Origin of the sequence: Exiguobacterium sp. s78 (genome assembly GCF_018618985.1) — a bacterium.
In the GTDB taxonomy this organism is placed as follows: Bacteria; Bacillota; Bacilli; order Exiguobacteriales; family Exiguobacteriaceae; genus Exiguobacterium_A; species Exiguobacterium_A abrahamii.
The window spans coordinates 1-922746 of the sequence record NZ_JACSNB010000001.1; the positions used below are offsets into that span (position 1 = coordinate 1).

General features: G+C 47.6%; 900 protein-coding genes, 5 tRNA genes, 1 rRNA gene, 2 other RNA genes, 3 pseudogenes, 9 riboswitches and 9 other annotated features (1 of these 929 only partly in view). Of the genes and pseudogenes, 708 read left to right on the forward strand and 203 right to left on the reverse strand.

Features of this window, described 5'->3' with window-relative positions; translation table 11 throughout:
• A 5S ribosomal RNA gene (gene rrf / locus KNQ18_RS00005) occupies positions 1–98 on the forward strand; the annotation flags it as partial.
• A 121-nt stretch (positions 99–219) separates the two neighbouring features.
• Here the strand turns inward: rrf and KNQ18_RS00010 are convergent.
• Entirely contained in the window at positions 220–690 is a 471-nt protein-coding gene (locus tag KNQ18_RS00010; RefSeq protein ID WP_214724246.1) for an NUDIX hydrolase, read from the reverse strand.
• 129 nt (positions 691–819) lie between these two features.
• Here KNQ18_RS00010 and KNQ18_RS00015 point away from each other — a divergent pair.
• The 7 genes from KNQ18_RS00015 to KNQ18_RS00045 all read left to right on the forward strand — a co-directional run bounded on the left by KNQ18_RS00015 (position 820) and on the right by KNQ18_RS00045 (position 4276).
• Positions 820–896: transfer RNA gene (locus tag KNQ18_RS00015), tRNA-Met, on the forward strand.
• Between the two features lie 34 nt (positions 897–930).
• Positions 931–1007: transfer RNA gene (locus KNQ18_RS00020), tRNA-Met, on the forward strand.
• A 119-nt stretch (positions 1008–1126) separates the two neighbouring features.
• Complete coding sequence (gene tsaE / locus KNQ18_RS00025) at positions 1127–1576, forward strand: tRNA (adenosine(37)-N6)-threonylcarbamoyltransferase complex ATPase subunit type 1 TsaE (RefSeq protein WP_023469616.1); 450 nt, start codon at positions 1127–1129, stop codon at positions 1574–1576.
• The gene (gene tsaB, locus KNQ18_RS00030; protein WP_214724244.1) at positions 1573–2226 is read left to right on the forward strand and encodes a tRNA (adenosine(37)-N6)-threonylcarbamoyltransferase complex dimerization subunit type 1 TsaB; all 654 of its coding nucleotides are present in this window, start codon (positions 1573–1575) and stop codon (positions 2224–2226) included. The genes tsaE and tsaB overlap by 4 nt, the downstream gene beginning before the upstream one ends.
• On the forward strand, positions 2219–2674 hold the full coding sequence (gene rimI / locus KNQ18_RS00035; RefSeq protein WP_214724242.1) for a ribosomal protein S18-alanine N-acetyltransferase: 456 nt from the start codon (positions 2219–2221) through the stop codon (positions 2672–2674). Before tsaB ends, rimI begins: the two co-directional genes overlap by 8 nt.
• Positions 2671–3678: a tRNA (adenosine(37)-N6)-threonylcarbamoyltransferase complex transferase subunit TsaD gene (tsaD, locus tag KNQ18_RS00040; protein WP_214724240.1), complete on the forward strand. Its 1008-nt coding sequence runs from the start codon at positions 2671–2673 to the stop codon at positions 3676–3678. Before rimI ends, tsaD begins: the two co-directional genes overlap by 4 nt.
• A 28-nt stretch (positions 3679–3706) precedes the next feature.
• The gene (locus tag KNQ18_RS00045; protein ID WP_058704191.1) at positions 3707–4276 is read left to right on the forward strand and encodes a hypothetical protein; all 570 of its coding nucleotides are present in this window, start codon (positions 3707–3709) and stop codon (positions 4274–4276) included.
• A gap of 47 nt (positions 4277–4323) precedes the next feature.
• Here KNQ18_RS00045 and KNQ18_RS00050 read toward each other — a convergent pair whose 3' ends face one another.
• From KNQ18_RS00050 to KNQ18_RS00060, 3 genes are all read right to left on the reverse strand, one after another.
• Positions 4324–4983 (reverse strand): haloacid dehalogenase type II, encoded by a 660-nt coding sequence (locus KNQ18_RS00050; protein WP_149427970.1) that lies wholly within the window; start codon positions 4981–4983, stop codon positions 4324–4326.
• 68 nt (positions 4984–5051) lie between these two features.
• On the reverse strand, positions 5052–5507 hold the full coding sequence (locus KNQ18_RS00055) for a flavodoxin (RefSeq protein WP_214771801.1): 456 nt from the start codon (positions 5505–5507) through the stop codon (positions 5052–5054).
• Between the two features lie 105 nt (positions 5508–5612).
• A complete protein-coding gene (locus KNQ18_RS00060) occupies positions 5613–5933 on the reverse strand; it encodes a winged helix-turn-helix transcriptional regulator (RefSeq protein ID WP_023469609.1) in 321 nt (106 codons plus the stop codon).
• A gap of 183 nt (positions 5934–6116) precedes the next feature.
• Here KNQ18_RS00060 and KNQ18_RS00065 point away from each other — a divergent pair, with 183 nt between their 5' ends.
• Together KNQ18_RS00065 and KNQ18_RS00070 are read left to right on the forward strand one after the other, a co-directional pair.
• On the forward strand, positions 6117–6515 hold the full coding sequence (locus KNQ18_RS00065; protein WP_149427968.1) for a DoxX family protein: 399 nt from the start codon (positions 6117–6119) through the stop codon (positions 6513–6515).
• Positions 6516–6534: 19 nt separating this feature from the next.
• Positions 6535–7128: a flavin reductase family protein gene (locus tag KNQ18_RS00070; protein WP_149427967.1), complete on the forward strand. Its 594-nt coding sequence runs from the start codon at positions 6535–6537 to the stop codon at positions 7126–7128.
• Positions 7129–7259: 131 nt separating this feature from the next.
• Here the strand turns inward: KNQ18_RS00070 and KNQ18_RS00075 are convergent, their stop codons facing one another.
• Positions 7260–7682 carry a hypothetical protein gene (locus KNQ18_RS00075; protein ID WP_064299193.1) on the reverse strand — a complete coding sequence of 141 codons (423 nt, stop codon included), beginning with the start codon at positions 7680–7682 and terminating at the stop codon, positions 7260–7262.
• Positions 7682–9583 carry an ATP-binding cassette domain-containing protein gene (locus KNQ18_RS00080; protein WP_029342826.1) on the reverse strand — a complete coding sequence of 634 codons (1902 nt, stop codon included), beginning with the start codon at positions 9581–9583 and terminating at the stop codon, positions 7682–7684. The genes KNQ18_RS00075 and KNQ18_RS00080 overlap by 1 nt, the downstream gene beginning before the upstream one ends.
• Before the next feature lie 167 nt (positions 9584–9750).
• On the opposite strand from KNQ18_RS00080, the gene KNQ18_RS00085 reads away from it, so the two are divergent.
• The 9 genes from KNQ18_RS00085 (at position 9751) to KNQ18_RS00125 (ending at position 17360) form a co-directional block, all read left to right on the forward strand.
• A complete protein-coding gene (locus KNQ18_RS00085) occupies positions 9751–10410 on the forward strand; it encodes a redox-sensing transcriptional repressor Rex (protein ID WP_023469604.1) in 660 nt (219 codons plus the stop codon).
• Positions 10410–10607: a twin-arginine translocase TatA/TatE family subunit gene (locus KNQ18_RS00090; RefSeq protein WP_029342825.1), complete on the forward strand. Its 198-nt coding sequence runs from the start codon at positions 10410–10412 to the stop codon at positions 10605–10607. Before KNQ18_RS00085 ends, KNQ18_RS00090 begins: the two co-directional genes overlap by 1 nt.
• A 7-nt stretch (positions 10608–10614) precedes the next feature.
• A complete protein-coding gene (gene tatC, locus KNQ18_RS00095) occupies positions 10615–11394 on the forward strand; it encodes a twin-arginine translocase subunit TatC (protein ID WP_149427966.1) in 780 nt (259 codons plus the stop codon).
• Between the two features lie 104 nt (positions 11395–11498).
• Positions 11499–11574, forward strand: a tRNA-Ala gene (locus KNQ18_RS00100).
• Positions 11575–11798: 224 nt separating this feature from the next.
• Complete coding sequence (locus KNQ18_RS00105) at positions 11799–15545, forward strand: S8 family serine peptidase (protein ID WP_149427965.1); 3747 nt, start codon at positions 11799–11801, stop codon at positions 15543–15545.
• Positions 15546–15672: 127 nt separating this feature from the next.
• The gene (locus tag KNQ18_RS00110) at positions 15673–15831 is read left to right on the forward strand and encodes a hypothetical protein (protein WP_014971497.1); all 159 of its coding nucleotides are present in this window, start codon (positions 15673–15675) and stop codon (positions 15829–15831) included.
• 119 nt (positions 15832–15950) lie between these two features.
• On the forward strand, positions 15951–16403 hold the full coding sequence (locus KNQ18_RS00115) for a hypothetical protein (protein WP_149427964.1): 453 nt from the start codon (positions 15951–15953) through the stop codon (positions 16401–16403).
• Positions 16404–16416: 13 nt separating this feature from the next.
• A complete protein-coding gene (locus KNQ18_RS00120; protein WP_214724232.1) occupies positions 16417–16926 on the forward strand; it encodes a hypothetical protein in 510 nt (169 codons plus the stop codon).
• A complete protein-coding gene (locus KNQ18_RS00125) occupies positions 16893–17360 on the forward strand; it encodes a hypothetical protein (RefSeq protein WP_149427962.1) in 468 nt (155 codons plus the stop codon). Before KNQ18_RS00120 ends, KNQ18_RS00125 begins: the two co-directional genes overlap by 34 nt.
• Positions 17361–17414: 54 nt before the next feature.
• On the opposite strand, the gene KNQ18_RS00130 is transcribed toward KNQ18_RS00125, so the two are convergent.
• The 4 genes from KNQ18_RS00130 to KNQ18_RS00145 form a co-directional block, all read right to left on the reverse strand.
• Positions 17415–18422 (reverse strand): FecCD family ABC transporter permease, encoded by a 1008-nt coding sequence (locus KNQ18_RS00130; RefSeq protein ID WP_215083564.1) that lies wholly within the window; start codon positions 18420–18422, stop codon positions 17415–17417.
• On the reverse strand, positions 18419–19420 hold the full coding sequence (locus tag KNQ18_RS00135; RefSeq protein WP_055969403.1) for a FecCD family ABC transporter permease: 1002 nt from the start codon (positions 19418–19420) through the stop codon (positions 18419–18421). Before KNQ18_RS00135 ends, KNQ18_RS00130 begins: the two co-directional genes overlap by 4 nt.
• Positions 19421–19498: 78 nt before the next feature.
• Entirely contained in the window at positions 19499–20410 is a 912-nt protein-coding gene (locus KNQ18_RS00140) for an iron-hydroxamate ABC transporter substrate-binding protein (protein ID WP_215083566.1), read from the reverse strand.
• A gap of 3 nt (positions 20411–20413) precedes the next feature.
• Entirely contained in the window at positions 20414–21205 is a 792-nt protein-coding gene (locus KNQ18_RS00145; RefSeq protein ID WP_023469594.1) for an ABC transporter ATP-binding protein, read from the reverse strand.
• A 184-nt stretch (positions 21206–21389) separates the two neighbouring features.
• Here KNQ18_RS00145 and KNQ18_RS00150 point away from each other — a divergent pair, with 184 nt between their 5' ends.
• The 4 genes from KNQ18_RS00150 to KNQ18_RS00165 all read left to right on the forward strand — a co-directional run bounded on the left by KNQ18_RS00150 (position 21390) and on the right by KNQ18_RS00165 (position 24707).
• Positions 21390–22448: an NAD(P)/FAD-dependent oxidoreductase gene (locus KNQ18_RS00150; protein ID WP_029342814.1), complete on the forward strand. Its 1059-nt coding sequence runs from the start codon at positions 21390–21392 to the stop codon at positions 22446–22448.
• 179 nt (positions 22449–22627) lie between these two features.
• Complete coding sequence (locus KNQ18_RS00155) at positions 22628–23923, forward strand: cation:dicarboxylate symporter family transporter (RefSeq protein WP_214724225.1); 1296 nt, start codon at positions 22628–22630, stop codon at positions 23921–23923.
• 181 nt (positions 23924–24104) lie between these two features.
• On the forward strand, positions 24105–24392 hold the full coding sequence (locus tag KNQ18_RS00160; RefSeq protein WP_214724223.1) for a hypothetical protein: 288 nt from the start codon (positions 24105–24107) through the stop codon (positions 24390–24392).
• 18 nt (positions 24393–24410) lie between these two features.
• Positions 24411–24707 carry a DUF2089 family protein gene (locus KNQ18_RS00165; protein WP_023469590.1) on the forward strand — a complete coding sequence of 99 codons (297 nt, stop codon included), beginning with the start codon at positions 24411–24413 and terminating at the stop codon, positions 24705–24707.
• 42 nt (positions 24708–24749) lie between these two features.
• On the opposite strand, the gene KNQ18_RS00170 is transcribed toward KNQ18_RS00165, so the two are convergent.
• Both KNQ18_RS00170 and KNQ18_RS00175 read right to left on the reverse strand, forming a co-directional pair.
• The gene (locus KNQ18_RS00170; protein ID WP_023469589.1) at positions 24750–24983 is read right to left on the reverse strand and encodes a DUF4305 domain-containing protein; all 234 of its coding nucleotides are present in this window, start codon (positions 24981–24983) and stop codon (positions 24750–24752) included.
• A gap of 21 nt (positions 24984–25004) precedes the next feature.
• The gene (locus tag KNQ18_RS00175) at positions 25005–25697 is read right to left on the reverse strand and encodes a CPBP family intramembrane glutamic endopeptidase (protein WP_214771798.1); all 693 of its coding nucleotides are present in this window, start codon (positions 25695–25697) and stop codon (positions 25005–25007) included.
• 220 nt (positions 25698–25917) lie between these two features.
• Between KNQ18_RS00175 and groES the strand changes: the two genes are divergently transcribed.
• The 4 genes from groES to KNQ18_RS00195 all read left to right on the forward strand — a co-directional run bounded on the left by groES (position 25918) and on the right by KNQ18_RS00195 (position 29693).
• A complete protein-coding gene (groES, locus tag KNQ18_RS00180) occupies positions 25918–26202 on the forward strand; it encodes a co-chaperone GroES (RefSeq protein WP_023469587.1) in 285 nt (94 codons plus the stop codon).
• Positions 26203–26235: 33 nt separating this feature from the next.
• Positions 26236–27876, forward strand: coding sequence for a chaperonin GroEL (gene groL / locus KNQ18_RS00185; protein WP_023469586.1), 1641 nt, complete (start codon positions 26236–26238; stop codon positions 27874–27876).
• A 221-nt stretch (positions 27877–28097) separates the two neighbouring features.
• Positions 28098–28718, forward strand: coding sequence for a LysE/ArgO family amino acid transporter (locus KNQ18_RS00190; protein ID WP_149427959.1), 621 nt, complete (start codon positions 28098–28100; stop codon positions 28716–28718).
• A 36-nt stretch (positions 28719–28754) separates the two neighbouring features.
• Complete coding sequence (locus tag KNQ18_RS00195) at positions 28755–29693, forward strand: HEAT repeat domain-containing protein (RefSeq protein WP_149427958.1); 939 nt, start codon at positions 28755–28757, stop codon at positions 29691–29693.
• A 107-nt stretch (positions 29694–29800) separates the two neighbouring features.
• On the opposite strand, the gene KNQ18_RS00200 is transcribed toward KNQ18_RS00195, so the two are convergent.
• A complete protein-coding gene (locus KNQ18_RS00200; RefSeq protein ID WP_149427957.1) occupies positions 29801–31591 on the reverse strand; it encodes an LTA synthase family protein in 1791 nt (596 codons plus the stop codon).
• A gap of 155 nt (positions 31592–31746) precedes the next feature.
• On the opposite strand from KNQ18_RS00200, the gene KNQ18_RS00205 reads away from it, so the two are divergent.
• Together KNQ18_RS00205 and wrbA are read left to right on the forward strand one after the other, a co-directional pair.
• Positions 31747–33894: a hypothetical protein gene (locus KNQ18_RS00205; RefSeq protein ID WP_149427956.1), complete on the forward strand. Its 2148-nt coding sequence runs from the start codon at positions 31747–31749 to the stop codon at positions 33892–33894.
• A gap of 209 nt (positions 33895–34103) precedes the next feature.
• Positions 34104–34706, forward strand: a complete 603-nt coding sequence (wrbA, locus tag KNQ18_RS00210; RefSeq protein WP_035410786.1) for an NAD(P)H:quinone oxidoreductase — start codon at positions 34104–34106, stop codon at positions 34704–34706.
• Positions 34707–34767: 61 nt separating this feature from the next.
• Here wrbA and KNQ18_RS00215 read toward each other — a convergent pair whose 3' ends face one another.
• Complete coding sequence (locus KNQ18_RS00215; protein ID WP_149427955.1) at positions 34768–37200, reverse strand: HAMP domain-containing sensor histidine kinase; 2433 nt, start codon at positions 37198–37200, stop codon at positions 34768–34770.
• Positions 37201–37415: 215 nt separating this feature from the next.
• On the reverse strand, positions 37416–38429 hold the full coding sequence (locus tag KNQ18_RS00220) for a zinc-binding alcohol dehydrogenase family protein (protein WP_285800511.1): 1014 nt from the start codon (positions 38427–38429) through the stop codon (positions 37416–37418).
• Positions 38430–38617: 188 nt separating this feature from the next.
• On the opposite strand from KNQ18_RS00220, the gene KNQ18_RS00225 reads away from it, so the two are divergent.
• On the forward strand, positions 38618–39058 hold the full coding sequence (locus tag KNQ18_RS00225) for a hypothetical protein (RefSeq protein WP_214771789.1): 441 nt from the start codon (positions 38618–38620) through the stop codon (positions 39056–39058).
• Between the two features lie 71 nt (positions 39059–39129).
• On the opposite strand, the gene KNQ18_RS00230 is transcribed toward KNQ18_RS00225, so the two are convergent.
• The 4 genes from KNQ18_RS00230 to KNQ18_RS00245 all read right to left on the reverse strand — a co-directional run bounded on the left by KNQ18_RS00230 (position 39130) and on the right by KNQ18_RS00245 (position 42212).
• On the reverse strand, positions 39130–39642 hold the full coding sequence (locus tag KNQ18_RS00230; RefSeq protein WP_035395745.1) for a PCYCGC motif-containing (lipo)protein: 513 nt from the start codon (positions 39640–39642) through the stop codon (positions 39130–39132).
• A 76-nt stretch (positions 39643–39718) separates the two neighbouring features.
• On the reverse strand, positions 39719–40636 hold the full coding sequence (locus KNQ18_RS00235) for a metal ABC transporter substrate-binding protein (protein WP_214771786.1): 918 nt from the start codon (positions 40634–40636) through the stop codon (positions 39719–39721).
• The gene (locus KNQ18_RS00240) at positions 40633–41478 is read right to left on the reverse strand and encodes a metal ABC transporter permease (RefSeq protein ID WP_214771783.1); all 846 of its coding nucleotides are present in this window, start codon (positions 41476–41478) and stop codon (positions 40633–40635) included. The genes KNQ18_RS00235 and KNQ18_RS00240 overlap by 4 nt, the downstream gene beginning before the upstream one ends.
• A complete protein-coding gene (locus tag KNQ18_RS00245) occupies positions 41475–42212 on the reverse strand; it encodes a metal ABC transporter ATP-binding protein (protein ID WP_214771780.1) in 738 nt (245 codons plus the stop codon). The genes KNQ18_RS00240 and KNQ18_RS00245 overlap by 4 nt, the downstream gene beginning before the upstream one ends.
• Before the next feature lie 227 nt (positions 42213–42439).
• Between KNQ18_RS00245 and mgtE the strand changes: the two genes are divergently transcribed.
• Complete coding sequence (gene mgtE / locus KNQ18_RS00250) at positions 42440–43792, forward strand: magnesium transporter (protein WP_023469574.1); 1353 nt, start codon at positions 42440–42442, stop codon at positions 43790–43792.
• A 53-nt stretch (positions 43793–43845) separates the two neighbouring features.
• Here the strand turns inward: mgtE and KNQ18_RS00255 are convergent, their stop codons facing one another.
• The 4 genes from KNQ18_RS00255 to KNQ18_RS00270 form a co-directional block, all read right to left on the reverse strand.
• Positions 43846–44496 (reverse strand): hypothetical protein, encoded by a 651-nt coding sequence (locus tag KNQ18_RS00255; protein ID WP_214771777.1) that lies wholly within the window; start codon positions 44494–44496, stop codon positions 43846–43848.
• Positions 44497–44509: 13 nt separating this feature from the next.
• Entirely contained in the window at positions 44510–44839 is a 330-nt protein-coding gene (locus KNQ18_RS00260; RefSeq protein ID WP_214771774.1) for a potassium channel family protein, read from the reverse strand.
• A gap of 12 nt (positions 44840–44851) precedes the next feature.
• Positions 44852–46417, reverse strand: a complete 1566-nt coding sequence (locus tag KNQ18_RS00265) for a sensor domain-containing diguanylate cyclase (RefSeq protein ID WP_215083568.1) — start codon at positions 46415–46417, stop codon at positions 44852–44854.
• 94 nt (positions 46418–46511) lie between these two features.
• Positions 46512–47345 (reverse strand): SDR family oxidoreductase, encoded by an 834-nt coding sequence (locus KNQ18_RS00270; RefSeq protein WP_214771758.1) that lies wholly within the window; start codon positions 47343–47345, stop codon positions 46512–46514.
• Positions 47346–47471: 126 nt separating this feature from the next.
• On the opposite strand from KNQ18_RS00270, the gene KNQ18_RS00275 reads away from it, so the two are divergent.
• Genes KNQ18_RS00275 through KNQ18_RS00285 form a run of 3 tightly spaced genes read left to right on the forward strand, consistent with a single transcriptional unit; the run spans position 47472 to position 49731 of the window.
• Positions 47472–48227: a DeoR/GlpR family DNA-binding transcription regulator gene (locus KNQ18_RS00275; protein WP_069940057.1), complete on the forward strand. Its 756-nt coding sequence runs from the start codon at positions 47472–47474 to the stop codon at positions 48225–48227.
• Positions 48224–49273, forward strand: coding sequence for a Gfo/Idh/MocA family oxidoreductase (locus KNQ18_RS00280; protein ID WP_214771755.1), 1050 nt, complete (start codon positions 48224–48226; stop codon positions 49271–49273). Before KNQ18_RS00275 ends, KNQ18_RS00280 begins: the two co-directional genes overlap by 4 nt.
• A complete protein-coding gene (locus tag KNQ18_RS00285; protein ID WP_023469567.1) occupies positions 49261–49731 on the forward strand; it encodes a heme-degrading domain-containing protein in 471 nt (156 codons plus the stop codon). Before KNQ18_RS00280 ends, KNQ18_RS00285 begins: the two co-directional genes overlap by 13 nt.
• A gap of 394 nt (positions 49732–50125) precedes the next feature.
• Here KNQ18_RS00285 and KNQ18_RS00290 read toward each other — a convergent pair whose 3' ends face one another.
• The 4 genes from KNQ18_RS00290 to KNQ18_RS00305 form a co-directional block, all read right to left on the reverse strand.
• On the reverse strand, positions 50126–50605 hold the full coding sequence (locus tag KNQ18_RS00290) for a DMT family transporter (RefSeq protein WP_035395771.1): 480 nt from the start codon (positions 50603–50605) through the stop codon (positions 50126–50128).
• Between the two features lie 12 nt (positions 50606–50617).
• Positions 50618–51046, reverse strand: coding sequence for a DMT family transporter (locus KNQ18_RS00295; protein WP_023469565.1), 429 nt, complete (start codon positions 51044–51046; stop codon positions 50618–50620).
• Between the two features lie 65 nt (positions 51047–51111).
• Complete coding sequence (locus KNQ18_RS00300) at positions 51112–51429, reverse strand: ArsR/SmtB family transcription factor (protein ID WP_023469564.1); 318 nt, start codon at positions 51427–51429, stop codon at positions 51112–51114.
• A 45-nt stretch (positions 51430–51474) separates the two neighbouring features.
• Entirely contained in the window at positions 51475–51918 is a 444-nt protein-coding gene (locus tag KNQ18_RS00305; RefSeq protein ID WP_047394413.1) for a GNAT family N-acetyltransferase, read from the reverse strand.
• Between the two features lie 170 nt (positions 51919–52088).
• On the opposite strand from KNQ18_RS00305, the gene rpoE reads away from it, so the two are divergent.
• The 7 genes from rpoE (at position 52089) to KNQ18_RS00340 (ending at position 58878) form a co-directional block, all read left to right on the forward strand.
• Entirely contained in the window at positions 52089–52613 is a 525-nt protein-coding gene (gene rpoE / locus KNQ18_RS00310; protein WP_023469562.1) for a DNA-directed RNA polymerase subunit delta, read from the forward strand.
• Between the two features lie 270 nt (positions 52614–52883).
• Entirely contained in the window at positions 52884–54479 is a 1596-nt protein-coding gene (locus KNQ18_RS00315; protein ID WP_047394418.1) for a CTP synthase, read from the forward strand.
• 133 nt (positions 54480–54612) lie between these two features.
• Complete coding sequence (locus KNQ18_RS00320; RefSeq protein WP_023469560.1) at positions 54613–55320, forward strand: GntR family transcriptional regulator; 708 nt, start codon at positions 54613–54615, stop codon at positions 55318–55320.
• Positions 55321–55471: 151 nt separating this feature from the next.
• Positions 55472–55816, forward strand: a complete 345-nt coding sequence (locus KNQ18_RS00325; protein ID WP_149427944.1) for a PTS lactose/cellobiose transporter subunit IIA — start codon at positions 55472–55474, stop codon at positions 55814–55816.
• The gene (locus KNQ18_RS00330; protein ID WP_055969344.1) at positions 55816–56124 is read left to right on the forward strand and encodes a PTS sugar transporter subunit IIB; all 309 of its coding nucleotides are present in this window, start codon (positions 55816–55818) and stop codon (positions 56122–56124) included. The genes KNQ18_RS00325 and KNQ18_RS00330 overlap by 1 nt, the downstream gene beginning before the upstream one ends.
• Positions 56125–56136: 12 nt before the next feature.
• On the forward strand, positions 56137–57543 hold the full coding sequence (locus KNQ18_RS00335) for a GH1 family beta-glucosidase (protein WP_149428165.1): 1407 nt from the start codon (positions 56137–56139) through the stop codon (positions 57541–57543).
• Between the two features lie 12 nt (positions 57544–57555).
• Positions 57556–58878, forward strand: a complete 1323-nt coding sequence (locus KNQ18_RS00340; protein ID WP_023469556.1) for a PTS sugar transporter subunit IIC — start codon at positions 57556–57558, stop codon at positions 58876–58878.
• Positions 58879–59411: 533 nt separating this feature from the next.
• On the opposite strand, the gene KNQ18_RS00345 is transcribed toward KNQ18_RS00340, so the two are convergent.
• Positions 59412–59921 (reverse strand): DUF2529 family protein, encoded by a 510-nt coding sequence (locus tag KNQ18_RS00345; protein ID WP_035395788.1) that lies wholly within the window; start codon positions 59919–59921, stop codon positions 59412–59414.
• Positions 59922–60015: 94 nt separating this feature from the next.
• On the opposite strand from KNQ18_RS00345, the gene KNQ18_RS00350 reads away from it, so the two are divergent.
• The 5 genes from KNQ18_RS00350 (at position 60016) to glpX (KNQ18_RS00370) (ending at position 64453) form a co-directional block, all read left to right on the forward strand.
• A complete protein-coding gene (locus tag KNQ18_RS00350) occupies positions 60016–60390 on the forward strand; it encodes a response regulator (protein ID WP_029342784.1) in 375 nt (124 codons plus the stop codon).
• A gap of 132 nt (positions 60391–60522) precedes the next feature.
• On the forward strand, positions 60523–61377 hold the full coding sequence (gene fba, locus KNQ18_RS00355) for a class II fructose-1,6-bisphosphate aldolase (RefSeq protein WP_023469553.1): 855 nt from the start codon (positions 60523–60525) through the stop codon (positions 61375–61377).
• A 154-nt stretch (positions 61378–61531) separates the two neighbouring features.
• On the forward strand, positions 61532–62179 hold the full coding sequence (gene fsa, locus KNQ18_RS00360) for a fructose-6-phosphate aldolase (RefSeq protein WP_023469552.1): 648 nt from the start codon (positions 61532–61534) through the stop codon (positions 62177–62179).
• Positions 62180–62207: 28 nt separating this feature from the next.
• Positions 62208–63455 carry a UDP-N-acetylglucosamine 1-carboxyvinyltransferase gene (gene murA / locus KNQ18_RS00365; protein ID WP_047394432.1) on the forward strand — a complete coding sequence of 416 codons (1248 nt, stop codon included), beginning with the start codon at positions 62208–62210 and terminating at the stop codon, positions 63453–63455.
• 32 nt (positions 63456–63487) lie between these two features.
• Entirely contained in the window at positions 63488–64453 is a 966-nt protein-coding gene (gene glpX / locus KNQ18_RS00370) for a class II fructose-bisphosphatase (protein WP_035410722.1), read from the forward strand.
• A 273-nt stretch (positions 64454–64726) separates the two neighbouring features.
• Here the strand turns inward: glpX (KNQ18_RS00370) and KNQ18_RS00375 are convergent, their stop codons facing one another.
• Together KNQ18_RS00375 and KNQ18_RS00380 are read right to left on the reverse strand one after the other, a co-directional pair.
• On the reverse strand, positions 64727–65494 hold the full coding sequence (locus KNQ18_RS00375) for an SDR family NAD(P)-dependent oxidoreductase (protein WP_133207851.1): 768 nt from the start codon (positions 65492–65494) through the stop codon (positions 64727–64729).
• Between the two features lie 71 nt (positions 65495–65565).
• Positions 65566–66243 carry a C40 family peptidase gene (locus tag KNQ18_RS00380; RefSeq protein ID WP_029342780.1) on the reverse strand — a complete coding sequence of 226 codons (678 nt, stop codon included), beginning with the start codon at positions 66241–66243 and terminating at the stop codon, positions 65566–65568.
• 355 nt (positions 66244–66598) lie between these two features.
• Here KNQ18_RS00380 and rho point away from each other — a divergent pair, with 355 nt between their 5' ends.
• Together rho and KNQ18_RS00390 are read left to right on the forward strand one after the other, a co-directional pair.
• On the forward strand, positions 66599–67972 hold the full coding sequence (gene rho, locus KNQ18_RS00385; RefSeq protein WP_214771749.1) for a transcription termination factor Rho: 1374 nt from the start codon (positions 66599–66601) through the stop codon (positions 67970–67972).
• Between the two features lie 91 nt (positions 67973–68063).
• Complete coding sequence (locus KNQ18_RS00390) at positions 68064–68309, forward strand: type B 50S ribosomal protein L31 (protein WP_023469546.1); 246 nt, start codon at positions 68064–68066, stop codon at positions 68307–68309.
• Between the two features lie 36 nt (positions 68310–68345).
• On the opposite strand, the gene KNQ18_RS00395 is transcribed toward KNQ18_RS00390, so the two are convergent.
• On the reverse strand, positions 68346–68996 hold the full coding sequence (locus KNQ18_RS00395) for a DedA family protein (RefSeq protein ID WP_050676976.1): 651 nt from the start codon (positions 68994–68996) through the stop codon (positions 68346–68348).
• Positions 68997–69179: 183 nt separating this feature from the next.
• On the opposite strand from KNQ18_RS00395, the gene KNQ18_RS00400 reads away from it, so the two are divergent.
• Positions 69180–69794 carry a thymidine kinase gene (locus KNQ18_RS00400; RefSeq protein WP_029342777.1) on the forward strand — a complete coding sequence of 205 codons (615 nt, stop codon included), beginning with the start codon at positions 69180–69182 and terminating at the stop codon, positions 69792–69794.
• Between the two features lie 72 nt (positions 69795–69866).
• On the opposite strand, the gene KNQ18_RS00405 is transcribed toward KNQ18_RS00400, so the two are convergent.
• Positions 69867–70625 carry an alpha/beta hydrolase gene (locus KNQ18_RS00405; RefSeq protein WP_244290067.1) on the reverse strand — a complete coding sequence of 253 codons (759 nt, stop codon included), beginning with the start codon at positions 70623–70625 and terminating at the stop codon, positions 69867–69869.
• Positions 70626–70692: 67 nt separating this feature from the next.
• Positions 70693–70794: riboswitch (SAM riboswitch) on the reverse strand.
• 249 nt (positions 70795–71043) lie between these two features.
• A riboswitch (SAM riboswitch) is annotated at positions 71044–71147 on the forward strand.
• A gap of 86 nt (positions 71148–71233) precedes the next feature.
• Between KNQ18_RS00405 and KNQ18_RS00410 the strand changes: the two genes are divergently transcribed.
• The 9 genes from KNQ18_RS00410 to KNQ18_RS00450 all read left to right on the forward strand — a co-directional run bounded on the left by KNQ18_RS00410 (position 71234) and on the right by KNQ18_RS00450 (position 80003).
• Complete coding sequence (locus tag KNQ18_RS00410) at positions 71234–72262, forward strand: methionine ABC transporter ATP-binding protein (RefSeq protein WP_214771747.1); 1029 nt, start codon at positions 71234–71236, stop codon at positions 72260–72262.
• On the forward strand, positions 72252–72902 hold the full coding sequence (locus KNQ18_RS00415) for a methionine ABC transporter permease (protein WP_023469541.1): 651 nt from the start codon (positions 72252–72254) through the stop codon (positions 72900–72902). Before KNQ18_RS00410 ends, KNQ18_RS00415 begins: the two co-directional genes overlap by 11 nt.
• 19 nt (positions 72903–72921) lie before the next feature.
• A complete protein-coding gene (locus KNQ18_RS00420) occupies positions 72922–73740 on the forward strand; it encodes a MetQ/NlpA family ABC transporter substrate-binding protein (RefSeq protein WP_214771744.1) in 819 nt (272 codons plus the stop codon).
• A 22-nt stretch (positions 73741–73762) separates the two neighbouring features.
• Positions 73763–74968, forward strand: coding sequence for a M20 family metallopeptidase (locus KNQ18_RS00425; protein WP_214771742.1), 1206 nt, complete (start codon positions 73763–73765; stop codon positions 74966–74968).
• A 183-nt stretch (positions 74969–75151) separates the two neighbouring features.
• Positions 75152–75296, forward strand: a riboswitch (FMN riboswitch).
• Between the two features lie 159 nt (positions 75297–75455).
• On the forward strand, positions 75456–76496 hold the full coding sequence (ribD, locus tag KNQ18_RS00430; protein ID WP_214771739.1) for a bifunctional diaminohydroxyphosphoribosylaminopyrimidine deaminase/5-amino-6-(5-phosphoribosylamino)uracil reductase RibD: 1041 nt from the start codon (positions 75456–75458) through the stop codon (positions 76494–76496).
• Complete coding sequence (gene ribE / locus KNQ18_RS00435) at positions 76481–77107, forward strand: riboflavin synthase (RefSeq protein WP_214771736.1); 627 nt, start codon at positions 76481–76483, stop codon at positions 77105–77107. The genes ribD and ribE overlap by 16 nt, the downstream gene beginning before the upstream one ends.
• On the forward strand, positions 77107–78297 hold the full coding sequence (gene ribA / locus KNQ18_RS00440; RefSeq protein WP_214724185.1) for a GTP cyclohydrolase II: 1191 nt from the start codon (positions 77107–77109) through the stop codon (positions 78295–78297). Before ribE ends, ribA begins: the two co-directional genes overlap by 1 nt.
• Positions 78294–78752, forward strand: coding sequence for a 6,7-dimethyl-8-ribityllumazine synthase (gene ribH / locus KNQ18_RS00445; protein WP_035395821.1), 459 nt, complete (start codon positions 78294–78296; stop codon positions 78750–78752). Before ribA ends, ribH begins: the two co-directional genes overlap by 4 nt.
• A 429-nt stretch (positions 78753–79181) precedes the next feature.
• On the forward strand, positions 79182–80003 hold the full coding sequence (locus tag KNQ18_RS00450) for a DUF6612 family protein (protein ID WP_064299228.1): 822 nt from the start codon (positions 79182–79184) through the stop codon (positions 80001–80003).
• Positions 80004–80055: 52 nt separating this feature from the next.
• Here the strand turns inward: KNQ18_RS00450 and KNQ18_RS00455 are convergent, their stop codons facing one another.
• On the reverse strand, positions 80056–81759 hold the full coding sequence (locus KNQ18_RS00455; protein ID WP_214771734.1) for a methyl-accepting chemotaxis protein: 1704 nt from the start codon (positions 81757–81759) through the stop codon (positions 80056–80058).
• 189 nt (positions 81760–81948) lie between these two features.
• Between KNQ18_RS00455 and KNQ18_RS00460 the strand changes: the two genes are divergently transcribed.
• Complete coding sequence (locus tag KNQ18_RS00460; RefSeq protein ID WP_215083570.1) at positions 81949–83307, forward strand: alanine/glycine:cation symporter family protein; 1359 nt, start codon at positions 81949–81951, stop codon at positions 83305–83307.
• A gap of 297 nt (positions 83308–83604) precedes the next feature.
• Here KNQ18_RS00460 and treC read toward each other — a convergent pair whose 3' ends face one another.
• The 8 genes from treC to KNQ18_RS00500 form a co-directional block, all read right to left on the reverse strand.
• A complete protein-coding gene (treC, locus tag KNQ18_RS00465; protein WP_215083572.1) occupies positions 83605–85245 on the reverse strand; it encodes an alpha,alpha-phosphotrehalase in 1641 nt (546 codons plus the stop codon).
• 21 nt (positions 85246–85266) lie between these two features.
• A complete protein-coding gene (treP, locus tag KNQ18_RS00470; RefSeq protein ID WP_047394480.1) occupies positions 85267–86706 on the reverse strand; it encodes a PTS system trehalose-specific EIIBC component in 1440 nt (479 codons plus the stop codon).
• A 199-nt stretch (positions 86707–86905) separates the two neighbouring features.
• A complete protein-coding gene (gene treR / locus KNQ18_RS00475) occupies positions 86906–87613 on the reverse strand; it encodes a trehalose operon repressor (RefSeq protein WP_214771729.1) in 708 nt (235 codons plus the stop codon).
• Positions 87614–87741: 128 nt separating this feature from the next.
• A complete protein-coding gene (locus KNQ18_RS00480) occupies positions 87742–88389 on the reverse strand; it encodes a DUF4352 domain-containing protein (protein WP_214771727.1) in 648 nt (215 codons plus the stop codon).
• An 11-nt stretch (positions 88390–88400) separates the two neighbouring features.
• Complete coding sequence (locus KNQ18_RS00485; protein ID WP_058704141.1) at positions 88401–89759, reverse strand: alkaline phosphatase; 1359 nt, start codon at positions 89757–89759, stop codon at positions 88401–88403.
• A 171-nt stretch (positions 89760–89930) separates the two neighbouring features.
• Entirely contained in the window at positions 89931–90905 is a 975-nt protein-coding gene (locus KNQ18_RS00490; RefSeq protein WP_214771721.1) for a hypothetical protein, read from the reverse strand.
• Positions 90898–91764 (reverse strand): ATP-binding cassette domain-containing protein, encoded by an 867-nt coding sequence (locus tag KNQ18_RS00495; RefSeq protein WP_214771718.1) that lies wholly within the window; start codon positions 91762–91764, stop codon positions 90898–90900. Before KNQ18_RS00495 ends, KNQ18_RS00490 begins: the two co-directional genes overlap by 8 nt.
• Positions 91758–92126: a GntR family transcriptional regulator gene (locus KNQ18_RS00500; protein WP_029342757.1), complete on the reverse strand. Its 369-nt coding sequence runs from the start codon at positions 92124–92126 to the stop codon at positions 91758–91760. The genes KNQ18_RS00495 and KNQ18_RS00500 overlap by 7 nt, the downstream gene beginning before the upstream one ends.
• Positions 92127–92282: 156 nt before the next feature.
• Here KNQ18_RS00500 and prfA point away from each other — a divergent pair, with 156 nt between their 5' ends.
• The 27 genes from prfA (at position 92283) to mreB (ending at position 116250) form a co-directional block, all read left to right on the forward strand.
• Positions 92283–93341, forward strand: a complete 1059-nt coding sequence (gene prfA, locus KNQ18_RS00505) for a peptide chain release factor 1 (RefSeq protein WP_047394495.1) — start codon at positions 92283–92285, stop codon at positions 93339–93341.
• Positions 93341–94189: a peptide chain release factor N(5)-glutamine methyltransferase gene (gene prmC, locus KNQ18_RS00510; RefSeq protein ID WP_214771716.1), complete on the forward strand. Its 849-nt coding sequence runs from the start codon at positions 93341–93343 to the stop codon at positions 94187–94189. The genes prfA and prmC overlap by 1 nt, the downstream gene beginning before the upstream one ends.
• On the forward strand, positions 94186–95184 hold the full coding sequence (locus KNQ18_RS00515) for an L-threonylcarbamoyladenylate synthase (protein WP_064299235.1): 999 nt from the start codon (positions 94186–94188) through the stop codon (positions 95182–95184). The genes prmC and KNQ18_RS00515 overlap by 4 nt, the downstream gene beginning before the upstream one ends.
• A gap of 17 nt (positions 95185–95201) precedes the next feature.
• Positions 95202–95717, forward strand: coding sequence for a low molecular weight protein arginine phosphatase (locus KNQ18_RS00520; RefSeq protein ID WP_214771713.1), 516 nt, complete (start codon positions 95202–95204; stop codon positions 95715–95717).
• A 5-nt stretch (positions 95718–95722) separates the two neighbouring features.
• Positions 95723–96163 carry a ribose 5-phosphate isomerase B gene (rpiB, locus tag KNQ18_RS00525; protein ID WP_023469512.1) on the forward strand — a complete coding sequence of 147 codons (441 nt, stop codon included), beginning with the start codon at positions 95723–95725 and terminating at the stop codon, positions 96161–96163.
• Positions 96163–96702, forward strand: a complete 540-nt coding sequence (locus tag KNQ18_RS00530) for a TIGR01440 family protein (RefSeq protein ID WP_023469511.1) — start codon at positions 96163–96165, stop codon at positions 96700–96702. The genes rpiB and KNQ18_RS00530 overlap by 1 nt, the downstream gene beginning before the upstream one ends.
• Positions 96703–96813: 111 nt before the next feature.
• A complete protein-coding gene (gene glyA, locus KNQ18_RS00535; protein ID WP_029342751.1) occupies positions 96814–98073 on the forward strand; it encodes a serine hydroxymethyltransferase in 1260 nt (419 codons plus the stop codon).
• Positions 98074–98148: 75 nt separating this feature from the next.
• Positions 98149–98817 carry a response regulator transcription factor gene (locus KNQ18_RS00540; protein ID WP_214771710.1) on the forward strand — a complete coding sequence of 223 codons (669 nt, stop codon included), beginning with the start codon at positions 98149–98151 and terminating at the stop codon, positions 98815–98817.
• A complete protein-coding gene (locus KNQ18_RS00545; RefSeq protein ID WP_214771707.1) occupies positions 98814–100169 on the forward strand; it encodes a HAMP domain-containing sensor histidine kinase in 1356 nt (451 codons plus the stop codon). Before KNQ18_RS00540 ends, KNQ18_RS00545 begins: the two co-directional genes overlap by 4 nt.
• Before the next feature lie 75 nt (positions 100170–100244).
• Entirely contained in the window at positions 100245–101273 is a 1029-nt protein-coding gene (locus tag KNQ18_RS00550; RefSeq protein WP_214771706.1) for an ABC transporter permease, read from the forward strand.
• Complete coding sequence (locus KNQ18_RS00555) at positions 101270–101938, forward strand: ABC transporter ATP-binding protein (RefSeq protein WP_214771703.1); 669 nt, start codon at positions 101270–101272, stop codon at positions 101936–101938. Before KNQ18_RS00550 ends, KNQ18_RS00555 begins: the two co-directional genes overlap by 4 nt.
• Before the next feature lie 153 nt (positions 101939–102091).
• Entirely contained in the window at positions 102092–103048 is a 957-nt protein-coding gene (locus KNQ18_RS00560) for a hypothetical protein (protein ID WP_214771700.1), read from the forward strand.
• A gap of 72 nt (positions 103049–103120) precedes the next feature.
• Entirely contained in the window at positions 103121–103750 is a 630-nt protein-coding gene (upp, locus tag KNQ18_RS00565) for a uracil phosphoribosyltransferase (RefSeq protein ID WP_029342745.1), read from the forward strand.
• Positions 103751–103875: 125 nt separating this feature from the next.
• A complete protein-coding gene (gene wecB / locus KNQ18_RS00570) occupies positions 103876–105009 on the forward strand; it encodes a non-hydrolyzing UDP-N-acetylglucosamine 2-epimerase (RefSeq protein ID WP_214724159.1) in 1134 nt (377 codons plus the stop codon).
• 779 nt (positions 105010–105788) lie between these two features.
• A complete protein-coding gene (locus tag KNQ18_RS00575; protein ID WP_023469502.1) occupies positions 105789–106007 on the forward strand; it encodes an AtpZ/AtpI family protein in 219 nt (72 codons plus the stop codon).
• On the forward strand, positions 106004–106390 hold the full coding sequence (locus KNQ18_RS00580) for an ATP synthase subunit I (protein ID WP_023469501.1): 387 nt from the start codon (positions 106004–106006) through the stop codon (positions 106388–106390). Before KNQ18_RS00575 ends, KNQ18_RS00580 begins: the two co-directional genes overlap by 4 nt.
• 8 nt (positions 106391–106398) lie before the next feature.
• On the forward strand, positions 106399–107142 hold the full coding sequence (atpB, locus tag KNQ18_RS00585; RefSeq protein WP_029342742.1) for a F0F1 ATP synthase subunit A: 744 nt from the start codon (positions 106399–106401) through the stop codon (positions 107140–107142).
• A gap of 75 nt (positions 107143–107217) precedes the next feature.
• Entirely contained in the window at positions 107218–107430 is a 213-nt protein-coding gene (gene atpE, locus KNQ18_RS00590) for a F0F1 ATP synthase subunit C (protein WP_023469499.1), read from the forward strand.
• A 127-nt stretch (positions 107431–107557) separates the two neighbouring features.
• A complete protein-coding gene (gene atpF, locus KNQ18_RS00595; protein ID WP_023469498.1) occupies positions 107558–108091 on the forward strand; it encodes a F0F1 ATP synthase subunit B in 534 nt (177 codons plus the stop codon).
• Positions 108091–108624, forward strand: a complete 534-nt coding sequence (locus KNQ18_RS00600; protein ID WP_035410623.1) for a F0F1 ATP synthase subunit delta — start codon at positions 108091–108093, stop codon at positions 108622–108624. The genes atpF and KNQ18_RS00600 overlap by 1 nt, the downstream gene beginning before the upstream one ends.
• A gap of 19 nt (positions 108625–108643) precedes the next feature.
• Positions 108644–110152, forward strand: coding sequence for a F0F1 ATP synthase subunit alpha (atpA, locus tag KNQ18_RS00605; RefSeq protein WP_023469496.1), 1509 nt, complete (start codon positions 108644–108646; stop codon positions 110150–110152).
• A 42-nt stretch (positions 110153–110194) separates the two neighbouring features.
• Entirely contained in the window at positions 110195–111046 is an 852-nt protein-coding gene (gene atpG, locus KNQ18_RS00610) for an ATP synthase F1 subunit gamma (RefSeq protein ID WP_029342739.1), read from the forward strand.
• 36 nt (positions 111047–111082) lie between these two features.
• A complete protein-coding gene (gene atpD, locus KNQ18_RS00615) occupies positions 111083–112501 on the forward strand; it encodes a F0F1 ATP synthase subunit beta (protein ID WP_029342738.1) in 1419 nt (472 codons plus the stop codon).
• A 26-nt stretch (positions 112502–112527) separates the two neighbouring features.
• Entirely contained in the window at positions 112528–112941 is a 414-nt protein-coding gene (locus KNQ18_RS00620) for a F0F1 ATP synthase subunit epsilon (protein WP_023469493.1), read from the forward strand.
• A 319-nt stretch (positions 112942–113260) separates the two neighbouring features.
• Complete coding sequence (locus tag KNQ18_RS00625) at positions 113261–113494, forward strand: DUF1146 domain-containing protein (RefSeq protein WP_029342736.1); 234 nt, start codon at positions 113261–113263, stop codon at positions 113492–113494.
• A 251-nt stretch (positions 113495–113745) separates the two neighbouring features.
• Positions 113746–115050, forward strand: a complete 1305-nt coding sequence (gene murA, locus KNQ18_RS00630) for a UDP-N-acetylglucosamine 1-carboxyvinyltransferase (protein WP_214771697.1) — start codon at positions 113746–113748, stop codon at positions 115048–115050.
• Between the two features lie 219 nt (positions 115051–115269).
• Positions 115270–116250, forward strand: coding sequence for a rod shape-determining protein MreB (gene mreB, locus KNQ18_RS00635; protein WP_149427919.1), 981 nt, complete (start codon positions 115270–115272; stop codon positions 116248–116250).
• A 470-nt stretch (positions 116251–116720) separates the two neighbouring features.
• On the opposite strand, the gene KNQ18_RS00640 is transcribed toward mreB, so the two are convergent.
• Positions 116721–117590, reverse strand: coding sequence for a hypothetical protein (locus KNQ18_RS00640; RefSeq protein WP_214771681.1), 870 nt, complete (start codon positions 117588–117590; stop codon positions 116721–116723).
• Positions 117591–117770: 180 nt separating this feature from the next.
• Here KNQ18_RS00640 and KNQ18_RS00645 point away from each other — a divergent pair, with 180 nt between their 5' ends.
• The gene (locus KNQ18_RS00645) at positions 117771–118970 is read left to right on the forward strand and encodes a multidrug efflux MFS transporter (protein WP_215083575.1); all 1200 of its coding nucleotides are present in this window, start codon (positions 117771–117773) and stop codon (positions 118968–118970) included.
• 44 nt (positions 118971–119014) lie between these two features.
• Here the strand turns inward: KNQ18_RS00645 and KNQ18_RS00650 are convergent, their stop codons facing one another.
• Positions 119015–121873 carry a sensor domain-containing protein gene (locus KNQ18_RS00650; protein WP_215083577.1) on the reverse strand — a complete coding sequence of 953 codons (2859 nt, stop codon included), beginning with the start codon at positions 121871–121873 and terminating at the stop codon, positions 119015–119017.
• A gap of 226 nt (positions 121874–122099) precedes the next feature.
• On the opposite strand from KNQ18_RS00650, the gene KNQ18_RS00655 reads away from it, so the two are divergent.
• A complete protein-coding gene (locus KNQ18_RS00655) occupies positions 122100–122888 on the forward strand; it encodes a flagellar hook-basal body protein (protein WP_214771672.1) in 789 nt (262 codons plus the stop codon).
• Positions 122889–122900: 12 nt separating this feature from the next.
• A complete protein-coding gene (locus tag KNQ18_RS00660) occupies positions 122901–123683 on the forward strand; it encodes a flagellar hook-basal body protein (protein WP_214771670.1) in 783 nt (260 codons plus the stop codon).
• A 52-nt stretch (positions 123684–123735) separates the two neighbouring features.
• On the opposite strand, the gene KNQ18_RS00665 is transcribed toward KNQ18_RS00660, so the two are convergent.
• On the reverse strand, positions 123736–124584 hold the full coding sequence (locus tag KNQ18_RS00665; protein ID WP_214771667.1) for an NAD(P)-dependent oxidoreductase: 849 nt from the start codon (positions 124582–124584) through the stop codon (positions 123736–123738).
• A gap of 100 nt (positions 124585–124684) precedes the next feature.
• Positions 124685–127225, reverse strand: coding sequence for a HAMP domain-containing sensor histidine kinase (locus KNQ18_RS00670; protein WP_214771665.1), 2541 nt, complete (start codon positions 127223–127225; stop codon positions 124685–124687).
• Between the two features lie 250 nt (positions 127226–127475).
• On the opposite strand from KNQ18_RS00670, the gene KNQ18_RS00675 reads away from it, so the two are divergent.
• The 7 genes from KNQ18_RS00675 (at position 127476) to KNQ18_RS00705 (ending at position 136306) form a co-directional block, all read left to right on the forward strand.
• Positions 127476–128633, forward strand: a complete 1158-nt coding sequence (locus KNQ18_RS00675) for an AI-2E family transporter (protein ID WP_149427914.1) — start codon at positions 127476–127478, stop codon at positions 128631–128633.
• Positions 128634–128700: 67 nt separating this feature from the next.
• Positions 128701–129024, forward strand: a complete 324-nt coding sequence (locus tag KNQ18_RS00680) for a winged helix-turn-helix transcriptional regulator (RefSeq protein WP_023469481.1) — start codon at positions 128701–128703, stop codon at positions 129022–129024.
• Between the two features lie 318 nt (positions 129025–129342).
• Positions 129343–132321 (forward strand): adhesive domain-containing protein, encoded by a 2979-nt coding sequence (locus KNQ18_RS00685; protein WP_215083579.1) that lies wholly within the window; start codon positions 129343–129345, stop codon positions 132319–132321.
• 79 nt (positions 132322–132400) lie between these two features.
• A complete protein-coding gene (locus tag KNQ18_RS00690; protein ID WP_214771642.1) occupies positions 132401–134029 on the forward strand; it encodes a hypothetical protein in 1629 nt (542 codons plus the stop codon).
• Positions 134026–134643 (forward strand): class D sortase, encoded by a 618-nt coding sequence (locus tag KNQ18_RS00695; protein ID WP_214771639.1) that lies wholly within the window; start codon positions 134026–134028, stop codon positions 134641–134643. The genes KNQ18_RS00690 and KNQ18_RS00695 overlap by 4 nt, the downstream gene beginning before the upstream one ends.
• Positions 134640–135701, forward strand: coding sequence for a YheC/YheD family protein (locus tag KNQ18_RS00700; protein ID WP_214771636.1), 1062 nt, complete (start codon positions 134640–134642; stop codon positions 135699–135701). Before KNQ18_RS00695 ends, KNQ18_RS00700 begins: the two co-directional genes overlap by 4 nt.
• A gap of 14 nt (positions 135702–135715) precedes the next feature.
• Positions 135716–136306 (forward strand): hypothetical protein, encoded by a 591-nt coding sequence (locus KNQ18_RS00705; protein WP_214771633.1) that lies wholly within the window; start codon positions 135716–135718, stop codon positions 136304–136306.
• A gap of 38 nt (positions 136307–136344) precedes the next feature.
• Here the strand turns inward: KNQ18_RS00705 and KNQ18_RS00710 are convergent, their stop codons facing one another.
• Both KNQ18_RS00710 and KNQ18_RS00715 read right to left on the reverse strand, forming a co-directional pair.
• Complete coding sequence (locus tag KNQ18_RS00710) at positions 136345–137280, reverse strand: class F sortase (RefSeq protein WP_214771630.1); 936 nt, start codon at positions 137278–137280, stop codon at positions 136345–136347.
• Between the two features lie 96 nt (positions 137281–137376).
• Positions 137377–138744: a copper amine oxidase gene (locus KNQ18_RS00715; protein ID WP_050678221.1), complete on the reverse strand. Its 1368-nt coding sequence runs from the start codon at positions 138742–138744 to the stop codon at positions 137377–137379.
• 404 nt (positions 138745–139148) lie between these two features.
• Between KNQ18_RS00715 and KNQ18_RS00720 the strand changes: the two genes are divergently transcribed.
• From KNQ18_RS00720 to KNQ18_RS00745, 6 genes are all read left to right on the forward strand, one after another.
• Positions 139149–139445 carry a DNA-directed RNA polymerase subunit beta gene (locus KNQ18_RS00720; protein ID WP_029342717.1) on the forward strand — a complete coding sequence of 99 codons (297 nt, stop codon included), beginning with the start codon at positions 139149–139151 and terminating at the stop codon, positions 139443–139445.
• 27 nt (positions 139446–139472) lie between these two features.
• The gene (fabZ, locus tag KNQ18_RS00725) at positions 139473–139895 is read left to right on the forward strand and encodes a 3-hydroxyacyl-ACP dehydratase FabZ (RefSeq protein WP_029342716.1); all 423 of its coding nucleotides are present in this window, start codon (positions 139473–139475) and stop codon (positions 139893–139895) included.
• Between the two features lie 7 nt (positions 139896–139902).
• A complete protein-coding gene (locus tag KNQ18_RS00730; RefSeq protein ID WP_029342715.1) occupies positions 139903–140325 on the forward strand; it encodes a hypothetical protein in 423 nt (140 codons plus the stop codon).
• A 96-nt stretch (positions 140326–140421) separates the two neighbouring features.
• Positions 140422–140736, forward strand: a complete 315-nt coding sequence (locus KNQ18_RS00735) for a four-helix bundle copper-binding protein (RefSeq protein ID WP_214771627.1) — start codon at positions 140422–140424, stop codon at positions 140734–140736.
• A 135-nt stretch (positions 140737–140871) separates the two neighbouring features.
• Entirely contained in the window at positions 140872–142440 is a 1569-nt protein-coding gene (locus tag KNQ18_RS00740) for an SdrD B-like domain-containing protein (protein ID WP_214771625.1), read from the forward strand.
• Positions 142441–142551: 111 nt separating this feature from the next.
• Entirely contained in the window at positions 142552–142977 is a 426-nt protein-coding gene (locus KNQ18_RS00745) for a helix-turn-helix domain-containing protein (protein WP_029342712.1), read from the forward strand.
• Between the two features lie 69 nt (positions 142978–143046).
• Here the strand turns inward: KNQ18_RS00745 and KNQ18_RS00750 are convergent, their stop codons facing one another.
• On the reverse strand, positions 143047–143298 hold the full coding sequence (locus tag KNQ18_RS00750) for a hypothetical protein (protein ID WP_230088487.1): 252 nt from the start codon (positions 143296–143298) through the stop codon (positions 143047–143049).
• Positions 143299–143409: 111 nt separating this feature from the next.
• On the opposite strand from KNQ18_RS00750, the gene KNQ18_RS00755 reads away from it, so the two are divergent.
• From KNQ18_RS00755 to KNQ18_RS00815, 13 genes are all read left to right on the forward strand, one after another.
• Positions 143410–144651, forward strand: coding sequence for a UDP-glucose dehydrogenase family protein (locus tag KNQ18_RS00755; RefSeq protein WP_214771622.1), 1242 nt, complete (start codon positions 143410–143412; stop codon positions 144649–144651).
• Between the two features lie 61 nt (positions 144652–144712).
• A complete protein-coding gene (locus KNQ18_RS00760) occupies positions 144713–145123 on the forward strand; it encodes a hypothetical protein (protein WP_214771619.1) in 411 nt (136 codons plus the stop codon).
• A gap of 500 nt (positions 145124–145623) precedes the next feature.
• Positions 145624–148968 (forward strand): hypothetical protein, encoded by a 3345-nt coding sequence (locus tag KNQ18_RS00765; RefSeq protein ID WP_214771617.1) that lies wholly within the window; start codon positions 145624–145626, stop codon positions 148966–148968.
• 202 nt (positions 148969–149170) lie between these two features.
• Entirely contained in the window at positions 149171–151849 is a 2679-nt protein-coding gene (locus tag KNQ18_RS00770; protein ID WP_214771614.1) for a glycoside hydrolase family 70 protein, read from the forward strand.
• 123 nt (positions 151850–151972) lie between these two features.
• Positions 151973–153547 (forward strand): S8 family peptidase, encoded by a 1575-nt coding sequence (locus KNQ18_RS00775; RefSeq protein WP_214771612.1) that lies wholly within the window; start codon positions 151973–151975, stop codon positions 153545–153547.
• 136 nt (positions 153548–153683) lie between these two features.
• Entirely contained in the window at positions 153684–155243 is a 1560-nt protein-coding gene (locus KNQ18_RS00780; protein ID WP_214724112.1) for a S8 family peptidase, read from the forward strand.
• 17 nt (positions 155244–155260) lie between these two features.
• Positions 155261–155962, forward strand: coding sequence for a hypothetical protein (locus KNQ18_RS00785; protein ID WP_214724110.1), 702 nt, complete (start codon positions 155261–155263; stop codon positions 155960–155962).
• A gap of 57 nt (positions 155963–156019) precedes the next feature.
• Positions 156020–156709 carry a hypothetical protein gene (locus KNQ18_RS00790; protein ID WP_215083581.1) on the forward strand — a complete coding sequence of 230 codons (690 nt, stop codon included), beginning with the start codon at positions 156020–156022 and terminating at the stop codon, positions 156707–156709.
• 44 nt (positions 156710–156753) lie between these two features.
• On the forward strand, positions 156754–157452 hold the full coding sequence (locus KNQ18_RS00795; RefSeq protein ID WP_214771607.1) for a hypothetical protein: 699 nt from the start codon (positions 156754–156756) through the stop codon (positions 157450–157452).
• Positions 157453–157482: 30 nt separating this feature from the next.
• The gene (locus tag KNQ18_RS00800; protein WP_214724104.1) at positions 157483–158175 is read left to right on the forward strand and encodes a hypothetical protein; all 693 of its coding nucleotides are present in this window, start codon (positions 157483–157485) and stop codon (positions 158173–158175) included.
• A gap of 15 nt (positions 158176–158190) precedes the next feature.
• Positions 158191–158880, forward strand: coding sequence for a hypothetical protein (locus tag KNQ18_RS00805; RefSeq protein ID WP_214724102.1), 690 nt, complete (start codon positions 158191–158193; stop codon positions 158878–158880).
• A 15-nt stretch (positions 158881–158895) separates the two neighbouring features.
• The gene (locus KNQ18_RS00810) at positions 158896–159582 is read left to right on the forward strand and encodes a hypothetical protein (RefSeq protein ID WP_058704102.1); all 687 of its coding nucleotides are present in this window, start codon (positions 158896–158898) and stop codon (positions 159580–159582) included.
• Positions 159583–159736: 154 nt separating this feature from the next.
• Entirely contained in the window at positions 159737–160663 is a 927-nt protein-coding gene (locus KNQ18_RS00815) for an LCP family glycopolymer transferase (protein WP_029342698.1), read from the forward strand.
• Positions 160664–160701: 38 nt separating this feature from the next.
• Here KNQ18_RS00815 and KNQ18_RS00820 read toward each other — a convergent pair whose 3' ends face one another.
• The gene (locus tag KNQ18_RS00820) at positions 160702–161853 is read right to left on the reverse strand and encodes a hypothetical protein (RefSeq protein WP_214724100.1); all 1152 of its coding nucleotides are present in this window, start codon (positions 161851–161853) and stop codon (positions 160702–160704) included.
• Between the two features lie 199 nt (positions 161854–162052).
• On the opposite strand from KNQ18_RS00820, the gene KNQ18_RS00825 reads away from it, so the two are divergent.
• The 17 genes from KNQ18_RS00825 (at position 162053) to KNQ18_RS00905 (ending at position 179881) form a co-directional block, all read left to right on the forward strand.
• Positions 162053–162784: a YveK family protein gene (locus KNQ18_RS00825; RefSeq protein WP_214724098.1), complete on the forward strand. Its 732-nt coding sequence runs from the start codon at positions 162053–162055 to the stop codon at positions 162782–162784.
• Entirely contained in the window at positions 162777–163472 is a 696-nt protein-coding gene (locus tag KNQ18_RS00830) for a CpsD/CapB family tyrosine-protein kinase (protein WP_050678204.1), read from the forward strand. Before KNQ18_RS00825 ends, KNQ18_RS00830 begins: the two co-directional genes overlap by 8 nt.
• Before the next feature lie 11 nt (positions 163473–163483).
• Entirely contained in the window at positions 163484–164248 is a 765-nt protein-coding gene (locus KNQ18_RS00835; RefSeq protein ID WP_133207892.1) for a tyrosine-protein phosphatase, read from the forward strand.
• A 191-nt stretch (positions 164249–164439) separates the two neighbouring features.
• Complete coding sequence (galU, locus tag KNQ18_RS00840) at positions 164440–165327, forward strand: UTP--glucose-1-phosphate uridylyltransferase GalU (protein WP_214724322.1); 888 nt, start codon at positions 164440–164442, stop codon at positions 165325–165327.
• A gap of 35 nt (positions 165328–165362) precedes the next feature.
• Positions 165363–167219 (forward strand): polysaccharide biosynthesis protein, encoded by a 1857-nt coding sequence (locus KNQ18_RS00845; RefSeq protein WP_251133273.1) that lies wholly within the window; start codon positions 165363–165365, stop codon positions 167217–167219.
• 19 nt (positions 167220–167238) lie between these two features.
• Positions 167239–167865, forward strand: a complete 627-nt coding sequence (locus tag KNQ18_RS00850) for a sugar transferase (RefSeq protein ID WP_214724094.1) — start codon at positions 167239–167241, stop codon at positions 167863–167865.
• Positions 167866–167869: 4 nt separating this feature from the next.
• Entirely contained in the window at positions 167870–168754 is an 885-nt protein-coding gene (locus KNQ18_RS00855; RefSeq protein WP_214724092.1) for an NAD-dependent epimerase/dehydratase family protein, read from the forward strand.
• Positions 168741–169961 carry a glycosyltransferase family 4 protein gene (locus KNQ18_RS00860; RefSeq protein WP_214724091.1) on the forward strand — a complete coding sequence of 407 codons (1221 nt, stop codon included), beginning with the start codon at positions 168741–168743 and terminating at the stop codon, positions 169959–169961. The genes KNQ18_RS00855 and KNQ18_RS00860 overlap by 14 nt, the downstream gene beginning before the upstream one ends.
• A gap of 15 nt (positions 169962–169976) precedes the next feature.
• The gene (locus KNQ18_RS00865) at positions 169977–171032 is read left to right on the forward strand and encodes a polysaccharide biosynthesis protein (RefSeq protein ID WP_214724089.1); all 1056 of its coding nucleotides are present in this window, start codon (positions 169977–169979) and stop codon (positions 171030–171032) included.
• An 11-nt stretch (positions 171033–171043) separates the two neighbouring features.
• Positions 171044–172168: a polysaccharide biosynthesis C-terminal domain-containing protein gene (locus tag KNQ18_RS00870; RefSeq protein ID WP_214724087.1), complete on the forward strand. Its 1125-nt coding sequence runs from the start codon at positions 171044–171046 to the stop codon at positions 172166–172168.
• Positions 172165–173292, forward strand: coding sequence for a non-hydrolyzing UDP-N-acetylglucosamine 2-epimerase (wecB, locus tag KNQ18_RS00875; RefSeq protein WP_214724085.1), 1128 nt, complete (start codon positions 172165–172167; stop codon positions 173290–173292). The genes KNQ18_RS00870 and wecB (KNQ18_RS00875) overlap by 4 nt, the downstream gene beginning before the upstream one ends.
• A complete protein-coding gene (locus KNQ18_RS00880; protein ID WP_214724083.1) occupies positions 173292–174413 on the forward strand; it encodes a glycosyltransferase in 1122 nt (373 codons plus the stop codon). The genes wecB (KNQ18_RS00875) and KNQ18_RS00880 overlap by 1 nt, the downstream gene beginning before the upstream one ends.
• A 27-nt stretch (positions 174414–174440) precedes the next feature.
• Positions 174441–175865 (forward strand): oligosaccharide flippase family protein, encoded by a 1425-nt coding sequence (locus KNQ18_RS00885; protein ID WP_215083583.1) that lies wholly within the window; start codon positions 174441–174443, stop codon positions 175863–175865.
• On the forward strand, positions 175862–176464 hold the full coding sequence (locus tag KNQ18_RS17390) for an acyltransferase (protein ID WP_285800524.1): 603 nt from the start codon (positions 175862–175864) through the stop codon (positions 176462–176464). The genes KNQ18_RS00885 and KNQ18_RS17390 overlap by 4 nt, the downstream gene beginning before the upstream one ends.
• Positions 176461–177819: an O-antigen polymerase gene (locus KNQ18_RS00895; protein ID WP_215083584.1), complete on the forward strand. Its 1359-nt coding sequence runs from the start codon at positions 176461–176463 to the stop codon at positions 177817–177819. Before KNQ18_RS17390 ends, KNQ18_RS00895 begins: the two co-directional genes overlap by 4 nt.
• Before the next feature lie 3 nt (positions 177820–177822).
• Entirely contained in the window at positions 177823–178989 is a 1167-nt protein-coding gene (locus KNQ18_RS00900; RefSeq protein ID WP_149427878.1) for a nucleotide sugar dehydrogenase, read from the forward strand.
• Positions 178990–179341: 352 nt separating this feature from the next.
• Complete coding sequence (locus tag KNQ18_RS00905) at positions 179342–179881, forward strand: hypothetical protein (protein ID WP_214724076.1); 540 nt, start codon at positions 179342–179344, stop codon at positions 179879–179881.
• 112 nt (positions 179882–179993) lie between these two features.
• Here the strand turns inward: KNQ18_RS00905 and KNQ18_RS00910 are convergent, their stop codons facing one another.
• Together KNQ18_RS00910 and KNQ18_RS00915 are read right to left on the reverse strand one after the other, a co-directional pair.
• On the reverse strand, positions 179994–182324 hold the full coding sequence (locus tag KNQ18_RS00910) for a bifunctional diguanylate cyclase/phosphodiesterase (RefSeq protein ID WP_251133274.1): 2331 nt from the start codon (positions 182322–182324) through the stop codon (positions 179994–179996).
• Positions 182325–182460: 136 nt separating this feature from the next.
• On the reverse strand, positions 182461–182904 hold the full coding sequence (locus KNQ18_RS00915; RefSeq protein ID WP_214771595.1) for a hypothetical protein: 444 nt from the start codon (positions 182902–182904) through the stop codon (positions 182461–182463).
• Positions 182905–183142: 238 nt separating this feature from the next.
• On the opposite strand from KNQ18_RS00915, the gene KNQ18_RS00920 reads away from it, so the two are divergent.
• The gene (locus KNQ18_RS00920; protein WP_214724072.1) at positions 183143–183961 is read left to right on the forward strand and encodes a tyrosine-type recombinase/integrase; all 819 of its coding nucleotides are present in this window, start codon (positions 183143–183145) and stop codon (positions 183959–183961) included.
• Here KNQ18_RS00920 and KNQ18_RS00925 read toward each other — a convergent pair.
• Both KNQ18_RS00925 and KNQ18_RS00930 read right to left on the reverse strand, forming a co-directional pair.
• Positions 183942–184772, reverse strand: a complete 831-nt coding sequence (locus KNQ18_RS00925; RefSeq protein ID WP_251133275.1) for a tyrosine-type recombinase/integrase — start codon at positions 184770–184772, stop codon at positions 183942–183944. The two genes, KNQ18_RS00920 and KNQ18_RS00925, sit on opposite strands and share 20 nt — an antisense overlap.
• Positions 184772–185206 (reverse strand): sigma factor, encoded by a 435-nt coding sequence (locus KNQ18_RS00930; RefSeq protein WP_029342674.1) that lies wholly within the window; start codon positions 185204–185206, stop codon positions 184772–184774. The genes KNQ18_RS00925 and KNQ18_RS00930 overlap by 1 nt, the downstream gene beginning before the upstream one ends.
• Before the next feature lie 505 nt (positions 185207–185711).
• Here KNQ18_RS00930 and KNQ18_RS00935 point away from each other — a divergent pair.
• From KNQ18_RS00935 to uhpT, 11 genes are all read left to right on the forward strand, one after another.
• On the forward strand, positions 185712–187667 hold the full coding sequence (locus tag KNQ18_RS00935; protein WP_214771592.1) for a DUF1430 domain-containing protein: 1956 nt from the start codon (positions 185712–185714) through the stop codon (positions 187665–187667).
• On the forward strand, positions 187664–188275 hold the full coding sequence (locus tag KNQ18_RS00940) for an ABC transporter ATP-binding protein (protein ID WP_214724064.1): 612 nt from the start codon (positions 187664–187666) through the stop codon (positions 188273–188275). Before KNQ18_RS00935 ends, KNQ18_RS00940 begins: the two co-directional genes overlap by 4 nt.
• A gap of 744 nt (positions 188276–189019) precedes the next feature.
• Complete coding sequence (locus KNQ18_RS00945) at positions 189020–189445, forward strand: hypothetical protein (RefSeq protein ID WP_035410480.1); 426 nt, start codon at positions 189020–189022, stop codon at positions 189443–189445.
• Between the two features lie 71 nt (positions 189446–189516).
• Positions 189517–190974, forward strand: coding sequence for a hypothetical protein (locus tag KNQ18_RS00950; RefSeq protein WP_214724062.1), 1458 nt, complete (start codon positions 189517–189519; stop codon positions 190972–190974).
• A gap of 4 nt (positions 190975–190978) precedes the next feature.
• Positions 190979–191629, forward strand: a complete 651-nt coding sequence (locus tag KNQ18_RS00955; protein ID WP_035410473.1) for an ATP-binding cassette domain-containing protein — start codon at positions 190979–190981, stop codon at positions 191627–191629.
• A gap of 35 nt (positions 191630–191664) precedes the next feature.
• Positions 191665–192741 carry a hypothetical protein gene (locus KNQ18_RS00960; protein ID WP_251133276.1) on the forward strand — a complete coding sequence of 359 codons (1077 nt, stop codon included), beginning with the start codon at positions 191665–191667 and terminating at the stop codon, positions 192739–192741.
• Between the two features lie 334 nt (positions 192742–193075).
• A complete protein-coding gene (locus KNQ18_RS00965; RefSeq protein ID WP_214724058.1) occupies positions 193076–193747 on the forward strand; it encodes a response regulator transcription factor in 672 nt (223 codons plus the stop codon).
• Positions 193744–195129 (forward strand): sensor histidine kinase, encoded by a 1386-nt coding sequence (locus KNQ18_RS00970; RefSeq protein WP_214771576.1) that lies wholly within the window; start codon positions 193744–193746, stop codon positions 195127–195129. Before KNQ18_RS00965 ends, KNQ18_RS00970 begins: the two co-directional genes overlap by 4 nt.
• A gap of 95 nt (positions 195130–195224) precedes the next feature.
• Positions 195225–196001 (forward strand): DUF3919 family protein, encoded by a 777-nt coding sequence (locus KNQ18_RS00975; protein WP_214724054.1) that lies wholly within the window; start codon positions 195225–195227, stop codon positions 195999–196001.
• A complete protein-coding gene (locus KNQ18_RS00980) occupies positions 195998–196987 on the forward strand; it encodes an ABC transporter substrate-binding protein (protein WP_214771574.1) in 990 nt (329 codons plus the stop codon). The genes KNQ18_RS00975 and KNQ18_RS00980 overlap by 4 nt, the downstream gene beginning before the upstream one ends.
• Before the next feature lie 35 nt (positions 196988–197022).
• On the forward strand, positions 197023–198432 hold the full coding sequence (gene uhpT, locus KNQ18_RS00985; RefSeq protein ID WP_214771571.1) for a hexose-6-phosphate:phosphate antiporter: 1410 nt from the start codon (positions 197023–197025) through the stop codon (positions 198430–198432).
• 46 nt (positions 198433–198478) lie between these two features.
• Here uhpT and KNQ18_RS00990 read toward each other — a convergent pair whose 3' ends face one another.
• The gene (locus KNQ18_RS00990) at positions 198479–198925 is read right to left on the reverse strand and encodes a hypothetical protein (protein ID WP_214724048.1); all 447 of its coding nucleotides are present in this window, start codon (positions 198923–198925) and stop codon (positions 198479–198481) included.
• A gap of 208 nt (positions 198926–199133) precedes the next feature.
• Between KNQ18_RS00990 and KNQ18_RS00995 the strand changes: the two genes are divergently transcribed.
• The 3 genes from KNQ18_RS00995 (at position 199134) to KNQ18_RS01005 (ending at position 202582) form a co-directional block, all read left to right on the forward strand.
• Positions 199134–200660: an FAD-dependent oxidoreductase gene (locus KNQ18_RS00995; protein ID WP_215083586.1), complete on the forward strand. Its 1527-nt coding sequence runs from the start codon at positions 199134–199136 to the stop codon at positions 200658–200660.
• 233 nt (positions 200661–200893) lie between these two features.
• Entirely contained in the window at positions 200894–201913 is a 1020-nt protein-coding gene (gene desA, locus KNQ18_RS01000; RefSeq protein ID WP_214724044.1) for a Delta(5) desaturase DesA, read from the forward strand.
• A 156-nt stretch (positions 201914–202069) separates the two neighbouring features.
• Positions 202070–202582: a VanZ family protein gene (locus KNQ18_RS01005; protein ID WP_214771554.1), complete on the forward strand. Its 513-nt coding sequence runs from the start codon at positions 202070–202072 to the stop codon at positions 202580–202582.
• Positions 202583–202635: 53 nt separating this feature from the next.
• Here KNQ18_RS01005 and KNQ18_RS01010 read toward each other — a convergent pair whose 3' ends face one another.
• Complete coding sequence (locus KNQ18_RS01010; protein WP_214724040.1) at positions 202636–202830, reverse strand: hypothetical protein; 195 nt, start codon at positions 202828–202830, stop codon at positions 202636–202638.
• Positions 202831–203216: 386 nt separating this feature from the next.
• Between KNQ18_RS01010 and KNQ18_RS01015 the strand changes: the two genes are divergently transcribed.
• Positions 203217–204656 carry an ankyrin repeat domain-containing protein gene (locus tag KNQ18_RS01015; RefSeq protein WP_251133277.1) on the forward strand — a complete coding sequence of 480 codons (1440 nt, stop codon included), beginning with the start codon at positions 203217–203219 and terminating at the stop codon, positions 204654–204656.
• A gap of 61 nt (positions 204657–204717) precedes the next feature.
• On the opposite strand, the gene KNQ18_RS01020 is transcribed toward KNQ18_RS01015, so the two are convergent.
• Entirely contained in the window at positions 204718–206814 is a 2097-nt protein-coding gene (locus KNQ18_RS01020) for a 5'-nucleotidase C-terminal domain-containing protein (RefSeq protein ID WP_215083589.1), read from the reverse strand.
• Between the two features lie 371 nt (positions 206815–207185).
• Between KNQ18_RS01020 and KNQ18_RS17395 the strand changes: the two genes are divergently transcribed.
• The 3 genes from KNQ18_RS17395 (at position 207186) to KNQ18_RS01030 (ending at position 209412) form a co-directional block, all read left to right on the forward strand.
• Positions 207186–207308 (forward strand): hypothetical protein, encoded by a 123-nt coding sequence (locus KNQ18_RS17395; protein ID WP_255359374.1) that lies wholly within the window; start codon positions 207186–207188, stop codon positions 207306–207308.
• Positions 207309–207633: 325 nt separating this feature from the next.
• On the forward strand, positions 207634–208443 hold the full coding sequence (locus tag KNQ18_RS01025; RefSeq protein WP_050678164.1) for an ABC transporter permease: 810 nt from the start codon (positions 207634–207636) through the stop codon (positions 208441–208443).
• A gap of 15 nt (positions 208444–208458) precedes the next feature.
• Entirely contained in the window at positions 208459–209412 is a 954-nt protein-coding gene (locus tag KNQ18_RS01030; RefSeq protein ID WP_058705433.1) for an ABC transporter ATP-binding protein, read from the forward strand.
• A gap of 151 nt (positions 209413–209563) precedes the next feature.
• Here KNQ18_RS01030 and KNQ18_RS01035 read toward each other — a convergent pair whose 3' ends face one another.
• Positions 209564–210145, reverse strand: coding sequence for an LOG family protein (locus tag KNQ18_RS01035; RefSeq protein ID WP_215083591.1), 582 nt, complete (start codon positions 210143–210145; stop codon positions 209564–209566).
• A 79-nt stretch (positions 210146–210224) separates the two neighbouring features.
• On the opposite strand from KNQ18_RS01035, the gene KNQ18_RS01040 reads away from it, so the two are divergent.
• The gene (locus KNQ18_RS01040) at positions 210225–210398 is read left to right on the forward strand and encodes a hypothetical protein (RefSeq protein WP_023469413.1); all 174 of its coding nucleotides are present in this window, start codon (positions 210225–210227) and stop codon (positions 210396–210398) included.
• Positions 210399–210690: 292 nt separating this feature from the next.
• Positions 210691–211092 (forward strand): hypothetical protein, encoded by a 402-nt coding sequence (locus tag KNQ18_RS01045; protein ID WP_215083593.1) that lies wholly within the window; start codon positions 210691–210693, stop codon positions 211090–211092.
• Positions 211093–211111: 19 nt separating this feature from the next.
• Here the strand turns inward: KNQ18_RS01045 and KNQ18_RS01050 are convergent, their stop codons facing one another.
• Positions 211112–211993 (reverse strand): helix-turn-helix domain-containing protein, encoded by an 882-nt coding sequence (locus tag KNQ18_RS01050; protein WP_215083595.1) that lies wholly within the window; start codon positions 211991–211993, stop codon positions 211112–211114.
• 370 nt (positions 211994–212363) lie between these two features.
• Here KNQ18_RS01050 and KNQ18_RS01055 point away from each other — a divergent pair, with 370 nt between their 5' ends.
• The 3 genes from KNQ18_RS01055 to KNQ18_RS01065 all read left to right on the forward strand — a co-directional run bounded on the left by KNQ18_RS01055 (position 212364) and on the right by KNQ18_RS01065 (position 214752).
• Complete coding sequence (locus KNQ18_RS01055) at positions 212364–213569, forward strand: hypothetical protein (RefSeq protein WP_215083597.1); 1206 nt, start codon at positions 212364–212366, stop codon at positions 213567–213569.
• Positions 213562–214299 (forward strand): class I SAM-dependent methyltransferase, encoded by a 738-nt coding sequence (locus KNQ18_RS01060; protein ID WP_251133278.1) that lies wholly within the window; start codon positions 213562–213564, stop codon positions 214297–214299. The genes KNQ18_RS01055 and KNQ18_RS01060 overlap by 8 nt, the downstream gene beginning before the upstream one ends.
• Before the next feature lie 141 nt (positions 214300–214440).
• Positions 214441–214752, forward strand: coding sequence for a hypothetical protein (locus tag KNQ18_RS01065; protein ID WP_133207766.1), 312 nt, complete (start codon positions 214441–214443; stop codon positions 214750–214752).
• 39 nt (positions 214753–214791) lie between these two features.
• Here KNQ18_RS01065 and KNQ18_RS01070 read toward each other — a convergent pair whose 3' ends face one another.
• Positions 214792–215211 (reverse strand): helix-turn-helix domain-containing protein, encoded by a 420-nt coding sequence (locus tag KNQ18_RS01070; protein ID WP_064299317.1) that lies wholly within the window; start codon positions 215209–215211, stop codon positions 214792–214794.
• Positions 215212–215419: 208 nt separating this feature from the next.
• On the opposite strand from KNQ18_RS01070, the gene KNQ18_RS01075 reads away from it, so the two are divergent.
• Both KNQ18_RS01075 and KNQ18_RS01080 read left to right on the forward strand, forming a co-directional pair.
• Positions 215420–215944, forward strand: coding sequence for a VanZ family protein (locus KNQ18_RS01075; protein WP_050678156.1), 525 nt, complete (start codon positions 215420–215422; stop codon positions 215942–215944).
• A gap of 16 nt (positions 215945–215960) precedes the next feature.
• Entirely contained in the window at positions 215961–216956 is a 996-nt protein-coding gene (locus tag KNQ18_RS01080; RefSeq protein ID WP_215083599.1) for an ATP-grasp domain-containing protein, read from the forward strand.
• A gap of 64 nt (positions 216957–217020) precedes the next feature.
• On the opposite strand, the gene KNQ18_RS01085 is transcribed toward KNQ18_RS01080, so the two are convergent.
• Together KNQ18_RS01085 and KNQ18_RS01090 are read right to left on the reverse strand one after the other, a co-directional pair.
• Positions 217021–217779, reverse strand: coding sequence for a homing endonuclease associated repeat-containing protein (locus KNQ18_RS01085; protein WP_029342637.1), 759 nt, complete (start codon positions 217777–217779; stop codon positions 217021–217023).
• Between the two features lie 28 nt (positions 217780–217807).
• The gene (locus tag KNQ18_RS01090) at positions 217808–219076 is read right to left on the reverse strand and encodes an O-antigen ligase family protein (protein WP_215083601.1); all 1269 of its coding nucleotides are present in this window, start codon (positions 219074–219076) and stop codon (positions 217808–217810) included.
• Between the two features lie 338 nt (positions 219077–219414).
• Between KNQ18_RS01090 and KNQ18_RS01095 the strand changes: the two genes are divergently transcribed.
• Genes KNQ18_RS01095 through KNQ18_RS01155 form a run of 13 tightly spaced genes read left to right on the forward strand, consistent with a single transcriptional unit; the run spans position 219415 to position 233858 of the window.
• Complete coding sequence (locus KNQ18_RS01095) at positions 219415–220050, forward strand: YveK family protein (RefSeq protein WP_231884634.1); 636 nt, start codon at positions 219415–219417, stop codon at positions 220048–220050.
• Between the two features lie 21 nt (positions 220051–220071).
• Entirely contained in the window at positions 220072–221937 is a 1866-nt protein-coding gene (locus tag KNQ18_RS01100; protein WP_214771518.1) for a polysaccharide biosynthesis protein, read from the forward strand.
• A gap of 15 nt (positions 221938–221952) precedes the next feature.
• Positions 221953–223212 (forward strand): oligosaccharide flippase family protein, encoded by a 1260-nt coding sequence (locus tag KNQ18_RS01105; protein ID WP_215083603.1) that lies wholly within the window; start codon positions 221953–221955, stop codon positions 223210–223212.
• Positions 223213–223224: 12 nt separating this feature from the next.
• Positions 223225–224511, forward strand: a complete 1287-nt coding sequence (locus tag KNQ18_RS01110; protein WP_215083605.1) for a glycosyltransferase family 39 protein — start codon at positions 223225–223227, stop codon at positions 224509–224511.
• On the forward strand, positions 224501–225535 hold the full coding sequence (locus KNQ18_RS01115) for an NAD-dependent epimerase (RefSeq protein WP_215083607.1): 1035 nt from the start codon (positions 224501–224503) through the stop codon (positions 225533–225535). The genes KNQ18_RS01110 and KNQ18_RS01115 overlap by 11 nt, the downstream gene beginning before the upstream one ends.
• Complete coding sequence (locus KNQ18_RS01120; protein ID WP_215083609.1) at positions 225525–226874, forward strand: phenylacetate--CoA ligase family protein; 1350 nt, start codon at positions 225525–225527, stop codon at positions 226872–226874. Before KNQ18_RS01115 ends, KNQ18_RS01120 begins: the two co-directional genes overlap by 11 nt.
• 12 nt (positions 226875–226886) lie before the next feature.
• Positions 226887–228230, forward strand: coding sequence for a nucleotide sugar dehydrogenase (locus KNQ18_RS01125; RefSeq protein ID WP_050678148.1), 1344 nt, complete (start codon positions 226887–226889; stop codon positions 228228–228230).
• The gene (locus KNQ18_RS01130; protein ID WP_215083611.1) at positions 228218–229327 is read left to right on the forward strand and encodes a glycosyltransferase family 4 protein; all 1110 of its coding nucleotides are present in this window, start codon (positions 228218–228220) and stop codon (positions 229325–229327) included. Before KNQ18_RS01125 ends, KNQ18_RS01130 begins: the two co-directional genes overlap by 13 nt.
• A 15-nt stretch (positions 229328–229342) precedes the next feature.
• Positions 229343–229963, forward strand: coding sequence for a sugar transferase (locus tag KNQ18_RS01135; protein ID WP_215083613.1), 621 nt, complete (start codon positions 229343–229345; stop codon positions 229961–229963).
• Positions 229944–231017, forward strand: coding sequence for a lipid II:glycine glycyltransferase FemX (locus KNQ18_RS01140; protein WP_149427844.1), 1074 nt, complete (start codon positions 229944–229946; stop codon positions 231015–231017). Before KNQ18_RS01135 ends, KNQ18_RS01140 begins: the two co-directional genes overlap by 20 nt.
• Positions 231014–232165, forward strand: coding sequence for an aminotransferase class I/II-fold pyridoxal phosphate-dependent enzyme (locus KNQ18_RS01145; protein ID WP_251133279.1), 1152 nt, complete (start codon positions 231014–231016; stop codon positions 232163–232165). The genes KNQ18_RS01140 and KNQ18_RS01145 overlap by 4 nt, the downstream gene beginning before the upstream one ends.
• Before the next feature lie 23 nt (positions 232166–232188).
• A complete protein-coding gene (locus KNQ18_RS01150) occupies positions 232189–232932 on the forward strand; it encodes a hypothetical protein (RefSeq protein WP_050678143.1) in 744 nt (247 codons plus the stop codon).
• Positions 232933–232961: 29 nt separating this feature from the next.
• Positions 232962–233858, forward strand: a complete 897-nt coding sequence (locus tag KNQ18_RS01155; protein ID WP_149427843.1) for an LCP family glycopolymer transferase — start codon at positions 232962–232964, stop codon at positions 233856–233858.
• A 286-nt stretch (positions 233859–234144) separates the two neighbouring features.
• Here KNQ18_RS01155 and KNQ18_RS01160 read toward each other — a convergent pair whose 3' ends face one another.
• Entirely contained in the window at positions 234145–234750 is a 606-nt protein-coding gene (locus KNQ18_RS01160; protein WP_215083615.1) for an AmiS/UreI family transporter, read from the reverse strand.
• A 146-nt stretch (positions 234751–234896) separates the two neighbouring features.
• The gene (locus tag KNQ18_RS01165; protein ID WP_214805495.1) at positions 234897–236150 is read right to left on the reverse strand and encodes an SH3 domain-containing protein; all 1254 of its coding nucleotides are present in this window, start codon (positions 236148–236150) and stop codon (positions 234897–234899) included.
• Positions 236151–236322: 172 nt separating this feature from the next.
• On the opposite strand from KNQ18_RS01165, the gene KNQ18_RS01170 reads away from it, so the two are divergent.
• A complete protein-coding gene (locus KNQ18_RS01170; RefSeq protein WP_214805493.1) occupies positions 236323–237234 on the forward strand; it encodes a Gfo/Idh/MocA family protein in 912 nt (303 codons plus the stop codon).
• A gap of 64 nt (positions 237235–237298) precedes the next feature.
• On the opposite strand, the gene KNQ18_RS01175 is transcribed toward KNQ18_RS01170, so the two are convergent.
• The gene (locus KNQ18_RS01175) at positions 237299–237919 is read right to left on the reverse strand and encodes a hypothetical protein (RefSeq protein ID WP_214805491.1); all 621 of its coding nucleotides are present in this window, start codon (positions 237917–237919) and stop codon (positions 237299–237301) included.
• Entirely contained in the window at positions 237916–238605 is a 690-nt protein-coding gene (locus tag KNQ18_RS01180) for a hypothetical protein (RefSeq protein ID WP_214805489.1), read from the reverse strand. Before KNQ18_RS01180 ends, KNQ18_RS01175 begins: the two co-directional genes overlap by 4 nt.
• A 131-nt stretch (positions 238606–238736) precedes the next feature.
• Between KNQ18_RS01180 and KNQ18_RS01185 the strand changes: the two genes are divergently transcribed.
• Positions 238737–239810, forward strand: a complete 1074-nt coding sequence (locus KNQ18_RS01185; protein WP_214805487.1) for a glycerate kinase — start codon at positions 238737–238739, stop codon at positions 239808–239810.
• A gap of 63 nt (positions 239811–239873) precedes the next feature.
• The gene (locus tag KNQ18_RS01190; protein ID WP_215083617.1) at positions 239874–240443 is read left to right on the forward strand and encodes a hypothetical protein; all 570 of its coding nucleotides are present in this window, start codon (positions 239874–239876) and stop codon (positions 240441–240443) included.
• Between the two features lie 47 nt (positions 240444–240490).
• On the opposite strand, the gene KNQ18_RS01195 is transcribed toward KNQ18_RS01190, so the two are convergent.
• The gene (locus KNQ18_RS01195; RefSeq protein WP_214858312.1) at positions 240491–240970 is read right to left on the reverse strand and encodes a glutathione peroxidase; all 480 of its coding nucleotides are present in this window, start codon (positions 240968–240970) and stop codon (positions 240491–240493) included.
• Positions 240971–241140: 170 nt separating this feature from the next.
• Here KNQ18_RS01195 and KNQ18_RS01200 point away from each other — a divergent pair, with 170 nt between their 5' ends.
• The 6 genes from KNQ18_RS01200 to KNQ18_RS01225 all read left to right on the forward strand — a co-directional run bounded on the left by KNQ18_RS01200 (position 241141) and on the right by KNQ18_RS01225 (position 247404).
• Positions 241141–241335, forward strand: a complete 195-nt coding sequence (locus KNQ18_RS01200) for a hypothetical protein (RefSeq protein ID WP_029342614.1) — start codon at positions 241141–241143, stop codon at positions 241333–241335.
• A 241-nt stretch (positions 241336–241576) separates the two neighbouring features.
• Positions 241577–241730, forward strand: a riboswitch (cyclic di-AMP (ydaO/yuaA leader).
• Positions 241731–241951: 221 nt separating this feature from the next.
• Positions 241952–242032: a potassium-transporting ATPase subunit F gene (locus KNQ18_RS17460; RefSeq protein WP_071908832.1), complete on the forward strand. Its 81-nt coding sequence runs from the start codon at positions 241952–241954 to the stop codon at positions 242030–242032.
• Between the two features lie 23 nt (positions 242033–242055).
• Positions 242056–243696, forward strand: coding sequence for a potassium-transporting ATPase subunit KdpA (gene kdpA / locus KNQ18_RS01210; protein WP_064299336.1), 1641 nt, complete (start codon positions 242056–242058; stop codon positions 243694–243696).
• Between the two features lie 17 nt (positions 243697–243713).
• The gene (gene kdpB / locus KNQ18_RS01215; protein WP_149427836.1) at positions 243714–245783 is read left to right on the forward strand and encodes a potassium-transporting ATPase subunit KdpB; all 2070 of its coding nucleotides are present in this window, start codon (positions 243714–243716) and stop codon (positions 245781–245783) included.
• Between the two features lie 14 nt (positions 245784–245797).
• Positions 245798–246319 carry a K(+)-transporting ATPase subunit C gene (kdpC, locus tag KNQ18_RS01220; protein WP_023469375.1) on the forward strand — a complete coding sequence of 174 codons (522 nt, stop codon included), beginning with the start codon at positions 245798–245800 and terminating at the stop codon, positions 246317–246319.
• On the forward strand, positions 246316–247404 hold the full coding sequence (locus KNQ18_RS01225) for a universal stress protein (RefSeq protein ID WP_215083619.1): 1089 nt from the start codon (positions 246316–246318) through the stop codon (positions 247402–247404). Before kdpC ends, KNQ18_RS01225 begins: the two co-directional genes overlap by 4 nt.
• 662 nt (positions 247405–248066) lie before the next feature.
• Here KNQ18_RS01225 and KNQ18_RS01230 read toward each other — a convergent pair.
• Together KNQ18_RS01230 and KNQ18_RS01235 are read right to left on the reverse strand one after the other, a co-directional pair.
• Positions 248067–251651 carry an SH3 domain-containing protein gene (locus tag KNQ18_RS01230; RefSeq protein ID WP_215083621.1) on the reverse strand — a complete coding sequence of 1195 codons (3585 nt, stop codon included), beginning with the start codon at positions 251649–251651 and terminating at the stop codon, positions 248067–248069.
• 201 nt (positions 251652–251852) lie between these two features.
• Complete coding sequence (locus KNQ18_RS01235; RefSeq protein WP_251133280.1) at positions 251853–253883, reverse strand: thioredoxin domain-containing protein; 2031 nt, start codon at positions 253881–253883, stop codon at positions 251853–251855.
• A 599-nt stretch (positions 253884–254482) separates the two neighbouring features.
• On the opposite strand from KNQ18_RS01235, the gene KNQ18_RS01240 reads away from it, so the two are divergent.
• Positions 254483–254662, forward strand: a complete 180-nt coding sequence (locus tag KNQ18_RS01240) for a DUF2188 domain-containing protein (RefSeq protein WP_035396111.1) — start codon at positions 254483–254485, stop codon at positions 254660–254662.
• A 129-nt stretch (positions 254663–254791) separates the two neighbouring features.
• Positions 254792–257539, forward strand: coding sequence for a chitobiase/beta-hexosaminidase C-terminal domain-containing protein (locus KNQ18_RS01245; protein ID WP_214805481.1), 2748 nt, complete (start codon positions 254792–254794; stop codon positions 257537–257539).
• A 14-nt stretch (positions 257540–257553) separates the two neighbouring features.
• On the opposite strand, the gene KNQ18_RS01250 is transcribed toward KNQ18_RS01245, so the two are convergent.
• Complete coding sequence (locus KNQ18_RS01250; protein ID WP_214805479.1) at positions 257554–257910, reverse strand: hypothetical protein; 357 nt, start codon at positions 257908–257910, stop codon at positions 257554–257556.
• Between the two features lie 348 nt (positions 257911–258258).
• On the opposite strand from KNQ18_RS01250, the gene KNQ18_RS01255 reads away from it, so the two are divergent.
• Positions 258259–259137, forward strand: coding sequence for a CAP domain-containing protein (locus KNQ18_RS01255; protein WP_149427830.1), 879 nt, complete (start codon positions 258259–258261; stop codon positions 259135–259137).
• 87 nt (positions 259138–259224) lie between these two features.
• The gene (locus tag KNQ18_RS01260; RefSeq protein ID WP_149427829.1) at positions 259225–259722 is read left to right on the forward strand and encodes a GNAT family N-acetyltransferase; all 498 of its coding nucleotides are present in this window, start codon (positions 259225–259227) and stop codon (positions 259720–259722) included.
• A 59-nt stretch (positions 259723–259781) separates the two neighbouring features.
• Here the strand turns inward: KNQ18_RS01260 and KNQ18_RS01265 are convergent, their stop codons facing one another.
• The 4 genes from KNQ18_RS01265 to KNQ18_RS01280 form a co-directional block, all read right to left on the reverse strand.
• Positions 259782–260597, reverse strand: a complete 816-nt coding sequence (locus KNQ18_RS01265; RefSeq protein WP_215083623.1) for a MetQ/NlpA family ABC transporter substrate-binding protein — start codon at positions 260595–260597, stop codon at positions 259782–259784.
• A gap of 27 nt (positions 260598–260624) precedes the next feature.
• Positions 260625–261290, reverse strand: a complete 666-nt coding sequence (locus KNQ18_RS01270; protein WP_023469366.1) for a methionine ABC transporter permease — start codon at positions 261288–261290, stop codon at positions 260625–260627.
• A complete protein-coding gene (locus tag KNQ18_RS01275) occupies positions 261280–262293 on the reverse strand; it encodes a methionine ABC transporter ATP-binding protein (protein WP_058712982.1) in 1014 nt (337 codons plus the stop codon). Before KNQ18_RS01275 ends, KNQ18_RS01270 begins: the two co-directional genes overlap by 11 nt.
• A gap of 84 nt (positions 262294–262377) precedes the next feature.
• Positions 262378–262483, reverse strand: a riboswitch (SAM riboswitch).
• A gap of 62 nt (positions 262484–262545) precedes the next feature.
• On the reverse strand, positions 262546–263733 hold the full coding sequence (locus KNQ18_RS01280) for an aminotransferase class I/II-fold pyridoxal phosphate-dependent enzyme (RefSeq protein WP_149427828.1): 1188 nt from the start codon (positions 263731–263733) through the stop codon (positions 262546–262548).
• A gap of 148 nt (positions 263734–263881) precedes the next feature.
• On the opposite strand from KNQ18_RS01280, the gene KNQ18_RS01285 reads away from it, so the two are divergent.
• Entirely contained in the window at positions 263882–265492 is a 1611-nt protein-coding gene (locus tag KNQ18_RS01285) for a glycoside hydrolase family 13 protein (protein ID WP_215083625.1), read from the forward strand.
• Between the two features lie 264 nt (positions 265493–265756).
• Here KNQ18_RS01285 and KNQ18_RS01290 read toward each other — a convergent pair whose 3' ends face one another.
• From KNQ18_RS01290 to KNQ18_RS01300, 3 genes are all read right to left on the reverse strand, one after another.
• Complete coding sequence (locus KNQ18_RS01290) at positions 265757–266494, reverse strand: MBL fold metallo-hydrolase (protein ID WP_149427826.1); 738 nt, start codon at positions 266492–266494, stop codon at positions 265757–265759.
• Between the two features lie 126 nt (positions 266495–266620).
• The gene (locus tag KNQ18_RS01295; protein ID WP_214805477.1) at positions 266621–267427 is read right to left on the reverse strand and encodes an SMP-30/gluconolactonase/LRE family protein; all 807 of its coding nucleotides are present in this window, start codon (positions 267425–267427) and stop codon (positions 266621–266623) included.
• A gap of 167 nt (positions 267428–267594) precedes the next feature.
• A complete protein-coding gene (locus KNQ18_RS01300) occupies positions 267595–267858 on the reverse strand; it encodes a metal-sensitive transcriptional regulator (protein WP_023469359.1) in 264 nt (87 codons plus the stop codon).
• Positions 267859–268084: 226 nt separating this feature from the next.
• Between KNQ18_RS01300 and KNQ18_RS01305 the strand changes: the two genes are divergently transcribed.
• The 3 genes from KNQ18_RS01305 to KNQ18_RS01315 all read left to right on the forward strand — a co-directional run bounded on the left by KNQ18_RS01305 (position 268085) and on the right by KNQ18_RS01315 (position 271593).
• Positions 268085–268648, forward strand: coding sequence for an RNA polymerase sigma factor (locus KNQ18_RS01305; RefSeq protein WP_214724000.1), 564 nt, complete (start codon positions 268085–268087; stop codon positions 268646–268648).
• A complete protein-coding gene (locus tag KNQ18_RS01310) occupies positions 268629–269366 on the forward strand; it encodes an anti-sigma factor (protein ID WP_149427824.1) in 738 nt (245 codons plus the stop codon). Before KNQ18_RS01305 ends, KNQ18_RS01310 begins: the two co-directional genes overlap by 20 nt.
• 184 nt (positions 269367–269550) lie before the next feature.
• Positions 269551–271593 carry a bifunctional diguanylate cyclase/phosphodiesterase gene (locus KNQ18_RS01315; protein ID WP_215083627.1) on the forward strand — a complete coding sequence of 681 codons (2043 nt, stop codon included), beginning with the start codon at positions 269551–269553 and terminating at the stop codon, positions 271591–271593.
• A 232-nt stretch (positions 271594–271825) separates the two neighbouring features.
• Here KNQ18_RS01315 and KNQ18_RS01320 read toward each other — a convergent pair whose 3' ends face one another.
• From KNQ18_RS01320 to KNQ18_RS01330, 3 genes are read right to left on the reverse strand one after another with little or no spacing between them, the layout of a single operon-like run.
• The gene (locus KNQ18_RS01320) at positions 271826–272173 is read right to left on the reverse strand and encodes an iron-sulfur cluster biosynthesis family protein (protein WP_050678117.1); all 348 of its coding nucleotides are present in this window, start codon (positions 272171–272173) and stop codon (positions 271826–271828) included.
• A 51-nt stretch (positions 272174–272224) separates the two neighbouring features.
• Positions 272225–272956, reverse strand: a complete 732-nt coding sequence (locus KNQ18_RS01325) for a tryptophan-rich sensory protein (protein WP_215083629.1) — start codon at positions 272954–272956, stop codon at positions 272225–272227.
• A 59-nt stretch (positions 272957–273015) separates the two neighbouring features.
• Complete coding sequence (locus KNQ18_RS01330) at positions 273016–273861, reverse strand: DegV family protein (RefSeq protein ID WP_023469353.1); 846 nt, start codon at positions 273859–273861, stop codon at positions 273016–273018.
• Positions 273862–274048: 187 nt separating this feature from the next.
• Between KNQ18_RS01330 and KNQ18_RS01335 the strand changes: the two genes are divergently transcribed.
• The 6 genes from KNQ18_RS01335 (at position 274049) to KNQ18_RS01360 (ending at position 279057) form a co-directional block, all read left to right on the forward strand.
• Complete coding sequence (locus KNQ18_RS01335) at positions 274049–274594, forward strand: helix-turn-helix domain-containing protein (RefSeq protein WP_214805473.1); 546 nt, start codon at positions 274049–274051, stop codon at positions 274592–274594.
• 13 nt (positions 274595–274607) lie between these two features.
• Positions 274608–275702: an ABC transporter ATP-binding protein gene (locus KNQ18_RS01340; protein WP_023469351.1), complete on the forward strand. Its 1095-nt coding sequence runs from the start codon at positions 274608–274610 to the stop codon at positions 275700–275702.
• Complete coding sequence (locus KNQ18_RS01345; protein ID WP_029342588.1) at positions 275699–276508, forward strand: ABC transporter permease; 810 nt, start codon at positions 275699–275701, stop codon at positions 276506–276508. The genes KNQ18_RS01340 and KNQ18_RS01345 overlap by 4 nt, the downstream gene beginning before the upstream one ends.
• Positions 276508–277308, forward strand: coding sequence for an ABC transporter permease (locus KNQ18_RS01350; protein WP_029342587.1), 801 nt, complete (start codon positions 276508–276510; stop codon positions 277306–277308). The genes KNQ18_RS01345 and KNQ18_RS01350 overlap by 1 nt, the downstream gene beginning before the upstream one ends.
• 3 nt (positions 277309–277311) lie before the next feature.
• Positions 277312–278385, forward strand: coding sequence for an ABC transporter substrate-binding protein (locus KNQ18_RS01355; protein WP_214805471.1), 1074 nt, complete (start codon positions 277312–277314; stop codon positions 278383–278385).
• A 162-nt stretch (positions 278386–278547) separates the two neighbouring features.
• Complete coding sequence (locus KNQ18_RS01360) at positions 278548–279057, forward strand: hypothetical protein (protein WP_058703798.1); 510 nt, start codon at positions 278548–278550, stop codon at positions 279055–279057.
• 31 nt (positions 279058–279088) lie between these two features.
• Here KNQ18_RS01360 and KNQ18_RS01365 read toward each other — a convergent pair whose 3' ends face one another.
• Positions 279089–279697: a YktB family protein gene (locus tag KNQ18_RS01365; RefSeq protein ID WP_064299359.1), complete on the reverse strand. Its 609-nt coding sequence runs from the start codon at positions 279695–279697 to the stop codon at positions 279089–279091.
• Between the two features lie 133 nt (positions 279698–279830).
• Here KNQ18_RS01365 and KNQ18_RS01370 point away from each other — a divergent pair, with 133 nt between their 5' ends.
• Positions 279831–281528 (forward strand): GGDEF domain-containing protein, encoded by a 1698-nt coding sequence (locus KNQ18_RS01370; RefSeq protein ID WP_058703796.1) that lies wholly within the window; start codon positions 279831–279833, stop codon positions 281526–281528.
• 96 nt (positions 281529–281624) lie between these two features.
• Here the strand turns inward: KNQ18_RS01370 and KNQ18_RS01375 are convergent, their stop codons facing one another.
• The 4 genes from KNQ18_RS01375 to KNQ18_RS01390 all read right to left on the reverse strand — a co-directional run bounded on the left by KNQ18_RS01375 (position 281625) and on the right by KNQ18_RS01390 (position 285827).
• Positions 281625–282275 carry a homing endonuclease associated repeat-containing protein gene (locus tag KNQ18_RS01375; protein ID WP_047393045.1) on the reverse strand — a complete coding sequence of 217 codons (651 nt, stop codon included), beginning with the start codon at positions 282273–282275 and terminating at the stop codon, positions 281625–281627.
• Positions 282276–282544: 269 nt separating this feature from the next.
• Positions 282545–284194, reverse strand: coding sequence for a peptide ABC transporter substrate-binding protein (locus KNQ18_RS01380; RefSeq protein WP_149427821.1), 1650 nt, complete (start codon positions 284192–284194; stop codon positions 282545–282547).
• Between the two features lie 330 nt (positions 284195–284524).
• A complete protein-coding gene (gene bcp, locus KNQ18_RS01385; protein WP_214805469.1) occupies positions 284525–284974 on the reverse strand; it encodes a thioredoxin-dependent thiol peroxidase in 450 nt (149 codons plus the stop codon).
• Positions 284975–284987: 13 nt separating this feature from the next.
• On the reverse strand, positions 284988–285827 hold the full coding sequence (locus tag KNQ18_RS01390) for a hypothetical protein (protein WP_087681395.1): 840 nt from the start codon (positions 285825–285827) through the stop codon (positions 284988–284990).
• A gap of 122 nt (positions 285828–285949) precedes the next feature.
• Between KNQ18_RS01390 and KNQ18_RS01395 the strand changes: the two genes are divergently transcribed.
• The 10 genes from KNQ18_RS01395 (at position 285950) to KNQ18_RS01440 (ending at position 298014) form a co-directional block, all read left to right on the forward strand.
• Positions 285950–286237, forward strand: coding sequence for a HesB/YadR/YfhF family protein (locus KNQ18_RS01395; RefSeq protein WP_023469340.1), 288 nt, complete (start codon positions 285950–285952; stop codon positions 286235–286237).
• Positions 286238–286367: 130 nt separating this feature from the next.
• A complete protein-coding gene (gene pruA, locus KNQ18_RS01400) occupies positions 286368–287912 on the forward strand; it encodes an L-glutamate gamma-semialdehyde dehydrogenase (RefSeq protein WP_029342578.1) in 1545 nt (514 codons plus the stop codon).
• Between the two features lie 79 nt (positions 287913–287991).
• Positions 287992–289503 (forward strand): sodium/proline symporter PutP, encoded by a 1512-nt coding sequence (gene putP / locus KNQ18_RS01405; protein ID WP_149427818.1) that lies wholly within the window; start codon positions 287992–287994, stop codon positions 289501–289503.
• Positions 289504–289640: 137 nt separating this feature from the next.
• The gene (locus tag KNQ18_RS01410) at positions 289641–290858 is read left to right on the forward strand and encodes an Nramp family divalent metal transporter (RefSeq protein ID WP_215083631.1); all 1218 of its coding nucleotides are present in this window, start codon (positions 289641–289643) and stop codon (positions 290856–290858) included.
• Between the two features lie 200 nt (positions 290859–291058).
• Positions 291059–291349 carry an Asp-tRNA(Asn)/Glu-tRNA(Gln) amidotransferase subunit GatC gene (gene gatC / locus KNQ18_RS01415; protein ID WP_023469336.1) on the forward strand — a complete coding sequence of 97 codons (291 nt, stop codon included), beginning with the start codon at positions 291059–291061 and terminating at the stop codon, positions 291347–291349.
• 15 nt (positions 291350–291364) lie between these two features.
• Positions 291365–292807 carry an Asp-tRNA(Asn)/Glu-tRNA(Gln) amidotransferase subunit GatA gene (gene gatA, locus KNQ18_RS01420; protein ID WP_215083633.1) on the forward strand — a complete coding sequence of 481 codons (1443 nt, stop codon included), beginning with the start codon at positions 291365–291367 and terminating at the stop codon, positions 292805–292807.
• A 14-nt stretch (positions 292808–292821) separates the two neighbouring features.
• Positions 292822–294255, forward strand: coding sequence for an Asp-tRNA(Asn)/Glu-tRNA(Gln) amidotransferase subunit GatB (gene gatB, locus KNQ18_RS01425; RefSeq protein WP_215083635.1), 1434 nt, complete (start codon positions 292822–292824; stop codon positions 294253–294255).
• Positions 294256–294402: 147 nt separating this feature from the next.
• Entirely contained in the window at positions 294403–295365 is a 963-nt protein-coding gene (locus KNQ18_RS01430) for a diacylglycerol kinase (RefSeq protein WP_029342573.1), read from the forward strand.
• Between the two features lie 25 nt (positions 295366–295390).
• Positions 295391–296749, forward strand: coding sequence for a 23S rRNA (uracil(1939)-C(5))-methyltransferase RlmD (gene rlmD / locus KNQ18_RS01435; RefSeq protein WP_035396153.1), 1359 nt, complete (start codon positions 295391–295393; stop codon positions 296747–296749).
• 341 nt (positions 296750–297090) lie between these two features.
• The gene (locus KNQ18_RS01440; RefSeq protein ID WP_215083637.1) at positions 297091–298014 is read left to right on the forward strand and encodes a hypothetical protein; all 924 of its coding nucleotides are present in this window, start codon (positions 297091–297093) and stop codon (positions 298012–298014) included.
• Positions 298015–298071: 57 nt separating this feature from the next.
• Here the strand turns inward: KNQ18_RS01440 and KNQ18_RS01445 are convergent, their stop codons facing one another.
• Both KNQ18_RS01445 and KNQ18_RS01450 read right to left on the reverse strand, forming a co-directional pair.
• Positions 298072–300201 (reverse strand): bifunctional glycosyltransferase/CDP-glycerol:glycerophosphate glycerophosphotransferase, encoded by a 2130-nt coding sequence (locus KNQ18_RS01445; RefSeq protein ID WP_215083639.1) that lies wholly within the window; start codon positions 300199–300201, stop codon positions 298072–298074.
• 101 nt (positions 300202–300302) lie between these two features.
• Positions 300303–301460: a helix-turn-helix domain-containing protein gene (locus KNQ18_RS01450; RefSeq protein ID WP_214805459.1), complete on the reverse strand. Its 1158-nt coding sequence runs from the start codon at positions 301458–301460 to the stop codon at positions 300303–300305.
• Positions 301461–301926: 466 nt separating this feature from the next.
• Here KNQ18_RS01450 and KNQ18_RS01455 point away from each other — a divergent pair, with 466 nt between their 5' ends.
• Both KNQ18_RS01455 and KNQ18_RS01460 read left to right on the forward strand, forming a co-directional pair.
• Positions 301927–302349 carry a CBS domain-containing protein gene (locus tag KNQ18_RS01455; RefSeq protein ID WP_029342568.1) on the forward strand — a complete coding sequence of 141 codons (423 nt, stop codon included), beginning with the start codon at positions 301927–301929 and terminating at the stop codon, positions 302347–302349.
• 138 nt (positions 302350–302487) lie between these two features.
• On the forward strand, positions 302488–305274 hold the full coding sequence (locus KNQ18_RS01460; RefSeq protein WP_214805457.1) for a putative bifunctional diguanylate cyclase/phosphodiesterase: 2787 nt from the start codon (positions 302488–302490) through the stop codon (positions 305272–305274).
• Positions 305275–305569: 295 nt separating this feature from the next.
• Here the strand turns inward: KNQ18_RS01460 and KNQ18_RS01465 are convergent, their stop codons facing one another.
• On the reverse strand, positions 305570–307276 hold the full coding sequence (locus KNQ18_RS01465) for a M3 family oligoendopeptidase (protein WP_214746842.1): 1707 nt from the start codon (positions 307274–307276) through the stop codon (positions 305570–305572).
• Between the two features lie 175 nt (positions 307277–307451).
• Here KNQ18_RS01465 and KNQ18_RS01470 point away from each other — a divergent pair, with 175 nt between their 5' ends.
• The 8 genes from KNQ18_RS01470 (at position 307452) to KNQ18_RS01505 (ending at position 315864) form a co-directional block, all read left to right on the forward strand.
• Positions 307452–307955, forward strand: coding sequence for a PTS sugar transporter subunit IIA (locus KNQ18_RS01470; protein WP_035396161.1), 504 nt, complete (start codon positions 307452–307454; stop codon positions 307953–307955).
• 157 nt (positions 307956–308112) lie between these two features.
• Positions 308113–308874, forward strand: a complete 762-nt coding sequence (locus KNQ18_RS01475; protein ID WP_214805455.1) for an ABC transporter ATP-binding protein — start codon at positions 308113–308115, stop codon at positions 308872–308874.
• A complete protein-coding gene (locus KNQ18_RS01480) occupies positions 308861–310777 on the forward strand; it encodes an ABC transporter permease (protein WP_214805452.1) in 1917 nt (638 codons plus the stop codon). Before KNQ18_RS01475 ends, KNQ18_RS01480 begins: the two co-directional genes overlap by 14 nt.
• 97 nt (positions 310778–310874) lie before the next feature.
• Positions 310875–311561, forward strand: a complete 687-nt coding sequence (locus tag KNQ18_RS01485; protein WP_047393119.1) for a response regulator transcription factor — start codon at positions 310875–310877, stop codon at positions 311559–311561.
• Positions 311558–312550: a sensor histidine kinase gene (locus KNQ18_RS01490; protein ID WP_214805450.1), complete on the forward strand. Its 993-nt coding sequence runs from the start codon at positions 311558–311560 to the stop codon at positions 312548–312550. The genes KNQ18_RS01485 and KNQ18_RS01490 overlap by 4 nt, the downstream gene beginning before the upstream one ends.
• Positions 312543–313307, forward strand: a complete 765-nt coding sequence (locus KNQ18_RS01495; protein ID WP_064299373.1) for an ABC transporter ATP-binding protein — start codon at positions 312543–312545, stop codon at positions 313305–313307. The genes KNQ18_RS01490 and KNQ18_RS01495 overlap by 8 nt, the downstream gene beginning before the upstream one ends.
• Complete coding sequence (locus KNQ18_RS01500; RefSeq protein WP_149427808.1) at positions 313273–315204, forward strand: ABC transporter permease; 1932 nt, start codon at positions 313273–313275, stop codon at positions 315202–315204. Before KNQ18_RS01495 ends, KNQ18_RS01500 begins: the two co-directional genes overlap by 35 nt.
• A 30-nt stretch (positions 315205–315234) precedes the next feature.
• Entirely contained in the window at positions 315235–315864 is a 630-nt protein-coding gene (locus KNQ18_RS01505; protein ID WP_035410187.1) for a helix-turn-helix domain-containing protein, read from the forward strand.
• A gap of 48 nt (positions 315865–315912) precedes the next feature.
• Here KNQ18_RS01505 and KNQ18_RS01510 read toward each other — a convergent pair whose 3' ends face one another.
• The 3 genes from KNQ18_RS01510 to KNQ18_RS01520 form a co-directional block, all read right to left on the reverse strand.
• Positions 315913–316341, reverse strand: coding sequence for a hypothetical protein (locus KNQ18_RS01510; RefSeq protein ID WP_149427807.1), 429 nt, complete (start codon positions 316339–316341; stop codon positions 315913–315915).
• A gap of 66 nt (positions 316342–316407) precedes the next feature.
• On the reverse strand, positions 316408–317607 hold the full coding sequence (locus KNQ18_RS01515) for an ABC transporter permease (protein WP_023469317.1): 1200 nt from the start codon (positions 317605–317607) through the stop codon (positions 316408–316410).
• Complete coding sequence (locus tag KNQ18_RS01520) at positions 317597–318490, reverse strand: ABC transporter ATP-binding protein (RefSeq protein ID WP_133207728.1); 894 nt, start codon at positions 318488–318490, stop codon at positions 317597–317599. Before KNQ18_RS01520 ends, KNQ18_RS01515 begins: the two co-directional genes overlap by 11 nt.
• Positions 318491–318669: 179 nt before the next feature.
• Between KNQ18_RS01520 and KNQ18_RS01525 the strand changes: the two genes are divergently transcribed.
• Positions 318670–319605: a VOC family protein gene (locus KNQ18_RS01525; protein ID WP_215083641.1), complete on the forward strand. Its 936-nt coding sequence runs from the start codon at positions 318670–318672 to the stop codon at positions 319603–319605.
• Positions 319602–320198 carry an alpha/beta hydrolase gene (locus KNQ18_RS01530; RefSeq protein WP_149427804.1) on the forward strand — a complete coding sequence of 199 codons (597 nt, stop codon included), beginning with the start codon at positions 319602–319604 and terminating at the stop codon, positions 320196–320198. Before KNQ18_RS01525 ends, KNQ18_RS01530 begins: the two co-directional genes overlap by 4 nt.
• Before the next feature lie 60 nt (positions 320199–320258).
• Here KNQ18_RS01530 and KNQ18_RS01535 read toward each other — a convergent pair whose 3' ends face one another.
• The gene (locus KNQ18_RS01535) at positions 320259–320726 is read right to left on the reverse strand and encodes a hypothetical protein (RefSeq protein WP_215083643.1); all 468 of its coding nucleotides are present in this window, start codon (positions 320724–320726) and stop codon (positions 320259–320261) included.
• Positions 320727–321058: 332 nt separating this feature from the next.
• A complete protein-coding gene (locus tag KNQ18_RS01540; protein WP_050678748.1) occupies positions 321059–321799 on the reverse strand; it encodes an SGNH/GDSL hydrolase family protein in 741 nt (246 codons plus the stop codon).
• A gap of 42 nt (positions 321800–321841) precedes the next feature.
• On the opposite strand from KNQ18_RS01540, the gene KNQ18_RS01545 reads away from it, so the two are divergent.
• Positions 321842–322903 (forward strand): acyltransferase family protein, encoded by a 1062-nt coding sequence (locus KNQ18_RS01545; RefSeq protein WP_064299377.1) that lies wholly within the window; start codon positions 321842–321844, stop codon positions 322901–322903.
• 57 nt (positions 322904–322960) lie between these two features.
• Positions 322961–323293 (forward strand): Asp23/Gls24 family envelope stress response protein, encoded by a 333-nt coding sequence (locus KNQ18_RS01550; RefSeq protein WP_029342549.1) that lies wholly within the window; start codon positions 322961–322963, stop codon positions 323291–323293.
• A gap of 38 nt (positions 323294–323331) precedes the next feature.
• Here KNQ18_RS01550 and KNQ18_RS01555 read toward each other — a convergent pair whose 3' ends face one another.
• Both KNQ18_RS01555 and secA2 read right to left on the reverse strand, forming a co-directional pair.
• Entirely contained in the window at positions 323332–324093 is a 762-nt protein-coding gene (locus KNQ18_RS01555; RefSeq protein ID WP_215083651.1) for an SLAP domain-containing protein, read from the reverse strand.
• Positions 324077–326440, reverse strand: coding sequence for an accessory Sec system translocase SecA2 (gene secA2 / locus KNQ18_RS01560; RefSeq protein WP_215083653.1), 2364 nt, complete (start codon positions 326438–326440; stop codon positions 324077–324079). The genes KNQ18_RS01555 and secA2 overlap by 17 nt, the downstream gene beginning before the upstream one ends.
• A 279-nt stretch (positions 326441–326719) precedes the next feature.
• Between secA2 and pgmB the strand changes: the two genes are divergently transcribed.
• Entirely contained in the window at positions 326720–327391 is a 672-nt protein-coding gene (pgmB, locus tag KNQ18_RS01565) for a beta-phosphoglucomutase (RefSeq protein WP_029342546.1), read from the forward strand.
• Between the two features lie 94 nt (positions 327392–327485).
• Here the strand turns inward: pgmB and KNQ18_RS01570 are convergent, their stop codons facing one another.
• Entirely contained in the window at positions 327486–328970 is a 1485-nt protein-coding gene (locus KNQ18_RS01570) for an N-acetylmuramoyl-L-alanine amidase family protein (RefSeq protein ID WP_215083655.1), read from the reverse strand.
• Between the two features lie 293 nt (positions 328971–329263).
• Here KNQ18_RS01570 and KNQ18_RS01575 point away from each other — a divergent pair, with 293 nt between their 5' ends.
• From KNQ18_RS01575 to chrA, 4 genes are all read left to right on the forward strand, one after another.
• Complete coding sequence (locus KNQ18_RS01575; RefSeq protein ID WP_029342544.1) at positions 329264–329665, forward strand: Rok-like winged helix domain-containing protein; 402 nt, start codon at positions 329264–329266, stop codon at positions 329663–329665.
• 59 nt (positions 329666–329724) lie between these two features.
• On the forward strand, positions 329725–330768 hold the full coding sequence (locus KNQ18_RS01580) for a glycosyltransferase family 4 protein (protein WP_029342543.1): 1044 nt from the start codon (positions 329725–329727) through the stop codon (positions 330766–330768).
• A 62-nt stretch (positions 330769–330830) separates the two neighbouring features.
• Positions 330831–331934 (forward strand): DUF418 domain-containing protein, encoded by a 1104-nt coding sequence (locus KNQ18_RS01585; RefSeq protein WP_215083657.1) that lies wholly within the window; start codon positions 330831–330833, stop codon positions 331932–331934.
• 52 nt (positions 331935–331986) lie between these two features.
• Positions 331987–333138, forward strand: coding sequence for a chromate efflux transporter (gene chrA / locus KNQ18_RS01590; protein WP_215083659.1), 1152 nt, complete (start codon positions 331987–331989; stop codon positions 333136–333138).
• A gap of 54 nt (positions 333139–333192) precedes the next feature.
• Here chrA and KNQ18_RS01595 read toward each other — a convergent pair whose 3' ends face one another.
• The 3 genes from KNQ18_RS01595 to KNQ18_RS01605 form a co-directional block, all read right to left on the reverse strand.
• A complete protein-coding gene (locus KNQ18_RS01595) occupies positions 333193–333609 on the reverse strand; it encodes a GNAT family N-acetyltransferase (RefSeq protein WP_214723950.1) in 417 nt (138 codons plus the stop codon).
• The gene (locus KNQ18_RS01600) at positions 333584–334615 is read right to left on the reverse strand and encodes an LCP family protein (RefSeq protein WP_214723948.1); all 1032 of its coding nucleotides are present in this window, start codon (positions 334613–334615) and stop codon (positions 333584–333586) included. The genes KNQ18_RS01595 and KNQ18_RS01600 overlap by 26 nt, the downstream gene beginning before the upstream one ends.
• Before the next feature lie 69 nt (positions 334616–334684).
• Positions 334685–335326: a YigZ family protein gene (locus KNQ18_RS01605; RefSeq protein ID WP_050678738.1), complete on the reverse strand. Its 642-nt coding sequence runs from the start codon at positions 335324–335326 to the stop codon at positions 334685–334687.
• Between the two features lie 98 nt (positions 335327–335424).
• Between KNQ18_RS01605 and KNQ18_RS01610 the strand changes: the two genes are divergently transcribed.
• From KNQ18_RS01610 to KNQ18_RS01675, 14 genes are all read left to right on the forward strand, one after another.
• Complete coding sequence (locus KNQ18_RS01610; protein WP_029342538.1) at positions 335425–336597, forward strand: sensor histidine kinase; 1173 nt, start codon at positions 335425–335427, stop codon at positions 336595–336597.
• The gene (locus KNQ18_RS01615; RefSeq protein ID WP_029342537.1) at positions 336594–337286 is read left to right on the forward strand and encodes a response regulator; all 693 of its coding nucleotides are present in this window, start codon (positions 336594–336596) and stop codon (positions 337284–337286) included. Before KNQ18_RS01610 ends, KNQ18_RS01615 begins: the two co-directional genes overlap by 4 nt.
• Before the next feature lie 134 nt (positions 337287–337420).
• Positions 337421–338269: a DegV family protein gene (locus KNQ18_RS01620; protein ID WP_215083661.1), complete on the forward strand. Its 849-nt coding sequence runs from the start codon at positions 337421–337423 to the stop codon at positions 338267–338269.
• A 229-nt stretch (positions 338270–338498) separates the two neighbouring features.
• Positions 338499–339707 carry a helicase-related protein gene (locus tag KNQ18_RS01625; RefSeq protein ID WP_215083663.1) on the forward strand — a complete coding sequence of 403 codons (1209 nt, stop codon included), beginning with the start codon at positions 338499–338501 and terminating at the stop codon, positions 339705–339707.
• A 233-nt stretch (positions 339708–339940) separates the two neighbouring features.
• The gene (locus tag KNQ18_RS17220) at positions 339941–340345 is read left to right on the forward strand and encodes a ComF family protein (RefSeq protein WP_251133283.1); all 405 of its coding nucleotides are present in this window, start codon (positions 339941–339943) and stop codon (positions 340343–340345) included.
• Between the two features lie 42 nt (positions 340346–340387).
• Complete coding sequence (locus KNQ18_RS01635) at positions 340388–340768, forward strand: hypothetical protein (RefSeq protein ID WP_029342533.1); 381 nt, start codon at positions 340388–340390, stop codon at positions 340766–340768.
• A 36-nt stretch (positions 340769–340804) separates the two neighbouring features.
• Positions 340805–341053 (forward strand): flagellar biosynthesis anti-sigma factor FlgM, encoded by a 249-nt coding sequence (flgM, locus tag KNQ18_RS01640; RefSeq protein ID WP_047393186.1) that lies wholly within the window; start codon positions 340805–340807, stop codon positions 341051–341053.
• Between the two features lie 96 nt (positions 341054–341149).
• Positions 341150–341557, forward strand: a complete 408-nt coding sequence (locus tag KNQ18_RS01645; RefSeq protein ID WP_058705005.1) for a flagellar protein FlgN — start codon at positions 341150–341152, stop codon at positions 341555–341557.
• Positions 341558–341569: 12 nt separating this feature from the next.
• Entirely contained in the window at positions 341570–343096 is a 1527-nt protein-coding gene (gene flgK / locus KNQ18_RS01650; protein ID WP_215083665.1) for a flagellar hook-associated protein FlgK, read from the forward strand.
• A gap of 7 nt (positions 343097–343103) precedes the next feature.
• Positions 343104–344042 carry a flagellar hook-associated protein FlgL gene (flgL, locus tag KNQ18_RS01655; protein ID WP_029342530.1) on the forward strand — a complete coding sequence of 313 codons (939 nt, stop codon included), beginning with the start codon at positions 343104–343106 and terminating at the stop codon, positions 344040–344042.
• A 13-nt stretch (positions 344043–344055) separates the two neighbouring features.
• Positions 344056–344634, forward strand: coding sequence for a DUF6470 family protein (locus KNQ18_RS01660; protein ID WP_047393197.1), 579 nt, complete (start codon positions 344056–344058; stop codon positions 344632–344634).
• A gap of 4 nt (positions 344635–344638) precedes the next feature.
• Complete coding sequence (gene fliW / locus KNQ18_RS01665; protein WP_244290058.1) at positions 344639–345079, forward strand: flagellar assembly protein FliW; 441 nt, start codon at positions 344639–344641, stop codon at positions 345077–345079.
• Positions 345079–345303 (forward strand): carbon storage regulator CsrA, encoded by a 225-nt coding sequence (gene csrA / locus KNQ18_RS01670; RefSeq protein ID WP_029342527.1) that lies wholly within the window; start codon positions 345079–345081, stop codon positions 345301–345303. The genes fliW and csrA overlap by 1 nt, the downstream gene beginning before the upstream one ends.
• A 194-nt stretch (positions 345304–345497) precedes the next feature.
• Positions 345498–346322, forward strand: a complete 825-nt coding sequence (locus KNQ18_RS01675) for a squalene/phytoene synthase family protein (RefSeq protein WP_029342526.1) — start codon at positions 345498–345500, stop codon at positions 346320–346322.
• 50 nt (positions 346323–346372) lie between these two features.
• Here the strand turns inward: KNQ18_RS01675 and KNQ18_RS01680 are convergent, their stop codons facing one another.
• The 5 genes from KNQ18_RS01680 to KNQ18_RS01700 all read right to left on the reverse strand — a co-directional run bounded on the left by KNQ18_RS01680 (position 346373) and on the right by KNQ18_RS01700 (position 352622).
• Positions 346373–346540: a hypothetical protein gene (locus tag KNQ18_RS01680; protein ID WP_167507589.1), complete on the reverse strand. Its 168-nt coding sequence runs from the start codon at positions 346538–346540 to the stop codon at positions 346373–346375.
• Positions 346541–346555: 15 nt separating this feature from the next.
• Positions 346556–347452 (reverse strand): alpha/beta hydrolase, encoded by an 897-nt coding sequence (locus KNQ18_RS01685; RefSeq protein ID WP_149427790.1) that lies wholly within the window; start codon positions 347450–347452, stop codon positions 346556–346558.
• A gap of 23 nt (positions 347453–347475) precedes the next feature.
• On the reverse strand, positions 347476–348357 hold the full coding sequence (locus KNQ18_RS01690) for a YitT family protein (RefSeq protein ID WP_035410093.1): 882 nt from the start codon (positions 348355–348357) through the stop codon (positions 347476–347478).
• Positions 348358–348443: 86 nt separating this feature from the next.
• Complete coding sequence (locus KNQ18_RS01695; RefSeq protein ID WP_215083666.1) at positions 348444–351269, reverse strand: sensor domain-containing protein; 2826 nt, start codon at positions 351267–351269, stop codon at positions 348444–348446.
• A gap of 198 nt (positions 351270–351467) precedes the next feature.
• Positions 351468–352622: a hypothetical protein gene (locus tag KNQ18_RS01700; protein ID WP_215083667.1), complete on the reverse strand. Its 1155-nt coding sequence runs from the start codon at positions 352620–352622 to the stop codon at positions 351468–351470.
• 130 nt (positions 352623–352752) lie between these two features.
• Here KNQ18_RS01700 and KNQ18_RS01705 point away from each other — a divergent pair, with 130 nt between their 5' ends.
• Positions 352753–353409: a response regulator transcription factor gene (locus tag KNQ18_RS01705; RefSeq protein WP_215083668.1), complete on the forward strand. Its 657-nt coding sequence runs from the start codon at positions 352753–352755 to the stop codon at positions 353407–353409.
• On the forward strand, positions 353406–354671 hold the full coding sequence (locus tag KNQ18_RS01710; protein WP_215083669.1) for a HAMP domain-containing sensor histidine kinase: 1266 nt from the start codon (positions 353406–353408) through the stop codon (positions 354669–354671). Before KNQ18_RS01705 ends, KNQ18_RS01710 begins: the two co-directional genes overlap by 4 nt.
• 257 nt (positions 354672–354928) lie before the next feature.
• Here the strand turns inward: KNQ18_RS01710 and KNQ18_RS01715 are convergent, their stop codons facing one another.
• Entirely contained in the window at positions 354929–355432 is a 504-nt protein-coding gene (locus KNQ18_RS01715; protein WP_035410079.1) for a hypothetical protein, read from the reverse strand.
• Positions 355433–355569: 137 nt separating this feature from the next.
• Between KNQ18_RS01715 and KNQ18_RS01720 the strand changes: the two genes are divergently transcribed.
• From KNQ18_RS01720 to KNQ18_RS01745, 6 genes are all read left to right on the forward strand, one after another.
• On the forward strand, positions 355570–356052 hold the full coding sequence (locus KNQ18_RS01720) for a hypothetical protein (protein WP_035410076.1): 483 nt from the start codon (positions 355570–355572) through the stop codon (positions 356050–356052).
• Positions 356053–356115: 63 nt separating this feature from the next.
• Positions 356116–356946, forward strand: coding sequence for a GNAT family N-acetyltransferase (locus KNQ18_RS01725; RefSeq protein ID WP_149427786.1), 831 nt, complete (start codon positions 356116–356118; stop codon positions 356944–356946).
• Positions 356947–357226: 280 nt separating this feature from the next.
• Positions 357227–357619 (forward strand): hypothetical protein, encoded by a 393-nt coding sequence (locus tag KNQ18_RS01730; protein WP_035396226.1) that lies wholly within the window; start codon positions 357227–357229, stop codon positions 357617–357619.
• Between the two features lie 62 nt (positions 357620–357681).
• Positions 357682–357919 (forward strand) — a binding site (T-box leader).
• Positions 357920–358017: 98 nt separating this feature from the next.
• Positions 358018–359526 (forward strand): peptide ABC transporter substrate-binding protein, encoded by a 1509-nt coding sequence (locus KNQ18_RS01735; RefSeq protein WP_149427785.1) that lies wholly within the window; start codon positions 358018–358020, stop codon positions 359524–359526.
• 162 nt (positions 359527–359688) lie between these two features.
• The gene (locus KNQ18_RS01740; protein ID WP_050678723.1) at positions 359689–360972 is read left to right on the forward strand and encodes a methyl-accepting chemotaxis protein; all 1284 of its coding nucleotides are present in this window, start codon (positions 359689–359691) and stop codon (positions 360970–360972) included.
• A 214-nt stretch (positions 360973–361186) separates the two neighbouring features.
• Positions 361187–362029, forward strand: coding sequence for a flagellin N-terminal helical domain-containing protein (locus tag KNQ18_RS01745; protein WP_149427784.1), 843 nt, complete (start codon positions 361187–361189; stop codon positions 362027–362029).
• A gap of 776 nt (positions 362030–362805) precedes the next feature.
• Here the strand turns inward: KNQ18_RS01745 and KNQ18_RS17225 are convergent.
• Positions 362806–363261, reverse strand: coding sequence for a hypothetical protein (locus KNQ18_RS17225; RefSeq protein ID WP_251133284.1), 456 nt, complete (start codon positions 363259–363261; stop codon positions 362806–362808).
• Between the two features lie 128 nt (positions 363262–363389).
• Here KNQ18_RS17225 and KNQ18_RS01755 point away from each other — a divergent pair, with 128 nt between their 5' ends.
• Genes KNQ18_RS01755 through KNQ18_RS01775 form a run of 5 tightly spaced genes read left to right on the forward strand, consistent with a single transcriptional unit; the run spans position 363390 to position 366273 of the window.
• Positions 363390–363746, forward strand: coding sequence for a flagellar protein FlaG (locus KNQ18_RS01755; RefSeq protein ID WP_149427783.1), 357 nt, complete (start codon positions 363390–363392; stop codon positions 363744–363746).
• Between the two features lie 17 nt (positions 363747–363763).
• Positions 363764–365335, forward strand: coding sequence for a flagellar filament capping protein FliD (gene fliD / locus KNQ18_RS01760; RefSeq protein ID WP_149427782.1), 1572 nt, complete (start codon positions 363764–363766; stop codon positions 365333–365335).
• Positions 365336–365350: 15 nt separating this feature from the next.
• A complete protein-coding gene (fliS, locus tag KNQ18_RS01765; protein WP_056063022.1) occupies positions 365351–365719 on the forward strand; it encodes a flagellar export chaperone FliS in 369 nt (122 codons plus the stop codon).
• The gene (locus tag KNQ18_RS01770; protein WP_231496899.1) at positions 365683–366069 is read left to right on the forward strand and encodes a hypothetical protein; all 387 of its coding nucleotides are present in this window, start codon (positions 365683–365685) and stop codon (positions 366067–366069) included. Before fliS ends, KNQ18_RS01770 begins: the two co-directional genes overlap by 37 nt.
• Positions 366070–366096: 27 nt before the next feature.
• On the forward strand, positions 366097–366273 hold the full coding sequence (locus KNQ18_RS01775; RefSeq protein WP_167507588.1) for a hypothetical protein: 177 nt from the start codon (positions 366097–366099) through the stop codon (positions 366271–366273).
• A gap of 49 nt (positions 366274–366322) precedes the next feature.
• On the opposite strand, the gene KNQ18_RS01780 is transcribed toward KNQ18_RS01775, so the two are convergent.
• From KNQ18_RS01780 to KNQ18_RS01815, 8 genes are all read right to left on the reverse strand, one after another.
• Complete coding sequence (locus tag KNQ18_RS01780; protein WP_214723917.1) at positions 366323–368062, reverse strand: sensor domain-containing diguanylate cyclase; 1740 nt, start codon at positions 368060–368062, stop codon at positions 366323–366325.
• A gap of 87 nt (positions 368063–368149) precedes the next feature.
• Positions 368150–368812 carry a DUF2225 domain-containing protein gene (locus KNQ18_RS01785; protein WP_215083671.1) on the reverse strand — a complete coding sequence of 221 codons (663 nt, stop codon included), beginning with the start codon at positions 368810–368812 and terminating at the stop codon, positions 368150–368152.
• Between the two features lie 24 nt (positions 368813–368836).
• Positions 368837–369277, reverse strand: coding sequence for a YaaR family protein (locus tag KNQ18_RS01790; RefSeq protein ID WP_149427780.1), 441 nt, complete (start codon positions 369275–369277; stop codon positions 368837–368839).
• Positions 369278–369290: 13 nt separating this feature from the next.
• Complete coding sequence (locus KNQ18_RS01795; protein WP_149427779.1) at positions 369291–370181, reverse strand: flagellin N-terminal helical domain-containing protein; 891 nt, start codon at positions 370179–370181, stop codon at positions 369291–369293.
• Entirely contained in the window at positions 370178–370570 is a 393-nt protein-coding gene (locus KNQ18_RS01800) for a flagellar export chaperone FliS (protein WP_149427778.1), read from the reverse strand. Before KNQ18_RS01800 ends, KNQ18_RS01795 begins: the two co-directional genes overlap by 4 nt.
• Positions 370567–370857 (reverse strand): EscU/YscU/HrcU family type III secretion system export apparatus switch protein, encoded by a 291-nt coding sequence (locus tag KNQ18_RS01805; protein WP_029342503.1) that lies wholly within the window; start codon positions 370855–370857, stop codon positions 370567–370569. Before KNQ18_RS01805 ends, KNQ18_RS01800 begins: the two co-directional genes overlap by 4 nt.
• Positions 370858–370872: 15 nt before the next feature.
• Complete coding sequence (locus KNQ18_RS01810; RefSeq protein WP_215083673.1) at positions 370873–372723, reverse strand: hypothetical protein; 1851 nt, start codon at positions 372721–372723, stop codon at positions 370873–370875.
• Between the two features lie 108 nt (positions 372724–372831).
• A complete protein-coding gene (locus tag KNQ18_RS01815; RefSeq protein ID WP_029342501.1) occupies positions 372832–373338 on the reverse strand; it encodes a competence protein ComK in 507 nt (168 codons plus the stop codon).
• A 251-nt stretch (positions 373339–373589) separates the two neighbouring features.
• On the opposite strand from KNQ18_RS01815, the gene KNQ18_RS01820 reads away from it, so the two are divergent.
• The 16 genes from KNQ18_RS01820 (at position 373590) to KNQ18_RS01895 (ending at position 393475) form a co-directional block, all read left to right on the forward strand.
• The gene (locus tag KNQ18_RS01820; protein WP_023469248.1) at positions 373590–373790 is read left to right on the forward strand and encodes a cold shock domain-containing protein; all 201 of its coding nucleotides are present in this window, start codon (positions 373590–373592) and stop codon (positions 373788–373790) included.
• A 279-nt stretch (positions 373791–374069) separates the two neighbouring features.
• Entirely contained in the window at positions 374070–374633 is a 564-nt protein-coding gene (gene hpf / locus KNQ18_RS01825) for a ribosome hibernation-promoting factor, HPF/YfiA family (RefSeq protein WP_023469247.1), read from the forward strand.
• A gap of 216 nt (positions 374634–374849) precedes the next feature.
• The gene (secA, locus tag KNQ18_RS01830) at positions 374850–377369 is read left to right on the forward strand and encodes a preprotein translocase subunit SecA (protein WP_214723912.1); all 2520 of its coding nucleotides are present in this window, start codon (positions 374850–374852) and stop codon (positions 377367–377369) included.
• 68 nt (positions 377370–377437) lie between these two features.
• On the forward strand, positions 377438–378538 hold the full coding sequence (gene prfB, locus KNQ18_RS01835; protein ID WP_023469245.1) for a peptide chain release factor 2: 1101 nt from the start codon (positions 377438–377440) through the stop codon (positions 378536–378538).
• Between the two features lie 60 nt (positions 378539–378598).
• Positions 378599–379360: a class I SAM-dependent methyltransferase gene (locus tag KNQ18_RS01840; protein ID WP_215083676.1), complete on the forward strand. Its 762-nt coding sequence runs from the start codon at positions 378599–378601 to the stop codon at positions 379358–379360.
• The gene (locus KNQ18_RS01845; protein WP_215083678.1) at positions 379360–379863 is read left to right on the forward strand and encodes a GNAT family N-acetyltransferase; all 504 of its coding nucleotides are present in this window, start codon (positions 379360–379362) and stop codon (positions 379861–379863) included. Before KNQ18_RS01840 ends, KNQ18_RS01845 begins: the two co-directional genes overlap by 1 nt.
• 97 nt (positions 379864–379960) lie before the next feature.
• Positions 379961–380830 (forward strand): YitT family protein, encoded by an 870-nt coding sequence (locus KNQ18_RS01850; RefSeq protein WP_215083680.1) that lies wholly within the window; start codon positions 379961–379963, stop codon positions 380828–380830.
• Positions 380831–380944: 114 nt separating this feature from the next.
• Complete coding sequence (cccB, locus tag KNQ18_RS01855; RefSeq protein WP_023469241.1) at positions 380945–381316, forward strand: cytochrome c551; 372 nt, start codon at positions 380945–380947, stop codon at positions 381314–381316.
• Positions 381317–381510: 194 nt separating this feature from the next.
• Positions 381511–382197 (forward strand): cell division ATP-binding protein FtsE, encoded by a 687-nt coding sequence (gene ftsE / locus KNQ18_RS01860; protein ID WP_029342495.1) that lies wholly within the window; start codon positions 381511–381513, stop codon positions 382195–382197.
• Entirely contained in the window at positions 382187–383086 is a 900-nt protein-coding gene (gene ftsX, locus KNQ18_RS01865; protein WP_050678708.1) for a permease-like cell division protein FtsX, read from the forward strand. Before ftsE ends, ftsX begins: the two co-directional genes overlap by 11 nt.
• Positions 383087–383126: 40 nt before the next feature.
• Positions 383127–384530: a M23 family metallopeptidase gene (locus KNQ18_RS01870; RefSeq protein WP_215083682.1), complete on the forward strand. Its 1404-nt coding sequence runs from the start codon at positions 383127–383129 to the stop codon at positions 384528–384530.
• 94 nt (positions 384531–384624) lie between these two features.
• Positions 384625–386049 (forward strand): S41 family peptidase, encoded by a 1425-nt coding sequence (locus tag KNQ18_RS01875; protein WP_195864526.1) that lies wholly within the window; start codon positions 384625–384627, stop codon positions 386047–386049.
• A gap of 22 nt (positions 386050–386071) precedes the next feature.
• Positions 386072–387235, forward strand: coding sequence for a PDZ domain-containing protein (locus KNQ18_RS01880; protein WP_215083684.1), 1164 nt, complete (start codon positions 386072–386074; stop codon positions 387233–387235).
• Positions 387236–387440: 205 nt separating this feature from the next.
• Positions 387441–389408 (forward strand): excinuclease ABC subunit UvrB, encoded by a 1968-nt coding sequence (gene uvrB, locus KNQ18_RS01885; protein WP_023469235.1) that lies wholly within the window; start codon positions 387441–387443, stop codon positions 389406–389408.
• A gap of 1 nt (position 389409) precedes the next feature.
• A complete protein-coding gene (uvrA, locus tag KNQ18_RS01890; RefSeq protein ID WP_215083686.1) occupies positions 389410–392265 on the forward strand; it encodes an excinuclease ABC subunit UvrA in 2856 nt (951 codons plus the stop codon).
• 100 nt (positions 392266–392365) lie between these two features.
• Positions 392366–393475 carry a DUF4097 family beta strand repeat-containing protein gene (locus KNQ18_RS01895; RefSeq protein ID WP_035396288.1) on the forward strand — a complete coding sequence of 370 codons (1110 nt, stop codon included), beginning with the start codon at positions 392366–392368 and terminating at the stop codon, positions 393473–393475.
• A 260-nt stretch (positions 393476–393735) separates the two neighbouring features.
• On the opposite strand, the gene KNQ18_RS01900 is transcribed toward KNQ18_RS01895, so the two are convergent.
• Complete coding sequence (locus KNQ18_RS01900) at positions 393736–394119, reverse strand: hypothetical protein (RefSeq protein WP_215084793.1); 384 nt, start codon at positions 394117–394119, stop codon at positions 393736–393738.
• A gap of 126 nt (positions 394120–394245) precedes the next feature.
• On the opposite strand from KNQ18_RS01900, the gene hprK reads away from it, so the two are divergent.
• The 11 genes from hprK to KNQ18_RS01955 all read left to right on the forward strand — a co-directional run bounded on the left by hprK (position 394246) and on the right by KNQ18_RS01955 (position 403407).
• Entirely contained in the window at positions 394246–395181 is a 936-nt protein-coding gene (gene hprK, locus KNQ18_RS01905; RefSeq protein WP_035396292.1) for an HPr(Ser) kinase/phosphatase, read from the forward strand.
• Complete coding sequence (gene lgt, locus KNQ18_RS01910) at positions 395181–396014, forward strand: prolipoprotein diacylglyceryl transferase (protein ID WP_215083688.1); 834 nt, start codon at positions 395181–395183, stop codon at positions 396012–396014. Before hprK ends, lgt begins: the two co-directional genes overlap by 1 nt.
• Positions 396015–396017: 3 nt before the next feature.
• Entirely contained in the window at positions 396018–396674 is a 657-nt protein-coding gene (gene ppaX, locus KNQ18_RS01915; RefSeq protein ID WP_050678700.1) for a pyrophosphatase PpaX, read from the forward strand.
• On the forward strand, positions 396658–397140 hold the full coding sequence (locus KNQ18_RS01920; RefSeq protein ID WP_215083690.1) for an acyltransferase: 483 nt from the start codon (positions 396658–396660) through the stop codon (positions 397138–397140). The genes ppaX and KNQ18_RS01920 overlap by 17 nt, the downstream gene beginning before the upstream one ends.
• Positions 397141–397170: 30 nt before the next feature.
• On the forward strand, positions 397171–397551 hold the full coding sequence (gene kapB, locus KNQ18_RS01925; RefSeq protein WP_023469227.1) for a sporulation phosphorelay system protein KapB: 381 nt from the start codon (positions 397171–397173) through the stop codon (positions 397549–397551).
• 96 nt (positions 397552–397647) lie between these two features.
• Positions 397648–399132, forward strand: a complete 1485-nt coding sequence (locus KNQ18_RS01930; RefSeq protein ID WP_035396300.1) for a tetratricopeptide repeat protein — start codon at positions 397648–397650, stop codon at positions 399130–399132.
• Between the two features lie 61 nt (positions 399133–399193).
• Positions 399194–400156, forward strand: coding sequence for a thioredoxin-disulfide reductase (trxB, locus tag KNQ18_RS01935; RefSeq protein ID WP_023469225.1), 963 nt, complete (start codon positions 399194–399196; stop codon positions 400154–400156).
• Between the two features lie 111 nt (positions 400157–400267).
• The gene (gene rapZ / locus KNQ18_RS01940; RefSeq protein WP_050678698.1) at positions 400268–401137 is read left to right on the forward strand and encodes an RNase adapter RapZ; all 870 of its coding nucleotides are present in this window, start codon (positions 400268–400270) and stop codon (positions 401135–401137) included.
• Positions 401137–402135 carry a gluconeogenesis factor YvcK family protein gene (locus KNQ18_RS01945; RefSeq protein ID WP_035409984.1) on the forward strand — a complete coding sequence of 333 codons (999 nt, stop codon included), beginning with the start codon at positions 401137–401139 and terminating at the stop codon, positions 402133–402135. The genes rapZ and KNQ18_RS01945 overlap by 1 nt, the downstream gene beginning before the upstream one ends.
• A complete protein-coding gene (gene whiA, locus KNQ18_RS01950; protein WP_023469222.1) occupies positions 402132–403088 on the forward strand; it encodes a DNA-binding protein WhiA in 957 nt (318 codons plus the stop codon). Before KNQ18_RS01945 ends, whiA begins: the two co-directional genes overlap by 4 nt.
• Positions 403089–403170: 82 nt before the next feature.
• Complete coding sequence (locus KNQ18_RS01955; protein ID WP_023469221.1) at positions 403171–403407, forward strand: hypothetical protein; 237 nt, start codon at positions 403171–403173, stop codon at positions 403405–403407.
• 119 nt (positions 403408–403526) lie between these two features.
• Here KNQ18_RS01955 and clpP read toward each other — a convergent pair.
• Both clpP and KNQ18_RS01965 read right to left on the reverse strand, forming a co-directional pair.
• Positions 403527–404111, reverse strand: a pseudogene (clpP, locus tag KNQ18_RS01960) (ATP-dependent Clp endopeptidase proteolytic subunit ClpP); the annotation flags it as partial.
• 182 nt (positions 404112–404293) lie between these two features.
• Positions 404294–404369, reverse strand: a tRNA-Arg gene (locus tag KNQ18_RS01965).
• 154 nt (positions 404370–404523) lie between these two features.
• On the opposite strand from KNQ18_RS01965, the gene KNQ18_RS01970 reads away from it, so the two are divergent.
• From KNQ18_RS01970 to KNQ18_RS02015, 10 genes are all read left to right on the forward strand, one after another.
• On the forward strand, positions 404524–405666 hold the full coding sequence (locus KNQ18_RS01970; protein WP_215083692.1) for an RNA polymerase factor sigma-54: 1143 nt from the start codon (positions 404524–404526) through the stop codon (positions 405664–405666).
• Complete coding sequence (locus KNQ18_RS01975) at positions 405657–405917, forward strand: glutaredoxin family protein (protein ID WP_050678696.1); 261 nt, start codon at positions 405657–405659, stop codon at positions 405915–405917. The genes KNQ18_RS01970 and KNQ18_RS01975 overlap by 10 nt, the downstream gene beginning before the upstream one ends.
• Positions 405918–406032: 115 nt before the next feature.
• Complete coding sequence (locus KNQ18_RS01980; RefSeq protein WP_023469218.1) at positions 406033–407061, forward strand: sugar-binding transcriptional regulator; 1029 nt, start codon at positions 406033–406035, stop codon at positions 407059–407061.
• A 53-nt stretch (positions 407062–407114) separates the two neighbouring features.
• Positions 407115–408122, forward strand: a complete 1008-nt coding sequence (gene gap, locus KNQ18_RS01985) for a type I glyceraldehyde-3-phosphate dehydrogenase (RefSeq protein ID WP_035409970.1) — start codon at positions 407115–407117, stop codon at positions 408120–408122.
• A 121-nt stretch (positions 408123–408243) separates the two neighbouring features.
• Positions 408244–409428, forward strand: a complete 1185-nt coding sequence (locus tag KNQ18_RS01990; protein ID WP_050678694.1) for a phosphoglycerate kinase — start codon at positions 408244–408246, stop codon at positions 409426–409428.
• 27 nt (positions 409429–409455) lie between these two features.
• Positions 409456–410208 carry a triose-phosphate isomerase gene (gene tpiA / locus KNQ18_RS01995; RefSeq protein WP_023469215.1) on the forward strand — a complete coding sequence of 251 codons (753 nt, stop codon included), beginning with the start codon at positions 409456–409458 and terminating at the stop codon, positions 410206–410208.
• Positions 410209–411756, forward strand: coding sequence for a 2,3-bisphosphoglycerate-independent phosphoglycerate mutase (gpmI, locus tag KNQ18_RS02000; protein ID WP_029342477.1), 1548 nt, complete (start codon positions 410209–410211; stop codon positions 411754–411756).
• Between the two features lie 59 nt (positions 411757–411815).
• Complete coding sequence (gene eno / locus KNQ18_RS02005; RefSeq protein WP_023469213.1) at positions 411816–413108, forward strand: phosphopyruvate hydratase; 1293 nt, start codon at positions 411816–411818, stop codon at positions 413106–413108.
• 269 nt (positions 413109–413377) lie between these two features.
• Entirely contained in the window at positions 413378–414289 is a 912-nt protein-coding gene (locus KNQ18_RS02010; RefSeq protein WP_215083695.1) for an acyl-ACP desaturase, read from the forward strand.
• A 12-nt stretch (positions 414290–414301) separates the two neighbouring features.
• Entirely contained in the window at positions 414302–414550 is a 249-nt protein-coding gene (locus KNQ18_RS02015) for a hypothetical protein (protein WP_230088506.1), read from the forward strand.
• 138 nt (positions 414551–414688) lie between these two features.
• Here the strand turns inward: KNQ18_RS02015 and KNQ18_RS02020 are convergent, their stop codons facing one another.
• Positions 414689–415009 (reverse strand): hypothetical protein, encoded by a 321-nt coding sequence (locus KNQ18_RS02020; RefSeq protein WP_023469210.1) that lies wholly within the window; start codon positions 415007–415009, stop codon positions 414689–414691.
• Between the two features lie 135 nt (positions 415010–415144).
• Between KNQ18_RS02020 and KNQ18_RS02025 the strand changes: the two genes are divergently transcribed.
• The 17 genes from KNQ18_RS02025 to KNQ18_RS02105 all read left to right on the forward strand — a co-directional run bounded on the left by KNQ18_RS02025 (position 415145) and on the right by KNQ18_RS02105 (position 431553).
• Positions 415145–415489: a hypothetical protein gene (locus KNQ18_RS02025; RefSeq protein ID WP_215083697.1), complete on the forward strand. Its 345-nt coding sequence runs from the start codon at positions 415145–415147 to the stop codon at positions 415487–415489.
• 358 nt (positions 415490–415847) lie between these two features.
• Positions 415848–416087, forward strand: a complete 240-nt coding sequence (locus KNQ18_RS02030) for a hypothetical protein (RefSeq protein WP_215083699.1) — start codon at positions 415848–415850, stop codon at positions 416085–416087.
• Positions 416088–416285: 198 nt separating this feature from the next.
• Positions 416286–417266, forward strand: a complete 981-nt coding sequence (locus KNQ18_RS02035; protein ID WP_064299430.1) for a LacI family DNA-binding transcriptional regulator — start codon at positions 416286–416288, stop codon at positions 417264–417266.
• On the forward strand, positions 417263–418141 hold the full coding sequence (rbsK, locus tag KNQ18_RS02040; protein WP_215083701.1) for a ribokinase: 879 nt from the start codon (positions 417263–417265) through the stop codon (positions 418139–418141). Before KNQ18_RS02035 ends, rbsK begins: the two co-directional genes overlap by 4 nt.
• Positions 418138–418527 carry a D-ribose pyranase gene (gene rbsD / locus KNQ18_RS02045; protein WP_215083703.1) on the forward strand — a complete coding sequence of 130 codons (390 nt, stop codon included), beginning with the start codon at positions 418138–418140 and terminating at the stop codon, positions 418525–418527. The genes rbsK and rbsD overlap by 4 nt, the downstream gene beginning before the upstream one ends.
• A gap of 12 nt (positions 418528–418539) precedes the next feature.
• On the forward strand, positions 418540–420018 hold the full coding sequence (locus KNQ18_RS02050; RefSeq protein ID WP_215083705.1) for a sugar ABC transporter ATP-binding protein: 1479 nt from the start codon (positions 418540–418542) through the stop codon (positions 420016–420018).
• A 1-nt stretch (position 420019) separates the two neighbouring features.
• Positions 420020–420988 (forward strand): ribose ABC transporter permease, encoded by a 969-nt coding sequence (rbsC, locus tag KNQ18_RS02055; RefSeq protein ID WP_285800525.1) that lies wholly within the window; start codon positions 420020–420022, stop codon positions 420986–420988.
• Between the two features lie 27 nt (positions 420989–421015).
• On the forward strand, positions 421016–421933 hold the full coding sequence (gene rbsB, locus KNQ18_RS02060; protein WP_035396322.1) for a ribose ABC transporter substrate-binding protein RbsB: 918 nt from the start codon (positions 421016–421018) through the stop codon (positions 421931–421933).
• Positions 421934–422080: 147 nt separating this feature from the next.
• The gene (secG, locus tag KNQ18_RS02065; protein WP_023469201.1) at positions 422081–422314 is read left to right on the forward strand and encodes a preprotein translocase subunit SecG; all 234 of its coding nucleotides are present in this window, start codon (positions 422081–422083) and stop codon (positions 422312–422314) included.
• 101 nt (positions 422315–422415) lie between these two features.
• The gene (locus KNQ18_RS02070; RefSeq protein ID WP_035409936.1) at positions 422416–423156 is read left to right on the forward strand and encodes an alpha/beta hydrolase; all 741 of its coding nucleotides are present in this window, start codon (positions 422416–422418) and stop codon (positions 423154–423156) included.
• A 14-nt stretch (positions 423157–423170) separates the two neighbouring features.
• On the forward strand, positions 423171–425525 hold the full coding sequence (gene rnr / locus KNQ18_RS02075; protein ID WP_023469199.1) for a ribonuclease R: 2355 nt from the start codon (positions 423171–423173) through the stop codon (positions 425523–425525).
• Between the two features lie 32 nt (positions 425526–425557).
• Entirely contained in the window at positions 425558–426028 is a 471-nt protein-coding gene (gene smpB / locus KNQ18_RS02080; protein ID WP_023469198.1) for an SsrA-binding protein SmpB, read from the forward strand.
• A gap of 58 nt (positions 426029–426086) precedes the next feature.
• Positions 426087–426445, forward strand: a transfer-messenger RNA (tmRNA) gene (ssrA, locus tag KNQ18_RS02085).
• A gap of 178 nt (positions 426446–426623) precedes the next feature.
• Complete coding sequence (locus KNQ18_RS02090) at positions 426624–428300, forward strand: AI-2E family transporter (RefSeq protein ID WP_215083707.1); 1677 nt, start codon at positions 426624–426626, stop codon at positions 428298–428300.
• 40 nt (positions 428301–428340) lie between these two features.
• Positions 428341–429759, forward strand: coding sequence for a synaptonemal complex protein 1 (locus KNQ18_RS02095; protein WP_215083709.1), 1419 nt, complete (start codon positions 428341–428343; stop codon positions 429757–429759).
• Entirely contained in the window at positions 429756–430868 is a 1113-nt protein-coding gene (locus KNQ18_RS02100; protein ID WP_215083711.1) for an AAA family ATPase, read from the forward strand. Before KNQ18_RS02095 ends, KNQ18_RS02100 begins: the two co-directional genes overlap by 4 nt.
• A 175-nt stretch (positions 430869–431043) precedes the next feature.
• Positions 431044–431553, forward strand: a complete 510-nt coding sequence (locus tag KNQ18_RS02105) for a GNAT family N-acetyltransferase (RefSeq protein WP_215083713.1) — start codon at positions 431044–431046, stop codon at positions 431551–431553.
• 55 nt (positions 431554–431608) lie between these two features.
• Here the strand turns inward: KNQ18_RS02105 and hxlR are convergent, their stop codons facing one another.
• A complete protein-coding gene (hxlR, locus tag KNQ18_RS02110; RefSeq protein WP_215083715.1) occupies positions 431609–431974 on the reverse strand; it encodes a transcriptional activator HxlR in 366 nt (121 codons plus the stop codon).
• A 204-nt stretch (positions 431975–432178) separates the two neighbouring features.
• Here hxlR and hxlA point away from each other — a divergent pair, with 204 nt between their 5' ends.
• From hxlA to KNQ18_RS02125, 3 genes are all read left to right on the forward strand, one after another.
• Positions 432179–432814, forward strand: a complete 636-nt coding sequence (hxlA, locus tag KNQ18_RS02115) for a 3-hexulose-6-phosphate synthase (protein WP_215083717.1) — start codon at positions 432179–432181, stop codon at positions 432812–432814.
• Positions 432815–433363, forward strand: coding sequence for a 6-phospho-3-hexuloisomerase (gene hxlB / locus KNQ18_RS02120; protein ID WP_215083719.1), 549 nt, complete (start codon positions 432815–432817; stop codon positions 433361–433363). It abuts the gene before it with no gap.
• Between the two features lie 186 nt (positions 433364–433549).
• Entirely contained in the window at positions 433550–434317 is a 768-nt protein-coding gene (locus KNQ18_RS02125) for a DUF4367 domain-containing protein (RefSeq protein WP_215083721.1), read from the forward strand.
• Positions 434318–434355: 38 nt separating this feature from the next.
• On the opposite strand, the gene hisJ is transcribed toward KNQ18_RS02125, so the two are convergent.
• Positions 434356–435150, reverse strand: coding sequence for a histidinol-phosphatase HisJ (hisJ, locus tag KNQ18_RS02130; protein ID WP_023469191.1), 795 nt, complete (start codon positions 435148–435150; stop codon positions 434356–434358).
• Positions 435151–435272: 122 nt separating this feature from the next.
• On the opposite strand from hisJ, the gene KNQ18_RS02135 reads away from it, so the two are divergent.
• From KNQ18_RS02135 to KNQ18_RS02205, 14 genes and pseudogenes are all read left to right on the forward strand, one after another.
• Positions 435273–436094 carry an ATP phosphoribosyltransferase regulatory subunit gene (locus KNQ18_RS02135; RefSeq protein ID WP_035396343.1) on the forward strand — a complete coding sequence of 274 codons (822 nt, stop codon included), beginning with the start codon at positions 435273–435275 and terminating at the stop codon, positions 436092–436094.
• Positions 436095–436706, forward strand: coding sequence for an ATP phosphoribosyltransferase (gene hisG / locus KNQ18_RS02140; protein WP_023469189.1), 612 nt, complete (start codon positions 436095–436097; stop codon positions 436704–436706).
• Complete coding sequence (hisD, locus tag KNQ18_RS02145; RefSeq protein WP_215083723.1) at positions 436703–437920, forward strand: histidinol dehydrogenase; 1218 nt, start codon at positions 436703–436705, stop codon at positions 437918–437920. The genes hisG and hisD overlap by 4 nt, the downstream gene beginning before the upstream one ends.
• Positions 437920–438891: a pyridoxal phosphate-dependent aminotransferase gene (locus KNQ18_RS02150; RefSeq protein WP_215083724.1), complete on the forward strand. Its 972-nt coding sequence runs from the start codon at positions 437920–437922 to the stop codon at positions 438889–438891. The genes hisD and KNQ18_RS02150 overlap by 1 nt, the downstream gene beginning before the upstream one ends.
• On the forward strand, positions 438864–439445 hold the full coding sequence (gene hisB / locus KNQ18_RS02155; protein WP_035396348.1) for an imidazoleglycerol-phosphate dehydratase HisB: 582 nt from the start codon (positions 438864–438866) through the stop codon (positions 439443–439445). Before KNQ18_RS02150 ends, hisB begins: the two co-directional genes overlap by 28 nt.
• Entirely contained in the window at positions 439442–440029 is a 588-nt protein-coding gene (gene hisH / locus KNQ18_RS02160) for an imidazole glycerol phosphate synthase subunit HisH (RefSeq protein WP_215083726.1), read from the forward strand. Before hisB ends, hisH begins: the two co-directional genes overlap by 4 nt.
• A complete protein-coding gene (gene hisA, locus KNQ18_RS02165) occupies positions 440002–440706 on the forward strand; it encodes a 1-(5-phosphoribosyl)-5-[(5-phosphoribosylamino)methylideneamino]imidazole-4-carboxamide isomerase (RefSeq protein ID WP_215083728.1) in 705 nt (234 codons plus the stop codon). The genes hisH and hisA overlap by 28 nt, the downstream gene beginning before the upstream one ends.
• On the forward strand, positions 440700–441449 hold the full coding sequence (hisF, locus tag KNQ18_RS02170) for an imidazole glycerol phosphate synthase subunit HisF (protein ID WP_023469183.1): 750 nt from the start codon (positions 440700–440702) through the stop codon (positions 441447–441449). The genes hisA and hisF overlap by 7 nt, the downstream gene beginning before the upstream one ends.
• Positions 441446–442061: pseudogene (hisIE, locus tag KNQ18_RS17230) on the forward strand (bifunctional phosphoribosyl-AMP cyclohydrolase/phosphoribosyl-ATP diphosphatase HisIE). Before hisF ends, hisIE begins: the two are co-directional and overlap by 4 nt.
• Before the next feature lie 218 nt (positions 442062–442279).
• Positions 442280–442939, forward strand: coding sequence for a PAQR family membrane homeostasis protein TrhA (gene trhA, locus KNQ18_RS02185; RefSeq protein ID WP_035396436.1), 660 nt, complete (start codon positions 442280–442282; stop codon positions 442937–442939).
• A complete protein-coding gene (locus KNQ18_RS02190; RefSeq protein ID WP_215083730.1) occupies positions 442936–443610 on the forward strand; it encodes a TVP38/TMEM64 family protein in 675 nt (224 codons plus the stop codon). The genes trhA and KNQ18_RS02190 overlap by 4 nt, the downstream gene beginning before the upstream one ends.
• 84 nt (positions 443611–443694) lie before the next feature.
• Positions 443695–444612: a proline dehydrogenase family protein gene (locus tag KNQ18_RS02195; RefSeq protein ID WP_064299442.1), complete on the forward strand. Its 918-nt coding sequence runs from the start codon at positions 443695–443697 to the stop codon at positions 444610–444612.
• Between the two features lie 59 nt (positions 444613–444671).
• Positions 444672–445490 (forward strand): DUF2785 domain-containing protein, encoded by an 819-nt coding sequence (locus tag KNQ18_RS02200; protein ID WP_215083732.1) that lies wholly within the window; start codon positions 444672–444674, stop codon positions 445488–445490.
• Between the two features lie 84 nt (positions 445491–445574).
• Positions 445575–446255: a hypothetical protein gene (locus KNQ18_RS02205; protein ID WP_215083734.1), complete on the forward strand. Its 681-nt coding sequence runs from the start codon at positions 445575–445577 to the stop codon at positions 446253–446255.
• A gap of 621 nt (positions 446256–446876) precedes the next feature.
• Here the strand turns inward: KNQ18_RS02205 and KNQ18_RS02210 are convergent.
• The gene (locus KNQ18_RS02210) at positions 446877–447524 is read right to left on the reverse strand and encodes a class I SAM-dependent methyltransferase (RefSeq protein ID WP_215083736.1); all 648 of its coding nucleotides are present in this window, start codon (positions 447522–447524) and stop codon (positions 446877–446879) included.
• 183 nt (positions 447525–447707) lie between these two features.
• Here KNQ18_RS02210 and KNQ18_RS02215 point away from each other — a divergent pair, with 183 nt between their 5' ends.
• The 27 genes from KNQ18_RS02215 to KNQ18_RS02345 all read left to right on the forward strand — a co-directional run bounded on the left by KNQ18_RS02215 (position 447708) and on the right by KNQ18_RS02345 (position 474430).
• Positions 447708–450125, forward strand: a complete 2418-nt coding sequence (locus tag KNQ18_RS02215; RefSeq protein ID WP_215083738.1) for a 3-hydroxyacyl-CoA dehydrogenase/enoyl-CoA hydratase family protein — start codon at positions 447708–447710, stop codon at positions 450123–450125.
• A gap of 17 nt (positions 450126–450142) precedes the next feature.
• On the forward strand, positions 450143–451333 hold the full coding sequence (locus KNQ18_RS02220) for an acetyl-CoA C-acetyltransferase (protein WP_055968856.1): 1191 nt from the start codon (positions 450143–450145) through the stop codon (positions 451331–451333).
• On the forward strand, positions 451330–453114 hold the full coding sequence (locus tag KNQ18_RS02225; protein ID WP_023469171.1) for an acyl-CoA dehydrogenase family protein: 1785 nt from the start codon (positions 451330–451332) through the stop codon (positions 453112–453114). Before KNQ18_RS02220 ends, KNQ18_RS02225 begins: the two co-directional genes overlap by 4 nt.
• A 75-nt stretch (positions 453115–453189) precedes the next feature.
• Positions 453190–453642, forward strand: a complete 453-nt coding sequence (locus tag KNQ18_RS02230; protein ID WP_023469170.1) for a DinB family protein — start codon at positions 453190–453192, stop codon at positions 453640–453642.
• A gap of 34 nt (positions 453643–453676) precedes the next feature.
• The gene (locus KNQ18_RS02235) at positions 453677–454039 is read left to right on the forward strand and encodes an arsenate reductase family protein (RefSeq protein WP_215083740.1); all 363 of its coding nucleotides are present in this window, start codon (positions 453677–453679) and stop codon (positions 454037–454039) included.
• A 64-nt stretch (positions 454040–454103) separates the two neighbouring features.
• Positions 454104–454487: a glycine cleavage system protein GcvH gene (gene gcvH, locus KNQ18_RS02240; RefSeq protein ID WP_029342437.1), complete on the forward strand. Its 384-nt coding sequence runs from the start codon at positions 454104–454106 to the stop codon at positions 454485–454487.
• Between the two features lie 98 nt (positions 454488–454585).
• A complete protein-coding gene (locus tag KNQ18_RS02245) occupies positions 454586–454867 on the forward strand; it encodes a thioredoxin family protein (protein WP_215083742.1) in 282 nt (93 codons plus the stop codon).
• A 538-nt stretch (positions 454868–455405) separates the two neighbouring features.
• Positions 455406–456044, forward strand: a complete 639-nt coding sequence (locus tag KNQ18_RS02250) for a class I SAM-dependent methyltransferase (protein ID WP_023469166.1) — start codon at positions 455406–455408, stop codon at positions 456042–456044.
• A 3-nt stretch (positions 456045–456047) separates the two neighbouring features.
• The gene (locus tag KNQ18_RS02255) at positions 456048–456512 is read left to right on the forward strand and encodes an S-ribosylhomocysteine lyase (protein WP_023469165.1); all 465 of its coding nucleotides are present in this window, start codon (positions 456048–456050) and stop codon (positions 456510–456512) included.
• Positions 456509–457432 (forward strand): PLP-dependent cysteine synthase family protein, encoded by a 924-nt coding sequence (locus KNQ18_RS02260; RefSeq protein ID WP_149428156.1) that lies wholly within the window; start codon positions 456509–456511, stop codon positions 457430–457432. The genes KNQ18_RS02255 and KNQ18_RS02260 overlap by 4 nt, the downstream gene beginning before the upstream one ends.
• The gene (locus KNQ18_RS02265; RefSeq protein ID WP_023469163.1) at positions 457425–458591 is read left to right on the forward strand and encodes a bifunctional cystathionine gamma-lyase/homocysteine desulfhydrase; all 1167 of its coding nucleotides are present in this window, start codon (positions 457425–457427) and stop codon (positions 458589–458591) included. Before KNQ18_RS02260 ends, KNQ18_RS02265 begins: the two co-directional genes overlap by 8 nt.
• A gap of 57 nt (positions 458592–458648) precedes the next feature.
• Positions 458649–458753, forward strand: a riboswitch (SAM riboswitch).
• Positions 458754–458831: 78 nt separating this feature from the next.
• Positions 458832–459854, forward strand: a complete 1023-nt coding sequence (locus KNQ18_RS02270) for a methionine ABC transporter ATP-binding protein (RefSeq protein WP_023469162.1) — start codon at positions 458832–458834, stop codon at positions 459852–459854.
• Positions 459851–460516, forward strand: a complete 666-nt coding sequence (locus tag KNQ18_RS02275) for a methionine ABC transporter permease (protein ID WP_023469161.1) — start codon at positions 459851–459853, stop codon at positions 460514–460516. The genes KNQ18_RS02270 and KNQ18_RS02275 overlap by 4 nt, the downstream gene beginning before the upstream one ends.
• A 32-nt stretch (positions 460517–460548) precedes the next feature.
• Positions 460549–461385 (forward strand): MetQ/NlpA family ABC transporter substrate-binding protein, encoded by an 837-nt coding sequence (locus KNQ18_RS02280; protein WP_133207659.1) that lies wholly within the window; start codon positions 460549–460551, stop codon positions 461383–461385.
• A 79-nt stretch (positions 461386–461464) separates the two neighbouring features.
• Positions 461465–462715: an MDR family MFS transporter gene (locus KNQ18_RS02285; protein ID WP_133207658.1), complete on the forward strand. Its 1251-nt coding sequence runs from the start codon at positions 461465–461467 to the stop codon at positions 462713–462715.
• 133 nt (positions 462716–462848) lie between these two features.
• Positions 462849–463634: a Fe-S cluster assembly ATPase SufC gene (gene sufC, locus KNQ18_RS02290; RefSeq protein WP_023469158.1), complete on the forward strand. Its 786-nt coding sequence runs from the start codon at positions 462849–462851 to the stop codon at positions 463632–463634.
• An 18-nt stretch (positions 463635–463652) separates the two neighbouring features.
• Positions 463653–464930 (forward strand): Fe-S cluster assembly protein SufD, encoded by a 1278-nt coding sequence (gene sufD / locus KNQ18_RS02295; protein ID WP_047393415.1) that lies wholly within the window; start codon positions 463653–463655, stop codon positions 464928–464930.
• Position 464931: 1 nt separating this feature from the next.
• On the forward strand, positions 464932–466155 hold the full coding sequence (locus KNQ18_RS02300) for a cysteine desulfurase (protein WP_035396382.1): 1224 nt from the start codon (positions 464932–464934) through the stop codon (positions 466153–466155).
• Positions 466145–466579 carry a Fe-S cluster assembly sulfur transfer protein SufU gene (gene sufU, locus KNQ18_RS02305; protein ID WP_023469155.1) on the forward strand — a complete coding sequence of 145 codons (435 nt, stop codon included), beginning with the start codon at positions 466145–466147 and terminating at the stop codon, positions 466577–466579. The genes KNQ18_RS02300 and sufU overlap by 11 nt, the downstream gene beginning before the upstream one ends.
• Before the next feature lie 36 nt (positions 466580–466615).
• Positions 466616–468013 carry a Fe-S cluster assembly protein SufB gene (gene sufB, locus KNQ18_RS02310; protein WP_023469154.1) on the forward strand — a complete coding sequence of 466 codons (1398 nt, stop codon included), beginning with the start codon at positions 466616–466618 and terminating at the stop codon, positions 468011–468013.
• Positions 468014–468098: 85 nt separating this feature from the next.
• Positions 468099–468650 carry a dihydrofolate reductase family protein gene (locus tag KNQ18_RS02315; protein WP_133207656.1) on the forward strand — a complete coding sequence of 184 codons (552 nt, stop codon included), beginning with the start codon at positions 468099–468101 and terminating at the stop codon, positions 468648–468650.
• Between the two features lie 406 nt (positions 468651–469056).
• Positions 469057–470130, forward strand: coding sequence for an acyltransferase (locus tag KNQ18_RS02320; protein ID WP_133207654.1), 1074 nt, complete (start codon positions 469057–469059; stop codon positions 470128–470130).
• 168 nt (positions 470131–470298) lie between these two features.
• On the forward strand, positions 470299–471141 hold the full coding sequence (locus tag KNQ18_RS02325) for a DUF72 domain-containing protein (protein WP_050678654.1): 843 nt from the start codon (positions 470299–470301) through the stop codon (positions 471139–471141).
• Positions 471142–471162: 21 nt separating this feature from the next.
• Positions 471163–472464, forward strand: a complete 1302-nt coding sequence (locus KNQ18_RS02330) for a bifunctional metallophosphatase/5'-nucleotidase (protein ID WP_215083744.1) — start codon at positions 471163–471165, stop codon at positions 472462–472464.
• 62 nt (positions 472465–472526) lie between these two features.
• Complete coding sequence (gene lipA / locus KNQ18_RS02335; RefSeq protein ID WP_023469150.1) at positions 472527–473426, forward strand: lipoyl synthase; 900 nt, start codon at positions 472527–472529, stop codon at positions 473424–473426.
• Between the two features lie 94 nt (positions 473427–473520).
• Positions 473521–473898, forward strand: a complete 378-nt coding sequence (locus KNQ18_RS02340; protein ID WP_023469149.1) for a YutD family protein — start codon at positions 473521–473523, stop codon at positions 473896–473898.
• 85 nt (positions 473899–473983) lie between these two features.
• Positions 473984–474430: a general stress protein gene (locus KNQ18_RS02345; RefSeq protein ID WP_050678652.1), complete on the forward strand. Its 447-nt coding sequence runs from the start codon at positions 473984–473986 to the stop codon at positions 474428–474430.
• Between the two features lie 33 nt (positions 474431–474463).
• Here the strand turns inward: KNQ18_RS02345 and KNQ18_RS02350 are convergent, their stop codons facing one another.
• Entirely contained in the window at positions 474464–474739 is a 276-nt protein-coding gene (locus KNQ18_RS02350) for a DUF3055 domain-containing protein (protein ID WP_023469147.1), read from the reverse strand.
• A 35-nt stretch (positions 474740–474774) separates the two neighbouring features.
• Positions 474775–475755 (reverse strand): class II fructose-bisphosphatase, encoded by a 981-nt coding sequence (gene glpX, locus KNQ18_RS02355; RefSeq protein ID WP_029342420.1) that lies wholly within the window; start codon positions 475753–475755, stop codon positions 474775–474777.
• A gap of 151 nt (positions 475756–475906) precedes the next feature.
• Here glpX (KNQ18_RS02355) and KNQ18_RS02360 point away from each other — a divergent pair, with 151 nt between their 5' ends.
• Positions 475907–476350: a DUF86 domain-containing protein gene (locus KNQ18_RS02360; RefSeq protein ID WP_023469145.1), complete on the forward strand. Its 444-nt coding sequence runs from the start codon at positions 475907–475909 to the stop codon at positions 476348–476350.
• Between the two features lie 6 nt (positions 476351–476356).
• Complete coding sequence (locus KNQ18_RS02365; RefSeq protein ID WP_023469144.1) at positions 476357–477121, forward strand: TIGR01457 family HAD-type hydrolase; 765 nt, start codon at positions 476357–476359, stop codon at positions 477119–477121.
• Between the two features lie 42 nt (positions 477122–477163).
• Here KNQ18_RS02365 and KNQ18_RS02370 read toward each other — a convergent pair whose 3' ends face one another.
• Positions 477164–477391, reverse strand: coding sequence for a NifU family protein (locus tag KNQ18_RS02370; RefSeq protein ID WP_012371190.1), 228 nt, complete (start codon positions 477389–477391; stop codon positions 477164–477166).
• 109 nt (positions 477392–477500) lie between these two features.
• Between KNQ18_RS02370 and KNQ18_RS02375 the strand changes: the two genes are divergently transcribed.
• Positions 477501–477797 carry a DUF1462 family protein gene (locus tag KNQ18_RS02375; protein WP_215083746.1) on the forward strand — a complete coding sequence of 99 codons (297 nt, stop codon included), beginning with the start codon at positions 477501–477503 and terminating at the stop codon, positions 477795–477797.
• Between the two features lie 40 nt (positions 477798–477837).
• Here the strand turns inward: KNQ18_RS02375 and KNQ18_RS02380 are convergent, their stop codons facing one another.
• Entirely contained in the window at positions 477838–478890 is a 1053-nt protein-coding gene (locus KNQ18_RS02380; RefSeq protein ID WP_055968842.1) for an NAD(P)/FAD-dependent oxidoreductase, read from the reverse strand.
• Between the two features lie 92 nt (positions 478891–478982).
• On the opposite strand from KNQ18_RS02380, the gene KNQ18_RS02385 reads away from it, so the two are divergent.
• The gene (locus tag KNQ18_RS02385; protein WP_023469141.1) at positions 478983–479216 is read left to right on the forward strand and encodes a YuzB family protein; all 234 of its coding nucleotides are present in this window, start codon (positions 478983–478985) and stop codon (positions 479214–479216) included.
• Positions 479217–479292: 76 nt separating this feature from the next.
• Here KNQ18_RS02385 and KNQ18_RS02390 read toward each other — a convergent pair whose 3' ends face one another.
• On the reverse strand, positions 479293–479859 hold the full coding sequence (locus KNQ18_RS02390) for an ECF transporter S component (RefSeq protein WP_029342415.1): 567 nt from the start codon (positions 479857–479859) through the stop codon (positions 479293–479295).
• Positions 479860–480014: 155 nt separating this feature from the next.
• Positions 480015–480157, reverse strand: a riboswitch (FMN riboswitch).
• A 111-nt stretch (positions 480158–480268) separates the two neighbouring features.
• Between KNQ18_RS02390 and KNQ18_RS02395 the strand changes: the two genes are divergently transcribed.
• From KNQ18_RS02395 to KNQ18_RS02410, 4 genes are all read left to right on the forward strand, one after another.
• Complete coding sequence (locus tag KNQ18_RS02395) at positions 480269–480619, forward strand: HesB/IscA family protein (protein WP_029342414.1); 351 nt, start codon at positions 480269–480271, stop codon at positions 480617–480619.
• Between the two features lie 118 nt (positions 480620–480737).
• Complete coding sequence (locus KNQ18_RS02400; protein WP_050678649.1) at positions 480738–481604, forward strand: NAD-dependent epimerase/dehydratase family protein; 867 nt, start codon at positions 480738–480740, stop codon at positions 481602–481604.
• Positions 481601–482104 carry a GNAT family N-acetyltransferase gene (locus KNQ18_RS02405; RefSeq protein ID WP_215083749.1) on the forward strand — a complete coding sequence of 168 codons (504 nt, stop codon included), beginning with the start codon at positions 481601–481603 and terminating at the stop codon, positions 482102–482104. Before KNQ18_RS02400 ends, KNQ18_RS02405 begins: the two co-directional genes overlap by 4 nt.
• Positions 482101–482592: a GNAT family N-acetyltransferase gene (locus tag KNQ18_RS02410; protein WP_215083752.1), complete on the forward strand. Its 492-nt coding sequence runs from the start codon at positions 482101–482103 to the stop codon at positions 482590–482592. Before KNQ18_RS02405 ends, KNQ18_RS02410 begins: the two co-directional genes overlap by 4 nt.
• Before the next feature lie 260 nt (positions 482593–482852).
• Here KNQ18_RS02410 and KNQ18_RS02415 read toward each other — a convergent pair whose 3' ends face one another.
• Complete coding sequence (locus tag KNQ18_RS02415; protein WP_023469135.1) at positions 482853–483851, reverse strand: NAD(P)/FAD-dependent oxidoreductase; 999 nt, start codon at positions 483849–483851, stop codon at positions 482853–482855.
• Positions 483852–484093: 242 nt separating this feature from the next.
• Between KNQ18_RS02415 and KNQ18_RS02420 the strand changes: the two genes are divergently transcribed.
• The 6 genes from KNQ18_RS02420 to KNQ18_RS02445 all read left to right on the forward strand — a co-directional run bounded on the left by KNQ18_RS02420 (position 484094) and on the right by KNQ18_RS02445 (position 492315).
• Positions 484094–485305 (forward strand): NAD(P)/FAD-dependent oxidoreductase, encoded by a 1212-nt coding sequence (locus KNQ18_RS02420; RefSeq protein ID WP_050678646.1) that lies wholly within the window; start codon positions 484094–484096, stop codon positions 485303–485305.
• Between the two features lie 81 nt (positions 485306–485386).
• Positions 485387–485704: a YuiB family protein gene (locus tag KNQ18_RS02425; RefSeq protein ID WP_023469133.1), complete on the forward strand. Its 318-nt coding sequence runs from the start codon at positions 485387–485389 to the stop codon at positions 485702–485704.
• A 101-nt stretch (positions 485705–485805) separates the two neighbouring features.
• Complete coding sequence (gene glcT, locus KNQ18_RS02430) at positions 485806–486663, forward strand: glucose PTS transporter transcription antiterminator GlcT (RefSeq protein ID WP_023469132.1); 858 nt, start codon at positions 485806–485808, stop codon at positions 486661–486663.
• Positions 486664–486880: 217 nt separating this feature from the next.
• Complete coding sequence (ptsG, locus tag KNQ18_RS02435; RefSeq protein ID WP_029342409.1) at positions 486881–488404, forward strand: glucose-specific PTS transporter subunit IIBC; 1524 nt, start codon at positions 486881–486883, stop codon at positions 488402–488404.
• 129 nt (positions 488405–488533) lie between these two features.
• Positions 488534–490645, forward strand: a complete 2112-nt coding sequence (gene ptsG / locus KNQ18_RS02440) for a glucose-specific PTS transporter subunit IIBC (protein WP_215083754.1) — start codon at positions 488534–488536, stop codon at positions 490643–490645.
• A 152-nt stretch (positions 490646–490797) separates the two neighbouring features.
• Positions 490798–492315, forward strand: coding sequence for an MDR family MFS transporter (locus tag KNQ18_RS02445; protein WP_215083756.1), 1518 nt, complete (start codon positions 490798–490800; stop codon positions 492313–492315).
• A 108-nt stretch (positions 492316–492423) separates the two neighbouring features.
• On the opposite strand, the gene ptsP is transcribed toward KNQ18_RS02445, so the two are convergent.
• Positions 492424–494148 (reverse strand): phosphoenolpyruvate--protein phosphotransferase, encoded by a 1725-nt coding sequence (gene ptsP, locus KNQ18_RS02450; RefSeq protein WP_023469128.1) that lies wholly within the window; start codon positions 494146–494148, stop codon positions 492424–492426.
• Between the two features lie 353 nt (positions 494149–494501).
• Between ptsP and KNQ18_RS02455 the strand changes: the two genes are divergently transcribed.
• The 3 genes from KNQ18_RS02455 to KNQ18_RS02465 are packed head-to-tail and all read left to right on the forward strand — an operon-like array spanning position 494502 to position 496730.
• Complete coding sequence (locus KNQ18_RS02455; RefSeq protein ID WP_215083758.1) at positions 494502–495914, forward strand: leucyl aminopeptidase; 1413 nt, start codon at positions 494502–494504, stop codon at positions 495912–495914.
• A complete protein-coding gene (locus tag KNQ18_RS02460) occupies positions 495911–496081 on the forward strand; it encodes a hypothetical protein (protein WP_156323189.1) in 171 nt (56 codons plus the stop codon). The genes KNQ18_RS02455 and KNQ18_RS02460 overlap by 4 nt, the downstream gene beginning before the upstream one ends.
• Positions 496062–496730 carry a DUF429 domain-containing protein gene (locus KNQ18_RS02465; RefSeq protein ID WP_215083760.1) on the forward strand — a complete coding sequence of 223 codons (669 nt, stop codon included), beginning with the start codon at positions 496062–496064 and terminating at the stop codon, positions 496728–496730. The genes KNQ18_RS02460 and KNQ18_RS02465 overlap by 20 nt, the downstream gene beginning before the upstream one ends.
• Here KNQ18_RS02465 and ytvI read toward each other — a convergent pair.
• Positions 496710–497834 carry a sporulation integral membrane protein YtvI gene (gene ytvI / locus KNQ18_RS02470; protein WP_215083762.1) on the reverse strand — a complete coding sequence of 375 codons (1125 nt, stop codon included), beginning with the start codon at positions 497832–497834 and terminating at the stop codon, positions 496710–496712. The two genes, KNQ18_RS02465 and ytvI, sit on opposite strands and share 21 nt — an antisense overlap.
• Before the next feature lie 93 nt (positions 497835–497927).
• Between ytvI and KNQ18_RS02475 the strand changes: the two genes are divergently transcribed.
• Both KNQ18_RS02475 and KNQ18_RS02480 read left to right on the forward strand, forming a co-directional pair.
• Positions 497928–498113 carry a hypothetical protein gene (locus tag KNQ18_RS02475; RefSeq protein ID WP_215083764.1) on the forward strand — a complete coding sequence of 62 codons (186 nt, stop codon included), beginning with the start codon at positions 497928–497930 and terminating at the stop codon, positions 498111–498113.
• Complete coding sequence (locus KNQ18_RS02480; RefSeq protein ID WP_251133285.1) at positions 498079–498966, forward strand: MazG nucleotide pyrophosphohydrolase domain-containing protein; 888 nt, start codon at positions 498079–498081, stop codon at positions 498964–498966. The genes KNQ18_RS02475 and KNQ18_RS02480 overlap by 35 nt, the downstream gene beginning before the upstream one ends.
• Before the next feature lie 41 nt (positions 498967–499007).
• Here KNQ18_RS02480 and KNQ18_RS02485 read toward each other — a convergent pair whose 3' ends face one another.
• From KNQ18_RS02485 to KNQ18_RS02500, 4 genes are read right to left on the reverse strand one after another with little or no spacing between them, the layout of a single operon-like run.
• On the reverse strand, positions 499008–500198 hold the full coding sequence (locus KNQ18_RS02485; protein ID WP_058713852.1) for an aminotransferase: 1191 nt from the start codon (positions 500196–500198) through the stop codon (positions 499008–499010).
• Positions 500195–500692, reverse strand: coding sequence for an Lrp/AsnC family transcriptional regulator (locus tag KNQ18_RS02490; RefSeq protein WP_050678638.1), 498 nt, complete (start codon positions 500690–500692; stop codon positions 500195–500197). Before KNQ18_RS02490 ends, KNQ18_RS02485 begins: the two co-directional genes overlap by 4 nt.
• Positions 500693–500696: 4 nt before the next feature.
• Complete coding sequence (locus KNQ18_RS02495; RefSeq protein ID WP_050678637.1) at positions 500697–501491, reverse strand: glycosyltransferase family 2 protein; 795 nt, start codon at positions 501489–501491, stop codon at positions 500697–500699.
• Between the two features lie 56 nt (positions 501492–501547).
• Positions 501548–501787 carry a NifU N-terminal domain-containing protein gene (locus tag KNQ18_RS02500; protein WP_023469118.1) on the reverse strand — a complete coding sequence of 80 codons (240 nt, stop codon included), beginning with the start codon at positions 501785–501787 and terminating at the stop codon, positions 501548–501550.
• 456 nt (positions 501788–502243) lie between these two features.
• On the opposite strand from KNQ18_RS02500, the gene KNQ18_RS02505 reads away from it, so the two are divergent.
• The 9 genes from KNQ18_RS02505 (at position 502244) to KNQ18_RS02545 (ending at position 512429) form a co-directional block, all read left to right on the forward strand.
• Positions 502244–504511, forward strand: coding sequence for a ribonucleoside-diphosphate reductase subunit alpha (locus tag KNQ18_RS02505; protein ID WP_023469117.1), 2268 nt, complete (start codon positions 502244–502246; stop codon positions 504509–504511).
• An 18-nt stretch (positions 504512–504529) separates the two neighbouring features.
• Complete coding sequence (locus KNQ18_RS02510) at positions 504530–505018, forward strand: flavodoxin domain-containing protein (protein WP_023469116.1); 489 nt, start codon at positions 504530–504532, stop codon at positions 505016–505018.
• The gene (locus KNQ18_RS02515) at positions 504987–506030 is read left to right on the forward strand and encodes a ribonucleotide-diphosphate reductase subunit beta (protein WP_035406099.1); all 1044 of its coding nucleotides are present in this window, start codon (positions 504987–504989) and stop codon (positions 506028–506030) included. The genes KNQ18_RS02510 and KNQ18_RS02515 overlap by 32 nt, the downstream gene beginning before the upstream one ends.
• A 435-nt stretch (positions 506031–506465) precedes the next feature.
• Positions 506466–506858, forward strand: coding sequence for a S1 domain-containing post-transcriptional regulator GSP13 (gene yugI, locus KNQ18_RS02520; protein ID WP_214766120.1), 393 nt, complete (start codon positions 506466–506468; stop codon positions 506856–506858).
• A 137-nt stretch (positions 506859–506995) separates the two neighbouring features.
• The gene (locus KNQ18_RS02525; RefSeq protein WP_050678634.1) at positions 506996–508162 is read left to right on the forward strand and encodes an iron-containing alcohol dehydrogenase; all 1167 of its coding nucleotides are present in this window, start codon (positions 506996–506998) and stop codon (positions 508160–508162) included.
• Between the two features lie 113 nt (positions 508163–508275).
• Complete coding sequence (locus KNQ18_RS02530) at positions 508276–509625, forward strand: glucose-6-phosphate isomerase (protein ID WP_050678632.1); 1350 nt, start codon at positions 508276–508278, stop codon at positions 509623–509625.
• 172 nt (positions 509626–509797) lie between these two features.
• Positions 509798–510271: an RNA deprotection pyrophosphohydrolase gene (ytkD, locus tag KNQ18_RS02535; protein WP_047393467.1), complete on the forward strand. Its 474-nt coding sequence runs from the start codon at positions 509798–509800 to the stop codon at positions 510269–510271.
• A complete protein-coding gene (locus KNQ18_RS02540) occupies positions 510243–510998 on the forward strand; it encodes an alpha/beta hydrolase family protein (protein ID WP_215083766.1) in 756 nt (251 codons plus the stop codon). The genes ytkD and KNQ18_RS02540 overlap by 29 nt, the downstream gene beginning before the upstream one ends.
• Before the next feature lie 174 nt (positions 510999–511172).
• Positions 511173–512429, forward strand: a complete 1257-nt coding sequence (locus tag KNQ18_RS02545) for an EAL and HDOD domain-containing protein (RefSeq protein WP_215083768.1) — start codon at positions 511173–511175, stop codon at positions 512427–512429.
• 251 nt (positions 512430–512680) lie between these two features.
• On the opposite strand, the gene pckA is transcribed toward KNQ18_RS02545, so the two are convergent.
• The gene (pckA, locus tag KNQ18_RS02550) at positions 512681–514249 is read right to left on the reverse strand and encodes a phosphoenolpyruvate carboxykinase (ATP) (RefSeq protein WP_195864591.1); all 1569 of its coding nucleotides are present in this window, start codon (positions 514247–514249) and stop codon (positions 512681–512683) included.
• A gap of 234 nt (positions 514250–514483) precedes the next feature.
• Positions 514484–514610, forward strand: a riboswitch (SAM riboswitch).
• Positions 514611–514738: 128 nt separating this feature from the next.
• Here pckA and metK point away from each other — a divergent pair.
• The 3 genes from metK (at position 514739) to KNQ18_RS02565 (ending at position 517356) form a co-directional block, all read left to right on the forward strand.
• The gene (gene metK / locus KNQ18_RS02555) at positions 514739–515947 is read left to right on the forward strand and encodes a methionine adenosyltransferase (RefSeq protein WP_050678624.1); all 1209 of its coding nucleotides are present in this window, start codon (positions 514739–514741) and stop codon (positions 515945–515947) included.
• Positions 515948–516084: 137 nt separating this feature from the next.
• On the forward strand, positions 516085–516573 hold the full coding sequence (locus KNQ18_RS02560) for a GNAT family N-acetyltransferase (RefSeq protein ID WP_050678623.1): 489 nt from the start codon (positions 516085–516087) through the stop codon (positions 516571–516573).
• 78 nt (positions 516574–516651) lie between these two features.
• Complete coding sequence (locus KNQ18_RS02565; RefSeq protein WP_050678620.1) at positions 516652–517356, forward strand: alpha/beta fold hydrolase; 705 nt, start codon at positions 516652–516654, stop codon at positions 517354–517356.
• A 53-nt stretch (positions 517357–517409) separates the two neighbouring features.
• On the opposite strand, the gene mnmM is transcribed toward KNQ18_RS02565, so the two are convergent.
• The gene (gene mnmM, locus KNQ18_RS02570) at positions 517410–518006 is read right to left on the reverse strand and encodes a tRNA 5-(aminomethyl)-2-thiouridylate-methyltransferase MnmM (protein WP_255359378.1); all 597 of its coding nucleotides are present in this window, start codon (positions 518004–518006) and stop codon (positions 517410–517412) included.
• Between the two features lie 153 nt (positions 518007–518159).
• Between mnmM and KNQ18_RS02575 the strand changes: the two genes are divergently transcribed.
• From KNQ18_RS02575 to KNQ18_RS02595, 5 genes are all read left to right on the forward strand, one after another.
• Positions 518160–519338 (forward strand): MDR family MFS transporter, encoded by a 1179-nt coding sequence (locus KNQ18_RS02575; protein WP_215083770.1) that lies wholly within the window; start codon positions 518160–518162, stop codon positions 519336–519338.
• Between the two features lie 182 nt (positions 519339–519520).
• Positions 519521–520555 carry a peptidoglycan bridge formation glycyltransferase FemA/FemB family protein gene (locus KNQ18_RS02580; RefSeq protein ID WP_215083772.1) on the forward strand — a complete coding sequence of 345 codons (1035 nt, stop codon included), beginning with the start codon at positions 519521–519523 and terminating at the stop codon, positions 520553–520555.
• Between the two features lie 94 nt (positions 520556–520649).
• Positions 520650–521294, forward strand: coding sequence for an HAD family hydrolase (locus tag KNQ18_RS02585; RefSeq protein WP_149427739.1), 645 nt, complete (start codon positions 520650–520652; stop codon positions 521292–521294).
• Positions 521295–521332: 38 nt separating this feature from the next.
• Positions 521333–521555: a binding site (T-box leader), on the forward strand.
• A gap of 46 nt (positions 521556–521601) precedes the next feature.
• Entirely contained in the window at positions 521602–524007 is a 2406-nt protein-coding gene (gene leuS / locus KNQ18_RS02590; protein WP_133207632.1) for a leucine--tRNA ligase, read from the forward strand.
• A gap of 131 nt (positions 524008–524138) precedes the next feature.
• Positions 524139–525116 carry a hypothetical protein gene (locus KNQ18_RS02595; RefSeq protein WP_050678608.1) on the forward strand — a complete coding sequence of 326 codons (978 nt, stop codon included), beginning with the start codon at positions 524139–524141 and terminating at the stop codon, positions 525114–525116.
• Between the two features lie 59 nt (positions 525117–525175).
• Here the strand turns inward: KNQ18_RS02595 and KNQ18_RS02600 are convergent, their stop codons facing one another.
• Positions 525176–526447 carry a BaiN/RdsA family NAD(P)/FAD-dependent oxidoreductase gene (locus KNQ18_RS02600; protein WP_050678607.1) on the reverse strand — a complete coding sequence of 424 codons (1272 nt, stop codon included), beginning with the start codon at positions 526445–526447 and terminating at the stop codon, positions 525176–525178.
• A gap of 192 nt (positions 526448–526639) precedes the next feature.
• Between KNQ18_RS02600 and KNQ18_RS02605 the strand changes: the two genes are divergently transcribed.
• On the forward strand, positions 526640–528304 hold the full coding sequence (locus KNQ18_RS02605; protein WP_149427736.1) for a putative polysaccharide biosynthesis protein: 1665 nt from the start codon (positions 526640–526642) through the stop codon (positions 528302–528304).
• A complete protein-coding gene (locus tag KNQ18_RS02610; RefSeq protein ID WP_215083774.1) occupies positions 528291–529010 on the forward strand; it encodes a pseudouridine synthase in 720 nt (239 codons plus the stop codon). Before KNQ18_RS02605 ends, KNQ18_RS02610 begins: the two co-directional genes overlap by 14 nt.
• A gap of 60 nt (positions 529011–529070) precedes the next feature.
• Here the strand turns inward: KNQ18_RS02610 and KNQ18_RS02615 are convergent, their stop codons facing one another.
• Both KNQ18_RS02615 and KNQ18_RS02620 read right to left on the reverse strand, forming a co-directional pair.
• Complete coding sequence (locus tag KNQ18_RS02615; protein WP_215083776.1) at positions 529071–529703, reverse strand: SDR family oxidoreductase; 633 nt, start codon at positions 529701–529703, stop codon at positions 529071–529073.
• 108 nt (positions 529704–529811) lie between these two features.
• Positions 529812–530030, reverse strand: coding sequence for a DeoR family transcriptional regulator (locus KNQ18_RS02620; protein ID WP_023469095.1), 219 nt, complete (start codon positions 530028–530030; stop codon positions 529812–529814).
• A 321-nt stretch (positions 530031–530351) separates the two neighbouring features.
• Between KNQ18_RS02620 and pepV the strand changes: the two genes are divergently transcribed.
• From pepV to KNQ18_RS02650, 6 genes are read left to right on the forward strand one after another with little or no spacing between them, the layout of a single operon-like run.
• Positions 530352–531749 carry a dipeptidase PepV gene (gene pepV / locus KNQ18_RS02625; RefSeq protein WP_215083778.1) on the forward strand — a complete coding sequence of 466 codons (1398 nt, stop codon included), beginning with the start codon at positions 530352–530354 and terminating at the stop codon, positions 531747–531749.
• 59 nt (positions 531750–531808) lie between these two features.
• Positions 531809–532957, forward strand: coding sequence for an MFS transporter (locus KNQ18_RS02630; RefSeq protein ID WP_023469093.1), 1149 nt, complete (start codon positions 531809–531811; stop codon positions 532955–532957).
• An 8-nt stretch (positions 532958–532965) separates the two neighbouring features.
• On the forward strand, positions 532966–533484 hold the full coding sequence (gene thpR / locus KNQ18_RS02635) for an RNA 2',3'-cyclic phosphodiesterase (protein WP_149427733.1): 519 nt from the start codon (positions 532966–532968) through the stop codon (positions 533482–533484).
• Between the two features lies 1 nt (position 533485).
• The gene (locus tag KNQ18_RS02640; RefSeq protein ID WP_244290055.1) at positions 533486–534361 is read left to right on the forward strand and encodes a hypothetical protein; all 876 of its coding nucleotides are present in this window, start codon (positions 533486–533488) and stop codon (positions 534359–534361) included.
• On the forward strand, positions 534333–536537 hold the full coding sequence (gene pulA / locus KNQ18_RS02645) for a type I pullulanase (protein WP_353049766.1): 2205 nt from the start codon (positions 534333–534335) through the stop codon (positions 536535–536537). The genes KNQ18_RS02640 and pulA overlap by 29 nt, the downstream gene beginning before the upstream one ends.
• Positions 536538–536588: 51 nt before the next feature.
• Positions 536589–537389, forward strand: coding sequence for a phosphotransferase family protein (locus KNQ18_RS02650; RefSeq protein WP_087681261.1), 801 nt, complete (start codon positions 536589–536591; stop codon positions 537387–537389).
• Positions 537390–537429: 40 nt separating this feature from the next.
• Here the strand turns inward: KNQ18_RS02650 and budA are convergent, their stop codons facing one another.
• From budA to cydS, 3 genes are all read right to left on the reverse strand, one after another.
• Positions 537430–538143: an acetolactate decarboxylase gene (gene budA / locus KNQ18_RS02655; RefSeq protein ID WP_214805288.1), complete on the reverse strand. Its 714-nt coding sequence runs from the start codon at positions 538141–538143 to the stop codon at positions 537430–537432.
• Positions 538144–538154: 11 nt separating this feature from the next.
• Positions 538155–539846 (reverse strand): acetolactate synthase AlsS, encoded by a 1692-nt coding sequence (alsS, locus tag KNQ18_RS02660; protein WP_050678597.1) that lies wholly within the window; start codon positions 539844–539846, stop codon positions 538155–538157.
• Between the two features lie 162 nt (positions 539847–540008).
• Positions 540009–540110 carry a cytochrome bd oxidase small subunit CydS family protein gene (gene cydS / locus KNQ18_RS17480; protein WP_023469087.1) on the reverse strand — a complete coding sequence of 34 codons (102 nt, stop codon included), beginning with the start codon at positions 540108–540110 and terminating at the stop codon, positions 540009–540011.
• 176 nt (positions 540111–540286) lie between these two features.
• Between cydS and trmB the strand changes: the two genes are divergently transcribed.
• Positions 540287–540928, forward strand: a complete 642-nt coding sequence (gene trmB / locus KNQ18_RS02665; protein ID WP_023469086.1) for a tRNA (guanosine(46)-N7)-methyltransferase TrmB — start codon at positions 540287–540289, stop codon at positions 540926–540928.
• 116 nt (positions 540929–541044) lie between these two features.
• Positions 541045–541560 carry a hypothetical protein gene (locus tag KNQ18_RS02670; protein WP_058703918.1) on the forward strand — a complete coding sequence of 172 codons (516 nt, stop codon included), beginning with the start codon at positions 541045–541047 and terminating at the stop codon, positions 541558–541560.
• A 41-nt stretch (positions 541561–541601) separates the two neighbouring features.
• On the opposite strand, the gene KNQ18_RS02675 is transcribed toward KNQ18_RS02670, so the two are convergent.
• On the reverse strand, positions 541602–541958 hold the full coding sequence (locus tag KNQ18_RS02675) for a DUF1304 domain-containing protein (protein ID WP_058264707.1): 357 nt from the start codon (positions 541956–541958) through the stop codon (positions 541602–541604).
• A 69-nt stretch (positions 541959–542027) separates the two neighbouring features.
• Positions 542028–542330: a PepSY domain-containing protein gene (locus tag KNQ18_RS02680; RefSeq protein WP_012371126.1), complete on the reverse strand. Its 303-nt coding sequence runs from the start codon at positions 542328–542330 to the stop codon at positions 542028–542030.
• Positions 542331–542449: 119 nt separating this feature from the next.
• Here KNQ18_RS02680 and KNQ18_RS02685 point away from each other — a divergent pair, with 119 nt between their 5' ends.
• Both KNQ18_RS02685 and KNQ18_RS02690 read left to right on the forward strand, forming a co-directional pair.
• Positions 542450–543520 (forward strand): M42 family metallopeptidase, encoded by a 1071-nt coding sequence (locus KNQ18_RS02685; RefSeq protein ID WP_035396484.1) that lies wholly within the window; start codon positions 542450–542452, stop codon positions 543518–543520.
• Positions 543521–543677: 157 nt separating this feature from the next.
• Positions 543678–544691, forward strand: coding sequence for a PTS sugar transporter subunit IIC (locus KNQ18_RS02690; RefSeq protein WP_149427730.1), 1014 nt, complete (start codon positions 543678–543680; stop codon positions 544689–544691).
• Between the two features lie 83 nt (positions 544692–544774).
• Here the strand turns inward: KNQ18_RS02690 and KNQ18_RS02695 are convergent, their stop codons facing one another.
• Entirely contained in the window at positions 544775–545065 is a 291-nt protein-coding gene (locus KNQ18_RS02695; RefSeq protein ID WP_023469080.1) for a hypothetical protein, read from the reverse strand.
• A 126-nt stretch (positions 545066–545191) separates the two neighbouring features.
• Between KNQ18_RS02695 and KNQ18_RS02700 the strand changes: the two genes are divergently transcribed.
• From KNQ18_RS02700 to KNQ18_RS02730, 7 genes are all read left to right on the forward strand, one after another.
• On the forward strand, positions 545192–545500 hold the full coding sequence (locus KNQ18_RS02700) for a thioredoxin family protein (RefSeq protein WP_023469079.1): 309 nt from the start codon (positions 545192–545194) through the stop codon (positions 545498–545500).
• Between the two features lie 53 nt (positions 545501–545553).
• Positions 545554–546351 (forward strand): DUF1444 domain-containing protein, encoded by a 798-nt coding sequence (locus KNQ18_RS02705; protein WP_214771134.1) that lies wholly within the window; start codon positions 545554–545556, stop codon positions 546349–546351.
• 53 nt (positions 546352–546404) lie between these two features.
• Entirely contained in the window at positions 546405–547013 is a 609-nt protein-coding gene (ytpR, locus tag KNQ18_RS02710) for a YtpR family tRNA-binding protein (RefSeq protein ID WP_058264712.1), read from the forward strand.
• Positions 547014–547050: 37 nt separating this feature from the next.
• The gene (locus KNQ18_RS02715; protein ID WP_214771131.1) at positions 547051–547977 is read left to right on the forward strand and encodes a hypothetical protein; all 927 of its coding nucleotides are present in this window, start codon (positions 547051–547053) and stop codon (positions 547975–547977) included.
• A gap of 78 nt (positions 547978–548055) precedes the next feature.
• Entirely contained in the window at positions 548056–549351 is a 1296-nt protein-coding gene (murC, locus tag KNQ18_RS02720; RefSeq protein ID WP_023469075.1) for a UDP-N-acetylmuramate--L-alanine ligase, read from the forward strand.
• A gap of 172 nt (positions 549352–549523) precedes the next feature.
• Complete coding sequence (locus tag KNQ18_RS02725) at positions 549524–550039, forward strand: DUF2179 domain-containing protein (protein ID WP_023469074.1); 516 nt, start codon at positions 549524–549526, stop codon at positions 550037–550039.
• Positions 550040–550131: 92 nt separating this feature from the next.
• On the forward strand, positions 550132–550572 hold the full coding sequence (locus KNQ18_RS02730) for a Dps family protein (RefSeq protein ID WP_023469073.1): 441 nt from the start codon (positions 550132–550134) through the stop codon (positions 550570–550572).
• A gap of 53 nt (positions 550573–550625) precedes the next feature.
• Here KNQ18_RS02730 and KNQ18_RS02735 read toward each other — a convergent pair whose 3' ends face one another.
• Positions 550626–551738, reverse strand: a complete 1113-nt coding sequence (locus KNQ18_RS02735; RefSeq protein WP_029342360.1) for an aminopeptidase — start codon at positions 551736–551738, stop codon at positions 550626–550628.
• 139 nt (positions 551739–551877) lie between these two features.
• Here KNQ18_RS02735 and KNQ18_RS02740 point away from each other — a divergent pair, with 139 nt between their 5' ends.
• The 4 genes from KNQ18_RS02740 (at position 551878) to ccpA (ending at position 555433) form a co-directional block, all read left to right on the forward strand.
• The gene (locus KNQ18_RS02740; protein ID WP_029342359.1) at positions 551878–552447 is read left to right on the forward strand and encodes a DUF948 domain-containing protein; all 570 of its coding nucleotides are present in this window, start codon (positions 551878–551880) and stop codon (positions 552445–552447) included.
• The gene (locus KNQ18_RS02745; protein ID WP_064299494.1) at positions 552444–552980 is read left to right on the forward strand and encodes a YtxH domain-containing protein; all 537 of its coding nucleotides are present in this window, start codon (positions 552444–552446) and stop codon (positions 552978–552980) included. Before KNQ18_RS02740 ends, KNQ18_RS02745 begins: the two co-directional genes overlap by 4 nt.
• A gap of 198 nt (positions 552981–553178) precedes the next feature.
• Positions 553179–554264 carry a bifunctional 3-deoxy-7-phosphoheptulonate synthase/chorismate mutase gene (locus tag KNQ18_RS02750; RefSeq protein WP_215083780.1) on the forward strand — a complete coding sequence of 362 codons (1086 nt, stop codon included), beginning with the start codon at positions 553179–553181 and terminating at the stop codon, positions 554262–554264.
• Positions 554265–554422: 158 nt separating this feature from the next.
• Positions 554423–555433, forward strand: coding sequence for a catabolite control protein A (gene ccpA, locus KNQ18_RS02755; RefSeq protein WP_023469068.1), 1011 nt, complete (start codon positions 554423–554425; stop codon positions 555431–555433).
• Positions 555434–555486: 53 nt separating this feature from the next.
• Here the strand turns inward: ccpA and KNQ18_RS02760 are convergent, their stop codons facing one another.
• The 4 genes from KNQ18_RS02760 to KNQ18_RS02775 all read right to left on the reverse strand — a co-directional run bounded on the left by KNQ18_RS02760 (position 555487) and on the right by KNQ18_RS02775 (position 558821).
• Positions 555487–556242 (reverse strand): maltotransferase domain-containing protein, encoded by a 756-nt coding sequence (locus tag KNQ18_RS02760; protein ID WP_215083782.1) that lies wholly within the window; start codon positions 556240–556242, stop codon positions 555487–555489.
• A gap of 105 nt (positions 556243–556347) precedes the next feature.
• Positions 556348–557541, reverse strand: a complete 1194-nt coding sequence (locus tag KNQ18_RS02765) for an acetoin utilization protein AcuC (RefSeq protein WP_215083784.1) — start codon at positions 557539–557541, stop codon at positions 556348–556350.
• Positions 557538–558170, reverse strand: coding sequence for an acetoin utilization AcuB family protein (locus KNQ18_RS02770; RefSeq protein WP_023469065.1), 633 nt, complete (start codon positions 558168–558170; stop codon positions 557538–557540). Before KNQ18_RS02770 ends, KNQ18_RS02765 begins: the two co-directional genes overlap by 4 nt.
• 18 nt (positions 558171–558188) lie before the next feature.
• Positions 558189–558821, reverse strand: coding sequence for a GNAT family N-acetyltransferase (locus tag KNQ18_RS02775; protein WP_149427723.1), 633 nt, complete (start codon positions 558819–558821; stop codon positions 558189–558191).
• 146 nt (positions 558822–558967) lie between these two features.
• Here KNQ18_RS02775 and acsA point away from each other — a divergent pair, with 146 nt between their 5' ends.
• On the forward strand, positions 558968–560671 hold the full coding sequence (gene acsA, locus KNQ18_RS02780; RefSeq protein WP_215083786.1) for an acetate--CoA ligase: 1704 nt from the start codon (positions 558968–558970) through the stop codon (positions 560669–560671).
• A gap of 46 nt (positions 560672–560717) precedes the next feature.
• Here the strand turns inward: acsA and KNQ18_RS02785 are convergent, their stop codons facing one another.
• Positions 560718–563258, reverse strand: a complete 2541-nt coding sequence (locus KNQ18_RS02785; RefSeq protein ID WP_214858155.1) for a transglycosylase domain-containing protein — start codon at positions 563256–563258, stop codon at positions 560718–560720.
• A 148-nt stretch (positions 563259–563406) separates the two neighbouring features.
• Positions 563407–563613: a binding site (T-box leader), on the forward strand.
• Between the two features lie 56 nt (positions 563614–563669).
• On the opposite strand from KNQ18_RS02785, the gene tyrS reads away from it, so the two are divergent.
• Complete coding sequence (gene tyrS / locus KNQ18_RS02790) at positions 563670–564917, forward strand: tyrosine--tRNA ligase (RefSeq protein ID WP_029342350.1); 1248 nt, start codon at positions 563670–563672, stop codon at positions 564915–564917.
• A gap of 45 nt (positions 564918–564962) precedes the next feature.
• Here tyrS and KNQ18_RS02795 read toward each other — a convergent pair whose 3' ends face one another.
• The 3 genes from KNQ18_RS02795 to KNQ18_RS02805 all read right to left on the reverse strand — a co-directional run bounded on the left by KNQ18_RS02795 (position 564963) and on the right by KNQ18_RS02805 (position 566962).
• Complete coding sequence (locus tag KNQ18_RS02795) at positions 564963–565490, reverse strand: biotin transporter BioY (protein ID WP_023469060.1); 528 nt, start codon at positions 565488–565490, stop codon at positions 564963–564965.
• A gap of 153 nt (positions 565491–565643) precedes the next feature.
• Entirely contained in the window at positions 565644–566243 is a 600-nt protein-coding gene (rpsD, locus tag KNQ18_RS02800) for a 30S ribosomal protein S4 (RefSeq protein ID WP_023469059.1), read from the reverse strand.
• 233 nt (positions 566244–566476) lie between these two features.
• The gene (locus KNQ18_RS02805) at positions 566477–566962 is read right to left on the reverse strand and encodes a GAF domain-containing protein (protein ID WP_023469058.1); all 486 of its coding nucleotides are present in this window, start codon (positions 566960–566962) and stop codon (positions 566477–566479) included.
• 223 nt (positions 566963–567185) lie between these two features.
• Here KNQ18_RS02805 and ezrA point away from each other — a divergent pair, with 223 nt between their 5' ends.
• Positions 567186–568892 carry a septation ring formation regulator EzrA gene (ezrA, locus tag KNQ18_RS02810; RefSeq protein ID WP_064299501.1) on the forward strand — a complete coding sequence of 569 codons (1707 nt, stop codon included), beginning with the start codon at positions 567186–567188 and terminating at the stop codon, positions 568890–568892.
• Between the two features lie 67 nt (positions 568893–568959).
• On the forward strand, positions 568960–570519 hold the full coding sequence (locus KNQ18_RS02815; RefSeq protein WP_149427720.1) for an amidohydrolase: 1560 nt from the start codon (positions 568960–568962) through the stop codon (positions 570517–570519).
• Here the strand turns inward: KNQ18_RS02815 and KNQ18_RS02820 are convergent.
• Together KNQ18_RS02820 and KNQ18_RS02825 are read right to left on the reverse strand one after the other, a co-directional pair.
• Positions 570511–571278 carry a MerR family transcriptional regulator gene (locus tag KNQ18_RS02820; RefSeq protein WP_214771114.1) on the reverse strand — a complete coding sequence of 256 codons (768 nt, stop codon included), beginning with the start codon at positions 571276–571278 and terminating at the stop codon, positions 570511–570513. The two genes, KNQ18_RS02815 and KNQ18_RS02820, sit on opposite strands and share 9 nt — an antisense overlap.
• Before the next feature lie 90 nt (positions 571279–571368).
• Positions 571369–572184: an NAD kinase gene (locus KNQ18_RS02825; RefSeq protein ID WP_023469054.1), complete on the reverse strand. Its 816-nt coding sequence runs from the start codon at positions 572182–572184 to the stop codon at positions 571369–571371.
• A 172-nt stretch (positions 572185–572356) separates the two neighbouring features.
• Between KNQ18_RS02825 and tpx the strand changes: the two genes are divergently transcribed.
• The 4 genes from tpx to KNQ18_RS02845 all read left to right on the forward strand — a co-directional run bounded on the left by tpx (position 572357) and on the right by KNQ18_RS02845 (position 576099).
• Entirely contained in the window at positions 572357–572848 is a 492-nt protein-coding gene (gene tpx, locus KNQ18_RS02830) for a thiol peroxidase (protein ID WP_215083788.1), read from the forward strand.
• 100 nt (positions 572849–572948) lie between these two features.
• Complete coding sequence (locus KNQ18_RS02835; protein ID WP_215083790.1) at positions 572949–573857, forward strand: class I SAM-dependent methyltransferase; 909 nt, start codon at positions 572949–572951, stop codon at positions 573855–573857.
• A 120-nt stretch (positions 573858–573977) separates the two neighbouring features.
• Positions 573978–575189: an acetate kinase gene (locus KNQ18_RS02840; protein WP_023469051.1), complete on the forward strand. Its 1212-nt coding sequence runs from the start codon at positions 573978–573980 to the stop codon at positions 575187–575189.
• A gap of 304 nt (positions 575190–575493) precedes the next feature.
• Positions 575494–576099, forward strand: a complete 606-nt coding sequence (locus KNQ18_RS02845) for a 3D domain-containing protein (RefSeq protein ID WP_050678579.1) — start codon at positions 575494–575496, stop codon at positions 576097–576099.
• 108 nt (positions 576100–576207) lie between these two features.
• Here the strand turns inward: KNQ18_RS02845 and KNQ18_RS02850 are convergent, their stop codons facing one another.
• Entirely contained in the window at positions 576208–576645 is a 438-nt protein-coding gene (locus tag KNQ18_RS02850; protein WP_029342342.1) for a universal stress protein, read from the reverse strand.
• Positions 576646–576799: 154 nt separating this feature from the next.
• Here KNQ18_RS02850 and KNQ18_RS02855 point away from each other — a divergent pair, with 154 nt between their 5' ends.
• On the forward strand, positions 576800–577525 hold the full coding sequence (locus KNQ18_RS02855) for an SDR family oxidoreductase (protein ID WP_149427716.1): 726 nt from the start codon (positions 576800–576802) through the stop codon (positions 577523–577525).
• A 428-nt stretch (positions 577526–577953) separates the two neighbouring features.
• Here KNQ18_RS02855 and KNQ18_RS02860 read toward each other — a convergent pair whose 3' ends face one another.
• Positions 577954–579057: a M24 family metallopeptidase gene (locus KNQ18_RS02860; RefSeq protein ID WP_215083792.1), complete on the reverse strand. Its 1104-nt coding sequence runs from the start codon at positions 579055–579057 to the stop codon at positions 577954–577956.
• A 155-nt stretch (positions 579058–579212) separates the two neighbouring features.
• Between KNQ18_RS02860 and KNQ18_RS02865 the strand changes: the two genes are divergently transcribed.
• Positions 579213–580523: a DRTGG domain-containing protein gene (locus KNQ18_RS02865; RefSeq protein ID WP_023469046.1), complete on the forward strand. Its 1311-nt coding sequence runs from the start codon at positions 579213–579215 to the stop codon at positions 580521–580523.
• A gap of 51 nt (positions 580524–580574) precedes the next feature.
• On the opposite strand, the gene KNQ18_RS02870 is transcribed toward KNQ18_RS02865, so the two are convergent.
• Positions 580575–580883: a YtpI family protein gene (locus KNQ18_RS02870; protein ID WP_023469045.1), complete on the reverse strand. Its 309-nt coding sequence runs from the start codon at positions 580881–580883 to the stop codon at positions 580575–580577.
• Between the two features lie 63 nt (positions 580884–580946).
• Between KNQ18_RS02870 and KNQ18_RS02875 the strand changes: the two genes are divergently transcribed.
• Positions 580947–581882, forward strand: coding sequence for a DHH family phosphoesterase (locus tag KNQ18_RS02875; RefSeq protein WP_149427714.1), 936 nt, complete (start codon positions 580947–580949; stop codon positions 581880–581882).
• 65 nt (positions 581883–581947) lie between these two features.
• On the opposite strand, the gene KNQ18_RS02880 is transcribed toward KNQ18_RS02875, so the two are convergent.
• The gene (locus tag KNQ18_RS02880) at positions 581948–582142 is read right to left on the reverse strand and encodes a YtzJ family protein (protein WP_023469043.1); all 195 of its coding nucleotides are present in this window, start codon (positions 582140–582142) and stop codon (positions 581948–581950) included.
• Between the two features lie 146 nt (positions 582143–582288).
• Here KNQ18_RS02880 and dnaE point away from each other — a divergent pair, with 146 nt between their 5' ends.
• The 11 genes from dnaE (at position 582289) to KNQ18_RS02935 (ending at position 596569) form a co-directional block, all read left to right on the forward strand.
• Complete coding sequence (gene dnaE, locus KNQ18_RS02885) at positions 582289–585450, forward strand: DNA polymerase III subunit alpha (RefSeq protein ID WP_215083794.1); 3162 nt, start codon at positions 582289–582291, stop codon at positions 585448–585450.
• Positions 585451–585552: 102 nt separating this feature from the next.
• A complete protein-coding gene (locus tag KNQ18_RS02890) occupies positions 585553–586071 on the forward strand; it encodes a FadR/GntR family transcriptional regulator (protein ID WP_050677654.1) in 519 nt (172 codons plus the stop codon).
• Positions 586072–586092: 21 nt separating this feature from the next.
• Entirely contained in the window at positions 586093–586953 is an 861-nt protein-coding gene (gene accD / locus KNQ18_RS02895; protein WP_023469040.1) for an acetyl-CoA carboxylase, carboxyltransferase subunit beta, read from the forward strand.
• The gene (accA, locus tag KNQ18_RS02900) at positions 586940–587875 is read left to right on the forward strand and encodes an acetyl-CoA carboxylase carboxyl transferase subunit alpha (RefSeq protein ID WP_215083796.1); all 936 of its coding nucleotides are present in this window, start codon (positions 586940–586942) and stop codon (positions 587873–587875) included. The genes accD and accA overlap by 14 nt, the downstream gene beginning before the upstream one ends.
• 147 nt (positions 587876–588022) lie before the next feature.
• Positions 588023–588991: a 6-phosphofructokinase gene (gene pfkA, locus KNQ18_RS02905; protein WP_029342336.1), complete on the forward strand. Its 969-nt coding sequence runs from the start codon at positions 588023–588025 to the stop codon at positions 588989–588991.
• Positions 588992–589056: 65 nt separating this feature from the next.
• On the forward strand, positions 589057–590805 hold the full coding sequence (pyk, locus tag KNQ18_RS02910; protein WP_050677653.1) for a pyruvate kinase: 1749 nt from the start codon (positions 589057–589059) through the stop codon (positions 590803–590805).
• 59 nt (positions 590806–590864) lie between these two features.
• A complete protein-coding gene (locus tag KNQ18_RS02915; protein WP_023469036.1) occupies positions 590865–591335 on the forward strand; it encodes a DUF441 domain-containing protein in 471 nt (156 codons plus the stop codon).
• Between the two features lie 218 nt (positions 591336–591553).
• A complete protein-coding gene (gene citZ, locus KNQ18_RS02920; RefSeq protein ID WP_053454034.1) occupies positions 591554–592666 on the forward strand; it encodes a citrate synthase in 1113 nt (370 codons plus the stop codon).
• Positions 592667–592737: 71 nt separating this feature from the next.
• Positions 592738–594012, forward strand: a complete 1275-nt coding sequence (gene icd, locus KNQ18_RS02925) for an NADP-dependent isocitrate dehydrogenase (RefSeq protein ID WP_149427711.1) — start codon at positions 592738–592740, stop codon at positions 594010–594012.
• A 22-nt stretch (positions 594013–594034) separates the two neighbouring features.
• Positions 594035–594973 carry a malate dehydrogenase gene (gene mdh, locus KNQ18_RS02930; protein WP_050677650.1) on the forward strand — a complete coding sequence of 313 codons (939 nt, stop codon included), beginning with the start codon at positions 594035–594037 and terminating at the stop codon, positions 594971–594973.
• 456 nt (positions 594974–595429) lie between these two features.
• Complete coding sequence (locus KNQ18_RS02935; protein ID WP_035396552.1) at positions 595430–596569, forward strand: zinc-dependent alcohol dehydrogenase; 1140 nt, start codon at positions 595430–595432, stop codon at positions 596567–596569.
• A 59-nt stretch (positions 596570–596628) separates the two neighbouring features.
• Here the strand turns inward: KNQ18_RS02935 and KNQ18_RS02940 are convergent, their stop codons facing one another.
• A complete protein-coding gene (locus tag KNQ18_RS02940) occupies positions 596629–597054 on the reverse strand; it encodes a divergent PAP2 family protein (RefSeq protein WP_133207611.1) in 426 nt (141 codons plus the stop codon).
• A 211-nt stretch (positions 597055–597265) separates the two neighbouring features.
• Between KNQ18_RS02940 and KNQ18_RS02945 the strand changes: the two genes are divergently transcribed.
• From KNQ18_RS02945 to KNQ18_RS03005, 13 genes are all read left to right on the forward strand, one after another.
• Complete coding sequence (locus KNQ18_RS02945) at positions 597266–597985, forward strand: response regulator (RefSeq protein ID WP_369815309.1); 720 nt, start codon at positions 597266–597268, stop codon at positions 597983–597985.
• Complete coding sequence (gene pnpS, locus KNQ18_RS02950; protein WP_214723788.1) at positions 597982–599715, forward strand: two-component system histidine kinase PnpS; 1734 nt, start codon at positions 597982–597984, stop codon at positions 599713–599715. Before KNQ18_RS02945 ends, pnpS begins: the two co-directional genes overlap by 4 nt.
• A 212-nt stretch (positions 599716–599927) precedes the next feature.
• On the forward strand, positions 599928–602525 hold the full coding sequence (gene polA / locus KNQ18_RS02955; protein WP_215083798.1) for a DNA polymerase I: 2598 nt from the start codon (positions 599928–599930) through the stop codon (positions 602523–602525).
• Between the two features lie 16 nt (positions 602526–602541).
• Complete coding sequence (gene mutM / locus KNQ18_RS02960; RefSeq protein WP_215083800.1) at positions 602542–603372, forward strand: DNA-formamidopyrimidine glycosylase; 831 nt, start codon at positions 602542–602544, stop codon at positions 603370–603372.
• Positions 603369–603974, forward strand: a complete 606-nt coding sequence (gene coaE / locus KNQ18_RS02965; RefSeq protein ID WP_149427708.1) for a dephospho-CoA kinase — start codon at positions 603369–603371, stop codon at positions 603972–603974. The genes mutM and coaE overlap by 4 nt, the downstream gene beginning before the upstream one ends.
• Positions 603975–604106: 132 nt before the next feature.
• The gene (locus KNQ18_RS02970; protein ID WP_023469025.1) at positions 604107–605150 is read left to right on the forward strand and encodes a glyceraldehyde-3-phosphate dehydrogenase; all 1044 of its coding nucleotides are present in this window, start codon (positions 604107–604109) and stop codon (positions 605148–605150) included.
• 258 nt (positions 605151–605408) lie between these two features.
• On the forward strand, positions 605409–605795 hold the full coding sequence (speD, locus tag KNQ18_RS02975; protein WP_023469024.1) for an adenosylmethionine decarboxylase: 387 nt from the start codon (positions 605409–605411) through the stop codon (positions 605793–605795).
• Between the two features lie 107 nt (positions 605796–605902).
• Positions 605903–606271, forward strand: a complete 369-nt coding sequence (locus KNQ18_RS02980) for a hypothetical protein (protein WP_023469023.1) — start codon at positions 605903–605905, stop codon at positions 606269–606271.
• Between the two features lie 13 nt (positions 606272–606284).
• On the forward strand, positions 606285–606761 hold the full coding sequence (nrdR, locus tag KNQ18_RS02985; RefSeq protein WP_023469022.1) for a transcriptional regulator NrdR: 477 nt from the start codon (positions 606285–606287) through the stop codon (positions 606759–606761).
• A gap of 72 nt (positions 606762–606833) precedes the next feature.
• Complete coding sequence (locus tag KNQ18_RS02990) at positions 606834–608195, forward strand: replication initiation and membrane attachment family protein (RefSeq protein WP_023469021.1); 1362 nt, start codon at positions 606834–606836, stop codon at positions 608193–608195.
• 12 nt (positions 608196–608207) lie between these two features.
• Positions 608208–609125, forward strand: coding sequence for a primosomal protein DnaI (gene dnaI / locus KNQ18_RS02995; RefSeq protein WP_023469020.1), 918 nt, complete (start codon positions 608208–608210; stop codon positions 609123–609125).
• A gap of 310 nt (positions 609126–609435) precedes the next feature.
• On the forward strand, positions 609436–611376 hold the full coding sequence (gene thrS / locus KNQ18_RS03000) for a threonine--tRNA ligase (RefSeq protein WP_029342321.1): 1941 nt from the start codon (positions 609436–609438) through the stop codon (positions 611374–611376).
• Between the two features lie 219 nt (positions 611377–611595).
• The gene (locus KNQ18_RS03005; protein ID WP_214723784.1) at positions 611596–612801 is read left to right on the forward strand and encodes a glycoside hydrolase family protein; all 1206 of its coding nucleotides are present in this window, start codon (positions 611596–611598) and stop codon (positions 612799–612801) included.
• Between the two features lie 47 nt (positions 612802–612848).
• Here the strand turns inward: KNQ18_RS03005 and KNQ18_RS03010 are convergent, their stop codons facing one another.
• A complete protein-coding gene (locus KNQ18_RS03010) occupies positions 612849–614318 on the reverse strand; it encodes a catalase (protein ID WP_215083802.1) in 1470 nt (489 codons plus the stop codon).
• Between the two features lie 434 nt (positions 614319–614752).
• On the opposite strand from KNQ18_RS03010, the gene infC reads away from it, so the two are divergent.
• The 8 genes from infC (at position 614753) to pheT (ending at position 622098) form a co-directional block, all read left to right on the forward strand.
• On the forward strand, positions 614753–615283 hold the full coding sequence (infC, locus tag KNQ18_RS03015) for a translation initiation factor IF-3 (RefSeq protein ID WP_029342318.1): 531 nt from the start codon (positions 614753–614755) through the stop codon (positions 615281–615283).
• A gap of 27 nt (positions 615284–615310) precedes the next feature.
• Positions 615311–615505: a 50S ribosomal protein L35 gene (gene rpmI / locus KNQ18_RS03020; RefSeq protein WP_023469015.1), complete on the forward strand. Its 195-nt coding sequence runs from the start codon at positions 615311–615313 to the stop codon at positions 615503–615505.
• A 37-nt stretch (positions 615506–615542) separates the two neighbouring features.
• A complete protein-coding gene (gene rplT, locus KNQ18_RS03025; RefSeq protein ID WP_012371057.1) occupies positions 615543–615902 on the forward strand; it encodes a 50S ribosomal protein L20 in 360 nt (119 codons plus the stop codon).
• Positions 615903–616020: 118 nt separating this feature from the next.
• Positions 616021–616503: a dUTP diphosphatase gene (locus KNQ18_RS03030; protein WP_023469014.1), complete on the forward strand. Its 483-nt coding sequence runs from the start codon at positions 616021–616023 to the stop codon at positions 616501–616503.
• A 12-nt stretch (positions 616504–616515) separates the two neighbouring features.
• On the forward strand, positions 616516–617598 hold the full coding sequence (locus KNQ18_RS03035; protein WP_064299521.1) for a M42 family metallopeptidase: 1083 nt from the start codon (positions 616516–616518) through the stop codon (positions 617596–617598).
• On the forward strand, positions 617573–618358 hold the full coding sequence (locus tag KNQ18_RS03040; RefSeq protein ID WP_369792088.1) for a TrmH family RNA methyltransferase: 786 nt from the start codon (positions 617573–617575) through the stop codon (positions 618356–618358). Before KNQ18_RS03035 ends, KNQ18_RS03040 begins: the two co-directional genes overlap by 26 nt.
• Before the next feature lie 308 nt (positions 618359–618666).
• Entirely contained in the window at positions 618667–619689 is a 1023-nt protein-coding gene (gene pheS / locus KNQ18_RS03045; protein WP_035396564.1) for a phenylalanine--tRNA ligase subunit alpha, read from the forward strand.
• Positions 619690–619701: 12 nt separating this feature from the next.
• On the forward strand, positions 619702–622098 hold the full coding sequence (gene pheT / locus KNQ18_RS03050) for a phenylalanine--tRNA ligase subunit beta (RefSeq protein ID WP_215083804.1): 2397 nt from the start codon (positions 619702–619704) through the stop codon (positions 622096–622098).
• Between the two features lie 64 nt (positions 622099–622162).
• Here pheT and KNQ18_RS03055 read toward each other — a convergent pair whose 3' ends face one another.
• Positions 622163–623350 carry an MFS transporter gene (locus KNQ18_RS03055; RefSeq protein WP_215083806.1) on the reverse strand — a complete coding sequence of 396 codons (1188 nt, stop codon included), beginning with the start codon at positions 623348–623350 and terminating at the stop codon, positions 622163–622165.
• A complete protein-coding gene (locus KNQ18_RS03060; protein WP_023469008.1) occupies positions 623347–623775 on the reverse strand; it encodes a MarR family winged helix-turn-helix transcriptional regulator in 429 nt (142 codons plus the stop codon). The genes KNQ18_RS03055 and KNQ18_RS03060 overlap by 4 nt, the downstream gene beginning before the upstream one ends.
• Before the next feature lie 257 nt (positions 623776–624032).
• On the opposite strand from KNQ18_RS03060, the gene KNQ18_RS03065 reads away from it, so the two are divergent.
• Positions 624033–625499 (forward strand): UDP-N-acetylmuramoyl-L-alanyl-D-glutamate--2,6-diaminopimelate ligase, encoded by a 1467-nt coding sequence (locus tag KNQ18_RS03065; RefSeq protein WP_215083808.1) that lies wholly within the window; start codon positions 624033–624035, stop codon positions 625497–625499.
• Between the two features lie 23 nt (positions 625500–625522).
• Here KNQ18_RS03065 and rnhC read toward each other — a convergent pair whose 3' ends face one another.
• On the reverse strand, positions 625523–626443 hold the full coding sequence (gene rnhC / locus KNQ18_RS03070; RefSeq protein WP_215083810.1) for a ribonuclease HIII: 921 nt from the start codon (positions 626441–626443) through the stop codon (positions 625523–625525).
• Between the two features lie 120 nt (positions 626444–626563).
• On the opposite strand from rnhC, the gene zapA reads away from it, so the two are divergent.
• The 11 genes from zapA (at position 626564) to trxA (ending at position 637803) form a co-directional block, all read left to right on the forward strand.
• The gene (zapA, locus tag KNQ18_RS03075) at positions 626564–626800 is read left to right on the forward strand and encodes a cell division protein ZapA (RefSeq protein ID WP_029342308.1); all 237 of its coding nucleotides are present in this window, start codon (positions 626564–626566) and stop codon (positions 626798–626800) included.
• Positions 626801–626803: 3 nt separating this feature from the next.
• Positions 626804–627352: a CvpA family protein gene (locus KNQ18_RS03080; RefSeq protein ID WP_050677637.1), complete on the forward strand. Its 549-nt coding sequence runs from the start codon at positions 626804–626806 to the stop codon at positions 627350–627352.
• Between the two features lie 46 nt (positions 627353–627398).
• On the forward strand, positions 627399–629114 hold the full coding sequence (gene polX, locus KNQ18_RS03085) for a DNA polymerase/3'-5' exonuclease PolX (RefSeq protein ID WP_215083812.1): 1716 nt from the start codon (positions 627399–627401) through the stop codon (positions 629112–629114).
• A complete protein-coding gene (locus KNQ18_RS03090; protein WP_214771082.1) occupies positions 629115–631481 on the forward strand; it encodes an endonuclease MutS2 in 2367 nt (788 codons plus the stop codon).
• Between the two features lie 10 nt (positions 631482–631491).
• The gene (locus KNQ18_RS03095; protein WP_023469001.1) at positions 631492–631899 is read left to right on the forward strand and encodes a DUF350 domain-containing protein; all 408 of its coding nucleotides are present in this window, start codon (positions 631492–631494) and stop codon (positions 631897–631899) included.
• A 185-nt stretch (positions 631900–632084) separates the two neighbouring features.
• Entirely contained in the window at positions 632085–632981 is an 897-nt protein-coding gene (locus KNQ18_RS03100; protein WP_050677634.1) for a YitT family protein, read from the forward strand.
• Positions 632982–633179: 198 nt separating this feature from the next.
• A complete protein-coding gene (locus tag KNQ18_RS03105) occupies positions 633180–634853 on the forward strand; it encodes an AMP-binding protein (protein WP_215083814.1) in 1674 nt (557 codons plus the stop codon).
• Between the two features lie 71 nt (positions 634854–634924).
• On the forward strand, positions 634925–635503 hold the full coding sequence (locus tag KNQ18_RS03110) for a fatty acid metabolism transcriptional regulator FadR (RefSeq protein ID WP_050677632.1): 579 nt from the start codon (positions 634925–634927) through the stop codon (positions 635501–635503).
• 74 nt (positions 635504–635577) lie between these two features.
• Positions 635578–636351: an electron transfer flavoprotein subunit beta/FixA family protein gene (locus tag KNQ18_RS03115; RefSeq protein WP_050677631.1), complete on the forward strand. Its 774-nt coding sequence runs from the start codon at positions 635578–635580 to the stop codon at positions 636349–636351.
• Between the two features lie 13 nt (positions 636352–636364).
• Complete coding sequence (locus KNQ18_RS03120) at positions 636365–637330, forward strand: electron transfer flavoprotein subunit alpha/FixB family protein (protein WP_149427696.1); 966 nt, start codon at positions 636365–636367, stop codon at positions 637328–637330.
• A 161-nt stretch (positions 637331–637491) separates the two neighbouring features.
• On the forward strand, positions 637492–637803 hold the full coding sequence (gene trxA, locus KNQ18_RS03125) for a thioredoxin (protein WP_023468994.1): 312 nt from the start codon (positions 637492–637494) through the stop codon (positions 637801–637803).
• A 60-nt stretch (positions 637804–637863) separates the two neighbouring features.
• Here the strand turns inward: trxA and KNQ18_RS03130 are convergent, their stop codons facing one another.
• Together KNQ18_RS03130 and KNQ18_RS03135 are read right to left on the reverse strand one after the other, a co-directional pair.
• Positions 637864–638241: a VOC family protein gene (locus KNQ18_RS03130; RefSeq protein ID WP_055968739.1), complete on the reverse strand. Its 378-nt coding sequence runs from the start codon at positions 638239–638241 to the stop codon at positions 637864–637866.
• Positions 638242–638255: 14 nt separating this feature from the next.
• The gene (locus tag KNQ18_RS03135; RefSeq protein ID WP_215083816.1) at positions 638256–639578 is read right to left on the reverse strand and encodes a dihydrolipoyl dehydrogenase family protein; all 1323 of its coding nucleotides are present in this window, start codon (positions 639576–639578) and stop codon (positions 638256–638258) included.
• An 82-nt stretch (positions 639579–639660) separates the two neighbouring features.
• Between KNQ18_RS03135 and uvrC the strand changes: the two genes are divergently transcribed.
• Complete coding sequence (uvrC, locus tag KNQ18_RS03140; RefSeq protein WP_047393598.1) at positions 639661–641445, forward strand: excinuclease ABC subunit UvrC; 1785 nt, start codon at positions 639661–639663, stop codon at positions 641443–641445.
• 41 nt (positions 641446–641486) lie between these two features.
• On the opposite strand, the gene KNQ18_RS03145 is transcribed toward uvrC, so the two are convergent.
• Entirely contained in the window at positions 641487–642101 is a 615-nt protein-coding gene (locus KNQ18_RS03145; protein ID WP_023468990.1) for a PH domain-containing protein, read from the reverse strand.
• Positions 642102–642218: 117 nt separating this feature from the next.
• Positions 642219–642638: a YslB family protein gene (locus KNQ18_RS03150; protein WP_050677628.1), complete on the reverse strand. Its 420-nt coding sequence runs from the start codon at positions 642636–642638 to the stop codon at positions 642219–642221.
• Between the two features lie 213 nt (positions 642639–642851).
• On the opposite strand from KNQ18_RS03150, the gene KNQ18_RS03155 reads away from it, so the two are divergent.
• From KNQ18_RS03155 to KNQ18_RS03300, 30 genes are all read left to right on the forward strand, one after another.
• The gene (locus tag KNQ18_RS03155) at positions 642852–643469 is read left to right on the forward strand and encodes a succinate dehydrogenase cytochrome b558 subunit (RefSeq protein ID WP_029342294.1); all 618 of its coding nucleotides are present in this window, start codon (positions 642852–642854) and stop codon (positions 643467–643469) included.
• Between the two features lie 19 nt (positions 643470–643488).
• Positions 643489–645252 (forward strand): succinate dehydrogenase flavoprotein subunit, encoded by a 1764-nt coding sequence (gene sdhA, locus KNQ18_RS03160; protein ID WP_023468987.1) that lies wholly within the window; start codon positions 643489–643491, stop codon positions 645250–645252.
• Positions 645252–646058, forward strand: coding sequence for a succinate dehydrogenase iron-sulfur subunit (gene sdhB, locus KNQ18_RS03165; RefSeq protein WP_023468986.1), 807 nt, complete (start codon positions 645252–645254; stop codon positions 646056–646058). The genes sdhA and sdhB overlap by 1 nt, the downstream gene beginning before the upstream one ends.
• A gap of 56 nt (positions 646059–646114) precedes the next feature.
• On the forward strand, positions 646115–646570 hold the full coding sequence (locus KNQ18_RS03170) for an acyl-CoA thioesterase (RefSeq protein WP_214771075.1): 456 nt from the start codon (positions 646115–646117) through the stop codon (positions 646568–646570).
• Positions 646571–646635: 65 nt separating this feature from the next.
• Positions 646636–646899 (forward strand): phosphocarrier protein HPr, encoded by a 264-nt coding sequence (locus KNQ18_RS03175; RefSeq protein WP_012371023.1) that lies wholly within the window; start codon positions 646636–646638, stop codon positions 646897–646899.
• 86 nt (positions 646900–646985) lie between these two features.
• Entirely contained in the window at positions 646986–647792 is an 807-nt protein-coding gene (gene racE / locus KNQ18_RS03180; RefSeq protein WP_023468984.1) for a glutamate racemase, read from the forward strand.
• Positions 647793–648548, forward strand: a complete 756-nt coding sequence (gene rph, locus KNQ18_RS03185; RefSeq protein WP_087681203.1) for a ribonuclease PH — start codon at positions 647793–647795, stop codon at positions 648546–648548. It abuts the gene before it with no gap.
• On the forward strand, positions 648545–649138 hold the full coding sequence (locus KNQ18_RS03190) for an XTP/dITP diphosphatase (protein WP_214771072.1): 594 nt from the start codon (positions 648545–648547) through the stop codon (positions 649136–649138). The genes rph and KNQ18_RS03190 overlap by 4 nt, the downstream gene beginning before the upstream one ends.
• A gap of 5 nt (positions 649139–649143) precedes the next feature.
• Entirely contained in the window at positions 649144–649653 is a 510-nt protein-coding gene (locus KNQ18_RS03195) for a metallophosphoesterase family protein (RefSeq protein ID WP_149427691.1), read from the forward strand.
• 73 nt (positions 649654–649726) lie between these two features.
• Positions 649727–649800: transfer RNA gene (locus KNQ18_RS03200), tRNA-Arg, on the forward strand.
• Positions 649801–649902: 102 nt separating this feature from the next.
• Entirely contained in the window at positions 649903–650427 is a 525-nt protein-coding gene (locus tag KNQ18_RS03205) for a hypothetical protein (RefSeq protein WP_231681742.1), read from the forward strand.
• Between the two features lie 27 nt (positions 650428–650454).
• Positions 650455–651438 (forward strand): hypothetical protein, encoded by a 984-nt coding sequence (locus KNQ18_RS03210; RefSeq protein ID WP_215083818.1) that lies wholly within the window; start codon positions 650455–650457, stop codon positions 651436–651438.
• A gap of 110 nt (positions 651439–651548) precedes the next feature.
• The gene (gene tig, locus KNQ18_RS03215; RefSeq protein ID WP_029342286.1) at positions 651549–652841 is read left to right on the forward strand and encodes a trigger factor; all 1293 of its coding nucleotides are present in this window, start codon (positions 651549–651551) and stop codon (positions 652839–652841) included.
• Positions 652842–653075: 234 nt separating this feature from the next.
• Positions 653076–654341 carry an ATP-dependent protease ATP-binding subunit ClpX gene (gene clpX, locus KNQ18_RS03220; protein ID WP_023468977.1) on the forward strand — a complete coding sequence of 422 codons (1266 nt, stop codon included), beginning with the start codon at positions 653076–653078 and terminating at the stop codon, positions 654339–654341.
• Positions 654342–654410: 69 nt separating this feature from the next.
• Positions 654411–656720: an endopeptidase La gene (lon, locus tag KNQ18_RS03225; RefSeq protein WP_023468976.1), complete on the forward strand. Its 2310-nt coding sequence runs from the start codon at positions 654411–654413 to the stop codon at positions 656718–656720.
• 1 nt (position 656721) lies between these two features.
• Positions 656722–657303: a ribosome biogenesis GTP-binding protein YihA/YsxC gene (gene yihA / locus KNQ18_RS03230; protein WP_215083820.1), complete on the forward strand. Its 582-nt coding sequence runs from the start codon at positions 656722–656724 to the stop codon at positions 657301–657303.
• A gap of 183 nt (positions 657304–657486) precedes the next feature.
• Positions 657487–660534 (forward strand): hypothetical protein, encoded by a 3048-nt coding sequence (locus tag KNQ18_RS03235; protein WP_251133287.1) that lies wholly within the window; start codon positions 657487–657489, stop codon positions 660532–660534.
• Complete coding sequence (locus KNQ18_RS03240; RefSeq protein ID WP_214723761.1) at positions 660535–661281, forward strand: response regulator; 747 nt, start codon at positions 660535–660537, stop codon at positions 661279–661281.
• Positions 661281–662300 (forward strand): HEAT repeat domain-containing protein, encoded by a 1020-nt coding sequence (locus tag KNQ18_RS03245; protein ID WP_050677620.1) that lies wholly within the window; start codon positions 661281–661283, stop codon positions 662298–662300. The genes KNQ18_RS03240 and KNQ18_RS03245 overlap by 1 nt, the downstream gene beginning before the upstream one ends.
• Complete coding sequence (locus KNQ18_RS03250; protein WP_215083822.1) at positions 662290–663723, forward strand: glycosyltransferase family 2 protein; 1434 nt, start codon at positions 662290–662292, stop codon at positions 663721–663723. The genes KNQ18_RS03245 and KNQ18_RS03250 overlap by 11 nt, the downstream gene beginning before the upstream one ends.
• Positions 663724–663750: 27 nt before the next feature.
• Complete coding sequence (locus KNQ18_RS03255) at positions 663751–664893, forward strand: AI-2E family transporter (protein WP_215083824.1); 1143 nt, start codon at positions 663751–663753, stop codon at positions 664891–664893.
• A gap of 214 nt (positions 664894–665107) precedes the next feature.
• Positions 665108–666448 carry a glutamyl-tRNA reductase gene (gene hemA / locus KNQ18_RS03260; RefSeq protein WP_029342279.1) on the forward strand — a complete coding sequence of 447 codons (1341 nt, stop codon included), beginning with the start codon at positions 665108–665110 and terminating at the stop codon, positions 666446–666448.
• Positions 666449–666531: 83 nt separating this feature from the next.
• Positions 666532–667458, forward strand: coding sequence for a hydroxymethylbilane synthase (hemC, locus tag KNQ18_RS03265; protein WP_215083826.1), 927 nt, complete (start codon positions 666532–666534; stop codon positions 667456–667458).
• Complete coding sequence (locus tag KNQ18_RS03270; RefSeq protein ID WP_215083828.1) at positions 667448–668128, forward strand: uroporphyrinogen-III synthase; 681 nt, start codon at positions 667448–667450, stop codon at positions 668126–668128. The genes hemC and KNQ18_RS03270 overlap by 11 nt, the downstream gene beginning before the upstream one ends.
• Positions 668125–669114 (forward strand): porphobilinogen synthase, encoded by a 990-nt coding sequence (hemB, locus tag KNQ18_RS03275; protein WP_023468970.1) that lies wholly within the window; start codon positions 668125–668127, stop codon positions 669112–669114. Before KNQ18_RS03270 ends, hemB begins: the two co-directional genes overlap by 4 nt.
• Positions 669111–670421, forward strand: a complete 1311-nt coding sequence (gene hemL, locus KNQ18_RS03280) for a glutamate-1-semialdehyde 2,1-aminomutase (protein WP_214771063.1) — start codon at positions 669111–669113, stop codon at positions 670419–670421. Before hemB ends, hemL begins: the two co-directional genes overlap by 4 nt.
• Positions 670422–670475: 54 nt before the next feature.
• Positions 670476–670705 (forward strand) — a binding site (T-box leader).
• Between the two features lie 50 nt (positions 670706–670755).
• The gene (locus KNQ18_RS03285) at positions 670756–673392 is read left to right on the forward strand and encodes a valine--tRNA ligase (RefSeq protein WP_035396608.1); all 2637 of its coding nucleotides are present in this window, start codon (positions 670756–670758) and stop codon (positions 673390–673392) included.
• Between the two features lie 54 nt (positions 673393–673446).
• Positions 673447–674679 (forward strand): bifunctional folylpolyglutamate synthase/dihydrofolate synthase, encoded by a 1233-nt coding sequence (locus KNQ18_RS03290; protein ID WP_214771060.1) that lies wholly within the window; start codon positions 673447–673449, stop codon positions 674677–674679.
• Between the two features lie 82 nt (positions 674680–674761).
• A complete protein-coding gene (locus KNQ18_RS03295) occupies positions 674762–678358 on the forward strand; it encodes a GEVED domain-containing protein (protein ID WP_215083830.1) in 3597 nt (1198 codons plus the stop codon).
• An 18-nt stretch (positions 678359–678376) separates the two neighbouring features.
• Positions 678377–679063: an ankyrin repeat domain-containing protein gene (locus tag KNQ18_RS03300; protein WP_214805249.1), complete on the forward strand. Its 687-nt coding sequence runs from the start codon at positions 678377–678379 to the stop codon at positions 679061–679063.
• A gap of 48 nt (positions 679064–679111) precedes the next feature.
• On the opposite strand, the gene KNQ18_RS03305 is transcribed toward KNQ18_RS03300, so the two are convergent.
• Genes KNQ18_RS03305 through KNQ18_RS03315 form a run of 3 tightly spaced genes read right to left on the reverse strand, consistent with a single transcriptional unit; the run spans position 679112 to position 681812 of the window.
• Positions 679112–680683 carry a type IV pilus modification PilV family protein gene (locus KNQ18_RS03305; RefSeq protein WP_214805248.1) on the reverse strand — a complete coding sequence of 524 codons (1572 nt, stop codon included), beginning with the start codon at positions 680681–680683 and terminating at the stop codon, positions 679112–679114.
• Between the two features lie 18 nt (positions 680684–680701).
• Positions 680702–681322 carry a prepilin-type N-terminal cleavage/methylation domain-containing protein gene (locus KNQ18_RS03310; RefSeq protein ID WP_215083832.1) on the reverse strand — a complete coding sequence of 207 codons (621 nt, stop codon included), beginning with the start codon at positions 681320–681322 and terminating at the stop codon, positions 680702–680704.
• Positions 681285–681812, reverse strand: a complete 528-nt coding sequence (locus KNQ18_RS03315) for a prepilin-type N-terminal cleavage/methylation domain-containing protein (protein WP_029342270.1) — start codon at positions 681810–681812, stop codon at positions 681285–681287. Before KNQ18_RS03315 ends, KNQ18_RS03310 begins: the two co-directional genes overlap by 38 nt.
• Before the next feature lie 190 nt (positions 681813–682002).
• Here KNQ18_RS03315 and KNQ18_RS03320 point away from each other — a divergent pair, with 190 nt between their 5' ends.
• From KNQ18_RS03320 to KNQ18_RS03430, 23 genes are all read left to right on the forward strand, one after another.
• Positions 682003–683370, forward strand: a complete 1368-nt coding sequence (locus tag KNQ18_RS03320; RefSeq protein ID WP_251133289.1) for a G5 domain-containing protein — start codon at positions 682003–682005, stop codon at positions 683368–683370.
• Between the two features lie 15 nt (positions 683371–683385).
• Positions 683386–683700: a hypothetical protein gene (locus KNQ18_RS03325; protein WP_215083833.1), complete on the forward strand. Its 315-nt coding sequence runs from the start codon at positions 683386–683388 to the stop codon at positions 683698–683700.
• An 8-nt stretch (positions 683701–683708) separates the two neighbouring features.
• Positions 683709–685373, forward strand: coding sequence for a GspE/PulE family protein (locus tag KNQ18_RS03330; protein ID WP_215083836.1), 1665 nt, complete (start codon positions 683709–683711; stop codon positions 685371–685373).
• Complete coding sequence (locus KNQ18_RS03335) at positions 685370–686416, forward strand: type IV pilus twitching motility protein PilT (RefSeq protein ID WP_214771042.1); 1047 nt, start codon at positions 685370–685372, stop codon at positions 686414–686416. The genes KNQ18_RS03330 and KNQ18_RS03335 overlap by 4 nt, the downstream gene beginning before the upstream one ends.
• 4 nt (positions 686417–686420) lie before the next feature.
• Complete coding sequence (locus KNQ18_RS03340; protein WP_215083837.1) at positions 686421–687638, forward strand: type II secretion system F family protein; 1218 nt, start codon at positions 686421–686423, stop codon at positions 687636–687638.
• Positions 687639–687775: 137 nt separating this feature from the next.
• Positions 687776–688294: a type II secretion system protein gene (locus tag KNQ18_RS03345; protein ID WP_215083839.1), complete on the forward strand. Its 519-nt coding sequence runs from the start codon at positions 687776–687778 to the stop codon at positions 688292–688294.
• A gap of 57 nt (positions 688295–688351) precedes the next feature.
• Complete coding sequence (locus KNQ18_RS03350; protein ID WP_215083841.1) at positions 688352–689107, forward strand: prepilin peptidase; 756 nt, start codon at positions 688352–688354, stop codon at positions 689105–689107.
• An 18-nt stretch (positions 689108–689125) separates the two neighbouring features.
• Positions 689126–690862 carry a type IV pilus biogenesis protein PilM gene (locus KNQ18_RS03355; protein WP_215083843.1) on the forward strand — a complete coding sequence of 579 codons (1737 nt, stop codon included), beginning with the start codon at positions 689126–689128 and terminating at the stop codon, positions 690860–690862.
• Positions 690859–691581 (forward strand): YfgM family protein, encoded by a 723-nt coding sequence (locus KNQ18_RS03360; protein WP_215083845.1) that lies wholly within the window; start codon positions 690859–690861, stop codon positions 691579–691581. Before KNQ18_RS03355 ends, KNQ18_RS03360 begins: the two co-directional genes overlap by 4 nt.
• A 107-nt stretch (positions 691582–691688) precedes the next feature.
• On the forward strand, positions 691689–692264 hold the full coding sequence (locus KNQ18_RS03365) for a Maf family protein (protein WP_215083846.1): 576 nt from the start codon (positions 691689–691691) through the stop codon (positions 692262–692264).
• A gap of 46 nt (positions 692265–692310) precedes the next feature.
• Positions 692311–692943 carry a RadC family protein gene (gene radC / locus KNQ18_RS03370; RefSeq protein ID WP_050677672.1) on the forward strand — a complete coding sequence of 211 codons (633 nt, stop codon included), beginning with the start codon at positions 692311–692313 and terminating at the stop codon, positions 692941–692943.
• Between the two features lie 162 nt (positions 692944–693105).
• The gene (locus KNQ18_RS03375) at positions 693106–694140 is read left to right on the forward strand and encodes a rod shape-determining protein (protein ID WP_029342258.1); all 1035 of its coding nucleotides are present in this window, start codon (positions 693106–693108) and stop codon (positions 694138–694140) included.
• Between the two features lie 14 nt (positions 694141–694154).
• Positions 694155–695039, forward strand: a complete 885-nt coding sequence (gene mreC, locus KNQ18_RS03380; RefSeq protein ID WP_029342257.1) for a rod shape-determining protein MreC — start codon at positions 694155–694157, stop codon at positions 695037–695039.
• Positions 695032–695535, forward strand: coding sequence for a rod shape-determining protein MreD (mreD, locus tag KNQ18_RS03385; protein WP_023468949.1), 504 nt, complete (start codon positions 695032–695034; stop codon positions 695533–695535). The genes mreC and mreD overlap by 8 nt, the downstream gene beginning before the upstream one ends.
• A gap of 3 nt (positions 695536–695538) precedes the next feature.
• Positions 695539–696213, forward strand: a complete 675-nt coding sequence (locus tag KNQ18_RS03390; protein WP_035406484.1) for a septum site-determining protein MinC — start codon at positions 695539–695541, stop codon at positions 696211–696213.
• 50 nt (positions 696214–696263) lie between these two features.
• Positions 696264–697067, forward strand: a complete 804-nt coding sequence (gene minD / locus KNQ18_RS03395; RefSeq protein WP_029342255.1) for a septum site-determining protein MinD — start codon at positions 696264–696266, stop codon at positions 697065–697067.
• 63 nt (positions 697068–697130) lie between these two features.
• Positions 697131–698471 carry a ribonuclease E/G gene (locus KNQ18_RS03400; RefSeq protein WP_064299552.1) on the forward strand — a complete coding sequence of 447 codons (1341 nt, stop codon included), beginning with the start codon at positions 697131–697133 and terminating at the stop codon, positions 698469–698471.
• 74 nt (positions 698472–698545) lie between these two features.
• Positions 698546–698615: a sequence feature (ribosomal protein L21 leader region), on the forward strand.
• Between the two features lie 15 nt (positions 698616–698630).
• Positions 698631–698939: a 50S ribosomal protein L21 gene (gene rplU / locus KNQ18_RS03405; RefSeq protein WP_012370978.1), complete on the forward strand. Its 309-nt coding sequence runs from the start codon at positions 698631–698633 to the stop codon at positions 698937–698939.
• A gap of 3 nt (positions 698940–698942) precedes the next feature.
• Positions 698943–699281, forward strand: a complete 339-nt coding sequence (locus KNQ18_RS03410) for a ribosomal-processing cysteine protease Prp (protein WP_023468945.1) — start codon at positions 698943–698945, stop codon at positions 699279–699281.
• 14 nt (positions 699282–699295) lie between these two features.
• Complete coding sequence (rpmA, locus tag KNQ18_RS03415) at positions 699296–699574, forward strand: 50S ribosomal protein L27 (protein WP_012370976.1); 279 nt, start codon at positions 699296–699298, stop codon at positions 699572–699574.
• A 69-nt stretch (positions 699575–699643) separates the two neighbouring features.
• Positions 699644–700126 carry a Spo0B domain-containing protein gene (locus tag KNQ18_RS03420; protein ID WP_047393635.1) on the forward strand — a complete coding sequence of 161 codons (483 nt, stop codon included), beginning with the start codon at positions 699644–699646 and terminating at the stop codon, positions 700124–700126.
• 15 nt (positions 700127–700141) lie between these two features.
• Positions 700142–701437, forward strand: a complete 1296-nt coding sequence (gene obgE, locus KNQ18_RS03425) for a GTPase ObgE (RefSeq protein ID WP_050677601.1) — start codon at positions 700142–700144, stop codon at positions 701435–701437.
• 53 nt (positions 701438–701490) lie between these two features.
• Complete coding sequence (locus tag KNQ18_RS03430; RefSeq protein ID WP_251133290.1) at positions 701491–702765, forward strand: hemolysin family protein; 1275 nt, start codon at positions 701491–701493, stop codon at positions 702763–702765.
• A 41-nt stretch (positions 702766–702806) separates the two neighbouring features.
• On the opposite strand, the gene KNQ18_RS03435 is transcribed toward KNQ18_RS03430, so the two are convergent.
• A complete protein-coding gene (locus KNQ18_RS03435; RefSeq protein WP_058703836.1) occupies positions 702807–703349 on the reverse strand; it encodes a transcription repressor NadR in 543 nt (180 codons plus the stop codon).
• 24 nt (positions 703350–703373) lie between these two features.
• Positions 703374–704456 carry a cysteine desulfurase family protein gene (locus KNQ18_RS03440; RefSeq protein WP_215083848.1) on the reverse strand — a complete coding sequence of 361 codons (1083 nt, stop codon included), beginning with the start codon at positions 704454–704456 and terminating at the stop codon, positions 703374–703376.
• Between the two features lie 98 nt (positions 704457–704554).
• Between KNQ18_RS03440 and KNQ18_RS03445 the strand changes: the two genes are divergently transcribed.
• The 19 genes and pseudogenes from KNQ18_RS03445 (at position 704555) to KNQ18_RS03540 (ending at position 726832) form a co-directional block, all read left to right on the forward strand.
• Positions 704555–706024: an L-aspartate oxidase gene (locus tag KNQ18_RS03445; protein WP_215083849.1), complete on the forward strand. Its 1470-nt coding sequence runs from the start codon at positions 704555–704557 to the stop codon at positions 706022–706024.
• Positions 705948–706790, forward strand: coding sequence for a carboxylating nicotinate-nucleotide diphosphorylase (nadC, locus tag KNQ18_RS03450; protein WP_215084803.1), 843 nt, complete (start codon positions 705948–705950; stop codon positions 706788–706790). Before KNQ18_RS03445 ends, nadC begins: the two co-directional genes overlap by 77 nt.
• Entirely contained in the window at positions 706780–707877 is a 1098-nt protein-coding gene (gene nadA / locus KNQ18_RS03455; RefSeq protein ID WP_215083850.1) for a quinolinate synthase NadA, read from the forward strand. The genes nadC and nadA overlap by 11 nt, the downstream gene beginning before the upstream one ends.
• 163 nt (positions 707878–708040) lie before the next feature.
• Entirely contained in the window at positions 708041–708634 is a 594-nt protein-coding gene (gene ruvA / locus KNQ18_RS03460) for a Holliday junction branch migration protein RuvA (protein WP_023468936.1), read from the forward strand.
• Positions 708635–708638: 4 nt separating this feature from the next.
• Entirely contained in the window at positions 708639–709634 is a 996-nt protein-coding gene (ruvB, locus tag KNQ18_RS03465; protein ID WP_023468935.1) for a Holliday junction branch migration DNA helicase RuvB, read from the forward strand.
• Between the two features lie 4 nt (positions 709635–709638).
• Complete coding sequence (gene queA, locus KNQ18_RS03470) at positions 709639–710679, forward strand: tRNA preQ1(34) S-adenosylmethionine ribosyltransferase-isomerase QueA (RefSeq protein WP_215083851.1); 1041 nt, start codon at positions 709639–709641, stop codon at positions 710677–710679.
• Positions 710679–711824: a tRNA guanosine(34) transglycosylase Tgt gene (tgt, locus tag KNQ18_RS03475; protein ID WP_029342245.1), complete on the forward strand. Its 1146-nt coding sequence runs from the start codon at positions 710679–710681 to the stop codon at positions 711822–711824. The genes queA and tgt overlap by 1 nt, the downstream gene beginning before the upstream one ends.
• A gap of 72 nt (positions 711825–711896) precedes the next feature.
• Positions 711897–712187 (forward strand): preprotein translocase subunit YajC, encoded by a 291-nt coding sequence (yajC, locus tag KNQ18_RS03480; protein ID WP_029342244.1) that lies wholly within the window; start codon positions 711897–711899, stop codon positions 712185–712187.
• Positions 712188–712340: 153 nt separating this feature from the next.
• Positions 712341–714552 (forward strand): annotated as a pseudogene (gene secD, locus KNQ18_RS17235) (protein translocase subunit SecD).
• Positions 714553–714624: 72 nt separating this feature from the next.
• Positions 714625–716934, forward strand: a complete 2310-nt coding sequence (recJ, locus tag KNQ18_RS03495; RefSeq protein WP_214805229.1) for a single-stranded-DNA-specific exonuclease RecJ — start codon at positions 714625–714627, stop codon at positions 716932–716934.
• Entirely contained in the window at positions 716913–717431 is a 519-nt protein-coding gene (locus KNQ18_RS03500; RefSeq protein WP_214771006.1) for an adenine phosphoribosyltransferase, read from the forward strand. Before recJ ends, KNQ18_RS03500 begins: the two co-directional genes overlap by 22 nt.
• A gap of 141 nt (positions 717432–717572) precedes the next feature.
• A complete protein-coding gene (locus KNQ18_RS03505; RefSeq protein WP_023468927.1) occupies positions 717573–719771 on the forward strand; it encodes a RelA/SpoT family protein in 2199 nt (732 codons plus the stop codon).
• A 14-nt stretch (positions 719772–719785) separates the two neighbouring features.
• Positions 719786–720235 (forward strand): D-aminoacyl-tRNA deacylase, encoded by a 450-nt coding sequence (dtd, locus tag KNQ18_RS03510; protein WP_058713802.1) that lies wholly within the window; start codon positions 719786–719788, stop codon positions 720233–720235.
• Between the two features lie 45 nt (positions 720236–720280).
• Positions 720281–720502: a binding site (T-box leader), on the forward strand.
• Positions 720503–720544: 42 nt separating this feature from the next.
• Positions 720545–721825, forward strand: coding sequence for a histidine--tRNA ligase (gene hisS, locus KNQ18_RS03515; RefSeq protein WP_064299563.1), 1281 nt, complete (start codon positions 720545–720547; stop codon positions 721823–721825).
• Entirely contained in the window at positions 721822–723588 is a 1767-nt protein-coding gene (gene aspS / locus KNQ18_RS03520; RefSeq protein ID WP_215083852.1) for an aspartate--tRNA ligase, read from the forward strand. Before hisS ends, aspS begins: the two co-directional genes overlap by 4 nt.
• A 62-nt stretch (positions 723589–723650) precedes the next feature.
• Positions 723651–724235 carry a DNA-3-methyladenine glycosylase gene (locus KNQ18_RS03525; protein ID WP_215083853.1) on the forward strand — a complete coding sequence of 195 codons (585 nt, stop codon included), beginning with the start codon at positions 723651–723653 and terminating at the stop codon, positions 724233–724235.
• A gap of 290 nt (positions 724236–724525) precedes the next feature.
• The gene (locus KNQ18_RS03530) at positions 724526–725710 is read left to right on the forward strand and encodes a DASH family cryptochrome (protein ID WP_215083854.1); all 1185 of its coding nucleotides are present in this window, start codon (positions 724526–724528) and stop codon (positions 725708–725710) included.
• Positions 725711–725784: 74 nt separating this feature from the next.
• Positions 725785–725974: non-coding RNA, 6S RNA (gene ssrS / locus KNQ18_RS03535), on the forward strand.
• Between the two features lie 93 nt (positions 725975–726067).
• Positions 726068–726832, forward strand: a complete 765-nt coding sequence (locus tag KNQ18_RS03540; RefSeq protein WP_023468920.1) for a tRNA threonylcarbamoyladenosine dehydratase — start codon at positions 726068–726070, stop codon at positions 726830–726832.
• Positions 726833–726843: 11 nt separating this feature from the next.
• Here the strand turns inward: KNQ18_RS03540 and KNQ18_RS03545 are convergent, their stop codons facing one another.
• Positions 726844–728181, reverse strand: coding sequence for a replication-associated recombination protein A (locus tag KNQ18_RS03545; RefSeq protein WP_215083855.1), 1338 nt, complete (start codon positions 728179–728181; stop codon positions 726844–726846).
• A 60-nt stretch (positions 728182–728241) separates the two neighbouring features.
• On the opposite strand from KNQ18_RS03545, the gene cymR reads away from it, so the two are divergent.
• From cymR to KNQ18_RS03565, 4 genes are read left to right on the forward strand one after another with little or no spacing between them, the layout of a single operon-like run.
• Complete coding sequence (gene cymR / locus KNQ18_RS03550; RefSeq protein ID WP_029342236.1) at positions 728242–728649, forward strand: cysteine metabolism transcriptional regulator CymR; 408 nt, start codon at positions 728242–728244, stop codon at positions 728647–728649.
• 13 nt (positions 728650–728662) lie between these two features.
• Positions 728663–729790: a cysteine desulfurase family protein gene (locus KNQ18_RS03555; RefSeq protein WP_215083856.1), complete on the forward strand. Its 1128-nt coding sequence runs from the start codon at positions 728663–728665 to the stop codon at positions 729788–729790.
• Positions 729791–729806: 16 nt separating this feature from the next.
• Positions 729807–730928 carry a tRNA 2-thiouridine(34) synthase MnmA gene (gene mnmA / locus KNQ18_RS03560; protein WP_064299568.1) on the forward strand — a complete coding sequence of 374 codons (1122 nt, stop codon included), beginning with the start codon at positions 729807–729809 and terminating at the stop codon, positions 730926–730928.
• 13 nt (positions 730929–730941) lie between these two features.
• On the forward strand, positions 730942–731607 hold the full coding sequence (locus KNQ18_RS03565) for a tetratricopeptide repeat protein (RefSeq protein WP_023468915.1): 666 nt from the start codon (positions 730942–730944) through the stop codon (positions 731605–731607).
• A gap of 44 nt (positions 731608–731651) precedes the next feature.
• Here the strand turns inward: KNQ18_RS03565 and KNQ18_RS03570 are convergent, their stop codons facing one another.
• Entirely contained in the window at positions 731652–732200 is a 549-nt protein-coding gene (locus KNQ18_RS03570; protein ID WP_023468914.1) for a VOC family protein, read from the reverse strand.
• A 116-nt stretch (positions 732201–732316) separates the two neighbouring features.
• On the opposite strand from KNQ18_RS03570, the gene recD2 reads away from it, so the two are divergent.
• From recD2 to KNQ18_RS03645, 15 genes are all read left to right on the forward strand, one after another.
• Complete coding sequence (gene recD2, locus KNQ18_RS03575; RefSeq protein WP_023468913.1) at positions 732317–734542, forward strand: SF1B family DNA helicase RecD2; 2226 nt, start codon at positions 732317–732319, stop codon at positions 734540–734542.
• A gap of 42 nt (positions 734543–734584) precedes the next feature.
• Positions 734585–734795, forward strand: a binding site (T-box leader).
• Positions 734796–734852: 57 nt separating this feature from the next.
• Complete coding sequence (alaS, locus tag KNQ18_RS03580) at positions 734853–737495, forward strand: alanine--tRNA ligase (RefSeq protein ID WP_215083857.1); 2643 nt, start codon at positions 734853–734855, stop codon at positions 737493–737495.
• Positions 737496–737529: 34 nt separating this feature from the next.
• On the forward strand, positions 737530–737799 hold the full coding sequence (locus tag KNQ18_RS03585) for an IreB family regulatory phosphoprotein (RefSeq protein ID WP_029342229.1): 270 nt from the start codon (positions 737530–737532) through the stop codon (positions 737797–737799).
• Complete coding sequence (ruvX, locus tag KNQ18_RS03590) at positions 737796–738218, forward strand: Holliday junction resolvase RuvX (RefSeq protein ID WP_023468910.1); 423 nt, start codon at positions 737796–737798, stop codon at positions 738216–738218. The genes KNQ18_RS03585 and ruvX overlap by 4 nt, the downstream gene beginning before the upstream one ends.
• A 14-nt stretch (positions 738219–738232) precedes the next feature.
• Positions 738233–738520 carry a DUF1292 domain-containing protein gene (locus KNQ18_RS03595; protein WP_023468909.1) on the forward strand — a complete coding sequence of 96 codons (288 nt, stop codon included), beginning with the start codon at positions 738233–738235 and terminating at the stop codon, positions 738518–738520.
• Positions 738507–738800: a DUF1292 domain-containing protein gene (locus KNQ18_RS03600; protein ID WP_023468908.1), complete on the forward strand. Its 294-nt coding sequence runs from the start codon at positions 738507–738509 to the stop codon at positions 738798–738800. The genes KNQ18_RS03595 and KNQ18_RS03600 overlap by 14 nt, the downstream gene beginning before the upstream one ends.
• A gap of 78 nt (positions 738801–738878) precedes the next feature.
• The gene (gene mltG, locus KNQ18_RS03605) at positions 738879–740027 is read left to right on the forward strand and encodes an endolytic transglycosylase MltG (protein WP_215083858.1); all 1149 of its coding nucleotides are present in this window, start codon (positions 738879–738881) and stop codon (positions 740025–740027) included.
• A 71-nt stretch (positions 740028–740098) separates the two neighbouring features.
• Positions 740099–740737, forward strand: coding sequence for an O-methyltransferase (locus KNQ18_RS03610; RefSeq protein WP_081834729.1), 639 nt, complete (start codon positions 740099–740101; stop codon positions 740735–740737).
• A gap of 16 nt (positions 740738–740753) precedes the next feature.
• On the forward strand, positions 740754–741401 hold the full coding sequence (gene udk / locus KNQ18_RS03615; RefSeq protein WP_215083859.1) for a uridine kinase: 648 nt from the start codon (positions 740754–740756) through the stop codon (positions 741399–741401).
• A gap of 56 nt (positions 741402–741457) precedes the next feature.
• On the forward strand, positions 741458–741931 hold the full coding sequence (greA, locus tag KNQ18_RS03620; RefSeq protein ID WP_023468904.1) for a transcription elongation factor GreA: 474 nt from the start codon (positions 741458–741460) through the stop codon (positions 741929–741931).
• Positions 741932–741983: 52 nt separating this feature from the next.
• Positions 741984–742682, forward strand: a complete 699-nt coding sequence (mtnN, locus tag KNQ18_RS03625; protein WP_023468903.1) for a 5'-methylthioadenosine/S-adenosylhomocysteine nucleosidase — start codon at positions 741984–741986, stop codon at positions 742680–742682.
• A gap of 106 nt (positions 742683–742788) precedes the next feature.
• Positions 742789–743733, forward strand: coding sequence for a beta-ketoacyl-ACP synthase III (locus tag KNQ18_RS03630; protein ID WP_050677578.1), 945 nt, complete (start codon positions 742789–742791; stop codon positions 743731–743733).
• Position 743734: 1 nt separating this feature from the next.
• Entirely contained in the window at positions 743735–744973 is a 1239-nt protein-coding gene (fabF, locus tag KNQ18_RS03635; protein WP_050677577.1) for a beta-ketoacyl-ACP synthase II, read from the forward strand.
• A gap of 226 nt (positions 744974–745199) precedes the next feature.
• The gene (locus KNQ18_RS03640; protein ID WP_215083860.1) at positions 745200–746627 is read left to right on the forward strand and encodes a peptide ABC transporter substrate-binding protein; all 1428 of its coding nucleotides are present in this window, start codon (positions 745200–745202) and stop codon (positions 746625–746627) included.
• Between the two features lie 203 nt (positions 746628–746830).
• A complete protein-coding gene (locus KNQ18_RS03645) occupies positions 746831–748474 on the forward strand; it encodes a peptide ABC transporter substrate-binding protein (protein ID WP_215083862.1) in 1644 nt (547 codons plus the stop codon).
• 97 nt (positions 748475–748571) lie between these two features.
• Here the strand turns inward: KNQ18_RS03645 and trpS are convergent, their stop codons facing one another.
• Positions 748572–749573, reverse strand: a complete 1002-nt coding sequence (gene trpS / locus KNQ18_RS03650; protein ID WP_149427655.1) for a tryptophan--tRNA ligase — start codon at positions 749571–749573, stop codon at positions 748572–748574.
• A gap of 51 nt (positions 749574–749624) precedes the next feature.
• Positions 749625–749830: a binding site (T-box leader), on the reverse strand.
• A 56-nt stretch (positions 749831–749886) separates the two neighbouring features.
• On the reverse strand, positions 749887–750267 hold the full coding sequence (locus KNQ18_RS03655) for a DUF3899 domain-containing protein (RefSeq protein WP_029342197.1): 381 nt from the start codon (positions 750265–750267) through the stop codon (positions 749887–749889).
• Positions 750268–750538: 271 nt separating this feature from the next.
• On the opposite strand from KNQ18_RS03655, the gene KNQ18_RS03660 reads away from it, so the two are divergent.
• The 5 genes from KNQ18_RS03660 (at position 750539) to KNQ18_RS03680 (ending at position 756499) form a co-directional block, all read left to right on the forward strand.
• Positions 750539–752152, forward strand: a complete 1614-nt coding sequence (locus tag KNQ18_RS03660) for a peptide ABC transporter substrate-binding protein (protein ID WP_215083864.1) — start codon at positions 750539–750541, stop codon at positions 752150–752152.
• 335 nt (positions 752153–752487) lie between these two features.
• The gene (gene opp3b / locus KNQ18_RS03665; protein WP_215083866.1) at positions 752488–753414 is read left to right on the forward strand and encodes an oligopeptide ABC transporter permease; all 927 of its coding nucleotides are present in this window, start codon (positions 752488–752490) and stop codon (positions 753412–753414) included.
• Entirely contained in the window at positions 753414–754445 is a 1032-nt protein-coding gene (gene opp3C / locus KNQ18_RS03670; RefSeq protein ID WP_215083867.1) for an oligopeptide ABC transporter permease, read from the forward strand. Before opp3b ends, opp3C begins: the two co-directional genes overlap by 1 nt.
• Before the next feature lie 27 nt (positions 754446–754472).
• Entirely contained in the window at positions 754473–755546 is a 1074-nt protein-coding gene (locus KNQ18_RS03675; protein WP_029342201.1) for an ABC transporter ATP-binding protein, read from the forward strand.
• Positions 755546–756499 carry an ABC transporter ATP-binding protein gene (locus tag KNQ18_RS03680; protein WP_029342202.1) on the forward strand — a complete coding sequence of 318 codons (954 nt, stop codon included), beginning with the start codon at positions 755546–755548 and terminating at the stop codon, positions 756497–756499. Before KNQ18_RS03675 ends, KNQ18_RS03680 begins: the two co-directional genes overlap by 1 nt.
• Before the next feature lie 46 nt (positions 756500–756545).
• Here the strand turns inward: KNQ18_RS03680 and KNQ18_RS03685 are convergent, their stop codons facing one another.
• Positions 756546–757079 (reverse strand): HD domain-containing protein, encoded by a 534-nt coding sequence (locus KNQ18_RS03685; RefSeq protein WP_029342203.1) that lies wholly within the window; start codon positions 757077–757079, stop codon positions 756546–756548.
• Positions 757080–757303: 224 nt separating this feature from the next.
• Between KNQ18_RS03685 and KNQ18_RS03690 the strand changes: the two genes are divergently transcribed.
• The 3 genes from KNQ18_RS03690 (at position 757304) to mecA (ending at position 758810) form a co-directional block, all read left to right on the forward strand.
• On the forward strand, positions 757304–757441 hold the full coding sequence (locus tag KNQ18_RS03690) for a hypothetical protein (RefSeq protein ID WP_023468890.1): 138 nt from the start codon (positions 757304–757306) through the stop codon (positions 757439–757441).
• Positions 757442–757613: 172 nt separating this feature from the next.
• Positions 757614–758012, forward strand: coding sequence for a transcriptional regulator SpxA (gene spxA, locus KNQ18_RS03695; protein WP_012370920.1), 399 nt, complete (start codon positions 757614–757616; stop codon positions 758010–758012).
• Positions 758013–758174: 162 nt separating this feature from the next.
• The gene (gene mecA, locus KNQ18_RS03700; protein ID WP_406747522.1) at positions 758175–758810 is read left to right on the forward strand and encodes an adaptor protein MecA; all 636 of its coding nucleotides are present in this window, start codon (positions 758175–758177) and stop codon (positions 758808–758810) included.
• 62 nt (positions 758811–758872) lie between these two features.
• Here the strand turns inward: mecA and KNQ18_RS03705 are convergent, their stop codons facing one another.
• Entirely contained in the window at positions 758873–759595 is a 723-nt protein-coding gene (locus KNQ18_RS03705) for an SDR family NAD(P)-dependent oxidoreductase (RefSeq protein ID WP_215083869.1), read from the reverse strand.
• Positions 759596–759663: 68 nt separating this feature from the next.
• Between KNQ18_RS03705 and cls the strand changes: the two genes are divergently transcribed.
• The 3 genes from cls (at position 759664) to pepF (ending at position 764011) form a co-directional block, all read left to right on the forward strand.
• Entirely contained in the window at positions 759664–761175 is a 1512-nt protein-coding gene (cls, locus tag KNQ18_RS03710; protein WP_149427652.1) for a cardiolipin synthase, read from the forward strand.
• Positions 761176–761193: 18 nt separating this feature from the next.
• Positions 761194–762144: a competence protein CoiA family protein gene (locus KNQ18_RS03715; protein WP_149427651.1), complete on the forward strand. Its 951-nt coding sequence runs from the start codon at positions 761194–761196 to the stop codon at positions 762142–762144.
• Positions 762145–762208: 64 nt separating this feature from the next.
• Positions 762209–764011 (forward strand): oligoendopeptidase F, encoded by a 1803-nt coding sequence (pepF, locus tag KNQ18_RS03720; RefSeq protein WP_023468886.1) that lies wholly within the window; start codon positions 762209–762211, stop codon positions 764009–764011.
• Positions 764012–764230: 219 nt separating this feature from the next.
• On the opposite strand, the gene KNQ18_RS03725 is transcribed toward pepF, so the two are convergent.
• The gene (locus KNQ18_RS03725) at positions 764231–765022 is read right to left on the reverse strand and encodes a DsbA family protein (RefSeq protein WP_023468885.1); all 792 of its coding nucleotides are present in this window, start codon (positions 765020–765022) and stop codon (positions 764231–764233) included.
• 94 nt (positions 765023–765116) lie between these two features.
• Positions 765117–765698: a CYTH domain-containing protein gene (locus KNQ18_RS03730; RefSeq protein WP_235515916.1), complete on the reverse strand. Its 582-nt coding sequence runs from the start codon at positions 765696–765698 to the stop codon at positions 765117–765119.
• 96 nt (positions 765699–765794) lie between these two features.
• Between KNQ18_RS03730 and yjbM the strand changes: the two genes are divergently transcribed.
• Genes yjbM through KNQ18_RS03745 form a run of 3 tightly spaced genes read left to right on the forward strand, consistent with a single transcriptional unit; the run spans position 765795 to position 768159 of the window.
• The gene (gene yjbM / locus KNQ18_RS03735) at positions 765795–766439 is read left to right on the forward strand and encodes a GTP diphosphokinase (RefSeq protein ID WP_035396676.1); all 645 of its coding nucleotides are present in this window, start codon (positions 765795–765797) and stop codon (positions 766437–766439) included.
• 10 nt (positions 766440–766449) lie between these two features.
• Complete coding sequence (locus KNQ18_RS03740) at positions 766450–767253, forward strand: NAD kinase (RefSeq protein ID WP_023468882.1); 804 nt, start codon at positions 766450–766452, stop codon at positions 767251–767253.
• Between the two features lie 18 nt (positions 767254–767271).
• A complete protein-coding gene (locus tag KNQ18_RS03745; RefSeq protein ID WP_215083871.1) occupies positions 767272–768159 on the forward strand; it encodes an RluA family pseudouridine synthase in 888 nt (295 codons plus the stop codon).
• A 50-nt stretch (positions 768160–768209) separates the two neighbouring features.
• Here KNQ18_RS03745 and KNQ18_RS03750 read toward each other — a convergent pair whose 3' ends face one another.
• Entirely contained in the window at positions 768210–769379 is a 1170-nt protein-coding gene (locus KNQ18_RS03750; RefSeq protein WP_035396680.1) for an FtsW/RodA/SpoVE family cell cycle protein, read from the reverse strand.
• Between the two features lie 144 nt (positions 769380–769523).
• On the opposite strand from KNQ18_RS03750, the gene fabI reads away from it, so the two are divergent.
• The gene (gene fabI, locus KNQ18_RS03755) at positions 769524–770297 is read left to right on the forward strand and encodes an enoyl-ACP reductase FabI (protein WP_029342212.1); all 774 of its coding nucleotides are present in this window, start codon (positions 769524–769526) and stop codon (positions 770295–770297) included.
• Between the two features lie 112 nt (positions 770298–770409).
• The gene (locus tag KNQ18_RS03760) at positions 770410–770628 is read left to right on the forward strand and encodes a hypothetical protein (RefSeq protein ID WP_023468878.1); all 219 of its coding nucleotides are present in this window, start codon (positions 770410–770412) and stop codon (positions 770626–770628) included.
• Positions 770629–770632: 4 nt separating this feature from the next.
• Here KNQ18_RS03760 and KNQ18_RS03765 read toward each other — a convergent pair whose 3' ends face one another.
• Complete coding sequence (locus tag KNQ18_RS03765; RefSeq protein WP_023468877.1) at positions 770633–771145, reverse strand: YjcG family protein; 513 nt, start codon at positions 771143–771145, stop codon at positions 770633–770635.
• Positions 771146–771290: 145 nt separating this feature from the next.
• Between KNQ18_RS03765 and KNQ18_RS03770 the strand changes: the two genes are divergently transcribed.
• Genes KNQ18_RS03770 through KNQ18_RS03780 form a run of 3 tightly spaced genes read left to right on the forward strand, consistent with a single transcriptional unit; the run spans position 771291 to position 772950 of the window.
• Positions 771291–771833, forward strand: coding sequence for a phosphatidylglycerophosphatase A family protein (locus KNQ18_RS03770; protein ID WP_034786059.1), 543 nt, complete (start codon positions 771291–771293; stop codon positions 771831–771833).
• On the forward strand, positions 771833–772453 hold the full coding sequence (locus KNQ18_RS03775; protein WP_023468875.1) for a phosphatase PAP2 family protein: 621 nt from the start codon (positions 771833–771835) through the stop codon (positions 772451–772453). The genes KNQ18_RS03770 and KNQ18_RS03775 overlap by 1 nt, the downstream gene beginning before the upstream one ends.
• Entirely contained in the window at positions 772453–772950 is a 498-nt protein-coding gene (locus tag KNQ18_RS03780; protein ID WP_055968682.1) for a hypothetical protein, read from the forward strand. The genes KNQ18_RS03775 and KNQ18_RS03780 overlap by 1 nt, the downstream gene beginning before the upstream one ends.
• 55 nt (positions 772951–773005) lie before the next feature.
• On the opposite strand, the gene KNQ18_RS03785 is transcribed toward KNQ18_RS03780, so the two are convergent.
• The 4 genes from KNQ18_RS03785 to KNQ18_RS03800 all read right to left on the reverse strand — a co-directional run bounded on the left by KNQ18_RS03785 (position 773006) and on the right by KNQ18_RS03800 (position 776891).
• Positions 773006–773881 carry a DegV family protein gene (locus tag KNQ18_RS03785; protein WP_055968680.1) on the reverse strand — a complete coding sequence of 292 codons (876 nt, stop codon included), beginning with the start codon at positions 773879–773881 and terminating at the stop codon, positions 773006–773008.
• Positions 773882–773946: 65 nt separating this feature from the next.
• The gene (brnQ, locus tag KNQ18_RS03790; RefSeq protein WP_215083872.1) at positions 773947–775272 is read right to left on the reverse strand and encodes a branched-chain amino acid transport system II carrier protein; all 1326 of its coding nucleotides are present in this window, start codon (positions 775270–775272) and stop codon (positions 773947–773949) included.
• 346 nt (positions 775273–775618) lie between these two features.
• Positions 775619–775912, reverse strand: coding sequence for a hypothetical protein (locus KNQ18_RS03795; protein WP_023468871.1), 294 nt, complete (start codon positions 775910–775912; stop codon positions 775619–775621).
• Positions 775913–776159: 247 nt separating this feature from the next.
• Positions 776160–776891 (reverse strand): hypothetical protein, encoded by a 732-nt coding sequence (locus tag KNQ18_RS03800; RefSeq protein ID WP_215083874.1) that lies wholly within the window; start codon positions 776889–776891, stop codon positions 776160–776162.
• 132 nt (positions 776892–777023) lie between these two features.
• Between KNQ18_RS03800 and KNQ18_RS03805 the strand changes: the two genes are divergently transcribed.
• The 7 genes from KNQ18_RS03805 to KNQ18_RS03835 all read left to right on the forward strand — a co-directional run bounded on the left by KNQ18_RS03805 (position 777024) and on the right by KNQ18_RS03835 (position 782821).
• Entirely contained in the window at positions 777024–777581 is a 558-nt protein-coding gene (locus KNQ18_RS03805) for a GNAT family N-acetyltransferase (RefSeq protein WP_023468869.1), read from the forward strand.
• 8 nt (positions 777582–777589) lie between these two features.
• Positions 777590–778303, forward strand: coding sequence for an alpha/beta fold hydrolase (locus tag KNQ18_RS03810; protein ID WP_149427642.1), 714 nt, complete (start codon positions 777590–777592; stop codon positions 778301–778303).
• A gap of 86 nt (positions 778304–778389) precedes the next feature.
• On the forward strand, positions 778390–779481 hold the full coding sequence (locus KNQ18_RS03815; RefSeq protein WP_215083889.1) for a conserved virulence factor C family protein: 1092 nt from the start codon (positions 778390–778392) through the stop codon (positions 779479–779481).
• Between the two features lie 360 nt (positions 779482–779841).
• On the forward strand, positions 779842–780054 hold the full coding sequence (locus tag KNQ18_RS03820) for a hypothetical protein (RefSeq protein WP_023468866.1): 213 nt from the start codon (positions 779842–779844) through the stop codon (positions 780052–780054).
• Positions 780055–780135: 81 nt separating this feature from the next.
• A complete protein-coding gene (locus tag KNQ18_RS03825; protein WP_149427640.1) occupies positions 780136–780582 on the forward strand; it encodes a BsuPI-related putative proteinase inhibitor in 447 nt (148 codons plus the stop codon).
• A gap of 33 nt (positions 780583–780615) precedes the next feature.
• Positions 780616–781434, forward strand: a complete 819-nt coding sequence (nadE, locus tag KNQ18_RS03830) for an ammonia-dependent NAD(+) synthetase (RefSeq protein ID WP_215083893.1) — start codon at positions 780616–780618, stop codon at positions 781432–781434.
• Positions 781435–781549: 115 nt separating this feature from the next.
• Positions 781550–782821: an FAD-dependent oxidoreductase gene (locus KNQ18_RS03835; protein WP_215083896.1), complete on the forward strand. Its 1272-nt coding sequence runs from the start codon at positions 781550–781552 to the stop codon at positions 782819–782821.
• Positions 782822–783076: 255 nt separating this feature from the next.
• Here KNQ18_RS03835 and KNQ18_RS03840 read toward each other — a convergent pair whose 3' ends face one another.
• Entirely contained in the window at positions 783077–783472 is a 396-nt protein-coding gene (locus tag KNQ18_RS03840) for a disulfide bond formation protein B (protein ID WP_023468862.1), read from the reverse strand.
• A gap of 65 nt (positions 783473–783537) precedes the next feature.
• Between KNQ18_RS03840 and KNQ18_RS03845 the strand changes: the two genes are divergently transcribed.
• The 5 genes from KNQ18_RS03845 to KNQ18_RS03865 all read left to right on the forward strand — a co-directional run bounded on the left by KNQ18_RS03845 (position 783538) and on the right by KNQ18_RS03865 (position 788964).
• Entirely contained in the window at positions 783538–784428 is an 891-nt protein-coding gene (locus KNQ18_RS03845; RefSeq protein WP_029342184.1) for a transcriptional regulator CcpC, read from the forward strand.
• Positions 784412–785524 carry an N-acetyldiaminopimelate deacetylase gene (locus KNQ18_RS03850; RefSeq protein WP_023468860.1) on the forward strand — a complete coding sequence of 371 codons (1113 nt, stop codon included), beginning with the start codon at positions 784412–784414 and terminating at the stop codon, positions 785522–785524. Before KNQ18_RS03845 ends, KNQ18_RS03850 begins: the two co-directional genes overlap by 17 nt.
• A gap of 234 nt (positions 785525–785758) precedes the next feature.
• Positions 785759–787156: a cytochrome ubiquinol oxidase subunit I gene (locus KNQ18_RS03855; protein WP_215083899.1), complete on the forward strand. Its 1398-nt coding sequence runs from the start codon at positions 785759–785761 to the stop codon at positions 787154–787156.
• A gap of 12 nt (positions 787157–787168) precedes the next feature.
• The gene (locus KNQ18_RS03860; RefSeq protein WP_023468858.1) at positions 787169–788191 is read left to right on the forward strand and encodes a cytochrome d ubiquinol oxidase subunit II; all 1023 of its coding nucleotides are present in this window, start codon (positions 787169–787171) and stop codon (positions 788189–788191) included.
• A gap of 104 nt (positions 788192–788295) precedes the next feature.
• Positions 788296–788964 carry a potassium channel family protein gene (locus KNQ18_RS03865; protein WP_023468857.1) on the forward strand — a complete coding sequence of 223 codons (669 nt, stop codon included), beginning with the start codon at positions 788296–788298 and terminating at the stop codon, positions 788962–788964.
• 39 nt (positions 788965–789003) lie between these two features.
• Here the strand turns inward: KNQ18_RS03865 and KNQ18_RS03870 are convergent, their stop codons facing one another.
• Positions 789004–789780 (reverse strand): Cof-type HAD-IIB family hydrolase, encoded by a 777-nt coding sequence (locus tag KNQ18_RS03870; RefSeq protein ID WP_064299596.1) that lies wholly within the window; start codon positions 789778–789780, stop codon positions 789004–789006.
• Between the two features lie 173 nt (positions 789781–789953).
• Between KNQ18_RS03870 and KNQ18_RS03875 the strand changes: the two genes are divergently transcribed.
• Both KNQ18_RS03875 and rnjA read left to right on the forward strand, forming a co-directional pair.
• A complete protein-coding gene (locus tag KNQ18_RS03875; RefSeq protein ID WP_023468855.1) occupies positions 789954–790169 on the forward strand; it encodes a DNA-dependent RNA polymerase subunit epsilon in 216 nt (71 codons plus the stop codon).
• The gene (rnjA, locus tag KNQ18_RS03880) at positions 790166–791833 is read left to right on the forward strand and encodes a ribonuclease J1 (protein WP_035396693.1); all 1668 of its coding nucleotides are present in this window, start codon (positions 790166–790168) and stop codon (positions 791831–791833) included. Before KNQ18_RS03875 ends, rnjA begins: the two co-directional genes overlap by 4 nt.
• A 45-nt stretch (positions 791834–791878) precedes the next feature.
• Here the strand turns inward: rnjA and def are convergent, their stop codons facing one another.
• Positions 791879–792418 carry a peptide deformylase gene (gene def, locus KNQ18_RS03885; RefSeq protein ID WP_029342180.1) on the reverse strand — a complete coding sequence of 180 codons (540 nt, stop codon included), beginning with the start codon at positions 792416–792418 and terminating at the stop codon, positions 791879–791881.
• A gap of 377 nt (positions 792419–792795) precedes the next feature.
• On the opposite strand from def, the gene pdhA reads away from it, so the two are divergent.
• The 5 genes from pdhA (at position 792796) to KNQ18_RS03910 (ending at position 798085) form a co-directional block, all read left to right on the forward strand.
• Positions 792796–793878, forward strand: a complete 1083-nt coding sequence (gene pdhA / locus KNQ18_RS03890; RefSeq protein WP_023468852.1) for a pyruvate dehydrogenase (acetyl-transferring) E1 component subunit alpha — start codon at positions 792796–792798, stop codon at positions 793876–793878.
• A 3-nt stretch (positions 793879–793881) separates the two neighbouring features.
• Positions 793882–794859 (forward strand): alpha-ketoacid dehydrogenase subunit beta, encoded by a 978-nt coding sequence (locus KNQ18_RS03895; protein WP_023468851.1) that lies wholly within the window; start codon positions 793882–793884, stop codon positions 794857–794859.
• A gap of 101 nt (positions 794860–794960) precedes the next feature.
• Positions 794961–796253 (forward strand): dihydrolipoamide acetyltransferase family protein, encoded by a 1293-nt coding sequence (locus KNQ18_RS03900; protein WP_023468850.1) that lies wholly within the window; start codon positions 794961–794963, stop codon positions 796251–796253.
• Positions 796254–796256: 3 nt separating this feature from the next.
• Positions 796257–797669, forward strand: coding sequence for a dihydrolipoyl dehydrogenase (gene lpdA, locus KNQ18_RS03905; RefSeq protein ID WP_064299598.1), 1413 nt, complete (start codon positions 796257–796259; stop codon positions 797667–797669).
• Positions 797670–797779: 110 nt separating this feature from the next.
• Positions 797780–798085: an SAV0927 family protein gene (locus KNQ18_RS03910; RefSeq protein WP_023468848.1), complete on the forward strand. Its 306-nt coding sequence runs from the start codon at positions 797780–797782 to the stop codon at positions 798083–798085.
• 56 nt (positions 798086–798141) lie between these two features.
• On the opposite strand, the gene KNQ18_RS03915 is transcribed toward KNQ18_RS03910, so the two are convergent.
• On the reverse strand, positions 798142–799629 hold the full coding sequence (locus KNQ18_RS03915; protein WP_035406702.1) for an aminotransferase class I/II-fold pyridoxal phosphate-dependent enzyme: 1488 nt from the start codon (positions 799627–799629) through the stop codon (positions 798142–798144).
• A gap of 132 nt (positions 799630–799761) precedes the next feature.
• Between KNQ18_RS03915 and KNQ18_RS03920 the strand changes: the two genes are divergently transcribed.
• The 3 genes from KNQ18_RS03920 (at position 799762) to KNQ18_RS03930 (ending at position 801415) form a co-directional block, all read left to right on the forward strand.
• Positions 799762–800034 (forward strand): UPF0223 family protein, encoded by a 273-nt coding sequence (locus KNQ18_RS03920; protein WP_023468846.1) that lies wholly within the window; start codon positions 799762–799764, stop codon positions 800032–800034.
• 282 nt (positions 800035–800316) lie between these two features.
• Complete coding sequence (locus KNQ18_RS03925) at positions 800317–800505, forward strand: hypothetical protein (protein ID WP_023468845.1); 189 nt, start codon at positions 800317–800319, stop codon at positions 800503–800505.
• Positions 800506–800629: 124 nt separating this feature from the next.
• Positions 800630–801415, forward strand: coding sequence for an inositol monophosphatase family protein (locus KNQ18_RS03930; RefSeq protein ID WP_215083902.1), 786 nt, complete (start codon positions 800630–800632; stop codon positions 801413–801415).
• A 41-nt stretch (positions 801416–801456) separates the two neighbouring features.
• On the opposite strand, the gene KNQ18_RS03935 is transcribed toward KNQ18_RS03930, so the two are convergent.
• On the reverse strand, positions 801457–801627 hold the full coding sequence (locus KNQ18_RS03935) for a DUF5325 family protein (RefSeq protein WP_023468843.1): 171 nt from the start codon (positions 801625–801627) through the stop codon (positions 801457–801459).
• A gap of 185 nt (positions 801628–801812) precedes the next feature.
• Between KNQ18_RS03935 and typA the strand changes: the two genes are divergently transcribed.
• The 3 genes from typA (at position 801813) to KNQ18_RS03950 (ending at position 805257) form a co-directional block, all read left to right on the forward strand.
• Entirely contained in the window at positions 801813–803660 is a 1848-nt protein-coding gene (gene typA, locus KNQ18_RS03940; protein ID WP_023468842.1) for a translational GTPase TypA, read from the forward strand.
• 26 nt (positions 803661–803686) lie between these two features.
• Positions 803687–804040, forward strand: a complete 354-nt coding sequence (locus tag KNQ18_RS03945) for a YlaH-like family protein (protein ID WP_023468841.1) — start codon at positions 803687–803689, stop codon at positions 804038–804040.
• A gap of 122 nt (positions 804041–804162) precedes the next feature.
• A complete protein-coding gene (locus tag KNQ18_RS03950; RefSeq protein ID WP_215083905.1) occupies positions 804163–805257 on the forward strand; it encodes a PQQ-dependent sugar dehydrogenase in 1095 nt (364 codons plus the stop codon).
• Between the two features lie 43 nt (positions 805258–805300).
• Here KNQ18_RS03950 and KNQ18_RS03955 read toward each other — a convergent pair whose 3' ends face one another.
• Positions 805301–805504, reverse strand: a complete 204-nt coding sequence (locus tag KNQ18_RS03955; RefSeq protein ID WP_029342171.1) for a YlaI family protein — start codon at positions 805502–805504, stop codon at positions 805301–805303.
• A 117-nt stretch (positions 805505–805621) separates the two neighbouring features.
• Between KNQ18_RS03955 and KNQ18_RS03960 the strand changes: the two genes are divergently transcribed.
• The gene (locus KNQ18_RS03960) at positions 805622–806074 is read left to right on the forward strand and encodes a PNPOx family protein (protein WP_149427636.1); all 453 of its coding nucleotides are present in this window, start codon (positions 805622–805624) and stop codon (positions 806072–806074) included.
• A gap of 40 nt (positions 806075–806114) precedes the next feature.
• Positions 806115–807431 (forward strand): PhoH family protein, encoded by a 1317-nt coding sequence (locus KNQ18_RS03965; protein WP_023468837.1) that lies wholly within the window; start codon positions 806115–806117, stop codon positions 807429–807431.
• A gap of 39 nt (positions 807432–807470) precedes the next feature.
• Here KNQ18_RS03965 and KNQ18_RS03970 read toward each other — a convergent pair whose 3' ends face one another.
• Positions 807471–807932 carry a hypothetical protein gene (locus tag KNQ18_RS03970; protein ID WP_215083907.1) on the reverse strand — a complete coding sequence of 154 codons (462 nt, stop codon included), beginning with the start codon at positions 807930–807932 and terminating at the stop codon, positions 807471–807473.
• A 123-nt stretch (positions 807933–808055) separates the two neighbouring features.
• On the opposite strand from KNQ18_RS03970, the gene KNQ18_RS03975 reads away from it, so the two are divergent.
• The 4 genes from KNQ18_RS03975 to KNQ18_RS03990 all read left to right on the forward strand — a co-directional run bounded on the left by KNQ18_RS03975 (position 808056) and on the right by KNQ18_RS03990 (position 814534).
• Positions 808056–808334, forward strand: coding sequence for an Fpa/YlaN family protein (locus KNQ18_RS03975; protein WP_023468835.1), 279 nt, complete (start codon positions 808056–808058; stop codon positions 808332–808334).
• Positions 808335–808404: 70 nt separating this feature from the next.
• Positions 808405–809676 (forward strand): FtsW/RodA/SpoVE family cell cycle protein, encoded by a 1272-nt coding sequence (locus tag KNQ18_RS03980; RefSeq protein ID WP_149427635.1) that lies wholly within the window; start codon positions 808405–808407, stop codon positions 809674–809676.
• Positions 809669–813103, forward strand: a complete 3435-nt coding sequence (locus KNQ18_RS03985) for a pyruvate carboxylase (RefSeq protein ID WP_149427634.1) — start codon at positions 809669–809671, stop codon at positions 813101–813103. Before KNQ18_RS03980 ends, KNQ18_RS03985 begins: the two co-directional genes overlap by 8 nt.
• Positions 813104–813178: 75 nt before the next feature.
• Positions 813179–814534 carry a cryptochrome/photolyase family protein gene (locus tag KNQ18_RS03990; RefSeq protein ID WP_149427633.1) on the forward strand — a complete coding sequence of 452 codons (1356 nt, stop codon included), beginning with the start codon at positions 813179–813181 and terminating at the stop codon, positions 814532–814534.
• Positions 814535–814581: 47 nt separating this feature from the next.
• On the opposite strand, the gene KNQ18_RS03995 is transcribed toward KNQ18_RS03990, so the two are convergent.
• Positions 814582–815475, reverse strand: a complete 894-nt coding sequence (locus KNQ18_RS03995; protein WP_023468831.1) for a COX15/CtaA family protein — start codon at positions 815473–815475, stop codon at positions 814582–814584.
• 325 nt (positions 815476–815800) lie between these two features.
• On the opposite strand from KNQ18_RS03995, the gene cyoE reads away from it, so the two are divergent.
• The 9 genes from cyoE to KNQ18_RS04040 all read left to right on the forward strand — a co-directional run bounded on the left by cyoE (position 815801) and on the right by KNQ18_RS04040 (position 823094).
• Positions 815801–816733 carry a heme o synthase gene (gene cyoE, locus KNQ18_RS04000; protein WP_050677541.1) on the forward strand — a complete coding sequence of 311 codons (933 nt, stop codon included), beginning with the start codon at positions 815801–815803 and terminating at the stop codon, positions 816731–816733.
• 64 nt (positions 816734–816797) lie between these two features.
• Complete coding sequence (gene coxB / locus KNQ18_RS04005) at positions 816798–817829, forward strand: cytochrome c oxidase subunit II (RefSeq protein ID WP_081637364.1); 1032 nt, start codon at positions 816798–816800, stop codon at positions 817827–817829.
• A 35-nt stretch (positions 817830–817864) separates the two neighbouring features.
• Positions 817865–819733 carry a cytochrome c oxidase subunit I gene (gene ctaD / locus KNQ18_RS04010; RefSeq protein ID WP_029342162.1) on the forward strand — a complete coding sequence of 623 codons (1869 nt, stop codon included), beginning with the start codon at positions 817865–817867 and terminating at the stop codon, positions 819731–819733.
• Between the two features lies 1 nt (position 819734).
• Positions 819735–820364, forward strand: coding sequence for a cytochrome (ubi)quinol oxidase subunit III (locus KNQ18_RS04015; protein ID WP_029342161.1), 630 nt, complete (start codon positions 819735–819737; stop codon positions 820362–820364).
• A gap of 1 nt (position 820365) precedes the next feature.
• Positions 820366–820695, forward strand: coding sequence for a cytochrome C oxidase subunit IV family protein (locus KNQ18_RS04020; protein ID WP_029342160.1), 330 nt, complete (start codon positions 820366–820368; stop codon positions 820693–820695).
• A 131-nt stretch (positions 820696–820826) separates the two neighbouring features.
• Positions 820827–821732: a cytochrome c oxidase assembly factor CtaG gene (gene ctaG, locus KNQ18_RS04025; protein WP_023468825.1), complete on the forward strand. Its 906-nt coding sequence runs from the start codon at positions 820827–820829 to the stop codon at positions 821730–821732.
• Positions 821733–821750: 18 nt separating this feature from the next.
• The gene (locus KNQ18_RS04030; protein WP_023468824.1) at positions 821751–822212 is read left to right on the forward strand and encodes a DUF420 domain-containing protein; all 462 of its coding nucleotides are present in this window, start codon (positions 821751–821753) and stop codon (positions 822210–822212) included.
• Positions 822213–822224: 12 nt separating this feature from the next.
• Entirely contained in the window at positions 822225–822830 is a 606-nt protein-coding gene (locus KNQ18_RS04035) for an SCO family protein (protein ID WP_050677540.1), read from the forward strand.
• 6 nt (positions 822831–822836) lie between these two features.
• Positions 822837–823094 carry a hypothetical protein gene (locus KNQ18_RS04040; RefSeq protein WP_023468822.1) on the forward strand — a complete coding sequence of 86 codons (258 nt, stop codon included), beginning with the start codon at positions 822837–822839 and terminating at the stop codon, positions 823092–823094.
• A 145-nt stretch (positions 823095–823239) separates the two neighbouring features.
• Here the strand turns inward: KNQ18_RS04040 and KNQ18_RS04045 are convergent, their stop codons facing one another.
• Both KNQ18_RS04045 and KNQ18_RS04050 read right to left on the reverse strand, forming a co-directional pair.
• Entirely contained in the window at positions 823240–823590 is a 351-nt protein-coding gene (locus KNQ18_RS04045) for a YugN family protein (protein ID WP_023468821.1), read from the reverse strand.
• Between the two features lie 110 nt (positions 823591–823700).
• Complete coding sequence (locus tag KNQ18_RS04050; RefSeq protein WP_251133291.1) at positions 823701–824468, reverse strand: ATP-grasp domain-containing protein; 768 nt, start codon at positions 824466–824468, stop codon at positions 823701–823703.
• Between the two features lie 101 nt (positions 824469–824569).
• On the opposite strand from KNQ18_RS04050, the gene KNQ18_RS04055 reads away from it, so the two are divergent.
• The 5 genes from KNQ18_RS04055 to KNQ18_RS04075 are packed head-to-tail and all read left to right on the forward strand — an operon-like array spanning position 824570 to position 827406.
• Entirely contained in the window at positions 824570–825010 is a 441-nt protein-coding gene (locus tag KNQ18_RS04055; protein ID WP_029342155.1) for a YlbF/YmcA family competence regulator, read from the forward strand.
• A 24-nt stretch (positions 825011–825034) separates the two neighbouring features.
• Positions 825035–825292 (forward strand): YlbG family protein, encoded by a 258-nt coding sequence (locus KNQ18_RS04060; RefSeq protein ID WP_023468818.1) that lies wholly within the window; start codon positions 825035–825037, stop codon positions 825290–825292.
• A gap of 46 nt (positions 825293–825338) precedes the next feature.
• On the forward strand, positions 825339–825920 hold the full coding sequence (gene rsmD / locus KNQ18_RS04065; RefSeq protein ID WP_082202518.1) for a 16S rRNA (guanine(966)-N(2))-methyltransferase RsmD: 582 nt from the start codon (positions 825339–825341) through the stop codon (positions 825918–825920).
• The gene (gene coaD / locus KNQ18_RS04070; protein ID WP_023468816.1) at positions 825917–826408 is read left to right on the forward strand and encodes a pantetheine-phosphate adenylyltransferase; all 492 of its coding nucleotides are present in this window, start codon (positions 825917–825919) and stop codon (positions 826406–826408) included. The genes rsmD and coaD overlap by 4 nt, the downstream gene beginning before the upstream one ends.
• Complete coding sequence (locus KNQ18_RS04075; protein ID WP_215083911.1) at positions 826408–827406, forward strand: SepM family pheromone-processing serine protease; 999 nt, start codon at positions 826408–826410, stop codon at positions 827404–827406. Before coaD ends, KNQ18_RS04075 begins: the two co-directional genes overlap by 1 nt.
• Here KNQ18_RS04075 and KNQ18_RS04080 read toward each other — a convergent pair.
• Positions 827379–828530: a tRNA(Met) cytidine acetate ligase gene (locus tag KNQ18_RS04080; protein WP_064299610.1), complete on the reverse strand. Its 1152-nt coding sequence runs from the start codon at positions 828528–828530 to the stop codon at positions 827379–827381. The genes KNQ18_RS04075 and KNQ18_RS04080 overlap by 28 nt on opposite strands.
• Positions 828531–828686: 156 nt before the next feature.
• On the opposite strand from KNQ18_RS04080, the gene KNQ18_RS04085 reads away from it, so the two are divergent.
• From KNQ18_RS04085 to KNQ18_RS04255, 35 genes are all read left to right on the forward strand, one after another.
• Complete coding sequence (locus tag KNQ18_RS04085) at positions 828687–829211, forward strand: YceD family protein (protein WP_023468813.1); 525 nt, start codon at positions 828687–828689, stop codon at positions 829209–829211.
• A 46-nt stretch (positions 829212–829257) separates the two neighbouring features.
• Positions 829258–829431: a 50S ribosomal protein L32 gene (gene rpmF, locus KNQ18_RS04090; RefSeq protein ID WP_012370841.1), complete on the forward strand. Its 174-nt coding sequence runs from the start codon at positions 829258–829260 to the stop codon at positions 829429–829431.
• Between the two features lie 83 nt (positions 829432–829514).
• Entirely contained in the window at positions 829515–830324 is an 810-nt protein-coding gene (locus KNQ18_RS04095; protein WP_215083913.1) for a ketopantoate reductase family protein, read from the forward strand.
• Positions 830321–830677, forward strand: coding sequence for a DUF3397 domain-containing protein (locus tag KNQ18_RS04100; RefSeq protein ID WP_023468811.1), 357 nt, complete (start codon positions 830321–830323; stop codon positions 830675–830677). Before KNQ18_RS04095 ends, KNQ18_RS04100 begins: the two co-directional genes overlap by 4 nt.
• 29 nt (positions 830678–830706) lie before the next feature.
• Positions 830707–832269 (forward strand): bacillithiol biosynthesis cysteine-adding enzyme BshC, encoded by a 1563-nt coding sequence (gene bshC / locus KNQ18_RS04105; RefSeq protein WP_215083915.1) that lies wholly within the window; start codon positions 830707–830709, stop codon positions 832267–832269.
• 161 nt (positions 832270–832430) lie between these two features.
• Complete coding sequence (gene rsmH / locus KNQ18_RS04110) at positions 832431–833369, forward strand: 16S rRNA (cytosine(1402)-N(4))-methyltransferase RsmH (RefSeq protein WP_064299613.1); 939 nt, start codon at positions 832431–832433, stop codon at positions 833367–833369.
• 13 nt (positions 833370–833382) lie between these two features.
• Positions 833383–833769: a cell division protein FtsL gene (gene ftsL, locus KNQ18_RS04115; protein WP_029342145.1), complete on the forward strand. Its 387-nt coding sequence runs from the start codon at positions 833383–833385 to the stop codon at positions 833767–833769.
• Positions 833766–835904 carry a penicillin-binding protein gene (locus tag KNQ18_RS04120; RefSeq protein WP_133207538.1) on the forward strand — a complete coding sequence of 713 codons (2139 nt, stop codon included), beginning with the start codon at positions 833766–833768 and terminating at the stop codon, positions 835902–835904. Before ftsL ends, KNQ18_RS04120 begins: the two co-directional genes overlap by 4 nt.
• Before the next feature lie 108 nt (positions 835905–836012).
• Positions 836013–837332, forward strand: coding sequence for a UDP-N-acetylmuramoyl-tripeptide--D-alanyl-D-alanine ligase (locus KNQ18_RS04125; protein ID WP_251133293.1), 1320 nt, complete (start codon positions 836013–836015; stop codon positions 837330–837332).
• A 23-nt stretch (positions 837333–837355) separates the two neighbouring features.
• Positions 837356–838318, forward strand: a complete 963-nt coding sequence (gene mraY / locus KNQ18_RS04130; RefSeq protein ID WP_133207537.1) for a phospho-N-acetylmuramoyl-pentapeptide-transferase — start codon at positions 837356–837358, stop codon at positions 838316–838318.
• A gap of 33 nt (positions 838319–838351) precedes the next feature.
• Positions 838352–839698, forward strand: coding sequence for a UDP-N-acetylmuramoyl-L-alanine--D-glutamate ligase (murD, locus tag KNQ18_RS04135; RefSeq protein ID WP_215083917.1), 1347 nt, complete (start codon positions 838352–838354; stop codon positions 839696–839698).
• Positions 839695–840789, forward strand: coding sequence for an undecaprenyldiphospho-muramoylpentapeptide beta-N-acetylglucosaminyltransferase (murG, locus tag KNQ18_RS04140; protein ID WP_215083919.1), 1095 nt, complete (start codon positions 839695–839697; stop codon positions 840787–840789). The genes murD and murG overlap by 4 nt, the downstream gene beginning before the upstream one ends.
• Before the next feature lie 60 nt (positions 840790–840849).
• Positions 840850–841629, forward strand: a complete 780-nt coding sequence (locus tag KNQ18_RS04145; RefSeq protein WP_149427626.1) for a cell division protein FtsQ/DivIB — start codon at positions 840850–840852, stop codon at positions 841627–841629.
• Positions 841630–841858: 229 nt separating this feature from the next.
• Entirely contained in the window at positions 841859–843163 is a 1305-nt protein-coding gene (gene ftsA / locus KNQ18_RS04150; protein WP_029342138.1) for a cell division protein FtsA, read from the forward strand.
• 47 nt (positions 843164–843210) lie between these two features.
• On the forward strand, positions 843211–844365 hold the full coding sequence (gene ftsZ, locus KNQ18_RS04155; RefSeq protein WP_029342137.1) for a cell division protein FtsZ: 1155 nt from the start codon (positions 843211–843213) through the stop codon (positions 844363–844365).
• A gap of 84 nt (positions 844366–844449) precedes the next feature.
• Positions 844450–845226, forward strand: a complete 777-nt coding sequence (gene pgeF, locus KNQ18_RS04160) for a peptidoglycan editing factor PgeF (protein WP_215083921.1) — start codon at positions 844450–844452, stop codon at positions 845224–845226.
• Positions 845213–845884 (forward strand): YggS family pyridoxal phosphate-dependent enzyme, encoded by a 672-nt coding sequence (locus KNQ18_RS04165; protein WP_050677528.1) that lies wholly within the window; start codon positions 845213–845215, stop codon positions 845882–845884. Before pgeF ends, KNQ18_RS04165 begins: the two co-directional genes overlap by 14 nt.
• Before the next feature lie 193 nt (positions 845885–846077).
• Entirely contained in the window at positions 846078–846404 is a 327-nt protein-coding gene (locus KNQ18_RS04170; protein ID WP_231496839.1) for a cell division protein SepF, read from the forward strand.
• Between the two features lie 2 nt (positions 846405–846406).
• Complete coding sequence (locus KNQ18_RS04175; RefSeq protein ID WP_023468796.1) at positions 846407–846682, forward strand: YggT family protein; 276 nt, start codon at positions 846407–846409, stop codon at positions 846680–846682.
• Positions 846679–847449 (forward strand): YlmH family RNA-binding protein, encoded by a 771-nt coding sequence (locus tag KNQ18_RS04180; protein WP_029342133.1) that lies wholly within the window; start codon positions 846679–846681, stop codon positions 847447–847449. Before KNQ18_RS04175 ends, KNQ18_RS04180 begins: the two co-directional genes overlap by 4 nt.
• A 25-nt stretch (positions 847450–847474) precedes the next feature.
• A complete protein-coding gene (locus tag KNQ18_RS04185; protein ID WP_023468794.1) occupies positions 847475–847996 on the forward strand; it encodes a DivIVA domain-containing protein in 522 nt (173 codons plus the stop codon).
• Positions 847997–848238 (forward strand) — a binding site (T-box leader). It begins immediately after the preceding gene.
• A 57-nt stretch (positions 848239–848295) separates the two neighbouring features.
• Entirely contained in the window at positions 848296–851031 is a 2736-nt protein-coding gene (gene ileS / locus KNQ18_RS04190) for an isoleucine--tRNA ligase (protein ID WP_215083923.1), read from the forward strand.
• A 72-nt stretch (positions 851032–851103) separates the two neighbouring features.
• Positions 851104–851580: a signal peptidase II gene (gene lspA, locus KNQ18_RS04195; protein WP_023468792.1), complete on the forward strand. Its 477-nt coding sequence runs from the start codon at positions 851104–851106 to the stop codon at positions 851578–851580.
• Positions 851577–852500 (forward strand): RluA family pseudouridine synthase, encoded by a 924-nt coding sequence (locus tag KNQ18_RS04200; protein WP_035396726.1) that lies wholly within the window; start codon positions 851577–851579, stop codon positions 852498–852500. Before lspA ends, KNQ18_RS04200 begins: the two co-directional genes overlap by 4 nt.
• 248 nt (positions 852501–852748) lie before the next feature.
• The gene (gene pyrR, locus KNQ18_RS04205) at positions 852749–853279 is read left to right on the forward strand and encodes a bifunctional pyr operon transcriptional regulator/uracil phosphoribosyltransferase PyrR (RefSeq protein ID WP_035396895.1); all 531 of its coding nucleotides are present in this window, start codon (positions 852749–852751) and stop codon (positions 853277–853279) included.
• A gap of 51 nt (positions 853280–853330) precedes the next feature.
• Positions 853331–854644: a uracil-xanthine permease family protein gene (locus KNQ18_RS04210; RefSeq protein WP_050677526.1), complete on the forward strand. Its 1314-nt coding sequence runs from the start codon at positions 853331–853333 to the stop codon at positions 854642–854644.
• A 123-nt stretch (positions 854645–854767) separates the two neighbouring features.
• Complete coding sequence (locus KNQ18_RS04215; protein ID WP_215083925.1) at positions 854768–855703, forward strand: aspartate carbamoyltransferase catalytic subunit; 936 nt, start codon at positions 854768–854770, stop codon at positions 855701–855703.
• Positions 855687–856958 carry a dihydroorotase gene (locus tag KNQ18_RS04220; RefSeq protein WP_214723649.1) on the forward strand — a complete coding sequence of 424 codons (1272 nt, stop codon included), beginning with the start codon at positions 855687–855689 and terminating at the stop codon, positions 856956–856958. Before KNQ18_RS04215 ends, KNQ18_RS04220 begins: the two co-directional genes overlap by 17 nt.
• Positions 856951–858039 carry a carbamoyl phosphate synthase small subunit gene (locus tag KNQ18_RS04225; RefSeq protein WP_023468786.1) on the forward strand — a complete coding sequence of 363 codons (1089 nt, stop codon included), beginning with the start codon at positions 856951–856953 and terminating at the stop codon, positions 858037–858039. The genes KNQ18_RS04220 and KNQ18_RS04225 overlap by 8 nt, the downstream gene beginning before the upstream one ends.
• Positions 858032–861241 carry a carbamoyl-phosphate synthase large subunit gene (gene carB / locus KNQ18_RS04230; RefSeq protein ID WP_215083927.1) on the forward strand — a complete coding sequence of 1070 codons (3210 nt, stop codon included), beginning with the start codon at positions 858032–858034 and terminating at the stop codon, positions 861239–861241. Before KNQ18_RS04225 ends, carB begins: the two co-directional genes overlap by 8 nt.
• On the forward strand, positions 861238–861969 hold the full coding sequence (locus KNQ18_RS04235) for a dihydroorotate dehydrogenase electron transfer subunit (RefSeq protein ID WP_215083929.1): 732 nt from the start codon (positions 861238–861240) through the stop codon (positions 861967–861969). The genes carB and KNQ18_RS04235 overlap by 4 nt, the downstream gene beginning before the upstream one ends.
• Complete coding sequence (locus KNQ18_RS04240) at positions 861966–862898, forward strand: dihydroorotate dehydrogenase (RefSeq protein WP_215083931.1); 933 nt, start codon at positions 861966–861968, stop codon at positions 862896–862898. The genes KNQ18_RS04235 and KNQ18_RS04240 overlap by 4 nt, the downstream gene beginning before the upstream one ends.
• The gene (pyrF, locus tag KNQ18_RS04245; RefSeq protein ID WP_215083933.1) at positions 862873–863574 is read left to right on the forward strand and encodes an orotidine-5'-phosphate decarboxylase; all 702 of its coding nucleotides are present in this window, start codon (positions 862873–862875) and stop codon (positions 863572–863574) included. The genes KNQ18_RS04240 and pyrF overlap by 26 nt, the downstream gene beginning before the upstream one ends.
• A complete protein-coding gene (gene pyrE, locus KNQ18_RS04250; RefSeq protein WP_432277382.1) occupies positions 863562–864203 on the forward strand; it encodes an orotate phosphoribosyltransferase in 642 nt (213 codons plus the stop codon). The genes pyrF and pyrE overlap by 13 nt, the downstream gene beginning before the upstream one ends.
• 80 nt (positions 864204–864283) lie before the next feature.
• A complete protein-coding gene (locus KNQ18_RS04255; protein ID WP_215083935.1) occupies positions 864284–865093 on the forward strand; it encodes a GNAT family N-acetyltransferase in 810 nt (269 codons plus the stop codon).
• 103 nt (positions 865094–865196) lie between these two features.
• Here KNQ18_RS04255 and KNQ18_RS04260 read toward each other — a convergent pair whose 3' ends face one another.
• Together KNQ18_RS04260 and KNQ18_RS04265 are read right to left on the reverse strand one after the other, a co-directional pair.
• Positions 865197–866168 (reverse strand): zinc-binding dehydrogenase, encoded by a 972-nt coding sequence (locus KNQ18_RS04260; RefSeq protein WP_149427615.1) that lies wholly within the window; start codon positions 866166–866168, stop codon positions 865197–865199.
• 2 nt (positions 866169–866170) lie between these two features.
• Positions 866171–866662, reverse strand: coding sequence for a lactoylglutathione lyase family protein (locus tag KNQ18_RS04265; protein ID WP_023468778.1), 492 nt, complete (start codon positions 866660–866662; stop codon positions 866171–866173).
• 104 nt (positions 866663–866766) lie between these two features.
• Between KNQ18_RS04265 and KNQ18_RS04270 the strand changes: the two genes are divergently transcribed.
• The 4 genes from KNQ18_RS04270 to KNQ18_RS04285 all read left to right on the forward strand — a co-directional run bounded on the left by KNQ18_RS04270 (position 866767) and on the right by KNQ18_RS04285 (position 869806).
• Entirely contained in the window at positions 866767–867081 is a 315-nt protein-coding gene (locus KNQ18_RS04270; RefSeq protein ID WP_023468777.1) for a winged helix-turn-helix transcriptional regulator, read from the forward strand.
• A gap of 19 nt (positions 867082–867100) precedes the next feature.
• Positions 867101–867790: a metal-dependent hydrolase gene (locus KNQ18_RS04275; RefSeq protein WP_023468776.1), complete on the forward strand. Its 690-nt coding sequence runs from the start codon at positions 867101–867103 to the stop codon at positions 867788–867790.
• Positions 867791–867995: 205 nt separating this feature from the next.
• A complete protein-coding gene (locus KNQ18_RS04280; protein ID WP_050677515.1) occupies positions 867996–868898 on the forward strand; it encodes a DUF4097 family beta strand repeat-containing protein in 903 nt (300 codons plus the stop codon).
• Positions 868895–869806 carry an FUSC family protein gene (locus KNQ18_RS04285; RefSeq protein ID WP_058704466.1) on the forward strand — a complete coding sequence of 304 codons (912 nt, stop codon included), beginning with the start codon at positions 868895–868897 and terminating at the stop codon, positions 869804–869806. Before KNQ18_RS04280 ends, KNQ18_RS04285 begins: the two co-directional genes overlap by 4 nt.
• A 63-nt stretch (positions 869807–869869) precedes the next feature.
• Here KNQ18_RS04285 and KNQ18_RS04290 read toward each other — a convergent pair whose 3' ends face one another.
• The gene (locus KNQ18_RS04290) at positions 869870–871561 is read right to left on the reverse strand and encodes an Rqc2 family fibronectin-binding protein (protein ID WP_149427613.1); all 1692 of its coding nucleotides are present in this window, start codon (positions 871559–871561) and stop codon (positions 869870–869872) included.
• 169 nt (positions 871562–871730) lie between these two features.
• Here KNQ18_RS04290 and gmk point away from each other — a divergent pair, with 169 nt between their 5' ends.
• From gmk to KNQ18_RS04350, 12 genes are all read left to right on the forward strand, one after another.
• Complete coding sequence (gene gmk, locus KNQ18_RS04295) at positions 871731–872348, forward strand: guanylate kinase (RefSeq protein WP_174316772.1); 618 nt, start codon at positions 871731–871733, stop codon at positions 872346–872348.
• A 1-nt stretch (position 872349) separates the two neighbouring features.
• Positions 872350–872553 (forward strand): DNA-directed RNA polymerase subunit omega, encoded by a 204-nt coding sequence (gene rpoZ / locus KNQ18_RS04300; RefSeq protein WP_149427612.1) that lies wholly within the window; start codon positions 872350–872352, stop codon positions 872551–872553.
• A 56-nt stretch (positions 872554–872609) separates the two neighbouring features.
• Entirely contained in the window at positions 872610–873800 is a 1191-nt protein-coding gene (gene coaBC / locus KNQ18_RS04305) for a bifunctional phosphopantothenoylcysteine decarboxylase/phosphopantothenate--cysteine ligase CoaBC (RefSeq protein ID WP_133207524.1), read from the forward strand.
• On the forward strand, positions 873797–876121 hold the full coding sequence (priA, locus tag KNQ18_RS04310) for a primosomal protein N' (protein WP_064299632.1): 2325 nt from the start codon (positions 873797–873799) through the stop codon (positions 876119–876121). The genes coaBC and priA overlap by 4 nt, the downstream gene beginning before the upstream one ends.
• A gap of 9 nt (positions 876122–876130) precedes the next feature.
• Positions 876131–877513 (forward strand): methionyl-tRNA formyltransferase, encoded by a 1383-nt coding sequence (fmt, locus tag KNQ18_RS04315; RefSeq protein ID WP_050677507.1) that lies wholly within the window; start codon positions 876131–876133, stop codon positions 877511–877513.
• Positions 877510–878841, forward strand: a complete 1332-nt coding sequence (rsmB, locus tag KNQ18_RS04320) for a 16S rRNA (cytosine(967)-C(5))-methyltransferase RsmB (RefSeq protein ID WP_215083937.1) — start codon at positions 877510–877512, stop codon at positions 878839–878841. The genes fmt and rsmB overlap by 4 nt, the downstream gene beginning before the upstream one ends.
• A gap of 18 nt (positions 878842–878859) precedes the next feature.
• Positions 878860–879594, forward strand: coding sequence for a Stp1/IreP family PP2C-type Ser/Thr phosphatase (locus KNQ18_RS04325; RefSeq protein WP_029342109.1), 735 nt, complete (start codon positions 878860–878862; stop codon positions 879592–879594).
• A gap of 2 nt (positions 879595–879596) precedes the next feature.
• Complete coding sequence (gene pknB / locus KNQ18_RS04330; RefSeq protein WP_214770801.1) at positions 879597–881531, forward strand: Stk1 family PASTA domain-containing Ser/Thr kinase; 1935 nt, start codon at positions 879597–879599, stop codon at positions 881529–881531.
• 25 nt (positions 881532–881556) lie between these two features.
• Complete coding sequence (gene rsgA / locus KNQ18_RS04335) at positions 881557–882462, forward strand: ribosome small subunit-dependent GTPase A (RefSeq protein WP_149427607.1); 906 nt, start codon at positions 881557–881559, stop codon at positions 882460–882462.
• Between the two features lie 2 nt (positions 882463–882464).
• Complete coding sequence (rpe, locus tag KNQ18_RS04340) at positions 882465–883121, forward strand: ribulose-phosphate 3-epimerase (RefSeq protein ID WP_215083939.1); 657 nt, start codon at positions 882465–882467, stop codon at positions 883119–883121.
• A gap of 22 nt (positions 883122–883143) precedes the next feature.
• A riboswitch (TPP riboswitch) is annotated at positions 883144–883253 on the forward strand.
• A 61-nt stretch (positions 883254–883314) separates the two neighbouring features.
• Complete coding sequence (thiT, locus tag KNQ18_RS04345) at positions 883315–883875, forward strand: energy-coupled thiamine transporter ThiT (protein ID WP_029342105.1); 561 nt, start codon at positions 883315–883317, stop codon at positions 883873–883875.
• 1 nt (position 883876) lies between these two features.
• On the forward strand, positions 883877–884479 hold the full coding sequence (locus KNQ18_RS04350; protein ID WP_214723627.1) for a thiamine diphosphokinase: 603 nt from the start codon (positions 883877–883879) through the stop codon (positions 884477–884479).
• Positions 884480–884533: 54 nt separating this feature from the next.
• On the opposite strand, the gene KNQ18_RS04355 is transcribed toward KNQ18_RS04350, so the two are convergent.
• Positions 884534–885937 (reverse strand): amino acid permease, encoded by a 1404-nt coding sequence (locus KNQ18_RS04355; RefSeq protein WP_064299638.1) that lies wholly within the window; start codon positions 885935–885937, stop codon positions 884534–884536.
• A gap of 140 nt (positions 885938–886077) precedes the next feature.
• Positions 886078–886266 (reverse strand): 50S ribosomal protein L28, encoded by a 189-nt coding sequence (gene rpmB / locus KNQ18_RS04360; protein WP_023468758.1) that lies wholly within the window; start codon positions 886264–886266, stop codon positions 886078–886080.
• Between the two features lie 283 nt (positions 886267–886549).
• Here rpmB and KNQ18_RS04365 point away from each other — a divergent pair, with 283 nt between their 5' ends.
• From KNQ18_RS04365 to rnc, 11 genes are all read left to right on the forward strand, one after another.
• Positions 886550–886912 (forward strand): Asp23/Gls24 family envelope stress response protein, encoded by a 363-nt coding sequence (locus KNQ18_RS04365; protein WP_023468757.1) that lies wholly within the window; start codon positions 886550–886552, stop codon positions 886910–886912.
• A gap of 25 nt (positions 886913–886937) precedes the next feature.
• Entirely contained in the window at positions 886938–888611 is a 1674-nt protein-coding gene (locus KNQ18_RS04370) for a DAK2 domain-containing protein (RefSeq protein ID WP_369815311.1), read from the forward strand.
• Positions 888612–888711: 100 nt separating this feature from the next.
• Positions 888712–889374 carry an L-serine ammonia-lyase, iron-sulfur-dependent subunit beta gene (gene sdaAB / locus KNQ18_RS04375; protein ID WP_023468755.1) on the forward strand — a complete coding sequence of 221 codons (663 nt, stop codon included), beginning with the start codon at positions 888712–888714 and terminating at the stop codon, positions 889372–889374.
• A 4-nt stretch (positions 889375–889378) separates the two neighbouring features.
• Entirely contained in the window at positions 889379–890275 is an 897-nt protein-coding gene (gene sdaAA / locus KNQ18_RS04380) for an L-serine ammonia-lyase, iron-sulfur-dependent, subunit alpha (RefSeq protein ID WP_023468754.1), read from the forward strand.
• The gene (gene recG / locus KNQ18_RS04385; protein WP_214805168.1) at positions 890259–892289 is read left to right on the forward strand and encodes an ATP-dependent DNA helicase RecG; all 2031 of its coding nucleotides are present in this window, start codon (positions 890259–890261) and stop codon (positions 892287–892289) included. Before sdaAA ends, recG begins: the two co-directional genes overlap by 17 nt.
• An 85-nt stretch (positions 892290–892374) precedes the next feature.
• Complete coding sequence (fapR, locus tag KNQ18_RS04390) at positions 892375–892944, forward strand: transcription factor FapR (RefSeq protein ID WP_023468752.1); 570 nt, start codon at positions 892375–892377, stop codon at positions 892942–892944.
• Positions 892941–893936 carry a phosphate acyltransferase PlsX gene (gene plsX / locus KNQ18_RS04395; RefSeq protein ID WP_050677493.1) on the forward strand — a complete coding sequence of 332 codons (996 nt, stop codon included), beginning with the start codon at positions 892941–892943 and terminating at the stop codon, positions 893934–893936. Before fapR ends, plsX begins: the two co-directional genes overlap by 4 nt.
• Before the next feature lie 16 nt (positions 893937–893952).
• Positions 893953–894873, forward strand: a complete 921-nt coding sequence (fabD, locus tag KNQ18_RS04400; protein WP_035396761.1) for an ACP S-malonyltransferase — start codon at positions 893953–893955, stop codon at positions 894871–894873.
• Positions 894870–895601, forward strand: a complete 732-nt coding sequence (fabG, locus tag KNQ18_RS04405) for a 3-oxoacyl-[acyl-carrier-protein] reductase (protein WP_035396763.1) — start codon at positions 894870–894872, stop codon at positions 895599–895601. The genes fabD and fabG overlap by 4 nt, the downstream gene beginning before the upstream one ends.
• A gap of 70 nt (positions 895602–895671) precedes the next feature.
• The gene (acpP, locus tag KNQ18_RS04410) at positions 895672–895911 is read left to right on the forward strand and encodes an acyl carrier protein (protein ID WP_029342095.1); all 240 of its coding nucleotides are present in this window, start codon (positions 895672–895674) and stop codon (positions 895909–895911) included.
• Positions 895912–895967: 56 nt separating this feature from the next.
• Positions 895968–896738: a ribonuclease III gene (rnc, locus tag KNQ18_RS04415; protein ID WP_023468747.1), complete on the forward strand. Its 771-nt coding sequence runs from the start codon at positions 895968–895970 to the stop codon at positions 896736–896738.
• A 70-nt stretch (positions 896739–896808) separates the two neighbouring features.
• On the opposite strand, the gene KNQ18_RS04420 is transcribed toward rnc, so the two are convergent.
• Positions 896809–897009, reverse strand: coding sequence for a DUF1128 family protein (locus KNQ18_RS04420; protein ID WP_023468746.1), 201 nt, complete (start codon positions 897007–897009; stop codon positions 896809–896811).
• Between the two features lie 126 nt (positions 897010–897135).
• On the opposite strand from KNQ18_RS04420, the gene smc reads away from it, so the two are divergent.
• The 27 genes from smc to fliG form a co-directional block, all read left to right on the forward strand.
• The gene (gene smc / locus KNQ18_RS04425) at positions 897136–900699 is read left to right on the forward strand and encodes a chromosome segregation protein SMC (RefSeq protein WP_215083941.1); all 3564 of its coding nucleotides are present in this window, start codon (positions 897136–897138) and stop codon (positions 900697–900699) included.
• A complete protein-coding gene (gene ftsY / locus KNQ18_RS04430) occupies positions 900696–901700 on the forward strand; it encodes a signal recognition particle-docking protein FtsY (RefSeq protein WP_023468744.1) in 1005 nt (334 codons plus the stop codon). The genes smc and ftsY overlap by 4 nt, the downstream gene beginning before the upstream one ends.
• A 99-nt stretch (positions 901701–901799) precedes the next feature.
• On the forward strand, positions 901800–902120 hold the full coding sequence (locus KNQ18_RS04435) for a putative DNA-binding protein (RefSeq protein WP_023468743.1): 321 nt from the start codon (positions 901800–901802) through the stop codon (positions 902118–902120).
• A 12-nt stretch (positions 902121–902132) separates the two neighbouring features.
• A complete protein-coding gene (ffh, locus tag KNQ18_RS04440; protein WP_023468742.1) occupies positions 902133–903482 on the forward strand; it encodes a signal recognition particle protein in 1350 nt (449 codons plus the stop codon).
• Positions 903483–903575: 93 nt separating this feature from the next.
• Positions 903576–903851: a 30S ribosomal protein S16 gene (gene rpsP / locus KNQ18_RS04445; protein WP_023468741.1), complete on the forward strand. Its 276-nt coding sequence runs from the start codon at positions 903576–903578 to the stop codon at positions 903849–903851.
• A gap of 62 nt (positions 903852–903913) precedes the next feature.
• Complete coding sequence (gene rimM, locus KNQ18_RS04450; RefSeq protein ID WP_023468740.1) at positions 903914–904423, forward strand: ribosome maturation factor RimM; 510 nt, start codon at positions 903914–903916, stop codon at positions 904421–904423.
• The gene (trmD, locus tag KNQ18_RS04455) at positions 904420–905148 is read left to right on the forward strand and encodes a tRNA (guanosine(37)-N1)-methyltransferase TrmD (protein WP_023468739.1); all 729 of its coding nucleotides are present in this window, start codon (positions 904420–904422) and stop codon (positions 905146–905148) included. The genes rimM and trmD overlap by 4 nt, the downstream gene beginning before the upstream one ends.
• Before the next feature lie 112 nt (positions 905149–905260).
• Positions 905261–905614, forward strand: a complete 354-nt coding sequence (rplS, locus tag KNQ18_RS04460; protein WP_023468738.1) for a 50S ribosomal protein L19 — start codon at positions 905261–905263, stop codon at positions 905612–905614.
• A gap of 104 nt (positions 905615–905718) precedes the next feature.
• On the forward strand, positions 905719–906258 hold the full coding sequence (gene lepB / locus KNQ18_RS04465; protein WP_034786034.1) for a signal peptidase I: 540 nt from the start codon (positions 905719–905721) through the stop codon (positions 906256–906258).
• A 147-nt stretch (positions 906259–906405) separates the two neighbouring features.
• The gene (gene ylqF, locus KNQ18_RS04470) at positions 906406–907269 is read left to right on the forward strand and encodes a ribosome biogenesis GTPase YlqF (RefSeq protein ID WP_214723623.1); all 864 of its coding nucleotides are present in this window, start codon (positions 906406–906408) and stop codon (positions 907267–907269) included.
• Between the two features lie 51 nt (positions 907270–907320).
• The gene (locus KNQ18_RS04475) at positions 907321–908073 is read left to right on the forward strand and encodes a ribonuclease HII (RefSeq protein ID WP_214805166.1); all 753 of its coding nucleotides are present in this window, start codon (positions 907321–907323) and stop codon (positions 908071–908073) included.
• Between the two features lie 12 nt (positions 908074–908085).
• Positions 908086–908952 (forward strand): flagellar hook-length control protein FliK, encoded by an 867-nt coding sequence (locus KNQ18_RS04480; RefSeq protein WP_214805165.1) that lies wholly within the window; start codon positions 908086–908088, stop codon positions 908950–908952.
• Positions 908949–909209 carry an EscU/YscU/HrcU family type III secretion system export apparatus switch protein gene (locus KNQ18_RS04485; RefSeq protein WP_214723618.1) on the forward strand — a complete coding sequence of 87 codons (261 nt, stop codon included), beginning with the start codon at positions 908949–908951 and terminating at the stop codon, positions 909207–909209. The genes KNQ18_RS04480 and KNQ18_RS04485 overlap by 4 nt, the downstream gene beginning before the upstream one ends.
• A gap of 87 nt (positions 909210–909296) precedes the next feature.
• Positions 909297–910457 carry an ADP-forming succinate--CoA ligase subunit beta gene (sucC, locus tag KNQ18_RS04490; RefSeq protein ID WP_023468732.1) on the forward strand — a complete coding sequence of 387 codons (1161 nt, stop codon included), beginning with the start codon at positions 909297–909299 and terminating at the stop codon, positions 910455–910457.
• 13 nt (positions 910458–910470) lie between these two features.
• Positions 910471–911388 (forward strand): succinate--CoA ligase subunit alpha, encoded by a 918-nt coding sequence (sucD, locus tag KNQ18_RS04495; protein WP_023468731.1) that lies wholly within the window; start codon positions 910471–910473, stop codon positions 911386–911388.
• A gap of 83 nt (positions 911389–911471) precedes the next feature.
• Positions 911472–912299 carry a DNA-processing protein DprA gene (dprA, locus tag KNQ18_RS04500; RefSeq protein ID WP_214805163.1) on the forward strand — a complete coding sequence of 276 codons (828 nt, stop codon included), beginning with the start codon at positions 911472–911474 and terminating at the stop codon, positions 912297–912299.
• Positions 912300–912346: 47 nt separating this feature from the next.
• The gene (topA, locus tag KNQ18_RS04505; RefSeq protein WP_029342082.1) at positions 912347–914443 is read left to right on the forward strand and encodes a type I DNA topoisomerase; all 2097 of its coding nucleotides are present in this window, start codon (positions 912347–912349) and stop codon (positions 914441–914443) included.
• 3 nt (positions 914444–914446) lie between these two features.
• Entirely contained in the window at positions 914447–915751 is a 1305-nt protein-coding gene (gene trmFO / locus KNQ18_RS04510) for an FADH(2)-oxidizing methylenetetrahydrofolate--tRNA-(uracil(54)-C(5))-methyltransferase TrmFO (RefSeq protein ID WP_215083944.1), read from the forward strand.
• Positions 915752–915923: 172 nt separating this feature from the next.
• Positions 915924–916802 carry a tyrosine recombinase XerC gene (locus KNQ18_RS04515; protein ID WP_023468728.1) on the forward strand — a complete coding sequence of 293 codons (879 nt, stop codon included), beginning with the start codon at positions 915924–915926 and terminating at the stop codon, positions 916800–916802.
• 14 nt (positions 916803–916816) lie between these two features.
• Positions 916817–917368 carry an ATP-dependent protease subunit HslV gene (gene hslV / locus KNQ18_RS04520; RefSeq protein WP_023468727.1) on the forward strand — a complete coding sequence of 184 codons (552 nt, stop codon included), beginning with the start codon at positions 916817–916819 and terminating at the stop codon, positions 917366–917368.
• Positions 917361–918734, forward strand: a complete 1374-nt coding sequence (hslU, locus tag KNQ18_RS04525; protein ID WP_214770722.1) for an ATP-dependent protease ATPase subunit HslU — start codon at positions 917361–917363, stop codon at positions 918732–918734. Before hslV ends, hslU begins: the two co-directional genes overlap by 8 nt.
• A gap of 16 nt (positions 918735–918750) precedes the next feature.
• Entirely contained in the window at positions 918751–919530 is a 780-nt protein-coding gene (gene codY / locus KNQ18_RS04530) for a GTP-sensing pleiotropic transcriptional regulator CodY (RefSeq protein ID WP_023468725.1), read from the forward strand.
• Positions 919531–919780: 250 nt separating this feature from the next.
• Entirely contained in the window at positions 919781–920143 is a 363-nt protein-coding gene (flgB, locus tag KNQ18_RS04535; protein ID WP_058704849.1) for a flagellar basal body rod protein FlgB, read from the forward strand.
• Positions 920144–920146: 3 nt separating this feature from the next.
• A complete protein-coding gene (flgC, locus tag KNQ18_RS04540; RefSeq protein WP_029342078.1) occupies positions 920147–920545 on the forward strand; it encodes a flagellar basal body rod protein FlgC in 399 nt (132 codons plus the stop codon).
• 17 nt (positions 920546–920562) lie between these two features.
• Positions 920563–920850: a flagellar hook-basal body complex protein FliE gene (fliE, locus tag KNQ18_RS04545; RefSeq protein ID WP_029342077.1), complete on the forward strand. Its 288-nt coding sequence runs from the start codon at positions 920563–920565 to the stop codon at positions 920848–920850.
• 28 nt (positions 920851–920878) lie between these two features.
• On the forward strand, positions 920879–922447 hold the full coding sequence (gene fliF, locus KNQ18_RS04550) for a flagellar basal-body MS-ring/collar protein FliF (RefSeq protein ID WP_029342076.1): 1569 nt from the start codon (positions 920879–920881) through the stop codon (positions 922445–922447).
• Between the two features lie 4 nt (positions 922448–922451).
• A protein-coding gene (fliG, locus tag KNQ18_RS04555) for a flagellar motor switch protein FliG (protein ID WP_214770716.1) crosses the window boundary here: on the forward strand, positions 922452–922746 show its 5' end (the start). Its footprint extends 713 nt past the window's final position; the window shows 295 of its 1008 coding nt (coding positions 1–295); the start codon lies at positions 922452–922454; its stop codon lies off the right edge, out of view.

The following is a 922746-nucleotide window of genomic DNA, read 5'->3' on the forward strand; positions in this document are numbered from 1 at the left end:
GTGGTCACACCCGTTCCCATGCCGAACACGGAAGTTAAGCACTTGAACGCCGAAAGTAGTTGGGGGCTTCCCCCTGTGAGGATAGGACGTTGCCAGGCACTTGACCGATCTGCAGATTGCAGGTCGGTCTTTTTGTGTAGTCCTTTTAGATAAGAAAGAAAAAAAACTGACGAATGGACGTCAATCCGCCATCACGTCAGTTTAAGCGAAGCATCTAGATTAAAAAGAAGGGGTTGTGCTAAGAAGACGAGGCGTGACTTGGCGTAAGAGCGCTGCAGCACGTGCTTCAAGAGGTGTTGGTAATTGATTCAGGGAGAAATACTGTAAGTCGAGACTCTCTCCGTCCGTCATTTGTAAGGTACCCGATACGTCTTTTGCTTGAAAGAGATGGATCACACTGTAGGTTTGATCGCCATTTGGATAACGGAAGAAGTAATCAGGACCCGAGAAGACGTCTAGCAGCTGAACGCTGCGTGCTTGAAGTCCGGTTTCTTCCTGCAACTCGCGCATCGCAACTTCTTCAAGTGTCTCACCTGGTTCCATCGAACCACCGGGGAGTCCCCAACTGTGTGTATCCGAACGATATTGAAATAGCAGTTCATGTTGTGAATTCATGACGAGTACGGTCGCACCCACGCTGATCAACGGTCGGTTGCCTACGATCTTTCGTAAATCTAATAAGTATCCCATCTGCTCACTCCTTTCGTATCAGTATAGAAGAATATTCATTATGACAGTTAGTAAAAAGAAATAAGGCAAAAAGACTTGCCAATTTAAAAGACGCATGTTATATTAATATCTGTCGAAACGTTATATCATCGCGGGGTGGAGCAGTCTGGTAGCTCGTTGGGCTCATAACCCAAAGGTCGTCGGTTCAAATCCGGCCCCCGCAACCAATTTTTAAATAATCAAATCCGAAACGTTTATCGTCGCGGGGTGGAGCAGTCTGGTAGCTCGTTGGGCTCATAACCCAAAGGTCGTCGGTTCAAATCCGGCCCCCGCAACCAATTTTAAACTTAACTTCAACTTTACTACGAAACGTTCAGCGTTTCGTATTTTTTTTTGCCTTTTTCGTTCGGTACAATAGAGAAGGACGAACAGTACGTATTAAAGGAGGAGACATCGTATGATAGAACTGGAAATGAACAGCTTGGAAGAAACGACTGCCTTGGCCCTTGAACTCGGACGACGTGCTGAAGCGGGAATGGTCATTACGCTCGATGGGGATTTAGGTGCTGGGAAAACGACCTTTACGCAAAGCTTTGCGAAAGGGTTAGGTGTGACGCGTCACGTCAACAGCCCTACCTTTACGATCATGAAAGTCTATACGGGACGTCTTCCTCTTTATCACATGGATGTCTATCGCTTGGAAGGTTCCGGTGATGATATCGGACTTGAAGAATATTTGAACGGTGAAGGCGTCGCCGTCGTCGAGTGGTCTGAATTGATCGCGGACAGCCTCCCACCTGAACGTTTGGCAATCACGATCACGCGAACGGGTGATGATAGTCGACGTTTTGAGCTGACGCCGATCGGAGAACGATACATTACATTATGTGAGGGATTGAAATCATGAAAATCGTAGCTATTGATACATCGACGAAACAATTATCGGTTGCTCTTTCAGACGGGAAACAGATCGTAGCAGAAGCTTCTTATGTCACGTTCTTGAATCATGCGACGAAACTCATGCCGTTGCTTGAGCGCTTGATGGTGGAAGCAAAATGGACACCGGCTCAACTGACACGTGTCGTCGTTGCTGACGGTCCTGGTTCTTATACCGGATTACGGATTGGAGCGACGACAGCGAAGACGCTCGCCTATACACTGGGCATCGAGCTCGTTGCCATCTCGACACTTGAACTGATGGCGGCTTCGACAGGTCATACGGGACGTGTCGCAGCAATTCAAGATGCGCGGCGTGGAGCAGGGTTTGTCGGAGTGTACGACGCCGGGAAACGAATCGGTGAAGAACAGCATGTCGAGATCGCTTCTTTTGTGAAGACGTTACCGCCAGATACGCTCGTCACAGGAGACGTCGATGCGTTCGAAGAGATTCTTCAGCCATTTGAAAAGGCGGCTCCTGCTTTCCGGACTCCACGTGCCGGTGTACTCGCTTTACTCGGTGCAACACGCCAGACGGTCGAAGCGCATGCGTTCGAACCACGATACCTGCGTCTAGCTGAAGCAGAGGCGAAATGGATTGAGGCACAGCGTCATGAGTAAGGGCATTCGTCGGATGACCGTACAGGACGCTGCAGGTGTTCATGCGGTTGAACTCGAATCGTTTGCGACACCGTGGACGCTAGATGCCTTCGAAGCGGAAATGACACAAAATCCGAATGCCTATTATGTCGTTGCCGATCAAGATGGTATCGTTGGGTTTGCTGGTCTGTGGCATATCGCGGATGAAGGACATATTACGAATATTGCCGTCAAGCAGTCGCATCGCGGACAAGGGTTCGGGGAAGATCTGCTAACGGCATTGATCGCCGTCGGTCGTGCGCTTAGTTTGCGGGCGATGACACTCGAAGTACGTGTCTCGAACACACCAGCGCGGACTTTATATGAAAAACTCGGATTTCAGTATGTCGGTGTCCGAAAACGATATTATCAAGATAACAATGAAGATGCTGCCATCTACTGGCTGGAGCTGGAGGGAGAAGACCTATGACACAACCATTGATTCTAGCAATTGAATCGAGTTGCGACGAAACGGCAGCTGCCGTCGTCCGTGGAGGAATCGACGTCTTATCGAACGTCGTCTCGTCTCAAATCGAAAGTCATAAACGATTCGGTGGCGTCGTGCCTGAAGTGGCTTCACGCCATCACGTTGAACGGATCACATACGTCATCGATGATGCTTTGACGGAAGCAAACGTCACGATCGACGATATCGATGCGATCGCCGTCACGGAAGGACCTGGACTCGTTGGAGCACTGCTCGTTGGTGTCAGCGCAGCGAAGGCACTCGCCTTTGCTCACAATAAACCATTGATCGGTGTTCATCATATCGCAGGTCATATCTATGCGAATCGTCTCGTGCAAGAGCTTGAGTTTCCGCTCGTCTGTTTGATTGCATCAGGTGGGCACACGGAACTGATCTACATGCCGGAAGACGGTGTATATGAAGTCATTGGTGAAACACGGGATGACGCCGCCGGGGAAGCATATGATAAAGTTGCTCGGACGTTGAAGTTACCGTATCCAGGTGGTCCACGAATCGACCAGTTGGCACAGACTGGTCAGGATACGTTCCATTTTCCACGTGTCTGGCTCGAAAAGGATTCGTATGACTTTAGCTTCAGCGGTTTGAAGTCAGCAGTCATCAATGCTGTGCATAACGCCGAACAACGGGGAGAAACGATCATCCCGGAAGATTTAGCTGCGAGTTTCCAAGCGAGCGTCGTCGAGGTACTCGTGACGAAGGCGGTCCGTGCCGTGAAGGATAAAGGGGGACGTCAATTACTGCTTGCTGGTGGCGTCGCTGCCAACAAAGGATTACGCCAAGGTCTCGAAGCAGCGTGTGCGAAGGAAGGAATCGATCTCGTCATTCCGCCGATGCACCTGTGTGGAGACAATGCAGCGATGATCGGAGCGGCTGCGATTCATCCGTATCGCGCGTTACGCTATTCGACACTTGCCATGAACGCAGAACCTGGGCTAGATTTAAAGTAAGGAATCCGAACAACTTGGGGGAAATGGAATGAAAAAAGTCATCATCGCATTGTTAGCGGTACTGGTCATCGTCGCGATCGGACTTCAGATCCGAGAAATCGTCAACGCATACCAAGTCGCCTATAAGGAAGAACTCGTACCCGATAAAAAAGCGGTCGAGACGAATACGAAACAACGTCCACTTTACGAAATCGGACGAGCAGAAGGGGAAAAGACCCGGATTCAAAAGTTATATGCTTTTGATCAGACAGTCAATGGTAAGCTCAGTAACGTCGTCATCGTCGATCGGAAGTATGGTTTAACGAACAAGGCGAGTGATGATTATTTCATGATTGCTTCCGGAACACCAGTGACGGATCAAGAAAAGAAGTCATTCGAACCAATGATTCAAAAGATGGATGCAGAACAAGTCCAAGCCGAGGTCATCTCAAAGCATGAGGTGACGGCTGTCGAGAACAATAAAAAACGGACGTTGACGTTATTTAAGGTCTTCTATAAGGATACGGATCAAAACGAATACCTCTTCTTCATCGAAAAAGAAGGCGGTCTGAAACTCGATCTATTCAAGAAGGGTTACTCACGTTTGTCTAATTACTAAATCCATGAAAACAGCGGATTCCTAAATAGGAGTCCGCTGTTGTTCGTTCATTGCCATTCAGTGATACCCGTCAAGTCATCATAGATACGATCGGGATCGAGATTCAATTCCTCGACCGGAAGTCCATTTCGATTGATCCATGCCGTTTTGAAGCCGAAACTCTTCGCCCCGGTGATGTCCCAACCGTTCGAGGACATGAAGAGGATTTCCTCGCGTTTTAGACCGAGCGTGTTTAAGGCATGCATATAGGATGCAGGTGCTGGCTTATACTGTTTGATATCATCGACACTGACGAGATGTTCGAACCGATCGGCTAAGCCTGACTGCTCAATCAGCGGATCGAGCATATCATGGGAACCATTCGAGAAGACGACTAGGCGCTTGTCCGCCATCGTCTCGAGAACGGAGCTAACTTCGGGATATACATTAAGCGTCAGGTACGTCTCCATTAAGGTCGTGATTTGTTCCTCGGTCACATGGAGCTTCAGTTCGAGTAACGTATAGCGGAGAGCATCTTGTGTCACTTGGCTGAACGGCACATACTGTCCGTTCAATTGTCGGAGGAAAGAGTACTCCAGTTGTTTCTCCCGCCAGCGTTTGCTGATCGCTTCTCCGTGACCCGGGTAAAGTTCTTCGGCTTTTTCTTTGACGGAATGGACATCGAATAATGTACCGTAGACGTCAAAGACAAGTGCTTGAATCGTCATAAAACATTCATCTCACTTTCATAGAGTCTGTTTTAACGATTCCCTTACAGTACGGATTCAAACGACACTCAAGAATGAACCTGTCGTAAAAAGCGATGAAACGTCTGTGCGAATGCGCGGCAAGCGGCCTGTTTCTCCGGGGTATTCGGATCAAACTCAATCTTCAAGCCATCCGTGACGAGGGTCGCCCCAGCTTCTTTTAACGCGTCTTCAATCAAATCAACCGCTGCGCAGTACTTCGGATAATCAAGATCCCCCGAACCAAAAGCAGCAGCCGGTATCCCGTCTAAGGATTGTTCCCGTAGCTCCTCGACGAAGTCTTCTGCTTCATACGGTAAATCACCGTCTCCCCATGTATATGAGCCGAGTAATAGACCATCAAAACGTGATAAGTCCTCCCCGACGAATTGATCTAGTTCCGTGATCGTCACGTCGACATCGTGTTGCTCGAGTTCATGTTGAATGAGCGAGACGATATCTTCCGTATTACCGGACATGCTGACGAATCCAATCGCGATATGCATGCATCTTCCTCCTTTCACTGTACTTCTCTACTTTAATTGATAATGATTATCAATGTCAAAGGGCATATAAAAAAGCACCTTCCAAAGAAGATGCTTTTCTATACATTAGTCTTGTAGTTCGGCCCATTCCTCAATGGAACGAATGACCGGTTCGAGTTGGCGCCCTTTGTCGGTCAAACTGTATTGAATCTTAATCGGACGATCGGGAATGACAGTCCGGATGACGATGCCTTCCGCTTCGAGCTCCTTCATACGTTCCGTGAGCATACGACCTGATAATTCGGGAATGGCATCTTGAATCTCATTGAAACGACATGTCTTCGTCAACAAGTGACGTAAGATCAGACCCGTCCATTTCTTACCTAAGATTTCAAAGGCATGTTCGACTTTGGGACAAAGAGCCGGTTGGATTGCGACTTCTTCCATCAGCACTCATCCTTTCTATAGTTGTAGTATACCCGCTTCTGCTAAAAAAATCGAATCATTTTACTTAATGTAACGTCTTGAACTAAAACAAATCTATTTACTTTTAGTAAGTGATAAGATATAGTCTGTTTATTGAGTTACTTAAAGTAACTAAAATACATTAGGTAAAAGGAGAAGAGAGCAATGATGGATACAGGACTTTTAATTATTCGTTTAATCATCGGCTTAACGTTCGCTGCACACGGGACACAAAAATTATTTGGTTGGTTCGGCGGACACGGAATCGCTGGAACAGGCGGTTGGTTCGAATCAATCGGCATGAAGCCAGGGAAGACACTCGCGATTACAGCAGGTCTTGCTGAATTGATCGGCGGCTTGTTGTTTGCAGGAGGCGTATTCCTCTGGATCGCAGCACTCCTCATCATTGGATCGATGCTTGTCGCGATCGTTAAAGTACACGGTGCGAATGGTTACTGGGTGACGCAGAACGGGTACGAATACAACATGGCATTGATCGTCATCGCGCTTGGTGTAGCTATGATCGGTGCTGGAGACTATTCACTCGCTGCACTCATCGGGTGAAGAAAAAGGTGGGTCATTCATGAAGTTCGAGGCATCAACGCTTAGCGCAAAAGACAATTATAAATTACTGATCGGAAGCATCATTCCGCGTCCGATTGCTTTCGTGACAACGCAAGGAGAAGACGGGACGGTCAACGCCGCACCGTTTTCCTTCTTTACGGTCGCTTCAAGCAGTCCACCACAACTGGTGATTGCCGTACAACGGACGGATCAGGGTCAGAAGGATACGGCACGTAACATCTTGGCGAAACAAAGTTATGTCATCCATATCGTCAGCGAAGAGATCGTCGACGCAGTCAATGAGACAGCAGCGCCACTTGCTTACGGTGAAAGTGAGCTTGAGCGGACGGATTTGACGCTCGTCGATAGTGACGCGATCGAAGTACCCGGAATCGCCGAAGCGAAAATCCGCTTCGAGATGCGCTTGACGCAATACGTCGAGCTAGAAGGTGCCGATCTTCTGATTGGGGAAGTACTGCGTTATCACGTCGCGGATGAACTCGTCGATTCGTTCCGGATTGACGCAGCAGGCTTGAAGGCTGTCGCTCGTTTAGCAGGGAATGATTATGCGACGATCGGGAAGACGTTTACGATTGCCCGACCGACAAAATGATAGAAGCGTGAATGCTTGATTCATCGTACGATTCGTTTTGATTCAAACGAAAAGGAGTGGAGAGACCGGTCTAGCTACCGGAATCTCCACTCCTTTTTCTCATGTCGTTCATCTGATTCATCGATCGGACTTCAAGGTTGCGGATCGATTTCGTTTGAAGAGGCTTCAAGACCATGACGTTTACTGTACTGATAGCCATCGAGCAAATAAAAGACGATTGCGAGTGCCCAAATGCCGACACAGCTTATCAAGAAAGCGGTGAGCGGTGAGACACTACCGTAATACGATAGGATCAACGGGTCATTGAGTTCGACGAATAGCTGTGTCGTCAGGAGCGTACAGCATAATCCCGAGAGTAAACTGACGAAAAGACCGCTCCATGTCTGGATGACGAGACCGATCATACAAGAAATCAGGAGGAACAAAGGAAGCGCGGCATTAAAAGCATCCGGCCGGATGAAGGTGGACACGTAGTCTGCATACATCGGTACGAAATAAAGGATGCCGGATAGCAGTCCTTGAATCAAGTTAATGAAAAAGCTTTTCGTCCGCATCAGTGTTGGTTCTCCCATCGTTCCATCAATTCGAGTAGATCGACATCAATTTGGTCACGTTCTGCTGAAAGAGCTGTCGCTTTCGGAATATCGTTGAAGACTTCCGGTTCACAGAGCAATTGTTCAATTTCTGCCGAACGCTGTTCGAGCCGCTCGATGTCTTGTTCGAGTTGCTCGATCTGCTGACGGCGCTTGCGTTCTTCTTTCTGTGCTTCCTTGTCGATCGTCTTCGACGCCGTGACCTTTGCGGCTTTTGCTTCCTCGGCTTCAAGACGCGCAATCTCTTCTTGCTCCGCCTTCTTCTCCGTGTAGTACGAATAATCACCGAGGTATTCCGTCACGCCGGCTTCACTCATCTCGATGACGCGGGTCGCGATCCGGTCAATGAAGTAACGGTCGTGGGAGACGAATAGCAGCGTACCTTCGTAGTCGACGAGCGCGTTTTCAAGGACCATCTTCGAATCCAGATCCAAGTGGTTCGTCGGCTCATCGAGGACGAGGACGTTCGTCTTCCGGAGTTTCAGTTTCGCGAGCGCGAGACGTCCGCGTTCGCCACCGGATAACTCATGAACAATCTTGAAGACATCGTCACCGCTAAATAGGAATTGCCCGAGTACGGACCGGACTTCTTGTTCACGCATCAGTGGCCATTCGTTCCAAATCTCATCGATGACACGGTTCCGATCATTGAGTTCCGCCTGCTCTTGATCGTAATATCCGATCGAGACGCCGGTTCCGAAACGGAAATCACCGAAGAGGGGGCGTAAGCGGCCGACGAGGACTTTCAGGAGCGTCGACTTTCCGATTCCATTCGGTCCGACGAGTGCCAGCGATTCACCGCGTTGCAAGCGGAACGTGATGTCTTTTGAGACAGCTTCTTCGTAACCGATCGCCAGTTGATTGACTTGAAGAACGTCGTTCCCGCTCTGTTTTTCAATCGGGAAGGACAGGACCGTGCTACGCTCATCCCCATCTGGTCGGTCGAGCCGGTCGACCTTCTCGAGCCGCTTCCGGACACTTTGGGCACGTTTTGTCGTCGTCGCCCGGGCGATGTTCCGTTGAATGAAGTCCTGCATCTTCGCGATCTCTTCTTGCTGCTGTTCAAACTGCTTCATTTCCTGATCGTATAAGGCCGCTTTTTGCTCCAAGTACTTCGTATAGTTCCCCGTGAACTTACGACAGACATTGCGCGACAGTTCGTAGACGACATTGACGACTTGGTCGAGGAAGTACCGGTCGTGCGAGACGATCAGGACGGCACCACGATAACCACCGAGGTAGCTTTCAAGCCAAGCAAGCGTATCGATATCGAGGTGGTTGGTCGGCTCATCGAGAATGAGGAGCTCTGGTGCTTGCAGGAGCATCTTTGCTAAGGCAAGCCGTGTCCGTTGACCACCGGATAATGTCTGAATCCGGCGCGAGTAATCATCCGGATAAAAGCGCATGCCGTGCAAAACGGAGCGGATATTCGCTTCGAACTGATAACCACCGGCTTCTGAGAAGTCGTGTTGCGCTTGATCGTACGTCTTCAAGAGACGATCGTAAGCGACCGGGTCGTTCAAGATATGCTCCATGCCCATTTCGATTTCCATCCGGCGCAGTGTTCGTTCTTGTTCCTGGAGATGTTCGAAGACGGTCAGCATCTCGTTCCAGATCGTCTCATTCGATTCGAGACCACTGTCTTGCGCGAGATAACCGATTTTGACATCCTTGCCTTTCATGATGTCGCCCGAGTCATGACTGAGTTCACCAGCGATGATTTTGAGCAAGGTCGATTTACCGGCACCGTTTCGTCCGACGAGCGCAATCCGATCTCGCTCTTGTACTTCCAGTTTGATATTTTCTAAAATCGGCTCGACGCCGAATGATTTCGAGAGTTGATTGACTTGTAAGAGTATCATTTCCATCCATCCTTCCACCCTTTAGTCTATCACGAACAAAAGCGCAAGGTCCTGCGGAATATATTATTTGTGACTCTATGTGAAGTGGTTTACAATCAAGGAGAGTAGAAAGCTTTTTGCAAAGATTTGGGTGCCACGATGGATGTGGCCGAAGGGGGAACTGCAGGATGAATGGACCAGACACAAAAATTCCACAAGCGACAGCAAAACGGTTGCCGCTATATTATCGCTTCATCCAAAGTTTATACAATTCAGGCAAGCTCCGCGTCTCTTCTGCTGAGTTAAGCGAGGCGGTGAAGGTTGATTCAGCAACGATTCGTCGCGATTTTTCCTACTTTGGGGCATTAGGGAAGAAGGGGTATGGGTATAACGTTCAACATCTCTTAACGTTTTTCCGCAAAACCTTGAATCAAGATGAGGTGACGAATGTTGCCTTAATCGGGGTCGGTCATCTCGGAACAGCGTTTGCAAATTATAACTTTTTAAAGAATAATAGTACTCGGATAGTCGTTGCGTTTGATGCGGACGAAGAGAAGGTCGGAACAACGACGCATGACGTTCCAATCTATCATGTTTCGGACATGAAAGAACAAATCGAAGCGAATCAGGTCGATGTTGCCATCTTGACGGTTCCATCGCAGTTCGCACAGTCAGTAGCGGATGAGTTAGTCGAGTATGGTGTGACAGGCATCCTGAACTTTACGCCAGCGCGGTTGAACGTGCCAGCGAGCGTCCGGGTCCATCACATCGATTTATCGATCGAGTTGCAGTCGTTAGTTTATTTCATGAAGCATTATTCGCAATCAGCTGAAGGAGTGAAATCATAATGGAAAACCTTATCCCGCTCACACTAGGTATCGGACCAGCGAGCATCGGATTAATCGCGGTCGTCGCGTTGATCATCTTCGGACCGAAGAAGTTACCAGAATTCGGACGCGCTGCGGGTCAGACATTGAAAGAGTTCAAGAATGCCACGAACGGCATCATGGACGACGATAAAAAGGACGAACCGAAAGAGAAGTGATTGAATCATGACGGTTGATCAAGAGCAAAGCATGACGTCGCACCTTGACGAACTGCGCAAGCGGATCGTCTGGTCGCTTATCATCGTCGTCGTCCTGTTCGCTGTCGCATTTCCGCTCGTCCGACCGCTCGTTCGCTTCTTGCAAGCGGACTTAAAAGAGCTCGGCATCGGTTTGAATGCCTTCAACGTCGCCGATCCTTTAATGTTGTATTTGAATCTTGCGTTCATCATTGCGCTGATTTTAGCGTCACCGTTCTGGATGTATCAACTCTGGGCATTCGTCCGACCAGGACTTTATGACAAGGAGCAAAAAGCGACATTGACGTATATTCCGGTCATCTTCTTTCTATTTTTGGCTGGCGTAGCCTTCTCGTATTTCTGGTTGCTTCCCTTCTTGCTTGAAGTCTCAACAGATCTCGGGAAAGAGCTCGGAATCGAACAAGTCATTGGAGTCGAGAACTACTTCAGTTTCTTAATCCGATTGACGATGCCGTTCGGTCTTCTGTTCCAATTGCCGGTCGTGACGATGTTCCTGACGCGTCTTGGTCTCGTGACGCCATATTTCATGCGAAAGAATCGGAAATATGCGTACTTTGTGCTGTTCGTCGTTGCGGCATTGATCGCACCGCCGGATGTGACGTCACACTTGATGATCTCGGTGCCATTGTTCGTTCTCTATGAGATCAGCATCTTGATTTCTGCGCGGACGTACAAAAAGGTCTTGATCCTCGAGCAACAGGCAGAGCTTGAACGACAGGCGGACTTGATGCGTGAATTGAATAAATGAATCGTGAATTCCTTCCGACGATTTTGGAAGGGATTCTTTTTTATGAAAGCGTTCTTTTTATATTGATAAAGCAGTTAGTGATGCGTATACTAAAGATAATTCATGGGGGCTTAGCTCAGCTGGGAGAGCGTTTGGCTGGCAGCCAAAAGGTCGTCGGTTCGATCCCGATAGTCTCCACCAATACCAAATATCTAACTCCTCGAAGCGTCGAGGAGTTTTTATTTTACTCCCAGTTAAATTCCTTACAAATATAAAATGTCATGTAAAACAAATAAATTAAAAAAATAGACAAATATAAATTGTTTATTTCCATTAAATTCATTAAACTAAATATACAGAATTTTCGTTTAACTGTTTTATCAGTAGTACTACTATGGTTTTACAGAAAAGGGGAAAACGAACGCATGAAGAAGAAGATTGCACTTATGGCAGCCGTCTTAATGACGTCTTCCAATCTAGTCAGTGCGCAAGGTGCACTGTCGTCGCAAGACAAAGCAACGGGTCAAAAACCGCAAGCGCTCTCGCTGAAGAAATCGGGGCAAGAGAAGAACTACAAACAATCGGATAAAGTCCGTGTCGTCATCGAGATGGAAGAGAAGCCGGCGATTCAAATCGCCCAGGCTCAAAACAAGCGGTATAGCACATTGAGCAATGCCGAAAAAGAGTCGATCAAAGATCGCCTCGTCAGCGTCCAAAAATCGGTCAAGTCAGCCATCGCTAAAAAATCAATTCCCGTTACATATAAGGAGAGCTTCACGACCGTCATCAACGGATTCAGTGGTGAAGTTAAGTTCGGCGATATCGAAGACATTAAAAAACTCAACGGAGTCAAGAGCGTACATATCGCCCATGAATACGCGCGTCCGGAAGTTGCTAAAGGTGCAAAGCCAGACATGCTGTACAGCAAGGACATGGTCAATGCGAAGGAAACATGGCAGGACTATGGTTTTAAAGGGGAAGGAACAATCGTTGCCGTCATCGATACGGGAATCGATCCATCGCATAAGGACATGGTCTTGAGCCCTGAGACGAAGATCGATTTGACTTCTTCGAAAGTCGATAGTGCGAAAGAAACAAAAGGTTTAAAAGGAAAATACTTCACGGAAAAAGTACCGTACGGCTATAACTATGCCGATCACGATAGCGAAATCCGTGATTTAGGTGCGGGCGCATCGATGCACGGGATGCACGTCGCGGGTACGGTCGGAGCAAACGGCGATGAAGCAAACGGCGGCATCAAAGGGGTCGCTCCGGAAACACAACTCCTCGCGATGAAAGTCTTCGGAAACGATCCAGGAATGCCATCGACATTCAGCGATATCTACATTAAAGCGATCGATGATGCGATTGCACTCGGAGCCGATGTCATCAACATGAGTCTCGGATCGACGGCATCGTTCGTCAATGCAGATGATCCAGAACAACGCGCAATCGTCAACGCGATGAACAACGGTATCTTGTGTGCGATTTCTGCTGGTAACTCGGCATTCGCAGGTCATGGTGCAGGTAACCCGTACACAGCGAACCCGGATATCGGTGTCGTCGGTGCCCCAGGTTTAACGAGCCAAGCACTCCAAGTCGCATCACTCGAAAATACGAAATTGACACTCGAAGGCATGGCGCTGACGATTGACGGTCAGGATGCTGGTTATTTGGCATACCAAAAACAAGATTCACCGAATCCGATTGCTGTCTTCGATAAAGAGAAGAAGGATGTCGTCTATGTCGGTGACGGTCAAGCTTCGAACTACGAAGGCAAAGACGTCAAAGGGAAAGTCGTCTTCGTCGTGCGTAACGGTGGTTTCAACTACGGTATGATCCAAGCAGAAGCTGAGAAGCAAGGGGCAGCAGGTGTCATCGTCCGCGGTCGAGTCGATCATGGGGATTACGTCAGCATGGCGCTCAACAATCCGACGATTCCACTCGTCACGCTTAGCATCGCAGACGGAAACGATCTTGAAGCAAAAGCAAAAGAGGGCAAGGCAATCGCTGTCACGTTCGACGGAAAAGCAGTCTCAGCCGATAACCCGGTCGCAGGACAAATGTCTGACTTCACGTCTTGGGGTGTCACACCAAGCCTTGACTTCAAGCCAGAAATCACGGCACCAGGTGGAAAAATCTACTCAACGCTCAACGATAATGAGTATGGTGTCATGAGTGGAACATCGATGGCGGCACCACACGTTGCTGGTGGAACGGCACTCGTCATGCAACGGATCGCGAAGGACTTTAAAGTCGATGGTGCGACACGCGTTAAGCTCGCGAAGAACATCTTGATGAACACGTCGCGTCCGCAACTCGATCAAGGAAAATACAATGCGCAGCTAAAAACAGGCAACTTCTACTCCCCACGTCGTGAGGGAGCTGGATTGATGGATCTTCGTGCTGCCATGAAGACACCAGTCGTCGTCACAGAGACGAAGTCGGGTGAAGGTAAGGCATCCTTGAAGGAAGTCGGCGAGAAGTTCACGTTCACGCTTGATTTGAAAAACTACAGCAGTGAAAAAGTGACATATAAGTTAGCCGGAACGGTTCAATCGGATCTCGGTGCAGAAGGATCGAACTTCCTCGAAGCAAACGGCATCTTTAAAAAGGGAACGATCGGTACAGTGGATGCAAACAAAGGCACATATCCGATCTCATTCGCAGTTGGCTCGAAGAAAGCAAGTTCGGTCTCGATTAATCCGAAGAGCTCAACGAAAGTCAGTGTATCGGTCGATCTGAAGGATACAACGGACTGGGCAAACGAACTTCCGCTCGAACAAGTCTTTGAGAACGGCTACTTCGTCGAAGGATTCGTCCGTCTGATCGATACGAAGAGTAAGAATCCAGAATTGACGGTTCCTTACGTTGGCTTTAAAGGAAAATGGGATCAAGCTCCGATTCTAGACGCACCATTGTACGATGAAGACAACACGTTCTATGGTTTGACAGGTCTAGCGACAGAAGTGAAGGATAACTTCGAATTCCTTGGCGCAAACGCTGCTGGAGATGTCGTCGCGAACAAAGTTTCGTTCTCACCAAACAACGATGGTAGCGCAGATGAAGCCTTCCCGATCATCTCGTTCCTCCGTAATGCGAAAAAAGTCGAGTACTCGATTCTTGACCGGAATAAAGCAACGCTTCAGAAGCTCGATACGCAAACGGACGTCGTCAAGAACTACTACGATAGCGGTTCAGAGGACGGATACACACCAGTCACAAGCGCTGCTTGGGACGGAACGATCAACGGGAAACCGGTCAAGGATGGTCTTTACTACTACAAAGTCAAATCCGTGATCGATTATCCGAATGCAAAATGGCAGTCGAATCTCTTCCCAGTCTATATCGATACGAAAAAACCAGCTGCAACTGTGAAGTGGGATGCGTCGAAATCAACGCTCTCGTGGACAGCAGGTGACCAAGGAACAGGTGTCGCGTCATACGATATTCTCGTCAATGGTAAGAGTGTCTTGAAACAACCGCTTGCTGCAACAGAAAAAGCGTACACGTTGACGGATCTTCCAGAGCGCGCGAAGATTGCCTTCGTCGTGAAGGATTATGCAGGAAACAGTGTGAAAAAAGACGTCAACACGACAGGTGTCGATAAAGCGGTACCGAACGTTCAAATCGATACACCAGTCGCACTTGGTCTTGCGACATCAAAAGTCATCAACATCGCAGGTCACGTCTCTGATGAATCAGGCATCAAATCGTTCAAAATCAATGGTAAATCTGTCAAACTTCGCTTCGATGCGGCCCAACAAAACTATGCGTTCAGCCACGACGTGACGTATACGACGGATGGCGTCAAGTCATTCAAGGTCGAAGCGTACGATGGTAAAGGAAACCGTGTGGCGTTCAGTCGTCAAGTCATCATCGACACAGAATTACCGACGATTCGCGTCACAGCACCAAAAACCGTTTCAAGCAAAACAAAAACAGCTGAGATGAAGATCGTTCTTCGCGATAACTACAGCGAATTACGCTTTGACTTCAACGGTAGCGCGGAATACCGCCGGACGTTCAAAGAGCCGTACGAGATGAAAGCCTTCAAAAAGACAATCACGAAAAAAGTGACGCTCAAGAAGGGAAAAAACACGTACAACTTGAAACTGAAGGACCTCGGTGGACACGTTGTTACGAAAACAGTCGTCATCACGAAAAAATAAGAAACAAAAGATGAAGCCAGGCGGAAATCCGTCTGGCTTTTCTTGCGTGCCGAAGCGCCTTGAAGGGTTTATGAGACGAGAAGAGGGGGAATTTTAAGAACAGAAACAAGTCAGAGGGGGAACAACCATGAATCCGTTCACGACCTTAATCGCCTTCATTGTAGGGTGTCTCGTCTTATATCTCGGTATCCGCGACAAAAACGGCTGGCTGATCGGTGTCGCGATGATACCGCTCGCGATCGTTGCCTATAGCGTCATCTATCTGATCATCCAGGTCAGTGCGTAGTCTTCATGGAAGATGTCTTACCCTAAGCGGTAGGACATCTTTTTTTTTGAAATTCGTACTACAGATGAAACCGATCCAGTAAAATGTAAGTATATAACAGTATAGAGAGGTGGATGATCATGGAACACGTACATACACAAACGGATGCCTTAGCGGCGCTATACAAAGAGATGCACCAAAAGACACAGACCGGCATGTGGGTCATGCTTGCGGCATTCTTAGCGCTCAGTAACACACTCGAGAAACCGATCTACGCGATGATCGTCCCGTTATTGTATTTTGGCTACGATATGTTCGTACAACGCAAGCGGTTCGCGCTTGTTGCGGAATATACATCAGAGACTTCTGCAAGACGGCTTTATCACGTGCATGTGTTGATCGGTATCTTACAATACGGAGCGCTTGCCGGTCTAATTGTCTGGGCAGCCGATCGACCGAACACGTCTTTTTTGCTCGGTCTGATCATCATCGTCATTCCGTTCTACTGGATCTGTCGAAAAACGTTAGAGTTCATCTCACGAAAGATTGATCCAACGTATATCACGGAAAAAGAAATTCACAAAGCGCGCTAAAGGAGAAGGTACTATGCAAACGGCTCGTGAAGAACGTCTACAAAAACTTGCGCTCGCGTACCGGGATGTCGAGTGGCTCGGCACACGCTGGTACTGGAACGTGCTCTTATTCATAACAGTTGGTATCCTGATCGAGTGGACCGATATCCCCTTGTTGATTTTGACGATTCCAGCCCTTTTTCTCGGCTCTGATTTTCGCTACCAACTAAAAAAACGAAAAATTTTAGACGGATATATCTCAAAAGCGCAGGTCCGTCGCCAATTTTTACTACGCATTGGTAGTCACGTCCTGCTGTATGCGATCTTAACGATCGTCATCACCCAGACGATCGAGGGACCGTTCTGGCAGATGCTTGTGGCAATTTTTACGATTTTAACACCGCTCTATTTCATCAGCGAATGGATCATCCGACGCGACGGAGCGCGTGATCCCGATTATATCAGTGACGGAGAAGTAGCCCGCTTCGTCAGACAGAAAGGAACATCGAAATGGAACACCTATTCGAGCGACAAGCACGTCTGAATGTAATGAAACGTCCGGTGCGTGTCGTCGCCTATTTCTTTTTGATTCCTGGATTAATTTGTGCAGTATTTGCTTGGTTTATGACGTCAATTGCATCTGTCTTTCTCCCAATCATGCTCTCTTGTTTTTGCGCGACGGCAGTCGCTCGAGAAATTGTTCGGCTACGGCTCATGAAGTCGTATTTAACACCGACTATCTATCAACAAACGGTTCAAAAGGTCGCTCGTCTGACAATCATTGGTTATGTCGTAGCGGGGCTGATTTACTTTGTTATGCAGTCGACTCCAAGTGCCTCTGGTTATTTATTTGGCATCTTCCTCTTTTGGGTTGGTGGAGTCAGTCTAGGTGTCACTCGACTAAACCGGTTAGCCAAACAAATCGATCCCGCGTACGTCTCGATGGGAGAAATCGAACGTGCGTGGTGGAAACGGTAAAGCAAAAAATCCGCATCCATTCAGCAAAAGACGCTGATTGATGCGGATTTTTGATTATTTCTTCAACAGGAGATAGATGAAGTATGGTGCTCCAATCAAGGCGACGACGATCCCAGCCGGTACACCGTCTGGTCCCGCGATGTTGCGCCCGATCGTATCAGCGAACGCAAGCAACCAGCCGCCGAGCAAGAGGGCAATTGGCAGGAAGAATTGATGCCGTGGTCCAACGAGCGCGCGGGCGATATGCGGCGCCATCAGACCGATGAAGGAAATCCCACCGGTGACAGAGACGGCAGCAGCGGCAAGCGCGACGGCTGTCAACAAGAGTTGGATCCGTTCTTTTTCAATCGCGACACCGACACCGATCGCGACCGGTTCATTCAAGGCAAGCAGATTGAGCTTATTCGTTTTATAGAACGTGAGCGGAATCAAGACGAGTAACCACGGTAACAGCGAGTAGACGAAGATCCAGTCTGTTCCCCAAATGTTACCGGCGAGCCATTTGGCGATGAAGTCGACCTTTTCACGACGCGTCGATGAAATCAGGATGACCATGATTCCAGACAGTGCCATCGAGAAGCCGACACCGGTCAAAATCAAGCGGATCGGCTGGAGTCCTTGGACGCGGTCGTACGAGAACAGGTAGATCGCTGTCGCGGTGACGAGTGCACCGAAGAAGGCAGCAATCGGTAACAGATAGATGAACGACCCGACATCGGTCGGGAAGTACAGGAAGAAAAAGGCGACGGCGACGCCAGCTCCCGTATTGATGCCGATGATACCAGGATCAGCGAGTTCATTGCGGGTGATCCCTTGAAGGATTGCACCCGATAAGGCGAGCGCCATTCCTGCCATGACGGTGATGAGCAGTCGGGGTAAGCGGAGCGAATAGAGGACGAACTCCTCTTTGAACGATCCGTTTCCAAGTAACGTCGGCAGTAAACGATCGTACGAGAGAGAAGCAGGTCCAAGACCGATGCTGACGACGAGTGTTGCGATCAATAGTGCCAGTAACGTCCAAAACGTCAGTTGCTGGCGACGGCGTAAACGAGATTCCATCATGAGAAAGCACGCCCTCCTTTCCGAACGATTAAGAGGAAGAATGGTAGCCCGAGCATCGAGACGATTGCGATGACTGGCGTTTCATAGGGCGCGTACAGTGTCCGTCCGATCGTATCGGCAAGCAACATGAACGTCGCACCAAAGATCGCAGTCATCGGCAGGATGAATCGATAGTCCGTCCCGACGATCGCACGGACGATATGCGGAATCATCAGCCCGATGAATGCCATATTACCGACGAGGGCTACGGCAGCGCCAGCAAGCAGGATGACGACGACGTAGAGGACCGCTTTGATCCGCTGGATGTTCTGTCCGAGACCGAGTGCGACTTCTTCCGATAGACTGAGAATCGTCAATTGTCGTGAGAAAATGAACGCAATCACGATTCCAATGGCGATGACTGGCGCGATGACTTGCAGTTGTCCCCATGTCGACCCGACGAGTCCCCCGGACGTCCATTGTGAAACATCTTGAGCAATCTTGAAGTAAATCCCGATGCCTTCCGCAATCGCATACAGAAACGCTGAGATCGCGGAACCGGCAAGGACGATCCGGAGCGGGGAAAAGCCGCCTTTTTTCGAAGCGCCGATTCCAAAGACAAGTGCTGCCCCGAGTGCTGCTCCGACGAAACACGCGATCATGATGCCGAAGTAGTCAATTTTCGGGAACAGGACGATGACGAGCGCGAGTGCCGCATTTGCACCCGCTGTCAGACCGAGTAGACCAGGATCGGCGAGGGGATTGCGTGTCATCGCTTGCATGATGGCACCTGAGACACCGAGTGCCGCTCCAACAAGGATTGCTGCCAGTTCCCGTGGCAAGCGGATTTCCTGGACGATTTTTGCTTTTTCATTCAACGGTCCGAACGTCAAAGCGTTCCAGACTTCGCGCGTTGTCGTATCGGCGGCACCGAACGTCATCGCGATCCAGAACATCCCGAAAAAGAGGACGAGACCGAGTGTGATTTTAATGCCGAACGGAATTCGACCAGCTGACATGAATGTCGCCTCCATTTCTGATTTAGTGAGTGAGCCACAAAAAAAGGGAGGGATCCCGCAGGTTCCCTCCCTTATTCATTATGCGCCAAGGAAACTTTTCTTGAAGAACTCGAGTTGACGTTCGAGTGTGAGCGGATCGTTGAAGTAGAACTCCTTCGAATCGACTTCGAAGACACGATCGTTTTTGACGGCTGGAATGTTCTTGAACGTATCCGTTTTCGTGAATGAGTTGTCCGCTTCCGCACTCTTACTGAAGACGAGGTAGTCGCCTGCGTATTCAGGAAGGACTTCTGGTGACAACGCGTAGTATCCATCTTTTAATGCCATCTTCGTGACTTTATTCGGCATTTTCAATTTCATTTCCTGATAGAGAATCTCTGTTCCACGACCCCAGTTATCGCCGAAGACGTAGAGTTGTTTATCGAAGCTTTCGATGACAGACACAGTAGCATCTTCACCGATTTTTGCTTTGATGTCTTTACCTGCAGCAGCAGCGCGTGTTTTGAAGTCTTTGACCCAGTCGCGTGCTTCTTGCTCTTTGTTGAGCAATTTACCGATTTCGATGTGTTGCGTCAAGTAGTCGACTTTTCCGTATGTGTACGTAACTGTCGGAGCAATCTTTTTAATTTTATCGAGGTTTTTCGTTGTTGAGTAGCCGATGATCAAATCGGGTTCGAGTTCGATGATTTTTTCAACGTTCTCTTCCGATACTTCCGTGACATCTTTGAGTTTGTCGAACTTCGGATTCGCTTTTGACCACGAATCGACACCAACGACAGGTACGTCGAGTGCCATGACATTGCCGGCAAAACCAGCGAGGACAACGACACGTTTTGGATTAGCCGGAACTTTAATGTCACCGTTCTCCGATTTGTACGTAATCGTCTCGTTTTTCGACCCAGACGCTGCGTCGTCTTTTTTCTCCGTATTGCCACACGCTGCGATGACGAGCGTGAGAATGAGTAGAACCGGTAAAAGTAGTTTCTTCATGATTCAATCTCCCTTGATTAAGTTGTAGGTGATACACATCGGCTTGTTCGTCCGCGGATCGCGTCCGATTTCAGCATCGATATGGAATACTTCTTGTAAGACGTCTTTTGCGATGACTTCCTCACACGTCCCGGCTTTGACGACTTCGCCGTTTTTCATGGCGATGATATAGTCGGCGAACCGTGCCGCTTGATTCAAATCATGCAGGACCATGACGATCGTCCGTCCTTCGGTCCGGTTGAGATGCTCAAGCAGTTCGAGCACCTCGAGTTGGTGGGCGAGATCAAGATAAGTCGTCGGTTCATCGAGGAAGATGATGTCCGTCTCTTGGGCGAGTGCCATCGCAATCCAGACCCGTTGACGTTGACCACCCGACAGCGCATCGACGGGACGATGTTTGAATGCCATCGTATCCGTTGCTTCGAGTGCCCAATCGATGATCTCGTAATCGTGTTTCGTCAAGCGTCCGAATCCTTTTTGGTACGGGAAACGACCGTATGAGACGAGCTCTGCGACCGTCAGACCACTTGCGCTCTCTGGAGTTTGTGGCAGAATAGCCATTTTCCGGGCAAGTAGCTTCGTGCTTTCCTTGGCGATATCGAGACCATCGAGCAATGCACGTCCTGATTGATGAGGAATGATTCGTGTCATCGCTTTCAATAAAGTCGATTTGCCACATCCGTTCGCCCCAATGATTGTCGTGATTTGTCGATCGGGAATTTGGACGGACAAGTCTTTGACGATGGGACGATCACCGTAGCCGATATTGATTTCTTCTGTTGCTAGACGTACCATACGCGACGACTCCTTCGTTGTTCTCTCCGTTTTCAATGATAATGATTATCACTATCGTCTCATTAACCATACCAGTCCTATAAAAACGCTGTCAACATTTTTTCTTGTGTTCAAGAGATGTTCACGTTATCATGAGGGAGTGAGAATGATAATCAATCGTAATCAAAGACGAGGAGTGAGTGAGATGAGGGAACAGGAGTTGTTCGACGTAACGATCATCGGCGGAGGACCTGCAGGGTTATATTCGACGTTCTATAGTGGTCTTCGGGGCATGAAGACGAAATTGATCGAGTATCAAGCAGAACTCGGAGGAAAATTGCACGTTTATCCGGAAAAGATGATCTGGGACGTCGGCGGACAGCCACCGATCACTGGTGAAAAACTCATGGCTCAACTCGTCGAACAAGGACTGACGTTCCAACCGACTGTTCAATTGAATGAAAAGATCATCTCGATCGCAAAAGACGTCTTCGGCAACTTCGTCTTAGAAGCAGAATCGGGTCGGATCCATTATTCGAAGACGGTCATCGTCGCGGTAGGCGGCGGCATCCTCAATCCACAAAAATTAAAAGTCGAAGGTGCGGAACGCTTTGAAGTGTCGAACTTGAACTATACGGTCAAATCGATTGAACGCTTTAAAGGAAAGACCGTCATCGTCTCAGGTGGTGGGAACTCTGCGATCGACTGGGCGAACGAGCTCGAACCGGTCGCAAAAAAAGTCTACGTCACGTATCGCCGGGATTGTTTCTCGGGGCACGAGGCGCAAGTCGACCAGCTCGTCAAAAGTTCGGCTGTCTGTCTCCTCAACACGACGATTCACAAGCTGATCGCAAGTCCTGATCATCAACGGATCGCATCAGTCGAATTGATCGACTGTCAAACAGACGAAATCGTCGAGATTCCAATTGATGAAGTCATCATCAATCATGGGTATGAACAGGATGCAGCACTGCTTGACGCGTGTGATCTCGATATCGCACGGGTCGATGACTTCTATATCGCAGGGAACGCGGCGAGCGAGTCGAGTGTACCGGGTCTATATGCTGCCGGAGATATTCTTTCGCACGACGGGAAGGTCCACTTGATCTCAGGTGCCTTCCAAGATGCGGCGAACGCCGTCAACCGGGCGAAACGCTTCATCGAGCCGGAAGCGCCAAAAGTGGCGATGGTCTCGTCACACAACGAAGTTTTCAAAAAACGCAATCGGGCGTTGATTGAGGAACGCGTTAATCAACAATCTTGAATAATGTTTAAACGTCCAAAATGCTTGGAAACAAGCGGATTTTGGACGTTTTTTTGTATGAATTTCATTTTTGTACTATAACAGAACGATTTGACAACGTACTGTATTTAGGACAAAATTCTACTTATGTTCCACTACATGTAGGATACAAGTAAGACGGATGTATAAGGAGGAAGGGTATGACAACTACGAAACGTAAGCCAATTGGCCTTGCCTGGCAAATTTTAATCGGCTTGATTCTCGGGATCACAGTCGGTGGTGTATTTTATGGGAATCCCCATGTCGCGGAGTGGCTTAAGCCAATCGGTGACATCTTTATCCGGATGATGAAAATGATCGTCGTTCCGATCGTCTTCACGACGATCGTCCTCGGTGTCTCATCAGTCGGTAGTCCGAAAAGTCTCGGACGTCTTGGTGTCAAAACGCTCGGTTACTTCACGATCGTGACGATGATCGCCATCTTCACGGGGCTGTTCGCAGCCAATCTCATTGAACCGGGTGCTGGTATTAACATGTCGACACTCGATAAAACGGACATTTCGACATATGTCGAAACGGAAGAGACGACACAAGACGCAGGACTCGTCGACAAGATCGTCAACATCGTCCCGACGAATATCTTGGACGCGATGGTCCGCGGTGACATGCTTGCAATCATTTTCTTCTCGGTCTTATTCGGACTCGGTGTCGGTTTTGCAGGAGAGAAGGGCCAACCGGTCGTTCGTTTCTTTGAAGGCGTCGCAGCAGCGATGTTCAATCTCGTCAATATCGTCATGAAATTCGCGCCGATTGGTGTCTTCGCTTTAATCGGTGTCACGGTCTCGACGTTCGGGATTGAATCGCTCGGTTCATTGTTTAAACTGATTGCGACATTATACGTCACAGCGCTTCTTTTCATGGTCATCGTCTTCGGTGCCATCATGAAATGGGTCGGGATTCGCGTTTCTGATTTCACGCGCATCTTCAAGGACGAGTTATTGCTGACGTATTCGACGGCGTCGTCTGAGACGGTACTGCCACGGATCATGGAAAAACTCGAGAAGATGGGTGTTCCGAAATCAATCGTTAGCTTCGTCGTACCGACGGGTTATTCGTTTAACCTTGATGGATCTGCGCTTTATCAAGCGCTCGCAGCCTTGTTCATCGCACAGATGTACGGGATTGATCTCTCGATCGGAACACAGCTGACGCTTGTCTTCGTCTTAATGCTGACATCAAAAGGGATGGCTGCCGTTCCTGGCGTCTCATTCGTCGTTTTACTCGCAACACTCGGTACGGTTGGTATCCCGGCAGAAGGACTTGCCTTCATCGCGGGGATTGACCGAATCATGGATATGATGCGCTCGGTCGTCAACGTCACAGGAAACACGCTCGCTTCACTCGTCATCGCGAAGTGGGAAGGTGTCCTTGACGAAGACCAACTCGAGACGTTCATGTCGACAGAAGGTAAAAAAGACGACGTCCGCAGTGCGTGATTGTCGTAAATATAAGGAAGGACTGAATCGTCAGTCCTTCTTTTTTTCGTCCTTGAAAATAGATTAAAGTCGATTGTTATTAAAGAAAATCCCTTATTTTTGATTATAATTAAAATTTTATTGAATATTATTGATTATAAAGTTAATATTGTTGATATAATCATAAGGAAGAGGCGATAGGATGGAAACGGTAGGAATCGTCATTGGTATTGTCACAGTCTGTATCGTACAATTTTACTTAGCAAGGCGCGGGAGAGTCTGGAGTCTCATCATTCCAGCCATCATCATTGGGCTCGGAATTTACTGGTATTTCGGAACAGGACCACACTCAGCGGATCGAAAATCGGTGATTCGGATGGGAACGTTTGCCGGTATATGTTTGATGATCTCAATGGCTGAGATGGGTGTCGATACGCGCCGTAAGCAACTGAAGCGTGAAAAAGAACGAATGGAGATTCAAGATTTGTAAGAGAAGTGAGGGAACACGATGGAACGACAAGACGTGCCCGCTTGGGTACTGGCACTCGAACAGGAACATCTCGAGTTCATCCGGAAGTTCGTCTTGAGCTCCGGTTCATTGAAGGATATGGCAACGGCTTATCAAGTATCCTACCCGACCGTCCGGGCGAAGTTGAACCAGTTGATCGAGCGGATTGATTCGGTGCAGCAGGAAGATGTCGAATTCGTCAACATGATCAAGAACTTAGTCTTAGATGAACGGTTGAGTCTCGATGTGGCGAAGACGATCATCGATTCCTACCGCAAGGGTCAAGCGAAAGAATAAACCAAAAAACGAGATTCCCGTATGACGGAAATCTCGTTTTTTTTATTGCTTATCGTTCTTTTTGTCCTGTTCCTTCTTGATCATCTTCTTTGCTGCTGCGCGGAAGCGGAAGATCAAGTAGAGACGGTAGAAGTCGATCGCGGCGAACAACGTCAACAGGATCGTCCAGAAGTTGAAGACCGTTCCTGCTTCGACCGAGTTGTTGTAAGCAAGGAACATGAAGAGAATACCGAAGATGGCATAGAACACTGCCATGAAGTTCGAGCTTTGACGCATGAAAACACGACCTTTCGTAAATTAAGACATCGCGTAGATGGCGAGTACGACGATTCCGTTGTTAAAGACATGGATGGCGATCGGAGCAATGATCCGGCGCGTCTTGACGAAGACGAGCGAGAAGACGAAACTCATCGCGACATAGATTAAAAATTTGTTGTCCTGGTGAATCAGTCCGAACAAGGCACCCGTCAAGATGAAGCTGAAGAAGAAACCGAGCTTCGAGGAGAGATTCCCGAACATGATATGCCGGAACAAGAACTCTTCCATGATCGGTCCAAGCAGGACGACCATGACTTGCAGGAGTGGGATGACTTGGATCGCTTGGATGATCTGATCCGTATTTTGCGATTTCGCGACATTCTCGATCCCGCCTGCCATCCAGGCATCGATCAAGTTGACGCTGATCAAGAGCGCATACAGGAGCACGATCCCGATTCCGATCCATTTCAACGTATCCATCGGATCGGTTTGACGTCCCTCTGCCTTCCACTTCTGCCAATCGGGGCGCAAGCAGTAGTAGGAGACGATGACGGCGACCGTGAAGCCGATCGCAAGCCACCAACCGGCGACGTCAGCAATGACGTTTTTCGGAAAGAAATATTGGAACGAACCCGGAACCAATTGGACGATCAGATAGATGATGATTGGGATGACGTGACGCTTTTGCCACTTCTCCGCCATCAGAAAAGGCAGACTGATTGGATTTTTCATCGTACAGGACACAACTCCTTTGTAATGAAGGTACTGTCCCGATTGTAACAAACAAACGGTCTTGGCGCACGATTGACGATGATTCAAAGGTGTCGATTTCGGGAAAACGGATAAAGGTTCAGGCTTGAATTCAGAAGAGAAAGCGTATAAGATAAAAATATGTTAGCACTCAACTAAAGTGAGTGCTAAAAAACAGTCATTTTCAAGGAGGATGTTTCGCATGTTAAAACCACTTGGTGATCGCATCGTGATCGAAGTCGTTAAAAAAGAAGAAACAACACTCGGAGGAATCGTTCTTCCTGGGTCAGCGAAAGAAAAACCACAAGAGGGTAAAGTCGTCGCTGTCGGTACAGGCCGTGTGACAGAGCAAGGCGTACGTGTACCACTTGAAGTGAGTGTCGGAGATCACGTCATCTATGCACAATATGCCGGTTCGGAAGTCAAAGTCGACGGCAATGAATACTTAATTTTACGCGAAAGCGATATTTTGGCAGTAGCCGAGTAATCTGTTCAATCATTTATAAGGGGGATTTCAGTCATGGCAAAAGACATTTTATTCAGTGAAGAAGCACGTCGAGCAATGCTCCGCGGGGTCGATGCATTAGCGGATGCAGTCAAAGTCACGATCGGACCAAAAGGACGCAACGTCGTTCTCGAGCGGAAGTTCGGTTCACCACTCATCACGAATGATGGTGTAACGATCGCAAAAGAAATCGAACTCGAAGATCACTTCGAGAACATGGGTGCAAAACTCGTCGCAGAAGTTGCCTCAAAAACGAATGAGATCGCAGGGGATGGTACGACAACAGCGACAGTCCTCGCACAAGCGATGATTCGCGAAGGTCTCAAAAACGTCACAGCGGGCGCAAACCCGATGGTCATCCGTAAAGGAATCGAAAAAGCGGTCCGTCGTGCCGTCGAAGAATTGCACACGATCGCTAAACCAATCGAAGGTAAAGAAGCAATCGCCCAAGTCGCAGCGATCTCAGCAGCAGACGAAGAAGTCGGTCAATTGATCGCGGAAGCGATGGAACGTGTTGGTCAAGATGGTGTCATCACGATCGAAGAATCACGTGGCTTCACGACAGAACTCGACGTCGTCGAAGGGATGCAGTTCGACCGTGGTTACGCGTCACCATACATGATCACGGATTCAGACAAGATGGAAGCGGTTCTTGAGAACCCGTATATCCTCGTCACGGACAAAAAGATCTCGAACATCCAAGAGATTCTTCCAGTCCTCGAGCAAGTCGTCCAACAAAACAAACCACTTCTCATCATCGCAGAAGACGTCGAAGGCGAAGCACTTGCGACACTCGTCGTCAACAAACTCCGTGGTACATTCAACGCGGTAGCGGTCAAAGCACCAGGCTTCGGTGACCGCCGGAAAGCGATGCTTGAGGATATCTCGATCGTTACAGGTGCAGAATTGATCACAGAAGACCTCGGTCTTGATCTGAAGGAAACACAAATCACGCAACTCGGTCGCGCGTCGAAAGTCGTCGTCTCAAAAGACAACACGACAATCGTCGAAGGCCACGGACACGGGGATTCGATCGAAGCACGTGTCGGTACGATCCGTGCGCAAATCGAAGAAACGACAAGCGACTTCGATCGTGAAAAATTACAAGAGCGTCTGGCGAAACTCGCAGGTGGCGTAGCAGTCGTCAAAGTCGGGGCAGCAACTGAGACAGAACTGAAAGAACGCAAGCTCCGGATTGAAGATGCACTCAACGCGACACGCGCAGCGGTCGAAGAAGGAATCGTAGCAGGAGGGGGAACAGCCCTCATTCACGTCACGAAAGCCGTCGAATCGATTTTGTCGGTCTCAACAGGCGACGAAGCAACAGGTGTCAACATCGTTCTTCGCGCACTCGAAGCACCACTTCGTCAAATCGCGGAAAACGCGGGTCAAGAAGGTTCAGTCATCGTCGAACGTCTCAAGCATGAAGCGCCAGGAATGGGCTACAATGCGGCAACAGATGAGTATGTCGACATGATCGAGACAGGAATCGTCGATCCAGCGAAAGTAACGCGTTCAGCACTTCAAAACGCAGCGTCGGTTTCAGCGATGTTCTTAACAACAGAAGCCGTCATCGCCGATAAACCAGAACCAGCCGGATCTGCTCCTGCAATGCCTGATATGGGCGGCATGGGTGGAATGGGCGGAATGATGTAAGACATTTCATCTAAAAGTACTGAATCCTAGTAAATAGGGTTCGGTACTTTTTTATACTTCAAATTTCGGAATAAGTTGCATAATTATTCTTTTATTTGTAATATTATACTTAATGTTTAAACGGTATACATATATAGAATTAACTTGGAATGAAAGGAGATTTAATATTTAATCGTCGACTTACGTTCAGAGATCAAAGAGAGATAGGGGTCATTAATTAAATGAATGAAATTTTAAAAGGCATAGTAACCTCGGGTACACTCATCGTCGCAATCGGCGCTCAAAATGCGTTCGTCCTTAAACAAGGTTTAATGAAAAACAATATTTTCTGGGTGGCGCTAGTATGTTTCTTGTGCGATGTGTTGTTGATGTGTACGGGCGTAATGGGAGTTGGTACCGTCATCAAGAATAATACGTTTGCAAATGTTGGTCTTGCGATTGTTGGAGGACTATTCCTTCTCTTGTATGGATTTAAATCTTTTCGTAGTGCATTTTCTTCATCACATACAATGGATGTTTCAACAGATTCTAAAATCATGCCCATTCACAAAACGATCTTACTTACATTAGCAATTACACTTTTAAATCCACATGTATACCTAGATACGGTCGTCGTCATCGGTGGTATTGCTGGAACTTTGACATTTGATCAAAAAATCAATTTTTTAATCGGAGCTTTGATTGCCTCATTTGTCTGGTTTTTTGGATTAGGATATGGATCGAGATGGCTCATTCCTGTATTTAAACAACCAAAAGCGTGGAAAGTATTAGATTTTGGAATCGGATGCTTAATGTTCTGGCTATCGTATCAATTGATTCAGTTTGCTTTAGAACAAAGTTAAATAGATATTTAAAGGGTTAAGGAGCAACTACCAAATATGAAGGACGATGAGATTTTATATTTAGTTGAACAGATGTCTGATGAAGAATACCTCTATCATGAAGAAATGAAGTGCTATACGAACGAAGGATCACCATCCGACTTAGCTTATGTAAAAGTCCGTCAATTTAGGGACGTGAATATGCTTCTGATATTAAACACTTTACTCGATAAAGTGAAACAAGCAGAACAAAAACAACATCTTTATTTTATGATTGGAACGATTGGTGTGAATTCAGGAGATGTTCGTGCAGGAATGTTATTGCTTGAAAAACTGGAGCAAGAGACAAAGCCGAGTCTTCTTGAAAGTATTCTGGAAGAACTAGCAAAACAACAATGCATTCCTGATACAGAACGAATTGTAAAATACATAGACGATTCTCGGTCGTCTGTTCGAGAAGCTGCGATTCAAACATTGCGAGCCTGTCGAGATGAGGCAGCAGAAGATGCATTAATTCGTTTGATTACGACATCAAATAACTCTTTTGATATCATGAGTGCTAATTTTGTTTTAGCCAAGATTGGAACAGAGCGAGCCGTTCCTTATTTGACTCCTTTGTTGGATCATTCTCGAGGAGACGTGAGGCATTCGGCTTTAGCTGCACTGAGTGAACTTGGAAATGGATTAGATCTTTCAATATTTTTGCACGGATTAAAAGATCGATCTAGCAATGTGAGAGAGTGTGCGTTAGTCGAAATTGAGCGACATGGTGATGAAGTAGCGATTGAGCCGGTGATTAAACGTTTACAAACATTAGTGAAGCGAACGCGACAAATACAAACAGATGAAGTCCTAATCGCTTTTCGATTTTTACATCGATACCAGCATTCCTATCAAGCGATTCCTAAACTATTTCATTGGATCATTCAAACAAAAAGAAAAGTCTTGTTTGACGAAGAATGGCAATGGATCGAAGACCATTTTACTTGCTATTGATGGGCTCGAGGATAGGTGGAGATAACAATCAATAAACAAGCCTGACCTTCTTCACGTCTAGTGAGAAGTCAGGCTTGTTTATTTCAATAAAATTAGCTGCTTTTTGATTACTCCAGTTCATTCTCCTCAATAATCTTATCCGACAGCTTTAACTGCTCACTCACATCCTTCACCTGATCGCGACAGAACTTCATCTCAACTTTTTTCTCGGTCGATACGTCATAACAGGTGCCTTCGCCTGATACTTTCGTCAAATCCGCTTCATAATAATAGTCCTTGTAGCGGAACGAACCATCGCGGAAGCCCGTCAGATTTGGTTTGTCGTCGACGAGGGATTGTCCCATCATATAGGACGTTTTGAGATTCAATAGATCAATGATCGTTGGTGCGATATCAATCTGTCCGCCATTCTCTTTCATGACCCGACCGGTTTGCTGGTCGGGTTTTTTGATGAAGAGCGGGATGCGGCGCTCGAGCTCGAACGCAGCAACCGGAGACGAGACATCCGCCTTTTTACGCATCTCGCTTCCTTCATTGACGAGTCCACTATCGTGATCGCCATAAAAGATGACGAGGGACTGATCCCAAAGATCCCGTTGTTTCAACTCGTCGATCATCTTTCCGACACCGGTATCGACGTAATGCACGGTCTCGTAATACCGTTTCAACATCGGATCCTTATATCCAGACAGATCAAGCGTCTGATCTTCCTTGTCGATCTCATACGGCGTATGACTCGTCAGCGCGACTAAAAACGAGAAGAACGGTTCTTGCAGTGTCTCCATGTGATCAATCGATTCGAGGAAGAACTGTTGATCGTTCAGTGCCATGCCGATTTTCTTCTCTTTTGAATAATCCTTTTGGCTGAAGAAGTGCTTAAAACCGATGTTCTGGTAGACATCGTCACGGTTCCAGAAGCCTTTTTCGTAAGCATGCATCGCTGCCGTATCGTATCCGTTCTTCTCAAGTAATGCAGGGAGCGGCTCGAATTCATTCGTCGGGTATTGTGTATAAACAGAGCCTGATTTTAATGGATAAAGTGACGTGTTCGTGATGAACTCGGCGTCCGAAGTTCGTCCTTCATGCGTCTGGTGGTAGAGCGACGAGAAGTAGAGCGATTCCTTCTTCAATTGATTCAGGTTCGGTGTCACTTCCTCACCATTAATGGTTTGGTCGATGACTGAAGCCTGGAACGATTCGAGCTGTACCAAAATGATATTCGGCGTCTGCTTCGGACCGGTCGGATTCGTCTGTTCCTTTTGATTGATGCGCTGTTGTTCCTGTGCCGTTAGTCCGTCGCTCGGTCGTCCGGTCACGCCTTTGAACACATCCCACCCGTGATAGCCCCAAAAGCCGAACAGGTAGTAGTCACGCATATCGGAGATCGTTGCCGTCGGTTGACGATCTTCCGTTAGCGTCCGGTACGTCAGCAGTGAGGCAGACAAGACGATGCCACTGATTGCGAGTAGTCCGGCTGTCCGGCGTCGTGTTTGCGCCGTCGTCACTTCCGGTCGTTTGCGGAAAACGAAGAGCAGCAGTACGAAAATCAAACTATCGGCGAACAAGAGGAAGTCTTGCGGTACGATCAAGGCGGTGAAGCCGCTACTGACGTCACTCATCTGCGTCATCTGTGAGAGGAGCGAGATGGAGAGGAAGTCCTCGAAGTAACGATAGTACCACATGTCGGAAGCAAGTAGAAAACTGTGTGCCAGCAATAGACCGAGCCAGACCCAGCGGCGTTTATTCCACGGAATCAGTAACGTCCAGCTCGACAGGATCAGCATACCGGCCAGGTTCATCAGTGTTAAATAGAGCGAAAGGTCGGTCTTTGTAAAGTAACTAAACAGCATGAACTTCAGCATGCCGAGTAATAGATAAAGAGTGTAGCGAATCGCCATGGTCAGTACTCCTTACGTGTGTCGTCACACAGTCTTTACCCTGAATCGAAACGTGTCGAACGCTTGAGTGTTTTCTGCAAAAAACATTAGAAGAATTACTGAATATGGAATAAAATAGAAGTAATCACTTATTTTTGAAAGGATGTTCTACATAGATGAACTGGAAACATTGGATGGGAAGTGCCGCGCTGATTTACGGTACATGGATGACGCTCACTGTAAGTGCAGATGCTGCACCGTATGATGTTAAAACGAAAGATCAAGCAATCGTTGGATTTTACGATTTAGAGACAAAAGAGACGACACCTTATCCGAAAGACGTCTCACCGTATATGGTGATGCGGGCGACGTCAGCCGATAAAACGTTATTCTTGTATGAAGATTATTATGGAGACGAAACCGAGCATCCTTATTATTTGATTGATGCGAAGACGGGAACTTCGGAACTGCTGACGCTTCCAGAAGGCAAGGAGTACCTGCGTGTCTTGAATCACGATATGGTGATAGGGTATACCTCATTTGATAAGTTATCAGTCTTTATTCGCGAAGGGGATCAATTCGTTACGCGTGATACGTTAGAAGTGACTTCTCAAAACCGGGTGCAGTGGATTAGTGCGAATCGCTTCTCGATCCAACGAGAAGATAGTGCTGATTGGTATGATGTGAATCCGGACGGTACATTCTCAAAAGTCCGTTCCGTTGACGTGAAGCGGTTCTCGCCTTTAACGAATGACTGGATCTTAGATGGTGAGCAAGATACGTTGCGTCACGTCGTCACCAATCAACAAATCACCTTACCGAAAGTCTCACGAGGATATTACGTTGAGGGAGCATACGAAACGAAAGACGGATTGTACGTTCAACTGGTCGATGCTAGTTCGTCAAACGAGTCATCGTTATTCTACTTAGATACGGCGAGTGGGCAACTGACGACACTCGTTGACCACTCAGAGCAATTAGCGAATGAACTGTTAGCGGATGGAAAAGCCATCTACCGGAGCAAGGATCAAGCGACGATGTTATCGTTTGCGTCTTATTTGCGCCAACCGATCGCAATCAATGACTTGACGAAGGATGATACGACGTTGCTCGAAGGAACGGTTCTAGCTCCTAGCGTTGAGCTGACGCGTATAGATGGAACGACAGGTATCGTTGAGCCCAGTAAATTATCGTTCACTGGGAATGTCGAACTGAAAAACGAGCTGTTCACGATCACGACGATTCCGAAACGTTTACCGTATAGTGAGTATCGGACGATATACACGACTGAAACCGGTAAGGTCTTGGAGGACCTGACACGTTATCAATACCAGCGTTATTTAACAGCTCAGGGTTCAGCGATTCCAACCATTAAGGAAGGTACAACATCCTATAGCTTTAACATCAATCAAAGCGATGTTCCGGTGACGGTCTATGGAAAAGATGGCGTCCTCATCGGAAGAGCTGCCTCCGATGAGACAGGACGTGTCCAAATCAACGTGTCGACGAAAAATCTTGTCGGTCAGGTGACGCGTTGGACGTTCGGAAATACACGAGACTTCAATCAAGAAGCATCCGTGAACCGGACCGTCGCAGGTTATGAAGTGCCACGCATTACCCAGTCGAAAAACGATAATTTTAAATTCATTACATACCGCTTAGAAAGTGCCAAAGAAGGCGGTATCTATAAAATCTATGCAGGAAAACGACAAATTCAATCTGTTCCAGCAACGAAAAAGACAGAGATTACGATTCCGTATACGAATGACTTTGCGTCATATCGTATTACACGAAGTGGTGAGTATCCTACGAAATCACTCTCTTTGAAAGATAGCGTGATGATTTACAGTAATCTATCCGCACCCCTAACGGATGAACACACGACGATCGAAGGGATTCTTGATGGAGATGCCGATTACGGAAAGCTGTATATTGATGGGAAATATACGGCATATATCGATCGTAAGAAAACGCAGAGTTTTGCGATTAAGACAAAACCATTGAAGGTTGGACAAGTCGTGACGTTCGTTGCCCGTAAAGGAACACAACTTCAAGTCTCCGGGCAGAAAGTCGTGGCAGCAGCCAATCCAACACTCAAGTCGTATACGACGTCACTCAGTCCGACGAGTACATCATGGAAAGTCAAAGCGACGAAAGGAAAGACAATCGTCGTCACAATCAATAAGAAGCGGTACACGAAACTCGCAACCGGTAAGACACAAACGATGACGTTCCCGAAACAAAAACGAGGCACTCGGGTCACGGTACACGCGGAGTCGATCAAGCTGCGTAAGAGTAAGACCTTTAGTTTAACGGTTAAATAAGTGAGCGGACAGGAATCCTTCGAGGCAGACGATGTCTTATAGAATTCCTGTTTTGTTTTAAAATGGTCTTTGGCTCAAACGTTTGGTTGAAGAATTGGTCTATATTTCCTCTTGAATTCAAACAATTGACGTTAATTTGCGCAGAAAGCGGGAATAGAAAGCGTGTACGTCCATCGTCCGTCACTGTCTTTTAAAAAAGGAGCGAAGTCATGTCAAACGTGAAACTAGCGGTCATCTATTACAGCGCAACCGGAACGAACCATCAACTTGCCTCATGGGCAAAAGAAGCGGGAGAAGCAGCGGGGGCGGAAGTCCGCCTTGCGAAAATCAAGGAGACAGCCCCAGCAGAAGCGATTGCTTCGAACCCATTGTGGCAAAAGCATGCGGAAGCCACACGTGATATCGAAGAAGCGACACCGGATCTACTCGACTGGGCAGATGCGATTATCTTTAGCGTCCCGACACGTTACGGTCATGTCCCAGGACAATTCCAACAGTTCCTCGACACGACAGGCGGACTGTGGGCACAAGGCAAACTCGTCAATAAAGTCGTCAGTGCGATGTCGTCGGCACAGAATCCGCATGGCGGTCAGGAAGCGACTGTTCTCGCGGTCTATACGACGATGTTCCACTGGGGTGCGATCGTTGCGGCACCGGGTTATTCGGATCCGGTCTTGTTCGCAGCGGGTGGAAATCCATATGGTACATCGGTCACTGTCGACCAAGACGGCAACATGGTCGAATCCGTCGAACCAGCCGTGCGCCATCAAGCGAAACGGACGGTTGAAGTGGCAAGCCGTCTCAACTCATAACATTACCTAATTCAAAAAGCGCCGGAATGCTGATTCGCATTCTGGCGCTTTTTCATATGCATCATGTGTTTTGTGTCAACGGAAGTTCGACTGTGAACGTCGAACCTTGTCCTTCGATCGACTCGACATGGATTTCTCCATCATGCCCACGCGCAATTTCGCGACAGATTGAGAGCCCAAGACCAGTACCGCCGATTTGACGGGTGTCCGAATTGTCGACACGATAGAATTTTTGGAACAAGTTACTCATCGCAGAAGCAGGAATCCCGATACCCTCATCTTGAATCGCGACGGTGACACGTGACGCGTGTCGCGTTAGTTGGATATCGATCGTTCCACCCGCTGGTGAGTATTTGATCGCATTGTTGATCAGGTTACTGAACAATTGGCGAATCTTCTTCGCATCCCCCTCGACGATCAGCGGTTCGACGTTTCGGAATATTTCAATCGCGTGGGAAGACGACGACAGGCTATGCAACTGTTTCAAATCACGAATCATCGCGACGATATCAAACGGTGCCATTTCGTATTCCTGACGGTTTGCTTCCATCCGTTGCAGGTCAAGGAAGTCATTGATCAACAGCGAGAGGCGTTCTGTTTCCGAATGGACCGCTTCGAGATACTTCTTCTGTCGCTTCGGTGGCAGGTCGCGCTGAATCATCAGCTCAGTGAAGCCATAGATCGACGAGAGTGGTGTCCGCAGTTCGTGCGAGATTGTCGAGACGAGTTCGTTTTTGATCCGGTCAATCTCGACTTCATTCGTCACGTCACGTAAGACGAGTAGAATCCCGCGGAACTGTCCACCATAATGAATGCTCTCGGAGTACGTCTTGATGAAGCGTCGCTCGTGATCAATCGAGAAGGTGATTCCTTCACCGATTTCACGCTGAACGAACGTCTTTTTCAAGTAACGTTCGAATTCCGGTAGTTGGTCGACGCGATGCTTGAGTTGAACGACAGACGGAGTGATGTTCATCAGTCCGTTCTCATCGAGACTGTCATCAACCGGATGGTCAAACAGATCGAGCAACGGTCGGTTGATCAATTGAATATCGCCTTCGGGTTCGATATAGACGATCGATTCACGAATAGAGTTCAATAGTCGCGCCGTTTTTTCCCGCTCACGTTCAATCTCGTCGAACGTCCGCATCCGCAAGAGTGACAATGCCAGCTGGCGCGCGAAGGCGGCTAGTTCTTCCTGTTCGTAACGATCAAACCGATCCTGATCGCGGGACAAGAAGATATAGGCGATGATCTCATTTTGACTCGGATCAAGAACCGGTGTGACAGCGCGTGCGACTTCGTCCTCGAACTGTGTATGCGGTCGTCGATCTTGTCGCGACTCACGCAATAACGGCTCAATCGTTGGCATCCAATCCTCGACTGTGAGCGGTGTCTGTGGATAAAAGACGATATCGATGACTTTTGTTCCTTCTTTAAAGATCAGTGCGCCTTGATCAGACTGCGTGATCTCAACCATCTTTTGGATGACAGAAGGATAAGCACTGATGCTATCGCGCGATGCCAGTGTCTCCGTCAATTGGTTTCGCAGGCGCAAGTGGGACTCGTTCCGTTGCGTCAGTTTTAAGGCATCTTCGAGATTGACGTTCGTTGACATCAATTGATGTTTGTTTTCAATCAAAGCTGTCGCCATCTGATGGAACGATTTACTCAATTCACCAATCTCGTCAGCACGGTTGAGTGGAATGAGTGGTAACGTATGCTCACCGCTTGCAAGAAGTTTACTCTCCTTGCTAAGAAGATGGATTTGTCGCGTCGTCCGTTCGATGAACGGGCGGACGATGAGCAAGATGACGAGGAATAGGACGAGCAGATTGACGAGCCAGATCCACTCGGCATACTTCGTCTGAGTGACAAGTTGTTCTTTTGCACCGAGTTCTTTCGCACGAAGACTACTCCGATAGTTCGTGAACGTACTCTCCATCGTGTTGACACTTTTACGCATCGTCTCACTGTTCGAGGCATTCATCTTGAATTTCCGATTCGGGTCCCGTGGTACTTGTGGCATCATCGCTTTTAGACTCGGCATCTGCAGGAAACGCTCGTCAATCGTGCCCGATTGCTTTGCTTGGACGTATTTAATCAAGCTGGGCATGACGAAATTGGTATAAGAATTATAGAGCGACCGGATATCAGACGCATAGATTTGATCCGCTTTATATAAGCGATTCTTTTCAAACCAAGCCGTCTGTTGTTCGAGTGATGCCTTCTTTTCATCAATCACGTCGAGCACGGCATCGTCACCGAAGACGATATAGCCGCGCATCTCGTATTGAAGGGACTGCCAATCGTCCCAGAGTTTTGTCGCTCGATCTTCGCGCAAGCTGATCGCATCGAGCTCTTGTTTCGCATCCGTGACTTGGTGGTTCGTATAAAAATAAGCAGCCAGGGAAGAGATCGATAGTGTAATAAGAATGAGATAAAACGACGACATGATCTGTCGGCTGATCTTTTGATTGAACCATTTTCGCATATGGATTATGGATGCTCCTTTGTCTATGTGAGTCAAGCGTCGATTAGATGTATTACGTTGGAATATTTGTTACCGTAATCGTACATTTTTTAGACGAATAAATATAGTCATAATGCTTAAAATATCTTCAAAGTAAGAGATACAGGTTCACAAAGAAAACTTAGAACGACAAAAAAGCAGGACGGGATTTTACTCCCAACCTGCTCCGATGCCCATTAATGATGTTCGACGACAATCTTCCCAATCGTTTTTCCGCTCTCGACGAGACGGTGTGCTTCTTTCAGATTGTCAGCGTTCATGCCGATTAACGTCTGTGTCACCGTCGTCTCAAGTGTATGTTCTTCGATCCATGCTGCGACTTGCGTCAGAATCTCATGTTGGCGGATCATGTCCTCTGTCTCGAACAGCGGACGCGTGAACATGAACTCCCAGACGAACGTCGCACTCTTTTGTTGGAGCGCACTTAAATCGAGTTTTTGATACGTCTCGACGATGCTACAGATTTTCCCTTGTGGTGCAATTACATCGACCATCGTCTCAAAATGTTGGTCCGTCGCATTGAGACAGAAGATATAGTCGACGTATTTGTAGCCGAGGGCTTCCAGCTGAGGACGGAATGCCTCGTGGTGATTGATCGTATGATGTGCACCGTGTTCCTTCGCCCACTCAATCGTCTCGTCGCGTGACGCCGTTCCGATGACGGTCAGTCCAGCGTGATTCGCGAGTTGTGTTGCAATTGAACCGACACCACCAGCAGCTCCGATGATGAGGATCGTCTTCTCGAGATTCGACTTAGCGTCAAACGTCAATCCGAGACGATCGGTCAATGCTTCGTAAGCTGTCAGCGTCGTCAACGGGAGAGCAGCGGCTTCGCTAAAGGTCAACCGTTCCGGCTTTTTGGCGACGATCCGTTCATCGACGAGTTGGAAGTCACTGTTTGACCCTGGGCGCTGAATCGCACCGGCGTAATAGACTTCATCACCGACTTGGAAGAGGGAGGCATCATCGCCGACTTCAACGACGACTCCGGCTGCATCGTAACCGATGACCTTCGGCGCGTCTTCATCTTTCCCGTGAGCACGGACTTTCGTATCGACCGGGTTGACGGAGACGGCTTTAATCTCAACTAAGAGATCGTGTCCCGTTGCTTCCGGGCGTGGTAGTTCCAGGTCAATCAGACTTTCGTGTTCCGTCAGTGGTAAGTGTCGGTGGAAACCGACGGCGGACATATTCGACATCGACAATCATCCTTTCCAGATAGGAATCGTTTCTCTCCATCTGTTCCACGCCTATTCAGTCTTAAAACCAGTTGCGAAACTTTGAAAACGGATTCCCCTTCTGTCGTCAACGAAAGAATGCTGGATAGATATGGTAGCATATGAGAGTAGCTATCAATTTCGAGAAGGAGCGATTTTGTATGTATGACGTCATCTCTCTACCGGCAGGACCGACTCAAGTCACGATTGAACGTTACCTCGTCCATGCCCACCCGCACCCCCGTTCGTATCGACCCGCGCGTTTGATTGCCTTACGTCAAAGTGGTGGCGTCATGCATCGACTGTATCGCACGGAGCGGGAAATCGTGCTCTCTCCGCACGAGGCACTCGCCCCACAAGTCCAGCGGCTCTCGTTCTCGCAACAGGAGCGTGTCCTTGCGTATATCGAAGAACGTCGTGCGAGCTTCGGTTTTGATGAAGGGGAGGAATACAAATTTTACTTACTCGAAGTGGCATACGAGCTCCGTCATCTGCCACGAACGGATCGACCGATTCGGGCGCATACGTACTATCAACTGGATGAGCTGTTGTTGGGTCGACCGCTTGTCTTGCGAGCTAGAAGTCAAGAGCGCTCCACATGAGACAGAAAAACGGAACATGAAAAAGCAGTCCGCCTTTCCTTACGTTCATCGCGAGGAGGGCGGACTGTTTATTAAAGTGCTGGCGTTGGCGTCGGTGTGACACCGGTCTTTTTATAAGCTTGATCGATGGCAGTCCGGATTTCCTTGACGGAGCTACCTTTTTGATAAGCAACGATCGACTGTGCTGCGATATCGAGACACGTGCCGCACGTGATGCCGTGCGTCGTCCAGGTCGTGGAACTAGCAGTCTGCTCTTCGATGAAGCAGTCATAGTTGCTTGTATGACCAGCAGACTCACCGCAACCGCAATAACAAGGCATCTTCTTCAAGAGATCAGGATGTTTAGCGACGGAGCGGTAAATCGTCTGGATCGACTCATCCTGTTCGTTCAGAAAAGCGGGTAACGTGTCTGGTCCCGCGGTCTTCTCGAGTTGATCACCAGCACCGTGGCTGGCATGATCAGCATGATCTCCGTGATTCGTCTGTTCTGTTTTTGGAGCACCCGTTTGATCAGCTGTTCCGCATGCAGCGAGCAACAGGCTGATACTGAGGGGAAAGGCGTAACGATATAGTCGTGTTTGCATAATGTGCCTCTCTTTCATCGTCTTGCCTTCATTATAAGGAAAGACGTATCGAGAAGGCGTGACGATTTGTTGACGCTTACTTGGCGAGTGCTTCCGTGATCGTCTCGATGTTTGCTTGCATCATGCTGTAGTAAGTGTCGCCATCTTTACCCGGTGCACCGAGTGAGTCGGTGAAGAGAGTACCACCGATCGGAACACTAGTCTCCCTTGAGACGGTTTCCATGCTCCGCCGATCGACGCTCGTTTCGACGAACAGGACAGGGATATCTTGCTCCTTGATCGTATCGACGATCCGGCGGACTTGAGCCGGAGTTCCTTGATTATCTGAGTTGATCTCCCAAATATAATCCGCTTTGACGTCATAGGCAGTTCCGAAGTATTTGAAGGCTCCTTCGCTCGTGACGAGATGACGTTCTGCTTTCGGAATAGCGGCAAACTGCTTTTTCGCTTCCTGATCAAGCGTCTGCAATTTTTTGATATAGGCATCGGCATTTTTTTCGTAGTCGGCTTTGTGCTTCGGATCTTCCTTGATTAATGCCTGCTTGACGTTTTCGACGTAGCGGATGCCATTGCTTACGTCGAGCCACGCATGTGGATCAGTCTCCGATTCTTTGCCCTTCGTCGTCAGGTATTTCGGTTCGACGCCTTTGCTTAAACGATAGACTGGTGCGTCAGACGCGTCTTTGCCAGTCGTTGCCCGGAGTTTATCGAACCACGCACCGCCGGCTTCCAGGTTCAACCCGTTGTAGAAGACGACGTCAGCATCTGCCATCGCCTGTACGTCTGCCGGAAGTGGATCATACTCGTGCGGGTTTGCCCCGATCTTGACCATGCTGTGGACATCGACATGTTCACCACCGACCTCACGTGCGAGGTCAGCGAGAATCGAATATGTCGCGACGACCTTCAGCTTCCCGTTATCTTCTGCTGGTGTCGAACAAGCAGCAAGTAAGACCATGCTGAGGAGGACGAACAGAATGAGTTTTAATTTCATACAGTAGACTCCTTTCGTTTCCGGTGACGCATCAGACCGTGACGTGGTGAGAAGACGAAGACGAGGGCGAACAGCGTCGTCGCGACGAGGACGATCGATGCACCGGAAGATAGATTATAGGTGAAGCTGAAATACAGTCCGACGATGGCGGACAACGTACCGAAGCCTCCCGCTAGGAACAGCATCCGTGAGAGGCGGTTCGTCAGTAAATACGCGGTCGCTGCCGGTGTGATCAACATCGCGACGACGAGAATGATGCCGACGGTCTGGAGTGAAGCGACCGTGACGAGTGTCAGTAACGTCATCAGTCCGTAATGAATCCAGCGCGTCGATAGTCCATAGGCTTGCGCCATCGTTGGGTCAAACGAGCTGATCAGCAACTCTTTGTAGAACAAGAAAATCCCGCCGAGGACAATCAATCCGATGATGACGGTCATCCACATGTCGCTCGGACGGACCGCGAGGACGTTGCCGAACAGAATGTGATAGAGATCGCTACTGCTACGTAAGAACGAAATCAGGATGATCCCAAGGGCGAAGGCGGATGTGAACATGATTCCGATTGCCGTATCGTTCTTGATGCGACTGTTCTGGCTAACGAAACCGATTCCGAGCGCTGTCACGAGACCCGTCGCGACAGCACCGATCAGGAAGTTGATCCCGAGTAGGTAGGAAATCGCAACACCGGGTAAAACGGCGTGCGAGATTGCATCCCCCATCAACGACATCCCGCGAAGGATGATGAAACAGCCGATCACACCACAGATGATGCCGACCATGATGGCGGTGATCATCGCTTTTTGTAAGAACTCATATTGAAGTAATGCCTCGATGAACGTCATCCTTGTCCCTCCTTGCGTCGTTCGAATAGGGGTAAGCCATACGCTGGTTCGAGCCATTCCGGCGTCAAGATATCAGACGGTGGACCGACAGCGATCAATTGTTTGTTCAACAGCATCAATGTGTCGAAGTAGTCCTCTGCTTTATGCAAATCATGGTGGACGACGACGATCGTCCGTCCTTCGGCTCGGAGGGTCCGTAAAAGTTCGATGATCATCTGCTCACTCGCAACATCGATGCCGACGAACGGTTCGTCCAGCAATAGTAGCTCTGCTTCTTGGGCAAGGGCACGCGCCAGAAAGACCCGTTGTTGCTGTCCACCTGACAGCTCACCGATTTGGCGTTCGGCGTGATCAGACATACCGACCCGTTCGAGACATTCCATGGCGAACGCTTTTTGTGCTTTCGATGGTCGTTTGAATAAGCCGAGCTTCGGATAACAGCCCATCAACACGACGTCCTGCACACGAACCGGAAAGTCCCAATCAATTGCACTTCGTTGCGGGACGTATGCGACGCGTGACCGGACGTCTTCGAGTGATTGGTCGAGCACGCGTAACTGCTCGATGCGAGCCGGGATCAAACCGAGGACGGCTTTTAAGAATGTGGATTTACCAGCGCCGTTCGGTCCGATGATGCCAATCAACGAAGCGACCGGGAGACGAACGGACACTCCGTCGAGTGCATGGGTATCAAAATAAGAGACAGTGAGACGATCAACGTCAAGGGCGTACATGAATGATCACTCCTTTGGTTTTGTGGTATATAGAAGGAAAGTTTCCTTAGGGCAAAAAATAGGATAAAAATTTTAACTCCAATCACTGGAAAAAGATTCGGTCTACAAATAATGTTTCCTTAAGGCAAACTTTAAAGCCATAGGAAACAGATGTCAACTGTTTTTCGATATCGATCGCGAATCAACTCGTGCTAAGATGAAAAGGCAGAATACAGGGGGTGAGGAGATTGCGTCAGACAGCAGAACAACAATGGAAGTGGCTATTGCTCGATGCGCTCGCGAAAGAAAAACGAGAGCAAGCACAGCAAGTCATCGAAGAGGTCTATCCGTATGATATCGCGCAAGTGTATGAAGAGTTGGGCGAAGACGATCAGGCACGACTCCTCGACTATCTCGATCACGAGCGATTGGCAGATGTCCTCGAGGAGCTCGAAGGGGAGCAACGTCTCGCCGTCTTACGTCGTTTAGACGTCGAGCGTGCCGGGCACGTCCTCGATTTAATGGAGAACGATGATGTCGCGGATTTACTTGAGGAACTGGGACCGGAAGAGACTGACCGTTTGCTTGGTAGCATGCGGACGGACGAGGCACTGATCGTCCGCAATCTCTTGACGTATCCACCGGAAACGGCTGGGCGCTTGATGACAAACCGGTTCATCTGGGTCGGCGAGGATTTCACGGTCGGTGAGACGGTCGAGAAGATGCGCGACTACATCGAATACTCGGAGACGATCAACTATGTCTACGTCGTCAATCAACTCAGTGAACTCGTTGGGGTCATCTCATACCGGGATGTCATCTTAGCTGAAAATACGGAACGGATCAGTGACGTCATGGAGACGAAGGTGATCCGGGTCGCGGCAGAGACCGATCAGGAAGAAGTCGCGCAACTGTTCGAACGCTATGATCTCGTCTCGTTACCCGTCGTCGAGGGCGACATTCTTGTCGGACTGATCACGGTCGATGATGCGCTTGACGTCTTACGGGAAGAAGCGAACGAAGACATCGAGAAACTCTCGGCGTCCGGTAAATCAATTGATTTTGAGACGAAGCCGTGGATTGCTGCGACCCGTCGTTTACCGTGGCTCGTCTTGCTACTGTTCATCGGGCTCGTCTCTGGATCAATCATCAGTCAGTTCGAAGAGACGCTCTCAAAAGTCGTCGCGCTCGCCTTCTTCATGCCGATGATTGCTGGTATGACCGGAAATACCGGTACCCAATCGCTCGCGGTCGTCGTCCGCGGATTGATCACGCGTGAAGTCGATAAGCGGGTCGCGACTCGGTTGATCCTACGGGAGCTCTGGGTTGGTTTAATCATTGGTGTCATTTGTGGTATCTTGATCGCCATCATTGCCTACGTCTGGCAAGGGAGTGCCGTCTTGGGTCTTGTCGTCGGCAGTTCGCTCGTCATCACGTTGATCTTCGGGACACTTGCTGGAACGATCATTCCGCTCATCCTACATCGCCTAAAGATTGACCCAGCAATCGCATCCGGACCATTGATCACGACGTTGAACGATATCTTATCGCTCCTCGTCTACTTCGGGATTGCAACGGCATTCATTAGCCGCTTGATGTAAAAAAACCGAACCGATTCATCTTCGTCAAGAGGAAGGGAATCGGTTCGGTTTTTTCATGTGTGATCATTCGTCGTGCGAATCCAGATCGCGAGTGGACCAACGTCGTCAAAGCCGGCTTCAAGCGCTGTGATCAGGTGATCGCCATACTCGTAACCGACGAGCGATTGACCGGGAAAATGTGCTGAACTCAAACGTGCGATATCATCCCATAAGCGTTCGTCGAGGTAATCGGAATTGACGTACGTCAGTCCGGTCGTCACTTGATTCGAGTAGGCGATGCAACTTGCTTGTTGCGCCTCCGAATAGAAGAAGCGGACAGCGGGATGTTGCCATAACGTTGTGGGCAACTCCGGTGTTGCCTGGATAGCCTGGAAGCGAGCGAACTGATCGAGATCCGTCACGACGGACCAATCGACGGGAAGGGCACGGCGATCGAGTATGGCAGGGCGGGTCATCCATTCTGCTGTAAATAAATGACTGAGACCGGCACTCGAGAAATCATAGCTTGCCGTGCAGTCCTTGATGCTATAGACATCCGTGACACCAATTCGCTGATGGGGAAGCCGGACCATCAGTTCCGGATAATAGCTCGGTACGCTTCCTTGAGCGTGCCAGGTCGAATCAGTTTCCGTCACCCGGCAACCGGCTGACTCACAGACGAGGCGACACCAATCGAAATTATTTTGGATGGCAGCTTGGCGCATGGATCATTCCCCCTTATTCATCCTCCGGTTGTTTAATCAGGACATACGATAACGTGGCAATCAGTGTTAAGAACAACCCGCAGCCAATCGTGATGTATGCCATCGTAAAGACCTTACCGAGCGTCGTCGTCGGAACGAATGTTGGATGCCCAACCGTACTTAGTGTCGTGATACAAAAGTAAAGTGCATCCACCAGCGATAGATTTTCTTCCGTGCTATAGAAAATCGTCCCGGAGACGAGCGTCAACAGGCAGAGAATCAATAGACCACGAAAGTAAGATAAGTGAAAGGCGCGGCGCAATCCCTTGAATAAACGTGAAAAAATCGTCAGTACAGAAATCATGGAATCTCTCCTTTAGGATCGTTGCGTCGAGTCCATCGTATCATGAATGAAATAATCGTTCTTTCCGGCATGTTTGACGCGGTACATCGCTTGGTCAGCATGCTGAATCAGCGTGTCGAGATCGACGCCATGATTGGGTGAGTAACTAAGTCCGATGCTCGTTCGGATTTCAATGGTTTCTTCAGCGAACCGGTAAGGGTTGTCTTGCAAGTACGTCAACAGATTCGCAGCATAGGCATGGAGCGTAGCGACAGACGGATGACGATAGAGTAAGAAGAATTCGTCGCCACCGACACGGGCAGCGAACCCATTCTGTTCCGCATGGTGTTCTAGAAGGCGAGCGATATGAATCAAGAAGGCGTCACCGATTTGATGTCCATACGTATCGTTGATGGCTTTGAAACCGTCGAGATCGACGACGATGATCGCGATATGATCAAGCTCGAGTAACTCTTGTGCCGCACGTTCGTAAAAGCTTCGGCGATTCGCAATCTTCGTCAACGGATCGTGGTAGGCGAAGAAACGAATCGTCTGCTCCGCTTCCTTGAAGGACTGGATATCACGAATCAACAACATCCCGTGCAGCTCTTGTTCGATGAAGACGAAATCGGCATCCATGACGACGTAGCGTTCTTGCTGTCGCGCTGTCAAAATCTTCGTTTCGAATTCGTTGAACTTACGTTGCGATAAAAAGTGTGTCATATAATGCAGCGACCAATCGGCTTGTTTTTTATCCGGTAAGTAGGTCGAAAACGTACATGCCGTTAAGTCACCGGTCTCGAACAGACGATGAGCAGCTGGGTTGGCACTCTCAATTCGTCCGTCCCGGTCGAGCAGCAGGATTGCCGAAGGATTCAAATTGTAGAGCGTCGCGAAACGCTTTTGATAGGACGCGAGATAATCGAATCGGCGCATTGCGATCGCCAGTGCTCCTGCCCAGAACAAACCGCCATACATATAGGCATACGGTGGCATGATGCCGTAGAACGACCAGTAGCCGAAGACGATATCCCATACGAGAACGAGAATCGCGACACTCAATAAGACACTGATGATGCCACGACGTGCATCTTTCAAGTGTGTCCGTGCGTACACGAGCAGACCGATGACAAGGAGATGGAAGATGTTCCCGACCGTCATCGTCACTAGATATTGTGTGTTGAATTCAGGGTAGATGAACTGTCCGACCTGTGTGAATTGCTGACTGTTGATGACGTTCGTCTGGAAGACGTATGTCGTCAGCACGACGCCCATCGGAAGATAGAAGATCCATGGGTACAGTAAGCGTGGCATTCGTTTCCACAAATTCGAGACGCGAAAGATGAAGTGAAGCGATGTACTGAAGACGATCAGACCAGCATTTCCGAACCAGCAGGTCACGAATGCCGGACTAAACTCGATCGGGGAGGCATTCCGGAAAAATTCACCAAGGAACAACATCCCGTAAGCGAACGTGAATAAGCTAAGCAGTCGGTGTTGCGGACGTGATGGGTTGCGTAAAAATATATCAATCGACATGTAGAACATGATGAAGGTCGGAATCAGATAGACAATCGTAAAAAGAAACAAGGATGGCATGGCGTTCCGCCCTTCTAGATAATTTTTAGGTAGATAGTCTCAGTATAGTGGGCGAAGATTGCTTAGGCGGATTGAAATTTCAAAAAAAGGGAAATCAGTCGAGATTTAATGTTAGTCGTCGTATTTTGGCGATCCCTTCGAGACCTGACGGATCATGATGCGTCTTATGGGCGACGAAATGTTCATCGGCTTCCGTCGTCCGGATTCGTAACGGACGTTCGTCACGATGGACGACCTCGAAGATCACCTCAGCCAGAGCTTCTGCCGATTGGCGATCGGCATGTCGCGTCCGATACGTCTGCAAATAAGCTGTGATGATCGGTTTGAAGTCGTCTTCGTGTAAGCCACCCGTCCGTTCAAGTTGATCGAGAACAGTTGCGGTAAAGTTCGTCTCGACGGCGGCTGGTTCAATCAGGGTGACGTCGATGTTGAAGTACGGTTTATAGTAGGTCGCAAGACTTTCGAACAGCCCTTCGATCGCAAACTTACTGGCACAATACAGTTCATTCATCGGTTGACCGACGAGACCACTGACGCTTGAAGTCGCAAGTAAGTGACTACCGTCCGGTGCTTGTTTGAGTAAGGGGAGACAAGCTTCAATCGTTCGGATGACACCGAAGACGTTCGTTTCGAAGAGTTGCTTGATTTCATAACTCGTCGCTTGACCGAGTGCGCGCAGCAAACCATGACCGGCATTACAGAACACGACGTCGAGATGATCGACTTCTTGTTCAATTTGACGAACGGCTGCTTTCACGCTTGTTTCATCCGTCACATCGAGCGGCAAGAAGGTAAGCGTCGGTAATGACACGGTCATTTCGTCTGGACTCCGGACACCAGCGTAGACGAACCATCCGGCGTCTGCGAATCGCCGCGCCGTCGCAAGACCGATACCGGAAGAAGCACCCGTGATCAAGATCGTTTGCATATCAATTCCTCCGTTCTGAAAGTAGTTGTCTTCTATTATTTACCCGAATTACCGTTGAACTATTTGCATTAAAATTGCATATTGTAATGAAAAAACTTAATATAAAGAAAAAGGAGGCGGGAATCGATGGGGCAAATCGAACGGTTGCAACAGATGCGGGAATGGATCAAGACGAGTCCTGAAATTTCGCTGGATCAACTGATGCAGGAGTATCAGATTTCACGAGATACCGCACGTCGTGACGTCATCGTCCTCGAACAAGAAGGGGAGATCATTCGCGTTAAGAATGGATTAGTTCGTGCTGGCGGAACGCTTGCATATGAACAGCGGACAGAGAAACCGGAAAAACGGCGGATCGGACAGCGTGCAGCGCGTCACGTCCAAGCGAACGATCGCTTATTGCTCGATGCTGCAACGACGGTATCTGAGATGGCACGAGCACTTCCGCCATATCCACTACAAGTCATCACGAACTCCCTTGATATCGCAGACTATGTCGGAGCTCGCACGGATATTGAGCTGTACGTCACGGGAGGACGTTTCGACCGGCATGCGCGTAGCTTGAGTGGGATCAAGACGGCAGACGACATCCTGAATTATCAAGTTGATTGTGTTTTTCTTGGAGCATGTGGATTGACGGAAGAAGGACTTTTTGCGGAACAACTCGAAGAAGCGGTCGTAAAGAAAGCGATGATTCGAAGTGCGACCCGTGTCATCGTCCTCGCAGACCATACGAAATTCAATAAGCGGTTTTTGCATAAGGTCTGTGACTGGGAGCAAATCGATGTACTCGTTACGGATCAAGTACCAGACGCAACGTGGCAAGAACGACTAGATCATTATCATGTCGATCTCGACGTGACAGAGGAGGAAACAACATGAACCCGATTCAAACGACGCTCGTCGGATTCGGCTTTTCAGCGGTGACGTTCCACGTTCCGTTCTTACAGGCATTACCGGCATTTGAAGTGACGCAAGTCGTCTCGAGTCGACCGGAACAGGTAGCACAACATTTCAGTAAGGCGACGGTCGTCGCGACACTTGCTGAAGCCTTGCAGGATGAGAACACGGAACTCGTCATCATCACGACACCAACGGCACTCCATTTCGAAATGGCAAAACAAGCGATCGAAGCAAAGAAGCACGTTCTACTCGAAAAGCCGGCCGTCGTGACGATCGAAGAAGCACTGGCGCTGCAAACGTTAGCGAAACAACACGGCGTTCAAGTCGCCGTCTATCAAAACCGTCGTTTTGACGGTGACTTCCTGACACTTGAACAATTGATGGAAATGAACGAGATCGGCGACTGGCAAGTCATCGAATCACGCTTTGATCGCTATCGCCCGGTCGTTCGGGAACGCTGGCGGGAACAAGCGGGAAGTGGCGCCGGCATTCTGTTTGATCTCGGCTCACACTTACTCGATCAAGCACTCGCCTTGTTCGGAGAACCGGATGCACTGACGGGCGACGTCTACCTGCAACGTGACGGAGCGGTCGTTGATGACGGGTTCCATATCACGCTACATTATGGTACACGTCGTGTCATCCTTCGTTCGACGTCCTTCATTCAAGGACCAACGCCACGTTTCGAGTTTCATGCGACACGAGGTAGTTACGTCAAATATGGAATGGACCCGCAAGAAGGACGGCTTGCGAAAGGTCATTCGGTGAACGAACAGCTCGGTGAAGATGAAGTAGATTCCTACGGTTACCTTCAAATCGCCGATCAGCCCGTCGAGCGTCTCGCGACACTTCCAGGCAGTTATGCGACGTTTTATGAACAGTTGGCAGAAGGACTTCGCGGGGGACGAGTACCTGTCGATTTACGCGATGCGGAAAAAACGATGCGTTTGATTGAAGCAGTGCGCATCAGCAGTGATGAAGGACGACGCCTCTTACGAAAGGAATGGGATGCATGGAAGAATTGAAGGTGTTGCTAGCGGAAGAGGACGAACTCGTCTTGACGTCCCTGACGAATACGGAAGCGATTGGGATGGGACATGAATTGATCGGACGGGCGATGAAGGAGAACTTATCGATCGCGGTTGAAATCAAACGGAATGGACAGCGTTTATATTACGCGGCGCTCGACGGTACGGCACCGGATCAGGAAGAGTGGATCCGCCGGAAATCGAACGTCGTCTTACGGCATGGCTATAGCTCGCTCTACATGCGTCGGTATAATGAGAGTAAACATCGCTCGTACCACTCGATGTATGCGGTCTCGCCAGCTGATTATGCCGATGCCGGCGGATCGTTCCCGATCCGGATCGAAGGAGTCGGTGTCGTTGGTACGATTACCGTTTCCGGTCTATCGCAGGAAGCAGATCATCGTCTTGCGACGGAAGCGTTGCGCTTACTTAAGAGACAACAGCTGGGGCAATAAGGTATTTATAAAACACAAGTGTTGATTCTCGTGCAAGACTTCGCTTTCCGCGGGCGGAAGGCGAGCCTCCTCGCCGCATTCGCGCCTACGGGGTCTCACCCATTCCGCTTTTCCCGCAGGAGTCTTCGTCTTGCACGTTCATCAACGAATCGTTCGACACGAAAAAACCGAAATGCTGAAGTGAATATACTTCAGCATTTCGGTTTTTTATGTTCTATTTTGATAGATCATGAGAAACAGCAGGACTCACGTTGTTCACGCGACTCCTACAGGAAAAAGCGCAAGATTTTGCGCTGTCAGAGATAAACAAGACCCGGGTCGGCTGTCTGTGACAGTCGAGACTGGCTTGTGTCTCGCCTGAGGAAAGCGCGTGAACGAATCGTGAGGACAATCGTTACGATGCCATCGAATCAGATGAAGCCGACACGTCTTTGCGTGTGTTCCCGCGATAGACGAAATAAAGCGCAGCAAGCATCGCAAGCAGACCGAGCAGACGTTTTCCGTCGAGCGGCACGACGACGCCACCGAATGCACCGATGTGGTCGATGACCATCCCTGCTGCGAGTTGACCGATGACAGTCGCGATACTAGCTGCCGTGACACCGATTTGCGGAACAGCAAGAATCGTCAGGAATAGATAACTGACCCCAAACAGGACGGCACTGAGTTGCCAACGTGGTGCTTCGAGCAAGAGCAAGACATTTCCTTGACCAAAGAACAGGATGGCGAGTGCGAGAATCAGCATCCCGGTGAAGAATGTCAGGAACGTGCTTTCTAGAGCCCCTGCCTTTTGACTGAAGGCACCGTTGATCGATGACTGCGCACTCAGCATCACGCCGCCGAGTAATGTAAAACCGAGTAATAGAATATTCACGAGCGAACCTCCTTAAAAGATAAGAAACAGAGCGACGAGCATCAAAGCAGAAGCTGTCAGCTTGTCACGATTGATTGGACGTTTCGGACTACCGAGCCAGCCGTAATGTTCAATGACCATGCTGGCAATCATCTGTCCGATGATGACACTAATCATGGCGAGACCGACACCGACGAGCGGGATGCTAATGATCAAGATCGTCAAGTAGATACTACCGAGTAGACCACCGAGCAAGGTCCATTTCGGTGCGCGGAATGTATAGCCGAGTGAACCTTTTCCGAAGAAGAGGACGATCAGTCCGATGATGATCGTACCGGCGAAGAAATTATAAAAGCTACTTTCGAGTTTTCCGACGAAGTTCCCGAGTTCACCGTAGATGGCTCCTTCGACACTTAAAGCGATACCCGCAAGTAACGCGAGTACGTAATACACGATTTTCAACAGAATTCATCCTTTCACGAATCTAAATATCGAGAAATGTCGATATGTAAGGCAAGGAGAACGGATCAAAGTTCTCCTTTGAGGTACGCTGCGAGCTCCTGGATTTTTTCTTCATTTCGCCGGTAATACGTCCATTTGCCGTGACGTTCGGATTCGAGCAATCCGACTTTTTGCAACATCGCAAGATATTGGGAGACGGTCGATTGAGATAAGTTCGCCTTCTCTTGGATATCTCCGACGCAAATGCCTCCCTTGTCCGACAGATTCGTCGCGAGATGGGCCGTCGGCTTATTGAAATGAGTCTCGGGATCCTTGAGCCAGCGTAAGATATCAAGACGTACCTCGTTCGATAATGCCTTGAATAGATCCACTTGATTTGTCATACGCTTAAACTAATCGATGATTCTCGATATGTCAATCCAAGACACTTAAGGTTGGACGAATGCATGCTTTAAAAGTCGATGTGTCACTTTGGTTGCCGTATACGGCTCAAAACCGAATCGTTCATAAAACGTACTGGCATCATTCGTATAGAGCCAGAGCTCGGAATACGTCAACAGCGCTTCCGGTATGATTTTCTCAAGCAGTTGCGTACCGACACCGTGATGTCGCATTTCTGGCAAGACATAGACATGACGAATCCGACCGACGTCGATCGCGTCGGTTTGTTTCATATAACCTCCGCACGCAATTACGTGACCGGAAAGCGACAAAACGACGAACATTGCTTCTCCGTCTTCTCGATACGTTTCATTTCGGCGTTCACGTAGCATCCGTTCGATGAAGGGATAGCCTTCCTGTGTACTCTTTGATAAGATTGGTAACCAGTTGAAGTCATCAAAATCGTTGACCCGTTCGATTGTCATCTCCATCTGTCATTCCTCCTTCTTCTCCCTTGGATATTCCTTTTTCAGGAGTGGGAAAAACACGAATCGAGAATCAATTCGAGCTTTTTTTAAATAGAGACTGGATTTTTAAAAGACGTTTTGCGTATAATGAGAAGTAATGGATTGAACGCAAATGAAAGGAAGTGGCCGTCACAATGAGCCTCAGCCGTTTAAGTAAAGAAGAGATTACTGATCTTTCGCTGATCGAATTCGTCAACGAAATGTTGCAAGAAGCTGGCGAACAGCCAATCACGTTCGATGACATCACGTCAGAAATCGAAAAGTACCATACGTTTACAGATGAAGAAGACAAGTTCGAGAAACTTGCTCAACTCTATACAGACATGAACATCGACGGAAACTTCGTCAACGTCGGAGCAAACCGTTGGTCACTCCGCGCTTGGTATCCGTTCGATAAGTCGGATGAGGATCTCGTCATCGAAGCGCGTCAACGTGGAGAACTCGATGAGTTTGAAGAAGAGTTCAACTATGATGCAGAAGAAGACGAGTTCGAGACGATCGAAGACGATCTCGATACATTCGCGAAGACAGCGGACTATGATTCAGCTGACGACAGCGAAGACGACGATACGTTCAAAAAAGTCGCAGCCATCGATGATCTCGATGACGATCTCGACGAAGAAGACTTAGAAGACTTCGAAGAAGAAGAGGAAGTCTAAGCACGATCAACCACAACTGTACAGCTGCTATTTCCCTATAGAAATGGCAGTTTTTTCGTTGACGGCTGACGAACGAGCACGGAAATTTTTCTTTGAAAAATTAGGCTTGACGAAGTTTTCCGAATGACGTAAGTTAGTCATGGGCTTCTTTAAGCAACGTGCTTATTTCAGCAAAAGTGTCTCCTATTCCAATGGGGGCACTTTTGCTTTTTTGTTTTTACCACCTCTTTATTGTTGAGATGTGAATTAGGGAAGGGAGCAATATTTAACATGACAAAGTATATTTTCGTAACAGGTGGCGTCGTATCGTCACTCGGTAAAGGGATCACCGCTGCATCGCTCGCTCGTCTCTTGAAAAACCGTGGCCTCAACGTCACGATCCAAAAATTCGACCCGTACATCAACATCGATCCGGGTACGATGAGCCCGTATCAACACGGGGAAGTATTCGTCACGGATGATGGCGCAGAGACAGACCTTGACCTTGGTCACTACGAGCGTTTCATCGACATCAACTTGAGCCAGAACGCGAACGTCACGTCTGGACGTATCTACTCGACGATCCTCAAGAAGGAACGCCGTGGCGACTACAACGGTGGAACGGTTCAAGTCATTCCGCACATCACGAACGAAATCAAGGATCGCGTCTTCCGTGCTGGAAAAGAAACGGGCGCTGACGTCGTCATCACAGAGATTGGTGGAACAGTAGGGGATATCGAATCGCTTCCGTTCATCGAAGCCATTCGTCAGGTGAAAAACGATATCGGGAAAGAAAACGTCATGTACGTTCACTGTACGCTCGTTCCGTATCTTGCAGCGGCAGGTGAGCTTAAGACGAAACCGACACAACACAGTGTCAAAGAACTCCGTAGCTACGGTATTCAACCAGATATCATCGTCTTACGTGCGGAGCACCCAGTCCCACAAGAGATGAAAGATAAAATTGCTCTCTTCTGTGACACACGTCCGGAAGCAGTCATCGAAGCACAAGATGCATCGACACTCTATGAAGTACCACTCAACTTGCAACGTCAAGGCATGGACCAACTCGTCTGTGACTACTTCAAGTTCGATACACCAGTTGCTGACATGACAGCTTGGAAACAACTCGTTCACACAGTGACGCACCTCGAGAAGACGACGAAGATCGCACTCGTCGGGAAATACGTCGAATTGCGTGATGCGTACATCTCGGTCGCAGAAGCATTGAAACATGCTGGGTTTGCCTTCAACAGTGACATCGAAATCGACTGGATCAACGCAGAAGACGTGACGCGTGAAAACGTCAACGAATTGCTTGGTTCGGCAGACGGTATCCTCGTTCCTGGTGGATTCGGAGAACGCGGCATCGAAGGAAAAATCGAAGCGACACGTTTCGCCCGTGAAAACAACGTACCGTTCTTCGGTATCTGTCTCGGGATGCAACTCGCGACAGTCGAATTCGCACGTAACGTCCTCAACCTTGAAGGCGCACACTCAGCGGAAATCGACCCAGCGACACCATACCCGATCATCGACTTGTTGCCAGAACAAAAAGACATCGAGGATCTCGGTGGTACGCTCCGTCTCGGACTTTACCCATGTAAACTCGAAGACGGAACGAAAGCACGTGCTGCGTATTCAAGCGAGCTCGTCTACGAACGTCACCGTCACCGTTATGAGTTCGGTAACGAATTCCGCGAGCAGTTCGAAGCAAACGGCATGGTCTTCTCAGGTACGAGCCCAGACGGTCGTCTCGTTGAGATCATCGAAATTCCAGAACACAAATGGTTCGTCGCGTGTCAATTCCACCCAGAATTGATCTCACGTCCAGAACGCCCACAAGCGCTCTTCCATGACTTCATCCAAGCATCACTCGGAGAGTAAGTTGTATCCAAATAAACCTGTCTTCTTCAAGAAGACGGGTTTATTTTCATTTATTCCTATCGTCAAAATACATATCTGCTATAATGGTAGCGGATTCATTCCTACAAATTTTAGATAGAGGGGGGGAATATCATTGATTCCGAAGTATAAACATGTCGCTGAACAAATCGAGATCGAGATCAATGAGCACGTCTATCAACATACGAACAAACTGTTGACGGAAGACGAATACGCCCAAAAATTCGATGTCAGCCGGAACACGATCCGGAAGGCGATCGAGATTCTCGTCAATAAAGGATACGTTTACCAAGTACAAGGGAGCGGTGTCTTCGTCCGCGATCATTATAAGAGTGATTACGTTAATCTCGAAAAGCTACAAGGATTGACGAGCGACTTCAGTGGACGGAAGGTCGAGACGCGCGTTCTCGCTTTCGAACAGACGAAGGCAGACGAAGAAGTCGCGGAACGCATGAAATGTCCAGTCGGTACACCGGTCTATTACGTCAAACGACTGCGTCTCGTCGATGATCATCCGTTTTCGATCGAAGCGTCCTATTTCCGGAAAAATCTCGTCATGTATCTCGATGAGAACATCGTTCAAAAATCGATCTATACGTATTTACGCAACGATCAAAATCTGTCGATCGGATTTGCGGATCGCGTCATCTATGCCGATTACTTGAATAGCAGTGACGCCGAGTTACTTGGATTAAAAGAGAACGATCCATCCTTACTCGTCGATAATACGGTCTATTTGACGAATGGGAAAATCTTCGACGTCTCGCGGGCGACGCATCATTTCCGCCACGTGAAGATGCTGAAGGTCTCGAATATTAAATAAGAAGGAAACACACGAAGCAAATTTCGTGTGTTTTTTTATTTAAATTTTTTAAAAAGAAAGGGTTTACACGTTATGAAAGCGCATGCTATTATCGAACTGTAGAATTTGTACCTATGAATTTAAGTTATCCATACAACAAAGGAGAGACAGCATGACTTCTGAAACAATTGAAATTACCCCGGAAGATATTTTTGGATTGATTGCCTTGTCGGGCGACGCCAAAGCAAGCTACCACCAAGCAATGTTACTGATGCAAGAAGGCAAAGTTGAAGAGGCACAAGTTGCCGTTACAGAAGGTGACGCGACACTCAAGGATGCCCATAGCATTCAGACGAAATTCGTCACACTCGAAGCACAAGGCAAGACAGCGACGGTTGGCGTCCTGATGGTACACGCGCAGGATCACCTCATGAACACGATCCTCGTCAAGGAAATGCTCGGATATATGATGAACATGCAAAACGAAATCAACCAATTGAAGGGAATGGATCAATAATGATGAAAATCGGACTCTTTTGTGCGGCAGGTATGTCGACGAGTATGTTAGTAGAAAAAATGAAAGCGGTTGCCTCGGAGCGTGGCTTAGAAGCAGACATCGCAGCATATCCGGAATCAGAGATGGAAACGTACGTCAACGAACTCGATGTCGCTCTCCTCGGACCACAGGTGAAGTACCTTCTTTCGAAAGGAAAACAGATCTGTGAACCAAAAGGTGTGCCAATCGATGTCATCAACACGATCGATTACGGCATGATGAACGGAACGAAAGTACTCGACCAAGCAATCAAACTCGCAAACAAATAAGAGGTGAAGATGATGAAAATGCCAAAAGATTTTCTATTCGGCGCTGCTTCTGCTTCTTATCAAGTAGAGGGTGCTTGGAACGTAGACGGAAAAGGCGTCTCGAACTGGGATGTCTTCTCGAAAATTCCTGGAAAGACGTTTGAAGCGACGAACGGGGATGTCGCAATCGATCATTACCACCGTTACAAAGAAGATATCGGTCTGATGGCAGAGATGGGTCTTGAATCGTATCGCTTCTCGATCTCATGGCCACGCATCTTCCCGAACGGCACAGGTGAAGTGAATGAAAAAGGACTTGAGTTCTATAACAACGTGATCGATGAGTGCCTTAAGCACGGGATCGTCCCGTTCGTGACACTCTATCACTGGGATTTACCACAAGTCCTTGAAGAACAGGGTGGCTGGCGTAGTCCTGAAACAGCAGATGCCTTCGTGCGTTTTGCGAAGACCTGTTTCGAAGCGTTCGGCGATCGTGTCCGCAACTGGATCACCTTCAACGAGACGGTCATCTTCTGTTCGCTCGGCTACTTGACGGGCGCACACCCACCCGGCATCACAGGCGATGCAAAAGCGTACTTCCAAACGACGCACAACGTTTTCGTCGCTCACGCTCGCGCAGTCGAAGCGTTCAAGGAAGCGGGATATGAAGGAGAAATCGGCATCACGCACGTCTTCAACCCAGCGTTCAGCATCGATGAAGCGCCAGAGAACAAACAAGCCGAAGTACATGCGAATGAATACGCGACACACTGGTTCTATGATCCGATTCTAAAAGGTGAGTACCCAGCGTATGTCGTGAAGGATTTAGAAAAGCAGGGCTTGTTACCGGAATGGACAGAAGAAGAGCTCAATCTCTTGAAACGGACAGCACCGCTGAACGACTTCATCGGACTGAACTACTATTGTCCACAACGTGTCATGAAGAATGATTCGGCGCTCGTCATGGCAGGTGGCCGCGAAAACTCAACCGGACGTCCTGGGAACCCATCGTTCGATGGCGTCTATAAGACAGTCTTGATGGACGATAAAGTCTACACGAAGTGGGGCTGGGAAATCGCACCGGATGCCTTCCTTGAAGGAATGCGGATGCTCCAAGCACGATACGGCGATATCAAAATCTACATCACAGAGAACGGTCTCGGTGACGAGGATCCGATCGTCGGCGAAGAAATCATGGATACACCACGAATCGAGTACATCGAAAGTCATCTTCGCGCCGTCAAGCGTGCTGTCGAAGAGGGCATCAATGTCTCTGGTTATTATGCATGGTCCGTCATCGACCTACTCAGCTGGTTGAACGGATATAAAAAGCAGTACGGATTCATCTATGTCGATCATACGAATGGTTTGGCACGGAAGAAGAAACAGTCGTTCCATTGGTACCAGGAAATCATCGCGACACGTGCTGCTGAACTATAAGGAGGAGTCGGAATGAACCGATTAGAAACCGTATTTGAAAAAGTCACTCCTGCCTTCGCACGATTCGCGAACGCCAAGCCTGTCCTTGCGATCAAGGACGGCTTCATCTTAACGATGCCGATGACGATCATCGGCTCGTTATTCCTACTGATTCTCGCGTTACCAATCCCAGGCTGGGAGAAGTTCATGACGGGCCTATTCGGTGCCGACTGGACATTACCGCTGACTCAGGTCGTCGGTGCGACGTTTGATATTCTCGCATTGATTGGTGTCTTCGGTATTGCCTACTCGTACGTTAAAAACGAGAAGATCGAAGGGGTTCCAGCCGGGATTCTCGGAATCATCGCCTTCTTAATCATCACACAATCATCTGTTCTGTCGAAGTCAGGGGAAGTCGTCACGGGTGTCGTACCGAAAGTATGGACGGGCGGACAAGGGGTCCTTGCCTCGATCGTCGTCGGACTCGTCGTCGGTTTCATCTACTCGCAATTCATCAAGCGAGGCATCCGGATCAAGATGCCAGACGGTGTACCACCGGGCGTTTCGAACTCGTTCTCGGCACTTATTCCGGGACTTGCAATCATCACGTTGTCTGTCGTCACGTTTGCTGTCTTCCAAGCATTCGCTGACCGGACGTTCACGGAAGTCGTCTACGACGTCTTGCAAGCACCGATTCAAAACTTGACGGATACGCTCGCAGGAGCAGTCTTGATCATGATCTTGATGTCTGTCATGTGGTGGTGCGGGATTCACGGCGCAGCGATCATCATGGGAATCATGGGACCGTTGCTGACAGCGAACGCTTTACAAAACCAAGCGATCATCGACTCCGGGAAAGAACTTGTCGTCGGTGACAACGCGAAGATCGTTACGATTCAGTTCCTCGATGTCTTTACGAAACTCGGCGGAACAGGAATTACGGTCGGCTTCATCATCGCGACGTTGATCGTCGCCCGCTCGGCTCACTTGAAGCAGCTCGGGAAGCTGTCACTTGCGCCAAGTTTGTTCAACATCAACGAACCGGTCATCTTCGGGATGCCAATCGTCTTCAACCCGATCATGTTCGTTCCGTTCGTCATCGTACCAGCGATTGCATCCTTCATGGTCTACTTCTCGATCCTCTGGGGTTGGGTCGAGCCATTTAATGCGCTTCAAGTACCATGGACGACACCACCCGTCATCTCTGGCTTCTTGATCAGCGGCTGGCAGGGTGCCTTGCTCCAGCTGGCGACGATTGCGATGTCGGTCGCAATCTATCTACCGTTCGTCCGCATGCAGGATCAGCTGTCTTACGGTGAAGAACTAAAAGCACAAGAAGAACATGCTTCGGCATGATCAAAAAAAGGAAGCGCGAATGGCGCTTCCTTTGAGACTGAAGACAAAGTGCAATTTTTCTCTAACGAGAAGGATTGCGCTTTTTTGTTCGTTTCGAATCGTTTTCCTGGGACAAGTATCGCGCTGCTTCGCTTCGCTGCAGGGTCGCTCTTGCTTGTTTTTCCCTAGGAAGCGATGTCGAGTGAACAAAACGCTTCTGTGATCCTTCGGTATAAAAAGAATGACGCGTTACACGCAACTCCTACAGGAAAAAGCGCAATTTTGCGCTGTCAGAGACAAACAAGACCCGTTTTCCTGCTCGAATGGGGCGGGGAAACGGGCTTGTGTCTCGCCTGAGGAAAGGGCGTGAAAAGACAAGTCATTCTTTTTTGAGTCAGCTCATTTGTCTACAATCTGAAAGGAAGCGCAAACAGCGCTTCCTTTTTGTATAACGGTCATTGACGGTTTCGCTTTGATTCAATGAAGATCGTAAGCTTAGTCAGACACGGACACGTATCCAGTGAACTTTATATTTATATTATAGAAGAAAAACGTCAATCCCACTCTTCCGTCATCTCTTGTAGTTGCGTCAAGATATGTGTCAGGAGAAACGCGCAAAGGGCAAGACTCGGCAGTCCGTGGCGTGAACCGTCCTCTGCCGGAAGCAGTCCTTTATTGAATTTCAATGCGAGCGGAGCAATCGAACGTTCGAGCGTTTCCGTCACGTCACTGAGTGTGACGATCGCATAAGGTGTATGCCATGCGTCGTAACGGGCAAGAGAAGCCAGGAGATCCGAGCGTTCCGTATCCGGCGTGAAGATCAAGACGCGATCGACAGCGTGCAAGGTCTTTCGATCCTTGATCTTCGTAACGCGTTTCATCTGGTCTGGTCCTTCTGAGAGCATTGGATAGAGTCCTTCACATTCACCATAGGCGTCGACGTAGACCGTGCCTTCCCCGACGAGCGCCTGTGCGAGTAGACGGACGACATCGAATAGTTCGTCTTCCTGTTTTGCGAGCGTTTGCAATTTTCCGTTGAATTGTGTAGCTAAGATTTTCATCATTTTTCTTCATCCTTTCTATGTTTCTCTCAAGGACAGTATAAAGCAAGTTTTGCTTTAGTGTAGAATGGAAATAACTAGAGGGGGAGTGGCAGAGATGAAAGGCAGATTGTTGATCGTCGAGGATGAGCCGGGAATCCGGAACTTACTTGCACAATTGTTCCGGGCAGAAGGGTATGAAACGGACGTCGCCGTCGATGGAGAGGAAGCGATCGTCTACTTACAGGAAGCGGCATACGATCTATTGTTGATGGATGTCAACATGCCGGGACGGACCGGGATCGAGGTATTGCGTCATCAGGACCGGATCGGACGACGTGTCCGGACGATCTTAATGACGGCACTCGGTGAAAAAGAAGCGATGGAAGAAGCGAAACGATTAGGGGTCGTCGCCTTCTTCGGAAAACCATTTGACATCTTTGAATTAAAAAAAGAAGTGACTGTGCAAATTTCTCACGATGTAAGCGGTTAATCCTTCACGTCGCCGTCACAAACCAAAAAACCGAGCGAAATGCTGTACGTTCCGATGAATCAGTATGTTATAATCAGTCTGAAATTGCACGAGTTCGTGTAAGCAGCGATCAAAACAGAGGAGGATGTCATTATGCCATTAGTATCTATGACAGACATGTTAAACAAAGCTCTCGAAGGTAAGTATGCAGTAGGTCAATTCAACATCAACAACCTCGAGTGGACACAAGCGATTCTCGGTGCGGCTCAAGAAGAGCAGTCACCAGTCATCCTTGGAGTATCTGAAGGTGCAGCACGCCACATGGGCGGATTCTACACTGTCGTGAAAATGGTTGAAGGTCTCGTACACGACATGAAAATCACAGTTCCAGTTGCAATCCACCTCGACCACGGTTCGAGCGTTGAGAAATGTAAAGAAGCGATCGACGCTGGATTTACATCTGTCATGATCGATGATTCGCACAGCCCGATCGACACAAACATCGAAACAACAAAAGCAGTTGTTGAATACGCTCACTCTAAAGGCGTTTCAGTAGAAGCGGAAGTTGGTACAGTTGGCGGACAAGAAGACGACGTCATCGGTGATGTCATGTACGCGAAACTTGACGAGTGTGTACGCATCGTCAAAGAAACTGGAATCGACACGCTTGCTCCTGCACTCGGTTCTGTTCACGGACCATACAAAGGTGAACCAAACCTCGGATTCAAAGAGATGGAAGAAATCCGTGACGCTACAAACCTCCCACTCGTTCTTCACGGTGGAACTGGAATTCCGACACACGACATCGAAAAAGCGATCTCACTCGGAACTTCAAAAATCAACGTTAACACAGAGAACCAAATCTCATTCGCGAAAGTCGTTCGTGAAGTGTTAGCTGAGAAACCAGAAGCATATGACCCACGCGTATTCATCGCACCAGGTCGTGAAGCAATCAAACAAACTGTCATCGGTAAGATGCGTGAGTTCGGTTCAAGCAACAAAGCTTAATCGACTCCTCTTTAAAGTGCGGTAGACTTCGGTCTACCGTGCTTTTTTCATATCATGTCAAAGTCTCTTCAATGGAAAACAGTAGGACTTCTCGTGAAAAAAACCTATAATAGAGTCGTAAGCGATTTCAAGGGATGAAAGGGGAACGAGAAAGATGAGATTTTTCATTGACACAGCAAACGTAGAGGATATCAAGAAAGCACATAAAATGGGGATTTTAGATGGTGTCACGACGAATCCGTCGCTCGTCGCTAAGGAAGGCGTCGATTTCCATACACGACTTCGTGAAATCTGTGAAATCGTCGGGGACGTCTCTGTCAGCGCTGAAGTCATCGCGCTTGATGCAGAAGGAATGATTCGCGAAGGGAAGGAACTTGCCCAGATCGCACCGAACATTACGGTTAAGGTTCCAATGACTCCGGCCGGACTCGAGGCGGTCGCAGCACTTTCAAAAGAGAAGATCACGACGAACGTCACATTGATCTTCAACCCGAACCAAGCATTACTCGCAGCCCGTGCTGGTGCGACATACGTATCACCATTCCTCGGTCGTCTAGATGATATCGGACAAGATGGAATGGGGCTCGTCGAGACGATTGCTCAAATTTTCGTCGTACATGATATTCCAACACAAATCATCGCGGCGTCGGTCCGGAATCCAGTTCACGTGACGAACGCTGCTCTTGCGGGCGCAGACATCGCGACGATTCCATTCTCGGTCATCGAGTCACTCACACACCACCCACTCACGACGCAAGGAATTGAAAAGTTCCTCGCCGACTGGGAAAAAACGCAGCAATAATCGTAGCGAAGAGAAAGGTTGATGGAACGTGGACATTTTGCATATCGTAGGGCAACAACGCCTAGAAGGAACCGTATCAATCAGTGGTTCGAAGCAAAGCGCCATCCCGTGTCTTGCTGCAGCCCTCCTGACGGATCAGACGGTCGTTCTTGAAGGCGTGCCGGAGATTGGCGACGTCGCGACGATGATCGAGATTTTGGAGACGCTCGGCGCGGTCGTGACACGTCAAGGCGATATGGTGACGATTGATCCAAGTCGGGTCGAATCGATGCCGTTGACTGGTGCGGAGACGCGCAAGTTACGCGGATCGATCTACCTCATGAGCGTTCTGGCAGCCAGATTCAAACAAGGAGTCGTCGGTCTGCCTGGAGGTTATGCCATCGGACCACGACCGATCGATTTACACATCAAAGCACTAGAGCGTCTCGGTGTTTCTGTACGTAACGAGCAAGGCGTCCATTACATGCGCGTCGATCGTCTCGTCGGCAACCGGATTTACCTCGATCTCCCGTCTTTCGGAGCGACGATCAGTGCGTTACTCGTCGCTGTCTTCGCTGAAGGAACGACTGTCATCGAAAACGCTGCCTATGATCCAGAAGTCATCGACGTCAGTACGATGTTGACGAACATGGGGGCAAGCGTCAAAGGGGCAGGAACGGACGAGATTCGAATCAAGGGCGTATCGCAACTAAGTGGTTGCCGGCATACCTTGATTCCGGACCGAATGGAGGCAGGAACGTTCTTGACGATGGGGGCGGCACTTGGACGCGTCACCGTCGATAACGTCATTCCGCTTCATCTCGAGAGCGTCATCCAAAAACTCGAACGGTACGGTGCGTTGATCGAAGCAACGGATGATTCCGTCACGGCGACGTTTCAGGAGGCGAAGCCGGTCGATATTCGTGTCTTCCACTACGGTGGATTCCCGAGCGACCTACAACCTGTCATCTCGGCAGCGTTGTTACAAGCGAAGGGAGCGAGTATCGTCGTCGATAAGTTGTACCCGCAACGTTTCCGGCATGTGCAGGAGTTACGACGCTTGAATGCTCGAATCACGCATGAAGACGCCTCAATCATCATTCGTGGTGGAGAAACCTTACTTGGTACGGAAATCGAGGCACCGGACCCACGCGGTGGCGCAGCACTTGTCTTGGCGGGACTTCTCGCTTCAGGGGAGACGACATTGCACCACGCAGAAGTGCTTGACCAGAGTTACGAACGATTTGATCAGAAGTTGAAGGAACTAGGCGCCCTCGTATGGCGTGAAACGATTTGACCGATTTGTAACAAGGGAGAGGGGACATACACATGGAGAGAAGTCTATCAATGGAACTTGTACGCGTCACGGAGGCAGCAGCGCTTGCCTCTGCGCGTTGGATGGGAAAAGGATTGAAGAACGAAGCGGATGATGCGGCAACAAGCGCTATGCGTGACGTCTTCGATACGATTCCGATGAAAGGAACCGTCGTCATCGGGGAAGGCGAGATGGATGAAGCACCGATGCTTTACATTGGAGAAAAGCTAGGAAATGGGTATGGACCACGACTCGACGTCGCCGTCGATCCGCTTGAAGGAACGAACATCGTCGCAAAAGGAACATGGGGCGCACTTGCTGTCCTCGCGGTCGCGGATGCAGGAGATTTACTCCATGCACCGGACATGTACATGGATAAGATCGCGGTTGGTCCGGAAGCGGCAGGACACATCAGTCTGGATGCGACGATCGAAGAAAACATCGCAGCAGTCGCGAAAGCGAAGAACAAAGAAATCGAAGACGTCGTCGTCTCGATCCTGGATCGTGAACGTCACGAAGAAATCATTCAACGGATTCGGGCAACAGGGGCACGGATTCGCTTGATTGGTGACGGTGACGTTGCTGGTGCGATTAATACGGCGTTCCCGCATACAGGGATTGATATCTTGCTCGGTTCAGGTGGTGCACCGGAAGGCGTTCTTGCTGCCGTTGCTTTGAAATGTCTCGGTGGTGAACTCCAAGGACGCTTGTTACCGGCAGACGATGCTGAGATCGAGCGTTGTAAGAAGATGGGTATCGAAGATCCGTCGAAGATCCTCATGATGGACGATCTCGTAGCAGGAGACGACTGTATCTTTGCTGCGACAGGCGTCACGGACAGCGAATTGATGAAAGGTGTCCAGTTCACGGCGCAAGGCGGTCAGACACACTCTGTCGTCATGCGTGCGAAATCAGGAACGGTTCGTTTTGTCGAGGGGATTCACTCGTTCAAGAAGAAACCGAAGCTTGTCATTAAGTAAAACAGGACGACTCCTCAAACAGGACGTCTGAATCCACACAAAAAGAGTTGGCGTTGCGGATGATCTCCGGAATGCCAACTCTTTTTTGATGTGTTTCTAGGAATCAAGACGTTCGTCCTCAACTCCTACAGGAAAAGGAAACGTGCTAACGTTTCCGTCAGGGTAAGGGAAGACCCGGCATTTCGCATAAGCTGCGAGATGTCGCGGCTTACCTCCCGCCTGAGGAAAGTGAGGATATGAACGTTGAGTGATAAATGAATCGTTATTTGACGATTACCGCGGACGCTGGACTTCTCCTGCTTGTCGGGTGACGTACCGACGCGGTAGAAAACGCGTCGAAAAGATATACCAGGCATTCCCGAAGCCAGGAACGATGAACGTTTTCCCCTTCATATAGCCGCGGTAGGCGATGCGCGCAACCGTCGGAGCATCCATGACACCAGGTCGCAAGAACAAGCGTGACTGTTCAAGATTTGCTGCCGATTCGAAACCGGTATGTGTCGCACCTGGGCAGACAACGCTGACTTGAATCCCGTCTTCTGCGAGCTCTTCTGTCAAGCCTTCCGAGAAATGAAGGACATAGGCTTTCGTCGCGTAATAGACACTCAGCCATGGTCCGCCTTCAAATGCAGCCGTTGACGCGAGATGGACGATACGTCCTTTGATTCCGCGTGCCTTCATACGTGAGGCATAGACCTTCGTCACATGCGTCAATGCCTCGATGTTTAAAGCAATCATTCGAGACTCGTCTTCAAACGAGGTCTCAAGGAAGGAACCGAAAACGCCGATTCCAGCATTGTTGATGACGCAGTCGACCGGAATGTGTTCCGTTGCCCGAAACAGTGCCAGACGATGCGTCCGCTTCGTTAAGTCATACGGAAAGACGGTTGCCGTTCCCCCGAGTCGCTCGACATGGAACTTCGTTTCGAAGAGTGCTGTCGCATCGCGTCCGACGAGCAGGACGTGATCCCCTTGTCGTGCATGCAGATAAGCGAATTCACGACCAAGACCTCTTGAAGCACCTGTGATTAAGACATGCATCCTATTTCCTCCTTATGAATGAGATGAAAAAAAGCGATCGAGCCAATGCTCAACCGCTTTGAGATGATGAATTATAGGTAAGATCCTGCGCCGACAAGGCGTGAACCCCAGTACCCTGATTTGAAGCTTGAGTATTTAACGCCACCTGTTTCTGAGTTGACCATGCTTGACTTGCTTGTTGCGATCCCAACGTGCTGAATGCCGCTACCGTGTGAGAAGAAGACAAGATCTCCTGGTTGTACTTTTGAAACACTGACTTTCTTAGAAGAAGAATATTGTGAAGAAGACGTACGTGGCAATGTTTTACCAGCCGCTTTCTTGTACACGTAGCTTGTGAAACCAGAGCAGTCGAATCCACGAGTCGTCGTTCCGCCCCATACATAAGGTGTACCTTTATGTTTTGCTGCTTCGCTCAGGATTTTCGTCCGTTTAGAAGAAGAGCTCGTTGATTTTTTAGCGCTAGAAGATGATTTGTATGTCTTTGTGTACTGTGAGTAGACATAGCGTGTTTTACCGCCGTATGAGATTTTTGTCCAGCTGCCTGATTTGCCTTTGTATGTAAAGACTTGACCAGCGTTGACTTTCCCGACGATGCTTGCTTTCGTAGAAGGTGCTGTCCGAACACGAAGACCGTTGTCCGTGATCTTGACTTTCGTGACTGTCGCTGCTTCAACTTTACCTGTACCCACTGATGTAAAACCTGAAACCACTAAGGCTGCCGTCGCGATCGATGCTAGAAAACGTTTCATGTTAAGAATTCCTCCGTTTAAATGTAGTGTGTTGCGTCCGTAAGTTATATGATGAAATCATTAAGTGTGTGATTAAGCAGTCTACCTTACAACTGTGTAAGAATTTTGTCTGCAGGAATATCTTAGCACGAGCACACTTGAAAACGTTTTTTCAGTTAGAAGACAAAACAGATGCTTTTGTAACATAACTGAAATAATATCCTTGAATATTACAAAGTAAGAAACGCAGAGGATTGTTGACGACGAATTAAAAAAAATATGATACCTTTAGTTCACGAATAAAATTACATACCTCCTGATGTATGTATGGAAGTATGCTGAATGCAGTTGAATTTATAAAGAATAGGTGAAGAACATGCCAACAACTGATAAAAAAGATAAACCAGAACGCTCCTATACACTGGCTCAATTGAGCCAACTGACATTAAAAGAACTCTATGAAATCGCAAAGACGAAGAATGTCCCACAATACCGGGAAGCCCGTAAACGCGAGTTGATGTTCAAGATTTTAAAAGCACAGGCTGAATCGACTGGTCTTTATTTCCTCGAAGGGGTACTCGAAGTCATCCCTGGCAATCCACAAATGCAAAACGATGGTGGCTTTGGCTTCCTTCGTCCTATCAATTATTCCCAATCCTCTGAAGATATTTATATCGCAGCATCTCAAATCCGACGCTTTAATCTACGTAATGGTGATGTCGTCACAGGTAAAGTCCGTCCGCCGAAGGAAAACGAACGGTTCCAAGGATTACTTAGCGTGGAAGCCGTCAACGGTGAAGCACCGGATACAGCCCGTAACCGTCTATTCTTCCCGGCACTGACACCGATCTATCCGGATCGTCTAATGCGACTTGAGACAGAACCACGCCATCTATCCGTTCGTGTCATGGATATGATCGCACCGGTTGGGTTTGGTCAACGTGGTTTGATCGTCGCACCACCAAAAGCAGGGAAGACATCACTCCTCAAAGAAATCGCAAATTCGATTCAGGAGAATCATCCGGATGTCGAACTGATCATTCTCTTGATTGATGAGCGACCTGAGGAAGTAACAGATATTGAGCGCTCGGTTCCGGGAGCAGACGTTGTCAGCTCGACGTTTGACGAAACACCAGACAACCACGTCCGGATTTCTGAGCTTGTCCTCGAGCGGGCGATGCGACTCGTCGAACACAAGAAGGATGTCGTCATCTTGATGGATTCGATCACACGTCTAACACGGGCCTATAACTTAACGGTACCGCAAAGCGGTCGGACGCTCTCAGGGGGGATCGACCCGGCTGCGTTCCATAAGCCAAAACGATTCTTTGGGGCAGCGCGAAACATCGAACACGGTGGTAGTTTGACGATTCTTGCGACAGCTCTCGTTGAGACAGGATCGCGCATGGATGACGTCATCTATGAGGAATTCAAAGGGACGGGCAACATGGAGTTGCATCTTGATCGTAAGCTGTCAGAGCGTCGGATCTTCCCAGCGATCGACATTCGGAAGTCCGGTACACGGAAGGAAGAACTGTTGCTTCCGAAAGAGCAACTCGATGCGCTTTGGACGATTCGCCGGACGATGAATGAGTCGAACGAGTTCGTCGATACGTTCCTGCGTAAGATTCGCGATACGAAAAATAATGAAGAATTTTTCGTTGAACTCGAGAAAGAAAAGAAGAAGACGGTCCGACGCGCACCGGCTAAACCGCGTACCGTCAAGAAGGAAACGACGACGGAAAAATAACTATTGCGACGCGTAAAAAAATCGTTTAGTATAGGAAGGTAACTTACTCTGGCTCAGCAAATGAACCAGGGCGGAAGGAGAGAAATCAACCATGAAACAAGGAATTCACCCTAACTACAACAAAGTAGTATTTATGGATTCAACGACTGAGTACAAATTCTTAAGCGGTTCTACTCGTTCTTCGAACGAAACGATCACTTGGGAAGATGGTAACGAGTACCCACTCATCCGTGTGGATGTGTCTTCAGACTCGCACCCATTCTACACAGGTCGTCAAAAGTTCAATGCGGCAGATGGTCGTGTCGATCGCTTCAACAAAAAATACGGCCGCAAGTAATCACTTGTTGGTTCTTAAAAAAACAGCCTGCCTCCATTATGGAAGCAGGCTGTTTTTGTATAGACTGAATTGTGAACGATACGCGAGATACGTCTTCAAGACGAAGGAGAAGGCGATTCCACCGGCAATCCCGATTAAATACGGCATGACTTCCGGATGTGCCAAGATATAGTCCATGACTTTGTGGAACGAGAGATGACGACCGACGAAGTAGCCGGCGCCTAAGAACACGCTGATCCAAATCAACGCACCTGTATACGCATAACTCGCAAACACGCGAAACGGCATTTTCGAGACACCTGCAAAAAAGGCGGAGAGTTGGCGGAGACCAGGTATGTAGTAACCGATGATCAAGACCGATTTCCCGTAACGACGAAATCCGGCTTCAGCGGAAAGAATATGTTTTTCTGAGATACGCATTTTCGGTCCGACGCGGTGTAATAGTGGCATACCGAGTTTTAATCCGAGTAAATAGCTGATCGTCATCCCGATACAACTGCCGGCGTAAGCGGCGAGAATCGTACCGACGAGTGGTAGATTGCCTTGATGCATCCAAAAACCGGACAGGACGAGCAGGGTCTCATCAGGAACCGGCAATCCCACGATACCACCTGCGAGAAGGACGGAGAGACCAAGGGCACCATATTGGTGCAGGATGTCATGTAAGAGATGATGAATCGGGGACACCTTCTTTCGTGAGAGTCTTCTTCTTCAGTGTACAGGAAATAGGGGACGGTTGGAATGAAAGGACAAAAATTCTAGGTAAAGAAAAAATGAATTTTGATTTCCGGAAGTCAACCCTTTTTCTCGATACCGTTTCGGGCTATACTCGTTAAAGTGACTATTTTTAGAGGACGGTGTCGGACGATGATGCATGTAATAAATCAGTACGGCTGGATCGAAGTAATTTGTGGCAGTATGTTTTCCGGGAAATCGGAAGAGTTGATTCGTCGTGTCAGACGGGCGCAGTACGGCAAACTGCCCGTTCAAGTATTCAAGCCGGCAATCGACGACCGGTACCATGAAGAGCATGTCGTCTCTCATATCGGCAACTCCGTCGTGGCGATTCCGATGGCGACGAGTCGTGATCTCTACGCAGCAGTAGCGGAGGAAACACAAATCGTTGGAATCGATGAAGTTCAATTCTTTGATGATGAGATCGTACAAGTCATCGAAGCACTCGCACAAGACGGAAAACGTGTCATTTGTGCGGGTCTTGATCAAGATTTCCGGGCAGAGCCATTCGGCAAGATGCCGGAATTACTGGCGCGCGCAGAATTCGTGACGAAGCTGCAAGCCATCTGTCTTTCATGTGGTGATCCGGCTTCCCGAACACAACGGTTGATTGATGGAAAACCAGCGAACTACGATGATCCGATCATTCTAGTCGGCGCTTCAGAATCGTATGAGCCACGGTGCCGCCATTGCCATGAGGTGCCTGGAAAACCGAAGCCGCTCCAATCGGTGCAGCACCAAGAAAATTAAAAAAGACGAACCGGTCGCGGTCGTCCTTTGATGTAACAGCTATTCGCTTCTAAGTGAATAGCTGTTTTTTTATTATCCCGTTTCCTGTGAGAACCGGCTTGAGCGTTCGATAAAACGGATCGTCTCACGAACGATCAAATCCTGATCATGATCGAGGGTCGCGACGTGGTACGAGTTCAGTAAACAGTAGCTTCGTTTATCATTCGTTCCGATGTGCTGATGCAGATAATCCGAGCTCGACGGCGGAACGACGTGATCGGTCGCCGAGTAGAGAATTAATGTCGGCAGAAGGATCGATCCGAGGCGTCCTTTCGTCTCATCCATCAGACGGACGAGTTCGAACGCACAACGACTTGGAACGAGGTCATAGATGATTTCGAAAGCAGACCGTTTGATGTCCGGTGCGCCTTCTGGTAAATACTCTGGACCGTCCTCGAACGAAAGTGCTTCATAGGATGGAACGGAGAGTGCGGCATTGATCGTAATGATGCCGGCGAACGGAATGCCGTCAGCGGCGAGTGACAGTGCAAGCGTCGCACCCATCGATTGACCGATGACGAAGACTTGATCGCATGTTTCTTGTAAACGTTCATAGCCGTCTTTCAGGCTTTGCTTCCAACATCGAGCAGTCGATTGTTCAAACTCGCGGACGTTCGTTCCATGTCCACGTAAGCGCGGGGCATAGACGGTAAAACCTTCAGCAGCGAATGCTTCACCGACGTCGCGGACACTTTGCGGAGTGGCATTAAAACCATGACAGATTAGAATGCCGATCGATCCCCCTTGAAAATAAAACGCTTCAGCACCAGTCAATACAGGATAGTTCATCATTACTATTTTTCCTCCATTCATGAAAAAAACTCGTCGACGTCACTGCTTGGACGCCCACGAGTTTTTCACCGTATCATCCAAAGCCGCGCTTTGCTGGTCGGAGCACCTTACAGATTGCAGGTTGCCGTGAAGTCATAGAGCCAGGTCTCTCGTTCACTCTTGATAAATATCATATTGGAATTGTCGGAATAATCATTGAAACGATGGTAGCACGACCAAAAATGACTTGTCAAATCTTTCTTGACGAATCATGATCCGTTGAGTAAGCTAACTCATAACTTGTTCATCCATCGATATGCGACAAATGGATTATTTTTGCAAAGTTGGTTGACTTTTAAAGTTTCGACCCGTAATGTAAAAATTAGTTTTACGACATAAGCAACAACGCAACAACACACATACGAATTTCATACCGCAATACTTATCCAGAGAGGTGGAGGGACTGGCCCTACGAAACCTCGGCAACAGACTCATTATGAGCACTGTGCCAATTCCATCAGACAGATGTCTGAGAGATGAGTGGAGTGGATTCTGCCACTGTGCGGATCCAGGTCTCTTCTTGTTTCTCAAGAAGGGACCTTTTTTGTTGAATGAAGGGGGAAAACGGAATGATCGCATTTCATCAAGTCAAAAAAACGTACGTCACGAAAGATCAGACGATCGCAGCGCTCGACGGTGTCGACCTGACGATCGAAAAAGGCGAAATCTTTGGTGTCATCGGCTTTAGCGGTGCCGGAAAAAGTTCACTGCTCCGCTGTGTCAATCTATTAGAACGACCGACGTCAGGAACGGTGACGGTCGATGGAGAAGATTTAACGCAACTGTCTCCAAAAAAATTGCGCCATGCAAAACAACGGATCGGGATGATTTTTCAGCACTTCAATCTATTGAATGCGAACACGGTCTTTACGAATGTCGCGAAACCACTCGTTCTCGCAGGCGTCAAGAAAGACGAAATTCGCCGCCGGGTGACGGAGTTACTCGAATTCGTCGATCTCGCTGACAAGGCGGATCATTATCCGGATCAATTGTCGGGTGGGCAGAAACAGCGCGTTGGTATCGCCCGGGCACTCGCGACGCAACCTTCCGTCCTCTTATGTGACGAAGCGACGTCAGCACTCGATCCCCAAACGACCCATCATATTCTCCAGTTATTAAAACGTATCAATGCGGAGTACGGGATCACGATTCTCTTGATCACCCACGAGATGGGCGTCATTCGTGAAATTTGTGACCGGGTCGCCGTCATCGAAGCTGGAAAGTTGATCGAGTCAGGAACGGTCTTCGACGTCTTTTCGAATCCAAAGACCGAGACAGCGAAAAACTTCGTTCGCTCCGTCATGCACGACGAGATTCCAGCATCGATTCGCCAGTTGATCGAGTCCCGGAATGCGAATCCGATCTATAAGATTCATTTCCTCGGACATCACACCGGGCAGCCGCTCTTGTCACAAGTCGCGAAACGCTTTGACGTCGATGTCAACATCTTGCACGGTAGCATCACGGAGTTGCAGGAGACACCGTTTGGCACTCTGCTCGTTGAACTGATCGGTGAGCCGGCTGAAGTAAAACGAGCGTTACACTACATCGATCAGGCACAGGTGACGGTCGAGGAGGTACTTGCCCATGCTAGTTAACTACAGTGATATCTGGACAGCATTTTTACAGACGATGACGATGGTATCCGTTTCGCTCTTATTCTCGACATTGATCGGTTTACCACTCGGGATCCTGCTTGTAGTCACGCGAAAAGGCGCATTGCTTGAAAATGTCCCGCTGTTCACGTTCTTCAACAGTATCGTCAATATTTTCCGCTCGATTCCGTTCATCATCTTACTCGTCGCGATCATCCCGTTGACACGGTTGATCGTCCAGACGTCGATCGGAACCGAAGCCGCAATCGTCCCGCTCGTCTTTTACGCTGCACCGTACATGGCGCGTCTGATCGAGAGTTCTTTACTCGAAGTCGATAAAGGCGTTCTTGAAGCAGCAGAAGCGATGGGCGCAACACCGTTTCAAACGATTTTCCGCTTCCTCCTACCGGAAGCACTCGGTTCACTCATCCTGAACTTAACGATCGCGACGGTCGGCTTGATCGGGGCGTCAGCGATGGCAGGTGCGATTGGAGGCGGTGGTCTCGGTGACTTAGCGATCACCTATGGTTATCAACGATTCGACACGAAAGTCATGATCATCACGGTCGGGATTCTCGTCATCTTAGTCCAAGGCTTACAGACGACAGGCAACATCGTCGCACGAAAAATTAGAAGACATTAATCAAGGGAGCGATTCAGCCATGAAAAAAGCAGTAGCAATTGGAGCAACACTCACGACGATTTTATTTGCCGGGTGCGCAGCATCAGGAGAAGACGAAAAGACGATCAAGCTCGGTGTCAGCGGTTCAGACACACAAGTTTGGGATTATGTCGCGAAAAAAGCAGAGAAGGAAGGCATCAAAATCGAGCTCGTCAAGTTCTCCGATTATGTCCAGCCGAACATGGCACTGGCTGAGGGTGAGATCGACGCCAATGCTTTCCAGACGATTTCCTACTTCAACGCTTTCAAGAAAGAACATAACTTGAAGCTATCGCCGATTGCGACGACTGTCATCGCACCGATGGGGATCTACTCGGATAAATACAAGGACGTCAAAGACATTCCAAATGGCGGAAAAATCGCTGTTCCAAACGAAGCGACGAACATGGGACGTGCCCTCTTGTTACTGCAAGAAGCAGGTCTGATCAAGCTACCGGACGACTTCGATGGCAACGGTTCGGTCGATAAGATCGTCGAGAATCCGAAAAAGCTGAAAATCGTTCCGATCATCGCCGGGCAAACGCCACGCGTCTTACCGGACGTCGCGGCATCAATCATCAACAATGGCATTGCCGTTGACGCTGGCTTCAACCCGATCAAGGACTCGATCGTCCATGAGAACGAGACAGCACAACCATACATCAACATCATCGCGACACGGACGGAAGACAAGAACAAAAAAGAACTGAAAAAAATCGCATCGCTGTATCAACAAAAAGATGTCGCGGCCTTCATCAAAAAAGAATATAAAGGCAGTACGATCCCGACGTTCGTTCCACTGAGCGATATCGGCGAATAATTTCAAAAGGAGAGTGGATAGTATGACGACACCAGTACGCACGACATGGGTAGAGACGATTGAACAGGACATCGAACAAAAACGGGAATCGTATCTTGAGACAAGTCATCGGATTCATGCAACGCCGGAAATCGGGAACGAGGAATTCTTTGCTTCGCGGCTCCATGCGGAGCGTCTAACAGCGGAAGGTTTTACAGTAGAACTCGGCGTCGCGGGGCACGATACCGCGTTCTTCGCGAAGAAATCGAGCGACCGACCAGGCGCAACGATTGCCTTTCTTGCTGAATACGATGCGTTGCCGGGTATTGGTCACGCGTGCGGTCATAATATCATCGGCACGACGAGCGTCGCAGCGGCGATCGCGCTCAGTAAAGTACTCGATGAAGTCGGCGGGAGTGTCGTCGTGCTTGGAACGCCGGCCGAGGAAGGTGGACCGAACGGTAGTGCGAAAGGCAGTTTCGTCAAACATCAGTTGCTGGAAGGGATCGATGCAGCCTTGATGGTCCATCCGTCGGGTCAAACACGGATCACGGGTTCTTCCCTTGCGGTCGATCCGCTCGACTTTGCCTTTACGGGTCGTCCGGCACACGCAGCGGCGTCACCGGAAGAAGGCATCAACGCCCTCGACGCTGTCATTCAACTCTTCAATGGAATCAATGCGTTACGTCAGCAGTTACCAGACGATGTCCGGATCCACGGGATCATCACGCATGGAGGCGATGCGCCGAACATCATCCCGGAATACGCAAAAGCACGTTTCTTCATCCGGGCAACGACACGGGAACGATTAAATGCCGTCACGGAAAAAGTCAAAGCCGTCGCCCAAGGCGCGGCACTCGCGACTGGGGCGACGCTCGATGTCATCGCCTTCCAAAATGAAGTCGATAACCTCGTCTTCAACCGGACGTTCGACCGTCTGTTCCAAGAAGAAGCAGAGGCGCTTGGTGAAAAGGTCTACTTAGATGAACGACCGGGTCTTGGTTCGACGGATGCCGGTAACATCAGTCAAGTCATTCCGACGATCCATCCGTATATCAAGATTGGTCCGGACGATCTCGTCGCGCATACGGAAGCATTCAAAGAAGCGGCTCGTTCAGAAGCTGGAGATGAAGCATTGATCACGGGGGCGAAAATCCTCGCTCGGACAGCGCTTCGCGTCCTCGCTGATGAACGGACGCGCGGGGCGATCGCTCAAGAATTCCACGATCGGAAGAACGGATATTTATAAGCGGAAAACGACGACTGGATGCACTGCTATCAAGTGCTCCGGTCGTTTTTGAGATGCGGTTGATCACGAATTGGTGATGGGTGACAGAACTGGAGCGAAATCAAAAAAGAGACAAGACAGAAGCATTTGCGCTTTGTTTTCTTGAAAAAGATATGCTAGGCTAAAATTGTATAACTCAATAATCCAGTTCTTCGGGGTAGGGTGAAAATCCCAACCGGCGGTGATGCGATCGATTGATCGACGAGCCCGCGACCTGTGATGTACGCATCATGGCTGACTTGGTGAGATTCCAGGGCCGACGGTAAAGTCCGGATGGGAGAAGAACGAAACGACACGATTCAAGCCGTTTTCTGAAAAAATGTTTTCAGGAGATGGTCTCTTTCTGCATGAAAAAATGCAGGAAGCGAACCGTGTATTTCGTGAACCCTTCTATACAGACGCCCCTTTTTCAAGGGGCGTCTTTTTTCATTTGAAAGGAGTGAACGCGATGTCACAGATGATGAGTTATGCCATGCAATTAGCACAAATGTTACACGGACAAACAAGTCCGAATCCAAGTGTCGGCTGTGTCATCGTCAAACAAGGACGCATCATCGGCTTCGGTGCGCACCGGTTTGCCGGTGGTCCGCACGCAGAAGTCGAAGCCTTACGGATGGCAGGGGAAGCCGCCCGTGGTGCCGATCTTTACGTGACGCTCGAGCCATGCAATCATCACGGCAAGACGCCACCATGCACGGAAGCGATTCTACAAGCGGGAATCAAACGAGTCTTCGTCGCAACGGAAGACAAACATGCAATCGTCGCTGGTTCCGGAATCAAACGTCTACAGGACGCGGGAGTCGAAGTCGAGGTCGGCTTGTTACGGCATGAGGCAGAAGCCCTCTACACGGAATTCTGGAAGACGATCGAACGAAAACGCCCGACCGTGACCGTCAAGATCGCTCAGACGATGAACGGGATCGCGGCGACAGGTGAACAGCGCTGGATCACGTCAGAAGAAGCACGCGCGAACGGTCGTGCCCTGCGTGGACGCCACGATGCAATCCTCGTCGGCAGTGAGACGGTCCTCGTCGATGATCCGGCACTGACGTTACGCGCATCGTCAGGCATCGAGCCGATTCGGGTAATCGTCGATCGTCGTGGTCGGGTTCCGGAGACAGCACAAGTCTTCCGCGATGGTAAAAATCCGACCTACTGGCTGACGAGTGTTCCACGGGTTAGTCATGATCAAGTGACGGTCCTCGTTGGTGAGTATGAGACGCCGGAAGCGATTTTGAAACGCTTATACGAACAAGATATCCGTAGTGTTTTGATCGAAGGTGGACCGACGATTCAAGCCGCTTTCCTTGAGGCAGATCTTGTTGACCGAATCGAAGTCTACCAAGCCCCATCGATTTTTGAAGGCGATGCGTGGAATAGTCAACACGATATCGAAGATCGTTTTCAAATCGACCAGGTTGAGACGGTCGGACCGGATCTCCATCTGACGTACATCCGAAAGGAGGAGACGACATGTTCACCGGATTGATTGAAGAAGTCGGAACCTTAAAACGAAAGATACCGCGACCAAACGGGTTAGCGCTTGAAATTGAGGCGCACCAGGTACTCGAAGGAACGAAGATCGGTGATAGCATCGCCGTCGACGGGATTTGTTTGACGGTCACGTCGATGAGTCCGACTAGTTTCACAGCAGATGCCGTCCATGACACGATCCGGTCAACAGCCCTCGGCACGTACCGCGTCGGAAGCCCATTGCAACTCGAACGGGCGATGCCGGCAGATGGTCGCTTCGGCGGTCATTTCGTCAGTGGACATATCGACGGAACAGCGCGGCTGATCAGTCGGCGACCGGATGGAGAAGCGATGGTCTATACGTTTGATGTCGGATCGTGGCAAAAGTATTGTATTCCGAAAGGCTCGATCGCAATCAACGGTACGAGCCTGACGTTGCAACGCGTCACGCCGGAAACGATCTCGATTTCATTGATTCCGCACTCACGTCAAGTGACGACGTTTGATCGATTGGCAAGCGGCGCAGTCGTCAATATCGAGTGTGACATGATGGCAAAACATCTCTATCATTTCACGCAGCATGAGAAGCAGACGGACTGGGCAGCATTCTTAGGAGGCGACATGTAATGAACGGATTCGACTTGATTGAAGACGCGATAGAAGATTTGAAGAACGGACGACCGATCATCGTCTGCGATGACGAGGATCGTGAGAATGAGGGCGATCTCGTCATGCTCGCAGAACATGCGACACCGGAAAACATCAACTTCATGATCACATACGGAAAAGGACTCGTCTGTGTACCAGTCAGTCCGCGGATCGCACAGCGACTCGAACTTGCTCCGATGACAGCGAATAATACAGATCCACATGGAACGGCATTTACGCTCAGCATCGATCATGAAGAGGCAAAGACCGGCATCAGTGCTGAGGAACGGTCGCTAACGATTCAGCGGATGCTGACGGATGGACCGGAACGTTTCAAACGACCGGGTCACATCTTCCCATTGATCGCAAAAGAGGGCGGTGTCCGGGAGCGACGTGGACATACGGAAGCGGGTGTCGATCTTGCCCGTCTTGCCGGTAGCGATGAGATCGCCGTCATCTGTGAAATCATTAAGGAAGACGGCACGATGGCACGGGTCGATGATCTACTTCTCTATAAGGAAGAACATGATTTAAAACTGATTACGATCGAAGCACTCGTCGCGTATCTTGAGCGACCGTTGAAGCGGGAGGCGGAAGTGTTGCTTCCGACGACGTTCGGAGCCTTTCGGATGATTGGCTATACGACACAAGATAAGAAAGAACATGTCGCTGTCTTATCCGGTGAAGCGCACGACGGAATGCTCGTCCGTCTACACTCGGAATGCCTGACAGGGGACGTCTTCGGTTCGAAGCGTTGCGATTGTGGACCGCAACTCGATGCGGCACTCGAGCGGATTGAACAAGAAGGGGGAGCCGTCTTGTATTTACGTCAGGAAGGACGCGGCATCGGTCTGATGGCGAAGTTAAAAGCGTATGAGTTACAGGAACAAGGACTCGATACGGTCGAAGCGAACCATGCACTCGGTTATCCGACGGACATGCGTGATTATACGGTCGCAGCGAACATGTTGCGCGATCTCGGCGTGACGAAGATCCGCTTGATGACGAACAATCCGGACAAACAACGGGTGCTCGAACAAGAAGGCATCGAAGTCATCGAACGCGTGCCCCATCAAGTACCGGCTGAACCTGAAAATCAACGTTATCTGAAAACAAAACAAACGAAACTCGGGCACTGGCTCGACATCCAAGGAGGACACACATCATGATCTACGAAGGTTTCTTAACAGGAGAAGGACTACGCGTCGCAATCGTCGCTGCACGTTTTAACGAATTGATCACTTCAAAACTCGTCGGAGGAGCAAACGACGCTTTCCGTCGTCACGGTGTCGCAGCGGATGCTGTCGATACGGCGTGGGTTCCAGGAGCATTCGAAATTCCACTCGTCGCGGAAAAGTTAGCGAAAAGCGGCAAGTATGACGCAGTCATCACGCTTGGCGCCGTCATCCGTGGAGCGACGTCACACTATGATTACGTCTGTAACGAAGTCGCGAAAGGTGTCGCGAGTGCGTCGCGCGACACAGGCGTACCGATCATCTTCGGTGTCCTGACGACGGATTCAATCGAGCAAGCAGTCGAACGTGCCGGTACGAAAGCTGGGAACAAAGGCTATGAAGCTGCGGTTTCTGCGATTGAGATGGCGAATCTTTTACGGACGATCTAACAAATCAGAAACGGGGCTGACTCAAAAGTCAGTCTCTACAAAGATAAGGGTGGCAGAATGATGATCTGCCATCCTTATCTCGTAACAAAAAGAATGACGCGTCACACGCCACTCCTACAGGAACAAGCGCATTTATGCGCTGTCAGAGATAAACAAGACCCGCTTTCCTGCTTGAATGAAGCAGGAAAACTGGCTTGTGTCTCGCCTGAGGAAAGGGCGTGAAAAGACGCGTCATTCTTTTTTTGAGTCAGCCTCGTTTTTTTGCGGGAATCTCACGAACACTGAACCAAATTTCAAAAAAAGAATTGTAGATTTGAAATTTGAGGATTCAATTTTAAGTAGAACGGTAATGGTCTACTAAAGAAAGTTTGAAACATTTTCCAATGTTTTTCGTAAATCAGGGTAACGCGTATAAAGGAGGAAATGAATATGAAGAAAACAAGGTGGGTAGCAGCCGGGATTGTCGCAGCATCCATTGGACTTGCCGGATGCCAAGATGGACAGACGGATTCAGGTAGTGGTAGCGGATCGGGTTCGACGAAGTCGGGGGAACTCTCGAACACAGAGCTATTAAAGAAAGCGACAGCCGCTCAAGAGGACATCAAATCGTTCCATATGGAAGGAACGGTCAGCTCTAAAGCAGGTGAGATGGCGATGGATCAGAAAGTTTCAGCTGACATCATTCAAAAGCCGCTCGCGATGAAGCAGACGATGACGATGAAAAATCCTGAAGACGGGAAAGACGTGACGATTGAGAGTTATATCGTTGACGATAAAATGTATCTCTCACAAAACGGACAATGGATCGTTCAAGATGTTTCGGAATTAGGCGAAATGGTTGAAGCGATGGAATCATCGGCATCAACGGAACAAAACCTACAGCTCCTAAAGAAATACAAAGATAATTGGACAGCGAAAAAAGAGGGCGACGTCTATCAGATCGACGTTAAGTTAAGTGGTGACGATCTGAAAGCCTTCATGAAGGATTCACTCGAACAGACAGGACAGATGGCGCAGATGAAAGACGCGATGGATAGCATCGATTATAAAAAGATGAACTACAAAATGACATATGACGCGAAGACGTTCTATCCGAAGTCTCTCGACATGGACATGGTGTTTGCGATTGAAAAAGAGACCGAATTCAATATGAAGAATGAGTCGACGTTCTCGAAATTCAATGAGATCGACGAGATCACATTACCGGCGGAAGCAAAAGACGCACAACCGCTCACAGGTGCAGGACAATAAGTAATAAAAAACAAGCCCCTCTCTTCTAATCTGAAGACGAGGGGCTTGTCGTTTAGACTTGGAACTGGCGTAAGACCTCTTTTAGTGCCTCTGCCTGCTGTTGACTGACGGAAGTCTGGTCATGGACATCCCGGAACGCTTGGACGGAATGATTGATTTGTTCTGACATCGATTGTGTGCCTTGTGCCCCATCATTGACGGTGACGGCAACATCGTGGATGACACCGAGCATGTTTGCTGTCAGTTCCTGGAGTTGACCGGCTTGAGCGGCGAAGTGTTCCGCTGCATCGCCGAATAATTGTGCATCATTTCGATACTGAACGGAGGCGTCTTCGAATAAATCATAGTCCTTGACGACCTTCGTATCGATGAAGGAGAGCATCTCACCGGAAGCGGAATTCAAATGTTCAACGGACTCGATGACAGAAATCGAGACATCTTGGATTTGTTCGACGGTATCCCGGCTACTTTCAGCAAGTTTACGAATCTCATCGGCGACGACGGCAAAGCCGCGACCGACTTCACCAGCGCGTGCTGCTTCAATCGAAGCGTTAAGGGACAATAGATTCGTTTGCGCCGCGATCGAGAGGATTGCGTCCGATAAGACGGAAATCTCCTTGACCGCCTTCGCGCGAGCCATCGCGTCCTCGAGTTTACTTTTCGTTTCAGCGAGAATGTGATTCGCGGTCTGTTTCGCTTCGGTTGCGACGACTTGAAGCGATTCGGCCCGTTCGCCGACTTCTTGTGCTCGTTTTCCGTTCGCTTCCGCACTAGAGACGATATCATGAATCGTCGCTTCCATATCGACGGCAGACGAGTTCATCTCTTCGGCAGAAGCAGCTGTCTCCTGCATCCCGGCTGATAAGTTTTCAATCGTATGGGAAGTCGACGCCATATCCTGATCGAGTTCGCTGATTCGACCGGAGACGTGACGCGAAGTCGATACGACGTGGGTTGCTGTATCATCGACCTGGACGATGATCGTTCGTAAGTGAGCGATGAATTGATTCATCGACTGGGCGATTTGTCCAATCTCGTCATCACGCGCGACGTCGAGTTGTGCTGTCAAGTCGCCACCTTGTGTTGCCAGTTCATACGTTTTTGCCTGCAGTTGACGGAGTGGACCGAAGATTGAGTGTAAAATCAAGACGGTGAAGATGACACCGAGTAATCCGACGACACCGATGATCGTGAAGAGAAGGATGTGAGCTGTATTGGCAGAACTTGTGATGGCATCACCATTTATTTTCGCTTGTTGATTATTGTATTTCACGATTTTCGTTAATTGATCAGAAACGGCGAAGTATGAATCACGACTCTCACCTTCATAATAGGTGACCGCTTCTTTTTGAGTTTCTGGTGTACTGAGGGCGAGAAGGCGATCAGTCGTCTCATTGAAAGTTTGCCATTTTTTCGTGAGATCATTGAACAGTGCGCGATCGCTTTCTAAATAAATCGTTTTCTCGTATTTCGCGAGATTCGCATCAACGGTCGCTAAACCGTCTTTGACACGCTTATCATAACCAGCTTTAATTTCTGGATCATTTTCTTGGATGTGTAATAATTCGACACGTCGCAAATCTGATAGAGCGGTATTCGTTTCATGGGATAAGTTCAGACCAGGAATCCAGGAGGACGTGATGGTCTGACTCTGTTTGTCGACGTGGTCGAGTGAGAATCCGCCGTACAGTCCGACGCCGATCAAGCTAAGCAAAAGGATGGAGGACAATAAGATAAGCTTCGTTTTAATCTTCATATGATTCGCTCCTTTTTTTGCAAGATGAACTATTTATTTTCTTGATTATACCTTCACAAGTAAAAAATTTACTTATTATCAAAAAAATTAAAACGCAGAATAGTTTCATGAAAAAATAGTTTGACAATTATCAGTAAATTCTGAAAAAATGGTAAGGAACTACATATTTCATAAAGGGAGGTAAGACGAATGGGAAATTCATTTAGTGACTGGGTTAGTGCGGTGTCCGATATCGTATGGGGACCACCGTTACTCATTCTGTTGGTCGGTACGGGGATTTACTTGACAATTCGCTTAGGATTCATTCAAATTACCAAACTGCCGTATGCGCTGAAGCTCGCGTTTTCAAAGCATCAGGACGATAAGTCAGAAGGCGACATCAGTCACTTTCAATCATTGATGACGGCACTGGCTGCGACCGTCGGTACAGGGAATATCGTCGGTGTCGCAACCGCCGTCGTTCTCGGGGGACCAGGCGCGATCGTCTGGATGTGGTTGTCCGGTCTGTTCGGGATGGCGACGAAGTACGCGGAAGCGATTCTTGCCGTCAAATATCGTGTCGTCGATGAAAAAGGACAGATGGCAGGAGGACCGATGTATTACCTTGAACGTGGACTGAAGCAAAAATGGCTCGGTGTACTATTTGCCGCATTCGCTTCGATCGCTGCGTTTGGGATTGGAAACGGGGTCCAGACGAACTCGGTCGCCCTCGCGATGAAATCGACGTTCGATGTGCCACTTTACGTGACGGGGATCGCGTTAATGGTATTGACGGGTGTCGTCATTCTTGGTGGGGTCAAGTCAATCGGGAAAGTCGTCAGTCTGTTCGTTCCGTTCATGATTTTCTTCTATGTCGGAAGTGGCTTGCTGATTCTCATCATGAACTATGATCTGATTCCAGGTGCGATCTCGACGATCTTCAGTAGTACGTTCTCAAGCGAAGCCATCACAGGAGGGGCAATCGGAGCGGCAATTCGTTATGGTGTTGCGCGTGGTGTCTTCTCGAACGAAGCAGGACTCGGTTCAGCACCGATCGCAGCTGCTGCTGCGAAGACAGACTTCCCGGGGCGTCAAGCACTCGTCTCGATGACGCAAGTCTTCCTCGATACATTGGTTGTCTGTTCGATTACGGGACTGACGCTCGTCATGGGAGGACAGCTCGATACGGACTTGCAAGGCGTTGAACTGACGACAGCGAGCTTTGAGGCCTTCCTTGGACCAACAGGAAAATACATCGTTACGATTGGACTCGTCATGTTCGCGTACTCGACCGTTCTTGGCTGGTCGTACTACGGTGAAAAATCGATTTATTATCTATTTGGTCAAAAATCAATCCTACCGTACCGCATCCTGTTCGTCTTAGTCGCTGGAGCCGGCGCGATGACGACGAACTTGAACATGGTCTGGGCGATTTCCGATGTCTTCAACGGATTGATGGCGATTCCGAACTTAATCGGTTTGATTGGATTGTCCGGCGTTGTCATTGCCGAGACACGACTGTTCCGCGAACAGTTGAAACGAGAAGAAGCAAATCGGAAGGTTTCATAAAGAATGCGAAAATAAAAGACTCGGAAGGAACTAGTGTTTAAGAATCATTTTTGAAAACGAATGATTCTGCCATCCTCGCTTTCCACAGGCGGGAGGTAAGCCGCGACGATCCGCATTTCATGCGGTTCGCCGGGTCTTTCCTTTCCCTGACGAAAGCGTGTACCATGTTTTCTTTTCCTGTAGGAGTCGAGGGATAGGCATTCACATTCTATATCTATTCAACAAAAGAGAAGATTGGCTTCTAGGATATGCTAGAAACCAATCTTCTCTTTTTCGCGTGTGCTTCGTCTTATTCAATCACTTCTTACGATAGAGCATCAGTGATTCATAAGGACGCAACGTCAAAGTGCGTCCCTCTGTCTGCATCTGCTGATAGTTGTGAAGCAACACTGTATAATCCGATCCGTCACGAGGTAACGTGAACGTCGTCTCTGTTCCGTAGAAGTTCGAAACGACAAGCAACTCTTCCTCGCTTGTGGCACGTTCGTACGCCCAGAGTGACGAATCGTCTGGTGTCAACAGACGGTATGAACCGTCCGTCAGCACGTCATACTGTTTGCGGAGCTGAATCAACTGTTTGTAATGATGATAGACCGAGTTTGGGTCTGCGACAGCCGACTCGACATTGATTTGCTCATACGTCGGTGAGACTGGTATCCACGGCTCGCTTGTACTGAAGCCGCCGTTACTTGCATCCGACCACGGCATCGGCGTCCGCGCATTGTCACGCGACTTTTGACGAATCGCAGCGAGAATCGCTTCTTCCGATATACCGTTGTCCCGAGCTTCCTGATAGGCGTTCAACGTCTCGACATCGCGGTAGTCGGACAAATCCGTGAAGTCCGGATTCGGCATGCCGATCTCTTCTCCTTGATAGATGTACGGTGTACCTTGTAGACCATGAAGCGTCGTCGCGAGCATCTTCGCACTTTCGACACGATACGTGACGTCGTCACCGAACCGGCTGACGACGCGTGGCTGGTCATGGTTGCACCAAAAGATTGCGTTCCAGGCTTGTCCGTTCATGCCGGATTGCCAGTCGGAGAAAATCTGTTTCAGTTGCGTGAAATCAAATGGTGCTGCCGTCCATTTTTCACCGTTCGGATAATCGACTTTCAAATGATGAAAGTTGAACGTCATCTTCAGTTCTTGTTCATCAAGTGATGAATAACGAAGGCAGTGTTCAAGTGACGTCGACGACATCTCACCGACGGTCAAGAGATCGTGTCCGGCAAAGACTTCTGCGTTCATCTCTTGCAAGTAGTCATGGACGTTCGGTCCGTCCGTATAATACGAACGACCGTCTCCTGCTGGATCGTTTGGAAGACCTGGCGTCTTTGAGATCAAATTGATGACATCGAGTCGGAAGCCGCTGACCCCTTTATCCCGCCAGAAGCGCATCATGTTGTAAACATCTTCCCGTAAACGTGGATTTTCCCAGTTCAGATCCGCTTGTGTCTTGTCGAACAGGTGCAAGTAATACTTGCCAGCTACCTCATCAAATGACCAAGCGGGACCGCCGAATTTCGATACCCAGTCGTTCGGTGTCTCGCGCCAGATAAAATAGTCGTGATACGGGCTGTCCGGGTGACGTCCTTCTTCGAACCAAGAGTGCGACGTCGAGCAATGGTTGACGACGATATCCATCATGACAGACAGACCGCGTTGTTTTGCTTCTGCAAGTAACGTCTCGAAATCGTCCATTGTTCCGTAGGATGGATCAATCGCGTAATAATCACTGACATCATAGCCATTGTCGTTCTGAGGTGAAGCATAGACCGGCGTCAACCAAAGGTAATCGACACCAAGATCCGCCAGATAATCGAGTTTGGCAGTGACGCCACGTAACGTACCGGTCGCTTTGCCCTCCGGACTATAAAAACTCTTCGGATAGATTTGATAAACGGCGGATTTGCGCCAATCGGTTGTCGTGATCATGAGATACACACCTTTCTAGAATTACGCTGCTTTTTTCAGGGCAGCTTTTTTTGCGCGTTTCGTTGAGACATAGTGGAACAGGAACGTACAGGCGACAGGAACGATGATCGCGATCACCATGCCGACGATGAATGACAGAATCGAGCCTGGTACGATCGAAATGAAAGCAGGTAATCCGCCAACACCGATCGCAGGAGCAAGAACGCCACTGACGGCGATGAAAGCTGACGCGATCGCTGAACCGACGAGTGCCGCGTAAAACGGATATTTGAATCGGAGATTGACCCCGAACATCGCTGGTTCCGTGATCCCGAAGTAGGCGGATAAAGCGGACGTTGATGCCATGTTTTTATCGTTAACGTTTTTCGCGAGGAAAAGCATCGCGAGTGTTGCTGAACCTTGGGCGATGTTCGAAATCGCGATCATCGGCCAGATGAACGTCGTTCCGCTTTGTCCGATCAACTGTAGATCAACGGCGATGAACATGTGGTGCATGCCGGTAATAACGAGCGGCGCATAGAGTGCGCCGAAGAGTAAGGCACCAAGTAACGGAACAGCTTCGAACGTATTGACGACACCGATTGTAATCCAGTCACCGACTTGACGCGTGACCGGTCCGATGACGGCAAGGGCGAGGAAGCCCGTCAATGTGATCGTCGTAATCGGTACGACGAGTAATTGAATCGCATTCGGTACCCGTTTTTTGAGCCAACGTTCAATCGTACTGAGAACATAAGCAGCGGCGAGTACAGGGAGGATTTGTCCCTGATAACCGACTTTTTCAATTTCAAAGAGACCGAGAATGTTGAATGTCGGGATTTCACCTTTTAGAGCACTTTGTCCGTAGTTCCAAGCGTTTAAGAGATCTGGGTGAACAAGCATCAGACCCATGACGATCCCGAGAATCTCACTTCCACCGAAGCGTTTCGTCGCTGACCAACCGACGAGTGCCGGGAGGAAGACGAAGGCCGTGTTTGCCATCATATTGATAAGATCCCAAAGTCCTTGTAAGTTCGGATAACGATCGATCATCGTCTTGCCACCGAACTCGATACCGAATAGATTATTGATTCCCATTAAGAGACCAGCAACGATGATCGCCGGGATGATAGGCATGAAGACATCAGAAAAGACTTTGATCAACTTTTGGAACGGATTCATCTTGGCAGCGCCAGACGATTTAACATCTGCGATCGTCGTTGCCTGTAAACCGGTTAATTGAATGAATTCTGCATAGACCCGGTCGACGTCTCCGGCACCAATGACGATTTGATAGACACCCGCGTTCAAGAACGCGCCTTTGACGAGCGGAACTTCAAGTAAGGCTTCTTGATCGACAAGCTCTTGGTTCTTAAGCGTTAAACGAAGGCGGGTGACACAGTGAGCTGCCTGCTCAACGTTCTCCTTACCTCCGATGTTCTCAATGATTTGCTCTGCAATCTGACGATAGTTTGGTTTCATCTCGATGCTCCTTTTTGGAAGTGACATACTTGACCACTTTTGAAATGAAAACGTTTTCTTATCTGCGCACACTTATCTTAACTTATCTATATAAGTTGGTCAAGAACTTATATAGATAAGTTAAGAAGAATAAAAAAGAGAGAATCCGTCATCTACGGATTCCCTCATCTAGGTAGCGTATATTCAACGTAGCGTATATTCAACGACGGGCAATATCAGTGAACTGAAACTTATCGAGCCGGTGACGCGATTCCGTCCGTTCGAAATGTTGTCCTTCATAGAAATACGTATCGTTCGTGACAACGATGACATGCGTCATATCGTGAAGGTCGAGTCGTTCTTGGTCTTCCATTGTCGCAGGGCGAGCTTCGATTTTTCGTTTTGCGTAGCTGATCTGCCGACCAAGTGTCTCTTCGATGTACTGATAGATCGAACCTTGAGCGATGTCAGTAGTGAGTCCGGGTACGAGTGCTGTCACGAAATGATTGATGTCACGGATGACACGTTCACCATCGATTTGGCGAATGCGCTCGATGCGCGTCACGTTCGTTCCTTGTGCCACATGTAATAACGAAGCGAGCTCAGCAGAGGCGGAGAGGACTTCGCAAGACACTACATCCGTCTCGACGGCATGTCGCCCCATCCGGCGATGTGCTTCCGAGAAGCTGACGATCCCATTGAATTGGAATTCGATCGCTTCTTGCGACAGGACGAAGACACCTTTCCCCTGGTGTTTACGGACGAAGCCTTTTTCTTGCAGGGCATCGATCGCTTTTCGGACCGTTCCGCGGCTCGCCTCGAATTCGTGCATCAATTCCGTCTCAGAAGGTAATTTCGTTTCAGCCGGGAGCGTTCCTTCCTGAATCCGCTGTGCGAGCTCGTGATAGATGTTTAAATACTTCGGCATATGATCCGTCCTTTACACTCAAATAATGCCTTTAGTGTAGCACGGAACGATTACAGGCATCAAAATAGCTCCACCTATGATCCGGACATGACCGGAAAATAGATAGAGCGTAGAAGTGTGAATGTCAGTCAACGAAGAGACGTCGAAAACGTCGTTCCTTTTTTGAGGACATCTTGTTTTTCATCGAGAACATCACTCGTCAAGAGTTCAATCGAGTCAACCGGCTGTTCCAAGATGAAGCCGAAGTTACCACTCCGTGACTCGGACGGGGCGTAAGTTTTCGCAAGCGACTCCAAATAGACGTCGTCCTCGAGCGTCTTTTCTGTCGCAGCATCGAGTTTGAAGTGGGCGACAGGATTGAACGTGACCGGTTCATTACTTGTGTTCTTGATCGTGACCCGTGTCTTGATCAAATCAAAGGATTCATCGTGCGTAAAGCCATGGAAGAAATCAATCATGCCATAGCTTGGACGAGCATGGAATACTTTGATCTCTTCGATCGTCATCTCGATCGGACCAATCTTCCGTGTTTCGTTCACTCGTTTGAATTGTTTAAGCGTCAGGTCGCCCTTATCATCCGTGACGGTCTGATCGATTTTTGTCAAATCGCGATCGTCTGGAATTTGTGGGTTTGGAACGTAGGCGCTTGTTTTTTCAAGCGATACCGGCTGCTCCTGTTTCGCAGACGCTGGTTCTTTTGGTGTGTCTTGTGATGCTGAAGTGCCACAACCAGCGAGCACCGTCCCGAGCATCAAAGTAGCAAGTATCTGTCTCATGAACATTCTCCTTATTTCTTCGATTTCAAGAGATCGAAGATGATTTTCGCGTGATCCGTGTTGTCGACTTGTCCCGCGAAACGTTCTTTAGCAGGACCGAACGCATAGACCGGTACGTCTTCACCTGTATGTCCACCTGTCGTCCAGCCTGTATGCGAGCGTTCGTTGAAGATTTCTTCAATCGCATTATCGATCTCGAGTAATTTCTTCGATTCAGCAGCGCGGGAGACGCTATCGATTTCTTTGTCCGTCAAGGCGAGTTTGTCCTGATCGATATACGTCGTCAACGTCTTGCGGACGTCCGCACCATCGACGATTTTTTGCGCCATGAAGTCAGGTGTTTTCTTTGCCGCTTTGATCGGTTCAGCGAACCAGTTATAGATGCCATCTGCACCGATTGAATATCCACCCGTTGAGTGGTCAGCTGTCGCGACGACGAGTGTATGTTTATCCTTCTTTGCAAATGCGATCGCGGCTTTGAATGCCCGCTCGAAGTCTTCCATCTCACTCATGGCACCGACGATATCATTGTCATGACCGGCCCAGTCGACTTGGCTACCTTCGACCATCAGGAAGAATCCTTTTTTATTCGAGTCGAGTCGCTTAATGGCAGAGTTCGTCATTTGTTCAAGCGATGGGACCGAGTTTTCGCGGTCAATCCGTTTTGGTAATCCACCATCTGCGAACAGACCGAGGACTTGTTTGTTTTTATCACCTTGCAATTGATCCAGATCCGTGACGTAACTGTAACCGTCTTTTTTGAATGCTTTCGTCAAATCAACATCCGGACGGACGAAGTTCGACTTACCGCCACCGAGCATGACGTCAATTTTATGCTTCCCATTGACGCGTTCCTTGAAGTAATCGTCTGCGATCGCGTTCATGTTCTTTCGGCTCTCATCATGAGCACCGAACGAAGCAGGTGTCGCATGCGTGATTTCCGATGTTGCAACGAGTCCTGTTGACTTACCACGTTCTTTCGCTGCTTCAAGGACGGTCTTGACTTCCGATTTATCGTTATCGACAGCAATCGCTGCATTATACGTCTTGACGCCGGATGACATCGCTGTTGCTGCGGAAGCGGAATCGGTGACGTTTTCCTTCGGATCTTCCGGATAAGTCATCTGTTGACCAACGAGGTATTGGTCAAACGCTGTTTTTTCAGCAACCGGTGTCGATGGATCGTTCTTTAAGTAACGATGTGCTGATGTATAGGAGACACCCATCCCGTCGCCGATCAAGAAGATGACGTTCCGGATTTCCGGTGATTTGACCGGTTTCGTCTTTGCTTCTGCTTCAGGCATCGAGAGCATCGTACTAAGGGAAAGGGTTGATAAGGCAAAAATCGGAATGATACGTTTTAATTTCATAAGAGTTCCTCCTCGAAAGGTGCTGGGGTTTGATGATCGATACGACCTACAAACTCCACCTTACGGATAGAATGTGAAATCCATGTTTATCGTTTGTAAAGCTTTGTGAAGAATCGATGACAAAAAAAATGGACCTTCTGAAAAGTCATTTCAGAAGATCCATTCGTTGCATTAGCGACTCCACCCAATCATTCTGCGATAAGAGCTGAACGTCGGCCACGCGAGAATCGCGATTGCGAGCCAGTACAGGAATTGATTCTCGGACGAAATCAGACCGATGATTCCCGCGAGTAGGATTGTCGTATAGATCGAGAAGGTGATGATGAGTGCTGGATGTAATTTCGGGAAAATCGTGAAACGCCCGAGACGTTCGTTCGCACCTTTGACATAGAGACGACTACCGAAAATCAGTAAGACGACCGTCAAGGCTAAACTGAACAATACAGCATAAGCGATGTTGAAATCGGTATTGTACTCGAAGAAGAGTGCAAAGGGCGTCGTGATTGTCATCAAAAAGCTTGTTGGTTTGTCTAACTCTTCGTAGCCCACGCCAAAACCCAGTTGACCGATAGCATAGATACTGAAATACGTGAAGTAATTCAAGAACAAGAAGAACGTTCCGAGTAACAGTTGTCCGATGATATCACCAGCAATCGTTCCGGCGAATAAGAAGATCGTCAAAATTGTCACATCAAATAGAAGGAATAGACCAAAATCTTGAAGGAGTGACGACCACGTGACGTAATCAAACGGATTGATACCGAATGCTTGCAGTAATGACCAACTGGCGAAAAAACCGATGATCGGGAAGACGATCAACGTCACAGTGCCGATCGCCCATTTAATCCAAAACAGCCAGACCTTCGGAAACGGCAACGCGTGTAAGATCAGACTGCGACCACTTCCGCGCTCGGAACCGAGCATCAAAATCGCAAAGACGGCGATCAGAATGGCAGCGAATCCAGTGAAGAACGGACTGACGAGGACAGCTTGAATCGTTTCGGTTTGATAAGATACTTCATATGTTTCAAAGTCGTTGATGATGGTATAGCTACCAAAACCATAACTGAAGATCGCCAGTAGAATAAAACAAGCGAGTGGCCAAATGCCTTGCTTGATGTGATAGCGGATCAATTGCTTAACCATGTCGTTTCCCTCCAAATGTCCCTAAGAAGTAATCTTCCATCTGCACCGGCAAAGCATCCTTTAATAGAGGACTCGTCGTTTCAAGATACTGCGCGCCTGCATCGGATAAGACGAGTAACGTCACGACCCGACCCGTTTGGGATAAGACGTGGAGATCGGCATGACTGAGCTCTGGAACATCTTCATAGACGACTTGCCATTTCTGCATGCTAGCTTTGGCATCATCGAGTGCCTTCGGTTCGCGGACGAGGTGTTTTTCGATCGTCATGACACGGTCGGCAAGGGAATCGAGTTCTTCGAGTTGATGCGAAGCAATCAGAACGGCTGTCTGGCGCTCCGCAAGTAATGAGACGAGTTGTTTCAGATAATCACGTTTGTTGATTCGGTCAAGTCCATCGGTTGGTTCATCGAGTAACAGAACCGGGGCATTCGTTGCGAACGCGAGTTGGAGAAGGAACAATTGCGCTTGTCCCTTCGATAAAGAAGTGACGCGACGTCCGCGATCGAGATTCGACGAGCGGCAGTAGTTTTCGATATACGTCTTCTCGAAGTTTGGATAAAAGACGTGATAGAAGTTGATCAGTTCACCGAGCGTCATCTGGCGGTAGACGGAAACAGAATCCGGAACGAGGAAAAGGTGCTTCCGCGTCTTCGGGACGTGGTGGATCGACTCGCCGTTCCATTCGACCTTTCCACGAGTCGGCTCGAGCGCTCCGACGAGTGTTTTCAGTAATGTCGTTTTTCCGGCACCATTACGACCAATCAAGGCAGTAATCGTTCCTGCCGGCAGGGTGAAGGATGCATTTTCATAAATCATGGTACGGTCAATTTGTTTCGTCAGATGAGAAACGGTCAACATGAGGAATCCTCCCTTATGTGTAAGATATGTTGATAGAGTTCTTCGTTTGAGATGGATAATTCGTCGGCGATGGCACAAAGGCGGATGAGTGGATCTTGGATGGCAGCTTGTTTGACTTCGTGAAGTGGGATGTCTGAGATGAAGGAGCCTTTACCGCGCATCGTGACGATGAAGTTGCGGCTCTCGAGTTCCTGATAGGCGCGGGAGACAGTGTTCGGATTGACAAGGAGTGTACCGGCAAGTTCACGGACGGATGGCATCTGTTCGCCGGAGCGGAGTAGACCACGAGCAATCGAGCGGATGATTTGAGCGACCAACTGTTCATAGATCGGTAACGGACTTTTCGGATCAACGGTGAACATTTCTTCACCTCCTTAAGTGTACTAATTCAATTAATACACCAATTATAGGAATTTACAACCTGTCTGTCAACGTTTCTTTTCAAGAAGACGATGACGCCATCGATCGCAATATTTGCTATACTGACGACAGAAGAATCGCCAGGAAGGATGACCGAGATGTTGGATCGATTGAGTGCGTTAGAGGACCGTTATGAAAAACTAAATGATATGTTGGCTGATCCAGCCATCATCAATGATACGAATCAATTGCGTGAGGTCTCAAAGGAGCAGTCACAGCTTGCGCCGACCGTCGAGACGTACCGTGTCTATCGCGAGAAGATGGAAGCTTATCAAGAGGCACGTCAAATGTTGACAGATCCCGAGATGCGCGACCTTGCAAAGGAAGAAGTCGCGATGCTTGAACCGGAGATCAAAGAGCTTGAAGCGAAGCTGAAGGCTTTATTATTACCAAAGGATCCGAATGACGATAAGAACGTCATCGTCGAGATTCGTGGTGCAGCAGGGGGAGACGAGGCAGCCTTATTTGCGGGTGACCTATTTAAGATGTACTCGAAGTTTGCTGAGAAACAGAGCTGGAAGATTGAGATCATCGATGCGAGCTACACGGAGCTTGGTGGCTACAAAGAGATCATCTTTATCGTCAAAGGAACGGGTGCTTATTCGAAGTTGAAGTACGAGAACGGGGCACACCGCGTCCAACGCGTTCCGTCAACGGAATCCGGCGGGCGGATTCATACATCGACCGCAACGGTCGCCGTGTTACCAGAAGCAGAAGACGTCGAAGTCGAGATCCATGACAAGGATGTCCGAGTCGATACGTTCACGTCGAGTGGACCGGGTGGCCAGTCCGTCAATACGACACAGTCCGCTGTCCGTGTCACGCACGTGCCGACGGGAATCGTTGCCAGCTGTCAGGATGAGAAGTCGCAAATCAAGAACAAGGAAAAAGCGATGAAGGTCTTGCGCGCGCGTGTCTACGATAAGATTCAACGCGAACAGCAAGCGGAATATGATGAAAAACGGAAGTCAGCTGTCGGTACGGGTGACCGTTCAGAGCGGATTCGGACGTATAATTTCGCTCAAAACCGGGTGACGGATCACCGGATCGGATTGACGATCCAGAAGCTTGATCGAATCTTGCAAGGCGAGATGGATGAAGTCATCGATACGCTTGTCATGGAACATCAGGCGCGGGCATCGGAGGCGGCGAACTGATGCGGATCGCGAAACGTTTAAATGATGCAAAAACGATGATGGAACAAGCAGGACGCGAGGGTTCAAGTGCCGAATGGTTACTCATGCACGTCTTGGATGTCGACCGGACCGGACTCCTTGTCCGCTTGTCCGATGAATTGACGCCGGAGCAAGATTTACGATTCAGTGAATACTTGCTTGCTCATGTTCACGGCGTACCCGTTCAGCATTTAATCGGCTATCAGCCGTTTTATGGACGGGATTTCCGTGTCACACCGGATGTCTTGATTCCACGACCGGAAACGGAAGAGTTGATCGTCTTCGTCACGGAGCGTCTCAAACGTGAGTCGTTCACCGCGGGACAGATCGTCGACATCGGAACCGGTAGCGGAGCGATTGGAATCACGCTCGCCCTCGAACTCGAGCAACCGGTCACGACCGTCGATATTTCACCGGCCGCGATTGCGGTCGCGAAGCAAAATCAAGCAAAGCTTGGTGGAGACGTGACGTTCCTTGAAGGAGATCTACTAGCGCCACTTGCGGATGATTCCGTTCGGGTGCTCGTTTCGAATCCTCCTTATATCGAGGAAGAAGAATTACTCAGTGAAGTCGTGTTTGATCATGAACCGCATCTCGCCCTGTTTGGCGGAAAAGACGGTCTCGTCTTTTACCGACGTCTCGTCGAGGAGAGTGGACGGGTCCTACGCGACGATTTCCGACTGATTGCGTTTGAAATTGGACACAATCAAGGACCAGAAGTGCAAATGATGTTAAAAGAACGTTATCCAAATGCGGAAACGGGTATTTTAAAAGATATAAACGGTAAAGACCGTATCGTGTATGCGGAACGAAAGGATTGTACAGCGTGAAGACGGAAATGATTGACTTACAGACGATGGATGAAGCAGTTCGGTTATTGCAGGAAGGAGAGGTCGTGGCGATGCCGACTGAGACCGTTTATGGTCTCGCAGGGGATGCAACGAACGAAGCGGCTGTTCGGCGAATCTTCGCCGCGAAGGGTCGACCTTCTGACAATCCACTGATTGTCCACGTCGCATCCGTAGAACAGGCACATCAGTTCGTCACGCACATTCCAGATGTCGCGGCACGTTTGATGGAGGCGTTCTGGCCAGGAGCCTTGACGATCATCCTCGAATCGAACGGCACCGCATCCACACTCGTCACAGCAGGACTAGATACGATCGGATTACGGATGCCAGACCATCCGCTCGCGCTTCGATTGATCGAGGCGACAGGGTTGGGTCTCGCAGCACCGAGTGCCAACCGTTCCGGAAAACCTTCACCGACGTCATCTGCGCACGTCGCACATGACCTCTCGGGACGCATCGCTGCGATCGTCGATGGAGGGGAAACGGGCATCGGGGTCGAATCGACTGTCATCGATTGTACGATGACGCCACCGGCGATTTTACGACCGGGCGGCGTGACACGCGAACAAATCGAGTCGGTCATCGGTCCTGTCACACTCGATCCTGCCTTATCGATGAAAGATGTTACACCGAAGGCACCCGGGATGAAATATACTCACTATGCACCGGAAGCAACACTGTCCGTAGTGGAGGGAGATCTTTCATTCTTACAGCAACTCATCGATGATGCACGACAAACCGGACACAAGACGGGCGTCCTCCTGTTTGACGGGGAGGAAGTCGACGCAGATGTTCGCTGCTCCCTTGGTAATTCGATGGAGACGGCGGCACAACGTCTTTACGATTGTTTACGGCGATTTGATCAGACGACGGTGGATCAGATTTTTGTACGAGACCTATCAGAAGAAGGGGTGGGGCTTGCGGTCCGCAACCGCCTCCATAAAGCAGCAGGTGGTCGGGTCATTCGCCCTTGAAGAAGGAGGATACGGAGATGAGCACACGTCGCGTTTTATTCATCTGTACAGGAAATACATGCCGTAGCCCGATGGCGATGGCGTTACTACGCTCGAAAGTCGCTGATCAGGAATTCGACATCCGTTCAGCAGGACTACGTTCGATGCAAGGATTTGATGCGTCCGAGAACGCCTTACAAGTGTTACGTGAGCGCGGGATCGAACTCGAACACTATACGCAAGTCTTTGATGATGTACTCGGGCGTTGGTCTGACATCATCTTGACGATGACGCGTCAGCACAAGCAGGAAGTCGGTGAACGCTATCCGGAACTGAAGGAACGGACGTTTACCTTATATGAATATGTGACAGGGCTTGAACGGGACATCAACGATCCGTACGGCGGATCAATGAACGTCTACCGGCAAGTACGTAATGAACTCGAACCCCTCGTCAACCGTCTTGTGTTAAAATTGACGCAGAACGGAAACGGAAGAAAAGCTCCGGATACACGGAAACTTCCGAAAAAACAACCTAAACAAACGGGGGAATAGTAAAGATGAAAGTAGCAATCGGCGCGGATCATGGTGGTTTTAAGTTAAAGGCAGAAATCAACGACCTCTTACAAGAGCTCGGCATCGACTATACGGACTTCGGTACGCATTCAGCCGACTCGATCGATTATCCGGATGTCGCGATTCCAGTCGCTGAGGCAGTCGCAAGCGGAGAGTTTGATCGTGGCATCTTGATTTGTGGAACAGGTATCGGGATCGGAATCGCAGCGAACAAAGTCAAGGGCATCCGAGCAGCACTCGTCCATGATACGTTCAGCGCGAAAGCGACGCGTCAGCACAACGATTCGAACATCTTAACGATGGGCGAACGCGTCATCGGTCCAGGACTGGCTCGTGAGATCGCACAGCTTTGGCTTGAAACGGAATTCGAAGGCGGACGTCATGAGAACCGCGTTTGCAAAATCTCAGATTATGAGGTGAAGTAATGGACTTGACACGCATCCAGCACGATTTAGAAGAAGCACTGAACGCTCTGGATGAACGATTTTCCTTAAAAGGAAAATTGCTCGTGATCGGCTGTTCGACGAGTGAAGTCATCGGCAAACAAATCGGCAAGGCCGGTTCACCGGAAGTCGCAGACGCGTTGTTCGATGTTTTCGATGCCTTTCGTCGGTCGCACCAAGTCGATCTTGCCTTCCAAGGCTGTGAGCATATCAACCGGGCGCTGACGCTTGAGCGGCAAACGGCAGAACGACTCGGACTCGATCCAGTGACGGTCGTTCCTGTTCCGGAAGCCGGTGGATCGATGGCGAGTGCTGCCTATCAGCGCTTCTCGGCACCGGTCGTCGTCGAAGCGATTCAGGCAGACGCCGGGATTGATATCGGTGACACGTTCATCGGGATGCACTTGAAAGCTGTTGCGATTCCCGTGCGCTTGCCGCACAAGGAAATCGGTGAGGCACACGTGACGGCAGCCGTGACACGACCGAAATTAATCGGTGGAGCACGTGCTAAATACGAATGATTGATGCAAGGGGTTGCGCACCCCTTGCTTTTTTGATGTTGTTTTTAGGGATGCCGGGAACGAAACATTCGTGTTAAGATAGGTCTATCGAAATGAAATGGGGGAATTCAGATGGAACAAACACCGCTTACGTATCTGAAACAACAAGATGAGGCACTCTTTTCGGCAATGCGCCAGGAACTAGGTCGTCAACGGGATAACATCGAATTGATCGCATCCGAGAACTTCGTCTCGCAAGCTGTCATGGAAGCACAAGGCAGCGTCTTGACGAACAAGTACGCAGAAGGTTACCCAGGTCGTCGTTATTATGGTGGCTGTGAGTATGTCGATCTCGCTGAGAATTTAGCACGCGACCGCGCGAAGGAAATCTTCGGTGCGGAGCACGCGAACGTGCAACCACACTCGGGTGCACAAGCGAACATGGCGGTTTACTTCACGATTCTCGAGCAGGGAGATACGGTCCTCGGGATGAACCTCTCGCACGGTGGCCATCTGACGCACGGTAGCCCCGTCAATTTCTCCGGTGTCCAGTACAACTTTGTGGAATACGGTGTCGATCAAGAGACAGAGATGATTGATTACGATGTCGTTGCGAAATTAGCAGAAGAGCATAAACCAAAATTAATCGTCGCGGGCGCATCGGCGTATCCGCGTGTCATCGACTTCAAACGTTTCCGTGAAATCGCAGACAGCGTCGGTGCTTACTTGATGGTCGACATGGCACACATCGCTGGACTTGTCGCAGCAGGTCAGCACCCGAACCCAGTCGAGCATGCGCACTTCGTCACGACGACGACGCATAAGACGTTGCGTGGTCCACGTGGTGGGATGATCCTCTGTAAAGAAGAGCATGCGAAAGCAATCGATAAAGCCATTTTCCCAGGTATCCAAGGTGGTCCACTCATGCACGTCATCGCCGCGAAAGCTGTCGCGTTCGGTGAAGCTCTTGCACCAGAGTTCAAGGACTACATCGGTCAAGTCGTCACGAACGCAAAAGTCCTCGGTGAGGAATTGACGAAGCGTGGACTCCGAATCGTCTCAGGCGGAACGGACAATCACTTGCTCCTCGTCGACTTACAACCGCTCGGGATCACAGGGAAACTTGCTGAGCACGCGCTTGACGAAGCCGGCATCACGGTCAACAAGAACACGATTCCGTTCGACCCAGCGAGCCCGTTCGTCACGAGTGGTATCCGGATCGGAACGGCAGCGATGACATCACGTGGCTTCAAGGAAGCCGAGATGAAAGAAATCGCCGAGTTGATCGAACTCGTCTTGAACCACCCAGAAGAAGCAGACGTTCTCGCACAAGCACGTGAGCGTGTCGTTGCTTTGACAGGTCGTTTCCCACTCTACCCAGAGCGCGGATGATTGTCATCCCCTTCGTCCTTTTCATTATGAGAAGGGGGAGGGGATTTTTGTTTGTCTAAAAAAGGAGGCGTACGATTGTATATTTTAGTCGTTGAAGATGACCCACATATCCAATCACTTGTCGTATCGACGTTACAGGCCGACGGACACTCCGTCCGAGCGACAGCAGACGGAAACGAAGCGCTCGCTTGGATTGAAACGATGACGTTCGAGGCAGCCGTGCTCGATGTCCTACTTCCCGGGCAGACCGGTCTCGTCCTATGTGAGCGGTTACGGCAAAACGGGGACATCCCAATCTTGATGCTGACGGCGCTCGGTGAACTGACAGATAAGCGGGACGGCTTTGCAGCAGGTGCTGATGATTACATCACGAAACCGTTCGATCCGGAAGAATTAGTGTTTCGGCTTCACGCCGTGGCGCGGCGCTATCAAAAAGCGGCGCAACCCGTCTTACATCTCGGGGATGTCACGATTGATAAACGCAGTCAGCTCGTGACGATCCAGTCGACCGAGTGGACACTCCCGCGGCGCGAGTTCGAATTATTACATCAGTTGGCGAGTTTTCCGGGACGGGTCTTTAGCCGCGAGGAATTGATCGAACACGTCTGGGGACTTGATTTCATGGGAGACGATCGGACGATTGACGTCCACATCAAACGACTTCGTGGACGTCTGAAGGAGACGAATCAGGTGAAGATTGAGACCGTTCGCGGACTCGGGTACCGGTTGGAGGTCGACGCATGAGGAGCCTCTATACGAAAATCGTCGGACTCGTCTGTGTCGTCTTACTCGTGTCCGCCCTGCTTGCTCTTTTAATCAGTAACATCGCCTACTATTCGTTTTGGCAGGACAGCTATAGCCAAAAAGTCGAGGAAGCGGTCGAGACAGCGATCGATTATTACGAGACGCACGGTGACGGAAAGACGGAATCGTTTTACCGGATGTTACAAGCAACTGGCTTTCAACTGTATGTTCGAACAGATGACGGAACGGAGCGTTACGGAAACACATTTCGCAATGAAACGCTCTCGAGTCAAGTCATCGAGCAAGTGAAAAATGGTCAACCGTACTACGGGATGCGTGAGTATCCGTTTCATCTCTTCCTGCTTGGACTATTCGATAACGAAGTCATCAACACGTACGGGACGTCGGTCAAGACGGCACAAGGAACGGATGCAATCTTCGTCCGTCCGGACTTGAGTCGGCAGATTCGCGAGTTACACCTGTTCGTTGGTCTGTTCCTCGGACTGCTTGTCGTGATCAGCTTTCTCTTGCTCGTCTTCTCGATCCGGTATCTCGTGCGTCCGATCCGGCGCCTGACAAAAGCAACGGAACAGATGGCAGACGGCGACTATGGAATTCGTGTCGGAACGAAGGCGCGCGATGAGATTGGTGAACTGTCCCGACGCTTTGACGAGATGGCGATGGCGATTGAAGCGTCCGATACGGAACGACGCCGGTTCGTTGCAAACGTCTCGCATGAATTCCAGTCGCCGTTGACGACGATCTCGGGGTACGCTGGACAACTCGACGTGACGGGAGAAGACGTCAGGAGACGGGCAATCATTCAACAAGAGGCAGCGCGAATGTCGGAGCTGACGCGTCAATTATTGATCTTAGCAAAGCTCGATGAAGGACGGCGCTTCAAACGACAAGCACTCGATCTACGAACGAGTCTAGAGACGACACTCACAACACTTGCCTTTCAGCTGGATGAGCAAGGCATCGCTGTCGCACTCGATGTATCGCCAGCACTACAGATTCAAGCAGATGCCAGTGCGCTCGAACATGTCTTCCAAAATGTCATTCGAAACGCCGTCTCAGTCTCAGCCGAAGGAGCGACGATTCATATTCAAGCGGAAGAACAAGTGAATCAGGTCATCGTCCGAATCAAGGACGAAGGACCAGGTATGACCGAACAACAGATGGAACATGCCTTTGAACGCTTTTATCAAGGCGATGCATCCCGAACGTCGCGCGGGACGGGACTCGGGCTTGCGATCGTTAAAGAGACGATGCGCCAACTTGGTGGGGACGCGAATTTGTCGTCTGATTCATCCAGTCTGACTGTGACATTGACTTTTTTACGCATTTGACGCGTGCGTTCATGTTCCGTTCATATTGCAGTCGTATCATCAATCCTGTAGCGAACATACAGGAGGGATCACGCGATGAAGTTAGGATGGAAAGAACTCGTCCGAATGAAAGGACGATTCAGTTGGATGACGATCGTGACGATGTTGATCGTCTTATTGATTTTGATGATCACCGGTCTTGCGGACGGGCTGGCCTACGACAATGGGGCTGCCGTCCGGAATCTACCGGTCGAGCAGTTTGCGCTGAGCAAAGATGCAGAAGGACAGCTGACGCGTTCGTTCTTACAGGCGGACGAGACACCAAAGGGCGCGGAAGCACTCGGTGTCCAGAACATGGTGCTTGAGAAGAAGAATGGAACGAAGGATGATGTGACGGTCTTTGCGTTACCAGAGACGACGAATTATGGTCCAAAACAGTTGCAATCATTGCAAAAAGGTGAAGTTCTCGTTGATGCTGCGTACGCGGAGCAACGCGGAACCCGTGTTGGCGATACGATTACGGATTTTCGGACGAAAGAGACGTTCCGAATTGCCGGTACAGTAACGGACGGACGTTATAGTCACGCACCGGTCCTTTGGATGACGGATGAATCGTGGCAAGCATGGCAATCGAAGATGGGGGCATCATACGTCTCAGCGTATATCGGTCAGTCGTTGCAAACGGATCAAGCCGTCTTCTCAAAACAAGCAGTCGTTGAGAACGTACCAGGCTATGCAGCGGAGCAAAACTCCTTCCAGATGATGCGGGTCGCACTCGTCGTCATCGGGGCATTGATTCTGACTGCCTTCTTCTATATTTTGACGATGCAAAAGATGAAACAGCTCGGTGTCTTGAAGGCAATCGGCACCCGGACCCGGACGATGGGTGCGAGTCTACTCGTACAAGTCATCCTCTTGACGAGCCTCGCCTTTGCTGTCAGCGTCGCCATCACCTATTTAACAAGTCGTTTCTTACCGGCGGATCTTCCATTCCGTTTTGAATGGTCGACTAGTCTGATGTACGGCGGCATTTTACTCGTAACGGCAATCCTCGGTGCGCTCGTTCCGTTACGGATGGTCAAGAAACTCGAAGCGGCAGATGCGATGGGAGGAATGAACGGATGATTCGATTAAATCAGATTGAGCAAAGTTATGGTGAGATGACGGTTCTACATGACATCAACTTACAAGCAGAAGCGGGTGAGTTGATTGCCCTCGTCGGACCAAGTGGTAGCGGGAAAAGTACATTGCTCCAGTTGCTTGGATTGTTACAGACACCAACGAACGGTGCCGTCTACTTTGATGATACGTGCGTCAGTGAAGCAGCGGACGAAGAACGTCGTCGTTTGCGTCTCGAGGAAGTCGGGTTCATCTTTCAAGAATCGCATCTCGTACCATTTTTGACAGCAGGAGAGCAACTCGAATTGGTCGCAAAGGAGGCTGGACGGACGGTTGACGCGACGGCGGCGCTCGCCGTGTTCGGACTCGAGCACCGGAAAGACCATTTGCCGCACGCCTTATCAGGTGGCGAACGACAACGTGTCGCGATTGCCCGGGCCTTCGTCAATGAACCACGACTTGTACTCGCGGATGAACCGACGGCAAGTCTCGATTATCCGAATGGTCGCCGGGTGATGGAGCTGTTGCAACAACAAGCGCATGAGTCGAACAAGACCGTCATCGTCATCACGCATGACGAACGGATGCTTGACGTCTGTGACCGGATTTGGCGGATTGAAGATGGGCGGATCACGGAAGCAACAGCATCCCGATCCTATTCTCATCGTTAAACGATTCATCCTCTTGTTTTCGTACATCGACGTACGAAAACAAGAGGTTTTTTTCAATGCTTCGTCAAGAAGATAGGGGAAACGAACCATTTGCGGAAGCGTTATCTTTGCTATACTTAACCGTAGTAAAAAAAGATAAAGGTGGAAATAAATGTGAACTTATCAACCTTGATCCAATCAGAACTTCAAGCCATTCAAACGGAACGCCTGACAGAATGGTTCACCCATAAAAGCCACGAGCGCCGGGAATATTACCGGATGCTCGAAGATTTCAAAGCAATCGTCATCATGCAACAGGCAGGATTTTATGAACAGGCAGATGCTCGTTTTGAACAGTGGAAGATCTTACCGATGCCAGCAGAAGTCTATCGTTATCGCCTGGCGATCGCAGGAAAAGCAGGTGGGAAGCGTCTTGCCCAGAAGCGATTGGCATCCTTTCCCATGACGGTTCAGAATCATCCGCAATTGAAAGACTGGAAGCGACTCGGAAAACTGAATCCATGGTGGATTGGTGGAGCCGTTGCTGTCGTCTCTCTCGTTCTCGTCTGGACACAGTTGGATAGCGAACCCGCAACACCAGTCGCAACGAAACAAACAGAGGTCGAGCAACAACTCGCAGCGCTGCAAACGGAAGTCGAACAGTTAAAAGAAAAAAACGAGCAGCTGGCAAGTGAGCAAGAAAAAGCGAAAGCGATTAAGCCAGAGAAGAAGGAGACTTCTTCCGAAACAAAGCAGACGCAACTACCTCCGAAAGAAGCACTCGAGCAAGGGGTTGCTGCTGTTCAGGCGAAAGACTACAAACGAGCAGACAGTGTCTTGACCGGATCCGTCTTGACGAACAAAGAGACAGCAGGTATGGCACGCTTCTATAAGTTGATCGCTGTCGGAAAGCTCAAGCAGACGACACAGGCGGATTATATTGCCTATCGGAAAGATTTCCCGAAGTCCGGATACATGAGTGACGTCCTCTGGATGCAAGCGGTCTATGAACAAAAATATAAAAAAGGTGATTATCGTGCGACCTTGCAAGAACTCGCGAAACAACCGGACAATGAATGGTCTTACGCCGCAAAAGCAATTCTATCAGGGAAGAGTACGCTCGGAAACTGACGAAAAAACAGTTCCCAAGCAGTACGTTTTTAGAGTACAATGCGAAAAGAGAATGGAGAGGAGATGCAAACAATGAGTAAAGTACATGTATTTGATCACCCATTGATTCAGCACAAGATGACGATCATGCGTAAAGTCGAAACAGGAACGAAACAATTCCGGGAACTTGTCGACGAGGTGGCTTCATTGATGGCATATGAAATCACACGTGACCTTCCACTCACAGATGTCGCGATCGAGACACCGGTCACGAAGACGACGCAAAAGATGATCGAAGGCAAGAAACTCGGGATCGTCCCGATTCTCCGCGCCGGTCTCGGTATGGTCGACGGCATGCTCCGCATGATGCCGAACGTCAAAGTCGGTCACATCGGTTTGTACCGTGACCCAGAGACACTCGAGCCAACGGAATACTACCTCAAGCTCCCAACAGACGTCGCAGAACGTGATTTCGTCGTCGTTGACCCGATGCTTGCGACAGGTGGTTCGGCGGCAGACGCCATCTCCTCCTTAAAGAAACAAGGGGCAAAGAGCATCAAGCTCGCATGTCTCTGTGCAGCACCTGAAGGCGTCAAACGCGTTCAAGAAGAACACCCGGATGTCGACATCTATCTCGCGGCACTCGACGAGAAGTTGGACGACCACGGATATATCGTCCCAGGACTCGGTGATGCAGGAGACCGTCTCTTCGGAACGAAGTAAAAAACAGCAAGCTACACAAAAAGACCGCAGACGATGATCTGCGGTCTTTTCGTTGCTATTTCGTAAACTGCGCAAGACTGCTGAAGTATGCTTTAATGAAAAAAGGAAAAAAGGAGGAAGTCACCATGCCGATTACAGTCATGCCGATTTTCGGGACACGACCGGAAGCCATCAAGATGGCACCGCTCGTCAATGCCCTGAAGCAACACCCTGCTTTTGATGTTCATGTTACGATCACTGCCCAGCACCGCGAGATGCTCGATCAAGTGCTCGATTTATTCGAAATCCAACCGGATCATGATTTAAATATCATGAAGCAACGTCAGACACTTGTTGATATTACGACGCGTGGTCTCGAGGGACTCGATGCGATTATGAAGGAGATCAAGCCAGATCTTGTCCTCGTTCATGGGGATACGACGACGACGTTCGTCGGAAGCCTGGCTGCCTATTACAATCAGATCGCAGTCGGTCACGTCGAGGCGGGACTGCGCACGTATAATAAATACTCGCCGTTCCCGGAAGAGGTCAATCGTCAGTTGACGTCGACGCTCGCGGACTTACATTTTGCTCCGACAGCACAAGCAGCAGCGAATCTCGCATCCGAGAACCGTCACGCTGGTGTCTACATCACGGGGAATACGGCAATCGATGCTCTGCAGACGACCGTTCAAACCGATTATGTCCATCCGATGCTTGAGACGGTCGGGGACCGGAAGCTGATCCTGATGACGGCACATCGTCGTGAGAACCAAGGCGAGAAGATGCATCAGATGTTCCGGGCGATTCGTCGCCTCGTCGATGCGTTCCCGGATACGCATGTCGTCTATCCGGTTCACCTCAATCCGGTCGTTCAAGAAGCTGCGAAGACGGTCTTTGAAGGGCATGATCGAATTTCTCTGATCGCCCCACTCGATGTGTTTGATTTCCATAACTTCGCGAGCCGTGCGCATTTAATCCTGACTGATTCAGGTGGCGTACAGGAAGAAGCACCGTCGCTTGGTGTACCTGTGCTTGTCTTACGCGACACGACGGAGCGTCCAGAAGGGATTGCTGCCGGAACGTTGAAGCTTGCCGGTACGGAAGAAGAGACGATTTATCAGATGGCAACGGAACTTTTGACGAACGAAACACTTTATCAAGAGATGGCGCATGCCTCGAATCCGTATGGCGATGGTCATGCGTCCGAACGCATCGTCCAAGCAATCCTGCATCACTTCGGTCAAGGGGAAGCTCCGGCACCGTTACTCACACAATAAGAAACGACGATCACCCTCCGAATCGCTTACATTCACTTGCTTTCCTCAGGCGAGACGTGAGCCGCGTCTCCATCGTCCTTAGACGAGGAAGTCGGGTCTCACTTGTCTCTGACAGCACAAAGACTTGTGCTTTTTCCTGTAGGAGTCGCGTGAAATAAGCGATTCTTTTTTGTTTTAGTACATCTATGACGGCAAAAGGTTTTAGTTTATAGGAATAATATCTTTAAATCTTACCATTTCCGCTAAATTCAGCCCATTTGTTTAGAAAATGTAAAACCAGATGACCTTGAAACTGGAAAGGAAACGATGACGATTCAAGCTGTGACGTACCGCACGATTGAAAAAATGGAAATCGCTGAAATGTATTGTTACAAACAGATGTCAGAGCTGTTTTTATGTCCCGATTCGGAAGCGTTTTCAATTGTGAACAAAAAATGTTTTTTCACAAAATCGACACAAATCAATTTTAGAGGTCTTGTTTCGCTTTAACGGGCACGATATAACGTTACTATTCAACGGTTTTGTTCACCATATGAACAATCTCTTTAACCGTTGATAGTACTACATATTTTCTTCACATCTTCGTGAAATGACTTGCATGGAAGACATCTGTGAAAACCTTATCAATCGTTGATATGTATAGGTTTTTCGGCTCTGTTTTTATTGTGAATTCATTTGACTATGAAAGCTGCTTCATTGTATTCTTGACTAGTATGAAAATCCGCAAATTGTGGGAAAGAAAAAGAACTCACAATTGGGAAAAAAGGGGGTCGTCTCTAGTGCGCCAAAGTGGGCTCGCGAAGAGTATGGTCATGGCCTCGCAAATTTCGACGGCACTGGCTGCACCGATCGTCATTGGCTTTTTGGTTGGGAACTATGGGGAACAACAACAATGGTGGGAAAAAATGGGTGCGACGTTCGCCGTGTTCATCGGGATTTTCATCGGCATTCTTTGCATGATCGCCATGATCAGGCACTTGTTAGGGGAGAAGACATGAACATCATCCTTCAAGATGCGTTGTATCGTGCGTACTTACGATGGTTTGGACTCTTTTACGGAATCCTGGCTGTCCTGCTGCTCATCGGACGCCCGAGTGACCCAGTCATCTATGGACTAGCACTTGGTGGAACTGGCAGCTTTCTGATCTTGACGCTTCAACGACTTAGCGTCGATCGGATGTATCGTGTAATCGAGACGGGTCGCAAGCCAGTGTCTCGAGGGACCGTTTCACGCATGGCGGTCGCGGTACTTTGTGTGATGATCGGTTTGAAATATCAAACTGAATTGTCATTAACTGCGGTGGTAATAGGCCTTCTCGCCGGCCACGTCATACAATTTTGTGAGTTCTTGACTCACGAACTCAAGCGGGAAAAGAGGTGAATAGTCAAATGAACCACGAAATGCCACTTTACGAAATCCCACTCTGGGGTGACTTCGTTCTGTACGGTAGCTGGACGAACTTGATCACAGTATTGATTGCTGCTGCTCTCGTCTTCTTGATTGCCGTGGCCGGTACGCGACGTCTTGTGATGAAGCCAACCGGTGCTCAAAACGTGATGGAGATGTTCCTTGAATTCGTTCGCGGAATCATCAGCAGCACGATGGACTGGAAAACAGGGGGTCGCTTCCTTACGTTCGGAATGACATTATTCCTGTTCATCCTTGTGTCCAACATCATGGGTCTCCCATTCAACGTCGTGACGGGACACTACATTTGGTTCAACTCACCAACTGCAGATCCTTACGTGACACTGGCACTTTCATCTCTCGTAGTAGTCTTAAGTCATTACTACGGTGTGAAGATGCGAGGCTTCGGCGCTTATGCGAAAACATTCATGACGCCGATGTTTATCATTACCATCATCGAGGAGTTTGCAAACACGTTGACGCTCGGTCTTCGTCTTTACGGAAACATCTTCGCTGGTGAAATCATGATCGGAATCATTCTTTCGATCGGTATCGTCTCTGGTACGAACGATTTCCAGTTCCTCGGACCAATCGGCGCGATCATCTCGGGTATCCCGATGTTGATCTGGCAAGGATTCTCACTCTTCATCGGTGGTATCCAAGCGTACATCTTCCTTATCTTGACGATGGTTTACATCGGACATAAGGCAGCGCACGACCATTAATTCGAAGGTAAAGCATCCGCTTTTCCGATAACAGCACGACAAATCAATGAACATACTCTAGGGAGGCAATTTATCATGAATCTTATTGCAACAGCGATCATCATCGGACTCGGCGCACTCGGCGCAGGTATCGGTAACGGTCTTATCGTAAACGGTACAGTATTAGGTCAAGCACGTCAGCCAGAACTCAAAAACGAACTTCGTCAAACAATGTTCATCGGTATCGGTCTTGTTGAGGCACTTCCAATCATCGGTGTAGCGGTCGGTTTCCTTCTTCTCAACTCTTAATCCACGATTAACGAGAACGGACTACATAGGGCGCTATTCGTTCAACGTTTGAGTGAACCGTCACGGGAGCTTAGGCTCCCTTATGTAGATATTGAAGTTGAACCAACCACGAGGGGAGTGTAATCGAATGAATCTAACGTATCTTGCGGCAGAGGCTGGCGGCGAAGGCAACCAACTCTTACTAGCCAACATGATCGTCACGATCGTCGTTTTCCTCTTGCTCCTCATCCTCTTGAAGAAATTCGCATGGGGCCCGCTCGTCAACATGATGAAAGCGCGGGAAGAGCATGTGGCTAGCGAGATCAACTCGGCTGAAAAGAGCCGTAAAGACGCTGAAGTCTACGTAGAACAACAACGCGAAGAATTAAACAAGGCGCGTACGGAAGCACGCGATCTTTTAGAAGCATCACGCCGTCAGGCAGAAGCAGAGCAAGCACGTGCGATGGAGCAGGCACGTCTTGAATCCGAAATGAGTAAGGAAGAAGCTCGCCGTGCGATCGAACGTGAACGCGCTGAAGCACAAGCTGCTTTGAAGAACGATGTCGCTCTTCAAGCAATCGCTGCAGCACGCCACGTCATGAAAACACAGCTTGCGACAGACGAAGCCGCTCAAAAAGCACTCGTCGATCAATTCCTTGCTGATACTAAGGGCACGAACTAATGCGTGATCACGTAGCGGGACGCTACGCAAAAGCGCTCTTCGATCTTGCGCTTGAGCACCATGTGCTCGAGCAAGCAGAAGCTGATGTGCGGACGCTCGGCGAAGTGCTCCACGCAACACCAGAGCTCGCTTCGGTTTTAGATAACCCATCGATTTCTGCTGAAGAGCTCAAGCAAGTTCTTCAAACAAGCTTCACTGGCTTCAACTCGATCGTCTTGAACACATTGCTCGTCATGGTCGAAAACGACCGGGCGGCAGAGATCGTTACATTACCGGAACACTTCATTGCATTGTTGAATGAACACCGCAATGTCGCGACGGCAATCGTCACGAGTGCATACAAATTGTCAGACGAGGAACTCACGAAAGTGAAAGAGACGTTTGGCCAAAAATCAGGTAAAACGCTTGAAGTCGAGAACGTCGTCGACACGGGTGTCATCGGAGGACTTCGCGTTCAAATCGGTTACACGACATATGACGGTACGATCGAAACTAAACTAACGCGCCTTGAGCGTGAGCTGTTAAAAGCGTAAGAAAATAGGGGTGAAACGCATGAGCATTAGAGCTGAAGAAATCAGCGCCCTGCTTAAAGCGCGTATCGCGCAGTACGGTTCTACGATGGAAGTGAACGAGACAGGTACGGTCATCCAAATCGGTGATGGTATCGCTCGTGCACACGGACTCGACAACGTCATGTCGGGAGAGCTCGTAGAATTCGCTAACGGCACAATGGGCTTGGCGCAAAACTTAGAAGAAGGCAACGTCGGTATCATCATCCTCGGTGACTACCTTGAAATCAAAGAAGGCGACTCTGTTCGCCGTACGGGCCGCATCATGGAAGTACCAACAGGAGACGCACTCCTCGGACGTGTCGTCAACCCACTCGGTATGCCAATCGATGGTCTTGGTCCAATCGAAACAGAACACTACAACCCGATCGAGCGTAAGGCGTCTGGCGTCATGGCGCGTAAATCGGTACACGAGCCACTTCAGACAGGAATCAAGGCGATCGATGCCCTCGTTCCAATCGGTCGTGGACAGCGTGAGTTGATCATCGGTGACCGTCAGACGGGTAAAACGTCGATCGCAATCGATACGATCATCAACCAAAAAGAAGAAAACATGATCTGTATCTACGTCGCAATCGGACAAAAAGAATCAACAGTCCGTGGCGTCGTCGAGACGCTCCGTAAAAACGGTGCCCTCGATTACACGATCGTCGTTTCGGCAGCGGCTTCACAGCCAGCTCCACTTCTTTACCTCGCACCATTCGCAGGTGTCGCGATGGGTGAACACTTCATGGACCAAGGCAAACACGTTCTTGTCATCTATGATGATCTTTCAAAACAAGCAGCTGCTTACCGTGAGCTTTCACTTCTCTTGAAACGCCCACCAGGCCGCGAAGCTTACCCAGGGGATGTCTTCTACCTCCACTCACGCCTTCTTGAGCGTGCGGCGAAGTTGAACGACGAGCTTGGCGCAGGTAGCTTGACTGCCCTTCCGTTCATCGAAACACAAGCGTCGGATATCTCAGCTTACATCCCGACGAACGTTATCTCGATCACGGATGGTCAAATCTTCCTTCAATCGGATCTCTTCTTCTCAGGTGTCCGTCCCGCGATCAACCCGGGTCTCTCGGTATCGCGTGTAGGTGGTTCGGCTCAAGTAAAAGCGATGAAGAAGGTAGCGGGTACGCTCCGTCTTGACCTCGCATCTTACCGTGAGCTTGAAGCATTCGCTCAGTTCGGATCTGACCTTGATAAAGCGACTCAATCGAAGCTTAACCGTGGTGAGCGGACAGTTGAAGTCTTGAAACAAGACTTGAACCAACCACTTACTGTCGATAAGCAAGTCATCATCATCTATGCCTTGACTCGTGGTCACCTTGATGATGTTGCTGTAACGGATATTCGTCGTTTTGAAAAGGAACTCAACCTCTGGCTCGATCAAAACCGCAAACAACTTTGCGATGAGATCCGTAAGACAGGTAACCTTCCAGCAGACGAAGAGATCGTAGCAGCAATCTCAGAATTTAAGAAAACGTTCCAAGCGACGGTTTAATCCGACGGAACGCTCTTGATACTAACAAGGTGGTGAATCGAAATGGCATCGTTGCGCGAGATACAAACGCGGATCAACTCGACGAAAAGTACGAAACAGATCACGAAAGCGATGAACATGGTTTCGGCGTCGAAACTGAACCGCGCTCAAGCACATAGCGCGAAGTTCCAACCTTACATGCTGAAAATGCAAGAGGTACTCGGAACCATTGCGAATGGCACGACAGGTGCGAGCCATCCGATGCTCGAGAAACGTCCCGTCCAAAAGACGGGCTACATCGTCATCACATCGGATCGCGGCTTAGCTGGTGCATATAACGCCAACGTGCTGCGTGAAGTCTACCGGGAAATCAAAGAAAAGCATACTGCGGACAGTTACGTTCTCTTCGTGGTCGGTAAAGTTGGTGTCCAGTTCTTCCGTTCACGCGGAATCACGGTCACGGATGCGATCACAGGTTTGAACGATTCTCCTTCGTATGTCGACGTCGCTGAAATCGTGAAGCGCACAGTGAGTGCGTTCACGCTTGGCGAAATCGACGAGCTCAAGCTGTGCTACAACCACTTCTTATCTGTCATCAGCCAAGAAGTGAAAGTCGAAACTCTTCTCCCACTCGGAGAAATCGAAGCTTCGTCTTCGACGACTTATGAGTACGAGCCAAGCGAGGAACAAATCCTTGCTGAACTCCTCCCGCGTTATGCGGAGAGCTTGATCTTCGGTGCGCTTCTTGACGCGAAAGTAGCAGAACATGCGTCACGTATGACAGCAATGCAAAGTGCGACAGATAACGCAGATGACTTGATCGGTCGATTGACTCTCGTCTACAACCGAGCTCGACAAGCTGCAATCACGCAAGAAATCACAGAGATCGTCAGTGGGGCTGCTGCGCAGCAGTAATCCCGACTGACGTAACGATAGGTAGGAGGAAACACGATGAACGAACTCGGTTTAAAAGGCCGCGTCGTCGCGGTCATGGGACCTGTCATCGACGTTAAGTTCGAAGGACACTTACCGAACATCTACAACGCGCTTCGTATTCAATATACGCCGCAAACTGTAGAAGAAGTGGCTATCGACTTGACGCTTGAGGTCGCCCTGCACCTTGGTGACGACGTCGTCCGTACCATTGCGATGGACTCAACGGATGGAGTACGCCGTGGAATTGAAGTAATCGATACGAATGCTCCAATCTCGGTACCCGTCGGAGAAGCGACACTTGGTCGCGTCTTCAACGTACTCGGTAACCCAATTGATGAAAAAGAAATCGCTGCTGACGTGGAACGTCTTCCGATCCACAAAAAAGCACCGACTTTCGATAACCTTTCAACGAAAGTTGAAATCCTCGAGACTGGAATTAAAGTCGTCGACTTGCTCGCTCCTTACATCAAGGGTGGTAAGATCGGTCTCTTCGGTGGTGCCGGTGTAGGTAAGACCGTCCTCATCCAGGAATTGATCAACAACATCGCACAAGAGCACAGCGGTATCTCGGTATTCGCAGGTGTTGGTGAGCGGACGCGTGAAGGAAATGACTTGTTCCACGAGATGACGGATTCAGGCGTTATCAAACAAACAGCGATGGTCTTCGGTCAGATGAACGAACCACCGGGTGCACGTCTTCGTGTTGCCTTGACTGGTTTGACAATGGCAGAATACTTCCGTGATGAGCAAGGACAAGACGTTCTTCTCTTCGTTGATAACATCTTCCGTTACACACAAGCGGGTTCTGAGGTATCGGCCCTTCTCGGTCGTATGCCATCTGCCGTTGGTTACCAGCCAACACTCGCAACAGAGATGGGTATGCTCCAAGAGCGAATCACATCAACAAACAAAGGTTCGGTTACATCGATCCAAGCGGTTTATGTACCAGCCGATGACTATACTGACCCGGCTCCTGCGACGACGTTTGCTCACTTAGATGCAACGACGAACCTTGAGCGCCGTCTCTCTGAGATGGGGATCTATCCTGCCGTGGATCCACTTGCTTCAACATCACGCGCCCTTTCACCGGAAATCGTCGGCGAAGAGCACTACGGTGTTGCACGTCAAGTTCAGGAAACACTTCAGCGTTATAAAGAACTTCAAGATATCATCGCGATCCTCGGTATGGACGAGTTGTCAGAAGACGACAAATTGACTGTACACCGTGCGCGTCGTATCCAGTTCTTCTTGTCGCAGAACTTCCACGTAGCTGAGCAGTTCACAGGACAAAAAGGATCGTACGTCCCAGTTAAGGACACGATCCGCGGCTTCAAAGAAATCCTCGAAGGTAAACACGATGACTTAACGGAAGAAGCATTCCGTCTCGTCGGTCCGATCGAAGATGCGATTGAAAAAGCGAAGGCGCTTGTCTAAGTGACAAAGCATAAGGGGGACTTGAGATGAACACACTTCATGTCAATATCGTCACCCCGGATGGCGAAGTGTATGATGGCGATATCCGTATGGTCGTTGCGAAGACGATTTCTGGTGAGATCGGGGTTCTCCCGCACCACGTCCCACTCGTAACACCACTCGATATCAGCATCTTGAAGTTGCGCCACGAAGATGGCGGACGCACGTTGATCGCTATCAGCGGTGGCTTTATGGAAGTGCGCCAGGATACTGTAACGGTTCTTGCGGAAACTGCGGAGCAAGCAGACAAGGTCGATTACGACCGTGCTGCAGCTGCGAAGGTTCGTGCAGAACGTCGTCTCCAGGACACGAAATTATCAGAACTCGAATTCAAGCGTGCTGAACTTTCACTGAAACGAGCAGTTAACCGTCTCAGCTTGAAAGACTACGGTCGCGATTGATTTTGATGAAAAGGCTCGATTTCCTTTAAGGAATCGGGTCTTTTTTTGTACGACGCATCAATGATTTTTCGAATGGCAACCGTTTTCGCAACACGATGAAGGATACAGGTTTAAAATACTGCAAATATGTAAAAGTACACTATATGCCTCGTCTTCACGAATTCTTCAACCTTTTTTCAGTAGAAGACCAAATTTATCTTCAATAAATATATTTTATACGCTAAAATTAATTCAGCGTGTTCTTTTTTGTTTGCGCAATCATTCATTTTGTGAAATCATAGTAGAGTTGAAGAAACTATGAAGAAGAGGTGCAACGAAAGTGACATCTATTGGTGTGAGTGCGTTAGTTAGTATGCTGGTCTATATCGTAGCGATTTTGCTCGCTTGGTGGTCCTTGTTACCAGTCAAATGGGAGAAAATCCTGCAACATCCTAAAGGACCGCATGCGGTAGCCTTACGAACGATTCTTGCGATTGCACTCGGATCCATCGTAGCGCGCTTTTTACTGGATTATGCCGGTTTTGCACAACGTCTTCAGTTTTTAATCGGGTGAACTTGTAACTGCATTGTAAACCCTGAAATGGTAATTTGTTTTACCATGGAACAGGACACTGCTCTTTCAATGAAGGAACACAGTCATTTAGCAATCATCTAACATTACAATCGAAACGTCGTATTGGCTTTGTAGTAAGAGATCAACTATAGGGAAGTTTCTTTTCTAACATTCGTTGAATTCCAACTATGATCCTCACCAATCACGAATTGAACATACTAGAACAGAAACGAAGCAGAGGAGTAGGGAGAATGGAAAAAATCGTTGTCCGTGGCGGACGTAAATTAGCTGGAACAGTCAAAGTAGAAGGTGCAAAGAACGCGGTCTTAAAAACACTCGTCGCGACATTGCTTGCATCAGAGGGACAATCAGTTCTTCAAAACGTACCACGTCTAGCAGACGTCTATACAATCAATAACGTCTTACGCAACTTGAACGCAGAAGTCGAATTCGACGCAGAAGCGAACACGGTGACGGTCAATGCAGAGCCGAATCTCAAAGACGAGGCACCACTCGAGTACGTACGTAAGATGCGAGCTTCGATTCTCGTCATGGGTCCATTACTCGCACGCCTCGGGCGCGCACGTGTCGCAATGCCAGGTGGATGTGCAATCGGATCACGTCCGATCGATCTTCACTTGAAAGGATTCGAAGCGATGGGCGCAAAAACGATCATCGGAAACGGATTCGTTGAAGCACATGTCGACGGTCGCCTCCAAGGTGCAAAAATCTACCTCGACTTCCCATCAGTCGGTGCAACAGAAAACATCATGATGGCCGCGACACTCGCAGAAGGAACGACAATCATCGAAAACGTCGCAAAAGAACCAGAAATCGTAGACCTTGCTAACTTCTTGAACGCAATGGGCGCAAAAGTCCGCGGTGCAGGTACAGAAACGATCCGCATCGAAGGCGTCGAGAAATTACACGGTGCAACACACTATGTCATTCCTGACCGGATCGAAGCAGGTACGTTCATGATCGCAGCAGCGATCACAGAAGGTGACGTCGAAGTCATTGGCGCAGAGCGCGAACACCTTCGTCCACTCATCTCGAAGATGGAAGAGATGGGCGTTAAGATCACGGATACAGAAGAAGGTCTCCGTGTCGTCGGTCCAGCGAAACTCGAAGCAGTCGACGTCAAGACGATGCCACACCCAGGCTTCCCGACAGATGTTCAAGCACAAATGATGGCACTCGTCCTCAAAGCAGGCGGCACATCAGTCATCACGGAAACGGTCTTCGAAAACCGCTTCATGCACGTTGAAGAATTCCGTCGTATGAACGCTGACATCAAGATTGAAGGTCGTTCATCGATCATCAACGGTGGCGTCCAGTTGCAAGGTGCAGAAGTTCTTTCAACGGATCTTCGTTCAGGTGCGGCACTCGTCACAGCAGGATTGATCGCTGAAGGCGAAACACGCGTTGGTGCGCTTCACCACATCGACCGTGGATACGTTGACTTCCACTTGAAGTTACAAGCACTTGGTGCAGACGTAGAACGTGTGACAGAAGAAGCGACAGTCGTTGAAGAAACAGCTGCTACAAAACTTTAAGCACTTATATGAGAGCATCATCCCATTTTGCGGGATAATGCTCTTTTTTGTCGTCTTTTGAAAATGACGACAATGAAATCCGAAAAGGGGAAAAAGAAAGTCGTTTCATGAGGGGGCATATGCTAGAATTGAAAGGTATGTATACATAAATGGGTTAGACGTCCAAACGACGTTCTATATTTTGGAAGAATAGCCAGTGGGTAAAGGAGAGCACACGAGATGTTTTCAAGAGATATCGGAATCGACTTAGGGACGGCGAACGTCGTCATTCATGTCAAAGGGAGAGGCATCGTCCTCGATGAGCCATCGGTCGTCGCGATCGATAAGGCAACAGGTAAGATTCATGCGGTAGGTACGGAAGCACATTTGATGGTAGGGCGGACACCGGGGAACATCGTAGCCATTCGACCACTTCAAGACGGTGTCATTGCCGATTTCGAAATGACGGAAGCGATGCTTCGCCATTTCATCGATAAGATTGAAGTTCGTAAGATGTTCGGTGGAGTCCGGATGTTGATCTGTACACCAGCAAGCATTACGACAGTTGAAGCGAAAGCAATTCGTCAAGCCGGTGAAAAGTCAGGCGCAAAAACGGTCTTCCTTGAAGTCGAGCCGAAGGTCGCAGCAGTTGGTGCCGGTATGGACATTTGGATGCCAGCAGGGCACATGGTCATTGATATCGGTGGCGGAACGACGGATGTTGCCGTACTTTCGATGGGTGATATCGTATGCGGGGAGACGATCAAGGTCGCAGGAGATCGTTTCGACCACGACATCATTCGTTCGATCAAGGAGACACATAAGCTCATCATCGGAGAACGGACGGCACAAGCAGTCAAGACGACGGTTGCCACTGTATCAGAAGACGGACGTCGTGAGCAGATGGATATTCGTGGACGAAATCTCGTGACGGGTTTACCACACAACATCACGGTGACATCGGAAGAGATGCACGATGCGCTAGCGGAAGCAGCGATGGAGATCGTCGAAGCAACGAAGCGTGTGCTCGAGAAGACACCACCGGAGCTTGCAGCAGACATCATCGATCGTGGCATCATCTTAACAGGTGGGGGCGCGTTGCTGGACGGAATTGATCAACTGCTTGCAAAAGAACTCGGTCTACCGGTTCTGATCGCAGAAGATCCGATGTTATGTGTCGCGCGCGGTACAGGAATCATGCTCGACAATCTTGGGAAGTAAGAGCGTGTAAGCGTAAAGGATATGATCTCTCGTAAAAGTTCATTCCTATAACGACCGTCTTGTCCTTCTCGCTTTCCACAGGCGGGAGGTAAGCCGCGACAGCGTGCATTTCATGCGAGTTGTCGGGTCTTACCTATCCCTGACGAAAGTGCTGCTTGCACTTTCTTTTCCTGCAGGAGTCGAGAATGGACAAGTTCGTTCGATATGAATCAAACCAATAGGGAGTCCAGTTTCCGAAGTACGTATCGGAAACTGGACTCCCTTTGTTTTAAACATAATGCAATGCCATGGTACTAAATGATCATGTGCCTCCTTGTGCTTCATCCGACTCCTACAGGGAAAAGCGCGATTTTGCGCTGTCAGAGACAAACAAGACCCGGCTTCACTGTTATACGAACAGTGAAGACTGGCTTGTGTCTCGCCTGAGGAAAGCGGATGAAAAGCAAAGGGGGCAGACAGATGAAGATAGCTCACTGCGTACTACGCATGAACGCTTGGTACGCTTCAAAATCATGATAGACGATCGCACTTGGCGGCAGTGAACTGGCCATCGTTTGATTGACGAGCTGATTCAGCTGCGTCCGCGTCTTGCCATAGAACGTGATGTCCGGTGTCTCAGGAAGTTCAGTGAACTCGATCGCATACGATAAAGTGTGATTGTTGCTTGCGGCATAGAGCGCGTCCGTCATTGTAATGGCACCAAGTCCATTCCCACCACCATAGACAGTTCGGTAACTCATCAACGTGACTTCATCAGCGAGCTCCATTGCCCATTCACTGAGAGGGCGACCGCTTTCATCCTGTACGGTATGGAACCAGAACGGAAGGAACAGTTGCAGCGGTAATCCTTCAACAGACGCTTTCTCGCGAAAGGCAAGTAAGATCCGTTCATAGGAGGCGATGACACGTGGTTGGTCCGTCTCCCATTCCGGTAAGGCATACGGTTCGAGATCAACGCTGATGCCGTCCGGATGACTGATCGTTTCTTGCTGATAAGTCGAAATCCAGGCTAACGGATCCTCGACGTTTGGTCGAGCTGTCGTTCCTTCGTTTGTGATCCAGCGCGGCTGTCCGAATAGAAAGTACACTTCAATGCCGACAGCGTGCGCTTTTTCAACGAATGTTCGGTAGAGAGTACGGTCACCCTCGACAGCGACATGCAGATAGACACGTTTCATCTGTCTGTTTGCCAGCTGATTGATCTTCGTTGAAATGGATTTGGCCTCTGGGATGGACCAGATGACCGTGTGACGAGTGACGGAAACGGCAGCTGAACTCTTGAGTGGTAGTCCGAATTGAAGTAACGATAGACAGACTACGCTAATCAAAAAGCGTTTCATTTCATTTTCACTCCTTCGTGTGGATTACCTTACTATCGGTCGTAGTCAGCTAGTTTATATGCATCAAAGGTCCCGTTCTACACTTTGACAGTTCAAATCCTAGACATTTCATAATGTGAAGTGTATATTAAAAGTTGTTGCATTGAAACGAATTGTCAATTAAAAGGAAGTGATGCCACAATGCCATTGTGGAAAAGAAATTTAGTCGTCGTCTGGTTTGGTAGTTTTTTGACCGCCGCCGCCCTCAGTCTCGTATTGCCGTTTTTGCCTTTATTCATTGAAGAACTCGGTGTCGACAGCCGACAAGATATTACGACCTGGTCTGGGATCGCCTTTGGTGCTACATTCCTCGTCGCTGCGATCGTCTCACCAATCTGGGGACGTCTTGCCGATCGAAAAGGTCGTAAGCTGATGTTGCTTCGCGCAAGTCTCGGTATGTCGATCGTCATGTTCTTGATCAGTTTCGTCCAAGACGTCTATCAACTCGTCTTTTTACGTCTTGTCATGGGAGCCGTATCCGGATTCATCTCAGCCGGCATCACACTCGTTGCTTCCCAAACCCCAAAAGAGAAAAGTGGCTGGGCGCTCGGCACCCTGTCGACCGGTGGGATTGCTGGTGGATTGCTAGGACCCCTCATTGGAGGATTCCTCGCCGACGTTGTTGGGCTTCGACCCGTTTTTCTCTTTACGAGCGTACCGCTCTTCATTACCTTCCTCGTGACCTACTTCTTAGTCAAAGAAGATTTCGTCCCAATGGAAGTTAAAAAGTTGGCGTCCGCAAAGGAAATCATCCAGTCGCTGCGTCATCCGGAACTCATCTTAAGCCTCTTTTTGACGACGTTCTTGATTCAGTTCGCGGCACAATCGATCAGTCCAATCCTGTCGCTCTACGTCCGCGAACTCAGTCCGGGGACAGAACGTCTGGCGTTACTATCCGGGATCGTCGCTTCGGCACCTGGTATCGCGGCCTTGATTGCAGCGCAACGACTCGGTCGTCTCTCCGATAAGATTGGCGCAGAGCGTGTCTTATTCTTTGCATTACTCGTCTTTGCTGCTTTCTTGATTCCGCAAGCATTCGTCACGGATACAAGTCAGTTGATTGTCTTACGGATGGGAATCGGTTTTGCGACAGCAGCACTGATGCCGTCGGTACAGGCACTGCTCCGGAAGAATACGCCAGCCAATGCATCAGGACGTATCTTTGGATATAATCAGTCCGCGCAGTTCATGGGGAATTTCCTCGGACCACTGGCTGGTGGACAGATTGCTGGTCACTTCGGCTTTGAAGCGTTGTTCCTCTTCACCGGCTTGATCGTCATCACGAATGCCGTGCTTGAGCGGACACAGACCGCTGTCTTGAACAAAAATCCGAATAACTAAGGAAAGCTTCCATTCCCGTTTGATTAAGGGGATGGAAGCTTTTTTCATACAGTCGATTGTTCGAAGAAGTCGTCGACGCGGGAATGATGGGAATGATTTAACTGTTCTTGGACGATGAGGGATAGCGCGCGGACTTGGAAGTCAGCCATATAGTAGAAGAGACCGTTATCGAGTTCAGAAATCGACGTCGGTTCAAGGAAGATGTAAGGGTGTGTCAGGTGATGCAGTTGCAGGGAGAGCTCCAGTTTATGATTCACCGGTAGACGAATCGAGGAATAGAAAGAAATCGTCCGATTCGTACAACGATTAATCAAGATCGGAGACGATCCGACTTGGATCGACTGTCCATTCAGCTTCGAAATCGTCACCTTCGCATGCAGACTAAGAATCGGCTCCTTCGGTGGAGCGGTGCCCGTATCTTTCGGATAGAGAGTGCCGTTTGCAAGCAGTTGCTTAAAAGTCTCGATATCGACGGGTTTACTGAAGAGATAGCCTTGGATCATCTCACATTCCAAGTCTCGATACAGATTCAGCTGTTGCATGTTCTCGATGCCTTCTGCAACGACGGTCAAACCGAACTCCTTCGCCATATAGATGACGCTTTTGATGACGGAGAGACTCTTTGGATCGTGTTCGGCATGGATTGCGAACGATCGATCAATCTTCAGGCAATGCACCGGATAACGCTGGACATAAGAAATCGATGAATAAGCTGTTCCGAAATCATCGAGTGATAGTTTGACACCGAGATCAACAAGACGGTCGAGTGTCTCGAGGACTTGTCCGCCTTCAAGTAGCACGTCGGACTCAAGTAGTTCAATCTCCAACAGATGTCCAAGAACACCGTGTTTTTTTAAATATCGTTCGACGATACTCGCAAAATCACCGTAGAACAGCCGTTTCGGTGATAAGTTGATCGATAACGGAACAACATGCTCCGGTTGCTCATCGAGTAGATCACGAATCAATCGACAGGCTTGATCGAGTACCCAGTCACCGATGTGGATGTAGAGATCACTTTCTTCTGACAGAGATAAGAAATCCTTTGGCGCCAGTCGCCCCCACTCTGGATGTTCCCAACGAATCAACGCTTCCGCACCAACGATACGTCCACTCCAGCTATCGACTTTCGGTTGATACTCAAGGAAGAGTTGATTCTTCTTGATGACATGGCGCAAATCGCGTTCGAGTTGATAGCGACGGTATGTCGTGATGTCGAGTTTCGACGAATAGAATTGGAAATTACTCTTAGAGATCGACTTGGCACGACGGAGTGCTGTATATGACTGTTTAATCAACTCTTCTGCCGTATGATCGTGATGGACGGAATAGGTGATGCCGATGAAGACCTTCGAAAACAGTTCATAGGACAAGACGTCGAACCGGTGATGAGTCAGCTCGAGCAATTGATTAGCAAGTCCGATTGCCCGTGTTTCGTCGATTTTACCTTTTAGGATGATAAGGAATTTATCACCAAATAGATGACCGATGAATACTTCTTTTTTGATAATCTTTTTCACAGTTGCACTTGTCTGGCGGATCCATTCTTCCCCGATTTCGTGACCGAATCGCTCAGCGAGACGGCTGTGTTGATTAAACGTGACCGTTAATAAAGTGAAGGGGGAACGATGCTTCAATAATTCCCGAACCTGTTCTAACGTAAAGGCATGATTGGGTAGATCAGTGATCGGGTCATGCATCGACAAGTGCCAAATCTCATGCTGTTGTTCCTTTAGACGCGTGATATCGGTCGAGACTCCATAGTGACCGAGAACTTCACCATGTGCATCGATGATCGGGATACACGTCTCTTCGACCCAGAATTGGCGGTCGGGATAGTTTAAACGATAGACGAGTCGAACGACTTCCCCTTGACGAATTTTCGGATATGCCTCTTTCATGAGGACGAGATCTTCGGATGAGACGAGTTTCGTCCACAATTGATGATCCTGTTCGATTCGTCGGAGATAATCGGTGTACGGTTCGAGGAACCCGGCAGCATGAAACGTCACGGTATTATCTTTATAACGATGCTCATAAGCAGTAGTATGCAGCGACGTGAAGAACTTTTTAAGAGAGGCAATCGCAAGATCCCGTTCTTGCTCGAGATGGATGAGGGGTGTCGCATCTTTGAGTATGAAGAGAAGTGAACTCGGGATCGTATCCGTCTGAACGACCCCTTCACAGTGGACGATCTTTTGGAATTGACCTCTGCGCCCCATTCGTAACTGCATCGAGAAGGTTGGAATTTGTCCCATATGCAGCGCGAGACTTTGTTCGCGAAAAATCGTTCGATCCTCTGGGTGGAGTTCTTCAAGAAAGTCATAGGTGTCCATCTTCGCTAAGTGTTTCTTAGAAAGTTGTAATAGTGTAGCGAGAGAGGGTGATGCAACGATTTCTTTTGACGTTGGAAAGTATTCAACGAAACTGACTCCTTCGATTGCGTTCGTCAATCGATCTTTCATCAATAAGCGCTGGTAATCGGTTCGGAGTTCTTGTTGCTGTGATACATCACGGGCAATCCCATAAAGACCGATGATGACACGTTGATCGTAAATCGGGATGTTCGTGACGTTCAACGTCAACCAATGCCCATCTTTATGACGAACCGTCGTCGTGAAGTGGACGGTTTCGCCCGAATAGACCCGTTTCTTGAACTGGTTGACTTCCTCTACATCATTGGGCTTTAAAAACGTTTCGAAATGGAGTTGCTTAAGACTATCCCGGTCGTAACCGAGCATAAGCGGAAATTTATTGTTGAAGGAAATGAAGTGACCTTTTGTATCCATCGTATAGACGGCATCCGGATGATTTTCCAAAAAATAAGTGACGTCGGACAGTGTGTATAAATCCAAAGACCCAGGCACAGTTCGTTCAGTGGCACGTTTTTTAAAGAAGCTCATAGGTTTCACCTCGAGAATCATGTTTTTGTTGTTTATAGCATAACAATATTTGTCAATTTTTAATATGTAATCTATTAAAAAAAAGGCGAACGGGATTCTGATAGGTCTTTTGATTCATCTCTTCCGAACATTACCTTTTTGTTCAAAAAAGCTCATAATTGATGAAGAAGCGACCGATATACTGAGAGGAAAGAATTGAACATGAAGTCAATGAGGAGATGAACGCATGCTACGAGGAATGTATACGGCGTCGAATGCGATGCAGGCATTACAACGCCAACAGGAAATGCTCAGTAACAACTTGGCCAATGCGCGGACGCCGGGCTTCCGAGCCGATCAAGCGTCACTCCGGACATTTCCGGAGATGCTGATCCAGCAGACAGCAAACAATGAACGGACAGGTGTGCGGGGAGTCGCGACGGTCGGAAAACTCGCGACCGGTGTCTTCATGCAGGCAGCGACGCCAAACTTCACGCAAGGTTCAATCACGGAGACGGGCAATGCGACGGACTTGCAAATCAGTTCGCTTGACGGGGCACCGCTCTTTACGATTCGCCATCAGGATCCGTTGACGGGAGAGGAAGAGACACTTTATACGACGAACGGACAGTTCGCCGTCGGACAGGATGGATTACTCCGGACAACGGAGAATGATCTCGTCCTAGATACGAACGGACAACCACTCAACGTCGTCAATGAAGATTTCCTCGTTGACGCGAATGGTGCCGTCACAGACGGAAACGGTCAGGCGATCGGTAACCTCGGTCTTGTCGTAACTGATCAACCGGAGACGCTTGAGCGGACAGGAAACGGCTTGTTCCGTTCCGCTAATCCATTGAACGCCGGAAACGTCCGAGTTGATCAAGGTGTACTCGAACTCGGGAACGTCGAGATTGAACAGACGATGGCAGAGATGAATGCTGGTCTGCGTCAGTTCGAAGCCAATCAAAAAGTCATTCAAGCGTACGACCGGACAGCGGAGAAGGCTGTTTCCGAAATCGGACGCGTTCGCTAATAGGAGGATACGATGCAATCAATCTATACATCCGCAAGTACGATGGGACAGTTGCAAAAACAGCTCGACACGACCGGTCAAAACCTGGCTAACGTCGATACGAACGGCTATAAGCGTCGGGATGCCCAGTTCAATGAATTGCTCGTCCGTAACATCAATAACCAAGCGGCGGGCTTCACACCAGGTCCATTGACGACACCAGAAGGGCTTCGACTCGGTGTTGGAGGCTACGTCGCAAACGAAGCGACACGGTTTGGCGTCGGAACGTTCCGGACGACGGACCGAAAACTCGACGCAGCACTTGGGAATCCACACCATTTCTTCGGTGTCATCGATACGGATGGCGTAACGAAGTTCACGCGAGACGGGAACTTTCAGTTGTCACCGCAAGCGAACGGACAAGTTTTGCTGACGGACGATGCCGGACGCTCAGTCATCAACCAAGCGAATGATCCGATCGTCTTGCCGGCGAACGCGACAGAGATTGAGCTGAATAAGGACGGCAACATCACGGGGATCCTAAACGGGGATCGTCGTGTCCTCGCTCGAGTGGGTGTCGCGGACATCCCGAACTACGGTGAGTTGACGGAAGTCGGTGGTGGTTTGTTCACGGCGACCGGACAATACCAGAATGCAGCGGGCAATCCGTTGACGGTCGGTCGACTCGAGACATCAAACGTCGATATGGCACTTGAGATGACGAACTTGACACAGCTGCAGCGGGCGTATCAGTTCAACTCGAAAGCGTTGATGACGAGTGATCAGATGATGGGAATCGTCACGTCTCTTAAATAATCTCACAGCAAAAGGGTGATGCTTCTCATATCGAGAGGTATCACCCTTTTCATTATTTTTCTTGTAACGCGAGATAGATCGCTGCCATGTCCGCATCACCATAAGTCGGTTTTGCTTCAGCGTAGCTAGCGTCCGTCGCTTCTGCAAGTGGTAGTTCGAGCTGTTGACGTTTTGCTTCCGCCGTGATGAGTCCGAGATCCTTTGCCATCAGACGGAGCGGGAAGGCGGACGGGAAGTCGTTCTTCCGGTACATGTCGCGTTTCCCGGTGAAGAGCGGGGTGTTCATCCCGGAAGCACTGATCATCTGAATCAGCTTCTCCTTCTCGAGCCCCGCACCTTCTCCAAGCAACAACGTCTCCGCGACCCCTTGTCCGACGACAGCAAGCAATAAATTAATGGCAAGTTTCGCCGCACTGCCTGTTCCGTGTGGTCCGAAATGAATCGTTTCCTTGCCGAGTAGGTCAAGATATGGCTGACAGGTCGCGACGACTTCTGAGTCACCACCGGCAAGTAAGACGAGCTGACCGTTTTCTGCGACCGGAACGGAGCCCGAGACCGGCGATTCCAAGTACGTGCCACCGCTTTTTTCGACGAGACGAGCCATCTCCTTCGTTTCTTCCGGTGAGATCGTACTTAAATTAACGATCATTTTACCGCTAAGAGCGGGTGTGATGTCTTCGATGACGGATGCGACAGCTGGTCCGTCCGCGAGCATGACGAAGACGATATCGCTTTGACGCACGACGTCCTGTGCTTCTTTGACAGCTGTCGCTCCTCGTTCAGTCAGTGGAGCTGTCTTTTCATACGTCCGGTTGTAGACGGTCAAGCCATGCCCACCGTCAAGTAGACGTGTTGCCATCGGTACCCCCATATGTCCTAACCCAATCCATCCAAGTTGCATGTCGATTCCTCCTTAAAATAATGCGCTTTTGACTATACCCCGCGCCTGATTGAATCTAACGACAAAAAAGACCGTCCATGTGATGTGAACGGTCAGGTGATTAATCTTCATATGTGAGAATCGTCGAGATGACAGCGATCGGGAAGCGAATCGTAAAGGTTGATCCGACACCGACGACGGATTCGACATCGATCGTTCCGTTGTGGTGTTTGACGATTTCCTTACAGATCGAGAGACCAAGACCGGTCCCGCCGATTTTTCGCGTCTCGGAGTTATCGACACGATAGAACTTATCGAACAATTTCGGAAGCGCGTCTTGCGGAATCCCGATACCTTCATCTTGGATCCGGATTTGAGCGAAACCGAGTTCATTTGTAATCCGTATCAAGACCGTACCACCGCTCGGGGAGTACTTGACGGCATTACTGAGTAGGTTGTTCAGCAACTGCTTCATCTTTTCTGCATCGCCGTCAATCATGATTGGTCCACGGGCTTCGAAATCAATTTGATGCGTCTCGTGCGAGACATCATAGAACTCGATCAAGTCCTGGGCGAGTTCGACGACATCGAACGTCATCATCTCATAGCGATGTTCACTCGACTCCATGCGCTGAACGTCGAGGAAGTCATTGACGAGCGTCGTCAGGCGACCAGTCTCGGAGTGAATCGTCTGCAGATATTTCCGTTGCCGTTCTTCCTCGAACCGTTTGTTGAGCATCAGCTCCGTGAAGCCATAAATCGAAGAGAGTGGGGTCCGTAACTCATGCGAGACGGTCGAGACGAACTCTTCCTTCATCCGCTCGGCTTCCGTTTCTTTCGTCACGTCGCGAAGAACGAGCATCGTACCGACCCATGTGCCGTCGACTTCAATCTTCTCAGCGTAAATCTGGATATAGGTACTATACTTTCGAATCGAGACAATCAAGCTATCTTTCGGTAAATCGAGTTCGACGATTTGTTCGATGTAGCGTTCGAACGCTGCCGGTTCATCAATGATGTCAGCTAATGCCTGCATCGCTTGCTCGAAGGCGGAGCGTTCTTCATCCTCGAACTGAGTCGGGACTTCCGGGAATAACGTCATCAGCGGTTCGTTGACGAGTAACTCATCTGTCTCATGTTCGATGTAGACGACGGCTTCCCGAATCGAGTTCAATAGTTGTGTCGTCTTGTTTTTCTCACGGATCATTTCCTCATAGATGCCCATCCGTAGGAGTGAGAGTGACAATTGATGCGAGAACGACAGGATGTCGCTCATTTGCTCCGTCGTGAAGGCATCACGATAACGAACGAGATAGATGCAGGCGATCATATGCTCTTTTGACGGATCCATGACAGGAACCGCGACCTCATACATATAGTACGGATACGGAAGCGGACTCTCGTGCGCGACCTGTTTTGATGAATGAACAGGACGCTTCAAGAGACTCGCTCGGTGCAAGAGTGACTGATCGTCAGAGACAAGACGACCGACCATCTCTTCCGTCATCCCGTAATCGATCGTCGAGCGGACTTCTTGTTGATCGAGGAACAACAGGGCACCGATTTCAGAATGCGTGATGGAGACGAGCTTTTCGATGATTTCCGGATAAGCCGTCAACGTCTCACGAGAAGCGAGCGTCTCCGTCAATTCATTGCGATACTTCAGGTGTTGTTCACTGCGAAGCGTGATATCGAGTGCTTCTTCGAGTTCCTCCTGCTGCGCTTGCAATTCTTCTTGTTGGGCGACGAGTTCCTCTTGTTGCGCTTGGAGTTCCTCGTTCTTCGCCAGCATATGGACCTTGTTATCGGCAATCGAAGCCGCCATCTGATTGAACGATGCCGTCAGCGTATGCAGTTCATCCTTGCGTTTCGGCAATGGAATCGCTTGAATGTCTTCTCCCGTCGCAAGTAAGGCGCTGTCGCGAGACAGTGTATTGACCTGCTTCGTGACGCGGCTGATGAACGGGCGTACGAGCGAGAAGAGGACGAGAATCAAGACGACGAGATTTGAGAGCCAGATGAACTGAGCAACACGCATTTCGCCAAGGAGATCGTTCTTCGCATCGACTTCTTTCCCTTGGATCAGCGTCAGATAATCAGCAAGTAACGTATCAATCCGTGTCATGTCGACATCAGCGTCGGATAAACTAACCGATCCGCGTAACGTACCGTTTTCAGTGAACAAATCTTTTCCGTTCGATAGGGCTGCGAGTGTATTCGGATCAACAAAATCTTCGTTGATCTTTCCATCTTTTTTTCCTTCGACGTATTCGTTGAGGAGCGGAAGCGACGTTCCGAAATAATCGTCATACATTTGACGTGTCGCGGTTGCATATTCTTGACCTTGCTCGTATACGGCATACTTCTCAAACCATGTCGTCAAGCGATTGATCTCCTGTTGGTTTGTCTTGACGGCATCAAGCGTTTCTTGTGAGCCGGTCAATAAGTAGGATTTGACGTTGCTTTGGGCAGCAGTCCATTCGCTAGCGAGTGCGTTTGCATTCGTCCGTCGTTCACGCAAATCATCGAACGTCGCATTCGCCTGATCGATCTTCTGTTCCGTGTAGAAATAAACGATCGCAGACGTGATGCTGAGGGCGACGAACACCATATAGAAGGCGAACATCAATTGGCGACCGATGGTATGATTGATCCATTTCACTGGGGTATCCTCCGTATTCTATTTTTACATGTATCAAAAAGATTTCTTAAATGCCGAATACACTTATCTTACGTAGATTTGAAGGTCTCGGCAAATCTGAATCTGCAAAATTGACTAAAACAAATATATCATATATGTGTTAAACGATAACGAACTATATATTTTCTAAGAATAAGGATTAAGAAGTATCGTTTTAAGGAAAACTAAAGAGGATATTGAACTTCATCATTTTATGTAGGGAAGTGGTTAGATGCAAAAAATGTTCGAAAACAAATGGTACCGATTCGCTTGGTGGGTCATGACGTTACTGATCATCGTCTGGATTGGTAATCACGTTACGTTCCTATTCCGACCAATCGCGATTCTGCTTCAGATGGTCGCACCGCCACTCGCGATTGCCGGAATTCTGTATTATGTCCTGCTACCGATCGTCGAGTTGCTCGAGAAAAAGATGAAGCGGCGCCCGGCTGTTTTGATCGTGCTGGTCGGTTTGATTGGTATACTGACGACACTCGGATTCATCTTTGGTCCGATGTTGTCAGAGCAGATCACACAGTTCGTCAATTCGATTCCGACGCTTGCGACACAGTTCCAGCGGCAATTGGTCGACGTTCGGGAACAACTGGAGAACAGTGCGTTCTTTTCACGATTCATGACGGGGCAAGACAACTTATTCAATAAGTTCTCGGGAAACATCTCGGAATACGCTTCGACGTTCCTGAAGAATATCGGCACAGGTGTCGGTGGATTCGTCAGTGTCCTGACGACGACGGTCGTGACGATCGTCATCATTCCGATCATGTTGATCTACATGTTGCTTGACGGCGATAAGCTCAAAGGCAATCTCGTCAAGCTGATGCCGTATGAGTACCATAAGGAAACGAAGAAAATCCTCGGGGACGTCCACTTGACGATCATGAGCTACATCCGCGGGCAAGTCATCGTCAGCATCGGTGTCGGGATTATAGCTTACATCGGATACCTGATCATCGGGATCGATTATGCGTTATTGCTCGCTTTGTTTGCGACACTAACGAACATCATTCCGTTCCTCGGTCCGGTTCTCGGTGTCATTCCGGCCTTGATCGTCGGGTTCATCCAGGATCCGATTCTTGCGATTTATGCGATCATCGTCATGACGGTCGCGCAGCAAATCGATTCGCACATCATGTCACCACTCGTGCAAGGGAAGACGCTTGACGTTCATCCGTTGACAATCATCATCGTCTTGCTCGTCGCTGGTAACATCGCCGGTTTCTTCGGCGTCTTGCTTGGTGTTCCGTTCTACGCTGTCATGAAGGTCGTCATCCTGAACATTCGTCGTCTCTATCATCTCCGGTCGCAGAAGAAGATGGTCATCACAGAGGAAGAGAAGACGTTTGATACGATCATCACGGAGCGCGATTGAGTTTTGAAATTCACGTAAAAGTACGTCATACTGAAGAGGTAGCTAAGAAAAAGGGGGCAGGAATCAGATGGATTCACGTCATACCGAAGAACAAGCCGATTTACTGGCATTGCAGAAATTCCAACACAACTTCGAGAACAGCTTGAAGTCGAGCATCATTTATCTCTTGCGTGATGGTGCGTTGACGATCGGGGAACTCGAGCAACGGATCGATCAGTCGCACGGTCAAATCCTCGAACAGTTACAGGAATTGATCGAAGATGGACTCGTAGTCCAACAGATGTCTGAGAAAGTACACGGACTTGCCTATTATTTAACGGCACCCGCTGAAGATCTCGTCCGACAGTTCAAGGAATCGATTCGGTGGAGTAAACAGCACATTCGATACTAAAAAAACAGGGTTCTAGACCTACGAGCAGATGCTCGTAGGTCTTTTTACGTTTTTTAAAACTATGGTCATATAAAATTAAATTAAGTCGTTTTTACACAAAATGGATAGAACTAGTATGAAATAAAATTACAATATATTTTAGTGGTTTATTATTAATAATATATATTATTTATATTTTTATGGTAAATTAATATCTAAAATACTGGTTAATAATAACTATTCAACCATTACTTTTGTAAAAAATTGTATATTTTTATGGTAATTGCATGCATAATAATAGGTGTACGATTATTTTTTCCGTAGAAAAGGAGTGTTGAAATGAAGAAAAAAGCACCTGATTTTCGAAAGAAGATGAATCGACACCATAGAAACCACACACGAAGACTAGTAAAACTGCTGGCAGCGTCCTCTCTCGCCCTCTCTCCGATCTCATTCACCTATACGAAAACCGAAGCAGCTGAGAATTCTGAAAAGAAGTTTCAGACGCAACAAAGCCAATTCGCGAACTCAGTTCGAAACTCGCTTGTCCAAGGACCGAATCGAGTCAGCTTAGCTGAAGTTCAACTATTGACGGATGTCGCGGTCAATGCAAATCTGACGGAACAACCGAATAACTATGATTTAGCCCTTAATTTAACCGGAATCGGATTAGCCGATGCGGAAGTATTGAACCCGGACCGGGTGGCTGTCTTCAACATTCCAGATTTAGCGGGAAAAATGCAGGCGAACGGTAGTGCGTCGGTCAGTGTTGAATTATTACCCATCACACTTGAAGATTTACCGACGCTTAAAGGACAGCTAGATCCGTTGACGGGAACAGTAGCAGATACTGTGACTGATCTATTAGCGGGTATCGATCGATTACAACGTACTCCAGTCGTAGGTAGTTTGTTGAGAGTGGAGGGGCTCACAGAATTAACGGATGCTCTGGACAATCTACAGAATTTAGATACCGCACTGTCAGACCTTCTAGATTATGAGGGCTCCGCTCCAGTCACGATTAATCCGGATGGTTCAATCATCATCGATTTTAGTGATGGTTTAGGACAGCATCTTGATACGGTAACGAAACAAGTTGTCCAAGACGCCTTAACCGATTTAGTCAACGCCATCACGAATTTAAAACTATCCGGAATAGCAGGAAACTTAATTGATCCTGTTTTAAACCCAGTCAAAAATTTACTGCCAGGTGTGAACAGTCTTTTAACGGCAGTAACGAACGATACAGTGAACTTGTCGAATGAACTCGCAGGTGTACAAGTACTTGGACCAACTTCTGTTAGTGCCAATGTCATCGTTGATAAACCGGCTGGAGTTGCTCAAGACGAAGTTGTTGTTACAGGATCTGTCGTCAATACGTCTGCAATCGATGTACAACTGCTCGCCGATCTAGATGGTCAAGATACGATCGTCTTTGATGAAGAGGCAGATGGAGATGCTGACGCCGATGCTGACGCGGATGCTGATGCTGACGCCGATGCTGACGCGGATGCTGATGCTGACGCGGATGCCGATGCCGATGCTGATGCTGATGCTGATGCTGACGCCGATGCTGACGCCGATGCTGACGCGGATGCCGATGCTGATGCTGATGCTGATGCTGACGCCGATGCTGACGCCGATGCTGACGCCGATGCTGACGCGGATGCCGATGCTGATGCTGACGCCGATGCGGATGCCGATGCCGACGCTGATGCTGATGCTGACGCCGATGCGGATGCGGATGCCGACGCTGATGCCGATGCCGACGCGGACGCTGATGCGGATGCCGATGCTGACGCCGATGCTGACGCCGATGCGGATGCGGATGCCGACGCGGATGCTGATGCTGACGCGGATGCCGATGCTGATGCTGATGCTGACGCCGACGCCGACGCGGATGCCGATGCCGACGCTGATGCGGATGCCGACGCTGACGCCGATGCCGACGCCGATGCCGACGCCGATGCGGACGCTGATGCCGACGCCGACGCTGATGCGGATGCCGACGCTGACGCCGATGCCGACGCCGATGCGGACGCTGATGCCGACGCCGACGCTGATGCGGATGCCGATGCTGACGCAGACGCTGATGCGGATGCTGACGCGGATGCTGATGCTGACGCCGATGCTGATGCTGACGCCGATGCTGATGCCGATGCTGATGCGGATGCCGACGCTGACGCCGATGCTGACGCGGATGCCGATGCCGACGCGGATGCTGACGCAGATGCCGATGCGGATGCCGACGCTGACGCCGATGCGGATGCCGATGCCGACGCTGATGCTGATGCTGACGCCGATGCGGATGCGGATGCCGACGCGGATGCCGATGCCGACGCGGACGCTGATGCGGATGCCGATGCTGATGCTGACGCTGATGCTGATGCTGACGCGGATGCCGATGCGGATGCTGATGCTGACGCCGATGCGGATGCCGACGCGGATGCCGATGCTGATGCCGACGCTGATGCCGATGCGGATGCCGACGCTGACGCCGATGCCGACGCTGATGCCGATGCTGATGCAGATGCCGACGCTGACGCCGATGCGGATGCTGACGCCGATGCGGATGCCGACGCTGACGCCGATGCCGACGCCGATGCGGACGCTGATGCCGACGCCGACGCTGATGCGGATGCCGACGCTGATGCGGATGCCGATGCTGATGCCGATGCGGATGCGGATGCCGACGCTGACGCCGATGCAGATGCCGATGCTGACGCCGATGCGGATGCCGATGCCGACGCCGACGCCGATGCCGATGCTGACGCTGATGCGGATGCGGATGCCGACGCCGATGCGGATGCTGATGCGGATAACGATAACAATGGAGACAAGGATAATGCTAATGGTGGAAATGACGACAATACTGACAATACTAATGGTGGAGATAATGGTAACAACGAAAATAGTGGAGACGATTCCAACAATGTTTCGAATCAAAACACTAATACTGACAATGATAATATCGTCATAACGATTCCAGCCGTGACACCACCTATGACACCGCCTAGTAATGGACCAGTCATCACCCCATCTCCAATAGTGAGTTCAGGATCAAACATCAAGCCTACACCTTCATCAGGCTCTCTAAGTAGTTCGAGCGTTAAACCGACGTTACCAAACACTTCGGTTAAAGCATCAACCGCGAAATCACCACTCGTTTCAAAACCGATCACTCAACCAGTCAAACGAATCGTCGGTGGTACGTTACCGAATACTTCCGAAAATCTGTTCTTGATCACCCTCATGGGAATGCTTGCGACAGCTGCTGGATTGTTCACGAAACTGTTCCGTCGCCGTCCACAAGAGTAAGTCATGCTGTAGTTAATCGTAGTGGGGCCATCTGTGCCTCACTGCGATTCATCCTTTTAGAATAGGAGTGAAGCTGAACATGGATCTGCTCAACCGATTCACCACTGCCATGGATGTACTGGAACAACACATGAAGACCGATGATATCTATTACTGGAATCGTCAGATGATGTTATTCGTCTCACTCGGACAAGCATCGGAGCGAGCCCATGTCGTTCGATTTCAAGGCAAAGGGCTACAATCCGTAAAAGATCAAGCACGCAATTGGCTCCGCCAACAACCAGAAGTAGCGTGGTTGAAGCTCGACATCGCCCGAAACTTTGAGGCACTCTCGTTTGAGACCTTAAACGAGCGGGTGAAAGACACACGGAAAAATTACTTCCGATACGGAATCGCGTTTGATCGGAAGATGCAATGTGCCTATCTAGAAGAAGAATTGAATGGCAATGCCGTTTTGACAAAAGATCCGACGCATCAAGAACTACACATCAATCTAACGAACTTGAGCAATTATGCGTACCAACAAGGGCGGACGGAGCGGATTGCCTTTCAACCGACAAGTCCATGCCTCCTCTTTGATACACTCGGTGTCTTCGCAGACGAAACACCACATGTACTTGAAGTCATACGTGATGTCGAAAAAATCCGTGAGACGACAAGCCCACTTCCTTCTGAAATCAAGACGATCGTCGCCCAGTCGAGTGAGTACCTTGCTCGCCAAGTCCGGGCGAATGGTCGCTTCCAATATGGTTATTTTCCCTGCTTTGATAAACCGATCAAGTTCTATAACAGCTTACGTCATGCAAGTACACTCTATTCGATGATTGAAGCCTATCGACTGATACCAAGCGAACAATTACGCCAAGCGATCGATCGAGCAAAACGTTATTTGGTCGAGGAACTGATCGTACATGAAGGGGAGCGTTCCTTCGTGCTTGATCGCGAATCAAACGAAATCAAACTCGGTGCGAATGCTGCAGCGATCTTAGCATTGACGGAATACATGCAGACGTTTCAGACGACGGATGAGTTACGACTCAGTCAACGACTCGCAGCAGGCATTCTTTCACTGCAACAACCATCGGGTCAATACCTGCATGTACTCGAGTATCCGTCGTTTGCGTTAAAGGAAGCCTTCCGGATCATCTATTACGAAGGAGAAGCGACATACGCCTTGATGCGGTTGTACGCACTCGATCCCAATCCACGTTGGCTCGATAGTGTCGTCCAATCATTTGATCATTTCATCGCTAAGTCGTACTGGAAGTTCCACGATCACTGGTTGAGCTACAGTGCGAACGAATTAACGAAATGGTTGCCGGAAGCGCGTTACTTCCAGTTCGGTCTCAAGAACGTCTCCCCGAAACTCGACTTCATTCATCACCGGGAAACGACGTACCCGACGTTCCTTGAACTGATGCTTGCTGCACGCGAGATGATCGACCGGATCGAAGCGCTTGGAAGAGTCGACTTATTAGCCGACTTTCCACTCGACTGGCTCGACCAGACGATTGAACGACGGATGATTTATCAGCGAAACGGTTTCTTTTATCCGGAAGTCGCGATGTATATGAAAAAACCCGGTCGGATTCTCGGAAGTTTTTACATCCGGCACCATTCGATGCGGGTCCGGATCGATGACGTCGAGCATAATTTGTCTGGGTATTGCCGGGCATGGGTACGAATGCTGAAGGAGGTGCCGTCATGATGCGACGCGTATCAACGCTGTTACTCGTCATCGGACTTGCCTTACTTGGATACGTCGGATATCAAAAACTGACGGTCCAGCAAACCTTGACGACGGAACTCGCAAAAGCAAAAGATGTCGTTCGGGCGGAAGAAAAGTCATCGACCACATCAAAATCAGAAGCAACGAGCAAACCATCGAAGGAGAAGACGAAGGATGTCCTCTTCCGAACCGGTGAGACGGTCGGATATTTAAGAGTGCCATCACTTGAGATGGAGTTACCGGTGCTTGAAGGCGTCGATGATGCGACACTCGCAAAAGGTGTCGGCCATCATCCGGAGACGGCCTTTCCAGGGCAAGGCGACCGGATTTTCCTCGCCGGGCATAACGATACGACGTTCTCGAAAATCAGTAAGTTGAAGAAGGGCGACGAGGTCGTCCTCTATCTCGCGAACGGGTCCTATCGCTACGTCATGCAATCGAGCGAGATTGTTGATTACAAAGACACGCGGGTCCTTGAGTCAACGAAGCAGGAGTCACTCGTCGTTTCGACCTGTTATCCGTTTTATAACGTCACGGACAGTACGGAACGTTATTTGATCTATTTTGAACCGATCGAGGAGGATGCGTCATGACACGAATCGGAATTTTACGCCTGAACGAGAATCCGCAGTTTCGCGATAAGATTGCCTGCGTCATCGGTGCTTCGATGGGCGTTGACATCTTCTTTTTCCGTCCGCGCGATGTTGATTTCAAAAACCGGACGATCCGCGGACTCTTCTTCGACGAAGATGCGTGGCATCCAAGTATGTATGAGTTTCCGGACGTCATCTACAATCATTTGCCACTCAGTGATGCAGACAAGGAATTATTTAATCGTCTTGCAGCCGAGATTCCCTTTACGACGCACCGGATTGGGAATAAAAATGTCGTCTTACGTCAACTGGCGCAAGAAGGGACGTTTCAAGATGTCTTGATTCCGATGCATCGGGTAAAGAAAGGAAAGGCGATCTTCCCGCTGGTTGAGAAGTACGGAAAAATCGTCTTCAAGCCGGCGAACGGAAAACAAGGACAACGGATTTATACGATTGAGCAGGAGGGAGATAAGTACCGGTTCAGTCATCTACTCGAGTCGACCGTCTGTTCGACAGGGGAATTGATCAGCCGCATCGAAGAAGAGACGAAACGGAATCCGATGATCGTCCAGCCGTTCATCGCCTCGCAAACGATTCATGGGCATTCGTATTGCATGCGGATCCATGTCGCGAAGGGAGCGAACGGGCAATGGAAACTCGTCAAATATTTTCCGTTTGTCAGCAACAATCACCAAGAATCGGTCAGCCATCTCAGTCACGGAGCGTTCTCGACGACGCGGATGGACATCTTCATGAAGCAGAACTATCCGGATCAACATGAAGCGATTTCGCGACGGATCGTTGACTTTGCACGACGATTCCCAGCCTATTTCGAATCGTTTTATGCCTATCCGCTCGATGCGCTCGGGATCGATGTCGGGATTGGTGCGGATGGACGTATCTATCTCTATGAGGTCAACAGCTTGCCTGGTACGCGCTATGTCGAGTTTCAGGCAGAGTATCTCGCGGTCCAGTATTGCCAGTACCTTGCGACACATGGGCGTCCCGGTGTACATGGACTCGACCGGGGATGGATGAAGGAACGGATCGAGGCTTAGAAAAGAGGCGACGTGTGAAGACAGTATTGTTTTATGTGATGTCGGGCTTGCTCGTCCTCCTCATCGTAACGAAATTCATGGTCCCACTCTTCGGTTGGTTTCAGGCAGAGGAGCCGGTAAAAGAAACGAAACCACGGACGTCAATTCGACTGAATGAAGCACAGCTGAAGCAGTTCGATCGCGAAGATCGACTCGGTGTCGTCTATGAGATGGCAGGATTGAAGCTGAAGACGCTGGACGTCGATACGACGGAAAAAACGCGACAAACACCGCTCGTTCAAATGAAGGTCGAAAAACAAAAGCTCCTCCAAGTGATGGGGGAGCAGGGACGGTTGCTTGCGATCACGGTCAAAGTGACGAATCAGTCAGCGGACGAGATTGAAATCTTACCGAAGATCGGGGAGTATGAGACAGAGGACGAGATTGTGACGATTGCGGATCAATTTAATGCCTTGAACGGTAAATACAAACCGGATGAGAGTCGGATCGGGATCGTCTTTATTCCGTCGGAGCAACTCCGCGTGACGGAAGGACGACTCAGTCTGTTCTATGAAACGATGTCCGGTAAGAAACAACTCCGGATTGCATTACCAGCAGCAAAATAAAGAACGGGATGCCTCCAAGTTGGAGACATCCCGTTTTGTCATTTCTGGACGGCGCTGAACGCGTCTTCTGATTCGATTCCTGCTTTATTGACCGCTGTGACGACGAAACGACCTGTTGCATCTTCTGGGAGTGGGAACGCTTTACGCTCGATCGATTCTGTCGTACCGAGTTTTTTGCGTTTTCCATCCTTCTCTTGATAGACGTTGTATTTGACGACGTCTTCATCGGTTGACGCATACCAGTTGATGAATCCACCACTGACGCGAATGTTCGTCGCCGGTTTTGGTGGCGTCTTGACTGGATCCGATGCTTTTTCGTCGAGTTCCGTGAAGACGACGAGTCGGTCATCATACGTGCCTTGGTTCTCATCATACGTTCCGATACAGGTGATCAAGTTGAGGTTCCGGGTATCGGCTGGACCAAAGATTTTCTTCAGTGGTGCTTTTAAGTGATCATACTGGACGAGCTCTTTGACGCGGAAGACGAGCTTCCGTCCGGACGCATCGGTGATTTCGACCGGATCACCTTTCTTCAGCTCATGCAACTTATAGAAGATTGCTGGACCGGTCTTCGTATCAGTGTGACCGTCGATGACGGCATTACCGACGTCACCTGGACGCGGACCGAACTTGTACCAGCCGGCTTGTTGTTCGTTTTTAGGTGTCGCCATCGCGCCATCTTTATCGAGCCCGACCTGTTCGATTTTCGTCTTGATGTCGTGCTTCGGGATGAAGAGTTGTTTCGGAAGCTCGACCTCCGTTGCCGAGAGGTCCTTGAACTCCTTCTTGAAGATTTCAGACGGCTTGAGCGGATCTTCTTCCTTCGTCTCGGAAGAGGCCGCGGATTCTGTTTTTGGATCACCTTGCGTGATGTTTGATGTATCCGGTTTTGTTTGACCGAACAAGAGGAACAGCAGTGTTCCGACCGATGCGACCATCAAGAGGATGCTCGCTGGTAATAACCAACGTTTCATAAACGCGTATCTCCTTTCCGAGAGAAGGGATTCCCTCTATGTACAAAAATAACAGGATAGCATGTCGCTATCCTGTTATTGATTATACCCAATTTCTTAGGCGTTTTGACGTTTACGTGCGAGGACAAGACCGACTGCTCCGAGTGCAAGACCGAATACTGCGATCGCACCAGTTGTTGCAGCTGAGTTGTTGTCGCTCATTCCACCGTTACCTGTGTTAGGCATTGATCCTGGAGTACCATCCATGAACTTCTCTGGTGATTGTTTAACGATTGCATCACCGAGGTTAGCTCCTACGCCGTACATGTAAGCGTAAGACTCACGGAATGTGTCGACAGAACCTTTGTAGTCGCCTTCAACATACTGCATGAACGTATCTTGGACGTAAGTCTCGTGACCTGATACGGCTTCTTGTGCTGCTTTTGTTGGAAGGTTTTCTTCTGTAGCTGCACCAAGGAATGCACCGAAGTCGTTCGAGAACATTTTGAGCATATCTTGTGCGTCACCCATCAATTTTTTGTCGTCATTGATTGCTGCTGTGACGAGATTAGCTTGTGCTTCGATGTGGTTTTTCGTCCAAACTTGCTCGAATTGATCTGCACCGGCTTGACCGTATACTGATTTCATTGCTGCTTTGAAGTCAGCTGTATGCATATCTTCAGCCCAGTTTGCTGCATCGTAATCTTTCGCTTGGTCGACACCAGCTGTCATGCTGAGGTTTGCAAGAGCAACGTGTTCAGCTGCAAGGCTGTTGAGTGTTGAACGAAGGTCTGCTGCTTTTGAGTCAGCTTTCGTGTTGTCGAATTTCTCAGGCATCTGTGTTGTGATAGCAACAGAGAGTGCTTTTGAGATATCATACATACGGCTGTAACCTTCGCGGAACGTGTTGTACGATCCTTCGTAGTCACCAGCTGCATATTGCTGGAATGTTTTGTAGACGTCTGCTTCGTGAGCACGGAGAACTTCTTCAGCAGCTGCTTTCGGGAGTTTACCTTCCGTAGCTGTATCGAGGAAGCTTGAGAGATCTTGGACGAACTCTTCTGTTTCTTTCTTCGAAGCGTTGATACCGTCTTGGTCGTCCGCTTTTACAGCTTTGACGAGGTCTGTCGTATATTTGTTGTGATCAACGAAGATTTTCTCGAACTGTTTTGCGCCTTCTTCGCCATAGACTGAAGCGATTGCTGGAGTCATGTCGAGTGCGTTTTGTTTAAGTGCTGCTTCGTAATATTGCGCGTCTTTTGAACCGTCATATTGTTTCTTCATGTCCATGACTGCAAGGACGAAGTGCTCAGAGAGTAATTGATCGAGTGTTGCACGAAGATCAGCGGCTTTTGTTTTGACCGTGACGTTTTTCGGTGCATCTTGTTTCATGTCTTCTCCGCCACCGGAAGCGAATGCTGCCGTTCCTGGTAGTACGAGTGCTGCTGCCATTGCTGATGCTGCGAATTTTTTCGTGTGTTTCATCTTAAATCATTCCTCTCAGTTTTTGGTTTATTTGGTAGGTGTTTCTTGCCTGTTCTGAATAGCTTACGCAACGTCGGGTGATTTGGATTGCATAAAGTTTTAATTTTTTCAATGAGTTGTTGAAGTGATGTTTCGTGCCACCCAAGAACCGTTGATGCGTCGTTCTGGAAAGCTTACGCCGGACAGTTCAGTTTGGATTTAAAAAAGTGTAAAAAAACCGCAGAACGTGGGAAACTGTTTTTCGCCTTCCTTATATACACAAACTAAAATTTTTTAGAGGAATTGCCTGTCTGGTCGTGTTACACTAGTTGCGGAACACGTTTTGTAGCGAATTTGGAACTATTTAATACCAGGTACTAATATGCTATACTGTTCTCAGACTGAATCAATGAAAGGTGATCAAGATGGTACAAAACCAAACAGGCACGGATCAGCCAACGCGTGAACGCCTGAAGAAGAAGCAACAGGCTTCAAACCAGGAAACCGGCAATCCGGAGCACAAATCAGAGCGACGTCTTCGTGCATATTCGACACGCCGAGTTCCGATCATCGTACGTGTACTGATCGTTCTCGTTCTCATCGTCGTAGCACTGATCGTCGGCGCAATGGTGGGTTATGCGACGTTTGGTGGTGGCGAGGCAATGGATGTGTTAAAGCTCGACACATGGACCCGCATCACCGATTTTTGGATGAAATCTTAATTTAATCAGTGATGGGAGCTGTCGAATATGTATACGATCGAACAAATCAAGGAAGTCATTCCGCACCGGTATCCATTTTTACTCGTTGACCGCATTTTGGAAGTCGAAGAGGGAAAACGTGCCGTTGGTATCAAGAACGTCACGGCGAACGAAGAATTCTTCAATGGCCATTTCCCAGAATACAATGTCATGCCCGGCGTCTTGATTGTCGAAGCACTCGCCCAAGTCGGTGCCTTCGCCGTGCTAAAGATGGAAGAGAACCAAGGGAAGCTTGCCTTCTTCGCAGGAATTGAAGGATGCCGCTTCAAACGTCAAGTCGTGCCCGGGGATCAGCTCCGCCTCGAAGTCGAATTGACGAAGGTCCGCGGACCAATCGGTAAAGGTCGTGCCACAGCCACAGTCGATGGGGAAGTCGCCTGTGTCGCTGAACTGACGTTTGCTATGAAGTGAAGCGAACATGAAACGCTGGCTTCTCCCCCTCGCGATTTCCTTACTCGTCGTTCCTGGTTGTCAGCGCGCAGAACAAGCGAAGACCGCTTCCCCGACGGTCATCGTAGATCCCGTTAAGCGTGCAGGACAGACCGAGAACATTTCCGCTCAGGTCACTCTGACGGAAAATGACCGGATGCGTCTTGTTATCCGGACAGCGAATGACATTCGACTCGATGACCAACAGGTCGATATTCGGCTCGAAGTCGCCAATCAATCGATTCCGTTTCCGTTCGTCTCCTTCGAAGCGAAGAAGATGGGGGAAATCCGGACCTATACGTCCAATACGACGATTGAAAAAGAAGTCTTCGATGACCAACGTCTTCCGGTCCTCATCATTGATGCAGGAGCAGGGCGTGGGATCGAGATTCCGCTTGAAATCGTCAAATAAGACAGCATAGCGAGCTTCTAGCTCCATGTGCTGTCTTATTTTTGTTTGATTTCGGCTCGTCAGGGTACAAAAAACATATACAAAGGAGGAATCATTATGAATCACACGGTACAGCAACGACTGACAGATTGTATTCTTGCTTGTAATCATTGTTTTGATGCCTGTCTGAAGGAAGAACATGTCGGACATATGGCGAATTGTATTCGACTCGACCGGGATTGTGCGGATATCTGTAGCCTCTTGCTACAAGCAATCGCTCGAAACAGCTCGAATGTCGCGGTTCTTGCAAAGGCATGCCAGGAGATATGTGAAGCCTGTGCCGCTGAGTGTAGTAAACACGATCATGACCATTGCCAAGCGTGTGCGAAGGCGTGTACGGCATGTGCGCAAGCGTGTAGTCAGCTCGTCTAAGACCTTGTCTCTCGACAAGGCTTTTTTATTATAAAAAAATAGCAGGAATTCAAGATTTTTTCTGGTTATTTTTGGCGGATTTGTTTACTATTTAGGGAGGTAATATTAAATCACGATAGGAGCATACATACACTCATGAGAAAACTTAGCTTACTTTTGATGGCACTCGTCGTCGCGTTCGGACTGAAGTTACCGGTCTACGCAGAAACTGTCGAGTGGGACGTCACCGGGACGGGCACGGGTCCATATACGTTGACGTTTGAAGGCACAGGCATCGTTGATATCACGTCGGAGACGGCACTCGTCTTTGAAGATGGCGTGACAGGTGAAGACGTCAACATCGAAGAGACACCGGTCGTGACGTTCACGGCAGAGACGGCACCTGTCGTCAAGGTCGTCTCAGCAGATGGACAACGGACGATTCTTGTCCAGTTCGGTAAAGTTGTCACGCCAGAAGAGCCGAAGACAGAAGAACCAACTCCAGAGACACCAGTAACAGAAGAACCGGTTAAAGAAGATCCGGCAACGGATGAACCGACGACAGACGAACCGACACCGGAAGAGCCTGTGACGGAAGAACCGGTCAAGGAAGAGCCGACGACAGACGAGCCAGAGACAGGTGATGACGCGACACCGACACCAGTCGAGGTACCGACGACGGCAACGATCGAAGGAACGATCTGGTTCGATGAGAACGAAGACGGCATTCGCCAAGAGAAGGAAACACGTCTCGATGATGTCGTCGTCTATTTGATGGACCGGAATGAAGATGTCATCGATGAAGTATACACGAAGAATGGTCTATACAGCTTCAAGGATTTAAAACCAGGAACATATGAAGTCGAAGTCGACGGATATGACATGGGGTACTATTTCTATTCCGAGCAAAACGTTGGTGACGACCGGACGATCGACTCCGATGTCGATGAAGACTTTGGGATGAAGAAAGTCCGTCTCGTCGCAGGTCAGACGGAAGTGATCGACGCTGGGATTTACGGCGACGAAGAGCTCGACGGTGCGTTCGAGCATTGGTTAGCCGTTGTCAATTTCTTTGATGCAAACGGAAACCAACAGCCAGATTTTGATGAAGGAACACTTCCTGCGACGTATACGGTGACGGATGCGATCACAGGAAAGGACGTCTATCAGGAAAAGATCGCAAAAGATGATTTAATGATGCTCCAACTTGATCCGGGAACGTACACGATCAAGACGGAAGTCGCAGCGGGTTACACGGTCAAAGCGATGCATCACCTTGACATGGATGACTTGATGATGGATATGGACGAAGAGATGTATGAAGACTATGAGTCATTCGCTCAGCAAGCGAAAGCGATGAAACTGATGGCGAGCGATGAAGAAGCAATCTCGCCGGAAGAACAAGAGATGATTGATGAATTGTTGAAGTACTTCGAGCGAAAATCACCGGAAGCGGGTGTGACGATCGAAGACGGCAGCCTCGGTACGATTTTGCTCGCGGAAATCGCGAAAGCAGAACCGGTCGCAAAACCGACGCCAACACCAACGTCAACAGAAACATCTGTTCAGACAGTCGATTCGGCTGAAAAACAATCGAAACCTACGACAACGACAGCAACGGGCACATTACCACAAGCAGGTGAAGACAAGCCGTTCCCATATGCAGCAACGGGAGTAGGACTTGCTATCGTCGGCCTTTGGTTACTCGTTCGTCGGGGAGCATAACGATTAGAGACCTTCTATACGAGGGTCTCTTTTTTGATGTGTGTATACTTTGACACACACGCACACATGTGTGTATAGTAAAGGTACTACTAGAGGGAAAGAGGGATGACGATGTTAACGACAAAACAGATCAGTGAATTGTTACGTGTCTCAGAAGAAACGGTCCGTCGCTGGATTCGGACGGGCGAATTGCATGCCGAACAGGACGGAAAAGGGTATCTCGTCGATGAGTTGGCGCTGAAACGTCTCGTCGATGAGAAGTCGCAGATTCCAGGAACCGCGATGAACAAGATTCTCCCACTCATCCAAGATATGTTCGGACCGGAGGCGGCTCAGTTTGCGAAATCAAACTTGTTTGACCCACTCCGTCAATCGATGGAGCAAGCCCCTCCAAAGCCGGAAGCATCGAACGAGTCACTCGCAGAAGAACTCGATCGTCTAAAACGCAAAAAACGTCGTCTCGAACTTGAGCACGAACTGAAGTTGCTTGAGATTGAAGAGAAGATCGCAGCAATCGAACGGAAAGTTCAGTCCTGAACACGAAAAGCGATGTCCCCAATTGAGGAGACATCGCTTTTTTTCGTTCGACCATAAGAAAAACCCACTTCACGAGTCGGAAGGGGTTTTGTCGTTTGCTTGTTTCTTTTTACGGTACCAGTACCAGTAAGCAAGTCCCAGTCCAATTGGGATTGCAGCCAAGTACGGGTTAGCTTCGATGAAGCTGATCATCTCAAAGAGCGCGAACCATCCACTAATTAAACCGAGGATGAGTAAAATCGTCCGTAGTGCTTCGGGAAGCTTGCGGATCCGATACGCAATGAGACAGACGAGGCAAAAGATAATGATAGCCACGAGCATTCCTCCCATTCCCGTAATCCAGTATAGCGTATTCAGAAAGCTTTTTCGATGCACAAATCTTCTGCTCTCCCGTATAGTGGAGACAGAGAAACTATCGAAGGACGTGATGGAATGCAACTGACAGTGATTGGAACAGGATATGTCGGTCTCGTGACTGCAATTGGACTGGCGGAAAACGGACACCACGTAACGTGCGTTGACTTGAATGCTGAACGGATGGCGCAATTGACACGAGGGATCCCGCCGATTAAAGAAGAGGGGATCGAAGAAGCGCTAGTCGCGAATCAACAACGAATGACATTCACGACGGAATACCCAGTCGCAAAGACATATCTTGTCGCTGTCGGAACACCGGAGAAAGCGGACGGGAGTTGTGACTTGTCGGCAGTAGAAGCTGTCGTCGCTCATATTGAACGAATCGCACCAACTGCGGCTGTCATTATTAAATCGACAGTTCCACCTGGTACGACGATGCAACTAGCGATGCAGTATCCGACGCTACGCTTTGCGATGGTCCCTGAGTTTTTACGGGAGGGTACGGCTCTTGCTGATATGCGGAATCCTCATCGAGTCGTCATCGGAACCAACGATGACGATTTATCGCAAGAACTAGCGACATTATTTGCGACGACAGCACCTCTTGTTGCAGTCGACCCGACGACGGCTGAGTTAACGAAATATGCGGCGAATAGTTTTCTGGCAGTGAAAATCAGTTTTATCAATGAAATCGCGCGACTAGCGGATGCTGTTGGGGCTGACGTATCGGATGTTGCAAAAGGAATTGGTCTCGATCCACGGATTGGTTCCTCATTCTTGCGAGCTGGAGCCGGATACGGTGGATCATGTTTCCCGAAAGATATCGCAGCGCTTACGACGCTCGCTCGTGAACATGAGCAACAACTTCATGTCATTGAAGCAGCAGATAAAACGAATGAAGCTCAACTAGATTATGTCTTACAAAAAATCCAACCACGAACTGGGATGCGCGTGGCGCTACTCGGTCTCGCCTTTAAGCCAGGAACGGATGACTTACGAGACGCGCCAGCACTACGTCTCGCAACACGACTGGAGCAACTTGGCGTCAGTGTAACCGGCTATGATCCAGTTGCCCGGACGTTACTCGACCAAAAACAAACGGTAGAAGAAGCGCTGAAGGGTGCAGATGTCGCGGTCATCATGACGGAATGGGAAGAACTCCGCAATATTAAACCAGAGCAATTCGTTCGTCAGATGCGTCAACCACGTGTCGTTGATGGACGTAACTGTTGGTCATTCACGGATCAACCGGGAGATGTTCAATACGAAAGTATTGGAAGACCGGCTAAATCATTTTCGAACAATCGAACCGTTTGACCTGTCATGATAGGTGAGCCCCCCGCGGACTCACCTATTTTTGATGAAAAGGAGTAGACGCATGGTCATTGATTATTTCGCAGTCTTACCGAGTGGGAAAAAAGGCGCACTAGAGCCGCACTGTCTGACTCAAGGAACATGGTATCAGCGTATCAATGAGGAATTGTTTCGAGCCATCCATTATGGAGCCGGGATCATCCGAATCCGTGATAAAGGAGCGGAACTGCGGATTCCGATCGAGTTCGGATTCGGTTATGTCTTGCAGTACCTGCGTCAGTTCACGGAGGCAGAACGACAGGAAGGACGAAAACGTCATGTCTTGCAACGGCAGCTCGATTGGATTGGTCGCGGATTACCGATTGAACTCAAGCGACGTGGAGCGAAGATCGAAATGTGGGCCGATGATGTCCATCGCTTACACCGGGAATCGTTCCTCCGAGCAATCGAAAAAGCAGATCATTTCATCTCGTGAAATCGAAACTTTATTTTAGTAAAACGAAAATGAGACAAAAATATAATAAAATGTAAGCGTTTTCTTTAAAGGGGTGAATCCAAAATTTAATTTCCATGCACAGCCTATGTAAATATATTTTATTTTATTACTATTCACCTATTTTTTACAAAAAATCTATTGTAGCGTCTTTCCTAGTTTTGTATATTTGACCTGTAGCGTTTCTACCGATTCTCAAAAACGAAACGGTTGAACGTACGAATCTACAATCAGAAATGGCTTCTTGGAGCGATTTCGGCAGTTTCTTTAGTTCATCCCAATCGGATACATAATGGCTCACGAATGGATCGTCTTGATGATAGACGAAAAGTCGCACGTGAAACAGAACGTACTCCTCCTAAGACGACTAAAGAATTTTTTAACTGCTTTAAAGTAAAATATTTCTATATTTTACTTATATTGTAGATTTAAAATTGGGGTTTTCGCTTTTGATTTGTTAGAAAAGAGGAGGAATAGTAAACATGGGTTATTCGAAGAAAACGAACAAATTGTACGCTGCTGCAGCTGCGCTCGCAGTCACGGCGTCTGTCGTAGCACCGGTTGCTGCTGATGCAGCATCGAAGGTCTCGGTTAAATACATCTCTCCAATCTTGATGAAGCACGCTGGTGGTTCGAAATATGCAGTCAAGAAATTGACGCTTCCGACGAAAGTCAAAGTCAAACTTTCAAACGGCAAGTACGAAATGCGCTCAGTCAAATGGAGCGGTTCTGTCAAATTCGAAAAGAAATACATCAACAAATACCAAGTCCTTTACGGTAAGGTAGCAGGTACGACAAAGAAAGCTGTTCTTAAAGTCGAACTTCAAAACTACCCAGTTGATGTCCTCGAACCAGTCCTCGAGCCGGTCGCTGTTGGCGGAAAAGTTCAATTGCCAAGCACGATCAGCATCCAGTACAAATCAGGTATCATCGTTAAACGCCCAATCAGCAAGTTCAATCTCAAAACTCCATCGACTTCAAAAGCAGGAAAATATAAACTGGCTTACTCGTACAAAGGTGCTAACTCTGTCGTAACAGGTTACATCAACTACGAAGTCAAGGCAGCAAGCATCTCGAACGTCATGGGAAGCGTCGATGATCAGATGCTTTCAGTCAAAGCAGATGTCATGTACCCAGCAGTGGGCGCAGCGGCAGAACTCTTAATCTACCCAGGTAAAGACTTATCAACGACGCCAATCGTTGCAAAAGGAACGCTCTCGAAAGGGAAGTTCATGGCGTCGCAAGGTGGCATTCCAGAAGGAACGCACAGCTACGTCGTCAAAGTCGGCGATGTCAAATCAGCTCCGATGGACTTCACGATCGCAAACACGGTCCTCGCTTCAGCGAAAGCAATCGGCAAAGAGAAAGTCGAAGTTTCATTCTCGCGTGCCGTTGACTCTGTATCAGCAGACAACTTTAAAATCGCAGGTGCGACAGTCAAGTCAGCGACACTTAGCGCAGACAAGAAGTCAGCAGTTCTTGAAGTCGAAGGACTCGAGTACGGCATGGACTACTCAGTTGACGCAAAAGGCATCTTGATTGGTGGCGTTGCGAAAGACCTCGGTTCACTCAGCTTCATGACGCAAAGCGTCGAAAACATCTGGATGCTTGAAGTGACACCAAAAGCGTCTTCGATCCTTGCAAACGGATCAGACAACACGGAAGTCACATTCCAGTTGAAAAACAAAGCAACAGGTGAAGTCGATACGAAAGCAGACGATATCGTCTTGAAATTATCGACATCATTCGGTTCACTCGCGAAAGAACGCGTCACGATTCAAGATGGTAAAGCGACGGTTCTCTTGACGTCTGAGTTCAGCAACACAGACATCGAAGCAACAATCGACGCGCAAATCATCGAAACAGTCAACGGTGAGTACAAAGACTTGATCGGTAAGATCGATGGACAAGCGAAAGTCAAGTTCAGCACGGTCATGGTTACGCCAGCACCAGTTGAATTGATCAACGTCCTTGCAGCGGAATCGAACCAAGCGGATCGTGTGACGATCTTCCTCGATAAAGCGGTCTCACGTGATCTTCTCTTGAAATCGTTCGGTCTCGATAAGAAATTACCGACTGTTGACGAGAGCGAATACCTCGCAAACGACAACATCCAAATCGAGCAGTTCGACGGTTCGAAACGTGTTATCGGTATCAAATCGATTCCTTCGAATCCAAAAGCATTCGAATTGATCCTTGATAAAGAAACACCACTCCAAGACAACGCAACTGTTAAAGTACTTGCGAAAATCACAAGTAGCACGGATACAGAAGTGAAGTCAAAAGCAAGCTTCAAGTTGACGGATGCACGTCAGCCAGAAGTCACTTCGGTCAAATCAGTCGGTCTGAACCAACTTGAAGTGAAATTCTCTGAAGCGATCGCAGACGCGAAGTTCAAAATCGATGGTCAATACGGCGAGAAGTACTTCAAAGTCGAATACCTCGGATTTGATAACAAAACAGGCGTCGATCGCCGTGATACAGTCATCATCACGTTGAACGATGAGCAGATGATGATGGGTGCAAAAGCAGAAGAAGCTTACCCAGGACCGAAGAAAGGCTACTTCACGCCTGGTAAACACTCACTCCAGATCTGGAACGCGATGGACTTCGCAGCCCTTTCGGATGAGTCGAACATCGGAACGACACAAAACCTCGACTTCACAGTCGCTGCTGATACAGTCAAGCCGACAGCTGGTGTCGTTGTTGAGTCGCCAGAACAGTTCCGTATCATGTTCAGCAAACAGCTGAAAGGTCTTGATCTTGATGCGGTCAAAGCATTGCTTGCTTCGAAGAAGTTGAAACTCGAGCGTTACAACTCGAACACGAAGTTGTACGAAGACTTCAGCCAGTATGCTGATGTCACGTACTACGATGAAGAGACAGGCGAAGTTCTCCTCGAACTCAATAAGGACTGGACGGAAATCTACGATACAGTCAACACGAAAGAGAACTACTACAACGATAAGTTCAAACTTTCGCTCGCAAAAGATTCTGTCAAAGCAGAAGCAAACGGCGAGAAAAACGACGCGTTGTCGCTTGATCTCAACTATGCTGGTTCACCGCTCAACTCTCCAGATCTGAAGAGTGCGGAAATCACGACGATTGACCGTTACCTCTTGACGAACGACTTCACAGTCATGATGAGCGAGCCGGTTAAACTTCGTGGTCTTGATCAGTCGGATACACCACTCATCAACGCAGAAGGTACAGTACTTCCGCCAAAAACAACAGTTGAGTTCATCGGTAAAGATAAAAACGGTAAAACCGTTACGATCGATGGATCAGTCGTTGGTTACACGGATAGCTCAGATATGAACTTCCGCGTCGCTGCGAATGATAACCTTCAGTATCTCGTCGACAAAGAAGGATACGGCGAAGAGTGGAAAGTCGTCGTCAAGTCACTCTCTGACGATGTCGGAAACACTGTCGCTACAGCGACACACGACTTCAAAGTTTCGAAAACGCCAGTCACACCAGTGGCTTCGCCATTCGAAATCGCTAAAGTCACAGCTAACGCAAAAGATGAAAAAGACGTCATCCGTATCAAGTTCTCTGAAGGTGTTCAATACACTGGAATGTACGATGCAACGAACACTGCACAGTACACGTTGAACGGAAAAAATCTCCCAGTCGGCACAAGCATCTCGCTTGCAGATTCGGATGATGATATCACGAACGGTCTCGACATCGTTAAGATCAAAGTTCCAGAAGGGACACTTAAAACATTGTCGAACGTCATCACGGTCAACAAAGAGCTTCAGTCGTATGACAACTCTGTCTTGACTGGTGGTTACGAGAAAGCAGTTCTTCTCGGACTGAACTAAGAAATGCGAACCTCTTCCTACTTCGGTAGGAGGAGGTTTTTTCGAGGTATTAGCGCAATCGATTGCATTTTAAAAAACCTATTTACTTATTTTAAAAAAACGGGCGTATATTCATCATTATAAAATGTTAAATTATGTGATGTTATTTGGAAATTCAGGTATAAATATTTAAAAACATACAGAGATAAAGGAGATTTAATCCATGAGCAAAACAACAAAAGTATCTGCTGGGTTGTTAGCAGCAGTCGTCGCGACAAGTGGGCTCACATACGCATCCGAACGTGCCCAAGCATTCACAGCAGGTGAAAAACTCGACAACCGTGTCATTTTCCAAAGCTTTAGCCTTTTCCAACCGTATGAAAGTAACATGTACCGGACGCTTGCGAAAAAAGGAGATTTACTGAACGCGTGGGGCGTGACAGATGTCTGGCTTCCACCAGCGTATCGTTCATTTGATATGGCTCGTTATTTAGAAGGATATGCGATTGCCGATCGATATGACCTCGGTGAATTCCCGCAAGGACCGGGTGGTACGATTCCGACAAAGTACGGAAAAGCCTCACAACTCGAGATGATGGTCGATATGTTGCATGACGATAACATCAAAGTCCAAATGGATCTCGTACCGAACCAAATGCTTGGTCTAAGTCAACGGGAAGCGGTTTACGTTCGTCGTGCGACAGGTTCAGGTAAACCGTTCGCGAATCCATTCACAGGTGGCGAAACGACGAAGACCCTTGCGACTCCTTACCTCGCTTACACAAAAGGTGGCGGTATGGGGCAAGCGAAATATGGCTACATCAAAGAATGGAACAAATCATATCTCAACGGAACCTCTCTTCAAGGGCAGGGGCTTGGACGGATCATGACAGACCAAGACGGGAAAGCATATCGTTTCTTTGGTGTCGATCACGCAGACAACTATTTACCAGAATGGTTGCTTGAAGCGGCAAAAACGGGACATATCAACACGGTCGATTCATATCTTGCGACAGATGGCTGGTATGAAGTATCGCCAGATAACTGGAAGCCAATGTTGACGCAGTATACAAAAGATACAGGCTACCTTCCGTTCATGCTCAAGAATGGCTTTGCATCAAAAGAAGTATTGTTAGCATCTGGGGATAATGGAAAAATTGCAGATTTAACAAATCAATACATGAGTACAAAAGCGGAGTATGGTTACGGTTCGGAAGAACGTTCGTTCCAAAACGATAACTCAGGAATCGATACAGAAGATCAGTTCCTCTTCGTCGATGAAAAGGGAACGCCGACGCAGACGATCAACAACACGATGGCAAGAAATGATGAATTCCTAGTCGGCGTTGACCTCGCGAACTCGAACCCGGAAGTCATCAAGGAGCAGAAAAACTGGATGAAGTGGATGCTTGAAACGTATAAGTTCGACGGATTCCGAATTGATGCGGCGTCGCACTATGATACAGCGATTCTCAAAGCAGAAGCGGAAATTTCGAAAGCGCATTTCGGAAAACAAGATTACTTGAGCTATATTGAAAGCTATAAAGCATCTCAACGTTCATACATGAAAGCAAACAACAACGAACAACTCATCATGGACTCTGATTTGTACTTCACATTACGTTCGGCACTAAAAGCTTCGCAAAAACGTCCACTTCGTGATCTTACGAAACTTTCAGTCGTAGACCGTGAAGGTTATGGAGCGACGGATGTTCAACCGAACTGGTCGTTCGTCAATAACCATGACCAAGAGAAAAACCGCGTCAACCAAATCATGCTCGATATGTTTGGCATCAAGGCTGGTGCTCAATACAGTAAAACGGATCAGCCGAAGTCGTTTGAGAAGCTGTACACGAAAGAAAAAGAAGCAGAAGCATTGGCAATCTACAACAAAGAGCTTGCTAGTCCGACAAAGAAATACTCGACGGAAAACATCGTCGCGCAATACGCGTTCCTTCTTTCGAACAAAAACACGGTGCCAACGGTCTACTACGGTGATCTCTACCAGACGGATGCATCGTACATGTCGAAAACGACACCGTACTATGATGAAATCACGAATCTCCTAAAAGTCCGTAAACAGTATGCGTATGGTAAACAACACGTTGCGTACCACACGTCGAACACGTCAAAAGAAGCGGGTAAAGACTTGATCTCAAGCGTCCGTTTCGGAAAAGACCGCAACACAGGTGTCGCGACAGTCATCGGGAAAAACGCAGCGCTTGATACGACAGTTCAAGTCAACATGGGTAAAACACACGCGAACCAAGTCTTCGTCGATGCTAGTGGCGTCACGAACACGAAACTCGTCACAGATAAGAACGGTATCTTGACGGTTCCAGTCAAAGGCATCAAAACAGCTGAAGTCAACGGTTACGTCGGCGTCTTCGTTCCACAAGCAACAAAGGCACCAGTCGCAACGACCAAAGCCGGTGCAGTTTATCAAGGAAAAGCACTCGACTTGAAAACGACAGTCGCGAACACGACATCAGCAGTTGCGTCAACACGCTACCGTGTCCTTGATACGAAAAAAGCGACAGTTGATTCAAAAGGTCGCCTGACAGGTAAAGCAACAGGTAAGACGACGGTTGAAGCAACAGTTACGTTAAAAGACGGTTTTGTCTTGAAAACAGTTTTACCGATCGAAACAAAAGCAAACAGCGTCACGCTGAAAGCAACAAAAGCAACACTCAAGAAGAACCAGACGACACGTATCGCGTATACGTCAGCAACGGATAAGATCAAATCTGTTCAGTATACATCAGCAAACAAAAAAGTCGCGCAAGTCTCGTCACGTGGTAACGTAAAAGGAATCAAAGCAGGTAAGACGACGATCCGTGTCACATACACGACAGTAGGAAACTACAAAGTCGTCAAAACATTCACAGTCACAGTCAAGTAATATTAGACATCACTCTCCCTGCGAGAGTGATGTTTTTTTGATTCACATCAATGTTTTACTATATTCCACATAATTCCATCTAATCCGGGTATTAGTAAGAAAGACCTAGAGGGAGGAACAATGATGCGAACATGGATAGCAGGGAGCTTAGCACTTGGTTTGATCTGTAGTACGGTACCAGTCAATGCGTTTGAAAAGCAGGAAACGATTCGTCCGGCAACACTAATGAAGGCAAAGGAAGTCCCCACGTTTTCGAAACAAGCCGGCAGCGCCTTAACAGGTCGCTTTGACTCGGATGGATTTGCGGTCTGGTATTTTGATGCGAAGAATTTTGTCGCAAAAGGAACGCACTTTGAGTTCGAGCTCGACTACGATACGTACGGAACGATGTTCGCCAGTAAAGCGGACGCGGAAGCAGGTCGCGTCTACAACCGCTACTATCAAGTTACGGGTGATACACTCTACTTCCCACTCAGTTGGAGCGGACGCCAATACTTAGTTCTCGAAGGCTATCCGGGCGATCGTTATTCTGTTCCTGCCTACATCTCACGTTACGAACCGATCGAGGAATCGATGACAGCTGCCGTCAAAGCAGTCAAACCAGCGTTACTTGTTCAGACACGTCCTGGTGCAATGCGGGCGCAATCGTTCGGTGCCTCAAAAGTCGAACCACTAGCGTCTGAGCTTCGCATCGAACGACTCGTCTATAATTCCTATGCTGACGCTGAAGCAGCGAAGAAAAAGTTCGAGCGATCGAATAGCGTTGCGTTCGCAGAGTTCGACGCACCGATCCAAGCCTTCAGTATCGACGCCTATCAAAAACATCAGTGGTCGCTGCAGAACACGGGACAAAAGAAGGGACTGAAGGGAGCAGACATCGGCTTCGTCGCCATGCAAAAACGCATCAAAGGCAAGAAGCTGTCTGCAACGAAAGTCGCAGTCCTCGACTCCGGCATCAATCCAACGTATGCCGACTTCGCTGGTAAAGTCCGGATGGATCTCGGCTATGATTTCATCAATGGCGATAAGACAGCCTGGGATGATAACGGACACGGTTCACACGTCGCCGGGATCATTGCAGCAGGTGGAAATAATACGTACGGGATGACCGGTATCAATCCGATGACGACGTTGATTCCAATTAAGGTGCTCGATGAGTCAGGGGCTGGTTCGGTCTCGGGACTCGTCAAAGGCATCCAGCATGCGACAAAACAAGGTACCCGAGTCATCAATATGAGTCTCGGTGGTAGTTCTTCTTCGAAATCGATCGAGTCGGCATTAGCCGCAGCGGTCAAGAAGAACATCCTGATCGTCGCTGCTTCCGGGAACGAAGGACGCGGAACGGTCGCATATCCGGCCCGTTCGAAATATGTCTTGTCGGTCGGTGCAACCGGACGAAAGGATACAAAAGCGTCGTTCTCGAATTATGGAACGGGTCTAGACCTCGTCGCTCCCGGCGTCTCGATTCCAAGCTACCTCGCAGATGGAGAGTTGTTATATGGAAGTGGGACTTCGATGGCGACGCCACACGTCGCAGGTGTCGCGAGTCTTATGATCAGTCTGAAGCCTTCTTTGAAGGCAGGTAGTGTGGAAAGTATCCTCAAGAAATCAGCGAAGGATCTCGGTAAAAAAGGCTATGATACGAGTTATGGTGCCGGTCGTTTGAATGCCGATAACGCCGTCAAACTGATCCCTTAATGCAGTCAAGAAGTCCTGTGCGAACAGGGCTTCTTTTTTTCAGTCAATTCATTGATTGATAGAGGTAAAAAGAACTAGGAAAATCAATTTTTTCCATTATAATGAAAAAGGATACAACGATAAGGAGTGAAATCAAATGAAAAAGGTCATCGTCAGTGCTCTCCTCGTGAGTGCATTTGGTACATATACATGGGATACGACAGAGGCAGCGACAACGGCGAAAAAAGTCCCAGCCATCGAAGCCAAAACGAAAAAAGGCTACATCAAAGGAACGTTCGATGCGAGCGGGAAAGCCTTGTTCTATTTTGATACGAAGACGTATCTGTCAGGTGGAACACACTTGAAGTTCGCCTTTGACGCTTCCAAAAAAGCGACCGTTTATACGTCGCAGACGGAATACAAACAAAAAGATCCATATGCGCGGTATGCGAATAGTAAAAAGACACTCTTTTTCCCACTGACATGGAGTGGACGACAATACATCGAAGTGACGGGAACGAAGAATAAAGCATTTACGATTCCCTATAAACTCGAACGCCTCGAACCCATTCGCGAATACGCGACAAAATCAACGACAACCGGACAAGCGACGAGTCTCGTCGTCCGTCTGAACGGGGCGACGAAAGCAAGTACGTTGTCACAGACGTCACGGGCTACTGATCACGAAACGATTGACAGTACGCTACGGCTCGAGAAGTTCTCCTACAACAGCTTCATCCAAGCGATGGCAGCTAAACGGCAACTCGAAAAAATGAAGGGCGTGCGTTACGTCGAACTCGATCAACCGATGAAGTTACTCAGCACCGATCCGTTCCAGTCCGTCCAGTGGGCATTAAAAAACACCGGACAACGCGGAGGCGTCAAAGGAGCGGACATCGGTTATCACGCGATGGTCAAGCGGATTGCCAACAAGTCACGTTCAACCGTTCGTGTGGCAGTCGTCGATACGGGGATCAATCCGACCTATGCGGATTTCGCCGGACGCGTCCGGATGGATCTCGGATATGATTTTGTTCATAAACGTCAACTTGCTTACGATGATCACGGGCACGGAACACACGTTGCCGGTGTCATTGCTGCAACATCAAACAATGGGTATGGGATGACGGGGATCAACGATCGAGTAAGCATCATTCCGATCAAGGTCATCTCGCGCAATAACTATGCGTCGAACTCGAATATCGCTAAAGGTATTCTGTTCGCTGTAAAACAAAAAGCAAAAGTCATCAACTTGAGTCTTGGTGGTGGCGGTGTTTCCTTAGCGATTGAAGATGCGCTAGCGGAAGCACGCAAGAAAGGAATCTTCGTTGCAGCAGCAACCGGCAATGAAGGCGCGTCGAAACTGTCCTATCCGGCACGCTCGAAATATGCGTTCTCAGTCGGGGCGACGAACCGATTCGATAAACGAGCGTCGTTCTCGAACTACGGCGAAGGACTCGATCTCGTCGCACCAGGGCAAGATATCGCGAGTTATTTACAAGACGGCGAATCGATCTTTTGGAGTGGCACATCGATGGCGACACCGCATGTCGCCGGCGTCGCGAGTGTCCTCTATAGCTTAAAGCCAAGTATCAAAGTGATGGACGTCGAATCGATTCTTCGTAAGTCAGCGAAGGACCTCGGCAAAAAAGGCCGTGACACGACGTACGGGTATGGTCGCTTGAATGCTGATCGTGCCGTCCAACTCGTGAAATAAGGAAAGTAGGTTAAACGATGAAACGTATCTTATGTGTCTTTCTGATTGGTGTCCTCTGTATAAGCGGGACACTCGAAGGACAGGCAGCGTCAAAAGAAGAACAGCAAACATTAAACGATTATCGGAAGTTGAAGTTCGGACTGACACTGACGCAAATCGCAAAAGTCGTCTACGGTTCATCATACAAGGAACATCTAACACAAAAGAATGGTGCAACGGTCTTGAAACAAAAAGCGAATTGGGCGAAGCAGGATAAAGGATATCGGTCCCGGTCGTATTCATTCGTGGATCAGTCGAAGACCCTTCCGAGTCGGACGACACTTGAGTTCTATACGAAGAAAAATGGAAAAACGTATTATCTCGCTCAAAAAGCGATTCAATTTTTAGCGGATACGAATACGGGACTTCGGGAGAGCACGCGGACACTGAAGCATGTGACGTATGTTCAGGGAGATGAGACAGAAGAAGAGCTCGACGCACTGTTGTCAGGAAAAGGATTAGGTCAGGTTGGAATGCGCTGGTCATGGGACTTTACATCCGTCCAGACGAAACAGGAACGGAAAGCGTATAAGTATAAGGGACGGATCAAGATTTATATCTTCCAAAGCTCTAATCCAAAGAAGCAAATCGATATGACGATGAAGTTTGATGATCAGCAGAAGCAATATAAGGTCAACAACTATAGACTCATTCCGATTGAAGCTCCTAAAACAAAATAAGCAGACAATCATGTCTAACAGTCATCATGAAGGAACAATTAGAAGGGGAAAATAGAAATGAAAGTACTAGCAAAACTGATGGTTTTCGTAATCATAGTGATGTCAATTTTTGCTCCAACTACAGCATCGGCAGCATCCAAAGAAGCACTACAGATCAAACAAGAGTACAAAGCACTTAAGTTCGGTATGACGCTAACGGAAGTCGCAAAGACGTTATACGGAAAAGAGTACCGGAAATACATCAAGAAACAAAATGGTAGCGTCGTCTTTACGAAAAAACCGGGAACGACCGATAACGAACAAGGGTATCGGTCCCTCGGATACGTACTTGATCGCCCCTCTAAAAACCTTCCAACGACAACGCTTCTTGAATTTAGTACGAAACAGCACCAGAAGACATATTATCTGACACAAAAAGCGCTGTACTATCAAGCCGATACGGAAAACGGGTTGTATGAAAATAGCCGGACACTCATGAAGTCAGCGTCATTACGCCACGGGATGACGGAGAAACAACTCGACCAACTGGTGTCCGGCAAAAAGCTTGGACAGGTGTCAATGTATTTTAGTTGGAACGTTTCGTCCGTTTTCAAAGAAAGTCCGATGAAAACGGGGCGCTACAAAATCTATCAATTCCATCGACCACATTCGAAAAAGATGCAGGTCGTCACCTTGTCCTATAACAAGCAGAAAAAGCGATATGAGGTTGATACAGAAATCGGGATTTCATTGAAATACGAAAAATGAATAAGGATGATTCATGGAGTCATCGAGGAGAGTAGGAAACAGATATGAAACGCATCATGATATGGTCACTCTGTTTAGTACTGTTGCTTGGTCTGTTTGTTCCAGGAACAGTATCCGCAGCAACAAAAGCAGAAACGCTTGCGACGTCACAGTACAAAGGCTTGAAAAATGGAATGACGATGGAACAAGTCGCGCAAGTCCTGTATGGCAAGTCGTATCAGAAACACCTGAAGAAAAGAAACGGATCGACTGTTCTTAAACTTCCAATCAACTTCGAAGGAGACGAAGAAGGACATAAACAATTGATCCATGTCCTCTCCGATTCGGCAACACCCCATCTCCCGACTGAACTGGTCTTACAATTCATGACGAAAGAGAAGAGTGCGAAGTATCGCTTGGTGACGAAAGCCTTGTTCATCGAACGGAAGACGAAGACAGGATATCGTGAAAGCACACGGACGCTCGTCAAAGGTGCCGTACTCCAGAACGGGATGACGGAAAAAGAGCTGGATGCGAAATTGACGGGGAAAGGTCTTGGTAACTGGACGATGCTCGGTCATATGGATACAGCGTCTGCTTATACGCTGGACGAACAAAAAAGAGGATTTGCTGAAGTGTCTCGGATCAAAGAATATGTCTTTAGATCGACGACGAACAAGTGGAAACATGTCGAACTGACGTATAGCGAACAAAAAAGAACCTACCAGGTCAGTGATATTCGGACGATTAAGACAAAAAACTAAAGCACGTGCAACAGAAAGTGAGTGAAATGGATGCAGAAGTGGAACGTAAAACGATGGCTTCTCATGGTACTTGTCGCAATAGTTTCTTTACATCCAGTAACGGCGGGTGCTGCAACGAAGGCTGAGACGATCGCCACGAAACAATATCGTGCTTTAAAGCCCGGGATGACGGTGGAACAAGTCGCCAAAGTCCTCTATGGCAAGACGTATAAAAAACAACTGAAGATGAAAAACGGTTCACAAGTCTTACGATTGAACACAGAAATTGAGATGGAGGAATGGGATCGGAACGTCCTTCTCTATGATCTTGTGAATCGAAAAGTGGAATTCCCGTCAGCGATCGGTGTCCTGATGTTCATGACGGAGACGGGCGGAACGAAGTATCGGCTGACGATGAAACAAATGGAGTTCAAACGTGACACGGCAGCCGGATTCCGGACGAGCGATCGTAAACTGATCAAAGGTGCGAAAATCAAGAACGGGATGACGGAGCAACAAGTTGATCGATTACTGACGGGGAAAGGGCTCGGAGCATTCGGGACACTCGGTCACGTCGATACGACATCCGTTCTTCGAAAAAAAGAAGTCAAAGCAGGGAAAGCAACGATCATTCATACGAAATCATACGTTTTTCCGACAGCAACACATAAATGGCAATACATCTTTTTCATCTATGACACGAAAAAGAAAGCGTATCGTGTCGAAGATCATAGTCAGTACTAAAAAGGAGAGTAGAGTATGAACACGACCTTCATGAAAATCACAGTGGCAACAATCATCGCGGGATCAACACTCTTTAGTGGAACGGCATCGGCGGCGACGAAAGTCGAGACAACAGCGACAAATCAATACACAGCACTCAAAGCGGGTATGACGATGGAGCAGGTCGCAAAAGTCTTATACGGCAAAGACTACAAAAAACAATTAACGACGAAAAGCGGTTCACAAGTATTGAAGACGAAAGAAGAGTTTAAGGACGTTGAAGATAAGCGTAAAGAAATTTATTACGAAATCTATGATCGGAAGGCAAAGATTCCTCCGACTTTGATGTCGCTCGGTTTCATGACGAAAAAGAACGATTCCGTGTATCGTCTTATTTCGAAACAAGTCGAAATGGGACGGAATACATATTCCGAATACCGAGAGAGTACACGGAAGTTAAACGCGGGCGCTAAAATCAAGACAGGAATGACGGAGAAACAACTCGATGGTGTGCTCTCGGGGTCTGGTCTTGGGGAATGGGCTGGATTGCTTGAGGAAGATGCACGAAGCGTCTTCGGTGCGAAAGAAATCAAAGACTATGAGATTGAAGCGTTTAAAGGAAAATTGTATGTCTTCCAAAAATCGACGAAATCACGTGTTTACGTTGAGATGAGTTATGACACGAAAAAGAAAGCCTACGTTATTGAAAATCACGAGACATTCTAAAAAGGAGATAGGAACATGAAAATGACATTTACGAAAGTTGCAGTAGCAACAGTACTCGCAGGAACGACTTTATTCGGAGGAGCGGCATCGGCTGCGACGAAAGACGAAACGAAAGTAACCGATCGTTACACCGCATTAAAAGCGGGGATGACAATCGAGCAAGCAGCAAAAGTCATCTATGGGAAAGATTATAAGAAACAACTGACGAAAAAAAGTGGTTCGACGGTACTAAAGAAAAAGGCGGAATTCACGACCGTATCACAAGGTCAAAAAACAACGGCATACACGTTCTCTGATGAAAAGAACTTTACGAACATATCTGTGTTTCAGTTCATGACGAAAAAAAATAGTTCAGTCTATCGTTTGACAGGAAAATCACTAGATCTGTTTCGTGTTGATAGTTACTCAGGTGCTCGTGAAAGTAAGATGAAACTGCTCAAAGGAAAGAAAATCAAGACGGGTATGACGGAGAAACAATTGGATGCAGTATTATCTGGTTCAGGTCTTGGCGAGTGGACAGGAGTAGACTCGATTGACTGGACATCGATTCAAACGAAACAAGAACTAGACTATGGACTCGGAATCAAGGCACTCTCTAAAACATACGTATTCCCGACTTCGACAACACAACGTAAACTCGTCATTATGAACTATGACTATGAGAAAAAAACATATACGGTAGAAAGTCAAACATCACTCTAATGAACGAAAGAGCTTATCTGAACGATAGGCTCTTTTTTTCATCTTTTCCCGTTTTTGACAAATCGCTCTCAAATTTCGTTATACTCGGACTGTAAGTTTTTTCATGGATGACCGATACTAACGAGAAGCAAAACACAGAAGGGAATGGACGCAGTTGGAACGAGTCAAAAAAAGACGTAAGGTGAAAAAACGCTGGACACCACTGAAAATCATGCTATTGATTGCACTTGTCCTCGTCGTCGGTGTCGGCGGATTCATCGGCTATACATATTATCAAGTCGACCAAACGGTCAAAAAAATTCAATCCCCCGTCAAGAATACGGGAGACAAAGTCGTCGAAGAGCAAAAGCCGGTTTCGGTTCTGTTACTTGGTGTCGATCAACGTCCAGGAGAGCGCGGACGCAGTGACTCAATCATGGTCATGACATTGAACCCGACACGAAACGAAAGTCGATTGATCAGTATTCCTCGGGACACGAAGGTTGATATCGTCGGAAAAGGAACAAATGATAAGATCAACCATGCGTATTCATTCGGTGGACCGGAGATGGCAATCAAGACAGTCGAAAAGTTTCTTAATATCCCAATCAATTACTATGCAGAAATCAACATGGAAGGGTTCACGTCCCTAGTTGATGCAGTCGGTGGGGTGACGGTCAATAACGACATCGACTTTACGGTCAGTGGGACACACTTCCCGGTCGGTAAAGTTAACTTAGATGGAAAATCAGCATTGAAATTCACACGCATGCGTTATGAAGATCCACGTGGAGACTTTGGTCGACAAATGCGTCAACGGGAAGTCATCGCCCAAGTCGCAAACAAATTATCATCCGATGTATCAGTCAGTAATTTTAATGCAATCATGGATGTCGTCGGGAAGAACGCACAAACGAACGTTTCATTTAAACCGATGCGTACTTTAGCATTTGATTACATGGATGCCTTCCGTAACCAGAAGAATTTGAAACTCGAAGGAACGGGTGGAAAAGAAGGCGACGGAATTTATTACTGGCACCCGACAGAAGATTCATTAAAAGAGACACAAACGGCATTACGCTATTCACTCGATATGGAATGAACAAAAGCACCGAATCTCACGGATTCGGTGCTTTTCGTTTAGAACGATTGTTCCGCTAGACGAATCCGACTGATCGTTCCGTCTTTTGCAAAACGTTGGAGACGATACGAGTTACTCGTGACGAGTCCTGTCGATTCCGTTTCTAGTTGAAGTGGGGCGAGTGAGGCTAATTGCTCATTCGTAATAGTCGTCTCCGTCCAGTCAATGGCGATGACCTTGTTGTCCTTCAAGACAAAAAAGTGATTTCCGTAAAACAGGTAGTCATGCAATTCATCATTGAAAGTCCGATCGGCTGGTCCATAAAGACTATTCAGTTCTTCACTACTTTTGCCGATAAGGTCAATGAGGGTCCCGGTAACAAAACTCGTATCGAGCTGATCGTTGACCCACGTCAAAAGCGTTTCATCAGCAAGTGGTTCACCTTCAAGCTGTTTTGTTGTATCGGACGTTTTAATATACCCCGTTAAATCATCCGACAATTCGATTTCAGTCACGCCGTCATTTTTCTTGACGATGCGATATCCGTCACCGAAATCGGCTTCGTACAGCAATGTCGTCATCGACTCTTCCCGATAGATGTTGCTCGAACGTGTTTTGACGTATAGGACATCATCAACAGCGGCAGTCTCTTCTGGTGCTGTTGGTTTCTTTTCCTTCGTTTTTTCAACTGTGACCGGTTTTTCGACAGTAGCCTTTGGTGTCGTATCTGCAGATCCTACGAAGTATGTCGAGTAGACGTAAGTTCCACCGGCTCCAAGTAAGAAACAAAGAATCAACAGCGCGATCCAGCCCCAAGGTAACGGTCGTTTTGCTCCAGCATGCTTGATTTCTTTCTCTTTTTTACGTCGTTTTGGTTCCGGTTCGCGTTGACTCCGTGAAAGAGTCGGAAGTGGTTCTTCTGCCTCGTCCGGGAGTGGACCATCTTCGTCCAAGATTGGACGAGCGACTAATGTACCGTAAAAGTCAGCTAATGTCGCATGATGTTTTCCGGCGAGAAATGCATTCCATTCGTCGACCGTGACGGTATCTTCGTCATAAGGAATCAGTGGCGGTTGACCGGTAATTCGGATCATCGTATCCGTCAAGGATTCCGTCGAAGCAAGACTCGAACGAATCCGTTCATGAAGTCGTGCGATATCTTCCTTCGAGTGAGATGTATAGAATTGTAGCGCTTGTAACGAGCGATGCATAAAGAAATTCCTCCTATGTCGAGATACGGAAATGAATGTAAAAAGTAACAATTCATCTTTTATTATACGCAATGTTTTTCAATAAACGTATGTCATTTCCTAAAAAAACATCAACCATTTCCCAAATATTTGTTATACTGAGTCCTAGTTGATGTAGGAAAGTCACTGAATTAGACAAATAAAGGAGAATAATTAGACCATGAATGAAACGATTAGCTTGCAGGAATTATTTTCGATTTTACGTAAATCGTTCTGGCGCATCTTGGCGTTGACGATTGTCGCCGCCCTCATCTCATTTGCCGTCAGTAGCTTTTTGATTAAACCGACGTATCAAGCAGGGACGCAAATTCTCGTCACACCGAAGAAACAAGACAATGAAGTCATTGATGCACAGTCTGTCCAGTCGTCTGTCACATTGGTTAATACATATCGGGTCATCATCAAGAGCCCGGCGATTTTAGAACAGGTTCAAAAGGAAGTTCCGAACGCACCAACGAATATGAATGCTTTGAACAACATGGTCACGGTCGAAAGTGAGCAAAACTCTCAGGTCATTAACGTTTCGGTCCAAAGTACCGATGCAGCATTAGCATCCAACTTGGCGAACTCGATTGCTGAAGTCTTTAGTTCAGACGTTCAAGAATTAATGAGTGTTGATAACGTTACGGTCTTGTCGACATCAGGTATCCCAACGTCACCTGTCAGTCCCAATATTATTTTGAACACAGTAATAGCAGCAGTCGTTGGATTCTTACTCGGTGTCGGTCTTGCTTTCTTACGTGAAGTACTCGATCGTCGCATCCGGACAGAAGATCAGGTCCAACAAATTCTTGATCTCCCGGTACTCGGTAGTATCCCGGATATCGACAGTAAAGTATTCAAGTCATCGTCAAAAGCAGCAAAACGAGAGGCGGTCAAACAATATGGCTAAGAAGAGCAAAATGAACAAAGATGCACGGAAACTGATTACGGTCACGCAACCGAAGTCACCTGTTGCTGAGCAGTATCGAACGATCCGGACGAACATTGAATTCATGGCTGTCGATCGTGAGATTCAAGCAATTCTTGTCACCTCCGCAACACAAGGTGAAGGAAAATCAACGACGTCATCAAACTTGGCCGTCGCTTACGCGCAACAAGGGAAAAAAGTATTGATTATCGATACAGATATGCGTCGCCCAACGGTTCATTATACGTTCCGTGTTGCGAATGGTCTTGGACTTTCGAGTCTTTTAACTCGCCAAGCGGAAAAAGAAAAGGCAATCTTACCAACGAAAGTCGATAACCTATCAATTTTGACAGCCGGTCCGATTCCGCCGAATCCAGCGGAGCTCTTGTCGTCACGTGCGATGGAGCATCTAACGGAACAACTACGTGAAGAATTCGACATCATCATCTTTGACGCACCGCCATTACTACAAGTCGCCGATAGTCGGATTACTTCGAAACTAACGGATGGTGTTGTCCTTGTCGTCGGTTGTACGACATCTGATCGTCAACGAGTGTTAAAAGCGAAAGAACAGCTTGAACTGGCCGAAGCGAAAATTCTCGGTGTCGTCTTGAACCGTCGTGAACTGACGGATGATTCAGCATACCAATACTACTATTCCTATGAGTGAGGGACATCTATATGGTTGATATCCACTGTCATATCTTGCCGCTCGTCGATGACGGTCCGGCCAGTGTCGAACATGCCTTGCAGTTAGCTGAACAAGCCGTCGCAGAGGGGGTGTCGCGGATCATCGCGACTCCACACCTCTATCATCCACAATTCGAAACAGAAGATGTCGATGTCCAGTTGACGGTCGATGAGTTCAATGTCTTGTTGAAACAACGTGATATTCCGTTAACCGTCTATCCAGGTCATGAGATCCGGTTGATCGGTGAGTTGATGGAAGCGTTAGAAGCAGGACAAGCGCTGACGCTGAACGATTCACGCTATATTTTGATCGAGTTTCCATCAAGCGGAATTCCATCGTATGCGCGCCAAGTCTTTGCAGAATTAATTTCCGATGGTTATATCCCGGTCGTTGCCCATCCAGAAAAGAATAAAGCAATCATTCAAAATCCATCGTTACTTTTTGAATTGATTTCAAACGGTGCGATCAGTCAGGTGACGTGTGCCAGTTTGATCGGGAAGTACGGAAAGGATGTTCAGCGATTTGCGATTGCCTTGCTTGAGAATGGGCTAGCCCATCTTGTGGCAAGTGATGCGCATCACCTCGAGAAACGTCCATTCTACTGGAAGCAATGCGAACGGATGCTTGAGAAAACATTCGAAGATTGGTTGATCGATGAGATTTATGAAAACAATGAAGCCGTTCTCTTGAACCAACTCGTGACAATCAATCCCCCGAGTCCTGTCGAGAAGAATTGGAAAGGACAGTGGGTGTAACATTTTTTGTCAAGGTAAGGGAAAGAGAGTGAATTGGCACTCTCTTTTTTCTATGTTAACGCTTACATTATTAAATTATGGAAAACTTTATGGAAAATGACATGTTTCCTGTGTTATTGTATTTTACATAAAGAATGGGATTGATAATATAAATTTCCAATTAGAATTTGGAATGAGGAGTGAACTAGATGATGCGAGTTAAAAAAGCAGTCATTCCAGCAGCAGGGCTCGGAACACGTTTTTTACCGGCGACAAAAGCGATGCCAAAGGAAATGTTACCGATCGTTGATAAACCAACGATTCAATACATCATTGAAGAGGCGATCGAATCAGGAATCGAAGACATCTTGATTATTACTGGTAAAGGGAAACGCGCGATCGAAGATCACTTTGATTCCGTACCGGAGCTAGAAGCGAACCTGATTTCGAAAAATAAATCAGAATTACTTTACTTAGTCGAAGAGACAACGAAGATTAACATTCATTTCATTCGTCAATCAAAACCAAAAGGTCTTGGGGATGCGATTCTTCAAGCGAAAGCATTCGTTGGTAATGAACCATTCGTCGTCATGCTTGGTGATGATATCGTTCAGGCTGAAGTGCCTTGTACGCGACAGTTAATCGAACAATATGAAATCACGAATAGTTCGATCATTGGTGTGCAACCTGTTCCAGAAAAAGATACACATCGTTACGGAATCGTTGATCCAAGTACGAGCATCTCAGAGCAATTACATAAGGTAAAATCTTTCGTCGAAAAGCCAGCACCAGGAACAGCCCCATCGAACTTAGCGATTTTAGGGCGTTATCTACTCACGCCAGAAATCTTTAAATATCTTGAAACACAACAAATCGGATCCGGTGGCGAAATTCAATTGACGGACGCGATTACACGACTCAATGAAATGCAGCGGGTCTTTGCCTACGAATTTGATGGTAAACGGTATGATGTTGGTGAAAAATTAGGATTCATTCGAACAACACTCGAATTTGCCTTGAACCGTGAAGATTTAGGGGAAGACGTAGCAGCGATGATGGAAGAGTTGTTACAGGCACACAAATCACAATCGCTTGTCTGAAAATCAGTATGTCAAATATTAGTTGAAAGGAGTGAATGTTCGTGAAGAAGTATTATTATTACCGGACGATTTTACTGGCATGTATGGATGCCTGTGCATTGATGGTGGCGATGAGCTTTACATATTTTTTCTTGTATCCAAAGGAATTATTTTTATTGATCGACAGTCGTGATGTAATTCAGTCAGCGACGGTATTTGCCCTACTCTTCATCACTGTCGCGTTTCTCATGAAACTGTACCGTGTTAACTGGAAATATGCGAGTGTACAGGAAGCAATGACATTATCATTGTCCCTGGGACTCAGCTCAATCGGCTTAATAGTGTATCAAGTTCTATTCTTCGGACAAGTCTTAGAACGCATCACGCTATTAAGTTTTTGTATTTCTTTACTGCTACTTGGAGCAATCCGAGTAGGCTTACGTCTCCTTGGGATCGGTCAACATTGGCGGAAGTATGCCTTACCTCGTCGTATGATCAAGTCGCGAAAGCGGACGTTGGTCATCGGGGCAGGACGTGCAGGACGGGCATTGGTTCGTCAACTCTATGCATCACCATTCCATGAATTAAAGCCGGTTGCTTTTGTCGATGATGATCCAAAAAACATGCATTTCGTGATTCAAGGAATCGAAGTTGCAGGAACGACGGAGGACTTAAAAGCAGTCATCGAGCGACATAAAATTGAAGCCATCGTCTTAGCGATTCCATCGTTGTCACAGCAACGGCGGATCGAACTGATCACCGAGGCAAAGACACTGTGTAAGAACGTTCAAACCTTACCGATGATTGAAGAACTTGTGACGGGGAAAGTCTCGGTCAACGCGATTCGCGATGTATCGATTGAAGACTTACTCGGACGCGAACCGGTTGAACTGAACATCTCGGGGATTCGAAGTGAGATTGAAGGACGGACGGTCCTTGTTACAGGAGCCGGTGGATCGATTGGATCAGAAATTTGTCGCCAAATCATTCAATTCAATCCGACGACGTTAGTATTACTCGGTCATGGTGAGAACAGCATCTATTTGATTGAACGGGAACTTCGTAGTTTACAGACAGCAATCAATCTAGTGCCAATCATTGCCGATGTGCAAGACCAGATGCGTTTAGATGAAGTGTTTGCACAACATCGACCGGATGTCGTCTTCCATGCAGCGGCTCATAAACACGTGCCTTTAATGGAAGCAAATCCGTATGAGTCAGTTAAAAATAATGTCTATGGAACGAAGAACGTCGCAGAAGTAGCCGACCGTCATCAGGTCGAACGATTCGTCATGATTTCAACGGATAAAGCGGTCAATCCGACGAACGTCATGGGTTCGACGAAACGAATTGCCGAGATGATCATTCAGGATTTGGGGAAACGAAGTCAGACGAAGTTCGCTGTCGTTCGTTTCGGTAACGTCCTTGGTAGTCGAGGGTCTGTCATTCCACTCTTTAAGTCGCAAATTGAAGCCGGTGGACCTGTTACGGTGACTCATCCAGAAATGACACGATTCTTCATGACGATTCCAGAAGCGAGTCGATTGGTCATTCAAGCCGGTATTCTAGCTGACGGTGGAGAGGTATTCGTCCTTGATATGGGCGAACCAGTCAAAATCGTTGATCTTGCAAAAAATATGATTGAGTTAAGTGGTTTTACGGAAGACGAGATGCCAATTGTCTTCTCAGGAATCCGACCTGGAGAAAAGATGTATGAAGAATTACTAAAAGATGGAGAAGTCGATCCAGAAGCGATTTATCCGAAAATTTTCGTCGGTCGAACGAAACAAGCTGAACCAATCGAAGAAATATTACTGATGGTAGAAAATCATCAACTAAATCCATTGCAGTTACGCAATACGTTACTGGATATCGCCAATGACGTTGCGATGAAACAACAAAAATTAGTATGAACATAAGGAGCTAAAGCAAATGAGTTATATGAAAGTGAAACGGTTGTTAGGATTCATCCTAGCACTTGTGGCATGTATCGTATTGATACCAGTGTTTTTATGCATCATGGGAGCGATAAAGATTGAATCAAGAGGACCTGTCTTCTTCAAACAAAAACGAGTTGGGTTGAAGAAAAGTCATTTCAACATTTTGAAGTTCCGGACCATGTATATTGAAACACCACAAGATACACCGACTCATTTGCTTGCTGATCCGGATGTTTATATTACGCGTGTCGGGAAGTTCTTACGAAAAACAAGTTTAGATGAACTACCACAACTGTTTAACATCTTAAAGGGTGAGATGAGCTTTGTCGGACCGCGTCCTGCGTTATGGAATCAATATGATTTGATTGATGAGCGCGATAAATACAAAGCGAACGATACATTACCGGGTTTAACAGGATGGGCTCAAATCAATGGTCGTGATGAATTACCGATTGAAGTAAAAGCAAAACTTGACGGTGAATATGTTCAACGTATGGGGATTTTAATGGACTCACATTGCTTCATTGCTACAATCTTTAGCGTATTGAAAAGTGATGGAGTAGTTGAAGGTGGAACGGGTGCCGTTTCTAAAAAAGAAGTTGCCAGTACAAAGGAGTAAGTTGATGAAAAATATATTGATTACTGGTGAAAATGGATATATAGGAAATCAATTCAGTAACTGGGTTTTAGCTAATTTTCCAAATCAAATTTCTGTAGAATTTTTAAGTGTTCGAAATGATGAATGGAGAACTAAAGATTTTTCTATGTACGATTCAGTGCTTCATTTAGCTGGTATAGCTCATTCCTCAAGACATGCTAGTAATAAGGATTTATATTATCGAATAAATCGTGATTTAACTTTTGAAGTAGCGACACATGCCAAAAAATATGGTGTAAAGCAATTCATTTTTATGAGTAGCATTATTGTCTACGGAGACGCCGATTCAAGGGAGACGATAATTGACAAGCATACAGTTCCGAACCCAGCTACTTTTTATGGAGACAGTAAACTACAGGCAGAAAGTTTGTTAAATACTCTTAAAAATAACGAATTTAAAGTAGCAGTCATTAGACCGCCAATGATTTATGGTGAAGGATCTAAAGGTAATTATAGTCGACTATCTCGTTTAGCAAGTATTACACCTTTATTTCCTCATTTTATTAACAAACGGAGTATGTTGTTCGTAGACAATTTATCGATGTTTTTATATCAAATTATTGAGAGTCAATCGGAAGGATTGTTTTTTCCACAGAATAACTCATATGTAAATACGTCAGAAATGGTTCAAGTGATAGCTAAAAGTAAGAATAAAAAAGTGTTCCTAATTCCTGGTTTTCAACTATTTATAAAGCTCATGATTAAAAGGTTTGAAGTAGCAAACAAATTATTTGGTACATTCATCTATGATCAAGAACTATCTCGACTAAATGGAAATACGGATTATTGTATATATGATTTTCATGAAAGTATTTTTATAACCGAAGGGATAAAGTATGAAAAAAAATAAGCATATTTTAGTAATTAGTCAGTATTTTTTTCCGGAAAATTTTCGGATCAATGATATCTGCAAGCAGTGGGTTTCTAAAGGATATAAGGTAACAGTAGTAACAGGAATTCCAAATTATCCTCAAGGTAAATTCTTCAAAGGGTACGGATTTTTCAAGAAAAGAAATGAAGTGTATGAAGGAATTAACATTATACGTTTACCAATTATTGCGAGAGGTAATTCCTCGATTCGATTAGTTTTAAATTACTTGTCTTTCGTTATAAGTGGAGGAATTTGGTCCCTTTTTTCCAAAGTGAAACCGACACACGTATTCATTTTTGAAGTATCTCCAATGACACAGGCATTGCCTGGAGTCTGGTTTGCGCAAAGAAAAAATATTCCATGTCTCTTATACGTTCAAGATCTATGGCCGGAAAACGTGGAAATTGTAACTGGGATTAAAAATCCGCTCATTATTCAATCAATAGGGAAAATGGTTGATTATATATATAAGCATTCAACAAAAATATTAACAACTTCAAATAGTTTTATAAACGCTATCGAAAATCGTGGAGTACCAAGAGATAAAATACAATTTTGGCCACAGTATGCAGAGGATTTTTATCAAGAAATTAGCAATAAATCTGATAATAAAATAGCAGAAAAATTATCAATTATTTTCACTGGAAATATTGGTACTGCTCAAGGATTAGAAATATTACCATTGGTAGCAGCTAAATTAAAAGATATGAACTTACCTAAAAAAATAGTATTTACTCTTGTTGGGGACGGAAGATATAAAAGTGAACTAAAAAAGTTAATTATTAATCAAAAAGTAGAGGAGTACTTTACTTTTATTGATCGACAACCAGCTGAACAAATTCCTATGATTTTGAGTAAACATGATATAGCATTACTCACATTGGCAAACGATAAGTTATTTTCAATGACTATTCCAGCGAAGTTACAATCATATATGGCATGTGGAATGCCGATAATTGGGTCTGTAAATGGTGAAAGTGCAAAAATTATTGAAGAATCTGAAGCAGGGATGAGTAGTTCATCGGGAGATATTGAAGGCTTTGTACATAATATACATTCGTTTGCTAATTTATCTAAACAAGATTTGAATGAAATGAGCATATCTTCAAAAAAATACTATCAAAAGCATTTTCATAAAGACATGTTACTAGACCAAATGGATCGAGAACTTGAAAAAACTATTTAGAATGGGGTAAATATAATGTTTAAAGATAAAGTATTGCTTATTACAGGTGGAACAGGCTCATTTGGACATCAAGTTCTAAAGCGTTTCATTGATACAGATATCAAAGAGATTCGAGTTTTTAGCCGTGATGAAAAAAAACAAGATGATATGAGAAAATTAATTAACAATGAAAAAGTAAAATTTTATATTGGTGATGTACGTGACTACAATAGTGTCGAAGATGCAATGAAGGGTGTTAATTATGTTTTTCATGCAGCAGCACTAAAACAAGTGCCTTCATGTGAATTTTATCCAATGGAAGCAATTAAAACAAATGTTCAAGGATCGGACAATGTATTTCGTGCCGCTAAATATCATGGAGTAGAACGAGTTGTTTTACTAAGTACAGATAAAGCAGTATATCCAGTTAATGCTATGGGGATTTCAAAAGCAATGGCAGAGAAGTGTATGGTCGCAGCTTCACGAAATGTATCTGAAGACGAAACAGTTTTTTGTTCTACACGGTACGGAAATGTAATGGCATCACGTGGATCTGTCATTCCACTTTTTGTAGACTTAATGAAAGCAGGAAAAGATTTAACGATTACAGATCCAAGTATGACGCGTTATTTAATGTCTTTAGAAGAATCAGTTGATCTTGTTTTATACGCTTTCAACAATGCAAAGCAAGGAGATATATTCGTTCAGAAAGCACCTGCCTGCACTATTTTCGAATTAGCTACTGCATTAAAAGAGCTTTTTAATTCAACAGCCGAATTTAAAATCATTGGACCTCGTCACGGAGAAAAATCATACGAAACGTTATTAACGAAAGAAGAGTTCGTAAAAGCAGAAGACCATGGTGAGTATTATCGAATTCCAGCTGACACTCGCGATCTAAACTATGAAAAGTTCTTTACAGAAGGAAATGAAATGGTTCGAGATCATTTAGAATATAATTCTGATAATACGAATCGTGTCACTGTAGATCAAGTAAAAGAGATGTTGATGGAGTTACCATATATCCAACATGAATTACGTCAATGGAAGCAAGAAACAGTCAAAACAGATAGCATTATTGAGTTAATGTGAGGAGTTTGAAAATGAAAGTACTCGTAACTGGTGCAAATGGATTTATCGGTAGAAATTTAGTCGCTCATTTAAAAGAAAATCAAGAAATAGAAGTGCTGTCATTTACTCGAAATGAGACAATGAATGATTTGAAAGCACTTGTCAATCAAGCAGATAAGATTGTTCATCTAGCAGGCGTTAATCGTCCCGTTAACGAGAAGGAATTTACTGAAGGCAATCAAGAATTGACGAGTCAATTAGTTGAGTATGCTCTTCAATCTGAACAAAAACCTTCGATTGTTTTGTCCTCATCAATTCAAGCTGATTTAGATAATGCTTACGGTCGAAGTAAATATGCGGCTGAAAAAGCGGTCATTCAATATAGTCAAGATGCTAAAGCCAATTCCTATATTTTTCGATTGCCCAATGTGTTTGGTAAGTGGTGTCGACCGAACTACAACTCAGCAGTTGCCACATTTTGCAACAACATTGCAAATGATTTAGAAATCAATGTACACGACCCTTCAATCAAAGTGACACTCGCTTATATTGATGACGTTATAGAAGCAATAATAAACGTGTTATTTAATGATTTAGAAGTAAAAAAACCTCAAGCGATTTTTGCTGATGTGACTTTCACATACACAAAAACGCTTCAGGAAATAGTTGATTTATTACAAAGCTTTAAAGCTATGCGAGATAATTTACAACTTCCGGATTATAGTGATTTTTTCGTTAAAAAACTATATACAACATATCTATCTTATCTAAAAGAATCAAAGTTTTCATATTCTTTGACGAAGCATGAAGATAATCGTGGTTGGCTAAGCGAATTAATCAAATCACCGCATATGGGACAAATGTTTGTTTCGACCACTAAGCCAGGGATTACTCGTGGAAATCACTATCATCATACGAAAGTTGAGAAATTTATCGTCATTCAAGGTAGAGGAATGATTCGCTTTCGACATATAGAGCGAAATGATGTATTAGAATATGAGGTCTTTGGCGAAAATGTAACAGTAGTGGATATTCCACCAGGATACACACATTCTATCGAGAATATTGGATCAACTGAAATGATTACGTTGTTTTGGGTAAATGAGCAGTTTGATACGCAAAAACCAGATACTTATATGAATGAGGTAATGAAATGACTAAATTAAAAGTAATGACAATCATAGGAACAAGACCTGAAATTATTCGTTTATCAGCAACGATCAAACGTTGTGACGAATTTTTCAATCAAGTTTTAGTACATACTGGGCAAAACTGGGATTACAGCTTAAATGAAGTGTTTTTTGAAGATTTAGAACTTAGAAAACCAGATCACTTTTTAAATGTTGTTGGTAATCATTTGGGTGAAACCATGGGTAACATCATTGAAAAATCATATGAGGTAATGAAAAAAGAAAAACCAGATGCGTTATTAATTTTAGGCGATACGAATAGCTGTCTAGCAGCAATTTCTGCTAAGCGTTTAAAAATTCCTGTATTCCATATGGAAGCTGGAAATCGTTGTTATGATCAAAATGTTCCAGAAGAGATTAATCGTAAAATAGTGGATCATACATCAGATATTAACTTAACATACACGGAGCATAGCCGACGTAATTTAATTAGTGAAGGAATTCGAAAAGATCATATTATGGTAACTGGCTCTCCAATGGCAGAGGTTTTAAAAAATCAACAAGGCAAAATAAATTCTAGTAATATATTAGCAGAACTAAACTTAGAACAAAATAACTACATGGTATTGTCTGCTCATAGAGAAGAAAATATAGACAATAAGCAAAACTTTAATCAATTAATAGATTCTATAAATTATATTGCTAAAAAATTCGATAAAAAAATAGTTTTCTCTGCTCATCCAAGAACATGGAAAAAGATAGAGGAAAATAACGTCGAATTAAATAAAAATATTATGAAGTTAAAGCCATTTGGATTTAATGACTACAATGCTTTACAGAAAAATGCATATTGCGTTTTATCAGATAGTGGAACGTTATCAGAAGAATCATCAATTTTAAGTTTTCCAGGTGTTTTGATTAGAACTTCTACTGAGAGACCTGAAGTCTTAGATAAAGGATCTATCGTCATTAGTGGCTTGAACAAGGAAACTATTGAAAATAGTATAAATATCGCATCGAATTCAGTAAAGTATGAAGAAATCACAAAGTCTCCGGTAGATTATCAAGATGAGAACGTATCAATTAAGGTTGTGAAAATAATCCAAAGCTATACTTCAATTATTAATAGAGAAATATGGAGAAAGGCTTAATGAGAAAAATATTAATTTTCACAGAGTATTTTGAACCTGGTTATAAAGCTGGCGGACCAATTAAATCTATTAAAAACATGGTTGATTCATTAAAAGACCACTTCAATTTTACCATTATCACAAAAAATAAAGATTTAGGTGATGAATGCAGTTATTCAAATATAGATTCTGATATTTTTTACAATCGAGAATGGGGAAATATACTGTACACTGATTTAACAAAATTAAACATTATTGAGATAAAAAAAATGATTAATAAGGTCAATCCTGACTATATATACTTAAATAGTTTTTTTTCTCCTTTAAGTGTAAAAGTTTATTTGTGTAGATTACTATTAGGAATAAATCCGGAGATTATAATAGCGCCTCGTGGTGAGTTTTCTCCAGGAGCATTAAATATAAAAAAGAATAAAAAAAGAATATTCCTAAGTTTTTTTAATTTGCTTCCTTTTAATTTTAAATTTCATTCTACAGATAAATTAGAAACAAAACACATTACCAATCAATTTCATAATAAGAAAATTTATTTGGCACCTAATTTACCTGATCCTTACACTAACATCGATAAAATAATAACAAAAAATGAGAATGAACTTAATCTAATATTCATCTCAAGAATTAGTCAAAAAAAGAATTTACATTTCCTTAATAGTATTTTTGAAAATATAAAGGGTAAAGTCAATTTAGATATTTTTGGACCTATTGAGAGTCAAGAGTATTTTAATGAAACAATGAAAATGTTAAAAAGTAATAAAAATTTGAGTGTTAATTACAAAGGTCATATAGAAAATTCTAAAGTAAGCAATACTATTAGAGACTATCATTATTTTATTTTACCAACACTAGGTGAGAATTATGGTCACGCTATAATTGAGTCTTTTCTTGCTAAAACTCCTGTAATTATTAGCGATCAAACTCCTTGGCGAAATCTTAAAGATTTAGATATAGGATTCGATATCGATTTGACAAATAAAAAAGAATGGGTTGAGTCAATAAATTTATGTTTATCTGAGAATCAAGAAAAATATAACGAAAGAATTTCAGCAATTGAGAAGTTTATCGTTAAACTGAACTCGGAAAGAAATAGAAATATAGAATTATCAAAAAAAATTTTTCAATAAATATTAATGTGTGTTAGGGGAAGAATTATGAATTCGTTGAAACTTAAAAGTATTTTTCTAGGGGTTAATAAAGTAATAATTCTATCCTCTAACATATTATTGCTAATGATTTTATCAAGAGGCTTATCTATTGATGAATATGGTGAATATAGATTATTAACAACATATTTGTTAATATTGAATACAATTTTAACTTTCGGTATACCGTCTGCTATTATGTACTTCTTGAATAAAAATAATAATGCATTCTTAAATGAACTTTTATTTTTGACTACAATGATCTCTTTTGTATCACCAGTCGTTTATACAATTTTTTTGTTGTTAATTGGAGATTATAGTTTAAGTTTAATGATAGTATTAATTTTAGTATTTCTTTTAAATTTATTAAGTTTATGGCAAGATAATTTTTACATTATTTATGATAAAATTCGATTGTTATTTTCTAGTAATGTTTCTGCTAATGGATTTTTAATATGTTCTATAGCAATAGGAACATATTTTTTTAATTGGGATTTAAAAGAAGTGTTTATTGCACTGTTAATCAGAGAATTAATTAAACTAATATATTTTTTTATTTTCTTAATTTCAGTAAAAAAAGACTTAAAAGTACAAATTAATAAAAGTGATTTAAATAAAATTATTGCTTTTATAATACCTCTATTTATAGCGAGTTTAGTTACAGTTGTTAATATGAATATAGATAAAATATATGGTTCTATTTTTTTCACTAAAAAAGAATTTGCTTTTTTAGCAAATGCTTCTTACGAAATCCCTATAATGTCACTTTTAGGGTACGCAGTGTTTAATACTTTAATACCAAAAATTAGAAATTTACAACATAATAAAAGAGAGGTAACAATTTTATGGAATAGAGTTGGAGAAATAATGATAGTAATTATTTTTTCGATAATAATTCCCTTAATTTTTTTCTCAAAAGAAACTTTATCGATTCTGTTTTCGGAGGAATACGAGGCTGCATATTTGGTATTTATAATGTATCAATTAAGTGCTCTTTCTAGAATATATATTTATAGCACTATTTTTTTAGCACTTGAAAAAAACAAAGTTTATTTAATGAATACAGTAATAAATTTGATTGTTAACAGTATTTTAATCGTATTCTTTGGATGGATTTTTGGTATTTATGGAGTAGCACTAGCTATGCTACTTACAAATATCAGCTTAATGATTCGTCAGAATATCCAACTAAAAAAATATTTGGATTGCTCAATCCTTGAAATATACCCATTAAAAAAATTTCTTCAGGCACTTTTAATTGGATTAATTATATCTGGTAGTATATTCATCATTTATAAACTGCTGTATAGCTATGATCCACTAACTTCACTAATTTTTATTTTCATAAATGTAATTCTCTTATTTATTGTATACAGTTTTACTATCAATAAAGAAATAGTCGAATTTTTATGGAGGGTTTTAGTAAAAAAATGAAAAAAAAACTACAAATTATAATGAGGAAGATACCGTTTTTTAAAGATATGTTCAATGTATTAGATAACAAAATTTATGTGAATATACCTCAATATATTTTTTTAAAGCTCACTCGTTTCAAAGGAAATGTATTTTGGCCAGTTCATAAAACATCTCACGTTTTTGGAGATGTTACGATTGGTATTAACAGTAATGTAGGAGCTAATAAAGGTATCTATGTTCAAGGAATTGGCAAAGTAAGCATTGGAAATTACACTATAATGGCTCAGAATTCTGGAATTGTAAGTGCTAATCATAGTGTTTATAACTATAACAAACATGAACAATCAGAAGTTATAATAGGAGACTATTGTTGGATAGGTATGAATGCAGTTGTATTACCTGGAGTAACTCTTGGTAATCATACAATAGTAGGTGCTGGGGCAGTAGTCACTAAAAGTTTTGAAGAGGGCTATTGCATCATTGCCGGTAATCCAGCGAAAATTATAAAAAAGCTAGATATCGATCAGTGTGAAAATTGGAAAGATGATAAAGAGTATATAGGATATATTCCAGTAGAGAAATTAGAGTATTACTCTAAAAAAGGTATGATGAAATGATAATTTTTCTTAGTTTAATTTTGTCTTTAATTCTAGTTTTAATGTATGTAGTAGATAGCAAAAAAAATAAAGATATTTTTTCCCCTGTAAAATTATCCACTTTATTTTTGTTTGTTTACAATGTTCCCTTTATAATTAATTATTATTTTGATAAGAACATTATTGATTCAAGAATTGATGCAAAAGTAGAAGATTTAGATTCAACTATGATTATTTATATTTTGTATATGATTTTTGGTGTCTTTGCTTTATATCTCGGTATAAACTTCTCTAGAAAAAGAAAAATGAAAAAAATAAATAAAAACAGAGGTTTTCACTTTTTTAATCTTGAAAGCGAAGCTCGATATTTAACTGCTACGATTTTAGTTTTTTCATTAGGATTGATCTTTTATATCGATTTTATTCAATCTGTAGGTGGATTTACTTTTTGGCTCAATAATATCGCAAACAGAGCTGCATTTACTACAGGTAATGGGTACTCTACTTTATTTATCAGTTTACTACCTATCAGTGTTTATTTTTACATAGGAACATTTAACTTTAAAAACAATATGTTGAAAAAAATCATATTAATTTCACTAGTGTTATTTACTTTTATAATTTTAACAACTTTAGGAGGAAGAAAATCGTCTTTAGAGTTTGTAATATTTTGTATAATAATTTGGAATTACAAAATAGGAAAAATAAAAAATTTAAAGAAAAAAATATTACTTTTATCACCTTTAGCGATTTTTTATATGATTGCAATTCCAATATTAAGAACTAGTCAAGATATTATGGGATATATAACTGATATAGGAGGGTTCTCTAAAGAAGTATTATCTAATCTAACATCAATTATTACTGAAGTTAGTTATGTAGGACATTATTTGTTTATTATTAATTATTTTGATAATCATGAATTTTGGTTAGGAAAAACTTTTAAGGATTTATTTTTTGTTGTGATTCCTAGAAGTTTTTATCCTGATAAACCGCCTGTTGATGATGGGGTTTACGTTAAAAGCTTAGTAGAGGGAATGAACATAGCTCCAAATGCCCCTTACACCACTCTGTATAAATCTTCTTTACCTCCTGAAACTTTTGGGAATATGTATTTGAATTTCGGGTTTATAGGAGTATTGATTGGTATGTTTTTATTAGGTCTTATATTCAGACAATCGTACGAATACATGATAAAAAATGAATATAACCTTTTTTCTATCCTTATTTATGCAAATATTATTATAAGTTTCCAACTTTCGAATTTGAGAATAACTCAATTTTTCTCTGATTTATTGCTTTATATGATTTTATTTAGTGTGTTTTTTACTTTTAAAATATATAAAAACAACAATTTATCGCAAACGAGGTATTAAATTATGAAAATTACCGTTGCAGGAACTGGATACGTCGGTCTTTCAATGGCCGTATTACTCGCCCAGCATAATGAAGTCACATCGATTGACATCATTAAAGAGCGAGTCGAACTCGTCAACAACCGTAAATCACCAATCGTTGACGCAGAAATCGAAAACTTCCTTCAACATAAAGAGTTGAATCTTCATGCGACGACGGACAACTTCGAAGCTTATAAAGAAGCAGAATTCGTCGTTATTGCAACACCGACGGATTATGATCCAGTACGTAATTACTTCAATACACGGACAGTTGAAAGCGTCGTCGCTACGGTACTTGCGATTAATCCGGATGCGACGATGGTCATCAAATCGACCGTACCCGTCGGTTATACAGAAGAATTAAAAGAAAAATTTGATACACCGAACATCGTCTTCTCACCAGAGTTCTTGCGTGAAGGACAGGCGTTACATGACAACCTTTATCCATCGCGTATCGTCGTTGGTGAACGGTCAGAGCGTGCGCAACAGTTCGCTGACTTATTACTGCAAGGAGCAGTGAAGAAAGACGTTCCTGTCTTATTGACTGACTCGACGGAAGCAGAAGCGATCAAGCTCTTCTCGAACACCTATCTTGCGATGCGTGTCGCGTTCTTCAATGAACTTGATACATATGCGGAAGTACGAAATTTAGATACGAAGCAAATCATCGAAGGTGTTGGTCTCGATAGCCGGATTGGGAATCACTATAATAACCCTTCGTTCGGATATGGTGGGTACTGCTTACCGAAAGATACGAAGCAGCTGCTTGCGAACTATGAGGATGTTCCGAATAACATCATCGGTGCAATCGTCGAAGCTAACCGGACACGGAAAGACTACATCGCGGATACAATCATTAAACAAAATCCGAAAGTCGTCGGTGTCTATCGTCTAACGATGAAGACAGATTCGGACAACTTCCGTGCGTCATCGATCCAAGGTATCATGAAACGGATCAAGGCGAAAGGAATCGAAGTGACAGTCTTTGAGCCAGTCTTGACGGAAGATACGTTCTACAACTCACGTGTCATTCGTGACATTGAAGCGTTCAAGCAAGAATCGGATATCATTATTTCGAATCGGATGCATCCAGAGTTGAGTGATGTGGAAGAGAAGGTTTATACGCGGGATTTGTACAGTAGAGATTAAAGAATAATCGAAAGAGTGCACTTGGATGAAACGAACTGTTCACCCAAGTGCACTCTTTTTGTATGGATTTCCAAGGAAGTTTGAAAAGTTTATACTCCATTGTTTTTGAGTACGTAATACGGATACCATTTGTTAACTAGACTAATTGAACTGTGCGATATTCATCAAAATATCAAGTGTTTCACGTTGACCAAGAATCACTCCAATTTAGTATCTATATTTTTTATCTCTATGGCTGTAGATTATTAATAAAAAAGAATGATTTTATTAATAAGGTTAGCTTTGTAATCAAATTAATACGTGTTACATTTTTCATAACATAGTAGTTGTTCTGAAAAGGATGGTGGGGAAATTGAAAAGTAATACAAAAAAATACATAGGAATCGCTATGATCATAGTTATTGTTATTGCACTAGTAATTAATTATATGTATCCGTATAGCGCTTTAAGTGTGAATAAGAAAATTGAAGTAGATCAAAATAAAACAACAACTCGTTATATGAACAATCTAAAAAAACTGTCTGCAAATGTTTCAACTCTGTCAGAAAATCAATCATACAACGAAAAAATAAGTGCTCAGGTTGAGAACGTTCTCGCTTCTTCAACATTGAAAAAAGAAGAAATTAAAAAATCGGACTTACTAAAATTATTGAGTGAGATGAACGATTTAGTCAAAAATATCGGACATCATGTAAGATATCAACCGGAGTACTTCAATGAAAATCAGCGATCTTACCTCATAGAATTAAAAAACCATCTTCAAGTGAATTCATACAATACAAATCAAACTATCGAAGATTCTTTTTCTAGTAAAGCAGATATCAAAAAATCAATTAATGAGTTATATATAGGTATGAATCAAGATATTGAATTGTTGTTGATGCTTGGTTAATTTATCAGTACTTATAGAAAAGCACCTGGATATACAGATTCAGGTGCTTTTCTTATTATAATGGTAAGGTGATTATCAAAAAAGCTTCACTGCGGAATTCATGGTTAATAAATTAGGCGCTTCCGTTCGACCGCAACATGTTTATATATCCGAAAAAATCATCTTCTTTTAGTGGTCGACTGAAATAATAGCCTTGGAAATAATCACAACCTTCACGCGCAAGCCAGTCTGCCTGTTCAACTGTCTCTACTCCTTCAATCAAGACCTCCATTTCTAAGTTATGACCAAGTTGGATCATCGATTGAACAATCGCTTGTTGGTTCTTACCATCAAATAACGAACTGATAAATGAACGGTCAATCTTCAATAACTGAATTGGTAATGAACGAAGTTGTTTAAAGGACGAGTAACCAGTACCGAAGTCGTCAAGGGAAACACGAATACCGAGTTCCTGTAGTCGTGCTAATTTTTCATAGGTAGCCGTCTCATACGATAAGGCGGCGGACTCCGTGATTTCGAGCTCGAGGTATGCTGGATTCATTCCTGTCTCCTCGAGAATTTTTTCGACGCGACGTAAGAACTTTTGACTCGCGAACTGAAGTGGGGAGACGTTGACAGCAATCGAAAACGGTTCCGGTGTCAAGTCTTGCCACGCGACCCAGCGTAGGCAGGCGGTACGTAACACCCAGTCACCTAGGGCATGAATCGCTCCGGTATTTTCAGCGATTGGAATGAATTCTGCCGGTGAGACGAACCCAAGCTCATCGTGCGTCCAGCGTGCTAACACTTCAACACCCGTCATGCGTTCCGTAGCTACTGCAATCTTTGGTTGATAGACGAGCTCGAAGGCTTCTGCTTCGAGTGCCTCGGTCATGAATTTTTCGATCTGGACGGTCCGTAAGATATCGTTTCGATTCTCGACCTTAAATTCCTTGATCGTGTTTTGCGCTTCAGTAAACGAAGCATGTAGTGCTAGTTTTGCATACTCGATCAGTTCTTCTGCTGTTGTTGCGTCTTCTGGGTAATGACTAATCCCAGCGCGCATCGTCAGCGTAATGACCGTTCCATCGATATCGAATGGTTGCGATAAGGCAGTGTAGCACTTCTCAGCTTTTTGAGTCGCCAGATGACTGCGTTCGTCAACGAGGAGAACAAGGAATTCCGATGAATCAAGACGTGCCAGAACATCACGCGCGTGAATCGTTGCTTGTAGACGTTCTGCAATCTGCAGCAATAGACTCTCAACACCTTTATGTCCGAGCATATCACTCAGAGAACGCCAACGGTCCATACTGAGCGAAAGGCAGGATACCGGAATTCCTTGTCTAATCTGTTCTTCGATGAAGAGCGTGATCTTGTCTCGATTCGGTAAATCCGTCAACCGGTCATGAAAGGCAAGGTGTTCGAGTTGCTGCTGAGACGAAACTTGATCCGTGACGTTGCGGAAGAACCATAGTGTCTGATTCAAGTTCTCTCCTTTTAGCGGATGATTGACGACTTCAAGGATACGTTCGTCGACGTGTAGCATCTGTTTCGTATGATCGGGTACATCAAGACGTAAAGCTACGTCATGCTCCGTTAAGTATGGATGACGTTCCGGGAAAAAATCATGGAACAGCGAGTTCGCATATTGGATTAGACCATCAGGATTCGTCGTGACGACACCATCTTCAGTGGATTCAAGAATCGTCGCTTGGATGAAGTCACGCTTACGTAACTGGAGGTCAAACAAGACGGAAGCGAAGAAGACGATGAATAAAAAGAGCGTGACGATTGAAACAAGTGTCAACAGCATCGCTGGTTCGATGACTTGATCACTCGTGAATGATGGAATCATCTGAAACTCTAAACCGAGCATCCCAACGTGATGCATCCCGGAGATCGCGATGCCCATGATGAGAGCAAAGAAGACTTTCGTCTGTACCAGCATCTGTTGTTTTGCGTAACGCGAAAAGAAACCGATCCAGAGTGCGGTCCAAGAAGCAGCAATCGCAATCAAGATCGAGAGTAAGACGTACCCAGCATGATACTGCAGGGTCATTCCCTGTAAAGCAGCAATCCCGACATAATGCATGCCGGCAATCGCACTTCCCATCAAAAAACCGCCAAGAACGAACGATTCACGGGACATGCGGCGGGCGACGAGATAAAAGCCGAGGATACATCCTGTCATCGCGATGATGACCGATAGAAAGACGAGCGGGAACGAGTAGGTCGCATCCTTCAAGGTACCGTGACCAAGCATCGCGACGAAATGCATCGACCAGATACCAAGACCTAAAATCGATCCACCAGCAATCAACCAAAGATGTTTCGAACGATCGGTCGCCGTTTTGACGCGTCCCGAGAGTTCAATTGCGATATAGGCGGATGTTGCAGCAATCAGATAAGATAACGTGACAAGTAAAAAGTCAGTATGAGCATGCATCGTATGGTTTGGCATGATGGATGGAGTCACCTCGGCAGAGTGGAATGTTTAATCGAATGGTAAAGGTGTAATCTAGATACCCTTTTTCATTCAATCATATACATTTTTTTCAAATAATATCTGCAGGTGAGGAAACATCAAAGCATATCAATTATAGATGAAGACCGACGAGGATTTTATGATCCATTAATTTCGTATACTGAAGCGTATGGAAAAACGGATTTCCGAAGTCGCATGGTTGAAGATGGACATGAATCATGTGATAGCTGTAAGACAAGTTGGGGTTTGCCTTTAGCAGATTCAAAATCGTCTGTTCTTGGGATGCTGGGCTGATGTCATAGATATGAAACGAGATGATGTTATGACGGATGCGAAACGGGGCAATCGTGAGGGTGAACGATTTATGATGGGCAAATCGATGTTCTGTTGAGACGGTCGATCCGCTAATCACGAGTTCATGTGGGGTGATGCGTAGTTTCGGGTGCCAAAAATCTTTAAATTCGGTTGCGATGATGTCGCGCAAGTCTTCTTCCGTCACATACGTCGTGACGAGAATATCTGTTGGATTGCCAAGATAGTCGTTATCCGTATTCATATGTAAGCTCCTTTATCGATTAGTGGAGGGAATCAATGCGCTGTCGTTCAGGGTAAAGAAAGGTATGCTTTTTCTCCTGATCTGCAGAACATAGATTCAATATGATTGTAACTTTTTTCCTTATTTTTGTTTTTCGTTCATTGATTGTTTAGGGAAAGCGATTCTTGATATTTCATCAGAAATCAATCGTGTACTCCATCGGCTGTCATGTCAGTCCCTACAAAAGGAGGAACCAGCTATGACCCACTATGACTATCTCGATCAGTATTTATTGACCGACTGCTCGCGGTCAGCTCATACGATCAAAGCATATCGGAGTGATCTTCGGCAAATGCGTTTGCATCAAATCGATTGGTCAGTCGCGTCCTTACGACGCTACTTTCACTGGATGAAAGCACATTATAAGCCGTCGACGATCCTGCGACGGTATCATGCCTTACACCGGCTCGGAAATGTCCTCGTTGAGCGACGACGGATCAAAAAGAATCCGATGGTCGAGATCCGTCCGATCGTCCATCAACGTCTTCAAGATGAGACCTATTATGATAGTGAAGAGTTGATCCCCGTAATTCGACAGATTCAAGATCCAACCTATCGCCTCTTCTTCGAGGTGCTCAGCCAAACGGGCCTCCGCTTCATGGAGGCCCGTTTGTTGACGGTGCAGGATTTTGATTTAGCGAAGAATGAACTGTATGTTCGTCACGGCAAAGGTGGGCGGACACGGACCGTTCCGATCGGAGAGACCCTTTGCGAAAAGATCGTTCTGTTTCTAGCAAATCGTACGACCGGCTATTTGTTTCAATCCGTCACGGAACGGATGATCAATGAACATGCGGCAAGGAAGGCGCTTCGCGAGGTCGGATTTACGTCCTTAAAGCGTCACGTCCGTCCGCATATGCTCCGGATCGCCTATGCGACCTATCTCTATCAGCAGGCAGGGTTGAAGTTACTCGATATAAAGCGTCTGCTTGGTCACGCCAGCATCTCGACGACGGAAGGATATATCCGTAGCCAGACGAATCACGTCCGGGACGTTCTTAATCGTCTGTCCGCTTGAGGCGATTGACTGACGTATGGGCAATATCGTGCAATGGTAAAACGTAGTGTTGGGTCGTCCGAACATCGCTGTGACCGAGTAAGCGCATGATCGTCAGAATGTCCGTCTGATGCACGTGATAAAGTGTCGTCGCGAACGTGACCCGGATGTCATGCGGTCGCAGGATCCGTCCGAGACATCGTTCACTTGCTTCTTTTAAGACACGACGAAACTTTGCCGGATTGACCGGTCGTCCACTATCTTCACAAAACAACGGCAGGACATCAGGACGGATCGTCTCGATGTAACGCGTCAGGACATCACGCAATGCATGATGCAGCGGAACTTGACGTGATTGATCGCCTTTACCACTCCGGACGAGTACCTGATCGCGCGCAAAGTCGACATCTGCGAGCTGTAAGTCACGGGCTTCCGAAAACCGCAGTCCCGTGTGCAGGAGAAGAAAGCTAAAGGCGTAGACAGCCTCGTCACGAATCGTCTCGAGGACACGGTGGACGTCGTCATACGTGAAGGCAAGTCGTCGGTAGGGTGCGGGAACTGGTTTTTTGACACGCACCAATGGATTCGTCTGGAGCGAACGTTCAGCGACCAGTTGATCGAACAGGATTGAGAGAGCATGCAGTCGTCGAGCGGCAGTTGCTGGAGCGTAAGTATCGCGTAGGAACTTACCGTAGCGTTGGAGCGACGGAACATCGATCCGTTCGACATGGCGACAGAGATGCCGTACATCCGAGCGATAGGCTTTTTTCGTCAAGGGACGATAGTCCGCCTGTTCGATGATCGCAAGTAAGCGTTCTTGATAATAGGTCATCATCCGAGGAGGAATTGGACTTTCTGCCGGAGTTCCGACTTCAATGAGCGCAGTCGCGCCGGGGAGTAACCGAGCGTCTCTTCCGTGCCGTGCATCAAGGCTTCGAGAAACGTGTACTCTTTATTCGACAAATCCCGTTTGAGTTCGCTGAGGAGATAATGAAAGGAGACGTTCGGGGTCCGAGGGAGTTCCGGCATCGTCTCGACCGCGACTTCAGTCGCAAGCGTCCGGTTGCGGGTCGCTAAGTAATCGAGCATCGCCCCTTTTGCCCGGATCCGGGCGAAGGTGACGGTCATGACCTTTCCTTCTTCAATTGATTTCCAAAGTCGTAGTAGGGCAGCTTGCCGGCATTCATCATGTTCGTTCGGGTGGATCGAGAGGCGGGACAGGAGGGAGTTGACGAGGGGAATCCAGTTACGTAGTAAATCGTTCATGGGTATCCGTTTCTTCAGATATGCATATCTGTTATGTATTCCGCGGTAGTTTTAGTATAAGTAGAGTTATCCGCTGGGCGCAACGCTCCATTTCTTCAATCATGCCAACGGTTTCTTTAACTTTCGATGAGCGTAAGCTATGTGATTTCCCATCCTTCCGTCCATTCGCTTCAGATAAACCCGCATTCTAGCGCGATCGCTTTCAGGATAACTCTACTTATCCGCTGGGGTGTTCGGAAAAAAAGAAATCAGTATCGTTCTACCAATCGAAAGATAGGGAGTAAGTCATGGGAGAAAAGAAAATTAAAGAAGCGATCTTCCTAATTCGCTTATAGTTCTTAGATTCCTAGTCGCAAAAGAGAAGCGAAGCTGCTGATTTTAAGGAATAGATGGCTATTGTTTTTAAAAGACGCGTTTTGTCGGATGGCTTGATAAAATTACATCTTTTGGTTATTCATGTTTCAAGGTAATCTGAACGTATTACTAAAAGATGGGAGGGAACCGGATGAAACGCTTGAAGTTAATGATTCTAACCGTGATGGTGTTTACGAGTCTGTTCATCATTGGAGAGAGTCGGATGCTGACACTTGAAGGATTCGCTGAATCATTCGTGTCGACGACGATCTATCCGAATCCGAAGATTTCGGAACAACAGATGCTAGCAGATATCGAGCGAGCCGCGAAGAAACATCAAGTCGATGTCTTCACTTATGAAGAGACGCCTAATCAGACGTTCTCAAGTACGAAGACGATTTACGGAACGGTGGGTACTAAAGCGATGTTTGCTACCCGCTCAATCCAAGAGCAGGTCTATCAAAGCGTCTTTCTCGGTGATATTACGTTCCAGTTCAAGCCGTTATCCGAGCATCCTGCCGTTGCTTATACACCAAACTTTTACGGGATTGGTTCAGCTGCTGCCGTAAAAGCGTTTAAGATGGAGTTGATTGATACATACGCGGGGAATCATCCGCAACCGGGTTATAACGAGTCAGCAGAACTGTACCGTATCTTAGGCGTATTCGCTCTCGTCGCGATCATCACCGTGTTACTGACCTTCTATGAGCTGGCTGTCGTCAGAAAGGAATTACTCGTTCGTCTATCGATGGGCGAATCGTTAGCGCGATGGGTAACACGTTCGATTCTGATGGACTCCGGCATTTTGTTGCTTGCGTTCATCGTTAGTTTTTTGACACTCCGTTCGTTCACACCGATTGATCCATACCTGATGCTGTTCAGTGGTTTGATGGTTGGATTACTCGTCGTCAACGGACTGGTCTATCTTCGATTGCGACGTTTGACGATCAAAGAAGCGTTCTCAAACGGTCAGCGGTCGAATAAGTTACTTGTCTTTACATATGGCATGAAATTCGCAACAACCTTCTTGACGATCTTGATGCTCTCAACCAGTATCACGGTCATCGCTGAAGCCGTGACAATCTATAAACAACGGCCGTTCTTTGAAGCGAAGAAAACCTATTCGTATACCTACATCGGTCACAAAGTAACCTCTCCGCACTATTTGGACGAGAAAAGTTCCGACATCGCGGAACGAATCCAAACGGAACTGTACACACGCTTTTATGATGACTTCAAAGTGACATTGAGTACCCCGATTAATAGCTTCACGACGGCAGACCAACCGACTGTCTTGATGAACCGGACAGCATTTAATGAAGTGGCCGGGCAATTTGCGAATAGTTCTTCCGTCTTGAAGCATGAGCTGACGTTCTTTGCACCCGATGGGGTATCAATTCCAGCGAAGTCGACCATTGATAGTGGACTTCGTGAACTCGGACTCGGGGCGTATCTCGCAGATTCCTACCCGGTCGTCCATTATAAAGAAGATGTCGAAACCGTCGCGATCGATCAAAATCTTACTAGCGGGAGTACGCTCATCAATAATCCGTTACTCATCGTCGTCAATGAAGCAAAGCAACCGAAAGCATTGAAACAACTGTCGAATGTCTTACTCGCTGACGTCATGTATGAGCTTGATCAAGGAGCCTTTCAAGACTATGTGGCGGAGAAACAGATGACAAATGAACTCGTTTTGCAGACGAATGCGTGGGAGAAGTATCTTGGCATCTGGGAAGCAGCGAAACGATTGATGAATATGAACCTGATCTTTGTCATTCTGATTCTTAGTCTGGAGTTACTCGTCATCTGGACGGTGCTACGACTCGAGTATCAAGTGAACGCAATTGAGTTGTCGGTTCAAAAGGTGATGGGATACAGCATTTGGCAGAAAAACCGACGCCTGATCGTATCGACGATGGGGATTACGCTTGTCAGTACACTGGCTGTAGCGCTTACTGCCTATATCCTTGAGTTTTCTTCACCCGGGCTACTGTTAGCTGGCGGAGGATCCTTACTAGTGGCAGAAGGCGTCTTGCTAATTTGGCTGATTCGAAAGATTGAACGGGCAAATGTCCAGCGCATTTTAAAGGGGGGAAATCTATGATTGAAATCCGGCAACTGAGCAAGTCGTTTCAAGGGAAAACCTTATTCGAAAACCTATCGTTAACGATTTCTCAGGGCGACTTCGTCATCTTTTCCGGTCCAAGTGGATGCGGGAAGACGACGCTGCTTAACATGATTGGGGCGCTAGAGCCGATCGATACCGGAACGATTGTCGTCGACGGAAAGGATATCACGAACAAGCACAATCAACTGGCATACTTTCGGACGAAGCTTGGCTTCTTGTTTCAGAACTTCGCACTCGTCGACCAAAAAACGGTTCGGCAGAATCTCGAGATCGTTCAAAAACGCTATCGCTCCGGTAAGACGATCGAAGAAGTGCTGACTGCTGTTGGATTAAGCGACAAAATCGATCGAAAAGTCTTCATGTTGTCAGGTGGGGAACAGCAACGGGTCGCATTAGCTCGATTGATGCTGAAGCAGTGTGACATCATCTTAGCGGATGAACCGACGGGCTCGCTCGATCAAGTGAATGCTGAGCGGGTGATGGCGCTCTTACAAGAGTTGAACGATCAAGGAAAGACGATCATCCTCGTCACGCATGATGAAGCGATTAAACAACAAGGGAAAAGGCTGGTGGAGATAGGATAACGGAATGAACGATTCGCTGTTGTTGATTGGAGTTGTTCTAGTACTTTTTGTAATCAATCAAGTCTAAAATATTTGAAAGAAGTAACGCGTGAGCATTTTTTCGCTTGATTGATCGTCAGATACCTCTCCTTTTTAGGGAGAGTTTTTTTCATTAGAAACAGAAAATAGATTTCAAAAGTAGATTGATGTTATTTGAAACACAGCGATGGAATAAAAACGGATAAATTTTGAATTGGTCGGAATCCGTGACAAAGAAGGAATCGTCAAATGAGATGGATAGGGCTCATCATACTCGTCATGATCTTGGTGTTGCTCGTCCCTATTTCAAAACCATGTCAAATACTAATTACTAAAAAACAATTTACAGCAGCAAAAAAAGAACTTTTCTTTTATGCGAAGGCAAAGCTGTATGATTGCTTCACCATAAGAGAAAATGGTAAGTCTGCAACGAATTGATGACATTCATTTAAGGCATTAGGAGTGACTTTTGGTTCCATAATGGGAGGCTCTTTTTTATTTATAGTTATCCATTGCTTGTCAGAAGAAAAAGTTTAGCACCATTACTAAAGGGTGTTTCAAAATAATATATAAAAACAAATAAATTATAAGGTAAATAAATGATGGTAGAAAAACGAAAAATGGAAATTTTTTTCTAATTTGATGGTTGTTATCTGAAAATTTATGATAGGATTTTTACGAAAGGGTAAGTGTAAAAGGAAATGAAAATTTAGGAGGAAATGTAAAATGAAAAAAGTACTTACGTTAACTGCAGTATCGACACTCGCTTGTACGCTTGCTTTCGCACCTCAAGCAGATGCTTACCGAGCGACCAAAACTGTGAGCAGTGTCACGTCAAAAGCAGATTTACCTTACTTCTCTGATTTTAGTGGCTGCGGAAATTATAAAGCCTATAGCTCTACTACACGGACAGGCTTTAAAAGTTTAAAGCACCACGTCACATTTACGACAGTTGGAGGAAGTGTTTCATTCTCAGGTGCCGGCGTTAGCGGTAGCGGAACAAGCCCAGGGTACACGAAATCAACAAAGAGTAAATCATACTATAGTTCAGGAAATGTGTGTGGTAGTGGATTGACACTCTATTTAGGGATGAACACGACTACACATGTGGATTATAGCAACCGAACGTATACAGCTACTGCAAAGATTTGATCATTCGAACATAATTTAATCATTCCTTTTACACTAACCTTTCGTATTATGAACAGGAGTATCGAAACCATATGAAAAAAATAATCCTTATTTGTATCAGTTTTTTATTCATATTAGCTGGTTGTAGCCAAGGTGAAACGTTCATCAATCGAGATATACATAATTCAAACTTAGTGAAGACTGCATCTTCTTATCTAAAAACATCAGATGGTGGCTCTGTCTTTGAAGTAGATAGTCAGTTTAGTGAATCTTCAGCTATTAAAAATAACAGTACCTATCGTTTTCTAAAAAAGAAGTCAAAGAACTATTCGATTCAAAAATGTAATGAAAAGAGAAACAAGTTTTATTGTGACTTGATTGTTATGCAAATTAACGGTGAAGGTACATTGAATAGCAAACAAATTTCAAAAATCGACTCATTTTTTGATCTCTATTTTTTATACGAAACTGCAAATTCAATCAAAGAAGTCAGCATGATTCAAGACATAAAAGAGCATATTCACCAAATGAGAAAACCCGTTCAAGGTGATCAAATTGAATATTTATACTTTACACTCCTATCGCTTGAACTTGATTCTAATATAAGCACTTCTCTGACAAAAGAAACGATAAAAACAATCATTGACGAATACTCTAGTCAAGATTTGATGGATCCAAACCGTCCTATCTTGTTGTATGCAGCATTAAAATTAAACGATAGTCATAAATGGGGAATAAAGTTAGAACGTCTCCAATCTCTCTATCAGAATGAACAAAACCAAATCACACTACTATTTTGTGATGAAATCACATACTGGATACAATTACAAATTGTCGAGATGGTTATGGAGAACGATGCAGGAAAAAAAGCATTCGTAAACTTATTGAATCAAAATAAACCTTACACTAGTTTTTATCATTCTTTAGACAGTATTCGAAATCTGTATCTGATGTCTAACTTATTTGCTAGTAATAAATTGAAACATACAGAACAATACATCGAGGTGATTAATTCCCGCCTCGATACCCTCTTAGGAAGCGAAAAGAAGACGCAACAAAATTTGTACTTCATATCTGTCATAGATCAAATTTTAAAAAATGAAAATCGAGATTTGAGTGAGTTTCCAGATGTGAATTGTAACGATTTGAACAATCTATCGGAGAGATATTATTGTGGGAAAAACCAAGATGAAAATGATCTTTTTAATGAAAAGAATTTATTAGAAGAAAACAAATTATTAACAAAATTGTTGATTTATGATAGCGTTACATTGACCTCTTCACAGAAAAAAGAAGTGAAGTCATTATTTCCAACTGTCTTGAAATATGATGGGAAAGATGATTATGTCGTTTTGAATGTGTATAGCAGTATGATCACGGAGCATGAATTAAAAGTGGATACTGAGAAGATCAAAGAGCGTATAAAAGAGAAAGAATGCGGTCTTGGTTATTGTGAGAAAGCAGGAAACTATTCATTCGAAATGAGTGTCTATCTGAATAATATCTTAAATATTTTAGAGGGTGACGAAATTGCTAGGAGGTTTCGATGATTCGATGATGTCAATAAACGTAAATAACGTAAGTTTCGGCTATGGAAATCAAGAAATTTTAAATGACTTTTCTTTAGAAATTCAAAAGCCAGGCATTTATTCACTATTTGGTAAAAGTGGTTGCGGTAAAACGACTTTGATTAACATCTTGTCGTTGATACAGGCTCCTACGCATGGAGAAGTAGTATTGTTCAATCAAACGCTAGATTTTTCGAATAAAGAAAAGATTGATGAGGCGCGTAAACAAATCGCTTATTTCTTTCAGGATTTAAATCTCATTGAAGCATTAACCGTGCGTGAAAATCTCGAAATCATATCGTTGATTAATCATCAAAATATTGATGAAGAAAGATTAAAGCGATACAGTGAAAAAATCGGAATGTCGAAGAAATTAGATGTACCTGTCAACAATCTTTCAGGAGGAGAACGGCAACGGGCTGCTTTCCTAAAAGTAATGATTTTTGAATACAAATTGATTTTGCTAGATGAGCCAACAAATAATCTAGACAAAGAAAACATTGAAATGATCATGGATTTATTAAAGGAAATTAAGTCTGATAAAATCATCTTAATCGTTACGCATTCTAATTATGTAGTTGGCCAATCGGATCAAACATTTAACTTCAATGAATTGAATAGAGGAATTGCAGTATGAAAATGACCGTTTTTCATTACATGAAGAAGAAGTATATGAAACAGCTAAAAAAATTGACTACATTAAATTTTCTCCTTATCATTTTACTGTTATTTTCTGTTTTTACAATTTTTATATCAACAGAAAATATTCGAAATAACATTTTAAACAATGAGCGGCTTTCCATGGTACTTATTAACGGATACACTAAAAACGGTGAGTTTACGTACGATACAGAAAAGATAAAAAAGTTGGATAATGTTAAAGATTTGTCGTACGAATATGAGATTCCATTATCGTATTCAAATGGCGACGGTGAACAGGATTTCATGAACTGTCTGACGCTAAATCCAACGACACGAGATGCTATCAACTATCATAAACCGGTCAAAGGAAACGAAATCATTCTACCTGATTCATTTAAAGGGAACACGTTGAAGTTCACGGATATGGAGAACAAACCACTATCCTTAAAACAATCCTACTACGAAGGGTCAGGTATTTTCTTTTTAAAGGATAAATGTTATCTAGCACCTCAAACTAGCGCGAAATTAGCTGAAGAAATAAGTAAATCAGATAATTATTCTAGTGCTAAGTCGTTGTTAGTCAATATTACGAAAACAGAGTATATCTACGATTTTGTACAAGATTTTAATAACATGTTTGATGAAGAAAAAGCATATGTATACTATCAAGCGGAAGGATTAGAAAAACTTGTAACAGGTTCTAAAATGTCGATGTATCTGTTGATACTCTTCCAAGTAGTGTTACTTGCTATCGTCTTTATCTTCTATAGAAATAGTTTAAATGCACTGATCAAAACACTAAATAGAGACTTGTTGTCATTGTATATCAACGGGTTATCGAGTAAAGAAATTTCTCGACAATTTTATTCAACCATCGAATCCATGAATAAAAAAATATATCTGTATTCCTATGCTCTGATTGCATTATTTGCAGTAGGGATGTGGAAATACATGGGAATTCAGCCACTTCTGATAATGGTCGCTGGATTAGTCGTTCTATTGTCACTCTTGATTGTGTTGAACAAACGATTCGTGAAGCTATTGATTACTCGGAAAATGAAGAAAGAGTTGTCTAACGACAACATCGTGTCCCAGTTGAGAAACTGACGTTGTTACACATACCGTAAGAGATAGAGTAGTTTAACATTTTATTTTGTAATGGAATAAGAAAGTTTTTTGATACCCTTTGGTCATTATAATGATCAAGGGGTATTTTTTATGCTGATACGATCATTGAGGATGGATGTCATCAAAATTCGATTCTGTAGCTAAAGTTCTTTTGTCATAATCTGATAAGAATAAATCTCGAATCGCTTCAAATGACAGATTCATTGTCTGTAATATTGTTTGTTGTTTTTGCATTTGTTCTCTCGGTGTGATTGCAAACGATTTCATGATACGCTAGGGGACAGAAAAACCTGCCTAGAAAGAAGGAATTCCTATGCATATTCTTGTCATCGATGATGAGGCGAGCATCCAGCATCTCGTCAAACTTCAACTCGAACTCGATGGTCAGACGGTCGAGACGGCAGCCAATGGAGCTGATGCACTTGCCCTACAGGCGACACAAACCTTTGATTTGATAGTCCTCGATTTGATGCTACCGGATACGACCGGTTTCGAATTGATTCCAAAACTTCGACAGACGACGCCTGATTTACCGATCTTGATGCTGACAGCGCGTGATCAGATGAACGATAAGATCATCGGGCTACAGCTCGGAGCGGATGACTATATGACTAAACCGTTTAACGGAACGGAGCTCGTCTTGCGTGTCAAAAACCTGTTGAAACGCACGAAGACGGTCGCGCCACCAGTGCCTGTCGCGACCGACCCGTTCTTATCTGTTGATTCCGAAGAACGAGTCATTCGGCTCGACGGTCAACCATTGCCACTGACGTACCGGGAGTATGCATTGCTCGCACTCTTCCTGACGCATCCGAAACGGGTCTTCGAGCGAGATGAACTGCTCGAACAAGTCTGGGGCTTTGACTTCTCGGGTCAGACCCGAGCCGTCGATATCATGGTCCAGCGCTTACGGAAGAAACTCGGAGCGCAAGGCGAACGAATCAAGACGATTTACGGTGTTGGCTACAAGTGGATCGACGCATGAAGCTACGCCAAGTCATCACGGAAAACTTCGTCTTGCTCCTCGTTCCGGCACTGCTCGTCCTCTTCTTGATTCTCTATGCCTTCATCCAATCGAACCTATATGAGAACGCCGTCGAGTCCGTCCAAAAACTGAGTCGGGAAGCGGAGCTCTATACGATGAACTACCTTGCAAGTGAAGAGACGGACTCGCTCGCCGATACGGCAGTCCCGATTGCTTCCTATCTCGCGGACCGATTCGATGCGCGCGTCCAACTGTTTGGACCAAACGCAGAACTGCTCGCTGATTCCGAACGCGATCAATTGCCGCTTCTCGCGGGAGACATCGATCAAGCGTTAAAAGGGAAGTCGAGTTATCTCTTTCTGAAAGAAACCGATGTTCCGGTGTTGTTCTTCTCGAGTCCGCTGTATGGCAAAACGGACGTCATCGGCTCGGTCCGTTTTCTCGTCGATCTGCGGACGGAAGCCGAACTGCTGCGGCAATTCACCTATGTCTTCACTGGCGTATTTCTGATCTTGATCGTGATTGCTGTTTGGACAGCGCGTCGGATGGCGAAGACATTGATTGGACCGATCGATGATTTACGGAGCGTCTCGCACGCCTTGACGAAAGGACACTATGCAAACGTGCTACCAGCGTATCCATATGAGGAATTGAACCGACTGGCGGCTGACTTTTCGACGCTGGCTGACGCGATTCAGCACAACATCGGACAGCTCGAACAACAACGAAGCGACCAACAGACGTTCATCGATCACATCACTCATGAACTCCGGACACCGATGACGGCCATCATGGGCTATGTCGAGTTGATCCCCAAGCTACCCCCAGATGAAGCGGCGCATTGTTATCACTACATCGAAGTCGAGAGCCAGCGCTTGTTACGACTCGTCTCGCATAATCTCGAACAGGCGAAACAACAGCGCAACGAACGTCACGTGACGTCGACGATGTTCGCGCTCGACGCCTTGCTTGCCGACGCCTTATTCATCATGCAATTGCGTCTTAATGGACAAGGAATTGAAGTTGAACAGGATGTTCCGTCAATCTACGTGCTCGGTCAACCGGATCAGACGAAACAAGTCTTGTTGAATCTTCTCGAGAATGCCGTCAAATACAGTGACGCGATGACGGTGACGTTTTCGACCGTCAGTACAGATACGACCCTCCAATTCATCATGACGGATGATGGGATCGGTGTTGATCCAGCAGTGCTTGCCGAATGGGAGAAGGAGCAGCATAGTCTGACGACGGCGAGTGGGAATGGACTCGGTCTACCGCTCTGCCGGCGTCTGATGCAGGAACAAGGTGGCGATTTTGAACTTGAAAGTGATGTAAGCGGCACACGTATCACATTAACTTTTCGATTAGCGAATCAGACTTAATGTAATCGCTTACAAATGATACATTTACGAAACAATTCGACCGGATTTACGAAACAATTGCCCCGTAATCTAAGAATCAAGCAAGGAGAGGAATCATGAAAGCATCGACCATCGCTTATCTCTTCCTGATGGGCATCTTGTTTGCCCTCGGTCTTCTTTTGCTTCAGCAGACGGTCTTCGGACGCTTACACGTCCTTGATGGACCGAAACGACTGAATGCTTCCGATGACTCGCTCCCGACCGAGTTGACGTTACGTCACCGGGCATGGGGGGAGCAGACGGTAGAAGACGGAACGGAAGTCCAGCGCATCACGACGCTATTGAAGCAAATGAAGACGGTGACAAACGGGACTTGTCCGGCGGGAACGGCGACATTTAACGGGACGCTCCGTTTCTTAAACGGAACGACGTGGACGTTCTCGCTCGGAGAAAGTATGACGCTAAATGGAAAATGTGTCGCAAAACGTCCTAGCACCCAAACGACGTCACTGAAAGCACGATTCTTGAACGCCTATCACGAACCAGAACAGCTCGCGCATCAGTTCGCTGAGGGGGAAGTCGTGACCGTGTATGCAGCAGGACGTTCTCGTTCTTTGACTGCACGCGAACGAGAAGACGTTAAGCGTCGCCTGACGCAAGCAGAGCCGATGACGGACTATGAAGAGGTCGGTCAAGCGCTCGATGCCAGTCAGGGACAGCCGCGCATTCTCAAGCTTCAGCGGTTCAAGAATGAGCAGAATACGCGTGCCAACTTAATGAATATTACTGTGTATGAGACATTGTTCAGCGTCCAGTACATGGATGATGACAATGGAAACACCTTCTATTTAAAAGGACAACTCCTGCCGACCGGGAAGGAGGCAGATCGATGAGAAAAGGAATGCTCTTCTTGCTGAGTATCATTTGTCTCATGAGCATTTGGATCGTCCGCAACAATGAACAGACGAAGCAGGGGACAGCCGCGCGGGAAACCGTTCCGCATTTGACGGCGTACGTCTCTGCGAAAGAGGATATCGGTCGCGCCTTGCTGTCGTCATATTGTGAGCAGGCGGGTTGTACGTATGAGTTCGTGCGCCTGTCGACGGAAGAACTCGTCCGGCGTGTGACGAAGGAAGCGGATCATCCGCGCGCCGACGTCATCATCGGCGGAACGTGGGATGCTCACCAGACGCTCAAGCAACGCGGGTTGTCGACACCGTTCCCGAGCGGCATGGATCAAGCGGAACTACAAGATCCGGACCGCTACTGGATCGGCTATGAAGTCGAACGCTTAGCAATCGTCATCAATACAGACGTTTGGAACGAGCGGTTCGGGGCAGCAACTTATCCGAAAACGCTCGCTGACTTGACGGCGAAGCGATATCAGAACGAGTTGATTTTGCCGGATCCGAATCATTCTGGTACCGGTGCGACGATCCTGCAAGCGGTCTTTGACGGATACGGGACGAAAGCTGAAAATGTCTTACGCGAGCTCATCGAGCGAACGCGACTATTCACGGCGAACGGTTTTGCACCGACGTCGTACGTCGCCAGTGGGGAAGCGATGCTTGGGGTCAATTTCATCGGGGATCAACAATCACTGCGCGAGAAGTATTATCCGGTCAAAAGCATCCCGCTCGATACGTACTCGATCAACGCGATCTCAAAGCTGAAAGGACGAACGCAACAAAAGCAGGCGAACGCCTTCATGCGTTTCGTACTCTCGGCGGACGGTCAGGCGATTCTGAGGAAGGTCTCATTCGGTACGCCGACCTATGCGATCGCGAAGACACAACCGATCCAGCAGAACGTCGGGCAGGACATCGTCGCCGATTACCGCGACTACCTCCGTCGATTCAATCAGCTCCAGGACAAATGATGCGAAGACTCTGATTCAGATAGGGGAAATGGAAGATGGGCTTCTTCAGCATCAAAAAATTGCCGAATGCCGGCATACCAATCGAAGTACAACGGAAACAATGGTTACAACAATTCTTAAAGGCATTCTTAGTCGTCTTCTTCTCATATATGGCGATGTATCTCATCCGAAACAACTTCAAAGCAGCGCAACCGCTCTTGAAAGAAGAACTGGGCTTTACGACGACGGAACTTGGATATATCGGCTTCGCCTTCTCAATTACATACGGAATCGGGAAAACGTTGCTCGGTTATTTCGTTGACGGGAAAAATACGAAACGCGTCATCTCGTTCTTATTGATTCTCTCGTCCTTAATCGTCACCGCGATGGGACTCTTGATGAGTGCCGGCGGAAGTCCGGTCGGTTTATTGATGGTTTTATGGGGACTCAGTGGGTTCTTCCAATCGGTCGGGGGACCATCGTCGTATTCGACGATCGCCCGCTGGACACCGTTTGAAAAACGTGGACGCTACCTCGGCTTCTGGAACGTCTCGCACAACATCGGTGGAGCAATTGCCGGTGGTCTCGCACTGTGGGGAGCGAACGTCTTCTTCAACGGAAGTGTCGTCGGGATGTTCATCTTCCCAGCTGCAATCGCGCTCATCATCGGGATCGTCGGTCTATTCATCGGGAAGGATGATCCGGAGGAACTCGGGTGGAATCGGAGTGAAGAAATCTTCGAGGAACCGATCGAACCGGAAAACATCGCTGCTGAAAGTATGACGAAGTGGCAAATCTTCAAAACGTACGTCATCTCGAACCCCTGGATCTGGACGCTCTGTATCGCGAACGTCTTCGTTTATATCGTCCGGATCGGGATTGATAACTGGGCACCACTCTACGTCACGGAACACTTGCACTTCAGCACAGAGAGTGCTGTCAATACGATCTTCTTCTTTGAAATTGGTGCGTTATGCGGCAGTATGATTTGGGGTTACGTGTCCGATTTACTCAAAGGACGCCGGGCGCTCGTCGCAGCGATCTGTCTTTTACTGACGGCCGTCGCGGTCCTCGGTTATCGTTACGGTACGAGTGAACTTATGATTTACGCGTCACTATTTGCACTCGGTGCGCTTATCTACGGACCACAGCTCTTGATCGGTGTCTCGGTCATCAGCTTCGCACCAAAACAAGCGACGACGGTCACGAACGGGATGGTCGGTACGTTCGGTTACTTGTTCGGTGATTCAATCGCAAAAGTCGGTCTAGCAAAAATCGCTGATCCGGAGACGAACGGTCTAACGATTGGTTCGGTTACGTTACACGGCTGGAGCGATACGTTCATCATCTTCAATGCGGCGTTACTGTTCGGTTTGATCGCCCTTGCGATCGTCGCTGTCGTCGAGGAGAAAAAGATTCGTCGCCTCGGATTGCTAGAGCGTCAAGCGGATAAGTTGAGTTCGTAACAGACACGAGCACCCTCGCCTAATGTAGGAGAAGGTGCTCTCTTTTTTAATGAGACAAATAAGCAAGCAGCAAACCTTCTTCAAGTTTAACGTGACGAATCGAGCGGTAACGGGCATGACGGAAAGGAAGATAGAAGGAAAGATCAACAGTCAGAAGTCGATTTGCATAACGCAGATAAGGAGGACGAATGAGGTAGGTTTCATTAAAGGATTCGGTATCATGAGGACAGACGTCAAAGACTTCGAACGTGACGGTACGTTTATCGACTGCCCGCAATTGAAGCGTCAATTCGACTGGTAAGTCACGCTCTATACCATAACGTATCAATGGTACAGCGGCTTGAATGTGAAGATGCGTCGGTCGAATCGTGACACAAATATCTGTCAGCTCTGGAATTTCCTTTGTCAGCGCACTTGCAAGGTCGTATTCATCAATACTTGTTGCAAGCGTAAAACGACGAAAGGTTTCAATTATATGGCGCCCCAGTTTCATGAAGTAAATTCCTTTCTTATGATTCTTAACCTTAGTATAACTAAAATTTAACCTAATTATCCCATATTGTATTTTGTTAAAGTAAATTAATTCCTCTTAATTAGCGTTATTGTTTAAAAACAATACGATTTCTGCATGTTTTTGCGTCGTTCAGGGAACGATTAACCATGTCGATCTGTTGGTTTTCTTTTTTGAAGGGAGTTTTTTGATGCCTTACTTATCCGGATTTCCGTCGTCTTATTGGAAACAAAGCGCACCTGCTACTTCATATCCCGCTCTCAATCAAGATGCTAAGCATGATGTTGTCGTCATTGGGGCTGGGATTGCTGGACTCGTCACGGCCATGCAATTGACGGAACGAGGATATGACGTCGCGGTGATCGAAGCAGGTGACGTGGCTGCCGGTACGACGGGTTATACGACGGCTAAAGTTTCCTCACAGCACGGTTTGATCTATGACACGCTGATACGCACCGTCGGCGAGGAGTCAGCGCGACTATATTATGAAGCGAACGAGGAAGCGATCTCGTTTTTACGTCATCAGGTGGAACGACTCGACATTGCCTGCGAACTTGAAACGCAAGACGCTTATCTCTACGCGGCAACATCAAAAGAGCAAGCGATGGAACGGGAAGTCCGTGCCTATGAACGGTTGAGATTAAACGGTGGCGAAGCAACGGAAGAAGTCCGAAGTAAGTTGCCATACGATGTCAAACGAGCTGTCGCCCTTCGCGATCAAGCGCAGTTCCATCCCGTCAAATATCTTCAAGGACTTGCGCAACAAATCGTCCATCAAGGTGGAAAATTGTATGAACAGACACGTGCTATATCACTCGAGTCGAATCGCACCCCAACTGTCATCCTGGAAAACGGTCACCGGATCGAGGCGAAGAAGGTCGTCATCGCGACCCATTTTCCGTTTCATGACTTCAAGGGCTTATACTTTTCAAAACTCGAAGTCCATCGCTCGTATATCGTGTCGGGTCAGGTCGACGAGGCGTTTCCGGACGGGATGTTCATGAGTGCCGATCAACCGAGTCGTTCTTTACGTCACACGCGAACAGACGATGGTCGTCTGCTTGGTCTGTTCGGTGGCGAGAATCATTTGTCCGGTCACGAGACGGAGACGATGCAACGGTATGAGCATCTTGCTGACTTTGCGAGAAGTGAGTTCCATGTCGAGGCGTTCGAGCAGTTTTGGTCAGCGCAAGACTTGATCACGCTCGATAAGATTCCCTATATCGGACAGATGGCGGCGAATGACCCGAACGTGTTCGTTGCGACCGGCTTTGCGAAGTGGGGGATGACGAACGGTATCGCAGCCGGACTGTTGCTGAGCGATTTATTGACGGGAACACCTAATCGTTTTCGCCATTTATTTGACCCGACCCGTTCGAAGCTAAAAACGAAGGATGCAACTCAGTTCGTCAAGAACAACGCGGACGTCGCCATTGAGCTCGTCAAAGGGAAGCTGACCAAAGCACGTCGTCATGCTGACGAGTTACAGCCAGACGAAGGAGGACTCGTTACTCATCACGGGAAGACGGTCGGTGGATATCGCGATTCGGAAGGGAATCTTCACCTCGTCTCGACGACTTGTACCCATATGGGGTGCGATACGAAATGGAATGAAGCAGAACGGTCATGGGATTGTCCGTGTCATGGTTCACGATTTGGTCCGACAGGAGAGGTACTAGAAGGACCAGCCGTCAACCCACTCAAATCAATCGATTAAGCAGAGGCACTTGTCTCTGCTTTTTTATTTTTAAAATAATTCGGAGTCGATTTATAATATGTGCTATAATTACCTGGTAATAAAAATATTTTAGTGCTAAACAATTAGAGTGCCGCTTTTGAATCGTGTTGTAGAGGCACCGTCACGACCACCGTTCACTGGTTTCATATTTTAGTTTCACTATTTTACTTAGCGTCGTGAACGCTGAAACAACCCGAGGAGGAAGCACCACTATGAGTAAAGAAAAGATTGCCCAGCTGCGCAAACATGTGTCGCCGTTTGAAAAGGCAGACATCAAAGCCAGCGTCCGGCAGATGATCAACACGATCCTGCCATTTCTCGTCCTATGGTTTCTGGCATATCAGGCCCTGAAGCTATCTGTGTTTCTCGCGATTCCTGTGGCGATCCTCGCCGCTGGATTCGTCGTCCGGATGTTCATCATCTTCCATGATTGTACGCACGGTTCATTCTTCAAGAATAAGAAAGCGAATGCCATCGTCGGTACGATCACTGGGATATTGACGTTATTCCCGTATGAGAAATGGAAGCGAGAGCATTCAATCCACCACGCATCAAGTGGAAATCTCGATAAGCGCGGTGTCGGTGACATCTGGGTCATGACAATTGAGGAGTACATCGAAGCGTCACGCTTCACACGTCTCAAGTATCGTCTGTACCGGAACCCACTCGTCATGTTCGGTCTTGGACCGCTCTTGTTGATTCTCGTATCGAGCCGATTCAACCGGAAGGATGCTCGCAAAAAAGAACGAGTCAACACACATGTCATCAATGCGTCGCTTATCGTCCTGTACGGTATCCTGATTTACTTCATCGGCTGGCAGGCCTTCTTGATCATCCAAGGAACGACGATGTTCACAGCAGGCGTACTTGGGATCTGGTTATTCTACGTTCAACACACGTTCGAAGACTCGTACTTTGAAGATGAAAGTGAATGGGATTACGTCAAGGCAGCAATCGAAGGTAGTTCGTATTACGAGTTACCAAAGGTCTTGCAATGGGTGACAGGAAACATCGGCTTCCACCACGTCCACCATCTCAGCCCACGTGTTCCGAACTATCATCTCGAAAAAGCACACGTCTCGACGCCACCGCTTCAGAAGGCGACGAAGATTGGTTTATTCTCGAGTCTGAAGTCGCTTCGCTATAAACTATATGATGCGAAGAACAGAACGTTCGTGACGTTCCATGACATCAAACATCTCTTACGCGAACCGAAGACGTCATCGTTGTAAGGAACTGCACCTCGTCCACTTGGACGAGGTGTTTTTTGTTGTGTTTGAAGCAAAAGAGGGAATCAACAGGTAATGAGAGTAAGGTAAGTCCGTCTTTTGGCGTATGTTCACGATGAGCATCCATGGTAGGATGTACAATAGAAAGGAGAGTGCCTGATGCGCCGGATACCCATTGCTGCTTATGTAGGAGTAGCCATCTTACTTTCCTTATTCGTCTTCAGTTCGATGACGTACCAGCAACAATCCTTGATTTCGTTTTTGACACAGCGTATCCCACTCGACTGGGTGTATGCATTTTCCTTCGTGTCGTTTCATTATAAAGTTCCGATTAGCGTTGCATCGCTTGGACCTGCGGCGTTCCTTGAGTTTTTCATTCGAAAGGGAATGCACGCTGGTTTGTTCCTCATTCTTGGGATTAGTATCGTTCATTTTTTGCGTGGACGAGGCTATGCGGCATTATCAGCTGCCTTCTTTGCCTTTACGACGGCAATGACGATTGGTGTCATGGATGAGTTCCATCAGCAATTGACGGGTGGACGAACCCCACTCGTCGGCGATGTGTTGATCGATGGCAGTGGTGCATTGATTGGTATCGTATTGTATACAGCGATTCGTCTTTATTTGAAAGCTGACCAGATTGTGCGAGAGCAAGAACAACAGCGTGCATGAAAATAACCCATCGTCTCAATCATCATGACTGAGGCGATGGGTTATTTTAGCGATTAGAACCGTTGTACCCATTCAATCTTATACTGAGTACGTCCGAATTCTTTTCTTAACATGTTGTCGGCTTTCTTTCGTGCTGTCGTGTGATCGCCTGCCCGGATGTTGAGTCGATCCGTATCAACGATCTCATCTCCGCGTAATACTTGATACTGGACGGTATAGTCCTTTTTCATTAAATTAAATAAACCCAAGAAATTCACTCCCATATTCTTCTTCCTGTTAGTTATTATATGGTATTCCAAATTTTTCTGCAATCTAAAAAAGTGACTTTTGTCCTACCTGTTAATAAAATGTTAGTGGTCCGAATGACAGGTTTATTTATTGTATGAGTTGTGTATAAAAGCTGAAAAATCAACAAAAACCGCTCTAAAATAGAATATATGAAATTTCATTACATATATAATGAATATTCAGGAAAAAATATTGCGTTATCAACAGATTGACGAAAATATAAGTTATCTGAATATTCTCTTGGTATGTCAGGAAAGGATTCCCTTGGAACTTCAATGGAATAACCGTTAAGATAAGAAGGAATGAGAAATCCGATGAATCAAGTGATAGATGAGGGAGATGACACATGGAGCAGGAGACGAATGAACGAATGGATCCCGCGCACCGGATCAGGCAAGCGGTGACCCGCAAAGAGACCGTCTACTTTAGTTTGTTGTTAGGCATCGCCATCGTGACGGTCGGTGCGATCATTGGATTAGTGTTTAAAACAGGGCAGCCCGGTGTTTATGTTATGGGTGGTCTTGTGATCCTATTGTTACTACTTTGGTTGCGTCAGTGGCAACGGGTGTTAAGGATTCGAATTGAAGGGGTTCGCTTGAGTGCCAAGCAGTTTCCAGAGTTGTTCGAGCAAATCAGTATACATACAGAACAGTTACAACTATGGCGTATGCCAGAAATCTATTTCCAAGATGACGTAAAACGACCGCACGTCATTGGTCTATTCCAAAAATATTTGATTGTCCTACCAGCATCATATCTGGAAATGACAGAAACCCGTCATTTTCGGTTATTGCTTGAACTGGCACGAATCAAACGGAACCATCAGGAAAAGCAAATCTTACTATGGATTGGCAGCTGGATTCCGTTTTTACGTCCGGCTTACATGCGGGCATGTGCTCGGACCCGTCATCAGATGGTCCTACCACTTGTTTCACCTGTGTACGCGCGACAAGCCATGTTTGAGGATGTGCTCGGACCAACACTTCTAGCAACGACAGATACAGAGGTCTATATCGAGGAGAAACGGCAGCTACGGACGTTTTCCATCTTATTGTATGAAGCGTTACGAACCGAACTTTCTTTACTCGAACGGTTGCACTTAACGGGTGAGCCAATCGAACGTCCGCGCCCACTCTTGCGGTATGGTCAAGGCTTCGTCGTCGCAGGTAGCATTTTAATGGCAATATTCCTTGTCAGCACGACTGCAGGTATGCTGTTAGACGGAGGGGCGATTGAGGCAAAAAAAGAAACGAGTGACGAGAACGTCACGGCGAAGACGAATGGTCAGGATCTTAACGAGACAGAGTTGATGGCAGCGATTCAAAAAGGGAAGCTCGAAGACATACATCGACTGATTCCGGAAAGTGATATGAAGGCAGTCGATGCCGATGGCGATACGGCGTTGCATTATCTCGGGTACCGGAAATCGAGCACAGGACTCGAATCGGTATTTAAGGAATTGCTTGCAGCGGGCAGTGATGTCGATGCTGTCAATGAGTTCGGCGAGCGACCGTTCATTACGGCAGTCTTCAGTAACAACGATGAGCTCGTCGACCTGTACTTGAAGCGAGGCGAAAAGGTCAATCAACAAGATGCCGACAAGTTCACGCCTCTTCATCATGCTGTTGAAGGGGAAGGCAAAGAGACAGTCAAACTCTTACTTGAGCATGGTGCTGATCCGACGATTAAAAACGCAGATGGCTTCACGCCACTTATGTTGGCACAAGAGTATGAACTCGATGAAATCATTGAGCTGTTGAAGCAAAACTCAGCGCAGACACTATAACATAACAACCGCAGGCGTTCTCGAACGAATCGAGAAGACCTGCGGTTGTTTTTTGTTCGTATTAGTTTGGTAATTTTGAAGTATCGACGATGCGACCTTCAATCTTGTAGTCGACTTGACCGAGTGATTTCGTGAAATCACGTAGGTTTTCCCAGTCCGAGAGACCGAGGTCCGTGACGCGACCAGCTTTGTAAGCCGTCTCGAATGGTGTGAGACCATCGCCACCTTTAGCTGTGAAGGCATTCGTTGCGATGACATATGTCTTCGCTGGATCGATGACTTCGAATGTGCCGTTATTGTTCACTTCCATCTTCGTGACGCGTTCGCCTTTAGCTTTTGTGCTATCGTATTCGAACTTCATCCCAGAGACGTGGAGGAAACCACCGTTTTCGACCGGTGCCACACCGACACTGATTTCGAGGAGAGTTTTGATCTCTTCTCCTGTCATTTTCGCTGTCGCAAGCGTGTTACCGAATGGAAGCGTCGTTAAGACTTCACCGACTGTGAGTGGTCCGGCATCGATAGCAGCACGGATACCACCACCGTTTTGCATCGCGATGACTGTATCTTTATTGTATTCTTTTGCTTTTTTGAGCATCCCGTCCGTGATCAAGTTTCCGAGAGCTGTTTCGCTGTTACGGACACTGACTTCACCACGTGGGTTTGGAAGAGCGTTGACGATGTTCGCACCGACTTCTTCGTTTTTCAATTCAGCGATTTGATCGGCATATGGTTTAAGGATTTCAGCTGCACGGACGTCTTCAGCTGCTTTTGAGACGTCGATCAGTGATCCGTTGTACTCCGTCAACTTCCCTTTGTAGTCGAACGTCAAATCAAGATTTCCGAGGAAATCACCGTATTGGTATGCTTGCGCGATGATCGTTGGTTCTGTTTTGCCTGGTACGACTGTTTCGTCGACAACGACTGGTTTTTCAAGTTTCGTATGCGAGTGACCACCGACGATGACGTCAATCCCGTCGACGTTACGTGCGAGCAGTTGATCGTTATCGATTGCTTCGTTGTCATCGAATCCGATATGTGTCAAGGCAACGATTTTATTGACGCCACGATCTTCGAGCTTTTTCACGGCCGCTTTCGCACTCGTGATGTAATTCGCGAACGCCACCGTACCTGGGCTTGCGATATCAGCAGTTTCTTCTGTCGTTAAACCGAAGAAGCCGATTTTTTGTCCTTTGTATTCCTTGATGATCCCTTGATAGATTTTGCCACGCTCTGGTCCGGCTGTGATCGTTTTCTTTTGTAGACCGTTGAAGAGTTCGTTTTTACTGAAATCAACGTTCGCCGTGATGAACGGGAATTTCGCTTTCGTGACGAAGTTTTTCAAAGCGATGTTGTTGTCTGTATCGCCGAGATCGAACTCGTGGTTACCGAATGTCATCATGTCGTACTTCATGTAGTTCATCAGTTCAAGATCAGCTTGACCAAGGAACTTATTGAAGTAGAGTGATCCAGAGAAGACGTCACCAGCGTCTAAAAGAAGCGATGGTTTACCTTCTGCGCGGTAAGCAGAGCGTAGTTCTTTAATGACAGTTGCTCGTTTCGGTGCTTTATCGAGATTTGCATGCGTATCGTTCGTATGCATTAAACCAATTGAGAAGTCATCCGTGTTGACGTCGAGCACCGTGATTTTTGCTTTTAATGTAATCGTCTTGCCAAGACGCGTATAACTTGCGACCGCATATTTCACACCCGCTTCGCTCGTATCCACCTTCGACCAGCGGACTGGCTTGTCATAGATGCGACCTGTCGCATAAAGAACAGCTAGTGTTTTCGGCAATTCTGGTTTTTGATCGACATAGATTGTCTGATCTGCGACCTTCTCGACGAACTTCACTGCGTAGTTCTGAATGTAGATCTTGATTTCGATTGGATTCTTTTTCTTGCCGTATGTGCCTTTGACCGTTTGATAACGGTTGAACGCATGGCGATCGTAAGACTTCCATGTGATCTTCTCACCTTTATATGTAGCAGGGAGTTTGACCGGAGCACCTTTCGTGAAGACGAGTGACTTGAGTTTGACCGTTTTGACTTTGACATGTGTTGCAGCCGAAACTGTCGTTTGAGCAACGGGCACGATTGCCGATGTCGTCAGGGCGACAGCAACAGCTGCCGCGTAAAGCGGTTTTGATTTGTACATACGTAAAAATCCTCCTTCAAGAGTGGGGTATGAATGCAAGGTCGCGATGCGATCGTTGACCTCTTCTTCTACTATAAAGGGTTCGGAAAGCTTCGTGGGATGAACCTTTTGTAAATAACGTAAATTCTTAGGTCCGACGACAAGACAACCCACGGAAGTCGTTTGCTCATAAGCTTTAGAATCCGAACGTTCGTCTTCATAGAAAAATGATAACGCTTTCATTATATCTTGTCTTAAATAAAAATGAAACGAAAGAATATTACCAATCGTTAAACATTACCATTAAATGTCGATTTTTTAGTGGTTCTGAATTGCTAAATATTGTATGATATCAGTATACAGACAGTTCGGATGAAAAGAGGCAACGATAGATGAATGATACGATTCGAGGCGGTGTCCTCGTCGGCATTATTTGTGTGATCACCGTCCTCCTCGTATGGGGGCTCGCATCACCACCGACGACGATTGAGTTTCCACATTTTAATCATGCGTAAGGAAACAAACTAGGAGATGACCGGTGGTATATCCGCCGGTTTTTGTCGTGCCTGAAAAACTACAGTTTGGTGTCGGTTCGTCCAATACATTGACACGCTTTTTCACGATAGCTAGAATTGATTAAGTGTATATAGGAAGCATTGCTTCTGCCATGCACGAATGAGTGGATAAAGGAGGCGAGTCGGAATCGACCGGGCAAGGACCCGTTCACGCAGAGAGAGCGTTCGTTTGAGCAATCGCGGACGGCATCTGTCTTTTTTTGAGTGGAATCAACGAATATGAAAATAAAATACATGTATCATGAATCGGAAGGAACTTACACTTATGCTGAAAGAAATGAGAAGTATCATCCGGGAACAGGTGGAGAATTTCCCCTTGATTCGCCGGTTGGCGCGATATGAAATCAAATCAGCGCATGCAGAGCAACGCCTTGGTCTTTTATGGGAGCTCCTCAATCCGGGTCTCCAAATCTTCATCTATTGGTTCGTCTTCGGTGTCGGTCTTAAAGGAAATAAGAACGTGGATGGCGATATTCCATTCATCGTCTGGCTTCTTTGTGGGATCGTCGTCTGGTTCTTCATCAATGACGCGTTACTTCGCGGCTCGAACTCGATCAACAGTCGTCTCGCAATGGTAACGAAGATGCGTTTCCCGATGAGCGCGATTCCATCGTATGTCATCCTATCGCGGATGTATCAACATTTTGCGATGCTCTTGATCGTCTTCATCGTCATCATCGCAAACGGTATCCCGATCACATGGAAGTTACTCCAGTTACCGTATTATATGATCGCGACGTACATTTTCGTCTATGCGTTCTCACTTTGTTTTTCAACACTTATCACACTTGTTAAAGACATCCAGCTCTTCTTGCAATCGATGATGCGGATGCTCTTTTATATGACACCAATCCTCTGGAACATTGAACGGTTCCCGGATTTCTTACACGGCGTCCTTCGTTTGAACCCTGTCTTTTATCTCGTCGAGGGATACCGAGCAAGCTTGCTCGGAGGGCATTGGGTCTGGCAGGAGTGGCCGACCGGTCTGTATTTCTGGAGTGTGACGCTTCTGTTGTTCACAGCGGGAACATTCTTGCACATCAAGTTCCGTAAATCATTCACTGAGCTCGTCTAAGGGAAGGAAATCGCCATGTCTATGATTAAACTCGACCATGTCACGAAACGCTTCGACATGGTCACGACTACGAAAGAAAAATTCAAGCTCTTGTTCAAGAATCAAAGCAAGAGCGTTAAAACATTCACTGCACTACGGGATGTCTCGCTCGAGATTGGATCGGGAGAAGTTGTCGGACTCGTCGGTATCAATGGATCCGGTAAATCGACGTTATCGAACTTGATCTCAGGTATCATCTATGCAAACGAAGGAGACGTCGCGATCAACGGTGAAGTTGCGATCATCGCCGTCTCACAAGGCTTGAAGAACGTCCTGACGGGGCGGGAGAACATTCGCTTGAAGTGTCTCATGCTCGGGATGGATGATGCAGAAATCGAGCGTCGGATGCCTGGCATCATCGATTTCGCGGATATCGGTGACTTCATCGATCAGCCGATCAAAAAGTACTCGAGTGGGATGAAGTCGCGCCTCGGCTTCGCGATCGCGGTTAATGTCGACGCCGACATCCTGATTGTCGATGAAGCATTATCGGTCGGGGACCAAACCTTCTACAACCGTTGCATCGATAAGATGAACGAATTCAAGGAAGAAGGCAAGACAATCATCTTCGTCAGTCACTCGCTCTCGCAAATCAAGAGCTTCTGTGAGCGGGTCGTCTGGCTCGAGTACGGTCAAGTCCGCCTCGACGGAACGACGAAGGATGTCTTGCCAGAGTATAAGAAGTTCCTCGCTGAGTATAAGAAGTGGTCGAAAGAAGAACAACATCAATATCGCCGCGATCGCTTGAAAGAACAAGCAGCGAATGCGCGGTCTGGTAAAGAAAACGCAGATTCAGCGGACACGGTCAAGCATCCAGGTTGGATTTTGTCGGGTCTTGGTCTCATCGTCCTCGCAGCAGGGAGTTTGATGGTCATTGACGAGACACCGTCTTTGACGAACCTCAGTGACGCGATCTTGAAGTTCTTTTAATGTTAAACCAGGTGCCAACGTGCATCTGGTTTTTTTGTGCTGTAAAGTAGGATTCTTACGTCAGTGTAGAGAAAATGAGTAACGAGAGAGAAGTAGAATCGGAAGAGCTGAGAATCCATACAAAAAAACGGAGTCGAGGACTCCGTTTGCATCAGGTTTGTGAGCGATCCATATAGGTTTTGACGTGTGGAGCTTCATACGTCGCGAAGCGTTCAAGTAGACGATCGGGATTTGACTCGACGATCAGCATCGCACGGTGTTCCGGAATCAGGAATCCTTGACGTTCCATCGTGTCAAATAGAGCGATCAAGGGATCATAGTATCCTTCGATATTGAGTACACCGCACGGTTTTTCGTGTAGACCGAGTTGCGCCCACGTGAAGACTTCAAAAAACTCTTCCATCGTACCGGGACCACCAGGGAGAATGATGAATCCGTCGGCAAGCTCTGACATCTTCGCTTTCCGCTCGTGCATCGAGTGAACGAGATGTAATTCAGTTAATCCTGGATGAGCAAGTTCCTTTTCTTGTAGAAAATGAGGTAAGACACCGATTGCCTGACCTTGAGCAGCAAGCGTAGCGTCCGCGACAGCGCCCATCGTTCCAACGCAGGAGCCGCCGTATACGAGTCCGATGCCGCGCGCGGCGAGCGCTTGACCAAGCGTACCCGCTGCCTCGCGAAAGACTAGGCTAGCACCATCTTTGGAACCACAAAATACAGCAAGTCTATTCATGAAACAGAACCTCCTTCGTTATCTTCACCATAGCATATTCGGTGATCGGACGGCAGAGTAGACCAGAAAGGAGATCGATATGCGACCACGTACGATTGTTTGGCTCGTCCTAATTATCGCAGCAATCAATTTAGGACTTGGGATATGGATGCCGGATACGTCGACGCGAACGACGATTAGTTCAATACTACTAGGTGTGATTGTCGTCCTCGGTATCTTTTACGTCATCGCGTTACGACAATCCTCAAAATAAAGAGAGCTCGTTCGACTCGTAGGAGTTGGATGAGCTCTCTTTTTGTCTGTTACGGAATTTCATTGTGATGGAATATTCAAAAAAATCTATTTTCATACACAAGTTCGACACATTGATGGATGATTTGTAAAAAACAAACAGTAATCAGGACATATGACTCGAGTCAAAAGTCATACAAAGTGAAAATAATGTGTAAAATACCATAATTATTCGTATTCGAATATTCAGAGGGGGTCTAAGGTTATATGATGTTGTTACGAAGCCATACGAAAAATAATAGGAGGTTATTTAAATGAACTTGAAAAAGAAATTGCTTTTAGTTTTAGGAACAGCGACACTATCTCTTTCTTTAATGTCAACGTCTCTTGATACGATTAATTCAAATAAACAATTAGCAAAAGAAATCCCATTCGAGTTTTCGGTAAAGCGTGATTTAGCAAAAGAAATTCCATTTGAATTCTCGGTAAAGCGTGATTTAGCGAAAGAGATCCCGTTCGAGTTTTCGGTAAAGCGTGATTTAGCGAAAGAGATCCCGTTCGAGTTTTCGGTAAAGCGTGATTTAGCGAAGGAAATCCCGTTCGAGTTTTCGGTAAAGCGTGATTTAGCGAAGGAAATCCCGTTCGAGTTTTCGGTAAAGCGTGATTTAGCGAAAGAGATCCCATTCGAGTTTTCGGTAAAGCGTGACTTAGCTTAAGAGATCTCGATAAGGCGAATCATTCGTCAAATACTAAGAAGTTCGATTTTGTGTCCAAAATAATCTGAGTATATTCTTTCATATTCAATAAATCAAAAAGTAATAAGGCATTCTTGTATGAATGCATAATTTCTTTATGAGAATGATTTAAAAGTTCTTGGCACTCACCTTTTTGGGAGTAAAGTTGACCTAACAACGACATATTCTTGTTTAGAAGACTAATATTAATAGCCTTTTGAACGATATCTAACGATTTCTGAACTTCATTAAGTTTCAGTAAGATTTTTGAGTAATTATAATGTATTCTAATTTTTTCGATGATTAGTTCATCACTATCATAGTCCAAATTCATTAATTCTTCATAAACGATTCGACTATGCTTATAACTTTTATTTTCGAAATGAAGAATGGCAATCGCCGATTTAATTCGAAGTATCATACTTGGTGAATAGTAAAGTGATGAATATTTTTCTGAGATTTGCTGTAATCCTATGATACATGTACGATAGTCTAATTTTTCTAATCTATAAGAGCTGAGTAAATAGAAATATCGAACAAGTAGATTGAGTTCTTCATCTAAGGGACTTGAATTTATTATTTTTTGAGTCTCAAAATGTAGCGCTTGGAAGTCACCACTTCTAAATCGATGTAGTAGTTTTTCATCTAGAAGTTTGAGAGACTCTCTAAAGTTGGTGTGATCAAGAAAAAGTGTCATAGGTACTTGTAGTCGACGCGATAACGCATACAGCAATTCGACTGTCGGCGAATGCGTGCCACTCTCGATCTTACTAATCTCTGCTTGACTGCAAATTCCGTTCGCTAAATCCTTTTGTGTCAGATTATGTTTCTTCCGCAGTCGGCGTAATGCTAAGCCGATTTGCGGTGACATGAATTGATCCATCGGCTCCTCGTCCTTTCGTGGAGATTGAACTGGTATAGGGTACCAACTTCTATTATAGAAGCGAACCAAACTAGATACTACTGATTTACTCGATTTCGTATCAATGTTTCAACGACCATCTCACTTGATTCAGAAAGGGGTACACCCATGACACTCATCCTAAAAGAAACGCGACGTAACATGACTTCATGCGCTTGGTGTCTCAATCCTGCTACTGTCTCCGTCGCCCCCCTCGCTCATCGGGAAATGGACCGGACTGCTACGAAACCTAAGGAAAACGTTAAATCGGCTTAATCCACAAAAAAGGACTTCATTCGGCTATTAGAATGAAGCCCTTTTTTCAATCATTTGATGAGAAAGGAGAGAGGACATGATCGGATTATCGCTTTTATCGGAACAAGACGGTTGGCTGCAACGTTCTCTACCATCGCTTGATCTGCAAACGTTTTGTGAGACGCACCGTATTTCGCTCGACGCGTTTGATTACGACGCGCATACGTTCCATGATTTAGTCGATTATATGGATTTTCAGGAGTATGAGCATTACGTCTTCGTCCTCCAAGGGGAAGGCGAACGAACGTTACGACTCGTCGCGTATTTGCAACACGAGATGTTGCATGTCCAGTTCCACTTGATTCGTCCAAATGGAGAAGTCTTATTCGGACAACCGGATTTCCTGAATGATCTCTTCTTACCACATGAAAACATGCCTGCTTCTGCATCCGTTCCAGTTGTCCATCATGCCCTTCTCTCATTGATGACAGGTGTGTACCCAGCGTCGGTACCACATCATCCGCAACCGTTACGTCATGTCTACATTGAAGACAGCTCATTACTGGAGAAGATTCCGGCAAGCAATTTCCAGGCGATGACGATCAACAGTGTCATCTATTTTGATCATCCGATGCGTCACGATCTACCGATCATCGAACTGATGAGCCGGACACCGATTCTGTTGACGTTTTCCGATCGTCTTTCTCCCTCACTTGATTCGCAATTAACGGTCTTATCGCGTGACACGCTAGCAGAGCGATTAGTGAACTGGCAACAAACGGGGCGGATTCAAAACGATCAATCGATGGGGATCCTCGATTATGCGACGTTAAGTGGATTACGCGTCTCGCATCGACTGTTCTTCTTTGCGGACGGAATTTACGCCGATCGACAGAAGACGATTCAGTTGAGCGCAGACCTATCTGTTGATATCGAGTCTTTCCGAGAACAGCAACCTCAACCTGACGCGCTGGCATCACAAACTGAATTAGAGCTGTTTCCGTTGCTGTATCAACTTGCCGGAACGTTTCAGGGAACGAGTCGTTTCATCACACCGTACTCTGATCTCGAATTGCCTCGGACATCCGGGCGGATCGGACCGTTGACGTTAATCGGCATTCAAAACGAGGAAGGCTGTTTTGCGTTCGACCGGACGACGTTACGTTTATTTGAGACGAACGAAGCATTCCTCTGGATTCTCGAAGCGGATCAAAAGGAACAGTTCGACATATTACCGGAGCGACTCGGCGCAGATTATGCAGAAGCGATTCAGCACTACAAGGAGTTGATGTATCATGGGTGATGTCTTATTTGGTCCATTCTTGCGTAAAGGGAGCTACTCGCGCGTCGAGGTGCTGAATCATGTTCAGGCAGATGAACGATTCGGTCAACTGTATCAGGAAGCGCAACAGTTAACTGAGGTCGATGAGTTGATGCTGTATCGACGTTATTTACGAAAAGGAGAGCGGATTCTATTTCATGGAACGTTTGATCCGGCGCTCTTCAATCTCTTATCGGATGAAGGGTATGATCTTTATCTGATCGAACCGGAAGCTGCACGGACGAAACAGATTGCAGAGAAGTATCAACATAAGATTTACGGCTGGAGTCATGACGTGACGGACGTCGTCGGTCCTGAGTACTTTGACCGGATCATCTTACCGGGAACGACGATTTTACGTTATACGCGTGGGGAGCTTCTGTTGTTCTTTCGAAACATCCGTCAATTGCTGCGACCAAGTGGACGCTTGCTCGTGTCCTTGTATCGCGTCGATCACTTAAAATCGATCGCTCATCCGATCGCGACGCGACGTTTTCAAAAAACTTTGCTGTTCTATGGCTATCAAGTCGATGGCGAACGTTTATTGTTCAACGCCTATCTCAAATCGGGGAATGAGGAAAAAATCAGTTATGCGGTCGAATATTTGTATGAACCGAACACGCTGTTTGAATTTGCGACGCTATCGCGCTATCGTGGACAATTTTTGTACGAAGGAAAGACGACACTCGTGCTGGAGTTCGAAAAACAATAAGTATAAAATATAATGTGATAATAAAAAGAAAAATATATGTAATATACTGGTTTGAATAGGTCTAAAGACTGGGTAATTGGATACAGTAGTTTCCTTTTCACGATTCGAAGTACATCATGAGAAAGAGGAGCCGGACGCATCATGGAAAATCAGAGCGGAAGTACCTTTCAGCAAAGTTGTCTATCGTTCATTGAGACCTTGTTTCCAGACGAATCTTTTCACTTCTTAGAAGAATCGAAAGCAACGGACGCCTTTGGTCATCCCGGTCGACAATTGTTCTTCTCTTCATCTACCCGTACTCTGAAATTCAGTGTACTCGCGCAGGCGCACCAGCGCTACACACGTGTATTCGTTTCCGAGAAAACAAGTGAAAATGCGTTTTTTCGTCAACTATTAGAAGCGACATATGAAGAGGGACAATTGTACATCGACCATATCGTTCAAACGGAATAAGAAAAAGGAATCAAAATCTGCTGATTTTGATTCCTTTTTTTACGCCTCGATGGAGGAAAGCCCTCGTTTTAATGCCTGATCAATGGACGTCGCCATCTCATCTCGGACGTCCGCTGAGACGAGGCGACCATCAAAATAGATTTCCTTCGATAAACTCAGGTGAACGAGTAAGTCCTCGAGAATGAGCTTCAGATCAAGCGGTTGCGAGGGTTCAAGCGCTTGTTGCATGAATTCATTCAACGAAGGATGCTGTACATACTTCGGATCGATGAGATCAATGACCGTCGTGTCTAAAGCAAGAGCTAATCGTTCTAGGACTTGAGGAGAGGGCATGCGCTGACCACGTTCGTAAGCGGAGATGTCCGTTGCTGTTTCCCCACACCGTTCAGCTAAAAACTTTTGAGTATACTTGTGTTGTTTGCGCAATTGCATGATTTTTTTACCTAGTGCACGATTCATGGCACTCCACTCCTATTCTTCAGGTCATCGTGTATAGTACTAATTAACCACTTTCATTATAAAAGAAACCTGTGAAATGTAAAATATCGTTTTTCAAGGAAACTAAAAAAATGAAATGGGTTAAACTAGAAATTGAATTTTAGAAAGAATCCGCCAATTTTCTGGGGTCTATGCTATTGTAAAATGATATTAAAAAAGGAGTGTCTTCATGAAAAAAATCACGTGGTCCGGCTACGTCGTCCTTGCCGTTCTATTGATCCTCTTCATCTCAAGTTCGATGCCGTATCAAGCGCAATCCATCAAACCAGGGTTATCGCGATTCATTCCGTTAGGATTCGTCGATCATCTGCGTTTCATCTCCTTTTCCTATCATGGAGAAGTTAGTGTCGCTGCCCTTGGACGAAGTGGCTTCATTGAGTTTTTCATCCGAAAAGCTGCCCATGTCTCGACATTTCTCGTATTAGGGATCGGATTGATTGATTTGACACGTCGTCGTCTGACACCAGGACTTGCCGTCTTGTTCGCCTATTCGTTAGCGATCATGGTCGCTGTCTTTGATGAATTTCATCAAATCTTGACAGGGGACCGGACGGGACTCATCCAAGACGTCTTACTCGATGGAACTGGCGCCTTGATTGGAATCGGATGTTATTTACTCATCTATAGGAAAAAAGTACGACGCCAAGCAGGAAGTGTTTCCTTCCAGCACGAAAAGAACAGGCATCACTTTTAACGAAGGAGACTGCCCTATGAAGACTTCCCATTTGTTGATGACGAGCGTCGGTCGCCGGACGAAGCTAGTCGAGTATTTCGTCCGTGAGATGCCGGACGGTCACGTCAGTACTGCGGATTGTAGTTCACTCGCACCGGGTCTCTATATGACAGAACGCCATCATCTCGTTCCCTGCATTGATGCACCGGATTATATCGATCATTTGCTAGAGTTGTGTCAGCGCGAACAGGTGACGGCGCTATTGTCATTGATTGATCCTGAACTGGAATTGCTCGCAGCGGCGACGGAACGGTTTGAAGCCATCGGTGTCACGGTCCTCGTCTCACCGATGGATGCCTGTCGTCTCTGTTTCGACAAGTACGCGATGTATACGTATTGTGTCGCGGAAGGGATTGCGCATGCGCGGACATATGTGACGCTCGAAGCATTCCGGAGCGCGCTTGCGCAAGGGGAGGTCCAGTTCCCGGTCTTCGTCAAACCACGCAATGGGAGTGCCAGTCTCCATGTCCAGGCGGTCTCCTCCCTTGAAGTCGTTGAAGGACTGTTTGCTGTTCATGCGGATTTATTGATTCAAGAATACTTAAGAGGACAGGAGCTCGGTGTTGACGTCTATGTCGACTGGTTGACGCATGAAGTGACGGATATCTTCATTAAGGAGAAACTCGTCATGCGTGCAGGGGAAACGGATAAGAGTCGCTCCATCAAACGCGACGATGTCTTTGAACTGGTCGAACACGTTTTACATGGAACCGGTCTTGTCGGTCCGCTTGATTTCGACCTGTTTGATGTTGACGGAACGCTCTACTTATCAGAGATCAATCCGCGATTCGGTGGGGGATATCCACATGCTTATGAATGCGGCGTCAATTTTCCGAAAGCGATCCGAAACAATCTGCAGGGACAACGTAATTCCCGACGCATCGGAGCTTATGCGGAAGACATCTATTTATTGAAACACGACACGGTGACGCTGTTGCCTGCGTCTCTGCTTGAGCAAATTAAAAAACCATAAGCGCGCGAAAAAGGAGTGACCCGGTAGTGATACCGGGTCACTCCTTTTAGGTAGAAGAGCAGAATCAAGAAAGAGAGACGCGTGCACGCTTGAGGCATTGCACGGCGGAGGTCCAGCTACCGAAGAGGGCGTTGATCGTCGAGGTACTCGGAACCGAGCGACCTTCTGCCCATTTCCGGTAATGAATGATACTGAGGGAAGGTAATTCTTCTTGCGCCTGCCGCAGTGCTTCAAGGACATCTTCTTCGACCCATTTCCGGCGAGGCGGTGCGATGTCGAGGCAAGCGAGGGCATCTGCCCATGAACCGTATTTACGGGCAATCGTCGCGACTGTCGGATGTCCATTTTCCTGTGCCCAAATTGCATACGTCTGTGTCGTCAGACGGGGGAGGACATCGGAAGCTTCGAGTAAGGCTGTGATGATGCGTTCTTCCGTCATCGAGATGGAACGTGTCATCTCGATCTGTGCTTCTTCGAGCGCACGTGACCAAGAACCGAAACGTAAGTTGATCAATGTCAAGGATGGTCCATGTTTCGCCTTTGCCCATTCCCGGTAGCTGTTGCTATGGAAAGGGTGTAAGCGTGTCGATGCTTCCTTGATGAAAGCAAGGATCTCTTCATCTGAAAAGTACGGACGAATCGATGAGAGACCGGCCGCTTGGAGTGCTTCACGCCAAGAGCCGAATACATTGATGATCGTCGTGATCGACGGAATATCTTTTCCAATCGACCAACGTGCATACGTCTTTGCGTCGAGAGCGGGATATTCGATACTAGCTTCGATTAGGCTATCGATGACTTGTTGTTCTGTCCATTTCTTCATGATGTCATACCCCTTTCGTGTAGGTGCTCTAGGTGTGGGTACTGTCGTGAGGTGGAATTCGACGAAGCGACGTATAAGCGAGAAGACTGAGCCAAATGAAATAAAATCCACTCGGTCTTACGAGAATGCTTTCCGTGAATTGAAGTAGTCCGAGCCAGCCAGTAAGCAACAGGGCGAGAAAAGTGAGATCCGTCGTCTGAATCCGAAACAGTCGATAGAACAGATACAGAAAGACTGCACCGTACAGCAAACAACCGATGAGTCCGAATTCATAAAGATGGGTGATCGGTGTGCTGTGAAACGTATAGAGAACTTGTTCGTTCAGTTGTTCCTGCAGACCGCGTGGGGCACTTCCAATCCCGTGTCCGAACCAAAGCGAATCAGTGGAAGCGCGCCATCCTGCTTGCCAAAGCGTAAATCGTCCGTTGAGACTGAGCAAACGGGGAAGCAGTCCTTGAAACGCAAAGACAGCTAGGAGAATCAAGCTTCCCGTTACGTAACATGCTGTCACCTGCATCCTGCGTCTCGTTCCTTCAACCATTCGAATACTCGTCAAGAGAGCAAGGAGGAGAAAAGAATAGATTCCTGTCTGCGAACCACTTCGAAGTAGGGCGATGGTGATGAGAAGGAGGAGAACAGCATGTAGAAAGCTTTGCCGACGTGGGAACTGTTTGAGTAGATAGAACCAAGCAAACAGTCCGCCTGGAACAAGCCACGCTGCAAACGTATTCGGATTGTTCATCAGACCAGCGAGGCGAAGGAATGAGCCTTGTTCCCCGACGTACAATTGTGGAAACGATAAGGGACCGATCCGAAGCCATTGCAGGTTTTCGACCGGGATATACTCTGAACCAAATGAGACGATGAGGGCATAGGAAGCGAGAAAGACGGCCTGTCCATAAAGAAAGTGACACAAAAGCCGTTGCCATTGTTCGATCGATGTACGCGAGAGCGAAGAGACGATGCCAACGAATAGCCAAGTCGAGATGAGGTAAAGCGAAGCGAGAACACGATCCGTATTCGCGTTAAAAAAGAAAAAAATGATATGAAATGTCAGATAAATCAGAAAAATGATTACAATTTGATGCCCAGTCGCTCGATTGGCACGATAGAACGGTCGTAAGATGAACCAACAGACGCTGAACAGAACGATATAGATGGGAAGCAACCAAAGAGACCACTGTTTCGGCAACACTTCGTCCGTAAACGATAAGGGACGAATCCAAGCATCGAGCATGATCCAAACGACTAGGATGGATAAGGCAAACGATGTGGGTATATTGGCTGATTTTAACATGATTTCTAAAGACTATCCACCCTTCATATAGGACTTATTACCGATTTAAGCACTTTTTAATCATCAAATTGGTATTTACCCTTATCTTTCAAAACATCATGCAGATAAATGAAAAAATATTAAGGAAACCGTGATCATTTTTTCGTGAATCGCGTTTTTTTCGTGATATGAATTCATGCTGTGAACTAGTGTCACGCAAGCGAGATAGCTACCGAAAAAAATATAATCATTTCCACCAAGCTCTAATTGTTTTAGGAACCGATTGGAAATAAGGTGTAGACATAACCAATGTCCATCCATTCGGTCAAGTCAGAAAGAGGTGAACAACAGTGAGCTCGATGCATCAAAGAAAAACCTTCGGAGATCATTTGACGACGCTCCGACGCGGCTGGTGGTTACTCGCACTCTTCATGATTCTCTTTGCGGGAGCCGGATATGCGCTTAGCACGTATGTCATCCCGAAGACATACGAGGCGACAGCCTACATCCTCGTCGTTCCTCAAGCGAACGCAGAGGCGACATCGACGCCGACACTCGTCAGTACCTATCAAGATATCCTACGAAGCCCAGAGGTCGTCGATCAGGTCGCCCAAAAGATGAACGTCACCGACAAGCGGTTATTCGATTTGACGGATCGTCTGACGGTCTCGAGCAATCTCGATTCGCAAGTCATCGCCTTATCCGTCAAGGATCGTTCAGCGGAGCAGGCAGCTATCCAGGCGAATACGATGACGGAAGTCTTCCAGGATTACCTCCCGCAACTGATCAACACGAGTAAGACGGAAGTGTTCTCGAGCGCACGGATTCCAACGAAACCCGTGTCACCGAACATTCTGATGAATACAGGCATCGGTGGCGTCCTTGGTCTGATGCTCGGACTCTTGATCGTTTATTCTCGCTCGTTAAGCAAAAAGGAAGCGACACGCGAATCCACTGATAGTTATCCGAAAGCGATTCCCCGCAGTCATTCATGAGAGAGGAGAGGAGACACCGTCATGCAGCATTCCCCGCTCACCCCGTACCGTCGGCAGTTGAAGATCGGACTCCTTCGCCTGATCGACGCCGGAATCATCGCACTCGCGACTGTCGTTACGTTCTACTTCTTTAATCCGCTCCATCTCACCGTCAACTTCGAGTTGCAGGACGCACTCGAAATCGCTCTCATCCAGTGGGTCGCCCTTACGTTCGTTGCACACTGGATGCGCTTCTATCAAATCATCTGGCGTTACGCGAGTCTTCGTGATCTCGCCGTTCTCCTCGTCGTCGTTCTCGCCAGCAGTTTCGTCTTACTTGGTCTTGAATACGCGTTGTTCGACTTCGCGGTCGAACGAGCGATCTTCTTGCAGACCGGACTCGTCTTGAACGGTATCTTATTCGTCCGTCTGTTGATTCGTGGACGTAGCTTAAGACTCGTTCCTGACAATAAGACGCTCGGCAAACGAACACTCATTATCGGTGCCGGTGCTTCCGGTCAGATGATCACAAAAGAACTGAAGCAAAAGAAGTCGCACATCTTAAACGTCGTCGGCTTACTTGATGATTCGCTTGAACTACGCGGGATGCGGATTCACGGTGTTCCCGTCATCGGAGCAATCGACCAACTCGAATGCATCATCGAGGAACAAAAAATTGAAGCGGTCGTCCTGGCAATCCCATCGTTACCTTATCCGCAGCGGGTTGAATTGCTGAACCGGATCAAACAAACCCAAGTCGAAGCGCATACGTTACCGATGCTCGTCGAACTGGCGTCCGGAAAGGTCTCGATCAAACAAATCCGTGAAGTCTCAATCGCCGATTTACTCGGTCGAGAACCGGTCGAACTCGATATTACGGAAATCGAACGAAGCGTTCATAGCGCGACCGTCCTCGTCACCGGTGCTGGTGGTTCGATTGGTTCCGAGATTTGCAGGCAACTGATTCGCTTCCGTCCTGAACGGCTCATCCTTCTCGGACACGGCGAAAACAGCATCTACCTGATCCGCCGGGAGCTCGAGTGTCTCAGTCGAGACATCCAGTTCGAATCCGTCATCGCCGATGTTCAGGACAGTGACCGGATGCTTGAAGTCATGCGACGGTTCGAACCAGATCTCGTCTATCACGCGGCAGCCCACAAGCACGTACCGCTGATGGAGGATAACCCAAGCGAAGCCGTCAAGAACAACATCTATGGAACACGCAACGTCGCTCGAGCGGCGGAAGTAGCCGGTGTCAAACGCTTCGTCATGATTTCGACCGATAAGGCCGTCAATCCGACGAGTGTGATGGGGGCGACGAAACGAATCGCCGAGATGGTCATCCAGCAGATGGCGCGTAACAGCGAGACGACGTTCGCTGTCGTCCGATTCGGCAACGTCCTCGGGAGCCGCGGTTCCGTTATTCCACTCTTCAAAGAACAAATCGCGAAAGGCGGACCGATTACGATCACCGATCCCCGGATGACACGTTACTTCATGACGATCCCGGAAGCGAGTCGTCTCGTCATTCAAGCGAGTGTCCTCGCGAAAGGTGGCGAAGTGTTCGTCCTCGATATGGGTGAACCGGTCCACATCACGACACTAGCGAAGAACTTGATTCACTTGAGTGGATTCACGGAAGAGCAGATCCCAATCGTCTACAGCGGCATTCGAAAAGGCGAGAAACTATACGAGGAACTGCTCGCTCGCGATGAAGTGCATGACGAACTCGTCTTCGACAAGATTCTTGTCGGTAAGACACGTCCCTTCGGATCCGTCGACCCGTACTTGCGTGAGATCGCCCAAGCGCTCGGACAGGACGAGGTACTTCGCCAGTATTTGTTAGACGTCACGAACGAAACCGATGCCGACCCGGTCGCACCGACGATGCGGATCGCTCGCAAATAGAGAGGAGGGAGAACGATGAAAACGGCCCGGCTGTCCCGCTTCAATCTCATCTTCATTGCCGATACGGCGTATTCGCTTCATCAATGGATGATTTTGACGCTCCTGATCAAATGGAGTACACCGCTCAACATCGGTTATTTCAACTACGCCCTTGCCATCACCGCACCGATCGTCATGTTCTGTTGGCTGAACGCCAGTACGATCCTGACGGCAGAACGGGCTGGTCTGACGAACTTCTGGCTCTTCATCAAGACTCGTTTTTCACTCCTCTCGGCAGGTGTGTTCGTCCTCCTTGGTGTCTATTATTTCTTCGGTGAAGCGGACATCTTATTCCTGACACTGCTCGTCTACCTCAATAAATACATGGAGTCATTCGCTGATCTCGGTTATGGTTTCCTGCAAGGACACACTGCCTTCAAGGAAGTCGCCGTCTCGAAAATCTTCCGGAGTCTCTTGAACGTCTCGGGCGCAGCACTCGTCCTCTTTACGACCCATTCGATTCATGGATTCGTACTCGCCTTGATCGCCGGAAACTTGATCATGCTACTCGCATACGACTTACCGACGATTCGCCGCGTCGGTCGCGGCTTTGACAATCAAGCACTCGACTTACGGTACCGATCAGGTAAGGAGCTGTTCCTTAAGGCGATGCCACTCGGATTCGTCGCTCTCCTGATCGCCTTGAACGCAAACATCCCACGATTGTTCGTCGGTCACGCAATCGGAACGGAAGAGCTCGGTTATTACGCCAGCATCGCCTATCTACTCGTACTTGGTAGTCTGTTCATCCACTCCTTGATTGCCGTCTTGCTACCGAACTTCTCGTCTGAGACGGGTGAACGCCAAAGTTTACCGGAACTGCGCAAGCTGACTCGTTCGATGTTACTGATGACGAACGTCGTCGGGATCCTGTTGATCATCGGAGCAATCTTCTTTGGTAAGTGGGGCTTGACGATTTTCTATAACGCGTCGTTCGTTCAATATCATCTGATTTTCGTCTTGATGATGGTCGCCTCACTCTTTTTCTACAACTCGACCGTCATTCAGGCACTGTTGACCGGCTTCCAGCAGTTCCGGATCCAGACGATCTCGATCTTCGGCAGTGTCGTCGTCAATCTCATCGCCTGTAGCCTGTTGATTCCGCTGTATGGTCTATACGGTGCGACGATCGCTTACACCCTCTGCGCCGTCACTCAGATCGTCCTGCTATTACCAGCACTGTATCGGTCTTTATATCCACGGGACGTTACGCTCGTCGTCGAACAAAGCAGTTAAGGAGGGAAGAAGATGCGACCAATCCTACTACTCATCGTTCTCGAAGCGCTTGCTTGCCAATTTGCCCGGTCGCTCTTCCCGGACACCTACGTGACCGCCTTGCTGCTCATCAACGCGGTGTTGTTTCTGTATTATCTGCTCCGTCAGGCAGAGACGACGCCACTCTTTCTCGTTTTCATCACAGCTTTCTTCGTCCGATTGGTCCTGATGTTCATCGATCTCGAGCTGTTCCGCTTACCGCCACACAGTGGTGACGACACGGAAGCCTTTCATCTCGAAGGTGTCCAAATCTTCACCGATCCGTCGACCTTCAATGATGTCGTTCGCGGCACCTATTCCAAGTTTCTCGGAATCTTCTACTTGATGTTCGGTCCGGAACGGATTCTCGCTCAGTTCTTGAACGTCATCCTCGGTGTCGTCGCTGTCGTCATCCTAGCGAAGACGCTGCAACGGTTACGCTTACCGGAACGCTACGTGTTTGCAGCAACACTGATCTTCGCGTTCTTCCCACAAGGATTGTTGCTCTCACCGATTCTCTTGCGTGACCAGATCGTCGCCCTTGGCATCGTCTACACACTTTACTACATGGTGCGCTGGACGGAAGAGAAGTCCGGATGGTATATGGCGCTCGCGTATCTCGGCTACTTCGTCAGTACGATGTTCCACTCCGGTCTTGCTGTCGGGATTATCGTCTTACTCGTCTATTTCTCATTTTATAGCCATGAGACACGACGAATGGACTTTGAACCGACTAAGGTACAGCGACTGATCTTTCAAGTACTGATCGTCGGCTTCATCGTCTACAGCTTCCAGGACGTCTTGTTCGCGAAGTTCACTCACGTCTCAGAAAACGGACAGTTATTCAGCGGGATGAGTTACGACCGTGGCGGCTCCGCTTATCTGAACGGATTGATGGTGACAGGTCCAGCTGACATGATTCTCTACTCGCCGATTCGGACGATTTACTTCTTGTTCTCACCGTTCCCGTGGCAATGGTCGATCGTCATGAACATTCTGATTTTCTTCCTTGACGCCATCTTCTACTTCATCGCCTGTTTTGCGATCGTCCGGTCCTTTAAACTGATACGTCAGCATCCGTTCGGCAGCGTCCTCTTCTTCTTTTTCCTTCTCTTTGCGCTTAACGCCGCCATCTTCGGTCTAGGAACCGGCAATGTCGGAACGGCCATCCGACACCGGTATAAGTTGTTCCCGATGTTACTCATCGTCTACACATCCGTTCACTACATGCGCTGGCAAGCGCGCCACTACTTCGAGGAGGTCGAACACCGTGCCGAATAAAACGATCTTAATTACAGGTATCGCAGGCTTCATTGGATTTCACGCCGCACGTCGTTTCATCCGGGAGGGTTACCGGGTTATCGGACTCGATGAAGTGAACGACTATTACGACCCGACGTTAAAAGAAGCACGGCTCGCTGAACTCGGAACGAACTACACGTTTTACCGGGTCTCACTCGAAGAGACGGCAGCCGTCGCGCAGATTTTCGAACAGGAATCGATCGATCTCGTTCTCCACCTGGCAGCACAAGCAGGGGTACGGTACAGCATCGATCGACCGGATGTCTACATGACGTCAAACATCGTCGGCTTTCTCTCGATTCTAGAGGCGTGTCGGCATTACCCAGTCGAACAATTGATTTACGCTTCCTCCAGTTCCGTCTACGGATCGAATACGAAGATGCCGTTCGCGACGACGGATGCCGTCGATCATCCGCTAAGTCTTTACGCCGCTTCGAAAAAAGCGAACGAACTGATGGCTCACACCTACAGTAGTCTCTACGGGATCAAGACGACAGGACTTCGCTTCTTCAGCGTCTACGGTCCATGGGGACGCCCGGATATGGCATTGTTCAAGTTCACGGAGGCAATTGCGAAGGGCGAACCGATTGATCTCTACAACTACGGCGAGATGGGACGGGACTTCACTTACGTCGACGACATCATCGAAAGCATCTATCGCCTGTTCCAGACTGAACCGGAAGTCGACGAAGCGTTCGATGCCTCGAATCCCTTACCGGATCGCAGTAACGTTCCGTATCGTGTCTACAACATCGGTAGCCATAGCCCGATTCGCTTAAATGAATTCGTCGCTTTGATCGAACGACGTCTCGGTAAGACCGCGATCAAGAATGGGATGCCGTTACAGCCGGGGGATGTCCCGGAAAGTTTCGCCGACGTCTCCTCGCTATTCGAGACGATCGGGTACCGACCACAGACGACGGTCGAAGCCGGCATCAACGCATTCATCGACTGGTATGAGAGTCACTACTTGCTGAAGGAGGAAATCCAAGATGGCGCTTAAGGAGGAATTCTACTACCGCTCTCCAATCTTCATCCAAAATTGGCTGACATCGTTATACGGACGCAAGTTGATGCAAGAACGATACGGTCCCTTCTATGAACAGAAGATGAAGGAACTTCGAATGAAGGATCGGACGCAGGATTATAAAGCGGAACAACTCGATCGCCTGAATGCCTTCCTCGCTTTCGTCGTGACGCATACACCGTACTACACACAACTCTTTTACGAACATGACATCCAGTTACCGTTGACGTCACTCGAGCAGCTGAAGACGATTCCGATCCTTGAAAAAGAGACGCTTCGCCAAAAAAACGATGCGTTCATGTCCCGCGTCGATGCGCCGGTTCGAGGACGGACGGGCGGAACGAGCGGAAAGTCGCTCCAAGTCGCGTTCATGCGCGAGGACGTCCAGGAACGAATGGCTCATCTCGACTACTTCAAGGAACGTCATGGCTTCCATGCCGGGATGCGCAGAGCGAGCTTCACCGGTCGGACACTGACGGCCGTCGATCAAAAGAAACCAATCTTCTGGCGGATGAACCGACCACTCAATCAGTTGCTCGTCTCGATCTTTCACATGAAGGAAGAAAACTTCCCAGCTTATATCGAGGAGCTGAATCGCTTTCAGCCACGAGCGCTCGACGGCACACCGACGGCGATGGTCGAAATCGCACGCTATATGCTAAAGCATCACATTCGATTGGATATTCCACTGATCGCCATCTTCCCGACATCGGAAACGGTGACGGAGGAAATGCGCTCAATCCTTGAGGAAGCGTTCGGCGTTCCAGTTTTCGATCAATACGGTTCCTCAGAAGGCGCACCGATCATCTCAGAATGCAGTCATCGAAAACTACATCTCCACCACGAGACGGGCATCATCGAACCGTATGGAGAGGATGGCGAGGTCGTCGTCACGTGTTTTACGACACGCGGGACACCGCTGATTCGTTACCGGATCGGTGACCGGATGACACTGAGTGACGAGACATGTAGTTGTGATCTAAACGGACCGGTCATCGCTTCGATCGATGGACGGGGAACGAGTTACATCCTCAGCGAAAAGCGGGGCAAAGTGTTCGAAGGGGACATCACGACGATTGCCCGCGAACTACCGAACTCGGTCTTGCGACTTCAAGTCGAGCAGCACGCGTTGAATCACGTGACACTCCGATATATTCCAGACGCCAAACGCTTCCACCCGAAACACGAACAGATCCTCTTGAACGAGATGCGTAAGTTGCTCGGCTCCGGGATGAAGATCGTTCTCGAGCCGGTCGAACAAGTCAAACAAGAACCGAACGGAAAAACGTTGATCGTCAAACAGTCGATGAAATAGGAGGAACCCACCATGAACAAGGCAGTCAAACACATCGTAGATACGACAGCAGCCCATACCGGTGCACTTCCCATTGCCAACCGTTCGATTGCCGTCGTCGGACTCGGGTATGTCGGACTTCCCGTCGCCGTCGCGTTCGGTGAAAAAACAGGCGTGATCGGCTTTGACATCAAGGAACAACGAATCCAAGAGCTGCAAGAAGGCATCGACGCAACACTCGAACTGAGTCCGTTTACGTTGAAGAACGCAACCGTCGATTACGTCTCTGATCCAGCAGCACTGCAAGCAAGCGACTTCATCATCATCGCCGTTCCAACACCGATCAATGCGCAGAACCAGCCGGACTTAACGCCACTCTTGCGGGCCTCACATCTTGTTGGTCGCCAGCTCAATAAAGGCGACATCGTCGTCTACGAGTCGACGGTCTACCCGGGAGCGACGGAAGAAGATTGCATCCCCGTTCTTGAAGAAGCATCCGGCTTACGCGCTGGCGTCGACTTCTTCGTCGGCTACTCACCGGAGCGGATCAACCCGGGCGACCATGAGCACACGTTCAAGACGATCAAAAAAATCGTATCTGCCCAGGATGAACAAACACTCGACATCGTCGCTGAAGTCTACGAAGCGGTCGTTGAAGCCGGAGTCCACCGTGCGTCGTCGATCAAGGTCGCGGAAGCGGCAAAAATCATCGAAAACACACAACGCGATCTCAACATCGCCTTGATGAACGAACTGGCAATCATCTTCGATCGGATGGACATCGATACACTCGAAGTTCTCGAAGCAGCCGGAACGAAATGGAACTTCCTTCCGTTCCGTCCAGGTCTCGTCGGTGGTCACTGTATCGGCGTCGATCCATTCTATCTGACGATGAAAGCCGAGTCACTCGGCTATCATCCGGAAGTCATCCTTGCAGGACGCCGGATCAACGATACGATGGGACGCTTCATCGCAACAGCGCTCGTCAAGAACTTGATTAAACAAAACATGCCGGTCCTCGGCGCCCGTGTCACGATCCTCGGCTTATCGTTCAAGGAGAACGTCAGCGATATCCGGAACTCGAAAGTCGCGAACCTCGTCCGCGAAATCGAAGAGTTCGGCATCGACGTCCAGGTGACGGATCGACTCGTCGAAAAGAGTGAAGCGAAACGTGAGTACGGGATTGATCTACTCGAGATGAGCGAACTTAAACCAGCCGACGTCGTCATCTTCGCTGTCTCACACGAAGAATACGTCGAAGGCGGTTGGAATCTTGCACAACACTTATTAAAAGTCGGACGCGGAATCGTCGTCGACATCAAAGGGATGTTGCCACGGTCAGAACAGCCAGAGGGGGTCCACGTATGGCGCCTCTAAAAATCCTTCAAGTCTGTGCTCTTGATACGACGGCAGAGACGATGTTGCAGCCGCTCTTACTCGCTTTACAAAACGCCGGGCACGACGTCGGTATCGCCTGTGCCGACACCGGTGCCTCAGCAAAACTCGCAGCGAAGGGATTCCGGATGCATGACATTCCGATCGAGCGCCGGATCGACTGGACGAGTAATTGGCGGACGATCCGTGAAATCACGCGAATCTTGAAGGAGGACGGCTACGACGCCGTCCATGTCCACACACCGGTTGCAGCCGCCCTCGGACGCGTTGCCGCGAAACGGGCCGGAACGAAGCATATCGTCTATACGGCACACGGCTTTTACTTCCACGAGAAGATGGGGCGGATGACGTATCAGCTGACATACTCCGTCGAGAAGTGGCTTGCGCGTTTCGCAACCGATTATCTGCTCCTTCAAAGCGAGGAAGATTATCAACTCGCCCAGCGCAAACGCTTCAAAGCAAATACGCGTCTGATGCACCTTGGAAATGGCATCGACTTAACGCGCTTCTATCCACGCCCGCGTGAAGCAGGCGCACCGTTTACGTTCCTCTTCATCGGTCGGATCGTCGAAGAGAAGGGGATTCTCGAACTGCTCGATGCGTTCGAGGATGTCGTCTATCGTCATCCGGAAGCCCGTCTCGTCATTGCCGGTGAGATGATGGCAAGCGAGCGCGATCAGACGACGAAACATCTCTTCTTACGGCGGATCCGTGAGATTCCGAATATCGATTACCTCGGATTCGTCGAAGATGTACCGAGCTTGTTCCAACAAGTCGATGCCTTCGTCTTACCGTCGCATCGCGAAGGTGTCCCACGATCGATCATTGAAGCGATGGCGAGTGCAAAGCCCGTCATTGCGACAAATATTCGTGGCTGCCGCGAAGAGGTCGTCGAGGGGAAAACAGGTTATCTCGTCGAAGTCCGCGACATCGCGAAGCTCGCCAAACGAATGAACACGCTTGTCGAACATCCGGACCGTGCCAATGAGATGGGGCGGAATGGATTTGACCGTGCCATGAAACATTTCAACGAAGCCGACGTCATCAAACGACAACTTGATCTCTTTTCAGCTATGTAAAAGGAGGACGTCATCATGAAACGCCTATTCGACTTCACGGTTAGTCTTATCGCCATCCTCATTCTACTTCCTGTGTATGCCGTCGTCGCCTTAGTCATCTATACGAAACTCGGACGACCGATCTTCTTCAATCAAGTCCGCCCTGGCTATAAAGGCGAGTTATTTAAAATCTACAAGTTCCGTACGATGACGAACGAAACAGATGCCGAGGGGAATCTCCTTCCGGATGCGGACCGGATTCCAGCATCGCTCGAGTGGATCCGTCGCTTAAGCCTTGATGAGATTCCGCAGTTCCTTAATATCCTCCGCGGACAGATGAGTTTCGTCGGACCGCGTCCGTTGCTCGTCAGTTATCTTAATCACTATACGAAGGAGCAGATGACACGGCATGATGTCCTGCCTGGTCTGACAGGCTGGGCGCAGATTCACGGCCGCAACGCAACGACGTGGCAACAACGTCTCGAGCAAGATCAATGGTATGCGGCGAATCATACGTTCCGACTCGATCTCTACATCCTGTTTAAGACGTTTAAGATGGTCATCTCGTCAGAAGGGAACTCAACAGCTCACCAGACCGGCATGGGTGAGTTCAAGGGTCTCGACGGAGGTGTTCCCCATGATGTCGCTAAGCGATGAACGATTGATTCGGGATCCGCGCGAATGGGACGCGCTCGTCGCAACCTATCAACTCGATTGTTACTACGAACATGCTTACTTCGAACTCGCAAAAGAGCAAGGTGAGATTCCTGAATTATTTTATTATCCGACGGAGTTCGGAACGTTGATCTATCCGTACTTGCGGCGACCGATTCCAGGCACACGCTTTGAAGACATCACGACACCGTACGGCTACGGTGGTCCTTATTTCACGGGTATCTGGTCACTCGATCAGATTCGCGAAGCCCGTGAGCGATTCGAACAATACTGTAGTGAAACTGGAATCGTCACCGAGACGGTTCGTTTCCATCCCTTGCTACACAACCAGGAACTTGGTCAACACTGGTGTCATCAAACGGATATCCTGCAGCCGACCGTGACACTTGAGCTGACGGATCCGTTCGAGACGATCGAAGGTGGATTCTCGCAAATGACACGCCGCAACATCCGGAAGGCGCGCCGCGAAGGGGTCACGATTCGCCTCGGACGTCCGGAAGAGTACTCGGACTTCGCCCGTCTCTACCAGATGACGATGGATAAACACCAAGCCGATGCGCGGTATTACTTTAATCAGACCTACTTCGATCACTTCGCCGAAGGACGGATCAAAAATGTCCTGTTGCTTGCCGAACAAGAGGGACGGATCATCGCTGGATGCATCGTCTTGACGGGTCGCCAGTTCGCACATTATCATCTCGGTGCTTCAGATCCTGCCTACTTGTCGCTTCGTCCGAATCACCTCTTATTCGCGGAGATGATTCGTTGGGCAAAACAAGCTGGTCTTCAAGCGCTGCATCTCGGTGGCGGAACGACACGATCCGATGAGGATAGCTTACTCGCCTACAAACGATCTTTTGGTGAAGCGAATCGAACGTTTTTCGGACTCGGGACATCGATTCTTGATCCGACGATTTATGACCGGCTCGCACGACAAATCAAACGACAACATCCGGAAGTCGAGACAGGACAGTGGTTCCCGATCTACCGGACGCCGCTCCGTCAGCTGTCACCGCGAAGGGAGGAAACATCATGAAACACATCCCGCTCTCCATCCCGCACTTAAGTGGTCAAGAAGCACGTTACGTCACGGAAGCACTCGAGACGAACTGGGTCGCACCGCTTGGACCGAACGTCGACGCCTTCGAACGAGAGATGCGCGCCTACACGGGAGCTCGCGCAGCGCTTGCGACGAGCAGTGGTACTGCAGCCATTCACTTGGCACTCGCGACGCTTGGTGTCACGACGGGGGATGATGTCTTCTGTCAGTCCTTGACGTTCATCGCTTCGACGAATCCGATTCGCTACGTCGGTGCCCGTCCTGTCCTGATCGATTCGGAAGAGGAGACGTGGAATATGTCACCCGTCGCACTCCGACGCGCGTTGATCCAGGCGGCAACACGAGGAAAACTTCCGAAAGCCGTCATCGTCGTTCATCTGTACGGCGTTGCAGCGCAGATTGAGGAGATCGCTGCGCTCTGTGAAGAATACGATGTTCCGTTGATCGAAGATGCGGCAGAGTCACTCGGAACACGCGTCAACGGACGGATGACGGGAACGTTCGGGACGTTCGGGATCTATTCCTTCAATGGCAACAAGATCATCACGACGTCAGGCGGCGGGATGCTCGTTGCAAATGATCCAGCCTTGATCGAACGTGCCTTCTATCTCGGAACACAGGCACGGCAACCGGTCATCCATTACGAGCATACGGAAGTCGGCTATAACTACCGGATGAGCAACGTCGCTGCTGGGATCGGACGCGGACAGCTCGAAGTGATCGATCAACGCGTCGACGCACGGCGAAAAATCTTTGATCGTTACGATCGTGCCTTTGCACCGGACGGCGTCACGTCGCAAGTCGAGCAGACCGGAACATTCGCCAACCGTTGGCTCAGTGCTTTCCTCTTACCAGGCGGTCAAGTGCAACGCGACGAAATGATCCAGACGCTCCAACAAGCGAATGCCGAATCCCGTCCGGTCTGGAAGCCGATGCACTTACAGCCCGTCTATCGCGACGTACCATTCGTCACAGCAGAAGGAGATGATATCAGTCGTCGCCTATTTGAAGACGGAATCTGCCTTCCGTCTGCTTCACAAATGACGTTCACCGAACAAGCCGTCGTCATCCGAAACGTTCGTCACGCCTTGCAGACGACCGTACGCCGGAACGTCCAGTCATGAATATATGGGAAGGGGACATCGTCATGCGCGATATGGAGGAAGCGATCCACGCACTCCGTCTCGCTGCGAACGGGAAAAATGAATTGACGGCCAATACCTATTTCCGCTGGCAACTAAACACCACTCATCCAAGCGTCGCGGAAATCCTGATGCTGTTTGGGTCGTGGCAGATCGCCTTGGAACGAGCTGGCATCGGACATGCCCGCTTGACGTTCACGAAGTCGGAAATCATTGACGCCTTGCGTCAGGCACGGGAGGAACTCGATCCTTTCACGAGCGCGACGTACCGCGAATGGGCGCAACAAAAGCAAGCACCTAGCCTGACGGATATCGTCCATCAATTCAACTCGTGGCAGCAGGCATTGTCAGAAGCAGATATCTTGAAGGAACGCGTCCAGGAAATGGAACAACGGATCATCGAGTCATTACTTGAAGCGCAAGGTGCCTTGCCGGTCTTGACGAGCCAGACCTACACGAAGTGGGCGGCTGGTCAAAATCGTCCGACCGTCGCAACGATTGCCCGCCGGTACGGCTCTTGGTCAAACGCCCTTGAAATCATCGGCATCGAATTCCCGCGGAAACGCTGGCGAGAAGAGGAAGTACTCGACGTACTTGCTACAGCCGCGCAAGAAACGGAAAATCTGACGATCGCAAGTTACCAACGGTTCAGCATCGGTCGTGATGCACCCAGCATCGGTGTCATCACCGCCTTGTTCGGTAGCTGGCGCAATGCTTTGCTCGTACTTGAAGCGCAGAGACCGTCCTGAATTCAGATCGAAGAAAAGGAGAATGGATGATGAAGAAGTGGAAATGGATCGTGTTGACACTGACGGGGATATGCCTGCTCCTTCTCTTCGGTTCAGGCGGATACGTTTATCAAAAAGCGAGTCGGACGATGCAAGAAGTCCAAGTACAGGTGCCCGTCAAGGCAAGCGTCGAGACAGAGAAGGCCGTCGAACAGAAAAAAGGACTCTCGTTTCTCTTACTCGGGGTGGATCAACGAAAAAACGAGACGGGACGCAGTGATACGATCATCGTCGTGACGATTGATCCGAAGACGAATAAGAGCCAGATGATCAGTATCCCACGTGATTTAAAGACAGAAATCATCGGCAATGGTTCGAACGATAAAATCAATCATGCCTATGCCTTCGGTGGTCCACAGATGGCACTCGATACGGTCAGTCATCTACTTGATATCCGACTCGACTATTTCGCAGAAATCAATCTAGATGGTTTCACGGATCTCGTTAATGCCGTCGATGGTGTCACCGTCGAGAACGATATCAATTTCTCGTACTATGAGATGCAATTTCCAAAAGGGGAACTGTCGTTGAACGGGAAGGAAGCACTCGCCTACGCGCGGATGCGCTATGATGATCCACGCGGAGATTTCGGACGACAGATCCGTCAACGGCAAGTCGTTCAGGCGGTCGCTGATAAGATGACGGAGGACTTTTCGATTCGTCGCTTCAATGCCGTCCTGGAAGCACTCGGGAAAAACGTCAAGACGAACGTACCGTTTTCCGTTGCCCGGACCGTTGCGACAGATTACCGGGATGCTTTACGAAATGTCGAGACCTTATCACTCGACGGGAAAGGTGGTATCGAATCGGACGGAATCTACTACTGGCATCCGACCGACAAGTCGTTGAAAGAAGTTCAAGCTCAACTGCAGGAAGCATTGAAATGATGAGAATAACGCAAAAAAACGACATCAGTTCTGATTGATGACGAAACGAACGCTAAAATCATCCTCGCTTTCCTCAGGCGGGAAATCAGCAGCGGCAGCTCGCACTACATGCGATTTGCCGGGTCTGACCCATCCCTGACGAAAGTGCTGATGCACTTTCTTTTCCTGTAGGAGGCGCGGATGATTTTAGCGTTCTGTATTCATCGAATGAAAAAAGGTCCGTTCCCAGAACATGATCGGGAAACGAACCTCTTTTTCATATTAGCAGCTTAGTGTCATGTATCTATCACGACGAGCGAATCGTCCGAAGCATCGAGAATTTCATCATCGTATAGAGGAAATAGACAGCAGTCAGAACAGCAGCGCCGCTCCATAACCACTGGTATGCCGAACTAAAGTAGCCGAATCGAAGCCCGATCAGTGCTGGTACGATCAACGTCAACCAGCTCAAGACGAGGGCAACGCGGGCAGTGATCGCATCAATCGGGCGATTCATCCCCATTCCGAGGAAGAACAGGCTCCAGAGCAATGCCCAGAACAACCAGGTCACTCCGCCGATGATGTCATTCGTCATGAAGCTGACGAACGCATAAAACAATGCGGCAATCGCGACGAACAAAGAAAACCAACCGACTCCGCTCCCGTCGAGATTGAACAAGAACGTGATTCCGACGTAAACGTACGTAAAGGCAAACAGATAGATGCTCGCGTATCCGAACGTCAACGCCGGATCACCAGCTGCACCGATGACGAGATACGTTGCGATGAACGTCTGCAATAAACCGGTGATGAGACTGAAGACACCCGCGCTACGGAGATCGACTTTTCCGAACAAGGTCAAACTATTTAAAAAGAGCGCGACGCCCCCAAATAACAAACTGACATTTCCCACGTAAAACTCTCCTTCATTAAGACGTCAGACGTCTGATTCTAAACTTAACTCTAAGATGAATTCGTTTTCAGCGCAAGCATAATTTTAGAGACAAAACGAAAAACAACCTGACTCCCGGAAAGGGAATCAGGTTGTTGATTAAAAGATCATTGGTTCAAGACAGAACGGAGTGTCGTCTCGGTTTGAGACAACGATCCTTTCAGTGTGACAAGACCATATCGCGTCGAGCCTTTTTTGATGAAGAAGACACGTGTGTAGCCAGATTCCGGAGTGTAACCGGTCTTGCTCGCATAAACACGTGTATCACCTGGAAGTGAGGTGTTCGTGTGATACCACGTCAACGTCCGTGCATACGGTCCTTTGACGGTCGTCTGGTATGATTTTCGTCCACTGATCGTCATGAGCGCGCTGTACTTCGCATATGTATTCGCGAGTTTTTGCATATCAGCAGCCGTCGTGTAATGACTTGGATGATAGAAGCCATGTGGGTTCATGAAATGGCTCGCACTCATCCCGATCGAACGGGCGCGACTGTTCATGTACGAGACGAACTTCGATTCAGAACCTGCTGTCCGGACAGCGATCGCTTTTGCTGCATCATTACCAGAACGGATCAGCATCCCGTTCAAGAGTTGACGCATCGTGACTTTATCGCCAGCACGGAAACCAGCGACACTGCTACCTGCAGGAACGGATAACATTGAAGACGTCAGGGTGAACGTTTGATCGAGCGTGCCTTTTCGTGCCGCTTCGTCGTACGCGACGATTCCCGTCAACAGTTTCGTCGTACTCGCTGGATAACGGCGGACGAAGCTTTCTTTCGTCAATTGATAACTTGACGATCCAAGCTTGAAATACCGCATCGATGCAACCGGATAACTGCTACTCGATGGTTTAGGACTGCTCGTCGTCACTTTTCGAGCAACTTGGCTCGATACATAGTAATAGTTGGTCGTGCCTTTGACCTTATACCAACCGTTCGAGTACGAGACTGCATTGAACTTCGAGTTGTACGGTGCGAGTCGTTTGATATTCTTTGATGATGCTGTGCTTGGTGATGTCCGGACGTTCGCTCCAGCCTTCGAGTAGACGACGATTTTGTACGTCTTCACGGAACTACTCGACACTTTTTTAGCGACTTGGTTCGATAGATAACGATATGTACCTCCGTCCTTGATCTTATACCAGCCATTCGTATACGAGACGGCTGTGAATTTTGCCTTGTACGCGGCACGTCGGACGATCGTCGCAGACGAGGCTGTACTCGGCTTTGAGCGGATGTTCGCCCCAATCGTCGAAGTGACGACGACTTGGTAACTGGCTGCCTTTGCAGGTATGGCAGGAAGACATAAAGCGAACAATAATAAGAGCGTAAGACTAGTACGGAGCAAGCGCTTCATAAAAACTCATTCCCTCCTTGTTCAAATATGGTTTTATCATAAAACAAAAAAAGGAAATTCACTTCTTTTCAAAAAAAGGAATTCGAATCCTGTAACGAGCCGATTTCCATCTTTTCGTGTCAATTGACGTATCATAGGGAATGTAAGCAACAGAGGAAAAGGAGGAGTTCACATGAAATTAGCAGTCATTGGTCTAGGGGACATCGCACAAAAAGCCTACTTACCCGTCTATGCCGAACGATCCGATATCGAGGTGTATCTGATCTCGCGAGATGAAGAGAAAGCAAAACGATTGCAAGCGGCGTATCGCTTTGCAGGAACATACGCGACATTTGCTGACGCCGTACAGGAGGGAATCGATGCGGTCATGATCCATTCAGCGACTGTCGTCCATGCGGAGCAAGCACGGCAAGCGCTTGAAGCAGGAATCGCCGTCTACGTGGATAAGCCGGTCTCGATGGAAATCGAAGAGATTCGTGAACTAACACGTCTGTCAGAGGAGAAACAGTTACCGTTCATCACGGGATTCAATCGACGCTTCGCTTCAGCGCATCAGCGCTTACTTGAGGTCAACGATCCGAATCTCGTCCTCATGCAAAAGAATCGGACGTCGTTCATCGAAGACGCTAAGCCGTTTCTATTCGACGACTTCATTCATGTCGCGGATACGCTTCGTTTCTTGACAGGATGCGGTGAAATCGAAGACTTACACGTCAAGAGTAAGCAAGACGCAAGCGGTCTGCATCACGTAACGATTCAATTCGTCTCGAACGGAATCACGGCGATTGGTGTCATGAACCGCAATAACGGCATCACGGAAGAACGCGTCGAAGTGATGGGACCGGAAGAAAAACGAATCGCAACGGACGTGACGACACTTGATCAGTTGACGAAACAAGGCACGCTTCGGTATCCGCTCGATAACTGGGAAGCGACGCTAAAGCGGCGTGGATTCGTCGATATGCTAGAGGCGTTCCTTCGGACGATCAAGGGGGAATCGTCCGAATCGGTCGTAGCTTCTGATAGCCTCGCGACACATGAATTATGCCAACAGGTGTATGAGCAAGTTCAAGCTGCTCGCTGAGTAGAAATCGTAAAAAACGCCGCTTCACTCGAGGACAGTCTCAAGTGAAGCGGCGTTTTACTGATTATTTGTCTGACAGTTGTTTGAGTTGATAGATCCGTTTGCCGCCCGGACCTTCAAACGTCACGCGGAGCGTCGAACGGACGAAGCGATAGCTGACTTGTCCTCCAGATAAGTTGACACGAGCGGAGAGATCGGGTTCGAAACGGATGGTCTCTTCATCGTTTCGGAGTGCGTCCGGGAGACCGAACTGATCAAAGCGAAGCGTCGCGCTGAACGTATCTTGCTCATCAAAAGAGACATGGATGCGCCCGGTTCCGTCGAACGGCTCGTCTTCGAGCGTGCTTCGTTCAACTTCATATGTTCCTTCGAACTGTTTGACTTGTTGCAACGTCTCTCTTGCACTGAGGGCAATGGCTTCTGCTCGTTTTCGGACAGGGTGATCCGTTGCGAGTTGAAGACGTTCGATCGCCTCCGCGGTTTTTAAGACATCACGCAGTTGATAACCGGCAAGCTGTCGCTCAAGCTGAACCATTAGCCGAGCAGCCGGTTCATCGATGTCTTGTTTTGATTGTTCGACGGCGCGGGTATAAGTTTGCTGTTCGAGCTGTTCTTGAATCTTGGATGTTTCGGGCGAACACGCCATCAAAAGACAAAGGGGCAGACAGAGGAGCACTCGTTTCATGAGGTCACCTCCGTTCGATTGACATCAATGATTTGCAGATGATCCGTATGCACTTTCAAACGATAATGAACGCGGTAGGTCACAGGCTTTGAACCCGTTGCTGTCGCGATTTGGTACGTTTCCTGTGTACGCAAGTGATACGTGGTACCTTTTGACGTAAATTTTTGGAATGTCACGGCAAGAACACTTGGAGCGACAGGGGCATCAGCGGCATTCGTCAATCGCTCGAGATGGTCGAACTCGGATTCGAACACCTTCAAGGTCGTAAACTGGATGGCGGAAAATGTCTCGATGGAATCGTATTTCTTTGAATACGTCGCAAGCTCTGGAATCGTTCGTGTGTATTGGCGGACGAAACGAAGGACATCATAGGACGTCGGAGGCCGATCTTTCGAATACGTTTGATTGTAAGCCGTTTGTTCATCGGACCATTCAGAAAGAGCGAGTGCTTCGACGCTAGGCGTCTGACCGGCTTCCGGCGAAACGGGATCTTGTAACGAATACCACAGGAAACCGGCTCCTCCGACGAGAAAGAGCAAAAGACAGGTGCTGATGAGCCAAGTCCGTGAAGAGGACGGAGCAGGTGGTTCAGCTGGTCGTTCTTTCTTGATGACAGGATGTTGGCAATGAGAACAAGTCGTATCGTGTTGACGAAGTGGTGTACCACATAACGAACAGCGTTCCATGAAATAAGACCTCCTGTGTATGTAAAATGAAATGTCAGATAAGGTAATGGTAATTTGAAATTAGTATCATCGTAACATTAATTGGAAACGCAATCAAAACTTGATATGAGTTTTTTAGGGGGAATGTACAGATGGGACGTCACTTGATTTTGATGGATGCATTCAAAGGGAGTATTTCTTCGAAAGAGGCGGCAGAAGCGGTCGCCTCCGGGATCCGAGCGTATGATCCGACAGCGATCATCGATTTTTCGCCTGTTGCGGACGGCGGGGAGGGAACGCTCGATGTCTATCTCGCACTCGGATATGACGTGAAGACGGCGATGACGATGGATTTGGCAGGTCGTCCGTGTGAAGTAGAGTACGCTGTCAAGGGTACAGACGCCGTCATCGAAGTCGCGCGTATTTGTGGATTGCCGATGCGGCGAAGCGAGGATGATCCCGTCCGAATGAATACGCGTGGTGTCGGTCGTTTGATTGCTCAGTTACGCGATCAGGGAATCACGCATATCCGACTGTCCTTAGGCGGGACTGGTACGACGGACGGCGGACTCGGTTTACTCGCAGAAGTCGGTTGTCGACTTGAAGATGCGTCTGGTGATTTAATTTCGTTTCAAACGAATCCGTTACTTGAGACGCATACTATTCAATGCCCAGCGTATCCTGTTCAACTGGAAGCGCTCGTCGATGTGACAGCTCTTTATCATGGTCCAGATGGTCCAGCTTATCTGTTCGGTCCACAAAAAGGACTGCTTCGAGAAGACATCGTAAAGCTCGATCAGCAACTTGAACGGATCGGGCGGTTACTTGGACTAGAAAATGTTAAAGGAGCTGGAGCAGCCGGTGGACTCGGGGGAGCGGTCTATGCGCTGGGCGGCACGATCGTTCCGGGAGCCAAGACGATCCTGCAACATCTTCGCGTAGCAGAGCGGATGGAGCAAGCCGATTATGTCTGGACAGGAGAAGGACGCGTTGACCGTCAAAGTCAAATCGGTAAGTTACCAGGTGAGGTCACGCGGATGGCGAAAGCAGCTGACGTTCCTTGTCTGATCCTTGCCGGAATCGTCGAAGAAAACATGCCGCACGCACTCGATTGTCGCTCGATCCATGCCGGACAAGCAATCACGCTCGATCGAGAACAGACGATGGCTCGTATGAGCGAGCAAGCACGTAAGTGGCTCGAGGAACTTTCACTGAAACAGGGATGAAGTCGGAAAAGTTTGGGTAAATAACTGTATATTGCCATACTTTTAGAGAAGGTAGGTCATCGTATGATCAATCAATCGATTCAATTATCGTTTCGCCAAGTCCGAGCACTGGTCGAACATACCCTGCTATTATTCAAAGAGCTCGATCAACAATTAGCAAACCGTGGATACGAACCGATTCTCCCGGAAGTCGTCCAAACGGAACATGGTCTGAGCATCCATCAGACGAAGGAGAGTGCGGAGTCACTCGTGCCGCACTTTTTAACACGGACGTATGTCCGGCAACAAGAAAAAACGAACCAACATGGATTGCTGATCTCTGTTCAATATACGCATCCGCTCCATGAACGATTCGATCCGGTCGTCCTCGTCGGCGATGTTGCGTTCAAGCAAGCAAAACATGCGCAAAAAATCTTAAGTGAAAAGCCGTGGCTCCTGAAATACGCAGCTTTTGAATCTACGATTGCGCAAGAGTTCGTTGCCGACGGTACACGCTATACGACGCAACCGATTGAAGAAATCGAAGAGCTGATCGTCTGGGGGCATCCGTTCACGGAAATGCGCGACATCGATGACGTCAAACGATTGGCGGAAGAGATGATCAGCCGTCATCTTGAGCCGGGGACAACATGAAAATAAGCTTCCGTTCCTTCAAGAGAGAAGGAGGGAAGCTTATTTTTTTAGACTTGAACGAGCAATCGTTCAATTGCTGCCGTCAAATCAGTTGGATTCGTTTTTGGTGAGAACCGCGTCACTTCTCCATTACGGGTCACGAGGAATTTTGTGAAATTCCACTCGACGTCTGTTGCACCGTCCGTCGTTGGTGCTTGTGCTTTCAGTTCCTCGAATAACGGATGTGCTTGCTCACCGTTGACATCAATTTTTGAGAAGACGGGGAATGTCACGCCGTAGTTGACTTGGCAGAACGACTGGATCTCCTCGTCCGTTCCCGGATCTTGATTCGCGAACTGATTACATGGGAAACCAAGTACGGTCAACCCTTGCGAACGATAGTCTTGATGCAATTGCTCGAGTCCTTCGAACTGTGGCGTCAAGCCACATTTGCTGGCTGTATTGACGATCAGCCATGCTTGAGCTGGGTAGTCACTTAAGGATGCCGACGTTCCGTCGACGCGTTGAAATGAATGATCTTGTAACATATCGATTCCCCCTTTTTAAGTACTTCTCCAGTGTAACAAATCCGTTTTCTCGTCGTCTTCTATCGTTACTTGCGAGATGACAGAAACATCACAATCGGGTGTCAGCGACGCTTTTTCGATGAATCTTTGTTACGATGAAAAGGAATATGGAAGGAAAGGAGAGATGCCACATGAGAAAAATGTTGAAACAATCGCGGTTCGTTATGATCGCGACGCTTTGTCTCGTCCTGGTCAGTAGTTGTATTACCTTACTGACGCTTGGGTTCGAACGCGATATTGTGATTCTTGTTTCTGGAGTGGTTGCCCTATGGGTGACGATGCTAGCTCCTTTGACGGTTCATGCCAAAATGAATCAGCAATCATAATCATTGTTCGTTCATGAAACCGCGGAACGATTCTCGCTAAAATGGAGCTCCTCCATTTTAGATGAAGGAATCGATTTCTGCGGTTTTTTTTCTTCTATAGCATAGAGGTGAAAAACGCTATTTTTCGAAAGTAAGTCATTAAAAAATCAGACTATTTTTTTTTCAACTTTTCTATTTACAACCCGAAAAAATCGGAGTAATATCCATCTCATCAACGAACACTAACATGTTAATGCTTCGATCTCAAAGTACGCCGAATTCATGATTGAAGCGGGGGACCCAACCGTCACGACACGTGACACGGGGTGAATCCTTTCCGAACGGGAAAGGTAGGGCGAATTCCTAGGTATGCCCGAATCCGACAGCTAACCTCGCAGGCGTTTTTAGGAGGGAACGACTCTTTTTCAGTATGCCAAAGTATAAAGGCGATGCTGGGGCCGTTTATTGCCTCACATCGTCTTTTTGTCGTGTCTAATTGTAAAAATATTGAATAATATGGGGGTAATTTCATAATGGGAGAGCTGTGGAGTATCGTATTGCTTGCCTTCTTCTTCGGTACGACGTTCGGGATGATTCATCTGATCGAACGTGTCCAGTGGAGAGCAGGTGACCGTAAATGACATGGTTTTTACTAGCGACGGGCTGCCTCGTCTTCTTGTATCTCGGTTATTGTCTGATGTATCCAGAAAAATTCTAATCGCATAGGGAGAAAAGAAAAACATGTGGACTCAATTCATGATCCAATTTTGGATCCTACTCGTCATCGCACTTTGCGCGGCGGTCTTGCTTGGTCGCTACATCGGGATATACTTCGCACCTGTCGCAGAGCGTCGGGTCGATAAAATCGGTAAGGTCGAACGACGACTTCTTTTGTTACTCGGCGTCGATGAAAAGAAACACGATCAATCGTGGGTCGGTTACTCGAAAAGTTTGTTGCTTGTAAATATTTTCTTCTTCATCGGTGGTTATTTGCTACTTCGTTTCCAAGGCAGTCTACCCTTGAATCCGAACGGTGCTGTGAATCTCGATTGGTCGACAGCGTTGCATACGACAATCAGTTTCATGACGAACACCGATCAACAACACTATTCAGGCGAGGCACTCTCATATCTCTCGCAAACGTTCGTCCTTGGAACGATGTTGTTCGTCGCTCCAACGATGGCGTTCACGGTCTGTATCGCTGTCATTCGTGGTCTTGCGAACAAACCACTCGGTAACTTCTATGCCGACTTCGTTCGCTTCATCTTGCGAATCTTGATTCCGATTTCACTCGTGTTCGGGATGGTCATGATCGTCTTCGGTGTACCACAGACGTTCGGAGGGGCGGTCAGCGTCACGACGCTCGAAGGAGCAAAGCAGTTGATTTACCGTGGACCGGTTGCTGCGTTTGAAGTCATCAAACAGCTCGGGAACAACGGTGGTGGTTTCTTTGGTGTCAATGGTGCTCATCCATTCGAGAACCCGAACCAATTCGTCAACTTCATCCAGATGTTCTTGATGCTACTGATTCCGATGTCACTTCCAATCGCTTACGGCAAAATCATCGGTTCCGCGAAACAAGGTCGACTATTCCTTGGAGTCATGACGCTTCTCTTCATCATGATGACGGTCGGGATGGCAGGGAGCTTACTTGCGAATCCAACGGCACATGGTCAGGAATTACGATTTGGTCAAATCGGAACGGCGCTCTACAGTTCGATTACGACGGCAGCTGAAACCGGTGCGGTCAACGCGATGCATGACTCACTGCATCCACTTGCTGGATTGATCCAACTCGGCAATATGATGCTCAACGTCGTTTACGGTGGAGCAGGTGCAGGATTCCTGAACGTCTTACTTTACGCCTTCGTCGCAGTCTTCCTGACAGGTCTCTTGATCGGTCGGACACCGACGTTCCTCGGGAAGAAAATCGAGACGTTCGAAGTGAAGATGATCGCGATCGCGCTACTCGTGCCGCCATTCCTGATTCTCGTCGGAACGGCAATCTCGATGTACGCTGCACCAGGCGTCGCCGGCATCTCGAACCCAGGTTATCACGGACTGTCGCAAGTCTTGTATGAGTTCACATCCGCGACGGCGAACAACGGATCCGGTTTTGAAGGACTCGGCGACGCAAACGTCTACTGGAACGTCTCGACGTCATTCGCGTTGTTCTTCGGACGCTACATCCCATTGATCTTGATGCTTGCGATCGTAGGTTCGCTTAAAGCGAAGCAATCGGTTCCGCAAGATGAATTTTCGTTTAAGACAGACACACCACTCTTCGGAACAGTCTTCCTCGGTACGGTCGTACTCGTCGGTGCATTGACATTCTTGCCAGTGCTCGTACTTGGACCAGTCGCGGATTGGCTGACGATGTGAACAGGAGATAAAATCATATGATGGAACGAATCATGCATCCGACGCCCGAGGAACACCAACCGAACGGGGAGCCGGAACACCAATCCAAATCAGCAATCAGTGGCTCGATCGCGCGTCAAGCGACGATCGATGCCTTTAAAAAATTAAATCCCGTCAACATGGTCAAACAACCGATCATGTTCGTCGTCTGGATCGGCTGCTTGCTCGCGATCGGCTATACGATCTTCATTGACGAGATGCGTGGCTTTAACTTAACGGTCAGTATTATCCTCTTCCTGACGGTCTTATTCGCGAACTTCGCGGAATCGATCGCGGAAGGACGCGGGAAAGCCCAAGCGGACTCACTGAAAGCTTCAAAGGCAGATGTCATGGCACGTAAACGTGTCGGACAACTGATTCAAAGCGTCTCGTCGGCGACACTCCGGAAGGGCGATATCGTCTTCGTCCGAGCAGGGGAGTATGTACCCGGTGACGGTGAAATCATCAAAGGACTTGCTTCGATTGATGAATCAGCGATCACGGGGGAATCCGCACCCGTCATCAAGGAAGCGGGCGGTGATTTCTCCTCGGTCATCGGTGGAACACTCGTCGTCAGTGACGAGATCGAAGTCCGGATCACGAGCAATCCAGGTGAGTCATTCCTCGATCAGATGATTGCCCTCGTCGAAGGCGCAAGTCGTCAGAAGACACCGAACGAACTCGCGTTATCAACGCTCTTGACGAGCTTGACATTGATTTTCTTACTTGTCGTCATGACACTACCTGTCTTTACGAACTACCTTGGATTTGATCTGTCAGGTCCAATCTTGATCGCCTTACTCGTCTGTTTGATCCCGACGACGATCGGTGGCTTACTGTCAGCAATCGGAATCGCCGGGATGGACCGAGTCACCCGCTTCAACGTCATCGCGATGAGCGGGAAAGCGGTCGAAGCAGCAGGCGATATCCAGACGATCATCCTGGACAAAACAGGAACGATCACGTTCGGTAACCGGATGGCGTCGGAGATCACGCCAGTCGGTGGACGTACTGCTGAGCAGGCGTTCGAGGGGGCGATCCTCGCCTCACTTGCTGACGAGACACCAGAAGGACGTTCTGTTCTTGAACTCGCTGAACTTCGTGCGATGCCGGTGGAACAACACTGGTTAGATGGCGCAGAGATCGTACCGTTCCGCGCAGAGACACGGATGTCCGGAATCGACTTAAGAGATGGTCGCCGCGTACGTAAAGGGGCGGGGCAAGCGATTCAAGAATGGGTCAAGGAACAAGGCGGCGCTATTCCGAATGATTTGCAAGAGAAAGTAGATGCGGTCTCTCGTCTTGGCGGCACACCACTCGTCGTTGCGATCGACGCAACGATCCTTGGCGTCATCTATTTGAAAGATACGGTGAAACCGGGCATGCGCGAACGATTTGATCGTTTGCGTGAGATGGGGATCAAGACGGTCATGTGTACGGGTGACAACCCGTTGACGGCAGCAACGATTGCCCGCGAAGCAGGCGTCGATGATTTCGTCGCGGAATGTAAACCGGAAGACAAGATTCGTGTCATCCAGCAGGAACAAGCAGCCGGTCACCTCGTCGCCATGACAGGAGACGGAACGAATGATGCACCAGCACTCGCTCAAGCCGATGTCGGACTCGCGATGAACAGCGGAACGCAAGCCGCAAAAGAAGCGGCGAACATGATCGATCTTGATTCGAACCCGACGAAAATCATCGAAGTCGTCGAAATCGGGAAACAGCTCTTGATGACACGGGGTGCCTTGACGACGTTCTCGATCGCAAACGATGTCGCGAAATATTTTGCGATCATCCCGGCAATGTTCATGGTCGCAATCCCGCAGATGGAAGTACTCAATATCATGCGTCTTGATTCCCCGACGAGCGCGATCTTGTCTGCCTTGATCTTCAATGCGATCATCATTCCGATGTTGATTCCGCTTGCGATGCGAGGAGTTACCTATAAACCGATGACGGCGGATCAATTACTCGGTCGTAACTTACTGATCTATGGTCTTGGCGGTGTCGTCGTTCCATTCATTGGGATTAAAATCATCGATGTCTTGCTTGCAAGCATCCTCTAAGGAGAAAACGAATCATGAAACAAGCCATTCGTGTGACGGTCTTCGTCACGGCGTTATGCGGGATCGTCTTTCCCGCTTTATTGACCCTGTTCGGTCAACTACTCGTACCGGATAAAGCTGAAGGTTCTTTAGTACAAGAAAACGGAAAATTCATCGGATCGGAATTGATTGCCCAGCCGTTCACGTCGAAACAGTATTTTCATGGACGTCCATCAGCGGTCGATCAATTAGCGGGAGCGTCTGCTGGGGATAACCTAGCAGCATCGAACCCGGAGCTTGGCACGAAGATGGCGGAATTACAGAAACAGAACCAAGTGGACGGCGCTTCGCTTCCGGACGATGCCCTCGTGACATCCGGTTCTGGCTTCGATCCGCACATCTCAGTCGACTATGCTTTGGTTCAGGCGAAGCGTATCGCAACCGCGCGCGACCTGTCGCGTGAAGAAGTGCGGAAGTTGATCACGAAGGAAGCAGGAACACATGATTACGTCAACGTCCTGCGCTTGAACTTAGCCCTTGATCGGAGTAAGTCATGACACGAGGAAAGCTGAAGCTGTATATCGGCTCAGCTCCTGGTGTCGGAAAGACGTATAAGATGCTTGCCGATGCACGAACGTTGACGCTTGAAGGCAAGGATGTCGTCATCGGTCTAATTGAGACACATGGTCGAAAAGAGACGGCAGAGATGGTCGGGCAACTCGAACAAGTTCCGCTACTTGAAGTCGTCTATAAGGACAAGACATTCCCTGAGGTGAACGTGGACGCGATCATTGCCCGTCGCCCGGATATCGTACTGATCGATGAACTGGCGCATACGAATGCGCCAGGATCGGTACGAAAGAAACGCTATCAAGATGTCGCAGCACTGCTTGAAGCAGGAATTAATGTCTATTCGGCCGTCAACATCCAGCATTTCGAAAGCTTGCTCTTTAAGGTCAAAGAAGTGACGGGCGTCGAGGTTCGGGAACGCATCCCGGATCCGTTTCTCGGTGAAGCCGATGAGATTCTACTCGTCGACGTCACGCCACAGACGTTACGGGAACGACTCGAGCAAGGAAAGATCTATAAGAAGGAAAAGATTGAACAGAGCTTGAATTCGTTCTTTTCGCTTCAGAATCTTGCGAGTTTACGTGAGCTATCGCTACGTCAGGTCGCGGACGAAGTCGACGATCAAGTCTATCAATCACGCTTGTTGATTGAAAAGGATCCAGCGTCGCTACAGGAACGAATTCTCGTCTGTATCCAGCTCAATGACAACGCGAGGAAGTTGATCTATCGCGGCTTTCGCATGGCGAGTCGTCTGAAAGCGGATCTTTATGTGCTGACGATTTTACCGACGGCAGAGAATCAGCTGAATGCGAAACAAAAAGAAGTCTTAGCGATGGTACGCGAGAGCGGTTCCTTGTTCGGAGCAGAGGTGCTGATCCGAATCCAAGGCGATCGCTCGATCGCCCAAGCGATCACGGCAGCTGCCAAGCATCATCGCATCACCCAAATCGTCCTCGGTCAATCTGCACGGACCCGTTGGCAGGAAGTCCGGCGTGGATCGATCATCAATGAAATCATGCGTCATGTCCGCGGGATCGATATTCAAATCGTTGCCGATGACATGGAACGCTAGGGGAGCCCTTCCGCGTAAATGCAGGGGTTCTCTTCGTATCATTCAAGAATAACAGTACTTCGTAGTATTATGGAGTACCGTTCATATGAAGGCAGAGTGCAGTTTTTCTCTTAGTGAGAAAGATTGCACTTTTTTGTTTACCTCGCATCTTTTTCCTGGGACAAGCGTCGCGCCGCTTCACTTCGTTACAGGGTCGCTCCTGCTTGTTTTTCCCTAGGAAGCGATGTCGAGTGAACAATTTGCGTCAGGGTATAGAAAGTAGAAACGAAGAAGGAGAAGGACTTCTTTTGATAGATAAGAGAGATCATCATCACATCAGCACACCTTGTTTTGTAGGACCACTTTAGCCGTAAAAATGATGCGCTTATCGATTTCATTTCGTTATGTTTTAGTAGGACGCAACCGTACATCCTTGACTCCTACAGGAAAAGGAAGTGCGGTTAGCGCTTCCGTCAGGGATGGGTGAGACCCGACAAATCGCATGGAGTGCGAGATGTCGCGGCTTACCTCCCGCCTGTGGAAAGCGAGGATGTCGGGAACGTCTGTCATAAAAACGAGAGTGACGTCATTTACTTTTCAATGAATAAACATTACGAAAAAGGAGTAGTCTTTCTCTATCAAGAGAAGAACTACTCCTTTATGTGTATGCTTTTAACTATCTCTTAGCGAGCGAAGACCGGAATATCGAAGGTTGCCGTATAGCTATCCATCTGTTGATAGAGTGAATAGATCCGTGACGTCTGTTTGACCGCCCATCCCATGTCTGTTGCGTACTGATGGCTACCAGGGCGCATCGGACTCCAACGCATTTTGTAAAGCGTATTTTGTCCATAGGCATTGTGGATGTACTTCGTGCTGATGAATTCAGCACCACCGACAATCGCGGCTTCCGGAGTGAACCAACCTTGGCTGTACGCATAAGCAGCGCCGGTGTTGATTGCATCGTAATCATACGCACCAATGCCGTACATGTTGTAGACTTTGCGTCCATTCCATGTCACACCCATTGCGAGTGTCGATTTTCCATTACCTGTCTCAAGCAAAGCGTGGGAGATCAAGTAAGCTTCGTTGACGCTGTATTTTTGACCAGCATCGATGAACGCTTGACCACAACTACCATTGCTACATTTGTTGAAGATTCCTTCGCCTTTCGTCACGTTCGCTAACATCTTATCGAGTGTCGCAGGTGTCGCACCTGTTGTTTTCGATAGATCAAGGAACTGATAGAAGTCTGAAGAATTTCGGTCGACCTTGAGTGGATCAGCAGCGTTACGGACATCTGTTTCGAGTGCATTCAACCATTGGATCGTCGAATAATTCGTTGCGTTCGAATAGACACGTGGGTACGTCGTATAGAAGCCACTGACGGATTGATAGACGCGAATCATCCGACCAGGCTGGAATTGACCATAGACGTGACTGGCAGTCGAAGCGCCTGAACGAATGTTGAGCGGTGTCGTCGCTGTGACAGTCGCAATCGTTCCGTTGACGGGATCAAGTGCACCACCGAGGCGGACGTAACCCGTGCTGACGTACATCAATTTGTTTTTGTAGATATCCGTTTGCGGTGGTGGATTTAGTTTCATCTGTGCGCTGATGAAGCTATCGAACGTATACGGTGTCGCGACGGAGTTATAGACGTTTAATTTAGAAGAAGTCGTCACGAACGCCCCCTTATATGCATATCCACTTTTGCCATCGTAGGAAATCTTATACCAATCACCGATTTGACCAGAGACGGTGACGACGAGATTTTGAGGAATCGTCTTAATGACATTGTATGAGCTACCGACGTAAGAGCGTAAAGCCACGTTTGATGTAGCCCGTACGTACAATTTTTGTTTTGCTTCGTATTTGATCGATGACGTATTTTGACCAGTCCGGATATAACCCGTTTTGCCATCAATCGTCACTTTATGCCACGAGGTGTTCGTGTACGATGTGATCAATGAAGAAGTGTAATAGACATTTCCGAACGAGAGTGTCGTTATAGTTGCTGCTTGATCGTCCGGTGCTTGTTTGACGACAAGTGATTGATTCGCCAAGAAACGTGCACCCGTAATCTTTTTCGTTTCCGTGTACGGTGTCAGTGTTGATTTTAAGACGTAACCGTTTTTACCAGCGTAGCTGATTTTTAACCACTGATCGAGACTACCTGTTACTTGAACGACGGCTGCTTTTGGCAGCTTCGTCACCGTCGCATAAGCTGAACCGGCATCCGACTGGAGTGTCGTATCCGTCGTTGCTTGATAGCGGTGGTTATTGACGCTTTCATATGTGACAGGTGAGCCTTGATTGATTTGAATGTAACCGGTTTTTCCGTCAACCGTCAGGCGATGCCATTGCTCTGAACGACCAGTCGTGACGACTTGATTCGTCGTGTAGACGTCTCCAGAAGAGAGGCGAACGAGAGTGTCAGCTGTCGCTTGGTGTGATGTTTTTACTTCGACGGTACGCCCAAGGCGATAAGAAGAAGATGGAATCGATTGCGTCATGACTTTTTCCTTAGCGTAACGTGAAGCGATATAACCTGTTTTCCCGTTGTACGTCACACGGTACCAATCATCGATCATTCCAGTGACCGTGATGCTCGTACTAGAAGGAATCGTTTTGACGGTCGCGTAAGTGTTTCCAGCATATGAACGGAGGGGAGTCGAAGTCGTCGTCTGCATGACGATCCGGTCCGATTGATAACGAACACTCTTGCCTTGACCGACAGGAATGTAGCCTGTCTTTCCATCCTTGCTCACACGATGCCATTGCTGACCGTTTGATGTGACGAGTTGTGTCGTGTAGTAGATGTCACCGCTCTGAAGTGTTGCAAGCGTGGATGCTTTTGCATCTGGTGAAGATTTGATCGAAACCGCTTTTTCAAGTTCAAAGCGTGCACCTGCAATTTTCTGCTTCGTTGCAAGCGTCGTAAAGGTGCTAGAAGCAGCATATCCCGTTTTACCGTTATAACTGACCCGGTACCAATTGCCGATCCGTCCAGAAATCTTGATGACCGTATTGCTCGGGATCGTTTGTACTGTTGCATATGATGGACCTGCATACGAGCGGATCGTTGTTGCGGCTGTCGTTTTCAATGAAAGGTTTGATTGTGACTCGTAAGCGATAGGTGTTGCCTGATTCGCTAATACGAAGCCGGTTTTACCTTCCTTCGATACTTGATACCATGTTTCACCGAGTGGATTCGTCACACGTGTCTTCGTGTAGTAGACGTTTCCGGCACTTAGTGTCGCAAGTGTTTTTCCGTTTGTTGCAGGTGTCGTCTTGATGGCGAGTGATGCTGTCAACAGGAAGCGTGAAGACGGAAGCTTCGTCTTTTCTGTGTACTCTGCCAATGTAGCGGATAAGACATAACCCGTCTTACCAGCGTATGTGACTTGATGATACGTTGCCGTCTTAGCGCTTGATGTGACAATCGTGCCCTTCGGAAGACTGGCTAAGCTGTTCTTCGGTTCCGCTTGATTGTAAAGGGGTGTCGCACTTTTCGTCTGATACCGTGTTTGTGGGATCAGGGTCACACTTTGCTTTTCAGAAGAGGCGAACGCATCTTGATGCATGTAACCTTTTTTCCCATCGTACTGGACGCTGACCCAGTCCTCGATCCGACCGACGATTTTGACGTCTTTTCCAGATGGAATGGTCTGAACTTTTGGATAACCGGTTCCAGCGTATTGGCGCAAGATATAAGCGTCGACCGTTCTTGACGTCGTGTTCGTCACCTTTTTATAGGCAACTGCTTTTGCACCAGCAGCGACATAGCCCGTCTTCCCGTCATATTTGACGCGGTACCATGTTTCGCCATATGGATTTGTCACACGTTGTGACGTGTAGTACACATCCTCTTCGTTCAACGTACCGATCGTCACTGCAGTATCCACTGCCGTCTTTTTGATCGGTGTTTTTTTGAGGACGAGGTAGCGCTGTCCAGAAACGGTTTGTTTCTTTTCGTACAGCGTGAGGTATTTCGACGCGACATATCCCGTTTTTCCAGCGTATGTCACTCTTCTGAATGCGCCAGAAGCATACGTGGATGAAACGACAGTTCCGGTCTTGATCGTCAACAAGCGTTTCCGAGAAGATGCCGTCTTGTCGTACAGATAACTATCGGTAGACAGACGGTAGGTCGTCGCTTTCGTCGTCGCTGCTTCAGCTACGGGTAAAGATGTTAAAACGATGCTGAAAACGATGAGAAAGCTCGCGAACACCTTCAAGGTCTTCGAGAATGATGTCGTGTTCAAAGTATCTTTCCTCCTAGTAGATATTCGTCCGGATGGACGGAATCGGCTTCTAGGATGTCTAAGTCTAAGTTGTGGAATCTATTGCCTATCCTTACTATCGACAATATCGGATTTTTATGAATAAGATATTGAATTATTTTGAAAAAAGGGGTCTGGTTTTTTGAAAAACCCTCCTGTTTGTTTAAACAAGAGGGGAAATGATCAGATGTTGAGACGAGCGAGGAGTTCTGTCAGATTCGTCGTTGGTCGTTCACACGAAAAATCATGACAGAGATAAGCGGTAGGTACGTTTGGTTCAGGATAATCTGCGATCAATGGTACAAGCGGTAGAAGGTCACGCTTCGTCCCAATCAATAAGGCGACTTCCGGTAAGCGCATCTGTTGCAGTTGATTGATTTCGATTGGGATTTCCGACTCTTCAGGAATCAAGATGATCAATTCCTTCGGTTCCATCTGCCGATAGGTGAACGTACTGACAAGTGAGGCGAAGCCCGTTGGTTGTTGCTCGACTTCTTCTACTAATGCCGTAAGAGCCCGTTCGGCACTTTCCTGATAGACGAGACGCCCGGTGAGGCGACTGAGCGTGAAGAAGGCATGCAAGGCAACGCTGTTTCCAGCCGGTGTGACCCCATCATACAGATCAAGTGGACGAACGAGTAGCTCGTCGGAGCGTGAAGATGTCAGATAAAAATAGCCATCTACTGTCTGGAACTGATCTTGTAGCACATCTGCAAGTACTAAAGCTTCCTCTAGATGAAGCGCTCGTCGTGTCGATTGAAACAGTTCAAGATGTGCGTCAATCAAATAAGCATAGTCATCGAGGAATCCGTGTCCGGTCGCTTGTCCTTCGCGGTAATGAACGGCAAGTTGCTGTTCGGTACGAACGAATCGTTCAAGTGATGTCACCGCACGCGTTGCGACACGTGTATAATGCGGTTTATTAAAGATGCGACCGGCTTTAGCGAACGTCGAGATCATCATCGCGTTCCACGATGTCAAGCGCTTATCGTCACGAAATGGACGCGGACGTTCATTTCGCGCACGAAGAAGAAGCTGGCGCTCGCGTTCGAGTTGCGCCGCTGTCTCAGCAGGCGACAAGTGAACAGAACGTGCGAATGCCTCGAGTGATCGTCCCGTCCGGTAAAAGACGTTTCGTCCTTCGAAATTTCCTGATGGTGAAGCATGATAGAAGCGCGGGAACAGTGCGTCTGGTCCGAGTAAGTCCGTCAGTTCAGTTGCCGTGAAGGTATAATAGTGTCCTTCGCCGCCTTCACTATCTGCATCTAGTGCGGCGTAGAATGTGCCGTCCGGTGCAGACAACTCATGCTCTACGAATGCAAGTATTTCTTCCGCGTAACGTCGAAAACGGATCTGTCCGGTCACTTGGTACGTCTCGATGCATAAGGTCGCAAACCAAGCATTGTCGTACAGCATCTTCTCGAAATGAGGAATTTCCCACTTGGCATCGACTGTATAGCGGAACAGACCGTAGCCGACTTGATCGGTCATCCCACCGTCACGCATCGCGATCAATGATCGCATGACCATATGGAGCGCCGTCTCGTCTTCCGCGTATTGATAATAATCAAGCAAGAAACGAAGCAGGGCTGGCGACGGAAACTTCGGTGCCCCGCCGAATCCACCGTGTTGACGGTCAAATTGGCGCATCGCTTGATCAAACGTCTCGTGAATGATGGATTCATTCCAAGTACTAGTAGACGCTGTAGGCTGCAATACGTCGCGAAGCGTTTGCGACATGTTCTGACCGACTTGTGCGATTTTTTCTGGTGAACGGCGGAATTGCTCGCTTAGCTGAAGCGTCACCTGACGAAAACTCGGGCGGTTGAACTGAGGCGTCTTCGGAAAATACGTACCGATATAAAACGGTTGCTGGTCCGCTGTCATGAAGACGCTCAGTGGCCAGCCGCCTTGTCCGTTCATGACTTGAGCCGCCGTCATGTAGACATGGTCAATGTCAGGACGTTCTTCCCGGTCGACCTTGATTGCGATGTAGCGTTCGTTCAAGAGGCGTGCCGTTTCTTCATCCTCGAAGCTTTCGTGAGACAGCACATGGCACCAATGGCACGTCGAGTAACCAATCGATAAAAAGATCGGCTTGCCGCTTTCCCGAGCGGCAGTGAAGGCGTCTTTGCCCCACGGGTACCAATCGACAGGCTGATGAGCGTGTTGCAATAGGTAGGGACTCGTTTCATGGATAAGTCGATTCGACATGATGGATTTCCCTCGTTTCTTCTATAGTAATGAGTCCTCTTCACGATACTCGGCTTTTACGGCAGGTGCAACTCCAATTCTGAGACAGGAGAAAACGATTTTTCAAAAGAAAGATTGACTTTACAAAAGAAAGTGTGATAGATTAATATAAGTCATGAATCGGGGATGATCACTCATGTGAGAATCTTCAATCCATATCATACAATTAAATCGACAGGTCAGGATTTTTAGACCGCTACTGACAAATGAGTCAGACATAAGTCATCGCTTTTATTTTGTCCTTCTTCATACTACGAGGAGAAGTTGACCCAGCAAGATAAACCTTCCAATCGATACTTTTCCGCTCATTCCCGAGCTATTTCTAAAAATCCCAGTATCATGCGTCCGTTGCAGACGCATCACGATTCTTGCTAAAATGCTTGATTCAGCTGGCGCGGCCAAGGAGCCGTAACAACGAAAGAGAGGTAGGGCTTTCGTCGTTTCAGGTGTTTTGATCACCTGTAATCCTCGATTCTCATGACAACCAAAACAACGACACGCTGATGAGGCGTTTTTTTTGTGCCTTTTTTCGGGTAATGCTGAAAGAAGGGGGTGACGACATGCCATGGAATGAGAACGACTATCCGGAGTCATTCAAGAACTTTGATCCGCCACTTCGAAAGAAAGCAATCGAGATCGCGAACGCGTTATTAAAAGACGGGTATGAAGAGGGACGCGCCATTCCGATCGCGACATCGCAAGCTGAAAAATGGTACGAAAGTCACAAAGACGAACAATAAAAAGTTGTAAGCGATACCATCTCTTTCATTTACGAAGGATGGTATCTTTTTTTACGAAAAATATACACTATTGAGAATATAATCTGATATTATTAAGAAGTGTCAGAAAATTCAATAGGGGGTCTCATCATGAAATACGGCAGTACGTTTGGAAAGTGGGCATTGGCCGGAGTGTTAACAGCAGGAATCCTTCCACAAGCGGGTCTTGTCGGGGCAGAAGGCGAAGGCGTCATCTTGTCTGAATACATAGAAGGAACAAGTAACAACAAGGCAATCGAGCTATACAATGGGTCGGGGCAAATCATTGATTTAGCGGACTATACCCTCGTTCAATATACGAACGGTGGACCATCAGAAGCGAAAATCACATTATCGGGGAAAGTGGATCCAGGAAAGACGTTCGTCATCGCGAACTCGAGTGCGAATGCGGACATCAAAGCAAAAGCACAATTGACGACGGGATCATTAAACTTCAACGGGAATGATCCAATTGCACTTAAAAAAGGCGACGTCGTTCTTGATATCATCGGACCACTCGGTTCATCAACGGATTTCGCAAAAGATACGACACTCGTGCGGAATGCGGGCGTCACGTCTGGTGCTAAAACATACGAACCATCACAGTGGACGAGCTTCCCGGTCGATACACTGACGAATCTCGGTAGTCATCAGACAGAAGCGGGCGACGTTCTTGCAGCACCTACAGCTTCTCCAGTCGGTGAAGTTGAACGTGGAGATCAAGTGACATTGTCAGGTGAAGGAACGATTCATTACACGGTTGATGGCACGACACCAACTGTCGACAGTCCGGTGTATACGTCACCGATCACGATCAACGATGAAGTGACGATTCAAGCAGTTGCCGTCAAGGACGGTAAAACGTCAGCTGTTTCGACATTCAAGTATTACATCGCACCACCGATCACGAAAATCAGCAACATCCAAGGCGTTGCGCATACGTCGCCTTACGCAGATCAACTCGTCCGGACGACAGGTGTCGTCACGTACGTCGTCGATGCGAACAACTTCTATATGCAGGATCCGAATCCGGATAACGACAGCCGGACATCGGAAGGGATTCTCGTCTATGCGAAAAACCATGGTGCTGCCGTTGGACAAAAAGTCGCGACGACAGGATATGTCAAAGAATGGTTACTTGGCGGCTACAGTGATAAGTTCGATACAGACTTAGCGGTCACGGAAATCAGTACGGTCAATCTCGTAAAGGGTGCGCTCAACGAAGGATTACCAGCAAGCATCGTTCTTGGCGATGAAGGGGTCTTGATTCCAACGCAAGTCGTCGACAACGATTCGTTCGCTCAGTTTGATCCAGAAGAAGATGCAATCGACTTATACGAAAGCTTAGAAGGTATGCGTGTCGCTTTACCAAACGCGATCGTCACAGGACCACAAGCGAACCGGACGATTCCAGTTCGGACGCAGACAGCGGATAAGGTCTATACGAAACGTGGAACGCCGATCCTGACGAAAGACAACGTCAACCCGGAGCGTCTCTTCGTCGAGATGGGAAGCTCGTCGTACCGTGCAAAAGCTGGTGATACGTTCAACGGAACGATTGAAGGTGTCATGAGCTATAACTATTCGGCGTATAAAGTCCTTTCAAAAGCAGCTGATCTTCCGCCACTCGTCACGCGCGAAGCAGATCGTCAACCGACGAACATCGAAACGGGTAAATCACGTTTGACTGTTGCTTCGTACAACGTCGAGAACTTTGCTTCAACAGCAGACGAAGGAAAAGTCGATCGCGTCTCAGAAGGAATTGCAACGTTCTTGAAGACACCGGACATCGTTGGTTTGACAGAGATGCAGGATAACGATGGCGCAACAGATAGCGGCACAGTCGATGCTTCGAAATCATTCGAGACATTGATCGCGGCGATCGAAGCGAAAACGGGTGTCCGCTATGCCTATACGGACATCGCACCAGAAGACAAGAAGGATGGTGGACAGCCAGGCGGAAACATCCGTGTCGGATTCCTCTACAATCCAGCACGTGTATCGCTCGCACCAGGTGAAAAAGGTGGCGCGACGGAAGCCGTTACGGTGGAAAATGGTAAGTTAACGAAAAACCCGGGTCGTATCCAACCGACGGATCCGAACTTCGCGAGTTCACGGAAACCGCTCGTCGCTGAATTCCTCTTCAATGGTGATTCGTACCATGTTATCGTCAACCACTTCAACTCAAAAGGTGGCGACGGAGCTGACTTCGGTAAGAACCAACCGGTCGTACGTAAGAGTGAAGTCCAGCGTCATGCGATTGCGAACATCGTCCAAGATTTCGTCTCTGAATTGAAAACGGAAGTCAAAGGCTCAAACGTTGTCGTTCTCGGTGACTTAAACGACTTCCAATTCTCGAAGACGCTTGATATCTTAAAAGGTGATAACTTGTGGAACACAGTTGACGATCTGCCGGAATCAGAGCGGTACTCGTACGTCTACAACGGAAACGCTCAAGTGCTCGACCATATCTTAATCTCGAACAACTTAAAACGTTATACGTCTTCAGATATCGTCAACATCAACTCAGAGTATATGGAAGCAGACGGTAGCGCGAGTGACCACGATCCAGCGATCATCTCGATTCAAGGTGCAGAGACGGCCGTACCGGTCAAAGGAAAAGCAGAAATCGGCATCTGGCGTGCTGTCCAAAAAGGGAAGCATATCTTCATTGAGCGTAAATTAGGTCGTCATTGGTTAAAAGCAAGTGAAACGCATGGTGATCAACAAGGCGAATTGCTCGCACTTCGTGTTTCGCAAGGACGTCCGTACATTCAAGTGAAAGTCAAAAAAGGCAAAACAATCTGGCTTGAATTATCGAACACGTATAAGTTGAAAGAAACAACAAAATATCAATAAATCAAAAAGCGGACTTAGCGGTCCGCTTTTTTGCGTGCTGGAATAAAAAGCGAAAGAAGTGAGAGTGTACTGATCGAGAGTGTCGAAATTAAAGCGATAGACAGAGGGATGGCGCGGAACATATACGTGAAGTGGATCAAGATTAAAAAAAGGATGATAGCAAGACCAGGAATGAATTTCTTAGAGAGCAGCATACCCGATCCAGGAACAAGTAACTCGAAACCGAGCCGTTGATTGAGTCGGACATCTTCATGTGCATTAGCCAAGCTAAACGATACGGTCAACGCGACAAGAATCATCCAGCCGGAAAATAAGTATTGTTGAATCGGCAAAAAAGCAATGGATTCATAAATGAAATACAGTAAAACCATAGGTCAACTCCTTCATATCATTATGTTATTTGGAAAAGCATTGAAAGTTTGGCTTACGAATTCTAATGATACCGAGTCGAGAATCGGAGAGCAATCAAAAATCGTTTAGAATGAAATAAAAGAATGTTCACACATTTTAATAAAAGGGGAAAATCATTTAGTATGTGTATTAAATACTTTCAAGAATCGTTTAAACAAAAGCTTTTTTGAAATGGGAGCGCTCTCATGAAATATGTCGGATTTGTGGACGAAAGATGTGATTTAGACAAATGAGAGCCGATGACTGTTCGAAGGAATGATTTTCTTTTAAAATAAAGGTAATGAAATAGAAGGAGGCGAAACGAGGGCATGAAAAAATGGCTAATCATCGGAGTAGCAGCAGTAGCCTTTTTCGGCTACGAAAACATTCCAATGGAACAAGCAGAAGCCGATTACCCGAAAAGCGGCGGCAAGCTGATTGATCGATATAGCAGTGAGTATCCGGGATACGACTGGGAAGTCAGACGGACATCAACGGAGGAATTCGTCGCCTTGACGAAGGATGGTAAGGACTACGGGAAGTATCGTTTCAAGAACGGGGTGACGACGCAAGGCGCGGTCTTGAATAAGGATACGGAATCTTCCTTGAAGAAAAAAGGGTGGACCGCAGTGAAGTCCTACCGTAAAGGCAACACGAACTACATGTTGAATCTGGATCATGCCGCCGTCTATGAGAAGAAAGGCAATTACGTGACATATTTCTTCGATCAACATGACGGCAATAAAGTCAAAGCGACGCTTGCGATTCCAAAAGACGTCGAAGCGAAGAAAAAAGGCTTCTACGGTACGGCGTCGAATGCGTTACGAACGACAGATGAGAAACTGATGCTTCGGTTGATGAACTGGGAACGAGCCGACTATAAATTAAATCCATTAGCACCGTACACGGCACTGAAGCCGGTTACACGTGGTCACAGCGAAAACATGGCGAAGAATAATTTCTTCTCGCATACGGATCCACAAGGGCGTGACCCGTTCGATCGAATGGAACAAGGTGGTATCAAGTTCATGGGAGCCGGTGAGAATCTCTCAATGGGCTATCCGAACGTCTTTGCGGCGCATTGGGGTTTGATGAACTCAAAAGGACACCGCGATAACATCCTTCAAAAGAGCTTCAAGCAGGCGGATGTCGGTGTAGCATTCCGAGATAATTCACCGTACTTCACGATTAATTTCCGAACACCTTAAATAGAAGAATGGAGGACGATATCGCTCGATGTCGTCCTCTTTTTTACGAGTTAGTTCGTTCTATACTACAGGTAGGAGGTGGAGCAGTTGAAAATACGTCGATTGACGGTTGAAGATGCAACTCTTTACAAAGCACTGCGGTTAGAAGCCTTACGAAACCATCCGGAAGCATTCGGTTCTGATTACGAAGCAGAAAAAGATCGACCCATCGAACGGTACGCAACTCGTCTTGAAAGCGAACAGTCGATGACGTTCGGTGCGTTTCATGAAAATGAACTCGTCGGTGTCGTCACGATCGTCAACTTAGAGCCGTTCAAGATGCGACATCGAGCGAATCTATTTGCGATGTACGTCGCGCCAAGCGCCCGAAAGCAACAGGTCGGACGACAACTCGTACAAGAGGCATTACGTACATTAAAGCAGCATCCTGTGATTGAGCAAGTCCATCTCTCGGTCGTCCGGACGAATGAAGCTGCTAAAGCGTTGTATCGATCACTTGGTTTTGAATCATACGCGATTGAACCGCGGGCGCTGAAAATCGATGATACCTATCATGATGAAGAACTGATGTGGTATCGGTTCTAACACAAAACGACCGGAATTCAAAGAGAGGTGATCTCGTTGAATTCCGGTCGTTTTTTACATCAGTTTGCCCATTCAGGTTTACTGAAGCCCTTGAATGATTTTTCGATGACTGTATTGAAAGCGTCCGATTCGACGGCTGCTTTTAAGTCTTTTGCGACTTGTTTGTCCGCATCTTTCGTTTGGACAGCGACGAGGTTACGGTATTGTTCGTCCATCGTCTCAAGCGCTAACGCATCAAGTAAGTCGAATTTCGCAGCAAGTGCGAAGTTCCCTGGAACGGCTGAAATGTCGACACTTTCGACGGCGCGTGGCAATTGAGCCGCCTCGAGTGGTTTAATGACGAGTTTCTTCGGATTCTTGACGATATCTTTCTCTGAAACGGTTAGTGGATCGACATCCGGCTTCAGTTCAATCCAGCCTTGTTCCGCAAGTAAGTTCAGTGCTCGTGCTTGGTTCGTCGGATCATTCGGCGTCGCGACTTCAGCACCTGTCTTGACGTCGTCAAGTGTCTTCGCTGTCTTGCTGTATAGTCCCATCGGTGCTGTTGGAACCGTGATGAGTCCTTTTAAATCGAGGTTCTTTTCTTTAGAAAACGTCTTGAGATAGATCGAGTGTTGGAACAAGTTGGCGTCGATGTTCCCGCTACCGAGGACGATATTCGGTTGGATGTAATCGCTGAACTCGACGATTTCGACTTTATAGCCTTTCTTTTCGAGTTGTGGCTGGATCGCTTGTTTGACCATGTCGCTATACGGACCACTCGTCGCACCAATCTTGATCGTCTTGTCTTTTTCATCAGCACTGCTGTCTCCACATCCCGCGAGGACTCCTGCACCAAGTAAGGCTGTTGCTAAAAAGGCATATCGTTTTTTCATGATTCCACTCTCCCTTTGTATGTATGATTAGCGTTTATCTGTTTTTCGCGCCAGTTGATTGCCAAGTGCTTGAATACTTTGAACGATGACGATGAGCACGACGATCGTCACGATCATGATGAGATTATCGTAGCGATAGTAACCGAAACGGATCGCGAGGTCACCGACACCACCGCCGCCGACGATACCAGCCATCGCTGAGAAGCCGATTAAGCTGATCGTCGTTAATGTGATGCCCTGAATGATGCCAGGGAGTGCTTCCGGTAAGAGGACACTGACGATGATCCGCAAGGGTTTCGCCCCACATGCTTCTGCTGCTTCAATCAAACCAGGCGGAATCTCGCGGAGTGATGTTTCGACAAGGCGCGCGAGAAACGGAATCGCTGCGACACTAAGGCTGACGGACGCTGCCGTCGGACCGATCGTATTGTCGAGTAAGAACTTCGTTAATGGAATGAGGGCAACCAGCAAGATGATGAACGGTAGCGACCGGACGATGTTGACGACGAAGTCAAGAACACGGCGGACGGCAAGGTTTTGAAAAAATAATCCCCGGTCGGTGACGAACAAGAGAATTCCGAGCGGAATCCCGACGACCAATGCGAAAGCAAGTGAAATACCAACCATCCATGCTGTCTCGCCGAGTGCCTTCAAGAGCTCCGGTAACATCGTTTGAATACGATCAAGCCACATCCTGAATCACCTCGAGTGCGTGAAGTTCCGTCGCGAGCCAGTCAAGGGCAGGAGCGATTTGATCGGATGATCCCGTCAAGCTGACAATCAGGACACCGAAGGCGACGTCTTGAATGTAGTCGACCTTGCCGTGCAAGATGCTGACTGAGATATCGTAACGGCGGATCGCTTCTGATAACGTACTTTCACCGGTCTTCTCGCCTGTGAACTGCAAGCGGATGATCTTACCTGGGGTTGCCTGTAAGATGCGTTCCGGCAATTCGATTTGTAATGCCGTATCGACATAATGTTGCGTCACCGGATGCTTAGCTTGACTGAACAAGTCATAGGTTGAGGCGACTTCGACGACTTCACCTTGCGACATGACCGCGACGCGATGGCAAATCTGTTTGACGACATCAATCTCATGCGTGATGAGGACGATCGTCAATCCGAGTCGTTCATTCAAATCCTTCAGCAGTTCAAGAATCTGTAGTGTCGTAACGGGATCAAGAGCGGATGTCGCTTCATCACATAACAAGACGGTCGGATTGTTTGCGAGTGCCCGGGCAATCCCGACGCGCTGTTTCTGCCCACCGCTTAATTGACTCGGGAAGTTCGTCTCAAATCCTTCAAGTCCGACGAGCGAGACGAGTTCGCGAATTCGCTCCGGGAAATCTGCACGTTTGACGCCAGCGGCCTTGAGTGCAAAAGCGATGTTATCCGCGACGTTGCGTGACTGGATCAATTGGAAATGCTGAAAGATCATTCCTGTCCGCAAGCGAAGTTGACGTAAATCTGCTTTTGACATCCCGCCGAGCGAGACACCGTCGACCTTGACGGTTCCTTGTGTTGGATGCTCGAGCCCGTTGATCAGGCGAAGCAACGTACTTTTACCGGCACCAGACTCACCGATGATTCCGAAGATTTCTCCTTTTTGGATCGTCAAATCGACATCCCGTAATGCAAAAATCGGGGTCCGGTCTCGAACGAACCGTTTTGTAATGTGTTTGAATTCAATCATCCGCTCATCTCCTCATACAAAAAAAGTCGCTTTTTCCTAGTAGCAGAGCAACCAGAAAAAAGCGACGAAAGTGTAAGATTTCGTAACTTATCTCTCAGAATGAAAATCATTCTGTAGGATGTGGCACCGTTCCTTACAGGTGGTTGCCGGACGTCGTTGGGCCTAATCCCTCGGTCGCTCTCGATAAGTAGTTATGCTGTTGGGATTTACTTTAACGGAAATGATTCCCATCTGTCAAATGTTTTTTCAGAATTATTCCGCAACAGGTGTCCGGAACAGGTTGAGCGTTCCGATTCGATCGACGGCTTCTTCTAGACGTTCGACGTCAGCAATCAAGCTAATCCGGACGTAGCCTTCACCGTATTCGCCGAAAAATGATCCCGGGGTCACGGCGACGTGTGCTTCGTCAAGTAGATGATCGGTGAAGCTTTGGGACGTGTAACCTTCTGGAACAGGAAGCCAGACGAAGAAGGAACCGCCTGGGCGTGGACCACTCCAACCAATCGCATCGAGTTTTGCGAACAACGCATCGCGTCGTGTTTCATACAAGCTACTTAACTCACGGACGCACGTTTGGTCACTCGTGAGGGCAACGGTCGCCGCATGCTGAATCGGTGTGAAGGCACTGACGTAGAGATGTTCTTGGTATGTTTCGATGCTTGAGATGACGGACGGATTTCCGATCGCGAAGGCAATCCGGAAGCCGGACATGTTGAAGCGTTTTGAGAGTGAGAATAGCTCGATCCCGACGTCTTTTGCCCCTTCCGTCTGCAGGAAGCTTCGCGTCGGACCATCGAAACTGATGCCGCCGTATGCTAAGTCATGGACGACACAGATATCATGGGCATCGGCGAAAGCGACTGTCTGTTCGAAGGCTTCTGCCGTCGCGGTCGCACCCGTCGGATTACTCGGGTAGTTGAGGAACAACATCCGGGCACGCTCGACGTCCGTCGTATCAAGTAAGTCGTAATCCGGTAAGAAGTTATTTTTCTCAAGTAACGGAAGCGTGATCGGGAATGCGCCAGCAAGTGCTGCGCCAGACAGGTAATCCGGGTATCCTGGATCCGGAACGATGACACCTTCTCCAGGGTTGACGATCGTCTGCGGTAAGGCGACGATGCCGGCTTTACTGCCGAGGAGAATTGCGACTTCCGTTGCCGGATCGATTGTGACACCGAATTCAGTCGCATAAAAGCGCGCGACGGCTTGCTTTAGAAAATCATGTCCACGAAACGGTGGATATTGAAGGTTCGTTGGCTCGTCGATGGCTTGTTTTAAGGCATCGAGAATATGTACAGGCGTCGTCTGGTCGGGTGTTCCTTGACCAAGTGTGATGACATCGTGTCCGGCAGCTTTCACAGCACCGATTCGGTTCGCGAGTTCAGCGAAGACAGGAGCAGGAAGCCGATCAATGGCGATGGATGGAGCGAAATGTTTCATGGATGAATGCCTCCTTCGTGGTATTGTCGTCAAGGATAACGAATATTCAGTCAAAAGAAAAGAACTTTTTCGAAATTCAAAAAAATTGTCGGATAAACAGGTACAGATAAGTGGAGCGGGAATAAAGAGTAGGGAGAGGAGTGGGAAGATGAAGCGAGCTAACTGGAAAGAGGCAGTCGTCTATCAAGTCTACTGGCGTAGCTTTAAAGATTCGAACGGGGATGGGATCGGTGATTTGCGAGGTGTCATCGATAAGCTTGATTACATCGCTTCACTGGGTGTCGATGTCGTGTGGTTGAATCCGTGTTATCGTTCCCCGGACGTCGATAACGGCTATGATATTGCCGATTATTACGAGATCATGGAAAAAGCGGGAACGATGGGAGATCTCCAGGAGTTGATCACGGCCGCTCATGCCCGAGGATTAAAGGTCATTCTCGATTTAGTTGTGAACCATACGAGTGACCAGCATGACTGGTTCCGTCAGTCGCGAGAGCGGATTAACGATAAGGATGACTGGTACATCTGGCAGGATGGTACGAAAGAGACGCCTCCGAACAACTGGCGCTCGTACTTTGCGCCAAGCCCGTGGACGTGGAGTGAAGAACGCGGGCAGTATTATTTTCATTCCTTCGCCAAAGAACAGCCCGACTTAAACTGGGAGCACCCAGCTGTGAGGCAAGCGATCTACGATATGATGAACTGGTGGATCGCTCAAGGGATCGACGGCTTCCGGATGGATGTCATCAACTTGATCAAAAAACGGTCGTTTGAAGATGTCGCCAATCCGTTTGATCTCTCGTACCTTGGAAATCAGCCCGGCGTGCATGACTTTTTGCAGGAGATGCATGCGAATGTTCTTGCTGGTAAAGACTTGTTTACAGTCGGTGAGATTCCGTTCGTCGGTCCAGAAGACGGGCTGTTATATGTCAGTGAAGACCGAGAAGAACTCCGGACGCTGTTTCACTTCGAGATCGCGGACGACATGGAGGCGATGGATCTTTTACGGTTCAAGGAAATTCAGAAACGCTGGTACGATGTCTTATACCCACTAGGCGTCAATTCACAGTTCTTGAACAATCATGATCACACACGACAAGTGACCCGCTTCGGCAGTGAACGGTACCGCGTCGAGAGCGCGAAACTACTCGGTTTGATGTTGCATACGTTACCGGGCATTCCATACGTGTATCAAGGAGAAGAGATCGGGATGACGGGGATTCGCTTCTCGGATCCGTCGCTCTATCAAGACGTCGCCTTTCGAAATCGATACGCGGAGCGCGTCGCTGGTGGAGAGGATCCAGAGGTCGTACTCTCGTCGATGCAGTTACTTGCCCGTGATAACTCCCGCACACCGATGCAGTGGGACGGTACACATGCAGCTGGCTTTACGAGTGGGAAACCATGGTTAGCCGTCAACCCGAATTATACGGACATCAATGTCGCGCAGGCAGAAGCCGATCCATCGTCCGTGCTTGCTTTTTACAAGTCGCTGATTCAGATGCGAAAGCAACATCCGATCATGGTTTACGGCACGTACCGAGACTTGGCACTCCATGATCCGTATCTCTATATTTATGAACGGGAACTAGAGGGAGAGGTCTGGCGGATCGTCCTCAACGTACATGATGAACCGATGCAGACCGCCCTCATTTTACCGCATGAAAAATTGTTCGTATCAAACTATCCGGATAGCCCGGATATCTTGCGTCCCTACGAAACACGCGTCTATCGTTATTCTGTTGCAGAACAGAATTGAACCACTGGACGAAAAAATGGGGTTAACTCAAAAAAAGAATGACGCGTCTTTTCACGCCCTTTCCTCAGGCGAGACACAAGCCCCGTTTTCCTGCTTCATTCAAGCAGGAAAACGGAGCTTGTTTGTCTCTGAAGCGCATAAATGCGCTTATTCCTGTAGGAATGGCGTGCGACGCGTCATTCTTTTTGTTATGAGATAAGGGTGGCAGAATGAAAATCTGCCACCCTTATCTTTGGAAAGACTGACTTATGATACAGTCCCATTTTAAGTGTGTGATTTGAATGGAGATGATTTTTTCGTCTGTAAGACCTGAGAGAATCGATCGACAGCTTGGCGCATCTCGTAACTCGGTCCGAGAATGAGGGGACCGTGTCCGACGGCAAGAATATCTGGAGATAGTTCCGTCAGTTGATCAGCCGAACGAAGGGCGACGTCCGGATCCCATGTTGCGAGTGCGGGGAACGGGAATTGCCAACGGACATCACCGGAGACGGCAAGTCCCCCTTGTGTCTGAAAAGCATCCCCGGCGATCAACGTCCGGCTTCCTTCATGCCAAAGCGAGATCGAACCAGGTGTATGACCGGGTGAGGCGATGACACTGAGACTTCCGACTTGTTGACCACTCTCGAGCAATCGATCTGGTCGTGTTTTGATGTTTTTCGGAATACCCCCTTTTAAGGGTGTCGTTTCGCCTTCTCGTAGCGTCTCATCCCCGCTGAGCAATGCAGCATCTCGGTAACTGATACAGACTTGAGCGAGAGGGAAGGCGTTCGCAAGGAAGTCCAGTGAGCCGACATGATCGGCGTGCGCATGAGTCAGAATGATCGCACCGAGTGGTTTCTCTTGCTTTCGAATATAGTGATAGAGCGCCTTTGCGTTGATTCCGAGTCCAGCATCAATCAATGTTAAACTGTCTGCTTCTTCAAACAGGTAGCAGTTGACCGGGAAAAAGGATGGGGTCGTCTGCAATTGGTGTAAACGTTCGATTGTCGTGACACGCATCGGCTTCACTCCTTCAAAAAATGAATAGTCTTCTTCTTTAGTATCGTCTGTTTTTGAATAGGCGTCTAGACGAATTGTGTGGAAAAAGAGGCATCACCTCTAAAAAGATGATCCCTCCTCTACGAATCATTCAAATGTTACAGCGAAGACGGCACCGGCGTGTGGCGCATCATCTCCGTTTGCAGCCGTCGTGACGAGCAATCGATCTTCGTAGAAAATCGGGCACGTCGGATTTGCGACCGGGAAGTCGACATGAGCGAGTTTTTCACCAGTCGTAAGATTCCAACGGGTGATGCATGATCCAGCATAATGCGCGATCCAAGCGTGACCTTCCGCGTCCTTCGTCATACCATCCGGGAACCCTTCTTCTTCTTCGAGATCAACGGCGACACGCTTATTCGAAAGTGGTGCGTCCGAAGCGTAGTCAAAGGCATAGACTTTTTTCGTCGGTGTATCGATGTGATAAAGCGTCTTGCCATCTTCTGACCAGACGAGTCCATTGGAGTTCGTCAAGTCTTCATGTAAGACATCAATGGAGCCATCGTGACGCAGACGGAACAATCCAGCGGTCTTACCGTCTTCTTCATTAATGCTACCGGCGACATATTGACCGGTTGGATCAAGCTTTCCGTCATTCATTCGGTCGGAATCGGGTAGCGACAGTTGATGCTCAAGAGACAGGTGTCCTTCTTTGAGATCAAACGTCCCGAATCCGTGTTCAGCCGTGACACGTAATAAATCCGGTGCATCGGTCAAGGCAATCGATGTGATGGCGCTTGGTAACGTGTACGGTTTAAGTGCTTCTGTGACGAGGTCATATGAAAAGAGAAGTTGATTCGGAATATCAACGAAATAAAAGCGCTTTGTTTTTGCGTCGTAAACAGGAGATTCGCCTGTCTTACATGCGACATCAATGAATAGGGAAACGGTCATAAGTACTCTTCCTCCTAAGTGGACACCTTTTACGAGCAGTCCAGATAATAACAATTTAGTATACCTGTTTTGGCGCGCAATCAAACCTGGATCAAACGGCTGGTATACTAAATAAACGTCTAAAAAATAGCCTGCTATCAAAGCAGACTATCCGTACGAGCGTTATATCAGCGGCTCTTAACGAGCAAGTTGACCGCTTCCTTGACGAGTTCTTCAGTTTGTCCGTCGCCGTTTTGTTCTGCGTCCTTGACGCACTCAATTAGATTCGAACTGACGACGACGCCGATCGTCCGGTCAATCGCAGAACGGGCAGCGGAGAGCTGGGTGATGACATCGCGGCAATCTTGCCCTTCTTCCATCATCCGTAAAATCCCCCGTAGCTGTCCCTCAATCCGACTAACACGGTTCTTCATTTTCCGATCATAATCCATTTTTATTCCTCCGATTCCCGTTGACCTGACGTCATGTAGTATCTTTATGCTATGCCCATTACGGTATAACTGTCAATTCAGCAGAATTTTAAGCTATACTTTTATTAGAATTAGGGAATATGGATGTGGTGAAGATTTTTACTTAGAAAATGAATAAAATAGAAAACGATTTGGTGTCAGCTTGCGTATACTATATGATAAGGCTGACGTCAGAAGGAGGAGAAGGATGCACACTCAATCCGATGAATCGCTTTATCATCTGATGCGTAGCGGTGATGAGCAAGCCCTCGAGACATTGTACGATAAATACGAGCGGTTATTGTTTTCATTCGCCCATCGCTTTACGAATAATGACCGGTTGTCCGAAGAAGTCATACAAGAAGTGTGGATGAAGATTTGGAATGGTCGTGTTGATTTTGATACACAAAAAGGAAAGTTTTCATCGTGGATTTTAACGATTACACGTAACGCGGCACTTGATTGTCTCCGTCGTGAAAAACGACAGCCGACAATCGAAGTCGAAGAACGAGATGGTGGATACGACGAGCCGGTCGAGCGGACGGTCATGCAGCGGGAAACAGCTGCTGAAGTGCGCGGGGCGGTTAGTGAATTGAAACCCGAACAGCAAGAGCTGATTGAACTCGTTTACTTCCAGGGTATGACGCAGCAACAGATTTCAGAGCTACTCGATTTACCTCTTGGAACGGTCAAGACGCGAATCAGGAGCGCGATTCAAGCATTACGAAAACGAATGGATGGGAGGGAACGAGATGGAAGAACGTTGTCATGACTTAATCGATTATTTCAATGGAACATTATCCGCAGCAGATCGCGACGCGTTCGAAGCGCATCTTGCGACGTGTGAAGAATGTCGCGAAGCGCTTTTAGAAATGGAAGAACTCATGCTTCCCATCGCTGAATCGCTTCCGGAGCGACCCGTTCCTGCAGGTATGAAAGCACGAATTCTTGGAGAAGTCCTTGGTTCAGCAGAGACGGCGTCTCCGAAGGAAGCACCGATGACTACTCCGGTAGACATCAAACAAGCACGTCAGCAACAAACGAAGAAAAAGAGTGTCCCACTCGGCTGGTTGATGAGTATCGCCGCCGCCTTGATTCTCTCACTTGGTGCGAATGCCTACTTCCTCTCGCAGGAAGAAAATACGGATACACCAGAGACGTTAGCGATGGATGAGATCAAAGGGATGGGGAACTTCGAAAGCACCGAGTCCATTAAAGGATCAAGCATGATTTTCACGCAAAACGATAAATCGTACATGCTGGTCCAGTTGAAAGATTTACCGCCGCTTCAAGAAGGGCAGCTTTATCAATTATGGACGATCGAAGGCGAAACACCTACTGCGAACGGTGTCATCGAAAAAGATGGAGAGGCAGCAGCTGTCTTCCCACTTAAAGGAGACGGCAAGGTGGACGCGGTCGCCATCACGGTCGAACCAGAACCAGATTTAGAAAAACCGACGGGCGAAATCGTCGCATCGGTCGCATTATAAGAACGAAGTTTAGCGGATCCGTCTCGTACGGATTCGCTTTTTTTGTGCAAGGTGCTCAATGGAATAAGTAAATGCGCGTTGAAATGATAAGAAATCGAATGAATTTCTAATTTTTACTGAAGAAATGAGACCGAGCAGACGATAGTTAGGAGAATGACAGTCTATTAAGGAGAGGCCTCATACAATGAATGAATGGATTATATTAACGAAACATTATGAAGTGACACTCGTCGTAGTGTCAGTGCTCGTTGCCATCATCGGATCATATGGTTCATTAGAGTTAAATCGGCGTCTCGCGAAGGCGACTTCCTTGAAGAAGCGTGCCTTGTTCCTCTCATCATTGACGATGGGATTATCAATCTGGGGAATGCATTTCGTCGGGATGGGGGCATTCGCCCTGTCGGTTACGGTTCGCTATGATTGGTTTTTAATGTTCTTATCCGTCATTCCTGCCATTTTGGCTGCCTTCATTGCCTTTCATCTCTTATACTCGTCGACGATTACGAGAAATAAGGTGATTTTAGCGGGGGCACTGATGGGAGGCGGAATCGCCACGATGCACTATCTCGGGATGATGGCGATGCAGTTCGGTGGAACCGTCCGGTATGAGACAGGATTATTCCTCTTATCGGTTCTGATTGCCGTTACCGTCGCGTATATCGCTTTGCTACTGCTCCATCGCTTAAGACATGTCAATCAGAAACGGATCTTGATTCCCATCGCGGTCGTGATGGGGTTTGCCATCTCGTCGATGCATTATGTCGGAATGCTCGGTACATCGTTTTGTATCCCAGCTTCCAATGCCGGAATCATCGGTGACGCTCCCATCACGTCGAACATCTTAAACGAAGTCGCAATTCCCGTCTTCTTGATTGTCATCTTGATTGCTGGACTCTATATTCATTTGGAGCGACGTGCTCTACAAATGATGGCGTATACGGATCATTTGACCGGACTGCATAATCGGAGATGGCTTGACCATCATATGACGAAGGTCGATGCCCATTACGGTCGAGCGAAACAGGAGATGGCGATGGCCTTGCTTGATCTGGATGGATACAAGTGGGTCAATGACACATTCGGTTTTGATAAGGGCGATGCGGTCATTCGGCAGTTCGCAGAACGGATGCTACGGACGCTAAAGGAAGATGAAGCATGTATCCGTTACAATGGTACGCAGTTCTTCCTGATCAAACGTGTCTCGCAGGAAGATATGACGGAGGTCTTCGAACAGATTTTAGAGGACGTGCGTCAACCGATCGACCTCGAAGATCAGGCAGTCCATCTGACAGCGACGATGGGCGTCATCTTACCGGATACGAAGGAATCGCTTGAAATGCGAATCGGTCAGATGGAGAGTGCGCTGCGTGCTGGTAAGAACGAGGGACGCGATCGTTTCATCATATATGATGATGCGCTACACTCTGATCGCAGAGAGCAATTGATCGTCGGCTCCTTACGCCGGGCGATGACGGATTTCAAGGAGTTCGCTCTCGTCTATCAACCGAAGATCGCACTCGCGACAGGAAAGGTGGATCAGGCGGAAGTTCTGATTCGCTGGAATCATCCGAAGTTCGGTTTCATCTCACCGGCGGAGTTCATCCCGCTTGCTGAAAAATACAGTCTGATTCATCGTTTAACCGAGTGGGTGTTGAAGGAGACCGTCGCACAGATGGAGATTTGGAAGAAGGAAGATTATTTCATTCGCCAAGTCTCTGTCAATTTATCCGCGATGCACTTCCGATCCGAGTCACATAACGTGATGATTAAAGAGATCGTTCACCATTCCTTAAAGAGTGGAAGCGAGTTACAACTACAGCTCGAAATCACAGAAACATCCGTCATGGAGAATCTCGACCGAGCGATGATGATGCTCGGTGAACTGAAGCAACTCAGTCTGACGATTGCACTCGATGACTTCGGAACGGGTCTATCTTCACTGACACACTTAAAGCATCTTCCGATTGATATCCTGAAGATCGACAAGTCGTTCATCGATGAAGTCCCACATGACGAACGGGGAACAGCGATCACAGAAATGATCATTCAGCTTGCGAAGAGTCTTGGAATCGAAGTCGTCGCGGAAGGTGTCGAGACACTCGAACAGCATCTTTTCTTAAAGCGTCTCGGTTGCGATTATGGTCAAGGTTACTATTACAGTAAGCCGATGCACGTAAAGGATCTAAACCAGCGGACGATCGAAGAAACGGTTCTAAATGTCGGATAAGGCAATCCAAACGTGACTTCCGTTCGTATACTAGATAAGCATGCGAGGATTGTGCATGCGACGTCTGGGGGGACGCAAAGCGCTGGAGGTTTTCACCAGCTCGTGCACGATGCAGACAGACATCCAGTACATTCGACTATACTCGATCAACTCAGCTTTCGACGCAGCACCTGTCTGTTCGAACACAAACAAAGGCAACTTCCACGGTGGAAGTTGCCTTTTTCATTTTCGCTTATGAACGAACCGTTAGGACGCAGCCTGTTTGATCCGTCACGAGCACATTCGTATTAAAGTATTGTCCATCACTTTTTAGGATGAGCGCTTTTTTCTCCGCGTTGTAATCGAGTGTCATTTCTTGATCGAGGAAATGACTCGACCACCGCTTGACGAGAACGGGACCGACGTTTGAATCAATCGTCATGTCTTCCGGTGTCGCTTCATCGACGATGCGAATACTGAAAATACCAGAGTTTCCGCAACCACAACCCTCTGTATCGTAATAGAGGTGCAGTTGACCGGATACTTCACCGCGTAATTGGCGGATCCGCTCCTGAGCAGACGGTGTAAATGTGATATTCATGGTCATTCACTCCTTTCCTTTAGTATACGCCGTTTGAACAAGAAAGGAACGTCACTTGCTCACGCTGACTTGGCGGCGCATCCGGACGAGAAGGAAGATATAACCGGCTAACAATAAGACGACGCTACCAAGAACCGTCGTATCGACGAGACCGTTATCGGACTCGAAATTGATCGCGATATACGCCCAGACGAAGACGAGCGGATAAATCGGATCACGGTTCGCAAACATGAAGAGAAGAGCGATGACGACTCCGACGACGAGTATAATCATCGTCCAACCCGCATCTCCGATTCCGAGCCAAGATGTCACACCTTCTGCGTTGATCGTCAGGAAGATGTCAGCAATCGTTGCGACCGACACCCAGCCGAGATACAGCGAAAATGGCAATTTAAAGCGTAACCCTTTCGTCTCACGATCAATTTTTGAGTAGATGACGATCAATGATAGCAATAGACCTACGATGACGACGACCGAGACAACGAACAGTTCAAACGTGAAGGAGACGATCCAACCTGCGTTGAACAAACAGCTGATCAAGAACCACGGTCCGATTTTCTTCGCTAGTTCGTGTTCCTTGAATTTCGGAATCGATTGTAAAATCAACCAGATGAGTAATACCGCATAAATCAATCCCCAAATCGAGAATGCATACCCAGCAGGTTTGAACAATGTGATGATCGAATCAGAGATTCGTCCTGTCTTTCCACCATCGAGAGCGTTCACGGCAATCGTGAAGATGAAGCCGACCCAGTTGAGCCAAATCCATTTATTATTTTTCAAACAAAAAACCTCCTTTATTCTCTAAAGAAGGTTTACCCAAAAATCATTTTCATTAGTCATCACGGTCGGCGTGTCGGGTTCAAAAAGGACATACCGATTGCTGGATTCCCTGTATGCGAACCGAGAACCGGTGTTAAGTCATCGATGCGGACACGCACATCGTACTGCGATTCCAGTCGTTGTTTCCACTCGAGTGCAAGGTCATACGCTGTCGCGTGGAATAGTGAAATATCCGTGACCTGCCCCCGTTCAATGATTGCGACAAGATGATCAAAAATCTTTGAATGCGCTTTTTTAAACGTCCGGACGGTTTGGTAAGGCACGATTTTTCCTTCTTCGAAGTGGAACAACGGGCGAAGTTGCAACAAGTTACCGACGAATGCCTTCGTCGAAGAGATGCGTCCACCTGCTTGTAATTGATCGAGGTTCGCGACCGTGAATTCAATGTGATGGTCGAAACGACGCTCGAGAATGATCTGTTCGACGGATTCGATCGAGTGCCCGGCTTCGACGAGTTCAATCGCTTCTGCTAGAAGTTGACCAGCCGGATAAATCCCACAACGGGAATCAATCGCAATCAGACGAAAGCCAGCAATCTCTGCCCCTTGAACGGAAGCGTTGTACGTTCCGCTCAGTTCACTCGATAAGTGAACAGCGAAGCCGACGTCGTAATCCTCTTTCAACCGTTCATAATGCTCGGTGAAGCTCCCGATCGAAGGTTGGCTCGTCGTTACCTTGTGTTTTGAGTCAATCCAGCTATAGACGGTCTCCGCATCAACGTCGACACCATCGACGAAACTTTCGCCATCCTTCATGACAAGTAAAGGGACGACCGAAAGATCATCGCGCTGAGCGATCGTATCCGGTAAAATCGTTGTACTATCAGTGATCCAAGCGATCCGCATAACAAGTTCCTCCTTAAATTAGTACCTGATATTAATTGTAGGTGTAAGCGTTCTCGCTGTCAAATGAACATTAAAAAATATTGAACGTTTTAGTTGATTAAATAATGAAATACGCTATAATCGGTACGTGATTAGTAAACTTTTAGTCATCTTATACTAAACTAAGCCGCTGAGAGGAGGACGTCGATTGTACTCAATCGGACAAAAAATCAAGAACCTCCGTCTTCAAAAGGGATTGACGCAAGAGGAACTAGGGGAAAGAACAGACCTGAGTAAAGGGTACATCTCGCAACTCGAACGGGAACTCAGTTCACCGTCGATCGAGACGCTGTTTCATCTCCTCGAAGTTCTTGGCATCTCACCGAAGGATTTCTTTGATGAGGATACACTCAATCAAAAAGTCATCTACGGGGAAGAGGATGTCACGACGTATGCCGATGAGGAACAAGGATATCATGTCACGTGGCTCATTCCGGAATCGAACGAGAAAGAGATGGAGCCGGTCCTATTGACACTCGCGCCAGGGGGAGCATTCAAGACGTATGAGCCATCAGGTGCCGAGACGTTCGTCTATGTGCTCACAGGAAACGTCACACTGACGCTCGGACGTCAGTCTTTTGTAGCGAAACAAGGAGAGACACTTTACTATAAGGCTTCAGAAATCCATCAACTACGCAATGAGTCAACACAAGAGACGAAGGTCCTCGTGACCGCGACCGACTCATACTTATAAAGGAGGAACTAGATTGGCAGATACTACGATCATTCAATTCAAGGACGTTACGAAACGATACGACGATCAGACCGTCCTCGACCAAGTCAGCTTTGAAATCGAACGCGGGAAGTTCTATACGTTACTCGGACCATCGGGTTGTGGGAAAACGACGATCTTACGACTGATTGCTGGCTTTTCGGAAGCAACAGAAGGAGACATCATCTTCAACGGAAAACGAATCAACGATGTACCGGCGAACAAACGTCAAGTCAATACTGTTTTCCAAGACTATGCACTCTTCCCGCACTTGAACGTTTTCGAAAACATCGCCTTCGGTCTTCGCATCAAGAAGGTGAAAGAAGCAGAAATCGCAAAACGTGTAACGGACGCATTGAAGTTCGTCAACTTGTCCGGTTATGAGAAACGAGAAATCACCGAGATGTCAGGTGGACAACGGCAACGTGTCGCGATTGCCCGGGCAATCGTCAATGAGCCGGAAGTCATCTTGCTCGATGAGCCATTATCAGCGCTCGACTTGAAATTACGGACAGAGATGCAGTATGAGCTCCGCGACTTGCAACGTCGTCTTGGCATCACGTTCATCTTCGTCACGCACGACCAAGAAGAAGCACTGGCGATGTCAGATGAAATCTTCGTCCTCAATCACGGTGTCATTCAACAATCGGGCACACCGACGGATATCTATGATGAACCGATCAACCGCTTCGTCGCTGACTTCATCGGTGAGTCGAACATCATTCCAGGGCGCATGGTGGAAGACTACCGGGTCTGGTTCGCAGAAAAGGAATTCGAATGTGTCGACCGTGGTCTTGAATTGAACGAACCGGTCGAGATCGTCATCCGTCCGGAGGATCTTGAAATCACGAACGTGACACAGGGGAAACTACAAGTCACCGTCGATTCGCAACTCTTCCGTGGCGTGCACTACGAGATCGCTTGTATGGATGAAGTCGGTAACGAATGGCTCGTCCACAGTACGAAAAAGGCGACGGTTGGTGAGCAGATCGGACTGACATTTGATCCGGAAGCGATTCACGTCATGCGACTGAACGAGACGGAAGAAGAATTCGATAAGCGTCTGGAATCCTACGACGGGGTGTTATGATGCAAAAATCACGTAACTGGTATCTCATCCCGTATCTATTCTGGATTGCCTTGTTCGTCATCGCACCGATCGTACTCGTCGTCTACTATTCATTCCTTGATTTGGACGGTAACTTCTCATTTGAGAACTACCAGAACTTCTTTACGTCGACGTATTTGACGATGACACTCAGCTCGTTCTGGTATGCGTTTTTGATTACGGTGTTTTCGCTCTTGATCGGTTATCCGACCGCTTATTTGTTGACGAAAACGAAGCATAAACAGCTGTGGCTACTTTTGATCATCTTACCGACATGGATCAACTTATTGTTGAAAGCTTATGCCTTCATCGGGTTGTTCAGTACGTATGGTCTTGCGAACCAAACGCTTGAAGCGATTGGGATTGGACGACAACAGATTCTCTTTACCGATTTCAGTTTTGTCTTCGTCTCGGTGTACATCTTCATTCCGTTCATGATCCTGCCGATCTTCAACGCGATTGAAAAACTGAGCCCGTCACTCGTCTTCGCTGCACGTGATCTTGGGGCGTCGAACTTCACGACGTTCCGGCGTGTCGTCTTCCCGTTGACGCTCGATGGTGTGAAGTCAGGCTGTCAGCTCGTCTTCATTCCGGCATTATCGCTGTTCATGATTACGCGTCTGATTGCCGGAAACCGCGTCATCACGCTCGGTACAGCGATTGAACAGCAGTTCCTCGTGACACAAAACTGGGGCATGGGAGCGACGATTGCCGTCTTCCTCATCATCGCGATGGCGATCATCCTTGCCTTGACGAGTACGAAACGGAAGAAAGGAGCGACGACTTGATGAAACGTCTGAAACTAGCAAATCTTTATCTGATCGGAGTCTTCATCATTTTGTATGCTCCGATATTCTACTTGGCATTCTATTCGTTTAACAGCGCTGACAATATGACGAACTTCGATTCGTTCACGTGGGATTGGTACAAGGAAGTCTTCCAAGATTCACGCTTGTTGATCATCGTCTTAAACACACTCGTCATCGCATTGTTGTCAGCTGCGATCTCGACGATCCTTGGCGTATTCGGAGCGATCGGGATTCAAGCCGTCCGCAAGAAACGGGTCGAGACGTCGTTGTTGACGCTAAATAGCATCTTGATCGTCAGTCCGGATGTCATCATCGGGGCATCGTTCTTGATCTTCTTTACGCTACTCGGCATCCAGCTCGGCTTTACGTCGGTCTTACTGTCCCACATCGCATTTTCGGTACCGATCGTCGTCATTCTCGTCTTACCGAAGTTGCAGGAGATGAGTCCGACGCTCGTTGATGCAGCGCGTGACTTAGGCGCAAGCCGTTGGGATGTTTTGACGAAAGTCATCTTACCGTACATTACACCAGGTATCTTTGCTGGATTCTTCACGGCATTGACGTACTCATTGGATGATTTTGCGGTGACGTTCTTCGTGACAGGAAATGGCTTCACAACGTTGTCCGTTGAGATCTACTCACTCGCCCGTCAAGGGATTTCGATGAAGATCAACGCCCTGTCGACTGTCATCTTCTTGTTTACGTTCCTGCTCGTCATCGGCTACTACTTCTTGAACCAACGAGCTGCTACGAAGCTTTCGCGACCGGAGGTGAAATGACCGTTGAAAAAATTGATTCAATTGTTCGCCGCGATTTTCTTGATTTCAGGTGTCATCCTATTCACCTTGAATCAGTTGAATGAGACACAAGGGTATTCAGGGAAAAATGTCCTGAACATCTACAACTGGGGCGATTACATCGACCCAGCACTGATCAAACAGTTTGAAAAAGAGAGCGGCATCAAGGTCGTCTATCAAACGTTCGATTCAAACGAAGCGATGCTGACGAAAATCGAACAGGGAGGAACGACATACGATATCGCTGTTCCGTCCGACTATGCGATTGCGAAGATGATCGATGAGAAGCTCGTCGTTCCGATTGATCATCAAAAAATTCCGAATCTCAAAAACATCGATTCACGCTTTTTAGATTTATCATTCGATCCGAACAACAAGTACTCGATTCCATATTTCTGGGGAACGGTCGGTATCGTCTACAATAAAGACTTGATTGATGGGAAGAAACCGACGAGCTGGAAGGATCTTTGGGATCCGAAGCTAAAGAATCAGATTCTACTCGCTGACGGTGCCCGTGAAGTCATGGGGATGAGCTTGAATAGTCTCGGTTATTCGCTGAACGAAACGGATGAGTCGAAACTACAGGAAGCAAAAGCGAACTTGATGCGCCTGACACCAAACGTCAAGGCAATCGTCGGGGACGAGATCAAGTTATTGCTCGCGAACGAAGAAGCAGGGCTCGGTGTCGTCTGGTCGGGTGATGCAAACGAGATCATGAGTGAAAACGAAAATCTCGACTACGTCATTCCAAAAGAAGGATCAAACGTCTGGTTCGATAATATCGTCATTCCAAAGACGGCTAAAAACGTCGAGGGGGCACACGAGTTCATCAACTTCATGTTGCGTCCTGATATTTCAGCGAAAAATGCGGACTACGTCGGCTATTCGACACCAAACAAAGAAGGTTTGAAACTGCTCGACGAGTCGGTTCGGACCGATGAGCGATTCTATCCTGATAAACAAGTTACCGATACGCTTGAAGTCTATGAGAACCTCGGAAAGAAAATGCTCGCGCATTATAATGAGTTGTTCCTAGAGTTTAAGATGCATAAGAAATGAGGTAGAACCTAGTGTCATGCGACACTAGGTTCTTTTTTTATTTCTCATCAAAAAAATAAATATAAGTTCCCAGAAAAAAACTATAAAAACTGAATAATTTTTTGAAATAGGGGAATCAGTTTATTATCAACGCCTTTCATAGGCGCAGAGGAGGACATCATCATGAAACAAGTCTTAGGAATCATCTTAACTGCCGCACTCACTGTCAGCATCGTGTCAGGCACTTCATATAACCAACCGGTCGAAGCAACAAAACAGACAGACGTCAAATGGCTGCAAGAAATTCAAACACAAGCGAAACAAGCACGTTCACTCGATGGAAAAGTCGTTCTTGAAAAAACAACACTCGCCCAAGTACATAAATCCTATAAGGGGGAAAAGAACTCGAATTGGTGTCAAAGCGGAAATGGTCTTGCCTCAGCGGATCGCGCTCTTCATTACTGCTCCACGTATGGGGTGAAGGACACAAAAGCAAAAGTTAGTGCAATCGTCTATGATCCGAAGCAGGTCAAGCGAACTGTGACGGTCAAGGAAGTCAAAAAAGCGTATCCGACAGCGAAACTCGATAAAACATTCAACGTCATGACCGTTTCCTCAAAACAGGTCAACATTTATCTAAATTTGAATTCCGACCGTACACAAGTCATGTCAATTCTAGTAAAATATAACTAATGAAAAAGGATGACCGATTCGGCCATCCTTTTTATTTAATCGTTTTATAGAGTGGTACGAGATGCGAATAGGTATTTCGAATCATATCGAGTAATTCTTCGCGTGACAGGTGATGCACTTGTTCTGCCGGAATATGACGACCAACAAGGAATTCTGCCTTTTTGACGTCGTGGAAACGTTGTAATCCTTTTTCGATATCCGTCTCATGAACGGAGACGGCGTCTTTTTTCATATGATCGTATGAGACGACGAAATCATCCGGAAGGGATGTCAGCAGTTCTGTATGCTGTAACAGTTTCGATGCGTATTGTTGTTTATTCGGTAACTCGTAGATATAGGCAAGCCAAATGAACAGATGATCATCAAACAGACCGACTTGGAAATGCGGATGTTTTTTGTATCCACGTTTATCGGGTGAGAATGCCATCCATGTATCCTTCGGAGGGTTGACCTTCCGACGTGCATGTTGCGCGATGTGAACATGGACATCTTCTGCTGTTGCGACCGTTAAGTCAGGTGCGACTTCCTGACCGATGTCTCGAAAGACCGGCTGGATGCGTTCGCGAATCGCTTCCATCCGTGGTTCTAGTCCATCGATCTGAAATGTATCAAATGCGTGTTGCGTGAATGTATTTGTCATAAAAAAATCACCTCGCGTCAATTGTATCAAAGGAGACCATCGAAGTTCGACTTTTTGCTCGAAAAGTAGAATAATGGACATATCGATTTCCAGTAATATACAACTACATAACTTAAAGGAAGGGGAATGTTTTGTGCGTCGTTTTCAACAATATCTCCTTCGAAGCTGGGTCGTTTTTTTCGTAATCGTCATAGGCATCGATCTTTTTGCGAAGTCGAGAGATTATAGTCTCAGCGTCGATTTGTTTACGTTCTTATTGATTGCCGCCTTATCGACGATTTTCGTCGTCGATCCTGTCCGTCGTCGTCATATGAGTTTTACTTTCCATTTTGGATTCGTCCTCTTTACATTCTTGACGTATGGATTATTATCAGCGATTTGTGTTGGGCAATTGACGATGCTCATCTATCAGTTGCGAACGATTCATACACCAATCGGACGTCGGCGGATGTTACATAACTATCCCTTCAACGTCGCACTCGAATTGTTTTTAATCGTTCCAGCAGGTCTTGCCTATAATGCACTCGGGGGGACACATGGCGAAGCATTCGTGCTGACAGAAAACATCGTACCGTTACTGGCGATGGTCGCGATCCTCTGGATTGTCCTCTTATTGCAATATCAGTTATCCCGATTTCTTCTTGGAGAAAACATTCCAAATGATGTCATGTTCCAGCTGCTACGTTTCGAAGCGGTCGTCATCACAGCAGAATTGTTATACGGAATCTTCAGTACACTTGTCGTTCAAGGGAACGGAAATAGCGGACTCGTCATGGCGGCGTTTGCCTTATTCATCATCAAGCGCGCACTGGGAAGTTCGGTTGAAGCGACAGACCGGATCGAACATTGGGAGCAGATCGAGCGATTGAAAGAGGCGGCTTGGAAAGACGGTGATGCCCAGTTCATCATCGAGCGGTATTTACGACAGCTCAATCAATTCGTCAAACCGGATATCGCTTGGATTAAGTTTGATTTCAAAGAAGGAAAGCAAAGCGTGTACTATTCGTTGAAGGACGGACGAAAGTTGAAGGCTGATCACGTCGAAGGGCGAATCATTGAAGATATCATCGAAAAAGAAGAAGTCCTTCTTTACGGGATGCAACAGGAGTGGGATATTCGCCTTTACGATAGCTTGCCGGAAGAGACACAGTCGGTCCTCTTCATTCAACCGGAAGCGACGGAGACGATCAACTGCTCGTTGCTCCTTGCCTCGAACGCAAGTGGTGAATTCACGCAGGATTTTGGATATGAGCTATATCGTGCCCTACGTGTCCTGTCATGGGCAGTGGAACGGGCACACGAGCGAGAACGCTTGTTGACTGACAGCCGGACAGATGCGATGACGAAATTACCGAACTATCGTGCCTTGCAAGAGTGGGGCGATCGTCGTATTAAACAACGCGACCTTTATCCGTTCTCGGCCTTAATGATCGATTTAGATCACTTCAAACAAATCAATGATACGTATGGTCATGAAGTCGGAGACGTCGTCCTATTTGAAGTTGCGAAGTTATTGATGCAGGCAACACGTATCACAGATCTTGTCGCGCGTTACGGGGGAGAGGAGTTTGTCATCTTACTACCGAATACGGATCTTGATTCTGCCCAAATCGTCGCAGAGCGAATCCGCGAGACGTTGCATGCAAATCCAATCTTAGTCGAAGGGCATACGCTCCGAATCACGGCCAGTATCGGCATCGATACATTAAAAGAACTTGGTGATCTCGCGAGTTTGATTCGAAATGCCGACCGTGCGATGTACGTCGGAGCGAAGTTCCAAGGACGCGACCGTGTCGCATCGTATCAAGAGTGGAAAGAGAAGGTCATTTAAATCAAGTAGAAGAAGGTAGCAGAGACGCTATCTTCTTTTTTGATGTAAAAAATCCTCCCAGTTCGGATGAACGAGAAGGATCAAAAAAGAATAAGTTCATTGAGCTTGTTGTTTGCTGAGGCGAATCTCGTTTTCAATCGCATGAATCGCGGCTGACCAAGAGCCGTAACGATGAAGTAAGGCTTTCGTCGATGGTTTGTTGTTTCGTTTTGCCCATTCCCGGTATGCTTCAAAAGAGAGGGCAAAGCCGACTTCCTCGATTGCTTGACGCAGAGAAGCAGCAAGTTCAGCTTTTGAATAGGTGACGCTCGCTTCGAGTCCTGCAGCGGTACAAGCATCGTGCCACGAACCGAACATCTTAACGATGTGATAGTGACTCGGTGCATGATGGACGGATTTACGCCACATCTGGTACTTCTTGAGTGTGATCGTAGAGCCGACGTCTTGTGCGTACCGTTCGAACGACTTTAAGATTTCGTCTTTCGTGTATTTCGGTGCCCGCTCAAGCTCCTCCGGCTGTTGATCGACATTCCACTCGTATCCAGCAGCAGACAAGGCTTCTGGCCACGAACCAAATTGACGGATGATGTTTTCTGGCTGAGGCCAGTCATTAACTAAAGCATAACGGCGATAGACAGTACGGCGTGGACGGTCCTGGATGAGTTCACCGACCGCACGGATGGCTTCAATCATCTCAAGCTGCTCTTCTGTATAACTCTGTTGACTCGTAAGTACACGTTGCTTCATGAGTGAGTCCTCCTTCCTAGTTCGATGTAGTATTGAGGCAAAAGTCCTCTGTATTAGATATATCGGTACATTTCCATTAATTATGAATAATTCCCGCAAAATATTGTAAATAAAGTGAATCGGATTCTTTGCTTAGTATAAATGGAAGTCATGGAAATGAAAACAGAATGACACGAAATTTTAATTCTATTCAGAAAAATAGGACAAACGGCTCATATGGAAAAAAAGACCAGACACGCTCGTCAGCGAATCTGGTCTTGGGGTATGACTTATTTTCCTTCGATGTAAGCCCATTTGTACGAAGTATCGGCACCGACTTTGTGGTTGACGATTCCTTTGACGTACGGTTTACGAAGAAGCGAAACACCTTTTTGGTACATAACTGAGATCGCTTGATCCTCTTCAAGGAGTGTTTTCTCAGCATCTTTGAGGGCCTGCCAACGTTTCTCAGCATCTACTTCTTTTTGAGCTGACTTGATGAGTGAATCATACTTATCGCTCGTGTACTTACCACGGTTGTATGGTCCACCAGTTACCCACATATCGAGGAATGTCATCGGATCCTGGTAGTCAGGTCCCCATCCTGCGAACGATAGCTCGAACTCACCTTTAGACTCGAGATCCAACTTGTTCTTGAATGGTTGTTGTTTGATTGTAACTTCAAGACCTGGAAGGTTTTTCTCCCACTCGCCTTTGAGGTACTCCGAGATTTTTTTCGAGTTGTCATCATCGTATGAAAGAAGTTCGAGTTTGAGAGACTTCTTGCCGACGGCTTTCAGTCCTTTTTCGAATGATGCTTTTGCAGATGATGCGTCGTATGAACCGAAACCTTCGTTGCCATCACGGAAATCTTTACCGTCTGGACCTTTCGCGAAGTCTTTTGGTACGTAGTAGTAAGCAGGGATTGAACCGTTGTTCAAGAGAACATCAGCCATCTGCTTCTTGTCGTATCCTGAATCGATCGCTTTACGGATATCCTTGTTCTTCAAGAGGTCATTCTTGAAGTTCATTTGGATATAGTACATTGCTGCATCAAGACGTGTATCAAAGTCTTCTTTGTCTTTGTATTGATCAACAAACTCACTTGTTAAACCAGCTAGATCGATGTCACCTTTTTCGTACAAGTTGACGCCTGTCGAGACTTCCTTAACGATTTTCGTGTTGATTTCTTCAAGTTTGACATTATCTTTATCCCAGTACTGATCGTTTTTCTTATAGCTCCAGCCAACATCCGTCTTCCAATCCGAGAGGACGAATGGTCCGTTGTAAAGGAATGTGTCCGGCTTCGAAGCAAAGTTTTTACCTTGTTTCTCAACGAATTCTTGTTTCAGTGGCATGAATGAACCGAAACCAGTCAACGATTTGAAGTATTCAGCCGGTTGAGTCAACTTGACTTCAAGCGTTTTGTCATCGACCGCTTTGACTGCGACATCGTCTGCTTTTCCTTTACTTGTGTTGTATGCTTCAGCGCCATCGATGATATACATGATATACGCATACTGTGAACCGCTCTTCGGATCAAGGACGCGTTTCCATGCGTATTCGAAGTCTTTTGCTGTGACATCGCTGCCATCCGACCATTTCGAATCACGAAGTTTGAACGTGTATGTAAGTCCATCTTCAGAAACATCAACACTTTCTGCGACACCCGGTGTTGCTTCTTGATTCTCGTCTAGACGGAACAGACCTTCTTGAACGTTGTTCAAGACTGTGAAGGATACAGAGTCTGTTGCGACGGTTGGGCTAAGTGCTGGAATATCCGAACCGCTGATGATATTCAAGACTTGTTTGTCTGAAGATTTTTCTCCAGATGTCGAACCGCCTTCTTTTGAACCTTCATCTGTCGTCGAGCATGCTGCAAGACTTGAGCCAGCGATTGTCAGTGCTCCAACGAGTGCAAGTGCCTTTTTCTTTTCCATAAAGTAAATCCCTCCCAAAAGAAATAGATATATCTGGTGAAACGATAAGAACCGATAAGATAGCGATCCGGTGTCCGACTAAAAATAAGAGGGGTCATCGCCTTTTATTCTTAAGCTGTGGAAAGCACCGGATCAACTTGTTATCAATAATAAATACAATATTCAGAAAAATCAATAGAATATTTTCAGATTATTTCAAAATTATTAAATTTATGTGTAATACCAACGTTTTTTTACGAAAAATTATTTTTATGTAAGGATAAAATTAGGAGTTTTTAAAATTATTGAATACAAAAAGAACCAGTTGTATGAAACAACTGGTTCATAATCTCATTTCTGCTTTTGGACGTGCTGAAGTGCTTCTGCGACGTGATCTTTTACTTTCACACTGCGCCATTCTTTGACGATTTCACCAGATTCATCAATTAAAAACGTTGAACGAACAATTCCAAAATATTCCTTTCCGTAGTTCTTTTTCAGTTGCCAGACACCATATTGCTCACACACTTCGTGATCGACATCTGATAACAATTGGAACGGTAATTCATATTTTGCGATAAAGTTTTGATGCCGTTTCTGACTATCGGCAGAAACACCGAGAATGACGGTGTTGTTCTCTTCGAACGCTTGCGTCGCATCGCGGAAATCACATGCCTCGGTCGTACAGCCAGGCGTTGAATCCTTCGGATAGAAATAGAGTACGACTTTTTTTCCACGATAATCCTCGAGGGAAATCGGTTCTCCTTGTGCATTCGGAAGGGTGAATGTAGGTGCTTGCATGAAAAATTCCTCCTTATCCTAATTCCATGTTTAATTGATCCGCATATTTCTCAAGCTTCTTTTGAAGACTCTCTTTTAATGGATCGAGTGCGATCAAGTACTTCTCATAATCCGTTCCGGCTTTCGCCGTCTTCATGAGGAGTGGCTGTTCTTCTTCATACCAGTCTGCGTAGTCTTGATAGTAATCAACGAGCGTCTCAGGGTTTCCTTCGTTCTTGAGCGCCTCACCATAAATCATCAGAATGTTACTGTTCATCTCGAGCGCCATATAATCGGTTTGCGCATTGACGCGAGAAAAGACGGCATCTTGCTCTTTTTCATCGGTTTTTCCGATCTCATCAGCCGCCTTCGCATTGACACCATACTCATCAGCGTTAAATCCAGTGAACATGTCACCAAGTGTCGAGAAGACGGACGGATCGAATGTCGTAGGCGTCAGGACGATTTTCCACTCGTCGTCTTTCTTCAATAACAGCTTCGATCCTCGGTTCGGGAGAATCGATCCTTTCGCATCCTTGAATTCGTGGATGATATAGGCGACGTCGCCCTTTTGGAACGACTTGACGACCTTACCGGGAACGACATTCAAGTTTTTCGCACCAACGGCAAGCGGTTCAAGTTGTTTTTCGTCACCCGTATATTCAATCGATGCAAGGTCTTTTGCATCTGCTCGTCCGGATTGACCGAGTGTTTTTTCGTATGTTTGATAGACGTCAAGAACGGCTTGTTCAGCCTTCTGTTGTTTCGTTTCCGTCGTCTTCGGGGATTTGGTATCTGTAGAAGACGGGGAATCGTTTCCGCAACCGACGAGTACGAGACTGGTCGCAAGCAGCACTACGAGCGATCGTTTCATTCGAATTCCTCCTAAGATGAATGTTTCATGGTGCTTCCATAGCTAATCTTGTCTCTACCATACAGGAAATTCGCTTTTTTGAGTAGGATATCGGTACACTAAACGAAAGGGGAGTGATAGATATGAAAATTCATATTACAGATGAGGCATTGCAATATTTTAAAGATGAGATGGAAGCAAAATCAGGCGATACGATTCGCTTCTTCGCAAAATATGGTGGCTCAACGGATTTAACACAAGGTTTCTCGGTTGGTGTTCATATGGAAGAAGTCGAACGGGCAGCAGTCGAAGAAGTCGTCGATGGCATTCACTTCGTCGTCTCGGATCAAGATGATTGGTTATTCCAAGGGCAAGACGTCAAAGTTTCAATTGAACACGAAGAGATCGTCTTTTCACAAGCGAAGGAATAATTGAGAACGGAGGAGCGACCAAATCGGTCGCTCCTCTATTTTTTTGACTAGAATAATTGTAAGCGGACTCATGCTTCTGTACAATGGAGAATGTAAGCGATTTAAAGTAGAGATTAAAGGGGGAATAGAGATGATTCCGTACAAACACGAACCATTCACGGACTTCTCACAAGAAGCAAACAAGAAAGCGTTCGAAGAGGCACTTGCACTCGTCACGCAAGAACTCGGCAAAGATTATCCGCTCGTCATCGGTGGAAAACATGTGACGACGGAAGATAAAATCGTCTCCGTCAATCCGGCTAACAAAGAAGAGATCGTCGGACGTGTCTCGAAAGCGACACAGGAACATGCAGAAGAAGCGATGCAAGCAGCGGTCACAGCCTTCGAAACATGGAAATTCGTCAATCCGTCTGTACGTGCGGACGTCCTATTCAAAGCAGCGAACATCATCCGTAAGCGGAAGCATGAGTTCTCTGCCTACCTCGTCAAAGAAGCAGGGAAGCCTTGGAACGAAGCAGATGCCGATACAGCAGAAGCGATCGACTTCCTCGAGTACTACGCACGTCAGATGCTCGTCTTAAAAGACGGCAAAAAAGTCGAGAGTCGTCCAGGCGAATACAACCGTTACGATTACATTCCACTCGGTGTTGGTGTCATCATCTCACCATGGAACTTCCCACTCGCGATCATGGCTGGAACAGCTGTTGCAGCAATCGTGGCAGGGAACCCGATCCTCTTGAAACCCGCATCAACGACACCGGTCGTCGCAGCGAAATTCGTCGAAGTGATGGAGCAGGCTGGTCTTCCGGCAGGCGTCTTGAACTTCGTACCAGGTTCAGGGGCAGAAGTCGGTGACTACCTCGTCGATCACCCGAAAACACGTTTCATCAGCTTCACGGGATCACGTGATGTCGGTCTTCGCATCAACGAGCGGGCATCGAAACTAAACGAAGGTCAAATCTGGCTCAAACGCGTCATCGCGGAAATGGGCGGAAAAGATACGATGGTCATCGATGAGTCGGCCGACCTCGATTACGCAGCGGACATGATCACGAAAGCGGCATTCGGATTCTCGGGTCAAAAATGTTCAGCTTGTTCACGTGTCGTCGCACTCGACTCTGTCTATGACGAGTTGCTCGAAAAAGTCGTCGCGAACACGAACAAACTCAGCATCGGTAACCCGACGGATGTCTCAAACAACGTCGGACCAGTCATCGACGCAGCAGCATTCAAGAAAATCACGTCGTACTTCGACGTCGCAAAAGAAGAAGGACGTATCGTCGCAGGTGGTACGGCAGATGATTCAACAGGATTCTTCGTCTCACCGACAGTCGTCGCGGACGTTCAACCAACGGATCGTTTGATGCAAGAAGAGATCTTCGGACCAGTCGTCGCCTTCACGAAAGCGAAAGATTTCAAAGAAGCAATCGACATCGCGAACAACACGGAATACGGATTGACAGGTGCTGTCATCACGCAAGACCGGACGAACCAAGAGTACGCGCGTGCGAACTTCCACGTCGGTAACCTCTACTTCAACCGTGGGTGCACAGGCGCAATCGTTGGCTACCAACCATTCGGTGGATTCAACATGTCTGGAACGGATTCGAAAGCAGGCGGACCGGATTACTTGACTTTACATCTTCAAGCAAAAACAACTTCAGAAATGTTCTGAAATGGTGTTTAATAGATGAAACGGGTGTGCGACCTGCATGCCCGTTTTTCTTATATCACGAAAAAAAGGGGGAGCAAGGATGAACGGAATGTGGTTTGCGATTTTGCTGTATCTCGGACTGATGGTCGCACTAGGCGTCATTGCGTATTATCGGACGAAGAACATGAATGACTACATGCTTGGGGGACGTACGATTGGTCCCGTCGTCACGGCGCTCTCTGCTGGAGCAAGTGACATGAGTGGCTGGTTGTTGATGGGATTACCGGGTGCGATGTATGCAACTGGTCTGTCCAGTGGATGGATCGTCGTTGGTTTATTGCTTGGTGCTTACGCCAACTGGTTACTCGTCGCGCCGCGTCTGCGTGCTTATACGGCACATGCAGGGGATGCGATCACGATTCCCGATTACTTTGAAAAACGATTCCACGATAAAAGTGGTGTCTTGCGTACCGTTTCAGCTGGAGTTATCTTAATATTCTTTATAATGTACGCATCAAGTGGTTTTGTTGCTGGTGGTCGTTTGTTCGAAGCGGTTTTCGGACTGGATTATACGACAGGTCTTTGGATTTTAGCGGGCGTCGTCATCGCATACGTCTTCCTCGGTGGTTTCCTTGCTGTCAGTTGGACGGACGTCGTCCAAGGGATGATCATGGTCATCGCGTTGCTGATCGTACCAGGCGTTGCCCTCGCTTTAAGCGGTGGGATCAACGAGACGCTCGAAACGATCCGGTCGACGGACGGTTCAAAGCTCGAGTTATTCAAAGGTACGACGGTCATTGGGATCGTCTCGCTACTCGCATGGGGACTCGGCTACTTTGGTCAGCCGCATATCATCGTTCGTTTCATGGCGATTCGGAACTTACACGAGATGAAGTCAGCACGTCGCGTTGGGATGATCTGGATGACGTTCTCAATCGTTGGAGCGATGGTGACAGGTTTGATCGGATATGCCTACTTCACGCAACAAAATAGTCCTTTAGGAGAACCAGAGAATGTCTTCATTCAATTATCACGCGATCTCTTCCCTGGTTTCATTACGGGACTGTTGCTTGCAGCCTTACTTGCTGCCATCATGTCGACGATCTCGACACAGCTACTCGTCTCTTCGAGTGCGGCAACGAATGATTTCTATCAACGTTTCTTCAAGCGTAATGCTTCGGATCGTGAATTGATGGTCATGGGGCGCGTGATGGTCCTTGTCGTCGCTGCTCTAGCGATTCTCTTATCGTTCGGTGCACAGAAGTCGATCTTGACTCTCGTTGGTTATGCGTGGGCTGGTTTCGGTGCCGCGTTCGGACCAGTCGTTCTGTTCAGCTTGCTTTGGCGCCGGATGAACAAGACAGGAGCACTTGCTTCGATGATTACGGGATCTGTCGTCGTCATCGCCTGGATTCTCATCAAACAAAATGTCGAAGGGTTGCCATTCTACATTTCTGAGATGTACGAGATGATTCCAGCCTTCTTCGCTTCGACTGTTGCGCTCGTCGTCGGTAGTCTCGTGACGAAGGAACCGAGTCAAGCGATCTATGATGAATTCGATCAAGTGCAAGCACAGCTAAAAGGTGCAGAACCAGAGCGGAAGATCGTCTAACTAACAAAAGGGATGTTTCCTGATTACAGGAAACATCCCTTTTTAATTCACTTCATACGTTGTTATTTACCATAAACATATTTGTTGCACTTGGGCAATATAAGCGTATAATAAAAACCAAAAGTGAGGTGAACGAGATGGCGACACAGCCACTTACACAAGATTTACCAAGAAAACGGACATATCTTGGACCAGCGTTCGTCGCTGCCGTCGCGTATCTCGATCCGGGAAACTTCGCGACGAACATGACGGCAGGTGCCCAGTATGGCTACTTACTGCTCTGGGTCATCGTCGCCTCGAACTTGATGGCCGTCGTCATTCAGTTCCTATCAGCTAAGCTCGGAATCGTCAGCAATCTCAGTTTAGCGGAAGTGATCCGGGAAGAGTTATCGCCGGTCACGCGCTTCTTCTACTGGATACAAGCGGAACTTGTCGCGATGGCGACCGATCTCGCAGAGTTCGTCGGAGCCGCACTCGGATTTCATTTATTGTTTGCAATCGATTTACGGATGGCGGCATTATTGACGGCGGTCTTGTCGTTCGTCATCCTTGGCTTTGAGCAAAAAGGACTCCGGCATTTTGAAGCTGTCATCGCCGTTCTTGTTTTAATCATCGCCGCTGCTTTTGCGATTGAAGTATTTGAAGTTCATCCGGTCTTTCGTGATCTATCGGCAGGATTGTTACCGGGATTTGAAGGTACGTCGAGCATCGTCCTTGCTGCCGGGATGCTCGGAGCGACCGTCATGCCGCATGCGATCTATCTCCATTCCGATTTAACGAAACGACGGATGGGGCACGTTGCAAATAAATTGTCGATGTTACGGATTCAGCGTTTCGATATTTGGGGAGCGATGTTGATTGCCGGAGCGGTCAATGGAGCGATGCTCGTCATCGCAGCAAGTGTTTTTTATGGCACGTCATACCAAGCGGGTTCGCTTGAAGCAATCTACGAGGGACTTCATGTCACGCTTGGTGGCATTGCGCCGTATCTGTTTGCGATTGCTTTACTCGTCTCGGGTCTCGCTTCTTCAAGCGTCGGCACGATGTCAGGTGACGCGATCATGCGTGGATTCCTTCATCTCCAATTACCGTTGTTCGTTCGACGGACCGTGACGATGTTGCCGGCAATTTTGTTGCTGTTCTCCGGTTTTGATCCGACACGGGCACTCGTTCTCAGCCAGGTCGCCTTATCGTTCGGGATTCCGTTCGCTCTGATTCCGTTGATCCGGGCGACAGCAAGTGAGCGGTACATGGGAGAACACCGGAATAGTCGGTTCATGAACGCGTTGGCCTGGGTGATCGTCTCGATTGTCATCGTCTTCAATGTCTATCTGCTCGTCGATGTATTAGTATGAATATTCAGTATTTCTGTTTCGTCTGATTTAAAGCGGGTATTTCATAACTAGAAGCTTTCCGCCCGGAAGCTTTGCTACCCCTATAAGGACGATGGTGCGGACCTCCCCCCGATGCACCATCGTCTTTTTTGTCTGGACGAAAAGTGCTATGATTAGAAATAGTGTAAAATATATCGCAAAAGTTCCGGAGGTGGAATGACATGGCAAAGATTAATGAGGAGCAAGTCCGCCACGTGGCGCATTTGGCACGCCTTGCCGTGACAGATGAAGAAGTAGCACAATTCACAGGACAACTCGAGAAGATTCTTGGGTTCGCTGAACAATTAAATGAACTCGATACGACAGGCGTCGAACCGACGACTCATGTCCTCGATTTAAAGAACGTCCTACGTAAGGACGAAGTACGTCCATCACTTCCGCGTACGGAAGTAGAACGACTCGCACCCGATTGGGAAGACGGACAAGTCCGCGTCCCAGCGGTGTTCGAATAAGGAGGAAATGACCCGATGTCACTTTTTGAACATGGTGTCAAAACACTACACACACTCATTCAGGATGGCGAAGTCAAAGTTTCTGAACTCGTCCAAGAATCCTTTGATCAAATCGACCGCGTCGATGGAAAAATCGGTGCGTTTCTTTCATTGAACGAAGAAGCATTCGAGCAAGCAAAACGAATGGATGATGTCGCGAAACATGAAGCAAATCCATTGTTTGGTCTTCCAATCGGCGTCAAGGATAACATCGTCACGAAAGGGATGACGACGACATGTGGTTCGAAATTCCTCGAGAACTTCGTACCGGCTCATGATGCGACGGTCATCGAGCGTCTGCATGAAGCAGGAGCGATCACGATCGGGAAATTGAACATGGATGAGTTCGCGATGGGTTCTTCAAACGAGAACTCAGCCTACAAACCGGTCCGCAACCCATGGAATACGAAACACGTTCCAGGTGGTTCTTCGGGTGGTTCAGCAGCAGCTGTCGCAGCAGGCGAAGTCTTGTTCAGCCTTGGTTCGGATACAGGTGGTTCGATTCGTCAACCGGCTGCCTATTGTGGTGTCGTCGGGTTGAAACCGACATACGGTCTCGTCTCACGCTTCGGTCTCGTTGCGTTCGCGTCGTCTCTTGACCAAATCGGTCCGTTGACACGAACAGTCGAAGACAACGCGTATCTCTTGAGCGCGATCGCAGGACACTGTGAGATGGATTCGACGTCTGCGAACGTCGCAACAACGGATTACACACAAGCGTTGACAGGTGATATCAAAGGGTTGAAGATCGCTGTTCCGAAAGAATATTTCGGTGAGGGTGTCAGTGAAGGCGTCAAAGCCAACATCCGTGAAGCGATCCAAAAACTAGAAGCACTCGGTGCGACGGTCGATGAGGTGTCACTTCCGAACTCGAAATATGCGCTTGCGACGTACTACTTACTCGCTTCATCAGAAGCATCATCGAACCTCGCGCGCTTTGACGGCATTCGTTACGGAGTCCGTGCGGAAGCGGATGCACTTGAAGATGTCTTCAAGTATTCCCGTTCACAAGGATTCGGAGACGAAGTTAAACGCCGGATCATGCTCGGAACGTACGCGCTCAGCTCAGGTTACTACGATGCCTACTATAAAAAAGCACAACAAGCTCGGACGTTGATCAAAAAAGACTTCGACGATGTCCTCGCGAACTATGACGTCATCATCGGACCAACAGCACCGACACCAGCATTCGAACTCGGTGCACAACTGGATGATCCCGTCACGATGTATACGAATGACATCTTGACGATTCCAATCAACTTAGCGGGTGTCCCAGCAATCTCGGTTCCAGCTGGATTCGTCGACGGTCTTCCGGTCGGCTTACAAATCATTGGAAAACATTTCGATGAGGCGACGATCTATCGCGCTGCGCATGCGTTTGAGCTTGCGACAGGTGGATTCGCGCTTCCGAAGTTATAAGGAGCGAATGTATCATGAACTTTGAAACGATCATCGGGATCGAGGTCCACGCCGAACTGAGCACGAACACGAAGATGTTCTGTGGTTGTGCTCGGGAATACGGCGCGGAGACGAACACGAAAACGTGTCCGATTTGTCTTGGACATCCGGGCGTCTTGCCGAAAATCAACGAAAAAGCCGTTGAACTCGCTGTTCGTGCAGCAATGGCACTTAACTGCCAAGTTGCCGATCAAACGAAATTCGACCGGAAGAACTATTTCTACCCAGATACGCCAAAAGCGTATCAAATTTCACAGTTCGATCAACCGATTGGCTTCGATGGCTACATTGATGCGGAAGTCGATGGCGAAACGAAACGCTTCCGAATCGAACGTGTCCATCTGGAAGAAGATGCTGGTAAGATGAACCACACGGGTGCTAATCACTCAGTCGTCGACTTCAACCGGACAGGTGCGCCGCTCATCGAGATTGTCAGTGAAGCGGACATGCGTTCACCGAAAGATGCAGTCGCCTACCTCGAACGTCTCAAGGAAGTCTTGCAATATGCAGGCGTCTCGGACGTCAAGATGGAAGAAGGATCACTTCGTTGTGACTGTAACATCTCCGTTCGCCCATACGGACAAGAGAAGTTCGGTACAAAAACAGAACTTAAAAACTTGAACTCATTCGGAAACGTCTTAAAAGGTCTTGAGTTCGAAGAAGATCGTCACCGTAAGTTGTTGCTTGCAGGTGGTGTGATGCGTCAAGAAACACTTCGCTTCGATGAGACGAAAAAACAAACCGTCCTTATGCGTGTCAAAGAAGGGGCGTCGGATTACCGTTACTTCCCAGAGCCTGACCTCGTCAAGCTCGTACTTGATCACGATTGGAAAGAAGCGATTCGTGCCGGTATCCCGGAACTTCCAGATGCACGTCGCGTTCGTTACCAAGAAGAACTCGGTCTTTCGGCGTATGATGCGAAACAACTGACGGTCACACGTGAGATGGCAGAGTACTTCGAAGCGACACTGGCAGCAGGCGCAGAGCCGAAAGCAGCAGCCAACTGGACAATCGGTGAGATCCAAGGTCATTTGAATAAATCGACGGAAACGTTCGAAACAGTCAAGATGACACCAGCTCGTCTGGCAGAGATGATCGACTTGATCGCAAGCGGTACGATTTCTTCGAAAATCGCCAAACAAGTCTTCACGGCCGTTGTCGAAGAAGGTGTCGAGCCACGTGCATACGTCGAAGCAAACGGTCTTGCACAAATTTCAGACGAAGGATTGCTACGTGGTCTCATCGTCGAGATGTTCGAAGCGAACCCAGCCGTCGTCGAGGAATTACTCGGTGGACGTGACCGGAAGAAAGGCTTCGTCATCGGTCAAATCATGAAGAAAACAAAAGGAATGGCGAACCCTGCCCTCCTGGATCAACTCTTCTATGAAGAGCTTGAAAAATTAAAATAAGTAGCTGATCGAACAGCGTCCGTTCCTCCTTTACTTCTGCGAGGAAACGGACGCTGTCTTTTTTGGCTTTGTAATGTCTCGAGAGTTCATGTAAAATAAAACAGTTATGTATCAAATGAACGGTTGAGTCAAAAAGGAGAAAATCTTATGAGACCTAGAGCGCGCGTGATTTATAACCCGACTTCCGGGAAAGAGATGGTTAAACGAAATTTACCGTATATCCTCGACCGACTCGAAGCAGCGGGTTATGAGACATCTGTCTACTCGACGAAAGCGGTCGGCGATGCGACGTATGAAGCAGCACGAGCATGCGAAGCAGAATTTGATCTCGTCGTCGCAGCAGGCGGCGATGGTACGTTGAACGAAGTGATCAGCGGAATGGCTGCCTACAACAAACGTCCGAAGCTTGGTGTACTACCTGTTGGAACGACGAATGACTTTGGTCGGGCGATGCGTATTCCATTGACGATCGAAGGGGCGATGGATGTCATTTGCACAGGACATACGATGCCGGTCGATATCGGTAAGATTGAAGGATCGGCAGGCGTCCATTACTTCATCAACATCGCTGGTGGTGGCATCATGACAGAACTGTCATACGAAGTGCCTTCGAAGCTGAAGACGGCACTCGGACAGCTCGCGTACTACGTCAAAGGGATGGAGAAACTTCCGCAAATCCGACCGACATATGTCGAACTGGAGCATGAAAAGGGTATATTCAAAGGAGAAGTCATGCTGTTCTTGACATCCAATACGAACTCCGTCGGCGGATTCGAGAAATTGTCACCGAACGCGTCACTCAATGACGGTCGGTTCGATCTCTTCATTCTCAAGAAATGTAACCTCGTCGAACTGATTCGTGTCATGCGTCTTGCCTTAAAAGGGGATCATTTCTCGGACCCTTGCATCGAGCATGTCACGACCTCATTCGTCCGCATGAAGAATACATCAGAGATGAGCTTGAACATCGATGGTGAGTTTGGCGGCATTTGCGAAGGCGAGATGACGAATCTTCGCTCTCATTTCGAAGTCATGACACCAAAGTTCCGGATCGAAGAGATGGAACAAATCAATACACAACTACAAGAAGCAGAAACGAACCTCGCGTGAAGCGAGGTTTTTAAGGAGGATATTCATGATTCCAGTACAAAAGAACGATGAACACGTCGTCGAGATCGTCGACCTGACGCATGAAGGATCAGGGGTCGCGCGCATCGATGGATATACGGTCTTCATCCCGGGCGCATTGCCGACGGAGCAGGTCAAAATCAAGATCACGAAAACGACGAAGTCTTACGGATTCGGTCGCATCATCCGTCAAAAGACGAAGAGTGTCGATCGTGTCGAGCCGCCTTGTCCGGTTTACAACCAGTGTGGCGGCTGCCAATTACAACACTTATCATACGATGCAGAACTCAAGTTCAAGCACAACCGTGTCCGTGACGCTTTCGCGCGCCTGGCAGGCCTTGAAATTCCCGTCCACGAGACGATCGGGATGGAAGATCCTTGGGGTTACCGCAACAAAGCACAAGTACCGGTCGCCTTCCAATCGAACAAATTGATGGCTGGCTTCTATCAAAAACGAAGTCACCGGATCATCGATATGGACTACTGCTTGATCCAAAACAAAGAAAACGACGAAGCCGTCCAAGCGGTTCGTAAAGTCCTCGCTGATTTAAAAGTCCCAGCGTACGACGAGAAGAAAAAAGCAGGCGTCATTCGTCATATCATGGCACGTCATGGGTACCACACGAACGAGTTGATGGTCGTTCTCGTCACGAAGGTCAAACAACTGCGTGGGATCGATAAAATCGTTGAAGGGATCTTAAAGGCGTTACCAAATGTCACGTCGATCCAGCACAACATCAACCCGGATGATACGAACGTTATTCTCGGGAAAAAGAACGTCGTCTTGTACGGACCGTCCGTCATCCGCGATCAAATCGCTGGATTGACGTATGAGATCTCACCGCATTCGTTCTTCCAAGTCAACCCGTTGCAAACAGAGAAACTCTACGCGAAAGCGCTCGAGTACGCTCAGTTGACAGGCGATGAGACAGTCGTCGATGCTTACTGTGGTATCGGTTCGATTTCCTTGTCACTCGCTAAACAAGCGAAGCACGTCTACGGTATCGAAATCGTACCGCAAGCAATCGATGATGCACGCCGGAACGCACAAGCGAACGGGATCGAGAACGTGACATTCGAGTACGGTGCAGCTGAGAAGGTCATGCCGGATCTCGTTAAAGCCGGTATTCAACCGGACGTCATCGTCGTCGACCCACCCCGTAAAGGCTGTGACGAAGAATTCTTGCGTGCTGCTGCGGATGTTGCACCGAAGCGGATCGTCTACGTCTCATGTAACGCGTCGACTCAAGCGCGTGACGCGAAGTTGTTGACAGAGCTCGGTTATACACTCGTCGAAGTGACGCCGGTCGATATGTTCCCACATACGACACACGTCGAGAGCGTTGCCTTGTTCGTCCGTAACTAAAACGTTCATATGACTGACTTAAAAAAGAATGACGCGTCTTTTCACGCCCTTTCCTCAGGCGAGACACAAGCCAGTTTTCCTGCTTCGTTTGAGCAGGAAAGCGGGTCTTGTTCGTCTCTGATAGCGCATAAATGCGCTTTTCCTGTAGGAGTGGCGTGTGACGCGTCATTCTCTACAAAGATAAGGATGGCAGAATGATGATCTGCCATCCTTATCTTTGTAGAGAATGACTTGTGGGTCAGCTTCATTTTTTGATTGACCTGATGTATAAATGAAAGTAAATAAGAACCTCTATATGGTAAAATAATCAAGTTGTATATAAAAGTATAGGAGGGTTCATGATGACGACTAACGATGTTCAAGTGTATGCGACATTCCGGCTAGAGCAAGACGTATTGTATCGCTATCATACATATATCCAGTGGGGTGAGAGTGAGACGTCTCTCGGTGCGTGCCTGATGTTGAATCCAGGTTCTGCGACGGTGGATCCTACATTACGTCAGCAACTTGATACGGCAGGACAAGCGACGGGTCAAATTGGTCGATTGGATGAGACGATGCGACAAATCATCCGGATCGTAGAAGGTATCTACGAAGGACAAGCCTTATCGGGACGCTTTCATCTATACAATCTATTCCCGATGCAACATGGCAATGATGTCACATCGATCAATCGTTTCGAAGAACTCTGTCAGGAAACCTCTTTTGAAAAGCAGACGTTGTTTGCGTCAGTCGAAGAATTGCGTCGACATCCTTTCGTGATCACGGGATGGGGCGTCCGAAGTCATCTTGTTCGCTGGACACATCTGCGACAAGCGAAAGAAGAATGGTTGAAGCGTCTTGAAGCGTCGGGTATTCCTCACTTTGGTATCAAGCATCCACGAACAGATGATTTTTATCATCTGTGTCCGAATCTCGTTGCTAGCCGGGAAACGATCAAAGAGCAAATCATCGCGCGACATCGTGAAGTCATGATACCGAGTCGGAAGCGTCAATGGGAGCGAATCCTTCTATACCGGATGGAAGGTGGACGTATCACCTTGATGGGGCGCAAACGATCTGATGATACGTGGGTCTTCATGAGAACGACGGATGAGACAGCATTACTCGAAGAGGGGGATGTATCTGCGAAGACCTCTTCTGAGATCGTCGAACGATGGGACGACGTGGTAGAACATCTCCTCGGTGAGGTCGTCTTATCGTTACGCCCTAGTTTCGTTCACCCTGAATTTGAAGAGCGGATTGCACCGTATCGTAGACGATGATACGAAAAAGGAGAAAGAGCGCAAAAGCGCATCTTTCTCCTTTTTCATTGTGTCTCCTTATTCAGCATCTTCAGCATCTGCTGGGCTTGCATTCGGGAACAACTCAGCAAGAACACGTTCACTTGCCGTACCGTCATCCAAACTACAGAATCGCTCGAGGAAGCGATCATATTTTTCTTGGTAAGCGACGGATTTCGTATCGATCTGTTCGATATAATCGATGACTTGGTCCGTCTCTTTCAATAGTGGTCCTGGAACGACTTCTTCGAAATCGAAATAGAATCCACGTAACGTCGACGCATATTTCTCCAGGTCGTACGTAAAGAAGATCATTGGACGTTGTAAGTGGGCGTAATCGAAGAAGACAGACGAGTAGTCAGTGATCAAGACGTCACTGATCAAATACAACTCTGCGATATCACCATACGAAGAGACGTCGTAGGCGAAGCCTTCGTGTCCACTGATATCCATGTTTTGCGCAATCAAGTAATGCATCCGGAGCAAGACGACATAATCGTCACCGAGTCGGGCCTGCATCTCGTTCAAGTCGAGTTGGAGATCGAAGCGGTATTTTCCGCGCGCGATGAACTCGTCATCTCGCCATGTTGGTGCGTACAAGACGACTTTCTTGTCAGCTGAGATATCAAGACGTGCTTTGATTTCACTGATGAGACCAGCTTGATCGTCTGCATACAAGAGATCGTTTCGCGGATAACCTGTCTCAAGCATCGTATTTTGGAACCCGAACGCACTCTTGAAGATTTCGCTCGAATAGGCATTCGGAGAAATCAAGTAGTTCCATTCCTGTGCTTGATTGTAGAAGTTCCGTTTGTAGCGTGTCGCGTTCGTTCCTGCCATGTGGACTTCTTCCATGTCGAGACCTAGTCGTTTTAATGGTGTGCCGTGCCACGTTTGAAGGTAGATCGTTTCTTCGCGTTTCGTTAAGCTGAGCGGTTGACGTGTATTGAAGATCCAGTACTTCGCACGTGCCATCGCTTGGTAATACGCGAAGCTGTTTTTGAGCACCCAGTTTGGGCAAGCTTCCTTGACGTCATCTGAAGGCTCATTCGCGAAAATCCAGACGAGCTCAAGTTCAGGGCGTTGTTCTTTTAATTTCAGATAAAGGGCCTTCGGATTATCGGAATAGCTTCGTCCAAGGAAACTCTCGAATAAGACAAGGTTCTCTTTAACCGGCATCTTTTGGAACAGACGATAGAGCATGAGACCGTTCTTGATTTTTTTACGTCGTGCCGTCCGTAATGTCTGCTTTGTCTTAACAGCAGTGATATATGAACGGAACATGATATACGAACCCGTCGACCATGCCTGCAGATACTTGCTTTGTGTCTTCGCCCGTCTCAAGTCGTAAGCGACATGACGGAAGACGTCGGTCTGCTGGCTTTTTGATGTACTGCGCTCAAGCAATGCTCGACCACGTTTTGAGATGAAACGTTTGTACCACGTATTTAAGAATTTTTGAACGTCGTTATCCTTCGTATGGGCAGATAACATACCGTAGATCCGTGAGATATCGGATAATGTCGTGATATCACGCGCTTGGTAGAGCGATTGTCCTTCAAGTGGCGTACTACGTGAGTTTCGACCATAGACGACATAACTGACCGATGTCAGGTTCGTCAGTTTCGAAATGATGGTATGGGCGATAATCGTATCGGCGAACCATCGTGTCTCAAGAACAGGTAGATCATTGAGCAAGTCCTTTTTAATCATCCAGCCGTGAATCGTCGTCAAATGACGCGAATTGAACTTCGTACGAGTATAGAAGAAATAACGATCATCATCGATCGGCATGAGCCATTTTTTCTTGTTGTAGACAGGTGAGACCTTGCCGATGATGACTTCACCGCGTGATTTCTCATAGGCTTTGATATACGTATAGAGTGCACGTGGTGCGAGGATATCATCACTATCGAGGAAGGTAACGTAGTCACCTGTTGCGACTTCAAGACCACGTCGACGTGCTGCGTAAGTTCCTTGATGCGCCTGTTCCACGATCGTACATGTCAGATAGAGAGAACGGAGCTCATCGATGTATGTGCTTGGTCCGTCAAAGACGACGACGATTTCCACCGGGATCGACACCTTCTGGTCGAGAACGGATTGAATGGCTGCCTTCGTTTGTGATTCAGTTTGATAGACAGGAATGATGACACTAATTGAGTTCATGTTGATTCTCCTTTTTGATGAAAGAATCCGTCAAAAACGGATTCACGAAAATAGTTCCTGTTGAATAGGATATCACAAAACGAAAAAAAGGCACGACTCTCTTAAAATTCACTTCGTTGCCGGTAATGTGTCGGTGTCTCGCCAGTCGTCTGTTTGAAGGCTTGACTGAAATGACTTTGGCTTGAGAAGTGCAACTTATTTGAGATCGTCAGCAACGAGTCGTCGGACGAGCGCAGGAGACGCTTCGCTTCCCGAATGCGTTCCCGGATGACATACCGGGCGAGTGGCAGACCGGTCTCATCCTTAAACAGAACGGACAAGTAATTGGACGAGACATGAATGGCTTGGCTGATTGATGAGACGGACAACGGTTCATACAGGTGTTGCTGAATATAGCGAATCGCAGCGAGTACATGAGGCGAGTGCCGCAGCGCTTGGAGTTCCTTGACGGCTTCTGCGAACGAAACTGTAATCCGGACATGACGATTCCGGAGTTCGGCAATGCTCGTCGCGGCTTCGATTGTCTCAATCATCCGGTCGCTTAGGGAGAACGCTTCGTCCGGTTCTAGTCCACCGCGAATCGCAGCGCGTGCGCTCAATAGGACGGTTCCGAGCAACAGGTTCTTTTCTGCGCGTAACGGTTGATGCCGTGCGAGTGTGCCGAATTCACCATAAGCAGGTAACGAATAAGTCGTTGCGAGTCGCTCGCTTTGACCCGTCGCGATCCAGTCGATGATTTGTTGCTCCCGTTGCCATGCTTTTCGGTACGCGGTCACCCCTGTATGGGACGGTGCATCCGCAACGAGTGGGATTTCAGCTTCCTGAATATCAGACAGTTGTTCGATTTCGCGCTTCGGCAATGGTTCCCCGTGCAACAAGCGATACATCAGGTGAGCACAGTCAATCAATCGGTTCTCCGTCGTACGCGGCAAGACCTTATAAAACTGGTGATAGGCTTCATCTTGGATATGCGCCCTAAAGAGAGCGGATTGTAATAAAACAGGACCAATTCGATACATACCTTGTTCCGGAACGTCCAAAAAGAGGTAGGCTGTACCATCTTTCAGGGTATAGAGTAAAGGAGTCTTTTTAAGAACGGGCCATTCATTCTCAATCGGCAGGGTTCCCGGATGAGGTGGAGCTTCTGGACGTAGAGCAAGCGGAGTACCATGACGATCTCGATACGTGACAAAAAAACCGGTCATCCCGTAAAGGTGCTCTGCGACTTGCGTCAAGTCGGATGTCGACAAGCGATTCATGACACGACTCCTTTCGAAATAAAGTGGATTGCTTCTAGTGTATGTCCTCTTTCGCGGATAGTCGAGAACGAACCAAGAAAAACCGAAGTCTTCCGGAAAAAGGCTTCGCTACAAATCAACCAGATGGAACTAAGGAGTCTTTTGAATCTGAATCGTGTCGTTCAACATCCAGTAACGTGTTAGTTGCTTCTTTAGGCAAAAATGATTGTTTTGGACAGATGATTTCTGCAATGAGTTCATTCGTCAAAGCGAAAATCGTGTTTACGGTGTCAGAGGTTTCTTTCATGCGTTGGATCAGTGCCTAAACGTCACTGGTCAGTTTTTCCTGTCTACTTGGAATATTGGGATATAGTAAAACTAAATATGAAAGAATTATGTGGAGATTTTCATCATTTGAGAAATGAATCAACGCAAGGTTCATGATAAAATGAAAAGGGTGTCACAGAGTGGCTAGGGAGGAACAGAAATGAATATTGCTTTTTTCTTATTACCTAAAGATGAGGTGAAATATTTAGATCCTGAGTCAACGGTCAGACAAGCACTAGAAAAGATGAAACATCATCGTTTTACGTCGGTCCCACTCGTTGACAATAAAGGGAAATACGCAGGAACGCTGACAGAAGGTGATATCTTGTGGGCGCTCGAAGCAAATCTCGAGCATGCCGATTACGACCACGTCTTGCAGACACGATTAACTGATATTAAACAACGTGTCCGTTATAAACCAGTTTCGATTACAGCACAAATGGAAGAGATGATTGAAGTCATCACGGATCAAAATTTCGTGCCCGTCATTGATGATGGTAGACATTTTATCGGGATCATCCGTCGACGTGATATTATCGATTATTTTGCTAAAAAAGTAGCGCGTGAGAACGTCAGTTATTAAAAAAAAATAAAACTAGTAAAAAAAGCACTGATTTTCACAGAAATGTGGAAAGAAGTGCTTTTTATTGACCCAAAACGACTTCAGGAAATGGGAGGAGGCGACGATATAGAAGCATAATGACAATTTAGGGAGGACGATGTGTTGCGACGTTTATCACCAGTCTTCATCGTAGAAGCTTTTCGAAGACGCTCCTACTATAAAACGTTCTCATGGATGATTGCGATCATCGGTCTGTTAGCATTGATCGTCGCGTGTCAGCATTTGACGAAAACATTGGATGAAGGGTATCGCTTCAAGGCATCGGGCAAAACAATTGCTGAAGTGACACCTTTTAATCATGCCGAACAAGAAGTGACGCGCTATTATTTTTCATCTTTGAATGACGACGCCGATTTGACGCAAGCTTCAAAGCGGGCCGACCAAGCACTAGAACAACTAACGGATCGACTTCCGAATATGAAAGCGACCGAGTCGACACGCGAAGAAGTCCTAACAGAGATTAAGAAACTACAACGACAAGGATACGAATCGAATCATCGCTTTTTCACGACGATGATGAACTTCAAAAGTGAAATCATCTTTAATCAGCTCGTATTGAGTAAAGAGACAGGGTCTTATTATAATGTGTTCTCCAATCTGATTCTGATGGAAGAACAGCTTGGAAAGTCCGCTGAAATCTTGAAGGATGCTCGACAAAAAGAAGAACCTAGCTCAATTGATCGGTTACGCATCCAACAGATGCGGATTGATTTGCCACTGCGACAGGAATCGCTCATTAAATCCCTGTATGATGTGATTCCGCTTCACAACGATTCAGGACGTCAGGATATCGCAATCATGCGGGAACAGATGGATGCTTATACACAAACGCTCGATGACCTATTGCGCGCTCCAGAAAGCTTGACGTATGCTGCGTTAGCAAACCAAGCTGAACAGTATGAATCCAGCATGTATCGTCTGTATGATCAAGAACTCAACCAAGTCGCACAAGAAATGCAGGATCGGGGAAATCAAATCATTCGTAATGCCTGGCTCCTCTTTGGCGCAACCAGCATCTTGATTCTTGGATTACTGATGTTGACCTTATCGTTATTACGTGCGTTCCGCCAAGATCTTTCTTTATTGAAGGGAGAAGCGAATACCTTTGCTGAAGACCGTCGGCAATCTGGTTATGACGTACCGGAGCGAAATGATTTTCAACCCGTCGTTCAAGCGTTTCGAACGATGACAGCTATCATTGCTGGTTTATTAGACCATAGCGATGCGAAGACAAAAGAAATCAAACAAAAGAAAGCAGAAATCGAGTCACTCTTTTCGCAGAATACCGACCCGATTCTTGCCTTATCATCCGACTATACGATATTAAACGGAAACGAACGCTTTCGACAATTGACGGAGGCAACGGCAGGATGGACGATTGAAGAATTGATCCATCCGGCTGATTTGAATCGGATGCGGCGAGCATTGAGACGATCGCTTGAAGGACATAGTCAAACGATTCGCTGTAAGATGCTCTTCAATGAAGAAATTTTGAATATGTTCGTCAACATCATCCACGTTACCAATAAAGAGGACGATACAGGTGTTGCGCTCTACTTATCTTGTCATGATGAAACGGATCAGTTCCGGCGGGAAGAACGGATTACACAACTCGCACTCTTCGATATGTTGACGGGTTTGCTGAACCGGAATGGTTTCGAGCAAAAGATGGCAGACGCATTAAAAGCACCTCAACCGGGAGAGCTCGTCACCATCAGCGTCCGGCAATTCCGGCGTATCAATGACATCTATGGACATGGTGCAGGGGATCAGATTCTAAAAGATCTCGCGAATCGCCTCAAGCATCATTTCATCGGAACAGGACAAGCGGCGCGAATCGGTGGAGACGAATTCGCCGTATTAGTCGCACAACAGGATATCGTCGATTACCAAAAATTAAAGCAAGTCATCGAACATGTCTATGAGATCAACGGAGAATACGTCAATGTCAGCATAAGTATGAGTATGGTCCGTTATCCCGATGATGCAGTAGCCGTTACTTCCTTGTTGTCCTCGGTCGATATCGCGATGCAGCATGCGAAACAACAGACAGAGGGTGGACCAGTCTGGTTCGAGTCCTGGATGAGTGCCGAGTATCTTGAATCGGTCGTCCTCGAAGGTGAATTACGAGAAGCGATTGAAAAGAACGAGTTACAACTGTTCTATCAACCACAAATCAATCTTGCGACAGGTCAAGTCGATGGCTGTGAAGCTCTCCTGCGCTGGTTCCATCCTGAACGTGGGATGATCAGTCCAGCAATTTTCATTCCGATTGCCGAACGATCGATGTTGATTGAAGAGATCGGGATGTGGGTCGTTGCCGAGACGGTTCGGCAAGTCGAGGAGTGGAAGGACACGGAACTTGGGGTACTGCGTGTCTCGGCGAACTTATCCGTCAAAGAGCTCGTCTCCGGTCGGATCGTCGATTACCTGACCGATGTTCGAGAAATTCATCCAGGGATTGAACAACGGATGGAACTTGAAATTACGGAATCGTTTGGTGTCTTTTCAGACACACGCGTATTTGACGCCTTACAGACGTTGCACCAGATGGGATATCGTCTTGCGATCGATGACTTTGGTACGGGGTATTCTTCTTTGTCGTACTTAAGTCGATTACCGATCCAGCGACTGAAAATTGATCGTTCGTTCATCAGCGGTCCGGATGCGTGTTCGAACGCACCGCTCATCGAGACGATCATCAAGCTTGCTCATACGTTGAAGTATGACGTCGTCGCTGAAGGAATCGAGGAACTTGAACAAGCGGATCATTTACGAGTGCTTGACTGTGAGTATGCGCAAGGATTCTATTATTCAAGACCGATTCCAGCTGACGAGTTTCGGGTCTGGTACGGGAGGTACCATGAAAAGCTTCTATCTGAATGAAATGAGCCCTGTGGTCGTTTTACAAACGTTTTTGTCATCCTTGCTTTCCACAGGCGGGGGTAAGCCGCGGCACCACGCACTCCATGCGGTGTGCCAGGTCTTACCTAACCCTGACGAAAGCGGAAGTCATGCTTTCTTTTCCTGTAGGAGTCAAGGATGAACATATACGTTCTATAATCATGTAGCAAAAAAGAAGAGGCGTTTTCCAGATGATATTCTGGAAAACGCCTCTTCTTTTATTGATGTTGCTCGAGATGTTCTGACTTTTAGTCAGTACGACCTTGCACGCAAAGAATTAAACGCGATCGAGCACGAGGTCGTCTGCTTGTTCAAGATAGGCTTTGACCGGTGCGACCGCTGCCTCGACCGTACCTGGTGCGAACGGAGACTTCAATCCAGCACGTTCGACGAGCGTGAGGAAGCTTTCCGATCCGCCGGCACGACAGAGATCGAGATACGACTTCCAAGCCGCTTCCCGGTCTTGTTCCATCCAAGCATAGAACTGGAAGGCACAGACTTGAGCGAGCGTGTAATCGATATAGTAGAACGGACTACCGAAGACGTGTCCTTGTTGATGCCACCATGCACCTGAATCGAGATAATCGTTCGCTTCGTAATCACGATGCGGCAGGTATTTCTTCTCGATCGTCCGCCATGCTTCACGACGTTCTGCTGGTGTCAATTCCGGTTGGTTGTAGATGACGTGTTGGAACTCGTCAATCGCAACGCCGTACGGAAGGAATGTAACGCTTCCTGCGAGGTGATTGAACTTGTATTTCGCTGTCTCTTCACCGAAGAACTCTTCCATCCACGGATAAGCGAAGAATTCCATCGACATCGAGTGAATCTCACACGCTTCATACGTCGGGAAAGCACTCTCTGGAGCTGTCAGGTGACGGCTCTCATAGACTTGGAATGCATGACCGACTTCGTGAGTCAGGACATCGATGTCGCCTGCCGTTCCATTGAAGTTCGAGAAGATGAACGGGAGTTTTTCGTCTGCGATGTAGGTACAATACCCACCGCCGGCTTTCCCAGGCTTCGCTGTTAAATCGAGTGCTTCCCGGTCGAGCATGTAGTTGAAGAACTCGTTCGTCTCCGGTGACATCTCTGCGTACATCTTTTTGCCACCTTCAATGATGAACGACTCTTCGCCTTTAGGTGTCGCGTTACCAGACTTGAAGGCAAATCCTTCATCGTAGTAGTACAAGTGATCGACACCGATGCGTCGTTGCTGGCGTTCTTTAAGTTGTGTCGCGAGCGGAACGATCGTCTCACGGATTTGTTCGCGGTACTGTTCGACCATCGATTGGTTATAATCGACGCGGAGCATACGTGCGTATCCGAGCTCGACGAACGATGGGAAACCAAGTGTCTTCGCGATGTCTGTCCGGATGCGAACGAGTTTGTCGTAGATCGTATCGATTGCTTCACCATGCTCGTTTAAGTAGCCATAGCGTGCTTCAGAAGCTGCTTTACGGACATCACGATCAGGTGATTGAAGATATGGACCGAACTGCGATAAGTTAAGCGTCTTGCCATCGAACTCGATTTGAGCAGAAGACATCAGTTTCGTATATTCACTCGAGAGACGATTCTCTTCTTGGAGTTTCGGAATGATCTCTTCCGAGAACGTCTTCAGGCTCGCTTCCGCAATCAGGAATAACTGTTTGCCGTGCGTCTGTTCGAGTTCACTGCGGAGTGGATGCGTCGTCAACGCTTGATAATAGCTTGAGACATATCCTTGATAGATCGCACTCGCTTCATCAAAGAATCCTTGTTCCGTCTCATAGAACGTATCGCGTGTATCGATCGTGTGACGGATCTCGACGAGCTGGCTTGCCGTTTCAAATTGATTTCTGAGGGTATTAATCTCAGTGATGGCTGCGTTTGCTTCATCTACCTGTGTGGCTTCAGTCAGTCGAGCAATCGCTTGATTCATGGATGTTTCAAGCAAGGCAAGGTCAGGACGGACATATGTAATTTCTGAAAATGGTAACATGTAAGCGCCTCCTTATGATTTCTAACTATTATCACACAAAAATACTTGCAAAACCAGAGGGACAAACGTATGCTTTTTGTGAGAACGTGAGCGAGCTGTCTGACAGCTTACTCCTATAAAAAATCGAAACTTCCATTCGGAAGAAAAACGATCGAGAAAGTAGAGGGATAGTATCATGGGATTCTTAAAAAAATTGTTTGGTGGTAACGACGCAGGAAACGCAAAAATCGCTTCTGCACTTACAGGTAAAATCGTCAACATCGAGAACGTACCCGATCAAGTTTTCTCTCAAAAAATGATGGGCGACGGTGTCGCGATCGAACCAACTGAAGGTAAAGTCGTCTCGCCGATCAACGCAACGGTTGAAACGATCTTCCCAACAAAACACGCAATCGGTCTAAAAGGTGAAGATGGTCTTGAACTGTTGATCCACGTTGGTCTTGATACAGTTAACCTTAAAGGTGAAGGCTTCACGGCTCACGTCCAGTCAGGTGACAAAGTCAAAGCAGGAGACGTCCTCGTCGAGTTCGACCTTGACTACATCCGTGCGAACGCACCATCGACGATCACACCGATCATCGTGACGAACCACGATCAATTCACGCTTTCAGCTGTACCAGCTGAAGGAACTTCTGTTGTCGCAGGCGACACAGAGCTCTTCAAAGCAACACACAAATAAGATACGATACGCCTCCATTCCTTGCGGATGGGGGCTTTTTTGTCGTCTCATCCCGTGTCTTACCGTTTTGTAAGAGAAGTGAAAGCAAAGTCCATTTTGAGAAAAGTATGGAAGGACTAGACTGAGTGTAACGAATCAAACACAGGAGGCATTACAGATGAAAGCAATCTTACAAGCAGAACAGATTTCAAAAACGTATCAAACGAAAACAGCGCGCCACGAAGCACTGCGTCCGACGACGCTCCGTGTTCACGAAGGAGAATTTGTCAGTATCATGGGTCCATCCGGTGCCGGGAAATCGACGTTACTCAATTTATTATCGACGATCGATCAGCCTACGGACGGCTCGATTTTAATCAACGGATCAGACGTGACAGCGATGAAGGAAAAACAATTAGCACGTTTCCGCCGGGAACAACTCGGCTTCATCTTCCAGGATTTCAATCTCCTCGATACGATGACGGTTCGCGAAAATATCGCCTTACCGCTATCACTCGCGAATGTCGATAAAAAGATGATTTTAGAACGTGTTGATCGTGTGGCGCATCAACTTGGTATCCACGACTTACTCGATAAACGTCCCGTTGAACTATCGGGCGGACAAAAACAACGGACGGCTGCCGCTCGCGCCATCATTCATGATCCGTCGCTCATTTTAGCCGACGAGCCGACCGGTGCGCTTGACTCGAAGTCGGCAACAGGATTGCTCGAAGCGATGCAAGCGCTCAACGACGAAGGCGCGACGATTTTAATGGTAACGCATGACCCGATGACAGCGTCTTATGCGGAACGGATTCTGTTCGTCAAGGATGGAGAGCTGTTCAAGGAAGTCCATCGCTTCGGTTCGCAGAAGGAATTCTTCGAGCAGATCATGGAAGTCCAACGCGAACTCGGAGGTGCCGTCCGTGAGCTTGTCTAAACTGGCGTTTCAAAATTTGAAGAACATCCGTCAAAACGTGATGTACCTCGGTGCCGTCACGTTTGCGATTCTTATTTACTACACGTTCCTCGCGATTCGATCGAATGAAGCGATGCTTCAGGCGAACGAATTGTACGGGAAACTGGGAACGGTCTTTACGGGAGCAAGTGTCATTCTAGCGCTTTTCTCTGCCATCTTCATCTGGTATTCAAGTGACTTCTTCTTACGCCGCCGTAAGAAGGAAATCGGACTTTATGCATTGCTTGGTCTAGAGCGTGGGCAAATCGCCCGACTGATCTTCCTTGAGACGATGGGGTACGGAGTGATTGGCCTGATCCTCGGAATTGCGATCGGTACCGTCGCTTCGAAGTACTTCGTGCAGTTGCTGGCTTCTGTCATGGCGATGCAAGTCGATGCGACCTTTACGATCAGCGGAGCTTCCGTCATGCAGACGATCGGTGTCTTCCTGCTGATTTTCCTGATCATCGCCTTACGCTCTGCTCGGACGATTTATCGTTTTACATTGATCGAATTGTTCAAGGCAGAACAACAAGCGGAATCCCTTCCGAAAGTCCATCCGATCTTAGCCGTCCTTTCCGTCGTCTTGATCGGTGTCGGTTATTATTTGACAGGACAACCGTTGATGGATCACTTTACGATCGTCGCCCCGCTCTTGATGCTCTGCGTCATTCTCGGGACGTTCGGAACGATGAGTTACTTCACGATCTTCCTATTGCGCGTCTTAAGTAATCAAGCGCGGCATTTCAAAGGAACGAATTTAATTCTGCACGGACAATTGTTGTCACGAATCAAATCGAATGCCGTCATGCTGTCGACGATTACGGTCATCACTGCCGTGACATTGACGACGGTCGGTACAGCGACATCGATCTATTATTTCATCGATCAGACCGTCGAGGAGCAAGTTCCGTACAGTCTATCGATTGCGAGTAAACAAGCAGAAGCGGAACAGCTAATTGCCAAGTCCGACCAGAAAATCGACAGCCGGACGATGGTCAACGTCAAGAACGTTGACCATAAGATGACCGATTTGCCGAACCCTCTGACGTTTACACGTTACTACGCGACGTATGCGTATGAAGACCAGCCGGGACAATTCAGTTACGTCAACTATTCGGACTACGTCAAGCTCGCGAAAGCGAACGGGAAAACGGTCATCAAAGAACCGAAACAAGGTGAAGCGATCGTCCTTGAGACATTCAAAGGAAACGATTTGTTGAAGATGAAAGTCAAATCGCCAGTCGGTGTTGAAATCAAGGACGTTCATGAGTCCTTTCGCATCACCGCTGCGACGAATCTACCAATCGCTCAACTTTATGAGAAACAGCGGCTCGCCTTCGTCGTAAACGATGATGCGTTCGCGAAGATGCCGGAAAAAGGCTTCACGCTGACGAATTATCAGTTCTCGGATGAACGTCATGACGATGGATTGATGAAACAGTTGACGCAACTATATGGAAAACAAGCGGATACGGAGATGGCGGCGTACTATCCTGTCTATGCGATGACGACGGCAACGACCGGCTTACTCGCGTTTGCTGCCGGCTTCCTCGGTCTCGTCTTCTTGCTTGCGACGGGTTCGATCATCTACTTCAAGATGCTTGCGGAAGCAGAAGAATCGAAACAACGGTTTGCCATCATCCAGAAGATCGGTGTGGATGAGAAGGAACAGACAGGCATCATTCGGCGCCTTGTCGGATTCGTCTTCTCCTTACCGTACGTGCTCGGACTCGTTCATAGTTTAGTGGCGATGCAAGTCTTGCAGAAACTGTTGAACTACAACATCGTTCGTCCGACATTACTTGCGATTGTTTGTTATACGATCGTCTATTTGATCTACTATATCGTCACGGTCCGTGCTTACCGCCGCATCGTCACGTGATGAACTAAATAGGGGTACACAGAACTGGAAACGGAATAATCGTTTCCAGTCCTTTTTGAGTTCGTTATGATAAAGGGAGAAGGAGTTGATAGGAACGATGCATACGATTTTATTAGTCGAAGATGACATGAAGATTGCTACATTATTGAAAGAACTACTTGAACGCTATGATTTTAGAGTCGTCGTTGAAGATGGGCGAGGGGATGTCGTCGCGGTCTATGAAGAGACGAATCCGGACGTCATTCTATTAGATGTCAATTTACCGAAGTTTGACGGTTTCTATTGGTGTCGACAATTGCGGATGAAGACACGGGCACCGATCCTGTTCATCTCAGCACGGGTCGGGGAGATGGATCAAGTCATGGCGCTTGAATACGGAGCGGATGATTACATCGTCAAGCCGTTCCAAGGAGCGGTCGTCATCGCGAAGATTAAAAGTCAGATTCGCCGGGCCTATGGCACGCTCTCGAACGAGACGGATGAGCGGACAGTGACGAAAGAAGGTGTCACGCTGTACTTGGACCGTTATATCGTCGAGTACGGGGAACAGTCGATCGAGCTGTCAAAAAAAGAGGGACTGATCCTTGAGATGTTGCTGACGGCAAGTCCACGAATCGTCAGTCGGGGCGATTTACTCGAACGGATTTGGGATGACGAAGCATTCGTCGATGAGAATACATTGAACGTCAATATCACGCGTGTCCGCAAACGGCTTGCCGAGATCGGTGTCGCTGGACTTGAGACGGTGCGAGGCGTCGGTTATAAACTGGTCCTTGAACCATGAAGCTCTTTTTACGGCACGCGATACCAGGCATCATCTTCTTTACCGGACAAATGCTCATTTTATATGCCGTCTTATGGCTCTATGATCTTTATCGCCCAGCAGCCTTCTTTTATATCGTGCTCTTGAACAGTATCGGTCTCTTGATTTATCTCAGTTATCGTTTCTTCAGCATGCTTCCGTTGCTACGACGGATGCAACAGCCGGTCCAGTCGGTCGCAGAACCGATTCGCAGTGATAGTGAAGAACCGATTTCCGTTGCCGTCGAACAATTTTTAGAACGACAACAGACCTTATTTCGAAACAGTCTGTTTGCTGAGCGACGAAAGGAAAAGGAACGCCATCGGTATGTCGACCAATGGATTCATCAGATGAAGACACCGTTGTCCGTCATCGAGTTGATCCTCGAACATCCAGGAGAACAGTATCAGGCTGATTTACGGCAAGAGGTCGATCGATTGCGTAGTGGACTCGACCAGATGCTCTATTCGTCACGTTTAGAAGCAATCGAGACAGATTTGAAGGCAGAACGATTGGCACTGAAGCCGCTCGTCACGAGCATCATCAATCAAGAAAAACGATTATTCGTCAAAAATCAGGTTTTTCCGAAACTCGATATCGCTGAAGACGTGTATGTCTACACGGATGCGAAGTGGTTTCGTTTCCTCGTCTTACAGCTCGTGACGAACGCCATCAAGTACACGACGGGACATGGTCGTGAAGTCGTTCTGACGGCAGAAGTGACAAAGGGGCAAGTCGTCCTTTCGGTTCAAGACGACGGTGTCGGAATCCCAAGACGAGACGTCCCACGTGTCTTTAATGCGTTCTTCACTGGTGAAAACGGACGACGTTACGGGGAATCGACCGGAATGGGATTGTATTTCGTCCAGCAGGTCTGCTTGAAGCTCGGGCATGAGATTGAACTCGAGAGTGAGGAAGGGGTCGGCACGACATGCCGGATTCGATTAGTAGGAGGTCGCGCACATGATTGAGGTCAAACAATTAGGGAAAGTCTATCCTGGAAAGGTGACGGAGCAACCGCTGACGGATGTGAATTTCCGAGTCGAAGAAGGTGAGATGGTCGCGGTCATGGGACCATCCGGTAGTGGGAAATCGACACTGATCAACTTGCTTGCGACACTCGACGAACCAAGTTGGGGATCGATTCTGATTGACGGCGTCGACACAGCGACGTTCAAACGAAAAGAGATGACACGTTTCCGGCGCGAGACGCTCGGTATCATCTTTCAGGAATTCAATTTACTCGATTCGTTGACACTCGGTGAGAACATGCTCGTGCCGTTGATGCTGTCAGGGAAAAAAGCAAAGCTCGCGCGGGAAGAGATGGAGGAGTTGGCACGCCGTCTACAGATTGATGATCTGCTCGACAAACAGGTCGATGAGGTCAGTGGTGGACAACGACAACGAACAGCGATCGGTCGCGCCCTGATCCATACACCACGTCTGATGCTTGCGGACGAACCGACGGGGGCACTCGACTTCCAAGCGACGAAACACGTCATGGATGTCCTAGCCGAGTTGAATGCGACGGGCATGACGATGGTCATCGTGACACACGATCCGCAAGTCGCGTCGTATTGTAATCATGTCTTATTCCTAAAAGACGGTAGTATTCAAACGGAGTTGTTCCGCGATGAACCACGCCGTGTCTTTTTCCAACGAGTCATCGAATCGCTATCGTTGTTAGGAGGGGATGAGCATCAATTATCTGCAATACGCCCTACGTAACATTCGGCGCTATCAGCGCTTGTATTACGGCTATGCCTTGACGATCATCATCGCAATGACGATCGTGACGAGTTATTGGAACTTGTTGACGAATGGATCATTCCAAAACGTCGCCAAAATCCTCAGTCAATTGAACCAAGTCATCGAGATGACGATCTTCTTCGTCTTCATCGCGGAGCTGATTATTCTTTTTTTTAGTGTCTTGTTCATTTATTCGACGACCTATACGATGCTTGAGCACCGTAAGAACGATTTACGGACGATGCGGACGCTTGGCAGTGGACTGTCACACTTCTTAAAGTATTTTTTAATTGAAGTCTTGATTGTTGGTGGTCTAGCGATCACTGCAGGAATGATTCTAGGTAATGTCTTGACGAAGATGCTGTTGCTGTCCGTTGTCAAAGTCATGTTCTTACCAGCAATCGAATTCGAATTATCCTTTTATGCGATTCTTGCTTTGATTGGTGGTGCCTTCCTTGTGTTGCTGACGGCAACGGTCCTTGCGATCTACCGCTTTCGTCCCGATCGACCGACACGTTCCCGTTCGCTATTTCGAAAACGAGCCTGGATTCTGACGCAAATCGGAGCGTTACTCCTGTTGATCTATGGTTATGCCTTAGCCTTTGTTCGGACGGAAGGATTTTATATATTTTTCCCACTTGTCATCTTCATCGGATCGTTTTTCATTTGTCGATATGTCTTACCGTGGTTGACCAAGTTATATCGACCACGTCGCTTGTCACTGCGGAAGCTGATCGTCTCGGAAATCGCCAATCAATTGCGAACGAATAGTACGCTCATTGCCCTCGGAACGATTCTAACATCGTGTGCGCTAACAGCAGTCGGACTCGTTTTCTTGTTTCAATTGATTGGACTCGACTTATCATCACAGAACCAATTCGGGCTCGTCTATTACGAGGAATCCGCTCAACCGACGAAACGATTGAAGGATATCAAGCAGACGATGACGGAGGCATTCCCGGATCGCTATCAGCAGGATATCCAAGTGAAGGCAGAAGGAACACGCGTCCTCTTACCGATCTCGTCGTACAACAAGATGATGCGGCAACTGGATCTTAAGGAGCGGACAGCGACGGGACGTCAAAGTTTCTTTGTACCAGCACGTCCGGTACAACTCGAAGAGAATACACCGACGATGAAAAAAGAGAAACAGGCGATGGAGAAAGAAGACTTTGAATTACTTCCCGCTGCTTCTCACGATTTAATATTTGGTTACAATTATCAAATCGAGACGATCTTCGTCGTCAGTGATGCCGTCTTTCAGACACTCAAGCAACCCGTCCGGCAAATCGTCGTCTTCGATACGCCAGCCTACCATGATTACGGAACGAAGGACTGGAAACAGTGGATGAAAATCGTCCGCAACATCCAGTCGGCAGCAAAGCTAGATGAGAAGCAACCGGTGCCCTATCAACTGATCAATGAGACGGAAGATGAGATTGACGGGATCCGAATCGTGCGACTCGTCACGTTCGTCGTCGTTCTCCTGACGATCTGGTTATTCGTCATCAATGCCAGTTTTTTGCATGTGTGGATGCAGATGACGGCGGAACAGGAACAAAAGCGGATGAAGACGTTGTTTGCGCTAGGGTTCGGTTCCGGAAACATCCGCTGCTACTTATTAATGAAGTATGGCGCTGTTCTGCTCATTCCGTATCTGATTTCTGTCTTTCATGCCTTTTTATTGTTCCAAGTCGTCGTCACACAAGCCGGACTACAGCCGGGATCTTTTCTTAACTTAGCTGTCTTTTGGATCAGTATCGTCACGGTCGGGTACTTCTTGAGTGTCCTACCGATTTGGTTGCGTTACCCACGGCATCTGTTCCGGAATTCATCCGAAAGTTCGATGTATCCGACACCGGATTCAAGGGTATGATGATACCATAGGAATAAGGGAGGGAATCGTATGCTAGACCATTCACCATATCGGGGTTACGGTGACCGGATTCGTATTTTACGGGAGCGTGCAGGGATTACGATCGAACAGTTGGCTGAACGACTCGGCGTCGCACCATACTTCATCCGCCGGACGGAGCTCAGCGAAGTCTATCCAACCAAACCCTACATCGAAGCATTGGCGGACGTCTTGAACATCGACGCTAGTTATTTGGCACGGCATATCTGGACGGGGGAGTCATTGAAGTTCATCATGCAGCAAAACACACCGCTCGAAGAGATGAAGCTTGCTTATGAACAGACACTCGGACAAGACGGGACGTGGGTCGAAGAACAGCTCGAAGAACGGATGCGTCTGTTTGATTTAATGTATGACGAGGACGTCAAACGGATTGAGCAGACGATGAGTGCGACCGAGCAACGGATCTTCCATGAGCTCGTCGAAGCCGTGATGGAAGCAGGGGAATTGCAACGCGATCAAGCGGAAGAGACGTATGAGTTGTTCGAGGATAAACTTCCATCGATGATGCAACTCGATGAATACCTCGACCGCATGACGGACGGTATTTCTTTATCCAGTTCGACCTATTATGCGGATTACAGCGACCGGAAAAGTCGTTCTCGCTACCATCGCAAATAAAAAAAGTCGCTGTCTTCTGATTGACGTTCAGAAGACAGCGACTTTTTATTAACGTTGTGGCATCGGGCGTGGACGACGCGTCTTTTGACGGATTCGACCGATGATGAAACCAATGATCGCATTTGCAATGACGAGTACCCAACCGACATAGCCGAAATTGAGAGTTAAGCTACCGAGCATCGCTTGCCATTTGAAAATCATCATCACATCACCACGCAAGACGAATCGCGCGATACAGACGAGTAAGACAGTCAGTCCGGCGATGAAGACACCGACCCAGCTTCCGTATAAACGAGAAGAGTGGCGTCGCACCGCAACGAAGGACCAGCAAAAGAGGCTAGAGATGAACGCCATGCCTCCATAGGCAAGGACGAGTTCCCATGTCGCACTCGCTTGCGGGAATTTCGTGAACATGACAAGTGACGAGACCATGGCAGCAGCTGTGAAAAGGATCGCTGCCCAAAAACGAGACCGCATAACGTAGTTCCTCCTAAAGGCTTTTTCTCACCTAACGATAGCGGAAACGATTCGTCTTGTAAACTGTTACCGGCGACCACTTAAGATCCGGCGCAACTGTTTGAGTGGATTCGATCCATAGAACAGAACACCACCCCGGTAGAATTTGGTTCCGACGAATAAGGCAAGCGAGATACTGATCAGCATTAAGATGAGCGAAATCGACACTTGCCATAGCGGTACATCGGTCAACATGACGCGCAGGAACATGACCATCGGTGTAAAGAACGGAACAAATGACAGGACGACGACGGCTTGGTTCGTCGGTGCATTCAGACTAAACATCGAAATCATGAAAGCAGCGACGATCAACAAGATGACCGGTAACGTCACTTGCTGCGCATCCTCGACCCGGCTGACGAGTGAACCGAGTGCCGCGAGTAACGTTGCGTACAGGAAGTATCCGAGCAGGAAGAAGACGAACAGATAAATGATCGTCCGGGCACTCAAGGAATCAAGTGATAACTGATCGAATAAACTGCTGTTTTGAGCACTGTAGTAGCCGACACCAACGAGGATCGATAATTGTACGAGACTGACCGTCGCGATCGAGAGGATCTTCGCCAGCATATGTTGAATCGGACTCGCTGCTGAAATCAGCAACTCCATGACGCGTGATGACTTTTCGTTCGCGATTTCCGTGACGATCATCCCACCGTAAATTGCAATCGTGAAGTACATCAAGAACAACAAGACATAGACGAGCGCCGAGGCAGCAAAGAGTTCATCCTCACTTTTCCCACCCGTCGACGTCAACTCCTGTTTGACAGGAACAGGTTCAGCGAGCGAGGCAAGGACGTTCGGATCGATTTCAGCATCCGTGATGACGGCCTGGTCACGGACTTGTTTGACGACCGTTGCGACCTGTGTCTGTAATTCAGACTCAGGACTAGCACTGACGAGTGTCACGTCATACGAATCCTGAACGATTGCCACAGCATCGAATGTTCCGCGGTCGACTGCCTTTCGTGCTTGTGCGACCGTATATTCCTTTGTCGTAATGTCTGAAGTGACACCAGCTTTCTTCAAGGCAGGACGAAGATCGGTCGATAGTTCACTGACGAGAGCAACTTTTGGATCGTCACCAGAAAACCAGTCGAGAATCCGTTCGATATTGCCGAAGCCGACGAGGAACAGGACCATCAGGACCGTCGAGATCAAAAAGCTTTTAGCACGTAATTTTTGAAGTAGATTGAAGCGATATAAAGTCAGGAATTTACGGTTCATAACGTTTTCCGACCTCCTCGATGAAGATATCCTGCAGGGATAACTGATCCCAGACGAAACGATCGACATGATGTCCTTGACTGACGATATGTTGGAGAAGTTGATCAGCCGTTTCTTTTGAAGAGACTTGGACGATATGCCCATTGTTGTCTGACTCGACTTGCAGGACACCCGGTAAGCTATCCCATAGGAGTGGCGGGGCATCTGTCGTCAAAAGGACACGTGTTTTTCCGTATCCCGCCTTGATGTCAGGGAGATAGCCAGCAACGACGGGTTTCCCGTGATCGAGGATCGCGACGTGTTCGCAGAGTTCTTCGACGTGATCCATTCGGTGACTCGAGAAGACGATTGTCGTTCCGTCGACGGTTAATTTTTTGACAGCACGCTTCAACTGTTCCGCGTTGACAGGATCGAGTCCGCTGAACGGCTCATCTAAAATCAGCAGTTCTGGTTTATGTAGGACGGCGGAGATCAACTGGATTTTTTGTTGATTTCCTTTTGAGAGTTGTTCAACACGCATTTTTTCATACTGGGGAATTTGGAAATAGTCGAGCCATTCCGTCAAGGCTCGTTTCGCATCCTTCCGTTTCATATCACGGAGTTCTGCGAGGAACAAGAGTTGTTCGTCGACGCGGACTTTTGGATACAGACCTCGCTCTTCCGGAAGGTATCCAATTTTTGAAGTCGGAATACGCTCTCCATTCCAGGTGATCGATCCTTCAGTCGGTTGCAGTAGACCGAGCAACATCCGGAACGTCGTCGTCTTTCCAGCACCGTTCGCACCAAGCAAACCAAAGATTTGCCCGCGCGGCACCTCGATCGTCAAAGCGTCTACGGCCGTAAAATCGCCGAAACGCTTCGTGATGTGTTTGATTTCTAACATAAGAACCTCCTTTAAAGACGTCTGTTGCACGACAAGTGTATCATTGTTACTTAGTGTCCTACGGTCAAAAATGGGTAAAGGTTCCAGAAAACAGTAATGAAAAGGCTTATTAGTTTACTTTTTGTACATTAGTTACTATTATTGTGTTAATAGATACGACTGAAGGAGGAACGCATCATATGAAAACGCAAGGCATTCATCATATCTCAGCGATGGTCGGCGATCCACAAGAAAATCTCGATTTTTACGGAACCATTCTCGGACTACGATTCGTCAAAAAAACGGTCAACTTCGATGATCCAGGAACGTACCACTTCTACTTTGGGAACGAATCCGGAGCACCGGGAACAATCATCACGTTCTTTCCGTTTAAAGGCATGGCAAAAGGACAGGTCGGTGCCGGACAAGTCGGAACGACAGCTTACGCGATTCCGGTCGGTGCAGCAGATTTTTGGAAAGCGCGACTGACAGAAAAAAACGTCTCGTTTGAAGAGACGGTTCGTTTCGGAGAGCAACAGATCGCCTTCGAAGATCCACATGGTCTCCAGATTGAACTCGTCGAACGCAAGGGACCGAACAGTCGCTATGAAATCGACGGCATCACACGTGAGGTCGCGATCAAAGGATTCGCGGGAGCGACGTTACTGTCACGGGATCCATCAGACACAGCAAAATTACTGACAGACACATTCGGACTGACACTCAGCAAACGGACGGAAACCGTTGACCGATATATCGCAGAAGGCGAGTTCGGGAATGTCGTTGACGTCGTTCATGGTCAAATGCCAGTCGGTCGTCCGGGAACTGGAACGGTTCACCATATCGCGTGGCGGGCAACGGATCAAAAGGAACAACTCGACTGGATGAACGCCATCAACGCGTTCGGTTTGCTGACCACTGAAGTGAAGGACCGCAATTACTTCACATCGATCTATTTCCATGACCGCGGTCGAATCCTCCATGAAATTGCGACCGACAATCCAGGATTCGCAATCGATGAAGAGTTCGAGATGCTCGGAGAAGACTTGAAGTTGCCAGAACAATTCGAAGCACATCGTACAGCGATCACAAATCATGTAACACCTATTACTGTACCGAAGGGGAGACTCGTATGATTCATTTATACCAAGCACCAAAAACAGCAGACGCACCCATCTTTTTATTTTTACATGGCACAGGCGGAACGGAACAAGATCTCGTCGGACTCGTCTCGTTGCTCGATTCGGAAGCAGGCTACTTGTCCGTCCGCGGGGAAGTCTCGGAAAACGGGATGCCACGATTCTTCAAACGACTCGCAGAAGGCGTCTTCGATGAAGAAGACCTCGCTTTACGGACAGCACGTTTAATTCAGTTTTTACGTGACCAGGCAGCGGAGCGTGGTTTTGATCTCGATCGTCTGATTCCAGTCGGATATTCGAACGGTGCGAACATCGCGGCGAATATGTTGTTCGAAGAAGCCTTGTTCAAACAAGCGATTCTGTTGCATCCGATGGTACCACGTCGTGGTGTGACGTTACCTGACTTATCAGACGTGCGCGTCTTCATCGGCGCCGGAAGCAATGACCCAATCTGTCCGGCTCAGGAAACGGAAGAATTATCAGCACTCTTGAAGCAAGCCGGTGCATCAGTCGACGTCACGTGGTCGAATTATGGTCACCAACTGGTCATGCCAACGATTGAAGCGGCAACGGATTGGCTGAAACAGTAAAAAAAGGGCTGTCCCATCTCCTTCTTTCATAGAAGATGATGGGGCAGTCCTCTTTTCGTTTCAAGCAGGATGATCACTTTTTGGTCGAGAATAGACGATGAGCACACCACGCTCGACGAGCTGGAGGGCGAGCGTCTGTTTCACTTCTTCCGATGCTTTCGTCTGCGCAAGCTGCCGGTAGAGCAGGCGAAGTTCACGGCGCATCGTCTTACGGATCAGCCACATGCTATCAATCGTGGTACACCAACCGGTCACGGTTTCGTGTCCGATGTAATACTGGGTCTGACGTTCAAGATAACGAATCCACCACTCGTCACGCGCCATTTTTAGTACAACACCTGTGAGACCAAGTACAAGGATGGCGAGGGGAATGCTTTCATATAAAGGAAGACGACTAATAATAGTACCAACATTCGTGACGAGGGCAAGCATCCCCCATCCTATGCATCCGATGACAAGCCAATATCCAAAGTTGAGAGTACTTCGATGTCGTAACGTCACTTTCGGCGTAAGCAATGAAGTGGCCATCAGAAACACCTCCTTGTTAAATAATCGAATTTTCTGACAATTTGTAGTTGTCCTTCTACTATAGTTACTTTTTCCCGAATCGTCTAGTCATTAGACATGGAAAATGTGTTTCTTTCTTGACGAAATTCGTGTACGCTAAATGTAGAAGTGAGCGGTTACATAAAGGGGGATATAAAGAAATGATGGATCAAGTGATTTGGATTGCTGTCGGTATCGTTGCCGTTGCAGTTTTCTCAGCATCGAGCGTCGCAGCGTACATGGGTGTCAAAAACCAAGAAGACTAATAATCGAAAGCGGCTCATCCCGGAAATCGGGATGAGCCGCTTTTTCATTTAGTTATTTGCTGTCAAATCGGTTTTCAGCGCATAGGGTTTCAGCGCATCACTCCAGCGCAGGTAACCGCCACCGACGAGATGGAGTCCATCGTACGTCATCCGATTTTGCAGGTATCCCTGTTTATTCGTCAAGACAGGTCGTAGATCAACAAATGGAACATCCACCGATTGAGCAAGGTTTTGTAAATTTCGGTTCAACGCTTCGACGTCCCGATTGATTCGGACGGAATCCGAATACTTCGGTGCGACAGGAACGGTTGACTGAATGACGACGTCGATGTTATTTTTTCGAAGTGTCGTCACAATCGTCGTCATGTTCTCAGTGATTTGCGGAATCGGTGTATAGTGACGAATATCATTGATACCACCCATCAGGAAGACGCGTTTTGGTTTCATCTCGATGATCAAGTCGAGTCGGGTCAAAAAGCCTTCTGTCGTATCACCAGGAATCCCGAAATTCACGATCGTCGGGTCTTCCATCAAGATACGCCAATCAGCAAAATTCGTCATCGAGTCGCCTAACATGACAGCGTTCGCTGATTTTGGGTATTGATAAGTATGGAATAGACTATTCAGACGGACATAGTTCGGGTTCTTATCGTATTGGAAGGTCGTGACTGGAGTCGTACTCGTTGCAGGTAAGACGCTTTCGAATAGTTCGAGCGGTTTACGTCCCAGTAACAATGCAAGGAGAACGACGTTCAAGACGACAGATAGAATCAGGAGTGTCTTTTTCATAAACATTCGTTCCTTTCGAGGGAGTATAAGGGGTAGTGTAACATGAATCGGAATCCGTGGTTTGATAATATCAAAGGTTTTCTTGTCATTTTCGTCGTCATTGGTCACATGCTGACGGATTTACGGTTTGATTATGACGGAAAGTTGCTTGAGACGGTTTATCTGTTGATTTACTCGTTTCATATGCCATTATTCATTATTTTAAGCGGTTATTTCTTCCGCGAAAACAAGTATTTACGTGTCATCCAACTATTTGCCGTCTACTGTGTCTGGCAAATCTTAATTGGATCTTGGGCGACGCTTGGAGAAGGATTGCCGCTCTTTTCCGGTGAAAACATCGGTACGCATCTCCTACGTCCCTACTGGGCACTTTGGTACCTGTTCGTCATGGTCGTCTGGTACATCGTGACGCCATATGTCGTTCACTTGCGTGGATATGTCTGGTTCGGTCTTGCCTTCGCCTTGCTGTATGGATTTGAACTCGAGAACACGGGATTCTTGGCACTTCGGAAGCTGATCATGTTCTATCCGTATTTCTTGCTCGGGAACTACCTATCGGAACACGAATTCATCCGCATCTTCGAGATGCCGAAGAACTTCAAGCGCCGGATGAACGTCCGCTTGATTGGTGGTGTGACGTTCGCAGCCGTCATGGGCTTCTTATTGTTCGAGGCGTGGCGTGACACACCGCAAGAGATCGTCGATTTCGCGAATGCCTTCAAGCATCGTTTCCCGTACGCTGAACAGTATGACAGTGACACGTGGATTGGTGTACTCAAGCATAGCGTTATCTATGTCTTGTCGATCGCGGCCTCGCTCGGTTTCATGATGTTGATCCCGATGCGTCGTCTTCCGCTCATCACACGAGCTGGGGAACTCAGCCTCTACGTCTATCTACTCCACGTCTTCTTCGTCATGGCGTGGCGTCAATATGTGACGGATGCATTCGTACCGCAACCGTGGCTCGCTTTACTGATCATGATTGGCGTCGCCTTGTTGATCGTTGGTATCATCATACACCCGCTCGTCGTCCGTGTCCTCCGTCCTTTGATTGAGATTGACATTCGCCCGATCGTCGAGAAACGGGAAGACCTTTCAAAATAAGGCGGAATGCATTACACTTTAAGATAGATGGATTACTAGACGAAGGGCGTGGAAGGTATGTCATATAATTTAAATAATGCGGACGGTGTCGTGAACGTCTCGCAACAAGTCATCGAGGTCATCGCAGGGGTAGCCGTTCAAGAAACGGAAGGCATCGCCTTTACAGCAGATGATTCGAAACTGCAGGAAAAACAGATGGTCAAACTCGTAAAAGTCGAAGATGTCGGTGGCGACATCACGGTCAGTCTGTCCGTGCATATCAAATACGGCATGTCGATCATCAAGACAGCTGGAAAAGTCCAAGAACGGATCGCACAAGACATGGAAAACATGCTCGCGTTCCAACCAAAAGCAATCAACGTCCGCGTCATCGGACTCTTAAAAGGATAAGCAAAACGTCTCGGCATCTTGTGTGCCGAGACGTTTTTTTAGGAAGAGGGAGGAAGATAACGGAGACCGAATGCAGGGACGTCTGTTGCGGTGCAGGCGAAACGGAGACGGATCGCATGTTGGCTATGAGCGGGTAAGGACAATCCAGGATGGGTGACGTCTGCGAGTGGCGTCTCGTCATCCATCAATTCGAACGCCAGCGCCTCAAGCGTCAGTGTCTGATCGCTGGCATTACGGACGAGGACGGTCGCGGTCACAGTATCCGGCTCGCGCATGATCGAGACCGGTAAGAGAGACCAGCCATCTGCTGGAGGTGTCGGGTGCGAATAAGCGACTTGACGGATGATGCGTCGTTCCGATTCCGTGAAGTCGTCTTCGATGAACAGCTCGGTCAGCGTCTCACTTGAGAAGACGAGCTGCAATGGCTCCGTCAACTGCTCGAGGTCGACGAAACATTCGTCTTCTTCGAACGTCAACCAGAGCGGCAACGTCGCCATCGGAAGAATGACAGGAACTTCTTCGATACTGAGGACTTTGCGAGCGACGAGTTCGTCACCGGAGAGCGCAAGAACGACGAGATCATTCAGATGGAACGACCGAGACAACGTATTTTGGAACAAGGCGATGACATGAAGCGGACGACGCGATAAGACTTGAAACAGATGAATCGCCATCTGATTGACCTGTAAATCAGGTAGTTGTTTCGAGACGTGACGAAAGACGTATTCATCTTCCTTGACGATCGGCATGTCCTCCGTGAAATAGAGTGGGGGACGGAACACTTCATTCGACGTGTGCATGGTGCAGTTCTCCTTCGCTATCGTATGTCTGTTCGGCGCGGCAGATACCAGAAAGGACCTGCTTTTCGAAACTCGCAATGGCATATTCGAAGTAATCCATGCCTTCCCGTTCGAAGATGCGGACCGGTTGTTCTTGTCCGTAACTCCGGAGGTGGATTCCTTCTTTTAAGCTGTTCATAGCTGTTAAGTGGCGCGTCCATTGCTCATCGAGTGCAAGGAGGATGAAGCGTTTGACGGTCTCTTTTTCAGCCGCAACATGGGCAACGAGCAAGGCTTCAGTGTCAGCAATCAGTGGTTCAAGTTGGCGTTTCATCTCGTCGATCGTTTCCAGTCGTTCTAACGTGACCGGTTGATGTAACAGTTGCTCAAGTTCCGTCGTGACGAGAGCCAGCGGCCATTCTTCCGGGACGAGATCGTCAGAAAGTGTTTGGTCGATGATCGACGGCAAAACACGTCCGGCAAACGGTTGGACGATGTCTTCAAGTGACGTCGCATCAACGATTCTGTTGCGGAGATGATAGATCGCTTGTCGTTGTTCACTGATGACTTCTTCGAGCTGAACGAGTTCATCCCGAACACTCCGATTGACGGATTCACACGTCGACTGAGCGAACTGCAACAGATCCCGGACGTCACGTGAAGCAATTGGACCGGAAGCATCCCGTACTTTTTGTTGTACGCGTGCGAGACGGTCTCGTGCGAAACGACGTGGTAGTTCATCTTCGAGCGAGAGATAAAATTGCGTCAATCCGGGATCGCCTTGGCGACCTGCCCGACCACGGAGTTGGTTATCGATCCGGATCGATTCATGACGTTCGGTTCCGATGACGAACAAGCCGCCTTGTTGTTGTGCCGTTTCATCAAGCAAAATATCCGTTCCGCGACCTGCCATGTTCGTTGCGATCGTGATTCGACCGGCTTGTCCGGCAGCCGCGATGATCCGAACTTCTTGGTCGACGGTTTTTGCGTTCAGGATCTCGTAGGTGAGTCCGTGTGCATCGAGTGTCTTCGCGACGCGTAAGGACTGTTCAATCGATGAAGTACCGATCAGAACCGGTCGTCCCGTAACGTGTGCCGATTTCGTCGCGATCGCGATCGCTTCTAATTTTTCGTCACGCGTCGCAAAGATGACGTCCTCCGCATCAATCCGGATTTTCGGTCGATTCGATGGAATCGTCACGACATCCATGCCGTACGTCTTTTGAAACTCCTCCCGTGACGTCGCCGCTGTACCCGTCATTCCTGCTACCTGATGATAGAGACGGAAATAATGCTGAATCGTGATTTGTGCTGTCGTCCGGTTCTCTTCCGTGACCGGGACACCTTCTTTTGCCTCAAGTGCCTGATGTAACCCGTCGGATAGACTGCGTCCTTCCATCAGACGACCAGTGAAGAGATCGACGAGCGCGATTTTTTGATCCTTGACGATGTAGTCGACATCTCGCTTGAGGACGACATGGGCACGTAAGGCTTGAATGACGTAATGAAAAAGGACGGAGTGCTCAGCGGCAAACAGATGATCAATCGCAAACGCCTCCTCGATCGTCTCGATCCCCTGGTCAGTCAAGGCGACAGCTTTGATCTCTTCGTCGAACGTATAATCCCGCTCGTCTTCAAACGTCTGGACGACATGACGGACGAGTTGTTGTAACCCTTCGTGGACACTGTCTCGTTCCGCCATGATGAGTGGCGTTTTCGCTTCATCGATTAAAATGCTATCGACTTCGTCGATCAAGGCGAAATGAAGAGGACGTTGCAGACGTTCCGTCGGCTCCATGATCAGATGATCACGCAGGTAATCGAATCCGAATTCAGTCCCGACACCGTATGTAATATCCGCTGCGTAGGCAATACGTTTTTCCTCAAACGTAGCTTCAGCGGAATTGATTCCGACCTGCAACCCTAAAAAGCGGTGAATCTGACCGATTTGCTCAGCATCGCGCTGTGCCAGATATTCGTTGACGGTAATGACGTGAACACCTTTTCCATGAAGCGCCTGAGTGAAGCTCGCGAGTGAAGCAACGAGCGTCTTTCCTTCACCGGTCGCCATCTCGGCGATTTGTCCTTCAAGTAATGCCAGACCGCCCATGAGCTGCACGTCGTAATGCCGTAAGCCAAGCGTTCGTTTACTCGCTTCTCGGACAAGGGCGAATGCCATTGGTGTGATCGCATCGATTCGTTCCCCGGCTTGTAGCCGCTCACGTAATGAGGCGGTCATTTCACGTAACGCTTGATCGGATGTTTGTTCCATTTCTCGTTCTAGGCTATTGATTGTCGTTACGATTTTCTCATAACGATGAATTCTTCGACTTTGATCATTCAACAACTGTTTAACACGTTGAAACATCTTCGTCACTCCCTCATATGCTATGAGATTCATTATAGCAGTTAAAAAATGTAAAACGAATAGTAAAGAACGAAATAAGTAAAACATTCCCTTAAAATTGAAAGCGTTATCAAAATAAACATGTTTCGCGCTTAAAAATAGAAAATCAGAAATATTTGATAACGCTTGCAAAGATTCGGAAGAACCAGTAAAATTATTCATAAGGCAAGTGCAATCGTTTGCGCAAAGTCATTCGATTTCTTGCCTTTCATGGACGATGGAAGAAAGGATGGATGTCGGATGGCACCAACGATCGAAGCGGTCATTTTTGATTTAGACGGCGTAATTACCGATACAGCAGAGTATCATTACTTAGCGTGGAAACAACTTGGAGAGGATTTGGATATCCCGTTCGACCGGGAATTCAATGAGACATTAAAAGGTGTCAGCCGGATGGATTCACTCGAGCGTATCCTTGCGCTCGGTGGAAAACAGAACGCTTTTTCGGAGGAAGAGAAGCTAGCACTTGCTGCGAAGAAAAACGAACACTACGTCACATTGATCCAACATATTTCTGAACAGGATCTTCTTCCTGGAATCACTGCATTCCTCGATGAAATCCGAAACGCTGGGCTGAAGATCGGAATGGCGTCCGCCTCTAAAAATGCGCTGATGGTCGTCGAGGCACTAAAGGTCCGACACTATTTCGATGACATCGTAGACGCTGCGACCGTTGCACAATCGAAACCACACCCTGAAGTGTTTCTCCGTGCTGCAGAAGCACTCGACGTCGAACCGAGCCGTTGCATCGGTGTAGAAGATGCGACAGCTGGCATCACTGCCATCCACGCTGCCGGCATGTATGCTGTCGGAGTTGGACCGGAGTCGGCACTCCATGAGGCAGACTATCGTGTCGATTCGACAGATTTGCTATCCCTTGAGCAAATCCTCGCTAGTCGCTCCCTTGTCTGAACCATTCCCTGATGGTGAAGGACATTCCTTGAAAGTTATGTGTATGCAAAAAGGATCGCTTCCCTGAGCGATCCTTTTTTGATATGGCGTTGATTTAAAGTGAGGCGAGAATGCCGTCTGCGATTGCTTGCGCGTAACGTGACTGATACGTCGCGTTCGTCAGTTTCGCCCGATCCGCATTGTTCGAGAGGAAACCGAGTTCCGCTAGAATCGACGGTGCTTTCGTACCACGAATGACGGCATAGTTCGCATAGTGAACGCTTCGATCGCGCATGCCAGCGTATGAGACGAGGCGTTGTTGGACGTTACGAGCGAGGTTGATCGAAGAGGCGCCTTTATAGTAGAAGGTCTCTGCTCCGTATGCTTGCGTACTCGTTGAAGCATTGATATGGACACTGACGAAAGCAGTCGTCGCATGACTGTTCGCAAGGGCACTCCGCTCTCCAAGTGACGGGTAGTAGTCGTTCGTATAGCGTGACATCGTTACATCGACTTTTCCGGCAAGACGCTCGGCGACTTGTTTCGTGACAGCAAGGACGATGTCGCGTTCAGCAACGCCGTAACGAACTGCACCTGCGTCGTGTCCGCCGTGACCCGGATCAAGGACGAGAAGTGGACGATTCGATGGTGCTGGTTGGAACAACGTCAGATACGTCGCATCGACATAACCGCTTTGACCACTTGCCGTCCGGACAGCAACGAACCCTTTCGTTTGATAACGCGCATTCGTGACGACGACAGGAGTACCACGTCCAAGACGAGCGATTTGACCACTGAGCGTCGACGCACTCGCACGAAGCGCGACACTATTGCCTGACGGGATCAACACATACATCTTTGAACCACTATAATCGACGTTTCCAGTCGTCGAGGCAGGAACGGAAGTCCCTTTTTTCAGGTACGTTCCCATGACATACCCCGTTTTCCCTTGGTACTGGACCGTGTGCCAATTCGATTTAACGGCGAGGGAATTGACGGCAGTTCCACTTGGAATCGTCGTCAGGACTTTTCCGGATGTCGAAGGAGACGAACGGAAATTCAAGCGATCCGTCGTCGTATAGACCGTCGTTTTGGCTGGTGTAGTCACTTTCTTTAAATATGAACCAGAAACATAACCGGTCTTATTTGCATAGGTCACTTTGTACCAATTCCCGCTTTTGAAACTTGATTGTACACCGGCTCCCTTAGGAATCGTCAGTAATCGAGTAGAAGATGTCGTTGCGGCACTACGTAAGGATAGCGCATCCGTCGTCTTATAAGACGTCTTCGAAAAAGAAGTGCCACTCTCGATTTTTTTCAGATAAGATCCGGTCACATATCCCGTCTTTCCTTTATATGACAACTTATACCAAGAGCCTTTTCGATAGCTCGACGTGACTTTCGTCGTCTTCGGGATCGTCAGTAACTTTTTAGAAGACGTCGAGTTCGAACTGCGTAGATTCAAGGCATCTGTCGTCTGATACGAAGTTTTCGTAAAGGTTGTACCAGAAGCAGCCGATACAGTAGAAGTAGAGGCGAAGCAACCGGATACCAACGAAAGTACTAGAGCGGTCCGAAGTGTTTTAGGTAATTTGCCCATTAAATTTCCAGTCTCCTTTTCGGTAAAATAAGAAAGATATATATTGAATTAGTAGAACTTAAGTATTATTAAAATAGTTAAATATCGAAATTATATGTTCCGTTTTCACTCCTTTCTGTTAATATGAGGTGTAGCCAATTTATCGGTAAGGATATGAAAATATTACAGGATAATTAAATAATTAAAGAAATTATATATTATCAAGACAAATTATAGTTTAAAATATTTCGAAATACATACAATTGAAACATGATTGAAACATTAATGTATAAAAAAGGAAAGAGGGGCAAGGAATGGGTAACAGTGAACATATCTACCGCGAACTAATGGAAATCGAAGAGGAATACCGTCGCTTACAGCGGCGTGCCGAGTATCTGATCTCGGAATTAAGCCGTGGAACGGGAGAACATTCGCAAGAAGTCGCCGTCACGCATGAGCGTCCGTTAAAACAACGTCGTGTCAACCAACGGTACCCGCTAGAAGTCTACGTGCACCAAATCAGCGATTTGATGCGCGAGCGTGAATCGATGACAGCACGTGACATCCAAATGGAGCTTGAATTGCGTTACCGTCACCAAATTAGTAACATCTACCAATTGATGGCGAAAGTCGAACAGGCAAACCCTGCCATCAAAAAAGTCGGGCGCGGTATCTATACATATGATCCAGCTGCTGAAGTACCGATCTTCATGTAAGAGCCGCTCGTCGGCTCTTTTTTTTTATGATATAATTCGCGCAGGAGCGTGATGTTACTATGTTATGGACTGCGTCCATCGTCTGTTTTATCGCCGCCTTACTGATCACACCCGTCGTGAAACGCTTTGCGATTGCAGTCGGTGCCGTTGACAGTCCGGACGCGCGAAAAGTACACGTCCGAATCATGCCGCGACTTGGCGGATTAGCGATCTATATCGCCTTCATGATCGGTTATTTCATCTTACAACCTTCGAGTCCGTATGCGACGCACATTTTAGTCGGTGGGTTCGTTATTATTTTGACCGGTGCACTGGATGATCGATTCCAACTCAATGCCCGTTTGAAGCTGATGGGGCAAATCGTTGCTGCCGTCATCGTCCTAAACGGTGGGATCCGGATCGAGTTCATCAATCTACCGTTTGACCAGCAGTTATATCTCGGATGGTGGAGTGTTCCGCTGACATTCCTTTGGGTCATCGGGATCACGAATGCCGTCAACTTGATTGATGGATTAGACGGATTAGCAGCGGGTGTCTCGAGTATCGTCTTGTTGACATTGATCAGTCTTGCCGTCATTCAAGGAAACGTCTACGTGACGATCGTCGCGATTCTCTTATTGATGAGTACGTTCGGTTTTCTGTTTCATAACTTCTACCCAGCGAAGATTTTCATGGGTGATACCGGTGCCTTGTTCCTCGGCTATATGCTCGGTGTGTTATCACTCCTTGGATTCAAGAACGTGACGTTGTTCTCGCTTGCCGTTCCGGTCATTTTGCTTGGGATCCCGATTTCCGACACGTTGTTTGCGATCGTTCGACGGGTATTGCAAGGAAAACCACCATTTGCGCCGGATAAGGCCCATCTGCATCACCGATTGCTTGATCTCGGCTTTACGATGCGCCAAGCCGTGCTCGTTATCTATGGACTCTGCGCCATCTTCGGGATGACGGCGATTTTATTCTCGCAGACGAATTCGATCGGTGCCCTCGTCTCACTCGTCATGTTATTGCTCGTTCTTGACATTCTCGTCGAGTCGCTCGGTTTGCTTGGCGAACGTTATCGACCATTGTTGAATTTGTTGGAACGTTTTACATCGAAATAACGTATATCAAAAAAGACCGCTCATCCGTGTGAGCGGTCTTTTTTCAGAAAGGGAGTGTTGGAATGAATCAATCATTGAATCAACGCATCGTCTATTTGGATGTGTTGCGTGGTTTTGCATTATGCGGGATTTTATTCGTCAACATGCCGAGTTTTCTCGGTGATCGACCGAATGCGATGATGGGGGAGATGGATCAATCGATTCGTCTCATTTTCGATCTCTTCATCCAGACGAAATTCTATACCCTGTTTAGTGTTCTTTTTGGAGCCGGTTTTTATCTGTTCATCAATCGGTTGCGACAACGTGGTCTACCGATGACGATCTTCGCAAGGCGGCTCGGAATTCTGCTCATCATTGGTCTTTTGCACCTGCTCGTCTGGCAGGGAGATATCTTACATACGTATGCGTTGACGGGCTTCATTTTGTTATTGTTCGCCAAAACAAAGCCGGTCACGAAACTCTTGTTTGCGATAGCATTTCAAATCTATGCCATTCTGCTCTATCTACTTATTTTCTTTGGGGCTCGTCAATTTGGCGACGCTCCCGTCGTCGAGCTGGATAAGACACTTCAGTCGTTCGTCGCATCGCGCGATCTTCTCGGATTTTTATCGCATCACGCGACAGTTCAATTACCGGAAGCCCTCATGAATTCCGGTGTCATTTGGCCAGAAATTCTATCCCTGTTCTTGATCGGAGCCTATTTGATGGAACGCTTCAGCGCAGCGCCCCCGACGAATCGTTTCCTGTGGTGGACGCTTGGAATTAGTTTACTACTGACACTTCCGTCATTCGCTGGAATCATGCAGGCGCATGCTGATGTACCAGACGGATCAATCAATCTATTTTACGTTTGGCTCTCAGGACGCACGCTTGCAATCACCTATGCTTGTGCCGTCGCGCTACTCGTTCGTGCTGGGCGCATGCAATGGTTTGCTGGACTGGGACGGATGGCATTGACGAATTATTTGATGCATACAGTCGTCTTTACCGTGTTCGTTTTCTTCAGTGGACAACATGGAACGACACCGTTATGGCAAGGACTGTTACTCGTTTTCCTACTTTTGATCGCACAAGGTATTGCTTCAAACAGATATCTCCAGTCTCATCCACAAGGTCCCATGGAGAAATTGTGGCGAAAAGGGACTTATGGAAAGAAAAACCGTTGAAGTTCACAGGAACTTAACATCTTTTGTGTAAAATGAAGGATGGAGGTGAAACATGCATCGTTTAATTGAAATCTTTCTTGTATCGTTTAAGCTCGGATTGACATCATTCGGCGGTCCGGTCGCCCATCTGGGATATTTTTATGAGGAGTATGTCAAACGGAAAAAATGGATTGATGAGAAAGCCTATGCTGACTTAGTTGCACTCTGTCAATTCCTACCGGGTCCCGCTTCGAGTCAGGTCGGAATGGGAATCGGTCTGATCCGTGGAGGTGTAGCAGGGGCGATCATTTCCTTCGTCGCCTTTACGTTGCCATCGAGTATCGCTTTGATTCTATTCGCGATTCTTGCGACACAATTCGATGTCGCGGAAGCCGGATTCATTCATGGCTTGAAACTCGTCGCTGTCGCAATCGTTGCTGACGCCGTCCTTGGCATGGGAATGAAACTTGCGACAGGCGTCAAACGGATGACGTTGATGCTCCTAGCGCTAGCAGGCGTACTCTTGATTGCACATCCACTGGCGCAAGTCGGTGTCTTGTTGCTCGCAGGTCTTCTTGCGTTCTTCTGGTTCAAAGAAGAGACGGAGACGGGTGGATCCTTGTCGATTCGCGTACCACGCCTACTTAGCATCTCAGCACTCGTCTTATTCTTCGTCTTACTTGCCGTCACACCGTTTCTCGCGCAATCTGCGACGGGAACCGTCCAACTGACGAGTATCATGTACAGTGCTGGTGCCCTTGTCTTTGGTGGCGGACATGTCGTCTTGCCATTCCTTGAGCAGACACTCGTACCTGGGCTGATGAACACGGATACGTTCCTTGCTGGTTACGCTGCTGCACAAGCGGTACCGGGACCACTCTTTACGTTCGCGACGTATCTCGGTACGATCGTCTCTGGTGTATCCGGCGGTCTTCTTGCGACGCTCGCCATCTTTCTGCCAGGATTCCTACTCGTCATCGGTGTTTTACCGTACTGGGATCGTATTCGCAAGAATCAAGCAGTCGGACGCATGTTGATCGGCGTCAATGCTGCCGTCGTTGGTATCTTGCTTGCCGCTCTTTATGATCCAATCTTTACGTCAAGCATCAAGAGTGGTCTTGATTTCTTGATTGCCTTCGGTTTGTTCTGTTTACTTCGTTTTTATAAACAGTCGCCGTTACGAATCGTGTTAATCGGAGCCGCTCTCGGATTTCTTTTCTTCTAAACAACAAAGAAGCAGTAGACCCGGTGTCTACTGCTTCTTTGTTGTTCCTAAAAGTCAGGTGCGTGTTAAAAAGACAAGTTCGATCCCGCTACGCCACTCGCGCCGGACTTCTGAAAAGCCGAAACGAGTATAGAGCGAAAGCGCTGGCAGATTACGTGCACCGGTCATGACGTGTCTTGTGTGATGTCGCTCCATCACGTGATGCAGCAAAGATTGTGCGATTCCTTGACGGAAGTATGGCGGATCCACGACGAGTCGAGTGATCGTCCCGTCATTAATCGTAACAGCACCAACAATGTCGTCATCAATGACGTAAACGAAACCGATCGGCGCTTCAACGTCGATCTCATCGATCGTTTCGCGTAAGGGCGGGAAATCAGTCGCATTGAGTAATGCGGCTTCTATCTGATAAGCGCGACGTTGTACTTCCAGTAGTGACGCATGATCAGTTGCTTGGAGTGAACGAATCATCTGCAGCCTCCGACGTGATGCTGTCTGTCGTCTCATCAATTGGCAAATTGAGTTGTTCCTTCAATGTCGTCTTCGCGTCAGCCAATGAAGTTTGATCAAGCTGGTAGTAATAGACCCCGTTAATTTTCGTGTCCGTTCCTTTAAGATCGATCCGGTTGATGGAACCGATTTTTTTGATGAACGGTTGCAGTTGGAACGCTTCCGTCAACGACATGTTCGTCCGGAAATTGTCTCCCGTCGCGTCCATCAGGGTATTTAGCTTGGTGATTGAACCGAACGATGTCGACTGATCAACGATGGCTTCGACGATCTGTTGTTGACGTTTTGTCCGACCAATATCTCCTTCAGGATCTTGATAACGCATTCGGGCATAGGCGAGTGCTTCCTCGCCGTTCAACGTCTGTTGACCCGGTTCCAATTTAACGCCATTGCGCTTATCGGATGAGTCGAGTGTATCGATCGGTAACTTGACATCGACATCGATGCCGCCTAATGCGTCGACGATCGCGACGACACCATTGAAGTTGATCGATGCATAATAATCGATTGGAATATCGAGCAACGTCTCGACCGTTTCAATCGTTGAATCGATGCCACCAAAGGCATAAGAGTGATTGATTTTATCCTCGTAACCGACAGAAGGGATCTCGACGAGTGAATCACGGGGAATGCTGACCATATCAACGGTTTGATCGTCCTTGTTGAATGTCGCGACAATCATTGTATCAGCACGGGATGAGGTGTCGCCAGGTCGTTCATCCGTCCCGACGAGCAGAACGGAAAAGTGATCTTTCGTCAAATCAATGGCTGCTTCTCGTTTCTCGGACTTGTCACCGCGCGCTAAATCGACATTCGCATCGTTTGCAGTCTGGAACGTCTTATACGCGACGTAAGCGAAGGTCGCACCTCCACCGACGAGCACGACCAGAAAACTGATCACGAACACCTTGAACCACGAACGTTTTTTCTTTATCTTTTTTTTATTACTGCGGGTTCGCTCTTCCACCTTTATTAACTCCTAACTTTAACTGAATTTTTAAAAAACTTTAAAATTCTTTACAATCAGTATAGCAGGTCAGGAAATAATGTCACGTTCGAGGTAACGAGTAGAGCCGCTTGACAAATTGGCTTGACCGTTCGTCATGTTTGTCATCCAGTCGAGAAAATCGGGGACATCGGCTGTCTTGACGAGGACGTCGATCTGGACTTGATCGAGGTAATGGATCTGATCAATCGGATGAACACTCGCTCGTAATTCGTTCTCAAGCTTTCCGAGCCATGTGTAGTCGACATTGACGGAAACGACGGTATGCTCGATTCGTTCGACGACACCGACTGCGTTCAATGCTTCAGAGACACTCGAACCATATGCGCGAATCAATCCACCACCACCGAGCTTGATACCGCCGAAATACCGTGTCACGACGACGACCGTATCGCGTAAGTCACGCTTCTTCAAGACTTCGAGCATCGGAACACCAGCTGTTCCGCTTGGTTCACCGTCATCATTCGCTTTTTGAATCTCATTACGCTCACCGATGACGTAGGCGGAGCAGTTATGGTTCGCATCGTGATGTTTTTTTTTCAGCTCGGAAATGAACGCCTGGGCTTGTTCTTCCGTCGTTGCGCGAGCTAAATAAGTGATGAATCGAGACTTTTGAATAATGATTTCGTGGAAACCGTTTTCTTTTACTGTATAATAATTAGATAATGTCATAATCAAAATGTCCTCCTCGTTAACTAGTTCTTTCTAGCATAACGACGTTCCAAGAGAGAGACAACCGTAGACGACTGGCAAGGAATGGAGGGAATACCATGACGAATGAGATGAGGGAGCGGCTATCCTTGAATGATATCGTACAGAACATCATCGGCGTCGTAGAAGAGAGTCGGGAAGAAATCGTCCGGATCACGGAAAGTTCTCGCGAACAATATGCCGAAATCCAGCAAGAACTGCGCGACCTGAAAATTCGGGTGCACGACTATATAAAAGAAGCAGAACGACTCGAACGCCATATCAAGGATGCAAAGGCGCGACTCGTCGTCGTCAGTAAGAACTTCGACAGCTACTCGGAACAGGATGTCCGGTCGGCCTACGAGACAGCGAACGCGTTACAACTCGAATCGTTCATCAATCAACGAGATGAGATGAATTGCCGAAAGCGCCGCGATGAGCTCGAACGCCGACTGATTCAGCTCGATGAGACGATTGAACGGGCAGATCAATTGATTGGACGTGTCTCGGTCGTCCTCAACTTCTTGACGGACGATATGCAGATGATGAATGAAAAATATGAAAAGGCGATGCAAAAACAGGAGATGGGTCTAAAAGTCTTCCAGTCCGCCGAAAATGAACGCCGCCGCTTGTCGCGCGACATGCACGATGGTCCGGCGCAGACGCTTGCCCACGTTTTGATCCGGGCTGATTTGATTGAAAAGATTCACCAGCATAATGGGGCAGAGGCAGCTTTTGAAGAGATTCACCGTTTACGGACGTTGATTCGGGATGGACTTGCCGATATCCGCCGTATCATATACGATTTACGTCCGATGACGCTTGACGATCTCGGATTCGTTCCGACGCTCGAACGCTATCTTCGACATATTCAAGAAATTTCGAATATTCCGGTTCACTTCAATTATCTAGGAGGCGGTGAACGGATCGATTCGACGTATGAAGTTGCTGTCTTCCGAATCGTCCAAGAAGCCGTCCAAAATGCAGTTAAGCATTCCAAAGCGAGTGACATTCGTATTATCATAGAACAATATCAACATTCCGTACGAATCCACGTGAAGGATAATGGCGTTGGATTTGATTTCGATTCCATCGTCGCATCATGCGACGAGTCATTCGGACTCGTTGGTATGCGTGAACGGATCGAATTGATCGATGGTGAATTCGATATCGAGACGCAGCCCGGAAAAGGTACGGTCATCAAGGTCAAGATTCCAATCGAGGAATCCGAAGCGAGAGGGGAAACACTGTGAACAACGAGCAAGTGAAAGTAGTCATCGTCGACGATCATCAGTTATTCCGCGAAGGCGTTAAACGAATTCTTGATTTCGAAGAAGAATTCGTCGTCGTAGCGGAAGGGGAAAGCGGAGCAGAAGTCATCTCGCTCGTCGAAACCCATCAACCGGATATCGTCTTAATGGATATCAACATGCCGCAAGTCAACGGTGTTGAAGCAACAAAACGTCTGATGGAAGTCTATCCGGACGTACGTGTCATTATCTTATCGATTCATGATGATGAGACGTATGTCATGCACGCCCTAGGTGCCGGTGCAGTCGGTTACCTCTTAAAGGAAATGGCAACGGACGAACTCGTCAATGCGATTCGTTCCGTGTACCGCGAAGGTGGATATGTCCACCCGAAAGTCACACCGAACTTATTGCAGGAATACCGTCGTTTGATGAAGATGAAACAAACGATGGCGTCACAACCTGTTGAAAAACGAGTCGCGGAAGCACCACTCCACGTCTTGACGCGTCGCGAATGTGAAGTCTTGCAATTGTTAGCGGACGGTTTCTCGAACCGTGCGATCAGTGATACGTTATACATCAGTGAAAAGACGGTCAAGAACCACGTTTCATCGATCCTCCGGAAGATGAATGTGCCGGACCGGACCGGTGCTGTCGTCGAATCCATCCGTCGTGGATGGGTCGTCGTTTAATATCTCGAAAGACAGGAGCTCCCGCTTCCGTCTTTCTTTTTTTATCCAATAAAAAATGCTACACTTAAAAGCGATTGTGGCGTGTCACATTTGGCAGCGTCACGACGGAACTATAAAAGCGAGGAAATTCACGGATGAGCCAGATTGTGATCTTAACGGATAGCACAGCCTATCTGCCAACTACCTATTGTGAAGAACATCAAGTGCACGTCGCACCACTTAGTGTCATCTTCGACGGTGACGCCTACCGGGAAGGGTTTGATATCTCGGTAGCGGAATTTTATGAACGCATCCAGACGGGCAGTCTCCCAACGACCTCACAACCGAACATCGGTGATCTCGTGTCGTCGTTCGAGCAGTTGCCAGAAGGAACGGATATCATTGGTATTACACTATCAAGTGGGATCAGCGGAACGTACCAAGCGTTACATACGATCAACATGATGGTGGATCATGTCAACGTCCATCCAGTCGATTCACGTATTTCCTGTATGCCGCAAGCGTTTCTCGTCCAAGAAGCCGTTCGTTTGCGAGATGCAGGAGCGACGGCAGAGACGATCGTCCAGCGTCTTGAGACGTTAAAGGAACAGATTCGTGCTTATTTCGTCGTCGACGATCTCGAACACCTCCAGCGTGGAGGACGTTTAAGTGTCGCGCAAGCATTCGTCGGCTCGTTCCTGAAAATCAAGCCGGTCCTTCATTTCGTTGATGGAAAAATCGTTCCGTTTGAAAAGATTCGAACGTTTAAGCGGGCAGTCAATCGGATTGAGGAAATGATGAAGGAAGATATTCGCGGTGACGGTACCGGTTATATCATCGGTGTCATCCATGCCGAGGATTCTGCGAAAGCAGAGGCAGAGATTGCTGAACTGAAGGCACTTTTCCCGCAGGCACGCATCGAGATGAGTGTTTTTGGACCCGTCATCGGTACACACCTCGGACCAGGGGCAATCGGTGTCACATGGTATCACGCAGCAGAATAAGATAAGAGCGGAAGCAGTAGGGATTCTCTTCATAAGGATACCTGCTGCTTTTGTTTTGTCAAAATCCTCAAAAATGATGGATGACTATATGGAAACACCTGTTGAAACCGTACCGTATGACGTTACCTCGAATTCAGCGAGTCAAAAGCTCAAGTTGAGTAGTGAAACGCTCACAAGGAGATGACGGACGTCCGCGAGAAAGAGACGAAACAGAAAAGGAGAGATGACGATGGATCTTCGAGGACGACTCGTACCTGTTGAATGGATCGACGCACCACAAGTGACATACCGATTCAGACCAGCCGTGACATGGCGTTGCCAACGATGTGGCGCGCTTCCAGTGCGAGGGGACTGTACATGTGGTAAAGCCTGTTATTATTGTCGGAAATGTCTTGCTTACGGCAAACTGCGAAGCTGTGGGCGACTCGTGACGGATCAGCGGGCGCTTGATCCGGTGACACCGGCACAACATGGACCATTGACGTTGACACCGGCACAACTACGCGTTGCTCAAGCGATCCAACAAACAGTTCTAACTAGCAAACGGCTTCTCGTCCATGCCGTATGTGGTGCCGGGAAAACACCGATGCTTTTCCCGGGGATCGCAGACGCTCTCGCTAGCGGACGCCGTGTGCTTGTCGCTGCACCACGGGCAGACGTCGTCCGGGAATTGACGGGACATTTGAAGCGGGCATTCGCTGACGCTTCCATCGTCTCCTTGTATGGTGGTTCATCGGACCGTCTTGAACTGGGTGACATCACGGTCAGTACGACACATCAATTGATTCATTACCGGAATTGTTTCGACGTCGTCTTTTTGGATGAGGTCGATGCGTTTCCGTACCGGCTCGACCGGACGTTACATCGATACGTCAAGCGCGCAATGACGAAAGATGCTGCACTGATTTTATTGAGCGCCACCCCTTCGTTTTGGCATCGACGGTTTCCGACGGTTCGGCTGATGCGACGCTATCATGGCTATCCGTTACCGGTCCCAAAGCTCGTCGTACCGTATAGCGAACAGATCGTGTTCGATTGGTTGGCGCGTCATAGCACTGTACCCCGGCTCGTCTTCGTCTCACGGATCGCGGAGCTCGAGCGATGGCAAAACCGATTCGCGACAGCGGGCTATGACGTCGAGACCGTCCATGCCGCAGACTCGGAACGAGTCGAGAAGGTCCAGCGTTTTCGACAGTCGACAGGAATCTTACTGACGACAACGATTCTTGAGCGGGGTGTGACGATCGAAAACGTTCAAGTCGCGATTCTGGATGCTGATCAAGGTTTCAGCACGGCAGCCCTGATTCAAATCAGCGGACGAGTCGGACGATCGGCGGCATACCCGGATGGTGACGTTTTATTTTGCGCCAATGACCGGAGTGATGCGATGTACGAAGCGATCCATCACATCAAGAAAGCGAACGCTGTGCAACCATGAATCGATGTCTATTCTGTCAAGAGGTCTATCTACCTAGTTGGGAACTCGGAAATCTCTGGACTAGGCAAGTGACCTGTCCGACCTGTAAAATAAAGTTTGTAAAAAGAGGGGAATGCGTCGATTGTGGAAAGCCGGGTCCAGTGTGCTGTTCGGACTGCGCAGAATGGCGAAAACAAGGGCTGACGCTCCAAACAGCACCTCTTTATCTATACAATGATGCAGCGAAGGAGTTCATGCATCGCTTCAAGTTTCTCGGTGATACTGCGTTGCTTGAGATGTTTACCGATGACTTGAAGAAGGTAAAAATCAAGCAAGCAGTTCTTGTGCCGATCCCGTTAAGCGCGGAACGTCTCTCAGACCGCCGTTTCAATCAAGCGGAGCTGATCGCACGTCGGATGCGTGGAAAGATCGCTCCGTGTTTAAGTCGTCTCGATGGTCCAGAACAAAGTAAGGCAGGACGACAAGCGCGACTTGCGCGTAACAATCCGTTTTGTGTAACGAGTGACGTCAAAGGAAAGAACATCGTACTTGTCGATGATGTCTATACGACAGGTGCAACGCTTCGCCAAGCGATGTTTCGACTCAAGGAAGCGGGAGCGAAAGAAATTTCTGCTGTAACTTTATTTCGAAGTGTTTAAGAAAGCAACATTCCTGCCGATACTCTATGTGAGGTGAAGGAAATGGATGTCATCAATTGTAAATCTTGCGGGAAGTTAGTCGTGCGTCAATCTTCAGAACTGTGTATTGATTGCATACGAAAGGATCATACGGATTTTGAGAAGGTACGCGAATTTCTGCGAGAACGACGAAAAATCCGGACTTCACCTAAAGATGTCGAGATCGGAACGGGTGTTAGTCGAGATACCGTCTTCCGTTACATCAAGGAAGGGCGCTTATTGATCTCCGAGATTTCCCAAATGGAAATCATGTGTGAGAGTTGCGGGAAGCCCTCCCGTGAAGGCACGATTTGTGCCGCATGTCGTGATCGTTTACGACGTGACCTCGCCCAGGCGATGCTTGACTCTTCTGACTCTTCGAAACCAAGGACGTATCGGACTTGAACTAAGAATCTTGTAGTCTAGAAAGCAGGTGTTCACATGCGAATTGATTCTACGAAATGGGTGAACATGCCCAAAACGTACGAAAGAACTCAATCAGTAGAAGGAACAAAAAACCAACGTACGAATCGTCCGGACGAAGTCAGTATCTCTACAGAAGCGCGTGCGCGTTTCAACGAGACACAGTCGTCACGGACTGAAAAGATTGAATCCCTCAAACAGGCGATCCAGGATGGAACCTATAAACCGGATGCGAAAAAAATCGCGGAACGTTTCTTGAACCTGTAAGTTGGACATCGTAGACAATGGAGGCGACTCGGGGCACGGATGCGCGGGTCGTTTTTTATATGAATGGAACCTTTTCAATTCGGAAGGAGAAACCGAATGCAACTCATCAATCAACTCAACGAGGCGCATGCTCATTTACTTGCGCTCGCAGAAGAAAAGAAGCAAGTCTTGATTGCAAATGACATGCGTCGTTTGTCTGAAATCGTCAAAGAAGAACCCGTACATATCAAACGAATCGAAGGACTAGAACAAGAGCGGCTCGCACTGATGGGGAGTGTGACGATGACGGAATGGATCGCGACGCATCCGGAAGATGTCGACTCACTCCGAACGTTGTTGCAGACGATCGGTCAATTGCGACAGCTCAACACACTAAACGCGGAGTTGCTAGAGCAATCCCTGCATTATTTGGATTGGCATCTCCAACTCTTAATTCCAGAAGCGGACGACTTCACATATGGACAGTCCGCACTGAACCAGACACACTTCAATCGAAACGCGTAAGGAGGAATACGGATGGGATCGACTTTCATGGGGCTTGAGACAGGACGTCGGGCATTAACGACGAACCAGTGGGCTCTGCAATCGACTGGAAATAACATTGCGAACGCCGGCACGGAAGGATTCTCTCGTCAGCGTCTCGTCATGGGAACAACGGAACAACTTTCGATTTCACTTGGATCTGGACGAAATGGACAAGTCGGAACCGGAGTCCGCGGAGAAATGCTCGAGCGAATTCGGGACGTCATGCTCGATAAGCAGTACCGGGATGAAGTGACGAAGGTGTCCTACTACGGTACGAAACAAGCGGCATTCGGACGGATGGAAGATATCATCAACGAACCGTCGGAAACGGGTCTTTCGAAAGCGTTCGACGGGTTCTGGGAATCCTTGCAGACTTTATCGACGAATCCGCAAGATTCAGGTGCACGCAGTGTCGTTCGTCAAAAAGCGGAGACTCTCACGCAGACCTTCAATTACATGGCGAAAGCAATCAATCAAGTCAAAGCGGACTTAAAGAGTGAAGTCGAGGTCTCGACGAAAAAAGTCAACGATCTCCTGCAAAAAATCCATAACATCAATACGGAAATCCACGTTGTCGAACCACTTGGTGCTTTACCAAACGCACTTTACGATGAACGAGATCGTTACTTCGATGAGCTTGCTCAATATGTCGATTTCGAAAAAGTGACAGTAGATGCTCAGGCAATCGAAACAGGACAGATGGGGAATGCGTTGCGTAATGCGGAAGGGCGCATTGACGTCAACATCAAGTTTCCGAACGGGGACAAGCTGCTTGCTGTCGACTCCGATTTACCGAAAGCGGGCACGCTGACGTTCACGACGAACGACCAGGGACTGTACACCGGCTTTAAGTCTGAGACACAAACCTATACGTTTGATCAGCTCGGTGGCTTCTCGACAGGACGTTTATCAGGACTAATTGAGATGTACGGACAAGAGCGAGACGGAAAAGCCGTCGGGGAATACGTCAAGATGGAAAGTCAACTCAATGAGATGGCAAAGACATTCGCGGATGCCTTTAACGCTGCGCATGCGACGAACTTGAAGAAAGATGGTACAGCGGGATCAAACGCCTTCTTCGCATCAACAAGCGGTGACATCACGGCAGCAACGATTTCCGTCGGTTCGGACATCAAGGCGAGCCTTGATAACATCGCGACGTCGACGGACGGCAACATCGGGGATAGTCAAGGGGCATTGAAACTGGCGAAGATGAAGACAGCGAGCATCGAATTCACGGAGTCGAAAACGACGACGACGATCGGCTCGTTCTATCAAAACGTCATCGGCGATATGGCGGTCTCGACCGATCAGGTCGGACGCCTGGGTAAGAGTGCTGCTGTCTTGATGGAAAGTGCGGATCAGCGCCGCATGTCGATGTCTGCCGTCTCGATCGATGAAGAGATGACGATGATGATTCAGTATCAACACGCTTATAATGCAGCAGCACGAAATATTACGACCGTCGATGAGATGCTTGATAAAATCATCAACGGTATGGGACTCGTAGGACGGTGATGAATAGATGAGAGTAACACAAACGATGTTGACGAAAACGAATATCGGGCACTTATCCTCAAGCTATCAGCGCTTGAGCACGCTTCAGGAACAATTGATCAGTGGGAAGAAGATTCAACGTCCGTCTGAGGATCCAGTCGTTGCGATGCAAGGCGTGCGTTACCGGACGGAAGTACGAGAAGTCGAACAGTTCAAGAAAAATGCCAGCGAAGCAACGGGCTGGATGGACTTGACGGATTCTGCCCTTAACGAAGTCACATCAGCGATGAGTCGGATTCGTGAGTTGACGACACAAGCGGCGACGGATACGTATGATGCAACGCAACGTAAAGCGATCCAGAGCGAAGTCGGTCAATTGATTGAACACATCGGAACGCTCGCGAATACGAAATACAATGAAAAAGGCATCTTCAACGGAACGAAGACGGATACGGCATTCGTCTCGATGGACGGATTGCGTGATTACTTAGCGAGTACAACTGGTCCTGTTGACGGTGTCTTCACGGATGGGGATCCGACAGGTAAGGAGACGGAATCCATCAATTATGAAGTTTCTTCTGGTATCGAAGTCCAAGTTAACATTTCACCACTCAGCGTCTTTGGACCGGAAACGTTCCAAACGTTGAAAAAAGTCTATGATGCACTCGGTACGAACGCTGATAACAACGGGGCTACCTTATCCGGGATGTTGAAAGATATCGATGAGATGGTCAATGGAACGGTCGAGACACGTGCAGATCTCGGAGCACGGGTCAACCGGATGGATTTGAACACATCACGGCTCGAGGACCAAGAAATCATCGCGAAGACGGTCATGTCGGATAACGAAGACATCGAGGCAGAAAAAGTCATCATGGAGCTGAAGTCATACGAGACGTTACACCGCGCAGCACTCAGCGCCGGGGCACGAATCATTCAGCCGACATTACTCGATTTCCTACGATAAGGGGTGAAGGCAGATGAATCTTCCGCATCTTGAAATACGTCAGACGGCGGCACGAATCGGGATGAACATCACGCGTCCGCAAATCGAGCAGAAGCAGACACCTGCCTCCCTGTCGATCGAACAACCACGTGGGGAACTATCGATTGAAACCGTCGCGGCACGCCTTGAGATCGATTCGACGCAAGCCTGGATCGAGATGGGGCGCGTTCCTGCGCTCGAATCCGTTCGGCAGTATGCTACTTATGGACGACAAAAAGGGCAGGAAGCTGTCGCGAAACGAGCCTCTGAAGGCGATCAACTGATGCGGATCGAGCAGGGCGGTGGAACTGTCGCGCGGATTGCGAAAGCCAATGATACACCACCTGCTGAAGTGACGACTCTCGGATTCATTCCGCGGAGCCTCGATCGAGTCAAGACGACCTATACACCGGCTGAGGTACGATTAAGTTATACCGCGAATCGTCCGAAAATCGATGTCGAAACGCATCGACCGGAACTGACTGTAAAAGAAGGTCAGGTCGACATTTATCTACAAGAACAAAATCAACTGAATATGTGGCCGGTTGGTGGCATATTCGATGGGGAAGGATAACGACATGCAGATCGAAACGGATTTTTTTGGAACCATTACGATTGACGAGACGGAAATCATCACCTTCGCGTCCGAATTACCAGGTTTTCCGGAAGCAAAACGATTCATCTTGCTCCCGTTCGGAGAAGGGGTCCCGTTCTGGTCGTTTCAATCGATTGATCAGCCGGAGTGTGCCTTCGTCGTGACGAACCCGTTCTGGATTGATCCGGAATATGTCTTCGAGTTACCGGAGGCAGCAAAAGAGCAACTCGGAATCGAGGATACGGCGCAAGTCGCCGTTTATACGACGGTCACATTACGGGATCCGTTCACGACGTCGACGACGAACTTACGAGCACCTTTCGTCATGGAGACGAAACAACGGCTCGCGAAACAAATCATCCTAGACGATTCATACACGAATCGTCATCTGATCGGTAGTCTGACGGAAGTAGGTGGTCGCTGATGCTCGTACTTAAACGAAAGACGGGAGAAGCGATTCAAATCGGTGACGACATCGAACTGACGATTCTTGCAATCGAAGGCGATCAAATCAAGATTGGTATCAAGGCGCCACGGCAAGTTGATATCCACCGGAAGGAAGTCTACTTGTCGATCCAAGAGGAGAATACGGAAGCGTCCCGTAGTACTGGATTGATTGGACAACTCTTGAAACAACAGGAAAAATGATTCCATTTGAATGTCATCGGAACGTATCTTTTTAATGAACGATGCGCTTTAAACGAGGACGAAAAGACTCCCTTTGCCCGAATGTGCTGCAAAGGGAGTCTTTCTTATCATGAAACAAATGCTGAAACGCGTTGAATCGTGTATAGTAATGAAGAGAAAAGAAACCTTTTGAGCCAAAGAGGGAGTTGTCAGGAATGAATGAGACGAAGCAGCTGAAAAAAGACGCGAACCGTGTATTAAAAGCGACGAGTCGCACCTTCTATATCCCGATTAGTCGACTATCGCAAGACTTACAGGAAGCGGTCGGTGCTGCTTATCTATGCATGCGTGCCATCGATGAGATTGAAGACCATGAGGACTTGGCGACGGACGTCAAGACGATGTTGCTTCGCGAGACAGCGTTATTGATGCGGGGCACGTTCTCCGCTACGACCTATCTCGAGTTGATTGCGCCCTACACGGCGCACCTACCGGAAGTGACACTCCGTCTACCGGAGTGGATCGCCTATTGTCCGGCCGCAATTCGTCCGAAGGTCCTCGATTCGACGGCGGAGATGGCAGAAGGGATGGCTGTCTGGGCAGAGCGTGACTGGACGGTCGAGACGGAAGCGGATCTTGACGAGTATACGTATTATGTCGCCGGACTCGTCGGTGTCATGTTATCCGACATCTGGTACTGGAAGGCTGGTATCGTCACTGATAAACAGCAAGCGATCGGATTTGGTCGTGGTTTACAAGCCGTCAACATCCTGCGTAACCAACAGGAGGATGCGGAGCGTGGTGTCGGTTACTTCCCACCTGGTTGGACGACGGATACGATGTTTGCTTATGCGCGCGAGAATCTCGCAGAAGCCGATGCTTACCTTGCGTCCATTCCGAAGGAGACGACGATTTATGAATTCTGTCACATTCCACTTGCACTCGCACATGGAACGCTGGATGCCCTTGCAAAAGGGAAAGAGAAACTCAGTCGTCCGGAAGTCTTGAAGATTGTCGGCGCTGCCGTACTAAAACGATAAGCACAAACAACAGCCGCTCGTTTCCGTCAAGGAAGCGAGCGGCTGTTCGTTTAACGTAATAAGTAAAGAGCTAGTCCGATTAGGGCAGAGCCGGTCCAAATCAAGGCTATCGTTCGTCCGTACGGTAAACGATAGCCGGCACGGCGGGAGACGAGCAGTCCGATTGTCATGACTATCAGTGCGACGAAAAAGGTCAGGAACAACGATAACTGTTGCATGTCAATCTCCTTTCATCAATGCAGATCTGACAAGTACGTCATGACTTTCTCTTCATATGCTTTCCGGTCGTGCGCATACGACTGGACGTGTCCACCATTTTCCGTCACGTAGAGCTCGGAGCGCGGTGCCGCCTTTTGAATCTTCATGCTTTCCGTGACCGGAATCGCATCGTCGTCCTTCCCGTGGATCAACAGGATCGGATACTCGATCCGTCGAACCGCTTCAATCGGTTTCACCCGTTCTGGATTGAGGCCTGTCAGAGGTGGCGTGATCTCCAGGATGATCGGGGTGAACGGGAAGTTCGGTAATCCGCTCCAGACAGGCAGATTCGTTGCGAGATAGTTCTCGAGATCGCTAAACGGGCTGTCGGCGATGACGCCGACGACGTCCGCCTTTGGAGCGGTCACGAGTGATGTTGCAGCGCCCATCGAGATACCGTAGAGGACGACTGGTTTTGAAGACCGTGACTTCGCGTAGCGAACGGCCGTCAGCAAATCATCTTGTTCCTTTGCACCGACTGTGACACGTTTTCCGTCCGATTCACCGGACCCGCGGAAATCAAATGTCAGGACGTTATAGCCCGCGTCGTGGAACTTCTTGAATAACGGGAAGATCGGAACATCTTCTTGCTCCCGGTTCTTGCCGTAACCGTGGGCGAAGACGACCGTCAGTTTTGCATCCTCACTTGGCATCCACCAGCCGGACAAACGTGTCCGGTCTTTATAGGAGCGGAAGGTGACGTCTTCATAGTCGAGTCCTTCCGCTTTCTTTGGTGTCGTCGTCAAGGCTTCTCGTTCCGGTTGCGTCAACGAGGAGCCGACATAACCGGAAATCCCGATGACGACGATGACAGCAAGCGTCACGATGACGATCACGCCACCGATGATTTTCTTACGATGTTTTTTCCACACCCGTGTTCCTTCCTTTCATTCGGTTAATGGATATCTTTTTTCTTGAAGCGACCGCCATGGACATCATGGATGTTGCCGATCGCAATGAAGGCTTGTTCATCGAAGTCACGGACGATGTCTTTGAGTTTTGATTCCTCGAGGCGACTGATGACGCAAAAGATGACTTTTTTACCGTCGCCGGTGAAGGCACCTTCTCCGTTTAAGTACGTCATGCTTCGACCTAGTCGATCCATGATTGCAAGACCGATCTCTTCGTAATTCTCCGAAATGATCCAGACACTCTTCGACTGATCGAGTCCGTCGATGACGACATCAATCGTCTTGAAGGCAACGAAATAGGTGATCAACGAGTACATCGCCCGGTCCCAACCGAAGACGAAGCCAGCGGCGCCGAGGATGAAGACGTTGAAGAACATGACGATCTCACCGACTGAAAACGGCGTTGAGCGGCTGAAGGAGACAGCAAGAATCTCGGTTCCGTCGAGTGATCCACTCGAGCGGATGACGATGCCAACGCCGATTCCAAGAATCAAGCCACCGAAGACGGTCGCGAGCAAATCCACGCTCGTCAGCGGACCGATGTGCTCGAGGAGTTTTGTTGCGATCGCCATGACGAAGATGGCATATAACGTCGACAGGGCGAACGTTTTTCCGATTTGTTTGTAGCCAAAGAAGATGAATGGGATGTTCAAGAAGAACAGCCATAAGGCGAGCGTCGTATCGGTCACTTTTGAGCCGATGATCGAGATCCCGACGATTCCACCATCGATGATGTTATTTGGAACAAGGAATCCTTTCAGTCCAAGCGCGAAGATGATGGCACCGATCGTCAGCATCAATAATCGTCGAAAGAGCTGACCTTTCGTAGAGCGGCGATGATGTTTCGTAGGTAGTGGTGACTGCATGCCATTCCTCCCTTCAGAAGTAAAACGCTTTACGATTACTATAACAAAAAAGCACGAAGACGTGTGTGAACGTCTTCGTGGAGAGATCAAGGGCGATAACGTAACGACTGGAAGAACCGCATGATCTGTTCCGCTTCTGTCGGATTCGTGTATTCGCCGATATATTGTTCATCTTCCTGTCCGGTGATCGTCACCGTACACGTGACGAGTTGTAATCCTTCACTTAAGCGAACCTCAAACGTCGCATCCGACAACGGTAACGGTGTCTTCGTTGAAAAGTAGAGCGCCCGCGTACTCGTCTGATGGGCTTCGATGTCCGAAAAAGGAAGTTCGAATGGTCGTTCATGATGCGTTAACATGCGAACCTTTCCTGAGACAGAGAAGCGAGGAACCGTATCGCTCGACAAGGAACAGGCTTCGATCGGATACAAGATCTCGCGCAAGAGGAACGATTCCATGACGTCCGCTGGCACCGGGCGACTAAACAGGTAGCCTTGGATACTCGGACAATTGAGCGTCCGGAACGTATCGAGCTGACGAAGTGTCTCGATGCCTTCTGCGACGACCGTTAGATTGAACTCACCTGCCATGTAGAGAATACTTTTGACGATCGCTTGGGCTTTGGCGTCATCCGTGATGTGGGTTGCGAACTGTCGATCAATCTTGATGACGTTGATCGGATACCGTTGCAGATAGACCATCGAGGAATAGCCTTTCCCGAAGTCGTCGAGTGCGATCCGAACGCCGATCCGACTGACGTATTCAAGCGTCCGACTCGTCATCGGGTCATCCATGATCAAGGCCGCTTCCGTGATTTCGAGTTCAAGTAATTCAGGTGCGAGCTGATACGTCGATAGCATCCGCTCGATATGATGTTCAAAACCAGGAATCAAGAATCGTTTTGGTGAGACGTTGACGGAAATCGGAACGAGCTCTGCGCCTGTTGCTTTCCAGTGTTGCATCGAACGACACGCCGTCTCGACGACCCAGTCCCCGATTGCGACATGTAAGGCACTCTCTTCAGCAAGCGGAATGAAATCGTTCGGGGGAATGCGTCCCCATTCCGGGTGTTGCCAGCGAATCAATGCCTCGAGACCGACGATTTTTCCGGTCCAGCTATCGACTTTCGGCTGATATTCGAGGAACAGTTGATTACGCTCAATCGCATAATGCAAGTCCTGCTCAAGACGATAGCGTCGGTAGTAATCGATATCAAGATTCGATGCGTAGTGGTGCATCGCGCTGTGGTTTTCACGACGTGAGCGACGTAAGGCGGTATAGGAATGCTTCAATAATTCGACAGCGTCCGTACTGTCTTCCGGATATCGGCTGACCCCGACCGAGATTCGCGCGAACAAGGCATACGGTTCGATCGAGATCGGTGTTTCCGATAAGTCGAGTAGTGCCTCAGCACATGTCGTCACGTCCTGTTTATAGCTCGTCGGTACGAGCAAGGCGTACTCATCGCCACCAAGGTGCCCGAGAAACGTCTCGTCCGGTTTTGTTTGTTGTAATAAGGCTGCCGTTCCTTGTAGCCACTGATCACCGGAACCGTGTCCGAAGGCGTTGTTGATCTCAGAGATCCGGTTGAAGGAGACAGTGAGGACGAAGAACGATTGATTCTTTTCTTGCCACGCGTCAATCGTCTCGATGAGTGCTTGCCGATTCGGCAGATGTGTCACGGCGTCACGCAAAGCAAGCTGCCTTAATTGTTCCTCGTACGCTTTTTGAAGCGTGATGTCATGCATGATGCTATTTGTGTAAGCAATCGTGCCGTCTAGTTGGAAGACCGGGATCTGTTGGTCCTCGATCCATTTGACGCGACCATCCGGGAAGTGAAGACGATACTGGATCGTACCCGCCTGACCGTCGACTAACCGTCTAATGAACTGTTTCATCGCCGCGTGATCACGGACGTCCAACCGTTCAAACAACCACTCACGACTAAGAATTAAATCCTGCGGCAATTCTTCAAAGATGTGCAGGAAACCTTGTGAGTGAAAGAGGATTCGTCCCGAGAACAAGTCGATTTGTGAGATCGCGGCATTAACGGCTTCGTAGATTTCACGTGCCTGTGCCCGTTCCGTGACGAGTTGACGTCGCGCTTCGTCGACTTCCGATAAATCATAGAGGACGACCGATAGATGATCTGGATGATGTGGACGATGAAAGGCTTTCAAGCGCAACAGCTGATAGGTATCGTCAGCGGTCAACAGGGAGACTTCCATTTCAAAACGTTCCTTTTCACCCGCAATCAAACGTTCCATCTCGAACCGGAGCGGATCGAAGTCACGTGGATGAATCCGACTAAATAACTGTCCTTGGTCAAGCGTCGTCGCGTTGACTTCTGAAAGACCTAAAAAATGCAATAAAGCGGGAGAAAACTCGATTGTTTGTGTGTTGACGTCGAAGTGAAAGACGACGAGTTCCGGAATCTGTTCCGTCAGTTCAAGTTGAGAACGAATCGACGAGACATCTTCTTCGAGTTGTTTTTCACGTGTGATATCGCGTGCGACTCCGTAGACACCGATGACTTGTCCGTCTTGTTCGACTGGCATGTTCGTGATCTTTAATGTGACCCGGTGTTGGTCAGCATGAAGTCCTTGCGCCGTATAATGAACGGTCTCACCGTTTAAGGCACGCGTGAAAAAGGCAGTCACCGCTTCAATCTGATCAGGCGGATTGAACACAGCGAAATGCTCATAGAGCGTCTCAGCGGAATAGCCGAGCATGTCTGGTAACTGTTCATTGAAATAGATGATCGTTCCAGAGGCATCGAATAAAAAGATTGCATCTGTCTGTTGCTGAAAGAAGGCTTCCGCCGTTTCCGGACGGGACACTTCCAGTCCACCGATATAGAGTGGGGCTGTGTCGGATTGACGAATCCGATTCATCGCTTCATGAAAAGCCATCCACGTCACCTCCTTACAATACTAGCGTTCTCTTTACTAGTATCGGGTGTAGGAAATGGAAATTGCAACCTTCGTTCAAGGAATAGACTTATTTTTCAAAAAAGTGAACCAGTATATGAAAATCATGATTAAAAGACATCTGTCCTAAATCGAACACAAAAAAGCCGAAACTCTCATGAAAGAGCTTCGGTCTCATCCTTAAATCGCTAAATCGACGGACGTGTCACTGGCATTTGGATCGGTATCCGTTCCTTGATCCGGTGCGCCCGGCATGTCGCCGTCCGGACCAGGTCCGTGTCCTCGACCATGACCACCATCGCGTGCTGGTCCTTTCTTCAAATCAGCGTAGCTTGAGACTTCATCCGCTCGAGACTGGATGTGTTCCTTGATCTGCTTCGCTTGTTTGTCTGTCAGCTTGCCATCTTTGACTTGTTGATCAATCGCAGCAGTTTGAGCTGTCAGGACGGCTTTCTCGAAATCGGCGTAAGCGATCTTGTTCGCTTCCGCGAATTCAGGTAATGATTGCTTTGCAGCTTTAAATTTCGCTTCATCGAGTCCAAGTGCTTTTAAAATTGCGGATGTTGAATCACCAAAGACACCACCCGGTCCATGGTCGCCACGCTTACCGTGTTCGCCGCGATCCGGAAGATCGTCGTAGCTCTTTGCATCCTTATATTCCTCTGTCAGTCGAGACTTGATTTCCGTTGCTTGCTTTTTCGTCATCTTCCCGTCTTTGACGAGTTGATTGAGTTCACTTGTCTGCGCCGCAAGCAATGCTTTTTTATAGTCGGCGAACTTGATCGACTGTGCCTTCGCATAAGCAGCAAGCGATTGATTCGCTGAGTCGAACTTCGACTGGCTCAGTCCGAGTGCCTTCAGGACGTCAGCAATCAATGATTCATTGAAGAAACCTGGTCCACCGTGGCGACCCATCGGCATCTTGTCTTTGAGTTCAGCGTAGCTCTTGACGCCACTGAACCGTTCCGTTTGACGCTTCAACATGTCGTCTGCTTGCGTTTGCGTTAAGTCGCCTGATTTAACGAGACTTGCCAGCTGCTCCTTCGCTGCTGCGAGTTCTGCTTTTTTGTAATCAGCGAACGAGATTCCTTTTGCTTTTGCGAGATCGGCGATTGATTGCCCTTTTTCCCGGGCAGCATCTGCCTCAGCTTGTGTCAGGTTCAATTTTTTCAAGAGTAGCGTCATATCATGTTTTTTCATACCTTCGAAGTGGTGCCCGTGTTTCGCTTGTTTTGTCGTGCTCGAGTCGTCGTTTGTCGCAGCGTATGCTGATGCGCCTCCGACTGTTAATGCGCTAATTGTCAATGCAGTGATCCATTGTTTTTTGAATGTCATGGGATGATCACTCCTTTCACCTTTTATGGTAGAGGGTGACGAAAGAGAAGTTGTGAGGAAGTTGCAAAGAAACTGCGAAGAAAGGCAAATCTGGACAAAAAGGCGCTACACTAAGAGTGGAGGGATGATGATGAACGTACTATTGATTGAAGATGAACAAAAATTAGCGCAGGTGACGGCACGCTTCCTCCGTCATCATGCGTATGACGTGACGATTGCCGGTTCGTTAGCAGAGGCGAAACAGTGCCTGACGAGGGCGTTTGATGCCGTTTTGATTGACGTCCGCTTACCGGACGGTGACGGTTGGTCGCTCGTGCCAGGCATCAAATCACAAGTTCAGCCACCGGTCGTCTTCATGATGACATCACGCGGCGAGGCCGATGATCGCGTCTTCGGACTTGAACTCGGTGCTGATGACTATCTCGTCAAACCAGTCGTCTTGAAGGAGTTGACGATCCGGCTTGAACGGGCACTTAAAGTCCGTCCGGTCGCTCGCCATGCGTTTGGTGACTTGACGATCGATGAGAAGGGACGCCAAGTCAAAACAGGTGAGCGGGCGATCAGTCTCGCAAAGATGGAGTTCGAACTGTTGCTTTATTTCATCGAACATCTCGGGGAGGCACTCAGTCGGGATCAGATTCTTGATGACGTCTGGGGGTACGCATTCGGAGGTGATACCCGGACCGTCGACACGCACGTCAAACAATTGCGGGATAAGCTGCCTATCATTAAACGACAACTGAAGACGGTCCACCGGGTCGGCTATCGATTGGAGGCGATTGAATGAAACGACGTCCTTTGATGCGTAAGTTCTTATACGCTGTCGTCGGTCCGCTGCTCGTGATGGGGGTTCTTAGTTTCGTCTTGACAGCGTTCCTCGTCAATCGGTTCGCAGAAGGCGAACGGTACGATCAACTCGCGCGGGAAGCGAACATCATTAAACAAGCGATTGAAGCCGACACGCCGATTCCGCGTGACATCCAAGGATTTTTGACGACCGACGGGTTGACGCAACGGATTGGCGCTCGCGGACCGGCGGGGCGGTTACCACTTCTCGACGATTTAAAGAAAGAAGACGTCATTGAAGTGCAAGACGAACGGTTGCTGACGTATCAGTTGACGGTTGACGGAACACGCATCACGACGGTCCGACAAGCACCACTGGCGAGTAGTGCCCTGAGTGGTGTTTATCTCGCGATCGGACTCGCATTACTCGTGACACTGTTGCTCGCATCATTGCTCGCTTACTATATGGGACGGCACCTGACACGACCGATCGTCACGCTTCGGTCCGTTGCCCAAAAGATTGGTGCCGGTGAAACGGACGTCGTCTTGCCAGCACGACCGAAGGATGAAGTCGGAGAATTGATTGACGCAGTCGACGAGATGCAGACGCAACTCAAGCAAAAGGATCATCTACAGAAGACGTTCATTGCCGGCATCACTCATGACTTGCGGACACCACTCGCGATCATTCGAAACGAGACCGAAGCACTGGCGGCAGGTGTCATTCCCGTTGCTGAATTGCCCGACGTGACGACGAGTATCATCGAGGAGACGGATCGACTCGGTCATCTGATCGATGAGACGTTGCTTTATTCGAAGCTTGCCGGTGGACGGATGCCGCTTGAAAAGACGGATGTGGCGCTTGATGAACTCGCGTCGATGACGGTTGAACGCCTGCGCGGAACGTTCACACAAGCAGGACTGACACTGGCGACGGAGCTGCAACCGGTTAGGCAGTCCCTTGACCCACGCATGTTCGAGCGCGTTTTGATCAACTTCTTGATGAACGCCCGTTTTGCTTCACCAATCGGCGGAACGGTCACCGTTCGCTTAACGCATGACGAGTTGACGGTCGAGGATGAAGGAGCGGGAGTTCAGGCCGAAGACCGGGCGACGATCTGGGATGTCTACGTCAAACAAGAAGGCAGTGCCGGGCATGGACTCGGTCTTGCGATCAGCCGGATGATTCTCGATAGTCATCAATTCGACTATGGTGTGCGCGACCGAAGTGATGGGGGAGCGGTGTTCTACGTTCGGCTTTGATGGGATAGAATGTAGAGGATTCTGACGAACGATTCCGTCATCCTTGCTTTCCACAGGCGGGAGTAAGCCGCGGCATCTTGCACTCCGTACCATCTGCCGGGTCTTACTAGTCCCTGACGAAAGTGCTATTGGCACTTTCTTTTCCTGTAGGAGTCGCGGATGAGCTGCTTCGTTCTGGAATAGGCACACGAAAAAGGAGAACAGCTTCCATTTCACACAGAAGCTGTTCTCCTTTTAATGCTGGTAGAAGTTAAAGGTCATTCGCCTTCGTTCGCATGAACGAGACTTGGTTTGACGAGGGTATAGAACTCATCGCTCATCCCGACACGGCTACCCATTTGGCACGCGAGTTCGAGTGTTTCCTTATAGAAGTTCGCGACGAGATCGTGATTCTTGATGTGCTCGTCTTGCATCGCCTTTTTGACCCCAAGGACGACTTTTTCGATTTGCTCATCGGCATCATTGCGGACTGGCACGACGTTTTCCGGAAGATCGACTTCCTTATCATGTCCGTTGAAGCGGAACGAGGCACCGAATCCGAGGTGCTCGAGGAAGAAGTGCGGTAACAGTTTACTAGCGAAGAACTGATGCCATTCCGTCTCTTTCATCGCTTCCATGTCACGCTTGAATGACGTCGTTGCGAGTGCATAACGATCGTGTGTATCCTTCATGAACTTCTCGAGGATCGGAACCTGCATTGCAAACGCATTCTTGAGCAAGTTATCGAGCTGTTCTTGCGTTAATTGTTCTTGTTCAGTCATCGCTTTAACCCCATTTCGTTTCGTTATCCCTATCGTAAGAAATTTAGACAATTCCGTCAAATCTTTTTCGAGAATAGAGTTTACCTATTTCACAAAAGGGAATCCATTACTATCGATCATTTCAAGGAGGAGTCAGCATGAAACGAATCGCAATGACAGGAGTCTTACTCGGAGCATGTTTGACTCCGGTGACGGGTTTTGCTGCAAGCAACGTGACGTATAGTAAAGGAGTCGTCGCAAACAAGACGTTCGGCTATACCGTCAAGACGACGGACGCGCTAAAAAAGGCAATCCAACAAGATAAAGTCGAGTTCGTCAAGAACAAGACGGTCAAATCAAAATACGGTGTCGTCACGCGGAGCGGCACGTTCGCATTGTACTATAAAGTTAAAGGCGCGGATCAGCTGCTCGTCAACTTGAACTACGAGCCGAAGAAGCTTTCGAAAAAACAGTTCGACCGTGAAATCGGATATGGTACATATCTCGGGACGAAAGGGAGCAAAACGTACTACTACGTCTTACCGACGGAAGCTGTCAAAGGCGCTGTCGGTAAGAAAGCGATCGAGAACTTGATCGTCAAGGACGTCCCGCAGATGATGAAGACATTTAAACTGCAATGAGCACTAGCTTTTGCTAGTGCTTCTTTTGTTCGTTCGGTATAGTTGAAAATGAGGTGAATGAATATGGAATGGAACGTCACAGACGTCAAACAAACAACAGATGTATTACAACTCGAAAAATGTGTCAACGATCACGATGGCATTGAATTAAAAGTCGCAGCCGATTGGGTCGGCGAGAACGATTTCGCAATCTATGATGGCGAGCAATTGATTGGATATTTACAAGCATTCGCTTACTTACCGACGGAGTGGGAATTGAATGTCTTCGTTGATCCGGATTATCGGAAACAAGGCATCTTCACGGCACTTGTCGAAGCGGCACGTTCGCGGGCAACGGAAGCGGGCGTCGAAGCATTTACGTTCGTCATTGACGATGCAAGTGAGTCAGGTCAAGCTGTCCTCGAAGGATTAGGTGCTGAGTACCGGATGACCGAATACAACATGATTTTGAAAAAGGCGCAGTTGTTCTTGAAAGCCGATCCGGATTTCGAATTACGCGAAGCGACAGCGGACGACCGTCCGTTCATCGTCGAGACGCTTGGTAAATCGTTCGGGAACACGGACGAAGAAGCAGAGTCGATCTATCAAGCGATTGAATCTGACGACCGAATTACGTTCATCGGTGTCGCGAGCGGCAAACCGGTCGGTGTCATCCGTGCTTATCTCGCTTCCGATACACAAGCGAGCATCCATGCGTTTGCGGTTCGTCCAGAAGCGCAAGGTAATGGTTACGGCAAAAAGATGCTGAAATTGATGGTTCAAGCGTTGTTCCGGACGGGTCGGACACAACTTGAGCTCGACGTCGAGACGGATAATGATCGTGCACTCGATCTTTACAAAGAGGCAGGATTCGTCGTCCATCGTGGTTATCAGTTCCACGTGTTGGCGGTTTAAAATAATGAGCGATTGACGGATATTCCAGTGCATGCTGGATGCTCAAGGTGCTCCACTCCTACAGGAAAAAGCGCAGTTGCGCTGTCAGAGACAAACAAGAACCGGCTCTTCGCTTGAAGCGAAAGAGTCGCGGCTTGTGTCTCGCCTGAGGAAAGGGAGCAAGACTTGAGTATAGTCGTCGATCGTTTTTTTGTTATTTTACAAACTAAACAAAAACGTTGGAACCTTTTCTGCAATCCGTCGTATACTAGACATATGGAAAAAAAGAGGAGGCGACGTCATGGAGAGTCGACAGGATTCATTGCGGACGTTGAAGTGGGTATCAGGTGGAATGGAAGCGGTGCTTGGGATTCCGCTCCTAGGTGGTTCAATCGTTATTTTCTCAGGTTACAATGCCCTGTGGTTGATGCTCGCGTTTCACATCGTCGTCGTCGTATTGACGGCACGTGCCGGGAACGTCTCAAAAGGGAACATCGTCGGGATCGTCGCATCAACGGTCGGTGTCATTCCGGTCGTCGGGATGTTCTTACACATGGCAGCAGCGATCACGATCTTACTTGACGCAGCACTCAGTAACCGAATCGTTACACGAACACATGTCAAACACGTCGAACCGATTCGACCACGTCCGGTCCGTCGGGAGCAAGAAAAACAAGAAGATCATCCGTTCTGAGTTTTTTTCGTTGACAGTGAAAAACAAGCCGTGTAAAGTAAACAACAAGTTAAGCCATATCAATTACATCGACGACGCGGAGTAAGTATCGTCAACACTGCCGACCAAGCGAGTCAGGAATGGTGAGAGCCTGACACGGTAAGCTGAACGAGAATGGACCGCTGAGAGCCTGTTGAACCTTCGAGTAGACAGGACGGTTGCCCCCGTTACCGGGCTAGCTGGTTGTTGGACCAGCGACAAGTGGAGACGATTTTTCGTCTCAATCAGAGGTGGCACCGCGCGGATACAGGCGTCCTCTATGCATTAGCTGTTAGCTATGCGTAGAGGGCGCTTTTTGTTGTACGTCAAGGTATGCCGAATCATCCAACGCTCATCATATTTCTCAGGAGGCACTACACATGAAAAAGACATTGATCGCAGCGGCGAGTACGGCAGTCCTATTAGCAGGATGTGCAACGACAGAACCAGCAGAAGATAAACAAGCGGACAAAAAAGTCCTGCATACGATGGAGAGTTATGACCTCCTGTCGGTTGACCCGGCAGATGCCATCACGTCAAACATCTTCAACCAAATCTACGAAGGACTCTATCGCTTTGACGCGAACAACGAACTTGTTCCAGCGGCAGCGAAATCACATAGCGTGTCTGAAGACGGAAAAGTCTATACGTTCAAGCTTGACCCGAATGCAAAATGGTCGGATGGAAAGCCCGTCACAGCGGAGAACTTCCGCTATGCATTCGAGCGTGTCATCAAAACGAACTCACCGTTCGCTTACTTGCTTGAACCTGTCGAAAAAACGACAGCGGTCGACGACCAAACGCTCCGAATCGAACTAAAGCGACCGACACCATACTTCCTTAGCATGACGACGTTCGGCACATATATGCCAGTCCGGGAAGATATCGTCAAAGCAGAAGGCGACCAGTTCGGAACGGATCCAAAAACGAACGTCTACAACGGACCATTCACGTTCAAGAAATATCAAGCGGAACAAGGCTATACGCTCGCGAAGAACGCTGAGTACGCAGACCGGAAGAATGTCAAGATCGACGAAGTCGACGTTAAAATCATCAAGGATCCGATGCTTGCGATCAACTTGTTTGAGTCAGGAGAGCTCGATGTCGCGCCACTCAACTCGGAGAACGTCGTGACGTATAAAAATCAAAAAGAGTACAACACGTTCAGCGATTCGCGGATGTTCTTCATCCGGATGAACGAAAAGACGGATGCTTTGAAAGATAAAGAAACACGCCAAGCGATCGATGCGGCATATGATAAAAAAGCGATGACGGAAACGTTGCTCGGGAACGGATCACTCCCTGCGGACTACATCGTACCGAAAGAACTTGATCCGAAATACGATAACGCGCGTCAAATCGAATCATCATATGATGTAGCAGCGGCAAATAAAGTGCTGGCGAAGCAAAATCTTGAGTTGACGATGTTGATCGAAGATGACGACGTCTCGAAAAAAATCGGGGAGTATATCCAAGGCGCGTTGAAGAAGCAGAATGTCGACGTTAAACTGTTGTCACTTCCGAAGAAAGAACGTCTCGCCCGTGAAGGACGAGGGGACTATGATTTGTCACTTGCGAGCTGGGCTCCGGACTATCAGGATGCGACGACATACCTGAACTTGTTCACGACCGGTAACCCGTTCAATATGATGGATTATTCGAACAAACAGTATGATCGTCTCTTGAAACAGGCTGAAGGTGAACTCGATCAAGACAAACGTCTTGCCTTACTCAGTAAAGCGGAAAGCTTGTTGCTCGACGATCAAGCGATCTCACCGGTCTACCAACGGAAGAATGCCTTCTTGCAAAACACGGAAGTCAAAAATCTCGCACGACACAATGTCGGAACGGATATCTCGTATAAGTATGTTGAGATTGAGCGGAAATAAGAAAGAGAGTGATGGACGATTCGATCCATCACTCTTTTTGGTGTGTTTTTGTCATATCACTGGGAATCGTTTTTGAAAATCGGGTCAACTGACTTAAAACGGTTACAAAAGAAACCGATAGAGAGGACGGTGAAAGAAGATACAGGAAAGGGAGTTTCGGTTATGCGTAAATTACGAAGCAACTTGAAGGTACGGTTATTCTTTTGGGTCTTGGCGATCTCAGTCATCACGAGCGGCATCTCAGCTCAGCTCGTGCTCTATCTCCACCGTGGACTTGATGTCGCGGATACGAACGCGATCTGGATTGGAGCAGGGATTGGCTTATTGTTATCGTTGATAGGGACGTCGTTGACGCAATTGATCTTACGTCAACCGATCAAAGCGATCGAAAAGGCGACGGAAACGGCACGCGAAGTCGCGAATGGCAACTTCAACGTCGATTTCGAGGAAGCGAAGCGCGGTGATGAAGTCGACCAACTGATGCACGAACTAGAAGTGATGGTCTTACATATCCGTAAACAAGCGACACAGATGGGAAGCTCGAGCGATAAGCTGACAGCGTCCGCGCAAGAGATCGCAGCAGCAGTCCAAGAAGGCAATGCGTCGGGTGAAAGCATCCGTTCAGCGATGGCAGAGCTATCAGCGAAGATGAACGAAAACGTCGATCAAGCCTACTTGTCGATGGACGCCCTCGGTGCGGTCAAACGGACGATGGATGAAGTTGCAAAAGAGATGAACGAAGCATTGAAATCAGCGACAGTCATGCAGACGGAAGCACAGAACGGGAAGACACTCGCAACAGATTCCGTCGAAGCGATGCATATGATTTCGAAGAAGATGGAACAGTCAGCGACACTGAACGGTCGTCTGACGGACATGACAGGCGAAATCTCACGGATCACGGATGTCATTAGTGATATCTCAGCTCAGACGAACTTGCTCAGTTTGAATGCATCGATTGAAGCGGCACGAGCAGGAGAAGCAGGACGAGGTTTTGCGGTCGTTGCAGCAGAAGTCAAGAAGCTCGCGGAACAGACGGCGACCTCAGCAAAAGAAATCACGGATTTGATTTCTGGCGTCAAACGTCTCGTTAATGATACGGCAAACGCGATGACTGATGTTCAAAGTGAAGTCGCAACAGGTGTCGGACTCGTTGAACAAGCAGGATCGTCATTTGAAGAGATTCATCATTCGACAGAGAATGTCTACTCACGCGTTAAATCGGTCGACCAGCTCGTCGTCAAATCGGATCAAGAGATTGATCAAGTCGGTTTAACGACAGCGAATATCCTTGCAATGGTTGAGGAAGCATCAAAGCACGCGGAACAAGTCTTACAGGCATCAAGCCATCAAGCAGCATCGCTCGGTGAAGTGAACGGGGCGATGGAAGAGCTTGTTGCTGTAGCGGAACAACTACAGGAAGAGACTGGTGCGACGCGTCTCTAAACTATGGGGAAATCGTACATCCGACATGGATGTACGATTTTTTTGCATTTTTTTGAAGAAAGTTGTTAAACATTTCGGATGGGCGACGATATATAGGGTGGAAGCAGTCATCGACTAATTCTATCGTGTCACCCTTGGGCCGGCCAGGGGGCACATCTCGGAGAAGACGGATCTTCGAAGAGACAAAAAACTTATCCTATGGAGGGAAATTACAATGATTATCAATCACAACGTAACAGCGCTTAACACGCACAACAAATTGTCTGCAGCTTCTGCAGCACAAAGTAAATCAATGGAGAAACTCGCTTCAGGTCTTCGCATCAATAAAGCGGGTGACGATGCAGCTGGTCTTGCAATCTCTGAAAAAATGCGTGGACAAGTTCGTGGACTTGATCAAGCTTCACGTAACGCACAAGACGGTATCTCCTTGATTCAAACAGCTGAAGGTGCATTGAATGAAACGCATGACATTCTTCAACGGATGCGTGAATTAGCGACTCAATCTGCCAACGATACTAACACACTTACTGACCGTCAAGAATTACAAAAAGAATTTACTCAGTTAGCAAAAGAAACTACACGTATTGCTAAAACTACTGAGTTTAACACTCAAAAATTACTTGATGGTTCAGATGCTGACGGTAAAGTGTTCCAAATTGGTGCGAATGAATCACAAAACCTTACATTAGTTATTGGTAACATGGATGCAACTGCACTTTTAGTTGGTACAGGAACAGATGAGGCTTCAACAGTTGGTATTGACATTACTACTCAGACTGGTGCTAACACAGCTATCACTACAGTAAACACTGCGATTGAAACAGTTTCAGCAGAGCGTTCTAAACTTGGTGCTACTCAAAACCGTTTAGAGCATACAATCAACAACCTTAAAACATCTTCTGAAAACCTAACAGCGGCTGAATCACGCGTTCGTGACGTTGACATGGCGAAAGAAATGATGAACCAAACAAAGAACTCGATTCTTGCACAAGCTGCACAAGCAATGTTGGCTCAATCAAATCAAACTCCGCAGGGCGTTCTTCAACTCCTTCGATGATTGATTCTACCGGGCGTCTAATCTGGTAACGGATTAGATCATGACTGGGTGAATTGCTGGAACTCCTGAGAGCCTTGATGTACGACAACGTGGCTGGAAACGGCGAGCGTGACCGTTCTGAAAAACATCAAGGATTGGACAATCAGCAGCCAAGCACCTGTAGGGAAACCTTGGTGAAGGTTCAACGACTAGGATAGACGACCTAATGGACTTGTCCGATGGTTATGAAATCCGTACTCCGTAAACGGCGGGGGAAGTGCCCAGCTCCTTGAACTTTAAGGATGAAGATATAGTCTTATCATTGGCGAAAGTTAATGCGCGTAGCAAGCGAACCAACAGCCGCAAGGCGTTCTCCAATTACTCCGTTAATCGTAATTGGTGTATCTCGATTGTTCAGGTCACGGACTCGTTCCGTGACCTTTTTTTATGGCCTTGAGTTTAGCGTAGATTGACCATATCGACCGATTTAAGCGTTGTGCGATTTCTGATACAGGAACTTGATTGGCCATGTCATTCATCAATTGTTCCATTTCTAATGGACTGAAGTATCGATTTGGCTTTGTACTTAAGATATGGACATGTGGGTGATCCTGTTGTATTTGTTTCAATCGAATTTTCCAATCGAGTTTATACGAAAAGTCAGGTAACTCATTTACATAGGGTGTCAAATAATCAAGAAACTGCATCGTGTCTTCAAAACGAGTTGTTCGCAAGAAATATCCGGAGCCATTCGACGTTTTGGCTACTCTGAAATAGAGTCGGAAATTATGATTTAGCTATTCACAAAGCAGAGTCAGTGACTGTTTTGAAAAAGACTGAAGGTAAAGTGCGATTGTAGGAGAAGCAATCAGTTGTTGTTTTGATGTAAGGCGTTTTGAGACAATTAGTGAGCCGTCATCAAGATAGAGGGTCAATAAGAAAAGCGGATGATTACATAAGGAGAGTAAGGCGAAAGGAATATCTTTTTGATCAGATGGATAAAAGTAAGGATAAAGTTCCGTAAATAAAGGAAGGGAGCGTGAAACTAAGTTGTTTTGACGAATGTATAGCAAATCAGGAAGTTGTTGTCGCTTCCATTCCCGATAAAATCGCTGTGACTCTCCAAAGTGTTCGCGATAACTATTGTTCTTTCGCCTAGAACTTGAATAACACTTTGTGATTTCTCCATCTCCTAGAATACTAGCTAATAGAATAGCTTGTTGTTGTGACGATAGATTGTTTAGCAACAGCATTATCATACCTCCTTTTTATAGAAACATACGTTCTTTTTACCCTGAAATCACGTTCCTTAAATTAATACTTATAAAATATCTAATTCAGCCGATATACTACATAGAGAACAAATAAGGAGTGACCGACTATGAATTCCATTAATACGGAAATTCGCCTTCATCTGCCTTCGAACGTCCTGCCGTACGAAGCGACACGCAATGTGTTTGTGGAAGCGAATCAGGAAGCGCTAGCAGAAGAAGGAGTCGTTGTCCTACCGACACCGCAACACATCACGAAACTTGAGACGGCGATGGAGCAGGCGAATGTAAAACTTGAACTGCAACGGACAGGACTTAAATTCGTCAAACATGAAAAATTAAACGAATATTACATTCAAGTCGTCGATACGAATAATAACGTCGTGCAAGAAATCCCAAGTAAAAAAGAACTCGATTTCTTTGCGGCATTCATGGAATTTAATCAATTAATCGATAAACGGATTTAACAGAAAGGACTGATTGGATGGCAGGGATTCGACTAAGTGGTCTTGCGAGTGGGATTGATACGGAAACGATGATTAAACAATTGATGCAGGCGGAGCGAGCACCGGTTGATCGTTTATCGCAAAAGAAACAGACGTTGACATGGCAACGTGATGCGTACAGAGAGATGAATCGGGCATTGCTTGATTTTCGGACAGCTGCAAGTGACATGTTATTATCAAAGAATTATCAATCGAAAACGGTCACGAGCTCGAATCCGACGGCGTTGACGGTGACGGCGAGTCCAACAGCGTCAACTGGCAGTGTGACGATTGACAGTATTAGTCAACTCGCGAGTGCTGCATCCGTAACACTCATTGCGGCAAGCGGAAAGAAGAGTGATGCAACTCTTGAAGAAAGTGGACTGTTCACGAAAGATGCGAATGGCAAAATCAATGTCCAAATCAATACATTTGATGCAACGGGCGTAGCGGTGACGGAGACACTGCAACTGGACGCAACACAAAAAATCTCTGACTTAACAGCAGCGATCAACGGTAAAACCAGTCTTGGAATGAATGCCGTCTTCAACGATTTAACAGGAAAACTGGTCTTAACGAAAACGAGTACCGGTAACTTAAACACCGCGGGAGCGGAAATCTCGATCGTCGATGCATCAGATAATACTGCGAAGGTTAATTCACAAGACAGCACATTCGGTCGTGAAGGACAGAATGCGAAGTACACGATTGGTGGACAAGAACTCGAACAGACAACGAACACGTTCACGCAAAACGGACTGACAATCACGTTAAATAATGTCTCGACGACAGCGACGACGATTAATACGACACTCGATACACAGAAAAACTTTGATTCGATTAAGAACTTCGTCGATAAATACAACGATGTCATCGATAAAATGAACAAAAAGGTTCGTGAGGAGAAGTATCGTGATTTCCAACCATTGACGAATGCGCAAAGGAAAGAACTAAGTGAGGACGAAGTCAAAAAATGGGAAGAAAAAGCAATGAGCGGTGTTCTCAAGAATGATAGCTACTTGCAGGACGGGCTGAATCAGTTTAGGAGTGCAATCTCGTCAAAGGTCGATACGGGTTACTCGTATACGTCAGGTACGGATACAATTCAACTCCGGTACATGTCGCAAATCGGGATCACTTCAACGAGTGACTTTCGTGACGGTGGAAAGCTAAAAATAGATGAGACGAAATTGAAGAAGATGCTTGAAGAACAGCCGGAAGGTGTCTTTAAACTATTCACAGCTGATGCGCCGGAACCGACGAAAGATGGGCAAGGTAACACCGTTCCAAACCCAAATGGACTGGACGGATTCGTGCGTCAGATTCAAGGATTTGCGACGACACTTCGTGATAAGATTTCTGGCGTCGCTGGACGTGACGGAGCGGTAGCGACGACGTATCGACTCGGAAAATCACTCGCTGATCTCGATAAGAGTATGTTGTCGTGGGAAGACAAGTTGAAACGAAAAGAAGACAGTTACTATCGCCGATTCGCGGCGATGGAACAAGCAATGAATCAAGCGAACAGTCAATCGGCGACGCTTGCCGGTTATCTCGGACAAGGACAATAAAAAGGAGGAAACGCGATGAACCCTTATGCGACGTATCAGACGAACTCGGTAACGACGGCGTTACCTCAAGATTTAACGTTGATGTTATACGAAGGCTTGATTAAATTCTCAATGCTCGCAAAACGAGCGATCGAACAGAAGATGATTGAACAAAAAAATACGAATATCCAAAAAGCACAAGCAATCATTACCGAATTGCAATTGACGTTGAATCAATCGATCGCCTTATCAAAGGATTTGAACAGTCTGTATGACTACATGCAAACACGGCTGATTGATGCCAACGTAAAAAATGATTTGGTTGCAATTGACGAAGTGATCGGTTTTGCCGAGGAGTTCCGCGAGACGTGGAAAGAAGCGATGAAACTCGCACGGCAACGATGAGTCCGCTCGATCCGCTTCGCCTGAAGACGAAACGATTGATTGAATTACTTGATCAAACGCCGAATGAAGAGACGTATGATGAATGGATCGAGAAGATTCAAGGTCTGCTGAACGAACGAGAAGCATTCATCGCGGCACACTCGAATCTGCTAGCCGGTGCCAACCAAGCCGTCATCCAGGAACTCGTCGCTGATAGTCGAAAAATCGACTTGAAATTATCAGCAGAAACGGCTAAATTAGGGGTACAAATCAGTCAGTTGCGTCAGACGCAAACGAGTCGTAAATCGTACGTTGATCCGTATGAGGAAGTCGATCATAGTTTTTCACCGTATTTTGATTCTCGTCAGTAACTTTCTTGTGTGAGGGAGGGATCTTTCGTGACCAAGCGGGAAGACAAGAAACGTTCGGTACCGCAGCCGTATTTCCAATCGGATGGCTCGTACGATCAGTTCATTGAACCGGACGTTGAATCGGAATCATGGGAAGAGTTCGAACGCCCTGTCTCCGATGCGCCAGATGCTTATGAAGAAGAAAAATATCGTCGTGAGTCGTAAGCTCACTAAAAATGCCCTGTCCATTTCCATGGATAGGGCATTTTGCCGTTCATTTAAAGCGGTAGGCGTTCTTCTCTTCCTGCTTGACGGTGTACATCGCTTCGTCGGCGCGAATTAAGAGCAGACTCGTCGTCCGACCATCCTCGGGATAACGAGCGATGCCGATTGACGGCGTGACCTGCATCGCAGTAGCGTCAAAGAAGAAGGGATCGTTCAAGCGAAGGAGGACATTCTCAGCGTAGGTGATCGTCTCCGCGCGACTGCGAGCGAGGAAAACGATGAATTCATCTCCACCGAGGCGCGCCGCTAAATCATCCTGTATTAAATCAAGTTGCAAGCGCCGTGCTGTCTCCTGCAAGACATAATCGCCGGCGTCATGCCCATAGCGGTCATTAATCTGCTTAAAGCCGTCAAGGTCGATGAATAGTAGTGATCCTTCGGTTAAGGTTGCGAGCTGCGCTCCAAGGTGATCCTCGAAATACCGGCGATTCGGAAGTGCCGTCAAGGCGTCGTGATAACCGAGCTCCTGAAGCCATTTTTCTTGCGATAAGGCTTCCGTCAAATCGGACAGAATGACGTAAAGATCTGCTTCACCCGGAATCGGAATCAACGTCACTTCGAATGTCCGTCCGTCGACGGGACGCATCAAGAGTTGTTTTTCACCAGTCTCAAGTTTCAGAAATGCCGCAATCAATTGATCGACTAACGCATCAGGAACATACCCGTGCGGGAAGTAACGTTCTGCTGCCGGATTCATCGCTTTCTCATGCCCATTGCCGTCGAAACGAATGATCGGTTGTGGGTGGGCGAGGAACAGGCGGCGGTACTCTTCCTTCCGGAGTTCGAGTTGTGTTGTATGGCGGTCGATCCGGTGTGTCAAATCGACTTCGAACGTCTCGAGTTCCGTTAGTAACTGACGATTGAGACGTTCGGAGAAAAACTGCCGGAACGTAAACAACGAGAACAAAATGATCAGGGTCGGGAAGTAGACATCCTGCGCCATCGGGAGGAACGTGATGCCTGTCATCAGAACAAGCAAACTAATATACGGCAAATACGGTCGCCCGAGTCGATCGCGTGCCGGTTGCTTTGGTGGGACATCTTTGAAATAGACAGCTAGTTCATGCAAACTGACCGCATAAAGCGGGAAGAAGCAAGCAGCGAACGTCAACTCATCACGAACGAAGAACGTATAATAACCGAAGTTCGCCAAGATGAATACCATCATCGCGCGGATCAGTCGTCTGTGTGCTGGTCCACGAAGTCCTGTCGCATATAAGACCAGAAAGAAGAACAACTGCGCAATAAAACTAATCGCGTAGCCGAGCATGGCAACGAACTCGATGTCGGAGCGAGCGAACGTCGGTACATGTTGCAATATGACCGTGTAACCGAAGACGAAGACCATCCCGAATAAGAGGATACCGTCGACGTAGAGAAGCCGCGCATGACGGATCGATGACCAGTCGATCAATCGGGAAAAGGCGATGGCCGTCAACATTAAAAAGGCGGTCAATGTCAGGTTCGCAGCAGAGTCGACTTCCGGTGGGTGCGGAAAGAAGGTCAGGATAAAGTTGATCCAGAGACCACTTGCGAACAAGAGAATCGCGATGCCGACCGAACGTTCCGGGTGTTTCGGAAAGAACCAACGCCTTGCTTTAACAGCGACGAACGTCACAGCAAGTAGCGTCGCAAGAACGGCAATTATTGGAACGAATGGTGTTCTGCTAACGAGTAACATCACCCCATAGGTGATGAGTAAATAAAGAAGCGGTAACGTCGGTCGCATCGCGGACCTCCTTTCCTGAAGCGGTGTGTTGGCTCCTTTCGACGAGTGGGGAAAAAAATCCTTGTTGCGTCTATTGACGAACAAGGATCAATCCTGCTCTTGCACCCATTCCCAGTGGGTTCGTGCGTCTTTTTTAACTTTGTCGGTCGCCGTTTTACTTTGGAACAAACGGCTGTACCATAAACGGGCATGTTCTTTGTCTTTTGTCACAGCATATAAATCAGCAATCCGAAGCCATAGAACATCTTCTGGAATACCACTTTCTTTAACGGATGTGTAATTTTCGTAAAGCGAGACATACTTCTCGATTGCTCGGTTGGCCCAGAGTTGTTCTTCCGCTGATTGACCGGTCAAACGATGCAACCAGGATAGACGAACTCCGAGCATCGCTTGGATCGCTGGTTTTTGCTCCGTCACTTGAGCCGTGTAGAGGCAAAGCTTATAGAGCTGAATTGCCTGCTCGATCGTCCGCTCCGTCCCGGCAAATGGTAAGACAGGAAGCGTCGGCAGGATGTGATCTTGTAAGGTCGCCCGAACGTCTGGTGATAACTTTCCGAACGACTCGTGGAAGAAGAACCGACAATGACTACACTGAACCGGTTCATAGAGATAGACGTTGACGCCTTGATGACGGATGAAGCCATCAAAGTCCGTCGAAGCGACACGGATATGCCGCGACAGGACTCGTTTCGTTTCTGTCGTCTTCAGGCAGAAGGGGCAGGTACATTTTTTTAGATATAGGTCTGGCATGTGGAGGAACTCCTCTAATTTGAATTAAACGAAAACGTTGACGAGCATCCCTTTGATTTCGCCGATTTGGTCGAGGATATCGAGACGGCGCGACTCACCAGAGATGACGGTATTCGTCAACTGGAGGAGCTTTGCATCGACTTGTTCGACGACTTTATAGATTTTCGTCCGACCGCGGCGATTAAAGCCACGCTTTTCTTCAAGTTGTTGCGATTGGTCGAGGGCATCTTTTAGGAAATCCTTAATCTTTTCTTTGTAGCTTTCGAGATGTTCGATCGTCTGGCTCTCAGCGAGCAATTGTCCGTGTTCTTCGACGAGCGCGAGCTTTTGTTGCAGGCGCTCGTAACCTTTGTGGTCCCGTTTCTCTTGCATCAAGGCAGAGAAGGTCGTCGACGCTTCGACTTCACGCGGACCACCCTTTAAGGACTGGAGTCGTTGCGTTTCTTGGATGCGGCGGATATCCATCGGGTCTGCCTCCTTAGTTGAGTAATTGTAAGACGCCTTGCGGCAAGGCGTTCGCTTGAGCGATCATTGCCATCCCCGATTGGTTAAGGATGTTGTATTTCGCATATTCCATCATCTCACGCGCCATATCAGTATCGCGAATCCGTGATTCCGACGCTGTTAAGTTCTCGACGCTGACACTGAGGACGGATGATGTTGCTTCGAACCGGTTCTGGATTGCCCCGAGTTGTGCCCGTTGCTGGGAGATCGTATCGATTGCTTTCGTATACTGGCTGATCGCGTCATTCGCGTCCGTTGCCGTCATGACGCTAAGGGCATACTCGGGTGCATCACCACTCGGGAAATCAAGCGGACGGATTGACGGATCAGCTTGTGTCGTTGAACTGACACCAATCGCGAGGGCTTGCATGTCGTTAATCGTGATCGAGATGCCTTCGTTGGCTCCCGCATTCGTTTGGATGAACAGGGCACTGTCGGCATCGTTGAACTTGCCGCTCAACAATTCTTTGCCGTTGAACTGGGTCGTCTTCGCGATCCGCGAGACTTCGTTCGTCAACTGGTTGATCTCTTCTTGAATTGCTGTCCGGTCTTCTGTCGCGAGTGTGCTGTTACCAGCTTGGACGGCGAGTTCGCGCATCCGTTGCAACAGATTATGCGTTTCACTCAAGCCGCCTTCAGCCGTCTGAATCATCGAGACACCATCGAGGACATTCTGTTCCGCTTTATCAAGTGCCTTCAAGCGATTACGCATCTTCTCCGAGATCGCGAGACCAGCTGCATCATCCGCACCCCGGTTGATCTTCTGACCGCTCGATAGTTTATCCATCGTCGTCTTGACGTTCGCCTGGTTGATGCTGAGGTTGCGATAAGCCTTCAAGGCTTGGACGTTATTCGTGATTCTCATTCGTATTCCATCCCTTCGTATCGTTGATGATGTGCGGCGCGCACGAGTGGTCGATCGACGGTCTGCGCCGCTTGCCAAGTGACGCGTAAGTCTTCTGCCAGTTCGAGTAGTTCGTCTAAGATACTTGGTGTCTTATAGACGTGTAACGTCTGCTCGGCAAGATAGTGGTAGATGGCATCGAGTTGTGCGGTGATGATGCCACCGTCGTCGTGTAACCCTGCCTGCAGTTTGTCGAGTAACTGATAGGCTTTTTGTAAACGTTCGTTGACTTCGTCAAAGCGGTTCGCGTCACGCGCAATCGTGGCGCGATCATATTGTAGGACGAGCCCCGTCAGCATGACTTCCGTCAGCTGTTGCGGGGTCATCGCGTAGAGTTCTTGTTCTGTCATGTTTGCCGTCCTTTCGCGTTGTCGAGTTCTTCGATCAATAAGAGCAGTTCTGCCATCACGTCGTACAGTTGCGGGGGAATCGCTGTTCCGAGATCAAGATCAAGTAAGTGACCGAGCAGTGACGTATCGTGTTCGATCGCGACACCGTTTGCTCGTGCTTCTTGTAGGATTCGATCGGCGGCTTGTCCGCTGGCCCGAGCGACGACGACCGGTGCTTGACCGGATGCTTCATCGTAGCGGAGGACGGCAGCGGTCTTGCGTCCGGTTAAATCGATTTTCTGATACATAACGGTCTCTCCTTTTTAGATACGATAGTCGTAGCCACGCGGTATCTCGTCTTGTTTGACGGTCTCCGTCACTTGCTCGCGCGTGAACGGACGGAACTGGATTCGGACGTCTTGGTAACCGGTCGCTTGCAAGGCATCCGTCGTTCGGTCGAGGAACGGGGTCGCCAGTTGTTCAAGAACTGGGAAATCATTTTCAATCGTGATCTGCATCTTTCGGTTGACGGTCTCAACGCGGACACCGATTTCACCGAGGCGCGGCGTATTGAGCTGGACATACAACGTATTGTTTTCCCAGTCGATCACTTCGTCCGGACGTTTATTTTGCAAGTGAACGTGGAGTCCTGCCGTCGCTTCGACGAGTTGGACCGGTAACGCCAGGAGAATCTGGTTCAACTGTTGCTGGCTATCCGGTTTATTGACTTGCTGTTGCGCTGCAAGGAACGTCTGCAATTTGGCGGCTTCGGGGTTCGCTGCCGGTGTACTCAGTTTCAGTTCTGCCGTCTGAAGCTGAAGCGTCTTTTGGACGGTTTCTTGCAAAAGTCGTGGGCTGTTCTGCTGCGGCTCATATGGAACGGCTTTTGTTGCTACTTGCGCTGGTAGCGTTGGTGCTTGCGGTGGCAGTCCTTGCATCTCCGGTAAGTAGGTCGGGCGGACGTTCGCCGGCGCATAACGGAAGGCTTCGAATGCGATCCGGACTTCCTGTAAGACGGCTTTTGCCTCTGTTCCGCGTCCGAGTAATGCCAGTTCCGCGCCCCGTTCGAGTTTCGATAAGAAATGAATCAGCTGTTTTTCATCTTTCATCGAGGTATGCAGTAAGGCATCTGTTTGCTGGAAGACTTGTTTTAAGCGTTGCGCCGTGCTCTCGATGACGGCGACCATCTGGACCGGACGTGTCTCGACGAGCGGTTCGATTTGCCGGAGTTGCGAAACGATCGTTCGCTGTTGGCTCTTGAAATCATTCGTAATCTCAGCGAGCCGTGGCGTCACTTCGCGGACAAGTGTCAAGGCAGAGCGGACCGGTGCTGTTTGCGCTGTTGGTTCCGGTTGACTCGCACGTGCCGTCAGACCAATCAGTTGCTCGCGGACGCTCGTCTTTGGCTCGAGCGGCGCTTGCGGGAAGTAGGGCGCGAGTTGTTTGCGGACTGTTTCGATATCGCCACGTTCGATCGTAGCGACGAGTGCTGGACGTTTTTCCGCTGGTAGATGTTCAATGTATTGACGGATATGCAGGGGCGACGCTGTCTCGATCTCGCGTTGCGTCGGTAGCGTCACGCGGGCGACATCAAGCGCGACGGCTTTTTCGAATGTCGGTTGTTCCTTTAAGGCGTCGCGCTCTGGGAGGACGTCCGGATAGTCTTCCGTCGTCGCAAGGAGACTTGCAATCAAGACATCAGCATCAACTGGCAGTGCTGTGTCTGGTCGCGACACGAGTTCGAGTGCTAAATCCTTGTAAGTGCCTTGCAGTGCCGTCACGAGTTGGGCGACGATTTCTGGTGTTTGCGGCAGTTGACCGCTTGCAAGTAACTTTGCGACGGCCTGTTTCAGTTCAGCCGGCACGCCTTCTAGCAAGGCAGGATCAACGTTTGACGGAACGGACAGGACGGGTGGGGTTTCCGCGTCTGGTGTCGCGGGCGTCAATTGTTCAATCAAGTAACCTTCTGCGGTCTGTCCTTTGACCTTGAACTGAAAATCACCTGTCGGGACGTCGCCCGTGAAGGTCATCTCGATCTTATCCCGACCGACCTGGACGAGAGCCGTATGTGGTCCGGTCTGCTCAAGGACCGTTCCCTTATAGGTCTTCGTCTCCGAAAGCGGCGTCTGACCAGGGGATTGCGCCGGACGTGCCGGGTTCAATTGGATGTTCATCGAGAAGCCTCCTTGTTTTTTAAAACTGTCATCTCATTATATATCGGCAGAAACCAAAAAGGATTGAGCGAATTCATCGCCCAACCCTGATTTTTTTACGGTCACTGCTTAAGATTTGATTGCATTAAAGCGTTCCTCTAATGTCATCGCGTTCAATTGTTGATAACGAGCCATCAGCTCGCCAGTTGCTTTCATTTGGTTGCGGACGATGTAAGGAGAGGCGTTTACGGGAAGGATCATGCCATTACGAGTCTTGAGCTTCGTCTGTCCGTCTTCCTCGATGACTTCGGACATGTGGCTCCAAGCGTACCACTCGCAATCATCACGTTTCGGTGATTTCGTTGGGAAAAACACGAGGCCAAGTGTCGGTTCAATGACGACTGGGACTTTTCCTTTTACAGATGCGACACGTTTTGCTGTCACGATGCGTTCCTCGATGGAACTGTTGTATTGCCTGCAGGAAAGCTGCAGTAGTTGATACGGCCGAAGCGGTGTCATGATGGTCGAGCCATCCTCGAGTACGATGATGGATTGCTTCATCATGTCGTAGCACGGGAGAATCGCCACCGTCCGTTTCGTGATTCGATACTTTTCGTCATTATGGAATGGTCGCATTCGACTACATCCTCCTTAAGATAGGACAATGGATAAAATAGGTAATTACTAACGATATAATACAATAATACAACTGTAATGACAACGTAATTTTTTGAAATATAGACCAATAAGTAGGGAATATTATTCATTTTTCTGAATGAATTCAAATTAATCAGAATTTTTAATTGTAAATAATTCCTTCTTTTGATAGACTAAGCCGTAGAGAGCTTGCTCTCGAACTCTGGTTTGCGAAGGGAACGTGAATTCGAATGGAACAAGGTAAAGTAAAATGGTTTAATGCTGAAAAGGGTTATGGTTTCATCGAGACGTCTGACGCGAAAGACGTATTCGTACACTTCTCAGCGATTCAAGTCGATGGTTACAAATCACTTGAAGAAGGCGAAGAAGTGGAATTTGAAATCGTTGAAGGCGATCGTGGTCCACAAGCTGCGAACGTTTCAAAGATCTAATCCAATAGCAGCCGCCACCGTTTTTAGGCTATTCGCCTAAAAGCGGTTTTTGTTTTGAGTTCGAATAAAACGGGTATATACGTTAACATCAACATGCTTCAATATTATCGTACGCTAAGAACAGATGGGAACGTTCATGAGAATGTCATCGTTTTCATAGTCTTCCTTCACTTATCGTGCTATAATAAAAACGAACCAAAGAATTTCGAATATTCAGAAGGAAACGACTGAATCATCTCGAATTCATAGGTTCAACCGGTTACTTAAGGAGGAGTTTACATGATCTACAACATTCGCGGTGAAAACTTGGACGTCACAGATGCTCTCAAGGATTACGTCGAGAAAAAGCTTGAAAAGTTAACTCGTTATTTTACAACTCCTACGGAAGCGCAAACGGCTTATGTCAATCTCAAAGTCAACAATGAGAAGCAAAAAGTCGAAGTGACGATTCCAATGCCAAACCTCTTGCTCCGTGCAGAGGACATCAATGGCGATATGTATGCAGCGATCGACCTCGTCGTCGATAAGCTCGAACGTCAGATCCGGAAACACAAAACAAAGTTGAACCGGAGAGGGCGCGCTAAAGAAGGCGGCATCGGAGAGTACTTCAAAACGCTCGAAGGACCGGAAGCGGAAGCGCCTGTCTATGAAGAGGACGAGGCAGAACTCGAACTCGTTCGGACGAAGCGTTTCACACTCAAACCAATGGATACGGAAGAAGCAATTCTTCAGATGGACATGCTCGGACACGCATTCTTCGTCTTCTCAGACGCAGAAACGGGCAACACGAACGTCGTCTACCGTCGTAAGGATGGTCGTTACGGTTTGATTGAACCAGAATAATGAATACAACAGGGACTCGCTCTTACGGGCGGGTCCCTTTTTGATATGATGAAAAACTATTTTTACACAAGGTACGTTTGCTCTATGACAAAAGACCGAGACCGCTACTCGGTCCGCTTGTTGAAATTTGACGTCGTATTCGGTACACTGAATAAAGGAAAAATCTCGGAATTCTGTTCGTTCAAAGAATCGTTCGAAGTAAGGGGACTGTAAGGCATGGCTAATTTTCTAAAAGAATTATTTGCACCAACGAAACGTGTCCTGAAGAAAGCCGAAAAAGCAGCAGATGCTGTGGAATCATTCGAGACACAAATCGGTGCGTTATCGGATCAAGAACTCGAAGGAAAAGTCGTTGAATTCCGTGAGCGTCTCGCTAACGGAGAAGACTTAGATGATATTTTACCGGAAGCTTTCGCCGTCTGTCGCGAAGTTTCGACACGCGTTCTCGGCATGCGCCACTACCGCGTTCAGTTGATCGGTGGATATGTCCTGCATAACGGTGATATCGCCGAAATGAAGACCGGGGAAGGTAAGACGCTCGTCGCGACACTCCCTGTTTATTTGAATGCCCTCGCTGGCAACGGCGTTCACGTCGTTACCGTCAACGAATATCTTGCAAAACGTGACCGTGACATCATGGAACCTCTTTATGCGGCCCTTGGTCTATCGGTCGGCTTGAACCTCTCAAGCATGTCGCGTCAGGAAAAACAAGCAGCATACAGCTGTGACATCACGTACGGAACGAACAACGAGTTCGGTTTCGACTACTTGCGTGACAACATGGTCCTGTATAAAGAAGACCGTGTTCAAAGACCGCTCCATTACGCCGTCGTCGATGAAGTCGACTCGATTCTCGTCGATGAAGCGCGGACACCACTCATCATCTCAGGGTCTGCCGAGAAATCGACAGCACTCTATTCACAAGCTGATGCATTTGCGAAAATCATGAAGGCAGATGAAGACTACACGGTCGACATCAAAACGAAGAGTGTCCTGTTGACGGAGCAAGGGATCGACCGCGCTGAGAAATACTTCGGCATCGATAACTTGTTTGGTCTCGAGCACGTCTCACTCAACCATCACTTGAGCCTCGCACTCCGAGCAAACGCCGTCATGCATCGTGATGTCGACTATATGGTTCGTGAAGACGAAGTCATGATCATCGACCAGTTCACAGGTCGTGTCATGGAAGGGCGTCGTTACTCGGAAGGTCTGCACCAAGCGATCGAAGCGAAGGAAGGCGTCGAGATTCAACGCGAATCAATGACGCTTGCGACGATCACGTACCAAAACTTCTTCCGGATGTATACGAAGCTTGCCGGGATGACGGGTACAGCGAAGACAGAGGAAGAAGAGTTCCGTAACATCTACAACATGCACGTCGTACCGGTTCCGACGAACAAACCAGTCGTCCGAAACGATATGCCGGACTTGATCTTCAAGACGATGAACGGGAAGTTTGCTGCCGTCGCAGACGAAATCGAACGTGCCCACCGCGAAGGACAGCCTGTCCTCGTCGGTACGGTTGCCGTTGAGACGTCGGAGTTACTCAGCAATATCCTCAAGAAACGTGGCATCCGTCACGAAGTCTTGAACGCGAAGAACCACGCGCGTGAAGCGGAAATCATCGAGAACGCCGGTCAAGCGAACTCGGTCACGATCGCAACGAACATGGCCGGTCGTGGTACCGACATCAAGCTCGGTCAAGGTGTATTGGAAAAAGGCGGTCTCTACATCCTCGGAACAGAGCGTCATGAATCACGTCGGATCGATAACCAGCTCCGTGGTCGTGCCGGTCGTCAAGGGGACCCAGGGGCATCACAATTCTATCTGTCACTTGAAGATGAATTGATGCGTCGTTTCGGTTCTGATTCGCTGCAATCGATGATGGATCGTCTCGGAATGGATGATTCACAACCAATCGAGAGCCGGATGGTGTCTCGTGCCGTTGAATCGGCTCAAAAACGCGTCGAAGGCAACAACTTCGATGCGCGGAAACAAGTCCTCGGCTACGATAACGTCATGGCGGACCAACGGAAAGTCATGTACGCGGACCGGGCAGCGATTCTCGATGCGGGTTCCGTGTCAGATATCGTCCGTCCGATGATCGAGCAGACGATCGAAGCAGGCGTCCATCAGTACACGCCGGTCGAGTTCGTCCCGGAAGAGTGGAGCATCGGTGCGCTTGCGGAGTGGGCGAACCAGACGCTTGCGATCGAAGAGAAGGTCACGGAAAGCGACCTCTTCGGAAAAGAACGCGAAGAAATCATCGAGTTGCTCAAAGAGCGGACATTCGCACACTACGAGCACAAACGGTCAGAAGTACCAGCCGAAGCATTCGATGAGTTCGAAAAAGTCATCGTTCTTCGTGCCGTCGACCAACACTGGATGAACCACATCGATCAAATGGATCAACTCCGTGAAGGGATTCACCTCCGGGCATACGGTCAAAACGACCCGCTCCGTGAATACCAATCGGAAGGTTCGATGATGTTTGATGCGATGAACGCTGCGATCGCTGAAGAAGTGACACAATTCGTCCTTCGGGCAGATCTCGATCCGAACCTCAAACGCGAAAAAGTCGTCCAAGACGAAGTCGCCGTTTCGGGTAAGGAAGACAAAGCGGTCAAGAAAAAGCCGGTCCGGAAAAATCCAAACGACCAAATCGGACGCAACGATCCGTGCTGGTGTGGATCCGGTAAGAAATATAAGAACTGTCACGGCCGTCAGGCATAAGTGATGAATCGACTGAAAGAGAGGCAGGAGATTCCTGCCTCTTTTCACGGAAAGAGAAGGTGGAACACATGGAATTAGCAGAAATTCGCAACACCGCCGAGTGGATGGAAAAGAAACTCGACGAATATAAGGCATCACTCGACCTCGAGTCGAAGATTGCCCGGATCGAAGAACTTGAAAACGAGATGACGTACCCAGACTTCTGGAACAACCAGGAATCGGCACAAAAAGTCATCGATGAGTCGAACGGCTTAAAAGCGATGGTCGACAAATACAAAGAACTCGAAGCAGGTCACGAAAACGTTGCTTTGACGTACGAATTGATCAAGGAAGAGCCGGATGCGGATCTTCAAGAAGAGCTCGAGTCAGAACTTGGCGACCTTAAGAAGAAGTTCGAAGACTTCGAACTACAAATCCTCTTGAACGGCGAGTATGACGCGAACAACGCGATCCTCGAGCTACACCCAGGTGCAGGTGGTACCGAGTCGCAAGACTGGGCATCGATGCTGTTGCGGATGTACCAACGTTTCTGCGACAAGCAAGGCTGGAAAGTCGAAACGATGGACTACCAACCAGGTGATGAAGCCGGTGTTAAATCGGTCACGCTCCGTATTCAAGGGCACAATGCCTATGGATACTTAAAAGCCGAAAAAGGGATCCATCGTTTAGTCCGGATCTCACCGTTTGACTCGTCAGGTCGCCGTCATACATCGTTCGTCTCGTGTGACGTCATGCCGGAATTCAACGATGACATCGACATCGAAGTCCGTACGGAAGATTTACGGATCGATACGTACCGTGCCTCTGGTGCCGGTGGTCAGCACATCAATACGACGGACTCGGCTGTCCGGATCACACACGTTCCGACAGGCGTCGTCGTCTCTTGTCAACAAGAACGGTCGCAGATCAAAAACCGTGAAGCAGCAATGAAAATGTTGAAAGCGAAACTCTACCAACGCGAAATCGAAGAGCAACAAAAGAAACTCGACGAGATCCGTGGTGAAAAATCGGATATCGCATGGGGTAGCCAAATCCGTTCGTACGTCTTCCACCCATACAGCATGGTCAAGGATCACCGGACGAACTATGAAGTCGGGAACACGCAAGGAGCAATGGATGGTGACATCATGGGCTTCATCGATGCGTACCTCCGTCTGATGAATATGTAAGACAACCAACCAGTCGGACGATGTTCGACTGGTTTTTTGACCGTCAAAGGGGGAACAGTCATGCAGGAGCAAAGTCGGATCAACAAACAAGCGTGGGAGTACCGGGCGTATGAATTTTGGGAGAAACGCGACGGTACACCGGCGGAATATGCTGCGATCATCAAACAAGATCCCGCCGCATGTTTGAAGAAACATCGTCGTCATTTCGAAGACGTCGCCGGGAAGACGATCGCGAACATCTGTGGTTCGAACGGACGCAAGGCGGTGCCGTTAGCGTTACTCGGGGCGGACGTCACGGTGTTTGATATTTCGAATGCCAAGTATGCGCTTGAACTGGCGCACCATGCTGAGACGAGAATCGAGTATGTCGTCTGCGATCTTTATGCGATCGATCTTGAACGATATCGCGATACGTTTGATCTCCTTTACTTAGAAGGTGGCATTTTGCATTATTTTGCTGATCTTGAGCGTTTTCTGCAGATTCTCTTTACGATCTTACGGCCCGGTGGTCAGTTGATCCTCAGTGATTTTCATCCGGTCGGACGCTGGATCGATGCGGACTTGATGTATAGACCGCGTTATTTCGACCAAGCGTTGCAATCAGGCGATTTGGCGTATAAGACACATTTTTCGGACGAGGAACAAACCGATTTTCCGGACGTCTCCGTCCGCTATTTTACGCTGAGTGAGATCTTAAACGGGATCATCACGACGCGATTCACATTAGAACGATTCGACGAGCATCGTGGCTGGAACGGTGAGAATATCCCGTCCGAGTTCACGCTACTCGCAACGAAATCACTCGAAGGGAGCAACTTCTGATGATTATTCGTAAAGAAGGCTTTAAGGATGCAGCGGGAATCCGGCTCGTCCATGAAGCGGCGTTCGAGCAACCGAACGAAGCGAATCTCGTTGATGCGTTACGCGAGGACGAAACGGCGCAACCGGTCTTCGGTCGCGTCGCCGTGACCGACAAAGGGGAAATCGTCGGTCATGTTCTCTTGAGCCGGATTCATATCAATGACATCCCGTCACTTGCCTTAGCACCAGTCGGCGTCCTGCCGGTCTGGCAACGAAAAGGGATTGGCTCTGAGTTGATCCGCCAAGTGATCGAGGATGCGCGGGATGCTGGTGAATCACACATTATCGTGCTTGGTCACGACAGCTACTATCCACAGTTTGGTTTCGAACGGGCGATCGACTACGGCATTGAGCCACCGTTCCCCGTTCCACCAGAAGTCTTTCTCGTCCTTGCACTCGAACGGAATGGGTTGCGTGGCGTTAGCGGCATCGTCCGCTACAGTTCGCCCTTTAGTGCGGTATAAAGGGAACACTGTGAGTTGTTCCGCCTCTCTAGTCGTTGTCTGACTTTTCCGCTAAAATGAAACACGAGAATCAATCGATAAGGGGAAATGGAATGTCATGACATCGACACGTCAGGAAGTCGTGCGCGATTATGCGTATTTATTAATCGGGTCCTTGTTCGTCGCAAGTGCCTTTAGTTTATTTTTAGCACCGAATCAACTCGCCTCAGGAGGCGTCAGTGGCTTATCGATCGTCTTGAACGATCTGTTCGGGATCTCGCCAGGGTTGTTTCAGCTTGTCGCGAACGTCGTCTTGCTGGCGATCGGGTGGATGATCCTCGGGATGGGCTTTGGCGTCAAATCACTCGTCGGGTCAATCTTCTTACCAGTCGTCATCCTCGTCTACGAGCGGTTCGATGTTCCAGCTGCGACGATAAATCCGATGCTTGCCGCGATCTTCGGCGGTGCCGGTGTCGGGATCGGACTCGGTCTAATTTTCCGGGGACGGGCGTCGACCGGGGGGATGGATTTGATCGCGCAAATTTTGCATCGCTTCACGAAGTTGCCGCTCCATCTCTGTATCGCCTTGCTTGACGGCACGATCGTCATCAGTGCGGCGACGATCTTCTCGCTAGAGATTGGACTATATGCGCTCGTCGCCTTGTTCATCACGATCAAGATGATTGACGTCGTTCAGCTCGGGATCACGAACGACAAGCTTGCCTATATCATCTCCGATCAGCGGGAAGCGTTAGTGAAGGAAATCTTCGAGACGCTCGATCGCGGGGCGACGGAGATCGAGGCAGCAGGTGCGTTCACACGGACACGGAAACCGATGTTGATGGTCGTCGTTCGCCAAGGGGAGATCACGACGCTTAAAGAAATTGTCAAACACATTGATCCCTCAGCTTTCCTCGTCGTCAGTGAAGCCCATGAAGTACTTGGACTTGGTTTTACGGACGACAAACGATACCGGAATGTGCCGTAATTGTTCTGAACTCGTGAAGTTTTTGTGAAATCAGGCTTAACTCTTCCGGATAACGGTTATACTCTAACTAGGTCAGAAGTGTTTATGTAGATACTTACAGAGGGGGATATCCGGATGAAGCTGAAAAACTTGTTACTTGCGTTAGGGTTAGGGACGACGCTTGCGCTCGCAGCGTGTGGCGGTAGTGACGATTCAAGCTCTAGCGATTCGTCAAGCACGAAGGAAGAATCGACGATGAACGATGATTCGTCGAAGACGGAAACAGCCGTCGATGCGGAAAAAATCTTCGCGAACAACTGTGCATCGTGTCACGGAAACAACCTTGAAGGGAATGTCGGACCGAACCTGACGAAGGTCGGATCGAAATACTCTTCAGAAGAGATCCAAGAGATCATCAAAAACGGGAAAGGGCAAATGCCTGCTGGAATCCTCAAAGAAGATGAAGAAATCGTCGCTGTTGCCGACTGGCTCGCTGACAAAAAATAATTATGGGATATGATGGGGTACGAGATGACACACACGACATGTGTTCGTCATTCGTACCTCTTTTTTGTGGTATAATCGCCTGAAATGACATTTGATTGTAATGTGCGTTCAATTTTGTCCCTGTTATAATGGTGGTCGGTAGGTTTTTGGACCTATCCATTCAGCATCAGTAAATAAGTAAGGATGTGAAGTACGTGATCAAGATGCAACGAATCAGTAAGATTTATCCGAACGGCGTCACGGCACTCCGTGAGGTCGATTTGACGATCAATCAAGGCGAATTCGTCTATATCGTCGGTCCGTCGGGTGCGGGTAAATCAACATTCATGAAAATGATGTACCGCGAAGAGAAACCAACGAGCGGTTCATTTTTATTTAAAGGAATCGAAGTCGGTAAGCTAAAAAACCGTCAAATCCCTGAACTTCGTCGCCAAATCGGCGTCATCTTCCAAGATTTCAAACTACTCCCGTCATTGACGGTTTATGAAAATGTCGCCTTCGCGCTAGAAGTCGTAGGAGAAGACAAATCACAAATTCGGAAGAAAGTCCTCGAGGTCCTCGATCTCGTAAAGCTCAAACATAAAGAGCGTAACTATCCGGACGAATTATCTGGGGGCGAACAACAACGGATCTCGATCGCGAGAGCCATCGTCAACCGCCCGTCACTCGTCATCGCCGATGAGCCGACTGGGAACCTGGACCCGGATACAGCATGGGAGATCATGGAAGTATTCGAAGAGATTTATCGCCGTGGGACAACGGTCGTAATGGCGACACACAACCGAGACATCGTTAACAAGATGCGTCATCGTGTCTTAGCGATCGACGGAGGAAAAATCGTCCGAGACGAAGAGAAAGGAATGTACGGCTATGAAGTTTAATGGATTCCGTCATTTACGGGAAGGGGCAAAAGGTCTCGTCCGGAACGGCTGGATGACATTCGCTTCTGTCAGTGCTGTTACCGTCACGTTACTTCTCGTAGGAATATTCGCAATGCTCATGTTCAACGTCAACAAGATTTCCGATAACGTCGAAAAAGACGTTGAAATCCAAGTGTTCGTCGAACGAGAAGCAGACCAGTCGAAGATTGATGCAGTGGGTGACTCCCTCAAGCAGATGCCGGGTGTCAACTCTGTTCGTTATAGTTCGAAAGAAGAAGAACTGGACCGCTTCAAGGAGCAACTTGGCGAAGGATCACAAGCCTATCAGTCGGTTGAAAAGGATAACCCACTTCACGACCGATATATCGTCAAAGCTACCTCACCAAAAGAGACAGAAACACTTGCAAATTCCATCAAAAAAATGGAAAATGTAGATAGTGTCGAATATGGTAAGGACTATGTTAAAAAGATGTTTAACTTCCTTGAAGGAGTTCGGATCGGTGGAATCGTTCTGATCGTCGGCTTGACGTTCATGGCAATGTTCCTCATTTCGAACACGATCAAAGTCACGATCTTCTCCCGTCGCCGGGAAATCGAGATCATGCGCCTCGTCGGAGCGAAAAACGGATTCATCCGTGCACCGTTCTTCGTCGAAGGATTATTGATGGGCATATTAGGTGCCATCATCCCGATCGTCGTCGTCTACTTCGGTTACGAAGTCTCATACAACGCGATCCAACCCCAACTGACAACTGTGAATGCGGGAATCTTCTCGCTGATTCCACCAGGTGAACTGTCGGCACAAGTCGTCTTGATCCTGCTCGGACTCGGTGCATTCATCGGTGTATGGGGATCTACGACATCACTCGGTCGTTTCTTGAAGATTTAAGTGATTCACTCAAAAATAAAATAGAGGAGAGATGCTTCTCATGAAAGTCCGATTCTATTCTGCCGTCCTGAGCTTAGCTTTGATTGGAACTGGTGTGTCCGTTGATGCCGCGTCGAAAGAAGATTTGCTGAAGGAACAACAGGAGGTCGAAAGTCGTCTAAAAGAGACGGAACGATCACAGAATCAGACATCAGAGAAGTTAATCTTGACGAAACAGGAGCGCAAGGAAGCCCGTGCGCAACTGGATGAAGTCAACAGCCGTTTGGATGATTTAGCGCTTAAAATAGCCGATCAACAAGCGGCTGTTGCTGCATCTAAGGAACAATTGCGTCTGACGGAAGAAGCGATTTCCGAGACGTTGAAGGAACTGCATCAGCAAGAAGATTTGCTCGGAAGCCGATTGCGTGCCGTCCAGCAAAAAGGAGACGTCAAATACATCGAGGTCCTGCTCGATGCGAAGGATTTTGGTGATTTGATTTCGCGTTTCAGTACGGTCAGTGAGATCATCAAGCAAGATGATAATGTCTTGCAAGCTTATAAGGCGAACGTCAAGCAACTGAACGAACAGCGCTCGGAACAAGCGTTATTACTGGAGAGCATGAAACAGGAACAACGGAAGTTACTCGTGCTTCAGACGCGGATCATCGCGGAGTCTGATTTGAAGCGAAAGCTCGTCGTCCAGTTGAACACGAAGGTCAAGGAACTGCAACAAGAGCAGTTCTCGAAAGCCGAAGAGGCGGAAATCCTCGCGGATCAGCGTCGTCTGATCCAAAACGAATTGATTGCTCTGCAAGAAGCGGAACGGAAAGCAAAAGAAGAAGCGAAACGCAAAGCCGAGGAAGCGGCACGGGCAGCAGAAGCCAAGCGTCAAGCGGAAGCCGCAGAAGCTGCTGAAGCTGCACGAGAGGCAGCGGCGCAGGAACAGAAACAAGGAGAAGCACCGAAAGCAGAGACACCCAAAACAGAGACGTCGGTTCCTGAGACTGAGACGCCAAGTGCAACACCGGATACGAGTGCTGATGTCGACGTCAGTCGCCCGTTCCACTTACCAGTCAAAGGCTATGTGTCGTCACCATTTGGTCCGCGGAACAATCCGTTGACAGGGAAACCGGAGTTGCATACGGGCATCGATCTCGTCAACGCGAAAGGAACTCCGATTCATGCGGCAGCTGGGGGGATCGTCCTCCGTGCCGGTAGTGCGACCGGTTATGGAAATGTCGTCATGATGACGCATTTGATTGACAGACAGGTCTATACGACCGTCTATGCGCACCTTGACTCAATCAGTGTGTCGGCGGGGCAAACGGTCATGCCTGGTCAAACGGTCGGGACGCTTGGCTCAACCGGCTGGTCGACAGGACCGCATCTGCATTTCGAATTGCATAAGGGAGAGTGGGCGGTCGGACAACCGAATGCAGTGGACCCGGCACCGTACATCTTTTGACATCCCATAGAATACCGAAAAGATAGGGTAACCTATCTTTTTTTGCTATACTGAAAAAAATACTGCGTTTTTTAACGGAAGTGGGGAATCAAGCGTGAAAAAATCTACAACAGCAGTCATCGCGGTCAGTACCTTCGGGCTTGGTTTAGGGGCAGGCGCCGTCGGAATGTTGGCGGCTGGCGGAACGGATTCTGTCTCGACGTCATCGTCGTCTGCGAATGCGACGGGTGATTGGAAAAAAGTTGATCAGGTCCGTCAAATGATCGAACAGAACTATCTAGAGGACGTAACGGATAAGGAACTGCTGGACGGTGCGCTATCCGGTATGGCGGAAGTGCTTGACGATCCGTATTCCGTCTATATGGACGAGTCGGAGACAGCATCGTTCAATACGAATCTATCGTCTTCGTTTGAAGGGATTGGTGCGACGCTTGAACAAAAAGGCGAATCGATCGTCATCGTCTCACCGATTAAGGGATCACCCGCTGAAAAAGCCGGGATCAAACCTGGTGACGTCATCTTAGAAATCGACGGCAAGTCGACGAAAGGGCAAAAAACGGATCAGGCGGTCAAGAAAATCCGTGGTGAAAAAGGAACGAATGTCGTCCTGACGATTCAACGTAGTGGACAAGACGCGATGGACATCACGATCAAACGGGATACGATTCCGATTGAGACGGTCTATACGTCGACTGAAGACGTCAACGGGAAGAAAATTGGTGTCTTGCAAGTGACGCAGTTCTCAGAACCGACGGCTAAAGAGTTCGAGAAGGGGCTCGCGAAACTAGAGAGTCAGAACATCGATGGACTCGTCATCGACGTCCGTGGGAATCCGGGTGGTCTTTTGACGGCTGTCTCAAGCATGATTGCACCGTTCATTCCGAAGGATGTTCCGATTTATCAAGTCGAGAACAATAAAGGGGAGCGGCAGCAGGAATTCGGGAAGGCAGACGAGAAGAAACCTTATAACATCGTCGTGCTCGAAGACGGCGGATCCGCGTCTGCGTCTGAGATTCTGGCAGCCGGTCTGAAGGAAGGTGCCGGGGCTGAGGTCGTTGGTACGAAATCGTTCGGTAAAGGCATCGTCCAAAGTGCCTACGACCTAAAGGACGGTAGTGATTTGAAGTTGACGACGAACAAATGGCTGACGCCGGACGGCAACTGGATTCACAAAAAAGGGGTCGAACCGACGATCGAAGTCAAGCAACCAGCGTACTTCAACGTCACGAAGATCCTGACTGATCAGAAGTCACTTGCAGTCGGTGACTATGGTAAATCGGTCGAAAACGCTCACCTGGTCCTTGAAGCAATCGGTTACGAGCCAAAAGGACAGGATGGGTATTTTGGTGACACGATGAAGCAAGCTGTCGAAGCCTTACAAAAGGATGCGAAACTCGACGTCACTGGAAAAATCGATCAGCAGACAGCGGGTGAGATGGAGACGCGTCTCCTGAAGAAACTCGAGGACGACAAAAATGACGTCCAGCGGAAAAAAGCACTCGAGGTCGCTGCTCAATAATAAGGAATGGAAAGAGGTCTGAATGCGCGTGGAATTACTCGATGAAATTGGTTGGACCGCGATTAGTCTCATCGCCAGTCCGACCTTGTGGTTAGCACTCCTTGTCAGTTGGGTCATCGGCATCCGGCGTGTCAAACGGGAACGCGGACTGTTCCGCTCCCGGACACACGGAAAACGAAGCGATGTCCTCGAAACACTTTTACCGGGGTTACTAATTGGTCTCGTTTTATCCGTCGTCAGTGGCTGGCTCGGATTGACGCTGACGCCGCAATACGCTCTGTTGTTACTCGGGCTCTCAAGCGTCCTGCTGTTGGTCGGGATCGTTCTCTTGAACGTACCGCTTTGGCCGATCGTCTTGCTTGGACTTGCCGGCTGGTTCTTAATGGATTCACGTCTTGATCCGGTTCGAGCGGTTGAGCCGAAAATGATTTTATTGCTTGCGACGTTAACGCTCGTCGCGGAATGTCTCCTCGTCTGGTGGCGCGGGAAACGACGCCTGTCACCGTCACTCGTTGTCTCGAAGCGTGGTCGCTTCATCGGTGGGCTGTCAGCGAATAAACTTTGGCTATTGCCTTTGCTCGTCTTTGTTCCGGGAGACGTGCTTGAAGTCTGGTGGCCACGTTACAGCTTCCCAGAGCTCGTTCCGATCGTTCTCTGGTTACCAATCGGCTTCAGCTTCCTCTTTACGGGTAAGTTGCCGAAAGAATTGATGCGTCCGCTCGTTCAAGGACGTTTGATTACGAGTCTCGTTGCGATTCTATTGACGGTTCTTGCATACGTCACCGGGCAAGCTGAATGGCTGTACGGGATTGTCCTGTTGCTCGTCCTGCATATCCTATTGCATCAGCGGGTCAAACGCTTGAACCGGGCACAGACACCATTATTCCTCAATGGAACGCGTGGTGCCGTCATTCTCGGGACGCTACCTGATAAACCAGCTGCCGAGATGGGCTTGATTCCAGGTGAAGCGATTTATAAGGTCAATGGTGAGAAGGTCGATTCGGAAACATCGTTCTACGAAGCTATCCAAAAACACAAACCGTATCTGCGTCTTGAAGTCATGAACCATAACGGCGACATCCGGTTTGCGCAACGTGCCTTCTATGAACAAGATCATCATGAACTTGGTATTCTGTTCGTCAACGAGCCGGTCCATGGTCGCACTAAAGTGCGGTCCTTGCATTAACGAGTAAATCCCTGTCACGGAACAGCCGTGACGGGGATTTTTTTGTCGGCAGAAATATCGAGGATCAACACTCGAAGCAAAAAGAAACTTTTGCATTTTCGAAAAAAAGGGTAACTTCCTAAAAGGAGCACTTCATAATCGAATGTTTGTTCGTAAAGTGGTACAATAAAAATAGATTTTTTACGTGATGAGGGGGAAGCAAACGATGGATTTTGAACTCGTTTCACCATTTGAGCCAGGCGGTGATCAGCCGACGGCAATCGAAAAATTGGTGACTGGGCTAAAACAAGGCGAACGACATCAGACGTTGCTTGGGGCGACCGGTACCGGGAAGACGTTCACGGTCTCGAACGTCATCAAGGAAATCAAGAAACCGACGCTCGTCCTTGCCCACAACAAAACACTAGCGGGACAACTCTACTCGGAGTTCAAGGAATTCTTCCCGAACAATGCGGTCGAATACTTCGTTAGTTTTTATGATTATTATCAACCGGAGGCGTATGTCCCATCGACGGATACGTTCATTGAGAAGGACTCTTCGATCAACGACGAGATTGATAAACTACGTCACTCGGCGACGTCCGCCCTGTTCGAACGGGAGGACGTCTTGATCGTTGCGTCTGTCTCGTGTATCTATGGTCTCGGTAACCCGGAAGAGTACAACAACCACGTCTTGTCACTGCGTGTCGGCAATGAGATGGGGCGAAACGAGATGCTCCGTCGTCTAATCGACATTCAGTATGAGCGTAACGACATCGACTTCCAGCGCGGACGGTTCCGCGTCCGCGGAGACGTCGTCGAAATCTTCCCGGCGTCACGCGACGAACAGTGTGTCCGGGTCGAGTTCTTCGGTGACGAGATCGAACGGATCCGTGACATGGATCCGCTGACAGGTGAGATCGTCGCGGACCGCGAGCACATCTCGATCTTCCCGGCGTCCCACTTCGTGACGGGGGATACCCGTTTGCAGAAGGCGATCGCGAACATCGAGAAGGAACTAGAGGTTCAGCTTGCGAAGCTACGCGAAGACAATCAGTTGCTTGAAGCGCAACGGCTCGAACAACGGACGAACTATGATCTCGAGATGATGCGTGAGATGGGCTATTGTTCCGGAATCGAGAACTACTCGCGTCACTTGAACTTGATGCCGGAAGGGGCAACACCGTATACGTTACTCGATTACTTCCCGAAAGACTTCTTACTCGTTGCCGATGAGTCGCACGTCACACTGCCGCAAATTCGCGGCATGTATAACGGGGACCAGGCACGGAAACAAGTCCTCGTCGATCACGGCTTCCGTCTTCCGTCGGCAAAAGACAACCGTCCGTTACGATTTGAGGAGTTCGAGGAAAAAGTCAGTCAGGCGATCTATATCTCGGCGACACCAGGACCATATGAACTCGAACATTCAAAAGAGATGGTCGAGCAAATCATCCGTCCGACCGGTCTCGTTGATCCGACGATTGAGATTCATCCGATCACGGGACAAATCGATTACTTGATGGATAACATCCGTGACCGAGTCGCGAAGAACGAACGTGTTCTCGTGACGACACTGACGAAGAAGATGGCAGAAGACTTGACCGACTACTTGAAAGAGAATGGTGTCAAGGTCAACTACATGCACTCGGAGATCAAGACGCTGGAACGGATTGAAATCATCCGTGACTTACGACTCGGAAAATACGATGTCCTCGTCGGGATCAACTTGTTACGAGAAGGACTCGATATTCCGGAAGTCTCACTCGTGACGATTCTTGATGCCGATAAGGAAGGGTTCTTGCGGTCGGACCGTTCGCTGATTCAAACGATTGGTCGGGCGGCGCGGAACTCGGAAGGACACGTCATCTTGTTTGCCGATAAAGTCACCGATTCGATGCAACGCGCGATCGATGAGACGGAACGCCGTCGCGCGATCCAGATGGCGTTCAACGAAGAACATGGCATCACGCCGCAGACGATCAAAAAGGATGTCCGTGGTGTCATCAGTACGACGATCGAGAGCGACGACACCGTCGAAAAACTCGAGAAGTTCAACAAACTCAAAAAACCGGAGCGCGAAACGTTGCTTGAGCAGCTCGACCAAGAGATGCGTCAAGCGGCGAAAGACATGCAGTTCGAAAGAGCTGCTGAGCTCCGCGACCTCATATTAGAATTGAAAGCAGGTGCCTAAGTTGGGAGAAAAGAAGAATCAGATTATCATCAAAGGCGCTCGCGTCAATAATCTACAAAACATCGATGTCGAAATCCCCCGCGATCAGCTCGTCGTCTTGACGGGCTTGTCCGGGTCAGGAAAATCGTCGCTTGCCTTCGATACGATTTACGCGGAAGGACAACGACGTTATGTCGAAAGTTTATCAGCCTATGCCCGTCAGTTCCTCGGACAGATGGATAAACCGGATGTCGACACGATCGAAGGACTGAGTCCAGCAATTTCAATCGACCAGAAGACGACGAGTAAAAACCCACGTTCGACGGTCGGAACGGTCACAGAAATCTATGATTATTTGCGTCTATTGTACGCGCGAATTGGTAAACCGATTTGTCCGAATCACGGAATCGAGATTTCGAGCCAGACGATCAGTCAGATGGTCGACCAAGTGATGGAGTTACCGGAGCGGATTCGTCTGCAAATCCTCGCGCCAATCGTTTCCGGACGAAAAGGAACGCACGTCAAGGTGCTCGACGATTTGAAGAAGGAAGGCTTCGTCCGCGTCCGTGTCAACGGAGAGACGATGGATCTTGCCGAAGAGATCACGCTTGAGAAAAACAAGAAACACTCGATCGAAGTCGTCGTCGACCGTGTCGTCGTGCGACCAGATGTCGAAGCCCGTCTTGCGGACTCACTTGAGACTGCACTTCGCCTCGCGGACGGTCGTGTCATCGTCGATACGATGGACGGCAACGAATTGTTGTTCAGTGAACATCATGCTTGTCCAATTTGTGGCTTCTCAATCGGCGAACTCGAACCACGGATGTTCTCGTTCAACTCACCGTTTGGTGCTTGTACGTCATGTGATGGTCTCGGAACGAAGCTTGAGGTCGATGTTGATCTCGTCGTGCCGCATCCCGATAAGTCATTGAACGAAGGGGCAATCGTGGCGTGGGAACCAACGAGCTCGCAGTATTATCCACAATTGCTCAAAGCGGTCTGTGACCACTTCAAGATCGATATGGATACACCGTTCGAACAATTGTCAGAAGAACACCGCGAAACGATCTTGAACGGAAACACGAAGGAAGAGATTCACTTCCGTTATGAGAATGACTTCGGGATGGTCCGAAATACGAACCTCTACTTCGAAGGAGTTCTCAATAACTTACAACGTCGCTTCAAGGAGACGTCGTCTGATTATATCCGGGAACAGATGGAAGGCTACATGGCGAAGAAGGCGTGTCCGACGTGTAAAGGACATCGCTTGAAACGGGAATCGCTCGCCGTCAAAGTATCCGATCACCATATCGGTGAAGTGACGAAGATGTCGGTCAAACAAGCGGTCATGTTCTTCGACGAACTACCGGAGAAATTAAGTGAAAAGGATAAGACGATTTCGCGGATGATCGTCCGTGAGATTCACGAACGGGCGTCGTTCCTTGAGAACGTTGGTCTCGATTACCTGACGATCTCACGCGCAGCCGGTACGTTGTCCGGTGGGGAAGCGCAACGGATTCGTCTCGCGACACAAATCGGTTCGCGTCTGACGGGCGTCCTCTACGTTCTCGATGAACCATCGATCGGTTTGCACCAACGCGATAATGATCGTCTGATCAATACGCTGAAGGCGATGCGTGACCTCGGCAATACGCTGATCGTCGTCGAGCACGATGAAGATACGATGATGGCAGCCGATTACTTGATCGATATCGGACCAGGAGCCGGCGATCACGGTGGATTCGTCACGGCAGCCGGGAAACCGGAGGAGTTGATGCAGGATGCGAACTCGTTGACGGGTCAATACTTGTCCGGGAAGAAGTTCATTCCTGTTCCGTCGACACGCAAAGAGCCAGACGGTCGGATGCTTCATATCCACAAAGCATCGGAAAACAACTTGAAGAACGTCGATGTCGATATTCCGCTGGGTCTGTTCGTCGCCGTCACTGGTGTCTCGGGCTCCGGGAAATCGACGTTGATCAATGAAATTCTCTATAAGACGATCGCGCACGAGATGAACCGGGCGAAGGAAAAACCGGGTGCTCATAAAGGGATTACGGGTCTGGATCAAATCGATAAGGTCATTGACATCGATCAGTCACCAATTGGTCGGACACCGCGCTCGAACCCAGCAACGTATACCGGTGTCTTCGATGACATTCGGGACGTCTTTGCTTCGACGAACGAAGCGAAACTCCGTGGTTACAAAAAAGGGCGTTTCAGTTTCAACATCAAGGGTGGACGTTGTGAAGCCTGCCGTGGCGACGGAATCATCAAGATTGAGATGCACTTCTTACCGGACGTCTATGTTCCGTGTGAAGTCTGTCACGGGAAACGTTATAACCGCGAAACACTTGAAGTGAAATATAAAGGCAAGACGATTGCCGACGTGCTTGAGATGACGGTCGAAGATGCCCTTGCCTTCTTCGAGAACATTCCGAAGATCACGCGGAAATTGCAGACGATCGCTGACGTCGGTCTGACGTACATGCGTCTCGGTCAACCCGCGACAGAACTGTCCGGCGGGGAAGCACAACGTGTTAAACTGGCGTCCGAGTTGCATAAACGCTCGACTGGGAAGACGATCTATATTCTCGATGAGCCGACGACGGGACTCCACGTTCACGATATCGCGCGTCTGTTGAAAGTCTTACAACGTCTTGTCGACAATGGCGATACAGTGCTCGTCATCGAACACAATTTGGATGTCATCAAGACGGCAGACTACTTGATTGATCTCGGACCTGAAGGGGGCGACGGTGGCGGAACGATCGTTGCTGCCGGGACACCGGAACACATCGCTGAAGTTGAAGCATCTTATACGGGACGATACCTCGCACCTGTCCTTGAACGCGACGCGGCACGAATTGAATCGTGAAACTTTTGTGGATGAGGATTCGTAGGAAGGAACTAAGGGAACTTAAACGAAAGTATCATGTAACACACGTTTGAGGTTCAAGAATAGGAGGGAACGGTTCATGAAGCAAGATATGCGTCAATTGATATTGGAGCAAGTCAAAGAAGGAAAGTTAACGATTGATGAGGCACTCGATAAACTCGAGCGGCTCGAAGCGATCGACGAACGTGCAACTTCTGCCAGTGAACATAAGTACGTCGATGAACCAGAACAATATGATCGGGTCGACCAGTATTCCGTCGATTCACTGACGACGAAAGTCATGTCAGCGTTCGATAATCTCGTCAGCCGGATCAAGGACAGTGATCTTTCGCTTAATCAGGCGTCCGGTCCGAACGTCACCTACGTCAAACAATTCCCGTTCAGCGGTGAGACGGTTCACGTCGATCTGTTCAATGCGAACTTGGTCGTCGAACCGAGTGATCTCGAAGAATGCGAATTGACGGTGACAGGACGTCCGCTCCGTCGCCAACAGGTGACGGAAGAACAGGCGCTTGAGCAACTTCAAGCCGCTGTGCAACACGCGGTCTCGGCGAACACACTCTCGATCCGTTTGAAGGATAAGAGTGTCCGTGCGACAGTCCATCTGAAAGTACCACGCCGTCATTACGAATCATTCGTCTTACAGACGTTGAACGGGGAAATTTCGTTGACGTCACTCGATACGACATCCGCTCAACTGATGACAGCGAACGGTCGAGTCAACGTCCGTGATCTGTTCAGTGAGGATGTCAAAGTATCGACAGCGAACGGTTCGATCGAAATTGAAGAGTCGGAGTTGAAAGTCTTGAAGGCGAAGACAGCCAACGGACAAATCATCACGACAGGTGTCTTCGAACGTTCAGAACTGAAAACGGCGAACGGAAACGTCCGTTGCGAGCTGAAGACCGTGCAAAACGCGAAGGTCAAAGCGTCATCGCTTGCTGGAAGCATCGCCCTGATGTTGCCGCATGGCGCAGAAGTTTACGGGGAGCTTGAGACAAACTTCGGTGGTCTCAACTGCAACCTCGATGACATGGAATTAATCCGAGATCAAAAAGAGATCGTCAACCGGAAGCTCCATTTCGTATCAGGTCGCGGTCGTTCACCAAAAATCGAGGTTGAAGCCGATACGAAGACAGGTACGATTTCGGTCACGCATGGTGTTCACCTCAGTCCACAAGCTTTGTAAGAAATAGAAAACAGCTACTAGATTCTTAATCGAATCTAGTAGCTGTTTTTTTGTATCCTGCTTTTTACGCGACTCCTACAGGAAAAAGCGCGGATATCCGCGCTGTCAGAGACAAACGAGACCCGGCTAGACGCTCGTTCGAGCGATGAAGCCGCGGCTCGTGTCTCGCCTGAGGAAAGCAAGTAAAAGGAAAGGATACATTTTTTTCCTTTAGACAGACAAACACCCATCCTCACTGAAAAGGATGGGTGTAGCTTGAATCAATAATCGTAATCCTGATCCATCATCGGCTCATCGAAGTTCATGTTCTCGAAATCGTTCATGTCGTAACCGAACGAGAACAGAGCAATGACGCCGAGAATCCCGAGGACAATCGAGACGAGAACCAGACCAATCCCGAGCCAACTCTTACGGCGCGAGCGATTCCAATAGAAAATGATCGCGAGGACGTAGGAGATGAATGAACCACTGATGAAGATTCCGATAATCGAGATGATGAAGAATAAAAGGGCTGTTTGATCTTGATTACGGGAGTACGCTTTCCACATATCGATCAGCGAGATGATGAGATAGACGAAACCAGCAATCGCTAGAACCGCAAATAAGATAATGACTAAAATGAATCCGATACCACCGCCTGACATCACGGCAAAACCTCCTTCAAAATATTAACTCTTTATTCCATTCCCAAGAAATCAAGCTTCTAATCCAATTCCATGAATCGAATAAAAATATGGTACAATACTTCAAGTGAAAGGGGCTGACGAAGCGTGCAACCAAAAGTGCGAACAGCTGAAATCGTAAAACAATTCAATCTCCACATCGTCACGGGAGAAGAGGGCTTACATCGCCCGATTCTGACGGCTGATTTGTGCCGACCTGGCCTTGTGCTTGCCGGTTATTATGCCTATTACCCGGCAGAACGTCTCCAGATTCTCGGAAAAACAGAATTGACGTTCTTCAATAATTTAACGTACGAGGAACAACGCGAACGAGCGAATGTCCTCTGTACGGATGAAACACCTGGTATCTTGATCACGCGTGGATTCGAAGTACCGGAAGCGATCATCCAAGCCGCAGACGAGACGAACGTACCACTGTTGACGACAAAAGGGCATACGACATCGGTCGAGTCACAGATCACGAACTTCCTCGAAGCGGAACTCGCACCGACGACGGCGATGCATGGTGTCCTCGTCGATATCTATGGTGTCGGTGTCTTCATCAAAGGCGCAAGTGGTGTTGGTAAATCGGAAACGGCACTCGAACTCGTTAAGCGGGGTCACCGTCTAGTGGCAGACGACTCGGTCGAGATCCGTCAAACAGGCGACGGGATTCTCGTTGGGACAGCACCGAAGTTGATTCAGCATCTGCTTGAGATTCGTGGAATCGGGATCATCGACGTGATGACGTTGTTCGGTGCAGGTGCTGTTCGCTCGCATAAGAAGATCAGCCTCGTCTGTAACCTCGAGATTTGGGATCAATCGAAAGTCTATGACCGCGTCGGTCTGGACCAAGAGACACTCCAAATCATCGATACGGAAATACCGTTCCTGACGATTCCCGTCCGTCCTGGACGAAACCTCGCTGTCATCATCGAAGTCGCAGCGATGAACTATCGTCTGAAGAACATGGGCATCAACACAGCAGAAGAATTCGCGGGACGTCTCGCGCAAGCAATTGAAGATGGGAATGGTGGTCTTTGATGGGAACTTTAGCCTCTGTACAACCAACGTTTGACCGCGTGGCGATCGAGATTGGTCCCGTACCGATTTACTGGTACGGGATCGTCATCGCGCTCGGTGCGGTCGTCGGTCTGTTGATCGCAATCTTCGAGTCGAAGCGAATCGGCTTCAATGAAGAGTATGCGGTCGATGTCGTCATCTGGTCGATTCCGATCAGTATCATCTGTGCCCGGATTTACTACGTCGCGTTCGAGTGGAACTACTATAGTCAACATCTTGACCAAATCATTAACATCCGCCAAGGTGGAATCGCGATTCACGGTGCGATCATCGGTGCGATTTTGACGGTCATCATCTATACGCGTAAGAAAAAGATCTCGTTCTGGCAAATCGCCGATATCTTGGCACCATCCCTCTTGTTCGGACAAGCCGTCGGACGCTGGGGCAACTTCTTCAACCAAGAAGCACACGGTGGCGAGACGACATGGTCGTACTTACAAGATACGCTGCACTTACCGAACTGGATCGTCAATCAGATGTACATTGATGGAACGTACTACTTACCGACGTTCCTCTATGAAAGCGTCTGGAACATCATCGGTGTCATTCTGTTGATCGTCTGGCGGATGAAGTTCAATCCACGTCGTGGGTATGTTTTCCTCGGTTACCTCGTTTGGTACTCGATCGGACGCTTTTATATCGAAGGACTCCGGACGGACAGTCTGATGATGGGTGATGGACTCCGGACGGCACAAATCGTCTCGATCTGTTTGATCATCTTCGGTGTGATCATGATGGTTGTTCGCCGCAACGCCGTTCGTTACTTGGACGGTTCGAAAAAGGAGGCGAAGTAATCGATGATTCGCACGCTACTGTTTGATTTAGATGGAACGTTGATCGACACGAATCCATTGATCTTAAAAAGCTTCGAGCATACGCTCAGTTACTATTATCCGGACCGGACATTTACGGAAGCGGAACTGCTTCCGTTCATCGGTCCGACGCTTGAGAAGTCGTTCTCGGCGATGAATGCGGAACAGTGGAAAGAGATGGTTGCTTTTTACCGTAGCTACAACATCGCGATGCATGACGCGCTCGTGCTCGAGTATCCGGGTGTGCTCGACGGATTACGTCGACTGCATGAAGCAGGATACAAGATGGCGGTCGTCACGTCGAAAAGTCGTCGTGTCGCTCTCCGCGGCATCGAGTTGTTTGGATTGACGTCACTCTTTGACGCTGTCATCGCAGCCGACGACGTAACGGAAGAAAAACCAGCCGTCGAGCCGTTCGAGAAAGCGATGCAGTTGCTTGGAGCAACAGCAGACGAGACAATCATGGTCGGGGACAACGATACGGACATTCTCGGTGGCAAGAACGCGGGACTGAAGACGGTCGCGGTCGGTTGGGCGATCAAAGGACGCGCGTACTTAGAAGCCCTCGAGCCGGACGTCATCATTGATTCGATGGATCATCTTGCTACTTGGCTGGAGGAACAAAATGGCGCGGCGAACTGATCGATTTCAGGTCGGAACGACGAATCCACTCTGGCACATGTACCGGACGGTGTCGTTCTTTAAAGTGATGTGGTGCTTTACGATCATCACGATCGGTCGGTTTGCTCCGTCGCTACGTTTTAAGAACGCACTCTACCGGACATGTCTTCGGATGAAGATCGGGGAGAAGACGGCGCTTGCCTTGATGGTGATGCCAGACACGATGTTCCCGGAGCGGATCACGATTGGTGACAATACGATCATCGGCTTCAATGCTACGATTCTCTGTCATGAATATTTGACGACGGAGTATCGTTTAGGTGACGTCGTCATCGGAAGCAATGTTTTGATCGGTGCGAACGTGACGATCCTACCGGGCGTAACGATCGGAGATGGTGCCGTCGTTGGTGCCGGATCCGTCGTTCACCGAGACATTGCACCGAACGAACGCGTCTCGAGTCAGCCGCTTCGCCGGCACGAAATGTGACAAAACTGTGAGAAGGAAGAAGGAAAAAAGATGACGCACATCCGCTTTACGTATAAGACAGGAAAGTATTTCGGAAGATTATTCGCCGAACGTCCACAAGGTCTCGTCGTTGAGGTGTTGGCTGTTGAGAAGCATCCCGTTCAAGGAGATCTTCACCAGCCGAACCAAGTCGATGTTCCGCTCTTTCATATCCGGACCGCCTTGCATAAGCACGAAAAGATCACGGTTTCCCCCGCAGTCGTTTATGCGTATGACGGAGAGATTCCCGATTATGCGACGAGCTTGCGGCAGGCATATGACAAGGACGTAGCACGTCTTGAAGGACTGAATCCAGAGACGGATGCTTTTGTACGAAAATGCTTAGAGAATTACAAAGAACTGGAATCGATTTATGCGAAACGCTGGGGATGAACTCCGGCGTTTTTTTCTGTTGCATGCCTCCTAGAGATAGGGTATTCTTGTGTCTGCAACTACGAAACCAGTTTACTATTTATGGGGGCTTGAATCATGATGGAATTAACCAAATACAAAGCAGACCCCTTTGCGATAACAGCGCGCCAAGCGGAACTTTTTTATTTCCGCGGACGGAAGGCGCACCGGGAAGGGCGACTGGACGAAGCCGTCTATCATTTAGATGAGGCGACGACACTTCAGCCAGCGGACATCCGTTATTTGCTCCGTTATGCCCGTGTCTTATTCGAGACAGGAGAAATCAATCATGCGAATGATGTCTTGAAACAAGTACGCGCACTCGACGCATCAAATACGGAAGCACTCTTTTATTTAGCGAATAACTACGCACACGTCTCACTTTATGAAGAAGCGCGACAACATGCGATGGAATATTTAGAGCAAGCACCAAACGGCAAACACGCGGAGGCATCGGCCGCACTCGTGGAACTGATTGATCTCGAACAAGAGATGGAAGACGACGAAGAGGACGAATTGATTCGTCTGCACGGTCAGGCACAACGCCAGATCGATAAAGGGATGCTGTTCGCGGCACAGGAGACGTTGACTGGACTGATTGCCCAGTACCCGACGTTCTGGCCTGCCTACAACAACCTCGCGATCGTCGAGTTCTATTTAGGAGAGAACGATCAGGCATTCGCTTCCCTTGAACGGGTCCTTGAAGGGAATCCGGGGAATTTGCATGCCCTCTGTAACACGCTCGTCTTGCTACACGAGATGGGACAGGACGAAGAGGCGCACCGTCTCTCTCGTCAGCTCGAACACGTCCGTTCCGTGCACCTTGAGACACGTTATAAGGTCGCATCAACGCTTGCGATCATCGGACGATACGATATCGCCTATGAAGAGTTGAAGTTGCTCGAGCGTCGCGGTTACCGGGGAGACCCACTCTTTGGGCACTGGTTATCAATCTCTGCCTATAAGACAGGACACGTCGAAGAAGCAGCCGCTTTCTTGAAGTCGGACGAAGCACAAGCGTTAAAGGAAGAGACGGATACGTATGACATTCGCCACAACCTGCAGTTTCGCTCGGCACTCATCCAAGCGCTGAAGACGGAAGATGATGTCTCGCGGATCTTTACGGCACTTCTCCTTGGTAAACTGAACGATGCTGAAGCACGGCTTGCATTGTCGATGATGCCAGAAGTGACAGACCAAGAAGACGTCCTGTTATTAACGGAACAGATTGTCATCGAGATGGAAGGACGGACTGATGTCGTGGATGAACGCATTCACCGGGCATTGCAGACGATTCGTCTTGCGGAACGGTTCGTTTCAGACGAAGAACGGATGAGTCTCGAAGGTGATTTTTATGAACGCTTCGCACAGCTCGTCTTAAGCGGTGAGTCGTTCGATTCGATCGAAGCATCCGCTGCATCACTGCTTTATCTGTTCCATGATTTACGGGACGGGATGTTGATCGAGGAATGTGCATCGCTCGTCGATTGTTCGTTCGATCACGTCGCATCGATGATCCGGACACATGAACGGATGCTGGCACCGCTACAAGCAAAGTGTTAGACGTTTAGGGGATTCTCACCTATACTCAAATTACAACGATTACGATAAATGGGGTGGAATCATGGCGGAAACAGAACAAAAAATTTATGACGTCATCATCATCGGGGCAGGACCTGCTGGGATGACAGCCGCACTTTATGCATCACGTGCGAACCTTTCGACATTGATGATCGAACGCGGGATTCCGGGCGGTCAGATGGCGAACACAGAAGATATCGAGAACTACCCAGGATACGATAGCATCCTCGGACCAGATCTCTCGCAAAAAATGTTCGACCACTCGAAAGCATTCGGCGCAGAATATGCGTACGGAGACGTTCGAAGCATCGAAGACGGTAAAGCATACAAAACGATTCATGCACACAACAAAGATTACTACGCACGGGCGATCATTATCGCGTCTGGTGCACAATATAAAAAAATCGGCGTACCGGGTGAAGAAGAGCTCGGCGGTCGCGGTGTCTCGTACTGTGCTGTCTGTGATGGCGCGTTCTTTAAAGAAAAAGAACTCTTCGTCATCGGTGGAGGCGACTCTGCGGTGGAAGAAGGCGTCTACTTGACACGCTTCGCGAAAAAAGTCACGATCGTACACCGTCGTGACGAGCTCCGCGCTCAAAAGATTCTTCAAAAACGTGCGTTCGATAACCCGAAAATCGACTTCATCTGGAACCATACGGTCAAACAGATCAACGAACAAGACGGGAAAGTCGGCGGCATTGAGCTGATCAATACAAAAACAGCTGACGTAACGACGCATCCAATCGATGGTGTCTTCATCTACATCGGGATGAACCCGATCACTGGTTACGTCCAAGATCTCGGCATCTTGAACGACCAAGGTTACGTCGTGACGAACGAAGCGATGGAAACGAACATCAAAGGGATCTTTGCTGCTGGTGACGTGCGTGAAAAAACATTGCGCCAAGTCGTTACAGCAACGAACGATGGTTCGATTGCAGCGCAAAATGCACAGCATTTCATCGAAGCGTTGCTTGAAGAATTACAAGAATCCTCACACGCATAATATCGAACCAGTTTCATTGAAGGACACTTCAGTGAAGCTGGCTCTTTTTTTATGATATACTGAGAAAGAAGTGAAAAATACACACGGAACTGTTGTCTGGAGGGCGAAAAGATGGAACAGAATCAACCGCAACTTGTCATCATCACGGGTATGAGTGGGGCTGGGAAGACTGTCGCAATGAACAGCTTTGAGGACTTAGGCTATTTTTGTGTCGACAATCTACCCCCGACGTTACTGCCGCATCTCATCGAAGTCATCGGACAAGTGCGTCCTAAAATCGCCGTTGCCATCGATACCCGCGCGCGTGATTTCATCGACAGCTTTTTTGTCGTCTATGAGGATTTAAAGAAAACGGACTTACAAATCCGAATGCTGTATCTTGATGCACGAAACGATGTCCTCGTACGTCGTTATAAGGAATCGCGTCGTTCGCACCCGCTCGCACCGACGGATTCCCCATTGATCGGGATCGAACGGGAGCGGACGTTGCTCGAAGGATTCCGTGATAAGGCACAGATGCTGATTGATACGAGTGACATCAAGCCGCTTGCACTGAAAGAGCGTCTCTTGAAGGAGTTCACGGAAGGCACACGGATTCCGTTCACGGTCAACGTCATGTCGTTCGGCTTTAAACATGGCTTACCGCTTGATGCCGATCTCGTCTTTGACCTGCGCTTCTTACCGAATCCGTTCTACATTCCAGAGCTGCGTCCCAAAACAGGACTCGACGAGGAAGTCGCGTCGTACGTCATGCAGTGGCCGGAAGCGAAGCTGTTCTATAAAAAACTTGTCGATTTGCTCGAGTTCCTGATTCCACAATACGAGCGGGAAGGGAAGTCGCAACTCGTCATCGCCCTCGGTTGTACAGGCGGGAAACACCGCTCGATTACGTTCGCGGAAGCGATCAGTAAAGAATTTGCGACGCAGTATCACATCGAGACGAATCACCGGGATTATGTGCATGCGAAGGAGGAGAAGTGATGAAATGGGAACGTAAAGTCGTCGCTGTCGGTGGCGGGACGGGGCTCTCGACGCTTCTTCGTGGACTCAAGCATTATCCGCTCGACATCACAGCCATCGTCACGGTCGCTGATGACGGGGGCAGTTCTGGTCGTCTGCGGACGGAATTCAACATGTTGCCGCCGGGCGATATCCGAAACGTCATCGTTTCCTTATCGAAGTCGGAGACGTTGATGGACCGAATCATGCAGTACCGGTTCGAGACCGGGGAAGGATTACACGGGCACTCGCTCGGCAACCTGATGCTGACGGCAGCAACCCAGCTCTGTAACGGTTCGTTCGTCGAAGCAATCGGCGTCATGGGGCAACTGTTGAACGCGGAAGGAAAAGTCTATCCGGCGACGGAACGGACGATCACGTTATGTGCTGAGTTCGAGGACGGGACGATCGTCAAAGGCGAGTCGTTGATCCCGAAGGTCGGTAAGAAGATTGAACGGATCTTCCTTGAGGAACAAGACGTCCGTCCGGTACCGGAAGCGATTCAGGCGATTCTTGACGCCGACGTCATCGTCCTTGGTCCAGGTAGTCTCTATACGAGTATCATCCCGAACGTCCTGATCGATGAGATCCGGGAAGCGATCCAACAATCGCTAGCTCCGGTCGTCTATATTTGTAACGTCATGACGCAACCCGGTGAGACGACGGCGTTCACTGCCAATGAACATTTAGCAGCACTCGAGCGCTTCCTCGGACAAGGCGTCGTCGATACGATCATCGTTAATAATGAATCGATCGATGCGAGTTACCTGAAGAAATACCAGAAGGATCACGCTGACATCGTCACCTATAATGAAAAACAATTCGAGCTCGCAGGCGTTGAAGTGCTGGCAGACGATATCGTCGATTACAATCATCACTTCATCCGTCATGACTCAGATGCCGTCGCAAGCCTCGTCATGCGAAAGGTGTTGTCGATTCGACGGATGCGTCAACTCGAAGGAAAGGAGGAGTTGACATGAGCTTTGCCTCAGAAGTCAAAAAAGAATTAACGCAGATTCCGATCACCGATCACGAGATGAAGGCGGAACTTGCAGCGCTCGCGCGGATGAACGGTGCGATCTCGTTCGGTCTCGGACGTGGTCTGACACTCGATATCTCGACCGAGAATGCGTCGATTGCTCGTCGGATCTACTCGCTTTTGAAAAAAGCATACGGAGTCCATCTCGATCTGCTCGTGCGGAAGAAAATGCGTCTGAAAAAGAATAACGTCTACATTGTCCGCGTCAAACAACAGGCGGATAAGATTTTGCAAGACCTCGGAATCCTCGGAGAGGGGTTCACGATGATTCGTTCAATCAGTGATACGATCCTCAACGATGAACGAAAAGCACGGGCGTATTTACGAGGGGCGTTCCTCGCCGGGGGTTCGCTCAACAATCCCGCGACGTCGTCGTATCACTTGGAGATCTTCAGCTTATATGAAGAACATAATGCAGCGCTCCGTGGTTTATCGAACGTCTTTGATTTGAACGCGAAAGCGATTGAACGGAAAAAGGGACACATCCTCTACATCAAGGAGAGCGAGAAGATTTCTGATTTCCTCAAGCTCGTCGATGCGACACAATCGATGCTGCGGTTCGAGGACGTCCGGATCTTAAAAGACATGCGTAACTCGGTCAACCGTCTCGTCAACTGCGAGACAGCGAACCTCAACAAGACGGTCGGTGCGGCATTACGCCAAGTCGAGAACATCAAGTTCCTTGAGCGGACGGTCGGTCTTGACGTCTTACCGGATAAGCTGAAGGAGATCGCGATCTTGCGCGTGACACATCAAGACGTCACGTTACAAGAGCTCGGCGAGATGGTCGAAAGCGGCTCCATCTCAAAATCAGGGATCAATCACCGGTTGCGGAAGATTGATCAAATCGCTGAAAAAGTACGAAATGGAGAGTCGATGACAGGGGCCTTATAAGAGGGTCGCTTGCGGGATGAACCATAGTCTACTATAATATATAGTCGATGCAACTAAATGTTCGAATTAAGGAGTTTTTGAAATGGCTAACGAAAAGAAACGTATTTCGCTGACAGTCGATGCGAAGTTTGATGAAGTGTTAACAAAAAAAGCGAAATCAATCGGTGTACCGAAAAGCACACTCGTTGCGTTCGCAACATCTTTATTCCTGAAACAATTACAAGCAGAAGAAGAGCTTTCGCCACATGCGAACGCGATCTACTCGCTGATTCGTGAAAACCACGATATCGTTTCAGACATCACAGACTTGATCGACTGATCATCGCCCTCTCGTTCTATAAGGAACGGGAGGTTTTTTGTATGTAACGATAACCGACGAGGCTTCGCTTTTCTATGGATACAAAAAAAGTGTCTCCCGAAGGAGACACTCTGGATGACTTATGCACGTTCCATGACGCGGTCGATGAGACCGTAATCAGCAGCAGCTTGTGCTGACATGAAGTTGTCACGCTCTGTATCGCGTTCGATGACTTCAAGTGGTTGTCCTGTGTTTTCAGCCATGATTTTGTTGAGGTGCTCACGCATTTTGATGATACGCTCCGCATGGATTTTGATATCCGATGCTTGACCTTGTGTACCACCGAGCGGTTGGTGGATCATGATTTCAGCGTTTGGTAACGCGAAACGTTTTCCTTTTGCGCCTGCTTGGAGCAAGAACGCACCCATCGATGCTGCCATACCGATACAAATCGTTGAGACTTGTGGCTTGATGAAGTTCATTGTATCGTAAATCGCCATACCGGCAGTGATCGAACCACCTGGGCTGTTGATGTAAAGCGAGATTTCTTTATCTGGATCTTCTGCTGCTAAGAACAGAAGTTGGGCAACGACTGAGTTGGCGACGTTGTCGTCAATCGCGCTCCCGAGAAGAATGATGCGGTCTTTTAGCAAACGTGAGTAGATATCGTAAGCACGTTCCCCGCGGTTTGTTTGTTCGATGACTGTTGGAATTAACATAGTCTTTGCCTCCTTATAGTTGGTATGTAGCTTCCTATTCGACTTATCCTTATCATAATCCTTTGGTCAATATTGGTCAAAAGATACGATGCGACTTTTAGGTATTTTTCCATTACAAGGGCAAATGAAACATATCAATATAGAAAAAAGGCAACGCCATTGCTGGCATTGCCTTGTGGTTGAATAAATGGTACACCCGGAGAGATTCGAACTCCCGACACCTGGTACCGGAAACCAGTGCTCTATCCCCTGAGCTACGGGTGCATCTGATGTACTGAACAATTAATAGTATAGCGACATTTTTTCAGAAAAGCAATAGGGAAGGATGACTTTTCTTTTCCTGAGCGGTTCGAGAAAGGTTCAGAGCATGTTTTTTAAAACGTTTCTTCTATAATAAGAAGTGGAGGAGGGGGAATCGATGGATCAACGCCAGGAACAGACGCAACAGATGACATTATCGGCGTCACAACAATATCAGTTACATGTACTTGAGCAACCAGCAGCTGAGCTCGAGGAGGAATGGCGACGGTTGAAACGACGGTTGCATCGTCATTACCCGAATCAGGTTTCGCTAGAGGTCGAGCAGATGGCAGGACATTTGGCATCCTATGAAGACGAGCTTCTTGCACAAATACGTTTAGAATCAGTCAGACAGGAAATAGGATATATGGCGGAACAACTCATCGTGTATTTAGAAGCGGACGGTTTATTGCGGACATCGGACGAGCAGCTCGCTGCATCCTTCTCGACCGATGTCGCAACGATTACAGAAGCACGGACACTCTTACAACAATGTGAACCAGTCGGCATCGCTGCCCGCTCGGAACGCGAGTGCCAATGGTTACAGGCGATCGAGCTAGACGACGCGGAATTGATCGGACTGACGGATCGGCTACGACATGAACCGGCGAGTCAGGTGTTCGCTCAGTTCAGTGAACAGGATCGAGCGCGGTTGCGAAAACGATTGACGCGGCTGAGCCGGACACCGGATCTTCCTAAAGAAGAACGATCGGTCATGGCAGAAGCGCGGATTCACCTGTTAGATGGAAAACTTCAAATCGACTGGATGACACTCGACACGGATCAGACGTGGCTCGGATTAAAAGAGGCAACGCCTTTTTTGCGCGCGTACGAACGACGCCGTGTCACGATGCATGCCATCCTCTCGGTCTTGCTTGAGCGACAAGAACGCTGGTTCAAGGGAGAGCTGCATCTTGAGCCATTGACGAAAAAACAAGTCGCTGAGGCGACGGGACATCATCCGTCAACGATTGGTCGAGCGATTGCTGAGAAGTATGTCGAGACGGTCCATGGTCTCGTTGCCCTAGAAGACTTGTTCGTCTCACGGACGACAACCGGAGATTCGAGTTTTTTGATTAAACGGCGGATCGCCGAATACATTCAACACAGCGATCGTCCGTTAAGTGATCAGCAATTGACGGATCGCCTGCAAGCAGACGGTCTGACAGTCGCGCGACGGACGGTTGCAAAATATCGGGCAGCGCTTGGTTTAACGAAAAAAACGATGCAGCAAAGGAAGGCGCAATCAGAATGGGATTAAAACGACACAGACACTTAACACTCTATTCACGTCCGGGATGTACGCTATGTGAAGAGGCCGCCATCTTACTCGACTTCGTACTCGATGAGTTTCCGGAATGGACGTTCGAGGAAGTCAACATCGATCAGGATGAAGCGCTCAGTCTACGGTTCTTATATGAAATTCCGGTCGTCATGCATGACGGCGAAATTTGGAGTTATGGCAAATTCGAGACGGAAATGATAAGAAACCGCTTACTTCAAAAAACTTGAGAAACGAGACTTGCAAGGCGAGAAACGGACTGTTATGATAACGGTGTACCAAGTGGGACACGTTATGACATGCGGGACAGAAAGCGTCCAGCTACTTGAGAGGAGAGGGAAATACATGATTCGGCAGTTAGTCCAGATCCAAAAACGAATCGTGCCTGATCTGATCGAAGAAATGCAGACACGCTACGACATCCTTCATTATGTTCGACTGATGCAACCGATCGGACGGCGCACGCTTGCGACAAGCCTTGGCTTGACGGAACGCGTCTTACGGCGGGAAGTCGACTTCTTGAAGCAACAAGACCTCTTAGAGGTCGCGACGCAAGGGATGTCCTTGACGGATGAAGGACGAAACGTTCTTCGCAGCATGCACAGCATCATGGGAGAACTCGCAGGGATCTCAGACATGGCGAAAGCCTTGAAAGAGAGACTCGGAGTACGGGACGTCGTCATCGTACCGGGTGATTCCGATGAGACCTTCTGGGTACAACGAGACATGGGGCGGGCGACCGTCGCACGACTCAAACGAGAGCTTTCTTCAGACCATCACAATACGATCGCTGTCACAGGCGGTACGACGATGGCTTCCGTCGCGGCGATGATGTCGCCAGACAAGGAACACCGTCCGATGACGTTCGTTCCGGCACGCGGAGGACTGGGAGAAACGCTCGAATTACAAGCGAACACAGTATGCTCACGGATGGCGTCACGCGCTCAAAGTGATTATCATCTGCTTCACATCCCAGACATGGTCAGCACAGAGACTTTCGTCAAGATGATCGAAGAGCCGAGCATAAAAAATGTGCTTCAAATGATTAAAGGTGCTTCAATCGTGGTACATGGAATTGGTGAGGCGAAAACGATGGCAAAACGTCGTCGCGCGTCTGAGGATCTCCTGACCCGACTGGAACATGAACAGGCAGTAGCGGAAGCATTCGGATATTACTTCGACCGAGACGGGAACATCGTGCACCGGGTCAAGACGGTTGGTCTTCAACTGGCTGACTTGAAGCAAGTCGAACACGTCATCGTCGTCGCAGGTGGTCATTCGAAGGCAGAAGCGATCAACGCCTATGTCAAACAGTCGCCAGACATCATCCTGATTACGGATGAAGGCGCAGCAGCTTCGATTTTGAAAGGGTAACCCCCTTTTGAATAATAGATAACTCGCTTTACATTAAAAGGAGGAAAATTATCATGGCAGTAAAAGTTGGTATTAACGGATTTGGACGTATCGGACGTTTGGCACTTCGTCAAATTCTTCAATTCGATGGAATCGAAGTAGTCGCGATCAACGACCTTACAGACACTAAAATGCTTGCACACCTTCTCAAATATGATACGACTCAAGGTCGTTTCGACGGCGAAGTTGAAGTACACGACGGTTACTTCCTCGTCAACGGTAAAGAAATCAAAACACTTGCTAACCGCAACCCAGAAGAACTCCCATGGGGCGAGCTCGGTGTTGACATCGTTCTCGAATGTACTGGTTTCTTCACAGACAAAGAAAAAGCTGAGCTTCACTTGAAAGCTGGCGCTAAAAAAGTCGTTATCTCTGCACCTGCAACTGGCGACATGAAAACAGTCGTCTTCAACACGAACCACGAAATCCTTGACGGAACTGAAACAGTTATCTCTGGTGCTTCTTGTACTACAAACTGTCTCGCGCCAATGGCTAAAGTTCTCCAAGATCAGTTCGGAATCGTTGAAGGTCTCATGACTACGATCCACGCTTACACTGGTGACCAAAACACACTCGACGCTCCACACCCTAAAGGTGACTTCCGTCGTGCACGTGCGGCAGCAGCTAACATCGTTCCAAACTCAACTGGTGCTGCAAAAGCAATCGGTCTCGTTCTTCCAGAACTTCAAGGTAAACTTGATGGATCTGCACAACGTGTACCAGTCGCTACAGGTTCACTCACTGAGCTCGTAACTGTACTCGACAAAAAAGTTTCTGTAGAAGAAATCAACGCAGCAATGAAAGCAGCTGCTAACGAGTCTTACGGTTACACTGAAGACGAAATCGTTTCTTCTGACATCGTTGGTATCTCTTACGGATCACTCTTCGATGCAACACAAACTAAAGTCATGACAGTCGGCGACAAACAACTCGTTAAAACAGTTGCTTGGTATGACAACGAAATGTCTTACACTAGCCAACTCGTTCGTACACTCAAACACTTCGCAGAAATCGCTAAGTAATTCGAGCAATTAAATAGCAATTGAATAAGAGCGGAAACGATATCAGTCTCCGCTCTTATTGCGGAAAAAAGCGGGAGGGGCATTCGCCCCTCACTATACGTAAGAGACGGAGGACGAATGTATGAATAAGAAATCGATTCGCGACATCGATGTACAAGGAAAACGCGTATTTACACGCGTGGATTTCAACGTACCGTTGGAAGACGGTAAAATCACGGATGACACACGGATCCGTGCTGCACTCCCAACGATCAAACACTTGATCGATGGCGGAGCAAAAGTCATTCTCGCTAGCCACATGGGTCGTCCAAAAGGCGAAAAGAACCCTGAGTTCTCACTTGCACCAGTCGTAGCACGCCTTAGCGAATTGCTTGGTAAAGACATCAAGCTCGTTGAAGAAGCATACGGTCCAGTTGCAGAAGAAGCAGTCAGCAAACTCGAAAACGGCGATGTCGTCGTCTTAGAGAATGTTCGCTTCTACCCTGGTGAAACGAAAAATGACGAAGAGCTCGCTAAAGGATTCGCGAAACTCGCTGACGTCTTCGTCAACGACGCGTTCGGCGCAGCACACCGTGCACACGCATCGACAGAAGGTATCGCACACCATGTCGACACAGCAGTTGCCGGTCTTCTCATCGAAAAAGAACTTCAAGTTCTCGGTAAAGCTCTTTCTAACCCAGATCGCCCGTTCACGGCAATCATCGGTGGTTCGAAAGTTGCGGATAAAATCGGTGTCATCGATCACTTACTCGACATCGTCGATACGTTGATCATCGGTGGCGGCTTATCGTACACGTTCCTCACAGCTCGTGGTATCGAAGTCGGTACTTCACTTCTCGAGGTCGACAAAATCGACCAAGCGAAGGAATTCATGAAAAAAGCAGAAGAAAAAGGCGTTAAGTTCCTCATGCCTGTCGACTGTGTCATCACGAAGGAATTCGGAGAAGAAACATATGTCGGACCACGTGACATCACAGAGATCCCAGCAGATCACATGTCACTTGATATCGGTCCAAAAACGGTTGAACTCTATGCAGAGGCAATCAAGAACTCGAAACTCGTCGTCTGGAACGGACCGATGGGCGTATTCGAACTCGATAAATACGCAAACGGTACAAAAGGTGTCGCGCAAGCTCTTGCGGACAGCGATGCGTACTCAATCATCGGCGGTGGCGACTCAGCTGCTGCGGCAGAGAAATTCGGTCTTGCTGACAAAATGAGCCACATCTCTACAGGTGGTGGAGCAAGTCTCGAATTCATGGAAGGGAAAGCTCTTCCTGGTGTCGAAGCGCTAAACGACAAGTAATCTAAGTTCACAAGGGAGTGTTTCTCAATGCGTAAACCAATTATCGCAGGTAACTGGAAGATGAATCTGACGCTCAAGGATGCAGTCGCATTCGTTGAGGAAGTCAAAGGAGCTGTACCTGCTTCGACGACAGTCGACGCAGCCGTCTGTGCGCCAGCAGTATTCTTGGCACACTTGACAGAAGCAGCAGCTGGTACGGATCTTAAGATCGGTGCTCAAAACATGTACGACAAAGAGAGTGGTGCCTTCACTGGTGAAATCAGCCCGCTCATGCTCAAAGAACTCGACGTGACATACGTCATCCTCGGTCACTCTGAGCGTCGTGAGTACTTCGGCGAAACAGATGCGTTCATCAACAGCAAAGCGAAAAAAGCGTTCGAGCACGGTCTCGTTCCAATCGTTTGTGTAGGTGAAACACTGGAAGAGCGTGAAGGCGGCAAGTTCGAAGACGTCATCCGCGAACAGACAGCAAACAGCCTCAAAGGTCTTACTGTCGACCAAGTGAAAAATCTCGTCGTCGCTTACGAGCCTGTCTGGGCAATCGGAACAGGTAAATCAGCGACAGAACAAGATGCACAAGATTCTTGTAAATTCGTCCGTGACGTCGTTGCAGCTGAATTTGGTGCTGAAGCAGCAGAAGCTGTTCGCATTCAATACGGTGGTAGCGTCAAACCGGAAAACATCAAAGAATATATGGCTCAACCAGACATCGACGGCGCGCTCGTCGGCGGTGCAAGTCTTGAGACAGGATCGTTCCTCAAACTGTTGGAGGCGATTTAAATGAAAAAACGTCCAGTCGCACTAATCATCCTTGATGGTTTTGGTATGCGTGACGAGGAGTTCGGAAATGCCGTTACGGCGGCAAATAAACCGAACTTCGACCGTTACTGGGGTCAATACCCGCATACGTTGTTGAATGCGAAAGGCGAATACGTCGGTTTGCCTGAAGGTCAAATGGGGAACTCAGAAGTGGGTCACCTCAACATCGGTGCAGGTCGCGTCGTCTATCAATCGCTATCCCGAATCAACAACGCGGTCAAGGATCGCTCGTTCTTCTCGCGTCAAGCGATGAACGATGCGGCAGGTCACGTGAAGAAATACGGTTCGGCGCTTCATATCTTCGGTTTGGTCTCTGACGGTGGGATCCACAGTCACATCAACCACTTGTATGCGGTGCTCGAATTCGCGAAACTTCACGAAATCGAAAAAGTCTACCTCCATGCTTTCACGGACGGTCGTGACTGCGACCCACAATCGGGCGCTGGTTTCCTCCGTGACGCGCAAGCGAAGATGGATGAATTGAATGTTGGACAATTCGCGAGTATCTCTGGTCGCTACTATGCGATGGACCGCGATAACCGTTGGGAACGCGTCAAGAAAGTCTATGACGTCATCACTTTCGGTGAAGGTCCAACGACGAAGGATCCAATCGGCATGGTTGAAGCTTCGTACAAACAAGACGTAACGGATGAGTTCATCGAACCAACTGTTGTCGTGCAGGAAGATGGTACGCCAGTCGCACCGATCCACGATAACGATGCGATCGTGTTCTTCAACTATCGTCCTGACCGTGCGATTCAGCTTTCGAAAGTCTACAAAGAAAAAGGTGGCTTCGACGGATTCGAACTTCCGGACAACGCACCGAAGAACCTGCTACTCGTCTCGATGACGAAGTACTCGGATGCGATTGATACGGACATCGTCTTCCCGCCTGAAGACATCAAGAACACGCTTGGTGAGACATTGTCAAAACAAGGTCTCAAACAGCTACGCATCGCGGAAACGGAAAAGTATCCGCACGTCACGTTCTTCTTCAACGGACAACGTGAAGAACCATACGAAGGGGAAGATCGGATCTTGATCCCTTCACCAAAAGTCGCGACATACGACTTGAAACCGGAGATGAGCGTCTATGAAGTCACAGATGCCCTCGTCGACGCAATCAACTCGGACAAACACGACGCCATCATCCTCAACTTCGCTAACCCGGATATGGTCGGTCACTCGGGTATGCTCGAGCCGACGAAAAAGGCGATCGAAGCAGTCGATGAGTGTCTTGGGAAAGTCGTTGACTTGATTCTCAGCAAAGGCGGCGCGGCAGTCATCACGGCTGACCACGGGAACGCGGATAAAGTCCTCAATGCGGACGGCAGTAAGATGACGGCGCATACGACAGAACCAGTTCCATGTATCGTGACGGTCGAGGACGTTGAACTCCTTGAACCACTCACAGGTGCACTCGCTGACCTCGCACCAACGGTCCTTGATCTCCTCGGAGCGGACCAACCAGCAGAGATGACTGGTAAATCGATCGTATTGAAGAAATAATCCCGTCGATCGAAAGAACTACAGCACATATTTTTTACACACAAAAGGAGCGAATTTAAATGTCAATGATTACAGAGATTTACGCACGCGAGATTCTTGATTCACGCGGTAACCCAACAGTAGAAGTAGAAGTTTATACAGAAGATGGCGGTTTCGGTCGCGCACTCGTACCATCAGGTGCATCAACTGGTGAGCACGAAGCAGTCGAACTCCGTGATGGCGACAAAGCACGTTACCTCGGAAAAGGTGTTTTGAAAGCTGTTGACAACGTCAACGAAAAAATCGCACCAGAAATCATCGGTTACGATGTCTTCGACCAAGCTGGAATCGACAAAAAGATGATCGATCTCGACGGTACGAAAAACAAAGGTAACTTCGGCGCTAACGCAATCCTTGGTGTTTCTATGGCTGCTGCACGTGCTGCTGCTGATGAGCTTGGTCTTCCACTTTACACATACCTCGGTGGATTCAACGCGAAAACATTACCAACACCAATGATGAACATCATCAACGGTGGATCACACGCAGACAACAACGTGGACTTCCAAGAGTTCATGATCATGCCTGTCGGTGCTCCAACATTCAAAGAAGCACTTCGTATGGGTGCTGAAATCTTCCACGCGTTGAAATCAGTTCTTAGCGGAATGGGTCTTAACACAGCAGTTGGTGACGAGGGTGGATTCGCTCCAAACTTGAAATCAAACGAAGAAGCAATCACAGTTATCCTTGAAGCAATCGAAAAAGCTGGCTACAAAGCAGGCGAAGATGTTTACCTTGCAATGGACGTCGCTTCTTCTGAGTTCTACGATAAAGCAGCTGGAACATACAACCTCGCTGGCGAAGGCAAAGTCCTTTCAACAGAAGAGCTTGTTGAATTCTACGCACAACTCGTTGACAAATACCCAATCATCTCAATCGAAGATGGCTGTGACGAAAACGACTGGGATGGTCATAAACTTCTTACAGATCGTATCGGACACAAAGTCCAACTCGTTGGGGATGACTTGTTCGTAACAAACACTGAGAAACTTGCTGAAGGTATCGAAAAAGGTATCGCTAACTCGATCCTCATCAAAGTTAACCAAATCGGTACGTTGACTGAAACATTCGACGCAATCGAAATGGCTAAAAAAGCTGGTTACACAGCTGTCGTTTCTCACCGTTCTGGTGAAACTGAAGATTCAACGATCGCTGACATCGCTGTTGCGACAAACGCTGGTCAAATCAAAACTGGTTCACTTTCACGTACAGACCGCATCGCGAAATACAACCAACTTCTCCGCATCGAAGACATGCTTTCAGACGTTGCTGTCTACGACGGAATCAAATCATTCTACAACCTCAAGAAGTAATTTCAGGTTGATCGTTTGAATAAGCTATAAGGAAAACCTCCTATTCGTGTGATACGTACACACGGATAGGAGGTTTTTTGCATATCAAGCAATGTCAAACCAAAAAGTCGCTTTTGTCATCAAAACTATACTGAACTGTCAAAAAATTGATTCATCTTAGTAGATGACTAAAATGTTATACTCATAAATAAGTGCAAATTAAATAGTTATAGGCATTAATTACATCTTGCTCGATGAAGATGACAAATACGTCTAAAGGAGATACGATCATGCTAAATTCAGATTTAGATATCCGTTTAGAACCACGCATTCAAGAGTTATATCGACTACACAAGGAGCGTTCAGCTAATATTGACTGGAGCTACCACGAGTTCATTCCGTGGGATAAGGCGATGTCGTTCAAACGCGTTCCTTGGGACGAAAGCCAAGTCACGCTTCCAGAAGGCGTCATCGTCGCGATCGAGACGGCATTACTGACAGAAGTCAACCTACCGTGGTACACGTCGCACTTAGACTATACATTCAAGAACTCGATGGAAGTCATCAATGACTTCGTCCGGACATGGACAGCAGAAGAAGACCAGCACTCGAACTTACTCGAGACATATTTACTCGTCACGCGAAACGTCAATCCAACGCGACTCCATCAGTTAAGAAGACGTGTCGTTGAGAACGGCTGGTTCCCGGATTTCACGAACCCGCTAGCAACGATGGCGTATACGTCACTGCAAGAGTTAGCGACACTCGTCTTCTATAACAACGTCGCAAAAATCGCAGGGGCACACGACAAAGACTTAGCAACGCTACTCCGTCGTCTAGCGAAGGACGAAGCACTGCATTATGCGTTCTATCGTGACACGGTCAAAGCACACCTAGAGCTTGACCCGAACTTCATCGTCTTCTTCGAAGACGTCATCATCAACTTCTCGATGCCAGGTGCTGTCATGCCTGACTTCACGGAACGCATGAAGACGATTGCTGTTGATACGAACTATGGACCACTCCAATACTTCGACCAAGTATTAGACGTCGTCGTCAAATTCTGGGGCATCGCTGATTTAGAACCGACAACTGACGAAGCGAAACAATCTCAAGCGAACATCATGAAGTATCATGGACGTTTGAAGCGTATCAAGGAACGTCAGGAACGCCAACTCGAAAAAGCGAAGCTTGACGCGTAAGGGGGAATGAAGATGAAGTGTGAAATCTGTGGAACTGAAACGAACAACCAAGTCAGTTACTTGGAACTCGACACGTGGGAATTCAACTCATTGAACAAAGAAGCAAAAGATTTCTATCCGATCTGTTTTGATTGCTTCGATAAGCATACGAATCAGTTCATCGATCAGGAGATGGATCTCGAATTACGTAAAAAACGTTCGCAAATGGTCAACAAAGAAGTAGAAGCTGAAATCGAAGCGATTCTTGAGGTTGAGAATTAAGTCGTCTTTACCATACGTGAAGGGAAGTATGACCGGTAGTGCTTTGGCGCTATCGGTTTTTTATTATCCCTAAAAAAAGCAGTTATCTCTTGCTTCACATGTTTTGTGAAAGAAGAAATAGCTGCTTTTAACATGAAGTCAGTCTTCGATGAATGTAACGAGATAATGATGGGCAGAATGAAGCGGTGCACGGGTCACGAAAAAGTCCGGGAGATCGACATCGATTCCCAATTCGCGCAGTGTATCGGGATCCAAACATTCCTGAATCAAACGTTTGATGTCTTGTAACAGTTCATCGTGCAAGTTCGCTTCCTTCGGAAAGGCACGTTTCGCGTCATCGCGCAACAATAGCACGATCGGTGGTAGACCTCGTAAGAGATCGACCTGAAGGGGCTGCTGATGACGTTCGAAATAATCATTCAGACAACTGACGACCCTCATCGAGTGTTCTTCTTTCATCCGATCCCAACTCTCTGTATGTGACTATAACTCTCTAGCTATTCCCTAATTGAAGCGAGGATATGCAGGGAAACTGGAAATCAAGCATTACGAGGACGCTGTTCGGGGTAGAACTAGAGGGAAGGGGGAATCGACATGCTATTTCGGTTTTTGTTTTTAGGGCTTGATACGTCGATTGGTGACATCCCGTTGCGCCTCATCTATTTTACGGAACTCATACTATTCATCGGTTTGTATCAAATCACGAGCCGATTTTCACGTCAGAGTTTGATTTTGGGAACGGCACTCGGAATTGGTGGACTGATTGCCATCTTACCCGGTGCGCTCTATATCATCCGTTATAATCCGGAGGATGCCGTCATCGATGTCACGTTCCTATTGATTTATTTGTTTGAGCCGCTGGCAATCGTTGCATTCGTTGTTGCTTTGATTCGGCGTTTGTTCATGGAGCGAAAAAGAGCCGGGAAAGCAAAAAGATGAAAGACTTGTCAGCTAGACTCCGATTGTTCGTTGATTTTCCGTCCAAGACGTCGCTTTCCGCGGGCGGAAGGCAAGCCTCCTCGTCGCGTGTGCTCCTGCGGGGTCTTGCCTATTCCGCTCTTCCCGCAGGAGTCTCCGTCTTTTCCGAAAATCAACAATCTAACGTGCTACTGAGAGGACAAGAAATACACCGTAAGATGGCGTGACGCTGTCTTGCGGTGTATTTGCGTATACCTCCAAATACTTTCTTTCAATAGTGTAAGGAAGAGTAACTGGAAGAATATTCTATAATAGAGGGAGAGCGAAATTAGATCTTAGTTAATTTCGTAAGATCCCGTTGATTATAGGAGTGAGTTTCATGCATAAAATGTTGTTTGGTTTATCTGTCTTAAATAGTCTCTACATTACGAACAACTTATTTACGTATTCCGATAGTTTTTTGAATGCGCCGCTCGGCATCACGACCGTTATTGCCGTGACATTGATGTTTCTAAACGACAGCGTCAAAAAAGATAAACCGTCGTTGTACACGAAAGCGACGGATGGGTTAGGATTCATTAATATTTTGATTGGTCTTTCACTGATTGTCTTTATTTAAGACATGATTCATAGTGTTCAAGTGCATGATTATACGGAATTATCGTAAGTCTGATGCCGCGTCAGGCTTCTTTTTTATGGTTCAATCCAAGAACTCGAAAAAAATAAAATATATTTTAGATAAAAAAGATTGATGTGTAACCGGTTACACAATATGATGATTCTTGTAAGCGTTATCAAAAGAAAGAGGTGGCGAAACATGTCGACCATCCGGGAAGTAGCGAAAGCGGCACATGTCTCCGTCGCGACGGTCTCACGCGTCATGAATGAAAAGGGTTATGTCAGTGAGAAATCGCGTAAGGCGGTGCTTCAGGCAATCAAACAATTGGATTATCGACCGAATCGGGTCGCGCGATCGTTGTTCCAAAAACGGTCCGGACTGATCGGTTTGATCGTTCCAGACATCACGAACCCGTTCTTCCCACAACTCGCAAGGGCTGTGGAAGATATGGCACATCAACATGGTTTTCAGGTCATTTTGTGTAACACAGACGAACAGTTTCAGAAAGAACGCGAATATATCAAGTCACTCGAGGCGATGCATGTCGACGGATTGATCATCACGACGAACTACTCGAATAATCCAAACTATGAAGAACTCGAAGTGCCGGTCGTAGCGTTAGACCGTGTGTTACAAGGTGCGATTCCGACGGTGACGTCAAACGGATACGAGGGCGGGAAGAAGGCGGCTTCGCTTCTACTGGAAGCTGGTGCAACTGAATTAGCCGTCATCAGTGGTCCATCGAAACTCCCGACGATCAAAAAACGACGGGACGGTTTCGAAGAGATCGCCGGAACCCATCTCGTTGCAAGCATCGAGTCACCGTTCCACTTTCAAGGGGCGCTTGACGCAGCGAACTATCTCTTTGATCACTATCATTGCAACGGGATCTTTGCTGCGAGTGATGTCATTGCCGCAGCAACGGTGCAAGTCGCTGCAGAGCGCGGGATCACGATTCCGGACGAACTACAAGTGATTGGCTATGACGGTATCGAACTCGGTCAAATGATTTCACCACCGTTGACGACGATTGCGCAGCCGATCTATCAAATGGGAGAGCTGGCCGCGAAACTCTTGATTCAACGGATTGAAGGCACACCGATTGCCGCCGTTCATCATGAGTTGACGGTTGAGATCATCGAACGGGAAACGACGAAACGGAAGGATGAGGAAGCATGAAACAAATCAGTGTCATCGGCAGTATCTCGATGGATCTCGTCGTCGAAAGTAAACGCCGTCCAGGCGCAGGCGAAACGGTCATCGGGGATGCCTTTCATACCGTACCGGGTGGAAAAGGGGCGAACCAAGCGGTGGCAGTCGCGCGTCTCGGCAGTACCGTTGAAATGATCGGTTGCGTCGGCAGTGATGCGAACGGTGAAGCCATCCGCGAAAACTTTAAGACGCAAGGGGTGCAGACGACGCACTTGCAAACGATTGAAGACGAACGGACGGGAACGGCACATATCACGCTTGCTGAAGGCGACAACTCGATCGTCGTTGTTCAGTCTGCCAATCAACATGTGCAATTTGCAGATGACACACTCGCACCGATTCTCGCAGACAGTGAAATCATCTTACTCCAGCTTGAGATTCCGATCGAAACGGTTGAGACCGTTGCTCGCGAAGCACATGCAGCCGGTATTCCAGTCGTCTTGAATCCAGCACCGGCGATGTCACTCAGTCCAGAATTGATTGAACACGTGACGTACTTAACGCCAAACGAACATGAATGTGGCTTGATCTTCGGACAAGACCAGCCGATCGAACATTGGCTCATGGAATACCCGAATAAACTGATCGTGACCGAAGGCAGTCGCGGGGCACGCTTCTACGACGGAGAGGCGATCGTGACGATTCCCGCGATCGAGACGACCGTCGTCGATACGACAGGAGCAGGGGATACGTTCAACGGCGCCTTAGCCGTCGCGTTAACGGAAGGACAACCGCTCGTCGAGGCGATTCGTTTCGCGAACCGGGCAGCCGGCTTATCCATCCGCGCGCTCGGCGCTCAAGGCGGCATGCCGACACGGGAGCAGATGGAGGGAGACGCATGAAGAAACACGGTATCTTAAACAGTCATATCAGCAAAGTTCTGACCGATCTCGGTCATACCGATACGATCGTCATCGCCGATTGCGGCTTACCGATTCCAGATGGGGTCGCGCGGATTGATTTAGCACTGGAGCTCGGCACACCATCATTCCTCGACGTCGTCCGTGTCGTCGCCAGTGACATGGCAATCGAACAGTTGACTCTGGCAACGGAAATCAAAGAAGCGAATCCGGACGTTCTCAAGCAACTCGAAGCCATGCAGATCGAGACGACGTTCGTCTCGCATGAGGAATTCAAGAAGCAGACACAGCAGGCGAAGGTCATCATCCGGACTGGGGAAGCGACACCGTACGCAAATGTCATCTTCCATTCCGGCGTAATCTTTTAAGGGGGTCATGCGATGCGTATCGAGATGACAGGTATCAAAAAAGCATTCGGGCCTGTTCCCGTCCTCAAAGGTGTCGACTTCGAACTCGCTGCGGGTGAGATCCACGCCTTGATGGGAGAGAACGGTGCCGGGAAATCGACGCTGATGAAGATTTTGACCGGTGTCCATAAAGCGGACGCAGGTACGATCCGCGTCGATGGACAGGACGTCGAATATAAGAATCCGAAGCTTGCCGAAGAAGCAGGGATCGCCTTCATCCACCAGGAACTGAACATCCTCCCGGATTTGACGGTGACGGAGAACTTGTTCCTCGGACGGGAGTTAAAGTCACGCTTCGGGATTCTCAAGCAAGGGGAGATGAAGCGGCAGGCGGAACGTGAACTCGCTGAATTAAATGTATTCATGGACGTCGATCAACTCGCCCGGACGTTATCGGTCGGTCAACAACAGATGATCGAGATTGCAAAAGCTTTGATGACGGACGCGAAAGTCATCATCATGGATGAACCGACAGCCGCACTGACAGAGCGGGAAATTCGTGCCTTGTTCAGCGTCGCGACGGCACTGCGCAACCAAGGTGTCTCGATCGTCTATATCTCACACCGGATGGAGGAAATCTTCGAGCTCTGCGACCGGATCACCGTTTTACGAGACGGGATCTCCGTCTCGACACACGCGATTCCCGAGACATCGTTCGAACAGATCGTCCGAGAGATGGTTGGTCGTGAGATGGGCGAACGGTATCCGGATCGTGACGTGTCAATCGGTGAAACTGTCCTTGAGGTCAAACAGGCGAGCGGAAAACGGTTCGACGATGTCTCGTTCTCCGTCAAAGCAGGTGAAATCATCGGCTTCTCTGGTTTGATGGGTGCCGGGCGGACGGAGGTCATGCGTGGATTGTTCGGGGTTGATCGCCTGAAGGACGGGACAATCGAACTGAACGGACAGTCACTGAAAATCAAGACACCGTACGACGCAATTCGCCAAGGCATCGGCTTTTTGACCGAGGATCGCAAAGGCGAAGGCTTGTTCCTCGACTTTTCATTGCGTGAGAACATCTCGCTGCCAACGATTCGTTCGTTATCGAGATCCGGTGTCATCAAGGATCAGGCAGAACGCGATTTCGCGGAAGGATATTTGAAGTCACTCTCGGTCCGGCACAGCTCGATGGACCAGCCGGCGAAGTCACTGTCCGGTGGGAACCAACAGAAGGTCGTCCTCGCGAAGTGGCTCGGGACAAAACCGAAAGTCTTAATCCTCGACGAACCGACACGTGGTGTCGACGTCGGGGCGAAGAAAGAGATTTACCTCATCATGAACGAACTCGCTGCGGCGGGTGTCGCGATCATCATGGTCAGCTCGGACCTCCCGGAGATTCTCGGGATGAGCGACCGGGTCTACGTCATGCGCGAAGGCAAGATGAGCGGCATGTTGACACGACAGGAAGCGACGCAAGAAAGCATCATGACACTTGCGACAGGAGGACAATGATATGGAATTGATGCAAGGTAAGGTAACGGAAGCAAAACCGAGACGTCTTGGGATCGGACAAAAGCTCGGACCACTCGCAGGATTGTTCGCGATCGTCCTCGTCGTCTCGATCATGGAACCGGACTTTTTAACATTGAATAATTTATTTAATATCTTACGACAAGTCTCGATCAATGCCTTGATTGCCTTCGGGATGACGTTCGTCATTCTGACAGGTGGGATTGATTTATCGGTCGGCTCGATTCTCGCACTCTCGTCCGCCTTCGTCGCGGGTCTGATGACGGACGGAACGTCAGCGTTGATTGCTGTTCTTGCAGGGTTGATTGTCGGAGCCGTCATGGGTGCCTTGAACGGGATGATCATCTCACTCGGGAAAGTCGCACCATTCATCGCAACACTTGCGACGATGACGATTTTCCGAGGCTTGACGCTCGTCTATACGGATGGGAAACCGATCACTGGTCTAAGCCAAGGTGGCTGGTTCGAATTGTTCGGACGCGGTTACTTCTGGATCTTCCCGGTACCGGTTCTAACGATGTTGATCGCCTTCGCGGTTCTCTACTTCATCTTGAAGAAGACGACGTTCGGTCGCTATACGTATGCGATCGGTGGCAACGAAGAAGCAGCGAAGTTGATGGGGATTCAAGTCAATAAAGTCAAAATCATGATCTACTCACTCTCAGGCTTGATGGCAGCACTCGCCGGCATCATCCTGACGTCCCGTCTGAACTCGGCACAGCCGACGGCGGGGACATCATACGAACTCGACGCCATCGCAGCGGTCGTCCTTGGTGGGACGAGCCTGTCAGGTGGTCGTGGCTGGATTGTCGGTACCTTGATCGGTGCCTTGATCATCGGAACACTGAACAATGGACTCAACTTGCTTGGTGTCTCCTCGTTCTTCCAACTCGTCGTCAAAGGTTTGGTCATTTTGTTCGCGGTACTCGCGGACCGGAAACAAGCAGCATAACCCACACTCAAAAAGGAGGATTTACAGATGAAAAAATTACTTGCAGTCGTCATGATGGCATTAATGGTCTTCGCAGCAGCTTGTTCGACGGAACAACCAGGCAGCAGTAACGGGGATACGAAGAAAAAGACGAAGGACTTCAAGATTGGTCTTTCGATTTCAACCCTCAACAACCCATTCTTCGTCTCGTTAAAAGAAGGGGCAGAACAAGAAGCAAAAGCACAAGGCGCAACGCTTCAAGTCGCGGATGCACAAGATGACGCGGCAAAACAAGCAAGCGATATCGAAGACATGGTTCAAAAGAAAGTCGATCTCATTTTGATCAACCCAACGGATTCAGCAGCAGTTGGTGCAGCCGTCCAAACAGCGAACGATGCGAACATTCCCGTCATCACAGTTGACCGCAATGCAGAAGCAGGCGACGTCGTCGCACACATCGCGTCAGATAACGTCGCTGGTGGGAAACAAGCAGGTGAGTACATGATCGAACTCGTCGGCGACAAAGCAAAAGTCGTAGAGCTCGAAGGGATTCCAGGAGCATCCGCAACACGCGACCGTGGTAAAGGGTTCCATGAAGCAGTCGACGGTAAACTTGACGTCGTCGCAAAACAAGCAGCAAACTTCGACCGGGCAAAAGGCTTGTCTGTCATGGAGAACATCCTTCAAAACAACAAAGACATCAAAGCCGTCTTCGCTCACAATGATGAAATGGCACTCGGTGCGGTTGAAGCATTAAAAGCAGCGGGTCTGAACGATGTTAAAGTCATCGGCTTCGATGCGACGGATGATGCTGTCAAAGCCGTCAAAGACGGAAAAATGGCAGGAACGATCGCTCAAAAACCGACTGAGATCGGGAAGATGGGTGTCGAGACAGCAATCAAGCACTTAAAAGGTGAAACAGTCGAGAAGAACATCCCAGTCGATCTCGAATTAATTAAACAATAAGAAGACAGGACACCTGAGTCGACGATTCAGGTGTCTCTTTTTCATCAGGTGGAGCAGGCAGGAAAAAGTTCCTAAATCTATTCCTTGTTCCCGTACTTGTTTTTCTCTATAATGAAAGAAGCGTATATTACTGAAGGAGGATCATCGATGATCATTCATAACGTGGCTCTTGTCGGCCTCATCGTCGTTTCCGTTCTTCTCATCATCGTCGTTCTATTGATGTCAGGTCGTACGACCGGACTCGGAGCATTGACGGGTGGAGCAGAACAATTATTTGGTCGCCAAAAAGCTCGTGGCTTGGATGCGGTCCTAAATCGTGTGGCGTCTATCTTAGGAGCATTACTCTTCATCTTGGCGTTACTCGTCGCTTTTTATAAGTGAGCATTGAAACGACAGCCGTATGATCGCGCTGTCGTTTTTTGTATTTCTCGATATTCATTTTTTCCGGATATGGGGTATAGAGTTAGAGGGGGAATCATTTTATGAAAATCACTTTACCGAAACCATTCTTTTTCGAAGCCGGCCCACGTGCCGTTTTACTATTACACGGATTCACGGGATCGAGCGCGGATGTCCGCATCCTCGGTCGCTACTTGCAAAAACAAGGCTATACGTCCCTCGCACCACAATATAAAGGGCACGCTGCCCCACCCGAAGAGCTGACGAAGACCGGGCCAGCCGACTGGTGGCAGGATGTCCTTGCCGGATATCAGGAACTCGTCGATAAAGGCTATGACGAAATCGCTGTTTGCGGACTGTCGCTCGGTGGCGTCATGTCGCTGAAGTTATCGATGAACCGTCCGGTCAAAGCGGTCATCCCGATGTGTGCACCCGCCTACATCAAAAGTGAAGAAGTCATGTATGCAGGAGTCACCGAGTACGCACGAGAATTCAAGAAGCGAGAAGGCAAATCACAAGAAGAGATCGACCAAGAGATGGCGTCCTTCGAACCGATGCCGACCTTGAAGGACTTACAGGAACTGCTGCGCGAGACACGTGATTCGCTTGAAGACGTCTACGCACCAACGCTCGTCGTCCAAGCGCGCAACGATCACATGATCAACACCGACTCTGCGAACATCATCCATGATGGAGTCAGTGCCTTCCAAAAAGAGCTGATCTGGTATGAGAACTCAGGTCACGTCATTACGCTCGACAAAGAAAAAGACCAGCTCCACTCTGACATCTTGGACTTCCTGGAGTCATTGAACTGGAGCAAGTAACTGGAGGTGTCACGTTGGAATTACGTGAACGAATACTAACGGTCATCACGACGGAAGAACGTCCGTTGTCGATTGATCAATTAACGAAAAAACTAGAACTAGCGGATACGGAAGCATTCAAGGAATTGATCCGGACGCTGAACGCGATGGAAGACGAAGCGTTGATTGCCCGGACACGCTCGAACAAGTACGGAACGCTTGCGCAAATCGGTCAAGTCGCAGGGAAGATTTCCGTCCACCAACGCGGTTTCGGTTTCGTCTCACCGGAAGACGGCTCAGAAGGCGATATCTTCTTGCCGGCACCGGAACTGAAGAACGTCTATAACGGCGATCGTGTCCTCGTCAAAGTGTTTGCCGAGTCAAACGGCGGCGATCGTCGTGAAGGGAAACTGCTCAAGATTCTCTCACGCGGACCAGCCGATTTCGTCGGAACGTTCGTCAGTCCAAAAGGACGAATTGAATCGATTGCCTACATCGAACCGGATGATACGAAGCTGACGTTCTTACCGGTAGTCGCAAACGATGATACACTCGGTGCCGTCGATGGTCATAAAGTCCTTGCCCGGATCACGAAGTATCCCGATGGTCGCTATGCTGGAACGGCGAAAGTCTTAAAAATCATCGGTCACAAAAATGATCCAGGCGTCGACATCTTGTCGATCGTCCACAAGCACGGGATCAACGTCGATTTCTCACCGGAAGCGATCGCTGAGGCAAATGCCGTACCGGATCAAATCGATGAGAAGGATCTAGTTGGACGCGTCGATCTACGAAACGAATTGACGGTGACGATCGACGGGGCAGACGCAAAAGACCTCGATGATGCGGTTCACGTCAAAAAGTTAGCGAACGGCAACTTCGAACTTGGTGTCCACATCGCCGACGTCTCGCATTACGTCAAAGAAGATTCCGCACTCGACGAAGAAGCGCGTGAGCGCGGAACGAGTGTTTATCTCGTCGACCGCGTCATTCCGATGATTCCGCACCGTCTATCGAACGGGATCTGCTCGCTCAATCCGCACGTCGATCGCCTGACGCTTAGCTGTATCATGGAAATCGATGCGAACGGTGCTGTCGTCAACCATGAGATCTTCCAGAGTGTCATCAAGACGACGGAACGGATGACGTATACGGACGTCCGGAAAATCATCGAACGCGAAGACGAAGAAGTGATCGCGAAGTATCAAGATCTCGTCGAGTACTTCGACAAGATGGCAGAACTCGCAGCGATCTTGCGCGAACGTCGCTCACGTCGTGGGGCGATCAACTTCGACTTCCCAGAAGCGAAGGTCCTCGTCAACGAAGAAGGCAAGACGAGTGAGATCATCCTCCGGGAACGGTCAGTCGCCGAAAAGCTGATCGAAGAGTTCATGCTTGCAGCAAACGAAACGGTCGCCGAGCACATCCAACGTCAAAAACTGCCGTTCATGTACCGGATCCACGATGAGCCAAAAGCAGAACGTCTCGATACGTTCTTCAAGTTCATCGGTAACTTCGGCATCAATGTCGAACGCAAAGGGGAGTCGGTCGCACCGAAGACGTTGCAATCAATCCTCAACGCTGTCGAAGGCGAACCGGAAGAAGCAGTCGTCAGTACGGTCATGCTCCGTTCGCTCCAACAAGCGAAATACGACATCGAACCGATTGGTCACTTCGGTCTGTCGACGGACTACTACACGCACTTCACGTCACCGATTCGTCGTTACCCAGACTTAATGGTCCACCGTCTGTTGCGTGAATATGTCATCTACAACGATAAGTCACAGAAGACGCAAGACCGTTACTCGGAGATCCTCCCGGAGATCGCTGATCACTCGTCGAAACGCGAGCGTCGCGCGGTTGATGCGGAGCGGGAAACGAACGCCTTGAAGAAAGCGGAGTATATGGAGCAACACATCGGTGAGACGTTTGAAGGCGTCGTCAGTGGTGTCACGAACTTCGGAATGTTCGTCGAATTGCCGAACACGATCGAAGGACTCGTCCACATTCAAGCGATGACGGATGACTTCTACCGTTACGATGAAGCGAACTATCAGCTAATCGGTGAGCGGACGAAGCAACAGTTCCGGATTGGCGATGTCGTCGAGATCAAGGTCACGAACGTCAACATCGATGAACGGACGATCGACTTCAGCGTCGTCGGGATGCCAGAACGGCAGCCGAAGAAACGGTTCGAGTCGAAGACGATCCGCTCAAGCGGTGGACGTCCGGGACAAAAACGCGACGACAAGAAGAAGGACGATCGTCGTGGCAAGAAACGGTCAGGTAAGAGCGACCAAAGCAAGGGAAAAGGATTCTCGTTAAAGAATAAGAAAGATAAACCGCCGTTCCATAAGGCGGTCTCGAATAAGAAACGGAAGCGCAAATAAGCGCTTCCGCATCGGAAATGTGGTGAACGAACATGCCAAAGGGAACAGATTCGAAAGTCTTAGCGAACAATAAACGGGCCTCGTTCGATTATGCGATCGAGGATACGATTGAAGCCGGTCTCGTCTTGACGGGAACGGAAATTAAGTCGGTCCGTAAAGGAAAGATCAGTATCGGGGATGCATTCGTCCGGTTCGACGGGGGAGAGGCGATTCTCTGGAACTCGAACATCGCCCACTTCGAACAGGGGAACCGGTACAACCATGAGCAGCTCCGTCCACGGAAGCTGTTGCTGCACAAGAAACAGATCGCGAACTTGATCGGGGCGGTCTCACGCGACGGTTATACGATCGTTCCGCTGAAAGTCTATATCAAGAATGGTTACGCGAAATGCTTGATTGGACTCGGACGCGGGAAGAAGAAATTCGATAAACGCGACGACTTGAAGAAGAAGGATGCGAAGCGTGATATCGAGCGGGCACTACGCGATAAGCAAAAGTATTGAACCCGTAACACTTTTCTGCTAGAATATTAGTATTCGGAAAGCCCCAATTTATTATCTTGGGGACGTTACGGATTCGACGGGGGTAGTTCGGTCTTCTGTGGCGTGTCGAGGGGTCGGCCTCGTTAAAACGCACCAGCCATAACTGGCAAAACTAACACACAACTCGCAGCAGCGTAATAGCAACTGCGGATCCTAGCAGCTGTCGCCTGGTCGGCTGATTTCTAGGGTCTCACTTTAAACAGGCTACGCTTGGACCCTTCCGTCTGGAGGGAAAGAGAAGAGATGGAATCAGACTGGTCGGACGGACGCCTGTCAATTGGCAGCCTGACGACGAGATCCCAATAAATTGACTACACACGTAGAAGCTTAAGTATACGATGCCTTCGGACGTGGGTTCGACTCCCACCGTCTCCATACCCTGAAATCCTAAGGATTTCAAAAAGCACTAACACTTCTTTTATAGAGGTTTTAGTGCTTTTTTTTATAAATAATATAAAAAATAAAGTTTATTGGAATTTAAAACCAACAGAAGTATAATACTTGTAATATGTTTTCTGCTTGTTAAATATTTGATACTAAAATTAAGGGGTGTAAAATGTCAAAAGAAAATGCTGAACTAATGGGATTAGAAAATAATACAGTTGATTCGTTTGACTTTGAAGAGTTAGAAAATAAACTTCAAATAGAATTGTCTGAAAAAATTTTGGAACTTAAACTTTTAGAAGAAGATAAAGAAAAGATTGGTAATGCAGATAATCTTGGAAGTGTCATACAAAATGCAGTTTGGGAGCAATTTTTAAATCAAGTCGCTTTAACTGCAGGTGAAGACTTTTTAAAAGAAAACAATAATATATCATTAAATCTAAAAAAAGATGCACATATTCAAACTACTGAAAACTTTGAGAAAGGTAAAATTGCTAAAAATAATTCTAATATCGATTATCAACAACGTTTTGATGATTATCAGGGAAGATTTCAAAAAGATAACAATGGAAATATAAAACAAAAATTTGATAAAAGAAGTGGTGAATATCGAAAAGTTTTAACAAAAGATGCAAGAGATGATTTTGATAAAGGTAGAGACAAAGGTTCTGCAAGTGTTCATAAAGATCATACCATTCCAACAGCGGAAATTAACCGAGATGTAGAAGCGAATGCGCATTTAAGTAGGAAGGAACAAGTAGCGTTCGCTAATAGTAATGCAAATTTGAATGATCTAGATTCCGCTGCCAATCAATCTAAAAGAGACAGTAGTATGAGTGAATTTTTAAATAGTGAACGTGATGGAAAAAAAGCATCTGAAAGATTTAATATTGATGAAAAAGAGCTGAAAAAACAAGATGAAAGTGCTCGCGAAGACTTTGCCCAAAAAAAACAAGAAGGTGTTCAAAAGTCTATCGAATCTGGGAAAAAATCCCGTAAAAAAGAAGCATTCAAAATAACAGGAAAAGCACTTCGGACAATAGTTATGACTATGTTTGCTGAATTTATTAAAGAAATAATAGGGAAATTGATTAAATGGTTAAAATCATCTACCAAAAATTTAAGCACATTGTTTGAGCATATTAAAGAAGCGATTAGTTCTTTTGTAAGTAAGTTAAAAAAACATCTAATTAATGCTGGGAAATCTGTATTAACTACTATTTTTACTGCTATATACGGACCAATTGTTGCTAGTCTAAAAAAAATTTGGAGCTTATTAAAACATGGTTGGAAGTCTATTAAAGAAGCTATAGACTACCTAAATAATCCTGAAAATAAAGAAAAATCCTTAGAGATTAAACTTTTAGAAGCTGGAAAAATAGTGATGGCAGGTTTAAGTGCTGTTAGTGCCATCGTATTAGGCGAAGCGATTGAAAAAGGTTTGATGTCCATTCCTTTTCTTGCAATCGAAATCCCATTACTAGGTAGCCTAGCTAATTTGATAGGGATGTTTGCAGGCGCTTTAACTGCAGGTATAATTGGAGCAATTACAATAAACTTAATTGATAAAGCTGTAGAAAAGAAGCAAAAAAATTATAATTTGAGCAATCAAATCGAAAAGGGGAATGAAGTTTTAAGCATTCAATCTCAACTTGTAGATATAAGTAATGAAAAGCTTAACCATACTAAAATAAAAGCATCTGACTCCATAACTTCAAGACATTCAGCTGCAAAATTAGAAATAAATGGGTCATTAAATTTTATTTTCGAAAAAAACGCTAATAATTCTAAAGAGAATAGCGATTCACTCGATGAAATGGAGCAAATTATTAAAGGTCTTTTAGAATGAGTATCTGTTTTAACAAAATAAGTAATCAGAGGTTTATTATATGAATAAATTTATTATTAAAACTCGTAAATTTGATGAAGCGAAAAAACAGTTGAAAAATTTTTCGTTAACTAATCATGATGAACTAAAGCTTGATAAAGTTGATGTAAGTGGAGGATTGTTTGACTGGTTTGATCATAAGGTTACAGGAGAAGAATTAAATGAGGTAATAAGACAAGTACAAAATAATTTGATGAAATCTAACGCATTAAACAAGAAATTCATAGAAGAGTTTGGTCAAGTATATCATGCTTTAGAAGCACTAGATAAAGAATACATACAAGGAATACTAATGTCTATTAAAGCAGCTGAAGAAGCTAGTAAAGAAGCGAAAGATGCTCAAAAAGAGATTAACAAGTCTATAAAAGTACAAAAACAAACAATTGAAGTATTGAAAAATTTTAAGGAAAAATTAGATAAATATGAACATCTTGAGAAAGTTGATGATGTTTGGAAATATGTACAAGTATTTAATGAAGATATAAAAAATATTAATCATAAAATTGAAAATATAGAGCAGATGTCTAAAAATCATTTTAATTCTATTATTAAGTTAAATCAGTTCAAAAAAGAATTAAGTGATTTGACGTATTTGAAATATATTGATGAATTGTGGGAAGAAAATAATACCTCTAAAATCAATATTACATCATTAAGTAATCAGATAATTTATATCGAAAAAAAGATCATCTCTCAAAATAAAATACTTAATGAATTTAAAAACTTTAAAGATAAAATAAATAAAATTAAACATGTTTATGATATAGATTTAATGTGGAAAGATATCGAAAATATTTTTGGAGATATCGATAATTTAAATTTTCAGATTAGTGATGTTAAACAGGTGATTGAAATTCAAAATAAAAATTTACCATCGATAAATAAATTTATAGAAACTCTTTCCGAGTATAAGCATCTGCACAACATTGACCAGCTGTGGGAAGAACATGAAAATTCTAAAAACAGCATAAGTTCATTAAATGATCAACTAAACAATAATCAAAAAGAACTTCTTTCTCAAAAACAGTCAATAAATATAATAGAAGAATTTAAAATAAAGGTTGAAAAGCTACGTCACATCTATGATATAGATCAATTATGGTTAAAATCACAAGAATTTTCTTCGATTCTTAATGCCACTACTAATCAGATTGAAGATATGAATCAGTTAGCTAAAGCTAGAGATGAAAAAATAGAATCTATTAGTAAATTTACAGAAACTATTAGTGAATACGAATATCTCAGCGACATTGATGAATTATGGATAGATTTTCAAAAAAATAAAAGTGAGACTAACAATTTAATTGAAGAAAATCGTAATTTATCTTTAAAAGTTAAAAATGTTTATTTTTTAGCAGCAGGATCTCTAGGTGTTACAATAATTCATTTTATTTTGAATTTAGTTGGGGTTTTAAAATGAGAAATAAATATGCAAATGATTTTTTAGATTTGTCTTCGAAATTAGATGCGCTGGCTAATGAGCGTGGAGAGATTACAAGACACGCGCTATCTATTGTAGATCATCTAGATAATCAATCTACAATTATATTATTAAAAAAAATGAATAGTATATCTAATTCTAATAATGATATAGATATGAAATTATTAGTTAAAGCAATAAAGGATAGCCTAATTAAATTCTATGGACATAATACTGTTTTAGATATTTGTAATAAAGAAATTAAAATTGAAGATAGTCGTACTTTATCAGAACTATTGCTTGAATTACATGACTTAGTAGGATTAAATAGTGTGAAATCAAAAGTAGATGATTTAATTGCATATCAAAAAATTCAAAGAATTCGTCAGGAAAAAGGATTAACTTCTCTTAAGAGTACACTTCATTTAGCTTTTATGGGTAAACCTGGGACAGGGAAGACGACTGTTGCAAGAATTATTGGACGATTGTATAAGAAGCTAGGCTTATTGTCTAAAGGACATTTTGTTGAAGTTTCTAGAACAGATTTAATTGCAGGTTATCAAGGTCAAACAGCTTTAAAAGTAAAAAAAGTAATTGAAGAGTCATTGGGGGGCGTTTTATTTATTGATGAGGCTTACAGTATAACTGAAAATGATAAGAGTGATTCTTATGGCAGAGAATGTATAACAGAACTAACAAAAGCGCTTGAGGATTATCGGGAAGATTTAGTTGTAATAGTAGCAGGGTATACAGAGCCTATGAATAAATTTTTAGATTCTAATTTAGGATTAAAATCTCGTTTTAACACATTTATTGAATTTGAGGATTATACCACTATAGAGCTAGAACAGATTTTATTAATATTGTGTGAAAAGAGTAATTATATTTTGAGTGAAGAAGCTAAAAATATAGTGAGATTAATATTGGGAGACTTAGTAAAATCCAAAGAAGCGAATTTTGCAAATGGTCGATTAGTAAGAAATATATATGATGATTTAATTATGAATCATGCAAGAAGAGTAGCAAACATTGAAAATCCAAGTATAGAAGAATTGTCACTTATAATTGAAAGTGATTTTAAAAAACAGCAACTGATTTTTAAGAAATAGTTTGAATAATGTATGTAATTTTCAGACAGTGATGCTCAATGTTTGTTATCGATTTATTTTAAGTGTATTGTTCTCTGGTAATGCTTTATATAATTATTATTTTTTATGATAAATAATACAATTAAAGTTAACAATGAAATATAGAAATTTTTATTAGAAATAGGAGCTGACACCTATGATACGACGTGCCACGTTGATGGACGGAAAAGCCTTATCGGACTTAATGCGACGCATTGATCGGGAAACGAAATATATGTTGTATGAGCCGGAGGAACGTGTCCTGTCAACGGAACAGGCCGAGGCGTTCATCGAGAAGTTCGGTCAGGCTGCTAACTCGGACATCTTCGTTGTGGATGTCGATGAGCAACTCGTCGGGTATGTGCTCGTCGTCGGTGGTGAGCCGAGTAGGATCCGTCACCGGGCGAACCTCGTCATTGGCTTACTTGATGCTTATACAGGTCGTGGACTTGGTGCAGGTCTACTTGAAGCGGTTGATACGTTTGCGATTGAAGCAGGACTCATACGACTCGAGTTGACGGTTCGCAAGGATAACTTGCGGGCAATCGAACTCTATCATAAGTTTGGCTTCAACATCGAAGGGACACGGATTGCGTCGCTCTTCATCGATGGGGAATACGTCGATGAACTGGCGATGTCGAAAATCTATACGACGGAAGAATCCTAAAAAAGATGCTCCGTGGACTTATCTCTGAAAAGAGACGAGACCATGAGCATCTTTTTTATGGCGATATTTTTTGTTGTTCAAAGTCGATCTCCAGGACATTTTTCGCATAATCCTTACCCCAATCATACATCGCATCTAAAATCGGCATTAAACTATGACCGTGTGGCGTCAACGAGTATTCGACCTTCGGTGGTACGACCGGATAGACTTCCCGATGAATGATCTGGTGGTCTTCGAGTTCGCGCAGTTGATTGACGAGCATCCGTTGCGTGATACCAGGCATCAGACTTTTCAGTTCCCCGAAGCGTTTTGTTCCTTCCTTACCTAAGTGCCAAAGAATGAGCATCTTCCATTTTCCCCCGATGATCGAAAGGGTCAATTCTTTCTCACAGTTAAACTGACGGTCTTCAAAATGTGGCATCGTTCCACCTCCTGCTCCAGTATAGTCTTTCTTCCGGTCGACAGTATACTTTTCTGCACTATGTATGAAAAACCGCACTATGTAAATTAAAAGTGCGTACTTCTCAAGAATGCTCCTGCGGATTATATTTAGTCCTGTTCCTTCATGAACGTCTGAAGGAAGTGTCAGGTACGACAATATAGAGAAGAATGGGAGAGATACAGAATGAAATTACAACTCGCCATCGATTTAGTCGATACAGCAGGTGCGATTGCTTTAGTCAAAGAAATCGGGGAAGACAATTTAGATATCGTCGAGATCGGCACACCGGTCGTCATCAACGAAGGGCTCCGCGCCGTCAAAGAAATGAAAGCCGCGTTCCCGAACTTAACGGTCCTCGCTGACTTGAAGATCATGGACGCTGCCGGTTACGAAGTCAGCCAAGCTGTCGCACATGGTGCCGACATCGTGACGATCCTTGGTGCAGCGGAAGACATGTCGATTAAAGGGGCAGTCGAAGAAGCGAAAAAATCAGGTAAACAGATTCTCGTCGACATGATTGCTGTCAAAGATATCGCAACACGTGCGAAAGAACTGGATGCGTTAGGCGTCGACTACATTTGTGTCCACACAGGTTACGATCTGCAAGCAGTCGGTCAAAACTCATTCGAGGATCTCGCGACGATCAAATCGGTTGTGACAAACGCAAAAACAGCTGTTGCAGGTGGTATCAAGATGGAGACGTTACCAGAAGTCATCGCAGCACGCCCTGACCTGATCATCGTCGGTGGCGGGATTACGGGACAAGACGATAAACAAGAAACAGCGTTAACGATGCACCGGATGCTACAAGAGGCGTAAATGACACACATTCAAACGATTATCGAAGAACTGACTTCGACGGTCGAAGCGATCGATGCGACCGAGACGAAAGAACTGGCAGACGCTGTGCTGCAAGCGAACCGAATCTTTCTCGCAGGAGCTGGTCGCTCTGGCTTAATGGGAAAAGCGTTCGTCATGCGGCTGATGCATATGGGACTCGATGCTTATGTCGTCGGCGAGACGGTCACGGCGAATTTACGCGAGGGTGACTTGTTGATCGTCGGTTCCGGATCGGGTGAGACAAAAACGTTGATTCCGATCGTCGAGAAAGCACAACAACTTGGTGGAACGGTTGCCGTCGTCACGATCAATCCGACGTCAACGTTAGCACGATTAGCCGACGTGATCGTCCAAATACCCGGGGTTCCGAAAGAACAAACGGCATCAGCGGACGAGACGGTTCAACCGATGGGATCGTTGTTCGAACAGACGATGTTGTTGTTCTATGATGGCTTGATTCTAAAGATCATGGAAGACAAGCAGCTTGATTCACAAACGATGTACGGGAAACACGCCAACTTAGAATGAAACATACGAAACAGATTAGTTCTCTTCAATAGAAGAAGGCTAGTCTGTTTTTGTCTGTAGATCTTTCACGTGTGAATGCGTATTAATCAGAAATTCTCCTTTCCCTCTTTTCGTAATTTTCTTAAAGACTTAGTCCCGCAACGTGAGATACTCAAATAAAGGGAAAAAGAGGAAAAGGAGATTGTCATGCGATTTCAACGGATTGGTGTAATTAGTGCTTTACTCGCTGCAAGTATCTTGACCGGTTGTGCAGAACCGGACCAAGTTCCGCCTTTGAATCAGCTTAGGTCACACTGGATCGAGGACAATACTGCTGAAGGTGTAAATAATCCTGATGCGATCGTGCAACGCATTAAAGCGAAAGACTTTCTTGAAAAGGATTCGTTTGAAGCGGATTTTCGTCGTCACGTGACGTTTTACTTTAAAGATGGAACAAAAGCGCACCCGACTGAACGCGATATCTGGAGTAGTATCGTTGTCGGAAATCATGCTTACGTGACGCTGCATTATCCAAAAGGAGCAGATCGTCTTGCTGTACTAGAGTATACCAAGCAAGAGAAGAACTGGATGTTAGGAGGCGTCTCATATGACGTTCAAAACATTAAGAAGAGTAGTTCTGCTCGCGGCTTGAATTTACCATTCTCGACATTCCAAGCGATTATGAGTAGTTCGACTCCTAATGGGGACGATAGTGTCTGGTTCTTCCACACGAAGTCCCAAACGATTCTGCTAACCGTTGTTCCAAAGCAAGACGTTCAAGGCGAGGGCCGGAAGCAAACGACACTTGCGAACGGACAGACAGCTTATTTCGAGCAGAAACAAGGGAGAGCGAACCTCTATTACGTCGAGGACAATCAAATCGTCCTCCTGTCCGGTAACGTGTCGCTAGCACAATTAAAAAAATTAGCACGATCGATTGCTCCTGTCGACGCTGCTGATTTCCCGTATTCCTAAACAAAAAAATCCGGACGCTGCGGCATCCGGATTTTTGTTTACCATTTGAAATCAAAATCAGCACCGACATCTTTTGCGAGGTGGGCATCTGATCCATAGACGAGCGGAATCGATAATGACTGCGTGACTTGCAGGAGTTCCGGGTAAGGATAGGAAAGACCACATAACGGCTTCCGGAGTCCTGCCGTGTTGACGTCGAGCGTGAAGTTCGCTTGCCGGATCTTCCGTAACGTATCGTCGAGGTTCGTTGGGTTCGACTCGAGCGGATAGGCTTGGATGAACTTCGTCGGTAACGTCAAGTGACCGAGCCGCTTCGGCTGGTGTGCACCGAGATCCGTCATGACGAGGGCTTGGATGCCTTCATAATAGCGTTCATGGACCGCCGTGACGCTTCCGAGTTTCGTGACGATCTCACCGAAGCTTTCCTTGCTGAAGTCGACGCCGTAATACTGATCATCAATGTATAAGTAATGCAGTGAGAGAATGCCGTCGGTTAAGACGTCAGCGTAGCGAGCGATGATGTCACGCGTCCCGTCGACATGTCCTTCCCAGTAGTCGAACTCCATCCCGATCCGGATGTCGATCTGATTCTTGTATGTCTCGCGGAGTTGTGTCAATTCCTTCAAGTAGGCATCGGCTGTCGCGAACGACATTCCGGAATCGTTATCTGGCGCAGGATCCGTCACACCTTCAGGTAAAGGGGCATGTTCCGTGAAGCTGATTCGTTCTAAGCCTTGCTCTAAGGCACGCTCGATGTAGGCTTCGAGTGGATCCTTCGTACCGTGTGGACAATATGGACTGTGGACGTGACCGTCCCATTTCAATAATTGCATGATAAACCCTCCGATTTTTTAGAATTGGCAAGCAAAGCGATTGACAATGTGCCCGAAACGCGGTATCTTATCGTTAAATAATTTAGCGTGGTACAGTGATAATAAGATAAAGGAGTGGGAGTATGCAATCATTTTCTACGATTCGACTCAAGGATGGAGCGACAGATTACGTTGGTGCCTCGGCAACGCGGCTCCAACAGGTCATTCGTCAGCTCGAAGATGGACTCGAACAATCTAACTATACCCGATTAATCACCCCCTTAATTGAGGAAATCGGTGGACGGGAACAGATTCGGATGGATTTTACGACTAGTGTCGCGCGTGCACTCAGCGAACGGGGTCGCGAACAATATAAACGTGTCTTCTACAGTGGCTCGGTCTTTCAACCGGAAGAGAAGTTCCAAGTCGGATTCGAGGAACGGGGACAAATCGCGGAAGTCGAAGCAATTCAACTCGCGGTCCGACTCGTCGAAGAACTGACAGGAAAAGAAGTCACACTCTCGATCGGTGATGCCGGTTTGATCGAGCATTTGATCGAGACGCGTGTCGGTGATCACCACTTACGCGACCAAGTGACACAGATGCTGCGTTTACGTAACGTCATCGAACTGAAGCGAATCGCGGGTCAACTCGATGATGCCTTACTTGCAAAACTACCTTTATTATTCGGACGTGAAGGGGCAGAGACGATCCTACCGTACGTCGACGAGACACGACTCAATGCCGTGCTTGATCTCGCGGAAGCCGTCAATGCCGATCTCGACTTCGGTCAAATGGGTTTACAGACGTACTACGACGGGATCACGATCCACGGTTTCATCGAAGGTGTAACGGAACCCGTCCTCGTCGGTGGACGCTACGACCGGCTTTATGAACAATTCGGACAAGAACAACAGGCGTTCGGCATCGGTTTCTCGGTCGAACGGTTGGCGGAGGTGCTCTAAATGCGAATCGGAATTACGAAAGGACGGCTGTCGAAAGCGACAGAACGTTATCTAAAAGAAGCTGGCGTCGAGACATGGGGAGCCATTGAACGCGAACTAATCGTCAAACGGGGCGAGCACGAATTCGTCTTCATGAAAGGATCGGATTTGATTCCGTACGTCGCTCAAGGTGTTCTTGACGTCGCGATCACCGGCAGTGACATCTTACTTGAATCGGATCAAGAATTATCGGAACTGGCGGAATTACCGTTCGGCGTCTGCCGGATGTCCGTTTGTGCGAAGGAGCCGTTGCAATTTGAAGGTGGACGTCGCGTCCGGATTGCGACGAAATATCCGGTCATCGCAAAACGCTACTTCAGCGAACTCGGTGTCGACGTCGACATCGTACCGCTGAACGGTTCGGTCGAGTTGGCACCGTTACTCGGTCTCGCTGACGCAATCGTCGATATCGTCGAGACGGGTGAGACGTTACGGGCGAACGGCTTGAACGAATATGAGAAAATCATCGATATCAGTGCTCGATTCTTTACGAGCGAATGGACGTTAAAACGGAAGCGGGTGGAAGTCATCCGCTTGCTCGAGCAATTGACAGAAGGAGTGACACGATCATGACACCGACAAAACCTTTCAGCATCGATCGCGACACAGAGCTCGCGGTCCGCGCGATTCTAGAACGCGTCGCAACAGACGGTGACGCTGCTGTCCGCGATTATACGAACCAATTCGATCAGGTTGATCTCGAAGATTTCCGTCTCAGTGAAACACGGATCACGCAAGCTTTTGAACAGGCAGACGCTAACTTGATCGACTCGTTGAAGTTGATGGCGACACGACTCGTCGAATGGCACGAACAAGAACTGCCATCTGACATCGAACTCGTCGAAGCAGACGTGACACGACGTCAACGGTTCGTTCCTGTCGATTCGGTTGGGATCTATGTACCAGGTGGTGCGGCAAGTTATCCGTCGACGGTCTTGATGAACGCCATTCCAGCGAAAGTTGCTGGTGTCGAACGCGTCGTCATGGTGACGCCGATGACGAACTTAAGTGACGAGGTCCTCGTTGCCGCACGGATCGCTGGTGTGACAGAAATCTATACGATTGGTGGAGCGCAAGCCGTCGCCGCGCTGACATTCGGAACAGAAAGCATCCAAGCCGTCGACTTGATCGTCGGACCCGGGAACCGCTTCGTCGCTGAAGCAAAACGCCAAGTCTACGGCATCGTTGGCATCGACTCGGTCGCTGGTCCATCGGAAGTCGTCGTCATCGCGGACGAGACGGCGCATCCAGACCGGATCGCTGCAGACTTACTTGCGCAAGCCGAACATGACCGGGACGCTGTCGCGATCGCCTTCGTGCCAACGGAAGAGATGAAACAAGCGGTGGATACGGAAATCGAACGGCGCTTACAGCAATTGCCGCGTCAAGAGATTGCCCGTCGTGCGATGGAAAACGGTGACGTCTTCGTCGCTCCACTTGAGAAAGCGATCGAAGAAGCGAACCGTCTCGCAGCGGAACACTTGGAACTTGCCGTTGCCAATCCGCAAGAGGTCGTCAAATCGATCCGTCATGCCGGGATGATTTTCCTCGGTCATGAGACACCGGAAACGCTCGGCGATTATGTCGCCGGAACGAACCACGTCTTACCGACATCCGGCACAGCTCGTTTTGCGTCTGGATTATCAGCGCGGACGTTCCTGCGTCACCAGACGATGCTCGAAGCCACACGCGCAGGCGTACAACGTCTCGCGAACGCAGCGAAGACCGTTGCCCGGGTCGAAGGACTCGAAGCACACGCACAAGCCATCGAAGTGAGGGAAGACTAATGCGATTACACCAAAACGAACGATTCACGACTCACAGTCCAGTCGGGATCGAAGCGATTCAAGAATTGATCGCAACGTTCCCATTAAACGAATATCCAGTCGAGATCATCGATCAAGTCAAGGCGTCGTACGCGACGTATGCCGGTGTCCGTCCGACGCAACTCGTCGCCGGGAACGGCTCGGACGAGTTGATCGGCTACTTATGTGCCCGCTACGGGGGACCCGGCATGCCGGTCATCGCCTCGGAACCTGACTTCGTCATGTACCAGTTCTACGCTGACCGGGCACGGGCACCGTTTGAACGGGTACCGCTACTTGACGAGATGGCGCTTGACGTTGAGGGATTGATCGCAGCGCCGGGGGAGATCATCTTCTTGAGCCATCCGCACAATCCGTCTGGTGTCCTCCGGAAGGAAGCGGACATCCGTCGCTTGCTCGACAGTGGTAAATACGTCGTCATCGATGAGGCGTATATCGACTTCGCACTCGAACAGTCGATGCTTCATTTACTCGAAGAATATCCGAAAGCGATCATCTTACGGACGCTCTCGAAAGCGTTCGGACTCGCATCGCTTCGACTTGGTTTTGTCATCGCGAGCGAACAAATCATTGAAGAAATCGAACAGATTAAATCACCGTACAACGTCTCTGGTCTATCAGCAGCTGTCGGCATCGCCATCATGGCAGAACCGGAACTCGATCGGGTCTTAGACGAAACGTATGCGAGCCGTGAAGCGATTGAACGGATTCTTGCGCCAATCGGCAAGACGTATCCGAGTGCAGCGAACTTCGTCTATGTCGAGTATCCAGAAGCCGAACGCTTTACGCAGCGTTGTGCTGACGCTGGATTACGGATCCGCTTGTTTGACCAAGCCTTCCGTGTCAGTTGTGGATCACCAGAAGCGATGCAAGTATTAGAAACGTGTGTAGAGGAGGAATTACGATGCGGCGTGGCGCAAGCGAACGAGTAAGTGCAGAATCAGACATCAAGGTTGAGGTCGATCTCGCAGGAGGTCCGGTTGAAATCAAGACCGGTGTCGGGTTCTTTGATCATATGTTGACGTTATTCGCCTTCCAGGCTCGGATCGGTCTGAAGGTGACAGCAAAAGGTGATACGTGGATCGATGCCCACCACACGGTTGAAGATACAGCAATCGTCCTCGGGGCAGCATTGACGGAAGCGCTCGGTGATAAAGCCGGGATCGAACGTTACGGCGAATCCCGTGTACCGATGGATGAGACACTCGCGTCGGTCGTCCTTGATTTCAGCGGTCGTCCGTTCACGGTCTTCCGTGCTAGTTTCAAGAATCCGAAGCTCGGTGACTTTGATACGGAGCTCGCAGAAGAGTTCTTCCAAGGTTTATCACGGAGTGCCCGGATGACGATTCATGCCGAAGTCTTATATGGCTCGAACACACACCACATGATCGAAGGGTTGTTCAAAGCACTCGGTCGGGCCGTCCGTCAGGCAGTCGCCGTGACGAGCGAGGGCGTACCGTCTACGAAAGGGTTGATTGATCAATGATAGCAATCGTCGATTATGGCGTCGGGAATATCGCGAATGTCGAGCGGGCGTTAAAGGAGCTCGGCGAAGCAGTCATCGTTACGAGTGACACGGAGTTGCTTGACCAAGCAGAAGCACTCGTCTTACCGGGTGTCGGTGCCTATGCACCGGCAATGGAGCGCCTGAAGGAAACAGGACTCGTCGACTTCTTAAAAGAACAAGCGGAAAAGAAACCGTTTCTTGGGATTTGCCTCGGGATGCAACTGCTCTTTGAATCAAGTGACGAAGATGGACTGACGGAAGGTCTCGGGATCTTACCGGGAACGATCGAAAAACTACCGAGCGACGTCCGCTTGCCGCACATGGGTTGGCACCAGCTGACGAACCACGACGAAGCCGTCTATTTCGTCCACTCGTACGGTGCCGTCTGTGACCCAGAATGGATCGTCGACGCGGTTGAATACGGACGTCTTGTTCCAGCGATCGTTCAAAAAGGACAAGTCACCGGGATGCAGTTCCACCCGGAAAAGAGTGGCGAAGTCGGACTGAAACTACTGAAGGAATGGAGAGAGACGACATGCAACTCTACCCAGCAATCGATTTAATGAGCGGACAGGCCGTACGCCTGAAGCAAGGAGATTTTGACCAACAGACATTCTTCGGTGATGCGTTGACGATTGCGAAGCGCTTCAAGGAAGATGGGGCGACAGCGATCCACTTGATTGATCTTGATGGCGCGAAAGCCGGCGAACCGTTGCACTTGAGCTTGATTGCCGACATCAAAAAGGAGACCGGTTTGTTCGTCGAAGCTGGTGGTGGTGTCCGTAACATCGAAACCGTCGAAGCATACGTCGGTGCCGGAATCGACCGGATTCTCGTCGGCACGGTCGCCCTAGAAGACGAAGCGTTACTCGAGCAGATGATTACTCTCGCTGGTGATAAACTGGCTGTTGCCTTAGATGCAAAAGAAGGTATCGTTCAAACACGCGGCTGGCTCGAAGCGAGCGGTTGGACGCTTGAAGAGGCAATGACACACCTGATCGGCAAAGGCATCAAGACGTTCCTGTATACAGACATTTCGCGTGACGGAATGATGATGGGACCGGACGTTGATGGACTCGATCGTTTAAAACGGGAAGGGGTCGAATTGATTGCTTCCGGTGGTGTGACGACAGTCGATGACGTCGCGCGCCTCAAAGAAATCGGGATGGACGGAGCGGTCGTCGGTCGGGCGTTACTCGACGGATCACTCGCCTTAAAAGAGGTGTTACGCGTATGTTGATGAAGCGGATCATTCCCTGTCTTGACGTCAAGGAAGGACGTGTCGTCAAAGGCGTTAAATTCCAAAACTTACGTGATCTCGGTGACCCGGTCGCCGTCGCGAAATACTATTACGAGCAAGGGGCGGACGAACTCGTCCTGCTTGATATCTCAGCAACGCAAGAAGGGCGCGAGACGATGCTTGATATCGTCGAACGCGTCGCGGAAGTCATTTATATGCCGTTTACGGTCGGTGGCGGAATCAAGACAATCGAAGACGCGAAACGCTTGATTCGTGCTGGTGCTGACAAAGTCTCACTCAATTCATCAGCGCTTCAAAATCCACAACTGATTCAAGAAGTCAGCCGCCTGTTCGGTGTCCAAGCGACGGTCGTCGCAATCGATGCGAAGCAGACCGGCGACTCGTGGGGTGTCTTCTCACACGGTGGAACACAACCCGTCGGACGTGACGCGATCGAGTGGGCACAGGAAGCTGTCGCCCTCGGTGCCGGCGAGTTACTCGTCACATCGATGGATGCTGACGGCACGAAGGACGGGTATGATCTCGCCTTGATCCGTCGTCTACGTGAAGTCGTCAATGTGCCGATCATCGCTTCCGGTGGGGTCGGAACGCTCGATCACTTAGCAGAAGGGTTAGAAGCAGGCGCTGACGCAGCTCTTGCTGCTTCAATCTTCCATGAAGCGACATACACGATGCCGGAAACGAAAGCCTACCTCAAAGAACGGGGAGTCGAAGTCCGATGACGACATTGAATTTTTCAAAAGGACTCGTCGCTGCCGTCGTCGTCGACGAGCAGACGAACGATGTCTTGATGGTCGGCTTCATGGACCAAGCCGCTTATGATAAGACGCTTGCGACCGGTCTTGTCACCTTCTTCTCGCGGACGAAGAATCGTCTCTGGACAAAAGGCGAGACGAGCGGGAACACGCTTGAACTCAAACGGATGTGGATTGACTGTGATCAAGATAGTCTCTTGATCACGGTCAAAGCGAATGGTCCGACATGCCATACAGGAAATCGTAGTTGTTTCTATACGGAAGTGGAGGTGCCCGATGTTATACGAACTGGAACAGACGGTCAAAGCGAAGATTGACGCGAAAGAAGCAGAATCCTATACGAACTATTTGATTGCTTCTGGATATGAGAAGATCGCGAAGAAGTTCGGCGAAGAGGCATTTGAAGTCGTTCTCGCTGGTAACGATACGTTAGCAGAAGAGACAGCAGACTTGTTGTATCACTTAACGGTCTTGCTCGCTGAGCGCGGTGTCTCATTCAAAGAAGTCGAAGCCGTCCTTAACGAACGTCACGGTACAAAATCGACGTTCAAGGATCGCCCGGATATTGAACAATGGTAAACGACATCCACATCGCCTAGGCGGTGTGGATTTTTGTATAAGCGGGAAAAGACAAACAGATGACGGTTGTCATCAAATCGACAGAATCTTTCGATAGGCACGCTGTCGCTTCAGAGCGTATAATCAAAGTGTTAGTCTTGTGTCATTAGAAAGTAGGTGTTCGGTTGGTTACCAAAAAAGAACTTAAGCAAACGATCAAGCAACAATCGAAAGAAACGATCGAAGAGCTACTCGCGAAAGGTGACTCCTTGAAAGAGGAGATCGCCAGTGCCATTACACACGGATTGGGTGTCATTTTCAGTATCGTCGCGCTCGTGATGTTGATTCTGCAGGCGACGAAATCCGGCAGCGCTTGGAACGTCACTGCTGTCAGTATCTTCGGGGCAACGATGATTCTCCTTTATCTGTTCTCGACCTTGATGCATTCGCTGATGCATACGAAAGCAAACAAGGTTCTACAAATTTTAGATCATGCTGGCATCTATCTCTTGATTGCTGGTAGTTATACACCGTTCGCCTTGATCACGCTCCGTGGTCCGCTCGGCTGGACATTGCTCGGAATCGTCTGGGGTGTCGGAACGCTCGGCATCATCTGGAAACTCTATTCGACCGGTAAATATGTCTGGATCTCGAATGCGTCTTATTTGATCCTCGGCTGGTGTTGTCTGTTTGCGATCAAGCCGATCTATGAAGCACTCGGGTTACAAGGATTCTTACTGCTCCTCGGTGGTGGACTTGCGTACTCCCTCGGCGTCATCTTTTACGTCTGGGCACGCTTGCCGTATAATCACGCGATTTGGCATCTGTTCGTCCTTGCTGGTAGTGTGTTGATCTTCCTGTCGATTTTCTATTACGTTGCTCCGGCGACGATGTCATGAAGAAACTACGGCTCCGGGACTGGCTCCCGATCACGCTGTATTTTATGTTTGGACTTGGATTGCTCCTGTATTTCCGGATGTCGGGAATGTTGGAGCAATTCGACATTCAAGCATTATCGGATTGGGTACGGGATCAAGGTCTGACAGGGATGTTGCTCTATGTGCTCGCTTATACCGTCCGACCACTCGTCTTTTTCCCGGCGAGTCTTTTGACCGTCTTTGGCGGCTATACGTACGGTCCGTGGCTCGGGACATTACTCGACGTCATTGGTGCTGGTACCGGCGGATTGCTCAGCTTTTGGATTGCCCGGTTGCTCGGTCGCCGTGGGGTTGAGAAGTTGATCGGGAAAGGGAAGCTGAACGTGCTTGACGACCGGATCGCAACGAATGGCTTTCTCGTCGTCTTAATCGTCCGGTTGATTCCGCTGTTTCCGTTTGACGCGATCAGCTACGCGTCGGGTCTATCGAAAATCCGCTTTAAACAGTTCGCTATCGCCAACTATCTCGGGATCATTCCCGGTGCGTTCGTTTACAACAATATCGGCTCAAGCCTTCGCGATCCGTTCTCCTGGCAATTTTTCGTTGCGATCGGACTATATGTCCTATTCTTTGCCGTAGGACTTGTTGCTCAACGGATTCTCAAAAATAAACGAAATAAAGAGCGTATGTAAGCGCTTTATGGCATAATATGAGTGCAGAGATGTGAACCGATACGGTAAAACAGCCTAGCATTTATTTAGGGGGAATCATGAGTGATGGAAAAAGTACTACGGGATGGTTTTATCTTCTTATCGCAAAACAAGACATTGAACGGTCTCGCCAAGCGATACGGGCTTAAATTCGGAGCAAGTCGCTTCGTGGCAGGGGATTCATTGGAAGCATCGAAACGGGCGATCCAGGAATTGAACGCAAAAGGGTTATGCGTCACGATGGACCATTTAGGGGAGTTCATCTCGACGGTAGCGGAAGCAGAGATGATGACACAAGAATGTATTCGTGCGGTTGAGATGATTGCGGAAGAAAAATTAGACTCGCAACTCTCGTTGAAACTGACATCACTCGGACTCGATATCTCGGACGAATTGATCCGCTCGAACATGGAACGGATCTTAACGCGGGCGAAAGAACTCGGTGTCTTCGTCACGATTGATATGGAAGATGAGCCACGTTGTGAAAAGACGATTCAATTGTTTGAAGAATTGCGCCAATCTTTCGATAACATCGGAACAGTCATCCAGTCATACCTCTACCGGTCGGAAGATGACATCAAACGTGTCGGACGCTTCGAGACGAATCTCCGAATCGTCAAAGGGGCATACAAAGAGCCGGCAACGGTTGCGTTCCCAGAGAAAGAAGATGTCGACCACAACTACATCAAGCTCGTGAAGTTACAATTATCACTCGGAAACTATGCTGCCGTCGCAACGCATGACGATGCGATGATCGAGCAAGTCATCCGTCACGCTAAAGAAAATGGGATCGAAAAAGACCAGTTCGAATTCCAGATGTTATTCGGCATCCGGGTCGAGCGTCAACTCGAACTCGTCAAACAAGGCTATAAAGTCCGTGTCTACGTTCCTTATGGACGTGACTGGTACGGTTACTTCATGCGCCGCTTAGCAGAACGACCGGCAAACGTTGCCTTCGTTCTCAAAGGAATGGTCAAAGGATAAGAAGAGAAGGCGATGCAATGCTGCATCGTCTTTTTTTGATTCAGGGAGGAGAGGACGGAATGGTGAGAACAGAACAAGAGTTAAAGGAACTGCTACAACAAGACTCGAGTGTAACGCCTGGATTACTCGATGAGTTACTTCTACATATCGGTTCGACGGATTCTGAATTACGAGATGGATTGATCTATCCGCAGTTAGCGACCTATATCGCATCAGAGTCCTTTACGATAGAAGAAACCAATCGAATTTTCGATTTTATTTTAAGCGGGCATGGGTTGATGTATAGAATGGGAACAGCGGACACAACAGCTGTTCTGACGCGATCATTTTCAGCATTAGCACTCGCTGAATTGTTAGTGATGGACAAAACCCGATACTTATTGACGCAAAGTCAGTTGGATCGGCTGTCCACTTACTTACAAACCTATTTGGAGCAAGAAAAGGATGTCCGTGGATTCATTGACGGAATGGGGTGGGCACACAGCATGGCACATATCGCAGATGTCTATGCAGTTTGGTTTACGCACCCAGCCAGTCGTCCACAGGAGGAACTCGGAGCGATTGATGCGATGATTCGTCAGTTGACGCGGTCCGATTATCTCTATGTCGATGAAGAAGCGGACCGGATGGTGACGGCATGGTTGCAAGCTTGTCGCCATGGACTGTCGGAAGATGTCCTATTACAACGAATCGAACATAATATTAAGGAGTGGCTTGAGAGTGACGTGACGTGGGGAGATGCGGAGTGGACGACGTATCGTAACGTCAAACAGATGCTGCAGACACTCTATTTCCGACTGAAATGGGAAGAACAATCGGATCTCGTCTTAATTGAAGAGTGGTTGCGACAGGTACATCAGCGAACGCATGGAGGATAAAGACATAGAGTATATTGGACGTCCCTAGCATCTTCGCTTTCCTCAGGTAGGAAGTATCCTCATAAACGAAAGGACTATTTTATTATGCATTTGGAAGTTAAGAGTTTCATTAAAATTCCTCCTGAAAAAAAAGAACTAGATATTAATCAAGAATACCCAGGGTTCATAAAGATGACCGATTTAAAAGACACCGATGTATTTAATTATGCATTTGGCCGAGCTGACGGATATCCTTCTGGAAAAGTTGTTTTTTGCATGGATGGTGAACCACTTCCCTTTGACGCACATGTAAGTGAGCTATACATGTTTTGGCACTCTTTAATAAAAAGTGTATCGACAAGTGAACTATATGACATTGAAAAATCAAACTGGTCTTTACAATATGAGAGTGATGAAATTTCTTCTAACTTTATCATTCGATTTTTCTATCAAAAAAAAATAGTAGAGTTTTATTATAAAAATCAAATCTTGGCTACTTTTCCACTAGATATGTATAAAAAAGCAGTTCTACAAGGATTTTTAGATTTTATGTGGCATACAAATTTAGAGTTTGAAACGATTGTTTATGATTCGCTAGGTGAAGAAATTGATTATGCTTCGATGAGGGAAGACACTGGAGATGATTTATATACGTGTCGCTATATTTTCTTGCAACTCATGAAAGAGATCTATCGTCAAAAGAGTTATGATGTAACTACTCTTATTGATTTCGATTTTAAGATAAGCCGTTCTTTTTCTCGTTTGAAATATGACTTGGAGGATTGAATCTGTAAAAGTACTTCTTAAAGTACTAAACGAATTTTAGTAAGTAGACGATCTTGATTCACACTTATCATTACCGTTACCGGTGTGATGAAGACAATGTGACTTGCAGTCTCAAATTGACTGAAATCAACCAAAAACGGTCTCTTAACTTCTAGTGAGAGACCGTTTATTACATTTAGGCTACCTCACATGTCTTCACCCGACTCCTACAGGAAAAAGCGCGATGTTTCACCTCGCGCTGTCAGAGACAAACAAGACCCGGATTCGTCATCCGAGGGATGAGGAAGACTGGCTTGTGTCTCGCCTGAGGAAAGCGGGTGAGAAGACAGTGAGGTTATTTATGATGGAGTTTCATCGATCATTACGGCAAAATGATATTTCCTAAAAACAGAATGCCTGCAAATACTAGAATGACAAGAAAGATAGAGGTCTGCGGGTGGAATCGTTTTTCTTGATAGCGTCGAAAAATGCGTCTTCCGAGTTCAGGTATACCCATTAGAAAAACCATATACAATAAAAAGTATTGCCATCGTTCTAAAACATCAAGTGAATCGATATAAAATAAGAGATTGATACCTAACGCAATCAAAATAAATGTATAAAAGGTTGTATATGAAATAGTTATCTCTCCCTCACAGTCGTCGTCTGAAAAGCAAACAAACACGAGAAAGCATGTGCTTGATCAAGTAACCGGTGCCCCGTCATGACGGCTCCTTCTTTTTGGATGACCGCTTCATCGAGTAACGTCCAGCCCCGTTCTTTCGCTAGTTGCAGCAGTTCCCACGGCATCATCGTATTCCCCATCGCAACTTCCTCACCGTAGAGACGACGGTAAGCAAGTTGCCGTGGTGCGGCTGTCGGACCGAGTAGACTGATGACGACAAGCGGGGCGACGCGTTCGATTTCTTGCAGCACTTGAACGGGACGTGTCGACCATTCGAGTGAGTTGACAGCGAGGACGACATCAAACGCATGATCAGCGAACGGCAATGCTTCACCCGTTCCAACGATGAACGTCTGCTCGGGTGACTTCTCACGGGCGATCCGGATCATCTCATCTGAGACATCAAGTCCGACTGTCTGAAAGTCCGGTGTCAGTAAGCGACAGGCTGCACCATCACCGCAACCGAGATCAAGCAAACGACCACCGGTGATCGTTTTTCGTAAGAACGGCAAAACGGTTTTTCGGCTGCCGTTCGTCCACATATCGTCAGCACGATCCGCCCAGTCAGCGGCTTTTTGATTCCATACATGCTCGGTTTGACTCATTTTCAACCACTCCTTTTTATCAGTCTAACAGGAAAATTTGTCCATTGGCTGATTTTTTATTGCTACTGAATCATTATTCATTTATGATGAAGATGTAGAAGAAGCAAACGAAAACCGATTGGCTTCTTTTTTTGTCAGTATAATGAATGGTTGTTCATTCAATTTAAAATCAGGGGGTATATCATGGCGAGTCAAATCGGTCAGCCGACCACAATCCAGTTGACGAAACACATCCAATTCGCCGTCATCATCGGTTCAGGGGTGATGGGTGCAGGCATCGCGGCACATCTTGCGAATGCTGGCATACGGACATTGATGCTTGATATCGTACCAAAAGAACTTACGGCACAAGAAGAGAAGCAGGGCTTGACGCTGAGTGATCCGCGCGTCCGTTCCCGCATCGCGCGCGATAACCGCGAAAAACTCTTGAAACAAAATCCAGCACCACTCGCGTCTAAGAAATTGATCGATTTCATCGAGATCGGAAACTTAGAAGACGACTTAGAACGTCTGAAAGAAGCAGACTGGATCGTTGAAGTCGTCGTCGAACGACTCGATGTCAAACAGCAATTGTTTAAAACGATCGAACCGTTCATTCGGGAAGACGCAATCGTCAGCTCGAACACATCAGGCATTTCGATTGAAGCGATGCGTGAAGGGCGTTCGGAATCATTTAACCGTCGTTTCCTCGGGACACACTTCTTTAACCCACCACGTTATCTGAAGTTACTTGAGTTGATTCCAACGTCAGACACGGATCCGAGTGTCGTTGACTTCATGAAACAATTCGCAGAGGAACGACTTGGGAAAGGTGTCGTCATTGCGAAGGATACACCGAACTTCATCGGTAACCGAATCGGGACATACGGTCTCCTCGTGACGATGGATGAGATGAAAAAAGGTGGCTATTCAATCGGGGAGGTCGATTCGGTCACAGGTCCACTTCTTGGTCGCCCAGGGTCAGCGACGTTCCGGACACTTGACGTCGTCGGCATCGACACATTCGTCCATGTCGCAAACAACGTCTATGACTTGTTGCCAGAAGGCGAAGAGAAGGAGACGTTCGCGGTTCCGGCTGAAATGCGTCGCCTTGTCGAACAAGGAGCACTCGGTGCGAAGACGGGTCAAGGCTTCTATAAGAAAGTCGGAAAACAGATCCTTGAACTTGACCTCGAGACATTCGAGTACGTCGAAAAGAAAGCGCTTACTGAACCATCAATCGGACAAGCTAAAGCACTTCCGGGCGCAAAAAACAAACTGAAAGCCGTCGTCTTCGCACAAGATCGTGTCGGTGCCTTACTCTGGCCGATCCACGCGAAAACATTGCTCTACTCGGCTCAGCTGACTGGTGAGATCGCAGGCGACATCAAAGCGATCGACGAAGCAATGAAATGGGGCTTCGGCTGGAAGATGGGACCGTTCGAGACATGGGACGCACTCGGTGTCGAGAAGACGGTCGCGAAGATGAAACAAGACGGTTACGCGGTACCGGCATGGGTCGATGAGATGCTCGCAGCAGGAAAAACAAGTTTCTATGATGCGTCCGGTCGTCATTATGACGCAACGACACAAGACTACGTCGGAGCAACAGTCAATCCGAAGGAAATCCGTCTCCGCGATGTCCGGAAGTCAAACGGTGTTCTCCTTGAGAACAACGGGGCACGCTTGCTTGATATCGGCGACGATGTCGCAGTCCTTGAGTTCACATCGAAGAGCAATGCAATCGGTGTCGACATCATGCAGATGATCGAACAGTCAGTCGATCTCGTTGAGAAAAACCACCGTGGTCTCGTCATCGCGAACGATGGCAAGAACTTCTGTGTCGGTGCGAACCTAGCGATGATGCTGATGGAAGCGGAAGATGAGAACTGGTTCGAACTCGACTGGATCATCAACAAGTTCCAACAATCGATTCAAAAGATTCGTTACGCATCACGTCCGATCGTCGCTGCTCCACAAGGGATGACGCTTGGTGGCGGTACAGAAATCTCGCTTCCAGCAGCTCGCCTGCAAGCCGGTCTTGAAACGTATATGGGTCTCGTCGAAGTCGGTGTCGGTCTGATTCCAGGAGGCGGCGGAAATGTCAATACGTACCGTCGACTGTTAGAAAACACACCGAACGGACTCGTTAATATCGAGAAGGCAGCACAAAAAACATTCGAAAACGTCGCGATGGCAAAAGTCTCAAAATCAGCCTTTGAAGCACGTGAACTCGGATATGTCCGCTCCGTTGATCAGATCTCGATGAACCGGGATCACTTGACGTATGATGCGAAACAACTCGTCCTTGAACTGGACCGGACCGGCTACACGGCACCAGCGAAAGCGAAGATTCCAGTCGTCGGTCGTGCTGGGAAAGCGACGCTTGAACTCGCGACACGCGAAATGTTCTACGGCGGCTATATCTCGGAACACGATTTGAAAATCGCTAGTAAACTGGCACACGTCATCGCCGGCGGAAACGTCGCCTTCGGTAGCCACGTCGATGAACAATATATGCTCGACATCGAACGGGAAGCATTCTTGAGCCTGATCGGTGAGATGAAGACACAACAACGGATGCAGCACATGCTCGTCAAAGGCAAGCCGCTTCGTAACTGAGGACTGGGGGGATTCGGATGAAGGAAGCAGTAATCGTCGCCGGTGCACGGACACCGGTCGGAAAAGCAAAAAAGGGCGCATTCAAATCGATGCGCTCGGATGAATTAGCAGGCATCGCCATCCAGGAAACGTTGAAACGGTCCGGCTACACGGGAGCGGTCGATGACGTCATTCTCGGATGTGCCTTACCGGAAGCAGAGCAGGGGATGAACATCGCTCGCTATGCTTCAGTCCTCGGTGGATTATCCCATGAGGTACCGGCGATCACGATCAACCGGTATTGCTCAAGTGGATTACAATCGATCGCTGACGCGGCAATGAAGATCATGACGGGGCAAGCAACTGCGGTCGTCGCTGGTGGACTTGAATCGATGAGCCAAGTCCCGATGCCGGGTCACGTCGTCCGACCTAATCCGTCGATTGTCGACACGGCACCGGAATACTACATGAGCATGGGGCATACAGCGGAGCAAGTCGCTGCGACCTACAATGTCTCACGGGAAGATCAAGATGCGTTTGCCTTGAAGAGTCACCAAAAAGCAGCGGCAGCCATCGCAGCTGGTAAGTTTGCTGACGAAATCGTCCCGGTAACGGTGACGGAACAATTCGTCAATGATGAACTGAAAATCGAAGAGAAGACATTCATCGTCGAACACGATGAAGGCGTTCGTCCGGATTCGTCACCGGAAGGTCTTGCGAAACTTCGTCCAGCGTTCCGCCTCGGCGGTAGCGTCACAGCAGGGAACTCTTCGCAGACGTCAGACGGTGCGGCTGCTGTCCTCGTCATGGAACGGGAAGAAGCAGAACGCCAAGGGTTACCGATTCTCGGAAAGTTCAAGTCGTTTGCGGTCGGTGGTGTCCGTCCGGAAGTGATGGGAATCGGACCAGTCGTTGCGATTCCAAAGGCACTGGACCTCGCAGGCATCACGCTTGAAGACGTCGGATTGATCGAGTTGAACGAAGCGTTCGCATCGCAGTCACTCGGTGTCATCCGCGAGCTTGGATTAAACGAAGACATCGTCAACGTCAACGGTGGAGCGATCGCCCTTGGTCACCCACTCGGTTGTACAGGAACAAAACTCACATTGACGCTCTTGCATGAAATGAAACGTCGGAATGTCCAGTATGGTGTCGTCTCTATGTGTATCGGTGGCGGAATGGGCGCAGCAGGCGTATTCGAACTAGTTGAAGGAGGAACAGGACAATGAGCCAAACGACAAACGAATTAATCAAAGGTGGCAGTTTCGTATTAGATGAGTTAGCACCAGAACGTCTCTTCACACCAGAGGATTTCTCGGAAGAACACAAAATGGTCGGTGACATGACAGCGAAGTTCGTCGAAGATCGTGTCGTTCCTGTCCTTGACCGAATCGAAAAACACGAGTTCGAATTATCAGTCGGTCTCCTCCGTGAAGCAGGCGAGCTTGGTCTACTCGGTGCAGACGTTCCGGAAGCATACGGCGGCTATCAGATGGATAAGATTTCGTCTTCGATCATCACGGAGAAGTTCGCGCGCGGTCGTTCATTCGCCCTCAGCTACGGCGCACACGTCGGAATCGGTTCGTTGCCAATCGTCTTCTTCGGAAACGAAGAGCAAAAGCATAAATACTTGCCGAAGCTCGCTTCAGGGGAGTGGATCGCTTCGTACGCGTTAACGGAACCAGGCTCTGGTTCGGATGCTCTTGGTGCTAAAACGACGGCTGTCTTGAACGAAGCTGGTACGCACTACATCTTGAACGGTGAAAAACAATGGATTACGAACGCTGGTTTCGCAAGCTTGTTCGTTGTCTACGCGAAGATCGACGGTGACAAGTTCACAGCCTTCCTCGTCGAAGGATCGTATCCAGGCGTCTCGACAGGCGTCGAGGAACAAAAGATGGGAATCAAAGGATCATCAACACGGACGTTGATCTTACAAGATGCAGAAGTACCAGTCGATAACGTCCTCGGTGAGATCGGACGCGGTCACGTCATCGCCTTCAACATCTTGAACGTCGGTCGTTACAAATTAGCTGTCGGTGCTGTCGGTTCGTCAAAACGGGCGATCGATCTCGCAGTCCAGTACTCGAACGAACGGAAACAGTTCAAGACACCAATCAGCTCGTTCCCATTGATTCAAGAAAAACTCGCAACGATGGCAGCACAGACGTATGCGATGGAAAGTTCGGTCTACCGGACGGGTGGTCTGTTCCAGGATAGTCTTGATCAGTTGTCAGAAGAAGAGAGCAAGGACGGTAAGAAAATCGCCGATGCAATCGCTGAGTACGCGATCGAGTGCTCGATGAACAAAGTCTTCGCTTCGGAAACATTTGATTATGTCATTGATGAAGCGGTTCAGATCCATGGTGGTTACGGCTTCATGGCAGAATATGAAGTCGAGAACATGTACCGTGATTCACGGATCAACCGGATCTTCGAAGGAACGAACGAGATCAACCGTCTTCTCGTTCCAGGAACGTTGCTGAAGAAAGCGATGAAAGGTGAGTTGCCTTTGCTTGCGGAAGCACAGCGTCTGCAACAAGAAGTGATGAGCTTCATGCCGACAGAAATCGGAACAGCACCACTTGATCGCGAACGCCACTTACTCGCGATGATGAAGAAGATCTTCTTGTTGACTGCCGGAACAGCGGTCCAGAAATACCAGGACAAACTCCAAGGCGAGCAAGAGATTTTAGCGAATACAGCCGACATCATGAGTGCGATCTATGCGCTGGAGTCAGCAATCGTCCGGACGGACAAAGCGATTGCCGACAAAGGAATCGAGAAGAGCGAACTGAAAGTCCGTTACACGGAAGTCTTCGCACAACAAGCGTTCGAAGCTGTCGAGCGTGACGCGAAAGAGACACTCTACGCGGCAGCAAGCGGCGACGAACTCCGGATGTTGCTCTCGGCGCTGAAAAAATTCAGCCGTTACCAGCCAATCAACGTCATCGGTACGAAACGCGACATCGCAAAACGTCTCATCGAGTCAAACAAATATACGGTCTAAGTCAGGTTTACCGCTTCGCCTTTGCAGGGAAAATCTCTGTAAAGGCGAAGTTTTTGGTTGGAGGAGGAAAACGAGATGCGCCAAGAATTGGTTGAACTGCAATTTGCGATTGCCTACTATCAATCCCTTGAACGTTTGTCGCCGGAAGAATGGGATCTGCCGCTTGCGCTTAATAAGTGGACCGTCCTTGAGTGCGTCAGTCATCTGTATTTATGGGACCGGTTTTATTACGATCATGCCATCTCGAAGTTACCGGATGAACCGTTGACGCTCGTCGAGACGGATTTTGATCAGTTCAATCGACTGGCGGTCGAATATGCGCATCATATCGATCCGCTTGCTTTGTTGAAAAAAGCGATCAGCGTCCGGCGTGACATCGTCAATCACCTCGATCGTTTGTCTGACGAGCAGTTTGAAGCAACCTATGAGGATTTTCGACCGCAAGCCTTCGTCGAGTCGTTCGTTGCCCATGACGCGCATCACCAAGATCAGATTGACGGGGCGCTCGCACGCTTGAAGCAGAAGTGATCCATCTGCTACTCTTGAAGGTGAGGTGAGGAACATGACAAAAACAGTCACGATGTACGGCTATCCGAAATGTAGTACGTGCGTCAAAGCAAAAAAAGCACTCGAACAGCACGGTGTCGAAGTGGATTACAAACATATCGTCGAGGAGACACCATCTGCAACGACGATTCAGGAACTTCATCAAAAGAGTGGAGAGCCACTGAAGAAATTCTTCAACACGAGCGGTCAATCATACCGTTCGCAAGGGATCAAGTACAAACTTCCAGAGTTATCAGAAGACGAGCAATACAAGTTACTCGCAAGTGACGGCATGTTGTTGAAGCGTCCGATCGTCACAGACGGGAAAGACGTCACGATCGGCTTCAAGGAAGAAATGTATCAAGGAAAATGGTATTAAGTTCAGAGTCGATTTTGGTATACTGAACACGTTAGTCCAAATTAGTCCACAGGGGGAATCGGAAATGAGTCAAGTAAAAGACAACTTACGCTATTCGGAAGAACATGAATGGGTCGAAGTATCAGGAAACAAGGCGCGCATCGGAATCACGGATTTCGCGCAACACGAACTCGGGGATATCGTCTTCGTCGAATTGCCTGAAGTCGGAGATACGATCTCAGCAAACGAGCCATTCGGTTCAGTCGAGTCGGTCAAGACAGTCTCGGAGTTATACGCACCGATCTCTGGTAAAGTCGTTGCCATCAACGAAAACCTTTCGGATTCCCCAGAACTCGTCAACGAGTCACCATTCGAAGGTGCTTGGATGGTTGACATCGAAATCGAAGATGCTTCACAAGTCGAGGCATTGATGGACGCTGCGGCGTACAAATCGATGATCAACGAGTAATACTTAACGAAAAGAGAGTGAACGAGGCGCTTGCGTTTCGTCCGCTCTCTTTTTTTTGTATACTGACGACAGATACCACGAAGAAAGGAGCGACCGTCATGCAAGAGGTCACGACCGTCCCGGAAAACGGGCTATTGTATGTCTATGCACCGATGTGCGGGACATGCGCCATCGCGGAGCGTATGCTCGATATCGTCGAAGCGACGGAATCAGGTCAATTGATTCAGAAGGCGAACGGGAATTTCATTCCGGATTTCTTAGAAGAAGCCCGTGTCATGAGTGTTCCTGCGTTGTTGCGAATTGAAGAAAATCAAGTCGTAGAGCGACTTTATGCCTTCCAGTCCGTTCAAAACGTCTTTGCTTTCTGTCAAGAACGGTAAGAAAAGTCCAATTGGATTTTTCTTTTTGTTAAATTGTCGGAATATTTACAATAATCCGTTGACAACGCAGAAATATGAATGGTATATTCATAACAACTTCTAGAAATGCATTATAGGAAGTCTAGCAGAGATGATTGTTCAATACGATTCAAGTCCTGAACCCTTTCTCCCATCCTAAGCCGGTGTATTGTTTCCCCTTAAGTCGTCCCCCAAAGACGAAGCGGTGCAATGAACGGGTGGTGGATCGAAAGGACCGATCAGGAAGTGAACGTAAGCTGGCAATCATGTCGAACAGGCGCCGTCCTCCACGCGGAAGAGCGAACAATTCCGAATGGAGCTGGGTTTTCCTTCGTAGCATTTCTAACCACATTATTCGTGTTGTCGGTTCGCCGGCAACGCCTTTTTTTGTTTTCTGGAAGTTTTTTGAGCCGGTCGCTTGCCAGGATAGAATCTCCTTGCTACAATGCGAATAAGGAAAATTACTTTAATTCATATCCGATTACTCGGAATTAACTGGTGAGATGGAGGACGACAAGGCATGACAGTACGTTTTATGGATGTTTTCACAGAATGGGCATCGACGTATGACGAGACAGTAACCGGACACGATCCGGAGTATAAAGAGGTTTTTCGTCGATACGATGAGATTTTGGATACAGTAGCGGATAAAGCGCAGTCGCCGGTCATTGAATTCGGAGCAGGCACAGGGAACCTGACACAACGTCTTCTGGCACGTCACGACGCCGTACTCGCCGTCGAACCAAGTCCGGAGATGCGGGCAATCCTGACGGAAAAGATTCCGTCACTTGATGTACAAGACGGTCACTTCCTCTCGTTCGAAGCGAAGGAAGCACGCAGTTTTGTTTCGACGTATGCGTTTCATCATCTAACAGATGAGGAAAAGGGAGAAGCGATCGAACTGATGGCATCACATTTACCGGCAGACGGAAAAATCGTCTACGCGGATACGATGTTCGTCTCAGAAGAGGCACGCCTGCAAACGATTCGTGAAGCACGTGCTCAAGGGTTCGACGCGTTAGCGGAAGATCTCGAACGCGAATTCTACCCGTTGATTCCAGTCATGGAAGAATTGTTTACAGCACGGGGATTCACTGTTAAATTTATACAATACAATCACTTCGTCTGGCTCGTAGAAGCCGAGAAAATGGGGGAATAAATCATGGCACTTCAAAAAATGAACGTCGAAAGCTTTAACCTGGATCATACGAAAGTCAAAGCACCTTACATCCGCGTCGCAGGATATAAAGAAGGTAAAGTTGACCAAGTCGTCAAATACGATATCCGTTTCACACAACCAAACGTTGAGCAAATGCCGATGCGTGCGATGCACACACTCGAGCACTTACTTGCTGAAAACATCCGTAACTACTCGGATGATGTCATCGATGTCTCGCCGATGGGATGCCAAACAGGTTTCTACATGGCGATGATGAACTTCGACTCGGTCGAAAAAATGAGCGAACTCGTTGAGAAGACGTTGAAAGACGTCCTCGCAGCAGAAGAGATTCCAGCGCAAAACGAAGTCCAATGTGGATTTGCGAGCGCACATGACCTCAAAGGAGCGAAGCACTATGCCGAGAAAATGCTTGCCGGTCGTGATGAATGGGACATCGTCTTCGGATGATCGCGAACAACGTCCGCGACCTCGTCGGAAACACACCACTCTACGAGATCACTTCATTCGATTTGCCTGCTGGTACGCGCATTTTGGCGAAGCTCGAATGGATGAACCCTGGGGGCAGCGTCAAAGACCGCCTTGGCATTCAACTCGTTGATGCAGCAATCGAAAACGGACATGTGACACCAGGCGGTACGATCATCGAGCCGACAGCTGGGAATACCGGCATCGGCTTGGCGCTCGCCGCTAAGAAATACGATCTCAAAGTCATCTGTGTCGTTCCGGAAAAATTCAGTCAGGAAAAGCAGACGTTGATGCGGGCACTCGGCGCAACCGTCGTCAACACGCCGACTGAACTCGATATGCAAGGGGCTATCGACCGGGCTAAAGAACTCGGTCAGGAAATTCCGAACAGTTACGTTCCGTTACAATTCGAAAACGAAGAGAACCCAGTCACGTATCAGCGGACACTCGGTCCTGAGCTGATTGCGGACTTACCGCATATCGACTGGTTCGTTGCCGGTTGTGGTTCAGGTGGTACGTTCGCCGGAACAGCGGACTTCTTAAAACAACGTCTCGGTACAAAAGCAGCAATCGTTGAACCGGAAGGCTCCGTCTTAAACGGTGGTCCAGCCGGTCCGCATAAGACAGAAGGTATCGGTACAGCGAAATGGCCAAGTCTCGTTCCGCGTGAACTCGTTGATGAGATTCATACGATTTCTGACCGCGATGCATTTGACGCGGTTCATACACTCGCTGCTCGCGAAGGATTACTCGTTGGTAGTTCAGCAGGTGCAGCGCTCGTTGCTGCGCTTGATATCGCGAAGCGTCACCCCGGCAGTACGATCGTCACCGTCTTCGCTGACAGTGCCGAACGCTATTTAAGCCAACAAATCTTTGAAAAGGTGGACGAAACTCATGCGTAAGAAGACAGCATTGATTCATGGAGGAACAGGTGTCGACCGGGCAACAGGAGCCGTCACACCTCCGATCTATCAAACAAGCACATACAAGCAGGATAAAATCGGTCAACTTAAGGACGGATACGAATACTCACGGACAGCGAACCCGACACGGACGAGCATCGAACGATTGATTGCGGATCTTGAAGGCGGCGCACGTGGTTTTGCGTTCGGTTCTGGGATGGCAGCGATCCATGCCGTCTTCCACTTGCTTGAGTCTGGCGACCACATCGTCATGACGGATGACGTCTACGGTGGTACGTTCCGCTTGATGCAACGCGTCTTACCGAAGTTCAATATCCAAGTGACATTCGTCGATACGACGGACCTTGCGGCAACGGAAGCAGCGATCCAAGACAACACTAAGATCGTTTACGTCGAAACACCGACGAACCCGTTGTTGAAAGTAACGGACATTGAAGCAATCGCAACGATCGCCAAACGTCACGATCTTAAACTTGTCGTCGACAACACGTTCGCGACGCCTTATCATCAACAACCACTCGCACTTGGTGCAGACATCGTCTTGCACAGTGCGACGAAATACATCGGCGGACATTCGGACGTCGTCGCTGGACTTGTCGTCGTCAAAGATGATGCGCTCGGCGAAGAGCTGCACTTCATCCAAAACTCGACAGGCGGCGTGCTTGGACCGCAAGACAGCTTCTTGCTCGTCCGTGGTCTTCGTACACTCGGTATCCGAATGGATGCGATCGAAGAGACAGCACATGATCTCGTTGCGTTCCTACAAGCGCAAGATATTGTCTCAAACATCTTCTATCCAGGACTTGCATCGCATCCTGGTCACGACATCCAAGCGAAACAAGCGACTGGATTTGGTGGGATGATCAGCTTTGATGTTGGTTCAGCAGCGAACGCAGAAAAACTCGTCGAGGCGACACACTTCTTCACACTTGCTGAAAGTCTTGGTGCCGTCGAGAGTCTGATTTCCGTTCCGGCACGGATGACGCACGCGTCGATCCCAGCAGAACGTCGGGCAGAACTCGGTATCACGGACGGTCTCGTTCGGATTTCAGTTGGACTTGAGGATGCGGAAGATTTGAAAGAAGACTTAACACGTGCTTTCACGTTCCTCGAAAAAGTTTCTGAAAAAACTGTTTGACAACAAAAATAACCCCTGCTAATATTCAGAATATATTCTACAAACTTAATACCGAAACTCTTATCGAGAGTGGTGGAGGGACTGGCCCGATGAAACCCGGCAACCGCGGATCTAATCCGAAGTGGTGCTAATTCCAGCAGACAAAAGTCTGGGAGATGAGAGCAAATGGTTTTGTGTACTGAAAAGTGCGCGCGTTTGCTCTAAAACGCGCGCACTTTTTTTATTTTAGGAGGGACAGTTGTGATTCGTTTACAAGACGTAGGAAAGATTTATCGCTCAAAGCGCGGAGCGGTCGAAGCCGTCGCGAATGTCGATCTGACAATCGAGCGCGGTGAAATTTTTGGAATAATCGGTTATTCCGGAGCAGGGAAATCCACCCTGATCCGATTACTGAATATGCTCGAAGCACCAACGAGTGGTTCGATCCAAATCGATGGTGTTGAAATGACATCACTAAAACCTAAGGAATTACGAGGCGTCCGCAAGAATGTCTCGATGGTCTTCCAACACTTCAACTTACTATGGTCACGGACGGTTGAAGAGAACATCATGTTCCCACTCGAGCTCGGTGGCTTCCCGAAAGCACACCGCAAGGAACGGGTAGCGGAACTGATCCAACTCGTTGGTTTGGACGGACGCGAAAAAGCCTATCCGTCACAATTATCCGGTGGTCAAAAACAACGTGTCGGTATCGCTCGGGCACTGGCATCGAACCCGGACGTTCTCTTATGTGACGAGGCAACAAGTGCACTCGATCCGAAGACGACGGACTCAATCCTTGAGTTACTCGTCGACATCAATGAAAAACTGAAACTGACGATCGTCTTGATCACACACGAGATGCACGTCATTCAAAAAATCTGTCACCGGGTCGCCGTCATGGAAGCCGGTAAAATCGTCGAGCAAGGACCGGTCGCAGAAGTCTTCCGTCATCCGAAGCAAGCGATGACGAAGGAATTCGTCAAACAATTGACGTCGCCGTCGGAGAACGAGTTAACGTTCGCGAAACTACGCGAACGGTACCCAACCGGAAAAATCGTTCAGTTGACGTTCGTCGGATCGACAGCGGAAAGCCCGATCCTCGCGGAAGTCATGAAGGATTCACCGGTCCTGTTCAATATCATCGGCGGAAACGTCGGTCAATCGCAGGAAGGGGCACTCGGTACACTGTTCATTCAGTTGATCGGGGAAACAGAAGCAACACAAGCGGTCATCACGAAGCTTCAAGCCAGTGATGTTGAAGTGGAGGTGGATCACCGATGATTTCATTCTTTGACAATCTAGATTGGGACATGGTGTGGGAAGCGACAGGCAGTACCGTCTATATGACGGCAATCGCTGGTGTTTCGACATTCGTCCTCGGTTTGATCATTGGTTTACTATTGTATGCGACAAACGAAGAGTTATTGTTCAAGAATCGGGCGTTCTATTCAGTGTTGAGTTTGGTCGTCAACGTCTTCCGTTCGATTCCGTTCATCATCTTACTGATCTTATTGATTCCATTTACGACAGCAATCGTCGGTTCGTTCCTCGGACCAACGGCAGCATTACCGGCACTGATTTTCGGTGCTGCACCATTTTACGGTCGGATGGTTGAACTCGCGTTACGCGAAGTCGATAAAGGTGTCATCGAGGCAGCCGAATCGATGGGCGCGACGAAGTTCCAGATCATCTATAAAGTCTTAATCCCGGAAGCATTGCCTGCCATCGTTTCGGGAATCACGGTTACGCTCGTTTCACTTGTCGGTTATACGGCAATGGCCGGAGTAGTCGGCGGAGGTGGACTTGGGGACATGGCCTTCATCGAAGGATTCCAGCGTTCTCAAAACGATGTCATCGTCATTGCGACACTCTTAATCTTAGCGATCGTCTTCGTCATCCAAATCATTGGTGACTTGCTGATCCGCGCGATCGATAAACGTTAATTCGAAACTTAATCATATTGGAGGAATCATTCATGAAAACTTGGAAAAAATTCGTAGGTACTGCTGCTGTATCCGTCTTAGCTATTAGTCTTGCTGCATGTGGCGAAAAATCATCAGGATCAGATAGCAACGACGACAAGACACTTGTCGTTGGTGCTTCGAACGTACCGCACGCTGAGATTCTTGAGCACGTTAAAAAAGAATACGAAGCAAAAGGTTACAAACTTGAAATCCAGAAGTTCCAAGATTACGTACTTCCGAATAAAGCGCTCGCTTCAAAAGAAATCGATGCGAACTACTTCCAGCACGTACCGTATCTCGAGCAACAAGAGAAAGAAAACAAATCGTATAAGTTCGCGAACGCAGGTGGCGTCCACGTTGAACCACTCGGTATCTACTCGAAGAAATACAAGTCACTCGATAAGTTGCCAAACGGTGCAACGATCCTGACGAGCTCAAACGTCGCGGAACGCGGTCGTGTCTTGACGTTCCTTCAAAATGAAGGGTTGATCAAACTCAAAGACGGTAAAACGACAGATGCACAACTCGGTGATATCGCGGAGAACCCGAAGAAACTCAAGTTCAAAACGAACATCGAAGCATCACTTCTTCCGCAAGCTTACAAAAACAATGAAGGCGACGCCGTCCTCATCAACACGAACTATGCGATCGATAACGGTCTGAACCCATTGAAAGACGCAATTGCATCAGAAGATGAGTCTTCACCATACGTCAACATCATCGTTACACGTGATGGCGATGAAAAAGACAAGCGTGTCACAGCACTTCTTGACGTTCTGCACGAAAAGAAAAACCAAGATTGGATCCTCGACAAGTACAAAGGTGCTGTCGTTCCAGTCAGCAAATAAGTTCACCGAAGCCGGCATCCTTCCTATATAATGGAAGGATGCTTTTCATTTGTCTGAAACAGGGGTTAGGGGGAATCATATGCAACGCATACGTCAACTGCATCCGTTGACACTGGGGGTCTTGTTCGGGACGTTTTTCTCACGTCTCGGAACATTCATCACGATGCCGTTCTTCGCCATCTACATGACGACCGTCCTGAAATTTGATCCGGTCGATGTTGGCTGGGTACTCAGTATCTCGGCGATCGCCAGTCTCGTCATGAGTTTCATCGGCGGCACCTTGTCGGACCGGTATGGTCGCCGGGCGATGATGCTTGCCGGAACGATCGGATTCGCGATCGTCTTCATTGCGCTGGCACAAGTCGAGACATTCTGGGCATTCTTTACGCTCAGTGCCTTGAACGGGGTCTGTCGTTCGATTTTTGAACCATCCGCCCGTGCCTTGATCAGTGATACGACGGACGAAGCGAACCGATTGTTCGTCTTCAATATCCGTTACGCGATGATCAACATCGCAGCAGCGATCGGGCCGGGAATCGCCTTGCTGCTGAGTGCGGGGAACACGTCCGCGACGTTTTACATCACCGCGTTCGTCTATATCGTGTACGGGGTGATGATTGGTATCTTATTCAAACGCCATCCGATCACCGAGACGCATGGTGGCAAAAAGGTCTCGTTCGGAGCGACGGTTCGTCTGTTGCGGACGGATATCGCCTTTACGCTGGCACTCGCCGGCATCATCTTCGGGGTCTTCGGCTACAGCCAGTTCAATTCGACCTTGCCTCAGTTTTTGACGGAGACGTCACTCCTTGAGGGCGGGAAGACACTCTATGCGATCTTGATCACGATCAATGCGATCACCGTCTTGATCGTGCAGTATCCGATCATGAAGTTCGGCGTCAAGACGTCGCCGCTCGTCTCGATCACGACCGGGATTGCGACCGTCGCTGTTGGTTTGTTCATCATCGGAAACGTAAGTTCGATTTGGTTGATGGTCGTCGCGATGATCATCTTCACGTGCGGGGAAGTCATGATGTTCACGATGACTGACATCTTGACCGATCGCTTCGCAAAACCAGAATTACGGGGCAGTTATTTCGGGGCGATGGGCTTGACGTCGATCGGACAATCAATCGGTCCGATCGCCGGAGGACATTTGTTAAGTTTATATGGAGCGGACCGTCCGTTACCGATTTTCGGGATTTTAGCGGGCTTGACATTATTCGGAATACCACTGCTCCTACTGTCACAACGGATTCATCGGACTTCGACGATCGAGGAACTGGAGGAACCAGTGAAACTTTCGAATGATTCTCAACAAAACGCATGATTTTGAGAAAAATCAGCGAGCGATGACGCTTGAATAATACGCGATGTTTCTTTAAGATTAGAATGATACTAAATTAGTAACGCTCGTGTTCTGAATCGTCAGTCACGAAATGAATAGATGGAGGGATTCTAACATGAAGGCTTCACACTTGAAGATTGAAGATCTACACGTCGCGATCGACGGCAAGGAAATCTTGAAAGGCGTCAACTTGGAAATCAAAGGCGGGGAAATCCACGCGGTCATGGGACCAAACGGGACAGGTAAATCAACACTCGCATCAGCATTGATGGGTCACCCATCGTACGAAGTGACATCTGGTTCAGTCACACTCGACGGCGAAGACGTCCTCGACATGGAAGTCGATGAGCGCGCACAAGCGGGTATGTTCCTCGCAATGCAGTACCCAAGCGAAATCAGTGGTGTCACGAACTCAGACTTCCTTCGTTCAGCGATCAACTCGCGTCGTGAAGAAGGCGATGAAATCTCACTCATGAAGTTCATCCGTGAGCTTGATTCACAAATGGGTCTTCTCGAGATGCCTTCAGAAATGGCACACCGCTACCTCAACGAAGGTTTCTCAGGTGGAGAAAAGAAACGTAACGAAATTCTTCAGATGATGATGCTTAAACCAGCGATCGCGATTCTTGATGAAATCGATTCAGGTCTTGATATCGATGCACTGAAAGTCGTCGCAAAAGGTGTCAACGAAATGCGTTCACCTGAATTTGGCTGCTTGATCATCACGCACTACCAACGTCTCTTGAACTATATCGAGCCAGACTTCATCCACATCATGATGGGCGGAAAAATCGTCATGTCTGGTGGTAAAGAACTCGCACACCGTCTCGAAGCAGAAGGTTATGACTGGGTTAAAAAAGAACTCGGCATCGAAGACGTCGAAATCGAAACAAAAGCGTAAGACGAGGGAGGAAGCATGATGACTGTAGAACTGAATCTTGCAGTAAATCGCGAGGCAGTGGCAGAACGTGCGACTCGCTTAGGGGAACCATCTTGGATGGTCGCAAAGCGTCAAGACGCGCTTGATCTTGCCCCAACGCTCGCATTGCCAAAAGTAGAAAAAATCAAGATCGAAGGCTGGAACTTTACAGAAGGTACGACGGAACTTGAAACCGTCACTGGTCTTTCTTCAGATATCGAAGCATTGATCGGCGAAAACCGTGATCACATGCTCGTTACGCGCAACGGACAACTCGTTCACGCGCAAAACAGTGAAGCGGCGAACGGCGTCATCTTCACGACGCTCGAAGACGCATTAAAACAACACCCGGAACTCGTCGAGAAGTACTTCATGACGGAAGGCGTTCAAGTCAACGAAGATCGTCTTGCGGCATTAAACGCAGCACTTCGCAACGGTGGTACATTCCTTTATGTACCAAAAGGCGTCAAGCTTTCTGTACCAATGCAAGCGATCTACACGCTTGAGCAATCAGGCGCAGCGCTTTACCATCACGCAATCATCGTCGCAGATGCGGACAGCGAATTGACGTATATCGAAAACTTCGTCTCTTACGGTGACGAAGCGCATAACGTTAACGTCGTCACAGAAGTCTTCGTTGAAGACAACGCAAAAGTTCTCTTCGGTGGTGTCGATACGCTATCGAAAGGTGCCATCACGTATATGAACCGTCGTGGTGTCGTCAAACAAGGCGCGAAGCTTGAATGGGCACTCGGTCACATGAATGACGGTCACACGGTCACAGAAACAAAAACACACCTCGTTGGAAACGATTCGTTCTCAGATACGAAAGCCGTTACGGTCGGTCGTGGAGAGCAAAAACAAAACTTCAACGTCCGGACGGACCACTTCGGTAAAGGATCAGAAGGTTTCATCTTGATCCACGGTGTCCAGAAAGATTCAGCAACATCGATCTTCAACGGAACGTCGATGATCCATCACGGCGCTTCGAAATCAAACGGCGTTCAAACGGAACGTGTCCTCATGTTGTCTGAAAAGGCACGTGGTGATGCGAACCCGATCCTCTTGATCGATGAGGATGACGTCATGGCAGGACACGCGGCATCTGTCGGTCGTGTCGATGAACTACAACTCTACTACTTGATGAGCCGTGGCCTTTCACGGAAGGAAGCAGAACGCCTCGTCGTTCACGGATTCCTCCAGCCAGTCGTCTCGGAACTTGCGATTGACTCGGTGAAAGAACGTCTCGTTCAAGTCATCGAAGGGAAAGTAAACTAATATGGGAATCGATGCATCCATCCGCAATCAGTTTCCGATCCTCGACCAACAGGTCAACGACCGGAAACTCGTCTATCTCGATAGTGCGGCCTCTTCGCAGAAGCCGCTCGTCGTCATCAATGCGATTGACGACTACTATAAGACGATTCATTCGAATGTGCACCGTGGCGTCCATACGCTCGGAACACGAGCGACGGATGCGTACGAAGGTGCGCGTGAGAACGTTCGTCGTTTCATCCAGGCGCAACACCATGAAGAAATTATCTTTACCCGCGGCACGACGACGGCGATCAACATCGTCGCGTCAAGCTACGGTATGGAGCATGTCGAAGAAGGCGACGAAATCGTCGTCACGTACCTCGAACACCATGCGAATCTCATTCCGTGGCAACAAGTCGCTAAACGCAAAAAAGCGAAGTTGAAATACGTTGATTTGACAGCGGATGGTCGCGTGACGGTCGAAGCGGTCGAAGCACAACTGTCTGACCGGACGAAGATCGTCGCGATGGCACATGTCTCGAACGTTCTCGGTACAATCAATCCGATCAAAGAAGTCGCTCGTCTTGCGCACGCTCGTGGTGCCGTCATGGTCGTCGATGCTGCGCAAAGTGCACCACACCAACGGATTAATGTCACGGATCTCGACTGTGACTTCCTCGCTTTCTCCGCACACAAGATGTGTGGTCCGACAGGCGTTGGTGTTCTTTACGGGAAAAAGGCATTACTCAATGCGATGGAACCGGTCGAATTCGGTGGTGAGATGATTGATTACGTTGGTCTTGAAGAGTCGACGTTCAAACCGTCTCCATATCGTTTCGAAGCGGGGACACCGATCATCGCAGGAGCTGTTGGTTTATCGGCAGCGATTGATTTCTTAGAAGAGATTGGTTTAGAGAACGTCGAAGCACACGAACGTGAACTCGCGCAGTACGCGATGGCACAAATGCGTGACATCGACGGACTCACGATTTACGGTCCGGAAGAACGCGTTGGACTCGTCACGTTCAATCTCGGTGATGTCCATGCACATGACGTCGCAACCGTCCTTGATATGCAGGGAATCGCGGTTCGCGCCGGTCACCACTGTGCACAGCCCCTGATGCGTTGGCTCGGAGCGAGCTCGACGGCTCGCGCTAGCTTCTATCTCTACAACACGAAAGAAGAGGTTGACGCACTCGTGACAGGACTTCGCCAAACGAAGGAGTATTTCAGTCATGGATTTTAACAATCTCGATCACTTGTATCGTCAAGTGATCATGGATCACTATAAAACTCCCCGAAATCGCGGTGCGATCGAGGGGGGCGTTACGATCGACATGAACAATCCGACGTGCGGCGATACGATTCGTCTCCAGCTCGCGATTGAAGACGATGTCGTCCGTGATGCGAAATTTGACGGGGAGGGCTGCTCGATCAGCATGGCGTCTGCTTCAATGATGACGCAACTCGTCAAAGGTAAGACTATCGAAGAAGCCTTACGACTCGCGGATATCTTTTCGGACATGGTCCAAGGAAAAGACTATGACGACGAATCGTTCGACCTCGGGGACGTCGAGGCACTCTCGGGTGTCACGAAATTCCCGGCACGGATTAAATGTGCGACACTTGCCTGGAAGGCGCTCGAACGCGGCGTAGAAGAAGGGAAGTAAACTTCGGTCACAAGCAAGTAAGAGGAGGAAATGAACATGGCAAAGAACATGCCGGAAATTGGCGATTATAAATATGGTTTCCACGATCGCGATATCTCGATCTTCCGTTCTGGACGCGGCTTGACGACTGAAGTCGTCGAAACGATCTCGAAAATGAAGGAAGAACCACAATGGATGCTTGATTTCCGTTTGAAATCACTCAAGATCTTCAACGAACAAGCAATGCCAGCGTGGGGTGGCGATCTCTCAGAATTGAACTTCGACGACATCACGTACTACGTTAAGCCGTCTGAACGTGCAGAGAAATCGTGGGATGAAGTACCAGAAGAAATCAAACGTACGTTTGATAAGCTCGGTATCCCTGAAGCAGAGCAAAAATACTTGGCAGGTGTCTCGGCTCAGTACGAGTCAGAGGTTGTCTACCACAACATGAAAGAAGACCTCGAAGAAATCGGTGTCGTCTTCAAAGATACAGATACAGCGTTAAAAGAGAACGAAGATATTTTCCGTGAGTACTTCGGGAAATTGATCCCGCCAACAGACAACAAGTTCGCAGCCTTGAACACAGCGGTCTGGTCAGGTGGATCGTTCATCTACGTACCAAAAGGTGTTAAAGTCGACACGCCGCTTCAAGCCTACTTCCGGATCAACTCGGAAAACATGGGTCAATTCGAGCGGACGTTGATCATCGTTGATGACGAAGCATCGGTTCACTACGTCGAAGGATGTACAGCACCGGTCTACACGACGAACTCGCTTCACTCAGCGGTCGTTGAGATCTTCATCAACAAAAACGCTTACTGCCGTTACACGACGATCCAAAACTGGGCGAACAACGTCTACAACCTCGTTACGAAGCGTGCGATCTGTGAAGCTGGCGCAACGATGGAATGGGTCGATGGTAACATCGGTTCGAAACTGACGATGAAATACCCAGCCGTCATCCTCAAAGGTGAAGGTTCACGTGGTATGACATTGTCGATCGCAATCGCTGGTAAAGGTCAACACCAAGATGCGGGTGCGAAGATGATTCACTTAGCACCGAACACGTCGTCGACGATCGTCTCGAAGTCGATCTCAAAACACGGTGGTAAAGTCACGTATCGCGGTATCGTTCACTTCGGACGGAAAGCGACAGGTGCACGTTCGAACATCGAATGTGATACGCTCATCATGGATAACCAATCGACGTCGGATACGATTCCGTACAACGAAATCCTCAACGATAACATTTCGCTCGAGCACGAAGCGAAAGTCTCGAAGGTCTCGGAAGAGCAATTGTTCTACCTCATGAGCCGCGGGATCTCACAAGAGGAAGCAACGGAAATGATCGTCATGGGCTTCATCGAGCCATTCACGAAAGAACTTCCAATGGAATATGCGGTCGAAATGAACCGTCTCATCAAGTTCGAGATGGAAGGTTCAATCGGATAATTCGTCTTACTCTCTCATCTACGGATGAGGGAGTTTTTTTCATGAAATGGTTATTGGGGTAAAGAGTGAAAAAGGAGGGATTACTATGCGTGACATCGTCTATTCCTTTCAAGTCTCGCTCGACGGTTATATCGAAGATGCGTCAGGTAGGATCGATTTCGCTTCACCAGACGCAGAATTACATCAGTATTTCAATGACTACGAGAAAGCGTTCGATACCCATGTCTATGGACGTCGTTTGTACGAGATGATGCAATACTGGGAGACAGCGGATCAGGAAGACGAGCCGATTGTCGTTGAGTATGCGAAAACCTGGCAATCGCTTGAGAAGGTCGTCTTCTCGCGGACGCTCGACGCTGTCGAAGGAAAGGCGCGTCTAGCGAATCAGTCGCTTGCCGAGGAACTTCAAGCACTAAAAGCCTTGCCTGGAAAACAGATTGCGATCGGTGGGGCGACGCTTGCTGCTGAAGCAATTGAGCTTGGACTCGTCGATCGCTATCATGTCGTGATCTACCCCGTTCTGCTAGGTAGTGGAAAACGGATGTTTCCGGTATTTGATCAACCACAGACGCTACGGTTAGTCGAAACACGCGTCTTTGCTTCCGGATGTATCGCGTTATCTTACGAAAAAATCTAGTCTTCACAAAAAAGAGTCTCTTATTTCAATAGGGATTCTTTCAGATTAAAGACAAAGTGCAATTTTTCTCTAAAGAGAAGGATCGCGCTTTTTTTGTTCATTTCGAATCGTTTTCCTGGGACAAGCATCACGCCGCTTCGCTTCGCTGCAGGGTCGCTCTTGCTTGTTTTTCCCTAGGAAGCGATTTCGAGCGAACAAAAACACTTCTCTCTTTTTCCTTCAAGCTATTAAGAACAGAAAAGCAGTATGACATTTTAGCAGATGTGTATAAGACGAATCCTCATTTCAAAATAGATTCTTTTTCGTTACATCCGATAAAATTTGGATATTATCATTTAATTTGGACGAAAATAGATTATAATAACTTTTGTGAAAAAATCTATAAACATGATTAAGGTGTGAAAAAATGAAATTTTATCAAGAAATTCCTGTCATTCGATCAATTGCGGCAATCATGGTCGTCGCTGTCCATGTCATCGCCGGTCTTTACCATTCGAAAGGGGAATTCGAAAATGAAGCGATTGGTTACATCGATCAATTTTCCCGGATTGGTACGCCGATCTTTGCCATCATCAGTGCGTTTCTTTTGATGTCGATGGTCCAGCGCAAAGGATTTGATTTTGGAACATTCGTCAAGTCCCGTTTCTCTAAAATTTTCATTCCTTATTTGATTTGGAGCACGATCTACCTCGTGTATCGTTATCATGTAGAAGATAGTCTAAAGCCGGGTATGCCACTATCGGATTACTTCCTTTATGGAACGGCAAACTTCCATCTGTACTTCATTTTGACGGTGCTTCAGTTTTATGTCGTATTTCCGGTACTTGCACGACTTAAGAAAGGAACATTGCTACTTGTCGCGACAGTGGTGTCGATGGGTGTCAACTACTTCTGGCTGACTTCAGGAAGCTTAACGACGGACATCGAGTTTCTGGATCGACTCGTCAATAGCCGCTCCTTCTTACTTAACTGGATTGCCTATTTCATGATGGGGATTACATATGCCGTCTATTATGAAGAGATTCAGCAGATTTTAAAACGTCATCGGACGATCTTATTGCTGATCAGTGGATTGATCATCCTTGATATCTGGGTCAGCATCGATTTAGAGCGAACGTACACGTCGACGAATCTCTCGAATCTTGTCTACATCCCGTTCGTCCTTGTCGTCTTGAACTACGTCTTCCGTCGTGTCCAGACGGATGCGACAGCGATGCGCATTTTCCAGACGATTGGAACGCACTCGATGGGGATCTATCTGATCCATCCGCTCGTCATCCGCGGAATCGGTCGAACGGATCTCTTCGCTTACTTCGATTCTGCGAGTATGTTCATTTTTGCGATGATCGTCACGCTTGCGGCTTCGATTTCTGTCTCTTATGTGATCAGTCTATTGCCGTACGGGAACTATATCGTTCCTGTTCCAAAACGAAGAGCTCCTGCTCCAAAAATCGTTGAGGCACAGTCTACTGCTTCATGATGAAAACAGTTGACTAGGCATCCTTTTCCTTCCTGCATGAGTAGGGAGGAGAGGGATGTCTTTTTTCTGAAAAAAGAGTGTTTGCTTAGGAAGCATCGAAGAAGAAATCCCGGATTCTGCTATGCTATGATGAATAGGTAGAATAGAACACACAAGGGAGAAGAGAGCATGATATATATCGGTGTCACGGGCTGGGGAGATCATGATAGTCTCTACTTGACCCCGCAAGATCGTAAAGAGAAACTGGCTGCTTATGCCGGTCATTTTCCAGCGGTCGAAGTCGACTCGACATTCTATGCGATTCAACCGGAACGAAACTATGAGAAATGGGTATCCGAGACGCCGGACGGGTTTCGCTTCATCGTCAAGGTCCACCGGGCGATGAGTGGGCACGACCGGGACAACAAAGATCCGCTCGGACCGATTTTTGAACAATATATCGCGTCGATCGAACCGATGCGAAAGAGTGGAAAGATTGCGGCAATCCTCGTGCAGTTGCCGCCCTGGTTCGATGTCAGCAAAATGCACTTGGAATATTTGCAAACGATCCGAAAATCACTTGCTGGACTGCCGGTCGCGATCGAGTTCCGGAATCCATCGTGGTATTCAGATGTTTATCGTGAGCGGACGCTCCGTTTTTTGAAGGAACATCAGTTCATTCATACGATTTGTGACGAACCGCAGACGGAAGATGGTTCCGTACCATTCGTACCGGTCGTGACGCAGGAGACGGCATTCATCCGCCTCCACGGACGAAATAAAGCCGGCTGGTTAAAGAAACCCGGTCAAAGCAGCGAAGATTGGCGAAAAGTCCGCTGTCTCTACCGGTATTCGGAAGACGAGCTGCAGGAGCTAGCGAGTCACGTCCGAAACGTGGCAGCGGAAGCAAAGGATGTCTATGTCTTTTTTAATAACAACTCAGCAGGAGATGCTGCCCCGAATGCGAAACGATTAATCGAGATTCTCGATCTTGACTATGAACTCGCGCCGCGACAAATCTCTTTGTTCTAAATCATCAAGGGGGGCTTCTGCATGAAGTTACACATCATTCACTATAATGATTTGCACTCACACTTCGACATGTGGCCTCGCTACATGTCCTTCGTCAAGGAACACCGGACGTATGATTCGCTCGTCTTTGATCTCGGCGATCATGCCGATCGTGTCGATCCAGCGACGGAAGCAACAAAAGGAAAAATCAATACGCATCTATTGAATGCGTTGATGCCGACCGCCGTGACGATCGGGAACAATGAAGGCATCACGTTTCCGCATGACTGGTTAGCGAATCTCTACACGGAAGCGGACTTTCCGGTTCTCGTCTCGAATTTAGAAGCGCCGTTTGCCGAACAAGGTGTCATTCACGAATTACCGACCGGAAAAGTCGGCGTCTTTGGTCTGACGGCACCGTATATCGAACTATACGGTTTACTTGGTTGGACGATCGAAGAACCGTTTGACGTCGCGGCGCGTGAAATCGAGCGTTTGCGCCAAGAAGTCGACGTCTTGATTTGCTTAAGTCACCTCGGTTTCTATCAAGACGAAGAACTCGCGATGCGTTTTCCAGAGCTTGATTTGATCATCGGTGCGCATACGCATCATGTCCTTGATGACGGTGTCGTCAAGAATGGTGTCTTGATCACGCAAGCGGGAAAACATGGTCAGTATGCAGGTGAGATTTATATGAATACGGACACCGGCGAGAAGGAAGCGGTCCTTCACTCCTTACATGATTACGCCGAGGACGAAACGACGGCGAAATTACTCGACCGGGAACAGTATCTGGCGGAACAACAGATGAAGGAGCCGATTGGCGAGACATCGGGTCTAGCCAATGATTGGTTCAGCGAGTCGCCGTTCTCACAATTACTTGTCGAGACGATGCGCGACTGGTGTGATGCGGATATCGCTTGTGTCCCGGCAGGCATTCTGCTTGGGTCACTTCCACCAGGTCCTGTCTCTGCCTTTGATTTACATCGACTCTGCCCGCACCCGATCAATCCTTGTAAAGTCACGATGACTGGGGTGGAATTACAAACTTTCCTCGATGAAGTCAAGACAGATCAGTTCGAACAATTGAAGGTCCGAGGTCTCGGTTTCCGTGGTAAGTTGATGGGACGGATGCATTATGCTGGTTTGACAGCACATCAACCGCTTGAGTCAACGCGAAACTATACGGTCGTCTTGCCGGATATGTTCACGTTCGGTCCACTCTTCCCAGCAATCAAAGAAATGCCAAAAGAATATTTCATGCCGGAATTGTTACGGGATTTATTGTTCGAACGCTTATCGGAGAAGTCGGAATATAATGAATTGCATGTTCGCAAACCCTGATTGTTTGTTATACTAAAGCAGACATTAATTGACTTTTTGGGGATGAAGGGGGAAGCGAAACCATGGGACGCGGAGAAATCCAACGTAAACCGGAATGGTTGAAAATCAAGCTGAATACGAATGAAACCTACACAGAATTAAAAAGTATGATGCGCGAGAAAAAGCTACATACTGTCTGTGAGGAAGCAAAGTGTCCGAATATCCACGAGTGTTGGGCGGTACGCCGGACGGCGACGTTCATGATTCTCGGAAGTATCTGTACACGTGCGTGCCGTTTTTGCGCCGTGACGACAGGACGTCCAAACGAACTCGATCTCGAAGAACCAAAACGTGTCGCGGAATCCGTTCGTTTGATGAACCTGAAGCACGCGGTCATCACAGCGGTTGCCCGTGACGATCTGAATGATTTCGGAGCAGGCGTTTATGCCGAAACCGTTCGTGAAGTTCGTCGGATGAATCCAGAGACATCAATCGAAGTCTTGCCTTCAGATATGGGTGGGAACTTTGAGGCATTGAAAACGCTGATCGATGCACAACCAGACATCATGAACCACAACATCGAGACGGTCCGCCGTCTGACGCCGACCGTTCGTGCGAAAGCAACTTACGACCGGACGCTTGAATTCCTTCGTCGTTCGAAGGAACTCGCACCTGAAATTCCAACGAAGTCGAGCTTGATGCTTGGTCTTGGTGAGACATGGGAAGAGATTCTTGAAACGATGGATGATCTTCGCGCAAATAACGTCGACATCATGACGATCGGTCAGTATCTCCAACCGACGAAAAAACACCTCGACGTCATCAAATACTATACACCGCAAGAGTTTGCTGAACTGAAGCAGATCGCCCTCAGCAAAGGGTTCTCGCACTGTGAGGCAGGTCCACTCGTTCGTTCGTCGTATCACGCGGATGAGCAAGTCAACGCAGCGAAAAAGAATAAAACAGCACTTCCGATCGACTAATGATCAAAAACCGTTCGAGCAGTTGCTCGAACGGTTTTTCGTCTGCCAGGCGAAATGGAATATGCTATGATAAGAACAGCAGGAGGTGGGAATAATGATACAAGTCAATCGGGAACGTTATGAGGTCGTCGAAGAGAAGCGCGAAGGTTTTAATGAGGAAGCCTTCATCGGTCGTTTCAGCGATGTCCTTGAAAAATATGATTATATCGTGGGAGACTGGGGGCACGGTCAATTACGGCTACGTGGCTTCTATGAGGATCAACACGAGAAAGCGACATTCGATACGAAGATTTCGCATGTGGCGGATTATCTCTACGAATACTGTAACTTCGGATGTGCCTACTTCATCGTCAAGAAGATCGGATTGGTAGAAGGAGAAGAAGCACCACCTCGCTTCGACGGTTCTTCATCCAATACGTTGAAGTTGAAACGGAAGTTCGCACCTGCACCAGAGAAGACGGAAAGCGAGTAATCAAACTGTCATACAGAAAAGCGTTTCCAATGGAAGGAATTCGGCTATTACTATAAGTATCATGTACCTATAGGGGGAACCATCCATGCGAATCGTTGGAATTTACTCATCCGTACCAGAAGTCGTCAGTGCCGTGCACGATCTCCGTGTTGCCGGTGTCGTCTCGACTGATTTAAAAGTCTTAGCACACGACAAATACGATCTCGAACAAATCGAGGAATTGGCGGATCTGAACAACCAACAGACATCTACGCGTCTGTCACAGGAAGATCATCGTAATCTATGGCAGGAAATCAAGAATATCTTCAAAAAGGATGATACGGCTTCTCACGGAGATGCTATTCGTGGAAGTGGCTTGACGAAGGAAGACGTCGATCGTGCAAATCATGCGGTCGAAAGCGGTCAATTCGTATTACTCGTCGGTGATGAAGCGGATCAGCATTCAGAGCGTCGTGCCCATGACGAGTCAGACAATACGAACGTCTTCAGCGGACCGAACACACTAAATGAACGAAACGATCGTCTCTTATAAGAAAAAGCCTTCGTCCACGGACGAAGGCTTTTTTCATAGACCGATATAAGCGCGCAGGTACATCTCGAGTTCCGTTGCCGCATCGTCTTCGACGTCAAACGCCGTCGCGATGTAGCCAGGTTCATCAAAATCGTCCGCACCGATGATCGCATAGCGATTCGATAAGAGATTCAAGACGAGAATCTTACCGTAAAAATGCTCCGAGTGTGTGATGGCGAGATCAAACCGACTGGCTTCTCCAATCCAACTGACGAAGCGTGTCTTCGTTTGTTCGACATCATCATATAAAAAATCACGTTCTTCCATCATTCAGCTTCCCTCATTTCCCTAACATCTGTTTCAGATTAAAGGGTTTGGGGGACTTTTTGCAAGTATGGTTTACGCGATAAGCTATGCTCGGCGATGACTTTTCGAATCGTCCGTGTCTTTGAACGCATGACGAGGGATGTCGTTTCAACGATATCATCCGTCAAGAACTTGACGCCGTCGAGCATTTCACCCGTCGTGACGCCGGTCGCGGCAAAGATACAGTCGTCGCTTTTGATGAGATCATCAAGCGTCAAGAGTTGAAGCGGATCTTCAAGCCCCATCCGGATGACACGAGCGGTTTCTTCCTCGTTCATCGGATGTAAGCGTGCCTGCATGTCACCGCCCATCGCTTTGACGGCAGCAGCCGTGATGACACCTTCAGGAGCACCACCTGTTCCGATGAAGATATCGATTCCTGTCGCAGGAGAGAGTGGTGCGATTCCAGCCGAGACGTCGCCGTCTTCAAACAGACGAACCCGTGCGCCCATCCGCATCGCGGCTTCGCGGAAGTGATCGTGACGTGGGCGATCCTGCATGATGACAGTGACGTCCTCAATCCGTTTATTGTTGTATTGAGCTGCTTTTTCAATGATGACTTCAAGTGGATCGTCGAGCGAGACGTGCCCTTTTAAGTTCGGTCCAACTGTTAATTTATCCATATACATATCCGGTGCGTGGAGCAGGGCACCTTGATCGGCGACGGCGATGACGACCATCGCATTACCAAGACCTTTGGCGACGATGTTCGTACCTTCGAGCGGGTCGACGGCGATGTCAACGATTGGACCGTTTGCTGTTCCGACACGTTCGCCGATGAAGAGCATCGGTGCTTCGTCGAGTTCGCCTTCACCGATGACGACCGTTCCGTTCATGTTGACCGTGTTCAAGACTTCGCGCATCGCAGTCGTTGCTGCATCATCCGCTTCATTTTTCTTACCGCGACCAATCCATTGAGCAGAAGCTAGTGCTGCTGCTTCCGTAGCGCGTACGATTTCCAGTGCGAGTTCCCGTTCCATGTATATAACCTCCACGTCACCAATGTGACATACTATTTTCAGCAAAAATCTAAATTGAGGATAACACATTGGGGAATGTGATGCAAATGACCTTTCTGCTTTTCAGGATTGCCGGATAGCGATAAAATGGAGGATGTGAGGGGGAATGAAGATGTATTTCGTCAATCGTCAAAAAATCGAAGAGACGGTCGTCTGTTATGAGACGGCACTTCGACAAAGTAAGGAAGTTACGGGGGATCCGGTGACGACGGCACTGGCTATGGAACGGATCGGTTTTTTAGTCATCGAGAGTGTCATCGACATCGGAAACAGTATGATTGATGGATTCATCATGCGGGATCCGGGAAGTTATGAAGACATCATTCTCATTTTAGAAGATGAGAAGGTCATCGATGGACCGCTCGCGACGAGTCTGAAGAAGCTCGTTGCGTTACGTACGTTGATCGTCCGGTCATTCACACAGTCGAGTATGGCGGAGATTCGGGCGGTACTTGAGACAGAGGAAGCAGAACTACGTCGTTTCCCGGAAGCGATTCGCCGGTATATCGAGACAGAACTCGGACCGGTGTCTGCATTTTTACCAAACGAGGAGTGAGTCAGGATGAAGGCAAAAGGCTATTTATTTGATTTAGATGGAACGATGTATAACGGAACGGAGCCGGTAAAAGAAGCGGTCGATTTCGTCAATCGTCTGCAAGCAGAAGGCATTCCGTATTTGTTCGTGACGAATAATGCGTCGATGACGGCAGAAGCCGTGGCGGAGAAATTACGCGGGATGGGTGTTCATTCCGATGCGAAACACGTCTTGACGAGTGCGATGGCGACTGGTCGTTATATCGCTGATCTATCACCGAAAGCGCGCGTCTATGCGATTGGTGAGACAGGACTGATTGATGCGCTTGAACGGGAAGGGTTAGACGTCGTCGCAACGGAAGCGGCAGACTACGTCGTCATCGGTCTCGACCGTCAGATCACGTATGAAAAACTCGCTGTCGGTGCCCTCGCGATTCGTGCTGGTGCTCGTTTCATCTCGACGAACGGAGACATCGCCATTCCGACAGAACGTGGATTCTTACCAGGAAACGGTGCCTTGACGTCCGTCCTGCGCGTGACGACGGAGAAGGAACCGTTCTTCATCGGCAAACCGGAACCGGTCATGGTCGATATCGCAACGGAGATGATTGGTCTGTCAAAAGAAGACGTCATCATGGTCGGGGATAACTACCATACGGATATTCTATTCGGAATCAATGGAGGCATCCGGACGATGCACGTCAATTCTGGCGTCCATACACCAGTCTTCATTCAAGGTCAGGATCGTCAACCGACATACATGGTCGATACATTAGCAGAATGGATTCTATGAATCAAAAAATCCCGAACGAGAATTCGTTCGGGATTTCATGTATTAGAAGACTTGTTCGACTTCAACGACGCCAGCGACTTCTTCAAGAAGGGCACGTTCGATACCGGCCTTCAATGTGATCGTTGAACTTGGGCAGCTACCACAAGCTCCCATCAAACGGAGTTTTACGATTCCGTCTTCTACATCTACGAGTTCAACGTCTCCTCCATCACGAAGAAGGAACGGACGCAATTTTTCAAGAACTTCATTCACTTGATCAAACATTTCCATGCGTAAACACATCCTTTCGTATAGTTTCATTGTAACAGGGTTGAAAAATGTTCTCAATCTGGAAAACTTGTATACTAAAGAGGAGAGAATTGAAAAGGGGGACTTCAAGATGGAAATCACGGTTTATGGAACAGCGATCACTTGTCCGAGTTGTGTCGGGGCACCCAGCTCGGAAGAGACGTTCAGTTGGCTAAAAGCCATCCTCGGGCGAAAATATGAGCAGGAAATGACGCTACGCTATGTCGATTTTGAGACAGCGACAGCGGATCAATGGACGGAAGCCTTGAAAGAGGATGTCTATTTTTATCCATTGATCGTGCTTGATGATGAGATGATTGACGAGGGGTACGTCAAGCTGAAGACGATCACGGCAGCGATTGATGCAAAGTTAAGTCAGACGGGATGAATGAAAAAGAGGTATCCCAAGATCGGGACACCTCTTTTGCTCATTTAATCTTTTTGTGTTTCCATAAGACACCGGACTTCAAGAGACGTGGGACTTTCCCCGTCAGCGCTTGCTTGCCCATGACGATCCCGAAACCGTCTGATTTTCCGAGCGATCCGAGCATCCCGCGTAGTTTGATTTCTGGCAGTTTCGGTAATTTCTTCCCTTGCCATTTCGCTTGCAAGACGTCGACTACTTGTTCTGCCTGATGTTCTGCGAGTTGACCGCTTGGCGCATACGGCAAGCTGGCACAATCGCCGATGACGAAGACGTTATCGTATTCTGGTACGTGATGATGTTCCGTCAATTTGATCCGACCACCACTGTCTGCAGCAAAGCCGAGATCGCGAACAACCTTGACCGGCTGCGTACCTGCCGTCCAAATCGTTAAGTCCGACGGGTACGTATCGTCGCCGTTTCGCACGTCGTCCGCCGTGACGAGCGTGACGTTCGAATTGTTGATGACTTCCACGTCATGCTCCTCGAACCATTCCTGGACGTAAGACGAGACTTTATCGGATAAGAATGACAAGACGGATGGACCGCGGTCGAACAGACGAATCGTTAAATCCTTCCGGCTTTCATGCAGTTCACTGGCAAGTTCGACACCAGATAGACCAGCACCGACGATCGAGACGACGGACCCCGGTGACAGACCACAGATCGCTTGCTGTGTCTTTCGAGATTCTTCAAGTGTCTGGATGCTGTATGTAAACTCTTGAGCACCCGGAATGTTGTGGTATTTATCCTCGCAACCGAGGGCGATGATCAAGTCATCATAGAATAATTCTGATCCGTCCTGCAGGTGGACCGTATTCGTCTCTGGTGAAATTTTAATGACATGTCCATATTTATAAGTAAGATGTTTCCCCTCCGGAAATTCAATCCGGACATCCCGATCTGATAATGTTCCTGCTGCGAGTGCGTAATATTCCGTTTTGAGTGCGTGGTACGGTAGACGGTCGACGAGCGTGACGGCAACTTCCTCGTCCTTGAATCGCTCACAAATCCGCATTCCACCATATCCTCCGCCGAGTACGACCAATTGCTTCATAACGTAAAATCCCCCTTAGTTCCCCTAAATCAGTCTGACCTTGTATAATACGACATGAGGCAGGTCGTTTCCTGCTTGAAGGAGGAAAAAAAGTGAATCCGATTATTGAATTTTGTATCAGTAACTTAGCAGCTGGTACACAGGTCGTCATGGAGCAACTCGAACGTGATCCGAACGTCGACGTCGTCGAATACGGTTGCCTCGGCTATTGCGGCATTTGTTCGCTTGATCATTTTTGTCTCGTTGATGGTGAGACGGTCGTAGGCGAGACGCCGGAAGAGTTGCTTGAAAAGATTTACCTAAAAATCGAAGAGAATGAGCTGTGAGCACGGACAGCCAAAAAATCCCCTCGTTCGTCTGAACGAGGGGATTCGTGTCCGTCAGCGGGCGCAGCTTTTCGGATCAGGCAGATTGTTGACGGCGCATCATCCATGGTCGTAGTTTCAAGAACAACGGAATGAAGAGTGCCGAGATGAACAACGCCTTGATGACGTTAAACGGTAAGATACCGGCTGTGATCGCTGTCCATTTGACAGCTGGATCCGCCATGTAGTCCATACCGAGGAACCATGCGTACGCTGGAAGGATCAAGATATAGTTGAGAATCGCAAGACCGAGTGCCATCGTTATCGTACCAGCGACGAGACCAGTTGCGAGACCTTGTGTTGATTTCTTTTTATGGTAGAACCAGCTGACAGGAAGCACGAATGCGACGCCAGCAGCGAAGTTCGCGAATTCTCCGACCGGAACACCACTTCCGCGGAAGATGTAGTATAGCACGTTCTTCAGTGCTTCGACGATGACACCTGCGACCGGTGAGAACATGATCGCTGCGACGAGAGCAGGAACATCACTGAAGTCGATCTTCAGATAGTTCGGTAAGAACGGTAGTGGAAAATTGATAAGCATAAGAACAAATGAGATTGAACCTAACATTGACAGAGTGACCATTTTTTGTGTGCGTTTCATACGAGTATTGTCTCCTTTTGCTCGTTCCTCTCGATGAAGTATTGGCATGACTGCGTCCATAAAGAAACCCCTATTGATGAAATCAACAGGGGAGAAGTCCGCATTAAATAAACCTAATCGATTGTTGCAAAAATCGATCAAATTCAAACTCATGCCGCCATCTTCTCCCATCCAGACTGTACTGTCGGCTCCTGAATTACACAGAATCAGCAAATAGCGCCCTATTCGCTCGCGGGCTTCAACTTAAGAAGAGTTGTTTACCGCCGGTCGGGAATTTCACCCTGCCCTGAAGATGGAACGATTATTTTGTTGTACATACCATTTATACAACGAATTCAAGATAGTTTCAAGCAACTAGGTTTCGATTCGCTCAGAAGTTACGTATACTAAAGAAAAGGAAGGTGATGACATGATCCATTTAACGGAGGCAGCAGCGCTACAAGTCCAGGACATGATGGCGCAGGCACCAGCAGATGAACGGAATCTTCGGATGCTCGTCCAAGGTGGTGGATGTAGTGGTCTGTCGTACGGAATGGGATTCGACCAACAGAAAGAAACGGATCTCGTTTTCGAACAGCACGGCGTGACCGTCATCGTGGACGAAAAAGATTACCCGGTCGTCAAAGGACTGGAAATCGATTATAAGCAGTCGATGCTCGGCGGTGGATTCACGATCACGAATCCGAATGCCATCGCAACATGCGGTTGCGGGACATCGTTCAGAACAGCAACGAATGCCGGGACCCCGGGTGGCTGTTAATGAATCCAATCGTGGACATCGTCCACGATTTTTTTTATTGCACTTATACAGGAGACCTGTTCCGTTTACTCGAAATATTAAGAGAGTGAATGCTACTACGAACAGGGAGGGCTTCAGGATGAGAAAAGTATTGATCTTCGGGGGAACGCGCTATTTCGGACGCCGGCTTGCGATTCGCTTAGCCGATTCGGGGGATGATGTGACGATCGTCACACGCGGCGAGCATACACCACCGGTCGCGAAGGGCTTGACATTTTTCAAAGGGGACCGGACGTCAAGTAGTACGATGAAAGACTTAAGCCAACAGCACTGGGATGTCATCTATGACAACATTTGCTTCACGCCGTATCAAGCCAAGCTTGCGATCGATGCGTTTGAAGGGAAAGTCGGACGCTACGTGCTGACGTCGACGATGTCTGTCTATGAAGGCGGTGGTGCGAACATCACAGAGCGTGCCTATAATCCGTTTCCCGGGAAATATGACCTCGAGAAGGAACATGGATATGGCGAAGGGAAACGCCAAGCGGAGAGTTATTTCTTCCAACGGGCGACGTTCCCAGTCGTTGCGGTCCGTTTCCCGGTCGTCCTCGGACCAGATGATTATACGGAGCGACTCGTCTTTCATATCAAACGGGCGCTTGACGGTCGTCCGATCGTCGCTGAAAACAGTTATGCCAAGATGGGCTACATCTCAAGTTACGAAGCCGCTGCCTTTCTTGAGTGGTGTGGTCGTTCGGAAATGACGGGACCAATCAACGCTGCGAGTGACGGTGTCTTATCGATTCAAGATCTGATGGATAAGATCGACCACGTTGCGGGAACGACGAGTCAACTCGTTGCAAAAGGAGAAGATGAATCGCCGCTTGCACCGGAACGTGATTTCTATATGGATACGACAGCTGCAAAACAAGCAGGCTATCTGTTTCAACATATCGATGACTGGCTCGATCGTTTGATTGAAGAGGAGGTGCGCAATCACCAATGATGCAGTTGATGAAACCGACTCTTGAATGGGAAACGGAGTACCGCGCTTTTTTAGAAGACTGGCGAGAATCGGGCGAAACGATCGTGCTGGAAGCAGTCGGAGACACATATGAACCACTTGGCGCTTATTTCGCGGAACTTAAGGAAATGGAGACGACGGTCAGACCGGGTCTCGTCACCCATACGACGTACTGGATGGTCGACGGGCAACGAATCGTCGGAGCGTTGAACTTCCGGCATGACTTGACAGAGAACTTGAAGTTGTACGGCGGACATATCGGGTACGGGATTCGACCATCCGAGCGTCAGAAAGGGTATGCGACGAGCGGTCTTCGACTTGCGCTTGAAGAAGCACGCCAGCGTGGACTGGATCGAGTACTGTTGACGTGTGGCGTTGATAATCTAGCATCTCGCCGTGTCATCTTAGCGAACGGTGGACGAGAAATCGAGCCGACCGTTCGTAATGGACGCGAGACACGTCGCTTCATCATTGCGTTATGAGGATCCGTGAAGCACGTCTAGAAGATGCGTCAGCCATCGCGCGCGTTCATATTGATGCCTGGCGGGAGACGTATCAAGGTATTATTCCGGACACTTATTTAGTGCAGTTATCGCACGAAAAACGGACGAAACAATGGGAGCGGACGTTAGTCGATCAGCGCGTGTATGTTGCCGTTTCAGGAGAAGAAGTCGTCGGGTTCGCGCAAGGCGGACCGAATCGAAGTGTTGCGCGTGAAGGGGAGCTTTATGCGATTTATGTCTTGCAAGCGTCGCAAGGACAAGGACTCGGAAAAGCGTTGTTTCAACGCATCGCTGAGGACTTAGCGGAATATGAGACGATGCAGGTTTCTGTCTTGCGGGATAATCCTGCGTGCCAGTTTTACGAACGATTCGGTGGTCAGGTCTTCAAAGAATCGATGATTGAGCGTGGTGGAGTGGAATTCGTGCAACGGGTTTATCGGATGCCTATCCAACTAAGAACGAGATAGACTGATGAATACATTGCGAGAGCTACGAACAAATAAAGAACCTTCCAGAAGCTGATCTGGAAGGTTCTTTATTATTCATGATACGGACGAAACCATATATTCTCGACTCCTACAGGAAAAGGAAGCATGTTATGTGCTTCCGTCAGGGATAGATAAGACCCGGAAAGCCGCACGGAGTGCGGGATACCGCGGCTTATCTCCCGCCTGAGGAAAGCGAGAATATTGGATCGGTCCGTAAAGACGGACTGTCAAGTGACTGATCAAGAATGATTCGTCACTTTTTCGAACAGACTCGTCGAGTGTTGCGGATGACGAGCAGATGGATCAACGAGAAGTTTCGCTTGGTTAACGGCGATCGGTGCTTCACCGAAGCCCGTTGCGATCAGTTTGACGCGTCCTTCGTAAGTCGCGATATCACCACAAGCGAAGACGCCTGGAATCGCAGTCTCCATCTTCGAATTGACACGAATCGAATTGCGTTCGAATTCGACTTCCCATTCTTTGAGCGGTCCGAGTGACGAGACGAAACCGAAGTTACAGACGACATCGTCGGCAGCGACGACGACGACTTCACCACTTTCAGCATGTTTGAACGTCAGCGTCTCGATGTGCGTCTCACCTGTGACCGATTCAAGTGTATATGGCGTCATGACGTTGACGGACGAATCGTGTAACAGTTCGACTGAATGTTCATGGGCACGGAACTTATCACGACGGTGGACGAGCGTGACGGATTTCGCGATCGGCTCAAGCATCAATGACCAGTCAACTGCTGAATCACCGCCACCAAGTAAGACGACTTGGCGATCCTTGAAACGTTCCATATCGTTGACGAAATAGTGTAAGTTCGTCTCTTCGAAGCGTTCTGCGTCAGCGACGCCGAGTGGACGTGCCGCGAACGAGCCGTTTCCTGCCGTCAAGATGACGGTCTTCGTATAATGCTCGCCTTTGTTCGTGACGAGGCGGATGATCCCATCATCCATCCGTTCATAAGCGATGACGGTCTCACCGAGTACATAGGTCGGATCGAATTCGTTCGCTTGTTCAAGCAACCGATCAACCAGTTCCTGAGCTTTTACTTTCGGAAAACCGGCAATATCGTATATATATTTTTCAGGATAAAGCGTAGCGAGTTGACCACCTAATTGAGGTAGACTCTCGATGACCTTCGTCTTCATCTGGCGCATCCCTGAATAAAACGCGGTGAACAGTCCGACCGGACCGCCGCCGATGATCGTGACATCATATGGTTGGTGCATCTGATTCCCTCCTAGCGTTGGATAGGTCTATTATATAGGAAGTAGGGGGTTAAGGTGCAAGTGCGGGACATCTCACATTTTTTTAGGGAATTTACATTTTTCTTTTGCAATCACTTCTAAAAAGTGTTTCAATAAGCTTATAGACATGTGAACATTATTTGAACAAAATTTTTGAGCATTCGTCTGTAATTGAATGTGAAGAAAATCACAACAAAACTACGATTCGTAAGGAGTATCAGAACATGAACACACCTAACATTGTCATTCTTGGAGCGGGCTACGGTGGATTGATCACAGCAGTCAACCTTCAAAAGAAACTCGGCGTCGATCAAGCGAACATCACGTTGATCAACAAACACGACTATCATTACCAAACGACTTGGTTGCACGAACCAGCAGCAGGTACGATGTCTGCGGAGCAAGCGCGCATCTACATCAATGATGTCATCAACCCGTCACGCGTCAAACTTGTCAAAGGTATCGTTGAGAAAGTCGACACGGCTGCTAAAACGGTTCTCTTACAAGATGGCGGAACAGTTCCTTACGATTACGTCGTCGTTGCTCTCGGTGGCGTTCCTGAAACATTCGGTATCAAAGGATTGAAGGAACACGCGCTGACGATCAGCTCGTTGAACAGCGTCCGTAAAATCAAGGAACATATCGATTACTCATTCGCACAGTACAAAACAACAGGATCACAAGATCGTTCACTCTTGACGATCGTTGTTGGTGGTGCTGGATTCACAGGAATCGAGTTCATGGGTGAACTCGTCAACCGTATTCCAGAACTGTGCAAACAATATGACATTCCACGCGAACTCGTTCGTGTCGTCAACATCGAGGCAGCACCAACAGTCCTTCCAGGATTCGATGCAGATCTCGTCAACTATGCACACAAATGGCTTGAGCGCCAAGGTATCGAGTTCAAACTCGGTAACGGCATCAAGGAATGTGGACCAGGAAGCGTCACATTCGGTCCGCTTCAAGGCGACACGACTGAGACGATCGAAGCAAGCACGATCATCTGGACAGGTGGCGTCAGCGGTAACCCTGTCGTTGCAGCATCTGGTTTCGAAGCGATGCGTAACCGTGTCGTCGTCGAAGAAGATCTTCGTGTTCCAGGACACGACAACGTCTTCATGATCGGTGACTGTTCAGCAGTCATGGACCCAAGTTCTAACCGTCCGTACCCACCGACTGCACAAATCGCGACACAACAAGCACATAAAGTCGCTGAGAACATCGCAGCACTCATCGCGGGTCGTCAAACATCGACGTTCACGTACGAGAACAAAGGAACGGTCGCTTCACTTGGTCACAAAGACGGTATCGGCATGGTCTTCGGTAAGAAGATCTACGGTCGTAACGCATCGTTCATGAAAAAAGTCATCGACAACAAACACTTCTTCGAACTGAAAAAACTTGGTCTTGCGATCAAAAAAGGGAAGTTCTAAGTTCACGTTTTAGGCAAATGTACACTCGTGCATTTGCCTTTTTTGTCGGTTATACTAGAAGAGATTCAAAGGGGGAACAGTATGCATATCATTCAAGCCGTGATCGGGAGTGTGCTTTATCTCGTCATGTTCTTTAGTATCGGATTCATCTTAAACATGTTGTTGCGGAGTACATGGGTGATGCTCGTACTCTATCCGGTCATCATCATCATGATGATCGACAACCAATCGACGCTCGAATACTTCACGAATGCTCGTGAAGCGATTCCGAATCTCGGAGACCGGATTGCTGGTCTACAGACAGCGGATATCACGATGTTCGCGGCTGGTCTTGCCGGAATCATCATCGCCGGTCTATCGATTCGCTTCTTGCGTAAGAGCGGTTACCAAATGTTTTAAAGTCTACTTGAGTAAGTAGGCTTTTTTCGTGTCTGAAAAACCGTTATAATAAAAACAATGTCTTTAAATAAATGTGTAAGAGCAGATTGGGTTGAGAGCGAATGGATAAACAAATGTACCACGTTATCAAGGTATTGAATAATAATGTCGTCATTTGTTCGACTGGTGCGAATCAGGAAGTCATTATCCTCGCGAAAGGGATTGGCTTCGGTCGGAAGCCAGGCGATCAACTGACAGATCTCGACAAGTTGGAAAAAGTCTACACGTTGAAGGATAAAGAAGAACAGGATCAATATAAGGCACTCGTCGGTCACCTCGATGAGAATTTCATCGCGCTGATGAATGAGATCGTCTCGATGATCGAGACACGCTTCGGGAAAAAGGTCGACGAACATATCCATATCGGATTGACGGATCATTTGACGTTCACGTTCAAGCGACTGGAACAAGGAATGGAAGTCACGAATCCGTTTCTTGCTGAAACGGAAGCCTTGTATCCAGAAGAGTACGCGCTTGCAGAAGAAATCGTCGAGTTCATCAGTGCCGAGATGAATTTTTACCTACCTCCAGCGGAGACAGGATTCATCGCACTTCATATTCATTCAGCGACGAACTTCAAAGACGTACTCGAAGTTAACCGCCATCATCAACTCGTCGGTTTAATTGCCAGTCATATCGAACAGCGACTGGAGATTAAAATCGATCGAAAATCGCTTGATTACAAGCGTCTGATTCGGCATCTTCGTTCAGCGATTGAAAGGGTTTCCAATGGGGAGTATCTAGAGGCTCCAGAAAAAGTAGAAAAGCTATTGCGTGAAGAATATCCGCTATGCTATGATACTGCTTGGGAGCTGATGTCCATCATGGAACGTCAGTTGAAGAAAGCGGTACCGCGCGGTGAGGCGACGTATCTTACGATGCATCTGCAACGCTTAGTGCAGTACGATTCAGGTAAATGACCGCACGGACTACGTGTTACTGATACGATCAGGCATGAGTGGGATGTCGGGCAAGAAGCTTTATTTCCGTTATGCAACGGGATAAGTCTATTGTCTACAATCCGCTCGTGCCTGATTTTTTTCTGTAAAAAATCGGTCAGATGTCTGACTTTTTTCGTCTCAATCATTGGCATTATTCATCATACTTCGCTCTTAACAGGAAAAGGAGGAAACACACATGTTCAAACAGATTTTTGCTGTTCTTCAACGTGTCGGTAAAGCGTTGATGCTTCCTGTAGCGATTTTGCCAGCTGCCGGTATCCTACTCGGATTCGGTAACGCGATGCAAAATCCGAACTTGACGTCAAAACTCGAGTTCTTGAAAAATGATGCAATCATCAAGGTTGCAAAATTGATGGAAGCAGCCGGGGATATCATCTTCGGTAACTTAGCACTCTTATTCGCGGTCGGTGTCGCGATTGGTCTTGCAGGGGACGGCGCAGCCGGACTTGCGGCAATCGTCGGATTCTTGATCATGAACAAAACAATGAGCGTTTGGCTCGGCGTTACACCAGAAATGGTTGCTAACGGTCAAGGGTATGCAAACGTACTCGGTATCCCAACACTTCAAACTGGGGTATTCGGTGGTATCATCATCGGTCTGATTGCAGCTTGGGCGTATGGGAAGTACCATAATCTCGAATTGCCGCAGTTCCTCGGATTCTTTGCTGGTAAACGTTTCGTTCCAATCGTTACTGCTGTCGTTTCATTGTTCGCTGGTCTTGTGCTTGTATTCGTTTGGCCGTTCGCTCAGGACGGATTAAACACATTCTCCCACTTCATGATGGAGAAGAACCCAACACTTGCAGCATTCGTCTTCGGTCTCATCGAACGTTCGTTGATTCCATTCGGTCTTCACCACATCTTCTATGCACCATTCTGGTTCGAATTCGGTTCGTACACGAATGCAGCAGGTGATGTCGTTCGTGGTGACCAAGCGATCTTCTTCGCTCAATTGAAAGATAACGTTGAATTGACTGCTGGTACGTTCATGACTGGTAAATTCCCGTTCATGATGTTCGGTCTTCCAGCAGCAGCACTCGCTATGTACCACGAAGCTCGTCCTGAGCGCCGTGCAGTCGTTGGTGGTCTTCTTGGATCAGCAGCACTTACAGCATTCTTGACAGGTATCACAGAGCCAATCGAATTCGCATTCTTGTTCGTTGCTCCAATCTTGTTCGCAGTTCACGCAGTCTTCGCAGGTCTCTCGTTCATGACGATGCAATTGTTGAACGTTAAGATCGGTATGACATTCTCTGGTGGTTTGATTGACTTCCTTCTCTTCGGTGTTCTTCCAGGACGCACGCAGTGGTGGCTCGTCATCGTCGTCGGTCTTGCACTCTCTGTCATCTACTATGTCGGATTCCGTTTCGCAATCCGCAAATTCAACCTGAAAACTCCAGGTCGTGAAGATGCAGCGCAAGAGACTTCATCTGCTCAAGGTTCTGAACTCGCTGAAGGTATTCTTGATGCACTCGGTTCAGAGTCGAACATCAAACACTTGGATGCATGTATCACACGTCTTCGTGTCGAAGTTCTCGACAAATCAAAAGTCAACAAAGATGAGTTGAAAAAATTAGGTGCTGCTGGTGTCCTTGAAGTTGGTAACAACGTTCAAGCGATTTACGGACCGAAATCAGACAACATCAAGTCTGAAATCCAAGCCGTCATCGCATCACGTAAACAAGAAAAAACAGTCTAATGTTTTTAAAATGAGTCCTTCTGCGGAAGGGCTCATTTTTTTTTGGAAAAATCTTTTAGAATCGTTTTGCGCTAGAATATTTTAGGGTATGAATTAAGTAGTTTGTTTAAAAAAGGAGGGAATATACGCATGTGGAAAAACGTGTTTGGTGTCTTACAGCGGATCGGTAAGGCCCTGATGTTACCGGTAGCGATTTTGCCGGCAGCGGGGCTATTGCTCGCGTTCGGGACAGCGTTTCAAAACCCGAACTTGACGCAATATTTACCGTTCCTCGAGAACGATTCGCTAGTCGTCATCTGGCGGGTCATGCAGGATGCGGGTGATATCATCTTTGCGAACCTCGGGTTACTGTTTGCCGTCGGGGTCGCGATTGGTCTTGCGAATGGGGAAGGAGTCGCCGGTCTAGCAGCGATCGTCGGTTTCTTGATCATGAACAAGGTCATCAGTTCGTTTTTACAGATCACACCAGAAAAAATCACGGAAGCACAGAAAGCGAGTGACTTGTCGTATGCGACGGTCCTCGGGATACCGACCTTGCAAATGGGGGTATTCGGAGGGATCATTGCCGGTTTGATAGCAGCGTACAGTTATAATAAATTCTTTAAAATCAAACTGCCTGATTTCCTCGGATTCTTCGCAGGGAAGCGTTTTGTTCCGATCGCAACCGCCTTATTCAGTCTTGTCGCCGGGTTTGCCTTGTCGTATATTTGGCCACCGATCGGTAGTGGAATCAACACATTCTCAAAAACAATCATCGAAGCGAACGAACCGTTGTCTGCCTTTATCTTTGGACTCGTCGAACGTTCGTTGATTCCGTTTGGTCTTCACCATATCTGGTACTCAAGCTTCTGGTTCCAGTTCGGAGAATATACGGATAAAGCCGGAACGATCATCAACGGGGATCAGCGGATCTTCTTCGCACAGTTGAAGGACGGTGTACCATTTACAGCAGGGACGTATATGACCGGAAAATATCCATTCATGATGTTCGGTCTGCCAGCAGCCTGTCTTGCGATGTACCATACGGTCGCAAAAGATCGTCGTAAAGCCGTCGAAGGTCTTTATTTCTCAGCTGCGTTGACTTCTTTCCTGACTGGTATCACGGAGCCAGTCGAGTTCTCCTTCGTATTCGTTGCACCACTCTTGTTTGCCGTTCACGCTGTCTTTGCAGGTCTTTCATTCATGATCATGGATTTACTGAACGTCAAGATCGGGATGACGTTCTCCGGTGGATTGATTGACTACACGTTATTCGGGATTCTACCGAACCGAACCTCGTGGTGGCTCGTCATTCCAGTCGGTCTTGTCTTCGCCGTCATCTACTACTTCGGATTCCGTTTCGTCATCACGAAGTTTGATCTGAAGATTCCGGGACGCGAAGCGATTAAAGAAGGTGCCGCTACCTCAACGGCACAAGCAGGCGATCTACCGTATGAAATTCTACAAGCATTCGGTGGTCCATCAAACATTAAACATTTAGATGCTTGTATCACACGACTTCGGATTACGGTCAATGATAAATCAGGCGTCAACAAGGATCGCTTGAAAGAACTTGGTGCTGCTGGTGTTCTTGAAGTCGGAGATAACGTCCAGGCCATCTTTGGACCGAAATCCGATGGGATCAAGACAGAAATGGCAGATATCATGAAAGATCCAAATTATAAACCGAAAGAGACACCAGAAGCAGATCCAATTCCACAAGTACCAACGGGAGACGAAGCACGGACTTCTGGAACTAATACAGCAGATGATGGTCCACTCGCTGGGGATCGTGGTGGGGCTTACGTGCCTGAAGATGGATATGTCGCACCACTGAGCGGTATCATTCGTTCTCTCGATGATGTACCGGATCAAGTGTTCTCTGGTCGTATGATGGGTGACGGATACGCGATTGAACCGACGGAAGGATATGTTGTCTCCCCTGTCTCTGGTGAGATCACGACGTTCTTCCCGACCAAACACGCAATCGGTATTCTTGCGGATAATGGAGATGAAATCTTGATTCACATCGGTATTGATACGGTGTCACTCGAAGGAAAAGGGTTCGAGGCGTTGGCGAAAGCCGGTGATCGTGTCGAACCGGGGACGCCACTCCTCAATGTCGATCTTGAACAAGTACGACCACTCGTACCATCATTACTGACGCCGATCATCGTCACGAATAGTGGGGATCGAAAAGTTGATGTTGATGTCGGACGGACGGTCGAAGCCGGAGAAGCGATTTCGTATCGAGTAGAGTAAAGAAGAAAAGCGACGGATCGCCCTGAGCGATCCGTCTTTTTTGTGTGAAACGATCGTAGAGCACATTTGATAATGAGATTTTGCACATATGATGATACAATGAGTTAGCTATTATAAGAGTTAGCTAATTTTTTGAGAAATGAGGTGCGTCGATGTCTTCGACTACAACAAAAACGAATACGACACCTGTCGTCATCGGATTATTGATTGGGATTTTAGTCGCAGCAATGGATAACACGATCGTTGCGACAGCGATGCCGACGATCGTCAGCGAACTGAATGGGTTTGATCAGTATGCATGGGTCACGTCGGCTTACATGATCGCAACCGTTGCCGGAATGCCGATCTTCGGTAAATTGAGTGACATGTATGGAAGAAAACGCTTCTTCCTCTTTGGGATGCTCCTCTTCATGGTGGGAAGTATCTTATGTGGAATGGCAGACTCGATCATTGAGCTGTCTGCCTATCGTGCCTTGCAAGGGCTTGGTGGTGGGGCGTTGATGCCGATCGCCTTTACAATCATCTTTGATATCTTCCCACCGGAAAAACGGGGGAAAGTCAGTGGGTTGTTTGGAGCGGTCTTCGGAATTTCGAGTATCTTCGGACCGTTGCTTGGTGCCGTATTGACAGATTCGCTCGACTGGCGCTGGGTGTTTTATATCAATATCCCACTCGGATTGATTGCCCTTGGTCTCGTGACGGTCTTCTATCAGGAATCACCGGTGCACCGGACACAGAAAATCGACTACGTCGGTGCCTTTACGCTTGTCGCCGGATTAGTTTTATTCTTACTCGCGCTCGAAATGGGTGGCAAAGAGTATGCATGGTCTTCGCCACAAATTCTTGGTCTGTTCGGAGCAGCGCTCGTCGCGTTCGTTGCCTTCGCATTTGCTGAACGACGTGCCGCGGATCCCGTCATTACGTTCAGTCTATTCCGCCGTCGCTTATTTGCGGCAACACAAGGCGTGGCGTTCTTTTATGGATTCGTCTTTATCTCAGCGAGTGTATTCATTCCAATCTTCGTGCAAGGTGTCTTTGGTGGAAGCGCGACGAACTCCGGTCTGATCCTAATGCCGATGTTGATCGCCTCGGTCATCTCGGCGCAACTTGGTGGACAGTTGCCGATTAAATTTGGTTTCCGGAACATCATGATCGTCTCGGCGGTCTTCTTCCTACTCGGTGTCTATCTCCTTAGTACGATGACGCTTGAGACATCGCGGACAGCGGTAACGATCTATATGATCATTCTTGGCTTCGGTGTTGGCTTTAGTTTCTCTCTATTGAATCTAGCGAGTATCAATGGGATCGAGATGCAACGACGTGGCGCAGCGACCTCGATGGGCTCAACATTCCGGACAATCGGGATGACGCTTGGTGTCACGGTCCTCGGAATCATTCAATCACGGACGTTCACGTCAGCTGTAGCGGATCGATTGCCGCAAGGTGGAGCGCCGTCCGGTGGACAGTTCCCAACGGCTGATGCGTTTGCGAAAATGCCACCAGAAGTTGCGACAGCAATCAAGACGTCGCTTGCAGAATCGATCTCAACCGTCTATTTCTGGGCACTGATTCCAGCAGTACTCGGTGTCATCTTTATCTTCTTGATGGGGAACGAGCGTCCGATTTTGTCGGAACAAGCTACTCCAGAAAAGAAGAAGCAAGCTCAATGATCACCGTTTCAACAACGTCTTCTTTCTTATTAGAAATAGGCGTTGTTTTTTTGTTTAACAAGACAAAAAAAGACGAACCTGGATTGTTCCAGATTCGTCTGACAGAACTTATTTTTTGATGTCGAAAGTCGTGCTGAGGAAGTCGACGACTTCTTCTGCTGTATCCATATCGAGTACTTGCTCAACGATTGCTTCACATTCTGACTTGTTGAGACGTGTCATCAAGCTACGAGCGCGAAGAACAGATGATGCTGACATTGAGAACTCATCGAGACCAAGACCAAGAAGGATTGGGAGTGCCAATTCTTCTCCTGCCATCTCACCACACATACCGACCCATTTGCCTGCTTTGTGTGCTTCAGTGATGACGTTGTTCAAGAGGTTCAAGATCGCTGGGTTGAACGGTTGGTACAGGTATGATACTTTTTCGTTCATCCGGTCTGCCGCCATCGTGTATTGAATCAAATCGTTCGTTCCAACAGAGAAGAAGTCGACTTCTTTTGCGAACTGACGAGCCATGACTGCCGTTGCTGGGATTTCGACCATCATACCGACTTCGATGTCTTCCGATACCGTAACGCCTTCAGCTTGGAGGTTTGCTTTCTCTTCAAGGAGAAGTGCTTTTGCAGCACGGAACTCTTCGATCGTTGCGATCATCGGGAACATGACAGCGAGTTTACCGTATGCACTCGCACGAAGAAGTGCGCGTAATTGTGTACGGAACAAGTCTGTTTGATCGAGACAGAGACGGATCGCACGGTAACCGAGGAACGGGTTCATCTCGTGTGGGAGATCAAGGTACGACAATTCTTTATCGCCACCGATATCAAGTGTCCGGATGACGACTTTTTTATCGCCCATTGATTCGAGAACCGTTTTGTAAGCTGTGAACTGCTCATCTTCCGTTGGGAATGTCTCTGCATCCATGTAGAGGAATTCCGTACGGTAGAGACCGACTGCTTCTGCACCGTTATCCAAAACGCCTTTGACATCGTTTGGTGTACCGATGTTTGCAGCGAGCTCGACGTGATGACCGTCAGCCGTCATTGTTTTTTCGTTCTTGAGTTTTTTCCACTCTTCTTTTTGTGCGATGTATGCTGCGCGTTTTGCTTCATACTCAGCAACTTGCTCTTCGCTTGGGTTGACGATGACGTCACCTTCTGCACCATCAAGGATGAGAAGATCGCCGTGTTTAACGTCCGTCAAGACGACTTTTGTTCCGACGACTGCTGGGATTTCGAGTGAACGTGACATGATGGCAGAGTGCGATGTCCGGCCACCAATGTTCGTTGCGAAACCTTTAGCATATTTACGGTTCAATTGAGCTGTATCCGAAGGAGTCAAGTCTTCCGCGATGATGATGACTTCTTCGTTGATTTGAGCTGGAGTGACGAACGTGATACCGAGAAGGTGAGCCATCGTCCGTTTCGTGACGTCACGAACGTCTGCTGCACGTTCGCGCATGTATTCGTTATCCATCGATTCGAAAATCATGACCATCATGTTTGCGACTTCATCGAGTGCTTTTGCAGCATTTGCTTGCTCGTCCTCGATTTTTGCGTTCACCTGACTGACGATTTCCGGATCTTCTAAGATGAGAAGGTGAGCCGAGAAGATTTCCGCTTTATCTGGACCTAATTCTTGTAAGGTATTTTCACGAATGACTTCGAGTTCTGTCTTCGATTTTGCGATCGCTGCTTGGAAACGTTCTTTTTCCGCAGCTGCATCCTCGATTTTGTGCGATGGAATCTCAAAGACCGGTGTTTCCATCACGAATGCTTTTGCAATCGCGATCCCTGCAGAAGCGCCAATTCCCTTGATATGTTGTGCCATGTGCATTACCCTCTTTTCAGTAAGTTTTTTTAACGCGACGACTTCGTTTCTTAGCTATCTATAGATACCCATAAACGCCTCTCTCTTAACGAGCCTTCTGCGCACTCTCCCTTGAATGAAAACGTAGACATTTCTCGGAACAGCAAACGCATCGTTTCTTGAAGTGTCTCAACATTTCACCTGTATAATCCTATCATATTGTGAAACGGGCAACAATTGTTTGAAACCAAGCATTTCGACAAATTGTCGAACAGAAGTAGTGAAAGCGTTTGCGGTCAGTCGAGAGGCTATCAGTTGGAAAATGACTGAAAACACTTCATACTAATAGATACTAGTCAAAGGGGGAGTTTTATATGCAAACGAATCAATCCGTAGATGTACTCGTTGTCGGGATTTCTGGAAATCAACCGCTCGATGAACGGTTACAAGCACTGTATGGTGACAAACTAGAAGAGTGGGTTCGTCAAGGCGATATCTCAACGAAACGAGGAGAACTGCGTCTATTGCCAACGTTAGCGGGCGACGTCGCACGTGTACTGTTCGTTGGACTCGGGAAAGTTGATCAGCTCGCGCAAGACGATTTACGTCGCTTGCTCGGGAAAGCGGCACAACATGTCCAAGCACGTCGCTTAGAACATGTCACAGTTGACGCAACAACATTCCCAGGGCAACCGGTCGAACTGATTGCCGAGACATTCACCCTCGCTACATATGAGGTCAAACATTATAAGACGTCGCCTTCGAAAGCATATACGTTACAACTGACGGTCTTACCTGTAGAGGAAGAAGCCGTACGCCGCGGAACGGTCTTGGCTGAAGCGACGAACTTAGCGCGTCGTCTCGTAACGATGCCTGGGAATCTTTTGACGGCGCCAGCGCTTGCGGATGAAGCACGCTTCATCGCGGAGCGTCATGGGCATGATCTCCGGATCATCGATAAGGAAGAGATGGAAGCACTCGGGATGGGCGCCTTGCTTGCCGTCAACCAAGGATCCGTCATTCCACCGAAATTGATCGTCCTTGAATATAAAGGTTCAGCAGAAGCACCAATCGCGGTCGTCGGGAAGGGCGTCACATTCGATACAGGTGGTTATTCCATCAAACCAAAAGACGGTATCGTCGGAATGAAAGGCGACATGGGTGGAGCAGCAGCGGTTCTCGGGCTATTCGAAGCACTCGGTCAACTGAAGCCAGATGTTCACGTCATCGGTGTCATTCCAGCAACCGACAACATGATTTCCGGGGATGCCTTCAAGCCAGACGACGTCATCACATCGATGGCGGGAAAAACGATTGAAGTCTTGAACACGGATGCGGAAGGACGACTTGTTCTTGCAGATGCGGTCACGTACGTCAAAGAGTATCAGCCAAAAGCGATCATTGATCTCGCGACACTGACAGGCGGTGTCCTTGTTGCGCTTGGAACAGAAATCACAGGTGCGTTGACGAACGATACGTCACTTTACGAACGCTTTGAACAGGTGACGAAAGAGACGAATGAGATGGTTTGGCAGATGCCGTATGTTGATGCCTTCATCAAACAAGTCCGCCGTTCGGAAGTCGCAGACTTGAACAACTCACCGGGACGCATGGGACACATGATCTTCGGTGGTGCGTTCGTCGGCGAATTCGTTGGTGACACACCTTGGCTACACCTCGATATCGCGGGAACATCGGAACAGAATCAAGCGTCTGAGATTGGTCCAAAAGGAGCAACGGGCGTCATGGTCCGTAGTCTGTACCGGTTCGTCGAGCAAGAAAAATGAGACGTTGGAATCTACTCGGCGTCTTGTTGACGATTCTTGCCGTCGTCTGGTATATGGATGCGCGCGACCGTCTATCGCTCGGTCTCGCGACGTTCATCGGTATCTTCACCGTCTTATCACTACTGCGTTCTTTCCGGGAGAAGACGAATGCACGTCATCGGGATTGATGCGGCAAAGGCGGGGTGGGTCGTCGTTATGTACGAAAATGGTCGTTATACGGGATTCGTCGAACCGACGCTTACTCAGATTCCGCTAGCTGACCGGATCTGGATCGATATGCCGATCGGCTTGATGGAAGGACGACGGGAAACGGATCAACTGTTGCGACTGGAGCTACGACCTGGGCGGACGAGCAGTGTCTTTAATGCACCGTTTCGTAGTGCGTTGACAGCTTCTACCTATATGGAAGCAAATGATTTAGCCAAACAACATGCGGGGATCGGGCTTTCAAAACAAGCGTGGTACCTATTACCGAAAATCCGAGAAGTCCGCAACGTATATCGAACGGAGATGATTGAAGCCCATCCGGAAGTCTGTTTCGCGCGACTCGCCGGTCATCCGGCACGCTTTTCAAAGAAAACGACCGAAGGCATTGCGGAACGGATCGAATTGCTCGAACGCTTTGATTGTCCACCGCTATGGGAACAACGTCAGTCGCATGTTGCGATCGATGATTGGCTGGACGCTTGTCTGCTTGCGACCGGCGCCCGTTTTCCGTGCGATTATCTGCCGGCAACTCAACCGATGGATCCGGAAGGGTATCCGTTATATGCAGCTGTACCAAAAAAATCACCCTCACCGAAATGGTGTGGGTGATCCTTTGACGAAGTCCCAGATATAATGAAAAATCTGGGCGTTGTAGAGTGCTTTTAAGATGACAGCGATCAATGGTCCGAGAATCAGTCCGAAGACACCAAAGAATTTGATCCCGACGAACAGCGCAATCAACGCCGTGATTGGTTGAATCCCGATATTATCGCCGACGATTTTCGGTTCCATGATGTTACGCTGCAGAATGACGAGAGCGTATAGAATCCCGAGTCCAATCGCAAGTGTTGTATCACCCGTGATGATCGAATAGGCAATCCAAGGCAGGAAGACGGAACCGGTGCCAAGATACGGCAAGATATCAAAAAAGGCAGCGATAAAAGCAACTGCGAACGGATGCTCGACACCAATGATGAACAAACCGATCAAGACGATGAAGAACGTGATCGTGATCAACGTGAGCTGCGCTTTGAGATAGCCGAATAAGGCAGATCGTAAGCTCAGGAAGACCGACTCGAAACGAGCGAACCAAGGAAGCATCTCATAGCGCTTCAATCGCATCTCGTACTGGTGCCAATCTTTTGCGATGAAAAACCAAGCAAGTAAGACAATGACGAAAATCAATGCAATCGATGGCAATGTCGCAAGGACCGTCTGTAGCATCATGGCGATACTTTTTGATCCTTCGCCAATCGCACTCGCAAGTGAACTACCGAGAGATTGGATACTGTTTTGAACCGTATTTTGTTGCGATGGCTCCAGTGAGCGTAAGGCTTCGGAAGCATCGTTCCAGATGGGTGCCAGTTTTTCATTGTACAGCTTTTGAAAATACAGGCTCAACTCTTGGATTTGCGCCGGTAATTGGTTGGCGACAAATACAAGACCGCGAATCAACTGCATGATGATCAAGGCGAGCGAACCAACTAATAAGCCACTGATCAAAATGATGGACAACAACGCACCCCATCCGCGAGTGATTCGTAACCGCTTTTGGAAAAAATCGACGAGTGGTCGACTCAAAAGGGCAAGCAGAAACGCAAAGACAAACGGATACAAAATGGACGAGAGGCGGATGAGTAACCATCCACCAACTGAGAAGGCGAAGATCACCGTCAGGAACCGGGCCATTTGCCAAAGACGTTCAGTCGACACAAGCAACACCTCTTACTGGATTATGTAGAATTAATTGATATCATCATATCATGTTTAGATAGGTTACGAGTCATTCAAAAGGAGGAGATCTCGATGCGTAAAAGAGAAATTGGACTAATTGCTGCATTGATTGCTGCGACATCTGTCGGAATCCGAGAATGGAAGAAAAACCAGGCGTTTGCGCAACGCGTTAAACAGGAGACAGAAATGCACGTACGCCAGGCAATCGTGGAGGGTCAGACAGATGGAACAGATGAAGACACTGCAACAAAAGGTTGATGCGACGATTCGCTCACTCGGTGGTTATTTTCGACCGCTATCTGGTCTCGCGCGCCTGACGGAAGAAGTCGGAGAAGTCGGAGAAGCACTAGAACAAAATGATTTAGAAGCCCTTCGCTTTGAACTTGTCGACGTCTTGATGATCTCGACCTGTCTTGCGAACCAATACGTGACGGATCTTGCAGCACAGCATGAGACGCTCGGTACAGTAAATGATGATCAGGACGGTTCGTTTTATCGACTCGTGCATGAGGCCGGACAAATCGCACGTGTCATGAACGGTTATGAAGGGGACAAACCACCGAAAGCGAAAGACACGATTGTTCCGATTGGTCATTCCTTAGCACGTCTGCAACGCGAACTGTTTCGGTTAGCACGACCACTTCAACTTGATTTACTGACAGAAATCGACCGGACGAATGAAAAGAATCTGAAGCGGGATAAAACACGCTTCGCGTTGACGCGTGATCCCATCACGGAAGAGACGATTGATCATTTCCGAAGTGCGACAGGAAGCGAGGCACGCCTCTGGGGAGCCCCTGTATACGAGGAGAACCAAACGATCGAGGATAACATGGAAACAGCATTACCGTCGCTCCGGCGTTTCCTCCGATGTGCGACGATTGAGGGGATCGAGGCATTCGTCTTCGAAGCACCGATGCAACGCTCGCGTAGTTTGGTTGAAGTGAAAGAACTAGCGGACGAAATGGGACGCTTGATCAAAGAGCGGACACCGCTTGACTTCAAGGATTCACCGTATCGCTTAGAAGTCTTTGCGCCACAACTCGGTCCGATCTCGCCGTATCATGCGGAAGACGACCATCGGATGTTTCTCGTTCTCTATGTAGACTAAAAAATGATCCGCCTGCTCCTTTGAGCAAGGCGGATCATTTTTTAATGTGAATGAGACGATGCTGCCTCATCTTGAGTCTGCCATTTTTTCATGAAGCGCTGAATGCGAGCGATCGCTTCTTGGAGTTGTTCAATCGAACTTGCATAACTTGCCCGGACATAACCTTCACCGCTTGCTCCGAAGACAGATCCTGGAACGACGGCGACGCGCTCAGCGAGTAACAATTGCTCAGCGAACTGCTCGCTCGTTAGTCCGGTATGACCGATGTACGGAAAGGCATAGAAGGCGCCACCTGGTAAGTGTGTTGGGAGACCCGCATCGTTTAACGCCTTAACGAAGTAGTTCCGGCGTTGACGATAACTCGTCACCATGTCAGGGACCGTTTTATGACGAGAACGCAGTGCTTCAATGCCTGCGAATTGAACGAGTGTCGGGGCACACATCATCCCGTATTGATGGACCTTCAGCATCGATTGCGTGATCGCAGGTGGGGCACAAGTGAAGCCAAGCCGCCAGCCTGTCATCGCGAAGGCTTTCGAGAAGCCGTTGATGATGATCGTCCGCTCCCGCATTCCGGGAAGGGTCGCGAAGCAGATCGCTTCCGTTTCGTAGGATAGTTCGGCATAGATCTCGTCACTGATGACATATAGATCATGCTTTTGGACGAGTAACGCTAGGTCCGCTAATTGATCGCGCGACATCGTCGAGCCTGTCGGATTCGATGGGAAACAGAAAATGATCGCTTTCGTCTTATCTGTCAGCAATTGTTCGATCGTTTCCGGTTGAATCGCAAAACCGTCTTCTGCATGACACGCAGCGGCGACAGGAATGCCTCCAGCGAGTTCGATCAAGGGAGCATACGAAACGAACGCCGGTTCAACGACGATGACTTCATCTCCTGGATTGATCAAACTACGAAAGGCAAGATCGAGTCCCTCTGATGCTCCAGTCGTAACGATGATTTCTTCCGTCGTCGAATAGGAGATGGCGAACTTTTCTTGCATGTAAAGTGCGATTTCCTGGCGTAACTCGAGTAAACCGGCGTTGGCACTATACGCTGTATAACCTTGCTCGAGTGCTGCGAAGCTCGCTTCGCGAACATTCCATGGCGTGACGAAATCAGGTTCGCCGACACCAAGGGAGATGACGTCTTCCATCGATCCTGCTAAATCAAAGAAACGACGGATGCCAGATGGGGCTAGCTGTTCGACACGTTCAGATAGAGACTTCATGGAGACACCTTCAATCGTTTGTCGTCATCATCCTGACTGAAGAGAACACCATCGTGCTTGTAGGTCTTCAAGCGGAAATGGGTCGTCGTCGAGATGACGGAGTCGAGCGTCGATAATTTTTCCGAAACGAATTGAGAGACTTCTTGTAGCGATTTGCCATCAAGTACGACTTGTAAGTCATATGCGCCCGACATCAGATAAAGGGACGTCACTTCCGGGAAACGATGGATGCGCTCCGCTACCTCGTCAAAACCGCGTCCACGTTTCGGTGTGACTTTGACATCGATGAAAGCTGTCACGCCATGATGGGCATGAATCTTTTGCCAGTCGATGACAGCGGTGTAACCGAGTAGGACACCGTCGCGTTTGAATGTCTCGATGGAAGCTGCTACTTCTGACGCTTCCCAGTCGAGCATTTGCGCAAGCAAGTCCACGTCCATAGGACCATTTTGTGTTAATAATGCTAATAATTCGAGTTGTTTTTCGGTGTACATGGGATCACTCACTTTCTGTCAATTGACCATTGAAGGTACGGCGGGTCTGGCGCAATCGTGCGCGTCGCTCAGCCTGGACGATATGGAAGTTCTTCATTTCATTTGTCGGAAGTTGGTGTTTTTCAACGAGGCGTTCAAAAAAGACGCGTCGCGCTGCATCCTGACGCGCGGATTCATGATTACCCGACGGATTGAAAGCATATAAGACGGTCGCGCGCGCCGGGTGCAGTATTAAATGTTCCTTGCCGACGCGTAAGATCCAATCCCAGTCCCAGTAGTTGAAGACGTCCTCATCAAATGGACCGAGTTGATCGTGGAGCGATTTACGGTAGAGTGACCCGGACGGAATATACGTCGAGTCTTCTCGAATCGTCTCCGGATCGTACGGATACGCGAATGGCTCAGAATCGATTGCAATCCGGTGATCCTCTTCCCATCGATACGTAAAGAGTTCCGCGTCCGTATAGGTGAGGTCGGCACCAGCTTCGAGATCGCCGACCGCTTCTTCGAGGTGACTCGGTAATAAGAGGTCGTCATCGTCATGAAGTAAGATATACCGACCGGAAGCGAGCGTGACACCATGATTTCGAGCACGAACATGATGGTTTTCAGGTAACTCGACATAGGTTAGTTGAAGACGGTCCTGATACGCAGTCGTCACTGCTGAGACATCGTCTCCATTATTGTTTAAGACGATGACTTCGAAGTCTTGATAGTGTTGACGCGTCAACGCTTCTAGCGCTTCTGCTAATTCACGAGGACGATTATACGTCGGAATGATGATGGATACGGTTGGCATCAGTGATCGCTCCTTGAACAAAGACACCTGTCCAGGAACAGGTGTCTTCTTGTTTTTTACATGTTTGCTTCAATGCGTGGTAGCAGTTCGTTCCATTCTGCTTCTGGTTCTTTCGTAACCGTCACGAAGTCGCCGTAAGCGAATAGATTGTCGATGCCATCGAGGGCGATCAATGATGCGAGCAACGCATCTTCAGGTGTATCTTCTTTTTTGACACTCGTACTTTTAGCACCGAAGCGCTGTTCTTCGAGCGTGATTTTGACGGAATTCGGATTTGGTGTGTAATCGACTTGCATGAGGTAAGCTCCTTTCAACGTACATACGTATATGCCGTCTTTTCGTGATAGATGGATTGAATCCTTCTTCCTGATAGACGGAAGATCGATACGTTCAGTATATCAGAAAATTCGAAGAGAATATTTTTCTTCTAGTAGGAGAAATGGACCATCTTTATTTTAACGGTTCACTTGACCTTATAATGCATTTTACTCGCTATCTCAATATATCTCAAAAGGCGTCATGATGCCTTTTTCAAATTGTTTGACCTGAATTTCAAAGCAAGGGGTTATTTTTTTGAATTTCAGTGATAACCTATATCTTGTACATTAACAGGTTTAAAAACGGCTAAAACGTCTATATATAGAGTGATACTTGTAGAGTCCTTTCTATATGTAGGACGTCTTTTTTTAGTTTAGCGTATTTCATTGTGTAATGCGAACCTGTTTAACGATAGAGAATGGGAGTGGTTCATAGTGGCATCTCCACTGAATACAGCACGCATCTTTAAGGGTGCAATGACAATAGAAGACGTATATGTCGTGATTCGACAGGCGACGGAAACGTATCCGGAACTTGATATCGACCGCTATACTGAACGTGCCATCCGAGCGCTTGAAGGAAAATCCCTACAAGCCGATCAAGTCTATGAACTGTTAACGATGCACGCACTCGATATGTTAAAGGCAGAAGAGCCGAACTGGACATTCGTAGCGACAGCGACTTACTTAAATCGGTTATACCTTGAAGCAGGTGAAAATCGCGGATATGCAGCAGAAGAACGGTATGGTTCGCTGTATACGCTGATTGAAAAACTGACAGAAATCGGCATCTTCACGAAACATTTACTAGATGCGTATTCGAAGGAAGACATCAACGAACTGTCGGCAACGATCGATCCATCCCGCGACCACTTGTTCACATACATTGGTCTTCGAACACTGGCAGACCGGTACCTCGCACGTGATCACGTCAAAAACTTGTACGAGCTACCACAAGAACGATTCATGGTCATCGCGATGACACTGATGCAGAACGAACCGAAAGAACGTCGTTTAGAACTCGTCAAAGAGTCTTACTGGGCATTGTCGAATCTCTACATGACAGTTGCGACTCCGACGCTTTCGAACGCTGGTAAGTCTTACGGTCAACTTTCTTCATGTTTCATCGATACAGTCGATGATTCGCTACGTGGCATCTACGACTCGAACACGGACGTGGCGACACTTTCTAAAGGTGGCGGCGGAATCGGCGTCTACATGGGTAAGATTCGCTCACGCGGATCAGACATCAAAGGCTTCAAAGGCGTCTCAAGCGGTGTCATCCCGTGGATGAAACAATTGAACAACACGGCAGTCAGCGTCGACCAGCTCGGTATGCGCCAAGGATCTATCGCGGTGTATCTCGACATCTGGCATAAGGACATTCTCGAGTTCCTGGACGCGAAGCTCAACAACGGGGATGAGAGACTTCGGACACACGACTTGTTCACAGGCGTCAACTTACCGGACCGTTTCATGCGTGCCGTCGAAGCACGAGAAGACTGGCATTTATTTGACCCACACGAAATTCGGACAGTCATGGGCTTTAGCCTCGAGGATTACTTCGATGAGACGGAACAAGGTGGCAGCTTCACGGAACGATACGAAGCATGTGTCAACGAGCCACGCCTCAGCAAAAAAACAGTTCCGGCAATTGATCTCGTCAAACGCTACATGCGTTCGCAACTTGAGACAGGGACGCCATACATGTTCTTCCGTGACGCCGTTAACCGTGCGAATCCGAATAAACATGCAGGCATGATCTACTCGTCAAACCTGTGCTCAGAAATCATGCAGAACATGAGCCCGACGACCGTGACGGAAGAATACACGGAAGACGGTAAGATCATCGTCACGAAGACACCAGGGGATTTCGTCGTCTGTAACTTGTCATCGATCGCACTTGCACGTGCAGTTCGTTCTGACGTCCTAGAGCGATTGATTCCGATTCAAATGCGGATGCTTGATAACGTCATCGACTTGAATACGATCGATGTCCCGCAAGCACAATTGACGAATCAAAAATACCGTGCCGTTGGTCTTGGGACGTTCGGTTGGCACCATCTGCTCGCGCTCGAAGGCATCCGTTGGGAATCGGTCGAAGCGGTACAATACGCAGACCGTCTCTACGAGAAGATTGCTTACTTGACGATCGATGCGTCGATGCAACTTGCGAAAGAGAAAGGCGCGTACCGTCTCTTCGAAGGTTCAGAATGGCAAACAGGAGAGTACATCAAACGTCGCCACTACAAAACGACGGATGAACTCGATTGGGATCGTCTCCAAGCCGACATCACGGCGTACGGAATGCGTAACGCATACTTGATGGCAGTCGCACCGAACTCATCGACGGCAATCATTGCGGGTAGTACGGCATCGATTGATCCAATCTACAAAAAAGTCTACTCGGAAGAGAAGAAAAACTATAAGATTCCAGTCACCGTTCCAGATTTAACGCCGGAAACGAACTGGTTCTATAAATCAGCGTTTGAAATCGACCAGTTATGGAGCATCCGTCAAAATGCTTCGCGTCAGCGTCACATCGACCAAGCGATCAGTTTCAATCTGTACGTGAAAAATAACGTCAAGGCGAAAGAATTACTCGAGATGCACATGGAAGCGTGGCAACTCGGGATGAAGACGATCTACTACACGCGTTCGACGACGGTTGAAATCGACGAATGTGAATCGTGTTCATCATAAGATAAGGAGGACGATATCATGAAGGCAGCAATCGTATATGCGTCATTGAGTGGAAACACGGAGGAGGTGGCAGAACTCGTCGCGAAGACGTGTTCTGAGATGGGAATCGAGCCGACGATGTTGTTTGCGGATGAAGTGACGACGTATCAGTTAATGCCTTATGATATCGTCTATTTTGGTTCGTATACGTGGGGAGATGGGCAACTACCCGACGATATGCGCGATTGTCTCAGAACCGTTCTAAAGGAGAGTTCGCATGCGATTCCGCAGGCAGCTGTTTTTGGAACAGGGGACAAGATGTTCGTCAAATATTGTCGCGCCGTTGATGAGATGGCCTATCATCTCTCGAAATTCGGTGTGCCGCTTGCCGGAGAACTGTTGAAAATCGAACAGTCACCACGCAATCGCCCACATCTCGTCAAGGAATGGACGAAACGGACCATTCTTCAATTACAGCAAGAAGGAGTCGAAGCACATGGAACAGCTACAAAAAATCAAACTGCTTGATGCACGTCATCCAAATCGCGCGACGGCGATCATCGGTGGCGAAACAAGTGCCATCGTCAACTGGAACGACATTGCGTATCCACAGTTTTATTCGATTTACAAACAACTGCTATCGAACTTCTGGATCCCAGATGAGATATCGATGTCGAAGGACATGCAGCAGTGGAATCAATTAAGCGAACGGGAACAGGATGCATTCAAACGAATCATTGGGCTACTCTCGATCCTTGACTCGGTTCAGACACGTTATATCTTGGAATCGGCAATGTTCACGTCGGATTCGTCCGTTCATGCGATTCTCGCAATCATCGCGCAACAGGAAGTCGTGCATAATCAATCGTACAGCTACGTCTTATCCAGCTTAGTTCCATTGGCTGAACAAAACCGGATTTTTGATATCGCGAAAGACGATGACATGGTCATGAAGCGTAATGCATTCATTCTTGATTTATACGAAGATTTCCAAAATGACCGGACTCCAGAGAACTTCGCGAAATCGCTCGTTGCTTCGATCGTTCTTGAAGGAATCAACTTCTATTCAGGCTTTGCCTTCTTCTATAACTTAGCGCGTCACCAAAAGATGGTCGGAACATCGACGATGATCAGTTATATTCAACGTGATGAACTGCAACATTCGTACTTCATCAGCCAATTGTTACGTGCTGTCTTGTCGGAGCATCCGGAAATTGATGCCGATGGCTCATTCACACAATTCGTCTATGACACGTTCAAGCGTGCCGTTGATCTTGAAATCGAGTGGAGCGAATACGTCTTACGTGATCTAGACGGACTTGACGTCAGTGAGATGCGTGATTACGTTAAATATCTCGCGAACAAACGCCTTCGCGTCATCGGTTTGTCGGATCTCTATGAAGGGCACGACGAAGACGTCATGCCATGGATTCGTGCGTATTCAGATGATTCGATGAACGCGACGAAATCGGACTTCTTCGAACAAAAATCACGTTCGTACGCGAAAGTAACCGATGCAAATGGATTTGACGATCTGTAAGTAATAAATAAATCAATTGATGATTGCTTCTACTCTATATTTCCTTTACGCTAGGACAGGTGAGGTTCTGCTCGACTCCTGCGGAAAAACAAGTCATCATGACCCTGGAAGATGCGACGCATCTGAAGCGGCATGAGGGCTTGTCCGCGGAAAGTGAGCAGACCGAGACTGTCCGTTTTTTTGATAGTCTTATCTGTCTTTCGTCTTTCTCGTTTCAAGCATTACTTTTCTTTGTCACTTAGGTCAATTGAGCAAAAGAACAAAAAAAGGGCCGAACTCGGAAAGTTCGGCAGAATCAGGGGGAATACTTGAAGTCTTGCTATTAAAATGTTCCCTTGTGAAATAAAAAATAAACAAATTCCAAAAATATTTTTTACGATACAAGAAAAGTGTGTTATTATAAGTTGATGAATTTAGTTAGGGAGTGTATACATTATGGCAAACTTTGAAAAAGACCAAATCGTTACTGGTAAAGTAACTGGTATTCAAAACTTCGGTGCTTTCGTAGCACTTGACGAGCAAACACAAGGTCTCGTCCACATCTCAGAAATCTCACACGATTACGTAAAAGACATCAACGATTACGTAAAAGTTGGCGATGAAGTAACTGTTAAAGTTCTCGACATCGACGAAGCTAACAAAAAAATGAAGCTTTCGATCAAAGCAACTCAGGAAGCTCCAAAACGTGAAGCACGCGCGAAAGGTCCACGCAAAAACGCTGGACGTCGCGATGCAGGTCCTGCTTTCAAACAAGAAGAAGCACCTGGATTCAACGTTCTTAAAGGTAAATTGGAAGAATGGATTGAAAAATCAAACTTCCAAAAATAAGCCACATGAGAGAATCGACATCGGTCGGTTCTCTTTTTTTTATGCGATTTTTACACAGAATAAGCATTAAATTAGATGCGAAAGGGGAATGTGTGGATAATGTAAGGTGTTCATTACTTATTGAGGAGGCAACACAGATGGAAAACTTTGAATATCGCAATCCAACGAAACTTATTTTTGGTGACGGACAAGTCAGCCAACTGAAACCACAACTCGAAGCACTCGGTGCAAAGAAAGTCATGCTCGTCTTCGGTGGCGGCAGTATTAAACGGAACGGTGTCTATGATGATGTCACACGTGAACTCAATGCTGCAGGAATCGAGTACGTCGAATGCGACGGTGTCGAACCGAACCCACGCATCGAGACAGCAGAGCGCGGTATCAAAATCGCACGTGAAGCAGGCGTTGATGCATTGCTTGCACTCGGTGGCGGTTCTGTCATCGACTGCACGAAATTGATTGCTGCTGGTATTCCTTATGAAGGCGAAGCATGGGATCTCGTCATCGGCAAAGCAACACCAGAAACAGTCATCCCATTCGGAACAGTCTTGACGCTTGCAGCAACAGGTTCTGAGATGAACGCTGGATCCGTCATCACGAACTGGAAGACACAAGAGAAATACGGTTGGGGTAGCCCGCTTACGTTCCCAACATTCTCGATCCTTGATCCGAAGTACACAGTCAGTGTGCCAAAAGATCAAACAATCTACGGTATCGTCGATATGATGAGCCACTGCCTCGAGCAATACTTCCACCCTGCGCATGCACCGGTCCAAGAACGGATGACAGAAGGTGTCATGAAAGCAGTCGTCGAAGCAGCACCAAAACTCGTCAACGATCTCGAGAACGTTGAACTTCGTGGCACGATTCTCTTCGCTGGTACGATGGCACTCAACGGTGTCCTTCAAATGGGCGCACGTGGAGACTGGGCATCACATAACATCGAACATGCGGTCTCAGCTGTTCACGATATCCCGCACGCAGGTGGACTTGCGATCCTCTTCCCGAACTGGATGCGCCACGTGCTTGACGAATCAAATGCACATCGCTTCGTGACACTCGGTGAGAACGTCTTTAACGTTGATACGGAAGGTAAATCAGAGATGGAAGCGGCACACGCTACAATCGATGCAATCAGTGCTTTCTGGACATCACTCGGTGCACCGAATCGTCTCGCTGATTATGACATCAAAGAAGATACAGTTGACGCAATCGTCAAGTCAGCAATGACACGCGGCGACTTCGGAAACTTCAAATCACTCGGAAACGAAGATGTTCGTCAAATCGTGACAGCTGCCCTATAACAATCTGTAACATTTGCTACTCATTTCACAAAAGACTTGAACGACCTTCCTTCTTGCGTTTTAATGAAAAGGAAGGTCGCATTTCGTTGCGAATGAATAAGGAGGACGATGGCATGTCAACAGTACGTTTTGATTATTCGAAAGCCCTACAATTCGTAGGTCAACATGAAGTAGATCATATGGCGGAAACGGTAAAGACGCTTCACCATGCGATTCATGCAGGAACAGGCGCAGGAAGTGATTTCTTAGGATGGGTGGATCTTCCGACGAACTACGATCAAGCGGAGTTTGCACGCATTCAAGCGTCTGCAGAAAAAATCAAGTCGGATTCTGATGTGTTGTTAGTCGTCGGAATCGGCGGTTCATATCTCGGAGCGCGTGCTGCGATCGAGATGCTCGGACACTCATTCCATAACTTGTTATCAAAAGAAGATCGCAAAGCACCACAAATCATCTATGCAGGACATAATATCTCATCGACGTATCTGCACGATTTATTCGAAGTCCTCGAAGGAAAAGATGTATCGGTCAACATCATCTCGAAATCGGGTACGACGACAGAACCAGCAATTTCGTTCCGTCTCTTGAAATCGTTCATGGAAGAGAAATACGGTAAAGCAGAAGCAAAACACCGGATTTATGCAACGACGGATAAAGCGCGTGGTGCATTAAAAACACTCGCAGACTCTGAAGGATATGAAACATTCGTCATTCCGGACGATGTCGGCGGTCGTTTCTCTGTTTTGACACCGGTTGGTCTATTACCAATCGCAGCAGCTGGTATTTCAATTGAAGAGTTGATGCAAGGTGCCCGTGACGCGCAAGAGCGCTATGCGAGCGAAAACCTAGCTGACAACGAAGCGTATCAATACGCGGTCGTACGAAATGCGCTCTATGCGAAAGGGAAGACGATCGAGCTTCTCGTCAACTACGAACCAGCACTTCATTATGTATCGGAGTGGTGGAAACAATTATACGGCGAGTCAGAAGGAAAAGACTTCAAAGGAATCTTCCCAGCAGCAGTCGACTTCTCGACGGATCTCCACTCGATGGGACAATACGTCCAAGAAGGTCGTCGTGACCTGTTCGAGACAGTCATCAAAGTCGGTCAAGCGCGTCATGCGTTGACTGTTGAAGAAGATGCTCAGGATCTCGATGGATTGAACTTCCTTGCAGGTAAGTCAATTCAATTCGTCAACGATAAGGCGGCAGAAGGTACGTTGCTTGCACACACGGACGGACAAGTACCGAACTTGACAGTCGAACTTCCAGAGATGACACCGTATCACCTCGGATTCCTGTTCTACTTCTTCGAAAAAGCTTGTGCGATGAGTGGTTACCTCCTCGGAGTGAACCCATTCGATCAGCCAGGCGTCGAAGCGTACAAGAAAAACATGTTCGCTCTTCTTGGGAAACCAGGATTCGAAGCAGAAAAAGCAGAACTCGAAGCACGTTTGAAGTAATGTAAAACGACAGTCGATTGTTCCTTAGTGGAACATCGGCTGTTTTTTTGTCTTTACCGGATGATAGTAGGCTATCATTTTCCAGATTTACAGGTAATCCTAGCGTTTTCACTTTTAGAATACCCGTGAAACAGGTAAAGTGAAGTTAGAAGAAGAAATGAGGTGCACGTACGTGATTACATTCTTGGATTATTATCAAAATCAAGTGGAGTTAAGTTTTGATGACCATCCGTTCTCGGATCGTCCTTTGCACGTGTGGGTCATTGCCGTGTACGAAGGAAAATGGTTGCTGACCCATCATAAGCAGCGTGGTTACGAATTTCCTGGTGGAAAGGTTGAACCGGGTGAAACGGCAGAAGAAGCCGCACGTCGTGAAGTGATGGAAGAGACGGGTGGGAAAATCGATTCACTCTCATATGTCGGACAATATCGTGTTGCCGGAAAAGGCGATACGATCATCAAAAACATCTATTTCGCGCAAATCGGATCATTGTCGTCTCATCTTGCCGTGGATGAAACAGATGGTGCTTTTCTATTCGAGGAACTCCCCGATCGTCTCGATACGAACCGACAATACAGCTTCATGATGAAGGACCGTGTCCTTCCGGAGACGCTCCGTGTACTTAGCGAACGCCGATTGGTTTGAACTTCCGCGCCAAGGTCCGTTTCGGACGTTTCGGATGTTCTATACTACAGCGGATGGGGAACGGGTCGGTGCCTATATCGTACTCCCACAAGTTGCAAACGGTCAGGGAATTCTCTACTTGCGTGGTGGAACGCGTTCGATCGGAATGGTCCGACCGACACGACTGCTCGCGTTCGCACAGGCTGGCTTTTTTGTCATGGCCCCCTTCTATCGCGGGAATCTAGGCGGTACGGGAAAAGAAGACTTCGGACATCACGATATCGAAGACGCATGCAGTGCCTTTGACTGGTTGCAGCAACGTGTCTCGCATGTTCACGCATTCGGATTTTCACGTGGTGGACAGATGGCGTTGCTACTCGCGCATCACCGTCCAGTCGCTCGAACGGTGTCCTGGGCAGGGGTGACGGAGTTGACATGGACGTATGACGAACAGAAGACGATGCAGAAGATGCTGCGACGATACACGGGAGGTACACCTGACACGGTTCCTGATGCATACGCGGTTCGCTCGCCGCTCCATGTCGCACCTCAAGGTGAAGTATTGTTGATTCACGGTGCATACGATGAAAACGTTCGCTTACGACACGCAACCGCTTATGCCGCGCGTCATTCCGAAAAAACGATGCTTCAGACCTACGCCCACGCGCATCAATTTCCGATTCATGAGAAGTTGCGTGTGACGCGGAATGTGTTGAATTGGTTTGAGACTGGTATCTATAATCGATGATGTAACCGGTACGACGAATGTCGTATCGGTTTTTTTGTCATCTAAAGAATCGGACTTACATACATAATGGGAAAAAAAGAATATTGATTCGTTGTAAAAAACAATAAACTTCCTAAAAAATAAATTTTGATATAATTAGAACCATATGAGTAATGTAGAGGGGGATGGAGGACGATGGATATCTTACTAGCACGTCAACCCATCGTTGACCGAATCGGAGCAGTTGATGCATTTGAGTTGCTGTATCGTTCCGTCGAACAAATGAATGTATTTGATGGTGATCTAGCGACGATGGATGTATTAACGAATACACTCGTTCATATGGGTGTGGAACATGTCGCTGAAGGAAAAAAACTTTTCGTCAACTTTACAGCGGATCTCTTGAAAAGTGATCTGATTCACTATTTAGATCCAAGTCGGTTCGTCATCGAAATTTTAGAAACTGTCGATATCGATACAGAGATGTTATCTGTGCTGCACAGTTGGAAAGAAGCAGGCTTTACACTAGCACTCGATGATTTTGTGACCGATTTACTTCGTCAACATGGAACAGAATTATTCGCACTAATTGATTTAATTAAAATCGACATCGAAGCGATTCCCACTCGCGAGCAAAGTGCGATTTTGCATATTGTCCGGCGTAATTATCCCCATATTAAGATGCTTGCCGAACGAGTCGAGACACATGAGGATCATACACGTTGTCTTGACATGGGATATGACTGGTTTCAAGGCTATTTTTACGCTAAGCCAATGTTGATGAAGGGAAAAGCTGTCCCTCCTCAATTGCCGGTATTGCTGAAGATGCTAAAATGGCTCGATACGGATGAAAAATACGATGAAGTCATTGATGAGATTGAAGCAAATCCTTATATCAGTATTCAAGTACTACAATTGATCAATTCTCCGGGAATGGGATTACGCAATACAGTCAGCTCTGTTCGACAAGCCATTTCACTACTTGGCTTCTCACAACTCAAAAGCTGGATTTCGTTAATCGTCTTGCGTGAGATGAAGCTTGCTAGTCCTTACGAATGGTCAAATGAGTTACTTCGGTCTTCCTTGCACTGCGCAAAACTTTGTGAGTTATTTGCGAAAGAGACGTGTACGTTAAAGCCGGAGAGTGCTTATATGATCGGTCTGTTATCACACATAGATGCGCTGTTATCTGTGGATATCGACGACATCATCGACCAACTGCCAATTGAAGATTCTCTGAAGGTCGTTCTGCAAGGAAAAGATCATCCGTTTCGGGATTGTTTAGTGCTTGCGATCAGTGCAGATCGCGGTGATTTCGATCAGTTCGAACTGCTCAGTCAACGTTTAGATGTCTCACTTCCGCGGGCCTATGCGCTACTAGCAGAAAGTCAGGAATGGCTCAAACAAAAAGAAACACATCTTCAAGAAAAAACGGATTCTGTTTTAGAGTGAAAATGAAGGGGCTGACTCAAAAAAGAATGACTCGTCTTTTCACGCCCTTTCCTCAGGCGAGACACAAGCCAGTTTTCCTGCTTCATTCCAGCAGGAAAGCGGGTCTTGTTTGTCTCTGATAGCGCATAAATGCGCTTTTTCCTGTAGGAGTTGCGTGTGACGCATCATTCTTTTTTTGTTGACCATGAATTGATTTTCTTAAGAGATGTACCGATTTCTAAACATAAAAAAAGAGCCCGAAGGCTCTTTTTTTATAGGCGTGGACCAGCTGACTTGATCGCATCCGTCGCACTTTCGAAGCGAAGGAAATTGTGTTGGAATTTCTCAGCAAGCGACCGCGCTTGTGTGTCGTATTCGTCCGGATTCGACCAGACGCGTACCGGATTGAGTAACTCGCTTGGAACACCTGGAACTTCAAGTGGCATATGAAGTCCGAAAATCGGATGTTCTTCTGTTGGAATCGTTGCGAGTGTGCCGTTGACGGCAGCATTGACCATCGTCCGTGTATACGATAGCTTCATACGACTACCTGTTCCGTAAGCACCACCTGTCCAGCCTGTGTTGACGAGATAAACAGTGACACCATGACGATCAATCAATTCGCCGAGCATCGTCGCATATTTTTCAGGCATCAGTGGAAGGAACGGTGAACCGAAGCATGTTGAGAATGTTGCTTCCGGTTCCGTGACACCGCGTTCTGTTCCGGCGAGTTTTGATGTATATCCTGATAGGAAGTGATACATCGCTTGTTCTTTCGTCAATTTACTGATCGGAGGCAAAACACCGTACGCATCGGCCGTCAAGAAGACGATCGTCTTCGGATGACCAGCACGTGAAGGAACAGCGATATTATCAATCGCTGTGATCGGATAAGCAGCACGCGTATTTTCCGTCAACGATGTGTCATCGTAATCAGGGTGACGGGCTTCGTCGAGCACGACGTTTTCAAGGACGGTTCCGAAACGGATCGCGTCAAAGATTTGCGGTTCTTTTTCGCGTGATAAGTTAACGGTCTTTGCATAACATCCACCTTCGATGTTGAAGACACCGTCGTGCGACCAACCATGCTCATCGTCTCCGATCAATTGACGGCTATCGTCTGCTGAGAGGGTGGTCTTACCAGTACCGGATAGACCGAAGAACAAGGCGACGTCGCCTTCGTGTCCGACGTTTGCCGAGCAGTGCATCGAAAGGACATTTTCTTGTGGCAAGAGGTAATTCATGACGGAAAAGATGGATTTTTTGATTTCGCCCGCATATTCGGTTCCACCGATCAAGACGATCCGGTGTTCGAATGACATGGCGATGAACGTCTCGGAGTTCGTTCCGTCAACGGCAGGATCTGCTTTGAAATGTGGCGCGTAGACGACCGTGAACGGTTCGAAGGCAGCCACTTCAGGATACTCGCGTAAAAAGAGTTGTTTGGCAAACAGGTTATGCCAAGCATATTGTGTGAGCACACGGACCGGAAGGGTGAAGTGCGTATCTGCCCCAGCAGCAGCTTCTGTGTAATAGAGCTGATCGGCTTCGTTCATGTAACGAAGAACCTTTTGCAACAATTGTTCAAATTTGTCTCCATCCATCGGTTGGTTGACATGACCCCAATCAATGTGAGACTCGCAGGAAGAATCACGGACGATGAACTTATCTTTTGGTGAACGACCTGTAAATTTCCCCGTTTCTACAGATAATGCGCCGTTCTCAGCAAGGACACCTTCTTCGTTTCGAATCGCATGTTCGACTAGTTCAGCAACAGATAGTTGTTTGAACACATGCTCTTTCTTGAGTAGTTCTTCGATATTCAGGACCGTCATCGGCATCCTGACCCCACCTTTCCCCTACGTTGGTTTTGGCTCACTGTATTTAGTATGACACATTTATTATATATGACATACTAAAGAGAGAGCAATCATTTTCTGATGCTGATTTCTATTTATCTGGAAACGCTTTCAGCATTAACAGTTTAACATCTCTTTCAAAAAGTTTCGACTAGAATTTGAAACCTTGCTTGACAGAGTAGGTACAACTTTATATCATGTAATTCGTAACGGATACTCTTATTCTGAGCAGGTGGAGGGAACAAGGCCCGAAGAAACCCGGCAACCGTCCTACATTAATTCACATATTAATGAGGGAAAAGGTGCTCTCCTGAAGCGAAGTAAACACTTCGAACGATAAGAGGGTAAAGGAAGAACGCACAACCTTTCCCTGACCATTTTTTGGACTTGGAAAGGTTTTTTTCATTTTACCGTCCCACTCAACTAGGGGAAATGAGTACACCGTCAAATTCTTTTTTGGGAGGGTCATACATGACAAACCTTAATCGCCGACTATTCACGTCGGAGTCAGTCACTGAAGGTCATCCAGATAAAATCTGTGACCAAATTTCGGATTCAATTCTTGATGCAATCCTCGCAGCGGATCCAAACGCACGTGTTGCAGCAGAAACTTCTGTTACAACAGGTCTCGTTCTCGTTGCAGGTGAGATCACGACATCCACTTACGTCGACATTCCAAAAGTCGTTCGTGAAACAATTCGTGAAATCGGCTACACACGCGCGAAATACGGTTTCGACGCGGACACATGTGCTGTATTGACATCAATCGATGAGCAATCAGCAGACATCGCTCTTGGTGTCGACCAAGCACTTGAAGCACGTGAAGGTAGCATGTCTGATGCAGAAATCGATGCAATCGGTGCAGGAGACCAAGGTCTCATGTTCGGTTATGCAACGAAAGAAACACCAGAACTCATGCCACTTCCAATCTCGCTTTCACACCGTCTCGCACGCCGTTTGGCAGAAGTGCGTAAAAACGGTCAACTCGACTACCTTCGTCCGGACGGAAAAACACAAGTCACGGTCGAATACAACGAGAACAACGAGCCGGTTCGTGTCGATACGATCGTCATCTCGACACAACACGCAGAAGAAGTCACGCTTGAGCAAATCCAAGCTGATTTGAAAGAACACGTCATCACACCGGTCATCCCGGCTGAATACATCGACGCAGCAACGAAATTCTTCATCAACCCAACTGGTCGTTTCGTCATCGGCGGACCACAAGGAGATGCTGGATTGACTGGTCGTAAGATCATCGTTGATACGTATGGTGGATACGCACGCCACGGCGGTGGAGCATTCTCAGGTAAAGATCCAACAAAAGTCGACCGTTCAGCTGCATACGCAGCACGTTATGTCGCGAAGAACCTCGTTGCTGCAGGTCTTGCAGACAAAGCAGAAGTTCAACTCGCATACGCAATCGGTGTCGCGCACCCGGTATCAATCGCGGTTGATACATTCGGTACAGGAAAACTTCCTGAAGCACAACTCGTTGAATTGGTTGCTGAAAACTTCGATCTTCGTCCGGCTGGAATCATCAACATGCTTGATCTCCGTCGTCCGATTTATCGTCAAACAGCTGCATACGGTCACTTCGGTCGTACAGATGTTGAGCTTCCATGGGAGCAAACAGATAAAGCAGCAGTTCTTGAAGAACAAGCAAAACGTTTCGTATAATCAAAAAGTCCGAAAACCCTACGCGGGTTTTCGGACTTTTTTGTTTCCGTGGAACTTTGCAGGAAACGAATGTTTTTTCTAGAAGAGGGTAAAAGTACATGAGTCGATTCGTATGAATACAAAGGGGGGTTCCGATTATGGAAATACGCGAAGCTATTCCAGCTGATGCAGGACGTATTCATGACATTGCCGTCACATCTTGGTTGGATACGTATGCAGAAATCTATTCCGAACGTTCGAAAGCGCATTTCGTGCAGGAGGCGTATCCGCAAGAAGAAGTCGTTCGTGCGATCCGGACGGCGGAAGAAGCACGGGGAGAGTATTTTTATGTCGGAATCATCGACGAGGAAATCGTCGGTTTCATTCATGCTGTTGACGTTGAGGGAACGTGGGAGATCATTCGTCTGTACGTCTTGCCGAAATATCAGCAAAACGGAATCGGACGACGGCTGATCCGTGAACTCGAACGACAAGGAGCCGTCCCACTCGAAGTCTACGTGGAAGCACGTAACTATAAAGCACGTCAATTCCTGACTTCATTTGGTTTTGAAGAACTGAGTGAGATGACGGAAGAAGTCTTTGGTCAAGCAGAATCAGTCATTCGTCTTCGCCATGTCGCCTCGTGAAATCCGTCTTGGGACGGTTTCGTGTGCGTTTGAAATAAGGTATCGTGAAAAGGAAGTATGAAGTGAAGAGGTGAGTTTGTGGTTGAACAACCAACAGGAATCATCGTGTTAGTCTATCCGTTACAACTGCGTGCCCGTCCGAGTGAAGCCTTGATTCGGGTACTCGAACGAGAATATGAAGTGTTACTCGTCGACGCACCACGTCGTATCTCGTTTGAAGAGCATGGTCAACTGTTAAAAGAAGCATTACGTGAAGCCGGGAAACGCAAGCTACCGATTCATATTGTCGCCTGTAGCATGGGCGCACTCGTCGTCAATCGCCTGTTGCAAGAATATGAATTACCGGTCGCCAGTCTGTCGTTCATTTCACCGTTGTTTGATTGGCACCCTTCGAAACAACTCGGAGGCGTCAAACAAGTCTTCGCGAGTGCATTTGATCGTTTCCGACCTGATGCGCCACTCGGTACGTTGCCGTTTGGTCAAAGTACGGAAGATACCGTTCGCATCGGTGAACTGACCTATGCACAGTACCGGGAAATCGAAGAAGAGATCGTCGTACATGACGAGGAACGAAAAAAACTGCCGCGTGTGAACTTGGCTTGTTTTTATGCACCAGACGATCAGTTCGCAGACGTCAAGTTGACGCTTGAAGTATGCCGGAAAATGGGTGGCGATCAGATTTACTTACAACGTCTACACGGCTTTCCGCATTTTAGTTTTGAACGGTTGAACACACGGTTTGCAGAAAAATTAATGTTGTTCTTTAAGCTTGTTGAGGAATGAAATAAAAAAAGTGATGCCTCTAAAAAAGGGCATCACTTTTTTGTGTCCAATCATCAGCGTACTTTTTTCTCGATTGCGATGATGAACGGTGGATGATTTTGTTGATTCAAGAAGCGATACTGGAGAACGGCAAAATTTTGCTGATCAAGGGCTGTCACGTAATCGAGGACAGCGTCGCGTTCCCGTTTTCCTTCCAGGTGACCGTGATAGACGACGAGGACGACAAGACCGCCGGGAGCGAGGACCGGGAGGAGGGCATCGAGTGCTTCGAGCGTCTCTTCACCTGTCGTCGTGATCGATTTGTCGCTTCCAGGCAGGTAGCCGAGATTGAAGACACCGGCACGAACAGGACGTTGTTCGTCCGAAAGACGGGCACCGACATGGATGTGGCTTTCATGATAAAGGTCGACGCGTGCTAACATTCCAGCTTCGTCGATACGTCGAGTCGATTCCTCGATGGCTTGTGCCTGGACGTCGAACGCAAGGACTCGACCTTCTGGACCGACGCGTTCTGCTAAAAACTGCGTATCATGTCCATTTCCGGCAGTCATGTCGACGACGCAGTCTCCGGGCTCGATAACGGACTCGAGTAATTGTTTCGTATAAGGTAGTACACGGGCAAGTGACATGGCATAGACTCCTGTTCCTATGGTCTGTTTTTCTAGTAATGGTTCAGTATGTGCAAGATTCTTTCTGCATTATATCATTTTTTGATTCGTTGACGAAAAGCGAAGTGGCTTGACAGCTAGGGGACGGATTGCGTAAAGTGGCAAGGTTGAGAATGAAATAGGAGGACCACAGGTATGCCAAAATTACCAAAAGCGGTCTGGATCCTCGTCCTTGCGATGGCCATCAATACGACGGGATCCTCTTTTTTATGGCCGTTTAATACATTATATATTCATGAATATTTAGGAGAGTCGATGACAAAAGCAGGGATGGCGTTGTTCGTCAACTCGGCCTTAGCAATCGTCGGAAACTACTTAGGTGGAAAAGCGTTTGACCGTCTCGGTGGCAAGAAGACGCTCGTCATCAGTGTCATCGGACTTGTCCTATCTTCCGTCGGCTTGTTGCTATTTCATCAGACGTACCTCGGATACGTCGCGATGCTTGGATTGATTGGATTCGTCGGTGGGATGGTTTTTCCGACGATCTACGCGATGACGGGTGTCATCTGGCCGGAAGGCGGGCGCCGTGCCTTTAATGCGATCTATGTCGCACAAAACGTAGGTGTAGCGCTCGGAACAGCTGTCAGTGGTCAAATCGCTGCCTTTTCGATTCAGTACATCTTCATCGCCAATCTTGTCCTCTACATCGCCTTTGCCATCATTTTGTTCGTCGGTTTGTCCTGGATTCAGGCACCGGCGCGGATGCATGCGGCACATGACGAGATCGAAACGACACGCACACCCCTTGCACGCGGTGCGGCACGGACGATGTTGCTCGTCTCGATTGGTTATGCCTTACTTTGGTTCGTTTATGTGCAATGGCAAGGAACCTTTGCCGTACACACGAAATCACTTGGTGTCACGATTTCTGAGTACTCGATTCTTTGGACGATCAACGGAGCGCTCATCGTTTTTGCACAACCTTTACTAACACCAATTCTTCGTTGGTTTGGAGATGACTTAAAGCGACAATTGATGACCGGTACAGGAATCTTCCTCTTGTCTTATCTGATCGTTCCGTTCGCAGGAGGATTCAAGATGTTCCTCGTCGCGATGATCATCCTGACGATTGGTGAGATGTTCATCTGGCCAGCGGTTCCTGCCATGGCAGCGAGACTCGCGCCGATCGGAAAAGAAGGAGAATTCCAAGGGTACGTCAATATTGCTGCTTCAGCGGGGCGAATGATCAGTCCGACCGTTGGAGGGTTGATCTACGATTTATCCGGTATTTCAGCGGTCTTCTTGACATTGATTGGATTGATTCTGTTAGCGGGCGTCGTCTTCCTTCGTGCCATTCCAAAAATCACATCATGAACATCATCTGTAAGACAGCGGACATTATGACCGCTGTCTTTTGTTACGTCATTCGTTCCAAAATCATAAAATAAACATTTAATAATATGGAATATTTCGGCAAAGAAACGGGTACTTTCTAATCAAGAACTTGAAAAGAAAGGTCATATGAACGTTGCTTCTTTTTGACTGGAGGTGCACGAATGGAAAGGTGTCAATTCATCACAGATGCCGCAACTTGGACGACACACGTACAGCAACAGCCTCTTGATATCTTCTACAGTCACCAATATGTCACGCTCAATGCTAGACCGTCTGAGCAAGCGGTGCTATTCCGTTATGAAGGTGATGCAGGAACACTGTTCTATCCCTTTTTAAAGCGCCGGATTTTTGATACGCCTTATTCAGATCTCATCACGCCGTATGGCTATGGTGGACCGGAAATCATCGGTCAACTGACTGCGACTGAAATGCAGCATGCACGCTTATTGTTTGAAAGATGGGCAGATCGAGAAGCGATTGTCTCGGAAATGATTCGCTTTAATCCATTGACGGGTAATGAACGCTTCATGCGGGATTGGACGAAAGTCTCCTTCATCCGTCATACGACGAGTATCGATTTACGCCCTTCAATAGAGGACATCATGCAGACATTTCATAAGAAGACGAGAAGTATGATTCGCAAATCGCTTGCCTCTCCTTTAACCGTTAGAACAGGAACACGAGATGACCTACCTGTCTTTGTAGCGTTGTATCATGAAACGATGGACCGAAAGAATGCTTCGGCTCATTACTATTTTACGGACAGTTATTTTGAACAATTATTTGAAGCAAATCCACTCTGTGAGCCATTGTTACTGATTGCGGAAATCGACGGAGAACCTGTTGGTGGATACTTCGTATTGCTTGGAAAAGAATATGCCCACGGTCATTTGATTGGTTGTAAGCGGGACGAAGCGAAGATGTTCCCGAATCAGCGACTCGAGTACGAAGCGATTCTTCAGGCGAAAGCACGCGGTCTCGTCGAACAACATCTCGGGGGTGGATATCAAGAACGGGATAGTCTCTTTGAGAGTAAATGCCGTTACACCGGGTATCGTTTATTTGAGTATCATCAAGGAAAATCGATCCTCCAACCAGCCATATACGATCAGTTATGTGTACGATACAGGTCAGATGCTGATTCGGATTATTTTCCGGCTTACCGACAAACCAGTGTCCAAATGGCGACAAGTTAAACAGTAACTAAATGAAGAAGGATAAACGACTACATTGTGTAGTCGTTTTTTTGATATGCTGAAATCATGATAGATCAATTGAGGGGGATGTGTCTTGAAAAAACGAGGTCTTATTTTTGATATGGATGGGGTCATCTTAGATAGTGAAATCCGCTACTTTGAGGTCCATCAGCAAATGTTCAAAACGTTATCGATTCCGCTCGATCCAGTTCAGTATGCGACGTTCATGGGAAAAACAGGAGATGAGATGTGGGAAGAACTTGTCGAGCAACACGACCTTCCAGAAACAGCGAGTGCATTACTTGAGGAAGAACATCGGTTGTTTCAAATTCATGCAAAACCGGAAGAATGTGGTTTAAAAGAGGGAGTCAAACAAGTCATCGAGCAAGCGGCGTCTCTTGGTTACGATATCGGGATTGCCTCCTCGAGTTCGCTTCAAAAAATCGAACGCGTCATCCGTCATTATGAGCTTCCAATCACGCATTACGTCAGTGGAGAAGAAGTCGTGCGTTCAAAGCCTGATCCTGCGATTTTTCATCTTGCAGCATCACGAATCGGGCACGCGCCTGAAGATTGTCTCGTCATTGAAGACGCTGCAAACGGGATGATCGGCGCAAAAGCAGCAGGCATGGAAGTGATTGCGCTTCTCGATGATCGGATGCCGATGCAACGTCTAGAACAAGCGGATCATGTCGCGCGATCGCATGCAGAAATCGAGGAAATTTTACGGAAGCGTTGACGCTTGAGGAAGAAACAGATTACACTAGGAAAAGATAGTCAATTGCATGGAACTGAAGTAGTAGGGGAAAGGTGCCGTCAAGAGAGCTGGTGGAAGGTGCGAACCAGTCGGTAACAACCGTGAACTCGTCAGGGAGCACGATTCGTGAAGTCGTAGTAGCGAATCCGGTCTTTCACACCGTTATCCGTGAATCAAGCGGTCTGTCATAGACAGACAACGTGGGTGGTACCGCGGAAGCCAAACCGGTCTTTCGTCCCTATTCCTAGGGGCGGAGGACCGGTTTTTTTAGATTAGAGGAGGAAAAGACATGCCGTACAATCATCGCGAAATCGAACCAAAATGGCAGGCGCGTTGGGATCAAGACAACGCCTTCGTCACGACAGAAGATCCAGAAAAAGAAGGGTTTTATGCCCTTGATATGTTCCCGTATCCGTCAGGTGCCGGTCTCCACGTCGGTCACCCGGAAGGCTACACAGCAACCGACATCCTCGCACGGATGAAACGGATGCAAGGATACAACGTCTTGCACCCGATGGGATGGGATGCGTTCGGATTACCAGCAGAACAATACGCCCTCGATACAGGGAATGACCCACGTGAATTCACAGCGAAAAACATCGAGACGTTCAAGCGTCAGTTGAAAGAACTTGGATTCTCCTATGACTGGGATCGTGAAATCAACACGACAGATCCGAAGTACTACAAATGGACACAGTGGATCTTTACGAAGTTGTATGAAAAAGGACTTGCGTTCGTGGACGAAGTCGCGGTCAACTGGTGCCCAGCACTCGGAACCGTTCTTGCGAATGAAGAAGTCATCGACGGATTATCTGAACGCGGAAATCATCCGGTCGTGCGTGTCCCGATGCGTCAATGGGTCTTGAAAATCACGGAATATGCGGATCGTCTTCTTGAAGATCTCGATGACCTCGATTGGCCGGATTCTGTCAAAGAGATGCAACGGAACTGGATCGGAAAATCAGAAGGTGCTGAGATTGACTTCACGATTGATGGACACAAAAAACAAGTCACGGTCTTTACGACACGTCCGGACACAATCTTCGGTGCGACGTACCTCGTGCTTGCTCCAGAGCATCCATTCGTAGCTGACATCACGACAGCAGATCACAAGGAAGCCGTCGATGCGTACATTTCGCAAGTCCAAACGAAGTCGGACCTCGAGCGGACGGATTTAGCGAAGGAAAAAACAGGTGTCTTCACGGGTGCTTTCGCCGTCAATCCAATCTCAGGCGATCGTCTTCCAATCTGGATCGCTGATTATGTCCTTGCTTCTTATGGGACGGGTGCAATCATGGCGGTCCCAGGACACGATGAGCGCGATCATGAATTCGCGAAACAATTCGACTTGCCAATCGTTGAAGTCGTCGCGGGTGGAAACGTTGATGAAGCAGCCTACACAGGAGAGGGCGAACACGTCAACTCGCATATGCTTGATGGTCTTGGAAAACAAGAAGCAATCGAGACGATGATTGCTGAACTGGAAACGAATCAAGTCGGACGTAAGAAAATCACGTATCGTCTCCGCGACTGGTTGTTCAGTCGTCAACGGTATTGGGGCGAGCCGATTCCAGTCGTTCATATGGAAGATGGTTCGATGAAGACGCTCAGTCAAGAGGAATTACCGCTTGAACTTCCAATCATCCCGGAAATCAAACCGTCTGGTACAGGCGAATCACCACTTGCGCTTGCGGAAGACTGGTTGGATTACACGGATCCTGAAACAGGAATGAAAGGGCGTCGCGAGACGAATACGATGCCACAATGGGGCGGAAGTTGCTGGTATTATCTTCGTTTCATCGATCCGCACAATGAAGAGGCGATCGCGGATCCAGAAAAATTAAAATACTGGCTTCCAGTCGATATTTATATCGGTGGGGCGGAGCACGCTGTTCTCCACTTGTTGTATGCGCGCTTCTGGCATAAAGTCTTGTATGATGCAGGCGTCGTACCAACAAAAGAACCATTCCAGAAGTTATACAACCAAGGAATGATTCTTGGAGAAAACAACGAGAAGATGTCAAAATCACGCGGTAATGTCATCAACCCGGATGAAATCGTCAAATCGCATGGTGCGGATACGTTACGCTTGTACGAAATGTTCATGGGACCACTCGACGCATCAGTTGCCTGGTCTGAGAACGGTCTTGATGGAGCCCGTCGTTTCCTTGATCGTGTCTGGCGCTTGTTCGAACGGACAGCAGACATTCAAGACGTCACAGAAGTCGATGCTGACTTCGAGCGGACGTACCACCAGACGGTCAAGAAGGTTACGGAAGACTTCGCGAACATCCAGTTCAACACCGGAATTTCGCAACTCATGGTCTTCGTCAACGAAGCAAATAAACAGTCGGTTCTTCCGCGTCACTTCCTTCGTGGATTCATTCAATTGTTAACACCAGTCGCGCCGCACCTTGGTGAGGAACTCTGGGAACAACTTGGATTTGAAGAGACATTGACGTATGCGGCATGGCCAACATTCGATGAATCGAAACTCGTCAGCGATACGATGGAATTCGTCATTCAAGTGAACGGAAAGGTTCGCTCTAAAATCGAAATCAACATCGATGCGACAAAAGAAGAAATCGAAGCACTTGCCTTTGCTGATGAAAAGACACAAGAATGGATCGGCGACAAAACAGTTCGTAAAGTCATCGTCGTACCGAAAAAATTAATCAATATCGTGGCAAACTAAGCCATAGCCCCTTTCATTCGCTTGACGCGAATGGAGGGGGTTTCTTCATTTCCGTCGCAAGTCCGCTTTTTTTTTCAACGACCTTCTGCTACACTGAATCAGAAACCGAGAAAGAAAGGCGAGTACCATCAATGAAACGATCTTATATAGTCTATACAACGATTTTTGCTGTCGTTTCGGGGTTGATCCTTTGCGTACTGCTCGTCTTCTCGAAGCCGGAGACGTTGTCACGTATTCAGGAAACGTTCGCGAAAATTGAGACGCAATCGAAGCATCAGGCAGCCGTTAAACAGGTGCCACCGAAAACGCCTTCAGCTATTCCGAACCCGGAAGAGCCGTTAATCAAAAATGTCCAACAAATGTTATATGATGATTCCATTGGTTCGTACCTCGTCGTCACAGACGATTATCGTTTCTTTGAAATCAGTGGAACCGGGGAACGCATCAACGCATCTTTCCAGTTAGAAGAAGGAAAGTTGTTGCTCGCTGGTCTCGACGGTATGACGCTGGTTGACGGGGAGACCGTCGCGTTACTGACGTCGAATCAGATTCTGGTCACGATTACGCGAAAAGACGGTGTCTGGAGCGAAGAAAAACGTGAAAAAGTACAAGGAACGACGATACGGGATAGTTTCCACGGTCTTGGATATGATACGAAGAAAAAAGAATTCTATACGATTAATCATATTCGAGCACTGGGACGAGTCGAGGTGACCTATTTCGCGATGAAAGAGGATAAGATCAAGATTGATCCTGACGCCTCGGAAAAGAAAAAACGTGCGTTGAAGAAAAAACAGAAACCACCTTATCTGTCAGTCATCAAACGCGAGAAGATTGAAGCGGCGAGTGGGATGCGAAGTGATGCGAAGAAATCGTTCGAGTCCGAGTTCCGTCCGATTGGTCTTGCTGAACGGCAAGGTCGGATCTACACACTCGATTCAGAAGCGCTCTATCTCTATTCGATCGATCGAAAGGACAAAACGATCACGGGTGAGACAGCCAGTCCGAAAGTATATGGTTCGAAGGGGATTTTCGTGCAGGATAACGAGTTGTTCGCGTTAGTCGTCACGGATAAATTCTCAAGCCGATCGTTTACACCGATTGATTAAATCCTGACACAATAAGACCCGATTCCTCTGTTAAGCAGAAGAATCGGGTCTTGTTCATATTAAAAGACAGTATCACGTGCCATCTCTGCGGCGTGACTACCGGCGCAATGACCCGTCACGAATGCAGCTGTGATGTTGTAACCACCTGTATAGCCATGGATATCAAGAATCTCCCCGGCAAAGAATAATCGCTCGGCTTTTTTCGACATCATCGTCTTTGGATCAATCTCTTTGATCGAGACGCCACCACCCGTGACGAAAGCTTTATCAAAGTCGAGCGTTCCCGTTGCTTTAAGTGGGAATCGCTTTAATTTTTGCAAGAAGTCCGTCCAGTCCTGTTTCTTGACTTGTGTGCAGACTTCATCGCCAAAGCCGATTTGAGCAAAGAGAAGTTCAAGCAGACGTTCCGGCACGAAGCCACGGAGGGCATTGCGCACTGTTTTCTTGGGATTGGCTGCAAGCGCGGCTTGGAAGCGTTCCGTTAACGCACCGAGTGATTCGTCTGGGAAGAGGTCGATCGATAGATGGACGATCGTCTCCTTGGAACGTTTGCGTTCCTTGATCGTGTACTGGCTACAGCGTAAAGCAATCGGACCGCTTAAACCGAAGTGGGTAAAGAGTAAGTCACCCGTATGTGTCTTGATTGCTTTGTCCTTTTTACCGTGGACCGTTAAGGCGACGTCACGTAGCGAAAGACCTTGTAATGTTTTTTCATGAATGAACGTATCACCTAATAGGATCGGAACTTCAGTTGGGAAGAGCTCCGTGATCGTATGACCCGCTTTTTCAGCCCACGGATAGCCGTCACCTGTCGAACCCGTGTGCGGAACGGATTGTCCGCCGACCGCGACGATACAACTCTTTGCTTCAAGACGCATGCCATTCTCTAGAATGACAGCTGCAAAAGAACCGTCTGGATGGAAATCGAGTGTAGCAACTTGCGCATCTGTTTGAATCTCGGCGCCGTGCGCGCGGATTTGATCGATCAATACACGGACGACATCTGCTGCCTTATCCGAAACAGGGAACATCCGCCCATTGTCCTCTTCTTTGAGTGCGACACCAAACCCTTCGAAGAGTTCGATGATCGATTCATTATTAAACTGAGAGAAAGCGCTATAAAGGAAACGTCCGTTTCCTGGAATCGACTGGACGAGCTCGTCGAGTGGTTTTCGGTTCGTGACGTTGCATCGTCCGCCGCCAGAGATTGCAAGCTTCCGACCTAATTTATTTCCTTTATCGAGCAGGAGCGTCCGGGCTCCGGCCTGTAAAGAGGCGAGCGTCGCCATCAAGCCGCTCGGTCCGCCTCCGATTACGATTACATCGTACATATGGTCACCTCATTCATAGAATTCTGCTTGTTTCACTTTAGCAGAAGTTGCGACTGTAAACAAACCGTCTCTTTCAATTCAAGATAGACAGCGGTATAATGATTTGCAATTGTGTACGAGAGAACTTGTATAATGAGACAGTCACGATCAGAGTGTCGAGTTTAAAAATTAGAAAGCGTGAGGGATGTTACCATGTCCACAGTCAGTAATAAGCAGTCTACTTCTTCCGGCAATTCAGGATTCGTTCGTGGAACGATGCTCCTGTCCGGTGCGTCACTGATTTCCCGCGCACTGGGTTTGATTTATCTCTTTCCGTTTCAGTTCATGGTCGGCGCGACGGGCATCATGTTCTATACCTATGCCTATAACTATTATGCGATCATGATCGGTCTCGCGACAGCGGGGATTCCTGTCGCTGTCTCGAAATTCGTCGCCAAATACAATGCATTAGGTGAGTATGATACGAGTGAACGGTTATATCGGTCTGGTCTGAAAATCATGTCCTTGACCGGAATTGTTTCCTTCCTCGCTTTATTCTTTCTCGCACCGTATTTAGCACACCGGGCCATTCCAGGTGGTGACGTTGATTCAGCAGCATACGTTGATGCCGTCACGATGACGATTCGTGGCGTGAGTTTCGCTTTACTCTTGATTCCACCGATGAGTATGACCCGAGGTTACTTCCAAGGGTATCAATCGATGGGACCAACAGCGATTTCGCAAATCTTGGAACAAATCGTCCGGATCATCTTCTTGCTTGCAGGAGTCAGCATCGCGATTTATTTATTTGATTCAGGTGCAGCATTTGCCGCAACGATTGCAACGTTCAGCGCTTTCATTGGTGCAATCGGTAGTGTTGCGGTTCTGATCTATTATTTCCGCAAACGTGCCAGCGGCTTGCAGGAACTACGTGCTACTCAAACCGTCCGTTCGCCGGATCGCCCGTTAACGGATTTGTATAAGGAATTATTGACGTATGCGATTCCAATCGTCATGGTCGGTCTTTCGACACCCCTTTACCAAGTCATCGACCAAAATACGATGAATGCCGCATTACAAAGTATCGGTTACACGCTCGAAGCGGCCGGAAACGCGACTGCCTATCTGATTGCGGATAGTCATAAGATCGTCTTGATTCCGGTGTCGGTCGCAACAGGATTGTCGTTATCTGCGACTCCACTGTTGACAGCTTCCTTCACGCAAGGAGATATGCGGAAAGTACGGGCTCAAATCTCACAGATTTATCAACTCGTCTTTTTCGTGACGATTCCGGCAGTCGTCGGGATGATTCTCCTCAGTGAAGAAACGTTCCATGTGCTCTTCCCGAAAGATCAAGCGGCCTGGGTCTATCTATTAAGTTATGCGCCGAGTGCATTGTTCCTTGCCTTGTATTCTGTTACGGCAGCTGTCCTTCAAGGGATTAACCGTCAGTACTTCACGATCATCGCAACACTTGCTGGACTACTTGCGAAGTATCTCTTGAATGCGCCGTTGATTCATTTGACGGGTGATGGAACGGGTGCTGGTTATGCGACGATCATTGGTTATCTCGTTGCGACGGGATTGATGTTCTTCCGGATCACACAAACGGTGAAGTTCCCATTCAGTACCGTCTTGCGCCGGACATCTTTGATTCTAATCATCAGTGCATTGATGGGAGCAGGTGTTGCACTCGTGAAGTGGGGAATGGTGTCCTTCTTACCAGAGACGACATGGGCATCTCTGTTAATCCTGATCATTGGTGCGGCAGTTGGAATCGTGATTTTCGCTGGACTCTCGATTTGGAGTGGATTAGCAGAAGTCGTATTAGGACGTAAAATTTCATTGAAACGAGGACGAGGTCATGCGTCTAGATAAACTATTATCCAACATGGGGGCAGGCTCCCGAAAAGAAGTAAAACTTCTGCTCAAGGCAGGGGCAATTCAAGTCGATGGTGAGATCGTACGTGATCCGAAACAACATGTCGATGTCGAGACGCAACAGGTTCTGATGTACGGCGAACCGGTCACGTATCAAAAATACATCTACTTGATGATGAATAAACCACCGGGTGTCATTAGTGCGACGGAGGATAAACGAGATGAGACCGTCATTGATCTGTTGTTTGAAGACGTGACGTATTTCAAACCGTTTCCGGTCGGACGACTTGATAAGGATACAGAAGGCTTATTGTTACTGACAAACGATGGATCGTTCAATCATGCCTTGATGTCTCCGAAGAAACACGTCGAAAAAACGTATTACGCGGAAGTGACAGGTGTATTGACGCAAGAAGACGTCGAGGCAATTGCGGAAGGCGTCACCTTAGAAGACGGTTATCAAGCAAAGCCAGGAAAACTCGTCATCTTATCGACGACAGAAACAGATTCAACGCTTGAATTGACGATCACGGAAGGGAAATTCCATCAAGTCAAACGGATGATGCTTGCCCTCGGTAAAGAGGTCACGTTCTTGAAACGACGCTCGATTGGTCGCTTGGAGCTTGATCCGGCACTTGAACTCGGGGACTACCGTGAACTGACACAAGAGGAATTGGCGTTATTTGATTGGCAACCTGAATAAGCAAAACGAAAAGGCGATGGAATGAATGTGCATTCCATCGCCTTTTATTGTGGGATGCAATTATTGATTACGTAGTGCTTCTGCGATCGGATAAGGACCGCTGAGTACTTCGAATACACGAGACTGTGTCGGGTGATCGATCAAGTGAACGAACAGCGCCGCCACATCGTCACGAGACACCTTACGATCTTCGTATGAATCAAAATGCTCTTTCGTTTCAACAGTACCTGCTGGGTCATCGTAGCTGAGTGGACCAGGACGGACGATCGTATAGTCGAGTCCGCTTTCTTTTAGGTGAGCGTCTGCTGCTGCTTTCGATTCGAGATATACTTTTAGTTCGCCTTTCGGTTCTTCTGTACCGACTGAACTGAGCATTAGGAAACGATCGATCCCGTTGGCTTTTGCTGCATCGATGACTTTGATTGCACCTTCCTGATCGACGGCACGTGTCAATTCGTCCGATGCGCCACCAGCACCCGCTGCAAAGATGACGATGTCCGTGTTACTGACGACGCCACTGACATCCTTCGTCAAATCCCCAAGTCTGACTTCAGATGCACCGAGTGCAATCAAATCGTTGATTTGATTTTCTTCTCGTACGACAGCGATTGCTTGGTGATCTCCTTGTTTAGCGATCAATTCGACCATTTTGCGTCCCGTCGTTCCGTTTGCTCCAATGATTAAAATATTCATGCTTATCATCTCCTTCTCCCAATAGCTATACCCCACGTTTTAAAAAAGATAACAAAAAAAGACGCGAAGAATCGCGTCATCGAAAGATATACATAGTGAAACAGTGGATCAACCCGCTTGCTTTTGTTTCTTACTCGACGTCCATGTACCGCGTCGAGGGCTCACAATGAGATTGTTGTATTCGAGCACGTTCAAATCCCGCTGGACGGTCCTTGAAGTGATGCCAAACTCTTCAACCAACTCTGCTGTCGTAGTAGCTCCGTTCTCTTGGATGTAGAGATAAATCGATTTAATCCGGGTCAACATACGGTCTGTAGAATCTTTCATTGGTATAACCACTCCCCCAATGGATAGAATAGTGTTCTAAAGCTTCGGGTGACAAAAGACAATGCAATATCCAGTTGTTTCGCCTTTAGTATAACGTTTTGATATTAAAATGCAAGTAATTTAACCGAACGTTAGCATAAAAAATATATTCAAATGGTTTGTAAAGTCGATGATTAGGGTTTTATTTCGTTTGAATGTTCGTCATTTCAACAAATAAAAAAGAAAACAGAATTTGGATGTTCGTATCTGAACGAATATTCGCTATACTAGGAAGGTGTATAGGAAACGAATCCAAAACCCGTAATGAAGGAGCGAAATCAGATGGTGAATTGGAAAGAGGAAGTACTCGCACGTCGCGGGGACTTATTAGAAGATTTAAAAGAACTATTACGGATTCCGAGTGTACTCGACGAATCCACGATCGAAGAGGGCGCGCCGTTTGGTCATGAAGTCAAACGTGCACTCGATTGGATGCTCGCGACAGGGGAACGCGATGGGTTCACGTCAAAAAATGTCGATGGGTATGCAGGACATTTGGAGTATGGTCAAGGGGAAGAGTTACTCGGTATTCTTTGTCACTTAGACGTCGTACCAGCTGGTGGCGATCACTGGACATACGGTCCATTCAACCCGACGCTTGTAGATGGAAAACTGTATGCACGTGGAGCAATCGATGATAAAGGACCGACGATGGCAGCTTATTACGCTTTGAAAATCGTCAAAGAACTTGGCTTACCACTCTCGAAGCGCATCCGTCTGATTGCAGGAGGGGATGAGGAGAGTGAATGGCGTTGTGTCAATCATTACTTCAAACATGAAGAGATGCCAACACTCGGTTTTGCACCAGATGCCGACTTCCCGATCATCAATGCGGAAAAAGGACTCTATGATGGGTTATTGATTCAAGGGAAACCAGCGCAAGCATCTGATACAGGCTACCATCTCGTTCGTTTTGAAGGTGGCGAACGTCCGAACATGGTTCCAGGTCATGCCCAAGCGCTTCTTCGTGTCGTCGAAGTAGGAACGCTTGAGACGGATTTCCATGCTTATCTTGAAGAACAAGGTTTGACGGGAACAGTCAAGCAAGAAACGGAAGGTCTCGTACTTGATGTCAATGGTGTCGCAGCCCATGCGATGGAGCCGGACAATGGTAAAAATGCCGCTTTACATTTGGCGCGTTTCCTCAATACGCTTCACTTGGATTATAACGGTCGTCGTTACATTCAACTCGTAACGCATATGTTCCGGGATTCTCGCGGTGTAGCGATCGGTGTCGCTGCTTCAGACGAGACAGGTGACTTAACGATCAATGGCGGTGTATTCCGTTACGCCGAAGAGCAAGGAACGGCATCGATCAATATCCGTTACCCGTATACAGCAGACTTCACGGAACGTTTGCAAATCATCAAGGAAGCCGCGGCAGGATATGGTTTTGAATTGCAGACGCGGACGCATATGACACCGCACCATGTTGATCCAAACCATGAATTGATCAAGACGCTAAGTGCCGTTTATGAGCGCCACACGAACCAATCAGCTGATCTGATAGCAATTGGTGGCGGCACATATGCGCGTTCATTGACGGCTGGAGTTGCTTTTGGTCCAGTCTTCCCGGGTGGTCCTGAAGTTGCCCACCAAGTCGATGAATATGTTGATTTTGATGAACTATTGCTTGCTGTCGCGATCTATGCAGAAGCGATTTATGAGCTCGCAAAATAATGATTGATGATCCCCGCATCGTAAAGATGGGGGGATTGCTTCTTGAAAGGAAGTTCCGTGTGAAAAATCGTCAAACCTATCATTTCCAAGCCTTATATTTCTTTATTTTCTTTGGACAAGGAGCACTCATTCCGTATCTCGCACTTTATTTCTCGAACGATGCGTTCGGACTGTCGGCTTCAGAGATTGGAACAATCGTTGCGATTGGACCGATTCTCTCCATTTTCCTACAACCTGTCTGGGGAATCGCGGCGGATCGACTCGGGAAACCGAAACGACTCTTACTCGTCGCGATGCTTGCTGCCGGTATTTTTACACTCAGTTACTTACTGACGTCTGCTTATCTGCTTTTATTGTTGATTTCTTGTGTCTGGGCGTTGTTCCAGTGTGCGCATATTCCGCTCGTGGATACATTAGCGATCGAGTACACGCGAAAGCGTAAAGTGGATTACGGCGCTTTACGTCTTTTCGGCTCAGCAGGGTTCGCTTTAGCTGTTTTCATTCTTGGGCAAATCACTGAGGGTGGCGGACTAAATCTGATTTTTTATGCAACCGGTGCAGCATGGGTTCTCGGTTTCCTTGTGCTGATCGGTATTGAAGAGACGGGCAGCGTCCATGTTTCACATCAGCAACCCGTACCGTTAAAACAGCTCTTCTCGAATCGACGCTTCCTGTTGTTCCTAGCAGGGGGGAGTTTGATCTTTGGACCCATCTTCGCCAACAATTATTACTTTGGGAGCTACGTCACGATTCGTGGCGAGACGACGGCACTCGTCGGAACATTATTCTTTGTCGCCGTTCTGTGCGAAATTCCGTTCATGCGCATCGCCTCGCGTCTGTTATTACGATTCGGAGCGATTCCGGTTCTTGTATTCGTCTCCTTGTTGTCGGCTGCGCGGACGGCGATGATTGCTTTAGAACTTCCAATCGTCATGCTTTGGGTATTATCTGCGATGCAAGGAATGATCGTTGGTCTGTTGATCCCTGTCGCCTTAGATTATGTGCGATCGCTCGTTCCAGAGACGATGGTCGCAACAGCCGTCAGTACATATATGGCGACGACGACGGGACTCGCGACAGCGTTGTTTAATCTGATGAGTGGTTTTGTACTCGAGGAGAGTACAATCTATACCGTCTTTTGGGTATATACAAGTAGTAGTATCCTAGGCGCGATTCTGTATGGTATCAGTGGTCGTATGAAGGAGTGAACGCTACGATGAGACAAGAACGACACTTTTTCATTGCTTTGCCGATCCCTTCTAAAGATTTGGCGAATCTTGCTGAACGGTTATCGCTACCTGAGTACTTTCGTAACGTCTATACGTTAGAAGAGTATCATCTAACACTTCGTTTTTTCGGTCCATTGGAGGAAAAAGAACAGCAGTCGTGGAAACAGCAGTTACGGCAGATCGCGCGTACGATGGAACCCTTCGTGCTACGATTCGATCGTTTGATCACGTTCGGTCGGGATGAACGACCACGCGTCGTAGGATTTGGAACAGAATCGGAAGAATTGTTTCAATTAGTGGAACAGATTGATCCGAATTCGACCAGACCATTCGTTCCGCATGTCACGATCGCGAAAAAATGGCGCACTGAGGCAGCCGAATGGGAGACGAGTTCGATACAATCAGTAGAGTGGACTGTTCGTGAACTCGTTCTATTTGAAGTACGACCAGAGGTTTCACCTCGATATGAGCCGGTTTACCGGATTCATCTAGGTGAAGAGGAATGAGGTGATCCCCATCGCAATTTTGATGAAACTATATGACTTAGATAGTCGATTTGAAAAAAATCCGCTAGAGATGACGAAACGATTCGGTGAACACCAGGCACTTGATTATGCCCATGTCTATCGCAGATGGGAGGCAGGAGAGTTGTTTCCAGGAGAAACGCTCATCCGTCCAAAGAAGTGGTGGCAAGTGATGAAAAAAAGTGAAGTCATTCAACTTCCAGGTAAACAATTATCTCGAAGAGCGTTTGATAAATGGTACAAAAAACGTCTCGAGTTACAAAAACTCTTGAACGTCACTGGCGGAGCAGGAGAGGAGGACATTTGGCGGATTCCATTGAAACGTCATTTAGACTTCTACCAGATGCTACATCTACTAAATGAACAGTATGCGATGTTTTATCGAGCGGTCATCCAATATCAAGTCGGAGAAGTCGAGTTGAGTCCGTTCGTCGTCGGTCCGTCCGCAATCTATATCATGGAATGGCTTGATGGCGACGAAAGTATCTATCATATCCGACGAGATAAGTTATGGCGGGAGCAGCCGTTTAAGGCTTCTGCGAAACAAATCTTGAATCCGAACATCGGTTTAAAGCGGACAGAAGATATTTTACGGGTCGTACTCGGCCGAGATTACGTTTTGCCGATCGAACGAGTCATCCTCGCTCCTTCAGGTTATTTTGATCAAATTCCAAAAGAAACGACGACGACGTATGTCAATAAAGTCGATTTTCCGAACTGGGTACAACGGATGAATGCGAATGCGACACATACAAAGGCATTTCAGATGCGGGTGTGTGAAAAAATCCTAAAAGAGACGGTATCGATTCCGTTTCACATGGCGATTCAAAGTGAGGAACAGTCTCGAATCCGAGAGTAAGGGAGGGAGCGACGGCGTTGTCGTTGCGAAAGAGATGACGAATCAAGAAGTAGCGATACCAGTGATCCGGGCGGAGTTCTTATCGTTCCAGAGCATCCGGGTCGAGGTCGAAGGCAATCCGTCAATCCACTGGTCGCTTGAATGTGATGGACAATCACTTGCGATCCAGCAAGTCGAGACACACCGTGAGGGGCAACTGGTAATTTATGAATTGACGGTTCTGGAACCGGTCGAGCTAGAATGCCGATATGAGGTATTTGGAGCAGGTCGGTCAATCCGCGTCGTTCCCGACCGGTTAGTCCGGACGGAAGCATTCGAGCGCAAGTATCGTTACGAAGGGAAGCTCGGTGTCTGGGAAGAAGAGGGTGCATTTCACTTTGCTGTTTGGTCACCGGTCGCAGAACGGATCATGTGTGTCGTGTACGATCAAGATGAACGGTTACTCGAAAAGCACGAAATGGAGCGACAAGAGCAAGGTGCTTATCATCTTCAACTGGAACAAGATATCGCAGAGTGCTGGTATCGATATGAAGTGACGACATACCTTGGCACACAAGAGGTCGTTGATCCGTACGCTAGTGCGATATCGGAGAATGGTCGATACGGCGTCATCGTTGACGTCGAACGGACGATGACCAAGTGGTTCCCGAAGCGCGTCGCGCGTCCTCTGTTCGTCAAACCGTCAGACGCTGTCATTTACGAAGCGAATATCCGTGATTTCACGATCGATCACTCAGCTGGTTCAAGTCATCCGGGGCAATACGCAGGGATGACGGAACGAGGAACGCGCTCTCCTCGAGGTCATGCGACGGGACTTGATTATCTCCTAGATCTCGGGATCACCCATCTGCAATTGCTACCAGTTCACTTTTTTGAGACGACCGATGAACGGACACGGTCTCCATATAACTGGGGATACGACCCAATGCTTTGGTTCGGGCTAGCTGGGAGTTATGCGAGTTCGGTTGAACCACTCGTTCGCGTCAGAGAATACGCGGAAATGGTAGAGCGACTCCATGAAGCAGGCATTCGTGTCACATTCGATGTCGTCATGAATCACGTCTTCATTCGAGAACGCTCCTCTCTCGAACAGCTTGTCCCTGGTTATTATTTCCGCTACGAAGTAGACGGAACACTATCGAACGGAACAGGTGTCGGAAATGATACCGCATCTGAGCGATTCATGATGCGCCGCCTGATCGTTGACTGTTTGACGTACTTTGCTCGAGTCTACCAGATTGATGCCTTTCGATTTGATTTGATGGGGATTCATGACATTGAGACGATGAACGATGTTCGCGCGGCGCTCGATGCGATTGATCCAACGATTCTAGTGTATGGAGAAGGATGGGATCTTGCGACAGCGTTACCGGAACGATTAAAGGCGATGAGTGCCTCCGCTGCGCAAATGCCGCGGATCGCCCATTTTAATGATGTGTTCCGTGACGCGTTAAAAGGATCGACGTTCAGTGAATTCGACCGAGGATTCGTTGCGGGAGATGGCTGGAAGGAAGGGGAGGTCCGAAACGGGATTGCCGGAAGTGTCCATATCGACAATCAAACGTACGGACGTTTTCCGGAACCTACCTATTCCATCAATTACGTCGAGGCGCATGACAATCATACGTTATACGATAAATTAAAGTTATCTTGTCCAGAGGCAGATGAACAGCAATTATTGCGGATGAGTCGCCTAGCTCAGACGATTGCCTTGTTTGCGCAAGGGATTCCGTTTCTTCACGCAGGTCAAGAGTTCTTGCGCACGAAACAAGGTGTTGAAAACAGCTATAACGCATCAGACGAGATCAATCGAATGGACTGGGAACGGCGGGATGATCATCTGTCCCTTGTCACATACATCAAGACGATTTTGCAGATTCGCAGAATGCATGGCGGATTCCGGTTGCACCGAGCGAATCAGATTCGCGAGTTGCTTCATTTCATCGACTTACGTCCGGGTGTCATTGCTTATGAACTTGGAGCGGTCCACTCGTATGATGCATGGCAACGCACGCTCATCGTTTACAATACGACGCGAGAAATCATTGAAGTCTCACTTGATCATTCGCGCTGGAATGTGCATGTACAAGGGGATGAGGCCTCGGTCGACCCGCTTCTAAAAGGTGTCGACAGGATTCAGGTCCTTCCGTTGTCAACGACGATCGCAACGTGTTAAGATAAGCATTGTGCCTTAGGCAAATCTACTAAAAAAGTTGAGCGGATTATAATGGAATTAGATATTTTAGATGCGCTTGGCGAAGGCTGGACCCTTACGCCAGCAGGTGGAATCACAGGAGAAGCGTACATCGCTTCAACCGGACAATCGAAGTTGTTCTTAAAACGAAATTCATCGCCGTTTTTGGCGATTTTATCCGCAGACGGAATCGTTCCGAAGCTATTATGGACGAAACGGATTTATAGTGGGGACGTCATCAGCGCCCAACAGTTCATTGAAGGCGACGAGTTGGAGCCCGAAATGATGGAACGTCCTGAAGTAGCACGTTTGCTTGGGAAAATCCATGATTCGAAGGAATTACTGTTCATGCTACAACAGCTTGACCAGCGCCCGATCGAACCTGATGAGTTATTGCGACAATGTCGTTTGTACTTTCAACCGGATGATTTAGAGGATCCGGAGCTCGTGGAACATGCGATGGTTTACCTCGAACAAAATCTGGAGCAGGTCAGAACGGATGAGCAGGTCGTTTGTCATTCAGATTTGAACCATAATAACTGGTTGACGGGAGCAGACGGTCAACTCTATCTGAACGATTGGGATGATGCGATCATTGCTGACCGTGCGTACGATCTTGGAATGATGTTATATAGTTATGTCGACGAAGCGGCTTGGCCAGAATGGTTCGAACATTATGGACATCCTTTGACGAGTGATTTGAAGCGACGCATGCACTGGTATGTCGTGGCGCAAGCAGTATTGTCACTCTACTGGTATGAAGATACGCGTCATCCGGATGTCGACGACAGTTATCATTTTCTTGAACAGCTACTTGAATACTCAAACGACTAAAAAGCGTGTCATTCCGAAAGGGAACGACACGCTTTTTTGCTTAACCTTCTGCGATTTTAATCTCTTTTTCAATATCGTGACTTTCGAGATCTGCCGATCGATAAGCCGCTGTCGTCGGTAGACGTAAATCAAGTTGCGGCTTTTCTTCGAATGTGACGGTGACGTTCTTAACTGTGTAGTCAAAGACGTGACCACCACCTGCGCGAGCAGCATCGATGAAATGAAGGTGATATCCGGCGACGGCGATACCGTGACCAAATCGTGGTGTATAGTATCCGGCAAGCGTTCCTTCCGTGTGCTTGAACGTACGAGCGCTTTGAGAAGCGACAGCTTCCGTGATTGGAACGAACGGTTTTTCCTGGCGTGCGACGGTGCGTGTCTGAACCTCCGTGAATGTTCCGTCAATCCGGATAGCATAAAAGCTATTGATCGTTGGGAGTTGTTCGTTCAGCCAGTGCTCAAACGTCGCTTTTGACATCTCTTCCGTCACGGTCAGGGTTTGTTCCGGCTCGAAACGGGTTAATGTCGCGAAAGGTGTCGTCGTCTCAGGTTGGAGCGGTCGAGCACTACCATCTGAGCGGAGTTGATAGAATTGACCATCGAATCCAATCATCTCACCGTCTAAGTGGTCAAACGTTCCGATACCGAAATCACGTTGATCAAGGACGGAAGCGTACGTGACTTCACTCTCAAATACGCCGTCAAGTAGTGCCATCATCGTTGAAATCTGGACGAGTGTTTTATCGTGTGCCATGTGAATCCTCCTTAGTTCAATTGATCGAGATGAACTTGTTCTCCGAGCGCGATGTTGTCACGGTAATCGATCGGTACATCGACGATGACGGGACCGTCTGTCGCGAGTGCTTCATCCATGATTGCTGCGAGTTCCGAAGGATGATTGACGCGGAGTCCTTTTGCTCCAAAGCTTTCCGCATATTTGACGAGATCGACGTCACCAAATGACGTACCGGATTTCCGTTTGTATTTCATCTCTTGTTGGAACGCGACCATATCGAATCCGCTGTCGCGCCAGACGAAGTGGACAAGTGGTGAGTTCAAACGGACAGCTGTCTCAAGTTCCATTGCAGAGAAGAGGAATCCGCCGTCACCTGAAATCGAGACAGCTTTCTTTCCGGGACGAACGAGTGTAGCTGCGATTGCCCACGGAAGTGCGACGCCGAGCGTTTGCATTCCGTTACTAAAGAGGAGATGGCGCGGTTCGTACGAACGGAAGTGACGTGCCATCCAAATATAGTGTGAGCCGACATCGACCGTGACGGTGACATCGTCCGCAATTTTTTCACGCAACGTCTTCATGAAATAAAGTGGATGCGTCAACGGAGAATCCGCGACAGGAGGAACATCACGATCGACAAGACGTTGATGCAATCCTTCAAGGAACTGAACAGAGCTTTCAGGTAATGTGAGTGGTTGCAGGCGTTCAGCGATCGCGTCGACTGTTTTCGCCATATCACCGACAAGCTCATGATCTGGACGATAGAAATGATCGATTTCGGCACGCATTTGATCGATGTGAACAAGCGTCCGGTCGTGCGTTGGTTGGTTCCAGAATTTCGGGTCATAACCGATTGGGTCATATCCGATCGAGAGGACAAGATCCGCTTCTGCAAGTAACGCATCTCCCGGCTGATTGCGGAACAATCCAACACGTCCGTAGAAATTCGATTCAAGCTCACGTGATAACGTGCCGGCTGCTTGGAATGTCTGAACGACAGGAATCGAGACGTTTTTGAGTAACGAACGAATCGCGTGTACGACGTCTGGTTGACTCGCACGCATACCGAGTAACAAGACAGGGAGTTTTGCCTCTTGAATCAGACGGGCTGTTTCATCGACCCATGCTTCTGGTGCAACACCAAGCTTTGGTGCTTCAACTGCACGGAACGCCGTGACGTTCGCTTCGCTTAGCCCGACGTCTTGCGGGATACTGACGAAAGCAGCTCCAGCTGTCGTTTCAGCTGTTCGGAAAGCATTCGATAATACTTCTGGAATGTTGTCGGCATCTTGCACTTCAGCACTAAAATTCGTAATCGGTGTAAAGAGTGCCTGATTGTCCATCGACTGATGTGTTCGTTTTAAACGATCGGCTCGCGTGACAGCTCCGGCAATTGCGACAACAGGGTCACCTTCAGAGTTCGCTGTCACAAGACCAGTCGCTAAATTTGATGCCCCAGGACCAGATGTCACAAGGACGACACCCGGTTTGTCCGTTAAGCGTCCGATGGCTTGAGCCATGAATGCAGCATTTTGTTCGTGCCGTGCAACAATCAGTTCAGGTCCCCGGTCCTGTAACACATTGAAGACGGAATCGATTTTGGCGCCGGGAATACCGAAGATGTAATCGACACCCTGCTCGATGAGTGAATCGACGACGAGATCCGCACCTGTTTTCTTCTGTACTAGTTCTTTTGAATCACTGTTTTTATTTTCGTTCATTACAATTCTCCTTTTTACCAACGTTTTTGGTGTTCGATAGCTGTAATAAAGTATCTGTTTCAAAAAAAGTATACATCTGTTTCATGGTAAAACCAACCTAAAATCATTTAGAAAATAAAAAAAGTACCTTGTGTATGATTACACAAGGTACAGAGATTGCCCTTATTCGACGTCGACTTTTCCGAAAGTCGCCCAGACGAACAAAGCAGTGATTCCCAAGACGAGAACGATGGGAGATGCCCAACTAATCAAGAAATCATCCACAGTATAGCCCTCCTTTTCGGTTCTTACGTACCTTAAGTGTATTAGAATGCTCACTATTTCTCAAGTGACGAACTGCTGAACATTCTTCGATAGGAAACGAAGAAGTTCTTATATAATTACCCGAATCATGATAAACTTATCTGCGGATAATTTAAGTTTGGAAAGGATGAACGATAGTGCGTTTACGACATAAACCATGGGCGCAGGATTATATGAAGGAACAATCCTCGATCTATATAGCAGAACCAGCATCTCTTAAAGGAGCATGGGCTAGCGAGTTCAAGAATGATAACCCGATCTACATCGAAGTGGGATCAGGGAAAGGAGCTTTCATTACCGGAATGGCGCACCAACACCCGGATATCAACTTCATCGCGATCGAACTATTCGAAAGCGTTGCCGTGACGATCGTTCAAAAATTGGTCGAAACACCACAATCGAACGTTCGCGTCTTGACGGTCGATGCAAAAGACCTACGTGATTACTTTGAAAAAGGTGAAGTGTCCCGCGTGTACTTGAACTTCTCTGATCCATGGCCAAAGACACGTCATGCGAAACGCCGCTTGACGTATAAAACATTCCTCTCGACATATGAAGATATTTTACCGGCGAAAGGTCAAATCCACTTCAAGACAGATAATCGGAAGTTGTTCGAATCGAGTTTGATGACGATGTCAGCATACGGCATGCGCTTCGACTGGATGTCACTTGATTTACATGCGAATGAACCGGAAGATAACGTCCGAACAGAGTACGAAGAGCGTTTTTCATCAATGGGTCAACCGATTTATCGGATGGAAGCAACGTACCAAAATTAATTTAGACAAAAAGTTTTCTTATTTTCCTGGTATTTCTTTCACACTTTTTTCTTATTAATTGGTACAATGTTGTTGACTGAAGAACTTGTACTTATAGGTAAAGGGGGAATTTGGGGATGTGGCAGAAAAGCTTAGCCTTCGTAACGGCGCTCTTTCTCGCATTAAGTATCGGTCAATCGGTACTTGCTGCGGTTGATACCTCAGAAATGACGAAAGCATTAAATGAGGAATTACCAACGACGCATTACGATTATAAAAAAGGTTCGGTCGAAATCGAGGATCCGAAGACGTTCACGAATGAAAAAGGAGAAGAAGTCATTGGCGGAATCGCTGTCATCGAGACAGTCCGTGACGGCATCTTCATCACGATCAAACGTGAAATCCACTTCTTCAATGCCGATAGCGGTAAATTGTTGACGAGTGCCGATGCTGCAAAAGTTGATGGCGTAAAAGAATACATCGACGGTAACTCGGATAATCTTCAACAAAAAGTCGTCTACTGGTTACCGATGCTCTTGATGTTGTTGATCATCGCTGTACCAGCGGTCATCTTATACATCGTTGTTCCACGTCTATACTCGACGACGGAATACATGAACCCGATCTACGAACGCAACGACAACCCGCGTTAATTAAGAAAAAAAGCCTCTATCCGATCGGATAGAGGCTTTTCTCATGCAAGCAACACGAAGATGAAAGCAAGTATGGCAGGCAAGCCTTGTTTGAGTAAAATGGAGCGATTGGCAGTCACGGCGCCATAAAGCGCAGCGATAATGACACATGCTAAAAAGAACAATTGAACAGCCACATCCTGACGAATCAGACCAAATACTAGTCCGGCTGCTAAAAATCCATTATATAAGCCTTGATTCGCAAAAAGTGTCCGAATTTGTTGTGATGCAACAGCTTCGTCCGTTAAACCGAACGTTCGACGAGCCGCTTTGGAAGAAAGAAAGAACATTTCAAGTGCTAAAATATAAAAGTGTTCCAAAGCAACGAGGATAACGAACAGCGTAGCAAGAATCGACATGAATCATACCTCCTTCAGATGAACGTGGAAAAAAGACCGTACTTCATCGATCGAAGCACGGTCTTTTGATTAAGCGTATTCGAGTAAAGCGCCAGTTTCGGCATCAACTGTGAATTGATACGTTTTTTCGTCATCACCTTCAAGGACCGAGATGCCACCTTTGTAGCTTTGGTAGTCACGTGACTCATATGCGTAAGCCTCTGGTGTTGCAGAGATCCATGCACCTTGGACACGTCCTTTTGCTGAAAATGTGCGTTTCGTGATTTCGAGCGCTTCCTCGGCAGAAAGTTGTTTGTTATCAACGGCTTTCTTCACTGCGAAAGCGGCGACGACAGCTGCTGCCAATCCGATAATCCAATAGCGTTTTTTCATTAAAATTCCCCTCCTTACAGGTTCTATTCCTACTGTACCAAATAATTCGTTCAGAGAGAAACAAAAGGTTAAGTGATAGAAGCAATTTTTTGTATAATGAGAAGCAGGAGGCGATACATATGAATGAAAAAACGAGAGAGTTATTTCGAACACTGACGGAATTGAACGGGGCACCGGGGTTTGAGCACGACGTTCGTCAGTTCGTTCGCGAGCGCATCACACCTGTCACGGATGAGATCGTTACGGATGGGCTTGGTTCGATTTTTGGAAAACGAACAGGCGATGCGACAGGGCCGAAAGTCATGGTTGCCGGGCACATGGACGAAGTGGCATTCATGGTGACGCAAATCACGAAGAACGGAATGTTGCGGATTCAACCGCTCGGTGGCTGGTGGAGCCAAGTGTTGCTTGCGCAACGCTTCTCGATCTGTACGGACAACGGTGTCATCCCTGGTGTCATCGCATCGATTCCACCACACTTATTGACAGAAGAAGTGCGCAATAAGCCAATGGCGATCAAAGACATGTTCATCGATATCGGTGCAGACTCAAAAGAAGAGGCAGAATCGTTTGGAGTACGTCCAGGTATTCCTGCCGTACCATTCTTCCCGTTCACACCGATGGCGAATCCGAAGAAGATCATGGCGAAAGCATGGGATAACCGCTATGGTGTCGGAATGGCGATTGAATTGTTGGAAGAGACGACAGCGGCGGATCATCCGAACATTTTGTTCTCGGGTGCAACGGTTCAAGAAGAAGTTGGATTGCGCGGTGCGCAAACAGCGACGGCACTCATCGATCCCGACGTCGCGTTCGTCGTCGACGCTTCTCCTGCCAATGATGCATCAGGAGACAAAACGGAATTTGGTCAACTCGGACAAGGACCATTGCTTCGAATTAAAGACAGTGTCATGATCCTCTCAAAAGAGATGACGGATTACGTCCTCGATACGGCAGAATCGAACAAGATTCCATACCAATATTATGTCGGTGCAGGTGGAACCGATGGTGGTGTCATCCATCGTTCGAATAATGGGATTCCAACGACAGTCGTTGGTTTACCAGCACGCTACATCCATACGCATGCATCGATCATGCATACAGATGATTATGATGCGGCGAAGGAATTGCTTCGGAAACTCGTCACGAACCTCGATACGACGACACTCGCGACGCTACAAGTCAAGTGAATGACATGACAGACAGTGGATGTGAATCCGCTGTCTGTTTTTGTTTAATAAGAACGACGTAAGCATGAACTGTCTTGTCAGTTGGAAAAACAATGTAGTCGGATAGAAAGGAGATTTGATATAATGATACGCGATGTTAAGAAAAGGACGTGACAAGATGTTCAAACAAAAAGGGATCTCACTTAGCCCTAAAGTATATTTCATCACCGTATTAAGTTATATGGCACTTGGTTTGTTTAGTTCGTTGATCATGGGTCTCATCATCCGAACGATTGGTGAGGGACTGGTCGATCGTGGTGTAGAGGCGAAGTTCCTCATTCAGTTAGGAGAGCAGGCGATCGCACTGACTGGGCCAGCAATCGGTGTGGCTGTAGCGTTTGCACTTGAGGCACCACCGCTGATCTTGTTCGCAGCAGTTGCCGTTGGTGCGTTCGGATATGAAGCAGGAGGACCAGCAGGTAGTTACATTGCAACGCTTCTTGCGACAGAGGTCGGAAAACTCGTTTCAAAGACGACGCGACTCGATATTTTATTGACGCCGTTCGTTACGTTACTAGCCGGATTCGTTGCCGGACGTTACGCAGGAAAGTGGATTGGAAAAGGCATGACGGATCTCGGTGAGTTGATTCGTTGGGGAACGGAACGCGAACCGTTATTCATGGGAATTTTCGTTGCTACCGTCATGGGTCTTGCATTGACAGCGCCGATTTCGAGTGCTGCGCTTGGAATCATGCTTGGTTTGGATGGACTTGCTGCAGGGGCAGCGACGATCGGTTGTGCGGCACAGATGATTGGGTTTGGCGTCATCAGTTACCGTGATAACGGAATCGGTGGTGTGGTTGCTCAAGGGATTGGAACATCGATGTTACAAGTAGGGAATATCATTCGAAATCCTTGGATTCTTCTACCACCAACTGTAGCCGGTGCAATCCTAGCGCCATTTGCGACTGTTCTATTAATGCTTGAGAGCAATCCGGAAGGTTCTGGTATGGGTACGAGCGGATTCGTTGGTCCATTGATGTTATTAAAAACGATGGGGTTCGAAATGGAGTATTACCTAGCAGTCGCTGTCCTCTGTTTCCTTGCGCCCGGCATCATCAGTTATTTCATTTATCGCATATTACGACGTCTCGGTCGGATTCAAGATGGCGATTTAAAAATCGAATATTAAATACAAAAAGCTGATTCTAAAGGATACGCCTGTTTGACCGGATGGTGGACGAACAAGCATATGACTTTTTGAATCAGCTTTTTTCATAAAGAGAATCCGAATGAACTTGAATAAAAACTCGTAAAGAAAACGTAGAGGTAAATGAGGTAAAGTGGAGTCAAATACCGCATGCGTACGACAGGCAATTTTCGAGCGAGTCGTTTTCCGAGTGCTTCGAGTAAAATGATGATCGCAAAACCGACGACCAAATACAAAAAGATTTCGGGTAAGCTTCGTTCGGAATCAATGAAGGAATAGCCGTAACGTAAACAACTCGTCATGCCAACGAAGCCGACGAAGCGTTCGAACGGATGTTTGATTGGTTGATCTGCCATAGTGAAGTCCTTTCCAGGTGTTTTCTAGTTGCAGTATAGCAAACCAAGCACGAAAACGCACAGCCACAATTGAATATGCTATGATGAGGGCAATGACTTCTAGGGAAATCAAAGGAGGAAATCATCATGAAAACATTACAATCCAAACAAGAATTCGATACAGCAAAACAAGGAAATGCCGTCTTTTTATTCTCAGCAAACTGGTGCCCGGATTGCCGCTTCTTAGATCCGTTCATGCCGGAAATCGAGCAAACATTTAACGGCTTCGAGTTTTACTACGTCGATCGCGACGATCATATTGAAATTGCCCAGGAAATGGACATCTTCGGAATTCCGAGTTTTGTTGCATTCCGCGATGGTGAAGAGACAGGGCGTTATGTCGGGAAAGAGCGGAAGACACCAGAACAGGTGACAGCATTTTTAGAGACGGTTTAAGAAAAAAGCGAGCGCTGACTCGCTTTTTTTCATGATAGAAAGGATGAATTCGAATGGAACTACAACAAATCCGAAGAATGATGACACAAACATTTGAAGAAGAAGGGTACACGACATATTTCGATCGTGAAAAGTCTGTATTACGAATTGAGCGAAAGCACGATAAATCAGGCGTTGATGTCGGATTGAATCCGCTTGTCGCAAAAGCAAAACGAAGAGGTGTCATCGCAGTCGAAGAGACGATCGAATATATCCGTGCTGTACTCGGACAAACGGATCAAATCTCACTCGTTGGACAAGAACAAAAAATCTTTCCTGTCATTCGCGCTAAATCGTTTGCCGATACGACAAAAGAAGGGAAGACGCTCGTCAGTACACCACATACGGGTGAGACGAAAATCATGTACGCACTTGATTTAGGGGCGACGTATCGTTTGATTGATGAGGAGTTACTGGCGTCTGCTGAATGGACAGCTGAACAGTTATCAGAAGCAGCGCGTTTTAATGTGAAATCGCTTGAAGCGCCATTTAAACAAGACGAAGTCGCAGGGAATATCTTTTATTTCTTGAGTCTCGGCGACGGATATGAGGCGAGTCGTGTTTTGAACAAGACTTTATTAGCCGATTATGCGGCGCAAATCGAAGGAGAATTCGCAGTCGGAATTCCGCATCAGGATGTCCTGATTTTCGCTGATATTCGGAATGACGCCGGATATGATGTCTTACAGCAATTGATGTTTGACTTCTTCTCGAACGGTCGTGTACCGGTCACGGCACTGCCATTCTTATATGAAAATGGCAATCTGGAGCCGGTCTTCGTCCTTGCGAAAAACAAGCAGCCGAAAGAGTGAAGAATCTGATACAATAGGCATTGTGAGAAAGACGGAAGGGAGTCATGGATTGAATGAATGTGTTTTATAATAAAGAGGGCGTCGGCGACGTCTTAATGATCATTTTGGAAGACGCACCACGTGCGGAAGTGACAGCGACTCGTGAAGGAGATGTAGCAACTATCAAGCATGGTGATCGTGTCGTCGGTTACAACCTGTTTGATGCTTCGACTACGTTTACGATCGAGACACAAGGACCGGTTGAATTGACGGAAGAATTGGCAACACGCATCCAAAAGGAACTGGCGAGTCGAGATATCGAATTGTCACTCGAACAAGTGGATTATTCTCCGAAATTCGTTGTTGGGTTCGTTGCTTCTTGCGAGAAGCATCCGGATGCTGATAAATTATCGGTCTGTCAGGTAGAAGTAGATAACGGAACTTTACAAATCGTTTGTGGAGCACCGAATGTAGCGGCGGGTCAAAAAGTAGTCGTTGCTAAACCGGGAGCGGTCATGCCGTCTGGGTTAATCATCCGTCCTTCAGCGTTACGCGGCGTACCATCAAGCGGTATGCTCTGTTCAGCGCGTGAGCTCGGACTTGTCGATGCACCACAAGAAAAAGGGATTCTTGTACTCGATGATACAAAAGCAGTAGGGGAAGCATTCTCAATCGGTCGATGATTCGACCGATTTTTTAACAAGATGGAGGGGTGAACGTATGAGTAATCGTTATGAACAGTCACTAAAAGAGCAGGCTGCCCGGATTCGTCGAGAGCTTGCAGGGGAACGTGAGACAAAGCCGGTAGAACGTCCGAAAAAAGAGGAGCGTGAAGATCGCTTCGTTTTAACGGATGTGCCTTCACCGATTTATGGATTCCAACGTCCGAAGCAATCTGCATCGGAAACCGTAAAAGCTGCGGAAGAAACGGAAATGAGTGAGCAGGTTTCGGAAACAGTCGAAGAGGGAAATACTGATGAGGTTGCTTTGACGGATCAAGAACTGATCGCGCCAGAAGTCGTATTAGAAGAAGCGGAAGCAGATGCTGGTCTTGTACCGGTGACGGACGTCGAATTACTCGTACCGGAACCTCACACAAGTGAAGAACTCGTGAGAGAAGAAGTACCGACTGTAACCGAAGTAGAAGAAACGGACGTAACTGAAACATCTTCCAACAGTGAGACGATGGAACAATCAGCTGATCCGACAGAAGTCGTATCAGACGAAGCGAATGCTGGTCTTGTACCGGTGACGGACGTCGAATTACTTGTACCGGAACCTCACACAAGTGAAGAGCTCGTAAGAGAAGAAGTGCCGACCGTAACCGAAGTAGAAGAAACGGACGGAACTGAAACATCTTCCAACAGTGAGACGGCGGAACAATTAGTTGTTCCGACAGAGACATCAAGTGAAGAGTCTGCTGATGAAAAAGAAGCTGAGCAACAAGCGGAGAGCTTCGCACCGACTTTTGATCCATCTGCTATTGAAGTAGATCAAGATCCATCTGTTACTGAGGTGGATAAGCCTGTTCAGTCGGAAGTGAAAAAACCGGTCGGACCGCCTGTTAACGTCGTCATGACGACGAAAGACTTGATGGCGATGTATCGCGCACGTCGAGAACAAAATAATTTACATGGTAAAAAATAAATCGGTTTGCTATAATGGTACAGGTTTTGTACCCGAGCCCGATGGTACGGACCGGAACGTGAATTGGAGGGCTTTTATATGACAAAGTATCATTTTGTTGGAATCAAAGGAACAGGGATGAGTGCGCTCGCCCAAGTACTACATGAGATGAATCATGAGGTGCAAGGTTCAGACATCGAAAAGCACATTTTTACTGAAGACGCGTTACGGGCTAAGGGAATTCCATTTTTCCCGTTCAATGCGGATAACATCAAAGAAGATTATGTCATCATCCAAGGGAATGCTTTTGGAGATGATCATCCAGAAATCGCACGGGCAAATGAACTTGGTTTAACCATCCATCATTATTACGATTTCTTAGGACACCTAGCAAATGAATATCGTTCGGTCGCCATTACAGGCTCACACGGAAAAACGTCGACGACAGGTTTGCTTTCACACGTCTTGAGCGGTATCACGCCGACAGCTTTCTTGATCGGAGACGGGACAGGGGCAGGAGTAGAGGATGCGAAAGCATTCGTCTTCGAGGCATGTGAATACAAACGTCACTTCTTATATTACAAGCCGGACTACGCTATCATGACGAATATCGACTTCGATCATTCGGATTATTTCACAGGAATCGATGACGTCGTTTCGGCATTCCAAGAAATGGCGATGCAGGTTAAGCAAGCGATCGTTGCTTGTGGAGATGATGAGCATCTTCAAAACATTCAAGCGAATGTACCTGTTCTCTATTATGGATTTGGAGAAAACAATGATTTCCGCGCGGAAAACGCGACGTCAACGCCAGATGGTACATCATTTGATGTTTATTTACGTGATGATTTCTACGGCACGTTCCTCATTCCAGGATTCGGTCGTCATCATGTCTTGAATGCACTCTCTGTCATTGCGATCTGTCAGTACGAAGGATTGAGCAAAGACGACGTTGCTGAACGTTTAGCCACATTTGGTGGTGTAAAACGTCGCTTCAGTGAGTCGGAATTCGGCACACAAATCCTAGTAGATGACTACGCGCACCATCCGAAGGAAATCAGCGCGACGATTGAGTCGGCACGGAAGAAATATCCGGACCGCGAAGTCATTGCGATTTTCCAACCGCATACGTACACACGCTTGAAATCATTTATGGATGATTTCGCGACTTCTTTACGTGAAGCAGATGCGACATATCTATGCGAAATCTTTGGATCGGCACGTGAGCAGGAAGGGCAAGTTCGCGTCGAAGATCTGCAGGAGAAAATCCCGCAAGCTTCTATTCTGACGCGCGATAACGTGTCTGTTCTACGTCAGCATGAAAATGCTGTGCTTCTGTTCATGGGAGCGGGCGATATCCAAACGTATCAGCATCAGTATCAAAGTGTGAAATAAGCGAGAATCAAAAGTGTCACTCGACTCGAGTGGCACTTTTTTTGTCGTATTTTTGAATTATGATAGTAATTTCAAAAAACCGATGAGGAAAATCTAAAATAGGATTGCATCTTGAAAAAAAGTTTGAAATAGTGTGTATGTGTTGAAGTTATTAACAGAAAGGAAAGACACCATGGGACAGATTTTACTCATCTTATTGCTCCAGTTGATTTACGTTCCTGTTTTGACATTACGGACGATCATGCTCGTCAAAGGGCGAACTGTCATTGCCGGATTATTTGGCACAGTCGAAACATTGATTTACATTTTTGCACTAGGAATCGTATTCCAAGACTTAACGACACTCGGTATGGTCGTTTACGCGCTTGGATTTGGTCTAGGAATACTCGTCGGTGGATATGTCGAGCGAAAACTCGCCATCGGTTACAATATGATTCAAGTGCATACGCAAGAATTTCCAGCGGAACTGATTCAAGTCATTCGCGATAATGGTTTTGGTGTGACACATTATCAAGGTCAAGGACGAGACGGTGTCCGTTATCGGTTAGATGTGCTCGCGGCTCGAACACGTATGAAAGTGCTTCGTAATCTCGTCGAAGAATACGAACCGAAAGCATTCCTCGTCGCATTCGATTCTGTCGACTTCAAAGGTGGGTATATGTTGAAAGGATTAAAGCGTCCTCGATAGAGCACTTTTCCTGAGAATGATGTTTATTCTTTGTTATTTAAGGATAAAGATGAAATAGAACGTCATTTGAAATCAGGAAAGGGGAATATCAGATGATTAGTAATCATGCAAAATCAGCTTTGAATCAACAGGTAGCAAACTATGGGGTGCTGTTCGTCAAACTCCACAATTATCATTGGTACATTAAAGGACCAGACTTCTTAACGCTTCACGAGAAGCTTGAAGAACTTTATACATGGGTGTCTGAACAATATGATGTCGTTGCAGAACGTCTCCTGATGAATAACGGAACACCTTCTGCGACACTAAAAGAGTATTTAGAGCAAACAACGCTTGAAGAAGCGAAATCGGGATTATCGGCAGATGAGATGATTGATTCTGTCATCAAAGACTTCCAACAAGTCCGAAAAGAGATGCTCGATGCGATTGAACATCTTGAGGCACAAGACGTGACGGTTGAAGATGATCTACTTGGTCAAGCGAAGGAAATCGAAAAACAAATTTGGATGCTTCGTGCGACATTGAAAAAATAAGATAAAGAAACGGATGACCCCGTCCTAATGAAGGACGAGCCATCCGCTTTTTCTTATTTCAGGTTTTCAGGATTGAGGACTTCAAGTTCTGGAAGAACGAAACGACCGTCTTTACGGATCAATACGTCGTCGAACCAGATTTCTCCACCACCGTAATCAGGACGTTGGATGTTGACGAGATCCCAGTGAACGGATGAGTCATTACCGTTGTAGGCTTCTTCGTAAGCTTGACCTGGTGTGAAGTGGAAGCTGCCATCGATTTTTTCATCGAATAGAATATCCTTCATTGGATGCTGAATGAAGGGATTGACGCCGATCGCGAATTCGCCGACAAAACGAGAACCAGCATCTGTATCGAAGACTTGGTTGATCCGATCCGTATCGTTCGCCGTCGCTTCGACGATTTTACCATCTTTGAACGTCAGTTTGACGTTTTCAAACGTGAACCCTTGATACGGAGATGGTGTGTTATATGAGATGACACCGTTGACCGAATCCTTGACGGGTGCCGTAAAAACTTCACCGTCTGGAATGTTAGCATTTCCGGCGCATTTGATGGCTGGGATGTCTTTGATTGAAAACGTTAGATCCGTTCCTGGTCCGACGAGACGAACACGATCCGTCCGGTTCATCAAGTCGACGAGTGGTTCCATCGCTTGTCCCATTTTTTCATAATCTAGCGTGCAGACATCGAAGTAGAAGTCTTCGAATGCTTCTGTCGATTGATTCGCAAGTTGCGCCATCGATGCAGTTGGGAAACGAAGTACGACCCATTTCGTTCCTTTGACACGATCTTGTGTGTGCATCTTACCGATCGTTTGACCGTAAAGTTTCATCTGTTCAGCCGGCACATCTGACAATTCATTGATGTTATCACCAGCACGTAGTCCGATGTATGCGTCCATCGCTTGCATTTGCTTGCGTTCGATGTCTGCCATCAATTGGAGTTGCTCTTCTGAAGCATTTCGGTATAATTTTCGTAGGATACGATTATCCTTAAGTAAAACGAACGGATGTCCGCCAGCCGCGTAGGCAGCTTCAACGAGTGCCTCGACCAGTTCGCGTTCGATGCCGAAGTTTTCAATCAATACTTTTTCACCAGGTTCAAGGGCAACTGAATAGTTAATGAGATTCGTTGCCAGTTGAGTAAGACGTGGGTCACGCATGAAATTTCCCCCTCGAAATGGATTATGTAGGTTTCATTTATCATTGTAACGGAAATAAACCATTTGGAGTAGCAGGAACGACTTGCTACATGTCGAACTAACAACAAAAGACTATGCAAAAAAATTGGAGGCAAGAACCATGGAAATCACATTAGGCGGAATCGCCGGATTAGTCGCTGCGATCGCATTCGTAGTGCTCGTCATTTTCCTTGCCCGTGTATTAGGTGCTGCGAGTAAGACGCTCAACAATGTAGCCAACACGACAGCAGGACTTGAACGTCAATTAGACGGTATCATGATGGAGACGACAGCGTTGTTACATAAGACGAATCGTCTGGTCGATACGATTGAAGAAAAAACAGAATTGCTTGCACCTGTCGCAAACTCGATCGAAGAACTCGGTACGTCTTTAAACAAAGTGACAGATTCTGTCCGGACAGTATCCGATACGGTTGCTGGTGCGGCGGATACGAATAAAGAACAGATTGCGCAAGCAGTCCGTTGGGGCTCAGTCGCTGTAGAGTTATTTAAGAAAAATAAACCGGCAGAGACTACGGTTCAAAATCATTCGACGGCAACGACGACGGTTGAGAAAAAGCCACGTCGTCGATTCCGGAAAAAGGCAGAGGCGCCGGTCACACCGGAAGTCGTGTCAGTACCGGACGTTGAAAGCATTCCAGATGAGTTGAAGGGAGATCGTAAATCATGACGAAACAACACCCATATCAAGCACAAGATTCTTCTAAAGGAGGAGGCTTCCTTGCCGGAGTCATCGTTGGTGGATTGATTGGTGCTGCGGCAGCTCTCCTTTCTAGCCCAAAATCAGGTCGTGAAGTACGCAATCTGATTGACGAGCGTACGGCGCCTGCGCGTCAACGTTTGACGGAACAGACACAAGTTGTCCGTGAAAAAGCGGAGCCACTCGTAGGTGAGTGGATTCAACTAGCGAAAGATAAGGCAGCACCTGTCATTGAAAAAGCGAAGAATAATTCAACGGTTCAAGAAGCGGCACAATATGCGGGCTTTGAGAAGGATCAAGCAAGCATTGATGCTGCTCTCGCAGAAGCGGAGCAACTCGTACGTGACATCGAACGTGAAATCGGCGACGAAGTGGATGGGGCGTCTGTTGCAGAAGAGATCGACACGGAGACGGTCGTTGAACTTTCGGAGTTACGTGAACAGTTAGCGGACGAACAAGAGGAAGACAATGATCCGCAGTCTGATGTGAACCATAAGAAATAATCAATACATGAGGAGCTCTCATCATGAGGGCTCTTTTTTATGTTTCCTTATAGAGAAAACACAAAAAAATTATATGAAAAAACGTAATTTATTTTCATATTTTAAGAAATCATGCAGCTTCTTTATGTACAACAGGGAAAGAGTTCGCTATAATTAGTTGCTATTACGAGCTATATGCTGATTAGGGAGTGGTAGGACATGGATCAACATGCAGAATTAAAAAGATTACGTGATGAACTCGATTTAGTGAATGCAGAATTATTGGAATTGATGAACAGACGAGGTCAAATTGCCGTTGAAATCGGAAAAGTCAAACGAGCACAAGGGCTTGATCGATACGACCCTGTTCGAGAACGTCAAATGCTCGAATCAATTGCCGCTAATAACCATGGACCTTTTGAAACAGGACGCCTTCAGCATGTATTTAAAGAAATTTTCAAAGCTTCTCTCGAATTACAAGGAGAAGATCGGACTCGGAAATTACTCGTATCACGGAAACAAAAACCGACGAATACGATCATCCGGATCGGAGATGCGGTCATCGGAGACGGTTCACAACAATTGATCGCTGGACCGTGTGCGGTCGAGAGCGAAGAACAAGTATTTGAGGTCGCGGAACAGCTCGCGAAACATGGCGTGAAGTTCATGCGAGGCGGAGCGTACAAACCACGTACATCGCCTTACGACTTCCAAGGTCTAGGACTCGAAGGTCTAAAGATGTTGAAAAAATCAGCGGACGCGCACGGTTTGCATGTCATCACTGAAATCATGACACCGAGCGCCGTTGAATCTGCTTTACCATATGTCGACATCATCCAGGTCGGCGCACGCAATATGCAAAACTTCGATTTACTCAAGGAAGTCGGTCGTACGAATAAACCGGTTCTTTTAAAACGAGGTCTTTCTGCAACACTCGAGGAATTCATGTACGCGGCTGAGTACATCATGGCGAGTGGTAACGATCAAGTCATCTTATGTGAGCGTGGTATTCGGACGTATGAACGTGCAACACGGAACACGCTTGATATCTCAGCAGTTCCGATTCTGAAGCAAGAGACGCATCTCCCTGTCATGGTCGATGTCACGCACTCGACAGGACGTAAGGATTTACTCTTGCCAACAGCAAAAGCGGCATACGCGATTGGAGCAGACGCTGTCATGGTCGAAGTCCATCCGTTCCCAGCACTTGCGTTGTCTGATGCGAACCAACAACTCGATTTCCAAGAATTCGATACGTTCATCGAAAACTTGACGACTACCTTTCCGGCACTAAACGTTCAATGATTTCCGAAAAAGGGTAACCTAAAGCGAATGAAAACGTTTTACAATGAAGGAAGAATGGGAAAAGAAAACTATCTTTTCCTGTCTTCCTTTCGTGTTGCCTAAAAATGAAAACGAAATGAAAACACTTGAGATGGATCATACTAAAGGAGGAATTTGTTTTGAATAGTAATATTACGATTTACGATGTCGCGCGAGAGGCTGCTGTTTCGATGGCGACTGTATCGCGTGTCGTCAACGGAAACCCGAATGTCAAACCATCTACACGAAAGAAGGTCCAAGACGCAATCGAACAGCTTGGTTATCGTCCGAACGCTGTTGCCCGTGGACTGGCAAGTAAAAAAACAACGACGGTCGGTGTCATCGTGCCCGATATCTCGAACATCTTCTTTGCGGATTTAGCACGCGGGATTGAGGACGTCGCGACAATGTATAAATATAACATCATTTTATGTAACTCCGACCAAAATCGGGAAAAAGAGATTCATTTGCTCAATACATTACTCGGAAAACAGGTGGATGGAATCATCTTCATGGGCGGACGTTTGCATGAGGATCTCGTTCGTGAGTTCAAAACATCACCAGTTCCGATCGTTCTTGCTGCGACGTTGAATCAAGATTATGATCTTCCTGCCGTCAACATCGATTATGAGAGTGCTGCGCACGATGCTGTTAAGTCTTTGATCGACCGTGGACATGAACGGATTGGATTCATCACTGGACCACTCGAACAGCAAATCAATGGTGAAAAGAAATTTGCGGGTTATCGCCGAGCACTCGAAGAAGCAAATCTTCCGTTTAACGAGCAAAATGTCGTCCTTGGAAACTATACGTATGATTCAGGAATGAAGGCGATGAATCAATTGCTTGAACTTGGAGAAGATTGCCCACGCGCGATTTTTGCTGGAACGGATGAGATGGCTCTTGGTGTCATCCATGCCTTACAGGATGCTGGACACCGTGTACCGGAAGACTTCGAAGTCATCGGACACGATAACACACGTCTTGCGACGATGATTCGTCCGAAACTGACGACTGTCGTTCAACCGATGTATGATATCGGAGCAGTCTCGATGCGTCTATTGACGAAAATCTTGAACAAAGAAGAAATTGAAACGAACGATGTCACGTTACCACACCGGATCGAACAACGGGATTCGACACGTCCTTAATCGAAAAAACGTCTCTTCTCTCAAGCAAGCTGCTTGAAAAAAGAGACGTTTTTTTATTTCGCGACGGTAATAAGTTCATCTTGGTGATGGTGGAGTTGGTCATTTTCGACATGGAGTCGAACCGTCGTCTGACCAGGTGCAGTCAATGTCACTTTCCCGCTGTAGGCATCACCCTTTTTTTCTAGAGGAACGTAGTTATGCTTTTCAATGCCCGTTTCAATGACTTCCACTTGTACGTTCGCTTTTAGCGGTTTCCCATCGAGGAAAACATGAAAGGAGACGGGAAGTTCAGCACCAGCTTTCGCTTTTGTTGCGCCCATGTAATGGACAGACAGACCGTCGACGGCTTCGTGATCATGTCCATGCTCGTGCGATGCTTCCTCTTGTTCATGTGAATGATCCATGACGACGAATGAGATCTTATCCATATGATGGAGTCCTTTTTTATCATTGATATGATACAGTCCTTCATACTCACCTTCAGCAAGCTTAGCTTCTGCTTGATAAGAACCCGTCTTTTTCAAGGTTGCCTTGAACTTTTGATGGGCACCGTCTTGTTTTCCGGCTTCCCAAACTTCAAATGTCACGTCCTCAAGATTGACTGGTTTCTTTTGTTCGACAGCTGACGCTTTAAAAACAACTTTATCTTCTTCCATTGTCTTGGCTGGAACATTGACGTTGACCTCGACCGTCGGTTTTCCTGACCCTTGCATGTTATCGTGATCCATTGCCTGTTTTTCATTGCCGCACCCTGCGAGTACGATCCCCGTCGATAGAATAAGACCGGAATAAAGCCATGCCTTTTTCATGATGATTCCCCCAACTATTATTCATTTACTAAGTAAAAATTCCATATTTAGTATAGCAACAAGTTGTGAACTCCGAACGAAATAAATGTGAAGATATAAAGTCGATTAATCAACGGAGTAAGGGGAAGTCGCAGTCAATTGTTTTTTACGCTCATCGCTCACGAACGGCCAAATTAGTCGTTTGACGGTCTCCCAATTTTTTTCTTCGATTTCAGGTCGTCGCGGAATGGCGGGGTAGAGTGGTGTTGAATCATGCCAGTGTGTTGGTGGGGGTGTTTCTTGTCCACTCCAACGTTCTTGCCATGAAGTAGGAATCTCTCCACGAAACGGAGCTTGTCCGGTCATGGCAGCAAAAACTTGACTCCACGCGCGGGGGACGACACGATACCAGTCATAGCCACCGCCTCCTAAAGCAACGATTTTTCCATTCGTATATTTATTTGCTGCAGCGAGGGCGATTTGAGGGATCTGCTCATAACTTTTCATCGTTAAGGATAAATGAGTCAATGGATCAAGCGCGTGTGCATCGGCACCATTTTGCGTAATGATGAGATCCGGTTGGAACAATTCACAGGCTTCAAAGAGTGCCGTCTCATAAGCGAGTAAAAACGAATCATCTTCCGTAAAGGCGTCCAGTGGCACGTTCCAGCTAAATCCATATCCTTCTTCAGACCCTCGTTCCGTCACCATTCCCGTTCCTGGAAACAAGTAGCGACCCGTCTCATGGAGAGACAATGTCATGACGTCCTTTCGATTATAAAAGGCCCATTGTACTCCATCGCCATGATGAGCGTCCGTATCGACATAAAGAATTTTACAGTGATATTTTTCAATCATGGCTGCCATGGCGACAGCGGTATCGTTATAGACACAAAAACCAGAGGCACGCCCACGGAATCCGTGATGCAATCCGCCACCGATATGAAAGGTCCGTTTATATTGACCAGATAAGACGAGGTCACATGCTTCGATCGTGCCGCCGACAAGGAGAGAAGCGCCCGAATGCATCCCCTGGAACAAAGGGGTGTCTTCTGTCCCAAGACCATACATCTGTGCCTTCAGAGGCGTTAATGCTCCGGTCCCGGCTGCTTTGACGGCAGCAATATAATCCTGATCATGAACGAGTGACAATTCTTCATCAGTCGCATGACGTGGCGCGATACAAGGAATGTCATCTAATTGATGCATCGCTTCAAGTAAGGAAACCGTTAACTCGAGGCGAATCGGATTGAATGGATGTGTCTCCGAAAACCGATAAGTCGCTTCTTCAGGACTGTACAGGTAGGCAAAATCCTTCATCTGCTCACATCCGGTCCAAGTACATCGAATCCTTCTTTGCGCAACTTTTCGATGATCCGAATCGGATTCATCGTCTGGACACGAAACGCAACGATCCGGACATACGGATCGTCTGTTGGATACACGAGTACATTTAAGATATTGATATTCGTTTTGGCAAGCAGTGCGGCAATCTTTGCTAATGTTCCAGCAGTGTTCTCAACACGGATTTCGATTTGAGAACTTGGTTCGAGTGCGCCCGTCAGTTGAACGAATGTCCGCAACAAATCCGTTTCCGTGACGACACCGACAAGGCGTCGACCGCGAACGATTGGCAGACACGTCAATCGATATTCATAAAACAGCACAGCCGCATCTTCGAGAAAATCGAGCGGGTGAGCCGTGACAGGACTTTCAATCATGATGCTTGAGACCGGATACTGTAGGTCTTGTTTTGCCGTATCCGGATGAAAGATACTACTTGCGCTTTGAATTTCCTTTAGTCCGACAAGACCGACGAGTTCATGGCGGGCATTGACGACGAGAACATGACGAATCTGATGACGTTGCATGAGTTCGACCGCATGCGCGATGGAATTCGTCGGTTGCATCGTGATGCACGTCGTATTCATGATTTGTTCGATTAACATGACGATTCCTCCTCGAGCTCAGTCATACATGAAACGTCTTCTCAAGCGTAGCGCATCAAAATGAGCGACGACTTCAGGTGAGACGTGTTTTCCGATACGCGCCATCAGGCAGTTGGCAGGATGGGAGGCGATTTCCGGATCGTCGGTCGGGAAGAAGACAAGACCACCATGGTTCATCATCTTCTCCATGATTTTTCGGTAATCCCAGACCGATAGTCCGCTCCCTTTTAAGTCCCAATGCCAATAATATTCAGTCGTTAAAATCAAATAGTGTTCCATAGCGGGATCGAGCATAGAGATTTCAAGCAATTTTTTACCGATCTGTTGTCCGCGAAACCGAGAGGAGACTTCGATCGCTCCGAGTTCCAAGATGTACGGATTGTTTCCTTCGCTCCACGTTTCGTATGGATCAGGGTATAAGTAAGTCACATAACCGATGATTTCCGTTCCTTGACGGGCGACGATGATCCGTCCTTCCTCAAGGTCTGCAATCTCAACGAGCGCTTGATGTTGTTCAGCGGGTGGACGAAAAGCCGTCAACCCTGAATCGAGTGTATACATTGCTAGTGTTTGACTCGGTACGGGACCTTCGATGTCAACAGGACCGAGTGATGTTTCATGCGTCCGATGATTGAATTGTTTTTCAAACATGTAAGCGTCACCACCTTCCTATTCATTATAGACGAAAGCGCTTGAGCAAAGAGAGGGATTTTTTAACAAATTGACGGCAAATGGATTGAACTGACGGATAACTAGCTTATAATAAAGAGGAAAACATAGAAGGGGAGGAACGAGACATGAAAGTTTTGAAAGCGCTTCCGGGGAAGCATTGGTTAGCAGAGTATGATGAAACGAACACGTACGACTGGAAAGATGCTGAGCAGTACTTTTCATGGGCGACAACGGGGAAAGTCAACATGGCTCATGAAGCAATCGACCGCCACGCAGAAGGCGAGCGGGCGAACAAGGATGCGCTGATCTATTTCGATGGAACGACGGAACAACGATTCACATATGCAGATATGAAACGATTGACGAATAAAGCGGCAAACGTATTAGTCGATGCAGGGGTCAAAACGGGTGACCGGATTTTCATCTTCATGCCACGTTCACCGGAATTGTATTTTGCCTTGCTTGGCGCACTGAAGGTAGGCGCAATCGTCGGTCCGTTATTTGAAGCATTCATGGAACAAGCGGTCCGTGATCGCTTGCTTGATTCTGAAGCGAAGTTACTCGTGACGACGAAGGCATTGCTCCCACGTGTTCCAGTTGGGGAACTGGAATCACTTGAAAAGGTAGTACTTGTCGACGAAGATGTCGAAGAATCGGACATATTACTCGATTTCCGCAAAGCGTTCGAGCAAGCATCCGATGTATTCGAACCGGTCTGGTTAGATCGTGAAGACGGATTGATCCTGCACTACACTTCAGGATCGACAGGGAAGCCGAAAGGTGTGCTCCACGTTCAAAATGCGATGATTCAGCACTTAATGACAGGTCGCTGGGTACTTGATCTCCAAGAAGATGATGTCTACTGGTGTACGGCTGACCCGGGGTGGGTCACAGGAACAAGTTACGGTATCTTCGCACCATTCTTGAATGGCGCGACGAACATCGTCGTCGGTGGACGCTTCAATCCGGATTTCTGGTACAGTGTCATCGAGAAGTACAAGGTAACGGTCTGGTATAGCGCACCAACGGCTTTCCGGATGTTGATGGGAGCAGGAGCGGATGTTGCAAATCATCATGATCTCTCAAGTCTTCGTCATGTATTGTCTGTCGGAGAACCGTTGAACCCGGAAGTCATTCGTTGGGGGAAAGAAGCCTTTGATCAACGGATCCATGATACATGGTGGATGACGGAGACAGGCGCGATGATGATTTGTAACTATAAGTCGATGGACATCAAACCGGGATCAATGGGGAAACCGATTCCAGGAACTCAGGCTGCGATCATTGATGATCAAGGAAATGAGTTACCGCCATTTCGGATGGGGAACCTTGCCTTAAAAACACCATGGCCATCGATGATGCGTCAAATTTGGAACAATCCGCAGAAATATGAATCGTATTTCTTTAAAGGATGGTATGTCTCAGGGGATTCTGCCTATATGGATGACGAAGGTTACTTCTGGTTCCAAGGACGTGTCGATGACGTCATCATGACGGCTGGAGAACGGGTTGGTCCGTTCGAGGTCGAAAGTCGTCTCGTCGAGCACCCAGCTGTCGCAGAAGCTGGAGTCATCGGGAAACCAGATCCAGTCCGCGGTGAAATCATCAAGGCATTCATTGCCTTGCGTGATGGTTACGAGCCAACGGATGAGCTAAAACAAGAAATCCAAGCATTCGTCAAAGAGGGGCTTGCTGCTCACGCGGCACCGAGAGAAATCGATTTCCGGGATAAATTGCCGAAGACACGAAGTGGTAAAATTATGCGCCGTGTTCTAAAAGCATGGGAGTTGAATCTTGAAACAGGTGATCTGTCGACGATGGAAGATTGAACGTAAAAAAGGATGAATCACCGCAACAGGTGATTCATCCTTTTTGTTAGTTTTCAGAAGCAGCATCGTTTTTCTTTTCATCTTGTTTCTTCTGTTGTTCTTGCTGTTTCTTAGCGTCCGCTTCTTTTTTCTTAGCATCAGCTTCTTTTTTCTTAGCGTCCGCTTCCGCTTTCTTTTTTGCCTCTGCTTCGGCTTTTGCTTTTGCATCGGCAGCACGCTTGGCGTCGTCGGCTGCTTTTTTCTTAGCATCAGCTTCCGCTTTTTCTTTCGCCTGATCTTGTTCTTTCTGTTGCTCTTCTTTTTTCTGTGCGTCTGCTTCTTTTTTCTTTTCTTCTGCTTCTTTCTTTTTCTTCGCTTCGGCTTTTTTCTTTGCCTCTTCCGCTTTTTTCTTCTTATCTTCTTCTTTGAAGCGACCACTGTTCTTAAAGTCGTTTGCTGTTACAGAAGATGGTTGTGTGAAGCGGGCACCGGATTTGAAGTAACTACTGTTCGCGGCATACGTCGCATTCGCCATTTGTGACCACAGCGTTTGTGTTCGTTGGTAATACGTCGTTGGACCGATGAGCGAGTTGTTCTGATCGTGTCCTGTCCAAACGGCAAGCGTCACACCAGGAGTGGAACCGACAAGGTAAGAGTCTTTGACATCGTTCGTCGTACCTGTCTTACCAGCCCAATCTCCAGGAACGTTCAATCGATCTTTTGCAAACGTTGCTGTACCTTTTGAGAAGACGCCACGCATCATATCAAGTGTCAGGTAAGCTGTTCGTGGTTCATAAATTCGTTTTTTCTTCGGTTTTGCTTTATAGATATCTTTTCCGTCTTTCGTAATTTTCGAAATGACGTATGGTTGCACGAATTCACCATAGTTGGCGAGTGTCGCGTAAGCACCAGCAAGTTCGACCGGTGTAATCTCCATCGTTCCGAGTGCCGCCGAAGGAGCATAACGAATCGCATCCGGTACTTCAACACCCATATCGACGAGTTTTTGAATCGAGTTCGACATGTTCATCTTCTCGTAAATCTTAACGGCAGGTACGTTTAATGAGAGTTCAAGTGCTGTACGAACCGTCACGTTTCCACGATAACGTCCACCTTCGTTCTTGATCGGACGATCACCTGGTTGACGTGGTACGGTCTGGTAGTAGTACTCTTCATCATTGACAGTAGATGCCGGAGTGATCAAACGATTTTCAATCCCGTTCGAGTAGACGAGAATTGGTTTTGCCGTTGACCCGATTTGACGTTTCGCTTGGAATGCTCGGTTAAAATCATCGGCTTTTCCATCAAGGTAACGTCCACCAACGAATCCGAGGATACGCCCCGTCTCATTCTGAACCATGACTGCTGCTGTTTCTTCTGGATCTTGTTTCGAAACGGTTTTTTTCGTTTTTGGATCGACGACTTGTTTGTACTGCATGCCACCAGGGAAGTTCCCGTTGTTCTTCGCAGGTTGTTGCATCGATTCATGAATTTTTTTATCTAGCGTCATGTGAACTTTGTATCCACCTTGACGGAGTGCAACCAGTGCTTGATCTTGATAGTTTGCCCGGACTTCTGCCAGTTCAGACGGTTTGACTTCGTCTTCTTTCACACCATCTTGTTTCATCAAGTACTTCGTCATGATCTTCGTCGCTTCACGTTCTGCTAAATCATAGACATACGGATACGTGTCACGCGAACGTTTCGACTGTTTCGCGAAGTCTTTCGTGATGTCGTGTTTGATTGCTTTTTCATATTGTTCTTTTGTAATGTTTTTTGCAACATACATCCGCTTCAACACGGTCTTCATCCGATTGACACTTGGCGTCAAGTCTTTTTTGACGACACCGCCTTGTAGATAAGGTGTGTAGTAGTAAGGGTTTTTCGGAATACCAGCGAGGAAAGCTGCTTGTGGTAACGTCAGTTTTTTCGCTGATTTGTTGAAGACCCCTTGGGAAGCAGCTTCGATACCAGCGATGTTACGCCCGAGTGAATTTCGTCCGAATGAGACGACATTCAAGTATGCCTGTAAAATTTCATCTTTTGACATCGCATTTTCAAGGCGGAGCGCTAAGATGATCTCTTTTGCTTTCCGTTCGAATGAAACTTCGTTCGTCAGGATTTGGTTTTTAATTAATTGTTGTGTCAGCGTACTTCCGCCGGTGCGTGACGCTGAATTCGTCAATTCTTGTAAGACTGCTCGTAAAGTCGCTTTTGGAACGACTCCATCATGTTGATAAAAATCTACGTCTTCCGTTGATAGAAGCGCATCAATTAAATAAGGGGAGATGTTCTTGATATCGACCGGCTGACGTTCTTCATCCGTTGAGATGTTCGTCAGCTTTTCGCCACTTCCCCAATAAATTTGACTTGTCACCGCATAACTGTTCACTTCTTGTTTCATCTCAGTCAAAGGTGGGGCTTTCGTATCTTTGACGAGGGAAGCGAAATATCCTCCAGCCGCTCCGACAGAGAAGCTGCCGATGAGAAGGACTGCTATGATGAGGAATAAAATGATGTTCCACGAAACATCGTATGTGATATTCGACCAGTGCCGAACGGCTTTCGTCCGGGGGTGATTCCAAAACTTGAACCAGTTCTCGCGCATAAATGATCTCCTTTGCATCTTAAACTTAGGTGTAAATTAATATTAAATCACAGATAGACGTATTATACCATAAATCCACCAGTGAAATCGGACTTGACAGCGGATTCGTCTTCGACGTATCATGAAACCATCTTATTTTCATATATTACGTTAAACAGTGATCGGAATACAGTAGTAAGTCACTCCCTGTGACAGAGACCTAGTGGTGCTGCGAACTAGGACACAGTGAACTTACGAATTACGCTTCCAGGAGTTTCTTGAGAAATCAAGCGGTCCGTCCCGTTATCGACGAACCAAGTGGTCCTTTTATGTAAAGGGCAATCAGGGTGGTACCACGGAATCTTCCGTCCCTTCGTCTTAGACGAAGGGGCGGTTTTTTATTGTTAAAAGTGAACTTTAGGAGGAGACACAATGACGTTATTAGAGGATTTAGAATTTCGCGGTTTAATTAACCAAATGACGGATGAAGAAGGATTGAAGACATTACTCGAGACACCAACGACGCTTTACACAGGCTTTGATCCAACAGCGGATTCATTGCATATCGGACACTTGTTGCCGATCTTAGTCTTAAAACGATTCCAACAAGCAGGTCACCATGTCGTAGGTCTCGTTGGTGGAGCAACGGGAATGATCGGAGACCCGAGTGGTCGCGCAACAGAACGTTCATTGAATACATCGGATATCGTCGAAGAGTTCGCGAACCGGATTAAAGACCAGTTGTCGCGTTTCTTACCGCTTGAAGGAGAAAACCCGGTCACGATCGCCAATAATTTGGACTGGACGAAAGACTTGACGATCATCGATTTCTTACGCGATATCGGAAAACACTTCCCAGTCAGCTACATGCTGGCGAAAGACTCTGTTGACTCACGACTTCAAAACGGAATCTCGTTCACAGAGTTCTCATACATGTTACTTCAATCGTTTGACTTCTTGAAACTCTACGAAGACAAAGGATGCCGCCTTCAAGTCGGAGGAAGTGACCAATGGGGGAACATCACAGCAGGGATGGAATTGATTCGTCGTGCGGGTCATGAAGAAAAAGCATTCGGTTTGACGGTACCGCTTGTTACAAAAGCAGACGGTCAAAAATTCGGTAAGACAGCAGGTGGTGCGGTTTGGTTAGACGCTGACAAAACGTCACCGTACGAGTTCTACCAATTCTGGTTCAACGTTGACGATCTTGACGTCATCAAGTTCTTGAAATACTTCACGTTCTTAACGCACGAAGAACTCGACGCGCTCGCAGAAGAAGTCAAGGCAGCACCAGAGAAGCGTGTCGCGCAACGTCGTCTTGCAGAAGAGATGACCGTTCTCGTCCATGGTGAAGAAGGTCTGACACAAGCACAACGTATTACGACAGCACTCTTTAGTGGAGATATTAAATCGTTGCAAGTCGAAGATATCGAAGATGCGTTCAAAGGAATGCCGCGCTTTACACTCGGTGAAGCGACAAACCTTGTCGACGTTCTCGTTGAGGCGAAGATCAGTCCGTCAAAACGTCAAGCACGTGAAGACGTCACGAACGGTGCAATCTACCTAAACGGAGAACGCGAGCAAGATTTAACGAAAGAAATCACGGAAGCTGATGCAATCGGTCGCTTTACGATCGTACGTCGCGGAAAGAAAAAATACTTCGTCGTCGAGCATGCTTGATGATATACGAAACGCTCCCTGCACTTAGATGCAGAGAGCGTTTTTTTAAGCTGTTCGGAATAAACGGAGTGGCAACAAGCGAACGGCAATCGTCGTGGCAATGACAGCTTTGATCGTATCCCATAAGACGAAAGGATAGTTAATCGCAAAAGCATCTTTGAACGATAGATCGAGTACAGCCATTAGACCAAATGTTCCAAGCAAGTAGACTAAACCAAGACCAAAGACGATCATCCCGATGAAGAGGGGAACGAAGCGACGCGTTTTTTCAGCAACAAGACCGATGAAGAATCCAGCAATCGGAAAGGCAATCAAATAACCAACGGTTGGTCCGACGAATGGGGCTAGTCCGCCTTTTCCGCCAAGCACCGGTAGACCAGCTGCTGCGAGTAATAAGAAGATTAAGACAGCGAGTCCACCACGTTTTCCGCCGAGAATCGCGCTGACCGTCATGATCGCGAGCATCTGGAGCGTGATCGGAACAGCGCCGACAAGTTGAATTTGTGGCAAAGAACTGACGGCTGCGATGATGGCAGCACCAAGGGCGATGAATGTTAAATCTCTTGTTTTCATGAATGAAGTCCTCTTTTCTGTTTGTGTTAACTATTTATATTTAAAGGTTAACACAAACGAATGAATGACGTCACTCTTTTTTTAAGACCAGGTATACATTTTAGTCATAGGCATAAAAAAAGCACCCACCGAAGTGAGTGCTGGAACAATCGATTAACGTGAGTAGTACTCGACGACGAGTTGTTCTTGGATTTGATCGTTCAATTCAGAACGCTCAGGAAGACGGACGAACGTTCCTTCGAGCTTCTCAGCATCGAAAGTAACGAAGTCTTTAGTTGCTGGAGCAACTTCGAGTGCTTCTTTGATAACGACAAAGTTCTTCGATTTTTCGCGAACTGAGATCGTTTGACCTGGTTTCACGCGGAATGATGGGATATCAACGCGTTGTCCATCAACTTGGATGTGACCGTGGTTGACGAGCTGACGAGCAGCACGACGTGTACGAGCCATACCCATACGGTAAACGACGTTATCAAGACGTGCTTCGAGTAAGAACATGAAGTTCTCACCGTGGATACCAGGCATTTTGCCAGCATCGTTGAAGATACGGTTGAATTGGCGTTCGTTTACTCCGTACATGTGACGAAGTGTTTGCTTCGCTTGAAGTTGAAGACCGTACTCAGATACTTTACGACGGCTGTTACCGTGTTGACCTGGTGCGTAAGGGCGTTTTGCGATTTCTTTTCCTGTTTCAGTAAGTGAGATACCGAGACGACGTGAGAGTTTCCAAGCTGGACCTGTATAGCGAGCCATAATAAGACTCCTCCTTATTGTTCGTTATTATTTGCATAAAAATAATAACGCCATCAAACCCACATTACGCCCATTTCATGATGTGGCACCCTCGCTTGATAGCAAAGTTACACGATGCCCCTCCGGTTATTCACCGAGTCATGAAATGTGATACGTAAGCGATTTGACCGCTATCGTTATCATTTCTGCACTTTTACAAGTATACGGTGTGGACAATCGACTGTCAATCAGAATTACAGATGGCGAAGCAGTGTCGTACAGAATGCTTCTAGACCAGCTTGATCGACTTCGTCGAAACGGTTGAATTCTGGGCTGTCGATATCGAGGACACCAATCGTTTGTCCGTCTTTGACGAGTGGAATGACGATTTCTGAATTCGAAGCTGCGTCACATGCGATGTGACCTGGGAACTGATGCACATCTTCGATTCGTTGTGTCGTCTGTTCTGCTGCGGACGTTCCGCAGACACCACGACCAAATGGAATACGGACGCATGCTGGAAGTCCTTGGAACGGTCCGAGGACGAGTTGGTTTTGCTCCGTATCCGTCAAATAGAAGCCGACCCAGTTGATACGGTCGAGGAACTGGTTGAGCAACGCGCTCGCATTCGATAAGTTTGCAACTTGATTGTCTTCTCCCATTAATAGCGCATCGAGTTGTTTTGAGAGCATGTCGTATTGTTTCGTCCGGTCACCTTCATATGTCTTTGTTTCGAACATAATAAAAATTCCTCCCGTAAAAAGCGTATTTTTTTTAGTTTAACGAGTTTTCGCGTAGCTGACAAACAATTGATTTTTGGAAAAAGGATTCAAAACAGCGGAAGAAATCAGGAAAAGCCCTTGTAAATCTATGCAAAACGGTTGCGCTATACTATTATAAGGATAAGATTATTGCGATTTAGAGAAAATCTAAAGTCGTAGGACAGAGTGGAGGTCGTGACAAATGTGGGCATGGGTGATCGGAGTCATCGTCATCGTATTACTCGTCATGCTATTTAGCATGATCAGTCGAAAAAAATACTACACGAAAATCGATGAACTTGATATGCGCAAACAAGGCATCGTCAGTGCATCGATTCCAAAGGAGTTGCAGGACTTAAAGCAACTACCGATGGCGGGTGAGACGGAGACGAAGTTCAGCTCCTGGCATCAAGCGTGGGAAGAGTTATTAACGGTCCACGTCGCCCAAATCGATGAGACCCTTTACCGGGCGGAGGAAGCGCTCGATAAATATCGTTTCATCGCCGTCAAGAATGACCTCGAAGTAACGGAACAATTGATTGCGGAACTCGAAGGGTTGATCGATGAGATGCTCGTCGAGATGTCGACGTTCAAAACGAATCAATCGGTTCTAGCCGAACTGAAAGCGCAAGGGGAAGCCGATTCAGGGCAAGTTCGGAAATCATTATTGATTCAAGCGAACTCATTCGGTCCGGCGCTTGCGCGTCTCGAAGAACGGAGTGAACAAATCGATGCGCACTGGAATGAGATGTGTCAGTACGAAGCTTCAGGTGAAGTGACGAAGGCGTATGAAACAAGCTTGCTACTCGAGCAAGAAGTAGCAACGACGCGTCAACTCGTCGAACTTGTACCGAAACAATGGAAGATTCTTGCTCATGAATTACGTCAACGGATTGATCAGCTCGGAGCAGGCTATAAGGAAATGTCGTTAGATGGGTATCCACTTGAACCACTCGGTCTCCAATCCGAGATCAAACGTTTCGAGGAACAACGTCTAAGCCTTTCTGAAAAAATCGAAATGCTAGAAGTCGATGGTTTGGAAGAGGCGATTCAACAGTTATCGGCCGATGTGGATCAAATGTATGATACGTTCCGTCGTGAGGTCGATGCGCGTCATCAAGTGAAAAAAGAAAACCAATTCTTGAAACAAAAAGCGCTACGGATGCGTGAACGGATTCATCAATTGGCACAAGAGTTCAGTATCTTACGTGAAAAATATGAAATCTCAGCAGATTTAGGGATTCACTATGAAACGATTCAGCGTGACGAAGAGCTGCTCTTTGAAGCAGCGAAAGATCTTGATGAGTCGATTGCCGGAAAAATCATCCCGTTCAGTATGCTCGAAGATCAGATGCGCGATGCGATTCGCCTCGAAGAACAGTTGATGATTCAGTACGAACGCTTTACGGTCGAACTCCAGGCACTTCGAAAAGAAGAGACGGAAGTTCGCGAACGAATCGTCGAATGGCGTCATCAGCTGTCGCAGACACGCCTCCGTCTAAAACGACTCGGATTACCGAACTTACCGGCTGAGGTGGAAGAAGCGCTCCGAAATGCGAATCGTTCACTGCAGACGCTTGAAACACGGTTAGAGGAGTTACCGTTTAACGTTCGATCGATCGTCGCACAAAGTCAAGACGTCCAAGAAACGTTTAAACATGTGCAAGAACGGTTAGATACATTAGTGTTCGAAGTCACGTATGCCGAACGGCTCGTCCAGTATGCGAACCGGTACCGTCGCCACGACAACGAGATACATATGTCGCTGACGATCGCGGAAACGAAGTTCTTAGCGGGAGACTATGAACGAACGATTGTCTTAGCGGAACGTGTCCTAAATGAATACGATCCGGCCGCGATCGAACGTATTAAACGGTCGTGTGCACCAGAAGAAACATTGCACGTTTAAATCAGGATCGACAATTCAGGGTGACCGTCATGGTCACCCTATTTTTGTAAAAAGAGGAGTGAGTGGAATGGGAACACTATACGTAAACGGATTGATTCGAACGATGGCACACGAAGAGGATGTCCATTCAGCGATGTTCGTCGAGAAAACGCGGATCATCGCGATGGGGGAGGAAGGAAAGCTACGCCGCCGTTTCGGTAGACGTATTGATCAGATTTACGATTTGAACGGAAAAGCTGTATATCCAGCCTTTACAGATGCGCATATTCATCTGATCGGTTACGGGGAAGCGATCAATCGTGTCGATGCCTCGCGTTATACGACGCTTGAAGCGTTAGGACAAGCTTTTCTCAAGGCGGAACCAGTCAATGGAATCCATGTGGCAGAAGGCTATGACGAAACGAAGCTTGATCGTGCACCGACGAAGGCGTGGCTCAATCAGTTGTTCCCTGACGCACCTGCCTTGTTGAAACGAACAGACCGGCATACAGCACTTGTCAACGATGTCTTATTCCAACAGCTCGGATATAAAGCGTCGACTGTCATCGAAGGTGGAAAGGTCGGTTTATCGGATAATGGAGAAGCTGACGGATTCTTGTACGATGCGGCGCTTGAACCTTTATATGCGTTACAAGCTGGAAACTTGGAGCGGAATAAAGCGTCCCTTCGATCAGCGATTAAGAACTTATACCAATATGGCATCATTGCGGCACACACAGAAGACTTGTCGTATCACGGGGATGTCGCGGACATCTTGCAAGCTTATAAGGAAGTGACGCAAGAGACAGGCTTCCATACGCATCTGCTCGTGCATCATCTTGTCATCGATGAGTTCGTGCAACAACAACCTACTTTACCGTCAACGATGTCAATCGGTGCGATGAAACTGTTCGTCGACGGCGCGCTCGGAGGACGAACAGCTCTTCTCGGTCGTGGTTATTCCGATGATCCGACGACACGTGGTATCGAAGTGCATACGCCAGAACAACTCGAACAACTCGTCAAACGCGCACGTAGTTACGGGTTCACAGTCGCGGCACATGTCATCGGTGATTTAGCGATCGAGCGGTTCGTACAGGTGCTCGAGAAGTATCCGGCACCAAAAGGGAAACGAGATCGCATCATTCATGCGACGGTCGTCCGACCAGAAACGCTTGCGCGAATTCGGAAGTTACCGGTCTTGATTGACGTTCAACCAGTCTTTTTACTAGATGACGCCGACTTCATCGTCGATCGACTCGGCTTGAACCGCTTAGACTGGAGTTATCGTTTACGTTCGTTAGCTGAGACCGGCGCACTGTTGTGCGGCGGAGCAGATGCGCCGATCTCTGACCCCGATGTCCGACGGTCGCTTTATGCAGCGACGGAAGGAACGGCAGGGCGTGTCAATAAGACGAACGAGACGTTATCGATGTTTGAAGCCTTGTTGCTCTTTACGAAAAATCCACATCTCGCGACAGAAACACACGGTCGAAAAGGATTGCTCTTACCAGGCTATGATGCCGACTTCGTCATCTTTGAAGAAGACTTCTATCGCTTGCGTGGGGAAGCCATCTTGAATAACCGTTTGGTCGAGACGGTCCAAGCTGGAAAAACCGTTTATCAGGCGGAAGCCGCGTTAGTGTGATGTTTGCGCATAGTGTGAAATAGCTTCCGAATAGAACGTCGAAAGTCCGGGTGCATACGCATCGTAATAGGCACGAAATCGTTCGTCAGACACATACATCTGACCGAGTGAGGCAAAGAGAGATAATGCGCACGGGTAATAGTACGTATCGATGAAATCATGTTGTTCTTTGACGACTTGTTGAACGTCCGGATCCGTCGTCGCGTGCCCGTCGCGGTAAAGGGTCGTCAAGCGCTGATCGAGTTGCTTATGCATGCTGCTCAGTTGTTCTTTCTCTTTCGGTGTTCGTTGTTGTTGTCTTTTTGCACTGATTCGATAGGCGTCAGTGTCACCGTAGTGTTGCTGGACTTCATCTGCATGTTGCTTTTCATGCGTAACGATCTCTTCGTGGCGCAAACCGCGGAATAATTGTTCGTCTTTCATCGGAATTCCTCCTTTTAAGGTGAGTAATGTCTGTTCAGCGAGTCGAGCAAGCATTTGATAATGCGAAGCTTTTTCTTGAAGGAGTGCAATCTGCTTTTTCAGTGTCGTATGATGATTGGAATCAGATTGCGTGAGTAATCTTTGGATTTCTGACAGTGGGAAATCAAGAGAGCGGTAGAGCAGGATTTGTTGTAAACGTAAAAGATCCTCTCTGCTGTAACTTCGGTGACCAGCATTGGTACGCTTTGGCACGAGGAGACCGATCGTCTCATAATGATAGAGTGTTCGTTTTGTGACGCCGGTCAGTTTGGCGATTTCCTGAGTGGAATACATCATTTGTGTACCTCCTTTGATTGGAGTATAAAGGGTGACGTAACGGAAGACGCAATAAAAAAATCTGCCCCGAGGAGGCAGATTTTTTTATGGTCATAAGAACGAGCGTTGAATCTTATGCCAAAATGTATTGTTCGTCAATTTGACGGTTTTCAGTTCTTTTTCAGAAAGCTGGATATCGACTGAATCTGTTCGTGTGAGACTGAGTGCTTCGTTATCCATCCCGATGATCGGATAGTCGTTTCCGTCCTCGATGATGCGTAACGAAAGTTTCCGTCCACGGTTCAGTAGGAAAGCAGAACCGAGTGTCCGGTACCGGTTGTTGTTGACGGAAGCAATTTCGCTGACTTGAAGACAGTGAATCAATGGATCGACGATCGCACCAGAGAGTGACTTATTATAAGCCGTAGAGCCCGTTGGTGTTGAGATGACCATTCCATCCCCGCGGAATGTCTCAAACAGGAAGTCGTCGATATAGACTTCGATTGCGAGTGATTTGATGATGCTCGACTTCACGGAACATTCGTTCAGACAGAGCATCGGTGGTCCACCGTTGATGGATGCTTCGAGCAGTGGATAACGACGTACTTCGATTTCGCCATCCGAGACACGGTTGCCTGTCTCTTTAAAGATGGCTTCGACCGCCGAAAGATCATTGATATCAAAATCACAGTAGAACGAGTTGGGTCCTTCAGCGAATCCAACATAGATCGCATCATCACGGAAACCTGTGAAGCGTGCCGCTTGCAAGAAAGCCCCATCTCCACCAATCGAGACGATGATGTTTGCTTGTCGGTGATCTTGGACGACGTTCAGTCCGTATCGTGTACCGACATCAATCAACTTTCGCACCTGCGTCTCGTGTCTTTGTGTATTTCGGTAGTACAGGTAGACATTATTTCGAGCCATGGTCAATTCCCCCTTGAAAGCGTTTCATGAACTCTTTCATTATACCTGTTTTTTAGAAAGACGGGTACTGAAGTCCATCAATTATGGCAGAATGCTTGCCATCTTCGCGGATCATTCCTATAGTTAAATAGAAAATATAGTATATCCAATCAGGGGAAAAGGGGAACTCATAATGGCAACGTTTAAAGGAAATCCAATCACACTTCAAGGTACAGCGGTTCAAGTCGGACAAACAGCACCTGACTTTCAAGTGTTAGCTAACGACTTATCACCGGTAACACGTGATACATATCAAGGTGTCCGGATCATCAGCGTCGTCCCATCGATCGATACAGGCGTTTGTGATGCGCAAACACGTAAATTCAATGAAGAAGCAGCAACAATCGAAGGTGTGACGGTCATGACGGTTTCAAACGACCTTCCATTCGCACAACGTCGCTGGTGCGCATCAAGCGGTCTCGATCAAGTCGTGACGTTGTCTGATCACCGTGATCTTTCATTCGGTACACAGTATGGCGTAGCCATCGAAGAATTACGCCTGCTTGCCCGTTCTGTTTTCGTTCTTGATTCAAACAACGAGATTACGTACTTTGAGTATCTTGAAGAATCAACAGACGAAGTCAATTTCGAAGCAGCACTCGCTGCAGCACGTGAAGCGAAGTAAGAATGGTTTACAAACGCCGCTGAAGCGTTACAATGGAACTAATGATAGAAACGGCTCCCGCTCTACGGGGGGCCGTTTCGTTTTGGAGAGGATGACGTACATGGAGCCGTTAGAAAAGTTATATAAGGAATTAACACGTCAAACAAAACAAATCGAACGTGATCTTGATATGCCCTATTTAGAAGCGTTGACGACGGTGATTGATCGATTGAACGATCGTCATACTGAAAATGTAGACAAAGAAGTCATTCGGAAGGCAGTATCGCTTGCTATTCTAGAAGGGATGAAACAAGCGCAACCGAACCATTTGCCGACGCCAGATAGCGTCGCTTTGTTTGCTGGTTATCTAATCGGGAAATTGGTAGGTAAGGAGGACATCCGACTACTTGAGTTGGGGAGTGGGACAGGTGGCATGTTACATGCTGTCTTAAGTCAACTTTCGACAGATACATCTGCTGAGGCGGTCGAGGTTGATGAGACATTGATTCGTTTATCGGCAGCGGTAACGGAATTACTCGACTATCCAGTCACGTATACCCATCAAGATGCGTTACGACCATTATTGTTAGATCCAGTTGATCTTGCGATGGCTGATCTTCCTGTCGGTTATTATCCGGATGAAGAGGCTGCCGCTTCTTACATCTTGAAACGAGACGAAGGCATGAGCTACAGTCATTTCTTGTTGATTGAACAAGCAATGCAATACGTCAAACCAGGTGGATTCGGTGTCTTCGTCATCCCGAACGGTCTGTTCCAGCATGATACGGAAGGGAAGTTGAAACAGTACTTCGAATCCAAAGCGCATGTCATCGGTATTTTGCAGTTGCCGCTCACGATGTTCAAACAAGAACAGGCAGCAAAAAGTTATTTGATCGTCCGTAATCATTTAGCCGGTATGAAGATGCCAAAACAAGCATTGCTTGCTGAGTTGCCATCGTTCACAGATGCCCGCGCGTTTGGCGGTATGGTGAAACAGATTGATGAATGGATTAACACAGAATTAAAATGAATTACGCAAAGTGATTGAAATCTGTCGTTAATTTGACTATTCTAGTTGTAGAACAGAAATAGAAGAAAACCTAAACAGATGTGAATGTTCATTGGATTCAAATGGAAAAGGGGAAAAATCATGGCAAAAATTATGGCGGTAAACGCAGGTAGTTCGTCTTTGAAGTTCCAATTGCTCGAAATGCCGAACGAAACGATGATCGCAGTCGGACTCGTTGAACGCGTCGGTAAAGACGATGCAATCTTTACGATCAAATATGGTGAAGGACAAAAGTATACAGATGTCCTCCCACTTGCAACACATAAAGAAGCAGTCGAGTTGTCACTCGAAAAATTAATGGAGTTCGGAATCATCTCGTCTTACGATGAGATTAAAGGTGTTGGACACCGTGTGCTTCATGGTAAAGAAAAATATGCAGACTCTGTATTGATTACAGATGAAGTCATGCACGATATCGAGTCTTACACAGAGCTCGGACCACTTCACATTCCACCAAACTTGATCGGAATCCGGGCATTCCAAGCATTACTTCCGGAAGTACCACAAGTGGCAGTCTTCGATACAGCGTTCCACCAAACGATGCCAGAAGAAAACTTCCTTTACAGCTTGCCGTATGATTACTATACAGAATACGGTATCCGTAAATATGGTTTCCACGGTACGAGCCACAAATACGTTACGGAACGTGCATCTGAATTACTCGGTCGTCCGTTAAAAGACCTCCGTTTGATCTCATGTCACCTAGGTAGCGGAGCATCAATCGCAGCAGTTTCAGGTGGCGAATCAATCGATACGACAATGGGCTTCACACCGCTTGAAGGGATCACGATGGGAACACGTTCTGGTTCACTTGACCCAGCGTTGATTCCATTCTTGATGGAGAAAACAGGGAAAACAGCAGAAGACGTCTTGAACGTCATGAACAAAGAGTCTGGAATCTACGGTCTTTCAGGTCTTTCAAGTGACTTGCGTGATGTCCAGACAGCTGCTAAAGAAGGGAACCATCGTTCAGAGATGGCACTCCGTATCTTTGCGAACCGTATCCACGGTTACATCGGGCAATACGCTGCTGAGATGAACGGTGTCGATGCGATCATCTTCACAGCCGGCGTCGGAGAAAACTCAGATTCAATCCGTGAGCGTGTCTTACGTGGTCTTGAATTCATGGGCGTTTACTGGGATCCATCACTCAACAACGGAGCTCGTGGAGAAGAACTCTTCATTAACTACCCACACTCACCAGTTAAAGTCATCATCATTCCAACGAATGAGGAATTGATGATTGCACGCGACACGGTTCGTGTTGGTGGATTAGTTGCTCAAAACGCATAATCGTTTCAAAAGGACTGAGTCGTTATTCCAACGATTCAGTCCTTTTTTTAATGAAATCTATGAAAGGAAATATACGAACGTACGATCTATTGTTACGATGTTTGTCATATAACGAAAAATGAATCGTCATCTTTGTAAAAATAAACCCAAAAAGGGTCGATTTCTTAAAAAAATGAGTCGTTTGTAACATAAAAGTAATAGTACAGACATATTTTTGTGGTCTATATGTAACGGCACTCCCTCGTTTTGTCATGTATATTAATCTCAGTTAACAAACACGAAACAATGATGGAGGAGAAAATACATGATGAAACGGATGCTCGCAAGTGTTTTAACGGTCGTGTTAGCACTCAGTTCGTTTGCAGGTCTTCAAGCAGAGGCTGCAACTAAGAAAAGCGTCAAGTCAACAGTCGATAGCCTAGTCATTCGTCAGAAAGCTACTACTTCTTCGAAAAAGCTCGGTCTTCTATATAAGAACCAAACGTTATCGTACAAAGCAAAAACAGGTAACTGGTATAAAGTAAGTTACAAAGGTAAAACAGCTTACCTTAGCGCAAGCTACTCGAAAGTCGTAACGTCAAGCAGTTCGAAAAAACAATCAACAGGTGGTTGGAAAACAATCACGAACGTAAGCGCAACAGCTTACACACCGTATGATCCAGGTAGTGGTAATCTGACAGCAATCGGTTGGAACATTAAAAGCTCGAAAAAGAAAGTCGTAGCGGTTGATCCACGTGTCATTCCACTTCGTTCGACAGTGAAAGTGTATTACAAGGGGAAATTAAAAGGGACGTATACAGCTGCTGATACTGGCGGTGCCATCAAAGGGAAGAAGATGGATATCCTTTACTATTCTCGTTCAGAAGCATTCAACTGGGGTCGTCGTACGGTTACAGTAAAATACAAATGATTTTAAACCATCGGACATTGGTTCGATGGTTTTTTTATTTAAATAGGTCGTCAAAAAGCCTTTCTTCCTTTGAAATGAAGGAAGAAAGGCTTTTTGTAGAAGAGTGATTCATAAACGGACGATCAAGACGTCGCATTTTGCGTAACGCGTAATGCTTTCAGAGACACTACCGATGAAGAAACGCTCGACAGCGTTTAAACCAGTTGCGCCACAGATGATTAAATCGGCATCGTGATTAGGGGCAAGCTTTTTAGCGATCGTTACTTTCGGTGAGCCGTATTCAATCGCTACTTCGACTTCCTGTACACCGCGATCTTGAGCGGTCTTGACGTATTCGTCTAGCAATTCCTTCGCGTAAGATTCGGCACGTTCCGTGATGGTGCGGTCATAGGCTTCTACTGTTGCGAATGTCCGTGTATCAATGACGTGTGCGATGATCAATTTTGCATCATTTCGCAATGAAACATCGATTGCCGTCTCGAAGGCACGTTCTGCCTCTTTTGAGCCATCTACTGCTACGAGTACATTATGATAGACGATTGCCATGATGAATCCATCCCTTCGTAATCGATATGATGAGTACACCCTAATTATACCATTCTCTTACTAGGAGCGGATGAAACATTCAGTGAGTTCTAAAAATTGTCCTTCCTTTCCGTTCCGTCGTAAGATGGAGTCAGTGAAAGGGGGCGATGCCAAGATGAGGCACGCGTTAATTACAGCAGGTACAAAAGGACTGGGAGAACGAGTGACGCGCCAGTTACTGGAAGAAGGTTGGAAAGTGACGGCGTTTCATCGTTCCGAACCCGAATTTACACATCCGAATCTCATGACGATTCAAGCGGATGTGACGAATCAAGAAGAATTGGAACGCGCAACCCAACAAGCAATCAACGAGCATGGTCGGATTGATGCGTTGATACTTAATGCAGGACCTTATATATTCGAACGAAAAGCGTTAGTGGAGTACACCGATCAGGAATGGAATGAAGTGATCACCGGAAATCTGACAGCTAGTTTTTGGCTGTTACGTCAAGTATTACCCGTCATGCGTAAGCAAGCCTATGGTCGAATCATTACGTACGGTTTCCCGGAGAGTGCAACAGCGCCGGGATGGGTATGCCGGGCGGCGTTCGCTGCTGCTAAAAGCGGGATGGTGAGTTTGACGAAGAGTGTAGCGCTTGAAGAAGCGGAACACGGCATCACGGTCAACATGGTCAACCCGGGAAACATCGTCGGTGACAATAAGACGAAGCAAATTTCTGAAGCGGAGCAAGATGAGGCGACGCCGGTCGGAAGAACGGGTGTCGGAGAAGATATCGCTCGCGCGATCTCCTTCTTGTTGGCAGAAGAATCAAGTATGATTACGGGAGCAATCCTCGATGTGACAGGTGGCGTCAATGTCGTCCATCAATCCCGTAAATAAGCAAAAACATCTAATCCAAGCAATGGATTAGATGTTTGAGACTGAAGATAAGGTGCAATTTTTCTCTAACGAGAAGGATTGCGCTTTTTTGTTCGTCTCGAATCGTTTTCCTGGGACAAGCATCGCTCCGCTGCAGGGTCGCTCTTGCTTGTTTTTCCCTAGGAAGCGATGTCGAGTGAACAAAACGCTCCTCAAATCCTTCGGTATAAAAAGAATGACGCGTCACACGCCACTCCTACAGGAAAAAGCGCAATTTTGCGCTGTCAGAGACAAACAAGACCCGTTTTCCTGCTTGAATGAAGCGGGAAAACTGGCTTGTGTCTCGCTTGAGGAAAGGGCGTGAAAAGACGAGACATTTTTTTAGTCAGCCATTTTGTCTATAATCAGAAACACCTAATCCAAGAGATGGATTAGGTGTTTGTCTTGAGTTAAGATGACGGAATGGATTGAAGATGTTTTGGTGTGCGAGTTAACGCAACTGGACCTTCCGCAGTGAGATGAATATCATCCTCGATACGGACGCCACCGACACCTGGAACATAAATGCCTGGTTCGAGTGTGTAGACGATACCAGCTTCAGCCGTCAGTAGATTGTTTGACGCGAGAGACGGGAATTCATGAACCTCGATTCCGAGTCCGTGCCCGACACGGTGCGTGAAGTACTGTCCGTAGCCAGCGTTTGTAATAACGTCACGGGCTGCCTTATCTAATGAACCGAGTGTCGTGCCGATCTGACTCGCTTCTGTCGCGGCTTCAAGTGCTTGGCGAACCGTTTCATAGATCTTTTTCTGTTCTTCGTTCGCTTCGCCATAAATGAAGGTCCGTGTAATATCGGAACAGTAGCCTTTCCAAACGACGCCGAGGTCGAATAAGACGAAGTCGCCTTCTTGGATGACACGGTCGCCGGGTACACCGTGCGGATCAGCACTGTTTGCACCAAATAAAACAAGCGTATCAAATGACATCTCGCGGACACCTTTTTTCTTCATTTCATATTCGATTTCCGCAATGACTTCGATTTCCGTGATCCCCGGGCGAATCGCTTGTTTACCGATTTCGATTGCTTCGTCCGCAAGTGCTGCGGCTTCTTGAAGAATAGCGATTTCTTCCGGTGTTTTCTTCAGACGAAGCGCTTGTAAAGACTCACCGATATCAAGAATGGCTGCTTTCTCGAGACGTGAGCTTAGTTCCTGATAGCGACTGAACGTCATGTGTTCCCCTTCGATACCGATTCGGTTATTCGAGTGTTCGAATGTCGCGAATAATTCTGCTAATCGATCAAACGGGTTTTCGTGATCCTCATACGTCACGACGTCTCCTTCCCAAGGACTCGCTGCAACGATACTTGCTTCGAGTGCCGGACAGAATAATACATGTTTGCCGGTTACATCGACGAGGACCGCCATGACACGTTCGTGGGGTTCAGCGTAGACTCCTGAGAAATAAAAGACATTTGCCTTCGAAGTGACGACGGCTAAGTCGATTCCTTGTTCTTTCAGGAATTCACTGATTTGGTTCGTACGTTCGCTCATATATGATTCCACCTCTCTACTCATTTTCTACATAAGTATATCATCGTCCGGTTCGAAAAACATTTATCGTAAATCAGACTAGTACACGTTTTCATCTTTAGAGTAGTACAGTATAATGACAGGAGAGTAGAAAAAAGGAAAAGAAGGGATACAGTATGCCTACGAAACACGAACAGATCATTCGACATATCGAAGATCTTGATGTCGGAACAAAGATTTCCGTCCGACAAATCGCGAAGGATTTGACCGTATCCGAGGGGACGGCTTATCGCGCCATCAAGGAAGCAGAAAATTTAGGGTTCGTCTCGACGATTGAGCGAGTCGGAACGATTCGGATTAAAAAGAAACAAAAAGAAAATATCGAGAAGCTGACATTCGCGGAAGTCGTGAACATCGTTGACGGTCAGGTGCTCGGTGGTCGAAATGGATTACACAAGACGCTGACGAAATTCGTCATTGGCGCAATGAAGCTCGAAGCCATGATGCGCTATATCGATGTCGATAGTCTCGTCATCATCGGAAACCGCGAAAAAGCACATGAACTCGTGCTTGAAGCAGGAGCTGCTGTATTGATTACCGGTGGCTTTGATACGACGGAGGATGCAAAACGATTAGCGGATGAGATGGAGTTGCCGATCATTTCGACGTCCTACGATACGTTCACGGTTGCGACGATGATCAACCGTGCGATTTATGATCGATTGATCAAAAAGGAGATTTTACTCGTTTCGGATATTTTAATTCCGTTGCATGATACGTTCTATTTACAGACGACGGATCCGATTTCACGCTGGCACGAGTTGAATGAGCAGACGAAACACAACCGTTATCCCGTCATCGATGAACAAATGAAGGTCGTCGGTGTCGTGACAGCGAAGGACATCATTGACCGTCCGCATGATTGGGCTGTTGAAAAAGTCATGACCCGTCATCCGATCACGGTGGGTATTCGAACGAGTGTCACGAATTCTGCGCATCAGATGGTCTGGGAAGGAATCGAGATGTTACCGGTCATCGACCAGTACGGTCGATTGCTCGGGATCATTAGCCGTCAAGACGTCCTCAAGGCACTGCAACTCGCGAATCGTCAGCCACAAGTCGGAGAGACGTTCGACGATCTAATTACAGGACAGATCAAGGCGGCAGAGGACGAACGGGGACCGTACTTATCGCTTGAGGTCTCGCCGCAAATGACGAACTTCATGGGGACTGCTTCGAGTGGGGTGTTGACGACGCTTCTAGTCGAAGGAGCGACGCGAATGTTGCGCCATATGAAAAAAGGTGACCTTGTCATCGAGAACGTCAGCATCTATTTCATTAAACCTGTTCAAATCGAGAGCACGGTAACGATCCGGGCGAATGTCTTTGACGTCGGTCGAAAATTCGGGAAAGTCGATGTCGAGATGTATCAAGGCACACAAATCGTTGCGAAGGCACTCGTGACATCCCAACTCATCGATCGTTAAATGAATCAAAAAGAACCGAAGTCAATGGACTTCGGTTCCTCTGAATCTAGCTCAGGATTGCTCCATCTCGCGGACGACATACGGATAAATCTTTTTGTAACGGATGAATCCGGCGATGAATGAAGCAACACCGACGATGATTAAAATGGAACAAACGATTTTCCCGACGAGTGTCGTTAATCCGTTTCCGGAAACGAACTGGTTGACGGCGAATAGGATGACGAACAAGCTCAACCAAATGCTCGCTTGCGTATTGAACAAGTATTTTCGGTTCGTGCTTTTCGTATGGAACGCGCGGCGTTTTGCTAACAAATACCCACCAAGCGAGAAAACGATGAGGGCGATGAGGATGAATTGCATGTTAAAAGGACCTCCTTTTTGTCTTCATCTCATATCATATCAAGATTAGAGGAGCTGTGCACAGTGAAAGAGCAAATCAAACAAATGATTGAAGCGGCAGATACGATCATCATTCATCGTCATGAACGACCAGATCCCGATGCACTCGGTAGTCAGTTCGGCTTACAATTGACTCTACAAAATCAGTTCCCTGAAAAAACAGTTTTGTCAGCAGGTGAGATGGCGACATCATTGTCATTCATGGGAGAGCTCGATCAAGTAGACGATGAATTATACAAAGAGGCGTTAGTCGTGATTCTGGATACAGCGAATCAAGCGCGGATTGACGGGAAGGTTGCGATGACAGGAAAAGACGTCATTAAAATCGACCATCATCCGGATGAAGATCCATACGCACCAGTGCAACTCGTCGATACGACGATGAGTTCGACATCGGAATTGCTCGTTCATTTATTGAACGAATGGGGATACGAGATTCCAACATCAGCTGCCATTCAATTCTACGCTGGGATCGTCGGTGACACAGGACGTTTCCAATTCCGTGGTACGACGAAACGAACATTTGAAGTCGCAGCGCAATTGATTGATGCAGGAATCGATACGGACTGGTTGTATCGCAATATGTACGAAACAGAACTTGCAGCGCTTCATTTACAAGGATATGTCCTTCAACATATTCAATTGACGGATCAAGGTGTCGGTTATGTCGTATTGACACAAGATACGTTGAAGCAGTTTGGGGCGACGGTTGAGCAAGCATCGTTGCTCGTCAATAGTTTTGCCGGTTTAAAAGGCATGAAGTGTTGGGCATTGTTCCTTGAAACGGACACGGAGGTTCGCGTCCGGATTCGTTCGAAGGGTCCCGTCATCAATGAAGTAGCAAAAGAATTCAATGGTGGTGGACATCCGATGGCGTCTGGTGCAACGATTGGACAGTTGAGTGAGGTCGAACGTGTCATCCGTCGTCTGGACGAGGTCGCTGCTAACTTCCAGTTTTAAATGGAAAAAGGCTGCTCGGTCTCACTCCTCTCATTGAGGAAGCGAAGCGAACAGCCTTTTTACGCTTATTGCGTTTTTGTTTCGTCTTGCGGAATGAACCAAACGCCACGATCTGTGTGATCTTCAATGACATTCAGTTGAAGTTCAGCGACAGATTTGCGAATCTTCTCAGCGATTTCTTCCGTTTCAGTAAAAGCGGTAACACCGAGCTTTAATTGTTCGACTTTTTCACGTGCGATTTGACTGCGATTCAAAATCATGAGAAACGCTCCTTCCGTACCCGTCATGATATTTCTATACTTATTGTATCGAATAATAAATCAGATGGCGAGTACTTGAGTCAGTTAGATATGAATGTTCTGAAAACTTTTAAAAACATCCATCAGAAGAGAAAGGAGAATGGAAGATGCATATAAATGTTCGAACGCAGTTTAGTCCATTGCAGAGTTTAGTTCGAATCGAGCCCTATCTCGATGAACTAGTCCGTCGACACATCGGACGAGCGGTCATCTGTGAAACGACATTGACAGGAGTTCCCGCATTCATCGATGCATGTCAGCGTCGAAATATGCAACCGATCGTCGGATGGGAGCAGCGAATCGAAGAAGAAGAATTTTGTATCTTATGGTTTGCTTTTTCTTCTGATGGACTGCGTCAACTGTATCGACTAGCCAGTCAACAAGGGGAGACTGAAGTTTCATCACTGATCGCGGTGCTCGTGCCACTGCGTCAAGCCTCTGAAGATGCGACGCGTCTACGTCGTTCCTTCGTTCAATGGATGGGACACGTTCAAGGAGCGCGTACATATATGGGCGTGACCTCTAGTCGCTCAACGGTCGAACGAGAGAGTCGTGCGCGTTACCGCGAAGTAGCAGCAGCGCTTGGTGTTGAGACCATCCCAGTCGATCCTGTTCGTTACATTCGTCGAGATGAAGCGCCAGCGTATCAAGCAATACGTGCGATTGGTGAGGCGACGACGTTCCAAGACCAAAAGACAGATCGTCTGATGCATTTAAAGACCCGAGAAGAATTACTCGAAGACTTTACCGAGCGAGAAATTACTATGATAGAGCAGTTTGCTACGACATCTGAACGCTTGGAATTACCGTTTCAACAACGTCCACTGCCACGTATCGCGGAAGACTCGAATGCGTTATTACGGAAACGTGCTGAGGAAGGGTTACTGGCACATGGTCATGAAAGTAACGAAGCGCGGGAACGTCTCGCTTATGAACTATCAGTCATCGATAAGACGGGATTTGCTGATTACTTCTTAATCGTTGAAGAACTCGTACGTAGTGCAAAAGCGAAAGGCATCTTCGTTGGACCCGGTCGGGGCTCAGCAGCTGGATCACTTGTCAGCTATGCGCTTGGGATCACGACGGTGGATCCATTGAAATATGGATTACTATTCGAACGATTCTTGAACCCCGAGCGGATTTCCATGCCGGATATCGATATCGATATCGAAGATGAACGACGCGAAGAAGTATTAGAGGATCTCGTGATGCGTTACGGAAAAGATCACGTTGCTCAAATCGGTACATTGTCGACGCTCGGTGCCAAAGCCGCTCTGCGAGACGTCGGACGGACGCTAGAGTTTTCGAAGGATGAGTTAGATGCTGCAGTTAAACAGCTTGGAAAATCAACGACGTTACAAGGGATCGAACAAAACAAACAGACATATCGCTGGTTCTCTGGAAGCGAAAAGCGCCGGCAACTGTTGCAACTAGCGCAAGCGGTCGAGGGTCTCCCGCGACAACGTTCGGTTCACGCGGCCGGTGTCGTCATTGGATCTGAACAGCTCGTCGAGACGACACCCGTTGAAACGGGACCAAATGAACGCTATGTGACGCAGTTTTTGATGCAGGCATTGGAACGTCAAGGATTGTTGAAAATTGACTTGTTAGGATTACGAAATCTCAGTCGTTTGCGTCGGATGGAAGAATTGATTCGTCGAGAACAGCCATCCTTTACGCTCACGCAAATTCCAGAAGAAGACCGCGCGACATTTCAAGTCTTTGCCCGCGCCGAGACGGATGATATTTTCCAATTCGAGTCGACAGGTATGAAACAGACGTTGCGCGAAGTCAAACCGAATCGGTTCGAGGATTTGGTGGCAACGATGTCACTCTATCGTCCGGGACCAATGAAATTCATTGATCTGTACGCGAAACGAAAAGCTGGTCAACCTTATCAAATGTTGCATCCCGTATTAGAAGACGTACTTGCACCAACGTATGGCATCATCGTCTATCAGGAACAAGTCATGGAAATCACCCGTCGAGTGGCTGGATTTACACTCGCACAAGCAGATTTATTACGACGTGCGATTTCTAAAAAAAGTACGGATTCGCTCGAACAGGAACGGGTTCGTTTTCTTGAAGGAGCAAAGTCGAATGGATTCGATGATGCGATCGCACAATCACTCTATGAACAAATTGAGCGATTCGCTGGGTATGGATTCAACCGAAGCCATGCGGTCGCCTATTCAAAGATTAGTTATGCCCTCGGGTACATCAAAGCGCATTTCCCGCACATTTTCTTGCTCGTCTCGGTCGAACAACCGGAGCGCCTCGTCCGATTGATGCGCGAACGACGTCTCCCTGTCCACTCGCCGGATGTCTGGATTTCCGATTACCGTTCTTCACTAGAAGGCAAAGGGATTCGACTCGGTATCCATGTGATTAAAGGTATTTCCGAGCGAGAGTTCGAGCGTGTAAAGGAAGCATCGAAGCACACGGCGACGATTGCTGATCTATTGACCCACATCGGATGGGGCAAGAAGGAGCGCGTGAAAATTGAATTGTTACTCTACAGTGGTGCGCTAGACCGAGCGACGCACGGCGATCGCGGGCTCGCCGAACAAGAGGTGCTCGAGTATTTCACCGAGTCATCGAATACATTACTTCCAGACGAGTTGGCAATTCTCGGGAAACGCCGGACACAGAAGTCATCGAAACGAAGTGATTCCGACTGGGCACGATTAGAACGGGAAGCGCTTGGATTCTGGTTGACGTATTCTCCGTTGACGACAGCAATGAAAGCTCCGGTTGAATCTGCTTATTTCCATGACCTTGGCGTCGGTTCGGAAACACACTATTTAGTCTGTTATATTGATCAGATCCGAGAGTTCAAGACGAAACGCGGTCAAACGATGGCGGTCATTCAGGCAGTCGATGGGTATTCGAATGAAGAGGTCGTCGTCTTCCCGAATCAATATGAACGATTCCGTCGATCACTTTATTTAGGGAACGTCTTATTGATTGAATTAAAGGTGCAGGATCGCGAAGGGGAGCGTCAGTTCATTTTGGAACGTCTTCGTCCGCTTGGACAAGATGTGCTATTCGTCAAGTTAACATCGAAAAATGAGCTGGCCGCACTTGAACAGTTGCTTGAAGCGGCACCAGGCGATATTCCAGTCGTCGTCCGCTACGCGGATTCACGTGAGACGAAATCGTTACCGCCGCTTTATGCTGTGCAGCATGATGAGGAATTACTAGCTCGGCTACGTATTCGGTTTGGCGAGGATCATGTCGTCCTGAAAAATGTCCCCCGCTCAAACTAGTACTAGGTAATAAGATTTGTTATAATAAGGGGTAATTGGTCTGACCAATGCCACCGATTGAAGCAACCGACTGAAGGGTCAGAAAGGTGGTGCCGTATCGATATGGAGAAGAAACGAAATGCGTTTGAAGCCAATATCGCGGCGATTAAATTGATGATCGAACAAGATGGATTAGTTCCAGGAGACCGTATTCCATCGGAACGGGAACTGGCAGAACGACTATCCATCAGTCGACCGTCCGTACGAGAAGCATTACGGACGCTCGCTTATTTAGGGATCGTCGAGACACGACATGGAGGCGGAAGCTTTCTTTTGAACCGTGACGATCATACCTATATTCAAATCATCGCTCAATTCTTAGTGACTGGCGATTCGAAGTTCGAAGACTTGGCAGGAACGCTCCGCTTGCTTGAGCAAGCAGCGCTCGCGCAGCTGGATGACCTTTCGGTGCTTGCACCAGTCGTATCATCCGATGCAGCGTTTCGTGAGACGTTGATTCAGACGGTCGATAACGATTTGTTTGAACGAATCTGGCGACAAGTCAATGCCTTCCATAAAAGCTTCGGTCAAGGGGAACTCTATACGCAGGCGGAACGGGAACAACTCTTGAACCGCCCATAGGATGACAAGGGGGAACTGAACGTGCAAGCATTTTTTCGAAAACCTAAAAAGTTCGTCACGCTGACTTCGAAGGAGCAGCGTGTCGATGTGCCAGTTGGCCTAATGACGAAGTGTCCGAAATGTAAATTAATCCAATATACGAAACAACTGGAGGCGAACTTACGTGTCTGTTCATGTGGGTATCATCACCCGTTGACCGCGCAAGAACGTTTTACGCAATTATTCGATGAAGGTTCGGTGACGTATTTCGACTTACCGGCAGTTCAAGCGGATCCGCTTGGATTCCAGGATTACCCGGAAAAATTAAAGGGCGACCAAGTCAGAACGGGTCTTGAGGAAGCGATCGTCTGTGGCGTCGGGAATGTGAATGGTCACCCACTCGTCGCTTGTGTCATGGATGCACGATTCCGGATGGGTTCGATGGGTGCAGCGGTTGGTGCTGCGATTTCTGAAGCGGTTCGTTACGCAACGAAACATCGTCTACCTGTCACGATTTTCTCCGCTTCAGGTGGAGCACGGATGCAAGAGGGAATGGTTAGTCTCATGCAGATGGCGAAATCGAGTCTCTTCTTAAAACAGCATTCAGATGCTGGGCTACTTTATATTTCTTGTATGACTCATCCGACGACCGGCGGGGTATCAGCAAGTTTTGCGATGCTCGGTGACTTTAACATCGCTGAACCAGGGGCATTGATCGGGTTTGCAGGTCGACGGATCATCGAACAGACGATACGTGAAAAACTACCGGAAGATTTCCAAACAGCAGAATTCTTATTACAAGCAGGTCAACTGGACGATGTCGTATCACGACATGATCTGAAAACGTACTATACGCGAATCTTAAAGCTACATGCGGAGGGAACGAACCATGCAACCATTTGACCAACCAGTCATCGCGTTACGCGAAAAAATTCTTGAGCTCCATGATATGGCGGAAACACAAGGACTAGACTTCAAGGAAGAACTCCAACTTCTTGAAGAACGCCTTCATCGGTTAGAACTCGATATTTACGGGAATATGAAAGCGTGGAATCGTGTTCAATTGGCACGTCATCCAGAACGTCCAACGACACTCGATTACATTGAATCCATCTGTGAAGATTTCATCGAACTGCATGGCGATCGTCATGGATATGATGATGCGGCAATCGTCGGTGGAATCGGAACACTGAATGGTCGTCCGGTGACGATCATCGGTCATCAACGCGGAAAAGATACAAAAGAAAACATTCGTCGTAATTTCGGGATGCCACATCCTGAAGGATATCGAAAAGCACTACGTCTCATGCAACAAGCAGAGAAATTCAATCGACCGATCATTACGTTCATCGACACGAAAGGGGCTTACCCAGGACGTGCAGCAGAAGAACGTGGTCAGAGTGAGGCCATCGCGAAAAACCTGTTTGAGATGGCTGGTATGACGGTTCCAATCATTTCAATCGTCATCGGTGAAGGTGGATCAGGTGGTGCTTTAGGAATCGGAGTGTGTGATCAACTCTTGATGCTCGAGAATTCAACGTATTCGGTCATCTCTCCTGAAGGTGCTGCAGCATTGTTGTGGAAAGATGCAAGTCTTGCGGAGAAAGCGGCAGAATCGATGAAGATCACAGCACCTGATTTATTACGACTCGGGATCGCTGATGCCATCATTCCAGAAGTCATCGGAGGGGCGCATCTCGATGTGTCATTACAGGCGGATAAATTAAAAACTGTATTGGTACAGAAGCTCGAATCATTGGTTCACCTGACCAAGGAAGAGCTCATTGATCAGCGGACCGAAAAATATCACCAAATTGGCACATAAGCACCATGTAATCGCTATCATGATTGATATTCCTCATTTCCGGAATCGGTAATGAAAAAACAAGTGAAAGTTTATGCAATCTGCCCTGTTGTAAAACAAGAAAACAACGTGCTATTTTAGATTCAGATTAATGGAGAGGTGATTAACGTGAGTTTAAAACGGATTGCTGTCTTAACGAGTGGCGGCGATGCACCAGGTATGAATGCCGCGGTGCGTGCTGTCACGCGTAAAGCGATTTTTCATGGCTTAGAAGTATTTGGTGTCTATAACGGCTATCAAGGATTAATCAACGGGGACATCGTCCAGTTGAACCTTGGGTCAGTCGGTGACATCATTCAACGAGGTGGAACGTTCCTACGTTCAGCACGTTGCCCTGAGTTCCGTACAGAAGAAGGACGAGCAAAAGCGGTCGTCAATCTTAAGAAATTTGAAATTGATGCACTCGTCGTCGTAGGCGGAGACGGGTCGTATCGTGGTGCCCAAAAATTGACGGGACTTGGCTTCCCGACAATTGGACTTCCAGGTACGATCGATAACGATATTCCTGGAACGGACTATACGATCGGTTTTGATACAGCGCTCAACACGGCGCTTGAAGCGATCGATAAAATTCGTGATACGGCATCGTCGCATGAGCGGACGTATGTCATTGAAGTCATGGGACGCGATGCGGGTGATATCGCATTATATGCAGGACTTGCTGGTGGAGCAGAATCGATTCTTGTTCCCGAGCGTCCTGAAGATTTAAAAGAAGTCCTCGATCGCATTCAAAGTGGTGTCAATCGCGGTAAGAAACACTCAATCGTCATCGTCGCTGAAGGTGCAGGCCGTGCTCAGGACGTGGGAGACGCTATCGCAAAAGAAACAGGTCTCGATACACGCGTCACGGTTCTTGGTCACGTTCAACGTGGTGGAGCACCAACGGCAGCGGACCGTGTACTTGCAAGTCGGATGGGGGCGCATGCCATCGAAATCCTACTTCAAGGAAAACAAGGACGTGTCGTAGGTGTACGTGGTGGTAAGATGATCGATCTCGATATCGATGAGGCACTCGACGAAAATAAACATGAGCTGGATCTTGATATTCTCGAGCTTTCAAAACAGCTTTCGATTTAACGAACGTCGATAGGATTGGAATGGACAAGAGAACTTGGCCAAACACCGTAGGAGGTTTATGGAATATGCGTAGAACTAAAATTGTATGTACGATTGGACCGGCGTCAGAAAAACGTCTTCCAGAAATGATTGAAGCAGGTATGAACGTCGCTCGTTTGAACTTCTCACACGGCGATTATGAAGAACACGGTGCACGTATCACGGATATCCGTCGTGCAGCGAAAGAAGCAAACAAAATCGTTACGATTCTTCTTGATACGAAAGGACCAGAAATCCGTACACATTCGTTTGAAGAAGGAAAAGCGCTTCTCGAACGTGGTCAAGAAGTCATCATCGTTAGCGGAGACGCAAACGAAATCGTCGGAACGAAAGATAAATTCTCTGTCACGTATGAAGGACTCTATGATGACGTCGAAGTTGGTTCGATGATCATGCTTGATGACGGTCTCATCGGTCTTCGTGTCACTGAAAAACTTCCGAACCGTGAGCTTCGTTGTTCAATCGAAAACGAAGGCGTCATTAAGACGAAAAAAGGCGTTAACTTGCCAAACGTGAAGGTTAACCTTCCTGCTTTGACAGAAAAAGATATTGCGGATATCGAGTTCGGTATCAAGAGCGATATCGATTTGATCGCGGCATCTTTCGTGCGCCGTGCGTCAGACGTCGTTGCGATTCGTCAATTGCTTGAGAAAAACAACGCGAGCCACATCAAAATCTTCCCGAAAATCGAGAACCAAGAAGGTGTCGATAACATCGAAGAAATCCTTGCGATTTCGGACGGTTTGATGGTAGCGCGTGGTGACCTCGGTATCGAGATTCCAACGGAAGAAGTCACGCCAACTCAAAAAGACTTGATCAAGCTTTGTAACGACTTCGGTAAACCAGTCATTACAGCAACACAAATGCTTGACTCGATGCAACGTTTCCCACGTCCAACACGTGCTGAAGCATCAGACGTCGCGAACGCGATTCTTGATGGTACGGATGCAATCATGCTTTCAGGTGAGACAGCAGCAGGGGACTACCCAATCGAATCTGTCCAAATGATGCACTCGATCGCAAAACGTACAGAAAAAATGCTCGACTACAAGCTCTTGTTGAAAGATCGTCAGACACGTAGTGAGCACACAGTGACGGATGCAATCGCTCAAGCGGTTACGCACACTGCGATCAACTTGGACGCAAAAGCAATCTTGACACCGACACAATCGGGTTACACGGCTGCACGTATCTCGAAATACCGTCCAGAGCCAAACATCGTCGCTGTTACACCAAGCGCACGTGTCGCACGTCAGTTGAACATCGTATGGGGCGTGTACCCAATCGTCGTTGATCATCTTTCAGACAACACGGATGACATGTTGACACTTGCTGCGGACACAGCAAAAGACGCTGGTTTCGTCACAGACGGTGATCTCGTCGTCATCTCAGCTGGTATCCCTGCTTTGACTGCTGGTACAACGAACATGTTGAAAATCCACATCGTCGGTAAAGAGATCGCAAACGGTCGTGGGATCGGTGAGCGTGGAGTCGTTGGCGAAGTCGTCATCGCAAACAATGCTGAAGAAGCAAACTCTAAAGCGAAGCCAGGCATGATCCTCGTTACGAACTCAACTGATCGTGACATGATGCCTGCAATCGAGATGGCTGCAGCGATGATCACAGTTGATGGCGGATTGACAAGCCATGCTGGAATCGTTGGACCATCACTCGGTAAACCAGTCATCGTTGGTGTCGAAGATGCATTGACAGTCTTCAAAGACGGTCAAATGATCTCAATCGATCCATTGACAGGTAAACTATATAACGCATAATCCATTCATGACGGACGTGACTTAGGTCATGTCCGTCTTTTTTTGTATGAGGAGGACGTATGGAAGCTTATCTTTTTTTGATTGCCCTCGTCTTCATCGGGGTCATCGCACAAAATAAATCATTAATCATTGCTGCAGCCTTCCTGCTGATCATCAAGGCAATCGGGCTGGATGGTAGACTGTTTCCGTCCTTGCAGGCAAAAGGAATCACGTGGGGCGTCACATTGATCACGGCAGCGATCCTCGTACCGATTGCAGCAGGGGATATCGGATTTAAGGAGTTGCTCCAAAGTATTCGGGGACATATCGGCATCATCTCATTTTTATCAGGAATTTTTGTTGCAATCGTCGCGGCACACGGTGTTGGACTGATGAAAGAAGATCCACTCGTGACGACAGCCTTGCTAGCTGGAACGATTCTTGCAGTAGGACTTTTCCGTGGGGTACCGGTCGGACCATTGATTGGTGCTGGAATCGCGGCGCTCGTCATTGGAATGTGGGATGTCATCGCAAAAGCGTTCACAGGATGAGCCGAATCAGCAAAGTAACTGAATTAATTTTTTGATAATAGTATGCAAGTTCATTCACTTTTTGGGTATTTTTGTTTATACTAAGAACAGAAACAAGATGGTCTATTCAAGAGTACAGCGCTACAAGCATGGGGAACGACTCTTGAGTGGACGTCTTTTTTTCAATACGGAAATGAAAGCGTTTTAAATTTCTGGGGAAAAAAAGGGGGATTATTGTCATGACGCAAACTAAAGGTTTAGAAGGAATCGTCGCGACTTCATCGAAAATCAGTTCGATCATCGATGGTCAATTGACGTATGGCGGTTATACGATTGATGATTTGGCGGAGCACGCCTCATTTGAGGAAGTCGTCTTCTTGTTGTGGAACGACCGTCTACCAAAAGAAGAGGAATTGAAGCAACTATCGGAAGCACTTATTTCCGAAGCAACGGTTGCGACTGCCGTTCTTGAAACGATGAAGGCAGCACCGAAGTCGGCGAATGCGATGGCGACGATTCGAACAGCGCTCTCTCAACTCGCGCTTTACGATGAGACATCGGAAGATATGTCGACTGAGGCGAATTACGCTAAAGCCATCAAATTACAGGCACAAATCGCAACACTCGTCACAGCTTACGCTCGTATCAAAAAAGGACAAGAGCCGATCGCACCTAAAACAGGTCTTTCATACGCAGGAAATTTCTTGTTCATGTTGACGGGTGAAGAGCCAACGGAAGTTGCAGAAAAAGCCTTTAACCAAGCGCTCGTTCTTCACGCTGACCACGAGTTGAACGCTTCGACGTTCACAGCACGCGTGTGTGTCGCGACACTCTCTGACGTCTACTCAGGTGTGACGGCAGCGATGGGCGCATTAAAAGGACCACTTCACGGTGGCGCGAACGAAGCCGTCATGAAGATGTTGTTAGAAATTGATTCGGTTGAAAAGGTTGACGAGTATGTTCATAATAAACTTGAGAACAAGCAAAAAATCATGGGCTTCGGTCACCGTGTCTACAAGGACGGCGACCCACGTGCGAAGCACCTTCAAGAAATGAGTCGTCAGCTGACTGCTCAAATCGGGGAGCCGAAATGGTATGAGATGTCAGTTAAGATCGACGAAATCGTCCAATCGGAAAAAGGATTGAAACCAAATGTTGATTTCTATTCCGCTTCTACGTACCATGCACTTGGACTTGATACAGAACTATTCACTCCAATCTTTGCAGTAAGTCGGATGTCAGGTTGGTTGGCGCACATTTTAGAGCAGTATAGCGATAACCGTCTGATTCGCCCGCGTGCAGACTACACGGGTGAAACGCACCGGACATACGTGTCCATCGAAGAACGTTAAAAGGACGGGGAGGAGCAATCCTCTCCTGATTTTTGATGTAGATTACAATTACTTAAGGGGGATTTTTAGACATGGCTACACTTCAAGGCGAAAACATCACAGTAACTAACGGTACACTTCAAGTTCCAAACGCTCCAATCATTCCGTTCATCATTGGTGACGGAACAGGACCTGACATCTGGAACGCAGCTGTACGTGTGTTTGATGCGGCAGTTGAAAAAGCATACAACGGTGAGAAGAAAATCGAATGGAAAGAAGTCTACGCTGGTGAAAAAGCATTCAACAAAACAGGCAACTGGTTACCAGAAGAGACACTCGATCTCATTCGTGAGCACATCATCGCAATCAAGGGACCACTTACGACACCAGTCGGCGGCGGAATCCGTTCGTTGAACGTTGCTCTACGTCAAGAGCTTGATTTGTACACATGTCTTCGTCCAGTTCGTTACTTCACAGGTGTTCCTTCACCGGTTAAACGCCCAGAAGATACAGACATGGTCATCTTCCGTGAAAATACTGAAGACATCTACGCAGGAATCGAATACGCAGAAGGTAGCGAAGGCGCTGCAAAACTGCTTCAGTTCCTTCAAAACGAAATGGGTGTCAATAAAATCCGCTTCCCTGAGACATCTGGTCTTGGAATCAAACCGATTTCAAAAGAGGGAACAGAACGCCTCGTTCGTGCAGCAATCGAATATGCACTCGAGAACAAACGCGCTTCGTTGACGCTCGTTCATAAAGGAAACATCATGAAGTTCACTGAGGGTGCTTTCAAAAACTGGGGTTATGAGCTTGCTGAGCGTGAATACGCAGAGCACGTCTTCACTTGGAACCAGTACGATCGCATCAAGGAAGAAGAAGGAACAGATGCTGCGAATAAAGCACAAGCAGACGCAGAAGCTGCTGGTAAGTTGATCGTGAAAGACTCAATCGCTGATATCTTCTTACAACAAATCTTGACTCGTCCAAAAGAGTTCGATGTCGTTGCGACAATGAACTTGAACGGTGACTACATCTCGGATGCACTTGCTGCACAAGTCGGTGGTATCGGAATCGCACCTGGAGCAAACATCAACTACATGACAGGTCATGCGATCTTTGAAGCCACTCACGGTACAGCACCGAAATACGCTGGACTTGATAAAGTCAACCCATCGTCTGTCATCTTGTCAGGCGAAATGATGTTCCGTCACCTCGGCTGGAACGAAGCGGCAGATCTCATCATCAAATCGATGGAAACATCGATTGAATCGAAAGTCGTCACATACGACTTCGCACGTCTCATGGATGGTGCGACTGAAGTGAAGTGTTCTGAATTCGCGGACGAACTCATCAAAAACATGTAATCCGATCAGGAGGAATGAGTCGATGAACAGACGGAAGAAGATCGCAGTCATAGGAAGTGGCTTTACGGGCGCAACGACAGCACTCTATCTTGCTCAGCGAGAGCTAGGAGATGTCGTCCTCGTCGACCGACCCGAGCAAGAGAATCCGACGAAAGGAAAGGCGCTCGATATGCAAGAGGCAGCGCCGATCCTCGGGTTTGATGCTTCAGTAAAAGGGACATCGAACTATGCCGACATCAACGGTGCGGATATCGTCGTCATCACTGCCGGTATCGCTCGGAAGCCGGGTATGAGCCGCGAGGACCTCGTGAGTACGAATGCTGCCGTCATGACAGCTGTGACGAAGGAAATCGTTGCGCATGCACCGGAATCGATCATCATCGTTTTGACGAATCCTGTCGATGCGATGACGTATACGGTCTATCAAGCATCTGGTTTTCCGAAAGAGCGTGTCATCGGTCAATCCGGTGTCCTCGACACAGCACGCTTCCGGACATTCTTAGCAGAGGAACTGAACGTTTCTGTAAAGGATGTATCGGGATTCGTACTCGGCGGACACGGGGATGACATGGTGCCACTACTGCGCTATTCTCAGGCGGGAGGCATTCCAATCGAGAAACTGATATCCAAGGAGCGGTTAGATGCGATCGTTGACCGAACACGTAAAGGCGGCGGTGAAATCGTTCAGTTACTCGGAAACGGTTCCGCTTACTACGCACCGGCAGCAGCAATTGCTGAGATGGTCGAGGCGATCTTGAAGGACCAGCGACGTATTCTACCTGCCATTGCTTATCTCGAAGGCGAATATGGATATGACGATATGTATTTCGGTGTACCGGTCATTCTTGGCGGAAACGGTGTCGAGCATGTCTATGAACTCGAACTGACGACTGAGGAGCAAGAGGCTTTGAATCGCTCTGCCTCTACAGTCCGCTCTGTACTCGACTTATTAAAATCTTGATTCTAAAAAAAGACGAACTTGTCACTTTCGACAAGCTCGTCTTTTTTCATCTCGTCATAATCGATGGGGAGAAGCATAGTGCGATAACTTGGCATACCAAGGGCAGACCAGTATAAGAAGAAATGTCAGCCAAGGAATCAAGTATCCGATTCGAAGGAAGTAACCTTGGTGTTCCATATGTAGGTGTTGTGAGTTTTGACAATGTGGACAGGGCAGTCCGTGAGCAGACCAGATTAAACGATAGATTGTTCGAGCAGACCAGGATTGACGACAAACGGTGCATCGTGCCACGTGAGTGCCTCCTTTCATTTATAGGTTTATTGTGTAAAGTGTGTTTTTCACAACATACGATACACATAGGCGAAAAGTTCCAATTTTAATAAACATGTAGAAAAGATGATTGTATTAGGGTAAGGACAAAGGTACGTCATTTTATTCCACTAAGGGGGATGCCACATGCGCGCCGTAACGTACCAAGGAGCAAAAGATGTTCAAGTCAAACAAGTCCAGGATCCATCGATTGATAAAAACGATGATATCATCGTCAAAATCACATCGACTGCAATTTGTGGATCAGATTTACACATCTATCAAGGAAATATGCCGGCTCACAAAGATTATGTCATTGGTCATGAACCGATGGGCATCGTTGAAGAGGTTGGACCAGGTGTGACGAAGGTCAAGCGTGGCGACCGCGTCGTGTTACCGTTTAATGTTGCTTGTGGTCACTGTTTCTTTTGTGAACATGATATGGAGAGTCAATGTGATAACTCGAACGGAAATCCCCATGTCGATACAGGTGGGTACTTCGGTTTTACAGAAGAGTTTGGTGGACATCCCGGTGGTCAGGCGGAATATTTAAAAGTTCCGTTCGGGAATTTCATGCCACTCGTGATTCCTGAATCATGTGAATTAGAAGATGAGGCATTATTGTTCTTATCTGACGTTTTACCTACGGCGTATTGGAGTGTCCTGCATGCGGGTGTGAAAAAAGGAGATACGGTCGTCGTACTCGGATCAGGACCAGTTGGACTAATGACACAAAAATTTGCATGGATGCAAGGAGCAAAGCGAGTCATTGCGGTGGATGATCAAGTGTATCGATTAAATCATGCTAAAGTCACGAATAAAGTCGAGACAGTAAATTTCTCGGATCACGCAGAAAGTGGTGCGTATATTAAAGAGCTAACACAAGGTGGAGCAGACGTCGTCATTGATTGCGTCGGTTTTGATGGGAAGATGTCCCCTGTAGAAAAAATTGAACAAAAGATTGGTCTGCAAGGTGGAACGTTGAGTGCCATTGACATTGCAAAGGACGCTGTCCGGAAATTTGGTACTGTGCAGTTGACAGGCGTCTACGCTAAAAAATATAATCAGTTTCCGCTTGGCGATTTCTTTACCCGAAATATTACGCTGAAAATGGGACAAGCACCAGTCGTTCATTTGATGCCGGAACTGTTCCAGAAAATCATCAATCAAGAATTTGATCCGACGGATATCGTGACACACCGAGTGGCACTTGATGATGCTGCTTCTGCCTATCAGACATTTAATGATCGGACAGATGGATGTATCAAGGTCGTCTTGAAACCATAAGCTTTATCATACTCAAACAGCCCATCCGATTTTTGGATGGGCTGTTGTACATCATAGGATTAAAAGAAGAAGACGGGCCACAGAATACCGACGGCTAGTCCGAGTAACAGACCGACGAACACCTGAAATTCGGTATGACCGACGAGCTCATTCAGGAGAGGAGTCTCATGGCGAATTCCTTTGAAATAATCATTGAGTAGTTTTGCCTGAACACCGACTGCTTGTCTGACACCGGTCGCATCATACATGATGATTGTCGCAAAGATGACAGCCAGTGCGAAAATCGAAGACGAGAAGCCCTCCTGAAAACCGATGACAACGGCTAAGGCGACGACAGTCGAACTATGTGAACTAGGCATACCACCGGAAGCAAACATGATTTCCAGGTCGAACTTTCGTGTCCGAACCAAACTCGTGACAAGCTTCGCTGCTTGAGCGATGAACCACGCCGTGATGGCTGCAAAAAGGGGATGGTTCCATTCCATACATTCTACCTCCTACAATTAACGATATGTATTGTTTCCCCATTTTATTAGCTTTTACACGAACGATCTAGTTGGATTCGGCATCTCCTTTAAAGATTGTGTAAAGAAACAGCAGAAAGATTTGTGATTTTCCTGTGAAAGTCGGTAAGATGAAGACAGACGAAGCGGATTCCACGGAATTCCTCATTCGAAAGAACGAAACTTGAGGGGGATGCAAGGTTTGAAAGATAAAATTATCGTGGTAGATGATGAATTGTCGATTGCAACACTATTGAAGTTTAATCTAGAACAGGCTGGTTTCATCGTCGAAACGGCACATGATGGGATGTCAGGTTTAAAATTAGCGGAAAAACAAGATGCCGCACTGATCGTACTGGATCTCATGTTGCCGGAACTCGACGGTCTTGAAGTATGTAAACGGCTACGCCAACAGAAAATCAATACGCCGATCTTGATGCTGACGGCAAAGGATGATGAGTTCGATAAAGTCCTTGGTCTTGAACTCGGTGCGGACGATTATCTGACAAAACCATTTAGCCCACGTGAAGTCGTCGCCCGTGTGAAAGCAATTTTACGACGAATGAGTCATCAGACAACACCTTCGGAAGAAGTGACGGATGGGACGATTCTGATTGGTGATGTCAAGATCGTTCCAGATAACTACGAAGCTTTCAAAGCAGAAGAGCGTCTTGAACTGACACCTAAAGAATTCGAATTGCTCGTATATCTTGCTAAAAATAAGGGACGTGTCCTGACACGAGATCAACTGTTATCCGCAATCTGGAACTATGATTTCGTCGGCGATACACGAATCGTGGATGTGCACATTAGTCATGTTCGTGAAAAAATCGAGCCGAATACGAAAAAACCGATTTATATCAAAACGATTCGTGGTCTCGGGTATAAGATGGAGGAGCCGAAACCGGAATGAGTAAGTATCGCAAGCGGTTCATCTTCAAAATGTTTTCGTTCATCAGTCTCGTGCTAATTGCACTCGGTTTCTTACTTGGGCAATCCTTTAAAGAGTTCTATGTCCAAAATGAAAAAGAAAAATTGATGGATGAGACTTCTCTTGTCGAGACAATCTTACAAGGACGCGATGTTTCGGAGATGGCCCAGTACGTAAATCAATTGTACGCTGAATCGAACTTCGACATGATTTTATTCAATGGTCGGGGTGAAATCATTGCTGGTACACCGGTTGATGTGACGAAACTAAAAGTCGCGACTCTTAATTTTTCAGCGATTCCTGATGAGGGGACGTTTGAATCGAAAACAGATGACAGTGTCGTCCAATTCACGAAGCCTGTTCCGACAGCGGACGGTGGCGAGGTGTACGTCAGTTTCATTCGTTACGCAAAAGACTTAAACGTCATTTATTCACGGATTTGGACGGTCATCATCCTTTCTCTAGTTGCGTCGTTATTGGTTATATTCTTGACGATTTATCGGTCGACGAAACGATTCCTTCGACCGATCGCGGAGGCAACTGATGTCCTGCACGAACTGTCGCATGGAAATTACAAGTCACGCGTCTATGAGTTGTCGGCACCCGACGAATCACGCGATTTAGGGCGCTCCATCAATCTACTAGCGCGCAATCTCGAGAACGCATCGTCTGGTGAAGCGATGCAACGGGCGCGTCTTGAATCCTTGATCGAGTACATGGGAGCCGGTCTCATGTTGATTGATGAAAAAGGTTATGTCCTGCTCGTCAACCGGACGTATCGGGAAATGTTCAACATTCATGAACCGTCTAGCGGGAAGCTGTACTATCGTGTACTTCCAAACGAAAAGATGAGCCAGGTGATTGAAGATGTCTATCTGACGGAAAAACCAAATCGAAAGCAGTCGAGTGTGCGATTCGGCATCAATAGTCGGACGTTCATGGTCAGTGCCGCTCCGATTTTCGATAAGAACGGTCGCGTGCAGGGAACGACCGTCGTCTTTAACGACATCACGGAAATCAAAAAACTGGAACAAATGCGTAAAGACTTCGTCGCGAATGTCAGCCATGAATTAAAGACACCGTTGACGTCCATCAAAGGGTTTGCGGAAACGTTACTCGATGGTGCGCAAGAGGTTCCGGAAGTCCGAGAACAATTTTTACGGATCATTCATGACGAGTCGGAACGGATGCAGACATTGGTGGAAGACTTGCTTGAACTCTCTCGTCTAGAACAGGATAATTATCAACTCGAGACAGCAATCGTTGATGTGACAAGTCTCGTTCGGGAAACGGCAGCACTCCTGGACCGACGAGCAACAGAAAAAGAGATGACGATTCATATCGAAACGGAAGAGGAAGTCTTCATTCGGGCAGATTTGAATCGATTGAAACAGGTCGTCGTCAACTTGGTCGCGAATGCGTTGAATTATACGCCAAATGGTGGCAACGTCTGGATTCAGCTCGAGGATGGGGAAGAGTCTGTCCAGCTCATCATCAAAGATGATGGAATTGGCATTCATCCGAAAGAAACCCAACGGATTTTCGAACGTTTCTATCGCGTCGATAAGGCAAGAAGCCGCAATTCTGGGGGAACGGGTCTCGGACTAGCCATCGTCAAACACATCGTCGACCTTCATCATGGTGAAATCGAAGTCGCTTCAGAAGAGCAGAAAGGGACGACATTTACGATTCGTTTACCAAAACATGGCTGAATTTCACAGTGGATTCACATTTCCTTAATAGACGTATCTTATGATGAAAGTACCTTCTTCATCATCTGTATGGCGACTGGATCAGCTCCCATGTCGTCATGCCCTTGGCGATTGACTCCCCGTGAGTCAATCGTCTTTTTTTGGTCATTTTTAGCGAACAAATGTGTGTAGAGTGATACAATAGGAACAGAAAATCGATTAAAGGGGCGTAGATGATGGAAAATAAATTGCTATTGATTGATGGGAACTCGTTGACCTATCGGGCGTTTTTCGCCTTACCACCAATGACGGATGCGCAAGGACGAAATACGAACGCAGCTTATGGCTTTACGATGATGTTATTGAAGTTGCTCGAGGAAGAACAACCGACACATATGCTCGTTGCCTTTGATGCTTCGAGTGAAACGTTCCGTCATGATGTCTATCAGGAGTATAAGGGAAGTCGGGAAAAGACACCGTCCGAACTACGTGAGCAATTCCCGATCGTCCGGGATATCTGTGAAGCGCTCGGTATTCAAATGATGGAACTCCATCGCTATGAGGCAGATGATTTGATTGGTACGCTCGCACGAACGATGCCGACGGATCGGACGCGGATCGTCACAGGTGATAAAGATTTACTTCAACTTGTCACGGATAAGGTCGAAGTCTTGATCACGAAGCGTGGGATCACGGACGTCCAGTGCATGACGGAGGAACTGTTCGCTGAGACATATGGTGGTCTCAAACCGATTCAAATGATTGACCTGAAAGGGTTAATGGGGGATAAGTCGGATAATATTCCAGGGATTCCTGGGATTGGTGAAAAGACGGCAGTTAAATTGATTTCGGCATATGGTTCTGTCGAAGGACTGTATGAACATGTTGAAGACTTAAAAGGTAAGCAGAAGGAAAAAGTCATCGCGAACGAAGAGTTAGCACGACTATCGAAAGAACTTGCGACAATTAAAGTCGATGTCCCGCTCGAGACGACGCTAGATGATTTGCAAATTCGCGACGTTGATACCCAAGTGCCGTATTCGTTGTTCCAGTCGCTTGGCTTCAAGTCGTTGACGAATCGATTCGCCCCTGTCGTCAAAGAAGAGGATAAAGAGCAGTTGAACGTCGTGACGATCACTTCACTTCCTGAAGACGTCACCGATGCGGTGTTGCTTGCTGAACAGTTGCGAGAGGATTACATGGAAGAGGACATCATCGGGTTTGCGATCGCAACGCCTGACACGATCTATGTTGCTGCCCCAACGCTGGTCGAGGATCCGGCATTCCGCCAATGGATCGAGTCGGAACATCGGAAGATTTGTCTTGATGCCAAACAAGTCGCATTCACGTTGCGTAAGCACGGCTTAACCTTAAACGGTTATGAGGATCTGTTATTAGCGGGTTACTTATTGAACTTAAGTGGCGGCACGACGCTCGCTTCAATTGCTGGTCATTATGCATTGATGGCACCGAACGAAGAAGCAGTCCTCGGTAAGGGAGCCAAACGTCTAGCCCCAGCGGATGACGTATTACATCCTTATCTTGCAGAAAAGGCACGGATGATTGAGTTATTGTTCCCGAAAGTTCGGGAAGAGTTGAAGGCGAATCAGCAATATGAGCTGTATGAAACACTAGAGCGTCCATTGTCAGGTGTCCTCGCTGAGATGGAGTGGACCGGGATTCGTGTCGACGTCGCGACGCTCCAGTCGATGCAAGCAGATCTTGCCGGACGTTTAACGGAACTTGAGACGTTGGTCTTTGAAGCGGCAGGTGAATCGTTCAATATCAATTCACCGAAACAACTTGGTGTGATTCTGTTTGAAAAACTCGAACTGCCCGCCTTCAAGAAAACAAAGACCGGCTACTCGACTGCCGCAGACGTCCTTGAAAAACTGCGTCCGCTGCATCCGATCATCGATCACATCATGTTATACCGGGAGCTCCAAAAATTACAGTCGACGTATGTCGAAGGATTACAAAAAGTCATCAAGGAAGACGGAAAGATTCATACCCGTTTTGCTCAGACGATTGCCCAGACCGGCCGTTTAAGTTCGGTCAATCCGAACCTTCAGAATATCCCGATTCGGATTGAAGAAGGACGGAAGATTCGAAAAGCCTTCGTTCCAAGTGAGACAGGCTGGTCACTGTACGCTGCCGACTATTCACAAATCGAATTACGTGTCATGGCTGATATGTCGCAGGATCAGACGCTTGTCGATGCGTTCTTACATGATGAGGACATCCATACCCAAACGGCAAGTAGTGTCTTTGGTGTCGAACCGGAGGATGTCACAGGAAACATGCGTCGTCAGGCGAAAGCCGTCAACTTCGGCATTATTTATGGAATCAGCGATTATGGACTGTCACAAAACTTGAACATCACGCGGAAGGAAGCACAATCGTTCATCGATCGTTATTTCGAGCTGTTCCCGCAAATCAAACAGTTCATGGATACGGCGATTGAAACGGCACGAGCGAATGGATTCGTCGAAACGTTGATGAACCGTCGCCGTAACATTCCGGATATCAATTCGAAAAACTTCAACTTACGCGGTTTTGCGGAACGTACGGCAATCAATACGCCGATTCAAGGTTCGGCTGCGGATATCATTAAAAAAGCGATGCTTGATGTTCATGCTGCCTTACAGGCATCTGATCTGAAAGCGCGTTTGTTATTACAAGTACACGATGAATTGATTTTTGAAGCACCAGACGAGGAACTCGACGCTTTACAAGCGCTTGTCAAACAAGCGATGGAGCAGACCGTCGAACTATCCGTACCGCTACGCGTCGATGGGGGCGCAGGACATACGTGGTACGAAACGAAGTAAGCAAGGAGGAATAGACGTGCCTGAATTACCTGAAGTCGAGACCGTTCGCCGCAGTTTAGAACGTTCGGTCTCTGGAAAAACAGTCTCTTCCGTCAAAGTCTACCACCCGAAAATGATTCGGGGGATGGAAGTGGCACCATTTGCAGATGCCTTACATCAAGAACGGATCGAACGCGTCGAACGTCGCGGTAAGTTCCTACTCTTTGATTTTGATCGTTTTTATCTCGTCAGCCATTTGCGGATGGAAGGGAAGTACTTCCCGTATCCGCAACCGGTCGAGCGGGATAAACATACTCATGTCGTCTTCCGTTTCACGGATGGTTCGGAGCTGCATTACAATGACGTCCGGAAGTTCGGAACGATGGAATTACGTGATAAGGAAACAGCGATGCAAACTGCTCCACTGGCACAGCTGGAGCGTGAACCATTTGATCCAGAGTTCACAGCAGAAGTGTTAGCGGAGAATTTAATTCGTAAAAAAAGAAGTCCAATCAAAACGGCATTGCTCGACCAATCGATCTTCCTTGGTCTCGGTAACATCTATGTCGATGAGACCCTTCATGCGGCACGTGTCCATCCGTTGACGAAGGCTGGTGCCTTGACGCTTGATGATATCTCACGCATCCATCAATCCGGTGTCGACGTCTTACGACAAGCAGTGGAAGCGGGAGGAAGTACGATCCGAAGTTATGTCTCACCTTCTGGAAAAGGTGAGTTCCAGCTTCAACTCGCGGTATACGGTCAAAAGGGCGAACCGTGTCCCCGTTGTGGCACTGTCATTGAAAAAATTAAAGTCGGCGGACGGGGAACACACTTCTGTCCGACGTGCCAACAGGTCGCCTTATGAGGGTTGGTCTGACGGGCAGTATCGCCACCGGTAAAAGTACGGTTTCTAGCTATCTGAAGCAAAAAGGAATAGCGGTCATCGATGCGGATCTCGTTGCGCGAGAAGTCATTGAACCAGGCGGGCGAGCCTATGAGGCGGTCAAGATGGCCTTCCCGGAAGCATTCGAAGAAGGACGTCTCGTTCGTCCAAAACTCGGACAAATCATTTTTCAGGATAGCGAAAAACGACAACAGCTGAATCAGTTGATGCACCCAAGTATTCGACGACAGATGCTTGATGAAGCAGATGCCTATGAACGTTCAGGACATTCGCTCGTCGTATTTGATATTCCGTTGTTACTTGAAGGCGATTGGCGGACGCTGTTCGACCGTGTCGTAGTCGTGTATTGTCCGGAAAACATGCAGTTAAGACGATTGATGCAACGTAATGATCTATCGGAAGAAGAAGCATATGCACGTATTCATTCGCAACTTAGCATTGAACAGAAAAAAGAGCTTGCGGATGATGTGTTCTTTAATGATGGGAGTCTTGATTCGTTATATCAACAAATCGATAAATGGTTAGTATTATATGACACCGATAAGCATGAGAGTGGTACATGAAAAGTGCGAAGTGAGAGAAGTTTCCATCTTCTCTCACTTTTTTTAGAGAACATAATGAAATCGCTTACATTTCATGATATAGTTCTATCTGTAAACGGAGCTACATCCGTCACATTGAAGGGGGATCCGCACATGGGAGTCAAGGTGGCAGTCAATGGTTTTGGTCGAATTGGTCGAATGGTCTTTCGACGTCTGATCGCTGAGGGGAAAAGCGAAGTCGTAGCAATCAATGCAAGCTATCCAGTCGAAACACTTGCACATTTAATCAAGTACGACACGGTACATGGGAAATTCAATTATCCGGTCGACATCATCGATGGGGCGTTGATGGTTGACGGAAGACAAATTCAAATCGTCAGTGAACGCAATCCTGAACTATTGCCGTGGGGGGAACTCGGCATCGATATCGTCGTCGAAGCGACAGGAAAGTTCAACTCAGATACGGGTGCTGCGAAGCATTTAGTGGCAGGCGCAAAAAAGGTCGTCATCACGGCACCTGCTAAAGGGGATGTCCGGACGATCGTCATGGGTGTCAATGACGACATGTATGATCATGAAACAGATGCTATCGTCTCGAACGCATCGTGTACGACGAACTGTCTCGCACCTGTCGTGCAAGTCATCGACCGGGCATTCGGAATCGAATCGGGTCTCGTGACGACGGTTCACGCGTTTACGAACGATCAAAATAATATTGATAATCCACATAAAGATTTACGACGCGCACGTGCATGTGGCTCATCCATCATTCCAACATCGACAGGTGCGGCAAAGGCGATTTCTCTCGTCTTGCCACACTTGGAAGGAAAATTGAATGGACTCGCGCTTCGTGTTCCGACACCAAACGTCTCACTCGTCGATCTCGTCGTCGAAGTCAGTCGCGATACGACAGTTGCTGAAGTGAACGAAGCGTTCACGAAAGCAGCGGACGGTGCGCTTGAAGGCATTCTCGGAATGACGATGGAACCGCTCGTTTCGATCGACTTCAACGGAGAAGAGCGTTCGACGGTCGTCGATGGACTCTCGACGATGGTCATGGGTGGTCGTCAAGTGAAGGTCCTCGCTTGGTACGATAATGAATGGGGTTACTCCTGCCGCGTCGTCGACCTCGTACACCTTGTTTCGGCGCACTTAGAGGCGATGGGAACGGTTGAAAAAGAACTTGAATTGAATTAATGACAACGGGCAGATCCCAGTAACGACGGGACCTGTCCCGTTTTTTTTCTAGAAATGTATTAATTTTTGAAATTTATCCTTGTGTATCTTTTTGATACTCGCTATAATTCAAATCGTGAACTTCAATCGGTCTGGCAATCGCAGCTTAAAGGGTTAGGACCTCTCTGGACTAACTTTCCCCCGTGGGTGCGAACGACTCAGGCGCAAAGTAAGTGATCAACTACTTTGAAGACCATTGAATGTAGGGGGGATCCACAAATGGATACTATGGGAAGACACATTATTGCAGAACTTTGGGATTGTAATCCTGAAAAATTGAACGACATGGAATTCGTTGAACGACTTTTCGTTGACGCAGCACTTCAAGCAGGTGCAGAAGTACGAGAAGTAGCATTCCACAAGTTTGCACCACACGGCGTCAGTGGCGTCGTCATTATCTCTGAATCGCACTTGACGATTCACAGTTTCCCAGAGCACGGGTATGCATCGGTTGATGTCTTTACTTGTGGGGATCGGATCGATCCAGCCATCGCAGCGAACTACATTGCTGAAAAGCTCGATGCGAAAATCCGTGAAAATGTCGAAATTCCACGTGGTATGGGACCAGTTCAAGTTCCAGCGGCTACTGTCCAGCACGTCAACTGACAACATACACGAATTCGTCAAGCCCTCGTCGTTCAGACGAGGGCTTTTTAATATGTCTGACGTCTGTTATTCTTAATAGTAGAAGAAACAAAGAAAAGAGGATGACCATGGGACTGAAGGAACGCTTGCAAAAACAGCTAGAGACATCCGATACACATAAAAACGAAAATTTACGCACACACTACTATGCGGCAACAGTCGAGATGTTGTTTGCTGGTTTAGAAAATATCTTAAAGCAAGAGGGCGGAACGGTGCGTCGTGTTGACGCGGAACGTGGAGAACTCGCTTTTACATTAAAAGAAGTCGACGGACTCGCGACCGTCATTATGGTGGCGGGCGGACGTACAGCCGTCGATCTATTCTTACATCGTGAAAGTCTTCTCGGACCTGATCTCGAAAAACACATCGAGCGCATCTATGCATCACTTGATGCGGGATACCGATTAAAAATGATTGGAACAAAAGAAATCACGTGAACGGAGGTACGGCATGCGCTGTCCAGCCTGTAATTTTAACGGAACAAAAGTACTGGACTCAAGACCGGTCCAGGATTTCGGTTCGATTCGGAGGAGACGTGAATGTGAGTCTTGCGGCTATCGCTTTACGACTTTCGAAATGGTCGAACAGACCCCTTTAATCATCGTAAAGAAAGACGGAACGCGCGACGAGTTCAATCGTGATAAAATTTTGCGGGGACTAGTGCGTGCCTGTGAAAAACGACCAATTTCGATTGAACAGCTAGAAACAGTCGTCAGTCGGGTCGAAAAGGCATTGCGGGCGACAGCTCAGCATGAGATTCCAAGTGAGCAGGTCGGACGTCTCGTGTTAAATGAATTAGCTTCCGTCGATGAAGTAGCATACGTCCGCTTTGCAAGTGTCTATAAACAATTCAAGGACATCAATGTCTTCTTCCAAGAGCTTTCTGAGCTGATGGAGCGACATCAAGAAAATGACCGTGAAAATTGAACGTGATATAAGAGAGGTCGTCTGTCCGGTCAGCGCACCTCTCTTTTTCTCCCTAAAGAAAGGACGAGTCAGATGGTAGAACGTGAACTTTCCGGTACCGATCTTTGCTTAGTGATGAGCAATGGTGTCGTCGACCGTGAAGCTTATCAATCTTTATATTATTTGTACCAGCCGATCATTGGTGTCAAAGCACTTGGACTCTATCAAACGTTTTGGAGCGAGATGATTCCGGGAAAAACAAAATCCCAATATATCTCCCATGCAGAACTCGGAACGCTACTCGGTTTTTCCGTCGATGAGTTCAAGGAAGAGTTATTCAAGCTAGAAGGGATCGGTTTGATCCGGACGTTCGAAGCGCGCCAAGCCGCGTATCGCTACATCTATCAAATCCGAGTGCCGCTTGCGCCAAACACTTTCTTGAATGACGGAGTGTTATCGAGTCTGCTATTCTACCGCGTCGGTGAAATTCGTTTCCGCTCCCTCCAGCATCGTTTCCGGACAGAACCGCTTCCGAAGAACATCGTTGATCGGACGGTCAGGTTTGATCAAGTGTTCGATGTGAAAGCTGGTCTTGCTTCCGCGCATCAGCCGAAAGCCTATGCCAAACAGGAACGAGCAGTATATGAATTCGATTATTCGTTTGACCTAGAAGAGATGAAGCGACAGACTGATCGTTTCTTGCCACGAACATTTTACTCAAAGGCGATTGATCATCTGCTCGTAAAGCTTGCTTACGTCACGCAGTCGAATGAAGCGCTGATGGCGGAACTATTAAATGCCCGTTTCCGCCACGAAGCATACTTGCCGATGACCGATGCTGAGAAACAAGAACGTTGCAAACAGATGATGTTGTCAGCGAAACAAAAGCTCAGCCGAGAGAAAAAAGCGAAGGTCGCCTCACTCGACACGATCGAGGTCGGAGACGTCGAAGCGACAGAAACGATGGAAAGTACCCATCCGAAGCATTATGTCGCGAAGTTACGAAAAGTCAAAGCGTTGTCTGAACGAGATGAAGAATTGATCCAGCAATTGATCATCGATTATGAAATGTCATCCGGGATCGTCAATGCCGCCTACTACTATGCGCTCGTCGTCAAAAAAGACAATCGCTTCAGTAAGAACTTCCTCTTATCAATCGTCGATGATTGGAAACAGAAGGGGTACGTGACAGCATCCGAGGCGCTGGCGAAGACGCAGGAGCAGGATGACTTGATCGCGAAAAAGCAGGAGCAAAAACAAGAACGCGCGCGTCAGACCGTTGGTGGACGTCGGGGACGGACCAGCAATACGAACGGCGGTCCGAATCCGAAGTGGTTGCAAGAAGAGAAGGCGAAACAGCAACAGTATGAAGCCTCTAAAAAAGCGAGTTTCGAAGCGGATGTTCCAGACGATGAAGAGATGGAACGAATCTTACGAGAACTGAAGGGGAACTAAAGGAGTCGAGACATGGAACATATCCAATCATCTATCGAAAAAATATTAAGTCGACCGGACGTCGCAGAATCGGTTCGAGCGATTCAACAACGGGTGTTGTCTCATCCGGGGGTCGTCATGTTCTTACGGACCCATCCGGAAATCGATCAACGAATGATCGAGCGGGGAATGCTCAAACTGAACGAATATGCGGAACAGATGGATGGGAATCGATTGATTGAAAGCAAAGCAGTCATCGAAGGCTATCAGCCGATCCTGCACGTCGAAAAAGGACAGATCGTCGTCTCGTATGAGAAGTCGCAAGCACTCAAAGACCGAGAAGATGAACGTGCACTTGAGAAAAAGTTCAAGAGTCTGTTCCTGCCGGATGAAGTGCGCGATGCGAACTTCAGCGATTTCGACTTGTCGACGACGGACCGAAAGCTTGCCTTGCGCGCGGCTTCGCAGTTCCTCAATCACTTGCGCTCAAAAGAGCATGTAAAGGGACTGTACCTGCACGGTAGCTTTGGTGTCGGGAAAACGTATCTCTTGGCTGCGATCGGGAATGCACTAAAGAAAGAACGGATTGCAACGATTCTCGTCCATGCCCCGGGGTTCGTCGCTGAAGCAAAACGGCGGATTCGGTCGGACTCGTTCGATACGTTCCTCGAAGGATTCCAAACGATTCCAGTCTTATTAATTGATGATATCGGTGCAGAATCGATCAGTCCGTGGGTAAGGGATGAATTGTTCGGAATCATTTTGCAATACCGCATGATGCATCGTCTGCCGACATTGTTCAGCTCAAACTTATCGTATGACGAACTCGAGCTCCATTTCGGGATTACGAACGATCAAGGTGATAAATTAAAGGCCGCACGACTGATGGAGCGGATCCGGACGACGACGCAACCGATCGAGTTCCTCGGTGAAAATCGACGTCGCTACTAATTTTCCTTGTCAAGGAAGCGACCGATTCGTTATACTAATGACACGTCAATAGACGATGCAACGATTGAGGATATGAAGTATGAAATGAACCAAACTAGCGAGAGAAGAATGGTGGAAGCTTCTCATGGCATCATTCATGTCTTTACTCCCTCATAGCACGAACGGGGCTAATCCGTTTGCGCTTCACGCCCGTTAACGCGTGTTCGAGCCGAACCAACATTGGTCCGGGAACGAGGGTGGTACCACGAGATTAAGACTCGTCCCTTTTTAGGGATGAGTCTTTTTTATTTTGTTAAAGGGGGAAACAGTCATGTCAAACATCGCACTTACATTTCCAGATGGCGCCGTAAAGGAATTCGCAGTCGGTACGACAGCAGAAGAAGTTGCTGCTTCAATCAGCCCAGGACTTCGTAAAAAAGCATTTGCTGCCAAACTAAACGGGCACGCAATCGATTACCGTCGTCCAATCGAAGAGGACGGCACAATCGAATTGATCATGCCGGATTCAGAAGAAGGGCTCGACTTGATTCGTCACTCTTCAGCTCACTTGATGGCACAAGCCATCAAACGTCTGTATCCAGATGAAACGATTCATCTTGGGATCGGACCGACAATCGAGAATGGTTTCTACTATGACATCGATATGGAACGTCGTCTGACAGAAGAAGACTTACCAGAAATCGAGAAAATGATGAATAAAATCGCCGGTGAGAACTTGCCGATCGAACGCGAAGTCGTTTCGCGTGACGAAGCACTTGCAATCTATAAAGAACTCAATGATCCGTTGAAAGTCGAATTGATCGAATCGATTCCTGCTGATCAGGATTTGACGATTTACCGTCAAGGCGAATTCTTCGATCTCTGCCGTGGACCACACGTTCCAGCAACAGCGAAGCTACAAGTCTTCAAATTGATGAGCATTGCTGGTGCTTACTGGCGTGGGGATTCAAAAAACAAGATGTTACAACGGATTTACGGTACAGCATGGGCGACAAAAGATCAGTTGAAACAACATCTCCACTTCCTTGCTGAAGCGAAAGAGCGGGATCACCGTAAACTCGGGAAGGAACTTGGCTTGTTCTTCACTTCTCAAGAAGTCGGTCAAGGACTCCCGATGTGGCTACCAAAAGGAGCAGCGATCCGTCGGACGGTCGAACGTTATATCGTCGATAAAGAACTCGAACTTGGATATGAGCACGTCTATACACCGGTTCTCGGTTCAGTCGATCTATACAAGACATCGGGTCACTGGGATCACTATCAAGATGACATGTTCCCGAAAATGGAGATGGACAATGAAGAACTCGTTCTTCGTCCGATGAACTGTCCACACCACATGATGGTCTACAAGAACGAACCGCGTTCGTACCGTGATTTACCGCTTCGTGTCGCGGAGCTTGGTGGTATGCACCGTTATGAGATGTCTGGTGCCTTGACTGGTCTTCAGCGTGTTCGTTATATGGTCCTTAACGATGGACATACGTTCGTTCGTCCTGACCAAATGAAAGATGAGTTCAAAGCCATCGTTCACCTCATTCAAGAAGTCTATGCTGACTTCGGAATCACGGATTACAAATTCCGTCTTTCGTACCGTGACCCAGCGGATAAAGAGAAGTACTTCGATAACGATGCGATTTGGGAAATGGCGCAACGTGAGTTGAAAGAAACAATGGATGAGCTCGAACTCGAATACTTCGAAGCAGAAGGCGAAGCTGCCTTTTACGGACCAAAGCTTGACGTTCAAGTTCGGACAGCACTTGGTAAAGATGAGACGCTTTCGACAGTCCAACTCGACTTCCTCTTACCAGAGCGATTCGAATTGACGTACAAAGGAAATGACGGACAAGATCACCGTCCGGTCGTCTTACACCGTGGTGTCGTTTCGACGATGGAACGATTCGTCGCATACTTGATCGAAGAATACAAAGGCGCGTTCCCAACATGGCTCGCACCGGTCCAGGTGAAATTGATTCCGGTTTCTAAAGTGCATGAAGACTATGCCCGTGAAATCAAAGCGATCTTGCTGAAAAAAGGAATTCGTGTCGAAACAGATTTCCGTGACGAGAAACTCGGATACCGGATTCGTGAAGCACAAGTCAATAAAGTACCAGTCATGCTCGTTCTAGGTGACAAAGAAGTCGAATCGCGCGAAGTCAACATTCGTCGCTACGGTTCAAAAGACTCAAGCAACGCATCACTTGAACAATTCGTCGCTGATTTAGAGCAAGAAATCGCGAACCGTTCAAAATAATTCTAGCCTCATGAAAGAGTTCGTCCTGCTACTGTAGGGCGGACTTTTTTTGTGATGTGATACTTAAAAGAAGGAAGCGGCATGCCGATGACAAAGGTAGATCATTCAGCTGAATCTATTCAACATAACCGAAAATTATTTTTCCTTTAATTGGATAAATGCTATAATAAACCTTCATTGGATGGAATGTTTTGAAGGATGGGAAGGAAGTTACAAAAAATGAAACAGACGACTCTTGCTGTTCTCATCACCTCTTCATTGGTAATCGGTATTCATCCGGGTGAAGCGGATGCGGCGACGACTAAAAAGACGTACCGGATCACACCAAAAACAGAAGCGATTGACCCGACGATTCGTAAATATACGACTTATAACGCAAAGACGCGCAACCATTATACGATGCGCTCTTATTTGGAACGCCTTGAAAAAGAGGGTGGCGGGACACTCGTCTTGACGAAAGGAACATATCTGTCTCCACTACGTGTCGGTATTCCGTCCAATACGACGGTGATCTTGGAAGATGGCGTCATCATCAAGAAGACGACGGAGACAGGAACGACGAAGATTAGTTCAACGACCAGTGTATTTGATCTTGTTGCTCCATCCGTATTGCGTTTGAACAAAAAGGTCGGAAAGTATGATGGCTCACAAAACGTTAAAATCATCGGAAAAGGGAATGCACAAATCGACTTGAATCGATATACGCGTGGTTCAGCGTTCGCTATTGCTCATAATCAAAACTTGTATATTGGTGGCATCACAGTACGGAATCAAAAGGGTTCACATGCAATGGAACTTGATGCGACGAAAAAGGCAGTCATCGAAAACATGAAATTCGTCGACGCCGTCATGATACCGAATACAGGTCCGAATGAATCGATTAATCTCGATACACCAGACCCGATCACAAAGGGGTTCAACTGGAAGTGGTCGAAACAAGATGGAACTCCGAATGCAGATATCACGATTCGTAATAACTTGTTCCGTAACATCAACGTGGCAATCGGCACACATCAATACACAGAAAATCGATTACACACGAATGTGCGGATCGAAAAAAATACGATTGATGGAACAAAGGATTATGCGATTTCGATGATGAACTGGAAGAATCCAACGGTCCGTTACAATACGATTCGAAACGTGCACCGGGCGGATGGAAAAGCGATGACGATTCTCGGTAGAGGAGTTGTCGGAGGAACGATTCGCTACAATCGATTTGAAGACGCAGATCGGGCGATTCAAATGCAACCGTTCCAAAGCAATGGCTATGCTCCGATCTATAATACGTTTACGGCAGAGCAAAAACGTTACATGCAACAAAATACAGTCAAGCAGGTTGGCCTCGATCAAATCGTCTTATTCAAGAAACTCAATGAGTTCACGTACAAGACGGCAGAACGCTACGATTTCATTCCATACTAAGACACAAAAAAGCACCCAAGACTAGCGTCGAGGGTGCTTGTGTCATATTACGAACGCATTTGTTGCAAGAACGGTTCGATATCGACTTGAAGCGCTTCTGATAGTTTCTGACCGAGTGAAGTATCAGCACGGTAGAAGTTGCAGATTGCGAGCAAGACTGTGTTCTCATGACGTACTTGTTCGAGATCATTGACGAGGTTCTTCAGAAGAGCTGCTTGCTCGTCTTCTGTCAGACGACGGTATACTTCGCCGGCTTGACCGAAGTTGTTCGTCTTCTCGATTTCGAGACGACCGTGTTTATCATCAAGTAACGGCTGGTTTTCTTCCGTATACTCTGGTGTTTCTTTTGGTTCTTCTTGATAACGGTTTGGTTCGTAGTTCACCGGACTCGTTTGCTGACCGACTGGCATTGCACCATCACGTTGGTAGTTGTTCACTTGTGCGAACGGACAGTTGATCGGAAGTTGTTGGTAGTTCGTTCCGATACGGTAGCGTTGTGTGTCTGAGTAAGAGAACAGACGACCTTGTAACAACTTATCTTCAGATGGTAACATCCCTGGAATCAAGACACCTGGGTTGAAGCCGACAGATTCTGTTTCAGCGAAGTAGTTGTCGACGTTTTTGTTCAATGTCATCGTACCGACGTGTTGGAACGGAATGACATCTTCAAACCAATCTTTTGTCGCGTCAAGCGGATCAAAATCGAACTGATCGACGTCAGCTGGATCGAGTACCTGTACGAACAGATCCCATTCCGGATAATCTCCGTCTTCAATCGCTTGGAACGTATCGTTTGAAGCGTGGTTAAAGTCTTTTCCTTGAATCTCCGTTGCTTCTTCTGCTGAGAGGTTATGAATACCAGCTTTCGGTACCCAGCGTAGTTTGACGTAAACCGTATTGCCATGAGCGTTCACCCATTTGAATGAGTGGACGGAAGAACCACGCATTTTACGGTAGCTTGCAGGAATGCCTTCATCCGTAAAGAGATGCATGAGCATGTTCGTCGATTCTGGGCGAAGTGTCATGAAATCCCAATAACGGTCAGGATCTTGAATGTTCGTGCGCGGATCTGGTTTAAGTGAATGGACCATATCCGGGAACTTCATAGCGTCACGAATGAAGAAGACAGGAAGGTTGTTCCCGACGAAATCCCAGTTTCCTTCTTCTGTGTAGAATTTGACAGAGAACCCACGTGGATCACGAAGCGTCTCTGGAGAATGCGTGCCGTGAATAACAGTCGAGAAGCGGGCAAAGACAGGAACTTCTGTCCCTTCTTCTTGTAAAAACGCTGCTTTCGTGTACTTTTTCATTGAGTTTTTGACAGTGAAGACACCGTGAGCACCAAATCCACGAGCGTGTACGACACGCTCAGGTACACGTTCCCGGTCGAAATGGGCCATCTTTTCAATTAATTGATAGTCTTCTAATAACGTTGGTCCGCGACGTCCAGCCGTACGTGAATTCTGGTTGTCTCCGATTGGTACACCTTGATTGGTCGTTAATCGTTTTTCAGTCATCTGTTATTCTCCCCCTTATGTAAGATTAAATTGATTATAAAACAATAATCATTCTAAATAAACAATTTTGCTTGCGAATGTTCTGAATCTTTTTTTCCATGTTAAGAGTGTACCCGTGAAAAACAGGTTAGAAACTTCTTGCTTATCCGTCAAAGGATTGCTATTATAATCAAGTATGTGAGCAACGTTCTGTAAGAACATAGAAAGCGGCTTGACATCACGGGAAAACAAGTGCTATGATAGCAAAGTGAAATGACAACAAAGCAGAAGCATCCCGCTTCTCACCATGTATGACGACTCGTACTGGTTCATCATGAAGATACGCAATGTGTAGCGACTGCTATGCTTTGACGTTCCTTATGAGTGTGGGCGGGAAGAACTGCCGACGCTTTTTTTATAGCGTTTTCTATCATTCATTTTTCGTGCAATGCACGATGGAGGTGCTAACCATTAGCAAAGATCTGTTAATCAATGAAAGCATCCGTGCCCGGGAAGTTCGTCTTATCGGAGCGGATGGTGCTCAACTAGGTGTCCAATCACGCAACGAAGCGCTACGTCTCGCAGAGGAAGCGGAACTTGACCTCGTCATGGTCGCTCCACAAGCGACGCCGCCAGTTTGTAAGATCATGGACTACGGTAAATACCGTTTCGAGATGCAAAAGAAGGACAAAGAAACTCGGAAGAATCAGAAAGTGATTCAGATGAAAGAAGTTCGTCTTAGCCCGACGATCGAGGAGAACGACTTCCAAACGAAATTCCGTAATGCGAAGAAATTCTTGGAGAATGGTAACAAAGTGAAAGCGAGCATTCGTTTCCGCGGTCGTGCCATCACTCACTCGGAAATCGGTAAACGCGTTCTCGAACGCCTCGCAACGGATTTAAGTGAGTTCGGTGTTGTGGAACAGAGACCGAAGATGGAAGGACGCAGCATGTTCCTCGTGCTTGCTCCTAAGAAAGAAGACTAATCGAATCGAAGTAGGAGGGAATCTCTCATGCCTAAAATGAAATCGCACCGCGGTGCTTCTAAACGTTTCAAACGTACTGCTTCTGGCAAATTGAAACGTGGTCGTGCTTACACAAGCCACTTGTTCGGTAACAAATCAACAAAAGCGAAACGTAAATTACGTAAAGCTAGCATGGTATCTACGGGTGACTTCAAACGCATCCGTCACATGATCGCGAAGTAATTTATCCAATCGTATACAGATTTAGGAGGGAATTTATATGCCACGCGTAAAAGGCGGATATACGACTCGTCAACGTCGTAAAAAACAACTCAAATTAGCTAAGGGCTACTACGGCTCGAAACATACACTCTTCAAGGTTGCGAAACAGCAAGTCATGAAATCTCTCATGTACGCTTACCGTGACCGTCGTCAAAAGAAACGTGACTTCCGTCGCCTCTGGATCACTCGGATCAATGCGGCAGCACGTATCAACGGTCTTTCTTACAGCCGCATGATGCATGGTCTTAAATTAGCAGGTATCGACGTTAACCGTAAGATGCTCGCTGACCTCGCAGTTACAGATGCAACTGCATTTGCTTCACTTGCTGACACAGCAAAAGCAAAATTGAACGCTTAAGTTCTACAATTCGTCGGGGAATTTAATTCTCCGACGTTTTTTTCGATTTAATGATAAAATAAGAAGGCACGTCGATGAGACGGTCATATGATTTTTTTAGATAGAAGGAGAATTAAAGATGGATTGGTTGACACTTTTTGAGATGCAAGAACAGTTGGATAAACGGATTCAGTCAGAACATCAATTGACAGGCAATCAATTCGACGAGCGTCTGCTCGCCTTACTGGTCGAACTCGGTGAACTTGCGAACGAGACACGTTGCTTTAAGTTCTGGTCGAAGAAGGGACCATCCGCTCAAGTCACAATTCTTGAGGAATATGTCGATGGCGTCCATTTTCTACTCTCACTAGGTCTAGCACTTGATTACAAGAAAAGTCATTTTACTGAAGGTGACTTCTATTTGACAGCAACAGATGCTTTTTTAGACGTCTATAACAAAACGAACGTCTTTGCGATTTCGCGGACGGAACAAAGTTATGATGTTCTGATTGGTGCATACCTTGCATTAGGTGCTACACTAGGCTTTACACAGGATATGATTTTCAAGGCTTACATTTCTAAAAATGAAGCAAACCATGTGCGACAAGACAACGGTTACTAAGGAGGAAATCAGATGAACGAACAATTACATATGCTAAAACGTCTCACGGACGCAACAGGTGTACCGGGAAACGAAAAAGAAGTCCGGAGCCTCATGCGTGAATATCTAGAACCTCATGCAGAAGCATTCCACCAAGATGGTCTCGGTAGTCTCTTTGCTGAACATAAAGGCGCAGGCGAAGATGCACCACGTGTATTGATTGCGGGTCACATGGATGAAGTCGGATTCATGGTCACGAAGATTGATGAAAAAGGATTCCTTCGTTTCCAACCACTCGGCGGTTGGTGGGGTCAGGTCCTCTTGGCACAGCGTATGAATATTGTGACGTCATCTGGTGAAGTCATTCCAGGTGTAATCGGTGCAAAACCACCTCATGTTTTACCACCGGAAGCGCGCAATAAGCCGGTCGACATTAAAGACATGTTCATCGATATCGGTGCTTCATCAAAAGAAGAAGTCGACGGTTGGGGAATTCGTCCGGGTGATACGGTCGTTCCACATTGCGAATTTACTGTGATGAAAAATGAGAACTTCTTGATGGCAAAAGCGTGGGACAACCGGATTGGTTGTGCCATCGCAATCGAAGCAATCAAGCGCTTAAAAGCAGACGGTCATCCGAACACGATTTTCGCGGGAGCGACTGTTCAGGAAGAAGTCGGGTTACGTGGGGCTCAAACTGTCGCACACCTGCTCAAACCATCAATCGCCTTTGCTGTCGATACAGGTATCCCGGGTGACACGCCAGGAATGACCGATCGTGAAGCATTGTCGAAATTAGGTGAAGGCGTTCAAGTCATCATGTTCGATGCGTCGATGATCGCACATCGTGGATTGATCGATTTCGTGACGAAAGTCGCAACAGAAGAAAATATCAAGTATCAACTGGACTTAACACCAGGTGGCGGAACGGATGCAGCGAAGTTCCACTTATCGAATACAGGGGTTCCATCACTTGCCTTGACTGTACCGATTCGTTACCTGCACACGAACGTCTCGATCATGCATAAAGCCGATTTCGAAGCAGCCGTCGATCTAGTCGTTGCTGTGACAAAACGTCTTGATGCGGAGACTGTCCAAGCGATCTACGAGGGGTAATAAAACAATGAAGCACATCGCATCAGCAAAGAACGAAATCGTTAAACAATGGAAAAAACTCTTAACGAAAAAAGGACGTCTGCAGACGAACCGTTTCTTAATTGAAGGAGAACACTTGATTGAAGAAGCTGTTCGCGCTGGAATCGTCAAGGAATTGATCGTGCGTGAATCGTATCAAGTACCCGGTTCTTGGAAACGAAATGCCGATGTCTTTACGATTGATGATGCCGTCATCAAAGTACTGGCTGAGACGGAAACGTCGCAAGGCATCTTCGCTGTCTGTGAGATGAAACAAGCTTCGGCACAATTAGAGCGAGGACGCTATTTGTTGCTCGATCGTCTGCAAGATCCAGGGAACGTTGGGACGATGATTCGGACAGCTGACGCAGCTGGATTCGATGGGGTCGTCGTCGGACCGGGAACAGTTGACGTCTATAACGGAAAAGTCATCCGTGCGACGCAAGGATCGCTGTTCCACCTACCGGTCATCTCCATGCCACTCGAAGAGGCAGTCAATGCCCTGCACGAACAAGGAATTGCGGTAATCGGCACGGCGTTAGAAGGAGCGACGTCTTATCAAACGATCGCACCGATGGATGCACTCGGTTTAATCATCGGAAACGAAGCACAAGGCGTTGCGCCAGAATTGCTCTCTTATTGTGATGAGCGTGCCTACATCCCGATTCGTGGTAAAGCGGAGTCATTGAATGCGGCAGTAGCGGCTGGCATTTTGCTTTATCATTTTGCAAGCGTGGATTGAAACCGGCAAGCGTTCATGCTAAAGTGAACATCAGGAATACATCATGGACGTTGATGGAACAGAGTACGTTAGGGAACGATTCAATCAGGGAGAAGCGGTCGTAGACTGAAAACTGCTTCGTGAATCTGCTAACCGAATTCACTCCGGAGTCGCACGAGAGATCGTGACGGGATGCGCCCGTTATCGCGCAATTGGAGGACTTTTCGATTGAAAAGTCAAACAAGGGTGGTACCACGGTGTTTACATCGTCCCTTCGGCATTTGCCGGAGGGACGTTTTTTTATATCTTCAACTAAAGGAGTGGGAAAGATGCGCGAGCAATTAGAAGCATTACGCGATGAAGCGTTGACATTAGTCGATCAGGCAACAACACAAAAAGATCTCAATGACGTCCGAGTCAAGTATCTCGGGAAAAAGGGACCAATCACAGAAGTATTACGAGGAATGGGAAAGTTATCAGCGGAAGAACGACCAGTCGTCGGTGAGATCGCAAATACAGTCCGTCAAGCGATCCAGGAGCAATTGGAACAACGTCTGACAGCTGTCAAACAACAAGAAATGGATGCGAAACTGGCAGCGGAAGCAATTGATGTCACGTTACCAGGACGTCCGAAAAAGGTCGGTCATGCGCACCTCTTGCAACAGGTGACGGATGAGATCGAAGACATCTTCGTCGGACTCGGTTATACGATTGCGGAAGGTCCAGAAGTCGAGCAAGATCTTTTCAACTTCGAGATGTTAAATTTACCGAAGGATCACCCGGCGCGTGATATGCAAGACTCGTTCTATATAACGGAAGAAATTTTGATGCGAACGCATACGTCACCGGTCCAAGCACGGACGATGCTCGCTTCTAAAGGTGAACCGATCCGCATTCTCTGCCCAGGTAAAGTCTATCGTCGAGACGAAGATGATGCGACACATTCGCACCAATTCATGCAAGTCGAAGGACTCGTCGTCGGAGAATCGATTTCGATGGCAGACTTAAAAGGAACGCTTGAAGCCTTCGCGAAGCAGATGTTCGGTGAAGCACGTGAAGTCCGCTTACGCCCAAGTTTCTTCCCGTTCACGGAGCCGTCCGTCGAAGTCGACGTCTCGTGCTTCAAATGTGGCGGTAAAGGATGCAACATCTGTAAACAGACGGGATGGATTGAAATTCTGGGCGCTGGAATGGTTCACCCTCACGTTCTCGAAATGGCCGAATATGATAGCACGAAAATGTCAGGTTTCGCATTCGGAATGGGTATCGAACGGATTGCCATGTTGAAATACGGTGTCGATGATATTCGCCACTTCTATACGAATGACGTTCGCTTCAGCGAACAGTTTTAAGGGGGAACGCAGATGTTAGTCTCAAAACAATGGTTGAACGAATATGTGGATGTCAGTCACACATCAGGACAAGATTTGGCTGATTTGATTACAAAGAGCGGAATCGAAGTCGAAGGCGTAGATGTCCGGGATGAAGCGTTGAACAACATCGTCGTCGGACGTGTGTTAACGAAAGAAAAACATCCAGAAGCAGATAAATTGAACGTCACGACAGTCGACATCGGACAAGACGAACCGGTGCAAATCGTATGTGGTGCACCGAACGTCGAAGCCGGACAAGATGTCATCGTTGCGCGCGTCGGAGCTCGCTTACCGGGTATTAAAATCAAACGTGCCAAATTGCGCGGTGTCGTTTCAGAAGGGATGATCTGTTCACTCGAAGAACTCGGATTCGAAAAGAAATATATCCGAGAAGATGAGCAGGACGGGATCCATACGTTCCGTGAACCAGTCACACCAGGACAAGACGTTTTGGAGTTACTCGGTCTACGTGATGAAATCCTCGAGCTTGGATTAACGCCGAACCGTTCGGACTGCCTCAGCATGTATGGTGTCGCATACGAAGTGGCGGCGCTTTACGATACGACACCGACTTTCCCGGTCGTTGAAGTCAACGAAGCAGAAACTGCGACGGCAGTCGACGTGACGCTTGATTCAGAGGACTGCCCGTTCTACGCGGCACGAGAAATTCAAGGCGTGACGATTCAAGAGTCACCGACTTGGTTAAAAAACCGCTTGATTGCGAACGGCATTCGTCCGATTAACAACGTCGTCGACGTTACGAACTTCGTCTTACTTGAGACAGGTCAACCGCTTCATTCATTTGATGCTGAAAAACTCGGAAAACAGATCGTCGTGCGTCAAGCGCACGCAGGAGAGTCGTTCACGACGCTCGACGAAGTAGAGCGGACGCTCGATTCTTCGATGCTGGTCATCACTAACGGTGAACACCCGGTCGCGCTTGCTGGTGTCATGGGTGGAGCGAATACCGAAGTCGATGAAAACACGACATCGATCATTTTAGAATCAGCTTACTTCGCACCGATTTCCGTCCGGAAGACGAGCCGTGTTCTTGGACTTCGCTCGGACTCGAGTGCTCGTTTCGAAAAGGGCGTTGATCCACGTCGTGTCTTGTTAGCACTCGATCGGGCTGCAACTTTGATTGCTGAACTCTCGGGTGGAACGGTTCAGGCTGGTGTCGCTCAAGCTGGAACGCTCGAGCTTGACGATCACTTGATTGAAGCGAGTGTCTCGTACATCAATCACCGTCTTGGTATGGAGATCGAAGGAACGGTCATGCAAACGTTACTCGAACGTCTTGGTCTCGGTGTTGAATTATCGGGTGATGCCTTGACAGTCAGCGTACCGACTCGCCGCCAAGACTTGAAAATTCCAGCTGATTTAGCGGAAGAAGTCGCTCGTCTCTACGGATATGATGCACTGACTTCAAGCTTACCGTCTGAAGCGAGCCGTGGCTTCTTACCAAAACGGAACATTCACCGTCGTCATTTACGCCGGACATTGCAGGGAGCAGGTCTTTCGCAAGCCATCACGTATTCATTGACGAGCGAACAACGCGCGATGCAATTCAATGAACGAGAAGATTTGCATCCGGTCAAACTGGCGATGCCAATCAGTGAAGCACGTTCGACACTGCGGACGTCACTCATTCCGGGACTCCTTGAAGTCGCGCAGCATAACGTCGCACGACAGCATGCCGATGTCGCGTTTTATGAACTCGGCAGTGTTTATCTGCAACGGGATGCGTCACTTGAGACACTCCCGATTGAACAAGAAATGATCGGTGGCGTCGCAGTCGGTGTGTCAGAACAACACCGTGCGCACGGAACGCTCGTCAAAACAGATTTCTTCGTCATGAAAGGAATCGTCGAGACACTCGCTTCTGCAGTCGGTATCACGTTGACGTTCGAGGCAGCGAGCATTCCATCGATGCACCCAGGACGGACGGCGCGCATTTTGCTTGACGGAGAAGCGATCGGATTCGTCGGTCAAGTGCATCCTGGTCTGTCAAAAGAACAGTATGGTCTAAAAGAAGTGTACGTCTTTGAATTAGAGGCGATGGCACTACGTTCGAAAGAAGAGCAGGTCTACTCGGAAATCTCACGTTTCCCATCAATGACACGCGACTTAGCAATCGTCGTCGAGCGATCAGTGACGGCGCAATCCATCGTCGATGTCATGACGGAAGCAGCCGGTCCACTTCTTCAGACGATCGAATTGTTCGATGTCTACACGGGTGAGAACGTCGGAGAGAATGAAAAATCATTCGCTTTCTCCCTCCGTTATCAAAACAAAGAACGGACGTTAGTCGATGAAGAAATCACGACAGCGCAACAGCGAGTCGTAGATGCAGTGAAAGAAACGTTCAATGCGGAACTTCGCGCATAATCAGGATAAACAAACAGCCGCTTTCCTTTCAGAGGAAGGCGGCTGTTTTCGTTTGACGACAGATTCAAGAAGCAAGTTCTTCTGTTTCAGATGACGCAGCTTGTCGTTTCGTAAAGGTGAAATACAGTAGACCACTTACGAGAACGATCAGACTACAGGACAAGAACATATTGGAATAGCCGATACCGCTTGCGACCGTAGCAAGAATCAAGGCACCGATTCCAAAACCTGTGTCGTAAGCAAGGAAAAAGGTCGAGATGGCTTTCCCTTTCTGTGCGGGAGGTGCGAAGTTCAAAAGGACAGTTTGAAGTCCCGGGAAGATGGAAGCAGAACCTATACCAATGATGATGGCAGCAGTCAATAAACCAGCCAATGAAGGATACATGCCGAGAATGACAAAGCCAATCATATAAAGGGCATACGAGGGCAACAGCACGAATGCAGCACCTCGCTGATCAAACAATTTTCCGGCAATTGGTCGAATCCCGACCATTCCGAGAGCGACTAACGCATAAAAATAAGAAGCATATGCGATATGTCCAATCGAATCCGTATACAGTGAGATGAACGCTGATGTACTAGAAATCGCAACGCCTGCCAAAAGAGTCGCTATCAACAAAAGCGGACGCGATAAGAAGAGGGATTGGCTTAGACGAAACGCGGACGTGCTTGGAACATGTTGACTCGTCAGCGGTAGACGCATCATTAACAACAAGGCGATGACTGCTAGGGCAGCAACTGTCACGAAGTACAGGACGAATGCTTTTTCTTGAATAAAGGCAAGACCAATGACAGGACCAAGGACGGATGCCAAGTTCATCGACAGGACGAAATATCCCATCCCTTCGCCTTGACGTGTTTTTGGAATCAATGTCGTGACGGCGAGGCTGATCGAAGAAGATAACATCCCGAAACTAAATCCGTGGATGATACGGATGATGATTAGATAGAAAAATGATTCCAGTGGTAGGACAAGCAAGTAGCAGAGGCTCATTAATGTAAAGAGACTTGCAGAGACCATTAAGACACGCTTTAAATCATAACGATCTAACCAGTGACCGATCAGTGGACGAGAACAGACGGTTGCCAGGATGAAACTCGTCACGATCCACCCGAGTGCTGAAGCGGAGACTGGAAACTGTTTAGCAGCGAGTAAAGGAAGTGAGGCATTAAGTAGATAAAACGTGATGAAGAGCAATAGGTTAATGATCAGCGTCATGACGTAATGACGCGAGAATAACCGAGTGGTCATGAAGATTCCTCCTGTCGATGTAGAGTAAGTAGGTGCGTCATCCACTCACCAAGCTGTTGCTGATCGGTGAGGGAGAAGGAGGCGAGTAAGCGTTGGTGGGTCTCTTGGACCGCAGCATCGATTTGGTCGAACCGTTCAATGGCTAAAGGTGTCAATGAGACAAAGTGTGTTCGTCCTTCTTTTATCCGAGTGATGAAACCAAGCGTCTCAAGACGTGAGACGGTTTTCGTCACAGCTGGTTTTTCAATGATTAAGTAATCGGCCAGTTGGACTTGTGAGACAGGTTGTAGTAATGCAACTGCTTTTATTAGTGCCCATTGACCCGTATGTAACGAGTAGGGAAGCAAGGTAGCATCAATCTCTCGTTTTACGAGACGTGAGACTTTTGATAGTTGCCCGAGTACATCTTCTTGTGTGTAAAGCATCCTATTTCTCCTTTTAGTTAACTAGTTAACTTTAAGAGTGTATCAAAGCTGATTAATAGGTGCAAGGGAAGAAACGCTCATTTCGAGCATTGAAGAGAATAATTTTCTAGCATGATAAAAGATTAAGCAGGTCTTAAAGCGGGTATGTTCCGTAAAAGAGTATTTGATTTACTTGAAACAATGGATACGACTGTTTATGTGATTGGTTCACTAATTCATCTTGACATAGAGAAGAGACAAGAAGGGAAGAGTACATCATGAATCGACTAGCGAAGCTTCTGAATGAACTATTACCACTCACTATAAAGGAAGCAATCAATCCACTCATTACGAATATCGCAACCGATTCGCGACAAATCAGACCTGGCGGATTATTCATCTGTATCAACGGCTACACGGTTGATGGTCACGATTATATCAATCAGGCAATCCAAAACGGTGCTGTGGCGATTTTAGCTGAACGATCGTTTCCGGATTGCCCGGTTCCCGTCATTACTGTGCCGGATACGAAACGACTTGCAGGTCAAGTCGCGAATCGCTTTTACAATCAACCGAGTCAAAAGATGCGTGTATACGGTGTAACCGGAACGAATGGAAAAACGACGACGACGAAATTGGCGTATGATCTCTTTCGAGCAACAGGTATAAAAGCCGGCATGATCAGCACGGTCGGTGCACGAATTGATGAGGAACTCATTGAGACGCCGAATACGACGCCTGAAGCCATCATCTTACATCGACTGTTGTATGAAATGGTTGAAAAAGGCGTGACGGATTGCATCATTGAAGTGTCTTCTCACGCATTAGCCGAAGGTCGAGTCGAGGGAGTGTCTTTCCACTCGGCAGCATTTACGAACCTGACGCATGATCATCTGGATTACCATCATTCAATGGAGGATTACGCCAAGACGAAAGCTTTGTTGTTTCAACAAGTTGCTGCGTCAAATGGTCGGACCATCGTCTTGAATCGAGAAGATGGTTGGAGTCGCGTCATGCGAGAAGCTGCGCCTTTACAACCCGTCATCTGGTATACGACGCAACCACACCGGACGTCACAGATCGCGGTCGAGTGGTTGACGGACACCGTCAATGTGCGGATCGACGAGACGACGACGCGTGTGCCGACAGCTTTACTAGGTGAATTCAATGCAGCGAATTTAGCGGCGGCGATGGGATTGTTGCGGGCAGGCGATGCCAATCTCTATACCTTGATTCGTCATATTCCAGAACTGGAATTGCCGAAAGGACGACTCGAACGACTGGACTGGGCACCTTGTGAGATTTATATCGATTATGCCCATACACCGGATGGTCTAGAAAAATGTTTACAGGCACTCACTTCTTCCGGAGAGTCGCTATCGGTCGTTTTAAGTGCAGCTGGAGAGCGTGATCGAACGAAACGAGCGGAGATGGGGCGGATCGCAAGCAAATATTGTGAACACATCATCGCAACGGTCCATGATGCGAGGACAGAGAATCCGGATCGAATCATCGAAGAGCTAATCGTTGATATTCCACGTGAACATTTAGTAGGTTGTCATACGTCCCGTCATGAAGCGCTCGTACAAGCAGCGCATCTGGCGCACGAAGGGAAACGAATCGTCATTGTCGGGAAAGGTCATGATGAGGTAGAACGAATCGGTACAAAAACGATTCCTTTTAATGAAAAACATATACTTCTTGCGGAATTAGAACGACTGTCTGAAGGGGAGTCCGTCATTTAAAAAAACCGACCATTCCGTTAAGGTCATGGTCGGTTTCGTTTCGTGGCTAGTTGTTGTGCCTTTTTCGTATTCGCAAAATGGGCTTTCGTCCAGTCACGAAGTTTGTCAGCTCCATAACGTAAGATCAGTGAAGCGGCGACTTGATCCACTTTAGCACCAGCACCTTTCGGAATGACGACACCTGTTGACTCGCTCAACTTGTCCATCTCCTTCAAAAAGATGGCGCGAGCGATGATGGATGAGGCAGCGACGGCGACATGGAGTTGTTCCGCCTTGGTCGAGAAGTAGACATTTTCTCGAACGGGATTGACGACACCAGACAAGTGTTTGTAGTAAACAGTCTTTTCAGCGAACTGATCAATCAAAATCGCTTCTGGTTTCGTCTCCAGTTGGTCAAGAAGTCGCTCGAGTACATCATTATGCATCAGGGCAGTCATCTTTCCTTGTGTCATCGTTCGTTGCATCTGATTGTATTCTGGATTGTGTAGGATACGATATGTGTACGGAATGACAGCATGGAGATCGCGAGCAATCCGACGAATCTCGGTATCGTTCAGATGTTTGGAGTCTCGAACACCGAGTTCGTGAAGAAGTGCAATCTGCTTTCGATCAACGAAGGAAGCGACGACGACGAGTGGACCGAAGAAATCGCCTTTTCCGACTTCGTCACTGCCAGCGACGGACCATTCCGAGAAACCATTTGGTAACGTTGAAACAAGTGGTTCCTTCGATTTAGTCGGTGTAGCCGTACCGAAGCGTGAAGCGATGGTTTCAGCTTCCGTTCCTTGAAACATCACTTTTCCAGAATTGTAAATCGTGATGACACATCCAGGTACTTTAGCGGCGAAGCGGGCATACGGTGGACTCTTCGTCTGTCCTTGTTTAAACTCTTGTATGACGAGGTCTTGCTTTTCTTTAGATAAGCGTAAAACGGTAGTTCCCACGAGATAACCTCCCTTTCCGGGATTAAGCATACCATCCTTAAGACCGATGGGGGACTTCTTTTCCTAAAACGAAAATGATGGTACTATATGAAAGAAGCAAAGTATGAGGAGGACAGAAAAATGGCTGATTCAGAAGGGTTGAACCGGACGACGATTCATATCGCAGGCAATGATTATACGATTGTCGGAACGGAGTCGCCAGAACACGTACGCGAAGTGGGTCTCCTCGTCGATACGAAAATTCGAGAAATCCGAGAACAAGCACCACAACTCGACGTTCGTCAAATCGCCGTCCTAGCGGCGCTTAATATTGGTAGTGATTACGTAAAAATAAAAAAGAATTTGGGTGAACTATAAACTATGATTTCTTTCGTTATCTTATTACTTCTCGCCTTAGGCGTCATGACGGGTGTCCGACGGGGAGTCGTATTGCAGGCCGGGCATTTGCTCAGCCTGATCATTTCCTTCATCGTCGCCTTGTCGTTTTATGAAGAATTGGCGACGAAATTCCGTTTGTGGGTACCGTATCCGTCGACACTAGATGATGCGGGAATCGACTTGACGATGTTCGCAATTCCAAGTTCAGCACGACTCGATGAGGTGTTCTACAAAGCCTTTTGGTTCGTCGTCCTGTTCTTCGGTACAAAAATCATCTTAGCAATCTTGTTGTCGATGTTTGATTCGTTGACGAACATTCCGATTTTAAAACAAGTCAAAGGATTATTAGGTGGCGTCTTCGGCTTTATCGAGATGTACATCTTCATTTTCTTACTCTTGTTCCTCGCAGCATTCGTTCCGATTCAGTCGATACAGGATGCGATCGCAGACTCGAGTTTGGCAAGCTTCATCATCCAACATACACCGCTCCTTGCGAATTGGCTGATGGACAAAGTTGGATTGATAAAATAAACATGCTCCCGTTAAATGGGAGCTTTTTTTGAGGGGAGAATTGCACATGCGTACGATTCAAGATGCAATGCGTCACTTGGAACGAATCTCAGTCTATCTAGAGGTTAAAGGGGAAAATCCGTTTAAGATCAATGCTTTCCGAAAAGCAGCAAGTATCCTCGAAGCATCCGATGCTGACTTCATGGCAATCGAGGATTTCACGGCGATGAAGGGGATTGGTAAAGGAACGGCCGCTGTTCTTGAGGAGTACCGGGAAACGGGAACGAGTACGGCACTGACGGAACTCGAACAAGAAGTACCGGAAGGACTGATCGCTTTACTAAAGATCCCAGGTCTTGGTGGGAAGAAACTTGCTAAATTGCATGAAGTCGGCGTCATTGATGCGGATTCCTTTGCAGAGAAATTAGCGGATGGTACAGTCGAAACGATGCCTGGATTCGGTAAAAAGACGGTCGAAAAGTACGTCAAAGCGCTCGAAACGTTTGAAACACGACCAGAACGATTACCGTATGGTGTCATGCGGAAGGTCGTTGCGGAATTAAATCAGACCCTTGCGTCGTTCGATGAAATCATTCGCTTCGAAGTTGGTGGAAGCTTCCGCCGAGCAGAAGAGACGTGCAAGGATCTTGATTTCATCCTCTCGACGAACGAACCGGAACGGATCAAGGAGCAACTCTTGGAACTGTCGCTCATCGATGAAGTCATCGCTGCCGGCAGCACGAAAGTATCACTCGTCTTAAAACGAGACGTCCATTATATCGCGGTTGATTTCCGAATCGTCGATGACGCGGCGTACGCATCCACATTACATCACTTCACGGGTTCGAAGGATCACAATGTCCGGATGCGTCAGCTCGCCAAAGAACGGGGAGAGAGCATTTCTGAATATGGCGTTGAAACCGAGCAAGGATTAGTACAGCCGAAGACGGAAGAAGAATTGTTTGCGCGGTACGACTTACCGTTCATCGCACCTGAATTACGAGCAGGGCGTCAAGAGTTCGAGCAGGATTTGTCACACCTTTTAACGGAACAGGATATTCAAGCAGATGTGCACATGCATACGACATGGTCAGATGGAACATTATCTGTTGAAGAACTAGTCGATGCGTGTGCTGCACGAGGGTATACATGGATGGCGATCACCGACCATAGTAAGTATATGAAGTTCGTCAATGGATTGACGGAAGAGCGTCTACGTGCGCAACGGGTCGAAATCGAAGCAGCACGCAAGAAACATCCCGAGATGACGATTTTATGTGGCGTCGAGATGGATATCTTGCCTGATGGGTCGCTCGATTATGCAGATGATTTCTTAAAAGAGATGGATTACGTCATTGCCTCGATTCATTCGAAATTCGATCAGACGGAAGAAGAGATCATGCAACGGCTTGAGAATGCGTGTCGTAATCCTTACGTTTCTCTGATTGCCCATCCGACAGGACGAATCATCGGTAGACGAGAGGGCTATGCCGTTAACGTCGATCGCTTGATCGAACTAGCAGCCGAGACAGGAACAGCGCTTGAGATGAATGCAAACCCTGCACGATTCGATTTGACGGCAAGTTCCCTAGCAAAAGCGAAGGCTGCTGGTGTGAAAATTTTGATCAATACGGATACACACCGACCAGAAATGTTAGAAGATATGAAACTTGGAGTCCTCCATGCACGTAAAGCCTATTTGGAGGCGTCTGATGTCATCAATACGTGGAGCGCTGAAGCAGCACTTGCCTTCTTCGGTCGAAAACGTTTAGGAGTGGATTAAATGAATGCCAACGCATTACGCGTCTTAGAATATGAGAAGTTAAAAGAAAACATGTTATCGTTCACAGCAAGCTCACTTGGAGCACAGTTCGTTCGAGCGATGCATCCAGCGGAAGAGTTCGAGCAGGTCAAGGAATTGTTAGCCGTCACGACGGAAGCAACGACGGTTTACCGATTGCGTGACCGTTACCCGTTCGGTGGATTGACAGATGTCCGCAGTGAAGTGAAACGGGCAGAAATTGGTTCGGTCCTCTCGACGAGTGAACTCTTATCCGTTGCAGACGTCGTCTATTCAGGACGTCAAGTGAAGGCGTTCCAAGAACGATTGCATGAAGATCATCCGGATCTACGATTACCACGACTCGACAGTCGAATCGAACAGATCACGAAGCTCGTTGAGATCGAACAGGGGATTCGCCATGCCATTGACGACCAAGGAACTGTTCAAGATTCGGCAAGTGATAAATTACGAGCGTTACGTAGTCAGTTGCGTTCGCTCGAAGGACAAGTTCGTTCAAAAATCGATAGTGTCTTACGTAGTAAAGCGAAGATGCTGTCTGACGCCATCGTGACGATGCGAAATGATCGCTACTGTGTCCCGGTCAAACAAGAATATCGTCAAGCGTTTGGCGGGATCGTTCATGATCAGTCGGCGTCCGGTGCGACGTTGTTCATCGAACCACAAGCCGTCGTCTCTGCGAACAACGAGATTCAAGAAGCACGTTTGAAAGAACGGGCGGAAATCGAACGAATCCTTGCACAATTATCAGCACTTGTCGGGAGTGTCGGCGACTCGCTGCGCATCAACCTCGATGTATTAGCAGAACTTGATTTCATCATGGCGAAAGCATTATACGGTCATCAGATCGGAGCGGTCGAACCACGCTTGAATGAAAATCGCCATATCATTCTGAAGGAAGCACGACATCCCTTCATTCCAAAAGAAGAGGTCGTACCGATCACTGTCTCGCTGGGTGGCGATTTTACATCACTCGTCATCACCGGTCCGAACACCGGTGGTAAGACAGTTACTTTAAAGACGATTGGTCTTCTGCAATTGATGGTGCAATCAGGACTATACGTGCCGGCAGCAGATGAGACGGAGCTCAGTGTCTTCGATGCGATTTATGCCGATATCGGGGATGAACAGTCGATTGAACAAAACTTGTCGACGTTCAGTTCGCATATGACGAACATCGTCTCGATGATGGAGAAAATCGATTTCATGAGTTTGGTGCTGTTTGATGAATTAGGAGCGGGAACGGATCCGACAGAAGGAGCTGCCCTAGCGATCGCGATTCTTGATGAAGTGAAACGGCGCGGTGCACGTGTTGCAGCGACGACGCACTATTCGGAATTAAAAGCGTACGGCTATAACCGAGAAGGAGTCGTCAACGCGTCGATGGAATTCGATGTCGAATCCCTCAGTCCGACGTATCGCTTACTCATCGGTGTACCGGGACGCTCGAACGCGTTCGAGATTTCAAAACGCCTCGGACTCGAAGATCGGATCATCGATGCGGCACGTGGTCAAATCGGTAGCGACGCACAGTCCGTCGAAACGATGATCGAACGACTGGAAGAGGCGAAACAGCGTGCTGAGACGTTAGAGGCTCAGTTGCTAGAAGAGAAGAAACGACTCGTTGCAGAGCGTGAGCAATTCGAGCAAGAACAAGCCGAGATCCAGGAAGAGAAAAATGAGATTCTGGCAAAAGCGGAAGAAAAAGCAGCACGTGCAGTCGAACGTGCCCAAAAAGAAGCGGAAGGCGTCATTAAACGTTTGAAGGAATTACGCGACGCTGGTGCCGTCAAAGAGCATGAATTGATCGAGGCACGTAAAAAACTTGAAGATGCGAAGCCGAGTCTGCAAGAGAAACGGATCGCTAAAGTAAAAGCGAAATACGATCAAACGCCACGGTTTGATAAAGGTGAAGAAGTTAAAGTTACGACCTTTAATCAAAAAGGCTATATCATCAACCAACAGGCGAACGGCGAGTATACCGTTCAAGTCGGCATCATGAAGGTGAACGTCAAACCGGAAGATCTTGCGAAGATCGGCAGTACTCCAAAACGTCCCCAAACAAAAGGGCGTTCTGGTGGTACGAGTGTGACGAAACAATCGGCGCCTTCAGCTGAACTTGATTTACGTGGTGTCCGTGTTGAAGAAGGATTATCGAAGCTCGAACGCTTCATGGACCAAGCTTTGTTATCGAACTACGACCATATTCGTGTCATTCATGGTTTGGGTACGGGAGCGATGCGTCAAGGTGTCCAAGAATTCTTGAAAGGTCATCGTCACGTCAAAGGTCACCGCTTAGGTGGTCAAGGTGAAGGCGGACACGGTGTGACGATCATCGAACTGAAATGAGGAAAGCAAGATGAACATTTTTGAGAACGTCTATGTCTATACGACAGCGCTCTATTCGGTCGCGGGATTACTGATCATTTTAGGACTTGCACTTTTTGAGTTGACAACCCGGTATAAAAACTGGGAACATATCAAGAGTGGCAACATCGCCGTTGCGTTAGCAACAGGTGGAAAAATCATCGGACTCGCCAATATCGTTCATTTCGCTGTTCAAGGGGAAGAACGGGTCGGGTCGATATTTCTTGAAAGTGCTTTTGGCTTCTTACTGTTGATATCGACATACTGGATCTTTGAATTCCTGACACCGAATTTGCCGGTAGACCGTGAAATCGAGAACGGCAACATTGCTGTCGGTATTATTTCATGTGCCTTATCGATCGGCATGTCCTACGTCATCGGATCAGCGTTAGTGGGGTGAATCCGTGTTAGAACGTTTAGCGAAAATCATGTTCGGGGTTTCGATCGCCTTTTTGGTCGTCGGTATCCTTTGGATTGTATTTAATTAAAAGAACCGGTCTTACCGTGTGATTATTCCGTACTGACATCGTTTCAGTACGGAATTTTTATTGGAAGCCACGCCTAATCAAAAAAGGAGGAACGCATATGAACGTACGAAAAACATCAACAACGACAGAAACGAGACGCCGTGCTTTTGAGGCGATGCAATTGATTTCTTGGAAGGACATCTTCTGGGTCATCATCGGGTCGGCGATTCTCGCCTTTGGAATCAACTACTTTACGATTCCGAACGATTTATCTGAAGGTGGATTGATCGGGATCACGGTCATCTTCTACTATCTCTATGGCTGGGATACGGGACTTGTTTCCCTGATTGCGAACGCCTTGCTGTTCGTCGTCGGTTATCGATTCCTCAGCCGGAAGACGATGCTTTACTCCGTCATCTCGGTCGCCGTCACATCATTTGTCCTCTCCTCAACAGCAAGTCTTGCAACTTCATCAGATAGCCGTTTAATCGGTACGGTCTATGCGGGAATTCTGATTGGTGTTGGGATTGGTCTCGTCATTCGAGCTGGAGGAACGACGGGCGGCGGAGTCATCATCGCTCGACTGATGAATAAATACTTGAATCTCAGTATCGCGGTCTCGATGTTTATCATCGATGTCGCGGTCGTCGGTGCATCAGGGTTCCTATTCGGAGAAGAGACGATGCTATACACGTTGATTGCAATCATCATCGGCTCGTACTTGATTGATCTCGTCAGCGAAGGATTAAATGTCCGCGAAGCGGTCACGATCATCAGTCATCGCCAAGAGGAGATCGCGACGATCCTGACAGAGACGCTCGGTCGTAGCGCGACGGTCATCCACAGTCACGGTCATTTCACGAAACAAAAGAATGATATGTTGTATATGATCGTCGATAAACGACAACTGGCACCGTTGAAACAGATCGTCGAAGCAGCGGATCCCCGCGCCTTCGTCGTCATTCATAAAGTGCGCGAAGTCATTGGTGAAGGATTTACGTATCCATCCCGGTGATGTCTATTAAAAAGCAGTGCTTCTTCTTTTTCGGAAACGAGAAAGGGTGGTGCTGCTTTTTTGTATGATGATTTCTAATTGAACGAATCGAAAAAAACAAGCAGATTTGATTTCTTTTTTTGGATTTTACTGGCATGTCGAATTCGATTCAACGTATAATAAAAATGAATAGTAATTCATTATCAGGGAGGGAAACGTATGGAATCCGTTTGGTTATCTGATTATCCCGAGCAAGTACCCGCATCGATTGATTATCGAGAATTACCTCTTTATCAGGCACTCGATGAGGCAGCGACTGATTTTCCAGAACAACGTGCCTTGAGTTTCTTAGGAAAACGTATGACGTTTCGTGAAGTACGTGACGAGGCCCGCGCACTTGGGAGCCTATTACAAGAGCACGGACTAAAAAAAGGGGATCGCGTCGGACTGATGTTACCGAACTGTCCCCAGTATATGATCAGTTATTATGCTGTTCTCTATGCAGGTGGTATCGTCGTCCAAGTGAACCCACTCTATACAGACCGTGAACTTGAACAGATTCTCGTCGATTCAGGAGCACATATGCTCGTGACGCTCGATCTACTCTATCCGAAAGCGTCTCGTGTCAAGGCGTCGACGACACTCAAGACCGTCGTGACGACAAGTATCGCGGATTACCTTCCCTTCCCTAAAAATAAACTCTATCCGATTAAAGCACGGAAAGATAACAACATCATCATTGATACGACAGGTTCGATCCCGTTTTTATCTTTGCGGGGGTATGAACCGATTACACTAGTCGCGATTCAACCGAAGGAGGACGTCGCGGTTCTCCAATATACGGGTGGAACGACAGGCGCACCCAAAGGTGTCATGTTGACACACTTTAACTTGAGTGCAAACGTCGAACAGATCGACAACTGGTTCTATAAATACAATCGAGGAGATGGACGGAAGCTGTTAGCAGTCGTTCCTTATTTCCATGTCTATGGCATGACGTGTAACCTCAATTTCGGCATATTTAATGCCTATGAACAAATCATCGTTCCGAAATTCGATATCGAACAGGTACTCAAGACGATTCATAAGGAAAAACCGAATCTGTTCCCAGGTGCTCCGACGATGTATGTTGGTCTATTGAATCATCCGAAGCTGAAGAAGTATGATCTCTCTTCGATTGAAGCCTGTATTTCTGGTTCAGCTCCTCTACCAGTCGAAGTGCAGGAAAAATTCGAAGCGCTGACGGGTGGGCGGATCGTTGAAGGATACGGTTTGTCTGAAACGAGTCCGGTGACGCATACGAACTGTATCTGGGATCGTCGGATTCCTGGAACGGTCGGTATTCCGGTACCCGATACGCAAGCGAAAATCGTCCAAGCGGACGGAGAGACACCAGCTGCTCCAGGTGAGATTGGTGAGATTATCGTCACAGGTCCGCAAGTCATGAAAGGATACTGGAAACGACCAGAAGATACGCAAGCTGTTCTGCGAAACGGTTGGTTGCATACGGGAGACCTTGGATATATCGGTGAGGATCATTATTTCCGAATCGTCGATCGGAAAAAAGATTTGATCATTGCTTCTGGATTCAACATTTATCCACGTGAAGTCGAAGAAATCCTATATGAACACCCAGCCGTTAAAGAAGCGGTCGTCATCGGTGTTCCGGATGTCTACCGCGGAGAGACCGTCAAGGCGTTCATCGTCGTCAAGGATGAGATGACGGTCACGGAAGAAGAACTCGATCAATTCTGTCGTAAACAGTTAGCATCGTTCAAAGTGCCGAAGCAGTATGAATTCCGGCAAGAGTTACCGAAGACGTTCGTTGGTAAGATTCTCCGCCGTGTTCTCGTTGAAGAAGAACGTGCCAAACAACTCGAAGAAAGCAGTTGACAGGATAAAATGACATGATAGAATAAATATGAATGAACCATCATTCATTTTATGCGTTAGGAGATAGTGGAATGAAACGAACAATGTCAAAGAGTGACCGCATCATTGATGCCGCCGTAAAAGTCATCGCCAAGAACGGCTACCATGGAGCGAAAGTGACTGCCATCGCAAAGGAAGCCGGGGTTGCGGATGGAACGATCTATCTGTACTTCAAGAATAAAGAACATCTCTTGATTTCGCTATTCCAAGCGAAAATGGGAAGCTTCATCGAATATTCCGAAGGACAAATCGCGAGCCATACATCAGCGACGGAACAATTGGCAGCATTGATCGAGGCACACCTCGAGCAATTATCCGTCGACTATGATTTAGCGGTCGTCACGCAGATTGAGTTGCGTCAATCGAACCAAGACATGCGTCAAAACATCGCTGCCGTCTTAAAGCCGTACTTGCATCTGATTGACCGGGTCGTTAAGCACGGGATGACGACAGGTGAGTTTTCAAACGATCTGGATTATCGATTAGCACGTCAGATGATTTTCGGAACGATCGATGAGGTCGTGACGAGCTGGATGGCAAGTGGATTCAAATATGAGTTGCTTGAGACACGCGACGGGATTCATCGGATGTTGATCAAAGGGCTGAGTTAAGCCCTTTTCATGACAACAACTATGTAAGCGGATACAAAGAATGATGGTGAATAGACGACAAGGGGGAGCATGAGATGGAAATCTATGTACTGTTGAAACGCACATTCGATACGGAAGAAGCAATCCAACTCGAGAATGGTCAAATCGATGAGGATGGCGCTGAGTTCATCATTAACCCATACGATGAGTATGCGGTAGAAGAAGCGATTCGTGTCCGTGATGCACAAGGGGGAACGGTAACGGTCGTGACGGTCGGACCGGAAGATGCGGACAAAGAATTACGAACAGCACTCGCAATGGGAGCGGATCAAGCAGTTCGTATCTCGATTGAAGATGATATCGAAGAGGCAGATCATTTCACGATTTCTGAAGTGCTCGCTGGTTATTTGAAGGAACAAACGGTTGATCTCGTCATCGCCGGAAACGTCGCAGTCGATGGCGGAAGTGGTCAAGTGGCGCCTCGCGTCGCAGAACTACTTGATATCCCTTACGTGACGACGATCACGAAACTAGAGCTCGACGGTACGAAAGCTGTCGTGACACGCGACGCTGAAGGGGATACGGAGACAATCGAAACAACACTTCCGTTACTCGTCACTGCGCAACAAGGGTTGAACGAACCACGTTATCCAAGTCTTCCAGGAATCATGAAAGCGAAGAAGAAGCCGCTTGAAGAACTCGAACTCGATGATCTCGAACTGGATGAAGACGAACTCGCACCACGTCTAGAGACGATTGAGCGTTTCTTACCACCGAACAAAGCAGCTGGTAAGATCCTCGAAGGTGAACTGAACGAGCAAGTCGCGCAGCTCGCATCATTATTACGTAACGAAGCAAAAGTGGTCTAAGGGGGAGAAACGAATGACAAAAGCATTAGTACTCGCAGAATCACGGGATGGTAGTTTACGGAATGTGTCGTTTGAGGCAATCGCAGCAGCGCGACGTGTCGCAGATGAAGTCATCGCGGTCCTGATTGGACACGATGTCGCAAAGGATGCCGATGCTCTAGCATCACGCGGAGCTGACCAAGTCCTCATCGTCGAGGATGAGCGTCTTTTACACTACACGCCAGACGGTTATGGACAAGTCTTCCTCGAGTTGATGAATCGAACGTCACCCGACGTGCTCGTCTTCGGTCATACGTCGCTCGGCAAGGATCTATCACCGAAGATCGCGGCAAAACTACAAGCCGGTTTGATCAGTGATGTGACGGCGATTGAAGGGGAAGGCGCAGATGCGTCATTCATTCGCCCGATCTACTCGGGGAAAGCATTTGAAAAAGTTAAAGTCGCAGAAGGCAAGACACTCTTTACAGTCCGTCCGAACAACATCGATCCGCTCGAAGCAGGTAGTTCACAAGGAACGGTCGAGTCGGTTACGGTTGAACTGAAGGATTTACGGACAATCGTCGCAGACATCGTACGCAAAGCAACAGGCGGCGTTGATTTGTCAGAGGCAAAAGTCATCGTCGCAGGTGGACGAGGCGTCAAGAGTTCGGACGGCTTCGCACCGTTACAAGAACTAGCAGATGTCCTCGGAGGAGCAGTGGGTGCTTCGCGTGGTGCTTGTGATGCAGATTACTGCGACTATGCGCTTCAAATCGGTCAGACAGGTAAAGTCGTTACACCGGACCTTTATATCGCGTGTGGGATCTCAGGTGCGATCCAACACTTAGCAGGGATGTCAAATGCCAAAGTGATCGTTGCGATCAACAAGGACCCGGAAGCGAACATCTTCTCTGTCGCTGACTATGGCATCGTCGGTGATTTGTTCGACGTCGTGCCACTATTGACAGCTGAATTCAAAAAAATGCTCGTTCACGGATGAGTTTGAAGACCGGTGCCATTATCATGGTGCCGGTTGTTTTTGCAGATTTTTCGCGTGAGCAGTTTCGTTTGTTGGAAGAGACTGCTATGATATACTCGAATCAATAAAGAGATCACCCATTTTTTTACCGGGTGGATCTACTCATTAGGAGGTTATGATCAATGGCAATCGTACACGCAACTAGCCAATCATTTAAAGAAGAAACACAAGAAGGTCTCGTCCTTGTTGATTTTTGGGCAACATGGTGTGGACCATGTCGTATGCTCGCACCTGTTCTTGAAGAACTCGATGCTGACATGCAAGATGTAAAAATCGTCAAAGTCGACGTAGATGCAAACCCAGAAGTAGCTGGAGCATTCCAAGTTCAAAGTATCCCGACACTCGTTCTCTTCAAAGATGGACAACCTGTCAACAAAACAATGGGCTTCATGCCAAAAGACGCACTTAAAGAATTCGTTGAAACATCTAACTAATTCTTTCCTGCATATCAAAACAGACCGTTCTGCACAGGCAGAACGGTCTGTTTTTTTAGATTACATTGGCGTACAAAGTTCGATCAGGTGACCATCGGGGTCGAGGACATAGGCGACGACTTGCCCCCATGGTTTTTGTGCAGGCGCGAGGACGGTCTCATATCCTGCCTCCACCACCTTCTGAAATAGAGTAGGGACGTCATCCGTGATGAAACCAATCTCTAACGTCTGTTGTGTTTTTCCACTCGGTATCATGTAATCCGGAATCAACTGTTGCACGTCTTCACGCGTATTGAAGGCGAGTGTCGTCTGACCGGTCTCGAACTCGATGTAGCTGCCGTGCTCCGCCTTGACGGATAGTCCAAGAACGTCTCGATAGAATGTCAGCGTCCGTGCAGTATCTTCAACGTATAAAATCGTATAGCCGTATTGAATCATCCAAAAGCCTCCTGTCAATCCTCGAATAACGAAGCGATGTCTGAAGCCGGTGTCGGGTAAGCGAATCCAGTCTGTTGCATCGAAGTACTTGGAATCCGGTGTTGCATCGCAAACGAGAAATAGTTTGCTAGTTCCGCTGCATTGACACCGATGAAGTGTGCGCCAAGGACTTGATCATCTTCCCCGACGAGCACTTTCGCCCGAGCGAAACTGTCCTTGATCCGTGCGTTCGTTTGCCAAGCGGACGTATCAATCAAGCGACCACGATAAGGAATACCTGCTTTTTTCAAAGCAGCTTCCGTCTCACCGACGAGGGCGAGGTTCGGCGCGGTGAATACGACGCTAGGTACAGGGAGCAGCTCTAGTTTCCGATTGTTCCCTTCGAGCATGTTATCGGCAGCGAGTCGTCCTTCGGTTCCAGCAAACGGCGTCAATGCGGGATTCCCGCTGACAGCCACATCTCCTGCGGCATAGATATGTTCGACGGAAGACTGAAGGTACGCATTGACATGGATTCCTTTTTCATTATGCGCAACGCCAATTGCTTCGAGACCAAGCTGATCGATACTTGCGACACGTCCAGTCGCATTCAAAACGACATCCGTCTTCAAGACGTCACCGTTCGATAAATGAAGGGATTCCTCTTCGTAAGCGACGACCTCTGCTTCTTTGATGATCGAGATACCAAGTGCCCGTGTGGCTTCTAACAACACATCGACCAATTCGCTCTCGAATTGTTTTAAGGGGTTAGAACGTAAGACGATCGTGACGTCTGCGCCAGCAATACGAGCGAGATGGGCGAACTCGAACGAGATATAACCGCCGCCGATGCAGACGAGTCGTCGTGGAAGTTCTTTCAGTTCAAGAAACTCATTACTTGTTATGAAACGCTCACTACCGGGTACAGTTAATTCGCGAGGTCTTAGACCGGTTGCGATTAAAAACTGTTTCCCTTCGATTTCGTCTTCACCAATTCGAAGGCGATGTGAAGACACGAAATGCGGTTCTCCATGGAAATAGTCGATGTCCGTTTCCGCGTACCGCTTTCGTGTTTGCTCCGGGATGGCGCGTGTGTATTCATTCTTTCGCTCCATCAATTGGCGCCAATCAATCGAAATCAGACCCTTTACGCCGTATCCGAGCAATCGCTCGACAGCGTCTTTCGTCTCACTACCCGTCAGTAATATTTTTTTGGCGTCACATCCACGTTGTGCGCATGTGCCACCTGGAGTGAAGTTCTCCACGATGGCAACACGTAGTCCTTTTTCAGCGAATTTATAAGCCGCTTGATTTCCAGCGGAACCTGTTCCGATCACAATGCAATCATATGTACGCATTTTTCATCCTCCGTATGTCATAATCAATGTATGGTATTTACCCGAACGAATAAAACTAAAAACGGTGAAAGGAGACATTTATTTGGGACATCAAGAACATATCAAAGCGAAACTATCCCTTTTGCCTGATGAGCCAGGATGTTATCTGCACAAAAATGAATTCGGCGAAGTCATCTATGTCGGAAAAGCAAAAAATCTCAAGAATCGTGTCCGTTCCTATTTCACGGGAGCACATGATATTAAGACGGAACGTCTCGTCGCGGAAGTCCGTGACTTCGAATACATCATCACAGCTAGTGAACTAGAAGCGTTGTTGCTTGAGATGACGCTTATTAAGAAACATGATCCGAAGTACAATATCATGTTGAAGGATGATAAGTCGTATCCGTACTTGAAAATTACGAATGAGACATATCCTCGCCTGATCACGACACGTAAGTTGAAAAAAGATGGTGGTCATTATTTTGGTCCTTATCCGAATGCGTATGCGGCAAACGAGACGAAACGTCTGCTAGATCGTTTATATCCGCTACGTAAATGCCAGCCGATGCCGAAAAAACTTTGTCTGTATTACCACATCGGTCAGTGTCTCGGTCCATGCGAAATCCCGAATCTCGAGTCGGAACAAAAGGCACTCGTTTCGGAAATCCGACGTTTCTTGTCGGGCGACACAAAAGAGCTTGTCGAAGACTTGAAACAGAAGATGGCGGACGCGGCCGAAACGATGGAATTCGAACGTGCGGGAGAATTGCGCGATCAAGTAAGGGCGATCGAGTCGATCATGAACAAACAAAACATGATCACAGCGGATCTGACGTCACGTGACGTATTCGGGATCCATGTCGATAAAGGCTGGATGTGTGTCCAAGTCTTCTTCCTTCGCGGCGGAAAGATGATCGAACGTGATGTCTCGCTTTTCCCGATCTATGGTACACCGGCAGAAGAGCTCGAGAGTTTCATCGTCCAGTTCTACGAAAAGAACATCAAACCAAGTGAAGTATATGTACCGCCACTCGTCAATCAGTTGCTGCTCAAAGAGGCGCTATCGATTAAAATTCACGTTCCGGTCCGAGGATCAAAACGGAAATTACTTGATCTAGCGACGAAGAATGCTGAAAATGCGATCTCGGAACGCTTCGAGTTGTTAGCAAAAGATGAGAAACGGACCGTTCAAGCAGTCGAAGAACTCGCCGATGCGATCGACGTTCATCCATTGTCCCGGATTGAGATCATCGATAATGCGAACATTCAAGGTGCGGATGCCGTCTCGGCGCTCGTCGTCTTTGAAGACGGTAAACCGCTTAAGAAGGAATACCGGAAGTTCAAAATCCGGACGGTGCAAGGACCCGATGACTATGAATCGATGCGGGAAATCGTGCGCCGTCGGTATCGTCGGTTGTTACTTGAAGGAGCGCGCCTTCCAGATCTCGTCCTGATTGACGGAGGAGTCGGACAGTTGAATGCTGCTTTAGAAGTCATTCAAGATGAACTCGGTTTATCCCTGCCGGTCGGCTCATTAAAAAAGGATGACAAACACCGGACGAGTCAGTTGTTGTTTGGAGAAGGTGCACGGTTAATTGAACTAAGTCCGCGTTCAAGTGCGTTTTATCTACTTCAACGCATGCAAGATGAAGTCCACCGGTTTGCAATCACGTTCCACCGCTCGCTCCGTTCAAAAGGGATGACTCGTTCCTTGCTCGACGAGATTCCAGGAGTCGGACCGAAACGACGCCAACAGTTGATTCGTCATTTCGGATCGATGCGTAGCTTGCGACGCGCAACGATCGAACAGTTGGCGGAAGCAGGATTACCTGTCAAGTTAGCGGAAACCGTCGCTGAATATTTAAGTCAAGCGAATGAAGAATGAAAAAAAAGCCGTCCTCTTGAAGAGGGCGGCTTTTTTAGTGATTAGTTGTTGATGTACTTTTCGTAGTATGAACCAAAGTCACGCTGGTTCCACTGATGGTAGTGACCTTGTAGCCACTCGAAGGATTGTTCGGACAACTCCTTGAATGTTTGCGGCACGTTCATGTCACCTTGACGAAGTCCGCCGAGAATCGTGACCGAATGATTCAATGAGCTGTTTGCGAACTCGAGCATCTTTTGTCCTTCATACTGTTTTTCAGCGATCGCAAGAAGTGTTTTATAAAGATCTTTCACATGTTCGAGTTGTTTCTTATCGACGTCGATTGAATAATGTTTACCACCAATCTCGAATTTGATCTCGACATCAAGATCTACTGTTCCCGCCGTTTCGAACATGACGTGGCGAATCGGATAGTGTGCGTACGGATAACGATACAAGACGCGTTTCGAACTGACGGCACTTTCACCATCGAGGTGAATTAAAGCCAGATTCGTAAAGCAATACTCGTCAGATTTAGATTTGATCAAGAAATAGATTTTCTCGCCGTCTTCATGTAAGACATAATCGTCAGCGGCTGCCTTGTCGAAATCATCAGGATGAATGACTTGTCCGATATCACTGAATCCTGTTAAATCTGCTGCTAGTTTTTTGAACATGTGAAGTTCCTCCTCGCGATTTGTGTACGAATGATTTTACGAGCATTTACTGCAAAAGGTTTCATGAATCTATTTCGATGTTGAAAATTAAGATTCCTGTCACGTTTTATGTAAATTTCACTTGAGCGGTTCAAGTGGATCTTTAGGGTCGATTTGGACCGTGATTTGAACGAGCTCTTTATTTAACTCGGCATATCCTTCCGCGACACATCCGTTAAAACGAGAGAACTGTTCAGCGAGGAAACCCGCTTCGAGTTGGAAGTACCCTTGTGGTCGTTCATCTCTCGTCGTATCAGGAGGAGACAGAACGAATGAGATAGCAGTTCCTTTACGTTTCTTGATTTCGAGCGTTCCCCAACCTGCTTGTTCAAAAAATGAGGCTAATTCAGATTCATCTACGACAGGGAATTGACGCGCTAGACGTTTACCTGCCCAGTAGATGACTTGCCGATAATCCGATCCTAAAAGATCAGTCAGCACATAATCTCGGATCAATTCGATACCGAAAAGTGGTGTTTGATTTGGTGTAGCATCCATCATGATTCACTCCTATCTGTGAACCATTATACCGAGATGATTCTTGTCGGTCATTGTTTTCCTAAAAAAATTTGCAGTTAAATGCAACGGCTCGGGTTGTCTTCTAAAAAGGACAGGAGTAGAATAAGTGATGAAAAGACGAATTTCCTTATGAAAGCGCTTTTCTACCAAAATGCGCCAACGGTTGATTGGCAAACAAAAGGGGGGATTTGGATGGCGAATCATCGTGATTTCGTGAGTCGTAAGATACACTCACTGCTCGGCGTCATTCCAATCGGGTTATTTTTACTTTCGCACTTAACGACGAACTACTTCATCGTACGTGGTGAGGAAGACTTCAATAAGGCCGCGGAATTCGTGGGGAACGTTCCGTATCGATTGTTCTTAGAGATCTTTGTCATCTTCATTCCGATCATCTTGCATGGTGTCTACGGTGTGTACATCGCATTCACCGGTTCTGCGAACACAGGGCGTTATACATACTTCCGGAACTGGATGTATGTACTGCAACGGTTCAGCGGTGTATTCCTTGTCGTGTTCATCACGTGGCACGTTTGGGAAACACGGATTGCCGCTGCGATGGGAACACCAGTGGATGCAAGCATGATGCAGAATATCGTCGATAACGGATTCATGCTCGCGTTCTATATCGTCGGGATCTTGGCGACGACATTCCACCTTGCGAACGGACTTTGGACGTTCTGCATCACATGGGGAATCACGCAGTCACCAGCATCTCAACGGGCGATGTCTTACGTGGCAGCACTCGTATTCATCGGTTTATCGTTTGTAGGCGTACGCTCGATCTTAACGTTTGCAGGCGTGTTGTAAGGAAAGGGGAACTGACAACATGGCGAACAAGAATCTTGTCATCATCGGCGGAGGGCTTGCCGGTCTGATGGCTACGATAAAAGCAGCGGAGCAAGGCGTACCAGTTAAGTTATTCTCACTCGTACCCGTCAAACGCTCACACTCTGTTTGTGCACAAGGTGGCATCAACGGAGCGGTCAATACAAAAGGGGAAGGGGATTCACCGTACCAGCATTTCGATGACACGGTATACGGTGGGGACTTCCTCGCAAATCAACCACCTGTTCAAAAAATGGCGGAAGCAGCACCGAAGATCATTCATATGTTCGACCGGATGGGTGTCATGTTCAACCGGACACCGGAAGGCTTACTCGACTTCCGACGTTTCGGAGGAACGTTGCATCACCGGACGGCATACGCTGGGGCAACGACTGGGCAACAACTGTTGTACGCATTGGATGAACAGGTTCGTAAGTTCGAAGCGCAAGGTTTGGTAGAAAAATATGAAGGATGGGAATTCCTTCGCGCCATCATCGATGACAATGGCATTTGTCGTGGAGCAGTTTGTCAAAACCTCCGGACGATGGAAATCGAGGCATTTGCCGCGGATTCTGTCATCCTCGCGACAGGTGGTCCTGGGGTCATCTTCGGAAAATCGACGAACTCGGTCATCAACACAGGACAAGCAGCAGCAGCTGTCTATCGTCAAGGTGCGATCTATGCGAACGGTGAATTCATCCAGATTCACCCGACAGCGATTCCTGGAGACGATAAATTACGTCTCATGAGTGAATCAGCACGAGGTGAAGGTGGTCGCGTCTGGACGTATAAAGACGGTAAACCTTGGTACTTCCTCGAAGAAAAATATCCTGCGTACGGAAACCTTGTTCCACGAGATATCGCGACACGCGAGATTTTCGACGTCTGTGTCAATCAAAAACTCGGCGTCAACGGGGAAAACATGGTCTATCTGGATTTATCGCATAAAGACGCAAAAGAACTCGATGTCAAACTCGGTGGGATCCTTGAAATCTACGAGAAATTCGTTGGTGATGATCCACGAAAAGTACCGATGAAGATTTTCCCGGCTGTTCACTATTCAATGGGTGGACTATGGGTCGACTACGATCAAATGACGAACATCCCTGGATTGTTCGCAGCTGGTGAATGTGATTACTCGATGCACGGTGGTAACCGTCTCGGAGCGAACTCGCTTCTCTCTGCGGTATACGGCGGAATGGTCGCTGGACCATCAGCCATCGCATATATGAACGAACTCGAGACATCGGTTCATGAGATGAGCGAGGACGTCGTCGAAGCGCATAAGATCGAAGAAATCAACCGTTTCAACGATATCCTATCAATGGAAGGTACGGAAAATGCGTATCAAATTCACCGTGAGCTTGGAGAAATCATGACGGATAACGTCACGGTCGTCCGGTACAACGATAAGCTCGAAGAGACACTGACGAAAATCAAGGAACTCCGCGATCGGTTCACGCGCATCTCGGCAACGGATACAGCACGTTGGAGTAACCAAGGGGCATCGTTCATCCGTCAGCTCGATCACATGCTCGACCTAGCTGAAGCGATTACGCTCGGTGCCTTAAAACGCGATGAGAGTCGCGGAGCGCACTATAAACCGGACTTCCCGGAACGTAATGATGAACAGTTCTTGAAGACGACGATGGCGCGTTATACGAACGGTCATCCAGAAATCTTCTATGAAGACGTCGACACGTCGTTGATTCCACCACGGAAACGCGACTACAGCAAGAAGTCGAAGAAAGAGGTGAAAGCATAATGGCGACACCACTCGAATCATCTACTACGCAAAAATCGGTTCAATTCATCGTTCAACGTCAAGATGGACCTGATGGTAAACCGTATGATGAAGCGTTTGAAATTCCGTACCGTCCGAACATGAACGTCATCTCTGCTTTAATGGAGATTCGCCGGAACCCTGTCAATGCAGCTGGTGAAAAAACGACGCCGATCAACTGGGACATGGGTTGCCTAGAAGAAGTCTGTGGCGCTTGTTCGATGGTCATCAACGGTACACCACGTCAGTCGTGTACGGCACTCGTCGATAAACTCGAACAACCGATCCGTCTGCAACCGATGCAGACGTTCCCGATCGTTCGTGACCTTCAAGTCGACCGTCAACGCATGTTCGATGCGTTGAAAAAGGTCAAAGCATGGGTCCCAATCGATGGAACGTACGATTTAGGACCAGGACCGCGTATGCCAGAAAACAAACGTCAATGGGCATATGAGTTATCGAAATGTATGACGTGTGGCGTGTGTCTCGAGGCATGTCCGAACGTCAACGATCGTTCGACATTCATCGGACCGGCATCGATCTCACAAGTTCGTCTATTCAACTCGCATCCAACAGGTGCCTTCCACAAGGAAGAACGCCTTGAAGCGTTAATGGAAGACGGCGGGATCATGCAGTGCGGTAACGCTCAAAACTGTGTCGAGGTTTGCCCGAAAGGGATTCCGCTGACGACTTCGATCGCAGCGATGAACCGTCAGACGACACTTCATTCATTCAAGAAGTTCTTCGGTAGTGACGAAGGACGGACAGGTGAAGCCGTTAGTTCATGATTTATCAAAGAAGGAGCTTGCTCCTTCTTTTTTTATTCAGACAGGAGGAACTCATTGTGCGCGTACCAGCTTATATTCCAGAACTTGAATCATGGCTTGAACAGATGAAACGTGGCACACGACTCGATGTCGCCGTTCGTTTTGCGGAGACGGATGCCTATGGTCATATGAATAACCGGGTACCGTTCGTCTATTTTGAGGACGTTCGTACATTGATGTTAGAGGAAACAGGATATTCGCTTGCAGAAGACGGCATCATCGTCGTTGCGGATGCCCAGTGTAATTACATTCGCCAAGTCTACCCACGGGCACGTCTCGCTGTCTATGCGTATCCGGTACATGTCGGTAGTGCATCGTGTGACGTCCACTATGCGGCATTTGATGAGCAAGGTGAACTGATGTTCACAGGACGGACATCGATGGTACAAATCGACCGTGCCGGGAAAGCATTCCCGTGGAGTGAAGCATATAAAAATTCCTTGCAGAATCGATTCGAATCCGTTATCATTTGATAATGAGTTCACATATTCGAAAACGACTCACTAGTACGTTATTAGTGAAGGGAGATTTCTTAATCATGGAAAAAACATTCAAAGTCATCGCGGATTCAGGCATTCACGCTCGTCCGGCTACTCAGCTCGTCAACACAGCTTCTAAATTCCAATCAGACATCAACTTGGAATACAACGGGAAGACTGTCAACTTGAAGTCAATCATGGGTGTTCTTTCACTCGGAATCGCGAAAGATTCAGATATCAAAATCGTTGCAAACGGTGACGATGCTTCTGAAGCAATCACGACTCTTTCAGATATGCTGACTAGCGAAGGTCTTGCTCAGTAATCCTGTAATCGTACATTCTCGGACGCCGGTCTTGCACCGTCGTCCTTTTTTGTTACCATAGGAATGAGAGAAAGAGGTGGAGAAGAGTGAATCGAGCGATTGGAGTACTGGATTCCGGAGTCGGTGGGTTGACGGTCGCACGTGAATTGATGCGACAGTTGCCCCATGAGCGAATCATCTATGTCGGGGATACATTACGGTGTCCGTATGGTCCTCGTCCAGAAGAGGAGATTCGTGAGTTTACGTGGGAGATGATTGATTATCTCGTGCAACAAGATGTGAAGTTGATCGTGATCGCCTGTAATACAGCCACGGCTGTCGTCCTAAAAGAAGCGCGAGAACGTTTAAATATACCTGTCATCGGTGTCATTGATCCTGGGGCCCGTGCGGCAGTCAAGGTGACGCGTACGAAACGAATCGGTGTCATCGGAACGAAGATGACGATTACAAGTAATTCCTACGAGAAGGCGTTACGCCACGTCGAAGGACAAGTCGTCGTCGAATCGTTAGCGTGCCCGCCATTCGTCCCGCTCGTCGAGTCGATGCAGACAGACGGTGCGTACGTCGAGCGTGTCGTTGCCAATACATTACGACCATTGATGAATTACGATATGGATACATTGATCCTCGGGTGCACCCATTACCCGCTCCTAGCAGATGTGATTGGACGGGTCATCGGACCAGGCGTCCAACTAATCTCTTCAGGAGACGAGACAGCGCTCGAGGTAGCAGCACTACTTGATTACAATACGATTTCAGCAGATGTGACACAAATTCCGGAACATCGTTATTACGCGACAGGCGATATCCGCTCATTTGATCAGATTGCGACGGACTGGCTCGATCAGACCATCCATGCGGAGCGCATCGTGCTTGGAACGGAGGAAGATTAAATGCGGATAGACCAACGAACGGCGGACCATCTCCGTCCTATTCAATTATCGATTGATGTCAATAAACACGCAGAAGGTTCTGTCTTGATTGAACTGGGCGATACGAAAGTCCTCTGTACGGCGACCGTCGAGGAGAAGGTGCCACCGTTCCTTCGCGGTAAACGCCAGGGCTGGATCAATGCGGAATATTCGATGTTACCACGTGCAACGGCTCAGCGGACCGCACGAGAAGCCGTCCGCGGCAAGCAGACGGGACGGACGATGGAAATCCAACGTCTGATCAGCCGATCGCTTCGGGCAGTCGTCGATTTAGAGAAACTTGGGGAACGAACAATCTGGATCGATTGTGATGTCATTCAAGCAGATGGTGGCACACGAACGGCATCGATCACTGGTGGTTTCTTGGCACTCGTCCGAGCAGTCGATCAATTGATCCAAGCCGGGAAACTGACGGATACGCCAATCAAGGAAGGCATCGCAGCGATCTCGGTTGGAATCGTCGAGTCGAATGTCTTGCTCGATTTATGCTACGAAGAGGATGCTGCGGCTGAAGTCGACTTCAATCTCGTCATGACCTCATCGGGGAAAATCGTCGAGATGCAAGCAACAGGAGAAGAGTCGACATTTTCCCGTCAAGAGATGCTCGATATGCTCGAACTTGGGGAAAAAGGAATTAAGGAACTGATTGATGCTGGTCGAGATGCACTCGGTGTCTCTTGGTGGTATGTAGGAGAAGAAGTGGGGGAACATAGATGAAGGTCATCGTCGCAACACACAATGCAGGTAAAGTGAAGGAACTTGAAAGCATGCTGGGTCGTCTCGGTTATACGGTCGAATCGTTACTCGATCACGCCGATGCTCCGGAAACGGACGAAACAGGTGAGACATTCGAGGAGAATGCACTCTTAAAAGCAACAGAGGCAGCCGCCTACTTTGGCCACGCGGTACTTGCTGATGATTCAGGTCTTGAAGTCGATGCTTTAGATGGCGCTCCAGGTGTCTACTCGGCACGATTCGCGGGTCTTGAAAAGTCGGATGCGGCGAATAACGCTCTACTACTTGAAAAGTTAGAAGGTGTTCCGGAGGAAGAGCGGACGGCGCGCTTCGTTTGTGTCCTCGCGCTAGCGAAACCAACGGGTGAGACATTGACGGTTCGTGGAACGATGGAAGGGCGAATCGGTTTTGAAGCGGCGGGTTCGAACGGGTTCGGTTATGATCCATTGTTCGTCACGGCAAGCGGACAGACGGCTGCTGAGTTGACGAAAGAAGAAAAAGCGATGATTAGTCATCGTGGCAATGCATTGCGCAAGCTCGAACAGGACTTAACTACTTTCTTAGGAGTGTGATGAAGATGAGAGCGTTGATCGTTAGTGATAGCCATGGACTAGAACAAGAACTGCTTACGATATTCGAACGTCACCAAGACGTGGATTTGGCATTTCATTGTGGGGACTCCCAATTGACGCGCGACATCGAATCATTATATCCATATCGTGTTGTGCGAGGGAATTGCGATTACGGACACGATTTTCCGGAAGAAGTCATGTCGGAAATAGATGGTCGTACCATCCTTTGTGTCCACGGACATCGTCAGGACGTCAAATACAGTCTAGATGTCTTGCAGCATCATGCGAAGGAAAAGCAGGCGGACATCGTCTGTTATGGTCATTCCCATGTTGCGAAGGCTGAATATCGGGACGGCGTGTTATTCATCAATCCAGGTTCAATCCGGATGCCACGTCATCGACCAGACAAGACGTATGCGATTCTTGAAGTGGATCAAAACCGTTATTCTGTCGATTTTCTCGATGTGAATGGCGATCGAGTGAATGCCCTGCATCTGGACGGAACATTTTTGTAATAAAATAAATGCAATGTTTGTAATGTGATTGACACGAAAGAATTGTTCTAGTATAGTTTATTCGTGTTGACACGTCCCAATAGCTCAGCAGGATAGAGCAACGGCCTTCTAAGCCGTCGGTCGGGGGTTCGAATCCCTCTTGGGACGCTATAATTAAAATAGAGACTGCCCTTACGAGGGTGGTCTCTTTTTTTTATTCCGATTTTCGATTATAATTAAGGTATCATGAACTCGAAAGGGATGAATGCAATGTGGAAGAAAGTTGGAGCAGTCCTCGTGCTAAGTACGTTTCTTGCTGGATGTAGTGAGATTTCAAATACAGTCGACGATGCAAAACAACAAGTCAACGATGTAAAAAATAGTGTCGATTACGCTGGAGAACTTCAAGGCATTGCGAAAGATACGGCCCAAGTCACGTCAGATTTGTCGGCTTCCTTGAATGAGGCGGCTACGACAGCGCGTGAATCCGCGAACCCTGAACAAGCACTTGATCAACAAATCGAAAAGTTGAAGGAAAACGGAACGATTGATCAGTTCAATCAAGAACTGGATCAAATCGATCAACGATTAGCGGGACTTGAAAATCCGCCGCAAGAATTGCAGAATTTAAGTGCAAAACTCGAGCAGTACGTGAATCAATCGGAAGACATCGCTCGATTACTTGAAGCTGACGTCTCATTAGATACGTTGAATCGATTAGGAATCGAGCAGGCAGGACAACTTCAAGAAGCGATCACGAACTGGACGTCTTTACTCGATCCATTTACGAAATAAGAAGTGAACATGAAGGAGTGCCGGAATATGGGGACATCGCGCTGGATGGAACATGAACTAGAAGTAGAGCGAGCGCGGATTCTTCGTTTGCCCGCTTCTAAACAAGAACAATTGATTATGGAATTAGAGACTGACCAATTGACAGGAGAAGATGTATTACACCGGCTCTATGTCATTCAACCACTCTTAATGCATGACCGGGAACGATTTGAAACAGTGGCAGAACGATTTCTTGAAGTCGAGGGTGTCGAGCAAGTGCTCGCACTCTTTCTTTATGAACTCGGAGAACGTTATCCGATGAAACTCGCTTTGCGCTCGGCGTCACCGTATCTGCCGTATGGGCTCGCGCTTCGATTGGATGAAATCAAACAACAGATGCGTGTTCGCGAACAAAAGTCGGCAGTTCAAAACAACCCTGTTGCGCAGCGTGAGGTAACATCAGCAACGGAACTGATGCATGTGTTGCGACATGGCAGTTGGGTCGAACAAATGCGCCATTTGACCGGTATTGAATTCGAACGGACCTCTGAGCTCATTGCATACATCACCCAGAAATATCTTCAGGCGCAAGAGACCGAACATCAAAGTCTACTCGTCATTGATCTGTTATTAGGAAGCGTGCTGGATCACGTGTCATATCCGATAAGCATTCATGTACCACACTTAGCTGTAGACTGGACGATCTCGTCACGTGAAGAGTTAGAAGAAATCCTGATGGTACATCAACAGGAGCAACAAGCGTTACTGGCATCGATGCATACGTTAGAGCGAATGGATCCGTTCCGAGCGTTGCTCGTCTTGCGATCGGATCAACTGATTCATCTTGAAGAACGAGAACGAATCGGATCAGATATGGAGAAATGGCTCGCAGCCTGCGAAGAACTCGCAGGTCTGACATTTGAACGTGAAGAACCGGAACGTATCCTCAGTCCGCTGGCGAAGCGGTTATACCGAGCGGCACATATCCTTTATCCAGAAGTCATCGCATTCGAGCAGATTTACTTCGATTGAGACATCTGGAAACGATTCGTTCAACAGTGGTAATCGTCAGAACGATTGTGCTATAATGTGACTTGTTGTACACACATGTACGCTAATTGACAATTTTGGAGGGACTCAGCATGACTGCAAAATGGGAAAAACAATCAGGTAGCCTCGGCGTCCTCACGTATGAAGCGCCTGCTGAAGCATTTGATAAAGCGGTAGACCAAGCGTTCAAGAAAGTCGTTAAGACTTTGAACACACCTGGTTTCCGCAAAGGAAAAATGCCACGCGCAATGTTCAACAAAATGTACGGTGAAGAAGCACTGTACCAAGATGCACTCGATATCCTTTACAAGGACACAATCGAAGGTGCAGTCGTCGAATCAGGAATCGAGCCAATCGCGCTTGAGAACATCGACGTTGAAACACTCGAAAAAGGCAAGCCAGTCGAATTCAAAATCACGTTCGTCATCGAGCCAGAAGCTACACTCGGTGAGTACAAAGGTCTTGAGTACACAGCAGTTGAAACGAACGTTACTGACGAAGACGTCGACGCTGAACTCAAAACATTACAAGAACGCGGTGCAGAACTCGTCGTTAAAGAAGATGGCGTCATCGAGAATGGCGATACAGTCGTATTCGACTTCGCAGGTTTCGATGGGGAAAACCAATTCGACGGCGGAACTGCTGAGAACTACTCACTCGTCATCGGTTCTGGAAACTTCATTCCTGGATTCGAAGAGCAAATGGTCGGTTTAAAAACTGGCGAGCAAAAAGATCTTGAAGTGACATTCCCAGAGGAATACCACGAAGCATCACTCGCTGGAAAACCAGTTACATTCAAAGTAACGATCCACGAAGTTAAAGCACAAGAGCTCCCTGAATTGACAGATGAGTTCGCAAAAGAAATGGATGAAGAAGTTTCTTCACTCGACGAGTTGAAAACAAAAATCCGTACGCGTCTCGAAAACACACGCAAACAAGAAGCTGATGCTTCAATGCGCGATGAGTTAGTCGAAGCGGCTACGAAAAATGCGACAGTTGATCTTCCAGAAGTCATGGTCGAAAACGAAGTCGAGCGTATGGTTCAAGAGTTCACACAACGTATTCAATCACAAGGCATCGACCTCAACATGTACTTCCAGTTGACTGGAACGACAGAAGAGGCAATGCGTTCTGAAATGAAAGAGCAAGCGGAAGAGCGCGTTAAAGCACGTCTCGTCCTCAAGCAAATCGTTGCTGACGAAAAAATCGAAGTAACAGATGAGGAAACTCAAGCTGAACTTCAATCAATGTCAGAACTCTACAACATCCCTGCAGATCAACTTGAAACGATGCTTGCACCACAAGGTGGTCTTGAAACGCTTAAAGGCGATCTTCAATTCCGTAAAGCTATCGATGTTCTCGTCGACAACGCAAAAGCAAAATAAGCCATTTCATGGTTTTCGATCGACTTCAAGCCCAATTTCTGGTCTTGGAGTCGATTTTTTTGTACGATAGGTCAAACAAGGACAAACGATCCTTGGTTCAGAACATCAAACTGTAAATCGTTCGTCCAGGATTTGAAAGACTTTCCTTGTTCATGCTACAATCATAAATAGTAAAACGTGAGACGGGATGCTACAGGCGTCCATACAATTTCCACGTTAAAGGGGTGGACCTTTATGTTTAAATTTAACGAAGAAAAAGGTCAGCTAAAATGTTCTTTCTGTGGAAAGACACAAGAACAAGTACGCAAACTTGTTGCTGGACCTGGCGTTTACATTTGCGACGAGTGTATCGAACTCTGCAATGAAATCGTGGAGGAAGAACTCGGTACTGAAGAAGAAGTCGAGCTGAAGAATGTTCCGAAACCGCATGAAATTCGTACGACACTTGACGATTATGTCATCGGTCAAGAGAAAGCGAAGAAATCGCTGTCTGTAGCGATGTACAATCACTACAAACGAATCAATGCTGGTGGTCGCGCAGATGATGTCGAGCTCTCAAAATCGAACATCGTCATGATTGGACCAACAGGTAGCGGTAAGACACTTCTTGCCCAAACGATGGCACGTATCTTGAACGTACCGTTTGCGATTGCAGATGCAACAAGTTTGACGGAGGCCGGTTATGTCGGTGAAGACGTCGAGAACATCCTATTGAAACTCATCCAAGCTGCGGATTACGATGTCGAGAAGGCTGAAAAAGGAATCATCTACATTGATGAGATCGATAAGATTGCTCGTAAATCAGAAAACCCGTCGATTACACGTGACGTATCTGGTGAGGGTGTCCAACAAGCCTTGCTGAAGATTTTGGAAGGAACGGTTGCGAGTGTACCGCCACAAGGTGGACGGAAACACCCACATCAAGAATTCATCCAAATCGATACGACGAACATCTTGTTCATCGTCGGTGGTGCATTCGATGGTATCGATCAGTCGATCAAACGTCGTCTTGGTAAAAAAGTCATCGGATTCGGAAACGATTCAGAGAACCGTAACCTTACACAAAAAGAAATTCTGGCAGCTGCATTACCAGAAGATCTTCAAAAGTTCGGTTTGATTCCGGAGTTCATCGGTCGTTTGCCGGTCATGGCGACGCTCGAGCCACTTGATGAAGAGGCACTCGTTCAAATCTTGACGAAACCTAAAAACGCCCTCGTGAAACAATATAAGAAAATGCTTCAACTCGATGATGTCGAACTCGACTTCACGGAAGATGCACTTCTTGAGATTGCAAAACTTGCAATCGAACGTAAAACAGGTGCGCGTGGTCTTCGTTCGATCATCGAAGAAACTATGCTTGATATCATGTTCGAAATCCCATCACGTGAAGACATCGCGAAAGTCATCATTACAGCAGAAACGTTGACTGGTAAACGCGGTCCAACGCTTGAGTTGAAAGATGGTACAATTGAACATGGGAAAGAAAAAGAAACGGCGTAACACCGTGACAAATCGGCTCGGAGGCTACTTGTACGCCTTTCCGAGTCTTTTTGTTTAGGAGGAATTCGAATGAAGAAAAAACAATATCCACTTTTACCGTTACGCGGTGTCGTCGCGTATCCGTTGATCGGATTGACGATTGATGTAGGGCGTCCGGTATCCTTAAAAGCCTTACTTGCATCAAAGGAACACGAAATCGATCTCGTCGTCGTCACGCAACGTGATCCAGAAGCAGAGCCGTCTGTCGACGGGTTGCATCAGGTTGGGACGCTCGTTCAAATCGCGAAGATGAGTGAACTCGGGAATGATACGGTCCGTGTCCGCGTCATCGGGAAGGAACGTGTCCGGATCGAAAACGTCGAAGAGACAGACGAAGGTTATCAAGCCGTCATCGAACCAATCGAGAAGATGGACATTAAAGGAGCGAAACAAGAAGCGCTCGTTCGTCTCATCAAAGAACAGTTCGGTCAGCTCGTCTCTCGGATTAAAGGAATCGGAACGGATGAACGTCGCCGATTCGAGACATACGAACGCCTCGATTCATTGACGGACTATATTACGTCGAAGCTACCAATCGATATCTCGAAGAAACAGGAGTTCCTCGAACAACAGGATCCGGTCGAACGAGGATTGATGTTGCTTGATGTCATGAAACACGAATATGAAGTCGTCGAACTCGAACGTGAGATGCGTGAACGGACGAAGAAGACGATTGAACAATCGCAACGCGAGTATTACTTGCGGGAACAATTGAAGACGATTCAACAAGAACTAGGTGGCGAGTCGGCTTCTGTTGAAAGTGATGCGACGAAATACCGGGAGCAGCTAGCGATGCTTGATTTACCAGAAACGACGGTTGCAAACGTCGAGAAGGAAATCAGTCGTTTAGCGGTCGTACCGGCGACGAGTCCCGAACATGGGGTCATTCGCAACTATCTCGAATGGTTCTTCTCGTTGCCGTGGAATGAAGCAACCGATGATTTCTTGAACGTCTCGGCTGCTTCGGAACAGCTTGAAAAGGACCATTACGGTCTAGAGAAGGTCAAAGAACGGATCCTTGAGTATCTTGCCGTTCGTCAATTAACGGACTCATTACGTGGACCGATTCTCTGTCTATCTGGTCCTCCGGGAGTCGGGAAAACGTCGCTTGCCCGTTCGATTGCAACAGCGCTCGAGCGGAAGTTCGTCCGCGTCTCACTTGGTGGCGTGCGCGACGAAGCGGAGATCCGTGGACATCGCCGGACATATATCGGTGCGATGCCAGGTCGAATCATTCGTGGTTTAAAACAAGCAGGAACGAACAACCCGGTCTTCTTGCTCGATGAGATCGATAAGATGTCAAATGACTTCCGTGGTGACCCGTCGTCCGCGATGCTTGAAGTTCTTGATCCAGAACAAAACAACAGCTTTTCTGATCACTATATCGAAGAACCGTTCGATCTATCGAATGTTCTCTTCATCGCGACAGCGAACGATGTCTCGAATATCCCCGGACCATTGCTCGACCGGATGGAACTGATTCAAATCGGTGGCTATACGGAACAAGAGAAAACGGAAATTGCCGTTCGTCATCTCTTATCGAAGCAACTGGCTGAACATGGTCTGAAAAAGAGTCAATTAACAGTCAAGGCAGACGCGCTAGAAGAAGTCGTCCGGCGTTATACACGAGAAGCCGGTGTCCGGAATCTCGAACGTGTTCTCGGCTCACTTTGCCGGAAAGCAGCGAAACAAATCGCGATGGGTGAGAAGAAACGGGTGACGGTGACAAAACGTAATCTGGATGATTTCTTAGGTAAACCGATCTACCGCTATGGTCAAGGCGAGCTCGAAGATATGATTGGCGCGGTGACTGGTTTAGCGTATACTGCTTTTGGGGGCGATACGTTGACGATCGAAGTCAGCCTTGCTCCGGGTAAAGGGAAATTGCAGTTAACCGGGAAACTCGGTGATGTCATGCAAGAGTCGGCTCAGACCGCTTATAGCTTCGTCCGAGCGAATGCGACGTCCCTTGGCATCGAACCGAATTTCTACGAAACGCAAGACATCCACATCCACGTTCCTGAAGGTGCTGTACCGAAAGATGGTCCATCTGCTGGGATCACACTCGCGACAGCATTGATTTCCGCTTTAACAAAACGTCCGGTTCGCCGGGATGTCGGGATGACAGGTGAAATCACGTTGCGTGGACGTGTCTTACCGATCGGTGGATTAAAGGAGAAGTCACTCGCAGCACATCGTGCGGGCTTGACGACCGTTCTGCTGCCGCAAGACAATACGCGGGATATCGATGATATCCCGGAAAGCGTTCGCGCAGGAATGGAATTCATTCCGGTCGCGACGATGGAGCAAGTGCTCGAACATGCATTAAAAGGAGAGTAACATGAAAATTTATAAAGCTGATTTTATTACGAGTGGCGTCAATCCGGAACATTATCCGGAGCCATTGTTGCCAGAAGTGGCACTCGCAGGGCGATCGAACGTCGGAAAGTCTTCCTTCATCAATAAGCTGGTCCAGCGAAAAGCACTCGCACGGACATCTTCGAAACCAGGTAAGACGCAAACCTTGAACTTCTTCAACATCAATGATGAAGTCATGTTCGTCGATGTACCGGGTTACGGGTATGCGAAAGTCTCGAAGACGGAGCGTGAAGCATGGGGCAAGATGATGGAGAAGTACTTCACGCGACGGGAAATCCTCAAAGGTGTCGTACAGCTCGTCGACATCCGACACGATCCGTCTGCGGATGATGTGACGATGTATGATTTCTTGAAGTATTACGATCTACCGGTCATCGTCGTTGCGACAAAACTCGATAAGATCAAAAAGAGTCAACGTGATAAACATATCGCGGCAATCAAACGTAAATTGCAATTTGACGGTCAAGATACCTTGATTCCTTTCTCATCTGAGACAGGAGAAGGAGTCGATGCCGCATGGGAAGCGATTTATCGTCTACTGTAAAATAACGAAACGTTCTGTTCTCCGGCAATAGGAGAGCAGAACGTTTTTTAATTAGGGTTAAAGTAATCTATAAATAGCATCTAATCATTTCCTTCCATCATTTTTGATTTCCATTATATGAACATTATTTAATTCACGTTACAATGATAGGAACAAATTGTTCTAGTGGGAGGCTATGCCAATATGAGGCGTTATAAATGGACGTTTGCAATCGTCATATTACTTATTCTGACACCATTTGCCATTTGGTTCTTAAAGCAGGAAAAGACATTAAATATCGCGCTATTTGATTATACGAACGGTACAGATGAGCGAGAGCACGCTGGAACGACGTGGATATTGAATCACTTGAAAATCCGAAATGCGCAAGAGCAAGATTATGCATATTCGGACTACATCAACCGTTATGACGGTACACAAGGTGAAAAAATGTTACAACAAGCCTCTAAAGCAGATGTGCTGTTGTTTACGGATACGTATGGAAAGTCATATGACGTCAACGGAAAAAAAGAACATCGTGGTGGCTTGACGACGGAAGACGTCGAGCTCGCGACCGAAGCCATTTCGCAAGGGAAAACGGTCGTGGCGGAGTTCAATACGGCGGCAAGTCCGACGTCAGTCGAACGGTCCAATGCGTTTCGTCAATTGTTCGGAACGGCTTGGACAGGATGGATCGGTCGATTTTTCCCGGATTTAACAAAACTGCAAGGTCTTGAGAAGAATGTCGTAGCTCAATTAAAAGCGCAGGCGAAAGAAAAAGAATTCAAACTATCTGGTCCGGGTTATGTCTTCATCAATGACTCAACGGAAAAAGCTTTTTTCGTCAATGATGACACACCATTACTTTATAAATGGGATAAAAACAAGGGCAATGCAAAAGATGAGGTCCGTTATAACTACTGGTTCGAGATTTTAGAGCTAGATGGTGGCGAGCAACAAGCGCATTTTTCATGGAAACCGTCAAAGCAGACACAAGCGATGCTTCGGAAATATCAGTTGCCGCTTGAGTTCCCTGCGTATGTCACGCAAGGAAGTGGACACTATTTTGCTGGTGACTATACAGATGTCGCGGACATCCCGCGCTACTATCGATATAGTGGGCTTGATTGGTTCCGTAAACAGTTCATCCTCGATAGTGCAGAGAGTGAATCAGCATTCTTTTGGAAGATTTATGCCCCGACATTGACGCGAATTCTAGAAGATACAAAACGTGTTTCGACGCAAGCTGCAAAAGTAAAACCACTCTCACAAACGAAAGTCGGCAATCAGGAATTACGAACTCGGGCACGAGAAGGACAAGACACGCTTGAGATGTATCAAGATGGCGAATGGAAGCCGTATTTCGTCAAAGGCGTTAACGTCGGACTCGGTCGACCGGGTGCATTTCCCGGGGAACATGCCATCAGTCGTAATGAATACGATCGTTGGCTAAAGGAAATCGGCGAGTTGGGTGTCAATACGATTCGCGTGTATACATTGCATCCTCCTGCTTTTTACGATGCATTAAAAGCGTATAACGAACGGGCGAAGCAACCGATTTATTTGATGCAAGGTATGTGGGTCGAGGAAAAACCATTCGAAGAGTTGAAGAACGCTTTTGAGCCAGACTTCTTGAAGATGACCGATACGGAAGCCAAACGAATGGTCGATGTCATTCATGGTAACGCGGTCGTCAAGGAAGTCGTCGGTCATGCTTCCGGAACATATACTTCAGACGTCTCGCAATACGTTTCAGCGTTCGTCTTCGGAATCGAATGGTTACCGGAAGCCGTCGTCGAGACGAATAAAAAGAACAAAGGCACGCGATTCGAAGGGAAATACGTGACGACGACACAAGAGGCGTCACCGTTCGAATCGTGGCTTGCTGGTCGGATGGATACAGCGACAGCACACGAAATCAAAGAGTACGGAACGACTCGACCAATTGGTTCGACGAACTGGCCGACGACGGATCCATTGAAACACCCGAAAGAGGTCGAAGAAGAGCAAGATCTCGTCTCGATCGACTTCAATCATTTAAAAGCAACGAAGGATTTCCCAGGTGGTTTGTTTGCGTCTTATCACATCTATCCGTATTACCCTTCGTTTATCAAGGAAGAATACAGTCAAAAAGCAGATAAGAGCTCTGAATCCTACGCTCGTTATTTGAAAGAAATGAAAGACTATCATGATATGCCGTTACTTGTATCGGAATTCGGTATTCCAAGTTCACGCGGGAAGACACACCTTGGACCGAACGGTTTCGACCAAGGACATGTCAGTGAAAAGAAACAAGGCGAACTCGTCGCGCAGCTCTATCAAGACATCAAGGACGTCAAGACGGCTGGTGGACTGGTCTTCATCTGGCAAGACGAATGGTTCAAACGAACATGGAACACAATGGATTATGACGATGCGGATACCCGTCCACGTTGGTCGAATGTTCAAACAAGTGAACAACATTTCGGGATGCTTGGATTCCTCCGTTCAGACATCATCATTGATGGGAAATTGGATGATTGGAAAGGGTATGCACCAGTAGCTGAAAATAAGTATCGAGCGATTTATATGACTTCCGACGAGGCTTATCTCTACTTACGCATCGACCGGAAGAAAGCAGAGCCGACGACACTTGCACTATCGACGAAACCGAATGATGGGAACACGAAAGTCGGTTCGTTGACGCTTGACGAAGGAGCTGAATACCGCCTGACGATCGATCAGACAGCGCGTATCGATGTCGATGCTCGCTATGACATCTTCCGATACCACTACGGTCTGAAGATGCCGTTTGAGATGGTGAAACCTCCGTCTGATCAAAAAGACAGCGGCAAGTTCGTTCCGATCTATCAAATGCTCGATTATGCAAGACGAGACCCGGTGACGAAAAAAATCGTCAAACCAGCCGTCAAATGGGACACAGGTGTTTTACATGAAGGAGAACCAGATGACATTTTAACGGATATCTCAGATGTCACGAAACCAACCGTTGAACTTCGTATTCCATGGATGGTCTTGAATATGCGTGATCCAAGTAAACATGAAATCATCGGAGACTTCTGGAAAGATGGACTCGAATCGAAGATGATCACGGAAGGAATCGAAGTCACAGGTCAAGTCGGTGAGACACGTATTCCAGAGAAGAATCGTGGTTTCTACAACTGGGCCGAGTGGACGAATCCACAGCAACGGGAAGAATTGAAACCTATCTATCATACGATGAAAAAAGCATTCACTGAGGGAGGAAACTAAATGCGACGTGAAGAGATGTGGAAATTAATCAATCAGTCGTTTGAATCAACAACTCAAGATCGTGAGGTCAGTTCGACGATCGAATGGACGGAAGAGGCTGTCCGAGAATCAACGACGAATACCTTATTCGTACACACGGTCGGACAAATGCCGGAGACGGTCAATGGTCTGATCGAGGAAGGGTGGTGCGTGCGGACGGACATCTCTTATGCCGATGTCGTTCTCGCGAGCAAACCCGTCATTGAGGAGCGGATTCCCGTCGTTTACTTTAATACGGAACCCTCTTTCTATGGGTTAGAGAACGCACGTGAAGTTCTGCCGGCGACGCTGTCGAGGGAGCTTGTTCTCGATCGCCTTGCGCGTTATAAGAAGATCCATCATATCGCAGACGTTGTCGTCGTAACGGAAGATCCGCATATCCGTCGGATGATGGAACGGGAATTGACGGACCGTTTCGAACGCTTCATGACGTTCGAGCGAGCGGAGACGTTCCTTGATGAGTATGTGGCATCCCGTCCGTACTTACTCGTGTTCACGTCCGCATTACCGCGAGCAGATGGATTGGAATTACTGCTGCGAGCGAAACAACAGAGTGTCGCACCATTCCAATCGATGATGATCTCGATGTATAACCGCGAACGTGATCATGTCCTAGCGATTGATCGTGGTGTTGATTACATCATGACGCTTCCCCTAAAAATCGAAGAGTTCCGTGCGTGGATTCGCAAAGTCGAGGACGGCCGATGATGCAGGCGATTCTAGTATTCATCGTCGTACTCATCTTCTTACAAGGTGGAGCATTGATCTATCTTGTCGTTCAAAAACGAAAACGCGCCAACAGGGAGCATGCGCGTCGCGATTGGCAGCTTGCCTTTCGAGATGATATCTATGACTATGCGACAAGTGAACGTCAAGACATGCCAACGATTCAAAAAGGAAACGAAGATTTAGCGGAGCTTGAATTATTCGCATTATCCAACTTAACAGCGACACCAGAACATCTCGAGCGTATACAAGCTTTCGTCGCTTCTAATATGCAAGCGTATTATGAGCAACAATTGAAGCATCGGCGGATTGATCGTCGCTTGAACGCCTATGAAGCCGTTTCTCAATTCCGTTTGGTCGCAGTCGCACCGATGATTCATGCCCGTTGGGGAAAGGCAATTGAAAAAGAGGAGAGCGATGTCATCGTCCGGACACTTGTCTCCTTATCCCCGCAAGATGCGATTGCGATTGCTAAACAAGAAAATGATATCAGCTTCTTTGGTGCGATTCTTGCGATCGGTCGTAGTCACGACTTACAAGAATGGGTCACATCGTTCGATGAACTTACACTATCGTTTCAACTAGCAATACTCCAGTTGATCTTTGATCGAGATGAGACACGTTATATCGCGCTCGTACGCGATAAAACGACTGATAAGAATCCAGAAGTCCGAAAGCGAGCCCTTCGCGCGCTCACACGGATTGGACTTGAGGAAGACTGGAAATTGTATGTGCCTTACTTGGAAGAAGAATCAAGTTGGGTTGAGCAAATGCTTGCCCTTCGTTTCTTAGAGCACGTCGTTCCAGATGATGCGATACCAGCGATCCTGCCGTTTGTCGGCAGTCGATCATGGTGGGTCCGGACGGCAGCCTTTGATGCGCTACTTGCTTGTGGTGGGATCGAACAGTTGGCGAAGGTTTCAAGTACACACCCCGACCGCTATGCGCGTCAAAAAGCGACCGAACGGTTGGCAAAGGAGATGAAGCATCATGTCGTCTGAGACAATCCAAGCCATTATTGAAGTCCTCTCATGGACAGTATTGATCTATATGTTACTCGTCATCGTATTCTATTCGACGCTGTATCTGATTTCTGCTCAGATGGTGCGACGGCAACGGTTCCGCCGAAAAGAAAGCTCCTATTTACCATTGATGCGGTCTCTCTATACACGACCGGTCAGTATCCTTGTTCCAGCCTATAATGAAGAATATACGATCGTCTCAAGTGTCCAAGCCTTGCTAGCCCTTGACTACCCAGAGCATGAGGTACTCGTCATTAACGATGGTTCAAAAGACGGAACAATGGATGAGCTGTTTCGCGCGTATGAGTTGGAAAAAGAAATTCAATATCCACGTATCTTGATTGGTTCAAAGCCGGTCAAACAAGTCTACCGTTCCCGCATTGATAGTCGTTTGATTGTCATCGATAAAGAGAATGGTGGAAAGGCAGACGCCTTGAATGCCGGTATTGATTACTCGAGTTATCCCTATTTCTGTTCGCTCGACGCGGATTCGATTTTAGAGCGCGATGCGTTATTAAAAGTCATGAAACCGATCGTCGAGTCAGATGAAGAAGTCGTCGCGACATGTGGTTCGATCTTCCTCGTTAACGGTTGTACGATTGAAGGCGGCGAAATCGTTGAGATTCGGACACCGAAACAACGGATCGTCCTGATGCAGATGATCGAGTATTTCCGAGCATTCTTGTTCGGTCGCCTTGGTCTTAGTCGTTTCAATATCTTATTGATCGTCTCCGGCGCCTTCGGATTGTTCCAAAAGAATATTGTCGTACAGGCTGGTGGATATAAAGAAGGTCTCGTCGGTGAGGACATGGAGCTTGTCGTCCGCTTACACCGGTACATGAAGGAAAATAAGCTCGATAAACGCATCGAGTACGTTCCGGCGCCAGTCTGCTGGACACAAGCTCCAGAATCGATGGAAGTGTTACGGTCACAGCGAACACGTTGGCATCGTGGTCTTGCTGAGACGTTGTGGACGCATAAACGGATGATTGGCAATCCAAAATATGGTTCTGTTGGTAGCGTCTCGATGTTGTATTTCTTTTTGATTGAACTACTCGGACCAATCGTCGAACTGATCGGTTATTTCATCATTCCGCTCAACCTACTCGTCGGTACACTCAACTTTGAATTTGGGGTCGTCTTGCTGGTCGTCGCTTTACTCTATGGTTCCCTATTGTCAGCAGGTGCCGTATTATTGGAAGAGTGGACGATGCACCGATTCAAGAACGTCAAGGAATTGATTCGGTTGTATCTATGGTCCTTAACCGAGTCGTTCTGGTACCGTCCGATTCTCGTCTTCTTCAAGCTAGGAGGATTGATTCAATTCTTGACTGGTCGAGGAAACTGGGGGCAGATGGAGCGCCAACGTCTCGAAGACGTCACCGAGGAAAAAGTCGGCTGACGAATAGGTATGAGGGGGATAAGTTAGGTGGAGTTGTTACGAAACAAGTGGTTTAAAGCATTAATCTGGATATTAGTGATTTTTCTCGTCATCTGGGTTGGAACGAAAATTTCATTTTTATTCCAGCCGATTCGTGTCATGTTGGCCTTGATCTTCCCGCCATTGATCATCGCAGGGATCTTCTATTATTTTACGCTTGGCATCGTGGACGCACTACAAAAACGGGTTAAGAAGCGTGGGCTTGCCGTTTTGATCGTCTTGCTTGGTTTCATTACGATCCTGACGATTGCAGTTGCATCCATCGGACCGATCTTAGTCGAGCAGGTAACGGATTTTGCGACAAGCATTCCGACACTCGTCGTTGAATTGCGCGATCAGACGTTAAATTTACGCGATCAATTGATGAACAATCGTTTCATCTCGACATGGGTTCACGAGAATACGGACTTGTTTGACAAATGGACGAATGAAGCAACGTCGTATATCGGTACAGTCTTTAAGTCTGTCTCGACGTCTGTCGGAACGATTTTCGGTGTCATCTCTTCGACGGTCTTAATCATCGTCTTAGTGCCGTTCATCTTAGTTTACATGTTGCTTGACGGCTATAAATTTCCGGATTCCGTCGTCAAGCTGTTGCCGAAAAGCTATGAAACAGAAACGCGTAAAATCTTGCACGACATGCACGTGACAGTGAAGCATTATGTCAATGGACAAGTCATCGTCTCGATCTGTGTCGGTCTCATGTCATTGATTGGCTTCTTCATCGCAGATATTCAATATGCGTTACTGCTTGCCTTATTCTGTACGGTCACGAACATCATTCCGTATCTTGGTCCCTACATTGGTGCCGTTCCGGCAGTCATCGTCGGGTTCATCGATGATCCAATCAAAGCCGTCTATGCGATCATCACGATCGTCGTCGCGCAGCAAATCGAGTCGAACTTGATTTCTCCTTATGTCCAAGGAAAGACACTCAAGGTTCATCCGTTGACGATCATCATCGTCTTGCTCGTTGCTGGGAAAATCGGTGGAATCATCGGTGTCATCTTGGCGGTTCCGACATACGCAGTTTCAAAAGTCGTCGTTCAAAATATCGCTCGGATCTATCGTTTACGTCAGCAGCGTCTCGACGTACCGGACGTGACGGTATCACCTGAATCCTTGAAGTAAAGTGTAACCCTCTGCTCTTTTTAGGAGCAGAGGGTTTGTGATTTTCATGAGAGAGGGATAAGGTAGAAGAAGAGAAAAAATGAAGAAGATTTCACAACTTCGACTCATTTTAGTTTATAAATTGATTGGAATCTTTTTTATAATGGTTATAATGTAGGATAGAGAACGAAAAGATAGATCGGAACGAAATCTTTGGACGTAAGGGGTAGAGCGCATGCATATCGTAGTGGTCGGCTTGAATAACAAAACAGCGCCTGTATCAATACGCGAACAAGTCTCATTTGGGGAGCATGAGATGAAGGGAGCGGTCGTCGCATTGCGCGATGAAAAAAGTATTTTTGAAAGTGTCATCGTCTCGACATGTAACCGGACGGAATTGTACGTCGTGACGGATCAGCCACATACAGGACGGTATTATACGAAACGTTTCCTTGCAAATTGGTTCGGATTGACGATGGAGGAACTGGAGCCATATCTCTTCATTCATGAAGGGTTCGATGCGATGAAGCATCTGTTCCGCGTGACGAGTGGACTTGATTCGATGATCGTCGGTGAAACGCAGATCCTTGGTCAAGTCAAGACAAGCTTCTTCATGGCGCAGAAGCTTGAAACGACAGGAACGGTCTTCAATAAACTCTTCAAAGAAGCGGTCACGCTCGCCAAACGGGCTCACGCAGAAACTGGAATCGGTGAAAATGCCGTTTCTGTCAGTGCTGCTGCTGTCACGCTTGCCGAACAGTTACTCGGATCGCTTGAAGATAAATCAATCGTCGTCATCGGTGCGGGAGAAACTGGCGAATTGACGACGCTTAACCTATATGAAGCAGGGGCACGCGATATCACGGTCTTTAACCGGACGTTAGCTAAAGCAGAAGAGGTCGCGAATCGGTTCGAAGGATCGGCACATTCGATTAACGAGATGCAGTGCGGTTTGCTTCGGGCAGACATCGTCATCTCTTCAACGGGTGCAAAACGTGCCATCATCAAACGGGAAGACATCGCGGCAGCACAGCTGTTCCGTCACGATCGTCCATTCCTCTTGATTGACATCGCCGTACCACGCGATATTGAACCGACCGTCGGTGACTTGCCAGGTGTTCATTTGTACGATGTCGATGATTTGACATCAATCGTCCAACAAAACATGGCGGAACGGATGAAGGAAGCAGCGAAGATCGAACAACGGATTGAAGCAGCAATCGCTGAGTTCGAAGGTTGGATGACGACACTTGGTGTCGTACCGATCATCACGGAATTACGAGACCAGGCGTTACGCATTCAACAAGAGACGATGCAAAGCTTGGAACGGAAGTTACCGGAGATGTCGAAACGTGAAAAAACCGTCATTGGCAAACACATGAAATCGATCATCAACCAGTTGTTGCGTGAACCGTTGTCTTACATCAAAGATGCGGCAGCGAAGCCAGATGCCGACGAGCGGATTGCGCAGTTCATGGATACGTTTGCATTAAACGAAGACTTGTTCGAAGGGCTCGAAGATGACGTCATGACATCAGAAGAGACGACACCTTCCGCAAAAGCTGTGAACCGGTGAACAAAGCACGATTTGTGTTACAATAGAAAATGCATGGGGCGGACTTGTGCCGCCCCTTTATCATTGTACAGGGGGATTTTAGCATGCGAAAAATCATTGTTGGATCGCGAAGCTCGAAGCTAGCGATGACACAGACGAAATGGGTCATTGACCAGTTGAAACAAGCCGGCGCGCCGTATGAGTTCGAAATCAAGAACATCATCACAAAAGGGGACCGTATTTTGGATGTGACGCTCTCGAAAGTCGGCGGTAAAGGATTATTCGTAAAAGAGATCGAGCAACAGATGATTGACGAAGAAATCGATTTTGCCGTTCACAGCATGAAGGATCTACCTTCTGAATTACCGGACGCTCTCATCATCGGTGCAACACCAGCGCGTGTCGATGCGCGTGATGCCTTGATCACGAAAACAGGCGAAGGTCTTGCTTCCTTGCCGGAAGGTGCGGTTGTCGGCACGAGTAGCTTACGTCGTGGCTCGCAATTGCTAAAACTCCGCCCTGATTTAAAAATCGAATCGATTCGTGGAAACATCGACACACGACTCGATAAATTAAAGAATGGTCCGTTTGACGGGATCCTACTCGCAGCAGCTGGTCTACAACGGATGGGTTGGTCTGAAGACGTCGTCTCGGAATATCTCTCGACAGATGACATGATTCCAGCCGTCGGTCAAGGAATCCTCGGTATCGAATGTCGCGAACATGACCAAGAAGTCCGTGATCTCTTGCACCTGATCCATGATCAGATGACAGAAAAAGTAGCTTACGCAGAGCGCGCTTTCTTAGCTGCGATCGAAGGTAGTTGTCACGTTCCGGTCGGTGGATTTGCAACGATCAACGAAGACATGTCAACGACACTCGTCGGATTCATTGGATCCGTCGATGGAGAGCAAATCCTACTCGAGCGCGAATCAGGTCTAGACCCGATGCAACTCGGTCAAGATGTTGCCGAACGTCTGCTTGCTTCGGGCGGTCGTGAGATTCTCGCGACACTTCCGGATGACTTGTAAGCAGGTACTCTTCACGGGCAGCCGACCACCGACGACCGAGCAGATGGCGCGACTGCGCGCCATCGCGATCGAGTCAGTGCATTATCCTGTCATTGAAACGCGACCGGTTTCGTTTACATTGCCGAAGGGAATTGATTGGCTCATCGTGACGAGTCCGAATGGTGTCCACCGGATTGCTGATGCGTTGCCTGAATTAGCAGAAACGCGTATCGCGGTCGTCGGACGAAAGACGGCAGACGCACTTGCGAAGTACGGTCGAACAGCAGACTTCTGTCCGTCGACCTTTACAGGAGACGCACTCGTCGCAGAACTCGGACCACACTTGTCTGACGGCGATCATATCGTCTTTGCACGAGGGAACCGATCGCGGCAAGCACCGGTCGATCAGTTACGAAACTTGAATCGATATACGGTCGAAGATATCATCACGTATGAAACCGTCACCCGTCGGCTACCTGAAGCACTTGTCAGAACTGCCGCCTATATTGGACTGCAGAGTCCTTCCGCTGTCGAAGCGATTGCTCCATTATCCCCACAGACGACGTTCATCGTCATTGGGACGATTACGGAGCAAGCAGCAAAAGCAGCCGGACTTCAACCGATCCATGTCGCCCGTGAATTCACGGTAGACGGCATGATTGATCGTATCATTGAGGAGGAATCAGCATGAACACATTAGAATACGCACGTCACCGTCGTTTGCGTCATACCGCATCACTCCGGTCACTCGTCCGCGAGAATCAATTGCATAAATCAGATTTGATTTATCCGATCTTCGTCGCTGAAGGCGAAGATATCAAACGCGAAGTCAGCTCGATGCCTGGCGTCTTCAACTTATCACTCGATCACTTGACGGCTGAAATCGAAGAAGTCGTTGCACTTGGAATCGAATCCGTCATCTTATTCGGTGTTCCGCACGACCATTTAAAAGACGAGCAAGGATCAGGTGCGTTTCACGATCATGGGATCGTTCAAGAAGCGACACGTCTCGTTAAGAAGGTTGCACCGCAGCTAACGGTCATTGCCGACACATGCTTATGTGAATATACGTCAACGGGTCACTGCGGTATCGTCGCCGACGGTACGGTTGATAATGATGCATCATTACCGCTCCACGTCAAGACAGCGATCTCGCAAGCACGGGCGGGTGCTGACGTCATCGCTCCATCATCAATGATGGACGGATTCGTCGCAGCGATTCGCCAAGGGTTGGACGAGAATGGCTTCAGCCATATTCCTGTCATGAGCTACGGCGTTAAATATGCGTCTGCTTATTATGGTCCATTCCGTGATGCGGCAAACTCCGCACCAGGAGAAGGCGACCGGAAAGGCTACCAAATGGATCCAGCGAACCGTCGTGAAGCGTTCCGTGAAGCAACAGCGGACGTCGATCAAGGAGCTGACTTCATGATCGTCAAACCAGCGCTCGCTTTCATGGATATCATTCGTGATGTGCGTGAACGAATCGATTTACCGATCGTCGCCTATAACGTATCGGGTGAGTATGCCATGGTGAAAGCAGCAGCCTTGAACGGCTGGATCGACGAAGAACGAATCGTCCTTGAGACGATGCTTGGCTTTAAACGAGCAGGCGCTGATTTAATCATCACCTATTTCGCAAAAGACATTTGTCGTTACCTGGAGGGGTCGAAATGAGCTTAATTAACCAGAACTCAAAATCAAAAGCAGCATTCGAGCGGGCGCTCCCGCTCATGCCGGGTGGCGTCAACAGCCCGGTTCGTGCTTATAAATCGGTCGGGATGACACCGATTTTCGCAGATCATGCGAAAGGATCGAAGCTCTATGATATCGACGGAAAAGAGTATATCGATTACGTCTTGTCATGGGGACCGATGATTCTCGGCCATGCCGATCCAATCGTCACGTCAGCGATCCAAGAACAAGCGACACGTGGCTGGAGCTACGGGACACCAACGGAAATCGAATCAGCGATGGCGGAAGTCGTCATTAGTCGGGTGCCGTCAGTCGAAGTCGTCCGGATGGTCAACTCAGGGACAGAAGCGACGATGGCTGCCCTTCGTCTCGCACGCGGCTATACAGGTCGGACGAAAATCCTCAAATTCGAAGGCTGTTACCATGGTCACGGCGACTCGCTCTTGATCAAAGCAGGGTCAGGTGTCGCGACACTCGGACTACCGGATTCACCAGGCGTTCCGGCGCAAATCGCGAGCATGACGCTGACGGTTCCATATAACGATTTGGACGCTGTCCGGATCGCGTTCGAAAAACACGGCGACGATATCGCTGGTGTCATCGTCGAACCGGCTGCTGGGAACATGGGCTTCGTGCCACCAGAACCAGGCTTCCTCGAAGGCTTAAGGGAGATCACATCGGAAAACGGCGCTTTATTGATCTTTGACGAAGTCATGACCGGTTTCCGTGTCGGATTCCACTGTGCGCAAGGACATTTCGGTGTCACACCGGACATCACATGTCTCGGTAAAGTCATCGGCGGCGGCATGCCAGTCGGGGCTTACGGCGGACGTCGTGACATTATGGAACAGATCGCACCACAAGGTCCAATCTATCAAGCGGGTACATTATCCGGGAACCCACTCGCGATGGCAGCGGGTCTAGCGACATTGACACAATTGAAACCAGAACACTATGCAGAGTTCGACCGGAAAGCGAGCCGTTTGTCAGAAGGCTACCTGAATGCTGCGGCGAAATATAACATTCCGCTGACGACGAACCGCGCAGGCGCGATGTTTGGTGTCTTCTTTACGAATGAACGTGTCACGAACTTCGAAAAAGCGAAAACATCGAACCTTGAGATGTTCCGTTCGTATTATCAAAAGATGGCGGCGCGTGGTGTCTTCTTACCACCGTCACAATTCGAAGGTCTCTTCCTGTCGATCGCCCATACGGACGAAGACATCGAACGGACGATCGAAGCCGTCGAATTGACGTTCCAAGAACTCCAAGTTGAATTTGGTCGTTAAGCAGTTCTTGACGATTACTTGAACTCTCGGCTAAAATGAGTAAAGAAGAAAATGGCAACAGCGATGACGGGAAGAGTAGTCCTGTATTCGTACCGGTGTAGAGAACACATCCTTGGCTGAAAGATGTGACGGGCGAACAGGAGGAAGGTCACCCCACGAGCTGGTATCGTGAGTCTTACGAGCGATATCCGTCCTCCACACGTTACGTGGCTCGAGGGCATCCGATTTTGGATGAACTAAGGTGGTACCGCGGAAAAAAGCAACGGCTTTCTTTCGTCCTTAGCATAGGACGAGAGAAGCCGTTTTTATTATGGACAAAAAGGGAGCGATCAGGATGCAGGAATTATCAATGCCAACGAAGTATGATCCGCAGGCAACGGAAGAAAAATGGTACGACTTTTGGGTGAAAGGTGACTATTTCAAAGCCGATCAGGATCCAGAAAAAGAGCCGTACACGATCGTCATTCCACCACCGAACGTCACAGGTAAATTGCACCTTGGTCACGCGTGGGACACGACGTTACAAGACATGCTGACACGGATGAAGCGGATGCAAGGGTTTGACGTCCTTTATCTACCAGGAATGGACCATGCCGGTATCGCGACGCAAGCAAAAGTCGAACAAAAACTGCGGGCAGAAGGACAATCACGTCTTGAAATGGGTCGTGAGAAATTCCTTGAGCAATCATGGGCATGGAAAGAAGAGTACGCGTCAACGATCCGTGCACAATGGGCAAAACTTGGTCTTGGACTCGATTATTCGCGTGAACGCTTCACGCTCGACGAAGGATTGTCGGAAGCGGTTCAAGAAGTCTTCGTGAAACTTTACGAAAAAGGCTTGATCTACCGCGGCGAATACATCGTTAACTGGGACCCAGCGACGAAAACAGCGATCTCGGATATCGAAGTCATCTACAAGGATATCGAAGGTGCGTTCTATCACTTCAGCTATCCACTAACGGACGGTTCAGGTCACGTTGAACTAGCGACGACACGTCCTGAGACGATGCTCGGTGATACAGCGATCGCCGTGAACCCGAAGGATGAGCGTTATGCTCACCTCGTCGGAAAAACAATCACGTTACCAATCGTTGGTCGCGAGATTCCGATTGTTGCCGATGACTATGTCGACATGGAGTTCGGTACAGGTGTCGTTAAGATTACACCAGCGCACGACCCGAACGACTTCGAAGTCGGTAACCGTCACGAGTTACCACGTGTCCTCGTCATGAATGAAGATGGAACGATGAACGAGAACGCAGGGAAATACGAAGGTATGGATCGCTTCGAATGCCGGAAACAAATCGTTGAAGATTTAAAAGCAGAAGGTGTTCTAATCAAAATCGAACCACACTTGCACTCTGTCGGTCACTCGGAGCGTTCAGACGCGATCGTTGAGCCGTATCTTTCACTCCAATGGTTCGTCAAAATGGAACCACTCGCGCAAAAAGCACTCGAGGAGCAACAAGGACCAGACAAGGTCAACTTCGTTCCACAACGCTTTGAGAACACGTATGTGCGCTGGATGGAAAACATCCGTGACTGGTGTGTCAGCCGTCAACTCTGGTGGGGACACCGGATTCCGGCTTGGTACCATAAAGAAACAGGCGAAGTATACGTTGGCAAGGAAGCACCAGCCGATATCGAGAACTGGGAGCAAGACAACGATGTTCTTGATACGTGGTTCTCTTCAGCGCTTTGGCCGTTCTCGACGATGGGATGGCCGAACACGGACGCAGCGGATTATCAAAAATACTTCCCGACATCGACACTCGTTACGGGTTATGACATCATCGCTTTCTGGGTATCACGGATGATCTTCCAATCGTATGAATTTACAGGACAACGTCCATTCCAAGACGTCTTGATCCACGGATTGATTCGTGATTCGGAAGGACGCAAGATGTCGAAATCTCTCGGGAACGGAATCGACCCGATGGATGTCATTGAGAAGTATGGTGCCGATTCACTTCGTTGGTTCCTAACGACAGGATCGACGCCAGGGAACGATCTCCGTTTCTACTGGGAAAAGATCGAAGCAACATGGAACTTCTCGAACAAACTGTGGAACGCAAGCCGTTTTGCCTTGATGAACATGGATGGTCTAACGTTTGATCAGATCGATTTGACAGGTGAGAAGTCACTCGCAGATAAATGGATCTTGACACGCTTACAGACGACGATCGACGATGTGACGCGTCTGTCGGACAAATATGAGTTTGGTGAAGCGGGACGTATTCTCTATCACTTCATCTGGGAAGACTTCTGTAACTGGTACATCGAGATGGCGAAATTACCGCTCAACGGGGAAGATGAAGCAGCGAAGCAGACGACGCGTTCGGTTCTTGCCTATACGCTCGACCGGATCATGCGTCTGATGCATCCATTCATGCCGTTCATCACGGAAGAAATCTGGCAACACTTACCGCATGAAGGTGAGACGATCACACGTGCTGCATGGCCAACACGCGAGGCATCACTCGACTTCCCGGAAGCTGTTCCAGCATTCGAAGCAGTTCAGAACGTCATCCGTTCGGTTCGTAACATCCGCGCGGAAGTGAACGCACCGATGTCGAAACAGATCCAACTGTTCATCTCGACGAATGACGCACGTGTTCAAGACGACTTGTCGTCAAACAGCTCGTACTTGCAAAAGTTCACGAACGCGTCTGAACTCCGGATTGAAGAACAGATGCCGGCGCCAGAAAAAGCAATGAGTGCGATTGTAACGGGAGCAGAATTGTTCATCCCACTCGCGGACTTGATCAACATCGAGGAAGAAATCGCGCGCTTGAATAAAGAACTCGTCAAGTATACGAAAGAAGTCGAACGGGTCGAGAAAAAACTCAACAACCCTGGCTTCGTCGGCAAAGCACCAGCACATGTCATTGATGAAGAAAAAGCGAAGGCACTTGATTATACGGAAAAACGTCAAGCTGTCGAAGCACGTATCAACGAACTCTCACACTAATTACAGCAGTGGCTCAAGTCTCCTTGAGCCACTTTTTTTAAAGGAGCGAACAGCATGAGGACGCGAGAAGATGTATTGGATTGGTTATCGAGCTTACTAGCATTCGGTGTCAAACCGGGTCTTGAACGGATGCAGGCGATGTTACTGGGATTACAGATTGACCCGGACGCGATTCCGACGATTCATGTCGCTGGCACGAACGGAAAAGGATCGACGGTTGCGTTCTTACGTGAGATGGGGATAGCGGAAGGATTACGAATCGGGACGTTTACGTCGCCGTATATCATTCAGTTCGAGGAACGGATCATGTTGAACGGGGTACCGATTGCAGAAGATGATCTCGTCGCAGCTGCGATCGCTGTTCAAGCTGCCATCGGGCGCATCGATCCGGCACTCGGTACGGTCACTGAGTTCGAGGCATTAACAGGACTTGCTTTCTATTATTTTGATCAGATTCGTCCGGATTTCGTCATCTATGAAGTCGGACTCGGTGGGTTGTATGATTCGACGAACGTCTTCAAGAAGCCGGTCGCAGCGATCATCACATCAATCGGCCACGATCATCAAGCGATTCTCGGAGATACGCTCCAAGAGATCGCCTTACAAAAGTTCGGGATCATTAAACAGGGGACACCGGTCATTGCCGGGAAACTGCAAGAAGAACTGACGGTGCCGTTAATGGCATATTGCGGTGACCGAAATGCAACGTTGAAATGGAGTCAGGAAGCGATCATCCGTTATCGATTAAAAGAGACGGGTACCTGGGCGACATACGATGGAATACCAGAGACACGCTTAGGGCTCGAAGGCCATCATCAAGTTCATAATGCGGCGAACGCTGTCATTTGTGCGCGGCGCCTCGGCTGGTCGAAAGCGGCAATCCGAAAAGGATTACGGGAAGCAAAACATCCGGGACGGTTTGAGATCATCTCCCGCAAACCACGGATCATTCTCGATGGTGCCCATAACCCGGAAGGCATCACGGCACTCGTTGAACGCTTAAAAGAGGAATCGAAGCCGGTGACGTTGCTTTGTTCGATTTTGCGTGACAAAGATCGGACAGCGATGCTTGAGCAGTTACGCAACATCACACCAGATATTTACGAAACGACATTTGATTTTCCGCGTGCGCGGACACTTGATGAGTTGAAGCAAGACGGAGCAAACGTAACGACAGTCGAAGCATTCTTCGAGCAATTAGAAGTAAACCGGACATACGTCGTGACGGGATCACTCTATTTCATCAGTGAAGTGCGGCATTATCACGCTTCTATTTTTACAAAATAGGGAAAATCCGCATTCTCTCGTTATAATGAAATGGGGGAGTATAGTCCCATATCTCAATGACACGATGAGGAGACGATAAGTGATGAAACAGTGGGTCCGTCTAGCCTTAGCCATCTTACTGATTTTTTCAAGTTTTACGTATATACATGAGCCACATTCCAAAGCGGCAACGGGTGAAAAGTTTAAGATTTTAGAGATTCGAGATGACTGGTCGACGACGAACCGGATTGACCCGGGAACGACCATTACATCGTTGTCACTGTTAAAAGACTTGAATACTAGTCAATACGAAATCAAGATGATGACGGTCAAAGAGTTGAATGCGTCTCGTTTTCCACTTGATGGCGCATTTGATGCGATCGTTTTTGATCCATCTATTTTTACTGGAACAGACCGTTATTCGATTACAGTATCTGATACATCCAAAAAACATAATACGAGTAAAATTGAGAATGATATTACGAAGTTAAAAGCGAATGAGATTTTGACGAACTATATTCAAAAAGGATTACCCGTCTTTTTACACGCTGATGTGTTAACACATGCAACGAGTAATTTCACTTCGATTTTTAAGCCAAGCATGACGTCTGGTGCTGCGATTGCCTATACGGATTCAAAACAGGTCGTCTCCCGATTACAATCCGAAAAAATTGAACGACCTCGTTTAAGCAAGGTAGCGGTTTCGCAGGCTGGTCAATCGTTAACATCGGTGGATAAAGCAGCACCGGCTTCACCAGATAAACCAATTGATTTTAATTTTACGCTTGATCAAACTACGGCTAATACACGTGTCCAGTTGTATATTGACTTTAATAGTAACGACCAATTTGATGAGTCGGAGAAAGTCGACGAGAAAGTAGCTACAGTTTCTGGTTCAGTATCGTATCGCTTTGATGCACCAAGTTATACGGGACCACGGAATTGGATGATTCGACTCGTAAGTGAAGATGGGCTAACGGATTATAAGATGGGAAGCTTTTTAATGCAGGATCAAGAAGCTAAAGCAAAAATTTTACAAGTCACGCGTTCGGGCTCAAATGGATCCATTAATGGATTCATGTCGGGCTCATTGTTAAAACAAGATGGGTTATATGACTTCAATGTAGAAGTCATTTCTGCGGACACGTTTAACAAAACGTATGCCAGTAAAAATATAAATACATCCTATGATATGCTAATCTTCGGTTTTCAGGATTCGTATGGTGCAGCTTCACTAAGTGATCCTGCATCAGATGCTATTCTTAACTTCACGAATACGGGGCAAGGTTTGATGCTGACACATGATACGATCTTTAGACCGGCACAATCCAGCAAACCAGAGCTATTCTGGGAAACAAAGTTTGCAGATCTCGCAGGTCAAAAGAACTTTACGAACATGGGGTACGCGGCACCTCGAACATCGGGTCAAGCAGTCAAACAAAATGCGGGCGTCATGACTTCTTATCCATTTGCCTTAGCTGATACGGTTGCTATCGCAACGACACACAATCAATACTTTGGTCTGGATCTTGAACAACCGGACTTGATTCCATGGTATAACATCCGTGAAAACAACCTCAGTAGTTCGAATCAGGCTGCCGGAAGAACAATTGGTGATGCACGCAACCACTATTATATGTATACCAAAGGAAACGTTACGTATTCAGGAGCAGGGCATACTTCGAGCTTTAATCAACAACAAGAAAAAGAACTATTCTCAAACACGATGTACCGTGCTTTCATTGGTGCGAACCATAAGCCTTTAATCAAGAATATCTTACCAACGGATAAATCAAGTTACCTCGAGAACGAACCGTTGACGATCTCGTATCAAGTCAACGACTACGACCTACAAGATCGTGAGTTAAAGACGCGCATCTACATTGATGATGAGAAAGTTTTTGAAAACAATAAATTGAAAAATAACTCGTTCGTTAGTCAATCATTCGATTCAAAGCTCAAAGGGAAGACGAGTGTGACGATCCGGATTGAAGCAGAGGATCAACGAGGAGCCAAAACAATTGAGACACGAACGGTTCAAGTCGTTCGTCCCGCTGCATCTATGCCTTTCGTCCTTTCGCGCTCGATTGATCCAGCTACGATTCCAAAAGGGGAAACAGCGGATATCACCTACACCGTCAAAACGTCTCCGATGATGCAAAAGGATGCCATTGGTAACAACGGATACATCATGGGACAATTCTCAGTAACGATGGAAAATATCCTGTTCAATGAACAATTTCCTAGTAACCTTGAGATACTCTCAACGACGGGTCTGACAGGAACGAATATAACTGGTCAGACGATAAAAGGGAGACTACCGGATATCGAATACGATGAGGCGATTTCAGGTGTTCATAAAGGTGAATGGATCGCAGATCAATCAGAAGTAACATTCACTGTCAAAGTGCGTGCCAAAGACACTGCAGGAGTTCATGTGCTTGATAAAAAAGATAATACGCTGACATCAACGAAAAACGTCTACCGAGATAAAAAGAACGGAAAAGATAAATCAACAACTGTCACCAATGATCCACAAGCTTTTCCGACGATTGGTTATGCACTGACACCATCCTATGCGACAAGTGCGAAAATTCCGTCCGTCAAGATGGATATCACGACACCATCATATAAAGTTTTACCAGAAATCAGTCCTATAGGTAGTCAGTACGGCACGTTAAAATGGTCAATCGTAGATTCAGAAATCGCATCTATCGATGAAGCTGGTGTCATCAAGCCGAAAAAAGTCGGGACGACACAAATTAAACTCGTCGTACCAGTCGGAAACGGTAAAGAGTTGACGGCGACTTCTGAACTTGTCATCAATGATGTGTTCGGAGGACTCATCGTCCGAAACGTGCCAGATACGTTATATGTCGGCGAAACAAAATCAATGACAGGAATCGCTTCGATGGTATCGGGAAGCAATACGCCGATTCAGTGGATCATAACGAATGATTCGCGTGTTACGACAAGTGGCTTAACTAAGAATACGTTGGAGTTGACAGGAAAAACACCAGGCACAGTCACGGTCAAAGCCGTCGTACCTGCGACAGCTGGAAGCTCGACTTATCTTGCCCAATCAACGACGTATACGATTCAAGTCAAGTTGCCAGAATTATCCGTTTCCCCAAGTAATCTGGAACTGTGGGTTGGATCGAATCAAGATGTAACGGCGACATTCAATCCGAACTATCCATTACCATTTACGACTTCAACTGTTAGTAATGCAATTGAATTGAAACAGACGGCATCGGGTTATACGATCACGGGTAAAACCGGCACACCAAACGGACCGGTCGAAGCGTTGTTGAAGTTAACTGATTTCCCGGATACAGTCGCGAAGACGCTTGTACGAGTACGTGAGAACCCACTCAATCTGACAGCCGATGATATCGCGATGACGATGAAGGATGATAAAAAATCACCGATTCTGCGCTGGTTCCCAGTGACGACGACAGAACGCTTCTATCGGTTGGAAGTGCTTCAGGGTAAGGAGTACGTCAAAATTGATCCGACAGGACAAGCGCTACAACCACTTCGTCCAGGTGTGGCACGCATCAAAGTAACGGCATTAAAAGAAAACAAAGATGTGCTCGAAGTCATGAAAGACAATCAAAAAACACCACTAACGACGACATTCAAGGTGACGATCGGTTCTGAGTCAGGAACGTCAGACTTGGATGGAGATGTTTATTAAGAAGTGGGGACGCTATCTATGAAACGCAAACGAATCATTGTCATCCTCTTGATTTTAATCATTATTGGAATCGGGGGAGCGATATATGTTACGAAATCAAATCAACAAGCAGCACTGGAACAAGGACTGCGTTCAGAAAAACCAGAACGACTTGCGAACGCATTAAAAGATGCTTCTTTATCAACAAAGGAGAAAAATCGTTACATCCGTCGCTTCCAGGAAACACTCGCTTTTGACAAAGCAAAACTCCTTCTTGATGAGCAGACCGTAAAAAATAAAGCGAACTGGTTTTATGCGGCGCAGTTCGCGCCGCGTAGCACGGTCGCTGAATGGTTGGCAGAAGGTGCAAAAATCAGCCAATTGAATGCACAAGGTCAGTCGGTTCTTCATGTTGCAACGAGTGTGAATCGATCGATTGATGCGTATGCTCTTTTGATAAAAAAAGCGTCGAAAAAAGAGCTCAATCGGATCGATGACTTTGGTCATACACCACTCTTTTATGCGACACTAGATCAAAATGAGGCAGCGATTGAACTGTTGTTAGAAGCAGGAGCTGATTCGAATCGTGGGAAAGAGAAACCTGTCTATGAAACGGTCAAACAAAATCGAAAAGATTTGTACGCCATGTTAGAACAGAACGGTGCAACGGTAGAAAGCAAAAAGGTGAAAAAGTTCGCTAAGGAATACCGAGCAACAAAATTCTAGTCAAAAAAGAGTCATTCGTCGCAAGCGAATGACTCTTTTTTATGTGTGTTACGGTTGAACGCGTTTTGGTGTTTCGACATACAATTGGACCGCTCGATTAAGTGGAAGTAAGGCTGTTGGATTTTTTAATACCGTCGCATCATACGCCATACGTAGACGGGATGCTTCAAAGTCAGATGATTTGTTAGCGACCATCAGTTTTTCGAGTTCTCTTACGTTTGCAGGAAACGCATTTTCTGGTAAGTCCAATTTTCCACGATAGGCGTTGACTTCTAGATTACCCTTCGTAAAAATACCACCGCGTACATTCATCGTCGAACCTACAGAGTAAATCGTATTTTTTTGATTGTCATCACTATATAGAAAGGCATTTAAATCAGGTGTAGTTGTTTGGGGCGTCGAAAATTTATTGACGCGGTTAATGACGAGATTTCCTTTACTGAGTAAAATCAATGTATTTTGTTTAGCTGTTGAAGTCAGCCCTTGAATGTTTGCGTCATCCAGACGACTTGTTCCGGTCGCATAAATCGTCGTTGCAAATCCAACATTTCCTCGAATCAGTAAGTTGCCAAGAACGACGAGAGGACGCTTGATCTCAAGCGGCTGGGTCAAAGGGTTCAAGGAAGAGATCGTTAAGTTCCCGTTAATGATTAAAGGTTCGAGTGTTTCTTGAACAAGATCATCTGTCAATGTCACGGTATTGCCTGTGTTTAATGCTGGACTAATCATTTGTCGCTTTGTATCAAGTTCTGTTAAAAAAGGTCCCGTTAATATAGATTGTGGAATCGAGGAGTTTTTCAATGTAGACGCGACTTGTGTAAGAGGCGTATTCACCGGTAGTTTCAGAAAGTCGTTCAACGCATAATCAAAATCGAACGGAACGAGTGTTTCTTTCGTTGATACTAGCTCTGTTGCACCTTTCGGATCAAAAATCGTTTTATCACACACAAGGTAATCTCCGCACTTCAGTAATGGCTGATTCTTCTCTTGAAAAACGCGTACCTGACCTGCGATATAAGGAAGTGCTTTGGTATTAGTGAAGATCCCATCCTCATCGTTGTATTTAAATATCGGGGTCGCAGTTGCTTGCAGGGCGTTGCGGGAAAAAATATTACCTTCGATCAAGGGAGCGCCATTTAAGATGACTTGATCATCTGAACCTAACGTATAGTACAAAAAACTAGGAATCGCAGACAAATAGACACGTTGTCGATACGTTTTTTTGATTGCTGGCTGATCGCCTTTTTGTTTTGAAACTGTCGCTGTTAAATCAAGCGCTTTGACACGAACGTTCGATGCGGCTTCATTTAGCTTGACGGTCACGTTCGGAACGATTGTTTTTAAGGGTAAGACGATAGAGCTGTCGAGATTCTCAAATAATGCTTGAGAAGAAGTCGTTGGTGAAGTCCCAGTCGTCTTTGAAACGATATTCTGGAGGGAGGCGACTGCTAAATCAAGATCATTTTGTGTCGTCGTCTCGACATCGATATCCGTCTCGCGGATTTCGGTTAGGCGAGTTGACTGTAAACTGATGCCAATCGTCGCAACAGCGAGGACAGACAGGACGGTTAAAGTCACAAGAACGAAAAGTAATGTATAGCCTTGTTCGGATTTACGCATACCGTGTTCCTTTCTGAGTTAAAATCCAATCGTACTCGTGAAGGTCTGGACTTCTTCTTGATCTGTCGATTGAATTGTAGTTGTAATCGTTAAAATACCGTGAATGACGTAGCGCCCCGGATATGTTCCTGATGTAATGGTTTGATACTCGGGACTCGATAACTTGAACGTTTGAAGTAATTCCGTTTGGTCGTCGATCGACTGTGGTGTCGATTCGTACGTTAGTTCGGTGCTGTCTAAAGTTTGTTCTGCGAACGTATAACGGACGGGTGTCGCTTCCTTCTCTGAAGCAGATGCTTCTTCTGTTGCGTTAAAAGGTTCAAATCCACTGGCGCGTTCAAGTAATCCAGTGTCTGCGTTCAAAACAGGAAGTGTTCGTTTATAAAACGATAACTGTTTTGCTTCATCGATCCGAATCGCATCAAATCCACTGATTTCGTTTAATATGATACCGACTCGACTATCAGCTTCACTACGCAGTTCACTGATGATTCCAGTTGCCCGAAAGCTTTTCGTACCAGAGATGAACACAGTCAGGATGACAGCACTGAAAATCGAGGCAATGACGATGGCGACGAGTAGTTCGACGAGCGAGAAGCCGTCATTTTGTTGTCGGAAAACTTTGATTGAGCGTCGCATTCGTAATCGATCCTTTCAATGATGTAATCGGTTCAGTTGTTCCTTCTATGTAGACGAATACATGGAGGTCGAGGAGATTCGGATTAACGACTCCTTCGAGTTTCCGAGGTGTCACACTGTATTTGACTTCAAAGGCAATATTATTGATTTCAGGATTAGTAAAGATTGATGAGCAAATAGCCGATAGTTCACAAGAAGGAGACGTGGGCTCTGGAATGACATATTTTCCATTCAGATAAGTCGCTTTGTCTGCCTGTGTAGATAGAGAACTGAAGGCGAAGGGTTCATCACTTGTCGCTTCTAAAGCTTCTCGTTTGATATAAGAGGTTGCGTTTTTTGCCAGATAATTCGCAAACGTCAACTCCGTACTGTCGCGTGAGGCAGCTAGTGACTGAGAAAAAATGCTGATCAGAGAGACCGATATAATAGATAAGATTGTAATACTGACTAATACTTCGATTAGCGAAAAACCGCCTTGCTCGCGTTGCATGGATTCACCTCTACTTCATGATAGATGAAGATGAAAGATCCTAAATGATTTTTCTAGAAAATCAAAAACAGCACCTATTCACAGATCATGAAAGGATTTGTCAGGATAGGACTTATGTTTCATCATAATATTCATTATAATGGAAATACTAGGCACCTGAAATGATTAAATTCATACAGAAAGGAAACAGATGATGATTAATCCGAAGCGTTTTGCTATACATACACTTTTGCTACTTGTACTGGTAGCCCTGATTTACGTACCATCGTTTGCCTTGATTTCCTTTACCGGTAAAGCAACGGCACCTACGACGTTTTCTGAGACGGCACGAATTGGATCGGTTCCAGTTAGTGGCATGGATCGAAAGGAAGCACAATCGAAAGTTGAGAAAGCGATTACGGAGTGGACGAAGAAAACGCCGCTGACGACTGGAACGGGAGAAGAGACGACACCGATTCCAACAGAAGTCGTGACGATCAACGCCGCTGATTCTGTCAAAAAAGCTTCTTTGAAAAAAGGTGGAGACTTGATGGTAACGGTAGATGAAGCATCGTTTGAGAATTTTTTAGCGACGCAGCCGATCAGTTACTCGGATGAGCAACTCGTTGCCTTTAAGACATGGTTAATCGATACGAGTAAAACGTTACAGGAAGGAAACTTTGATCCTGCTCAATCGGAAGCTGCAGTCGATCCAACAGGTGAGGTCGTTTCAACGGTTTCATTCTCGACGCGGTCTGCTGCTGAAGAACAGATGATCACGGCAATGATGAATGTGGAAATCAAGCCGGGACAATTAATGAATGTCAAGACGTACGGTATGGATGCAGTCGCAGGCTCGTATGTCGGTAGCAAGTTATACGAACTGTTCGCAAAGACGCCATTTGAAATCGTCGAACGGATGCCGCATGCGGCATTACCAGATGGCATCACACTAGGATATGACGTCAAAATTGATGAAAAAACAGATTTTGCCGTTCGTAATACACAAGCATCAATTTATCGTGTCATTGCGACCCAAAATGGAAGTGATGTCACGCTTGAATTGCGAGGCACACCGTTCAAGGAAACAGTCACGACCGTCCTTGAAGGCGAAAAAACGATTCCATTCCGGACGATCACACGTTATTCTGCAACGCTTACAGCTGGAACGACGAGTGATACACAAGCGGGAGAAGAAGGGAAATCGATTGAAGTCTATCGCGTGACGAAGACGGCTCAAGGTGAGAAGAAGCAGTTATTGTCTCTTGATTTCTACGCAGCCATCCCAGCAATCGTCACAAAGAGTAGTCAAGAAGAACAAGCACCTGTCGTCGTACCTGAACCGGAAGACGACACGAACTCCGATGATTCGACGGATACGAATGATTCCAATGATTCAACGAATACAGACGGTACAGACGATCAAACGACGGATGAACCGCAGACAGATGGCGTCGAGACGCCAGATACACCAACGTCTCCGACAAGTCCGACGTCACCCGATACACCTGACAATAACGAAACGGGTGATCCTGCTTCACCAGTAGAAGGTGAAACAACAGGGGAACCTGTCGGATAAGAAGGAGGAAACAAGATGAACTGGACGACGATAGCAATTGAACTCGGTATCATCATCGGTCTAGCGACAATCATCTGTGGTCTGATGTTTGCGGTGACGATCCCTTACGTGACGACTGTGACGACAAAGGCGATTTTATCCGTTGCGGCGATCTTGATCGTGACGTTGATCTACTTCAGCATCCAGCTCGACTGTATTACGAACCCACTCGTTCTCGTCGGAATTGTCGTCTTATGTCTGTTGACGGCAGCGGTAACGAGTGTAATGGATGAAAAACATCAAAAACCGGATGTGTTAGAGGAAGAAGAAACATGGCACGCGGAAGGATGACACGTTAAATGGCAATGAAACGAAAACGTTTAGGGGAAATGTTGATCGAAGAAAGCCTCGTGACGGAGCAACAAGTCGAAGAGGCGTTGACGGTCAAACGGTCGACCGAAAAACTCGGGGATGCACTCCTTCGACTTGGTCACTTGACGGAACAACAATTACTAGAGGCGCTACATCACCAATTGAAGATTCCGATCATCCAGCTGTACAACTATCCAGTTGACGTCGCCGTCACGAAACTGATTTCAAAAGATCTCGCACAGCGACATACACTCGTCCCGGTTTACCGGGAAGGAAATCGTCTATTTATCGCCATGGCGGATCCGATGGATTTGATCGCGATCGACGATTTGCGGATGCAGACCGGTCTATCAATCGATGTCGGAATCGCGACGCGTGACGAAATCAGACGAACAATCCTGAAATACTACGACATTGATTCGTCGTTACGGGAGCTACTCGAATCCGACGACATGATGGAGTCGGATCAATCCCGTGATGTCGTGACGCGTGAAGATGCACCCATCATCCGGCTCGTCAATCAAATTCTAGAGAACGCGATTGCCCAGCGTGCATCGGATATTCATATGGATCCGCAGGAAACGTCGATGACGATCCGGATTCGGATTGATGGAGAATTACGAACGGAGAACAACTATCCGAAGCAGATTCAAAGCATTCTGACGACCCGGATCAAAGTCATGAGTGAACTCGATATCACCGAGTCACGCTTGCCACAGGATGGACGGATTAAATATGTCTTTAACGGATTACCATATGATTTCCGTGTCTCGACCTTGCCGACCGTTTACGGCGAGAAGGTCGTTATCCGGATTCTTGACAGCTCGAACTCGAACATCTCGATTTCAAAAATCGGTTTTAGTTCGCGAAACGAATCACATTTCCGGGAGATGCTGAAGCGCCCGAATGGGATTATCTTGATCACCGGTCCGACCGGTTCCGGTAAATCATCGACGTTGTATGCTGCGTTAAATGAGTTGAATGACGAGTCGCGCAACATCATCACTGTTGAAGATCCGGTCGAGTACCAGGTCGATGGGATCAATCAAGTTCAAGTCAACGCGAAGATTGGGTTGACGTTTGCGAGTGGTCTTCGCTCGATCCTTCGTCAGGATCCGAACGTCGTCATGGTCGGGGAGATTCGAGACATCGAGACGGCTGAGATTTCTATTCGTGCTTCGCTGACAGGACACTTGGTTCTTTCGACTTTACACACGAACTCTGCCGTTAGTTCGATCACGCGATTGATTGATATGGGTGTCGAACCGTTCCTTGTTGCTGCTTCTGTCAGTGGATTGATTGCACAACGACTCGTTCGCCGTGTCTGTCGCGATTGTGGCGAAGTCCATCCGATTTCAAAACGAGAACAAGAGTTATTTGATCAAGAGGGAATTGAAGCGACGACGGTTATGCGTGGACGCGGCTGCTCGTCTTGTAATATGACAGGGTACCGCGGACGGGTTGCGATTCAAGAGGTCATCATGATCGACGAAGTGCTACGTCGGATGATCATGAACCAATCGACGGAAAGTGACATCACAGTGTACGTCAAAGAACAAGGTCAACGATTCCTACTTGCAGATGGTCTATCAAAAGTCGCGGACGGGATTACGACGACAGAAGAGATTTTACGGACGGTGATTTCAGAATGAACAGTACGATGGAACGGGCACAAATCGAAGATATTTTACGTTCGTCAAAAGAACGAGGGGCGTCCGACGTTCACTTGACAGCGGGATCACCGCCCGTCTTTCGGATCAACGGAACGTTGACACCTTTCGGGACAGAGAAGATGAAACCAATCATCATTGATGGATTTGTGCAGTCATTGATCACGGAAGAGATGTATCTACAGCTGAAGCAGGACCGGGACATCGATTTTTCGTTCGGTGTGACCGGTGTCGCTCGGTACCGGGTCAACTGTTTTTATCAACGAGGCGCTTTGTCGATGGCGTTTCGGACGATTCCGACCGAGGTGCCGACGCTTGAGCAATTAGCATTGCCACCTGTCTTAAAACGATTCTTAACGAAACCACACGGATTGATTCTCGTGACGGGTCCGACGGGTTCCGGGAAATCGACGACGCTTGCAGCGATGATCAATGAAATCAATCAGACGATGTACAAACGAATCATTACGCTTGAGGATCCGATTGAATACTTACATAGTCATCATAAAAGTCTGATCGATCAGCGGGAAATCGGGATCGATGCGCCACGTTTCGCGACCGGGTTGCGGTCAGCGCTCCGTCAAGATCCGGATGTCATTTTGCTTGGAGAAATGCGAGACCTTGAAACGATTGCGACAGCCGTGACAGCAGCAGAGACGGGTCACCTCGTCTTCGCGACAGTCCATACGTCGACGGCCGCTTCGACGGTCAGCCGGATCATCGATGTCTTCCCGTCGGAGCAACAAGACCAGATTCGGGCTCAACTGGCGAACGTTCTCGCGGGCGTCGTCTCGCAACGCCTGATGCCGCGTTCAGACGGTACAGGACGTGTCGCAGCTCTCGAGATCATGGTCGATACACCAGCTGTATCGAACTTGATTCGGACCGGTAAGGAATATCAGATTCAATCCGTCCTGCAGACGGGTAAACAATACGGCATGCAGACGATGCAGATGGCATTGCAGGATCTCGTCAGTCGGGGATTGATTCCGGCTTCTGCTGCATCACCGTACATATCGGGGTGAACACATGGCAGTATTCATTTATGAAGGTCGGACGATTGCCGGCAAACGAAAAAAAGGCAAAATTACAGCGCTGACGAAACGAGAAGCCGCAGAACGGTTGCGGACGGATCAGATTGCTGTGACCTCGCTTGAAAAACAAGAATCGAAAGGCTTGAACACCGAGATTACGTTTCTCAGTGCCAAACCGAAAATCGAACACCTCGTCATGTATGCGCGTCAGTTCGCGACTCTTGTGCGGTCCGGTGTCTCAATCGTCAAGGCGACAGAAATTCTCCGAAAACAGACGGAGTCGAAACCACTCGAACGCGCGCTTGTTGAGGTCGAGGACGATTTACGAAGTGGGATCCAGTTTTCGCAAGCGATCGAAAAGCACCCTCGTGTCTTTGATACATTCTTCGTCAGTATGGCGATGGCGGGAGAGGCGAGTGGGAATCTCGAGGAAGCACTCGATAACATCGTCACTCAACTTGAGAAACAATATGAAATCAAACGGAAGGTCATCTCGGCGTTGATTTACCCAGCAGTCGTTTCGCTTGTCGCCGTTGGTGTCGTCGTCTTCTTGATGATGAACGTCGTGCCGACGTTTGCGTCGATTTTCGATCAGCTCGGGAGTGAACTGCCGTTGATCACGAAACTCGTCGTTGCGGTGTCGGACTTCTTCGTCGCCTATTGGTGGGTGATGCTGTTGATTGCATTCGGTTTGATTGGTCTACTGTATTTCAATTTGAAAAACGAACGGCAACGTTTATTCTTTGATCGATTCTTATTGATGATCCCAGTCTTTGGACCATTGATTCAAAAGTCACAAATTGCCTTGATGACGCGTGGATTGTCTGTTCTCTTGAACGCATCGGTTCCGATTTTGGCGTCGCTTGATATCACGGAACGGATCGTCACGAACCGAATCATCCGTAAAGGAATTGCCGGTGCCAACGAAGCGATGGCACGCGGGATTCCGATGCACGAACCACTCGAGAAAAACAAATATTTTCCACCTCTAGTCACGCAGATGATTGCAATCGGTGAAGAATCAGGGCGTCTTGATTCCATGTTGACGGAGGTCGCGAACTTTTATGAAACCGAGGTCGAGACGACGACGGACCGTTTAAAGTCGATCATTGAGCCGTTGCTGATCGTTGTGCTGGCCGCGATTGTCGGGGTCATCGTCATTGCCGTCGTCGTACCGATGTTTAAAATTTACTCGGATATTCAAGCAAGTTGACAACTGTAAAAACATTTACCTGTTGTGAAAAAAAGACATAATCTACAAAAAATATGGTGCTACTATAATAGTATTCGTCTGGATAGTATTACCTACTAGCCAAGAACAGTAAAAAAGTACTAGGGAGGCATAATGAAATGGTAGAACGGTTAAAAGAAATCTGGTTAGATGCAAAACAAATGCGTGATGAGCGCGGACTGACGTTGATCGAGTTACTCGTCGTCGTCGTTATCTTAGGAATCATTGCAGCAATCGCTGTCGTCGCAATCGGTGGTTTGATCGAGAACTCGCGTAAGGATGCAGTCGTTTCAGATGCGAAGCAATTAGTATCGGCTGCGAAGTTGTATACTTCGTCAAATCCGATTCAAGCAGGTGAATCAATTATCTTGGGAATCAACGAAGGTGGAAACGAAATTAAATCAACAGCAGTTAGTACCGATGTTCCAGTTCGTAAAGAATCATTAAGTAAGTATATCGATGAAATGAAAGATTCATTAAATTCAGATGCAGAGTATAAAGATTCTTATGTACTTGTGAAAGAAAGTGCTGGAAAATATACTTATACAGTCACGCTCACAAGTAAAAAATCGACAAATACTTACTTTGAGAAAAAAGATCCATCTGATCTTAAACGATCAGCTGTTGAAGTGAAATAATTCCTACCCCCTCCTCGGGGGTTTTTTTCTGAACTTTTTTGAAAGGGAGGTCGTGTCATGACGATCGTCTTCACGGTTTATTTTTTTTTGTTAGGCTTACTCATCACGTCTTTTACGAACGTCGTCGGTCTGCGCGTTCCGGTCGGGGAGTCGATCGTTCATCCGCGCTCTCATTGTCCAACGTGTGGACATGTTCTTGGACCGCTCGAATTAACACCGGTACTCGGTTACGCTGTGCTCGGTGGGAAGTGCCGCTCTTGTGGACAGTCGATCTCAATCAAGTATCCAGCGCTTGAATTACTTGGAGGAATTCTTTACGCCTATGCCTTCTGGCAGTTTGGCTGGTCGATGGAACTCGCATTGACGCTCGTCCTGACGAGCTTGTTGTTCATCTTGACGATGTCGGACTTAGCCTACATGCTGATCCCGAATAAAATTTTGCTCATCTTTTTGCCGATTGCCTTGATTGTGCGCTACCTTTCTCCACTCGAAAACTGGTATAATCCAATTATTGGTGGAATCGTCGGATTCGTTCTATTATTCGTCATCTTTCTTGTTTCCCGGCGTGGTATGGGGGCAGGGGATGTCAAGTTGTTCGGACTGCTCGGGATCTTCCTTGGACCGCTTCACGTCATCATTGCCTTGTTCGTCTCGGCATTCGTCGGTTCCGTTCTTGGCTTAACGTTACTTGGACTCGGACGCGTGAAACGGAAACAACCAATTCCCTTCGTTCCGTCGATTGCCGTCGGGACATTACTGACATATTATTTTGCGGATGATTGGGTATCGTGGTACCTCGATTTGCTGCTTTAAGAAAGGAAGAATGTACATATGGCGCAACGGCGTAAAGGTACATATATTTACTTTAATTTCACCGATGTCGCAATTTTCGGTGCAGTCGTCAAAAAAGGCGTCATTAAGCGCCGGGCAGTCATCGCGCTGCCGCCGGGAACACTGCAAGGAGGCTGGTTGCAACCGGAAGCCTCGCTTGATTTCATCTTTGACGGGTTACTGACGAAGCTGAAAGTACCACGTGGCTCGCAAGCGGTGCTGGCGCTTGATGGTTCACTCGTTCTCGCCCGGAAACTCGATATTCCGGAAACGATCGAGACGAATCAAATTCGCGGTTACTTATTCATGGAAATTGGACATAGTATCGTCTTGCCGTTTGAAGAACCGTATTTTGATTACACGGTTCTGGAAGAAGACGGCAAGCGAGAAATCATGCTCTATGCCGCGCCAAACGAGGCGCTGAAGCAATATACGCAACTGTTCAAACAAAAGCATTTACGACTGGTCGCAGCTGAACCACAACCGCTCGCAACCTACTTCGGGATTGAAGCCCATCATCCGGTCGCAACGGAAGCCGATACGTTATTGATCTGGAATGCGAATGCAACAAACCATCAGCTGATCATCATCGAAGATCACGTGCCGCGTTTGATTCGCTCCGTTGATACGTTTGCGGCTGACGCGTGGGATGTTGATGTCATCGACGACCAACTGCATTACCGTTACCGTTCAGATGATCCGACGGTCGAACTCGTCTTAGACGAGATGTTGCTCGAGTTCTCACGAGTGCTCGATTTCTATCGTTTTTCACTCGCGCGCGAAGGACGGGAAATCACGAACGTCGTCCTTGCCGGCGACTTCCCGTTCCGTGATGAACTGGCGACGCGTTTCCGGTCAAACTTCGATTTAAACCTTGATGAGATTCCAGACATGATGACGATTGACGGACAGTCGATTCCACGGGCCTACTTACCACTCGCTGGTCTTGCTTCACCGCGAAAAGACCGCATCAACTTGTTACCGGAAAACGATGAAGCACCGAAGTACCCACTCGTCGCTTCATTGATCCTCTTATTGTTCGGAGGACTCGCCGGTGGCTATCTCTACTGGCAAACCGATCAATTCGCGGACCGCGTCGAATCGACGAACGATCAAATCCAGATCGTCCGTCAGTTGCAGTCGGAATCGGATCAATCGGCGAAACAAGAAGTTGCACAACTTAAACAGACGGTCGAAGGACTCGAAACGACGCCTCGTCCTGCTGTACCAACACTTGAGCGGATTACCCGTTATCTCCCGGAGCGCGGTTACATTCTTCAATTCGCCTATGGAGCAGATCATGCCGTGACGATGACGACACAATTCGAGACGCTTGATGAACTGAACGATTTTTATCGCGAGCTACTGACGGATAAAGTCTTCTCAGGAACGAATCTTGCCAGCGTGACGACACGAACGATGAATGAAAAGGCAGACGTCGTCACGACAACGACGGTTGATCCGACGACCGGACAAGAAGTCCCGACGACGGAAATTACACCGTCTGACGATGCTAAATCAGAAGAACCCCGTTATATCGGACAATTCTCGTTAAACGTCAACCCGACGGAAGTCGTCAAAGGTGAGACGAACGAGGCTGATCCGGAAGTACCAAAAGAAGATCAGCCGTCTGAATCGGAAACGGATGGCTCGACGGAAGCGACTCCTGAGACCGATACGACGGAGACGACTGATCCGAATGTAACGACTGAAATCGAGGAGGTGCCGGACAATTGAAACGTTATAGTAGCTTCATCCTCCTCGGTCTAACGATCTTGATCGTCCTCGGTGCGGTTGGTTACTTCGGTTATACGACGTATACGACACACCAAACGTTGCAAGAAAAAGAAGCGACGTTGAAGCGAGAACAGATGGTACTCGAGCAAGCGAAAGCGAACGAACAGAAAGTCGACGTCGCTGAATCGAGCTTTTTGCAGCAAAAAGTTCCGGTGACGGCGTCAAACGATGACGTCATCGATGCAATTAATGCGTCGAGTCAGATTGCCGGTGTCAAAGTCCAGTCGATCACGTTTGGTCAGGCGACAGAGGCAGCACCGCAGTCACCGGTGACATCAACGCCTGCAGTTGACGGAGCGATGGCGACGGAATCAGATCAGGCTGAAACAACTGCCGTAGCACCGGTCACAGCGAATGCAACACCGCTTCCGGCATCACTAACAGTCGAAGCCCCGTCGTATGTTGAATTAATGGCATTCCTGAAGCAAATCGAGCGGACGGATCGAATCACGGTCTTACGCCAAATCCAGTTGTCGGGACCGGAAGAGCCGGGTCCAGGCAGTGGAACAGTCTTACTTGAGGATGAGATGCTCTCATTCACAGTCGAGATCGAGTCGTATTATCGTCCGGATTTGACGAAGTTGACGCCGGATAAACAAACGCCACTCGAGGAGAAGACACCGAAGTCGGATCCATTTGTCGATGTGACAGGAAATTAAGGTTCATTTGGCGGTTCCTACTCTGTTAGGGACCGCTTGTTTTTTGTTAGACTAAACGATGACTCGAATTATCCGATTCGAAATTAACGGGAAAGAACGTGATACTGATGATAACGCAACCACACTTGATTCTCGCGTCGGCTTCACCACGGCGGACGGAGCTCCTACAACAAATCGGCATTCCTCATGAAGTCGTACCAGCGAATGTCGTCGAAGAAGCGCCGTACCCGATGACACCACACGAGTACGTCCGTCATCTATCTCAAAAGAAAGCGCGAGCGATTACAGCAGATGGTGTCATTCTGGCTGCTGATACGGTCGTCGCGATCGATGACATGATTCTTGAGAAGCCGGCGGATATTTCTGAAGCGCGGGCGATGCTAGCTCGTCTGTCAGGACGCGCTCATGAAGTCGTGACAGGGGTGACGATTCGCTTCGGGGAGAAGGAAGAGACGTTCGACGTGACGACGCACGTCCGTTTTGGTGTATTACCAGACGAGTGGATGGAAGGCTATATCGCGACGAACGAGCCCTATGATAAAGCGGGTGGCTATGGCATCCAAGCGATGGGTGGTCTGTTCGTCGAGGCGATCGAGGGCGATTACTATAATGTCGTCGGACTGCCGATCCACGAGATCACAAAACGTCTCGCGTCCTTTGAAATCAAGCCGATGTTTGCGTAATTCTGAAACAGAGAGGTCGGATGCTGTGATTGAATGGCCGAAGGATATGGTTCAGTTGAAAGGCTTGGCACAAGCGACGACAGTCGAGTTGCTGGCGTGTCTCGTCCGAAGTGGGACGCGCGACCGGACACCACTTGAAATCGCGGAAGAATTACTGCACATCTATCCTTCATTGATCGAACTCGAGGCAGCGGGAGTCGGCGGACTTGAAAAAGCACCTGGGGTCGGGAAGGCGAAGGCACTACAAATCATGGCTGGACTAGAACTTGGTCGTCGTCTCGTCACGGAACCGAAATGGGTGCGGCCGACGATCCGCTCACCGGAAGACGCAGCGGAACTGTTGTTAGAAGAGATGCGCCTCTATCAGCAGGAACACTTCATCTGCCTGTATTTGAATACGAAAAATGAGGTCGTCTCGAAAAAGACGTTATTCATCGGAGGATTGAACACGTCGATCGTCCACCCGCGAGACGTCTTCCGGGAAGCGATTCGCTGCTCGGCTGCGAACTTCATCGCCGTCCACAATCATCCGTCTGGTGACCCGACGCCAAGTCGGGAAGATATCGAGGTATCCGAGCGGCTCGTTGAGGCGGGACGACTCATTGGAATCAGTTGTCTTGACCACATCATCATCGGGCATGGACAATTTATTAGTATGAAACAGCGCGGATTTATGTAAGAATAACGTCTGAAGGGAAAGTTTCGATTCTTTCCGTCAGACGTTTTTTTGTGTGTTTTCTAAGGCGAACTGTAAACAAGCTGTAACGTTTTAACGCTTTCCAATGAAGGCTTTTCCGTTATAATTAGTGAAGTGTATTCTCAGAGAGGGGTTTTTTGAATAATGTTTGGATCATTCAGCCGTGAAATCGGCATTGACTTAGGTACGGCTAACACGCTTGTGTATGTAAAGGGGCAAGGAATCGTCGTCCGCGAACCGTCCGTCGTCGCCTTCCGTACGGATACAGGGAAAATTGAAGCTGTCGGTAACGCGGCAAAAAACATGATCGGTCGTACGCCGGGTAACGTGACTGCACGACGCCCGATGAAAGACGGGGTTATCGCGGATTATGAAACAACCGCTACGATGATCAAATATTTCATGGATCAAGCTTCGAAGAAAAAAGGCTTGTTCTCTTCTAAGACGAACGTCATGATCTGTGTACCAAGTGGTATCACATCGGTCGAAAAACGTGCGGTCGAAGATGCAGCGAAACTTGCAGGTGCGCGTGAAGCTTATACAATCGAAGAACCATTCGCAGCAGCAATCGGTGCTGGTCTTCCGGTTTCAGAACCAACAGGCTCGATGGTCGTTGATATCGGTGGTGGTACGACAGAAGTTGCTGTCATCTCACTCGGTGGTATCGTCACGAGCCAATCGATCCGTGTCGGTGGTGATGAGATGGATGAGTCGATCATTCGTTACATCAAATCGAAATACAACTTGATGATCGGGGAGCGGACAGCTGAGACGTTGAAAATGACGATCGGTTACGCTCGCATCGATGAAGAGTCAGAAAACGAAACGATGGAAATCCGTGGACGTGACCTCGTCACAGGTCTTCCGAAACAGATCGAAGTCACAAGTGCGGAAATTTGTGACGCACTCTCGGATACGGTCGAAGCGATTCTTGCAGGTGTCAAGCACACACTTGAGCAGACGCCTCCTGAATTATCAGCAGACGTCATGGACCGCGGAATCGTCTTGACAGGCGGTGGGGCACTCTTGAAGAACCTCGACGCTGTCATCGAAGACGAAACTCGTATTTTGACACTCGTTGCAGAAAATGCACTCGATTGTGTCGCAATCGGTACAGGAAAATCACTCGAGATGATGAATGTTCTTCGTTCGAAATCAGGCATCTCGCAAAAAAGATAAGGACGGGATGAGCGATGAAGCGATTTTTAAATAATCGAAAACTGCTCATCACACTCCTTAGTTTTCTCCTTTTGGTGATCTTGATCGGGATTTCGCTACAAGGGCGTAACCAATCCCACTGGTATCAAAGCTTCGTGCGTGATACCGTGGGCGTCGGTCAACGCCTTTTCGCGACACCGATTGGCTGGATTGATGATACGGTCACTTCGATTAAAGAAGTGCGTGACGTGTACAAAGAGAACGAACACTTGAAATCACGCTTAAGTGACTACGCCGGCAATGCCGTCAAAGTCCGTGATCTTGAACGTGAGAATAAAGAATTGAAGGATATGCTCGACCTGAACGGATCGATTCGCGACTACAAATTGTTACCGGCAGAGATGATCGGTCGGACATCGTCCGAATGGCAACGGTTCGTCACGATTAACATCGGCGAACAAAAAGGAGTCAAGCCGAATATGGCCGTCGTAACAGCAGATGGACTGATCGGTCGCGTCATCCAGGCGAGTGCTTATACATCCCTCGTGCAGTTGATGTCGGATACAAGTCGGACGAATAATGTCTCGGCAACGGCAGACGACACGAAAGGAAAAGGGGTCTTCGGTACGATCGAAGGCTTTGATGAAGAGACGAAATTACTCAAGTTCACGAAAATTCCGAATGATGCGAAGCTGAAAAAAGGGCAGACCGTCACGACGTCCGGTCTCGGTGGAAAGTATCCGAGCGGAATCGTCATCGGAAAAATCGAGGAAGTGAAATCCGATCAGTATGGGGCTTCAAAAATCGCATACGTCAAACCGGCAGCAGACTTCGAACAGTTCGGTCATGTCTTCGTGATTGAGCGCGAAGCGAAGGAACCTTTCGCTGAGACCGATAAGGGAGGGGACACTCGTGAATAACGTTAAGTTGTTTTTCGCCGTGTTCCTTCTTTTTATCTTAGAAGGGACGTTGTTCGCAGGACCACTCGGAGATGGTTCGCCGTACGTCATCCATGCGACATTGATCGGTCTGATGTTCCTCGGTCGGTACGGAAAACTTGAACAGGCACTCGGATTCGGACTCGTTTTCGGATTGCTGTATGATTTCGTGTATTCCGATATCATCGGCATTTACTTATTTGCGTTATCCGCCATTCCGCTTTTTAGTAGCTTCGTGCTAAAATATGTAAAGGAGAACGTATTGACGATTCTTGTCACGTTCACGTTCAGTGCCATTTTGTATGAGCTCGATATATATTTCTTCACGGCTTCGGTCGTGGGTGTCGGAGTCTCCTTCCAGGAGCTCGCGACACAGATCATTCCAAGGAGTCTGGTTGCGCAGTTGATCGGGATCATCATCCTGTATTATCCGATGACCCGACTCGTGCAGTCGACCCTTGACGAGAAAAGAGGATGAGTCATGATTGAGCGTAAACGTTATGTAACGATGAAAGGTCATCGTGGTGGCCTCGCCGTCTATGTGAATGAAAGGTGCAGTGTGGATGAATTTCTTGACGATTTAGAGTTGACGCTTGCGGACAAATCCGTCGAGAACGGACGCGCCGTACCGATCACCTTCTTCTTCGGTCGACGTTATGTCGATGAAGGGGTGTTGACGGCCGTCGAATCTATCGTCGCGCGACATGATTCCTTCTCTTTCAAAGGCTATGATAGTGAGTGCATCACGAAGGACGAGGCAAAAGCCTTGTACGGAGAGCGAACGTTTCATTACTTCGGTGGAACGGCACGCAGTGGGCACGTATTAGACGTCGAAGGATCGATCGTCATCATCGGAGATATCAATCCGGGTGCGGTCGTCCATGCGACAGGAAGTATCTATTGTCTCGGTGCTTTACGTGGTACCGTTCATGCAGGTAAAGGTGGCAATACGGAAGCCGTCATCGCTGCGAGTGTATTGCAACCGAAATGGGTCGCAGTCGCTGGCACCGTCCACGAAGAACCGGACGACGCACCGATTCCTGCTCTCGATATGGGTTGTGCATTTTTAGGCGAAGACGGGGTGGAATTCTCCCGCCTTCAAACCGTTCCGCTCGCGCGGATGGATCAGTTTGCGATTGATAGTGAAAGAGGGTGACGGATATGGAACAAGTGAAAGAACAGGTACATATGGAGGCGAAGACGAACATGGGACGCGCCATCGTCGTCACATCCGGTAAAGGTGGCGTCGGAAAGACAACGACGACTGCAAACATCGGAACAGCACTTGCATTGATGGGACATTCCGTTTGCCTCGTTGATACGGATATCGGGTTACGTAATCTGGATATCGTGCTTGGTCTCGATAACCGGAGTATCTATAACATCGTTGACGTCGTGACAGGGCAATGTAAGTTGCACCAAGCGCTCGTCCGCGATAAACGTTTTGAAGAGATGTATCTGTTGCCTGCTGCTCAATCAAAGGATAAGTCCTCCGTCACACCCGAACAGGTGAAGGCAATCATCGATACACTGAAACTCGAATACGACTTCGTCTTGATCGATTGCCCTGCCGGAATCGAACAAGGCTTCATGAATGCGATCGCTGGAGCCGATGAAGCCGTCGTCGTGACGACACCGGAAAAAGCAGCCGTTCAAGATGCGGACCGGATCATCGGGATGCTCGAGCGCTCAGAACGAAACATCGTTCCGAAACTCGTCATCAACCGGGTGCGTTCACACATGATGGCATCAGGTGACATGCTCGACATCGATGAGATCATGCGTATCCTTTCGATTGATCTACTTGGTCTGATCATCGATGATGAAGAAGTCATCGCCGCTTCCCACCGTGGTGTGCCTGTGACGATGAATCCGGATAACCGGGCTGGACTCGGCTACCGGAACATTGCTCGCCGGATTCTCGGCGAATCTGTACCACTGCTTGATTTAAATGAACAACCGCAAAAAGGGTTCTTCGTCAAATTGAAGAAGATGCTTGGGATGAAATAAGAATGGGAAATTAGACTAGGACGACATCGTCGCGCCTAGTCTAATTTTTTTGGAGGGATCAGTATGCGATGGATTAGTGAACAGACCGCTTCGCTTGAACGATTGGCATTGGTCGAAGGCGGTCGATTAATTGAATATCATGAGCGGATGCGCGACGAGATCCGGGTTGGCACTTTCGTCTATGCCAAGGTCGACCGGTTGCATCCGACGCTCGGAGCAGCCTTTTTGATTGCGACTGACGGCACACCGCTTTACTTACCGCTGAATGAAACGGTGGAAGCACTTCGTCGCTATCCGGACGTACCGACGATCGGACAAGCCGTCCAGGTCGGACAGACGTTACTCGTCCAGGTCGTCAAGGAAGGAGTCGCACCGAAACAACACAAAGTGACGCAGAACATCACCTATGGTGGACGTTATCTCGTTTATTTCCCGTACGGGCGACGCATCCGTTTCAGTCGAAAGCTGGATCTCGTCGTTCAGCGTCAACTGGCGGAGCAATTGACGACGACGGACGAAGAGGGGATTCTCTACCGGACGGAGGCAGCGAAAGCATCAATTGACGAATTGAAGCAAGAGCTTCAGTCATTACGGACACGACATAAAGAACTCATGCAGGCACCGCGTCTTGAACAAGACGAGGCACTGATCGTTCAGGAAGCAAAACGACTTCCACATGTCACCGATGCGCTCGTCATGACGCGTCAGGAAAAGGAACGCCTGGAATTGCTTGGTCTGTCCGTCGAACGGTCGCTACGAAAAGGACGCTTACCTGAGATGGAAGCGATCGATGGCGCAATCGAGAAGGCGATGCAACGGGTCGTCTGGCTTGACGGGGGAGCGTATCTCTTGATTGAAGAGGTCGAGACGATGACTGTCATCGACGTCAACAGTGGGAAGACGATCTCCGTCAAGGAACAAAAGCGGACGTTTGATCAAATCAATGAAGCGGCTGCCGTCGAAGTCATGCGCCAATTACGGTTGCGCAACATTAGCGGTATGATTGCGATCGATTTTTTACGTGGCTCTAGTAAAGGTCAGACACGGGTGACGCAACTCCTCAAAGAACGAGCGGCGCTCGAGACGAAACAAATCGAAGTCTATGGCTTTACGAAGATGGGCTTATGTGAACTGACACGACAACGTCACGGGAAATCGCTACAGGAACGCTCACAGGAATCCGGACAGTGGACGCGATTGAGTGTCTATCGCTTGATTGAACCGAAGTTACTTGAGATTGCGACCTATGCGGAAGCGGTCGTGATTCGCGCACCACGGCATCTGTTGCAAGACGAATTCATCTCTCGTCAACCGCTCGAAGTCCATGTGCTCGAAGGCGATCCAGCGGTCCTGTTCACGGGGTCGTCACAGGACTGTCTCGATTTCATCAAGCGATCGGAATAATCCTTCAGAACAGCATTGACAAGGTAGAAGAACGTTTGGTATTCTGAATAACGTTAGTTCGTTTGGAAGCACCCAAATGACTACAACCGCACAGACCGGGTTTTAAAGCATCCGCTGCCCGTGATGGCGAGTCTGAGTTCCTAAGAGGAGGTGCACGTAATGTACGCAATTATCAAAACTGGTGGTAAACAAGTCAAAGTCGAAGCTGGCCAAGAAATCTACGTTGAGAAATTAAACGCAGACGTCGACAGCACAGTTGAATTTGGTGAAGTATTGATCCTTGGTGGTGACGATGTTAAAGTCGGCGCTCCACTCGTAGAAGGTGCGAAGGTCGTAGCAACGGTCATCAAACACGCTCGCGCGAAAAAGATCACTGTCTTCAAAATGAAAGCGAAAAAGAACTACCGTCGTAAGCAAGGTCACCGTCAACCTTACACGAAGGTCCGCATCGAGAAAATCGAAGCGTAAGCCATGATACGTGTCAAGATTCGACGAGATGAAGCGGAACTCGTCCGCTCCATCGAAGTGACAGGACATGCCGAGTTCGCAGAACCAGGTCTCGACCTTGTCTGTGCCGGCGTCTCGTCGGTGATCTTCGGGGCATACAATGCCATAGAAGCATTACTCGGGCAGGTCCTGCTCCTTGAAATGGCAGAACAACAAGAGGGTGGCTACTTTTATGTAGAACCGTACGCTGACTTAGCACCGGATGTCAGTGAGCGCACCCAATTGTTACTGGAAGCGACTTTGGTCCAACTTGGTACCATCGCTGAAAGTTACGGTGAGTTTATCCAACTTGAACAAGTATAGGAGGTGGATTCCACATGTTGAAACTTAATCTTCAGTTCTTCGCATCGAAAAAAGGGGTAGGTTCGACAAAGAACGGTCGTGACTCGCAATCGAAACGCCTTGGGGCGAAACGTGCAGACGGTCAAACTGTTTCTGCTGGTTCAATCCTCTACCGTCAACGCGGTACGAAGATTCACCCAGGTATGAACGTCGGACGTGGTGGCGATGATACACTTTTCGCAACTGCAACTGGTGTCGTTCGTTTCGAACGTCTCGGACGCGACAAGAAACAAGTCAGCGTTTACCCAGCATAAGGATCGACGAAGCAGACTCTAGCCACTTTCGAGGGTTAGGGTCTGTTTTTTTTTAGGAGGGAACGACCGATGGAGGAACAGCAGGTACTTGATCTTTTGAAGACTCTTCGTCACGAGTGGTTGAACCGGATACAACTCGTCCGTTCGTATGGCGCGATCGGAGACGAACAAGCAGTCGAGTCAATCTGTTCGGCGTACCGGGAGCAAGCATCTCGGGAAGGGCGTCTAGGGCGAATCGGATTGCCGAAAACCGCACTGGCGTTACTGCAAGCTGAATGGTCAGGCAAAACTGTGACGTATGATGTCATCGGAGCACCCCACATGGAAGATGAGCGGTTGAAGCAACTCGTCGAAGCAGCCATCGCCATGATTGATGTAGGAGTAGGAGAAGTATCCGTGACCTTTCACGAGGGCGTGACCATCGAGATCTATCGGGATCTACTAGATATGTCGCGCCTTGAAGATCTAGTGACGCCGATGGAAATCGAGTCGCAGACGGAAAATGAGTGTGTGATTGAGATTGAAAGTCTTCCGTTTGAGGAAGAGAAGTAAGAGGAGGGATCCGACATGTTTGTCGATCAGGTAAATATTTATGTAAAAGCAGGTGACGGAGGACGTGGACAAGTAGCGTTCCGTCGCGAGAAATACGTTCCAGACGGTGGACCAGCCGGCGGTGACGGTGGTCACGGAGCTCACGTCGTCCTCGAAGTTGATGAAGGACTTCGGACATTGATGGACTTCCGTTACAAACGTCACTTTAAAGCAGTTCAAGGTGAAAACGGAATGTCAAAAGGCATGCACGGTCGTAAAGCCGAGCATTTAATCGTCAAGGTTCCACCGGGCACAGTCGTCTACGATGATGATACGAACGCGGTCATCGCTGACCTCGTCCATCACGGACAACAAGCAATCGTCGCAAAAGGCGGACGTGGCGGACGTGGGAATACACGTTTTGCGACACCAGCCAACCCAGCTCCAGAGCACGCGGAAAACGGTGAGCCAGGAGAAGAGAAGTACTTGAAGCTTGAACTGAAGATGCTAGCAGACGTTGGTCTCGTCGGCTTCCCGAGCGTCGGGAAATCAACGATGTTATCGGTCGTTTCAGCAGCACGTCCGAAAATCGGAGCGTATCACTTCACGACGATCACGCCGAACATCGGTGTCGTCGAAACGGAAGATAGCCGTAGCTTCGTCATGGCTGACTTGCCAGGATTGATTGAAGGGGCAAGTGAAGGTGTTGGACTCGGTCATCAGTTCCTCCGTCACGTCGAGCGGACGAAAGTCATCGTACACGTCATCGACATGAGTGGGATGGAAGGACGCGATCCAATCGAAGACTACAACATCATCAATAAAGAGCTCGCAGACTATAATCTTCGTTTGACAGAGCGTCCACAAGTCGTCGTCGCGAACAAGATGGATATGCCGGATGCGGCAGAACATCTCGAAGCCTTCAAAGAAGCTTTCCCGGATCTTGAGGTATTCGAGATTTCAGCAGCAACACGTCAAGGATTACGCGATCTCTTATTCCGAATCGCTGACCTCGTTGATGCGACACCAGAATTCGGTCTTGAGGAACTCGAAGAGAAAACGGCAACACCACGTGTCGTCTACGGTTACGAAGCACCAGAAGCTGGCTTTACGATCACAAAAGATGAAGACGATTGCTTCGTCATCAAAGGACCACGAATCGAAAAACTCTTCACGATGACGAACTTCATGCGTGAAGAATCGATTAAACGTTTCGCTCGGACACTGCGTCAAATGGGTGTCGACGAAGAGTTGCGTCGTCTTGGTGCGATCGACGGCGACGTCGTTCGAATCCGTGATTTCGAGTTCGAATTCGTCGAGTCATCATTCTAAGCGGTTCATTCCATTAGGAAACGGAGTGTGAAAGCATCGTGGACCCATTGCCCATGATTTCAGTCGTTTGGTTAATTCCGATTCTCATGTTATCTGCGTTCTTTTCCTCAGCTGAGACGGCACTCGCGAGTGTCAATCGGTTGCGGTTGTTGCACCAATCGGAAGCAGGGGACGCGCGTGCGTCCCGTGTATTCCGCTTACTTCAACGCTACGAAGAGACACTGACTTCGATATTGATTGGGAATACGATCGTCAACATCGCGTTTATCTTATTTGGTGGCTGGTGGATCATCCAGTTCGTCGAGACGATCGCAATACAAACCGTTGCTTTTCTTGCGCTGTTTTTCCTGTTGCTGTTGTTCGGAGAATTGATACCGAAGTCGTATGCTCGTGAACATACGGAACGTTACGTGTTATTGATCGGACGTCCACTGCGTTTTTTCTTACTGTGCTTTCGACCACTTGTCTTCCTGTTACTCCGCTTACGCCAGTTGGCGCTACGGTTGATTGGAGCGGATCCGAAAGGACCGCTCGTGACCGAACAGGAACTCAAGGCACTCGTCGATATCAGTCAGGAAGAGGGAATCATGGGGCTTGCAGAGGCAGAACTCGTTCATCAAGCAGTTGATTTTCAACATGCGACGGTCGAGGATGCGTTGACGCCACGGATGGATATTCAAGCGATTGATATCGATGCGCGGCTCGAAGACATCCTTGCAGAAGTCCAGAAGGGCGGCTATTCTCGTCTACCGGTCTATAAGGATTCGATTGATCACGTCATTGGTGTATTATCGGAGCGGGACTTTCTGCGTGCATACGTGAAGAACGGCTCCGTTGATATCCGAGAATGGATTCGACCGGTATCGTTCGTCGTACCACAGACACGATTGATGGATTTATTGCCGGAACTCAAAGTCAAGCAGTCCCATATGGCAGTCGTTCTTGATGAATTCGGAGGGACGGCAGGTCTGATCACCCTTGAGGATATTTTAGAAGAAATCGTTGGGGAGATTTGGGATGAACACGATGAATCGTTAGAATATACAAAACGGATTGGTCCGGAGAAATACGAATGTCTAGCGGAGTATGACATTGAAGACTTCTGTCAGCAATTTCAATTGACGATGCCGGACACGGACGCCCAGTCACTTGGGGGATGGATCATGGAGGAGAGCGGACAATTACCGGACGTCGGAACGGCGATGCGTTATGAACGTGTCACGTTGACCGTCTTGCATATCGAAAACCGACGCGTCCGCAAAGTCTTAGCAACGTTCGATCCGCCATCTACGATGCCGGAGACACGACTTGAACCGATTGAACGATAAAAAAACCGCTTATTCCTTAGGAATAGGCGGTTTTTTTATGTTCAGACATCGAGCTCTGAAACGAGAATTCCGAGACGATCGAGTTTCGCAATGGCGGCTTCCAGTGCGTCTTCATGATCCGCTTCCAGCGTATGAATATGGACTCCGTCCGTCAGGCTTGAGAGCGGAGTAGCTTGCGTCTCCTTTAGTTGCTCGATTAATACGCGGACATCTCGACGGCTTTTCAGCATCAACTCTCCAGTGATGAAGCCGTAGACGGGATGTTCAATGATCACATCGCGGACGACGACCCCTTCATCAACGATAGCGTCACACTCATCCTTTAACTGATCGATGCCGTGACGGCAAACGATCTTGCGACGTAATTTTGAACCGTCGACTTCCGGATCATTGATCAAATAGCCACGAGCTGTCGCGATGACAGGATATCCTTTTGCCTTTAACAATGATAAATCCTGCACGATCACTTGGCGACTGACACCTGCTTGTTTCGCCAATGCCGTTCCTGTGACAGGTTGCTCACTTTCCTCAATCATACGAAGTAATGATTTCCGGCGTTCTTCTCCGGAGATGCGTTTCCCCATCATGTCTCCTACCTTTCTCCAGTGTCATGAAATTGTGTTCAACACATCGATGCACTGTTCGATTTCTTCGTTCGTCGTGTGTCTTCCAAAACTGAGTCGAATCAACCCATGAGCCGCTGATTCGTCAAAGCCGATGGCACGTAATGTCGCATTCGGACCATTTTCTCCAGCCCGGCAGGCACTACCAGCGGAAACCGCGATTCCAGCACGATTCAAGGCGAGCAACGCGTATTGACCGTCCCGTTGCTTCGTATGGATGGCGCAGATGGAAGCGAGTTGCGTTGGCGACTCAATCATCGTGTAACGAGACGAAGACAATGTTTTTTTTAGCATACCACGAAATCGACGGCTTGAAGCTTGGATTCCTGGATTTTCTAATCGAGACGCCTCACAGGCAGCGATGAACGCGGCAATTCCTGGAACGTCTACTGTGCCTGGACGGATTCCGAATTCGTGGTGTCCCTCGTAATAAGGGCTGAAGAGTGGACGCCGCAAATACAAAGCGCCCAATCCTTTTGGTCCATACACTTTATGACTACTCATCGTGTAGGCATCAAAAGCGTCGATGTTGATTGCATCTTTTAAAAATCCTTGGACACCATCGCAATGAAACAGAATCTCACGCGATTGACAATATGCTGCAATCCGTTCGACCGGAAAACGAAAACCGGTATCCGAATTGACATGTTGAATCGAGACAACACCGATTTCATCCGTACAAGCTGCGATGAATTGTTCCCAATCGAACGTTCCGTCCGGTAATAAAGAAAGGTGTCGTGTTTCTTGTGCCCAGCGCGCAAGCGGAAGCAAGACCGAGTCGTGTTCACATCGAAGTGTCAAGACAACTGATTTATTACTCTGTCGCATCAGATGGGTCAACGCGATGTAGTTTGCTTCAGATCCGCTCCCTGTAAAGATGACGGTTCCTTCTTGTTGAGCCAATTGTTGCATCAGATACTGACGGGCTCGTTCGAGTAAACGTTCAGCGTTCCCACCGATGTCATGAAGAGAAGAACTGTTGCCGTAGAACGACTGAGCGGCTTGTTGATAATGATCGAGTGCTTGTGGATGCAGCGGAGTCGTCGCTGCGTAATCGAGATAGATCATGAAAAAATCCTGTCCTTTCGTCTTGTCACTCAGCTAAAAGTATGCCAAACTTATTGTCAAGTCAATAGTAAACATTTAGATATAGAGGTGTAAAACATATGTCTTTACATAAAAGACTTGAGACGGATGTGTTGATCATTGGAACAGGACTTGCTGCGATTTCGGTTGCCCTGCATCTTCCACCTGGAACGGAAGCGTTGCTTGTCACAAAAGGCACGCGGTTTGAGACAAATTCCGTTCGAGCACAAGGTGGGATTGCTTCCGCTTATGCAGAAGTCAATCATCGTGGTCACTTTGAAGATACGTGCCAAGCAGCAAAAGGGCGTATCAGTCCGTCCGTCGTCGATTACGTTACCCGATCGGGAACCGAGGCGATGGAATTCTTGTTACGACAAGGCGTTCCATTCGATCAATCCGAGGGAGAGTTTTTGCTCGGTCGTGAAGGAGCACATCGTTTGCCGCGGATTTATCACTCTGGCGGGGACGAGACTGGTAAACGGATCATGGAGACGTTGATGCCGCAAGTACCATTTCCGATTCTCGAGCAGACGCGTATCACAGAGTTGATTCAAGTAAATGGGCAGGTAGTTGGTGCAGTCGGATATAGCCATGGGGAGCCGATCGAGATTGTGGCGCGCGCGACGATTCTCGCGACCGGTGGAGTGGGTGGATTATTCGCGGCGTCGACGAATGACCCTTTGATTCAAGGAGACGGGATTGCACTCGCTTTTGAAGCGGGAGCGACGATTCGTGATCTCGGTTATATCCAGCATCATCCGACGGTACTCGTTCATGCTGGTCGCTCGGAAGGTTTGATCACGGAAGCACTACGAGGTGCAGGAGCGACGCTTGTAACGAAAAATGGTGACCGGATCATGGCGGATCATCCGATGCAAGATTTAGCGGCGCGAGATGAAGTCGCAAAACGAATCCATGAGGTGCGAAAATGTGAACCGGTCTATCTCGATACGTCAAACGTCGTCGACCGGACGAAACGGTTTCCAACGTTTGTTGAAAAATGTGAAAAACTGAACATAAATCCGGATCTCGTTGAAATTGCACCAGGCATCCATTTCTTGATGGGTGGGATCGAAACGGATCTGACGGGGCAGACGCATGTCGAAGGACTTTACGCGGTCGGTGAGACAGCATCGATTGGACTTCACGGTCGAAATCGTCTGGCGTCGAACTCGCTCCTTGAATGTGTTGTCATGGGGAAAGCAGTAGCAGAACAGCTCGAGTTGTTACCGGAACTTTTAGTCAAACAAGTCAAACGACGCCCGGGAACACTTCGTTCCGTAACAGACCGTCTATCACAGGTCATTGGTGTCGAAATGGATGTTAAGCAAATAGAAGATAGTTTAGAAGAGTTAAAAAGCTGGACATTAGACGAATCCGGACAGGAAGCAGAAGAGAATCGATTACGTCACGTAACGGCATGTCTGTTGCTTGAAGGGGCGCGAAGTCGGTTGACAGGAGAGGATGAGAACGTTGAACAAGTGGCAGTTACGGCAACAACTGGAAGCATTTTTAATCGAGGACATCGGAAAGTGGGATATCACAAGTGAAGGATGTCTGACGGGACAAGAACGCGGAACCGGTCGTTTTCTAGCAAAGGAAGACGGTGTCTTTTGCGGAGTCGACATCATTCGGGAGATGGCACATCTCTTACAAGTCGACGTGACGATTCATGTAGCGGAAGGGACGATCGTCACGCGAGGAACACTCCTTGCCGAGTGGTCTGGTTCGTTACAGGACATTTTAAGCGGAGAACGGGTCGCCTTGAACCTGGTGCAACGCTTATCCGGGATTGCGACGAAGACACGTCAAGCGGTCGAGGTAGCAGCAGGACGAATCCGAATCACGGATACACGAAAGACGACCCCTGGATTACGAATGCTCGAAAAACATGCCGTTCGCGTCGGGGGTGGCTATAGTCATCGCGGACGTCTCGATGACGCCGTCATGATCAAGGACAACCACATCACAGTAGCGGGATCGATTACGGAAGCGGTGGCGCGAGCAAAACGTGTCGCGGGTCATACGACACCAATTGAAGTCGAAGTCGAGACGGAAGCGGAAGTGCTGGAGGCAGTGGCTGCAGAAGTCGATATCATCATGCTCGATAACCGGACACCAGCAGAAATTAAACAGCTCCGGCAATTGATTCCACCGCATATCACGGTCGAATTATCCGGTGGGATCACGGTAGACACATTATCGGACTTCGCGGATAGCGGAGCAGACGTCATCTCACTCGGGGCACTCACCCATTCAGCAACAGCACTTGATATCAGCATGAAAATCGAAGGAGGAAAAAAAGATGTCATTTGATCTATTACGTCACGAAGGGATTCCGGCGTCGTACTTACAGCAAACAGAAGTAGACTTGATCGCGATCATCGAAGGGGTCAAAGCACGGATGGGCAGTCGCTTGTTCTTACCTGCCCACCACTACCAAAAGGATGAAGTCGTCCAGTTCGCGGATGCGACAGGAGATTCGCTCCAGCTCGCGCAAGTCGCGAAGCAGATGACAGAAGCGGAATATACAGTCTTTTGTGGTGTCCACTTCATGGCAGAGACGGCAGACATGTTGACAGATGCGTCACATACGGTCGTTTTGCCTGACATGCGTGCTGGCTGTTCGATGGCGGATATGGCAAATGATACGCAAACGGAGCGTGCTTTTACGATCTTGACGGAACGATTTGGGGAGTCGATTTTACCGTTGACGTATGTCAATTCGACGGCAGCGATCAAAGCATTCGTCGGTCGTCACGGTGGGGCGACGGTGACGTCATCGAACGCTGTCCAGATGGTCGAGTGGGCGCTTGCTGAACGCGACATCTTATTCTTCCTGCCGGATCAACACCTCGGTCGAAATACGGCGCACGCACTCGGAATTCCGTTAGAACAGATGGCGATTTGGGATCCGATCAAGGACGAACTCGTTTTTGATGGGGAGGACCAGGACGTCCGCGTCATCTTATGGAAAGGACACTGTTCGGTGCATGAGAAATTCACGGTCGGTCAGATTGAACAGTTCCGCAAGACGGATCCGGAACGAAAGATTCTCGTCCACCCGGAATGCTCGCATGAAGTCGTGACGGCGTCAGATCTCAACGGATCAACGGCGTACATCATTCAACAAATCGAACAGGCTGCTCCCGGAACGAAGTGGGCGATCGGAACAGAGATGAACCTCGTCAATCGACTCGCGTCGACGCATCCGGAACTCGATATCGTATCGCTCAATCCGTTCATGTGTCCGTGTCTGACGATGAACCGGATCGACTTACCGCACTTGGCGTGGGCGCTCGAACAAGTCGAAGCAGGTGACCCGGTCAACATCATCACGGTCGATGCAGAGACAACGCGGCATGCCGTGTTGGCACTCGAACGGATGCTTGCGCGTTCATAAAATAAAGGGGGAGAGCGTGGTCGTGCGAACGATCACGCTTTTTTGTCTTCTGTTTGAGAGAGCGAACATATGTATTGATTTTTGGTGAAGAACGCTTTGAAGCCAAACGAAGATGTATGCTACAATAACACGAGAGTTTGTTTAAAGATGGGAGCGTTCCACATTGATAGAATTCGTACGCGGCGAAGTCGCTTATGTCTGTGCGGAATTCGTGACGGTAGAAGTTGGCGGGATTGGCTACAAGATCGTAGCACCGAACCCGTTTTTTTATCGGACCGGAGACGAACAGATCATCGTATATACGTATCATTATGTCCGTGAGGACCAAGAAGTCTTATTTGGATTCCGTTCCCGGCGTGAGCGTGCCTTATTCACGAAGTTGCTCGGTGTCACAGGAATCGGACCTAAAGGAGCGCTCGCGATCGTCGCATCAGGGAATGTCGATGCGCTCGTTGAAGCGATTGAACAAGAGAAGGAAAGTTATCTCGTTAAATTCCCAGGTGTCGGCAAGAAAACAGCGAAGCAAATGACGCTCGACCTAAAAGGAAAGTTAGCCGAGCTCGCACCGGATTACGTACCGAGCGAAGGCTTGTTCGCACAAGGCAATGCTGAGCTGAATGAAGCTTGTGAAGCTCTGACGGCGCTTGGTTACAGTGATAGAGAAGTCGAGAAAGTCAAAAAAGCGTTGCAGGCAGAAGTCCTGTCGACAGATCAATATGTCAAACGGGCACTCCAGTTGTTATTGAATGTGAGGTGAGGACATGGAAGAGCGCATTTTGTCAGAATCCGCCCATGCGGAAGATCAAGAAGAGTGGAGTCTGCGTCCTCAGACGCTCGAGCAATATATCGGGCAGGAGAAAGCAAAAGGAAATTTAAGTGTCTTCATCGAGGCGGCAAAAATTCGTCAGGAAACACTCGATCACGTTCTTCTCTATGGTCCTCCGGGTCTCGGGAAGACGACGCTTGCGACAATCATCGCAAACGAGATGGGAGTCGGCATCAAGACGACAGCCGGTCCTGCGATTGAACGACCGGGTGATTTAGCTGCTATTCTCTCATCACTGGAACCGGGTGATGTTCTGTTCATCGACGAGATTCATCGATTGAGTCGATCAATCGAAGAGATTCTGTATCCGGCGATGGAGGATTATTGTCTCGATATCGTCATCGGTCAAGGGGAACTCGCACGCAGTGTCCGAATTGATTTACCACCGTTTACGCTCGTCGGAGCGACGACACGTGCGGGGATGCTATCGGCACCGCTCCGCGATCGTTTTGGCGTGACGCTGAAGCTTGAATATTATACGATGTCAGAGTTGTCTGCTATCGTGACCCGGACGTCACGATTGTTCGGATTCGAAGCGGATCGTCTTGCAGCAGAAGCCATCGCGCTTCGTTCACGTGGAACACCACGTGTCGCGAACCGGTTGTTACGGCGTGTCCGTGATTTTGCTCAAGTCGCCCATCAAACCGAGATCGATGCCGTGCTCGCGACAAGTGCGCTTGATCGCTTGCATGTCGATGCGCTTGGACTCGACGATGTCGACCATCGTTTACTTCGATCGCTTGCAGAACGGTTTGCCGGTGGTCCGGTAGGTCTCGAGACAATCGCTGCAACGATTGGTGAAGATGCGCAGACGATCGAGGATGTATATGAACCATATCTACTGCAACAAGGATTTTTACAACGTACTCCGCGAGGACGTGTCTTAACACCGTTCGCTCGCCAACATTTAGGACTGAAAGAAGGAAATTGAACCAATGGATGTAAACTTATTTGATTTTCATTTACCAGAAGAACAAATTGCTCAAGTGCCATTGCTCGACCGGACGAGTTCGAAATTGATGGTTCTCGATCGGGACACAGGTGCGATTCAGCATCAGCACTTCCATGATATCGTCGACCACTTCCGGGAGGGCGATACACTCGTCATCAATGATACAAAAGTCTTACCGGCACGTCTCTTTGGTGTGAAGGAAGAGACGGGTGGGAAGATCGAATTGTTACTCTTGAAGCAAACGAGTGACGATGTTTGGGAAACACTTGCGAAACCGGCAAAACGCGTCAAACCAGGAACGATTTTGTCGTTTGGTGACGGATTACTCCGTGCTGAGTGTGTCGAAGCACTTGAAGACGGGGGACGAATCCTGAAGTTTTTCTATGACGGCATTTTCTATGAAGTGCTCGACCAACTCGGAACGATGCCACTGCCACCATACATTCATGAACAACTCGAGGATCAAGATCGTTATCAGACGGTCTACGCTCGCGAACGCGGAAGTGCTGCAGCACCAACAGCCGGGCTTCATTTCACGCCGGAATTGCTTGAAGCATTAAAAGCGAAGGGCGTCCAGATCGCACCGTTGACGCTACATGTCGGACTTGGCACATTCCGTCCTGTCTCGGTCGACGACGTCGATAGTCACAAGATGCACAGTGAGTACTACGAACTGCCGGAAAGTTCAGCAGCTCTGCTGCGTGAAACGAGAAAACAAGGCGGACGGATCATCGCGGTCGGAACGACATCGACACGGACTCTTGAAACCGTCATTCGCGACCATGGCGACTTCGTCGAAGCAACGGGCTGGACGGACATCTTCATCTTCCCGGGTCAGGAAGTCAAAGGGATTGATGGTCTGATCACGAACTTCCACTTACCGAAATCAACATTGATCATGCTCGTGTCCGCGTTATCGACACGGGAACACATTCTACATGCCTACGAAGAAGCAGTTGCAAACGGCTATCGTTTCTTTAGCTTTGGTGATGCGATGTTCTTAACGAGAGAGGAACGAAACTAATGACAAAACACGCGGTAACATACGAACATATCAAAACATGTAAACAATCCGGAGCGCGGTTAGGAATCGTCCACACGCCGCACGGTAGTTTCGAGACACCGGTCTTCATGCCGGTTGGAACGCAAGCGACGGTCAAGACGATGGCACCGGAACAAATCAAGGACATGAACGCGAACATCATCCTCGCGAACACGTATCACCTCTGGGTTCGTCCAGGACATGATGTCATCAAGGAAGCGGGCGGTCTGCATAAATTCATGAACTGGGATGGCGCGATTCTGACGGACTCAGGTGGTTTCCAAGTCTTCTCACTTGCTGATCTCCGTAACATCTCCGAGGAGGGCGTTCATTTCCGTAACCACTTGAACGGGGACAAATTGTTCTTGTCACCGGAAAAAGCGATGGAAATCCAGAATGCACTCGGTTCAGATATCATGATGGCGTTTGACGAGTGCCCACCGTACCCAGCTTCTCACGAGTACATGAAAGCATCCGTCGAACGGACAAGCCGATGGGCGGAACGTTGTCTTGCTGCGCATGAACGTCCACACGATCAAGCGCTGTTCGGTATCATCCAAGGTGGAGAATACGAAGACTTACGTCGTCAAAGTGCAAAAGATCTCGTTGCCCTTGATTTCCCGGGTTATGCGGTCGGTGGTCTATCGGTCGGAGAGCCAAAAGACGTCATGTACCGTGCGCTCGAATTCACGACACCACTCATGCCGGAAGACAAACCACGTTATTTGATGGGCGTCGGTTCACCGGACGCATTGATTGAAGGCGCAATCCGCGGAATCGATATGTTCGACTGTGTCTTACCGACACGGATCGCACGAAACGGTACGTTGATGACATCACAAGGACGGCTCGTCGTCCGGAATGCGAAGTATGCACGTGATTTCCGTCCGCTCGACGAGAAATGTGATTGCTACGCGTGTAAGAACTACTCGCGTTCGTACATCCATCACTTGATTCGTGCGCAAGAAACGTTCGGTCTGCATCTTTGTTCGACACACAATCTTCACTTCCTCGTCAAGTTGATGGAAGGCGTTCGCCAAGCGATTCGTGAGGATCGTCTACTTGATTTCAAGGAAGAATTCTTTGAAGAATACGGTTACAATTTACCGAACGCAAAGAATTTCTAACAAATCGTCTGACAAATCAATTCTTTCACGGTATAATGAACGTGATTTGAATGATAAAAGGAGCTGAATCAGATGGAAGGCTTAATCACATTCCTCCCGATGATCTTGATCTTCGTGGTGTTCTATTTCTTGTTGATCCGTCCACAGAACAAACGCCAGAAGCAAGTGCGTCAGATGCAAAATGAACTCTCACGCGGCGACTCGATCGTTACGATCGGTGGTCTTCACGGGGTTGTCCAAAAAGTTGACGACATGACGGTGACATTGAAGTCAGGTAATGCACAATTGACATTCAACCGAAGTGCTGTCGCAGAAGTGACGAAAAAATCAACGACTGTCATGGACGACGAAACTGTCGAATAAGGCATTGAAAAGGCGCTTTCCGGATTCCGGAGCGTCTTTTCTGTTTATATATGAGAAAAACGTTTGCTAAGATTACCATTTCTTTTGTAAGCTAGGATAGGAGAACAAAGTTGTCTGAAAATATACTGGGAACTAGAGAAAGGACAATGTAGCATGATCAAGAAAGGGAAACTTGCCACATTCTTCATCGTCGTCATCGCGTTGCTCGTACTGATCGGTACGACATCGTCATGGTTGTTGAAGGATACGAAGCTCGGCCTTGACCTTAAGGGTGGCTTCGAAGTCTTGTATGAAGTACAACCGCTGAAAGAAGGAGACGTCATCGATCAAAATGCGATGAGTGCGACGCTGACGGCAATCGAGAACCGTGTCAACGTCCTCGGTGTCTCTGAACCGGACATCCGGATCGAAGGCGATAACCGGATTCGTGTCCAGCTTGCTGGCGTCAAGGATCAGACGGAAGCGCGTCAAATCTTATCTTCGACAGCACAGTTGTCATTCCGTGACATCAACGATAAGTTGTTGCTGGATGGATCAGACTTAAAAGCCAAAGGGGCAAAAGTCGGGTATGATCCAAACACGAATGAACCACTCGTCGAGTTGACGATGAAATCAAAAGAGAAATTCTATGAAGTGACACAACAAGTCTCACAAATGCAACCACCTGCGAATCGTCTCGTCATCTGGCTCGATTACGAGAAAGGCGATTCGTATGAAAAAGAAATTCAAAAAGCGAATTCAAAGATCGTATCAGATGCATCGGTCACACAACCGATCAATTCGGATAAAGCGATCATTTCCGGTGGCGATATCGATGCCGAGTACGGGAAACAATTGTCGTCGATCTTGAACGCCGGTGCATTACCGGTCAAACTCGAGGAAATCTACTCGACGTCGGTCTCTGCTGCTTTTGGACAGGACGCACTCGATCAGACGCTCTTCGCGTCAGCAATTGGTGTAGCCGCTGTCTTCTTGTTCATGCTACTGTTCTACCGGATCTCTGGATTCGTATCCATCATCACGTTGCTGTTCTACATCTATCTTGTCATGATCTTCTTTAACGGGATCAACGCCGTCCTCACGTTACCGGGGATCGCGGCACTCGTTCTTGGAGTCGGGATGGCGGTCGATGCGAACATCATCACCGCTGAGCGAATCAAGGATGAATTACGAAGTGGAAAATCCGTCTTGTCTGCATTCAAAGCTGGTAACCGTCGTTCATTCGGTACGATTCTTGATGCCAACTTGACGACGTTGATCTCTGCTGGCGTGTTGTACTACTTTGGTACAAGTACGGTCAAAGGATTCGCCATCATGTTGATGGTTTCGATCGCCGTCACGTTCGTCACGAACGTCTTTGTCTCACGTTACCTGATGCAACTCCTTGTCAGTAGCCGATGGTTCGATAAGAAGAAATCATGGTTCGGTGTAAAGGAGAGTGAAATCCGTGAGCTTTAATCCTACGAAATTCGATTACATCAAACATCGAAAAATTTATTTCGCGATCACGATCGCGCTTGTCATCGTTTCTGTACTCTTGTTGTCGTTCCGTGGTCTGAACCTTGGTATCGACTTCACGCAAGGAACTCGCGTCGAGATTTCTTCTGAGAATCAAATTAAGGAAGCGGACGTTCGCTCCGTCATTGAAGATGCCGGAATCGATGCGGAAGAAATCGATGGCATTCAGTTCGCTCAAGGCGGAAAGTTAGCGAACGTCACGTTCGTTGGTGAATTTAGTCAGGATCAAATTTCTGAAATGAAACAAACGATTGAAGCGCAGTATGATAAGGAACCGAGCATCTCGACGGTTTCCGCTCAAGTTGGTCAAGAAATCGCGCGTAACGCGATTTATGCCGTCTTGCTCGCGTCACTCGGGATCGTCATCTACGTCTCGTTCCGATTCCAACCGTTATACGGAATTGCGACAGTACTCGCATTGCTACATGATGCGTTGATGATCGTGGCATTCTTCTCGCTGTTCCAGATCGAAGTCAACTTGTACTTCATCGCGGCGATCCTGACGATCATCGGGTATTCCGTCAACGATACGATCGTTACGTTCGACAGGGTACGAGAAAATCTCGGACTCGCTGAAAAAGGTGGTCGGAAAGTCTCGTTTGATGAATTGGCGCATATCGTCAATGAATCAATCCAACAGACGATCATCCGCTCGATCAATACCGTCGTCACGGTCGTCATGACAGCAGCAGCACTCTACATCTTCGGTAGCGAAGCGATCCGCGGATTCAGTCTTGCCCTGCTTGTCGGGTTGATCATGGGAATGTATTCTTCGATCTTCATCGCCGCGCAGCTCTGGCTTGTGATGAAAGGTCGGACACTTGGTCGCACAAAACGCGCTTCTTAAAAGAGTATCCGCATCAGCTATCGCTGGTGCGGATTTTCTATTATAATGGGGAAGTTGATTGGAGGGTTAGAGATGTACCATGCTAAAAAAACATGGCTTGATAAAGTCATCGATTCAGAACAGATCGAACAATTGACGGCGGATGGCACAATCTCACCGCACGTCGCACAACTACTTGTCCAACGGGGATTCACGACTCGTGAAGCAGCCCGTGATTTTTTAGAGACGGATCAGATGGCATTCCATGATCCATTTACCTTTAAGGATATGCCGAAAGTCGTTGAACGGATTCAACGTGCCGTCAACGAAGGCGAAATGATTTTGATTTACGGTGATTATGATGTCGATGGGGTGAGTTCCGCTGCGATTCTCTGGCATGCCTTGATCGAAATCGGGGGGATGGCAGAGTGCTACATCCCGAACCGTTTCACGGAAGGCTATGGACCGAACGAAGCAGCGTTTCGCTGGGCGGCGGAAGAAGGGTTTAGTCTCGTCATCACCGTAGACTGTGGCATTTCCGGCATCCACGAAGCAGATGTCCTCAAGGAACTCGGTGTCGACTTAATCATTACCGATCACCATGAAGCCAAAGAAACGTTACCTGATGCCTTTGCCTTAATTCATCCGGGTGTCGACTCAGATTATCCATTCTCAAAACTTGCTGGAGCAGGAGTTGCCTTTAAAGTCGCACATGCACTCCTTGACCGTGAACCCGTCGAGTTACTCGATCTTGCGGTGCTCGGAACGATTGCCGATCTTGTGCCGCTCGTCGGAGAGAACAGGTTGCTTGCGATACGAGGCATCGAGGCGCTGAATGCGAGTGAACGTCCGGGTATCCTTGCATTACGTGACGTTTGTAGTTTGACGGAAGACGAACTGACGGAAGAATCAGTCGGATTTGCATTCGGTCCGCGGATCAATGCGGCAGGTCGTCTGGATTCGGCGATGCCAGCGCTTGAGATGTTACTAGCGGAAAGCAAAGATGAGGCACTTCATCTCGCGAAACAACTCGACCAACAAAATAAACAACGTCAAGATATCGTCAAGCAGATTGCGGAGGAAGCAACGGCGCTTGTCGAAGAACGTTTTAAAGATGACCGCGTACTCGTCGTCGATGCGGCAGATTGGAATCCAGGTGTCGTCGGGATCGTCGCCTCGCGACTCGTTGAAAAATACCATCGTCCCGTCATCATGCTGTGTCATGATGCTGAAAAAGGAACAGCGAAGGGTTCTGGACGATCGATTCCAGCCTTTGATTTATTCGCTGAACTCACGAAATGTGAAGATATCTTGCCGCATTTCGGAGGACATCCGGCTGCTGCCGGCATGACGCTCTCTTCCGATGACGTCGAGGCGTTACGTCAACGTTTGAATGAACAAGCAAGTACGTTGCCGGACGATGCCTTCATCGCGACGATCGATGTGGATCTACGTCTACAGGTCAGTGATGTCTCGATTCAGTTGATTGAAGATATTCAGCGACTCGCGCCTTTCGGGATGGGAAATCCTGCGCCACGAATCGTCATCGAGCAGGCGAAGATTCGTGACATGAAACGGATCGGTCGTGATTTGACGCATGTCAAAGCACTATTATCAGGCGACGGAAAGGAACTCGATGCAATCGGCTTCGGCTTCGGCGACCTTGTCGATGAAGTCTCGACTTTATCCGAGATTCACTTGATGGGCAGTCTGAACATCAATGAATGGAATGGGTTCCGTAAACCACAATTGATGATTCAAGATGTCGCTGTCGAAGATGTTCAAGTGTTCGATTACCGTGGGGGTAAGCGACCTCTGAGCGAACTATTCGCGTTACCACATGAGACGACGACATTCGTTGCCTTTACTGATGAGGTGAAGGAGAAGTACGCGGAACGTCCGTTGAACGGACCGATTCGTCAAAATATCGTTTTCCTTGATCTACCGGAAGAAGAAGCGGCATTTTATCCATACGTCCAACAGGCAGAGCGGATTTATTGTGCCTTTAAGGACGAGGGCTATTATTTCGAGACGATTCCATCGCGCGAGGACTTCAAGCATTACTTCCAGTATTTCGCGAAATGTCCACGTGACGAGCTCCGGATTGGTCTCGTACGTTTGTCGAAATCGCGAAAATGGACGAAACGATCGATTAACTTTATGCATTCGGTATTCTCGGAACTTGATTTTCTTGTTACAATGGAGGACGGGCTGCCGGGTGTGAACCCAAATGCTGCAAAACGAGATCTGACGGAAGCTCCGACGTACCAGCGTCATGAAGCGCGTCAAGAGCTCGAGCAACAATACATTTATTCGTCACTCGCTCAGTTGAAAGAGCGTTTTGATACTTTGGTAGAAGCGGCGAAGCAGGAGGAAAAGACATGGAGTTCAAACAGCATATAAAAGAGGTCGAAAACTGGCCGAAAGAAGGAATCAGTTTCAAAGACATCACATCACTCATGCAGAACGGACCAGTGTACAAACAATCGGTTGATGCACTCGTCGAATATGCACGCAGTAAAGGTGCTGATGTCATCGCGGGTCCAGAAGCACGTGGATTCGTCGTTGGTTGCCCAGCCGCTTACGCGATGGAGATCGGATTCGTACCTGTCCGTAAAGAAGGAAAATTACCACGTGAGACAGTCCGTGTCGAGTATGGTCTTGAGTACGGAAAAGACGTCTTGACGATGCATGAAGATGCGATTCAACCAGGACAACGCGTCGTCATCCTTGACGACTTGCTTGCAACAGGTGGTACGATCGAAGCGACGATCCAAATGATTGAAAAATTAGGCGGAACGGTTGCCGGAATCGGATTCTTGATTGAACTCGATGGTCTTGGTGGACGTGAGAAACTCGAAGGATACGACATTCTCTCATTGATTCGCTACGAAGACTAAAGCATATATACTCTCTTGGTACATGGTGACCAAGGGGGTATTTCTTTTTATTTTGACATCTTCTCAAGATTTCACGATAATAAGAACTATATATTAGGGATTCCGTTGCAGACGATCCCGGGGACTGGGTGAGGAAAAGGGATGACAAACAAACAAATCGTAAATGTAGAAGACCTTCTCGCTCGATGTGCGGAATACATGACGCAAGCTGAAGTCAAAGACATCGAACGGGCTTACCAATTCGCGAAAGACGAACATGATGGGCAATTCCGCCGTTCTGGGGAACCTTACATCATTCATCCGGTACAAGTTGCCGGTATCTTAGTCGATATTGGTTTGGATGCAACGACGATTGTCGCTGCGCTTCTTCATGATGTCGTCGAAGATACGGACATTACACTCGAAGAATTAACGGAACGATTCGGACCCGACGTCGCGATGCTCGTTGACGGCGTCACGAAACTCGGGAAAATCAAATATAAATCGAAACGCGAAGAATTGGCTGAAAACCACCGGAAGATGTTCATCGCGATGGCAGAAGACATTCGCGTCATCTTGATCAAACTAGCTGACCGTCTGCACAACATGCGAACGTTGCAGCATATGGTCAAGGAAAAACAGGTGCAAAAGGCAGAAGAGACGCTCGAAATCTTTGCACCGCTTGCGCATCGTCTCGGGATCTCGACGATCAAGTGGGAACTCGAAGACATCAGTTTGCGTTATATCAATCCACAACAGTACTACCGGATTGTCTCAATGATGAAACAAAAACGGACGGAACGCGAAGCGCTCGTCAGTTCGGTCATCGAAGAGGTCAACGAAGTACTTGATGATGTACAAATCGCAGCGGAAGTCGATGGACGTCCGAAGCATATCTATTCCATTTATAACAAGATGCAAAACTCGAAAAAAGAGTTCAGTGAAATCTATGACTTGATGGCTGTACGCATCATCGTCGATTCAATCAAGGACTGTTACGCTGTTCTCGGAATCATTCATACGCAATATAAACCGATGCCGGGACGTTTCAAGGATTATATCGCGATGCCGAAGCCGAACATGTATCAATCGCTGCATACGACGGTCATCGGACCGAAAGGCGAGCCGCTCGAGGTCCAAATTCGGACACGGGACATGCACTTTATTGCCGAGTACGGGATTGCCGCTCACTGGGCGTATAAAGAAGGTAAGGAACAGGAAGCGAAATCAGGCTTTGAGGATAAGATTGCCCATTTCCGGGAAATCCTTGAGTTGCAGAAGGATACGGCGGATGCTGAAGAATTCATGGAATCGGTCAAAGTCGACTTCTTTAGTGACATGTTGTACGTCTTTACACCAAAAGGCGACGTCATCGAATTGCCGAAAGGCTCTGTTCCGATTGATTATGCCTACCGGATTCATACAGAGATCGGTCACCGGACGATCGGAGCGAAAGTCAACGGACGGATGGTACCGATTGATTATAAGCTGAAGACAGGTGACATCATTGAAATCGTCACATCAAAACACAGCTATGGTCCAAGTAAGGACTGGCTCAAGATTTGTGTGTCGAGTCAGGCGAAGAACAAGATCCGTCAATGGTTCAAACGTCAGCAACGCGAAGAGAACGTCTCTAAAGGACGGGAACTGATCGAAGCAGAAGTCAAGAAACTCGGATTCGAGCCGAAGGAAGTCATCAATGAGAAGACGCTCGAAGACGTGACGCGGAAGTTCAACTTCGCGCAAGAAGAAGACATGTATGCTGCCGTTGGGTATCATGGTCTGACAGCTGCCCAAGTCGCTCATAAATTGACGGAAAAGTTACGCAAAGACAAAGAATCTAAAAATCTTGAACTGAACGAAGCGATCAGTGAGATGAAGACGTTTGATCGTCCGAAGAAGGAAAATCCAGAAGGTGTTCGTGTCAAAGGAATCGATAACATGCTCGTTCGCATGAGTCGTTGTTGTAATCCAGTACCAGGGGACGATATCGTCGGGTACATCACACGTGGACGGGGTGTCTCGATTCACCGGACGGATTGTTTGAACGTCATTCATGAACAAAATCCAGAACGCTTGCTCGAAGTCGAGTGGGAACACGAAGGCAAAGCCGTTAAGAGTTATAACGTCGAAATCGAAATTTCTGGATTCGACCGGGCTGGATTATTGAACGATGTCCTGCAGTCGGTATCTGCGACGAATACGAACATTGTTGCCGTCAGCGGGAAAGGCGACGACAGTAAACAAGCCAAAATCACGATGACGATCGCGATCAACAACGTCAACCATTTACAAAAAGTCGTCGATCGGATCAAACAAATCTCTGACGTGTATGCTGTGCATCGCGTCATGATGACGTAAGGAGCGGATGAGTCATGCGAGTCGTATTACAACGAGTCAAAGAAGCAAGTGTCACAGTCGATCAGGAGGTCATCGGTCAAATCAAGCAAGGTTTTCTCTTGCTTGTCGGTGTCACGCACGAAGACACGATCGATCAGGTGAACTGGTTAGCTGATAAAATCGCAGGACTCCGCGTGTTTGAAGATGAAGAAGAACGGATGAACCGCTCGTTGCAAGATGTCGACGGTCAGATTCTATCCGTCTCGCAGTTCACGTTGTATGGTGATGTCAAAAAAGGACGTCGCCCAGCGTTCACGGAAGCAGCGAAACCGGATCTTGCCAACGAATTGTATGAAGCGTTCAATGAACGTCTTCGTGCGCAAGGACTGACGGTCGAGACAGGTCAGTTCGGTGCGATGATGGATATCGCGCTCGTCAATGATGGACCGGTGACATTGATTCTTGAAAAAGAAGCAAACGCTTGACAGGAACCGAGAGACGAGGCAATATTAGACGTAACCAAATGATTCATACGACCGAAGACGAAGAGGAGTAATCAAGACCTTGTCTGCTTAGAGAGTCGCCCCTTGGCTGGAAGGGCGAACAGACGAACTCGATGAAAGACCCTTCCGAGGTATCTTCCTGAACTGATAGTAGGGAGGGTCGTACGCAGGCGTTAACTGCACCGAGTGGTCAAATGTGATTTGACAACCAGGGTGGTACCACGGGATCTTCAAGTTCTCGTCCCTTTGCGGACGAGGACTTTTTTGTATTCAAAAAAGGAGGAATTTGAGATGAAATTACCACGCGGTACGTTTGATGTCCTTCCAGGAACAGTCGAACGCTGGCAGTACATCGAGCAACAATTACGTGATATCAGTAAGCGTTACAACTATAAGGAAATCCGGACGCCGATTTTTGAGGAGACAGAACTCTTCAAACGTGGCGTTGGTGAGACGACGGATATCGTTCAAAAAGAAATGTTCATGCTTGAGAAACGCGGAAAAGACCAGTTGACGTTACGTCCAGAAGGAACGGCTGCTGTCGTTCGTTCATTCGTGACGAACAAGCTGTTCGGTTCACCGAACCAACCGACGAAATTGTTCTACATTGGACCGATGTTCCGTTATGAACGTCCGCAAGCAGGTCGTTTCCGTCAGCTTCACCAATATGGAGTCGAGGCACTTGGTAGTGAACAACCAGCGATCGATGCGGAAGTCATCAGTCTCGCGATGAGCATCTACCGTTCATTCGGATTGAAGCACCTCAAGCTCGTCATCAATACACTCGGGGATAACGAAAGTCGCGCCGCACACCGGGCAGCACTTGTCGATCACTTCAAACCGGTCGTTCACGAGTTATGTCAGGACTGTCAGAACCGTCTCGAAACGAATCCACTTCGTGTCCTTGACTGTAAGGTCGACCGCGATCACCCGAGCATGGCAACAGCACCATCAATTCTCGATTACTTAAACCCGGCATCAAAAGCTTACTTCGACGAAGTATTGCTTCACTTAGATGCACTCGGCATCGAGTATGTCGTTGATCCAACGCTTGTTCGCGGAATCGATTATTATAATCACACGGCGTTCGAGATCATGTCAGAAGCAGAAGGCTTCGGAGCAATCACGACACTATGTGGCGGTGGACGATACAACGGTCTCGTCGAACAGATCGGTGGACCGGCAACACCGGGAATCGGATTCGGAATCGGCATCGAACGTTTATTGATGGCACTTGAGAATGAGAACGTCTTACCGCCAGTCGATGATCAAATCGATGTCTTCATCGTCGCGCAAGGCAGTGACGAAGTCGAAAAGACAGCAACACGTCTCTTACAATTGATGCGTCTCGAAGGACTTGTCGCGGATCGGGATTATCTCGGTCGAAAGTTCAAAGGACAATTCAAGGCAGCCGATCGCTTGAAAGCACGCTATACGGTCATCCTCGGGGATGAAGAAGTTGAGCGTGGTGCAGCAGCGCTAAAGAACATGGCTACAGGGGAACAGACGGACGTTCCGTTATCAGCAGTCGCTGATACGATCGTCGCGAAATTAAAGGAGGAAGCACAATGATCGGACGCACGCATATGAACGGTCAGGTGACAGAAGAAGTCATCGGACAACACGTTCAACTTAAAGGATGGGTTCAAAAACGACGTGACTTAGGAGGATTGATCTTCCTTGATCTCCGCGACCGGAGTGGCATCGTCCAAATCGTCTTCCAACCGGAAAACGAGCAGGCACATCGCCTTGCGGAATCGATTCGTTCAGAGTATGTCCTCGACATCAAAGGACACGTCATCGCCCGTGAGAATCCGAACCTGAACATCCCGACTGGGCAAGTCGAGGTCGTCGCGGATGAAGTCGTCATCTTGAACGCAGCGAAGATGACACCATTCCCGATCAGTGAAGAAGCAGAGCAGACGTCAGAAGATTTACGTCTTAAATATCGTTATCTTGACTTGCGTCGTCCGTCGCTTCAAGAGACATTCCGTCTCCGTTCGAAAGCATCGAACATCATGCGGAACTTCCTCGATGAGCAAGACTTCTTGGAAGTCGAGACACCAATCTTAACGAAATCAACACCAGAAGGCGCACGTGACTATCTCGTTCCGAGTCGTGTTCACCCAGGTGAGTTCTATGCCTTGCCACAATCACCGCAATTGTTCAAACAATTGCTGATGGTGTCTGGTTTTGAACGGTACTTCCAAATTGCACGGTGTTTCCGTGACGAAGACTTACGGGCAGACCGTCAACCTGAATTCACGCAAGTCGACATCGAGACGAGCTTCATGGACATCGAAGACTTGTATGCGATGATGGAATCGATGATGACGCGTGTCATGAAGGAAACGCTTGGTAAAGATATCGTGACACCGTTCCCACGGATGCCATATGCGGAAGCGATGAGCCGGTATGGTTCGGATAAGCCGGATACACGCTTCGGTCTCGAATTGATCGATGTCGCGGAAGCCGTCAAAGGTGCAGGATTCAAAGTATTCGACATGGCACTTGAAGCTGGTGGCGAAGTCAAAGCATTGAACGTTAAAGGTGCAGCTGAGCGCTTCTCGCGGAAAGACATCGATAAGTTACAAGAATTCACGGCAATCTACGGTGCAAAAGGTCTCGCGTGGGTCAAAGTGACAGCAGACGGACTAAACGGTCCGATCGCGAAGTTCTTCGACGAAGAAGCAACTGCTCGCCTGACAGCGGCGACAGATGCGGAAGCAGGCGACTTATTGTTGTTCGTCGCAGCAAAAGCATCGATCGTAGCAGACAGCTTAGGTGCGCTCCGTCAGAAGTTAGCGAAGGAACTAGACTTGATTGATGAGTCGGTCTTCAACTTCCTTTGGGTGACGGACTTCCCGCTCGTCACGTATGAAGAAGAAGATGGTCGTTTCTACGCAAACCACCACCCGTTCACGATGCCACGTCGTGAAGATCTCGAATTGCTCGAGACGGATCCTGGAAAAGTCCTCGCCGTCGCGTATGACCTCGTCTTGAACGGATACGAGCTCGGCGGTGGATCACAACGGATCTACGAACGGGATATCCAAGAGCGGATGTTCAAGTTGCTTGGCTTCACAGAAGAAGAAGCAAACGAGCAGTTCGGTTTCTTGATGGAAGCATTCGAATACGGAACACCACCACATGCGGGGATCGCACTTGGTCTAGACCGTCTCGTCATGTTACTCGCAGGACGTTCAAACTTGCGTGATACGATTGCCTTCCCGAAAACAGCATCAGCAAGTGATCTGTTGACGGCAGCACCAAGCCCAGTCTCGGATGCACAATTAAACGATCTCTCGATTCGAACAGCGGTCAAACAATCTTAAGATACGACAAGCGAATCTTCCGGTATGGGAGATTCGCTTGTTTCATGAAGGAGGATGAACGGATGGAACGACACTTTTTTGAACGGTCTCCGGTTGAAGTCGGTCCAGACTTCTTAGGAACACAGATCACAGTCGATGAGGTGACGATGCGGATCGTCGAGGTCGAAGCCTATCTCGGTCCTCACGATCAAGCAGCGCATTCGTTTTCCGGAAAACCAACGAAACGGACGGCACCGATGTTCGGTCCACCGGGGCATCTCTATGTGTATTTCACATATGGTATGCATCACTGCATGAATATCGTTTGTGGACATGAAGGGGAAGGATACGGACTGTTACTACGAGGTGCGGAAATCATCAATGGGCACGATCTCGTCGCTGAACGTCGTTTTGGTTGTTCCTACGCAGAGTTGACGGCGGCGCAACGACGCAATCTCGTCAATGGACCGGCGAAACTGTGCCAAGGATTCGGTCTCACGACAGCGGATTCAGGTCAGGATCTCTATCAAGCACGGTTCCGACTTGTTGCTGACTCAGTCGACGCGGTCGTCCAGACGACACGGATCGGTATTCCGAATGCAGGAGAAGCGACAGCCTATCCATGGCGGTTTTATGTAGAGGCGAGTGAAGGGGTAAGTAAACGTTAAAAAATGGACGCTCCGATAAGGAGACGTCCATTTTTTATTTAGGATTGTTGATTGATTTTTTCGACTGCTGTTTTTTATAGAATTTATAGACGATTGGACCAACCGTCGTTACGAGCGTCATTAATGTTCTGAGTTTACCGCGTTTTGCTGCCATTGATTCATTCACTCCTCTGATTTGTTGTACTAATCATATTCCACGAAAACAACGTCTTAAAACCTCATCGGCACATCAAGTGGTTTTCTATCTACCTTGGTCGGGTCATAGTATAAGGAGAAGGGAGTCGATCAATATGGGAGCAGTCGTTTGGTATCGTCATGATTTACGTGTCGATGATCATGAGGCACTTCGGAGTGCGTGTGAAGAACATGACGTCATTCGTGCCGTATACGTTAAAGACCAAAAGAAACGCGATTTTAAAAGAGGTACACAACAAGCACGGTTCGAACAAGAGACACTAGAGAACCTAGCGGGTCATCTGTCTCAAATCGGGATTACGTTAGATATAGTAGAAGGGGAGACAATTGAGACACTCGATTCTTACCTGCAAGCGGATGATACCGTCTATTTCCATAAGATGACCGGCACAGAAGAAGTGGCAAGTGAACAGTATATCGAAGACAAGTATGCCGTCCGTTCTTTTGAGACACAGACATTACATCGACGGGAAGATATCGGAAGTGATGAATTAAAGCGTGTCTTTACGGCATTTCGAAAACGTGTCGAGGCGAAAGGGACCTTCTACGATCCACTCGATCCACCAACCGGTATTCAGTTAGTAAAAGAAGAATCGGTCGAAGCGAATCCCGAAATCGCGTTCCCGTTCCGTGGTGGAGAGTCAGCAGGGAGAGCGCGCCTTCAGGAATACCTTGCTGAGCCTGTATTCACCTATAAAGAAACACGGAATGGGTTCTTACGAAATGATTCTTCGAAGCTGTCTGCCTGGCTAGCGAACGGATCACTCTCGCCGCGTCGCGTCATGGCTGAATTGCAGGAAGCCGAGCGAAAAAAGGGAGCGAATGAATCGACGTACTGGTTGTATTTCGAACTGTTATGGCGTGACTTCTTCCATTTGACGATGCGTGAGACAGGAAGCCGTCTGTTCCGTGCGAGCGGATTACAAGAAGGTCAATACACGTGGAAGGCGGACCAAGCAGCTGTCGAACGCTGGATAGAAGGAAAAACCGGTGTGCCATTCGTCGACGCCTTCATGAACGAGATTCGCGAGACGGGATGGATGTCGAACCGCGGCAGGCAGATCGTTGCCAGTTATCTAATTCATGAATTAAAGCAGGACTGGCGCATCGGAGCGCGATATTTCGAACAGCAGTTGATCGACTATGATGTCGCTTCGAACTATGGGAACTGGGCGTTCATCGCGGGTGTCGGGAATGCAACACGCACACCACGATTCGATCCCGCATTCCAACAACAAAGGTATGATCCGAATCAACACTTCACGAAACATTGGACCTGAAAAAAGCATCTTTTTCTGGAGTGGGAAGTAGTTGCATTTCAGAGGGGAGGATGCTATATTAAATGCATCAGATGGGGTTCCTGAATTGTACGAGAGCCGCCTTTTATCTTTGAGCCACTCTTTTTTGATAGGGAGTTTGACGTTCCAACTAGTAGTACATGCCTCGTAACACAGCAGGAGGACGTACGAATAGGAATCGGATAAGACACCCACCTGCACAGCAGGTTCAAAAATAAGGTATCGACACGGCACTTCGGGTCCCATCGTCTTATTATTTTGTTGTTTGACACGTCGCATGACGTTTTTTTTTATGATATAATTCCGAGTAAAACAGTATGAGTATTGTGAGGTTATGAGATGTTACATCAATTTTCGCGTAATGAATTAGCAATCGGTAAAACTGGACTTGACGCATTGGCATCCAAGTCCGTCGCTATTCTGGGTATCGGTGGTGTTGGATCGTTCTCAGCAGAAGCGCTTGCCCGCAGTGGTGTAGGTCGTTTGATTCTTGTCGATAAGGACGATATCGACATCACGAACGTCAACCGACAAATCCATGCTTTGCTTCCGACGGTTGGTCAACCGAAGGTCGATGCGATGGCAGAACGTCTTGCGTTAATCAATCCGGATCTTGAAATCGTTCGCTTGAAGATGTTCTACAATGAAGAGACATTCGAGTCGTTCTTCGAACAGCAACCGGATTATGTCATCGATGCATCGGATACGGTCTCGTTCAAGATTCACTTGATTCAGGAATGTAAGAAACGTAACATTCCAATCATCTCAAGCATGGGGATGGCGAACAAGATGGATCCGACACGCATCAAGATCGTTGACATCAAAGATACAAGTTATGATCCGCTAGCGAAGGTCATTCGGACGAAACTTCGGAAAGCCGGTATTCATAAAGGTGTTCCTGTCGTCTTCTCTGATGAACCGCCTGTTAAGATCATCGAAGAAGTCCGTCAAGTCGTCGGAAACGATGCGGCTGCAATTCGTAAGGCAAAGATGCCGCCAAGTTCGAATGCGTTCGTTCCATCAGTTGGTGGATTGATCGCAGCGAGCTACGTCATCAATGAGATCGTCCGTGAAGCCGGCGTGACGATCGAACGCGTTCGTTAAAAAAAGCGACCTTATGGTCGCTTTTTCTGATGTGTGGCTGTTTGTTTGTGCCAAAAATCAAGTCGAGCTTGCAGTTGTTTCTCAAAACCGCGTGGGCTTGGACGATAAAAGACGGGTTTTGTCCGGGCAAGGTTCTCCGGCCAGTAATTCTGTGGCACATAGGCATGTTCGAAGTCGTGCGGATACTGATAGGTGACGCCATTTCCAAGTGCTGCTGCCCCTGGATGATGGGCATCGCGCAAGTGCGGCGGTACCGGACCACCGTCTGAACGACGGACGAGTGTCAATGCTTGATCGATCGCTGAGATGACAGCATTCGATTTCGGTGCCGTCGCGAGATATAAGACGGTTTCAGCGAGCGGAATCCTTGCTTCAGGGAAACCGACGTACTCGCACGCACGTGCACAGGCATCGACCATCAATAACGCTTGCGGATCAGACAGACCGATGTCTTCTGCCGCATGGACGTAGAGACGCCGTACGATGAAGCGCGGACTTTCGCCCGCTTCAATCATGACAGCGAGCCAGTAGAGCGCAGCGTCGGGATCGGAACCCCGAATCGATTTGATGAAGGCGGAGATGACATCATAATGCCGATCGCCGTCCTTATCGTACTTCAATGCTTTTTGTTGAATCGATTCCTCGGCGACAGCGAGATCGATCGTGATCTGACCATCGATTTCCGGTGTCGTTAAGACGGCAAGTTCAAGCGCATTCAATAATGCCCGGTAATCACCGTCTGACAACTTAACGTAATGATCGATCGCGTCATCCGTGATCGTGATCGGATATTTGCCAAGACCACGCTCTTCGTCCTTTAAGGTTCGATCGAGGACGATTCGTAAATCGTCTGCTGTCGGGGGCTCGAAACGGAAAACCGTTGCCCGCGATAACAGAGCGGCATTGACCTCAAAACTCGGATTTTCAGTCGTCGCTCCGATCAACGTGATCGTACCTGCTTCAAGCGCCGGGAGTAGGGCGTCTTGTTGCATCTTATTGAATCGATGGATCTCATCGAGAAAGAGAATCGTTTTTTGATCATCGAACTGAAGACGGGCTTCGGCCGCTTTTAGAATTTCCCGTAATTGTTCCAGTTTCGCTGTGACCGCGTTCAATTGCTCGAACGCTGATTTCGTATAACTGGAGATGACACGCGCGAGCGTCGTCTTACCGGTTCCGGGTGGACCGTAAAAAATGACGGTTCCGAGACGGTCAGCTAAGATGGCACGCCGCAGGAGTGTCGTCTCTCCGATCAGATGGCGTTGTCCGACGATTTCATCCAGATTCTGCGGACGCATTCGATTTGCGAGCGGTCCGGCAGGTGACTGGGATTCAAATAAATGTGCCATACACATACGCTCCTTCCACTTTTAGCTACTACTATACTAGAAAGGATGATCCTTCGCATGATGAAAATCTCGACGAAAGGGCGATATGGTCTGACGATCATGATCGCACTCGCGAAAGAAGCTGAATCTAAACCATTATCCTTAAAAAAAATCGCGCAGATGTATGACCTATCTGAGCATTATCTTGAACAGTTGATTGCCCCCCTTCGTAATGGAGGTCTCGTCAAAAGTGTCCGTGGTGCTTACGGCGGGTATAAGCTCGGTCGTGAAGCACAAAACATCACAGCGGGTGAAATCATCCGTCTGCTTGAAGGACCACTCGTGGTCGTCGAAGGCGATGCGTGTGACGAGGTCACGAAGCGCAAACTTTGGGATAAAATCCAGCAAGCAGTCGATCAAGTACTCGATTCAACAACGCTACAAGACTTAGCGGAAGAAGAAGATACAGGATACATGTTCTATATTTGAGAGGTGAAAACGAATGAATTACTTTGACCATTCGGCGACGACGCCGATGCGTCCGGAAGTCCTTGAGGCGATGACGCCTTATTTGCTCGAACAGTACGGCAACCCATCGAGTGTCCACGCGGCTGGTCGGTCTGCTCGTGCAGCAATTGACAAAGCACGCCGGCAGATCGCACAAGAATTGAATGCGAAACCAACCGAACTGATTTTTACGAGTGGTGGAACGGAATCGGATAATTATGCGATTTTCGGTGCGGCTGAGGCGGCGCGTGAAAAAGGGCGTCATCTCATTACGACACGGTTTGAGCACCATGCTGTATTACATGCGTTCGAAGAGCTCGAAAAACAAGGCTATGACGTCACGTATCTCGATGTTCCAGATACAGGTGTCGTCTCAATGGCTGCTTTGCAAGAAGCGGTACGGGAAGATACGACACTCGTCTCGATCATGTTCGGCAACAATGAAGTTGGAACGATTCAGCCGATTGCGGCATTCGGTCAATTTTTACGAGAACGCGGTATTTTGTTCCATACGGACGCGGTGCAAGTGTTCGGGAAACAAGCAATCGATGTCGAAGCGTTACAGGTCGATCTCTTATCCGCGTCTGGTCATAAAATCAATGGTCCAAAAGGAATCGGATTGTTGTATGTACGGACTGGTGTGAAGTTAGCTCCTCAAACGTTCGGAGGAGAACAGGAACGCAAGCGTCGTGCTGGTACAGAGAACGTACCGGGAATCGTCGGTTTAGCGAAAGCGCTCGAACTGATGATCGCAGAGCGTGATCAACAACAGGACCACATCAAACAACTGCGCAGCGTTTTGCTGACGCGATTGGATGAAAGTAGCGTCACGTACGAAGTCAACGGCGTTGAAGGATTACCGAATGTCCTCAATCTTTACTTCCCGCAGATTGAGATCGAACCGTTCTTGATCATGCTCGATATGCGCCAGATGGCCGTATCGAGCGGGAGTGCATGTACGGCAGGATCCGTCGAACCTTCGCATGTCTTATCGGCGATGTATGGCGAAGATGAACGGACACGAGCATCGGTCCGAATCAGTTTTGGTCACGGAAATGAGCTCGCGCAAGTCGAACTACTCGCACAAGCCTTGCAAGATGTCGTAAAATCGTTTCAGAATTAACTAAGAGGTGAAATAAATGAATACACGAGCGAAAGCCCCGAGTGAAACGACAGTCGTCGTTGGGATGTCGGGCGGTGTCGATTCTTCTGTGACCGCTCACTTATTAAAAGAGCAAGGCTATAACGTCATCGGAATCTTCATGAAAAACTGGGATGACACGGATGAGAACGGCTTTTGTACGGCGACGGAAGATTATGAAGACGTCATCGCGGTAGCCAATCAAATCGGCATTCCGTACTATGCAGTCAATTTCGAGAAAGAGTACTGGGATAAGGTCTTCACGTACTTCCTCGATGAATATAAACTCGGTCGGACACCGAATCCAGACGTCATGTGTAACAAGGAAATCAAGTTCAAAGCCTTCCTCGATCACGCGATGCGTCTTGGTGCCGATTTCGTCGCGACAGGGCACTATGCGCGTGCCGTCTATGAGGATGGAGAACACAAATTGCTTCGTGGCGTTGATGCAAACAAGGATCAAACATATTTCTTGAATCAATTGTCGCAAGAGCAAATCGCGAAGGCGATGTTCCCGATCGGGCACATGGAAAAATCAGAAGTGCGCCGGATCGCAGAAGAAGCGAACCTCGCAACGGCGAAGAAAAAAGACTCGACAGGTATTTGCTTCATTGGCGAGCGGAATTTCAAACAGTTCCTCGGTCAATATCTGCCGGCGCAACCCGGTGAGATGCGGACACTTGACGGCAACGTCATGGGACGTCACGATGGATTGATGTACTATACGATGGGGCAACGTCATGGACTCGGTATCGGTGGCGATGGAGAGCCTTGGTTCGTCGTCGGGAAAAATTTAGAGGAGAACATCCTATATGTCGATCAAGGATTCCATAACGAATTGTTGTATTCGGAAGGATTACTTGCTTCAGATGTCAGCTGGACATCTGAGCGTCCGGTCGGTGAGACATTCCGTTGTACGGCGAAATTCCGTTACCGTCAACAAGATACAGCCGTCACGGTTCGTGTCCTCGAAGATGGACTCGATGTCTCGTTTGATGAGCGTCAACGAGCAATCACACCAGGACAAGCGGTCGTGTTCTATGATGGAGACATCTGTCTCGGTGGTGCGACGATCGATGCAGCCTATAAAGCAGGCGAACGCCTCGCTTATCTAGCGTAAGGAGCAAAAGAAGATGAACTATAATGAAGTAGGATTCCGGCATCTAGAAGCTGGAAATTATGAATTAGCAGCGCAAGCGTTTAACGACGCGATCGAAGAAAATCCAAAAGATCCGACAGCGTACGTCAATCTTGGAACATTACTCCAATCGATGAACGACGCTGATCGTGCCCTTCGTTTTTATGATCGGGCACTGATGATTGATAATACGTTTGCGAGTGCCTATTATGCAAAAGGGGCGCTGTTCTTTGCTGCCGATCAACTCGTCGAAGCAGAGGAATCATTGCGGGCAGCGTTATTATATGGACTTGACGACGCGGATCTCCATTTCATGCTTGGGATGACGTATCAAAAACTCGGTGATCCAGTCCGCGGGTTGCCCCGTTTACAGCGTGCGTCAGAACTAAACGGTGTCGATATCGAGATCGCATTCCAATACGGACTTGCCTTAGCGCAAAACGAGAAGTTGGAAGAAGCGGTCGAGATGTTCGAGCACGTCTTGATGCTTGACGAAACGCATACGGATGCACGATACAATTATGCGATTGCTCTTGCTTTCCTCGGTCAACAGGAAGCCTGTTATGCAGAACTCGAAGCCGTTCTTGCCTACCAGCCGGAACACGCCCTTGCGCGGGACGCGAAAGCGAAGATGGATGCGTTATTAAAACAAGCAGACTGATATAAAAAAGACGATTCCGCCTGGAGTCGTCTTTTTTATGCTATTTAATTCCCAACTTCACGGATGACACGAAGTGGTGGACCGGAAAAGTCTTCATAGGCTTCATCCATGTTTTTCGTGTACAGTTCGATGACGTTATTTTCCGTATCCTTGAAATAAGCAGAATGCTCTTTTTGATTCGAGGTCTCCTGTTCGTCCCATTCTCTGAGCTTCACGGTGATCGATGCTTCCCGCAATTGATTCAAAGCTTGCTGGAACTCGTCCTTCTCAACGTAGAAAGCACAGTGGACATGGACACCACCTTCATCGTACAACGTGTCCCATTCGGACACTGGTAAGTGTTTGACGGTCCGTTCTTCCATCGTAAAGTCCCGTTTCAGCCACAGACCGAGTCGAGTGTTACCGCCAATGTAGAGCCACGTTGCCCAAACCCCATCTTGCTTAGATTGTTCTTTGCTCGGTTCAGCGTCCTCAGGAGCCCATTGCTCGACGACTGGAATGCCTAGTGTCCCATTCCAAAAGCCGACCGCACGATCCATATCCTCGACTTCAAGTACTAATTCACACAATCCTGCAATCGGTAAACGTGCCATCCTTAAACTCCTCCTCTTAACGAAATGTTTCAGGGTATCTTTCCCTGATTTAAAATCCGGTAAACGAATGCTATGATGAAAGCAGCGAATGAAAAAGAGAGAAAGAAGGTGGAGTGATGGAGCACCCCCATCAAGTCGTCGGGCGCGTCAAACGTGTGCTCTTTTCTTCTGAAGAAGAAGCACACTCCATTGTATTGGTCGCCGTCAAAGAAAAGAACTTTGAACTGAAAGAAACCGAGCTCGTCATCACGGGTACTGGGGTTGGGATCGAACTCGGAGGAACGTATCAAGCATTCGGACGTCTCGTCGATCATCCCCGGTTCGGAAAACAACTGAAGGCGGAGCTGATTCGACGATCGGTTCCGATGACAAAACATGCGACGATCCGCTTCTTGACGAATGGTTCGTTCACCGGCATTGGTCCGAAGACAGCGAAAAATATCGTCGATGCTCTCGGAGAAGAGGCAGTGGATCTCATTTTGAAAGATGAACGGGTACTGAATCAGGTGCCTGGGTTAAAACAAAAACAAGCTGACATCATCTTGAGTCGACTCGCCACGTTATACGGTGTCGATCAGTTGATGCTGTTCTTAGCACCGTTTGATGTCACACCGAAGCTAGCGGCAAAGATTTATGCTGCTTACGAAGGGGACGCCATGGCGCGAATACGAGAGAATCCATATTCCTTGATGTATGAAGTGAATGGGATTGGTTTTAAGACAGCCGATCATATCGCATCACATCTTGGACTCGTCGGATTACACCCGGAGCGCGTCGCTGCTTCGATCATGCACATATTAGAACAAGAAGCAGGAGAGGGACATGCCTTTGCGACAGTCGACTCGCTATTGCAACGGGCGCCCCGGTTGCTTGGTGAAGACCCAGGGGAACGGCTAGAACAAGCGATTGAACTGTTGCTCGCTGAAGATAAGGTCAAGCTCGAAGAAGGCTGTCTGTATTTACCGACGATCTTTTATGCCGAAGTTCGGGCGGCGAAGGAACTCGCGCGGGTCATGGCGAACGGTGCCGAACAGGAAGTCGATGTCGCGACGATCCTTGAAGCAATCGGGCACCTCGAAGAACAGTTTGGCATGGAATATGCGGCGCAACAGCGGGAAGCGATCGAGTTAGCGGTCAAAGCACCGCTGATGGTCCTGACCGGTGGACCCGGTACCGGTAAGACGACTGTCATCAAGGGAATTTTACATGCCCTGCAAGAAATTCATGATTGGCCGCTTGAGAAAAGTCGCGTCAAGACGGGGGATGTCTATCCGTACGTTCTTGTCGCACCGACCGGACGCGCCGCTAAACGTCTATCGGAAGCAACGGACGTCCCAGCGATGACGATTCATCGTCTATTGAAGTATGACGGAACGAACTTTCAGCTAAATGAAGATCAGCCGATCACGGGGAAAGTACTGATCATCGATGAGTCGTCGATGATTGATATCTACTTGTTATCGAGTCTGCTCCGTGCTGTGCCGAACGGTATGAAAATCTTGTTCGTCGGTGACCGCGATCAGTTACCATCCGTTGGTCCAGGGCAAGTGCTGGCAGATTTGATGGATACGGAAGGGATTCCCGTCGTTCGTTTGAACGTCGTCCATCGCCAAGCGGAAGATTCTTCGATTTTACGGCTCGCGCACGATTTGAAGAACCGGACGACGTCAGCTGATTTGTTATCACCACTTGCGGATCGTCGCTTTTACACCGCGTCTCCGCAAGAGACGTTACGCGGCATCTCAGCCTTCGCGGAAAAAGCACTTGCAAAAGGGTATTCGAAATTCGATGTTCAGGTTCTGGCACCGACTTACCGTGGTCAGGTGGGAATCGACGAACTGAATGTCGCCTTGCAACGCGTCTACAATCCGGAGGAACCGAAAAAACGCGAAGTCAAACAAGGCACCCGGATTTACCGAACCGGGGACAAGATTCTTCAGCTCGTCAACAATGCGGAAGAGAACGTCTATAACGGAGATATCGGCGAAATCGTCAATATTTTCTTCGCCAAAGAAAACGTCGACAAGGTGGATAAGATCATCGCCCGCTTCGACCAGACGGAAGTCGAGTACAACCGGAGTGACTGGGATCAATTCACGCATGCCTACGCGATTACGATTCATAAGGCACAAGGGTCCGAGTTTCCGATCGTCTTGATGCCGGTCTATTTCACGGGAGCATTCAAGCATTCCCGAAACTTGATTTATACGGCGGTCACCCGTGCGAAGTCGAGTTTATTATTGTTCGGCGACCCACGAGCGTTTCATAAAGCGTCGCAAGAAGAGGAGCCACGGCGCCGAACACGATTGATTGAACGACTCGGTGGGGTGACAAAGACTTGACGGATGCTGTGCGATAGGTAATAATCACGATAGATGAATGGACGTAACACGTTGATGGAAGATAAGTAAAAGGAAAACTCGAGTCCAGAGAGAAGTGAGTCTGCTGCAATCACTTTCTCGAGTTCCTTTGAAGCTCCTTCCGGAGTCGGGTGTAAACACCTGCGGGTCATCCCCGTTATCAGATGTTCGAGGTAAGCAATGGATTGCTTACGAACGAGGGTGGTACCACGGAAGCGATGCTTTCGTCCCTTTTCAGGGATGAAGGCATCGCTTTTTTGCGTCCAAATAAAACCAATGGGGGTAACTGTTCATGAAAGCTCTAAAACCATTAACGGGTGCACAAATCCGTCAGATGTATCTTGATTTCTTCCAAAGCAAAGGGCATGCGATCGAACCGAGTGCTTCACTCGTACCGGTCGAGGATCCATCGCTCTTGTGGATCAACTCAGGGGTTGCGACACTCAAGAAGTATTTCGATGGTCGTGTCATTCCTGATAATCCACGTATCGTCAACGCACAAAAATCAATCCGGACGAACGATATCGAAAACGTCGGGAAAACAGCACGTCACCATACGTTCTTCGAGATGCTCGGAAACTTCTCTGTCGGTGATTACTTCCGTGAAGATGCAATCAAATGGGGCTGGGAACTCTTGACGAGTGATGACTGGTACGGTCTTGACCCGGAACGTCTCTCGGTCACGATTCACCCGGAAGATGACGCAGCACGTCAAATCTGGCTTGAACTCGGTGTACCGGCTGAGCGGATCATTCCACTTGAAGATAACTTCTGGGAAATCGGTGAAGGTCCATCTGGTCCGAACACGGAAATCTTCTTCGACCGTGGACCTGCTTTTGGAGACGATCCGAACGATTCAGAACTCTACCCAGGTGGCGAAAACGAACGCTATCTCGAGATCTGGAATATCGTCTTCAGTCAGTATAACCACGATGGACACGGCAACTACACGGAACTTCCGCGTAAAAACATCGATACAGGAATGGGACTCGAACGGATGGCATGTGTCATGCAGGACGTGCCGACGAACTTCGATACGGATCTGTTCATGCCGATCATTCACAAAACAGAAGAGATCAGCGGTAAAATCTACCGTGATGATTCAAAACTCGATGTAGCATTTAAAGTCATCGCAGACCACATCCGTACCGTATCATTCGCAATTGGTGATGGTGCGCTTCCTTCGAATGAAGGTCGTGGATATGTCCTTCGTCGTTTACTACGCCGTGCGGTTCGTTATGCGAAGATGCTTGGAATCGAACGTCCGTTCATGTATGAACTCGTCGATACGGTCGGGGATGTCATGGTCGACTTCTACCCACAAGTTCCAGAAAAAGCAGACTTCATCAAACGTGTCATCAAAAACGAAGAAGAACGTTTCCACGAGACACTTCATGACGGTCTTGCAATCTTGAACACGGTCGCTCAGACGTCTAAGGCAAACGGTGAGCATGTCATCAGTGGTGAAGATGCGTTCCGTCTGTATGACACGTATGGTTTCCCACTCGAATTGACAGTCGAGTATGCGGAAGATCATCAGATGTCTGTCGATGAAGAAGGCTTCAAACTAGCGATGGATGCACAACGTCAGCGGGCACGTGCAGCGCGTGAAGAGAGTGGTTCGATGCAACAGCAATCGGAAGTCCTCTCGACGCTAAAAGATAAAAGTACGTTCGTCGGCTATACCGACCTTAAGGCGGATGCGAAAATCATCGCATTGTTGCATGATGGAGAACGAGTCACAGAAGTCGCTGCTGGTGAAGAAGCACAAGTCATTCTCGACATCACGCCGTTCTACGCTGAAAGTGGTGGTGAAGTCGCGGATACAGGAACAATCGAAGGCAAAGACTTTGTTCTTGATGTCAAAGATGTTCAAAAAGCACCAAACGGTCAAAACTTGCATACGGTCATCGTTCGTACAGGGATCGCAACGGAAGCTGCAGACGTCGTTGCAAACGTCGAAGCAGCAGAGCGTAAAGCCGTCACGAAAAACCATACGGCAACACACTTGCTTCATAAAGCATTGAAAGATACGCTCGGAACACACGTCAATCAAGCGGGATCACTCGTTTCTCCAGACCGTCTTCGTTTCGACTTCTCACACTTCGGTGCAGTGACACAAGAAGAGTTGACGAAGATTGAACAAGACGTCAACCAAGCAATCTGGGCATCACTACCGGTTGATATCGAAGAGATGAACATCGCTGATGCAAAAGCAAAAGGCGCAATGGCATTGTTCGGTGAGAAATACGGTGAAACGGTCCGTGTCGTCTCAGCAGGCACATACTCGATCGAGTTGTGTGGCGGTATCCACGTCGGGAACACAGCAGAAATCGGCTTGTTCAAGATCGTTTCAGAGTCTGGGATCGGTGCAGGTACACGCCGAATCGAAGCGGTAACGGGTGCAGGCGCATATCGTGTCATGAATCAAAACTTGGAAACACTCGAACAAGCAGCAGCTGTCTTGAAGACGAAGACGACAGAAGTTCCTGTTCGCATCGAAGCACTGCAACAACAGCTCCGTGAGACGGAACGGGCGAATGAATCGTTGCAAGCAAAACTTGCGAACATCGAAGCTGCTTCATTGAAGGACGATGTTGAGGAAATCAACGGTGTGCGTGTGCTTGCGAAACGCGTCGACGTCTCAGATATGGATGCTCTTCGCGGTATGATGGACGAGTTGAAGAGCTCGCTCGGATCAGCAATCATCGTTCTCGGAAGTGCGCAAGGTGAGAAAGTCAATCTCGTCGCAAGCGTCTCAAAAGATTTAATCGACCAAGGCTATCATGCTGGTAAATTGATCAAGGAAGTCGCAACACGCTGCGGTGGTGGCGGTGGCGGTCGCCCTGACATGGCTCAAGCTGGTGGAAAAGATGCGTCGAAATTAGAAGAAGCACTCGCGTACGCTTCACAATACGTGCAATCACTGGCATAATAGAAACGTAGTGTATATGAAAGAGGTGATGAACGTGAGTCAGATGGATCAAACGATGAAATTCAACTTTCCGGAAGACGATAACAAAGCAGCGACACGTGATGTGTTGTTGACGGTCTATCATGCTTTAGAAGAAAAAGGATATCATCCGATCAACCAAATCGTCGGCTATCTCCTTTCAGGAGATCCTGCTTACATTCCTCGTCATAATGACGCACGTAATTTAATTCGTAAGATTGAACGCGACGAATTGCTCGAAGAACTCGTGAAATCTTATTTGGCGGAGAGTGGAAATTCAAAATGAAACGTGCAATGGGACTAGATGTCGGTTCGAAGACGATCGGGGTAGCGGTCAGTGACTTGATGGGCTGGACGGCGCAAGGCGTCGAGACGGTCAAGTGGACGGAACCGGATTACCCAGAAGCCTTCAAACGGCTCGATGTCATCATGAAGACATACAATGTCGAAATCCTAGTCATTGGTCTTCCGAAAAACATGAACGGTTCCATCGGTCCCCGCGCAGAAGCAAGTGAAGCTTTTGCGAAGGAAATCGAACAGCATACCGGGCTTGAAGTCGTCTTCATGGATGAACGGTTGACGACGATGCAAGCAGAACGGATGCTGATCGATGCCGATGTCAGCCGTAAAAAGCGTAAACAAGTCATCGATAAGATGGCTGCCGTCATGATCCTGCAATCGTACTTGGATCGGACGAACCGATGAAGGGGGAGAAACCGATGGCTGAAGAAAAACGTCAGTATCTCTTTCCAGATGAAGAGGGCGGCGAACATCTTTTCGAAGAATGGTACCGTTACTCGAGTGAACGTACAGGAAAAACCTATCTGTTTCTTGAAATGATCGGTAACCCTGACGAAGGAGCAGATGATCTGATCATCTGTGAGATCGATGAATATGGAGAAGGCGAAGATGATTTCGAATTGAGCCTGATCGATGAAAATGATGAGCAAACTTGGGATGAACTCGAGCTTGCGTTAAAGGAGCGGATCACTGATGCAACAGAATGAACCAACACGTTACGTAATTCCGGACGGCGAAGGAAATGATTTCGAATTCGTAGAACGTCTGCGTTATGAAAGCCCACGTTCGAGCAAGACATACATCTTCCTCGAGCCAATCGGAGCAGACTATGACGAAGCAGAAGAAGTCGACATCTTCGTTTACGAACTCGACGAATACGGTGATGGAGACAACGACTTCAACCTCGTACCAATCGATGAAGACGATACAGCGACTTGGGATGAAATCGAAGAAGTCTTTAACACGCTCGAAGACCAGTTAGACTAACCCGACTCATGACAGGTGACGTCGTAAGAGACTTTCTCTTACGATGTCACCTTGTTTTAAGAGAAGAAGGAGGAACCGATGGAGAACGAATGGAAGCAAAATGCTGAAATCGAAAAAAGGCGACGCCGGACATCACGCCGGATTACGCTAATCATCCTTTCTGTATTGTTGACGATTTTTCTAGTTGCCAGTGCGGTCGTCTATGTCTTTTTGAAAAATGCGCTTGAACCAGTCGATGAAACAGCGACGAAATCCGTCAAAGTCGAAATTCCTTTAGGAGCAGGGACGAGTTCGATTGCTTCTTTACTAAAGGAAAAAGACTTGATTGCAAACGAGACGATTTTCCGTTACTACGTCCGTTACAAGAATGAATCGTCATTCCAGGCGGGTACGTATACACTGTCACAAGCCATGTCCCCGGATGAAATCATCAATGAATTAAAGACGGGAACGGTCATGAAGGCAGCAGATGTGAAAATCACGTTACCTGAAGGTATCACGATGGATCGTCAAATCGCTTTGATCGCGAAAGCAACGAACTTCAAAGAAGAAACAGTCCGCAAAGAATTGACGGATGCGACATTCATCGACAGCATGATTGAAAAATATCCTATGTTGACGGATGAAGTGAAGAAGAATGGCGTTCTGTATGCACTTGAAGGATACCTCTTCCCAGCAACGTATGAGTTTGATAAAGGAAAAAGTATTGATCAAATCGTCGAGACGATGCTCGATGAAACAGAAAAAGTCTACGATGAGAATGAGGATGCCATTCAAAAATCAGGCATGACCTTCCATGAAGTACTCAGTCTCGGTTCCATGGTCGAGCGTGAAGCGGCGACACCAGATGATCGTCGTGAAATCGCTGGTGTCTTCAAAAATCGATTGGATGACGGCATGAAGTTACAGTCGGATCCAACGGTTTGGTATGGCACAGGTGAAAATACGGCCTTAACGACGCTGAAGGATCTCGAGAATAATTCGAAATACAATACGTATAAGTACGAAGGCATTCCGATCGGTCCGATTTCAACGGTCAGTAAGGATTCGGTACTTGCCGTGTTAAATCCGAATAAAACGAAATATGTCTATTTCTTCGCCCGTCCACCAAGTGATAAATATCCACGAGGACAGATTCTATACGAAGAGACATATGAAGAACATCAACGAAACGTCGTTAAGTATAAGCCGGAATGGGTCGAATACGAAGCGAGTAAAGAGCAATGAGCAACGGGTTGGGTTGAAGCGGGAAGTTCGCTTCAAGTCAACCTGTTTATGCGGAAGAGGGAGTGAATGGCGTGAATGATTTCACGACCTATGTCGAATCAATGATTCATCCTCGAGATGCTCTGTTAGAAGAAATGGAGCGTTATGCGGAAGAAAATCATATACCAATCATCGAACTGACCGGTTCCGAAGTCTTGTTATCGCTCCTGCGGTTACAACAACCGAAGCGCATTCTAGAAGTCGGAACCGCAATCGGATATAGTGCGATTCGGATGGCGCGTGCGCTACCCGATGCGCGGATTACGACGATTGAACGAAATGCGAAGCGGTATGAAGAAGCAAAAACCTTCATCGCCCGGTCAGATGTGGCGGACCGGATTGACATCATTTTCGGTGATGCAGTAGAATTAGCCGAAACGCTTGAAGACCAGTTCGATGCGGTCTTCATTGATGCCGCTAAAGGACAGTATAAAAAATTCTTTGCAGGATATGGGCGACTCATTCCTGAGGGCGGCGTGCTCTATACGGATAATCTCTTCTTACACGGAGATGTCCTCGAGTCTGATCCGAAGACATTCGATCGAAGAAGACGTCGACTCGTGCGTCTCGTCAAGGAATTCACGGTCTGGATGATGGAACAAGAACAATACGATACGACGATTTTTCCGCTCGGTGACGGTGTATCCGTCAGTCGGAAAAAGTCGAAATGATGGAGGAACGAATGACATGCAAAAACCGGTAGTAATTGGCGTAGCGGGCGGAACGGGTTCAGGGAAGACGACGGTGGCGCGTTCACTCGTCGATGCGTTCCCAAGTGAATCAATCGTCATGATTGAGCAGGACGCGTATTATAAAGATCAAAGTAATTTATCAATGGAGGAGCGGTATCAGACAAACTATGATCACCCGTTCGCTTTTGATAATGGTCTGTTGATCGAGCACATTCAGTCGCTCCGTGAAAACATTGCCGTTGAAAAACCGGTATATGATTATGTCGCCCACACACGGGCACAAGAAACGATTCGTCTCGAACCACGCGATGTCATCATCGTAGAAGGAATTTTAGCGCTTGAAGACGAACGGTTACGGGAACTAATGGATATCAAGGTGTTCGTCGATACGGATGCGGACGTTCGCATTCTTCGTCGGATGCAACGTGATATTAACGAACGTGGACGCTCGATCGACTCAGTCGTTGAGCAGTACACGAACGTCGTTCGTCCGATGCATCTGCAGTTCTGTGAACCAACAAAACGGTATGCGGACATCATCGTACCGGAAGGCGGCGAGAATCATGTCGCTATCGATTTACTCGTGACGAAGATTCGAGCGATTCTTGATTATCGTTCAGCACTCGATCAAAGAGGATATTGATTCCAAAAAAGATGTGAATATACTATACTAGTGGAATAAAAAGGAGCGTGACAAAAATGGCAGAAAAGCAATACTACATGACGCTTGAAGGTAAAGCGAACATTGAAAATGAATTGAATGAATTGAAGTCAGTCCGCCGGAAAGAAGTCGTCGAGAACATCAAGATCGCCCGTTCGTTCGGTGACCTTTCAGAGAACGCAGAGTACGATTCAGCAAAAGAAGAGCAAGCGATGGTCGAAGGCCGGATCGCTCAACTTGAAGAGATGCTTCGTAATGTTGCCATCATCTCAGAAGAAGAGAAGGATATCTCGGTCGTCAGTATCGGAACGACAGTCACTTTCTTAAGTGTCGAAGATAACGAAGAAGATACGTACACGATCGTCGGTAGTGCCGAAGCAGATCCGTTCACGGGTAAAATCTCGAACGAATCACCAATCGCGAAAAGTTTAATGGGGCACCAAGTCGGAGATCAAGTCTCTGTACCAGCACCAGGCGGCGAATACGCAGTAAAAATTACATCGATCAAATAAAGAACACAGGAGCCGGAGCAATCCGGCTTTCTGTTTGATGGAGGAATGAATTATGCCAATCGCAATCATCGGCGCAATGGAAGAGGAAGTCAACTTATTGCGTAATGAGTTATCAGAACGTAAAGATACAGTCATCGCAAACTATCATTTTTACGAAGGTCTTTTAAATAGCGTTCCTGTCGTCATCTTGAAGTCAGGAATCGGGAAAGTGAACGCTGCGATCGGGACGACATTATTGCTGGACCACTACAAACCAAGTGCTGTCATCAATACGGGCTCAGCAGGTGGATTCAAGGAAGGCTTAACGGTCGGGGATGTCGTCGTCTCAACAGAAGTGCGACATCACGACGTCGACGTGACGGCATTTGGATACGAATATGGACAGGTACCTGGAATGCCAGCTGCCTATCAAGCAGATCCGAAGCTTGTTGCGACAGCAGAAGCCGTCATCGAGCGGATGGATGCAATTCGCGTCGTTCATGGATTGATTGCGACAGGTGATTCGTTCATCCACGATTCAGAGCGCTCTGCTCAAATCAAGGCGCACTTCCCAGAAGTCGCAGCCGTCGAGATGGAAGCAGCACCAATCGCACAAGTCTGTCATCAGTTCGGTGTTCCGTTCGTCGTAACGCGTTCGATTTCAGATAGCGCCAATGAAGAAGCGTCACTCTCGTTTGATGAGTTCCTCGAGATTGCGTCAATCAATTCCGCTAAAATGGTCATGGAAGTCGTACGGACGTTAGCAGAATGAGGTATGGGGAAGGGCACGGGAGACCATGCTCTTCCTTTTTTCTTTGACAAAAGCAAATTAACGCTTTATATTAGTACCAGATACTAATAATAAAAGGGGATGCCTTATGAAGATCGGGATTGTAGGATTAGGAACGTCTTTGCCGTCACGCCGCGTGACGAATGATGAATTAGCAACGACGCTCGATACGAGTGATGAATGGATTCGGACACGGACAGGAATCGGGGCACGACGGATTGCAGCCGATGATGTGGATGTCACTGACTTAGCGACAGAAGCTGCTCAGAAAGCGCTTGATGATGCTGGATTGACAGTAGAGGACATCGGGTTGATCGTCGTCGGAACGGCAACAGGACGAGCATTTCCTTCTACTGCCTGTATCGTTCAAGAGCGTCTTGGAGCACGCGGAGCGACTGCATTCGATATTAGTGCGGCATGTAGTGGTTTCATCTTTGCATTACAAACAGCTGCTAGCATGTTAGCAACAGTCGAAGGAAAACATGCGCTCGTCATCGGTGCTGAAAAAATGTCGAGTATCGTCGACTGGTCAGACCGGTCAACTGCCATCTTATTTGGAGACGGTGCAGGGGCAGTCGTCATCGGACCAACTGAGCAAGCGGGTCTTAATGCCTTTGAACTTGGAACAGATGGACGCGGAGCACATTTATTATTTAAGGACATCGATGGACCGATCGAGATGAATGGTCGTGAAGTCTTTAAGTTCGCTGTTCGCAAATTACCGGAAATCGTTGAAAAAGTCATTCAAAAAGCGGATAGTACGCTCGAAGACATCGATATCTTGATTCCGCACCAAGCAAACCTACGCATCATTGATGCAGCGTGCGAACGACTGCACATACCGCAAGAGAAAGTCATCGTCACCATCGATGAGCATGCGAATACATCTGCTGCTTCAATCCCACTCGCGCTCGAAGAAGCACGTCAACAAGGACGCCTGACACCTGGTACGAAGCTCGTACTTGCTGGATTCGGTGCCGGATTGACTTGGGGAGCAGCATACATTACTTGGACTAAAGGAGAGAACACATAAGATGATGAGAAAACGCGTTGTAGTCACAGGAATCGGAGCACTGACACCAATCGGGAACGATGCCAATACATTCTGGGAAGCATTAAAAGAAGGAACGAACGGGATTCGTCCGATGGAACGTCTCGATATCGATGAGTATCCGACGAAGGTCACTGGCGAATTGCAGAACTTCGATGTGACAGAATTCATCGAGGCAAAAGAAGCACGTAAGATGGATCGATTCGTTCATTACTCACTCGTTGCAAGCATGGAAGCTGTCCAAGATGCTGGAATCGACATCAAGTCGATTGCTGAACGTGCAGGTGTGTGGATTGGATCAGGAATCGGTGGCGTTGAGACAATCGAGAAACAAGCAAAAATTTACTTTGAGCGTGGACATCGTCGTGTCAGCCCGTTCTTCATTCCGATGATGATTCCGAACATGGCAAGCGGTCAGGTATCAATCTATACCGGAGCCAAGGGACCGAATAATTGTTCTGTCACTGCATGTGCTTCAGGAACGAATGCCATCGGGGAAGCACTTCGTGTCATCGAACGGGGTGATGCAGATGTCATGATCGCTGGTGGAGCGGAAGCGCCAATCACGAACTTAGCATTTGCTGGTTTTTGTTCCAACAAAGCGATGTCAACGAATCACGATCCTGAGACAGCAAGCCGTCCGTTTGACGAAGGACGTGATGGATTCGTCATGGGAGAAGGGGCAGGCATCTTGATTCTTGAAGAGTACGAGCATGCGGTCGCACGTGGGGCGAAAATCTATGCTGAAGTCAGCGGGTATGGATTAACAGCTGACGCCTACCACATCACAGCTCCAGATCCAGATGGAGACGGTGGAGCGCGTGCGATGGCGATGGCAATCCAAGATGCAGGCATCGCACCAGAAGCAGTCGGATACATCAATGCACACGGAACGAGTACACCGATGAACGACATTCTTGAAACCAAAGCGATCCACAGTGTCTTCGGGGAACAGGCAAAACAACTCGTCGTCAACTCGACGAAATCGATGATTGGTCACTTGCTTGGTGGCGCAGGCGGCGTCGAGGCGATTGCGACGATCAAATCGTTACAAGAACAAACCGTCCACCCAACGATTCATCTCAAACAGCCGAGTGAAGGCTGTGATCTTGATTACGTGACGGAAGGTGCACGGAGCGTTGAATTGAATTACGCCCTGAGCAATTCGCTTGGGTTCGGTGGACACAACGCATCACTCGTCTTCAAACGTTACGAAGCTTAAGCTTAAGCGATTCCCTTGGAAAAACGAGGGGGTCGCTTTTTTGCTGATTTTCTGATTCAATAAAGAAATGCGTGTTTGACGCAGAAAGGAGTCGTTTATGACTAACATCACAAGAAAAACATCAATCATGATACTGATCCTATTTTTATTGATTGGTCTCAGTGGTACGCTCATATACCGTCTATCATCATCTCAAAAAACGAAAACAGATCAGGAGTCACAAGCAGTGAAGGTTGAATTAATTGAATCATCACTTCCGAAGACATCCGATATTGCGTTAGCGACGGATAGCCGTTCTCAGACGCTATTGGCACAACTGTATGAAGGATTATATGTCTTTACTTCTGGGACATCCGTCCGTAGAGGATTAGCACAGGATATGTCAGTCTCAAAAGATCGTCTGACGTATGCAATTCAACTCAAACAAACAAAAAATGCGCAGGGTCAGGCGATTACAGCACAAGACTTTGTCGATAGTTTTCGACGTGTCGCAGCCAATAAAACGAATTCTCCTTATGGTTTTTTATTTGAAGTGTTTGAAAATGGACGTGCCGTCAATGACGGGAAAATGAAGCCAGAGCGTCTAGGTGTTAAAGCCAAAGGACGCGATCGACTCGTCATCACGCTGAATCAGCCGGTTTCGAATCTAAAAGAATTACTCGCGATGTCTGTCTTTTATCCACAACCGGAATCCAAGAAGTGGCAGGAGCTCACTGGTAATGGTGCGTTTACTTTAGAGCAGATGTCTGAAAACGGATATAGGCTTAAGAAAAACAACCAGTATCATCAACAAAATGTTGTTACAGTCGAGGAAGTTAAAAGCCGCATCATCTCTGATCATCAGACGCAATGGAGTACGTATGAGAACAGTAAAGCAGCGATTCTTCCGTTACAAGAGAGTGTTGAGACACAAGAAGATCAAGTCTCTCGCCCAACCTATCAAAAAAAGCGGAGCGGTGTCTTTTATATCGCATTTAATCAAAAAAATGAAGCCTTCCGCGAAAAGACACTCCGAAAACGGATTGCTTACGCCTTGATGGAAAAAGAGTCCGTTCAACTTCCTTTAGGATATGCAGGCATTCCGACGAATCGATTCGTCGTCACAGATACGAACGTATTAATGACAGAACCGATACAAGTAAAAAAAGAAAACGGTAAACTACAGAAGAAACAACGAATCGAGATGCTTAACTTCGAGGACCCACTGGCGAAGCGGATTGGTCAACAACTCGAGACGTATCTTGAGAGACAGTTGCCTGATATTGATATCGTTCTTAAACCAGTTGCGATTGAAGAGAAGATCGATAAAGAACAGTCAGCGCAGTATGCGATGACGTTAACGGGATGGATGCCGGATTATCCAGGTCCACTTGCATATTTAAACCAGTTCGTCTCAGATAATCCGTTGAATTCCGTAAACTATCAATCCGACACGTACGATCAACTGATCGAAAAAGCACGGCAGGTACGAGATATGAAGAAAAAACAAGCATTGTATCATCAAGCTGAAAGGCAGTTGATCAATCAAGATGCCGTCATCGTTCCTTTGTATCAGACGACAGAGAAATTATATGTTTCTGATACGATTCAAGGAATCGAAGTACCGATTTATGGACCGGAATACCTACTTCGTGCAATGAAAATTCTAAAATAATCACTGAGCTGGGACCATTTTTTCGTGAGGTCCCAGTCTTTTTTGAAAAAATATTTAGAAAAATCGGATAAAAGGTTTGCAAAATTATCAGAACATTGTAAACTATTTGTAACGAAGGGTTTGATTCGAATATAGTAATTCTTTTTTTTTCGGTCAAAAACCTGACAGTATCATTTTTAGAAACCTAGGGGGGTCATCGTAACATGAAGAAGAAAAGTTTTGCTTTAGCTACATCGGTAGCTCTCGTATCAAGTGCGTTCCTCGCAGCTTGTTCGACAACGGATTCAGGCGACAAATCGGGCGACACAGGTTCAGACAAAAAATCTAGTGATCAAACACTTAACTTGATCGAAGGTTCGGATATCCCGACACTTAACCCGACGACTTCAACAGACTCGGTTTCATTCAACGTGTTGAACAACACGATGGAAGGTCTTTACCGTCTTGATGACAAACAGCAACCAACGCCAGGTATCGCTGAAAGTCATACAGTCTCAGATGACAAATTAACATACACGTTCAAATTACGTGATGCGAAATGGTCTGACGGTACTCCAATCACAGCTAAAGACTTCGAATATGCATGGAAAGAAGTTCTCAACCCGGAGAACGCTTCACAGTATGCATACGTCTTCTACAACATCGAAGGTGCAGAAGAGTACAATACGAAAAAAGGCGAGCGTGATGCTGTCGGCGTCAAAGCAATCGACGACAAAACGTTCGAAGTTAAGTTAAAAGCACCTGCAGATTACTTCCTCGGACTCACTGGATTCGGTCCATTCATGCCGAAATCAGAAGAACTCTCGAAGAAGATCGGGAAAGACTTCGGTTCGACTGCAGACAAGTCGCTCTATAACGGACCATTCAAATTAACAGAGTGGACACGTGAGCAAGGCTGGAAAATGGTCAAAAACGATAACTACTGGGATAAAGATGCCGTTAAACTTAAAACGATCAACGTTAAGGTCGTTAAAGAGACAGCGACAGGCGTTAACTTGTACGAAAAAGGTGATATCGATCGCACAGGTTTAACATCTGAGTTCGTTGCCCAGTTCAAAGATAATAAAGAATTCAAAACAAAAGGTGAATCAACAATCTTCTACCTCTACCTCAACACGAAGGTAAAAGCGCTTGATAACGAAAAAATCCGTCGCGCAATCGACATGGGTTACGATAAAAAAGGGATCACGGATGTCATCCTCGCAAACGGATCACTTCCAGCGAACTATCTCGTACCAAAAGATTTCGCGAAAGATGCTGACGGAAAAGATTTCCGCGACAAGTACCCTGGATTCAATGAATTCAATGCTGACGAAGCGAAAAAACTTTGGGAAGAGGGTCTCAAAGAAATTGGTCAAAAATCGGTTGATCTTGAGCTCTTGAACTATGATAGCGATGATTCGAAGAAAATCGGTGAGTTCTTGAAAGGTGAACTTGAGAAAAACCTTCCAGGTATGAAGGTCACAATCAAACAACAACCATTCAAAAACAAACTTGATCTTGAAAATAAAGGGGACTTCCAATTCTCGCTCGCGGGCTGGGGACCTGACTACCAAGATCCAATGACGTTCCTCGATCTCTTCGTCACAGGCGGACCATACAACCGTGGTAAGTGGTCAAATGAAGAGTATGATAAACTCATCAAAGATGCTCAAACACAAACAGATGCAACGAAACGTTGGTCTGAATTGCAAGAAGCTGAGAAAATCCTTCTCGACTCTGCAGCAATCTCACCTGTTTATCAGCGTGGACGTGCATTCCTCGTTAAACCATACGTCAAAGGTGTCGTCGAGCATAACTTCGGCGCAGACTTCTCGTACAAATGGGCTTCGATCGAAGGAAAATAAGCAAAATAAAAACTGCTTCCGATTTAATTCGGAAGCAGTTTTTTGTTTGAAAATATCAAAAAAGATCGGAGCATTCCGATCTCTTTTGGAAGAAGACTTATTTTTTTACCTTAGCACGTTTCCGTTGTAAACCCATTGCCTTCTCGATTTTCGCGATCTTTTTAGCAGCAACGGCTTCAGCACGGTCACGCCCAGCGTCAAGAATCTGATCGAGTTCTTCAGAATCAATCAATTCATAGTAGCGTTGTTGAATCGGTTCAAGTTCCGAAATGATAGCTTCCGCGACATCTGCTTTAAATGTTCCGTAGTTTGAACCTTCGTATTTGGTTTCGAGATCAGGAATCGAGATGCCAGCGAGTAAAGAGTAGATCTCAAGCAAATTCGATACACCTGGTTTGTTTTCGCGATCGAATTTGACGATACCTTCCGAGTCCGTGACGGCTGACTTCACTTTTTTACGAATGACATCTGGTGCGTCAAGCATCGAGATGAAGCCCTTCGGATTCTGATCAGATTTTGACATCTTTTTGTCTGGCGTCGTCAGGCTCATGATTCGTGCTCCTGACTCAGCGATGATTGGTTCTGGTAATGTGAACGTCTCATAGTAACGACTATTAAAACGTTGAGCCAAGTCACGCGTTAACTCAATATGTTGTTTTTGATCATCACCGACTGGAACGAGTTCCGCATCATAGAGTAGGATATCAGCTGCCATGAGTGTTGGATAGACAAACAATCCTGCACCGATTCGGTCTTTTCCTTGTGATTTATCTTTATACTGTGTCATACGCTCGAGCTCACCCATCCCGGAGAGACACGTCAACATCCAGCCGAGTTGTGCATGCGCTTTGACTTCTGATTGAACAAAGATTGTTGATTTTTCTGGATTCAGACCACTTGCGATATAAAGTGCAGCAAGGGCGCGTGTATTGTTCATCAGTTCGACACGATCGATATCGACCGTGATCGAGTGCAAGTCAACGACACAATAATACGCATCATGACCATCCTGTAAATTCACGAAGTGTTTCATCGCACCTAAGTAATTTCCGAGTGTTACTGTTCCCGTTGGTTTGATACCTGAGAAAATCGTTTTCATAATGAAATCCCTCCAAATAATAAAATCAAAATAAAAAACGCCCCTTGAAAATCAAGGGACGATTCATCGCGTTGCCACCCAAGTTGCTATTCGCATAGCCGCTCAATTTGCTGTAATGGGCAAACCCATCTGACTCTACTTGATTCGAATCAGCCACTCGAAAGTCCATTCACGTAGGCATCACCTGTCCATTTCCAGCACCATGGACTCTCTGAAAGGGATGTACCTAAGTTACTACTCTTTGTCGTCGTGTTTTCTTGTTTAATTCACTTAAGTTTACCATACGATAGAAGGTACGTCACGGTGATTTCGATTAAAAGTAAGAGATGATCAGCGATACGATGATGAAGATAATACCACTAGAAACATAGGGTTTCGTTCGGGCAGAAGCCCGGTTTTGCTTTTTACGGAGGACTTCTTCCTCTTCGTCATCATCTTCGTAGTAATCGCCATCAATTTCTCGAAGCTTCGCTTCCCGTTGTTTTTTAAATCCGGCTGTCATGCCACGGAAGAAGCCGTTAGCCGACATGTTGGAAAAGAATCCGATTGCCATAAGCAAAAAGCCTCCAATGAATAATCCACCAGATAGATGGTACAAAATACCGTGCGTCGAATCGGTGATAGTCGCCCATATCGTATAAAGTAAGACTAGAATGACCGCAATGATGACCGGTCGGAAATAGGTCGATCGCATGAAAATCCCCCTTAAATGCATTGATAACCTTAGTATACGAAATTTTTAATCCTGTTACGAATCGGTAACAAACGAATGATGCAAAATAGCAAATAGTGTGACTATTTACTTGACGTTAATGCTATTCTCACATAAAATCAATTTATCACTTCGTTTAAGTTTTTGAAACTAGGTCAATGCATTTTGGGGAATACATTGCAGTTTCGACGGGACGTTATTGATGTCATAGGCATTATGGCAACTTGGAAATTGAAAAGGAGATGACTTACCGATGAAGAAAAAAACAGTCGGTCTCGCATTATCAGTCATGCTTGCAGGAAGCGCAGTGCTTGCTGGATGTTCGACAGGTGGCGGAGACAGTGATTCAGGTTCAACAGATGGAAAGAAAAATCTACGTTTAACGGATACTTCTGACATTACGACTGTCGATCCAGCGAAAGCTACGGATTCTGTCGCTTTCAACATGATCGGGAACACGATGGAAGGTCTTTACCGTCTCGATAAAGACGGAAAAGCGATTCCAGCACTTGCAGAAAAAACAGATATCTCAAGTGATAACTTGACGTATACGTTCACACTTCGTGATTCAAAATGGTCTGATGGTTCACCCGTCAAAGCACAAGATTTCGAGTTTGCTTGGAAACGTGCTGCTGATCCGAAAACAGCATCTAGTTACTCGTACATCTTTGACACGTTAAAAAACGGCGCTGATGTTACGCAGGGTAAAAAAGCTGTCGACGAACTCGGTGTTAAAGCACTTGACGACAAAACGTTAGAAGTCAAACTCGAGCGTCCAGCACCGTATTTCCTCTCACTGACATCTTTTGGTACGTACTCACCGATCAGTGAAGACTTCTACAAAAAGAATGAAAAAGATTTCTCGCTTAAACCAGATAAATTGCTTTATAACGGTCCTTTCGTTTGGGAATCTTGGAAAACGGATTCAAAACGTGTCCTGAAGAAAAACGATAACTACTGGGATAAAGACGCTGTCAAACTCGACGAAGTTACGGTCCGTGTCGTCAAAGATTCTTCGACAGTAGCAAATCTCTATGATTCAAATGATATCGACTATGCAGGTCTGACATCCGAGCAAGTTGAAGCTTACAAATCGAAGCCTGAATTCAAGACAGCACTTCGCTCTTCAATTGCTTATCTGAAGTTCAATAACGAAGATGCAACGATGAAAAATGTTGATGCACGTAAAGCAATTGCTCGTGCCATCGATCCAAAAGGAATCACAGATACGCTTCTTGCGAACGGTTCGATTCCAACAACAAGCTTCATTCCAAAAGAATTCATCAAAGATGCGTCTGGTAAAGATTATACGAGCGACATTAACTGGTTCGACCGTGATGGAAAAGAAGCAGCTGATCTTTGGAAAAAAGCAAACGGCGATAAGAAAACGACGATTGAACTTCTTTCATTCGACAATGAAGATGCGAAGAAGATCAGTGAGTACATGAAAGGTCAAATCGAGAAAAATCTTCCGAACGTCACTGTTTCAATCAAACAACAACCGTTCAAGAATAAACTCGACCTTGAAACAAAAGGCGACTACCAGGTTTCATACTCACTTTGGGGCCCGGATTATCAGGATCCAATGTCTAACCTTTCTATCTTCGAATCAACGAATAGCCAAAACGACGTCAAGTACAAGTCTGCAGCTTATGATAAATTGTTGAACGCAGCGAATGAAGAGTCTGACTTAAACAAACGTCTCGATCTCTTCAAACAAGCGGAAGCGCAATTGATTGAGAAAGATCAAGCCATCGCGCCAATCTATCAAGCTGGTTCTGCATACTTGAGCCGTCCGACGGTTAAAGATTTCAACCGTCAAGTGTTCGGAGCAGATTTCCAATACAAATACGTTGATATTAAGTAATCGAGAATGGGAGCGTCCCCTGATCAGTTCGGGTACGCTCCTGTTTTATACTACTTTTTATGAATGGAAACTCATTTTTATCGAAAATGTGAAAGTTTCGTAAAAAAGTAGTTCTAATTACTTTGTTAGCAAAGTATAATGGAATCAAACGAAAAATTCTGACTATTGGATGAAATTAGAAAAACATCCAAGCGAACATCAAATCAAAGCACAATAAAAAAAGAATTTTTAAATTTTTATGACAAAATTCTTGAATGTTCCGACAATTGTGGGTCATACTGATTTTATTGATGTTTCGAAAAAAAACAGAAAATCTTTATAGGGGGTGCCATCTTATGGGCCGTTATTTAGCTCAACGCCTGGTTTACGGCGTACTGACGTTTTTACTCATCGCTTCGTTCACTTTCTTCCTGATGGATCTGCTACCAGGTTCACCGTTCCAAAACCAGGAGAAACTTTCTCCTGAACAGTTGAATATCCTTCGGGATAAGTACAACTTGAATGATCCACTGCCACAACGCTATGCAGCGTATATGGTTAACTTGTTCCAAGGAGATCTCGGCATTTCATTTAAATATGATAGCCGTCCGGTAACGGATTTGATCTCTGAACGAATTGGACCATCGGCTCAATTAGGAATTCAAGCATTAGTACTCGGAGTACTGTTAGGACTTGTCTTAGGTGTTATCGCGGCGCTTCGCCACAACACAGTGATCGATTACGGTGCGATGTTCGTATCGGTTATCGGAATCTCGGTGCCGTCCTTTGTATTCGCCTCACTCCTTCAATACTATGTTGGTGTGAAATGGGGCGTTTTGCCAGTCGCGTTCTGGGAAAGCCCGGCGCATACTATTTTGCCGACCGTATCGTTGTCACTTGGGGTTACAGCCTCAATTGCTCGATTCGTCCGGACAGAGATGCTAGAAGTTACGAACCAGGATTATGTCACGTTAGCTAAAGCAAAAGGCCTAGATGGTCAGTCGATTACTTGGAAACACATGGTTCGGAACGCCTTGATTCCGGCAATTACGATTCTTGGACCAATGACAGCTGCATTGATTACAGGTACGCTTGTCATTGAAAAAATCTTTGCGGTACCTGGTCTAGGCGAACTCTTCGTATCATCAATCACACAAAACGACTACACAGTCATCATGGGTACGACGTTGTTCTTCTCAGCAGTCTTCATTCTCATGATTTTGATCGTCGACTTGCTGTACGGAGTCGTTGATCCACGGATCCGTTTGGGGGGGAACAAATAATGGCTGAACAAAATTCAAATGCAAAAGCAGAACAGTTTGATTCATCGCTGTTCCAACACGTTGAGTTCAATGAACAAGCAGGCGAACGCCTTGCTGGTAAAAGCTTAAACTTCTGGCAAGATGCTTGGATGCGACTACGCAAGAACAAAGCGGCAATTCTTTCACTTGTTGTCATCGTCATCATAGCAATCATGTCATTGGTCGGACCTGCATTGTCTGGTAATGACCCTTATACCCAAACAATCACACAAGCTAAACTTCCACCTAAAATTACTGGTTTAGAATGGGCTGGTTTTGACGGTATGGCAACACTTGGCGATACGCCGATTGATTTTTATAAACAAAAACAGGTGACGGAGAACTTCTGGTTCGGAACGGATCACCTTGGTCGTGATCTTTGGTCACGTGTCTGGGAAGGAACGAAGATTTCGTTATTCATCGGTTTGATGGCAGCACTCATTGACGTTCTCGTTGGTGTCACATACGGCGGAATTTCTGCTTATTATGGTGGGCGTGTCGATAACATCATGCAACGGATTGCTGAAATTTTAACAGGTGTACCGAACTTGATCTTGATCATCTTGTTCATCTTGATTCTTGAACCAGGGATCACGACAATCATCCTCGCGATGACGATTACCGGCTGGATCGGGATGAGCCGACTTGTTCGTGGTCAAATCCTGAAACTAAAGAACCAAGAGTTTGTTCTTGCAGCACGGACACTTGGTGCTTCTAGCGCACGTTTGATTTTTAAACATTTGATTCCAAATACCTTGGGAACGATCATCATCTCACTTATGTTCACAATTCCTGGGGCGATCTTCTTCGAAGCATTCTTAAGTTTCATCGGTTTAGGACTTGCACCACCACAACCGTCACTCGGTACATTGATCAACGAAGGGTACAAAGAACTCAAAACGTTCCCATTCTTGCTCGTTGTCCCATCGACGGTCATCGTACTCCTCATGGTCAGCTTCAATATGTTGGCAGATGGACTGCGTGATGCGTTCGACCCACGTTTACGACGCTAACGGAAACTAGAGAGGAGCTCATTCACAATGGAAACTATTTTATCTGTTCGCGACCTGAATGTCGCTTTCCATACGTATGCCGGGACGGTACAAGCCGTCCGCGGTGTATCGTTTGATTTGAAAAAAGGCGAGACACTCGCAATCGTTGGTGAGTCTGGTTCTGGTAAATCGGTTACTTCAAAAGCGATCATGCGTTTGATTCCAAACCCACCAGGTGAAATCACACAAGGTGAAATCTTATTTGAAGGTCGTGACCTCGTTAAGCTTTCGGATAAAGAAATGCAAAAAGTCCGCGGTCGTGATATCGCAATGATTTTCCAAGATCCGATGACATCACTTAACCCGACGATGACGATTTATAAACAAATCGCTGAAGGATTAAAACGTCACCAAGGCTTAACAGGCGACGCAGCGAAAAAGCGTACACTCGAACTTTTGACACTCGTAGGAATTCCGAATCCAGAAGCGCGTCTGAAACAATATCCGCACCAATTATCGGGTGGGATGCGTCAACGGATCGTCATCGCAATCGCGCTTGCATGTAATCCGAAAGTGTTGATTGCCGATGAGCCGACGACTGCACTCGATGTTACGATTCAAGCTCAGATCCTTGAGTTATTGAAAGACATTCAGCAAAAAACGGGTACAGCAATCATCTTCATTACGCACGACTTAGGTGTCGTAGCGAACATGGCTGACCGTGTAGCCGTCATGTATGCTGGTAAATTGATTGAAAAAGGTACAGTAGATGAGATCTTCTATGAGCCGCGTCATCCATATACTTGGGGACTACTAGGTTCAATGCCACGTCCATCTGATGACCGTTCACAAGATCTTCCTGCGATTCCAGGAACTCCACCGAACTTGATGCATCCACCAGTCGGTGATGCGTTTGCACCGCGTAACAAATATGCGATGAAGATTGATTTCGAGAAAGAACCACCTTTCTTCAAAATCTCAGATACACACGAAGCGGCGACGTGGTTGCTACATCCACAAGCTCCATACGTCGAACCACCTGCTGCAATCCGTGACTTGGCGTTAAAATACCGTCCGGACAGCGTGTTCTCAAAATCGCTTCTGAAAGGCGGTCTGAAATAATGGAAAACCGTAATAAATTACTTGAAGTAAAAAACTTGAAGCAACATTTCAATATTGGACGTGGACGCGTCGTTAAAGCGGTTGATGGACTTTCATTTGATATCTACGAAGGCGAAGTACTTGGCCTCGTTGGAGAGTCAGGCTGTGGTAAGTCTACGACTGGTCGCTCGATCATTGGTTTATACGAAGCGACAGACGGCGAAGTCATCTTTAAAGGTGAAAACGTTCATGGTAAGAAGTCACGTAAAGACAAATTGAAATTCAACCGTGCAATGCAAATGATCTTCCAAGATCCGTATGCATCGTTAAATCCACGGATGACGGTTGGCGATATCATCGCTGAAGGAATCGATATCCATGGTTTAGCGAACTCAAAAGAAGAGCGCAATAACCGTGTATATGATTTGCTTGAAACTGTTGGTTTGACGAAAGAACACGCGAGTCGTTACCCGCACGAGTTCTCAGGTGGTCAGCGTCAACGGATTGGTATCGCACGTGCACTTGCTGTAGAGCCGGACTTCATCATTGCGGATGAGCCGATTTCAGCACTCGACGTATCGATTCAAGCCCAAGTTGTCAACTTGATGAAAAAACTACAACGTGATCGCAGTTTGACATACTTGTTCATCGCCCACGATTTATCGATGGTCAAGTATATCTCAGACCGGATTGGTGTTATGTATCAGGGTCACCTCGTTGAATTGTGTGATGCGGATCGTCTGTATGAGAATCCTGTTCATGCTTATACGAAGTCACTTTTATCTGCGATTCCACTTCCGGATCCAGAGCACGAGCGGACACGTAAACGGATCATCTTCGATCGTCCGACGAGTGGACCGGTTGGTAAATCGGATGAAGATTCGAGCATTCCACCTCTTCGTGAAATCGAGCCTGGTCACTTCGTTTCGATGACGGATGCAGAACTTGAAGCGTACCAAGCGCAACTCGTATAATTGTTAAAGCAAAAAGGCATTTCCACGTTGATCGTGGAAATGCCTTTTAATTTTCTGATGCGATACGCGGTAGATGAGCAAATCGATGGACGACTGCATCGATTGCATCAAGACGACGCATAGCTTCTTCAAAGTCAATTTTTTCGTAATGATGAAGTCCGCCCGGCTGTTCTTCCAGCGTATCCGCATCATGGACAAGTTGTTGAAGAGGTGTTCGATTGATCGCACCTGGTGGAAGATAAGAATCCGTGTGCAAAAGAACGGCGAGAGCAATTTCTTTTGCGCGTGCTGGTTCTTCACCAAGGCGAATCAGTAGTTTGTGAGCACGTTCAGCTCCTTTAATAGCATGAATATCATTTTGGCGATATAAATCATAGTTCCAAGTGCCATCGGTATACCATTCGTAATGACCGATATCATGTAAGAGTGCTGCCTTCGTAGCAGTGTCAGCATCTAAGCCGCGTTTCGTAGCAAGCGTCAGTGCGCGTTCCGCTACTGAAATCGCATGATTCAAGCCAGAACGAGATAAATATTTTTGAGCGATCGGATGATCGAGAATCGTAACGAGTGTTAATGCCATGAATGAAAAACTCCTTTCTGAGCGTTGATATTTCTATACACTCTACAGAAATTTGAAAGAAATTGCAACTGTTTTTCATTCCTCAATCGACAATCTCACATATTTAATTGCTTAAAGTAGGAATAGATTTTTAAGATACGTGGTATACTTACTAATGTAGAAGATGATTATTTTGCTTTCGTATGGTTGTTAGTTCTGTTTCGGGCCGATTGGGGTGTCGGAATATGAAAGAACGTGACAAGAAGAAAAAGCTGAAGAAGCGCCTTTTGCGGGATATTTTAGAGAAAAAACTGAAAGAAATGAAACTTCCTAAAGCAAAAGAGACGATTTCTCAGCCATTTGATCACACGCCAGCTTGTTAAAGCCACGTGGTGGCTTTAACAAGCTTTTTTACGAAAAGTTCTTTCATCTTTATAAAAAAGCTAGGTTTTCTGCTTTATTAGATGTAAACTGTCAAGTAATAGAACCATCATCAATATCTGCTTATTCACATAGGTATCGAATGATGTTAAATCAGGGGGAGGATGTTTTTCAATGGTAACACTCTATACTTCACCAAGTTGTACTTCTTGTCGGAAAGCACGCGCGTGGCTTGAAGAACATGAAATCCCGTTCGTTGAACGTAATATCTTTTCAGAACCATTATCGCTCGATGAAATCAAACAGATTCTTCGTATGACGGAAGATGGAACGGACGAGATCATCTCAACACGTTCAAAAGTCTTCTCGAAACTCGATGTTTCCGTTGAAAACTTATCGTTGCAGCATCTATACGATTTGATTCAAGAATATCCGGGATTATTGCGTCGCCCAATCTTGATTGATGAAAAACGCCTTCAAGTTGGGTACAACGAGGATGAAATCCGTCGATTCTTACCGCGCAAGGTGCGTACGTTCCAACTTTTGGAAGCACAGCGTCTTGTCAACGAGTAATTTTAAAAAGCACGCTGCTTCGTGAGCAGTGTGCTTTTTGTTACCGATAAAAAAGGTTAAAATAAAGATAACAAAGGAATAGAAATATACCCTTCGGATTCAAAACTATGAATCCAAGTCATGTCCTCGTTCGTATTCTAGATAAGGAACGAGAAGAAAGGAGTGGACAGTTTGAAAATCGAACGCGTCAATGACAATACGGTCAAGTTCTTCATCACGTACACCGACATCGAACGCCGTGGTTTTGCCCGAGATGAGATTTGGTATAACCGGGAACGGGGAGAACAGTTATTCTGGCAGATGATGGACGAAGCGAATGAAAAAGAGTCCATCTCCTTCGAAGGTCCACTATGGATACAAGTGCAAGCATTTGAAAAAGGTCTTGAAGTCACTGTAACGATCGCGAAAAATGCAGTTGATGGTGAGCAAGTCGATGAAGACGAACTCGATTCACTTTTACGATCAGCGATGTCTGAGACAGAAGATAAAGATACAGAGTTAAGCCAAGATGTTTTATTTGAAACTCGCGATTTCGAACATATCATCGCGCTCAGCCAATATGCGAATGCTCCTGTATTCGCAGAACTTGAAACAGCGCTTTATCAAAAAGATGGACTCTATTTACTGCATGTTCATTTCGAGGATGATGTGAACGTAGAAGCGCAAGAAAACGTCATGAGTTTAATCGCAGAGTATCTCCAGTTCAGCGAACAAATGATACATCCTGTAGCTGAATACGGGAAACAGATCATTGCTTCAGATGTCTTTCCGTTCATTCGGAAACATTTTCCGAACTAAGGTCAGAAAAAGTGCGAGGAAAAGGAGGATCACATATCGTGATACCTCCTTTTGTTCTGGTATTAAGTGAGGGTATAGCCTCCATCTACGATGAGCGCTTGACCGTTGATGTAACTCGCTTTGTTTGATAGTAAGAAACAAACGACCTCAGCGATTTCAGAAGGTTGTGCAGGCTCACCTCGAAGGTGATGTTTCATTGCGAGGTCAAATTTATCTTTCCCGCCATATAACGCATGACTGAGCGCCGTATCGACTGGTCCCGGGCAAATAGCATTAAATCGGTACTTACCATGGAAGCGGGCGGCGCATGTCTTTGTTAGCGTCAGTAAAGCACTTTTAGACGAAGCGTAAGGCAGTAGCATTGCTGGAAACTTAACATGACCTACGATGGCGCTATTATTGACGATGGAAGCACCTTTTGAAAAGCGTTTCGTCGCGAGCTGGATGATTCGTTCGGGTGCGTGATAGTTCACTTGGAATACTTCTTTTTGTTGATCGGAGACACGTTCAGGTGCAACGGGTTTACCGAAAGTACCTGCATTGTTGAAAATACCATCGATTTCTGGGAAATCTTCTTGTGTTTCTTCAAAGAACGCATCGATTGCAGAGGAATCAGTTAAGTCGACAGGGAAGAAATATAAACGTCCTTCTCCATTTGATTCAAGCGAGGATCCTTTTTCTTCATTACGACCAATCGCAAGGACAGTATGTCCCTCCCGGATGAGTTGAAGGGCAGTTGCCTCACCAATTCCACTTGTTGCACCAGTAATGATATACGTACCCATTTAAACGCTTCCTTTCTGTCATCAGTTTAAATACGATTTGTACTACTTACATAAAAGGAGGGGGATTCATGCTACGACGTGTACAACTTCTCATGACCCTCATCTTGACCATCGGCTTGATTGCCTTTTTATCCTACTATTGGAGTGTCTATATGGTAGGATGGCTGTCCATCGTCATCATTTTGGTCGTCATGAGCGTGTTCGTCATCATTCTACTCGAAAATCGAAACCCAGAACGAACGCTCGTCTGGGCACTCGTCATGATGGCATTGCCTGTCGTTGGCGTATTCGTGTATTTCACATTTGGTCAGAACTACCGCCGAAAACGAATGTTTCGACTGAAGGCAATGCTTGATGAGGAGTCTTACATTAAATATCGTACCCAGTTTAAGGCAGGGGTACACCAATCAGTGTTCCAAGAAGGGCGTTATGGAAAAGTTGTGACACTTATCGATTCAATCAGTCGTCTTCCGATTTCGTATAATACACATACAAGAATCTTGACGAATGGTCAGGAAAAGTTTCCGATTCTTTTAGAAGAGATTCGTCAAGCACAGCATCATATTCATTTGGAGTACTATATCGTACGGGATGATCAACTTGCGCTTCAGTTACAGGAAGCGTTGATTGAAAAGGCCGAGCAAGGAATCGAGGTCCGTTTTCTTTATGATGCCGTCGGATGTTTTTCGACGGATAAGCATTATTTCAAGAAGATGCAGGCGGCTGGCGTTGAGGTTCGCGCGTTTTTCCCTGTCGTCTTACCGTTTATTTCGAGTAAATCGAACTACCGGAATCATCGGAAAATCGTCGTCATCGATGGAACGGTTGCATTTACAGGCGGAATCAACATTGGGGATGAGTATATCGGTCGTGATCAACATTTTGGTTTTTGGCGTGATACCCATCTTCTCGTAAGGGGAGAGGCTGTCTCTGAACTCCAACTGATTTTTCTCCAAGACTGGTATTACATGACAGGTGAACGGCTGTTTACACCGTTTTACATGGAGCCACTTGAGTACGTTGAAGAAGCGACAGGGGGTGTTCAAATCATTGCGAGCGGTCCTGATGAGCCACATGAGGCAATGAAATCACTTTACTTCGGGCTCATCACGGAAGCGCGTGAATCAGTCTATATTGCTTCTCCGTATTTGATACCGGATGAAGACCTGATGACAGCACTGAAGACAGCTGCTATGGCAGGGATTGATGTCCGTATTTTGCTACCGAGCTTTCCAGACCATAAAATCGTATTTTATGCGAGCCGTTCTTATTTTGATGATTTGCTACGAGCTGGTGTGAAAATTTACGAGTACAATAAGGGATTCATGCACTCGAAAGTCATCGTTGTGGACGACGCCATCGCAACGATTGGGACAGCGAACATGGATTTACGTAGTTTTCATTTGAATTTCGAAGTGAATGCTTTCTTATATGGAACGAACTCTGTCCATGAACTAACACGTGATTTTTATGAAGATTTTAGCCATTCGACACAAGTTGATGCTGATATGTTCCATCGGCGTCCATTACGCCGTCGATTGATTGAATCGATTTCACGTTTATTCTCACCGTTACTCTAGAAAAAGGGGACGATTCAGATGTTTGAAGCCATTGATGCTTCTGGTAAACGCATCATGATTCACAGATTTCCCATCCATGAATTAAAAGCGATGTCCTTACGTTGTCCGTATTGCCTGAAGCCCTTGCGCGTCAGGCAAGGACGACGACCACATTTTGCACATATCTCAGCTTGTTCAGGAGAAAGTAGTTTGCATATGTCCTGGAAAAAGCGCATTGCCGATTCTTTAATAAACGCAGGTATCCAAGTCGAAATTGAATGGGTGACTGGAGAGAGACGTTTTGACCTGTGGATACCAGAACAGAAACTTGGAATTGAGATTCAACGTTCTCCGATGTCGGCAGAGGAATGGATTAGACGAGCCTTACTTGATGCGAAACAAGAACAAACGGTTCGGTGGATCGGATTTCATCCTTCACATGGTGTCACGTTGCGATTGCAGGGTTGGATGCGACAAGCATTTTTACAACATGATTACTTGGATCTGATCGTCGAGAATCAAATCCGGAGATTTCGACATCCGGTTCCTTTTGCAAAACATCATGTCTATTGTACGGTTCAACCGCTCTCATTATCTGATTTTCTTTCGAAAGAACCTTCATCATTTCCTCGGAAATTTTCAATCGCTCGATGGCAAGGAATCGTTCATCGCTATCGGCGACGTCCTTTTTATCCTTCATTACCTCCACGCATCCTCAAGATCCCACTGTATCAATCAGGTTTCCATCTACAAAATCTTCCCTCTTTTGCCTTTCTCCCCATCACACGTCTATTATTTCTACCCGTCCATCCCTTTGAATTTCAAATCGTCGTCTTTTTAGAGATAAAAGGGCGGTACACTTTGAGCCGTCTGGAATATGTCATAAATCAACTGCTTCACCAATTGAATCTATCGATTGAAAGAGATTTGATTGGTGCTCTCGTCAGGGAATGGATGGAGCGGATTGAGGAGGCGAATAAGCTGCTTTAGCAGGAGCACTTCGATTGTTTGTCGAAAAGAAAACAGGTATAACTGAATTAAAGGAGTGAGGGAAATGGCAGAAGTATTAACACGTCAAGATGTTGACGTTACAGAAACATGGAATCTAGAGTCGATTTACGCAACGAACGAAGCGTGGGAAGAAGAATTCGAATCGGTGAAAGCGATGCTTCCATTACTCGTCGAGTATAAGGGTCGTCTTGGACAGAGTGCAGAAACACTCTATGAAGGGTTACAGTTACGCGACGAAGTCTCAAGACGCCTTTATAAGCTTTATACATACGCGCACATGCGTTATGACGAAAATACAGCAGACAGCTTCTACCAAGCTATGAATGACCGTGCTCGGACGCTCGCGTCGCAAATCGGAGCAACACTTGCTTTCATGACACCAGAATTGTTAGCTGTACCTGAGTCAACGATTGAGACGTATCTTAATGAGAATCCAGATCTTGCGATGTATCGTCATGCATTTGATGAATTGAATCAAGAGCGTGAACACGTCCTGACGGAAGCGGAAGAAGCGATTCTTGCAAAGGCAGGAGAAGTACTCGGTCAATCCGGTACGACGTTCGGCATGTTGAACAATGCAGATCTGACATTCCCGAAAATCAAAGGGGAAGACGGAGAAGAGACAGAGTTGACACATGGTCGCTTTATCACATTCCTGGAATCATCTGATCGTTCGGTCCGTGAAGCTGCATTTAAAGCGATGTATGGAACATATGCAAAATACACGAATACGCTCGCTTCGACACTTGCTGGGTCAGTTAAGAAAGACAACTTCTATGCAGATGTCCGGAAGTTCCCATCGGCACGCGCAGCAGCTTTACATGGTAATGCGATTCCTGAGTCCGTCTATGATGGATTAGTTGAAGCGGTACATGAGCATTTACCATTACTCCATCGTTACGTCGCTTTACGTAAGCGAGTACTTGGACTTGATGAACTACACGTGTATGATATGTACACACCGCTCGTTTCTGAGGTGGAGATGAAAGTCTCTTACGAGGAAGCGAAACAATTGATGGTTGAAGGACTTGCACCGCTTGGAACAGAGTATAAGCACATCCTCGAAGAAGGATTGTCTGAACGTTGGGTTGATGTCCGAGAGACGCGTGGTAAACGGAGTGGAGCCTACTCTTCTGGTGCTTATGATACACAGCCGTTCATTTTGATGAACTGGCAAGACAACATCAACAACCTCTTTACACTCGCACATGAATTCGGACATTCTGTCCATAGTTATTACACGCGGAAGTCTCAACCATATCCATATGGTGATTATTCAATCTTCGTCGCAGAAGTTGCCTCAACGACGAATGAAGCATTGTTGAACGACTATCTATTGAAGAAAGTAACGGATCGTAAAGAAAAACTCTATTTATTAAACAATCAACTCGAAACATTCCGTGGAACATTGTTCCGACAAACGATGTTCGCCGAGTTCGAACATGCAATTCATGATGCGGCTCGTCTTGGCCAATCGCTGACACCGGAATTCTTAACGTCAACGTATTATGCGTTGAATCAAAAATACTTCGGAGAAGAAATTGTATTGGATGAAGAAATCGGTCTAGAATGGGCTCGGATTCCACACTTCTATTACAATTATTATGTCTATCAGTATGCAACGGGCATTTCTGCTGCCGCTGCTTTGACGGATCAGATTCTAGAAGAAGGACAACCTGCTGTAGAGCGATACATTAACAATTTCTTAAAAGCGGGATCAAGTGATTATCCAATCGAAGTATTAAAAGCTGCGGGTGTCGATATGACAACAAAAGCGCCAGTTGAAGCAGCATTGCGTCAATTTGAACGTGTCCTAGATGAATTTGAAGCTTTGTTAGCAGAGTGACATCTTTGTGACAAAGTGAACAAAGAGTGGAAAAGAGGCGAAGTCCACGATATACTTATATTGTGAAGAGGGTCACATTCCCCAGTCGATTCTCTTTTTCCCCCATCCAGTGGTCAAAAGAAAAGTCCTTCTCGTCATGAAGGACTTTTTCTTATTCTATGAGTAAATACTAAAAAGGGACAGTGAAGCATGCTTCACTGTCCCTTTTTATTGTTTTTATCATGCGTGTGCCGAATCTTTTAAATGACGCCATACTTTTCCATCACAGTACGATAGAGAAGCACATTTTTGTTGCAAGACCAGTTTTTTTAATTCGTGTTCAATCTGGGATTCAGGAGCATCATAAATAAAGGCGATTTCAGCCGTTGTTGCTGTTTCATACCGTCTCAAGAATTGTTCGAGTGGTGGCTTCGGTTGTTTCTCGATCGTATGATCTAGCAATTCACTTAAGATCGAGACATACACCAAATACTCATAAGGTCCTTCTGCTTTGATCGCTTCTTCGTCTCCGACAAAAGCGAGTGTTGGAAGAATCCGAACATCCCAATCGGTGACTAGTTCGGTTTCTTTCTCGAGCATTTGCTGAATCGTATCCGACGAGACATCACGATGAAACTCTTCTAAATCCAAACCATACTCCGTTAATGCCTCTGCTAGCCGCATCAATGATGGGCGACTATAAGCACTTTCTCCTTCGACGTTATGAAGCATTCGAAGGCGTCGCATGAATCGCATACCAAACGTCTTTCCTTGAAGCTCAATTGCTTTTAGAATGACGAGTGGTGACATATCGCATGCAGATCGTGATGGAGCACATGGAATCGTTGCAATCGTCCGAAGACGGAACAGATGACCATATTCTAGCTCTAGCTTCTTGAGGACGGGTATCAACCGTAAACCATCCGTTTGTGTCACATCTAGAAAATGATAGATTTCCAGAGGTTTCGTCGGTTGTTGAATCGATGGTTCGTCCAATGAACAATAAGATCCGTTACATTGTGAGTGTTCCATCCGTTCACCCCTTCCTGTTGTTATCGTTACCCTATTTTAGCAACGAAAAAAAAGAAAGAGCAAAGGTTTTGCTTGTTCATTCTTACACGAAAAATCAAGAAAGCGCTTTACGCTCCATGAAGCGAACGATTTTGTTTTTTGTTTTGCGCTGGGGAATGTCATGTTCTGAAAGAAGTCGCTCGAAATCCTTTTGCCCTTGTTCGAAGTTACTGACCTCAAACTCTAACTCATAATCGGTGTGTCCGAGATAGCGACTTTTATCAAGGACAAGCAATCCTTCCGGGAGCACGGTTTCGATTCGTTCTGTCTCTAATCGACCTAAATGCTCCAAAGATCCCTGTAAATCAAATGACTTTAGCTGTTCGTTCATCTCTTCGGAATGAATTAGACCGTATTTGAAAAGATCTTCTGCTTCAGTTGATGATAACGTGACATGCGTTTCAAGCAACCCTTCCTCATGGGGTTGTTTTAAAGTCAGTACGAGCCCTTGTTTTTTCTCACGAATCCGTAATGCAGCACCTTTTTTTCGAAGTTCAAAATCTGGCGTATCAAAATAATCATTTGCTTGCCAAATGGGTTGTTTAGCTGACGCATAATGGGTAAATAACGATAGATATTCTTGTTCAGACAATAAGTTCTTAAATTCGATTTCCAATTCTTGTCTAATCGGAATCACGCCTTTCTAGTTGAATGTCTGAAAATATGATAACATGAATGAGGTAGGAACAGGCAGTGAACCAATACTATTCGATTAAAAGTGGTGACAAATCAGATGACAAAAGAAAATTGGGATTTATTTCTTGCACCGTATCAGATCGCGGTCGATGAGTTGAAAGTTAAGCTAAAAGCGATTCGTAAACAATTTCAGCAACGGGGAGAACATTCACCGATTGAATTTGTCACAGGACGGGTCAAACCTGTAAAGAGCATTCTTCAAAAAGCGGAACGAAAAGCAATTGCGCGTGAGTCATTAGAACAAGACATGCAGGATATCGCCGGATTACGTATCATGTGTCAATTCGTCGATGATATCATTCATGTCCTTGAGCTGTTGCGCTCGCGCGGAGATTTTAAAATCGTCGAAGAACGGAACTACATTACGCAAAAAAAGGATAGTGGCTATCGATCGTATCACGTCATCATTGCCTATCCGGTACAGACGATCGAAGGTGAAGTTCCGACGTTAGTCGAGATCCAAATTCGAACGCTTGCGATGAACTTCTGGGCAACGATTGAACACTCGTTGAATTATAAGTACCAAGGAAATATTCCGGAAGAGACGCGTGAGCGTCTGCGTCGTGCAGCAGAGGCAGCATTTTTGCTTGATGCGGAGATGAGCCAGCTGAAAGTAGAAATCCAAGACGCACAACTCGTCTTTCAACGCGACGCTAAGGCGTCTGAACGATTAAAAGAGTAGGGGGATGACCATGCGTTTTGCAATCACGGCTCGTGATGATGAGCGATCTCATGCGCTGAAACAGCAACTCGAGCAGGCATTGACGGATCGGGGATGTATTCTTGATGTCAGCCAGCCGGAAATCGTCGTCTCGATCGGTGGAGACGGAACGATGCTACAGGCGTTCCATTCGTATCTCGATCAAGTAGAGACGATCACGCTTGTTGGGATTCATACGGGGCATCTTGGTTTTTATGCGGATTGGCGCCCTGAAGAAATGGATGAACTGATTGATCATATCGCGAAGCAGGATTTAGCGACGGTTCAATACCCGTTGCTTGAACTCTCGATTGATTATGCGGACGGTTCACACAACCAACTGCTTGCCTTGAATGAATGTACGATTAAAAGTTTTAATCAGACGCTCGTTTGCGATTTATCGATTCGAGGCGACTACTTTGAGACATTCCGAGGTGATGGACTGTGTGTATCGACACCGTCTGGTTCGACAGCGTACAATAAGGCACTCGGCGGAGCGATCGTTCACCCGGCGCTCGAAGCAATTCAAATTACAGAGATGGCTTCCATCAACAATCGTGTCTACCGGACGATCGGCTCACCGATGTTGCTACCCAAACATCATGATGTCGAAATTCGTCCCGTTAATCCGATTGATTTTCAGATGACCTATGACCACTATGCTTCGATCATTCATCAAAACGTGACATCGATTCGGTGCCGGGTCTCTGATAAAAAAGTGAAATTTGCTCGTTTTCGTTCTTTCCCGTTCTGGCAACGGGTGCGGGAATCTTTCCTGGCAGACGAAAGACGTTAAAGTAAAGGAAAAGGAAACATGAATGGATTTCAGCTACAACAGATTGTGACTGACATTGAGGATGGCTGGCGTGTCAGTCATTTTTGTACGACCCGCTTAGGGGTTTCGCGGAAAATGTTAGTATCGATTAAAAATCATGGGGATATCACGCGTAATGGTCAGCATGTTAACGTCCACGACGTCTTACACGCGGGTGATCGTGTCCATGTCTTCTTCCCGGAAGAGACACCAGCACCGGATATGGTGGCGACAGAAGGGGAACTTGATATTTTGTTTGAAGATGATTGGTTGCTCGTCGTCAATAAACCGCCGGGCATGGCATCGATCCCGTCACGACTGCATCCGGAACGCTCATTATCGAACTATGTGCTTGGTTATTACCGAAAACAAGGAATTCCGTATGCAATCCATATCGTTAATCGACTCGATCGTGATACGAGTGGTCTTGTCTTGTTCGCGAAACACGGGCTTGCCCATCACCGGATGAGTCTCATGCAACGATCTAATGAATTAGAACGACATTATTTAGCGTATGCACCCGGAAACGTACCGGTACAAACGATTGATCAACCGATTGGTCAAACCGATCATTCCTTTATGGAACGGATGGTACGACCAGATGGTCAACGTGCCATCACTCATATCTTAAATAGCCGTCTAGTTCGAGCCTTTGACCAAGAAATTTCATTACTCGATATCCGACTAGAGACAGGTCGGACACACCAAATTCGTGTCCATCTTGCTTTTCTTGGGCATCCCTTGATTGGCGATACGATGTATCAAGGGAACCCGTTACTTCCGCGTCAGGCGCTTCATAGTGCGTCAGCAACGTTCCTTCATCCTGCGACGGGAGAACGGGTTCGTTTTGAAGCACCACTTCCTGAGGATCTTCGATTGGAAGGATAAAGTACACAAATAAAAGGCAATGGACTCGGTCCACTGCCTTTTATTTGTGTTTAGTCTTCATCGAACATGGAAATCCGAGATTGAGAGGCGATTGCCATGATCAATCCTAGACCGACGAGGTTTACGATCATCGTTGATCCCCCATAACTGATGAACGGTAAGGGAAGACCTGTGATTGGTAAGACACCAATCGTCATCCCGATGTTTTGGAAGATTTGGAACGTAAACATCGCGACATATCCTGTCACGATATAGGTACCAAATGGATCCGCTGTCTCGAGAGCAATCTGAATCAAGCGATAGACGAACAGGAACAAGACGATCAAGACGATGGCAGCCCCGATGAAACCGTAGTGTGAGGCAATCGTCGTAAAGATGAAGTCTGTATGCAATTCCGGAACGAACACTTGCAGTTTCCCGTATCCAACGCCGAACATTTGCCCTGAACCTGTTGCGTTGATTGCTTGGACGAGTTGGTACGACAAATCATCCGCATATTCGAACGGTTGCAACCAAGCCATGATCCGGTTCATCGCGTGACCTGGGAAAAAGGTTGCGAGTAAATCGTTTTGGAAAAAGAACAGGTAAAAGAAGATGATGACGGCTCCTGCGAACAGACCGAACATCGTCAAAAGCCATTTCCAGTTTAGTCCGGATAACAACATCGCACATGCTAAGATGACGCATAGAATCAAACCGATCCCTAGATCGGGCTGAATGATGATAAGACCGAGCGGTAAGGCTGTAACCGCGACCAACTTGATAAGTAACAAGAGATCTCTTTCATGTTGAACATAACGCGCATTGTGCTCGGTAATGACGGCAGCGAGCGTAACGATCAAAAAGAACTTCATGAACTCAGCCGGTTGAACCGTACCGATAACGGGGAATTGATACCAACCGTATGCCCCTTTGATTTCAGTGACGATTGGTGTGTTTCGAAGAACGACAAGACCGATCAATGACACGATACCTGCTCCATATAAAAACCAGTGGAATCGCTTCAACTGTTCATAATCGATGAAAATGACGACGGATAACGCCATGAAGCCGATGACATACCATTGAATTTGTTTGGCAGAGAAGTTAATGGCACTGATCGCACCTTTAAGCGAAGGTTGTGCTGTATAGATGGCGATGATACTGATGACCATCAGACAGGCGAGTAAAAAAAGCAACGTATGATCATAACGTTGTGTAAATGATTTGAATCGATTCATTTCATCCCTACTTTCTATCTCTTTCTATATTACCGTAATTTATCAAATCCGCAATATCAAGAGCGATGGTTGACAGAAGCGTTACGTTTTTGTAACCTGAAGATAGGTTTTATTACCAGGTACTAATTCAAGGGGGACTTTATCATGAATATTTATCCTTCACTCGAAGGCAAGACGTACGTCGTCATGGGCGTCATTAACCAACGTTCGATTGCATGGGGTATCGCACGTGCGCTCGACGCTGCTGGAGCAAGCCTGGCATTTACATATGTCGGAGAACGTTTCAAGGCACCACTTGAAAAATTAGGACAAGAATTATCACGACCGGCTTCTTATTATACGTGTGATGTCACGAGTGACGAAGAGATTGAACAGGTCTTCCAAACGATTCATGCGGACCACGGTAAGATTTCAGGGATCGCTCACTCGATCGCATTCGCGGATAAAGAAGCGCTTCGCGGTGAGTTTTCTGGGGTAACGCGTGAACAGTTTGCGCAAGCACTTGATATCTCAGCCTACAGCTTAACAGCAGTCGTCAAGGCCGCGAAGGATTTCTTCACGGAAGATGCATCCGTCATCACGTTGACATACCTCGGTGGTGAGAAAATGGTTCCGAACTACAACGTCATGGGTGTTGCGAAAGCCGCATTAGATGCAAGCGTTCGTTATCTCGCTGCTGAATACGGTCAGCAAGGCGTTCGTGTCAATGCGATTTCAGCTGGTCCAATTCGGACAGTATCCGCAAAAGGTGTCGGCGACTTCAATTCCATTCTTGATAGCATCGAAGAACGAGCGCCACTTCATCGTAACGTGACGACGGAACAAATTGGTCAAAGTGGATTGTTCTTGCTTTCGCAAATGTCGAGTGGGGTGACAGGAGAAATTCTTCACGTCGATAGCGGATTCCACATTCTTTAATAAACGATCGATTAAGCCAGGCTTTCCCATGCGGGAGGCTTGGTTTTTTTTGTGCTCGATCGGGGAACTACCAAATATAAGTGTCACTAGAAGGAGAGAGGAAGTGCAGAGGATGAACGCAATCGATTTTACAGTCGTACAATATGTCAATCGTCAAGTACGTGTCGATCCACAGCTAAAGACTGAACCAGTCGCTCGAGTTCAACCGATACGCCCAACTGACCCTTACCGCGAACACGAAGCGGACGACTTTTTAGAAGAACAGGCAAATGCATACGGTGTATTACCAGAACTAAAACTTCCCGGTCGAAGCTTCGACCGGGAAGTTTAATCATTCATTGACCTGTGAAGCGGAATGTCTCATAGACACTCCAAGCACCGTTCTCCAGTTCATACAATAAAGCCATTTTCGTGACGTCCTCTTGGAAACGGATATCTTCCATCTTGAGACGTTCTAGTACATCGAACAGTTCGACATCCGACAGTTCTTGACCGATTGTGATGTGTGGCAAGAAATCGTATTTCGGCTTATGTTCGAGTGGTCCCGTATGCAAAGCGCGATGTAATTGTTCTAACTCATCCGTCGGCATTACTTTAAGGAACAAGACATTGTTCGTCGGATGGAACGAACGAGCTCCTTGGATGTGCAAATTGACAGGCTTCGTTTCGGACGCGATTCGATTCAACTCCGTCACGATGTGGTCTAATTCTGTCTCATCAACTTCCATCCGCTCCCGTAGCGTGATATGAGGTGTGATCAGTGCATACTTCGAGTCATATCTCTTTCGGTATGAATTTGCAAAATCTTGAACGCGTTTCGATGGAAACAATACAACCCCGATGTTCATCGAAAATCCCCTACTTTCCCCTGAAATGATAACGCTTTACAAAATAATCATGACGGATTCTGGCGTCGATGTCAAAGAAGTTTGAGAGGAGGTTCAGAATCCGTGTATACTAATGAAGTACTTTGTTGGAGAGGTGGATATAGTCATGAAGAAAACACATTCAAAAGAGGTCAAACAGGCAGCTATCGATAAGTTACATGAACGAGGGGTGACGATTCATGCAATCGCTGAGATCGTTTACCAAATGCAGGCCCCCTACACGGTGGATCTGACAATTGAAACATGTGTCAGTTCAGTAGAACGTGTTCTTGAAAAACGTGAATTACAACATGCGATTCTCGTCGGAGCAGAACTAGACATCTTGGCGGAAAAAGGGTTATTATCAGAACCCCTCCTGTCCATCATCCAAAGCGATGAAGGGCTATTTGGCGTAGATGAGACGATTGCGATTGGTGCCGTCAACACGTATGGTTCGATTGCGGTTACGACGTTCGGCTATTTGGATAAAGCAAAGGTCGGTATCATCAAAGAACTCGATACGAAGCTTGGGGACGGAAAAGTCAATACGTTCATGGATGATATCGTCGCAGCCATCGCAGCAAATGCATCCGGACGACTAGCGCATCGTTTGCGAGATAAGGAAGACTATTCAGCAGAAGAATTAGAAGAACGTAAGGGGACATACTGATGCGAGGTGCGAGAGGGGCATGGATTGGTGCATCCATCGCTGTCGTCTTATTCGTGATCATCGCTGTCTCCATTCGGACGACAGGCTATTTTTTATTTGATGCTCAATTATCGTCATATATGTCGCAACACGTCCCAGGGGATTACGTTTCTTGGTTCACTCAACTCGGATCAGGTCCAGGGGCGATGACGATGACGGTGTTACTTGGAATACTGAGTTATGTTTTGTGGCGGGATCGCATTGCAAGTATCTGGTATGTAATCATGGCAATATCAGTAGGTGTATTGAATCAAGTCGTTAAATTTGCCTTTGTCCGAGAGCGCCCCTCATTAAATGAATTGGTTGGTGGCGTAGGATACAGTTTTCCGAGTGGTCACTCAGCGATGGCTTTTGCCGTCTATACCGGATTTCTCGTTGTTGCGTTTCGTCATTTGAAAACAGGTGGGAAGGTACTTGTATCGATCGTGACGATTGGATTATTCCTCGCCATGGGAGCTTCTCGAATCATTTTAAACGTTCACTATTTCTCAGATGTCATCGGTGGATATTGTTTTGCCGCGATTCTTTTATGTAGCTCCTATGCATTCATCGTCTCCCGTAGAAAAAAAGGAGTGGCTTGATGTTACTGTTAGATGTTGATCATAGTTTATTATTTGATGAAGAGACGATGCGCTCCATCGACAAGCCGACGTTGCTTGTCGAGCGAGTCGCTGGGCGACCTCGTTTTATGACGATGCGAGCGCATCTTAGATTAAAACGGTTAGTATCGATTAACGGTGTTGTTCCGGTGACGAAACGAACGATGGAAGAGTACCAGCAGTTGGAACTCTTTCAAATCGATGCGCCACCGAAGTGGGCGATCATTGACGGTGGAAAGATTTTGCTTAAAGAAGGAAAAGTGGATCGTCGATATGAAAATTGGCTTCGTCAGTTCAATAAGGAGACATCACTTGATTCCATCCTTGAGTATCTCATCGAAATGGAACAAGTTTCGATTGATGTATATCCTTCTGAGACGTTATCCAGTGTAATCACGCTTCCGCATGAGCCGATTCAACGGACGACGGACGAAGCCGTATTATTAGAAGAACTATTTCGTAAGTATGAAACGACATGAAAAAACCGGACGGTCTCAAGCAGACCGTCCGGTTTTCATCGTTTCGTGCAAGATATCAAGTTGTTGGTAAAGGAATCTCATCGAACCAGTACACACCGACCGTCTCAGCGCCAGCATGTGCCAAGATGGAAGGACCAAATTGGGTAATGCGTACTTGAAGCTCCGGATGTTCTGTAGAAATCAAGCGCCGTAATTCTTCAGCAGCGGCATGAGCGAGCGTATGACTGACATAAAGCGTCCGATCATATACACCATGAGCACTGACTTTTGATGAAATTTCACTGACCATTTCTTTAAAAGCTTTTTTGATGGAACGGACTTTTTTAAATGGGACAAGTCGTCCTTCCTCATTAAATTGAGCGATTGGTTTAATATTGAGCATGTTTGCTAGTAAAAATTGACTTCCTGAGACACGTCCGCTCCGTCGCATCGTCTCCATATTTCCGATGATCAGATAAAAATGCGATTTGTGTTTGAATGTCTCAAGCGTAGACATGACTTCATCTGGACCTTTACCAGCAGCAACGAGTCGTTGTGCGATCCGGACAAGTTCTTGCTGATTCGCAGCACCTGTATACGAATCAATCGCGTATAAGGGGAAACCGACAGCTTCAGCTGCAGCGACGGAACTCGAATATGTGCCGCTCAGTCCACTCGTGATGTGAATCGCATACCCATAATCATAACCATCTTCAAGCAATTGTTCATACAAGGTTACGAAATCACCGAATGATGGTTGAGAAGTCGTCGGTGAAGCGTGGGAATCTTCTCGCATTTTTTGATCAAGCTGTTCAATCGAGATATCGACATACTCCCGGTAAGACTCTCCGTTTAAGATGAGTAAAGTCGGTATCACATGGACTCCGATTTTTTCAGCCTCTCCTGGCTCAAAAAAAGCCATGCTGTCGGTAATCCAAGCAATCTTATCCATGTATATGACGCCTCCATTAATAGAACCATTTTGTTCATCATACCATAGCGATGAAAGCGGAATCACTAGCTAGCGCGTTTTTGTGTGATAGAAGCACTGGAAACGTGTCCAATCCATGAACTGATACCGAAGGCGATGAGTGTTGGGAATAACCATTCTAAACTTTGATTCACTAAAGGTAAGGATTGATAGAATGTCTTAAGATTTCCCGGGAAAAGCGAAAGTTGATTCAACGCACTACAGAATGAGAAGAAAATTGTTACACCAAGAGTTGATTGATAAACAACCGACTTACGACGGAACAGATGACGCATGAATGTCAATGCGATCAAGACGATGACGATTGGATAAAGGAACATCAATACCGGAACAGCAATGGATAACAATGTTTGCAATCCGACGATCGATACCGTAAGACCAAGAGCAGTCGTGAAGATACTTGCCGCTTTTAAAGATACACGGTTGGAAATCGTCATCATATATTCTGCAAATGCGGTGACGAGACCAACTGATGTCGTCAAACATGCAAGCAGAATTGCAAGACCAAGTACAGCTAAACCGATTGAGCCGAAGGCAGTATTTGCATAATGTTGAAGAAGTGCTGGACCATCAACTTTTCCGATGGCGGCAAATGTGTTACGTCCGATCATTCCAAGTCCGACATAGACGAGAGTCAAAGCAGTGGCAGCGATGATTCCGGCACGAGTGACGACTTTAAATTGTGCTTTTCGTTCATGAACGCCTCGGCTTTTCAATGTATGCAGTACGACGACACCAAATACCAAGGCACCGAGTGCATCAAGCGTTAAGTATCCTTGAAGGAAACCTTGAATGAATGCCTGTCCAGTCGTCTCATACGCTTCGTTTGGTGAAGCGACACCCGAAAGTGGCGAAATGATGCTACTGATGCTTAATGCAGCAAGAGCAATCAGTAATAATGGTGTGATGAAACGCCCGATGATCTCAAGTAATTTTCCTGGTCGTAGTACAAGATAAAGTGTGGCAAGGAAAAAGAGACTCGATGAGATGATCAACGTCATTTGTGAGGGAGCACCAAGAAATGGTACGACTCCGAGCTCATACGTGACAACCGATGTGCGCGGAATTCCGAAAAAGGGACCGATCGCAACATAGAGTGCGAACGTCAAGGCAGCACCTACAAAACGAGGGAGTGGTGCAGCAAGTGTTTTGATGCCACCCCCGATAGAGGCAACTGCAAGTAAGCCGAGCAAAGGAAGACCGACACCCGTTACGATAAAACCAAGGATGGCAGGAAGGAACTGTGAACCCGCAAGCGCACCGAGTTCCGGTGGGAAGATCAGGTTACCGGCACCGAAAAATAAAGCAAAAATCATAAATCCTAAAGCAAATGTATCTTTTGTCTTAAACATGTGTTGTCCTCCATTCATCCTAATTTCATAAAAAAAGCCTCATCCACTAAGTTTGTGGATAGGCGTCGTTTGCTCAGACGCCTTGTCGAAATGACGAAAAGGGCCTGGATCTTCATTTTCTCAAACGAGAAATGAATCTTCAGTCCCTACTCTTAATCACAATCAGTCGTTCTTGGATGAGCGTTGCGTGTGTCATGTTTAAAACCTCCTGTTTGAATTTTTCTAAGGATAACATGAAGAATTTAATAAAACAATATTTTCTGAAAATTCATCACCGAATTTTTGAAAATAAATAACGCCTCTAGTAGAGATGAGGTTCTCTACTAGAGGCGTTTCGGATTACATATCAGCTCGTTGCAATCGAGCGCGTTTTTTTGTGGCGTTTCAATTTATGGAGGAGCCAAGCGTGAACGACCTCACAGGATTGACGTGGTAACGTCAGTTCAACAAGCGATTCCTGCTGTTGCCCTCTAATGATGAAAAGTCCATTTTCTTCATCGACAGGGGCGATGGTCATTGAACTCGCTTCATTCAGCGACAATTTCACTTCACCGAGTGTCGCATCCTTTAATTTCAGGATGTTCCCATTTGTCGCAAATTTCGTGAATGAGCCAATTCCGTTCACTTTTAACTGATCCATATTGAATTCCTCCTTCTGCTGATTCCAGTACTATCCCTATAAAAAACAGGGTCTAACTTCTATCTTGAAAAGGTTATCCTCATTATAGCGAAGTCTTCACAAGATGCTAGTCTTATTTTGTGTGAAAATTCGAAAAATTTTTTAACAATATTGTCATATGGATAGGAATACCTGTTAAGAGGCAATCGTGATATGAAATTCAAATAGAACAAAAGCATCCTTTTCCAAAAGAAAAAGATGCTAAAGGTCAATCTAACTCAAAACTCCATTTCTTTTTGCGACAAACAAGCGATCCACGTCGAAGGATCGATTCTTTCTCTGCTTCAAAATCTTCATGTAATACGTTCATATCTTCGTACCGTCCTGCTACATAGACGGGAATCGTGATATTTCTTGAGAAAACAGACCGTTTTGCACTTTCGAAATCAATCAATACTCCTTCTTTGAGAAGATGACGGATATGAATCATGATTTCAGCTGTTAAAGCGATCGAGGCGACGGATCGTGCGTGCTGACGAAATTTCCGTTGTACGAGATCAGAGATAAGTTGTTCTACCCGTGACCAATCCTTCAAGTAAACAGAAGCATGAAGACCATCGTGTTCGCTAAAATAGACCAGTTCATTCTCGATCGAGTCAAGGAAAGGAAGCGGTGTCCCTCGTTTCATATGCATTAAAAATAATAATTCTGCGATTTCGACATCCGTCAATACATCGAGCGAATGGGAAGATCGAATATCAATAGCAGTCAAAGGGTGACGCTGGACATCCGTTGATTGTGAAAACTGTTCGATCTCATGCGATTCGATGTAATGAAGCATCGTTCGAAACGATTGTTTCGTCTGTTTGAAATCACTTCCTGAAATGAGTAAAGGACGTTTCAAATCGACGGCTGCAGCGAAATCAGAGAAATGTACTCCTGACATCGTTAATCGTTGATTTTCCTCGTCCTCATATAAGTAAAGTAACGCACTCGACATACCACTTCGCTTCCTTTCCATGACTAACTACTTCATAATTTAATAGTAGCAAAACTTCGAATTGCCTGAAAGGATATTTACTTCTGAAAACGGGCATACTACATAGAGAAGCATAAAGAGAGGTGATGGAGCATGTGGGGCTTGCGAAAGCCTTTCCCGGAATTGCGGACCGAGCGCTTCATATTACGTGAGCTCGAAAACCGTGACGCACGCGAATTGTTTAAAATCCTATCGGACGATAAAGTCATGTACTATTACGGATCAGATCCGCTCGTGACGGTCTATGAAGCTAAAAATGTCATCAGTTACTTTAAAGAACAGTTCACGCAAGGTAAAGCGATTCGCTGGGCAATTGCTGATGCACAAACGAATCAATTGATCGGTACGATCGGTTTTCATAACTGGCTGTCCCAATACCATCGGGCTGAAATTGGTTTTGAAGTTAGTCAAGACTATTGGCAACGTGGTGTCGCTTCAGAAGCGGCAAGAGCTGTTCTGACATATGGTTTTGAAGAATTTGCTCTCCATCGAATCAGCGCCCTCGTCGCACCTGAAAACCTCGCTTCTAACGCATTGGTTCAAAAATTAGGATTCAAAGCAGAAGGATTATTAGAAGATTATGCATACAGTCATGGTCGTTTCATGGATTTGACGATGTACCGTATGCTCGCATCTGAATGGAAGGGATGAGGTAGTCAATGGAAAAACAGACACTTGTACTCCTGCATGGATTTACAGGAGGAACAGATTATTTTAATCGGGTAGAAGCAAATTTACGACATTCCTTTGATGTCTTACCACTAAGTTTACCAGGACATGAGGGACTCGATGTTGGTCCGGATACGATTGAAGGCTTTGCAGAATGGGTCATGCATGAACTTGATCGACGTGGTATCGACAAGCCGATCATCATCGGACATTCCTTTGGTGGATACATCACAGCTGCAATTGTTGAAGGGTATGCGGATCAAATCAGTGGATACGGTCTTGTGTATTCGACAGCTAAAGCAGATGATGAACAAGCGAAACAAAAACGAAATCAAAACATCACACGCGTTGAAGAAGTCGGTGTCAGAGAATTCGTCAATGGTCTTGTTCCATCCTTATTCGCTGAAGGGGCAGATGAGTTCGCTGTCGCTGAAGCACTTGAGATTGGATACATGATGACGGTCGAAGGAGCCATTCGTGCGCTCTCTGCGATGCGAGATCGGCGAGATATGACGAAGGTCTTGACGAGGTCAAACGTGAAGGGTGTCATCATTCACGGCACGAAAGATCAACTGATTTCAGAGGAAAGTGCATTTGCACCAAAGAATGATCATCTCATACATCGGTCAACAGACAGTGGACACATGGGGATGCTTGAGACACCGGATGCTTTCGTTGCAATCATCGAAGAGGCATTCAAGTAAGTTTTTGCCCTACAGTCACGTCTGTAGGGCATTTGCTTTGCATTTCAGATGAGATATCTGAAATGATAGAAGTGGAGGGGATACACATGAAAATCGTAGCGATTGAACCAACACCAAGTCCAAATAACATGAAAGTCATCGTTGATGAGGTCTTTTCGGAAAAAGGGCAGACATTTGAGCATGCCTTTGGCGCACCGGAACACATTCAGCGATTACTTGAAATACCTGGCATTAAGTTCGTTTATCAGGTCAGTGACTTTTTATCGATCGAGCGTTATCCGAAATATGATTGGCGCTCGCTTGTCATCGATATACGACGTGCGTTCGGTGAAACGTTAAATGACGTTGAACAACACGAGACAGATGCTGAGTATGAACCTGTCCATCTATTCGTGCAATTCATTTTAGGCGTACCGATGCAAATCAAAGGTGTGAAAGGATTAGAAGAAAAACGAGAAGGGCTGTCGGAACGTTTCCGAGAAGCAGCGCTATTCGTCCAACCATTCGTTCAAAATGTCATTAGCGATCGACGCTGGGTAGAACAAGCACCTCGATACGGTGACCTTGACGAAAGCTTGCGTGAAGTAGCGAATGAGATTGAGATTGCCTATCCAGTCGAACGTCTCGAACGTCTCAAGTCGCTCGCAGCAGGAGAAGATATTACGTTTAGCGGTCAAGCGATTCAATCATCCGATTGGAAAGAACGATTCGCGGCGCTCGATGAACTACCTGTTGAGATGGAATGGGTTCCAGCTTATGCTCGCCTGTTACAGGATGAGAAGATGCAAATTCGACGTCAAGCGATCGTAAAGCTTGGGATGTTCGAAGATCACCGTGAAGAACTGTTAGAGTATTTGACGAGTGCACTGCATGATCCGTCAGGGATCGTTCGCCGGACAGCAGGCGATACGATTTCAGATTGGGCGATGCCGGAAGCTGAACCAATGATGATGGAAGCGCTAGCGGATAAAAATAAATTAGTACGCTGGCGAGCTGCTCGCTTCCTGTTTGATGTCGGAACGGAACAATCAATTCCAAGACTGCGTGAAGCCATTCGAGACCGGGAATATGAAGTGGCTCTACAAGCCGAACTCGCATTAACTCGGATCGAAAGTGGGGAAGAAGCACTAGGAACGGTTTGGCAGCAAATGAATCGAATGATAGATGAAAGTTCATAAGAACTTAAAAAATAATTGCTTGAGAGAATCATTCGACAAAATGAGTCACTGATTGTCTAGGTATATTTTCCCTGTTGTCTAAAAACGCTGGTAAAATAATCAAAATTATGTTGTCATCTTTTTGAAATCGAAATGAAATGTGTTGGAAATGCTTATTAAAACGCTTGCATCTAACAACTAAATCAAGCATTCCAAAATATCCCTGATAACATTGAAATATTGTTTTGAAATGAAATGTCGAATGACAATTTTCTTCTTTTTCCTGCCCTTTGGTACAGTTAATCTACAATAACGAATTCGAATCATGTAGGTCATCTCTTGGCTGGGCATTATGAATGAGAAAAGGGGAGAATCGGGGATATGTTACTTTTCGCTGAAACTGATTTAGCAGTAGGATACAAGGAACGGACAAAAACAGGGGTATATGTAACGATCGAAACAATCGACAGTCGTACGATTACATTAGTCGCACCAGCAAACGCGGCAGAGGATATTTGTGACGAACTTTTTGCGACAGGATTAGAGCAATTGTTTTCATTCAAGATGAATCCATCGACTTTACCTGTAGCATAAGTGAATAAACGTGCGAGAGAGGAGGATCCTCTCTCGCTTTTTTTTTATGATAAAATTGATAAAGATAAAAGGAGGGATGAGATGAAACGTCTCGTTTTCATTCTGCTACTGCTTACTGTTTGTTTAGCAGGTTGCCAAGAAAAGAAACAACAGGCAACAACAACCACGAACGAACCGATTCAGATTGCAGTCAAAACGACAAAGCAGGACGACATGATGCAATTAAACATTTCTTTAACGAATCCAAATGATCACAGTGTGAACGTGACGTATCCTTCCTCACAACGTTTTCAGGCTCAATTGATTGATGCGAAACAACACGTAACGTATGATTTTGAGAAAGAGCAAGTATTCACGCAAGCGATTGAAAAGGATACGTTCACGAAACGTGAAACGAAACAGTATACAGTTGAATTACCGATCTCCTCTTTAGGTGATAGCACGGAAGTTCGCGTATCGACAATCCGTCAGTTTAAAGGAGCAAGTGCGAAACAAACGACGGACCAACAAATGATTGATTCGAAATGACGATCAACATAATGTGAAGGAGTGAAGCGATTCATGCAACAAGAAATCATCCAAGTAACAGGAGTAAAGCCTGTCATTGACCCAGCACAAGAAGTAAACGAGCGGGTAGCCTTCTTGAAGGCGTATCTCAAGCATACAGGAGCAAAAGGATTCGTACTGGGCATCTCAGGGGGACAAGATTCTTCGCTCGCCGGTCGTCTGTGCCAACTGGCAGTTGAAGAGTTACGAAAAGAAGAGGGAAAAGATGTCGCATTTTATGCGGTCCGCTTGCCTTACGGGGAACAACAAGATGAAGCAGACGCACAGACAGCCTTGACGTTCATTCAACCGGATCATTCGCTTCGTGTGAATATTAAACCAGCAGTCGAAGCATCGATGCAGGCGTTCAAAGAAGCGACAGGTGCAGAACTTTCCGACTTTAGTAAAGGGAATACGAAAGCGCGGGAGCGAATGAAAAGCCAATATGATTTAGCCGCTCATTATGGCTGTTTAGTCGTTGGAACGGATCATGCAGCTGAATTCGTGACGGGATTCTACACGAAACACGGTGATGGTGCATGTGATTTGACGCCATTGACAGGACTGAATAAACGGCAAGGGAAACAACTCTTACGTTACTTGAACGCACCAGAAGTCTTGATTGAAAAAGTTCCGACAGCAGATCTTGAAGAAAATCGTCCGGCACTACCAGACGAAGTGGCACTTGGTATGACATATGAAGAAATCGATGATTATTTGGAAGGAAAGACGATTTCAGAAGCAAGTCAAGAAAAGTTAGAGACGCAGTATAAACGTGTTGGGCATAAGCATCATATGCCGGTCTCACCACTCGATGAATGGTGGAAAGCCTAATCCAAAATAAGGAGACGTGATTTCAATCGTGAAATCACGTCTTTTTTCATGTTCTTCGATTCTTCTTCAATTGTTATGGGAAAAGAAGAGAAACGATGATTGAGGAGGCGAGAGTATGACGATTGGGATCATAGGTGGAGGGTTATCCGGCTTGACGGCAGCAGCATTGTTCGCAAAACAAGGAACACCGGTCACGCTCTGGGATGCTGGATTGCTCGGAGGACGTGCCACCTCTCAAACCGTAAAAGGATTTACGTTTAATTACGGTGCTCATGCGATTTATGGACGCGATCAATCGATTCTCCGCAAATTAACGAAACAGCTCGGTATCGAAGTGACGTGGCTGGATTTCTCAGCGAGTCGTGCGAAATATGAGTTTTCAGGTCATTTGACGGCAGTTCCTGCGAATGCCTGGGGATTATTGAAAACAGAAGTCATCGAAGGAACGAACAAAGTACGTTTTACATGGGAAATCATTAAAACGATTTTACGAGTCGAACGAGGGGATCCGCAACAATCGATCGGGCAATGGTTAAAAACAGAACGAGTCGATGAACAAGTGGCACAGTTGATGCTTGATTTGGCATCAACGAACTTTTTTACGGCAGAACCCGAAAAAATTCCGTCAGACGTCTATTTCGAGTATTATCAAAAACTTTTTCGGACGCGAAAGCCTGTCTCATACATCGAAGGAGGATGGCAAGGGTTAGTACAGGAGTTGGAACGGATCATCCTAGAGAACCGCGGAGAGATCCTGAAAAAAACAAAAATAACAGCAGTCGAATCGACTACGACAGGATTCTTAGTACGTGATCGAAAGAAACAAGAATGGAACGTCGAACGGATCATCTTTGCCGTACCACCGCGTGAAATCTTAAAAATGGCAACCCCAACTGCCATTCAACGATTTGTTACACCGTATGCAAATCATGAACCGGTAGAAGTATTCGTGTATGATCTTGGACTTCATCCGTATATCGAAACACCGTATTCATACATCTACGACCGTTCGCATCGAGCGTTCATCACGGATTTATCGCATTATGATGCAAGTCTTGCACCGAAGGATGGTCAAGTTCTTCAAGCAATCGCCTACCTTGAACACGATCGACTTGAGGATCCTGATTATATTGGACATGTCCGAACAGGAATCGAACAGATGCTTGACGCTCATTTTGCAGATTGGCGACAACGTATCGTCGCAGAACGAACGATCAAACGAGCAGTCGTACAAGAAATCAAATGGAAAATGGGGCAAACGCCGCTTGCGACTCACATTCCGGATCATGCAGGTGTCGCTTTCGTCGGGGACTGGTGTGAAGGTACGGGACAACTCTCGGAGCTTGCGTTCTCAAGTGCCGTCAGCGTCTTCAATCGCTGGACGTGATGTCAAACGGGGGCTGACTCAAAAAAAGAATGACGCGTCACACGCCACTCCTACAGGAACAAGCGCATTTATGCGCTGTCAGAGACGAACAAGACCCGCTTTCCTGCTTCAACGAAGCAGGAAAACTGGCTTGTGTCTCGCCTGAGGAAAGGGCGTGAAAAGACGCGTCATTCTTTTTGTTACGAGATAAGGATGGCAGATCATCATTCTGCCACACTTATCTTTGTAGAGACTGACTTTTGAGTCAGCCCCATCTTATGCTTCATTGTTCGAACGTGCTGGATAGAACGCTAGAATCAAAAGTAATGTGAAGGCAATGAGACTCATCATCGGGATCGTCAAGAAACCAAAATAGTTGACCCACTTGATGAGACAGCCGCTTGTACATAACGCTTCGCCATCGGGTAAGCGCTCAAGGATGACGTGGTACAAGGCGACACCAAAGCCGGCAAGCACATACAGGCGGACGAAGAGCGGATCAATCGTTTTCGACCGGAATAGCGAGATGAGCAAATAAAAGGCAGTCGTATACATGAATAGTCGTTGCCACCAACAGAGAGGGCAGGGGATGAATCCGCGAATTTCACTGAAATAGAGACTGCCAAGCGTTGCAATCGTTGAGATGATGAACATAAAATGATAGCGTGTCATATGTATCGTCCTTTCTAACGTGTTAAACTAATGCCATCTTATATCATGAGGAGTCGAATCTCACATTGCAAGTGTCGGAAATGGAAATGTTGATCACCTTATCGGAAGAATTGAATATGAGGCGCGCTGCTGAACGATTATTCGTCTCGCAACCTGCGCTTAGTCAACGTCTCGTTGCGATTGAAAGACGCTGGGGAACAAAATTATTCATTCGTTCATCGCGTGGGTTAAGCATCACACCACAAGGAGAAAAAGTAATCGGTCTCGCAAAAGAGATGAATCGGAAGGAACTTGAGTTAAAAAGTGAATTGACAGCAGAAGAGGGTGCCGTTTATGGAACGCTTCGGATTGCCGTCGCTTCCATCATGGGGCAATATTGGCTCCCGCGTGTCTTAAAACGATTCGTTGAGCGTTATCCGCATGTCCGTGTTCAGCTTGTCACGGGATGGTCCAGTGAGATGATGCGTCATATGTTAGAGGAACATTTTCATATCGGGATCATTCGTGGAAACCCGGACTGGAAAGGTGTCAAAGAACGTCTTTTCTCGGATCCGCTCTATTTAGTCGATAGTGAGTTGACGTCAATCGAACAGTTACGCGTGACGGATCGACCATTCATCCAGTTCAAGAGTGACTCAACGTACTATCAGGAAATTTTAGAATGGTGGCAAGATCGGTTCGCAAGTCCACCATCTCGGACGTTGGTCGTCGATCAAATCGAGACATGTAAGCAGATGGCTCTACATGGAATTGGATTTGCGATTTTACCCGAGTCGACGATTCAGCAATCGAATGAAGTCATGCAGCTTCCTTTAAAAACATCGTCTGGAAAAATATTAAAGCGAGATACATGGATTTTGTCTACGGAATCGATGCTTGAACTAAAACAAGTTCAAGCATTTTGGGACATCGTAAAAGAAGAAGGAGGAAGTCAGTCAGATGGAATACGCCATTGAAATGCGGCGCGCGCTTCATAAAATACCAGAACCAGGGTTCAAGGAATTTAAGACGCAAGCTTTTATATTGGAACAAATTCGTGCTTATCCACCAGATCGTGTCACGTATGACACGTTTGAAACAGGTGTTTTCGTTCGAGTGAAAGGATTGACTGGAAATCGGACGATTGGGTACCGGGCAGACATTGATGGGTTACCAATTGAAGAAGCGACAGGTCTTCCATTTTGCTCGGAACATCCAGGCTTCATGCATGCCTGTGGTCACGATATGCACACATCGATTGCGTTAGGGTTGATGAAACGAATCATTGAATTGCCGGTCATGGATGATGTTGTCTTTTTATTCCAACCAGCGGAAGAAGGTCCGGGCGGGGCTGAACCGATGATTAAAAGTCCGTTGTTTGAAAAATATCGTCCAAGTGAGATGTATGGTCTTCATGTTGCACCGGAATATCCAGTCGGTACGATTGCGAGCCGTCCCGGCGTCTTGTTCGCGAGTGCTCGAGAAGTTCATATAACGATTTATGGTCAAAGTGGTCACGCGGCCTTTCCTCATTTGACGATTGATACGGTCGTCGCGCAAGCAGCCTTGATCATGCAACTGCAAACAATCGTCAGTCGATCGATCAATCCGATGAACTGTAGCGTCATTACGATTGGAAAGGTCGATGCCGGGATTCGGGAAAACGTCATCGCCGGTAGAGCTGTTCTTGACGGTACGATGCGCGCACTCAATGGAGAAGACATGGAAAAACTGGAACGACGCGTTCGTGACATCATTCGAGGAATCGAAGCTTCGTTTGGCGTCAAGATTGATCTACAATTCGGAAATCGTTATTACGAGGTCGTCAATGACCGACACATCGTTGATAAATTTTCATCATTCGTCAAGATGAATGCGAACTACATTGAATGTGATGCAGCAATGACAGGAGAAGACTTCGGATTCATGTTGAAGGAAATTCCAGGGATGATGTTTTGGCTCGGAGTCGACAATCCGACATCTGGACTTCACCAACCAACCTTGAATCCGGATGAATCCGCGATTCCATTTGTGATTGATTTACTCGATCATTATTTCCGAGAATATGTTTAAAAAGTTTTATGAAATAATGAAGGACATTAAGCTTTCCCTTTCGAAATCAAGAATGGGAGAGCTTTTTATATATGTAAGAATAGGAGTTTTCGAACATTTTGTGAAAAAAATCACGTGCACATGTGAACAATTTGTTACATCAAACATTATAAACAGACATAAAGGGTTATGTTCTCTATGATACGGTTATAGACCATATAGAGAAGTATGTTTTAGGAAGAGGGGGCTATATACATGTTCAATGATCCCGTATTGCTCAGTCGATTGTTGACAGGGCTCACATTAGCGTTTCATATTATATTCGCGACGATTGGCGTCGGGGTACCACTCATGGTACTCGCTGCTGAATTCATCGGTCTGAAACGCAAAGATCCGGATTATATTTTATTAGCAAGACGGTGGACGCGTGGATACGTCGTTACCGTCGCAGTCGGTGTCGTGACAGGGACGGCCATCGGATTGCAATTATCACTACTTTGGCCGTCACTCATGCAAGTGGCTGGTCAAACGATCGCATTACCACTGTTCATGGAAACATTCGCATTCTTCTTTGAAGCGATTTTTCTCGGTATTTACCTGTATACATGGGATCGATTCAAAAACCCATGGTTACACTGGTTGATCGGGATTCCAGTCGTCATCGGTGCGACAGCATCAGCATTCTTCATTACGACGGTCAACTCCTTCATGAACTCACCAGAAGGATTTAAGATCGTCAATGGAACGCTAACGCAAATTGAACCATTAAAAGCAATGTTCAATACAGCAACACCTACAAAAGCAACACATGTCATCGTATCGGCTTATTTGACAGTCGCCTTCATCTTGGCGGCAATCGCGGCGTTCCACTTACTCAGCAAAAAAACACTCTCAGCAGCGGAAACAGCGTATCACAAAAAAGCACTTCGCTTAACGGTTATGGCTGGATTGATTTTTGCCTTCTCGACGGCACTTGTCGGGGACTTCTCAGGGAAATACTTGGCGAAATATCAGCCAGAGAAACTCGCGGCTGCTGAATGGCATTTTGAAACGACAAGTGAAGCAGAATTGATCTTTGGTGGGATACTTGATCAGCAAGAAGACGGCAGTTATGAAATCAAGGGAGCCGTCAAAATCCCATATGCACTCTCGATCCTTGCGGGTGGAGCTCCAGATACAGAAGTCATTGGTCTAAATGAGTTCGCAAAAGAAGATCAAGCACCGCTGATCGTTCACTATTTCTTCGATATCATGGTTTCGATTGGTATGTATTTGGCTGCCATCTCTGCCTTGTTCATCTTGGCATTCCGTTTGAAAAAATTAAATCCTTATAACAAATGGATTTTAAGAGGTGTCTTCATCGGTGGACCTCTGGCGATGATTTCCATTGAAGCAGGTTGGATGTATGCTGAAATTGGTCGCCAACCTTGGACACTTTACGGCATCATGCGGACAGCAGATGCGGCGACGACATCAACTGCCGTCGGTCCGATGTTGATTCTATTCAGTGCCTTGTACTTGATGCTCGGTACGATTTGTACAGTCGTATTATTACGGATGTTCAAGAAAAACCCGGTTGGAAAAGAACTTCAAGAACTTGCTGAAAACCACCACGCACGTGGGGAAGCTATGTTCGTGGATGATAACAAGTAAGGAGGGAACGATTTGGACGTTCAAACACTAGGAATTACGGTCCTCTGGACTTTCCTGTACGGATATCTCATCGTTGCCTCAATTGACTTCGGTGCTGGATTTTACGCCTTTTATTCAAAATATACGAAGCGGGATCATTTAACGAATCGATTGATTCTTCGTTATCTCTCACCAGTGTGGGAGGTAACGAATGTCTTCTTCGTATTCTTCTTCGTCGGACTAGTCGGGTTCTTCCCGGATACCGCTTACTATTTCGGTACGGCACTGCTCGTGCCAGCCTCGATCGTTCTCGTATTGATTGCGATTCGTGGTAGCTTCTATGCATTTGCCAATTATGGATCAAACGACAGCATGTTCTATACGTTCTTATATGGAGCAACTGGTCTATTGATTCCGGCGGCGATGTCAACGACATTGACGATCAGTCAAGGTGGTTTCATTCGTAAAACGAATGAAACAGTCGAGTTTTTAGGAACAAAATTATTTACGAACTTTTACTCTTGGTCGGTCGTAGCACTCGCTATCGTATCCGTCCTCTATATCAGTGCGATGTTCCTCTTGTTCTACGCAGATAAAGCGAAGGATGAAGGGGCTACTCCGCTAATTCGTAAATGGGCACTCTTCTGGAGTGGTCCGACGATTCTTGTCTGTGCACTCGTCTTCTTTGGATTGAAAAATCAAGCGGCATGGCACTATGAGAACATCTTAAACGGGAACTGGTGGTGGTTCGCTGCTAGTTTCATCTTCTTCCTCGTTGCGGTGACACTCGTCTACATGAAGAAGAATTACGGAATTGCCTTCGTCGCGGTCATGTTACAGTATGGAGTGGCATGGTTTGGTTACGGTTATACGCACCTACCATACATCTTGTATCCATATATCGATATCAACAAAGCGGTCGTTAACGAAACAATGGCTTCCGCACTCGTCGTTGTCTTCATCTTCGGACTCTTACTCTTGATTCCGGCGTTGTACTTGATTTTACGACTCTTCTTGTTCGATAACGATTATGTACGTGGGAAATCCTCAAAATAATGGATGAATAAACGCCTCTGCGAATCGCAGGGGCGTTTATAGTATTTTTAAATTGAATCGGGTACACTACTAAGGAAGAGCGATTGTGAAGGAGAGTTGTGAAAATGAATGGAGAGTTTGCAGTAATTGGACTAGGGCGCTTTGGTGGCTCGATTGTCCGTGAATTATCGAAAAATGGCTACGATGTCTTAGCGATTGACTCCGACGAGGAGCGCGTCAATGAATTCATGGGAATTGCGACGCATTCCGTCATCGCGGACACAACGGATGAGAATGTCTTAAAAAGTCTAGGAATCCGAAACTTCGATCATGTCATCGTTGCCATCGGTGAAAATATTCAAGCATCCATCTTGACGACATTGATCTTAAAAGAGCTTGGGGTACAATCGATCACCGTTAAAGCGACGAACGATTACCACGAAAAGGTATTACGAAAAATTGGAGCAGACTTCATCGTTCACCCCGAACGGGATATGGGAGTCCGGATTGCAAATGGTTTAATGAGTTCAAATATTCTTGACTATCTCGACTTATCTCAAGAATTTTCGATCGTTGAAATTAAAGTCAGTGACCGGATGGCAAAACAAACATTGATCGACCTTGATCTACGAAGCAAATACGGAGCGAACGTCGTCGCCATTAAACGTGGAGAAAACGTTCTGATTTCTCTACAAGCTGATGAAATGATTGAAAAAGGGGACTATCTCGTCGTTATTGGTGAAAATGAGGATCTCGACCGTCTAGAGCGTGCGATTCATAAAGTGAAGAACTAAAAAAAAGCTGAGGCGCGCCTCAGCTTTACATTTACTTAATTAAATGAGTTGGAATTCTTTTAATCCGTGTGCGATACCGTCCTCAAGGATTGGTTTCGTGACATAGTCAGCGGCAGCTTTCGTTTCTGGAAGCCCGTTGCCCATTGCAATACCGGTTCCAACGTAGCGGAGCATCTCTAAATCGTTTAAAGCATCACCGAATGCAAAGGTATCTTCGCGGCGAATATTCGTCAATTTCAGGAATTGTTTGATCCCTTCTGCTTTCGAGGAACCGACATTGATGACATCCATTGCGTGTGGATGCCAACGAATGAAATCGAATGCGTCATACCGTTTAACATAATCCGCTTCTTCTTCGGCCGTACAGTAGACGAGCGTTTGGAAAACATCATGCGATAAGAAAGCTTCTTCATCGTGAATCGGTAATGGCATGTCGAGTTCGCCGAGCGAATCTACGACATGCGTGTCATTTGATTTCGTCGTGAAGCCTTTTGTTTCGCCAAGATAAACGAGTGTATGCCCGTTTTCTTTCGCTTGTTGCGTTAAATGCGTTAAATCCGTCTTAGGTTGTGGACGTTTGTAGATGATTTCATTTTGATGAACGACGATTTGCCCGTTATAGCCGATAATCGTATCGATGTTGAGTAGTTCACGGATTCCAGACAACATCGCAGGTCCGCGTCCAGTTGCAAGGGCTACATAGACACCATTTTCTTGAAGCTTACGAATTGCCTGTTTTGTTGATTCCGGAACAAAATGACCATCATGCAATAAGGTTCCGTCGATATCGAAAAAGACGACTTTCTGATTTGCCATGGTTTCACCTTCTCTTTTTAATTGGTCGAAATGACCTGTTCATGTGAAAGTATAGCATAACCAAAAGCGTGTTGCCGGAAGGGAACATGCCGAATAAGGATGAAAAATAGTCCATGTATCGTGTATACTGTACTAAGGACAAAAAACAATGTACTGATAAGGAGTTGCTAGGCATGATTTTTAAAGTATTTTACCAACCGCTTCGTTCGGAAGCACCTGTTCGTGAACGGACAGAAACAATGTATGTAGAAGGGGAAAGCATTCGTGACGTGCGATCAACGATTGACCACCTCAAAGATATCAACATCGAGTTCATCCGCGAAGTCAGCGGAGAATTTTTGACATACGAACAACAACATCCTGATTTCAAGGTTGCGACGTTCGAATGAAGTTCGTCAAAAACCATCAGGCCGCCGTTTTCGCACTCGGTGGACTCGGGGAAATCGGGAAGAACACGTATGTCGTTCAATTCCAAGATGAGATCATCGTCATTGACGCGGGTGTCATGTTCCCAGAAGATGAATTACTTGGAATCGACTATGTCATTCCAGATTACACGTACTTGATCAAGAACAAGGATAAGGTCAAAGGCGTCTTCATCACACACGGTCATGAAGATCACATTGGTGGTCTGCCTTTCTTGCTTAAACAAGTGAACTTACCGATTTACGCTGGTAAGATTGCGATGGGTCTCATCAAGGTGAAGTTAGAAGAGCATGGTTTGCTTCGCAACGCGGAACTGCATGAGATCGATGAAGATTCGGTCATCAAGTTCCGGAAGACAAGCATCTCGTTTTTCCGTACGACACACTCGATTCCGAACTCGTTCGGTGTCGTCGTCAAAACACCACAAGGGAACATCGTGCATACAGGGGACTTCAAGTTCGATTTCACGCCAGTCGGAGAGCCGGCTGATTTAGCGAAAATGGCTGAACTCGGTAAAGAAGGCGTATTGTGTCTTCTATCGGATTCAACGAATGCAGAAGTGGAAGGGTTTACGATGAGTGAACGTGTCGTTGGGGAAACGATCTCAGACATCTTCCGTAAAGCGGAAGGACGGATCATCTTCGCGACGTTTGCGTCGAACATCTATCGTCTGCAACAAGTCGTCAATGCTTCTGTAGAAGCAGGACGGAAAATCGTCGTCTTCGGACGTAGCATGGACAAGGTCATGATGATTGGTCAAGAACTTGATTTCATCAAAGCACCGAAGGGGACGATCATCGAGCCGAACGAGATGAAACGTTATAAATCAAATGAGTTGACGATCCTTTGTACCGGTTCACAAGGAGAACCAATGGCTGCACTTAGCCGTATCGCAAACGGAACACATCGTCAAATCTCGATCATTCCGGATGATCTCGTCATCTTCTCTTCGTCCCCAATCCCAGGAAACGTCGTTTCTGTCGGAAAGACGATCAATCAGCTATATAAAGCTGGCGCAGATGTCATGTACGGTAAACTGAATGATATCCATACATCAGGTCACGGTAGTCAACAAGAGCAGTTGCTCATGTTACGTCTATTGAATCCGAAATACTTCATGCCGATTCACGGGGAATACCGGATGCTGAAGAAGCATATGTCGCTTGCGATGGATGCTGGTGTACCGGAAGAGAACTGCTTCGTCATGGATAACGGTGAAGTACTCGCATTAGATGCGAATGCAGCCGCTATCACTGGGAAGATTCAAGCGAATGCCGTTTATGTCGATGGAAAAGGAATCGGAGACATCGGAAACATCGTCTTACGCGATCGCCGTATTCTCTCAGAAGAGGGACTCGTCGTCGTCGTCGTGACGCTTGACTCGAAGACGAATCGTCTCGTCTCTGGACCGGACATCATCTCGCGTGGTTTCGTCTACATGCGTGAGTCGGGTAATTTGATTAAAGATGCTGAACGTCTACTCAAGCGTTCGCTTGATCAATCGCTTGCGAACCGTAATACGAAATGGACGGACATCAAACAAGTCATCAATGATACGCTCACACCGTATTTAACAGAAAAAACACAACGTCATCCAATGGTCATGCCGATCATCATGGAAGTCTGATTCAAAAAAATCCTCGTCTCCGAAACGGAAACGAGGATTTTTGAATTACGTGGCAGGACCGTATTCCTTGAACGGTTCTTTTTTATCAATCCGATCATAGAACATGACGCCATCTAGATGGTCGTATTCATGCTGGCAGACGATTGCTTTCATCCCTTTTAAACGTAATTTTATAGGATTTCCGTTATGATCGATGCCAGTTAGGGTAATACGCATATAGCGCGGTACATGTCCTTCGACTTCACGATCGACGGACAGACATCCTTCGCCGCCCGTTAAATAGGTCTGCTCGACGGAATGACTGATGATTTTTGGATTATAGATACCAAATTCCAGCAAATCATCACCATCCGGTAAGCGGATCGCGAACATGCGCTTGTTGACACCGATTTGTGGTGCTGCAAGTCCAATGCCGCTTCGTAAATCGTATTTCTTCGCAATTTCATCATCTTGACTGTTGGCGAGGAACTCGCGCATGAGTCGCATCGTTTCCTTATCCTCATCGCTGAGAGGGAAGGTCACTTCTACTGACCGTTCGTGAAGAGCAGGAACGTCTTCGCGTACGATTTCATTCATGGTGATCATGAACAACACTCCTTTCGTCTACAAAAAGTATAGCATAGGAAAGTGGGGAATGATGACAACTAACACAGTAGGAAAATATCGAATGATACAGAAGATGGAATATTCTAGTTTTGTGATTGAATTCACAATGTGAAACGCGAAAAAAATAAAACATTTCCTTTGATTTTAAGGTGTTACAGATTTATACTTGTAACGTAATGAACAAGACACTATAACGTGTCGATTCATGATAATACAGTTTACTCAACTGAATAGGTACACAGACACATGTTCAAAGGATAGTCACACGGGACTTCGTTTTTTGGACACTATTGTCATGTGGGCAAATCAGTCAGAGGAATATTTCGCTGAACGCAGTGAAAGGATGAGGTGAAAAGATGAACGTAAACATGTTTAAAAACGTGGAAGAAAACTTTGAAACGTTCCGCATTCTTGACGAGAAAGGTGAAGTCGTCAATAAAGACGCTATGCCAGACCTCTCGGATGAAGAGCTTACGGAATTAATGCGCCGTCTCGTATACACACGTATCTGGGACCAACGTGCAATCTCACTTAACCGTCAAGGACGTCTCGGTTTCTATGCTCCAGTAGCTGGACAAGAAGCGTCAATGATCGGTACGCAATTCGCTTTGGATAAAGATGACTGGATTCTTCCTGGATACCGTGATATTCCACAAATGGTCTTCCATGGCTTCCCACTTTACAAAGCATTCTTGTTCTCACGCGGTCACATCACAGGTGGTAAGATCCCTGAAGGTGTTAACGTCTTAATGCCACAAATCATCATCGGTGCGCAGATCGTTCAAGCGGCTGGTGTTGCTCTCGGTCTTAAGAAAAGCGGTAAAGAACAAGTCGCAATCACTTACACAGGTGATGGTGGTTCTTCACAAGGTGACTTCTATGAAGGTATGAACTTCGCTGGAGCTTTCAAAGCACCTGCAATCTTCGTCGTTCAAAACAACCGTTTCGCAATCTCGACACCTGTCGAAAAACAATCTATGGCGAAAACAATCGCTCAAAAAGCTGTCGCTGCTGGTATCAATGGTATCCAAGTCGACGGTATGGACGTTCTTGCTGTATACGCAGCTACGAAACAAGCGCGTGTTGAAGCACTCAACGGTGTTCCGACATTGATCGAAACATTGACTTACCGTTATGGACCACACACACTCGCTGGTGATGATCCAACACGTTACCGTACAAAAGACATGGATGATGAGTATCAAGCACAAGATCCACTCGTCCGTTTCCGTGCTTTCATGGAAGCAAAAGGTCTTTGGAACGAAGATAAAGAGAACGAAGTCATCGAGCAAGCAAAAGCTGACGTTAAGGAAGCACTTGCACAAGCTGACAAAGAACCAAAACAAAAAGTTACAGATTTCATCAACGTGATGGCTGAGAAGCTTCCACAAAACCTGCAAGAGCAGCTTGATGAGTATACAGCAAAGGAGTCGAAATAACCCATGGCACAAATGACGATGATCCAAGCGATCACTGACGCAATGCGCGTCGAGATGAAACGCGACGAACAAGTTCTCTTGTTCGGTGAAGACGTCGGTAAAAACGGTGGGGTATTCCGTGCGACAGAAGGTCTTCAAGATGAGCTCGGCGAAGACCGCGTCTTCGATACACCACTTGCGGAATCAGGTATTGGTGGTCTTGCTGTCGGATTCAGTCTGACAGGATTCCGTCCAATCATGGAAATCCAATTCTTCGGATTCGTATTCGAAGTATTCGATTCAGTCGCAGCACAACTTGCGCGTCTCCGTTACCGTTCAGGCGGCACATACAGTGCACCTGTTACAATCCGTTCACCATTCGGTGGCGGTGTTAAAACACCGGAACTTCACGCAGATAACCTCGAAGGACTCATGGCTCAGTCACCAGGACTTAAAGTTGTCATTCCTTCAACACCTTACGATGCAAAAGGTCTTTTGATCGCGTCAATCCGCGACAACGACCCAGTCGTATTCCTCGAGCACATGAAACTCTACCGTTCATTCCGCGGTGAAGTGCCAGAGGGCGATTACACGATCGAACTCGGAAAAGCTGATGTTAAACGTGAAGGTACAGACGTAACAATCGTCACTTACGGTGCGATGGTACACGCTTCACTTAAAGCAGCTGAAGAGCTCGAAAAAGAAAACATCAGCGTCGAAATCATCGACTTGATGACAATCAGCCCAATCGACATCGATACGATTCTTGCTTCTGTCAAGAAAACAAACCGTGTCGTCGTCGTTCAAGAAGCACAAAAACAAGCGGGTATCGCTGCAATGGTTGCAACTGAAATCCAAGAACGTGCAATCCTTGACCTCGAAGCGCCAATTCTTCGTGTTGCTGCTCCAGATACAATCTTCCCATTCGCACAAGGTGAAGACGTCTGGATCCCAGATCACAAAGATATCGTTGAGAAAGTCAAAACTGTCTACAATTTCTAAGAGCATTTCGGAAAATAAGGAGAGGGGTTCATTCTCTCCTTGCTTCCGTTTTTACAGATAACAATCGACTAGAAGAGTGAACTAAAAGGAGGCATATTCAAATGGGTTTATTTGAATTCAAATTGCCGGATATCGGTGAGGGTATTCATGAAGGTGAAATCGTAAAGTGGTTCGTAAAAGCGGGCGACACTGTCAAGGAAGACGACGTTCTTCTTGAAGTACAAAACGATAAAGCAGTCGTTGAAATCCCATCACCAGTTGATGGTACTGTTAAAGAAGTAAAAGTTGACGAAGGTGTCGTAGCTGTCGTTGGCGACGTCCTCATCACTTTCGAAGTCGAAGGCGAAGGTTCTGCTCCTTCTGAAGAAGCAGAGCAACCAAAAGCTGAAGACAACGCGAAAGACGTTCAAGATACAGATCAAAAAGTGGAAGACAAACCAAACGAGGTTCAAATCCATAAATCAGAACGCGTCATCGCGATGCCATCTGTCCGTAAATATGCACGTGAAAAAGGTGTCGACATCCGTGAAGTCCAAGGTTCTGGAGACAACGGTCGTGTCGTCAAAGAAGACATCGATGCATTCGCAAACGGTGGTCAAACTTCTGAAGCACCAGCAACAGAAGAAAAAGCACCAGCTGCAGCTGCTTCTGCACCAAAAACAGAAGTTAAGCCATACGTTGCTGCTCAACCTGAACTTGAAACACGCGAGAAAATCAAAGGAATCCGTAAAGCGATTTCGAAAGCAATGGTTAACTCGAAACATACAGCTCCACACGTAACACTCATGGACGAAGTCGATGTTACGAACCTCGTAGCACTCCGTAAAAACTTCAAAGAAGTTGCGGCTGCTCAAGGTACGAAATTGACTTACCTTCCGTTCGTCGTAAAAGCATTGACTGCTGCTGCTAAAAAATACCCAGCAATCAACGCATCAATCGACGATGTAAACGAAGAAATCGTCTACAAAAACTACTTCAACATCGGTATCGCTGCAGATACAGACAACGGTCTTGTCGTACCAGTCGTTAAAGATGCAGATCGTAAATCGATCTTCTCACTCGCTGACGACATCAACGACCTTGCTGGTAAAGCACGCGAAGGTAAACTTTCTGGCGAAGAGATGAAAGGCGGATCAATCACGATCACTAACATCGGTTCTGCTGGCGGTCAGTGGTTCACACCAGTCATCAACCACCCAGAAGTTGCAATCCTCGGTATCGGCCGTATCGCTGAAAAAGCAGTCGTTAAAAACGGCGAAATCGTTGCTGCACCAGTTCTTGCACTTTCATTCAGCTTCGACCACCGTCTCATCGATGGTGCAACTGCACAAAACGCGCTTAACTTAGTTAAACGCCTATTGAACGACCCACAACTTCTCATCATGGAGGGATAAGCAATGGTAGTAGGTGAATTCGCACAAGAAACAGATTTACTCGTAATCGGGGCTGGCCCTGGTGGTTACGTTGCTGCAATCCGCGGCGCGCAACTCGGTATGAAAGTAACAATCGTTGAACGTGAAAACGTCGGCGGTGTTTGCTTAAACGTTGGATGTATCCCATCAAAAGCCTTGATCACTGCAGGACATAACTTCCAGCATGCTAAAGGTGCAAGCGATATGGGGATCACTTCTGAGAATGCAACTGTCGATTTCTCGAAAGTTCAATCTTGGAAACAATCTGTCGTCAACAAATTGACTGGCGGCGTTAGTGGTCTTCTTAAAGGGAACAAAGTCGAGACTGTCGTTGGGGAAGCTTACTTCCAATCAGAAGATACAGTCCGTATCATCAACGAAGATTCTTCGACTCCTTACAAATTCAAGAAATGTATCATCGCGACAGGTTCGACTCCAATCGAACTTCCAGCTTTCAAATGGTCAAAACGCGTCCTTTCTTCAACAGGCGCATTGAACCTTCCTGAAATCCCGAAAAAACTCATCGTCATCGGTGGCGGATACATCGGGATGGAGCTTGGTACAGCGTATGCGAACTTCGATACAGAAGTCGTCATTCTTGAAGGAACAAAAGACATCCTTTCTGGTTTCGAGCCTGCTATGACGCAAGTCGTTAAGAAAAAGCTCAAACAAAAAGGTAACATCACAATCCACAACGAAGCACTTGCTCAAAGTGTAGAAGAGTCGGAAGATGGCGTTAAAGTAACATTCGAAGTCAACGGTGAAGCACAAACAGTTGAAGCGGACTACGTCCTCGTTACTGTCGGTCGCCGTCCGAACACTGGTGATCTTGGTCTTGAAATGGCAGAAGTCAAAGTCAGCGACCGTGGTCTTGTCGAAATCGACGATCAGTGCCGTACTTCAAACGAAAACATCTACGCAATCGGTGATATCGTTCCAGGACCACCACTTGCACACAAAGCTTCATTCGAAGCTAAAATTGCTGCTGAAGCAGCTGCAGGACACCCTGCATACCTCGACTACAGCGCGATTCCAGCGGTCGTCTTCACAGATCCAGAACTCGCTACAGTCGGTTACACGGAAGCACAAGCGAAAGAAGAAGGACTCGATTACATCGCGTCTAAATTCCCTTACGCTGCGAATGGTCGTGCACTTGCACTCAACGAGCCAGACGGCTTCTTGAAAATGATCACTCGTAAATCAGATGGTCTCTTGATCGGCGCGCAAATCGCTGGTACAGGCGCATCTGATATGATCGCTGAAATGGGACTCGCAATCGAGTCTGGTATGACAGCTGAAGATATCGCACTCACAATCCATGCACACCCATCACTCGGTGAAATCGCAATGGAAACTGCTGAAGTTGCAATCGGTAGCCCAATCCACATCATTAAATAATATCGAAACACCTCATACACGGGGAGCCGACCGTGTATGAGGTGTTTTTTTGTTTGGTCTTGATACAAAAAAGGAAAAGAAAAAGTAAAAATCGGAGAGGGTGGACGCACATGGAATCCGTGACTACCTTAGAGGAGCTGTATTACGTATCGGAAATGGATAAGGTTCGTTTTGTCGGCTGGACGACTGCACTCGCCCGCTATGATTTTGCTGTCGTCTGTACGGGACAATTCTTCGGGAAAGTACTTGTCGTCAGTTTAACCGGTGGTCAGTCAGCGTTACTCGATCAACAGGATGTGTTGAATGGAGATGTCTTAATTCGTACATTTGCGATTGAACGAGAGGATGTCGAAGTAATCGGTGAAGCACTCGCAGCATTCATTCCTTGTTCACCAAACGATGAATACGCAGAATGAAATGACAAAAAAAGCAGTAATCCTCATTGAATAAGGATTACTGCTTTATCTTGTCTTCACCGAATCGCATTCGATTGTTGAATGACTTTGATCGTCTCAAGCGAATGATCTTCAAGACCTTGAACCGGAAGACCGGCTTCGATGTTTTCTTTAATATAGGCAAGGTTGTCTGCAGTGATCATTTCGCCTGGGATGAAGATAGGAATACCAGGTGGATATACCATCATGAATTCAGCCGAAATCCGCCCGACCGCATCGACCAACGGAATCGTCTCTGTCTCTTCATAGAATGCATCACGAGGACTGAGAGCGAGCGCTGGAATGTCTGGAAGAACAATCGAATGATCAGTCGTCTCGGCGCCATTATTTTGATAACGTGCGACAAGTAACGACATCGCATGTAGAAAGGCATCAATCGTCTCTTCTGAATCACCAGACGTGATGATGACGAGAATGTTGTTCAAATCAGAAAGTTCAACTTCGATCCGATGTTCTTCACGTAAGAACTCTTCGACGAGGTGACCAGAAATGCCAAGCCCTTTGACGGAAACAAGCACTTTCGTTGGATCAAAGGCGAACGTCGCACTCGAATGAAGATCGGATTCACCGAAAACGGCGAGATAAGGAAGCTTCGCTAATCCAAAGCGCATCCGTGTCGCAAGTTCAAGTGCCCGACGATTCATCGCTTCACCGTTGATCGCAAGATGACGCCGAGCGCAGTCAAGAGAAGCCAGCAACAGGTAAGATGTCGATGTCGTCGTCAACATCGAGAGCACTGCTTGAACTTTATCTGGAGAGACAAGTCCGCGACGAACGTTCAGGACAGAGCTTCCTGTAAGTGAGCCACCGAGTTTATGCACGCTGGTTGCGGCAAGATCAGCTCCTGCTTGCATCGCTGACAACGGCATATCTTCGTGGAAGGCGATATGGACGCCGTGTGCTTCGTCGACGAGTACCGGAATACCTTTACTATGGGAAAGCTTGACGATGCTCTCTAAGTCACCAGCAACGCCGAAATAGGTCGGATTGATGACGAGAACGGCTTTTGTATCGGGATGAAGTGCAAGGGCACGTTCTACCGCGCTTGGTGTGATACCGTGTGCGATTCCGAATGTCTCATCGAATTCAGGGTGAATGAAAATCGGATGCGCACCAGAAAGAACGATAGCTGACATCACCGATTTATGCACGTTCCGAGGAACGAGAATTTTATCATCAGGTCCGACGACACTCATGATCATCGCCATGATGGCCGTTGAAGTTCCTTGTACGGAAAAGAACGTTTCGTCGGCATGGAAGGCTTGAGCTGCCAATTGATGAGCTTCTTTAATGATTGCCTTTGGATGATGGAGATCATCAAGGGGAGCGATATTGATTAAATCGATATCGAGCGCATTCTGACCGATGAACGATCGAAAGGCTGGATCCATTCCCTGACCATTTTTATGACCGGGAATATGAAATTGAATTGGTTGACGTTTCGCATGCGCGAGTAGCGCATCGAATAAAGGTGTATCGAGCTGTGTTAAGCTTTTTGTTTGCACCAGATTTCCCCCCTTAAAACCGAATAAAAATACAATCAAACAAGCTAACTATAACAAGTTTTCGGACGGTTGCAACTGTTTTATGCTTCTTTTGCGTGTAAAATAGAAAAGTGCAGAAAGGAAGTGGGAATGATGGCATTGAATTATCCGCTCAATTCCGATTGGTCGACTGAAGAAATCGTGAAAGTCATCGACTTCTTTAATTTAGTCGAGCAAGCGTATGAGACAGGTGTTGAAAGACAACGATTGCTCGAAGCGTATCGTGAATTCAAGCAAATCGTCACCTCGAAATCCGAGGAAAAACAGTGGGATCAGTTTTATATGGAAGAGACCGGTTGCTCGAGTTATCGGACGATGCAACAAGCGAAACGTCAGGAAGAACCGATTGTTCGTATGAAGAAATAATTGGATCATGAAGATAAGACTCCTATGCGATCGTATAGGAGTCTTATCTTTTAATCCGACTGGAAATGTGCGGGAAATGATCAACATTTGTTTAAAGTGGAAAGGAAGCGGCTATATACTACATACAAGACGTTGGCCTTACAAATATGTGAAACTGTATTTTTTAAAATTAGATGCTTTACATCTAAGTTGAATCGTACTATTATAGATTCAATCCACTAATAAGTCGCAATTGTCTGACAAATTAAACCTCTGTTTATCCCGCGAAGGAGTGTGGTTACTGTGAAACAAGTGATAGAAGCATACAAGAGAAAAGATGCAGAAAAACGCATTCCTGTATTGCGTCTCGAAATCGATTATGAGCTTGCTACATTACACGATGCGATGGTGGCAAGTGACGCAGAAGCTGTTGGCGCAAGTAAAGAGCGCCTCGAAAAATATCGTCAAGAGATGGTACGTCTTGAAGCTTGATTTCAACGTTCCGATCTCTACCTTATAATAAAATATCAACTCTTCAACCAGCGAATTGTTCGCTGGTTTTCTTTTTTTGTTACTATAGAAGAAGCTGGAAACAATGATGAAGGAGTGAACTCAAATGCAGATTGAGTTGGATGCGATAGATTTGATCAAACGAGCGGGAAAGTACATTCGCGAAAAAATTGATGGTTCGTATCACGTCGAACAAAAAACCGGAAAAAGCGATTTAGTGACAGAGATTGATCAAGCCGTCGAGGATTTATTGATCCAAGGTATTTTAGATCGCTATCCGAATCATCATATTTATGGGGAAGAGGGACGAATCGCTCGACCTGATACACTCGAAGGCACGATCTGGTTCGTTGATCCGATCGATGGAACGATGAACTTCATTCGTCAAAAACGAATGTTTGCCATCTCGATTGCGATCATGATAGATGGTGAGTTACGTTATGGATTCGTCTACGATGTCATGGCGGACGAGTTGTTCCATGTCATCAAAGGGCATGGTGCTTATCAAAACGGCATACGATTACCACAAATCGAGGAGCGGAGTGTTAAAGAAGCAATCATCTGTATGAACGCGACCTGGGTGACACCAAATCGTCGAATCAATACGGATCGTCTTGCTCCGCTCGTGCGACACGCGGTAGGTGTACGAGCAATTGGTGCAGCATCACTTGAACTCGCATGGACAGCTGCAGGACGCGTTGATGGGTATATCACGATGCGTAATATGCCTTGGGATTACGCAGCCGGTCAGTTATTGATTGAAGAGGTCGGTGGGCGTGTCGAAACGATCACAGGTGAATCGATGTCATTTCTCGAACAAACGAGTGTGCTAGCAGGGAGCCAGACGTTCGTTGAAGATGTTTTGACATTCGTACAAACACAAGAGGATTGAAAAAAGGTTTCTTTCGTCTTGAACGAAAGGAACCTTTTTGCTCATGCTTGTTTTCGTAAACGTGCCTTTAAGACGAACCCAGCACCCATCGCAACAATCATCAAGATGACAGAGGCGATCGTCATCGGGACGTTTTGTTCCGCGATGAAGATGCCGATGGCTGCCATGGATCCTACGGCAAGCATGGCGAGTAATAAAAATAGCAGGCGCATGTTCTTTTCCCCCTCTACCCGTGAGTACGTTAACAGTGTAGCGTGAATGAAGGATAATGAAAAGGCTTTCGGACTGATGTCGAATCTTAGTCATTGCCAATTAGGACTCTACCTGTGCTATACTCTTAAAGTTGACCGAAAGTATGATAAGATTTATTTAAATGAATAGAAAGAGGTACACACCTATGACAACATTAGTACGAAATGATTTACGCAACGTTGCGATCATCGCCCACGTTGACCATGGTAAAACAACATTAGTCGATGAGCTTTTAAAACAGTCTGGTACGTTCCGTACGAACGAACAAGTCGAAGAACGCGCAATGGACTCAAATGACATCGAGCGGGAACGTGGAATCACGATTCTTGCGAAAAACACTGCAATTGATTACAAGAACACACGCATCAACATCGTTGATACGCCAGGACACGCCGATTTCGGTGGAGAAGTTGAGCGGATCATGCGTATGGTTGATGGCGTTATCCTCGTTGTCGATGCACGTGAAGGCTGTATGCCACAAACACGTTTCGTTTTGAAAAAAGCACTCGAGCAAGGACTTCAACCAATCGTCGTCGTCAACAAAATTGACAAACCGATGGTCCGTCCTCTTGAAGTCGTCGACGAAGTCGTTGATCTCTTGATCGACCTCGGAGCTGACGAAGATCAACTCGAATTCCCAGTCGTTTATGCATCGGCAGTCAACGGCTCAAGTTCATTTGAACCTGAATTAGAGAAACAAGAAGATACAATCACAAACGTTCTTGATTTAATTCTTGAGCACACACCAGCGCCTGTCGATAACACAATGGAGCCGCTTCAGTTCCAAGTTACGATGCTTGACTATGATAACTACCTCGGACGGATCGGTGTCGGTCGTGTCTTCCGTGGAGAAATCAAAGTTGGTGATAGCGTTTCGCTTTCAAAACTTGATGGTTCAACGAAGAACTTCCGTGTTACGAAGTTGTTCGGTTACTTCGGTCTAAAACGTGTCGAAATCGAAACAGCAAAAGCTGGAGATTTGATTGCGATCGCTGGTATGGAAGATATCAACGTCGGTGAGACGGTTTGCCCGACTTCACACGTTGATCCACTCCCATTATTACGTATCGATGAGCCAACGCTTCAAATGACATTCATCGTCAACAACTCGCCATTCGCTGGTCGTGAAGGGGATCTCGTTACTTCACGTAAAATCGAAGAGCGTCTTGAAAAAGAACTCGAAACAGACGTTTCACTTCGCATCGAAAACACAGACTCACCGGACCGCTGGATCGTTTCTGGTCGTGGGGAACTTCACCTCGGGATCTTGATCGAAAACATGCGCCGTGAAGGATACGAAATTCAAGTATCGAAACCGCAAGTAATCATCAAAGAAGAAGAAGGCGTCAAAGTCGAGCCATTCGAACGCGTCGTCATCGATACACCAGAAGAGTACACAGGTTCTGTCATGGAATCGATCGGTCTCCGCAAAGGTGAATTGACGAACATGCAAACAATGGACAACGGTCAAACAAAAATGGAATTCATCGTTCCTTCACGTGGTTTGATCGGTTACCGTAACGAATTCCTTTCTGCTACACGCGGATACGGAATCATGAACCACACATTCGAAGAATACCGTCCGTTCATCCAAGCGGATATTGGTGGACGTCGTAGTGGAGTTATGGTCTCAATCGAAACAGGTAAAGCAACTGCTTACGCGATCTCAGCTCTTGAAGACCGCGGAACGATCTTCATCGAGCCTGGTATTGAAGTATACGAAGGTATGATCATCGGCGAATGTAACCGTGATGTCGATCTCGCTGTCAACGTCGTTAAAGCAAAACAATTAACGAACATGCGTGCATCTGCAAAAGATTCAACGAACGTTCTTAAACGTCCACGTGTCTTCTCACTTGAAGAGTCGTTGACATTCTTGAATGAAGATGAGTACTGTGAAATCACACCACAATCGGTTCGTCTCCGTAAACAAGTCTTGAATAAGAACGAACGTGAAAAGCAAGAAAAACGTCGTCGTCTAGGTAAAGATTAAGTCTTGAACGAATAGGGGGACTGGCAATGAATGCACAAGCTGCCGTTGCTTCTGATTTCTCGAAATACGATATTCCGTTCATCGCGAAACTTCTCGGTATCGGAAGTGATCCGAATAACATCGAAGCGGGATTTTATCCTTTAATGATTACCGTCGTCATCTTGACACTTGTCGTCTTTAAGTTAGGATTTGCTAAGGAACTAGCATGGTGGAAATCACTGATCGTCTATCTCTTGCTCGCCGTCTTCTCGGCAGCATTGACGCTTGTCTTCTGGACATGGCCGATTCCTGAAGTACTCTTAGCGATGGTCTTCGTACTTGGTATTTATCGCTTCCGGATGTGGATGGTCAAGCGTGAACGTGAACGGACAGCTTCTTGACGGAAGCATGTCATGAATCAAAAGAACGAATCTCTTCGGAGGTTCGTTCTTTTTTTTGAGCCAATTCAGATGCATGATTTAAAGCGTAGCGGGAACAATGATACTAAAAGGGGGAGAAAACAGTGAAAATAAGGTATGTCATACCCCTACTGTTAGCGGGTATCCTGATGGGGTGTACACAAACGTCAGAAGAATCGTCAACAGAGGAAACGAATCAGCCGACACAAGAAAACAATCAACAGGATTCAGGTGATCAAGAAGCGACGCAATCATCTCAAGCGCAAGAAGGCGTCGTATTTAAAGAGCTAAACGCTCCGTGGAATATTGTCCGAGAAGGAGAAGTATTTTACATCACGGAACGAGAAGGAACGATTGTCAAAGGAGAAAAAGATGATTATGAACGGATGCGCCTTCAGCTGAAAGAGGATGTCCTCGCTGAAGGAGAAGGTGGATTGCTTGGAATGGTACTTGATCCTGATTTTAAGGACAATAAGACGGCATACGTCTACCATACGTACGCCAAACAAGGACAAGCGACGAATCGCGTCATCGCGATAAAAGAAGAGGGTGACCAGTGGACGGAAGAACGTGTCTTACTCGATGATATTCCCGGAGCGACGATTCATAACGGTGGACGGCTGGAATGGGGACCTGAAGGCGCACTCTACGTCACAGCAGGAGACGCAGCGAATCCTGAACTGGCGCAAGACATTGATTCATTGGCAGGAAAGATTTTACGCATCTCATCTGAAGGAGAACCGTTCGAGGGGAATCAAAAAGGATACGTCTACAGTCTCGGTCACCGGAATCCACAAGGACTTGTTTTCGTCGATGATCAACTGTATGCAAGCGAACATGGGCAAAGTGGGCACGATGAAATCAATCGAATCGAACAAAAGAATTATGGATGGCCGACGATTGAAGGGAAAGAGCAAGCAGACGGACTGGTGACGCCGTGGTATGAAGTAGGAGAACAATCTGTTGCACCAAGTGGAGTTGCAACAGCAGAGGATACACTTTATTTTGCAACACTTGTCGGACAACGATTACAAACCATCGATCTAGAGACGAAGCAAGTCAAGACGATCGTCGAAAACCAAGGTCGGATTCGAGATGTCTGGATTGACGAGACATCGATTTACTATATTACAAATAATACGGACGGAAGAGGGAATCCATCGGCAGATGATGATCGACTCGTTCGAATCAATCGATGAACAATAAAAGGTCTGTCAGGGAATTTTCCCGCAGACCTTTTGTTTACCAGTGTTTTCGTTTCGTTTCCCAAGTCGGGTATAAATGGAATTGTCCAGAAGCGTGGCGTTCAAGTGTCCGTTCTTCTACGCGTGATCGACACTCATCACAGATATGGACACGAACAGGTTTATTGCGTAATCGCTTCGCCGTGAAGGACCAATCATCAATCGTTTCACGCTTATCGCAAATCGTACATTTCACTCGCATGCCAGGTCCTCCCTTTTTTTCTTAGTATATCATATTAGAAGATTATTCAGATGTAAAAAAGGGAAACGAGAAGTATATATCGAAATATCATCACTAAGTCGTAGAGGGGGTGATGTCATGGCAAATAAAGTTGAACAACAGCTCAACTCAGGTCAACTAGAAGCACTATCGCAATTACCACTCGTTTTTTTGATTACGCATGATCAATCCAAACATTGGCCCATCACACATGCAATCAGTTGGGTACATGCGACGGATTCACAAACGATTCGTTTTACAATCGAAGCAGATTCTCATCTCGTTAAAACATTACGAGAACATCCGGTCTTCACATTGATCTTTTTTGCAGATCAGTCGACGTACAGCTTAACATGTACGGACGTCAAGGCGTTTACGCCGCAAGAAGACCTTCCGTTGCCACTCGCTTTTTATGAGGGACGCGTTGAGGAGGTACGTGACATCTTGTTTTACGGAGCAGCTGTCACACAACGACCAACTATCGAAAAAACATACGATGAACAGGCAGCTGAACGGTTGGATCAACTCGTTCATCGCATCCTAAAAGCGTAACATTCATCACAAACTCGACTCTAAAGGGGCGAACGATGGAATGAAAAAAATATACGTACTTGATACTAATGTCATGCTTCACGATCCACTTTCTCTATTCCAATTCCAGGAGCACGACGTCGTCATACCAGCGATCGTACTAGAAGAACTAGATGGAAAAAAACGCAACATGGATGAGGTTGGACGTAATGCACGAGAAACAGCTCGCATTTTAGACCAATTACGAGAAACGGGTCAGCTTCATGCGGGAGTGCCACTCGGAAACGGCGGTATTCTTCGCGTCGATATCGGGGACTCCATTCATGAAGGTTCGCCGTTTACGCATGAATCAAACGATAATAAGATCATTGAACTGGCGTGGTCGATTCATCAGGAACAACAAACCGAAGCGACCCCACGAGATGTCATTCTCGTCTCAAAAGATATCTTAGTCCGCGTCAAAGCGGATGCGTATGGATTAGTCGCTGAAGACTATATGACGGATCATATCGCTGATTTGACCGGTCTTTATACAGGATTCATCGAAGTGACCGTCGATCAGGAATATATTGATGCCTTCTATCAGGACAAACGGCTTTCGGTGGATGTCTTGCCAGAAAAAGTGCAACCGAATGAGTTCGTCATCTTAAAAAGTAACATGTCGAAAGCTTCAGCCATCGCCGTCGTTGATCAGAACCTGCCAATCATTCGGGCACTTTCGATCGATGTCGATCAAGTCTGGGGCGTCATTCCACGAAACGTTCAACAACGGATGGCATTTGAGTTATTATTACGTGACGATGTACCACTCGTGACACTCGTTGGTAAGGCAGGTACCGGAAAAACGTTACTTGCACTCGCTGCGGGTCTCCTGCAAGTGGAAGACGAGCATAAATATAAAAAACTGGTCGTTGCTCGTCCTGTCGTACCGATGGGAAACGATATCGGCTACTTGCCGGGTGAAATGGAAGAGAAGCTTCGTCCGTGGATGCAACCCATCTATGATAACCTCGAACACCTTTTCAATACGGGATCGGGAGACGAACTAGGTAACATTCTCGCCGGAATGAAGACGATTCAACTGGAAGCGTTAACGTATATCCGGGGACGTAGTATGCCGGGACAATTCATCATCATCGATGAAGCGCAGAATTTGACGAAACATGAAGTCAAGACGATTTTGACACGTGTCGGTGAAAACTCGAAAATCGTGTTAGTCGGGGATCCGCAACAGATTGATCATCCGTATCTAGATGAGTATTCCAATGGTCTATCCTACGCTGTAGAACGACTCAAAAATGAGAAGATGACGGGACACGTCAAACTCGTCAAAGGGGAGCGCTCGAACTTGGCACGCCTCGCAGCCGATTTACTATGAAAAAACGTGGTGCGTCTATTCAGGCGCACCACGTTTTCCTTATATGACGGTAACCGTATGAACGGATTTGACGATCCGTTGTCCGTGTAACAGATGAACGGGTCCATCTGCTAACACTTTGCCTTCTTGTGAGAACTGCAGATACACTTCGTCGAGTTGCTCAAGTGGAAGTTCGACCGTTTCTTCGCCTTCGAAACGAATAGCGATCGCGTCCGGTAAGAGCTCGGCATTCCGGATGAACGGCGCAAGCGCCATGGCGAATGACCCTTGAAGCGCAGCTTCTTTTTCAGCACGTGTCATCGGACGATTGTGATCCGTACGACTGCCTTCCATGATGCCTTTATCCCACGCAGCCCCCATTTTCGCGTAGTACGCTTCTTGTTCACTTGTGTCGGCTGGTTGACCGATTTTCTCGATTTCCACCTTTCGTTCATCAAAGATCCAGACTGTCGGATCAATCGTTAACTGATGTCGTACTTTACCGTTAATCGGAAAAATCATTTGTTCTACCCCCTAAATGTGTAAGTCCAACAAATCCATTATACCGAAACGTTGAATTGTTGGCGAAAGTAAGGTAAAGTTTAGCTATAACAGGAACGCGTCATTTCATGAGGAGGGATTGGATTGTCAACTGAAATCGAGACAGTTCATCGCCAGCGCGCTCTTGAGCTACTAGAAGCGGATGCACAAAAAATCCGCCGGTTGATCGAGGTCCAGCTTGCGAATTTAACGATGCCACAATGTCCTCTTTACGAGGAAGTATTGGATACACAAATGTTCGGATTATCCCGTCAAATTGATTTTGCGGTACGTCTTGAACTGATTGATGCGGGTGAGGGGAAACAATTACTCGAATCACTTGAACAGCAATTATCTGATTTACATGATGCGGAGACGTGCTGATTTTCTACTCAAACGTGAAATGCGGCGTTTGGGTATTTTTTTTTAGAAAATGAAAAAAGGACGTGTACATATGTTAGCGAAGTTTAAAGAAAAACGAGCATTTTTTGACTATGGTCTCTTCTTTACGATGCTCATCCTCATGGCGATCAGTACGGTCATGGTCTATAGTGCGAGCGTGTGGAACGGTGGAGATTATGCGAATACGTCCTTCTTTGAGAAGCAGTTGATGTTTGATGCGATGGCGATCGTGCTGTTCCTTTTCGTTTCACAAATCAATCATGAGGTGTTCCGTGGACCAGTGATTCGTTTACTCTTGTACGCGATTACATGGTTGATGTTGATGGCGACGCTGTTTTCGGCACCACTAAACGGGGCTCGCGCATGGTTGAACTTCGGTATCTTCTTGATTCAACCAATCGAGCTTTGTAAATTCGTGCTCGTCGTCGGACTTGCGAGTTATTTTGATCAAAAGCACAAAGGGAAAATGGACGGCGTGATTGGGATCGTCCATCACTTCATCCATCGTCAAATTCCAGCGACGTCTCCAGGAAGACGGATTTTACTTAGTTTCTCGGACTGGATCTTGATTCCGATGGTTGTATTACTTGCACCTTACGCGATCATCATTCGCATGCAACCGGATGACGGCGGATTGTTCATTCTGTTACTCATCACGGCGATGATTTTATTCGCAGTTGGATTACCGAGTGGTTACATCATGTTATGTGTCGTCACCGTACCAATCATCTTCTTGTACGCATGGAATAATTTTTCGGATAATCAGATGCAACGGATTCAAGCAAGTTTGAATCCCTTCCTTGACGCAGAAGGGAAGGGGTATCAGCTCATCAACTCCGTCATATCGATTGCCCACGGGGGATTATTCGGAGTAGGTCTCGGGAATAGCTTTCAGAAGTATGGTTATTTGCCTGAACCTGAAACCGACTACATCATGTCGATCATCTCGGAGGAACTCGGGTTCGTCGGTGTCCTCGTCGTGCTTGGTCTACTGTTCTACTTGATGATTCAAGGTGCGGTCATCGCTAATCGGTGTGTCTCGCTTTACTCGAGCATGCTCGCTCTCGGGATATCCGGTATCATCTTCATCCAGACATGTATCAATATCGCGGCCATGTCCGGTCTGTTTCCAGGTACAGGTGTTACCTTGCCATTCATCAGTTACGGTGGGTCATCGTTACTCGTCATGAGTACGATGCTTGGTGTAATGGCGAACATTTCCATGCAAAACAAATATCGAGTGGCTTATCAGAAAGAAGTGCGGACTGCACGTTCGATGAGTGCCACAAGCTCATTAACTAAAGGGGGAGCATCAGTTGACTAAAATCCAGAAGATTCTCGTAGCAAACCGCGGGGAGATCGCGATTCGCGTTTTCCGTGCAGCGACAGAACTCGGTATTCGTACCGTTGCCATTTATTCGCGAGAGGATATGGGTTCTCTTCATCGCTATAAAGCCGATGAAGCGTACCGGATCGGAGAAGGGAAAAAACCGATCGAAGCTTATCTCGATATTGAAGATATCATTGCAACAGCGAAAAAAGCCGAATGTGATGCGATCCATCCTGGTTATGGATTCCTCTCTGAGAATATTGAGCTAGCCAAACGTTGCCGTGAAGAAGGAATCATCTTCATCGGACCGCAAGAAGAGCATCTGTATAAGTTCGGGGATAAAGTACGGGCACGAACGACAGCGATTGAAGCCGGTCTTCCTGTCATTCCAGGAACGGATGGTCCGATCTCATCCATTGATGAAGCGTATGCGTTCGCAAAGGAAGCAGGCTATCCACTCATGGTCAAAGCATCGCTTGGCGGTGGTGGACGCGGTATGCGTGTCGTCCGGACAGAAGAAGAGCTTCCAGACATGATCGAACGTGCGAAATCTGAAGCCTTGAAAGCATTTGGTTCGGATGAGATTTACGTCGAAAAATTAATCGAACGACCAAAACATATTGAAGTTCAAATCATCGGTGACGCCCATGGGAACATCATTCACTTGTTTGAACGTGATTGTTCTGTACAGCGTCGTCACCAAAAAGTCGTCGAAGTGGCACCTTGTGTGACGCTATCAGACGAAGGTCGACAAAAGATTTGTGACGCAGCCGTCACATTGATGAAGCATGTCGGATACGAAAATGCGGGTACGGTCGAATTTCTCGTGACACAAGATGAATCGTTCTATTTCATCGAGGTCAACCCACGTGTCCAAGTCGAGCACACGATTACGGAGATGATCACGGGCGTTGATATCGTCCAGACACAAATCCGTGTTGCTGAAGGCGAATCGTTACATAGCGACCTCGTTGGTATTCCGCAACAAGAAGACATTAAGATGCTTGGTTTTGCGATCCAAAGCCGAATCACGTCAGAAGATCCGGAGAACGGTTTCTTGCCGGATACAGGGAAAATTAAAGCCTATCGTTCACCAGGCGGTTTTGGTGTACGTCTCGATGGTGGGAATGCTTATGTTGGAGCGGAAATTTCACCATATTATGACTCACTGCTCGTTAAAATCTCGACGCATGGTTTGACATACGATCAAGCCGTTGCGAAGATGCGTCGAAACTTAAGTGAATTCCGAATCCGTGGGATCAAGACGAATATCCCATTCTTAAGCAACGTCTTGAAGCACCATGCGTTCGTCAGCGGGGATTACAATACATCGTTCATTGATGATACACAAGAATTATTCATCTTCCCGAAACGTCAAGACCGGGGAACGAAACTTTTGACGTACATCGGAGAGGTTTCCGTCAATGGATTCCCGGGAATCGGAAAATTGGACAAGCCGCTTGCGCGTGACGTCCGGATTCCGAGAAATCTCCCGACAGACTATACACCAGGTGCAAAAGCGATTCTCGATGCGGAAGGTCCAGAAGCCGTCGCAAAATGGTTGGCAGCTCAGGAGAACGTTATGTTGACAGATACGACATTCCGTGATGCCCATCAGTCGCTCCTTGCGACGCGGATGCGGACGAAGGATCTCGTTGCGATTGCAGAGGCGGAAGCGAAACTGCTACCTGAACTGTTCTCTGTCGAAGCATGGGGAGGCGCGACATTTGATGTCGCCTACCGATTCTTATCGGAGGATCCATGGGTTCGTCTGATGAAATTACGTGAAAAGATGCCGAATGTCCTCATTCAAATGTTGCTTCGTGGTGCGAACGGCGTTGGTTACAAAAACTATCCGGACAATGTCATTCACACGTTCGTCAAGGAAGCGGCGCAGGCAGGAGTCGACGTCTTCCGAATCTTCGATAGCTTGAACAACCCGGAGTCGATTCAACTTGCCATCGATGCGGTCTTGCCGACAGGTAAAATCGCGGAAGCAGCTGTCTGTTATACAGGGGATTTATTCGATGCGAATCGACCGAAATATCACCTGCCGTATTACGTCAATCTAGCGAAACAACTGGAAGAAAGCGGCGCTCATATCATTGCCATCAAGGATATGGCGGGTCTCTTGAAACCGGAGGCAGCCTACGCGCTCGTATCAGCACTTAAAGATGCGGTATCGCTACCGATCCATCTCCACACACACGATGCGAGTGGGAACGGGATTTATACGTATGCGCGTGCGATTGATGCAGGTGTCGACGTCGTAGACGTCGCGGCATCAAGCATGTCGGGACTGACGAGTCAGCCAGCGGGTGGTAGCTTGATTCATGCCTTAAGTGGTCATCCACGTCAACCGCTCGTATCAGCACAGAAGTTTGAACAGATTTCGGATTATTGGCAGGACGTGCGTCATCTGTATCAAGCATTCGAACTCGATATGATCGCACCGAATCCAACGGTCTACGACCATGAGATGCCGGGTGGACAGTATTCGAACTTACAGCAACAAGCAAAAGCGGTTGGACTTGCGGATCGTTGGTCTGAAGTCAAAGAGATGTATGCGCGTGTCAATATGCTGTTTGGCGATATCGTCAAAGTCACACCATCGTCAAAAGTCGTCGGAGACATGGCACTCTTCATGGTTCAACATCATCTGACAGAAGAGGATGTCTTGCACCGTGCAAGTGGACTTGATTTCCCGGATTCAGTCGTCGAACTGATGAAAGGGGAGCTCGGAACTCCACCAGATGGTTTCCCGCAAGACGTTCAACAGGCTATTCTCAAGGGAGCTGCTCCGCTGACAGAACGTCCAGGTAAGATGATGGAACCACTCAATTTTGATGCGATCAAACATGAGTTGTTCGAAAAACTTGAACGTCCAGTTACAGAATTTGATGCACTCGCTTACGCGCTCTATCCAAAAGTCTTCATGGACTACAGTTCGTATGTCGCGCGATATGGTGATATCTCTGTTCTTGATACGAATACGTTCTTCCATGGAATGCGTCTAGGGGAGACGATCGAGGTTGAAATCGAACGAGGCAAGACACTCTACCTCAAGTTGATTCAAATCGGTCAGCCAGACGATCATGGGATGCGGACGATCTATTATGAGATGAACGGTGTTCCTCGTGAAGTCGAAGTCAAAGACATCAGTATTAAGGAAAGTTCATCAAGTCGTCCAAAAGCAGATCGAAGCAATGCGAAACAAATCGGTGCATCAATGCCGGGTAGCGTGCTGAAGGTACTCGTCGAGACGGGTACACGTGTCCGTAAAGGAGAGCAACTCCTCGTCACGGAAGCGATGAAGATGGAAACGACGATCCAAGCACCGGAAGACGGTGAAATCAAAGCCGTCCACGTCAAGGAAGGCGAAGCCATCGCAAGTCAAGACTTACTGATTGAATTCGTATAAGGTCACAACGAAAAACAGGCGCACGCTCGGCGGGCTGCCTGTTTTTCATTCAATACGTAGTGGGAGAGGATACGATTGAACATTATTTGTTGGGTACGAAGTGATTTTCGATTACAAGATAACCACATGTTGGCACGTGCTGTTGAATTACTAAATGAAAATCCGAAGGCGACGGTCGAGTTCGTCTTTTGGCTCAATCCGGATTACATCGGAGAATATGAAGCACGGCAACAATATTTCTTCCAAGCGCTCGAGATGTTTTCTGATGCCTGCAAAGAGAAAGAGATGCCAATCCGTTTCATCGAAGGCGATGAACAGGCTTTCTTAGACGCAACTGGTGATGCGGACGTTTTGTTATTTAATGCGGAATATGTCGAACCATTCAAGACGCGAGATGAAAAAATCATTAAAAAGCGTAAAGATCGTCAGACGGAGCGACTACTAGACCGACATCTTCTTCACCCACATGACATTAAAAAGCAAGATGGAAAGTTCTATAAAGTATTCACGCCATATAAGAATGCATTCATGAAAAAAGATATTCCTGCACCATATGAAGTGAAATGGCAAACGCTGCGGGATCATTATCAAAAGCGTCAGCACGATAATAGTTTCATCAACGCTTATTTTAAAAAGGCAGAGTCGGAAGCCGTCTTCCATCCTGGTGAAAAGCAGGCGAAACAACGCTTGAAGAAATTCATCGAACAATCGCTTGAAGATTACGAAGAGAATCGTGATTTTCCTGCTGTCGACGGTACGAGTTTACTTTCTCGCTATTTACGGACTGGAGAAGTCGGCATTCGGACCGTCTATGCGGCTGTTCAGGAGGCAAAAGAATCAAAAGGGAAACAGACCTTCATCACCGAACTCATCTGGCGTGAATTCTATTACATGATTTTAATGCATTTCCCGGAATCAAAACGACAAGCCGTCAATACGCAATATCGGGAAATCGAATGGGAAGAAGATGAAGCGGGCTTCAAGGCGTGGTGTGAAGGCAAGACGGGCTATCCGATCGTTGATGCAGCGATGCGGCAATTGAATCAAACGGGGTGGATGCATAATCGTCTACGGATGATCGTCGCTTCTTTCCTGACAAAAGACTTGTTGGTCGATTGGCAGAAAGGCGAACGATATTTCCAGCAGAAACTCGTTGATTATGAAGCGGCATCAAACATCGGGGGTTGGCAATGGGCAGCATCAGTCGGAACGGATGCCGTCCCGTACTTCCGCGTCTTCAATCCGACGACTCAATCGAAGAAGTTCGATAAGGATGGAGAGTTCATTCGAAAGTATGTCACGGAAATCAAGGATTTATCAAAGCAGTATATTCATGAACCGACTGCTGAGCAACGCAAGGATTATGGCTATCCAGAACCAATCGTCGCACATGACGAAGCGCGAAAGCGTGCGATTGCTCGATTCAAATAATGAAAAAAGGATGTTCCTCGCTTGAGGAACATCCTTTTTTTACGACCTTATTGAAGACGACTATTTGCCTTACGTGTTCGGAATGCATGGTACGTCAAGTAAGATAAGACCCCGAAGTAACATGTGATCAAGAAGGCGTGGAGTAACGGCACATACGTTGCATGTCCACCAAGAACGATCCAAGCCCCAGTGGCGACTTGGCACGAAATGAAGAACGTCGCGAACGCCATACCAATCGTTGTCGTCCGATGCTTTAAGCGAATCGCAACGACATGGACGAATAAGGTGAACAGGAACAGTAATCCTGCCATGATCCGGTGAATCATCTGCACCCACGCTTCGAATGTCATGGAAGGTTGAGAACAGACAGGCCAACCAACGCAAGCATATGTAGCCCCGACGTGGCGTACGTAAGCACCCGTATAAACGACGATCAGCGTATAGATGAGTAGACCGTACAAGAGCTTCCGTAAGAATGCTGGGACAGATTCCCTGAATTCCTGACCCGGACGCTCCATGATCAACAGTGTCAAAATCAATAGCGAAGCAAAGGAAATCAAAGAGATTCCGAAATGTAACGCCATGACGAGGTCTGATTGTTGCCAAACGACTGCTCCAGCACCGACGATCGATTGAATCAACATGAAGATGAAAGCAAGAAACGCAAAGATCTTCGTATCTAATCGATCCTTGAAGGCAACGAGCGTCCAGAGACATAAGGCGATGATTAAGAGTCCAACGACTCCAGTCACAGCGCGGTGACTATATTCAATCATCGTTTCAACACTTGGGTTCGTCGGAATGAGTTCCCCGTGACAGAGTGGCCAATCCGTTCCGCAACCATCTCCCGAATCCGTTTTTGTGACTGTCCCACCCATCAGTAAGACGATCATCATCGTAAACGTGACGAAGGCTGAAAACATCGAAAGTTTTCGATTCAAGATTTGGACACCACCTTTCTAAAAAAATACGAAATACATGGATTTCCATAGGTCTAGTATCGCATAAAAAGTACTGAAAGGGTTGCAATCTTTTAGAACAACGCTATTCTAGTATTAGGTAAATATGGTGAACTGTGATGAAAATCACATAGATTTCACATTTTGTTCATTATGTCGAAAGTATTTTCATACGTCACGGTCCTCGATATGTGGTATCTTTTATAGAGAAAAGGGCGTTTCGTGGCATGTCTGTGTTATTTCTGTGAAGAAATTACGTGAAGCCTAGGTGCTAAACGGAAGCAGACGGTGAAAAGGAGGGAACAGCATGGCGAAAGTTACTGGAGAGGCACTGGATATGGCAATCGAGCAAGCAGATCAGCCTACATTCAAGGACTATATTACCCTAGCAAAAATGGGGATTGTCCGTGCCAATCTAATTACGGTCTTCGCGGGGTATGTCGTAGCAGCATCGTACATAACGGATGATGTCCTGTTGTATTTGTGGCAAACCAAGTGGATGTTACTGTGGACGCTTCTTGGGAGTGGGTTGGTCATTGCCGGAAGTTGCTACCTCAATAACTACATTGACCGGGACATCGATTACAAGATGGAACGGACGATGGGAAGACCAAGCGTTACTGGGAAGATGGATGGACAGCGGATACTCGCACTAGGACTCGGTATTCTTGCGGCCGGTACGGTATTGTTGTTGATCGTCAACCATGTGGCGGCAGTGTTCGGATTGATCGGATCATTCGTTTACGTCGTGATTTATACGATGTGGTTAAAGCGGACGCACACGATCAATACAGTCGTAGGTGGTATATCAGGAGCTGTGCCACCAATCATTGGATTTGCGGCAGTCACTCCGACGCTTCACATTGATGCGTGGATTTTATTCCTCATCATGTTCGTGTGGCAACCACCACATTTCCTTGCACTCGCGATGCGACGGACAGAGGAGTATCGGGCAGCAGGTATCCCGATGTTACCTGTCGTAAACGGATTCGCGATCACGAAACGACAAATTGTATGGTGGATTGCAGTACTCATTCCATCATCACTCCTCTTAGCACACTATGGCATCATCTACATGATCGTCATGGCATTGCTCGGTGGATATTGGCTCTATATGGGACTGAAAGGTCTGAAGATCCAAGATGAACAAGCCGAAATCAAATGGGCGTCGAAGATGTTCTTCTTCTCACTGTTTTATTTCACGGCTTGGATCGTGACGGTCGTACTCGTTTCTCTCTAAAACGATTTGACATAATTCACGTACACCATTACGAAAGACAAAATTGGGGACAAAGAAAGTGGGGATGGTTGTGAAAAAATCAGTAAAAATGCTCTTCCGGCTTCTTCCAATCGGCTTGATGGCACTCATGTTATCAGGTTGTGGAATTCCGGAATTGTCTGCGCTACAGCCTCGCGGAGAAGGCGCTGAGATGCAACTTGAGATCATCAAGCTTAGCTTGTGGGTCATGTTGTTCGTCCTTGCGATCGTAGCCGTCATTTATATTTACGTACTTATGAAATTCCGTCGTAAATCAGGTGATAACACGGTTCCGAAGCAAGTCGAAGGGAACCATACGCTTGAAATCATCTGGACAGTCATTCCGATTCTTCTTTTGATCGTGCTTGCAATTCCGACGATCAAAACAACGGTTGAACTCGCAGATGCAAAAGAAGCGAAGAAAAACGAACAAATCAACGTTACAGCAAACCTCTACTGGTGGGAGTTCGAATACCCAGACAAAGGTGTTTCGACAGGACAAGAACTTGTCATCCCAGTCGGTAAACGTGTTGCTGTTAACTTGACGTCTAAAGACGTCATTCACTCATTCTGGGTACCAGCTCTTTCTGGTAAAACAGATACGAACCCAGGCCTTGAGAACGAAATGTGGTTACAAGCAAAAGAAGCAGGCACTTACTACGGTAAATGTGCCGAGTTGTGTGGTCCTTCTCACGCATTGATGGACTTCAAAGTCGTTGCACTTGAACAAGACGACTACGACAACTGGTTGAAAGATATGAAAGCTGCGAAAGAAGCAGAGACGAAGCAGCTTGATAAAAAGAATGAAAAGAACTGGACGACTGGCGAGAAAGTCTATGCCCAGAACTGTCTCAGCTGTCATGGTGGCGGGAAAGTCGCACCTAGCTTGACGAACTTCGGTGATCGTCAACGTATCGCGGGTTACCTCGACCATGATAAAGAAAACCTCGAAAAATGGATTCGCGATCCTCAAAAAGAGAAGCAAGGTACGAAAATGCCTGGATTCTCTGAAGATCAGATCAGCGATGAAGAATTGAGCGAATTGGCAGATTATCTATTGGACAAAAAGCTCCAATAATTTTTTAAGGGGGAATCATAGTGGGGACACATACTATGGGTATGCCGCAGAAAAAAAGCGGCATCATGGACTGGCTAACGACAGTCGACCATAAGAAAATCGGGATTCTCTACATCATGTCTGGATTGTTCTTCCTTCTAGTCGGTGGCGTAGAAGCCCTAATGATTCGTTTTCAATTGATTAAACCGATGAACGATTTCGTCAGCGGTGAACTCTTTAACCAATTGATCACGATGCACGGTACGACGATGATCTTCTTGGCAGCGATGCCGATGTTGATCGGATACATGAACGCAGCAGTACCGCTTCAAATCGGGGCACGTGACGTTGCGTTCCCATTCTTGAATGCACTTGGTTTCTGGTTGTTCTTCTTCGGTGGAGTCTTGTTGAACCTTTCTTGGTTCTTCGGTGCTGCACCGAACGCAGGGTGGACTGCATACGCACCACTCTCGACAGTACCTGAGTCTCTCGGTGTAGACTTCTACGCTCTAGGTCTTCAGATTTCTGGTTTCGGTACACTTATGGGGGGGATTAACTTCCTCGTTACGATTTTGAACATGCGTGCACCAGGTATGAAACTGATGCGGATGCCGCTCTTCACATGGACAGCATTCGTTGCTTCTGCCTTGATCGTTTTCGCATTCCCACCACTTACGGTTGGATTGTTCCTCTTGACGTTCGAGCGACTCTTCGGAGCGCACTTCTTCGACCCGGCAGCGGGCGGGAATATCGTCATCTGGGAACACCTCTTCTGGATCTTCGGTCACCCGGAAGTTTATATCTTGATCTTACCGGCATTCGGTATTTTCTCTGAAATCATTCCTACATTTGCTCGTAAGCGTCTCTTCGGTTACACGACGATGGTCTTTGCGACGATGTTGATCGGTTTCCTCGGATTCATGGTTTGGGTCCACCACATGTTCACAGTTGGTCTCGGTCCGGTCGCAAACGCGATCTTCGCCGTAGCAACGATGGCGATTGCTGTACCGACAGGGGTCAAGATCTTCAACTGGCTCTTTACGCTATGGGGCGGTAAGTTGACGTTCCCAGTCGCAATGCTTTACTCGGTCGCGTTCATTCCATCATTCCTTGTTGGTGGTATGACAGGGGTTATGCTTTCTGTTGCACCTGCCGATTACCAGTACCATGACAGTTACTTCGTAGTAGCTCACTTCCACTACGTTATCGTTGGTGGGGTTGTCTTCGGTCTCTTCGCAGGTCTTTACTACTGGTTCCCACTCATGTTCGGGAAACAGCTCAACGAATTCTGGGGAAAAATTCAATTCTGGTTGTTCTTCATCGGCTTCCACTTGACGTTCTTCCCGCAACATATTCTTGGTCTTACAGGTATGCCACGTCGTGTCTTCACGTACTTGCCAAACCAAGGCTGGGAAACAATGAACTTACTTTCATCAATTGGGGCAGCCTTCATGGGTGTGTCGACGATCGTTCTCGTCATTTCGATTGCAGCAGCATTGATGTCAAAAGAATATGTAAAACGCGACGTCTGGGGAGATGGACGTACACTTGAGTGGACACTTCCAGTTCCAACTCCAGAGTATAACTTCGCTCAAATCCCACTCGTCAAAGGTTTGGATACGTATTGGCTCGAAAAAATGGCAGGAAACAAAACAGTTTCTGTATCGGAAGAAGTCGGCGATATCCATATGCCGAATAACACGATCTTGCCATTCGTCATGTCAGTCGGTCTATTCCTTGCAGGTCTCGGATTCATTCTTCGCCTAGACTATGGAACTGTTGGTCTCGTCGTTGCCTTGATTGGTCTTGCGATGACATTGATCGCGATGTTCTTCCGTTCTTGGATTGACGATGAAGGATACTACATCCCGAAATCAGTCGTCGAAGAAGATCTACGCCTTGAAGCAGAAAAGGAGGCGAAGTAAGATGGGTCATCATTCAGTACCGAATAACCCGATCACGGGTATTCCGGATCATGTTGAAAAAGCAACACTTGAGGGTAAGAATAAATATGTAGCCTTCTGGTTCTTCCTTGGAGGAGAGACGACTTTGTTCGCCTCTCTCTTCGGGACATACATCGGTCTCCATAACTCCGGTGCAAAAGAAGGATTACGCAGTTATGACATCTTTGAAATGGGTCTCGTCTTCATCATGACAATGCTTCTTCTCACAAGTTCATTAACAAGTGTTCTTGCGATGATGGCGATGAAACGTAATGATGTCAAGAAGATGAAAATGTGGTTGATCATCACACTTGTTCTTGGACTAGCATTCTTAGCGGGTGAGATTTATGAATTCAATCACTACTACCACATCGGTCATACGTTCACGTCGAGTGCATTTGGTTCTGCCTTCTACACTCTCGTCGGTTTCCACGGTGCGCACGTCTTGTTCGGTCTTCTCTGGATCTCGACATTGCTCATCCGGAACTGGAACCGTGGCATCACGGTAGTGAATGCGCCGAAGTACTATGTTTCAAGTCTTTACTGGCACTTCATTGACGTCGTCTGGGTCTTTATCTTCTCAGTCGTCTACCTCATGGGGATGGTGAAATAAGATGGAAAAACACGAACCGCAACTTACGCGCAATCAAATCGAGCTTGAGATGAAAGCAGAACGTGGTCGTGAGACACAACTGCAACTCATCAGTTTCGCACTCATGATTTTCTTGACGCTCATCGCTTTCGGTGCTGTCATGGCTGATCTCATGCCGCACTGGGCAGCTGGTGGTTTCTTGATCATCATGGCGATCGTTCAGGTTTACCTTCAGCTTTACATGTTCATGCATATGAACAACAAAGGCAACACATGGATCAAAGTCATGATGGGTCTTGGCATCTTCGTCGCCTTGACGATCGTTGCGACGCTTCGTCTGTTGATCTGGTAAGAAATGTGACCATTCTGCTAACGTTTAGCAGGATGGTCTTTTATTTTGGAATCGTTTTATGAGAAACCTTTACAATGAAATAGGGGAACGGTAATCTTAGTTTGTAAGAGAAAGGAACGGGGTGAAAAAATATGTTAGGCAATTTAAGAGGAGCACTTTCGCAATTCGAATGGACTGTCTTATGGAGTCCGTATTATGCGTTGATACTCGTTGGATTGTATATCCTATATGCTGTCGTGACAGAAAAGTTGCGTCGTCCGGATGAGCCGGAAACAACGCTTGGGCAAAAATTTTCGATGCTCGCGGCATTGATCGTTTTTTACATCGGTTTTGGAAGTCCGTTAGACCTGCTAGCACATATCACGTTCTCAGCACATATGCTGCAGATGGTATTCGTCTATATGGTCGCACCGCCGCTCTTGTTGATTGCGATACCAGAGTGGCTTTATAAGCGCTTGTTCGATACACCGTATCTTGGAAGAATTCTTCGCTTCTTCATCAAGCCGTTGATTGCACTTGTCGTCTTTAATGCCTTGTTTACGTTCTATCACATGCCATTTATTTTTGATTATGTCTTGACGAACTATACCGTTCACCGTCTGTTCCACGGAACATTGATTTTCTTGAGTATGACGATGTGGTATCCGATCATCGCACCGGTCAATGAGGCGGACAGCCTTTCTGACCTGAAGAAGATGGTGTACATCGTAGCGAATGGTGTGTTGTTGACACCAGCCTGTGCCTTCATGATCTTCAGTCAAAGTTTTCAGTATCAAGCGTATCAGGATCCGGCGACGTTCGCGAAAGTACTCGCTTACTGTATGCCGAACAATGATTTAAGCGGATTGAACCTGGAACGATTGCTCGGAACGACAGATGACTTATTAGAGGACCAACGCTTTGGTGGTGTCCTCATGAAGCTCGGTCAAGAACTCGTGTATGGTCTATTCTTCGGACTGACCTTCTTTACATGGGTGCGCCGTTCAAAAAGTACTGCCGTGGATGAAGGGATGTCCTTCACACCAAAAGCGGATTAAATTGGAGGAAGTTGGAACATGAGTTATTTGCCGTTGATTTGTGTGTCGCTGATTGTCATCAGTGCGATTTTCGTAGCGATTGGCTGGTTTTTGATCGCCCAAACGCGTCGTAACATGAAAGCTCACCAAACCGTGATGACGATTGCTGCTGCACTCGCTTTATTATTCTTCATCATGTATGCCTTGCGGACGATTCTGCTCGGTAACACAGCCTTTGGCGGTCCAGAATCCGTCAAAGCCTACTACACAGGATTCTTGATCTTCCACATTCTTCTTGCGACATCTGGTGGGGTGCTCGGTTTGATGGCACTCTATCACGCCTATAAGAAGAACTTTGCACGTCACCGTAAAATCGGACCGGTTGCCTCAATCGTGTGGTTTTTAACAGCAATTACCGGTGTGATCGTGTACTGCTTATTATATGTCGTCTACGATCCGGGTGAGACGACGAACGTATTCCGGGCGATCTGGAGTCATTAAGGGGGAGCCAACTTGAAAAAGAACAGTTACTTGACGGTCGCTGCCGTCGTCCTTATCTTAGTTGCGGCAGCCGGGGGATATTATTATTTCTTCATGAAAGAAAAGTTACCTGTCATCGCTGAACCGACGCCATTTGAATTAACGAATGCCGTAGACGGAAAATCATTCAATTCGGAAGACGGAAAGGTCAAAGTGTTGACGTTCTTCTACTCAAACTGTCCTGATATTTGTCCGTTGACATTGAATGATTACCGAAAGCTTGAGAAGAAGCTTCGGAGTGAAGAGTTATACGGAAATGACGTCGAACTCGTCGCTGTGACGGTTGATCCAAAAGTGGATACACCAAAAGTCTTGAAAAAGTATGCTTCGAACTTTGAAGCGGATGCTAAGGGATGGAAAGTATTGACGGGAGATCCAGTCGTCATCGATCGTCTGACACGTCAGTTGAATTTCTATTACTCGAAGGCTGAGAGTGGCTTAGTGACACACGGAACACAAATGTTCATTTTGGACCGTGAGAATAAAGTACGGGCGATTTCATCGATGGCGAAGACACCGGATGAACCGGTCGACTTAGAAGAGGTCATGTCTTCGGTCACACAATTAGCAAAGGAGTGAAGGTAGATGACTTATGAAGAGTACATGCAAGGAGATGTTACCGTCTCTATTCAAGCCATCGAGGAATTACTTGCTTGTGCGATCGAGGATTATGGAATCCATCACTCCCGGATCAAACGGATGGACCGGGAAGAGATCGCATTTAGTGTAAAAGTCAATGCACCGGCAACGTCACTTCACGCGCTTTATCTTCACGTACGCGAGCAACTCGGGATTCAGCTCGGAGACGATGTCGTATCGTATGTACAATTCGTCGCGCGTTAAAAGCCGTTTCGCGTGTATTAAGGAATAACAATCAGGTGGACAGAACAGCTAATGACTTCGTGGATGATGCGAGGTCGTTAGCTTTTTTGTTTGGAATGAAGAACAAAAAATAGAGGCTCCTAATTGGAACCTCTACGTGTGGATCTTATTTTTCGAGTGTTTCGAGCAATGCTGCTAAACGACGTTCGCAATCTTTGACGATTTCCGGAGGGAACGTCTCATCATACTCTACACCGTGTGGATAGTAGTGTTTACCGAGAAGTGGTGTCATCATACGAACGACAGCATGGCGGTCTTCAATCTCACCTTGGATCGCATAGACAGGAACACGCAGGTAGAATACTTCACCTGTTGATTGTTTTTCATACTTCATGTCGTACATCGCGCGTTCGTAATCCCATTGTCCTTCACGAACGAAGCGGTGATGTTCCATGATTGTTTCGAGAAGACCGAACTTCAGTTCCTTGCCTTCGATACCATATTGTTCAAACTTCATGTTTGAATCCCCCTATACCCCAGTTTGCTAGTAGATACTAGTCTTTCCAAACTATCATACCATAATGAATGAAACGATGACGTAAAAGATGTGAAGTCATTTTGAAGAATTCATGAACTTCCATATTTTCGTTCTACATATTCAAGAATCGTATCCGGTGCGTGGATACCAAGGTGATTGAGTCCTTCTCCACCGAAGAAGACATTGAACTCAAGAACGTACCACTGTCCGTCACGGATGATGAGATCAAAACCAGCGTGATCGATATCGAGCTGTTTCGCGAGAGCGAGCACGAAGTCGATTGCTCCTTGTGGCACATCATCAAAATCAAGGACACCACCCTGAGCGACGTTATTTAAGAACTGAGCACCACCGACGCGCCAATACGCAGCAAGGACTTGATCGCCGACGACGACGACACGTAAGTCCTTCTCATTCGGAATGTACTCCTGAATGTAGAACGTCTCGTGTGTATCCGTGTATTTTTTCCAGTCTATTTCATTTTTGATGAGATGGACACCTTGTCCCATGGAGCTACGGACTGTCTTAGCAACGAACGGAAACGAAAATTCACGTAAGACACGTTCGACAGTGAATTCATTTTTTCCATAGATGCCGGTCCGAGGGATGTTATCCGGAATGACGGTTTGAAAAATCCGCGTCATCTCGATCTTGTCATGACCTAAGTGGAACGTAGCAGCCGACGGGAAGATCGGTTTTTTCATTCCGTAGATGATTGAGTGGATTTGCCAGTATTCCGGGAACAGGACGACATCCGCCTGTTCGATTTTTTTCAAGGAATCAAAGTGATAATCTGACTTGGCATGTTCCGTCTTGATTCCAATCGTCCGGAACATATTAAAAGAGAGCAGTTGCATAAAGTTCATTCCTTCCTTCTGAACAAATTATACACAATTCAACAGGCTAGGAGGGAGAGAAATGTTATGATAAGATGGTAAAGTTAAGGAGGAGATTCGTTGTGATATATACCGATAAGACGATTGACCTCATCAACGCAGCGGAAGACCTCATTCGATCTCTCGCTCAAAGTGAAACGGGGCAAGCATATAGATGTGCTAAACAAGCACAGCAAGAGTCAGTAGAGGCACAGGCTGTCATTCGCGATTTTCATCAAGTCAAGGAGGATTACGAACTCGTACAGCGATTCGGACGGTATCATCCTGACTATCAGACGATCACGAAAAAGGTCCATGAAGTCAAACGGCGACTTGATTTACAAGAGGAAGTCGCTCAGTTTAAAAAGGCGGAAAAACAACTCGAGACGTTACTCGGACAAATCAGTCTGAAGCTCGCTGGGGAAGTATCACCGCAAATTAAAGTACCGACGGGAAATCCTTTCTTCGATCAAGGATGCGCTGGAGGTTGTTCGACCGGTGGCAGCTGTAGCTGTAGCGGATAACGAAGGTGAAGGGGGTAGGCTGGCGTGATCAAGGAACGAGTGGGACTCATCGTCTATGTCAATGCGATGAAAGCATCCCGTCAATTACGCCGTTACGGGAACGTCTACTTTACGTCTAAACGTGAACGATACGTTCATCTGTATGTCGATTTAGATCAGCATGAACAGGTGATGGAAGTCATTTCGACTCTCCCGTTCGTCGAATCGATCAAACGTTCAGAACGACCGTTCATCACGGAGACGTTCGCGAACAAAAAAGGTAAAATGCCAGAAGAAGCATAATCCATGGAGCGATGAGGACATCCTCGTCGCTTCTTTGTTGAAAGGAATGAAGGAAATGCGAGTCATTTCAGGGGAACGGAAAGGTACACGATTAAAAGCAGTACCAGGGGATCAAACACGACCGACGACGGATAAGGTAAAAGAATCCTTATTCAACGTCATCGGTCCTTATTTCAACGGAGGACGAGCACTGGATCTGTTTGCGGGGAGCGGTGGTCTTGGGATTGAATCCCTTTCAAGAGGATGCGATGAGGCAGTGTTCGTCGACCAACACCATAAAGCGGTCCAAACGATCCAAGATAACTTACGAACGACGCACTATACAGACCAAGCACGTGTTTTGAAAAAAGATGTAGCGATCGCTTTAGCGGAACTAGCATCTGAAGAGCCGTTTAAGTTGATTTATCTAGACCCTCCCTATGCAAAAGAGCGATTGACGGAACACGTCACGTACATAGAGCAACACGACATGTTGACGGACAATGGTGTCATCGTCTGTGAACATGACTCAGCGGTTGAATTGCCGGATCAGATCGGACGACTAGAAGTCGTGCGTCGACTTCGTTATTCCGCTGTCATCTCGATCACGTTGTACGAATTCATGGAAGCGGAGGAAGACCACGAATGAAACGAATCGCCATTTGCCCAGGTAGCTTTGATCCGATCACGAACGGACATTTAGACATCATCGAGCGAGCTGTTCCGATTTTTGATGAGATCATCGTTGCCGTACTGAATAATTCTTCGAAGCAACCACTATTTTCTGTCCAGGAACGGATGGAATTAATTGCCGATGTGACATCGCACCTACCTCAAATCAAGGTGGATTCCTTTAATGGTCTACTTGTCGATTATGCGGCGGAAGTCGGAGCAACCGCGATCGTACGCGGTTTACGAGCAGTTTCGGATTTTGAATACGAAATGCAAGTCGCTTCTATCAACAAGAAGATGAACGATCAAATCGAGACATTGTTCATGATGACGAATAATCAGTATTCCTTCTTAAGTTCTTCGATCGTCAAGGAAGCTGCCAAATATGGTGCTTCCGTTGCCGATCTCGTACCGCCTTCCGTCGAAGAGGCGCTACGTCAGAAATATGCGAAAGGAGAACTGTGATGAAAGCTTGGAAACCTGCCTTAGCAGCGATCATCGCTGCCTTGATCGTATTTTTCTTACCACTTCCTTATTTCATCTCCTATCCGGGTGACGCGACGTCGACGGAAGATTTGATCGAAGTATCTGGAGGCGACAAGGAACCGGGAGATTTGATGATGCTGACGATCGCACAACGTCGGGCAACGCCTTACTTTCTCATTGAAAGCTTATTTCTACCGTTCTCCGAAACATCGAGTGTAAGTGATTATCTGTACGACGGCGAGTCGGACGCGCAGTATGAAACGCGTCAGAAGCTGTATATGGAAGAAGCACAACATAACGCAACAATCGAAGCGTATGAATTAGCGGATCAAAAGGTCGATGTCGATTTCGAAGGGGTCTACGTCTCCGGCGTCATTCCCGGTGGTCCAGCCGAAGGGAAACTGAAGGCAGGGGATCGGATTACAAGTGTTGACGGAAAACCGATTACGTCATTTGAAGGTTTCATGAAGACGATTCAAGCAAAAAAAGCCAAAACAGCTGTTCTGATTCAGTTCACGCGTAAATCGGAAGACAAGAAGACGACGATTCGAGTGGATCAGTTATCTAAAGAGGTCAAGCGAGTCGGGCTCGGCATTTACGAACCGCTCCCGATCTCGAACGTGAAGACGGATCCTGAGATCGAGTTTCAGGTCGAAGACGTCGGGGGACCTTCTGCAGGAATGATGTTCACCCTTGAAATCTATGATCAATTGACGCCGGGAGATTTGGCGAAAGGGCATAAAATCGCCGGCACAGGAACCATTGAAGAAGGTGGCAAGGTGGGACCAATCGGTGGAGCGTGGCAAAAGGTGGTCGCTGCAGACGAGGCAGAAGCAGAAATCATGTTCGTACCAGCAGGAGAGAACTACAAAGAAGCAAAACCATCCATCAAAAAACTCGGAACGAACATGAAGCTCGTTCCGATCAAGACAGTCGAAGATGCGATTGATTATTTAGAAGAACTTCCAGCAAAATAAGGAAAGCGACGGTGTTCAAGCAACGCGTCGTAGCGAGCCAAGGGCAGTGCATATGCAGCTGTCACTTGGCTTTCTTTCGTTAGCCAAGGATGACTCGTGAAGGTGCTGAATACGGCAGTCCGCGTTTTGATGGTTTTGAGTGCCTGTCGTCCTCGTTCTGAAAAGGCGAGGGGACGAACGAAATCAACATGGTCGTAATCGATCCGTGCGACCTCCTCTGCCGTCGTTGAGGTCAATAGATAGATCAAGGCACGTTGCAGGCTCGTCCGCGTATAACGGCGTGTTTTGACGTAATTCAGAAAGGTGTCGAACGTCGTTGCTTGTTTCGCCCCTTCCATGAGTCGTGGTGCTAACGAAGCGTCGATCCCAGCAATTCGTATCAACTCGGGTACGGGAGTCGTCAGTAGACGTTGTCGAATCCACGGATAATAGTGCGAGAAGTTGGCGAAAGAGGCGTTTGCTAAGACGTCTTCGGTCTGTTCAGGAAGTGCGAGTAGCTGACCGTGCGTCTGATGATGGGCGCGTATCGCGGTGGCGCTCATGATGTCCCCGGTTGATAAGTCGTGGTAGCCACTTCCAATCCGTTTCGTCGTGTGGAGCGATAGTGTATTTGCGGCGCGAGCATAATAATAGCCAAGCGTATTATTCGGTTGTGTTAAATCAAGCGTCTGTGAGACGCTCCTGAATGCTTGACTGGCGGCGTGAGCAGAAGAGAGGCCCACTGATAATCCATCGTGTAACGCTTCCTTGTATGCAGGTGTCTCTTCGATCTGTTCCGCTGCCGCATGCAGAAAAGGTTCGATGTCTCCACACTCGCTTCCGAACGAAAGCGACTGACAGCCGATTGTCTCGGCAATCGTCACACCACCAAGTGCAAAACGATCAGCACGTTGGACAGCAAAATAGAAGGGGAGTTCAAGAACGAGATCGATGGCACCGCTCGCGACCGCTGCCTGAGCACGTGTCCATTTATCCGTAAAGGCGGGCTCACCACGCTGCATGAACGTCCCGCTCATGATGGCGACGATGACGTCGGCATCCGTTTCCCGTCGTGCTGTTGTCGCTTGATAATAGTGTCCGTTATGAAACGGATTGTACTCTGAAATGATAGCTGTCATCCTCATGAAAACTTTCTCCTTTGCAAACCGAATTAAGTGCGGTAATATGGATAAAGACGTCCAAAAGTGTTCGTTCTCTAGCGATTTCAGTGTAAAGAAAAAACATTGACAAAACAAGATGTCCTCTCTATAATTCATATTGTTGCAATTGAGGTGATTCGGATGAAATGGTCCCTGATGCAATTGAATAAATTGCGCAATCTGGGTCAACTTCAGGTTAACGAGACGATCGAGCTCAATGAGCTAGTCGCCCTCCATCCGGATATCCGGGCGGTGCAACCTGTGCACGTTCGTGCAAATGCATCGTTTACATCGAATCAATTAATATTCAATCTTCGGATTACCGGCGAAATGACGCTTCCGGATGCCCGGACGCTAAATGACGTCGCTTATCCATTCGAGATTGAATCCATCGAGCCATTCCTGCTCGAGGTCGATGCTGTTTCGAACGAAGCAGATGACATCAACGTGCCGATCGGGAATACGGTCGATCTTCGACCGCTCGTGCAAGAATTGATTTTACTTCATGTGCCAGTGCAAGTGCATGGGGATGATGAAGAGAATCAGTTGGTTGAGGGGGAAGGCTGGACGATTCTTTCTGAAGAAGATCCAGAGGAAACCGAACCAAAAATCGATCCGCGACTCGCGGGTCTCGCTCAGTTCTTTAAAAAAGATCAGGATTCCTGATTTCTGAAGTAAAGGCGAGTGTATTTTTTCAAGGAGGTGGACAACGATGGCAGTACCATTCCGCAGAACGTCGAAAACACGCAAACGTCTTCGCCGTACTCATTTCAAACTCCGTGTACCAGGTATGGTCGAGTGCCCAAACTGTGGTGAAATGAAACTTTCACACCGCGTTTGTAAAGCATGTGGCTCGTACAAAGGTAAAGAAATCGTCAGCAAATAAGCTGATTGATCGGTATAAAAGCGACCTTCAAATCGAGAAATCGGTTTTAAGGTCGCTTTTTTCATGAAAGGGGATATGAATAGATGAATGTTGGAATCATTGGCGCGGGTGCCATCGGTTTGTTGCTTGCCTCTTATTTATCGGAAGAGCATGCAGTCACGCTTTATGTGCGACAAGAACAAGATGATGAACGACCGATCATTCGCGATGGACAAGCGAGTCGTCTCGTACGGATCCGGAAGATTGATCGGCTCGAGTCAGAAGACTTGGTGTTTGTCGCGACAAAGTCGTATGATATAAAAAGTGTGATTCCATTCCTCGAACGGCTGACGTGTCCCGTCATGTTCCTGCAAAATGGAATGGATCATTTGAAATGGAAAGAACAATTGCCGCACGTCTTATTTGGTATCGTCGAACATGGTGCCATGCGTACTGCACCGTTTGAAGTCCAGCATACTGGAAAAGGACGCATCCGCTACGGGAATCAAGAGGTAGCGAACTTGTCGTCAAAGCAGCTGTGCTTTGAATTCGAGTCAGATATGGAAGCTGTCTTATTGACGAAGCTGTTCATCAACGTCGTCATCAATCCAGTGACGGCTTATTACGGTGTTGAGAATGGATCCTTATTAGAGATGCCTTATCGAGAAGAAGCCCGTCAATTATTTGACGAAATGCGGACGATCTTCCCGCACCATGACATTACTTATTCCGAAATCGAGCGGATCATGAAGAATACGAGCAAAAATCGTTCTTCCATGTTACGAGATCTTGAGTATGGACGACGAACAGAAGTAGAGCCGATACTTGGATACGCATTACGTCAGGCGACGACTGCGACACCACGTTTATCTTTTTATTATGAACAGATCAAACAGAGGGAGGGTCCGCAGTGACAGTCTTCATCATTTTTCCTTTATTCAGCCTGATTGCGTTGTATCTCGTCTTTCTACTTCTATTTCGGAAACATGGGAAGGCAGTTCGATTTGCACTCGACTTTGGAACATTCATCGTTCTGTATGCGATTCATGTTGCATTGATTGCCTTGACCGGAACAAATTACTTAGGGTGGATCGTCATCGTCGTGTTGTTGGTGTTTGCGTTAAATGCGCTCTGGCAACGAATTCGTCAACTTGATGTTGATTTGAGACAAATGATTCGCCACAGTTGGCGGATCATCATCTTGCTGGCATTACCTGTCCATTTCATACTGTTCGTACTCGGTATTCGTCAACTGTTCATCAGCTGACCAGTTAGGTAAGAAAGAAGGGATTTTGTTTGAAGGTACAACCATTTGAAGCCTTATACGATGATAACTCGTTGATGCATCGTGCTTCACGAGAAGAATTCTTAACATATGTCGACCACTTTGGAGAGAGTGGTTTAGCGTCGAGGAGCCGTTTGCTTGAAGAACGTCACTATCCGCATCTTGCGGCACTGACAGACGAACTCGAACGTCAAAATCCGAACATGACGGAGCGTTTGCGGGAGCGTGTCGCGAAGCTTCGTACGGGTGAAGCTCAAGTTGTCATTACAGGGCAACAAACGGGTATCTTTGGCGGACCATTATATGCGATCTATAAATTGTTGACCTGTCTGAAGGTCGCGCAGCAGGCGGAAACGACACTTGGGCGACCCGTCGTTCCGATTTTTTGGCTCGCGACCGAAGATCACGATTTTGATGAGATTAACCATGTTTACGTTCCGACAGCGGATTATCAAACGCGTAAAATCGCTGTCACACCTTCAGAATCGATTGCCCGCTCGGTCAGTCGGCTCTCTTTTGATCAAGCAGCACTTCTTGAAATCATCGAAGAGGCATTCCGAGCAATGCCAGAAACGGTTCATACGAAACGATTAGTTACGCGTCTGAAGCAACTCGTTGAAGAGTGTACATCGTATGGGATGTTTTTCTCGCAATTGATCGGTGAATTGATCGATTTTGATGTCGTCTTCTTTGATGCGGATACACATTCTGTCCGTGAACTCGAGATTCCGTTCTTTGAACGGTTGATTCAAGACAATGCGGAATTTAGACGAGCATTGAAGGATGGTATTTCGCAGACGCAAGAGTTACCGGATACATTCTTGAACGAGGAAGCGGCGCATCTTTTCGTCGATGATCACGGTCGTCAGTTGCTTTATCCGACAGCAGACGGATTCGAGACGAAACAAGGAAAGCAGTATACGGAGCTTGAATTGATCGCGTTGCTGTACGCCAGTCCGGAACGCTTCTCCAACAGTGTCGTGACGCGTCCATTGATGCAGGATTACCTGTTCCCGACGCTTGCCTATATCGGTGGTCCCGGAGAATTAGCATACTGGACACGCTTACGACCGCTCTTTCATCATCTGAATTGGACGATGCCGTTATTGATTCCCCGCATGGGTGGGTTACTCGTGCGTCGTAGCGATGAAAAACGTCTTGCTAAACTCGAGGTGTCGCTCGAAGAAATCGTCCGGTCAGGCGTTCCGATTCCGGTTTATTCAGAAGAGAAGGTGACAGGACATATGCAGGCGGCAGCGATGCTAAAAGACAGTTTCGTCTCCGAATTTCTCTCGCTCGAACAGGGTTTACTGCGGACATCGAGTAAGAGTGAGAAAATCAAGAAACAGCTCGAACAAGCAATGGCTAGTTTGCTGGCAGAAGATCGACGTCAGTTTGACCGACAGACACGGCAATATAAAGAGACGGCTTACCATCTCTTTCCTGATGGAGCGCCACAAGAGCGGATTCATTCTATCCTACCGTGGTTGAATCATCACGGTCTTGATTTTGTGCGGGACTTAAGAACAGCCTATGAAGCGAATACGAGTGATCAACTGAAGATTTTCCTCTAAACCTGCTGAAACTAGCAGGTTTTTTCGTTTTTTTAGCGAAAATTACACAAAAGTTAAATAAATCAAGGAAACTGTCTCATTTTCGTAACGTTTTCACGAGAGAATGTGATACATTGAAAAAGAGTAACGTCCTTCAAGGACAGTGAAAGGTGAGGCAGGACATGTTTGAGCATGAAACAGTATTGAAATGGGAGTCGATCGAAGGACTCGCGATTAAACCCGACGGTATTTACGTCGATTGTACATTAGGTGGAGCAGGACACAGCGAAGAAATCGTCAAGCAATTGACGACAGGTCATCTATACGCATTTGATCAGGATGATGTCGCCCTCGCTCATGCAGCAGAACGTCTCGCGGCGTATGAAGGTCGCTTTACTTTAATAAAGAGTAATTTTGCTTATCTGAAAGAGCAGTTGGCAGCACATGGCGTCGAGAAAGTGGACGGCATCTTATTCGATCTCGGTGTCTCTTCACCACAATTAGACGAAGGGGAACGGGGATTTAGTTATAATCACGACGCACGTCTCGACATGCGCATGGATCAATCTTCTCCACTTTCTGCTTACGAAGTCGTCAATGAGTGGTCGTACAATGATCTCGTACGTATCTTCTTTACATACGGGGAAGAGAAATTCTCAAAACAGATTGCGCGCAAAATCGAAAAAGCGCGGGAAGAGCGACCGATTGAGACGACGTTCGAACTCGTCGAATTGATCAAGGATGCGATTCCAGCACCAGCACGACGTAAAGGTGGTCACCCTGCGAAACGGACTTTCCAAGCAATCCGGATCGCCGTCAATGATGAACTGAATGTCTTTGACCGTGCGGTACACCAAGCCATTGATTTATTACGTGTCGGTGGACGTCTATGTGTCATTACGTTCCATTCACTTGAAGATCGCATGTGTAAACAAGCAATCAAAGAAAAATCATCACTACCCGAGCTTCCGCCGGGGTTACCGATGATTCCCGTCGAAATGGAGCCGGAACTCCGACTCGTCACACGTAAGCCGATTACGGCTGGTGTTGAAGAGCTCGATGATAACCGTCGCGCCCGATCGGCAAAATTACGAGTTGCTGAAAAAATGAAAGAATCTTGAGAGGAGCATTCCAATGGCAGAACCACTTCGTAAATCGGTCCAAACGGTTCAACCCGTTCGTCAACAACCTGTTCAGGAACCACGAAAGACGGAAGATATCGCGCGTCGCGTCGCCGTCCGTCCGAAGTATCGCTTGTATCCCTTTGAAAAATTCTTATACAGTGCGATGATTGGTGGTCTTGTGTTATTTGGGAGTTTGACGATCAGTACGCATAACGAAGCGTATAATGTGAGCCGTGATTTAGCAAAAGAGAACCAAGTCACACAATCACTCCAAAAAGAAAATGAACGTTTACAACTAGAGGTCACGAACTTAAGCTCTCCGGAACGGATTTATAAGATTGCAAAAGAACAGGGTCTTGATATGCGTAAAGGGAACATCAAGGTGATTCCTAAATGAATCCACTGAAAAAATCCCGTTGGAGAGTAGCCTTTATCATGGTGATATTTGCTACTCTCTTTTTTGTGTTCATTGGCCGATTTTTGTATTTAGCAACGACAAAACAGTTCCATGGTGAAGATATGATTGCATATGCGGAAAAGAAACGATGGGAGTCTCAAGAAACGCTTGGAGCAGAACGTGGCGAGATTTTCGACCGTCTCGGTTCCCCGATTGCGATCAATATTCCATCCTATCATCTGATTGGCGTTTATCGACTTGGTGGTGTCAAAGATCCAGATGAGACGATCGTCGACTTTAAAAAGACGGCTGAAGGTCTTGCGCCGATTCTTGGGATGACGACGAAGGAACTGGAGACCTATCTGATTGAAAACAAAGACCGTTCTCAAATTGAGTTCGGAAAAAAAGGAAATGATTTGACGCTCGATCAAAAAGAGAAGATCGACAAGTTGAAACTTCCCGGAATCCGGATGATTGAAGAGCCGAAACGATACTATCCGAACGGCATCTTCCTGTCCGATACACTTGGATTCGTTCAAAAGATCACCGAGGAAAATGGTCGAGTCGCTTTACAAGGTCAGATGGGAATCGAGAAGCAGTATGATAATGCTTTAAGTGAATCTTACGGAGCCCGTGTCTTTGAAAAGGATCGTAGCGGTAATCCGCTAATTCAAGGTGCGTCGCGTATCTCGAACGAACCGAAGGATGGATCGAATCTCTATTTGACGATCGATCATCGAATCCAACAGTCGCTTGAAAAAGAAATGCAAAAAATGTACAACACGTATAAGCCGAAAAATGCGACAGGGATCGTCATGGATGCGAAGACGGGTGAAATCCTCGCCATGGCGGATCGCCCATCGTTCAACCCGAATTTACGTGATATGAAAGATTTCACGAATTTTGCCGTCTCGTCACGATTCGAGCCAGGTTCGACGATGAAAATATTTACGCTCGCAGCGGCGATTGATGCGGGAGTCTTCCGTCCGAATGAGATGTATAAATCGGGTAGTTATAACTATAAAGGGACGGTCATCAAGGATTATAACGATGTCGGTTGGGGAACCATTCCGATGATTGAAGGGGTCTATCACTCTTCAAACGTCATGTTCTCGAAGTTGACAGCAGAAAAACTTGGGATCGAACGGTATAAAGATTACTTTAAGAAGTTTCATTTTGACCAACGAACGGGTATAGACATCTCGGGAGAAGTAAATAGTCAATCCGACTTGTCTAAACCGTTGAATGCGCTCATCACCTCATGGGGGCAATCGACTGCGGTCACGCCGATGCAATTGCTTCAAGGAGCGACAGCAATCGCTGGAGACGGCGAGATGGTGAAGCCACATATCATCCAAAAAGCGGATCATACGGATAAGGCACCCTACCGAGCGAAAACAGAAGTCGTCGGTAAACCGATTTCTGCTGAAGCGGCAAAAGCAACACGCGAAGCACTCGACGGTGTCGTCAATAGTAAGCTTGGTACAGGTCAAATGTATAAGTTGAAAGATTACCGAGTCATTGGGAAGACCGGCACGGCTCAGATTTCTGAGAATGGAAAGTATATTCAAGGACAATTCATTCACTCGTTCATCGGTATGGCCCCCAAAGATGATCCGGAATTGATCATGTACATCGCGGTCGATCGTCCATCGAAAAACGAATCATCCGTCTCTGGCCCACTCATCATGAGTCCTGTGTTCAAAAGTGTCATGAATACGGCACTACAGTATCGTAGCATCCAACCGGAAACGCAAAAGGATTCGGTAGATGTCAAAGCGAAGATCACGCCAAGTTATATCAAGAAGAGTGCTCGACAAGCTACTGATCTAGCAAAAGAACAAGAGGCAGTTGCGATCATCCTGGGCGATGGTGCTGAAGTCGTTTCTCAGATTCCATCCCGTGGACAGGAATTCGTCAGCGGAGAACGTGTCTTGCTGAAAACATCAAATACGTTCAAGATGCCGGATTTGACCGGTTGGTCGCAACGAGACGTCAAAAAGCTTGTCAGCTTATATGATTTGAAGCTCGACGTCATCGGTAAAGGTTTTGTAACCAAACAATCGGCTCGAACTGGTACACTAGTGAAGGAAAATGGAAAGTTGACGGTCGAACTAGCTGAACCTAAAGAGTAACGGTAGAGCAAGTTTCCTGATTTCTACAGGAAGACGAGGACGAACAGGAGTCATTCGTTGACTTTTGCATTCGTCCTCTTTTGCTGTCATCGAATGGAGGTATATATCATGTTAACAATTACGCAACTCGCTGAATGGTTGCATCTCGATGTGAAAGATGATCGTATCGTTCGTCATTTTGCAACGGATTCACGCGCACAACTGGAAGACGGTCTCTATGTTCCGATTCAGGGAGCACGCGTTGATGGTCATCGATTCCTTGAAGGTGCAAAAAACCGAGGAGCGATCGTCACCTTATGGAAGAAAGGCATTGATCGACCAGACATCGATATCGTTTTCTTGGAAGTCGATGAACCATTGGTTGCCCTGCAACAAATCGCAAAACGATACTTAATGCAGATTGCGCCAAAAGTCGTCGCCATCACTGGATCAAATGGGAAGACGTCGACGAAGGACATGGTCGAAAGCGTACTCAAGACGACGTTCAAGACACATAAGACTCAAGGAAACTTCAATTCGGATATTGGAATGCCGTTAACGATCCTCATGATGCCGGCTGATACGGAAGTCGCTGTACTTGAGATGGGAATGAATGGATTTGGCGATATTGAATTCTTATCGAATCTAGCTGAGCCAGATATCGCGCTCGTCACGAACATCGGCGAATCGCATGCGGAGCAAGTCGGTGGACGCAGTGGCATCGCCAATGCGAAGCTCGAGATTCAATCCGGACTCAAGCCAGGTGGTCATTTATTCGTTGATGGTGACGAACCACTTCTCGCAGAAGTTCAAGCAGAGAAGATCGGCTATCAGATCGGAAATACGTACCGGATCGAAACGAGGGAAGCAACGCTCTTTGGGACGGCCTTTACTTACGATGGCACCGCTTTTCACCTACCAGTGCTAGGGAAACACCAAGTCCGAAATGCAGCATACGCGATTGCGACAGCACGTGCACTTGGCGTGACGGACGCTCGGATTCAAGAAGGGTTCGATGCGGTTGAATTGACACCGATGCGGATGGAACGATTACTCTTTGAAGAGACTGCGGTCATCAATGATGCGTATAACGCGAGTCCGACATCGATGAATGCAGCGATTGAGACGGTTACTGCGCTGGAAGGGTATACGACACGAGTTCTCGTCCTCGGAGATATGTATGAATTAGGGGACCAAGAACGCTTATTACATGCCTCGGTCGGAAAGCGGATTGCGTTACCCGTCTCGCATGCTATCCTAGTAGGGGAGAAAGGCGCGTGGATTGCGGAAGGAATCAGCGATCCGTCTGTTCAAATCCAATTCGCAGCAACTGTCGAGGATGCTGCAAAACGATTGCGTCCGCTGCTCGGAGAACGAACAATCGTCTTATTGAAAGCGTCACGTGGGATGGCGCTTGAACGGATATTAACCTATCTGAACGAAAACTAATTTTTGAAAAAAGGGTGTCTGCTATGATCACATTATTCATCAGTCTTATTCTTGCATTTCTTGTTGTACTACTCGTTATGCCAAAGGCGATTCCGTTTCTACACCAATTGAAGTTCGGTCAGGAAATTCGGGAAGAAGGACCGCAATGGCATCAGGTCAAATCAGGAACACCGACGATGGGTGGAATCGTCATTCTTGTTGCGATGATCGTCAGCGTTCTCGGTGCAGTCGTCATGGGCGATCTATCGACGACACAATTATCGTTACTGTTTTTAACACTTGCTTATGGCGTTATCGGCTTCATTGATGATTACATCAAAGTCGTCAAGAAACGTAACCTTGGTCTGAATTCGAAACAAAAATTAATTGGACAAATCGTCGTCGGATTGTTATTCGTCTGGTTGAGCGGTGGATTCACGAGTGATGCGACGTATCTATCGATTCCATTTACAGAGTTTGAGCTTGATTTCGGTATCGTCTATCCGTTTGTTGCCTTGTTCTGGTTAGTTGGCTTCTCAAATGCAGTCAACTTGACGGATGGTCTAGATGGTCTCGTGTCGTTCACAGCGATTCCAACATTCTTGTTCTTCGGATTATACAGTTGGTTTATCGCGGATGAAGTAGGCGCTGCTTGTTTTGCTTTCTCAGCAGTCGGTGCATTGATCGGATTCTTGTTATTCAATGCGCACCCAGCGAAGATCTTCATGGGAGATACAGGTTCACTTGCACTCGGTGCTGCACTAGCAGGTCTATCGATTGTCTTAAAACTGGAATTACTACTCGTCTTAATCGGTATCGTGTTCGTTGTAGAGACATTATCCGTCATTCTACAAGTCATCTCCTTTAAGACGACAGGGAAACGGATTTTCAAAATGAGCCCAATTCACCATCACTTCGAAATGGTCGGTTGGAGCGAATGGCGGATCGTCGGTACATTCGCAGGAATCAGCTGTTTGATGGCATTCATCGCCTATCTATTCGTGTAATAAAAAAGAAGAGAGAAAGTGAGCGATTCAACAATGGAACAACGACAATGGAATGATCAAAAAGTGCTCGTTCTCGGAACGGCGAAAAGTGGAATCGCAGCAGCTCGGTATTTAGCGAGTGTTGGTGCAGAGGTAACGGTCAATGACGGGAAAACGCCGTCCGAGAGTGATCAAGCGACGCTTGCATCGCTCGACGTTAAGACGGTCTACGGTGAGCACCCGCTCACACTACTCGACGACATCGATTTGATCGTCAAGAATCCAGGAATTCCGTATCACATTGATCTGCTACAAGAAGCCTTGCGACGCGATATTCCGGTTTGGACAGAGGTAGAACTGGCGTATCAAGCAACCGATGCGACGTGGATTGCCATCACAGGATCGAACGGGAAAACGACGACGACGACGCTTGTCCATGAATTGTTGAAAACCGGTACGCGGCGTGTACATTTGGCAGGAAACATTGGATTCCCGGCAATTGAAATCGCATGTCAGGCGAAACAGGACGATATCATCGTCATTGAATTATCAAGTTTTCAATTGATGGGGATCGAGCAGTTCCGACCATACACGGCAGCGTTTTTGAATTTATCACCGGCGCATCTGGATTATCATGGTGATTTTGAATCGTATGGCGAAGCGAAAGCCCGGATCTTTAAGAACATGAAAGAAACGGATCGTCTTGTCTTGAATGCCGATGATACGTCCGTTAATGCGCTCGGAAAGACTGCTGAAGTAACGCCACTCTTGTTCTCTCGTCGTCAATCGGCGTATGCAGAAGTCATGAACGATACGTTGACAATCAATGGGACGAGTATCTTACCTGTCGATGAACTGGCTCTCGGTGGTGGACATAATGTCGAGAACGTTCTCGCAGCCTTAATACTCGTCGAACCGTTTAACTTAGCATTATCTGACGTTCAACACGTTCTACGGACGTTTGGTGGTGTAGAGCACCGGACACAGTTCGTCGGTGAAATTGCTGGTCGAAAAGTTTACAACGACTCAAAAGCAACGAATAATGTGGCAACAGAAGCGGCGTTGTCCGGATTTACGGCACCTATCATCTGGTTATGTGGCGGACTCGAGCGTGGAGCGGATTTGACACCGTTACTCGATTCAATGAAGCACGTCAAACACGTCATCGGACTTGGTGAGACGGGTCATCGATTCGGAACGCTTGCGTCAGAAAATGGATATACGTCGACCGTTGTTGAGGCGATGGATGAAGCGGTGAAAGTCGCGTTTGAAGTGTCACAACCCGGCGACATCATTCTTCTGTCACCAGCATCTGCAAGTTGGGATCAATACAAGACATATGAAGAGCGCGGCGATCATTTCGTTCGTGCCGTACATGAAGTAGGAGGAACAACAGTATGAAAATCGTCGTCTCTGGAGGCGGTACAGGCGGTCACATTTATCCGGCACTCGCTATGATCCGGGAGCTCGAACAACGCATGCCGTGTGAGGTCCTCTATATCGGAACAGAAAATGGTCTCGAGGCGGATATCGTCCGTCGCGCGGGAATCCCATTTGAATCGATTGAGATTTCTGGCATCCGTCGTTCCTTGTCGTTCGAAAACGTCAAGACCGGTATCCGGTTCGTCAAGAGCGTCCGGCGTGTTCGTCGACTACTGCGTCAGTTCCAACCGGATATCGTCGTCGGTACAGGTGGATTCGTTTGTGGACCGGTATTGTATACGGCTGCAAAAATGGGTTTCAAGACACTCGTTCATGAACAAAACAGTTTACCTGGTATCACGAATAAATTCTTAGCTCGGTATGTGGACCGGGTTGCACTCTCTTTTAAAGGGTCTGGACATCACTTCGGTAAGAATGAAGCGAAGACGGTTTTAATTGGAAATCCGCGTGCTTCTGAAGTGGCAGAGCTCAACATCAATCCGCTTGAAGAGCGACAACGTTTCGGTTTTGAGGAAGGACGCCCTCTCATCGTCATCTATGGCGGTAGTCGTGGCGCACCCGCAATCAACGAAGCAGTCGTCGATATGATGCCAAAGGTCGAGCAAGCAGGCTGGTCGCTCCTCTTCGTTACGGGTCAAATTCATTACGATACGATTGTGTCACGCGTCGGTTCCGTACCAGAACGCATTCAACTTCGTCCATTCGTATATGATTTACCGAATATCTTAAAAGCCAGCCAACTCGTCATTTCGCGTTCGGGAGCAAGTACGCTTGCAGAGCTGACGACACTCGGCTTACCGAGTGTGCTCATCCCAAGTCCTTACGTGACGGAAAATCATCAAGAGGTCAATGCCTCATCGCTCGTCGAGACAGGTGCGAGTCTATTGATTCGTGAACAGGAACTGACAGGTGATCGGTTGTTTGAGGCATCTGAAAAAGCGTTAGCACAACAACAAACGATGTCTGAAGCGGCGCTTGCGCTCGGTATGCCGAACGCTTCACGGGACTTGGTTGATGAATTGTTACGATTGACGGCACAAAAAAACTAAACTATTGCAGGAAAAGACCGATAGGGAAATGAACTGTTACGTATGGAGGGGGAATGAGACGTGAGGGAACGGAGAGCGGTCGGACGACCACAAGAGGACGAGAATGTCCGTAGTCTCGAGGATAAGATACCTTATATCCGTGAACAACGTCGCAAAAAAGCCAACCGAAGACTCATTTATGTCCTGATTCTGATTGGTCTATTGGTCGGTGTCGTCTTTTATCTACAATCGAGTTATTCTCGGGTTGCTCGATTTGATATCGATGGTAACGTCAATGTGAAGTCTGCTGATATCTTGCAAGCGTCCGGGATTAAGGTGAAGGAAACACACGCCTTTAATGTATCGGAGGAAGACGTTCTTGAGCGAATCGAAAAGGTTCCGGGTATTCAAGAAGCGACGATGCAAAAACAGTTTTTGCATCAATATCGCGTGACGGTGACGGAAGAGAAAGAGATTGCTTACGCGAAGGATAAACCGGGAGACCGGATCGTACTTGCGGACGGAACGATCATTCCTGGAAAGTCGAAGGAAGAACTATTCGATGCTCCGATCTTGACAGGATTCACGGATCAGTCATTAAATCGATTGACGAAGGAACTTGTTAAAATCGAGCCGAAAGTACGGAGCCGAATCTCAGAAATCGTCGCAAACGATAAGACGGACAAAGGCGGTCTGAAGTTATTCATGACGGATGGAAATACGGTATTACTCAGTACGTCTGCCTTTTCAAATTCCTTGAATGAATACGTGAAGGTCATTTCTGCCTTACCGAAAGGAAAGACGGGAACAATTACAATTGATGGCGGCATCTATTTCAAGCCATATAAAGGGAAAAAATAGAAGATTCGTAAAGGGTTGACGAACAAAAAAACAAACGTGTGTTTTCATTCGTCGACCGTTGTTCGAATCGTCATCAAATCGTAATCTATTCGAACGCTAAGACGGGCAATAACTTCTTTTCGTAAGTATTTATATAGTGTAGACTTAAACGAGAAGAAGCCTGTCCTGTTCCTAGAATATAATTAGGAATAAAAAGGATTAGTATTATGAAAGTGGAGGTGTCACTCCCATGGAAACGAAAGGTACGATTGCCGCACTCGACATAGGGACATCGGAGGTGAAACTCATCGTCGGTGAACTACTTGGTGGAACGCTGAACGTTCTTGCTGAAGGTTCTGCACCATCCGCGGGTGTTAAACGAGGTGTCATCGTTGACATCGATCAAACGGTACATGCCATTAAACAAGCGGTCACGGAAGTGGAACGTACACTTGGTGAACCAATTGGTGAAGTATATGTTGCTATCTCTGGCGAACACATTCAAGTGAAGGATTGCCAGGGGATGACATCAATCAAAGGTGAGGACAATGAAATCACGGATGATGACGTGAAAGATGTTCTGCATTCTGCGATGGTCATGCGAATTCCAAACGAACTCAGTGTCGTCGATGTCCTGCCGAAGACGTTTACGGTCGATCAGCAAACGGAGATTACTGATCCTAGAGGAATGATTGGTTATCGTCTCGAAGTAACAGGGAAGCTCATCATCGGAGCAAAGACGATCCTACATAGCATTAAACGTTCCATTGAACGGGCTGGTTTAGAGCTTGCTGGATATGTGCTGGAGAGTTTAGCGGTATCTAGAATCGCAGCATCGATTGATGAACTCGAACTCGGTGTCGGAATCATCGACATCGGACATGAGACGACGACACTTTCCATCTATGAAAAGAATGATCTCGTCTACTCGACGACGTTGCCATACGGTGGCGATCATCTGACACGTGATTTGACGTATAAGATGAATTGTAAATATCAAGATGCGAAGCTCGCAAAAGAAGAGTACGGTGTTGCACTTGAAGCACTCGGTGATCCGGAAGAGAAAGTTTCTTACGTCACGATCAACGGGGAACATCGTTTCGAGCCACAATCAGAAATCGGTTTCGTGTTAGAAGCACGACTTGAGGAAATCTTCGAGATGATTCAAAAACGAATGACGCAAGCCGGATACGCTCATATGAACAGCGGTTTAATCTTGTGTGGCGGAAGTTCTTCACTGCCGGGAATCGACCAGCTTGGAAAACGAATCTTCAAGCAGAGCGTCAATGTCTATCAACCTGCTAGTCTTGGTATTCGTCATCCGAAGTATGCCGTCGCAGCTGGTATGTTACGTTATGTACTTTCACGAAGCGCCGTATCGAAATCAGGTTTCGACCGCGCGGAAGAGAAGGAAGTCGTAGCACACGGACGTGAACAGGATGCACTGCTCATGAACGAACAAGCGACACCTGTTCGAGAAGAACGGTCGACACGTGAACAGCCTCCAAAAGAGAAAAAGTCATTCAGCAGTTTCTTTGAGAAATTCTTTGGTTAATGCCTACAAAAAATCCAATGAGTAAAAAATATTAGGGGGCCCTTTTTATGTTGCATTTTGATGAAATGATGGACCAAGTAGCAAAAATCAAGGTCATCGGTGTAGGTGGTGGCGGTTCGAACGCCGTCAACCGAATGATTGAACACGGTGTCCAAGGCGTAGAATTCATCGCAGTAAACACGGATGCGCAGGCATTGAACATGTCACAAGCTGACGTAAAACTACAACTCGGTGCTAAATTGACACGCGGTCTCGGTGCGGGTGCCAATCCGGAAATCGGTAAAAAAGCGGCGGAAGAGAGCCGTGAGCAATTAACAGAAATCCTTTCTGGTGCTGACATGGTCTTCGTCACAGCGGGAATGGGTGGCGGAACGGGTACAGGAGCAGCTCCTGTCATCGCGGAGATTTCAAAAGAGATCGGCGCATTGACAGTCGGTGTCGTCACAAAACCATTCATGTTCGAAGGACGTAAACGGATGCAACATGCTGTTTCAGGTGTCCAGAACTTCAAAGAAAAAGTCGATACGTTAATCGTCATTCCGAACGACAAATTACTTGAAATCGTCGATCGGAATACACCAATGCTTGAAGCGTTTAAAGAAGCGGATAACGTCTTGCGTCAAGGTGTACAGGGTATCACTGACTTGATCGCCGTACCTGGTCTGATCAACCTCGACTTCGCCGATGTGAAGACGATCATGACTGAGAAAGGTTCTGCTTTGATGGGTGTAGGTGTCGCGACAGGCGAACACCGCGCGACGGAAGCAGCGAAAAAAGCGATTTCGAGTCCGTTGCTTGAGACATCGATCGAAGGCGCAAAAGGTGTTCTGATGAACATCACAGGTAGTGCGAACCTCAGCTTGTACGAAGTGACGGAAGCCGCACAAATCGTCCAGAGTGCAGCCGATGAGGAAGTCAACTTGATCTTCGGTTCTGTCATCAACGATAACCTAGAAGATGAAATCATCGTCACAGTCATCGCGACGGAATTCGAAAACGAACCACTCGATTTCGAAATCCCATCGGCACAAGAGATGATGAAAAACCTCTTGAAGAAAAAACAAGCGACTCCACCACCAACTGAGGAGTCTAAACCACAAGTCGAAGAGACACCTGTCAGCTCGAATCCTGAACCGGCTAAAGCGCCAGATGTCGAAGAAACGATGGATATTCCATCTTTCCTTCGCCGGAATAATCGTTGATCGATGTTCCAGTGACACGACTGCTAAACTATGAGGTGTCGCGAAAGCGGCGCCTCTTTTTTTAAAATCAAAGGAGGCATGAACATGTTTGGACAATGGATCAAATGGTATACACCGACAGGTACCGTACGCGCCGCCTTTACGACGAAGTTCGCTGCCCCTCATGAAAATGGAAATTTAGGGTTACATGTCAACGATGATCGCGATGGTGTCATCCAGAACCGACAAGTCATCGCACGTCAGCTTGATCTATCTCTCGAGAACTCGATTTGGGCACAGCAAGTTCACGGAAATCACGTTGAACAGGTGACGACACTTGACTCTGGGCGCGGTGCTTTGGATTACGAAACAGCGATTCCGGGTACAGATGGATTGGTGACGACCGATTCGAATGTTCTATTGATGATGCTCTTCGCTGACTGTGTGCCGCTTGTCTTCTGTGACCCGACGACAGGAATCATCGCGAATACGCACGCCGGTTGGCGCGGAACTGTCGGCAATATCGTCGAGAAAACAGTCAAGCAAATGGAACGTGCGGGTGCGAGTCGTTCATCGATTCAAATGGTCATTGGTCCATCGATCCGTGATTGTTGTTACGAAGTCGATCAACCCGTCATCGATGCAATCGATGCGCTTGAACTCGATGAGTCTCCTTACATACGCAAGGAAGATGGAAAAGCGATGTTATCGCTACAAAAAACGAACGCTGCGCTAGCTGAGCGTTGTGGAGTGGGTGATGTCCTTGACTCAGGTCTATGTACACACTGTCAGGCGGAAGATTACTTCTCTTATCGCCACGGCGACCACGGTGGTCGCTTTGCAAGTTTGATCGTAAAGGAGTCATTGGATGTCAATTCTTGATAATGTACAAGAGGTTACGAAACGAATGAAACAAGCGAGTGAAAAGAGTTCTTCAGAAAAGCAGGTACAGTTGATTGGCGTGACGAAATCAGTCTCAAGTCAAGTTGCTTCTGAATTATTAGCAGCAGGTGTGACCCATCTCGGTGAAAATCGTCCGGATGGATTGCTCGAAAAACAGGCAGAGCTCGGACGAACCGCCTGTACATGGCACTTCATCGGTACGCTACAAACGCGTAAAGTTCGTCAGATCATCGATGCCATTGACGTGCTGCATTCCCTTGACCGTCTTCATTTGGCGGAAGAGATCAATAAACGAACGGACCGAATCATTGATTGTTTCATTCAAGTCAACGTTTCTGGAGAAGAATCGAAGCAAGGCATCGCGCCGGAGGATGTACCGTCGTTCTTACATGAAATCGGTCAGTATCCAGCGATTCGTGTCATCGGACTGATGACGATGGCACCGTTAACGGAAGATACGACGCGTATCCGTGAGGTATTCCGGTCATTAAAAACATTGCAAGAAGAGGTCAAGGCGAAAAAATTGTCGTATGCTCCATGTACGGAGTTATCTATGGGAATGTCGTCTGATTTTGAGATCGCCATCGAAGAAGGGGCGACGTTCGTCCGAATCGGGACGACGCTCGTTCACACCTAAACGAGAAGAAGGGAGAATGGATATGGGTTTTAAATCAAAAATGCAAAATCTATTTCTCGGCAACAGCGACGATTTAGATGAACTTGAATATGAAAATGATGCTACAATAAATAAAGGTAGAGGTGCTTCACAACAAGAGTATGAAGAGTATTACGAGGAATCTACCCCAAGTGTTACTCAAAAGGAGGACAGCGTGAGACAATCGAATATCGTGCCGCTTCATGCGACGAAAAAAACGAAATCGCAAGTCATCTTGAGTGAACCACGTGTCTTCAACGAAGCCCAGGAAATCGGGGAACATCTTCGTCAGAACCGTGCTGTCATCGTCAATATGCAGCGAATGTCAAAAGATCAATCACGACAGATGATCAATTTCTTATCTGGTGTCGTCTTCGCTCTCGATGGAACGATTACGACGATCAGTCAGAATACCCTCCTCTGTGTTCCGAACAACGTCGAGTTGGCTGGTAGCATCTCGAATCTTCTTGGAGAAGATGATATTAATCATAAGGGGTGGTAAGTATGGATTCTCAAGTGATGTACGCGATTGGTCGTACATTGAGTACGTTATTACAGTATTACAGTTACGTCATGATCGTTTATATCCTGCTTTCGTGGTTCCCGAATGCCCGTGATTCTAAATTCGGACAAGTGCTCGCGATGTTAGTCGAGCCATTCCTAGCGCCCTTCCGTCGTATCATCCCGCCTATCGGGGGCATGCTGGATATCTCGCCGATTGTAGCCTTCCTCGTCTTGAACTTGGCTCAATCGGGTATCCGAGCAATCTTTTTAGTATGAGCGTATACGATCATTATCGTGGAAGCGAGCGGGAATTCGTCGATTCAGTCTTGAACTGGATCGATCATGTGGAAGCGACCTATACGTTCAAATTAACGGATTTCCTAGATCCACGTGAACAACAAATCACACAAGAACTCGTCGGTTCGAAATGCGCCCTCTTTTTTGAGGGCGGTTTCGAAGGCGCTGAACGTAAAAGGGCAATCCTCGCACCAGATTATTATGAATACAACGCGGATGACTTTGACATTTCCATCTATCGCATTCATTATCCTACTAAATTCGTTGAACTTTCTCATCGTCAAGTCACCGGTACATTATTGAACGTCGGATTGAAACGAGCTAAATTCGGCGACGTCATCATTCAGGATCAAGTACAGTTTGCCGTCGCGGACGAAGTCGCGACCTATATCGAAGCAAACGTCGAACGAGCAGGGAAGACGAAGATTCGTCTTTCGCGTGTTGAGGCGGAAGACCGTTTGAAAGTGAAGGATCAAGAGTGGGAAGAGACACTTGGGTTCGTCAGTTCACTTCGGTTTGATACGGTCGTGAGTGAAATTCTCGGCTTCTCGCGTCAAAAAGCACAGACGCTCATTAAACAAGGTGAAAGTAAGGTCAATTATAAAGTAGTGGATGATTCGAGCTTCATGCTAGAAGAAGGCGACTTGCTTTCCTTGCGTGGAACAGGACGCGTCAAGTTGATTGCAATCCTCGGATCAACGAAACGTGACCGGATCAAGCTACAATACGGTATTTTAAAAGGATAAGATAAATGCGGAGGAGGAATTCATCATGCCATTAACGCCACTCGATATTCATAATAAGGAGTTCACACGAAAGTTTCGCGGCTATGACGAAGATGAAGTGAACGAATTCCTAGATCAAGTCATCAAGGATTTTGAATTGTTGTTACGTGAGAATCGTCAACAACAGGAAGTCATCCAAAACATGCAAGCACGTGTTGATTACTTCAGTTCGATGGAAGAAACATTGAATAAATCGATCATCGTCGCACAGGAAGCAGCTGAAGAAGTCAAAGCCAATGCTTCAAAAGAAGCGAGCTTGATCCTAAAGCAAGCAGAACGTGAAGCAGAGCAGTTGCAAGATGCAGCGCAACGTCGGGCACAACGGACAGACTTCGAAGTAGAGCAAATGCGCAAAAAAATCGAACTTTATCGTAATCGATTCAAAGTATTGATCGATGCGCAGATGGAATTATTGACGAGCCATGACTGGGATGCGTTTGACTTCTCTTCTCGTGGAGCGCTTGACGATGTTCCAGCAGTTGCGTATAATGACGACGATGTCGTATAAATAAAATCAATGACAAGGACACGTCGCATCTTGGACGGTTGACAGCGAATCGGGGGAATGGTGGAAGCCCGAGCAACGAAAAAGATGAGGTATCCCCTTGGAGTGCATGACTGAACGTTCGCTGAATAGTAAGTCATGCCGGCTCACTCCCGTTATCGAGTTCTTAAGCGGTCCTGCGTCGTCAAAATGGCGAGCAGGATTAGTAGGGTGGTACCGCGAGTTCAGCCAAGCTCGTCCCTATCTCAGGGATGAGCTTGGCTTTTTTTGTACTTTTAAAGCGAAAGGTGAGAGATGGTCAGATGGATTACAAAGAAACCTTATTGATGATGAAAACGGAGTTTTTAATGCGAGGCAACTTGCCAAAACGTGAACCAGATATGCAAGCACGATGGGAAGAGATGAATCTCTACGCTGCGGTCCAGGAAAAGAATGCTGGAAAGCCAACGTTCATCCTCCACGATGGTCCTCCGTATGCGAATGGTGACATCCACATGGGTCACGGATTAAACAAAGTCTTAAAAGACATCATCGTCCGCTACAAATCGATGAATGGCTTCCAGTCTCCATACGTGCCTGGTTGGGACACACACGGATTACCGATTGAAACAGCACTTCAAAAAGCCGGTGTTGATCGTAAATCGATGACGGTCGCAGAATTCCGTGAATTATGTGCGAAATATGCGCTGGAACAAGTCGATCACCAACGCGAACAATTCAAACGTCTCGGCGTTCTCGGTGACTATGACAACCCATACATCACTCTTCAACCAGAATTTGAAGCAGCTCAAATTCGTTTATTCGGCGATATGGCGAACAAAGGCTATATCTACAAAGGGAAGAAACCGGTCTATTGGTCACCGTCTTCTGAATCGGCATTAGCTGAAGCAGAAATCGAATATCAAGATAAACGGTCAGCTGCCATCTATGTCGCGTTCCAAGTCATGGACGGAAAAAACATCTTAGAGCCGACGGATCATTTCGTCATCTGGACGACGACACCATGGACGATTCCAGCGAACCTCGGAATCTCCGTCAGTGCGGAATTGACGTATGCGCGGATCGAGTATCAAGGAAAAGGCTATATCGTAGCGGAAACACTTGTTCCTGAAGTCATCGAAGCACTCGGATGGGAAGATGCAACAGTCGGACGTGTCTTTAATGGTGCGGACTTCGAATACATGAAAGCAAAACATCCACTGTACGACCGTGAATCACTCGTCATGCTTGGCGATCACGTTACAGCGGAAGCGACAGGTGTCGTTCATACGGCTCCAGGTCACGGGGAAGATGACTTCCGCATCGGTCAAGCTTACGGTCTTGACGTCCTTTGCCCAGTCGACGATAAAGGGATCATGACAGCAGAAGCACCTGGATTCGAAGGCATGTTCTATGAAGATGCGAATAAAGAAATCGGTCTTGCCCTCGAAGAAGCCGGTGCACTCTTGAAACTATCGTTCATCAAACACTCGTATCCACATGACTGGCGGACGAAAAAACCGGTCATTTTCCGGGCAACACCACAGTGGTTCGCTTCAATCAAAGACTTCCGTGCGGAAATCCTTGATGAGATCAAAGGCGTCCAGTGGGTACCAGAGTGGGGGGAAACACGTCTCCACAACATGTTCAAAGACCGCGGCGACTGGGTCATCTCACGTCAACGTGCTTGGGGCGTTCCACTTCCAATCTTCTACGCTGAAGATGGAACGGAAATCGTCACACCAGAAACGATTGATCATATCGCGAATCTATTTGCAGCTCACGGATCAAATGTCTGGTATGAGCGCGAAGCAGTCGACTTGCTTCCTGAAGGATTCACACATCCAGCAAGCCCGAACGGTATCTTCAAAAAAGAAACGGACATCATGGATGTCTGGTTCGATTCTGGTTCATCACATGCAGGTGTCCTTGCGACACGTCCTGAATTGACACGTCCAGCGGATCTCTATCTTGAAGGATCTGACCAATATCGTGGTTGGTTCAACTCGTCGCTATCGACAGCCGTCGCAACGACAGGAAAAGCACCATACAAAGCGGTCGTCAGTCACGGATTCGTTCTGGATGGTCAAGGTCGCAAGATGTCGAAATCGATCGGTAACACGATTGCACCGATTCAAGTCATGCAACAATTTGGAGCAGAGATCCTTCGCTTGTGGGTGGCATCAGTCGATTATCAAGCTGATGTCCGGGCATCGATGGATAACTTCAAACAAGTCTCAGAATCATATCGTAAAATCCGGAACACGGTTCGTTTCCTCCTCGGAAACTTGGATCAATTCGATCCTGCGACGCACCGCGTCGCATTTGAAGACTTACCAGAGTCAGATCGTTTCATGCGTACGAAACTGGACCAACTTGTTGGAAAAGTAAAAGCGGCTTATGATGCGTACGACTTCATGTCGGTCTATCAATTGCTCCATAACTTCTGTGTCCTTGATTTGTCGTCGTTCTACCTCGATTACACGAAAGATATCCTGTATATCGAAAAAGCAGACGCGACATCGCGTCGTGCGGTTCAGACGGTCATGTATGATACAGTCGTTGCCTTGTTGCAATTGATGGCACCTGTCTTGCCACACACAGCAGACGAAGCATGGGAATTCGTACCAGCTGTTGAAACGAAGAGTATCTTCCTGACAGACCTTCCGAAAACGGTCGAAGTCTCAGAAGAAGGACTTGCCCTCATCGAGAAATGGAACGCGTTCCTGACATTCCGCGATGATGTCTTAAAAGCACTCGAGGAAGCGCGCGTTGAGAAACTCGTCGGTAAGACACTCGAAGCGAAACTCTTGCTTGCACCGAAGGAAGAGACGAAAGCCTTGCTCGGAACAATCGATCATCTTGAGCAGTTACTCCAAGTCTCACAACTCGAATTCGTTGAAACGGCGGATAAGATGTATGAGACGACCGGCATCACGGTTCAAAAAGCTGACGGTGAAAAATGTGAACGTTGTTGGACATATTCGACGGAACTCGGACAAGATCCGGCTCATCCGACGCTTTGCCCACGTTGTACTGAAGTCGTCAATTCTTTATAATGATACAAAGGGAGGGGCGACTGCGACTTCGCAGGACGCCCCTCATTATTTTTGGATGCGGAGGACAATAGGATGTGGCTTTACTTAGGGATTGCTGCTTTACTCGTTGGAATCGACCAGTTGACGAAATGGATTGTCGTTCAAAATATGACGATCGGTCAAGCCATCACGGTCATTCCGGATTTCTTTTATCTCAACTCGTATCGGAATCGAGGCGCTGCGTGGGGAATGCTCGAAGGTAAATTCGGCTTTTTCTTCATCGTTACGGTCGTCGTCGTCATTGGATTGATTTACTTCCTCTACAAGGAAGGCACGAAAAATAAGGTATTTGCTTGGAGCATCGCGTTATTACTCAGTGGTGCGATCGGAAATTTCATTGATCGAATGGCACGAGGAGAAGTCGTTGATTTCTTCCACTTCTTCCCGTTCGGCTATAATTTTCCGATCTTTAATGTCGCAGACGTCTGTTTGACGTTTGGTGTCATCACGATGCTAATTAGCGTCATGTTCGAAGAACGGTTGACTAAGAAAGGAACGATGGATAAATGAATGAAGTAGAAACATGGTCCGTGCAAGCGGATGGAGCGACAGGGCGCATTGATAAATGGCTCGCAGAACAAAACGATTGGTCGCGTTCGCAAGTACAGGAATGGTTGAAAGCGGGGCGCGTCGAAGTCGACGGTCGTGTCGTCAAACCGAACTATAAATTATCGGGAACGGAATCGATTGAGGTCCATATCCCGGAAGCAGTGGAACTCGAAATCTTGCCGGAAGACATCCCACTTGATGTCGTCTATGAAGATTCGGACGTCATCGTCGTCAACAAACCAAAAGGGATGGTCGTCCACCCGGCGGCAGGGCATGTCTCAGGAACGCTCGTCAACGCCTTATTACACCACTGTCAAGATCTCTCAGGCATCAATGGCGTCAAACGTCCAGGAATCGTTCACCGAATCGATAAGGATACGTCAGGTCTGTTGATGGTCGCTAAGAACGACTTAGCGCATGAATCACTTGCACATCAATTGAAAGAGAAGACGACGGAGCGTCTTTATATCGCGCTCGTACACGGTGAAATCCCGCACGAACTCGGAACGATTGAAGCGCCAATCGGACGCGATAAGAACGACCGTCAACGGATGACGGTAACGGATAAGAATTCAAAGTCTGCCGTGACCCATTTCCGTGTTCTTGATCGGTACGAGGGCTTTACGGTCGTTGAATGTAAACTTGAAACAGGACGGACGCACCAAATCCGTGTCCACATGCGTTATATCGGTTTCCCTCTTGCTGGTGACCCGAAATATGGTCCACGCAAGACGATGAAAATGAACGGTCAAGCCTTGCATGCTGCAGTTCTCGGTTTCGAACACCCACGCACAGGTGAGTGGATGCGGTTTGAAGCACCGCTCCCAGAAGAGATGACATTTGAAATCGGTCAATTGAAAAAACTTGAATTAGAGTCTTGACGTTTTTCTAATAAAACGGTAGAGTATCACCTAGAGAGCGATGCGAGACATCCTCTACTGACACTTCGGTCGTCCGAGTGACGATCCTACCTAACTAGTATCACCTTTAATCGAGTCCGGAGAGGCTGCGAAAGGGAGAACCTACCACGATTGTGTGTAGGCATGCATACATGACGTATGCCATGATTCTGTCTTCGATGACCTTCTGCGGATTTCCGCAGAAGGTCTTTTGTATGAAAGGAGAAAACATGAAACCAGCCGTCATCTTAGATGAAGCCGCGATCGGACGTGCACTGACACGGATCGCCCATGAAATCATCGAACGTAACAAAGGAATTCATGATTTGATGATTGTCGGAATCAAGACGCGAGGCGAGACACTCGCTCGTCGACTTGCGAAGCGCATCGAACAAATCGAAGGAAAACCGGTCTTACTCGGTGTCGTCGACATCTCAATGTACCGGGATGACTTGTCGAAACGAAGTTTAGAACCAGAAATCAAAGGTTCTGATTTACCGGAAGATATCACCGGGAAAATCGTCGTCCTCGTTGACGACGTGCTCTACACAGGTCGCACCGTTCGCGCCGCGATGGACGCGCTCGTCGACCATGGAAGACCGAGTATGATTCAACTCGCTGTACTCGTCGACCGCGGACATCGGGAGTTACCGATTCGACCAGATTTCATCGGTAAGAACGTCCCGACATCCCGTGAGGAACAAGTCGTCGTTGCGCTCGCCGAAGTCGATGAAGCCGATCAAGTATTCATTAAACGCTAAAATTCAAAACCTTTAAGGTGGTCCAGAGAGACCAGAAAGGGAGTCATCCATATGGCAAAACATGCCGCAGTACTTGATGTACAAGAAGTACCTACTCACCCTCTAAACTGGCTGATGCTCAGCCTACAACACGTCTTCGCGATGTTTGGTGCGACCGTGCTCGTCCCGCTCTTAACGGGACTCAACACATCGGTCGCGCTCGTCGCAAGCGGAGTCGGCACACTGATTTTCCTCGCCGTTACCCGCTTCAAAGTACCCACATATCTTGGTTCGAGTTTTGCCTACATTGCCCCGATCATTGCCGTCAGTGAACGGTGGGGTGTCGAGGATGCGTTAATCGGCGGAATGGTCGCTGGACTCGTCTATGGACTTGTCTCACTCCTCATCCGCTACACGGGAGCTGCTTGGTTGCTTCGCTTACTCCCACCGGTCGTCATCGGACCGGTCATCATGGTCATCGGTTTATCGCTCGCCCCTACCGCTGTCAACATGGCGATGAACGGAGCGGACGGCAAGTACAACGGACTGTACTTCCTCGTTGCGATGGTCACGCTTGGCGTCACACTCCTTGCGATGACGTACTTAAAAGGAATGTGGAGCACGATTCCGATCCTGTTCGGGATCACGGTTGGTTATCTCGTTGCGGCATCGGTCGGAATCATTGATTTCACACCACTCCAACAAGCAACGTTCTTCCACGTGCCGGACTTCACGATTCCGTTCTTGAATTACACACCATCGTGGAATACAGCCGCGTTGCTTCTGATTGTTCCCGTGACGCTCGTCACACTGACGGAGCACATTGGCGAACAAAAAGTGACATCACGGATCATCGGGCGCGAGACGCTCCTCGATCCAGGGATGCACCGGACCGTACTGGGTGACGGGATCGCGAAGACAGTCGCTTCGATGCTTGGCGGACCACCGGTTACGACGTATGGTGAGAACAACGGTGTCATGTCGATCACTCGTGTCTACAGTGTCTACGTCCTCGGTGGTGCGGCGGTTCTTGCGATCAGCTTCGGATTCCTCGGATATGTCGAAGGATTCATCAAGACGATTCCGACACCGGTCATGGGTGGAATCAGTATTCTCTTATTCGGAGTCATCGCGTCGAATGGTCTTCGGACGCTGACGGAAAGTAAGATCGACCTTGCCGATAAACGGAACTTGACGATCACAGCTGTCATTCTCGTCACAGGCATCGGAGGCGCGGCGCTTAAAATCGGCAACTTCTCTCTCGAAGGAATGGCACTAGCGACGATTCTTGGGATCATCCTGAATCTAGTTCTTCCAAAAACGACAGAGCAGGTCGAAGAAACAACGGAAACCTCTACAACTCAATCGGTAGCTAACAACTTTTAAGACGTTCCGAGAGAACGATAAAGTGAGGGCCATGAAAAGAAGCAGGGAATCACTCTGCCTTCTTTCGGCGCACCTTCACTTAGAAGGTGCGCCTTTTTCATGACCTGAAGAGGAGTGAATGACATGAAGACGATCCTAAAAAACCGGCATTTCGTCAATTTAGAAAGCTTATCCATGACAGAAATCAATTCTTTGATTGAACGCAGTCTCGCTTTTAAACGAGGCGAGCCAGCACCAGATTTTTCCGATAAGACACTCGTCAATCTGTTCTTTGAAAACTCGACCCGGACACGTTCTTCCTTTGAGATGGCAGAACATCGTCTGAACATGCATTTACTGCCGTTCGAAACGGCGACTTCCTCCGTGCAAAAAGGAGAAACGTTACGCGATACATGTAAGACACTCGAAGCAATCGGCGCCGACGGTCTAGTCATTCGCCACGGAGCGACCGGATATTACGAAGAATTGATGCAGACACTCGATATTCCGATCATCAATGCGGGAGATGGAAGCGGTCAACATCCGTCCCAGTCCTTACTCGATTTGATGACGATGGTCGAGACGTACGGAACGGTCGAAGAAAAAGTCGTCGTCATCTGTGGGGACTTACAACATAGTCGCGTCGCCCGATCGAACGCTGATATTTTAAAACGACTCGGTGCCATCGTCTATGGATCAGGACCTGTTGAGTGGTACGACCCTGCGATGGGCATACCGTATCTTCCGATGGATGAAGCAGTCGAGCAGTGCGACATCTTGATGTTACTGCGTGTCCAGCACGAACGGCATGACGGGTCGACGCGATTTGATCCAACAGTGTACCACGCCACGTATGGATTGACGCATGAGCGGATGAACCGTCTGAAGAATTCCGCGATCGTGCTTCATCCGGCACCGGTCAATCGGGGAGTCGAGATTGCCGACGAACTGGTCGAACATCCGCGATCGCGGATCTTTGAACAGATGAAAAACGGTGTCTTTGCACGCATGGCGATTCTGGAATGGTGCTTTTCAACGAAATCAATCAAAGGAGACGATGCAGATGACAACACGAATTGAGAATGCGAGATGGTACGAGGCGGGACAAGTCCGGACGGGGGATATTCGAATCGATGCCGGGAAAATCACGGATTTAGCAGCAACACCACAAGCGAACGAAACGGTCATTGATGCGTCTGGATTATTCGTCGCACCAGGATTCGTCGATATCCATGTCCACCTCCGTGAACCGGGCGGCGAACATAAGGAGACGATTGCGACCGGCACGGCAGCAGCAGCAGCGGGTGGATTCACGACGATTTGTCCGATGCCGAACACGCGTCCCGTACCAGACGATCGCCAAACACTCGATGCCTTGTTCCAGAAGATTGAAGAGACGGCGTCCGTCCGGGTTTTGCCTTACGCGGCGATTTCAAAAAATCAACTCGGACAAGAACTCGTCGCGTTCGACCAATTAACAGATGCCGTCGCGTTCACGGATGACGGTGTCGGAGTCCAGACGGCAGCAGTCATGCGGACAGCGATGCAACAAGCGGCACGCCTCGGGAAAACGATCGTTGCCCACTGTGAAGATGATTCGCTAAAAGCAGGATGTGTGCACGAGGGGAACTACAGTCGACGAGAAGGACTACAAGGTATTCCGTCGCTTGCTGAGAGCATCCACATCGCACGTGATGTCCTGATTGCAGAAGAGACCGGCTGTCATTATCACGTCTGTCATGTCTCGACGAAGGAATCGGTCCGTGTCATCCGTGACGCGAAACGAGCAGGGATCCGGGTGACGGCAGAAGTCACACCGCACCATCTTGTATTGATCGATGAAGACATACCGAATCAGGATCCGAACTTTAAGATGAATCCCCCCCTGCGAAGTGAAGCAGATCGCCAAGCACTGCTCGAGGGGCTAGCGGACGGAACGATTGATTGCATCGCGACCGATCACGCTCCTCATGCGGCAGAAGAGAAGGCACTCGGTATCGAACGCGCCCCGTTTGGCATCACAGGGTTCGAGACGGCCTTCCCATTGCTCTATACGAAACTCGTCTCTGAAGGAGAGATGCGACTTGAGACACTGATCCGGAATTTGACGGATAAGGCAGCAGCCATCTTTGAACTTCCTTACGGGAAACTCGAAGTGGGGGCGGAAGCAGATCTGGTTTTGCTTGATCTAGAAACGGAGCGTACTGTATCACCGGAACGATTCCGCTCAAAAGGCAAGAACACACCGTTCGCAGGAGAACGGTTAAAAGGATTCCCGGTCATGACGCTCGTCAAGGGAGAAATCGTATTCAAGGAGGACACAGCACATGCGTAAACGGACACTGATACTAGAAGATGGGATGACGTTTGAAGGAACGGCGTTTGGCTCAGATACGACAACAACAGGAGAGGTCGTCTTCCAGACCGGAATGACAGGGTATCAAGAAATGTTATCGGATCCATCTTACTGCGATCAGATGATCGTGTTGACGAACCCGTTGATCGGAAACTACGGGATTAACCGAGAAGATTATGAGACGACGCGTCCGCTCGCTAAAGCATTGATTGTCCGTGAACATTGTCAGACGCCGTCGAATTTCCGGAGTGAGATGTCACTCGATGCGGCACTTCAAGATCTTGATATTCCAGGATTAAGTGGAATCGATACGCGTCAACTGACACGACATATCCGTTCGAAAGGCGTCATGCGTGGGCGACTCGTTGACGGTGAGTTCGATTTAGCAGCAGAACTGGTTCATCTTCAAAACGCACCTATCGAGACGGATCAAGTCAAGCGGGCCTCAACGGAACGAGCGTACATCATTCCAGGTGCTGGACCGCGGATCGTTCTCGTCGATTTCGGTGCGAAGCTCGGAATCGTCCGCGAACTCGTCAAACGCGGCTGTGAAGTCGTCGTCGTGCCCTACGACGTCAGTGCAACGGAAGTCTTACGCTATCGTCCGGACGGTGTAATGCTATCGAACGGACCAGGGAATCCAAAGGACGTCCCAACGGCGATTCCGATGATTCAAGAATTGACGGGAAAAGTCGTCATCTTCGGCATCTGTCTCGGTCATCAGTTGATTGCACTAGCGCACGGAGCGGATACGTTCAAGCTCCCATTCGGTCACCGAGGGGCGAATCATCCAGTCCAAGATATCCGGACAGGTCGCGTCGATATCACGTCGCAAAACCACGGGTATGCCGTCGACGAACAGTCATTACGCGATACCGTGCTTGAAGTGACGCATCTTGCGATCAACGACGGAACGGTCGAAGGCATCCGTCATACGACAGCAGCGGTCTTCTCCGTCCAGTATCATCCGGAAGCATCACCTGGTCCGATGGATGCGAACGGTCTATTCCAACAGTTTTTAGAAGAAATCACGAAACAACAGGAGGTCTCTCATGCCTAAACGTCAAGATATCCAGAAAATTCTCGTTATCGGGTCCGGTCCTATCGTGATCGGACAAGCAGCTGAATTCGACTACGCTGGAACACAAGCGTGTCAAGCCTTGAAGGAAGAAGGATATGAAGTCATCCTCGTCAACTCCAACCCAGCAACGATCATGACGGATCCAACGGTCGCTGATCGTGTCTACATCGAGCCCCTCCAAGCAGAGTTCGTCTCACGGATCATCCGCAAGGAACGTCCGGATGCCTTGCTTGCGACACTCGGAGGTCAAACGGGTCTGAACTTGGCTGTCGAACTGGATCGTCTCGGTGTCCTTGCTGAGTATGGTGTCGAGTTACTCGGTACGAAATTGTCAGCAATCGAAGAGGCAGAAGATCGTGATTTGTTCCGTCAACTGATGTTTAAACGCGGGCATGGTGTGCCGGACAGTGAAATCGTGCATACGCTTGAAGAGGCACAACAATTCCGGCAACAGATCGGTTTACCGATCATCATCCGTCCAGCGTATACGCTTGGAGGAACGGGCGGTGGAATCTCCAACACACCAGAAGAGTTCACGCGAATCGTCGAAGGGGGACTCAAGGCAAGTCCGGCAACACAAGTACTTCTAGAAAAATCAATTGCCGGGATGAAGGAAGTCGAGTTCGAAGTCATGCGCGATGCGACGAATCAGGCGATCATCGTCTGTGCGATGGAAAACTTCGATCCCGTCGGTGTTCATACTGGAGACTCGATCGTCTTCGCTCCGACACAAACGCTATCGGATCGCGATTATCAATTGCTACGAAACGTCTCGCTCGATATCATTCGTGCACTCGGGATTGAGGGTGGATGTAACATCCAGTTCGCACTGGATCCGACGAGCTTCGACTACTATGTCATCGAAGTCAATCCACGTGTCTCACGCTCGTCCGCACTCGCGTCAAAAGCGACGGGTTATCCAATCGCAAAACTGGCTGCGAAAATTGCCGTCGGGTATGCCTTATCCGAATTAAAGAACCCGATCACCGAGACAAGTTTTGCTTCCTTCGAACCGGCACTCGATTATGTCGTCGCCAAGATTCCGCGCTGGCCGTTCGATAAATTCGAAACGGCAGACCGGACACTCGGCACACAAATGAAAGCAACTGGTGAGGTCATGGCAATGGGACGGACGATGGAAGAGGCCTTACTAAAAGCCGTTCGTTCACTCGAGATCGGTACAGCGGATCTGTATATGCCACGCTTCATCGAAATGGCAGACGATGCCTTACAACAAGCGATTCGCCAAGCGACCGACGATCGACTCTTCGCCTTGTACGCGGGCTTCGTCCGCGGTTACAGCGTCGAACAGATTCATGACTGGACGGCGATTGATCGCCTGTTCCTAGAGAAGTTGCACCATATTTGGCAGCTCGAGCAATCGGTCGCAGCTGGTTTGACACCTGAACTACTCCTGCATGTGAAGCGGTATGGATTCAGTGACCCGATGCTCGCCCGAATCACCGGACAAACGGAAACGGAGATTCGCCGGATGCGTGAAGCACAAGCGATTCATCCGGTCTATAAGATGGTCGATACGTGTGCGGCAGAGTTCGCGTCCGATACACCGTACTACTACGGAACATACGAACGTGAAAATGAAGCCATCGCGACGAACCGTTCTTCGATTCTCGTCCTAGGATCAGGTCCGATCCGGATTGGTCAAGGCGTCGAGTTCGATTATGCGACAGTCCATTCGATTCAGGCGATTCGTCAAGCTGGCTACGAAGCAATCATCGTCAACAACAATCCAGAAACGGTGTCGACCGACTTCTCGATCTCCGATCGGCTTTACTTTGAACCACTGACGACGGAGGATGTACTGGAAGTCATCCGAAATGAACGTCCGCTCGGTGTCATCGTCCAGTTCGGTGGACAGACGGCGATCAACTTAGCCGAGTCATTAGCAGCAGAAGGTGTAAAAATCCTCGGGACATCGCTTGAGGATCTCGACCGGGCTGAGGACCGGAAACAGTTCGAAGCAGCATTGACGGCGCTCGACATTCCACAGCCACCAGGTAAAACGGCCGTCACAGTCGAAGAAGCGGTCACGGCAGCAGCGTCACTCGGTTACCCGGTTCTCGTTCGTCCATCGTACGTCCTCGGCGGTCGGGCAATGGAAATCGTTTATGCTCAAGAAGAACTGGAACATTACATGAAACACGCCGTCATCGCCTCACCGGAACGACCGGTTCTCGTTGACCGCTACCTGACAGGAATCGAACTCGAGGTCGACGCGATCTGCGACGGAACGGATGTCGTCATTCCAGGCATCATGGAGCACATCGAACGTGCCGGTGTTCACTCGGGTGACTCGATTGGTGTCTATCCGCCACAACGTGTCTCCCAAGACATCAAGGACCGGATTGTCGACTACACGACACGGATTGCGAAAGCATTCGGCATCAAAGGCTTACTCAACATCCAGTTCGTCTACGCGGACGGCGCCCTCTATGTCCTTGAAGTTAATCCGCGTGCCAGCCGGACGGTGCCATTCATCTCGAAAGTGACGGGACTTCCGGTCGCGCGTCTCGCAACGGACATCATTCTCGGTGAGACACTCGCTTCTTATGGATTAACAAGTGGTGTCCTACCGGAAGAACCACTCGTCTCGGTCAAAGTACCGGTCTTCTCATTTGCGAAGCTTAAAGAAGTTGATCCGACACTCGGACCGGAGATGAAATCAACCGGTGAAGTCATCGGAACGGACCGGACGCTCGAAAAAGCGCTCTATAAAGGGTTGCTCGCATCAGGGATGGCGATTCCAGAGCACGGTCGTGTCCTCTTGACAGTCGCAGATCCAGATAAAGCAGAAATGACGGATCTCGCACGACGCTTTGCCTCACTTGGATTCACGTTACTTGCAACGGAAGGAACGGCAGCGTACTTGACGGAGCAAGGATTACCGGTCCAGACGGTCGGCAAAATCGACTCGTCTTCCGAATCGATGCTCGACGTGATTGAAAAAGGGGAGATCGAATACGTCATCAATACGATGAGTCGGGACTCGCAAGTCACGAAAGATGGCTTCATCATTCGCCGGGCAGCAGCCGAGAATCAAGTCGTCTGTCTGACATCACTCGATACGGCGGAAGCAATTCTACGTGTCATCGAAAGTCGCTCGTTTGAAGCCAGTGCAATCCAAGCCTTCACACATGAAAAGAAAGTGGTGATCCAATGAAGCAACTCTTGACGGTCGTCTCTCGACGAACGGTAGCTCAAGGTGCGACAGAACTCGTCTGTCGCCTTGAGCAACCTCAGATCATCGCGCCAGGGCGATTCATGCATCTTCGCGTCGGGCCACTCTTACGCCGACCGATCTCGATTGCACGGGTCGATCATGACTTGATCACGTTTCTCTTTAAAGAAATCGGACAAGGAACAGCAGAACTGGCCTCTTTGCGTCCGGATGATACGATCGATGCCCTCGGACCGCTTGGAAACGGGTTTCCGATTGCTGCTATCCATCCAACTCAACGCGTCGTCCTCGTTGGTGGGGGGATCGGTGTCCCACCGCTGTATGAGACGATGCGCCAACTTGTCGCCCGGGGCGTGACATGTGAAGCGATTCTAGGATTTGATACGGCAACAAGTGTTTTTTACGAAGCGGAATTCCAAGCACTCGGTAAGACGACGGTCACGACCGTCGATGGAACGCATGGCACGACAGGATTCGTCACGGCAGCCTTACGTCCAGAAAGCTACGACGTCCTACTCGCCTGCGGACCGGAACCGATGTTGCGAACGTTACAGCAACAACCGATCGAACATAAGTATCTGTCGATCGAAAACCGAATGGGGTGCGGTATCGGAGCATGCTTTGCCTGTGTCTGTCAAACACCGACAGGCGGGTACGTCAAGACGTGTTCCGATGGTCCAGTCTTTCGGGCAGAGGAGGTCGTATTATGACGGAACGATTGCGTGTCGAGTTGCCGGGACTCTCTTTAAAAAATCCGATCATGCCAGCATCCGGATGTTTTGGATTCGGTGAGGAATATGCGAAGTTGTATGATTTATCAGAGCTTGGGGCGATCATGATTAAAGCAGCGACGGGGGAAGAACGTTACGGAAACCCGACGCCGCGAGTCGCAGAGAGTGGGATGGGGATGTTGAATGCAATCGGTCTCCAAAACCCGGGTGTCGATGGCATCCTAGCGAATAAATTGCCTTTTCTCGAGACGTTCGATACGGCGATCATTGCCAATGTCGCGGGTTCGACACCGGAAGAATATGAGCTCGTCGCGGAGAAAATGAGTCAGCATCCTGGCGTTCATGCACTGGAATTAAATATTTCCTGTCCGAACGTCAAATCGGGAGGGATTCAATTCGGAACGGATCCGTTGCTTGCCGCTGAGTTGACCCGACGTGTCAAACGAGTCTCGACTAAACCGGTCTATGTCAAACTATCACCAAACGTCACTTCGATCGTCGAGATGGCGCGTGCCGTCGAAGCCGCTGGTGCAGATGGTCTGACGATGATCAACACACTCGTTGGGATGCGAATCGATATCCGGACGGGACAGCCGATCCTTGCGAACCGTATTGGTGGATTATCAGGTCCGTCGATCAAACCGGTCGCGATTCGGATGATTCATGATGTCGCGCAAGTCGTCTCGATCCCGATCATCGGCATGGGTGGCGTGATGGAGGTCGATGATGTCCTCGAAATGATTTACGCCGGGGCTTCGGCTGTTGCCGTTGGTACCGCAAACTTCGTCAATCCATACATCTGTCAAGAATTGATTCAGCAGTTACCAGAACGGATGAACGAACTTGGCATCGATCATATTTTAGACATCAGGGGGAAAGCATATGAATCAACTTTACATCGCGCTTGATTTTCCGACCGAAGCAGAAGTCTTTTCGTTTCTCGAACGGTTTGAAGCGACACGACCTGCCGTTAAAATCGGGATGGAATTATTTTATGCAGCAGGCGGAACGTTCGTCCGTAAACTCGTCGAGCGTGGACACGCGGTGTTCCTCGATGTCAAAGTCCACGACATTCCAGAAACGGCACGCCGGACGATGCGGGTCATCGGACAGCTAGGCGTCGAACTGACGAACGTCCATGTTGCTGGTGGAAAAGAGATGATGATCGCGGCGCGAGAAGGACTGCGTGAGACGAACGCCGAGACACAACTGATTGGCGTGACTCAGTTGACATCGACGGATGAAGCGATGTTACGCAATTTAAAGATTGAAGGAGCGATGCCGACTGTCGTTCGTGCGTATGCGCAACTCGCAGAAGCAGCAGGACTAGATGGTATCGTCTGTTCAGCACTCGATCTTCCAGAATTAGTTCCAGCCTGTCGAGCAGATTTTCGGTTCGTCACACCCGGCATTCGTCCGACGAACAGTCAAGCGGATGATCAAAAGCGGGTCGCGACCGCTCTTGATGCTCGTCAAAATGGAGCGTCGGATTTAGTCATCGGTCGTCCGATTACGCGTGCTGAACATCCAGAACAGGTCTATCACATGTTACTTGAACAATGGAAGGGGCAATTCTCATGGTAAATCCAATCGCTAGTGCGTTACTCCGTATTGAAGCCGTCACCTTATCGCCAAACGATCCATACACATGGGCGAGTGGACTTCGTTCACCGATCTATTGTGATAATCGCTTGACGCTCTCGTACCCGTCAGTTCGTTCCTTGATTGCCGATGCACTCGCTGAGAAAGTGAAGGGACTTGCAGTCGATGTGATTGCTGGAACTGCGACGGCAGGCATTCCGCATGCAGCATTCGTCGCAGAACGGTTAGGATTACCGATGGTCTACGTACGTAGTGGGAATAAGAAACACGGTAAAGGGAATCAAATCGAAGGTGTCATTCAACCTGGACAACGTGTCGTCGTCATCGAAGACTTATTATCGACAGGGATGTCTGCGATCGAAGCGGCGGAAGCTCTGCAAGCGAAGGGAGCAGATGTCATTCGCATTCAAGCGATCTTCTCGTACGGAATGGAGCGCTTGTCAAATAATCTCCGCGACGCAAAGATTGAAGCGGATGCATTACTGACGTTCGAAGCGTTACTCGAAACCGCACAACAACAAGGCGATATTACTATAGAAGAGCAAAAACAGTTAGCGGATTGGTCGAAAGATCCAGTCGCTTGGAGCGAACGTTTTACAGCGAACGTCTAAAATCGATAGATTCCGTCGGACGACCTACGATTTCTAGTGAATGTTTTGGTACACTAGAAAAATAAAGGAGGTCGTCGACTATGGTGACGCATTATCGTGATTATGAACAGTTCAAAAAGGTCGTCCTCCCGTTTTTGCTTGAACGTCCGGATACTCATCAGTTGATTCTTGGCATATTAGAACGTGGGGATGAACCGCTCTTGATGGCAACGGCACAAGAAGGCGATCATCGTCTCGTCATATTGCAAACGATACCGGAGCAAGCCATCGTCGCAGGGGATGTGTTCTCGCAAGAAGGAATCCGAAAGCTTGCGCGAATTCTGGATAGTCCAGGATTCGTCGGAGAACAGGCTATCTTAGCGCCGCTGTTACTCCCACATTCCATGTATGAGGTACATATGGAACAGGGGATGTATGCATTGACGAAGGTCGAGATGCCGCAGGTTCCGAAAAATGTCGTCTTTCGACCGATTTCGGACGATGAAAGACAACAAGCCTTAGCGTTTGCGTCCGGATTTTTATATGAAGTTGAAACGCTACCTTCTGAGCGACAGCTTACGCAACTCCATCAGTCGATGACGCGACACATCCACCAAGGAAGCTTGTTCGGACTGTTTCATGGAGATACGCTTGTCGCGATGGCAGCAGCGACGCGTCCGACGCAAACTGGGATTACGATTTCGTACGTCTATACGCCGAAAGAACTGCGTGGAAATGGGTATGCCTCTTATCTTGTCGCCAAACTATCTGAACATCTACTGCAGTCTTATCCGGTCGTGACGCTCTACACTGATTGGTCGAATCAAACAGCGAATAAGATCTATCAGCATGTCGGTTTCGAGTTAGTCGGACGATCCTTACATATCAAGAAACAAGACCGCTACCGGTAAGTATCGAGTTTCTTGTTTCGATGTCTAGACATTGATATGCACAACAACAGCCGATCATCCTGTTATCTAAGGACGATCGGCTGTTTCATGTCAAACTGAGAAATCAATTGAATGTAGCGATGATTTTACCACGGACGTGGCGTTCAGATAAACGTTGCAATCCTTTGACGATGTCAGCTGCTGGAATCTCTTCTGTAACGAGTGGATCGAGTTCTTTCGCTGCGACGAGTTTTAATAACTCGCTTGCCATATGACCGAGGTTTCGGATCGCACGGTCATCTTCGCTGGCATAAGCAGCCGCGAGTGCCACTTCATGGATCGAAGGGGAGAGCGTGAACGGCTTGACGACCGACTGATCGGGACCACCGGCGATGAAGGCGAGTTGCCCCGAGAAGGCAAGACGTCCGAGATCCGCTGTTGCTTCATCTCGACCGACCGTATTGAAAATCAAGTCAGCACCGCGACCGTTCGTCCAATCGCGAATGACATCCGTGACATTTTCTTTTTTGTAGTCGATGGCAAGATCGGCACCGAGTCGCTTGACCCACTCATGGTTTTCTGTCGAAGCAGTCGTCGCGACCTTAAGACCAAAGCGTTTTGCGAGTTGAATGCCGATGCCACCAACACCACCTGCACCAGCATGGATAAGGATCGTTTCTTTCCCTGTCGTGTTCATCTTCTGAACGATGGCTTCATAGGCAGTCATTCCTGCGCAAAGAATCGCAGCGGCTTCAGCGAATGAGATGTCTTCCGGAATCAGGGCGAGGGCACGTGTATCGACGAGTGCATATTCAGCAAAAGCGCCATCGCGTTGCAGGTTCGTATGAATCGCTACACGATCGCCGATTTTCACTTCTGCGCCGGGGCCGATTTGTTCGACGACACCAGCTAGATCGACGCCTGGAATATGCGGAAACGTCCAAGCTGGATTGTTAGTCGCCTTATAGTCGACGGGATTCAGCGCGACGGTCTTGACGCGAATCAAGGCTTGACCTTCTCCTGGCGTCGGTGTTTCGACCTCTTCGAATGTCCATTGATCAATGGCTGTACCTGAGTGGTTTAACCATGCTTTCATGTTTAATACGCTCCTTCCGAATACGTGAGTTCATACGAGTGAGAGTAGATTTCGACGAGGTTACCGAATGGATCCTCACAGTAGACCATTCGATACGGCTTGTCTCCCGGATAGTATTCGCGGATTGGCATCCGTTGTTTGCCACCATGGGCAACGATTTTTTCGACGAGTCCTTCGACGTCTGGATCTTGAATCGCATAATGGAAGATGCCTGTTTTCCAGAATTCGAAGTTGTTTTCGGGTTGTTCATTGTTCGGGAACTCGAACAACTCGATTCCGATGCGGTCACCTGTCGCCATGTGAGCAATCCGGAACTTGTTCCACCCTGCACCAAAGACATCCGTACACATGACACCGATGGCAGAATCATCTTCGAGGACATCAGATGGTTCCATGATGATATACCAGCCCATCACCTCTTGATAAAAACGGACGGCTTCGTCGAGATTCGGCACGGAAAGACCGATGTGCGAAAAATTACGTGGATACGTCATGCTTAACACTCCTTTTGCAAAATGATTTACGCATACTCTAACTTACGCTACACTCGATTGCATAGTACGCACTTTGAAGTAACTACTCTGGAGGAGAGAACAACATGTCGACAGAACAATTTCCGGTCAATCGGGCGCTCGCCATCATCGGCGGAAAATGGCGTCCACAATTATATTGCACGTTAGAGAACGGTCCGAAACGTTTTTTAGAGTTACAACGTGCCATTCCCGGGATTTCTCGGAAAGTCTTGACCGATCAGTTAAAAGAACTTGAACGACTCGGAATGATCGAGCGGATTGAGTATGATGAAGCCGTCTTACACGTCGAATACAAATTGACAGAGGCGGCATTTACACTGCAACCGGCCATGAAAGGTTTATGCGCGTGGGGGGAAGGGAATCAATTATCCGAATCCTAAACGAGAGGCAGTGACACTCATGAAATTGACTTATCACGGACAATCGACAGTAACAATCGAGACGAACGGGCATCATCTCGTCATCGATCCATTCTTTAGCGGTAACGAAAAAGCGACGACGAATCCAGATGACGTCAAGGCAGATTTTATTTTGTTAACCCATGCCCATGCCGATCATATGCTTGATGCGGAACGTATCGCAAAAGCCACGGGAGCTACAATCATTGCTACTCATGAACTGGCGACGTATCTGAGTTTCAAAGGGCTCAACGTTCATCCGATGAATCTCGGCGGACAGTTTGAATTCCCATTTGGTAAAGTGAAGATGACACAGGCATTCCATTCATCAAGTATCATCGATGAGGAAAAACAGACGATTACGTATATGGGGATGCCGGCTGGATTCCTGCTGACGATCGAAGGCAAAGAAATCTATCATGCAGGTGATACGGCACTGTTCGGGGATTTAGCCCTTTATGGCGCCCATCACGAAATCGATTTAGCCTTCTTACCGATTGGTGATAACTTCACGATGGGTCCGGATGATGCGTTGATCGCTGCAGATATGTTGCAAGCGAAAGCCGTCGTACCAATCCACTACGATACATTTGATTTAATCAAACAAGATGCGAACGCATTCTGTGAAAAGATTGAAGCGCAAGGTCAAACTGGTCATCCGCTCGCAATCGGCGAGTCACTCGAATTATAATCCGTTCTTAAGCAAAGGAGAGGAAACGTCAATGTTCCTCTCCTTTTTGTCGATTATTCTTCTGGAATGTCAGTGGTTCATCCGATGACGCTTCCTTCTTCCGCCCGATGGCGAAACGGTGAACTTCTTCTATGATAATAAGGGGGCTGTTGACAGCCGATTCAGATATTCGGAATAATGGTAGACATGAGATGGAGGGGCTGACATGGAAGAGCATAACAGTAGGAGTGTGCGGAAACGAAAACAATCGTCGTTCACACGCTTAAAAAATAAACAAAAACAAAAGATGGATGCACGGTTGAACCGGATTGGAGAAAAAGGACCAGTGAAGCGACCGCTCTATTTATACGGTGGTGTCATTCTCGGACTTGTCGTCATCTATTCGATCACATTGCTCGTCTCAACGGAATTGTTATCGCGCGGCGAAACATTCAAAACGACGAATCGCTATAAATCTCTCGCCATCGAGGCGCCGCACGCAACGGTACAATTCGTTCGAAGCACAGATGGAAATGTCCAAATCAAGCTCGTCGATAGTGCATCGAGTGGAAAACGACTGAAAATCAGTACGTCGACGAATACGGTGACGGTGACGGGACGAGATGGTTGGCTGTCTCGACTTGGCAATCGTCCGAGCGAAAAAACGGCAGACTATACGATTCAAGTGGGACTACCAAGTTATATGAACCGTGTCGATGTCGATGCTGGAACACTTAAAGGAATGGGCATCTACGCAAAAACGATCGAGATGGACGGAGAAGCGATGAGTCTCGATAAAGTAAAAGGTGATGAGATTACACTGAATGCTACACGTGCGATTTCCGTCAAGGAAATGGACGCCGTCCATGCGCAGGTGACAGGCGAGAGTGTCTCGCTGGCAGACTATATGGCGAAGTTGAGTCTTGACGTCACAACGATTGACGGCGCGACGAAGCTAAAACCAAATAAAGCAGCCGGTACGATCACGATTGATACGGGAGGCGATATTAAAGCCTCTGACCGATATACGAAACAAAAGAATAAGGATGAGACGATTTATGAACTGTCGAAACAAGAAAAACCGGAAGTGACAGTCAATAGTGAAGTCGGGCAGGTGACGCTCGAGTGAAATTAAAGTTTCGGATTGGACTTCGAACGATCAAGACCGGTATCGCGGTAGCTCTTGCACTCAGCATCTCTTGGTATGTATTCGGTATTTATTCAGGAATGGGGGCTGTCGCAGCCATCGTTGCGATGCAACCGACGATCCATCGTTCATTTAAAATCGTTTTCAATCGAATTTTCGGAACGGTACTCGGACTGATGTGTGGACTCGCGATCGTTGCGACACTTGGTGCCAATCCACTGACGATCGGACTCGCCGTCGTCGTCTCGCTCGTCCTCAATTCGATGATTGGACGAACGGATATGTCGACGTTCGCTGCTTTTGCGATCGTCTTGATGTTCGAGAGCCCGACCGCTGACTACGTCCACTATGCCTTATCACGGTCGTTGTTGACTGTCGTTGGGGTATTATCTGCCGTCCTCGTCAATTACATCGTCTTCCCACCACATTATGAAGACCGCTTACTGTTACTCGTCAAAAAAACGACGCAACAGTTGATGGAAGATTGGCGAAGCCTTGTGCAAGATGATGGACGCTTGCTTGCCGTCCGTAAACAAATCCTCAAACATGAGGAAATGATGTTGATGCTTCAAGAGGATCAAAAATATCCATTAGTGGCGAGCGGTCAAAGTGAAGCGTTCATTCGACTGAAGGAGCTTGTCGATCTTGAAGACAAGTTGCTCGTCTTGCTTGAAAGCATTGCCAGTCATCGGGATATCCCGATGACAGAAGAACAGGAAAAGACGCTCGGTCAGGAAATTGATTTCTTACTCAGCCATCATTACGATGTCATCTTCTCTCACGAACGAAAACAGGCGATGTTCTCATTCGATCAAGAATTAAGCGAGGCGAAGGACATCATCCATGGGCATTTACTCGATTACCGGGAACAGTTAGAAAAAATGAAGTGAAGATGAAAAAGCGCTGTTTCTCCTAAGTGACATTTAGGAGAAACAGCGCTTTTTCGTGTAGCGTCATTGACGTAAGGATTGGACGACATCTGGATCAGGTGTGACGTATAGTGTCGTTTGATCCGTGTAGATGACGAATCCGGGCTTTGCACCACTCGGTTTTTTGACATAACGTAGTTCCGTGAAGTCGACCGGGACTTGGCTCGATTCACGTGCTTTCGAGAAATAAGCCGCGACGATCGCTGCTTCCTTCAACGTCGTCTCGTCTGGTGCATCACTTTGAATGATGACGTGTGATCCCGGGATATCCTTCGTGTGTAACCACGTATCGGACCTGCGTCCGAACTTGAACGTCGCGTAATCATTTTGTTTATTGTTCTTTCCGACGAAGAATGGAAGACCAGTCGAAGAACGGTATTCTTCGAGTTGTGGGAGCTGCGGTTTCTTTTTCTTCTTTTGTCGTTCGCGCAGATAACCTTCTTCGACGAGTTCCTCGCGCATTTCCCGGATGTCTTCCGGGGATGCGACATCGAGTTGCGCAAGTAAGCCTTCGAAGTACGCAATCTCAGCTTGGTTCTTCTCGAGCTGACGCGCGACTTCGACTTTGGCGGTTTTTAATTTGTTATACCGTTTGTAATAACGTTGCGCGTTCTCATTCGGCGAGAAACGAGGATCAAGCGTGATCGTGATCTCAGCACCATCTGGATCATAGTAATCGACGACGGTCGCTTCCTTCATCCCGCGTTCGAGCTGATAAAGATAGGTCGTCAGCAGTTCCCCTTTATGTTTCCATTCATCCATCCGTAACGTCGCTTCTAAATCTTTTTCGAGTTTTGAGCGCTTTAAGATATTCTTATCGTACTCGCTCTTGATGAACCGTTCGAGATCGGCTGCTTGTTGTTTGACGCGATCGCGGTTTGCTTTTTGATGGAAGAAGGCGTCGAGGACTTGACCACTCGTCTCGAACGTCTTCTCGTCGATGATGGATCCTTCCGTTAGCCGGACCGGTGCGAAGCGTTCCTTACCACCTTCCATCCGTTGTAAGACATAAGGACCATCGAGTTCCTTCAGGACATCTTGAAAGGCAGATGCAAGATTCGTCCGGTTGGCAAGACCTGCCCGTGTGACGACTTCCTTTGCAATTTGTGGAGACAGACCACTGAAGAGACCAAGTAACTGTCGATCTAGTTTACCGGCGTTCCAGTCAATCCGGTGGAGTGTCTTTTCGATATCTCCCGTGAGCGGATCCACTTTATCCTGTGCCGGCGGAAGCTGGTATGTCACCCCTGGCATGATCGTCCGGAAGGTATTTTGACTGAGTGGCAAGTGTTTGATCGCATCGAGGATCTTATCTTGTCCATCGGTCAAAATGATGTTCGAGTGACGTCCCATCAACTCGACATAGATTTTTTTCGCTTCCTCATCACCGAGTTCGTTCCGAGACCGGACGCGTAAGACGATGATTCGGTCACGTTCGAGTTGTTCAATTGATTCGATGAACCCACCTTCGACATGTTTGCGGAGCATCATACAGAAGAGTGGGGGTTCACTCGGGTTGCTGACCGCTTCCGACGTAATGTGCATCCGTGCATACATGGCATTCGCAGAGGCGAGCAACAATACGTTTTTTCGCTCAGCCCGGACCTGGAATACTAAATCCAATGTATAAGGCTGGTATACCTTATTGATCCGTCCTCCGACGAGTGGTTGGAGTTCTTCGACGACACGTGTCGTCATCAATCCGTCAAAAGCCATACGATTACCTTCTTTCTTGATTTCGTTCTCACTTTCTAAAGGTAACAGAAATGGCATCGTTATGGTATGATAAAGCAGTCGAGCTAAAAAAAGATGACTTGCGAACTTCCCGTCTCTACTGCTAATATGAAACAATGTGAAGTTTGTGAGATGGAGGGGTTTTGAAGTGATTTTCAAAGAGCGTGGCTTATTACTCGTATTATCTGGTCCAAGTGGTGTCGGAAAGGGAACGGTCTGTCGTGCCTTGCGCGAAGATCAGGATAATGATCTGCATTACTCGGTATCCTGTACGACGCGCCAACCGCGCGAAGGAGAAGTAGATGGTGTTCATTACTTCTTTAAATCGCGTGAAGAATTCGAAGAGATGATTGCGAACAATCAACTCTTGGAATATGCTGAATTCGTAGGAAACTATTATGGAACACCAGTTGAATGGGTGAACCAGATCCTAGATGAAGGAAAAGACGTCATTCTCGAAATCGAAGTTCAAGGGGCCATGCAGGTCAAAGAACATTTTCCTGAAGCTGTCTTCTTATTCCTTGCACCTCCAAGCCTCCAAGAATTGCGGAACCGCCTCGTAGGGCGTGGAACGGAATCGGAGGAAGTCATTAAGCAACGTCTGCTCGTCGCTAAAGAAGAGATCGAGATGATGGATGCGTATGACTATGTCGTGACGAACGACGAAATTCATAAAGCCTGTGATCGTATTCAAGCAATCGTCACAGCGGAACATTGCAGTCGGGAACGTGTCGCGTCCCTATATAAAAAAGCCATGGAGGTTAAGTGATATGTTATATCCATCAGTTGATAAGCTTCAAAAGAAAGTACCATCGAAATATACGATCGTTACAGTTGCCGCTAAGCGTGCGCGTCAAATCCAAGACGGGAAACGCGTGAAAGTCATGAACCCAAAATCGCATAAACCGGTCGGGAAAGCTTTAGAAGAGCTTTATTTCGAAGAAGTAACCGTCACGAACCAACCGCAAGACTAATTTTGAAGCAGCCACTTGTCATCGTGGCTGTTTTTTTCAATAAGGAGGATACCTACATGTTAACCAACCGAAACATCCTACTGTGTGTCGGCGGTGGAATCGCTTCCTATAAATCAGCAGCACTCGCTTCCAAACTCGTTCAAGCAGGCGCACACGTTCAAGTCGCGATGACGCGTAATGCGCAACAATTCGTCGGTAAGACGACGTTTGAGGCACTGACGCGAAAAGCGGTCTATGACAATGTCTTCATCGAGCATGATCCGTCAAAAATCGCCCATATCGATTTAGCGGACGAAGCGGATTTAATCGTCGTCGCACCAGCAACCGCGAACTTGATTGCAAAACTCGCGCACGGGATCGCAGATGACTTCATTACGACGACGATCCTTGCAGCAACGTGTCCCGTCATCGTCGCACCGGCGATGAATGTCAACATGCTCGAACATCCGGCGACAGTTCGCAATATCGAACAACTCAAGCAGGACGGTGTCCAGGTGATTGCACCGGGAGTCGGAAATCTCGCATGTGGTTGGGTCGGGAAAGGTCGTTTACCCGAACCGGAAGACTTAGTCGCAACACTCTCAACCTTCTTTGAAGATAAGTATCTAGCCGGGCGAAAAGTCTTGATCAGTGCAGGCCCGACCGTTGAACGGATTGATCCGGTCCGTTATTTGACGAATGACTCTTCAGGAAAGACAGGCATTGCACTTGCGGAAGCAGCAAGAGACGCAGGAGCAGATGTCACGCTCGTACACGGGCCACTTCGGATCGGACTACCGGCTGGCGTCGAAACGATTGCCGTCGAGTCGGGAGAAGAGATGCTCGAAGCCATGTTACGTGACTATGAGACGCAAGACATCGTCATCATGTCCGCTGCCGTAGCTGACTATCGACCGTCTGTCCAGTACGATCAGAAGCAGAAGAAAATTCACGGACCATTGCGGATTGAACTCGAGGAGACGACGGATATTCTGAAGACGCTCGGTGAGCAGAAAGAACATCAGGTATTAGTTGGATTTGCAGCGGAGACGACGGACGTCGAGACGTTCGCGAAACAGAAACTCGTCCGAAAGAAGGCGGATTTCATCGTCGCGAATGATGTCTCTCGTTCTGACATCGGATTTGTCAGCGACGAAAATGAGGTCGTCGTTTTTGGGAAGAATGATTCCGTCACGCGATACGATCAACAATTGAAATCGACGCTCGCCAAATCGCTCATGCGCCAATTTGCGGAGGCATTGGCATGATAGCTGAAGTCATCGTCGATGTCGCAGCGGCCACCGTCGATCGTCCTTTTGATTATGCCGTGCCGGAACTCTGGCAGGAGCTGATTGTTCCCGGAATGCGCGTAGAGGTTCCGTTCGGTCCACGTGCGTTGCTTGGGATCGTCGTCGGAACGAAAGCAACCTCTGATTTGACGAACGTCAAATCGATCGTTCGTGTCTTAGATGAGACGCCGACCTATACGCAAGAATTACTCGAGCTGTCGGCTTATCTATCAGAAACGACATTGTGTTTTCAGGCGACGGCACTGCTTGCGATGCTGCCGGCTGCGTTGAAGGTGAGTTATGATAAACTGGTCATAGTCGAGTCGGGCCCACTTCGGGCATATCATGGTAAGAAAATGAGTCAATTACCAACGGAAGTCCAACAAATCATCTTAACAGCGGCGAAACAAGCTGACGTGACGCTTCAACCGGTCATTCGCGAGAAAAAGACGTCAAAGACGGATAAACGTATTCGTCTCCTAGAGGAACAGGCAACTTTTACGAAACAAGCGAGTCAACAAGCGGCACTGTATGCGTATATCCAAGAATTTCCGAATGCGCTTTGGAGTGAAATCAAGCAGGCGACGGGCGCAACGAGCGCGACGTTGAACGCCCTCGAGAAAAAAAGCATCATTGAAGTCGAGACGATTGATGTACGGCGAAATCCTTACGAACATCTCGTCCAAGACATCTTTGTGCCGTCCTCTTTGACGGAAAAGCAACAGGAAGCTGTCTCGGCGATTACGGCTGAAGCTGAGACCGGAACGTTTTTGTTACATGGCGTAACAGGAAGCGGTAAGACGGAAGTCTATCTTGAATCGATTCATGCACAACTCGAACGCGGTAGACAAGCGATCTTGCTCGTTCCAGAAATCAGTCTGACACCGATGATGGTCAAACGGTTCAAACGTCGTTTCGGAGAACGGGTCGCTGTCCTGCATAGCGGTCTATCGCTCGGAGAAAAGTATGATGAGTGGCGCAAAATCGCTCAAGGCGAGGTCGATGTCGTCGTCGGTGCACGGTCCGCCGTGTTTGCGCCGCTGACGAATATCGGAATCATCATTCTCGATGAAGAACATGAAACAACCTATAAACAAGAAGAGAATCCGCGCTATCATACGCGTGATGTTGCAAAATGGCGAGCGGCCTATCATCGTTGTCCCGTCGTGCTCGGAAGTGCAACTCCATTACTTGAGACGTATGCGCGGGCACAAAAAGGGGTCTATCGTTACTTACCGCTTCGCGAACGATTCGGTGGGGAACTGCCTCCGGTCGACATCGTTGATATGCGTAAGGAACTTGAACGGGGCAATCGTACTCCGTTCAGCCTCGCGCTCGTCGAAGGCATCAAAGAACGAATCGAGCGTGGGGAACAGACGGTATTACTTTTGAACCGTCGAGGGTACACGACATTCGTCTTATGTCGGGATTGCGGGGAGACGCTTCAATGTCCGCATTGTGCCGTCAATTTAACGTATCATCAACATGAAGATCGCTTGAAGTGCCACTATTGTGGATTCGAGGCGGCGATGCCGAAAACTTGTCCGTCCTGTGAATCGACGAAGATTCGTCAGTTCGGAACGGGGACGCAAAAGATCGAGGAAGAGTTGGCGCATTTGATTCCGGAAGCACGGATTATTCGGATGGATCAAGATACGACGTCTCGTAAAGGCGCACACGAGAAGTTACTCGATGCCTTCGAGCGTAAGGAAGGGAACATTCTTCTCGGAACACAGATGATTGCAAAAGGTCTCGACTTTCCAAATGTCACGCTCGTAGGGGTGCTCGCTGCTGATGCGACGCTCGGTATTCCGGATTTTCGGGCAAGTGAGCGAACGTTCCAGTTGATCACGCAAGTGTCGGGGCGTGCCGGGCGGGGGCAACTCGCCGGACAGTCGATCATCCAGACCTATAATCCTGAGCACTACGTCATTCAGACGGCGAAACAGCATGATTACGAAACGTTCTATAAGCGGGAGATGCAGTTGCGCAAACTCGGGGGACACCCTCCATTCTGGTTCCTTGGCTTGATCACGGTCTCAGCGACACATCCACTCGAAGCACAAGCAGAAGCGCAACAGATTGCTTCTGAGCTGCGGGCTTTCGAATCGGAGGATTTAGTCGTCAATGGACCGTTCGATGCGCCACTTGCTCGACTGAAGAATATGTACCGACAACAGGTCTTAATTAAACATAAAGGGCAGGAAGATGTCCGGACACATCTCCGTGATATCTTAGCCCGTCGTCAAAAATCAAAAACACAAGTCGCGATCGACTTGAATCCATTTGTATTCATGTGAGGTGTCTGTATGTATAAAGTAGTAGAAGTACCAAATGATGTATTACGACAGGTATGTGAACCTGTCACGAAGTTCGATAAAAAACTCGGTAAGATGATCGACCGGATGTTCGATACGATGTACGAATATGATGGTGTCGGCTTAGCGGCACCGCAAATCAATCAACCGATCCGTGTAGCTGTCGTCCATACGGATGATGAGACAGGACCGATCGAGCTGATCAATCCGGAAATCATCGAAGCCGATGGTTCACAAATCGATGACGAAGGATGCCTCAGCATGCCAGGCATTTTCGGACCGGTCGAACGGTTCGACCGCATCGTCGTCAAGTCGCAAGATCGTCTCGGGCGGACGGTCAAAATCAAGGCAAACGGCTTTTTTGCACGTGCCATCCAGCACGAGATGGATCATTTAGACGGTGTCCTGTTCACAGATAAACTTGTCGAGCAAGAAAAACCGCGCGTCGTCTTCATGGGGACACCTGAGTTTGCGGCAGGGACACTGCGTGAAGTGATCGATGCTGGGTATGACGTCGTCGGTGTCGTATCGCAACCAGATAAGCCGGTCGGACGAAAACGGGAAGTCAAACCGACACCTGTGAAACTCGTCGCGATGGAACACGATATTCCTGTGTTGCAACCGAAACGGATTCGTGAAGACTATCAGGACGTCCTTGATTTAAAACCAGATCTCATTATCACGGCAGCTTACGGTCAGATTGTACCGACAGCTATTTTGGAAGCACCACGCTTTGGGGCGATCAACGTCCATGCGTCACTACTACCGAAATATCGTGGCGGTGCACCGATTCATCAAGCAATCATCGATGGAGAAAAAGAGACAGGCGTGACGATCATGTATATGGTCGATCGACTTGACGCGGGTGATATGTTGTCAAAAATCATTGTTCCGATCGAAGAGAACGATACAGTCGGAACGATGTTTGAAAAGTTAGCGGACGCAGGAGCGCGACTATTGCTTGAGACCTTACCGCGTCTGTTCGCAGGTGAATTGACACCGGAAGCGCAAGATGAGGCAGAAGCGACGTTTGCGCCGAACATCTCACGCGAGCGGGAACGACTTGATTTTACGTTACCGGGTGAGACACTCTATGATCAAATCCGAGGAATGAATCCTTTCCCAAGTACGTATACGATGCTTGGTGATGACCGATTGAAAGTTTTTTTCGCGACGAAAGTCAAAGGAACGGGACGACCAGGCGAAATCATCGCTTTAGAAGCGGATGGTCCCGTCATCGCGACAGGTTCGGAGACAGCGTTGAAGCTGATCGACTTACAGCCGTCCGGAAAAAAACGGATGGACGGTGCTACGTTCATGCGCGGGATCGGTCAATCGCTTGAACTCGGACAACAAGTAGGTGAGAACGCATGAATGTACGTGACGCAGCAGTAACGACACTGATGAAAATTGGTCAAGGTGGTGCCTTCTCGACAATCACCGTCCACCAGATGCTTGAAAAGCGTGCTATCTCAGCAACAGATGTCGGCTTGTTCACGGAACTCGTCTACGGGACGCTCAGTCGTGAATTGACACTGGATTATATTTTGGAGCCGTATCTAGCGAAACAGAAAAAACTTGATCCGTTCATGCGTCCGTTGTTACGGATGAGTGTGTATCAATTGTTTTATCTTGATCGTGTACCGGATCATGCCGTCATCCATGAAGCTGTCGAGATTGCCAAAAAACGTGGAAAAGTCCACGTCTCGAAAGTCGTCAACGGAGTGCTCCGGAATGTATTACGGGCGGGAATGCCTCATTTCGCTGAGATCGAGCCTGTTGCAAAACGAATCAGCATCGAAACGAGTCACCCGCAGTGGCTCGTCGAACGCTGGATTGAACTGTTTGGTCCAGAAGAAACACTTCAAATCTGTCAATTGAATAACACACCTGCACCGGTCACGGTTCGCATCAATCGGACGAAGACGACGCGAGAGGAAGCGATCGAGCTTCTACTCGACCAAGGTGTGACGGCAAAACCATCTACGGTCGCGCCAGACGGTCTCGAAATCGAACGAGGAAGCGTTCAAAAAACGGATCTGATTGACCGTGGGTATCTTTCTCTGCAGGATGAGAGCTCAATGCTCGTCGCCCGTGCACTCGGTGCAGAAACATCTGATCATGTACTTGACAGCTGTGCCGCACCTGGTGGGAAAGCGATGCATATTGCTGAAGGTTTGACGACGGGAACACTACAGGCACTTGATCTTCATCCACATAAGATTAAATTGATTGAACAGCAAGCGACACGATTAGGTCTTACGACTGTTCAAGCAGAAGCGTTAGATGCTCGTAAAGCAGGAGACCGCTTTGAAGTAGAATCGTTTGATCGGATTCTTGTCGACGCACCTTGTTCAGGACTCGGTGTCATTCGAAGAAAACCAGATATCAAATGGACGAAACGCCCGGAACAACTCGAGCAACTCCCGAAAATTCAACGAGATATTCTGACATCTGTCTTACCACTCGTTAAAAAGGGTGGAACCTTTGTCTATTCGACTTGTACGATTGATCCGATCGAGAACGAGGATCAGACAGCGTTCATTCTCGATCAAGGATTTGAATTTGATACATCCTTCGCGGCACGGATGCCGGAATCCGTGCGACATCTGATCGGGGATCGAGCAGAACTCAAGTTGTTACCGACGACAGTCGGAACGGACGGCTTCTATATTGCCGCGTTTAAAAAACGAGAAGATTGACACGAACGGAGGACTGTCATGGAGCTAGCTCACCTTTCGACTACTGGGAAAGTCAGGACTAAAAATGAGGATACGGTATTACTCGTCGGGAACGCTGAACGTGGTCTTGCCGTCGTTGCGGACGGTATGGGAGGTCATGCTGCTGGCGATATCGCAAGTGCGATCGTTCGCGAGGTATTTGAAGCATCCTTTTCACTCATGCCAAATCGTCCGATGGAATTGTCTGAATGGATAGAACAACGTGTAGCCGAGGCAAATGCCCGGATTCTTCAGTTTTCAAAAGAAGAGCAACTTGCAATCGTCGGAACGACCATTGCCTGCGTATGCTGGGTCGAAGATTTGCTCGTCATCGGTCATGTTGGAGATAGTAGGGTCTATGCCCTTGAAGGTACGGCGTTAAAACAATTGACGGATGATCATTCTTACGTCAACATGTTACGACAAATGGGGGAACTTTCGGATGAGGAAGTCGAAAATCATCCTCGTAAGAATGTCATCACACGGTCGGTCGGCTCGAACGAAACGGTCGAAGTCGACATTCAAGTCAGAGATGCTCCAGACTATGACCTCGTCCTCGTCTGTAGTGACGGGTTGACCGATGAAGTGCCAGATGATGTCATCGAACAGATCATCTTACAGGATGAGCCGCTTGATGAGATCGTCGGACGATTGGTGAAAGAAGCGAATGCTCGAGGAGGCGCGGATAATATTACGATTGCCGCCATCCGGTTCAAAGAAAGAAAGAGGGTCTGAATATGCGATACGGAGATCGATTAAATGACCGCTACCGCATAGAACGGCTAGTTGGAAGTGGCGGGATGGCGAATGTCTATCAAGCCTATGATGAGATTTTAAAGCGTCATGTTGCCATTAAGATTTTACGGACCGAATTTTCGCATGACGAACAGTTCATTCGTCGATTCGAACGTGAAGCTCATGCTGCTACCAGCTTGAATCATCCAAACATCGTTGCCGTCTATGATGTAGGCGAAGAAGATGCCATCTATTACATCGTCATGGAGTATATCGATGGTATGACATTAAAGACATTTTGTGAAAATCAAGCATTACCTGTGCCGCAGGCCGTCGATATCATCGCTCAAATTTGTGATGCGATCGATCACGCCCATGCACACCGAATTATCCATCGCGATATCAAACCGCAAAACATGTTGATTCGAGAGGATGGTACCGTCAAAGTAACGGATTTCGGAATCGCTGTGGCGATGTCGAATGCGACGCTGACGCATACGATGTCCGTCCTTGGGTCCGTCCATTACTTTTCACCGGAACAAGCAAAAGGTAAATTTGCGGATGAGAAGTCGGATATCTATTCACTTGGTGCTGTCTTATACGAACTTGTGACAGGACAAGTCCCGTTCGAAGGTGATTCACCGGTTGCGATCGCTTTAAAGCATCTGCAAGATACACCGCGTCGCCCATCCGTCTTGAATCCGAAAGTGCCACAAGCGCTTGAGAACTGTATCATGCAGGCGCTCGCAAAAGCACCGCATGACCGTCAACAGTCCGTCGCAGCCTTTAAGGCAGATATGGTGACGGCGTTGTCTGACGAACGAGCAAGCGAAGGTATCCGAGGTGCAGAAGAGGATGAGCTGGAAAAGACGATGGTCTTATCGCCTGTACAAGTGCCAGAAGAATCAAAAGCGGAACCAGAATCACCCGCCGTCACGACCGTTCAACCGAAAACACCGGAAAAGAAAAAGAAAAAACGTTGGTGGATCGTCCTCTTATTGCTCATATTGCTAGGTGGTGCAGCTACGACGTTTGCGATGTGGCCAGATCCAACGGTCACCGTACCATCTGTCGTCAAGACGGATGGAGACGAAGCGGAAACGAAGCTTGAGAAACTAGGATTCGTTGTTGAGACGACAGAACGAAATAGCGATACAGTCGAGGAAGGCGATGTCATCAGTCAGACACCGCGTGAAAACGCACAAGTCAAGAAAGGCTCGACAGTCACCTTGGTCGTCTCTACAGGTAGTGCGCCGGTCGAAGTACCGGATGTGACAGATGACGCTGAAAAAGAGGCGATTGCCACATTAAAAGAGGCTGGATTCGCTAAAGTCGAGGTCGAACGTGAAAAGTCGGATGAAGTCGAGCGAGGTAATGTGATCCGGCAATCGATCTCTGCTGGGACGGAAGTGATTGCAAAAGAACAGACGATTACAATCACTGTCTCAGAAGGAACTTCGTCCTTTGAATTGAAAGATTTGACGAACTTATCGAGTGATGAAGCAAAAGCGTATCTCGATGAAATGGGTCTCGACGGCACGTTTGAACAAGAATTTTCAAGTGACGTCAAGCTCGATCAAGTCATTCGTCAATTCCCGCAAGCAGGAGCGCAAGTCGAACCGAACGACTCCGTGACGGTGTTCATCTCAAAAGGTGAGGAAGAAAAAACGGTGACGGCAACGTTCCCTGAAAAGGTCGTCTATGATGCGGTCAGCGAGAACGAGGACGAGGAACCACCGAAACAAGTCATCCGGATTGAGACGGAAGACGCGAAAGGGAAGCGGACCGTCATCGAGGAATCGATTGATCAAGATGAGACATTCGACGTGCCGGTGACGATTGATCCAGGAGAAGAAGGAAAAATTACGATCTATAAAGACGATACGGTGTATCGTTCAAAAACCATCACGTACAATCAAGCAAAAGACGCACAATGAATGTGATGAAAAAGGAGTGCATAGGATGACGGAACAACGCATCGAAGAGAATCGAGAAGGAACGATCATACGTCTGCAGGGTGGCTTTTATGATGTCATGACACCAGAAGGAGAGGTCCGTTCACGGGCAAGAGGGAATTTCCGAAAACGCGGCATCAGTCCAGTCGTCGGAGACGAGGTCGTTCTTCATATCGAAAGTGAGACAGGATATATTCTCGAAGTGAAGGAGCGGGACAACTTTTTAGTACGCCCTCCAGTCGCGAATATCGACCAGGCATTGCTCGTCGTCTCGGCGGCAGAACCTGATTTTTCAGCGCACTTGCTCGACCGATTTCTCGTTTTGATCGAAGCGAAGGAAATTCAACCCGTCATCCTATTGACGAAGATGGATTTGCTGGACGATGTTAAAGGACCGTCTGTCCGAGAGGCGATTGCCGCTTACCGGAAGATTGGGTATACGGTCATCGAGACATCAAGTGAGACGTTGGCAGGTATTGAGCAAGTCCGTCCGTTACTTGCTGGAAAAACGAGCGTTCTCGCCGGACAATCCGGTGTCGGGAAAAGTTCATTGCTCAATGCACTGGAACCCTCTCTTGATTTAGAAACAAGTGCGATCTCGAAATCACTCGGACGCGGACGTCATACGACGCGCCACGTCACATTGATGCCGCTTGCCGAAGGATTGATTGCCGATACGCCAGGTTTCTCGAACCTCGATTTTCCGTATGATATGGAAATCGAGGATGTACGGTGGAGTTTCCCTGAATTCGTGGCTGTACAAGATGATTGCAAATACCGAGGTTGCTTGCATTTGAATGAACCCGGTTGTGCCGTCAAGGAAGCCGTCGAAGCCCAAGAAATCATGTCCTCTCGTTATGAGAACTATGGTATGTTTATAGACGAAATCAAGAATCGAGCCCGGAGGTATTGAAGATGATTAAAATTGCACCATCTATCTTATCAGCAGATTTTGCGAATCTCGAACGCGATGTTAAAGCAGTCGAAGCAGCAGGCGCGGACTATATCCATTTTGATGTCATGGACGGTCAGTTCGTACCGAACATCTCATTTGGATTACCTGTGCTTAGCTGCTTACGTCAAAAGACGGATATGATTCTCGATGTCCATTTGATGATCGACCAGCCAGAACGTTTCGTCGAGGATTTCGTCAAAGCAGGGGCGGACATCGTGACGTTCCACGTCGAAGCGACGAATCATGTCCATCGTGTCTTGCAACAAATCAAAGCAGCGGGCGCAAAGGCAGGAGTCGTCTTGAATCCCCATACGCCATTATCAACGATTGAACACGTCCTTGAGGATGTCGATATGGTTTTATTGATGACGGTCAATCCGGGCTTCGGTGGACAAGCCTTCATCGAGCGTGTCATGCCGAAACTCGCAGCACTTGCGCAAATGAAAGCAGATCGTGGTCTGACATTTGAAATCGAGATTGACGGTGGCGTCAATCCGGAAACGGCAAAGCTTTGCATCGATAACGGTGCGAACGTTCTCGTCGCAGGATCAGCAATCTACAATGCACCAGATTATGCGGAAGCGATCACTAGCATTCGTCAAGGGGCTGCCGTATAATAAGAACGAGAAAACGAAATATGATGACCGCAAGGGGTGTCGCTTGAAAAGCGGCTGAGAGGAGTCTTTTAGACTTTAACCCTTCGAACCTGTTCCGTTCAAACGGACGTAGGGATGTGGCGCACGCAGGCAGTACGGCGTTCGTCGTACTGCCTTTTTGCGTCCTCTCGTACAATGAAGGAGGAAAAATAGCATGAAACGGTTACAAATGATGATGGAAATTGCCATCTTCGCCAGTCTCGGAGTCGTCTTTGATTTACTGATTCCATTCAAAATGCCACAAGGAGGCTCAATCAGCTTAGCGATGCTACCGATCTTCGTCATGGCATTTCGCCACGGTGTCGTCGGAGGGGTCGTTACGGGAGCGCTTGTCGGTACGATTCAATTGATGTTCGCTCCTCAAGTCTTGACGATCGTTCAACCGATGCTTGACTATACGATTGCGTATGGTGTCGTCGGATTAAGTGGTCTGTTCGCGCGTCAAGTCAGACTAGCCGCGCGCAATGGACAAAAGAAAAGCTTGATGGCGTTCGTTCTCCTGGCGACGTTATTAGGCGCAGGACTCCGTTATATCTGTCATGTCATCAGTGGAATCGTCTTTTTTGCCGAGTATGCAAAAGGTCCAGTCGTGGAATACTCTTTTGTCTATAACGCAACGTATATGGTTCCTTCGTACATCTTATGTGGAATCGTAGCAGGAATTCTATTTACGACTGCGCCACGCTTACTCCGTTATTCGGCACGAGGCGTCTGAGATGCGGGCGATTCTCGTCTGTGCCGGTCCGCGAGAAGAAGTGCCGGATTTACGGACGTTTTGTCAGCCGGGTGATTTTATCGTCGGTGTCGATGGTGGTGTTCAGACGATTGAATCGTTTGGGCTGACATGCGACCTGACGATTGGTGATTTTGATTCGCTTGGTTATGTACCAGAAGGGGCAATCGTTCATCCGGCCGAGAAAGATGAAACGGATCTCGAACTGGCACTTCGTACAGCATCAGAGATGAAACGGTTTGAGGATACCATCATCATCGGGGCGACAGGTGGGCGGCTCGACATGACCGTCCAAAATGTGTACCTGTTGAAGCGATATCCAGAGACCAGACTCGTGACGAAACGAGAAGAGGTGCGATACTTGGCTGAGGGAACGTATGCAGTCGAAGCAGGGAGCTATCATTATCTTTCTTTCATTCCACTCGTACCATCGACTTTAAGCTTATCCGGAGTCAAATACCCACTCGATGCACATCCCGTACCCGTCGGAGGTTCCTTGACCGTTAGTAATGAATGGCGTGCGTCAGAAGCGAAAGTAGAGCTCCACCAAGGAGAACTATTGATGATGCGGACGCTTAAGGAATAGAACAATCATATGAAAGAGGCCGTGGACAAATCCACGGCCTCTTTTTAGATGAAATTATTCTTCGAGTTGAGAAGGGGCGACACGGATGTCGCTTTGGGCGGATAGATGTTTTCCTTTGACGAAGAGATGATAACTTCCCCACATGACGAGGAAGAAAGGAACACCGATGTATAGAGCGATTCGTTGATCCGCTTGAAACGCAAGACTGACGAGGACGACGACGTTTAACGTCAGCGAAATCAGTGGTAACACCGGATAGAGTGGTGTCTTGAATTTCAGTTCGGATACATCGTGTCCGTTTCGGACGAACTGACGACGAAATGCGAGCTGCGAAGCAGAAATCGAAATCCAGCCGACTTGAGCGCCAAGTCCGGCTAAGGACAAGAGCCAAATGAAGACGGTATCCTCTGCGAAAAACGCGGTTAGGAGCGATAACATCGCAAACATCATCGTAAAGAGTAAAGCGCGCATCGGCACACCACGTGCATTGACGTAAGATAATTTCTTTGAAATCATCCCTTCTTGCGCCATTGCCCATAACATCCGAGTCGCCGCATATAATCCGGAGTTTCCGACGGACAACAACGCTGTCAAGACGACGATGTTCATCAAATCAGCAGCGTACGGAATACCAATCGCATCAAAGACCATGATGAACGGACTGCTGACTCCGCCAGCTGTTTCATACGGAATTAATGCACCAACGATCGTAATCGATAAGACGAAGAAGATGAACGTCCGCCAGACTGTATTGCGGATGGCTTTTGGAATCGATTTTTCGGGCGTGTCGGACTCCCCAGCCGCAACACCGATCAATTCCGTTCCTTGGAAGGCGAAGTTGACGGCAATCATCGTCGTCAAGACACCGAGAATCCCGTTTGGAAACCAACCGCTTGCCGTAAAGTTCGCGAATAACGATGTTGGGCGATCTGCTTCCATCGGTAACCAGCCGAACCAAGCAGCGCCACCTAGAATGATGAAGAACAGGATCGCGAGGACCTTCAAACTCGAGAACCAGAATTCAGCTTCACCGAATGCTTTGGCGGAGACGGCATTCAGACCGAACAGCAAGACCGTAAAGACGGTACACCAGACGACAACGGGTACGTTCGGAAACCAGCGGTCCATCAAACTGCCGGCAGCTGTAATTTCGAGTGCGACCGTCACGGCCCAGCCGAGCCAATAAATCCAACCGACGGCAAAGCCGACCCCTGGTCCGATGAAGCGGGTCGTATAGGTCTGAAATGACCCCGAGACCGGCAGATAGACCGCTAATTCTCCTAGACATAACATCGTCAGATACATGATGGTCCCACCCACGATGTAACTGAGGACCGCCCCGAGAGGTCCTGCTTGTGAAATCGTTAATCCTGACCCTAAAAATAAGCCTGTTCCGATGATTCCGCCGAGTGAAATCATGAACAGGTGTCGACTCGTCATCTCTCGTTTGAGTTGCATGATGACTTCCCCCAATTCTGACAAAATAAAGTACGTTCCTATTGTAAGCGTTTTCAATAAAAGCGACAATTAGTTTATGAGAAAAATAAATGAGGGCATAAAAAAACCGGAAGGGAAGATTCCCATCCGGTGGTTGCGCCTTATACGCGTTCGACTTTACCTGATTTAAGAGCTCGAGCTGAAACCCAAACCTTTTTCGGCTTACCGTCGACGAGGATACGTACTTTTTGTACGTTGACTCCCCAAGTACGTTTTGTTTTGTTCAATGCGTGTGAACGGTTGTTACCCGACTTTGGCGATTTCCCAGTAACGTAGCATTTACGTGCCATGCGTTCCGCCTCCTTTTATGTTGTTTTGCGTTCGTCCTAATAGACACTTTGCTATCTTAGCATGGTGTCAGGGCGGTTGCAACATAAAAAAAGTAGCTGACAAGAAAAAAACTTGACAGACAACCTCGAAATTTAAAATAATGGATGAGGATGATGGTAAAAGTTCATTTGACCGCTACTATTTTTCACTTATTCATTGTATAGTCAGTACGGCGACTTTTCAATAGTAGGTCCTTATAGTAGAATTATGAGAAGAATACAATATTCAAAGGGGGCTACTCAGGTGGCGATCGAGATGAAAACGACCTATGGAAAGATTGATGTAGATAATGATGTCGTCGCGCAACTTGCGGGCGGCGCAGCAATGGAATGTTTTGGTGTCGTTGGTATGGCATCCCAGTCTCAAATCAAGGATGGTCTTGCTGAACTCTTAAAACGTGAGAACTTTGCACGCGGTGTCATCGTTCGACAGGCTTCAGAGCAGGTCCATATCGATATGCATATCATCGTAAGCTATGGAACGAAAATCTCAGAGGTGGCGAACAACGTACAGAGTCGCGTGAAATACACGCTCAGTCAGGCACTAGGTCTTGACGTGACATCTGTGAACATCTTTGTCCAAGGAGTCCGCTTGACGAATGTCTAAGGCGGGAATAGAGGAGGAAACTTTAGTGAGTGTAGATCGTTTAACAGGAGCGCAGTTAGTCAAGATGATTCAAAATGGCGCGGCGAATCTCTATCAAAATGCAGATTTCGTCGATTCATTGAACGTCTTCCCTGTGCCAGATGGTGATACGGGAACGAACATGAATTTGACGATGACTTCAGGTGCAAAAGAAGCAGGTAAATCAACTTCGGATTCTGTATCGGAAGTCGCGAACGTCTTCGCACGTGGATTATTGATGGGGGCGCGCGGAAACTCTGGCGTCATCTTAAGTCAATTGTTCCGTGGATTCTCGAAATCAATCGAAGGCAAAACAACGATTGATACGAAGGAATTCGCAGATGCGTTACAAAAAGGTGTCGATACAGCATACAAAGCAGTCATGAAACCGGTTGAAGGAACAATCTTGACGGTTGCCCGTGAAACAGCTGTCGCTGCTATCGCACAATCTGAGACGACGACGGATTTCTTAGAGTTGATGCGTCAACTCGTCGAAGCTTCGAAAGTATCGCTCGACGGAACACCAGAACTTCTTCCGGTATTAAAAGAAGTCGGTGTCGTTGACTCTGGTGGTCAAGGTCTCGTCTGTATCTATGAAGGATTCCTCGCAACACTCGAAGGAAAAGAACTCGACAAACCGCATGCGCCTGTCATGGAAGCACTCGTCGAAGCAGAGCATCATAAAACGGCTCAAAGCTTCATGTCGACAGAAGAAATCCATTACGGTTACTGTACGGAAATCATGGTTCGTTTCCAAGATGACAAGCTTGCGAATGCACCATTCAGCGAAGAAGACTTCCGTAACGAATTAGCGGAATTCGGTGATTCATTGCTCGTCGTAGCGGATGAAGAACTCCTTAAAGTTCATGTCCACGTTGAAACACCAGGAGAAGTCATCACAAAAGGACAACGTTTCGGTGAACTCGTCGCTGTTAAGATTGAAAACATGCGTCAACAACACTCGACGATCCTTGAAGAAGAAGGTGCGAACCAAGTCACTCCAGTCGCTGCACCGAAGGCAAAAGCGAAAGCAGCCCTCGTGACAGTCGCAATGGGTGAAGGAATCAGCGAACTCTTTAAATCACTCGGTGTCAGTGTCGTCATCGAAGGCGGACAAACGATGAACCCGTCGACGGAAGATATCGTTAAGGCGATCGAGGATGCACACGCTGAACACGTTTATGTCTATCCAAACAACTCGAACATCATCATGGCCGCTGAACAAGCAGCATCTGTTGCGAATTGTGGTGTGACGGTCGTGAAATCAAAAACAGTTCCACAAGGTTTAGCAGCAACAATCGTCTATAATCCAGAAGCGACTGTCGAAGAGAACGAAGCGCACATGGCAGATGCGATTGCAGCCGTTAAGTCGGGACAAGTCACATATGCCGTACGTGATACGAACATCGATGGTGTAGAAATCAAGAAGGACGACCATATGGCGATTGCTGAAAAACAAATCGTCGCTACGGACGCTTCAAGTCTTGGTGCAGTCAAGAAACTCGTCGATACACTCGTCACTGAGGACGACGAAATCATCACGGTTCTTTACGGTGAAGGCGTCTCAACAGAAGAAGTTGACGCACTCGTCGCGTACATCGAATCGGTCAATCCGGATGCTGAAGTGGAAGTCCACGACGGCAAACAACCACTTTATTCGTACATTTTAAGCGTCGAATAAAACCATCATACTGAAAAAGGGCGACTAGCCTTTTCACGAATCCCACCATCTGCGATAATAGAGGTGGGATTTCGTTTGTTTCATAGAGAGGGGAAAAGAAATGAAATATCGTAGCGTCTTTGACATCATCGGACCAGTCATGGTTGGTCCATCGAGCTCGCATACAGCAGGGGCTGCACGGATTGGATTGATGGCGGGTAAATTATTCGGGGAAACGCCTACTGTCATCCACATCACGTTTTACGGTTCATTCGCGGATACGTATCGTGGACATGGAACGGATGTCGCCATCATCGGCGGTGTTCTCGGATACGATACGTTTGACGACCGGATTCCACAATCGATCGATATCGCGAAGTCGAAAGGGATTGAGATTCATTTCGAGACGAGTGAGGCGTTGACGGATCATCCGAATACGGCTCGTGTCCATTTGACGAATGGAGTAGAAGAGTTTGAATTGGTTGGTATTTCAATTGGTGGGGGAACGATTGAAATCACGGAATTAAATGGTGTACCGCTTCGTTTGTCCGGTGGGGGACCGGCACTCGTCGTCTTACACCATGACCGCTTTGGTGCGATTGCAGCCGTGACGAGCATTTTGGCTGATTACGAAATCAATATCGGGCATATGGAAGTGTCACGGCATGAAAAAGGAAAACAAGCACTTATGGCAATTGAGATTGATGACCGGATAACGGCAGAAGTGTTGGAAGAAATCGATCGGTTACCTCAAGTCGAGCGTGCCGTCATGATGGGAGAGTGAAGACATGTTTAAATCCGTAAAAGAACTCGTCGCCATCGCGACGGAACGAAATATTCCGATTTCGGAAGTCATGATCGAGCAAGAGATGACGGTTCGTCATTTAGAGCGAGATGAAGTCTATGCGATGATGGAACGAAACCTGCAAGTGATGGAAGAAGCAGTCGCTCGTTCACTTGATGGTGACGGTGTCCAGTCGGTGACAGGACTGACCGGTGGGGATGCTGTCTTGCTTCAACGGTACCGTGCTTCAGGTAAAGGATTATCCGGTGATTTATTACTGGACGCCGTTAGTAAGGCAATCGGAACGAATGAAGTCAATGCTGCGATGGGAAAAATTTGTGCGACACCAACGGCAGGGAGTGCCGGCGTCGTACCAGGTACACTATTTGCTGTCAAAGATCGGTTAAACCCAACGCGTGAGCAGATGTTACGCTTCTTGTTCACATCCGGTGCGTTTGGTTTCGTCGTCGCGAACAATGCATCGATTTCCGGAGCGGCTGGTGGCTGTCAAGCAGAAGTCGGTTCGGCAACAGCGATGGCAGCAGCTGCCATCGTTGAGATGGCGGGCGGAACACCGGATCAGTCAGCGCATGCTTTTGCGATCGCGCTGAAGAACATGCTTGGACTCGTCTGTGATCCTGTTGCAGGACTCGTCGAAGTGCCATGCGTGAAACGCAATGCGATGGGTGGGGCGAATGCTGTTGTCGCTGCCGACATGGCACTCGCTGGAATCACGTCACGGATTCCGTGTGATGAAGTCATCTCAGCCATGCATGAGATTGGTCAGATGATGCCGTCTGCGCTTCGCGAGACAGCAAAAGGTGGACTCGCGAATACGCCGACTGGTCGCTGGCTCGAAGCAAAAATCTTCGGAGAGTTATCGAATGAATCCATCACGTGACGTCAAGACATTAAAAGGTGTCGGACGGGATTTGGCGAAAAAACTAGAAGAGATGAATATTCTCACCGTTGCGGACGTGCTCGAGCACGTCCCGTTTCGTTATGACGACTTCGTGACGGGAAGTCTAACGGAAGCAATCCATGAGGATAAAGTCAAGTTCACGGGTCAAGTCCAATCTGAACCACTTGTGCGCTATTACGGAAAAGGAAAGAACCGTTTGACGTTCCGTTTGCTCGTCGAAGAACGGTATAGTGTGACCGTAACGATGTTCAACCGGGCATTCTACAAAGACCAATTGCAACTTGGGGCAGAAGTGACGGTCAGTGGCAAGTGGGACTTACACCGGATGACGATCTCTGCGACGGAATTGCAATTTGGAGCAATCGAAGGCGAATTGACACCGATCTACTCGCTACGGGGTGACATGCGGATGAAGACGTTCCGACGCGTCGTCGACTTGGCGTTCAAGGAGACTGAGGCATTAGCTGAACGGATCCCGGATAGTATCCGGAAGACATACCGGTTACAAGACCGGATGACGATGTTAAAGTCGCTTCATTTCCCAACGAATCGACAAGAGTTAACGGCTGCTCGTCGCAGTTATGTCTACGAGGAGTGCCTCTATTTCCAACTGAAATTACAGGCGTTACGTCTTGGACGACGGAAAGGTCAAGGGATTGCCTTGCCTTTACATGAAACGGATATTGCCAATTTCATCAAGAGCCTGCCGTTTCCGCTGACAGGTGCCCAGCAACGTGTGACAAAAGAGATCCTAGACGACATCGGTCGCGGCGAACGAATGAATCGGTTGCTGCAAGGGGATGTCGGAAGCGGGAAGACCGTCATCGCTGCCATCGCCTTGTTCGCGACGGTTCGTGCCGGAAAACAAGGCGCCTTGATGGTGCCGACCGAAATTTTAGCGGAACAGCATGCAGCGTCGCTCGCCCCATTGCTTGAACCACTTGGGATTCGGGTCGGTTTACTGACGAGTTCCGTTAAAGGGAAAGCGCGTGCACACTTGCTCGAAGCCCTCGCAACAGGAGAGATCGACGTCTTGGTCGGAACACATGCGCTGATTCAAGACACCGTCCAGTTCAAGGCATTACACCTCGTCATCACCGATGAACAACATCGCTTCGGTGTCGAACAACGGAAGCGGTTGCGCGCGAAAGCTGAACAGGCAGATGTATTATATATGACAGCGACACCGATTCCGCGTACGCTTGCGATATCGGTCTTTGGAGATATGGATGTTTCGATCATCGATGAGATGCCGGCGGGACGAAAGGAAATCGAGACCTACTGGGCGAAACCGCAACAGATGGAACGCGTTTTCGGGTTCGTCGAGAAAGAATTGTCGCAAGGTCGACAAGCCTACGTCATCACGCCATTGATCGAGGAATCCGAATCACTCGAAGTTCAAAATGCGATCGAATTACATGCGACATTGACCGAGCGGTTCAAGCCCTATCATGTCGGTTTGATGCATGGGCGCTTGACTTCTTCAGAAAAAGACGAGGTCATGCAGGCGTTTAAGGAGAATACTGTTCAAATCCTTGTTTCAACGACGGTCGTCGAGGTCGGCGTGAACGTTCCGAACGCGTCGATCATCGTCATTCATGATGCAGAACGCTTTGGTCTTGCGCAGTTACACCAATTAAGAGGGCGCGTCGGTCGAGGCGATGCCCAGTCTTACTGTATTCTAATCGCCGATCCCTCTTCCGATACGGGAAAAGAACGGATCAAGACGATGACGGAGACGAACGATGGCTTCAAGCTAGCGGAAAAGGATTTAAAACTGCGCGGAGCCGGAAATTTCTTCGGTACCGAACAAAGTGGATTACCGCGCTTCGTCTTGACTGATCCTGCGCTCGATATACAAGTCATGGAAACTGCGCGACAAGATGCAGTCCGCTTACTGCGATCGGACGCCTTTTGGCAAGCGCCGGAATACGATGTCTTGCGTGACTATATCGAAAGACAAGGGCTACTTGAAGGAGAAAGAATCGAATAATACTTGAAAGTGAACAACAAGGGATATATACTACTGTTAGTACCAGGTAATAATAGTGGTCATCCTTCTTGTGGGAGGAACATACATGCGGGTACCTAAAAAAGAGAGACAACAAGAATTATTACAGACGATCGAGCAAAATCCGTTCATCACGGATGAAGCGCTGGCGACACGATTCCGTGTCAGTATCCAGACGATTCGTCTCGACCGGATGGAATTAAAGATTCCGGAATTACGGGAGCGAATTAAACACGTCGCGACCGAACGGCTGGATGATGTGCGTACGTTGACTGAAAATGAAGTCATTGGTGATATGATTGACCTGAAACTCGATACATCTGCGATCTCGATCCTTGAGATTTTGCCGGAACATGCGTTTAGTCGGAATGCGATCGCCCGCGGACATATTTTGTTCGCGCAGGCAAACTCGCTTGCGATTGCGCTCATCGACGATGAACTCGCGTTGACGACACGTGCGAACGTTCAGTTCACACGCTCCGTTCACGTCGGAGAACGCGTCGTTGCGAAGGCATTCGTCAGTTCCCATCGTCAAGATGGTCGTTCTGACATCACGGTGGAGAGTTATGTCGGTGAAGAATGTGTCTTCATCGGTGAGTTCACGGTGTATCGAAGTAGTAAGGAGGAATCGAAATGATTTTAGCAGTTGACGCTATGGGGGGCGACCACGCACCCCGTGCCATCGTAGAAGGGGTCGTTGCCTATTTGGCAGAACGTCCAAACGAAAACATCGATATCCGACTAGTCGGAGATGAGTTGAAATTACGCTCATACACAATCGAGGATCCGCGCGTGACGATCGTCCACGCGGCATCCGTCATCACCGGAGAAGATGAACCGGTACGTGCGATTCGCCGCAAGAAAGATAGCTCACTCGTTGTGGCTGCAAACCTGGTGAAATCAGGAGAGGCAGATGCCTTGATTTCAGCAGGCAACACGGGAGCGCTCATGACTGCCGGATTGTTCGTCATCGGTCGAATCGAAGGAGTTGACCGTCCTGCACTGGCCCCGACTTTCCCGACACGTAATGGGAAAGGTGTCGTCATCTTAGATGTTGGCGCCAACCCGGATGCGAAGGCAGAGCATTTGCTCGATTATGCCATCATGGGGTCTGTCTACGCAGAACAAGTTCGCGGCATCACACGTCCAAAAGTCGGACTCCTGAATATCGGATCAGAAGCCGGTAAAGGGAATGCACTGACGAAGGAAACGTATCCGCTACTTGAGACAGCACCGATTCATTTCGTTGGGAACGTCGAGGCGAGAGAAGCGATGAGCGGTGACGTCGATGTCATCGTCACGGAAGGTTTTGCCGGCAATACGTTACTTAAGAGTACAGAAGGGGCTGCCAGTATGATCATGGGTGTCATGAAAGAACAATTCATGAGCTCTTGGACATCAAAGCTCGCCGCTCTCGTACTAAAACCGAAGTTGAAAAAAATGAAGCAGTTGCTCGCTTATGAAGAATATGGCGGTGCCGGACTATTCGGCATAGCGGCTCCGGTCATTAAGGCGCATGGTTCAAGTAATGCCTACGCATTCAGCCGAGCGCTCGTTCAAGCAGAAAAGATGGTCGAACAAGAAGTCGTTGCCAAAATCGTTCAAGCGAAGGCAACAGAAGCACGTTAAGAAGGAGTGAGACGAGATGGGGAAAACAGTTTGGATGTTTCCGGGACAAGGGTCACAGACGCCTGGAATGGGACAGACGCTCATCACGCAAGACGAGACACGCCAAGCACTCGCTGACCTCGGAACGCGAATTGGTCTGGATCTGACGACGCTGATGACGACAGGGACGAAGGATGAATTGAAAGCGACGGACATCGCTCAACCAGCCATCGTCGCACACAGTGCATTACTCGCACAGCAGTACGCAGCACAAGGACATACACCTGATTTCGTACTCGGACACAGTGTTGGAGAATATAGCGCGCTCGTCGCAGCTTCTGTCATCACACCGTCTGAAGCCGTCTATCTCGTCCGCGAACGCGGAAAACTCATGAATCAAGTCACGGGTGGAACGATGGCGGCGGTCATCGGCATGAATGATGTCGAGGCAGCCCATCACGCGGTCGAATCGATTGCGGCGACGGGAGAAATCGTTCAAATCGCCAACTACAACTGTCCCGGGCAATTCGTCATCTCCGGACAAATCGCAGCGGTCGAATCCGCTACAGCGAAGTTAAAAGAGCTCGGAGCAAAACGTGTCTTACCGCTTGATGTCTCAGGTGCGTTCCATTCGTCACTCATGACACCATTCGCACCACGATTCGAAGACATTCTCGTCTCGTCACCGTTTGAAGCGGCGAAGACGAAATTCATCTCGAACGTCGACAGTGCGTTTCATGATCAACCAGACGAATTGATTCGTTTGCTCGTTCAGCAGCTCTATTCACCGGTTCGATTCGAATCATGCGTCGAGCGTCTGATCGAAGAAGGTGCGGATACATTCATCGAGTTCGGTCCATCATCTCCGTTGAGCGGTCTCGTGAAACGAATCAAAAAAGATGCAAAGATCATCAGCATCACGACACTTGAGCAATTGGAAGCGGAGGGAATTCGTTGAGTAAAGTAGCACTCGTTACTGGCGCGTCACGCGGCATCGGAGCTGCCATCGCGAAGCGATTGGCAACAGATGGTTTCCGTGTCGTCGTCAACTATGCAGGAAGCACGGACAAGGCGGAAGCTGTCGTCCGTGAAATCAAGGAAGCTGGCGGAGAGGCACTCGCGATTCAAGCGAATGTCGCTGAAGCAGATGCTGTCAAACAGATGATCAAACAGACGATCGACACATTCGGTCAACTGGATTGTGTCGTCAATAATGCCGGCATCACGCGTGATGGTTTGCTGATGCGCATGAAGGAAGCAGATTTCGATGCTGTCATCGATACGAACCTGAAAGGGGCGTTTCTCGTCACGCAAGCCGCGACACGTCCGTTGTTAAAAACAAGCGGTCGTATCATCAACATCGCATCAGTCGTCGGTATTTCCGGAAATCCAGGGCAAGCGAACTATGTCGCAGCGAAAGCGGGTCTGATCGGGCTGACGAAATCTGTCGCACGTGAACTCGCTAGTAAAGGCGTCACAGTCAATGCCATCTGTCCAGGCTTCATCGAAACGGACATGACGGACGAATTGACGGAAGAACAGCGGAACCTGTCACTTGGGCAAATTCCGTTGAAACGCTTCGGTCAAACCGACGATATCGCTTCACTCGTCAGTTTCATCGCTTCAGATGAAGCACGATACATCACAGGACAAACTCTTGCCGTCGATGGCGGCATGACGATGTAACATAACTAACGGTAGTACTTTGCCAAATCGGCAATCATCTTATATACTCAACTCATGGAGGGATTTTAAAATGACAAAAGAACAAATCTTAGTAGACGTACAAGAAGCAATCGCAGAAAAATTAGGAAAAGAACAAAGTGAAATCACACTTGATAAATCGTTCAAAGACGACCTCGGTGCTGACTCTCTCGAAGTCATGGAACTCGTCATGGACTTAGAAGACAAGTTCGAAATCACGATCGAAGATGAGCAAGCAGAAAACTTGAAGACTGTCGGCGATGTCGTCAACTACATCGAAACACAAGTCTGATCATTGAAGCTGACCCACCGCAATTTGCGGTGGGCTTTAGCTGTTTAGGAGGAACTATGACGAATCAAAAAGGACGTCGTGTCCGAAAAGGACCCTATGTAAAACGACGCAAGGATGCTCGGACGCTCGCTCAAATCGAGCAGAAATTCGAAGCGTTACAAGAGCGCCTGAATATCACGTTTTCTAATGTCGAGCTATTAAAACAAGCCTTCACGCATTCTTCGTTCGTCAATGAACAACGCGAGTCTGAAGGGGATAACGAACGCCTAGAATTTTTAGGGGACGCGGTCTTAGAGTTGACGGTGTCACGCTATCTATTCGAACACTACCCGGAACGTTCCGAGGGGGAATTAACGAAATTGCGAGCGGCAATCGTCTGTGAACCGTCACTCGTCCAATTTGCGAATCACTATCAGTTTTCCGATATGATTCTGTTAGGTAAGGGGGAAGAACTGACCGGTGGTCGGAATCGTCCAGCCTTACTTGCGGATGTCTTCGAATCCTTCATTGGCGCCTTGTATCTTGACCAAGGCATCGAAGCAGCCGAACGATTCCTCGCCGAAGCGGTTTTTCCGAAAGTGGCGACAGGCTTTTTTGAAGAACAGACAGATTTCAAGAGTCAATTACAGGAAGCGATTCAACGTGTCGGCTTAGGTGTCATCGAGTATGAAATCATCGAGGAGCGCGGTCCGGCGCATAGTCGGGAATTCATCTCGCGTGTCCAAGTCGCGGATGAGCTGGAAGGGATCGGGACAGGCCGATCGAAAAAAGAGGCAGAACAACAAGCGGCAAAACAAGCCTTACTTGAATTAAAGAAACAGTTTTAAGCAACAAAAGGCCGACCATCTCTCGAATGCGTGAGAGATGATCGGCCTTTATCGTGTGAAGTTCGCTTGATTAGACAGTTTTGAGGGATTTCAGTTCGTCGACGATCGCATCGACCTCTGCCAGTGATAACGAGTCGCGCATCATGACGAACTCATAAATCTCTTTTAAGTCCTCGTTTTTTGAGCCGTCGAACTGTTCTGCTTTAATGACCCCTTTGTTGATGATGTTCAATTTATCTAAGATTGCTTCAATCATTTGTTCAATCGTCATCGTGTTATTCGCTCCTCTTCTTCTTGTTTCGCGTGATACTACCTTAAAACCTATCATGTTGCTAGCGTTTCGGCTATGGTAAACTGAAAGAAATTCAAAAGAAATTTAAACATACGGGTGATCAAGATGTACTTAAAACGAATTGAAATCAATGGCTTCAAATCATTTGCCAGTCGAACTGAATTAGAATTCCTTCCGGGTGTCACGGCAGTCGTCGGACCGAACGGAAGTGGGAAATCAAATATATCGGACGCTGTTCGTTGGGTGCTCGGAGAACAATCTGCGAAGTCACTGCGCGGGGCGAAGATGGAAGACGTCATTTTTGCCGGCAGTCTGTCTGAACACCGGAAACAATTTGCCGAGGTGACGCTCGTCTTAGACAACGAGTCGGGAACGGTTGCGTTGCCGTATCAGGAAATCAGTGTCACGCGGCGTGTCAGCCGCAACGGAGACAGCGATTATTTTTTAAATAAAAAACCATGTCGCCTGAAGGATGTCCTTGATCTGTTCATGGACACAGGCTTGTCGCGTGATGCTTTTGCAATCATCGGACAAGGGCGAGTTGAACAAGTCATCTCCGGTAAACCGGAAGAACGCCGTGCTGTCATTGAAGAAGCAGCAGGCGTCTTGAAGTATCGTCATCGCAAGAAGCAAGCCGAGCGGAAATTAAGTGATACGGAAGCGAATCTATCGCGTGTCGATGATATTTTATATGAACTTGGCGGACGAATCGAGCCGTTACGTGAACAAGCGGCGCTCGCGAAAGAGTATCTCGTCGCTCGAGAACGGCATGATGTCCTCGAGCGTGGTATCTTGGCGCATGAAATCACGACGTATCAGACGGAGCTCGAAACATTGGCGCGTGACATCGCACAATGTGAAGAACGCCTTGTGTCTCAAAAGACGACTTACGAAGAGACCGTCTTGTCCCGAGAAAATCAAGAATCGACGCTCGAAGAAGAACGACAACAAGAACACGCGTTGCAGGAGCAACTTCGACATGTCTCGACGCGACTTGTTGAGATCCAAGGTGCCCTTAACCTAGCGAAAGAGCGTGAAAAACACGGGACCGAGACGAAAGAGCGACTCGAACAAGAGGTTGCCGTCGTCGAAGAACGCGTCAAGGAACTGGAACTCGAACTGACCGCTTTACAGGAACGCCAAGCAGAAGTCGATCAGGAAGCAAAGCGGATCACAGCTGAACGGGAACGAGCCGATCAAGCGCTGACACAAACCGATCGTGATTTCGATAAGGAAGCCGAAGTATTACGTTCGGAAGCCTTTGAAGTGGCGAGTCGATTAGCTGCGACGAATAATGCCTATAATCGGGCGAAGCAAGATCTCATGCAGGCAGAAGAACAACAACGTTCATTTACGGCGGACAGCGGTACGAAACAATCGACGCGTCGTCAACTCGAGGAAGACGTCGCTCGACTAGAGGCGGATGTCGCTTCGATCCGGACGAAGTTGGACCAAGCAACGGAAGAGGAGACGACGGCACTTGCAGCACGAAATGAACAACAACATGCGTTACGACAAGTCGAACAGTCCGTTGCGGATTTAGAGCGACGTCGGCATAAGACGGAAGACCGGATTGAATTCCTTGAATCCGTCAAAGCCGACTATAGCGGTTATTTCGGTGCCGTGAAGACGATTTTAAAACAACGAGATCAGCACCCAGGTATTCACGGAGCGGTCGCGGAGTTGATTTCGGTTCCGGCGCGGTTTGAAGCGGCAATCGAGACAGCGCTTGGTGGGGCAATGCAAAACATCGTCGTTGATATCGATGCGACAGGACGTCGTCTGATCCAGGAGCTTCGGCGGTTAAATGCCGGTCGAGCGACGTTCATGCCGCTCGCCTCACTCCAAGCACGCGAAGTCAATCGTTCAGTACGAGAACAAGTCGGTGGAATGTCTGGGTTCGTCGGGATCGCAAGTGATCTCGTGACGACAGACGAGACGTTGACGAAATTAAAGATGAACTTGCTCGGTACGACACTCGTCGTCGAGTCACTTGAACAGGCGAACCAAATCGCCCGTTCGACAGGACATCGCTATCGTCTCGTCACGCTCGAAGGAGATGTCGTCAACGTCGGCGGTACGATGACCGGCGGAAGTCGGAAAAAAGGTACACCACTGTTCAGTCAATCGCGCGAACTTGACGAGTTAAAAGAGGGACTGACGCGCGGACAAGCGGTCATTCGGGAGCAGATGCGCCGCTTGGAAGATCTGAGAGCGGCGATCCAGACTCTTGATGCTACGGCTCGGACACGGACAGAAACGATTCAAGCATTACAAGGGCAACTCGAACAATCGCGCGATACGTTAGCAGATGCGAACCGTCATCTCGCTGTCATGACGTCTGAATTGTCGGTTGAAGATCGGCAGATGGCACGTGTACTCGAACAAGAACAGGAAGCACGTCAGATCATCGAGACGTCGGAAGTCGAGATCGCAAAATGGACGGAGCGTCAAACAGAGCTCAGACAAGCCTTAGATCGTCTCAAGGATGCGCAAGCCCGTGGTGCCGTCACGATGGACGAACTGAAGAAGGAACAAGCAGAAGCAGTTCTCGAAGAGCGAACGATTCAAATGAAACAAGCGCAGCTTTCGCAAGAGATCGAACGCCTGACGGAACAGGTCAGTCACGCGAAGCTTGAACGTGGTCATAAACGCCGTGACTTGCGTCATGTCCTTGAAGGATTCGACGAAGCGAAGATCGATGCCTTGCACGCGGAACAGCGCGAACAGGAACAGGAACAACAACGGGTCGAGACCGAACTCGTCGCGATCGGGCAACGGATTCAAGTACAAGCAGAATCCCTGCGCTTGATCCGGATCCGCGAAGCGAAGACGAAGGACGATCAACAAACGACGAAACAGGCACTCGAGCAGCTACGACTCTCGCAAGGGAAAACGAGCACGCGTCTTGAGACAAGACAAGAAATGCTGGAAGAGATGGGATTACTGCTCGAACTGATTGCACCACTTGATCTATCGTATGAAGAGGCAAAAGAGGAAATTCATCTGCTCAAACGCCAACTCGAAGAAATCGGCATCGTCAACATCGGTGCGATTGAGGAATTCGCAGAGGTCGATGAACGGTTTACGTTCCTATCCGCGCAACGGGATGATCTCGTCGCTGCTAAAACGGATCTCTATGGCGTCATCGAAGAGATGGACCGAGAAGTCATTCGATTGTTCCGTCAAACGTATGATGCTGTCCGAGAACACTTCCGGGAAACATTCCGCGAGTTATTCGGGGGCGGTGAAGCCGATCTAGTCCTCGTTGACCCGAGTGATCTGTTGACGAGTGGAATTGATATCGTTGCCAAACCGCCTGGTAAGAAGCTGCAGAATTTGTCGCTCTTGTCCGGTGGAGAGCGTGCCTTGACAGCAATCGCCTTATTATTTGCGATTCTAAAGACACGTCCTGTCCCGTTCTGTGTCCTCGATGAGGTCGAGGCGGCGCTTGACGAAGCGAACGTCGCGCGATTCGGCGAGTTCGTCCATCAGCTAGCACGCGAGACACAGTTCGTCATCATCACCCATCGGAAAGGAACGATGGAGGCGGCAGATGTCCTTTACGGCGTCACGATGCAGCAAAACGGGATATCTGAAGTGTTATCCGTTAAACTAGAAGAGGCACGACGTACATTAAGTGAAGAACCAAAGGAGATTAAACGATGAGTTTCTTTAAAAAACTGAAAGACCGCTTGACGACTTCGACACAAGAAGTCACGACTAAATTTACGGAAGGCTTGACGAAGACACGCGACGGATTAGCGAGTGCCGTCAATGATCTCGTCTACCGCTTCCGTGAAGTCGATGAAGACTTTTTCGAAGAGTTAGAAGAAGTGTTGATCCAAGCAGACGTCGGTGTGACGACAACGATGGATTTGGTCGAAGAATTAAAGACAGAAGTCAAACGACGTAACGTCAAGGATCCAAAACAAGTCCGGGATGTCCTCGTTGAAGTCGTCGCGAACATGTTAGTCGAAGAAGAAGAGACAGCCCTTGATCTTGATCATGAGCTGAATGTCATCCTCTTCGTTGGTGTCAACGGGGTCGGTAAGACGACAACGATCGGGAAACTTGCGAACCGATTAAAACAAGAAGGTAAGAGCGTCATGTTAGCAGCGGGAGATACGTTCCGGGCTGGTGCGATCGATCAACTGCAAGTCTGGGGCGAACGCTCCGGTGTACCGGTCATTCGTCAAGGCGAAGGCTCCGATCCGGCTGCTGTCGTTTATGACGCCGTCCAAGCAGCGAAAGCACGTAAGGTCGACGTCCTGATTTGTGATACGGCGGGACGCCTACAAAACAAGGTCAATTTGATGAACGAGCTCGAAAAGGTCAAACGCGTCATTGAACGTGAGATTCCAGGCGCACCCCATGAAGTGTTACTAGCACTTGACGCAACAACAGGACAAAACGCGATGGTGCAGGCAAAAGCCTTCAAACAAGCGACGAACGTTAGCGGAATCGTTTTAACGAAACTTGACGGCACAGCAAAAGGTGGGATTGTTCTTGCGATCAAGAACGAGCTGAATCTACCGGTGAAGTTCGTGGGTCTCGGTGAAAAAATCGATGATTTACAACCATTTGACGCAGAACAATTCGTATATGGACTGTTCGGCGATGTCTTTGAAGAAAAAGAAAACGTCGACACGGAAGAAAGCGCGGAATAAGCGACGTTTCATGTAAAGAAAAAAACTTGACAACACACTGTGAGGGCTGTACTATACTATCTGTAAAGGAATTTCACTTAACATTGCGGAGGTGCTCGAATGACACTTGATAAAACGAACCGGATGAATTATCTGATTGACTTTTATCAGGAGCTTTTGACGCCAAAACAACGGAATTACATGTCACTCTATTACTTAGATGACTTTTCCTTAGGTGAGATCGCCGATGAGTTTGAAGTCAGCCGACAAGCAGTCTACGACAACATAAAACGCACGGAAGCCATGCTCGAGCAGTATGAAGAACGACTATCGCTGTTCAAGAAACACGAACGGCGAAAGCAGTTACTCGATCAGCTGAAGCAATGCGACCTTCCGGGTGAAGCCCTAGTGATCATTGAGACATTGGAGCAATTAGAGTAGGAGGCATTCTTAATGGCATTCGAAGGATTATCGGAACGGCTTCAAGCCAGTCTCGCTAAAATGCGAGGTAAAGGTAAGATTTCTGAAGCAGACGTCAAAGAGATGATGCGCGAAGTTCGCTTAGCGCTACTCGAAGCCGACGTCAACTTCAAGGTCGTCAAACAATTCGTAAATGATGTAAAGGAACGCGCCGTCGGTCAGGATGTCATGACGTCATTGACGCCAGGGCAACAAGTCGTCAAAATCGTCCATGACGAATTGACGAATCTGATGGGTGCAGAAGTGTCACCGTTGACGCTTGCGAACCGTCCTCCGACCGTCATCATGATGACGGGTCTGCAAGGGGCAGGTAAAACAACGACAACGGGTAAACTTGCCAATCATTTACGTAAAAAACATAATCGTAGTCCTTTGCTTGTTGCGGCGGATATTTATCGTCCGGCAGCAATCAAACAATTAGAGACACTTGGTAAACAATTGGAGTTACCGGTCTTCTCGATGGGAGATCAGGTTAGTCCACAAGAAATCGTTACCGGTGCACTCGATTATGCAAAAGAGCATCATCACGATATCGTGTTGATCGATACGGCAGGTCGCTTACACGTCGATGAGGAACTGATGCAGGAACTCGTTGATGTCAAGGAGATCGCCAAACCGCATGAAATCTTCCTTGTCGTCGATTCGATGACGGGTCAGGATGCCGTCAACGTCGCAGAGAGCTTCAACGAGAAGCTTGGCGTAACGGGAGTCGTTCTGACGAAGCTCGACGGAGATACGCGAGGTGGTGCAGCACTCTCCATCAAGGCAGTCACCGGAGCACCGATTAAGTTCGTCGGTCTTGGAGAGAAGCTCGATGCCATCGAACCATTCTATCCCGAGCGGATGGCGTCTCGGATTCTAGGCATGGGAGACATGCTGACACTGATTGAAAAAGCAGAGTCACAAATGGACGCTACGCGTGCCAAAGAGTTAGAAAGCAAAATGCGCGATGCATCGTTTACATTCGATGATTTCATCGAGCAGTTGCAGCAAGTGAAACAGATGGGTCCACTCGACGAATTGTTGGGAATGATCCCTGGGGCAGGTAAAGGGAAGATGAAGGGGTTGAAAAACGCCCAAATCGATGAGAAGCAACTCGTGTATGTCGAAGCGATCATCCAATCGATGACAAAACGAGAGCGGACTGAACCTGAAATCTTGAATGCGAGCCGTCGGAAGCGGATTGCCCGCGGTAGCGGACGCAGTATCCAAGAAGTCAACCGCCTCATTAAACAGTTCGAAGACATGCGGAAAATGATGAAACAATTTTCCGGACAGATGGGCAAAGGGAAAAAGAAAGGCTTTGGCCTTCCATTCTTTTAAAAGTCTTTTCTCTTTTGCTGTAACGTTGTATACTAATGAAGTTGTCAATTTGACTAAACGAAAAAATCATTTATTATTTGGAGGGACTTACGAATGGCAGTTAAAATTCGTCTTAAGCGCATGGGCGCAAAAAAATCACCTTTCTACCGTGTGGTAGTAGCAGACTCACGTGCACCACGTGATGGTCGTTTCATCGAGCAAATCGGATACTACAATCCAGTTGCTAAACCAGAAGCAGAAGTTAAAATCAACGAAGAGCTAGCTCTTAAATGGCTCTCTGAAGGTGCTAAACCTTCGGACACAGTTCGTAACCTCTTCTCACAAGCTGGTATCATGGAGAAATTCCACAACGCGAAACTCGCGAAGTAAGACGTTAGGAGGTGAGCGAAAGCTTACCTCCTTTTTTTAATTCAAGAAAGGAAGTGAAACGAATGGAATGGTTGGAAATTGCGAAAATCGCCAACACGCACGGTCTAAAAGGGGAATTGAAGTTACTCGCAAGCACGGATTTCCCGGAAGAACGCTTTAAGGTCGGAAAAGAAGTCTTTCTCGGCTCTGAAGGCACGTATACACCGGTAACGATCAGTGGCTACCGAAAGCATAAACAATTCATCATGGTGACGTTCAAAGGCATGCATCATATCAATGACGTCGAGAAGTACAAAGGATTGAAACTCTATGTCCACGCAGAAGACTTACAGGACTTAGACGAGCATGAATTTTACTATCATGAGATCATCGGTTGTACGGTTTATGACGGTGAGACGAAAATCGGAGTCGTATCCGACATTCTCGAAACGGGCGCAAATGACGTCTGGACGATCAAACGTGACGGAAAAAAAGATGTCCTGATCCCGTATATCGAGCAAGTCGTCGCTTCCGTCGACGTCGAACAGAAACGTATTCAGATCACGCCGCTTCCGGGACTGATCGAGGAATGAACATCCGTGTATTGACGCTGTTTCCAGAGATGTTTTCAGCGCTTGATCATTCGATCGTCAAGCGAGCGCAAGACGATCAACACGTCATACTCGAAACCATCAATTTTCGAGACTTTTCAACGAATCGACATGGTAAGGTCGATGATTATCCGTATGGCGGAGGAGCCGGCATGCTGTTGACACCTCAACCCGTCTTCGATGCGATGGCAAGTCTACCGGAACGAAAACGACGAATCATCGTCATGACACCGACCGGTAAACGGTTTTCGCAACGAATGGCGGAAGAGTGGGCAAACGAAGAAGAACTCGTCTTCTTATGTGGTCACTATGAAGGGTTTGATCAGCGAATCCATGATCAGTTGGTGACGGATGAGGTCTCGCTCGGAGACTTCGTCTTGACGGGAGGAGAACTCGCTGCGATGACGATGATCGACGCCGTCGTTCGCCTCTTACCGGACGTCCTCGGTGCGTCTGCGAGTCACGAAGATGATTCCTTCTCGACGGGACTTCTCGAATACCCGCACTATACACGCCCGGCAGAATATAAAGGGTACCGAGTACCCGATGTCTTGTTATCAGGCAACCATGCCCGGATTGAAAAATGGCGACGGGAACAGTCGCTGAAGCGGACATATGAGCGGCGCCCTGATCTTCTCGTGGATGCATCGTTAACGGATGAAGATCAACGTTATTTAGACTCGATTTCAGGATTGTCAAACGACTGAATCTATGATAAGTTAAAACATGTGGCAAAAGCCACCCATTAACGATGTTCCGCTGTCGGATGCTTGAAGCATATGAAGATAAGAACATTGGTGAAAAAAGGAGAAATCATTCATGAACACACAACAATTGTTCCGTGAACTTACACAAGAACAAATCAAGTCAGACGTCCCTGCGTTCCGTCCTGGGGATACAGTCCGTGTACACGTTAAAGTCGTCGAGGGTACGCGTGAGCGTATTCAGCTCTTCGAAGGCGTAGTCATCAAACGTCACGGTGGCGGCATCAGTGAAACATTCACAGTCCGTAAAATTTCTTACGGAGTTGGCGTTGAGCGTGCTTTCCCGCTCCACTCACCACGTGTTGCACAAATCGAAGTCGTTCGTTACGGTAAAGTCCGTCGTGCGAAACTTTACTACCTCCGTAACCTTCGTGGTAAAGCGGCGCGTATTAAAGAAATTCGTCGTTAATCATGTGAAAAAGTGGCTTGTCTCCGGACAAGCTTCTTTTTTTTGCAGTTTATGCGTATACTAGTCCTTAGGAAGAAATTGCGTTAATCAAGGGAGTGGAATTCGTGAAGGAGTTATTCAGTTGGGTAAAGGCGCTCGTCGTAGCGCTCGTCATCGCGTTCATCATTCGAACGTTTCTGTTCGTACCCGTCATCGTTGATGGGGAATCGATGATGCCAACCTTACACAATGCGGATCGAATGATCGTCAATAAGGTCCCGTACTATTTTAATGAACCAGAAAGAGGCGATATCGTCGTCTTCCATGCAACGGAAACGCGAGACTACATCAAACGGGTCATCGCTGTTCCGGGAGATACGATGTATTACAAAGACGATACGTTGTATGTCAACGATAAGAAGGTCGCCGAACCGTATCTGAAAGAATACAAAGCCCAGATGAGTGGTGTGCCATTGACGGAAGACTTCACGCTTGAAGAGCGAACAGGAGAGACGACTGTTCCAAAAGGGAAAGTATTCGTCATGGGAGACAATCGTCAAAATTCAAAAGATAGTCGTGATATCGGTTTCGTGGATGAAGAACAAATCGTCGGAACGACGAACTTCGTCTTCTATCCATTCAATGATGTACGCTCTGTCGATTAAAACGAAAGAAGATGAGACGCTTGCCGTTAAAAGTAAGCAGCTCATCTTCTTTTCTTGTCTTAAGTTGCGTATACTAGGGAGTGGATGTTTTTTCATGTATCGTATGATCAGCAAGAAGTCCAGGAATATATGAACGAGGTGAAGGATATGACGATTCAATGGTTCCCCGGTCACATGGCCAAAGCACGTCGGGAAGTTACAGAAAAATTAAAGTTGATCGATGTGGTGATCGAACTCGTCGATGCACGTCTTCCGATGTCGAGCCGTAACCCGATGGTCGAACAGATTACGGCAGGTAAGCCGCGACTGATCGTCCTCAATAAGGCAGACATGGCGGATAAACGATTGACAGAACAATGGATGAACGCATTACGAGCAGATGGTGTCGATGTCGTCGCGGTTGACGCGAAGCATAACAAAGGATTGAATCAAATCCATGAAGGTGCGTTACGTTTAATGAAAGAAAAGCATGCACGGATGCGAGAAAAAGGTCGGAATCCGAGTGCAATCCGTGCCTTGATCATCGGTATTCCAAACGTTGGGAAATCGACGCTCATCAATCGTCTCGCTGGTCGGAACATCGCAATCACCGGTGACCGTCCGGGTGTGACGAAACGCCAGCAATGGATCAAAATGAAGACAGGTGAGATGGAATTACTCGATACACCAGGTATCCTCTGGCCGAAGTTCGACGATCAAGTCGTCGGGTATCGGTTAGCAGCGACAGGAGCGATCAAGGATGATATCTTAAACATCGACGATATCGCGCTATTTGCCCTTCGTGAGCTAAAGACAAGGTATCCGGAGCAATTGCGTGAGCGCTATCGTCTCGACGAAGTATCGGGAGAAGCGGTTGATGTACTCGAAGCAATCGGTAAAAAACGTGGTTTCGTCTCAGGTGGCTATGTCGATTTCGAGCGGACGAGCGAAATGCTCCTGCATGAACTACGAACGGAAAAGCTAGGTCGAGTGACGCTTGAAACGGTTGAAGAGTGGGAAACGCATGCATAACGGACTTGGACATCTTTTGATGTCCAAGTTTTTTTCAAAGGAGCAGGATGTATGAAGATAGCAGAATTAAAAGAACGATTGCAAAAAGCAACATTAGAAGAATTTATTCAGTTAAAGCAGGAACTGGCGTCAGATACGCGAAAAGGGGTGCATACACTGTTTCGTCAGACAGAACGACGATTTGCGCACGAAGAGCAGCAACGGATCGATTTCAAGGAACGACTCGCATTTGAAGACGAGTATCGTCAGCAAGGATACGTTCGAATTGCAGGAGTGGACGAAGTCGGGCGAGGTCCACTAGCTGGTCCGGTCGTCGCAGTAGCGGTCATCTTACCAGACGGATTCTATCATCCAGGACTAACGGATTCAAAACAGATGAGTAAAGTACAGCGGCAAGCGGCACTTAAGCATCTGCAAGAAGTTGCTGAGATTGCGATCGGCATCATCGAACCGGCTGAAATCGACGAAATCAATATCTATCAGGCGTCGAAACGGGCGATGCAAGACGCAGTACACCAATTACGACCGGATGCCTTACTTGTCGATGCGATGACACTCGACGACGATACACCACAACTCTCTCTTATCAAAGGAGATGCGCGAAGTGTCTCCATTGCTGCTGCAAGTGTCGTTGCGAAAGAGACACGAGATGCGATGATGGAACAATACGCAATCGAGTATCCGGGATATGGATTTGAAACACACGCAGGTTACGGAACACCGATACATTTACAAGCGCTCGATACACTGGGCGTCACACCGATTCACCGGAAAACATTCCGTCCTGTCAAAGAACGTCTTTAGGAGGAATCGAGCATGCAAATCGAACATCGTGCCTTACTTCCATTTAAAATCATCGATCATGCGAACCTATCGTTACGGGAAGGAGCAAACATCGTCGGTAAAGTATTGAAGCTGTTGCCGGACGGATTAATGGAACTCCAAGTCGGTCAACGCGTCTTGACGGCAGGGACGACGGCTGAATTAAAAGAAGGGAACATGTATCGCTTTCAAGTCGTTTCAGCAGAGGGACAACCGGTTTTAAAAATCATCTCGACCGAGTCTGTTCCGCAAAAGTCGGCTCTCCCCCAGTTACTCGACTCCTTTTTACAACGCCAGACGGTACCGACTGCGGAAACACGGGAACTCCTAAGGCAAATTGGTCAACCGGTGACGGAAGGAGAAGCGAAGCAGTTAAAACACGCCCTTACCGAACTCGTTCAACTGGCAAAGGGTGACGAGACAGGTCGAACGCTTGATCGAAAGACGAGTGATCAGATTTTAGCGCAACAACTCGTCCAAGCAACGAACGAAGCAGGGAAAGGAGTCTATTTATTTCAATTACCTCAATTTGGACCATTCGAAGATGTTGATCTCATGATGGAAGCACCGTTCGAACGGACGTTTGATCCAAATCATGCCCGCGTCGTCCTATATCTTCAATTACCGACGCTCGGTGAGGTCGCTGTCGACGTCTTGATCGCAGACCGGAATGTTTCGATTTCCGTCTTTCATCCAAATGCGCACGTCAATACGTTCATGCAAGCCTACACACCGCAAATTCAGACTCGTCTTGAGGAACAAGGCTATGCATTGACGCGATTCGATTGGGTCGAACAGACGAAAGAGCGCGTACCGCATGATATCTCAACGCGTAACGGAAGGGTGGATCTTCATATATGAAAAAAGCAATAGCTCTATCATACGAAGAACAGATGCATGCCCCAAAAGTCGTTGCTAAGGGATCGGAACACATCGCAGAACGGATTTTAGAAGAGGCATTAAAACATGATATTCCGATCCGGCAGGACGAAACATTGATGACGTTACTAGATGCTGTTCAAGTATCAGAACAGATTCCGGAAGAATTATACGGTGTCATCGCTGAGTTATTCGCCTTTTTATATCGTCTCGATCAAGATGAACTTCTGAAAAAATAAAGCTTTCGGTCGATAACGATAGACAGCGCTTCCAATTTTAACTACAATGAAAGAGCCGAAACTAAAGGGGTTAAGGGGGATTTTTTCATGAATGTACATGAGTATCAGGCAAAAGAATTACTTCGTTCGTACGGTGTACCCGTACCAAACGGAATCGCAGCCTTCACCGTCGAAGAGGCGGTCGATGCATCAGAACAATTGTCAGGCCCGATCAAAGTCGTCAAAGCTCAAATTCACGCGGGGGGACGCGGTAAAGCAGGTGGCGTCAAGCTTGCGAAATCGCAAGAAGAAGTGAAGGAATATGCGACGGAGTTACTCGGCAAAACGCTCGTCACGCACCAAACAGGTCCAGAAGGAAAAGTCGTTCAACGTCTTCTCGTCGAAGAAGGGTGTGCGATTGACAAAGAATACTATCTTGGAATCGTACTTGATCGTGTGACAGGACGTGTCGTCATCATGGGATCAAGTGAAGGTGGTATGGACATCGAAGAGGTGGCGGAAGCGACACCAGAAAAAATCATCAAAGAAGTCGTCGATCCTGCAGTTGGTCTTCAAGGATTCCAAGCGCGTAAACTTGCGTTTGCAATGGGTGTTCCTGTGAAGCTCGTCAACAAGTTCGTCGGTATGGTCACGAAACTCTATAACTTCTTCGTCGACAAGGATTGTTCGATCGCAGAAATCAACCCACTTGTTACGACGAAGGATGGCGAAGTCCTCGCACTGGATGCGAAGTTGAACTTCGACTCAAATGCATTGTATCGTCATGCGGACATCGTGGCGTTACGTGATGAAACAGAAGAAGATCCACGCGAAGTCGAAGCATCAAAGAGTGATTTGAACTATATCGCGCTCGATGGAAACATCGGTTGCCTCGTCAATGGTGCTGGTCTTGCCATGGCAACGATGGATATCATCAAACACTTCAGTGGTGATCCTGCGAACTTCCTCGATGTCGGTGGTGGTGCGACGAAGGAAAAAGTAACAGAAGCCTTTAAACTGATCTTGTCGGATGAGAACGTCAAAGGGATTTTCGTCAACATCTTCGGTGGAATCATGAAATGTGACGTCATCGCAGAAGGTATCGTTGCGGCGACAAAAGAAGTCGGTCTCGAATTGCCACTCGTCGTTCGTCTTGAAGGGACGAACGTTGATGCAGGGAAACAAATTCTCAAAGATTCAGGTCTAGCGATTACAGCAGCTACATCAATGGCAGACGGCGCAGAAAAAATCGCTGCGCTCGTGAAGTAAGGGGGAGCTAAAGATGAGTATTTGGGTGAACGAATCGACGAAAGTCATTATTCAAGGGATTACTGGTAACCAAGGGATGTTCCACGGTGAACAGATGATCGACTACGGCACAAACCTCGTAGGCGGTGTCACACCAGGAAAAGGCGGTACGGAAGTACTCGGTGGTGTTCCTGTCTTTGATACGGTCGCACAAGCGGTCGAAAAAACGGGTGCGAACGCATCGATCATCTACGTACCACCAGCATTCGCAGCGGATGCAATCATGGAAGCAGCAGATGCGAACATCGCGCTGATCATCTGTATCACGGAAGGTATTCCAGTTCTTGATATGGTCAAAGTAAAACGTTACCTCGAAGGCAAACCAGTTCGTCTCATCGGACCGAACTGCCCGGGCGTCATCACTCCAGGTGTCGCGAAACTTGGTATCATGCCAGGATATATCCATACACCAGGTCATGTCGGTATCGTCTCACGTTCTGGGACTTTGACATATGAAGCTGTCCATCAATTGACGACTGCTGGTATCGGTCAATCGACAGCTGTTGGTATCGGGGGCGACCCGGTCAACGGAACGGACTTCATCGATACGCTCAAAGCATTCAACGAAGATCCAGAAACAAAAGCCGTTATCATGTTAGGGGAAATCGGTGGAACAGCTGAAGAAGAAGCGGCTGAGTGGGTCAAAGCGAACATGACGAAACCAGTCATTGGTTTCATCGGTGGTCAAACAGCTCCTGCCGGCAAACGGATGGGTCACGCAGGTGCGATCATCTCTGGCGGTAAAGGAACAGCTGCTGAAAAAATCAAGACACTCCGTGCAAACGGAATCGAAGTGGCAGAAACACCAGCTGTCATTGGTGAGACGTTAATCCGTGTCATCAAAGAAGCAGGGATCTATGACGAGTGCGTGACGAACAGCACAGTCAAATAAATCAAAAAAAGGAGCTGTCCTGATCAAATCAGGACGGCTTTCTTCTATATAAATAAGAAGCTTAAATAAGGAGCGCTGATCTCATGAAACGTGAACTGTATATCCGCTTCGCCATGTGTCAGGTACCCTACACGATCGTCCGATTGATTGAGCAATTTGGAATCGTTCCAAGTCATGAATTACCCGTTTCGACGCGTCTTCGAAAACGGTATGAACAAGCATTACAGCTTGATTGGATCGAAGAGTCGATTCTAGTCAAAGGAGATCCACTGTTTCCGACTGTGTTACTGACGATCCCTCAACCGGTCTATGCCCTCTTTTACCGCGGTGATCCGTCCCGCCTAACACTTCCACGCGTCAGTATCATCGGTAGTCGAACCCCCTCACCGCACCATCTTTCCCGCATGCGTTTCTTGCAACCCTTCTTTCATCCAGATCTCGCCACCGTTTCCGGAGGTGCCTATGGTATCGATGCCCTCGTCCATCGCTTGTCCTTAAAACATCAGCAGACAACGATTGCGGTTCTTGCAGGAGGACTTGATCGTCTATATCCTACTTCCCATGCTTCTCTTTTTGAACGCATCCTCTCGAACGGTCTTCTTCTCTCTGAATATCCACCTGGAACTCCTATTCAAAAATTTCAATTTCTAGAACGGAACCGGATCATTGCTGGATTATCTTCATCGTTGATCATCGTCGAAGCGGCGAAACGAAGCGGTACGATGAATACTGCCAGTCATGCGCTTGACCAAGGAAAAGATGTCTATTGTTTGCCGGGTTGTCCCACGGAATCGTTCTTTACCGGAACGAATCAATTGATCGCAGAAGGAGCGATTCCACTCCTTGATCCGGAAGAAGTTTCAAAAAGTATTCGGCTGAACGTTGACAAATGGGAATCGAGACTACTATGATAAGTGAGATTAAAATACGAGTACGCCTCTAATAGGGAGCGATTGCAATGGCAAAATATCTAGTAATCGTCGAGTCACCCGCTAAGGCAAAAACCATTAAACGTTATCTCGGATCCAACTATACCGTGAAAGCGTCGATGGGGCACGTCATTGACTTGCCGAAAAGCCAAATGGGAGTCGACGTCGAACATGACTATGAACCGAAATATATCACGATCCGTGGTAAAGGTCCGGTCTTAAAAGAACTCAAGACAGCTGCGAAAAAAGCACAAAAAATCTATCTCGCAGCCGACCCCGACCGTGAAGGGGAAGCGATCGCATGGCATTTAGCTAAAGCATTAGGCGTTGATGAATCAACGGAGTGCCGCGTCGTCTTCAATGAAATCACGAAAGATGCCATCAAGGATTCGTTCAAGCGACCACGCAAGCTCAACTATGATCTTGTCGATGCGCAGCAAGCCCGTCGTATCTTGGACCGCCTTGTTGGTTACAGCATGAGTCCGTTATTATGGAAGAAGATTAAAAAAGGGTTATCTGCGGGACGCGTTCAATCCGTTGCCGTCAAGATGATCATCGATCGTGAACAAGAAATCAATGCGTTCATGCCTGAAGAATACTGGACGATCAAACTCGAACTCGATGCAAACGGTGAAAAGCTCGAAGCGAACTTCTACGGAGTCGATGGCAAGAAGCGTGAACTTCATTCGCAAGAAGAAGTCGATCAAATCTTGAATCAACTCTCAGAAGACTTTACAGTTGATTCCGTCACGAAAAAAGAGCGGAAACGGAATCCGGCGTTACCGTTTACGACGAGTTCTTTGCAACAGGAGGCAGCACGTAAGCTGAACTTCCGAGCGAAGAAGACGATGATGATCGCACAACAGCTATACGAAGGAATCGAAATTGGAAAAGAAGGTACAGTCGGTTTGATTACGTATATGCGTACCGATTCGACACGGACGTCAGATTCGGCGAATCTCGAAGCACACGGGTTCATTGAGCAGGCGTACGGAAAAGAATACATCGCAAGCGAGAAACGTAAAGAAAAGAAATCAGCGAACTCACAAGATGCACACGAAGCGGTTCGTCCGACTTCGACGATGCGCGAGCCACAACTCGTCAAATCGTATTTATCGCGTGATCAGTTCCGCTTATATAAACTAATTTGGGAACGGTTCGTCGCAAGCCAGATGGCGCCAGCGATTCTCGATACTGTCAAAATCGATCTCGTCTCGAACGACGTCACGTTCCGTGCGAACGGGTCGACCGTTAAATTCCCGGGCTTCATGAAGGTCTACATCGAAGATACGGACGATGAGGCGGTTTCAGACGTCAAGGAAGGACTACTTCCTCCACTCGATGAAGGGGAAGAGTTGAAACAATCAGCAATCGAACCGAAACAACACTTCACACAACCACCGCCACGTTATACGGAAGCACGTCTTGTCCGGGCGATGGAAGAGCTCGGTATCGGTCGTCCGTCGACGTATGCGCCGACGCTCGATACGATTCAAAAACGGGGTTACGTGACGCTTGAAGAGAAGAAATTCTTACCAACGGAACTCGGTGAACTCGTCATCGATATGATCAGCGACTATTTCCAAGAGTTCATCACTGTCCAGTTCACGGCAGACATGGAAGCTTTACTCGATGCGATCGAAAAAGGTGACATGCAGTGGACGGAAGTCGTCGATCCAATCTATAAGTCCTTTGCAAAACGTCTGACACGAGCAGAAGCAGAAATCGAGAAGATTGAAATCAAAGATGAACCGGCTGGAGAAGATTGTGAAGTCTGTGGTCATCCGATGGTCATCAAGATGGGGCGTTATGGCAAGTTCATGGCGTGCTCGAACTTCCCAGAGTGTCGTAACACGAAACCGATCCAAGTCGAGATCGGTGTGAAGTGTCCGACATGTGGAACGGGCGACATCGTCGAACGTCGTAGTAAAAAAGGACGTTTGTTCTACGGTTGTTCGAACTATCCGGAGTGTGAGTTCGTCTCATGGGATAAACCGGTCGAAGAACCATGTCCGGTATGTAGTAGTATGATGGTACAAAAGAAAATCAAGAACGGTGTGAAAGTAGAATGTACATCTTGTGGACATCATGAAACACGCATCGATCAGGAGCAAGAGGAGGAATGACCGTTGAAACGTGTAACGGTAATCGGCGCGGGACTTGCAGGTTCTGAAGCAGCATGGCAACTTGCAAAACGCGGCGTACAAGTAGATTTATATGAAATGCGGCCTGTCAAACAGACACCCGCGCACCATACAGACCAATTCGCTGAACTCGTCTGTTCGAACTCACTTCGAGCGAACCAGTTAACGAACGCAGTTGGTGTCTTAAAGGAAGAGATGCGTCAGCTCGATTCCTTGATCATGAAAGCAGCAGACTTAGCGAGCGTTCCAGCAGGTGGAGCACTTGCTGTCGATCGGCATGACTTCGCAGGATATGTGACGGAAACGTTGAAAAACCACCCGAACGTTACAGTCCATCATGAAGAAATCGAAGCGATTCCAGATGGTCCGACGATCGTCGCGACGGGTCCGTTGACGAGTGCGGCATTATCGGAATCACTTAAACAATTCACAGGTGAAGATTACCTATACTTCTTCGATGCAGCGGCACCGATTCTCGATGGAGACACGATCGATCGTGAGAAGGTTTACCTGAAATCACGATATGATAAAGGTGAAGCTGCCTACTTGAATTGTCCAATGACGGAAGAAGAATTCCAGCTCTTCTATGATGAGCTGATCAATGCGGAAGTCGTTCCACTGAAGGAATTTGAAAAAGAGATTTACTTCGAGGGCTGTATGCCATTTGAAGTTCTCGCTTCTCGCGGACCGAAAACACTCTTGTTCGGACCAATGAAGCCAGTCGGACTTGAAGATCCGAAGACAGGCAAACGACCATATGCTGTCGTTCAATTGCGTCAGGATAACTCAGCTGGAACATTGTTCAACCTTGTCGGCTTCCAGACACATTTGAAATGGGGCGAACAAAAGCGGATCATTCGCTTGATTCCTGGTCTTGAGAATGCAGAAATCGTCCGTTATGGTGTCATGCACCGTAACACGTTCATCAACTCACCGAATTTGTTAAAGCCAACGTATCAGACACGTACACGTGACGACTTGTTCTTTGCTGGTCAAATGACAGGTGTCGAAGGGTACGTCGAGTCAGCAGCGTCCGGCTTAACGGCAGGAATCAACGCGGCACGTCTCGTCAATGAGGCGGAACCGGTTACGTTCCCGCAGGAAACGATGATGGGTGCGATGTCGCACTATATCACGACGACGGAAGGGAAGAACTTCCAGCCAATGAATGCCAACTTCGGATTGGTACCAGCACTCGTCGGTCATCCGGTTCGGATGAAAAAACCTGAGAAGTATGCGCTCTACGCAGAGCGAGCACTTGAAGCAATCAAAGATTTCACGGATATGTGATTGTTGATGGGGAGAAAGGCGTGATTCAGCGCTCTTTCTCCCCATTTCTTAATTTGTCATAAAAGCGTGATAATTTCGTTAATTTTTCGGTTTTTGGTCTATTGTCAGACTACTTGGTCTGTGCTATGCTAAGGGCGATTCGAGAATGAAATGGTCAGAAGGGGGCGCATTCATGGGGATAGACACTGCTTTTGAGCGACTGCTAGAAGATTTCATGCGGTATGTTCATATTGAACGTCAATTATCTCCGAATACAGGTCGCTCTTATGATCAAACACTTCGACAATACGCCGCTTTTTGCCGCGATCATCAGTTACGATCGATTGAATTGGCAAGTGCACGGCGTTATTTGTATGCTCTTTACGATCAGGAGCTGGCGCGGGCGACGATTGCACAAAAAGTTTCCTGCCTCAAACAATTTGGTCGTTTTTTGACACGTGACACCGATGAGCCTAATCCATTCGATGGATTAAAAGCACCAAAACGACAACAAGGACTTCCGACATTCCTCGTCCCAACGGAATATGAACGTTTCCTCGATGCCTTTCGATCGAGTGATACGCTTGGTAACCGGAATGTGGCGTTAGTAGAACTTTTATATGCGACGGGTATGCGGGTCAGCGAGGTCGTTCAACTAGATCTTCGTGATCTCGCGACTGATCACTCCTACGTCCATGTGTATGGAAAAGGTGGGAAGGAACGCATCGCACCGATTGGAACCTTTGCTAAAGATGCATTAGAACTGTACTTACCATCACGAGATCCAGTCGCAGGTCATGAGCAAGCGTTGTTCTTGTCTCATTCAGGGCGTCGATTGACGACGGATGCGATTCGGAAAATCATGAAAAAAGGGGAACAACTCGTTGGGAAACATGTGACACCACATGCGCTTCGTCATAGTTTCGCGACAGATTTACTGGAAAGAGGCGCCGATTTGCGAGCGGTCCAGGAGTTACTTGGACACGCATCGCTGTCGACGACTGGTCAGTATACACACGTAACGACGGAACGATTACGACATGTTTATCAACAAGCACATCCTCGTGCCTAAGGGAGGAAACATTGATGTTTCATGCAACGACGATTTTTGCGATTCAACATAACGGACAATCCGCGATGAGCGGAGACGGACAGGTGACTTTTGGAAACCAAGTCATCATGAAGAAAAGTGCGAAAAAAGTACGGCGCCTCTATGGTGGCAAAGTCATTGCCGGATTTGCTGGAAGTGTCGCGGACGCGTTTACACTCTTTGAAAAATTCGAAGCGAAGCTTGAAATGTATAACGGGAACTTACAACGGGCAGCAGTTGAGCTAGCGAAGGAATGGCGAGGCGATAAGATGCTGCGTCAACTAGAAGCACTCTTACTCGTCATGGATGGAACACATCTCTTACTTGTATCCGGAAACGGGGAAGTCATTGAACCGGATGATGGCATTCTCGCAATCGGTTCAGGTGGTAATTATGCGCTTGCAGCAGGTCGCGCGTTAGCTCGACACGCAAGTCATCTCACAGCAGAGGAGATCGCCCGCGCAGCGCTTGAGACGGCTGGTGAACTCTGTGTCTTTACGAACGATCAAATCATCCTAGAAACGATCGGAGGCAATGACCATGCATGAATTGACACCAAGACAAATCGTCGAGAAGTTAAATGAACATGTCATCGGACAAGCGGATGCTAAACGTGCGGTGGCGATTGCTTTACGTAATCGGTACCGTCGACAATTACTCGATGCATCGATGCGGGATGAAGTCACACCGAAGAATATCCTGATGATCGGACCGACCGGAGTCGGAAAGACTGAAATTGCGCGACGCCTCGCGAAACTCGTCCGTGCGCCGTTCGTCAAAATCGAAGCGACGAAGTTCACGGAAGTAGGGTACGTCGGTCGTGATGTGGAGTCAATGGTGCGGGATCTCGTCGAAGCGTCTCTACGTCTTGTCAAAGATGAGAAAAAGGAAGCGCTCAAAGATCGAGCGGAAGCAGTGGCAAACGAACGAATCGTCGATGCGTTATCTGGTAAAAAAGCATCATCTGGTCTCAGTGGTGGAACGAATCCGTTTGAGATGTTGTTCGGTGGTAACCAAAAGCAACAAGAGCCGGATACATCGGAAGCGACAGCCGACCGTTCGTTACTTCGTCAGCAATTACTGACAGGGCAACTCGAGGATCGAATGATTGAGGTCGATGTTGAAGAACGTCAAGTGGATTTATTCTCTGGGCAACAAGGTATGGAGGGGCTTGCGAATCTTCAGGATATGCTCGGACAAGTCATGCCGAAGAAAACGAAGAAGCGTCAGCTCACAGTCAAGGAAGCGCGTCCGATTTTGACAGCGGAAGAAGCGGAACGGTTGCTCGACTTGAACGAAGTCCATGACGAAGCGGTTCGTCGCGCAGAACAGATGGGTATCATCTTCGTCGATGAGATCGATAAGATCGCGACAAAAGGACATGATTCAGCTGGTGTTTCACGAGAGGGTGTTCAACGAGACATCTTACCGATCGTTGAAGGATCGACGATCGTTACGAAATATGGTCCAGTCAAGACGGATCACATCTTGTTCATCGCTGCGGGTGCATTCCATATGGCGAAACCATCTGATCTGATTCCTGAGCTCCAAGGTCGTTTTCCGATCCGTGTCGAACTCGACAGTTTGACGGAAGATGACTTTGTTAAAATTTTAACTGAACCGAACCAAGCATTACTCAAACAATATAAAGCATTATTAGGGGCAGAGCACGTTCATGTCACCTTTACAGAAGAAGCCATTCGTGAAATCGCACGGATTGCTGCACAGGTAAACGATGAGACGGATAATATTGGAGCACGACGCTTGTATACGATCATGGAGCGCGTCCTTGAAGAATTATCCTTCGAAGCAGCAGACATGCCGGAGACGGATGTAACGATCACGCCACAATACGTGACGGATCGAGTTGGAAAAGTAGCAGATGATCGAGACTTAAGTCAGTTCATCTTATAAAGTGGAGGAAGAAAAAATGAATTTATTGGCGAAAACGCGGAAGCTGAATACGATGTTACAACAAGAAGCGAGCACACATGTTGATTTCAAGGTCATGGCTGATCGACTCAGCGAAGTCATGGAATCGAACACATTCATCGTAAGTCGGCGCGGTAAGTTACTAGGTATCGCAATCAAGCAACAAATCGAAAATGACCGGGTCCGTGGTTTCTTAGAAGAACGTCAATTCCCGGAAGATTACACGAAAAAATTATTTAACGTCACGGAAACGACAGCAAACATTGCCATCGATAGTGAACACACGGCATTCCCAGTCGACAACCGTGATACGTTCGAAACGTCGAAAACGACGATCGTACCAATCATCGGTGGTGGAGAACGCCTTGGTACACTTGTTCTCGGTCGTATGGTAGAAGACTTCAACGAAGAAGACCTCGTGCTTGCGGAGTATGGTGCGACAGTCGTCGGGATGGAGATCCTTCGTGAGAAGGCACATGAGGCGGAAGATAAAGCACGCAAGAAAGCAGTCGTTCAGATGGCGATCAATTCGTTGTCTTATTCAGAACTTGAAGCGATTGAGCATATCTTCGAAGAGCTTGAAGGAAATGAAGGACTACTCGTTGCTTCAAAGATTGCCGATCGCGTCGGTATCACGCGTTCCGTTATCGTCAATGCGCTTCGTAAGCTCGAAAGTGCAGGAGTCATCGAGTCACGTTCGCTTGGAATGAAGGGAACATACATTAAAATCTTAAACGATAATTTCCTATATGAATTAGAACGAATTAAATCGAACTAAAATAGGGAGTCGCTTCTAATAGAGAGAAGACCTAGTTAAGTACTAGGTCTTTTTTGTTTGACTAGGTATTATTTATCATTTTTATAAGAAAAGGGAATAAAAAACAGAATATTAACATCTCATTACCCTATTTTTCAAAAAACTTCTTTTCAAACATTGACCTATTTGTTTCAATTATTTCAGATATGTTACTAACGACTTACTTTTTGTCGTGAATTTGAATATAGTTCCCATGAGTGGAGGAAAGAAGATGAATTGGTTAGGGTCTGACTATAACGTAATGACACAAGCCGTCAATCGAACGGTCATGGCACAGGAGGTCATCGCTAAGAACATCGCGAATGTCGATACGCCTGGGTATAAGGCAAAGCGTGTCACGTTTGGAGATGTGCTCGATTCAGAAATGAAAATGAGTTTAAAGCGACATGCAACAATCGGAACTTCTGGTAGCATCGTCGATCGACCAAATACAATGCGTAACGATGGAAATGGTGTCGATATCGATCTTGAGATGTCTGAATTATCACGCAATCAAATTGAGTACGAGGCGTTGGTAGAACAGTTGAATCGCAAATTCTCTGGCATTCAGTCTGTTATCCGAGGAGGAAAATAATCCATGAGTATGTTCAACGGATTTCATACGTCTGCGTCCGGTTTAACTGCCCAACGTTTGCGTCTCGATACAGTCTCGGCAAACATCGCGAATGCTCAAACGACACGAGGTGAGCTCGTCAATGGACAGTGGCAACCGTATGCGAGAAAACTCGCTGTGTTAAAAGAGACCGCCAATGGTGTCACGGTCAGTGAATTGAAGAAGGATCCTGAACCATTCAAATTAGAATATAATCCGACGCATCCAGATGCGGATGAACTCGGGTACGTCAAGATGCCTAATGTCGATATCTTAAAAGAAATGGTCGACATGATGGGCGCGACACGCTCTTACGAAGCGAACGTAACGGCTTTGAACGCGACAAAAGCGATGCTCGTCAAAGCGATGGAGATTGGTAAATAAGTAGAGGAGATGAAGAGATGGCAATTCAACCAATTCAAAACATGCAGATGGTACTACCCACGCAGACAGTCGCTAAGACGACACCAAGTGATTTTAGTGAGGTGCTCAGTGAAGCCATGAACGGACTGAATGCAACGCAACATGCCTCATCTCAAGCGCGCGTCGATCTCGCGACAGGAAAGACGACGGATCTACATAACATCATGATTAAAACAGAAGAGGCATCGCTTTCTATGCAACTCGCCCTTGAAGTCCGTAACAAAGGCATCGAAGCATACCAAGAAATGATGCGTATGCAACTGTGACTGTTAAGGAAAGCGTGGGAGATGTTGAATGAACGAACGTTTAAAAGCTCGATTGGGAGCTATGAATACGACATGGAAAGAATGGTCACTTGCGAAGAAGGCGACGATTTTAGGAATCATCGTTGTCGTTTTAGCAGCGTTGATTGTCGCCATCATCTGGTTATCTAAACCAACGATGACACCTCTTTATTCGAAGCTATCCCCTCAAGAAGCAGGGCAAGTGACGGAAAAGCTAAATGAAGATGGAATCGCATCGGAAGTCGTTACTGAAGCGAATGGTGTGACGATTCTTGTTCCAGAAGCAAATGTCGAAAACTTAAAAGTCGAATTAGCGACGGCTGGTATACCAAAATCCGGTCAAATCGATTATTCCTTCTTTAGTGAAAATGCTGGATTCGGAACGACGGATAAGGAGATGAACATTCTCGAACGCGATACGATGCAGACGGAACTTGAAAACTTGATCACACAAGTTAACGGGATCGAGTCAGCAAAAGTCATGATCACTCTCCCGGAGAAGAGTGTTTTTCTATCTGATGAAAAGGAATCTTCAACGGTTTCTGTCGTCTTGACTTCTAGCGCGGGTAGTAATCTTAACAATCAAACGGTTCAAGGGTTGTATCATTTGATTGCAAAGAGTATTCCGAACCTTAAAGAAGAAAACATTACGATCATGGATCAGTATTTTACGTATTACGAGCCAGGATCTGCTACGCAAACAGCGGGCGGAACCGATCCGATGGCGCTGAAGAAAACGACGGAAAACGATTTACGCAAGCAGATTCAGCAGATGCTATCTGTCGTTCTCGGTCCACAAAAAGCACTCGTTTCAGTCACGGCAGATGTCGATGTCACGAAACGTCAGGAAGAACAAAAGCTTGTTGAGCCAGTAGATCCCGATAAAATCGAAGGGATCGTCACGTCTGCTGAAAAAGTAGCAGAAGCGTACACAGGCTCTGCAAATGCTGGTACAGCAGGTACGGGGCAAAATGAGACGACGAATTTCCCGGCGGGTACTGGAACGACGGGTGATACGAGTGAGAAAACACACGATATCATCAACTATGAAGTCAATCGAATCACAAAACAAATCACAGGAGCTCCTTACGAGATTCGTGATTTAGGAATTCAAATCATCGTCGAGCCACCAAAAGGTCAGAATCAGATCGATCCACAACTACAAACTGACTTACAGACGATGATGTACTCGATCATCCGGACATCATTAACGAAGACAGATGCGAAAGCAACGCTGACGGATGCAGAACTTGCCAATAAGGTCGTTGTCATGTCTCGACCATTCGCGGAAACGACGGCAGCGACGAAAACGACGACGGCAACACCGATGTGGGTTTGGTTCGCCCTTGGTGGAGCGGCAATCCTCGTCATTGGAGCAGTCATCCTCCTCATGCGTCGACGGAGAGCGAATGAAATTGAAGAACTTGAGGAATGGACACCGATTGAGACGGAAATTCCGGAATTATCAACAGAAGATACGAGCGATGGTGCAGTCAAACGCAAACAGCTTGAAAAACTCGCTGAATCCAATCCGGATGAGTTTGCGAAATTATTACGTACTTGGTTAGCGGAGGATTGATGAGATGAAGAAGCTAGAAATGAACAGTCGGGAAAAGGCTGCGATTCTCATGATTTCGTTAGGTCCTGAAGTCGCTGCCAGTGTATATAAACATTTATCGGAAGAAGAGATGGAATGGTTGACCCTTCAAATCTCAAGTATGAAACGAGTCGATCCAGAAGATAAGTTAGTCGTTCTCGATGAGTTTCATGAACTAGCGACGGCGCAAAACTACATCACTCAAGGTGGAATTGGGTTTGCTAAATCGGTTCTTGAGAAGGCGCTTGGTGAAGAAAAGGCGATGGAACTCATCTATCGCC

Excerpts from the sequence above, each read along its gene's own strand:
- KNQ18_RS02865 (WP_023469046.1), top strand. The coding sequence starts at position 579,213 with ATGCCTACGAAACACGAACAGATCATTCGACATATCGAAGATCTTGAT.
- rplU (WP_012370978.1), top strand. The coding sequence starts at position 698,631 with ATGTACGCAATTATCAAAACTGGTGGTAAACAAGTCAAAGTCGAAGCT.
- KNQ18_RS00200 (WP_149427957.1), bottom strand. The coding sequence starts at position 31,591 with ATGGCGATTCGCTACACTCTTTATCTATTACTCGGCATGCTGAAGTTC.
- sdaAB (WP_023468755.1), top strand. The coding sequence starts at position 888,712 with ATGAAATATCGTAGCGTCTTTGACATCATCGGACCAGTCATGGTTGGT.
- KNQ18_RS02670 (WP_058703918.1), top strand. The coding sequence starts at position 541,045 with ATGTGGCAGAAAAGCTTAGCCTTCGTAACGGCGCTCTTTCTCGCATTA.
- KNQ18_RS03960 (WP_149427636.1), top strand. The coding sequence starts at position 805,622 with ATGGCAAATAAAGTTGAACAACAGCTCAACTCAGGTCAACTAGAAGCA.
- rpsP (WP_023468741.1), top strand. The coding sequence starts at position 903,576 with ATGGCAGTTAAAATTCGTCTTAAGCGCATGGGCGCAAAAAAATCACCT.
- KNQ18_RS01710 (WP_215083669.1), top strand. The coding sequence starts at position 353,406 with ATGAAACGACGTCCTTTGATGCGTAAGTTCTTATACGCTGTCGTCGGT.
- KNQ18_RS02845 (WP_050678579.1), top strand. The coding sequence starts at position 575,494 with ATGATGAAACGGATGCTCGCAAGTGTTTTAACGGTCGTGTTAGCACTC.
- KNQ18_RS01440 (WP_215083637.1), top strand. The coding sequence starts at position 297,091 with ATGACGACTAACGATGTTCAAGTGTATGCGACATTCCGGCTAGAGCAA.
- smpB (WP_023469198.1), top strand. The coding sequence starts at position 425,558 with ATGCCAAAGGGAACAGATTCGAAAGTCTTAGCGAACAATAAACGGGCC.
- KNQ18_RS00920 (WP_214724072.1), top strand. The coding sequence starts at position 183,143 with ATGACCCACTATGACTATCTCGATCAGTATTTATTGACCGACTGCTCG.
- KNQ18_RS02605 (WP_149427736.1), top strand. The coding sequence starts at position 526,640 with ATGTCCACAGTCAGTAATAAGCAGTCTACTTCTTCCGGCAATTCAGGA.
- KNQ18_RS03350 (WP_215083841.1), top strand. The coding sequence starts at position 688,352 with ATGACGATCGTCTTCACGGTTTATTTTTTTTTGTTAGGCTTACTCATC.
- KNQ18_RS03335 (WP_214771042.1), top strand. The coding sequence starts at position 685,370 with ATGAACAGTACGATGGAACGGGCACAAATCGAAGATATTTTACGTTCG.
- KNQ18_RS02525 (WP_050678634.1), top strand. The coding sequence starts at position 506,996 with ATGGAAAACTTTGAATATCGCAATCCAACGAAACTTATTTTTGGTGAC.
- fabI (WP_029342212.1), top strand. The coding sequence starts at position 769,524 with ATGAATATTTATCCTTCACTCGAAGGCAAGACGTACGTCGTCATGGGC.
- fabD (WP_035396761.1), top strand. The coding sequence starts at position 893,953 with ATGGGGAAAACAGTTTGGATGTTTCCGGGACAAGGGTCACAGACGCCT.
- KNQ18_RS00970 (WP_214771576.1), top strand. The coding sequence starts at position 193,744 with ATGAAGCTACGCCAAGTCATCACGGAAAACTTCGTCTTGCTCCTCGTT.
- KNQ18_RS04355 (WP_064299638.1), bottom strand. The coding sequence starts at position 885,937 with ATGCAACTCAAACGAGAGATGACGAGTCGACACCTGTTCATGATTTCA.
- KNQ18_RS01410 (WP_215083631.1), top strand. The coding sequence starts at position 289,641 with ATGGCGACACAGCCACTTACACAAGATTTACCAAGAAAACGGACATAT.
- KNQ18_RS00745 (WP_029342712.1), top strand. The coding sequence starts at position 142,552 with ATGTTAACGACAAAACAGATCAGTGAATTGTTACGTGTCTCAGAAGAA.
- kdpA (WP_064299336.1), top strand. The coding sequence starts at position 242,056 with ATGTGGACTCAATTCATGATCCAATTTTGGATCCTACTCGTCATCGCA.
- KNQ18_RS01350 (WP_029342587.1), top strand. The coding sequence starts at position 276,508 with ATGAAACGTCTGAAACTAGCAAATCTTTATCTGATCGGAGTCTTCATC.
- KNQ18_RS03540 (WP_023468920.1), top strand. The coding sequence starts at position 726,068 with ATGTTACATCAATTTTCGCGTAATGAATTAGCAATCGGTAAAACTGGA.
- KNQ18_RS00110 (WP_014971497.1), top strand. The coding sequence starts at position 15,673 with ATGAATCCGTTCACGACCTTAATCGCCTTCATTGTAGGGTGTCTCGTC.
- KNQ18_RS03780 (WP_055968682.1), top strand. The coding sequence starts at position 772,453 with ATGTTACTGTTAGATGTTGATCATAGTTTATTATTTGATGAAGAGACG.
- ftsZ (WP_029342137.1), top strand. The coding sequence starts at position 843,211 with ATGTTGCATTTTGATGAAATGATGGACCAAGTAGCAAAAATCAAGGTC.
- KNQ18_RS01045 (WP_215083593.1), top strand. The coding sequence starts at position 210,691 with ATGAACTTGAAAAAGAAATTGCTTTTAGTTTTAGGAACAGCGACACTA.
- KNQ18_RS03760 (WP_023468878.1), top strand. The coding sequence starts at position 770,410 with ATGAACGCAATCGATTTTACAGTCGTACAATATGTCAATCGTCAAGTA.
- wecB (WP_214724159.1), top strand. The coding sequence starts at position 103,876 with ATGCCGATTACAGTCATGCCGATTTTCGGGACACGACCGGAAGCCATC.
- KNQ18_RS02785 (WP_214858155.1), bottom strand. The coding sequence starts at position 563,258 with ATGCGCGAGAACTGGTTCAAGTTTTGGAATCACCCCCGGACGAAAGCC.
- pyk (WP_050677653.1), top strand. The coding sequence starts at position 589,057 with ATGCGTAGAACTAAAATTGTATGTACGATTGGACCGGCGTCAGAAAAA.
- KNQ18_RS03315 (WP_029342270.1), bottom strand. The coding sequence starts at position 681,812 with ATGCAACGCGAGCAAGGCGGTTTTTCGCTAATCGAAGTATTAGTCAGT.
- KNQ18_RS01255 (WP_149427830.1), top strand. The coding sequence starts at position 258,259 with ATGAAAAAATGGCTAATCATCGGAGTAGCAGCAGTAGCCTTTTTCGGC.
- sdhB (WP_023468986.1), top strand. The coding sequence starts at position 645,252 with ATGGCGACACCACTCGAATCATCTACTACGCAAAAATCGGTTCAATTC.
- whiA (WP_023469222.1), top strand. The coding sequence starts at position 402,132 with ATGAGCTTTGCCTCAGAAGTCAAAAAAGAATTAACGCAGATTCCGATC.
- KNQ18_RS02225 (WP_023469171.1), top strand. The coding sequence starts at position 451,330 with ATGAGCCAAACGACAAACGAATTAATCAAAGGTGGCAGTTTCGTATTA.
- nadE (WP_215083893.1), top strand. The coding sequence starts at position 780,616 with ATGCAACAAGAAATCATCCAAGTAACAGGAGTAAAGCCTGTCATTGAC.
- KNQ18_RS02370 (WP_012371190.1), bottom strand. The coding sequence starts at position 477,391 with ATGGAAATGTTTGATCAAGTGAATGAAGTTCTTGAAAAATTGCGTCCG.
- KNQ18_RS01190 (WP_215083617.1), top strand. The coding sequence starts at position 239,874 with ATGATCAATCAATCGATTCAATTATCGTTTCGCCAAGTCCGAGCACTG.
- KNQ18_RS00770 (WP_214771614.1), top strand. The coding sequence starts at position 149,171 with ATGAGCAAAACAACAAAAGTATCTGCTGGGTTGTTAGCAGCAGTCGTC.
- KNQ18_RS03850 (WP_023468860.1), top strand. The coding sequence starts at position 784,412 with ATGGAATACGCCATTGAAATGCGGCGCGCGCTTCATAAAATACCAGAA.
- queA (WP_215083851.1), top strand. The coding sequence starts at position 709,639 with ATGGATGTAAACTTATTTGATTTTCATTTACCAGAAGAACAAATTGCT.
- KNQ18_RS00060 (WP_023469609.1), bottom strand. The coding sequence starts at position 5,933 with ATGGAAGAAGTCGCAATCCAACCGGCTCTTTGTCCCAAAGTCGAACAT.
- KNQ18_RS02970 (WP_023469025.1), top strand. The coding sequence starts at position 604,107 with ATGGGAGTCAAGGTGGCAGTCAATGGTTTTGGTCGAATTGGTCGAATG.
- KNQ18_RS01625 (WP_215083663.1), top strand. The coding sequence starts at position 338,499 with ATGGATCTTCGAGGACGACTCGTACCTGTTGAATGGATCGACGCACCA.
- KNQ18_RS02195 (WP_064299442.1), top strand. The coding sequence starts at position 443,695 with ATGGAAAAAGTACTACGGGATGGTTTTATCTTCTTATCGCAAAACAAG.
- KNQ18_RS01025 (WP_050678164.1), top strand. The coding sequence starts at position 207,634 with ATGCTGAAAGAAATGAGAAGTATCATCCGGGAACAGGTGGAGAATTTC.
- KNQ18_RS04225 (WP_023468786.1), top strand. The coding sequence starts at position 856,951 with ATGCGTAAACGGACACTGATACTAGAAGATGGGATGACGTTTGAAGGA.
- KNQ18_RS00150 (WP_029342814.1), top strand. The coding sequence starts at position 21,390 with ATGAGGGAACAGGAGTTGTTCGACGTAACGATCATCGGCGGAGGACCT.
- KNQ18_RS03005 (WP_214723784.1), top strand. The coding sequence starts at position 611,596 with ATGAAACAGACGACTCTTGCTGTTCTCATCACCTCTTCATTGGTAATC.
- groES (WP_023469587.1), top strand. The coding sequence starts at position 25,918 with ATGTTAAAACCACTTGGTGATCGCATCGTGATCGAAGTCGTTAAAAAA.
- KNQ18_RS00245 (WP_214771780.1), bottom strand. The coding sequence starts at position 42,212 with ATGTACGCCCTTGACGTTGATCGTCTCACTGTCTCTTATTTTGATACC.
- KNQ18_RS01475 (WP_214805455.1), top strand. The coding sequence starts at position 308,113 with ATGAAAGCAATCTTACAAGCAGAACAGATTTCAAAAACGTATCAAACG.
- flgC (WP_029342078.1), top strand. The coding sequence starts at position 920,147 with ATGAGTATGTTCAACGGATTTCATACGTCTGCGTCCGGTTTAACTGCC.
- KNQ18_RS00850 (WP_214724094.1), top strand. The coding sequence starts at position 167,239 with ATGAGTTATATGAAAGTGAAACGGTTGTTAGGATTCATCCTAGCACTT.
- KNQ18_RS02890 (WP_050677654.1), top strand. The coding sequence starts at position 585,553 with ATGGAGAAGAAACGAAATGCGTTTGAAGCCAATATCGCGGCGATTAAA.
- KNQ18_RS00050 (WP_149427970.1), bottom strand. The coding sequence starts at position 4,983 with ATGACGATTCAAGCACTTGTCTTTGACGTCTACGGTACATTATTCGAT.
- KNQ18_RS02620 (WP_023469095.1), bottom strand. The coding sequence starts at position 530,030 with ATGAAAGATTCTACAGACCGTATGTTGACCCGGATTAAATCGATTTAT.
- KNQ18_RS00265 (WP_215083568.1), bottom strand. The coding sequence starts at position 46,417 with ATGCCATCCTTGTTTCTTTTTACGATTGTCTATCTGATTCCGACCTTC.
- KNQ18_RS02945 (WP_369815309.1), top strand. The coding sequence starts at position 597,266 with ATGCAAGGTTTGAAAGATAAAATTATCGTGGTAGATGATGAATTGTCG.
- KNQ18_RS00915 (WP_214771595.1), bottom strand. The coding sequence starts at position 182,904 with ATGAATACGGATAACGACTATCTTGGCAATCCAACAGATATTCTCGTC.
- KNQ18_RS01700 (WP_215083667.1), bottom strand. The coding sequence starts at position 352,622 with ATGACATTCAAAAAACAATGGATCACTGCATTGACAATTAGCGCATTA.
- KNQ18_RS01155 (WP_149427843.1), top strand. The coding sequence starts at position 232,962 with ATGAAGAAGTGGAAATGGATCGTGTTGACACTGACGGGGATATGCCTG.
- hisS (WP_064299563.1), top strand. The coding sequence starts at position 720,545 with ATGAAATTACCACGCGGTACGTTTGATGTCCTTCCAGGAACAGTCGAA.
- KNQ18_RS00085 (WP_023469604.1), top strand. The coding sequence starts at position 9,751 with ATGAATGGACCAGACACAAAAATTCCACAAGCGACAGCAAAACGGTTG.
- KNQ18_RS02050 (WP_215083705.1), top strand. The coding sequence starts at position 418,540 with ATGCGTATCGAGATGACAGGTATCAAAAAAGCATTCGGGCCTGTTCCC.
- KNQ18_RS00225 (WP_214771789.1), top strand. The coding sequence starts at position 38,618 with ATGTATGACGTCATCTCTCTACCGGCAGGACCGACTCAAGTCACGATT.
- hslU (WP_214770722.1), top strand. The coding sequence starts at position 917,361 with ATGCATGAATTGACACCAAGACAAATCGTCGAGAAGTTAAATGAACAT.
- KNQ18_RS02475 (WP_215083764.1), top strand. The coding sequence starts at position 497,928 with ATGCGTAAAAGAGAAATTGGACTAATTGCTGCATTGATTGCTGCGACA.
- lpdA (WP_064299598.1), top strand. The coding sequence starts at position 796,257 with ATGGTAGTAGGTGAATTCGCACAAGAAACAGATTTACTCGTAATCGGG.
- KNQ18_RS02980 (WP_023469023.1), top strand. The coding sequence starts at position 605,903 with ATGGGACTGAAGGAACGCTTGCAAAAACAGCTAGAGACATCCGATACA.
- KNQ18_RS00640 (WP_214771681.1), bottom strand. The coding sequence starts at position 117,590 with ATGAAACGCTTTTTGATTAGCGTAGTCTGTCTATCGTTACTTCAATTC.
- KNQ18_RS04210 (WP_050677526.1), top strand. The coding sequence starts at position 853,331 with ATGGCAAAACATGCCGCAGTACTTGATGTACAAGAAGTACCTACTCAC.
- speD (WP_023469024.1), top strand. The coding sequence starts at position 605,409 with ATGGATACTATGGGAAGACACATTATTGCAGAACTTTGGGATTGTAAT.
- KNQ18_RS02840 (WP_023469051.1), top strand. The coding sequence starts at position 573,978 with ATGGCAAAAATTATGGCGGTAAACGCAGGTAGTTCGTCTTTGAAGTTC.
- hisH (WP_215083726.1), top strand. The coding sequence starts at position 439,442 with ATGATAGCAATCGTCGATTATGGCGTCGGGAATATCGCGAATGTCGAG.
- KNQ18_RS00910 (WP_251133274.1), bottom strand. The coding sequence starts at position 182,324 with ATGCCAAACCATACGATGCATGCTCATACTGACTTTTTACTTGTCACG.
- KNQ18_RS02675 (WP_058264707.1), bottom strand. The coding sequence starts at position 541,958 with ATGTCGATTCTTGCTACGCTGTTCGTTATCCTCGTTGCTTTGGAACAC.
- atpD (WP_029342738.1), top strand. The coding sequence starts at position 111,083 with ATGAACGAACTCGGTTTAAAAGGCCGCGTCGTCGCGGTCATGGGACCT.
- ribD (WP_214771739.1), top strand. The coding sequence starts at position 75,456 with ATGTCACAGATGATGAGTTATGCCATGCAATTAGCACAAATGTTACAC.
- gcvH (WP_029342437.1), top strand. The coding sequence starts at position 454,104 with ATGAGTCAAGTAAAAGACAACTTACGCTATTCGGAAGAACATGAATGG.
- KNQ18_RS01990 (WP_050678694.1), top strand. The coding sequence starts at position 408,244 with ATGAATAAGAAATCGATTCGCGACATCGATGTACAAGGAAAACGCGTA.
- KNQ18_RS00845 (WP_251133273.1), top strand. The coding sequence starts at position 165,363 with ATGTTCGTGAAGAAGTATTATTATTACCGGACGATTTTACTGGCATGT.
- KNQ18_RS03660 (WP_215083864.1), top strand. The coding sequence starts at position 750,539 with ATGAAGAAAAAAACAGTCGGTCTCGCATTATCAGTCATGCTTGCAGGA.
- KNQ18_RS00580 (WP_023469501.1), top strand. The coding sequence starts at position 106,004 with ATGAACATCATCCTTCAAGATGCGTTGTATCGTGCGTACTTACGATGG.
- trmD (WP_023468739.1), top strand. The coding sequence starts at position 904,420 with ATGAACATCCGTGTATTGACGCTGTTTCCAGAGATGTTTTCAGCGCTT.
- desA (WP_214724044.1), top strand. The coding sequence starts at position 200,894 with ATGAGTAAAGAAAAGATTGCCCAGCTGCGCAAACATGTGTCGCCGTTT.
- KNQ18_RS02685 (WP_035396484.1), top strand. The coding sequence starts at position 542,450 with ATGAATGAAAAAACGAGAGAGTTATTTCGAACACTGACGGAATTGAAC.
- KNQ18_RS00690 (WP_214771642.1), top strand. The coding sequence starts at position 132,401 with ATGGATCTGCTCAACCGATTCACCACTGCCATGGATGTACTGGAACAA.
- coaBC (WP_133207524.1), top strand. The coding sequence starts at position 872,610 with ATGTTAACCAACCGAAACATCCTACTGTGTGTCGGCGGTGGAATCGCT.
- KNQ18_RS01120 (WP_215083609.1), top strand. The coding sequence starts at position 225,525 with ATGGCGCTTAAGGAGGAATTCTACTACCGCTCTCCAATCTTCATCCAA.
- KNQ18_RS00965 (WP_214724058.1), top strand. The coding sequence starts at position 193,076 with ATGCATATTCTTGTCATCGATGATGAGGCGAGCATCCAGCATCTCGTC.
- KNQ18_RS00930 (WP_029342674.1), bottom strand. The coding sequence starts at position 185,206 with ATGAACGATTTACTACGTAACTGGATTCCCCTCGTCAACTCCCTCCTG.
- KNQ18_RS03445 (WP_215083849.1), top strand. The coding sequence starts at position 704,555 with ATGTCTTTACATAAAAGACTTGAGACGGATGTGTTGATCATTGGAACA.
- glyA (WP_029342751.1), top strand. The coding sequence starts at position 96,814 with ATGGAACAAACACCGCTTACGTATCTGAAACAACAAGATGAGGCACTC.
- KNQ18_RS03440 (WP_215083848.1), bottom strand. The coding sequence starts at position 704,456 with ATGATCTATCTCGATTACGCAGCGACGACTCCGCTGCATCCACAAGCA.
- KNQ18_RS01540 (WP_050678748.1), bottom strand. The coding sequence starts at position 321,799 with ATGAAAAAGACACTCCTGATTCTATCTGTCGTCTTGAACGTCGTTCTC.
- KNQ18_RS02090 (WP_215083707.1), top strand. The coding sequence starts at position 426,624 with ATGTCAAAAGAAAATGCTGAACTAATGGGATTAGAAAATAATACAGTT.
- KNQ18_RS03630 (WP_050677578.1), top strand. The coding sequence starts at position 742,789 with ATGAAGATCGGGATTGTAGGATTAGGAACGTCTTTGCCGTCACGCCGC.
- sufB (WP_023469154.1), top strand. The coding sequence starts at position 466,616 with ATGGCAAAGAACATGCCGGAAATTGGCGATTATAAATATGGTTTCCAC.
- KNQ18_RS02035 (WP_064299430.1), top strand. The coding sequence starts at position 416,286 with ATGTCGACCATCCGGGAAGTAGCGAAAGCGGCACATGTCTCCGTCGCG.
- KNQ18_RS02340 (WP_023469149.1), top strand. The coding sequence starts at position 473,521 with ATGATACAAGTCAATCGGGAACGTTATGAGGTCGTCGAAGAGAAGCGC.
- KNQ18_RS00125 (WP_149427962.1), top strand. The coding sequence starts at position 16,893 with ATGGAACACCTATTCGAGCGACAAGCACGTCTGAATGTAATGAAACGT.
- hslV (WP_023468727.1), top strand. The coding sequence starts at position 916,817 with ATGTTTCATGCAACGACGATTTTTGCGATTCAACATAACGGACAATCC.
- glcT (WP_023469132.1), top strand. The coding sequence starts at position 485,806 with ATGGATAAACAAATGTACCACGTTATCAAGGTATTGAATAATAATGTC.
- KNQ18_RS02125 (WP_215083721.1), top strand. The coding sequence starts at position 433,550 with ATGCGATTTCAACGGATTGGTGTAATTAGTGCTTTACTCGCTGCAAGT.
- hemA (WP_029342279.1), top strand. The coding sequence starts at position 665,108 with ATGCATATCGTAGTGGTCGGCTTGAATAACAAAACAGCGCCTGTATCA.
- KNQ18_RS00375 (WP_133207851.1), bottom strand. The coding sequence starts at position 65,494 with ATGCATGTCTTAATCACAGGTGCTTCAAGAGGTCTTGGTCGTGAATTC.
- KNQ18_RS02725 (WP_023469074.1), top strand. The coding sequence starts at position 549,524 with ATGGGACAGATTTTACTCATCTTATTGCTCCAGTTGATTTACGTTCCT.
- rnjA (WP_035396693.1), top strand. The coding sequence starts at position 790,166 with ATGAAGTTCGTCAAAAACCATCAGGCCGCCGTTTTCGCACTCGGTGGA.
- polX (WP_215083812.1), top strand. The coding sequence starts at position 627,399 with ATGCGTACGATTCAAGATGCAATGCGTCACTTGGAACGAATCTCAGTC.
- pgeF (WP_215083921.1), top strand. The coding sequence starts at position 844,450 with ATGTTTGGACAATGGATCAAATGGTATACACCGACAGGTACCGTACGC.
- cccB (WP_023469241.1), top strand. The coding sequence starts at position 380,945 with ATGAAGCTGAAAAACTTGTTACTTGCGTTAGGGTTAGGGACGACGCTT.
- plsX (WP_050677493.1), top strand. The coding sequence starts at position 892,941 with ATGATTTTAGCAGTTGACGCTATGGGGGGCGACCACGCACCCCGTGCC.
- KNQ18_RS03285 (WP_035396608.1), top strand. The coding sequence starts at position 670,756 with ATGCAGGAATTATCAATGCCAACGAAGTATGATCCGCAGGCAACGGAA.
- KNQ18_RS00260 (WP_214771774.1), bottom strand. The coding sequence starts at position 44,839 with ATGATTTCTGTACTGACGATTTTTTCACGTTTATTCAAGGGATTGCGC.
- pheT (WP_215083804.1), top strand. The coding sequence starts at position 619,702 with ATGTTAGTCTCAAAACAATGGTTGAACGAATATGTGGATGTCAGTCAC.
- KNQ18_RS03795 (WP_023468871.1), bottom strand. The coding sequence starts at position 775,912 with ATGGATCAGTTAAAAGTGAACGGAATTGGCTCATTCACGAAATTTGCG.
- KNQ18_RS00720 (WP_029342717.1), top strand. The coding sequence starts at position 139,149 with ATGGTACAAAACCAAACAGGCACGGATCAGCCAACGCGTGAACGCCTG.
- hisA (WP_215083728.1), top strand. The coding sequence starts at position 440,002 with ATGCAACTCTACCCAGCAATCGATTTAATGAGCGGACAGGCCGTACGC.
- KNQ18_RS00950 (WP_214724062.1), top strand. The coding sequence starts at position 189,517 with ATGAAAAAAATAATCCTTATTTGTATCAGTTTTTTATTCATATTAGCT.
- KNQ18_RS02415 (WP_023469135.1), bottom strand. The coding sequence starts at position 483,851 with ATGCACCAACCATATGATGTCACGATCATCGGCGGCGGTCCGGTCGGA.
- KNQ18_RS02235 (WP_215083740.1), top strand. The coding sequence starts at position 453,677 with ATGACAAAAACAGTCACGATGTACGGCTATCCGAAATGTAGTACGTGC.
- coaE (WP_149427708.1), top strand. The coding sequence starts at position 603,369 with ATGAGGGTTGGTCTGACGGGCAGTATCGCCACCGGTAAAAGTACGGTT.
- KNQ18_RS03110 (WP_050677632.1), top strand. The coding sequence starts at position 634,925 with ATGAAACGAACAATGTCAAAGAGTGACCGCATCATTGATGCCGCCGTA.
- KNQ18_RS03785 (WP_055968680.1), bottom strand. The coding sequence starts at position 773,881 with ATGGATAAGATTGCTTGGATTACCGACAGCATGGCTTTTTTTGAGCCA.
- ileS (WP_215083923.1), top strand. The coding sequence starts at position 848,296 with ATGGATTACAAAGAAACCTTATTGATGATGAAAACGGAGTTTTTAATG.
- trpS (WP_149427655.1), bottom strand. The coding sequence starts at position 749,573 with ATGAAAACGATTTTCTCAGGTATCAAACCAACGGGAACAGTAACACTC.
- KNQ18_RS02205 (WP_215083734.1), top strand. The coding sequence starts at position 445,575 with ATGCATTTGGAAGTTAAGAGTTTCATTAAAATTCCTCCTGAAAAAAAA.
- lgt (WP_215083688.1), top strand. The coding sequence starts at position 395,181 with ATGGGAACTTTAGCCTCTGTACAACCAACGTTTGACCGCGTGGCGATC.
- atpG (WP_029342739.1), top strand. The coding sequence starts at position 110,195 with ATGGCATCGTTGCGCGAGATACAAACGCGGATCAACTCGACGAAAAGT.
- KNQ18_RS00190 (WP_149427959.1), top strand. The coding sequence starts at position 28,098 with ATGAATGAAATTTTAAAAGGCATAGTAACCTCGGGTACACTCATCGTC.
- secA2 (WP_215083653.1), bottom strand. The coding sequence starts at position 326,440 with ATGTTTCAACGTGTTAAACAGTTGTTGAATGATCAAAGTCGAAGAATT.
- KNQ18_RS01690 (WP_035410093.1), bottom strand. The coding sequence starts at position 348,357 with ATGCAGTCACCACTACCTACGAAACATCATCGCCGCTCTACGAAAGGT.
- coxB (WP_081637364.1), top strand. The coding sequence starts at position 816,798 with ATGGTTGTGAAAAAATCAGTAAAAATGCTCTTCCGGCTTCTTCCAATC.
- hisB (WP_035396348.1), top strand. The coding sequence starts at position 438,864 with ATGCGGCGTGGCGCAAGCGAACGAGTAAGTGCAGAATCAGACATCAAG.
- KNQ18_RS00330 (WP_055969344.1), top strand. The coding sequence starts at position 55,816 with ATGATGAAAATCGGACTCTTTTGTGCGGCAGGTATGTCGACGAGTATG.
- KNQ18_RS02815 (WP_149427720.1), top strand. The coding sequence starts at position 568,960 with ATGGGAACACTATACGTAAACGGATTGATTCGAACGATGGCACACGAA.
- yugI (WP_214766120.1), top strand. The coding sequence starts at position 506,466 with ATGGCAAACTTTGAAAAAGACCAAATCGTTACTGGTAAAGTAACTGGT.
- KNQ18_RS02365 (WP_023469144.1), top strand. The coding sequence starts at position 476,357 with ATGAAGGCAAAAGGCTATTTATTTGATTTAGATGGAACGATGTATAAC.
- pknB (WP_214770801.1), top strand. The coding sequence starts at position 879,597 with ATGCGATACGGAGATCGATTAAATGACCGCTACCGCATAGAACGGCTA.
- obgE (WP_050677601.1), top strand. The coding sequence starts at position 700,142 with ATGTTTGTCGATCAGGTAAATATTTATGTAAAAGCAGGTGACGGAGGA.
- KNQ18_RS01320 (WP_050678117.1), bottom strand. The coding sequence starts at position 272,173 with ATGAATATCACATTTACACCGTCTGCTCAGGAGCGGATCCGCCAATTA.
- KNQ18_RS03090 (WP_214771082.1), top strand. The coding sequence starts at position 629,115 with ATGAATGCCAACGCATTACGCGTCTTAGAATATGAGAAGTTAAAAGAA.
- KNQ18_RS00545 (WP_214771707.1), top strand. The coding sequence starts at position 98,814 with ATGAGGAGCCTCTATACGAAAATCGTCGGACTCGTCTGTGTCGTCTTA.
- KNQ18_RS01740 (WP_050678723.1), top strand. The coding sequence starts at position 359,689 with ATGCGTAAATTACGAAGCAACTTGAAGGTACGGTTATTCTTTTGGGTC.
- KNQ18_RS02855 (WP_149427716.1), top strand. The coding sequence starts at position 576,800 with ATGAGGCACGCGTTAATTACAGCAGGTACAAAAGGACTGGGAGAACGA.
- rapZ (WP_050678698.1), top strand. The coding sequence starts at position 400,268 with ATGGAACAGAATCAACCGCAACTTGTCATCATCACGGGTATGAGTGGG.
- KNQ18_RS01290 (WP_149427826.1), bottom strand. The coding sequence starts at position 266,494 with ATGCGTGTCACGACAATCGAACGTTTACACCAATTGCAGACGACCCCA.
- KNQ18_RS00750 (WP_230088487.1), bottom strand. The coding sequence starts at position 143,298 with ATGCTCGTGGCTATCATTATCTTTTGCCTCGTCTGTCTCATTGCGTAT.
- KNQ18_RS03765 (WP_023468877.1), bottom strand. The coding sequence starts at position 771,145 with ATGAACATCGGGGTTGTATTGTTTCCATCGAAACGCGTTCAAGATTTT.
- KNQ18_RS03655 (WP_029342197.1), bottom strand. The coding sequence starts at position 750,267 with ATGCGATCGACCTATTTCCGACCGGTCATCATTGCGGTCATTCTAGTC.
- KNQ18_RS02025 (WP_215083697.1), top strand. The coding sequence starts at position 415,145 with ATGCTATTTCGGTTTTTGTTTTTAGGGCTTGATACGTCGATTGGTGAC.
- KNQ18_RS01055 (WP_215083597.1), top strand. The coding sequence starts at position 212,364 with ATGATCGGATTATCGCTTTTATCGGAACAAGACGGTTGGCTGCAACGT.
- pdhA (WP_023468852.1), top strand. The coding sequence starts at position 792,796 with ATGAACGTAAACATGTTTAAAAACGTGGAAGAAAACTTTGAAACGTTC.
- KNQ18_RS01295 (WP_214805477.1), bottom strand. The coding sequence starts at position 267,427 with ATGACCGTTTCCCTATTCATTGATGTCGCATGTAAGACAGGCGAATCT.
- bcp (WP_214805469.1), bottom strand. The coding sequence starts at position 284,974 with ATGCAAGCACCTACATTCACCCTTCCGAATGCACAAGGAGAACCGATT.
- murC (WP_023469075.1), top strand. The coding sequence starts at position 548,056 with ATGACAAAGTATCATTTTGTTGGAATCAAAGGAACAGGGATGAGTGCG.
- ylqF (WP_214723623.1), top strand. The coding sequence starts at position 906,406 with ATGACGATTCAATGGTTCCCCGGTCACATGGCCAAAGCACGTCGGGAA.
- tsaB (WP_214724244.1), top strand. The coding sequence starts at position 1,573 with ATGAAAATCGTAGCTATTGATACATCGACGAAACAATTATCGGTTGCT.
- KNQ18_RS02600 (WP_050678607.1), bottom strand. The coding sequence starts at position 526,447 with ATGTACGATGTAATCGTAATCGGAGGCGGACCGAGCGGCTTGATGGCG.
- KNQ18_RS01755 (WP_149427783.1), top strand. The coding sequence starts at position 363,390 with ATGAATTCCATTAATACGGAAATTCGCCTTCATCTGCCTTCGAACGTC.
- mnmA (WP_064299568.1), top strand. The coding sequence starts at position 729,807 with ATGAATACACGAGCGAAAGCCCCGAGTGAAACGACAGTCGTCGTTGGG.
- prmC (WP_214771716.1), top strand. The coding sequence starts at position 93,341 with ATGCGGATCGCGAAACGTTTAAATGATGCAAAAACGATGATGGAACAA.
- KNQ18_RS02390 (WP_029342415.1), bottom strand. The coding sequence starts at position 479,859 with ATGAAACGCACACAAAAAATGGTCACTCTGTCAATGTTAGGTTCAATC.
- ezrA (WP_064299501.1), top strand. The coding sequence starts at position 567,186 with ATGTGGGCATGGGTGATCGGAGTCATCGTCATCGTATTACTCGTCATG.
- KNQ18_RS00390 (WP_023469546.1), top strand. The coding sequence starts at position 68,064 with ATGAAACAAGGAATTCACCCTAACTACAACAAAGTAGTATTTATGGAT.
- KNQ18_RS03175 (WP_012371023.1), top strand. The coding sequence starts at position 646,636 with ATGGAAAAAACATTCAAAGTCATCGCGGATTCAGGCATTCACGCTCGT.
- ctaG (WP_023468825.1), top strand. The coding sequence starts at position 820,827 with ATGTTAGGCAATTTAAGAGGAGCACTTTCGCAATTCGAATGGACTGTC.
- pepF (WP_023468886.1), top strand. The coding sequence starts at position 762,209 with ATGGCAGAAGTATTAACACGTCAAGATGTTGACGTTACAGAAACATGG.
- KNQ18_RS00880 (WP_214724083.1), top strand. The coding sequence starts at position 173,292 with ATGAGAAAAATATTAATTTTCACAGAGTATTTTGAACCTGGTTATAAA.
- hisG (WP_023469189.1), top strand. The coding sequence starts at position 436,095 with ATGCGAATCGGAATTACGAAAGGACGGCTGTCGAAAGCGACAGAACGT.
- tsaD (WP_214724240.1), top strand. The coding sequence starts at position 2,671 with ATGACACAACCATTGATTCTAGCAATTGAATCGAGTTGCGACGAAACG.
- ftsX (WP_050678708.1), top strand. The coding sequence starts at position 382,187 with ATGAAGTTTAATGGATTCCGTCATTTACGGGAAGGGGCAAAAGGTCTC.
- hpf (WP_023469247.1), top strand. The coding sequence starts at position 374,070 with ATGATCTACAACATTCGCGGTGAAAACTTGGACGTCACAGATGCTCTC.
- sufD (WP_047393415.1), top strand. The coding sequence starts at position 463,653 with ATGACTGTAGAACTGAATCTTGCAGTAAATCGCGAGGCAGTGGCAGAA.
- trxA (WP_023468994.1), top strand. The coding sequence starts at position 637,492 with ATGGCAATCGTACACGCAACTAGCCAATCATTTAAAGAAGAAACACAA.
- gap (WP_035409970.1), top strand. The coding sequence starts at position 407,115 with ATGGCAGTAAAAGTTGGTATTAACGGATTTGGACGTATCGGACGTTTG.
- KNQ18_RS02695 (WP_023469080.1), bottom strand. The coding sequence starts at position 545,065 with ATGGCAGATCAACCAATCAAACATCCGTTCGAACGCTTCGTCGGCTTC.
- KNQ18_RS02380 (WP_055968842.1), bottom strand. The coding sequence starts at position 478,890 with ATGAAGCAATTGGTCGTACTCGGCGGAGGATATGGTGGAATGCGGATT.
- KNQ18_RS02500 (WP_023469118.1), bottom strand. The coding sequence starts at position 501,787 with ATGCAAGTCGATTACACACCAAATCCGAATTCCGTCAAAATCACGCTC.
- KNQ18_RS03420 (WP_047393635.1), top strand. The coding sequence starts at position 699,644 with ATGGAGGAACAGCAGGTACTTGATCTTTTGAAGACTCTTCGTCACGAG.
- KNQ18_RS00810 (WP_058704102.1), top strand. The coding sequence starts at position 158,896 with ATGAAAATGACATTTACGAAAGTTGCAGTAGCAACAGTACTCGCAGGA.
- KNQ18_RS02255 (WP_023469165.1), top strand. The coding sequence starts at position 456,048 with ATGGCACTTCAAAAAATGAACGTCGAAAGCTTTAACCTGGATCATACG.
- pheS (WP_035396564.1), top strand. The coding sequence starts at position 618,667 with ATGCGCGAGCAATTAGAAGCATTACGCGATGAAGCGTTGACATTAGTC.
- KNQ18_RS03390 (WP_035406484.1), top strand. The coding sequence starts at position 695,539 with ATGATTGAGCGTAAACGTTATGTAACGATGAAAGGTCATCGTGGTGGC.
- KNQ18_RS02870 (WP_023469045.1), bottom strand. The coding sequence starts at position 580,883 with ATGCAATTCATCCTCATCGCCCTCATCGTTTTCTCGCTTGGTGGGTAT.
- KNQ18_RS03930 (WP_215083902.1), top strand. The coding sequence starts at position 800,630 with ATGCAGATTGAGTTGGATGCGATAGATTTGATCAAACGAGCGGGAAAG.
- KNQ18_RS01570 (WP_215083655.1), bottom strand. The coding sequence starts at position 328,970 with ATGGGCAAATTACCTAAAACACTTCGGACCGCTCTAGTACTTTCGTTG.
- glpX (WP_035410722.1), top strand. The coding sequence starts at position 63,488 with ATGGAGAGAAGTCTATCAATGGAACTTGTACGCGTCACGGAGGCAGCA.
- KNQ18_RS04280 (WP_050677515.1), top strand. The coding sequence starts at position 867,996 with ATGGAAGAGCATAACAGTAGGAGTGTGCGGAAACGAAAACAATCGTCG.
- rpsD (WP_023469059.1), bottom strand. The coding sequence starts at position 566,243 with ATGGCTCGCTATACAGGTCCAGCTTGGAAACTCTCACGTCGTCTCGGT.
- KNQ18_RS02650 (WP_087681261.1), top strand. The coding sequence starts at position 536,589 with ATGGAATTAGATATTTTAGATGCGCTTGGCGAAGGCTGGACCCTTACG.
- KNQ18_RS02320 (WP_133207654.1), top strand. The coding sequence starts at position 469,057 with ATGAAATTTTATCAAGAAATTCCTGTCATTCGATCAATTGCGGCAATC.
- KNQ18_RS04200 (WP_035396726.1), top strand. The coding sequence starts at position 851,577 with ATGAATGAAGTAGAAACATGGTCCGTGCAAGCGGATGGAGCGACAGGG.
- lon (WP_023468976.1), top strand. The coding sequence starts at position 654,411 with ATGAAGAAAAAACAATATCCACTTTTACCGTTACGCGGTGTCGTCGCG.
- opp3C (WP_215083867.1), top strand. The coding sequence starts at position 753,414 with ATGGCTGAACAAAATTCAAATGCAAAAGCAGAACAGTTTGATTCATCG.
- KNQ18_RS00230 (WP_035395745.1), bottom strand. The coding sequence starts at position 39,642 with ATGCAAACACGACTATATCGTTACGCCTTTCCCCTCAGTATCAGCCTG.
- KNQ18_RS02425 (WP_023469133.1), top strand. The coding sequence starts at position 485,387 with ATGCATATCATTCAAGCCGTGATCGGGAGTGTGCTTTATCTCGTCATG.
- KNQ18_RS03745 (WP_215083871.1), top strand. The coding sequence starts at position 767,272 with ATGAATGGATTTCAGCTACAACAGATTGTGACTGACATTGAGGATGGC.
- mreC (WP_029342257.1), top strand. The coding sequence starts at position 694,155 with ATGAAGCGATTTTTAAATAATCGAAAACTGCTCATCACACTCCTTAGT.
- KNQ18_RS04040 (WP_023468822.1), top strand. The coding sequence starts at position 822,837 with ATGACTTATGAAGAGTACATGCAAGGAGATGTTACCGTCTCTATTCAA.
- hemL (WP_214771063.1), top strand. The coding sequence starts at position 669,111 with ATGAGCTTAATTAACCAGAACTCAAAATCAAAAGCAGCATTCGAGCGG.
- KNQ18_RS00775 (WP_214771612.1), top strand. The coding sequence starts at position 151,973 with ATGCGAACATGGATAGCAGGGAGCTTAGCACTTGGTTTGATCTGTAGT.
- KNQ18_RS00380 (WP_029342780.1), bottom strand. The coding sequence starts at position 66,243 with ATGAAACGTTTTCTAGCATCGATCGCGACGGCAGCCTTAGTGGTTTCA.
- KNQ18_RS00410 (WP_214771747.1), top strand. The coding sequence starts at position 71,234 with ATGATCGCATTTCATCAAGTCAAAAAAACGTACGTCACGAAAGATCAG.
- KNQ18_RS00735 (WP_214771627.1), top strand. The coding sequence starts at position 140,422 with ATGAATCACACGGTACAGCAACGACTGACAGATTGTATTCTTGCTTGT.
- KNQ18_RS00160 (WP_214724223.1), top strand. The coding sequence starts at position 24,105 with ATGGAAACGGTAGGAATCGTCATTGGTATTGTCACAGTCTGTATCGTA.
- KNQ18_RS01085 (WP_029342637.1), bottom strand. The coding sequence starts at position 217,779 with ATGAAGAAATGGACAGAACAACAAGTCATCGATAGCCTAATCGAAGCT.
- KNQ18_RS04095 (WP_215083913.1), top strand. The coding sequence starts at position 829,515 with ATGAATGTTGGAATCATTGGCGCGGGTGCCATCGGTTTGTTGCTTGCC.
- KNQ18_RS01745 (WP_149427784.1), top strand. The coding sequence starts at position 361,187 with ATGATTATCAATCACAACGTAACAGCGCTTAACACGCACAACAAATTG.
- ctaD (WP_029342162.1), top strand. The coding sequence starts at position 817,865 with ATGGGTATGCCGCAGAAAAAAAGCGGCATCATGGACTGGCTAACGACA.
- KNQ18_RS00400 (WP_029342777.1), top strand. The coding sequence starts at position 69,180 with ATGCATGTAATAAATCAGTACGGCTGGATCGAAGTAATTTGTGGCAGT.
- KNQ18_RS01130 (WP_215083611.1), top strand. The coding sequence starts at position 228,218 with ATGGCGCCTCTAAAAATCCTTCAAGTCTGTGCTCTTGATACGACGGCA.
- rbsC (WP_285800525.1), top strand. The coding sequence starts at position 420,020 with ATGGAATTGATGCAAGGTAAGGTAACGGAAGCAAAACCGAGACGTCTT.
- KNQ18_RS04475 (WP_214805166.1), top strand. The coding sequence starts at position 907,321 with ATGAAGATAGCAGAATTAAAAGAACGATTGCAAAAAGCAACATTAGAA.
- KNQ18_RS03835 (WP_215083896.1), top strand. The coding sequence starts at position 781,550 with ATGACGATTGGGATCATAGGTGGAGGGTTATCCGGCTTGACGGCAGCA.
- KNQ18_RS00740 (WP_214771625.1), top strand. The coding sequence starts at position 140,872 with ATGAGAAAACTTAGCTTACTTTTGATGGCACTCGTCGTCGCGTTCGGA.
- KNQ18_RS00895 (WP_215083584.1), top strand. The coding sequence starts at position 176,461 with ATGATAATTTTTCTTAGTTTAATTTTGTCTTTAATTCTAGTTTTAATG.
- KNQ18_RS01395 (WP_023469340.1), top strand. The coding sequence starts at position 285,950 with ATGAAAATTCATATTACAGATGAGGCATTGCAATATTTTAAAGATGAG.
- KNQ18_RS00730 (WP_029342715.1), top strand. The coding sequence starts at position 139,903 with ATGAAACGCTGGCTTCTCCCCCTCGCGATTTCCTTACTCGTCGTTCCT.
- lspA (WP_023468792.1), top strand. The coding sequence starts at position 851,104 with ATGTGGCTTTACTTAGGGATTGCTGCTTTACTCGTTGGAATCGACCAG.
- KNQ18_RS00235 (WP_214771786.1), bottom strand. The coding sequence starts at position 40,636 with ATGAAATTAAAACTCATTCTGTTCGTCCTCCTCAGCATGGTCTTACTT.
- csrA (WP_029342527.1), top strand. The coding sequence starts at position 345,079 with ATGCTCGTACTTAAACGAAAGACGGGAGAAGCGATTCAAATCGGTGAC.
- KNQ18_RS00155 (WP_214724225.1), top strand. The coding sequence starts at position 22,628 with ATGACAACTACGAAACGTAAGCCAATTGGCCTTGCCTGGCAAATTTTA.
- KNQ18_RS01125 (WP_050678148.1), top strand. The coding sequence starts at position 226,887 with ATGAACAAGGCAGTCAAACACATCGTAGATACGACAGCAGCCCATACC.
- KNQ18_RS01820 (WP_023469248.1), top strand. The coding sequence starts at position 373,590 with ATGGAACAAGGTAAAGTAAAATGGTTTAATGCTGAAAAGGGTTATGGT.
- carB (WP_215083927.1), top strand. The coding sequence starts at position 858,032 with ATGCCTAAACGTCAAGATATCCAGAAAATTCTCGTTATCGGGTCCGGT.
- KNQ18_RS03715 (WP_149427651.1), top strand. The coding sequence starts at position 761,194 with ATGTTTGAAGCCATTGATGCTTCTGGTAAACGCATCATGATTCACAGA.
- KNQ18_RS01975 (WP_050678696.1), top strand. The coding sequence starts at position 405,657 with ATGGGATTAAAACGACACAGACACTTAACACTCTATTCACGTCCGGGA.
- KNQ18_RS03270 (WP_215083828.1), top strand. The coding sequence starts at position 667,448 with ATGACTTGTAAGCAGGTACTCTTCACGGGCAGCCGACCACCGACGACC.
- rbsK (WP_215083701.1), top strand. The coding sequence starts at position 417,263 with ATGAAACAAATCAGTGTCATCGGCAGTATCTCGATGGATCTCGTCGTC.
- eno (WP_023469213.1), top strand. The coding sequence starts at position 411,816 with ATGTCAATGATTACAGAGATTTACGCACGCGAGATTCTTGATTCACGC.
- KNQ18_RS00500 (WP_029342757.1), bottom strand. The coding sequence starts at position 92,126 with ATGTTCACCGTTGATCCGAAAAGTCCGTTACCGATCTATGAACAGTTG.
- KNQ18_RS03805 (WP_023468869.1), top strand. The coding sequence starts at position 777,024 with ATGTGGGGCTTGCGAAAGCCTTTCCCGGAATTGCGGACCGAGCGCTTC.
- KNQ18_RS02915 (WP_023469036.1), top strand. The coding sequence starts at position 590,865 with ATGGAAGCTTATCTTTTTTTGATTGCCCTCGTCTTCATCGGGGTCATC.
- KNQ18_RS01285 (WP_215083625.1), top strand. The coding sequence starts at position 263,882 with ATGAAGCGAGCTAACTGGAAAGAGGCAGTCGTCTATCAAGTCTACTGG.
- KNQ18_RS01380 (WP_149427821.1), bottom strand. The coding sequence starts at position 284,194 with ATGGAAAAGAAAAAGGCACTTGCACTCGTTGGAGCACTGACAATCGCT.
- KNQ18_RS00205 (WP_149427956.1), top strand. The coding sequence starts at position 31,747 with ATGAACTGGAAACATTGGATGGGAAGTGCCGCGCTGATTTACGGTACA.
- rimI (WP_214724242.1), top strand. The coding sequence starts at position 2,219 with ATGAGTAAGGGCATTCGTCGGATGACCGTACAGGACGCTGCAGGTGTT.
- KNQ18_RS02495 (WP_050678637.1), bottom strand. The coding sequence starts at position 501,491 with ATGCCAACCGTATCCATCATCATTCCGACGTATAATCGTCCTCGTGAA.
- flgK (WP_215083665.1), top strand. The coding sequence starts at position 341,570 with ATGGGATCGACTTTCATGGGGCTTGAGACAGGACGTCGGGCATTAACG.
- KNQ18_RS03135 (WP_215083816.1), bottom strand. The coding sequence starts at position 639,578 with ATGCGTACATATGATTGCATTGTGATCGGAACAGGTTCCGCTGGAAAT.
- KNQ18_RS03205 (WP_231681742.1), top strand. The coding sequence starts at position 649,903 with ATGTGGAAGAAAGTTGGAGCAGTCCTCGTGCTAAGTACGTTTCTTGCT.
- KNQ18_RS02300 (WP_035396382.1), top strand. The coding sequence starts at position 464,932 with ATGGGAATCGATGCATCCATCCGCAATCAGTTTCCGATCCTCGACCAA.
- KNQ18_RS04175 (WP_023468796.1), top strand. The coding sequence starts at position 846,407 with ATGGATTCTCAAGTGATGTACGCGATTGGTCGTACATTGAGTACGTTA.
- dnaI (WP_023469020.1), top strand. The coding sequence starts at position 608,208 with ATGGAACATATCCAATCATCTATCGAAAAAATATTAAGTCGACCGGAC.
- KNQ18_RS00115 (WP_149427964.1), top strand. The coding sequence starts at position 15,951 with ATGGAACACGTACATACACAAACGGATGCCTTAGCGGCGCTATACAAA.
- atpB (WP_029342742.1), top strand. The coding sequence starts at position 106,399 with ATGAACCACGAAATGCCACTTTACGAAATCCCACTCTGGGGTGACTTC.
- murD (WP_215083917.1), top strand. The coding sequence starts at position 838,352 with ATGGAACAACGACAATGGAATGATCAAAAAGTGCTCGTTCTCGGAACG.
- KNQ18_RS01450 (WP_214805459.1), bottom strand. The coding sequence starts at position 301,460 with ATGAATCGCTTGTCGACATCCGACTTGACGCAAGTCGCAGAGCACCTT.
- rsmD (WP_082202518.1), top strand. The coding sequence starts at position 825,339 with ATGAAGGAAATGCGAGTCATTTCAGGGGAACGGAAAGGTACACGATTA.
- KNQ18_RS03815 (WP_215083889.1), top strand. The coding sequence starts at position 778,390 with ATGAAAATCGTAGCGATTGAACCAACACCAAGTCCAAATAACATGAAA.
- kapB (WP_023469227.1), top strand. The coding sequence starts at position 397,171 with ATGACGCACATCCGCTTTACGTATAAGACAGGAAAGTATTTCGGAAGA.
- rpe (WP_215083939.1), top strand. The coding sequence starts at position 882,465 with ATGATTAAAATTGCACCATCTATCTTATCAGCAGATTTTGCGAATCTC.
- KNQ18_RS01165 (WP_214805495.1), bottom strand. The coding sequence starts at position 236,150 with ATGAAGCGCTTGCTCCGTACTAGTCTTACGCTCTTATTATTGTTCGCT.
- rsmB (WP_215083937.1), top strand. The coding sequence starts at position 877,510 with ATGAATGTACGTGACGCAGCAGTAACGACACTGATGAAAATTGGTCAA.
- KNQ18_RS03330 (WP_215083836.1), top strand. The coding sequence starts at position 683,709 with ATGGCAATGAAACGAAAACGTTTAGGGGAAATGTTGATCGAAGAAAGC.
- KNQ18_RS02020 (WP_023469210.1), bottom strand. The coding sequence starts at position 415,009 with ATGAAAGAAGAACACTCGATGAGGGTCGTCAGTTGTCTGAATGATTAT.
- KNQ18_RS02485 (WP_058713852.1), bottom strand. The coding sequence starts at position 500,198 with ATGAAGTCTCTATCTGAACGTGTCGAACAGCTAGCCCCATCTGGCATC.
- KNQ18_RS02820 (WP_214771114.1), bottom strand. The coding sequence starts at position 571,278 with ATGATGTATTCCACTCAGGAAATCGCCAAACTGACCGGCGTCACAAAA.
- KNQ18_RS02745 (WP_064299494.1), top strand. The coding sequence starts at position 552,444 with ATGACGAAACAACACCCATATCAAGCACAAGATTCTTCTAAAGGAGGA.
- KNQ18_RS02610 (WP_215083774.1), top strand. The coding sequence starts at position 528,291 with ATGCGTCTAGATAAACTATTATCCAACATGGGGGCAGGCTCCCGAAAA.
- yihA (WP_215083820.1), top strand. The coding sequence starts at position 656,722 with ATGAAAATTTATAAAGCTGATTTTATTACGAGTGGCGTCAATCCGGAA.
- KNQ18_RS00045 (WP_058704191.1), top strand. The coding sequence starts at position 3,707 with ATGAAAAAAGTCATCATCGCATTGTTAGCGGTACTGGTCATCGTCGCG.
- KNQ18_RS02375 (WP_215083746.1), top strand. The coding sequence starts at position 477,501 with ATGGAAATCACGGTTTATGGAACAGCGATCACTTGTCCGAGTTGTGTC.
- KNQ18_RS03900 (WP_023468850.1), top strand. The coding sequence starts at position 794,961 with ATGGGTTTATTTGAATTCAAATTGCCGGATATCGGTGAGGGTATTCAT.
- KNQ18_RS17395 (WP_255359374.1), top strand. The coding sequence starts at position 207,186 with ATGAATGATACGATTCGAGGCGGTGTCCTCGTCGGCATTATTTGTGTG.
- leuS (WP_133207632.1), top strand. The coding sequence starts at position 521,602 with ATGCCGTACAATCATCGCGAAATCGAACCAAAATGGCAGGCGCGTTGG.
- KNQ18_RS01050 (WP_215083595.1), bottom strand. The coding sequence starts at position 211,993 with ATGGATCAATTCATGTCACCGCAAATCGGCTTAGCATTACGCCGACTG.
- KNQ18_RS03235 (WP_251133287.1), top strand. The coding sequence starts at position 657,487 with ATGAGGCGTTATAAATGGACGTTTGCAATCGTCATATTACTTATTCTG.
- KNQ18_RS02260 (WP_149428156.1), top strand. The coding sequence starts at position 456,509 with ATGATCGCGAACAACGTCCGCGACCTCGTCGGAAACACACCACTCTAC.
- KNQ18_RS01815 (WP_029342501.1), bottom strand. The coding sequence starts at position 373,338 with ATGCGACCATTCCATAATGACGAAAAGTATCGAATCACGAAACGGACG.
- KNQ18_RS00460 (WP_215083570.1), top strand. The coding sequence starts at position 81,949 with ATGGGAAATTCATTTAGTGACTGGGTTAGTGCGGTGTCCGATATCGTA.
- KNQ18_RS00620 (WP_023469493.1), top strand. The coding sequence starts at position 112,528 with ATGAACACACTTCATGTCAATATCGTCACCCCGGATGGCGAAGTGTAT.
- KNQ18_RS03095 (WP_023469001.1), top strand. The coding sequence starts at position 631,492 with ATGAACATTTTTGAGAACGTCTATGTCTATACGACAGCGCTCTATTCG.
- KNQ18_RS01675 (WP_029342526.1), top strand. The coding sequence starts at position 345,498 with ATGAATGAGACGAAGCAGCTGAAAAAAGACGCGAACCGTGTATTAAAA.
- KNQ18_RS03530 (WP_215083854.1), top strand. The coding sequence starts at position 724,526 with ATGGGAGCAGTCGTTTGGTATCGTCATGATTTACGTGTCGATGATCAT.
- KNQ18_RS04085 (WP_023468813.1), top strand. The coding sequence starts at position 828,687 with ATGAAATGGTCCCTGATGCAATTGAATAAATTGCGCAATCTGGGTCAA.
- KNQ18_RS03600 (WP_023468908.1), top strand. The coding sequence starts at position 738,507 with ATGCAACAGAATGAACCAACACGTTACGTAATTCCGGACGGCGAAGGA.
- recJ (WP_214805229.1), top strand. The coding sequence starts at position 714,625 with ATGTACCATGCTAAAAAAACATGGCTTGATAAAGTCATCGATTCAGAA.
- KNQ18_RS04290 (WP_149427613.1), bottom strand. The coding sequence starts at position 871,561 with ATGGCTTTTGACGGATTGATGACGACACGTGTCGTCGAAGAACTCCAA.
- KNQ18_RS02580 (WP_215083772.1), top strand. The coding sequence starts at position 519,521 with ATGGAAAGGTGTCAATTCATCACAGATGCCGCAACTTGGACGACACAC.
- KNQ18_RS03705 (WP_215083869.1), bottom strand. The coding sequence starts at position 759,595 with ATGGGTACGTATATCATTACTGGTGCAACAAGTGGAATTGGTGAGGCA.
- KNQ18_RS00130 (WP_215083564.1), bottom strand. The coding sequence starts at position 18,422 with ATGATGGAATCTCGTTTACGCCGTCGCCAGCAACTGACGTTTTGGACG.
- KNQ18_RS00305 (WP_047394413.1), bottom strand. The coding sequence starts at position 51,918 with ATGGAGATGACAATCGAACGGGTCAACGATTTTGATGACTTCAACTGG.
- KNQ18_RS17460 (WP_071908832.1), top strand. The coding sequence starts at position 241,952 with ATGACATGGTTTTTACTAGCGACGGGCTGCCTCGTCTTCTTGTATCTC.
- rsgA (WP_149427607.1), top strand. The coding sequence starts at position 881,557 with ATGACGGAACAACGCATCGAAGAGAATCGAGAAGGAACGATCATACGT.
- KNQ18_RS01020 (WP_215083589.1), bottom strand. The coding sequence starts at position 206,814 with ATGTACAAATCAAAACCGCTTTACGCGGCAGCTGTTGCTGTCGCCCTG.
- KNQ18_RS01245 (WP_214805481.1), top strand. The coding sequence starts at position 254,792 with ATGAAATACGGCAGTACGTTTGGAAAGTGGGCATTGGCCGGAGTGTTA.
- KNQ18_RS04120 (WP_133207538.1), top strand. The coding sequence starts at position 833,766 with ATGAATCCACTGAAAAAATCCCGTTGGAGAGTAGCCTTTATCATGGTG.
- KNQ18_RS02795 (WP_023469060.1), bottom strand. The coding sequence starts at position 565,490 with ATGAAAACAAGAGATTTAACATTCATCGCCCTTGGTGCTGCCATCATC.
- KNQ18_RS03920 (WP_023468846.1), top strand. The coding sequence starts at position 799,762 with ATGGCATTGAATTATCCGCTCAATTCCGATTGGTCGACTGAAGAAATC.
- KNQ18_RS03970 (WP_215083907.1), bottom strand. The coding sequence starts at position 807,932 with ATGATTTTTCCGATTAACGGTAAAGTACGACATCAGTTAACGATTGAT.
- KNQ18_RS00885 (WP_215083583.1), top strand. The coding sequence starts at position 174,441 with ATGAATTCGTTGAAACTTAAAAGTATTTTTCTAGGGGTTAATAAAGTA.
- KNQ18_RS00480 (WP_214771727.1), bottom strand. The coding sequence starts at position 88,389 with ATGAGACAGATACTTGCTACTTTGATGCTCGGGACGGTGCTCGCTGGT.
- KNQ18_RS01920 (WP_215083690.1), top strand. The coding sequence starts at position 396,658 with ATGGCGCGGCGAACTGATCGATTTCAGGTCGGAACGACGAATCCACTC.
- KNQ18_RS00790 (WP_215083581.1), top strand. The coding sequence starts at position 156,020 with ATGAAAGTACTAGCAAAACTGATGGTTTTCGTAATCATAGTGATGTCA.
- fliF (WP_029342076.1), top strand. The coding sequence starts at position 920,879 with ATGAACGAACGTTTAAAAGCTCGATTGGGAGCTATGAATACGACATGG.
- KNQ18_RS01930 (WP_035396300.1), top strand. The coding sequence starts at position 397,648 with ATGATGGAATTAACCAAATACAAAGCAGACCCCTTTGCGATAACAGCG.
- KNQ18_RS02770 (WP_023469065.1), bottom strand. The coding sequence starts at position 558,170 with ATGTTAATCGAACAAATCATGAATACGACGTGCATCACGATGCAACCG.
- flgB (WP_058704849.1), top strand. The coding sequence starts at position 919,781 with ATGAATTGGTTAGGGTCTGACTATAACGTAATGACACAAGCCGTCAAT.
- KNQ18_RS03500 (WP_214771006.1), top strand. The coding sequence starts at position 716,913 with ATGGAGTTCAAACAGCATATAAAAGAGGTCGAAAACTGGCCGAAAGAA.
- uvrB (WP_023469235.1), top strand. The coding sequence starts at position 387,441 with ATGGATTTTGAACTCGTTTCACCATTTGAGCCAGGCGGTGATCAGCCG.
- hisF (WP_023469183.1), top strand. The coding sequence starts at position 440,700 with ATGTTGATGAAGCGGATCATTCCCTGTCTTGACGTCAAGGAAGGACGT.
- KNQ18_RS00820 (WP_214724100.1), bottom strand. The coding sequence starts at position 161,853 with ATGCATCGCTCGTTACAAGCGCTACAATTCTATACATCTCACTCGAAG.
- KNQ18_RS17220 (WP_251133283.1), top strand. The coding sequence starts at position 339,941 with ATGCATCGCTTCAAGTTTCTCGGTGATACTGCGTTGCTTGAGATGTTT.
- KNQ18_RS03775 (WP_023468875.1), top strand. The coding sequence starts at position 771,833 with ATGCGAGGTGCGAGAGGGGCATGGATTGGTGCATCCATCGCTGTCGTC.
- KNQ18_RS02715 (WP_214771131.1), top strand. The coding sequence starts at position 547,051 with ATGAGTAATCGTTATGAACAGTCACTAAAAGAGCAGGCTGCCCGGATT.
- KNQ18_RS01280 (WP_149427828.1), bottom strand. The coding sequence starts at position 263,733 with ATGAAACATTTCGCTCCATCCATCGCCATTGATCGGCTTCCTGCTCCT.
- KNQ18_RS04275 (WP_023468776.1), top strand. The coding sequence starts at position 867,101 with ATGAAATTGACTTATCACGGACAATCGACAGTAACAATCGAGACGAAC.
- KNQ18_RS01015 (WP_251133277.1), top strand. The coding sequence starts at position 203,217 with ATGGAGCAGGAGACGAATGAACGAATGGATCCCGCGCACCGGATCAGG.
- nrdR (WP_023469022.1), top strand. The coding sequence starts at position 606,285 with ATGCGCTGTCCAGCCTGTAATTTTAACGGAACAAAAGTACTGGACTCA.
- KNQ18_RS00665 (WP_214771667.1), bottom strand. The coding sequence starts at position 124,584 with ATGCAACTTGGATGGATTGGGTTAGGACATATGGGGGTACCGATGGCA.
- acsA (WP_215083786.1), top strand. The coding sequence starts at position 558,968 with ATGAAAGTTTTGAAAGCGCTTCCGGGGAAGCATTGGTTAGCAGAGTAT.
- KNQ18_RS17390 (WP_285800524.1), top strand. The coding sequence starts at position 175,862 with ATGAAAAAAAAACTACAAATTATAATGAGGAAGATACCGTTTTTTAAA.
- KNQ18_RS01945 (WP_035409984.1), top strand. The coding sequence starts at position 401,137 with ATGAAATGGGAACGTAAAGTCGTCGCTGTCGGTGGCGGGACGGGGCTC.
- KNQ18_RS02400 (WP_050678649.1), top strand. The coding sequence starts at position 480,738 with ATGAGAAAAGTATTGATCTTCGGGGGAACGCGCTATTTCGGACGCCGG.
- KNQ18_RS00195 (WP_149427958.1), top strand. The coding sequence starts at position 28,755 with ATGAAGGACGATGAGATTTTATATTTAGTTGAACAGATGTCTGATGAA.
- KNQ18_RS00520 (WP_214771713.1), top strand. The coding sequence starts at position 95,202 with ATGAGCACACGTCGCGTTTTATTCATCTGTACAGGAAATACATGCCGT.
- KNQ18_RS02220 (WP_055968856.1), top strand. The coding sequence starts at position 450,143 with ATGAAGGAAGCAGTAATCGTCGCCGGTGCACGGACACCGGTCGGAAAA.
- KNQ18_RS02615 (WP_215083776.1), bottom strand. The coding sequence starts at position 529,703 with ATGAATATTTTAATCATTGGAGCAAACGGAACGACGGGACGCAAAATG.
- KNQ18_RS00695 (WP_214771639.1), top strand. The coding sequence starts at position 134,026 with ATGATGCGACGCGTATCAACGCTGTTACTCGTCATCGGACTTGCCTTA.
- KNQ18_RS01455 (WP_029342568.1), top strand. The coding sequence starts at position 301,927 with ATGAATATTGCTTTTTTCTTATTACCTAAAGATGAGGTGAAATATTTA.
- cyoE (WP_050677541.1), top strand. The coding sequence starts at position 815,801 with ATGGCGAAAGTTACTGGAGAGGCACTGGATATGGCAATCGAGCAAGCA.
- KNQ18_RS03980 (WP_149427635.1), top strand. The coding sequence starts at position 808,405 with ATGTTAGCGAAGTTTAAAGAAAAACGAGCATTTTTTGACTATGGTCTC.
- alsS (WP_050678597.1), bottom strand. The coding sequence starts at position 539,846 with ATGAACGAAAATAAAAACAGTGATTCAAAAGAACTAGTACAGAAGAAA.
- KNQ18_RS00490 (WP_214771721.1), bottom strand. The coding sequence starts at position 90,905 with ATGGTTAAGCAATTGATCCGCTATCACATCAAGCAAGGCATTTGGCCA.
- KNQ18_RS00325 (WP_149427944.1), top strand. The coding sequence starts at position 55,472 with ATGACTTCTGAAACAATTGAAATTACCCCGGAAGATATTTTTGGATTG.
- rsmH (WP_064299613.1), top strand. The coding sequence starts at position 832,431 with ATGTTTGAGCATGAAACAGTATTGAAATGGGAGTCGATCGAAGGACTC.
- KNQ18_RS03145 (WP_023468990.1), bottom strand. The coding sequence starts at position 642,101 with ATGTTCAAAAAACTAGCAGCAGATTTAACAGGATTCAGTGATATCGGA.
- KNQ18_RS02265 (WP_023469163.1), top strand. The coding sequence starts at position 457,425 with ATGCGTAAGAAGACAGCATTGATTCATGGAGGAACAGGTGTCGACCGG.
- ytpR (WP_058264712.1), top strand. The coding sequence starts at position 546,405 with ATGAATGTGTTTTATAATAAAGAGGGCGTCGGCGACGTCTTAATGATC.
- KNQ18_RS01060 (WP_251133278.1), top strand. The coding sequence starts at position 213,562 with ATGGGTGATGTCTTATTTGGTCCATTCTTGCGTAAAGGGAGCTACTCG.
- KNQ18_RS03740 (WP_023468882.1), top strand. The coding sequence starts at position 766,450 with ATGCGTTTTGCAATCACGGCTCGTGATGATGAGCGATCTCATGCGCTG.
- prfA (WP_047394495.1), top strand. The coding sequence starts at position 92,283 with ATGTTGGATCGATTGAGTGCGTTAGAGGACCGTTATGAAAAACTAAAT.
- KNQ18_RS01225 (WP_215083619.1), top strand. The coding sequence starts at position 246,316 with ATGACACGAGGAAAGCTGAAGCTGTATATCGGCTCAGCTCCTGGTGTC.
- tyrS (WP_029342350.1), top strand. The coding sequence starts at position 563,670 with ATGACGTTATTAGAGGATTTAGAATTTCGCGGTTTAATTAACCAAATG.
- KNQ18_RS02100 (WP_215083711.1), top strand. The coding sequence starts at position 429,756 with ATGAGAAATAAATATGCAAATGATTTTTTAGATTTGTCTTCGAAATTA.
- KNQ18_RS00335 (WP_149428165.1), top strand. The coding sequence starts at position 56,137 with ATGAAAATGCCAAAAGATTTTCTATTCGGCGCTGCTTCTGCTTCTTAT.
- KNQ18_RS03115 (WP_050677631.1), top strand. The coding sequence starts at position 635,578 with ATGGAAATCTATGTACTGTTGAAACGCACATTCGATACGGAAGAAGCA.
- KNQ18_RS01545 (WP_064299377.1), top strand. The coding sequence starts at position 321,842 with ATGAATCGGAATCCGTGGTTTGATAATATCAAAGGTTTTCTTGTCATT.
- KNQ18_RS02070 (WP_035409936.1), top strand. The coding sequence starts at position 422,416 with ATGAAAATCACTTTACCGAAACCATTCTTTTTCGAAGCCGGCCCACGT.
- KNQ18_RS00870 (WP_214724087.1), top strand. The coding sequence starts at position 171,044 with ATGAAAGTACTCGTAACTGGTGCAAATGGATTTATCGGTAGAAATTTA.
- ftsL (WP_029342145.1), top strand. The coding sequence starts at position 833,383 with ATGGCAGAACCACTTCGTAAATCGGTCCAAACGGTTCAACCCGTTCGT.
- KNQ18_RS03565 (WP_023468915.1), top strand. The coding sequence starts at position 730,942 with ATGAACTATAATGAAGTAGGATTCCGGCATCTAGAAGCTGGAAATTAT.
- fliW (WP_244290058.1), top strand. The coding sequence starts at position 344,639 with ATGCAGATCGAAACGGATTTTTTTGGAACCATTACGATTGACGAGACG.
- dnaE (WP_215083794.1), top strand. The coding sequence starts at position 582,289 with ATGCATATAAATGTTCGAACGCAGTTTAGTCCATTGCAGAGTTTAGTT.
- KNQ18_RS00495 (WP_214771718.1), bottom strand. The coding sequence starts at position 91,764 with ATGTTGACCGTTTCTCATCTGACGAAACAAATTGACCGTACCATGATT.
- KNQ18_RS03570 (WP_023468914.1), bottom strand. The coding sequence starts at position 732,200 with ATGGCACGTTTACCGATTGCAGGATTGTGTGAATTAGTACTTGAAGTC.
- KNQ18_RS00715 (WP_050678221.1), bottom strand. The coding sequence starts at position 138,744 with ATGAAACACACGAAAAAATTCGCAGCATCAGCAATGGCAGCAGCACTC.
- KNQ18_RS03525 (WP_215083853.1), top strand. The coding sequence starts at position 723,651 with ATGGAACGACACTTTTTTGAACGGTCTCCGGTTGAAGTCGGTCCAGAC.
- sdaAA (WP_023468754.1), top strand. The coding sequence starts at position 889,379 with ATGTTTAAATCCGTAAAAGAACTCGTCGCCATCGCGACGGAACGAAAT.
- KNQ18_RS03955 (WP_029342171.1), bottom strand. The coding sequence starts at position 805,504 with ATGCGAGTGAAATGTACGATTTGCGATAAGCGTGAAACGATTGATGAT.
- yjbM (WP_035396676.1), top strand. The coding sequence starts at position 765,795 with ATGACAAAAGAAAATTGGGATTTATTTCTTGCACCGTATCAGATCGCG.
- KNQ18_RS03810 (WP_149427642.1), top strand. The coding sequence starts at position 777,590 with ATGGAAAAACAGACACTTGTACTCCTGCATGGATTTACAGGAGGAACA.
- KNQ18_RS00940 (WP_214724064.1), top strand. The coding sequence starts at position 187,664 with ATGATTGAAATCCGGCAACTGAGCAAGTCGTTTCAAGGGAAAACCTTA.
- KNQ18_RS00170 (WP_023469589.1), bottom strand. The coding sequence starts at position 24,983 with ATGCGTCAAAGCTCGAACTTCATGGCAGTGTTCTATGCCATCTTCGGT.
- KNQ18_RS02765 (WP_215083784.1), bottom strand. The coding sequence starts at position 557,541 with ATGAAGGATTTTGCCTACCTGTACAGTCCTGAAGAAGCGACTTATCGG.
- KNQ18_RS04220 (WP_214723649.1), top strand. The coding sequence starts at position 855,687 with ATGACAACACGAATTGAGAATGCGAGATGGTACGAGGCGGGACAAGTC.
- KNQ18_RS00760 (WP_214771619.1), top strand. The coding sequence starts at position 144,713 with ATGGTCATTGATTATTTCGCAGTCTTACCGAGTGGGAAAAAAGGCGCA.
- KNQ18_RS00990 (WP_214724048.1), bottom strand. The coding sequence starts at position 198,925 with ATGAAACTGGGGCGCCATATAATTGAAACCTTTCGTCGTTTTACGCTT.
- KNQ18_RS00065 (WP_149427968.1), top strand. The coding sequence starts at position 6,117 with ATGATGGATACAGGACTTTTAATTATTCGTTTAATCATCGGCTTAACG.
- lipA (WP_023469150.1), top strand. The coding sequence starts at position 472,527 with ATGGGACGCGGAGAAATCCAACGTAAACCGGAATGGTTGAAAATCAAG.
- KNQ18_RS01040 (WP_023469413.1), top strand. The coding sequence starts at position 210,225 with ATGCGACCACGTACGATTGTTTGGCTCGTCCTAATTATCGCAGCAATC.
- KNQ18_RS02835 (WP_215083790.1), top strand. The coding sequence starts at position 572,949 with ATGGAGCCGTTAGAAAAGTTATATAAGGAATTAACACGTCAAACAAAA.
- yajC (WP_029342244.1), top strand. The coding sequence starts at position 711,897 with ATGGAAGGCTTAATCACATTCCTCCCGATGATCTTGATCTTCGTGGTG.
- KNQ18_RS01805 (WP_029342503.1), bottom strand. The coding sequence starts at position 370,857 with ATGTATCAGAAAATCGATTTAACCGGACGCAAGACCGCTGCCGTCCTC.
- trxB (WP_023469225.1), top strand. The coding sequence starts at position 399,194 with ATGGCGGAAACAGAACAAAAAATTTATGACGTCATCATCATCGGGGCA.
- KNQ18_RS01095 (WP_231884634.1), top strand. The coding sequence starts at position 219,415 with ATGCATCAAAGAAAAACCTTCGGAGATCATTTGACGACGCTCCGACGC.
- KNQ18_RS00255 (WP_214771777.1), bottom strand. The coding sequence starts at position 44,496 with ATGCGCCAAGCTGCCATCCAAAATAATTTCGATTGGTGTCGCCTCGTC.
- KNQ18_RS03080 (WP_050677637.1), top strand. The coding sequence starts at position 626,804 with ATGATTTCTTTCGTTATCTTATTACTTCTCGCCTTAGGCGTCATGACG.
- rpmA (WP_012370976.1), top strand. The coding sequence starts at position 699,296 with ATGTTGAAACTTAATCTTCAGTTCTTCGCATCGAAAAAAGGGGTAGGT.
- fliE (WP_029342077.1), top strand. The coding sequence starts at position 920,563 with ATGGCAATTCAACCAATTCAAAACATGCAGATGGTACTACCCACGCAG.
- KNQ18_RS02850 (WP_029342342.1), bottom strand. The coding sequence starts at position 576,645 with ATGGCAATCGTCTATCATAATGTACTCGTAGCAGTAGATGGCTCAAAA.
- priA (WP_064299632.1), top strand. The coding sequence starts at position 873,797 with ATGATAGCTGAAGTCATCGTCGATGTCGCAGCGGCCACCGTCGATCGT.
- KNQ18_RS00710 (WP_214771630.1), bottom strand. The coding sequence starts at position 137,280 with ATGAAACGTTGGTTATTACCAGCGAGCATCCTCTTGATGGTCGCATCG.
- KNQ18_RS03300 (WP_214805249.1), top strand. The coding sequence starts at position 678,377 with ATGAAACGCAAACGAATCATTGTCATCCTCTTGATTTTAATCATTATT.
- KNQ18_RS03100 (WP_050677634.1), top strand. The coding sequence starts at position 632,085 with ATGAACGTACGAAAAACATCAACAACGACAGAAACGAGACGCCGTGCT.
- KNQ18_RS02455 (WP_215083758.1), top strand. The coding sequence starts at position 494,502 with ATGCAAACGAATCAATCCGTAGATGTACTCGTTGTCGGGATTTCTGGA.
- cymR (WP_029342236.1), top strand. The coding sequence starts at position 728,242 with ATGAAAATCTCGACGAAAGGGCGATATGGTCTGACGATCATGATCGCA.
- mltG (WP_215083858.1), top strand. The coding sequence starts at position 738,879 with ATGGAGAACGAATGGAAGCAAAATGCTGAAATCGAAAAAAGGCGACGC.
- pyrF (WP_215083933.1), top strand. The coding sequence starts at position 862,873 with ATGAATCAACTTTACATCGCGCTTGATTTTCCGACCGAAGCAGAAGTC.
- KNQ18_RS01365 (WP_064299359.1), bottom strand. The coding sequence starts at position 279,697 with ATGACAAATACATTCACGCAACACGCATTTGATACATTTCAGATCGAT.
- KNQ18_RS01375 (WP_047393045.1), bottom strand. The coding sequence starts at position 282,275 with ATGAAGCAACGTGTACTTACGAGTCAACAGAGTTATACAGAAGAGCAG.
- KNQ18_RS04075 (WP_215083911.1), top strand. The coding sequence starts at position 826,408 with ATGAAAGCTTGGAAACCTGCCTTAGCAGCGATCATCGCTGCCTTGATC.
- KNQ18_RS00455 (WP_214771734.1), bottom strand. The coding sequence starts at position 81,759 with ATGAAGATTAAAACGAAGCTTATCTTATTGTCCTCCATCCTTTTGCTT.
- hxlA (WP_215083717.1), top strand. The coding sequence starts at position 432,179 with ATGAAATTACAACTCGCCATCGATTTAGTCGATACAGCAGGTGCGATT.
- KNQ18_RS03340 (WP_215083837.1), top strand. The coding sequence starts at position 686,421 with ATGGCAGTATTCATTTATGAAGGTCGGACGATTGCCGGCAAACGAAAA.
- KNQ18_RS03155 (WP_029342294.1), top strand. The coding sequence starts at position 642,852 with ATGGCGAATCATCGTGATTTCGTGAGTCGTAAGATACACTCACTGCTC.
- pyrR (WP_035396895.1), top strand. The coding sequence starts at position 852,749 with ATGAAACCAGCCGTCATCTTAGATGAAGCCGCGATCGGACGTGCACTG.
- KNQ18_RS02465 (WP_215083760.1), top strand. The coding sequence starts at position 496,062 with ATGCACGTCATCGGGATTGATGCGGCAAAGGCGGGGTGGGTCGTCGTT.
- KNQ18_RS00785 (WP_214724110.1), top strand. The coding sequence starts at position 155,261 with ATGAAACGTATCTTATGTGTCTTTCTGATTGGTGTCCTCTGTATAAGC.
- KNQ18_RS01105 (WP_215083603.1), top strand. The coding sequence starts at position 221,953 with ATGAAAACGGCCCGGCTGTCCCGCTTCAATCTCATCTTCATTGCCGAT.
- KNQ18_RS00600 (WP_035410623.1), top strand. The coding sequence starts at position 108,091 with ATGCGTGATCACGTAGCGGGACGCTACGCAAAAGCGCTCTTCGATCTT.
- KNQ18_RS01705 (WP_215083668.1), top strand. The coding sequence starts at position 352,753 with ATGAACGTACTATTGATTGAAGATGAACAAAAATTAGCGCAGGTGACG.
- KNQ18_RS02545 (WP_215083768.1), top strand. The coding sequence starts at position 511,173 with ATGGATATCTTACTAGCACGTCAACCCATCGTTGACCGAATCGGAGCA.
- upp (WP_029342745.1), top strand. The coding sequence starts at position 103,121 with ATGAGTAAAGTACATGTATTTGATCACCCATTGATTCAGCACAAGATG.
- KNQ18_RS03895 (WP_023468851.1), top strand. The coding sequence starts at position 793,882 with ATGGCACAAATGACGATGATCCAAGCGATCACTGACGCAATGCGCGTC.
- gatC (WP_023469336.1), top strand. The coding sequence starts at position 291,059 with ATGGCAAAGATTAATGAGGAGCAAGTCCGCCACGTGGCGCATTTGGCA.
- KNQ18_RS02095 (WP_215083709.1), top strand. The coding sequence starts at position 428,341 with ATGAATAAATTTATTATTAAAACTCGTAAATTTGATGAAGCGAAAAAA.
- KNQ18_RS02345 (WP_050678652.1), top strand. The coding sequence starts at position 473,984 with ATGCGAATCGTTGGAATTTACTCATCCGTACCAGAAGTCGTCAGTGCC.
- secG (WP_023469201.1), top strand. The coding sequence starts at position 422,081 with ATGATCATTCATAACGTGGCTCTTGTCGGCCTCATCGTCGTTTCCGTT.
- KNQ18_RS03505 (WP_023468927.1), top strand. The coding sequence starts at position 717,573 with ATGACAAACAAACAAATCGTAAATGTAGAAGACCTTCTCGCTCGATGT.
- KNQ18_RS01810 (WP_215083673.1), bottom strand. The coding sequence starts at position 372,723 with ATGAACATCCAATTGAACCCGGCACGTCCGGCGCAATCCCCTGGTCAG.
- ruvB (WP_023468935.1), top strand. The coding sequence starts at position 708,639 with ATGGAAGAGCGCATTTTGTCAGAATCCGCCCATGCGGAAGATCAAGAA.
- smc (WP_215083941.1), top strand. The coding sequence starts at position 897,136 with ATGTACTTAAAACGAATTGAAATCAATGGCTTCAAATCATTTGCCAGT.
- KNQ18_RS01520 (WP_133207728.1), bottom strand. The coding sequence starts at position 318,490 with ATGTTAGAAATCAAACACATCACGAAGCGTTTCGGCGATTTTACGGCC.
- KNQ18_RS04325 (WP_029342109.1), top strand. The coding sequence starts at position 878,860 with ATGGAGCTAGCTCACCTTTCGACTACTGGGAAAGTCAGGACTAAAAAT.
- gatA (WP_215083633.1), top strand. The coding sequence starts at position 291,365 with ATGTCACTTTTTGAACATGGTGTCAAAACACTACACACACTCATTCAG.
- KNQ18_RS00070 (WP_149427967.1), top strand. The coding sequence starts at position 6,535 with ATGAAGTTCGAGGCATCAACGCTTAGCGCAAAAGACAATTATAAATTA.
- KNQ18_RS02700 (WP_023469079.1), top strand. The coding sequence starts at position 545,192 with ATGAAAACATTACAATCCAAACAAGAATTCGATACAGCAAAACAAGGA.
- KNQ18_RS03195 (WP_149427691.1), top strand. The coding sequence starts at position 649,144 with ATGAGAGCGTTGATCGTTAGTGATAGCCATGGACTAGAACAAGAACTG.
- KNQ18_RS01715 (WP_035410079.1), bottom strand. The coding sequence starts at position 355,432 with ATGACTGAACAAGAACAATTAACGCAAGAACAGCTCGATAACTTGCTC.
- KNQ18_RS01065 (WP_133207766.1), top strand. The coding sequence starts at position 214,441 with ATGGAAAATCAGAGCGGAAGTACCTTTCAGCAAAGTTGTCTATCGTTC.
- KNQ18_RS03060 (WP_023469008.1), bottom strand. The coding sequence starts at position 623,775 with ATGCTTTACACACAAGAAGATGTACTCGGGCAACTATCAAAAGTCTCA.
- murA (WP_214771697.1), top strand. The coding sequence starts at position 113,746 with ATGGAAAAAATCGTTGTCCGTGGCGGACGTAAATTAGCTGGAACAGTC.
- sufC (WP_023469158.1), top strand. The coding sequence starts at position 462,849 with ATGAAGGCTTCACACTTGAAGATTGAAGATCTACACGTCGCGATCGAC.
- KNQ18_RS01445 (WP_215083639.1), bottom strand. The coding sequence starts at position 300,201 with ATGAACTCAATTAGTGTCATCATTCCTGTCTATCAAACTGAATCACAA.
- pnpS (WP_214723788.1), top strand. The coding sequence starts at position 597,982 with ATGAGTAAGTATCGCAAGCGGTTCATCTTCAAAATGTTTTCGTTCATC.
- KNQ18_RS02560 (WP_050678623.1), top strand. The coding sequence starts at position 516,085 with ATGGAAATACGCGAAGCTATTCCAGCTGATGCAGGACGTATTCATGAC.
- wecB (WP_214724085.1), top strand. The coding sequence starts at position 172,165 with ATGACTAAATTAAAAGTAATGACAATCATAGGAACAAGACCTGAAATT.
- KNQ18_RS00945 (WP_035410480.1), top strand. The coding sequence starts at position 189,020 with ATGAAAAAAGTACTTACGTTAACTGCAGTATCGACACTCGCTTGTACG.
- KNQ18_RS03065 (WP_215083808.1), top strand. The coding sequence starts at position 624,033 with ATGAATCGACTAGCGAAGCTTCTGAATGAACTATTACCACTCACTATA.
- KNQ18_RS00700 (WP_214771636.1), top strand. The coding sequence starts at position 134,640 with ATGACACGAATCGGAATTTTACGCCTGAACGAGAATCCGCAGTTTCGC.
- gatB (WP_215083635.1), top strand. The coding sequence starts at position 292,822 with ATGAACTTTGAAACGATCATCGGGATCGAGGTCCACGCCGAACTGAGC.
- KNQ18_RS03855 (WP_215083899.1), top strand. The coding sequence starts at position 785,759 with ATGTTCAATGATCCCGTATTGCTCAGTCGATTGTTGACAGGGCTCACA.
- KNQ18_RS03800 (WP_215083874.1), bottom strand. The coding sequence starts at position 776,891 with ATGTCGAGTGCGTTACTTTACTTATATGAGGACGAGGAAAATCAACGA.
- KNQ18_RS02990 (WP_023469021.1), top strand. The coding sequence starts at position 606,834 with ATGGTAGAACGTGAACTTTCCGGTACCGATCTTTGCTTAGTGATGAGC.
- KNQ18_RS00080 (WP_029342826.1), bottom strand. The coding sequence starts at position 9,583 with ATGATACTCTTACAAGTCAATCAACTCTCGAAATCATTCGGCGTCGAG.
- kdpB (WP_149427836.1), top strand. The coding sequence starts at position 243,714 with ATGATGGAACGAATCATGCATCCGACGCCCGAGGAACACCAACCGAAC.
- KNQ18_RS02690 (WP_149427730.1), top strand. The coding sequence starts at position 543,678 with ATGTTCAAACAAAAAGGGATCTCACTTAGCCCTAAAGTATATTTCATC.
- hemB (WP_023468970.1), top strand. The coding sequence starts at position 668,125 with ATGAACACATTAGAATACGCACGTCACCGTCGTTTGCGTCATACCGCA.
- KNQ18_RS02200 (WP_215083732.1), top strand. The coding sequence starts at position 444,672 with ATGGTGAGAACAGAACAAGAGTTAAAGGAACTGCTACAACAAGACTCG.
- KNQ18_RS01170 (WP_214805493.1), top strand. The coding sequence starts at position 236,323 with ATGAAATTAGCAGTCATTGGTCTAGGGGACATCGCACAAAAAGCCTAC.
- KNQ18_RS01265 (WP_215083623.1), bottom strand. The coding sequence starts at position 260,597 with ATGAAAAAACGATATGCCTTTTTAGCAACAGCCTTACTTGGTGCAGGA.
- KNQ18_RS02460 (WP_156323189.1), top strand. The coding sequence starts at position 495,911 with ATGAGACGTTGGAATCTACTCGGCGTCTTGTTGACGATTCTTGCCGTC.
- KNQ18_RS00550 (WP_214771706.1), top strand. The coding sequence starts at position 100,245 with ATGAAGTTAGGATGGAAAGAACTCGTCCGAATGAAAGGACGATTCAGT.
- KNQ18_RS02210 (WP_215083736.1), bottom strand. The coding sequence starts at position 447,524 with ATGAGTCAAACCGAGCATGTATGGAATCAAAAAGCCGCTGACTGGGCG.
- chrA (WP_215083659.1), top strand. The coding sequence starts at position 331,987 with ATGCATCGTTTAATTGAAATCTTTCTTGTATCGTTTAAGCTCGGATTG.
- tig (WP_029342286.1), top strand. The coding sequence starts at position 651,549 with ATGACTGCAAAATGGGAAAAACAATCAGGTAGCCTCGGCGTCCTCACG.
- topA (WP_029342082.1), top strand. The coding sequence starts at position 912,347 with ATGGCAAAATATCTAGTAATCGTCGAGTCACCCGCTAAGGCAAAAACC.
- KNQ18_RS02330 (WP_215083744.1), top strand. The coding sequence starts at position 471,163 with ATGAAGTTACACATCATTCACTATAATGATTTGCACTCACACTTCGAC.
- KNQ18_RS01030 (WP_058705433.1), top strand. The coding sequence starts at position 208,459 with ATGTCTATGATTAAACTCGACCATGTCACGAAACGCTTCGACATGGTC.
- KNQ18_RS00450 (WP_064299228.1), top strand. The coding sequence starts at position 79,182 with ATGAAGAAAACAAGGTGGGTAGCAGCCGGGATTGTCGCAGCATCCATT.
- KNQ18_RS00780 (WP_214724112.1), top strand. The coding sequence starts at position 153,684 with ATGAAAAAGGTCATCGTCAGTGCTCTCCTCGTGAGTGCATTTGGTACA.
- KNQ18_RS02490 (WP_050678638.1), bottom strand. The coding sequence starts at position 500,692 with ATGTACACCGAAAAACAACTCGAATTATTAGCATTATTAACACAAAAT.
- KNQ18_RS01900 (WP_215084793.1), bottom strand. The coding sequence starts at position 394,119 with ATGTCAGGCGGTGGTATCGGATTCATTTTAGTCATTATCTTATTTGCG.
- KNQ18_RS01430 (WP_029342573.1), top strand. The coding sequence starts at position 294,403 with ATGAGACCTAGAGCGCGCGTGATTTATAACCCGACTTCCGGGAAAGAG.
- atpA (WP_023469496.1), top strand. The coding sequence starts at position 108,644 with ATGAGCATTAGAGCTGAAGAAATCAGCGCCCTGCTTAAAGCGCGTATC.
- KNQ18_RS02740 (WP_029342359.1), top strand. The coding sequence starts at position 551,878 with ATGGAAATCACATTAGGCGGAATCGCCGGATTAGTCGCTGCGATCGCA.
- KNQ18_RS03685 (WP_029342203.1), bottom strand. The coding sequence starts at position 757,079 with ATGGCATTAACACTCGTTACGATTCTCGATCATCCGATCGCTCAAAAA.
- KNQ18_RS04015 (WP_029342161.1), top strand. The coding sequence starts at position 819,735 with ATGGGTCATCATTCAGTACCGAATAACCCGATCACGGGTATTCCGGAT.
- KNQ18_RS04350 (WP_214723627.1), top strand. The coding sequence starts at position 883,877 with ATGCGGGCGATTCTCGTCTGTGCCGGTCCGCGAGAAGAAGTGCCGGAT.
- KNQ18_RS00755 (WP_214771622.1), top strand. The coding sequence starts at position 143,410 with ATGCAACTGACAGTGATTGGAACAGGATATGTCGGTCTCGTGACTGCA.
- rho (WP_214771749.1), top strand. The coding sequence starts at position 66,599 with ATGCCAACAACTGATAAAAAAGATAAACCAGAACGCTCCTATACACTG.
- galU (WP_214724322.1), top strand. The coding sequence starts at position 164,440 with ATGCGAGTTAAAAAAGCAGTCATTCCAGCAGCAGGGCTCGGAACACGT.
- KNQ18_RS01035 (WP_215083591.1), bottom strand. The coding sequence starts at position 210,145 with ATGAATAGACTTGCTGTATTTTGTGGTTCCAAAGATGGTGCTAGCCTA.
- KNQ18_RS00860 (WP_214724091.1), top strand. The coding sequence starts at position 168,741 with ATGAAAAAAAATAAGCATATTTTAGTAATTAGTCAGTATTTTTTTCCG.
- atpE (WP_023469499.1), top strand. The coding sequence starts at position 107,218 with ATGAATCTTATTGCAACAGCGATCATCATCGGACTCGGCGCACTCGGC.
- pruA (WP_029342578.1), top strand. The coding sequence starts at position 286,368 with ATGATTCCGTACAAACACGAACCATTCACGGACTTCTCACAAGAAGCA.
- KNQ18_RS01575 (WP_029342544.1), top strand. The coding sequence starts at position 329,264 with ATGGGTAACAGTGAACATATCTACCGCGAACTAATGGAAATCGAAGAG.
- fsa (WP_023469552.1), top strand. The coding sequence starts at position 61,532 with ATGAGATTTTTCATTGACACAGCAAACGTAGAGGATATCAAGAAAGCA.
- tpx (WP_215083788.1), top strand. The coding sequence starts at position 572,357 with ATGGCAACGTTTAAAGGAAATCCAATCACACTTCAAGGTACAGCGGTT.
- infC (WP_029342318.1), top strand. The coding sequence starts at position 614,753 with ATGGAGGTGCTAACCATTAGCAAAGATCTGTTAATCAATGAAAGCATC.
- fabZ (WP_029342716.1), top strand. The coding sequence starts at position 139,473 with ATGTATACGATCGAACAAATCAAGGAAGTCATTCCGCACCGGTATCCA.
- KNQ18_RS00350 (WP_029342784.1), top strand. The coding sequence starts at position 60,016 with ATGAAAGGCAGATTGTTGATCGTCGAGGATGAGCCGGGAATCCGGAAC.
- KNQ18_RS01235 (WP_251133280.1), bottom strand. The coding sequence starts at position 253,883 with ATGTCGAATCGACTTATCCATGAAACGAGTCCCTACCTATTGCAACAC.
- treP (WP_047394480.1), bottom strand. The coding sequence starts at position 86,706 with ATGAAACCAAACTATCGTCAGATTGCAGAGCAAATCATTGAGAACATC.
- brnQ (WP_215083872.1), bottom strand. The coding sequence starts at position 775,272 with ATGTTTAAGACAAAAGATACATTTGCTTTAGGATTTATGATTTTTGCT.
- rplS (WP_023468738.1), top strand. The coding sequence starts at position 905,261 with ATGAACACACAACAATTGTTCCGTGAACTTACACAAGAACAAATCAAG.
- rpiB (WP_023469512.1), top strand. The coding sequence starts at position 95,723 with ATGAAAGTAGCAATCGGCGCGGATCATGGTGGTTTTAAGTTAAAGGCA.
- KNQ18_RS03825 (WP_149427640.1), top strand. The coding sequence starts at position 780,136 with ATGAAACGTCTCGTTTTCATTCTGCTACTGCTTACTGTTTGTTTAGCA.
- KNQ18_RS00555 (WP_214771703.1), top strand. The coding sequence starts at position 101,270 with ATGATTCGATTAAATCAGATTGAGCAAAGTTATGGTGAGATGACGGTT.
- fliS (WP_056063022.1), top strand. The coding sequence starts at position 365,351 with ATGAACCCTTATGCGACGTATCAGACGAACTCGGTAACGACGGCGTTA.
- KNQ18_RS00010 (WP_214724246.1), bottom strand. The coding sequence starts at position 690 with ATGGGATACTTATTAGATTTACGAAAGATCGTAGGCAACCGACCGTTG.
- KNQ18_RS02510 (WP_023469116.1), top strand. The coding sequence starts at position 504,530 with ATGAAGGCAGCAATCGTATATGCGTCATTGAGTGGAAACACGGAGGAG.
- KNQ18_RS01645 (WP_058705005.1), top strand. The coding sequence starts at position 341,150 with ATGCAACTCATCAATCAACTCAACGAGGCGCATGCTCATTTACTTGCG.
- KNQ18_RS01595 (WP_214723950.1), bottom strand. The coding sequence starts at position 333,609 with ATGATTCGTTCACTCCAAGCAACTGATCATGCGTCACTACTGGAAGTA.
- ppaX (WP_050678700.1), top strand. The coding sequence starts at position 396,018 with ATGATTCGCACGCTACTGTTTGATTTAGATGGAACGTTGATCGACACG.
- KNQ18_RS01110 (WP_215083605.1), top strand. The coding sequence starts at position 223,225 with ATGCGACCAATCCTACTACTCATCGTTCTCGAAGCGCTTGCTTGCCAA.
- KNQ18_RS03770 (WP_034786059.1), top strand. The coding sequence starts at position 771,291 with ATGAAGAAAACACATTCAAAAGAGGTCAAACAGGCAGCTATCGATAAG.
- KNQ18_RS01145 (WP_251133279.1), top strand. The coding sequence starts at position 231,014 with ATGAAACACATCCCGCTCTCCATCCCGCACTTAAGTGGTCAAGAAGCA.
- alaS (WP_215083857.1), top strand. The coding sequence starts at position 734,853 with ATGAAAGCTCTAAAACCATTAACGGGTGCACAAATCCGTCAGATGTAT.
- KNQ18_RS02105 (WP_215083713.1), top strand. The coding sequence starts at position 431,044 with ATGATACGACGTGCCACGTTGATGGACGGAAAAGCCTTATCGGACTTA.
- KNQ18_RS04480 (WP_214805165.1), top strand. The coding sequence starts at position 908,086 with ATGCAAATCGAACATCGTGCCTTACTTCCATTTAAAATCATCGATCAT.
- KNQ18_RS01535 (WP_215083643.1), bottom strand. The coding sequence starts at position 320,726 with ATGGCCACTTCATTGCTTACGCCGAAAGTGACGTTACGACATCGAAGT.
- prfB (WP_023469245.1), top strand. The coding sequence starts at position 377,438 with ATGGAATTAGCAGAAATTCGCAACACCGCCGAGTGGATGGAAAAGAAA.
- thiT (WP_029342105.1), top strand. The coding sequence starts at position 883,315 with ATGAAACGGTTACAAATGATGATGGAAATTGCCATCTTCGCCAGTCTC.
- KNQ18_RS02245 (WP_215083742.1), top strand. The coding sequence starts at position 454,586 with ATGCAAGAGGTCACGACCGTCCCGGAAAACGGGCTATTGTATGTCTAT.
- hxlR (WP_215083715.1), bottom strand. The coding sequence starts at position 431,974 with ATGCCACATTTTGAAGACCGTCAGTTTAACTGTGAGAAAGAATTGACC.
- zapA (WP_029342308.1), top strand. The coding sequence starts at position 626,564 with ATGGCTGATTCAGAAGGGTTGAACCGGACGACGATTCATATCGCAGGC.
- KNQ18_RS02405 (WP_215083749.1), top strand. The coding sequence starts at position 481,601 with ATGATGCAGTTGATGAAACCGACTCTTGAATGGGAAACGGAGTACCGC.
- mdh (WP_050677650.1), top strand. The coding sequence starts at position 594,035 with ATGAACAGACGGAAGAAGATCGCAGTCATAGGAAGTGGCTTTACGGGC.
- sucC (WP_023468732.1), top strand. The coding sequence starts at position 909,297 with ATGAATGTACATGAGTATCAGGCAAAAGAATTACTTCGTTCGTACGGT.
- KNQ18_RS02940 (WP_133207611.1), bottom strand. The coding sequence starts at position 597,054 with ATGGAATGGAACCATCCCCTTTTTGCAGCCATCACGGCGTGGTTCATC.
- KNQ18_RS03400 (WP_064299552.1), top strand. The coding sequence starts at position 697,131 with ATGCGATGGATTAGTGAACAGACCGCTTCGCTTGAACGATTGGCATTG.
- KNQ18_RS02775 (WP_149427723.1), bottom strand. The coding sequence starts at position 558,821 with ATGTTTGAAAAACAATTCAATCATCGGACGCATGAAACATCACTCGGT.
- KNQ18_RS00090 (WP_029342825.1), top strand. The coding sequence starts at position 10,410 with ATGGAAAACCTTATCCCGCTCACACTAGGTATCGGACCAGCGAGCATC.
- thpR (WP_149427733.1), top strand. The coding sequence starts at position 532,966 with ATGAGACAAGAACGACACTTTTTCATTGCTTTGCCGATCCCTTCTAAA.
- mtnN (WP_023468903.1), top strand. The coding sequence starts at position 741,984 with ATGCCAATCGCAATCATCGGCGCAATGGAAGAGGAAGTCAACTTATTG.
- mraY (WP_133207537.1), top strand. The coding sequence starts at position 837,356 with ATGATCACATTATTCATCAGTCTTATTCTTGCATTTCTTGTTGTACTA.
- codY (WP_023468725.1), top strand. The coding sequence starts at position 918,751 with ATGAATTTATTGGCGAAAACGCGGAAGCTGAATACGATGTTACAACAA.
- hisD (WP_215083723.1), top strand. The coding sequence starts at position 436,703 with ATGACACCGACAAAACCTTTCAGCATCGATCGCGACACAGAGCTCGCG.
- KNQ18_RS01790 (WP_149427780.1), bottom strand. The coding sequence starts at position 369,277 with ATGGATATCCGCCGCATCCAAGAAACGCAACGACTCCAGTCCTTAAAG.
- KNQ18_RS04265 (WP_023468778.1), bottom strand. The coding sequence starts at position 866,662 with ATGACGTATCCACGTAATTTTTCGCACATCGGTCTTTCCGTGCCGAAT.
- KNQ18_RS01150 (WP_050678143.1), top strand. The coding sequence starts at position 232,189 with ATGCGCGATATGGAGGAAGCGATCCACGCACTCCGTCTCGCTGCGAAC.
- tgt (WP_029342245.1), top strand. The coding sequence starts at position 710,679 with ATGACAAAACACGCGGTAACATACGAACATATCAAAACATGTAAACAA.
- glpX (WP_029342420.1), bottom strand. The coding sequence starts at position 475,755 with ATGGAACGGGAACTCGCACTGGAAATCGTACGCGCTACGGAAGCAGCA.
- KNQ18_RS00145 (WP_023469594.1), bottom strand. The coding sequence starts at position 21,205 with ATGGTACGTCTAGCAACAGAAGAAATCAATATCGGCTACGGTGATCGT.
- KNQ18_RS01585 (WP_215083657.1), top strand. The coding sequence starts at position 330,831 with ATGAATCAATCATTGAATCAACGCATCGTCTATTTGGATGTGTTGCGT.
- KNQ18_RS00420 (WP_214771744.1), top strand. The coding sequence starts at position 72,922 with ATGAAAAAAGCAGTAGCAATTGGAGCAACACTCACGACGATTTTATTT.
- KNQ18_RS03675 (WP_029342201.1), top strand. The coding sequence starts at position 754,473 with ATGGAAACTATTTTATCTGTTCGCGACCTGAATGTCGCTTTCCATACG.
- KNQ18_RS02030 (WP_215083699.1), top strand. The coding sequence starts at position 415,848 with ATGCATAAAATGTTGTTTGGTTTATCTGTCTTAAATAGTCTCTACATT.
- KNQ18_RS03840 (WP_023468862.1), bottom strand. The coding sequence starts at position 783,472 with ATGACACGCTATCATTTTATGTTCATCATCTCAACGATTGCAACGCTT.
- KNQ18_RS03870 (WP_064299596.1), bottom strand. The coding sequence starts at position 789,780 with ATGGCAAATCAGAAAGTCGTCTTTTTCGATATCGACGGAACCTTATTG.
- KNQ18_RS01880 (WP_215083684.1), top strand. The coding sequence starts at position 386,072 with ATGCGCGTGGAATTACTCGATGAAATTGGTTGGACCGCGATTAGTCTC.
- KNQ18_RS03295 (WP_215083830.1), top strand. The coding sequence starts at position 674,762 with ATGAAACAGTGGGTCCGTCTAGCCTTAGCCATCTTACTGATTTTTTCA.
- KNQ18_RS00655 (WP_214771672.1), top strand. The coding sequence starts at position 122,100 with ATGCTACGAGGAATGTATACGGCGTCGAATGCGATGCAGGCATTACAA.
- KNQ18_RS01510 (WP_149427807.1), bottom strand. The coding sequence starts at position 316,341 with ATGCGGTCTCGTTTTTGGGCAGCGATCCTTTTCACAGCTGCTGCCATG.
- tatC (WP_149427966.1), top strand. The coding sequence starts at position 10,615 with ATGACGGTTGATCAAGAGCAAAGCATGACGTCGCACCTTGACGAACTG.
- KNQ18_RS17225 (WP_251133284.1), bottom strand. The coding sequence starts at position 363,261 with ATGCTGTTGCTAAACAATCTATCGTCACAACAACAAGCTATTCTATTA.
- KNQ18_RS01180 (WP_214805489.1), bottom strand. The coding sequence starts at position 238,605 with ATGGAACGCTGTTCGTTATGTGGTACACCACTTCGTCAACACGATACG.
- KNQ18_RS01300 (WP_023469359.1), bottom strand. The coding sequence starts at position 267,858 with ATGGATTATGATCGGAAAATGAAGAACCGTGTTAGTCGGATTGAGGGA.
- radC (WP_050677672.1), top strand. The coding sequence starts at position 692,311 with ATGGTTCAGTTGAAAGGCTTGGCACAAGCGACGACAGTCGAGTTGCTG.
- icd (WP_149427711.1), top strand. The coding sequence starts at position 592,738 with ATGGCTACACTTCAAGGCGAAAACATCACAGTAACTAACGGTACACTT.
- KNQ18_RS00975 (WP_214724054.1), top strand. The coding sequence starts at position 195,225 with ATGAAAGCATCGACCATCGCTTATCTCTTCCTGATGGGCATCTTGTTT.
- KNQ18_RS01550 (WP_029342549.1), top strand. The coding sequence starts at position 322,961 with ATGTCATATAATTTAAATAATGCGGACGGTGTCGTGAACGTCTCGCAA.
- KNQ18_RS04215 (WP_215083925.1), top strand. The coding sequence starts at position 854,768 with ATGAAGACGATCCTAAAAAACCGGCATTTCGTCAATTTAGAAAGCTTA.
- kdpC (WP_023469375.1), top strand. The coding sequence starts at position 245,798 with ATGAAACAAGCCATTCGTGTGACGGTCTTCGTCACGGCGTTATGCGGG.
- KNQ18_RS00340 (WP_023469556.1), top strand. The coding sequence starts at position 57,556 with ATGAACCGATTAGAAACCGTATTTGAAAAAGTCACTCCTGCCTTCGCA.
- KNQ18_RS00425 (WP_214771742.1), top strand. The coding sequence starts at position 73,763 with ATGACGACACCAGTACGCACGACATGGGTAGAGACGATTGAACAGGAC.
- fba (WP_023469553.1), top strand. The coding sequence starts at position 60,523 with ATGCCATTAGTATCTATGACAGACATGTTAAACAAAGCTCTCGAAGGT.
- KNQ18_RS03290 (WP_214771060.1), top strand. The coding sequence starts at position 673,447 with ATGAGGACGCGAGAAGATGTATTGGATTGGTTATCGAGCTTACTAGCA.
- coaD (WP_023468816.1), top strand. The coding sequence starts at position 825,917 with ATGAAACGAATCGCCATTTGCCCAGGTAGCTTTGATCCGATCACGAAC.
- KNQ18_RS04260 (WP_149427615.1), bottom strand. The coding sequence starts at position 866,168 with ATGAAAGCATGGTTAAACCACTCAGGTACAGCCATTGATCAATGGACA.
- KNQ18_RS02805 (WP_023469058.1), bottom strand. The coding sequence starts at position 566,962 with ATGTTCGAAACAAAGACATATGAAGGTGACCGGACGAAACAATACGAC.
- pgmB (WP_029342546.1), top strand. The coding sequence starts at position 326,720 with ATGGCACCAACGATCGAAGCGGTCATTTTTGATTTAGACGGCGTAATT.
- rph (WP_087681203.1), top strand. The coding sequence starts at position 647,793 with ATGCGGATAGACCAACGAACGGCGGACCATCTCCGTCCTATTCAATTA.
- KNQ18_RS03410 (WP_023468945.1), top strand. The coding sequence starts at position 698,943 with ATGATACGTGTCAAGATTCGACGAGATGAAGCGGAACTCGTCCGCTCC.
- KNQ18_RS01720 (WP_035410076.1), top strand. The coding sequence starts at position 355,570 with ATGAAACGAATCGCAATGACAGGAGTCTTACTCGGAGCATGTTTGACT.
- KNQ18_RS01250 (WP_214805479.1), bottom strand. The coding sequence starts at position 257,910 with ATGGTTTTACTGTATTTCATTTATGAATCCATTGCTTTTTTGCCGATT.
- KNQ18_RS01800 (WP_149427778.1), bottom strand. The coding sequence starts at position 370,570 with ATGACAGAACAAGAACTCTACGCGATGACCCCGCAACAGCTGACGGAA.
- KNQ18_RS02285 (WP_133207658.1), top strand. The coding sequence starts at position 461,465 with ATGCAACGCATACGTCAACTGCATCCGTTGACACTGGGGGTCTTGTTC.
- KNQ18_RS03725 (WP_023468885.1), bottom strand. The coding sequence starts at position 765,022 with ATGGAACACTCACAATGTAACGGATCTTATTGTTCATTGGACGAACCA.
- KNQ18_RS01240 (WP_035396111.1), top strand. The coding sequence starts at position 254,483 with ATGCCATGGAATGAGAACGACTATCCGGAGTCATTCAAGAACTTTGAT.
- KNQ18_RS02935 (WP_035396552.1), top strand. The coding sequence starts at position 595,430 with ATGCGCGCCGTAACGTACCAAGGAGCAAAAGATGTTCAAGTCAAACAA.
- acpP (WP_029342095.1), top strand. The coding sequence starts at position 895,672 with ATGACAAAAGAACAAATCTTAGTAGACGTACAAGAAGCAATCGCAGAA.
- KNQ18_RS04435 (WP_023468743.1), top strand. The coding sequence starts at position 901,800 with ATGACACTTGATAAAACGAACCGGATGAATTATCTGATTGACTTTTAT.
- fliD (WP_149427782.1), top strand. The coding sequence starts at position 363,764 with ATGGCAGGGATTCGACTAAGTGGTCTTGCGAGTGGGATTGATACGGAA.
- tpiA (WP_023469215.1), top strand. The coding sequence starts at position 409,456 with ATGCGTAAACCAATTATCGCAGGTAACTGGAAGATGAATCTGACGCTC.
- KNQ18_RS01135 (WP_215083613.1), top strand. The coding sequence starts at position 229,343 with ATGAAACGCCTATTCGACTTCACGGTTAGTCTTATCGCCATCCTCATT.
- KNQ18_RS04485 (WP_214723618.1), top strand. The coding sequence starts at position 908,949 with ATGAAAAAAGCAATAGCTCTATCATACGAAGAACAGATGCATGCCCCA.
- KNQ18_RS00925 (WP_251133275.1), bottom strand. The coding sequence starts at position 184,772 with ATGACCTATTATCAAGAACGCTTACTTGCGATCATCGAACAGGCGGAC.
- KNQ18_RS00270 (WP_214771758.1), bottom strand. The coding sequence starts at position 47,345 with ATGCAAACGATCTTGATCACGGGTGCTTCTTCCGGTATCGGTCTTGCG.
- KNQ18_RS00105 (WP_149427965.1), top strand. The coding sequence starts at position 11,799 with ATGAAGAAGAAGATTGCACTTATGGCAGCCGTCTTAATGACGTCTTCC.
- KNQ18_RS02395 (WP_029342414.1), top strand. The coding sequence starts at position 480,269 with ATGATCCATTTAACGGAGGCAGCAGCGCTACAAGTCCAGGACATGATG.
- KNQ18_RS01955 (WP_023469221.1), top strand. The coding sequence starts at position 403,171 with ATGGCTAACGAAAAGAAACGTATTTCGCTGACAGTCGATGCGAAGTTT.
- KNQ18_RS02750 (WP_215083780.1), top strand. The coding sequence starts at position 553,179 with ATGGATCAACATGCAGAATTAAAAAGATTACGTGATGAACTCGATTTA.
- KNQ18_RS01140 (WP_149427844.1), top strand. The coding sequence starts at position 229,944 with ATGATGTCGCTAAGCGATGAACGATTGATTCGGGATCCGCGCGAATGG.
- rpmB (WP_023468758.1), bottom strand. The coding sequence starts at position 886,266 with ATGGCACGTAAATGCTACGTTACTGGGAAATCGCCAAAGTCGGGTAAC.
- KNQ18_RS02010 (WP_215083695.1), top strand. The coding sequence starts at position 413,378 with ATGCTAAATTCAGATTTAGATATCCGTTTAGAACCACGCATTCAAGAG.
- KNQ18_RS00165 (WP_023469590.1), top strand. The coding sequence starts at position 24,411 with ATGGAACGACAAGACGTGCCCGCTTGGGTACTGGCACTCGAACAGGAA.
- KNQ18_RS00135 (WP_055969403.1), bottom strand. The coding sequence starts at position 19,420 with ATGTCAGCTGGTCGAATTCCGTTCGGCATTAAAATCACACTCGGTCTC.
- KNQ18_RS01725 (WP_149427786.1), top strand. The coding sequence starts at position 356,116 with ATGGAATGGAACGTCACAGACGTCAAACAAACAACAGATGTATTACAA.
- KNQ18_RS03130 (WP_055968739.1), bottom strand. The coding sequence starts at position 638,241 with ATGATTCAATACGGCTATACGATTTTATACGTTGAAGATACTGCACGG.
- KNQ18_RS00285 (WP_023469567.1), top strand. The coding sequence starts at position 49,261 with ATGGAAGAATTGAAGGTGTTGCTAGCGGAAGAGGACGAACTCGTCTTG.
- KNQ18_RS03430 (WP_251133290.1), top strand. The coding sequence starts at position 701,491 with ATGATTTCAGTCGTTTGGTTAATTCCGATTCTCATGTTATCTGCGTTC.
- KNQ18_RS01680 (WP_167507589.1), bottom strand. The coding sequence starts at position 346,540 with ATGCAACAGTTATCGTTGTTCCTGACCTTTTTCGTCGCACTGATAGTC.
- KNQ18_RS02880 (WP_023469043.1), bottom strand. The coding sequence starts at position 582,142 with ATGATTTTGAATCGCAGTCAAATCGCACGTGAAAAAGTCGAACAATTA.
- groL (WP_023469586.1), top strand. The coding sequence starts at position 26,236 with ATGGCAAAAGACATTTTATTCAGTGAAGAAGCACGTCGAGCAATGCTC.
- KNQ18_RS01610 (WP_029342538.1), top strand. The coding sequence starts at position 335,425 with ATGACGAATGAGATGAGGGAGCGGCTATCCTTGAATGATATCGTACAG.
- KNQ18_RS03320 (WP_251133289.1), top strand. The coding sequence starts at position 682,003 with ATGATGATTAATCCGAAGCGTTTTGCTATACATACACTTTTGCTACTT.
- KNQ18_RS00825 (WP_214724098.1), top strand. The coding sequence starts at position 162,053 with ATGAATGAAACGATTAGCTTGCAGGAATTATTTTCGATTTTACGTAAA.
- KNQ18_RS01075 (WP_050678156.1), top strand. The coding sequence starts at position 215,420 with ATGAAAAAAATCACGTGGTCCGGCTACGTCGTCCTTGCCGTTCTATTG.
- KNQ18_RS01195 (WP_214858312.1), bottom strand. The coding sequence starts at position 240,970 with ATGTTACAAGATCATTCATTTCAACGCGTCGACGGAACGTCGGCATCC.
- KNQ18_RS02860 (WP_215083792.1), bottom strand. The coding sequence starts at position 579,057 with ATGAGCGAACGTACGAACCAAATCAGTGAATTCCTGAAAGAACAAGGA.
- def (WP_029342180.1), bottom strand. The coding sequence starts at position 792,418 with ATGATCACCATGAATGAAATCGTACGCGAAGACGTTCCTGCTCTTCAC.
- KNQ18_RS03375 (WP_029342258.1), top strand. The coding sequence starts at position 693,106 with ATGTTTGGATCATTCAGCCGTGAAATCGGCATTGACTTAGGTACGGCT.
- KNQ18_RS02760 (WP_215083782.1), bottom strand. The coding sequence starts at position 556,242 with ATGAAAAAGGCATGGCTTTATTCCGGTCTTATTCTATCGACGGGGATC.
- KNQ18_RS04080 (WP_064299610.1), bottom strand. The coding sequence starts at position 828,530 with ATGAGGATGACAGCTATCATTTCAGAGTACAATCCGTTTCATAACGGA.
- fapR (WP_023468752.1), top strand. The coding sequence starts at position 892,375 with ATGCGGGTACCTAAAAAAGAGAGACAACAAGAATTATTACAGACGATC.
- KNQ18_RS01795 (WP_149427779.1), bottom strand. The coding sequence starts at position 370,181 with ATGAGAATCACGAATAACGTCCAAGCCTTGAAGGCTTATCGCAACCTC.
- KNQ18_RS01660 (WP_047393197.1), top strand. The coding sequence starts at position 344,056 with ATGAATCTTCCGCATCTTGAAATACGTCAGACGGCGGCACGAATCGGG.
- KNQ18_RS01500 (WP_149427808.1), top strand. The coding sequence starts at position 313,273 with ATGAGCATCAATTATCTGCAATACGCCCTACGTAACATTCGGCGCTAT.
- pepV (WP_215083778.1), top strand. The coding sequence starts at position 530,352 with ATGGTGAATTGGAAAGAGGAAGTACTCGCACGTCGCGGGGACTTATTA.
- KNQ18_RS01090 (WP_215083601.1), bottom strand. The coding sequence starts at position 219,076 with ATGTTAAAATCAGCCAATATACCCACATCGTTTGCCTTATCCATCCTA.
- KNQ18_RS01345 (WP_029342588.1), top strand. The coding sequence starts at position 275,699 with ATGATGCAAAAATCACGTAACTGGTATCTCATCCCGTATCTATTCTGG.
- KNQ18_RS01080 (WP_215083599.1), top strand. The coding sequence starts at position 215,961 with ATGAAGACTTCCCATTTGTTGATGACGAGCGTCGGTCGCCGGACGAAG.
- fabF (WP_050677577.1), top strand. The coding sequence starts at position 743,735 with ATGATGAGAAAACGCGTTGTAGTCACAGGAATCGGAGCACTGACACCA.
- KNQ18_RS02445 (WP_215083756.1), top strand. The coding sequence starts at position 490,798 with ATGTCTTCGACTACAACAAAAACGAATACGACACCTGTCGTCATCGGA.
- KNQ18_RS01870 (WP_215083682.1), top strand. The coding sequence starts at position 383,127 with ATGAAAGTCCGATTCTATTCTGCCGTCCTGAGCTTAGCTTTGATTGGA.
- KNQ18_RS00855 (WP_214724092.1), top strand. The coding sequence starts at position 167,870 with ATGAAAAATATATTGATTACTGGTGAAAATGGATATATAGGAAATCAA.
- KNQ18_RS03935 (WP_023468843.1), bottom strand. The coding sequence starts at position 801,627 with ATGCGCCTGCTATTTTTATTACTCGCCATGCTTGCCGTAGGATCCATG.
- KNQ18_RS04255 (WP_215083935.1), top strand. The coding sequence starts at position 864,284 with ATGGTGACGCATTATCGTGATTATGAACAGTTCAAAAAGGTCGTCCTC.
- fmt (WP_050677507.1), top strand. The coding sequence starts at position 876,131 with ATGTATAAAGTAGTAGAAGTACCAAATGATGTATTACGACAGGTATGT.
- KNQ18_RS03545 (WP_215083855.1), bottom strand. The coding sequence starts at position 728,181 with ATGGCACATTTATTTGAATCCCAGTCACCTGCCGGACCGCTCGCAAAT.
- KNQ18_RS00075 (WP_064299193.1), bottom strand. The coding sequence starts at position 7,682 with ATGCGGACGAAAAGCTTTTTCATTAACTTGATTCAAGGACTGCTATCC.
- mreB (WP_149427919.1), top strand. The coding sequence starts at position 115,270 with ATGTTTTCAAGAGATATCGGAATCGACTTAGGGACGGCGAACGTCGTC.
- KNQ18_RS01780 (WP_214723917.1), bottom strand. The coding sequence starts at position 368,062 with ATGCGACCGACGTTACCGCTTCTTTATTTACTCATCACCTATGGGGTG.
- rnc (WP_023468747.1), top strand. The coding sequence starts at position 895,968 with ATGACGAATCAAAAAGGACGTCGTGTCCGAAAAGGACCCTATGTAAAA.
- KNQ18_RS01315 (WP_215083627.1), top strand. The coding sequence starts at position 269,551 with ATGAATGAATGGATTATATTAACGAAACATTATGAAGTGACACTCGTC.
- KNQ18_RS02325 (WP_050678654.1), top strand. The coding sequence starts at position 470,299 with ATGATATATATCGGTGTCACGGGCTGGGGAGATCATGATAGTCTCTAC.
- KNQ18_RS03750 (WP_035396680.1), bottom strand. The coding sequence starts at position 769,379 with ATGAATCGATTCAAATCATTTACACAACGTTATGATCATACGTTGCTT.
- recD2 (WP_023468913.1), top strand. The coding sequence starts at position 732,317 with ATGGAGCACCCCCATCAAGTCGTCGGGCGCGTCAAACGTGTGCTCTTT.
- KNQ18_RS03365 (WP_215083846.1), top strand. The coding sequence starts at position 691,689 with ATGATAACGCAACCACACTTGATTCTCGCGTCGGCTTCACCACGGCGG.
- KNQ18_RS02515 (WP_035406099.1), top strand. The coding sequence starts at position 504,987 with ATGGAACAGCTACAAAAAATCAAACTGCTTGATGCACGTCATCCAAAT.
- metK (WP_050678624.1), top strand. The coding sequence starts at position 514,739 with ATGACAAACCTTAATCGCCGACTATTCACGTCGGAGTCAGTCACTGAA.
- KNQ18_RS01490 (WP_214805450.1), top strand. The coding sequence starts at position 311,558 with ATGAAGCTCTTTTTACGGCACGCGATACCAGGCATCATCTTCTTTACC.
- KNQ18_RS02230 (WP_023469170.1), top strand. The coding sequence starts at position 453,190 with ATGCGCCAAGAATTGGTTGAACTGCAATTTGCGATTGCCTACTATCAA.
- KNQ18_RS01070 (WP_064299317.1), bottom strand. The coding sequence starts at position 215,211 with ATGAATCGTGCACTAGGTAAAAAAATCATGCAATTGCGCAAACAACAC.
- clpX (WP_023468977.1), top strand. The coding sequence starts at position 653,076 with ATGTTTAAATTTAACGAAGAAAAAGGTCAGCTAAAATGTTCTTTCTGT.
- KNQ18_RS02420 (WP_050678646.1), top strand. The coding sequence starts at position 484,094 with ATGAACACACCTAACATTGTCATTCTTGGAGCGGGCTACGGTGGATTG.
- treR (WP_214771729.1), bottom strand. The coding sequence starts at position 87,613 with ATGCCGAAGTATTTAAACATCTATCACGAGCTCGCACAGCGGATTCAG.
- KNQ18_RS00805 (WP_214724102.1), top strand. The coding sequence starts at position 158,191 with ATGAACACGACCTTCATGAAAATCACAGTGGCAACAATCATCGCGGGA.
- ffh (WP_023468742.1), top strand. The coding sequence starts at position 902,133 with ATGGCATTCGAAGGATTATCGGAACGGCTTCAAGCCAGTCTCGCTAAA.
- KNQ18_RS03645 (WP_215083862.1), top strand. The coding sequence starts at position 746,831 with ATGAAGAAGAAAAGTTTTGCTTTAGCTACATCGGTAGCTCTCGTATCA.
- rbsB (WP_035396322.1), top strand. The coding sequence starts at position 421,016 with ATGAAAAAATTACTTGCAGTCGTCATGATGGCATTAATGGTCTTCGCA.
- KNQ18_RS03250 (WP_215083822.1), top strand. The coding sequence starts at position 662,290 with ATGTCGTCTGAGACAATCCAAGCCATTATTGAAGTCCTCTCATGGACA.
- KNQ18_RS02250 (WP_023469166.1), top strand. The coding sequence starts at position 455,406 with ATGACAGTACGTTTTATGGATGTTTTCACAGAATGGGCATCGACGTAT.
- ftsY (WP_023468744.1), top strand. The coding sequence starts at position 900,696 with ATGAGTTTCTTTAAAAAACTGAAAGACCGCTTGACGACTTCGACACAA.
- KNQ18_RS00800 (WP_214724104.1), top strand. The coding sequence starts at position 157,483 with ATGCAGAAGTGGAACGTAAAACGATGGCTTCTCATGGTACTTGTCGCA.
- KNQ18_RS01485 (WP_047393119.1), top strand. The coding sequence starts at position 310,875 with ATGCATACGATTTTATTAGTCGAAGATGACATGAAGATTGCTACATTA.
- KNQ18_RS01530 (WP_149427804.1), top strand. The coding sequence starts at position 319,602 with ATGATTCATTTATACCAAGCACCAAAAACAGCAGACGCACCCATCTTT.
- rpoE (WP_023469562.1), top strand. The coding sequence starts at position 52,089 with ATGAGCCTCAGCCGTTTAAGTAAAGAAGAGATTACTGATCTTTCGCTG.
- rpoZ (WP_149427612.1), top strand. The coding sequence starts at position 872,350 with ATGTTATATCCATCAGTTGATAAGCTTCAAAAGAAAGTACCATCGAAA.
- KNQ18_RS02015 (WP_230088506.1), top strand. The coding sequence starts at position 414,302 with ATGAAGTGTGAAATCTGTGGAACTGAAACGAACAACCAAGTCAGTTAC.
- KNQ18_RS03435 (WP_058703836.1), bottom strand. The coding sequence starts at position 703,349 with ATGGGGAAACGCATCTCCGGAGAAGAACGCCGGAAATCATTACTTCGT.
- KNQ18_RS01310 (WP_149427824.1), top strand. The coding sequence starts at position 268,629 with ATGGAAGAACGTTGTCATGACTTAATCGATTATTTCAATGGAACATTA.
- KNQ18_RS01895 (WP_035396288.1), top strand. The coding sequence starts at position 392,366 with ATGAAGCAAGATATGCGTCAATTGATATTGGAGCAAGTCAAAGAAGGA.
- KNQ18_RS02215 (WP_215083738.1), top strand. The coding sequence starts at position 447,708 with ATGGCGAGTCAAATCGGTCAGCCGACCACAATCCAGTTGACGAAACAC.
- KNQ18_RS03820 (WP_023468866.1), top strand. The coding sequence starts at position 779,842 with ATGTTACTTTTCGCTGAAACTGATTTAGCAGTAGGATACAAGGAACGG.
- KNQ18_RS00675 (WP_149427914.1), top strand. The coding sequence starts at position 127,476 with ATGCAAAAAATGTTCGAAAACAAATGGTACCGATTCGCTTGGTGGGTC.
- putP (WP_149427818.1), top strand. The coding sequence starts at position 287,992 with ATGAACGGAATGTGGTTTGCGATTTTGCTGTATCTCGGACTGATGGTC.
- rplT (WP_012371057.1), top strand. The coding sequence starts at position 615,543 with ATGCCACGCGTAAAAGGCGGATATACGACTCGTCAACGTCGTAAAAAA.
- KNQ18_RS01275 (WP_058712982.1), bottom strand. The coding sequence starts at position 262,293 with ATGATTGAATTCAAACACATTACAAAACGGTTCGTTCGAGACCGGACC.
- KNQ18_RS00680 (WP_023469481.1), top strand. The coding sequence starts at position 128,701 with ATGGATTCACGTCATACCGAAGAACAAGCCGATTTACTGGCATTGCAG.
- KNQ18_RS03210 (WP_215083818.1), top strand. The coding sequence starts at position 650,455 with ATGGGGACATCGCGCTGGATGGAACATGAACTAGAAGTAGAGCGAGCG.
- KNQ18_RS01175 (WP_214805491.1), bottom strand. The coding sequence starts at position 237,919 with ATGAAACGAGTGCTCCTCTGTCTGCCCCTTTGTCTTTTGATGGCGTGT.
- flgL (WP_029342530.1), top strand. The coding sequence starts at position 343,104 with ATGAGAGTAACACAAACGATGTTGACGAAAACGAATATCGGGCACTTA.
- sufU (WP_023469155.1), top strand. The coding sequence starts at position 466,145 with ATGGATTTTAACAATCTCGATCACTTGTATCGTCAAGTGATCATGGAT.
- KNQ18_RS03120 (WP_149427696.1), top strand. The coding sequence starts at position 636,365 with ATGACAAAAGCATTAGTACTCGCAGAATCACGGGATGGTAGTTTACGG.
- KNQ18_RS04165 (WP_050677528.1), top strand. The coding sequence starts at position 845,213 with ATGTCAATTCTTGATAATGTACAAGAGGTTACGAAACGAATGAAACAA.
- KNQ18_RS01270 (WP_023469366.1), bottom strand. The coding sequence starts at position 261,290 with ATGTGGCTTGATCGTATTCAAACGATGTTACCGGAGCTCTTGAAGGCA.
- KNQ18_RS01525 (WP_215083641.1), top strand. The coding sequence starts at position 318,670 with ATGAAAACGCAAGGCATTCATCATATCTCAGCGATGGTCGGCGATCCA.
- typA (WP_023468842.1), top strand. The coding sequence starts at position 801,813 with ATGACAACATTAGTACGAAATGATTTACGCAACGTTGCGATCATCGCC.
- KNQ18_RS04185 (WP_023468794.1), top strand. The coding sequence starts at position 847,475 with ATGCCATTAACGCCACTCGATATTCATAATAAGGAGTTCACACGAAAG.
- KNQ18_RS04045 (WP_023468821.1), bottom strand. The coding sequence starts at position 823,590 with ATGAAGTTTGAACAATATGGTATCGAAGGCAAGGAACTGAAGTTCGGT.
- KNQ18_RS03310 (WP_215083832.1), bottom strand. The coding sequence starts at position 681,322 with ATGCGACGCTCAATCAAAGTTTTCCGACAACAAAATGACGGCTTCTCG.
- KNQ18_RS00530 (WP_023469511.1), top strand. The coding sequence starts at position 96,163 with ATGGACTTGACACGCATCCAGCACGATTTAGAAGAAGCACTGAACGCT.
- KNQ18_RS00315 (WP_047394418.1), top strand. The coding sequence starts at position 52,884 with ATGACAAAGTATATTTTCGTAACAGGTGGCGTCGTATCGTCACTCGGT.
- KNQ18_RS01695 (WP_215083666.1), bottom strand. The coding sequence starts at position 351,269 with ATGGCTTTTCATGAAGCGATGAATCGGATTCGTCAATCCGACACAGCC.
- KNQ18_RS02480 (WP_251133285.1), top strand. The coding sequence starts at position 498,079 with ATGGAACAGATGAAGACACTGCAACAAAAGGTTGATGCGACGATTCGC.
- KNQ18_RS02360 (WP_023469145.1), top strand. The coding sequence starts at position 475,907 with ATGTATTTCGTCAATCGTCAAAAAATCGAAGAGACGGTCGTCTGTTAT.
- KNQ18_RS02825 (WP_023469054.1), bottom strand. The coding sequence starts at position 572,184 with ATGGCTCGAAATAATGTCTACCTGTACTACCGAAATACACAAAGACAC.
- rlmD (WP_035396153.1), top strand. The coding sequence starts at position 295,391 with ATGATTCCAGTACAAAAGAACGATGAACACGTCGTCGAGATCGTCGAC.
- KNQ18_RS04030 (WP_023468824.1), top strand. The coding sequence starts at position 821,751 with ATGAGTTATTTGCCGTTGATTTGTGTGTCGCTGATTGTCATCAGTGCG.
- KNQ18_RS02595 (WP_050678608.1), top strand. The coding sequence starts at position 524,139 with ATGAAACGATCTTATATAGTCTATACAACGATTTTTGCTGTCGTTTCG.
- KNQ18_RS03240 (WP_214723761.1), top strand. The coding sequence starts at position 660,535 with ATGCGACGTGAAGAGATGTGGAAATTAATCAATCAGTCGTTTGAATCA.
- polA (WP_215083798.1), top strand. The coding sequence starts at position 599,928 with ATGATGGAAAATAAATTGCTATTGATTGATGGGAACTCGTTGACCTAT.
- KNQ18_RS03010 (WP_215083802.1), bottom strand. The coding sequence starts at position 614,318 with ATGACTGAAAAACGATTAACGACCAATCAAGGTGTACCAATCGGAGAC.
- ftsA (WP_029342138.1), top strand. The coding sequence starts at position 841,859 with ATGGAAACGAAAGGTACGATTGCCGCACTCGACATAGGGACATCGGAG.
- KNQ18_RS03105 (WP_215083814.1), top strand. The coding sequence starts at position 633,180 with ATGGAATCCGTTTGGTTATCTGATTATCCCGAGCAAGTACCCGCATCG.
- recG (WP_214805168.1), top strand. The coding sequence starts at position 890,259 with ATGAATCCATCACGTGACGTCAAGACATTAAAAGGTGTCGGACGGGAT.
- KNQ18_RS02680 (WP_012371126.1), bottom strand. The coding sequence starts at position 542,330 with ATGAAAAAACGCTATTGGATTATCGGATTGGCAGCAGCTGTCGTCGCC.
- KNQ18_RS02275 (WP_023469161.1), top strand. The coding sequence starts at position 459,851 with ATGATTTCATTCTTTGACAATCTAGATTGGGACATGGTGTGGGAAGCG.
- KNQ18_RS01970 (WP_215083692.1), top strand. The coding sequence starts at position 404,524 with ATGGATCAACGCCAGGAACAGACGCAACAGATGACATTATCGGCGTCA.
- KNQ18_RS02735 (WP_029342360.1), bottom strand. The coding sequence starts at position 551,738 with ATGCGTGACCCACGTCTTACTCAACTGGCAACGAATCTCATTAACTAT.
- KNQ18_RS00345 (WP_035395788.1), bottom strand. The coding sequence starts at position 59,921 with ATGATGAAAATCTTAGCTACACAATTCAACGGAAAATTGCAAACGCTC.
- KNQ18_RS04235 (WP_215083929.1), top strand. The coding sequence starts at position 861,238 with ATGAAGCAACTCTTGACGGTCGTCTCTCGACGAACGGTAGCTCAAGGT.
- KNQ18_RS00300 (WP_023469564.1), bottom strand. The coding sequence starts at position 51,429 with ATGACAAATCAAGTGGATCTATTCAAGGCATTATCGAACGAGGTACGT.
- KNQ18_RS03030 (WP_023469014.1), top strand. The coding sequence starts at position 616,021 with ATGGATTGGTTGACACTTTTTGAGATGCAAGAACAGTTGGATAAACGG.
- KNQ18_RS04020 (WP_029342160.1), top strand. The coding sequence starts at position 820,366 with ATGGAAAAACACGAACCGCAACTTACGCGCAATCAAATCGAGCTTGAG.
- KNQ18_RS02150 (WP_215083724.1), top strand. The coding sequence starts at position 437,920 with ATGCGATTACACCAAAACGAACGATTCACGACTCACAGTCCAGTCGGG.
- KNQ18_RS01360 (WP_058703798.1), top strand. The coding sequence starts at position 278,548 with ATGAAACAAGTCTTAGGAATCATCTTAACTGCCGCACTCACTGTCAGC.
- KNQ18_RS00995 (WP_215083586.1), top strand. The coding sequence starts at position 199,134 with ATGCCTTACTTATCCGGATTTCCGTCGTCTTATTGGAAACAAAGCGCA.
- hxlB (WP_215083719.1), top strand. The coding sequence starts at position 432,815 with ATGACACACATTCAAACGATTATCGAAGAACTGACTTCGACGGTCGAA.
- uhpT (WP_214771571.1), top strand. The coding sequence starts at position 197,023 with ATGGGCTTCTTCAGCATCAAAAAATTGCCGAATGCCGGCATACCAATC.
- KNQ18_RS03190 (WP_214771072.1), top strand. The coding sequence starts at position 648,545 with ATGAAGGTCATCGTCGCAACACACAATGCAGGTAAAGTGAAGGAACTT.
- KNQ18_RS03055 (WP_215083806.1), bottom strand. The coding sequence starts at position 623,350 with ATGACCACTCGGTTATTCTCGCGTCATTACGTCATGACGCTGATCATT.
- KNQ18_RS02280 (WP_133207659.1), top strand. The coding sequence starts at position 460,549 with ATGAAAACTTGGAAAAAATTCGTAGGTACTGCTGCTGTATCCGTCTTA.
- tsaE (WP_023469616.1), top strand. The coding sequence starts at position 1,127 with ATGATAGAACTGGAAATGAACAGCTTGGAAGAAACGACTGCCTTGGCC.
- KNQ18_RS02190 (WP_215083730.1), top strand. The coding sequence starts at position 442,936 with ATGAAGAAACTACGGCTCCGGGACTGGCTCCCGATCACGCTGTATTTT.
- KNQ18_RS03595 (WP_023468909.1), top strand. The coding sequence starts at position 738,233 with ATGGCTGAAGAAAAACGTCAGTATCTCTTTCCAGATGAAGAGGGCGGC.
- opp3b (WP_215083866.1), top strand. The coding sequence starts at position 752,488 with ATGGGCCGTTATTTAGCTCAACGCCTGGTTTACGGCGTACTGACGTTT.
- KNQ18_RS03555 (WP_215083856.1), top strand. The coding sequence starts at position 728,663 with ATGAATTACTTTGACCATTCGGCGACGACGCCGATGCGTCCGGAAGTC.
- KNQ18_RS01470 (WP_035396161.1), top strand. The coding sequence starts at position 307,452 with ATGGGATTCTTAAAAAAATTGTTTGGTGGTAACGACGCAGGAAACGCA.
- KNQ18_RS03035 (WP_064299521.1), top strand. The coding sequence starts at position 616,516 with ATGAACGAACAATTACATATGCTAAAACGTCTCACGGACGCAACAGGT.
- KNQ18_RS04420 (WP_023468746.1), bottom strand. The coding sequence starts at position 897,009 with ATGACGATTGAACAAATGATTGAAGCAATCTTAGATAAATTGAACATC.
- KNQ18_RS00175 (WP_214771798.1), bottom strand. The coding sequence starts at position 25,697 with ATGAAAAATCCAATCAGTCTGCCTTTTCTGATGGCGGAGAAGTGGCAA.
- cls (WP_149427652.1), top strand. The coding sequence starts at position 759,664 with ATGCTACGACGTGTACAACTTCTCATGACCCTCATCTTGACCATCGGC.
- KNQ18_RS03865 (WP_023468857.1), top strand. The coding sequence starts at position 788,296 with ATGAATGGAGAGTTTGCAGTAATTGGACTAGGGCGCTTTGGTGGCTCG.
- pckA (WP_195864591.1), bottom strand. The coding sequence starts at position 514,249 with ATGCCGATGACGGTCCTGAATATCGAAGAACTACTCAAGAAAGAGCAT.
- budA (WP_214805288.1), bottom strand. The coding sequence starts at position 538,143 with ATGGCACACGATAAAACACTCGTCCAGATTTCAACGATGATGGCACTA.
- KNQ18_RS00980 (WP_214771574.1), top strand. The coding sequence starts at position 195,998 with ATGAGAAAAGGAATGCTCTTCTTGCTGAGTATCATTTGTCTCATGAGC.
- KNQ18_RS01465 (WP_214746842.1), bottom strand. The coding sequence starts at position 307,276 with ATGTTACCATTTTCAGAAATTACATATGTCCGTCCTGACCTTGCCTTG.
- KNQ18_RS01605 (WP_050678738.1), bottom strand. The coding sequence starts at position 335,326 with ATGACATTATCTAATTATTATACAGTAAAAGAAAACGGTTTCCACGAA.
- KNQ18_RS00865 (WP_214724089.1), top strand. The coding sequence starts at position 169,977 with ATGTTTAAAGATAAAGTATTGCTTATTACAGGTGGAACAGGCTCATTT.
- rbsD (WP_215083703.1), top strand. The coding sequence starts at position 418,138 with ATGAAGAAACACGGTATCTTAAACAGTCATATCAGCAAAGTTCTGACC.
- KNQ18_RS01305 (WP_214724000.1), top strand. The coding sequence starts at position 268,085 with ATGCACACTCAATCCGATGAATCGCTTTATCATCTGATGCGTAGCGGT.
- KNQ18_RS01850 (WP_215083680.1), top strand. The coding sequence starts at position 379,961 with ATGACATCGACACGTCAGGAAGTCGTGCGCGATTATGCGTATTTATTA.
- KNQ18_RS03305 (WP_214805248.1), bottom strand. The coding sequence starts at position 680,683 with ATGCGTAAATCCGAACAAGGCTATACATTACTTTTCGTTCTTGTGACT.
- ptsG (WP_215083754.1), top strand. The coding sequence starts at position 488,534 with ATGTGGAAAAACGTGTTTGGTGTCTTACAGCGGATCGGTAAGGCCCTG.
- KNQ18_RS01635 (WP_029342533.1), top strand. The coding sequence starts at position 340,388 with ATGGATGTCATCAATTGTAAATCTTGCGGGAAGTTAGTCGTGCGTCAA.
- KNQ18_RS01200 (WP_029342614.1), top strand. The coding sequence starts at position 241,141 with ATGAGAAAAATGTTGAAACAATCGCGGTTCGTTATGATCGCGACGCTT.
- dprA (WP_214805163.1), top strand. The coding sequence starts at position 911,472 with ATGAAACGTGAACTGTATATCCGCTTCGCCATGTGTCAGGTACCCTAC.
- KNQ18_RS03245 (WP_050677620.1), top strand. The coding sequence starts at position 661,281 with ATGCAGGCGATTCTAGTATTCATCGTCGTACTCATCTTCTTACAAGGT.
- KNQ18_RS00900 (WP_149427878.1), top strand. The coding sequence starts at position 177,823 with ATGAAAATTACCGTTGCAGGAACTGGATACGTCGGTCTTTCAATGGCC.
- flgM (WP_047393186.1), top strand. The coding sequence starts at position 340,805 with ATGCGAATTGATTCTACGAAATGGGTGAACATGCCCAAAACGTACGAA.
- KNQ18_RS03965 (WP_023468837.1), top strand. The coding sequence starts at position 806,115 with ATGAAAAAAATATACGTACTTGATACTAATGTCATGCTTCACGATCCA.
- KNQ18_RS01840 (WP_215083676.1), top strand. The coding sequence starts at position 378,599 with ATGCAGGAGCAAAGTCGGATCAACAAACAAGCGTGGGAGTACCGGGCG.
- KNQ18_RS01515 (WP_023469317.1), bottom strand. The coding sequence starts at position 317,607 with ATGAACCGTAAATTCCTGACTTTATATCGCTTCAATCTACTTCAAAAA.
- KNQ18_RS00795 (WP_214771607.1), top strand. The coding sequence starts at position 156,754 with ATGAAACGCATCATGATATGGTCACTCTGTTTAGTACTGTTGCTTGGT.
- ribH (WP_035395821.1), top strand. The coding sequence starts at position 78,294 with ATGATCTACGAAGGTTTCTTAACAGGAGAAGGACTACGCGTCGCAATC.
- KNQ18_RS00955 (WP_035410473.1), top strand. The coding sequence starts at position 190,979 with ATGATGTCAATAAACGTAAATAACGTAAGTTTCGGCTATGGAAATCAA.
- KNQ18_RS00830 (WP_050678204.1), top strand. The coding sequence starts at position 162,777 with ATGGCTAAGAAGAGCAAAATGAACAAAGATGCACGGAAACTGATTACG.
- KNQ18_RS03690 (WP_023468890.1), top strand. The coding sequence starts at position 757,304 with ATGAAAGAACGTGACAAGAAGAAAAAGCTGAAGAAGCGCCTTTTGCGG.
- KNQ18_RS00645 (WP_215083575.1), top strand. The coding sequence starts at position 117,771 with ATGCCATTGTGGAAAAGAAATTTAGTCGTCGTCTGGTTTGGTAGTTTT.
- KNQ18_RS01980 (WP_023469218.1), top strand. The coding sequence starts at position 406,033 with ATGATTCGGCAGTTAGTCCAGATCCAAAAACGAATCGTGCCTGATCTG.
- KNQ18_RS00650 (WP_215083577.1), bottom strand. The coding sequence starts at position 121,873 with ATGAGCTTCTTTAAAAAACGTGCCACTGAACGAACTGTGCCTGGGTCT.
- KNQ18_RS01505 (WP_035410187.1), top strand. The coding sequence starts at position 315,235 with ATGCTAGACCATTCACCATATCGGGGTTACGGTGACCGGATTCGTATT.
- KNQ18_RS01005 (WP_214771554.1), top strand. The coding sequence starts at position 202,070 with ATGCGCCGGATACCCATTGCTGCTTATGTAGGAGTAGCCATCTTACTT.
- KNQ18_RS02730 (WP_023469073.1), top strand. The coding sequence starts at position 550,132 with ATGATTAGTAATCATGCAAAATCAGCTTTGAATCAACAGGTAGCAAAC.
- KNQ18_RS00215 (WP_149427955.1), bottom strand. The coding sequence starts at position 37,200 with ATGCGAAAATGGTTCAATCAAAAGATCAGCCGACAGATCATGTCGTCG.
- ribA (WP_214724185.1), top strand. The coding sequence starts at position 77,107 with ATGAACGGATTCGACTTGATTGAAGACGCGATAGAAGATTTGAAGAAC.
- rpmF (WP_012370841.1), top strand. The coding sequence starts at position 829,258 with ATGGCAGTACCATTCCGCAGAACGTCGAAAACACGCAAACGTCTTCGC.
- KNQ18_RS01620 (WP_215083661.1), top strand. The coding sequence starts at position 337,421 with ATGAGCCAGATTGTGATCTTAACGGATAGCACAGCCTATCTGCCAACT.
- KNQ18_RS02575 (WP_215083770.1), top strand. The coding sequence starts at position 518,160 with ATGCCAAAATTACCAAAAGCGGTCTGGATCCTCGTCCTTGCGATGGCC.
- aspS (WP_215083852.1), top strand. The coding sequence starts at position 721,822 with ATGATCGGACGCACGCATATGAACGGTCAGGTGACAGAAGAAGTCATC.
- ribE (WP_214771736.1), top strand. The coding sequence starts at position 76,481 with ATGTTCACCGGATTGATTGAAGAAGTCGGAACCTTAAAACGAAAGATA.
- KNQ18_RS03875 (WP_023468855.1), top strand. The coding sequence starts at position 789,954 with ATGATTTTTAAAGTATTTTACCAACCGCTTCGTTCGGAAGCACCTGTT.
- KNQ18_RS01580 (WP_029342543.1), top strand. The coding sequence starts at position 329,725 with ATGTTATGGACTGCGTCCATCGTCTGTTTTATCGCCGCCTTACTGATC.
- ptsP (WP_023469128.1), bottom strand. The coding sequence starts at position 494,148 with ATGGCACAACATATCAAGGGAATTGGCGCTTCTGCAGGGATCGCGATT.
- KNQ18_RS03150 (WP_050677628.1), bottom strand. The coding sequence starts at position 642,638 with ATGGATGCTACACCAAATCAAACACCACTTTTCGGTATCGAATTGATC.
- atpF (WP_023469498.1), top strand. The coding sequence starts at position 107,558 with ATGAATCTAACGTATCTTGCGGCAGAGGCTGGCGGCGAAGGCAACCAA.
- KNQ18_RS00280 (WP_214771755.1), top strand. The coding sequence starts at position 48,224 with ATGAACCCGATTCAAACGACGCTCGTCGGATTCGGCTTTTCAGCGGTG.
- accA (WP_215083796.1), top strand. The coding sequence starts at position 586,940 with ATGCAACCATTTGACCAACCAGTCATCGCGTTACGCGAAAAAATTCTT.
- KNQ18_RS04270 (WP_023468777.1), top strand. The coding sequence starts at position 866,767 with ATGTCGACAGAACAATTTCCGGTCAATCGGGCGCTCGCCATCATCGGC.
- KNQ18_RS00140 (WP_215083566.1), bottom strand. The coding sequence starts at position 20,410 with ATGAAGAAACTACTTTTACCGGTTCTACTCATTCTCACGCTCGTCATC.
- KNQ18_RS00120 (WP_214724232.1), top strand. The coding sequence starts at position 16,417 with ATGCAAACGGCTCGTGAAGAACGTCTACAAAAACTTGCGCTCGCGTAC.
- citZ (WP_053454034.1), top strand. The coding sequence starts at position 591,554 with ATGACGCAAACTAAAGGTTTAGAAGGAATCGTCGCGACTTCATCGAAA.
- murG (WP_215083919.1), top strand. The coding sequence starts at position 839,695 with ATGAAAATCGTCGTCTCTGGAGGCGGTACAGGCGGTCACATTTATCCG.
- KNQ18_RS03945 (WP_023468841.1), top strand. The coding sequence starts at position 803,687 with ATGAATGCACAAGCTGCCGTTGCTTCTGATTTCTCGAAATACGATATT.
- KNQ18_RS04050 (WP_251133291.1), bottom strand. The coding sequence starts at position 824,468 with ATGCAACTGCTCTCTTTTAATATGTTCCGGACGATTGGAATCAAGACG.
- KNQ18_RS00405 (WP_244290067.1), bottom strand. The coding sequence starts at position 70,625 with ATGATGAACTATCCTGTATTGACTGGTGCTGAAGCGTTTTATTTTCAA.
- thrS (WP_029342321.1), top strand. The coding sequence starts at position 609,436 with ATGTCAAACATCGCACTTACATTTCCAGATGGCGCCGTAAAGGAATTC.
- KNQ18_RS01495 (WP_064299373.1), top strand. The coding sequence starts at position 312,543 with ATGATTGAGGTCAAACAATTAGGGAAAGTCTATCCTGGAAAGGTGACG.
- KNQ18_RS03345 (WP_215083839.1), top strand. The coding sequence starts at position 687,776 with ATGGTAGAACGGTTAAAAGAAATCTGGTTAGATGCAAAACAAATGCGT.
- sucD (WP_023468731.1), top strand. The coding sequence starts at position 910,471 with ATGAGTATTTGGGTGAACGAATCGACGAAAGTCATTATTCAAGGGATT.
- spxA (WP_012370920.1), top strand. The coding sequence starts at position 757,614 with ATGGTAACACTCTATACTTCACCAAGTTGTACTTCTTGTCGGAAAGCA.
- KNQ18_RS04240 (WP_215083931.1), top strand. The coding sequence starts at position 861,966 with ATGACGGAACGATTGCGTGTCGAGTTGCCGGGACTCTCTTTAAAAAAT.
- KNQ18_RS00835 (WP_133207892.1), top strand. The coding sequence starts at position 163,484 with ATGGTTGATATCCACTGTCATATCTTGCCGCTCGTCGATGACGGTCCG.
- KNQ18_RS04180 (WP_029342133.1), top strand. The coding sequence starts at position 846,679 with ATGAGCGTATACGATCATTATCGTGGAAGCGAGCGGGAATTCGTCGAT.
- KNQ18_RS00220 (WP_285800511.1), bottom strand. The coding sequence starts at position 38,429 with ATGTCCGCCGTCGGTTTCCACCGACACTTACCACTGACGGAACACGAA.
- KNQ18_RS00935 (WP_214771592.1), top strand. The coding sequence starts at position 185,712 with ATGAAACGCTTGAAGTTAATGATTCTAACCGTGATGGTGTTTACGAGT.
- KNQ18_RS02530 (WP_050678632.1), top strand. The coding sequence starts at position 508,276 with ATGTCAACAGTACGTTTTGATTATTCGAAAGCCCTACAATTCGTAGGT.
- KNQ18_RS01330 (WP_023469353.1), bottom strand. The coding sequence starts at position 273,861 with ATGCGGATCGCTTGGATCACTGATAGTACAACGATTTTACCGGATACG.
- KNQ18_RS03910 (WP_023468848.1), top strand. The coding sequence starts at position 797,780 with ATGGAATCCGTGACTACCTTAGAGGAGCTGTATTACGTATCGGAAATG.
- KNQ18_RS01785 (WP_215083671.1), bottom strand. The coding sequence starts at position 368,812 with ATGCCAGACCTATATCTAAAAAAATGTACCTGCCCCTTCTGCCTGAAG.
- KNQ18_RS03325 (WP_215083833.1), top strand. The coding sequence starts at position 683,386 with ATGAACTGGACGACGATAGCAATTGAACTCGGTATCATCATCGGTCTA.
- KNQ18_RS03355 (WP_215083843.1), top strand. The coding sequence starts at position 689,126 with ATGGCGCAACGGCGTAAAGGTACATATATTTACTTTAATTTCACCGAT.
- KNQ18_RS01555 (WP_215083651.1), bottom strand. The coding sequence starts at position 324,093 with ATGCACACGTCGAATGAAGTGTTCCGTCCCCCACTCTATTTCACGGAG.
- ptsG (WP_029342409.1), top strand. The coding sequence starts at position 486,881 with ATGTTCAAACAGATTTTTGCTGTTCTTCAACGTGTCGGTAAAGCGTTG.
- KNQ18_RS00240 (WP_214771783.1), bottom strand. The coding sequence starts at position 41,478 with ATGACGTTCATCGAGGCATTACTTCAATATGAGTTCTTACAAAAAGCG.
- KNQ18_RS04125 (WP_251133293.1), top strand. The coding sequence starts at position 836,013 with ATGTTAACAATTACGCAACTCGCTGAATGGTTGCATCTCGATGTGAAA.
- KNQ18_RS01390 (WP_087681395.1), bottom strand. The coding sequence starts at position 285,827 with ATGAAACGATCGCTCGTAGTGCTGCTTGCGACCAGTCTCGTACTCGTC.
- secA (WP_214723912.1), top strand. The coding sequence starts at position 374,850 with ATGGCTAATTTTCTAAAAGAATTATTTGCACCAACGAAACGTGTCCTG.
- rimM (WP_023468740.1), top strand. The coding sequence starts at position 903,914 with ATGGAATGGTTGGAAATTGCGAAAATCGCCAACACGCACGGTCTAAAA.
- KNQ18_RS00765 (WP_214771617.1), top strand. The coding sequence starts at position 145,624 with ATGGGTTATTCGAAGAAAACGAACAAATTGTACGCTGCTGCAGCTGCG.
- ruvX (WP_023468910.1), top strand. The coding sequence starts at position 737,796 with ATGAAACGTGCAATGGGACTAGATGTCGGTTCGAAGACGATCGGGGTA.
- KNQ18_RS02315 (WP_133207656.1), top strand. The coding sequence starts at position 468,099 with ATGCGTGACATCGTCTATTCCTTTCAAGTCTCGCTCGACGGTTATATC.
- KNQ18_RS01100 (WP_214771518.1), top strand. The coding sequence starts at position 220,072 with ATGCAGCATTCCCCGCTCACCCCGTACCGTCGGCAGTTGAAGATCGGA.
- hisJ (WP_023469191.1), bottom strand. The coding sequence starts at position 435,150 with ATGCAATTATTGAAATGGGACGGTCACGTCCACAGTCCATATTGTCCA.
- KNQ18_RS00960 (WP_251133276.1), top strand. The coding sequence starts at position 191,665 with ATGAAACAGCTAAAAAAATTGACTACATTAAATTTTCTCCTTATCATT.
- dtd (WP_058713802.1), top strand. The coding sequence starts at position 719,786 with ATGCGAGTCGTATTACAACGAGTCAAAGAAGCAAGTGTCACAGTCGAT.
- udk (WP_215083859.1), top strand. The coding sequence starts at position 740,754 with ATGCAAAAACCGGTAGTAATTGGCGTAGCGGGCGGAACGGGTTCAGGG.
- KNQ18_RS02410 (WP_215083752.1), top strand. The coding sequence starts at position 482,101 with ATGAGGATCCGTGAAGCACGTCTAGAAGATGCGTCAGCCATCGCGCGC.
- KNQ18_RS00275 (WP_069940057.1), top strand. The coding sequence starts at position 47,472 with ATGGGGCAAATCGAACGGTTGCAACAGATGCGGGAATGGATCAAGACG.
- KNQ18_RS01185 (WP_214805487.1), top strand. The coding sequence starts at position 238,737 with ATGGGACGTCACTTGATTTTGATGGATGCATTCAAAGGGAGTATTTCT.
- KNQ18_RS00485 (WP_058704141.1), bottom strand. The coding sequence starts at position 89,759 with ATGAAATTAAAACGTATCATTCCGATTTTTGCCTTATCAACCCTTTCC.
- KNQ18_RS01730 (WP_035396226.1), top strand. The coding sequence starts at position 357,227 with ATGGAGAGTCGACAGGATTCATTGCGGACGTTGAAGTGGGTATCAGGT.
- KNQ18_RS01845 (WP_215083678.1), top strand. The coding sequence starts at position 379,360 with ATGATTATTCGTAAAGAAGGCTTTAAGGATGCAGCGGGAATCCGGCTC.
- KNQ18_RS00685 (WP_215083579.1), top strand. The coding sequence starts at position 129,343 with ATGAAGAAAAAAGCACCTGATTTTCGAAAGAAGATGAATCGACACCAT.
- treC (WP_215083572.1), bottom strand. The coding sequence starts at position 85,245 with ATGATCACGACAACCGATTGGCGCAAATCCGCCGTTTATCAAATCTAT.
- KNQ18_RS02350 (WP_023469147.1), bottom strand. The coding sequence starts at position 474,739 with ATGATGGAAGAACGTGATTTTTTATATGATGATGTCGAACAAACGAAG.
- minD (WP_029342255.1), top strand. The coding sequence starts at position 696,264 with ATGGGACGCGCCATCGTCGTCACATCCGGTAAAGGTGGCGTCGGAAAG.
- rpmI (WP_023469015.1), top strand. The coding sequence starts at position 615,311 with ATGCCTAAAATGAAATCGCACCGCGGTGCTTCTAAACGTTTCAAACGT.
- KNQ18_RS00660 (WP_214771670.1), top strand. The coding sequence starts at position 122,901 with ATGCAATCAATCTATACATCCGCAAGTACGATGGGACAGTTGCAAAAA.
- KNQ18_RS02705 (WP_214771134.1), top strand. The coding sequence starts at position 545,554 with ATGGAACTACAACAAATCCGAAGAATGATGACACAAACATTTGAAGAA.
- KNQ18_RS00055 (WP_214771801.1), bottom strand. The coding sequence starts at position 5,507 with ATGCATATCGCGATTGGATTCGTCAGCATGTCCGGTAATACGGAAGAT.
- gpmI (WP_029342477.1), top strand. The coding sequence starts at position 410,209 with ATGAAAAAACGTCCAGTCGCACTAATCATCCTTGATGGTTTTGGTATG.
- wrbA (WP_035410786.1), top strand. The coding sequence starts at position 34,104 with ATGTCAAACGTGAAACTAGCGGTCATCTATTACAGCGCAACCGGAACG.
- KNQ18_RS00415 (WP_023469541.1), top strand. The coding sequence starts at position 72,252 with ATGCTAGTTAACTACAGTGATATCTGGACAGCATTTTTACAGACGATG.
- KNQ18_RS03680 (WP_029342202.1), top strand. The coding sequence starts at position 755,546 with ATGGAAAACCGTAATAAATTACTTGAAGTAAAAAACTTGAAGCAACAT.
- nadA (WP_215083850.1), top strand. The coding sequence starts at position 706,780 with ATGTCATTTGATCTATTACGTCACGAAGGGATTCCGGCGTCGTACTTA.
- KNQ18_RS02135 (WP_035396343.1), top strand. The coding sequence starts at position 435,273 with ATGCAATCATTTTCTACGATTCGACTCAAGGATGGAGCGACAGATTAC.
- KNQ18_RS04515 (WP_023468728.1), top strand. The coding sequence starts at position 915,924 with ATGGGGATAGACACTGCTTTTGAGCGACTGCTAGAAGATTTCATGCGG.
- sdhA (WP_023468987.1), top strand. The coding sequence starts at position 643,489 with ATGGCGAACAAGAATCTTGTCATCATCGGCGGAGGGCTTGCCGGTCTG.
- greA (WP_023468904.1), top strand. The coding sequence starts at position 741,458 with ATGGCAGAAAAGCAATACTACATGACGCTTGAAGGTAAAGCGAACATT.
- KNQ18_RS01735 (WP_149427785.1), top strand. The coding sequence starts at position 358,018 with ATGAAAAAGACATTGATCGCAGCGGCGAGTACGGCAGTCCTATTAGCA.
- hemC (WP_215083826.1), top strand. The coding sequence starts at position 666,532 with ATGCGAAAAATCATTGTTGGATCGCGAAGCTCGAAGCTAGCGATGACA.